This window comes from Flavobacterium sp. GW823-FHT04A11, from assembly GCF_058796535.1.
The window spans coordinates 1,038,085-1,960,830 of sequence record NZ_CM179503.1 but is presented as its reverse complement, the minus strand read 5'-3'; the positions used below and the strand labels follow the sequence as shown (position 1 = coordinate 1,960,830).

The following is a 922,746-nucleotide window of genomic DNA, read 5'->3' as shown; positions in this document are numbered from 1 at the left end:
TTCATCAATCATTCCGTATTCTTTTGCTTCGTCAGCTTTCATCCAGTAATCACGCTCACTGTCTTTGTGTACTCTTTCAAAACTTTGTCCTGAATGTTGTGAAATGATGTTGTATAATTCATCTTTCAATTTCAACATTTCACGTAAGTTGATTTCCATATCTGTTGCAACACCTTGTGCTCCTCCAGATGGCTGGTGAATCATTACTCTTGAATGTGGCAAAGCAGAACGTTTTCCGGCAGCTCCCGCACATAATAAAACGGCTCCCATTGAAGCTGCCATACCTGTACAAATTGTCGCTACGTCTGGTTTGATATATTGCATTGTGTCATAAATTCCTAATCCTGCGTAAACACTTCCTCCAGGAGAATTTAGATAAATTTGAATGTCTTTTGAGGCATCAGCACTTTCTAAAAATAATAATTGCGCCTGAACGATATTTGCGATTTGATCGTCGATACCAGTTCCTAAAAAGATGATTCTGTCCATCATTAATCTTGAAAATACATCTAGTTGAGAAACATTCAACTGACGTTCTTCGATAATATATGGAGTCATGTTTGTTGGGTTCATTGCTGCTACGATTTTATCGTAGTACATTGCGTTTACTCCCTGGTGCTTTGTAGCAAATTTTTTAAATTCTTTACCGTAGTTCATATTTTATGTGTCTAAGTTTTACTTAATTTTTGGTATTATATTTTTATTTCCCACAAAGGTCATACCCTTTTCTAAAGAATGTCAATATGTCTTAGTTTTTTGTTTCAAGTTTAATTTTGTTTCAAGTTTCAAGTTCTGGAACTTCAAAAACCTGAAACTTGAAACCTGAAACAAAAAAATAAGCGTCAAAAGAAATTTCTCCTGACGCTCAAATATACTTATTTTTTTAGAAATTATTCTCCGTATGAAGCAGCAATAAATTCTTCGTAAGTTACTTCTTTAGTTGTTGGATTTGCTTTTTCTTTAAACACTTCTAACAATTTTTCAGCTACAACTTGCTCAGAAAGTCTTTTCACTTCTTCCTGGTTAGATAAAACTCTGGCAACGATTCCCTGAACTTCTTCGTCAGTTGGGTTTGTTTGTCCAAATTGAGCCATTTGCTGTCTGATTGCTTTTGTTGTAAAAGTTTTCAAATCTTCAAATGTAATTTGGATATTGCTTTGAGCCATAGCTTTTCCTTCGATTAATTGAAAACGTAATCCTTTTTCAGATCTTGCATACTCAATTTCAGCTTCTTCTGCAGAAAGTTTTTTCTCTCCAACAGTTTGTAACCATTTTTTAAGGAATTCAGCCGGTAAATCAAATTTTGTATTTTCGATTAGGAAATCCTGAACGTCTAATAATAATTTTTGATCTGCTTGCTGCGCGAATTGAGCTTCAGCATCTTCTTTAATTTTAGATTTTAAATCTTCAAGAGAAGCTACTTTTCCTTCACCAAAAAGTTTATCAAACAATTCTTGGTTTAATTCTGCCAATTCAGCACCGTTGATCGCTTCGATAGTAAAGTTTACTTCGATATCTAAACCGTGAACATCATCATGAGATACTTTTAAGTAATCCATTAATTGGTGATCATCTTCAAATAAACCTTTTGTGTTTACAGTTACAACATCACCCACTTTTTTACCGATGAATTTATCAGCAGTAGCTTTGTTGAAAGTAGACAATGAAATTGTAGTTGTATTGTTGATTCCTTTTTCTTCGTTTGAAAAAATTCCTGTCAAATCAGAATCAGCATCTACTTTATCTTGTGGAATTGCTTTTCCAAATTGTTTTTGGATACGCTCTACTTGTCCGTCGATTAATTTATCATCAGCAGTAACGATATATTTTACGATATTGTTTTTTGCTTCTAAGTCAATTTCGAAGTTTGGCACTAAACCAATTTCGTATTCAAAAGTTAGTTCTTCAGCATCCCAATCAAAGTTTTCGTTTTCTTTAGCAAGAGGAGTTCCTAAAAGATTTAGTCTTTCAGATTGAATGAAACGCTCTAAAGCCAAATCAACAACTTTTTTAACTTCTTCTTGTTTGATTGCTTTTCCGTATTGTTTTTCAACAAGATCTTTAGGTACTTGTCCTTTTCTAAAACCTTTAACAGTAGCCAAAGGCATTTTTTCGTTTATTCTTTTTGCTACCTGACCTTTGTAATCCATGTGAACAACTGTCATTACAATTGTTTCATTCACAGCGTCTGTTGCTACTCTTTTAATATCCATCTTCTTCTTTAATTTACGTAATAAAATTGGGTTGCAAAATTATAAAATTTTTGCAACCCAGCCAAGTTTTTAATCTATTGTATTTGAAGACGTTTAAACGTCATTCGTATTTTGATCTATTTGTCGTCTCCCAAAATTTTGTAAGTAATAGACTGAAGGATCGATAATATAACGCTAAATATTAACGCCGTCCAAAAAGAATCTACTGCAAAACCTCCTACTATATTGGTACATAACAAAATAATGATTGCGTTTATAACCAGCAAAAATAATCCTAAAGTAACTACTGTTACCGGCAAAGTCAGAATAACTAATATTGGTTTGATAAAAAGATTAAGCAATCCTAAAACCACTGCAACAATTACAGCTGTACCAAAACTTGCTACATGAACGCCTGTTAAAAGATTTGCAAGTAATAAAACCAAGGCTGCAGTAACAAGAAGTCTAAGTAATAATTTCATATTTTTCTAAATTTAAATTTTAATAAAAGTAATAAAAATTTTATCAAAATGATTACTCTTTAAGAAACGCAGTTGTCAGTTCAAAAAACATTTTAGGATTTTCGGAATGAAGCCAATGTCCGGCATTTGGAATTGTTTCTACCTTTAAATCCGGAAAATGCGTGCGAATCTGATCGATATCAGCATCCTGAACATAACCTGAATTTCCTCCGCGAATAAACAAAGTTGGCTTTTCAAAAACCAAATCATCCGGCAAAGCTTTTCCTATGGCATCAAGATTATTATTAAAAACTTCAAGATTAAATCGAAAGGCTAATTGTCCCGGTTCTTTCCAATAAAGATTTTTTAATAAAAACTGACGCGTTCCAAAATCAGAAACATATTGCGATACAATTTCTTCAACATCGTTTCGACTTGGTTTAACCGAAAAATCAACCGCGTTTAAACCTGCCAAAATATCCTGATGATGCTGTTTGTAAAATTTCGGACCAATATCTGCCACGATCAATTTGTCTACAATTTCAGGATGTGTAGTTGCAAAAAGCATCGCTACTTTCCCGCCCATTGAGTGTCCTAAAATATCTATTTTGTTTAATTGATTGGCCTGACAATATTCAAATACATCCTGAACCATGGCTTCGTAACTCCATTCATCTGAATGAAAACTGCGTCCGTGGTTTCGTAAATCTAAAATATGTACCTGAAATCCTGCTTCTACATATTGTCCGGCAAGTGTTTTCCAGTTATCAGACATTCCAAGAAATCCGTGCATGATAATGAATGGTTTTCCTTCGCCTTCTATTTTTGAGTATAACATATTACAATTTTAAGTTTGAAGAATTACTTCAATTTATTTAAATACATATTCACAACATTATCCAAACCGAGATAAAGCGCTTCAGAAATCAAAGCATGTCCAATTGAAACTTCTAATAATCCCGGAATATTTTGTTTGAAGAACTGAATATTATCTAAACTTAAATCATGTCCGGCATTGATTCCCAAACCTAATTCGTTTGCCAATTCCGCAGCTTTAACATAAGGATCAATTCCGTTTTTATTTCCTAAACTATATTGGTGCGCAAATGCTTCTGTGTATAATTCGATTCTGTCAGTTCCTGTTTTTTTTGCTCCTTCGATCATTTCATTAATCGGATCCACAAAAATCGAAGTTCTGATTCCGTTACGTTGAAATTCCTGAATCACTTCTGTTAAATAATCTTGATTTTTTATTGTATCCCAGCCTGCCGAAGATGTTATGGCACCAATTGCATCCGGAACCAAAGTAACCTGAGTTGGTTTACATTCTAAAACCAAATCAATAAAATTATGCTGCGGATTTCCTTCAATATTATATTCTGTATAAACAATGGGTTTTAAATCCCGCGCATCCTGATAACGAATATGGCGCTCATCCGGACGTGGATGAATGGTAATTCCTTGTCCGCCAAAACGCTGAATATCGGCTGCGACTTTCAATAAATCAGGAACATTTCCGCCACGTGCATTACGTAAGGTTGCAATTTTATTGATATTTACACTTAACTTTGTCATATAAATAGATAATTAATTCTAGTAACACTATATTTGTTACGACAAAAATACAAAGTAAAACGTAGCGGTTTTTGCTATTTTTTGATTATTTTGCATCAAATATCCTCAACTGATTTATGACAGAAATTACAAACTATATCACAAACGATTTTCGAGCAATTGATAGCCAGGAGACGATAGCATCGGTTCAGGACTTTTTTGCTGATTTGAATTTTTCGCATTTTCCAATTTTGGAAAACGGTATTTTCATTGGAAGTATTGCTTCTGATGATGTCGAAACTTTTGACGCAGATAAAAAAGCAATTGATTACAAATATACTTTAGAACGTTTTTTTGCCAGAAAATCGATGATGTGGCTGGACGTTTTAGAAGTTTTTGCAAAAAATCATACCAATACAGTTCCTGTTATTGATGAAAACAACCTTTATATAGGTTATTATGAAATGGAAGATATCATGAAATTTTTTCAGGAAACTCCATTTTTAAAAGAACAAGGCGGCATTATCATTGTTCAAAAAGGTCTTTTGGATTATTCTATGGGACAAGTAACGCAGATTGTTGAAAGCAATAACGGGAAAATTTTAGGCTGTTTTGTTTCTGAAGCTGATTTGGAAAATGTTCAGATTACAGTAAAAATTGGCGTTGGGCCAATGAATGAAATCATTCAGACTTTTAGACGATACAATTACGAAATCATTTCAGAACATCAAGAAGATGCTTATATAAATAGTTTAAAAGAACGTTCTGATTATTTAGACAAGTACCTTAATATATAGTTTTGTTGTTGAATCGGTTAATTGTTTAATCGTTTTGACGGAAAAATTAACGATTAAACAATTAAACAAAAATCGATTAAACACCAGATGAAAGTAGCTATTTACGGACAGTATTACCAAAACAGTACGGAACCTATTATTAAGGACATATTTTTGTTTTTTAACACCAATGGTGTTGAAATGGTGATAGAAGAAAACTTCCTAAAAATGCTTCATGAAAAGGAACTTGTAAAAAAAGAATATAAAACTTTTTCATCAACAACTTCTTTAGACAATAGTTTTGAAATGCTAATCAGTATTGGCGGTGACGGAACTATTTTAAGAGCTGCTACTTTAGTTCGTAATTCTGGCGTGCCTATTTTAGGAATTAATGCCGGAAGACTTGGCTTTTTGGCTACGGTACAAAAAGAAAATATCGACAGTTTTTTGCAGTTTGTAATTGATAAAAACTACACTACTTCTGAAAGAACATTGTTAAGTTTAACCTGCGAGCCAAAAAATGATGCGATCGAAGACGACTTAAATTTTGCCATGAATGAGGTTACGGTAAGCAGAAAAGACACCACTTCGATGATTACGGTCGAAACTTACCTTAATAATGAATATTTAAATTCATATTGGGCAGACGGCCTGATTATTTCAACACCAACAGGTTCAACAGGATATTCATTAAGTTGTGGCGGCCCTTTACTAACGCCAGATGTTAAAAGTTTAGTAATTACTCCTATTGCACCACATAATTTAACAGCAAGACCACTTGTTATTCCAGATGATACTGAAATTAAGCTTCGTGTCTCCGGAAGAGAAGATCAGTATTTGGTTTCCTTAGATTCCAGAATCGCTTCTGTAAAAAATGAATCGGTTTTAACAATCAAAAAAACAGGCTTTAAAATAAAAATGGTAGAGATTCCTGGTGAAACTTTCCTGAAAACCTTAAGAAATAAGCTGCTTTGGGGAGAAGACAAAAGGAATTAAGTCTTTTTCTGACTCGCTACTATACGATAATACCACTTTTTCTCGTTCTGCATGTATCGAATCCTCATTAAATGTCTCAAAATCATATTGCAAATTGAAAAAAAAGCACATTTAATTAAACAGACGTTGATTCGTATCGATAATTATTATATTTGCACGCAATTCTGAATTAAATGAAGAAAATTTTTAATTTATTGTTATGTTTTTTTCCCTTTATCACACTAAATGCTCAGATCAATGAGATTGGTGTTTTTCTTGGTGGAAGCAACTTTGTAGGTGATGTTGGTAAAACAAATTATATTGCTCCTGAAAAGCTGGCTTTTGGCGTTTTGTATAAATGGAACAGAAGCCCGCGACATTCGTATCGCTTTTCGTATACACAATCTACCATTGCAGGAAATGATCTTGAATCAGAAGAAACAGGGCGAAGCAGCAGAGGCTATAAATTTGAAAACAATGTAAAAGAACTTTCTGCCGGTTTAGAATTTAATTTTTTCGATTTTAATCTTCATGATTATCATCCAAAAGTTACTCCTTATATATATTCAGGATTAAGTTACTTTATGTACGACGAATTATATATTTCGGGAGGACAAACCAGAAAAGAAAAAAATTCGAGCTCAATTGCTATTCCTATAACGTTAGGAATAAAATCGAATGTAGCGCCTAATTGGGTTTTAGGTGTTGAAGCCGGAGCCCGTTATACTTTTACGGACGATATAGACGGAAGTAATCCTAGCAATGATGCTTTATCATCTTTGCGATTTGGAAATTTAAATAATAATGATTGGTATGTCTTTACAGGTGTTACTTTAACGTATACCTTTGGACAAAAACCTTGCTATTGCGCAGAATAATAAAATGGACCTAATAGACTCTATAGACAAAACAAACTTACCTAAACATCTGGCCATTATAATGGACGGTAATGGACGCTGGGCAAAACAACAAGGGTTCTTAAGAGCTTTTGGTCATGAAAACGGCACAAAATCAGTAAAAAAAACAATTACAACCTGTGCAAAACTTGGTATTGAGTATTTAACTCTTTATGCTTTTTCTACTGAAAACTGGAATCGCCCTAAATTAGAGGTCGAAGCTTTAATGAAAATCTTAATCAATTCATTAAAAAAAGAGCTTGTTACCCTGCAAGAAAACAATATCAGATTAAATGCAATTGGTAATCTTGAAAAATTACCAAAAACTGCTCAAAAAGAGCTTTTGGATGTTATCGATAAAACCAAAAATAATACACGTCTCACTCTAACACTAGCTTTAAGTTACGGATCAAGAGAAGAATTGGTAAATGCCGTCAGAATCATCAGTGATAAAGTTAAAAATAATATAATTTCAATAGACACTATTGACGATTCAATTATAAATGAGCATCTTTACACGCAAAATTTACCTGACGTAGATTTATTAATACGAACAAGTGGAGAACATAGAATAAGTAATTTTTTGCTTTGGCAGATCGCCTATGCAGAACTATATTTTACTAATGTCTTGTGGCCAGACTTTAAAGATCAAGATTTATATGAGGCTATTATTAGTTATCAAAAAAGAGAACGTAGATTTGGAAAAACCAGTGAACAAATTAAATAATTTTTTAGTGTTACAAAAAAGAATACAAATAGTCCTTACCCTACTTCTTTTGGGTAGTTTTTCACAAATAAAAGCACAAGAAAGAGTTCCTTTTGATCAAGGAAAAAAATATATTCTTGCTAAAGTTTCTGTTGTTGGTAAAATAAGCTTCAATGAACAAACTGTTGTTACTTTCTCTGGTCTTCAAAAAGGTCAGGAAATCACTGTTCCAGGTGAAGAAATCAGTGGTGCAATTAAAAAATTAGGTAAACTTGGCCTTTTTGATGAAATTGCATTCTATGTAAATAAAGTTGAAAGTGACAGTATTTATCTTGACTTAAATATTGTTGAACTTCCTAAACTAAACGAGGTAAAATTTGTTGGTGTTAAGAAAAGTAAAGTCGAAGGATTAATCAAAGACAACAATTTAACCAAAAATAAAATTGTAAACGAAAACTTAATTACAACGACCAAAAATTATATTGAAAATAAATATAAAAAAGAAGGTTATTATAATACTAAAGTTACCATCACAAATACACCGGACAGTACCGCAGGAAATCAGGTAAATATGCTTGTCCGTGTAGATAAAGGCGATAAAGTAAAAATTAGCAAAATTGACTTCATAGGCAACGAAAAACTTACTGATAATCAGTTAAGAGCTGCCATGAAAGATACGAAACAAAAAAATATTCTTCATGTTCTGAAGAAATCGAAATTCATTCCTGAAAAATATAAAGCCGATTTAGAAAAAGTTATTGCTACTTATAAGGAAAAAGGATATCGTGACGCCCGTATTATATATGACTCTGTTACTTATAATAAGGAGAAGAATATGCTTGCCATTAAAATCAATTTAGAAGAAGGAAATAAATATTACTTCGGAAATATTAAGTTTATTGGAAACACAGTATATTCAGATCAACTTTTAAACCGTTATTTAGGAATCAAAAAAGGAGAAACTTATAATGGTGTTTTACTGGAAAAAAGAATTGCTGACAAAACAAAACCAGACGCAGAAGATATTACCAACTTATATCAAAACAATGGTTATTTGTTCTCTAATATCAATGCTGTAGAGGTAAAAACGGTTAATGATACTATTGATTTTGAGATTAGAGTTACCGAAGGTCCTATTGCTTATTTCAACAAAATATCGGTTGTAGGAAATGACAAAACAAATGATCATGTTATCTATCGTGAGTTAAGAACTAAACCGGGAGAAAAATACAGTAAAGAACAATTGGTTAGAACAATTCGTGAAATTGGGCAATTAGGATTTTTTGATCCTGAAGCTATCGATCCAAAATTCAAAAATGTTGATGCAGGAGCAGGAACCGTTGATATTGAATACCATGTAGTAGAAAAAGGATCCAGCCAGGTTGAACTTCAGGGAGGTTACGGCGGAGGTGGTTTCATTGGAACTTTAGGTCTTTCGTTTAATAACTTTTCGGCAAGAAATATATTTAAAAAAGAAGCTTACAAACCGTTGCCAATGGGAGATGGTCAAAAAGTATCACTTCGTTTACAAGGAAGTACTTATTTCCAGACCTATAGCTTATCGTTTTCTGAACCATGGTTTGGAGGAAAGAAGCCGGTACAATTTAGTTCATCTATCTCGTATAGTACGCAATTTCTTAATAATTATATTACTCGTGATGTTGATAAGAGCAAAAGTTTTAATATTTTTACTGTTCAGGTAGGACTTGCTAAAAGGTTAACGGTGCCGGATGATTATTTTGTTTTATCACAATCGATCAGTTACCAGCATTATGATTTAAATAATTATAACACAGGTTTATTTACCTTTGGTAACGGAGCGTCAAGAAACTTAGCTTATACAATCGGAATTTCAAGAAGTAATAAAGGGGTAAACCCGATATTCCCAACGTATGGTTCTGAATTTAGTATCTCTGCAAAAGTGACACCTCCATATTCATTATTTAATGGAATTGATTACGGAGATTTAAAAAATCAAAAAGAATATAAAGTACAATATACTGGAGAAAACACATACGGTGCTGATCAACAGCCATTAAACAAAGGTGATTATATGAAGTCTGCCGGTGTAAATTCATCAGGTCAAACTTTATATAACAGTGTTGGATCTGATTATGCAAGTGCTGATACAGACCAGGGTAAAGTTGACCAGAAAAGATACAACTGGTTAGAATATTATAAAGTTAAATTTAAAGCTGACTGGTATACTAAAGTATATGGTAAATTAGTTTTAAGAACATTAACAGAATTTGGTTTCTTAGGAGCTTATGATCAGTCAAGAGGTGTCGTACCTTTCGAGCGTTTTTATTTAGGAGGAGATGGAATGGCGAACTACTCAATGGATGGTAGAGAAACTATTCAGTTAAGAGGGTATCCAAATAACTCATTAACTCCGGTGAATTCAGCAGGAGAGCAAATTGGAGCAACTATTTACAATAAATTCTCGATGGAATTACGTTACCCAATTACATTAAAATCATCTGCCTCTATTTATGCTTTAACGTTTTTGGAAGCAGGATCATCATATCCAACGTTTAAGGATTACAATCCGTTTGATTTGAATCGTTCTGCGGGTGTTGGTTTACGTGTATTTATGCCTGCTTTTGGATTGTTAGGTATTGATTTTGGTTATGGATTTGATGCTTTACCAGGATCTGTTACTAATAAAGCTAATGGATGGGAAACACACTTTATTATTGGACAGCAATTTTAGTACAAATTTTAGTACATTTGGCTAAAAATTCGAAAATAAACTAATGTTATGAGAAAACAATTTTTATTTATATTTTTAGCCCTGATTGTAGCATCTGCAAGTCACGCGCAAACAAGGACAACCAGAATTGGCTACATAGATATGGAGTATATTTTAGAAAATGTTTCTGATTATAAGGAAGCAAAAGCCCAATTAGAGTTAAAAGCTCAAAAATGGAAACAAGAAATAGAGGCCAAAAAAATAGAAATCAATAATTTGAAAGAAAGTCTTAAAGCCGAAAAAGCTTTACTTACTAAAGAACTTATTGAGGAAAGAGAAACTGAAATTAAATTTCTGGAAACTGAAATGATGGACTATCAGCAAAAACAATTTGGTGCTGATGGAAATTTAATTCGACATAAAGCAGCTTTAGCAAAACCAATCCAGGATCAGGTTTTTACAGCTGTTCAGGATATAGCAGAAGCTAAAAATTATGATTTTGTTTTTGATAAATCTTCGGATTTGACAATGTTATTTAGTAATAAAAGATTTGACATTAGCGATCAGGTTTTACGTATTCTAAACAGAACTGAAAAACGAGAACAATTGACTAAAAAGCAATTGAAGGATCAGGAAGTTAAGGAAAACCGTGAGAATGAAATAGATGAAAATCCAGCAATGGCAGACAGACAAAAAGTTCTGGATGAAAGAAAAGCTGCCAGAGAAAAATTAATTGAAGACCGAAGACTGGAACAGGAAGCTAAGAAGAAAGAATACGACGACAGAAGAAAAGCAATTGCTGCAGAAAGAGAAGCCAAAAAAAATGGCACGGTTTCTGAACCAGCTAAAACACAAGAAACAAAAACTGACGCTACAGCAAAACCTTCTTCAGCTACTACGACAACAGAACCTGCAACAACTACTGCTACAGATGCAGCAGCTGCAAAAGCCGAAGAAAGACAAAAAATTTATGAACAGCGTAAAAAAGAGTTAGAAGAAAGAAAGAAGAAAATTTTAGAAGAACGAGAAGCGGCTAAAAAAGCGAAAGAGGCCGAAACACAAAAATCAAATACGACCAATAATTAATTAATATTTTTTAAAAATGATGAAACAAATCAAAACTTTACTAATTGCTGCGATACTAGTTTTAGGAGCAAGTAACACAATGAATGCACAAGCTAAGGTAGCTCATGTTGATGTTAGCGAGATTATGTCGAAAATGCCTGCAATGCTTGATGCTCAAAATCAACTACAAAAATTAAGTGGTACATACGATACTGAATACAAAAAAATGGTTGACGAATATCAAGTGAAAATCAAAAAGTATGAGGCTGAAGCTGCTACTGTAACAGAAGCTGTAAACGGTGAGCGTTCTAAAGAAGTTCAGGATATGCAAAAAAGAATTGTTGATTACAGAGACAATGCACAAAAAGAACTACAACAAAAAGAAACTGACATCGTAAAACCATTAATGGAAAAAGTTAGAGCTTCTATCCAAAAAGTTGGAAAAGCTAAAGGTTTCCAATATGTATTAGATGGTTCTACTCTTTTATTAGCTGATGGTCCAAACATTACTGCTGATGTTAAGAAAGACTTAGGATTCTAAGAAATAATCTTATTATAAAAAATGGCTCAAACTTAAAAATTTGAGCCATTTTTTTATTCGATACATTATACCTTTTTAAACTTTTTGAAAGAGAATGAAAAAGAATTAATTTGTTTAAATTCTATACTTATTTCTCATTGTTTAGATGTTATATTCATAGATAACCAAAACTTAGATATAGTATTTTTTTTACATTTTATTAACTCATTTATTTAAAATCCACATTGTAGAAAAACATAGAAATATGTAACTTTGTTTTATGACAAACAACAATCCTATAGGCGTTTTTGATTCCGGTATTGGAGGAACATCCATTTGGAACGCCATTCACGAGTTACTTCCTAACGAAAAAACCATCTATTTAGCAGACACTAAAAATGCTCCGTATGGTCAAAGATCCAAAGAAGAGATTGTTGCTTTAAGTAAAAAAAATGTAGATTTTCTGCTCGAAAATAATTGTAAACTAATTGTTGTTGCCTGCAATACCGCAACTACAAATGCTATCAGAGAACTTCGTGCTGATTATGATATCCCGTTTATTGGAATTGAACCGGCTATAAAACCGGCTGCCAATAATTCGAAAACACAAGTTATAGGTATTTTAGCTACGCAAGGAACACTAAACAGCGAGTTGTTTAATAAAACTGCTGAAATGTTTCAAAATACAACCATTATCGAACAAGTTGGACATGGATTGGTTCAGCTAATTGAGGATGGAAATCTGAATTCTCCGGAAATGACAAAATTGCTGGAATCTTATTTGCGACCAATGATCGATGCAAATATTGATTACCTGGTTCTAGGCTGCAGCCATTATCCTTACTTGATTCCTCAAATAAAAAAGATTCTTCCTGAACATATAAAAATTATTGATTCTGGAGAAGCTGTTGCAAGACAAACCCAAAATGTATTGCGCGAAAAAGTAGGCTTTTCGGATACAACCGAAAAAATTGAACCTGTGTTTTATTCTAATGCAAATCCTGCTGTTTTAAAATCAATTTTGGAAAATAAATATGAGGTAATACATAAGGACTTTTAATCGTTATTCTATTTTTCGCTTGACGAACCAAATTCCGTCTAAAGATAAATTAAGAGAGATTTTATGATAATTTTCTTTTATCAGATTGTCTGAAACCTTTCCTTTTTGTCCATATGAATACGAAATATTTAAAGCTGAATATGTGTTTTCTATAGGCAATGAAAGTCCAACAGAAATAGCTGCATTATTTACTCTTTTTCCATCAACTTCAAGATAACCGGTATCAAAGTTAGCTCCAACAGCATATTGAATACGATCCCAATATCTTCTTATGTTCTTTCGTGCACTATAAGTAAATCCGAGTGCGAATCGATCCTGATTAACAAAATTTCCATACAGTTCAGATTGATTAGTATTTTCCCAAAAACTTTTTTCATAATCTAAAGTCATATTTAGATTGTTCCTGAAACGCTTGCTCACACCTACTCCAATCTCTAAAGGCAAATAATAATCATCTGTATCTGAAGCCACATTGGATTCTACTGTAGTAACAACATCATTACTTAACGTTTCAACGCTTTGCACTTTTGACGCTTTCACTCTTGCTGGCAATTTAAATGTTGAAGCAATTGTAAGTGTCGAATCAATTTTATATTGAGCTCCTAAAGTTGCGCGTAAACCATTATAATGTGTGTTTTTACTAATGCTTGTTACAGTATTTGAAATCAGATAGCTTCTGTCATCTGTTGTATTACCAAATATTGCAGTAGCTGTGGCTCCTACAGATAATTTTTTACCCAATCGGTATCCATACGAAAAATCAAAATTATTTAATCCGCCAGAACCGGCAGCTGTCAGGTAATAATATTCCTGACTATCTGAAATAGGTAATTTTAAGTTTGATATTTTGAATGTTGCACTTGAATAAGGTCGTAAAGCAATACTAAATCCAGAGTTTTTTGTAACAGGAAATGCAAAAGCAAGATGAGAAAACTGAAAATTATTGCGTTTTTCAGACCTTGACCCGCTTTCATAAGTTGTTGCAATTGCTTTTCCACCAATATCGAGCATGAAATGATTCAAAGGCAAATAAGCTAATGAAGCCGGATTTAAATTATTGATAAAAACATTCGATGGCAATGCAATCCCGGATGAACCGATAGACGGAATCGAACCAAAATCTGAATCATACAAACTTCCTACACCATATAATGAATAAGGAGAACTTGAAATACTTTGCGAAAATGCTGTTAGCGACATTAGAATGGCGCCACTTAAAAAAACTATTTTATTTTTCATCTAATAGGAGATATAATAAACTTTCAATTGTATTTTATTGTTCGGATGTTTTTGATCTCCTAAAACAATTCTGTTTACCGATTTAGAAATTCCGGGCAACGTTAAAATAAGGGAGGATTTTGAATCACTTTGTTTCCACATTTCCCTTTGAAGAAAACTTCCTATAGAAATCGTATAAGCGATATTTTCATTAAACTCGTCGGTTTTTTTGTTTAATAAACCATAAACTGAATTTCCTGCAGAATTTGCTAAACCGGTACTAATTCTATTTAAATTATCGGCTATATATACCTGCAAAGAATCTTCAAGAGGATATTGTTCTGAATAAGAATTATTAATTGGCTTTAAAATTAATTGTGCGTCGACGATTGCACCTTTTTCTGAGATATACTTGAGCTGTTTTATATTAGGAAAATCAATTCTACAAGCCACTCCCGCGCCTGACTGAATAAATCCCTGCCTGTTTGTTAACGAACTGGATAATTTACTGCGTGAAGTTGGTAAGTTTTGAATTAAGGTTCCGGTTTTATCAGACGAAATTGAGTTGAATTGCTTTGAGATGTCTGCAATTGTAAAATCTAAGTGATAAGAATTCTCATCATCGCTTTGGTATTTTGAATAATACATCCTGACGATACTTTTTGCCGAACTAAAACCAATCACACTCGAAGAATTGGAAGTAGAAGGAACTAAAACAAGTCCTTTTAAGTACTCGGTTAAATTTGTTAAATCAGTAATTTCCCTTTTTTTAATCTTTTGAAAAAATTCTTCCCCAAATACCTTATCCATTTTTATATTGATAGAGTCCTTTTCAGTCGGTCTGGGTTTATAAGATATACTGCCAAGACTTTCATTACTATAACTTAAAACAGAATTATTATAAAAGCTGTCATCGTCTGTATTTGGTTTTATTTTTTGAGTGACTCTGTGAATATCAAATGTTTGTACTTTAGTGGTATCTCCGTAGTAATAATTATCATATTTTAAAATCATCGAAATAGAATCAAAAACATAATTTACAGATTCCGTATCCGAGCCTGTATTTGTCAGGTTATAAATACTTCCTGCTAATTCAAAATAACCATTTGATTTTACCTTCCCAAATATTGGATCATCATAATTTCCAACTAAAATTCGGCTTTGACTTGAGGTAACTAGCGAATCAAAATTTATGGTAGACATTTCGACAGTTACGGTATCAATTAAAATTACTTTGTTACTTACTGCCAAATAATCAGAACCAACAACAAACTCGCCGTTATCTGTATCTGTACCACAAGAAATTATAGTAAGTGCAAAAACCAACATCAATATATATTTATGCATAATCTTATTTTTTGAACAAATATAAAATGCACTCTTCTGCATTACACTATAACATATACAGTCGCGCCTTTTTAACCTATAAATAGCAAAATATCATCTACAATAGCTTTGGGCGAATAAATAATTGATTCAGCCATAAAAAGAGGTATTTAGTCTATCAAAAACAGCCATACATATATCTTCTTTTTTTTAAATCCATTAGCCACCTACTTTTGAGCCAATAATTAAGTAATGAAAATAAGGCTTTTAATAGGTTCTCTTTTTTTGATTTCGGTTTTGAATATGAAAGCTCAGGAAAAATTTTCGGCAAACGTGAATTTAAAAACAGAGCCTACAGATAAAATTGATTTTAACGAAACCAGTATTGGTTCATCATTTAATGTAGTTCTCAATTCGAAAAATAAAATAAAGAATACAACAGAATTTTCGAATTTGAAAGTGAATTATGATGTTGGAAATTTTGAAGCATTTGAAAACCTGGATCAATTTAATCAGTTGAAGAATAAATTTGAATTTACACATGAGATTTCAAAAACAAAATTGAATCTTGTTCTGACGCCAACAGCAAATTTTCAAAGAAACCTTGACATTTCAGATGTAACAGTTTTAGGAAGTTTTGAAATAAGTCAGCAAATGAATCCAAATATCAATGTAAATATTGGCGTTTCAAGAACAGCAATATTTGGATATCCTAGATTCCTGCCAACATTATCCTTGCAATATAAAGTAAATGAAAAAAGTGCATTACTGATTGGATTTCCGGACTCGAAGATTTCTTATTCTAACAATATTCGAAATGCATTTAGCTTAACCAATAGCTTTAATGGTAATTTTTACAATCTCGATCATGCGCTTATGAATGTTAATAATGGTACAAAGATGAGTACATCGCAAATGACATCTGCATTTGAATATGAAAGAAACGTTGATAAAAATTGGTTTTTAAATTTTAAAGCCGGTTACGATTTTAATAAAAAGTACACTATTCTCGACAACGACAATCATAAGGTTTATGATCTTAATACCGGAAACGGTTACATTTTAGGCATTGGCATCAAATACAAACAATAAATAAATTTAATACACTATGATGAATAATTTAAAAAATGGAATATTATTCGCGGCATTATTTTCGAGCCTTTTTTTTATAGGCTGCAGTAAAAGTGATGACGAAGATGATTTAATAGGAAACTGGGTTAAAAAATCAGCATTTGATGGACCAGCCAGATCTAGTGCCACTAGTTTTGTTATTGGTGATTATGCTTATATCGCGACCGGTTATACAGGAGATGAATATTTGAAAGATTTATGGGCTTACAATTCAACTGGTGATTATTGGGAACAAAAAGCTGATTTTATTGGCATAGGCAGAAGTTCTGCATCAAGTTTTACGCTGAATGATAAGGGCTATTTGGGAATTGGTTATGATGGAACTAATAAACTAAAAGATTTTTATCAATATGATCCTTCAAATAATACGTGGACTCAAAAAGCTGATTTTGCAGGAACAGCCCGTTATGCAGCCGTAGGCTTTCAGGCGGGAGGAAAAGCGTATATCGGAACGGGGTACGACGGAAATTATTTAAAAGATTTCTACCAATACGATGATCAGGCAAATACATGGACACTTGTAAATGGTTTTAGCGGAAACAAAAGACGTAACGCTACCGTTTTTGTAATTGATAACAAAGCTTATTTAGGAACCGGAATAAATAACGGAGTTTATCAGGAAGATTTTTGGCAATTCGATCCATCAACAGACGTCTGGACTCGTAAAAGAGATATCGATCAGGACGACGATGATGATGAGTCTTTCAACGATGATTATGCAATTGTGCGTTCTAATGCATCAAGCTTTTCAATGAACGGGTTAGGTTTTCTTATTGGTGGTGAAGGTGTAAAAACCGTTTGGGAATACAATCCTGTAACAGATCTTTGGGTAGAAAGAACTCCAATGGAAGGTGCTACAAGAACTGATGCTGTTGGTTTTGCCATCAACAACAGAGGTTTTTATATGTTGGGAAGAATCGGCACTACTTATTTTGATGATGCATGGGAATTTAAGCCTACCGAAGAACAAAATGACAATGATAATTAATAAAGAAAGACAATTTTTCCGGATTTTACTCCGGAAAAATTTATTGTTTCTTTTTCTTGTTTTACAAATTACAGCATGTACAAGAAATGAAACTCTTAAAATTGAATCTTTCAAAACAACTTCGGGTTGGGGATATTCAATTTCGCATAAAAACAAGCTTTTAATAAAACAATCTATTATTCCGGTAATAAACGATACAAAAAGCTTTTCAACAGAAGAAGATGCAATAAAAGTGGCAAATCTGGTAGCGGAAAAACTCAAAGAGAACAATTCGCCAACAGTAACGAAAAATGATTTAATTTTATTAAAAATAAAAATCTAAATGAACATAGGCAGCATCAAAGATACCAGCTCTAACAAAATTTTGTTCCATAGTATTATATGGACTTTCTTTATATTGACTTCGCTGATTCAATTTTATGAAAGTCCGTTTAGGATCAATAATGATTTTTATGTACAGTGGACAACAGGAATTATTTTGTTTTATCTCAATTATTTTTACTTGGTGCCTGCGCTTCTTTTAGAAAAAAAATACCTGCTTTATTTCGTCTTTGTTTTTGCGCTTATTCTTGTTTTTATGGTCATCAGGATCAATTATTTTATTCCTGAATTTGGTCATACAAGACCGTTAAACATGCCGCCGCCTCAAATAATGCGTGGCGAACAAATAGATTTTATCAAAGGAGAGAGACATGCGATAATGGCAAGAAGACAGCCTTTGTTTTTTAAAATTGGACCTTCTCTATTCTATATCCTGATTATTACAATTAGTGCTATTATTAAAACATTAACTGAATTTTATAACAACCAACAAAACAAATTAATCGCCGAAACACACAGAACAAATACCGAATTAATTTATTTGCGAAAACAAACCAATCCGCATTTTTTATTTAATTCCTTAAACAGTATTTATTCTCTGGCACACAAGAAATCTGATTTGGTCCCTGATGCCATCGTCACGTTATCAGAATTAATGCGCTATATGCTTTATGAAACTGATAACAAAACGGTGGCTTTAGAAAAAGAAATCAATTACATTCAAAATTATATCGAATTACAAAAACTAAGGCTTAACGATATTGAAGACATTTTTGTCAATGTTCACGGAAACACCAAAAACAAATTCATCGAACCTTTGCTTTTGATTTCGTTTGTAGAAAATGCCTTTAAATATGGAACCGATTATAAAGGAGCCGCTCATGTTAAAATTAAGATTTTCATATTAGATAATAACCTTGATTTCTGGATCGAAAATAGAATTGAAAACTATGTGAAAGATCCTGAAAACTCAGGAATTGGATTAGTAAACATTCAAAACAGGCTGGATTTACTTTATCCAAATGCCCACGAACTCAGCATTACACAAGACAATCAATATTATCGTGTGCATTTAAACCTGAAATTAGATAAGATTCAAACAGCGATCAATTAAAATAATGATTATGGATAGAAAAAAATTCATTCGAAATAGTATTTTAGGAATTGCTTCATTAGCTACAGCAACAAAAATATTAGAATCTTGTTCTAAAAGTGATAATGATGATAACAGTACAGATGCTTCTTCTGATGGAAGCTGCACGGTATCTCCTGCAGAAACAAAAGGTCCTTTTCCGATAAAAACACCAAGCCAACTGGCATTAGAAAATATAAAATCAGATAGAATTGGAGTTGCATTGCTTATCAATTTAACTATCGAAAATAAAAGCAACGATTGTTCTCCTTTAAAAGGAGTTTTAGTTGATGTCTGGCATTGCGATAAAGATGGAAATTATTCTGAATACGGAGGAACATCAATGCAACAGACCGATTATACTACTGTTCATTTTTTGCGAGGACGACAAACTTCAGATGCTAAAGGACAAGTTTCATTTCTCTCGATTTTTCCGGGTTGGTATCAAGGTCGGGCACCACATATTCACGTTGAAGTTTTAACTGCTTCGGGTTCATCGCTATTAGTAACACAAATTGCTTTTCCGGAAACAATCACAACTGAAGTATATTCGAGTACAAATTATGCTGCCCACGGTCAGGCCGACACTTCAAATACAAGAGACAATGTTTTTTCAGACAGCTTATCTAATGAATTAGCAACTTTAACAGGGAATTTGACAGATGGATATACATTAAGTAAAACGATCACTGTAAAAGCATAAATTTATCATAATAAACCAGTTTTTATGAAAATTTTAAAACTTAATTCACTGGTTTAAAATTACTTTTGACTGCCAAAACAAATTTTTAAATACTAATTCCGAACAAATGAAATGTGTAATTATAGACGATGAACCGTTAGCGGTTGAATTATTAGAAGATTTTGTTCGAAAAGTAGATTCGCTCGAATTAGTTAGTACTTTCAATAATGCAATTGATGCTGTTTCTTATATCAATCAAACCAATATTGATTTGATTTTTCTGGATATTCAGATGCCACATTTCTCCGGAATTGAATTTTTAAATACAATCGAAAAAAAACCTTTGATTATTTTTACAACAGCCTATTCAGACTACGCTGTTGAAGGATTTAATCTTGGTGCCGTAGATTATTTGGTAAAACCAATACCGTTTCACCGTTTTTTAAAATCAGTTGTTCGCGCACAGCAAATTTTTAATCCGACTGCGGCAGTTCAGGCGATTTCAGAAAACACTACAGCTCCGGAATTAGAACAGGATTTTATGTTCGTACGCGCTGAATATGAAAATGTTAAAATGAATTTTGCTGATATTTTATTTATCGAAGGACTAAAAGATTATGTAAAAATTTACACTACAGATAATAAATTTACCTTGACATTAATTAGCTTAATTAAATTAGAAAACCTGCTTTCGAGCAAAGGATTTTCAAGAATTCACAGATCTTATATTATCAATATAAAACATGTAAAGTCGATCCAGAAAAACAAGGTTTTGATAAGCGACAAACGAATTCCGATTAGTGAAAGTTATAAGAATGCTTTCTTCGAAAAAATCAATCTTTAAGTTAAATTCTAAAATAAAAATTCCAAATTCCAATAAGTCTTCAACAATTTTGGAATTTGGAATTTTCATTTTTTGGAATTTCTATTTAGAATTTATTCCTTAAACCAACCTGAATACATTACATAATTATTTGAAATACGTTCGATTTCGCCTGCAAAATCAGATTGATCGATATCTTTTACTTTTTTTGCCGGAACACCTGCCCAAATAGTTCCTGAAGTTACCACTGTGTTTTGCGTTAAAACTGCACCGGCTGCAACAATAGAATTACTTTCTATCACGCAATTGTCCATTACAATGGCTCCCATCCCTATTAAAACATTATCATGAACCGTACAGCCATGAACAATCGCATTGTGCCCAATGGAAACATTATTACCAATTATTGTCGGATGTTTTTGATATGTGCAATGAATAATAGCTCCATCCTGAATATTTACCTTATTACCTATTTTAATAAAGTGAACATCACCTCGAATTACAGCATTAAACCAAACGCTGCAAGAATCTCCAAATGTAACATCACCAACAATAGTAGCATTTTCGGCAACATAACAATCTTCTGGAATTACCGGAGATTTTCCGTTTACAGATTTAATCAGCATAATAAAAAAGTTTAATTAATTGCAGGACAATTACAATCGTAACGTTCCTTTGTACAAAACAAATTGATTCCTAAAGTAATCTGGTGATAACCGCCAGTATCAAATTTCACATCGCCGGTAACTTGCGAATAAGTGTAGGCAAACATGAAATTTTTATAATTCACCCCAATTATAGGGGTTATATATTGCAGTTTTTGAGACGATACGCCACTTCCTGAACTATATTGTGCGCCATCAAAACTTCTTCTATACGACAATGCTGCCCAAAGGCTTCCAAAGTCCATATTTTTGTATGCTTTTAAATTTACGTCAATAGATTTTTCTTTTGTCTGATCAAATAATTGGAATAAAACAGATGGTTCCCAGGTTATATTTTCGTGTTTACCAAAAACATATCCTACACTTAATAAATACTTTCTCAAGTTATCATTTTCATAATCGGTATAGATTTCCCGTCTGGTTTCCAACAATCCCTGAACCGTAGCATGCGCATAAAAATCCATAAAATTATAGGAAGCTCCAACATCAACATTAAAATAAGAATCTTTTTGAATCGAACCAAAAACGATTGGATCAAAAGTTGTCCCAAATTGCGTTTCATCAAGCTGACTCTGAATAACTCCACCGCTAATACCAAACGAAAGCTGATTTAAATCGACTTCATCTCTCGAAAACATAATATGATGTGCGTATGTGAGCTTTAATCCTTTTTGCGAATGGTACCCGTTTTTGTCATTAAAAACAATAATTCCGGCTCCGGATCTTTCTCCAATTCTTCCGTTAAAACTTAAGGTTTGAAGTGAAGGTGCGTCATCCTGACCAAACCATTGCTTTCTTGCAGTCAGTCTTATTTTGGCACAATTCGCCGCTCCCGCCATTGAAGGATGAATTAAATAATAGTTATCTGATAAATAATCTGAATACACAGGAATCCCTTCTTGTGAGTACGCATAGAAAGTAGTTATCAAAAAAACAAATAAAACCCTGATTTTAAATCCCATAAAGGCAATTAAGTTTAAATAATTTTCAGACTTCTGCATTTTAGTACGATTTATTTGTAAAGAGTCTTAATTATTTTATTAAAAAATCAAATATAGGTATTAGTAGAAAATAACTTTACTAAATTTGTAAAAAATTACAATCATGACAAAAATCACCATAAGAGAGACTCAAAATCCTACTATATTAAAGTTTGAATTTGAAGATTTCATTACCCAAAATCAAAATTTTGAGTTCAAAAATATTGATGAAGCAGAAGCATCACCATTAGCACAACAATTATTTTACCTTCCGTTTGTAAAAACAGTTTATATTTCAGGAAATTTTATTGCTATCGAAAGATATAGCATTGTAGATTGGGATGATGTTAAAGATGCTGTTGCAGAACAAATTGCAGCTTTTGTTGACAAAGGTGGTGTTATTATCAAAATCGATGAAAACAAAACTAAAAAACAACCTATTACGGTTTATGGAGAAACAACTCCAAATCCATCGGCATTAAAATTTGTAGTGAGCAGAATGCTAACGAAAAACCCGGTAGAATATAAAAATATCGATCAGACTGCTTCTTCTCCTTTAGCTAAAGAATTATTTAAATTCCCTTATGTTAAGGAAGTTTTTATTGACGAAAATTACATTTCTGTTACGAAATACGACATTAATGACTGGGACGAAATCACATTAGAAGTAAGAACATTTATCAAACAATTTATCGAAAACGGAGGAACTGTTCTTGATGAAAGTTTAATTGAAGTTGCTACAAAAAATGATGTTACTAAAGATGAAGCTTTTGATAAATTGGATGTAACTTCACAACAAATTATCAACATTTTAGAAGAATATGTAAAACCAGCTGTAGCTGCTGATGGTGGAAATATTGCTTTTGATTCTTATAATGAAAATGACAAAACAGTAAAAGTAATTTTGCAAGGAGCCTGCAGCGGATGTCCATCCTCTACTTTTACTTTAAAAAGCGGAATCGAAAATATGCTAAAAAGCATGCTAAACGATGAGGCTATTAAAGTAGAAGCTTTAAATGCATAAAAAATAGCATCAAAAAATAGTAAAAGCGTCTCAAATTGAGGCGCTTTTTTTTATATACATATATCTTCTTAATTTTCAATAAATTATTATATGTATTCGTTTTTTCTATCTCCTAAATAGTTATTATTGTATAAATTAACCAAAAACATAAACCATGGGATTATCTTCATTTTTTAAGAATTTATTTGGCTCGGCCAAAGAAACCAGCACCGATTTGGCAGATAAAGCCGAAACAGCTTTTGAACAGGCAAAGGAAGAAGTTGCTCCTTTATTAAATAAAGCAGAAACTTTTGCAGAAGAAACATTCGCAAAAGCGAAGGAAGCTTCAGAACCGATTTTGGAAAGTGCTGTAGAATATGCCAGTAAGGCAAAAGATATTGTGAGCGAATATGTTGAAAAAGCTTCGGATTCGATAAGTGAGGTGATCGATTCTGTGAAAGATAAGACTGAAGAAACGGCTGCCGAAACTAAACCAATTGTTTCTGAAACTGTTGTAGATGTAAGCGAAGCAGACAAAATCGAAACAGAGCAGATTATTGATAACGCTGGCGAAAAGGAATAAAAAATTACTTTTTTTATTATATTTGCAAACTAATACCGCCTTCTCCTATTGAGAAGGTTTTTTTATTTAAAAAATGGACATCAATTCAAACCAGCTTAGCAATTACGCCACCAGATTTATTGACGTATTACTTGATTATTCGCCAAAATTAATTTCAGCATTTCTTATCTTATTTGTTGGCTTATACGCCATAAGATTAATAAACAGAATCATTAGAAAAGTAATGATTAAAAGAAATCTGGATCCCACATTAACTAAATTTCTTGCCGATATATTACTTTGGGCGCTGCGCGTTTTATTGTTTATAACGTTTATTTCAAAACTCGGAATCGAAACTTCATCGTTTGTTGCTATTTTAGGAGCAATGGGTCTTGCGGTAGGTTTATCATTGCAGGGTTCGCTTTCTAATTTTGCAGGCGGAATGCTTATCATTCTTTTCAAACCTTTTAAAGTTGGCGATACCATTGAAGCGCAAGGCGTTATCGCGACAGTTCTTGAAATTCAGATTTTTGTAACAAAAATGCTAACCGGAAATAATCAAACGGTTTTTGTGCCAAATGGCGCTTTGTCTAATGGAACCATTATTAATTATTCGATGCAGGGAGAAAGAAGAGCTGATTTGACGTTTGCAGTTTCTTACGATTCTGATATTAAAAAAGCGAAGGATGTTTTGGTTCAGGTTTTAAACACAAATCCAAAAGTGCTGAAAAAGCCTGCGCCGGAGGTTTTTGTAAAAAATCTAACGCCAAGTTCGATTGAATTTGCAGTACGTCCGTGGGCGAAAAACGAAAATTACGGAGCTGTTTTTTCTGAGACTTTAGAGAACTGCAAAACAGCTTTGGATCAAGCAGGAATTGCAATTCAGCCGTTTACACTTCAAAAATAGAATTATTGTTTTTTTGATGGAGGTGCCATCATAAAATCTTTTAAATAATAAGGTTCAAAATAAGCGACATCTACAGTGTCGCTTTTTTGATATTTATCAAAACTGATTTTACTCATTGCTGATGCCGACGGATATTTAATTTCTTCTAAAAAAACAAAATTATCTTTTGTTAAAACCGGTTTGCACTTTTCTGCACAATCGCCAACAAAATAAACGGTTTCAGTAAAATCTTTAAACGAATTTTCGTCTATAACCTGAGCTTCAATTTTTCTTTCAATTTCTAAATTAGCATTAAAAACTTCGCTGTACACTTCCATCCTTCTGGCATCAAGCATCGGAATAATTTTTCCTTCAGAAACATTTGCCTGAGAAGCTAAAGTTTGTAAGGTATCAACCGCAATCAACGGAATATTCAAAGCAAAACAAAGTCCTTTTGCTGCCGAAACTCCAATTCGCAAACCTGTATAAGATCCCGGACCCTGACTCACTGCAATGGCAGCTAAATCCTGAACAGAAATTTTGGCCTCTGCAATTATTTCTTCAATAAAATCATGCAATTTTTCAGCGTGCGAATAACCTTCTTCAGCAATTTCTTTACAGAGAATAGTTTCTCCGTTTTTTGCAATTGAGACTGAACAATTTTTGGTTGCTGTTTCGATATTGAGAATGAAAGACAATGTGTATTATTTTAAAATTAATTATTTATCTCATGCTGATCGAAGTCTTTGAAAGTCTTTTCGACCCGATCAGCTGACAATATTTTAAAGATTTATTTCTTAGGCGCATCCGCTTTTTTTAGCTTCACTTTATCTCCTGAATTTAATTCTTTTGAAACCGTTGTATAAGGACCTGTAATTACAACATCTCCAGGATTTAAACCAGACATTACTTCGATGTTTGTATCATCCTGAATACCGGTTTTTATAATTTTGATTTTAGCTTTATCGCCTACTTTTACAAAAACACATTCGAATTTTTTGTCGCTTTTTGGAACCGCTTTTTTGTCTTCGTTTGGATCTTCAACTTTAAAATCTTTTACGGCGGTTGTATCAGATTTCACTACAACAGAACTAATTGGCACTGCTAAAACATTTGATTTTGTTTTGGTGATAATATCCACAGTTGCTGTCATTCCAGGTCTGAAAGGCGAATACGTTTTTGGCTGACCTTCTAGTAAATCCTGATATGATTCTTTCAGAATTCTAACTTTAACTTTAAAATTTGTAACCTGATCTGAAGTTAAAGTTGTACTTGCAGAGTTGGAAATACTGGTTACAACTCCTTTAAATTTCTTTTTTAAATAAGCATCAACTTCAACATTTGCTTCGTCTCCAATTTTGATTTTAACGATATCATTTTCGTTTACATCAACTTCAACTTCCATATTATTTAGGTTGGCCACTCTTAAAAGTTCTGTTCCGGCCATTTGCTGCGTTCCTAAAACACGCTCGCCTAATTCAACATTTAATACTGAAATTGTTCCATCTGCCGGAGCATAAATTGTAGTACGACCAAGATTATCCTTTGCCTCATTTACTGATGCCGCAGCACTTTGAACTGTATAATATGCATTTTGTTTCGTTGCTTTAGCGACTTCAAAAGAGGCTATGGCTTTGTCCCAGTCTGACTTTGAAATAACTCCTTTGTCATACAAGGTTTTATTTCGGTCGTAATTTGCTTTTGCTTCTTTATAAGATGCATCAGATTGTGTCAAACCTGCTTTTGTACCCGATAAGTTAGATACAGAACGATTGTAGCTGGAGGTATATAAATCAGGGTTTATTTTGACCAATAAATCGCCCTTTTTAACGACCTGACCTTCTTTTACATTTAATAAAATAATCTCACCCGAAACTTCCGGTGAGATTTTAACTTCGATTTCAGGTTGGATTTTTCCTGTTGCCGAAACTGTTTCGACAATAGTTGAGGCCACGACTTTTGTAATCTCTACTTCTTTTCCTTCATCCTTATTTCCTATTACTCCTGATTTTGAAAGACCTACTAAAATTGCAATGACAATTATTGCGCCCCCTAATAAGAAATAAACTGTTTTTTTTGACATAATAAACTATTTTGTGATAATTGGAACAATTGGAATTCCAAAGTAAAATTCAAGTATTTTTATTTTAAACATGTAATCATATTTTGTTCTGATAACATCTGACTGCGCATTTGTCAATAATGTTTGCGCTTGTGTAAAATCAAATGAATTCATCAAACCTACATCATACTTTTCTTTTGCATAATTGTACGCCTGCTGTCTTGCTTCTAAAGTTACTGTTGATGATTCATAGGCATTTAATGCCCCTTTAGCATCAGTAAAAGCGGTGTAAACGTTACGTTGCAAATCTAAACTTTTTTGCTCTAAATCTATTTTAGATTTCTCTAAACTTACTTTACTTCTTTCAACATTATTTCTAACCGAGAAGCCATTAAAAATTGGTACAGAAAGCTGAAGCCCGAAAGATTGTCCTTTATTATCATTAAACTGATCAAAAATAGGTGCCGGACCGCCTAAAACAGGAGAATAATTAGGCTCTAAAACGGCTTGATTTGTTCCTTCAACATATCCTATTTGTCTTGTTGGGTTGGCAGTATTCAAAGTAGAACCTGTAATAATATCGGAGTAACTTGCTCTTGTATTAAAGTTATAAAAAGCACTTAAAGTAGGCTGATAAGCTCCTTTTGCAATCGTAACGTTTTTCTCAGCGATTTCAAGATTTGTCTGCGCCAGTTTTAATTCTGTTCTTATTTCCCTGGCTTTAGTGTAAATTTCAACCGGAGTTTGTGCCAGTATATTTTTTTCATCCGCAACATTGGTATCGTCAACGACATCAAAATCTGCGAATTCTTTAAGCTGTAAAAGCTGAGCCAAACTCAATTTAGAAATTAACAAACTATTTTCGGCAACAATAATAGCCTGCTGATCTGTTGCAACTGTCGCTTTCAGGTCAAACAAATCACCACGCGGAATTGTTCCAGCATTTACCATTTCTTCAGAACGGGCAAAACGTTTTTGATCAATTGCTAATTGTTCTTTTTTTACTTTTAAATTTTCTTTATTGAAAAGGATTTCCAGAAATGCATTCGCAACGTTCAATGAAATATCTTCCTGCATTTTTGTCAATTGATATTGTGCAGAGATAATCGAAAGTTTAGCTCTTCGAAGTGTATTTTGGTTTTGTAAACCTCTATAGATATCCACACCAACAGATGCCCCAACAGAAGAGTATTGAGTGGTTGAATTTTGAAGTAAACCGGTTGTAATGTTTTGATTTAAACCAATATTCCACGAGTGTGATGCATTTGCATTAACAGTAGGAAGGAAACTTCCAAAAGCACTGTTTTTATCAATTACGGCATTTTTTACATCTAACTCCGTTAGTTTAATTGTGATATTATTATCCAATGCGTATCGAACACATTCTTCTAAAGTCCAAAGTTTTGGTTGTGTCTGAGCAGATAAGCCCAAGCCAAAGAACAAAGCAACAATAAGACTATTATATTTATTTATTTTCATATTTTTTAGATGAAAGCATAGCAAATACACTACGCAAATTTAACATTTTTTAAAACCAAAAAACCTTTATCCTTTCAGATTATTTTTTTTCTCCTTCACCTTCATTTAATAAGCCCTGATTCCAGATTTTAATTTTATCCGAAGCTTTGATTCCGCTTTTAATCTGAACATAAATTCCGTCACTAACTCCTAAAACCAAATCTTTTCTTTGAAATTTTTGAGGAGCAGTTTCCACTTCCACATAAGGTTTTTGTGTTTTTTTGTCAAATTGCACTAACGATTCTTTGATAGCCAAAACTTTATCTGCTTTTTCTAAGATAATAGAAGCATTTGCGCTTAAACCGGCTCTGATAAAAGTAGCGTCTCTATTTTCTAAAGAAGCTTTAATTTCAAACTGAATTGCGCCGTTTTCTGTAACCCCTTTTGGAGCGATATAAGTTAAAACGGCAATGAACTTTTTGTTTTCAATAGCTCCGACAGTAATCTCAATAGGCATTTTTTCTTTGATTTTCCCTACCTCAGACTCGTCAATTTTTCCAACAAAAATCATTCTTCCCACATCGGCAACACTTGCAATTGTAGTTCCTTCGTTAAAATTATTACTTTCAATAACCTGATTCCCCACTTTTACCGGAACGTCTAACACCATTCCGTTTACAGTAGAACGAATCAAAGTATTAGCATAACTTCCTAAAGATGATGTTGTACCCGTTTTTACAATATCAAGACTTTGCTTTGCTGCCTGATAGTTTTGTTTTGCCTGTGTATAAGCCAATTGTGCCGCATCAAAATCATTGGCAGAGATAACGTCTTTATCAAACAAAGTCTTTTGTCTTTTATAGATTTTTTCCTGGTTATCCAAAGCAATTTTAGCGGTCTGCACCTGATTTTGAGTATTGCTCACATTCGATACATTGGCCACAACTCTAATTTTTGCAATCATATCTCCAGCTTTGATTTTTTCTCCGGCTTTGATATAAACCTGCTCAATAATCCCTGAAATGTTCGGCTTGATTAGGACCTCTTCATCAGGCTGGATATTACCTGTGGCTATCGTGTTTTTTACAATCGTTTTAATTTCTGCCTTTTCCGTTTTAAATACAACCGGCGATTCCTGATTTTTCGCATATAAATAATATAGCGCGCCAAAGAAAACGATAGCAATAAAAATTAAAATGGTTACGGTTACTCCTTTTTTCATTTTGTTCCTGGTTTAATCGATTATTTTTTGATTGATAATTTATTTTATTCTGTTCGTAAAGCGTCTACAGGCTTTACATTAATTGCGGTCTGCGCCGGAATAAATCCTGCCAGCAAACCAGATCCCACTAATATTAATAAGGCAACAAATACAACTCCAAGATCAACACTTGGGTTGGCAAACATGGTATTACTTTCCGGCGGCATCGAATCTAAAACCATATTCAGAATTGCGATAATTCCCGTTGCGACTGCAATCCCAAACATTCCTGAGATAATAGTTAAAAATATAGATTCTGATAAAATTTGTCCCCGAATTGCTGCCGGCGTTGCGCCCAAAGCTCTCCGAATTCCAATTTCTTTCGTGCGTTCCTTCACCACAATAAGCATGATATTCGAAATACCAATTACTCCAGAAATCAGTACCAAAGTTCCTACAAAATAAGCAATGATTTTTAGAATACTGAATAAACTTTGCACTTTATTAAATTGTTCGTATAAATCAAAATTTCCAACAGCTCTGTCATCCGCAGGATTTACGGAATGAAGTGATTTAATTAGTTCTAAAATTTTTGGTTTTAAAGAAGTAATCGAGGTTTCATCTTTTGCCGTAAGTGCCATCCAGCCCACTTTATCTCCGTAATTAAAAGCTTGCTGAAAAGTAGTAAAGGGAATAAAAATATTTTTCTGTTCCTGTTCTGCGTTTCCTCCCTGCTGTTTTGATTTGTAAACACCAACGACCATAAAGTTGATTCCGTTGATTTTTACGTAAGTTCCAATGGCGTCTTCTGTTTTTTCATAAAGTTCGCTAATAACTCCCTTACCAATTACAGCAATTTTTCTTCTGTCCAGAATATCTTGTTGGTTTATAAAACGGCCTTTTATAATATCCATCGGTTGTTGTTTAATCAACTCCGGATAATCACCATAGATTGTAAAAGAAGAAGTTTTTGTGCCGCGAACCACATTATTGGTACCATTAAAATCTCCTAACTGATTACGAGGTGAAACATATAATAAATCCGGAAATGATTGTTTTAAAGCCGCTACATCACTATTTCTAAAATCATAACGACGTATTTTAGGCAATCCTTTATAGGCTTTTGATGTCGTCTGACTCCACATAAACATGGTGTTGGTGGCAATTCCGTCAAAACCTTTTTTAATTCCGTTTTCAAGACCATTTCCTGCCGCAAGTAATATCACCAGAATAAATATTCCCCAAAATACTCCAAAAGCAGTTAGAACCGTTCTGAAAACATTGGCCGTTAAAGCCTGTAAAATTTCGTCCCAATTATCTTTTTTAAACATAATTATTCGTCTCTAAGTGCTACAATAGGTTTTATTTTGGCTGCTCTGTAAGCGGGAAAAAATCCGGCAAGCGCTCCTGCAAATACAAGCAGAACAAGCGTTGTCAAAGCGACACTAAAATCAACTTCTGGATTTCTAAAATACTCACTCTGAACCATTGGTCCCACAAATTCCAGCAATAACAAACTTGCCAGTAAACCTGTAAAACCGGCAATTGTGGTAATAAAAATTGATTCATGAAGTATCATTGAAATAATAGAAAAAGGAGATGCTCCCAGTGCTTTTCTAATACCAATTTCTTTTGTTCGTTCTTTAACTATAATAAGCATAATATTGCTCACCCCCACAACACCGGCGATGATGGTACAAATACCTACCCACCAAAAAAACAATCTGATATATAAATTTAAATCATAAAACTGCTTTGCATCTTTAACCGAATTATAGGCATTTATTCCGCCGTCATCTTCGGGAGCCACCACATTTTTACTTTTGAGTAAGTTTTTTAAATCCTGAGTAAATTTTTCAGATTGCGCCAGAGCTTCATCATAATTATCTGTTTTTTTCAAGGTAAAAAACAAATTGCTGATTTTATCTCCGCCACCAAAAGTTCTCTGCACAGTTGTTTTAGGCAAATAAGCTCTTGCCTCTTCTCTTTCTCCTCCAGGATCTGTAAAAATTCCTATTACTTTAAAATTGATATTATTGATCAGGATTTCTTTCCCCATTGGGTCGCTGTCTTTAAACAAATCTGTTTTAATTTTCATACCAATAGTCGCCACTTTTTCATTATTGGCTAAATCTTTGGCATTTATAAATCTTCCTTTCACAATGGTTAGATTTTCTATTCCGCCATAATCAGGATCAACACCTCGGTATTGATAATTTCCTGATTCTTTTCCATAGGAAAACGGAGCTCCCCAAAAATTAAAAGTAGAAGCTCTTAAATCTAATTTATCCTCAAATTTCTGAACCGATTGTGAGTAATCGCTGTTTCGAAACTGAATTTGTCTTCCGGGATTCAATCCTTTGTACTCTTTGGTTGTTGTACCAGACCAAACCTCAATAATTCCAGCAGCGTCGCGTTCAAACTGTTTTTCAATTCCGTTTTGAAGTCCTTTACCGGCACCTAATAAAATCACTAAAATAAAAATCCCCGAAGCCACAGAAATTCCGGTAAGAAATGTTCTTAACCTGTTTTTTGAGATTGCTTCAAAAATTTCCTGCCAACGCTCAATATTAAACATAAGATGAAGCTCTAACTTGTTCTACCATTTTATCATCGATGATTAATCCATCTTTCAGGACAACATTTCTTTTGCACATTGCGGCAATATCAGGTTCGTGAGTAACGATTAAAATGGTTTTGCCTTCATCATTAATTCCCTGAATAAGTTCCATCACTTCATACGAAGTCTTCGTGTCCAAAGCCCCTGTTGGCTCATCGGCCAGTAAAACTTTTGGGTTTGAAGCCAAAGCTCTAGCAATGGCAACACGCTGTTTTTGACCTCCGGAAAGTTCGTTTGGCAAATGGTGTGAATGCGAACCCAAACCTACTTTCTCCAGATATTTCATGGCAATATCGTAACGCTCTTTTCTTTTTATTCCCTGATAATATAATGGCATTGCCACATTATCGAGAGCTGTTTTATAATTGATCAGATTAAAAGACTGAAAAACAAAACCTAAAAACTTATTTCTATATTTTGAAGCGATCGTTTCGTTCAGTTTTTTAATCGGAGTATTGTCTAAAATGTAACTACCAGAATCGGCTTCATCTAAAATTCCTAGAATGTTAAGAAGCGTTGATTTTCCAGAACCTGAAGATCCCATGATCGCAACCAATTCGCCTTCTTCAATATTAAAGTTGATTCCTTTTAACACATGCAACTGAGAATTTCCCATTTTATAGGACTTATGCAAATCTTTGATTTCGATCATGATATTGTTAAATTTTAAGACAATAATAATATTTTTATTAAGTTTTTTATGGTAAAAAAAAGTTAATAAATCTGACATACTATTTCAATAAGACTCCATTTATTATCAAATGTTACACTTTTTGACAATAATATAATTGTTTTGTTAATTTTGCTTCACTAAAAAATCTTAACGATGAAGTTTTTTTCAACTATTTCTTTATTTGCAGCAATTACATTATTAGTTAGTTGCTCCACATCTCAAAAATTAGAAACATTAAAACCAGAACCAGACGATGCAAGTCCGTTAGTTTACGATGCTAATCCTTCGTTTATCAATCTGCCAATTACAGTAAAACTTCATGATATCGAAAATCAGACAAATACGCTTTTAAACGGATTAATTTTTGAAGACAATAATATTGAAGATGACGATATCGAAATGAAAATATGGAAACAGGCGCCAATCAAAATCCTTAATGATCCTGCAAATCCGGATAAAAAGATCAAAACCATTTTACCTTTAAAAGCAACTATCAAATACCGCATTGGCACTAAAAAACTGGGTATTGAACTTTATGACACTCGTGAATTTAACCTAAACGGCGTTATTACCTTATCGAGCGAAGTTGCTTTAACAAACTGGAAATTAAACACCAAAACAGAATTCAAATCTCTTGACTGGAACGAAAGCCCAACAATGACTGTTTTTGGCAAAAACATGCCAATTACCTATTTGGTAAATCCGGCGATTTCTATTTTTAAATCGAAAATTGAAAAAAGCATAGACGACGCTATCGAAAAATCAATGGATTTTAAACCGAATGTTTTATCAGCTTTGGAAAAAATATGTACGCCGTTTAAAATGAACGACACGTATGAAACCTGGCTTAGAATTGTTCCCGTTGAAGTTTATTCTACCAATGCAAAACTTAAAAATGATTTGTTTTTATTGGATATGGGAATGAAATGCAATATGGAAACTATTGTAGGCAAACAACCTGAATCAAGATTCAACGCCAGTAAAATTGTTTTGAAACCTGTTGCTAAAATTCCGAATCAGATTTCTGCTAATATTGCCGCTATTTCCACTTACGCCGATGCATCAAAAATAATGACCAATAATTTTGCAGGTCAGGAATTTGGTTCCGGAAATAAAAAAGTCACCGTAAAAAATGTGGCAATCTGGCATAAAAATGATAAAATGATTATCGCTCTTGATGTTTTGGGATCTGTAAACGGAACAATATATGTAACTGGTTTTCCACAATATAATCCGCAAACCAAAGAAATTTATTTTGACAAATTAGATTATGTTTTAGATACCAAAAGCAAATTAATGAGAACTGCAAGCTGGCTCGCACAAGGTTATATCCTGAAAAAAATGGAAGAAAGCTGTCGTTATTCTATCCAGGCCAATTTAGAAGAGGGCAAAAAAAGTATGGCAGCTTATCTTAAAAACTATTCTCCTTTACCGGGTGTTTTTGTAAATGGAAAAATGGAAGATATTCAGTTTGACAAAATTCAATTAACAAATCAGGCGATTATCGCTTTTATAAAGATTAATGGAACTGTAAATGTTTCTGTTGATGGATTGAAATAAATTTGTCACAAACCTCCTGATTTGTATGAAATTAATATTTAAACTTTCGCTTGTATTTTTTATCAACTTTGCATTTAGTCAAGAATACAGAGAAGCTACAATCATTTTTATTGATAGTGCTTGTGTTAAAGGTTTTGGTGAAATTAAAAATAACACCATTTATTTTAAAGTTAAACAAGAAGACAAACCCAGCAAATGGAGTTATGATATCGCTAAAGGACTAGTATTTTCGGGTTATGGCTATTCTGAAAAATATGAATACGTTAAATTCGAAAAACATGTAGATCCAAAAATAATGGAAGTTATAGAAGAGGGAAAACTTATTTTGTACAAATATTCTAAATTGTTTTATACTAATGATGAAAGCATAAGCTTATCACAACCAGGAAAATTGCCTAAATATTATTCACCAGCTGAGCACTTCACCGAAACATTTTATATTAAGCGGAAAAATGAAGAACTTGCTCTTGACATAACTTTTAATTTTAAATCACGCGCAAGAATATATTTTTCAGATTGTGAAAAAATAATCGAAAAGATTAATAGTGAAAAATTTACCAAAAAAAATATACCTGAAATGATCTACTATTATAATGACTATTGTGATGAAAATGAAAATGAAAACTAAACTTTTTTCTTTTTAGACTGATACATTCTATAAATCAGAATACCTATAACTCCAACCAATAAATACGGAATCACCATCAAATAAACAATTCCATCATTTACGGCTTCTGCTTTTTTTACATTCGAATCTCCTGCAAGAGCAGCACGACACATCGCACACTGCGCATTTGCTCCAAGCGAAAAGAAAATAGAAAAAAGAATGTAGAAGCTTTTTGTTGAGAAAAAATTCACAATTCTACTTCTATCCGCCTTTCTATTTTCTTTAGTCTGTATTCTATTTTCTATTTTATACATAATAAGGAGAAATCATTAAGTAAACCACTACACCTGTTACAGCAACATAAAGCCAAAGTGGAAACGTTATTTTAGCTATTTTTCTGTGTCTGTCAAAACTTTCTGCAAGCGCTCTTACATACGTTATTAACACTAAAGGAATAATGGCAATAGATAGTAAAATATGCGTAATTAAAATAAAGAAATAAACATATCTGATAATTCCTTCGCCACCAAATTTAGTAGAGTCAGAAGTCATGTGATACGCCACATACATTACCAAAAAAGCAACTGATAATGAAATCGCAACCGTCATTAAACGTTCGTGAAGTTTACGTTTTCCGTTTTTAATAGCTATTACAGCCCAAACTAAAACTATTGCTGTAATACCATTTGTTGTAGCGTAGATTGGCGGCAAAAATGATAATGGCTCAACATTGTATCCAAAATCTTTTAATTTTACTCCAAATAAGATAGCGACAACTACCGGAATTATAATTGAAACAGCAATAATGAACTTGCTGAATTTTTTTTCTAATGAATGTTCTTCCATTTTTATTCTGCTAATAATATTTTAATATCTTCCTGAATATCTCTAACGCCTTTTTTATCTAAACCGTCGTAATACAAAATTGGATTTCCAAACTCATCTTTACGACAACGAATATTGCCGTCTTTATCAATTAAGGCAAATAAACCGGAATGTTCAAAACCTCCGTTTACTTTTGCATTTTCGCCGGCATATAAGTTGAATCCTTTGTTAGACAAATCCATAATAGTTGCTTTATCACCCGTCAGGAAATTCCAGTTTGATGATTTAACGCCTAACAATTTCGCATGTTCTTTTAAAACTTGTGGCGTATCGTGATTCGGATCTATTGTTATGGAAACAATTCCGAAATTAGGATTTCCGAAAAAAGTCTTTTCGATTTCCAACATACTTAAATTCATTTTTGGACAAATAGAAGGACATGTGGTGAAGAAAAACTCTAATACATATACTTTTCCCTTATACGTTTCATTTGAAATTTTAGCGTTGTCCTGATTTGTTAGTTCAAATTTTGGAGCCGGACCAATGGTTAATAGCTTCGCATCCGATTTGTCACTTTTCAAACCTACATTATCCAAACGGTTTCCTTTTACAACTTCTCCGTTTTTTATTCTGTCTACAATTTTAGGCACAGCATAAATTCCGAAAATTAAAATGATAAATGAAATTCCGATATAAGATTTATTTTTAAACATTATAATTGCTATTTAAAGTTGTTTAGTGGCGTTATGATTCTTTTTAAGAGCAGCGCGATATTCGTATAAAATGATTTTAAAATCATCCAGCATTTCGTTACTTAATTCCGATGGATGAAAAGTATCATAACCTTCTTTATACTCGTCCTTTTTATCTTTAGAAGCTCCTTTTCTTCCTCTTACGTTTCGCTCCTTATCTACGATATAAACATTTGAAGTTCCCAGATTATGATCCAGTTTTCCCTTTAAGTGCAATTGATTGTAAAATGTTTTAATTTCTTCCGGAGAAGCAAAAATAAAATTCCAACCTTTTACATCTGTAAATGGTTTTAATGCATCAACTACTTTTTGAGCTTGCTTTTCTGTTCCGATTGGGCAAAGTATTACAAACTGAAGATCTTCAAAACCATTATAACGCTTGTAAATTTTTTCATTTAAGTTGAAATAGTTTCCGCGGTTATTTAAAATTTCCAAACCTGAAAAACCCAGAACAGTTATCTTTTTATCAAGTGAAACTTTTTTTCCATCTAAAGATTTCCAATTACCAAAATCGGCAACCTTTGGGGTTATTACAGGAAGTTTAGTAAAACTATTAACACCCGAAGCAAAAAACAAATAGGCTACAATTGGCAGAACAAAAAGTACAAAAAGAACTATATTTTTTTTCATTGTATTAACGGAAGTTATTGAGGTACAAAAATAAAAAAATCCCGATGTTATCGGGACTCTTTTCGAATTAATATCATGTTAAAAATTCCATTTAATAGTAGAATCTTTAAAAACCCCATAAATATAATGTCCTTCTGTCAACAGAATAAACAATAAATATAATACCAGGAAAATAACTGGTGATACAACAGACCATCTAAGGCTGCTTTTTTCACCTTCCATGTGCATGAATGCCCATACAATATAATATGCTTTGAAAATTGTCAGGATGTAGAAAATCCAGTTCAACAAATTCAAACCTACAAAATGATTAAACTCTAAAACTCCAGGTTTCAAAATACCCAAAATAACTTCTACTGTAGTTACTAATGATAGTAATCCAAAAACAAACCAGATTCTTTTTGTATTTGATACGTGTTCGTGTGACATAATAATTAAAATCTAAAATTAAACTAAGTAGAAAACTGTAAATACAAATACCCAAACTAAATCGACAAAGTGCCAGTATAAACCAACTTTCTCTACCATTTCGTAGCTTCTTCTTTTCTCATAAGTTCCTAATAACACATTAAAGAAAATAATGATGTTAATGATTACTCCAGAAAATACGTGGAAACCGTGGAATCCTGTAATGAAGAAGAAGAAATCAGCAAATAATTTACTTCCGTATTCGTTTCTTGTTAAGTTAGCACCTTCTACTACGTATTTTCCAGTACTTAAACGAGCTTCAGAATCTGCTCTTGATAAAACTGTTTTTTTCTTCGCTGCAGTAAGAGTTTCTGTTCTGATCAATAAATCAGGATGTGCTTTAAATCCTGCCTGGATTTCAGCAACAGAATATGTTGGCTGCGTTTCAGCATCTTCCATAAACCATTTTTCTTTGCTTCTTGTCAAAGCTTCTCTTTGTTCAGGCAATTTTACAGCAAACTCTTCAAGAGCTACTCTTTTACCATCTTTATCAACGAACTGCAATAAACTTCCACCTGCAGTTTCAACTGCACCATATTCTCCTTTAATGAAGTTTTTCCATTCCCAGGCTTGAGAACCCACGAAAATTAAACCTCCAATAATAGTTAAGAACATATAAATGGCAACTTTTGTCTTTTTTAATTGGTGACCTGCATCAACAGCCAAAACCATTGTTACAGATGAAAAAATCAAGATAAAAGTCATTAAGGCTACATAATACATTGGAGCCGAAACTCCATGCATAAATGGGAAGTGAGTAAACACTTCATCAGCCAAAGGCCAGGTTTCGATAAATTTAAATCTAGAAAAACCATAAGCAGCAAGGAATCCAGAGAATGTCAAGGCATCTGATACGATAAAAAACCACATCATCATTTTACCATAACTTGCTCCTAATGGCTGGATATCACCGCCTCCCCAAGTTTTTTCGTCGTTGTTTGCAGTAGTAACTGTCGCTTCCATAAAAGATATTCGTTAAAAAGTTCCCAAATTTACGTTTTTTTCTTATTTAAAGAAATATAAAAATAAAAATAAATATACCCATAATAAATCCAAAAAGTGCCAATACATCGCACCTAGTTCTATACCAAGAGTTTGAGTCGAATTGTATTTTTGTTTAAAATGATTATAAATTATAATTAAAAGTGAAATTAATCCTCCAGCCAAGTGCAGCAAGTGTGTTACGGTTACTACATAAAGGAAAGTTGTAGTAATTGAGCTACCTTCTCCTGTAAAATAATATCCGCTTTCTACGATTTGCCCAAAACCTGCAAATTGTAAAACCACAAATAGAATTCCTAATGCTAATGTTCCTAAAAGAAAAGCTGTCGTTGCGCTTCTGTTATCTTTCTGAATTGCTTTTTTGGCTAAATAAAAAGTAACACTACAGCCTAAAATAACAGCTGTACTGTAATAAAATGCAGTTGGTAATTCGAAATTCTTCAACCAGTCTGCTCTTGATTTACTTACTACAAATGCACTTGTAAGTCCGGCAAACATCATGGTCATACTTACCATGGCGAATAACAAAATCAGTTTTGCCGATTTTGATTTTACTACCTTTTCTTCACTTGTTGTCATTGTCATTTCCATAATTATCTTAAAAATTTATCTACTATAAATACAATCTGCAGTAACGAAATATACGAAACGCTTACCAGCATTAATGTTCTGGCTGCTTTTGCCGTTCGTAACTGATACAATTTTATTGCATAAAACAACATCCACAATCCTAACAAAAACACTAAAACTGCAGCGATTGGCGATATAAACAATTGTCCTGTATATCCTAACATCGGTAATAACGACGCAATGATTAGCCAAATTGTATATAAAATAATTTGTAACGCTGTTCCTTTATCCTTTTTACCTGTTGGCAGCATAAAGATTTTTGCCTTTTCATAATCTTCATATAAAAACCAGCCAATGGCCCAGAAATGAGGGAATTGCCAAAAAAACTGAATCAAAAATAAAGTTCCGGCTTCTATACCAAACTCTCCTGTTGCTGCGACCCATCCTAACATAAACGGAATTGCACCCGGAAAAGCACCTACAAAAACCGATAACGAAGTTACTGTTTTTAATGGTGTATATATGCTTGTATATAAAAATATCGAGATTGCCGCAAACATTGCCGACTTTGCATTGATGGTATAAAGCAATGCAATACCTATAATAGTAAGCAAACTTGCTACAAACAAAGCCATTTTTGGAGACATACGTCCTGAAGGAACCGGACGGTTTTTTGTTCGATCCATCAAAGAATCGATGTCTTTTTCAATTACCTGATTAAAAGCATTTGACGCCCCAACCATGCAATATCCGCCAATAGATAAAACAACCAAAACACTCCATTGAAACGGGTGATCCTGGTTTACACCCAATAAATATCCTGCAATTGACGAAAACAAAACACTAATAGCCAAACCTGCTTTAGTGATCTCTTTGAAATCCAGAAATATTGATTTTAATGAAATTGTATTTTTTGTAGCGTTCAAACCTTGATTGTTTGTATATTTTTTTGAGTGGTGCAAATGTACAAATTAGATTGTAGAATTCTGAACTATAAAATTAGATTTTTTTTAATAAACCCTTTATAAAATAAGGACTTGCTTATTTTTAACACTATTATTTCGAAAAATCTTATTAAATACTAGTAATCAAAATACCAATTAAAGACATCAGAACGCAATCCAATGGTAAACCACGTTGTACTTTGTTTAAAAGTAGTTGCCGTTTCCTGCGTTGGATCAAAATTTCTATAGATAAAACTTCCAAATAACTTCAAATTAGTCATTGGATTTATTAAATATCCTCCCTGAATATCAGCAATAAAAATACTGGTTTTATTACCCTGCCCTACTTTTACACCTTTATCATACGGACGTTTTTCATCATAGCTTTTATAGATATTCCCGCCATAATTGTAGCTGTCTGTGGCTGTATCAAAATCTAAACCTCTTGTTCCCATTGTAAATTTTGCATCTCCATAAAGACGACCTTTGTGATAACGGCCAATTGCAACAAACTCTTCAAAATTTCCTCCCCACTGGTGTCCAATACTTTGATTATTATGCCCGTAATTGGTAATTACAGCGCTGTGCTCATATACATACGGACGTACGTGATTATATTCAAGCTGCAACAATAAATCTTTAACTTTAAAAGCATTGAAATATTTAGCACCTAATTGATATCCAAATTTATTTTTCCAGCTTTGTTCTCCCGCTGCCATATCTGAAACCGAGAATTCATCTAGTAAAAACTGCCCGTATAAATTCACATTGTTATTCCATTTATATTTAGCCGTCATTCCCAAAAGCGCATTTCCGCTTCGTGAAGAAGAAGCAAACTCAACAGAACGGTAAAATATAATCGGGTTTACAAAATTCACATCAAATCCTCTGTTATTGGTATCTGTCCAGACTACTGATTCAAAAAAACCAAAGTTTAGTTTATTCGAAACATTCCAGCTTAAATAGTGATTCGCCATAAATTTAGACGCATACGTTTTTTCAACCGTAACATCCGGACGTACATCTTTAAGCCACATATAAGTGTTGGTATATTTTATTTTCCAGAAAGTCGTATTGATTTTAAAATAAGGATATGGGCTCGCTCCATCGCTTTCAAGCAACGAACGGTATCCGTCACCAATAAAATTTCTTCCGTAACCTAACTGGAAATCAAAAATTTTACTTGGAGCAAAAGTGATATTAGCTTCTGCCAAAGGAAAATCGTAAGCATCTGTTTTAAATCTTTTTGCAATTCCCATTCCCGGAATAATAGCCGGATTTCCTCCAGATGGTTTCAATGTTTCGGCATAATCATTATAATAACCCGCAAAACGTCCCTGGCTTTCAAAAACAGTCGTTGTAAAGTTGATTTGTTTTCCTAAACCTCCTCTAAAATTTAGCGCACGTGTATTTACATAACTGTAAGAAGCATCAAGATCCGAAGCTTTACCCATTTGCAGATCCACGATTGGGTTTAATGCCAGCCAGTAATCTTCTCCCTGAATCTGAACCATATTTTCATTCCACCATTTTCTTCCCAACCAGGACGAAACATTCTTTTGAAGTGATTGATTTACGGCTTTTAAGTTATAATATTTTGAAACCTCAGCATACGTATATGGTTTTGAAGCTGTATGATTATTACTTCCCACCTGATTCATTGCGCTGTCAAATTGCGCATAATAACTATGAGAAAACGGAATATTTAAATGACTTTCAAATTCCGGATTATTGTATTTTTTATACACAATACTGTCCAATTCCGTCATTGGTTTTTCAAGTGGTTTTTCTATTTGGGCTGCAGCCAAAGCTTCTGCAGCAATCTGATCGGCACTTTTTAAAGGAATTGAAATTGAAATGGTATATTTAGAATAAGTTGGTTTTCCGCTGTAAGTTGAAGGTTTGATTTTTGGAAATTTACCAAAAACACGTTTCGCTTCTTCTGATAAAGCTTCATTTTCTGCCTCAACATAAATTACTTTAAATTCTCCGTTAACATCTACTTCAAAAAGTACCCTTACTTCACCTTTATAATTAACTTGTTTTAAATTTTCAGGAATTTCAAAATTATGATAAACAAAATCCTGAACTTCTTTATAAAAACAAGTTTCTAAGTTTTTTGACTGTAAATTTTCACAGTTTGGAAAAACAGGAAATTGCTCTGTTGCAAAACCAGCTTTAACCGAACTATTATTAGTTTCTTGTGAAAATGCGACTGATGAAGATAATATAAGAATAAAAAATAGGAAATTCTTAATGATGTAAAATTTGGTTTTCATTTAATATTGATTTGGGGTATTTCCTCCGTTTGCAATTACTTTTGCCGCCGAAGTTCCAATTCGCTTAACTCCTAAACGAATCATTTCTATTGCGTCATTATATGTTCGAACTCCTCCGGCCGCCTTTACAGGCAGTGGAGAAGCATTTTCTAACATCATAATTATAGTTGGAATAGTTGCTCCGTTTGGCAAATCATTTTCAGTTTTAAAAAAACCTGTTGATGATTTCACAAAAACCGAGGCATAATTTTCTTCTTTGAAATTTGATATCACAACGTTTTTTATCAAAGCCGAAAGCTGAATAATTTCTTTATCTGTGAGAGCTGCAACTTCAATAATCCATTTTACTGTTTTATTGTGCGCTAATCCAATTTGTGTTGCTATTAAAATTTCCTGTTTTACTAATGCAATATTTCCATCTTTAAAAGCTTCGTAATTGCACACAAAATCCAGATCATCTGCGCCATTTTCAATTGCTTGGTTTGCTTCTTTTATTTTGGTTTCAAGATCTGAGTTCCCTTCCGGAAAATCAATAACAGTTCCAACAAGCAAAGCTGAATTTGAGCTTACAATCATTTCTTTTGCCAAACTTACATATTCCGGCCGAATCATAATCAGCTTAAAATTTTCGGCGATGGCTTCAGAAATTGCATTTTTAACCACAAGAGTATTTTCCTCATCCGATAGTCCGGCCTGAGAAGCAGTTTTTAAGTAGGTAGAATCTAAATATTGCTTAATATTCATGATTTTTAGATACATGTGGAATTTCGACAAAAATACATTTAAAATTCAGAAAAAAAACCTCTTTTTGAATCTTCATTTTTTGGTAATAAAAAACCCACCGAAGTGGGTCTTTATTTTATATTCTATCGATTTGTTTTTTAAAAGCTATAGCCGTAAAAATACCAATTGTAGCTCCTATTGCATTTGCCAGAATATCTGTGACATCTGCAGATCTTGTCACTGTTAAGACACTTTGCAGGATTTCGATTGTAATTCCGAAAAAAACCGAAAATATAAACGAAATCAAATAGGCTTTATAATCATCAGGTGCTTTCCCTTTTAGTTCTTTTTTAAAAAATAAAATCCAGGAAATTGTAAATCCGAAATGAAAACAAAAATGTACAATTTTATCAACACTGGGAATGTTTACCGCAGGAATATTACTTGCATCTGTCAAACAAAAATAAGTGATAATTCCTGAACAGATAATCGCCCAGAGAAGCAATAGTTGTTTAGGCACCGATAAGTTGTTTATAAGCTTCGTCAGATAATAAAGTATCTATTTCTGATGCATCAGCAATTTTTATTTTGATCATCCATCCCGCTCCGTAAGGATCAGAATTTACTGTTTCAGGAGCGCTTTCAAGACTTTCATTAAAAGCAATAATTTCTCCGGTTAAAGGCAAAAATAAATCCGAAACTGTTTTTACAGCTTCAACTGTTCCAAAAACCTCATCTTTATCAAGTGTCTGATCTAAAGTTTCTACTTCAACATACACGATATCCCCTAACTCTTTTTGAGCAAAATGAGTAATTCCTACAGTTGCAACATCTCCTTCGATGCTAACCCATTCGTGATCTTTTGTGTACTTTAAATTTGCTGGTATACTCATAATAGTATGTTTGAAAATTGATAATTTAATAATTGAGTCACAAATGTAATAATCTTCTAATGAAATCCCATTTAGAAACTTAAAATTAATTTCCGAAATTATATCGAAGCGTAAAGCCCGATCTGATATTCGTTAACGGGAATGATGTCGATATTACAGCTTTCGAGAACGAGTGATCGTAATAGAATATTGCTGTCAGGTTTTTACTAAACGAGTAATCTGCCGTAACTTTAAGTGACCAAATATTTTGCCCTGCTGCCAATTGGTTATTATCGTAATCTAAATATCGCACTAATGTCTGGTTATTTCTCATTGAGAAATCAGCTTTTAGATTGATATCACTTTTAATAATTCCTGTCGGGTTATCTGCCAGTCTTGAAGAGAAAATCACATCTTTAAAACGATATCCTAATCCAAGTACGTATTCAATTCCTTTTACTTCTGTCAATAAATTATTGTCAAAACTCATCGATAAAGCCCTGTCTTTTTTGATCTCTGTAAGTAATCTTAAAGAACTTTTCAGCTCAAAATCTACGCGAATAAGCGGACTAAACTGCTCGACTAAATTCACGTTTGACATAATTGTTTTATTGTAAAAATTATAATTCACATCTTGATTTTCTGGAGTTCCCGCAAACTTATCATAATCAAAATTTGATCTGAACTGATTGATGGTATAGGAAGCCCTGTAATTATGCTGTAAAGAGAAACGTTTAAATTTATCTTTAAAGAATTTATAACGCATCAACCCATTGTATTTTATACTCCAGTTTGGAATAGGGAAACTCTTGAAAATCCCTGTCGAAACTCCGGAAGCATCTCCGCCTGAATAAGCCGCTAAAAAGGCCGGCAATAAAACTGCCTGATTACTTTTTCCATATCCAATAGGATATCCTGCGTTAGCCGTATAAATATCTCTTTTGGCTTTATCAGGATCGTTAGTTGGATCTGTAGGCGGTCCCGGAATTGGATTTGCAGCATCTCCGTATCTCGGAATTGCAGTTCCTGCTCCGTAATAATCTTCCGCCAAACGATTTGCTATAATTAAACGATTGTTTCTAAAATCATCAAAAGCAGCAGACTGAGTTTCATTACTGGTCGAAAAAGCCGTTTTGATTAAGACTGTCGAAATCGAGAACATTCCGTAAGTATAAGGAGATAAAGGCTTGTATAGATTATTATTATCTACATCAACAGTATATTGCTCAGATGAATTCTCAGAATACGAACGATCCATCGTTAAATCGATTTTTAAATCCGGCAGCAAGTCCACATTTGCAGTTACTTTTAATAACTTATTTGTTGTCTGTGTATAGTTTTGATTAAATTCCTGATAAGTAGTTAACCATCCGTTTTTAGCTGCTTCGTATCGAATATCATCCTGACTTCCAAAGACAAATCCTAACGATGGTTTTGAGGTTCCAAAGAAACCAACACCCGGAGTATATCCCGGTAAAACTGTACCGCTGTTTTTCGTATAATTAACCTGAATATTTTTTACACTCGTCAAAACTCCTATTAAACCATCATAAAAAGGATTGCTGTTTGTAACCGGTTTTGCCGTATTAACAATTTTTTCTCCCGGTTTTGGCGGTGCAGCAACCTTAGGTTTCGCAGTCGTTTTTGCCCCCGGAGTTAGTCCTAAATACTTATACAACATATTCATATTAAGAGTTGTTGTTAATGTATTTGAATTGGCATTCTGAATAGTATTTCCTAAATCATAAAAAGTTGATGTCCCATCTGTATTCACTTCTTCATATTGAGAAAATGCAGTTGAAGCACGCTGCCAGCTGTAATCTGCCTTATAAGAATAAGTTGCTTTAACAAAACTCAACAACGGAATTTTATTGATTGGAATATCATAATCCAGCACTAATTGCTGAATGTGCTGATTTGGTGTTCCAATGTCAAAATAATCATCCCAAATATTAAAGTCTTCTTTTGGAGAATTATCATCATTTAAGAAGTTCCTAACGATATTATTTGAAGCTGCAGTATAATTTAATTTTAATGATTTTGTCAGATTATAACCAAATCCATATTGATAATTAAAAGCAAAATTTCTTCTGTAAAGCGGATCAATCTGAATTCCTTCAACCTGAACATCTCTATATTGCTGACGATTACTTTGTCTTATAACATTTGTATTAAAAGTAATATTAGAAGGCAGATAATTAAAATTAAAGTCACTTAACAATTTCCAATAATCACTTTTCTTCATGAATTTGGTTTGTTTGAATGGCACTACTTCTTTTGGCTGAAAAGTATAAGCATAATTTACCGCTGTATTAGACTGTTCATCCTCATACGACTCTACTTCATAATCATGGCGTTCTACCTGATTATATGACTGTGAAAATGTTAAGTTCTCTACATCATAAACATGCTGTTTCTGTTCTGGTGCCCTGTCTTTTCTTACGCCAATAAAATTGATACTTTTTCGCTTTGTATAATCTATTGCACGAGTTCTGATATTGTCCTTCTCATCTTGATTTGTAGTTTCTCTCAACAGCTGATCTAATTTAATATCCTGATTAAAAGGATCGTATTCCGGAGTAATTACCTCTTCTCCAATAGCATAATTAAATGGCAGATTGATTCCCCATTTAGGTGGAAGAAGTTTTCCTAAATTTAAATTAGTTACAATGTTATATTGCTGAATGTCTTCACGATCTCTTTCGTTAGCGCCTTGTTCTAAAGATCCAAAACCTATCGTACTTTTTTTACCTGTAGCCGATATAGTAGCAAAATCGGCCATGTTTGTATCGACATTTAAGATCGCAGCCATACCGCCTTTGTTGTCCATATCAGACATACGAAGTTCGTTAAACCACACCTCTCCTTTTATATCCGTACGGTCAGTTCTGTTTTTTACACCGATCATTAAATTCCTTACCATGCCAAAATTAGGATTTCCTTTTATTCCTAATCTTAATTTGCTATTACCATCACCTCCTTCTACGTCGGGGTCATCATCTGGATAATAAATACCATTAATATCTCTTTTAGGAGAATTAATATCTATTGACATGGCTTTGATTTTCATTTTTGTTAATAAATCAAGTGCCAAATCAATATCATTTTCCTCTTTCCAAACCTGCTCAGGGCTTACTGCAGGAGATCCTCCCGGTACTGTGACTTTCAAAGGAATTTCGACCTGATAAAAGTTTTGGGTAAAGTCATTACCAAAACGGATAAATCCTCCCATTTCATCATCTCCTAATGCAGCTTGTTGTGGTAATGATTCAGCATGCAAAAACATTTTAAGTTTTTTATACTGACGCATATCAACACTTACATTTTTGAATACAGCTCGTGAATCATTTATCTGTAATCCTCCTCCGGAAACTCTTAACGCTAATGATTGCTCATTTTGATTGATAATAGTGTTATTATTATACAATTGCTCACGTTGAACTCCTGGCGGAATCACATAATTTACAGGTTCTTTTGTACCATTCTCCTGAACGTTAACTGCTAAAACATCAAAGTCAGTACCATCATCATCCGGATTTGTATCAGTTGCATCAAGACTGCTTGTGTATCTTCTCCATTCTCCTCTTACTAAATCAAGAGCTCCAAAACGAACTGTCATCTGATCATTAAAACCAGTCATAAACATACGCATGAAACGAATAGATCTAAAATCGGTAATATTTCCAATTGTATTTTGTGGCTGCGCTACAGGAATTTTAAACTGAATCCATCTTGCATTTGTTGTACTTCCATTTGGCAGCTCAACGTTACTTACATCACGAATATCAGTAATATAATTTTGTCCAACCTGCATTCCGGGTCTCAGATCAATACTATATTCATAATAGGCATTAATCGTGTTCATTGTATTATCACGATTAATATCCTCAACATCTGGCAATGTTGTAGAACCGCGATTTGGATCGTCAATACTTACAGGCGAGTTTCCTTCCATTCCGTTATATTTTTTATAACGGTCTAAAACTCCTCCTTCGGCATTTAAATAATACGTATAATCATCTGCAGCGGGATCCGCTTCTCCTGCATAACTGCTATAAACTGATCCTTCTCTTGAATTTGGCAAACCATCTAAACCTACGTCTTGATTTTTACGATTATCCGCATTTGTATCAAACGCATAAATTAAGGATTGTGATGCCGGAACATCTCCCCAAATTGGCTGAGGATTTACCATAACCTGATCCGGACCTAATCCATTTTCATATTGTTTTCTTGAGTCTTTTAATACGTCTTCAGAAATTTCACCTAAGTTAAAATAGATTTTACCGACATTATTAGTTTGCGCTTCTCCATTTCCTACATAAGGATCAAGTACCCAAAACTGTATGTATTCCACATTTCCCTGCTCGAAATTGGTTGAATTTAAAGCACGCATAATTCCACCAAAATTTGATGATGCAGGATCTGTATTAAAAGTCGGGTTATTGTTATAAGGCCCTCTTTCTGATGGATAATAACTTAAATCCAGCGTGTTTATAACCTGTATCTGACCTTGCGCAATATCTGTATTTGGATATAACTCTTTGCTATAAATTCTTCTGGTGGTATTTAATGACAAATCATCATTTGAAATACCTGATGGTTTTGCAGAATAAAAAACAGGATCAATAGTATACCATGATAATTTTGCTCTTTTGTAACCATATTTTAAATCTTCAAAATTACCATTAAAAGTAGGATCTCCTGCTGTGGTAATAAATGGCGTCGAAGCTAAACTCCAGGCGTATGCAGAACGCATATCAATGGTAGATTGTGATCCTTCAAAATCATCAATATAGATGGTAGCTTCGCCTTCAAAATCACTTGCTTTTGGAGCATCGGGTTTTAAAAATGCAACTTCTCCACGAATAGAAAGATTAGAAGGAACATCTGTATCAATATTTGGTAACTTATTTACTAATCTCGTAAAGAATGGAACTTCGGTTGAATAATTTCCGTTAAAACCAAAAATTGTATTATTTACTGATTCTTGTCCATAACTTGATTTTTGAGTAAATGGCTTTTCAGTCATTTTTAAATACGTTCCGCCAATAACAAAATTTTCTGAAATTTTATGTTCAATATTGAACCCCATGAACCTTCGGGTTTGTTGTCCAAAAATTGAATTATTTTCTAAGGAAACTTCAATTGGCGTATTTGATGCCTGAAGCGAAGGATCCAGAATTTGTACTCTTCCTAATTGATAATCTACACTATAGTCAATCCCTTCTACCAAAACTCTTCCTGCTGCTGTAACTACAACAGACCCCTGAGGAACATTAAACGCCCCAATAGGAATACCGTTACTTCCGGTAGATTTATATTTTCCGCGTAATAAGAATTTATTTTTATCACTGTCCTGCAAAGCTCCGGATTGCGTATTTCTATACATGTTTCTAAACACGTATTTTCGCTGGTTGTCATTATAGGTAGTTGGATTGTCGTAATCTTCTCCGGCTGAATTTTGCAGTTTGCTAAATAAAAGTTCCCCAAAAGGTTCTTTCGTTGTAAAAATAATTCGACCGTTTTGAGCGTCTACGGTTATGCCGGGAATGTAATCGAAAAAGCCATCGCCTCCCGTTTGAGGATCATTATTATAATTTAATCGGTCTAAGTTGAAAACATTTAATAATGGTGTGTCTTTTACAGCCATATCAGCCGGTGGGTTATCAGGGAATGTAGTTCCTAAAACCGGTGTAATATAATTTATTGGAGACGGATCTGTATAAAGAATGTTTAATCTGAAATCGTCTTGTTTTATCTGATATGCCTGTGGAATTTGATACACGTTTTTCATCATCAAATTCCAAACCGGATTATTAACGTTTGTTAAACTGCTTTTAAGCATTTTCAAAATCAAACTTTGTGTAATAATGGCCTGATTAGCTGTCTGATTTCCTGTAACAACAGTGGCGTCAACACCATCACTTCCAAATTCACCAACCTGATAAACCTGATCTCCTACAGTATATTCAAAAGCTACTGCAAGAATTTCGTCATTTGCCAAACGCTGTTGCAATGAAATATATCCTAATTGCGAATTAAAAGTATATTCGTTTGTTGTTAATTTTCGGGCGTTTTCTAAAACTGAGTAATCCGTTCCTTCACTCACATTTGGAACATCTGCAAGATTAAAACCAGCCTTTGCAGTTACAATCTCTCTAATATTTGAATTTAAATAAGATCCGCCCTGACCAATTGCAGCGGGATTATATTTATTGTTTTTATTGTCTGTTGGAGTACCTATTGCAGTATTAAAAAATCCTGCCGAAGGATTTATAACAACCACTTCATTATCAGTCATACCTGGTATTTGGGCTTCCCCTAAATCCTGAAGTGCAATAACGTTACGTAAGTTATTGTTTGTTGTACTTACCCTGTTTTGTTTGTTTGTTACCCAAACCTCTAATCGCGTAATTTGAACACGGCTTTTGATTAAAGGATATCCTTTTAACGAAGCATCATATTTATCTCTAAAATATTGAGAAAGGAAGAAATGTCGGTCATTATCATAGTCTAGTGCGTAAAGATCAAAATTTTGAACTGTTCCGCCACCTTCTGCAACTATACTCTTGGTTTGTGATTTCTGTTCTGAAAAAACTCCGGTAACAGTTGTTTTACCAAATTGCAATTGTGCCTTTACACCAAATAAACTCTGCGCACCACGAATTAGCGAACTGTTTAATGGCATACTAACATTACCTACTTCTACTTTTTGAACTATATCATCTTCAGAAGGAGTGTAAGCTAGTTTAAATAAATTTTGAAAAGCAAATGTAGATTGTGTATCATAATTAGCATTTACTTCTAATCTGGTACCTACTTTACCCATTAAACTCATACTGATTCGCTGATCAAAATCAAAAGTAAGACTTGATCTGTTTCTTGGAGAAAATGCCGGGTTATCTTGTTTGGTATATCGAACACCTAAGTCCATTTCTACTGATCCTGTAGGCTTTACGTCGATAGTATTACTACCAAAGATACTTTCAAAAAGACTTGAATTAATATAATATCTTGGCAATAAATCTTTTTTAGCAGCTTCACTGCCAGATTTTTTGCCATCAATTGCATCTGATTTTTTTCTGAAATAATCCCGCCTGGATTCTTTCAAAACTAAATCTTCGTATTCTTTTGGTGTTAAGATTATAGGATAATTTATAGAAAAACCATCTACTGAATTTGTGTAAACATAACGATCTGTAATGGGATCATATTTATAAGCCGAAAGGATACTTGGAGGATCTTCGATTTCAACTTTACCTGTAGAGAATTGAGTTTTAGTTGTATCTTGAACTGTTTGATTTACTTGCGCACGCAAAACATTCCCGCAAAACAAAACAAGTAAAAAAATACAAATTTTACGCATAGAATTAGTTTAACTTAATGAGTTTATAAGCTTTTTAACGCCTTTTTGATGATCGTTTCTACGGTTGCTTCCGGATCTTCTTTAATGATCTTTTCAACCACTTTTTCTGAAGTTTTTCGAACAAAACCTAAAACTTCCAAAGCAGATAACGCTTCATCTCGATTTGTATTGTTTTGAACTACCGAAACTTCATCTAAATCGTACAACTTTAACACTTTTTCTTTTAGATCCAGTATAACTCTTTGCGCTGTTTTGTTTCCAATTCCTTTGATAGACTGGATTACACCAACATCTCCAGAGGCAATGGCATTGATAATTTGTCTTGGTTCTATGGATGATAACATTGTTCTGGCAATATTGGCACCAATTCCAGAAACGGATAATAACATCCTGAATATTTCACGTTCAGATTTTTCTACAAATCCAAATAAAGTATGCGCATCTTCTTTGATTTGAAGATGCGTATACAATTTTATAAAATCAGCATTGGGAAGTAATGAGAAGGTATGTAAAGATATATTTACATGGTATCCTACACCGCCACAATCAATTACAACTTCAGTAGGATTTTTTTCTACCAATTTTCCTTGCAAATGTGCTATCATAATTTAATTTAAGACTTCAAATATATAACAATATTGCAATAAAAATACGACAAAATTATTATTAACTTAAAATATACTTACTCTTTAGCAAGTTTGTTTTTTTTATTTTCTTTTTCCTGAGCATCAATTACTGCAATAGCTGCCATATTAACCATCTCTTCTACGCTGGCACCTAATTGAAAAATGTGAACCGGTTTACCCATACCCATCATAATTGGACCGATAGAATTTACTTTGTATAATTCTTTAAGCAATTTATAAGTAATGTTTGCTGATTCTAAGTTAGGGAAAATTAACGTATTAACTTTTTTACCTGCTAATTTAGAGAAAGGGAATTTTTCCTGAAGCATTTCCGGATTCAAAGCAAAATCTGCCTGAATTTCTCCGTCAACAATTAAGTCAGGATGATTTTTATGCAAATATGCTACAGCGTCTCTTACTTTTGCCGCTCCCGGACTTGTTGAAGACCCAAAGTTTGAGAATGAAACCATTGCAATAACTGGTTCAACACCAAACATTTTAGCAGTTTTAGCAGTCATAGTGGCAATATTTACCAAATCTTCAGAAGTTGGATTTATATTGATAGCAGTGTCAGACAAAAACATTGGCCCGCGAGATGTCAACATCATATTTGCAGTCGCTACAAGTGATGCTCCGTGTGCCTTATCAATTAATTGTAACATTGGTTTTACAACGCTTGGATAACTTCTGGTATGACCTGTAACCAATGCATCTGCTTCGCCTGTGTTTACCATCATGGCAGCAAAATAGTTTCTTTCGCGCATGAATTTTTGTGAATCAAGCAACGAAACTCCTCTTCTTTCTCTTGTTTCCCAATATGTGGTTGCAAATTTATTTCGTCTTGCTTCTTCTTCGCTGGTTTTAGGATCGATGATTTCAATTTCAGCATCAAAACCTAATTCTTTTTTAAGCCCTAAGATTATTTCTTTATCACCTAATAAAATTGGAAAACCAATTCCGTCTTCATAAACAATCTGAGCTGCTTTTAGTACATTTAACTGATCTGCCTCTGCAAAAACAATTCGTTTAGGGTCCATTTTTGCACGGTTCGTCATTAAACGCACCATTTTATTATCGTTCCCCATACGTTCGCGAAGCACATCTTCATACGCTGCCCAGTCTGTAATAGGACTTTTTGCAACTCCTGATTCCATAGCTGCTTTTGCAACTGCAGGCGCTACAATCGTAATTAAACGAGGATCAAACGGTTTTGGAATAATATATTCCTGACCGAAACCTAATTTTGTTGCACCATACGCTACGTTAACCTGCTCCGGAACTGGCTCTTTTGCCAAAATAGCCAATGCTTTTACAGCAGCCATTTTCATTGCTTCGTTAATTTTTGTAGCTCTTACATCAAGTGCACCTCTAAAAATATAAGGAAAACCAAGAACGTTATTTACCTGATTAGGAAAGTCAGAACGTCCTGTAGCCATAATAACATCTTTTCGAGTTTCTACAGCTAAATTATAATCGATTTCAGGATTTGGATTCGCCATTGCAAAAACAATTGGACTTTCTTTCATTGTCAACAGCATTTCTGGCGACAAGATATCTCCCGAAGATAATCCGATGAAAACGTCAGCGCCATTTACAGCTTCTGCCAATTCAATTTTTGGACCATCAACAGCATATTTTAATTGTAATTCTGATAATGCAGGATTGTCTTTTGTTAAAAGTCCTTTACTGTTAAACATTAAAATGTTTTCGACTTTTACACCTAATAAAACATATAAATCAGTACAAGCGATTGCAGCCGAACCTGCTCCCGAAACTACTACTTTTACATCTTCTGCTTTTTTTCCTGCTAATTCTAATGCGTTAATTAAAGCTGCCGAAGAAATAATTGCCGTTCCGTGCTGATCATCGTGCATTACCGGAATATCCAATTCTTCAACCAGTCTTCTTTCGATTTCAAAAGATTCCGGTGCTTTAATATCTTCCAGATTTATACCACCAAAAGTTGGTGCAATATTTTTTACCGTCTGGATAAATTCTTCAATATCTTTTGTTCCGATTTCGATATCAAAAACATCAATATCAGAAAATATTTTAAACAATAAACCTTTTCCTTCCATTACTGGTTTAGAAGCCTCAGGACCAATGTCTCCAAGACCTAAAACAGCAGTACCGTTTGAGATAACGGCAACTAAATTTCCTTTTGCTGTATATTTATAAACGTCTTCAACGTTTGCTGCAATTTCTAAACATGGCTCAGCAACACCTGGCGAATAAGCCAAAGATAAGTCTCTTTGGGTTGCGTATTTTTTTGTTGGAACTACCTGAATTTTTCCTGGAGTTGGTTCTGAATGGTACAGTAACGCCTCTCTTCTTTTACTCTCTTTGTTCATTGTTTTTTTGCTTTTATTCTAGCTTACAAAGATATAAGTCTTCACTTAAAATGGCGTATTTTTATAGCTTTCTTTTGTTAAAAAGAAAATTCAGGCAATAAAAAAATAGTCCAAATTTTGTTGGACTATCTGATAAGCGACTATTTTTTTGATTTTTTTACTGTGAAATATAAGAATTCAAATGATTAATTGTGTCTTTTTGAATTTCTATTATTGCTTTTACAACATCACTTATAGAAATTATTCCAACCACAATTCCGTTTTCTAAAACAGGCAAATGTCTGATTCTTTTTGTACTCATAAGTTCCATACAATCTTCAATGTTGTTTGAAAGATTGACAGAAAAAACAGTACTTTCCATGATTTCATGTACAAAAGTTTCTTTGGATGATTTGTCTTTTAAAACAATTTTTCGGGCATAATCTCTTTCAGACAAAATACCTTTTAAATCAGACCCGTCTATTACAAGAATTGCTCCGATATTTTTGTCGCCCATTACTTTCAATGCTTCATAAACAGTTGTTGTTGAACGTACTGAATAAACATTTCTCCCTTTTGCATTTAATATTTGTTCTACAGTCATATCTGAAAAATTTTAGTTCTATAAAGTTAGAAAAAAATAAATATTAACGACAACGAAATCGATTTTTTAAAACCTAATTAATTCATTTTAAACATAATAGCTTCTTTTTCATGTTTTAGAAATTTTACGCTAACAAAATGAATGAATTTTAAGACTTTTTTGCGAAAAATGCAGGGTTTTTGACATTATGGATTTGTGAATGAATAAATTATGAAGAATGGGATTTGAAAAACAGTAAACCCGACAGGTTTTTAAAACCTGTCGGGTTTAACGCAATCTAAGTCACTGCGAGGAACGAAGCAACCACATTACGGATTCACGTTGCATGTTCTCTGGATGTGATTTCTCCTCCGTCGAAATGACAAGATTGCGGTATTATAGATTGAATAATGGATTGCGAATGATGGATTGCGAATGATGGATTAAAATCCATCCCGACAATATGTTTGTTCCTACGGAACGCAAAGAAAATCAACTTCAATTGTCATTTCGGTTATGATTGTGAAAAAAAAATAATTAACATATTATAGTATGTCGGAAATTATAAATGAAAACCACACCTTTGTTAAAGTTAAATAAAGTAAGTAAGTTCCGATGAATTCCTGCAATTACTTATTCAAGAAATTATAATATTCTATTGTTTTAATACCACGATTATCATAAAATACTGAATGCGACATATATGTCGACTTATTATTTCTTATGGTTCAATAGATTTGATTTTGAAAAAATAGACATCAAAAATGTGCAAAAAATATAACTAAAAATATACTCCTATGAAATCAAATGAAACCGAAAAAATGGAAAATCTTAGAAGATTAACTTCTTCTTATTTCAACACCTTAAAACCAACTGGTGATAAAAAAGGAGGTTATGCAGCTCAACTTAAGCTGGCAAATTATTCTGAACTTGGTTGCGTTATTACCGAAATCATAAAATTATGCATTGTAGCTCTTGATCAGCAAGCAAATCAAATTTCTGGTACTATTAAAAATTCACCTATTAATGTATCGCTCATTTTAGAAATGGTATTAGACATATTTCCTTCGGATGAATTTGAAGTATTAGATGATATTAATAAAATGTTTCTTGCCACGGAGATTTCTCCTCCGACAAACTAGATGGATTAAACAAGTAAGATTGCTTCGTTCCTCGCAAAGACATGATTGCGATTATAATTATAAATAAAAAAATCCCTTTTCTAAAATTAAAAAAGGGATTTCATTAAGTAAAAATGCATTTATAAGTAGGTAATTATAAATTCGCTTCGTCTATTTTGCTGATGTTGCTGTTCAGTACATTTTACGCCATCGGCACATTTATTTACTAATTGGGTTTCTCCAAATCCTTTTGCATTTAGTCGATTGCCATCAATTCCTTTTTGTACTAACCAATTTTTGGTCGATTGTGCTCTTTTTTCTGAAAGTATCATATTACTTGCATCTGATTGTCTGCTGTCTGTATGCGAACGAATATCTAATTTCAAGGTTGGATATTGGTTTAAAATATCTACAATTTTCATCAAATCAGGTTCTGAGCTTTTTTTGATTGTGGCTTTCCCCAAGTCAAAAAAGTTCATCGGAATATGCAGTAATTTTGCCAAATCGGTTCCCACTTTAATCGACTTGATTATAACAGGATTTACTTTTGTCGCTTTAACCGTTATTTGTTTTGCTACCAAAGGCGTAAATTTCTTTTGAATCGCAATTGGTAAAGTCGTTTTTCCGTTTAATCGTTTTAATGTTATCGGAGTTTCTTTGATTTCATAATCTGTTTTTGATGTTTTTATGAAATATTTTTTACCGCATTTTACATTTGGAAAAATATAATTTCCATTTTGATCCGAAACAGCTTCTGCAACAAATTGATACGCTTCATTAAACAATGATAAAGTTGCATTTGAAAGCGGTAAGTTGCTTTCGACATCTGTAACAGTTCCCATTAAATCCTGCTCGCAAAGTAGTTTTCGAATTTCGGTAAAACGATAAACATCGTCAAGTCCGTGGCCATTTTCTCTGTTTGAAGAGAAAAAACCGTTTCTGTTTTTACTATTAATTATAAAAGCAAAATCGTCTTGTTTACTGTTTATTGGTTCACCAAGATTTTGCACTTCATCATAAGAACCGTCGTTGTTTATTTTTGAAACAAAAACATCAAGTCCGCCTAAACCCGGACGTCCGTCAGTTGCAAAATAAAGTTCGTTATCATTTGATAAAAACGGAAATGTTTCTCTGCCTTCTGTATTGATTTCTGCACCTAAATTTTCAGGTTTTCCGTACGTTCCATCGGCATTTATACTTACTTTAAACAAATCAGATTGTCCTAAAGTTCCCGGCATATCAGACGCAAAATATAATGTTTTTTCATCTGGACTTAAAGCCGGATGCGCCACACTATATTGGTCACTATTAAAAGGCAATTCCTGTATACTTCCCCATTCTTCATTAATGAAAATTGCTTTATAAAGTTTTAAAAGTGTAATCTTATTTTCGTTCTGACCTCTTTTACCATTTATAGAATTATTTTTGGTAAAATACATTGTTTTTCCATCTTTTGTAAAAACAGGTGTTGCTTCATTAAATTTGGTTTTTAAATCTTTTTTATGAAAAAATACCGGAGTTCCAATGCTTCCGTCTGGCATTAAATCAACAACATATAATGCTGAAATCGCTTTATTTGTCCATTTAAAATTCTTCTTTACAATACTTCCTGTATCTCTGGCAGAGGTAAAGATTAATTTATCTTCTAAAAGCGTACTTCCATAATCAGAATCTTTAGAGTTAATTCCGGCATCGGCAATTTCATATCGTCCTGAATTTGTTTTAATATCTTCTAAATAACTTCTGTTTTTCTTAAATATAATTCCTCTTTTGTCTAAAGGTGCTTTTTCACTAAAAAGATCCAGAATTTCATCAGATTTTGTATAATTTCCTGATGCTTTTAAACATTGTGAATATCGGTATAAATACTCTGCTTCCTGATTTGGATTAATCGCAAACAGTTCTTCATAGCTTTTTAATGCCTGCGTAAGATCTCCCGTAAAATAATACGAGTTTCCAAGTTTTTGAAGTATGTTTTCGTCTCTATAGCCTTTTTTTATAGCGCTTTCGTATAGTTTTATCGCATCTGCATACGCATAACTATCATACTTTTTATCTGCATTTTTTGCATTAGATTCCTGAGCAATTGCATTGATAAAAAAGCAAAAAAACAAAAAGCCGTAAGCTAAATTTTTAATCATCATATTTAAATTAATTAAAAGAATCGTGGAGATGTCATTTTATTATAATTATTAAAAAAGTCGAAACGCAAAAATATTTCGTGTGATCCTGAATTGTATTTTCTCAAATTAGTGGTTTCGTGATCGTAACCATATCCAATATACAAACCATTTGTAATTTGAAAACCTGCCATAGCACTTACAGAAGCGCTCCAACGGTAAGCCAAACCAACAACAAATTTATCATTGAACATAAAATTTCCTGAAACGTCAACCTGTAGCGGAGCTCCTTCGACCATTTTGGTTAATAGTGCCGGTTTGAATTTTATATATTCCAATTTATCTAAATTAAATACATAACCAGCCATAAAATAATAGTTGATTTTTTCCTTATAAATCGCAACATCATCATCACTATAACGATTTGTCTGAATGAAATTAGGAACTGATAATCCTAAATAAGCTTTATCTGAATGCCAGTAAACTCCGGCTCCAACATTTGGTGTGAATTTATTTTGTAAATCCTGAAATTGCGGATCATTCTGATCTTCATAAGTCAATTTGTTTACATCAAGATTAAAAAGATTCGCCGTTCCTTTTATTCCGAAAGAAAGCTTATATGATGAAGAAGTCTGAATGCTGTAAGACAAATCAGCCGACAATGTATTTTCATTCGTTGGTCCGATTTTATCATTCACCAAAGAAACTCCCAATCCTAAATTGCTGTTATTTAAAGGTGTATTTACAGAAAAAGTACTTGTTTCAGGCGCGCCATCAAGTCCAACCCATTGCGTACGATATAACCCAAAAACACTTAAAACACCACGAGAACCTGCATAAGCCGGATTAATTTCGATAGTATTATACATGTATTGCGTAAATTGAGCATCCTGTTGTGCGGAACACACAACCGAAAAAAACATAAAAACTAAAATTAATTTTTTCATTTAATAAGTTTTAAAAGCGGCTTAGCAAGAACTAAACCGCATTCTTTTTTTATTTATTGATATATAAATACCCTGATTTTTCATGCTGATTTGATTCACTATCTCTATATTTTAGAATATAGAAATAAGTTCCAACCGGCAATCCTTCAGATTGTTTAATCGTTGTGCGTCCTGCTGAGAATCCAACAAAAGCTCTGTCTTCATTGTTATAGTGATCAATATCAAATACTAAAACTCCCCAACGATTGTATATTTCAACTGTATTATCAGGATAACATTCTAATCCTCTGATGTAGAATCTCTCATTTTTCTGATCTCCATTTGGAGAGAAAGCATTAAGAACTTCAATCTGACATCCGTTTAGAGGTAAAACTGTTGGTTTGTTTTCTGCATTATTGGTATCGTCAGACTTATCTTCTACGATAACTCCTCTCGCACTTTTTCCTTGTACCGTTGCCTGATTGGTTACGCTTCCGTTATTAATATCGGTTTGCGTAATTTTATAAACAGCGCTAAAACTATTTTCATCAGATTCGTTTACCTCTAAATCAATTGCATCTCCGGAAAGTATAATTCCAGGCAATAAATCTGTAACCATGATTTTTACTAAAGGAACATTACCTGTATTTGTTATTTTGAATTTGTAGGTAATCGTTTCACCAGCATTTGCAAATCCATTTTTGTTTTCATCATTGAAATTTGCCGTTTTAATGATTGCAATTGCCGGAACTTCAACAAAAACAGTTAAAGTTGCCGTTGTACAATTTGATGCGTTTGCTTTTTCACAAATCTGATACGTTAATGTATAACTTCCTCCAGGTGTATTTGGTAATACATTTACTGTTCCATCTGAATTAAATTCAAAATGAGGATTTGGTGTATTTGAAAGTATTACATCTGAAGCATTTACCGGTAAACCACCTAATAAATCATTGTCTAAAACATTGATGAATTCTAATTGTCCGTTGATTCCGTCTACTGCAATTTCTCCATCATTATTCGCAACAATTGGTTTTGTTGGAGTAACTCCTATAACTGAATTCACTTTAATACGCACAATCGCCTGACTGCAATTTGTTGCATTTAGTTTCTCACAGATTTGGTACGTAAGTTCGTAAGTTCCCGCAGGTGCATTTGCTCCTAATCTCACGGTTCCGTCAGGATTTAATGTTAAGAAACCTGTTGGGTCCGGTGTCACAATTGTAAGGTTAAGTTCACTTGGCACAACTGCGATTCCATTGTTAGTATCATTATCAAAAACACTCACAAAAACTTGTGGCTGTTTTGATTCAAGTACTGAAGGAATTACATCAGGATTTGCGTGAAGATCTCCGTTTGTAACCACAATTATAGAAATGGCACTATCACAATTTGTTGGATTAGTGATCTCACAAATTTGATATTCTACATTATAGTTTCCTGCCGGAGTATTTGCCGGAACGGTCACTGTTCCGTCTGCATTTAATACAAATCCTGTTGGAAGCGTCACCGGTGAAAGTTTTACATCTCCGGGATTTGTTCCAATAACAACCGGTAATCCGTTTAAGGTATCGTTGGCAACTAATGTTTCTGTTGTTCCGCCCACAACTCCATTAATTAAAGTTGTAGTTGTTTCTGTTGCTGCATTAATTGTTCCTGCCTTCACTTCTACTTTTATTGAAGCCGAACTACAATTTGTTGGGTTCAGTTTTTCACAAATTTGGTAAACAATTTCATAGTTTCCTGCCGGTGCATTTGCTCCTAATGTTACTGTTCCGTCAGGGTTTAATGTTAAAATTCCTTTTGGATCTGCAGTTACAATTGTAAGATTCAAATCATTTGGCACAACCGCTACACCGTTGTTCGTATCATTATCAAAAACATTTACAACTTTTTGTGGTTGATTTGCTGCAATTACTGAAGAAATCACATCCGGATTTGCCTGAAGTCCATCGCCTGTAACCACAATTATTGAAGTAGCATTATCACAATTTGTTGGATTACTAATCTCACAAATTTTATATTCTACATTATAGTTTCCTATCGGAGTATTAGCTGGTACGGTTACTGTTCCATCAGCATTTAATACAAATCCTGCTGGAAGTGCTACTGGTGAAAGTTTTACTTGTCCAGGATTTGTTCCGATGACAACTGGATTTCCGTTTAAAGTATCATTAGCAACTAATGATTCTGTTGTTCCGCCAACGACTCCATTAATTATAGTTGTTGTAGTTTCTTCAATTGCATTAATAACCGATGTACCTACTGTTACCTTTATACTTGCCGAACTACAGTTTGTCGGGTTCAGTTTTTCACAGATTTGATAAACCAATTCGTAAGTTCCTCCAGGCGCATTTGCTCCTAAAGTTGCTGTTCCATCAGGGTTTAGTGTTAAATATCCTGTTGGATCTGCCGTTATCACTGAAAGGTTCATATCGTTTGCCACAACTGGTAATCCGTTGTTGGTATCGTTATCAAAAACATTGATCAAAGTTACTGGCTGGTTTGTTCCGATAACCGATGCAACCACATCCGGATTTGCTACTAAAACTCCACCTGTAACCACAATTATTGATGTTGTGGTATCGCAATTTGTCGGGTTTGTGATTTCACAGATGCTGTATTCTACATTATAATTTCCTGCTGCGGTGTTGGCCGCAACGCTTACCGTTCCGTCTGCATTTAATGTTAATCCTGTTGGAACCGTGATGCCTGTTAGTTTTACCTGCCCAGGATTTGTTCCGATAACTGCAGGGTTTCCGTTTAAGGTATCATTTGTAATTAATGAAGCTGTAGTTCCGCCAGTATTTCCGTTGATTGATGGTGTAGTTTCTGTAACCGCATCAATACCTGGTGCGGTTACCGTTACTTTAATTGTAGCCGAACTACAGTTTGTTGGGTTTAATTTTTCACATATTTGGTATGTAAGTTCATAAGTTCCCGCAGGCGCGTTCGCTCCAAGTGTAACTGTTCCATCAGGGTTTAGTGTTAAAACTCCTTTTGGATCTGCCGTTACCACTGAAAGGTTCATATCGTTTGCCACAACCGGTAAACCATTATTGGTATCGTTGTCAAAAACATTTACCAAAGTTGCTGGTTGATTTGTTCCGATAACCGATGCAACCACATCCGGATTTGCTATTAAAACTCCGACTGTAACCACAATTGTTGAAGTTGTGGTGTCGCAGTTTGTCGGGTTTGTGATTTCGCAGATGCTGTATTCAACATTATAATTTCCAGCTGCAGTGTTAGCTGCAACGCTTACTGTCCCGTCTGCATTTAATGTTAATCCTGATGGAACTGCGATGCCTGTTAGTTTTACATTTCCTGGGTTTGTTCCGATAACTGCCGGGTTTCCGTTTAAGGTGTCGTTTGTAATTAATGAAGCTGTGGTTCCGCCAATGTTTCCGTTGATTGATGTTGTAGTTTCTGTCACCGCATCAATACCTGGCGCGTTTACCGTAACTTTAATTGTAGCTGAACTACAGTTTGTCGGATTCAGTTTCTCGCATATTTGGTAGGTAAGCTCGTAAGTTCCTGCAGGCGCGTTTGCTCCTAAAGTCGCTGTTCCGTCAGGGTTTAGTGTCAAAACTCCTTTTGGATCTGCCGTTACCACTGAAAGGTTGATGTCGTTTGCCACAACCGGTAATCCGTTATTGGTATCGTTATCAAAAACATTTACCAAAGTTGTTGGCTGATTGCCCGCAACTATTGATGCAACCACATCTGGATTTGCTACTAAAACTCCGCCTGTAACCACAATTGTTGATGTTGTGGTATCGCAATTTGTCGGGTTGGTGATTTCACAAATGCTGTATTCGACATTATAATTTCCCGCTGCAGTATTTGCTGCAACACTTACTGTTCCGTCTGCATTTAATGTTAATCCTGTTGGAACTGTAATTCCCGTTAGTTTTACCTGTCCAGGATTTGTTCCGATAACTGCAGGGTTTCCGTTTAAGGTATCGTTTGTAATTAATGAAGCTGTTGTTCCACCAGTAGTTCCGTTGATTGATGCTGTGGTTTCTGTTACGGCATCAATACCAGGAGCGTTTACTGTTACTTTAATTGTAGCCGAACTACAATTTGTCGGGTTCAATTTTTCGCATATTTGGTAGGTAAGCTCGTAAGTTCCTGCAGGCGCGTTTGCTCCTAAAGTCGCTGTTCCGTCAGGGTTTAGTGTCAAAACTCCTTTTGGATCTGCCGTTACCACTGAAAGGTTCATGTCGTTTGCCACAACCGGTAATCCGTTATTGGTATCGTTATCAAAAACATTTACCAAAGTTGTTGGCTGATTGCCCACAACTATTGATGCAACTACATCTGGATTTGCTACTAAAACTCCGCCTGTAACCACAATTGTCGAGGTTGTGGTGTCACAGTTTGTCGGGTTGGTGATTTCACAGATGCTGTATTCTACGTTATAATTTCCTGCCGGTGTATTGGCCGAAACTGTTACTGTTCCGTCAGCATTTAATGTTAATCCTGTTGGAACCGTAATACCTGTTAGTTTTACCTGCCCCGGATTTGTTCCGATAACTGCAGGATTTCCGTTTAAGGTGTCGTTATTTATTAATGAAGCTGTTGTTCCGCCAGTAATTCCGTTGATTGATGCTGTGGTTTCTGCAACCGCATCAATTGTTGGCGCATTTACCGTCACTTTAATTGTAGCCGAACTACAGTTTGTCGGGTTTAATTTTTCGCATATTTGGTAGGTAAGCTCGTAAGTTCCCACAGGTGCATTTGCTCCTAAAGTCGCTGTTCCGTCAGGGTTTAATGTTAAATATCCTGTTGGATCTGCCGTTACCACTGAAAGGTTCATGTCATTTGCTACAACCGGTAATCCGTTATTGGTATCGTTATCAAAAACATTTACCAAAGTTGTTGGTTGGTTTGTTGCGATTACAGACGCAACCACATCCGGATTTGCTATTAAAACTCCGCCTGTAACCACAATTGTTGATGTTGCGGTGTCACAGTTTGTCGGGTTGGTGATTTCACAGATGCTATATTCTACGTTATAGTTTCCTGCCGGAGTATTTGCTGGAACACTTACCGTTCCGTCTGCATTTAATGTTAATCCTGTTGGAACCGTAATGCCTGTTAGTTTTACATTTCCGAGATTTGTTCCGATAACTGCCGGGTTTCCGTTTAAGGTATCATTTGTGATTAATGAAGCTGTGGTTCCACCGATATTTCCGTTGATTGATGCTGTGGTTTCTGTAACTGCGTCGATTGTTGGTTTTCCAACTACAATTACCGAGATTGCTGTATCACAGTTTGTCGGGTTTGTGATTTCGCAGATGCTGTATTCAACATTATAATTTCCAGCTGCAGTGTTAGCTGCAACGCTTACCGTTCCGTCTGTATTTAATGTTAATCCTGTTGGAACCGTAATTCCAGTTAGTTTTACCTGCCCAGGATTTGTTCCGATAACTGCCGGATTTCCGTTTAGGGTATCGTTATTTACTAATGAAGCTGTTGTTCCGCCAATATTTCCGTTGATTGATGCTGTGGTTTCCGTCACTGCATCAATTCCTGGCGCATTTACCGTTACTTTAATTGTAGCTGAACTACAGTTTGTCGGGTTCAGTTTCTCGCATATTTGGTAGGTAAGTTCATAATTTCCTGCGGGTGCATTTGCTCCTAAAGTTGCTGTTCCGTCAGGGTTTAATGTTAAATATCCTGTTGGATCTGCCGTTACAACTGAAAGGTTCATGTCATTTGGTACAACAGCTACACCGTTATTGGTATCGTTATCAAAAACATTTACCAGAGCTGTTGGTTGGTTTGTTGCGATTACAGACGCAACCACATCAGGATTTGCTATTAAAACTCCGCCTGTAACCACAATTGTTGATGTTGTGGTGTCACAATTTGTCGGGTTGGTAATTTCACAGATGCTGTATTCTACATTATAATTTCCTGCTGGAGTGTTCGCTGCAACGCTTACTGTTCCGTCTGCATTTAATGTCAATCCTGTCGGAACCGTAATTCCAGTTAGTTTTACCTGCCCAGGATTTGTTCCAATAACTGCTGGGTTTCCGTTTAAGGTATCATTTGTGATTAATGAAGCTGTGGTTCCACCGATATTTCCGTTGATTGATGCTGTGGTTTCTGTAACTGCGTCGATTGTTGGTTTTCCAACTACAATTACCGAAATTGCTGTATCACAGTTTGTCGGGTTGGTGATTTCGCAGATGCTGTATTCAACATTATAATTTCCTGCCGGAGTATTTGCTGCAACACTTACTGTCCCATCTGCATTTAATGTTAATCCTGTTGGAACCGTAATTCCAGTTAGTTTTACCTGCCCAGGATTTGTTCCGATAACTGCCGGATTTCCGTTTAGAGTATCGTTATTTACTAATGAAGCTGTTGTTCCGCCAATATTTCCGTTGATTGATGCTGTGGTTTCCGTTACGGCATCGATTGCTGGTTTTCCAACTACCACTACCGAGATTACTGTATCACAGTTTGTCGGGTTGGTGATTTCGCAGATGCTGTATTCTACATTATAATTTCCTGCTGCAGTATTTGCTGCAACACTTACTGTTCCGTCTGCATTTAATGTCAATCCTGTTGGAACCGTGATTCCAGTTAGTTTTACCTGCCCAGGATTTGTTCCGATAACTGCCGGGTTCCCGTTTAAGGTATCGTTTGTAATTAATGAAGCTGTTGTTCCACCAGTATTTCCGTTAATTGATGTTGTGGTTTCCGTTACGGCATCGATTGTTGGTTTTCCAACCACAATTACCGAGATTGCTGTATCACAATTTGTTGGATTGGTGATTTCGCAGATGCTGTATTCAACATTATAATTTCCAGCTGCAGTGTTAGCTGCAACGCTTACTGTCCCGTCTGCATTTAATGTTAATCCTGATGGAACTGCGATGCCTGTTAGTTTTACCTGTCCTGGATTTGTTCCGATAACTGCCGGGTTTCCGTTTAAAGTATCATTTGTAATTAATGAAGCCGTGATTCCACCAGTATTTCCGTTGATTGATGCTGTGGTTTCCGTTACTGCATCGATTGCTGGTTTTCCCACTACCACTACCGAAATTGCTGTATCACAGTTTGTCGGGTTTGTGATTTCACAGATGCTGTATTCTACGCTATAGTTTCCTGCTGGAGTGTTAGCTGCAACGCTTACTGTTCCGTCAGCATTTAATGTCAATCCTGTTGGAACCGTAATTCCCGTTAGTTTTACCTGTCCAGGATTTGTTCCGATAACTGCCGGATTTCCGTTTAAGGTATCATTTGTGATTAATGAAGCTGTTGTTCCACCGATATTTCCGTTGATTGATGTTGTGGTTTCGGTAACTGCGTCAATTGTTGGTGCAACAACCGTTATTTTTACCGAAGCTGTACTACAATTAGTACTATTTATTTTTTCACAAATAGTATAATCAAATGAGTAAATACCTGCAGGAGTTTGCGCATTAACTGTTACTGATCCAGTTGTAGTATTGAAATTTAAAACTGACGGTAAAGTACTTGCCAGAGTAAGATTTACATCATTTGCAATTACATTACTACAATTTAAAAGATCATTACTTAATACGTTTGAAACAGCAATTCCTCCAACATATCCATTAAATGAAGATACAATATCATCATTCGCTTTAATAGGGCCAACTACTTTAACTGTCTGTGTACAAGTCTGTGTGTTTCCCGCAACATCTTTAGCTGTCCAGATTACAGTTGTAACTCCGATTGGAAAACTTGATGGTGCATTATTGGTAACGGTGATTGTGCCTGTACAATTGTCCGCTGTTGTTGGCGTTCCCAAAACAATTCCTGTAGCAACGCATGAGTTTGCATCGGCAACAGCCGTAACATTTGCAGAACAAGTAATTGTTGGTTTTTGGCTATCGTTTACTGTTACGGTTTGCGTACAAGTCTGTGTATTTCCCGCAGCATCTTTAGCTGTCCAGGTTACGGTTGTAACTCCGATTGGAAAACTTGTTGGTGCATTATTAGTTACTGTGATTGTTCCTGTACAATTGTCCGTTGTTGTCGGTGTACCCAAAGCAACTCCTGTAGCAACGCATGAATTAACATCGGTTACAGCCGTAACATTTGCAGGGCAAGTGATTGTTGGTTTTTGGCTATCGTTTACTGTTACGGTTTGCGTACAAGTCTGTGTGTTGCCCGCAACATCTTTAGCTGTCCAGGTTACGGTTGTAACTCCGATTGGAAAACTTGTTGGTGCATTATTAGTTACTGTGATTGTGCCTGTACAATTGTCCGCTGTTGTTGGCGTTCCCAAAACAATTCCTGTAGCAACGCATGAATTGTCATCGGCTACAGCCGTAACATTTGCAGGACAAGTGATTGTTGGTTTTTGAGTATCGTTTACTGTTACGGTTTGTGTACAAGTCTGTGTGTTGCCCGCAACATCTTTAGCTGTCCAGGTTACGGTTGTTACGCCAATTGGAAAACTTGTTGGTGCATTATTAGTAACGGTGATTGTTCCTGTGCAATTGTCCGTTGTTGTTGGTGTTCCCAAAACAATTCCTGTGGCAACGCATGAATTGGCATCGGCTAAAGCCGTAACATTTGCAGGACAAGTGATTGTTGGTTTCTGTGTATCGTTTACTGTTACGGTTTGTGTACAAGTCTGTGTATTTCCCGCAACATCTTTAGCTGTCCAGGTTACGGTTGTAACTCCGATTGGGAAACTTGTTGGTGCATTATTAGTAACGGTGATTGTTCCTGTGCAATTGTCCGTTGTTGTTGGTGTTCCCAAAACAATTCCTGTGGCAACACATGAATTGGCATCGGCTACAGCCGTAACATTTGCAGGACAAGTGATTGTTGGTTTCTGGGTATCGCTAACTGTTACGGTTTGTGTACAGGTTTCTGTATTTCCTGCAACATCTTTAGCTGTCCAGGTTACGGTTGTAACTCCGATTGGGAAGCTTGTTGGTGCATTATTAGTAACGGTGATTGTTCCTGTGCAATTGTCCGTTGTTGTTGGTGTTCCCAAAACAATTCCTGTGGCAACACATGAATTGGCATCGGCTACAGCCGTAACATTTGCAGGACAAGTGATTGTTGGTTTCTGGGTATCGCTAACTGTTACGGTTTGTGTACAGGTTTCTGTATTTCCTGATATATCTTTAGCTGTCCAGATTACGGTTGTAACTCCAATTGGAAAACTTGATGGTGCATTATTAGTTACTGTAATTGTTCCTGTACAATTGTCCGTTGTTGTCGGTGTACCCAAAGCAACTCCTGTCGCAGTGCATGAATTTGCATCGGTTACAGCCGTAACATTTGCAGGACAAGTGATTGTTGGTTTTTGGGTATCGCTTACTTTAACTGTTGAATCAGCCGAAGTATTTTCACAAGTTGTGGCAGTATTCGTAACTTTAACTTTGTAGTTTCCATCAGCTGTTACAACCAATGTGGATGCTGTTTGCCCGGAAATAATTACATTATCCTTATACCAAACATAAGCTGGAGAAGCTGCATTAGTAACTGCTGTTAAAGTTGTGGTATAACATGCTGTTAAAGATCCGGTTATTGAAGCCGTTGGAGTTGGATTTACGGTTACTGTTCTTGTCGAAATTGCATCAGCACAACCTCCGGTTCCGGTCACTTTATAACTGATTGTTGCAGTTCCCGGAGCAATTCCTGCAACCAATCCGTTTGATGAATTTACAGTCGCAATAGCAGTATCACTACTTGTCCATGTTCCGCCTGAGTTTCCATTTGATGTAAAAGTAGTTGTTCCGGAAATACAAATATTTTGTGTTCCTGATAGTGTACCTGCGTTTGGTGCAGTTGCCGTAGTAACTACAACTGGCTTAATATCAGAACATCCGGCAGCTGTGGTTCCTTTTATATAATATGTTCCTGCTGTAGCAGCGGTTGGTGTAGTATAAGCTGTTGTAGCAGCAGCATTTGTCCAGTATGAAAACGTTAAATTTGCCGTACTGCCGGCTGTGATTGCAGCAGCAGTAATATCAACTTTTGAAGGAGCACATACCGAAGCTGGATTGGTTACGACAACTGTTGGTAAAGGATTTGGTGTCGTTGAAACACTGGCTGAATTATTTGCTGAATTCGTATCCGGAACAGATGACGGAATTGTCGCAGTATTTGTGTAAACGCCACTAGCATTTACTTTTGCAACAATTTTTAATGTCTCTGCAACGCCTCCATTTACAGCACCAATACTCCAAACTCCGGTTCCGGAATTATAACTTCCTACTGATGGGGTTGCACTTACGAAAGCATAACCCGTTGGAAGTAAATCATTAACAGAAACTCCTGAAGCATTGTTTACTCCTAAATTTGATAATTTCACAGTAAATTCAACGTTTGATCCTACGCATGGAGTTGCATTATCAACTGTTTTTGTAATACCTAAATCGGTACATAAGGTAACGGTTACTGGTTTTGATTGTGTCTGAGCACCACAAGTTAAAGTCGATGCTACAGAGTATGAACCTGTTTTTGTTGCTGTGTATGTGTTTGAAGTAGCACCAGAAATAGCCGTACCATTTAGATACCATTGATATGGTGAAAATCCTGCAGGAGTTGTTAGCATTGCTGTGCTATTTGTACAGCCTCCTCCGGAAATATATGCCAAAGTTGGGTCTTCAGGCTGAACTGCAAAATTGGAGAAAAATCCCGCCATCGAGAATCCTCCTCCTTGTTGTACAATCGAAACTGTTAATTTGGCATCACTTGATATTGATAAAATATCCGGACTTCCTATCTGAGTATCTTCAAAATTAATTAAATACCAACCTGTGGTTCCTAATTGATGACGTGCCGAAACTCCTGATTTTGTTTCAATATCAACACCATTTACATATACTTTTGATACTGCATCTTTCAATAGAACATATCCAAAGTAAGGCAATGAACCTGTGCCATAATTTCTAAATTTTGCTGTTTCGATAAATTTAGATCCTCCACATTCTGAAACCGGAGCAATCGTTGAAATATCTACTTCACAAGATTGAGCTGTTCCTGAATAAACGACAACATTGTTATCGGCAAAAACTCTGGAAGCTGAAAAATTTGTGTTTGAAACTCCGTTTAAAAAAGTAAAAAAACTTCCAGCCGTAGCTAATGTTGTTGTTTTTGTTGATACTAATGCTCCGGTAACCGAATAAGTATCTACAACAACTTTTGTATTTGGTTTTGTTGCAATTACAGTAGTCTGCTCTGCAGTGTCATTTCCTTTTCCTCTTTCAATAAAATATTCTGAACCCAAAACTGCTTCTGGCGGAATCTGATTAAAAGCTCCGTCTCCACAACCACTTGGCATATCGATTGCGGCCGAAGTATTCATAACACTAGGGTTTGAAGTTTCAACCAAAGTACCAATAGCGGCTTTAAACAAATAACTTTGTCCTGCATTTAAAGTTGCAGTTACGACACCTCCAATGGTTACTGTTGTTCCATTTGTAATTGCCATTACACTGTAAATCGGACGCTGATCTCCGTAACTATTGAAATTTCCTAATGAACCATCTCTATAATATCCAACTCTAAATCTTATACCAATTCCGGCATCTCCAAAACTTGTCAATGCGGCATTTCCCTTAATGTCCTGATCTGTTCCGTCAGTTCCCAAAGCATCAGAAGCCACATTTCGTAAATTGATAGATATTGGCTCGCTTCCGGTAACAATTAAACCGGCTGCATTCAAAACTGTATTAAATGCAAAGGCAGGTGCAGCACTTGGTTTACCCAAAAATCTATATATTGCAGGTGAGCCTTTTGTAGCTGTAAGAGTGGTTACCGTTGTTCCGTCACTTTTTGCAACAGTAATATTTACTGTTGAAGTTGAATTAGTTGCAATAACAATTTCATTTGCTTTACTAAAGTATTGCCAAGGCGCAGGAGCAATATAGTGTTTCGTATAAAACTGCGCAGAAGCATTATAACTAATTAATAAAAGTAAAATAAAGAAGATTAGTTTAAATGAATTAAACTTTCTAAAAGTAAAGTTACACATAGAGAACTATTGTTTGAAAAATAGAGATATTAGAAGTTGAAAAAACTATAGTGTTTTTCAACATATAAGACAGATACGATAAAAGAAAGGAAATGGATTTTGAAAATCTCATAAAAGATTTTTCAATATCATTATAGCAAAGAAGTAGTGTTCGGACCATAAAAATATAAGGTTCAAGACTTACAATGTCTTTCAGTTAAATTAGTAGATTGGTGCCGCGAAAATATACCAAATAGCTCTATACTAGATAGTTTAGTCGATAAACTACTTGGAAAAACGTTAAACGACACATTTCGTCGACGAAATTTAACCTAAGTATGCAGGAAACTTAACTTATTATCAATAAAACAACAGAAAATTCTTAATTTTTTATTGATTTGGTAATGTTTTATAAATATACTGACAAAACCATAAAAAAATCTTACAAATATGAGATTTAAAAAATAGATAAATACCTGAAAAACAATAATTTATATTGCTTTTTAAAATTTAAGTAACTTATAAAAATAAGCAGTCAATATTTATTTGAGCAAGCTAAATTAGAAGTAGAAAAAAATTACTTTTTTGAAGGAGATTTAGAAAAAAGTATTGACAAAAACAGAAGTAATTTCCTAAAAAATATTACTGAAAATGTATTATAAAATTATTCAAGGAATTTTATATTGCGTTTTAGGCCATCAAACTTTGTTCTTTTTATAGGTGAATTCTTAAAAACAGTTCGAAAAGTTTCTTCTGTAATTTCAAGCCAGTCCTTTTTAGTAAAAGAAAGTAAATCAGGATTTGGATTGAATAATGGTTCTGAATGAGATTTTGAGAATCGATTCCAGGGACAAACATCCTGACAAGTATCACAACCAAACATCCATTCATCAAACTTTCCTTTCATATCATTAGGAATATTCTCTTTGAGTTCAATTGTGTAATAGGAGATGCATTTGCTGCCATCTACCACATGAGGTGCAACTATCGCTTGTGTAGGACAAGCATCGATACAAGCAGTACAAGAACCGCAATGATCTGTTGTTGCATAATCATAATCAAGGTCTAAATCTAAAATAAGCTCTGCAATAAAATAAAAAGAACCCACTTTTTGCGTGATCAAATTACTATTTTTCCCAATCCAGCCTAAACCGCTTTTTGCTGCCCATGCTTTATCCAAAACAGGTGCAGAATCGACAAATGCACGACCCGAAACATCACCAATATTTTCCTGAATAGAGTAAAGTAATTCTTTTAATTTCTCTTTGATAACAAAATGATAATCCTGGCCGTATGCATACTTAGAAATTTTAAAGCTTTCCTGAGTTTGAGATTCTGCAGGATAATAGTTCAATAAAAGTGACACCACGCTTTTAGCATCATCAACCAATAAAGTCGGATCTAATCTTTTGTCAAAATGGTTTTCCATATAGGACATTTGACCATGACTGTTGTTCTTTAGCCAATTTTCAAGTCGAGGCGCTTCTTGTTCCAAAAATCCAGCTTTGGATATACCACAAGAAAGAAAACCGAGCCTTTTAGCTTCAGCCTTTATAAATTTCGAATATGTTTCTTTTGCATTAATGCTCATCTTTTAGAAAATGAAACTTCTACTCCAACCGGTTTTAATGTAATCAAAGGATTAAACGCAACAGTATCACTATTGGATGTAATTATATATTTTTTTACAATTTGAGAGATGGTTAAACACATTTCATAAACAGCAAATCCCGATCCGATACACATTCTGGGACCTGCACCAAACGGATAAAAGTATTGCATGGATTGTTTTTTCTGCTCTCCAAGAAATCGTTCCGGATTAAATTCTTCCGGATTTTCCCAATACCTAGGATTTCGATGCAATTCATAAAAAGAAACGCCAATCAAAGTGTCTTTTTTAATATGATAACCAGCAAGTGTATCATCGGTAACATTTTGTCTGTCTGTAATCCACGCTGGTGGATACAAACGCATTGATTCGTTTAAAACTGCATTTGTATAGGGCATTTTCTGGAGCTGTTCGACAATATCGTTTGTTTGAGAATGAATTTCGATAATCTCATCAAAAATCTTTTGCTGTAACTCAGGATGTTTCCCTAAAAGATAAAGTGTAAAAGTTAAAGCGTTTGCCGTGGTTTCATGCCCCGCTATAAACAAAACTTTAATTTCATCTACTAATTGGTTGACCGACATTCCATCACCTGTATCTTCATATCGGGTTTCTAAAAGCATATTGAGCAGGTCATTAATTTCTTCTTTCGAAGTCATTCTTTCCTCAATAATTTCCCTAATGATTTGATTATTTTCTTCTGCCAGTTCAAGATGTCTTTTTACTTGTCCGCTTAATGAAAACCACCATGCTTTATGTGGAAGTCTGATTTCTTTGATTAAAAAATTCTGAACTTCTTCAATAATAAATTTTATTCTATTTAATTTTTCGTCTGAAATGGAGAGCTGAAATAAAGATTTTGCGACTACATTAAAGGCCAATTGACTCATTACAGGAAAAAGATCAATTGGTTTTTCTTCAACCAAATCTTTTAATTCTGAAGCAATAGTTTCATTCATGTTTTCCACCAGCTGATTCATCTTTTGTTTATGAAACGCAGGTTGGATAAGCCTTCTTTGTTTTAACCAAAAATCTCCATCCACCGTCAAAAGTCCTTTTCCTAAATACTTGGAAAGATAGACAGATTGAAATTTAGACTTATGATAATTCTTTTGATTCTTCTGCAAAATATACTGAGCAATTTCATTATCTCTAGATAGAATGATATATTTTGAAACACCAATCTTAAGGGAAAACGAATCTCCAAATTCAGTGAAATATCTTTTATGATACGGAATCGGATTTCTGCGTACTCCTTCAGCATCCAAAAAGAATCTCAATATTGAAAGCCTCTTAGGGTAATTATATTTTCTATTTTCAGACATTTTGAATAGAATTAAAACAATCCACCCTGAATGTTGATGTTTATTTTTCCTAAATGTTTATAAGCTTTATCAGTTACTTCACGCCCGCGCGGTGTACGCATGATAAAACCTTCCTGAATCAGGAATGGCTCATAAACTTCTTCAATAGTTTCACTACTTTCAGAAACAGCAGTTGCCAAAGTTGAAAGTCCCACAGGCCCACCTTTGAATTTATTAATAATGGTTAATAAAATCTTATTATCCATTTCATCTAATCCATGTGCATCAACATTAAGCGCTTTAAGAGCATAACGGGCAATCTCAAGGTCAATAGTTCCATTTCCTTTTATTTGGGCAAAGTCACGAACTCTTCGCAATAATGCATTTGCAATACGAGGTGTACCACGACTTCTGCCTGCGATCTCGATAGCGGCATCCAATGAAATTGGCATTTTAAGTATAGAAGAGCTTCTTTCAACGATAGTGGTCAAAAGTTCTGTAGTATAATATTGTAATCGGGATGAAATTCCGAAACGTGCACGCATTGGTGCAGTCAATAATCCCGAACGCGTTGTGGCGCCAATTAGGGTAAAAGGATTTAAATTGATTTGCACAGTTCTTGCATTTGGCCCGGATTCAATCATAATATCAATCTTGAAATCTTCCATTGCCGAGTATAAGTACTCTTCCACAATAGGGCTCAAACGGTGAATCTCGTCAATAAACAAAACGTCTCTTTCATCCAAGTTCGTTAACAAACCAGCCAAATCGCCAGGCTTATCCAAAACAGGTCCAGAAGTAATTTTTATTCCTACCTCTAATTCATTTGCTAAAATATTAGCCAAAGTAGTTTTTCCTAATCCCGGAGGTCCGTGAAAAAGAGTATGATCGAGAGCTTCACCACGCTGATTAGCTGCGGCAACAAAAACTTTTAAATTCTCTAAAACTTGATCTTGTCCGGCAAAATCATCAAATGACAGCGGACGTAATCTTTTTTCAAGATCTAATTCTTCTGGGTTGTACCCATTTGTGGTGGGATCTAGGTTCTCATTCATTTTACAAAGATAGACAAAGTAATCAGTTTGTAAAACAGATAAATTTCAAATAAAATAATCGAAATTCCAATCCCAAAAGCCTTGGTATAAATTCCAAATTCCAATTTGCCGGCGAACATTTTATTTAATTAGGAACGCAACCTTCAACTTCATTCAATTGAAATTCCAAATCCAATGCGATGTATTGAACATGTTCAATTTAGAATTTAAAATCTTGGAACTTATATTAATAAAAAAAGACCGTCAGTTAAGACGGTCTTTTAAAATATTTTAGTGGTGTAAAACTTCTTCACCTTCTTTCATTGGTACATTTTGAGGAACAAAATCTACATCGTGATTTGGGTTACTGTAGTCATACGGCCAACGGTATACATGAGGAATTTCACCTGGCCAGTTACCGTGGATATGTTCTACCGGAGTTGTCCACTCTAATGTTGTTGATTTCCATGGATTCTGTACTGCTTTCTTACCGTAGAAAATACTACTAAAGAAGTTGTACAAGAATACTAATTGGAACGCACCTCCTACAAGAGCAAATGTTGTAATTAAAACATTCACATTTTGTAAATCATCAAATAATGGGAAGTTTGTGTTTGTATAATAACGTCTTGGTAAACCAGCTAATCCAATAAAGTGCATTGGGAAAAATACTCCATAAGCACAAACTGCTGTTACCCAAAAGTGAATATAACCTAAGTTTTTATTTAACATTCTTCCGTACATTTTAGGGAACCAGTGGTAAATACCAGCAAACATTCCGTAAAGTGCAGAGATACCCATTACTAAGTGAAAGTGAGCAATAACGAAGTAAGTATCGTGAACGTTAATATCTAAAGTACTATCTCCTAAAATAATTCCAGTTAAACCTCCAGTGATGAAAGTAGAAACCATTCCGATAGAGAATAACATTGCAGGGTTGAATTGTAAGTTACCTTTCCATAAAGTTGTAATCCAGTTAAAAGCTTTTACAGCAGATGGAATTGCAATCAATAGGGTGGTGAAAGTAAATACAGATCCTAAGAAAGGATTCATACCTGAAATAAACATATGGTGCCCCCAAACAATAGTTGATAAGAATGCAATTGCAAGAATTGACATAATCATCGCTCTGTATCCGAAAATTGGTTTACGAGAGTTCGTTGCCATAATTTCAGAAACAAGTCCCATTGCTGGCAAGATTACGATGTAAACCTCAGGGTGTCCTAAGAACCAGAATAAGTGTTCGAATAATACCGGAGAACCCCCTTGGTAGTGTAAAACCTCTCCTGCGATATAAATATCAGATAAGAAGAATGAAGTACCAAAACTTCTGTCAAAGATCAATAACAATGCAGCTGATAACAATACCGGGAAAGAAATAACACCAATAATAGCTGTTACGAAAAATGTCCAGATTGTAAGTGGAAGTCTAGTCATAGACATTCCTTTAGTTCTTAAGTTGATTACAGTTACGATGTAATTTAAAGATCCCATTAAAGAAGATGCAATAAAGATAGCCATAGAAACTAACCATAAAGTCATACCCGTTCCAGAACCTGGAATTGCTTGTGGTAAAGCACTTAATGGTGGATAAATTGTCCAACCTGCAGAAGCTGGACCAGCTTCAACAAATAATGAACTTAACATGATTACAGCTGATAAGAAAAACAACCAGTATGAAATCATATTCATGAATCCAGAGGCCATATCTCTAGCTCCAATCTGAAGCGGAATAAGTAAGTTACTAAAAGTACCACTCAAACCGGCCGTCAGTACAAAGAATACCATGATGGTACCGTGAATTGTAACTAAAGCCAAATAAATATCATTTGCCATTACACCATCAGGTGCAAATTTATCTCCTAATAAAACATTAAATATCTTGAAAGACTCTTCCGGCCATGCTAATTGCATTCTGAAAAGCAAGGACATTGCAATACCAATAATACCCATGATAATACCGGTAATCAAGTATTGCTTAGCAATCATTTTATGATCAATACTAAAGATATATTTAGTAATGAACGTGTCTTTATGATGATGTTCGTGCTCGTGATGATCGTGTCCGTGATCGTGATCGTGCGCTTCTGCTGACATATATGTGTACTTTAAATTTTCTTAATAATATTATTTCATAGCAACTTTAGCTACAGCTGCCTTAACAGTATCGATAACTGCTTTTACAGTATCTTTTACTTTAGCAGTACTATCAGTTGTAGTAGCTTCAACTCCTTCAGCTGGTTTTTGAGCAGCAGCTGCCGCTTTAATATCCTGAGCTAATGTTGTTTTTTCGCTTAACCATTTTTTATAATCTTGCGGAGTATCAACAACAACTTTCATTTGCATGTTGTAGTGAGAAGCTCCACAGATTTTATTACATAATAATAAGTAGTCAAATGTATAAGGATCTAAAGCTGTTCCTCCTTTAGCAACTAAATCAACACTTTTTTCTGCTCTAAGTTTATTGATGTGTGCTACTTTTTCAATCATAAAAGGCAACTCTCTGTATTCAGCAGTTGTGTAAGTCGGAATAAAAGCAAATTCAGTAACCATTCCAGGAACACAGTTCATTTGCGCTCTAAAGTGAGGCATGTAAGCTGAGTGTAATACGTCTTGAGAACGCATTTTGAAATGTATCTTTTTACCTTTAGGAATATGTAATTCAGAAACTACAATATCATCCTGAGCATTAGGATCTGACATATCAACTCCTAAAGTGTTTACACCTTCGATTAAACGTACGTTAGCTTTTCCTAAAACATTATCCTGACCTGCATATCTTGCAGTCCATTTAAATTGTTGAGCATATAATTCGATTTCAATTACATCTTCGTCTTTATCAACAAACATAATGTTGTTCCATGCATATAATCCGTAAAGAATTAAACAAGCTAAAACTACAGATGGAATTATACTCCAAATTGCTTCTAATTTATTACTATCAGCAAAAAATAATGCTTTTTTATCTTTATTACCTCTGTTTTTAAAAGAAAACCAGTATAATAAACCTTGTGTAATAACCTGCACTGTGAAGATTAGAACCCAAGTAATATTCATTAGGCTATCTACTAAAATCCCATGCTCTGAAGCAGGAGTATGAAGTGCTAAATTACCCCATTTTAGTAAACCGTAAATTGTAAATATATAAATGAAAGCTAAAAAGCCAAACATAATATATCCCTGAACATTATTATCATTATCTGATGCAACCTGAGAATCGTCCGAAGAAGATCCAACCTGAGTAAGATCAAATATCTTGGTCAATTGCCATAATGCAACTGCTAATAAAACTAAAACTATAATTACCAACAAACTTGTCATCTGTTTATTTCTTTAAATATTAATAATGAAAATGTTTACTTTCTTCTATGAAAGGATTTCTTTTTGCTAACAGAGGAGCTTTTGTCAATGCAGTAAAGACTACAAAAATAAACAATCCTAAGAAGAAAAGAATAGATGCAATTTCAGGAACTCCAATAAACCATTTATCTCCAACTGTACCAGGCATAATCATATTAAAGAAATCAACATAATGACCTAATAAAATAACAACACCAGCCATTACAATAACCCAGCTCAAACGTTTAAAGTCTGTATTGATCAATATTAATAATGGGAAAACAAAGTTCATAACTACAGCACCAAAGAATGGCAAGTTATATAATTGAATTCTTGTTACGAAATAAGTCACCTCTTCAGGAATATTAGCATACCAGATCAACATGAACTGAGAAAACCATAAATAAGTCCAGAAAACACTAATACCAAACATAAATTTAGCTAAGTCGTGAATGTGGCTTGTATTTACATATTCTAAATATCCTTTAGATTTTAAATATACTGTTACTAATGCGATTGTTGTAATACCACTTACGAAGAAAGAAGCAAATACATACCATCCAAACAAAGTACTGAACCAGTGTGGATCAATTGACATAATCCAGTCCCAAGACATAATAGACTCAGATACAATAAAGAATACTAAGAATCCTGCAGATAACTTAAAGTTCTTTTTGTAGTATAGATCATCATTAGCTTCATCCTGAGCCAAACAATTTTTTCTTGATTGGTAACGGTATAAATTCCATCCAATTAAAAAGATAGCAGCTCTAACGATCCAGAAACCAAAATTTAAGTAACCTGATTTACCAGCAATGATTTCATCATAGTTTGCACTATTGCGATCAGTAACTCCTTCACCAAGCCAAACAAAAACATGGTTAAAATGTAATCCGCAAAGGATCAAAATAATAAAGAAAATTACAGAAGCTACAGGTAAATAAGCAGTAATTCCCTGCATTACTCTAAATAAAACCGGAGACCAGCCTGCCTGAGCTACTTGTTGAATAGCATAAAATGCTAAAACTCCCATTGAAAGCAGTAAGAAGAAAATACAAGCCACATACAAAGCAGACCATGGTTTGTTTTGTAATTGGTGTAATACATGCGTTAAATGTTCTTTGTGCTCATCGGCAGCACCGACTTTTGCATGTTCTCCTTCTTTATGTGATTCATGTGAAGCCTCAGCAGCTTCATGATGTCCTGCTTCTTTATGAGAAGCTTCAGCAGCCTCTTCATGTGCAGCACCATGAGAACCATGAGCATCTGCAGCAAGAATTTTTTCAACTTCTTGAATATCTTTAGGAGCAGTTAAAAAACCATATCCAATTCCTAATATACCAACGGCCATTAAGATGATAGAAAAAGTTTTTAATTTACTTGAAAATGTATACATATCTATTACGATCAGTTTGTTCAACAATTATAATTGGCTTTTTAGTTTTAGAACATAGTCAGCAACTAACCAACGTTCGTGGGCACTTAATTGATTTGCATGTGAACCCATTGCATTTAAACCATAAGTTTCAACGTGAAAGATACTTCCTTCAGTGATATCTCTGTCTTTATAGCTAGGTACTCCAAGAAATTTTTCTCTTTCAACCAATTTACCTTTACCGTTTCCAGCTGCACCATGACAACTAATACAGTAAATTTCGAAAAGCTCTTTTCCTTTTCCGGAATTTCTTTCGATAGAATCCAAAGGAGATTTTAAATTAGCTTTAGCCAATTCATAACCTGCTGTTGAATTTTCATACTCATAAGGCTCAAAACCTCTATTAATAGTTCCTGCAACAGGAAGTTGTCCTTCTTTTCCTCCTTTAAATATTTTTGCTTCTGAATAAGTTTCATAACCTACAGACTCATACATATTTGGAAAATACTGATAGTTTGGTGCCGAATTATTGTGGCAAGATGAAACTAAAATAGTTATACCAACTAAAAGTGTTATTTTATATATCCTTTTCATAGCTACAATTAATTCTTTTCAATTACTTTAACTTCAACAGCTCCTGTACCTTCGAAAAAAGAAACTAGTTCTGCTTCGTTATCATTTACAGCAACTTCCATTAAAAAATGGTCATCTGTTGTTCTTACATCAGGATTTTCAGCTTGTTTAAATGGCCATAATCTACTTCTCATATAAAAAGTAATAACCATTAAGTGAGCAGCAAAAAATACTGTCATTTCAAACATAATCGGCACAAAAGATGGCATATTCTGAATGAAACTGAAACTTGGCTTACCACCAATATCTTGTGGCCAGTCATGAATCATGATATAACTCATCATGGTTGTTGCAACAGAAATACCAACACATCCATATAAAAATGCACAAATTGCTAATCTTGTTGGTGCTAAACCCATAGCTTTATCCAATCCGTGAACTGGGAATGGAGTAAAAACCTCTTCAATATGATGATGAGCAGCTCTGGTTTTCTTTACTGCATCCATCAAAATATCATCGTCATTATAAATGGCGTATATTACTTTATTACTCATGATGTGAATCTTTATTTGCTCTTTCTCTTATGTAATTATCTCCTGTTCCTTTCAAAATTGTTTTAACCTCTGCCTGAGCAATTACAGGGAATGTTCTAGAGTATAATAAAAACAATACAAAGAAGAAACCAATTGTTCCGATGAAAATTCCAATATCAACAAATGTTGGTGAAAACATTGTCCAAGAAGATGGAAGGTAATCTCTATGTAAAGAAGTAACAATAATTACGAATCTTTCAAACCACATTCCGATGTTTACCACAATCGAAATAATAAATGAGAACATGATACTTGTTCTTAGTTTTTTGAACCACATAAATTGTGGAGAGAAAACATTACAAGTCATCATCGACCAATATGCCCACCAGTAAGGTCCGGTAGCTCTGTTTAAGAAAGCATATTGTTCATATTCTACTCCTGAATACCAAGCTACGAATAACTCAGTGATATAAGCTACACCAACAATAGAACCAGTGATCATGATAATAATGTTCATTAATTCGATATGTTGTAATGTAATGTATGCTTCAAGATTAGAAACTTTTCTCATAACGATCAACAAGGTATTTACCATTGCAAATCCAGAGAAAACCGCTCCCGCAACGAAGTACGGAGGGAAAATTGTTGTATGCCATCCAGGAATTACAGAAGTAGCAAAGTCCATCGATACAATCGTGTGTACAGAAAGTACAAGAGGTGTAGCCAAACCAGCCAATACCAAAGATACTTCTTCAAAACGCTGCCAATCTTTAGCTCTTCCGCTCCATCCGAAACTTAGGATAGAATAAACTCTTTTTGTAAAAGGTGTTACCGCTCTATCACGTAGCATTGCAAAGTCAGGCAATAAACCAGTCCACCAGAAAACTAATGACACTGAAAGATATGTTGAAATTGCGAACACGTCCCAAAGCAATGGTGAGTTAAAGTTTACCCATAAAGATCCAAATTGATTTGGAATAGGTAAAACCCAGTATGCTAACCATGGACGTCCCATGTGAATAATTGGAAATAAACCTGCCTGAACTACTGAGAAGATAGTCATAGCTTCTGCAGAACGGTTAATAGCCATTCTCCAACGTTGACGGAAAAGTAATAATACCGCAGAAATTAATGTTCCAGCGTGACCAATACCAACCCACCAAACGAAGTTCGTGATATCCCAAGCCCAACCAACTGTTTTATTTAATCCCCATGTTCCAATACCGGTAGATACGGTGTAAATTATACAACCTAACCCCCAAAGGAAGGCTATTAATGCGATTGAAAATACAATCCACCAATGTTTGTTTGCAGGACCTTCAACAGGTGCAGCTACATCTACAGTTACATCGTGATAAGATTTATCACCTATAACTAAAGGTTTTCTAATGGGTGCTTCGTAGTGAGACGACATAATCCTTTATATGTTTCTTAATTAATAATTTATTCTAAGTATTTCTAACTTTAACATGGTAAACCACATTAGGTTTTGTTCCTACATGCTCTAATAAGTGATATGATCTTTCATCAGCCGCTAATTTAGCAACTTTGCTTTCTTTATCATTAACATCACCAAATATCATTGCTCCAGAAGAACAAGCGTTAGAACAAGCTGTTTGGAATTCGCCATCAGCAACTGGGCGTCCTTCGTTTTTAGCTTTTAATTTAGTAGCTTGTGTCATTTGAATACACATTGAACATTTTTCCATAACACCACGAGAACGAACGTTTACGTCTGGATTTAATACCATACGACCTAAATCATCATTCATGTGATAATCGAATTCACTGTTTTTGTTATACAAGAACCAGTTAAAACGACGTACTTTATATGGACAGTTGTTAGCACAATAACGAGTACCAACACATCTGTTGTATGCCATGTGGTTTTGACCTTCACGACCGTGAGATGTTGCAGCAACAGGACAAACTGTCTCACATGGTGCGTGATTACAGTGCTGACACATAACTGGCTGGAATGAAACTTGTGGATTATCTCCTGCTTTTTCCATTTCATTAAATGTAGATAATGAACTAGATAAACCAGCAATATTCTCTTTTCTTTCGTTATCACCTTCAAAAGTACTTTCAGAAGAATAATATCTGTCAATACGCAACCAGTGCATATCGCGGCTTCTTCTTACCTCCGCTTTTCCAACAACAGGAACGTTGTTTTCAGCATGACAAGCAATAACACATGCTCCACATCCTGTACAAGCGTTTAAGTCAATTGAAAGATTAAAGTGATGCCCTGCTGTACGATCAAATGATTCCCATAAATCTACAGTTGTAGCCTCAACTTCCTGGTGATCTAAAGATACCATTGGTTTTTCATTCCAATGTTCAGCATCTTTAGTATTAAAGATTTCAAGGGTAGTTTCTTTAATAATATCTCCTCTACCCATTAATGTTTTCTGTCCCTGAACACAAGCAAACTCATGTACTCCATTTGCTTTCGCAATAGAAACAGACTGAACACTATTGAAATTTTTATATAATGTGTAAGCATTTAAACCTACAACCATTTCTTCTTTTAAAGCCGCTTTACGACCATAACCTACTGCTAAACCAATTGTTCCAACAGCTTGTCCTGGTTGAACAATAACTGGTACATTCTCTAATTTTGAACCATCAGCTGTAGTAATTGTAGCATAACTTCCGTTTAAACCTCCGTTAGCAACAATTTCATTTGTTAGTCCAAGTTTTTTTGCATCGGCATTAGAAACTGTAACATAGTTATCCCAAGAAACTCTTGTGATTGGATCCGGAAACTCCTGCAACCAAGGATTGTTTGCTTGTTGTCCGTCTCCCATACCTGTTTTAGTATACAATACTAATTCAAAGTCTCCGGCAGCTTTTGATTTTGAAACTGCATTTGCAGCAGAAGCATAGTCAAAAGAACCTGCACTTAAAGCAGTAGAACCAATTACAAAAACACCATCATGTAAAACTTTATTCCAAGAAGAACCTGCAATAATCCCTGCTGAATTAGCCTTAAGATAATCGTAGAAAGTTCCTGAAATACCGTTTAATGATAATAAAACGTCTTGAAATTGTTTTGTATTGAATATAGGACGAATAGTTGGTTGAGTTAAACTATAAGTTCCTTTTGTAATCTCAACATCACCCCAAGATTCTAAGTAGTGAGGAGCCGGAGCAGCAATTGTAGTAACTGATGCAGTTTCATCTTCTTTTAAAGAAAAAGCAACTGAAGTTTTTACTTTTTTCAATCCAGACACAAAAGAAGCTGAATCAGCCAATGTGTAAACCGGATTAATGCCACTCATAATTAAAGTATGAACACTACCAGCATTCATATCTTTTATTAATTGAGATACAATCGCATTAGAACCTTTTCTAATTTGTCTTGTACCAGCTGTATTAAAAGCTTCACTTGCCAATACCTGATTGATAGCCAAAACTAATAATTGAGCATTTTTATCTTCAATTCCAGATACTAAAACTCCTTTAGAACCAGCAGCTTTTAACTGCTGAGCAGCTTTAACAACTTCTGTTTTAAACTTAGCTTCCAAAGAAACCGGAACAGAAGCACCTGCAACGATATTATATATTTGAACTAAAGCTTGTTTTTGATCAGCCGGGGTCATAGGCACACGCTTATCAGCAGCAGCGCCAGACAATGTCATGTTTGATTCGAACTGAAAATGACGAGACATTTTTCCATTTTGAGGAATACGTCCCTGAGCATATCCTGCATCGTATCCGCCACCTTGCCAATCTCCTAAGAAATCAGCACCAACAGAAACAATTAAAGAAGCTTTTGAAAAATCATAATCAACAAGAGCTCTTTCTCCGTATACTGTTTCAAATGCGTCTAATGCGTCAGATGAAGATACTGCATCATAAACAACATGTTTTGCATTTGGGTTTTTAGCGATAAAATCCCCTATCAATTTTTCAGTAGACGGGCTCGCTAAAGTATTAGTCAGCAATACTACTTGTCCACCTTTTGCTTTTGCATCAGCAAGACTTGATTTAATTTTCAAATCAACCGCAGACCAGCTACTATTTTTTCCGTCCAATTTAGGTTCTTTCAAACGCATACTATCATATAAAGACAGAATAGATGCGTGAATTCTAGCATTGGCTGAAAACTTAGCTCCAGAAATAGTATTGTTATCAATTTTAATTGGACGACCCTCACGAGTTTTCACTAATAAGTTAGCAAAATCAAAACCATCAAAAACAGTAGTTGCATAATAATCAGCAACACCAGGAATGATTTGTTCTGGTTGTAACACATAAGGGATAGACTTGTGAACAGGACCTTCGCAAGCAGCAAGTGTAACAGCTGCAGTACTAAACCCTACGTACTTTAAAAAGTCACGACGTGAAGTTCCAGATGAAGCTAAAGCATCTACATTCCCTAAGAATTCTTCTGTAGGAATCTCTTCAACGAATTCGTTATTTCTAAGCGCCTCAACAATAGAACTATTTTCTAGTTCTTCAACACTTTTCCAGTATTTTTTGTTTGATGACATTGTATATAAATATTAAAATCTTAATAATTCGATTAATAGTGGCATTTACCGCATTCTAAACCTCCCATTTGCGCTGCAGTCAATTTTTCTACACCGTATTTTTTAGAAAGTTCAGCATGAATTTTATCATAATATGCATTTCCTTCCATCTTAACATCAGTTTTTCTATGGCAATCAACACACCATCCCATTGTTAATTTAGAGTATTGCTTCATGATCTCAAATTCCTGCACTGGACCGTGACAAGTTTGACATTCAACTCCTGCAACATTAACGTGTTGAGAGTGGTTGAAGTAAACAAAATCAGGCAGATTATGAATACGAACCCATTTTACAGGCTGTGTTTTTCCGGTATAAACTTGTTTAGTTTTATCCCAACCAACAGCATCATATAATTTTTGAATTTGAGCATCGTAAAATGCTTTGCTGTACTCAGGAGTAGCAGTAGTTTCAGCAACCTCAGAAATATTTTTATGACAGTTCATACAAACATTCAAAGAAGGAATACCAGCATTTTTACTCACACGAGCAGCAGAGTGACAATATTTACAATTGATCTCGTTATCTCCTGCGTGAATTTTATGAGAATAATGAATTGGCTGAATTGGTTCATAATTTTGATCAACACCAACTTGCATTAAGTAAGCATATACAAAATAACCACTGGCCAAAAGCAAGAATATAGACGTAACTAATACCAGAAATTGATTTTTAGCAAAAGCTTTCCAGATTGGAGTTCTAGCTTCTCTTGGAGCAACTACAATACCATTATTACTTGCTACTTTAGTTAATACCTTGTTCACCATGAACAACATAACAACTAATATAGCCATTACAAGAGCAAGAGCTCCTAAAATAATGTTATTAGAAATTCCGCCACCTTCAACGTTAGTTCCCGGAGGCGCAGCAGAACCAGGAGCACCAGCTGCAGGCTCAGCTTTTACTTCAGAAGTATAAGCGATAATATTATCAATATCACCTGTAGATAGTTGAGGAAAAGCAGTCATTACAGACTTATTGTTTTCTTCAAAAAGTTTTACAGCAACAGGATCACCTGATTTAATTACTTCAGAGCTGTTGTGAACCCACTTGTAGATCCAAGCCATTTCATGCTTTGCAGCAACTCCTCTTAAAGCAGGACCTGTTGATTTAGCATCTAATTTGTGACATGCAGCGCAATTTGCATTAAAAAGTTCCTTCCCTTTTACCGGATCACCACCTGTTGTTGCAGCCGGAGCAGCAGCTTCAGGCGCCGCCGGAGCAGCCGCATCTTGAGCAAATGAAGTTAGGGAGAAAATAAGCGTTAGCGATAAGCTAAGCAGCAATTTTCTTGAGATCGAATTATGGTTACCCACCTTTTTCATATAGTATAATAATTATCTACTAATTTTTGGTATGATTTTTTCTGTATTAAATCAGTAAAAACCGAATACCCTCTTTTAAAACTTGCACAAAAATACGACTTATGAACTATTCTCAAAACCTTAAAATACTCTTAAATATCAATTTATATCAATTCTAAATAATATCAAAATTTTAAATACAAACTTTAAATACTATTTTTGCATAAAAACCATCACATTATGAGAATTTTAGCCATTTCAAAAAACGTTTTCTTAACATCAATAATGTTTACTTTAGCATATAATATTCATGCTCAAGACCAAAATTTAACACTAAATCAAGATCCTAAATTTGAGCAATTACTAAATGACAAACGTAAAATTAACACGTCATTAAGCACAAATGAAAATTATAAAATTCAAATATTCAGCGGGAAAAGCGAGGAGGCAAAAAAGACTTTAACCGATTTCAAAAGAGAATATAGCGATATAGATGGAACCATAATTTTTAACACTCCTAATTATAAAGTTTTGGTTGGGAATTTCAAAACAAGAATTGAAGCCGAACGAAATCTGGCTGAAATTAAGAAAAAATACAAAAGTGTTTTTTTAATAAAACCGACTAAATAATTATCAAAAAGCAACTTAATTAAGTTGCTTTTTTTATGTCCAAATTGCAAATAAAATATAGTCGTTAACTTTTATAGAAAAGATTAAAAACTTCTAAAATTCATTAAAGCAAAATACATTTTAAAAATTCAGAACCGATTTTGACTCCTAACTTAAATCAGATTAATTAATTCCATCCTCCTGATTTTGCTCTATAATTCCTAATATTTCTTCTTTAACCGCATCTAAGTCGGTCTGAAAAGACTGATTAACCCGAAGTCGCTCTACCGTTGCTTCTCCCATAATTCTACCCATTTCTACATCACTATACCAATGGGCATTGCAGATTACACGGCTTTCTCCAAATTCGTATCCACGTTTTGCAATTAGTTCACCTTTATTAGGGAAGATTTCACTAAAAACTAACATCCAAGCCCAGCCAACAGCTGCGTGACCAGATGGAAAAGAACCAACTTTACGCAACACATCTTCTTGCTCCGGAGTACAAGTTTTTGAATTATTAACAACGAAGGGCCGCTCGCGATTGTAATGGTTTTTAGCTGCGTAAGTAGATAGGCCGGCATCTGTCATCACTCGACGCATAAGTAAATAAAGTTTGGGTGTTTTTATTTCACTAATTTCAATACCTAAAGTTGATTCAAAAGATTTAACTGCAGCTGGAAAAGATAAATTTGCATCATTCGTAGCCTGCATAAACCGAATTGTATCTTTAGATTCTATTGCTTTTTTTGCATGTTCTAAATCAAGTATAAAAGCTTTAGAATTGATTGCCGGTGGCGGCGACAATAATATTAAACTGTTTGGTATTTCATCTTCCGACAAATATCCATGAAGTAAATCAGGCATTATTTCCCTCAGCTGCTCAACATTTGTATACGCACGCAAAGCCCTGTTAGATTTAAAACCTTTACTTATGAACGAATTTATTATTTGAATTATTCTAATTTTCATTGAGGCCTTTATTTATAGAACTAAATACCTAAATCAAAAAAGTTCTATCTACAAAGAAATCAATAATTACGTGTAAAAACATACGTAATATCTTATATTTTGTTTCATGTTATAAATTGAAACATATAATTAAACTAATTATAAATTTAAATCTGTATCAGACTTATAATTTTAAAAATAGCAATCACCGAAATTTATTTTATGTAAGATTGAAAAAGTAAAAAACAAAAAAAAACCCGATTACTCGGGATTTTATATTTGAAAATATTAATTCTATTTCAATTTTTTCTTAATTGCAACTTCGTGGTAAGCTTCAATAACATCTCTTTCTTCAATGTCATTGTATCCTTTAATCTGGATACCACAATCGTAACCTTTAGAAACTTCTTTAACGTCATCTTTGAAACGTTTTAAGGCTACAAGTTCACCTGTATGCACTACTACTCCATCTCTGATAACTCTAATTTTAGAAGTTCTCATAATTTTACCATCCATCACCATACAACCTGCAATTGAACCAACTTTAGAAATTTTGAAAATCTCACGAATTTCAGCAGTTCCTAAAATTTCTTCTTTCATTTCAGGAGCTAACATTCCTTCCATTGCATCTTTCAAGTCATCGATAGCAGCGTAGATAATAGAATAGTAACGGATATCGATTTCTTCTTTATCTGCAAGCTGTCTAGCATTTCCGGCAGGACGAACATTAAATCCAATAATAATCGCATCAGAAGCAGAAGCCAACATAACGTCAGTTTCAGTAATTGCTCCAACACCTTTATGAATGATATTAATTTGAATTTCTTCTGTAGATAGTTTAGAGAACGAATCTGATAATGCTTCAACAGATCCATCAACGTCTCCTTTAAGGATTACGTTCAATTCTTTAAACTGTCCAAGAGCTATACGACGACCAATTTCATCAAGTGTAATGTGTCTTTGTGTACGTACAGATTGTTCACGCATTAATTGAGAACGCTTAGATGCAATTTGTTTTGCTTCTTTTTCATCTTCAAAAACATTGAATTTATCACCTGCAGTTGCAGCACCATCAAGACCTAAAACTGATACCGGAGTCGAAGGACCAGCTTCTAAAACAATATGTCCTCTTTCATCATGCATCGCTTTCACTTTTCCATGATGTTTACCAGCCAGCATATAATCTCCAACTTTCAAAGTTCCGTGTTGAACTAAAATAGTAGAAACATATCCTTTTCCTTTATCTAAGAAAGCTTCTACAACTGTTCCCTGAGCAGCTTTATTTGGATTAGATTTTAAATCTAAAATTTCAGCTTCCAGTAAAACTTTTTCCAATAATTCTTTCACACCTGTTCCTACTTTTGCAGAAATATCATGTGATTGAATTTTTCCACCCCAATCTTCAACAAGTAAATTCATACCAGCCAAACGCTCTTTGATTTTTTCAACATTAGCATTTGGTTTATCAATTTTATTGATTGCAAATATAATTGGCACTCCTGCAGCCTGAGCGTGAGAAATAGCCTCTTTTGTTTGTGGCATGATATCATCATCCGCAGCTACTACAATGATAGCAATATCGGTAACCTGCGCTCCACGTGCACGCATTGCGGTAAACGCCTCGTGACCCGGAGTATCTAAAAATGCAATTTTCTGACCGTTATCTAAAGTAACCCCATATGCTCCAATATGCTGTGTAATGCCTCCAGACTCACCAGCGATAACATTTTCTTTACGGATATAATCCAGTAAAGATGTTTTACCGTGATCGACGTGACCCATTACAGTAACGATTGGCGCTCTTGTTACTAAATCTTCTTCTCTATCTTCAACTACTTCAATAGCTTCTTCGATATCTACAGTAATAAACTCAACTTCGTAACCAAATTCATCTGCTACGATTGTTAATGTTTCTGCATCTAAACGCTGGTTCATGGTTACCATGATACCAAGGGACATACAAGTTCCAATTACTTTAGTAATCGGCACATCCATCATGATTGCAATTTCACCTACAGTAACGAATTCTGTAACTTTAATCGTTTTACTTCCTTCGTCAAGCGCTCTTTGCTCCTCATCAGATTTCTGACGGTGCGTATCTCTTTTATCTCTTCTGTATTTAGCAGCTTTTGATTTCCCTCCTTTACCCTGAAGTTTTTCAAGAGTTTCTCTAATTTGGTTTTTTACTTCCTCTTCAGTTGGCTCAACTTTAGCAACAATAGCCGGACGGTTTCCTTTTACGAAACCTGGTCGTGCACTTCTGTTTGCATTAAATCCTCCACCACCAGTATTTGGTGTAATTTTATTTGGGTTTGGTGTTCCCGGAGCATTACCTGTAGCAGGTTTTGGCGCTCCCGGAGTTCCCGGTTTAGGAGCAATTCTTTTACGCTTGTTTTTATTAGCGTTATTTCCTGCTCCCGGAGCTCCTGGTTTATTAGGAGTAATTTTTGGATCTTCTTTCTTTTTCTTCGGTTTATTAAATTGAGATAAATCAATTGTTTGTCCGGTAAGAGTAGTTCCTGATAATTTTTGATATTGAGTAGTGATAGTCTCCTCAGCAGTTGAAGGGTCTGTTGAAACAACAGGCTCTTGCGCTACTTTACGATTCTCAGCTTTTACTTCTTTTTTCTCTGTAATAATAGGTTTTTCTTCCTTTTTCTCTTCAGAAACTACAGGAGCAACAACTGGCTCAGGCTGTACAATTTCTTTTTGAACAGGTTTTTCTGGTTGAGTTGGAGTAACAACTGCTTTTGGCTCTTCGACTTTAGCCGGTTCCTCAGCAGGAGGTGAAACAGTTGCAGGTTTCTTTGGGTTAAGATCGATTTTACCCACCTGAACAGGTCCGGTTACAACGGCTCTCGCTTTTATAATCTCCTGTTGTTTTTGGCGCTCTTCGTCTTGTCTGCGTTTGTCTTCAATTTCTTTCTCACGTTCAACACGTAATGCCTCTTTTTCTTTTCTTTTTTCTTCTCCTACTTCTTTAGAAGCTTCCTTATTCCCCTTATCGCCCGCAAATTGGCTTTGTAGGATATTAAATTCGCTATCAGAAATTTTCGCATTTGGATTTGCATCAATAGCAATTCCCTTATCTTTTAGATAATCAACAGCTCTTTCTAACGAAATATTTAATTCCCTTAAAACCTTGTTTATTCTTATTACTCTCTCTTCAGACATATAACCTTTTTATTATTACCTTTTTCGTTGTGTTGTTAGAGCAGATAACTAGCTATCAAACTCTTCTTTTAGTATTTTCATAACGTCAAGAATAGTTTCCTCTTCTAAGTCCGTTCTTCTTACTAAATCTTCTACTTCTTGTTTTAAGATACTTCTAGCTGTATCTAAACCAATTTTTGCAAATTCTTCAATAACCCAGTCTTCGATTTCATCTGAAAACTCAGTTAATTCTACGTCATCATCTTCGCCACTTGCAACATCTCCTTCTCTGATAACATCAAGCTCATAACCTGTTAATTGACCAGCCAATTTAATATTGTGACCTCCTCTACCAATTGCTTTAGAAACTTCTTCTAATTTCAAGAAAACTTCAGCTCTTTTATTTTCTTCATCAATTTTGATTGAAGAAACTTTTGCAGGGCTTAATGCTCTTGTAATAAACAATTGAATATTGTTTGTGTAGTTGATTACGTCGATATTTTCGTTTCCTAATTCACGAACGATTCCGTGAATACGAGATCCTTTCATACCTACGCAAGCACCAACAGGATCAATTCTGTCATCATACGAATCTACGGCTACTTTTGCTTTTTCACCAGGAATACGTACTACATTTTTAACAGTAATCAAACCGTCGAAAACTTCAGGAATTTCTTGTTCAAATAATTTCTCCAAAAACTTCTCAGAAGTTCTTGACATAATGATTTGAGGTTTATTTCCTTTTAATTCAACGCTTTCAATGATTCCGCGAACATTATCTCCTTTACGGAAAAAGTCAGACGGAATTTGTTTTTCTTTTGGAAGTACAATTTCATTCCCTTCATCATCCACTAAGATAACAACTCTGGGACGTACGTGGTGTACTTCGGCAGTATAAATATCACCGATAATATCTTTAAATTGCTTGTAAAGATTTGTATTATCGTGTTCGTGAATTTTAGATATTAAGTTTTGACGTAAAGCCAAAATAGCTCTTCTTCCTAAATCGATCAATTTAACTTCTTCAGAAACTTCTTCACCAATTTCAAAATCCGCTTCGATCATTCTTGCTTCAGTCAAGGTAATTTCTTCGTTCTCAAAATCAAGATCCTCATCAGCAACGATTACTCTTCTTCTCCAGATCTCCATATCTCCTTTATCAGGATTTATGATAATGTCGAAGTTATCATCAGAACCGTATTTTTTCTTCAATGCATTTCTAAACACGTCCTCTAAAATTGCCATAAGCGTTACACGATCAATAAGTTTATTATCTTTAAACTCTGAGAATGAATCGATTAATGCTAAATTTTCCATGCGAATTCTTTAATTAAAATGTTACTGTAACAATTGCCTCTTTAATTTCTGTATAAGGTATTTGTTGCTCTTTTTGAACTGTTTCTTTTCCTTTTCCTACTTTTTTAGGTTCTCTTGCTTTCCAAGACAAAATTATAAAAACATCGTTAGCTTCTACTAATTCTGCTTCAATTTTTTCAGTTTTTGTAGTAACAATCAATGTTCTACCTATATTTTTCTTGTATTGTCTTGTTAATTTCAAAGGTGACCCTACTCCAACCGATGCTACTTCAAGCGAAAAATCCTGCTCTTCACGATCCAGATTATTCTCGATTGCACGACTAATATCGATACAATCCTGCAGCGCCACTCCATTATCACCGTCTAAACCCACACTAATTTTAAAAGAATCCGAAATAGCTAAATCAATCAAAAAGATTGACGGCTTTTCCAGAAGAGCCTCAGTGATTAGTCCGTTTACTTTTTCTTTAAATGTCATAATTTTATAAAAAGAGGGGACACTTAGTCCCCTCATTATTTAGATTTTAATAAATAACGGTGCAAATATAGTGTTTTTTTTATAAATCAAAATAAATAGATTGCTCTAAAAATATTTCTTATCTTTATAGTAGTAATAAAACATCAGAATTTTAACTTATTTAATCCTAAAGTTATGAAACGAATTCTAGTACCTACTGACTTTTCAGAACACGCAGAAGACGCCTTAAAAGTTGCAGCGCAAATAGCAAAAAAGAATGATGCGGAAATCATCGTTTTACATATGCTTGAGTTACCTCACGAAATGAGCGATGCAATAACAGGCGGAGCAAGTATTCCTGAAACCATGCTCTTTGTAAAAAAAGCAAATGAAATGCTTGATGAAATCTCATCAAGGCCTTATCTGGACGGAATTCCTGTTACTGAAATTGTCAAAATGGACAAACCAATTCACGGAATTACTCAAATAAGTAAAGATTACAATGTTGATTTAATTATCATGGGATCGCACGGTTCTTCAGGTATTGAAGAATTACTAATTGGTTCTAATACTGAAAAAGTAGTTCGTAATTCTGATATTCCGGTTTTAGTTATCAAAAAAGACATCACCAATTTCAACGCTTCAAATATTGTTTTTGCTTCTGATTTTACAGAAGAAACGAGAAAGCCATTTGAAAAACTATTGTCTTTTACAAAATTTTTCGATTCAAAAATTCATCTGGTAACTATCTGTACTCCAAATAGTTTTAAACCAACACATGTTGTCGAAAAAGCCATGAAGGAATTTATTTCAGAGTTTGATCTTACCAATTATTCAACTCATATTTACAACGATACCAATATAGAAAAAGGAATTATCAATTTTTCTAACAGTATAAATGCTGATGTTATTGGAATGTGTACGCACGGAAGAACCGGTTTTGCTCACTTTTTTAACGGAAGTATCAGCGAAGGCTTAGTAAATCACGCCGTAAGACCTGTTATCACTTTTAAAGTTTAAAACTAATTATATGTCAAAATAAATACTTTTAATAGTTTACCAAAACTTAAAAACCTTTCGATCGAAAGGTTTTTTTTTGTACTCTTTAATGAAATAAATGAGCTTTTCAACAAAGTGTATTTGAGCTTTTCAACAAAGTTAACAGCGTCATTAATCCGGATCTTTGTCAAATAAAATTCATAAAAAATATATCATGAAAACAATAGACAAGATTTACATTAATGGAGAATTTACAACTCCGCAAGGAACAGAATATTTTGATTTAATAAGCCCCACAACAAATGAAAAGTTAGGAAAAGCGCTTTTAGGAAATCAAAAAGACACACAAAATGCTATTGCCGCAGCAAAAGAAGCTTTTAAAAGTTTTTCTAAAACCACAACAACAGAAAGAATTCAATATCTGCAAAACATAAAAAGTGCTATCGAAAAAAGAAAAGACAATTTTATCAATGTAATGATTGAAGAATACGGAGGAACCAGAAAATTTGCCTCAGTAAGTTACGAGTACATGCTAAAAAGTTTTGATTCGGCGATTCAGTTACTAAACACCTATAATTTCACAAAAATCATGGGAGAATCTGAAGTTCAGATGACACCAATAGGCGTAGTTGGAATTATTATTCCGTGGAATTCAAGCAATGGTTTTATCTGCGGCAAACTTTCAACCGCAATAGCTGCGGGATGTACAGCAGTAATAAAACCAAGCGAAATGAGTGCTCAGCAAACACAGTTAATTACAGAATGTTTACACGAAGCCGGTTTACCAAAAGGCGTTTTTAATATCGTTAATGGTTTGGGCGAAATTGTTGGAGCCGAGATAAGCCGCAATCCGGATATTGCAAAAATTTCATTTACAGGTTCAACAATTGTCGGAAAAATTATTGCGCAGGAAGCCGTAAACACTATGAAACGCGTAACCTTAGAACTTGGAGGAAAATCACCAAACATTATTCTTGATGATGCTGATTTCTCAACAGCAATTCCGCTTGCAATGGCCGCCGCATACATGAATAGTGGACAAGCGTGCATTGCCGGAACCAGATTATTAGTTCCCGAAAATAAATTGGAAGACGTCAAAACTTTAATTAAAAAAGCAGCTTCAGATATTATTGTTGCCGATCCTCAAAACGAAACTACTTCAGTTGGTCCAATGGTGAGTAAAAAACAATACGAACGAGTTCAAAATTACATTAAAACAGGAATTGATGAAGGTGCAGAAATTTTGATTGGCGGCTTAGGAAAACCGGAAGGATTAGAAAACGGTAACTTTGTAAAACCAACTGTTTTTGTCAATGTAAAAAACAATATGCGAATTGCGCAGGAAGAAATATTTGGCCCGGTTTTATCTGTTATCACTTATACAACCGAAGAAGAAGCTATTGAAATTGCCAATGACACAACATATGGATTGCAGGCCTATGTAAGTTCTTCAAACGAAGAAAGAGCACATAAAGTCGCTTCGCAAATTAACGCAGGACGTGTACAGATAAACGGAATCAAACATGATCCGATGGCTCCTTTTGGCGGATTTAAACAATCAGGAATAGGGAGAGAATTTGGAACAATTGGCCTTGAAGCTTATTTAGAACCAAAAGCTTTAATTAGATAAATCTCTAAATACAAATCCGGAAATCTATACACAAAAGATTTCCGGATCTTTTAGTAACTTTACATTATGACAGCAGATACAAAACCCAAAATATTATATTCCTGTTATTTTGCACGCAGCCGCGAAGGCGAGCATTTTATACCTGAACATGTTTTTAGTTATCAGATTTCAGGGGAACTTATTTCTTCTGACAGCAAAAACACGTATCATTCAAAACCTGGGGATTTTCGCCTTAGCAAAAGAAATCATTTGGCTAAATTTACCAAAATACCGCCCGAAGGAGGCGAATTCAAATCAGTCTCGCTTTTTCTGGATCAGGAAATCCTACGCGAAATAAGCAGTGAATACGACATTACAGCGCACAAAAAACCAGATTCTACAGCTATGATTCCGTTAGCTGCTGATCCACTTTACAAATCTTTCATAGAATCTTTAATTTCTTATCTCGAAGTAGAACAGGAAAACAACGAGGCTTTATTTAAATTAAAAATAAAAGAAGCCGTTCATCTTTTGATAAAAGTAAATCCGGAATTAAAAAACATCTTATTTGATTTTACCGAACCGGGAAAGATTGATCTCGAAGCTTTTATGAATAAAAACTTTCATTTTAATGTACACTTAAATCGCTTTGCCTACTTAACAGGAAGAAGCCTTGCCACTTTTAAAAGAGATTTTGAAAAAGTATTTCAGCAGACACCAGGTAAATGGCTATTAAACAAAAGACTACAAGAAGCCTATTATTTAATCAATCAGGGAAAATCTCCATCAGAAGTTTATATTGGAGTTGGTTTTGAAGATTTATCACATTTTTCATTTTCATTTAAAAAGAAATTTGGCGTAGTTCCTTCCTCTTTGCTTTCTAAATAAGACTGAAAATCTTCAATCTTCAATTTTATGATTGGAATTTTAAAAAGTTTATTCCATAAAAAAAGCCTCTCAATTGAGAGGCTTTTATGTTGGTCTACTAGGACTCGAACCTAGAAAGACTGCACCAAAAACAGTTGTGTTACCATTACACCATAGACCAGCAGTGCTGTTAAGCGAGTGCAAATTTAAAGCTTTTTTTAGTTTGCGCAAATTTTTTTATAGCTGTTCATACAACAAAACCTTTTTATAAAAAAATTCAAATCAAAGAAAAATGAAGCAAAAAGAAAGATCATTTTGATTTTGCGAAGATTCTTAAATTCAGGGCATAAAAAAAGCCTCTCGATTGAGAGGCTTTTATGTTGGTCTACAAGGACTCGAACCTTGAAAGACTGCACCAAAAACAGTTGTGTTACCATTACACCATAGACCAGCAATGCTGTTAAGCGAGTGCAAATTTAAAGCTTTTTTTAGTTTGCGCAAACTTTTTGATGAAAAAAATTGATTTTTTTTCATTTTTTCCACTTCAAAAAAGCCATTATTACCACAAGTTACTAATAAACAATATCTTAGTTTACGCAAATAGTTTTGTAGAATTTTTTGTTAATGCTCGTTTCTTTACACAAAAAAACATTTTCTTTGTAGGATAGAAAACATACAAAATTATAACACCTAAATATGGCACAATTCAATTTCAATAAATGGAATACAATTATTGGTTGGTTTGCATTTGCAATCGCTTTAATTACTTATACACTAACTGTTGAACCTACCATGAGCTTCTGGGATTGTGGCGAATATATTGCCACAGCTGCCAAACTAGAAGTTGGTCACCCGCCGGGAGCACCTTTATTCCAGATGATGGGTGCCTTTTTTGCCATGTTTGCTATAGATAAAGAACATGTAGCGGTGATGGTAAATATGATGTCTGTATTTTCTAGCGCATTTACAATTTTGTTTATGTTTTGGTCTTCGTCAATGATTTTGAAAAAAATCGTAGCGCGTTTTGCCGAAATTGACAAAAATAATTCAGTTGTTATTTTAGGAAGTTCTTTTGTTGGAGCTCTTGCTTACACATTTTCTGATAGTTTTTGGTTTAACGCTGTTGAAGCCGAGGTTTATGCGATGGCCTCTTTACTAATTGCATTACTTTTCTGGCTTGGTTTACGTTGGGAACAAGATATGGATGAACTAAAAGGAAATAAATGGTTGTTAATCATTTCTCTTGTTATCGGGCTTTCGTTTGGAGTTCACTTTATGGCATTATTAACCATTCCGGCAATTGGTTTTCTTTACTACTTTAAGCACTACGAAAAAGTTACTATAAAAAATTTCATTATTGCCAATGCCGTTGTAATCGCAATTTTGTTGTTTATCTTTAAATTGCTTCTTCCTTTAACCATGGCTTTTTTCGGTAAGACCGAAATATTCATGGTAAACAGTATGGGATTACCTTTTAACTCAGGAACTATTTTTGTTGCCCTGGTTTTTATCGCATTCTTTTATTTTGGATTAAAATTCACCAAACAAAAAGGTCTTGTTTTCTATAATACTATTATTCTTTGTATTCTTTTTATCCTAATTGGTTTTTCTACCTGGATGATGTTACCTGTTCGTGCAAACGCCAATACGGTAATCAACGAAAACAAACCATCAGATGCTACCGAAGTTTTAGCATACTATAATCGTGAGCAATATGGTGTAAATCCTTTGTTTTACGGGCCACAATACACAGAAGTTTTCGCTGGTTTAGATGCAAAAACTCCGTATTTGGATAAAAAACCGAACTACGAAAGAGATTATAAGACAGGTAAATACATCATTACCAATAATTATAAAAACGCAGATCAAAATACGGATGACAATCAAAAAACGATTCTGCCAAGAATGTGGAGTACTGAAACGGGACACATTCAGAACTATATCAATTTTACACATCCTCCTCAATTTAAAATAAACCCTAATTATCCTTATGAAGATGATTTAGGCAAATACGGAATCGATGCCAGCCAGTTAAGCGAAGAAGAATACAATAAAGCAACTGCTCAATTACGTAATGAAGTGGAGAAAACAGTTTCTGAATTCAGAAGAGCTTATGCCCAAAAACAAATTGACAACGAAGGTTACGTTAAATTCTTAAAAAGCTACGGTGACTATTTAATTATCGAAAAACCAACTACTGTTGATAATTTCAGTTTTATGTTCGAATTTCAATTTGGATATATGTACTGGAGATATTTAATGTGGAATTTTGTTGGACGCCAAAGTGATGTTCAGGGAAAATACGACAATCTTGATGGTAACTGGATTAGCGGAATCAAACCGCTTGATTCTTTACATTTAGGATCACAAGATAATTTACCTTCAGATGTTTTAAACAATAAAGGAAGAAATGTTTACTTCTTCTTACCTTTTATTTTGGGACTTATTGGTGTAATGTATCACGCAAATAAAGACCTTAAAAGTTTTTATGTGCTTTTAGCATTATTCTTATTTACCGGAATTGCCTTAAAAATATACTTAAACGAAAGACCTTTTGAACCTCGTGAAAGAGATTATGCACTTGTAGGATCTTTTTATGTCTTTGCGATCTGGATCGGTTTCGGAGTATATTCATTATATGAAAGCATTCAGAAATACATTGCCCCAAGAATTGCCGGACCAATTATTATTGCCGGAAGTTTATTGGCAGCTCCAATTTTAATGGCGTCTCAAAACTGGGATGATCACGACAGATCTAACAAACGTACAGCTGTTGCAATGGCAAAAGCTTACTTAGATTCCTGCGATAAAAATGCTATTTTATTTACGATTGGAGATAATGATACTTTTCCATTATGGTACGCGCAGGAAATTGAGCATTTTAGAACCGATGTAAAAATCGTAAATACGAGTTTGTTTATGACTGATTGGTACATCGACCAGATGAAAGCCAAATCATACGAATCTGAGCCATTGCCTATTTCATTTAAACATGAAGAATATGTGGGTGATAAACTGGATTATGTAGCTCATATTCCTAAAATAGAAACACGTTGGAATATTAATGACTTTATCAGTTTTATTAAAAATCCAAAATCGACTGTTGGTTTACAAAACGGACAAACAATTCATTTTTATCCAACAAACAAAATCAGGGTAAATGTTGACAAGGCTTTAATTATTAGAAACAAAGTTGTCGACGCAAAATACAATGATTCTATCGTTCCTTACATGGATATTGATATCAAAGGAAGTGCGATTTACAAAAATCGTTTGATGATGTTGGATATTTTGGCTAATAATAACTGGAAACGCCCTATTTACTTTAGTGGTGGCGCTTTTGATGATGAAGATTATTTATGGTTAAAAGATTATTTACAGTTAGACGGAATGGTATACAAATTAGTTCCTGTTAAAAATGTTCCATCAAAAGATGGCGGACCAATGGACATGGGACAAATTGATGCCGATAAAATGTACGATATTGTAATGAAATGGGATTGGGGAAATAGTGACAGCGATAAAATTTATCACGATCCTGAAACAAGAAGAAACAGCATTACATACCGTACAAACTTGTCTCGTTTAATGTATCAGCTTATTGAAGAAGGAAAAATTGACAAAGCTAAAAACGTTATAAATTTAGCGATGACAAAAATGCCTTTAGATAAATTTGGGTATTACTCTTTAGTAGAGCCTTTTACAGGAGGATATTATCAAGTTGGAGAAAAAGCAAAAGCACAAGATTTGCTCAATAAACTAGTTCAGAAATACAGAGAGAACTTAGATTATTACAAAACTTTAACTCCAGGCGATCAAACTGATTTAGCAATGGATATTATTACAGATATCGAGCGTTACAGAAGTTTATTGCAGGTTATGAAAGAAAATAAAGATGTAGCTTTCTATGAAAAACACAAAGCGACTTTTAATACGTATGTAAATATTTTCGAACGCTTTGGCAGAGAAAAAGAATAATAAGATACGAAAAACATATTAATTAAAAAAATGTAGCATTATTGAAAAATAGCGCTACATTTTTTATTTTTACATTATATCTAAAATCATTTCAAAATGAGCTTTTATTGGGTAAAAACTAATTCATTTATAAAAAGGGTGTTTTCTAAATATTGTTGGGATATTCCAAACAATGAAAAGAAAATTTACCTGACTTTTGATGATGGTCCCACTCCTGAAGTTACAGATTGGGTTTTATCTGAATTGAAAAAATTTGATGCAAAAGCTACCTTTTTCTGTATTGGAAAAAATATAAAAGCGAATTTATCCTTATTCGAAAAACTAATTACTGAAGGACATTCCATAGGAAACCACACGATGAATCATGTTAATGGATGGAAAAGCCATACGAATGATTATATCGAAAACGTAAAAAATTGTGCTGCTGTATTAGAAGAAGAAAAGAAAACAGAAACGCTATTGTTTCGTCCTCCTTACGGGAAAATCAAAAAGGAACAATCTAAGATTTTGCGAAATCTAGGCTACAAAATAGTCATGTGGGATGTTCTTAGCGCCGATTTCGACCAAAGTATTACTCCTGAAAAATGTCTTGAAAACGTGACTAAAAATGTAAAGTCAGGAAGTGTAATTGTTTTTCATGATAGTATAAAAGCTTCGCAAAATTTAAAATTTGCGTTACCTAAAACACTTCATTTTTTAAAAGAAAATGGATTTGCTTTTGATATTATTCACTAATATCTTTTAAAGAAATAGTTTATACACTAAACTGTTCCTGCACAATTCCTATAATAGTATTCGCATCAAGTTCTCCGGATTGTCTCCAGATCATTTGTCCTTCTTTATAAATCATTAAAGTAGGAAGCCCTTTAATACGCAATGCTTCAGCCAGTTCCTGATTCTTATCTACATCAATTTTAATCACTTTGGCTTTATCGCCAAGTGCAGCCGCAACATCCTTAATCACAGGATGCATAGATACAGATGATTCGTTCCAATCCGTGTAAAAATCAATTAACACCGGAACTTGAGCATTTATAAGTTCTCCAAATTTTGACATAAAACCAAAAATTTAATTCTTTTAATCTTTTAAAAAGAGATAATTAATACAAATGTAGCATTTTTAACGAATTAAGCCACATTGTTGCCTTTTTTTAGTTCAATCACCGTTATTTCCGGCATGATTCCAACGCGTCCCGGATAGGCATGAAATCCAAAACCGCGGTTTACATAAACGTATCTTCCTACATTTTCATAAAGTCCGGCCCATTGTTTATAAATGTATTGCGCCAGACTCCATTTAAAATAACCCGGAATTTCAATTCCAAATTGCATACCATGTGTATGTCCTGATAACGTCAGGTGAAAGTTTTTAGGATGTTCCTTAATTTCCGCATCCCAATGACTCGGATCGTGACTCATTAAAATCTTAAAATCGTCCTGATGAACGTTTTGTGAAGCTTTATTTAAGTCTCCTGCTTTTTTAAAGTTTACACCCCAGTTTTCTACACCAATTAAAGCAATTTTATTTTCCCCTTTTTGAATATAAGTATGTTCGTTTAATAAAAGCTTAAACCCTATCTGACCGTAAAGATTTTTAATTGCCTGAAAGTTTTCATCTTTTTGCTTTTCAGAAGGCCAGGTTACATATTCACCGTAATCATGATTTCCTAAAACAGAAAATTTACCGTATTTATATTCTTTTATTCGATTGAAAGTCTTCAGCCAAGGATTCATTTCTACAGCATGTGTATTTACAATATCTCCGGTAAACAAAATCATATCAGCTTCCTGCTCATTAATCAGATCGATCGCATAATTTATTTTTTCGGGATTATCAAAACTTCCGCTGTGAACGTCTGAAATCTGAGTGATTTTAAATCCATCAAAAGCATCCGGCAAATCCGGAAAAAAGATCGTTTGTTTGAATACCTTAAAATTATATTTTCCTTCAAAAATTCCGTAAATCAAAGATAAAAACGGTACCGCTGCTAATCCTAAAGCGATTTGACTGATAAACTTTCGTCTATCCGGCATCATCTCTTTTCTTGGAGCATTATACATGAAATAATTTAAAAGACTTGCGCCAATTCTAAAAATATCTTCTCCAAACATCACAAGCGTCAGTACAATTTTAGGCACATAAACCAGCAGCATTAAACCCATGGTAAACATGGTTTGCTTGGTTTGCCCAACTGAACGGTCAAATTGTGTAAATGAATATATGATAAAAAGCAAAAGCAGTAAGCTTATAACCTGATAACTTACCAAAACCCATCTTAATTTAACTAAGGTACGAAATGCCTGGTAAGAATAAAACTCAATAAATAAAAAAAGAGCACAAAGAATTATAAAACGAATTATCATGTAGGTGTAGTTTTAAGCAAAGTAACAAAGAATGAAAATTTTATTGCTTTTTATTATCAAAAATTTAACTCAAAAAGCAAAACAAAAAGCTGATAGATTTCTCTACCAGCTTTTCTCTGACTAAAAATTATCATTGTAAACTATTGTCATAAACCAAACCAACAATTTATGAACCAAAAAATGAAAAAATTAACCGTTATTTTTTAGCTTTTGGAGTTTCTGCTTTAGCTGCTTCTGTTTTTGCAGCTTCTGCTTTTTTATCTGCTTTTTCAGCTTTCTTTTTCGCGTGTTTAGAAGCTTTAACTTCTTTTGCAGGAGTTGTCTGAGCTGGAGTTGTTTGAGCGTTTACCATTGCTGTAGTTCCAAGAACTGCGATTGCAAGCATTAATACTTTTTTCATGATTTTAAGTTTTATGATTATTATTGTTTCATTATTTATAAGCCAAAGATATAATCCCTAAATGAAGACAAAATGAAGAAATTATCCTGTTAAACGAATTAACAATTAATTAGCTTTTATAAGGTTTGAAATAATAACATAAATGTTGTTCCGGCATTTAAAGTCGAAGTAACTTTAATTTCGATATGATGAAAAGCAGCAATACTTTCTGCAATAGCAAGACCTAACCCCTGCCCGTCCTGATCAGAACTGATTCTGGTAAAACGATTGAAGATTTTTTCTATTTGAGTTTCATCCATTCCAATTCCGGAATCTGAAATGGAGATGAAGTAATTTTGATTTATAAATCCATCGCTGACCTTTACGCTTCCGTTTTCACGATTGTATTTTATGGCATTGGTTACCAAATTATAGAGTAAAATATGAATGAGTGTTTTGTTTCCTGTAAAATGAAAATTATGCTGTATTGTGTTTTCAAATGTTAGTACTTTATCTTCTATTCTGTCTTGCAAATCTTCATATAAACTATTTACGATTTCATTAAAATCAACATTTTCATTGGCTTCATATTGATTGTTTTCTATTCTGGAAATCAACAATAAGTTATTGATAATTTTTTTAAGCATGTCCAGAGTTTTAAGCGAACTGGCAATTTTATCAATCGCATTATCATCTAAAGAATCATTTTGAAGCAGATTCTCCAGTTTGTTTTTCAACAAAGCAATTGGTGTTAAAAGTTCATGAGAAACATTGGATATAAATTGTTTTTCTTTTTTGAAAACCGTTCCGATACGATCCATCATTTGATTTAAAACCAAATCTAATTCCCTAAAATCCCTAGATTTTGCCTTTATCGGAGTGTAATCAAAAACTTCAGGTTCGTTTACACGCCTAATTTTAGTATCAATAATTTTATAGAAAGGTTTAAGCAAATATTCGATATAAACCGTATCTGCCAGAAAAGTAGCCAGCAGAATAATGACCAAAACAATAATAATAAACAACCTGATAATAAAAGTTAGATCTTTTACCTCACTGAGACTGCTGCCAATTTCGAGTTGATAATCTTCCTTTTCATAAGTAAAATGATGCTGTAGAATTCTGTATTCATTTTCTTCCCCTTCAATAATGCGATATTCATTACCAAAAGTGGTTTTCTTTTCATGCGGTTTAATGGCCATTCTTGACAAAACCAAAAATTCACTGTGTAAAGTCGAAAACTGAGAATAGGTTTCCGTCGAATCATCAGCGTTTTCGATAAAATCATTTATTTCTTTTTGATTTAAATGATCGATGAATTTCTTCTTTTTTTCGAGCAATCCATTATTAATATGTTTATAAACCACGCTTTGTACCAAAATGGGCAGCATTAACCACAAAACCAAAATCACCAACAAACGTGTTAGTGCATTAAAAATAGCCAATTGGTGTTTTATTTTCACAGTCCGGTTTGTTTATTCATTTATGCGATAACCCACATTTCTTACGGTCTCGAACCAGTCAATAGCCGTATGTTTATCGAGTTTTTTGCGGAGATTTCGAACATGGACATCAATAAAATTAGAGTCTGAATTAACTTCCAGAATATCGCCCCAAATATGTTCTGTAAGCTGTAATCTTGTAATTACCCGATTTTTATTCAAAACCAAATATTGAAAAATATCAAATTCTTTTTTGGTGAGGTTAATGGGAATTTCGTTGTAGCTTACTTTATAATCCTGTAATTGCAATGAAAATCCGTGTATCAGCAAATCATTCAAAGTAAAACCATGCATTCTGCGAATTACGGCAAATAATCTTGCGCTCAATTCTGTTAAGGCAAAAGGTTTCGTCAAATAATCATCAGCGCCAAGATGCAAACCGTTTATTCTGTCGTCGAGTTCGCCACGAGCGGTAATCACAATTACAGCCATTTTTGATTTGGTTTTTCGAACCGTTTTCAAAACCTCAAAACCATCTCCGTCAGGCAAACCAAGATCGAGCAGCATCGCATCATAATCGTTGCTGTTTATTTCTTCTAATGCATCGGCACAAGTATTAGCAATTTTGCATACATAACCTGCATTGCACAAAAAGTCGTAAACTTCGACAGCAAGTTCTTTATTATCTTCAACAATTAAAATATTCATAAATAGAAGTTCTAAGCGCAACTAAAATTAAGCAATTATAAAAAGTCCGGTTGCTCATTATTAAAAAATTAACGAATCAAAAAAAGCTGATAAATTTCTCTATCAGCTTCTTCCATAATTATCCTTTCTGTTTTGCTGCCTTACAATTTTTCGATAGCAAAACAAAAACAATATTATTTGCCTGCTTTTGCAGCTTCTGGTTTTGCAGTTTCAGATTTTGTGGCTGCTTTTTTATCAGATTTTGTTTTTTTGTCTGCTTTGTTTTTTGGGTGTTTTGTTGCTTTAACTTCTTTCGCAGGAGTTGCTTTTACTTCTTTTGCAGGAAATGCATTTACCATAACACTTGTTCCTAAAACTGCTACTAATAACATCAATAAATTTCTCATGATTTCTACTATTTAAAAATTATTACTTTTTATTTTACAGATCAAATTTACCCTCATAAAATGAAGACAAAATGAAGAAACCATCAAACAAGATTATTTTAACTTGACATTAACTATTGGACTTTTCTACCATATAGATGATATAAGTTCATTTAATTATATCGGTAAAAAATAGCTGCGCTGCTACTTTCATGAACTTATTTCACTTATATGGTTCAAAACAAATTAATTTTTCAAACCGAATCATTTTTAAAACCCAATTGATTATTTTTACAGACTAAATTTTTTTTTATGTCAACTCAAAAACGTCTTTTTCTTCTGGATGCTTATGCATTAATTTTTCGTGGTTATTATGCCTTTATAAAAAATCCGCGAATTAATTCTAAAGGAATGGATACATCAGCGATCATGGGTTTTATGAATTCGCTTTTGGATGTTATAAAACGTGAAAAACCGGATCATTTAGCTGTTGCTTTTGATAAAGAAGGAAGCCAGGTAAGAACTGAAATGTATTCTGATTATAAAGCCAATCGTGATGCAACGCCAGAGGCGATAAAAATTGCGATTCCGTATATTCAGGATTTATTACGAGCCATGCATATTCCGATTATTGAAATGGCAGGATGTGAAGCCGATGATTTAATTGGAACTATTGCTAAACAAGCTGAAAAAGAAAATTACAAAGTTTTTATGGTTACTCCAGATAAGGATTTTGCCCAGTTAGTTTCTGAAAATATATTCATGTATAAACCAGCCCGAATGGGAAATGGTATCGAAATTTGGGGTGTTCCTGAAGTTTTGGCAAAATTTGAAATCGAAAGACCGGATCAGGTAATTGATTTTCTTGGAATGATGGGTGATGCTGTCGATAATATTCCGGGATTGCCGGGTGTTGGTGAAGTGACTGCCAAAAAGTTCCTGAAAGAATTTGGCACAATGGAAAATCTTTTAGAAAATACGCATTTACTAAAAGGCAAAATGAAAGAGAATATTGAAGCCAATAAAGAAAAAGGAATCTTATCAAAAAAACTGGCTACTATTATATGTGATTGTGATGTTGTTTTTAATGAAAATGACTATGAACTTTCGCGTCCGGATATTGAAAAAACCGATGCTATTTTTCAGGAATTGGAATTTAGAAGAATGGCAGAACAATTTGATAATTTATTTAAAGTTGGCGGTGGAAATGAATTAGCAAATAAAGGTGATGAAGCCAAATTGTACAAAAAACCACAGCCTAAAAACGAAGATCAGTTTGATCTTTTTGGCGGAGGGGCAACTCTGGATGAAAATTCAGAAGAAAGAACTTCATTTTACAACACTTTAGAAAATACGACTCATTCTTATCAGGCTGTTGAAGGTGATTTAGGAATAAAATTGCTTTTACAAAATCTGCAAAAACAAACTTCTGTATGTTTTGATACTGAAACAACCGGTTTAGATGCTTTAAATGCAGAATTGGTTGGAATGTCTTTTTCTTATGAAAAAGGAAAAGCTTTTTATGTTCCGTTTCCGGAAAGCCAGGCAGAAGCACAGATTTTAATTGATAAATTTAAGCCCTTTTTTGAGAATGAAAACATCGAAAAAATTGGTCAGAATTTAAAATATGATTTAAAAATCCTTTCTAATTATGGCGTTACCGTAAAAGGAAAACTTTTTGATACCATGATTGCGCATTATTTGATTAATCCGGATATGCGTCATAATATGGATATTTTAGCAGAAACGTATTTGAAATATTCTCCAAAATCAATTGAAACATTAATTGGAAAGAAAGGGAAAAACCAAATTTCGATGCGCGACGTTCCTCTTGAAGATATCAAAGAATACGCTGCAGAAGATGCGGATATAACACTCCAATTAAAAGAAGTTTTTACTGCAGAACTGGATAAAACAGAAACTAAAAAGTTATTTGATGAAATCGAAATTCCGTTAGTGAGCGTTTTAGCCGATATGGAAACCGAAGGAATTCGTTTGGATGTGGAGTTCTTAAGTGCCATGTCTAAAGAAATGGAGGTTGAGATTAAAACTTTGGAACAAAAAATATACGAAACCGCAGGCGAGAAATTCAATTTGGCTTCGCCGAAACAATTGGGTGATATTTTATTCGACAAACTAAAAATTGGCGGTGCAAAACAAAAGAAAACCAAAACCGGGCAATATGCAACGGGAGAGGAAGTTTTGACTTATTTAGCCAATGATAATCCAATTGTAAAAGAAATTCTGGATTGGCGCCAAATGGTGAAATTACAAAGTACTTATATTTTGGCTTTGCCGGAACAAGTTGACAAGAAAACATTGCGTGTTCATACCGATTATATGCAGACTGTTGCGGCAACGGGACGTTTGAGTTCTAATAATCCGAACTTACAAAACATTCCGATTCGTACTGAAAGAGGTCGTCAGATTCGTAAAGCATTTGTAGCGCGCGATGAAAACCACACTTTAATCTCTGCCGATTACTCGCAAATAGAATTAAGAATTATTGCTGCTTTAAGCGGAGAAGAAAATATGATTGCCGCTTTTCAAAACGGAGAAGATATTCACAGAGCAACGGCTTCAAAAGTTTTTGATGTTCCATTGGAAGAAGTTTCACGCGAGCAAAGAAGCAACGCTAAAACAGTAAACTTCGGAATTATATACGGTGTTTCCGCTTTCGGATTAAGTAATCAGACTTCATTATCCCGTGGCGAAAGTGCTGCTTTGATCGAGGCATATTATAAAACATATCCAAGATTAAGATCTTATATTAATGAACAAATAGAGTTTGCGCGCGAAAAAGGTTATGTACAAACTATTTTAGGCCGTCGCCGATATTTAAAAGACATTAACTCAGCCAATGCCGTTGTGAGAAGTGCTGCTGAACGAAATGCTGTAAATGCACCAATTCAGGGAAGTGCTGCCGATGTGATTAAAATCGCGATGATCAACATTCATAAAAAATTAAAAGAAGAAAACTGGAAATCAAGAATGCTGCTTCAGGTTCATGATGAGCTTGTGTTCGATGTTCACAACGATGAGCTCGAAAAAATTCAGCCGATGATCAAACATGAAATGGAAAATGCATTTATGATGAGTGTTCCTTTAGATGTAGAAATTGGTTTGGGTACAGATTGGCTGGCAGCGCATTAATAAAATAGCTAAATGTTTTATGGTCAAGATTAAATTGATTTTAATTTTCTCTTTTTTAATTTCTTCACCTGTTCTTTATAGTCAGAATCGACTTAAGGTAGATAAAGATTACAGGATAAAGAAATACCAGAAGGAAATGATTCAATTTTTAATTGATCACAATCAATTTGGAGTAAAAAACGAAAAGGAAAACTCATTGATTAAACAATATTCAAATGCAGTAGGAATAACTAAATGCATAGAAGTTTTTCAAACTGAATCAAACAAAAATATATTATTAGTTAGATTTTATTCATTTGGATCTGGTGCAGATAATTTTTGGGGAATTCTTGAAAACGACAATAGATATCTTTTTTATTACAATGAGAAGGTTATCTCGGAAACATCAGATTATTTAAAAAAGTATGATGTAAAAACGCAAAAAACGCTTTTAGACTATTTAAAAATATACACGGATTGGAATGGTCCAAATTTTCATAGTCCACAAATTATCGAAGAAGGTTCAACAAACTAATACAAAAAAACCATCAGCGAAAACTGATGGTTTTTTATTTATCCTAAACTTTTCTAGTCGACTCTCTTTCTTTCAACTTTGTTTTAATAACGATAGTTTCGTAATCCGAAGTTTCATCTTCTTTCTCTTCTAAACGTTTGATTAATTGTTTTGCGGCAACTTCTCCAATTTCAATTCCGTGTTGACTTATTGTTGTCAAACTTGGCGACAAACGTCTTGATGCTAAAATACCATCGGCAAATCCTATTATCGAAATATCTTCAGGAACTCTGAAACCTTTTTTCAAACTTACTCTCAAAGCGGCAACTGAATCATTTTCATCCAAAGCAAAAATAGCATCAATTTTATTGTCAAAAATGGCATCAATTTTAGCTTTCATGTCATCTTCAGAATCGGTACGAAGAATAATTTTTTCGTTTACCGGAATATTATTGTCTTTTAAAGCTTTCAAATATCCATCGGCTCTTAGTTTTCCAACGCTTAAATTATCAACAGAAGAAATTAGGGCAATATTTTTACATCCTAAATTAATTAAATGCTGCGTTGAGTTTAATGCCGAATCAAAATCGTCTACTACAACTTTATCACATTCTACTTCATCTGCAATTCGGTCAAACATTACAATTGGCGTTCCGTCATTAATAATAGCAGAAAAGTGACTGTAATCTTGTAATTTCTGAGCTTCTTCAGAAACGGAAAGGATAAATCCGTCGATAGTTCCGTTGCTCAGCATTTCAAGTGTATGAATTTCTTTCTCCAGAGATTCGTTCGAAATACAGGTAATTACATTATATCCTTTTTTATCGGCTACTTTTTCTATACCACTAAAAACCTTTGCAAAAAAGGAGTTTAATATATTAGGTATAATTACACCAATTGTTTTGGTTTTACGATTTTTTAAATTCAGACCAATAACATTCGGCTTGTAATTTTTGAGTTTGGCATACTCCTTAATCTTCACCTTTGTTTGCTCACTAATCTCCGGACTGTCGTTTAACGCCTTAGAAACCGTCGATACAGAAACATTTAGTTCTTTCGCAATTTGTTTTAGAGTTGCTTTAGCTTTCATTTAAAATTATTTTATGTAATTAATACAAATATAGTAGAATTACCGAAAATAAAACAAAAAACACACATTGCTATTTAAAATTATACGGGCTTTTTTAAAATAAAATAAAAAAACATCCCTTTTTGAAAACCGCCCCTCTTAAAATTTCGTTAATACCTTAATACATGTTATTAACCTTATTAAAAAAACCTTTAATTATGAAAAACGAAGTTAAAATTCATGAAGTAGATCCTTCATTGAATAACAGAAGAAGCTTTCTTAAGCTCAGTGGCTTAACATTAGTTGGCGCAGGTTTGGTTTTAGCTGGTTGCAGCGATAATGATAACGATGAAGAAATGGATGATACTTCATTGCCGGGAATCAGAAATGGTGTTTTCGATTTAGGATCGGGAGATTTTGGCGTACTAACTTATGCTTATGCGCTGGAACAACTTGAAGCAGATTTTTATACCAAGGTGGTAAATGCCACTGGCTTCAATGCTACTTTTAACGATACAGAACGTCAGGTTCTTACTGATTTGTACCATCACGAAGTAATTCACAGAGATTTTTTTAAAGCAGCTTTGAGCGGAGCACTTCCTGATCCGAGTTCTCAACTGCTTCCGTCTTTGGCTTTTAATTATGGCTCTTTAAATTTCAACAGCCGTACAGAAGTTCTTGCTACTGCAAAAGCATTAGAAGATACCGGAGTTGCTGCTTATAATGGAGCAGGAAAATTAATTAAAAGTCCTGATTATTTAGTCTTAGCAGGAAAAATTGTTTCTGTTGAAGCAAGACATGCTTCGGCTATCAGAAGTTTGATAAATCCAAATTCTAAGGATTTTGCCGGTGATGATATTATTAGCACATCAACAGGTTTAGATGTTGCTAAGGATCCTTCAAAAATTTTACCTATTGCAGGAGGATTTATTACGACAAAATTTACTGCCAAATATTTACCTTAATCTTAACTAGCTAAAACTTAGAAATTATGAATATTTTAAAATTTATAGAAACATTTACTGATGATAGCTTAATGAGAAGCACCAGCTCTCGAAGAGACAGTTTTAATCAGTTTGGAAACATAGGAAAAACATTGGCATATGCCTCAATACCATTCGGATTATCTGCAATGGCAAATAAAGCATTAGCAAAAGACATTACTGCAACACCTGCAACGCCAATTGGAGCTTTGCAATTTGCATTGACTTTAGAATATCTTGAAAACGAATTTTATGCCATGGCTTTAGATTCAGGCGTAATTCCGGCATCAGAAAATGGCGGGCGTGATTTAAAAGTTTTCCAACAAATAGCAGCACACGAAGCAGACCACGTTTCTTTTTTAATTGCAGGACTGGGTGGAACAGCAAGTGCTAATTTTGTTCCGAAACCTACTTTTGACTTTACTGTTGGCGGAGCATTTGATCCCTTTGGAGATTATCCAACCTTTTTAGCTTTGGCACAAGCCTTTGAAGACACAGGAGTAAGAGCTTATAAAGGTCAGGCCGGAAATTTAATAACTACTCCGGATTTATTAACGGCTGCATTGCAAATACATTCTGTAGAAGCGAGACACGCATCAGAAGTGCGACGCTTACGCGGATTAAAAGGATGGATTTCTAATGCCGAAAGAGGTGCCGGAATGCCCGAAGCTACCCAAGCAGTTTATGCCGGCGAAGGAGTTACAATGCAGGCAGGTTATAATACGGCGACTTTATTTGGAGCTGCCGCAGGATCAGAAGCTTATGATGAACCACTTGGAACACAACAAGTAGTAGATATTGCCAATTTATTTATTGTTTAATAAAAACAAATCTAAATATTGAAACCACCTTCGCGTTATTGTGAAGGTGTTTTTTTTTTATTGTTTTAAATAAAAAACTGATGTCCTGATTTTCAGCATATAAAATAATCTTTTCAGGTATTTGGTTTTAAAATAATTAATTGTACTTTTGCATCCCCTTTATTGGGGATGGAATGTTTAATTAAAATAATATTATGGACGCATTAAGCTACAAGACAATTTCAGCTAGCAAAGCCACTGTAACAAAAGAGTGGATTGTTGTAGACGCTGAAGGTCATAACTTAGGTCGTCTTGCTTCAAAGGTTGCGATGATCTTAAGAGGTAAGTACAAACCAAGTTACACACCACACGTTGACTGTGGAGATAACGTAATTGTTATCAACTCAGAAAAAATTAACCTTACAGGTACAAAAATGAATGACAAAATTTACATGCGTCATACAGGTTACCCAGGAGGACAAAGAACTTTAACTGCTAAAGTATTGCAATCTAAAAACCCTGCATTATTAGTAGAGAAAGCTGTAAAAGGAATGTTACCTAAAAATAAATTAGGAGCTGAACTTTTTAGAAATCTAAATGTTGTTGTAGGATCTGAGCACAAACAAGGAGCTCAAAAACCTAGAACTGTTAACCTAAACGATCTTAAGTAATGGGAGTTATTCACAAAATCGGTAGAAGAAAAACCGCTGTTGCACGTGTATATGTTTCTGAAGGAACAGGAAAAATCACTGTAAACAAAAAAGAATTCGCAACTTACTTTCCAACTGCAACTTTACAATACAAAGTTTTACAACCAATGTCTATGACAGAAAATGTAAACAACTTTGATGTAAAAGTAAACGTTTACGGAGGTGGTTCAACTGGTCAGGCAGAAGCTGTAAGAATGGCATTAGCACGCGTTATGTGTGAAGTAAATGCTGAAAACAGAGCTATCCTTAAACCAGAAGGTTTATTAACAAGAGATCCAAGAATGGTTGAACGTAAGAAATTCGGTCAGAAGAAAGCTCGTAAGAGATTCCAATTCTCTAAACGTTAATATTACCTGTCTTGTACATTTGGTACAGGACATCATCAATTATTTATTGAAATTAAAAAACACAGTTGTTGTTGCTCTCCTATCGAGGTAGGAAATAGTTTAGCATCTAAATGTATAAAGCCTGGGAAACCGCCATTTATACATTGCTAATCAACAGAACGTAAACTAGTACAAAAATGGCAAACAAAATAGAAGTAAAAGACTTACTAGAAGCAGGTGTTCACTTCGGACACATGACTAGAAAATGGGATCCAAATATGGCCCCTTACATTTATATGGAGCGTAATGGTATTCACATTATCAATCTATATAAAACTGCAGCAAAAATCGAAGAGGCTAATGAAGCTTTGAAAAAAATCGCTGCATCAGGTAGAAAAATCTTATTCGTAGCTACCAAAAAACAAGCAAAAGACATCGTTGCTGATAAAGCAAAAGCTGCAAACATGCCTTACATCACTGAAAGATGGCCTGGTGGAATGCTAACTAACTTTGTAACTATCAGAAAGGCAGTTAAAAAAATGTCTTCTATTGATAAAATGAAGAAAGATGGTACTTTCATGACGTTATCTAAAAAAGAGCGTTTGCAAGTTGATCGTCTACGTGCTAAATTAGAGAAAAACTTAGGTTCAATTGCTGATATGTCTAGACTACCTGCAGCATTGTTCGTAGTAGATATCAAAGCTGAACACATCGCAATAAAAGAAGCACAAAAATTAAACATTCCAGTTTTCGCAATGGTTGATACGAATTCTGACCCAAGAGAGGTTGATTACGTTATTCCTGCAAATGATGATGCTTCTAAATCAATTGACAAAATTTTGTCTTTAGTTACTGCTGCTGTAATCGAAGGTCTTTCTGACAGAGGTTCTGACAAAGAAACTGAAGTATTTACAGAAGAAGCTGCTGACGCTGCTCCTGCTGCAGAGGCTGCACCAGCTGTTGAAGCTGCTGCTCCTGCAACTGAAGAATAAATCAAATTTTAAATTCCAAATTTTAAATTCCAAATTCCAAACACAAAATTAAAAACGTTATGTTGATAATTTAATAAAATTGGAGTTTGGGATTTAAAAGATGGAATTTTTACTTTTAACATTAAAATTCAAAATATTATGGCAACAATTACTGCTGCAGACGTAAATAAATTAAGACAAACTACAGGTGCCGGAATGATGGACTGTAAAAAAGCTTTAGTTGAAGCTGACGGAGATTTCGATAAAGCGATACAAAACCTTAGAGAAAAAGGACAAAAAGTTGCTGCTAACCGTTCTGACCGTGAGTCTTCTGAAGGAGCTGCTGTTTCTTTTGTTAATGCTGAGAAAACTAAAGGAGCTATCATTACTTTAAACTGCGAAACAGATTTCGTAGGTAAAAATGAAGCTTTCGTAACTTTAGCTAAAGATTTAGTAGAAAGAGCTATTAACTTCTCTTCTAAAGAAGAATTTTTAGCGTCAGATTTCAACGGAATTACTGTTGCTGAAAAATTAATTGAGCAAACTGGTGTTATCGGTGAAAAAATCGAAATCGGTGGTTTTGAAATTTTAGAAGGTGCTTTTGTTGGATCTTATGTTCACGTTAACAAAATTGCTGCATTAACTGCAATTTCTGCTGCAATTCCTAACGCTGACGTTTTAACTAAAGATGTTTCTATGCAAGTTGCTTCTATGGGAGCTGATACATTATCTTACAAAGATTTTGATCCTGCTTTCGTTGAATCTGAACTTGCTGCTCGTATTGCTGTAATCGAAAAAGATAATGAAGAAGCAAAACGTTTAGGAAAAACTTTAAAAAATGTTCCTAAATATATTTCTTACTCTCAATTAACTGAAGAAGTTTTAAAACAAGCTGAAGAAGATGCAAAAGCTGAATTGAAAGCTGAAGGTAAACCAGAACAAATTTGGGATAAAATTATTCCAGGAAAAGTGCAACGTTTCATCTCTGACAACACAACTTTAGATCAGGAAAAAGCATTACTAGACCAAAACTTCATCAAAGATGACAGTAAAAAAGTTGGTGATTATGTTAAAGGATTCAATGTTGAAATTACAGGTTTCAAAAGAGTTACTTTAGGTTAATATATTATTATTTCAATATAAAAGAGCCCGAATATTAATTTATTCGGGCTCTTTTTTTATTTAATTGTATTCTTCTTTTTTATTTTTTCTTCTCTATAATTGGAAAATTTCTGGCGCGCATTAAGGCATCCGATTTAGGAGCTCTTCCTCTGAAATTCTCATAGGCCTGCTCCTGATCAATCGTATTTCCGACACTAAAAACAGTCTCATTCAAACGTTTCGCCACTTCTTTATCATACGGGCCTTTTCCTTCTAAAAAAGCTTCATAAGCATCTGCATTTATAACATCTGCCCATAAATAACTGTAATATCCGGCAGCATACCCATCTCCAGAAAAAATATGCCCAAATTGAGGTATCCTATGACGCATTACAATTTCTGATGGCATATGAAGTGCATCCAAAGTTTCTTTTTCAAATTTATGAGGATCAATTGTTGTAGTAGTCAAATGAAGTTTCATATCAATTAGAGAGCTGGAAATAGTTTCTACAGTAGCAAATCCTTCATTAAAATTAGCTGCCTTTTCTATTCTGTCTACTAAAGATTGTGGCAAGGGCTGATTTGTTTTATAATGCAAAGCAAACTTATTCAGAACTTCCGGAGTCGCTAACCAATGTTCTAATAATTGAGATGGAAATTCTACATAATCTCTCGCAACCGATGTTCCTGCTAAACTTGGATACGTAACATTCGAACATAATCCATGAAGTGCATGTCCAAACTCATGAAATAAAGTTGACGCATCTTCCCATGAAATCAAAATCGGTTCGTTTGCATTTCCTTTAATAAAGTTACAATTATTAGACACAATTGTAAGCATTTCACCGTCCATTTTTTGCTGATCACGATAAGAATTCATCCACGCACCAGAACGTTTTCCTGCACGCGCATAGGGATCAAAATACCACAATCCAACCGCTTTGCCGGTTATCTTATTACTTACTTCCCAAACACGAACATCAGGATGATAAACCGGAACATTTGTAATTTGCTTAAAGTTTAAATTAAACAACTCTCCTGCAACCCAAAACATACCTTCACGTAAATTTTCTAATTGCAAATAAGGTTTAACTTCATTTTGATCCAAATCATATTTTGCTTTTCTAACTTTTTCTGCATAATAACGATAATCCCATGGCTGAATCTTAAAATTCCCGCCTTCAGCATCTACGATTTTTTGCATTTCGGCAACATCCTGATGTACTTTTTCAACAGCCGGTTCCCAAACTGATTCCATTAAGGCTAATGTTTTCTGAGGATCTTTTGCCATTTTATTAGACAAACTCCAATCTGCAAAAGTAGCAAACCCTAATAATTTTGCTTTTTCAGTACGTAATTGCAAAATAGAAACAAGGGTGGCATTATTGTCATTTGCATTGCCATTGTCACCGCGTTTTACAAAAATATCAAATGCTTTTTCTCTCAAATCCCTGCGTGTTGAGAAAGTTAAAAACGGCTCAATTGATGAACGTGTATTAGCAATACAACCCATTACATCTAATTTTCTGGTTTTAGCTTCAGCAATTGCAGCATTCTTCACCTCTATTGGCAAACCATCAAAATCACTTTCTGTTTTTAATGGCACGTATTGATTGTGTTCTTCCGCTAATAAATTCTGACTGAATTTTGTAAAAAGACTAGCTAATTCCTGATTAATCTTAGCTACTTTTTCTTTGTCTTTTTCATTCAATTTAGCACCTTCACGAACAAAATCAGTATAATACAACCAGATTAATCGTTGTTGTTCACTAGTTAGTTTTTTGCTTTCTTTAGAATTGTATAAACTCTCTATCCTTGCAAATAATTTTTTATTCTGAAAAATTTTATCATTGAATTCAGATAATTTTGGCGACATTTCTGTCTCAACAGCATTAAATTCCGGTGTACTTAAATTTGAACTATAGATACTATAAACGGTATAAATGCGTGCAATTGTTTTTCCTGAACGCTCTAAAGCGGCAATCGTATTATCAAAAGTTGGCTCTTTTGTGTTGTTGGCAATAGCATCTATTTCACTAAGTTTTTCCTGAATTGCAAATTGAATTGCCGGTTTAAAATCTGAAACTTTATACTCATTAAAAGCAGGAACCCCTCCATAAGGTCCTGTCCATTTTTTAAGCAATGCATTCTCTGAAGTGGTTTGTGCGCTGGCGGCGAATAAAGATGATCCCATAAGAAAAATTGTCATTAATTTTTTCATTATCATTAATTTGATTTGATGTAAAGTAAAACATGTATCTAATTCAAATGTAACTAAAAATCAGCGTTACAAAGAGAATTTTAACTTTCACTACCTCTCAAAAACTTACTTTTATTTAAAATTATCCATTCAAAATTATTGAGAATACCTTAAATTTGAATTATCATTTACCAAATACCTATATGTTTAAAACAAAAAAAGAAATTGTTTTTGTAATTCTGGCTGGAATTTTCATAACAAATGCCGTTGTCGCAGAACTAATTGGCGGAAAATTAATTCAAATTGGACCATTTGTAATGAGTATTGGAATTCTACCCTGGCCAATTGTTTTTCTGACTACAGATTTAATCAATGAGTATTTTGGAGAAAAAGGAGTTAAAAAGCTTTCCTTTATAACCGCCTGTCTAATTGCTTATGCCTTTTTAATATTATTTATGGCAATTGTAATTCCTGCAGCAAAAGGAATAAGCCCCGTAAATGATGAACAATTTCAGGCTGTTTTTGGACAAAGTATGTGGATAATTATTGGTAGTTTAATAGCCTTTATGGCATCTCAGGTAATTGATGTGTGGATATTTTGGTTTTTTAAAAGAAGAACCGGCGAAAGAAAAATATGGCTTAGAACAACGGGATCAACAGTGATTTCACAATTATTTGATTCGTTTATTGTACTTGGAATTGCCTTTTGGCTTCCGGGAAAAATTGATTTTAAAACCTATATTACATCAGGATTAACGGGTTATTTGTTTAAACTTTCAGTTGCAATAGTATTGACTCCATTGATTTATTTAGGACATCATCTCATCAAAAAATATTTAGCAGAAGACGAGGAAAATCATCCTCAAAAACCATAAGATGAATTACCACAATGAAAAAAAATACTATCATTATACTTTTTTATGTAGCATATTGCTTTTTTAGCTGTGGTAACGATGAAAAGAAACAGCCTAAAAAAAAGCTACATCCTGTTAACACTTTAAAACCCGTATCTGAAACAGTTCTTTCTGATGCAGGCACCATTACAACATCAGTTAAAAATAAAAGTACTATTACAAATACTAAAAAAGTATTGCTTCCTGTCCATTTAACGGATAGCTCGCAAACTGAAAAAGAAAATAATACAACTCCGCCGATAGAAAACGAATTAAGTAACCAACTAATAAGTTTTATCAATATTCGTAAGATTCTTTCAGGCGCTGAAATCGGAGAAACCATAACGCAGAAAGAATTAATTGACAACTTTGAAATTCCCAAAGATGCCGTCAAACTTGTAAAAAGTGTTACAAAAACTGCCGAAGATGAAATTGCACTAAAATGGCATTCGACTTGGTTTTTAGAAAAAATATCAGATGCTAAACTACGTGATGGCCGAATGAAAATTAAATTTGTTGCCAATAAAATGTACACTTCCGGCAAGGCAATTGGTATAAAATACAATAAAAAAATTTATAATGATTTAGTAATTATTGGTCGGTCTGCTTACATCCCAAATGTAAAAGGTTATCATTGGCAAATAGGAAAATAAAATTATTCTTCAATTAATTTATCCTTAGAAAAATTTAACAAGTTCATTTTTACAACAAAAAAAAGGCTTTTTTAACAAGAAATCTGGCTATCAATACGTTGCACAGAAATGTAAAATAAACACGAAAAAACCTGTTATATTTTGTTAATTTTTCAAAAAAGATTCTATTTTTGCCAAAAAATTAACAATTAAAAACCCCCCAAAATGAAAAAATTAAGCATTTTATTTGTGTCTCTATTGACATTAGGATTAGCAGTAACATCATGTAGTAGTGACGATGATGATAATGGAACTATCGAAGGAAAATGGGAACTTACTGATGTAGGTGTGGCTGCAAATGGACAAGAATTATTGCAACCAGCTACTAATGAAGGATGTTCTAATGATATCGTAGAATTTAAAGCAGACGGTAAATTCATCGATAGTTATTCTGAATTCACTGATAATAAATGTAACGCTTATACTCAAGAAGGAACATGGACTAAAGATGGCAGCACATTGACTAAAAAATATGCTAGCGACGATGAGGAAAAATTTGAAGTTACTGAATTAACAGGAAGCAAATTAAAAATTAAATTCACTTATTCTGAAGGAGGAATTTCAGTGTCAGCTGTACAAGTTTACAAAAAAATCTAGTCATATCGACATATAAATTTTGAAGCCTCAAGCTATTAAGTTTGAGGCTTTTTTTTATGGTTTAAATTTCTAATTCATCAAATAAACTTATTTTAAAATTAGCAAAAAAATAGGCTGTAAGTATTTTACTTTTAAAAATGAAAAATATTGAATTATAATCATACTTTATCAGAAAAAAGTTTCAATAATTAATGTAATTTATATTTTTTAACAAATTCACTTAAAAAAACGTATAAATACCTGTTCACATATTAAAAATTGTCCTTAGTTTTGTTAACTAAATTTTAACAAACAAAAACGACCCCAAATGAAAAAATTAAGTGTTTTATTTTTATCAGTATTAGCCTTAGGATTAAGTACTACATCTTGTAACAGCGATGATGATAACCTTTCAATTGAAGGAAAATGGGAACTTTCCCAAATAGGCGGAGGAACCGTTGGCGGAGAAGAGCAAGTAATTGATTACCCAACCGAAAACTCATGTGCTAAACCAATTATTGAATTCCTTAAGGATGGTGCATTAATCACTACGTACAGCCAGCCTAATGAAGGGAAATGCGAATCTTTTAGTCAAAATGGAGCCTGGAGCCAGGACGGAAACAACTTGATGATTAAAGAATCAATAGAAGAGGATGATAGCGACTATGAGCAGAAATATGAAATTAGAGACCAGACAAAAGATAAATTTAAATTATATCTGAGTGTGACGTCAGAAGGTGTTACAAATTATCAATTTATTATTTTTGTTCGCAAATAAGAATATTTAATTAAAATAATTTAAACCTCAAATCCAGCCGATTTGAGGTTTTTTTATACATTTGAAATAAAAAATGGAACCTATAAGATGCAGCTGGTGCACTTCAAGCGATTTATATAAAAAATATCATGATGAAGAATGGGGCGTTCCTGTTTATGATGATCCTACTCTGTTTGAATTTTTAACTTTGGAAACCTTCCAGGCCGGTTTGAGCTGGATAACAATTTTAAACAAAAGAGAAAATTTCAGAAATGCATTTGATCATTTTGATTATAAAAAAATAGCCAATTACTCTGAAGATAAAATCGAAGATTTATTGCAAAACACAGGAATTATTCGAAATAAACTAAAAATAAAAGCAGCCGTTTCAAACGCTCAGGCTTTTATGAAAGTACAAGACGAATTTGGAAGTTTCTCTAATTATATTTGGAAATTTACTAATGGAAAGCCCATTATAAATAATCCAAAAACCTCAAAAGATGTCCCTGCTACTACTCCACTTTCAGATGAAATCAGCAAAGATTTAAAAAAAAGAGGCTTTAAATTTGTTGGCTCAACTGTTGTTTACGCACACATGCAAGCCACCGGAATGGTCAATGATCACGCTGAAAATTGCTTTACCCGAAAGGGAAAGTAGTCGCAGTTTTTAGTCTCAGTTTTCAGTTTTTTAGATCTTAATTTTTTAAGTTACAGACTGAAAACTGAAAACTGAGACTGAAAACTTTAAAAAAAACATTATATTTGCTTCACACTTTAGGGGTGTCTACAAACTTGTAGGCTGAGATTTTACCCTCTGAACCTGATCTAGTTCATACTAGCGTAGGGAAAAGTAAGATGACTTCTCGCGCATTTTTATGCGTAATTGTAGCCATTCCTAAAGTATAACTATACTAATTCAAAAAGGAATGGAACTAAAAATCAACCAACAAATCAAAAAATTCAATGCTGAATCGCTAAGCGTTCAATCATTGCTCGATCTCGAAATTCCAAACAAACAAAACGGAATCGCCGTTGCCATTAACAACACTGTTGTTCCAAAAATCAAATGGAACGAATTCCTTGTACAAGAAACTGACGAAATTCTAATTATTTCTGCTACACAAGGAGGCTAGGTTTTTAAAATTCCTAATTAATCCCGAGGCTTCGGGACCAAATCCATGTCGTGTAGATCAAAGACGCACTGCAGTGCGCCTCTACAATAACTCTTAACTTATAACTCATAACTTCTTTCCTATGACTAACGAAGAACAAATTTCCAGAACCCCTTTTCCAAATTCCAAAAAAGTATATGTAAGTGGTGAAATTCATCCTATAAAAGTGGCGATGCGCGAAGTAATTTTAAGCGATACCAAACTTTCAAATGGCGGAATAGAGAAAAATCCACCTGTAACCGTTTATGATACTTCCGGAGCTTATACAGATCCAAATATTGAAATCGACATTAGAAAAGGATTACCTCGCTTACGCGAAAATTGGATTCTTGAACGAAATGATGTGGAAATCTTAAACGAAATAACTTCTGATTACGGGCAAAGCAGATTGAAAGATGAGAGTTTAAATCATCTTCGTTTTGAATATCTGCATCAGCCAAAACGAGCCAAAAAAGGTGCCAACGTAACACAATTATATTATGCCAAACAAGGAATTATCACTCCTGAAATGGAATATATTGCAATTCGCGAAAACCAAAGAATTGAACTTTTAAACGAGCAGACCCAAGCCATGAAATGTCAGCACAGTGGACATAGTTTTGGAGCCAATACACCAAAAAGTAAAATTACTCCAGAATTTGTTCGCTCTGAAGTAGCTTGTGGAAGAGCTATAATTCCGAATAATATTAATCATCCGGAAAGCGAACCGATGATTGTTGGCCGTAATTTTTTGGTAAAAATAAACGCCAATATTGGAAATAGTGCCGTGACTTCGAGCATCGAAGAAGAAGTAGAAAAAGCAGTTTGGGCTTGTCGTTGGGGCGCTGATACGATTATGGATCTATCGACAGGAAAAAACATTCATGAAACAAGAGAATGGATTATTCGTAATTCGCCTGTGCCTATCGGAACCGTTCCTATTTATCAGGCTTTGGAAAAAGTAAAAGGAATTGCTGAAGATTTAACCTGGGAAGTTTTTCGTGATACTTTAATCGAACAGGCAGAACAAGGTGTTTCGTATTTCACGATTCACGCCGGAGTTTTATTGCGCTACATCCATTTAACCGCAAATCGTGTTACGGGAATTGTTTCGCGTGGTGGATCAATCATGGCAAAATGGTGTTTATTTCATCATAATGAAAACTTTTTATACACCCACTTTGAAGAAATCTGCGAAATCATGAAACAATACGATGTCGCCTTTTCTCTTGGAGACGGTTTACGTCCGGGTTCTATTGCTGATGCCAATGATGCAGCACAATTTGCCGAATTAGAAACATTGGGCGAACTGACAAAAATTGCATGGAAACATGATGTTCAGGTGTTTATTGAAGGTCCCGGTCACGTGCCAATGCACATGATCAAAGAAAATATGGACAAACAATTAGAACATTGCCATGAAGCTCCGTTCTATACTTTAGGCCCTTTAACAACTGATATTGCACCGGGTTATGACCATATTACATCTGCAATTGGAGCAGCGATGATTGGCTGGTACGGCTGTGCAATGTTGTGTTATGTAACTCCAAAAGAACATCTTGGTTTGCCAAACAAAAAAGATGTTAAAGACGGTGTGATTACCTATAAAATTTCTGCCCATGCTGCTGATTTGGCAAAAGGACATCCGGGAGCACAATATCGTGACAATGCTTTAAGCAAAGCCCGTTTCGAATTCCGTTGGGAAGATCAGTTTAATTTGGCATTAGATCCGGATACTGCGAGAGAATTTCATGATGAAACACTTCCTGCCGATGGAGCAAAAGTGGCTCATTTTTGTTCTATGTGCGGACCAAAATTCTGCTCAATGAAAATATCTCAGGAAATTAGAGATGTGGCTGCCGCCGAAAAAGGCATGCAGGAAAAATCAGAAGAATTTATTGAGCAGGGGAAAGAGATTTATATTTAAGAGTATAGAAAATAGAAGAAAGAGAATAGAGAAAAGAATAAAGAGGGAAGATATGATTGTGATAACAAATCCTGTTTTTGTTGAAGATGAAATTAAGACCATTCATGCTTTACTTGCAGAGGGATTGCCTTTGCTTCATATTCGCAAACCTGATTTTTCTGAGATGGAAATGGCGCAGTTTATTCATCAGATAAAACTCGAATTCAGATGTAATTTGGTTTTGCACAATCATCATCAATTGGCGGAAGATTTTGGAATTAATCGTGTGCATTTTTCTGAAAAAGAAAGAAAACAAAACATTGATTTTCCTGCAAGGTTTCTAAAATCTTGTCGATATAACTCAACATCAACACATTCAATTGATGATTTTAATGAGCTTGATCATTTTGATTATGCTTTTTTAAGTCCTGTTTTTAAAAGTATTTCTAAAGAAAATTATTCTCCGGAAACCAACCTTTTTGAAGCGCTAAAATCAAGAACAAATATTCATACAAAAGTTATCGCTTTAGGCGGAATTGATTCGGCAAACATTCAAAAAACACTTGAAAATGGTTTTGATGATGTGGCGCTTTTAGGAACTATCTGGAAAAATGAAAATCCGTTAAAACAATTTAAATTATGTCAGAAAATCGTCCAATTGCACTTAGTATAGCTGGTTTTGATCCTTCCGGAGGCGCAGGAGTTTTGGCAGATATCAAAACATTCGAACAGCATCAGATCACAGGATTTGCTATTATAACGGCAAATACAATTCAAACTGAAAACGAGTTTTTTGATATTCAATGGATAAATGTAAGCTATGTGATTCGATCGATAGAAACCTTATTTGAAAGATATAAAATTGATGCGGTAAAAATTGGAATTATCCCGAATCTGCATTATTTAAATCGAATTCTTTGCACGATTAAATTGTTATCTCCGTCTACTAAAATTGTTTGGGATCCGGTTTTAAAATCGAGTACAAAATTTGAGTTTATGAGTATTGAAAATCGGTTGGATTTAAATAAAATCTTATCAAAAATTGATTTGATTACGCCAAATTATAACGAAATTGAAATTTTATTTCCGGGTTTTATTCAGCATCAGCTTCGAATGCAGAACGAAATTTCAACGGCTGTTTTATTAAAAGGCGGACATAATCCTTCAGAAATTGGAACGGATCGTTTGTTTTTAAAAAATGAAATCATTGACTTATTGCCTTCAGAAAAAAAATGCTTTGAAAAACACGGTTCGGGCTGTGTTTTATCAGCTGCAATCGCCTCAAATTTTGCATTAAATCAAACTCCGAAAGAAGCTTGTAAAAATGCAAAAACTTACATAGAAAAATACCTGAGTTCAACATCAACTTTAATTGGATATCATTATGTACAATAAACTGCAATACATTTCACAAGGAAAAACGATCGAAGAACAATTGTATAATATTCATCAGGCCTTAGATGCCGGCTGCGATTGGATACAAATGCGTTTTAAAGACCAGACTGCCAAAGATACTTTTGCTTTAGCGGAAGCGGTAAAATTTTTATGCGAAGAATACCTCGCCAATTTTATTGTGAATGATAATCTTTATCTCGCCCAACAAATTGCTGCAGATGGCGTGCACTTAGGTTTAACCGATATGAATATAGCCGAAGCCAGAGCTATTTTGGGAACCACAAAAATTATTGGGGGAACGGCAAACACTTTTGAAGATATTGAGAATCATGTAAAAAACGGTTGTGACTACATTGGTTTAGGTCCTTTTCGATTTACTCCAACCAAAGAAAAACTAAGTCCGATTTTAGGTTTATCAGGCTATTTTGAGATTCTTAAAAAACTCAAAAACGACAATATTAAGATTCCGGTGTATGCTATTGGTGGAATCACTTCACAAGATATTAGTCCATTAATGGAAACCGGAATTCACGGAATTGCCGTTTCCGGAATAATCACAAAAAGTGATGAAAAGAAAAAATTGATTCAACAACTAAACGAAAAATTATATGCAAACGTCATTGTTTAACATTGGTGATAAAACATTCCAATCGCGTTTGTTTTTAGGAACAGGAAAATTTGGTTCGAATCTGGAAATGGAAGAAGCTATTTTAGCATCAGAAAGCGAATTGGTAACTGTTGCTTTAAAACGCATTGATCTGGAAACGGAAACAGATGCAATTTTATCGCATTTAAAACATCCCAATATTCATTTATTACCCAATACTTCCGGCGCAAGAAATGCAAAAGAAGCTGTTTTTGCAGCTCAATTGGCTCGAGAAGCATTAGAAACAAATTGGGTAAAACTGGAAATTCATCCCGATCCCAAATATTTAATGCCGGATCCTATTGAATCATTAAAAGCAACGGAAGAATTGGCTAAACTCGGTTTTTTTGTTTTGCCTTATATACATGCCGATCCTGTTTTGTGCAAACATTTAGAAAATGCAGGAACAACGGCTGTAATGCCTTTAGGATCTCCAATTGGCAGCAATAAAGGTTTAAAAACCATTGATTTTTTAGAAATCATCATAGAACAAAGCAACGTTCCTGTAATTGTAGATGCGGGAATTGGTGCTCCGTCAGATGCCGCAAAAGCAATGGAAATTGGCGCTGATGCTGTTTTAGTTAATACTGCAATTGCTGTTGCTGGAAATCCCAGATTAATGGCAGAAGCTTTTAAAGAAGCGGTTATTGCCGGCAGAAAAGCTTTTGAGGCTAAAATTGCCAATCAATATAATCATGCTGTTGCTTCTAGTCCTTTGACTTCTTTTTTATATGACTAGGTTTTTTAACCGCAAAGTTCGCCAGGTTTTTACGCAAAGTTCGCAAAGCTTAGCGCACTTTTTAGTCAAACAAAAAAAAGACACAACTTAGCGAACTTTGCGTAATTCTTAGCGCTCTTTGCGGTAAAAAACAAACTATGAAAACATTTAAATCGGTTTTTGAACAATACGACTGGGATTCCATTCAATCTAAAATATACAAAACAACTTCTCTAGACGTAGAACGCTCTTTGGCAAAAACCAAAAGAAACTTAGACGACTTCTTAGTTCTAATTTCTCCTGCAGCTCAAAATTATTTAGAGCAAATGGCTCAGGAATGCCATGAAATCACCAAAAAACGTTTCGGGAAAACCATTCAAATGTATGCGCCGCTTTATTTAAGTAATGAATGCCAAAACATTTGTACGTATTGTGGTTTTAGTTTAGATAATAAAATCAAACGTAAAACACTTTCTGATGCTGAGATTAAAACAGAAGTTGAAGCTTTGAAAAACCTTGGTTTTGACCACGTTTTATTGGTTACTGGAGAAGCAAATTATAGTGTAAATATTAATTATTTTCTGAATGCAATTTCCTTAATCCGGAAAGATTTCTCGATTATTTCTGTTGAAGTTCAGCCACTTTCTACAGAAGAATACGAACGTTTGCATGAAGCCGGAGTTTATTCGGTTTTGGTATATCAGGAAACATATCATCAGGAAGTTTACAAAAAATATCATACGAAAGGAAAGAAATCCAATTTCGATTTTCGTCTTGAAACACCTGACCGAATTGGAATTGCCGGAATTCATAAAATTGGTTTGGGCGTTTTATTAGGTTTGGAAGATTGGCGAACCGATAGTTTTTTTAATGCTTTACATCTGGATTATCTTCAAAAGAAATACTGGCAAACTAAATATTCGGTTTCTTTTCCCAGATTGCGTCCTGCGGAAGGAATTATCGAACCTAATTTTATTATGGATGACAAAGATTTAACGCAGCTTATTTGTGCCTATCGATTGTGGAATGAAGATTTGGAAATCTCGATTTCGACCCGTGAAAATGAAAAATTCCGAAACAATATTATTCCAATTGGCGTAACAAGTATGAGCGCTGGTTCTAAAACAAATCCGGGTGGCTATGTTGTTGATCCACAGTCTTTGGAACAGTTTGAAATCAGTGATGATCGTTCAGTTGAAGAAATCGCTAAAATAATAACTAATTCCGGCTACGAACCCGTTTGGAAAGACTGGGATAAAAGCTTTTGTTAGAAAAATTCCAAATTCCAAATTCCAAATTCCAAATTCCAAATTCCAAATTCCAATAATTTAAAATCATCAATCTAAAATCATCAATCTAAAATCTAAAATCCCCAAATGAGCATTATACAAGATTTTTTACGCTACAACAGACAAACTATTTTACCCGAAATTGGAGATGAGGGTCAGGAAAAACTCAAAAAAGCACGTGTTTTAGTAATTGGTGCCGGAGGTTTAGGTTGTCCGATTTTACAATATATTGCTACAGCCGGAGTTGGATTTATTGGAATAATGGATTTTGACACTATTGAAATTCACAATTTACACAGACAGATTTTATATACCGAAAATGAAATTGGACAGGAGAAATCTCTTGTTGCCAAAGAAGTTGTTTCAAAATTAAATCCGTTGATTGCAGTTATAGCAATTCCGGAAAAATTGACTTCAGAAAATGCTTCAAAAATCATTCAGCAATATGATATTGTAGTTGATGGTTCTGATAATTTTGCAACGCGTTATTTGGTAAACGATACTTGTGTTCAATTTCAGAAACCCTTAGTTTACGGAAGCATTTTAAAATTTGAAGGACAAATTGCGGTTTTTAATCATAATGGAAGTAAAAATTTACGTGATTTATTTCCTGAAATGCCAGATCCAAAGGATGTTCCAAACTGTAATTTGAATGGCGTTTTAGGAACTTTACCAGGAATTATTGGTACCATGATGGCGCACGAAACACTTAAATTAATTTTGGAATTACCTTCTTTAAAAAACGAATTGGTGATTTTTAATACGCTAAACTGGAGTTTTACAAAACTGAATTTTTAAAAAGAAATTTCATCTCCCACTTTAATCAATCCGCTATTTAAGCTCACAATATTGGTTCCGAAGAAAACTAAATTATCTTTTTTTCGATATTTGCTTAAGGTTTTTAAAGGTTCTTTTTTTACAATACCTTTTTGCGGATCATTATTTACCATGATACATCTTCCGCAAGGTTTGATATTTTTAAACTGAACTTCTCCAATCTTAAAAGTACCTAAATCATCTTCTTCATGCGCAATTTGACTGCTGATGACAATATTGGGGCGAAATCTTAAAACAGTGATTTTATGTTCTAATTTTTCATTCAAAAAATCAAGGCTTTCTGTTCCAACTAATAAATAAGGATATCCATCGGCAAGACTTACATTGAATGTTTCTTTGAGTGTTGAACTTTCATGTTTTCGATCTCCGCTTTTGATAATTTTAACGAGTTTACATTGAAATCCTAAACGTTCACTAAACCAGTTCGACGTTACTTTGCTTACTTCAACAACGTCACTTTTATCGTCCCAGACCTTTGAATCTATTAGCTCATCTAAATGTTCATTAACTGAAAATTCATGTTTATAATCTTCAAAATTTATAATGATTTTTCCATCTGAAATTTGAGGGTAAAACTGACTCAAAATAGGATATTCTCTTTGCGTTATATGTATGTTTTCATCATTAATCAACATCCATCGACGGTCGTTTTCAAAACCCATTTCTTCTGCAAAAGCTTCCTGGCAACTGATTCCCGCAAGACTTTTTATCGGATAAATATAAATTTCCTTTACAATATGTATTGCACTCATTATTTTTTGTTTTCTAAAATAAACATAAATTCTTCACGATCAATTTCGCGACAGCCTAAACTTTCTAAATGTGAATTATAAACCTGACAATCCAAAAGTTTATAATTTCCTTCTTTTAAATAATTGACCAAAGCGATAAAAGCCACTTTTGAAGCATTTGACACCTTCGAAAACATACTTTCACCACAAAAAACATCACCTAAATCTATTCCGTATAAGCCACCAACCAAAATCTCATCCTGCCAAACCTCAACAGATTTTGCGATTCCCTGGGCATGTAATTCACAATAAGCATTGATCATTTCGTTAGAAATCCAGGTTCCGTTTTGACCTTCGCGTTTGATATTCTGGCAATTCGAAATAACGTCTGCAAAATTTTGGTTGAAAGTTACTTTAAACTGCTTTCTATTCAAAACATTACGCATACTTTTTGACACAATCAATTCATCGGGAAACAAAACCATTCTAGGATCTGGCGACCACCACAAGATAGGTTCTCCTTCATTAAACCAAGGAAAAATACCGCTTTTGTACGCCAATTTTAATCGCTCCGGATTTAAGTCGCCGCCAATTGCCAGAATTCCTTCTTCATCAGCTTCTGAAACGGGAGGAAAAAATAAATCTTTTAATACGTAATACATCTTTTAAATAAAATTCCAATTTTTTAATCCCGAAGCCTCGGGACCAAATTCCAAATTATAGAAATCTTTGACAAAGTTTAAAACTTTGGCAAAGATTTATAAGATACAAAAAATTCCAAACTCCAATTACAAAATAAATGTATTGGAATTTGGAATTTAAACTTTAAAGATTTAACCCTTTTTTAGAAAGGTAAATCGTCTGGTTCGTCTTCGTTTAAATTTGTTGCCGGAGCAAAAGCTTCTGCAGCAGGCATTGGTGGAGTTTGTGCCGCTCCTTCCGGTGCTACTCTTTCGATTCTCCAACCTTGAATACTATTGAAATATCTGGTTTCTCCTTGTGGATTAACCCATTCTCTTCCTCTTAAATTGATAGAAACTTTTACTGCCTCTCCTTGCTTATAGCTACTCAATAAATCGCATTTATCTTGTGTAAATTCGATTAAAATATGTTGTGGATATTGCTCATCTGTAGTAACAACCAGTTCTCTTTTTTTGAATGAGGCACTAACTTGTTGCTCCGGGTTTACCACTTTTACTTTTCCTATAACTTCCATCTTCGTCTATATTAATTATTGTTTCTTTTCTTATTTTTTTGCTAAAAGTACTTTCCAAGCCGACACAACATCCTCTTTGTCAAGGTATTTCTTAGCTTCTAAATGTATTTTCTCCTGATCATCGGAACTTAAAACTCCTTTCACAGAAAAATTTTCTTTCACAAATATACTAACTTCTTCCGTTGTAGGCAAGGCTTCTATATTTCCTAATTTTCCTAAATCATTTCCATCAAATACAGGGCTTTCCTTTATATAATTCGGAATAACATCTACTCCAACTCCCAAAGTTGTCAGTGGTTTTTGCACTTCAAAAAGTCCTTGGTTAGATCTTGAATACCAATTATTTCCCAATCTCGAAACCAGGTCAATTTTATGCTGATCAATTGCTCCGTTTTCATCTAAAACCGATTCGTGAATGTGCATTTTTACTACTTCACAAAGTACCAGATTCCCTGCTCCGCCTTCTGTTCCTAACGGAATAATCTGTGTGACTTTGCACTCAAACTGCACCGGAGATTCTTTTACACGATATGGTTTTACCAAATCTGATGGAATTTGTGTTAATCCGGCTTTTATAAATTCGTTTATACCTTCTGCATATTCTGTGCTTGCTAACGAAGTTTGCTGTACCATATCATAATTTATAACATTTATAACAACTTCACGTGTTGCTTCAACATTAATTAAAGTATGTTTTACCGTATTGTCACGAACACGTCGGGCTGGTGAAAAAACCAAAATTGGCGGATTGGCACTAAACACATTAAAGAAACTAAAAGGCGATAAATTGGGAATTCCTTTTTCGCTGATGGTACTGGCAAAAGCAATAGGCCTCGGCCCAACGGCACTTTGCAGATAACCATGTAATTTTGCTATTGGTATTTCTTTTGGATTAATGCTAATCATAATTTTTACTTTTAAACCAAAGCTCTTTTTGGTTACTGCAAAAGTATAGAAATGGTTTAAGCCAAAGAAATAGTTTTGGCTTTAAAAACGAAAATCTTTAAACGTTTACAAAATATTAAATGTGTATATTTCGTTATATTTATACCTCAAAAATTAATTTATGTCTTTTTCTGAAAGAAGAAATACAACCCGCTGGATTATCATTTTCATTTCATTCACAATTATTTCCCTGATTCTTTGGAACACTTATACTTTTTTCCAAATTTTCAAAAATGAAGAACGAATCAAAATGAAACTTTTGGCAAATGCACAAATCGCATTGATTAATGCTGATGAAAATACCGATCTTGAGCTTCCGCTTCAAATTTCGAGCAATAATACTTCGATTCCGGTTATATTAACAATGTATGACAAGATTCTTACCACCAGAAATGTTCCCGACGAAGTATTAAACGATGAAAAAAAATCAATGCAGTTTTTAAGGAATCTGAAAAGTGAAAATGAACCTATTGTTTTTGAATATTCTCCCGGAAAATACCAAAAATTATATTACGGAAATTCGGCTTTACTGAACAAACTTAAATATTATCCAATTGCTTTATTGTTAATTATCTTTTTGTTTGGTGCTTTGATTTACAATTTTTACAAAAGCACCAAAATGGCAACCCAAAACAAACTTTGGGCGGGAATGGCAAAGGAAACTGCACATCAGATTGGTACGCCTTTATCATCATTAATTGGCTGGGTTGAGATTTTAAAAACCGAGGAAATCGATCAATCCATAACTTTTGAAATTCAAAAAGATATTGAACGTTTGCAAACCATTACCGATCGTTTTTCTAAAATTGGTTCTGTTCCTGTTTTAGAAGAACATGATATTGTTGAAGAAACTTTAAATTCATACGAATATCTGCAATCTCGTTTTTCAAAACAAGTTGCATTCTCTTATCATGCGCCTGACGAGCCAATTTTAGCCATGATAAATCCAACATTACATAGCTGGACAATTGAGAATTTGGTAAAAAATGCAATTGATGCCATGAAAGGAAAAGGTACTCTGGAATTTAATATCGAACAGGATGCTCATCATGTCAAAATAACCGTGAAAGATTCAGGAAGCGGAATTCCGAAAAAGCAATTCAAAACCATATTTGAACCTGGTTTCACGACCAAAAAACGCGGTTGGGGATTGGGACTTTCTTTAACCAAAAGAATCGTTGAGGAATACCACAGCGGTAAAATTAAAGTCTTACATTCTGAAATAGGAAAAGGAACTACTTTTCAGATTCAGTTAAATAAAAAAGTGTAGCAAAATTTACTTTACTACACTTTTAATTTTTTTATTTCTGAGCGATTTTTTTGTCAGGCTGAGCGGAGTCGAAGCCCCTTTATGTCCAATTAGAACCTGGCTTCGACTACGCTCAGCCTGACATATGTAACAAAACGTTAAATAATATTACAAATTCGCCTGAATACTTTTGGCTAATGCCTCAAATTCTTCTTTAGAAAGTTTTACTTTATTGTGAAAACGCATTTCATCCATTTCATTCAAAGGAATCAAATGAACGTGTGCGTGAGGAACTTCTAAACCTACAACTGCCATTCCGACTCTTTTGCACGGAACCGTTTTTTCTAAGGCAATTGCAATTTTCTTAGAAAACTTCATTAATCCCAAATACAACTCATCTTCCATGTCAAAAATCTTGTTGATTTCTTGTTTTGGAATACAAAGCGTGTGTCCTTTTGCATTTGGATTTACATCTAAAAAAGCCAGATAATTTTCGTCTTCGGCAATTTTATAAGCTGGAATTTCTCCGTTTACTATTTTGGTAAATATGCTCATTGTGTAATCGTTAATTTGGTAAATTGTTTAACCGATTAAACAAATAACCGATTAACCAATTAAACATTATAATTTAGTCTCTTGAAATTTCAAGAATTTCGAATTTCAAAACTCCGTTTGGTACTGTAATTTCAGCTACTTCACCAACAGATTTTCCAAGTAAGCCTTTTCCAATAGGAGACGTTACCGAAATTTTTCCGGTTTTAAGGTCTGCTTCACTTTCAGCAACAAGTGTATATTTCATTTCCATTCCGTTGCTTTGGTTTTTAATTTTTACGTTAGAAAGTACCAGCGCTTTCGAAACATCAAGTTGTGATTCGTCTATTAATCTTGCGTTAGAATATACTTCTTCTAATTTAGCAATTCTCATTTCTAATAAGCCTTGCGCTTCTTTAGCGGCATCATATTCTGCATTTTCAGATAAATCTCCTTTGTCTCTTGCCTCTGCTATATCTTGAGATGCCTTTGGACGCATTACACTTTTTAAGTGCTCCAACTCATCTTTTAATTTTTTTAATCCTTCTGCTGTATAATAAGATACTTTACTCATAACTTCATCGTTTATATAAATACAAAAAATCCCATCGGGACGGGATTTTGTATTACAAATATACTATTATTTTTAATAGTACATAATTATATGTTAATCATATAGAATTCAAATCGAAATAATTTAATTTTGTTTTACTAATACATTTAAAATAATGAAAAAAATCTGGCTCTTTATCGTATTAACGGGTGTGCTTTTATCTTGTAGCGACAATAATAAAACGAATAACAATCCTAACATTCCTAATTATTCGGTTAATGCTTATCTTAATACAAGTTTGCCAACCTACAATAATCTTCTATATGTCAGCAGCCCTGTATATGTTGCCAATTATGGCGCAAAAGGTATCATTGTAATGAAAACCGGCGAGGGAACTTATAACGCTTTTGATGCTGCATGTCCAAATCAGCCTTTGACATCTTGTACTGCTATGACAATTGATGGTATCTATGCCGTTTGCTCGTGCGATAAAACTTCTTACAATTTATTTACAGGACTTGGAGGCCAGGAATATCCAATGAAACAATATCGCGTTGAATTAGCCGGAACATCCGTTCACGTTTATAACTAAATAAAAAAGCCTGAAAGTTTAAATTTTCAGGCTTTTTTATTGCTGTTCTTTTTAGAATTTTAATGTTAATCCGGCTAAGAAATTAATTCCCGCCTGAGGATAATAGTAAGGATAAATATCATACATGTATCCGTTTGAAACATATTGTTTATCCAGAATATTGTTTACCAAACCAGTAATCATTATTGATTTGAAAATTGAATTTGGTTTAATTTCAAATGATACATTCAAATCGTTTACAAAATAATCTGCCAGTTTAGCATCTGGTAATTCTATATTATTCATGTATTGTTCACCAACATATTTTTGCAATAACGAAAGATGTAAATTCTTAATTGGGCTATAAACAATAATATTTCCGGCAATTACTTCTGGTGAATAAGCAATAGATGTTGTTCCGTAATTTTGTCCTTCAACATCCAGATCAACATTCTTATTACTGCTCAAAGTGAAGTTTGGACGCAGCATAAATTTTTCTGAAAGCTTAATTGTTGCATCAACTTCAAAACCCAAACGATAACTTTTTTCGCTGTTTGAACGAATTGGAGATCCAACGTCGTCTAAAGTTCCTGTCAGGATCAATTGATCTTTGTACGCCATATAATAAAAGTTTGAATTCAGTTGAAATTTCTCTGAATTGAATCTCCAGCCTAATTCAAAATCATTTAATTTTTCCGGTTTTACATTTCCACCTTCATAATCCGTTCTGTTTGGCTCACGATTGGCTCTTGCATAAGAGAAATAAAGTGTGCTTTTTTGATCGATTTCAAAGTTTAAACCTGCTTTTGGATTAAAGAAATTGAAATTATCATCGACCAAGCCAGTTTCATAACTATTTGCTTTATATGTTACATTTCGGTATTGCAAATCGCCGTAAAAACTTAATCTTTCTGTTAATTGATAATTGGCTTTCGCGAAAATATTTCCGTCTGTTTTTGTCGAAAAATCATCATAATAATGATCTCCCAATTCTGATTGAGACGCATATCTAGCCCAGATTACTTTTCCGTAATGATCGCCTTCATATTTATTCCAGCCTCCGCCTAAGATTACATCAAACTTTTCATCTTTGTATTTTAGAGAAAAAGTTGTTCCGTAAAAATCATTATCCAACCATTTTTGACGTACTAAATCAGTTGTCGCTATTGCATCAACAGGCAATAAACCATACTCAGCCATATCGGCATCTTCCTTATAATTTTCGTAGTAACCTTTTCCTTTGGTATAATGAACAGCTAAGTTACTGCTCCATTTATCAGACCATGATTCGCTCCAGTGCAATTGATAATGATCTTGCTGATAATTATCCGTTTCATTGTCATAATAACGCGTATTTCCGGCTTCGTCTGTATATGCTCCTGCGGAGTTATACCTGCGGTTTGAGTTTAAAGTTTCAGCATCGATTCCGTTCCAGGATTGGTATGTTTTTTCAGTTCCTCCAAAAACCAAAGCTTTAATCAATGTTGTTTTACCAACGTAACTTCCCTGTAAAAAATAAGATTTCAAATCAGAACTTGCGCGATCTATGTAACCATCAGACTTAAGCGTAGACAAACGTCCGGCCAATTCAAAATGATCGTTTAATAAACCGGTACTAAATTTTACAGTATTTTTATTTGAATTGAAACTTCCGTAAGAACTTGAAATCTCGCCGTTTGCTTTAGAGGCATAATTATCTGTCAGCATATTTAAACTCGCTCCAAAAGCAGAAGATCCATTTGTTGAAGTACCAACGCCGCGCTGCAATTGTAAACTTTCTACAGAAGAAGCAAAATCCGGCATGTTTACCCAAAACGTTCCCTGACTTTCAGCGTCATTATACGGAATTCCGTTTATGGTCACATTTACTCTCGTCGCATCGCTTCCGCGGACTCTGATTCCGGTATAACCAAAACCATTTCCTGCATCAGAAGTCGTCACAACAGAAGGCAAATAATTCATCAAAATTGGAATATCCTGACCCAGATTCCGATATTTAATATCTTTTTTATCCAGATTACTAAATGAAACCGGCGTTTTTGTAGTAACACGAACTGCAGAAACCAAAACATTATCAAGCTGATTGACCTGAGTTGAATCTTGTTCTTGTGAGAAAGAGTAAAGAGAATAGAATAAAGAGAATAGAGTAAATAAAATAGATTTAGTCCCGGCTAGATTTCGAACCTTTGAACCTTTGAACCTTTGTACCTTTGTACCTATAAAAGTACCTTTAATAATAGTTTTCATCCGTAAAAAAATTACGAATAAAAGGGGGAATTATTCTTTTTGTTAAATTAATAAATGTGTTTCTTACGACAAAATATAGTGTGCACGCTAACAATTGTCGTTTTTTCCCTTAGCAACATTACTCGCTCAGGTTCTTTGGGTATGATCTCAGCTCGTTTTTTAGAGCACCCCTTTGAGACAGTGCAAATGTAAACTTTAAAAATCAAATTCCAAAAATTGAAATTCCAAATTCCAAAAACAATTAGTTCACAAAAACAAAATTCTAAATTCCAATTTAACTCTGTAAGTGAGTTTTGGAATTTGGCACTTATAATTTGGAATTTTACTCCAAGTTAGGTTTTCTTCGAGATTGTTTTATTTCAGAAATATTCTTTTTGTCTTTGATTCGTTTTTTAATTACCGATTTTGGAATCTTAGTTGCTTTTCGAACTTTCGGAACAAATAAACCTTTTTTGATGATTTCCAGAAAACGTTTAATCACGATATCTTTATTCTTAAGCTGGCTTCTGTCTTCGTCGCAATTTAAAATCAGGATATTTTCTGTGGTTAATCGCGGTGCAATATTGGTAAGTAAAAGTGCTTTCTCTTCTTCAGATAAAGCCTGAGAAGCATTCAAATCAAAAGTCAGCACTACTTTCGAAGAAACTTTATTTACGTTTTGACCGCCCGCGCCGCTGCTTCGAACCGCTTTAAAACTTAACTCTGATATTATTTTATCCGTATCCATTATTGTGGCTGATGTGCTGGTTTTAGTAAATCATTTACTGTTTTTACCGGATTAAAGGTGATTAACGGAACTGCAACAAAAATAGTCAGCCAATTGGCCATTGCACCATTCCATAAACCAGGTAATTCGTAACTTTTAACTGTTTTTCCTTCAACACTTTTTTCTACGATAAATCCTGTTTTATGATCTACAAATTTAGTCAGGTCAAACTTTTCGTTCTTATAACTTTTTATTCCGCAAACCAAATCAACCGGATTAAAATGAGTTGCTTCGCCTAAAATTTGAAGTTGTTTTTTATTGCTTAAATCTACCTGAGAAGTTTCTACAATCTGAAGGGAAGCTATTCCTTTTTCATTCATAACCCAAAAAGGTCCGCCTCCTGGTTCTCCTTCATTTCTAACCATTCCGCAAACACGTATTGGCCTGTCTAACAATTCCTTAATTTTAATAATTTTATTTTCAAATGTAAATTTATTAAAATCATTCGTGAGTTCTATATTTAGGTTTTGTTTTAAAAAGTGAACAATTTCAGATAAATCATTTTCTGCTATTTCCTGTTTTTCGATAGCTTTTAAATACCTGAAAATTTTCTGCTGAATCTCGATTAAAATTCCTGCCAGAGATTTTTTGTATAAAGTAATCTGATCAATATGATTTTGAATTACATTGTCAATATTCTTTATAAAAATAATATCCGAATCAAGATCGTTGAGGTTTTCTATCAACGCACCGTGTCCGCCTGGTCTAAAAACCAATTCGCCATTTTTGTTGCGAACCATTTTATTATGAGCGTCAACAGTTATAGAATCGGTGCTTTTATTTTGATAAGAATACCCAATATTAATTTTTGTTACAGATTCTTGTTCTATTTTGTTTCGAACCAAATCAACCGCTTTTTCAAATTGAGACTGATGAATTTCTGAAACCGTAAAGTGCAAATTTGAAATTTGATTTGCCGTTGCATAATGAACGCACTCATTCAAATGTTCTTCTATAGGATTTGCAATATGCGTTGGATATAAATGAAATGGCAAAACGGCTTTTGGCTTGTTTGCAAAATCAAAATAATCTGGCGATAATAGTAGTTTTATAAAATAATAGTTTTTGTCGTCTCTCTCTAAAGTTTCAAAATCAGGATAAACTTCTCTGAGCTTTTTATCTATAGCCTCAAAAAACGGAAACTTATCCATAGCCACAATAAAAATAGACAAATCGCTGTCTTTCTTTCTATTAATGTAAGCGTTTATGGTTTCTTTTTGAAAATTAAAATCATTCAAAAACGTACTCAAAAACTTAAACATTCGGCTTGCAGCGCCAGAAGCTGGAACAAATTTCTTTAATTTAAGTTTTGTTTTTTGTTCGTCAAAAAAATTGGCTTTGACCTGAAAGTCTTCTTCTGTTAAACTTAAGATTCCGTTATTGATTGTTGCCGGACTTATTAAATTACTTTTAGAAATTCCGTTTTTGAAAATTTCCAATTGATTTAAAACATTTTCAACAGAGATTCCGTGATTGTAAATCTCCACAAAATCTGAAGATGAAAAACCACGTTCTTTGGCTATTGCCAAATCATTAATAATGGAAGTCGCTTTTGCAAGACGGCTTTCTTTATCTCCCGAAAGGGTTATAAACGGCTTTTTATGATCTATTAAAGTCTGTTTAAAGACAGAGAAAACGGTTTCTCTTCCTTCCGCTTTATCTCTAATATCGTCTTTCTCCCATGGAACATCAATATCCGTCAGGAAAAATAAGTCGTATTCATGTTCCAGAGCAGCTTCATTTAAAAGCGGATCACAAAAACCATAATATACCTCAGAAAAAACTTTAGTAACCATTAAATTGGTATCACAAAACAAGTATTTTTTAGCCGAAGAAAGTTTTTCATTTTCCAATTTAACTTGTCCGTAAGCAATAGGAAGCATATCATCTGCAATGCAAATATGCTTGTTTTCTTCCCATTTTTTTTGCAGATAATCACGTGCAAACTCAGGAACCCATTCGGTTTCGTAATAGGAAGCAAGTTGTTTTGCCAAAGTTGTTTTTCCTGTACTTTCAGGACCAAACAAAGCAATTTTTATTATAGCTGTTTTTTGCTGTTTAAGATTTTTCTCCATTCTAAATAAGCTGAAATAGCTAAAATTGTAAAAATTAAATATTGAAGTGACAACATCCCTAAGCCGCGATAAGCATAAAGAGGCACAACAATAATATCACCAATAATCCAAAGAGTCCAGTTTTCGATTTTTTTTCTGGCCATGTACCACATTCCTGCAAAAAATATCCCGGACGAAATCATATCGACATAATTGTCCTTTTTAATTTCGTAATCGAAATATTTATAAATCCCGAAAACTACAAAAACGGTTACAAAAAACAATAGTATGCCAATTATTTTTTCATTAAGATTAGTTCTTGTAATGGGCAAATTATCTTCAACGGTTCCGCCTTTTGCCCAAACATACCAGCCATAAATACTCATTATAGAAAAATAACCATTGATAATCATATCGCCAATATAACCTGCAACGTATAAAAGATACACCGAAATTACCGTGGCAATTAATCCGGTTGGATATACCCAGATATTTTCTTTTTTTGCAAACCAAACGCTTAAAATTCCAAATACAAAAACCAGAAACTCTAAGGCAATATGCCATAAAGGGGCATTTTTATAACTTTCCAGAAAAAAATCAATCATTTGGGGTTGTGGTTTTGGCTGTTATTTTACTATTTAATGAATCAAAAAAATGACTGTTATTTTCAAAAGCCGTTCCTATTACTACTAAATCGGCACCGGCGTTGTAGGCTTTTTGAATTCCGTGCAAATCTACAATTCCTCCTCCAACAATTACAGGAATTTTAATATTTTGAGAAATTAACTCAATCATTTCCAGCGGAACGGCTTGTTTAGCACCACTTCCCGCTTCGAGATAAATTAATTTGTTTCCCAGCATTTCTCCAGCTTGTGCAGTTGCTAAAACCAGATCGAGATTATCACGATTTAACGGCTGTGTTTTACTCACTCTGGCAACTGCTGTTTCATTCCCACTTTCTATCAAAATATATCCTGTAGAAATTACTTCAAGATTCATTTTTTTTAGAATTGGCGCTGCCTGAACCTGATATTCTATTAAATAATCCGGATTTCTTCCTGATAATAAGGCCAAAAACAAAATAGCATCTGCCTGAGGTGAAATTTGCGACGGATCTCCCGGAAATATTACAACGGGCAAATTTGTTTTTTGTTTTAACTGCGCAATTAGTTCTTCTAAAATCGTTGCTTTTACAATACTTCCTCCAACAAAAATATGTGTTGCCGGCGATTGATTTATCTTTAGCAATAAGTTTTCTATATTTTCTAAAACAATCTTATCCGGATCTAAAAGAATGGCAAGTAACTTTTGTCCATTTTTTTTGGCCTCAATAATTTGCTGGTAAATGTTGGGTACTTTTCGTTGCATAATCGCCGTAAAAGTAAAAGTTTTTTAATGTAGAAGAACAATTTTGAATGAATTATATTTGCGTGAAGGCTTTCTCAATCAAAAAAACAAAAGTATGATTGCAACTGAATTATTAGAAAAATACGGCGCGTTGAAGAAATCCTTTGACAAAACAGCTATTATTTTTGAAGAAGGAAATTTACCAGCGCATTACTACCAAATCGTTTCCGGAGAAGTAAAAATGAGCAATTATAACGATGACGGAAGAGAATTTATTCAGGGAATATTCTACAAAAGCCAGTCTTTTGGTGAACCGCCTTTATTTTTAAATCAAAATTATCCGGCAAATGCAATTGCTGTTGAAGATTCTGAAATTCTTCTTCTCTCAAAAAATAATTTTATGAAATTGCTGGAAGAAAACCCAACTGTCAGCATCAAAATAATCGAAAACTTAGCGCAGCGTTTGTATTATAAGTCGGTTATGGCGGCAGAAATGTCTACGCAGGAACCGGAGCATCGGGTTTTAAAATTAATGGATCACGGAATTGCTTATTTCAATTTTAAAAAAGACGAAAACGGCTACCTCATCAATTTTACCCGACAGCAAATTGGCGACTTAACGGGTTTGCGTGTTGAAACTGTGATTAGAACCATTAAAGCATTGGAAAAGAAAGGTGTTTTGAAGATTATAAACAGAAAAGTATACAGATAAAAAAGTTCTCGTTATATGATTTTAATCATAAAATAGAGGCGGAAAGTGCATGTACCTTTGTTAATATAAAAACGAAATACCATGACACTTTATCAAACAACATTCGAAAATTTCAACAATAATTACATGGGTTCTGCAGCAATGGCTGTAATTGGTCAAAGCTGTTTAGGAGGCGCTGCTGCAATGTACGTACTGGCTAACGGAACCTCAATTCCTCAAATGATACAATTGGCAATCGTTGTATTGGCTTGTATCTTTGTAAACACTTCTATTTTAGCACAAATGAAACATAAAGTAGTTTTTAATCTTTTAATTCTAAGTGCATTTTTAAGTGTATCTCTAATTCTTTTAAATACTTTTATTCTGTGAAAAAACAAATAGAAAACAGAGCTGACGTAGAATTTTTGGTACATCAGTTCTATGCTAAAATAAGAGCCGATGAAGAAATCGGCTTTTATTTTAATACGATGATAAAAGACTGGGAAAAACATCTGGAAAAGCTGACTGATTTTTGGGAGACCAATTTGTTTGCCGTTAAAAAATACAAAGGAAATCCGCATGCAGTTCACAATGAAGTTGATGCCCGTTTTGAAAGTAATATTACAGCAGACGTATTTGGAATATGGTTAAATCACTGGTTTCAAACAATCGATGAATACTTTGAAGGCGAAAATGCAGATACTCTTAAAAGACGCGCCAGAAAAATGAGCACTTTTTTGTATATGAGTATGTTTGAGCATCGCAAGAAAATGGCTGAAATAGCAGCACAATCTTGATTCTTTTAATCGCATAAAACTTTATTTCTCAAAAGCATACACCAAGGTGAAATTTTCATCAAAATTATCTGATTTGATTTCCCTGTAATGAACATCAAAATCTTTTACGAGATTATCAAAATGGAGACTGGCGTCGGTTTTATCTTCATTTAATGAAAAATCTCCCACTCTAATATGATCTTTAAAACTGATTCCTTTTTCGTTTCTGATTTTGAAAATTGCCTCTTTTGCTCCCCAGATAACAGTAAGTTTTTTTACATATTCTTGTAAAACATTCGAATTTAGATATTCAAATTCCGTATCGACAAATTTATCGGCGATACGCAGGATTTTCTCACGTTGCAATTCCATGTCGATTCCCACGGTTTCGTGACTAATTATAATTGCTGCAAAATGATATGAATGTGTTATCGAAATATAATTATGACAATCAAAATAAGGTTTTCCAAATTCGTCATAATGCAAATCGTGATCTGTAAAACCCATTTCCTGAATCAACATGCGAACACTCAAAAAAGCGCGTTGGTGCATTTGGGATTTCATTCCGCTTAACCTGCGTTGCGTTTTTTCTTTTAAAACAACTTTACTCATTAACTCTTCAAAAGATTCTGTGATCTCCCAAATTAAAAGTTTGGTCGTTTCGTTGCATTGTATGGTTTGAAATAAAGGCATTCTTTTTTAATTATGAATTATGGGTTATTTTTTAACCATATAAAGTGATATAAATAAATATAATATGGTCGTATTTAAAATTGGTATTATAAATTTAAGCAATTAAGTCTATCCAAATAAGTAATTTAAAATATTCAGAATCTTTTTTAAATGAACTTATATCACTTATATGGTTAAAAAGATTTCGCAAACTAAACTTCTAAAGATTAAGAAATTAAACATTTCACAAATCTTACAGAAAGTAGTCAAAATTAAAAAGCTATTCCGTAAATTTGCAAAAATTTTACAATATACAAATATACACTATAAATGAGTACTACAACTACGCCTTATGTGGCTTTCAAAGTAAAAGACATTTCTCTAGCGGCTTGGGGAAGAAAAGAAATTGAACTGGCTGAAGCTGAAATGCCAGGTTTAATGGCGCTTCGTGCTGAATATAAAGACGAACAACCGCTAAAAGGTGCTCGTATTGCTGGATGTTTGCACATGACGATTCAAACTGCTGTTTTAATCGAAACTTTAATTGCTCTTGGTGCTGAGGTTACCTGGTCTTCTTGTAACATTTTCTCTACTCAGGATCAGGCTGCTGCTGCTATTGCTGCTGCCGGAATTCAGGTTTACGCTTGGAAAGGTCTTGATGAGCAATCATTTGACTGGTGTATTGAGCAAACTTTATTCTTTGGTGAAGACAGAAAACCATTGAACATGATCTTAGATGATGGTGGAGATTTAACTAACATGGTTATTGACCGTTTCCCTGAATTGGTTCCTGGAATTAAAGGATTATCTGAAGAAACTACAACTGGTGTTCACAGACTTTACGAAAGAGTAAAAGCCGGAACTTTACCAATGCCTGCAATCAACATTAACGACTCTGTTACTAAATCTAAATTTGATAACAAATACGGTTGTAAAGAATCTGCTGTAGATGCTGTACGTCGTGCAACTGACTTAATGTTAGCTGGAAAAAGAGTTATCGTTTGCGGATACGGTGATGTTGGAAAAGGAACTGCTGCTTCTTTCAGAGGTGCAGGATCTATTGTAACTGTTACTGAAATTGACCCAATTTGTGCTTTACAAGCTGCAATGGACGGTTATGAAGTTAAAAAATTAAACACTGTAATTGCGAATGCTGATATCATCATTACAACTACAGGAAATAAAGATATCGTTCTTGGAGAGCACTTCGAGCAAATGAAAGACAAAACTGTTGTTTGTAACATCGGTCACTTTGATAACGAAATTGATATGGCTTGGTTGAACAAAAACCACGGTGCATCTAAAATCGAAATCAAACCACAGGTTGACAAATATACCATCAACGGAAAAGATATCATTATTCTTGCTGAAGGTCGTTTGGTAAACCTTGGTTGTGCTACAGGTCACCCAAGTTTTGTAATGAGTAACTCATTTACAAACCAGACTTTGGCTCAAATTGAATTATGGAAAAACAGTGCTGCTTACAACAATGACGTTTACATGTTACCAAAACATTTAGATGAAAAAGTTGCTGCTTTGCACTTAGCTAAATTAGGAGTTGAATTGGAAACTTTACGTGACGATCAGGCTGCTTATATTGGTGTTCCGGTTGAAGGTCCATTCAAACCAGAATACTACAGATATTAATAATTTTAGATTTCTGAGTTTAGATTTTAGATTCTAAAACTGAATTTCTTTAATACATATTCAAGCCCGACAAGTTTTTAAAACTTGTCGGGTTTTGTTTTTTAATATAAAATCAGAAATCTACAATCTAAAATAATTAGGGCGTGCCACAATTTAAAAAAAGGCCTTAATCAACTTTGAGCTCATTGGCCTTTTCTTAAATTCTGTCGGGCTATCCGCGCTACTTCGGTAGCTTGCTCCTATCCCTCACGCAAAGGGCTATCAGGAACCTTAAAATTAATGAGATATTTTAGCCTTTTTTAAAATATAAACATATTTTTGGCACGCAAAACCAAATCTAAATCCAAAATATGAGAATATTCCTCATTACAATTATAACCCTAACATTACCGCTTTTTGTAAAGGCACAAAACTATAATTTGCCAGGTCCACAGTTTGATCAAACCCCAGTATTTATGCGTGGAAACGATAAACCTCCACAGTTGGTGCAGCTGCCAACCATGAAATCAATTTCTCGGAATCACATAGAGAGTGCACAAGCCAAACTAGTTATAAAAGAGCAAAAACTAATAAAAATGGCACGAAAAACATGGGACAAAGAAGCTGACTTAAAAGCAAAACAAGAAGAATTAAAAAGTCTTGAAAATGCAACAGAAAATAGTAATAATCCAGAGCATCAAAAAAACATTGAAAAATGTAAAAAGCAAATAACTAAATCTCAGGAAGAAGTTGATAAAGCAAAAATGGAACTCGAATTAGAATCAAAAAAAGTAGAAGCGTTTGAAAAAGCCATAGAAGAAGCTAAATATACCAGACAAGGATCATAAAATCATACTTTAAGCCCTCATAAAATGTGAGGGCTTTTCTTTTGTATTCAGGAACCAATTGCAGATTATATTTATATATTAGCTATATAAACAAATTGTACATCTCATAGCATCCACAACTATAAAAATATGATTGAAAAAGTTTTATGTGAACAGCATGGTTCAAAAGAAATGTCTTTTACATGTATTCATATTGCGATGGCCATAGACAAAAAAGAAAAAGTTGGATTTTTCTATTCAGAGGCAGAAGAAGATCTTCCGCAAATTGCGTGGTGCGGAACTTGCGAACAATGGTTATTAGATAACGGCGAAGAATGGACCGACACTTTTGAAACCTTAGCCGATTTTAAAACATTATGTTCTGATTGTTTTGAAGAAGCAAAAAACAATGAATTAGAAATTCATATCCGATAAATAAATCTCATGAAAAAGATTATCATTCTTTCCATATTCCTTTGCTTCAATTTTACTTTATCAGCCCAAAATAATGATACCTGGATTTCATTTTGGGATAAAGACACAACTCATGTCGGTTTTAAAGATAAAAATGGCAACATCAAAATAACTCCCAAATTTATGGGGCTTACTTCTGCCAATAAGTTTGATGATATCATTGCAGTTTCAGAAGAAGTAAATGAAACCTGGAAAAGCTATTATTTAACCAAAACCGGAAAAATAGTAGGTCGCGACAGTTTATATATTTTTGACAATGGTGCTGATTGTGAAAATGAGGGTTTTATTCGTTTTAAGGATTACAAAACGGATAAAATGGGTGTATTTAATGGCGATGGAAAAATCGTAATTCCAGCAGAATACAGTGATTTAACAAGAGTTAGAAACGGAATGATTATAGTTTTAAAAGATGCTGCCAAACAGCAAGATGGCGAACATTTTTTTTGGAGTGGAGGAAAAGAATTTTTAATAGATATCAATAACAGGATTCTAATAGAAAATTTCGGTTATAATGATGAACTGAATTTTTATTCTTTACAAAAATCAAAAGAAAAAAATCAAGATCCCATACGGGATAATTTTCTTGGTGTTGACGGTCAATATTACTCGTTCATCAATTATGATAAAGAGTTTAAGTTCTGGCTAAAAAACATTTTACTTACTGATTTATCAAAAGAGAATCTATTAAAACATTCTTACGATACAATTACGTATTGGAAAAAAAGAGATGATGACGGCTGGATTAGTAAACCTAACAACGAATTTATAAAACTGAATTACAAATTCATAAAAGCTAAATTATTAGAACTAAAACTACCTGATTGCAGTTATGATATTGCTTCTCAAAGCTTAAATAAATTCATTTACGAAGCCAATGAATATGATCAATATTTTGACAATTGCCATCAACCAAAAGACTGGATTAGTCCCGTAAAAAACATCGTGATTTCTCCTAAAAACAAAACAGATGAAGGACAAGACCATATTGAATTTCTAAGAACTCAAAATGGGTATAAGCTAATTAGTGTTTCGTCAAGGAAAGAAGAATTAAAATAAAATTCAAAATAGAAAAAAAATGGCAGCAGGCGGACCAGGTGATCATCCTTTAAAAGACATTCTTTATTTTGACATGAATGTTTATGATGATGAATGCGACAATATCATTAAAGAACTTTCTAAATATATTTCTGAAGATGAATTATATGAAAGTATCGATTGGTTTAGTACTTTTAGTATGAACAAATCTCAATTATTGGATTTTAAATTTATGCTTTCTGAAAAACTGATGGTTTTAAAAAATCAGTCTTCAAAATAAAGAAACTTCCGCAAGTTTCGGATTTTATACCCGCAAATCACGGTCGATATTTGCATTATAAAATTGAACGAAAATGAACACACAGGAAAACATCAATTATAATAGAATTGCAGATGCGATTGATTATATCAAAGTCAACTTTAAAGAACAACCTAATTTAGATGAGGTTGCCGAAAAAGTGCATTTAAGTCCGTTTCACTTTCAGCGGTTGTTTACGGAATGGGCAGGAACAAGTCCGAAGAAATTCCTGCAATATATCAGCGTCGAACATGCCAAAAAAATTCTCAAAGAAAATGATCACGCAACTTTGTTTGATGCTGCTTTTGATACCGGATTATCAGGAACCAGCCGTTTGCACGATTTGTTTGTAAACATTGAAGGAATGACACCTGCCGAATATAAAAACGGAGGCAAAAATTTAGAAATTAATTTCAGTTTTGCCGAAAGTCCGTTTGGGAATATTATTGTTGCATCGACCCAAAAAGGGATTTGTTTCATGGCTTTCGCCGAAGATGAAGAAAACGGATTTCAGGATTTGAAAAACAAATTTCCAAATGCATCATTTTCCAGAAAACTAGATCTCGTACAGCAAAATGCTTTATTTATTTTCCAGAATGACTGGAGTAAATTATCTGAAATCAAACTGCATTTAAAAGGAACGGATTTTCAGTTGAAAGTCTGGGAAACGCTGCTCAAGATTCCAATGGGACAATTGTCTACATATGGTTCGATTGCACAAAAAATCGAAAAACCAAATGCGTCAAGAGCTGTCGGAACTGCAATTGGAAGTAATCCTGTAGCATTTTTAATTCCGTGTCATCGCGTTATACAATCATCAGGAACTTTTGGTGGTTATATGTGGGGAAAGACAAGAAAAACAGCCATTATTGGTTGGGAAGGTGCGCAGATTAATTCAGACATTTAAAAATTCACAACGTATATCCGTAGAGACGCAATCATTGCGTCTAAACATTCCGTATTTCCAAAGAGAATTCGTTAAGATGTTAAAAATCGTTGTCGACAATCTTTGCGGAGACGCGCTGTAGCGGCGTCTCTACAATTAATTTACCGCTAAAAATTATCTATGCAAAACATACAATCAAAAATTGCTTCTCAAAACTGGGAAAGCATCACCGAATCAATGCACGAAAATGGGTTTGTAATTATTCCCAATATACTCAATAACGAACAATGCGAGGATTTAAAATTCGATTATGACAATCCAAATTTGTACAGAAAAACAGTGGTAATGGAACGTTACCGTTTTGGTTTAGGCGAATACAAGTATTTCAATTATCCTTTGCCTGATTTGATTCAGACAATCAGAACTTCTATCTATCCTAAGCTGGCGCCCATTGCAAATGCCTGGATGAAAGCGTTAAACATCAACACTATTTTTCCTGAAACACATGAAAAACTAATTGAGCAATGTCATGCCAATAATCAATTTAAAGCAACAGTTCTAATTTTAAAATATGGCAAAAGCGGTTTTAACACTTTGCATCAGGATTTATACGGAGATGTTTATTTTCCTATTCAAATAGTGCTTTTTCTCAATGAACCTGATGAAGATTTTACGGGCGGCGAATTTGTATTAACGCAACAAACGCCAAGAGCACAATCTAAAGCGATTGTTCTGAAACCTAAAAAGGGAGATGTTTTGGTTTTTACGACCAATTTCAGACCTGTAAAAGGAACAAAAGGATATTATCGTGTAAATATTAAACATGGCGTGAGCGAAATTCATTCTGGTGAAAGACATACGTTGGGGATTATTTTTCATGATGCGTTGTCGTAATTTTGAGGTGCAAAGGTTCAGAGGTACAGAGTTGCAAAGATTTACAACTTATACAGAAACCTCTGAACCTTTGCAACTATGTAACTTTGCAACTTAAAACAAATGATTCAACACAATAAAATTTCAGATTCAGATCTAAGAATTAAAATTAAAAATGCGGAAATTTGCTTTGGTGGAAACCAAAAACTGAAAATCTACGGCACTTTAAAATGTTCGTCGGGAAAAAGAATGAAAAGAGAAAATCGCGTTTTCTTTTTATCTGAAAATGAAGCTAAAAAAAACGGTTTCAGACCTTGCGGACATTGTATGAAAACCGAATATCAAAACTGGAAAAATGGACTTATTTAATCCCGAAACAGACGAAACAACAAACTTACTTCCAAAAGATGGAACCGTAAATTATTACGGAAAACTATTTCCCAGAGAAGACTCCAATCGTTATCTGGAGGTACTTTTGAATACTATTGAATGGAAAAATGACGAAGCGATTATATTCGGAAAATTAATTCTTACCAAACGAAAAGTAGCGTGGTACGGCGATCAGGAATTTGAATATACGTATTCGAATACTACAAAAAAAGCGCTTCCGTGGACGAAGGAATTACTGGAACTAAAAACTGTTATTGAACAGGAAACCGGAGAAACATTCAATTCTTGTTTGCTTAATTTATATCATTCCGGCGATGAAGGAATGGCTTGGCACAGCGATGCCGAAAAAGATTTAAAGAAAAATGGCGCTATTGGTTCGGTAAGTTTTGGCGCAGAACGTAAGTTTGCTTTCAAACATAAAGAGACGAAGGAAACTGTTTCTTTAATTTTAGAACATGGTAGTTTATTAGTGATGAAAGACACTACACAAACCCATTGGCTGCATCGTTTACCGCCAACAAAAACGACTTCAAAACCCCGGGTAAATTTGACTTTTAGAACAATAGTTCCACAATAAAAGATTTAACCATTAAAAAAACTGGTTTTTTATTATTGTCTTACCATCCTTGATTTAAACCGTTTTTAAGGACTTCTTCGTATTTATCTTTGTCAAAAGTATATAAGTTTGGTGCTTTATGAGCGACGTTGCTTTTCTTTTCGTCGAGTTTTTTAAGAATTCCAATATTGGTTATTTTTCTAAGGAAGTTTCTTCGGTCGAGTTGTTTGTCCAAAATAGTTTCATATAACTTTTGAAGTTCCGGAATAGTAAATTTTTCGGGCAATAAATTATATCCAATTGGCATGAGGTTTAATTCTGTTCTCAATGTATCTAATGCTTTATTTAAAATTTCTTCGTGATCTAAAATAAGTTCCGGCACTTCTTTATGATCAATCCATTCTATGGCTTCCTGACTATTATCTTTCTGTGGTATAGCTTTTAAGAAATCAACCAAGGCATAATATCCTATTGTCACAAAACGCTGCCTGAACCATTTTCCTTCTTCTTTGGGAATTTTATAATATTCTAAAACCGCATTATCAAAATGTTTGTCATTGCGTTTTACTTTCCCAAAAGTGGCAAATTGTCTTAAAAAAATACCTTCGATTCCGGTACGTCCGTTTAAAACTGTAATCGCCGCAGTATCAATATCCTGATCAATAGGAACAAACCCGCCGGGTAAAGACCATTTCTCTTCATAAGGAGTTTTTATAAGCAAAACTTTAAGCTGATTGTCATGAAATCCGAAAATAACACAATCAATCGAAAGTCCGGGCTGATAATTTTCGTTGTTTTCCAGAATTCCTTTAGCCATGGTTTTTATTAAGATTTAGTTTGCAATACACCTGCAATTTAAGTGATTTTTATAAATTGAATCGTATTTTTTTAATGAACTATAATTTCGCACAAAAATAGAAAGTGTGCAAGTCACAATTTTTACTTAAAATCAAAAAACGAATTAAAAAAATAAGTACATTGCGTCATAATAACACATTATGAAATTGATTTGTTATTTTTTCAAAAAAAAGTGATTCAAAATGAATAATCTATTTATTTACAGTTTTTAATATCGCTCTTTTTTGTAACAAAAACTAAAAATAAAAGTCTGTTTAAGTATAGAAAAATAGTAATGATTTAAATATGAGCATTCCAAATCTAACAAAACTGAATCAGAAGCTTATTAGAAAAATATATTCTTCTTTTGGAGTAGTTTCAAAAAATGATCTTCTCGAAGCTTCTATAAAATATAGTGAAGAACAGGAAAGGATTTTCAATCAAATGATGGTTGAAACAGAAGCGAAGAATAAAAAAGCAAAACGCGAAGCTTTTGATAAAGCGCTATATGCATCTTATAAAGGAATTGGCGCTATGGATTTTATAAATACTGTCTTGAAATAATTCAAAAGGTATTATAAAATCCATAACGCCAATCTTAATTGACTTCTATTTATTGTACTAATTCAAAGTCAGATCTTAATTTAATATCTGCAGACGAAGCTCCAATCATAACTTCGAAATCTCCCGGTTCTGCATTCCATTCTAATTTATCATTATAAAAAGAAAGTTTTTCTTTGTCAATTGTAAATTCAATTGTTTTAGATTCTCCTGCATTCAATTTTATTTTTTGGAAATCTTTCAGTTCTAAAACCGGTCTTACAACAGATCCAAATTTATCTTTCAAATACAATTGTACAACTTCTTCTCCGGCCACTTTTCCAACATTTGATAATTGAAAAGAAACTTTAATCGTTTCGTTGCTTTTTATTTTAGTCGAAGATAATTTCAAACCTGAATAATTGAATTTTGTATAACTCAAACCATATCCAAAAGGAAATTTAGGAGAGTTTTTCAAATCGATATACGCCGAAACATAATTGTTTTCCGTTTCATTTTTTGCCGGTCTTCCGGTACTAAAATGATTGTAGTAAATTGGCACTTGCCCAACTTCTCTCGGAAAAGTCATTGGCAATTTTCCTGACGGATTATAATCTCCAAATAAAACATTTGCAATCGCATTTCCGGCTTCTGTTCCTAACCACCACGTGTACACAATTGCCGGCACATTATCTGCAGTCCAGTTAAAAACCAAAGGACGTCCCGCATTTATTAAAACCACAACCGGTTTTCCAGTCGCCTGAATTGCTTTTACCAAATCTTCCTGAACGCCCGGCAAACCAAGATTGCTGCGGCTTTTTGCTTCACCGCTCATGTCGCGTCTTTCACCAATACTTAAAATAACAACATCTGCTTGTTTGGCTGTTGCAACGGCTTCTGCAAATCCTTCCTTATTATCGCCATCAACTTCACAGCCTTTTGCATAAAGCAATTTAGTGTTTTTGCCCACTTTATTTTGTAAACCATCCCACTGAGAAACTACCCATTTATCATAATTAACATCCGGCAATTCTACAGACCAAAATCCCATATTGGCTTTGTATTCTTTTACCATTGGCCCAATGAATGCAATTGTTTTTACACTTTTAGAAATTGGTAAAGTCTGATTTTCATTTTTTAATAAAACAATACTTTTTTCGGCAACTTCAAGAGCCGCTTTTCTGTTTTCAGGATTACTCAAGGCTTTTTCAGCTCTTTTTTCATCTGAGTATCGGTACGGATCATCAAATAATCCTAATTCATATTTTTTGCGAAGAATACGTTTTACGGCATCGTCAATTAAATCAACAGAAACTTTTCCTTCTTTAACCAATTCAGCTAAATTATATCGGTACGCATTACTTTCCATATCCATATCACTTCCGGCTGTAATGGCAGAAAGTGCCGCCGCTTTTAGATCTTTAGAATATCCATGTGCTACCATTTCACCAATAGAACCCCAATCTGAAACTACAAATCCTTGGAAGTTCCATTTTCCTTTTAGGATATCTCTTTGCAAATGTGCATTTCCCGTTGCCGGAATTCCATTTATATCATTGAATGAATTCATAAAAGTCGCCGCTCCTGCATCAAGAGCTGCTTTAAATGGAGGCAAATATGTTTCCCACAACATTCTTTCGCTCATGTCAACCGAGTTATAATCTCGTCCTCCCACTCCGGCGCCATAAGCTGCAAAGTGTTTTACGCAAGCCATAACGGAGTTTAAATCGCCTAGTTTATTTCCCTGAAATCCTTTTACTCTGGCATACGCAATCTTAGAGCCCAAATAAGTATCTTCTCCGGCTCCTTCCATTACTCTTCCCCAGCGCGGGTCACGGCTAATGTCAACCATGGGAGCAAATGTCCAGTGAATTCCGCTTGCTGCAGCTTCTGTTGCTGCAACTCTTGCTGCTAATTCAATTGCTTGTAAATCCCAGCTTGCTGCTTCTGCCAACGGAAGTGGAAATGTTGTTTTGTATCCGTGAATAACATCCTGACCAAATAACAACGGAATTTTTAAACGGGATTGCATCGCTAATTCCTGATATTGTCTGGTGTATTTTGTTCCGATGATATTCAACATCGAGCCTACTAAACCTGCTTTTATCTCGGCTTGTTTGTTTGGATTAATGGTTATAGGACCCGTTGCAGAATTATCGCCTGTATATTGATTAAGCTGACCAATTTTTTCTTCAATGGTCATTTTTTTCAATAACGCATTTACTTTTTGATCAATTGTTTCTTGTTGTGCGGCCGCTAAAAACGACACCATCAACAAGGCAAATGTGGTTAATTTTTTCATTTTAATTTAATTAATTTCGATATAAACCGGAAGGTGATCTGACGGATATTTTAAATCTTTTGAATCACTTAAAACGGCATGTTTTTGAACTTTTAATCCACTATTTTTAGAGATGAAAATATAATCTAAAAGCAATGTTACAGGCTCATTATGCTTAAAATCATTAAAAGTTCCTGATGGCCCGAAAGGCTTTTCTACAGAAACATCTTTTGTATCATCCATTACTTTTTTTATCTCGGCAATTTGCGGCGTATCCGGCTCAGAATTAAAATCTCCCATCAGGAAAACCGGATAATTCTTAGTATTAAATTCTTTTATTTTAGAAAGAACTAATTGTACTCCTTTTATTCTCGCTTCGTTTCCAACATGGTCGAGATGCAGGTTAAAAACCCAAAAAAACTTTTTTGTTTTCAAATCTTTAAAAAGAGCCGACGTACAGACTCTGTTACAAGCAGCATCCCAACCTCTGGAAACTACATTAGGGTTTTCCGACAACCAAAATGTATTTATTTTATCTACCTGAAAACGATCTTTTTTATAATATATCGTACAAGCTTCGCCTTCGCCTTTTTCTTCTCGCCCAATTCCAAATCTGTTATACTCAGGCAAAGCCGAAGCTAAATCTGTAACCTGATTTGGTGTCGCTTCCTGAACGCCCAAAATATCAGGGCTGTAAAATTGTATTTGCGACGCAAAATAGTCCTTCCGATTTGGCCAAGCATTTTCTCCGTCAGAAGCAACATCTAAACGAATATTGTAGGTCATCATTTTTAAATTCTGACCATAAAATGAGCTCTTCACAAAAAGTAGGATTACTACTAAATAAAAGACATTTCTTTTTTTCATTTTAAAATTTTTTAATTCCGTAAAGCTACCATTTCATTAGCCTTAAAGAAAAAAATTAACTCCAAAAATAATGTTAATTATAAATTCGACTATTGTCAATATTAAATATATCACGCTTATTGTTTAAAGATTTTTCTTTCAAAAAAAATCTACTTTATTCATCTATTTTTTAGCTTCTAAAAATTCTAAATAATTCAAATTAAAACCTCCTTTTTCAAAAACGACTTTAATTTTGTTGTTTCCTTTTTGCAATTCAATTCCAGATAAAACAACTGTTTTCCATTTATCATTTCCTCCGGTTGGCGGAAGTGAAATGGTTTCTGATTTTTTACCATTTTCAATTTCTAAATGAAGTTTACCTTCTAAATTTTCACTTGAATAACGAATTGCTGCTTTATAATTATTTTGTTTTGAAACTTCGACTGTGTATTGCAGCCATTCTCCATCTTCAATAAAAGAAACCTGATAACCGTTTGAACCGTAATCTTTACAAGGAAGAATATCGACACCGTCATTTCGCATCGAATTTCCTTTGTTCCATTGATCAAAATTTCCGGTTTCGACTCTGTAATTTATAAAGTCTTTATCAAAGTATGCTTTTTCATTTGTTCCTAAATCATATTGCGTTGCAGCAATTTTACCCGGAATAATATGCTTTTTATACGGCTTTGTATCATTGGTTTGAACTTGTCTGAACATGGCATCGATTACATCCGGTTTTACGGTTACGTTTTCCATTTTGTAATTATCGGCCATTTTCAGCAATGCTTTTTTTGCAAAATCGACACTTGGCTTTTCTCCGCCGTCTTTCCAGTATTTTAATAAAACATCATATTCCGGTATTTTGGTTACCGAAGTTACGCCTGCAATATTTTCGATTTTTTTCATTGGCCAGAAAGCCCATCCAATATTATTCGTTTCTACCAATGTCAAGGCATCTTTAAACCAAACATTTGAGTTTTCTCCGCTTTCGCCAAGCCAAATCGGAACGTTGTATTGTTTTCTGTAATCCAGCATTTTTTGGATAGAAGCCGTTGTGTTATAATTCCAATATTTATGGAAACTCAACGCCATGTTTTCATCCCATAAAGGAAAAATGCCGTTATAATTATTTCCCCAGCAATTTCCTTCTATAAAAATTAAATGGTTGGTATCGACTTCGCGAATGGCTTTTGTTACCTGAACCATTAAATCTCTCAAAGGTCCGTTTGAGTTTTCGTCACAGCCATTTTTATTATTTCCGGTAAAATTCCAGTTGGGTTCATTGATAATGTCATAAGCGCCAATCCACGGATTATCTCGGTAACGTGAAGCCAGGTTTTTCCATAAAGCAATCATTTTTTTCTGATTGGCTTCGCTTTGCCATAAAGATGGTTTTGTAGTGTCGTAATCTGATATTGCAGCATCATTTCCTTGTCCGCCCGGCGCAGCGTGCAAGTCAAGAATCAAATACATTTTGTTCCCGGCACACCATTTTACCAAATTATCTGTCATGGTAAAACCTTCTTCAATCCAGGTTATTTCGCCATTTTTTTCCTGCTCAATTGGCGGTGTATATAAGTTATAATGCATGGGCAAACGAATGGAGTTGAATCCCCATTTTGCCAGCGAATCAACATCTCTTTTAGTAATTCCGTTTGCTTTGTAGGCTGCGTAAAATTCCTTCGTTCCTTCGCCAACTACATCCTGAATTTTTTGCTTAATCATATATTGAGGACTTGCAAATGGCTGTGTCTGCAGCATATAACCTTCCTGAACCATCCAGCCGCCAACGCCCAGTCCTCTTAACAGTACATTTTTTCCGTTGCCGTCAACAATATTCTGTCCGTCTCTGTGCAGAAATCCTTGTGCAGAAACGGCAATTGAAAACAGTAATTGAAATGTTATAATTAACTTTTTCATCCTTTATTTAATATCCTTTGTGTGTATTATTTTAACACATAGAAACATAGCTTAGTTTGCGTTCAAAAGGCATTTCACTTGCATTAATACACATAACTATGTGTGAAAAACCAGTTTCTTTTTATTCTCTTTTTATTGATTTCTCAATATAAAATCTATGTTTCTATGTGTTTATTTTAAACTTAATACCTGCAAGGTTTTGAAAACCCTGCAGGAATGAATGTGAGATTATTTTAATAGAAAATCCTTCTTTTGATTGGCAATCTGAATGGTGAATGTTCCTTTTTCAGAAATCCATTTTAGATCTTCATTTACAAATTGTAAATCTTTTTGGTTTAAAGTGAATTTTACTGTTTTGGTTTCATTTGGTTCTAAACTGATTTTTTCGAATCTTTTCAGGGATTTGAATTCAGGTGTAATCGAAGCAAAATTGTCTGACAAATACAATAAAACGGATTCCTTTCCGGCTCTTTTTCCAGAATTGGTAACATCAACAGAAACATTTATTTCATCTGTATTGCTGATTTCACTTTTGTCAATTTTTAAATTTGAATAAGAAAAAGTGGTATACGACAATCCTGTTCCGAATTCGAATTGAGGCAAATAACTTTTCTCATAAGTTGCATCGTTATTTTGTTCTCCTTCAGAAATACTTTCGGTGTATTTTCTATTGTATTTTTCTAATGAATTTGGATATCTTGGGTAATTATAAGGCAATCTTCCGCTTGGGTTTATGTCTCCGTAAAGAATATCTACCAATGCTCTTCCGCCTTCATTTCCGGGTAAATAACATTGAACAACGGCGCTCATTTTATCCTCAAAATCACTAATTAATCTTGGTCTTCCTTCGTTTAAAACTAAAATAATGGGCTTGTTTAATTTTGATAAAGCAAGTGCTAATTTTACTTGTGAAGGGCTTATGTAAAGATTACTAATATCGCCTGGAGTTTCTGTGTAATTTTTTTCTCCTAAACACAAAACAATTTTAGTGGCTGTTTTGGCTAAATCAACTGCTTTTTGAATTTCAGCATCATCTTCTTTTTCAAGATCAGCACCTGCAGTATATAATACATTTTCTTTACCTAATTTATTTTGAAAAGCTTCTAAAATGGTTGATTTATCAGCGGCATATGTATCTGAATTTTCACCTTGCCAATTGTATGACCAACCGCCGTTTAGGTATTTCATACTGTTTGCCGTTGCGCCTGTTACCAGAATTTTTTCGCTTTTGTTTAATGGTAAAACCGAAGCATTATTTTTCAATAAAGTAATAGATTCCGCAGCAGTATTATATGCTTCCTGAATATGTTCTGCTGAACCAAATTTTGGATAATCTTTTAAATCAGCAACTGTATTTTGAAATAAATTCAGTTCGAATTTCATTCTTAAAATTCGGGTTACGGCATCGTCAATTCTTGACATTGGAACTTCTCCTTTTTTTACCAAATCAACTAAATCGGTATAAAAAGAAAATTCTTCGGGAACCATACTCATATCGATTCCGGCCATCACCGCAATACGCACGGCATCTCTTTTTGTTTCTGCAACTTTGTGTCTGGTATTTAAGTAAATAATATCTTTCCAGTCCGTTACAACAACTCCTTGAAAACCTAATTCATTTTTAAGAATATCTGTAATTAAATGTTTGCTGGAGTGAACGGGAGTTCCGTTTATTTCTCCTGAACTTACCATTACACTTTTTGCTCCAGCTTTTATTGCAGCCTGATAAATCGTTAAATCGTATTGTCTTAAAATACGTTCCGGAATAATACTTGGCGTTCTGTCTTTTCCTGTTGTTGTGCTTCCGTAACCAATATAATGTTTCATACACGAAGCAACGCTGTATTTTGAACCTACATTGTTATTTCCTTCAAAACCATCGACTAAAGCAACGGCCATTTTTGAAGATAAATAAGCATCTTCTCCAAAAGATTCCCACATTCTTGACCAGGCAGGATTTCTTGGGAAATCTAAATCCGGTGAAAAAACCCATGGAATTGAGGATGCTCTGGTTTCGTAAGCTGAAATTTCGGCACCGCGTTTTACTAAAGCGGTATTAAAAGTGGCTGCCAAACCTATTTGCTGTGGAAATAATGTTGCGCCGGCTGTATAACTGGCACCGTGAATAGCGTCAATTCCGTATAAAACAGGAATTTTCAATCTTGTTTTATTGGCTTCATTTGTAATTGCCGTCATTGTTTCCTGCCATCTTTTTAAAGTTGGCGCACCCGGATTTGGAACATTTAAAATAGAACCAATATGATAATCCTGAATTCCTTTCTTTAATTTTTCAGCATCAAAATAACCTGGCTTTTTGGTGTCTTCAAAAATGGTAACGGTGATTTGAGTCATTTGTCCCACTTTTTCTTCCAGTGTCATTTTTGATAATAACTCTGAGACTTTAGCGTCAATATCACTTTTTTTATTTTGACTCCATGCTGCTCCACAAATCAGGAAAGCCAGCATTAGCAATTTGGTCTTTTTCATTTTTAATTTAAAATTTAAAATTTCATAATTCAAACTCTAGTATTGCAGAGTCTGCATGGCATGTGCCGGTATTTTTATGGTTGTTTTTTGGCTATTATTTGTGATGCTGTAAATCACTTCTTTATCAGATGAATTCATGATAATGGTTGCAATTTTTCCATCAGTATTTTTAAATGAAGTACTAAGCAATATTTTATCGCTTACGGTTTCGTTTATTCTTTTTGCATCAGGACGAATAAATTTTGAAAAATGTCCGATATAATAATACATCGGCGTATAGATTAATTGTCCTGTATTTATATCGGCATGAATTGGTGCAAAACAAAAATTACCCACATGGTTTGGGCCTCCGTTTTGGTCTAAGAGAATGTTCCAGTCTGTCCAGCCAACGGTTCCGTTATTAAAATCGTTGATCATATTGAGTCCGTAACGTTCTGCATTTCCCCAAAACTGATATTTATTGGCGTCGAATTTCTCGATACAACCTTCTGTAAATAATAAGTTTTTATTTGGAAAAGCTTTGTGGACATTGCCTACAGATTCGAATTTTGGTGTTCCGCCATTCCAGGTTTCATACCAGTGAAATCCAATTCCCCATGCATATTTTGATGCTTCAGGATCTGAAAAAACAAGCTGTGCTCTTTTCTCTAACATGTCTCCGCGGTTGTGATCCCAGATAATTATTTTTTTATTTCCCAAACCGTCTTTTTCTAAAGTTGGTCCGAGGAAATTTTTCAGGAAATCTCTTTCTGCTTCGGGAGTATAAATACAAGATTCCCAACGCTGACTTGCCATTGGCTCATTCTGAATGGTTAATCCCCAAATTGGAATTCCTTCTTTTTGATATTCTTTTATAAATCTGGCGTAATAATTTGCCCATGATTGTGCAAACTCAGGCAATAAAACGCCGCCGTGCAAAATATCATTATTGTCTTTCATGAAAGCTGGGGGACTCCATGGACTAACAAATAAAGTTAATTTCCCGCCGGCAGTTTCAATTGCTTTTTTGAGTAATGGTATTCTAAATTTTCGATCGTGGTCGATGTTGAAGGTTTTCAAATCCTTGTCACCTTCCTTAATATAAGTGTAACTTTCGCTGCTAAAATCACAGCTGTGAATGTTTGTTCTGGCTAATGAATATCCAATTCCTTTATTTTTATCGTAATAAGCTGTTAGAAATTCCTGTTGTTTTGATGGAGATAATTTGGCAAAAACTTCTGCACTTGCATCAGTTATGGCACCTCCAATTCCAAGGAAAGTCTGAAATGTTTTAGCTGCATCAACTTCAATAAAAACAGTTGCTTTTTCATTCGAAATAAAATCATTCGACAACGACAACTTTAAATCTGAATTTTCGGCTGTTGTGTATATCTGGATTTTTTCATTTTTCTTAGAAGAAGAAACTTTAGAAGATCCTGCATTTTGTGATGAAGAATAATTGGCCTGCAGAATTAGTATTGATGTGATTAATATGCTGCTTATTGATTTCATGTGTTTTCTAAAACTTATTACTTGATGATATTCTTAACTATATTATCAAAATTAATATACCAGCGTTTGTATAGCGTGCGCCGGAATTTTAACTATTGATTTTTCATTTGCAATAATAAAATTGTACGTAATCTCATTATCCGTATGGTTCATCACAATGGTTGCCATTTTTCCATCAGTATTTAAAAATGAAGTGCTTAACAAATAACTTCTGCTTACTGAAGTAGCCACACGTTGTGCATTTGGACGAATGAATTTTGAAAAATGTCCGATGTAATAATAAGACGGCGTGTAAATTAACTGACCTGTGTTTGTGTCCGCATGAATTGGCGCAAAACAAAAATTGCCCACGTGATTTGGTCCTCCGCGTTCGTCCAGAAGAATATTCCAGTCTGTCCAGGCAACGGTTCCGTTATTAAAATCATTAATCATTGAGGTTCCATATCTTTCGGCATTTGGCCAAAACTGATATTTTGTGTCATCAAATCTTTCTACGCAGCCTTCGGTAAACATTAATTTTTTATCCGGATATGCTTCGTTTACTCTTGCTACGTTTTCAAACATTGGCTGAGCTCCGGTCCAGGTTTCGTACCAGTGAAAACCCATTCCCCAAACATATTTTGAAGCTTCGGGATCTGAGTAGATCACGTTTGCTCTTTGTACCATTAAATCACGATTATGGTCCCAGGCGATAATTTTTACATCTCCTAAACCTTCTTTTTTTAGTGTTGGTCCAAGATAATTTTTAAGAAAATCTCTTTCTTCATCTGCCGTATACAAACAAGATTCCCAGGTTTGTGTTGCCATTGGTTCATTTTGTACCGATGTTCCCCAAATTGGAATTCCCTCTTTATTATACGCTTTAATGAATTTGGCATAAAAATTTGCCCAAGGCTGAAAATATTCAGGTAATAATTTCCCACCTTTTAGTACGTCTTTATTACTTTTCATAAAAGCATTTGGAGACCATGGCGTTGCGTAAGTCACTAATTTTCCGCCTGCTGTTTTAATCGCCTCTTTGATTAACGGAATGCGGTATTTTCGGTCATGATCTATTGAAAAAGTCTTTAAATCTTTGTCGCCTTCTTCGATGTAAGAATAGCTTCCACTGCTAAAATCAGAACTTTGAATAGTTGTTCTTAGCAATGAATATCCAATTCCTTTTTGAGCATCGTAATAGGCATTTAAAAATTCTGTTTGTTTTTCTTTGGATAATTTGGCAAAAATTTCGGCACTTGCATCTGTAATAGCACCGCCAATTCCCATAAAGGTTTGAAACTTTTTTGATGGTTCAACAAAAACAGATATTTCTGTTTCAATTGGCTGTTTGGATGGTGTAAAACTTAAATTATCAGTTGCAGTTAATTTTAATTTTGTGTTTTCAGCTGTTGTATAAACTGTAATTTTTTTGTTGGTTGTTGTAAATTTCTGTACCGGTTTTTGGCTTTTTTGAGAAAAAACAGATAAAGAAAAACATAAACAAGTAGTAATAATGAATGTAATTTTTTTCATTGTATATGTTTTAAGTAGTAAGACTTTTGTACAAACCTCTTTTTGAACTTAGTCAACTTGATTTAAAAAATAGCCCATAATCAATGAAGAATATGGGCTATTCTGACAACCAAACTTAAACTTAACTCAAACTAACATCATATGTAGTCATTAACTCTTTATGAATGTTATTTATATTTTAAAATGATTTTTTAGTAAAGATCGTTTTGAACCATTTTAGTGTTGTTGAATTCACTGTAAGGAATTGGGAAAGCTTCATTTTTTCCAGCTGTAAATCCTTTGAAAGCCAATTTCGAAGCAGCCTGACCTGTTCTTACTAAATCAAACCAGCGGTGTCCTTCTCCGGCAAGTTCTAATCTTCTTTCTGCATAAATTGCATCTAAAGAAACTGGTACCGGTGCTACTCCTGCTCTTAATCTAACTGCATCTAAAAGTGCCTGAGCTCTTGCTCCTGTTCCTCCTAAAGCTTCAGCTTCTAATAAATAAGTATCAGCTAAACGAATAACATAAGTATTGATACCAAAGTTTAAGAAAGGATTCGATGCTTTAATATCAGCATTCACAGCTGCATATTTAATAAAGTGGTATCCTGTCTCGTTGTAACTGTCAGTATACGTTATAAGCCTTGTTGGATCAGGTTGGTCAAGTGGAATACTAGTATTACCTCTTAAAACACCTGTATTAATTATAGTAGAAGCGAAACGAGGATCACCTTGCATTGCAGCAACCAATTGTGTACTAACAACACAAAAGCCCCATCCGTTAATATAATCTGGTAACAGTGCTGCAATTCCAGCATCTGTTCTATGATAATCTCTAATACCCATTAACTGAGCAGCAACGTTTCCTTCATCATCACCTCTTTCAAAATTACCCCAATCAGCATTTGATTTATCTGAATAGGCAATTTCAAAAATAGATTCTGTATTAAATTTGTTGGCATGATTCCACAAATCTGAAAATTTAGGCATCAAATTATAACCGTAACTACTTGGCTGACCCGGAGTAGCTCCATTTACTTTTGCTAATTCAACAGCAGCTTCTGCCTTTTTATTGTCGTATAAATATACTTTCCCTAAAAGTGCAGTTGCAGCTCCTTTGCTAAATCTTCCTAATTCAGTCGTTGGCATTGTCATTGGCAAATCAGGAATAGCCTCGTTTAAATCTTTTTCGATTTGAACATATACATCTTGTGGTTTAGCCTGCATTACTAATGGAATCTCATCCTTAGTTAATGGAGTTAAGATTAAAGGAATGTTTTTAAACATTCTAACAAGATCAAAATAGTAGTAAGCACGTAAAGCTTTTACTTCGGCAGTAAATCTTGCTTTTTTTCCAGCATCCATTGGGATACCCGGAAGTTTTACTAACATGATATTACATCTTGCAACACCTTTATAGTAATCTGCCCAAATATTTGGCGGAATATTTGCGGGACTTACAGAATAGTTTGATGCTACCTGAAGTCCTGGCTGATCATCCGGACCACCACCTCCTGCATAGAAATCATCTGACGCAGAATTTAAGAATAATAATGGCGCATTTTCCATTGCTCCTGCAAACTTTCCTAATTTATCGTAAGCTGCAACAAGGCCTGAGTATGCTTCTGTTTCGTTTCTGTAAAAATTTTCTTCAAGTACTACTCCATCACCTTTCACTTCCAATTTTTCATCGGTATCGCACGATCCAAGTGCTAGCAACACTCCAAAGGCAATAAATGACTGTTTAAAACTTATAAGTTTCATAATATTTTATTTTTTTAATTAAAATTGCAAATTAACTCCTAACATGTACGATTTTGCCTGAGGATAATAACCTCTATCAACACCTTGTACGTTGTTCATCCCTGCTGTAGTAGGACCTCCAATTTCAGGATCATAACCAGTATACTTTGTTATTGTCCATAAATTTTCTCCTGTTACATACAATCTTACTTTTTGCAATGAAATGCTTTCTATCCATTCTTTTGGAAATGAATATCCAAGTTGAACTGTTTTAAATCTAAAGAAATCTCCTTTTTCTAAATTAAAATCAGATGGATTGGTAAAGTTTTTATTCGTGTCATTTGTAGTAACTCTAGGATAACTGTTTGTTGATCCTGGTCCTGTCCAACGACCTAAAACTTCTGTTTGATAGTTTGCGTTTGTAATATCAAGTCTTCTTAAACCTTGGTAAATCATGTTTCCACCAGCTCCTTGTCCAAAAACTAATAAATCAAATCCTTTGTAGTCTAAGTTTAAAGTAAAACCATAAGTGAATTTAGGTAATGAAGTTCCTAAGAAAGTTCTGTCGTTAGCTCCAATTACACCGTCTCCATCCAAATCCTGCCAACGGAAATCTCCCGGTTTTGCATTTGGCTGAATAACTTTTCCAGAAGCATTTTTATAATTATCAACATCTGCCTGAGTCTGGAAAATACCATTTGTTTTAAATCCGTAGAATGAATTATATGCTTGTCCTACTTGTGTTCTGTTGATTTCATAAGCACTAGACTGAACTGTTTCATCACCCACTAAAAAGCTAACCCCTTTATCAAGATAAGTGATTTCATTTTTGATGTAAGAGAAGTTACCATTCAATGAAAGGTTTAAATCTCCAATTTTTTTACGGTATCCTAATTCAATATCGATACCTTTATTTTGCATATCAGCTAAGTTAGCATATGTTTTTCCTGTTGCTCCAACATATCCCGGAATCGGCACAGGCATTAAGATACCTTCTGTTTTTTTGTTGAAAAGATCTACACTTAAATTGAAATCATGGAATAACATTGTTTCAAAACCAATGTTGGCTTGTTTTGTTTCTTCCCATTTCAAATCAGGGTTTGGAATTGCATTTGGACTTTGTCCGTTAGCGATGTTTCCTCCAATAGTGTAATTTCTTTGAATTCCAACAGTTGAAACATATAAGAAATCCGGAGAAGAGTCATTACCAGTTACACCGTAACCTCCTCTAATTTTTAAATTGTTTACTACATCATTTTCTTTCCAGAAACCTTCTTTAGAAGGAACCCAACCTAAAGATACTGAAGGGAAAGTTCCGTATTTATGATTTGGTCCAAAACGAGTAGAACCATCACGACGAAGAATACCTGTAAAAATATATTTTTCTTTGTAATCGTAGTTTAATCTTCCAAACAATGACTCCACTCTGTGCTCTAAAGCCTGTGCATTATAAGCATTTGCAATTTTATCAGCAATTGGAATATCAACGTTAAATGAAGCTTCGTCATGTGTTGTTGCAGGAACGCCTCTGTAAGTGATATCATTACCAGATGTAATATTATCTACATAAGTTCCTTTTCCTATTAAAACACTAAAGTTATGATCTCCTAATTTTTTAGCATAATTTAAAGTATTCTCCCAATTCCAGCTATAAGATTTTTTGTAAGATCTGAACAATTCATTTACATCTTTCTTTGTAGCTCCATTTAAGTAATAAACCGGAGTAAAGTTATCTGAACCGTAGTAAGCTAATTTTGCACCTGCAGTAGATTTAAATTTTAATCCAGGTAAAAGTTCTGCTTCAATAAAAATATTTCCAACAAAATTATCAGCAAAATCATTATTTCCTAATCTCGTTTGCGTATAAGCTAATGGGTTTGAAGTTTCCTGAGTTACGTTAGTAGAAATACCGTAATAATTTCCGTTTGCGTCTCTAAGAGCATTTTTATTGATATACGGGCTACCAGCTACTGCTGCTTCCGGACCTACAAGAACCGGTGTTAAAGGATCTAAATTGATTGCAGATGATAATGGACCACCAAACTCATCGTTTGTATTACCAATACCAATTGTTTTTTCATTAGAATATCCTAAAGTTTCACCAAGTTTAATATACTTACCAATTTTATGATTAGAGTTTAAACGGATATTTTTTCTGTTATAGTTTGAAATATCGGTTGTAACAATACCTTCCTGATCTGTTAAACCAAAAGATAAGTAAAAAGTCGATGTATCATTACCACCACTAAAGCTTAATTCGTGAGAATAACGCTGAGCATGATCGTTAAAAATTACATCCTGCCAGTTAGTTCCTTTAGATGTTGTTGGCGTGAACGGTGCAGCTTTTCCTCCGTTAACATATGCTTCATTTAAAATAGTTGTATATTGAGAAGCATCTAACAAATCGATTTTTTTTGCCGCCTGAGATGTTCCTGCATAACCAGTATAATTTACAGAAATTTTACCCGCTTTACCTTTTTTGGTAGTTACAAGGATAACCCCTGCAGCAGCACGAGAACCGTAAATTGCACCAGAAGCACCATCTTTAAGCACCTCGATTGATTCAATATCAGATTGGTTTAAATAACCAATACCGCCATTATCAACGATTACACCATCAACTACCCAAAGAGGATCGTTATTGTTTAAGGTAGTAAAACCACGGATGCGTATTGTAGACGCTGATCCTGGCTGACCTGCATTTGCAGCAATAGAAACTCCCGAAACTCTACCTTGTAAAGCTTGCTCTACTCTTGTTATTGGTAAATTTTCTAAATCTTTTGCCTTAACACTAGAAATTGATCCTGTAACTACGCTTTTCTTTTGTGTACCGTATCCTACAACTACAACTTCATTTAAGTTTTGAGATTCCGGCCTTAATTTAATATCAAGCTTAGTTCTCCCATTTACTGCTTCCTGTACAGTAACATATCCCACAAAAGTAACAGTTAAAGTTCCATTAGAAGGAGCGCTAATCTGGAATTTACCATCAAAGTCAGAAGCTGTAGCTTTATTTGTTCCTTTAACTAAGATAGTTGCCCCTGGGACGGGTAATCCACTTTCATCATTAATAGTTCCATTTACCGTAACATCCTGTGCCATTGCGATAACTGAAAACAATAGAGATGAAATACAAAACATAAGTAATTTTGTTAATTTCATTTTTCTAAAAATTTTGGTTAATTAATTAGTAATTTGATGCAATAATAAAGTTAAATTTTTACTATTTACAATTAAAATTCATTACAAAAACACATCAAACTAAAAAATAATACATTACAAAAACACATCATTTTTTTTATAATATTTTGATTCACAATTATTTAACCTTAAATTATTAGATGTTATTAAAATGTTAATTATAAAAATAAACACTACATTTATGAAAAAACAATTATTTTCGCTTTTATTGAAAATAATTAAGTAAAAGTGCAGAATCATAACTGCGATATTCGATTTTAAATCAAAATATAAAACATTACTCATAAAAATAGATATTAAAAATTATGAAATTCATAAAATCACTTTTAACATTATTTGTAATTTTTATCTTACCATTTTCCTTTTTTGGCCAAGTAAAAAACATAGGTTTACCACAGGTTAAGAACTATAAAAGGACAGAATATAAAGGAGGAACTCAAAACTGGAATATAGATCAGGATAAAAACGGAAATATGTACTTCGCAAACAATAGCGGATTAATTCAGTTTGACGGATCTACATGGCATAAATATTCCTTACCAAACGGAACAGCAATCAGAAGTTTAAAAATTGATTCAAACGGAAGAATATTCGTTGGAGGAAATGATGAATTTGGTTATTTTAAAAGCGATGAAAAAGGAGTTTTAAAATACTTTTCACTTTCTAAACTAATCGATAAAAAAGCAAATAAAAACATTAATCTTATTTGGAGAATACATATATATAAAGGAGAGATTATTTTTCAGTCTTTCACAAAAGTATTTTTCTATAAAAATGATAAACTAAGATTTATTGATGCGCCTAATAAATTTCAGTTTTCGTTTTTGGTCAACAAGAAACTATATTTTCAGGATAAAGTTTTAGGAATTTTAGAATATAAAAACGGAAAGCTAATTCCGCTAAAAGGTTCAACGGTTTTTAATGACAAGGAAATCTGGTCCGTTTTTCCTTTGCCAAATAACAGACTGCTTCTGGCAACTCTTGAAAAAGGACTTTTTGTTACCGACGGAACTTCGGTTCAACCATGGAATACTGAAGCTAATGAATTTATCAAAAAAAACACATCATTAGGAGGCAGCATAATAAAAAACAAATTTATTGTTCTAAACTCTGTATTAAATGGGTTCATTGTCTGCGATTTGAACGGAAAAATAATTCAACATCTTAATCGCCAAAAGGGATTACAAAACAACACTATCCTAACTTCATTTATAGATAATAAAAACAATCTTTGGTTAGGACTGGATAATGGAATTACATTTATAAATGAGAATTCGCCTTTTACTTTTTTTGACTACAGCTATAACATCGGAACTGTCTATTCTTCTATTGTTTTTAACGGTTATCTGTATGTCGCTACCAATCAGGGGCTATTTTATCATCCATGGAATAAATCATTTAAAGATGAACCTTTTACAAGAGTTGAAGGTACTATTGCGCAAGCGTGGAATGTTCAGGTAATAAACAATACACTATTATGTGCCAGCAACAGCGGAGCTTTGGTAATTAATCAAAATAAGGTTGCAAAAGTATTAGACACAAAAGGTTACTTCGGATTTAAAGCAATTCCAAATCATGAAAATTATATAATTGGGGAAAGTTATAATGGTTTTTCGATTTTTAAGAAAACCGCAAGCGGTATTGAATATATAAATCAGGTGGAAGGATTTGACGAAACAACAAATACATTTGAAATTGCTTTGGATGAAAATTATTTATGGCTAAAAAAAGATCCTTATTTATATCAAATGGTCCTTTCTGATGACTTAAAGAGATTTGATTATATAAAAAAGCACACTCAAATTTCGGCTGAATATAAAGGAATAGGAAGTTTGCAAGTGGTTAATAAGAAGATTTATTTTCAAACTAAAAATCATTTTTACAGATTTTCAAAAGAGCAGGAAGCTTTTTTTGAAGATAAAAAAATCTCTCAGCTATTTACCGGAATACCTCCAATAAATACTTTAATAGAAGATTCGTACGGAAATCTGTGGTATTCTTATAATGAATCATTAGGTGTTTTAACACGAAATAAAAATGGTGGATTTATAAAAAAGCAAGCTCCATTTTCGAATCTTAGCGGTAATTTGGTAAACAACTACATTTCGATTAATATGATCGATCCAGGAAATGTTTTTATAGGCTTGACAGATGGTTTAACACATTATGACTCCAATATATCGAATGCCTTTATAACGAAACCAAAAGTATTCATTGAAAGTTTTTCGTCTCCGGAAGACACCATTCTTATTGGAAATCTTGATATCACAGAAAAAGAATTTAATCTGCCTTATAGCTCAAATCACGTCAAATTTACATTCTCGTCTCCTACTTATGAAAATCAGGAAAATCTGCTGTATTCTTATAAGTTAGAACCTTTTGATGATAATTGGCGAAATTGGTCTACAGTAGCAATTAAAGAATACACCAACTTGAGAGAAGGCAATTATAAAATGAAAATTAGAGCCAAAAACAGTTATGGTGTTATATCTGATATTAGCGAAGTAAATTTCACAATATCGCCGCCGTGGTATAGACATTTCCTTGCCTATTTAATTTATTTTATGTTTGTTCTCGCCGGGATTTATATTATTTCGAATAGAATTCAATCGAAAATTAGAAAAAATAAATATTATGAAACTATCGAACAACGAAGACTTTATCTTGAAAAAGAATCCCGAATAAGACATGAACAACATGAACTTGAAAAAGAAATAGAGAAGCTTAAAAATGATAAACTTCAGATTAAAATATTAGCCAAAGACAAAGAATTGGTGAATAATTCCTTGCAGGTTGTAAAGAAAAATAAAATCTTAAATGGAATAATTCACAAACTCAAAGATATTGACACCAATATTCTGGACGATTCGACCAAATTTGAGTTTAATAAATTGCATAAAAGCATCGTAAAAGAAGTTAATACAGATAAAAGCTGGAAAGATTTAGAAAAGCATATCAAGAATGTCCATTTTGAATTTTTAAAAAGATTAAAGGAAAAATACCCAACCATTTCTCCACGAGAACTTGACTTGTCAACGTATTTATTAATGAATATGTCTACAAAAGAAATCGCCGAAATCATGAATATTTCAAGTGGAGGAGTTGAACTTGCCAGATACAGATTAAGAAAAAAACTTGGCTTAAATAAGAAAGAAAATCTAATCGGTTTTTTAATGAGTATTTAACCAAAGAAAAATGCCACTCTTTAAGAATGGCATTTTTTTATTTTCTCAAATTAAATATATTCTAAAGTTCGCTCTAACGCCATTCCTCTAGAACCTTTAATTAAAATTGTATTTTCACTAAAAGCTGTTGTTTTAAGATATTCTGCGAAAGCATCAAAAGTTTCAAAAAAATAAATATTTTCCTTTGAAATTCTATTTTCGTAAAATTCTTTTCCAATCAAATAACAAGCAGATTGATTTTGATTTGCAACAGAATCCACAATTATTTTATGCTCTTGCTGGCTTTCATCTCCCAATTCAAACATATCGCCCAAAATCATTATTTTATTTGGATTGTGTAATTGTATAAAATTTGCAATCGCCACCGCCATACTACTCGGATTTGCGTTGTAAGCATCCAGAATAATCTGGTTTGTCCCTTTTTTTAATAATTGAGATCTGTTATTGTCCGGAACATAACTTTCAATTGCTGTTTTTATGTCTTTATTATCAACTTTAAAATAATTTCCTATTGCAACTGCAGCATTTATATTATTTGCGTTGTAGAGACCAATTAAATTAGATTTAACATCAAATCCGTCATAATTAATACAAACAAAAGGATTTGCTTCAATGGAACCAATTTTTACATTTGCCTCATGTTTATTTATACCAAAAGTAAAAGCGTTAATTGATTGTGACTTCTCTATCTGAATAGGATCTTCAAGATTTACAAAGGCAGTTTTATTATTTTTAGCAAGGTATTGATACATTTCGCTTTTTCCTTCAATCACACCTTCAACACCACCAAAACCTTCTAAATGTGCTTTACCAAAATTGGTTATATAGCCATAATCAGGTTGTGCAATTTCACATAAAAATTCAATTTCTTTTTTATGATTTGCCCCCATTTCCACAATACCAATCTCAGTTTCTTTCGTAAAAGACAATAAGGTTAACGGAACACCAATATGATTATTTAAATTTCCAATAGTCGCTTTGGTTTTGAATTTTTTAGCTAAAACAACATTAATTAATTCTTTTGTTGTTGTTTTACCATTACTTCCTGTTAAAGCGATAATAGGCAATTTTAAATAAGTCCTATGGGACTTTGCCAGCTCCTGCAACGTCTCTAAACTGTTTTGAACCAAAATAGTTCTATCGTCTATTAAATAGGATTCGTTGTCAATAATAACATACAAAGCACCTAAATCAAGTGCTTGCTGAGCAAAAGTATTGGCATCAAAATTTTCTCCTTTAATAGCAAAAAACATAGAACCTTTTTCAATTTTTCGTGTATCAATTGAAACTGATTTGCATTGCAAAAACAAATTATGAATTTCCTGAATATTCATTTATAAAACATTTTTTTTATGAAGTGTAAAAATAGAAAAGTTCTAATAAAAAAATTCCAAATTCCAAACTGAAATCAGCACTTGGAATTTGGAATTTTTTATATTGAAATTTCTAAAACTTAGTTTCTAGGCGATTTTCTTCTTTCAGCTTTAGAACCAACTCTAGACATTGCACATCTGAAACCAATGTAATCAGTTGCCATATCCTGAGGGAAATATCTTCTTTGAGCAGGATCTAACCAGTAAGCTCTGTCTCTCCAAGAACCTCCTTTATAAACTCTTACTTTATCATCGATTAAAGTAGTACGCTTACTAGAATTATCATATTTTCTTAACATTTTACCTAAACTATCAGTTGTGATATTGTGTTTAGGAGAATTGTACATATTCTGATCTGCTTTTGTTCCAGATTCTGAATCTCCAAAGTCGAAATATTTAGATGATTGTTTGTCACCATCTCTATAATTGATATTGTCGCTTGTACTGAAATTTGTTCTCAAATAAGTTTCGTTTTCGTCAACTGGTACCTGAGCAATTTCTCCCGGAAGGTTTCTTGCCACAACTTTACCGTTACTTAAAGTATCATATTTGATATTATCTTTAGTGATAATTTCAAGTTTACCGTCTTTACCAATTTTGTTTTTAGCATATTGATTTCCTCTGTAGTAGTTAAAATCATTTGCTTCATTATCAATAATAGGTCTGTAAACGTCAGCAACCCATTCTGCAACGTTACCTGCCATATCGTATAATCCGAAATCGTTTGGCGCGTAACTTTTTACAGAGTTTGTAATATCTGCTCCATCATCTGACCAACCTGCAATTCCACCGTAATCACCGTTTCCTTGTTTAAAGTTAGCCAATTGATCTCCTTTGTTTTTACGTTTTGCCGAACGTGTATAATCTCCGGACCAAGGATATTTCTTTTGTCCTTTATATATATTGTATTCTCTTTGTCCAACATCAGCAGCTGCAGCATATTCCCACTCTGCCTCTGTAGGAAGTCTGTATTCTGGTAAGATAACTCCTGAAGAACGTTGTGCGTAAACATTTTTCTCTTCAACTACACCATCTTTATTAGCTTTTGGTCTTCTTCCGTTTGGATTTTTCTTTAATACAAGTTCTTCATTACCACCATAAGTAGTAGATGGAGAAGCTAAGTAAGCTTCTGTATTAAATAAACTTTCAGCACTAACATCTGTAGTTTTAGCACCTTTTTTAAGATATCCGTCTTTTTCTAAAACAGCTTCGTTTACACGGTCTGTTCTCCATTTACTAAATTCAACTGCCTGAATCCAGTTAACACCAACTACAGGGTAATTAGCATAAGAAGGGTGTCTTAAATAATTATTAGTCATCGTTTCGTTATATCCTAAACGATTTCTCCATACCAAAGTATCAGGAGATGCTCCTTCATAAATATTCTTGTAATTTTCTTCTGTTGGAGGGAAAACTTTTTTAAGCCATTCCAGGTACTCTAAGTACATACCATTCGTAACTTCAGTTTCATCCATGTAGAATGATTGAACGTGTTGTTGAGTTGGCGTGTTATTCCAATCGTGCATAACATCATCCTGTACTTTACCCATAGTAAATGTACCTCCTTCAACAAAAACTAAACCAGGACCAGCCTGTTGTTTTTTCCCTGCATTTCTAGCAGCAGTTCCATTCTGACTATCTACATCCCAACCTGTTGCTCTAGAAGCGTGGCTTGAACTCGATTTTTTGCTACAACTAGCCGTGCCCAACATCAATACCATTGACATCATTAATTGCAAGACTACAATTTTGTTTACTTTCATACTCATTCTTAGGTGATAAATTTAGGTGCTGCAATATAATAATTAACATTTAATTAGCAACATCTGTTCTAATAATTTTATTTAGCTGTTTTTTTACCAGAAAATAACCTATAGTTACGAACGCAAAAATATACTTTTTATTATTTACTATAACATGAAATACTATATTTTTACTTACTAAAATATTTTAATTTTAAATATGCCTTTTAACCCTATGAAACAAGCCTTAATCCTATATCTTTTTTTGATTCCGTTTGTCTCATTTTCCCAGATAAATGGTAGCTTCGCACTAGATTGGCAAAACAAAAAAGAGATGAGTTTTGGCGAATATAAAATTATCATTCCCTACTTCACAGGAAGCAGTTTTAGGTTCGATACTACTAAAAAAATCATAACATTACAGCTTAAACTTGCTGAATCCGGTTCTTCAAACGGCAATTCCGTTGTGCTAACTAATGTCATATACGAAACAATTTCAATTACAGATTTAGGAGATTTATCACTCGAAAATATTCCGAACCAACCAAATGAATCGCTAAAAAACGTCTCCTCAAGGGATATAAGACAAACTTTTCTATCTCTTTTTCCAATTATTAAGGATGGAAATAGTTATAAAAGGATCAAATCATTTTCGTATTCTACAAATAGCAGCACAGCAAAAAGCAGCAGTTCATCTTCTTATCAAAAATCAGCTTTCGTTTCTAATTCTGTTTTAGCTTCCGGAGACTGGTATCGATTTTATGTTGAAAAATCCGGCATTTATAAAATTTCAAAATCTTTTTTACAAAGTTTAGGATTTGATGCCGGCAAAGTTGATCCCAGACGAATTAAAATATATGGAAATGGCGGAAGAATGCTTCCATTAGCAAACAATGTTTATTATCCCATTGATTTAACCGAAAATACTATTCAGGTTATAGGAGAAACCGATGGCACTTTTAATAATGAAGATTATATTCTGTTTTATGCAGAAGGTCCTAATAACTGGAACACTGAAAGCCAAACGAATATAAACGTATATGATACAAAATCATACTATTATATTACAACAAATGGAGGAGACGGAAAAAGAATTCCTGTCTTAAATCAACCTGCCGGCAACAGCACATTGGAGCTAAACACGTTTGATGACTATCAATTTCATGAAACCGACCTCACGAATGTTGCTCATTTAGGCCGTCAATGGCTTGGTGAAGCATTTGATATTAATCAGGAACAGGAGTTTGAATTCAATTTTCCTAATCTTGAAACTTCAGTTCCGGTAAAAATTGAAGTTACAGCCGCTGGTGCCGCCTACACTCCTACTTCTTTTGCCGTTTCTGCCAATGCGCAAAATATTGGCACCATTTCATTTAATGCACTATCGCCAAGTTCTGATGTTAAATATTTTCCCGGAAAACTTCCTTCAAACAGCACTTTTACAGGTTCAGACAATATTAAAATAAAACTTACCTATAATAACAATGGTGTGCCCGGCTCAAAAGGATATCTGGATTACATTAATATAACTGCCAAAAGAAAATTACTCGGAACCGGAAAACAATTTCAATTTCAATATGATTTAGCCGGTTCAGCCACCGGAATAGTAAATTACACTATTGGAAATGCCTCCGGAATTAGTCAAATTTGGGATATTACAGACCTATATAATGTATCAAAAATAGAAAATCCCAATCTAAACACTTTTAGCTTCAAGGCTACTTTAGGAGAAATTAGAAAATATATCGCAGTTGATGCTTCAGATTTTTATACTCCTTTAAAAGACAATCAGCCAAAAATTGCCAATCAGGATTTAAAAGGCACTTTGTTTAGAAATGCTCAAAATGCTTTTCAGGATATTGATTATGTCATTATCACTCCAAAAAGTTTAGCTTCTCAGGCTGAAAAATTGGCGAATTTTCATCGCACAAATTCTAATTTAAATGTAAAAGTAATTGCTTTAGAAAATATCTATCAGGAATTCTCTTCGGGAAAACAGGATATTTCGGCAATTAGAAACTGCATTCGATATATTTATGAAAATGCTTCTTCTGCCGAAAAAAGAATTAAATATGTGAATTTGTTTGGAGATGCGTCATTCGATTATAAAAACCGAATTTCCAACAATACAAATGTTGTACCTATATATAATTCTTTAAACAGTAATACAACCGGCGAATCTTCCTTTGCGTCAGATGATTTTTATGCACTGATGGATGCTGACGAAGGAAATGTGATTTCTTTTTTTGGAGGAATTGATATTGCAGTTGGAAGAATGCTGATTTCAGACAATGCGCAGGCGGAAGAAATGGTGAATAAGGTTTTGGAATATCACGATACAAAATCCTATGGAAACTGGAGAAATAATGTTGTTTTACTGAGCGATGATTCAGATCAAAGTTCAGATACTTCTTTACAATCACGCCAAAATGCATTGGCCGATGTTATTGCCACAGAAAAGCCTTTTTTTAATGTCGAAAAAATCATTTTAGATTCTTATACACAAGAAGCATCTGCGGGAGGATCAAGATATCCAAAAGCAAGAACCGATTTTTTTGATGCTTTTGAAAAAGGAGCTTTGATTTTTAATTATTTAGGACACGGAGGCGAAGATGGTTTAGCGAGTGAAAGAATCTGGGAAAAATCAGATGGGCAAAATTTAAACAATCAATATAAGTATCCTTTATTTATTACGATTACCTGCGAGTTTTCAAGATTTGACGACCCGACAAGACCAACGGCGGGAGAATATACATTTTGGAACCCAAAAGGCGGTGCAATTGCAATGCTTACCACAATTCGTTCTATAGGTCAGTATAATGCCGAAAACTTTAATGACAACCTGACTAAAAATCTGCTTTCATACAATTCTAATCAGTACACGACTATTTCTGAAGCACTTCGAATTTCTAAAAACGAAAATCCAAGTTCTTCCAGTAATGTTATTTTTTATATTGGAGATCCGGCCTTAATGCTTGCGATTCCAAAACCTAAAATTAATTTAACAAAAGTAAATGATGTTGTTATTTCGCAACCTGTTGATGATTTCAAATCTTTAGCTAAAATTAAAATTACCGGAGAAATTACAGATGAAAACAATAATATTTTAAGCAATTATAATGGCGAATTAGCCACTTCTATTTTTGACAAATCAATTACGAGTTCCACCTTAAATAATGATGGTTATAGCCCTGCAATGTCATTTAAAACTCTTGGAGAAACTATATTCAGAGGAAATGCTTCTGTAACTAACGGTCAGTTTGAATTTAGTTTTGTAGTACCCAGAGACATCAGAATTCCTGTTGATAATGGCCGAATTAGTTTTTATTCGAAAAAAACCGGAGCTCTGGAGAATCAATCCGGCTTTAATACCACTATTAAAATAGGCGGTATAAATGAAAATGCACCTGTGGACAATATAAATCCAAAAGTGAAGTTATATATGAACGATGAAACTTTTGTTTCTGGCGGAATAACAAATAGTTCTCCATTTTTATTGGCTTTTTTAGAAGATGAAAACGGGATAAATACCGCTAGCGGAATTGGTCATGATATTATAGCAATTTTAGATGGAGATGTTAGTAATCCGTACATTTTGAACGATTACTATCAAACCAAATTAGACGATTATACAAATGGAAATGTACGTTTTCCATTAAGAAATCTAGAAGCAGGATTGCACACTATAAGTTTTACAGCATGGGATGTCTACAATAATCCCGTAACAAGCGAAATACAATTTATAGTGGTTGGAGATGAATCATTAACTCTAACACACGTTCTTAATTATCCAAATCCTTTTTCGACCTATACTCAATTTTGGTTTTCACACAACAGACCATATGAACCTTTAGATGTACAAGTGCAGGTAATGACTATTACCGGAAAAGTAGTATGGACAAAAAATCAGGTAATTACTACGGAAGGTTTTTTATCAAGAGAGATAACCTGGGATGGAAAAGATGATTTTGGAGATCGAATAGGAAAAGGCGTATACATCTACAAACTCACGGTTAAGTCGAATTTAACAAATAAAAAAGCAGAAAAGTACGAAAAACTTGTCATATTATAATTATATATATATTTTTACCATAAAAAACCTTAAATCTATAAATGAAAAAAATAGCACTACTATTAACCTGTTTATTAATTATTTCGTACGCAAAAGCCCAGGATATTGAACGTCCCGTTACCACCGGAGTACCATTTTTATTAGTCGCAGCTGATGCCAGAGCAGCCGGTATGGCAGATCAGGGTGTAGCAACAGCGACAGATGCATTTTCTCAACAATGGAATCCTGCCAAATATGCTTTTGCAACAGATGCTCAGGGAATTTCTATTAGTTACACTCCTTATTTAACAGATTTAGCTAACGACATTTCTTTAGGACAACTTACTTATTATAACAAAATCAATGACCGAAGTGCTTTTGCAGCAAGTTTACGTTATTTTGGTTTTGGAGGAATTGAATTAAGAGAAACCGGAGACCCTAACGAACCAACCAGAGAAGTAAATCCAAATGAATTAGCCATAGACGGATCTTATTCATTGAAATTAAGCGAAACATTCTCAATGGCTGTAGGAGCAAGATTCATAAGTTCAAATTTAAAAATACCTTCAAGTGATATTGATGCATCGGCAGCAAAATCATTTGCAGTAGATATCGCTGGTTTTTATCAATCTGAAGAAATTGCTTATGCTGATTTTAACGGAAGATGGAGAGCCGGTTTCAACATGCAGAATTTAGGTCCGAAAATTAGCTACGACAATGATGATCTGAGCGCTAACTTCTTGCCTGCAAACCTAAGATTAGGAGGAGGTTTTGATTTTATTTTAGATGATTATAACAAAGTTGGAGTTAGTGTAGAATTTAGTAAGCTTTTAGTACCAACGCCTCCGGGACCTGGAACTCCCGTAGATCTTAACGGAGATGGTGATTATACAGATGCAGGCGAAACTACACAGGCAGCTGCTGATGCTGAAAACTATAAAGCCTATAATGATATTGGATGGGTTTCGGGAATCTTTAAATCTTTTGGAGATGCTCCGGGTGGATTTAGTGAAGAATTAAAAGAAATCACCTATAGTGTAGGCGGAGAATATATGTATCAGGATTCATTTGCCGTTAGAGCCGGATATTTCCATGAAAGTCCAATGAAAGGAGCAAGACAATTCTTCTCTTTAGGAGCCGGATTCAAATACAGTGCAGTAACAGTTGACGTTTCTTACTTATTTTCGTCATCAAAAGTTAAAAATCCGTTAGAAAATACACTTCGTTTTTCTTTAACGTTTAACTTTGGCGACAAATACGAAACATACTAAACAAAAAAATAAACAATAATAACAATCCAAATTTCTGATTTTTAGAAATTTGGATTTTTTTTCCCTTAAAAAGAATGAAAGAAATAAGCGTTACATCATCATTTTTGGTTTATAATTCAATAGAAGAAACACCAAATGACGTTCAGGACTTAATGAATCAGGCAATTGAAATTCGTAAAAAAGCATATGCTCCCTATTCGCAATTTAGAGTTGGTGCTGCCTTACTTTTAGATAATGGAAAAATAATTTTGGGATCAAATCAGGAAAACGCCGCTTATCCATCAGGATTATGCGCAGAACGCGTAGCAATTTTTCACGCCGGAAGTGTTTATCCGGAAGCAAAAATTATCAAAATGGCCATTACGGCAGCTTCAGACAACAATCAGACCAAAGCACCAATTCCTCCATGCGGTTCATGCCGACAATCAATTGCAGAATATGAAATCAAACAGGAAACCCCTATTGAAATCTATTTTATGGGCGAAATAGGCGAAGTTTATAAATCATCATCCCTTAAAAATTTACTCCCTTTTATGTTTGATAAAAAGTTCTTGTAAAAAAAAGCCAAAAAGTATCGTTTAAATTTTAGTTCTTAAATGTAATGTCTTATTTTTGCATCCCGACCTTTCGGGCGCAAATTTGTGGGAGGAAACTATTTTGCGTTATAGGCAACAATTGATAACACAAACAAACTTTAGCAAAAGAAAGAATTCAGATGAAAGAAGTTACAAAAGAAGTATATTTAAAGTGGTACGAAGACATGCTGCTTTGGAGAAAGTTTGAAGACAAACTTGCAGCATTATACATTCAACAAAAAGTTAGAGGTTTTCTACACTTATATAATGGACAGGAAGCTGTGTTAGCGGGCGCTTTGCACGCTATGGACCTGACTAAAGATAAAATGATTACTGCTTACAGAAACCACGTGCAGCCAATTGGTATGGGAGTTGATCCCAGAAACGTAATGGCTGAACTTTTAGGAAAAGTAACAGGAACTTCTAAAGGTATGGGAGGTTCTATGCACATTTTCTCTAAAGAACACCGTTTTTACGGAGGTCACGGAATCGTAGGTGGACAAATCCCTGTAGGAGCTGGTTTAGCTTTTGCTGATAAATATTTCAATACCGGCGGCGTTACTATGACTTACTTTGGTGACGGAGCTGCAAGACAAGGTTCATTACACGAAGCTTTTAACATGGCTATGTTATGGAAATTACCAGTTGTATTTATCGTTGAAAACAACGGATATGCAATGGGAACTTCTGTAGAAAGAACTGCAAACCACACTGACATCTGGAAACTTGGTTTAGGATATGAAATGCCTTGCGGACCTGTTGACGGAATGAATCCTGTAAAAGTTGCCGAAGCAATGCACGAAGCTATCGAAAGAGCACGTCGCGGAGACGGACCAACTTTCCTTGAAATGAAAACGTACCGTTACAGAGGACACTCAATGTCTGATGCACAATTATACCGTTCTAAAGAAGAGGTAGAAGAGTACAAAAAAATTGACCCTATTACTCAGGTTTTAGATGTAATTATGGATCAAAAATATGCTACAGAAGAAGAAATCGAAGCAATTGACCAAAGAGTAAAAGACTTAGTGGAAGAATGCCAAAAATTTGCTGAAGAATCTCCATATCCGGAATTGCAACAATTATACGATGTAGTATACGCACAAGAAGACTATCCATTTACACCTCATAAACTATAAAATATTATGGCGATAAAAGTAACAATGCCTCGTTTGAGCGATACTATGACGGAAGGAACGGTAGCGACTTGGCTTAAAAAAGTAGGCGACAAAATTAGCGAAGGAGATATCCTTGCTGAAATTGAAACAGATAAAGCAACAATGGAGTTCGAATCTTTTAACGAAGGAACTCTTTTACATATTGGAATTCAGGCTGGAGAAACTGCTCCGGTTGATTCCTTATTAGCCATCATTGGTAACGAAGGAGAAGATATTTCTGCTCTTTTAGCTGGTGGTGATGCTCCTGCTGCTGAAGCGCCAAAAGCAGAAGCTAAAGCTGATGCTCCTGCTGCAGAAGCAAAAACAGAAACTGCTGCTCCTGCAAAAGCTGCAACTGAATTACCAAAAGGGGTTGTAGTTGTAACTATGCCACGTTTGAGTGATACAATGACAGAAGGAACAGTTGCAACCTGGTTGAAAAAAGTAGGTGATACTGTTGCTGAAGGAGATATTTTGGCAGAAATTGAAACAGACAAAGCTACAATGGAGTTTGAGTCTTTCAATGCCGGAACATTATTATACATCGGAATTCAGGAAGGAAATACTGCACCTGTTGACAGCTTATTAGCAATCATTGGACCTGCAGGAACTGACATTTCAGGAATTGCTGAAAATTATACTGCCGGAGGCGCTGCGCCTGCAAGTGCTCCTGCTGAAGAAACAAAAGATGCTCCTTCTACTGAAAAAGCAACTGAAGCAACTGCTGATACTTCATCAAATGGAGGAAGAATTTTAGCTTCACCATTGGCTAAAAAAATCGCTTCTGATAAAGGAATTCAATTAAATCAGGTAAAAGGTTCAGGAGAAAACGGACGTATCGTAAAAAGCGATATAGAAAACTTTACTCCATCTGCACAGGCACAACCTGCAAAAGCTGCTGATGCTAAACAAGAAGCCTCTGCTCCTGCTGCGCCAAAAGTATTTGTTCCTGCCGGAGAAGTTTACACAGAAGAGATTAAAAATTCTCAAATGCGTAAAATTATCGCGAAACGTCTTGCAGAATCTTTATTTACAGCTCCTCACTACAACTTAGTGATCGAAGTAAGCATGGACGAAGCAATGGGCGCAAGAGCGACAATTAATACTGTTCCTGATACAAAAGTATCTTTCAACGATATGGTAATTAAAGCTTGTGCTTTAGCCTTGAAAAAACATCCAAAAATTAACTCTCAGTGGAAAGAAGATGCTATCATCATCAACCACCACGTAAATATTGGTGTTGCTGTAGCTGTTGAAGACGGATTAGTAGTTCCTGTATTGAAATTTACAGATGCTATGAGTTTATCTCAAATTGGTGCTTCTGTAAGAGATCTTGCAGGAAGAGCTAAAAACAAAAAATTAGGACCACAAGAAATGGAAGGAAGTACTTTTACAGTATCTAACCTTGGAATGTTTGGTATTACTGAATTCAATTCAATTATCAACCAGCCAAACTCTGCTATCCTTTCTGTAGGTGCAATTGTTGAGAAACCAGTAGTTAAAAACGGTCAGATTGTAGTAGGAAACACCATGATGTTATCATTAGCGTGTGACCACAGAACAATTGACGGCGCAACCGGAGCTCAATTTTTACAAACATTAAAACAATACATCGAAAGCCCGGTTACAATGCTGGCATAATCGATTGTTTTACATATTTAAATCCCGTTTTGAGTAATCAGAACGGGATTTTTTATTTAATTTAGATTCTCAATTTCAATACCTCATAAATATGAAAAAAATATTCTTAGTAACTTTATTTTTAGCAGCTTTTGCCTGTCAGAAAAAAGATCAGGCAGAAAAAACAACCGCTGCCAATGCTGCTATTAAAGATGAACATACGTTTTCTAAAGCAGATCTTGCTGTAGTAAAACATTTAGATCTTGATATCAAAGTCGATTTTGACACACAAACTATTTCAGGAAAAGCCTCTTGGCAAATTGACAATATCAGCAAAGGAAACGAAATTATCTTTGACGAAAACACGTTAAACATTACCAAAGTAACTATAGGCGATGACGAAAAAGAAACAAAATTTGAACTGGGAAAAGAAGTTGAATTCCACGGAAAACCACTTCACATTACAATCGAACCAAACACTACAAAAGTTAACATTTATTATAGTACTACCAAAGATGCTGTTGCGTTACAATGGCTAAACCCACAACAAACAGCAGATAAAAAGAAACCGTTTCTCTTTTCTCAGGGCGAAAGCATCTGGTCCCGTACCTGGATTCCTTGTCAGGATTCTCCGGGAATTCGTTTTACTTATAATGCAAAAGTTACCGTTCCTAAAGATTTATTAGCCGTAATGAGCGCTTCGGTAAATCCACAGCAAAAGAATGATACCGGAGTTTATACTTTCAAACAAGATAAAGCAATTCCGTCTTATTTAATGGCAATTGCTGTTGGTGATATTGCTTTTCAGTCTATAAACAACAGAACAGGAGTTTATGCAGAACCATCTTTACTAAAAAAAGCGGCCTGGGAGTTTGCTGAATTAGGAAAAATGGTAGGTGCTGCCGAAAAACTTTACGGACCTTACCGTTGGGGACGTTATGATGTACTGGTTTTACCTCCAAGTTTCCCTTATGGCGGAATGGAAAATCCAAACCTGACCTTTTTAACTCCGGGCGTTATTGCGGGAGATCGTTCTTTAACGAGTTTGTTGGCACATGAATTAGGCCATAGCTGGAGCGGAAATTTAGTTACCAATGCAACCTGGGATGATATTTGGTTAAATGAAGGATTTACCACTTATGTAGAACACAGAATTGGAGAAGAAATTTTCGGTAAAAAAGAAGCAGAAATGCAGGATGTTTTAACCCGTAAAGATTTAGACGATAATGTAGCCGAATATGGCACTACAAATCCGGATACAAGATTAAAAGTAAGCCTTACAAACAGAAATCCTGATGATGGAATCAGTCAAATTCCTTACGTAAAAGGATACAACTTCTTAAAAGTAATTGAAGCTGCTGTTGGACGTGAAAAATTTGATCCGTTTATTAAAAATTATTTTGACGCGCACGCTTTTCAATCTATCACGACAGAAGATTTTGTAAAATATTTAAACGATAATCTGATTAAAGGAGACAAAGCACTTGCCGATAAAATAAAACTGGACGACTGGATTTACAAACCGGGAATTCCTTCAAATATCACTGCTGTTTCATCTGAAGATTTTACTGCAATAGACAATATTCAGAAAAATTGGAGAACTACAGGCGTAAAAGGATTAAGTGAAAAAATAAAATCAACTACTGAAAAACAACATTTTATTGATTATTTACCGGCTGACATAACTTCTGAAGAAATGGCCGCTATTGATAATGAATTCAATTTTACTAAAAATGGAAACTTCGTTATCAAGCGTCAATGGTTTGCACAGGCGATACGTCATCAATACAAACCTGCTTATCCGGCGATTGAGCAATTCATAATTGCAACCAGCAGAACCGGATCTTTAATGACTCTTTATAAAGAATTGGTAAAAACTCCGGAAGGAAAAACCTGGGCTAAACAAATTTTTGATAAAGCAAAGTCAGGTTATCATGCCACAACTGTTCAGGCTGTTGAAGGTTTATTGAAATAGTTTTCAGTTTACAGTTTACAGTCGCAGTCTCAGTTTTCAGTTTACATCTAACTCTTTACTGACACTGTAAACTGGGACTGTAAACTGAGACTGAAAAATAAAAAATCCCGATTGCAAATGTAATCGGGATTTTTTTTAATTTTTATTTTTAGCTTCAATCCATTTTGCCATGTATTTGGTACTTTTTAAAGTATGATGCTGCAACAGGCTCCCCATAAAATTATGAATGCGATGACTTTCAGAATCATTCAACAATGAATTGACAACATTAATTAATGTTGCTGAATGTTTATCTTTTTGGTAACATGCATTTACAATGGCAATTCCATTTTTTTGGGCTTGTTGCCACAGATTTTCATCGTGATATAATGCAACGGCTTGTTTTGCAAATTCGTCAATATTATCAGCAATAAAACCATTCCATGGCAAATTATCATACATCGCTTCAGATCCAATTGTCGTCGTTATACTTGGTGTTCCGCATTGCATGGCTTCCAGTAATTTTCCTTTTAATCCAGCTCCAAAACGAATTGGCGCCAAAACAATTCTGGCGTTTTTTACCACTTCATTAGCGTCTTCTGCCCTTCCCATAATAAAAAAACCATTTTTTGGCTGATGCAATTGCAACACTTTTTGTGAAGGATATGCACCATAAACTTCTAAAACAGCCTCTGGAAATTGTTTTTTAACCAAAGGCCAAATTGTTTCTTTTAAATATTGAACGGTGTTCCAATTGGGTTCATGAAGAAAATTTCCGATGAAAACAAAATTCTTGCGTTCTTCAAAAGAAGGTAATTCCTGAAGCTTTTTCTCAGACATTTCCTCAACTAAAAAAGGCAAATAATGAAGCAGACTTGCATCGATTTTGAAAATATCTTCTAAAATTTTCATTTCAAATTCAGAAATAATAAATGACAAATCGCATCTTAAAATACTGGCGATTTCACGTTTAGCCACTTCTTCTGATAACAAATCATGAAGTTCAAAATTCCGGTTTTCTTTAAAAGCTTTTTGTCTTGCCGTTCGCAAACAATGCAAATCTTCTGTATCCAGTAAACGAATTGCTTTTGGACAATTTTCTGAAACGCGCCAGCCAAATTGCTCCTCGATCATAAAACGATCAAATAAAACAACATCAGGATTTAGCTCGGTTATAAACGCATCAAAACTAGAATTGTTCAATTCAATTGATTTTTTCTCTACTCCAAATTCAGCTAAATCAACCATATAATCACTGTCTAAAGCCGGGCTTGCAAATGTGATTTCAAATCCATTTGCCGCAAAAATAGAAATCAGCTGCATCATTCTTCCTCCCGCCGCAGACGAATTAGGTTCGGGCCAGACAAAACCAATTATTAAAAGTTTTTTTGTTTGATTCATTTGATTTGTTTCAAGTTACAAAATAATACTATTTTCCGCGGATTTGCACCATATTTCCTGACTTTCGGTGATAAAAAAGACTAATTTTGCAGTTAACTTTTTTCTATAAAATTATGTTAGGATTAAAATTAGCTACAGACCCTCGTTGGGTAAATATAGTCGAATCAAATATCGAGGAAATTTTAACGGATCATGCGTGGTGCGAACAAAAAGCAGCTTCAAACGCCATTAGCTTAGTTACTTACAATTCTGAATTAGAAGAACTGGTAACAGAAATGCTTGTGATTGCCAGAGAAGAACTGGAACATTTGCAAATGGTTCATGATATTATCAAGAAAAGAGGTTTAACGCTCGGCCGCGAAAGAAAAGATCATTACGTAAACGAGCTTTTTAAATTCATGAAGAAAGACGGAAGCCGTAAAGATGCCCTTTGCGATCGCTTATTGTTTTCGGCTATGATCGAAGCCAGAAGCTGTGAACGTTTTAAAGTACTTTCTGAAAATATAAAAGACGAAGAATTAGCAAAATTTTATCGTGATCTGATGATTTCTGAGGCCGGACATTATACTACTTTTTTAGGCTTTGCCAGAAAATATACAGATAATATTGATATTGACAAACGCTGGAAAGAATGGATTGACTATGAAGCTTCGATCATTACAAATTACGGTAAAAGCGAAACTGTTCACGGATAGAAATCTTCTAATCAACTCTAATTCAAAATACACATAATACCATAATTTTAAATGTCAACTAATAAATTTAAATCGGCCCTATTAAAAACAGGAAAATACCTGGCAATAACTTTTGCTGTTATTCTGGGATTATTGTTTTTAACGCCGATTATTTTTGAAGATCAGATTAAAGATCAAATCAAAAAAACAGCGAATGAAAGACTAAGCGCCGAATTGAATTATTCTGATGTTTCTGTATCTTTTTTTCGTCATTTTCCTTCTTTGACATTAACTTTAAATGATTTACGCCTTAACGGTTCTGCTCCATACAAAGAAGAAAAATTTATTACCGCAAAGGAAGTTTCTTTTGGAATAAACGTTGCCAGTCTTGTTTTTGGACGATCGGTAAAGATTGATCAGATCTATTTATCTGATTCCTTTATCAATGTAAAAGTCAATAAAAACGGAGAAGCCAATTATAACATTTACAAATCTTCGGCGCAAGCCACAAAACCAAAAGACAGCTCAGATACTGCTTTAAAACTGGAGAGAATTGAAATCATCAACAGCAAAATAATTTATGACGATCAGTCTACAAAAGTTCATTTTGACGCATTTGGATTTAATTATTTAGGAAAAGGCGATTTAAACAAGTCTGTCTTTGATTTGTATTCCAAAGCAAAAGTTGAGAAACTAAATATTGTTTATGAAGATGAACCTTATTTAATGAATAAAAAAATTGATGCTGATTTGATTACAAAAGTAAACATCAACTCTTTATCTTTCTTTTTCCAGCAAAACAACTTAAAAATAAACCAGCTTGTAGTTGATTTCAAGGGAAATTTTAACTTCCTGAAAGATGGTTACAATATGGATTTAGCCGTAAAATCAGAAAACAGCGATTTGTATGATGTTTTCACGGCTTTTCCTCCAAAATACATTACCTGGCTTTCTAAAACAGAATTGAAAGGAAATACCAATTTACTTTTAACTGTAAAAGGAGATTATATTGCTTCTCAAAAAATTGCTCCGGATCTTAATCTGGATGTAAAAGTTGATAACGGTTCTGTAAATTACAACAAAAGTGCATTCCCGGTTTCGAATTTGAATGTAGAAGTAAAAACAAAAGTTCCGTCTTTAAATCCGGAACTTCTAATTATCGATGCCAAAAACTTATCCTTGAATATTGATAAGGATTATTTAAAATCCAAATTTTACATGGAAGGCTTAACTACGCCTACTATTAATGCGGATTTTAAAGCTAAAATAAATCTTCAAAAATTAAATAAGGCGTTAGGAATTCCGAATTTAGAATTGAAAGGAATGTTGATCGGAGATGTAACAGCAAACGGAAAATTTGATCAGAAAAAGAAACTTTTCCCGGTTACAAAAGGAAATATTGATCTGGAAAACGGATATATCAAAACACAATATTACCCAAATGCTATTACGAATATCGTTGTAAAATCTAAAATCGAGAATCAAAAAGGAACTTTTCAGGATTTAAAAGTAAACCTAAAACCTGCCCAGTTTACCTTTGAAGGAAAACCTGTTTTTGTATCTGCAGATCTGAGCAATTTTGATGATTTAAATTATGATGTTAAAGCAAAAGGAGAATTGGACGTTAATAAAATCTACAAAGTCTTCTCTCAAAAAGGACTTGATTTAGATGGTTTTATAAAAGCTGATTTGGTTTTGAAAGGAAAACAGAGCGATGCCGAAAAAGGAAATTACAACAAACTTCACAATAAAGGAACGCTGGAACTTAGAAATATTGGAGTTGCATCAGAATATCTGCCTAAAAAGTTCATTATTAAAGAAGGTATTTTCAAAATCAATCAGGATAAAATGTCTTTTAATAACTTTTTGGCAGCTTACGGAGAATCAGATTTTAAGATGAACGGTTATTTGCAAAACGTTTTTAATTACGTAACCACAAAAACGGGCGTTTTAAAAGGTTCTTTTACAGTTTCGGCTCGCTATATTAATGTTGATGAATTCATGTCGAATACAAATGCAAATGCATCTGTAACAGAAACTAAAACCGAAACTACGACTCCAAAAAACGAAGCAAAACAAACGGGAGTTATTATAATTCCGGCCAATTTGAATTTACAGTTGATAGCAAATGCTCAAAAAGTATATTTTGATAAATTGATATTGCAAAATGCAACCGGAAATTTAAAAATGAATAAAGGTAAATTGAGCATGCAGAATACAGGTTTTAACCTAATTGGCTGTAATGTTGCCATGAATGGAAATTATCAGGCTGTAACGCCACAAAAAGCAAATTTTGACTATAGTATAAAAGCTTCTGATTTTGACATTAAAAGAGCTTATAACGAAGTGGAAGTGTTTAGAAAAATGGCCAGTGCTGCCGAAAAAGCACAAGGAATTGTATCGCTTGATTACCAGCTAAAAGGAAGATTAAACGGAAATATGGAACCCGTTTATCCATCACTTGTTGGCGGCGGAACCCTTGCGGTAAAAGACGTAAAAGTACGAGGATTGAAAATGTTCAATGCCGTAAGTAAACAAACAAGTTCTGAGGCAATGAAAAATCCTGATCTATCCAAAGTTGAAATAAAAACTACAATCAAAAATAATATTATGACTGTAGAACGTTTTAAATTTAAATTTGCAGGCTTTAGACCAAGAATTGAAGGAACTACCACCTTAGACGGAAAACTGAATTTAAAAATGCGCTTAGGATTACCTCCATTAGGTATTTTTGGAATTCCATTTACCGTTACTGGAACACAGAATAGTCCTAAAGTAAAAGTGGGCAGAAAAACTGAGGATTTGGAAGAAACTAAGGATACGGAATAGGTAAATTCCAAATTTTAAATTCCAAATTCAAAAAGACGCTTTATGTGTCATTTCGACGGAGGAGAAATCGCATCAGGAGAGCGACGTACTCTGTGTCTTCACTTTATGTGATTTCTCCTCCGTCGAAATGACAAAACAGGCAAAAAAAATTATAACTTAAACTGCATACAACATCCCTGTAACATACAAAATTCCTTTTGCCAATAACCACAACAGAACTGCCATTCCTAAAAATCCCCAAGCAGAAACTCTGTTCCTTTTCCAGCTAATAAAAAATGTTGGAATTTCCCAGTATTTTATAATGATATAAATACTGGTTCCTATTAGCGATGCCCAAATCATTTCTCCGGAGTGCATATAAAAACTATAAAACAGCGTCGAAGTGAGAAAAAGAACTGTAAATAATTGTAGATAATAGTAATTTTTATAATTGTACTTAAAGTTATCTTTAATTGACAATATCAAAAACGAGACAATTAGCAAACTTGTCAGGGCAGTTATTACATAAGAAAACAGCGTATTATGTTGAACTATCAGGAAAACATCAATTATTAAAGCTACAATGACACAAGTAGCAAGAGAATCAATACTTCTTTCCATACTATCATCTTTAAAAGGAATCAGAATTGGAGAAATATATCTTTCTAAGATACGCCAAAAAGGCAAAGCACAAATAGCAGCCATACCAGATACAACAATCTCATAATTGTACAATGTGTCTCCGGGAACTTTATATAATACATATAAAAGCGCTACTGTAACAATAACAGCAGGAAGACAAATTGTTTTTACGGTTTGCCATTGATTCCTTCCCCAGAAATCATCCCTTATTTGAAAAATATACTTTTCAACTAAATATTTCTGAGTAATAATAGCTGTTGACTGACTCCACAACAAAAACAATCCGAGGTGAATTACGACCGTACGCAGCGTCATTTCTTCTATAAGACATCCCCAAACAACACACACAATACCTATTAATAATAATTCGTAGGTTAATAAAATTGCCGAAAATAAAAGCCTGAATAACGGTGCAAACTGTTTGATAAGAATACCTATTAGTAGATTCCAGTAATTGCGTAATAAACCAATTAGGGCGCAAATTGCAATAAAGGCTGCCAGATATAACATCCAATTGGTAAGCGATTGCGTCTGCATCCAAATTTGAACTGCAGAATCTTTTACAGGAGTATAAACGACATGAGAGTTATTGTAAATTTCATTTGCCAGTTGATTTCTTACAGTCTCACTGATTGCAGGAAATTTATTTTTATGATGCTGCCAATAGGTGTTTGCATCAGAACTGCTTTTTTGCAGAACAGCAAATTCATATAAAATCTTTTTTTGAGAATCATTTAAAGACACGATTTGTTCAGTAGGATGAACTTCTTTTGCGAACAGGCTTGTACAGAAAAGAAATAAAAGAAAAACTATTTTTTTCAAAATTTGGTGGTTTAGTCCAGCCAAAAATACAAATAATACAATGGAAAAATTTAAAAATTAAAATTCCAAATTCCAATATAAAAAGATCTTCTGTGGATTGATCCAAAACCTGTTTCTGTGTTAATTTTCACTAAGGAAAACCACATCACGCTGATTATATGTCACTTTTTATAATAAAACGACAAAATTTACCGTTTTATATAATTATATATACGCCGATAGTCAATTTCAATTTACACGAAACAAAAAACCCGCTCTTTTCAGAACGGGTTTTTTAAATAAGTTAATCTTTATGATTATGCTTCGAATGGAAGGATAGATACATAAGATTTGTTATCTTTTTTCTTTTGGAACTTAACAACTCCAGCTACTCTTGCGTGTAGTGTGTGATCTTTACTGATGTAAACGTTTTCACCTGGATTATGTTTTGAACCTCTTTGTCTAACGATGATGTTCCCAGCAATAGCAGCTTGACCACCAAAAATCTTAACGCCTAAACGTTTTGATTCTGATTCTCTACCATTCTTCGAACTACCGACACCTTTCTTGTGAGCCATGACGTATGAGTTTAAATATTGTTATTATTCTTTAGTAGCTTCTTTTTTTGCTTTTGGAGCTGCTGCTTTTTTTGCTTTTGGAGCTGCTTCAACTTCAGTAGCCGGAGCATCTTCTGCTACAACTGCTTTTTTAGCTGCTGCTTTTTTAGTTCCACCTGCTGCAGTAATACCTTCAATTACAATTTGAGTAAGATATTGTCTGTGACCATTTCTCTTTTTGTATCCTTTTCTTCTTTTCTTTTTGAAAACGATAACTTTATCTCCTTTTAAGTGTTGTAACACTTTAGCTTCTACTGAAGCACCTTCTATAGCTGGGGCGCCTAAAGTGATGCTACCATTGTCGTCTAATAAAAGAACTTTGTCAAAAGAAATTTTTGAACCTTCTTCGTTAGCTAAACGGTGAACATAAACCTTTAAGTCTTTGCTTACTTTAAATTGTTGCCCTGCTATCTCTACGATTGCATACATACCAAATTGATTTATTGATTTTTAAGGTTGCAAATATACAATTAATAATTTACTGTGCAATTTCTTATTTCAAAAATATTTATTTGTGTTTAAAGTCTGTTTTTCAGGGCGTTTTACAGCTTTTAAAAACGTATCTTGCTGTATAATACTGTTAAAGTACCATCAAAATTATAGCTAATATTCAAATCATCACTAAAAAAACTTATTTTTGATGTAACTATAATTACCCCTTGACTACCTACTATAATATTTAGGTATTAAAATTATTAATCTTTATGAAAAATTCGATAATGATGTTAAGTGCTGCATTAATGCTTGGCGGAGTAGCTCATGCTCAAAAAGTAGCTTTTGAAGAATACAATTTAGACAACGGAATGCATGTTATTCTGCACAACGACCCTTCGGCACCAGTTGTCGTAACCTCTGTTATGTATCACGTAGGGTCAAAAGACGAACGCCCGGATCGTACAGGTTTTGCACATTTCTTTGAGCATTTATTATTTGAAGGAACTCAAAATATTAAACGTGGCGAATGGATGAAAATCGTTACCGCAAATGGTGGTGTAAACAACGCCAATACTTCTGACGACAGAACTTATTATTATGAAGTTTTTCCATCAAATAGTTTAGAATTGGGTTTATGGATGGAATCTGAAAGACTGATGCATCCCATTATCAATAAAATTGGGGTTGATACTCAAAATGAAGTCGTAAAAGAAGAAAAGAGAATGCGTTACGACAATCAGCCTTACGGAAATATTTTGCCTGAGGTTAAAAAGAATATGTTCAAAAATCATCCTTATCGCTGGACAACTATCGGCTCAATGAAAGATCTTGATGCTGCCACTCTGGAAGAATTTCAGGCTTTTAATAAAAAATTCTATACTCCAAACAATGCGGTTTTAGTTGTTGCCGGTGACTTTGATAAAACAAAAACAAAAGAATGGATCCAGAAATATTTTGCTCCAATTCCGAGAGGCGAAGAGGTTAAAAAACAAACTTTTACCGAAGAACCAATTAATCAAACGATAAAAGCAACTTACGAAGATCCGAATATTCAGATTCCGATGATTGTTGCTTCGTACAGAACGCCATCTATGAAAACCAGAGATGCCAGAGTTTTAGACTTAATCTCTTCTTATTTAAGTGACGGAAAAAGTTCAAAACTTTACAAGAAAATAGTCGATGATAAAAAAATGGCGCTTCAAATTGGTGCTGTTGGTTTTAGCCAGGAAGATTACGGAATGTACATTTTATACGGATTACCAATGCAGCCTTATACAACCGCAGATATTTTGAAAGAAATGGACGAAGAGATTGTAAAAATTCAAACCGATTTGATTTCTGAGAAAGACTATCAAAAACTACAAAACAAATTCGACAACAATTTTGTAAACGCAAATGCAAGTGTTGAAGGAATTGCAGAGAATTTAGCTTCTTATTATTTACTTTATGGAGATGTAAATCTTATCAATACCGAAATCGACCTCTACCATTCTATCACAAGAGAAGAAATAAGAGACGTTGCTAAAAAGTATTTAAACCCTAATCAGCGTTTAATTTTAGATTATGTTCCTTCAAAAAAAGTTGAAAATTAAGAGTCTCGAATCATGAAAAAAATACATACAATTTTAATCCTTTTATTCCTAACAGGAATTATGCAAGCACAAGATCGTCCACAACCAAAACCAGGCAATTCGCCAGTAGTCAACATCAAAAAACCACAAACTTTTGTTTTGGCAAACGGCATGAAAGTTTTGGTAGTTGAAAATCATAAATTACCAAGAGTGAGTTTTAATCTTACGCTTGACAACGCTCCTTTTACAGAAGGAAATAAAAAAGGCGTTGACGAATTGACCAGCAGTTTAATTGGAAACGGAACCAAAAAAACAACGAAAGAAGCTTTTAATGAAGAAATCGACTTTTACGGAGCAAGCATCAATTTTACATCATCAGGTGCTTATGCCAGTTCACTTTCTAAATATTCAGGCCGTGTTTTAGAACTTTTGGCCGAAGGTGCTTTACAGCCAAATTTTACTCAGGAAGAATTTGATAAAGAAAAAGCAAAATTATTAGAAGGGCTTAAAGCCGATGAAAAAAGCGTTCCAGCAATTGCAAATCGTGTTGTAGATGTTTTGGCTTTTGGGAAAAACCATCCAGCGGGAGAATTTATATCTGAAGAAACTTTAAAAAATGTTACTCTTGCAGATGTTCAGGCCAATTATGCTACTTATTTTGTACCTGAAAATGCTTATTTGGTCGTAATTGGAGATATTAAATTCAAAGAAACAAAAGCAGCGGTAGAAAAACTTTTTGGCGGATGGAAAAAACAAAACGCTCCAAAAAATGCGTATGCTGATCCGCAAAATGTATCAAAACTTCAAATTGATTTTGTTGATGTTCCAAACGCAGTTCAGTCTGAAATTTCATTGGTAAATACGGTGAATTTAAAAATGAACGATCCTGATTTTTTCCCTGCAGTAATTGCAAATCAAATTCTTGGAGGCGATTTCAACAGTTATCTGAATATGAATCTGCGTGAACAACACGCGTGGACATACGGTGCAAACTCCAACATTGGAAGCGGAAAATATGTAACAAAATTCAAAGCCACATCGGCAGTAAGAAATGCTGTTACAGATAGCGCTGTAGTAGAATTTGTAAAAGAAATTAAAAAAATCAGAACTGAAAAAGTTTCTGATGATGTGTTGAAAAATGTAAAAGCAGGCTATATCGGAAGATTTGTAATGCAGGTTGAAAAACCGCAGGCTGTTGCGCGATATGCTTTAAACATTGAAACAGAAAAACTTCCGGCAGATTTCTACGAAAAATACATTCAGACTATTAATAATGTTACTCCGGATGATATTTATCGTGTTGCCAATAAATATTTCCCAATTGATAACATGCGAATTGTTATTGTTGGAAAAGGCTCTGAAGTACTTGGCGGTTTAGAAAAACTTCAGATTCCGATTTACTATTTTGACAAATACGGAAATCCTGTTGAAAAACCGGTTACTAAAAAAGAAGCTCCAGCTGGAATTACAGCCAAAACAGTTTTTGACAACTATATTAAAGCAATTGGTGGTGAAAAAGCAGTTTCTGCAGCAAAAACCCTTGCTATGAAAGGCTCTACAACCATTCCGCAAGCACCGACTCCTTTGACTTTTGTATCAAAATTAGATTCAAAAGGAAAAATGATGGTGTCGCTTTCTATGGGAACTATGGCTTTGATGAAACAAGTTGTAAACGACAAAGGCGCATATGTTGAGCAACAAGGACAACGTAAAAACCTTGAAGGCGCTGATTTAGCCGAAATGAAAGCAAACGCAGCTCCTTTTGAAGAATTACAATTAAGTAAAAGAACTGATTTGACCGTAAGCGGAATTGAGCAAATAAACGGCAATGATGCTTATTCTATAAAAGATGGGAAAACAATTTATTTCTACGATGTAAAATCAGGATTAAAAGTTGCCGAAACCAAAATAAAAGAACAAAGCGGACAATCGACTACTCAAACAACTTATTTTAACGATTATAAAGAGGTGAAAGGCGTAAAAGTTCCTTTTAACCTGATACAAAATGCAGGTTTTGAATTAGATATTAAAATGTCTGAAATCAAGATAAATGAAGGCGTTTCTGAAGCAGATTTTTTGTAAGAAGGTTCAAAGGTACAGAGGTTCAGAGGAACAAAGGTTTTGAGTTACTAAGGTTTTGAGTTACTAAGGTTCTGAGTTGCTGAGATTCTAAGATTTTTACAAGCTTTGTCAAAGTTTTAAACTTTGACAAAGCTTTTTTTTTATCTACACTATTTCCGCTCATATTTGTCAGGCTGAGCGAAGTCGAAGCCCGTTCCAATTGTCGCGCCCTTCTCCCGAAACCTCGGGACGTTCAGGATGACATGCGCAAAAACAAAAAAGGCTGCCAATTACGACAGCCTTTCTTGTTTAATCATTCACATCTAAATAAGGATTTAGGATTTCAGCTAATTCATTCAACCAAAAAAAACCGTTTTCAAGATTTTTTTTATCAATTTCCAGAACTTCACATTCTCGCATTAAGCTTAACGAAAGCATGTAATTAACTTGCCGAATTGTTTTTGCCATGTTTTTTGGATCGACAGATTTGTTGAAAAAATCAAGTAATCTTGTTTCTTCTTCTTTTGATAAGGTGTTTGTATTCATAATTTGACGGTTAGAATAAAACCCGCATAGCTAAGATGTCCTACGCCGTCAAAGCGTTGCGGTTGTTTCCATTACCGCCACCATACTACACGGGCATTTTTTTTGATTTCCTATTATTGACGTTTAGGACTTCAAATATACTAAAAAAAGAACGAAAATAACTACAAAATATATTATCCCATTTAGATAAAGAAATATACAAATCTACCTACTCTAAAAGCTATTACAATGCTTGTTTATTGAATCATAGGAAGTTTGTCAGGCTCAGCGAATCTTTTTGTCAGGCTGAGCGGAGTCGAAGCCTCGTTCCAATTGGCGCGCCCTTCGACTCCGCTCAGGGTGACATGCGCTTAACTTCAATGAATAACAAACTACATCGAAAAACTTTGCAATCTTTACTTCTTAGCCGATAAATAAACTCCAATCAAAATAATAAAAGCACCAAAAAACTGAATTGGCGTTAGCATTTCATTATCTAATAATCCCCAGAAAAAAGCCACTATCGGAATTAAATATGTTACCGATGTTGCAAAAACAGGAGAAGACATTTGAATTAATTTAAAAAACAAAACATTCGCAATTCCGGTTCCTAAAACGCCCAAAATCATGACGAATAAAACAGAATGCTGTGTTGCTTCAAGATTTATTCTTTGCGTAAAATCGGTTGTGCTTAAAATAATTAAAGCAGGAATAAGAAGAACCGTAAAATTTCCGGTTGTAATGCTTAACGAATTTAAATCCGGCAAATATTTCTTGATTAGATTGACATTTATGGCGTAACAAATAGTTGCAATTACTACTAAAAGAACAAAGTAATAATTTTGTCCCGGATGTGCAGATGCGCCGCTTAAAACCAACAACAAACAGCCAACCAAACCAACAAAAACTCCTAAAACCTGACGTTTTTGAAATTGGATTCCAAAAGCAATAATCCCTAAAACTAATGTATTTAAAGGTGTAAGCGAATTTAAAATGGCTACGATGGAACTATCAACCTGAGTTTCGGCAATGGCAAAAAAGAAAGCCGGAATAAATGTCCCAAAAACTGATGTTAAAGCCACAAATTTCCATTGTCGACGGGAAATTTTCTTTAGACTTGAAAAACCTACGATAAGCAAAAATAAAGCAGCAAAAATAATTCGGAGTGAACCAACCTGAATTGCAGTTAAACCAACTAATCCTCTTTTAATTAGAATAAAAGAACTTCCCCATATTAGCGAAAGCAAGAATAAATAAAACCACTTTAATTGTTTTGCATCCATAAATAGTATTTTACTACAAATTTGTAATTATTTTATGAACTGACCTTCTGTTTTTTATTAATTTTGTAAACATCATTTAGCTAATTTAAAACATCGATATAATGAAATTCACAAAAATCATAACGGCATTAGCAATTTCAGGTTTAGTACTTGTAAGCTGTAAAAAAGAAGAAGATAAAAGTTTAGCCGTAATAAATGCTGAAAAAACAACGCCAAAAGAGCACAAAGCAATTGCTGCTGAAAATGTGCAAACAGCAAGTTTTAACATCGAAGGAATGACTTGTGCGGTTGGATGTGCAAAAACTATCGAACAGAAATTAACTGATCTGGATGGAGTTGAAAAAGCTACGGTTGATTTTGATAAAAAATTAGCAACGGTTACTTTCGACAAAACAGTTCAGACTCCGGAAACTTTAACGAAAGTTGTTCAGGAAACCGGAGACGGGAAAACATACAAGGTTTCGAATATTAAATCTTAAAAAATAAATTCCAATATTTTTTACATTCAAATTCCAACAATAATAGGGATTTAAGATTAAGATCAAAAAAAAATGAATCCAAATTGGATTCATTTTTTTTATTTCCATTTTAAGGTTTCCATCAACTGTCGCATATCATTTTTGATATAACTGGCTGCGGGCATAATAGAATCAAAATTGGGTTTAGCATAAAAATAAACCGATCCTGTTATAAAATGTTTTGTGCTGTCTGTTACGTAAAATTGCGAGTTTGTAGCAGCATTTCCGTCAACCTGGTAAAACATTCCGTAAACTTTTTTTTCAGGGTTTAAATACGGCTGTTCTAAAATATCATCGGCTTTTATTACATGCTCATAAGTTAATTTTTGAGCATCTTTAAGCAGTTTTTCAATATCACCATGTACCGGTTTGTAAGTTAAATAAATTGTGGCTTTCATTTTTGGATACGTAATCGCAAAACCACAGTCTTTTTCTCCTTTGATAATTGCAGCATCATTCATTTCAAATGTAAACGGACAATTGCCTTCAAAATTAGCATATTTGGCTTCCGGATAATCTAAACGTAAAAAACTTGCCGGTTTTGGCATTACATCATCTTTACAGCTTACCACCGTTAATGTTAGTAAAATTGTCGCTACCGAAATTATTCTTTTAAGCATTTTATTCTATTGTTACTTTTATTTGTTTTACGCGTTTTTTATCGACTGCTTCTATGGTAAAAACACAGTTTTCAAACGCTATTTTCTGATCTTTTTTAGGGAAATTACCCAGAATTTCAAGAATAAAACCAGCCAGTGTTTCGGCTTCGCCTTTGTGAGATTCAAAAATATCTTCGTTTACATCTACAATTCTGTAGAAATCTTTCATATTTATTTTCCCTTCAAAGAGGAAGTTTTTTTCATCTATTTGAGAATAATTCAAATTCTCATCATCAAATTCATCACTGATATCGCCTACGATTTCTTCAATAACATCTTCTAAAGAAACCAAACCTGATGTTCCGCCATATTCATCTACCACAATGGCCAAATGACTTTTAAGGCTTTGAAAATCCTTTAATAAATTGTCCAGTTTTTTATTCTCAGGAACAAAAAAAGGTTCTCTTAATAAAGAAGTCCAGTCAAACTCTTTTTTATCAATATGAGGCAATAAATCCTTAACGAACAAAACGCCTTCTATTTGGTCGATATTGTCTCTGTAAACCGGAATTCTTGAAAATCCCTTTTCGATTATTTTAGGATAAATTGCTGCAAATGTTTCTGAAATTTCCAATGCAAAAATATCAATCCTCGGACTCATAACTTGTTTTGTATCCGTATTTCCAAAAGAAACAATTCCTTCAAGAATTTTTTGTTCCTCGCTTGATGTTCCTTCAGAATCTGTAAGCTCTAAAGCCTGCGAAAGCTGATTTATCGAAAAATTATTCTTCTGTTTCCCTAATTTATTCTGCAAATATAAGGTAACGCTGCGCATAGGCAAGCTTATTGGCGATAGTAATTTATCTAAAAAAGAGATTGGATATGCTGCCCATTTTGCAAATTTTATATTGTTTCGACTGGCATACACTTTTGGTAAAACTTCTCCAAACAATAAAATCAAAGCGGTTACGAGAACAACTTCTAAAATAAATTTAAAAGCCGGCGAAACTACGCCTGAAAAAATATTTTGCCCGATAAAAGAAAACAAGATAACAACGCCGATATTAAAAAAATTATTGGCTACGAGTAATGTTGCTAAGAGTTTTTTGGGTTTGTCTAAAAGAGTAGAAATGATTTTTCCCTTTGAAGTATCTTCTTGTAAAGTGTCGTCGATGTCTTTTTGGGATAAAGAAAAAAGTGCTACTTCGGCACCTGAAACAATTGCCGATAAGAACAGCAAAATAAATATTCCGACAAAACCAATAATTAAATTGATGTCTAAATTAGCAAGAAAAAATAAACTGGGCTCCGGGTCCAAATTAAAAAAGATTAGTTAAACAATCAAAAAGGCAAATCATTTATGGGCAAGTCTTCGTTAGCCGCCTCAAAGTTAGTGTTTTTTGGGGATTCTGACTCGTGATTTTGTTTGTGATTTGCTACTTCTTTTTTAGTAGTCAGGAAAGTAAATTCTGTTACCTGAATTTCTGTTGTGTATTTAGTAGTTCCGTCTTCAGATTGCCATTGGCGTGATTTGATACGTCCCTCTATATAAATTTTATCTCCTTTTGAGAGATACTTTTCACAAATTTCCGCAGCTTTATTGCGTACAACTAGATTATGCCACTCTGTCGAAGTTATCTTTTCACTGGTCGTTTTATTAATATAAACTTCGTTTGTTGCCAACTGAAAACGTCCAATGCAGTTCCCTCCATCAAAATAATGCATCTTTACATCATCGCCTAAATGGCCAATGAGCATCACTTTATTTAATGTTCCGTTCATGGTTTTTTTGTGGTATTTATCCCAAAGATACATTTTTTTAGCAATTTATTTCCTGCTTTTCAATAAAATTATAAATCACAATCGGAAAAGGAAATGTTTTTAAACGAACTGCATCTAATCCATTTTCGATTATATCATTAATTTTAATTTTCCAGAACTGAATATGCAAATGCTGATGTGATAACTTATGAATAACAGTCGCGTGACTGCAGTCTTCTATTCCTAATATAGTATAGTTTGAAAACAAATCGTTTTGAACTGCTTTTGAAACAAAATCAAAGTCTGCAATTTCAGTTGTTTCCAGAAGCGGAAACTCATATAAATTATACCAGATTCCTTTTGCGGTTCTTTTCTGAATTAAAGTATTTCCCAAAACATCTTCTAAAATCAAATAATTAAAAAAGCGATTGGTTACTTTTAGCTTTTTAGATTTTACAGGCAAAACATCCACTTTCTTTTTTTGCAATGCCAGGCAACTATCCGCAAAAACACAAACACCACAATCAGGACTTTTAGGTACGCATTGCAAAGCACCAAACTCCATTATGGCCTGATTAAAAATGGCGGGATTGTCTTTTGGCATTAATTCGTATGCCAATGCTGTAAATTCTTTTTTGGTTGCCGGTAATGTAATATCTGATTCGATATCAAAATAGCGCGACAAAACCCTAAATACATTTCCGTCTACAACGGGAACGGGTTCATTATAAGAAAAAGAAGCAATTGCGGCGGCGGTATATTCACCAACACCTTTCAGTTTTAATAACTCTATATAAGAAGGAGGGAAAACGCCATTGAGTTCATTTGCTACATATTGAGCGGTTTTATGCAAATTTCGGGCACGAGAATAATAACCCAAACCCTGCCAAAGTTTCAAAACTTTCTCTTCATCGGCATTTGCGAGATCAAAGACCGTAGGAAATTCCTCTGAAAAAGAAAAAAAATAAGGAGTTCCCTGCGCAACTCTAGTCTGTTGCAACATTATTTCTGATAGCCAAATAAGGTACGGATTGGTCGTTTTTCGCCAAGGCAAATCACGCTTGTTTTGTAAATACCATTTTATCAATATGTTAGAAAAATTCATCGTAAAATACTTAGAATACAAAAGTAAATGTTTATGTAATTAAAATTTAACGAATTAGCTTGATTAATTATTTTTTTAATTCCTATATTTGCAAACTCAAAAAAATAGTACATCATTTATAAATAAAATAGGAAAGAAAATGACGAAAGCAGATATCGTAGCGAAAATTTCAGAGAAACTAGGTCTTGAAAAAGGAGATGTTCAAGCAACAGTAGAAACTTTTATGGAAGAAGTTAAAATTTCATTAGAAACTGGTGACAATGTTTACCTAAGAGGTTTCGGAAGTTTTATCGTAAAAACCAGAGCTGAAAAAACAGGAAGAAACATCTCTAAAAACACCACTATCAAAATTCCTGCGCACAACATTCCTGCGTTCAAACCTGCAAAAGTATTTGTAGAGGGAGTAAAAACGAACAACGAAGCAAAATAATACTATTAATTAATTATAAAATCGACACGATATGCCAAGTGGTAAAAAAAGAAAGAGACATAAGGTAGCTACTCACAAAAGAAAGAAAAGAGCGAGAGCTAACCGTCACAAAAAGAAAAAGTAGTTTTAAACTACTTTTTTCTTTTTAAAAGTTCATTGAAATTGGAATTTAGTCTCAGTAACAAGTCACAGTCTGCAGCTTAAAACTGCTAACCGCAAACTGAAAACTGCTAACTAAAATTCCCCCGGGTTCAATACCTGTTAAAAATATTGTTTAATCCATCTGTAGATAAGATTTTAGATTTTGGATTTTAGATTTTAGATTTTTATAATCTATGTTCTTTTCTCTATAATTCTATTTTCTGAAAAAACAGATAAAAATTTACAGTGTGAATAAAGAATTAATCATTAGATCTAGTTCTGAAGCCGTAGATTTTGCCTTATTAAAAGATGGAAAACTAATTGAATTACATAAAGAAGAAGAGAAAAGCAATTTTCAGGTTGGCGATATTTTTATTGCCAAAATAAGAAAACCAGTTGCCGGACTTAATGCTGCTTTTGTAAATGTAGGCTTCGAAAAAGATGCCTTTTTACATTATCATGATTTAGGACCTAACTTAGCTTCTCAATTGAAATTCATAAAACTTGTAAGCGCAGGTAAATTAAAAGATTTCTCCCTAAAAACCTTTCAGTTTGAAAAAGAGATTGACAAAGATGGCATCATTACTGATATTTTAAGTGCCAATCAATCTGTTTTAGTTCAAGTTGTTAAAGAACCTATATCTACCAAAGGTCCAAGAATAAGCGCTGAGCTTTCATTGGCAGGAAGATTTATTGTTCTCGTTCCGTTTTCTGACCGCGTTTCTATTTCTCAAAAAATAGAAGACAAAAAGGAAAAGGATCGTCTAAAAAAACTTGTTCTATCTATCAAACCAAAAGGATTTGGTGTTATTGTTCGTACAGTAGCCGAAGGCAAAAACGTAGCCGAATTAGAAAAAGATTTGCAGAACCTGCTTGCCAGATGGACTGCAATGTGTAAAAAATTACCAACTGCTCATCATCCATCAAAAGTATTAGGAGAACTTAACAGAGCTTCTTCGATATTAAGAGATGTTTTCAACGATACCTTTAGCGGTATCCAAATAGATGATGAAGAGTTGTACCATCAAACGAAGGAATATCTGCAAGAGATTGCACCTTCAAAACAATCGATTGTTAAGTTTTATCAATCAAATGACACTCCGATTTTTGAGAAATACAATATAGAGAGACAAATCAAAACTTCATTTGGAAGAACGGTTTCGATGAGCAAAGGCGCTTATCTTATTATCGAACATACTGAAGCTCTTCACGTTATAGACGTAAATAGCGGAAACCGTTCGAATAAGGCGACTAATCAGGAAGATACTGCCATGGAAGTAAATATGATTGCAGCCGCTGAAATTGCCAGACAACTTCGTTTGCGTGATATGGGCGGAATAATCGTAGTAGATTTTATCGATATGTCTAATCCTGAAAACAGGAAAGTCTTGTTCGACTTCTTGCGAGAAGAAATGAGCGACGATAAAGCAAAACATAAAATCTTACCGCCGAGTAAATTTGGCTTAGTTCAAATTACAAGACAACGTGTAAGACCAGAAGTTAATATTAAAACTAGAGAAGAAGATCCAAACAATGAACATGGCGAAATTGAAGCGCCAATTTTAATCATTGATAAAATCGCATCTGATTTAGACAGAATTTTAAAAATCCACAATAAAGTAGTACTTAATGTACATCCGTTTGTGGCTGCATACCTCAGTAAAGGTTTTCCATCATTACGTTCAAAATGGTTTTTTGAACATAAAAAATGGGTGAAAATCATACCTCGTGACGCTTACACGTACTTAGAATATCATTTCTACGACAAAAAAGGAAATGTTATCAAAGAATAAAACAAGAAACCGCCTCTCGAAAGACTGGCGGTTTTTTTGTGACTTTTTTTTATTTTTTTTAGCCACGAATTCACGAATGATAATGAATTTAATTCGTGAATTAGTGGCATTTTTTAGGAGCAATTTCCAGCTATCCGTTTCAATCTTTTATTTTTTAAAGAAAAAAACAAAAGGATTTCCACTTCTATCTGGGCTAGGCACTTGTTTTCAAAACAAATTTCATCGTGATCGCAGTCAAAGGCTTTTAAGTACAAAAGGGCTTCGACTCCGCTCAGCCTGACAAATATTATCATTCTTCGAATTTCTGTTTTCTTCAAAAATTTAAAACATTCAAAGAATATAAAACGGTTTCAAATTTGGAATTTGGTCCGAGACTTCGGGATTAAAAAATTGGAATTTCTTTTTTAAATTTATTCCCTTATAATTTCTACTTTTCTTCTAATCTCATTTCCAAACTCATCAACAACGGTAATATAATGAAAACCCGCAGTCATTAAAATTGGTTTTTCGTGAAAAACTTTTGTTTCGCCTTTGTAAACATTGTCTACGTACCAAAACAGTTTATTTTCTCTTTGCGAATACGCGACTTTAAAAATAACCGGCTGTATTTCACTATTAAAATCCTTTGTGAGATAGATTTTACTGTTTGCTTTTGGATAAATAAAATCCATTGAAGCCGTTTGTGCTCCAATACAATTTTCCCGAAAAGGCGGCAATGGCAAATATTCAATATGTTTTCCTTTGTAATACCACGCCATAACCGGAGGCAAAACAAACCAATCTTTTACCACTATATTTTCGACGTTTTCGCAACTGCTGTTGACCTGAAATTGTTCACTTTTATCTAAATGAACCGTTTTATGATACGGACAAATAGCTGTTGTTTTTCCCTTTTTGGTTACCCATTGTTTCAACTTGGGGCAGCCTTCTTTTGCCAGATAACCGCTTAATTTGCAAACTTCTACCTCATCTAAATCAGCATACGGAGTTTCGAACCATCTTTGTCTTGGCAATAAATTAAAAACGTCAAACAAAATTGGAGCGGCACTTGTCACACCTGTTAATGTTGGTCTTCCCTCGCCTGTTGCATTTCCTACCCAAACTCCAACAACATATCTTGAATTTGTTCCGATGGCCCAGGCATCTCTGTTTCCAAAGCTGGTTCCGGTTTTCCACGCAATTTTTAACGAGCTGTCATAAAATTTCCAGGCTTCATCACCTTCCGGCCTGTTTACTTCTTCCATTGCGTTATACGTAAGCCAAATGGAACCGGCACCTAAAATATTCTTTTGATTACTTTCTTCACCAAAATCAGCCTGAAAATCATTCTCATAATTTAGCTCTGAAAATTCTTCAGTTCTGTATTTTCCGTGGCTTTTATTAAAATAATTGACGGTCGAAGATAAGTTTGCGTACGAACGGCATAAATCCCATAAATTACTTTCGGCACCGCCAAGAATAAGCGATAATCCGTAATGATCCGGTGTTTTATTGATATCTCTTAATTTAAACTTTTGCAATTCTTCATAAAATTTATTTACACCAAATTCCTGCAGCATTAAAACTGCCGGAATATTTAACGAACGCGACAAAGCTCTATGTGCCGGCACAGCGCCATCAAATGTCAGGTTAAAATTCTCAGGTGTATATCCCGCAATTTGAGTGGGAACATCTGCTACCAAAGTATTAGGCAAAAGTTCGCCATCATCAAGCATTGCAGCGTACAATAAAGGTTTTAAAATACTTCCGGTACTTCTTGGCGCATCAATAATATCAACATCTTTTTGATGGTCTTTATCTGTTGGAGAATTGCCAACATAACTTATTACATTTCTGTTTTTGACATCAATAACCAAAATCGCCAGATTATTGACTTCGTTTTGTTTGTATTGATTGTAATAATATTTCGCAATTTGATTAACCCTGTTTTGTAAAGCAAAATCAACAGTTGTTTTTACTTTTGTTCCTTCCTGATTTTTGGCTACACGCTGTAATAAATGAGGTGCAATTTGAGGCAAATCATACGGTTTTCCGGGCAAAGGTTCGTCAAGAGATAATTCATAGGTTTGTTTGTCAATTATACCTTCCTGATTTAATTTTAAAAGAAGTCTGTTTCTTTTTTCTAATAATTTGATCTGATTTTTTCCCGGATAAATTAAACTTGGTGCATTTGGCAAAACGGCAAGAGTCGCACTTTCTGCCCAGGACAATTGAGTTGATCTTAACCCGAAATAACGCCAGGAAGCCATTTCTAGTCCAACTACATTTCCGCCAAATGGCGCGTGAGCTGCATATAAGTCTAAAATTTCATCTTTAGAATAACCCAGTTCCAATCGTGTTGCGAGAATAAGTTCAATAATTTTTTCAAAATAAGTTCTTCCTTTTCCTTTTCTGGATAATCGAATTACTTGCTGTGTCAGCGTACTTCCACCGCGAACTACTTTTCCGGCTTTTCGGTTTTGTTTGATGGCATTGACCATTGCAACAGGATTAAAACCCGGATGTTTGTAGAAATATTCATCTTCAAAATAAACGATGCATTTTTTAAATTTATCCGGAACGCTGTCTTCTTCCGGAAATCTCCATTGTCCGTCGCGAGCGATTTTTGCGCCTAATAATTCACCTTCTTTACTTTCGATCACAGTAGAATAAGGTTCCTGAAATAACGTTCGTGGCAACGAGAAATAATAAATCAGCAAGAGTAAAAACACAATTGCTGATTTTATTTTATTCCTTTTTATCCAATTTGTAATGCGTTGTAGAAACGCTATTAATTTCTTTTTCAAAGCTTTTAATTTTAGCCCACGGTTTTTACGGATTAAACGGATTTTCGCAGATTATTTTTTAACTCAAATCTAAAAAAAACTATAAACCAGTGTAAACCGTAAAACCCGTGGGCTATTTTTTACTTCACAACCTCAACCCAAAATCCTTTTGTTCTTGCTAAGAATGTATTATCGTACATCGCTTCACATTGCAATCCCGGTAAGTAGTAATTTCCTAAATAGGAAGCATTTAGCAGAATTCTAAACACTTTTGTTTCTCCGGATTTCATTCCAAAATAGAAATTTGTTCTGTCATCGCGAATATCAATATAATCTGCAACATTATTGGTTGCGTCACCATAATCTGTAAAACGGGTATTTACGATTTCGAATCCGGAAGGAAGGATTTGTGACAACGCCACATTTTCTACATGTTCATTTCTCTGATTTCTAACCGTAACCTCAGCAATAAATTCTGTTCCCTGAGTGATTCTCGAGACATCGATTGTTCCACCTTTTCTGTTTTTGAAAACTATGGCAGCCGAAACATCGTTTTGAACTACATTTTCCTGTCCAATTGGCAAAATTCCGGTATTTAGAACGCGAACATAAATGGTGTTCTTTTTATTATTTTTTAAAGTAATACTATTGGAGCCCGTTTTAACGACCAAACTTCTGTCTGCAACTGTTTTGGATGTTTTTACAATTTGAGATTTTCCGTCTTTACTAAACTGAATATCAATTCCTTTAGGACCGTTATTTGCTGCAAATTTAGACATCGCATACAAACAATAAGCAGTAGTTTGCGTGCTCATCCATTGGTCGCTTGCCATATTTTTAGCCAGTTTTACAGCCATTGCAAAAGCTTTTTCTTTTTGACCTAACAACAACATCGTTTCCAAAGCCATCGCTCTGTTTCTTGAGCTGGAACCATAATAGTAGTAATTATAATCATTGGTTTCATCTTCAATTTTACTTTGCAAAAATAAATTCTGGCTTGCTGATTTTTGTCCAGCCAAAACATAAGACGCTGCCAATCGCAATTTACTTTCGTTAGAAATTCCTTTTGTTTCGCGCAGTCTGTTCATCGAAGACAAATCTGCAGAACCTGCCAAAGCCAATGTGTATAAACGATAAGCCTGCGTCAAATCATTTCCGTAACGAGGTTCAAATCGCCATTGTTTGGCTTCTTTTTGTTGGTATGAAAGCCATTTTGATTTGAAATTAATTGGCAAAACATACCCTTTTTTCTCTGCTTCAATCATAAAATGTCCGGCGTATGAAGTTCCCCAATCGTCTGCAAGTGTGTTTCCCTGCCAATAAGAAAGTCCGCCATTTGGCAATTGAAAACCCCCTAATCGATTTATTCCCGCGGTAACATTTTTCTGAATTAACTGCTGACGCGTTGCATCAATATCAGCAACTTCATTTAAGAATAACTGCGGAAATACTGATGAAGTCGTCTGCTCAACACAACCGTGCGGATATTGAATAAGAAACTGTAATCTTCCGTTTAAATTGATGGTTGGCATTGATGAAACTTCCAGTTTTGCTTTATTGCTTCCGGAAACCCCAAATGTTTTCCAGTTAATCGTGGCAGAAATATTCGGTTTCAAAACCACATCTGTAAAAGTATTCGTTACCGGATTTGGATTCGTCATATCAATCTCAACATCATAAACCGATTTTTCACTTCCGGAAGTGGCTATAATTTGCACTTTTGCAATTCCGGTTAAACTACCAACGGCAAGATTAAAATAGGCCATTTTTTCGTCAGGTTGAGCAAATGTCAATCTTTGTGCAGTGCTGCCAATCACTTTCAATCCATTGCTGGTTTTTATCTGAACGTTTACATTTTTAATATTTTTTTCCATTGCAAAAACCGTAACCGGAATCGTTACTTTTTCTGATGGAGAAATTTTTCTTGGCAATGAAGCCAAAACCATCAACGGACTGCGAACAGGAGTTGCTTTCTCAACACTTCCGTAAGCGCTTGTATTGGCATCTGCCGCCACAACCATTGTTCGCACTGATCCAATATATTTTGGCAATTTTATCTGATGCGTTTTTGTTTGTCCTTTTTCTAATTTAAAAGGTCCCAGATAAACCACAATAGGTTTAAAACGATTGGCTTTTTTAGCTTTTCCGCCGCCTAAATCCTGATCTCCACCAATACTGAAAATCTGATTTACTTTTCCGCCATAAGCGCCAATAACATCATTGTAAACATCCCAGGTTTTTACGCCTAATGCTTCTCTTACATAAAAACTATCCCATGCATTTGGTGTTTTAAAACGGGTTAAATCCAGTAAACCTTCATCAACAATTGCAATTGTATAGGTCATTTCTTTTCCGGTTTGCTCGCTGACTTTTAGCGCATATGTCTGCTCTGGTTTTAGTACATCCGGCATTTCAATTTTTGGAGCAAGAATGGTGTTTTTGTCTACAACTTCAATCGGAACGATTCCGTACATTCTTATCGGAGAATCATTTTTGGTCGTAGCATGTGGCTGCAGTAGTGTTATATTAAAATAAACATTCGGAGCCATTTCTGCCGTTACCGGAACCTCAACTTTTGTTTCTCCTTTTTGAGTTTTTACCCAAAGTGTTTGCACCACTTTTGATCCGTTTTCGATAGAAACCAAAGCACGTCCACCTTCACTTGAAGGGAAAGAAATCTGTGCTTTTTCGCCTACGGCATATTTCTTTTTATCTGTAGAAAAAACAAGCATATTGGCTGTAGAAGCATCTGTATTTCTTGTTTTTCCGGACCAGATTGGCCAGTCGATATTTACGGTTAAAGCCGCTGCATGTCCGTCAACTTCATCAGAAACACGAATTAAATAACGTCCCCATTCTTCATCTGTTAATGCAAACTGAAAACTTCCTTTTCCGTTTGAATCTGTATTTACTTTAAAGGTTTTATAAGAAGTTGTTGCTTCTGATGAATTATAATTGGATAAATTATCACTCGATGCATCCCACCACCAGCGCCATTCTACTTTATAGACTTTTACTTCAAGATTTTTAACCGCTTTTGGCCTTCCGTTTTCATCAACAGTAACAACATCAAATCGGTTTGCTGTTCTTGTCTCAAGCATTCCGTATTTGTTTGGTTCCGGCGATTTTACTCCAACATAGGTTTTATATGGCGAATAAGTTGTCGAAATAACATCTGTACTAAAATCTCCGCCTTCTTCATACACTTTTGTAACGAATGCCGCTTTTAACATTCCCGGCGCCTGACCTTGTAATTTTGGATCTATATTTACAGATGCATGTCCGTTTGCATCTAATTTTCCGGAGAATACATTAATTTCTTCGGTACTAAACTGACGTACTAAATCATCAAAAACATACTTATCATAATTTTTGAAAGTAGTGCTTTGCTGCGAAAATTTAGCCTGCATTTCTACATTTAGATTCTTCGCAATTGCACCATGAAGCCATGTTACTTCGAGATTACTTGTATTAGAATGCGAAGAAGATAATATAGGACTTTTGAAACTATTCTTGATTTTTAAACGATTGGGTTTAATCGTTTCTATTTTGATGCTCTTATAATATTTTGCTCCACCCACGCTTACCATTGCTTCCCAATTTCCGGTTGGTGCATCAGGATCTGTAGGAACCGTAAAAGCGTAATGATTTAACTCGTTCGTTTTTTGAACGGTTTGATACGTCACTTTTCCGTTTGGATCTGTTAATCTGAATTTTATAGGATGTGCATTTGGAAGTTTATTTGCCACATCATTCAAAATAAAAGACAAATACAAATTATCCCCGGGACGCCAAACGCCACGTTCTCCATAAATATATCCTTTCAGTCCTTTTTGCAGAGTTTCGCCTGAAACATCAAAATTACTTACAGAAAGTGAATTACCATCATCAAGTTTTACATAAGTCGATTGATTTCCTAAAGTTACAATAGCAAAATAAGCAAATTTGTCTAATTTGAAAGAAGCAATTCCTTCGCTGCTTGTTGCTTCTGTCGCCAGTTTTTGCTGCTGAAAACTATACAAATCAACTCTTGCATTCGAAACCGGTTCTGTTGTAAGGATATTATTTACGGCAAAGAAATACGATTTGTTTTCGCCTCTTTTGGCAATTACACCCAAATCTGATGCTAAAATATTGGTTCCTATTTTTGCATTGTAATAATACGAACCTGTACACGGATCCTGGCTTTCTCTCCAGTCATAATCATCGTAGTAATAATCATCGTAAGAGTTTCCGCTATAGTTCACATCATTTTCATCGACTTCTTCTTCCTCTTCAGCCTGATTGTCATCACTTTCAGAAGTTTCGCATTTGTATAAAGAATACGCTTTTTTATACGAGAACTCAACTCTGTAAATTGCTCCGGGTTCCGGACTTATAATTTTGGATAAATCCAATGCAAAAGTGTTCCATTTACTTGGGTTTATTAAGCTGTTTTCTTTAAGATTAAGCGTGGTTTTTGCGACTGGCTGCGAAACTCTTTTGAGGTTTTGCGTTCCGTTTAATTCATTATTCTGAAGAAACTGCAGAATGTTGTTTTTATAAATTTTATAGACTTTTACATCAACAGAACTTAGATTTACTGCTTCAAAATTCAGTTTTAAATTGCTTGAACTTGGTAGAATTGTTCCGTTTTTGATGAAGCGAACATTTGGTTTTATCTGATCAAAAGATATTTTTTCAGAATAATTGCTTTTCATTTTCTGCCCATACTGGCTTTCTATTCCCTGGAAAACTTCCAATAATAATTCACCCGAAACTGCTGCTGCTTCCGGTTCTGATTCTTCTACAGCGTCTTCCTCTGCAACAACCGGTTCGGCAACTGCTGCGGTATCTACTGCAACGCTTGCAGAATCAATTACTGTAGTTGTAGAATCTACAGCCACAGCTTCTACTTCAACTTCATGCACAACTTCTTTAACAGGTTTTTGATTGCTGAAATACACTTTTAGAATATTTCCCTGAGTCGAAAATTTAAGATTACTGGTGTTTTGTATTGCAACTAAGCCTGCAAAATCCTGACCTTTTTCCAGAGGTTCAGAAAAATTGATTAAAACCTGCTGATTGTTTTCATCCGGAATATCAACTTTTACGATTTTGAAATCATTAATCGAAGTAATTGGAAAATCCATTTTTCCTTTCTGGTCAATGTCGAAATCATTTCCGTCGTAAGCAATTTCAAGATTACTTTCTGCATCAAAACGCTGAATATTATCAATTATAAATTTAAATTCTTTACCTGAAGCTGGTGATTCATTAAATTTGATGCTGACTTTATTTCCATTTTGAGATGCGGTAACCAGTTGCTTAGCGGTTTCTAAATCAATATCATCTGCTGTTTTCAGCACGCAATTCAGGTATTGAATCTCTTTACTTCGCGATTGAATGTCCAGTGTATTTACCGTAAAATCCTGTTTGATGGTTTTAACGGTAAAATTAAATTCAGACAGATCTTCTTTATCGTCTTCTGTCTTTTTAGGAAGTGTAATTAGTTTGTCTAAATGCAGCGTAACCTGATATTCAGTTCCTGCTTTCAGCTTTTTTTCCGGAATAAATGCGATTGTGTTACCTGAAAGTGCAACCACTTTTCCATCGACACTTGGGGAAATATCAAACAAATCGTTATCCAGAACTTCATTAACTTTCCATTCTTTTTTATCGAAAGCTAAAACGACGCGAATGTCCGACTGCGCTGAGACAATTCCGCCCGTAAAACTAGTTATATACTCTTTGAATAATGAAAAATCTGAATTGAAATCTGATTTTCTGCCGCAGGCCTGAAAAATAAAAAACACAAAAAATACGTACACTAATCCTCTTACTTTCACTTTGATATGGATTTAATTGTTACAAATACGAAATATAAATAAAGAACTTCACATTTCACGGTCTAAAACCATAACCTGTGAAATGTTAATTATAGTGTAGTAAATGTATATTATTTTTTGAAATGTTTTGGCAGGAAAAATCAGTTGTCTCAATTATTTTTTGAGAGTAAAAAACAACTGTTTATTTACGTCTCTCCACAAAAAAACGCTTCATTAAATCAGTCGCTTCATTGGCCATAATTCCGGAAACTACGGTTGTTTTAGGATGCAGTTTTGTTCCCATAACCATAAAACCGCGTTGCTCGTCACGGGCGCCAAAAACGATTTTAGAAATCTGACTCCAATACAAAGCGCCGGCACACATTTGACAAGGTTCAAGTGTAACATATAAGGTGCAATCTTTAAGATATTTTCCGCCCAGAAAGTTTGCGGCTGCCGTTATAGATTGCATTTCGGCATGCGCTGTAACATCATTTAGTAACTCGGTGAGGTTATGACTTCTGGCAATTACTTTATCAGCGACAACAATGATGGCGCCAACAGGAATTTCACCTTTTTCAAAGGCCATTTCAGCTTCCTGCAAAGCTTTTTTCATGAAGTATTCGTCGGTGAAAGGATTTATCATAATTGCAAAAGTACGTTTTTGGAATAATTTTGCCTTAATTAAAATTGAGAAAACTTCAATAAGATCTTAATTGTATTTATAGTTCAGAGTCATTAAATAAAATTAATCGCCTCAAATAAGTCGATTTTTTGAGGCGATTAATATAAATAATTGCCTCATCCTTTATAAAATTATTTTGTTGAAGATTTTCGTATGGTTTTTTTATTACATTTAAATCCTGATATTCAAAAATGGAAAGAAAACACAAAATAACGATTCCTGAACCTTGCCACGAAAACTGGAACAAAATGACTCCGAAAGACAATTGAAGATTTTGTTTGAGCTGTTCTAAAACCGTTATTGATTTTACTTCAATGTTACCCGAAGAAGTGCAACATTTTTTTATTCAAAATCAGAACAAAAATATTTGCGGCAGGTTTAAGAAATCTCAATTAGATACAATAACGATTCAAATTCCGAGTCATATTTTATACACTCAAACGCATTATCACAAAATGTTTTTACTGGCATTATTTGTTGCAATGGGAACAACATTATTTAGTTGTCAGGATAAAAATGGGAATAAACAAAAAATAGATAAAGTAGAAGTTGTTGAAAATCCTTCCACAGCAACACCAATCGTTAAAGATAAAATTTCAAAAAAGAATCTAGAGCCTGACGATTCTCTGAAAAAAACTAATCTTGTCAAATTTCAAAAACAAGTAAAAGATAAATTTAAAATAATAAGTTGTGAATCTAAACCTTCCATTCTATGTGCTTTACCTACCGTATCTTATCCTGAATCGATAATTAATGAGAATAAAAATTCGACTCAAGAAATTACAGAAGACGACACTATTTATATGGGTGCAGCTATTGAAACATCACCAAATTATCCTGGCGGAATTAATAATTTTTATCAATTTTTTATAAAGGAATTTAAAGCACCTGAAGAAGTTGAAAATTTTAAAACGCCAATTATAGTTTCATTCGTTATAGATAAAGACGGTTCACTATCATCATTTGATATTCCAAAAAATGCAAATCCACAAATAGGTGCAGAAATAATTCGTGTTTTAAAACTATCCCCAAAATGGATTCCAAGTGAACAAAACGGTAAAAAAACCAGAACGAAATATAGTTTACCAATATCATTTGAATAGAGACATTCTTTAGATTATCTCTACAACAGAATTAAATTTAAAACCGTAAATTTGCTTTTTACCTTACAATGAAAAGCAATTTACTTTCAAACATAAAAAATCCCGCCGATTTACGCTCACTTTCTGAAGCGCAATTACCTCAAATTGCACAGGAATTACGTCAGTTTATTATTGATGTTGTTTCTGTAAAAGAAGGACATTTGGGCGCGAGTTTAGGTGTTATTGAATTGACAATTGCTTTGCATTATGTTTTTAATACACCGGATGATTTATTGGTTTGGGATGTTGGACATCAGGCTTACGGACATAAAATCCTGACGGAAAGAAGAGAAATTTTCCATACCAACAGACAAATTGGAGGAATTTCAGGTTTCCCAAAAAGAAGCGAAAGTATTTATGATACTTTTGGCGTTGGGCATTCTTCTACTTCTATTTCTGCAGCGCTCGGAATGGCGATTGCTTCTAAACTAAAAGGTGATTTCGACAAACAACATATTGCAGTTATTGGTGATGCTTCGATTGCTTCGGGAATGGCTTTTGAAGGTTTGAATCATGCCGGAGTTACCGATGCTAATATTCTGGTGATCTTAAATGACAATGCTATCGGAATTGATCCGAGTGTTGGTGCTTTAAAAAAATATCTGACAGCGGTTAAAAACGGAAAAAATCCAAAGCAAAATAATATTATAAAATCGTTGAATTTTGATTATTCGGGTCCAATTGACGGTCACGATCTTCCAACATTAATCAAAGAATTAAACCGATTAAAAAAGATAAAAGGTCCAAAATTTCTACATATTGTAACTACAAAAGGCAAAGGTTTACAACAGGCAGAAGAAAACCAGGTTAAATATCATGCACCGGGAAAATTTGACGCTTCAACCGGAGAAATCCATTTAAAATCTGAAGAAAACCTTCCGCCAAAATTTCAGGATGTTTTTGGTTTAACCCTTTTGGATTTGGCCAAAAAGAACGATAAGATTATCGGAATCACGCCGGCAATGCCATCAGGAAGTTCCCTGAAGTTTATGATGGATGAAATTCCGGAACGTGCTTTTGATGTTGGAATTGCAGAACAACATGCCGTAACACTTGCTGCTGGAATGGCAACACAAGGTATGATTGTATATTGCAATATTTATTCGACTTTTTTGCAACGCGCTTACGATCAGGTTATTCATGATGTCGCTTTACAGGATTTACCGGTTATTTTTTGCTTAGACAGAGCTGGTTTGGTTGGTGAAGACGGCGCAACACATCACGGTGTTTTTGATATTGCGTATTTAAGATCAATCCCAAATATGATTATTTACGCGCCAATTAATGAAATTGCATTGCAAAACATTTTATATTCAGTTCAATTTGGGTTAAAACATCCTATCGCGATTCGATATCCGCGAGGCCGAGGCGTTATTTCGAATTGGGAAGTAGAAAATTTCGGACAATACGAAAATATTGAAATTGGCGAGGGAAACTGTTTAAAAAGCGGTACTCATACGGCTGTTTTATCAACAGGAACAATTGGTAATAATGTGATTAATGCGTTGAATGAATGCGGGAATCCAAAAACTATTGCGCATTACGACTTTCCATTCATTAAACCTCTAGACGACAATTTATTACACTATATTTTTAAGAATTTCAAAACCGTTATTACCATCGAAGACGGCGTAATAAACGGAGGTTTTGGAAGCGCAATTCTCGAATTTGGATCAGCAAATAATTACACTAATAAAATACAAATCCTTGGCGTTCCTGACGTCTTTATTGAGCATGGAACTGTCTTACAATTACAACAATTGTGTAAAATTGACGTTAAAAGTTTAGCAAATCTTTTTTCTAACCGTTCAAAATAATTATTTTGCACAACCAAAAAAAAAATCAAAAGTTAACCTAATGAAATTATTTCGATTCATCATCTTATTTTTCCTTTTTAGTTTTTCAATTACGACATCTGCTCAAATTATTCGAACAACTTTAGATCCTGCTCAATTACCTAAAATTCCGTCTAACTGGACAAAGAAAAACCAACTGGGTTTTGATATTTCAGAAATTGCCTTTGTAAACTGGAGCGCGGGGGGAACAAGTTCTATTTCGGGTTTGTTTAAAGGTGAATTTGGAAGAACTTATGTAAAAGGAAATCATAAATGGTTTAACGAACTTATTGTAAAATATGGTTTGAATAAACAGGACGGAACTGAATTGAGAAAAACCGACGACGCTATTCAGCTGAACTCCACTTACGGTTTTAGAAAAGACACGTTATCAAACTGGTATTATTCTGCTAAGTTTAACTTCAATACACAATTTACAAACGGGTATAATTACCCAAACAAAGATATTGCAATTTCGAAACCATTTGCGCCTGCCTATATCTTTCTTGGAGCCGGAGCAGAGAATTCAAACAAGGAAAAAAACAGAACTTTTTACTTCTCTCCAATCACATTGAAAACTACTTTGGTATTAGATCAATATTTAGCAAATCAGGGTTCTTTTGGTGTGAAAAAAGCGGTTTATATGGCTGATCCTAATGATCCTACAACTCAGATTTTAGTTGAAGAAGGACAAAAAGTAAAAGCTGAATTTGGTATTTTGTTTACCGGATATATGAAAAGCGAAATCTATAAAAACATATTCTACGAGAACAGATTGAGTTTATATACCGACTATTTAAACCGATTTGGAAATGTCGATGTCGATTATGACACACGTTTAGATCTTGTGGTAAATGCTTATGTAAAAGCGAATATTGGTATCCATTTAGTTTATGACGACGATATTAAAACTAAAAAAGATGTTGTAGACCCGGTAACAGGAACAACATCTCAGGTTAATGACGGTCCAAGAGCCCAATTAAGACAAGTTTTGGGAGTTGGCCTTGTATATGCTTTTCAATAATCTAATTACTTTTTCGGCCGTTAATCGTTTCAAATAATTCTAACGCATTTCCGTCCGTTAAAAGAGAAACAAAATGACAAATATGAAGCAAACGCTCATATAAATTAGTTTTGTCTAAGTGATGTTTTTCAGGCAGCATTTTCAAAATTAAATGATCATAATTGGATGCTTTTCCTTCATATTTGTTATTAAAAGCGGTTATAAATTTATCCAGCAAAGTTTGGATAATCTGATATCCCACGATTTCTTTCTCGATTACTTCGCGGCTCTGATAAATTTTTTCAACACTTAATTGAATAATATCATTCATTTGGGCTTTGTATTTGCTTTTATCAGTTAAAGCAAAAGGAAATTTTCCTGCCAGAATTGCTTCTTCATTTTCGATAAAAACATCTACTGCATCACTTATTAAAGATCCAATTGCCAAAGCTCGTAAATAACTAATTCGGTCTTCTTTGGTTTCTAATAATTTATATTTAGAAACTCCAATATTATCTTTTACAAGTTTAATTAGATATTCTAAAGCATAATCTTCAGAGACTAAACCTAAGTTTATTCCGTCTTCAAAATCGATAATCGTGTAGCAAATATCATCTGCAGCTTCAACTAAATACGCCAGAGGATGTCTTTCAAAACCAATATCTTCTCCTTCTTTATTGGCAATCATTCCCATATCCTGGGCAACTTCTTCAAAAAATGTTTTATCAGTCTGGAAAAAACCATATTTTTTATCGGCAATATTTGAAGTTGGTTTTTTAGGCAAACTTTCTTTTGGATATTTCATAAAAGCTCCCAAAGTTGCATACGAAATTCTTAGTCCGCCTTCAATTCCCGGGCGACTTGCCGTTAATACCGAAAATCCATTGGCATTTCCTTCAAAGTCAATTAAATCCTGCCATTGTTTTGCGGTTAATTTATCCTTGTATTTTAATCCGTTTCCTATCGAAAAATATTCTCCAATTGCTTTTTCACCAGAATGTCCAAAAGGTGGATTCCCAATATCATGTGCCAAAGATGCTGCGGCTACAATAGCCCCAAAATCATTCATATGATACCCATGAACTTCTTTAAGATCAGGATATTTTTCAATGATTTTTTTTCCAACCAAACGTCCTAAAGATCTTCCCACAACCGAAACTTCCAAACTATGTGTCAATCTCGTATGAACGAAATCTGTTTTTGAAAGCGGAATAACCTGTGTTTTATCCTGCAAAGACCGAAACGCCGCCGAAAAGATAATTCGGTCATAATCAACCTCAAAACCCAAGCGGGTATCATCTTGTTCTGCACGTAATCTTTTGCTTGTATCGCCTTGGCGTTTGAGTGATAAAAGTTGTTCCCAGTTCATTTTTCTATTTTAGATTGTAGATTATTGATTTAGATTGAGGATCTAAACATCAAAAATACATTTTATTTTAGGATAATATTGAATAAAAATATGCCACAGATTAATTTGATTTAAAAGATTAAATCTTTTGTGCGCCACTAATTTCGCAAATTTTCACGAATTAATTTAAGCACAATGATTTGTGTTAATTGTTGAAATTTGTGGCAAAATATTAGCTACTACATTAAAACTCCAAAGCTGTGCTGTGTTTAATTTCTCCCATTACGAAAATGCTGTTTGTGTTTCCTATATTTTCAATTGTAGATAATTTGTTCATGACAAAATCCTGATAACTAGCCATATCCTGAACCAGGATTTTCAGCATAAAATCGTAATCACCCGCAATATTATAGCATTCTATAATTTCCGGAAGCGCCACGATATCTTTCACAAAATTGCTTCCCACGTTTTTAGCATGTTCTTTTAGGCGAACATTACAAAAAACCGTCATGCCTCGATTCATTTTTTTCTTATCTAATAAGGCCACATATTTGGTAATATATCCGTCGCGTTCCAGTCTTTTTATTCGCTCGTAAACTGGTGTAACCGTCAGAAATAATTTACTGGCAAGGTCTTTTGTGTTAATATTTGAGTTTTCCTGAAGGTGTTTCAGGATCAATAAATCAGTTTTATCTAAGTTTTCCATAGTAATTTTTACGGCTAAAGTTCTTTTAAAGAGATTTCATCAGTAATATAATCTTCAAAAAATACATTTTAAAAGAGTATTTACTTAAATAATAACCAAATATAAGTTATAAAATCTAATACAATAAATTTGTTCAGTAAAAAATACTGAAACAAAAATGAAAACAAATAATTTAGGTTACCCACGAATCGGCAGCAATCGGGAATTAAAAAAAGCGAGTGAATTATACTGGGCTGGCAAAATTTCGGCTGAAGAACTTCTTGATGCCGGAAAAGAAATTCGCCTTCATAACTGGAAATTGCAAGCTGAGGCTGGCGTAGATTTAATTCCGTCAAATGATTTTTCCTTTTATGATCAGGTTCTTGATTTAACTTTGACTTTGGGCGCAATTCCGGAGCGTTATCACGAATTTGCAAAAACCAATTCGTCTCTCGACTTGTATTTTGCAATGGCAAGAGGCGCGCAAAAAAACGGGCAGGATGTTGTGGCAATGGAAATGACAAAATGGTTCGACACTAACTACCATTACATTGTTCCTGAATTCACAAAAAACCAAAAATTTGAATTGTTTTCAGAAAAAATAATCAATGAATTTAAAGAAGCTAAAGATTCAGGAATCGCTACAAAACCGGTTTTAATTGGACCAATCTCCTATTTATTATTGGGAAAAGAAAAAGAAGAAGGTTTTCACCGAATTGATCTTATTGATAAATTGCTTCCGGTTTACTTTGAAATTTTCGAAAAATTACAAGCAGAAAATGTTGAATATATTCAGCTTGATGAACCTTTTTTAGCTTTAAATTTAACTGATAAAGAGCGTAATACTTTCACGGAAGTGTACAATGAAATCAATATTCGTTTCCCAAAAATTAAAATTATTTTAGCGAATTATTTTGATTGTTTCGGAGAAAATTTAGCTACAGCATTGGCTTTGCCGGTTGATACTTTCCATTTAGATTTAGTACGCTGCCCATTGCAACTGGATGATATTTTAGAATCAGGAAAATTAAACGCTACCGTAAATCTTTCTTTGGGAGTTGTCGACGGAAGAAATATCTGGAAAAACGATTTCAAAAAATCTTTAGAATTAATTAAAAAAGCAACTGATGCTTTGGGAGAAAACAGAATTCTGGTGGCACCTTCGTGTTCGTTAATTCACAGTCCGTGCGATCTCGATTTAGAAACGAATGATGAAACGCTTACGCCTGAAATTAAACAATGGCTGGCTTTTGCAAAACAAAAAATCAATGAAATTGTCGTATTGAAAAAATTTGCTTCAAATGAAGTTAATATTGAAAATTCAGAAGATTTCAAACAAAATGTTATTGCAAATGAAAACCGTAAAACTTCAAAATTAATTCATAACAACGAAGTTAAAGCGCGCGTTAACGGAATCACTCCAGCTGATGACAAACGTAAAAGCACTTTTGCAACCAGAAGAAAAAGCCAGATTGAAGCTTTAAATCTTCCTTTATTTCCAACAACCACAATTGGATCTTTCCCTCAAACAGCCGAAGTGAGAAGCTGGAGAGCAAAATTCAAAAAAGGAGAATTAACCACTGAACAATACAATGATTTAATCGAAAAAGAAACCGAAGCGACAATTCGTTTTCAGGAAGAAACCGGAATTGATGTTTTGGTTCACGGAGAATTCGAGCGTAACGATATGGTGGAATATTTTGGCGAACAATTGTCCGGATTTACGTTTACCAAAAATGGCTGGGTTCAGAGTTACGGAAGCCGCTGCGTGAAACCGCCGGTTATTTATGGTGACGTTTCAAGACCAAACCCAATGACGGTAAAATGGTCGAAATATGCACAATCTTTGACTCCAAAATGGGTAAAAGGAATGTTGACCGGACCTGTAACTATTCTGCAATGGTCGTTTGTTCGTAACGATCAGCCGCGTTCTGAAACTTGTATACAAATCGCTTTGGCCATTCGTGACGAAGTTGTCGATTTAGAAAAAGCCGGAATCAAAATCATTCAAATTGATGAACCTGCGATTCGCGAAGGATTGCCATTGCGAAAAGAAGAATGGGCAAACTATTTAGACTGGGCTGTAAAAGCGTTTCGAATTTCGGCAAGCGGTGTAAACGACGACACGCAAATTCATACTCACATGTGTTACAGCGAGTTCAACGACATCATTCAGAATATTGCTGATATGGATGCTGACGTTATTACAATCGAATGTTCGCGTTCGCAAATGGAACTCTTAGATGCTTTTGCCAACTTTAAATATCCAAACGAAATTGGGCCTGGAGTTTATGACATTCACTCGCCACGCGTTCCTTCAAGTACCGAAATGGTTCGTTTGTTAGAAAAAGCTTCGGCTGTAATTCCGACAGATCAATTATGGGTAAATCCAGATTGCGGTTTAAAAACCCGTCATTGGGATGAAACCAAAAAAGCTTTAATCGAGATGGTTGCAGCTGCTCAGGAAATGAGAGCTGCTGTTGAAAATCCTGTCACTTAGGAATTTTAATTAATATATTTTTGTTTTTTAGTGCCAGCAGGCGGAGTCGGAAATTAGTTATGATTTAGTTTCGACTTCGTTTTTGCTGGTATTTTTGTGTTTAAAGTTTTTTGAAGCAGAAATTAAGGTTTCAAAACACCTTTAGTCCCGCTATCCGCTATATCTTTTTCTGGCTAAAAAGCCAAAAAAAGGATACGGCTTCTATCGGGGCTAGGCGAGAACTTTTTGTTTTCAAAACACTTCTAAACTAAGAGCAAAAAAAAGCATCCGCCGCGGCGAATGCTTTTCTGAAATTGAATATAATTTAAGATTAGAAGTTTTTAGAAACTCCAATGTTAAATGTTTTACCAAAATTAAAATCGAAGTTTTTGTATTCTGGTCCGTTGTTATCGTAGTTGATTGTTCCGTAGTTTAAACCACCAATATTAAAGTTTAAACCAAAACCTTTTTTCATATCGATAAAAAGAGCTGGCGTAATACCAACATACATCCCGTCACCTTTAGCAGTTGTAGTAAGCGGTCCTGTGTACGTTTTATCTTTTTCACTTTGGTACCCTAATCCTAATTCTGCAAAGAATGCAAAAGTTGGATTCAATGGCATTGTGTAACGTAAAAATGCACCTAATTTAGTTGTATTAAATCTATCTTCGTTTGCTCCTTGTTTTGTTTTAGAAGAACCAAAAGAAGCCTCACCTCCTACAGTCCAATTATCATGAAATTGGTAACCTACTTTTGGAGAAAAATCAAATTCATTGTTTTTTACTTCATTATTTCCAAGAGTTCTCGTTTCAGAAGAATAACCAATACTTCCACCAACCAAGATTGTTCCTTTTTGTGCATTTGCAAGGCTCACAACTGCAAATGCAACCATAACTAACATTTTTTTCATTTTGTTTTTGTTTTAAAAAATTTAATATCCCTTTAACAATAACGGTGCCGCGCAAAATAAACATTAAGATTTTTTTGTGATTCCTTAAAAAGACAAAAATTTAGTAAACGAGCGTATTTCTGTTTACTTTTGTAGCAAATAAATACTCATGTCGATAGAAGTAAACAACATATCAAAAAGTTACGGAACGCAAAAAGCGCTTAATGAAATTTCTTTTAAAATTGAGAAAGGAGAAATCGTAGGATTCTTAGGACCAAACGGCGCCGGAAAATCTACCTTGATGAAAATCCTGACCACTTATTTATTGGCCGATAATGGCTCAGCCCTTGTAAATGGTCACGATGTCATGACAAACACAAAGGCAGTTCAGCTTTCTATTGGGTATTTACCAGAGCATAATCCGTTGTATCTGGATTTGTATGTTCGTGAGTATTTGGCTTTTAATGCCGATGTGTATCATGTTGACAAATCAAGAATTGAAGAGGTAATTCAACTGACAGGACTGACACCGGAAAGCCATAAAAAAATCAGTCAGTTGTCAAAAGGATACCGCCAGCGTGTGGGACTTGCGAATGCTTTATTGCACAATCCTGATGTATTAATTCTGGACGAACCAACTACAGGCCTGGATCCGAATCAGTTAATGGAAATTCGAAATGTGATTAAAAATGTTGGGAAAGATAAAACTGTTTTTCTGTCAACACACATTATGCAGGAAGTCGAAGCTATTTGTGATCGTGTCATTATTATTGACAAAGGACAAATTGTAGCGGATAAAAAATTAGATCATTTAATTTCTGAAGATAAGGAACAAGTTATCGAAGTTGAATTTGATTATCAGATTCAGGAACAGCTTTTGGCAAAATTGGAAAACATTACTTCTTATAGAAATATCCACGACATGACGTGGGAATTAACTTTTGTTGCCGAAAAAGATATGCGTCCCGCTATTTTCGATTTTGCTAACGAAAACGGATTGAAAACATTACAATTAAATCAGAAAAATAAAAATCTGGAAGCTGTATTTAGAGAAATTACAAAGTAGTTTTCAGTTTACATTTTCAGTTTACAGATTAAAAGCCCGTTTAGTTTTAAACGGGCTTTTTTGTTTCTAACAATTCTAATATTTATTTTCTTACTTCTTACAGTAATTTAAAATTTATTAATTATAAAAATCACTCATAAACAGATCTTTATAAATCTCTATGCAAATTTGTGTTTATTTTTATTTAGACTTAGTATAAATAGTATTATATTTGAAAACGAAATCCTAAATAATTATATGACTTAATATCATTCACTCTTTGTTTTTTTGTTTTTTTTTGTGTTAGTAAAGAGCCTGTTATTTTCGAGCAGGCTTTTTTTATTAAACTTCCAGATTCAGAAAAACAGCTTTTATTTCATCAATAACTATTTTAATATCTTCTTCTGTTGTCCTCCAATTCACAAACGAAGCTCTTATTCCTTTTTGATTTCTATAAATAGTTGGCGTCATAAATACTTTACCACGATCATTAAGTTCGGTTAAAAATTGAGATACTTTTTCCTGATTGTGATCTCCTTTTAAAGTAAAACAAACATTATTAAGCCGAATTGGTGCCATTAATTCAAAATTTCCATCTTCAATAAGTTCGTTTCCAAAATGCTGCGCCATCAAGACACTATTTTCTACAATATCCTGAAATCCCTCTTTTCCGTAAGCCAGCAAAGAAAACCAAACCGGCAAGGCTCTTAAACGTCTTGAGTTCTCGGGCAATACATTTAGGTAATTAAAATTCTCTAACGGACTTCCTAAATAAGGCGCATTCGAATTTTGAAATGTTTCTATTTGTAGACTGGTATGTTCTTTTTTAATTAAATAAAAAGCGCTTTCGTAAGGCACATTCAGCCATTTATGACAATCAATTGTAATACTGTCTGCGCCTTCCCAACCTTTTACAAAATGTTTATATTTATCAGAAACAGCGGCAAATCCACCAAAAGCTGCATCAATATGCCACCAGAAACTGTATTTTTCTTTTAATTTTGAAATCGCTTCAAAATCATCAAAATCTGCTGTATTCACAGTTCCGGCACTCGAAATTAAGATAAAAGGTTTTCCGTTTAAGCTTTCAATATTATTTTCTAAATCAACAATATCAATTGCTTCGCGGTTGCCTTCAATTGTTTTTATTGTGGTGAAATTATTACTTCCAATTCCTAACATCGCCAATGATTTTATTGACGAAGAATGTGGCGTTGCAGTCAGGATATTTATAGTTTCAGAAATTCCATTTTTCGCAAAATCTTTCCCAGACTGTTTTCCAAACCATTGCCTGGCAACTCCTAAACAGGTAAAATTTGACATTGTAGCGCCGGTTACAAATCCGCCCAGAAAAGAGTTTGGTAAACCAAATAACTGTAATAATAAATTGATTGTTTCAAATTCAATTAATGCCGAAGCGCCGCCCTGCCCTTTTATTGCCTGCGTATTTTGATCGTAAACTGAAGCCAGCCAATCGCCTACAATAGCAGCCGGAGTAGATCCTCCGGTTACAAATCCCCAATATCGTGGTCCCGAAGATGCGACCATTAAAGGTGCTAATCGTTCATTAAATTCTTCTAACGCTGCAACGGAACCTAAACCTAATTCGTTTAATTCACGTGTTACATCAATTGAATTTTTATTTGAAGTGAGAACATTTTTGATATTATTCAGGAAATCAATTCCTTGCTGTTTTGCTGTATCAAGTATATTTTCAAGATCATTTAAATCCTGCTGCAAAAATGTGTTCATAGTATTTATTTAGAAATATTGGTAATGGAATCTTACCATTTTGTTTTTTCAGAAAATCGGGAAATCAACATCGAACAAATAACATCGCCGTTGGCATTTAATAAAGTGGCGACCGGGTCAACAAGCGTTCCTAAGATCATGGCTACGGGCAAAGCTTGTTCCATCGGTAAACCGTAAACGGTAATGGCTAAAATTTCGCCAATGTAACCACCATTTGGGATTCCGCCTTCTACAATCGAAACGATTACGGTAATTCCTAATGCTATCAAAATGGTCATTGGATCTGTAAAATCTTTTCCAAACATGGCAAAAAGAACTGTTATTTTTAAAATCGATGACATACTGGAACCATCTTTATGCAAAGGTCCGCCGAGTGGAATAACCAAATTCCTGACATGTTTAGGAATGCCCATTTTTTCGGCAGCATCCAGATTTGCGGGAATGGTTGCAATACTGCTGCATGTTCCTACGGCGGTTAAGGAAGGCGTAATATTGTTTTTCCAAAAGACCATAAAAGCTCTTTTTCCTCCGGCTATAAAAGCATAAATACTAAAAAACACGAAGAAGTAAAAGATACAAGCGGCGTAATAAACGCCCAAAGGTTTGGCGTAAGCACCAAATAATTGCGGACCAAAAACACCAACCTGATACGCAAAATAAGCTCCTAAACCAATTGGCGCTAATTTCATAATCATCATTAGCAATTGCTTCATGACTTCGTTTCCGGAATCAAGAAAACTTCTGAAAGAGCTTCCTTTTTCTCCTGATTGCAAACTGGCAAAACCAACTAAGAAAGAGAATATAATAAGTGCCAGCATGCTTTTTCTCGACAATAGCTGATAGAAATCATTTACGGTAAGCAATTGTGCGATTTGGTCGCCAATACTTCCGGATTCAATATTTTCTATTGGAATTTTTGAAACAATAATACTTTGATGAATCGGAACAATATAAACCGCCAGAATCATGACAATAGCCGAAATTAGTATAGTTCCTAAAAAAACGGCCAGCATGATCATAAAAAGTTTTCCCAGTTTTTCGGTTTGCTCTAAATTGGCAACAGAAGAAGCAATGGTGAAGAAAATCAACGGAATAATGGCCGTGAAAAGTAAATTAAGAAAGATGTCTCCAAGCGGTTTTATAACCAAAACATCTTTTCCGAAAAATAATCCGAGAATACTTCCCAGTATTATTCCTCCAAGTAGTAAAAGAATGCTGCTGTAACTTTTGAGAAAATTGATTTTTTTAACCTCCATAATTTTAAAAAGTATTAGAATTCAGAATAGAAAACCCGAAATAAAAATCAATTAAAGTACTCAAAAAAAGAGTTCAAAAATTATTATTGTAACTTTTTGTTATTTTTCCAAAACCAAAGTCGTAAAAGCTCTGTCAACCAATTCTCCTGTTTTGCTTTTTACTTTTTCGGTTAAAGTTTCTTTATTTATGATTTTGAAAGAAGTTTTCTCAATTAGTTTCTCCACTTTTTCGGTACTGTAAAGTTCAAACTCATATTGTGTAAAAGGAAGCTGTTTCATGAAACTTTCTTCGGCAAAGGTCAAGGAGAAAATACCTTTTTCTTTTAAAACCCTGTAAATTTCCGAAAGCAATTTTTCAGGTTCCTGCCAGAAATAAATCGTATTTACAGTAAATATTTTATGAAAGAAAGCATCTTCAAATGGAATTATATTTCCGTCATAAATCGAAAAAAAGGCCTGTTTTTGCGATACAAAATTTCTGTTGATCCGGCGTGCTTCCTGAAACATTAATTCAGACATTTCAAGTCCGTAATATTTAATATTTTGAGCTTCTTCAAATATAAATGCTACATGTCCTGCGTTTCCGTGACCTAATTCCAGAATATTATCTCCTGATTCTATATGTAGATTTTGAAAAGAATGGCGCGTCATGTTGATGTTGGTTTCATGCATCATATTCGCCATTTCGATTCCTTTTTCTCCCGTTGGATGTTTGAGCTGAGATGCGATTGCTTGTAATTCTTCTTGTTTCATAATGGTGTTATTAAATTCCAAATTAAAAAAAATCCAAATTGCAACTACCGATATCTTTGTCAAAGTTTAAAACTTTGACAAAGATTACAGCATGTGTTTTTAAAAAATACGACTCGCGATCTGACGAATATTCTCCGATTTCCCCATTGAATAATAATGCAAAACAGGAACTCCGGCAGCTTTTAATTCTAATGATTGCTGAATTGCCCATTCGATACCCACCTGTTTGATCTCTGCATTATTTTTACATTTATCAACTGCATCGATTAAATCTTCAGGCAAATCAATTCTGAAAATTTGTGGTAAAATCTGTAAATGTCTTTGAACTGCAATGGGTTTAATTCCGGGAATAATCGGAATTGTGATTCCAATTTCTCTGGCTTTTTCTACAAAAGCAAAGTATTTAGCATTGTCAAAAAACATTTGTGTTACGACATAATCAGCTCCCGCATCTACTTTTTCTTTCAGTCTTTTCAAGTCTGATTGTAACGAAGGAGATTCTAAATGTTTCTCCGGATAACCGGCAACACCAATACAAAAATCGGCTTTGTTATCGACATCCATAACTTCATGCAGGTATTTTCCACAATTTAAATCATTGATTTGACGAACCAAATCGATGGCAAAACTGTTACCGCCCACTTTAGGCACAAAAGATTGTTCATCTTTCATGGCATCTCCACGAAGTGCCATTACATTGGTGATTCCCAGATACTGACAATCAACCAGCATGTATTCTGTTTCTTCCTGCGTAAATCCGCCGCAAAGCAAATGCGGCACAGTATCAACATTATATTTATGTTTTATAGAAGCGCAAATTCCAAGCGTTCCCGGACGCATACGAGTTAATTTTTTATCCAAAAGTCCGTTGCCTTTGTCAATATAAATATATTCTTCGCGAGAAGTCGTTACATCAATAAACGGCGGTTTAAACTCCATTAACGGATCAATATTATCGTATAATTCCTGAATGCTTTTTCCTTTTTGAGGCGGAATAAGTTCAAATGAGAATAATGTATTTCCTTTGGCGTTTTCTATATGTTCTGTTACTTTCATTATTAGAGTTATGAATTATGACTTATGAGTTTTGAGTTTTAGTTCGTGTAAAAAATCTGAAATCAAAAAACGTAATCAAATATCTTTTTTTGTTTCAGGTTTCAAGTTGTTAGCGTACCTGAAACATGAAACATGAAACTTTTTTCTAGTCTGCTATATTAGGGTTTAACCATTTCATTGCGTAATCTGTTGGTACATTGCGTCGTTTGGCGTAATCTACCACCTGATCTTCTTTTATTTTTCCAAGTCCGAAATATTTACTTTTCGGATTCCCGAAATAATATCCAGAAACAGATGAAGCCGGCCACATCGCCATACTTTCTGTCAGTGTAACTCCAATTTCTTCGGCTACATTTAGGAGTTTCCAGATTGTTGGTTTCTCCAAGTGATCCGGACAAGCCGGATATCCTGGCGCAGGACGAATTCCTTTATAATTTTCTTCGATCAAATCTTCTGTCGAAAGTGATTCTTGAGGATCATAACCCCAGAAATCCTGACGTACTTTTTCGTGCAGGTATTCGGCGAAAGCCTCAGCAAAACGATCCGCTAATGCTTTTACCATTATCGAATTATAATCGTCCAGATCTTTTTCAAATTCAACTGCCCATTCGTCAACACCAAAACCTGTTGTGACACAAAAAGCGCCCATATAATCTGTAATTCCTGAGTCTTTTGGCAAGATAAAATCAGACAAAGCGATGTTTGGTGCTCCTTTTGTTTTTTGTGATTGCTGACGAAGCGTTAAGAATTTCTCCAATACTTTTCCGTTTTCATCACGCAATTCGATATCGTCATCGTCAACTTGGTTCGCAGGGAAGATTCCGTAGATTCCTTTTGCCGTTAGTTTTTTCTCTGCCAAAATCACTTTCAACATTTCCTGAGCATCCGCAAAAACCGAAGTTGCCTGTTCTCCCACAACCTCATCGGTCAAAATTGCAGGATATTTTCCGAACAATTCCCACGTTCTAAAAAATGGTGTCCAGTCGATATACGGAACCAAAACATCCAATTCTACTTCGATAATTTGTTTTCCAATTACTTTTGGTTTAGTCGGAGTATATTCAGCCCAATCCAATTGTAATTTGTTTTTACGCGCTTGCTCGATCGTCAGGAAGTTTTTGTCTCTCGAACGATTCAAAAACGTTTCTCTGAATGCATCATATTCAGCACGAATATCGCTTGCATATATTTTTCGGTTATGATCTAACAGGTTTCCTGCAACGGTAACGGCGCGCGAAGCATCATTTACGTGAATTACAGTTTCTCTATATTGCGGAGCGATTTTCACGGCAGTATGTGCGCGCGAAGTCGTTGCACCACCAATCATAATTGGAATTTTAATTCCTTGTTTGTCTAATTCTTTTGCCAGATAAACCATTTCGTCAAGCGATGGCGTGATCAATCCGCTTAAACCAATAATATCTACATTATGTTCTATCGCCGCGGCAATAATTTTTTCCGGAGGCACCATAACGCCAAGATCTACAATCTCGTAGTTGTTACACGCCAAAACCACCGAAACAATATTTTTACCAATATCATGAACGTCACCTTTTACGGTTGCCATCAATATTTTTCCGTTTCCTTGTTTGTCTCCGGCTTGTTTACTGGCTTCAATAAATGGCAATAAATACGCCACGGCTTTTTTCATCACACGTGCCGATTTCACAACCTGAGGCAAAAACATTTTTCCACTTCCGAATAAATCGCCAACCACATTCATTCCCGTCATCAAATTGATTTCGATCACTTCAATAGGTTTTGTTGCGGCTAAACGTGCTTCTTCAACATCTTCTTCAATAAAAGCATCAACTCCTTTTACTAATGAATGCGTAATACGTTCCTGAACTGTTCCTAAACGCCATTCCTGAATCGCTTTTTCATCACTTTTTACTTCGCCTTTTACGTTCTCAGCAAAATCTAAAAGTCGTTCTGTCGCGTCGTCGCGTCGGTCCAGAATTACGTCTTCAACGTGTTCTAATAAATCTTTTGGGATATCATCATAAATCGAAAGCATCTCCGGATTTACGATTCCCATTGTCATTCCGTTTTTGATAGCGTGGTATAAAAACACCGAGTGCATCGCTTCACGAACGGTATCATTTCCTCTAAAAGAAAACGAAACGTTACTTACCCCACCACTAATATGGGCATGTGGCAAGTTCTCACGAACCCATTTTGTACCTCTGAAAAAGTCCAAAGCATTCAGGCGATGTTCTTCCATTCCCGTTGCAACGGGAAAAATATTCAAATCGAAAATAATATCCTGTGGTGGAAAGCCAACTTTATTAACCAAAATATCATACGAACGCTGACAGATTTCGACTCTTCGGTCATAATTATCCGCCTGACCTACTTCGTCAAAAGCCATGATAATAGCCGCAGCTCCGTATCGTTTGATTAATTTGGCGTGATGAATAAAAGCTTCTTCACCTTCTTTCAAAGAGATTGAGTTTACAACACTTTTTCCTTGTACTACTTTTAGACCTGCTTCGATGATTTCCCATTTCGAACTGTCGATCATAATCGGCACTCTCGAAATATCCGGTTCTGATGCAATTAAATTCAGGAATTTAGTCATTGCCTGAACACCATCAAGCATTCCCTCATCCATATTAATATCGATGATCTGTGCTCCACCTTCTACTTGTTGTCTTGCAATATCAAGCGCCTCGTCATATTTCTCTTCCTTGATTAAGCGAAGGAATTTTCGCGAACCGGTTACATTTGTACGCTCTCCAATGTTTACAAAAACACTTTCCGGCGTAATAATCAACGGTTCTAATCCTGCTAATACAAGGTCTCTTCTTTTTTCTGTCATTTGTTTTAAAGTTACTAAGATCCTGAGATACTAAGGTTCTAAGTTTTTTATTCTATATTTTTTTAGGCGTTTAAACCTTTAATCTTTTATATTAATGGGCGTGTCCCTCCGGGTCGGGCTATCCACTTCTATCCCTCACGCAAATCTCGGTTTCAATAGACAACTTATGTTTTCGATATCATTTCCATTTTGAATTCTCTATGTATTTACAAGTTACGCCTGCGTCATATATGTAATATTTTGTTTTGGTAAACCCTGCTTTAACTAATGAGATTGAATCTGGTTCTAATTCTTCTTCTAAAACAATATAGTTGTCTTCCGGGTTATTCAAATCATATTTCACTTTATAAAACTTATCCACAAGTTCGTAATCTCTACTAGAAACCTCTGATAAAATTTTTTTACCTGAATAGAAATAATATTTCAAATAATCTCTTTTTCCTTCGCGTACAATTCTAGTTACAAACCCAATAGTTTCGCCTTTGAATGTTTTCTTATGTTCATTATATTTCTTGGCATCTTTACTTGAAAGAAATATCCACAAAAATATTATGGCAATAAGAAGAATTGGAGCTATCAAATTTGTATTAATGTTCGTTTCTTTCATTTTTTACACAAATACCGGCGCCACTCTCGGCTTATAATCCTTCGCAACCTCAGCAATTAATCTGATGTGATCCGGAGTTGTTCCGCAACAACCACCGATGATGTTGATTAAATTATCGTCTAAATATTCTTTTATGAAAGCCTGAGTTTGTTCCGGAGTTTCATCGTATTGCCCGAATGCATTTGGCAATCCCGCATTTGGATGAGCCGACACATTAAAACTCGTGTGTTGTGCTAATGTTTTTAAGTATGGTTTCAACAAATCGGCTCCAAGAGCACAATTAAATCCTACGCTTAATAACGGAATATGTGATACTGAAATCAAAAACGCCTCAACCGTTTGCCCTGAAAGTGTTCTTCCTGAAGCATCGGTAATGGTTCCCGAAACCATGATTGGAATATCAAGATTACGTTCGTCTTTTACTTCTTCGATTGCGAAAAGTGCTGCTTTTGCATTTAAAGTATCAAAGATGGTTTCTACCAAAAGTAAATCGCAACCGCCATCCATTAGAGCTTCTACTTGTTGTTTGTAGGCGATACGCAAATCATCAAATGTTACGGCTCTGTAACCCGGATCGTTTACATCTGGCGACATACTTGCGGTTCTGTTTGTTGGTCCAATTGAACCGGCAACAAAACGAGGTTTGTCCGGATTTTTGGCTGTAAATTCATCAGCTACTTCTCTTGCCAACTTAGCCGATTCGTAGTTTAATTCATAAACCAAATCTTCCAGGAAATAATCGGCCATACCGATTGTCGTTCCTGAAAAAGTATTGGTTTCTACGATGTCTGCGCCGGCTTCAAAATAAGCGGCGTGGACATCGCGAATGGCTTGTGGTTGTGTTATGGATAGTAAATCGTTGTTTCCTTTTAACGGGTGCGGGAAATCTTTAAAACGCTCTCCTCTAAAATCTTCTTCGGAGAAATTATAGCGCTGCAGCATTGTTCCCATTGCTCCGTCAAGGATTAGGATATTTTTTTTTATTGCTTCCTGAATTGTTATTGCCATGTTTTTTATCTTTTAGCTGCTAAGTTCCTAAGGCGCTAAGATGCTAAGTTTTTTATTTATTATAATTCCGGTTTCAAACCCGACAGATTTTAAAAACCTGTCGGGTTTAGCGCGGTATTGATTCACTTTAATTCCAAGAATTCACTATGATGGCTCATTAGCCCCGATTACTTCACTTAATTTCTATTTTCATAGGAGTTCAGTGAACTTCGTTTGAGCCGGTATCCTCGTAGTGCAACGGAGAGATAAAGGCGAAAGCGGGAACGATGTTAGCAAAAATGCGCCAATGATTCGCTCATGATACCGAAGTGAATTCAGTAAAATAATATTGTATGGTTGTCAGGAAGAGTTTTGAGAAATACTTTTATGTATTTGTGTTATCTATCTTTGATACTAAGAATAGTATAAAGTAGAATGTAGCACCTTCTTTATGATAAAGGGTTGCTAAGGTTTCATTGGGTCTTTCCCTCCGCCTTTCGTGATAACTTTCAATAATTTTAAGAACAGTGCAAAGTAAAGACATAAGCTGAACAATTGCAAGTTTTTTTTAAGTTTCTAAGAGACTAAGGTTCTGAGGTTCTAAGTTTAGAAATTGACTTTAATATTTAGGCTTTTGTTTTGTTCCTATAAAATTGATAATCTCAATAATATTTGATTTCTTATTTATTCTGTAAACCAAATAATTGTTTTTATCTACAATTGCTTTATACAAAGATTCGCTTTTAATTGATTTTGGAAATTGTTCTGGATTAAGACTAATTTGATTAATAACCTGTTGAATTTTATTCTCTAAGTTTAAAATTTCCTTTTTCGTCCATTTTACTTCCAAATAATCGACAACTTTATCAAAACCTTTAACAGCTTGCGCTGTCCATATAAATTTTAGTGCCATTTCGAAAATCTTTTCATAACATCTTCGTGGCTTATAAATTCACCTTTTTCAGCCTGATCTAGTCCGATTTGAATTTCAGCTTTCTCTGATTCCGATAACTCATCAAACCAATCGCTTTGATTTGCTTTTAGAATCAATTCTAATTTTTCTAAAACGCGTTCATCTTCTACCTTGAACAATTGTTGAATAAATTGATATTTTCTAGCTTCTAAATTCATGATACTCAAAATTTATATATTACAAAGATACAAATAAAAAAAGCTCAAACTGTATTACAAGTTTGAGCTTTATATCTAAAAAAACCTTAGCGTCTTAGTCCCTTAGAACCTCAGCGCCTTCGATTAAACAATTGCCTTAACAACCGCTTTTGGAGCTTCTTTACGGGTTCCGTCGAAACCGTCTACACCAGAAACTGTCGTATATTTCAATACATATTTTTTACCCGGATTGATGATGGCGTATGCTGCCTGACACATTAAAGTTGCTTCGTGGAAACCACAAAGAATCAGTTTTAATTTTCCTGGGTAAGTATTAACGTCTCCAATAGCGAAGATTCCCGGAATATTTGTCTGGTAATCTAATGCGTTGTTTACTTTAATGGCATTTTTTTCGATTTCTAGTCCCCAGTCCGCAATTGGACCTAATTTTGGTGTTAATCCGAAAAGTGGAATAAAATAATCTGTTTCGATTTTACGGTGTGCTCCGTTTTCTTCGATATCTAACGATTCAACGTGCTCAGCACCATTGATTCCGATTACTTCTGCAGGCGTAATTAATTTAATTTTTCCAGCTGTTTTTAATTCCTGTACTTTTTCAACTGAATCAAGAGCTCCTCTAAATTCATTTCTACGGTGAATTAAAGTGACTTCTGAAGCTACATTTGCCAAAAAGATACTCCAGTCTAATGCTGAATCTCCTCCTCCGGCAATTACAACTCTTTTATCTCTGAATTTCTCCGGGTTTTTGATGAAGTATTTTACTCCTTTATCTTCATAAAACTCGATATCTTCTATAAGTGGCTTGCGTGGCTCAAAACTTCCCAAACCTCCTGCAATAGCAATAACCGGTGCGTGAAATTTAGTCCCTTTATTTGATGTTACAATGAAACTTCCGTCTTCTTGTTTTTCGATTGTTTCAGCGCGTTCTCCTAATGTATAACCTGGTTCAAATTGTTTAATTTGTTCTTGTAAGTTATCAATTAAATCTCCTGCTAAAACTTCAGGGAAACCAGGAATATCATAAATAGGTTTTTTTGGATACAACTCTGAAAGTTGTCCTCCTGCTTGTGGTAAAGCATCTAATATATGACATTTTAATTTTAATAATCCTGCCTCGAAAACGGCAAATAAACCTGTTGGTCCTGCTCCAATTATAAGTATATCTGTTTTAATCATTATGGTTGTTGTTTATAATCATTCTTAATAATACAAAGAAACAAATAATATATGCCATTATCAAATGATTTTTATCATTGATTCCTTGTGTAATTTTTCATCGGGTTAATCCCCAAGCTTCGGGACGACGCTACAAAATTTGTCTTTCCTTCGAAACTTTTTTGCTATTCTTTATTTTTTAATGAAGCCGTTATTTCGTTCATTTTTTTGACCTTGTCTTCAAAATTGCCTTTCAGTGTTTTTCGATATTCATTGAGGTTTTCTACCATTTGATTAATATCTTCCGGAATGACTTCTTCAAAAAATTCCCGCAGCCTTTTAGCAGTTGTTGGTGATTTTCCGTTGGTCGAAATAGCAATTTTTACGTTTCCTTTTGTTACGATTCCGCCCAAATAATAATCACACAAATCGGGTGTATCGGCAATATTGCAAATTAAATAACGCTTTCGGGATAAATCATATACCTTTTTATTGACTTTTAAATCATCGGTACAAGCGATTACCATGTGGCGCTTTTTGAGCATTTTCTTTTTAAACTTCGATTGTGTTAATGTAATCGAAGGATGATTTTCGGCCAAAATCTTAATTTCAAGATGAAAATCTTTTGCTACAACTTCAACATTTGCATTTGGACTCGACTTTAGCAAAAAAGAAAGTTTCTCTAAACCCACATTTCCACCACCCACAATCAATACATTAAGATTGTGAAGCTTTAAGAATATTGGATATAATTCATTCTGTTCCATTTTATTTTATTTTCATCCAATCAAAATTAGATGATTTATTCTTAAAAACATCGTGATTTAAAATCCAATGTTTACTTTGGCTACATCAGGTTGAAACCTGAAGCTATGTTATTCCTTTTGAATTTATCGGACGATTTCTTTTGACAGAAATTCTTCGTAAAAACCTTTTAATTTGTTGCTTTCGCGGACAACATTTCCGAGAACAATAATCGCCGGTGAACTTAATTTTTGTTGTTCTACTACTTCTAAAATAGAATCTACTATTCCAACGCCCACTTTTTCTTCAGAAGTTGTTCCATTTTGAATAATCGCTACAGGTAAATCTCCTTTGCCTTCTTTTTGAAACAAATCGATAATTTGAGGCAATTTGTGCATTCCCATCAAAATAACTACTGTTGCAGATGATTGCGCTGCCAAAGCTACATCTGAAGATAATTTTCTATCGGAAGTTGTTCCTGTAATCGCCCAAAAACTTTCTGAAACACCTCTTTTTGTAATTGATATTCCCAGACTTGCCGGAACTGCCACTACCGAAGATATTCCTGGAACAACAATTGTCGGGATTCCGAAACTTTCAATAAATTCTATTTCTTCGCTTCCGCGCCCGAAGATAAACGGATCTCCGCCTTTTAAACGCACTACATTTCCGTACGTCAACGCATTATCAACAATCAACTGATTGATTTGATCTTGCGTATAAGCGTGATTTCCTATTTTTTTTCCAACAAAAATTTTGATGGCATTTTTTGGTGCGTGTGCTAATATTTCGTCATTGGCCAATGCATCGTACAAAACCACATTCGCTTCAGCTAGTGCTTTTACGGCTTTGAGCGTAAGCAAATCCGGATCGCCGGGACCTGCGCCAACTAAAGTTACTTTGGGTTTTACTGTATTATGCATTTGCTAATTCTTGAGCTCTGTATTTTTCTATTGTGTCAAAAAATGAAATTCCTTGTTGAATGTATGCTTTTGCAAATGCTTCTGAAGGCTCATTTTGATTGATTTGATATACCAATTCTTTGAATGTTGTTGGCAATTCAATTTTACCTGTTACGATGAAAACGTTGTCAAATAAATCAACAATTCCTGCGTGATTATTTGTTTTCTCGTTTTCTGCAAGCAACAATGCTTTTGCACCGTTTACAAATCCGGCGTAAGCGTGGTAAATAGCGTCTGACCATTTATTTTCGTCGAATGATTCCTGAGCAAACGTCAATTTATCTTTGGCTTCTAATAATAAAGTCGCTACTAAATCGATCACAACTCCGGCACATTCTCCAACTCCAACGGCTTTTACATAATTGTCTGCATTACCCCAATCCACAAAATCAGCTTCGGTTAAATTGGTTACGTCTGCGAAAGGTTTTAATATCTCATAGAAATATTTCTCTCCTTTTTGATCGTAATAATTCAGGAATTTTTCTCCGTTTGCATTGGCATCAAAATCATTTAAAATCGTACGCAAAGCATCTGGTCCTCTACGGCTTGGAATTTTAATTACTTTATCTGCAAAACGTCCTGCTCCATTTCCTAATCTTCCTCCACCTAATAAAACCTGTAAAGCCGGAGCTACTAATTTTCCTGAATTGATTGACATTCCCTGAAAACCAATTGCCGACATATTATGTTGCCCACAGGCATTCATACAACCCGAAATTTTGATTTCGATTTCGTGGTTATTTAAGTACTGAGGATATTCTGCATTTAAAACTTTCTCCAGTTCTTCTGCAATTCCGGTACTGCTTGCAATCCCCAAATTGCAAGTGTCAGTACCAGGACATGCTGTAATGTCAGCAGTCGAATTATATCCTAAATGAACAAAATTCAATTTGGCTAATTCCTGATAAAAGAAAGGCAAATTTGCTTCTTTTACGTGACGTATTACAATATTTTGGCGCAATGAAAAACGTAATTCATTTGCTGCATAATTCTTAATTAAATCGGCTAATAATCTGGCTTTATCGGTATAAAAATCTCCCAATAAAACTTTGATTCCAATTGCGTAATAACCTTCTTGTTTCTGAGCAATTACATTCGATTTTTTCCACGCTTCATAAGCTGCAGTATCTTCAATTGTAACTTGCGGTGCTTCTAATAATGGTTCCGGAATTGGTCCGTCAAAAGCGGTTGTGTCAATTTCGTAAGTTTCGAAAGCGATTGCTTTTTTCTCTTTTTCAACCAAATCAAGGAAAACATCTCTTCCCATTTCTTTGATTAAGAATTTCATACGCGCTTTCATTCTTTTGGCACGTTCACCGTATCGGTCAAAAATACGGATGATTCCTTCTGCTGTTGGAATAATCTGATTCGCCGGTACAAATTCTGATAGTAATTCAGCATGCGCCGGTTGAGATCCTAAACCTCCTCCAAACATGATTTTGAAACCGCGAACACCATCAACAATTTTTGGAATAAATCCTAAATCGTGCAAATAGCTCAAAGCGGTATCTTCATCAGATGATGAGAACGAAATTTTGAATTTACGTCCCATTTCCTGACAAATCGGATTTCTTAATAAGTATTGAAATAAAGCATGTGCGTAAGGCGAAACATCAAATGGTTCGTTTACATCTACACCGGCCAATTCGCTTCCTGTAATATTACGAACAGTGTTTCCACACGCTTCACGCAAGGTAACATCATCTTTGGCCAAATTTGCCCAAAGTTCCGGAGTTCTGTCCAGACTTACATAGTGAATCTGGATATCCTGACGTGTTGTAATGTGCAGACGTCCTGTAGAATATTCATCAGAAACTTTAGTAATTCGTACCAATTGTTCGCTGGTCACTTTACCGTAAGGCAATTTAATACGAATCATTTGAACGCCTTCCTGACGTTGTCCGTAAATTCCACGCGCTAAACGAAGACTACGAAAACGCTCATCATCAATTTTTCCTCCACGGAATAAATGAATCTTTTTTTCTAAATCGATAATCTCTTTCTGAACTATCGGATTTTCTATTTCTGTTCTAAAACTTTCCATTTTTTCTTTCGCTTTAGGCTTTTTTTATTCGCTTTAAGCTTTAGGCTATATGCCATAAGCTTTTAAAATATCTCGTTATGCATTTTCGCTTAAAGCTTAGAGCCTAAAGCTTATAGCAAGTTTACCTAATGAATCCTACTCCTGCTGTTGTGTTTGTCGCAGTATCAATTAAGATAAAAGCTCCGTTTGATTTATTTTCGTTGTAAGCATCAAAATACAATGGTTTGCTCAATTTGATGTTAACTTCTCCAATTTCGTTGATCGCCAATTGCGACGCTTCTTTTGTTCCTGAATAATCTGTAGAGATGGTATTTTTGATACTTTCTACTTTTGCTAAAACCGAGTTTGTGTTGTGCTGTACAATATATTTTGTACCCGGAACCAGTTTTTTACTATCCATCCAACAGACAGTTGTGTTTATTTCTTTTTCAATTTTTGGAAGCTCTGATGATTTTACAATCATATCGCCTCTTGTTACATTGATGTCGTTTTCTAATTCGATTGTAATGGAAGAACCTGCAACGGCTTCATCAAATGTTTTATCGAAAAAGTGAATTTTAGAAACTTTTGATTCTGTTAAAGAAGGAAGAACCGTTACAGCATCTCCAACCTTAATTGAGTTTCCGTATAATTTTCCTGCGTAACCTCTAAAATCGTGATATTCTTCTGTTTTTGGACGAATAACCGTCTGAACCGGGAAACGTGCTTTTCCTGCTTCAAAAACATCATGAGAATGTAATCCTTCTAAATGTTCCAGAACGGTTTGACCATCGTACCATTTCATATTCTCCGATTTATCCACTACGTTTCCGCCATTGATTGCACTTAACGGAATGTAACTTACGTTTTGTTCCTTGAAAGTACTTTTTGCATTTAATGCCTGAAAATCGGCTTTGATTTTATTGAAAACTTCTTCTGAATAATCAACTAAATCCATTTTATTGATTGCCACAATTACCTCTTTTACTCTCAATAAATTATTGATAAAAAAGTGACGATACGTTTGCTCAATTACCCCTTTTCTGGCATCAATTAAAATAATAGAAACCTGAGAAGTTGAAGCTCCTGTAACCATGTTTCTTGTATATTCTACGTGGCCCGGAGTATCGGCAATAATGTAACTTTTCTTTGCAGTCGAAAAATAAATATGTGCCACATCAATAGTAATTCCTTGTTCTCTTTCGGCTACTAAACCATCTGTTGCCAATGAAAAATCAAGATAATCATATCCTTTTTGTCTGCTGCTTTTTTCGATTGCTTCTATTTTGTCAGTCGTCAATGATTTTGTATCGTACAATAATCTTCCGATCAAAGTACTTTTTCCGTCATCTACACTTCCTGCTGTTGCTATTTTTAAAACTTCCATTCTTAATATATTGTTTCAGGTTTAAAGTTTCCGGTTTTCATGTTCTCTCGAAACTTAAATCTGTATGTTTTTGTTTTTTTGATTCTAACTTTTAATTTTTAATTCTAAATTTTTAATTGAATTAAAAGTACCCTTGTTGTTTTCTCTTTTCCATTGCGGCTTCAGAACGTTTGTCGTCGATTCTGGCTCCTCTTTCAGAAATTGTTGATTCTCTGATTTCTCCCACAACTTCCTGAATTGTTGCTGCGTAAGATTCAACTGCGGCTGTACAACTCATATCTCCAACGGTTCTGAAACGAACAATTCTTTCTTCGATTTGTTCGTCTTCTTCCTGATACACATAAGGAGAATGTGACCAGATTAAACCGTCTCTCAAAAAAACTTTTCTTTTATGTGAAAAATAGATTGACGGAATTTCGATGTGTTCTTTTTCGATATAACTCCAAACATCTAATTCTGTCCAGTTTGAAATTGGGAAAACACGAACGTTTTGACCATTTTCTATTTTTCCGTTCAAAATATCAAATAACTCCGGACGTTGATTTTTTTCATCCCATTGACCGAAATCATCACGAACTGAAAAAATACGTTCCTTAGCTCTTGCTTTTTCTTCATCACGACGCGCGCCGCCAATACAAGCATCAAACTTAAATTCTTCAATTGCATCTAAAAGCGTAATTGTCTGTAAGCTGTTTCTACTAGAATATTTTCCGGTTTCTTCCACCACTTTTCCTTCATCAATAGCATCCTGAACATTACGAACAATCAATTCTAATCCTAATTCTTCAACCAATTTATCTCTGAAAGCAATTGTTTCAGGAAAATTATGTCCTGTATCAACGTGCAAAAGAGGAAACGGAATTTTTGCAGGGAAAAACGCTTTCTGTGCCAAACGCACCAATGTTATAGAATCTTTTCCTCCAGAAAAAAGTAAAACCGGTTTGTCAAACTGTGAAATTACTTCTCTGAAAATGTATATTGCTTCACTCTCTAAAGCGTTTGTTTTTAATACTGAACTCATTTTTGTTTTTTGTTTGATATTTTTTAGTTTCAAGTTTTAGGTTTTAAGTTTGTGAGTTACTCTAAAACTTTCCACTATTTATTCTGTTCTCTTGTTCTTTTTCATTGGGTAAAACCCCACGCTACAATATAAATTTGTTCTTTCTGCTCCATCGGGTTAAAACCCGACGCTACAATATAAATCGTTCCTCCGGAACTTAAATCCATATTCTATTCTCTCTACTCTTTATTCTATTTTCTTGCCTCTTTATTCTTTCTTAGCGCTGTGCAAACCACACTCTTTATGGCTTGATTCCCACCACCATCTTCCGGCTCTAATATCTTCTCCGGGGAAAATTGCACGTGTACATGGCGCACATCCTATACTTACGAAACCTTGTTTGTGCAAAGCATTTTGAGGAACATTGTTTTCTGATAAATAGGCTTCAACTTCTTCTAAAGACCATTTTAATAACGGATTGAATTTGATGATTTCGAAACCTCCATCGTATTCAAACAAATTCAAATCTTGTCTGTTTTCAGATTGTTCTGCTCTTAAACCTGTAATCCAAACTGAATTTCCTGCCAAAGCTTTTCGTAACGGAACCACTTTTCGAATAAAACAGCACTCTTTTCTATTTTCAACCGAATCATAAAAGCTGTTTGGTCCTTTTTGCTGCAGTAAACTTTCTACAGCTGTTGCTTCCGGAAAATAAACCTCAATTGGTTTCTTGTATTTTTTTAATGTCTTATGAAAAACATCGTAAGTTTCCTGAAATAATCTTCCGGTATCTAAGGTAAAAATGGTAATGTTCTGATTACTTTTTGCAATAAAATCTGTAATTACCTGATCTTCCTGACCAAAAGATGTGGAAAAAATTACTTTTCCCGGAAACTCATTTGCTAAAAAAGCTAATGTTTCGTCAAGCGAAAAATCCTTTGTTTTATCTAATAATGATTGTATAATTGTCGCACTCATATTCTCTTTCCTTCCTAAAAAATCGATTACAATAATTTAGATAATGTTTTTAAACTCAATAATATAATTAAAATTCCAACCGCAATCATCATTGGTTTTCTCTTGATTTTATTTACCAGAAAAGCTCCAAGAGGCGCTGCAATTACTCCTCCTAAAATCAAACCTATAATAACCTGCCAACCATGAATTCCTCCAAAAAGCATGAAAGTAATTCCGCTTGCAAATGAAATCGCAAACTCTGCAGCGTTTACAGAACCAATAGTATAACGTGGATTTCTTCCTCTTCCTAACAATGTAGATGTTACGATTGGTCCCCAGCCACCGCCGCCAACTGAATCCATAAAACCTCCAAAGACTGCCAAAACACTTAATTTTTTTGTTTTCTTCTTTATAATTGTTTTTTTCAGTGCTTTTTTGATAATAATAACCGCCAAAATAATCATGTAAACTGCAATAAATGGCTTGATAACTTCTCCATTAATCACATCTGATAATAAATAAGCCCCTGTAATCGAACCTAAAACACCTGGAATCAACAAATGTTTTACCAGCTTTTTATTGATATTCCCAAAACGATGATGAGATAATGCCGATGCTCCTGTTGTAAACATTTCAGAGACGTGAACCGCAGTACTACTCACAACCGGCGGAACTCCGTAAGCCAATAAGAAAGAAGTTGAAGTTGCTCCGTAACCCATTCCTAATGTACCATCTACTAATTGAGCAAAAATACCGATAAGGAAAAAAATTAAAAACTCCTGATTAAATCCTGAAACAAAACCGTTCCATGAAAATTCAGCATAATGATTGTATATCAAAGTACTTAACAACCCAACAAGTAAAAGAACCGGTATTATAACCCATAACTTTTCTTTTATCGAAGTTTCAGACTTTATATCAACACTATTTATTTTCAGCTCTTTTTCCATATTTCTATGTCTTTTTTTATTTAAAACCTATTACCCTATCGGCTTAGTAGATTACATTGCAAAAATACTACTTATTTCTAAATATCAAAACAATATTTTTATTTTTTTAAGCCCCTAACAGTCCATTAATTACACTATAACGAAATATTTAAAGCGTCAACAAATTAATTTAACAAATAAAGGGATATTGCAATGTATTTCAACAATAAACCAAGTATAAATATTTGGTTCTTAAAATAGATTTTAAAGTCTACCATTTCCATAGGATAATTATAAAATTGTTTTTATTTTTACGCCAAATTTTTATTATGGATTTTCAGATAGGTCTTGTAGTTGCAGGTTTGCTCGTTGGTTTTGTGGTTGGTTTAACCGGTGTTGGAGGCGGTTCGTTAATGACTCCAATTTTATTGTGGTTTGGTATTCCACCGACAACTGCAGTTGGTACTGACTTGCTTTATGCATCTTTTACTAAAATGGGAGGCGTATTTGTGCATCATAAAAAAGGCAATATCAATTGGCCTATTACAGGGTGGCTTACTTTAGGAAGCGTTCCTGCTGCACTATTGACTTTATGGATATTAAACAGCATAAAAACAGATATCTCGACCATAAATGCTGTAATAAAATACAGTTTGGGCTGGGCATTGCTTTTTACATCAGTTGCGATTTTGTTTAAAAAGAGATTATTGGTTTTTTCGCAAAAACATGCCGGAGACAAATTTCATAGCGAAAGCCATACGCAAAACATGCTCACAATTGGAATTGGCGTTTTATTGGGCGCAACTGTAACCCTAACTTCTATCGGTGCCGGAGCTTTAGGAACGGTTACTTTATTTTTTCTTTATCCGCTTTTACCAACGCCGCGTTTGGTTGGAACTGAAATTGCTCACGCTGTTCCGTTAACGCTTGTCGCCGGAATTGGACATGCTTCAATGGGGAATTTAGATTTGGTTCTATTAGGTCAATTGTTATTGGGATCTATTCCCGGGATTTTTATAGGAAGTATGTTAAGCGGAAAAGTGCCTGATTTATTTCTTAGAAATGCAATTGCAATAATGCTTTTTATAGCCGGATATAAATTGATTTTTTAAACTAAAAATTTCAATTATTCTATAAATAAAAAGGCCTTTTCAGTTACGAAAAGGCTTTTTATTATTTTAGAACAGAATTGATTAAAATGCAATATCTGCTAATGAATTACTTTCAAGAATTTTAAGTGTGTTATCACGAACTTCTGTCATTAAGCGTCTTGCAGCACAGGTTGATTCATCATCGCAATCGTCACATCTTTCGTAGAAATTATGACTTGCGCAAGGAAGCAATGCAATCGGACCTTCAAGAATGCGATACACTTTGGCCATGCTAATATCTTTCGGATCTTTTATGAGATAATAACCTCCGCCTTTTCCTTTTTTTGCTCCCAGAAATCCTGAGTTTCGCAGCAATAATAAAATACTTTCGAGAAATTTAATCGAAATATGTTCGCTTTTCGCTATTTCGGCAATTTGTACAGGTTCATTATTTTCTCGCCTGGCTAAATATGTTAACGCTTTAATTCCGTATTTTGTTTTCTTTGAAAGCACTTATATAATTTTAGATTTAAGAACGCAGCTTTTAGATTTTTATCTAAAATTAACCGACTGCCTATTTTTCTGCAACAAAAATAAGCTTTTTAAACGAGAAAAATAACACATTCAATTTAAATTCTACCAAATTAGTATAGTTTAACTAATTTGCATCATTTACTCCAATTAAATTGAATTCATGAAAAGTTTTCACATTTTCTGCTAAATCTTTTTTATTAACTACATAGGTATCCGATATTGTGTCATGCCAGCCTCTTCCTGAGCTTCCTAAAAAAGAAAAAGCTTCAAATGGAATTAAACGACATAAACTTCTTTTCAAAATAGTTCCAAAATCTGGTTTTTCGCCATTTTCATCTACTACGATTGTGCCTGTAATAAGTTTTCCTAATGATCTTCCTAAAAATCCTTCTGTAATTGTATAGTAAAAAATTGTAACACCAATAAAAACTACTTGTCCGCTAAGGTCACTCATGTCACTTAACCAAAGTAATATTCCGTTCCATTGCAAAAGATTTGCTAAAATGGCCAATACGAAAGCTAAAGCAAATATTAAGACCATGATAAAAATAATATCTAAAATATAATTTAGAATACGGCTTCCCTTAGAAGCTAATAATGATTCATCAAGAATGTAAGTAGAGTTACTCATGTTTGGTTGGTTTTAGTTTATGATTATTAATAAGATTTAAATTTTAATCCAAACAAAAATATACTTTTTACCCAAACAATTATAAAATAGAATAACGATTTTTAACAGTAATAGAATTACAGTCAAAAAATCGTTATTTATATAGTGAATTATCGATTTCTAATAATCTAAAATCAGAAATCTAAACTCTAAAATTATTTAAGAAAGCGCCTGATCTAAATCAGCAATTATATCTTTAACAGTTTCTAAACCTACAGAAACACGCACTAAACCTTCTGTAATTCCAACTGCAAGTTTTTCTTCAACAGATAATTTGCTGTGTGTTGTTGATGCAGGATGGGTCACAATTGTTTTTACGTCTCCAATATTTGCCGAAAGTGAGCATAATTTAATTTTATCTAAAAATTTTCTTCCTGCTTCGATACCGCCTTTAATTTCAATTGCAATAATATTTCCGCCCAAAAGCATTTGCTTTTTAGCAACTTCGTATTTTGGATGCGATTTTAAAAACGGATATTTCACGCTCTCTACATTTGGGTGACTTTCTAAAAACTCAGCTACTTTTAAAGCGTTTTCACAATGTTTATCAACACGAACAGCCAGAGTTTCTAAACTTTTTGACAATACCCAAGCATTAAATGGTGACATTGCCGGTCCTGTGTTTCTTGAAAATAAATATATTTTACGAATTAATTCAGCCTCTCCAACTGCAACTCCACCCAAAACACGACCCTGGCCGTCAATTAATTTTGTTGCCGAATGAATTACGATATGCGCACCGTATTTAATAGGCTGCTGAATGTATGGCGTAGCAAAACAGTTGTCAATTATTAAAATCAGATTGTGTTTTTTTGCAATTTGGCCCAACAATTCCAAATCAACTACATCTACACCAGGATTTGTTGGTGTTTCAGCATATAAAATTTTTGTGTTTGGCTTAATAAAACTTTCTATTGTTTCCGGTTTATTAATATCAAAATAGGTTGTTTCAATATTCCATTTTGGAAAATACGTCATAAACAATGCGTGAGTAGATCCAAAAACACTTCCGGCAGACACAATATGATCGCCTGAATCCAGCAATGCGGCAAAAGTAGAATATATAGCAGCCATTCCTGTTGCAAAAGCATAGCCTGCTTCGGCACCTTCCATGGCGCAAACCTTATCTACAAACTCTGTTGTATTTGGATTGCTAAAACGGGAATAAATATTGCGGACTTTTTCTTCTGTGAAAGACGCTCTCATATCCTCTGCATCTTCAAATACAAAACTTGATGATAAATACAAAGGAGTTGAATGTTCCTGAAATTGTGTTTTTTCTAAATGTGTGCGTATGGCTTGTGTTTCAAAACCAAATTCTTCTTTATTCATTGTGTTGTTTGTTTAAAAGAGTTGTTTCGCAGAGTTCACGAAATAACCTTTCATTAATTTAAGAGCAATAAAGAATTATCTAATTCTCCAATTGACTAATTTTCTAATTCTACAATTGTTCGTTGTTTAGTACAACTTTATATTTGATGGTTGCTGTTGGTTCAACTGTTTTGGCAACTGAGCAATATTTCTCAAAAGAAAGCTGTGCTGCACGCTGTGCTTTTTCAGGAATAATATCGCCTTCTAAATAAAAAACTACATTGATTTCCTTAAAAGGTTTTGCTTCATCAACCTGAACACGCTCGCCTTCAACCTCAGCATTAAAAGATGTTATTTCCTGACGCTGTTTCTTCAAAATTGAAATCATATCAATGGCGCTGCATCCGGCAACACCCATTAAAACTAATTCCATCGGACTTGCACCTAAATCGCTTCCGCCAAATTCTGCGCGGCTATCGACGTCGACTACATGACCGCGTTCATTTTTGAGTTTAAAATGAAACGCATCGTTTACTCTGTTTAGGGTTACTTTCATTGTGTTGTTATTTTTTTGTTTTTTGTTTGAATTCAGAAATCTAAAATCTATTAGCCTTTATCCGATAATCTCAAAATATCACCAAAAACTCCTCTCGCTGTTACCGCAGAACCTGCACCGGCTCCCTGAATTACGATTGGACGATCGCCATAAGATTCTGTATAAATTTCGAAGAAAGAATCAGATCCTTTTAATCCGCCCAAAGCGGTGTCTGAAGGAACAGAAACTAATTTTACTTCCAGATTTCCTTTGTCATTTTGCAAATCTCCAGACAATTCACCAATGTATCTTAATACGTGATTTGGTTTTTGATCGGCTTTTATTTTCTCGTAAATTGGGTCGAATTCTTTTAGTTTCGTTAAGAAATCAGATACGTTTCCTTCACGCAAATGTTCTGGAATTAAATTTTGAATTGAGATTTCTTCAAACTCATTCTGCAAATCCAATTCTCTCGCTAAAATCAATAATTTTCTTCCCACATCATTTCCGCATAAATCCTCACGTGGATCCGGTTCTGTGTATCCGTTATCGATTGCTTCTTTCAAAATTTCGCTAAACGGAACATCTTTTGCTGAAAAATTATTGAATAAATAACTCAATGTTCCGGAGAAAACGCCTTTTATTTTCGTGATATTTTCACCAGAAAGGTGTAATAATTTTATGGTATCAATTAATGGCAAACCTGCGCCAACATTGGTTTCGTATAAATAATTCTTTTGATTTTCTGCTAAAGCTTTTCTTAGTTCTTTATAGAAACCATAACTTAATGTATTGGCTACTTTGTTAGAAGAAATCAAATCGAAACTGCTTTCTACAAACGGAATATAATTTTCTACGAATGAAGCACTTGCCGTATTATCGATCGCAATTAAGTTTTCTAAATGATGTTGGTTTGCATAAAGGATAATGTCCTGAATTGTATACGCAAGACCTTCTTTTTCAATATCTGTTTTCCAGTTTGAAGTTACGCCATTTTTATTTAAAAGTAATTTTTTAGAATTGGCGATAGCAAAAACATTCAGCTTAACGTCTTTTCTTTTTTCGATGGCTGCAGCCGATTCTAAAATCTGGTTGATTAACGTTCCACCCACTAAACCGTGACCAATAATAGCAATGTTGATTTTTTTAGAAACTCCGAAAATCTCTCCGTGAATTACGTTTAAGGCTTTATTCAGTTCTGATTTCTTAACAACCAAACTCACGTTTTTACCCGTAACGGTGTTGTTAAACAGTATCGGAACAATTTTATTTTTAATTAATGCTGTATAAGGTTTATGGAAAGTGCTCAAATCCTGACCAATAATTGAAATTACCGACACATTATCTGTTACTGTAATCTGGTTTACATCTTTAGAATAAAAGTCGTTTTCGAACTCTTTTTCTAATTCAACCATTGCCAATGTCGCTTTATCAGTCGCTACAACAAGTCCAATTCCTCTTTCTGAAGAACCTTGCGAAATAATGCTTACGCTGATATTATGATCGCCCATTACTTTAAAAATACGGGCATCAACACCGGCTTTTCCAAGTAATCCACGACCTTCAAGATTTACAAGAGAAACATTTTCTAAAACAGAAAGTGTTTTGATTCCTTCTTTTGTAGAATCTGAAGTAATTAAAGTTCCGCGATTTTCATGATTGAATGTATTTAAAATACGAAGCGGAATATTTTTTTCCAACAAAGGAATAATCGTTTTTGCATGCAGAATTGTCGCACCGAAATTTGCTAATTCGTTGGCTTCATTAAACGAAAGAAATTCGATTTTTTTAGCATCGGCAACCAAATCAGGATTTGCAGTGTAAATTCCGTCAACGTGGGTGAAGTTTTGTAATTCTTCGGCATTCAAATAATTAGCAATTAACGAAGCGGTGTAATTACTTCCATTTCTTCCTAAAGTTGTGGTGTCGTTATTGTTGTTTGAACCAATAAAACCCGTTACAATATTTACTGTAGAACCGTTATGTTCTTTAAAATAATTAACTACATTTTTCTTCGAAAGCTGTTCCAATGGCTGTGCATCACCAAATTTAGAATCCGTTTTTAGCAATTCTCTTGCATCAACAAAGTTGGCCGGAATTCCTTTTTCTTTCAAAATAGAAGTCAGTAATTTAGCCGAAAGCAATTCGCCTTTAGACAAAATCTGATCTTTGATTTTATTACTGTAATCGCCAATTAAGCTTACACCTTCAAAAAGTTTTTCTAAAATTGTAAATTCTTCAGATAAATCAACTTGTGGATAATCTGAAATCTGATAGATTTTAAAATTTTCGAATAAGGGTTTATAATTTCCGTTTTTGGCGGCAATTTTTAAAATATAATCCAATTCATCTGTAGCGTCTCCACGGGCAGAAACTACAACGGCAATTTGCTCACCCTGATTTACTTTATCTGAAATAATTGAGACAACTTTGTTAAGTCCTTCCCCGTTTGATAATGATTTACCTCCAAATTTTAATACTTTCATTTTATTTTGCTATTGTTTCTGCCTTAAAAATATCGGCAAGTAAATGATCTAATTGTTTGTACTCGATTAAAAAAGCGTCATGTCCGTGAACTGAATCTATTTCGTTATAAAAAACATTGTCTTTGAACTTTTTTAAATCCTGATAAGTTTCTCTATTTTCTTTTGCCGTAAAAAATAAATCAGAATTGATTCCGATAATATGAATTGTGGCGTTTGTTTTTGATATTAAAGCTTCGAAACTCTCACTGTTTCTGGTAATATCTATGGTTTTAAGCAATTGGTTCATTAATTTATATGAAGCCAACTGATATCTTTTCTGCAATTTATCTCCGTGATGTGCCAACCAGCTTTCTATGTTAAAAACAGAAAGATTTTCATTGACAGTACGTTGAAATTTTTCTTTGAATGATTCCGGAGATCTGTAACACAACATGGCGTGAATTCTGGCGTCTTCGATTGGTCTTGATGAATTGTTCAGAATTTGTTCTTGTAAAAAACAATTGGCAATCATCCAGTCTGTCGATTTCCAGTCGGCTGCAATTGGTATTAAGTTTTGAGTGATGTCTGGTTTTAGAGCCAGCATTTCCCAGGCAATTCCACCACCAACAGAACCGCCAATAATACTATGAACCTGCTCTATATTTAAAGCATCAAGTCCTTCGATAAAAATTCTGGCAATATCTCTGGTTGTAAAATCCTGGTAGTTTTCTATAATAAAAGAATCTGTCCCGTTGCCCGGAACATTGAATGCAAGAACGGTATATTTATCGGTATCAATTGTTTTTCCTTCGCCAATTAAATCGCTCCACCAGCCGTTTTCGCCGGTAACCTGAGCATTTCCTGTCAAGGCGTGATTTACCAAAACAATAGGAGCGCTATGCAATGGCAAACCAGAAACGGTAAAGCTTAAAGGTAACGAACGGTAAAGTGCACCATTTTCGGTGGTGAAATTTTGTATGGTAAAAGGGTTTGGTATATTTTCCAATTTCAAATCTGTTGTATTATTGATTTGTATCTGGAAATATTAGAAAGAAAAAACTAGTATGAAACTAGAAAAATTCTTGTTGTTATCTTTCCACGTTTGGGCGTGGTAGAATGCAGCACCTTCTTCGCTTTACCGAAGGGTTGCTAAGGATTCATCGGGTCTAATCCCTCGTCCTTTCTTTATAACATTTCAATACGTTTTTGAACTTAAAGGTGCAAATTAACTACTAATTTCTTAAACAAACAAATTTTATCGAAACTGATTGCTCAATTTCTTAAAGATAATTCAAACTAAAACTGTTGTACGCAAAAAATTACCGAACGATTTGCCCAGTAAAATTAAGCAGGTTATCCCCTATTTTATGATGCTTTTCGATTTAAATAAAAAGCGTTTCATTTTCTTTTGAGTACATCAAAAACAATAAAGAATTTGGTTCTTTTTTCTCTTCTTTTATATCCGTTTCATTTATTCCAAATCTTGGATGAATCAATTCGTTTTTCGGCGGCGGCGGATTGTTTCTTTTAGTTCTGTTTTTCAATGTTGAAATTGTTTTGCTGATGTAGTTTAATGTGCTCATGATATTAAGTTTTAGTTTGTGTTGTGTATTTATCTTTATTATTCGTTTATTCTTTTGTTAAGCCTACAGAATGAAATAAAAAAACCCTTCTGGAACGGAATACCAAAAGGGTTTAAGTTTTTCAAACTCATATACTTTTAGTATCAACAGACGCGCACGCAAATAGATGCGACAGAGAACATCTTGTTCATCTGTAGGGATTTATTCATCTGTGATTTATTTATTATTTTAAATTCTTGCATTTTCTTATAAAATTAAAAAGCCTCCAAAAATTATTGAGAGGCTTTTGCATATATTTTTATTGTATTCTTACAATTTAAGCAAAAGTCTTCCCAACGGTTTTATCCGAAACGGCGCAAAACATTTTATAGATATTTAAGTGCATTGATTCAGTAGCTTTTGGGTTTAACAAATATGGGAATATTATTTTAATTACGCAAATAAAAAACAATAAATTAATACGAAAATCCGACAAAAAATTACTTTTTCGCGATATAAAACATCTTACAAATTTTTTGTTACACAAAAACAAGGTAAAAACTTACAAATAGTTGCTATACATCTTATTATTTCCACAAATCAGTTTATCAAAGAACATTTTAAAGTTTTTTTTCAATTCGGCATTAAAGCCAGACTGCTTCTTTATTTTTAATTTTTTCAGCCACTTTCAAAATGTCAGTTATAATTCCCCTTGAAATTGCCTGTTTACAAGCCGAAGCACTTTGAATTACGATAGGAACATCTGCATAAGATTGTGTATAAATTTCGAAAATCGTATCCGAACCTTTTAATTGTCCGATGGCAGTTGTTGCCGGTTCTGAAATTAATTTTACCTCTAAGGTGTTTTTTACAACATCAAATTCACCTACATACCTCAAAACGTGATTATCGGCCTGGGTGATTTTTGCAATTTTAAACGATTTATCAATGGCATCTTTATTAAGGATTCCGTTTTTCTCTAAATGTTCTTGTGTAATAAGAGGATTGATTTTAATATCCGAAAGTTCAAAATCTTTCCCAATTTCTCTGGTAAGAATCAGTAGTTTTTTGGCTGTATCATTTCCGGATAAATCTTCTTTAAAGGTAGAACGCATCAATCCTAATAAACTGGCATCTTTTAAAACAGATGAAAAAGTAGCCTCTTCATTCGAAAACCGATTAAAAACATAACTCAGATTATCAGAGAAAACACCTCGTATCTTGGTTATCTTTTCTCCGGAATAATATAAATCTCTCAATGTTTGCAAAACAGGAAATCCGGTATCGACTGAAGTTTCATAAAGAAACTCTTTGTCATACTTTTTAAGATTTTCTCTTATTTCTTTATAAAGGTCAAGCGGAAGCGTATTCGCTTTTTTATTGACAGCCACAATATTGAATCCGTTTTGAATCAACGTATTATAATGACTTATTAATTCGTCGCTCGCTGTAGCATCAACTGCGATTAGATTTTCGAATTCATTTTCTTTCGCAAATTCTATAATATCTTCTACTTTAAAAGGAACAGCCAATTGCACAAAATTGGTTTCCCAGGCATACCCAACGCCTTCTTTCTCGAAAAAAGCAACGGTAGAATTGGTGATAATCGGAAAATGAAAATCGATGTTTTTACTTTGCAGAAAAAAATCCTGACTTTCAATAATCTGATTAATCAAAGTGCTTCCGATATTTCCAATTCCAAAAAGGATAATATTTATTTTAAGCTTTGACATAATTTTTAATTTATTGGGGGTTGATTAAACCATATAAGTGATATAAGTTCCTTTAAATAGTATCAAATATTCATAATTTAGACGCAATGCTGTGCGTCTCTACTTATATGGTAAAAAAATATATGTTGCGTTTTTTCATAAAAAATCACCTCTAGCAAAACTCACTTGCTAAAGGCAATTTTTCAAACAAAAAACAAAAAAACCTAATTCTTATTAATGCTATATTGTGATTGTGTCACATTTGCAAAAACTGTTTTTAAATCGGCGATTAAATCTTCGATATCTTCAATTCCAACAGAAAGTCGGATTAAATCTTTTGAAACTCCGGTTTCCAATTGTTCCGAATCTGTCAATTGCTGATGCGTCGTACTTGCCGGGTGAATAATTAATGATTTTGTGTCGCCAATATTTGCCAATAAGGAGAATAGTTTGGTCTGGTCTACTACTTTTTTAGCTGCATCAAAACCGCCTTTTAATCCAAAAGTGATAATGCCGCTTTGTCCTTCCGGAAGATATTGTTTGGCTAAATCATAATATTTATTGGTTTTTAAACCCGGATAATTTACCCAAACCACCTCATCTTGTTTCTCCAACCATTCGGCTAAAGCCAAAGCATTTTCGCTGTGTTTTTTAATTCGGATTGGCAATGTTTCCAATCCCTGAATAATTTGAAAAGCATTAAACGGACTCAAAGCTGAACCAAAATCACGCAATCCTTCAATTCTTGCTTTTGCAATAAAAGCAGCATTTCCTAAAGCTTCGTGATATACTAATCCGTGATATCCTGCAGAAGGTTCTGTAAATTCAGGGAATTTTCCGTTAGACCAGTCAAAAGTTCCGGCATCGATAATGGCGCCTCCTAATGAAGTTCCGTTTCCGGCGATATATTTAGTTAAGGAATGAATAACAATATTCGCTCCGTGTTCAATTGGTTTTAATAAATACGAAGTCGCCACTGTATTATCTACAATAAAAGGCACTTTGAAGTTTTTGGCTTCCGCCGAAATTGCTTTCAAATCCAAAACATCTAATTTTGGATTCCCCAAAGATTCTACAAAGAAAGCTCTTGTGTTTTCTTTGGCTGCTTTGGTGAAATTTTCTGCTCTTGCCGGATCAACAAATGTTGTCGTAATTCCTAAACGAGGTAAAGTCACTTTTAATAAGTTATAAGTTCCGCCGTATAAACTATTTGATGCCACAATGTGATCTCCCGCTTTTAGCAAAGTCAGGAAAGTTGTTGCAATTGCCGATGCTCCGGAAGCTGTAACAACCGCTGCGATTCCGCCTTCAAGCGCTGCAAGCCGTTGCTCCAAAACATCATTTGTTGGGTTATTTAATCTCGTGTAAATAAATCCTGCTTCGGCCAAACCAAATAAATTAGCGGCATGATCAGCATTATTAAAAACATACGATGATGTCTGATAAATTGGCACTGCTCTTGTGCTTCCGTTTTTAGTTACGTCGTGTCCTGCGTGTAATGCGTTTGTTGCGAATTTTTGTGTGCTCATGATTTCTTAGTTTTTTAAATATTGTTAATAGTATATATTGTGGTTGATATTGATTCTTAATATTGAATTGGTTAAACAAAAAATTCTTCTTCTTCAAGCTCATACATTTGAAACAGTAATGATTTTTGACTTGTCATATAGTGTTCCGGATTATAATGTGAAGCTCCGTTGGTTGATTCTTCAGCATTATTACTTTTTTGAGAATCTGTTCTTAATAAATATTGAAATGCGATTGTATTTATATCTAGTGTGTTCATGATTTTTAATTTTAATTGTTGGAAATAAAAAAGCCCTTTCGGATGGCTTACCAAAAGGGCTTATAGTTTTAACTATAACAAAGATTTTATCTTTCACTTTCGGCAATAGCAAGTCTGGATGCACATACACATCTTACAACACATCATCATTTTATTTACTATTGAATTCATTTTATTTTTTGTTTCACCATATAAGTGATATAAGTTCATTTTAGTTTTTAGTATTCTTAAGCAAAACTTATATTTTCTTATATCACTTATATGTTTAATTTTTTTTATACTTTCAATTTAGATCAAAAAAAAACCTCCGCGATTGCAGAGGTCTTATTGTTATTTTTAGATTTAGATACTAAACAATAGTGCACTCTGCGGAAGTTTCCGGCATCATGCAACACATATTTTTAATTACTAAATTCATTTTTCCTATTTGTTTTGTTTGGCAAATGTGGGAACTTTTTTTCAAACCACCAAACAAAAATTGATTTATTTTCCATTACCCTATCAAATTAGTATATTATGTTAAATTTCTGCTTAGAAAAATAAAAAATGTTCAACTTTAATTTGCAAATCAAAATGGTTTTGTACTTTTGCACGCGAATACAGAGGAAAAATTTGAACTGATTGCAACCTCTTCATAATGAAATGGTTCGTTATGAATACTGAAAGATTGATTTCGGTAGTAAAAAATGCTAAAGCAGGAAATCTCCTTTAGCCTTTTTCAGCAATTATTTTCCTCGCTTAATTTTAATTTAATAATTATTATGGCTTATTTATTTACGTCAGAATCTGTTAGTGAAGGGCATCCAGACAAAGTTGCAGATCAAATTTCGGATGCATTAATTGATAACTTCTTAGCATTTGATGCTGACTCAAAAGTAGCATGTGAAACTTTAGTTACAACTGGTCAGGTAATTTTGGCCGGAGAAGTAAAATCGAATACCTATCTTGATGTGCAGCAAATCGCTCGTGAAGTAATCCGTAAAATTGGATATACAAAAAGCGAATACATGTTTGAGGCAAATTCTTGTGGAATTTTATCAGCAATTCACGAACAATCTGCAGATATTAATCAAGGTGTAGACAGAGCTAAGCCAGAAGAACAAGGTGCAGGAGATCAGGGAATGATGTTTGGTTACGCAACTAACGAAACTGAAAACTACATGCCATTGGCTCTTGATTTATCTCATAAATTATTACAGGAGTTAGCTATTTTAAGACGTGAAAACAAAGAAATCACTTATTTACGTCCGGATGCTAAATCTCAGGTAACTTTAGAATATAGCGACGATAACAAACCAACCCGTATTGATGCGATTGTAATCTCGACTCAACACGATGATTTTGATGAAGAAGCTACAATGTTGGCTAAAATCAAAAAAGATGTTATCGAAATTTTGATTCCAAGAATCATTGCTAAAAACCCAACGCACGCACATTTATTCAACGATAAAATCAACTATCATATTAACCCAACAGGAAAATTCGTAATTGGAGGACCTCACGGAGATACAGGTTTAACAGGAAGAAAAATCATTGTTGATACTTACGGTGGAAAAGGAGCTCACGGTGGTGGTGCTTTCTCTGGGAAAGATCCAAGTAAAGTAGACAGAAGTGCGGCTTATGCTACACGTCATATCGCTAAAAACTTAGTGGCTGCAGGTGTTGCTGACGAGATTTTAGTACAGGTTTCTTACGCTATCGGAGTGGCTCAGCCAATGGGTATTTTCATTGAAACTTACGGAACTTCTAAAGTAAATTTAACCAACGGTGAAATTGCTAAAAAAGTAGAAGAGTTATTTGATATGCGTCCTTACTTTATTGAACAACGTTTAAAATTAAGAAACCCTATTTATAGCGAAACTGCTGCTTACGGACACATGGGACGTAAACCAGAAGTTGTAACGAAAACTTTTGCTGCTCCGGGAGGACATTCAAAAACAGTTACTGTAGAGTTGTTTACCTGGGAAAAACTTGATTTTGTTGACAAAGTAAAAGCTGCATTCGGACTTTAATTTTTAATTCAAACGATTATTAATTCTTAGGCTTCACGGTCAATTTCTTTTTAATCTTACTTATATTACCCCGATTTCTATGCTATAGACTTCGGGGTTTTTATTTGGTTATTAGATCGCATTTGCTTTTCTTTAATGCTAAATTAACCAAACCAAAAATGAGTAAACTTCCTTCGTTACAAAATGTATTGAATGCGATACAAAAAACAGTTTTCAGATTTACTTTAGAAGTTTTAACTGCCGTTATCGGAACTGTTTTTGCGATTATTCTCAATGAAATAAAGTACAATAATCCCAACAGAGCGTTTTATGAAAAAGCCTTGATGAGTTCTTCGCTTTGCCTTGTTCTTTTTCTTTCTGTTAGTTTATTTTTTCTTAGTTCAGACAAAAAGAAAATCTTAAGGTTTGCTGCCAGTTTATTACTTGGATCTTTAGTTGTTGCTTTTGTATTTAGCTTTAGCGAAAAAATAACACAAACAGAATTTCAGCAGTTTTTTGTTCTCAATATCGCCTTACATCTATTGGTTTCGTTTGCCGGATTCTTACCAAAAAAATACAATCAGGAAGAATTTTGGGAATTCAACAAACAGCTTTTCCTCAGAATCCTAACCTCTGGTCTGTATAGCGTTGTGCTGTATGGCGGTTTGGCTTTGGCCATTTTAGCGATCGAAAAACTATTCAAATTTGATTTTTACGACAATATTTACCTTTATATCTTTTTCACCATTTTCGGGATTTTCAATACGATCTTCTTTTTAAATGGAGTTCCGGAAATTGATAAGGAAGAAATTGCTCTTGAATTAAATTACCCAAAAGGACTTAAAAACTTTACACAATACGTTTTATTGCCTCTAATAAGTCTTTATCTGGTGATTTTAATCTGTTACGAAGCTAAAATCCTCGTGACACTTTCATTGCCTGTCGGATGGGTTTCTTACCTTGTATTAGCTTTTGCCATCACAGGAATTCTTTCGTTTTTATTGGTTCATCCTATTGCAAATGAAAACGGAAATCTCTGGATGCGAACGTTCAATCGTTGGTTTTACTTTTTATTAATTCCGTTATTGCTATTGTTATTCTGGGCCATTTTGTACCGAATTAATCTTTACGGATTTACACACGAACGTTATTACGTTTTATTGTTATCGATTTGGCTTGCAATTGTTGTGGCGTATTTTTTAATCAACAAACATCCAAAAATAAAATTCATTCCTATCAGTATGTGTCTTGCCGGATTGTTTTCGATTGTTGGTCCTCAAAGCGCAGATTCTGTTTCAAAATACAGTCAGTTATCTCGTTTTGAAAGTTATCTTCAAAAATCCGAAGGTAAAAAACTAACATTTGAACAAGAGCAGGAATTAAGCAGTATTGTTTATTTTTTAGAAAGAAATTATGGATTTGAAGTTCTGCTTCCGCATGCTAATAAAAAATTGGATGCACTTTATAAAAAAGACAAAGATCCGGGAATAAATCAAATTATGAAAAGCTTAGGTTATGAATATCAATCTGAATATGCCCGAATAAATGACGCAAATGATTCTTTTAGTTATTATTATTATTATTACGAAAACAATCAGAATAGTGTAGAAAACATTCATGGATATGATTTCATTTTTACCTTATTTAAAAACAATGCTTTTGAATGCAATAATTGTATCACTATAGATAATTTATCCTATTCCATAAAATCAATAGAAAAAGATTACGGGCAGGATTTACAAATTAATCAGGATATAATTCCTCTTAAAATAAATGATTTTGTAAACTCAAATTCAAAATTTAAAATTGGAAACGACTATTCTGATTCACCTGAAAAAATTGAACAAAAAATAGAGAATTCAAAATATACGATTTTACTACATTATTTTCTTGCGAATGGTAAGATTGAAAACAACAAAAAAATCTTAGAAAACTACCAGATAAAAATAATGGTTGGCATTAAGAAATAAAAAAAGAACCCGACAAGATTTTACTTTTGTCGGGTTCTTTTTTAGATATATTTTAAACTTAATAAGTTCCGTTTTGCATTTTAGTTAATGTTTCACGAATTTCCATTGCAGTTTGTTCTTCAACTTCAGGAGTTAAATATTTAACCGCTAAAGTTTGTGTTGCAATTGCTTTTTCTTTTTGTCCGTCTTTATAATACAACTGCCCCAAAGTATCTAAATAATAAGGATTGTTTTTAGTGATAATCAAACTGTATTCAGACCAATTGATAGCTGCTTTAATATAACTGGCATTTTCCGGTTTTAATGTTACCTGCCATGCAACAGTATTGGCGAGGTTAGAATTATAATCTTTAAATGCATTCCAGCCTCCGTAATTGTACTCAAATTCAGGGTTAATTGTTCCATACAATTCGTCTAATCGCTGAATTGCATTTCCTTTATCCGTAGACAAATACTTTTCAAAATAAGTATCAAATTCTTTTATAAGAGTTGCGTCATTATTGCTGTTTTCAACATCTGTAGTTAAAAAAGTAAAATAGTTTTTATAAGAATCGTAATCCCCTTTTCCGGAAGAAATCAGTTTTTTATAAACGCTGTTTATTTTATTTTGATTGGCAGTTCCTTCAACACCTTCTTGTGAAATATAAGTATTCTGCTGCAATGAAGATGAAATTTCAGCACTTAAACTTCCGGTATACAATGCAATAGCTTCGCCTTGTTCATTTGCTGTATTCATTTGCTGTATCGCATCATAATGTTTGATCAAATAATCAATTGCAAGGAAATCGGTATCATTTAATACTCTGTCTTCATTGAAGAAATGTTTGTAAAAACCCTGATTTTTGATTTCATTCAAAATAGTCTGAACTAAATATCTGTTTGGTTTTGTGTCTTTTTGATGCGCCTCAATTAATTTTTTCCAGATTTGAGAAATCTCTTTTTTATCTAAACCAATCTTGGTATATTTAAAATACGTTACGTCTGCGGTATAAGTTGAATCTCCTTCGTAGTGATAATCATAGGGCAATTCTGTGATAGCCGCTTTATAAAAAGCTGCAACTAAATCAGCATCTGTAACCTTTTTATTTTTCTGTACTTTCTTAAAAGCATAGAAAGCATCTGTTATTTGCAAACTTTTATAAAGACCGTCGTAATAATTAAACTCTGATTTTTTATCTAATAGACTAGATTTTGCTGTTGCTAAAATATCGCCGTCACCATTTAAAACAACAACGCTTGGATCATCTGAAACTTTATTTGCCTTCAACCACTTTTTATCATCGGCTGTAGCCAAATAATAATTAAAAACATCATATTGAGCATCATAACCGTTATACATACTGTAACCAACCTGCGTTTCCATATCTTTCAAAAATGCAGCAAAATCGGCTTTAGCATTGGCATTTTTATTGTCTACACTAATCACTAAAAATTTGTTTTTAGCTGTTTTTGTTGATGTAAGTGCGCTTTTTAGATTTTTTTCAGTTTTAAATTTAAAATCAAATGTAGGCGCAGGATAAGCAGTCGCGGCTGTATCTGTCTCAACAACAGTTGTTCCAAAATCATCCTTTATTAAAGCTTCTTTTCCAGGATACGTCCAGTTTGAGATTTTTTGATTTTCAAGAGGCGTAACTTTTGAAGGATTATTTTCAGACTTAGCCTCTTTTTCGTTTACAAAAACTAAAGGATTTTTACCTTTCTGTTCAGAAATCTTAAGTTCGTTTGTTTTCTTATCCAGAAATCCCGAGATATTCAAATCTCCCAAAACATCCAGTTCGTACTTTACAGTAACCTCTGAAACATCTTTTGGCAAAGCAAATTTCGAAAGCTGACTTTCTGTTTCATATCCTTCATATACAAAATATAAAAAATCGGTTCGCTCGATTTCAAACTCAAGATCTATTTCTTTCCATTCCGGATCAACTTTAGTTTTGATATCTGTTATTTTTTGATATTCAACCGGTCCGGAACCTTTTTGTGTACCAATGTAAAAGGAATAATAAGAAGGATCAATAAACTTAATTTTGACTTTGTCTGACTTTTTGCCTTTATTAAAAACAACATTAAAGGCACTTTCAGCTTTTTCTTTCTGGAAAAATAATAGCGAATCTCCTTTGATTTTGTATTCGCCAGTATAAAAAACTAACTCGTATTTATTATCTTCTAATAGATTTAATTTGATTTTCTGACCTTTATTTGTCGAAATATAAGTTCCCTTTTCGATTGTTTTTGTTTGAGAAAAAGAAGTGGATATTAAACAAAAGAACGCTAAGGAACTCCATATAAAATTGCGCATAATATAAAATTTGGCTGTTAATATTACACGTAAAGATATTCGATTATTATTGAAATCAAATAACTTAAATCTAAATTAATACTTCGAATACTATAAATTATATTTCATCGAAAAGATAATGTAACGAGGCTGAACGGTATATTGCGAAACTCGTGTAGAAAACTGCGAGAAGCTGTCATCATTAAGATACCTAGTGTTTAACAAGTTTGTTGCCGCAATTTTATACTCCCATTTACTATCCTTTTTTTGATAAATTAAACTGGCGCTCAAAAAATCATATTCGTTATCGACTGATTTATTGCCGTTATAATAATGGTAAAACTCATATTCTGAAACAAAAGAAAAACTATTTAGAAAGTAATAATCTAATCTCACAAAAGGTTTGTCTGTGTAATAAGTCGACCCGCTGTATTTGTTGATCAAAGCATTGTAACCTAATTCAATATTAGGCAGGTTTTTATAGTTTGTTGAAGCTTTTATAGTGTAACTCTGCACAAAACTTTCTGTTGTTCTTGCTTCTTCATTTTGAATATTATTGAATTTTGACCAGTTGAAACTTGCGTTTACCGAAGCTTTATAGTTCTTTAAAAACGATCTTCCGTAATTTCCAATTCCAACAAAAGTTTCATCGGCTAAATTTGAATTGTACGGCACTGATTCCTGATTAATTCCGGTAAATTGAGCTTCGGTTTTAATGGCATCTACTTTTCTGGTATAAGTTGCGTTTGCAAAAATATTTTCAAAATTGAACATATTATATTTGAAATATCGAAGCGTATGCACCTGAGAAGTCGCATTTTCTAAGATCCTGTTTCCTCTAAACAAACTGCTGTAATCTGACAAAACATAACCCGCCGCAAGCTGATTAATATCTGTAAAATCATTTGTTAGTGAAAAATTATATGTCAGCGTTTCTGCTTTTTTAATTTGGTATAAAGCAAAAAAGTCCGGCAGAATTTTAGTGAAATTCTGAGAATAATCTGTTCCTAATTGTGTGTTTTTCATCGAATAAGAATGCACACTAAAACCAGGTGTTAATGTAAATTTTCCTGTCAATATTTTATAATGAAAACCCACAAAAACGTCATCAAAATTATAATTAACATCATTATTATTTTGGGAATCATTCAGATCATTTCTGTCTCCGTTATCCAAAATCTGAAAAATATGGGAATCAAAATTTTGGTGTGAATACGTATTTCCTAAAGTAATGTTGATATTGCTTTTTGGCGTTACCATATAATAGTAATCCAGTTTTGCATCGATTTTATTGGTTTTCACAAAACGATTCTGATTCAAATCATTTCTACTCTGATCCGGCGTATAACCAGACAAAACAAAAGGCTGCGTTCTTAAATTAGCATTATAAAACGGATTTTCATCCTGATATAAATGCTGCATTTCAAAAGCAAAAATATTTTTAGTGCTTTGTGTGTAATACAAACTCAAATTTTGATTTACAGATGTCGGATCTTGTTTTTTATTCGTTAAAATAGTTTCTGTATCCGAAATATTCTGAACAACCGATTCACGAAGCAAATCAGTATCTTCCTCTTGTTTGGATAATTTGGTTAAGATGTCGTAATCAAACTGAAATTTATCGTTTGGCTTATACGTAGAACTCAGTTTAAAAAGTCCCAAATTGTTTTTTTGATGTGTTTCTTCATCTCTTTTTTGCTGATCGCCGGAATCTAAAATTGTGGTTTGCGATTTCGTTTCCAAATCTGTTTTTGAAGTCGAAAGAATTCCAAAACCACTAATATTCCACGCTTTTGTAACCGAATAAGCAAAGTTTGTTGCTCCAAATTTCGTTTCAATTTCCTTGGCACGATTGTTTCTTAAAAGCGAAATCCCAATATCATTCGATGAAATATTAAAATTGCTTCCGCCTTTTTTCATCATATTTTTAAATCCGCCCGTAAACTTAAAATAATCTTGTGCGGTTAACGGAAGTTCTCCGATATTATTAAAATTGGTAATTAAATTAATACTGTATTTGGGACTGTAATAAAACAATTTTGGGTTGATAATATAGCGGCTGTCGAGTTCGCCAACTCCGGTTCCGGCAGTGACATCGCCAAACCAAAAGTTCTTTTTACCTTCCTTCAGTTTAATATTCATAGCCACATTATCCTGATCGTTTTCTAAGCCTTTTAAAGCGCTGACTTCATTGTAATTTCGTAAAACCTGAATTTTATCAATCGCATCAGCCGGAATATTTTTAACGCCAAGTTTGGTGTCTCCGTCAAAAAAATCTTTGCCTTCGACCATTAATTTGCTTACTTTTTTTCCTTCAACTTCAATTTCTCCATCGGCATTTACCTCAACTCCGGGAAGTTTTTTCAGGACATCTTCGAGTTTTTTTTCTGTTCCTGATTTAAAAGAATCAGCATTGTAAACAATAGTATCGCCACTTATCGAAACAGGCATTTCGCGCACGATCTCTACTCCTTCCAGTTCAATTCCGGCATCATCCAAAACGATATTTTGTACTATATTCTCCGTTTTTGTCGAAACATTGATTTCTTTGGATTTCATTCCCAGATAACTGATTTTTACGACGTAAGAAGTGTTGGGTTTCAACGTAAGCTGAAATCTTCCTTTATCATTTGTAATTCCGTAGGAATCCATTGCTTTTGTAGCGGAATTTACAGCCATAATATTGGCCATTTCCAATGGATTTTTTTCTCCGTCCTGAATGAAACCATCAAAACGAACGCTTTGAGAAAAGGAAACAGAAGTCAATAAAAAGGCTACGAAACAAAGAATTTTGTTCATTATGAGAATTTTAGAATAAATAAATTTAGAGGCTTGAAGTTTATCTTCCCATCATTGGAGGCGGACCACCGGCACGTCCACGATTCATTTCTCTAAATTCTTCCATCTTTTTGATCACGGTTTCATCATATTCTTTCTGCGAAACTACTTTGCCTTTTTTAGACGGTTTTATTTCTGCTTTTTCTTTGGCATTCAAAACAATTTTCGAACATAAAATCGTTGTTCGTCCATCATTGATTTCTAAAATCAAGCCCGGCAATCCCCAATAATTTTCAGGTCCCTGATTTACCGGAATTTCCGGCGTATACCAGGCCGTTACGATAATTTCTTTTGGCATTTCGAAGTTGTCTTCAAAATTTGTTTTTGTTTCACCTGAAGTTTTTTTGGCTTCATCTTTTTTATCTTCCGGTTTTTTGTCGTCGTTATTTTTAGGTCTGAAATTTCTAAAATCTGTTTTGCTGGCTTCTTTTACTGCCGTTGCTTTATAACAGTTGTAACCGCCAATTTGTTTGGTTTCCTGTTCTAATTTCCAATTTAATTTTGGTAAAGAATCTACAACCAGAAATTCTTTTCCCATAAATTCTTTGTCAACTGTATACGATTTCGTTTTTACATCTTTGTAAAAAGTTCCGCCGCCGCCCATAAAAGAGTTCATCATCACTCGCATTCCGCCGCCTTGTTGTCCCGGAGCGTCAAGTTTTTCTTCTTCTTTATAAATAGAAGCCGATTTGTCAAAATTCAGAATGAATGTTTTTTCCAGCATTTTTTTCATTCGCTCCTCGATATTCTTTTGCATTTCCGGCGTAATATCCCGATTTCCGCCTCGCATACCTTCAAGTTTTGGTGCTTGCGTTTTTGACTCATAAACAGCCATTCCCTGAAAATCTTTTTGAGCCTGCATTTGAGTGAATACAAGGATTAAAGACATATATAAAATTAGTTTTTTCATTTCGTTTTGTTTAAAATTGAGTAAATCCGATAAAACTTACACTCAAATGTATTATTAATTTTAAAATCCTGAAAGTTAAATATATCAATTACTGTAAGGTATAGATAAAATTGCCTATTATTTAGACTATTACGTTTTAGAATGGTTTAAAATACAAATTCACGTAAATATGTCTTATTGGGGCAATTCATAGACTAGTTTTTTGTAATTTGGCTCATCTGAAATTTTTTACCTTATGAGCAAAACAGTGCGCATTTTATTTTTATTCCTTATCGCCTGCTCTTTCTCTGTTTTTGCACAAAATCAAAAGCTTAGTGTTTCATCAATTTCACATTTTAAAATGGACGTTGATGAATTTTTAGGTTATGATTCTTTTGGATATTCTTATCAAATAAAAAATAATGTATTTAGTAAAACCAAAGGAACTGAAGTTTTTGAATATAAAAACGTCTCTTTAGGAAACATTACCAAAGTCGATCTTCAAAACCCGCTTAAATTGCTCTTATATTATGACGATTTTAATACCGTTTTGTTACTTGACAATCAATTAAATAAAATCACTGAAATCAATTTTTCCCAAAACGCCATTCCAATTGTTGCAGACGCGATTGGTATGTCAACTCAAAATCAACTATGGATTTACAATGCTTTAAACCAGCAAATTAGTCTTTTTGATTATTTAAAAAATGAATATAAAACGGTTTCCACTCCATTAACAGAACCCATAAAATATTATCAAACTGATTTTAATACTTTCTATTGGATTGATAAAAAAAACAATTGGTTTTCCTGCGATATTTTTGGAAAAACAACTGCGTTGGGAAAAGTGCCTGATTTTGATAAAATCGAACTTTTAAACAATCATCAATACATTTTCAGCAAAGCTAATTTGCTGTATTTTAAAGACATTTCTGATACAAATTCAAATACTATTTCTGAAATCGAAGTTTTAGAAAAAACCTTTGATAAATTCTGCTACAAAGACCAAATTTTATCTATTTTTACAGCTAAAGAAATCACCAATTATAAAATCGTAACACCGTAATGCACATAGCAATAGCAGGAAACATAGGCGCTGGAAAAACTACTTTGACTAAATTATTAGCCAAACATTTTAAATGGGAACCACATTACGAAGATGTTGTCGATAATCCGTATTTAGATGATTTTTACCACCAAATGGAACGTTGGTCGTTTAATTTGCAGATTTATTTCTTAAACAGCAGATTCCGTCAGGTGCAGCAAATTCGCGAAAGCGGAAAGAAAATCATTCAGGACAGAACCATTTATGAAGATGCTTATATTTTTGCTCCCAATTTATATTCAATGGGATTGATGACAAGCCGTGATTTCGAAAATTATACTTCTCTTTTTGAATTAATGGAATCATTGGTAAAAGCGCCGGATTTATTGATTTATTTAAGAAGCTCTATTCCGAATTTGGTGGGACAGATTCACAAACGCGGACGTGAATACGAAAACTCAATTTCTATCGATTACTTAAGCCGTTTGAACGAACGATACGAAGCCTGGGTTCAGACTTATACAAAAGGAAAATTACTAATTATTGATGTTGATAATATTAACTTCGTTGATAATCCGGAAGATTTAGGAAACATCATTAATAGAATTGATGCTGAATTGAATGGGTTGTTTTAAAACACGGATTTCACGAATTACACGAATAAATAAAATGCCTCTAAAAATTTTAGAGGCATTTTTTTATGATTTGGAAATCCATATTGTAATTAATTTCCTATTTTTACAAGAATTAATAAATTTAAAAAATGCAAATAAAATTAATTGAAACAGAGCAAGATTATGATCTAGCTTTAAAAAGAGTAAACGATATTTTTTATGCGAATCCAAATACCAATGAATGTGTCGAACTAAAAAAGTTAGTTGCTCTAATAGAAAACTATGAGAAAATCAATTATCCAATTCCTACACCAGATAAATTGTAATAAAAAAATGCCTCTAAAAATTTTAGAGGCATTTTTATTTTATAAATATAATCGCAATCTTGTCATCCCGAGGAACGAGGGATCTCCACTAGAAACTCCACATTCAAAATCGCCAATCTTTATCGAGCTGCTTGTGGAGATCCCTCGTTCCTCGGGATGACAAAAAGACGAATAAATATTGTGTAAGCTTTGTCAAAGTTTTAAACTTTGACAAGGCTATCAAGTAATATTACTTTGCAGCTTCGATTTTTGCTTTTACTTCTGCTTCCGTTCCTTCATAAACTTCAGTTGTTGTTTTACCATCTTCAGTTTTGGTTACGGTTCCTGTTGTAACTCCGTTAATGGTAGACAAATTAACCTCAACTCTGTTTTTACTGTATTTGGTTGTATCAAAACAATCTGTTTTTTGGTGTGCATATTTTCCGTTTGCATCGTAATGCGCTAAACATTTTGCAGTTTCTTCTGCTGTACATCCTTTTTCTTTGCACATTTTAATGCATTCTTCTTTGGTCATCATTGCCAGATTTCCGCATTTAGAAACTCCTCCGGCATGCATTTCCGTTTTACAGCAAGATTTTTCAGCCAAACCTGAAGCAGAATGTCCTTCACCTAAAATTGGTGCAATTACCAATCCTATTAAACAAGTTAATTTAATTAAAATGTTCATTGAAGGTCCAGAAGTATCTTTAAACGGATCTCCAACAGTATCACCGGTTACTGCTGCTTTGTGTGCGTCAGAACCTTTATAAGTCATTTCGCCATTGATTAAAACTCCGGCTTCAAAAGATTTTTTAGCATTGTCCCAGGCACCTCCGGCATTGTTTTGAAAAACTGCCCAAAGTACACCCGAAACGGTAACTCCTGCCATATATCCGCCTAACATTTCGGCAATCAACTGATTGTTATCAGAATAAACTAATTTTCCTAAAAGTACAATTGCAATTGGAAAACCTATTGTTAAAATCCCCGGCAGCATCATTTCGCGTAAAGCGGCTTTTGTCGAAATCTCCACACATTTTCCGTATTCGGGTTTTCCGGTTCCTTCCATAATTCCTGGAATTTCCTTGAATTGACGGCGAACTTCGTAAACCATATCCATCGCTGCTTTTCCAACAGAATTCATTGCTAATGCTGAGAAAACTACCGGAATCATTCCACCTACAAATAACATGGCCAAAACTGGTGCTTTAAAGATATTAATTCCGTCGATTCCTGTAAAAGTTACATACGCTGCAAATAATGCTAATGAAGTTAAAGCTGCAGAAGCAATTGCAAAACCTTTTCCGGTTGCTGCAGTTGTGTTTCCAACAGAATCTAAAATATCAGTTCTTGTACGAACTTCTTTTGGTAATTCGCTCATTTCAGCAATTCCTCCGGCGTTGTCTGATATTGGCCCGAAAGCATCAATTGCTAATTGCATCGCCGTTGTTGCCATCATTGCAGAAGCCGCCAAAGCAACTCCGTAAAATCCTGCTAAAGCATACGAAATCCAGATTGCTGCAGCGAATAATAATACTGTTGGAAAAGTAGAAATCATTCCTGTTGCCAAACCTGCAATTACGTTTGTTCCTGCTCCGGTTGAAGATTTTTGCACAATAGCCATAACCGGTTTTGTACCTAATCCTGTATAATATTCTGTTACTGATGAAATTGCTCCACCAACAACTAGCCCAACTAAGGTTGCGTAGAAAACGCGCATTGAGGAAATATCTTTAGATCCTTCTCCAAAAAAGCTCATTTGCATGGTTTCAGGCAACATATATTTTACTAAAAAGAAACAGGCAATTGCTGTTAAAACAATCGAAACCCAGTTTCCTATATTTAATGCTTTTTGTACTTGCGCTTCTTTTGCATTGTCATCAGAAATTTTTACTAATGTAGTTCCAACAATAGAAAATAAAATTCCGAAACCGGCAATTGCCATTGGAAGTAAAATTGGTCCAATTCCACCGAAAATATCCTGAATATTTCCGCCCATATCTTTGATGACATAATTTCCTAAAACCATTGCGGCTAAAACCGTTGCAACATAGGAACCGAATAAATCAGCGCCCATTCCGGCAACGTCACCAACGTTATCCCCTACGTTATCTGCAATTGTAGCAGGATTACGCGGATCATCTTCCGGAATTCCGGCTTCGACTTTACCTACTAAATCTGCACCAACATCGGCTGCTTTTGTATAAATTCCACCTCCAACTCTGGCAAACAAAGCGATCGATTCTGCACCAAGCGAAAATCCTGCTAAAGTTTCCAGCACTTTCGTCATGTCTTCAGAAGAAGTCCAGACTCCGTGCATAAATATTTGGAAGAAAATAATAAAGAATCCTGTTAAACCTAAAACTGCCAAACCTGCAACGCCTAATCCCATTACGGTTCCGCCTCCAAAAGAAACTTTTAAAGCCTGCGGCAAACTCGTACGAGCGGCCTGAGTTGTTCTGACATTCGTTTTAGTGGCTATTTTCATTCCCATATTTCCTGCTAAAGCCGAAAAGAATGCGCCAAAAATAAACGCTACTACTATTAATATATGTGTGGTTGGAACGATAAAAGAAATTCCGGCTAAAACTAAACTCGCAGCAATTACAAAAAAGGTCAGTAATCGGTATTCTGCTTTTAAAAATGCAAGTGCGCCTTCGTAGATGTGATCTGAAATCTCTTTCATCTTGCCGTCGCCCGCATCTTGTTTTAAAACCCAAGTCCTTTTTATTCCCATGAAAAGTAATCCTAAAATTGCCATAACAATAGGCAAGTAAATCATAAATGCATTCATAATTAGTAATGGTTTTGGTTAATAGTCAATAAACTAACTGAACGAATTTAAACAAAAAAGCAATACTCCTGACGGTAGTATTGCTTTTTTTATAATAGAATAGGGTAAAAATTATTTAATACTAAATAATCCCTCTGGTTTGTTTTCAATATCGTTAAAACGTTTTGTACATTCTGCAATAATTGCAAAAGCTTCTTTTACGTCTCCCCAACCTTCTACATCTACTTTTTTGTTTTCAAGATCTTTATAAACCTGAAAGAAATGCTCGATTTCTTTTAATAAGTGTCCATTGATATCTGAAAGGTCATTTAATGAATTCCAGATTGGATCTGAAACTGGTACACAAATGATTTTTTCGTCTGGTCCTTTATCGTCAGCCATGTGAAAAACACCAATTGGTTTTACTTCTATAACACATCCTGGAAAAGTTGGTTCATTAATCAAAACCAATACATCAAGAGGATCTCCGTCAAGTGCTAAAGTTTCAGGGATAAATCCGTAATCTGCCGGGTACATCATTGAAGAGAATAACATTCTGTCGAAACGCATTCTTTTAATTTCAAAATCGTACTCGTATTTATTTCTACTTCCTCGTGGTATTTCGATTAATACATCGAAAGTTGTTAGTTTGTCTGCGGTCATTTTCGTTTTTTATTATTTCTATAATTGCGATTGCAAAAGTAACTAAACAATCCTTTTTTACAATAAAAAACTACATTAATCTACATACTTTTCTTTTAAATAACAGACAGTTAATATGTAATTTTCCTGTTTCGCTTATTTAAGTAATAATGCCAAAGCAAATATGTTGCATAAGATCGATACGGACTCCATTGTTCGGCATGAATTTCCATTTCCTGTTTGTCGTGAATATCAAGTAATTCTTTGATGGTATTGATAACTGCAATATCTCCCAGTGGAATCAAATCCGGCTCTTGCAGACAGAACATTAGGTAAATATCAATGGTCCAGTTTCCTATTCCTTTCAATTTAATAAGTTCTTCCCGAACCTGCTTTGCCGATTTTGTCGCTAAACTTTCAATATCAAGTTCTTTGTTTAAAACTGCATTAGCTAAGATTTTAATATATTTTGTTTTCTGGCGGCTCACACCTAGACTTCTAAATTCTTCATCTGATAAAACGGACATCGTTTCAGGATTACAAGTGGCGTACGCTTTTATTTTTAAGAATGTGGCTTTCGCCGAATCTATAGAAACCTGCTGTTCGAGAATTAATAAAACTAAAGTTTCGAAACCTTGTGGACGTTTCGGGATTTGCGGTAATCCATATTTCTCGATTATTTCCTGAAAAATTGGATTTTTGGCTGATAGAAAATCGATTGCTTCCTGCATGACGCGTTTTTTATCTTTTACGAAACAACTAATGTTATTTATGTTATCCGGAAATATATTTACCCAAAGGTAATTTATTGACAATATATATGATAGCGAGAGAAATTAGCAGACAAATTATGGTGGCTAAAGGAATCGCAAATATTGGATTTATAAAATTATAATTTATTTTCATTGCATCCATGAATCGTAAAACCAAAACATGAACAAGATAAACTCCATAACTATATTGGCTGATAAAGTCGCAAATTCGTGCAAATAAAAGATTAGAGATTTCTAAATTCTTAAAAAATAAAAAAACTCCAACAGAAGCTATCAAAACATTGAGAGTGGTATAATTATAAAAATATTCCTGAAAACTATTATTTTGAAGAGATAAAAAATAGGTGCCGAATATCGTAATAACAACTCCTACAAGTATTAAAAAAAGAGCAATTATCTTCATTACTCCCTTACTAAGTGCAAACGGCTTGATGGATAAATAATATCCTAAAACGACATATCCTATAAATCCTGAAAAGTAAGTCAAATTTATATTAACCCTAAATTTGGACAAAATAGGCTGGTTAATAATAAGAGTAAATATCCAGATAAATATAAAATACAAGATTTCTTTTTCAGTGGCATTTTGAACCCACTTACTAAGTATCGGAATAAAAAGATATATGCCAATAATCATATAAATATACCAAAGATGCAATGAACTGCCATTTTTTAATTGATTGATTAACCATTTAACAATTTCAAAAAAAGACATTTCATGATTACCTCCGGAAATCTTATCATGTAATGAAACCAGCGCATAAATCAAACTCCAAAATAAAAAGGGCAATACTATTCTTAGAAATCTTTTTTTAAGAAAATCATTTAATTCATATTTTTTGCCTAACAATAATACACCGGTTAGCATGACAAAAACCGGCACACAAAAGCGTACTAAACTATCATAAATATTTCCGGTCCACCAAATGAAATCAGAAATGCTACCGTATTGATACAGAATTCCTGACGTAACATGCAAAAAAATTACACTAATTGTTGCAACAACTCTTAAGTTAGTTGTCCAGGACAAATTATTAGCATTCAGATTTTCACTCATAAATATTGTTATTAATAGTAATGAAAACTAAGAACCTAAATGATCACTAGAAATAAAATCCGAACGATCCTTTTACAGCAAATTTATTAGCATCGGGAGCGTTTAAATAACTTCCTCTCCAGGAGAAATCGATTCTGAAAACCTTAAAAATATTTCCAATTCCGGCGTTGTATTCCCAATACACATTTTCTGGTGCATTGTATGGCTGATCTGAAGCATTGATCGCTCTGTTTGCATCAGAAATAGTTCCGTGAACTGCTTTTATACCAATAAATTCTCTCCAATTCAGTTTTCTCATAAAAGGAACTCTGGCGAATAATCTTCCTCCAAAATCATGATTCCATTGTAAAGTAGTATACTGATCTGTTATGAATTCGTAGAAATTTAAGTTACTAAAAGTATTTTCAATGGTAAAATAAGTCTGGTTTCCTGGAATTACACTCATCAATCCTAACGGAATTGTTCCGAATGTTTTTCCGGTTTCCAAAATAATATTGGATCTTCCTAAAGGTCCTATAATAATAGGCTGTTTATAGAATACCTGTATTTTCTCGTACGCAAAATCACTATTAAAAACTCCTTTTAAACCATAACTAAAGTTTACAAAGAAATGACTGAAAGGACTATCAACCAAATCACGTTCAACCCCAAAACCAATTGTTTTACGGTTTGGCATAAACTCAAACTGAATATTAGCTTCTGATTGTGTCACGGCACTTTGAATAACGCCAGCAGGATTTGCAGCCGTTGGTAAAGTACTGTAATAATCTAAACTAAAGGTTTTTGAAGCTGATTCTAACGTTCGGTAGGAAAGTCCGGCCTGAACAACAAAATTTTTCATCGGCTCCATTTCAACCGAAATATTACTCAGGTTAATGTTGGTCAATTTTCCATTGCTTCCTGTTGTAAATAAGGCCGAAGAAGCAAAACTTCGTCCTAAAATATCATTTGTAGTGGTTAAACTGGCTCCAATTTGTTCAATATCACGCCTGTTCCCTCCGGAAATAATGACTCTTTTTTTCTTGTCCACCATCCATTTTCCTGAAACGCCGTATTTGAATTTATTATCATCAAATCCGTATGCCGTGTATGCTTGTACGCGCCATGGATCATTTGGTCCAAAATAGGTTCTTCCTCCTACTCTTAACCTTAATCCTTCGACTTCATTATACCCGAAAGTAGAGAAAATAGGTCCGTAATCGAAGTTTTTAAATTCGACATAACCACTTCCTAAAATAGAGACCAGATTGTATAATTGCTTGAATCGCTTGACGGTTTGCAAGGTATCCAGCATTTTATAAATACCTTCTTCGTCTTTATTTAATTTTTCAAAACGATTTTCTTCCCAAAATTCTTCCGGCCGTTCATAAACAGCGTTGTCTATAAAATTGACTTCTTCTTTATAAAACTTCTCCGGTTTTTGAAGGTTGAATTTATGATTTCTATATAAAGTAGTTCGTTTTCCATAAACTCCTTTTGATTTTTCTTTTTTATTTAAAGCAAAATCAGACATCATATAATCACGTGTCAATAGAAAAACCGAATCGTTTTCTACTTCAAATTCCTGCTCGATATAAATATCTTTTACCCAGTTAATATTGGCACTTTTGGTAACACCCATATTAATTTTCTTGATGGCAAAAGTGGTATCGTTTACCCAAAAATCTCCTTTAAAAGTCAATTCGTTTTTACGTCTTGGATAAAAAACAATATTATAACACCATTTTTTGTCGATGTAAGCACTGTCTTTCAGAACATAATTGTAAACATCAATTCCGGTTCTTGAAAGCGGACTTGTAAAGCTTTTATCAAAAAAGGTAAGGTGATTATCGTAAATATTATAATCTGAATAAAGGTCTTTTACGAATGACAAAATCTGCTGATTTCCGTTGAAACCGGATGTTTTGCTTCCGTTAAGATTCTCTTTTACTTTCTTTAATTTATTATCGCCGTAAACATCATAAACAGATTCATTGATAAAAATGGGCAGATACGTTTTTCCGGTAACATCTGATGTATCAACGTGATCAAATACAAACTCCATTCCTTTGAAAAGTTTGTTTTTCATAAATGCACTGTCAATCGTGTTCATATCAAACTCGACTTTCTCGTACTTTTGCATTTGATATTGGTTGAATTGATAAAGACCGTTTTTACGTTTTCTTTCCCAGATTTTCCTCAATATATCCAGTGCCGGATTATTTTTTTTGGAAGTTTTCCCGGTAAAAATAACCACCTCGTTTAATGCTTCGGCTTCGCCTAAGACAATTTTAAAATCATAATTTACCGCCTTTTCCAACGGAACTTCCTTGTCTGAAAATCCTGCAGATGTTACTAATAAAGCGGTATAAGTATTGGGTGATTCCAGATAAAAACGTCCGTCTTCATTAGAAACTATCCCTGTATTTGAGCCTTTAAAAACAACATTTGCGAAAGGTATTGGCTGATTAGATTTATCCAAAACAATTCCACTCACTTTTGTTTGTGCAGTACCAATATTCGCAAATGCGAATACAAAAAGCAGGCTGAATAAAATTATTCTTTTCATCGTCTGGCAAAAAAAAACTTCATCAATAAATATGACTGATGAAGTTTTGTGAGTATTTTATATTTGTATTATTTGTACAATACTTTCTTCACAGCTTTCACTACATCTGCTGCGTTTGGCAACCAGTCTTTTAGTAAAACAGGAGAGTAAGGTGCAGGTGTATCTGCAGTTGTAATACGCTGAATTGGCGCATCAAGAAAATCAAAAGCTTGTTCCTGAACGATATACGTGATTTCAGATGAAATACTAGCAAATGGCCAAGCTTCTTCTAAAATTACTAAACGGTTTGTTTTTTTAACAGATTTAAGAATAGCATCTTTATCCATAGGACGAACTGTTCTTAAGTCGATAATTTCGCAAGAAATTCCTTCTTTAGCTAATTCATCAGCAGCGATAAAAGCTTCTTTGATGATTTTCCCGAAAGAAACAATAGTAACATCTTTTCCTTCACGTTTAACATCAGCAACTCCTAATGGAATTGTGTATTCTCCGTCCGGCACTTCTCCTTTGTCTCCATACATTTGCTCAGATTCCATGAAAATTACAGGATCATTATCGCGAATTGCAGATTTCAAAAGTCCTTTTGCATCATAAGGAGTTGAAGGTACAACTACTTTAAGACCCGGAGTATTTGCAAACCAGTTTTCTAAAGCCTGAGAGTGAGTTGCTCCTAATTGACCTGCAGAAGCAGTTGGTCCACGAAAAACGATTGGCACATTAAATTGTCCACCAGTCATTTGACGCATTTTAGCAGCATTATTTATAATTTGATCAATACCTACTAAACAGAAGTTGAATGTCATATACTCTACAATAGGACGACAACCGTTCATAGCTGATCCTACTGCAATTCCTGTAAAACCAAGCTCAGCAATTGGAGTATCGATTACTCTTTTTTCGCCAAACTCAGCAAGCATTCCTTTTGAAGCTTTGTATGCTCCGTTATATTCTGCAACTTCTTCGCCCATTAAATATATGGATTCATCGTGACGCATTTCTTCGCTCATCGCTTCACAAATGGCCTCTCTAAATTGTATTGTTCTCATATTTATATTGTATGTTGAATTTTCTGAAGAGCAAAAATAAATATTTTAAATAACTTAAAAGCATAAATTGAATTTAAAATCACACGAACTTCTTTCTTCAATCTGGTTTTAACTTTTTAAAGTTTATTGTGATATTTACGAAATCGATGTAAAAGACATTCCAGCCTGTAAAATAGATTTTTAAAACGATCTTTACCTTATTTGTTAATTCTGAAAATTAGATCAGATTCTTCTTCTAAACTTCTTTATTAAAAAAACAGCAGAAATTGACTCCGTTTTAGTCCCTCATTATGTATATACAAATTGCAAAATCGCTAAGAATCAATTGAAATGATTCCGTTTTTGTTTTTGTTTACCGATGAATAGCACCTGAAAATCAACAATCTTCGAAAACGTAATAGTTTTCAAAAAATATTATGCATGCATAGTATATTATTCCGATTTTAATTTCTAAATTTGTAAAAGAATATTATAAATATAAAATATATACTTATGAAAATATTAGTTTGCATCAGCCATGTGCCTGATACTACTTCAAAAATTAACTTCTCCAATGGTGATTCAGAATTTGATACCAACGGTGTACAATATGTAATTAATCCTAATGACGAGTTTGGTTTAACACGTGCAATTTGGTTTCAGGAACAACAAGGCGCTAATGTAACTGTAGTAAATGTAGGAGGCCCTGATACGGAGCCAACTTTACGTAAAGCTTTGGCAATTGGTGCAAATGAGGCAATTCGAGTAAATGCAAACCCAACTGATGGTTTTTTTGTTGCAAAACAATTGGCCGAAGTAATTAAAAATGGTGGTTACGATTTAGTAATTGCAGGAAAAGAATCTTTAGATTATAATGGTGGAATGGTTCCCGGAATGATTGCAGGAATTTTAGGTTCTAACTTTTTAAACTCTTGTACTTCTCTAACTATTGACGGAAATAATGTAAAAGCTGTTCGTGAAATTGATGGTGGAAAAGAAACGGTAAGTACTACTTTACCTTTAATCATTGGAGGTCAAAAAGGTCTTGTTGAAGAAAAAGATCTACGTATCCCAAACATGAGAGGAATTATGACTGCAAGAACAAAAGTACTTACTATTCTTGAGCCAATTGACGCTCCTGTAAATACAAAAGCAGTGAAGTTTGAAAAACCAGCTCCTAAATCAGCAGTGAAATTAATTTCTGCAGATAATTTAGACGAGTTAGTTAATTTATTACACAACGAAGCAAAAGTAATCTAGTAAACAGTTTTCAGTCGCAGTTTTCAGTTTTCGAACTTGAAACTTTAAACCTGAAACTTTAAACTTCTAAACAAAAAATTATGTCAATATTAATATATGCAGAATCTGCAGAAGGAAAATTTAAAAAAGTTGCTTTTGAATTAGCTTCTTACGCTAAAAAAGTAGCAGAATCTTTAGGAACTACCGTAACCGCTTTAACTATAAACGCTGGTGATGTAAGCGAATTATCAAAATACGGAGTTGATAAAGTATTAAAAGTAAACAACGATAAATTAGCAGGTTTTACAGCAAAGGCTTACGCCGATGTGATCAAACAGGCTGCTGAAAAAGAAGGAACAAAAGTAGTTTTACTTTCTTCGACTACAGACAGTATATATCTTTCATCATTAGTTGCAGTATCATTAAATGCTGGTTTTGCATCGAATGTTGTGGGATTACCTATTAGCACTTCGCCTTTTCAGGTAAAAAGAAATGCTTTCTCAAATAAAGCTTTCAACATTACTGAAATTTCTACAGATGTAAAAGTTCTTGGTTTGGCTAAAAACTCTTACGGAATTTTTGAAAGTGCAGGATCTGCAACTGAAGAAGATTTTAACCCTTCAATTGGAGACAATGACTTTGGCGTAAAAGTAGAATCTGTAGAAAAAGTAAGCGGAAAAGTTTCTATCGCTGATGCTGATATCGTGGTTTCTGGCGGACGCGGATTGAAAGGTCCTGAAAACTGGGGATTAGTTGAAGATTTAGCGGCTGTTTTAGGCGCTGCAACTGCATGTTCTAAACCAGTTTCAGATTTAGGATGGAGACCTCACAGCGAGCACGTTGGACAAACAGGAAAACCAGTTGCTACTAATTTATATATTGCAATCGGAATTTCAGGAGCGATTCAGCATATTGCAGGTATCAACTCTTCAAAAGTAAAAGTTGTCATCAATAGCGATCCTGAAGCGCCTTTCTTTAAAGTAGCCGATTATGGAATTGTTGGAGATGCTTTTGAAATTGTTCCTAAATTAACAGAGAAATTAAAAGCTTTTAAAGCGCAACATTCTTAGTGTAAAAATCTCTATAAAATATAGCTGCCTAAAAATAAGATAATCGTATCTTTGTTTTAGGTGGCTTTTTTGTTCCATATTTTTTGATTAAAATTGCACCTTTATTTTCCAATCAAAAAAAGTACTAAAATGTGGCATTAATTGCCCTTTTTTACCCATATATATGAGTCTAGTAAAATTATCCATAAAAGGAATATCATACAGCCAAACTCAAAATGGCGCTTATGCCTTAATTTTGAATGAAGTCGATGGCGAAAGAAAATTACCCATTGTTATTGGCGCTTTTGAAGCCCAGTCGATTGCTATTGCCTTAGAAAAAGAAATCAAACCTCCTCGCCCGTTAACACACGATTTGTTTAAAAACTTTGCAGAAAGATTTGACATTGTCGTAAAACAAGTGATTATTCACAAACTTGTTGATGGCGTTTTTTATTCCAGTTTAATCTGCGAAAGAGACAAAATCGAAGAAATTATCGACGCCAGAACTTCTGATGCGATTGCTTTGGCATTACGTTTCAACGCTCCGATTTTTACTTATAAAAACATTCTGGATAAAGCCGGTATTTATTTAAAATCAAATACTGCAGAAACAGATCAGGGTTCTCAGGAAATAGACGATGTACTTTCTAATCCCGAAACTTTTGGTCATGAGGAAGAAACAAATCAATCCGGAGATGTTTATGCCAAACATAGCCTTCAGGAATTAAATGATCTTTTAGATCAGGCGGTTTCTCAGGAAGATTATGAAAAAGCAGCCAAAATTAGAGACGAAATCTCAAAAAGATAAAATTATTGTTTAATCGTTGATTTGTTAGTCGTTAAATCAATTAAACAAATCAACGAATAACCGAATAAACCAAATATGAAACAATACTTAGATTTAGTAAAACATGTTTTAGAAAATGGTAACCAAAAAGGAGACCGAACCGGAACCGGAACAAAAAGTGTTTTTGGTTACCAAATGCGTTTTGATTTAAGTGAAGGTTTTCCAATGGTTACTACCAAAAAATTACACTTAAAATCGATCATTTACGAACTGCTTTGGTTTTTAAAAGGCGATACTAATATCAAATACCTTCAGGAAAACGGAGTAAAAATCTGGGATGCCTGGGCAGATTCTAATGGTGATTTAGGTCCTGTTTACGGACATCAGTGGCGTAACTGGAACAGCGAAGAAATTGATCAGATTTCTGAATTGATTACCGAATTAAAAACAAACCCAAATAGCCGAAGAATGCTAATCTCGGCGTGGAATCCATCGGTTTTACCGGATACAAAAAAATCATTTGAAGAAAACGTTGCCAATAATAAGGCGGCTTTGCCTCCTTGTCATGCATTTTTTCAATTTTATGTTACAAGTCCGGATCCTGAAAAAGGAGAAACAAAAGGAAAACTTTCTTGTCAATTGTACCAGCGAAGTGCTGATATCTTTTTAGGAGTTCCGTTTAATATTGCTTCTTATGCACTGTTAACGATGATGATTGCACAAGTTTGCGATCTTGAAGCGGGTGAATTTATTCATACTTTTGGAGATGCACATATTTACAACAATCATTTTGAACAATTAGAATTGCAGTTAACACGCGAACCAAAACCATTGCCAAAAATGATTTTGAATCCTACAATCAAAAATATTTTTGATTTTGATTATGACGATTTTACACTTGTAGATTATGAACCGCATGCGGGCATAAAAGGAAGTGTTGCCGTATAAATAATTACAAAAAACAAACACGAATTTCACAAATTTGCACCAATTTAATGGTTTGCTTAGTTTGTGAAATTCGTGTTTAAATTATACTACTAAAACACTATTTTCACTTCCGGCATAGTCATTCCATTTGTATGAATCTGCCTCAGGATCATTCACATACATTCCGTCAATTACATACTTAAACTCGTAAATAGCATCTTTTACTAAGTCATAAGTAGCCTTAAAAGTTCCGTTTTTTAACTTACTTAAAGTTCCTTCTTCGACATTCCAATTATTAAAATCCCCAACTACAGCAGCCGAACTTGCGTCTTTAGCTTCTACAGAAAATGTAACTTTACAAACTGGCTTCGTTTTGATAAATTGCTTTTTTAAAGACATAACTATTTAATTTTTAGATTGATACGTCTAAATTACATAAATTCATTCATACCCGCTATAGTCACTGAAGTGATTTATGACAATAGCAAAAAACGCATATTTTTTTCATCATATCGATAATTTTAACACTACTTTTTTTAACATTTAGAATTTAAAACTGTTTTTAAATGAAATATTCCAGCAATCAACTGGCTGAATTTCAAAATAAATTCTAACTTTATGACCTCATTTTATACGTTATGGAAAAAGAAGTTCACGAGCAATATGAATATGCCAGAAGAAGATTAAGACAAAAGAAAGTACTTTATTTTCACTTCGTACTTTTCTTAATAGGAAGCTTATTTTTGTTTGTAGCGAATAGATTTTTTGGTTTAGGGGCTAATACTGAACAAAATTGGTGTATTTGGGCCATCACAATATGGCTTTTCATTTTTATTCTCCATTTTATAAAAGTCTACATTACAGACAGATTCATGAATAAGAAATGGGAAAGAGAACAAATTGACAGACTTGTTGCTTTGCAGCAAAAAAGAATTAGTCAGTTAGAATCAAAAATAAACGAGGATACAGATAACAAAATTTAGTTCATCATACCATGATTATAATGATAGCGGCTGTTGCCGAAAATAATGCGCTTGGAAAAAACAATGAATTAGTTTGGCATTTGCCGAATGATTTTAAGAGATTCAAAGAACTTACTACCAACCATCATATTATTATGGGAAGAAAAACTTTTGAAAGTTTCCCAAAACCATTACCAAACAGAACTCATATTGTGATAACGCGTCAGGAAAATTACAAGCCTGAAGGTTGTATTGTTGTAAACAGTATCGAAAAAGCAATTGAATTATGTCCTGAAAATGAAGATTCATACATTATTGGCGGGGGAGAAATCTACAACCTGGGTTTACCTTTAGCGGATATTATAGAAATTACCAAAGTTCATCACACTTTTGAAGCCGATGCGTTTTTTCCTAAAATTGATGAGAATGAATGGTTATTGGTAGAATCTGAAGAAAATTTTAAAGATGAAAAACATCTTTATGATTATACTTATGAAACTTACATAAGAAAATAAAATTAGCAGCTCATTTTCTTTAGCCTAATTTATTTCACCTCATTTTTAATTATTCTATCTTTTTTATTTTTTTATATATTGGTTACTATGCCGAATTATTTAATTTAGCCTCCAATTATAAACTAAAAATAATATAATGAAGAAATTACTTTACTTATTAACTGCAATTACAACAATATTAACATCTTGTTCCAGCGAAAATGATAATGATTCACCTAATCAAGAAGATCTACATTTATTAAAAAAATTTGTTATCACTAAAGATGGCAAGACAACTTATACAGGTGAAAACATTTACAATGAAAATAGAATCGTAAGCTTTAGCGATTCAAATGGAAACAAATCAAATTACATATATACTGGAGATTTAATTACAAAAATAGAAGACATTAACTCTAAAGGAATAATTATTACAACTAGACGATATAGTTACTCTAATAATAAACTTGAATCTATAATATATGAAGATACAGGGAGCACTATTAATCTAAAAATTAAGTTTACTTATAATATAGACGGAACAATTTCTTATAAAAAAACTTTTGTAACAGTGGCTAGTGGTGCCGAAAAAGATGAAGGTAGTACAGGGAAATATACTTTTAAAGATGGTAATTTGATAAAAAGTGAAAGCTTCTATTATGATAGCCCTGAAAGCTTAACAATAAGCGAGTATGATTCGAAAAATTCTAGTAATAAAAATGTTATAGGAGTTAAACTATTATTAGATCACGGTTCCGCTTCTACTAATAATTTAGTTAAACAAACTATTACAACATATTCAGGTAGCAATTCAACATCTACCATATCAACTTACACACATACATACGACGCAAAAGGTTACCCAACAGAAATGACTCACTCAAAGAATGACGGAACCTCTACTACTATCGAAACAATTAAATATTTCTATTAACTAAAGATCAATTAAAATTTCATATAAATTTGTCTCATTGGGAAAAGCACCAATTAGAAGTTTCATGTTAGAAAATAAAAAACATCCTCATAAAAATGAGGATGTCTTTAATAAAAAATGATTTCCAGCTTAGGACTTATTCAAGAAATAGTATTTGGATAACATGACGTAAATTACAATTGTTAAACAACTGAAACTATTGTTAAATGATTTGATTTTTGAGAATAAATCTCAAAAAAAGAGTCCTTAATACCAAATACCACGAAGGTATTAAAGACAGAAAATTAAAATTTCCAAAAACAAATTTAATCCTAAGAACGTATTTTGCGCTTTAAAAAAATAGTATTACCATTAAAAAATAATACTTTCAAAACTACTTACAAGAACAAATGAATTACCAGCACAAAAAAAGTATTCATTTGATTTGAGTCACTAACTAACTATCAATCATTAAAAATTCTAATATTTTTATAAGACAAATGTGACAATATTATCTTGTTGCCACAATACCCACTTTCCGTGATTTTTTCAAAATACCCACTTTCCGTGATAACCAAAAGGCAATCCTTTATCTTGAGAATATTTTTCTAAAACATTTGATTTACAATTTAAAAAACCCAATAACAGTTAAGTCAGATTGTATTATATTTGCGTAAATAAAAAATAATGACTGAAAAAGTAACCCCATATAAAGACTCTACATTAGGCAAAAAAGAGCAAGTTGCACAAATGTTTGACACTATCTCTGGAAACTATGATAATTTAAACCGCGTAATTTCATTTGGAATTGATATTAAGTGGAGAAAAAAAGTACTAAAAATAGTTTCTGACAAAAAACCTAAAATCATTCTTGACATCGCGACAGGAACAGGCGATCTTGCTATTTTGATGGCACAAACGAATGCTGAAAAAATTATAGGTCTGGATATTTCTGCGGGAATGCTTGAAGTTGGAAAAAAGAAAGTTGAAGAAAAAAAACTGTCAAACACTATTGATTTAGTTTTAGGGGATTCTGAAAGCATACCTTTTGAAGATAATTATTTTGATGCGATTACAGTAGGCTTTGGAGTTCGAAACTTTGAAAACTTAGAAAAAGGCTTTGCAGAAATTTTAAGAGTATTGAAACCAAACGGTGTTTTTGTAATTTTAGAAACTTCGGTACCGGATAAAACTCCTTATAAGCAAGGTTATAAATTTTACACTAAAAATATACTTCCACTTATAGGAAAACTATTCTCTAAAGACAATTCGGCTTATGGATATTTGTCTGAATCTGCCGCTGTTTTTCCTTATGGAGAAGCTTTAAACAATATTTTGAGAAAAATTGGGTTTATAGATGTTGTGGCGATGCCTCAAACGTTTGGAGTTGCAACCATTTATTCTGCTTCTAAAAAATAGTATGAAAAAAACAGTAATCTTACTTTTATTAGTCTTATCGACAAAAGGATATTCTCAATTTGCTAAAAACATGTTTAGCAAAGATCCTATTATTAACCTTGAAAACTGGCAAAAACAGCGTTTGTATTTTGGTTACTTTTTAGGTTTTAATAGTTTCGACTTTAAATTTGATTACAAAAGTCCAGGTCCAGACATTCAGGTAAAAAAAACAACTGGTTTTAATGTTGGTGTTGTTGCCGATTTAAGACTGCAGGAATATATTAACCTGCGTTTTGAGCCAGGATTATATTATACAAAAAGAGATTTGTATTACCCTGAAATGCCTTTAGAAAAAGATTATTTAAGAGAGGTAAACAGTACTTATATTCATTTTCCTTTATTACTGAAATTTTCATCGTTGCGTACCGGAAATATTCGTCCGTATTTGGTTGGAGGAATGTCGACTACGTTAAATTTATCCAGCAATTCAAAATCGCAGGACGATAATCACGAAGGAAAATTCAGGGTTAAACCCTGGACTGCCGCTTATGAACTTGGTTTTGGAATAGATATTTTCTCTGAATATTTTATTTTCTCTCCTTCTATTAGAGGAATGTTTGGAATTACGGATGAATTGATTCGCGATAATCCTGCAAATGGGCCTAGTCCGTGGACGGATAATATTGATTCTATGAAATCAAGAGCGATTTTAATAAATTTCACTTTTCATTAAAACAATTTCTCAACTATTTCGTTTAAATTCACTTAGAATAATTGCTGTTGCAGTAGCTACGTTTAAACTTTCGGTTTTTTGTAGCTCTCCAAATCTTGGAATTGTGAGTCGGCTGGTAACTGTTTTTTCAATCTCTGCCGAAATACCATTGGCTTCATTACCCATAATAATGATTCCATTTTGAGGTAAATTTGATTGATAAATGTTTTCTCCGTTCATAAAAGTTCCAAAAACAGGTAATTTTGTTTGCGAAATAAAAGTTTTCAAATCGACATAATTTACATTTACTCTGGTAATAGAACCCATTGTAGCCTGAACTACTTTTGGATTGTAGATATCAACGGTTTCTTTTGAACAGATAATTTGTTTGATGCCAAACCAATCGCAAAGACGCAAAATGGTTCCTAAATTTCCGGGATCACGAATGTCGTCTAGCGCTACGATTAAACCAGAATCGATTATTTTATTTTCGACAGGAATTTTAAAAACCGCCAAACATGAATTTGGAGTTGACAAAGCACTTATTTTTTTCAGTTCCTGCTCATTAATAAGCGTGCGTTTTGAAGACGAAACTGTTTCAAAATCATTTTGTGTGGTGTATAAATGTTCTAATTCAAAATTGGATTGCAACAATTCCTGAATTACTTTTACTCCTTCGGCAAAAAATAATTGATTTGCAAAACGTTGCTTTTTTTGATGTAAACCTGTTATAAGCTTTATTTGGTTTTTACTAACCATAAAATAATGTACTTTTGAATTAAATATTAAAAAACACTTGAAAAAGAATTCCACAAAAATAGTAGCATTTATTCTAATAGCAATATTTATTTCTGCTTGTAATGCCGTAAAAAGAGTTCCGGATGGAAAAAACCTTCTTGTAAAAAATAATATTCTCGTTAACGGAAAGTCTACAAATGACGAAACCGCAACAAATCAAATGTATCAAAAACCAAATGGTACTTTATTAGGTTACAAATTGCGTTTGAATATGTACAATTTGGCCAATTTAAATCCTGATTCTACTTATCAGGCAAAATTTAAAAACAATCCGGGTCTTTATGAACGTCAGGCAAAAATATTATCTGCAAAACAAGTAGATCGTCTTGGCCAGTCTTTTTTATATAAAGGAATTCACGAATTTTTAAAAAATACCGGAGAACCACCCGTAATTATTGATACTGCAAAAACAAAAAAATCGTTGCTTCGTTTAAAATTCTATTATTTCAACAACGGTTATTTTAATGTAAAAACAGATTATGATATTGATAGCGTAGGCAGAAAAAAAGCTCAGGTAAATTACAATATTACAACCGGACCGGGTTATATGTTAGATTCAATTAAAACCAATATTCTTACGCCTGCTTTAGATTCATTATACAAAACAAACAATGAACCTTCTCTTTTAAAATCCGGAAATCAGTTTAAAACTTCAGATTTTGAAGAAGAAAAAAGCCGCATTACCACTTATTTCAGAAATCATGGTGCTTACTTTTTTCAGCCAACTTACATTAATTATAATATTGATACGATTGGAAAACAAAACAAGGCCGATGTCACTTTAATTATAAAAAATAATAACATTCAGGAAAGAGATTCAAGCCGTACAGAACCTTTTAAATTATACAAAATTAGCGATGTAAACATTTATACTGATTATTCGCCTACGAATGCAAAAGCAAAAGTTAACGACAGTACGACTTACAATAATTTTAATTTGTACAGCTACAAAACTTTAAAATACAAACCGCGCGCGATAACCGACGCTATCTTTATTACAAAGGGAAGTACTTTTTCTGATACTCGTACCACGCTTTCATCCCGATATTTAAATAATTTAAAGATCTTTAATTATCCTTCGATACAATATGAAGTCGATAAACGAGATCCGGAAGGAGAATCTTTGATCGCGAATGTTTATTTGACACCAAGAAAAAAATATAGTTTCGGAGCTACTTTAGACCTTACACACTCTAATATTCAGGATTTCGGAATTGGAGCGAGTGTTTCTGAAACGATTCGAAATGTATTTAACAGAGCTGAAACCCTGGAAATTTCGGCACGTTTAAATATTGGTTCATCAAAAGATATGGCGAACCCGAATGATAATTTCTTTAATGTATCAGAATACGGAATTGACATGAAACTTAATTTCCCAAGAATTTTGATGCCTTTTGGAACTGAAAAAATTATTCCGAAAAGAATGATTCCTTCTACAAGTATTGCTGCGGGTTTTTCGAAACAAACAAATATTGGTCTTGACAAGGAAAATTTTACAGGAGGATTATCTTACAACTGGTCTCCTAAACGCCGTAATACTGTAAAACTTGATTTATTGAATGCGCAGTTTGTACGTAATTTAAATCCGGGCAATTATTACAGAGTTTATACTTCATCATATAAGGAGTTAAACGGAATTGCGAATCAATATAATACTGATCCTTCAAACCTTGATGATAACGGAAACTTAATTATCAGTCAGGGAACGACAAATTTTACAAATGAAGTTTTAAACGGACAAACATCATTAACTCCGACAGATCCTCAATATAAAGATGTGGAAAGTATTGAAGAAAGAAGAGTTCGATTGACAGAAAATGATTTTATTCTTGCCACAAGTTATACTTTTACAACCACTACGAAAAAAGACCTTGCTGACAATACTTTTTATCAGTTCAAGACAAAAATAGAATCTGCAGGAACTTTATTAACTGCTATTTCAAATATTGCCAGTTTGCCTAAAAATACAAATGGCAACTATGACATTTTCAATTTAGAATATTCAGAATATATCAAAACAGAATTAGATTACATCAAACACTGGGATTTTGGTAAAGAAAAAGTTTTGGCGGTAAGAAGCTTTTTTGGAATCGCAATTCCGTTTGGGAATTCAGATTATATTCCTTTCTCCCGAAGTTATTATTCCGGAGGTTCAAATGATAATCGTGCCTGGCAGCCTTATTCATTAGGTCCGGGAAGTACCGATGCAATGAACGATTTTAATGAGGCCAATATGAAGATTGCAATGAGTGCCGAATTTAGATTTAAAATCTTTGGCGATGTTAAAGGAGCTATCTTTGCAGACGCCGGAAACATCTGGAATGTGCTCGATAATGTGACTGACGACAAGGCAAGATTCAACAACTTAAACGATTTAGCTGAAATTGCTGTGGGTTCCGGATTTGGTTTACGTTACGATTTAAGCTTTTTTGTTATTCGTTTAGATTTGGGCTTCAAGACCTATAATCCGGCGCATCCGGCGGGTGATCGTTGGTTTAAAGAATACAATTTTGGGCACTCGGTTTTAAATTTTGGAATAAATTATCCATTCTAATGCTAATTAATTCTTATTTTTGCAACCTAAAAACTAAAAACAACTATAAAAAAAATTACAATGGCACACAACATTAAACCGGGAGTAGCTACAGGAGATCAGGTTCAGGAGATTTTTAATTATGCGAAAGAAAAAGGATTTGCTTTACCAGCAGTAAACGTTACTGGTTCAAGCACAATCAATGGAGTTCTTGAAACTGCAGCAAAACTAAACGCGCCAGTTATTATTCAATTTTCAAACGGAGGAGCACAATTTAACGCTGGAAAAGGATTATCTAATGCAGGCGAAAAATCAGCAATCGCTGGTGGTATCGCAGGAGCAAAACATATTCACACTTTAGCAGAAGCTTATGGTGCAACTGTAATTTTACATACTGACCACTGTGCAAAAAAATTATTGCCTTGGATCGATGGTTTGTTAGATGCATCTGAAAAACATTTTGCAGAAACAGGAAAACCATTATTCAGTTCACATATGATCGATTTGTCTGAGGAGCCAATCGAAGAAAATATTGAGATCTGTAAAGAGTATTTAGCGAGAATGAGTAAAATGGGTATGACATTAGAAATCGAGCTGGGTATTACAGGTGGTGAAGAAGATGGTGTTGACAACTCTGATGTTGACAGTTCAAAATTATACACGCAGCCAGAAGAAGTAGCTTATGCTTATGAAGAATTATCTAAAGTAAGCCCTAAATTTACTATCGCTGCAGCTTTTGGAAACGTTCACGGTGTTTACAAACCAGGAAACGTAAAATTAACTCCAAAAATCTTAAAAAATTCTCAGGATTTCGTTCAAAACAAATTCAATACCGGAGCTAATCCTGTAGATTTCGTTTTCCACGGAGGTTCAGGTTCTACACTTGAAGAAATCAGAGAAGCGATTGGATACGGAGTTATCAAAATGAACATTGATACAGATTTACAATTTGCATACACAGAAGGAATTCGTGATTATATGGTTAAAAACATTGACTATTTAAAAACACAAATTGGTAACCCTGAAGGTGCTGATGTTCCTAACAAAAAATATTATGACCCAAGAAAATGGGTACGTGAAAGCGAAGTGACATTCAACACAAGATTGGAGCAGGCTTTTGCAGACTTGAATAACGTAAATACTTTATAAGAGTATTCAGTCTCAGTTTTAAGTATTCAGTTAAAAAACGAACTGAATACTTAAAACTAAATAAAAAACTGATTACTGAAATTGATTACTGAACACTGAATACTTAGAGAAATGGCTTGGTTTAAAAGACAGGAAAAAGGGATTACGACCGCTACAGAAGATAAGATGGACGTTCCGAAAGGATTGTGGTACAAATCTCCTACTGGAAAAATTATTGACGCTGACGAATTAGCCCGAAACTTATTTGTTAGTCCGGAAGATGATTTTCACGTTAGAATTGGAAGCGCAACCTATTTTGAAATTTTATTCGACAACAACGAATTTGTTGAGTTAGATAAAAACATGACATCAAAAGATCCTTTGCATTTTGTGGATACAAAAAAATATGCAGAGCGATTGAAAGATGTAATGGAAAAAACTCATCTTAAAGACGCTGTGCGTACCGGAGTAGGAAAATCTAAAGGAAAAGAACTTGTAATTTGCTGTATGGATTTTGCCTTTATTGGTGGATCTATGGGAGCTGTTGTAGGTGAAAAAATCGCAAGAGGTATTGATCACGCGATCAAAAACAAAATGCCATTTGTAATGATTTCTAAATCTGGTGGAGCCCGTATGATGGAAGCAGCTTATTCGTTAATGCAATTGGCGAAAACATCTGTAAAATTAGCGCAGCTTGCCGAAGCTGGTTTACCTTATATTTCTCTTTGTACAGATCCAACTACCGGAGGAACAACTGCATCTTATGCCATGTTAGGAGATATTAACATCTCTGAGCCAGGTGCTTTGATTGGTTTTGCTGGTCCGCGTGTGGTTCGTGATACTACAGGAAAAGATTTACCGGAAGGTTTTCAAACCGCTGAATTCCTTTTAGAACACGGTTTCCTTGATTTTATTACGGCCAGAAAAGATTTGAAAAACAAGATCAACTTATATATTGATTTGATTCAGAATAACAATATTAGATAGTTTTTAAACTTCTAAAAACATAAAATCCCATTCGCTTTTGCAAATGGGATTTTTTTATATCTTTAATTCAAATCTTAATTATGAACAAAATTTTTATTGGTTTGATGGTTTGTTTTCTTCTTTTGAATTGTAGTAAAAAAGACGAGAAGCTCAGGATTAAAAATAAGCCCTATATTATTTCATATGAAGATGACAAACTAAAAAAATATGTAGATTCATCGAATAAAACAGGTAAGAAAATAGTTTTACCTTTTAAAATTTTTTACGGAGAAAACCATCTTCTTATTGATAAAAAAGGTGGTTTATATTACTATCAACAAAAGTACACAGGAATTGACTGTGGAACAGGTAGAGAAAACGACACCCTTCCTCATTTCCTTAATTTACAGCCTAAAGACCTTCTGAAAATCCCAGAAACTAGCTTAATAGATTTTTTATCTGAAAACATTTTGAGTAAAGAAGAAAACAGAAAAATTTTAATTGTTGCATCCCAAAATGACACAATAAAAAACACTTCTTTTTTCGATTTTATAAACAAAAACAAATTACGAGCCTACTTAATAAGAAGAACCACTCAAGAAGAAGATACTGTTCTAAAATATAAGAAAACCAATCAGTCTTATTATTCAGATGAAATTAAATGGGATAAAACTAAAATTAAAATTCCAAGTTTGAAGTAGAAATAAATGAGAAAATTGTTTTCGATATTATTTTAAATTTAAAACATTCCTTTATCAATTACTTCTTGTCTGAAAAATTGTACTTTTGCTTTATACAGTAAATAGTAGTTTTATAAAAAGTAAATATCAAAAAATGTATCAAACATAAATTGACCTGTTTTTTACCAAAACCGATTTTTTTTTAAAACATTATAAATATCTTTGAAACATGAGCACAGCAATAAAACCAAATCATATAGGGCGAAAAATTAGCCGTATTCGTGAACTGAAAGACATGAAGCAAGAAGCATTAGCACAAGCTTTAGGAACAAACCAACAAGCTATATCTGCTATGGAAAATAGTGAAACTATAGACGACGCAAAACTTGCAGAAGTTGCAAAAGCACTTGGTGTTAGTGTTGAAGCAATAAAAAACTTTACCGAAGAAAATATGATAAATTATTTTAATACTTTTTATGACAATAGTTTTGCACATGGAACAATGAGTCCATATTATTGCACATTCAATCCAATAGATAAAGTAGTAGAACTTTTAGAGCGTATGCTTCAGGCAGAAAAGGAAAAAAATGAATATTTAGAAAAATTACTAAAAGAAAAATAAGATTTACAAACATATAGATTTCGATCCTCAATCCTGAGAAATATTTCTTAGGATTTTTTTATATCTTTAATTCAAATCTTAATTATGAACAGAATTTTTATTGGTTTGATGGTTTGTTTTGTTCTTTTGAATTGTAGTAAAAAAAACGAGAAGCTCGGGATTAAAAATAACCCCTATATTATTTCATATGAAGATGACAAACTAAAAAAATATGTAGATTCATCGAATAAAACAGGTAAGAAAATAGTTTTACCTTTTAAAAGTTTTTACGGAGAAAACCATCTTCTTATTGATAAAAAAGGTGGCTTATATTACTATCAACAAAAGTACACAGAAATTGACTGTGGAACAGGTAGAGAAAACGACACCCTTCCTCATTTCCTTAATTTACAGCCTAAAGATATTCTAAAAATCCCTGAAAGTAGCTTAATAGATTTTTTATCCGAAAACATCTTGAATAAAGAAGAAAATAGAAAAATTTTAATTGTTGCATCCCAAAATGACACAATAAAAAACATTTCTTTTTTCGATTTTATAAACAAAAACAAATTACGAGCTTACTTGATAAGAAGAACCACTCAAGAAGAAGATACTGTTCTAAAATATAAGAAAACCAATGAGCCTTATTATTCAGATGAAATTAAATGGGATAAAACTAAAATTAAAATTCCAAGTTTGAAGTAGAAATAAAATGAGAAAATTGTTTTCGAGATTATTTTAAATTTAAAACATTCCTTCACCAATTACTTCTTGTCCAAAAAATTGTACTTTTGCTTTATACAATAGTAAATAGTAGTTTTTATAAAAAGTAAATATCAAAAAATGTATCGAACATAAATTGATCTGTTTTTTACCAAAACTAATTTTTATTAAAGCATTATAAATATCTTTGAAACATGAGCACAGCAATAAAACCAAATCATATAGGGCGAAAAATTAGCCGTATTCGTGAACTGAAAGATATGAAGCAAGAAGCATTAGCACAAGCTTTAGGAACAAACCAACAAGCTATATCTGCTATGGAAAATAGTGAAACCATAGACGACACAAAACTTGCACAAGTTGCAAAAGCCCTTGGCGTAAGTGCGGAAGCTCTAAAGAATTTTACTGAAGAAAATACGATTAATTATTTCAATAATTTTTATGACAACAGCACCAGCACTGGAATAAATGGAATGTTCAACCCAAGTCATTGTACATTCAATCCATTAGATAAAGTGGTTGAACTTTTTGAGCGTTTGGTTCAGGCAGAAAAAGAAAAAGTCGAGTATTTAGAAAAATTATTAAAGGATAAATAAGATTTCAACATAGAGTTTCAATAACAAAATCCTGAGAAATATTTCTTGGGATTTTTTATATAATAGATTTTCCTGTAAAGTTTTTTGAAGATGTAAAATAGGAATTAAAATTATTTTGCTAAAGCCTTTTTCATGATTCTTATTAATCTCCAGCTAAAGCTAGAGGCTATTCAAATTCACTGACCTCAAAAAACTCAGCACCTTAGCAACTCAGCATCTCAGAACCTTCAAAAAAAACCTTTGTCCCTTTGCAACTCTGAACCTTTGAGCCTTCAAAACCTACATTCCTGTACGGATTGCCTCAACCGGATCCAGATTTGCTGCTGAAATTGCGGGTAAAATTCCTGAAATTAATCCGATAAGAGCGGCTAAAGTTGTTCCTAAAATGACGTTTCCAAAACTTAAAACAAATTCAAAGTCAAGTGCTTTTGTCAGGATAAGTGCAATTCCCCAAACCATTAATAAACCAATTATTCCGCCAATTACAGAAAGAATGATGGCTTCGAATAAAAACTGAAATAAGATGAATCTGTTTTTAGCGCCAAGCGATTTCTGAATTCCGATTAAATTGGTTCTTTCTTTTACGGAAACGAACATAATATTCGCGATTCCGAAACCTCCAACCAAAAGAGAAAATCCGCTGATAATCCATCCTACAACATTCATCTGACCTAAAATTCCATCGATAAAATCGGTAAAACCAGAAAGTACGTTGATGAAAAAATTATCCATCTCCCCTGCTTTCATTCCACGAATGGCTCTTAGTTTTTGTGCAACTTCGGCTTTATAAGCGTCCATATCGATGCCTTTTACAGGTTTTAAAACAATTACGGGTGTCATTGCATCGCTGTCGCCGTACATTCTGCGAAGGAAATTTGCCGGAAAATAAACCGAAGTATCATTACTGTCACCAAAAAATCCTGCGCCTTGTTTTGTCATAACGCCAATAACGGTAAAACGCTGTCCGTACAAACGAATACTTTTTCCGATAGGATCGCTATCTCCAAAAAGTCCGTTGGCAATATCATATCCTAAAACGATTACCGGAGTTCCTGAATTTGATTCTGATTCATTGTAAAATCTTCCTTTATCAAAACTTAATCCATCAATATCAACCATTTCAAATGAGGAAGGAACCATATTTACATCGGCAACGGTTTTTGAATCGTATTTTAAACTTTCATGATTTACGAATAACTGATACCCAACCTGATCTGTATTATTTAGGGAATTTTTTAAACTGATGTATTCGTCATATTTTACATTTGGAAATTGTTCTCTTTTCCATTGTGGAATTTCTGAAGGTCCAAAACAATATTTCATTAAATAAATCGTATTTTTATCTAAACTGCTCAAATCTTTAGAAATTTTTCGGTCTAAAGAATCAACTGCAGCAAGAACGGCAATAATTGAAAATATACCAATTGTAACACCTAACAAGGATAATAAAGTTCGCAATTTATTATTTCGTAAAGCATTAATGGCAAAGCTCAGACTTTCTTTTAATAACCTAAGATAAAGTAGCATAAATTCGTATTTTTCAATAAAGTAAAATTCAATAAATTAAAATCAAAAACCTAATAAAAGTTAACTTACTCATCAGTAGAATTTTTTACCATAATGTTACATTAAATCCTTTAAAATAATATTTAAAAAAACTACTTTTGCAGTCTGAAAATCATAACTACACAATGAGCACAACTAAAACAATACAATCGGCATTAATATCTGTTTTTTCGAAAGATGGATTAGAGCCAATCGTTAGAAAATTACACGAACAAAATGTAACACTTTACTCGACTGGAGGAACAGAAGATTTTATTAAAAACCTTGGAATTCCGGTAGTTCCTGTTGAAGATATTACTTCTTTTCCTGAAATTCTTGGCGGAAGAGTAAAAACATTACACCCGAAAATTTTTGGCGGAATCTTAAACCGTCAGGATAATGAAAGTGATGTTCAGCAAATGAAAGAATTTGATATTCCTCAGATTGATCTTGTAATTGTTGATTTGTATCCGTTTGAAAAAACTGTTGCTTCTGGTGCAAGCGAACAGGATATTATTGAAAAAATTGATATTGGCGGAATTTCATTGATTCGTGCCGGTGCAAAAAACTTTAAAGACACCGTAATTGTGGCTTCGGTAAATGAATACAGTTTGCTTCTTGATTTGATTACAGAGCAAAACGGAGCAACAACTCTTGAAAACAGAAGATTGTTTGCTACAAAAGCATTCCACGTTTCATCTCATTATGATGGTGCGATTTTTAATTATTTTAATACTGACGAAACAATCTACAAAGAAAGTATTGAAGGTGGTCAGGTTTTGAGATATGGTGAAAATCCACATCAAAAAGGTTTCTTTTTTGGAGATTTTGATGCAATGTTTAAAAAAGTTCACGGAAAAGAGTTATCTTACAATAATTTATTAGACGTTGATGCGGCTGTAAACTTAATAAATGAGTTTAAAAATGACGGACCAACGTTTGCTATTTTAAAACATAATAATGCTTGCGGTTTAGCGTCAAGAAAAACAATTAGCGAAGCTTATCTAGCAGCTTTGGCTTGCGATCCAACATCTGCTTTTGGCGGAGTTTTGATTGCAAATACTAAAATTGATTTAGCTACTGCGCAGGAAATCAACAAATTATTCTGTGAAGTTGTAATTGCTCCAAGTTATGATGATGAAGCTATTACAGTTTTGCAGGAAAAGAAAAATAGAATTATATTAGTTCAAAATGAAGTGGAATTACCTTCAAGACAAGTACGAACTTGTCTTAATGGTTTGTTAATTCAGGACAGAAATAATATTACAGATACTAAAGAGCATTTAAAAACCGTTACTATTACAGAGCCTACTGCTCAGGAAATAGAAGATTTGATATTTGCTTCAAAAATTTGTAAAAACACAAAGTCAAATACGATTGTTTTTGCAAAAAACGGAACATTAATTTCGTCAGGTACAGGTCAGACCTCAAGAGTTGATGCATTAATGCAGGCTGTTGATAAAGCGAAAGCTTTTGGATTTGATTTAACCGGCGCTTCTATGGCAAGTGATGCATTTTTTCCGTTTCCGGATTGTGTAGAATTAGCCAAAAAAGCAGGAATAACGGCAGTAATTCAGCCGGGAGGATCTATTAAAGACGAATTAAGTATAAATTATTGCAACGAAAATAATCTTGCAATGGTATTTACAGGAACACGTCATTTTAAACATTAATTTGTTTAACTTTGTTCGATAAATTATTTATAACATTTTAAACCCCTAAAAAACTTATGGGATTTTTTGATTTCATGACCGAGGATATTGCGATAGACCTTGGTACCGCAAACACTTTAATCATTCACAATGATAAAGTTGTTATTGATAGTCCATCAATCGTTGCACGTGATCGAATATCAGGCAAAATCATTGCTGTTGGTAAAGAAGCTAACATGATGCAAGGTAAAACGCATGAAAACATCAAGACCATAAGGCCTTTGAAGGATGGTGTAATTGCCGATTTTGATGCTTCTGAAAAAATGATCAATATGTTCATTAAAAGCATACCAGCATTAAAGAAAAGAATGTTTACACCAGCTTTAAGAATGGTTGTATGTATTCCTTCTGGTATTACTGAAGTGGAGATGCGTGCTGTAAAAGAATCTTGTGAAAGAGTAAACGGAAAAGAAGTTTACTTAATTCATGAGCCAATGGCAGCAGCAATTGGTATTGGTATCGATATCATGCAGCCAAAAGGAAACATGATTGTTGATATTGGAGGTGGTACTACAGAAATCGCTGTTATCGCTTTAGGTGGAATTGTATGTGACAAATCTGTAAAAATTGCAGGTGACGTTTTTACAAATGATATCGTTTATTACATGCGTACACAACATAATCTTTTTGTGGGAGAAAGTACTGCAGAGAAAATAAAAATTCAAATTGGGGCTGCTATCGAAGATTTAGATGGCCCGCCGGAAGATATGTCAGTTCAGGGTAGAGATTTACTTACGGGTAAACCAAAACAAGTTGACGTTTCTTACCGTGAAATTGCAAAAGCATTAGACAAATCTATTCAACGTATCGAAGATGCTGTAATGGAAACATTATCTCAAACTCCTCCTGAATTAGCTGCTGATATCTACAATACAGGTATTTATCTTGCTGGTGGTGGATCGATGTTAAGAGGTCTTGACAAACGTATTTCGCAAAAAACAGATTTACCTGTTTACATTGCTGAAGATCCGTTAAGAGCTGTTGTTCGCGGAACCGGAATGGCACTTAAAAACATTGCAAAATTCAAAAGCATCTTAATAAAATAAGATTCAAAATAACAAATCAAAATATTTTTATAAGAGTCGAATTGAATCATTCGGCTCTTGTAAAATTTGAAACCCAAAAGCATATCCTGAAACAAAATAACCGAACAAGAAATGCAGCAAATTTTTAATTTCATTATAAGAAACAGTAATCGATTGCTGTTTTTGCTGCTTTTAGGTATTTCGTTGGCTCTCACAATTCAATCCCATTCTTACCACAAAAGCAGAGTAATCAGTTCGGCTAATTTTTTAAGCGGAGGTGTTTATGAAAAAATCAATCATGTAAATGAATATTTGAATTTAAGAACCGAAAATGACGAACTGGTACTTGAAAACGCAAGATTAAAAAGTCTTTTATTTAATAAAAAAGACACCACAAAAATACCTTTGGCCGATAGTATAAAAGGAGTAAAACCTGCTGACATCATTGTTTCAAAAGTAATTCACAATTCATACAGTACACACGAAAACTATATTACTTTAAATTCCGGAGCAAATAGCGGAATTAAACAGGATATGGGAGTAATCAACAGTTTAGGAATTGTTGGAATCATAGACAATACTTCTCCAAGATATTCAACTGTGATAAGTATTTTGAATATGAAATCACATATCAATGCTAAAATTAAAAAATCAAATCATTTTGGTACTTTAACATGGGATGGTAAAAGTACGGGATTTGTTCAGCTGGAAGATGTGCCAAGATTAGCTTCAATCAAAAAAGGTGACACTATTGTTACCGGAGGTCAATCAGAAATTTTTCCAGAAGGAATTAACGTTGGTACTGTAGACAAAATATACATCAAAGATAAAACAAGTTTTTATGTCATTAATGTTAAACTATTTAACGACATGACTAATCTTGGACATGTTTATATCATTAAAAGTAAAGACCGCGAAGAACTTATTAATTTAGAAAAAAAGGAGAAAGATGAATAGCGCATTGTTAGTCAATATTTTTCGATTTATTATGTTGCTGGCAATTCAGGTTGTTATTTTTAATAATATGAATTTCCTGGGATACATAAGTCCTTTTCCGTATATTTTATATATCATTCTTTATCCGGTAAACAGTAATAAATCAGGCTTAATCATCTCTAGTTTTTTACTAGGACTAATGATGGACACGTTCTGTAATTCTGGCGGAATTCATGCAACAGCGTGTTTAATTCTCGCTTATTACAGGCCTTATATTTTTAAGTTTTCATTTGGTTTAAGTTATGAATATCAAACTATAAAACTAAATGAATCCTTAACACCAGAACGTTTTTCATTTATTTTAGTCTCTGTTTTATTACATCACATTGTACTGTTTGTACTTGAAGCTTTCCAGTTTAAATTTATTTGGGATATTTTACTAAGAACTTTATTCAGTTCAATATTTACCATAATTATTTCGATCATAATAATATATCTTATTAAGCCTAATAGACGATGAGAAAAGTTCTGCTGCCCTCTTTAATTATTATTGCAGCATCTTTGCTAGTGATCAGGATATTTTACTTGCAAATTATTGATGATTCATTCAAATTAAAATCAGAAAATAATGCAATTAAGAAAGTCTATGATTATCCGGAAAGAGGATATATCTACGACAGAAACGGAAAATTATTAGTAGCCAATCAGGCTTCTTATGATATTATGGTTATTCCTCGAGAAATCAAAAAAGACCTTAATGTTACCGAATTCTGTAATTTATTAAGCATCACAACTGACGAATACTATAAAAGAATTGCAAAAGCAAAAGTTTATAGTCCGAGATTGCCATCTGTGTTTTTAGCTCAATTAAACAAATCCGAATTTGCCGCTTTTCAGGAAAAGATCAGAAAATACGAAGGTTTCTATTTCCAAAAAAGATCGCTGCGTGATTACGAGGTAGATTACGGAGCAAATATCTTTGGTTTTATCACACAGGTAACTGAAAATTTAATTGCTAAAAATCCGTATTACAATAGTGGTGATTTAATTGGAAAACAAGGTGTTGAGGAAAGCTACGAAGAAATTTTACGCGGAATAAAAGGGGTAAAATATATTCAGAAAGATAAATACAACCGAGAAATTGGTTCTTATAAAGAAGGAAAATACGATACGATTGCCGTTGCCGGAGAAGACATCAACTTAACAATTGATGCTGAACTTCAAAAATATGGCGAAGAATTAATGATCAATAAAAGAGGTGGAATTGTGGCAATTGAACCAAAATCCGGAGAAATTCTGGCATTGGTAACCGCTCCATCTTATGATCCGGGAATTTTAGTGGGAAGACAAAGATCTAAAAACTATACACTTTTATATCATGATTCGATCGCAAAACCTTTATACGACAGAGGACTTCTAGCAGAATATCCTCCAGGATCTCCATTTAAAATCTTAACTGGTTTAGTCGCATTGCAAGAAGGTGTTATCAACGAGCAAACGACTTTTATGTGCCATCACGGATTTAGTTACGGTAGAGGTCGTTTTATGAAGTGCCACGGTTTTGGCCCGCATCAATTGCATAACGGAATTTATAATTCCTGTAATACGTATTTTGCAAATGCCTATATGCTAACGATTAATAAATTTTCTAATCCGGGACAAGCGGTGGATGTTTGGAGCAATCACGTTAAAAGTTTTGGTTTAGGACAATTTATGGGATATGATTTGCCTACGGGTAAAAAAGGAAATATTCCAACTTCTAAAACCTATAAAAAAATATATCCAAACGGTGGCTGGAGAAGCACCACTATTGTGTCTAACGCTATTGGTCAGGGAGAGGTTTTAATGACGCCGATTCAGCTGGCAAATATGATGGCAACAGTTGCTAATCAGGGTTATTATTATACGCCTCATATCATCAAGAAAATTGAAGGCAAAAAAATAGACGCTAAGTTTACAACGAAACACGAAACTACAATTGACAAACAATATTTTCCACCTGTAATCAGTGGTTTGTTTGATGTTTACAACAAAGGAACAGCTTATGCCCTAAGAGTTGAAGGCATTGATATTTGTGGAAAAACGGGAACTGCAGAAAACTATGCTAAGATTAATGGTGTGAGAACAAAATTAAAAGATCACTCTATTTTCGTTGCCTTTGCTCCAAAAGACAATCCAAAAATTGCAATTGCGATTATGATCGAAAATGGAGGTTTTGGTGCGACAGTTGCAGGGCCAATTGCCAGTTTGATGATAGAAAAATATCTTAGAAAGAAAATTACAAGAAACGATTTAGAAGTTCATGTATTAAATAAAAGTTTAGCAAGTGAATATGCTAAATTAGGAGGAATGACCGAAGCAAGCGCTATCGAATCTACTCCAAAAGATTCTGTTTTGAAAGCTAAAATTGTTGTACCAAAAACGCCAACAAAAACAGAAATTAAAAAAATGGCCGTAGACACTACTAAAGAGAACTAATAAGGATTATTTCAAATGAGAAATCAAAGTGTAAAAAATAATATTGACTGGATAAGTGTCTTTATCTACATGGCCTTAGTAACTCTGGGTTGGCTGAATATATATTCCTCTTCCCTATTGTCTACAGACGGTACTTATGAAAAGCAGTTAATATTTATTGCCTGTACAATTCCGCTAATATTTGTTGTTCTTTTTGTAGATGGTAAATTCTATGAAAAATACGCCAGTATTATATTTGGAGTTTCTTTATTGTCATTGGCAGGTTTATTTCTTTTTGGAAAAACAATTGCCGGACAAAGATGCTGGTATGCTATTGGAAGTTTTACAATACAGCCCTCTGAGTTTGCAAAGGCCGCTACATCATTGGCACTAGCCAAATACCTGAGCGACAGCCAAATCAATTTAAAGGAAACAAACAGACAAATTCAGGCATTGGCTATTGTATTTTTACCTGTTCTTTTAATTTTACCTCAACCCGATCCTGGAAGTGCTTTAATTTACAGTATTTTCATCATTGTTTTGTTTAGAGAAGGATTACCATCATGGTATGTATGGACGGGTTTTATAACAATACTACTTTTTGTATTAACACTGGTTTTAGAGCCTTATGTTGTAATATTAATTGCTTTTGGCGTATTAACAATTATACATTTTAAAGGTCGCGTTGTAGATCGAAATTTACTTTTAAGCGGTATTCTCCTGGTTTTGATTTCGGGCTTTGTATTTTCTGTTGACTACGTTTTTGATAACGTTTTTAAACAGCACCACAGAGACCGTTTTAATATTTTACTGGGAAAAACAGTGGATATGAAAGGTATTGGATATAACACCAACCAATCTGAAATCGCTATTGGATCTGGTGGCTGGATAGGAAAAGGCTTTTTAGAGGGAACTCAGACTAAAGGTGGTTTTGTACCAGAACAGCATACCGATTATATTTTTACAACGGTTGGAGAAGAATGGGGTTTTACAGGTTCATTAGTAGTAATCGCGCTATTCGTTGGTTTACTTTTAAGAGTCATTTATTTAGCCGAAAGGCAAAAGACAAAATTTAGCCGCGTTTATGGTTATTGCGTTGCCGGAATTTTGTTCATTCACTTTTTTGTAAATATCGCGATGGTTGTTGGTATTTTCCCTACTATCGGGGTTCCGTTGCCTTTCTTTTCATATGGAGGTTCCGGACTTTGGGGATTCACTATTTTATTGTTTATCTTCTTAAAAATGGATGCCAATAAAGTAAATGAATGGTAATTTCTCTTCAATAATTAATCTTTAAATTACAAATTACAACTATATAAAAAAATCCAAGCCTGTTGCTTGGATTTTTTTATGCTTAAAACTTTATTCATTTTAAATTTGAAACCTATTACCTCATAATCTATTATATAAAAAAAGTCCGAAGCATGAAACTTCGGACTTTCTTGTATTTTTGAATACTACATTTATATTTTCTCTATTGGTCTTTTCTTTAGTAATTTAAGAAGAACCGGGAACGTAGAGATAATTACTATAATAATGATAATATATTCGATATGCTCTTTTAAATCTATTCCTTGTTCTAAGAACACTCCGTATAAATAATGTCCGGAGAAAATCAGGATAAAAGACCACAAAAATGAACTTAGAATATTATAGTACATAAATTTCTTTTTATCCATAGAAACTATTCCGGCAATAATAGGAGCAAATGTTCTAAAAATAGGCAGGAAACGGGCGTAAATAATAGCTTTTCCACCATACTTTTCAAAGAAATCTTTTGATTGCAACAAGTATTTCTTTTTAAACCAGAAAGTATCTTCTTTTTTAAACAAATAATATCCACTTTTTGCACCAAACCAATAACCGGTCATATTTCCGAAAACTCCCATAGTGGCTACCAAAAGTGAAAGTATAAAAACATTTAGAAAATCACCCGGAATATAAACCACATTTTGAATTAGATCACGACTGTAAATACCCGCCAGAAAAAGCAAACTATCCCCAGGAAGAAAAAAACCTGCAAAAAGTCCTGTTTCAGCAAAGACTATAAACAAAACAATATACAAACCAATTTGAAAACCTCCGATACTTAAAGTAATATAAAATTCAGGATTAATTAATTGGGTCCAATCAAAATTATTCATAAAATGGTTTGGTTACATTTATAGTTGGTGAAAGTAACAATAATTTACTTTAACCACAATAAAATACGGTATTTTAAAGATAAATTAACTATTAAAAAAAAGCCCGGGAACAAACCCGGGCTTCACTAATTATTGTCGTTCATACTTGCAACAAGTGTGTAAATTATCGTAATCTGCCTGAGCTGCTTTTACTTCTTTTGTATCATGGCCAACTTTGGCAATCGCTTTATTTAAATCCTCCGGAGACGATTTCTCTTCGTTTAATATCACTGTTAATTGGTGTGAAGTAATATCCCAATTTGCAGTTTTTACTCCGGGAACACTAAAAGCTGCTTTTTCAATTCGTTTTTTACATTGCTCACAATTTCCGTTTACTTCTGTCGTGTATTTAAAGTTCTTATTTTTTTTAGTTTGGGCCTGAGCCGAAAATCCTAAAAAAGTGATCAGTGCAATTAAGATTAAATGTTTCATTTTATTATTTATTAAGTATCAAATTTATTATTTTATTTTAAATCGTAATCCTGCATAATACATCTGCCCATAAATTGGCGCATATGCTATAGAAGCATCAAAATTTGGTCCAAATGGATCGTCGGCGCCTAAAATTGCTTTTTCCTGTTTGTAATTTCCAATGTTTTCTCCACCAATATACATTTCAAAAACCGGTGAAAAAACCCTTGTTACCTGAACATTCATCACAGCGTATGAAGGAGAAAAATCAGGAAATTGATCTGCAGACGGATTTGTCGCCGTATAAAGCAATTGTTGCTTTCCTGACCAGTTAAATGTGTAATCAAATTTCCATTGTTTATCATCATTCAGGTTTGTTTCGTATTCAAGATTTCCTAAAAAACGATGCTTTGCCTGCAATGGACGCTGAAAAGTTCCTCGTAAATAATCGGTTTGAATGTCATAATACTTGTAAGCTGTTCGCAAATTCAAATTATGCGCCAATTCATAATTAAACTCAACCTGCAAACTGTTGGCAAATGAATTTCCTTTTAAATTATAAAACAAAACTTGCTGCGGACTTTGCATCAAATCGACAACGGCCTGATTTTGAAAATCGGTTCTGTAAAAGTCGAAACCGGCATCGGCATTTTTATTAAAAAGTTTAAATTTCTGAGAGAAGCTAATTCCGTAATTCCATGCAATTTCAGGATTTAAGCCATACACTTTTCCATCATTATCCAAAATAGAAAACGTTCTTGAACTTGCGAAAAGCTGTTGATTCTCGGCAAAAATATTAGCAGAACGTTTTCCTCTTCCTGCAGAAAAACGAATAACTGCATCTTTCCACGGATTGTAACGCATGTGCAAACGTGGCGTTACAAAAAAACCAAGTCTATTATGATTGTCCACTCTTCCGCCTAAAATCAAACTGAAATTATCGGTATTGTCATATGTATATTCAAAAAATGCTCCAACGGAATTATCAATTCTGCTATAATCATTTACATTCACAAATTCCTGATATTGGTCGTAAGTAAAGTTTAAACCCGTTGTGAATTTGTGTTTTGTATTATTTATAATCGAATTAAAAATTAAATTTGAATAATAGCTATTTTGCTTTATATCGTAAAGATTCAAACCAAAATAAGAGTTTTGATTATGGCTGTTAAAAGCATTTTGAAAACCAATACTCTGATAAGGCATATCCGGAAAAACGTAACCAATTTTGGTAGAAACATCAAAACGTTCTGTGTTGATTTCTGAACCCCAATAATTTGTTGTTCCGCGATCTATGTCTTTATCAAAATTAACTTCACCGGTTTGTTTTTTATCATTCATATATCTAAAATTGATAAAACTTACCAAACCGCTTTCCGGATCATAATATTGATATCGGTTTAAAACATTGATTTGTTTTCCTAGCGGATTATCCAAAAATCCGTCATCATTCATATCGTTTTTTGCTACTCGGGTATTTCCGTGTACAAACAAACTTGTCGCCCATTTATCAGATAATTTTTTATTGAAATGAGTGTTTAATTCAAAACGCGAATCAGTCGAACCATAAGCGTTTAGAAAAAACGGAATATCGCTTAACGGTTTTAAAAGTTCTGTATTTATTTGTCCCGAAATACTTTCGTACCCGTTGATCACACTTCCGGCTCCTTTTGTAATCTGAACACTTTCTATCCAGGTTCCGGGCGTAAATGATAATCCATAAGCCTGAGAAGCGCCACGAACCGAAGGGATATTTTCTTCGGTAATCATTAAATACGGACTTGTTAAGCCCAACATTTTTATCTGTTTGGTTCCGGTTAAAGCATCCGAAAAATTGACGTCTATTGATGGATTTGTTTCGAAACTTTCAGCCAGATTACAACACGCTGCTTTCAGCAATTCTTTACTGGTTATCGTTGTTGTATTTGCGGTAAGTGTAAATGATTTTTTTATTCCTTTTTGCTTTTTTGTAATTTTTACTTCTTGTAAATCTTCTTGCGAAAACACAGATACAGAAAGCAAAACCATCACAAAAAGCATGATATTTTTTTGCATAAAAAATGATTTTAATTATTTAGAAATTCTGCTTTTAAGTTTCTGAATAAATCAGAAAACAAAACAGCACATCACAAACCACAATAAAAATGGTTTGATTCTAAAAATTAAAATCAGGCGTAAAAGATATATTGTCTATATAATTTATATAAAGGGGGTGCATTCGCATCAGAATAATACGAAATGATTTGACTGCTTTTGAAATTTGGAACGGATAAAAAAGCAATTGGCTTAAATTCCTGGATTACTGCAGGGAAAGCAAATTGAAAAAAGAAAAACTTAATAGTCGCATTATCAGATTTTTTCTCAAAATGAACGACTTTGTCTTTGCAGCAAGAAGATTTTTTTTCAGATGCACCACAACATTTTTTTTCAGGAGAGGCAGAAACTGAAGTATTTAATGAAACAGAAGCAATTTTACCTCCGCAATAATGCACATCAAAAGCAAATCCAATGTTGGAAACCAACAGTAGAAAAGCTAAAAATAAACCGGTGCACTTTTTTAAATTCATACTGCAAAACTATTTAAAAATCTTTGAAAACGAACCAAGAAAATGTTATTTTTTGAGATTTTGCTGTTGGTAATAAAAGGCCGGAATGAATAATAGTACAAAAATTGGCTGAATAATAAATCGTCTTACATAAAAGAGAATCCAGTTTCCTTCAGGATAAAATTTCAGAATTATAAAAAACATCCCAAAAAGCAAGAGTAAAAAAAATACATATAAAATTGTATTGAATTTAATTATCTCTATATCTTCAAATAAAGAATAAATTAACACTAAAGACAGGATTGTATTTAGAAAATACCGGAATAAAAGTCCTTCAAAAAGTCGAAGATGATCTACTTCCGGAAAAGGTAAATTTTTAAAATCTGAATCAAAATAAACTAAAAAAGGATCGTAAAAGAATTGATTTTCGAAAGCTCTGATGATTCCGAAACATATTACAACTAAAATTGTAATCAGAATTTTGAATTTATGTTCGAATATTTTATTTAGCATATTTTGAATATTTATTTACCCAAATAATCCATAAAATAAAAACCAGTCCGTAAATAATTAACGGAAATAGAACGCCGTGTAAAATATGCTCTTTTTCAGGAAAATGAAATAATAGAATAGTCAATAACGCAATTCGAATTACATTCATGATATATATAGTAAGAACTCCGAATAAAACGAAAAGTAAAGTTGTTTTAAATTTACCCGAAAAGGCAATTACAAAAGAAACGAATAATATAAGTACACTTACGGCATTACACCCTTCTATAATTCGAAGCGTGTACTTTTGATTGTACCAAACTTCTAAATAAGGATTTGCTATACTTTTAAAAATTTTAATATCACAATTAAACAAATTCATTAGCTGATCGACGTTATTGCCTACAATATTTGTTATTCCGTCAATGTCATTTGTTTCAAAACTATTCAAGTAAAATTTATAAAGCACTGTGAGCAAGATATAAGTAGCAAAAAAAGTGCTGATAAAAATTAGAAACGGCTTGAATTGTACTAAATATTTTCTCAAAGGATTTTTTTTTCAAATTTATGTATTTTTTGAGTTTAGCTTTAAATACTTTTGTATAAAATTTTTATATCATGACATTTCAGGAATTACAACCAAAAATAAGCGCTATTGTAGCTGACACAAATACTGTTAGAGACGAAAAACTTTTGGCAATCTGCCAATTATTAAACGCTAATGTAGAATATTATAACTGGGTAGGTTTTTATTTTGCCAATCACGAAAACAAAACATTACATTTAGGCCCATACGTAGGTGCCGAAACAGATCATACTGTGATTCCGTTTGGAAAAGGAATTTGCGGACAGGTAGCTGAAAGCAATGCTAATTTTGTAGTGCCGGATGTTGCTGCACAAGATAATTATATTGCGTGCAGTTTTACTGTTAAGTCAGAAATCGTTGTTCCTTTATTTGTTGATGGCGTAAACATCGGGCAAATTGATATTGACAGCCACGTTATAGATCCCTTCACAGAAGCTGACGAAAGATTTTTAGAATTTGTAAATCAAGAGGTTGCAAAATTGTTCTAGAAAGGCTATCTTAACTATCAAAAGATAGAATGAAAAAAATCGTATTCATCTTATTACATTTTATCGTTTCTGGTGGTTTATATGCGCAAATTAATATGGTCTCGAAGAAAATTTTTCTTGACTCGTTAAATCGTGAAACAACTCCGGACAAATATGTCTATACAAGAGTAATTACCAATTATTCTCAAAAAAGTGTTCGTTATGTTGTAACTGATTTTTACAAAAACGGAAGAAAGAGAATGACAGGAGCGACTTTGGACAGAGATATTTTAAAAAAAGATGGCGAATTTGTTTATTATTACAATAACGGATCTAAAGAATGGGTCATAAATTATTCTGACGATCATAAGGTTGGAAAAGAATTCAACTGGTACGATAACAAAAATATAAAATCAGAAAAAGAGAACTTTTGGAATTCAAAAACTAAAACATCTCAAACACTGATTCTTAATTTTTGGAATAAAGACAAAGAACAAACCGTAAGCAACGGCGAGGGAGAATATGAAGACACGAATGAATTTATTACTGAAAAAGGAGCTGTAAAAAACGGCCTGAGAGAAGGAGTTTGGAAAGGAACTGATTTACTGCGTAAAATTTCGTTTGTAGAAAATTATGAAAAAGGCGTTTTGATATCCGGAACAAGTACGGATGAAGATAATGCTAAGCATTCTTATTCGTCTTTAAATCAAAAATATAATTCAAAAAATATTAAAAAATAAAAAATTTCTAATAATACACTTCAATGAAAAAAAACCTTTATTTTCTTTTCATATTACTTCCAATATGGCTTTTTTCACAAAGTTCAACAGATAAAATTGTTTATTTTGATTCTATTTGGAAAGAAACCACAAAAGAGAATCACAAGTTCTATCGAATCATAAAAGATTATTATAGTAATAAAGATTCTTATAAAATATCTGATTATTATAAATCAGGTGTTTTACAAATGGAAGGAATATCGAAAACAAATGATGGTAATAGTAAAGAAGGAGAATTTATTTTTTATTACGAAAATGGAAATAAAAAAAATATAGAAAACTATTACAAATCAAGACCAAAAGGAAAATCCCTTGAATGGTATGAAAATGGAAATCCAAAATTAGTGGGCGAATACATACAGTCTGAAAAGACTTTTAATTCGAATTTTAAAATGTATCAGTTTTGGAATCCTAAAAATGAACATTTAGTAATTGATGGCAATGGTGATTACGAAGAAAATGGTGAGAACAATTTTACAGTAAAAGGAAAAGTAAAAAATGGATTTAAAGACGGTATTTGGACCGGAATTAACAATAAATCAAAATATAAATATACCGATATATATAAAAATGGCGAATTTATTTCTGGTAAAAGCACAGATTCTACCGGAATAGAACATAGTTATAAAGACTTAGAAATAAGACCATTGCCTAAAAAAGGGATTCAGGATTTTTATAGATATATTGGCAAAAATTTTACTAAAACGCAAGAGGCTATCCAGAATAAAATAAGTGGAAGGTTAATTGTATCTTTCATTATTGATAAAGATGGTAAAATTGTTGAACCAAAAATTCTTAAGCCTCTCGGTTTCGGTCTTGAAGAAGAAGCTATAAGAGTAATTACAAGCTATGAAAATTGGATTCCCGGAGAGCAAAGAGGAGAGAATGTTCGTGTGCTTTATTCTATTCCTATCACAGTTTCTTTATAAAATTCATGTTGTGATTAAAGTGTTAAAAAGCAGAAATCGCAGTTTTAGCCTCTTTTTTTTAGATTCTTTTATTTTTGTTTGATTCTTTTGTTTTTTTAACCTAATTTTGCACCCGTCTTACAAAAGTTGTCTGACATACATAAAAATCATTAAATAATATTGGAATGTATTTAACTAAAGAAAAGAAAGAAGAGATTTTCGCACAACACGGTGGTGCAACAAACACTGGAAGCGCAGAAGGTCAGATTGCATTGTTCACTTATAGAATTTCACACTTAACTGAGCACTTGAAAAAAAATCGTCACGATTACAACACAGAGCGTTCACTTGTACTATTAGTAGGTAAAAGAAGAGCTTTGTTGGATTACTTGAAAAAGAAAGAGATCAACAGATATCGTGAGATTATCAAAGTATTGAATATCAGAAAATAATCAATATAGAAAAGAGGTGCGAAAGTGCCTCTTTTTGTTTTTACGGATTGTATTTAATTACAAGCATTTTATAAGAAAAAAAGTTTGGTTTTTCATTGGGTTTTAGATTAACAACAACTACACACAACAACTACAACACAACTAAAACCCATTGTATAACCAATAAGGAAATTTTATGATTCCACAATTATTTGTAGAAAAAATCGATTTAGGTGATGGCAGAAGCATCACAATCGAGACAGGACGTTTAGCTAAACAAGCTGATGGTTCTGTAGTAGTAAGAATGGGCGACACGATGATACTTGCAACAGCAGTATCTGCACGTAGCGCTAACCCAGCGGTAGACTTTTTACCATTAACGGTAGATTACCGCGAGAAATTTGCAGCAGCTGGTCGTTTTCCTGGAGGTTTCTTTAAAAGAGAAGCTCGTCCAAGCGATAGTGAAGTATTAACAATGAGATTAGTTGACCGTGTTTTACGTCCGCTTTTCCCAGACGATTACCATGCTGAAACACAAGTTATGATTCAATTAATGTCTCATGATGAAGAAGTTATGCCTGATGCTTTAGCTGGTTTAGCTGCATCTGCTGCATTAGCTGTTTCAGATATCCCTTTTTACAACTTAATTTCCGAAGTACGTGTTGCACGTATCGACGGAAAATTTGTAATCAACCCAAGTAGAGAAGACTTAGCAAAATCTGACATCGATATGATGATTGGAGCTTCTATGGATTCTGTTGCTATGGTTGAAGGTGAGATGAAAGAAATCTCAGAAGCTGAAATGGTTGAAGCAATTAAATTTGCTCACGAAGCTATTAAAGTTCAAATTCAGGCACAATTACGCTTGCAGGCTGCTTTTGGTAAAAAAGAAATTCGTACTTACGAAGGTGAGAAAGAAAACGAAGAAATTTACAAAAAAGTAAAAGCTGCAGCTTACGATAAAATTTACGCTATTGCAAAAGTTGGTTCGGCTAAGCACGAAAGATCTGCTGCATTTGCTGAAGTAAAAGAAGAAGTAAAAGCTTTATTTACTGAAGAAGAATTAGCTGCTGACGGAGATTTAGTTTCTAAATATTTCTACAAAACAAACAAAGAAGCTGTTCGTAATGTGGTATTAGAATTAGGTGTTCGTTTAGATGGTAGAAAAACTACAGACATCAGACCAATCTGGTGTGAAATTGATTACTTACCAAGAGTTCACGGTTCTTCATTGTTTACACGTGGAGAAACTCAGGCTTTGGCAACTGTAACTTTAGGAACATCAAGAGAAGCAAACCAAATTGATTCTCCATCTGAACAAGGTGAAGAGAAATTCTACTTGCACTATAACTTCCCTCCTTTCTCTACTGGTGAAGCAAAACCTCTACGAGGAACTTCAAGAAGAGAAGTTGGTCACGGTAACTTAGCTCAACGAGCTTTGAAAAACATGATTCCTGCTGATTGTCCTTATACAATTCGTATTGTTTCTGAAGTTTTAGAATCTAACGGTTCTTCTTCTATGGCAACAGTTTGTGCCGGAACAATGGCATTGATGGATGCAGGAGTTCAAATGGTAAAACCAGTTTCTGGTATTGCTATGGGATTAATTACTGATGGTGAGAAATTTGCCGTATTGTCTGATATTTTAGGTGATGAAGATCACTTAGGAGATATGGACTTTAAAGTAACCGGAACTGCTGATGGAATTACTGCTTGTCAAATGGATATCAAAATCGACGGTTTACGTTATGATATTATGGAGCAGGCTTTAGGACAAGCACGTGAAGGACGTTTACACATTTTAGGTAAATTAACTGAAACTATTGCTGCACCAAGAGCTGACGTAAAAGCACATGCACCAAAAATCATTACCAGAACTATTCCTGGAAACTTTATTGGAGCATTAATTGGACCTGGTGGAAAAGTAATTCAGGAATTACAAAAAGCTACAGGAACAACTATTGTGATCAACGAAGTTGATGAGCAAGGTGTTATCGAAATCTTAGGTACAGATCCTGCCGGAATTGAAGCAGTATTGGCTAAAATTAAGTCAATCACTTTCAAACCACAAATGGGAGAAGCTTATGAGGTAAAAGTAATTAAAATGTTAGATTTTGGAGCCGTAGTAGAATATACATCTGCACCAGGAAACGAAGTTTTATTACACGTTTCTGAATTAGCTTGGGAACGCACTGAAAATGTTACCGATGTTGTAAACATGGGCGATGTATTTGAAGTGAAATACTTAGGTGTTGATCCTAAAACCAAAAAAGAAAAAGTGTCAAGAAAAGCGCTTTTACAAAGACCTCCGCGTGAGGACAAAAAAGAGTAATCAGATCTTAGTTTACTAAAGGTTTATTCATAGAAAACCCCAATTCATTTATTTGACTTGGGGTTTTTCGTTTAAAAAAATAGATAATATATTACAATTTAACACTTATAGTTAAAAATTATAGCATTTTTTTGATACTTTTGAAATTTCCAAAGCAAATCATTAAAACCATACAATCCTTTGAAAAATTATCAAAAAAAATCTGCATTTCTTATTTTATTTGGATTATTCTTAAACATCTTTATTATTCACAGCCAAACAATTAATACTTCATCTCTATATAATTGGTTTGATAAAACTATTGGAAAGGAAAATCTTGAACTTTATAATGGTCCACGTCATATAAACTTTTACAGAACATTTGATAAGAGCCATAGTTATTATATTACAGATGACTATAGCAATGGCAACGTTAACTATCAAGGCCAAAATTATTACAACCTGAATCTCAAATATGACGTGAACCATGATGATTTAGTTTTGAAATCTGTTGGTGAATATGATTATTTGGGCATTAATCTAATTAAAGAACAAACAGCTTTTTTTACACTTCATAACAAAAAATTCATTAATATAGAACTCGATAACCCCCAACATCCTATTTATATGAATGGCTATTATGAAGAAATCATTTTATCAAAAAACAATACACTTTACATAAAGCATCATAAAAGAAAAGAAAAAGTTATTGGTGCACAAATAATATCCGATGGAGATAATCAAAATTCATCTGATGAATTTAAGGAAAAAAATGAATTTATTCTGAAGTACAAAAATGAGTACTACGAAATAAGTTCAAAAAGCGATATAATAAAAATTTTTCCAATGTATAAAAGTCAAATAAAAAAATATTATAACTCCAATGCTCAACTAGAAGAATCAAATAAGAATTTTTTTATTGAAAACTTAGTAAAAGAAATCAATAATCTTATCCCTAATGAATTCAATTAAAAAATGAGAAAAATTATATCCGTACTAATTTTATTAGCCTTTCACACATTATCATTCGGTCAGGAAAAAAGAAATAACATCTCAATTGAATTTAAAAATGCTGACTTAAAATCAGCGATAGAAAGTCTTGAAAAAACAACAGACTATAAGTTTTATTTTGATCAAAACTGGTTAGTATCTGAAACTGATTTAATAAACAAAAATTACAACAATAGCTCTGTCGAAGAAATACTTGATGGTTTATTTGAAAAGACAAAACTTAATTATTTCATTAAAGATAAAAAAATAATCCTAACCAAAAATAGCATTATTCATAGCACATTACCCGATAATTATTTTGAATCGACAATTGCTTCCCAAAGTAGTTCAGAAAATAAGAATATAACTAAACCGCTTTTTCATCAACAAGTGGAAGTACCGAAACAAAGCAACACAATTAATAATGGGATCACCTACATTGGTAAAGAGAAAAAAGGAGAAGAATCAAAAACATATGTTCTTTCTGGTATTATAAGAAATGAGAAAACCAAAAAACCCCTTTCTAATGCAATAATTAGTGTTCGTGGTAAAAACATCAGTACTACAACCAACAATGAAGGCTATTACAAAATAGAAGTGCCTTTTGGCCTAAATTATATCGAAATAGAATCGTTTAACCACAGAACTGATATACAGCCGGTCATGGTTTACGATAGTGGAACACTAGATAGAACTCTTTATGAAAACATAAATGAACTGGATGAAGTAGTCATAAACAAGAATGCAAATAAAAATGTAAAAAACGCCATTGCAGGTGTTTCAAGTATTGATGTAGAGGGAATTAAAAATATTCCTTTAGTTTTGGGGGAAAGAGATATTTTTAGAGTTGCAACCACTTTGCCAGGAATTAAAACTACAGGAGAAGGTTCTGCGGGATTTAATGTAAGAGGAGGAAAAGACGATCAAAATTTAATACTTTTAGATAATGCTGTCCTTTACAATACATCCCATTTTCTTGGGTTTTTCTCTGCTGTTAATCCATACACTACAAGCAAAGTAGATATTTATAAAGGTAGTATACCCTCAAGATTTGGCGGTAGATTATCATCTGTTTTTGACATTACAACAAAAAATGGCAATCCTGAAAAATTTTCAGGTGAAGGAGGAATTGGATCTGTAACAAGCAATCTGTCAATAAGTACTCCTATTATAAAAGATAAAGCCAGTTTATTGGTTGGGATAAGAGGTACTTATTCAGAATGGATTTTAAAAACTTTAAAAGACGAATCATTAAAAAACAGTGAAGCTTCTTTTTTCGATGGAATTATAAAGTACAATCACAAAATAACCGCTAATAACAATATAGAATCAACATTTTATTATAGTAAGGATCGTTTCAGTATTTCTTCAGATTCGATTTATAAATATAGTAATGCATTAATTTCATTAAAATGGAATCACTCATTTAATAGCAAAAGCAAAGCTGATTTAATATTTACTAATAGCGAATATAAATTCAACATTGATTATGACAACGGAGGAATAAATTCGTTTGATTATGGATATAAACTAAATGAAACACAGGTTATTTTAAACGGAAATTATTTGTTTAGCAAAAAACATGCTTTTAATTATGGGATATCAAGTAAGCTCTACAATGTTGACCCTGGCTATCTGCAGCCTAAAAAACCTGAAGCGACATTAGTTCCGGTAAACATAGAAGATGAAAAAGCCCTGGAATCTGCTGTTTACTTTTCAGACAATTACAATATAACTGAAAAATTCTTAATTACTTTGGGTTTACGATATTCAAGCTATTCAGCATTAGGTGAATCAAATCAAAGAATTTATCAGGATAATGCTCCAGTTAATGATAATACTGTCATAGGTTCAAAATATTACAAAAAAAATGAAATTATTAAAACCTACGGCGGATTTGAACCCAGAATTGCAGCACGATATTTAATAACTGATGATTTCTCTGTTAAAGCAAGTTATGATAAAACTTATCAATATATACATTTATTGACTAGTAATACCACACAATCACCAACAGATGCGTGGAAGCTTTCTGATTCAAATATTGCACCTCAGGAAGCACAACAATATTCATTAGGTTTTTATAAAAACTTTGATGATGACAATTTAGAACTTAGTTTAGAGGGATATTACAAAAAATCTGAAAATCTATTAGATTATAAAGTAGGCGCAGAACTTTTATTAAATAAAAACACTGAAACACAATTATTACAAGGAGAGGGAAAAGCTTATGGCGTTGAACTACTACTTAAAAAAAATACAGGAAAACTTAATGGCTGGCTAGGCTATACTTATGCACGTACATTTATTAAATCAGATAGTCAGTTTATAGATGAAAAAGTAAACAATGGTAATTATTTTCCAACAAATTTTGACAAACCTCATGAAGTGAGTGCCGTATTAAATTACAAATTCACAAAAAGATACAGCTTGTCAAGCAATTTTGTTTATCAATCCGGGAGACCAATCACCTATCCTATCGGAAGATATGTATATAACGGCCTAGAATATACCTTATACAGTGACAGAAACAAATTTAGAATACCAGATTACTATCGTTTGGATATTGGTTTTAATATCGAAGGAAATCACAAAATTAAAAAGTTATCACATAGTTTTTGGAATATATCAATCTATAATTTATTGGGAAGAAACAACCCCTATTCTATCTTTTTTGTGACAACAAATGGAGAGATAAAAGCATACAAAACCTCTATATTTTCGGTACCTATTCCAACCATAACTTATAATGTTAAATTTTAATAATAAAATAAATGGAGATCATAATCCGACTTACGAGACTTTTATATAAAACAGCCTTCCTAATGCTTTTTTGTGCTTCTATAGTAGGTTGTACAGAGCAATATGTTTTTCAAACAAATTCTACATTTGAAAGCATTCTTGTCGTACAGGCAAATATTACAAATGAATTAAAAAAACAGGAAATAAAAATTACCAGATCATATCGCCTTGAAGAAAACGGACCTGCGTTTGAAAAAGGAGCAATTGTTTATTTAACTGATAGCGATAACAACAACTTTGAGTTTGAATTTGAAGAATTTTCGGGTCTTTATGTCTCAAAAGATGATTTTCAGGCTATTCCGGGAAAATCGTATCAATTAAACATTACCACAAAAGATGGTAAATCATATGTGTCTGAGAAACAAGTCCTGACGACTGTTAATGAAATTCAGGTTGAAGCAAAAGCTGAGACTGTCGATGGTAATAAAGGAGTGCAAATAATGGTGAGCAGCTATGATCCAAATGCAAAATCACAATTCTACAGATATGAATATGAAGAAACTTATAAAGTGATATCTCCTTATTGGTCTCCAAATAAACTTATTGTAGATCCTAATGATCTCAGTCAAACACCAAATTATTTAAGAGTTCCTAGAGATAGGGAAACAAGAATTTGCTATGGCACAAAAAAATCAGACGATATAATTTTATTAAACACAGTAGGTCTAAACGAAGACCGTATTAATTTACCAATACGTTTTATAGATATTAAAGATCCTATTATTGGTGAGCGATATAGTATTTTAGTCCGTCAATATGTTCAAAATTTAGAATCATATACTTTTTACAAAACATTAAAATCTCTTTCTACATCTACAAGTCTCTTCTCACAAGTTCAACCAGGATTTAATTATGGAAATCTAAAGTCAACTGACGATCCCAATGAGAAAATAGTTGGCTATTTCGAGGTTTCTTCTGTTTCATCGAAAAGAATTTTCTTTAATTTTAGAGATATATTTACTACTGAATTCTTCCCTCCATTTTTTGTGAATTGCCAACCAATAGAACTAAGAAATTGCTGGACCCAAGGCTGTGCAGGATATACAATTCTTGCCTTAGTACAATCAAAAGCACCTGAATTAGTATATTATTCAGATATGGATAATTTGTCAACAATTATATTTGTTCAACCAGCTTGTGGTGATTGTACTTCAATTTCATCTAATATTAAACCTTTATTTTGGATAGATTAAAAAAAACAACCGGTATAATAATGCTATTAGCTATGAATACATTAGCTATAGCACAAAATAGTTTATCAAACAAAAATGAAACCATAAGTAAATCTACTAATGAAAGTATTTTTGTACATTTAAGCAATACATCATTAATTGTTGGCGAAACAATACACTATAAACTATATAGCTTAAACCCTGCTAACAATACTTCCAGTAAAATAAGTAAAATTGCATATGTAGATCTTGTTAGTAATGATAATCAGATTATTTTCACCAATAAAATTTATCTGGAAAAGGGAATAGGTCAGGGCGATTTTTTTATTCCGACAACAATTGAAACAGGCAATTACAAACTTATAGCTTATACAAATTGGATGTTAAACAAAATCGACAACAAAATCAATGCAACTGATCTTTTACTAATTAATCCATACATAATTAATAAAAAACCAATCTCTAAAGATTTACACTTACAAACGAATCAAGTAAGAATTTTAGAAAATGAATTAGTTGCTGAAAATTTAGCTAAACAAAAAAGTTTTACATTAGAAATTAATAAAGGTAACTTTCAGAAAAGAGAGCAGGTTTTTTTAAAAATAAAATCAATACTTATTGATAATATTGCAGGAAGCTATTCTCTCTCCGTGAAAAAAATTAATGATTTACCATTGATACAGCAAATGAGCGCTACTGAATTTGCAAAATTAAACCTGAATAAAGAGCAAATAAATGCGATTAAAGATTCTATTCAATTTCTTCCAGAGCTTAGGGGTGAAATATTATCAGGTAAAATTACAAACAATAAAGATCCAAAAAACATAAATGGTAAGAGCATCGCATTGTCAATGCCTGGTAAAGATTTTGCATTTAAAATAGTCAAAACAAATCAATTCGGAAGATTTAATTTTATTCTTGATAAAAATCCAAACTCTACAAACGTCATTATTCAGGTGCTGGAAAATGATAAAAATGGTTATAAAGTAGAGATTGACAAAAATAAAGGTTATAATAATTTATCAGAATTAAAAATTAATGATGAAATTAGTCTAACTGCTGATCTTAAAAATAATATAGAACAAAGGTCAATTGCAAATCAAATAGAAAATGCTTATTATTCAATAAAAAAAGACAGTACTATAATTAATTCAAAAACAAGTTCATTTTATCATCCTTTAGAAAAAGAATACATTCTTAGTGATTACACAAAGTTTCCTAGCCTGAAAGAAACAATTACAGAAGTTATAAAAGAAGTCTACTATCGTGAAAAAGACAATAATTACACATTAGGGGTTAGAGATATAAATTATGATATGAATTATTTCTCTGAACCAGCACTAGTGTTAGTTGATGGATTATTAATTCAAAATACCAATGAATTAATTGACTATAAAACTGATAATATATACAAAGTTAGTATTGTACCTGGAATATATTTTTATGGCCCAAAAGCATTTAATGGAATAATTAGTTTTACTACAAAAAACAATGATTACACAACAAAAGAGACCGGTACTTATATTTTAAAGACAGAAATTCAAAGACCTTTAAATAAAACTGTATATTTCAAACAAGACTATACCGACAGCACTAAATACGACAGAATTCCGGATTACAGATACCAATTACTTTGGCAGCCCGAATTAAATCTGGATAAAAAAGAAAACATAATTTCTTTCTTTACTTCTGATGTTTCAGGAACATTTGAAGTAAGTATAGAAGGATTTACAAATGAAGGAATTCCAGTTTCATTAAAAGAAACTTTCGAAGTAAAAGATTCAGTTTCAAACTAAAACTAAAATTATTTAAATAAAAAATCCCGTTTCAATAGCTTAGAAACGGGATTTTTATTTTTTTTTCAAAATAGTTGTAACTTTTTCGTAACTTATTACGTATAACTAATTGTACACTTTAAAAATAAGGAGACAATACAATGAGACAACTTAAAATCACCAAGCAGGTAACCAATCGTGAAACTGCATCGTTAGATAAATATCTACAAGAAATCGGAAAAGTTGACCTAATTACCGCTGATGAAGAGGTAGAATTGGCACAAAGAATAAAGGCTGGTGATCAAAGAGCTTTAGAAAAACTTACAAAAGCCAACCTACGCTTCGTAGTATCGGTTGCTAAACAATACCAAAATCAAGGATTAACACTTCCTGATTTAATTAACGAAGGAAACTTAGGTTTAATCAAAGCAGCTCAGCGTTTTGATGAAACTCGTGGTTTCAAATTTATCTCTTATGCAGTTTGGTGGATTCGTCAATCGATCCTTCAGGCTTTGGCAGAACAATCACGTATCGTTCGTTTACCATTAAACAAAATTGGTTCTATCAATAAAATCAACAAAATGTATGCGTTACTAGAGCAATCTAACGAGCGTCCGCCTTCTGCTGAAGAAATTGCAAAAGAACTTGACATGACGGTAAATGATGTAAAAGAGTCTATGAAAAACTCTGGTCGTCACTTATCAATGGATGCGCCTCTTGTTGAAGGTGAAGATTCTAACCTTTATGACGTTTTACGTTCTGGAGAATCTCCAAACCCGGACAGAGAGTTAATTCACGAATCATTGCGTACTGAAATTGAGCGTTCATTAGAAACATTAACTCCTAGAGAGGCAGATGTTGTTCGTTTATATTTCGGTCTTGGAGACCAACACCCAATGACTTTAGAAGAAATTGGAGAAACTTTCGACTTAACTCGTGAGCGTGTTCGTCAGATTAAAGAAAAAGCAATCCGCAGATTAAAACACACTTCAAGAAGTAAAATCCTTAAAACTTATTTAGGATAATAAACAATATAAATTTCAATATTTAAATTCCAAATTCCAATTCTATGTTGGAATTTGGGTTTTTCAACTTGGAATTTTAAGATAAACAACAGTTTGATTGACTGTTCGTTTTTTGATTGATGATTGAAACTCCGGCTGATTACCGGAGTTTTTTATTTTTTATTGGAACGTTTTTTTAACCACAAAGTTCACAAAGGTTTTTCTTTTTAAATCTTGTAAAATACAAAGTTCGCAAAGCTTTGTGAACTTATAAACTCATCAAATCAAAATAAAACATTGCCAACTTTGCGTAAAACCTTTGCGGACTTTGCGGTAAAATGCAACACAAAATAACTTTACCTAAATCCTTGTAAATTTTGCGTTTAAAAAATTTATCTTTGCAAAAAAATAACACACACAACTACACACAATGAAGAATACACTTATTGCTCCTTCTGTTCTTGCAGCTGATTTTGCTAATTTACAACGTGATATCGAAATGATTAACAATAGCGAGGCTGATTGGTTTCATATTGATATTATGGATGGAGTTTTTGTTCCGAATATTTCTTTTGGAATGCCAGTTTTGGAAGCAATTTCAAAACATGCAAAAAAAACAATCGATGTTCATTTAATGATTATTGATCCGGACAGATACATCAAAACTTTTGCTGATTTGGGAGCAAATATTTTAAGTGTTCATTACGAAGCTTGTACTCATCTTCACAGAACATTACAGGCCATCAAAGCGGAAGGAATGAAAGCTGGAGTTGCCATTAATCCACACACTAATATCGATCTTTTAGAAGACGTTATTAACGATATTGACTTAGTTTGTATTATGAGTGTGAATCCTGGTTTTGGCGGACAATCGTTTATCGAAAACACGTATGCTAAGGTTAAAAAACTAAAAGATTTAATTACAAGAAAAGGTGCATCAACTATTATTGAAATTGACGGCGGTGTAACCAACAAAAATGCAAAACAATTAGTAGAAGCCGGAGCAGATGTTTTAGTTGCCGGAAGCTTTGTTTTTAAAGCTGAAAACCCAACTCAAACTATTGCTGATTTAAAAGTCCTTACTGCTTTTTAAGTTTTTTAAATTTGGAAAGAAATCAATTCCGGTCATTTTTTCAAGAGTTTCAATAGGAACTACAAAATCATAAAGTGACTTATCGCTATCTTCATTAGGAACTAAGAAAGCAATTGCTTTATGCACGTTTCCGGATTTAGCTAAAACAATTTTATAAAAATATTTAGGAACAGATACTTTTTCTGTTCCTATTTTTTTATCTGAATCTTTCAAAATTCCTCCCGTAACCACATAAACATCATTATATTTACCAGCCCAATAACGCGTTTTCTGTTCGATTCGATTCCAAATTCCGCTATTAAAATCATGCTTTTGAGGCGAAATATTCGAGGTATAAAAAGTATCATTGTAAGCGTCCTTATTAAACTCCATATCTCCAGCCGGACAAAGATGGCCTTTGTCATATCCTGAATTTTTATAATTTCTCCAATCTGCAGAACCTGTAGTTACTTTTGGATCTTCAATAAAATAAGGCCTTTTAAAATCATTGTTTTTTAAATATTCTTTTTTCAATTCATAGGCAACCCATTCGGCCTGTTCAAATTTTTCATTGTATGATAATGTATAATACTTATGTTTTACAATTTGATTTGTTGTTGATGTTGGCAAATAAGTAACATTATATCCCGAATCAGTACTATTTTGCCCTGAAACAAAAGATGAAGTATCTTTTTCAGATTCCTCTTTTACAATCTCATCTTTCTCTTTAATATCATTTTTACAAGAAAATAACGCCAAACCAATCAAACTAAACACAAGACTTTTTGTCATATTATTTTAATTAAAATTCATAAAAAAACGCTCCGTAGATATAAACTTTCGGAGCGTTTTTATAATAAATTAATTCTCTAAGAAATTAAGATTTTACCAATTTATCTTTTTTGATTTTACCTGAAGTACCACCTTTAGCAACTCCGCTTTTGGTTTGTAAATCATCTAAAACATTTAATGCTTCTTCTACATAAACATCTTTTGATAATGCCTGGTGCCAAGCTTCTCTTTTTTCTTTTAAAGTGGCATCATTTTTAATTTCAAGCTCTTCATATGGTAAAGATTTAAAAACCAAGTTGTTTTTGTATTCTGAAATTGGTTTGTATTTTTTACCCTCATTTTCCACTTGTTCCTGAGTTGCTTTAAAACTATTGATATTTAAGCTATAAGTGTTCTCTTTGTTTTTAATATCAATCCATTTTGCATTATCTTCAATTAATTTAAATTGAGGATTTTGAGCAATTCTGCTGGTACTATTCGCAATCGCCTGATTAAATTTTTGATTTCCTGTCCAGGTATTATAATCTGCCTGATCAATTTTATCCCATGGCATTGCATTATCAATATCGCGTTCTCCCATTTTTAAGTAAGCATAACGATCCGGCATAACAACATCACTATGAACACCTTCTAACTGAGTTGAACCTCCGTTGATTCTGTAGAATTTTTGTCCTGTAATTTTTAAAGCTCCTAAATCGCCATAACTTGCATTACGAACAAACTGGTTCAGATCAAGAACATTTTGCACAGTACCTTTACCGTAAGTTTGTTTACTTCCAATGATGATACCACGCTTATAATCCTGAATTGCAGCTGCTAAAATTTCTGAAGCCGAAGCAGAGAAACTGTTAACCATAATTACTAAAGGTCCATCCCATTCGATTTTTTTATCTTTATCGTATAAAACTTCTTTCTTTTTTCCGGCAGATTTTACCTGAACAATTGGTCCTTCTTCAATAAATAAACCTGCGATATCAACCACTGTCGATAAAGATCCACCACCATCATCACGAACATCAAGCACAATTCCGTTGATATCTTCTTTTTTCAGCCTTTCTACTTCCAGAGCAATATCTTTTCCGGCATCACGGCCATCTTTATTTTCAAAATCGATATAAAATTTAGGTAAATAAATTACCCCATATTTCAATCCGTTTTTCTCTACGATACTTGATTTTGCATATGTTTCTTCAATTTCAACAACATCTCTTATAATAGAAATAACCTTGATACTTCCGTCTACTTTTTTAACAGTAAGTTTTACTTCAGTTCCTTTATGACCTTTAATTTTTTTCACAACATCATCCAAACGCATCCCTACAACATCTACAGGCTCTTCGTTTCCTTGTGCTACTTTCAAAATTAAATCTCCGGCTTCAAGCTGTTTTCCTTTCCATGCCGGGCCACCAGAAATCAACTCATCAATTTGAGTAAAATCATTTTTCTTAGTCAATCTTGCTCCAATTCCTTCTAATTTTCCACTAATATTTACATCAAAACGATCTTTTTCTTCCGGTGCAAAATAACTTGTATGTGGATCAAAACGTGTCATAATAGAGTTCACGTAAACAGAAAACCAATCTTCTTTATTTAAATCTTTAATAAGACTAAAATTATCATCTAAAGATTTTAACGAACTTTCGCGCGTTTCTTTTTCTAAAGCTTCAAAAGATTTTACTTTATAAGCAGGATCTGCTTTTTTCTTATCTTCTTCTAATTTTTGTTTTGTAACAAGCGACGAAAGTGTAGATAATTTAATCTGTTTTCTCCATCTTTCATTAATTTCCGTTAAGCTTTTAGCATAAGGCAATGTCTCATAATCTGCATTAAAAGTCTCATCAACATTGTAATTGAAAGGCTGAGCTAAAATAGTTTTATAGCGTTTTTTGCTTTCTTCCATACGCTTCATTAATCTTGTATAAGTAAGATTAAAAAACGTAAGATCCTTATTTAAAAATTGATCATCGAGCTGTAATTCATATTGCTTGAACTCATCAATATCAGATTGCAAAAAGAATCTTTTTGAAGGGTCAAGAGCATCGATATAATCCTTAAAAATTCCTTTAGAAAAGTCGTCGTTTATTTCTGCCGGACTATAGTGTCCTTTTTCAATAACGAAAGCAAGTAATTCTAAAAGCGTTTTATCTCTATTCGGATCCGGATCATCTTGTTTATCTGCATTAATTTTAAAAGCAAATAATGTCAAAGACAAGCATAATACGGCTATAAGTATTTTATAATTTCTTTTCATAAACTTAATAATAGCATTCATCAAATTTTTTAATCTAAGTTACGGTAAAAACTGTGCCAACAAAGCCAAGCTCACTATAATTTTTTGTTAAAGATATAAAAATGTTTGAACTACCAAAGCCATCTTAAATTTAGTTGACAAAATTTATTTTATTTGTTACTATTCTACCAAAATCTGTCACTACATTTGCCTTATATAGTGCCTTAACAGCGTATATGCATATTTATGGAAAAAGAAAAACCTTTAATATTAGTTACCAACGATGATGGTATTTTGGCACCCGGAATAAGGGCTTTGATCAGTGTTATGGAAACCATTGGAGAAGTATTAGTTGTCGCTCCGGATAAACCTCAAAGTGCGATGGGACACGCGATAACAATCAACAATACCTTGTTTCTGGACAAAATATCCAAAGAAGAAGATCTTATTGCAGAATATAGCTGCTCCGGAACGCCGGTTGACTGCGTTAAACTGGCCGTAAATGAAATCTTAAAAAGAAAACCAGACCTTTGTGTTTCAGGAGTTAATCACGGATCAAATTCTTCTATAAACGTCATTTATTCCGGAACCATGAGCGCGGCCGTTGAAGCTGGAATTGAAGGAATTCCTGCAATTGGTTTTTCATTATTAGATTTTAACTGGAATGCCGATTTTGAACCCATAAAATCTTTTATCAGAAGAATTACGCTCGAAACACTTGAAAATGGATTACCAAAAGGCGTAGTTCTAAATGTTAATTTTCCGAAATTAAAGGAAGATGAAATTAAGGGAATAAAAATTTGTCGTCAGGCGAAAGCGTATTATGCGCAGAAATTTGATAAACGACAAACTCCTTTCGGTAAAGATTATTACTGGCTTACCGGCGTATTTACAAACGAAGACAAAGGTGAAGATACTGATGAATGGGCATTAGAAAATGGCTATATTTCTGTCGTTCCCGTACAATTTGATTTAACAGCGCATCACACTATGCAACAACTTAATACTTGGAAATTAAATGAATAAAAAAGATATTTTAATTGGTTTTATAACCGGAATTATTATTGCTTTACTGGGAAGTTATTTGTTTATAAAACTCTTTACCGATTTTGATATTTCATCTGGAATTAAAATCATAAAACAATATGGTTATTTAGGAAAAGTAATTGCTTTGGGCACCACTTTAGACTTAATCGTTTTTACAATTTTTCTAAAAATAAACAAAGAATTCATGGCGCGGGGAGTCATTTTTGCGGTAATTATTTTAGCCATTTCTACTTTGTTTATTTAAATTCTATCTTTGCATAGCAAAATTTTGTTTGTGTTTGAAGTGAAAACGCAATCTCAAAAATACTTTTATGAAATACTATATAATAGCTGGCGAAGCTTCTGGAGATTTACACGGTTCAAATTTAATGAAAGCTTTATATGAGGAAGATCCTCAGGCTGAAATTAGATTTTGGGGCGGTGATTTAATGCAAAAAGCCGGAGGAACTCTGGTAAAACATTATCGTGAACTGGCATTTATGGGTTTTGTTGAAGTGATTTTCAACCTGAAAACCATTTTGAGCAATATTACTTTTTGCAAAAAAGACATTACTTATTTCCAGCCTGATGTTATTATATTTATCGATTATCCGGGCTTTAATATGCGCATTGCAAAATGGGCAAAAGAGTTAAATTACAAAACGCATTACTATATTTCTCCTCAAATTTGGGCTTGGAAAGAGAACAGAATCAAAGCCATAAAACAAGATGTCGATAAGATGTTTGTGATTTTGCCTTTTGAAAAAAGTTTTTATGAAGACAAACATCACTTTCCGGTAGATTTTGTTGGCCATCCTTTAATAGATGCCATCCAGAATCAGCCTGCTTTTGATGAAGCCATTTTTCGAAAAGAAAACCAATTAAGCGAAAAACCAATTATCGCTGTTTTACCGGGAAGCCGCAAGCAGGAAATCACCAAAATGCTAAGTTTAATGCTAAGTGTTGTTGATGATTTTCAGGATTATCAATTTGTAATTGCCGGAGCTCCAAGTCAGGATTATGAATTTTACAAGCAATTTATTACCAATAAAAACATCAAATTTATCTCGAATAAAACGTATGATTTGTTACGTTCTTCAACAGCCGCACTTGTTACATCCGGAACTGCTACTTTAGAAACTGCACTATTTAAAGTTCCAGAAGTTGTTTGCTATAAAGGAAGCTGGGCTTCGTACCAAATTGCAAAACGTATTATTACTTTAAAATACATTTCGCTTGTCAATTTAATTATGGATCAGGAAGTTGTAACCGAATTAATTCAAAATGAGTGTAACCCAAAACGCATCAAAGAAGAGTTACAAAAATTACTGGACCCAAATTACCGTGAAAATCTCCTAAAAAATTATGATATTTTAGAACAGAAACTAGGCGGAGTTGGAGCCAGTAAAAAAACAGCAAAACTTATTGTTGCCGATTTAAAATCTTAATCTTTTTATTTTGAAAAAAACACTCGTTTTATTATTTCTGTCTCTGTTGGTTGTTTCGTGCAAATCGACTTCAACTACAGTAAGCAAAACCGAATCCAAACGAGAAAACAAATATATCGTAAACAATTTGGTTGACACTGCCACAGAAAATCTTGGCGTACGCTACAAAGCAGGTGGAACAACCAAAAATGGTTTCGACTGTTCTGGTTTAGTTTTTACCACTTTTGAATCTCAAAATATAAAATTGCCCAGAAGTTCTTATGAGCAAGCTAAAATTGGAAAAATAATTAAATTGAATGATGCTAAAAAAGGAGATTTAATCTTCTTTAAAACCAATAAAAGTAATCAAATCAATCACGTAGGCTTAATTACTCAGGTTACTTCTGATGAAGTAAAATTCATTCATTCTTCCACTTCTAAAGGCGTTATAATTTCGTCAACCAAAGAAGTTTATTACAAAGACTCTTTTGAACAGGTCAATAGAATAGTCGATTAATATTATTCGGCAAAATATTATTTTTCTTACAAAATTTTCAATACTTTTAAATCATGAAAGTATTCGATTTCCCTTTGGTTAAAATTACCATTTGTTTCATGTTAGGTATTTTGATCTGCCATTTTTTTCGGCCATCAATTTTGATAACTATAATCAGTTTTATTGTTGGTGCATTTTCAATTTCAATTCTATATTTTTTTTCACATAAAAGCAAAAAAATCAATACACTTTTTGGAGTTGGCGTTTGTTATCTTTCGTTTTGTATTGGTATTACAACTTTGTTAATCAACACAGATTCTCTTCAAAAAGGCAACTATATACATTGCAAAAAAGCTTTTGTTACACCGCAGTATATTACTTTAACGCTGCGCGAAAAAATAAAAAGCAATAGTTATAACGATCGATATATAGCCCTTATAAACACGATTAACGAAAAAGTTTATTCTGGCAGAATTATCATAAACGTGCAAAAAGACAGTTTACCAAATTTTGTCATTATGGGAAATAAAATCAAGGTAAAAACAATTCTTCAAGAGAATAGTTCGTCTAAAAATCCCAATCAGTTTGATTACAGTAAATATTTAGAGAACAAACAAATTTATGCTCAAATTTATACGTCAAAAACAGAGATTGTTATCAACAGAAAAATCACTAAAGACATTTGGTTTTATGCTTCTCGCTTAAATACCAGAATAGTTGATAATCTTCAAAAAGCAAATTTTAATAAAGACGAAATGAATGTTGCAATGGCTTTAATATTGGGACAGCAACAGGAGATTTCTGCAGATATTATTCAGGATTATCAAAATTCGGGCGCAACACATGTTTTATCGGTTTCAGGATTGCATGTGGGTTATATAATGTTATTTATTCTTTTTATTTTAAAACCAATTCCAAACACAAAAAAAGGCTCTTTTATAAAACTAATTGCAATAATAATTTCGTTAGCGCTTTTTGCTGTTGTTTCCGGACTTTCACCACCGGTTTTACGTTCAGTTGTTATGTTTTCTTTTATTGCAATTGGAAATCATTTACACAGAAATACAAATACTTACCATACTCTCTTGGTTTCCATTTTATTAATTTTACTTTTTGAACCTTATTTTTTATTCGATGTTGGATTTCAATTAAGTTATATTGCATTATTTTCTATTGTTTGGCTTCAGCCTTTATTGAAAAATATCTGTTCTCCAAAAAATAAAATTCTCAAATATCTGTGGGAAGGATTAACTGTTTCATTTGCCGCTCAAATAGGAACATTTCCTATTTGTTTGTATTATTTTCACCAGTTTCCGGGTTTGTTTTTTGTGACTAACATCCTTATTTTGCCTGTTTTATCCTTTATAATGATAGCCGGAATTATTGTTATGGTGATTTCTATTTTTCAGAGCTGTCCGTTATTCATTGTTCAAATTTTCGAAAAAAGTATTTTTATATTAAATCTAATTATTCACTATGTTGCTTCTTTTGATTCTTTTGTAATTCGAAATATCAGTTTCAATTCCTATTATTTGCTCACATTTTATTTAGCCACTATAAGCGCTATTATATGGTTTAAAAAACCGGATTTCGGTAAATTTTGCATATTTCTTATCACTGTAATTTTATTGCAAACATCCTTTCTTTACACCAAAAAAGAAACGGAAAGCCAACATGAACTTATTGTTTTTAATACATCCAAAAAAACAATTATTACAAAAAGAACCGGGAAGGAGGTTATGCTTTTTACAAATGATAGTCTTTTAAAAAAAGGAACAAAAAATAGTGTTACAGATGCATATCTGGTTGGAAATTTCGCCAGTTTGAAAAATATTGAACCCATTAAAAACACTTTATTTTTTAACGACAACAAAATTCTTTTGATAGATAGTACAGGTGTTTATGAAAATAGAGTTCAGCCGGACATTATTATTCTGACTCAATCTCCAAAAATAAATTTAGATCGAATGCTGCAAGAACTCAAACCAAAGGCAATAATTGCAGATGCAACAAATTCAAATGCTATTCAGAAAAAATGGAAAGCCAGTTGTATAATAAAAAATATCCCTTTTCACTCAACTCGCGAAAAAGGATATTACAAATTAAATTAAAATAGCAATTATTCTTCCGGATTCAAAATCAGGTTTGATTCTGATATCCAAGCCTTGACACCTCCGGCTTTATAGCCTATTTTGCCTAAAGAATTAAAGTTAGTTTTTCCTTTTCTGATAGTTGCTGTGGCAAAACATGCCTGAGGCAATTCATCTATACCAAAGGCATTTTTTAAAGAAAGATTTTGTTCCCTTACACTCTGAGATGCTGATGAATCTGATAAATCAAGTTTTACTAGAATAACATTTTTATTTGACCAATTTAGAAAATCAGGTGTATTAAAAATTTCAGTCTGAATTTTTTCCTGCGTACTTGTAGCTGTAAAAAAAATCAGTAATGGTTTTCTCTCTTCATTACTTACTGCAATGGCGTTTGTAAGGTCTGTATTCCAGACAAGTCCTTGCGATTGCACTAAAAATGAACCTAAAAAGAACAGTAGGATAAGTAGTTTTTGGGTCATAAAAATTAAGGTTTGGTTATAATAATTGAACCAATTTAACATAAATACATTAAAAAACAACTCCTAAACAGTTAAAAAATTAAGGAAATTTTAAGAAAAAAGAAATCAATAATAAATCGATTAAAAAATATCAAATTGAAAAAAAAACGCATCCGAAAATAACAAAAGTCCTGATAATGAATGATAAGATAATTTTAAAAAAATATCCCTTTTCATTATGACATGAAAAGGGATCTCTACAAATTAAACTAAGAAAACTTAATTTAAATTTATTTTATTCACTTTCTACCGGATGAAGAATCGCATTAGACTCATTAATCCAGGATTTTGCTCCGCCTGGTTTATACGCAAGTTTTCCTAATGCACTAAAAGTGGTTTTATTTTTTCTAACAGAAGCACTTGCAAAGCAAACTTCCGGTAATTCTACAACACCAAAAGCATCTTTTAGCCTAACATTTTGTTCTTTATCGCCGTCAGAGGCATTAACATCAGATAAATCCAACTTAACAAGTATGACATTATCACGAGACCAAACAGCAAAATCGGGTGTTTTAAAAATTTCATTTTGAAGATTTTCCGGTGCACCTGCACCAGTAAATAAAATCAACATTGGTTTTTTTTGTTCATTACTTATAGCAATTGCATCAGTCATATTAGTTCTCCACACTAAATTTTGAGAATGTAACATAAATGAACCAAAAAAAACGAGTAGGATAAGTAGTTTTTTATTCATATTAATAGGTTTGGTTAGATTAGCATGACGAAATTAACATAATATTTTAATTTTCCAAGTTTTATTAATATAAAAAATACACTATATGTTTTTTTAAGACTAATAAAATATCAAAATAATAATTTACAAAAATGCAATTAAAAACTTTTCCTACTAAACAAAAAAAACTCCCTATATTGCTATAGGGAGTTTCTTAAATATTTTAAACTAAACTTTTTACGATTTTTTCGGATGTACAATTCCTTCAGCAACTGCTAACCAGGCAGATGGGCCTCCGGCAACATATCCTGTCTGACCAAGTCCTTTAAAATTCACTTTACCATCTTTGGATTCTGCGCTGGTAAAATAAATTGTTGGGAATCCCTGAATTCCGAAAGCCTGTTGCAATTCGTTATTCTGATTTTTTATTTCAGGAGTCTGAGGCGTTCTTCTTGGATAATCCAACTCAACCAAAATAACATTGTCACTTGCCCACTTTGTAAACTCTGCAGTTTTCAAAACTTCATTCTGCAAACGAATACACCATCCACACCAATCGCTTCCTGTAAAGAACATCAGCATTGGCTTATTTTCTTTATTACTTACAGTAATTGCTTCTCTAACATCAGTGTACCATTTTAATTCTTGTGCTTGCGAGGTAAATGCGCCCAATACAAACAAGGCAACTAAAAATATTTTTTTCATGGTTGTTTTATTTTTTGACAAATTTAAACAAAAAAAGAATCCGTAAATGTCGACTATTTAACTTCTTGCATTAATTTTTTTATCAAAGGCGTTGTTACTATCAAAACAATACCGGCAACTAGTGCATAAATCGCCAATTGGTAATATCCGTCTGTATACGCAATAAGCTTAGACATTAAGGTAGTTCCTGTATTAGCATTGGACATTTCTGACCCTAATTTTCCTGCTGCAAATTGCCCGAATGCGCTAGATAAAAACCATAATCCCATCATCATACCAAACAATCTTTTTGGTGATAATTTAGTAATTACAGACATTCCGATTGGCCCAATACAAAGTTCTCCAAGTGTATAAACCAAATATCCAAGTGCAAATAAATCCAATGAACTTAAACCATTTGCATCAACAAAAAATCTGGCACTATAAAATATAAAGAAACCTACAGCCAATAATATAAACGAAAGTCCGAATTTAATGACGGTGTTTGGCTCAATTTTTCTTTTGTACAAAAAGATCCATAACATCCCAACCAACGGGCTAAAAACAATAACATACAATGAATTTATACTGTTATTAACTACGTTCGGATCTATGCTAAACCATAACAATTTATTAGTTAAATTATCTTTTGCGAATAGTGATAATGAACCTCCTGATTGCTCAGAAATAGCCATAAACATAAAATATCCGAAGATAAAAATGAAAGCTGCTAATAATTTATATTGCTGTTTTCTCTCTTTTATCTGAAACAATTCATATAAAAAGTATAATAATGCCGCTACCCCAATGGTATACATAAAATACTCTGTAAAATCAGAATTGATTACCATTATATAAACCAATGGTATTACAATAATAGAACCGGCATAAACTGCTATTTCGTAAAGATTACGTTTTTTTGGTGTATGGTTTTCAAGAGGCGAATTTCCAATTGGTGCTAAGTGTTTCTTCGTTAAAAGAAAAGTAATAACCCCAATAATCATCACAATTGCCGCAGAAAGGAAACACAAACTCCAGGAATAGTTTTTTCCTAAATAAATAGGAATAGCACCACCCAACATTCCACCGATATTAATACCGGCATAAAACATTCCGTAACCGGCATCTCTGCGTCCGTCATTTTCATGATATAATTCACCAACCATTGACGATACATTTGGTTTAAAGAAACCAGTACCAATAATAGATAACGTAATTCCGTAGTAAAAGAAATCATGTGGAGAAGCTGCAATAAGCAAATTCCCCAAAATCATTACGATTCCTCCAAAAAGCAACGACTTTTTAAAACCTAAAATTTTATCGGCAAAAATTCCTCCAATAAAAGTAAAAGCATAAACAAAAGCCTGAATTGCTCCGTATTGAAGATTTGCTTTTCCTTCCAATAAACCTAATTGGTCTACCATAAAAAAGGCTAAAACTCCTCTCATTCCGTAGAAGCAGAAACGCTCCCACATTTCAACTAAAAACAAATACCACAACTGTTTTGGGTATTTGCCTTTAAAATCTTGTATTTGTTCTAATGTAATTGTACTGTTTTCCATTTTATCTAACTCCATGCATCATTTTTTTCAAGAAAGGAGTCAAAGCAAACAGCAATAAAGCTGCAAGTCCGGTAAGGACAACAAATACCATGAAAAACTCGTATAAATTATGAATTTCGAATCCAACAAAAAAGTGATTGTGAGCACTAATCTGATGTTTCTCCAAAAGAGCCAATTGCTCAGCTGTCGGTGTTATTTTATTATCTAAAACTGACTGAAGATCAATTCCTAATTCTTTTGCTTTTACGAATTTATCTCCGGTTGCAGGCAGGATTGAACCTAAAGTTCCTCCTAAAGCATAACCAGACGCATTCGATAAGAAAAACACTCCGTATAATAAAGAGGCAAAACGTTTTGGAGATAATTTACCTACCAATGACAAACCAATTGGCGATAAACATAACTCTGCACATGTATTTAAGAAATATAATAAGATAAGCCATTTTACTAATAACAATCCAGAAGTTCCAATGTAGGAAACCTGAGTAGCGATCATAAAGAAACTAATACAAATGATCACCAATCCTGCAGCCAGTTTTACAGGAGAAATTGGTTCTTTGTCTTTTGCTCTTAAATAATCCCAAAGAATACTAAAAGGAACGGCCATTACAACCACAAAAAGTCCGTTGAAAATTTGTACCATTGAAGGCGGCATTTGCCAGCCAAAGAAATGTCTGTCTGTTTGGTTGTCAGCAATAAAAGTAAGCGAAGAACCTGCCTGCTCAAATGCTGCCCAGAAAAAAATAATAAAGAACGAAACGATATAAATTACAATAATTCTGTCTCTTTCAATTTTAGTCAAAGAAGTATCAGAAATAATTAATCCGGCTAATGCCAAACCGCTCGAATAAATCAAAGTATAAATTAAATTTTGACCTACGGCATAATGAAAAAAGAAACCTAAACCAACAAATGCAACTCCTGCAATAATAAGTGCTTTTGCAGAAAAATTTGCTTTTTGCGATTCTCCTTCTTCAAAATCTTCTGCAACATTTTTAGACGGCAAACCTCCTAATGGTCTTCCTTCCGGAGAAACCACATATTTATTTTTCAAAAAGTAAAAAAGAACAGTTCCAACAAGCATTGCGCCAGAAGCCGCCATGAAACCCCATCTAAAAGCATGAATATCTCTAATTCCACCGGTATCTTTAACATCACCTAATAAAGGACAAATAGACTGCCCTAAGAAAGCACCGATATTAATTCCCATATAGAAAATAGTAAAGGCAGTATCCAGCTTTGTTTTTTCCTGTTTTGGATACAAACTTCCCACCATACTTGAGATATTTGGCTTGAAGAATCCGTTACCAAAAACAATAACTCCTAATCCGCAGTACATAATAGCTTTCGCTAAAGACAGATTAGATTCAAAAATACTTCCACTGGTAAATAATAACATTTGCCCGATGGCCATTAATAATCCGCCCAGTAAAATACAATTTCTATTACCTAAAAAGCGATCGGCAATAAATCCTCCCAACATTGGAGTCAGATAACAAAGTCCCAGAAAACCTCCGTAAATCAGCGAGGCTTCTTCTTCTTTCATCAATAATGAGTTTACAAGAAATAAAGTCAATAAAGCCCGCATTCCATAAAAATTGAACCGCTCCCACATCTCCGTCCCGAACAAAACCCACAGTCCCTTTGGATGCGCCGTTTTCACTTGAGTTCCTTCCATATTATTCACTATTTATTTAAGGTTGATAAAAGTTATACTATAAATTCTCTTTGATAAAATTAGTCATTTTGTTATAAAGCTGAATTCTCGTTTTACCTCCGTAAATACCGTGGTTTTTATCTGGATATATCTGAGAATCAAATTGTTTATTAGCCTGAATTAACGCTTCCATCATTTGCATAGAATTCTGCACATGTACGTTATCATCACCAGAACCGTGAATCAATAAAAATTTACCTTTTAATTTATCTACGTGATTTATTGGAGAGTTTTGGTCGTAACCGCTTGCATTTTCCTGTGGAGTCTGCATGTATCTCTCTGTATAAACACTGTCATAAAATCTCCAGTTTGTTACCGGAGCAACAGCGATTGCCATTTTAAACACATCGTTTCCTTGAAAAATACAGTTTGAAGCCATAAAACCACCATAACTCCAACCGAAGATTCCAATTCTTGAAGCGTCAACGTATGGATAAGCTCCAATTACTTTTGCAGCATCAATTTGATCTTCTACTTCGTATTTTCCTAATTCTTTTTGCGTTACTTTTTTGAAATCAGCACCTTTATAGCCAGTTCCTCTACCATCTACACAAGCTACAATATAACCTTGTTGCGTAAGTGAAAGAAACCAATAATCATCTGTATTATTCCAGTCGTTGTTTACTTGTTGAGATCCCGGACCAGAATATTGGTACATGAAAACAGGATATTTTTTTGAGGGATCAAAATCTTTTGGCTTTAAAATCCATGCGTTCAATTCGTTTCCTTTAGCCGTTTTTAAAACAAAAAATTCTTTTGCAGGAAGGTTATAGGCTTTCAATTTATCAGCAAGTGCCTGATTGTTTTCGATAACCTGAATTTCTTTTCCTGTTTTAGCCTCGTTTAAAGTATAAGTCGTAGGCACTAAATTACTAGAAAAAGTAGTAATGAAATATTGGAAGTTTGGACTAAAAGTCGCAGCACTTGTTCCAACTTTTGACGTTAAACGTACTTTGTTTTTTCCGTCTAAACCAATTCTGTAAATATCTCTGTTGATTGAACCATTTTCTGTAGACTGATAGAAAATCGTTTTGTTTTTTTCGTCGAAACCATAGTAAGATACTACCTCCCAGTTTCCTTTTGTAACCTGATTTTTAAGTTTTCCTGTTTTATCATATACATAAATATGATTAAAACCGTCTTTTTCGCTTGTCCAGATAAAACTATTGTCTTTTAAGAAAGTTAAGTTATCTGTAACATCAACATAAGCTTTGTCTTTTTCGTTTAAAACCACTTTTGCAGCAGCAGTAGTTCCGTCTACAAAAAGTAAATCAAGATTATCCTGGTGGCGGTTTAAAACCTGAGCTGATAATGTGTTATTATCGTTTGTCCATTGCATTCTTGCAATATAAAAATCATTATAATTTCCAAAATCAACTTTTTTAGTTGCATTTGCAGCCGCATCATATATATGTAATGAAACTACTGAATTTTTTTCTCCCGCTTTTGGATATTTAAAGGTTTCAATTGTTGGATACAAGTCTTTTTTGAAGATTGACATCGAAAATTCAGGAACTGCACTTTCGTCAAAACGAATATAAGCTAGTTTTTTACTGTCTTTGCTCCAGTCAAAAGCACGAACAAAAGCAAATTCTTCTTCATAAACCCAATCCGTAATACCGTTAATAACAGCATTTTTCTTTCCATCGGTAGTAACTGCTATAGATTTTTTTGAAGCTACGTCATAAACATAAAGATTGTTTTCTTTAGCATAAGCGATTTTTGTTCCATCAGGAGAAAAAGTCGGTTCCTGAATCTGAAAATCAAAAAGCTTCGTTAATGACTTAGAAGCAATATCATATAAAAAATAATCTGCTGTAAACGAGTGACGGAAAATTTGATTTGAATTACAAGCAATTAAAATCTTTTTCTCTGAAGCATCAAAAGTATAGCTGTCAATTCCGTCTGCTAATGCTGCATGATTTTTTGTATCAATTAAATTAGATACTTTTTTTAGCGTTGCAAAATCGTATAAATCAATTTGCATACTTCTGCTGGCATTATCCACATTCAACACAGTATATTGGTCTGTATTTTTCAACGATTGCAATTCATCCATTCCTTTGGCACGAAAAGCTCCACCATAAATATTCTCAACAGTAATTTTTTGTTGCCCAAAAACGGTCGCAACTAAAAACAAAAGTATAACAGTAATTTTACTTGTATTCATTTGAATTAATTTAAATATAAAAAAGAGCCCAATTTTAGTGAAAAAAATAAACATAATACACATTTTAAGTGTTAAATGTTAAAAAAAATAACGATTGCGTATTTTTCAATTTTAAATAGATTATAAACAAATCTCTTAAATTGGTATCTTTGTTGCAACATTATTATTTAAAATACTGAAAATGAACAATGCTGTTGCTGGATTTTCGAAATTATCCAAAAAAGAAAAAATAAACTGGATCGCCAATGAATATTTTTCAACCCCTGAAGAAGCACTTAATATAATAAGAAATTACTGGAATTCAGACGAAAAGCTCCAACAACTGCATGATGAATTCATAGAAAACACCATTACAAACTTTTATATTCCACTTGGAGTTGCTCCAAATTTTTTAATCAACGGAAAATACAAGACCATTCCAATGGCAATTGAGGAAAGTTCTGTTGTTGCTGCAGCTTCAAAATCAGCCAAATATTGGTCAACCCGAGGCGGTTTTAAAGCAACCGTTATCAATACCGAAAAGATCGGTCAGGTTCATTTTACATTCAATGGAGATGCAGAGAAACTACAATCTTTCTTTGACCAGATAAAACCTAAATTTTTTGAAGACACGCAAAGTATCACCAAAAACATGCAGCAGCGTGGCGGTGGAATTTTAGATATTAAATTAAAAGACAAAAGAAGTTTACTCGAAAATTACTATCAGCTTCATGCGACCTTTGAAACCAAAGACAGCATGGGCGCTAATTTCATCAACTCCTGTTTAGAGCAATTTGCCACGACTTTAAAAGAAGAATTTCAAAATGCTGATCTATTTTCTAAAGAGGAAGAAATCAAGGTAATTATGAGCATTTTATCTAATTATGTTCCCAATTGTCTGGTTCGTGCCGAGGTTTCCTGTCCTATTGAAGATTTAGCCGAAAAACATATTACAAATCCACAGGATTTTGCAGAGCGTTTTGTTCAGGCAGTTCAAATTGCCGAAGTAGAACCTTTTAGAGCCGTAACACACAACAAAGGCATCATGAATGGTGTCGATGCTGTAATTTTGGCAACAGGAAACGATTTTAGGGCTGTAGAAGCCGGAGTGCATGCTTACGCGTCACGCAATGGTCAATATGCAAGTTTATCACACGCTAAAATCGAAAACGGAATCTTTACTTTCTGGCTTGAAATTCCGCTTGCTTTAGGAACCGTTGGCGGATTAACATCTTTGCACCCATTGGTAAAATTGTGTTTTGATATACTCGAAAAACCTTCAGCCGAAGAATTAATGCAAATTGTTGCCGTAGCTGGTTTGGCACAAAATTTTGCTGCTTTGCGTTCGCTTACTACAACCGGAATTCAGGAAGGGCACATGAAAATGCATTTAAACAATATCATCAACCAGTTTGAAGCTAATGAAGAAGAACGTCGCCTGATTAAAGCTCATTTCAAAAAGAACACCGTTTCACATAGTGCCGTTGTTGAGTTTATTGAAAACCTAAGAAAACAAAGTAAATAAAAATTCCAAATAGTATAGTTCCGAATAAAATTCCAACAACAAAATGCCAATAATATTGGAATTTGGAATTTAAAAAATATTGGAATTTAAGTTAATACAGAATGAAAAAGACCTTTTACAGTAACGGAAAACTTTTAATTTCCGGAGAATATCTTGTTTTAGACGGCGCCAATGCTTTTGCTTTGCCAACAAAATTCGGGCAGGATTTAGTGGTTGAAGAAGGATCAGATCAAACAATAGAATGGAAAAGTTATGATTATGACAATCATCTTTGGTTTGAAGATGTTATTTTGTTTTCTGAAATTATAAACAAAACAAATCCCGAATCAGAAACTGTCAAAACGACTTTAATCAATATTTTACACGAAGCTTATTTATTAAATTCTGACTTTATAAACCTGGCGCAAGGATATAAAATAAGCACACATCTTACGTTTCCAAGAAAATGGGGATTGGGAACATCTTCTACCCTAATCAATAATATTGCGCAGTGGGCAAAAATAAATGCTTTTACCTTACTCAATAATAGTTTTGGCGGAAGCGGTTATGATATTGCCTGCGCCCAAAATAATACTCCTATTATATATCAAATCGAAAACAACATTGTAGAACCGGTTATTTTTAATCCGGATTTTAAAGAAAACATCTATTTTGTGTATTTGAATAGAAAGCAAAATAGCAAAGCTGCAATAAATGCATACTACAACAACAGAAACGAACATTTAGCAGAAAACATTACAAAAAACAATAAACTTACTGAAGCTATCATAAATGCAAAAACGGTATCCGATTTTGTGAGAGCTTTAGAAAAACATGAAATTCATTTAAGTAATATTCTTGAAACAAGAACAATCAAAGAAATTGCTTTTCCTGATTTTAATGGTGTAATAAAAAGTCTCGGAGCCTGGGGCGGCGATTTTGTAATGGTAGTTTGTAAAGAAAGTCCAAAAGATTATTTTGTTTCAAAAGGATATGAAACTATTTTGACTTATAACGAAATGATTTTACAAGTATAAATCTCGCTTACAATCATTTTAAGACAAAACTTAATTAGCCTTTTTATTATTATTCTTAAGCTGTTTGCTGGTTTCAAGTCTGCGAACCTTTTGTGTTTCCTGCTCATTTGATTCAATAAGAGTATTGTGCAAACGCTCAGCCATTTTTTCTATACTATTTGTAATAGAATCGTATACAAGTTCCATTCTGCGGTGCTTTTCTTCCTTTACGGCTTTTAAAACATCTTCCACAAAAAATTTATCGTATTTTTCAGCAACAGAATCTCTGGTATTAGTAAGTCTGATAACATAATCGTTACTTAAAATAGTAACCTTGAAATGTTGTTCTTCATTACTTAAATAATATTTGCCTCCCAATTCATCAACGTTGATGTCAGTACTGCTTACTTTTAAAAGTTCTGTAATTATTCCAAAAATGTGATTTTCAATTTTGGTATATACTTTCGCTTTTCTTCTAAACAAAAACTTAAACATAAAAAATATTAAATGCCTGATTATTAAAGTTCTCGATCATTGTTCTGTTGCAATATTGATTAAATTTGTTTTCAAAAAACTCAACAAATAAACTGTAATAATTTGAATATCCCAAATATTTTAGATTATATTTCTATTATTCCTATATAACTTAAGAAAAATAGAAAGATTTTTATTACGAAACTATTTTAAGTTGGTTTAAATAAAGAAAAATATAACGTTCTATTTCTACTTAAAGAAAATTTGGCACACAGTTCTGTTCAGACTCATATACGAGCAATTCTTCATTATAGTTTTAAACTTTAATAAAAAAAAATTACTCATTTCAATTCATAAAAAAAATCCGAAACATTCAAATGAACGTTTCGGATTTTTATATTATGTATTACTAAAAACTAGTAATTAAATTGTAATCTGTTATCTTCAATTTTAGCATTGTTTTTCAACGCTGGTAAAATTCTGCTTGCATCAGATGCACTTTGAGATTTTATTTTTGCAACATATTCTGCATGATTAGCAATTGCCGGAGCTTTTACTGTGCTGATGTTTTTTACAACATAAACTCCAGTATTTCCTTCAATTGGAGCAGAAATTTTATTTGCTGCTAATGCAAATGCATTTCCAACAACTTTAGGCTCTTGCCCAACTCCACCAGGTAAAACAGTATTATCCAAAGTTACATTAGTAGCTTGTTGAACTGCAACACCTGCACTTTTAGCAATAGCTTCAAGGCTTGAACCAGTCATTTTAGCTTTTAGTAATTCGGCTTTTTTCTTGTTTTTCAAAATTGGCTCAACATAAGGTCTTGCAACAGTAACTGAAACTAAACCAGATTTGTTTTCGCTTTTGTATTGTGCAATTACGTGACCAACATTTGCGATTTCAAAACGTTTTACATCGCCTTTGCTTGTTTCTTTGTCATATGCCCATCTGATGATGTTACGTTGGTTTCCTAATGGACCAAATTGCTCATCCATAGCTTTTGCAGTTACCGGAGCAGCTACTTTTAAACCTAAAGCTTTTGCAGTTGCATTGAAATCTTTATCAGCAGCATCCATTTCGAATTTAGTTGCCAATGTAAATACTTTATCAGAAGTAGCTTCAGAAGGCTCAATTTTTTGAGCGATTGTCGCTAAACGAATTCCGTCTTGTTTATCTGTAATTTTGATAATGTGAAATCCAAATTGAGTTTCAACTAAACCAACTTTTCCAATTCCATTGCTGAATACAAAATCATTAAATGGTTTTACCATTTGGTTTGGACCAAAATATCCTAAATCACCACCTTGTTGTGCAGATGAATCATCAGAACTTGTAAAAGCCAACATCATGAAGCTATCAGGATTTGCTTGAACCTGAGCTAAAATTTCTTCAGCTTTTGCTTTTGCTTCTTCTTTAGTTCTTTTTTCTTTTGGATTAGGAGTTTGAGATCCTTCATATCCAATTAAAATATGACTTGCTTTTGCATTAACTCCTGATTTAAATCCTAAAGATTTAGAGATCGCATAATATCTTCCATAAACATAAGGACCATAAATTGCACCTGCTGGTAAGCTAAATAATTTATCAGCATCAACAGCCGGCAAAGCATTTTTAGCCACGTAAGTAGAATCGTAAGGAACATCAGAATTTGCATTTACAAATTCAGCAATGTTTGTAGCGTTTCTAAAACCTGGCAAAGTATCGTTTTTACCTGTTTTTGCATTATACTCTACTCTTCCGTTTAATAGAGCAGTGATTTTTGCTTTAATCTCAGCCTCATCTTCTTTAGAAGCTTTGTCTTCAACTAAAACATATTGAATTTCACGAGTTTCATCCGCTTTGAATTTTTTCTCGTTTTTCTTCATATAATCAACAATATCAGAATCAGAAATTTTTACATCACTATCTTTAATAGAAGAATATAATGCAGCAGCATAAGCAAAGTTTACTTTGTTAGCTTCCATTTCATATTTCAATTTTCCTTCACTAGCAGTTGTGTAAAGACCTGATTTTACTAATGTATTGTAGATTTGAAATTTTGCGTTTAATTCAGCATCTTTTTCTTTTGCTGAAATATATTGTGCTGCTTCAGGATTTGTTTTGAAGTACTCTTTAAATTTAGCAACATCAAAAGCGCCTGCAGCATTTAAAAACATTGGATTTTTACCAATATTAGGATCTGTTTTTAAAACTTCCAAAAGGTGTTTTTCACCAACTCTCAATCCTAATTTGTCAAACTGAGATGACAATAAAGCGATTGAAACCTCTTGATCCCAAACTCTGTTTGCAGCTTCAGTGGAAGTAATTCCTTGCCCACTTTTTTCAACATTACTAACTTTAACTCTAAAGTCTTCAAATGAAATATCTTTTCCATCGATGCTTCCTACATCTTTTGAACTCTGACCGAAGCTTCCTCTTGTGAAAAGATCTTGTATTATAAATGCAAATAATGCAAGTGCAATAACTCCTATCAATAAAGCGGAACGCTGTCTAATTTTTGCTAAAACTGCCATTTTTATTATCGTTAATTTTATATTCAGTTTGCGAAAATACAATTATCTAGTTAATAACAATACAACTAGTGTTTTATTTTCGACATTTTTTTTTAATTTAAGAAAAAATCACTCTTTTATGGTCATTTTTACTAATTCAATTTTCTTGTTTGAAGCTTCTTCTATCACAAAATGAAAGCTGTCTATGACTATTTTTTCTCCTTTTTGAGGAATTTCTTTGGTTGAATTTACAATAAAACCACCCAAAGTTCCGTAAGAATCCTCCTCAGGAATATTCAATTTATAGGTTTCATTTAAATATTCAACATCCAAACGTGCCGAGAATAAATATTTACCTTCTTCCAGCTCCTGCTCTATTAATTCTTCGTCAAGATCGTGTTCATCTTCAATTTCACCAAAAAGCTCTTCTACAATATCTTCTATCGTTATAATTCCCGAAGTCCCTCCGTGTTCATCCAGAACAACAGCGACATTTTTTCGTTTCTTAATGAGCAAATTTAAAGCGTCTTTTATCGAAATTGTTTCCGGTACAAACTCAACAGTCATTAGAACTGATTTAATTGTTTTCGGCTTTTTAAACAAATCAAAAGAATGCACGTAACCCACAATGTCATCAAGTGAATTCTGGCTTACTACAATTTTAGAATAGCCAGTTTCTATAAATAATTCTTTTAGCTCTGAAACGGTTGCAAACAAATCAATATCAACAATTTCTGTGCGCGGCGTCATAATATCACGCGCTTTTACGCCTGAAAATTCCAAGGCATTTTGAAAGATCTGAATCTCAGAATCGACTTCTTCATTATCTTCTACAGAACTCATTTGCTCTGTTATATAATTCCCCAACTCTATTTTACTAAAATACAACTGAACCTGATCTCCTTCTGTTTTAAAAAACTTTCTTAAAATAAAATCAGAAATCCAGATAAAAAAGGTCGAAATATAGTAGAACAGCCTGTAAAACAAATAGGCCGGAATTGCAAAAATCTTAATTAAGGAATTAGCGTAAATCTGAAAAAAGACTTTCGGAAAAAATTCAGCGGTTATTAAAACCACAAAAGTAGAAATTAAGGTCTGAACCAATAAACTGGTCATATCCGAAAAGTGAAAACCTAAACCGGTGACACATTGCAGGACTACATCACCCATAAAAAATCCATAAATTACCAAAGCAACGTTATTGCCAATAAGCATTGCCGCGATAAATTTTGAAGGATTCTGAGTAAGTTTTGTGAGGATTTGAGAAATAAAGTTATCCTGTTTTTTTTCTATTTCAAGATAAATTTTATTGGAAGAAATAAACGCTATTTCCATTCCTGAAAAAAAGGCTGATAGTATTAAACATAGTATTATAATACTAATTTCCATTTTTTATTGTTTTTTGTTACGATCGTCAAATTTCCTTGCAAACTTTCTTCTGAAGAAAAACATGAAAATGGCCAATCCTGCAATTATAAAACTTAAAGTAGAATTGTCATTTCCTTCATTTAATTTCGTGATTCCGTCGTAAATAAAAAAAACGGCGAATAAAATGTAAACGTATTGTGTGTATTTTAAATAATTCATGATGGTGTTTTTATTCTTCGGCTTCCAGTTCGCCGGTTATTCTTTGTGAATTTATCACTTTAAAATCTTTACTAAAGTCAATACCTTGTCCGTGCGAAACACCTTTTGCATCTGTTAGTTTGAATTTTCTTTCGGTATAAAACCATTCGTTTTTCTGATCAAAATACAATTGCTCCGTTTCCAGCATCTGACCGGTTTCTGATGTAATTTTTACTTTTCCCTGCAAATCGATAATTCCGGTTTGTTTATAGGAAACAGCATAATTTGATCTTATAAAAGTACGCTTTTGCTTTTTATCATACAAAGTAACGTCAATTCCCAGAGGAAATTCTGTAAATGGAAAATCAAGATTAGAATAATCCAGCATTTTTCTGCTTTTGAGAACTCCGGTAATGCGTCCTGAATCTGTATATTTTATATCAACAGTATCAGCATCACTTCCGGGAACGAATTCTGAAAAGTTAATTTTCTGAACTTCTTTAAAATTACTTTCGCATCCAAAAAACAGTGTCACAGCAAAAACTGTGACAGCGTTTATTATATATCTCTTTGGTAAATTCATTTGCCAAATGTAGTAAATTGTAATGAGGTTAAAAAAACATAAAATTATGCTTAATTGAATTTACTTTTCACGAACCATTTATCGTTGAAAGAGAAACTTAAACTAAAGTTTACATAATTTTCCTGAACTAAACCTGCTGTTTTTGTTCCTTTTTTACCAACTTCAATTCCAAAGTTTACGTTTGAAAATGTTCCTGTAATAGGAAAACCGGCACCTAAAGTCATTCCAACATCATTGATAGACTGATCATTTACAATTAGTCCTGATTTTTCAAATTTAAGACCTGCTCTGTACGTGATTCTGCTAAAATAGCTTGAGAAAGAAGTATAATTAGGAACGTAATATCCTCCAATAGCATATTTAGAATACTTTTCATAACGAACATTATCTGTTGTATTATAGTAGTTATTCAGTTTTCCATCGCCCTGAAAAGCAATAGTTGTACCTACTAACCATTTTCTGGCTTCTCCAATACCGGCACCAAAAGTTATTTTATTTGGTAATTTTAAAGTAGTTTCAACAGGATCGTCCGTAATATCATCAGGATCTCCATCAACTTCAATAACTCTTGTGCTGTTTGATCTTAATGTACTTGCAAAGGTGTAGTTTAAACTTGTATATAAGTTTAGCTTTTTGTCAATTTTAGTCTGATACATGGTACCAATATTAAAATTCACACCTGATAATTCAGAAGCATTTGTTTCTCTTGTTGCACTTTGAACGCCTGTAACGGCTTCGATAGTGGTTGTTGAGATTTTACCGAAGTTATATTGTACATCAGCTCCAATATTCCATTTTGGTGTAATTTTATACCCTAAACCAAAGAATACTTTGTTTACTCCGCCTTTTCCTTCAAGCTGACTGTTTATTCCTCCCTGAGCTGGATTTAGATCTGAAATTTTATATCCTACAGAAGATAATGGCACTAAACCAAAACCTGCTCCAAATTTTCCCATCGGAATTCCTAATGCTAAATAGTCAAAAGTTGATCTTTGTGCTTTTGAAGATTCGGTATCGCTTTTTATAACATTAGTTCCAAAAGTTCCTCCAACTGTAAAAGTCGTTTGTCCAAGACTGGCATAACTTGCCGGATTTTCAATATTCAAGTGAATACTATCCTGCTCTACTGAAACTCCACCCATAGATCTGTTTTCAAGAGTTCCTTTAAATCTTGATTCCCCAATTCCGTAAAAAGAATATGGTGAAGATGTACCTTGCTGAGCAAATGAAACGAACGAGATAAGTAAACAAGCACTTATTATAATTTTTTTAATCATTGTCGATTTTATATTGAAATGTTTGGTTCAAACTTTCCAGAAGGAAATTTGAATTGGCAAATATGGTATTTTTTAATCGTTTAGCCAAAAAATCTGCATCACCACCCGTTAAAATTATTATAAAATTTGAAAAGTTTCCCCGATATTCATCGATAAAACCATCAATTTCATAGACGAACCCATTGACAATCCCTGAATGAATCGCCTGTTTGGTAGAGTTTCCTATATAAGAATCCGGAGATTCTAAAGTTAATAACGGCAGTCTGGCCGTGTAATTGTGCAAAGCTTCATATCGCAATCTCAAACCCGGCGAAATGGCTCCGCCTAAATAATTGTCATTTTCGTCGATAAAATCGTAGGTAATACAAGTTCCGGCATCAATAACTAATCTGTTTTGTTTGGGAAATTGCAAAGTTGCCCCGGAAGCCAAAACCATTCTGTCGATGCCTAATGTTTTTGGCGTAGCATATTTATTTATGAAAGGAAAAACATCTTCGTGTGTCAAAAAATGAATATTGATTTGTTTTTCGAAAGCCAGAAAAGATTGTTTTTCGACATTTCCGACTGATGCCACGACCAAATCAGAACAATTTGGAAACTTTTTTAAAATTTTTTCAATTTTTTTTTCCAGTTCATTTTTCTCAAAAACAAAATTTTCGAGAACTTTACTTTCCTCAAAGACAGCTGCTTTAATTCGGGTATTCCCAACATCTACTGTTAAAACCATATTTTTTTATTTACCAATGCGAAGGTACGAATTGATTTTTTTAAAAAAATGTTTTGGATAAACGAAAAATGATTCTATCTTTGCACCCGCATTAACCGCACAACGGTACCTTAGCTCAGATGGTAGAGCAATGGACTGAAAATCCATGTGTCCCTGGTTCGATCCCTGGAGGTACCACGAAACCCACTCAACTGAGTGGGTTTTTTGTTTTTAATGCTTTCCTGAAATTTATCGCACAAAAATTTAACCGCAAAGAGCGCTAAGATTTACGCAAAGTTCGCAAAGTTTTTTTTAAACTTTGCGAACTCTGTGCTTTTTGCTTTGTGATCTTTGCGGTTAAATGATTCTAATATTCAAGTTTTGTAAACTTTTAATTACCAAAAAAACCAAAGTTAATAATTATATAGTTTTTGTTAAAAAAGTATCAACTAAATAAAAAAATATCTCATATATTCGTAAAATCATACATTAAGTTTTTATTTATTATTAAAAACACATAGCATTTTATGAGTAAAACTTCTACAAAAGGCATTTGGAAAGTAATTTCGGCCTCATCGATGGGCACCATGATTGAATGGTATGATTTCTATATTTTTGGAAGTTTAGCCGTGGTAATTTCAACAAAATTCTTTCCGAGTGATAATCCAACTGCGGCTTTTTTATCGACTTTGGCCACTTTTGCGGCAGGATTTGTAGTTCGTCCGTTTGGTGCTTTATTTTTTGGAAGACTTGGCGATATCATTGGACGAAAATATACTTTTATGGCTACCTTATTATTAATGGGTGGCTCTACTTTTCTAATAGGCTGTATTCCCAGTTATGAAACTATCGGTTTTTTCGCTCCTTTATTGGTTTTAATTCTGCGTTTATTACAAGGTCTCGCTCTTGGCGGAGAATATGGAGGAGCGGCGACTTATGTGGCAGAACATGCTCCAGTAGGACAAAAAGGATATTGGACTTCGTGGATTCAAACCACGGCAACTGTTGGTTTATTTATTTCTTTAATGGTAATTCTGGCCACTAAAAATGTCCTTTCGGCCGAAGATTTTGATTCGTGGGGATGGCGTGTTCCGTTTTGGGTTTCGATTGTTATGGTTGGCGTTTCCTATTTAATTCGTAAAAATATGGATGAATCGCCTGTATTTGCAAAAGCAAAAAAGGAAGGAACAACGAGCACAAATCCATTAAAAGAAAGCTTTGGAAACCGTTATAATTTAAAGTTTGTTTTACTGGCTTTATTTGGCGCTACAATGGGACAAGGAGTTGTTTGGTATACCGGACAGTTTTATGCGATGAGTTTTATGAAAACGGTAATGAATGTCGATTCCTCTCAAGTAGATCAATTACTTGGAATTGCCTTATTATTAGGAACACCGTTTTTTATTGTTTTCGGATGGCTTAGCGATAAAGTAGGACGAAAATATATCATGATGACAGGAATGCTGCTTGCTATTTTATTCTACAGACCCATTTATAAAATGATGTATGAAACTACTGATGTTAAGTACAAAACTGAAATTATTGAAGACCGAAAACAAGCCATTGATACCAGTAAAAACAAGCATTCGATTGTAACTACTGAAAAAAAATACACAGACGGAACAACCTTATTAGAAAAAAGAACGTACGTAGTAAATAAGAAAGAAGCTTTGGTAACTACTTCAATTAGTATCAATTCAAATGACGAATGGACTGTGGTCTTTTTGGTTTTCATTCAGGTTTTATTTGTTACAATGGTGTATGGTCCAATTGCTGCTTTTTTAGTCGAAATGTTTCCAACAAAAATAAGATACACTTCAATGTCACTGCCTTATCATGTGGGAAATGGAATTTTTGGAGGTTTGCTTCCGGCAATTTCGACCTATTTTGTAACGCATGCAAAAACGAGTGGAAAAGCTGATTTTTATCTTGAAGGACTTTGGTATCCTATCATTATAGCTTCAATATGCTTTGTAATCGGAATGATCTATATTGATAATAAAAACAAAACGAATCACCTTTAATAATAATGAATATGAATGCAATTAAACAGATTTTAGGTGTTTTATGGGTTATTTTAGCTGTGGCTGCGGCTTATTTTTGTGTTTTTGAATTTGGTTTGCCCAAACTGCTTTCAGATCAGCAAGACGATTTAGTATTTGGTATTATCATTCTTTTTATTCTTACCCCGCTTATTGTTTTAGGCTTGGGGACTTTTGGGTATTTTGCCGTAATTGGAGAATACAACGATAAAAAAAAATAAATAAAAATAATAAACAACTAAACCAGAAAAGGGCTGTCTATTTTCCAATAGAACAGCCCTTTCACATTACTAACATAACCAAATTTTAATCTGTCAGATATATTTTCAATGTTTATTTTTTAATGAACTTCATTACCTCGATTTTATCATTCTGATCAAACGCTTTTACTACATAAAGTCCTGGTTTTAATTCGCCGACACCAAATTGAAAGTCGGTATTTCCATTAGAAATAAAACTCTTTACCAATTGACCTGAGATTGCATAAACCTGAACTTTTGCTGCGGCAATATTTAAGGTAAAATAGTGAGAAACCGGATTTGGATATAAACTAACCGTATTCCCTTTTTCGAAATCTTTTATAGCTAAATTTGCCTGTTTGTTACCATAAATTCTATATTCTCCGGCTGGTAAATTTATTGCTGCATTTACATCCGTAACATTTATAGTTGTATTATCCATCAAATTATACCAGGTTCCTGTATATGGAAAACCTGTTGCAGCGTTTTGAGCCGTAACATCAAAATTGGCTATGATTAAAACGTCTTTCAATTGTGTGGAAGATAAATTGCTATTTGTGATTTTTATATTTACTGCCAATGAATTAACGCTTGCCATTACAGGAGTTCCCAAAAATACCGGTTCTGTGGTTTTAAGCGTAATCATTTTTGCCCAATCGTTGTAAATTTTATTTCTGTTCGAATTCCCTAACCAGTTATTTACCCATTGAGGCTGTGGTTTTTTATCTAATTTACAATCTCCGGAAATTGCATCAAAATCTGAATTTACAGAATTATCATTGCAGGTAAATATTGAATTTTCCCATCCTAATTCTCCAAAATGCCAAATCATTTTTGGTCCCGGAATCAATAATGAAACTGCTCCAATTGCAGACATCCTTGATAAAGCTGTATTTAAATCTTTTACATTATATGCACCACTCGAATTTCCGTATTGTATATTTTTAAACATCAAACGTTCTTCATCATGACTTTCTGCATAACCCATTAATCGGTTTACTTTAAAACCATGATTAGCACTTATCATTCTTGAAATATCACTTTCTGATGCGTATCCCATAGACAATTGATTGTAAGGTCCTGTCATTTTTCCCCACATCATAACTCCTTTGCTTGGCGTTTCGGCAATTTTATAATTTGCCCATTCTTTCTCTTCTAAATCACTTCCTAAATGTTCAAAAATCGTATAATGTGTAGGATCAAGACTCCAGGAATAATCGGCATATTTTTTCAAAACATCCACTCTGTCTTGTTGATAAAGGTTTGTACAGGATTCATCTGCAGCCGTACAATTTTGCGTAAATCCTTTGGTTAAATCCCAACGGAAACCATCAATTTTATATTCTTCGATCCACTGTTTCACTACGCGGTTTACATAATACTGTGTTTTAAGCGATTGATGATTAAAATCTTCGCCAACACTATAACTGTGTTTTGCTACGGTATTAAAATAAGGATTTTCAGCTGTTGGCGAACCAAAACCATCTCCATCAGGATCGTTCATCCACATTCTAACCATTGGATTTCTTCCGAAAGCGTGATTTAAAGCAACGTCAAGAATAACCGCAATTCCGTTTTGATGACATAAATCGATAAGTTCTTTTAGTTTATCCGAAGTTCCGTAAAACTTATCCAGCGCCATATGAAATGACGTATTGTAGCCCCAGCTTTCATTGCCTTCAAATTCCATTACCGGCATTAATTCGATTGCATTTATTTTAAGATTTTTAAAATAATCGATTCTGTCAATTATACTTTGATAATTTCTGGCGGCATCAAAATCGCGAACCAAAACTTCATACACTACCAGTTTTTCTTTTTCAGGTTTTACGAAATTGGTTACTTGCCAATTATACGGTGTTTGTCCAGTTTTTAAAACGGTTACCTCAAAATTTTGTCCTGTCGGATAAACGGGCATATTTGGATAAGAAGCCGAAGGAATCGTTGGATCATCATAAGGTGATAAAACCAAAGTTGAATAAGGATCTGCGGTTTTTACCAATGCAGGAGAATTGGCAAGCGGCGTAGCATCAACCACCCAATATTGATAGGTATTATTTACTCCGGAAACTAATCCTGTAATTTCTAACCAAAATTTGCCTGAAGCAGGATCTTTTTTCATGGCATACGCCGAAGTCGGATTCCAGTTGTTAAAACTTCCGGCAACGTAAACAAAATCTTTTAAAGGTGCATCCAGAACCAATGTTGCTTTTGTCGCATCTGCCGAATTATAATTAATTCCGTCCACCAAACCTGCCGGCATTGCTACTGAAGTTGTATTAGGATTTACAATTACAGAAAACTTTTTTACAATGGTTGTTACTCCCTGAACTATACTCAATTCATAGCTTTGATTGGTTGTAATATTAAGATGGGAATAAGAATAACTTGATGTACTTGCATTACTATTGATTGTCGTTCCGTTTGCTTTTAAGGTATAACTTGCTGCACCATTTGTGTTTGTTGCCGAAATAGTAAAGTTTGAACCTGAAGCAATAATGCTCGCACTATTTTCTGCCGGAGCAGTTAAAGTTGCCTGAAAAGAACCTACTTCAACCAAAATATCTTGTGATTTTTTATCGCCGTTTCCATTTTTTGCTTTAACTAAAAATCCTATTTTTCCAATTCCTGTCGTATTATAATACGTTGTCGGGGTAATAGTTTTTGTATAAGTATCGGAAACTGCATTGTAAGTAAATTTACTGGCTTCACTTGAGGCGTCCCAGGATCCGTTGTCCGGAGTTCCTTTTTGTGTGGTATCATTTAAATCAAAGGCCCAGGCCCATAAGTAAAGGGAATGATCTGTTATTCCCCAGGTTGTTTCGTTAATACTGCTTCCGTTAATTGTAATGGTAATAGAAGTAGTTTCTTCAAAAGTTGAAGGACTTACAGAATAACTCGCTGTTTGCTGTTGTGCAAATGTAATTGCGGTCAATAAAAGAAATATTGATAGTATAGTTTTTTTCATAATGTGGTTTGGTTTAGTTAGTAAGATCAAAAAAGGGCTACCTTATAGATAGCCCTTTTCAATATGTCCATTAAAAATTAATCTAATGTTATAGTTTTTGCAACGTTGTCAATTTTCAAAACTCTTGATCCTGTTGGTCCGGTATATTTAAAATTGTTATCACTATCACCTGAATTTACTAATTCAGAATCAATAGCATAACCCATACCAGAATAGTAAGTGTAGTTATGACTTGAACCCCAGTTATCATTACTTGTAAAATTGTTTCCTAAAAACTCCCTAAAAGATTCTCCACTTTTAAGAACAATAGTTACCTGATAGATATTGGTTTGACCTATAACTAAAGGAAATTCTGTTTCAGCATCACCATCCCAAGTCCATCCGCCTGGAGTAGCAGCACCTACTAACCAATGAGAACTAGCCAACGGAATATGATAAGGAGTTGCTTTTATTGTAAAGACATTAGAATATTGAGGAAGCCCGCTAGCGCCTACAACAGACTTAATACGAATATCCACATCGTTTACCTCTTTTTCAACAAAACCACCATTAACTAATGCAGAATTTAATTCTTGCTGAGTCAATTCTTTTGAAGTTGCCGTAGTATTAGTTACGGTTATTGGATTGGCAAAATTAGTTCCGCCTTTTGCAACCTGAATAGTATAATTAACTATAGTCGGGTCTCCTGTATATGTTGCCTTATTCCAAGTTACAGTAGTAGCAATTTCTTTCTCTGTTTCTTTTGTAAGTACAATACTAAAGCCAGTTTGTGGTGTTAATAATACAGGAGCTGTTCCTGCATCAATAACGGGTCTATTGTCTACATCATCAGCATTACATGAAACAGCCAATACCCCAATAAATGCGATTAAAATTTTATATATATTTTTCATTTTAATGTTTATAAGATGTTAGTATCCTGGATTTTGCTTTAATGTTGGATTTGCCTGAATGTTTCTTGCAGGAATTGGCATTAAATCTCTGTCAGTGTCTGTAGAATTACCATTTATAGAACCGCCTTTCCATTGCCAGATTTTAGATCCACCAGTAAATTTTCCAAAACGAATTAAATCCGTTCTTCTGTGACATTCCCAGAATAACTCTCTTCCTCTTTCATCTAAAATAAAATCAAGTGTTAATTCAGGAAGCGTAATTGTTGCTGCATTTGCTCTGGCTCTAATTTGGTTGATATAACCTAAAGCTGTATTAATATTTCCTGTAGTAGCACCTCTTAGAGTTGCCTCAGCATACATTAAATAAGCATCTGTTAATCTAAACATTGGGAAATCGATATCCGGGATATCATTTCTTTGTGCTGCAGAACCATCTGCATTTTTATTGATGTATTTTGTTACAGCATAACCATCAGTAAAAGTTGAAACATTAGTGATGTCTTTTGCTTGACCGGCTGTATAAAATGTTCCTCTTTTATCTGCAGTTGCAGTTTCGTCCGGAAAAAGATTTACAAACTCTCTACGAGTTCTGATTCCTTGCCATCCACCGTCCATTCCTCTAGACGCAGCATCCATGCTACCTCCAATAGAAGCGTGCATAATAAAACTCATTCCTCCACCTGTAGCTCTAATCGCGTTACCGTCTCCAATAATTGGGAAAATAACTTCAGACTGAGCACCGTTTCTATCATTATCTGCAGAAAACAAATAACGGTAAGGAACGTTTGCAAAAGTATATCCTGAACTAGTAATAATTTCATTACATAATGTAGCAGCTTCATTATTTCTGTCAACTCCTGTATATACTTTAGAGTTTAAATAAATTTGTGCCAATAAAAATTTAGCCGCAGTTTTATCAACTCTTCCATATTCATTTGCTTTTGAAGCCACTAAACTATTGTCTAAGTCTTTCAATTCAGATTCAACAAAAGCAAAAACTTCTGCTCTTGATTTTTGTACCGGGTAAAAGAATCCAACAGGATCATTTTCTGTTGTAATTGGTACATTTCCGAACAAATCCATTAAGTTATAATATGAGAAAGCTCTTAAGAAACGAGCCTCAGCTCTGAACTCAGCAATATCTGATTTCAAATTAGCGTCTACACCTCTTGCAGTTAATTTCTCATCCGTAGTTTGTCTTAAAAATTCATTTGCAACACTAATGTGATAGAATGCTCTAGAGAATGTTCCGGCTAAAAATTCATTATCCGGAGACCAAGTTTGAGAATTCAAAGTTGGCAAAGTACCATCAGCCCAAGCAATAATAGCTTCATCTGTAGTAAATTCCTGTGTTACAAAAAGCAATCTTAAGTAACTGCTGAAGTCACCACCAAGTCCTGCAATATCAGGGTTTTGTCCAGGTTTTGTAGCATCTCCGTCACCATCATTTCCTCCAACATATAAACCTGCGTATAATTTGGCCAATACTTCCTTATACGATGCAGGATCTTTAAAAAAGGCTTCTGATAAAAACTCATCATCATCCTTTGGAGTCACGTTTAAATCGTCCGTACACGAAGTAAGCGTCATACTTAATCCTAAAACGAATAGGAAAAAATAAGATATATATTTAAATGATATTTTCATTTTGTTTGTTTTTAAATTTTTGATTTTCATTCTACTATTAGAAATTCGCATTCACTCCAAACAAGAATGTTCTTGCTCTTGGATACACATTATTGTCAATTCCGTTGAATTTCTCCGGGTCTAAACCATTGTATTTTGTAAGAACAAATACATTCTGAACTCCAGCTGTAAATCTTAAAGAAGCAGCTTTAATTATAGATTTATCAAAAGTATATCCAAGTGTAACGTTATCTAACTTAATGAAAGACGCATCTTTTATAAAGTAATCAGATAAGTAACGTTGTGTTCCGTTATCTTCAAAAGTAAAACCTGTATTGTAATAATCTGAACTTACATTAGATAAATCTGTCTGTCTTCTTAATCCGGCATCAGAATATCCTAAATTAGAACTTACGTTATCAAAAATATGATTTCCAACACTAGCTCTCCAGTTCATTGTAAAATCAAACTTTTTGTAGTTTAATGTAGAAAACAAACCAAAAGTATAATCCGGAGCCGCTTTTGCTGCTCTGTATCGGTCACCTGTATCAATTTTTCCATCTCCATTTCTATCTACATAAGCTCCCGCGATTGGTCTTTTGTTTGAATCATATAACTGCTCGTATACAAAAAATGAATTTGGCGCATAACCTACTGAGTTAATCAGGATTTTATTTCCACTTCCACCAGCGATATTATCTCCGGCTAAATAACCTTGGAAACCTGGAACCGTGATTCCTAATTCAGAAATATTTTGATCGATGTAAGTGGTATTAAAAGCAACGTTCCAAGTTAAATTATCATTTTTAACAATGTCAGAAGCAATACTAAACTCAACCCCTTTTGTTCTTACACTACCAATATTAAAGAAACCTTGGTTTCTAAGATTTGCTCCGTCAGGAACTGCAATATCAGCTAATAAATCTGTCGATTTTTTATCAAAATAGTTAATAGTTCCGGTAATTCTATCGTTGAAGAATCCGTAATCGATACCAACGTTCGTTTCAGCCAATTCTTCCCATTTGATATTTTCGTTATATCCTTCTGGTCTTGCCGTAGAATAAATTGTATTACCAAAAATATATTGCGAATTAATTGTTCCTAATGTTACTCTTTGTAAATAATCATACTGAGCCGAGATATCCTGTTGACCAGTAGTACCGTAACCAACTCTTAATTTTAAAGTTGAAAAAGTTGCATTATCTTTTAAGAAAGCTTCTTCAGATAAATTCCATGCAAAAGCAGCTCCTCCAAAATTACCCCATCTGTTATCTTCAGAAAAACGGGAAGTTCCGTCTCTTCTGTAGTTTAAAGTCAATAAATATCTGCTGTCAAAACCTAAATTCAAACGTCCGAAGAAAGATTGTAAGTTAACATCCGGATCTGTAGCAACATCTTCATTAGGATTTGGCTGTCTAACCTCACCAGATGAATATTTTTCTTTTTGAAACAATTGGTAGTTATAACCAGCAGTTGCATCAATTTTAAGTTTTCCTAAATCTTTAGTATAATTAAAATAAGCATTTAAGTTTTTATTTTGAAGTGCATCAGTATAACTGTTATAGTTACCTAAATTCACATAACCTGGATCAGAAAAAGGTTTTGGCTGATATCCTAAAGCACTTTGAGTACTTACTTCTGTAAATCCACTGCTGTCAAATCTGTCAATACCTGCTTCTACAACAGCTCTTAAATCTTCAAAGAAATGAAGTTTATAATCTAATCTAACATTACCCCATTTTCTTGTAGAAGTTGCTCTTCTGTTATCTTGGTTTAATCTCGCAACAGGATTTCTTGCCGGCAATAATGGTAAGTTTCCAGTTGGCTCTAACCATTCAAAATATCCTCCGTAACGAGAACCTGCCTCATAAACTGGTTGTGTAGGATCAAATCCGATAGCACTTCCAATTACTGCACCTTCATCCTGAAATTGGTTTTTACCGAAAGATAAATTTCCGCTAATATCAATTTTTAAGTGATTATCAAATAAAACCGGATTTAACGATAACGATGTCGTAGTTCTTTCAAAAGAAGTGTTTCTTAGGATTCCAGGATTATCAACATTTCCTACAGATAATCTCACAGGAAGTTTTTTAAATAAAGAACCACTTACAGAGATATTATTGTTTGTTGTCAAAGCAGTATGAAAAATTTCATCTTGCCAGTTTGTATTGGCATTTCCTAATAAAGCCTGTTGAGCCGGAGTACCTTTTGTGTTTACCAATTCACGGAATTGATCTGCACTCATTACATCAACTGTATTAGCGACAGTATTAATACCAACCTGAGAACTGAAGTTTACTTTTACTCCGCCATTACTTCCTTTTTTAGTTGTAATAACAATTACACCATTTGCAGCTCTTGATCCGTAGATTGCAGCAGCAGAAGCATCTTTAAGAACCGTAAAAGACTCAATATCATTAGGATCAATTGTAGATAAAATACTTGTAGCACCACTTGGAACTGCATTACTTAAAGGAAGTCCGTCTAATACAATTAATGGCTCGTTTGAAGCATTTAAAGAAGATCCTCCACGAATTCTGATATCAGCTTTTGCTCCCGGAGCTCCGCCACCAGTTACATTAACACCCGAAATACGACCGCTAATTAAAGATTCAGGAGTTACGTTAATACCTTTATTAAATTCTTTTGAAGAGATTTGAGAAACAGATCCCGTAGCATCTTTTTTCTTAACAGTACCGTAACCTACTTGTACTACAACTTCCTTAAGTTGATTTGTATCTTCTTCTAACGAAACGTTTAGTGTTTTTTGTCCGGTAAAATCAATCGTTTGCGTTTTGTATCCAATAAAAGATACCACAATTTTGTTACCATTTTTAACATTTGAAAGCTGGTAATTACCGTCAAATCCTGTTGATGCACCACTTGGAACACCTTGTACATTTACGTTTACTCCCGGTATTGGCTGTCCAGTTGCCTTATCAACAACAGTTCCGGTTAATGTACTTTGAGCTAGTACAGTAAACGGCAACAACAGGAATAAAAATAACAACTTTTTGTAAATTGTTTTCATACTTTTTGTTTAAATTAGTTTGAGTTTGTGATTGTTAGTTAAGTTTTTAATTTTACTTCGAATTTCAAAATTAGGAATTTATTAACATGAACAACCAGAACCAATTTTTATTGAGTTACGAAAACGTGGTAGTGTTGAAAACTTTCTATATTTTGTAATCTTTTCAGTCAAAAAATATCAAATCGGAAAATAAAAGATACCTTTATTAATAATTAGATTTTTTTCAATAATTAACATGAAACGAAAAATAACCTTAAAACAGATTGCAAAAGAACTTGATGTCTCTATCTCAACTGTCTCAAAATCACTCAGAAACAGTCTTGAAATAGGAGAAGAAACACGCTTAAAAGTGCAGGCTTTTGCAAAGTTTTATAACTATAAACCCAACAATATTGCCCTTAGTTTAAAAAACCGAAAAACCAAAAGTATTGGTATTATCATTCCGGAAATTGTACATTATTTTTTCTCAACGGTAATCAACGGAATTGAGCAGGTTGCAAACGAAAATGGGTATAGTGTTGTCATTTGTTTATCTGATGATTCTTTTGACAAAGAAGTACTGAATATGGAAATGTTAGCAAACGGAAGTATCGATGGTTTTATCATGTCATTATCCAAAGAAACACAATACAAAGGTGATTTTCACCACATCACAGAAGTTATCAATCAGGGAATGCCGGTAGTTATGTTTGATCGCGTTACCAATGATATCCTTTGCGATAAGGTAATTATTGATGATAAAGCTGCCGCTTATGAAGCTGTTCAGAGTTTGATTGATAATGGCCGAAAAAAGATTGCACTTGTAACAACAGTTGATTATGTAAGTGTTGGAAAACTGCGAACAGATGGTTACGAAAAAGCACTATTAGACAACGGATTGCCATTTAACGAAGATTTAATCATAAAAATTGAAGACGTAGATACGTGCGAAATCACGATTAGCCAGCTTTTACATGACAGGGCATTTGATGCTGTTTTTGCCGTAAATGAGCTTTTTGCCGTAACCATTATCAAAACAGCCAGCAAAATGGGACTTAAAGTTCCGGAAGATCTTGCTGTAATCGCTTTTACCGACGGAATCATCTCAAAATATTCAACCCCAAGTATTACAACAGTAAGTCAAAGCGGTGAAAAAATGGGAAATAAAGCGGCTAAAATGCTGATCGAAAGATTAGAAGCAGAACACGATGACGACGAAGAAGAAAATGAAAACTATACCACAGAAGTTATAGAAACACATCTTATAAAAAGAGAATCTACTGACTAATTTTCTTAAAATCAACACATTCTAAAGCCATAATTAATATTTATGGCTTTTTTGTTAGCATATATCTAAAAATAATTAATACTTTTACGCCCGTCAAGGCTTTTACTTTTACTTCGAAAAAAACAGTAAGTTTTGATAAGCAAAGCGCTTATCGTATAATTTTTTCAAATTACGATAATGGAAAAGCGTAAATTAAGTTTCTGGGAAATTTGGAACATGAGTTTCGGTTTCTTGGGAATACAGTTTGGTTTTGCACTGCAAAACGCAAATACTTCAAGAATTTTTGAAACATTAGGCGCTCAAATAGATAAAATTCCGATTTTATGGATTGCAGCTCCCGTTTCAGGATTAATAATCCAACCCGTAATTGGCTATTTTAGTGATAGAACCTGGACTCGTTTAGGCAGACGCCGCCCCTATTTTTTAATTGGAGCCATTTTGTCATCAATCGCTTTATTCATCATGCCCAACTCTCCAACTTTATGGATTGCTGCCGGAACTTTATGGATAATGGATGCTTCAATAAACGTTTCAATGGAACCTTTTCGCGCGTTTGTTGGTGATAATTTACCCGAAAAACAACGCACTTTAGGTTTTGCGATGCAAAGTTTTTTCATCGGAACAGGTGCTGTTGTAGGTTCAATTTTGCCTTATCTTTTTACAAATGTATTTGGCGTAAGCAATACTGCACCAGAAGGAATTATTCCTGATTCTGTAAAATGGTCTTTTTATATTGGTGGAATCGTTTTTCTGCTTTCTGTTTTATGGACTGTTTTTAAAACAACAGAATATACACCGGAAGAATTACACGCTTTTGAAGCACAAAGCAAAAAAGACAAAGAAGATCTTATCCTAAATCCGGAAACAGAATCGAAAAGCAACATTAAAAGACAATTGTCTATAGGTATAGTATTGACCGTAATTGGCGCATTAGTTTCTTTTTTAATTTTCGAAAATAGTCTTGCCAAAGAACTTTACATTCTATTCGTTGGTTTAGTTTTTATGGGCGTTTTATTTATGATCGCTTCACAATTAAGAAGTTCCAAAGTTCATAATGGTTTTACCATCATTATGACAGATCTATTGAATATGCCAACCACAATGAAAAAACTAGCCTGGGTTCAGTTTTTCTCCTGGTTTGCGCTTTTCTCCATGTGGATTTATACGACACAAGCTGTTACACAACACATTTTTGGCACAACAGACACGACATCAAAAGTTTACAATGATGCCGCCGACTGGGTTTCGGTTTTGTTTACGGTTTATAACGGAATTGCCGCTGCCGTAGCTTTCTTATTACCAATTATTGCAAAAAAAGTAGGCGTTAGAGCAACACACTTATTAGCCCTATGTGCTGGTGGTGTTGGTTTAATTTCAATTTATTTTATTGGTGATAAACAAATGCTGATTCTTCCCATGTTGGGAGTTGGTATCGCTTGGGCAAGTATTTTATCAATGCCTTATGCCATGTTATCCGGTGCTTTACCGGCGGCAAAAATGGGATATTATATGGGCGTTTTTAACTTTTTTGTAGTAATACCACAAATCGTTGCAGCCACAATCTTAGGATTTGTAATCAAACAATTCTTTCATAATGAACCTATTTACGCTTTAATTATCGGAGGTGTATCTATGATATTCGCTGGATTACTGACACTTAGAGTAAATAGCAGAACTAAAATTGAAATTCATGAATAATAAAAAAGCATTCATCTTCGATCTTGACGGAGTAATCGTTGATACCGCTAAATACCACTTTTTGGCCTGGCAGAAAATTGCCCAATCATTAAACATAAATTTTACATACGAAAATAACGAATTACTTAAAGGTGTAAGTCGTGTACGTTCGTTAGATATAATTCTTGAATTAGGAAATGTTCAGGCTTCGCAGGAAGACAAAGACAAATGGCTGATTCAAAAAAATGAAGATTACTTATCTTATTTAGTTGACATGGACGAAAGCGAGATTCTTCCGGGAGTTTTTAAAATTCTACAGCTATTAAAAGAAAAAAATCAGGGAATTGCGTTGGGATCTGCGAGTAAAAATGCCCGACCAATCCTTGAAAAAACCGGAATTCTTTCGTATTTCGATGTTATTGTTGACGGAAACGACGTTACCAATGCCAAACCGGATCCGGAAGTTTTCTTAAAAGCGGCTCAATTATTAAATATTGATCCAAAAGATTCAATCGTATTTGAAGATTCTGTTGCCGGAATTCAGGCAGCAAACATAGGAGAAATGGTAAGTGTGGGAATTGGTGAGGAAACAATTTTACATGAAGCTGATTATATTTTTAAAGATTTCACAGAAATAAACACCGCGTTTATTGAGAAACTTATCAATTAGAGAATGTACCAAGTTGATAATTAGATAATTCGCATAAACCTGAATTATTTAATTATCAAATAGAAAACATCAACTATACTTTAAAAATAGAAATCATCTAAACTAAACAGTAAAATAGTAAAACAACGAGCAATTAAAGAATAAACTAAAATTAGAAATAACCCAAACAATAATTATCTAATTATCAAATTGGCACATTTATCTAATTATCAGAATTGCCCAATTATCTAATTAAAGAAAATGAATCAAGATTATATAAAACCAGACAACTGGTCGATCATAGAAGAAGGATTTGATGTAGAAAGAGTAAAATCGTCTGAAAGTCTTTTTAGTATCGGAAACGGTGCAATGGGACAAAGAGCCAATTTTGAAGAAACCTATTCAGGCGAAACTTTTCAGGGAAGTTATATTGCCGGAATTTATTATCCGGATAAAACAAAAGTGGGCTGGTGGAAAAACGGTTATCCTAAATATTTTGCTAAAGTATTAAACGCACCAAACTGGATTGGAATTGACGTTGAAATCAACGAAGAAAATCTGGATTTAAACACGTGTACAGAGGTTAGAAATTTCCGCAGAGAATTAAATATGAAAGAAGGATGGTACAATCGTTCTTTTGAAGCAACTTTGAAAAACGGAACTGAAATTTCCGTAAACGTGCGCCGTTTTCTTTCTCTTGATTTGGATGAAGTGGGAATCATCAAATATGAAATTACGCCTTTAAACAAAGATGCAAAAATTGTTTACAAACCTTACATCGACGCTGGTGTAACCAATGAAGATGCCAACTGGGAAGAAAAATTCTGGGAACCTCTTGAAGTAAAAAAATCAAATAGTGATGCTTTTGTAACTGCGCAAACCTTTAAAACGCATTTTAAAGTTACGACTTTCATGCACAATACGATTTTTGCAAATGGAGAAAACGTGAATATTTCACCGTCAACAATAGATTCAACAACAGATAAAGTTCAGTTTACGTACGGAACTATTATTGCAAAAGGACAAACCTCATCCATTCAGAAAATTGGTGGATATACGGTTTCCCTAAACCACGAAAATACTTTGGCTGCAGCCGAAAAATGTATAAAATCTGCCTCAAATTTAGGATATGACGCTTTACTTGAAAATCAAATTGAAGCGTGGAGTAAAATCTGGGAAATGTCAGATATTACCATTGAAGGCGATGTAAAAGCACAACAAGGAATTCGTTTCAACATCTTTCAATTAAATCAAACGTATTTAGGAAAAGATTCTCGTTTAAACATCGGACCAAAAGGTTTTACCGGAGAAAAATACGGTGGATCTACTTATTGGGATACGGAAGCTTATTGTATTCCATTTTACATGGCAACTAAAGATCAACAAGTTGCAAGAAATTTATTGACGTATCGTTTCAATCAATTAGATAAAGCGATTGAAAATGCAAAAGATAATTTAGGTTTCAAAAATGGCGCTGCATTGTACCCAATGGTAACCATGAATGGTGAAGAATGCCATAACGAATGGGAAATAACGCACGAAGAAATCCACAGAAATGGTGCGATTGCTTTTGCGATTTACAATTATCACCGTTTTACGGGAGATTACTCTTATATTCCTGAAAAAGGTTTAGAAGTTTTAATCGGAATTGCGCGTTTCTGGCACCAAAGAGCTTCTTTTTCTAAAGAGAAAAATCAATATGTGATTTTGGGCGTTACAGGTCCAAACGAATACGAGAATAACATCAACAATAATTTCTATACCAATTATATAGCAAAATGGTGTATCGATTATGCATCAGAACAAATTAAAAAAGTGGCTGTAGAATATCCTGCAGATCACAAACGAATTCTTGAAAAAGTAAGCCTTTCGGCGAATGAAATTCAGGAATGGAAAAAAGTGGCTGATGATATGTATTTTCCAACTTCAGAAGAGTTAGGAATCTATTTGCAACAAGACGGTTTCTTAGACAAAGATTTAGTTCCTGTAAAAGATTTAGATAAATCACAACGTCCAATCAACCAAAAATGGTCTTGGGATCGCGTTTTACGTTCGCCTTACATCAAACAAGCCGACGTTTTACAGTGTTTTTATTTCTTCGAAGATCATTTTTCTAAAGAAGAATTAAAACGCAATTTTGAATTTTATGAGTCATTTACGGTTCACGAAAGTTCGCTTTCGCCTTGTGTACACTCGATTCAGGCTGCTGTTTTAGACAAAATGGATATGGCGTATACTTTCTATTTGAGAACTTCTCGTCTGGATTTGGATGATTATAATAAAGAAGTAGAAGAAGGCTGTCACATCACCTCAATGGCCGGAACATGGATGAGTATTGTAGAAGGTTTTGGCGGAATGAGAGTTAAAAATGATCAATTGCATTTTTCTCCAAAAATTCCAAAAGAATGGAAAGGGTACTCTTTTAAAATTAATTTCAGAAATCAGATTTTGAAAGTAGCTGTAAATCATAACGAAACAACATTTACTGTAGATGGCAATCAAGATTTAACAATTGTAGTTAACGGAAATCCTATAATTGCAAGTAAATTTGTACAAATTAATTAATACAATAAACCATTAGGTATAATTGAAAAAAAATATTAAACACATAGAAACATAGATTTAGAGTACTCAAATAGGCGTTTCACTTATTTAAAATAAACATAGTTGGCTATGTGAAAGAAACAGGTTTCTCTTTATTCTCTCTTTTTTTACAAATAAAATCTATGTTTCTATGTGTTAAAAACAATTATACCCACCAAAACGTTACTATAAATTTAAAATCTAAAAAAACATGAAAAACTTATTTTTCGCAAGTTTAATTTTGTTTGCGTTTAGCACAGTTGCAAAAGCGCAGCAATTAAAATCACCCGAAGGAAAGTTCGTAATGGAATTTTCTCTTCAAAACGACGGAACTCCAACTTACAATTTAAAATATAAAAATAAAGAAGTTGTAAAAACCAGTAAATTAGGTCTTGAACTTAAAGATGATAAAAAATCGTTGTTGAATGATTTTACGGTTGTTGATACAAAAACTTCGACTTTTGATCAAACCTGGAAACCGGTTTGGGGAGAAGTAGACAATATCAGAAATCATTATAATGAACTGGCTGTTACTTTAAATCAAAAAGGAACTGACAGACAAATCGTAATTCGTTTCCGTTTGTTTGATGACGGACTTGGATTTAGATATGAATTTCCGGCACAAAAAAATCTTACTTATTTCGTAATCAAAGAAGAAAGATCTCAGTTTGCCATGACTGGAAATCATACTGCTTTCTGGATTCCGGGAGATTACGACACTCAGGAATATGATTATACAAAATCAAAATTATCTGAAATCCGTGGATTATCAGAAAAAGCATATACAGCAAACGTTTCGCAAAAAAACTTTTCACCAACAGGAGTTCAGACTTCTTTGATGTTAAAAACAAATGATGGCTTATACATCAATTTACACGAAGCAGCTTTGATCAACTATTCTTGCATGCACTTGAATCTTGATGATAAAAACATGACTTTTACCTCTTGGTTAACGCCGGATGCAAAAGGTGATAAAGGTTATATTCAAGCGCCAAGTCATTCGCCGTGGAGAACGATTATGGTAAGCGACGACGCAAGAGAAATCTTAGCTTCAAAAATGACATTAAACCTAAACGATCCATCAAAAATTGATGATACATCGTGGATTAAACCCGTAAAATACATTGGTGTTTGGTGGGAAATGATTACAGGAAAAAGTTCCTGGTCATACACAAACGATTTTCCAACAGTACAATTGGGTGTTTCTGATTTCTCAAAAGCAAAACCAAGCGGAACTCACGGAGCAAACAATGCAAACGTAAAAAAATACATTGATTTTGCTGCTGCAAATGGTTTTGACGCTGTTTTAGTTGAAGGCTGGAACGAAGGTTGGGAAGACTGGTTTGGACATTCAAAAGATTATGTTTTTGATTTCGTAACGCCTTATCCTGATTTTGATGTAAAAGGTTTGCACGCTTACGCAAAATCTAAAGGTGTCAAAATCATCATGCACCATGAAACTTCTGGTTCTGTTCGTAACTACGAGCGCCATATTGATAAAGCATACCAATTCATGAAAGACAATGGATATGATGCTGTAAAAAGCGGATATGTTGGGGATATTTTGCCTCGCGGTGAAAACCATTACGATCAATGGATTGTAAACCACTATCAATATGCGATTGAAAAAGCAGCTGAATACAAAATTATGGTGAACGCTCACGAAGCAGTTCGCCCAACCGGAATTGCAAGAACGTATCCGAACTTAATTGGAAACGAGGCGGCAAGAGGAACAGAATATCAGGCTTTTGGAGGTTCTAAACCAAATCACGTTACGGTTTTACCATTTACACGTTTAATTGGCGGACCAATGGATTATACGCCCGGAATCTTCGAAATGGATATCAGCAAAATGAATCCGGAAAATACTTCGCATGTAAATAGTACAATCTGTAATCAATTGGCTTTATATGTAACAATGTACAGTCCGTTGCAAATGGCGGCAGATACTCCGGAGAACTACAACCGTTTCCCGGATGCATTCCAGTTCATCAAAGATGTAGCTGTAGACTGGTCAGAAAGTAAATATATCGAGGCTGAACCTGGAGATTTTATCACAGTTGCACGTAAAGCAAAAGGAACAAATAATTGGTTTGTTGGAAACGTAAACGGAGAAACTCCACGTACATCAAATATCGATTTCAGTTTCCTTGAAAAAGGAAAAAAATACACAGCAACAATTTATGCTGATGCAAAAGATGCGCATTACAAAACAAATCCGCAAGCTTACACCATCAAGAAAATTGCTGTAACAAACAAGTCAAAATTATCGCAACTTTCTGCTCCGGGCGGAGGATATGCAATAAGTGTTATTGAAACCAAATAATTTTTAATTAACCATATAAGAAATGTAAGTCCATTTAAATAGAAATCTCCCCAGTTTTTGTCTGAAATGTTCTTACATTTCTTATATAGTTTAAATTCTATTTTGCTTTTAATGAATCAGTATAAATGCATTTCAGTTAAAACAATTTTAATGATTTAAGGAAGAAAGAAAAAACCTGGCTAATTGTCTTTTTAATTAAATTTGTTAAAATTTCGACTACCGAAATTCTATTATAAAACAGATTAAAAAAATGAGAAATATTGCAGTTATTCTTTTCACAATTTTACTGATTTCATGTCATAAGCGAAACGAGCAGGTTACTAAAACAAATAGTACAAATACAAAAACAGATTCTTTAGAAAATCGTGATATAGATATAAAATTGTTTTCTGTTTACAATTTATCAAAAGCTACGACAGCAATTGTTGTGAATCTAGATGACTCAAATTCCAATAATGGTAATAGCTTTGATAAAACATTCAATCAGATAAATGCAAATGATTCCTTATATAATGTTTTTGAAACAGACACAACAAAAGTTAGAAATTTTGAATATTACGACACTTTAGGAAGTTACAAACTCATAAAAAACAAAGCATTAGAAATTGAGATTAAAAAAATAATCGATGACAGCTATTATGTTTATGGCACGAAAGGATTTTCGAAAATAAATATAAATAATGTAGTTTGTGGACTAGATGAATGTCGCACAAATATTATTGCTTTTCCAATTCAGAATTTTGATATAACTAAAAATGGCAATCCGATTTTTTGTTCAAAACAATTGCTTAAAATAACCTATCAGAAAAACTATTCTGATATTGAGAGAAAAATACAGGAATACAATGAAAAGGAAAGCAAAAATTATGATTATAAAGACGAAATAAAAACCACAGTATTTGCAAATCTTGGAGATTATTATTTTACATACAATGATGATTTTCTATGGGGAAAATTTCCTGAAAAAACAAAATGTGATTTCCCTGGAAGAGCAATATATATTGTAAAAAAAGATAAACCTATAAAAGTTTACTGGGGAGATGGCTTAGATTTATTTGGAATTCCATGTGACTAAAAGATTATTTTTCACAAGAAGGTTTTTCAAAAAATAGTCATTTCTCTGGAATTAAATAAAAAAAAACAAACTATGAAAAACCTTAAAACGAATTTCTTAAACCATTCTTTTTATAAACAAATCTTACTGGTATTGTTATTTTCCGCTTCCGCGAAAGCGCAAATCCAGAAAGTAGAACCGCCATTTTGGTACGCAGGAATGAAAAATCCGGAGCTGCAGATTATGTTCTACGGAAAAAATATTGCACAATATGAAGCTTCGGTTTCTAACAATGTGGTGATTAAAAATGTAGAAAAAACAGAGAACCCGAATTACCTTTTCGTAACCATTGATACACAGAACTTAAAAGCTTCTGAATTGGTTTTCTCCTTCAAAAACAAAAACAAAGTCGCTTTTACGCAGAAATATTCGCTTAAAGAAAGAAGGGCAAATTCGGCAGACAGAAAAAGTTATGACGCATCAGACATGATTTATTTAATCATGCCGGATCGTTTTGCTAACGGAAATCCTAAAAACGATAGCGATCCTGTTTTAACAGAAAAAGGAAACCGCCAAGATCCAAGCGGACGTCACGGCGGAGATATCGAAGGAATTATCAAAAACTTAGATTACATTTCGTCTCTTGGCGCAACAACAATTTGGAGCACGCCTTTATGCGAAGACAACGATACAAAACATTCGTATCATACTTACGGACAATCTGATGTTTACAAAATCGATCCGCGTTATGGAACAAATGATGATTACGCTCGTTTATCTGCAGAAATGCACAAAAAGAACATGAAACTGGTGATGGATTATATTACAAATCACTGGGGAATTACGCACTGGATGATGAAAGATATTCCAACTAAAACATGGTTCAATCAATTCGAGACTTTCACACAAACGCACCACAGACGCGAAGTTATTACAGATATTCATGCTTCAAAATTAGATCAGGAAGTTTGTGTTGACGGCTGGTTTGTACCTTCTATGCCGGATTTAAATTTAAGAAATCCTTTAGTAACAAAATACTTAACTCAAAATGCCATCTGGTGGATCGAATTTGCTAATCTTGACGGATTTAGAGTGGATACTTACAACTATTCTGATGCTGCTGCAATGTCAAATTGGGCAAAATCGATTACAAATGAATACCCAAACTTTAATATCGTTGGAGAAATCTGGATGCACAATCAGGCGAACTTAGCGTATTGGCAAAAAGACAGTAAAATTGGAGCTATTGAAAACTACAATTCAAATTTGCCAAGTGTAATGGACTTTACTTTGCAAGATCAGATTAGTTCTGCTTTTAACGACGATAATGCAACCTGGGACAACGGAATGATTAAATTCTACAACAATTTTGCAATGGATTTTTTATATCCAAATCCAAACAGCATTTTGGTTTTTGCTGAAAATCACGATACCGATCGCATCAACGATAAGTACAAATATGATTTTACGAAATACAAAATGGTTATGACTTTAATCGCAACCGTTCGCGGAATTCCGCAATTGTATTACGGTTCAGAAATTGGAATGGGTGGTGACAAAGGAAAAGGTGGAGACGCAGACATTCGTCAGGATTTTCCAGGCGGATGGGCAGGAGATAAAAACAATGCTTTGACTGCAGCAGGAAGAACAGCTGAACAGGCAAAATTCTTCGATTTTACATCAAAATTATTCAACTGGAGAAAATCGAACGAAGCGGTTCATTTCGGAAAAATGACACATTATATTCCGGAAAACAATATCTATGTTTATTTCAGATATACTGATTCAAAAACGGTAATGGTCGTTTTTAACAACAATGCTACAGCGCAAACTGTTAAGACAAATCGCTTTAAAGAAAACATCAAAAACTTTAAATCAGGAAAAGATATCCTTACCGGAAAAACATTTGATTTAGCAGCTGAAATTTCTTTAGAACCTAAATCGGCAGTTGTTTTAGAATTGGAATAAATTTTTAAACACAAGATTTTCCGCCACGAATTCACGAATTATTGTTTTATAAAATTCGTGAATTCGTGGCGGATTTTTTTATAATACGCTTTTCTTTCCTTATCTTTAAGATTCATAATAATTTAAATGAATAACGACAATACTTCGAAAACACCTTTCGTCTGGGAAGGAGCAAATATTTATTTTTTACTTACCGATCGTTTTTATAATGGAAATCCTTCTAATGATTTAAACTTCAACCGAACCAAAACTCCGGGCAAACTTCGTGGTTTTGAAGGCGGAGATATTATCGGAATCATTAAAAAAATGGATGAAGGATATTTTGAGCAATTAGGAATAAATGCCATTTGGCTTACGCCGATTGTAGAACAAATTCACGACGGCGTTGATGAAGGAACCGGACTCAGTTATGGATTTCACGGCTATTGGGCAAAAGACTGGACGGCTTTAGATCCAAATTTTGGAACTAAAGAAGATTTAGCTAATCTGGTCAAAAAAGCCCACGAAAAAGGCATCCGAATTCTACTTGACGGCGTTATCAATCATACCGGTCCCGTAACTCCTGAAGATCCAATGTGGCCAGAAGATTGGGTAAGAACCGGAATCGTCTGCGATTACAAATCATTCGAAAATACAACAATGTGCACTTTGGTAGATAATCTTCCGGACGTTAGAACCGAAAGCAATCAGGAAGTTGAATTGCCTTCTTTTTTAATCGAAAAATGGAAAAACGAAGGACGTTATGACAAAGAAATTAATTCCTTGGATGAATTTTTCAAAAGAACAAATTACCCAAGAACACCAAAATATTACATCATAAAATGGTTAACCGATTATATTCTCGAATTCGGAATTGACGGTTACAGAGCTGATACCGTAAAACATACAGAAGAAATTGTTTGGCTAGATTTTAAAAAAGAATGTGAATATGCTTTTGAAACCTGGAAAAAACATCATCCGCTGCAAGTTCTCGATCAAAATCCGTTTTACACGATTGCTGAAGTTTATGGTTACGAAATAAATGGCGGATTAGAGTATGACTTTGGAGACCGAAAAGTAAATTATTTCCAGCACGGTTTTAATTCCATGATTAATTTTGAGTTTAAACTCGATGCCCAAAATGATTATGAATTTATATTTTCGAAATATTCGGAAAAACTTCAAAATGAATTAAAAGGGTTCAGCGTTCTTAACTATGTCTCCTCCCACGACGATCCTGATCCTTTTGATGCCAATCGAAACAGAACTTACGAATCTGGAACAAAATTATTGCTTTCTCCCGGAATGTCTCAGGTTTATTATGGTGACGAATCTGGTCGATCTTTAGTAATTGAAGGTACTGAAGGCGATGCTACTTTGCGATCTTTCATGAATTGGGATGATATCGAAAACAATCCCGAAACACAACGTATACTCTGGCATTGGCAAAAGTTGGGGCAATTTCGAAAAAATCATCCGGCAATTGGGGCAGGAATTCACAAACTGATTTCGGCAGAACCTTATATTTTCTCCAGAAGTTATACCAATGGAATTTATAAAGATGAAGTAGTCATTGGCTTAGATTTAGGTATTGGAATAAAAGAACTTCCGGTCGATTCTATTTTTACAGATGGAACAAAGCTAAAAGACGCTTTTTCAGGAAAAGAAACAGAAGTTCAAAACGGAAAAGCAATCATCGATTCTGAATTTGGACTTGTTCTATTGGAACGAATTTAAGCATAAGTTTTTGCCACGAATTTCACAAATTGTCACGAATTTGATTAGTGCAAATTCGTGAAATTCGTGGCAACTTTTTCATAAATCCTTGTGGCGTTGCGTAAAACTTTGCGACCTTTGCGATTAAACTCTCAAGACATGCTAAAAATAGCGCATCGCGGTGCAAAAGGATACGAACCTGAGAATACGCTGAAGTCTTTCCAAAAAGCATTAGACTTAAATGCTGACGGAATAGAACTTGATGTACACCTTAGTTCTGACGGGCATATTATAGTAATTCACGACGAAACTATCGACAGGACAACAAATAGAAAAGGTTTTGTAAATGATTTTTCTTTATCAGAATTAAAGTCATTTTTTATTGACGGTCAATATGAAATTCCAACTTTAAAAGAGGTTTTTGATTTGGTAGATAAAAAATGCCTGATCAATATTGAACTAAAAGGTTTAGGAACTGCGAGTAAGGTTGTTGACTTAATTGAAGAATATATTGCTGAGAAAAACTGGAATTACGAAGATTTTATCGTTTCAAGTTTTGATTGGAATCTACTACAGGAAACATCAAATCTAAATTCAAATATTCCAATTGGAGTTTTAACAGAAGAAGATCTGGACAAAACTTTGGCTTTCGCCGAATTGATAAAAGCACACGCTATTCATCCTGATTATCAGTTATTGAATGCTGAAAACGTAAAACAGATACAGGAAAAAGGTTTTCTAGTTTTGCCTTGGACAGTAGACGAAGAAGAGGACATTAAAAAAATAAAAAGCTATAACGTTAACGGAATTATTTCTGATTTTCCAGACAAAATATAAAGTTTAATAGCCACGAATTCACGAATTTTTATTCTCAAAGATTGTCAAAAAATAATTCGTGAATTCGTGGCTAAAACTCTTGTGACAAACAAAAAAATATGATTAAAAATTTCGATATAATTATTGTTGGCGGAGGCGCTGCCGGTTTTTTTACAGCGATTAATATTGCAGAGAAAAATCCGAAACTAAAAATTGCCATTTTAGAAAGAGGAAAAGAAGTACTTTCTAAAGTCCGAGTTTCCGGTGGCGGTAGATGCAACGTAACACATGCTTGCTTTGAACCAAATGAACTGGTTAAATTTTATCCCCGTGGCGAGAAAGAACTTCGCGGACCTTTTCATCAGTTTTGTTCCGGCGACACTATTGAATGGTTCGAAAAACATGGTGTCGAACTGAAAATTGAAGACGATGGAAGAATGTTTCCCGTTTCGAATTCGTCTCAAACCATTATTGATTGTTTTTTAGAATCAACCGGAAAATTGGGAATAAAAGTTCTAACCGGTCAAAGTGTTCAATCGATTTTCAAAGCTGAAAATTATTGGAAAATTGATACCCAAGATGAAAATTACGCTACCGAAAAATTAGTCTTGGCTACAGGAAGTAATCCTAAAATCTGGGAAATGCTGCAAACGCAAGGACATGCCATTGTGAGCCCTGTTCCTTCCCTTTTTACTTTCAATATAAAAGATTCCCGTATCAAAGAATTGCCCGGCGTTGCGGCACAAGTTACTGTAAACGTAAAAGATACGAAACTCGAATCGACCGGACCTTTATTGATCACACATTGGGGAATGAGTGGTCCAGCAATTTTGAAACTTTCGGCTTGGGGCGCACGAATTTTATTCGATAAAAATTATCAGTTTACTATTTTCGTCAATTGGCTTAATGATGTTGATACCGAAGATGCCGAGAAAATCTTAAAAGACTTAAAACAAGAACACGCTAAAAAAGCGGTTTCTAAAAAATCTCCTTTTGATTTCCCGAATCGTTTATGGGAAAGTTTGGTTTTAGCTTCAGGAATTGAAACTGAAACTAAATGGGCAGATTTATCTAAAATTCAATTGCAAAACTTAGTTTCTCAACTCACAAAAGCAGAATTTAAAGTCAACGGAAAAAGTACTTTTAAAGAAGAATTTGTAACTGCCGGTGGAATTGATTTAAAAGAAATCAACTTTAAAACTATGGAAAGCAAACTGCATCAAAATCTTTATTTTGCTGGAGAAATCGTGAATATTGACGCGATTACAGGAGGTTTCAACTTTCAGAATGCCTGGACAAGTGGGTTTATTTTGGCTAATAATATTTAATAGAATGAAATTTAAAGGAATTATTTTTGATTTAGACGGAACATTAGTAAACTCATTAGAAGATATTTCAGATGCCATGAACATCGTTCTTACAGGTTTAGATTACCCAACTCACACTTACGATACTTATCAATACTTTATTGGAAGCGGTTTGCGAAATTTGGTCAGCAAAGCGTTGCCGGCATCCAACAATACCGAAGAACAAATTGAAACGTGTTTTGAATGCATGGTTAATGAATATCGAGAAATTTGCACATTCAAAACGAAACCTTACGAAGGAATTATCGAATTGCTAGAGAATTTGTCTTCAAAAAACATCAAACTAGCTGTTTTCTCTAATAAAGCTGATGAACTTACAAAAAAAATAACAACAGAAATATTTCCCGATTATTTTGATTCGGCCGTTGGTCTAAGTTCCGAAGACCTTAAAAAACCAAATCCGTTTGAAGCAATTGAAATAAGCAAAAACTGGAATTTTAAACCGGAAGAAATTCTTTTCGTAGGAGATTCAGATATTGATATGCAAACTGCCATTAACGCTAATATGTTTCCGGTTGGAGTTTCCTGGGGTTATCGAACTGAAGAGGAATTGAAAGCTAGTGGAGCGAAATTGGTAATAAATAATCCTTTTGAATTACTGGAGATATTGTAAAAAGTATACAGTCACAGTTTTCAGTCAATAAATAAAGGTAAGTATTGATTAAACTTGAAACCTGAAACAAATTTTACCTGAAACAAATTTTACCTGTTCAGCCACCAAATACTGGCATTCAAAATCCCTGCAAAAGCAACCCAAGCCATATATGGAATCAGTAAATAACCGGCAATTTTATTGATTTTGATGAACTTTAGATACGTTTCGTAAATCATCAGCAATAAAAGTGCAATTTCAATTAAAGCTAGCATCGGGTTTTTTAATCCAAAAAATAAATAAGACCAAATTGCGTTCAAAGTCAACTGAATCAAAAAGAAACCCAACGCCTTTTTTACTTCTTCATTTTGTTCTTTTATTTTATCCCAAACTAATCCTGCGGCAACTGCCATCAAAATATATAAGAATGTCCACATTGGCATAAATATCCAATTGGGCGGGTTAAAACTTGGTTTTATAATAGTTGGATACCACGTTTCTACACTTGGTCTTGTCACGACACTTGCAGAATATCCTACCATTAAACAAATTATTAAGGCTATTACGATTTTAACTGTCTTATTCATTCTATTTAATTTTTATCCAAAAATAGTTAAAAAGAAAGGTTTAATCATATAAGTGAGATAAGTTCATTTAGTTAAAGTCAAACTTATAATTTCTTATATAACTTATATGGTGAAAAAAATCTAGAAGGGATAAAAAAATATCTATTATGGATAAAAAACTATCTTTGCCAAAATTTTATAATTCATGTTTACAGCAACTGATTTTATTCCTAAAAAATACACTTCGATCATTGAAGACGGAAATTTTGAATGGAGCGCTCCCAGCAATATTGCATTAGTGAAATATTGGGGGAAAAAAGACAATCAAATTCCGGCAAATCCATCAGTAAGTTTTACTTTGAATAATTGCAAAACGATTACCAAATTGGGTTTTTCAAAGCGATATACTGCGGCTCCGTTTAGTGAGACAAATGATAGTTTTTCTTTTGATTTACTTTTTGAAGGAAAACCAAAAGAAGATTTCAAACCAAAAATTCAGAAGTTTTTAGAAAGAATTGAAGTTTATTTGCCTTTTTTGAAGGATTACCACTTTACGATTGACACACAAAATACTTTTCCGCATAGTTCAGGAATCGCATCTTCGGCTTCAGGAATGGCTGCTTTGGCAATGAATTTTATGAGTTTAGAAAAAGCGCTGAATCCAGAAATGACGGATGATTATTTTTATCAAAAAGCATCTTTTTTAGCCCGATTAGGTTCGGGAAGTGCTTGTCGAAGCGTAAAAGGAAATGTTGTAGTTTGGGGAAATCAGGCAAACATTGAAGGAAGCTCAGATTTATTTGGAGTTGAATTTCCGTACGCCATTCATAAAAATTTCAAGAATTATCAGGATACAATTTTGTTGGTTGATAAAGGAGAAAAACAGGTTTCGAGTACAGTTGGACATGATTTAATGCACAATCATCCTTACGCCGAAAGACGTTTTGCTCAGGCGCATGAAAATCTGGATCAGTTAATTGCCATTTTTGAAAGTGGAAATATAGATGAATTTATCAAAGTTGTAGAAAGTGAAGCCTTGACTTTACACGCCATGATGATGACGTCGATGCCATATTTTATTTTGATGAAACCAAACACATTACAGATCATAAATGCGATTTGGAAATTCAGGAATGAAACTCAGATTCCAGTGTGCTTTACGCTGGATGCAGGGGCAAATGTTCACGTTTTATATCCCGAAAACTTTAGCGATAAAGTACTTCAATTTATTAAGGACGAATTAGTTGTATTTTGTCAGAATGGTCAGTACATTTGTGATCAAATTGGAGACGGTGCAATTGCATTATAATTTTACGTATCTTTAATTAAAATTTTGATTATGGACATTCAATTAGAAAAACGTGAAGTGATAGATATTCTGGAAGGTACAGATGACCTTTCAATCATTTTGGCAGTCAAAAAATTGTTAACCAAAAAGAAAAAAGATTGGTGGGATGATTTAACTGAGGCGCAGAAAGAGGAAATTAAAGAAGGGGAAAGACAAATTGAAAGAGGTGAATTTGTTTTGTATGAAGATATGATGAAAAAGCATCGTTAATGAAAAGAACGATAATCTTTTCAAAAAATGCAGAAAAAAGTTTATTTGAATTATTTGAGTACTTAGAAATTAAATGGTCAAAAAAAGTAAAAGATAAATTTATATCTAATCTCGACAAAGTGATTTATCTAATACAAATAGAACCTCAAATTTTTCCTAAATCGGAATTAAATAAAAACTATCGCAAATGTGTCTTGTCAAAACAAACAACAATATACTATAAATTCGACACAAAAGAGTAGAAATAATTACATTTTTCGACACACGACAAGACCCAAATAAAATTAAGAAAGACATAAAACAAACATGAAAGGACCATTATTTTACTCAAAAATATTACTCTTTGGAGAATACGGAATCATCCGCGACTCTAAAGGACTTTCTATTCCTTACAATTTTTATAATGGTGCATTGAAGAAATCCGAAGAACCTTCGGCGGAAGCAATCGCATCAAATGCAAGTTTAAGACGTTACAGTACATATCTTGAAGCTTTACAAAATGAGCAGCCTGAACTGGTTAATTTTGATTTGCTAACTCTAAAAAATGATGTCGAAACCGGAATGTATTTCGATTCAAGTATTCCGCAAGGATACGGAGTTGGCAGCAGCGGTGCTCTTGTAGCTGCTATTTACGACAAATATGCTACACATAAAATAACGGTTTTAGAGAATTTAACTCGCGAGAAACTGTTACAGCTAAAAAATATTTTTTCTCAAATGGAGAGTTTTTTCCACGGAAAAAGTTCTGGTTTAGATCCTTTAAACAGTTATTTGAGTATTCCGATTTTAATTAATTCTAAAGATAATATTGAAGCAACCGGAATTCCGACTCAAAGTTTTGACGGAAAAGGCGCGGTGTTTTTATTAGATTCCGGAATTGTAGGCGAAACGGCTCCAATGGTGAATATATTTATGGAAAACTTAAAAGACAAAGGTTTCCGTACGATGCTGAAAAACCAATTCGTAAAATACACGGATGCTTGTGTAGAAAACTTTCTACATGGCGACATGAAATCATTGTTTACCAATACTAAAAAACTTTCTAAAGTCGTTTTAAATAATTTCAAACCAATGATTCCGGAGCAATTTCACGGAATCTGGCAAAACGGAATTGACACAAACGATTATTATTTAAAACTTTGTGGTTCTGGCGGTGGCGGTTATATTCTAGGTTTTACCGAAGATTTAGAACGTGCTAAAGCCTCTTTAAAAGATTACAAATTAGAAGTTGTTTATCAATTCTAAAGCATAGAACACTTTAAAATCATGCTTATCTGAATATCCTTTTCTAATTTATCTCTCTAAAAGTTATTTAATATGAAAAGTATTTTGAAAATTATTAAAGCAACTTTTTTAGGAGGAATTCTATTTTTAGCACCATTGATTTTATTGCTGGTTCTTTTAGAAAAAGGATTTGGCATTATTCAAAAAATTACAAATCCAATTGTACATCATTTCCCGAAAGTAAAAGTCTTAGGACTTGCAATAGAGGAAATAGTAGCGATATTAATCATCGTAATTATTTGTTTTGCCGCAGGTTTAATTGCTAAAACTTCGTATGCGCAAAGATTAATTCAAAGATTAGAAGACGGTATATTAAGCTTTGTTCCCGGTTATTCGTTCATGAAAAAAATGAATGAAAACATAATGGGATTTGAATCTAATGAAGACTTAAAAGTTATTCTTGTTCCTACTGACGCTGGCTGGCAATTTGCATTTTTGATTGAGCAGATAGACGAAAACAATTTTAGCGTTTTTATTCCCGATGCTCCAAATCCGTGGAGCGGTTCAGTTGTTTTTGTAGATAAAAAAGACATCAAAGAAGTTAATATTACTCAAAAAGAAGCCTTGGCCTGCATCCGAAAATTAGGCTTTGGTGCAAAAGAATTATTAAAAAATAAACTTTGATCATTCTGTTTCCTTCGGTAAAAAATCTTAAATTAGACCAAAATTCAAAAACTTAAAACAAAAAATGTTAAGCAGACAGCACAAACTTTTAGTCATGAAAATTGTCAGTCTGTTCTCTGTGGTAAGAGGTTACAACATTCCGATTATTGTTTTAGCGCAATATCTTTCTGCTATTTTCATATTGGCTCCGGAAAAAAGAGCTCTTGATATTTTACTTGATTTTAATTTATTTCTAATTGTTTTTGCTTCGGCAGTTACGATTGCTTCAGGATATATTATCAATAATTTTTACGATAGCCAGAAAGATTTAATCAACAGACCTAACAAATCAATGCTGGACAGATTGGTAAGTCAGAAAACAAAATTGTCCGTTTATTTTAGTTTAAATTTCCTGGCTGTTTTAATGGCGCTTATTGTTTCCTGGCGTGCGTTTTTATTCTTTTCGGTTTATATTTTCCTTATTTGGTTTTATTCTCATAAAATAAAAAAGTACGCTATTATCGGAAATCTAACATCAGCATTATTAGCCGTTGTTCCATTTTTTGCGATTTTATTGTATTTCTACAACAAGATTTTATTTGAAGAAATAGAAAATCATATGAGTCATTTTGCGGTCATTTCGGCTCATGCGATGTTTTTGTTTTTGTTATTGCTGATTCGGGAAATGATCAAAGATCTTGAGAATTTGAAAGGTGATTTGGCAAACGATTATCAAACGATTCCGATATTATATAGTGAAACGGTTTCGAAACAAATTATTACTGTTTTGACTTTTATGACTGTAATTCCTGTATATGTTTTGATCAATATTTATGATGTGGGTTATATGGACATTTACTTTTATATCTGTTTTGTTGCCTTGTTGTTTTTTCTGCTTTATTTATGGAAATCGAATTCTAAGGAACAATATTTACTGCTTCACAATGTTTTGAAATTTTTGATTGTTTCCGGTGTTTTTTGCATTGTACTGATTAATCCGAGTGTTTTGTGGCATGGGAAGAATTTGATTTCGCGTTTTTAAAGTTTTATACCACAGAGATACACGAAGGTTTTACACAGAGATTCACTGAGTTTTATTTAAGCTTTGTGTAACTCAGCGGTAACTTTGCGAATCTCTGTGGCATAAAACTTCTAAATATTTAAAAGAAGCCAATTGTTTGAAACTAGCCCCGATTGCAGTGGAAATCCTTTTATTTTTTTCCTTTAAAAAAATAAAAGATTGTAACGAAAAGCGGGAAACCATGCCTGAAAAAAGCCAATTGTGATGCTCCTGAAACTTCAAAAAACAATAGCTATTAATCTAAGAACAATGAACTTAGGATTATTTAGCAAGAATAAACTATCTTTGCACAAATTACAGAATTTATGAACAAAAAGGAAGGCAATAATAAAGGGGGCGGATCAAGACCAAATAGTTCAAGATCAAACTCTAGCAAGCCAAAACCTCCTATGGCGAAGCGCGCGCAAGGGCCAAAAAAAGTGAAACCTGCTGTTAAGGCTGCAGAAGAAGAAAAGGCAGAAAAAATTAAAAAACAGAATCAGGCTCCGAAAAGACAAAAAGCTGCAGACGAGATTCGTTTGAACAAATACATCTCTAATTCAGGTGTTTGTTCGCGTCGTGATGCCGATATATACATTCAGTCTGGAAACGTTAAAGTAAATGGCGTTCCGGTTACTGAAATGGGTTATTTAGTAAAATTAAACGATGTTGTTAATTTTGATGGCGTTACTTTGACTCCTGAAAAGAAAGAATATATTTTATTGAATAAACCTAAAAACTTTACAACTGCCCTTGATGAAGGCCAAGAATATCGTAACGTTCTGGAACTTGTACGTGGTTCTACGACAGCAAAAATTGCTCCGATTGGAAGAATGGACAAGAATACAACTGGTTTATTATTGTTTACGAATGATACGGATATGATTCGTAAATTTACTTTACCGAGTCAGAAATCATCTAAAATTTATCAGGTTTCGTTAGATAAAAACTTAAAATTTGAAGATTTAGAAAAAATCAGCAAAGGTTTAGTTCTTGACGGTCACCGTGTGTTTGTTGAAGAGGTTAGTTATATTGATAATGAACCTAAAAGCGAAATTGGTTTAAAACTTCGTTCATCAAATGTAAAAGTGGTTCGTGCTATTTTTGAACACTTTAGTTATGATGTTTTACGTATCGATCGTGTATCTTTTGCCGGTTTAACCAAAAAGAATTTACCAAGAGGTAACTGGCGTTTTTTAACCGAACAAGAAATTATCAATTTGAAGAATGTTTAAGAAACACTTCAAATTAGGCAATATAAATCCTGTTTTACATTTGTAAAATGGGATTTTTTATTTAAGTGCAATTTGAGATTCTAGAAAAAATTGTGTCCAAAAAGTGTAAAAACAGATCTTCCCATGGCTTGGTTTTTTTCTTCAACCGTTTCGTGACAAGAGAATCCAAGTATGATTTTTATTCCAGGCTGAATGCTGTTTAAAATATCACGCTTTTGATCTTCCAATAACATCTTTAAGCTTTTTAGTAATTGTGTATTATTTTTAAGATAAGAAACAACCAGAAGAGCTGAGAAATTTAGAATTTCGCGTGCTGTTTCGCTTTTAATACCAACTTCGTTTGAGATCATTTCAGAAATTCTTCCTTTTTTATTGCTAAAAATTTCTTTCAATAATTCGTTTCCTTCAATTCTGTAACAATCATCTACTGATAAAATTCTTCCGGAAGTAAAATCAACTTCTCCGTAAAAAGTAGAATCATCGCCGATCAGGGAAACAACATTTTTGTAAAACCCTGACTCCTCGGCTTTATTATACAATCCCATAAGAACGGTTCCAATAGAAACATCAATTCCCTTTATTAAGAGTGCATCATTTTCGAAATAAAACTTATTTAATTTAGAAACAACATTAGAAGAAATAAAACGTCTAAGTTCAATTTGTAGGTTAGGAGTCATATGTTTAGTTTTAAAATTATTTAAATCCATTCAAAATAATCGACTAAGTGGGGCTTTTTGTCGTTTATCGAGATAAAAATATAAAATATTTTAACATTTCCAAAAATTAAGTTAAAAACTTAAAGTGAAATTTTTATGCTATTTTAAGTCAAAATCTAAAAGTCTCAATGAACATAACCCTTTCGTTATCAAAAAGAAATAAAAAAATTAATTTAGAAATATGTTATTTTTTCAAAAAAATAAAAAATATAAGAAAAATATTAACCTAAATCTTACGATTAAAACAATAAAGATCTATTTTGCCAAACTATATTTAAAAAAACTCCAAGAAAAATAACACAAAAAAGGAAATTAATGAAGCTGGAAGCCAAAAAACCCAGTAACGAACCAGTTGCCGCTTTTATTGCACGTGTATGATTTTTAGAATCATAAATCATTTCTCCTATAAAAGCGCCTACGAATGGACCAATTATAACTCCAAAAGGTATTGGAGCAATAATTCCAACAATTAAACCAATGTTAGTTCCCCAAACTCCGTACGAACTTCCGCCAAACTTTTTAGTGCCCTTTGCTGGAATAACATAATCTAAAACTGTAATTATTATGGTAATGAAGAGCGTGATTCCCAAAACCCAATAATTATTTTCAACCACTTTTGTGAGGTACAATAACAACAAACCAACCCAACAACTTGTTAAGCCTGGTAAAAAAGGCAGAAAACTTCCGAAAACCCCAACAATCATGCATATAAAACCAAGTACCAACAATAGTGAATCCATATATTTTTTTGTAAATTTGCTTGTTAAACCGTCAGAAAAATTAGACAATGTACAGCGTTTTTAAATTATTTTTTATTTGTTCAGCGATCTTTATGATCGATGGCAACGCTTATGCTCAAAATAAAAAACTGTCTTTTGACGACCAATTACTTCAGGACAGTATCTATAAAAGTAATAAGAAAAAAGTTCTAAACTTCTCGATGAAAGAATTTGATACGCTTTTTTTTGAATATTTCTCGCGTAAAAATAATCCTGATACTATTTTAAGCAAAACCGAGTTCTATAACTATACGGTTCAAATCGCTACTTTTTCTGACCGACTGGCCAAACTCTATCCTGATCAAAAAGAAGTTGCCGAACAAAACAAGGAAAAATGGCTATCTGAAAGCTATGAAGAATATCTAAATTATAAAGCAAGCCAAAAAAAATAATCGTATTTTTATACCATACAATATCATCCAATACAATATCACAGTCTTGAAGCAGTTATCCCTTTTCTTAGTTTTACTTTTTATCAGTTCTTGTCAATATTTTGAGAAGCAGATTCCGTCTGAAAAAGAATTACTTCAAAAAGAACTAAAAGCTATTAACTGGAAAGAAGTGGATGAGTTTCCATCTGTGGTTGATTGCGAAAAAGTGAGTGATAAAAAACAGCGTCAGCAATGTTTTTTTGAAGTAATGGCGCAGCTAATTCAGGAAAAATTAGACATCGATACGCTTTCAATTTTATATCCTGAACTGGATACTATTGAGGTAAAAGTCACTATTTTCCCGAATGCAACCATGAAATTTGAACCACAATTCCCAAAAGATACTGTGGCTTATGACACCATTAAAATTGACAGTATTTTGCATGCTCGCCTGGTTGATTTCCCAAAAGTCAATCCGGCTATAAAACGCGGAGTTCCGGTAAAAACACAATTTATTTTGCCTGTAATTATCAAAACCAAGGAAGAAAAGAAATAATCTTTTTCACCATTTAAGTGATATAATTTCATTTAGTTTTAGTGATTAACTTTAGAATTTTCAGGAGCTATTTCCTGCTATCCGCTTGTATCTTTTCCTTGCTAAAGAAGCAAGAAAAAGGATACCGCTTCTATCAGGGCTAGGGCTCTCGTTTTCATAAGCCATTGTTTAAAATTACCCCAGAAAATCTATTTTCCAAACTTCCTTCCCTTCCATTCATAAGAACCAAACAGACTATAGAAAGCTACTGTTGTACTAAAGAAAGGGTAAAACAAGCTACTTAAAACCACGTAACGCAATGTTGTTTTTGTCAAAAATTGATTTGTTTTATAAAGTAAAACAAAGTCGATAAAAAATTTGGAAACAACATACAATACTAAAAAATACCAATCCCAAATTCTAAAAATACAAAGCACAAATCCCATTACAAAACTCAGGTTTCCGAGGAAAACAATTATTCCTAAACTTTTCCCGAAATTACTTTGATACGAGCTTGTTTTTGCTGCCCAACGCACTCTTTGATGAAATAAGGATTTCCAACTTTCGGTGGGTTTTGTAATTACAATTGCATCTTTGGCTTTTAAATAATGAACTTCATCCGGAAATAAACTAGCTGCTTTTTGAAGTAAAAAAACATCATCGCCACTGGCAATCTTATTGTTGCCATCAAATCCGTTTAGTTTTTCGAACAATGATTTTGTGTAGGCGAAATTAGCCCCATTGCACATAAAGGCTTTTTTAATGCCAAAACTTCCAATTGTGGCGCCTTGCAAACTCGTTAAATCTAATTGTTGAAAATGATCTAAAAAAGAATTTTCACATTTATACGAAACTGCTCCGGCCAACATTGAGACATTATTTTCCTGAATGTAATTATCAAACGTTAAAAGCCAATTTTCCAGCACCATACAATCTGCATCAGTTGTAATCACCCAATTGGTTTTTACATGTTTCATCGCTGTTGAAATCGCATCCTTTTTGGGTGAATTTGAAACCCGAATATTTTCAATTATAGAAACTTGGAATTTGTACCCGAGCCTAAGCGAACTGGCGAAGCAATTTAAAATTTGGAATTTTTCAGAAGAATTATCATCCACCAAAATCACTTCAAACAAATCTCTCGGATAATTAAGTTTAGAAAAACTTACCAAAAGATTCGGCAGATTTTCTTCTTCATTCCGAAAAGGAACTATTACTGTAAAACTGGTTTGAGGTTTAAGATTTGTATTTTGGTACTTTTTTATTTTGGTAAAACCATAAATAAGTAAGCCAATGCTAGATAAGTAAGTAACTAAAATTACATTAAGAATAATCACAATCATAGCTTTGATTTAAAATTTATTGTTGTTCATAGGAATTTAAAATCTTCTTGTCTTAAAATTTTATCTGTGTAGTCCCTACGGTACATTTTATCGATATCTCTTCATTTTGTTCTACGAAGATCTAACTCCTAACGGAGTACCTTCTCGTAAAGATTATAGATTATATATTAAAAATATTTTCTACAACATTTAACTCTTAACGGGGTATATCTCGTAGAGATTACATATTGGTAACAAAATTGCTTCTCCCAGAATATTTGTCCCGTAGGGACTATACAATCTTACTTAATCATTTAGAATCGATACTTATACCTTAGGAGAACTTTTAAAATTCAACACAAAATAACTGCCTATAATCACAGGTAAAACCACATTTAGAAACCACATAAGCGTACTTATAAAAACGACAATCCATTCGTTTACGCCCAGAATTCCGAAGAAATAAATAGCGACACTTCCTTTTACGGCAAAGTCTAAAAACTGAAATGTAGGCAATGAAGAAGCCAAAAAATACACTACGGAAATTGTCGCAATCAGCGTAAAATAAGGCAAATCAACATCAAAAGCCAGAAACAAAAAATAATATTGATGCGAAAAAACAATATAACGCAATGTTCCCAAAAAGATATTTCGCTGATGAACTTGTTTTGGGATTTCATTAATTTTATGAATCAATTTTTCAATGGAATATCCTTTGATTTTGATTTTTTTCAGTGAAAACAAAACAATAAAAAGCAATATAAATCCACCAAATAAAATTGTAACCGTTTTAGTTGTAATGATATTGAATTTAACATTAAAATATAACAAACCGAAAATACCAAAAACAACCGTTAATATCATTTGAATTCCGTTGCAGATTAAGTTCAGGAAAACTACTTTTTTAGCTTCAGATTTTGGATAATACAATGCTTTTCCGGCGTACTCTCCTACTCCGTTTGGAGTAAAAATTCCCGCTGTTAATGCTGCCAGAACTTGTTTGGTTGCTTCGCCCAAAGAAATTTCGTGAATAACTTTGGCCAGATTCTGCCATTTTAAAATCTCAAAATATCGATTTAAAACACTCAAGAGCAGAATAAATCCAATTCCTAAAACCGACTGATTTTTACGAAACAGTGTGATGAATTTTTGCCAATCGAGTTTGTCATTATTCGCCAACTGATTATAAATAAAGTAAAATGCACCACCTACAATCAAAAGTTTGACTAGAAGAACAAGGAATTGCTTAGCTTTGTGAGGAATTGGAATCATGCCGCAAAAGTAATCAATTTGAAAATGTGGCAATGAAAATGTGACAATTAGAAAATTAGAAAATGAGTCAATTTTCTAAACCTGAAACATCAAACTTGAAACAAAAAACTTGACAAAAGAACGCATCATATTAGGTATTGACCCCGGAACAACCATTATGGGTTTTGGATTAATTAAGGTCATCAATAAAAAAATGGAATTTTTGCAGCTTAATGAGTTGCAATTGTCCAAATACGATAATCATTATCAAAAACTAAAAATCATTTTTGAGCGAACGATTGAGTTAATCGAAACGCATCATCCTGACGAAATTGCGATTGAAGCTCCTTTCTTTGGTAAAAACGTACAATCAATGTTAAAATTAGGTCGTGCACAAGGTGTTGCAATGGCGGCGGGACTTTCGAGAGATATTCCGATTACAGAATACGAACCAAAAAAGATAAAAATGGCCATTACCGGAAACGGAAATGCAAGTAAAGAACAGGTCGCTAAAATGTTGCAACAACTTTTAGGATTGAAAGAATTACCAAAAAATCTGGATTCAACAGATGGTTTGGCGGCTGCCGTTTGTCACTTTTTTAATTCAGGGAAAATTGTTGCCGGAAAAAGTTATTCGGGTTGGGATTCTTTTGTAAAACAAAACGAAGATAAAGTTAGAAAATAGTTTTAAGTCGCAGTGGCAGTTTACAGTTATACTGAAACTGAAAACTGAGACTGAAAACTGAGACTGAAAACTAAAAAATGAGCGGTATCTACATTCATATTCCTTTTTGCAAACAGGCTTGCCACTATTGCGACTTTCATTTTTCAACTTCGATGAAAAAGAAAGACGATATGGTTTTGGCATTAGCTAAAGAAATAAACATGCGCAAAAATGAGGCTAAAGCTGAAGTTATAGAAACCATATATTTTGGCGGGGGAACGCCTTCTGTTTTGAGTAATGACGAGATAAACTTTTTAATTGCAGAAGTTTATAAAAATTATAAAGTTGTAGAAAATCCTGAAATTACGCTCGAAGCAAATCCGGATGATTTATCTACAGAACGAATTTTAGAATTAGCCAAAAGTCCAATAAACCGTTTGAGCATTGGAATTCAGTCTTTTTATGAAGAAGATTTAAAGATGATGAATCGCGCTCACAATTCGGCGGAAGCCATAAAATGTTTACAGGAAGCGACAAAATATTTTGACAATATTTCGCTCGATTTAATTTACGGAATTCCGGGATTGACTGACGAAATGTGGAAACAAAATATCGAAACAGCTTTGAGTTTTGGAATTCCGCACATTTCGAGTTACGCTTTGACAGTTGAACCGAAAACGGCACTAAGCAAATTAATTCAAACCGGAAAAATTGCTGAACCGCAAGACGAAGTGGCTTCAAATCATTTTATGATCTTAGTTGAAACACTTCAAAAAAATGGTTTTATTCATTACGAATTATCCAATTTCGGGAAAGAAAATTATTTCTCTAAAAACAATTCAGCTTATTGGTTAGGAAAAAAATATATTGGAATTGGTCCTTCGGCTCATAGTTATGATGGCGAAAAAAGAGGCTGGAATATTGCTAATAATTCGCTTTATTTAAAGTCAATTCAGGAAAATATTTTACCCATTGAATCTGAAATCCTGACAATATCTGATCGTTATAATGAATATATTATGACTGGATTGCGAACAATTTGGGGCGTTTCTTTAGAACGGATTGAAAAAGAATTTGGTTTGGATTATTTGGATTATTTACAAAAACAATCTCAGAAATTCCTGAACGATGATTTGCTTTCAATTGAAAACAACATCCTAAAACCAACCGCAAAAGGAAAATTTTTAACAGATGGAATTGCTTCAGATTTATTTTATTTAAATTTGAAATAAAGGTTTAACCGCGAAGTTCGCAAAGATTTACGCAAGGTTCGCTAAGTAAATTAAATAAGAATATTCTTATTTTTTTTGAATTTAATTGTATTTTTACAGATATTAAAATACATTTAAATTTACTTATGTCGGAGAATGAATTATCAAAAATTGTTTTTGATTGTGCTTTAAAAGTCATCAAACTTTAGGTCCGGGTCTTTTAGAAAGTGCTTACGAGGAATGCCTTTTTTTTGAATTAAAAAGATTGGGTTTAAATATTGAAAAACAAAATCTCTACCATTAATTTATGAACAAATAAAATTAGAAATTGGTTATAGATTGGATATTATAGTTGAAAATAAATTAATTTTGGAGATAAAATCAGTTGATGCTTTAAATGAAATTCATTTTGCACAACTATTAACTTATTTAAAATTAACAAATTGCAAATTAGGTTTGCTCATAAATTTTAATGTTGTCTTAATAAAAAATGGAATTAGAAGAGTAGTTAATAATCTATAATATAAAACTTAGCGTACTTTGCGTAAACCTTAGCGAACCTTGCGGTTAAATAATATGTTAGCAACAATCAACAACTTCGAAATCGACTTATCAAAACCCATTGATATTTCTATTCCATTAACAAATACAGACGAAAATCCCATTGCGTGGTATATCGAAAAACCAGTTATTGAACCAGTAGTTTTTGGTGATTGGATCGGGAAAGTTTCTGAGGGAAAATCATCTACCAATTTCAATAATATTTTCTTTAATCCGCACGGACATGGCACGCATACAGAATGTTTAGGGCATATTACGAATGATTTTTACAGCATCAACCAATCTTTGAAGCAGTTTTTCTTTTTTGCAAAACTGATCACGGTTGAGCCTGATCAAATTGGAGATGATTTTGTGATTACGAAAGAGCACATTTCGACTTCGCTCAATGGCACAAAACCGGAAGCAATTATTATTCGAACGCTTCCAAATGAAAAAACTAAAAAGTCCAGAAAATACTCGAATACAAATCCGCCTTATTTGTCTGAAGAGGCAGCGATTTTCATCCGCGAAAGCGAAATTCAGCATTTATTAATTGATCTTCCGAGTATTGACAAAGAACATGACGAAGGAAAGTTATTGGCACACAAAGCTTTCTGGAACGTAAAAGACACGCATAACCTGAATAGCGATGCCCGTTTTGAAGCCACAATTACAGAAATGATTTTTGTGCCCGATGAAGTTCAAGATGGAGATTATCTCCTGAATTTACAAATTGCTTCTTTTGAAAACGACGCAAGTCCGAGCAAACCTGTTTTATACGCTATCTCAAAACTTTCGTAATTAATTTATCAATTTTAATTTGTAGTTTTATAATTACTAATGCGTAATTATTTTGCATTGAAAACAGCCGCCACGAAACAAAACTTAAACCAAATGAATCATAATGCAGTTTTTGCATTTGTATTTGTGCTTTTTACTTTGAGTTTCACAAAATTAGTCGGCCAGAATAAATCAGAAAAAGATACCATAAATTTTATTTATTATCCGGATAAAATCATGATTCGGGCAAACGTAAGCACACAAACCGATGCTTATTTGTTAACGAATAAAAATGGTCCAAACCTGGATCTGGAAACCAATAACAGCTACAAACTTTTTTTAAGTATAGATTATAAATTTATCGGTTTTAGCTATGGTTTTTATCCCAAGTTTTTTGGAGGAAATAAAGATGAAGAATTAAAAGGAAAGTCCTCTTTCTCCGATTATAATTTCCGTTTCTTTTTAGGAAGATGGCTTCAAACAGCTCAATTCAGCAAAACGCGAGGGTATTATGTGGCGAATATGTCTGAATTTAATCCGAATTGGGTTGAAGGAAGAGATCCGTATCTGCAGTTTCCGTATTTTAAAACGGTACAATACGGAATGTCGACTTCGTATCTTTTTAATCCAAAATTCTCTCTTAAAAGCATTACCTCTTTTACAGAATGGCAAAAAAAGAGTGCCGGAAGTTTTATTCCGTCGTTGATTTATAGCTACAACAGAATTATTTCAAAAATTGACGATCTCAACGGAAAGCAAAAAGAATATGATATTCGACTAGCAGCAGGGTATCATTATAATTTTATTATTCATAAAAACTTTTATATTGCACCACATTTATCGCCTTCAATCGGAGTCAAATTTTTAGATGATAAAAGTATTGACGCAGGAGTTGAAACTGTAGAGAAGAAAACATATTTTACCAGAAACATTGAAGGCGGAATAAAAATAGGTTATAACAGCGACAGGATACTTTGCGGAGCAAGTATAAACTTCGACGACAGTTCGTATAATCAGGATAAAACTACGGTAATTACAAATGGTAAAGTGTTTGGATTATTGTATTTTGGCTACCGTTTTGATGCGCCGGAATTTGTTAGTAAACCGATAGAAAAAATCGACGAAAAAATAAAAATGTAGCCTACATAATTATAAAAAAAACATGAATCAGATTACCGTTTCGACCGATAAAACAAAACTCAATGTTCCGTTTATCCAAAACTTTTTAAAAGATATTTACTGGGCTGCCGGCAGAACAATCGAAGAAGTACAGACTACAATTGATGCTTCAGTTTGTTTTGGAATTTATTTGGATGAAAATCAAATTGGCTTTGCGCGCGTGATAACAGATTATGTCGTTTTTGGTTATGTGATGGATGTTTTTATTACCGAAGAACATCGTGGAAAAGGATATTCGTCAATTTTAATTGAAAATATGATGAATGAACCGCTTTTAAAAGAGATTAAAATCTGGCGTTTGGCCACGACTGATGCGCATTTTTTATATGAAAAATTTGGTTTTAAACCCTTAGAACATCCCGAAAAAATGATGGAAAAGAAAATATGAAAACAGTTATTAAATTAGAAGAAGTAGGTTTATTTATTCTGGGAATCTATTTGTTTAGTCTCCTGAATTATCAATGGTGGTGGTTTTTGGTTTTAATTTTAGCTCCGGATTTTTCGATGCTGGGTTATGCTGTCAATAATAAAATCGGCGCTTTATCGTACAATCTTTTTCATCATAAAGGAATTGCGATTTTGCTTTATTTAATCGGCTGTTATTTGCAGATTGAAGTAATGCAGCTTATTGGAATTATCTTATTTTCGCATTCTGCCATGGATCGAATTTTTGGTTATGGACTGAAATATGAAAAGGGTTTTAAATACACTCATTTAGGTGAAATTGGTAAATAAAAAATGATATGAATTTAGAAACATTTTACGAATATTGCCTTTCTAAAAAGGGCGTAACAGAACATTTCCCTTTTGATGAAGACACATTGGTGTTTAAAGTAGGCGGAAAAATGTTTGCTTTATCTTCCTTATCACAATGGGAAAATAACGAGCAATCTGTCAATTTAAAATGTGATCCGGATCGTGCTGAGGAATTACGAGCCGAATATGACGAGATAAAACCTGGCTTTCATATGAGCAAAGTGCATTGGAATACGGTGGCTTTGAACGGAAGTTTATCGACTGCTTTTGTAAAAGAACTTATCGATCATTCGTATCAATTGGTTTTCAAAAGTTTGACAAAGAAAATTCAGAATGAAATTATTGAATTAGAAAATTAGGCATTACATTTGCATCATTACGACAACAAAACTTAGCAATTTATCACCCATGAAAGAACAATTTAAAAAATTTCTAAACGAAGAACAAGATCCAAAAGCGATTGAAAAAATCACTTCAAAACTCAATGATTTATTGATGAAAGGTGAAGAAGTTGGATATATTGCCGTTCAAAAAAAGCCGGCGATTACTGTTTTTCCTGATAGTATTGTATTAACAAACAAACGAATTATTATTTGTAAACCTAAAAACTTAGGTCTTTCGATGGATTTTACAGATTATACCTGGGATGATATTGCGGGTGCTTTTGTAAAAGAAAACATTTTAGGTTCTGAATTCTCTTTTAACACCAATACTGATTTATCAATTTCGATTGATTATATCCCAAAAATTCAGGCTAGAAAAATATATACTTACGCAAAAGAACAATTGGATTTACTTAAAAATCCTATTGTTATTTCTGCTCCAACTATAGAAACTGCTACACCTGCAGAACCGGAAATTGAAGATGCAATTGAAGAAGTAGAAACAGAAGAAGTAACCAATTATGCCGAAATTATGCCGGCTACAACTCCATCATACACGGAGACTTTTGAACCAATTCAGCCTCAAACTCCAGCTGGAGATCGTAAATTGAGTGAATTATCTAAAGAAGAACTTTTTGATAAATTACAGAATTACAAAAAACTATTGGACAACGGATTAATCATGCAAGGTGAATATGACGCGTTCAAAAAAGAAATATTGAGTTATATGTAGGTTTTTTTAACTGCAAAGAGCGCAAGAAAATCATAAAAAAAACCATCAGTTTCATAGCTGATGGTTTTTTATTTTATAAAACTTTGCGAACATTGCGTAAAATCCTTGCGCGCATTGCGGTTAAATTTTCTCTACAAAGTCGCTTTCTGTTTTTCTACAAATTTATGCGATTGTAATTCGAGTAATTCGGTTGCATTTTTGCGTTGAAGATCATATAGGCTTTTATCTTCGGCAATATCTGCATAAACTTTGTCGTGCATTTCGGCACTGGTTTTTACTAATAAATCGCGTTGGTATTTATTTTGTGCTAAAGTCGCTTTCATCGCGGTTTCGGCTTCTTCCTGTTTAAAATCAAATTCGCCTTTTGGTGCTAATAATTTTGCAATAATAGGGGAAGTTTCAATCGCCAGAAATAACAACATTATAAAGAAAGATGGAAGCCATGGCAATTTATTCAAAGCGTTAATTCTCGCCATCAAACCATCAAAACCTTCGATAATGGGTTGTGTTTGCGATACTTTTTTATCTAAATCAGCTTGCAGTTGTTTGCCTGCTTTTTCTTTCTCGGCAATTTTAGCTTCGTTAGCTGCTTTTAAAGTTTCGAATTCTTTTAAAGACGCGTCGTGTTTTTCTCTTTTCTCTTTATAAACAGGACCTTTACCGAGTTTTTTAGTTCCCGCAGTTCCTTCTGCTTCTGTAATATAAGTCGAATATAAAGCATTTACTTCTTTTTCTTTCGTGAGAATATCCGCTTTTAAAGCCGCAATCTCCGCTTTATTTTTATCTAAATCTGATTTGAAATAATTGCCAACTTGTTTTTTATTGGCCAATTCCATTTCATTTTTTTCTTTTAATAAAACAGTATTGATTTCTTTTTCGAAAATTTTAATCTCCAAAGGTTTAGAAATTACGATTGCAATAATAATGGCCAGCATAATTCTGGGAGTCGCCTGCAGGAATTCATCCATAAAACGATCTCTTTTTTTAATTGTAGAAACAATAAATCGGTCTAAATTGAAGATTAGTAAACTCCACACAAATCCAAAAATTAAAGCCGGATAAATGGAATCAAAAACAGTAAAAAGCGCGTAAGCACTGGCAAGAAAAGCCATAACTGCAGTAAAAAAAACGGTAGCGCCAATACCAACATATTTGGTTTGTTCGCCTTCTGAACAGCCTTCAAGAACATCTCTGTCGGCGCCGGAACAAAGGATAAAAAATTGTTTTAACATGATTGATGATTTTTGATTGTGATTGATATGGCAAATTTAGCGCCAAAAATTTAATTCTGATGTAAATACTTGATTTGTTTTTAGTTGTGAATCAATTATTTGCTGCTTAAATGTTATTTAAATATTAATAAGATTTGAATTTACAACGTCAATCATAACGGTATATTAATTTTTTACAATGGTTTTAATAATACTAAGGTTCTAGTTTCGCAGTCAAAACAAACCAAACACAATGAAAAAAATGTATTTATTAGTCGCTTTTATGCTTTTGGCCTTTTCAGGTTATGCGCAAAAAGCTATTATTTCAGGAAAAGTATTAGACATTGACGACAAATTACCGTTACCGGGAGCGATGATTCAAATTGTTGGCGATAACAAATACACCGTTTCAGATTATAACGGTCGATTTGAATTACTTAACATAAACGCTGGAACTTATAAGGTTACCGTAAAATATATTGGATATACAGCAATAACACATGAAATTACAGTTGAAGAAGGCAAAAATAATGTACTTGATTTTGCCCTTAAAACTTCTGGAACTGAGTTGAATGAAGTTGTAGTGGGAGACATTTTAAAAGGTCAGGCCAAAGCTTTAAATCAACAAAAAAATAATAAAAATATCGGAAACGTAATTTCATCTGATCAAGTGGGGCGTTTTCCGGATGCCAATGTTGGAGACGCTTTAAAACGTGTTCCGGGTATTACAATGCAAAACGATCAGGGTGAAGCGCGTAATATTATCATCAGAGGTTTGGCTCCGTCTTTGAACTCTGTGACTTTAAATGGCGACCGAATTCCATCTGCAGAAGGAGACAACAGAAACGTGCAAATGGACTTGATTCCGTCTGATATGATTTCGACTATCGAAGTAAATAAAACGTTGACTTCAGATATGGATGCGGACGCCATTGGAGGTTCTGTAAATTTAGTAACAAGAGCAACTCCAAACGGTGAAAGAATTTCGGCAACAATGGCCGGAGGTTTTATGCCAATTCGCGAACACGCAACTTATACCGCAGGTTTAGTGTATGGAAATCGCTTTTTTGACAATAAGTTAGGCGCCGTTTTTAGCGGATCTTATAATAATGTAGATTATGGTTCTGATGATGTTGAAAACGAATGGGTAAAAGATGATTTTGGAAATGAATTTGTTCAGGCTTCTGAAGTTAGAAAATATGATGTACAGCGTATTCGTCGCAGCGGATCTGTCGCTTTAGATTATAAATTTGACGAAAACAATACCATTTTTGCCAATGCCATTTACAATTGGAGAGATGACAGAGAAAACCGTTTCAGAACCACTTATGATGATATTGAAGCCATTTATGATGGTGAAACTATCACAGGTTTTGAAGGTCGTATAAAACGCCAGACAAAAGGCGGAGTTGACAATAGCAGAAACAAAAACAGACGATTAGAAGATCAAAGAGTTCAGAATTATGCTGTTCGCGGAGAGCATTTAATCAACTCAAAATTAGATTTGGACTGGTCGGCAAATTATGCAAAAGCCAGGGAATACCGTCCGGGAGAACGTTATATCGAATACCGTCAGACTGGTCTGGAAATGTTTCAGGATTTATCTGATTTAAGATTTCCTTTGGTTACAACAACCGGAGAAGCAGTAGATCAATTTGAATTTGATTCGGTTACAGAAAACACAGATGAAACCAGCGAAAGTGAATTTGGTGCTAAAATAAACATCCGTTTTCCTTTCTCCATTATCGCTGGAGAAAAAGGAAGAATCAGAACTGGACTTCGTTTGAGAATGAAAGAAAAAGAGAGAAACAACAATTTCTTTTCTTATGAACCTGTTAATGGTGGAATGGATTTATTATCTGATGTTTCAACCAGTTATTATGATGGGAAAAACTTTAATCCGGGAAGTAAATATGTGCCGGGAACTTTTGCTTCAGCTAGTTTTTTAGGAAGTCTTGATTTAAATAATTCAGCTTTATTTGATAAAGAAGCAGATCCTGCAGAATTTTTAGCGGTAAACTACAACGCAAAAGAAAATATTTATGCGGCGTATGTAAGATGGGATCAGGATTTTAATGATAAACTTTCTATGGTTTTAGGTTTCAGAGTTGAGAATACGCATATCGATTATACCGGAAACCGCGTTCTTGACGAAGAAGAATTAGAAAGCAAAATCAATACTACAAATGCTTACACGAATGTTTTGCCAAGTATTTCATTTCAATATAATGCTACAAAAGATTTAGTTTTACGAGCGGCTGCCACTACAGCTTTGGCAAGACCAAACTATTATGCGCTTGCGCCTTATGTAAACAATATTGCTGCAGATAAAGAAATTACAGCCGGAAATCCGGATCTTGATGTAACGTATTCATACAATTATGATTTCATGGCCGAGAATTATTTCAAATCAGTTGGATTAATTTCAGGAGGTGTTTTCTACAAAAGATTAAATGATTTCATTTACAATTATAGCGATAATCAATATACAGATGCCAAATTTGCTGCTGATTTCCCAAATCAGGCAAACCCGATTCCGGCCGGCGAAAACTGGTCATTTGTTCAGTCAAGAAACGGAGATACTGTTGATGTTTACGGTTTTGAAGTTGCTTTTCAGCGTCAGTTAGATTTCCTTCCGGGGAAATTCTTAAAAGGTTTTGGCATTTATCTGAACTATACTTACACAAAATCTAAAGCAAAAGGAATTGCTGATGAAGACGGAAACCAAAGAAACGACATCAGTCTTCCGGGTACAACGCCACATATGTTTAACGGATCATTATCTTGGGAAAACAAACGTTTTTCTGCCAGAATTTCAACCAATTTCACTTCAGATTATTTAGATGAATTAGGTTCAGAATCGTACAAAGACAGCTATTATGACAAACAATTTTTCTTAGATGCAAATGCTTCTTATAAAATTACGTCTCATCTGCGCATCTTTGCCGAAGCCAACAATTTAACCAACCAACCATTGCGCTATTATCAAGGAATTGAGGCGCATACCAAGCAAGCAGAATTCTATCAGGCGAGATATAATTTCGGTTTGAAGTTTGACTTGTAATAATCAATTTATAAAATTCCTAAATTAGACAGCACTTAACGGTTCTGTCTAATTTTATTAAATGAAAATCATAATGAAATATACATCGATACTTGTTTTTTTACTTTTAAGCACTTTATTAATAGCCTGTAAAGACGATAAATTAGCTCCCGTTGCCGCAGATGCACTTAAACCAACAACTGTAACTCAGGCTTTGCCCCACGATACAGATGATCCTTCGATCTGGATTCACCCAACCGATGCTTCAAAAAGTATTATTGTGGGTACAGATAAAGATACCGACGGCGGTTTGTATGCTTTTGATTTGAATGGAAAAATCCTTAAAAAATCGATCACTTTAAAACGACCAAACAATGTTGATATCGCTTACGGTTTAATAATCAACGGAAAGAAAGTAGATATTGCCGTAACGACAGAACGTGAATCAAACAAAATAAGAATCTTTAGTTTGCCTGATTTAAACCCAATTGATAATGGCGGAATTCCTGTTTTTGAAGGCGAAGAATTAAGAGATCCAATGGGAATTGCCTTGTACACGCGCCCAGCCGATAAAAAGATTTTTGCCGTTGTAGGAAGAAAATCCGGACCTTCCGGAAGTTATTTATGGCAATATGAACTTTCCGGAAACGGAAAATTTGCTGCTGCAAAAGTGGTTAGAAAATTTGGCGCATACAGCGGAAAAAAAGAAATCGAAGCGATTGCAGTTGATAATGAATTGGGTACTATTTTATATTGCGACGAACAATTCGGAATCAGGAAATACAAAGCTGATTCTGCTTTAAACGATAATAAAGAAGTTGCCCTTTTTGGAAAAACAGGTTTTAAAGGTGATAATGAAGGAATTGCAATCTACAAAAAAACAGATTCGACAGGATATATTTTAGTCTCCAATCAGCAAGCCAATACTTTTATGGTTTATCCGAGAGAAGGCGCAAAAGGAAATCCGAACGAATATCCTTTATTAGCAGAAATTCCAACCTCGACAATCGAATGTGACGGTGCCGATGTAACCAGTATAAATTTAGGAGGAAAATTTAAAAACGGACTTTTTGTAGCCATGAGCAACGGAATGACGTTTCATTATTATTCCTGGGATTTGATGCAGAAACGTATCGACGAATCTAAAAAATAGTTTACAGTCGCAGTCGCAGTTTTCAGTTTCTTAACTGTGACTGAAAACTGAGACTGAGACTGAACTGAGACATAACAAAAAAGCTGTTCAGTTATTGAACAGCTTTTTTAATTTTGAATTAGTAATCTTCCTTATTCTGTTTTAGGTGCGCCGGCTAAAATTTCAGCGTTGGCAAACTCTTCAAATTTGGCAAAATTCGCTTTGAATTTTTGCGCCAGTTCGATTGCTTTTTTATCGTATAACTCAGGATCTTCCCAAGTATTTCTAGGATTTAAAATTTCACTTGGAACATTCGGGCAAGATTGTGGTTTTGCAATTCCAAATACGGCATGATTTTTAAATTCTACATTATCCAGTTCTCCTTTTAATGCAGCAGTAATCATGGCACGGGTATATTTTAGTTTCATACGGCTTCCTGTTCCGTATGCACCACCTGTCCAACCAGTATTGATCAACCACACTTTTACGTCTGCTTCTTTCATTTTTTTAGTTAACATTTCTGCATAACGTGTTGGATGCAAAGGCATAAATGGCGCTCCAAAACAAGCCGAAAAGTTAGGCTGTGGTTCTGTAACTCCCGCTTCTGTTCCGGCAACTTTAGCCGTATATCCGGAGATAAAATGGTAAGCAGCCTGACCAGGAGTAAGTTTAGAGATTGGAGGCAAAATTCCGAAAGAATCTGCCGTTAAGAAAAATATATTTTTAGGATTATGTCCAATAGATCCCGGCTGAATATTGTCGATATGTGTTATTGGGTAACTTACACGTGTATTTTGAGTGATTGAAACATCATCAAAATCCACTTCGTTTGTTCCTTCTTTAAAAACAATATTTTCTAATAAAGCTCCTTTTTTGATTGCTCTGAAAATGTCCGGTTCATTTTCCTCTGTTAAGTTGATCACTTTCGCATAACAACCTCCTTCAAAGTTAAAAACAGTATTTTCAGCAGTCCAACCGTGTTCGTCATCACCAATTAATTTACGATCCGGATCTGCAGATAAAGTAGTTTTTCCAGTTCCTGATAAACCAAAGAAAATCGCAGTATCTCCCGCTTCACCCACATTGGCGCTGCAGTGCATTGGTAAAGTATTTTCGAAAACTGGTAAAATGAAATTTAATGCAGAGAAAATTCCCTTTTTCATTTCTCCCGTATATCCTGTTCCGCCAATAAGTGCTACTTTTTTAGTAAAATCTAAAATCGCAAAATTAGACTGGCGTGTTCCGTCTACAGCAGGATCTGCCATAAAACTTGGCGCACAAATTACGGTCCATTCTGGTGTAAAGTTGGCTAATTCATTTTCCTCCGGTCTTAAAAACATATTGTAACAAAACAAATTAGACCAGGCAGTTTCTGTTACAACGCGAACATTCAGTCTGTAATTTGCATCAGCACAAACGTATGCATCACGTACAAAAACTTCTTTATTCGATAAAAACTGTGTTACTTTATTATATAATTTTTCAAAAGCTTCTGATGAAAACGGAATGTTTACATTTCCCCACCAAACTTTATCTTCTGTTATACTATCTTTTACGATAAAACGATCCTGAGGAGAACGCCCTGTAAATTCACCTGTATTAATTGCCAGCGCTCCTGTAGAGTTCTCAACACCTTGTCCTGATTGCACTGTAATTGCATGCAATTCGTCTGCAGATAATTGATAGTGAACCTTGGCATTTTCAATTCCTAATCCTGAAAGCGAAATCGATTGCGTGAAAAGTGTGTTAGTGTCCATAAATTTGTAGTTGTGTATATTATTTTTTTTAGTGCACAAACATATTTTACTTTGAGCTTTAAGTACTTACCTTAAAGTTAGAATTGTTATATTTTTTATCAATTCAGATAAAAACATATAAAAATTCACATAAGTAATGTTTTATGTTATTTATGAGACAAAATTAAAGATTAATTTTTAGATAGAATTTTTTATTCTGTATTTTATGATTTTTGCTTCAAAATACTAATAAATAATCCCAACCAAGCAAGAATTAATAAGAATCCGCCCAAAGGTGTTGCGAATACGATAATTTTTGAGTCAAAAACCGTAAGATTCTTTGTAGCTAATAAATAGATAGATCCACTGAATAAAATAACACCCGCAACCGCCAAATTATAGATGGTTTTTAAGGCTTTTGGAGAAAGTTCTTTTCTGGTTGAAAGAAAAAACAAAAAGAAAGCATGATACATTTGATAACGAACTCCGGTTTCAAAAGTCACCAATTGTTCTACAGATAAATATTTTTTTAGCAAATGGGCTCCAAAAGCTCCTAAAATAATAGCTAACATTCCTATAAAAGCACCGGTAAGGATAATTTTTCTTTTCATATTTTCTATACTTCAATTTGAACACAAAAATACTTCAAACTATCCGAAAAAGCATTTCCCTTTTTAAAAATCTTTTACGAAAAGAAAATCTTTAATATTTTATCTGAAATAAAAAAGATTTCATTTTTTTAAATCAATACAACTGTTATATTTGTAACAATTTAATATATTTGTGTTATAAATATAAAATATGAGAAGCATTTTAATTTTCGGAGCCGGAAGGTCAGCCTCTTCATTAATTCGGTATTTGTTGTCAAAATCAGAAAGCGAAAATCTACATCTGATCGTGGCTGATTTGTCTTTGGCTTTAGCCGAAAAAAAGACACAAAATCATCCAAATGCTACTCCGATTGCTTTAAATATTTTTGAAACCGAAGAAAGAAAAGCGGCCATAGAAAAAGCGTCTATCGTAATTTCGATGCTGCCGGCCCATTTACATATTGAAATTGCAAAAGATTGTTTAGAATTCAAAAAACATCTTGTCACCGCTTCTTATATAAGTGATGCGATGCAGGAATTGGACGAAGAAGCCAGAAAAAACAATTTGATTTTCATGAACGAAATTGGTCTTGATCCGGGAATCGATCACATGAGTGCCATGAAAGTTATTGACGAAATTAGATCAAAAGGCGGTAAAATGCTTCTGTTTGAGTCGTTTTGCGGCGGACTTGTGGCTCCTGAATGTGACAACAACTTATGGAATTATAAATTTACCTGGGCGCCAAGAAATGTTGTTCTGGCTGGACAAGGCGGCGCTGCCAAATTTGTTCAGGAAGGCACTTATAAATATATCCCGTACGGAACTGTTTTCCGCAGAACCGAATTTCTGGAAGTTGAAGGTTACGGAAAATTTGAAGCCTATTCCAATCGCGATTCTCTAAAATACAGATCTATTTATGGTTTAGATGATATTCTGACTTTGTACAGAGGAACGATTCGAAGAGTGGGTTTTTCTAAAGCCTGGAATATGTTTGTGCAATTGGGCATGACAGATGACAGCTATATCATGGAAGATTCTGAAAACATGAGTTACCGTCAGTTTACAAATTCTTTTTTGCCGTATCATCCAACAGATTCTGTTGAGATAAAAACACGACTTATTTTAAAAATTGATCAGGATGATATTATGTGGGATAAACTTCTGGAATTGGATTTATTTAATCCCGACAAAAAAGTAAATCTTCCAAACGCAACTCCTGCACAGATATTAGAAAAAATACTTTCAGACAGCTGGACGCTTGAACCAGATGATAAAGATATGATTGTGATGTACCATAAATTCGGATATGAATTGGATGGTGAGAAAAAACAAATAGATTCAAAAATGGTTTGCATTGGCGACGATCAGACTTATACCGCAATGGCAAAAACGGTTGGATTGCCGGTTGCGATGGCAACTTTATTGATTTTGAATAGAAAAATCACAACTCCGGGCGTACAGCTTCCTATAAATAAAGAAGTGTATTTGCCTATTTTAAAAGAATTAGAAGAGTATGGCGTAATTTTTAACGAACAAACCATGCCTTATTTTGGCTATAATCCTGATCTATTTTAGTGATGGCTTAGTTTTTTTTTGAGAATTTTTTTTAGTTTTTAATTGGTCCGCTTCTAAAATTTAGAAGCGGATTTTTATTATGAATCAGGAAAAAATTTAACCGCAAAGTTCGCAAAGCTTTGTATAGATGAAGCTTTGCCAACTTTGCGGTTAAAAAACAATTATTCCGCAGATTGAATAGACATAGGCAAATGATATTGAGCCGCTACTTCTTTGCCGTCTAATTTTCCGGGAATCCAGTTTTGAGATAATTTCAGGACCCTTAAAGCTTCTTCACCCGTGCTGAAACCAAGGTCTTTATCTACTTTAAAATCAGATAATGATCCGTCTTTTTGGACAATAAAACTAATATAGATTTTTCCTTTCAAGAGTACATCTTTAGGCGTTTTTGGTACTTTAAAGTTTCTTCCAACAAATTTATAAAACTCCTGCATTCCGCCTGGATAGGTAGGCTTGGTAGTCAGATCTGATGTTTTGTATACTCCGTTTTCTGCTTTTATTTCTTTGTATTTTTCAGCAGAGAGATTAATTTCTACCACATCTGGACCTCCTTTTTGAAGTTTGTCGATAATTTCTTCTTTCGACAATAATCTTCTGCCATCAAAGAAAATGTTTGGAAGCGCTTTTTTCTCTGCCAGACTAAGATCATCAAATTTTTTTTCGGCCGAAATAGTGCCTTTTTCATCTTTAATTTTAAAGATCGTGTTTTCAAAATACGATTCAAGAACATTTTTTCTTTTCGTCGTCTCTGGTATTGTTGCTGTTGTTGAAGACTGAGCAAAACCTGTTGCACCACAAACAAACATTATAACAACAAACATGAATATCCTAATGGTAAAATCTAAACCTCTTCTTTTTATCATAAATTTTAGTTTTTTTCTGATAAAAATAATAAAATTTCAATCATGTCTTTAAATAGTGCTGCATTTATAACATTATGGATAAAAAAAATTCGGCTAAAGCCAATTCTTTTCTGAAACAAAAACTCCAGCTAAAGCTGGAGCCTATTCAATTCTGATGCACAACCTTTGCCCCTTTGAACCTTTGAGCCTCTGAACCTTATCAAAAAAAATTAATCTGCCTGGATTTTTATTGGCATTGTATACTTGACACGAGCCGGCTCTCCATCTATAGATCCGGGAATCCATTTAGGAGAAAGTTTCATGACACGAATTGCCTCATCTCCTAGTGCATAATCTAAATCTTTTACGATTTTAAACTCAGATAAAGTCCCGTCTCTTTCAACCATAAATTCAATAACCATTTTTCCTTGCAGCTTGTTTTTTGCAACATCTTTCGGTATTTTAAAATTCATTCCTACAAGTTTATAAAATTCCCCAATCCCTCCGGGAAACTCAGGCTGTTTTTCAATTGAATCTTTGATTCCCTTAACGATGGCCTTTTCATAATTTGACTTATCTCTTCCTTTTTGAGCAATAGTTTCTGTACTAAAAACAAATAACAACAAAACGCAAACAATACTTACGACCAGCACTTTAAACATCATTTTTAATCGGGATTCTTTTTTAGTCATCATAATAAAACGTTTTTTGGTTATTAGATAATTCATATTACTGGCCAATGCTATGGTGCTTTTATCAGAACCAAAATTCAACAATAACTTTTGATATGCTGTAACCGACTCAAATTGGGCATTAACAGCTTCGTCAGCTAAAAATTCATGGTTTAATTTTATGGCTTTTTTGAACAAAACAATAAGCGGATTAAACCAAAAAACAATTTGCAGAACTTCTATAAAAAGAATATCCAGAGTATGTTTTTGCTGCAAATGCGCTTTTTCGTGCGCTAACAATTCTACTGGAATTTTGCCTTCTTCGAATTCATTTTTATTGATAAAAACAGATTTCCAAAATGAATGCGGTAAAACAGGTTCTTCCATTAAAACTACTTTTACATCATTTACCAGTTGGCTGTCATTCCTTTTGGTTTTCTTATAAAACGAATACAAATTCAGAATAAAACGAACCAAAAAAAGTAATGCAACAGCAACATAAATTATGCTTAAAACAAAGGTTATAATTTGATCCCAATTGTCTTTGCTTAAAATAACATTGCTGGTTCTAATCACAATTCCGTCTAATTGAATTACACTTAAAGAATTCCCTAATAATGGTTTAACAGAAATTAATTGCAATGGAAGCACGAAACTGAGAACCAAACTCAAAAGCAAATACGCTCTGTTAAAACGAAACATTTTTTCGTTTTCCAACCATAATTTATAAACTGCATAAAAAACGAAAAGCAGTATTCCGGATTTTAAAAGATAGTTTATCATTTTTTCTTTTTTTGAATTTCTGAATCGATTATTTTTTTGAGTTCTTCCAGTTCCGAAGTTGATAAATTCGTTTCTGTAGTGAAAAAGGAAGCAAATTGTGACGCCGAATTATTAAAGAAATTACTAATTAATCCGTTTACATGTTTCGAAAAATATACTGTTTTTTTGACCAGCGGATAGTATTCCCTTGAATTCCCAAATTCATTGTACGCAACAAATTTTTTATCTATCATTCGTTTCAAAAGCGTTGCAACGGTTGTAGTTGCAGGCTTTGGTTCCGGATATGCTTCGAGCAAATCTTTCATGAAGGCTTTTTCAAGCTTCCAAAGATGCTCCATTAATTGTTCTTCTGAGTTGGATAATTGCATTTTTTTTAGGTTCTAAGTGGCTAAGATTCTGAGTTGCTGAGTTTTTTTTGCCACAAGTTAAAATGATTTTAAAGTTTTTTTATCATTAAAATAAATTCTTTATTCTTTATTCTTTATTCTTTATTCTTTATTCTTTATTCTTTACTATTATTTTATTTTTTTTGCTGATCAATTTTTTCTAGTTCCGGAAGCTCTTTTTTATAGGCTTCGACGTCCCAGATTATATTCCATTTTTTTACATAATCGACCAATGGTTCAAGGCCAACTTCTGCACGTCTTTTGTCTACTTTGTCAGGATCTTCAAGCGGGGAAATAAACTGTTTTTTCGTTGCTGGATTAGTTGCAATCTGGCTTCCATAAATTTGTTTGCGTCCTTCTCTTAAAGCGACTCTGTCTTCAAGTAAAGCTAACGAACTTGCTTTTGCATCACCTTTTTTTACCGCTTCTCTCATCATAGGCAAGTACTTTTGCTGGTATTTTAAGTCTGAATGTTGTATGACCAAGAATAAAGTTTGATTGGCTTGCGCTCCAATAACGTCTTTTCCTACCCAGCCTTTTTCATCTAGTATTTTAGTGACTTTAATGAGATTTATACTGTCTTTATAAATCATGATTTTTCCAATGCTGTCAACTTGTTTGTTTCCTGAACCTTTCTCTTTATAAATTTTCATGAAATCTCTACGAATATCCTGATCGTCTGCATAAATTTCCAAAAGTTCTTTTTGCAATGGTTTATCATAATTAGCTTCTATCACATCTAGTTTTTTCTGAAGTTTGTTTATTGTCTTATCCCAGTCTTTTTTAGCATGCAAAACTTCAAGATCATTGTCTTTTTTAAGATGAGTAATATTTTCATATCCATTATCAATTGCCAAATTCAGCCAGTTAAATGCCTTTTTATCATCCTTAAACAATGCCGCGGCGCATGCTCCGTTGTATAAATGAGACGAATTTGTATGCTGTATTTTAAATGCTTTTTCAAAATAAGCAACAGATAATTTATACTCTTTTGCATTATAACACGAATCTCCTTTTTGAATAAAATCTTTATACGTTTGAGATTCCATAGAAAAGCAATTCACTAAAATAAAAAAGAAAGCAATTAGTTTTTTCATAAGGTCAGGATTAAGATTATTTTATTTTTTGTTCCGATATCAATTCACCATTATTGTATTTTTTGATTTCGTTTAATTTTCCTTTATCAGAGTAGAATTTCCAATCTCCAAAATAAAACCAGTGTGTTTCTACTGAATTGGTTTCTAATTTTGTTTTTCCTTTTGATTGTACTTTTCCGTTTTCATAATAATATTTTACGGTGCAAATTCCGTTTTTGTATTTCTCGGTTTTATAGATTTTTCCGTTGATGTACGATTTCCACTTTTTTACAGGCTGATCGTGTTTGTAATATTCAAATGATTTGTATCTGACACTATCTTGCTCGTAATTATCAATCCAGACGCCTTCTTTTTTCTTGTCGATTTTCTGATTGATGGGTTTGCTTTTACATCCCAAAAGCATCAGTCCGAAAAATAAGATTATGAAAAGTTGACGCATTTGTTTGTTTTTACTCTACACTTATAGATTTTGTTCTACAAATGTAGAGATTAATTTTTAATATGCAAGAAAAAAGTTTCAAAATTACAAAGGGTCAGCGTTTTTTTTGTTTCATGTTTCATGTTTGCTTCGCCAGTTCGGCTTTCAGCCTCGGCAAGTTTAGACGCACTGCTGTGCGTCTCTACGGAAAACCTTTGTTCCTTTGAACCTCTGAAACTCTGTACCTTTTCTAAGCGTTAGGGATAGAGGCGGTATCCTTTTATGGAATGAAATGGAATAAAAGATATAGCCGAAAGCCCGTCCTCCGCGGCGGAGAACGCCCATAAAAAAATCCGCTCACTTCTGAACGGATTTTATATAATTTGAGATTCATCTTTGTCAAAGTTTTAAACTTTGACAAAGATCTAAATCTTAAAAAACTTTGTGTCTTAGCGCCTTCGTGGCAAAACCATTACTTTGAAAGCTCTACAAAATACTTGTAAAACAACGGAATAGTTTCGATTCCTTTTAAGTAATTGAAGATTCCGAAATGCTCGTTTGGTGAGTGAATCGCATCAGAATCTAAACCAAAGCCCATTAAAATCGTTTTGCTTTTTAGTTCTTTTTCGAACAATGCCACAATCGGGATACTTCCTCCTGAACGAACCGGAATTGCCGGAACTCCAAACGTTTCTGTATACGCTTTGTTTGCTGCCTGATATCCAATGCTGTCAATTGGCGTCACGTAACCTTGTCCACCGTGGTGCGGCGTTACTTTTACGGTAACTCCGGCCGGAGCAATGCTGGTGAAATGTTTTGTAAAAAGATCTGTGATTTCATGCCAATCCTGATTTGGAACCAAACGCATCGAGATTTTAGCAAAAGCTTTGCTGGCAATAACCGTTTTTGCGCCCTCGCCTTGGTATCCGCCCCAGATTCCATTTACGTCTAATGTTGGACGAATCGAGTTGCGTTCGTTGGTTACATATCCTTTTTCGCCGTAAACATCGTTTAAGTCTAAGGCTTTTTTATATTTTTCTAAACTGAAAGGCGCTTTTGCCATTTCGGCTCTTTCTTCAGCAGATAATTCCTGAACTTTATCATAGAAACCTGGAATGGTAATATGATTGTCTTCGTCGTGCAAAGAAGCGATCATTTTTGCCAGAACATTAATTGGGTTCGCCACTGCTCCACCGTATAGTCCTGAATGCAAATCACGATTTGGACCTGTAACTTCAACCTCAACATAACTCAAACCGCGCAATCCGGTCGTAATCGACGGTTGTTGGTTTGAAATCATTCCGGTATCTGAAATAAGAATTACGTCGTTTTTCAGTTTTTCCTGATTGCGTTCTACAAACCAGCTTAAACTTTTCGAACCTACTTCTTCTTCGCCTTCGATCATGAATTTTACGTTACAAGGCAATGTATTGGTTTGAACCATAAGTTCTAACGCTTTTACGTGCATGTACATTTGGCCTTTATCGTCACAAGCTCCACGGGCGAAAATTGCGCCTTCAGGGTGAATTTCTGTGTTTTTGATAACCGGTTCAAAAGGTGGCGATGTCCATAATTCCATTGGATCTGGCGGTTGAACATCGTAATGTCCGTAAACTAAAACGGTAGGTAAATTTGGATCGATTATTTTCTCTCCATAAATAATTGGATAACCCGGAGTATCGCAAACTTCGACTAAATCGCAGCCTGCTTTTGACAAACTTTCTTTAACAGCTTCGGCAGTATCGATAACATCTTGCGAATAGGCAGTGTCTGCACTTACGGACGGAATTTTTAATAATTCGATCAATTCGTTGATAAACCGATCTTTATGTTGTTGAACGTATGACTTTATATTTTCCATTTAAATGATTTTTATAGAATTTCAAAAATACAAAAAATAGAATTAATATTTTTTTTCAAAATTGCTTTGAAAATTCGAACTTATGCTTATCTTTGCACCCACAATTGAGCGGATATGGTGAAATTGGTAGACATGCCAGACTTAGGATCTGGTGCCGCAAGGCGTGTAGGTTCGAGTCCTATTATCCGCACTGAAAAAAAGCTTCTGAGAAATCAGAAGCTTTTTTGTTTTTAGAATGTTTATTTTCTGAGGAACAAAATCTCAACTTTTCTTATATTCAAAATAAGGATTTACAATTTCTGCTAATTCATTCAACCAATTAAAACCTCGCTCTAAATTTTCTTTTTGAGAATTTCTGTTTTCATTTACTTTGCTTAAAGCAATTATATAATTTAATTGTCGAATTGCTTTTGAAAAATTTTCCGGATCTATGGTGTTGTTAAAAAAATCCATTAGTTTCTTTTCTGTTTCTTCTGAAAGATTGTTTTTGCTCATAATTTAAAGTATAAAAATTATTATTTATTATCGGGCTTTCGCCGAAATGATACAGTAATCGCAATATTTGTCATTTCGATCGAAGGGAGAAATCACACTAGATGAAAACCTCATTTCAATCAACATCCAAATAAGGATCTAAAACTTCTGCAAATTTGTTGAGCCAATAAAAATTATCTTCGATGTCTTTTATTTCACATTCGATCGTTTCGCATTCTCTCATTACGGCTAAAGTGAGGACATAATTTACTTTTCGTATTGCCTTAGCCAGATCTTTCGGATCCATAACATCAATCATAAAATCTTTTATTCTGATTTCAACCTCTTTAGGAAAACTTTCTGTAGCCATTGTCTTATTTTTTAGATGCATCAAATATAATACATTTGTACGCATATATGCCTCCTTGTAAAAAATAAATCTTATGACTTTTGAAATATGGATATTTCAGAAGAAACCTTTATTGCCAGTCTTGGAATTCACATTCGACAATTACGTGAAAAGAAAAACTTATCTCAACAAGATTTAGCTGATGACTGCGGTATTCCTAAATCTCAAATAGCAAGAATAGAAAGAGCAAAAATAAACACTACAGTAAAAACGCTTGTGAAAATTGCAAATGCTTTAGATATCGAACCAAAAGAATTATTTGATTTCCCTTTAAAATAAAAACCTTAAATTCAATTTCCACTAACCTGCAATGATTAAAACCAAAAAATTTCAACTCACAAAAAAAGAATATTTCTCATTCCTTCTTAGAATTTTATTAAAAAAGCGATGGTGGCTATTTGCATTTATTTTTTTAATTTCTACTACAATTCTTTTTACTGATAATAAAGATTCGTCTGATAATTTCATAATCATCTTTGGTTTTGCATATCCATTAGTTATAGTATTTCAATTTTGGAGATTTACAAACTCAAAGGAAAACAAAATCATTTTTAACGAAAGACAACATGAAATTTTCTCAGATAGAATCATTTCCCAAATGGGAGAAATATCTGAGAGTACAATTGATGTGAAAAATTTTATAAAAGTTTTAGAATTAAAAGATCTTTACATTTTATATATTTCAAAAGGTCAAACTTTTTTCCTTCCAAAACGAGTTTTTGAAACTCCAGAAGATGAAAATTGGTTTAGAAACGAAGTTTTTTTGAAGATCAAGAATAGGTAATTTCTCCATAAAATAAAAACCTTCCAACACTAAATTGAAAAAATACAGCAGCCTTCATCTAATACAAAAATTTGCAATTGCAATTCCTGTTTTGTCTATTTTAAGCTACCTAACAAAACGTTATGTTGAGAGATTTAGATTTTCTGATGAATTTCGATGGATATATGAATATGGCAGTTTTGGCAGTTTAATGTTAACTTTATTATTTATCGTTCTATCTTTCGCTAATTCTATTTCAATTATATGGGTTTTAAAAATAAAGCTTCTTCCAAAAATTCTATGGTTTCTGTTAAGCTTATCTGTTTGTCTATATTTTAGCTTAGCAATTATATTTCCTATTCTAAGATATTCTTTGTAGACTGAACATCAATTATTTAAAAATTTACTTACTACAAATCTTTATAAAAGTGATTCAATTATCAAAACAAAGAAAAACAGAAATCTTGATCTTCATTATTTTGATAATATTTGGTTCAATCTTTTATCTAAATTATAAAAATCTTCATGTAAAGTTTTACAATAAAACTGGAGAAAATCTTGATTCTTTAGTAATTGCAGGAACTTTTATTGGCGATTTAAAAAATGGAAGTTCAACAGAATATATAAATTACAAGGAATTTCTTTTTGATAGCGGAATCCCATACGAACAAATTAGCGGATTTATAAATGACAAAAAAATATACAAACTCAATTGGAGCGACTGTGGCACAGAGAGAAACAAAGAATCTAAAGGATCCTATATTTTTGACATCAAAAAAGCACAAGACTTAAAGGGAAAACCTTGCCTATATCTCGTTGATCATAATAAAAAAATATTCTGGGAAGATTTTTAATTTTGCTTCGAAAACATAAAAAAACCTCCAGTCAAAACTGAAGGTTATTCAAATTATGCTCATTTTATTTAAATGAACTTATATCTCTTATATGGTTCAAAAATTTTACCCATTTAATATTTCCAAAATCTTATTCACATTGATTTCACTATAATCATTGATATAAAAACTACATGGCGGCAATTGTTTTTTTGTATGCGTGCTCAAAACGCCAACGACTTTCATTCCGGCATTTAATCCCGCTGTAACGCCCGAAAAAGAATCTTCGAAAACAATACAATCAGATGGAGAAACCCCCAAACGTTCTGCAGATTTTAAATAAACTTCGGGATTTGGTTTGTGAAATTTCACGTCTTCGCTAGACATAACCGATTCCATTTTGCCTCCAAATTTCAATGCATTTAAAATAAGATCGAGATTGGCACGCGGAGCCGATGTTGCAACAGCAGTTTTAAAACCACGAGATTTCAGTTCGCTTAAAAATTCCAAATAATGCGGAATCGTTTCGACTTTGTCTTTATAAATATCACGAAACATTCCTTCTTTTTCGTCTTCGAGTTTTATAAGTTCTTCTCCCGCAATTGGGCGCTTGAAAAAATGCGACATAATATATCCATTATGTTTTCCGTACATATGTTCTTCAAACTCTTGTTCTGAGTGTGGAATTTCATATTTATCAAAAAATGCCTCAAAAGCCTTTGCATGATGTGGATTGGTGTGACAAATCACGCCATCCATATCAAAAATAACACATTGCTGCTTCATTATAAATTTTGTTTTAACGGTTGCAAGATAAGGTAATAAAGCGTTATTTCACAGAGATTCACGAAGGTTTCTCGCAAAGATTCGCTGAGTTTTTTTAATCGTGCAGAGTCGCAAAGTTTGTTCTTTCACGCAGATTTAAAAAGATTTAAGCAGATATGCGCAGATAATTATTATAATTCATCAAAAAATAAATCTGCTTAAATCTGCAGAATCTGCGTGAAAAAATCCTTTTAATCTTTCTAATCTGTGGCTATAAATAAAACTTTGCGCCTCTGCTACCGATAGCTATCGGGATTGCGCGATTAAATCAGCCAATCCAAATCTTACTCTTAACCAAAGTAATAGTCTGTCTTAAATGCTGATTACAAGCAATAAGAATAATCAAAATCACCAAACCATATCCTACAATGGTATAAATTTCCATATCGGCCAATAAAGTCGATTGTTTGGTAATGGTTCCGAATAGTTTTTTTAAAGCAAGTGCATTTGACTCGTCAAGCGAATATCCTTTTGCGGCGAAACTCTGTGCTGTTTTAGAGATTGTTTCCTGAGCTTGCGGATTATCGCCTGTGACGAATTGGCTGAGTTTGAGAAAGTGTTTTTTATTTAAAAATGCCATTGCGTTCTGCATCACACAAAACCCAATTGTGCTTCCCCAAAAACGTCCGGAAACCCCAACAATCCCCGAAGAAACCGCCATTTTTGCCGGAACAGAAGATGTGGTAAATAATATCAAGGGCACAAATAAAAACCCAACCCCAATTCCTTGTAAGACATACGGAATGATAATATCTGACAACGCCACATCCGGCACAAAAAGAAACGTAAACCAAAAGTGAAACAGCGCAATAAGCGAAAAACCAATGATAAAAATGATTTTGGTCGAAACAGATTTCATCAGGAAATAAGCAGCTAAAATAAGTCCAATTACGTTTCCTAATCCGTTTATATACTGTACGCCCGCAACTCGGGATGGATCCCAATTCCAAATCGAAAACATCGCCGAATGACACAGACTTAGCGTTGCTCTGCTTATGTAAAAAAGGAAAAACAACAAAAACCCTATGCGAAGATTGGCATATTTAAAAACTTCAAAGTTAAAAGTGGGTCTTTTTACCAAACGTTCTTTAACGATGAATAAACCTCCTGTTATCAAGGAAATTATTAACATTAAAACCATTTGAGAAGAGTCGAACCAGTATTTTTTTTCGGCGTAAACAAAAAAGTAAGCGCCGCAAAGAATCGCCGTTAAAACCAGAATATAACTGATCCAGTCAATTTGATACAACGGAATTTTCTTTGTGATTCGGTGTCCGCGAAAAGTGACTAAGATCAAAAATACATTCAAAACCTGAAGTCCGCCCGAAACATACAACATGTATTTCCAATCGTAATGATCCAGAAACCAAACGGCAATATTCATAATAAAAGGCGTTGACAATAATAGCGAACCGTAATAAAAGGAAAACCCAATTATAATGGCATTTTTAGAATGAAATTGCTCGATCAATAATTGTCTGATCGTGATTACCGGAAGCGCCATTAAGATTCCTTCTGCAATTCTTAGCAATAAAAAAAGATAAAAATTGGTAATATATGCCGATGAAATAATCGTAATTCCGATTAGGGAATAAACCGCCATCAGATAATTTTTTGCCGGGAAAAAACTCGAAAATCTACTTTCGATCAAAATCGTAGCCAGCAAAGTTCCGTACGTAACGCACATCGCAAACTGCAAATCTTCGGGCTCGATGTCCAGAAAACTTGCCGCGTACGTTACGTTTGAGGTATAAACTCCCAATAAAATCATGGAATGCAGCAAACAGACAAACAAAATAGTAATGATTGCCCATTTAGGAACCCAGGATTTAAAAATACTTTTATCTTCCATTTTAGTTGTGTTCCGCAATAACAGTGATATTCATTCCGGCTCTTAAAAAATCAGCTTGTTTATCGGTATCTTTCAATTGAATACGAACCGGAATTCTTTGTTCAATTTTCACGAAGTTTCCTGTTGCATTATCCGGAGGCAATAACGAAAATCTTGCACCGCTCGCAGGCGATAATGAAGTGATTATTCCTTTAAATTCTTTGTTACTTACCGCATCAGCCTGAATTCTCACTTCCTGACCAACGATTAAATATTGCAATTGTGTTTCTTTAAAATTGGCCGTAATCCATTTTTCTTTACTTACGATAGAAAGCAGCGACTGTCCTTCTTTAACCAATTGTCCCGGCTGCAGAATTCTTTTTCCAACCCACCCATCATAAGGTGCGGTAATTATAGTGTACGAAAGAAACAACGCTGCATTATCTGCCAAGGCTTGTTTCGATTCTATAACCGTTTGCATCGTAGGGACATTTGCCTGCGCTTGCGAAGTGCTTAAATTTGAAGACTGAATTCTATCACGCATTTCCTGAAAATGCGCTTGCGCCGATTCGTAATCTGCCTTCACTTTTTCTAATTGTTGTGATGTTGCCGCTTCGTCTTTTACTAAAGCCTGATATCTTTCGTATTCTAATTTTGTTTTCCAAAGATTGGTTTTGGCTGCAGCCAGTTGCGATTCGCCAATTGCAGTAGAACTTGCTGTTGTTGCCACATTTTTCTCAGCCACAACACTGCTTTGTTTCGCGCTTTGAACATCGGCCAGCGCCACATTCAATTTTGATTTGTATTCGCGATTATCAATTACAACCAAAGTATCACCTTTATGCACAAACTGATTTTCTTCAAAACGAACTTCCTGCACATAACCCGTAATTCGTGACATAATTGGCGTTACATATTGTTCCACCTGAGCGTCATTGGTTTCTTCGTGGTTTCTGTTGAATACATAAAACCAAATCCCTAAAATGATTCCGCTTGCCACCAATACGCAGGCAATAATTGTTATTAATACATGAAACGTTCTGTTTCTCTTAGTTTCATTTTTTATCTTAACCATAAACTCTATATCTATTTATTAGTTCTATTCTCTTTACTCTATTCTCTTTACTCTTTACTCTTTCTTCTAACTTCTTGCCTCTATGCTCTTTCTAAATCTCATCTGGCATTATTCCGGCCGTATGAAGCAATTCGTAATGTTTTAAAACGGCGTCTAATCGAGTTGAAATTTTGTTGTACTTTGCCTGAAGTAAAGCATTATCCGCATCGACTATTTCGGTAATTAAAACCAGTTGGTTTAAGTATTTCAACTTTACGATTCGGTAATTTTCATTGGCCAAATCCAAAGCCTTATCAACCACCACAAATTTTTCAAGGATTTCCTGATATTGTGTATGCTCTTTAAAAAGTTGATCCTGAATTTCATCTTTTGTGATTTCAGACTGCATTTTCTGCCATTCAATTTCCGTCGTTGCCTGCTGCACTTTGGTTTTGTTTTTATATAAAGCCGAAATATCAAAATGCGCTTCAATACCAACTTGTCCTAAAGTGTACAAATACGGATTTGGCGGAAAAAATTTATAGTTTGGATAATAAAAACCATAATTCCCGAAGAAATTTACCGTTGGCAGATAATTCCCTTTAACCAATTGCAGTTCGGTTTTTTTAATGTTTAATTCCTGGCTGGCGATTCGCATTTCTTCGTTCTGAAAAGCTTTTTCCAAATAAAAATCATACGGATCCAGGCCATTCATTTTATCAATATTCGATGTTGTATCAATCACAATTTCTTCGTTTTCAGGAAGCTGAATCAAAGTCTTTAAGTCATGCAGTGCAATCTTTATATTTTTAGAATTTGTAAGCGAATTTAATTCACGGTCCGAAAGCTGTAATTCGGCTCTTATAACTTCGTTTTTGGTTACCGTTCCATGTTTTTGAAGTGACTGTACTTCTTTTAATCGGCTTTTTTCTTCTTTAATATTTTCTTCAAAAATCTTCTGAAGTTCCATCATTTTATAAATCGCCAGATAATTGGCCACAACTTCAAGCTCAATATCATTTTCGGTTTTTTCGGTTTTTATTTTCGCAATTTCACTTTCCTGATTCGCAATTTTGATCGCATTATTGATCTTATTCCCCGCGTAAATTGGCATTTTAAAAGTGGAATTCACCTGATAAATTTCAGGAATTGCCTTTGTGACTTCTTTACCATTCAGGAAACCATTTCCTTTAAATTCCGTGATATTGGTAATTCTGGAATACTCGCCGTTTAATTCGATATCCGGCAAGCGGAGTTCTTTTCTTTCTTTGATGTTTTGCTCAGAAAGCGTCGTCTCTAATTGAGATCTAAGGATTTTTTTATTGTTTTCTTTCGCCAGTTTCAGCGCTTCATTCAAAGAAACCGAATGAATTTCCTGAGCCTGTAAACCATTAAATGTCAATATAATTAGAAATATCAACACGATTTTGAGAAAACTATTTTCTGTAGAATTTGTTGTTTTAAGGAACATGAATATATAAATATTTTTAAAGTGCAAAGTTCCTGCATTTTTTCCATGACTGATAATTCTAAAAAGTCAATAACATATTCATATCGGACAAATGTTAAAATTCTAATTTTCGAAAACGTTATATAAAAAATACTGAATAATAGCGCATTAAAAATAGATTTGGTTCTAAGATTTTAAAAGGATTTAAGCAGAGGTGCGCAGATTATTATTTTTTTTATGAAGTAAACTTCTCGCATATTTGGAGATTAAGCCGATTTATTTCTATTGGTTATCTGCAGAATCTGCATTAATTCTAAAGAATCTGCGTGAAATACTTTTTTTCTCTCGCAGATTTAGCAGATTCGGCAGATTTTTTATTTAAATATAATTTCTGCTTGATCTGCTAAATCTGCGAGAGAATAATTTCATCTGCTTTTCAAAATATTCTCCCCGTTTAAATAATCTGAAGGTCTTTGCCCCAGGAATTTAAAGAAAGTATTGCTAAATGTCGGCACGCTGCTGTAACCAACTTCCTGAGCAATTTCTTTGACCGAAAGTTTTCTGTCAAGCAGAAGTTCAATCGCTTTTAGAATTCTTCGAATAGTATAATATTGAATGAAAGACATTTTGAGATCTTTTTGAAACAAGCGATATAAAGATCTTTCGCTAAAACCAAATTCATGCGCCACATCAGCAAACAGAATCGTTTCTCCCAGATTATTTTCGATATAACGCAGGATTTTGCTAAGTCTTTTGTCTTTTGGCTGTGGCAATTCTAAAGGCAAATTTATAGTGCAAATTTGAGGCAGAATTGCTTTGATTGCTTTTGCAATGGTAAAATTGGGAGTTCCTTTTTTAAGATCACCATTCCATCTATTTGTAAAAAGCATCATTTGCAACAGTAAATTATTGACCGGATAAATGCCTTCGATTTGATAAAAAACATCTTCATCTTTTTCAACCGGAAAATACAAATTTCGCATCGTCACACTTTCAGATTTCGGTTCAATACTATGCGCCACCCCACTCGGAATCCAGATAAAATGCCTTGCCGGTAAAAAATAGGATTTGGTTTCGGTTGTGACAAAAACTACATCGCCTTCGGCATACAACATTTGTCCTTTTTCGTGTTTATGCGTCGGCACAAACAATTCTCCCATCAAATCGTGGTGGCAGTAAATGCTTTTTTTATCAGCATCTACTTTTTTGATATAGTATTTATCTAGTTTCTGACCGGAATGTTCCATTGAAGTAATTGAATCTCTTTCGATATATAAATGTAGGGAAATTAAAAAAACTAAATCTCAATATTTTGAAATTCCAAATTCCAAAGCTGGATTGTGTAGATTTAACCGCAAAGTTCTTAAAGCTTATCAAAACCATAGCCAATGGTTTCAACCATTGGAGCGCATACATTGTCTCAATACAAATCATCTCAATGCGTTTCCCAAGGTTGAAACCTCGGGCTGTGTTTTAAATATAACGAAACATAATCCCCAAACCTCATCAAAACCATAGCCAATGGTTTCAAGCATTGGAACACCATACATTGCATAAACAAATCATCACAATACGTTTCCCAAGGTTGAAACCTCGGGCTATGTTTTAAATACAATGAGTGCAAAAACAAAAATTTGAAAGCTTAAAAATTGGAATTTGGAATTTTAAAGAATTTTAATTTGCCGAAAGGCTATAAAACAAAAAAGCCTTTCCGTTAAGAAAGGCTTCTTCCAATATTGCGGTCTGGACGGGACTCGAACCCGCGACCCCATGCGTGACAGGCATGTATTCTAACCAACTGAACTACCAAACCAACTGCGTTATTGTGACTGCAAAAATACAATAGAACTTGGATTCTGCAAGGGTTTTTAGGAATTAAAATTGAGAAATTTTTAATCTACTGATTTTAAATAAATTCCAATCCTCCAAATTCTAAATTCCAATTAAAAACACGGAACTTTCTTCTTTTTAACTGAAAATTACACCCGATTAAAAACAAAAAATCCGCAAAGCTTAAAAAACTTTGCGGACTTTGCGTAAATCTTAACGTCTTTGCGGTTAAAGACAAAAATCAAAAGTGCCTTAAATCAAAAAAGCCATCCACAAAAGTGGAAAGCTTTTCATTGGTCTAACTACTAAACCAGCTACGAGTTACAAATTCGTAGCAAACAACACAACTAATCTTAGATACCGTTTTTGGGCAAAAAAGCCTTTCTTAACAGAAAGGCTTTTCCCAATATTGCGGTCTGGACGGGACTCGAACCCGCGACCCCATGCGTGACAGGCATGTATTCTAACCAACTGAACTACCAAACCTCTGCGTTATTGCGGTTGCAAAGATAGTACAGAATTTCATTTCTGCAAGTGTTTTTATAAAAAAAATTAAATATATTTTTAAATCCTTACCCAAAGTTTTGTTTTTCAACTAAATATGTAGTCAGAATTTTTTCAAAATTGTCACCTACATTCACCGGAACGTACTTGATTTGGTTCTTTGCGCAGGTTAAAGCCAGTTTCTTAAAGTAGTCTTCTGTCCTTTTTTCATATTCTGCTTTTACATTATCGGCAAAAATAGATACTTCTTCGCCAGATTCTAAGTCGATAAACTTTCTTGGGGTATTATCAAAGTCAAATTTAAGCTCTGTTTCGTTATCCACAACATGAAATAAAACCACTTTATGCTTGTTGTGTTTTAAATGTTGTAAAGCGTTAAATAACTTCTCATCATCTTCAGACTGAAACATATCCGTAAACAAAATAATCATCGAACGGCGATGCATTTTCTCTGCAATTTGATGCAAATAGGTAATTGTATCAGTACTTTTTTTAACTTTTGGCTGTTCTAACAACTGCTCTAACTTATTAAGGAGCATTCTGTGATGGCGATCACTTCCTTTTTCGGGAGCGTAATATTCGTAACTGTCTGAGAAAACGCTTAAACCAACTGCATCACGCTGTTTCTTTAAAATATTCATTAAAACTGCCGATGCCAAAACCGCAAAACCAATCTTCTTTTCATAAAAAGGCTGACCAGATTTTAGTTCCGGATAATGCATTGACGACGAATTGTCGACAATAAGATGACAGCGCAAATTGGTTTCTTCCTCAAAACGTTTGGTGTACAAACGATCTGTTTTGGCAAACAATTTCCAGTCAATATGTTTCGTGCTTTCTCCGGCGTTATATACTTTATGTTCAGCAAATTCTGCAGAAAATCCATGAAACGGACTTTTGTGCATTCCGGATATAAAACCTTCTACAACCTGATTTGCCAGCATTTCAAGATGCTGAAAACTCGAGACTTTCTCTATTTCCGTTTCAATTTTCATTCGGTTTCTTTTTTAATATTTTGTGCGCGATACAAAGCGTCTGTCGCCTGAAATAATTTTCGTTTTAATATCGGACTAAAATTAGGGTTTTCTTTTAAGAATCGCTGTACTTCATCAAAAGCATATTTCGAACTATAACGGCCAATTGTTCCGCTTAGCCAGTCTTTTGGGAAAAATATATCGCCGGTTCGCTGAATTTCATCTGTCAAATCCAAACAAAATCTCAAATGTTTCTGAGCACTTTCCTGACGCAACGGATGATGAATATTACCTAAAGCCGACAAAACCCACGATTCTTTTTCTCTGTTTTTCTCTTCTTTTAAAGATTCCATAAAAGCGTCGCGAACCGATTCTTCTTTTGATAATGAAGGCAATAAAAACTCAAATCGCTTTTGTCTGTCCGGATTTGTGATCGCTTTTTGTGCTTTCGTTAAAATTTCATCTGCTTTTTCATGCTTAAAGATAGCCAAATTCATCGCTATATTGGTGTAATCATCTTCGTTAAATTTCAGGTTTTGAATCACAATTTCTTTGTTCCAGATTTGATATAACTTGGCTTTCGCCGAATACGAATACGCAATTGAGCTGAATAAATTAAATAATGTCTTTTTAATATTTCCTGGCAAATTGGTTTGCAGGCGATTATAAACTATATCTTCAAATTGTTTCTGAGTTGCATTTTGCTGCTTTTCGGTTAGAAATCTCCAAAAAACAGCACTCGCATTATTTGTCAGTATTTTTAAAACCAATTCATTTTCTTCGTGTTGAATTCCGTTTAAAAAACAATCAAAAGCTTTATTCGGCGCAACATTTCCCGTTAAGGTATTTTCATAAACATTACTATATGTAGAAGCTCTTGCAACCTCATCTTTCAAATTTGCAATGTATTTTAAATTATCCCCGTCAAGCGGAAAAACGCCGTATCCAAAACCATTATAATTATAAATGATATTCAACGGTTTTTCAAGCCCGATTACTTCTTTTAAAACGGTCTTTTTATCGTTTACAGCAACATCAATTACTTTGACAGTATCTTTATAAACCAAACCAATCTGAAAAACCTGAAGCCAGATATTCTTTGATTTGTCTTCTGCTTGCTGCAAAATTTCAAACTTCTTGATTCGGTTTTTTGAATCGTATTCTATTTTGTCTGTAAAAATGGCTCTTCCGGATTTGTTGACCCAGACTTCGCTCCATTTTTTCATGTCGAGCGGCGTTTCTGCGTCCAGAATTTCTACGAGATTATTCCAGTCGGCATTGTCGTTGGCGTATTTTTTAATGTATTTTTCAATTCCTTTTTGAAAGGGTTCTTTTCCCATTGTGGCTTCCAATTGACGCATCATAATAGGCGCTTTATTGTAAATAATACTTCCATAAAGGGAACCGGCATCTTTCAAATTGGCTAAATGCTGTTTTATCGGGTGTGTGCCCAAAGACCGATCTTCGGCGAAAGCCCCGGAATAATGCGTTGTAAAAAACTGCAGATTATGATTGATCTTCGGAAAAATTGGATTCATGATTTTGTCTGCCATAAAATTGGCAAACACTTCTTTCATCCAGACGTCGTCAAACCATTTCATCGTCACCAAATCGCCAAACCACATGTGCGAAGTTTCGTGAGCAATTAATTTGGCGCGGCTTAATTTTAATTCATCAGTTGCTGTATTATCCAGAAACAAAGCCGATTCTCTGTACTGAATGGCGCCAACATGCTCCATTCCGCCATATTGAAATTCAGGAATCGAAGCAAAATCCAGTTTCCGAAACGGGAATTTATAATTGGTATATTTTTCTAAAAATTCTAAAGATTCCTGATGTAAATTAAAAATCGTATCCGTGCTTATTCGGAGTTTTTCGGCATTGTTTTCACGATACAACATGGTCATTTCGCGATTTCCCGGTTTTTGAGTTACGGTTTTAAATTCTCCGGCAACAAACGAAAACAAATAGGTACTAATTTTGTCTGATTCGGCAAATGTGTAATTTATAAATTCGCCTTTTTCAATTTTATCTTTTACTTCGGCTCCAGCCAAAACAGACCAGTCTTTCGGAACCGTCAAACTTAATTGATAAGTGGCTTTTATATCCGGCTGATCAAAACACGGAAACAACGTACTCGCACGATCGGGAACCAATAAAGTGTATAAATAATCATCGTTTCGGTTTAAGGATAAATTGCCGGCGATAAACGAAATTGTCACTTTGTTTTTGCCTAAAATCAAGCTTTCAGCAGGAATAATAATGTGCCCTTTTTCATGTACAATGGCAATATTTTTTCCGTTGGCTTCAATAGATTTTATGTTTTGGGTATTCTCTTTAAAATCTAAATACAAAGGCTCGCTTAAATCAGACAACGTAAAATCAACAGTTAAATTGGAGTTGATTTCATCATTTTTCTTCTCTGGAATTTCAAACAAAAGCTCGTAATTTACACTCGAGATTTGCTGCTTCCGAAAAATAGCCAATTCTTCTGAAACGCCATTTTCTAAAAGAACGCTTTCTTTTTGCTTTTGAGAAAAACCAATTGTTACGATCGTAAAAAGGCAAAGAAAGCTGTAGAAGATTTTCATTTTTAGAGAATATAAGATTCGTAAAAATAAAAAAAGTTTGCCACGAATTTCACGAATTTTCGCGAATATTTATTTGGATAGTTGCTAAATTTTCACGCAGATTGTAAAAGATTTAAGCAGATTTGCACAGATTTTTATTTATAAGTCATATCAAAAATCCGCTTTAATCTGCCAAATCTGCGTGAAAAAAAATCCTTTTTAATCTGTGGCAAAAACAAAAAAAGGCCTGACTTGCGTCAAACCTTTTTTCAAACGTACTAAATCAAATTATCAAAAATTATTCGGTTTGTTGAAATTTAAAAGTCATATCTCCTGCGTAATAAGTATTGCGGGCATTTGTAGGGAAAAGAGTTTCTGCCGCTGTACTTGAAATATATGCATAACCTGTAATAGTAATATTTCCGGCTACGATAGGATATGTCGCCGCAGATCCGTCAGTTTTTGTTCTGTTAATCCAGTCATCGCTGTTTACTGTAAAAAAGTATTCTTTGTCTTTTGTTAAAGCAATTGGCGTGATGGCTTTTTCTATACTAACATTTGCTGTAGTTACATTTATAGTTTCAGATTTAATTACTGTTTTTGTTGCAGCATCCCATAAGGTAATTCTCAAAGTTGGGTTTGTATCCGGAATTTTCACAATCAAAGAGTTAATTTTTCCGGTTACAGTTGGTTTAAAGCTAAAACCGTACTCATAAATTCCTGAGTTTTTTACATCTACCGCTTTTTGGCTAAATCCTGAACCTGCCATATACGCGTCAAGAGGATTTTCTTCGTTATATTTTACCGAATCCGATTTGTCGTTATCACTGCTGCATGAAACTGCAAAAATGGAGATCGTAAAAAGAGTTAAAATGGTTTTTAAAGTCTTCATAATAATATTATTTACCTGGTTCTTATTTGGTTTTTATTGCTATTTTTATTTATTGCTGAATGTTAAAATGTGCACAAACTTCTTCGTAGCTCATTTTAGAATAATCTGTTTTTACAGCTTTTGATGTCGCAGCGGCAACTCCACCCGGAATCAAAATATAACGCCAGCTAAGCGTTGTTGGAAGATTTACAGTTCCTCCGGCGTCATGTCTAAATCTGAATAATTTGATTTTCTTTAAAGTAGAAATAGCTGTAATTGTATTAGCAAATCCACCTGCAGTTGATGTGTAAGGCAAAGTATAAGTTCCTGATCCAAAAGAAACATAAACCAATACGGTTCCTTTTGAAAGAATATCTTCTGATAATTCAGGGGCATTAATCGTAGTAGACATTCCCGAAGTTCCATCTACGGTTTCTGCAACAGCCGTTGGAGCTGTTAACCATGCGCTGTAAATTACGTTTGCCGTTCCCGGTTTCCCATCCACTCCGTTAGTTCCGTCAGCGCCGTCATCACTGCTGCATGAAATGGCAAAAATTGCGATAGAAAAAAGAGTTAGAATGGTTTTTAAATTTTTCATAATAATTGAGTTTAAAATTTTATTAATTGGTTCTTATTTAGTTCAATAACATTATTTTTGTAATAGCCATCCAAGTAAAAATTTTGTTTATTTTTGGCTGATGAATTAATTACAGGACAAATTTGCGTGATTAAAACAGGCCTGAAAACAGCTAATAGACAGACGACATTTTAAATAGACAGACGACGTAAAATCAACTTATAATGACTAACAAATACTCTTGTATTATTATTGATGATGATGAAATAGACAGGTTAACGGTGGTTTCGTTTGCCAAAAAATTTCCTGTTCTCGACATTGTAGGTGTTTTTGAATCGGCAGAAGATGCGCTTCCGTTTATCGAAAAAGAAAAAATAGATATCTTGTTTCTGGATATTGATATGCCGGGTTTAAGCGGAATCGAGTTTAGAAAAAAAGCACTTGAAATTCCGGTTTGTATTTTTATAACCGCACATCCTGAACATGCCGTTGAAAGTTTTCAGATAGAAACCCTCGACTTTATCGTAAAACCTTTAAAACTCGATCGTTTTACACAAACGGTAAGTCGCATTGAGGAGTTTATGGAAATTAAACTCAAAGCATTGCTTTTTGAAGCCAGCATTGGCGGCGATACTATTTATATTAAGGAAGGACACGAACAGACGAAAGTCAAATTGCATGAAATTTTATATCTCGAAGCTTTAAAAGATTATACCTTAATTATAACAGATAAAAAAAGGCATTGCGTTTTATCGAGCATCGGCAATCTTTTGAAGGAAAATCATTTTCAGTCTTTTATTAGAATTCATCGAAGTTTTGCGGTGCAGAAACAGTTTATCCAAAAGATAAATTCTTCTGAAATTCTGCTCAATAATAATATTTCGATTCCCGTTGGCAGAAGTTATAAGGAAAACCTAAACCTTCTGGCATGAAACAAATCTGGATTTTGTTTTTGTATTGCTTTCCAATTCTGGTTTTTGCACAACAAGAACCTAATTTAGCACGCTATCAAAGTCCGGATGAAAAAGTCAAAATATGGCTAAAATATACTAATGACCTTTTAGACGCTGAAGATTATCCCAGACTTATAATTGCTACGCAAAAAGGAATTGAAGTGGCTAAAAATCATCCGGCCTATTTAAGCCGGTTTTATCTTTATCAGGGAGTTGCCTATGAATTTAGCAACAATCAATATCAAAAAGCATTAGAGAATTATGAACTTTCCTGGAAATATGCCAAAAGTTCTAAACATCTTAAAAATGAAACTACTGCCTTAATGCGGCTCAATTATATTTACTATTCCCTTAACGCTACATCAAAAAGAGAAAAGTTAATAGGCTACATCAAAAAAGTACTGGACACCACAAAAAGCACTTACACTCAGGCTGTTCTTAACGGAAGCCTTGGAGAATATTATCTTGACAAATCAGAATATGAAACGTTTATTGGTTATCAGTTAAAAGCGATAACGTATAAAAAACTGATTCCGAAAGATGATGTAAATGATGAAAATATCGGGGTTTCGTATAGCCAGATTGCAAGCGCTTACATCAAAATGAAGCAATATAACAAAGCAATCGAATACTTAAACGAGGCAAAACAGTATGTAAAAAACTCCCCGTATGTTAGTGCTTTTTTATGCGATTATTATATGCAGTGTTTTGTAAATCAGAAAAAACTTGACAGCATTCAAAAGTATTATCGCTTAATTTATACCTATCCAACCTCAAAAGATTCCTTGTTTCTTAATTTGAGTTTTGCCAATAGAAATGTAGCAGAATATTATGCGAATCAAAGCCAATTGAACAGCGCTTATAAATATGCTAAAAAAGCCGTTTTACTGGGAGAAAAATCGAATGATGAAGAAATTCTAATGGAAGCCAACACCATAATGGGAAGGGTTTTGTATGAGAAAAAAGACTATAAAAAAGCCATTGAAACCCTGAAACTGGCCTCAAAAAACGCTTTAACTTATGATAAAGAATCCTATGTAATTATCAATAAAAAATTAGCACAAAGTTATGCCGCTTTGGGACTTTGGCAGGAAGCGTTTCATTATAACGAAATATACAGTAAATATAATGATGAAATAATGCAGGAATCGGCGAAACAAAATATTGCCAATGCCGAAGCGCGTTATCAAAACAAAACCAAAGGACAGGAAATAAAAAACCTTTCGGCTCAAAATACCATTAAAAACATTCAGATTGCCGATGCCAAAAAGCAGCGTTTCTATTTAATTTCGGGAATTATTCTCGTTGGAATTATTGGATTATTACTTTTCAGGCAGAATCAAAACAGAAAAAAAACCAATCAGAAATTACAGCTTTTAAATCAGGAATTGGACGAAGCCAATAAAATCAAGGCACGCTTTTTTGGAATTTTAAATCATGATTTACGAAGTCCGGTTTCGAATTTAATTCACTTTCTGCATCTTCAAAAAGAAAATCCTGAATTGATTGATGAAGCCACCGCTTTAAGAATGCAGACAAAAGTAATTTCAGGAGCCGAAAATCTATTATCGTCGATGGAAGATATTTTATTGTGGAGCAAAGGCCAAATGGAAAACTTTAAACCGCATTCTCAAAAAATAGCGATTGCGGATTTGTTTGATGAAACGCAAAAACATTTCTCAAGTGTAGAAAACATAGCACTTTCATTTGAAAATCCTCAGAATGTTATTTTAGAAACAGACGAAAATTACCTGAAAACCATCATTAGAAACTTAACCGGAAATGCCATAAAAGCATTGGATAAAACCTCAAACGGAAAAATAATCTGGAAAGCCTGGCAGGAAAATAACCAAACTTATCTGTCGATTACAGACAACGGCTCGGGCGGAACTCAGGAACAATTCAAAGCCCTTTACGACGACTCACAAGTTATCGGAATCAAATCTGGCTTGGGATTGCATTTGATTCGGGATTTGGCAACGGCTATAAATTGCAAAATCGAAGTAAAATCTCAGCAAGATTCAGGAACTACTTTTATTTTAAAGTTTGCCGGAAATTAAAAAAGTTCGCCACGACCCGAGCAATAGCGAATAGGCGAAGCAATTCACGAATTATTATTCTGAAACCGCTCAAAAATTTAGCCACAGATTAAATGATTCTCACAGATTAAAAAAATCATTTTAATCCTTTAATCTGTGGCAAAAAATAACTTCATGAAAATTAGTGCAATTCGTGGCAAAAAAATCTTTTTAATCTATATAATCTGTGGCAAACAAAACTTTACCCCAATAAAAAAGGCCTGACTTTCGTCAAACCTTTTTTATATAAATCATAATCTTACGATTACAACAAAGCGTCTAAGCTATCAGCGTAAGTTTGTTTCGGAGCAACTCCTACTTGTTTACCTACTACTTCACCGTTATGAAAAACCAAAACGGTAGGTATGTTACGCACACCATATTTTGCAGCAAATTCCTGGTTAGCATCTACATCTACTTTACCAACCACAACTTTACCTGCATATTCTTCGCTGATTTGGTCAATGATTGGACCAACCATTCTACAAGGACCGCACCATGCTGCCCAAAAGTCAACCATTACTGGTTTATCTGATTTTAAAACTACTTCGTCAAAAGTAGCATCTGTTATTGCTAATGCCATAATTTCCTTATTTTAAATTTATCGTTTGAACTAAATCTCAAACTACAGTACAAATTTAAAAATTAAAAACCATTCAAACACCATTCACAAATTAGTTTTCATTATAAATGCATTGTCATTTATTATATTAATCCCATGTTTTTAAATTGTAATCTTAAACTTATATAATATTAAGCGTTATAATTTTAAAAATAACGTCATTTTTTTACCTTACCTTTAATATTCCAGAAACGGCATTCATGAAAGCACTTTTACACCACATAAAAAGCTTTTTGCAATCCTCTCATTTTAAAATATATGCCAAACGATTTGGCTTTTTTATTTTGGGATGCATTGCGTTTGTGCTTATTGCTTCCGGCGCATTATCGCTTTATTTTAATCAGAATAAAACCGAAATCATTGCCAAAATCAACACCAAGATTAATGAAAACATCAACGGAAAATTTCATGTTGGCGATTTTCAATATAAGTTTCTAACCGGTTTTCCCAACTTTACTTTAGCTTTAAAAGATGTCGAAATCAAAGACAATCAGTGGAATATTCACAAACATACTTTACTGAAAGCCAATGAAATAGAAGTGCGTTTAAATGTTTGGAGTTTAATTCAAAACGAAATCAACATTCACAAAATGCTCATAAACGAAGCCGATGTGTATGTTTATAAAGCCGAAAATGGCTATTCGAACGCTAATATTTTTAAACCAAAGAAGAAAAAATCGCCCGAAGATAAATCTCAAACCGAAACTTCCATAGATCAGGTTGATCTCAACAACGTTCATTTTACTTTAGACAATCACGTTGGACACAAATTATTTGATTTTGATATCGAAAGTTTAAAATCGAAAGTCGATTTTCATGGAGATGACTGGCACACCGATGTTTTCCTGAAAACCAATATCAAAAGTCTGGCTTTTAATACCGTGCACGGAAGTTTTGCGAAACAAAAAATACTCGAAGGCAGTTTTGCCGTTTCTTATTCTGATGAAAAAGAAAGAATTGATGTTGCTACAAAAAACCTCAAAATAGGAACAGATTCTTTTGACATTCTTGCTTTTTTTAACCTCGCCAAAGGCAACGCACTTTTCGGAATCAATATTACAACGACCATTTTATGGCAAAATGCTTCCAATTTATTATCTGCAAACATTAGTTCTAAGCTTAACCGATTTGATTTAAAAAAAGAAATCGACGTGAATTGCGACATAAAAGGTGATTTTAATGCCGAAGGAGATCCGAAAATTGTCGTTCAGGCAGAAATTAGAAACAACGAAGTCAGCATTCCAGACGGATTAATTACCGATTGTAGTTTTAAAGGCATTTTTACCAATAATTTTAAACCAAAAGACGGTTTTAACGACGCAAATTCGGCTGTGATTTTAACCCGCTTTTTGGGTAAATACAAAAATATTCCCCTTACAATTCCGCAAGCTGTTATTAATAATTTAGAAAAACCATTGGCAACCGGAATCGTAAATTCTGATTTTGATATTGACAACCTCAACGAAGAAAACACCGAAAAATGGATTCATTTTACTGAAGGTCACGCTGCTGCCAACTTAAAATTTCAGTTTGATATTGTCGATTTGTACATTACAAAACCACGTTTTATAGGCGATGTAAATATCAAGGATGCCTCTTTTCATTTTATTCCGAAGAATCTTCATGCCGAAAAAATCAACGTTCAGCTCGACTTTACAGAGAAAGCTTTATTGATTAAAAAAATTGCCTATAAACACAACAAAAACATTTTTTATCTGGAAGGCAAAATCGACAATTTTCTGAATTTGTATTATGACGCGCCAGAAAAAATGGTCGTAAATTGGGACATTTATTGCCCAAATATCGATTTGAAACAGTTTTTGGGTGTTTTAACCAATACGCAAAAAAAGAAGGTAACGGCAAAAAAAGCCTCAATGTCTGACCAATTGCGCAACGCCATCGAAAAATGCATTGTAGACATCAACATCAAAGCCGACAAAATAAACTACAATAAACTAACGGCAACCAACACAAAAGCAACGATACAAATGATTGATTCAAGGCTTGTGATTAAAAACGGTTCGCTGCAAACTTCCGGCGGAACCATTACTTTTAATACCACCGTTTCGCCAAATGGCAAGAACTATAATTTTGTCTCAAACGCGCAGGTAAATAGTGTTGATATTGCGAGTTTTTTAGCTTCGTTCAACAATTTCGGAATCACTTCTTTTAGTCCCAAAAACATAAAAGGCAGGTTGAGTAGTCACGCCAATGTGAGCGGTTTTATCAACGGCCGTGGTGAATTACTGACCAATTCTATGCACGGAAAACTCGATTTTAAAGTCACTCAGGGCGCTTTACTCAATTTTGAACCTATTGTAAAAGTGGGCAAATTTGCCTTTCCTTTTCGCGATGTCCAGAATATAACCTTCAGCGATCTGTCTGGAAACCTCAACATGCGCGGCGAGCAAATCGATGTTAACAACCTCATTATCAGTTCGAGTGTGCTCAACTTAGACATTAACGGAATTTATTCTTTTGGCCGAGGCACCAATCTCGCCCTCACCGTCCCGCTCCGAAACTCTAAAAACGACGCCAAACTCGCCAGCCAAGCCGAACGCGACGCCGTTCGCGACCGCGGAATTGTCCTGCATTTAATCGCGCTGGATGATGAAGGTAAAATGAAAATTAAGTGGGGAAAGAAGGATAAGGAGAAATAATAACAAACTATTTCACACCATATTGTAATTGCGAGGAACGAAGCAATCTCACTTGCAAAATCGTCAAAGATTATAAAACGCTGATCAGAAATGATTGGCGTTTTTTATGAATAAATAATCAGTTAATATCCCGTTGAAAACTAAAATTTAATGAGGCCAATTGTACGCGGGTCAATTGTACGCACGAAACTACTTTTATAAATTATGAATATCAAAGAAAAATTCGGATTCAAAGTCAAAGAACTTCGAGAAAAAAAAGGATACTCAATCGAGTATTTAGCTAATATTTCCAACGTTGACAGGAACTACATTTCTGATATAGAAAAAGGTCAACGAAATGTTTCAATAGAAATCATAGAAAAAATAATAACAGCTCTTGACACTGATTTTGGAGCTTTTTTTAACGATAACAATTTTAAGAAATGAAAATGAAAGAGCAAATATCAATCGAAGAATTCGATGGGAAAAAATTTAAAATTCGAACCGTAGAAGAAGACGATAATAAAAAAGCTGTTGTAACTCATTATCTACATAATTTACGTAATGGAGTTAAAAAACATTACGAAGAAGAAGCAATAAAATACGTAAATGAAATTGTTGAATACAAAAATGAAGAAGAAAAATTAAATCTGGTTTCTGATTCTGCTATACAACAATTATTATATGAAGTTGAAAATGTTCCATATCCAACTCCCCAAGATTACAAATTCAAATTTATTGATTTATTTGCGGGAGTTGGCGGTTTTAGAATTGCATTACAAAATGTAGATGGAAAATGTGTGTATACAAGTGAATGGAATATCGATTCACAAAAAACATATCGTGCTAATTTTGGTGAATTCCCATTCGGTGATATAACCAAAAAAAGTACTAAGAATTATATTCCTGATGATTTTCAAGTACTATGTGCAGGTTTTCCTTGTCAGGCATTTTCAATTGCCGGAAATAGAAAAGGTTTCCAAGATACTAGAGGAACATTATTTTTTGATTTAGAAAAAATAATTGAAACAAAAAGACCTAAAGTTGTTTTTCTTGAAAATGTAAAAAACTTAGTTTCTCATGATAAAGGAAAAACCTTTAAAGTAATTCTAGAAATATTAGAAGAAAAACTTGGATATAAAGCTTATACCAAAATATTAAATTCTTCAACTCATGCAAATGTTCCGCAAAATAGAGAAAGGATTTTTATTGTTGCTTTTGATAGGGAACAAGTTCCAAATCATGGAGATTTTAAATTCCCAGAACCAATACCTTTAACTAAAACTATTCACGATATTTTAGAAAAAGGAAAACAAGCTGATAATTTATATTATAAAAAAGATCATCAATATTATCCAGAATTAGAAAAAACAATGACTTCAAAAGATACCATATATCAATGGAGACGAGTTTATGTTAGAGAAAATAAAAGTCAAGTTTGCCCAACCTTAACTGCCAATATGGGTACTGGCGGACACAACGTACCTTTAATTTTAGACGATTACGGTATTAGAAAATTAACTCCTAAAGAATGCTTTGCATTTCAAGGTTATCCAATTGATAAATTTATTTTACCAAATATTGCTAATAGCAAATTGTACATGCAGGCAGGGAATTCAGTAACAACACCATTGATTGAAAGAATAGCACAAAACATTATAGACATCATTATCCAATAACTATGTTTTTAAACAATCAACCTAAAGAGAATATAAAGGAATATTACAATTTGTTGAAAATTGTTGGAGGCTTATCAAATCTTTTTTCCGACAGTAATACTCCATATTTATATTATAGAGCTGCGGAAAATATTTTTTGCAAAGCTTTTGAGGCTGATAATTTATCTAGAGGAGATAGCTCCGCCGATGCTTCAAAAAACTCAATGGGAATTGGATTAAAAACATTTTTAAATAACAATGGCAGTACATACCAGAAGATTGCAGAGTTCAACAAAGATCGAAGTGATTACCATGATTTGATAAAAGATCCTGTAGAGTTCATACGCTATATTTCATCTTTAAGAAATAAAAGACTTGATTCAACAAAGGTAATTCACTCTATAGATAGACTAGCATATCATTGCGTCGCAAGAGAAGCTGAAAGATTTTTAATTTTTGAAGAAGAAATGAATTTTATAAATCTTGATCAAATTACTAAAATAAAACCTAAACCAAACTCAATTTCCTTCTGTGACAATATTCATGAATATAATTTCAATATTAGTAAAAGTACTTTATTCAAAAGATTTCATACACATAATATTGTTGAATTAAAAGTTGACATTTTAAATGATCCATATGAAGTTTTGCGAAAGATTTTTGAAGAGACAAATTTAGATTTTATTAAAGATCGTAAACCTGAGTATGAATGCGTAATACTTCCATTGTTTTCAACTAGATTCGATGATGTCGCTGAGGGCAGCGGTTTGAATCAGTGGAATGCTAAGGGAAGAAAAAGAGACATAAATGAGGTTTACATACCTGTTCCAGCACCAATACATAGAAAATTTCCAAATTTTTTCCCTCCAAATGAGCCAGGAATTTCATTTAATTTACACTTACCGAATGGAAAGACATTAGTTTCTAGTATGTGTCAAGATTCATTTATACCAATAAATGGCGAAATCATAAATAAAGGTAAAGGATTAATGAGTAATCCTAATAAAGAATTAGGAGAATGGATACTTAGAGATATATTAAAAATCCCAGAGGGCATAATGGTAACTTATAATATGCTAGTAGAAGCTGGAATTGATTCTGTTGAAGTTAGAAAAATTGACATTGAAAATTATGAAATTGATTTCAAAAAAGTAAATTCATATTATGATTTCATTGATTCATTAAATCTATAGCTAAAATTCTATCGGTTCATAAGATTTCCAATGAAAATAATAAAAGTTTATCTAAACAATCTATAAATACTGAAAGCAAATTAATTATTAAATTTAAACTTTAATAATTAATCAAATGGACTGCTTCACGCCAGAACAACGCTCCAAAAATATGCGTGCCATAAAAAGCACTGCAACAAAAGCTGAACTAACTTTAGCTAAGGCATTATGGGATTTAGGTTATCGATATCGAAAAAATAATAAAACAGTTTTTGGCAAACCAGATCTTACTTTCAAACAACTTAAAATTGCAATTTTTGTAGATTCAGAATTCTTTCACGGCAAAGATTGGGAAACCAGAAAAAAGCCTGAAACAAATCCTGAATATTGGATCAAAAAAATCGAACGAAATATGCAACGAGATATAGAGGTCAATGCATATCTAGAATCTCACAATTGGAAAATCCTTCGTTTCTGGTCTAAAGAGATACAGAAAAATTTAGATTTCTGTATTGTTGAAATTGAAAACGCAATAAACGAACGACAAGAGAAAAAACAAAAAATCATTTTAGAATAAACCCGTACAGCTAAGGTGTCCTACGCGTGTAAAAAGCGTTACAGTTGTTTCCAATACCGTCACCATACCACACGGGGATTTTTTTTTGGGATTGCGAAGATATTAAAAAATTAATTTAACAATACTTGCGGAGTTATTTTACGGAGATTTTTTTTATCGAATTATAATCACATATTATTATTTATATTTACTGAAAACAAATTATAAATAATGCCACAAACCGATCGTAGATTTTGGACACGGGATGAATTCATCGTTGCGTTCAATTTATATCTTACAATTGAATATAAAAAAATTAGTGATCAAAATCCAGAGGTAATTAAATTAGCAAATCTCATCAACAGGACTCCTGGTTCAATATCAATAAGATTAGCCAATTTTGCTAGTGTAGATCCATATCATCAAGAAAGAGGAGCTGGAGGTTTAAAAAATGGAGGAAAAGAAATTCAATCTATTTGGAATGAATTCTACAACAATCGAGATGAACTATTATTTCAAAGTGAAGAAATTCTTGCGCAAAAAGAAAGTACATCGATTGAAAATAAATATGCAGAAATTCTTTTTGATCTAAAAGATTTAAAAGGAGAAACGGTTATTCGTGAAATAAAAGCTCGAGTAAATCAATGTGTTTTCAGAAAAATGGTTTTAAGAAACTATTCAACAAAATGTGCAATAACAGGAATTGACATTCCCGAATTACTATTAGCAAGTCATATAGTTCCATGGTCAAAAGACGAAAATGAAAGATTAAATATAGAAAATGGAATTTGTTTCTCTGCGCTTTATGACAAAGCATTTGACAAAGGTTTGATTGGAATAAACACAAATCATGAAATAATATTTTCTGATACACTTAAAAAGAAAAAAGGAACAGAATTCTTCAACAGATATTTTAGTTCAATTGAAAATCAAAAAATAGTTTCAGCTCAAATAGTTCCACGAAAAGATTTTTTACAATATCATTTAGATACAATTTTCAACAAACAAATAATCTTATAAATAAAAAAAGCCACTTCTTACAGTGGCTTTTAATTTATTCAACATCAAAATAAGGATTTAAAATTTCGGCTAATTCGTTCAGCCAATAAAAACCGTCTTCAACTGATTTTGTGTCGATTTGAAGGGTTTCGCATTCTCGCATTAGAGAAATGGCAAGAAGATAATTTACTCTTCGAATTGCTTTTGCGAAACTTTTAGGATCGATTGCCTGGTTGAAAAATTCATTTAACCGCAATTCTGTTTCTTTTGAAAGGCTGTTTGCACTCATAATCTTAACTTTTAGGAAATATAAAACCCGTGTAGCTAAGGTGTCCTACGCTGTTAAGAGAGCGTTGCGGTTGTTTCCAATACCGCCACCATACCACACGGGCAAGAAATTTTTCTGAGTTCATAATCTTAACTTTTAGGACTGCGAAGATACCAAATAAACCCTTTGTTTAGTAGGATTTATTCATCAATCTAAAAGATCATAATTTTGTGAATTGCTTATTGTTGAAGTGCCGAAGCTTCGGGATTGACTTCGCTCAGCCTGAAAATATTGTGGAGATTACTTCTGTACGAAATGATATAAGGGACGGAGTTTCTAGTGTGATTTCTCTCCCGAAGCCTCGGGATCGAAATGACAAAACTATACGGAAATATTGTTATGGAAATGATTGCCCTAGCCCCGATAGAAGTGGAAATCCTTTTGTGTCCGCCACTGCGGACACAAAAGATTGAAACGGATAGCGGGATTAGCTCCTGAAAAAAATATAGGATTTTATCATAGAATTGAAATGACATACAATACTCAAAAAACGTCAATTATTTTCATAATGTTTTACTAACTCACTTGGCTTTTCATCTTAAATAAAATAGCTTTGAGAATAATCATTAAATATAAACCAATATGAAAATTCAAATCAATACAGACAAAAACATAGAAGGACACGAAAGATTAGCAGCCTATTTTTCTGAAGAATTAGAAAAAGGCCTGACTCGTTTTGAAGAAAAAATAACCCGCGTTGAAGTGCATTTTGGAGATGAAAACGGAGAGAAATTCAGCTTAAACGATAAAAAATGCGTAATCGAAGTTCGTACTGCAAAACTACAACCCCTAACAGTTACAGAACACGCTGATACAATCGAAAAAGCTTTTAGCGGCGCTTTGGCAAAAGCAAAAAAATCATTGACTACTACTTTCGAGAAAATGAAAGAGCATTAAAAATAGGGACAAAGGTTCAAAGGGACAAAGGTGCTAAGTTTTCTATGCACCTTTGTCCCTTTGTCATTCTATACCTTTGTACCTTTGCTGCTCTGTATCTTTGTACCTTCCTATTAAGACTTCGGTAGAGGAGCTCCCACAGCGATATCGCAACGGTGTCCGGGTTGTCCGTGAGCGGGATTCATTCCCTCGGCAACTGTTGGTGTTTCGGTGCTTAATAAAGCGGGAACATTGTTATTTGCCGGTGGCGTAACGGTAAAGGTTTGCGAAGTGCTTCCGCTTTGTGCTGTATTTGTGGTTGTTTGTTTTGCTGCAACAGGAGAATTTAAAGGCGCTCCAACCGGAATATCACATCTGTGTCCGGGTTGTCCGTGCGACGGATTCATTCCCTTTCCTACTTTTACCGGCGCGGCAGTTGTCGTAGTTGTCGTAACCACATTTTGCTGCGTTGGATTTACCTGAACGGTTTGCGTTGGCTGTGCAGTGGCCGTTTGTCCTTGCGTTGGAGCCGAATTCAAAGGCGCGCCAACGGCAATATCGCATCTGTGTCCCGGTTGTCCGTGTGCTGGATTTAGCCCGGCGTTAGAACTCAAAACTGTATTTGAATTTGTCTGAACCGGGTTTTGAACCACTGAATTTACTTTTGTAGTGTCTTTCATCAATCCCAATTTTACCAATTCTGATGTTGGTGTATTTTCCTGAGGTTCTAAGTCTTTTTTACAAGAAATAAAAAGTAATGAAGAAAGAACTAACGAACTGATAAGTATTTTTGAATTCATGATTGTAGATTTTAAAAGCTCTCAAATATAGTAATTAAACCATATAAGTTAGGTAAGGGAATTTAAGATTTAACATGTGGTTGTTTTTATTATTCTCGCGCAATCCCACGAAGATGCAAGGTCTAATTTTAAAATAATTATACCGTCTTGTTTGTCATTTCGAGGAACGAGAAATCGCATAAGGTGAAGACATAAAGCTCGTTGCTCTCTGGATGTGATTTCTCGTTCCTCGAAATGACAAAAATGAGAATAAATCATCTGCATATATCTGCCAAAATCTTTTTAAAATCTGCGTGAAATAATTTGCAGCAAAAAACTTTGCACCTTTGAACCTCTGCATCTTTGAACCTTTGATAAAATATTTACTAACTTTAAACCAAAACAAACTTCATATGAAAAAATCAATCCTACTACTTTTATTCGTTGCAACATTCGCAAACGCACAAAACACCGAAAAAGACAAAATCAATCAAACACTAGACACGTGGCACAAAGATGCTGCCGATGTAAAATTCGACGCCTATTTTTCGGCATTAAGCGACGATGCAATTTATATTGGAACCGATGCTACAGAAAACTGGACCAAAAAAGAATTTTCAGTTTGGGCTAAACCTTTTTTCGACAAAGGAACAACTTGGAATTTTACCGCTCTCGAACGTCATATCTTTTTTGATAAATCCGGAAAAATTGCCTGGTTTGATGAATTGCTGAATACGCAAATGAAAATCTGCCGCGGATCCGGAGTTTTGGTAAAAGTGGGCAAAGAATGGAAAATTCAGCATTATGTTTTATCGATGACAATTCCGAATGACGAAGTTGATAGCGTAACAAAATTAAAATCTCCGGTTGAAGACGTTTTAATTGACAAGCTTAAGAAAAAATAAACATTTTCACGGTTTGTTATTATAATCCTAACTTTTCTAGCGTTTTACGAAACCCGATATCAAATTAATTATAATACAATTGACAATATTAGCGGTAAATTAGAAGTTCAAAATAAGATTGTCTCAAAAAAACAGATCGAATTTTACAAAATCGACTAAAATAAAAGCCAAGCCTCTATTTTTTAAGCCCTGAAAATCTAAATATTGATTTTTTTTTAACTTTGACCCCAAAAAAAATAGGGTTCAATAAAGTATTTGAAAAATGAAAATAGAAAAACGCTGGGTCATCTCCTTTATTATTATAAGTATTGTTTGTATTACCGGTGCATTTTGGCCAACGGTTACCGAAAATAATTACGTTCTATCAGAATTTGGCACCACAGATCATATTGTTCCTGCTGATGTCGCCTGGATGTTAACTTCCTGCTGTCTGGTTTTGATCATGACGCCTGGATTGTCTTTTTTTTATGGCGGAATGGTAGGCCGAAAAAATGTGATTTCGACCATGTTGCAAAGTTTCATATGTTTGGGCGTTGTAACACTTTTATGGGTTGTCGTGGCTTTTAGTCTGGCTTTTGGAGATCCTGTGGGTTTTGGTTCCGGAGATCATTTTTATAGTTTCTTTGGTAATCCTACTACTTTTGCTTTTATGGATTATGTGGGCGTTTTGCCTCATAAACAATTGGCAAGTACGATTCCGTTTATGCTGTTTGCTTTGTTCCAAATGAAATTTGCGATTATTGCGCCGGCTATTATCACGGGTTCGTTTGCAGAGCGCGTTCGTTTTATCTCGTATTTACTTTTCATCAGTTTATTTACGATTTTCATTTACGCTCCTTTGTGTCATTCTGTTTGGTATCCAACAGGCGTTTTAGGAAGTTATTTTGGTGTAAAAGATTTCGCCGGAGGAACCGTTGTACACATGAGTTCCGGATTTGCCGCTTTGGCCGGAGTTCTGGTTTTAGGAAAAAGAAAAAACAGTCAGCATATACCAACCAATATTCCGTTTGTATTATTAGGAACCGGAATGTTATGGTTTGGATGGTTTGGTTTCAACGCCGGTTCTGCGCTTGCCGCAAACGGAACAGCCGCAATGGCATTTGCCACAACCACAACTTCATCGGCTGCAGCCATGTTAACCTGGGTTTTCTTTGATCGAATGAACGGCAGAAAAGTTTCGGCTCTTGGCGCTTGTATTGGTGCTGTTGTTGGCTTAGTTGCCATAACGCCGGCTGCAGGTTATGTTTCAGTTCCGGAAAGTATGTTTTTTGGATTTATCACAGCTTTGGTTTCAAACACAGTCGTAAATTGCCGTTTATCAAAAAGATTCGATGATACGCTTGACGTTTTTGCCTGTCACGGTGTTGGCGGAATCATGGGAATGATCTTAACTGCGATTTTTGCTCACGGCGAAAAGGCAAGTTTGCTTCACGGAGGCTGGAACGTATTTGCACATCACATGATGGCGTTGGTTCTGGTTTCAATATTCACTTTCTTCGGTGCTTATTTCTTATTTAAAGTAACTAACTTTATAATTCCGCTTCGTGTTTCTGAAGAAAACGAACACATCGGATTGGATTTATCGCAACACGACGAAACCCTTGATCCTTTAAAACCAATAACCGAACCGCATTACGGGTAATAAAATATTTGCAACATTAAAATTAGCCACAAATTCACGAATTTTTAATACTCTATTGTAGAAATAAAATTCGTGAATTCGTGGCTAAAAATTTTTAAACCCAATTCAGCTATTTTCATTCGTTTATATTCCTTAATTTTGCGGAAAATTTTTGTACAAGTGGGAAGTAAAAATAAACTAAAAAGATTCAGAGAAAACGAAACATTTCAAAACGTTTTTCAACCAACAAGAGAAGAAGTTGTAGGCGATTTAATGCCTTTAAAAGGAAAATGGAATTCTGATTTCTTTAAAAACGATAATCCTTTAGTTTTAGAATTAGGATGTGGAAAAGGAGAATATTCTGTGGGATTGGCAGAAAGATATCCAGACAAAAATTTTATCGGAATTGACATTAAAGGCGCACGTTTCTGGAGAGGCGCAAAAACGGCCGTTGAAAACGGATTGCATAATGTTGCTTTTGTTCGAACTCAAATCGAATTAATCAATCATATTTTTGCTGATCATGAAGTGGATGAAATCTGGATTACTTTTCCGGATCCGCAAATTAAATACAAGAGAACAAAACACAGAATGACGAATTCTGAATTTTTGAAATTGTATAAAAAAATCCTTAAAAAAGACGGTGTCGTAAACCTAAAAACCGACAGCGAATTTATGCACGGCTACACTCTTGGATTGCTTCACGGTGAAGGACATGAGGTTTTATATGCCAATCACAATGTGTATAAAAACGAAGGAAGTCCGGAAGAAGTTACTGCTTTTCAAACCTTTTATGAGAAACAATATTTAGAAATTAATAAGGCAATTACGTATATTCGCTTCAAAATTAAAGATTAATTTAGTTTTGAAAAATGAATTTACGAACCCATAAATAACTGAATGGCCTTACTTACTCCATTACTTTCAGGTTTTATTGCTGCTTTCATTGGAATTATTCCACCTGGATTACTAAACATGACGGCTGCTAAAATAAATCTGAAAGAAGGAAAAAAGAATGCTTTATGGTTTGTAGTTGGTGCGGTTGTCGTTATCTTTTTTCAGGTGTATCTGGCGGTTTTATTTGCTCACGTAATTGACAATCGCCCGGATGTTGTGACTTTATTGCGAGAAGTAGGTTTTGTTATTTTTTCAATTTTAACGATCTACTTTTTATTTATAGCCAAACCAAAAGCCAAAAAATCGAAGATTAAAAAGAGCAGTAAAAAAAGCCGTTTCTTTTTAGGAATGTTACTTTCGGGTCTGAACTTTTTCCCAATTCCGTATTACGTTGTGGTGAGTGTTACTTTGGCGTCTTACCACCTTTTTGTATTTGAAACCAATATCATTTTTACTTTTGTAATGGGCTCTGTTGTCGGTTCTTTTGCAGCGCTTTACAGCTATGTTGCCTTCTTTGGCAGAATCGAAAAGAAAACCGATTATCTGATGCGTAACATGAATACTATTATTGGAAGCATTACGGGTTTGGTGGCGATAGTGACACTTTTTAATATTCTGAATTACTATTTCGGGTAGAAATATAGACCACAGATTACAGGATTAAAAAGATTTTTCTTTAAATTGAACCATTAAGAGATTAAGAAAAATTAAGTTTTACTTTATGAAAACTTTTATCACACCAAATTGAGAAATATTAAGCTTTGTCTTAATGAAACTTAATATCTTAATGGTAACAAAATTCTAAAAAATGGCTGAAGATAATTTTTTCGAAAAAGTATATGCAATCGCCAGACAAATTCCATACGGGAAAGTAACTTCTTATGGCGCAATTGCAAAAGCATTAGGCACAGCACGTTCTGCCCGAATGGTGGGCTGGGCAATGAATGCGTGCCATAATATGGATGATGTTCCCGCACATCGCGTCGTAAACCGAAAAGGACTTCTAACAGGAAAACACCATTTTGAAGGAACGAATTTAATGCAGCAGCTTCTGGAAAACGAAGGAATCAAAGTTGTCAATCATCAAATTGTAGATCTTGAAAAACACTTTTGGCAGCCTAAGGTTGAACTTTAATTTTTCACCAAATAAGTGATGTAAGTTCATTTTAAACCGTTGCGTATAAAATTTCACGCAAAGTCGCAGAGTCGCAAAGTATTTTTAAGTTTTGCTTTGCGACTCTGCGACTTTGCGCGATTTAATGACAAAGTAAACTAAAACTTAATATGAACTTACATCACTTATATGGTGGAAAAAAACCTAAATCAAACAAATCACAAAACTGGTTTTCTCCTCATCTGTTTGGTAACTTAGATAACCGCCGTGCGCTTCGATGATATTTTTAGAAAGCGTTAAACCAATTCCGGCGCCGTCTTTTCTGGTGGTGAAAAACGGCAGAAATACTTTGTCCCGAATCTCAGAATCGATTCCTTTTCCGTTGTCTGAAATCGTGATAAAAAAGCGGTTATTTTCTGTGTAGCTTGACAGAAACATTTTCTTTTCTTCTTTCTCTTTTAAAGCATAAATACTATTGGTAATCAAATTGATAATAACCTGTTCCATCTGACTTTTATCAATTAAAATCGAACGCGAACTGTTGATTTCATTTATCAATTCGATGTTTTCTGCTTTTAGAATTGGATTCATAATGCGCAGGCAATCCTCAAAAAGAATGTTTATTGGTGTCATTACTTTTGTTGGCGTTGGCAGCATGGCGAGTTTTCGGTAGTTTTCGACAAAAACCTGCAAGTGATCGCTTCGGTTTATGATGGTTGAAATACTGCTTTTAATGTCGTCAAAATCATCTTCTTCGAGTTTTTCCTGATCTACAATTTGAAGTAAATTCTGCGATAGCGCACGTATTGGCGTTAAGGAATTCATTAATTCGTGCGAGATAATCTTCATCAGATTTATCCACGCTTCTTTCTCCTTTTTCTCAATTACACGCTGAATACTATCTAATAAAATAATATAATATTCTTTGTTATAGGTTTTTGTAAGTGACGTTTGCAAAATAAAAGTCTGTAAATCCTGTTCTTCAATTTTAATCGAAATTGCCGATTTTAATTCGGAAAAATCTGTTTTCTCAATTTCATTGCAAAGTGACGGCAGATAATTTTTAAGGTATTTCCAATGGCTGACTTTTGGAACATTAAACAAGCTGGAAAAACAATCGTTCATCAAAAAAATATTCCATTCTTCGCTGTCTTTTTCTAAGATTAAAACGCCGGTTTCAATATTATTCAAAATAGACTGATACACAATTTCTTTTGAGGTTTGTTCCTGCTGCTGCGTTTTTAAACTTTCATATAGAAGATATAAATTTTTAAAACTATCCTTTTTATTCTCTTCGGGGAAATTGGTTGAAAAGTCATTTTGAAGCATGGAAAGTAAGGTTCTGTCATAAAACAGCACTCTATTTTTGATGTAAAAATAGATTTCAAACAACATGACAACACCAAAAAATCCAACCAAAAGCGCGTTATAATAAAACATTTTATAGATTAGAAAAACACAAACAAAAAAGAGTGTCATAACAAATAAGACTCTTACAAATAAGGCGTTATAGAACTTCCAATTCTTCATTGTTTTATTTTTTTTCTTTATAATGCTGATGAAAATTTAACCGCGAAGTTCGCAAAGTATTTACGCAAAGTTCGCTACAATCAGCTTTGCGAACTTAATAAACACAATTGTAAACACAACTAAAAATACCTTGCGTGCTTTGCGGTAAAATCAATCTAGGCTTAAATATTTTTTAAATCGTATTTTTCAATTCTTCGATACAAAGCAGCTCTTGACAAACCCAATTCCTCGGCGGTTTTGCTTATATTTCCATGGTGTTTGAATAATGCTTTTTCGATGGCATTTTTCTCCATTTCAGACAAGGGATTATCGTCGTTTTCCTGAACATCTTCAAAATCGAGAATGTCTAAATCCTGCACAGAAATGGTGTTATTTTCGGCCAAAATCAAAGCACGTTCGATCTTATTTTCCATTTCGCGGATATTTCCTTTCCACGGATATTTCTCTAAATACGGCGCAACATTGTCTTCAAAACGCCATTCCGAAGCTTCGGGATCATGATTGTATTTTTCTGCAATTTGTTCTAAAATAAAATGCGCCATCGGGACAATATCATCTTTTCTTTCCCGCAATGACGGCAAATGAATTTCCATCGTATTAATGCGATAAAGCAAATCTTCACGGAAGTTTTTGTTTTTTACCTCAGCTTTAATATCACTATTTGTTGCGGCAATAATTCGAACGTTTAAAGGTCTGGCTTTACTTTCTCCCAAACGGGTTACGGTTTTGGTTTGCAAAACATGTAATAACTTTGACTGCAAATGCAACGGAATATTACCAATTTCATCGAGAAAAATAGTTCCGTTTTGTGCTGTTTCAAATCTTCCGGCTGTATCGGTTTTTGCATCGGTAAAAGCGCCTTTGGCATAACCAAAAAGTTCGCTTTCGAATAAATTATCGCTCAAAGATCCTAAATCAACATGCACAAAAGGCTGGTTTTTTCGTTCTGAATGCTGGTGAATAAATTCGGCAAAAACATATTTCCCGGTTCCGTTTTCTCCTAAAATCAAAACATTGGCATCTGTTCTGGCTACCTTTTCAGCAATGGAATAGGCTTGTTTTATTTTGGCAGAAGTTCCGGTAAAATATCTTTTTTCTGTTTTTTCAACAACCGTTTTTTTAGTATTCTTTCGGCTTTCGGCCACAGCCTTATCAATGGTTTCAAGCAGTTTTTCGTTGTGCCAGGGTTTTAAAACATAATCAAAAGCACCCATTTTTATGCCTTCAACGGCTGTATCTATTTTACCAAAAGCAGTCATTAAAATCACAACGGTTTGTGGCGAAAGTACTTTTATTTCTTTCAGCCAATGAATTCCTTCGCGCCCGTCTTCAAACCCAATTCGGTAATTCATGTCTAATAAAACCACATTTATTTCATTTTCACTTAAAATAGAAATGATTTTTTTGGGACTATTTGTTGTAAAAATGTTTTCAAAATGCTTTTTGAGAATCATTTTTGCCGAAAAAAGAATTTCTTCCTGATCGTCAACGATTAATATTTGGGCTTGTTTTTTTCGCATGTTGTCTTTTTTTGTCCGATTTTGAACGGTCAACTGTTCATTATCGAACACTACTTTTTTTGATGTTTTTTAAAGCTTCTTTAAAATCAATACTTTACAGATAATACTTTTTATGGCACAGTATTTACCTATTGATTATCAGTAAATTATTTAAAAAAATGGACAAGGTAATTCCTCGTAAAAATAGAAAATTTAGATATCTGACAATAGCAATTGCTGTTTTTTTAGTTTTGGTTGTGATCGTTGTTTTTTCTTTTAACTCAAAAAGAAGTTTAAATGTAAAAGCAGAAGAACTTACAGTGCAAAAAGTTGAAAAAGCTTTTTTTGAAGATTTTGTAGTTTTTCAGGCAAAAGTTGAACCGCTAAATGTCATGCTTGTCAATGTTACAGAAGGCGGATCTGTAAAAGAGATTTTTGTCGAAAATGGTGCAATGGTTACAAAAGGACAATCACTTGCTCGTTTATACAACCCAAATACAGAATTGAATTATCTGACTCAGGAAACGGCTATTATCGAGCAAATCAACAATTTGAACACGGGAAAACTGAATATTAGAAATCAGGAACTGAACTTAACAAAGGATTGGGTTTTAATAGAACACGATTATAATGATGCCAAAAGATTGTATGATATGAACTCGAAATTGTATGCGAAAGATGTGATTTCGAAAAATGACTGGAATACGTTTAAGGAAAGTCTGCGTTTTCAGGAAGAGCGTAAAAAAACGATTCAGCAAAGCATTCAAAAGGAAAAACAAAGTAATCAGGTTCAGATTTCGCAAATCAACCGTTCGATTCAGACCATGGAAATGAGTTTGGATATTTTGAGAAACAACAAAAAGAATTTCCTGATTACAGCTCCGGAATCCGGTCGATTGACTTCTTTTGAACCTGTTTTGGGAAAAACATTTCAGGCTGGCGAAAGCATCGGAAAAATAGACTCTAAACAAGGTTATAAATTAATCGCGGAAGTAGATGAATTTTATCTGGAAAAATTACGCGAAGGCTTAAAAGGACAGGTGGAATTTAAAGGAAAAACACTCGAAGTATTGGTTACTAAAGTGATTCCGGAAGTGAAAGGCGGACATTTTACAGTTGAATTGGCTTTTACTTCTAAAGAAAATATTACGCTGCAGGACGGACTTAGTTTTGGTGTCAAACTAATTTTATCAGAGAAAAACAAAACGCTGGTTGTTTCAAAAGGAAGTTTTAATCAGGAAACTGCCGGCAAATGGATTTTTGTTGTAAAAGGAAATAAGGCAGAAAGAAGAAATATAAAATTAGGCAGAGAAAATCCTTCGTATTATGAAGTCCTGGAAGGATTAAAAGAAGGCGAATCTGTGATTACCTCATCGTATTCTGATTATAAAGATATTGAGGAATTGTCGATTCAGGCGGAGTAGTTAGTTTTTAGTCGCAGTTTTCAGTCGCAGTCACAGTTTACAATTCATAATTTATAATTACCAACGTTTCAATCATCAATCAAAAAACAATAACATTAAAAACCTTAAAGAATATGATAACCATTCAAAATTTAACCAAAGTTTTTAGAACCGAAGAAGTAGAAACAGCTGCTTTGAGCGGGATTTCTTTAGAGATTAAAAAAGGAGATTTTTTAACGATTATGGGGCCTTCAGGCTGTGGAAAATCGACTTTACTGAATATTATAGGGCTTTTAGACAGCGCAACTGACGGGAGTTATAAATTATTAGATCAGGAAATGATTGGTTTAAAGGAAAAAGGAAGAGCTAATGTTCGTAAAGAAAACATCGGATTTATTTTTCAGAATTTTAATCTGATCGATGAGCTTTCGGTTTATGATAATATCGAATTGCCGTTGCTTTATAATAATGTAAAAGCATCGGACAGAAAACAAAAAATTGAAGCTATTGCAGAAAAATTAAATATTTCACACAGATTAAAACATTTTCCGCAACAGCTTTCCGGTGGTCAGCAGCAAAGGGTTGCAGTTGCAAGAGCTTTGGTAAATGATCCGAAAATTATTCTTGCCGATGAACCAACAGGAAATCTGGACAGTAAAAACGGTAATGAAGTAATGGAACTTTTGACAGATTTGCACGCTAAAGGTGCGACAATTTTGATGGTAACACACTCTGATTATGATGCTTCGTTTTCGCAAAAAACAATTCACATGAAAGACGGTGTAATATTTTCTGAAAAAATAAATCAGAGAAATGTAGATGTTTTTATTGACGCTAAATAAATATAAAATGATTCAATTTATTGTTACTGCAATTACAATCCTGGTGGGATTTGTTTGCAAAATACTAGCTATTATTTAACTAACCGTTTTAAAAGAGACAAACTATGATTTTTAACTGGTTTAAAATATTTATTTATCATTTAAAGCAAAACAAACTGTTTTCGTTTTTAAATGTTATGGGATTAAGCATTGGAATTGCCGGAGTAATTTTTGCCATTTTATATTGGAATAATGAAAATGCATACGACCAATGGAATCCTGAAAAAGAAAATACGTATCAGGTTTTGAACAAAATTGGCGGTACCGGGAATACATGGGCATCAAATTCAATACCTTTTGGAGAAACCTGCAAAGCAACAATTCCTGAAATTGAATCTGTTTGCTTTTTTAACAACACCTGGTACGACAACGCTCCGATAAAATACGGAAGTAAAAAAATAATGGGCGAAAAAATCTCAGTTTCTGATAATGGTTTTTTTGATGTTTTCCCATTTCCGATTGTAAAAGGAGCCAAAACTAATATACTGAAAGAAGACAGTAGTGTCGCCATTTCTGAAGAAACTGCCAAATTACTTTTTAATGATGCAGACCCAATTGGTAAGTCCGTTACTTATAATAATAAGGTTTATACTGTAAAATCGGTTTATCATTTGATTAGACCATCTTCTATAGAACCAAATTACGTTTTTGGCGGTGTTAAGCGTGAAGATGATAAAACGAGCTGGGGAAATTTTAATTATGGCCTGATGATCAAAACCAAAAAAGGTACTGATCCGGTGGCACTTTTAAAGAAAATGCAAAACGTGAATTTTGTCAACAGAACCTTAAAAGACGCAAAAGAAAGCGGTAAAACTGTAGCCCAATTTGTTAAGGAAAATGGAGAAACAACGGTAATAATAGATCAGTTAAAGACCGCTCGCCTGCATGGTACAAAATCTTCTCAGGGAATTAATTTTCCTGAAGGAAAAGGCAATCTGCAATTGCTTTATATCATGGTTGGTCTGTCTATTTTGATTTTAGTTTTATCATTGGTAAATTATATTAACCTGGCGACAGCTTCTGCAATAAAACGTGCTAAAGAAGTTGGAGTGCGCAAAATTGTAGGGGCTACTAAAAGCCAGATTGTTACCCAGTTTATTTTTGAAACTGCTATAATTGTTATTTTGTCCATACTATTTGCATTGGCAATTGTGGAGCTTTCTTTACCTTATTATAACACATTTTTGAAGAAAACTTTGACTATGAATGGCGGTGAATTTTACCTGCAGCTTATTTTCATTTTTGGATTAGTAATTATTCTTGCGGGTATTTTTCCAGCTATTTACATCTCAAACTTTGAGACTTTAAAAGTTTTAAAGGGTAATTTTTCAAGAAGTAAAAGCGGAATTTGGATTCGAAATTCGATGTTGATTTTTCAATTCGGAATTGCAGCCTTCTTTATCATTGGTGCGTTGATTGTAAATTCGCAGGTAGGTTATATGATGAATAAAGATCTAGGTTTTAATGGTGATCAGGTAATTAGAATTCCGTTTAATTATCCGGAACGCAAACAAAGAACTGATAAATACATTGCTATGAAGCAGGAAATTCTTAAGATATCCGGCGTTCAAAACATATCTACTTTTGCAGGAACTTTTGGAAATAGTACCAATTCGAGTTCAGGGTTTACGCATAATGGAATTCATGTGCAGCCACGAAATGTTGAAATGGATTTTGGTTTTCTTGAAATGATGAAGATAAAAATTGTTCAGGGACGCGATTTGTTGCCACAGTTTGCATCAGATACTGTTACTAATATGCTGATGAATGAAACTCTGGTAAAAACTTTAAATCTTAAAAACCCAATAAATACAATTATAACCTCTGGTTGGGGAGACGAAAATGAGGAAAACAGGAAATTTAAAATTGTTGGGGTTGTAAAAGATTTTCATATTACAGGACTTCAGGATAAAGTTCCGCCTATGGTTTTTATCAATCTTAAAACTTTAAAATGGAATAACTTTAATAATGTTTATTTAAAAGTTTCTCCAAATAATTTAACCGAAACATTGGCTAAACTAAAAGCATATTGGGAGAAAAATGTAAATCCTGATTATCCTTTTGATTATGAATTTGTCAATAAAGGATTTGCAAAAACATACCAGGAACAGGTTAAACAGAAGGATTTGTTTTTCATTCTGAATCTTGTTGTAATCATTATCGCCATTTTTGGATTATTTGCTTTGGCTTCTTTTTCTATGGAAAGACGATTGAAAGAAATTGCCATCAGAAAAACGCTTGGCGCAGAAACCGATGTTTTATTAAAAGAATTATCAAAACAATATATTGTTTTCTGTCTGGTTGGTTTTGCAATTGGCGTAGTACCGGCTTATATTTTATTACAGAAATGGCTGGAGAATTTCGCTTTCAGAATCGGAGTTTCGGTTGTTCCGTTTACTATTGCGCTTATTTCTTTATTGATCCTGACGTTACTGATTGTTTCGGCAAAAGCCTATCAGGTAACTAAAATAGATATTTTAAAATATTTAAAATACGAATAAGAACTTGTAGACCATTTTTTTAAATACCCGTTAGATTTATAAAATCTAACGGGTATTTTTTATTATTTTTAGAGCTTAATTCTTTGTTTAATTCATCACTATTTCATCAGAATAAAGCAGTTTATCCAAACGTTTGTCTCTGTCATATACATCTGCAAAAAAACTAATTTCGCCGGTTTCATCGTTTACCCAAGCGGTAAAATAACAGATGTAAATTGGAATTTTATTCTTGAGCATACAGGTTGTTTCTTTTTCACCGCTCATTGCGTTTTCTATTTTTTCGACAGGCCAGTCCGGATTGTCTTTTAGAATGGACAATGCCAGTTGTTTTGCTTCCTTTACATTAATGCAGCCGTGGCTAAAAGTTCTTTTTTCAAATTCAAACAAACTTTTGGCCGGTGTATCATGCAAATAAATATCGTTAGGATTTGGAAACATGAATTTAACGAGACCCAACGAGTTTTTAGGACCCGGTTTTTGTCTGACACGGCCTCCATTCCACTCCATATTATTTTCGGCGAGGTAATTTTTATCGGCGGCAATTTTGAGTTTTAATTCATTATCAATTATACTTTGCGGAACATTCCAATACGGACTAAAAACGATTCTGTCTATCATTCCGCTAAAAATTACGGTTTCGGTCATTCTTGTTCCCACAAAAACATCAGATACCAGTTCGTATTTCCCATTTTTAACATAAAATAATCTATACGAAGGAATATTGACCATGACCAATTCGTCTGCATTGGCCAATTTTGCCGGTATCCATCTGCATCGCTCCATATTAATCATGATCGTTTTGATTCTGTTTGCAATAGGTTCGTTCATTTGATTGATGTGTTCCCTGGTCAGCGCATAGTTCAATTTGAGTCCATATCTTTTTTTATAATTTAATACGCCGGCCATCATTTCTTCATCATAAACATTTCTTTTAGAATCCTGTTTCAAATCTCCCACAACAAACAAACGTTCTCTAATTTGACCCACTATTGCTGAACTATCCATTGGTTTTAATTCCTGATACGTGGCGCTGTCAATAACAATTTTTTTCCATAAATTATTTTTCTCGATCGCTCTGTATTTTTTTAAAACATCCTGAAGTTTATAGTATTGACTAAACAAAAGATGTTCATCTTTAGTGAGTCGGTTTGGATCTACAATAAGTGAATCTAATAACCTTGAATACGAAATGCTTTTTGTTGGCAGGTACCAGCCGATTTTTTTTAAAGTTTCTGCATCTTCGCCAGAATAAACATTACTGGCATAAAAAACATACATACTAGACAGTAATAATTCGGTATTTATTTGAGAGGGCTTTTCAGTTACGCTTTCATTAAAAATCTGGTCGATCACATCTTTATAAGGCATTTTTTTATCGATGCCCTGCTCTTTCATCACATTAACTTTTTGGTACAGCAAATGCCCAAATTCACTGATATTTTTATCATCATACCAAATTGCATTATACTGACGCTTTCTATAAAGATCAAAAACATCTTTCTCGTATTTTTTTAATTTAGAATAGGTTTTAAAAAAATTATTAAGAGACGCGCTATCAACAGAAAATCCTGAAATTGATTTGACCGGAAGAAAAATGTTTTCCCTTAAAGCTAATTTATTGTCAATTACCACTTTATTATTTTTGGAAAAACCGAAAGATGACAAGGAAAAACTGATGGCAATAAGTAAAACTAAAAAGCTGGAGTTTCGCATAATTTTATCTTTTAAATTTAGAATACATCTTTATTTGAAAAATAGCGAAAACTGTATGGAATACCCTAAAATAAGCCTTCGTCTATTTTTTTAAAGTAGGAGAAATCAAAAATTCAGGGTACTCAAAGGTACAAAATTATACTCAAAACAATTTTATGGAGCATAATAAATTATACGAAAATTCATATTTTTTAACAATAACAATGCATTATAAATTAAATGAAGTTTTGCTGTACTTTTTTTTATAAATAAAAATGTAAAAATAAAAATGGAGTTGTATTAGTTTGAATAATCTCAATATCAACAAATCCAATACAAAAAAGCCAAAATCCGAACATAATCATTTATCTTTGCAGTCTGAAATCGGTTTAAATAAAAAGAATTTTTAGATTAATTTCAATCCATACAAACACGACAATAAAATGAAATTAGACAGAAAAGAAATTCTTAAAGCTCTGGAAACAATTACAGTAGCTGGAGAAGGAAAAAATATGGTTGAAAGTGGAGCTGTTGCCAATGTATTGACTTTTGGTGATGAAGTTGTGGTAGATTTAGTACTGCATACTCCTGCAATGCACATTAAGAAAAGAGCGGAAGACGATATCAAAAAAACAATTCACGAATTGGTATCTGCAGATGCAAAAATTAAAGTAAATATTAAAGTTGAAACTCCGGAAAAAAACGAAATTAAAGGTCGTGCAATTCCTGGAATTAAAAATATTATTGCCGTTGCTTCCGGTAAAGGCGGAGTTGGAAAATCTACTGTTACAGCAAATTTAGCCGTAACATTAGCCAAAATGGGATTTGCAGTTGGTGTTCTTGATGCGGATATTTACGGGCCTTCGATGCCAATTATGTTTGATGTTGAGAACGAAAAACCGGTTTCGATTACTGTTGATGGAAAATCAAAAATGAAACCTATTGAAAGTTATGAGATTAAAATACTTTCTATCGGATTTTTTACAGCGCCAAGCCAAGCCGTAATCTGGAGAGGTCCAATGGCAGCAAAAGCATTAAACCAAATGATTTTTGATGCAGATTGGGGAGAATTAGATTTTATGTTAATCGATTTGCCTCCCGGAACTGGTGATATTCACCTTTCTATCATGCAATCATTGCCAATTACCGGTGCCGTTGTAGTAAGTACACCTCAGGCTGTGGCTCTTGCCGATGCTAAAAAAGGAGTTGCAATGTTTATGCAGGACAATATTAATGTTCCTGTTTTGGGAATCATAGAAAATATGGCTTACTTTACACCGGAAGAATTACCTGACAATAAATATTATATTTTTGGTCAGGAAGGAGCTAAAAATCTTGCAGAAGATTTAAATGTTCCGTTTCTGGGAGAAGTGCCAATTGTACAATCTATTCGTGAAGCCGGAGATTATGGACGTCCGGCAGCTTTGCAGACAGCATCACCAATTGAAACTGTTTTTGAAGAAATCACAAGAAACGTTGTACAGGAAACCGTAAACAGAAATGAAAGTTTACCTGCTACCGAAGCTATTAAAATTACAACAATGGCAGGTTGTTCAGCAGTAAAAAAATAATTAGATAATTTAGATCATGAGATAATTAGATAATGAATATTGGGGAATTAAAATTTTCTAATTATCTCATTTTCTAATTGGCACATTCTAATTGACAAATAAATATTATGACAACAGAAGAATTAACAAGCAACGTATTATTGGCTCTTGATGAAATCAGACCTTTTTTAAATTCTGATGGAGGAGACATTACACTAATTTCCATAGACGATGACAAACATGTTAAAGTTCGTCTTGAGGGAGCGTGTATTAGCTGTAGCGTAAATCAAATGACACTTAAAGCAGGTGTTGAAACCACTATAAAAAAATATGCTCCACAGATAGAAACTGTGGTAAATATTATGTAACAATTGTAATTTTTAAAGGATTAAGAAAATTCTCATTTTAACAAGAATAATTGACCTTTAATCGTTTTGGTTTCGAAAAACACAAAAAACATTCAAAATAAAGCGACTTTTTGCGGTTTTATCAAAAAATTATATAAAGATTTAAGAGATTCCTACAGAGGATTGTTACATTTTTAACTTAAATTTGTAGAGTAACCCCTTAAACGAAATTTATGAAGAATTTTTACGCTCTTATTTTATTAATGTTTTTTGTTTCAGCAAGTTATGCGCAACAAAACACAACAACAACACTTATCGTTGACAAAGCTTATTTGAATGAATCAGAAGAATGGACTGATTTTACCTATTCGGGAAAAATTATATTCTCAACCAATTCAAATGATGAAGAAGGAACTTTAAGAATTGGCAATTACGATTTTTTATATGATTTCTGCGATGGAAAAGCTAAATTTGCCAACAAAGCAACTTATAGTTCAGCACAATTTTCACATCCAAGAAAAGTTTCTGTTTCTACAGACAAGCAAGGAGTTGTAAACTCCACTTATGAAGGAACTCTGGTTTTTCAGGCTGATAGAGATTATTACTCCGTTATTGCTATTGTTACTATATTAGAAAAAAACGGTTATATTCTGGGTGTAAAAATGCGCCAAAAAGAAGGTAACAAAAAAGAGTACGCTTTTAGCACAAAACCAACTAGTTAAAACAACAAAGGATTTTTTCACGTTATAAAATCCTAAATCAGAAAATTCCAACATTAAAAATGGATGTATTAATTAAGATTAAAGATCGAGAAGGAGTTATACACGAGTTACAGGCTCCAACTGATATGGCAATGAATATAATGGAGTTATGCAAGGCATACGAACTTCCTGTTGAAGGAACCTGCGGAGGAATGGCCATGTGTGCTTCTTGCCAGTGTTACGTTCTAAATGATGTTGCATTACCTGAAATGGGAGATGAAGAAGAAGCCATGCTTTCGGAAGCGTTTTATGTTAAATCTAATAGCCGTTTAGGTTGTCAGATCCCAATTACTGAAGAATTAGAAGGACTGGAATTAGAACTGGCTCCTGAATATTAAAAATAAAATTCCAATATATTAAAAATTCCAAATTCCAAAAACGTCAGTCGTTCTATGGAATTTGGAATTTTTTATTTGGAATTGATATTACTCGTATTTGTTAATTAAATCTTCCAGCAGAAATTCTTTTAGCAGTTTATCCAGGTATTTACCTCTGCTGCTTAATTCTCGCTGATAAGGCGCAAAATCACTTGTATAATCATTAAATACATTATTCAGATCTTTCAACTGATTTATTTGTTCGGCAGTTATTGCTGAACCTTTCTTTTCAATAAAATCTAAAATTCTTTTTATTGCAATTTCTTTCTCAATAATCGCTTCTTCAGTATTTTCTAAAGTACAAATACCATAAATTCCTTTGCAAAAATAGTCCCATTCTTCTTCTAAAGCTATATTTGCTTTTACCAGATCGATTTGTCCGTTTTCGTCAAAAGTATTTCCGTAAGCGAATGTTTTGTATTTGTGATTTTTTAAATTAGATAGAAGATTTTCTCTAAAATCCTTTTTAAATTTTTCCGGATTATGATGCAGCGTATTATCTGCAATAAGCTGCAAAATGCTTTTTGGAAAATATTTTTTAGAAGAAACAACCTTGTAACTATCGCCTAAAGAAGAACTAATTGTTATTTCTGAATCAATACTATATGATGGCTGCGGAATAAGTTTTGCCTCAATAAGATGATTAAATTTATCCGGAGTAATATTCATTAAACTGATAACTTCTTCAGCTTCCAGATAATTTTCTTCGATGTATTTTAGGTTGATATCTTTCATGATTCGTGCGATACTATTTTTAGATTTAAGGAATAATTCACGAAATAAATGTACCAAAAATAACATACAAAAAAACCGTAATTACAAAATGTAATTACGGTTTTTTCTTTATAACAATTTTCTTTAATCTCTGGCTTATACCAAACCTGCCTGAATTAAATATTCAGCGATTTGAATTGTGTTTGTTGCAGCTCCTTTTCTTAAGTTATCAGCAACAATCCACATATTTAATGTATTTTCCTGGCTTTCGTCACGACGAATTCTACCCACAAAAACATCATTTTTACCTTCTGCATACAATGGCATTGGGTATGTAAAAGTGTCTAAATTATCCTGCACCACCACCCCATCAGTATTATGCAAAATTTCACGTACTTCGTTTACATCAAAATCATTTGTAAACTCAACATTTACAGCTTCGCTATGGCCGCCTACAACTGGCACACGAACAGCAGTTGCTGTAACACGGATCGTATTATCACCAAGAATTTTTTGAGTTTCGCGAACTAATTTCATTTCTTCTTTAGTGTATCCGTTGTCTTCAAAACTATCGCAATGTGGAATCGCATTTCTGTGAATTGGATATTTATATGCCATTTCTCCCTGAATTCCGGCGTATTCATTTTCTAATTGTCTAACCGCTTTTACACCAGTTCCGGTGATCGATTGGTAAGTAGAAACAATAATTCTTTTGATGTTGTATTTTTTATGCAAAGGAGCTAAAGCCAAAACCATTTGAATAGTAGAACAGTTTGGGTTTGCAATAATTTTATCTTCTTTTGTTAAGGTCGAAGCGTTGATTTCAGGAACTACTAATTTTTTAGTCGGGTCCATTCTCCAAGCCGATGAGTTATCAATAACGGTAGTTCCGGCTGCAGCAAATTTTGGCGCCCATTCTAATGAAGTATCTCCTCCGGCAGAAAAAACGGCAATATCAGCTTTCATATCAACAGCCGTTTGCAATCCTACAACTTTATATTTTTGACCTTTATATTCAATTTCTTTTCCAATTGATTTTTCAGATGCAACAGGAATTAATTCTGTTACAGGGAAATTTCTTTCCGCTAAAACTTTAAGCATTACCTCGCCAACCATACCAGTGGCACCTACAACCGCTATTCTCATTTTTATATTTTTAGTATGAATTAATCTAAATTACTCTGCAAAAGTATACATAATAAAAATCAAAACAAGGCGATTCACAAAAAATAACAAAATGTTACAAAACAAACAAAAGCAAAAAAACCGTCCCAATTAAGGAACGGTTAAGTTAGACTTAGTGTAGCGGTATATATATTATTGTTTATTTTTTAATAAATCTCTAATTTGAATAAGAAGCTCTTCTTGTGTTGGTCCAGCTGGTGCTGCTGGCGGCGGAACATCTTTCTTTTTTAAGTTGTTGATTCCTTTTATAATTAAAAATAAAACAAAAGCCACAATTATAAAGTTAATTACTGCCGAAAGAAACAAACCATATTTTACACCTCCAAAAGCGGTAAGCTCTTCGATAGTAGATAAATGTGCCGCATCCAAAGCCGGTTTCAATATTAAAGGCGTGATTACATTTTCAATTAACGAGCTTACAATTTTGCCAAAAGCAGCTCCAATAATAACACCGACAGCCAAATCGACTACGTTGCCTTTCATTGCAAATTCCTTAAATTCAGAAAGCATTCCCATAATTGTTCGTTTTAATTTATATTTATTTAACCCCGAAAATACGGAATTTTCCTGAAAATCCCTCAAATCTATCTGAAAAATACCCTTTTTACACGTTGCGAAATACTCGTTAAAATTTCATACGGAATAGTTTTCAATGCATTAGCAATTTCAGTAACGGTTGGGCTTTCGCCGAAAATAATTACCGAATCACCTTCTTTGCAATCAATTTCACTTACATTTACCATCAGCATATCCATGCAAATACTGCCTACAATGGGTGCTTTTCTGTTTTTAATCATCACATATCCCACTTCATTTCCCCATAATCTCGAAATTCCATCGGCGTAACCAATTGGGATTGTCGCTATTTTAGTTTCTTTTTGCGCCATAAATCTTCGGCCGTAACCTACGCTGTCTCCGGCAGGAATAGTACGGACCTGAGAAATAATAGATTTTAAAGTGCCAACATTTTCTAAATATTTTTGTTCTAACGGATCATTAGAAACTCCATATAAACCAATTCCCAAACGTACCATATTATATTGTGCCGCAGGAAAATTACTGATTCCGGAAGTATTCAAAATATGACGAATTGGATCAATATTTAATTCTGAAATTAATTTGGATGATAATTTTTCGAATAAATTAATTTGAGACATCACAAAATCATAATGATTCATATCGTCGCTTGTTGCCAAATGCGATAAAACACTTTGCACTTTTACGGTAGAATTTCCTTTTAAAGTCTGAATCAATTCGTCAATTGTATTTTCTTCAAAACCCAAACGATGCATTCCTGTGTCGAGTTTTATATGAATGGGGAAATCTTTTAAATTTTTCTCGCGGGCTATTTTCAAAAAGGCATTCAGTCCTTTTATACTATAAATTTCAGGTTGTAATTGGTATTGAATAATCGATGGAAAACTTGTCGATTCCGGATTCAAAACCATAATTGGCAATTTGATTCCGCCATTTTTAAGTGAGATTCCTTCATCGGCGAAAGCCACACCTAAATAATCAACATTATGATGTTCTAATAATTTGGCAATTTCCAAACCGCCGTTTCCATAACCAAAAGCCTTTACCATCACCATGATTTTGACATCGCTGGCTAGTTTTGATTTAAAGAAATTCAGGTTGTGACTAATAGAATCCAGATTGATTTCCAGAATCGTTTCGTGCGTTTTCTCTTCTAATAAAGTCACGATTTCTTCAAACTGAAATGTTCTTGCTCCTTTTATCAAAATCGTTTCATTGGCAAAATTCAGGCTTTCAAAATGAGCGATAAATTCTGCTGTATTTTGAAAAGTTATACAGTTCGAAAATTTATCTGCAAAAGAGGAAATTGTTGTTCCAATGCCAATTACACGATTTATTTTATTGTCTGAAATAAGCAGGGCAACTTTCGAATATAATTCTTCATTTGAAAATCCGCTTTGAAAAATATCAGATAAAATAACCGTTTTCGAAGGATTCTTTTTTTGGCTTTCCAGAAAATCCAACGCAATTTTAAGCGATTGAAAATCGGAACTGTAACTATCATCAATAATACTGCAATTGTTGATTCCGTTTTTAACTTCCAAACGCATTTCTACCGGATACAGCATTTGCATGCGGTTTTGAATCGTATTGGAATCATATTTAAAATACAACAAAACCAACAAACACGAAATGGCATTTTCTATCGATGCAGAATCCTGAAACGGAATTTCTAAATCAAAAATTTCATTATTATATTGGTATTGAATGTGTGTTTTATCCCCTTTATTTTCTTTATTCAGAATAAAAACATCTGCCGATTTATCTCTGAAACTCCATGAAAAAAGTTTTCGCGGATGCATCATATATTCTGCCGCAAATTGGGATAAACAGGAATCTACCGTTTCATTTTTTTGATAAATAATAACGGGACAATCTTTAAACAAAAGCAGTTTTTCATCAATCTTTTGTACCAAATTCAAAAATCCTTCATCGTGAGCGGTTCCTATATTCGTAAGGACGCCAATTGTAGGTTTAATGATTTTTTCGAGTTTGTCCATTTCGTTAACCGTAGAAATTCCGGCTTCGAAAATGCCCAGATTGTGTTTCTCATTAATGGCAATCACAGAAAGCGGCACACCAACTTGTGAGTTATAACTTTTAGGACTTCTGATAATATTATAATCCGGACTTAATAAAAAATTAAGCCATTCTTTTACGATCGTTTTTCCGTTGCTCCCGGTCAGGCCGATAACAGGAAAATCAAAAATATTTCTGTAATAAGCTGCAAAATTCTGTAAAGCGTGTAACGTATTTTGAACAATCAGAAAGTTCGCTTTTCCCTCGCAGTTTTCAGGAATATATTGCACGACAAAATTCTGAACTCCTTTTTCAATCAATTCTGAAATGTATAAATGAGCATCATTATTGACGCCGATTAAAGCGAAAAATAAAGTTTGAGATCCGTTTTGCAGTGAACGGCTGTCGATCGAAATATGATCAATAAAAATATCAGTTTCAGCACCAGTCCATTTGGCTTCAAGAACGGATACAAGGTTTTTTATATTTATGCTCATTTGGGAAATTTCTTTTGTCAAATTTAAAAAAAGGTTTGCCACGAAATTCACAAATTTTCACTAATTCTTAAGGGTGAAAAAAATCTGCCACAGATTCGGGGATTAAGATGATTTTTCTATTCTGTGTTTTTTTGCCACTAATTGCACAAATTTTCGCTAATTATTTTTCACACAGATTTAAAAAAGATTTTAGCAGATGCCACAGATTTTTATTTATTAAATCTGCCAAAATCTGTAGAAACTGCGTGAAATAAATATTACGCATACTTTAAAAATAAAAATTCGTGCTAATTCGTGAAATTCGTGGCAAAAAAAATTATTTCCTTATATTTGTGAAGACCTCAAATTAAAGATTTTGAAAAAAATACTCCCGATATTCTCCTATATATTGCATCCGATTTTTATATCGATGTATGCTACTTTGTTCTATTTGTTTTGTAAAGGCGATATTTTTACAAATCAGGAGAAATATTATGTTTTGTTTCAAATTCTCATTATTACGATTCTTGTTCCTATATTATTTTTTATGCTTTTAAAATCAACGGGGCATGTAAAATCGGTCATGATTCATGAAACAGCTCAGCGAAAAATTCCGCTTATTCTGCAATGTTTTCTGTATATTTTATTGGTAAAAAGAAGCATTGTTATTGCAAGATATCCGGAACTTCATTTCTTTTTTCTGGGCGCGTTATTCAGTACAATTCTGGCTTTGGTTGCCGCACTTTTCAAAATAAAGGCAAGCTTGCACATGATGGCCATCAGCGGATTTACAATTTTTGTAATTGGGATGAATATTCATCTACAAATGCAAAATCCTTATTGGACTGCTTTCATGGTTTTGCTTACGGGAATTGTAGCTTCGTCACGCCTTGCTATGGAAGCTCATACGAATAAAGAACTTCTTCTTGGTTTGGCACTTGGCGTATTTCCGCAATTATTGTTCTTGTATTTGTGGTTATAAATTTGACAAATGAAAAGCTTTATGTTTGCGGTTAAAAAATTACAAAATGTAAAATATCAATCCCGCATTCAGCGTTCTCACATCAATATTTTGCCCTGAAGTAGTTTGTACATTTTTAAACAAAGGATTTAAACCATAATTAAGGTAAACATTCCAGGTATTATAACCCACAGCAAGATAAACGCCGTATTGTATTTTATTAATATCGCGATTATTGTTAACGGTATATTTCTCTTCTCCCGTATCTACAACCGATTTATTAGAGAAAACATAACTTACTTTAAATCCACCGTAAATTCTCCAAAACCTGTAGCTTTCGTAAGTCGAATTTCTCCAGCGAAATTCTATCGGAAGATCGACTAAATATTGCCTGTATCGATTTGATTTAATATCATTATAATCGCTCACTTCATAAGCCAAAGCTCCGTCTGGCAGTTGAGAAATAGTCAGGTTTTGGAAATAATTCTGATAACTCAATCCCAAACCTGTGGCAATAGCAACAGTTCTCTTTTTATTAATGGGCATATCGCGCAAAAATCCGGCAGAAAGTCCGGCAGAAAATTTATTTTGCTTAAGATCTTTCGGAATCTGTGTTAACAAATTATAGGTAATCGAAAAGTAAAACTGATCTTCACGATACAGCGAATCGATTTTTACAATGGGTTCTAATTTAGGTTTTGTTTCTTCTTGCGAAAAAACATTAAAAAACGACATTAAAAATAAACAACTAAAAAGGAATCGCATATCGTATTTTGGTTTTAAGTAGGTTTTCAAGTAAACGTTTTTTAGAGTTGATTTATTTCACTTACAAATATAATATAATGCCAGTTCAGGAAATAAAAAGAACGTGATTATTCTATTTTTCACGGCGAATATTTTCTTTTACTGCACTATTTTCAATAAAAATGGAATAGAATCAAAAAAACAAACTGATTTTTCAATGCTCTTTTATACCTTTGTCCTGCATGAAAAAAAGACAGCTCATATTAAGTGTCTCCCTGGCGCTGACAGTATTGTTCTCAATATTGTTTCAGTCCATACACAGTTATGAGCATATTGTAAAACAGCTTTCAGAAAAACAATGTCATCACGATTATAGTGATCCAAGCGGCGAAATAACGCACCAGCATCATAATTATGATTTGTGTTATGTTTGTCATTTTGCTTTTGGAAGTTATATTGTTCCTGAAGAATTCTCAGTTCAGTTTGGTACTTTTCACAAAGAAATTCCTTATTTCTTTGCCTTTTCAGAAAATATTTTTTCGTTTTCAGGAAGTGCTTATTTATTGCGCGGACCCCCACAAACTATAGTTGCTTAAATTTCGAACACTCGAAATAAAACCTAAATCTTTTAATCAATTCAAAAAACCTTGAGTTTCCCAATCTTGACATGATCAGGATCGGAAAGCTTTACTGTTATTCTTGTTTTTGTTTTTAAAAGAAAAAATCAAATTAACTATAGCATCATTTTCAAATGAAAAAAATAATATTAGCCCTTATTTTAGGGTTTTCGAGCCTGCTTTCGGCTCAAAATTCTGTTTCAGGAACGGTAACAAATCTTGAAAACCAACCTTTAGCAAACGTTTCTGTTTACGCACCTGAATTGCACAAAGGCACAACAACGGATGAAAACGGAAAATATGAATTCAAAAATCTTCCAAACGGAAGTTTTAGACTTGCTTTTACGCTTGTTGGATATACAACTCAAAATAAAACCATTGCTAAAATATTAAAAGAAAATACTTTAGATGTAATTCTGACTGAATCTGTTTTTGAAATGGATGAAGTTGTGGTTTCAACTCCTTTCAACAAATTGCAATCGCAAAATGTGATGAAAGTAGAACACGAAAGCATTAAAACATTACAGCAAAAAGGAACTTCGACTTTGATTGAAGGCTTGGCAACGATTCCTGGAGTTTCTCAAATTTCAACCGGAACTTCTATTGGAAAACCTGTTATTCGCGGACTTAGTGGAAATCGTGTTTTGGTTTATTCTCAAGGTGTTCGTATCGAAAACCAACAGTTTGGAGACGAACATGGTTTAGGTTTAAACGATGCCGGAATCGAAAGTGTTGAAGTTATAAAAGGCCCGGCATCTTTGTTATATGGTTCTGATGCGCTTGGCGGTGTTTTATATTTTAATCCCGAAAAATTTGCAGATGCGAATACATTCAAGGCTAATTTCAGTCAAAAATATTTTACGAATACACAAGGAAGTAATTCATCAATTGGATTAAAAACTTCAACTGATAACTGGAAATTTCTGGCTCGCGGAAGTTTCAACACACACTCAGATTATAAAATTGCCGATGGTGATCGCGTAACGAATTCACGTTATAACGAAACTGATTTTAAAACCGGAATTGGCTACAGCAACTCTAGTTTTTCGAGTGTTTTGAGATACAATTACAATAAACTGGATATTGGTATTCCTGAAGATGGAATTGCAGAACAGTCTTCTAGCAAAGACACACAATTTCCGAGACAGGGAATTTTCAATCATTTATTGAGTTTAAACAATGTGATCTTTTTCGAAAATTCAAAACTGGATGTTGATTTAGGCTATATTGCCAATGACCGAAGCGAGTTTGAAGACAGCAACGATGCTTCTTTAAGAATGAAACTGAATACTTTTAATTACAATGCAAAGTATCATTTTCCGAAATTGGGTAAAATTGAAACTATTTTGGGTGTTCAGGGAATGCATCAAACGAACAAAAATTCTGGTGAAGAATATTTGATTCCAGATGCAACAACGAATGATTTTGGAGTTTTTGGAACTGCAAATTACGAATGGAATAACAGCGTTTTACAAGCCGGTTTGCGTTTTGACAACAGAAATATTACTTCTGAAGCACACGGAACGGAAGGCGAAGAAGGTTATTTTGAAGCCCTTGATAAATCTTTTGACAGCTTTAATGCTTCTTTAGGATATAAAACAAAACTGGCTGAACCTTTGACGCTTCGACTGAATATTGCAACAGGATTTAGAGCGCCAAATCTGGCTGAGTTAACTTCAAATGGTGTTCACGAAGGAACAAACCGTTACGAAATTGGAAATAGCGATTTGAAAACAGAACAAAACGTTCAGACTGATTTAAATTTAGAATATAAAAACACGCATTTTGAGTTTTTCATCAACGGATTTTACAATCATGTAAACAATTATATTTATACTTCGCCAACAGGAGAAACGCTGGATGATAATGATGTTTTTGCTTACGTTCAGGATAATGCAAAATTATATGGAGGTGAAGTTGGTCTGCATTTTCATCCGCATCCTCTTGATTGGCTGCATTTTGAAACGAGTTTTGAAACTGTAACAGGTAAAAAAGACAACAATGATTATTTACCTTTAATTCCGGCAAACAATTGGAACAACACGCTTAGAACTGAATTTAAAATCAAAAACTGGTTCGAAGAAGGATATGCTTCTTTAAACGTTTCTTCGACTTTTGACCAGAAAAATGTGAGTGGTTTTGAAACCGCTTCAAACGGATATACTTTGGTCAATTTAGGTTTTGGAGGAACGGTAAAACTTGGAAAAACTGCTTTTGACGTAAACCTGAACGGAAACAATTTATTCGATAAAAAATATATTGCACACCTTTCAAGATTAAAAACAGACGGTATTCCAAATATTGGAAGAAACATTGTTTTAGGTGTGAATTTCAACTTGTAAAAATTTAACCGCAAAGTGCACTAAGATTTACGCAAGGTTCGCAAAGTTATTTGAAACGGCTTTGCGAACTTTGTGTTTTTATAAAGGCTGGTTAATTAAAAAACTTTGTGTGCTTTGCGGTAAATTTATATTCAACAAAAAGTCCTATTTTTGTTATAACTGACAAACCAAAAACTATGAAAAAAACAATTCTTATAATGGCTATAACTACTGCAGGAATTTCATTTGGACAAAACACGATAAAATATCCAGAAACTAAAAAAGGAGAAACTGTTGATGTTTATTTTGACACAAAAGTAAGCGATCCTTATCGTTGGCTTGAAGACGATAAATCGGCAGAAACCGGTGCTTGGGTAAAAGCAGAAAATGAAGTTACTTATGCGTATTTAGATAAAATTCCGTTTTGTGAAGAACTAAAAAAACGAATGGAGAAACTGTGGAATTATGAAAAAATAGGTGCTCCGTCTATCGAAGGAAAGTTTACTTATTATTCTAAAAACAACGGACTTCAAAATCAATCGGTTATTTACAGAAAAGATGAAAAGGGTAAAGAAGAAGTTTTTCTGGATCCTAATACTTTCTCTAAAGACGGAACGACTTCGCTTGGAAGTTTAGATTTTTCTGAAGATGGAAATAAAGCTGCATATTCTATTTCTGAAGGCGGAAGCGACTGGAGAAAAGTGATTATTATTGATGCTTTGTCTAAAAAAGTTGTAGAAGATACTTTAGTAGATATCAAATTTAGCGGTATTTCATGGTTAGGAAATGAAGGTTTTTATTATTCAAGTTATGACAAACCGAAAGGAAGTGAATTATCTGCTAAAACAGATCAGCATAAATTATATTTCCACAAACTTGGAACTTCTCAAAAAGATGACAAAGTTATTTATGGAGCAGATCAAAAACGCAGATATGTTGGCGGTTACGTTACAGAAGACAATCATTATCTGGTAATTACTGCTGCAAATTCTACTTATGGAAATGAATTGTACATCAAAGATTTAACCGTTGCAAATAGTCCGATTGTAACTATTGTGGACAATTTTAATGGTTCTCACACTGTAATTAACAATGAAGGAACCAAGTTGTTTATAGAAACCGATTTGAATGCGCCAAACGGTCGCGTGGTTGCGGTTGATTTTAGCAATCCGAAACCGGAAAACTGGAAAGATTTTATTCCGGAAGCCAAAGATATTCTATCACCTTCAACTGGTGGCGGATACTTTTTTGCCAATTATATTAAAGATGCGGTTTCGTTTGTAAAACAATACGATTACAACGGAAAACTGGTTCGTGAAATCAAACTGCCTGCCGTAGGAACTGCCAGTGGTTTTGGTGGAAAAAAGAATGACAAAGTATTGTATTATAGTTTTGCAAATTATACAACTCCGGGATCGATTTTTTCTCTTGAGCCAAAATCAGGTAAATCTGAAGTCTATGAAAAACCGAAAGTAGATTTTAAAAGTGAAGATTATGAGTCAAAACAAGTTTTCTACACTTCAAAAGACGGAACAAAAATCCCGATGATTATCACCTATAAAAAAGGAACAAAACTGAACGGCAAAAACCCGACTATTCTTTACGGTTATGGTGGATTCAATATTAGTTTAACTCCTGCTTTTAGTATTTCGAACGCCGTTTGGATGGAAAATGGCGGAATTTATGCGGTAGCCAATTTAAGAGGCGGCGGTGAATACGGAAAAAAATGGCACGACGCCGGAACGAAATTGCAAAAACAAAATGTATTTGATGATTTTATCGCTGCTGCGGAATATCTAATTGCGCAAAAATATACTTCATCTGATTTCTTAGCGATTCGCGGAGGTTCTAACGGAGGTTTATTAGTGGGCGCCACAATGACACAACGTCCTGATTTAATGAAAGTGGCTTTACCGGCCGTTGGTGTTATGGATATGTTGCGTTACCATACTTTTACAGCCGGTGCAGGTTGGGCTTATGATTACGGAACTGCCCAGGATAATAAAGAAATGTTTGAATATTTAAAAGGTTATTCTCCGGTTCAGAATGTAAAAAGCGGTGTTCAATATCCTGCAACTATGGTTACAACGGGAGATCATGACGATCGTGTGGTTCCTGCTCACAGTTTTAAATTTGCTGCTGAATTACAGGAAAAACAAACAGGTCCTAATCCGGTTTTGATTCGTATTGATGTAAAAGCCGGTCACGGTGCAGGGAAATCTGTTGCTGCTTCTATTCAGGAAAATGTAGATATTCAGGCGTTCACGCTTTACAATATGGGATTTAAGGCTTTACCGAAAAAGTAAAACTTTAGTCTAAAATTTTTAGCCACGAATTCACGAATTTTTTTGTGAGTTCGTGGTTTTCTTTTTGCTATGAATTTCACGAATTTTTTATTTTAAATCTGCGTGAAAAAATAATTCGTGAATTCGTGGCTAACTTTTTTTCTCTTAAATTTGAAATAACTAAAATACCAAAAAATGAAAATTGTAAAATGGGGAATTATAGGCTGCGGAAATGTAACTGAAGTTAAAAGCGGACCAGGATTTCAAAAAGCACCAAACTCAGCATTAGTGGCTGTTATGCGCAGAGATGCGGCTCTTGCCGAAGATTATGCAAAACGCCATAATGTGCCAAAATGGTATTCGAATGCGATTGATTTAATCAACGATCCTGAAGTTGATGCGGTTTATATTGCTACGCCTCCGTCCTCTCATAAAGAATATACTATTTTATGCGCCAAGGCCGGAAAACCGGTTTATGTCGAAAAACCAATGGCTTTGACTTTTGAAGAGTGCAACGAAATGATCAGCGCTTGCAAAGAACATAATGTTCCGCTATTTGTGGCGTATTACAGAAGAAGTTTACCAAGATTTTTAAAAATAAAAGAAATAATAGATCAGAATAAATTAGGCAAAATAAGACATGTAAATTGTGTTTTATACCATCCTTTTGAAGCGCGTTATGATGATGATATCAATTTACCATGGACAGTTTTACCGCATATTTCAGGCGGTGGAATTTTTGTTGATTTGGCTTGCCATACATTAGATTTTCTGGATTTTGTTTTAGGTCCGATTAAATCGGTTCGCGGACATGCAACTTCACAGCTTCTTGCCTATCCTGCCGAAGATTCTGTTTCGATGTCATTTTTATTCGAAAACGGAATTCACGGAACCGGTTTGTGGAATTTTGCCAGTTTTGAACGTTATGATAATACCGAAATTGTAGGTGATAAAGGAAAAATTTCTTTTTCAACTTTTGGAAATGATCCAATTCATATTCAATATGCAAATGGCGAAAAGGAAAGTATTACGATTGAAAATCCGCTTCATATTCAACAGCCTTTTATAGAAACTGTTGTTGCTGAAATTTTAGGGAATGAAGGTGTTTCTCCATCAAAAGGGACTTCTGCCGCGAGAACAAGCTGGGTTATTGATGAAGTTTTGAAGGAGTTTAGGAATTCGAAATAAACCTTACATTTTTTGAATTGCCTCCAGCTTTAGCTGGAGATATAAATTTGCAAAAGAAAAAGGCTTTAGCCAAACACGCACATTATGGCTAAAGCTTTTTAATATTGATTCTTCAACCTCCAGCTAAAGCTGGAGGCAATTCAAATTCTTGTCTAAAATAAATATTCAAAATTATTATTGCAATTGACGGATTATCATACAATCTTGTCATTCCGAGGAACGAGGAATCTCCGTAAGAAACTCTGCAAGGAAATTCGCCAATCTTTGTCGAATTACTAGTGTGATTTCTCCCTTCGGTCGAAATGACAAACTAAACGAAAGCATCCTTATTAAAATGAATTCCCTAGCCCCGATAGAAGTGAAAATCCTTTTGTACCGGGGTTCGGCACAAAAGATTGCAGCGTATAGCGGGATTAGCTCCTGAAAAAAATTGGGTTTATTAGAAACCGAAATGACATAAAACCACAAAAAAAGAGGATATTCAAAATGAATATCCTCTTTTTTATAAGTATAAAATTTCTTTAGAAATTATAGGCTGTATTTAAGACCTACCGTTAATCCTAAACCAGAAATTCCAACATAAGAACTTAATTCATCCATTGCATCATTTGGACGAGTAGTATCTTTTGTATCTGTTGTTGCTGTATTTGGATTAAACAAAGGATTGTTAGAATTAACATCTAATCTATCTCTGTAATTTGTATGAATTTGAGAAGTTGTTCTGGTTGCTAGAGCATCTTGTCCGTTTACTGTAAAATCAGTTGTTTCTTTAGTTTTTCCGTGTACTGTAAAGTTACGGTATTCTAATTCTGCAAAAGCAGAAATATGTTTTCCTAATTTATAAGAAGTCCCTACTGCAGCAGAGAATCCTAATGTTGGATTTGGTTTTACTTTATCAACACTGTGAACATTTCCAAAAACAGGCGCACCAGTATTTGGATTAACTCCAACTGGAGCATATGCATCAGAAGTAATTTCTAAATCTCCATGAATAGGAACTAAAACTCCAACTTTTGTATATGGCTCAAAACCATGAGATTCTCCTAAAAACATAACAAGTGCAGGAGCAATATCAAATGCAGTAATTTCACCTACTGATTTAAAATTATATGTACCAGTTGCAGGAATATAAGGTACATCAGTTGTAGTTTGTGCCATTGTTTTAGAATTACTTGAATAGTAATTTGCTCCTAACTCAACTCCTAAACGAGTAGAGAAACGGTAACCAGCAGTAATTCCAGTTCTAAATCCTTGTCCAAAAGAACCTGTAATACTTCTTTCAGAAACTAATTTTCCTCCTACGTAATTTCTATCTAATGCTGCATTTCCACCAACTGTTGGAAATTCAGTAGAAGCTGTTTGATTAAAATATGATCCTCCTAATTTAAAATACCAGCTTTCTGGTTTATCTGCTTTTTCTGTTTGCGCCATTGTGGCCATAGAGCAAACTAATAATCCTAATAAAAATAGGTTCTTTTTCATAATTCTGATTTAATTAATTTATACAAATTTAGAATTTTTTAACACGTTCTATATATCTGCATTGTTAGACTTAGTACGAAAACGTTGTAATTTTGGGCAATATTACTAAAAAAGTATTATGCATGCATATTTTTAACTTAAAAAAAATATATTCTTCTAAATTTTAACTGTTAAAATTTAGTTCAGCTTAAAATTTACCTGCATTTTTTCCAATTCCTGTAATAACTCTGCTGAAATTTTGACTTTTAATCTTCGGCTTGGCATCGTTAATTTGGTTACAACCTTTATTTCTTCTACTTCTTTAACTTCCTGCATTTTAGTTTCACTTAGAGCCACATCGTTATCGTCATTTTCATTTTCGTCAACAAAAACAGCATCTTCTGTTTCTTCAAACTCATTGGTGGTTTCTACCTCGACCAAACGTTTTATTTTTTCTAATTCCATGATTTCAAATGTCACAGAATTATCTCCTTTATTATCATTAAATAAATGACTTAATTTATGGATAAACTCGGTTTGTAAATCTTTTATATTTAGTAAAACAATTAGTTTTTTGGCAAAGGTTTCTAAAACATCCTGCAATTGTTTTACCTCAACAAATTGCATTCTTGGATCTGATTTTTTACCTGTATCATGATTTACCCAACCATCTTTTATCAGGATTTTAAGGTACGCAAAATTATTCTGAATCAGGAAATGACGGAACTTTAAATATTCTTCTCCGAAAATTTTAAACTCAAAACTTTCATCATAACCTTCTAAATTAAATACCGCCCAGCCTTTTCCATTTTTGGCCACACGATGCTGAACGTTATAAATGATTCCGGCAAAAGTTAGATTTTTTCCGACATATTCATTCATACTTTTAAGCGCTTCCAATCGGGCGTTGCAGAAGTATTTCATTTCAAATCTAAAATCATCAAGCGGATGTCCGGAAAGGTAAATTCCAACAACTTCTTTTTCTTTCGCCAGTTTTTCCATCGTACTCCAGTCTTCGCACGGAGGCACAACCGGCTCGGCAATTTGTACTTCACTGGCTTCTCCAAACAAACTTACCTGCGATGAATTTTCATTTTCCTGAAACTTCGATCCGTAACGCATTGCTTTTTCGTAAAAGGTAATTCCGTCGCCATCATCGTGAAAATATTGTGCTCTTGTCGTTCCTTCAAACGAATCAAAACCTCCGGCAAGTGCCAGATTTTCAATTGCTTTTTTATTGGCAGCACGCAAATCTATACGTTTCGCTAAGTCAAAAATCGATTTATATCTTCCGTCTTTTCTGTTTTCTACAATAGTGGCTACAGCTCCTGAACCAACACCTTTAATGGCGCCCATTCCAAAACGAACGGCATAATTATCATTTACCGTAAATTTATAGTACGACTCATTTACATCCGGACCTAAAACTTCTAATCCCATACGTTTACATTCTTCCATAAAAAATGATACCTGTTTAATATCATTCATATTATTCGAAAGAACTGCCGCCATATATTCTGCAGGATAATGTGCTTTTAAATACGCTGTTTGGTAGGCAATCCAGGCATAACAAGTCGAGTGCGATTTGTTGAAGGCGTAACTCGCAAATGCTTCCCAGTCTTTCCAGATTTTCTCCAGAATTTTGGCATCATGGCCTTTTTTTGCGGCTTGTTCCACAAATTTAGGCTTCATTTTATCCAGAACGTCTTTTTGTTTTTTACCCATCGCTTTACGCAAAACGTCGGCTTCACCTTTTGTAAAGTCTGCCAGCGATTGCGACAAAAGCATTACCTGCTCCTGATAAACCGTAATTCCGTAAGTCTCTCCTAAATATTCCTCACAGGCATCTAAATCGTATTTGATTTCTTCTTCACCGTTTTTTCTTCTTACGAAAGATGGAATATACTCCAAAGGTCCCGGGCGATATAAAGCATTCATGGCAATTAAATCTCCAAAAACTGTTGGTTTCAGATCTTTCATGTATTTCTGCATTCCGGGTGACTCGTATTGGAAGATCCCAACCGTTTCTCCTCTCTGGAAAAGCGCATACGTTTCTACATCATCAATCGGAAAAGTATCGGGATCCAGATCAATTCCGGTTCTGTATTTTACCAGTTTAACGGTATCTTTTATCAGCGTTAGGGTCTTCAGACCCAGGAAGTCCATTTTCAGCAATCCTGCACTTTCTGCAACCGAGTTATCAAACTGCGTTACATATAAATCAGAATCTTTTGCGGTGGTTACAGGAACGAAATTCGTAATATCCGATGGCGTAATAATAACTCCACAGGCGTGAATTCCGGTGTTTCGCATAGAACCTTCCAAGATTTTTGCCTGCTGAATTGTTTCTCCTGCCAAATCATCTTCATTGGCAATGGCGATTAATTCTTTTACATTATCAAATTCATCAGAACGAAGGGCTTTTTTAACATCCTCTTCATTTTCAGAAATAAAACGCGCCAGATTCCATTTTGAAGGCATCATGGCCGGAATCAATTTTGCAATTCTGTCGGCTTCAAATAAAGGTAAATCCAACACACGCGCCGTATCACGAATTGCTGATTTGGTTGCCATTTTACCATAAGTGATAATTTGCGCAACCTGATTTTTTCCGTATTTGTTGATTACGTAATCCATAACACGACCACGACCCTCGTCATCAAAATCAATATCAATATCGGGCATGGATACACGATCAGGATTCAGGAAACGCTCAAAAAGCAAATCGTACTTAATGGGGTCAATATTGGTAATTCCCAAACAATAAGCAACGGCAGATCCCGCTGCAGATCCACGTCCCGGCCCTACCGAAACGTCCATATTTCTGGCCTCGGCGATGAAATCCTGAACGATCAAAAAGTAACCCGGATATCCTGAATTCGAAATGGTTAATAACTCAAAATCCAGACGTTCCTGAATCGATTCTGTAATTTCACCATATCTTTTTGCTGCACCCACCATTGTAAGGTGACGCAGGTATTTATTTTCTCCACGAACTCCGCCATCGGCTTCATCTTCAGGAACTATAAATTCTTCCGGAATATCAAATTTAGGAAGCAATACATCACGATAAAGCGAATAGGTTTCGACTTTATCTACAATTTCCTGAATGTTAATAATCGCATCCGGCAAATCAGCAAAGAGTTTTTTCATCTCTTCTGATGACTTATAATAGTATTCCTGATTCGGTAATCCGTAACGATATCCACGGCCACGGCCAATTGGCGTCGCTTGTTTTTCACCATCTTTTACACACAATAAAATATCGTGGGCATTGGCATCTTCTTTATTTAAATAATACGTATTATTGGTTGCAATTAATTTTACATTGTGTTTTTGAGAGAATTCAATCAGGGTTTTGTTTACACGATTTTCATCTTCCTGATTGTGGCGCATTACTTCCAGATAAAAGTCATCGCCAAATTGTTCTTTCCACCAAATCAAAGCTTCTTCGGCTTGGTTTTCACCGATGTTCAGAATTTTACTCGGAATTTCTCCGTATAAATTTCCGGACAAAACCATGATATCTTCCTTGTATTTTTCAATGATTGCACGGTCAATTCTCGGCACATAATAAAATCCATCAGTAAAAGCTATTGACGACATTTTTGCCAGATTGTGATACCCGTTTTTGTTTTTGGCCAATAACACAACCTGATTTCCGTTGTCTTTTTTACTTTTATCTAAATGGTTATCGCAAACATTAAATTCACAGCCAACGATGGGTTTTATTTCGGTTTCTGTTGGTTCTTCACCAGCTTCAACCAAGGCTTTATTTTTTCCCGATGCTGCTTTATTGTGATTCATAACCGCGCTCACAAAATGGAAAGCTCCCATCATGTTTCCGGTATCTGTCATGGCAACTGCCGGCATTCCGTTTTTGGCTGTAGCCGCAACAATATTCCCAATTCCTATTGTAGATTGAAGAACCGAAAACTGTGTGTGATTGTGTAAATGCGCATATTTTGCGGCTTTAAAATCTGCTCTGTCAGAATCAGAAACCGTAGTTTGTCTTTCTTCAGATTGTAAAGCTTTAATTTGCTCTCTGATCTTATCAGAAGCCGCTTTTAAATTGATGTGTTTTAATCCAATTAATGGGAATTCCTGCGGATTTCTCTCTTGAAATTCCTTAAAATATTCTTTCGGAACATCCAGTTCTTCCTTGGTAAAAACTTCTCTTCTTACTAATTCAAGAAAACAACGCGTAGTTGCCTCAACGTCGGCAGTCGCGTTGTGCGCTTCTGCAAAAGGTTTATTAAAAAGATATTCGTGTAATTCTGTTAGAGTTGGCAGTTTATATCGCCCTCCACGACCTCCAGGAAGCTGTAATAATGAAGCCGTAACTTCGGTACAAGTATCTAAAACCGGCATTGAAGCCATTTGAGAATCAACGCCCATTCTATGAAATTCGGCTCCCATAATATTAACGTCGAAACCTAAATTTTGTCCAACGATAAATTTGGTTTTGCTTAAAGCGATATTAAATTTCTCCAAAACTTCCGCCAATGTGATTCCATCGGCTTCCGCCAATTCAGTCGAAATTCCGTGAATACGCTCAGCATCATAGGGAATATTAAATCCGTCAGGTTTAACCAAATAATCCTGGTGCTCGATCAATTGTCCCATTTCATCGTGAAGCTGCCACGCGATCTGAATACAGCGAGGCCAGTTATCAGAATCGGTAATTGGCGCATCCCAGCGTTTTGGTAATCCGGTTGTTTCGGTATCGAATATTAAATACATAGAATTAAATAGCAAAAATTAAGTTCCAAATTCCAAAACTTTTTCCAATATAAATTACTGATTATATGGATTATAAAAATTTGCTTTATGAAAAATGGAGGAAGTTCAAATTTACGCTTTTTTTAGAGAAATAACGAAGCGAAAGTTGTTAACAAAAGCATTAATTAAAACCCATCGCATGCAATTCATAAGAGTTCAATTAAACACATAGAAACATAGATTTCATAGATATAAAAAAGCATAAATAAAGAAACATATTTCTTTCTCATAGTCCCGAAGCCTCGGGATGTATTTTAAAAAAGCGAAATGCCTTATTATATCTATGAAATCTATACTTCTATGTGTTAAAAAAAATTAGGCTAAACGAATTTTGACAGCAAAACTTCGATTATTCATTTTGGATACTCATTGCACCAAAATGAACACTTTTAAACTGCACTGTATCCTGAACTTTGCCTTATCAATTTAAAACAAATTATTATGAAAACTATTTTTATTACAGGCGCTTCTTCAGGATTAGGAAAAGCTACAGCAAAATTATTTCAACAAAAAGGATGGAATGTAATCGCAACCATGAGAAATCCTGAAAAAGAAACAGAACTTTCTAACTTAAACAATGTAACGCTTTTACCGTTGGACGTTACTAATTATGAGCAAATACAAAGCACGGTTCAAAAAGCTATAGAATTAGGTGAAATTGATGTCGTTTTTAACAATGCCGGCTATGGTTTGATTGGTCCTTTGGAAAGTCTATCTGACGATCAGATTACAAAACAGCTTAATACTAATTTATTAGGCGTAATTCGTGTTACGAATGCTTTTATTCCCTATTTCAGAGAAAGAAAAAGCGGATTATTTATCTCAACAACTTCTATCGGCGGATTGATTTCTTTCCCGTTAGGATCTGTATATCACGCCACAAAATGGGGATTAGAAGGCTGGAGCGAAAGTATGGCGTATGAATTAAATCCGTTTGGAATAAATATTAAAACGGTTTCTCCGGGTGGTATTAAAACAGAATTTCTTCACGGATCACTTGATACCGGAGTGAAACCTGAATATGAAGCAATGGCAAATAAAATGTTTGAAAATGTAGATGTAATGTTCGAAATGGCATCAACTGCAGAACAAATTGCCGATGTAGTTTACGAAGCTGCTACAGACGGAAAAACCCAACTAAGATATGTAGCCGGAGAAGATGCAAAAGCACTTTACAAACAAAGACTGGAACAAGGTGACGAGGTCTTTCGTGCTGCATTCGGAAAACAATTTTTGGGAGCATAATTTATTACACTGATACCGTTCAGGTTTTGATAATCTGTGCGGTATTAGTTTTGAAATTTTTATACTTTTATATTATGGAAAAGAAAAACAACAATCCTGCAAAAATTTCCTCGATATCACAATTTCATAGTTTATTGAAGTTGCCAAAGCCTCTTCACCCTATGATAAGTTTGGTTGATAACAGGCAGCTTGTCATAAATGCCGATTTAACAAACACTTCTTTTTTGCTCGATTTCTATAAGATATCCTATAAGTTTTCTACCAATGGAAAAATGGGTTACGGTCAGGGTTATTATGATTTTAACGAAGGCGGATTAATGTTTGCTTCTCCCAATCAATTGATTTTTACAGATAATCACGAAGGTGTTGAATATTTTGGTTACACACTTCTTTTTCATCCTGATTTTATTAGAAATTATCCTTTGGGGAAAAACATTAAAAAATACGGTTTCTTCTCCTACGATACCAACGAAGCGCTTCATCTTTCTGATAGCGAAAAAACAATTATTACTGGATTATTGACAAGTATTGATAATGAACTTCACACCGCAATAGACGAGATGAGCCAGGATGTAATTGTTTCTTATATTGACGTTTTGCTCAATTACAGCAATCGTTTTTACAAACGTCAATTCATTACCCGAAAAACAATCAGCCACGATCTGTTACTTAAAGTAGAAGAAACTCTTGATAATTATCTGAATAATGCTGAAACCTTAAAAAGAGGATTGCCTACGGTAGATTTTCTGGCTTCAAAAATTAATGTTTCTACTCATTATTTGAGCGACATGCTTCGAAATTTAACCGGACAAAATGCGCAACAGCATATTCATTCAAAACTAATCGAAAAATCAAAGGATTTCCTGATGACGACCAATCTTTCGGTAGCAGAAATAGCCTATCAATTGGGTTTTGAATATCCGCAGTCTTTTAGCAAACTCTTCAAAAAGAAAACAAGTCTTACTCCGCTAGAGTTTAAAAATTCCCTGAATTAGTCTTCCAAATTATATGTGATTTTTCTTTGCCAACAAATCCTTTTTCTTCTTAAAATACATAAAATTTCATAAAAAAACACCACTTGGATGTCGTAGTATTGAGGCTGTTTATTGAATCTAAATAACACTCAAAAAACTACTTTAAAAGCGTTCAAAATCTACAAAAGCATCACTTTCACAAAGAAACCAAACTGACAATTATTACTATTTTTATTCATTTTGTTACATTTTTTCGAATTAATTCTTATATTTTATACTGATTTTAAGATAAATTTGCAAACTATTAAAACAAAACACAATTAGGCAAAATTACAGCTGAAAAAGAAAAAGAAAATCAATTTCTAAATCATTTTTCTGTCAAATCTGAAGTATCAAATACCGATTCTCAATTTGTATTTTAGTTTGGGTATCGTATATAATGAAATATTGAAATTGACCACTTTGTATCTTTTTTTACTTTTGTTTTGCTATTATCAGGAATTGCTGTGATTATAGAAATTACAATTAAAAAAAATAAAAAATGAGTAAGACATTATTTGACAAAGTATGGGATTCACATGTAGTGCGTAAAATTGAAGATGGACCAGATGTGTTTTTTATTGACCGCCATTTCATTCACGAAGTTACGAGTCCTGTTGCTTTTTTAGGATTAAAAGAAAGAGGCGTTAAGGTTTTATATCCTGAGCGTACTTTTGCAACTGCAGATCACAATACACCAACCATAAACCAACATTTACCAGTTCAGGATGCTTTATCAGCCAACCAGCTTAAAGCACTTGAAGATAATGCCAACGAATACGGAATTTCGCACTGGGGATTAGGTCACATTAAAAATGGAATTGTACACGTAGTTGGTCCTGAAAACGGAATTACTTTGCCGGGTGCTACTATTGTTTGTGGTGATTCTCACACGTCTACTCACGGTGCTTTTGGAGCGATTGCTTTTGGTATCGGAACTTCTGAGGTTGAAATGGTGCTTTCTACGCAATGTATTATGCAGCCTAAACCAAAGAAAATGCGTATCAACGTAAACGGTCAGTTAAGTAAAGGTGTTGGCCCTAAAGACGTTGCTCTTTATATTATTGCTCAGTTAACTACTTCCGGAGGAACAGGTTATTTTGTTGAATACGCCGGAGATGTTTTTGAAAACATGACTATGGAAGGTCGTATGACCGTTTGTAATTTAAGTATCGAAATGGGTGCGCGTGGTGGAATGATCGCGCCTGACCAAACTACTTTTGATTTCCTTGAAGGAAGATTATACGCTCCAAAAGGCGAAGCTTGGGATAAAGCGGTTGCGTATTGGAAAACTCTAAAAACGGATGCTGATGCTGTTTTTGATGCTGAATTAAACATCAACGCTTCAGATATTGAACCAATGATTACTTATGGTACTAACCCAGGAATGGGAATTGGTATCTCAAAACATATTCCGAACGCCAATCAGGTTGAAGGCGGTGAGGAAACTTATAAAAAATCGCTTGCTTACATGGGCTTCCACGAAGATGATGTGATGATTGGAAAACCAATTGATTATGTTTTCTTAGGAAGCTGTACAAACGGACGTATTGAGGATTTCAGGGCTTTCGCCGAAATTGTAAAAGGAAGAAAAAAAGCAGATAATGTTACCGCTTGGTTAGTTCCGGGTTCCCACGTTGTTGAAGCTCAGATTAAGGAAGAAGGTATTTTAGATATTTTGACAGAAGCTGGTTTTGTATTACGTCAGCCGGGTTGTTCTGCTTGTTTAGCAATGAACGACGATAAAGTTCCTGCAGGAAAATATGCTGTAAGCACTTCAAACAGAAACTTTGAAGGTCGTCAGGGTCCTGGTTCAAGAACATTATTAGCGAGTCCAATTATGGCTGCCGCTGCCGCTGTTACAGGAAAACTAACAGATCCTAGAGAGCTATTTTAGATTGGAGAGTTTAGATTTTAGATTTTCACTTTGTGTAAAACTCTTATCTAAACAACTTCATATAAAATTCATTTACATTACTAATACAAAAAATTTTAGCATTTAGAAATTCACCCCAGTGAGAAAATCTAAATCTAAAATCCAAAAATCTAAAATTAAAATGGCATACGATAAATTTAATATACTTACCAGCAGTGCAGTGCCGCTGCCAATTGAGAACGTAGATACAGATCAAATTATTCCGGCTCGTTTCCTGAAAGCTACAAAGCGTGAAGGTTTTGGAGACAATCTTTTCAGAGACTGGAGATATAACGGAGATGATACTCCAAAAGCTGATTTCGTTTTAAACGATTCAACTTATAGCGGGAAAATCCTTGTTGGAGGAAAAAACTTTGGTTCAGGATCTTCAAGAGAGCATGCTGCATGGGCAGTTTACGATTACGGCTTTAGAGCTGTAGTTTCAAGTTTCTTTGCCGATATCTTTAAAGGAAACTGTTTAAATATTGGTGTTTTGCCAGTTCAGGTTAGCCCGGAATTTGCTGATACTATTTTCAAAGCAATCGAAGCTGATCCTAACACTCAATTAGAAATCAACTTGCCAAACCAAACCATTACTTTATTGGCAACTGGTCAGCAAGAATCTTTTGCAATCAACGGATACAAAAAGAACAATATGATTAATGGCTTTGATGACATTGATTATTTGCAAAATATTAAAGAAGATATTGTGGCTTTCGCCGATAAACTTCCTTACTAATAGAAATAGTATTCAGTCTATTAGACCCGACAGGCTTCAAAACCTATCGGGTCTTTCTAAATTAAATTAGAAAACACAGAACGCGGATAAAACAGATTTACTATCGCAAAAACGCGGATAAAAACTGATTTTATTTTAACTAAAGTAAAAATCCGTCATAATCAGCGTCTTCGCAAAGCGAATCCGTAAAATCAGCGTTAAAATCAAAGTATGGATATTACTTTATCCAGCGCATTAGAAATTAGAATATCAATATGGAAAAAAGAAAAATTGAAATAATGGATACGACGCTTCGTGATGGTGAACAAACCTCCGGAGTATCATTTTCTGCTGCAGAAAAACTAACCATTGCACAATTATTGTTGGAGGAATTAAATATTGATAGAATCGAAATTGCCTCTGCCCGTGTGAGCGAAGGAGAATTTCAAGCCGTAAAAGGCATTACAACCTGGGCAACCGAAAGAGGATATATTGATCGTATTGAAGTGCTTTCGTTTGTTGACGGCGGAGTTTCCATAGAATGGATGAAACAAGCCGGCGCCAAAGTGCAGAATTTGTTGACAAAAGGATCAATGAATCACTTAACGCATCAATTAAAAAAAACTCCGGAACAACACTTTTCTGAAATTGCTCAAATCATCTCTTTAGCAAAAGAAAACAATATTGAAACCAATGTATATCTGGAAGACTGGAGCAATGGAATGAGAAATTCTCCTGATTATGTTTTTCAATTTTTGGATTTTTTATCCACTCAACCTGTTAAAAGAATTTTATTACCTGATACTTTAGGTGTTTTAATTCCATCATTGACTTTTGAATTTCTATCAAAAATCAGAGCTAAATATCCACAGATTCATTTTGATTTTCATGCTCATAATGATTACGATTTAAGTATTGCCAATGTTATGGAAGCTGTAAAAGCAGGCATAAACGGACTTCACGTTACAGTAAACGGAATGGGCGAACGCGCCGGAAATGCACCGCTGGAAAGCACGGTTGCCGTTATAAACGATTACCTGCCGGAAGTTAGCATCAACATAAAAGAAACTTCTCTTTATACAGTCAGCAAATTGGTAGAAACTTTTACCGGTTACAGAATTCCTGCCAACAAACCAATTGTTGGTGATAATGTTTTTACACAAACGGCTGGAATCCACGCTGACGGAGATAATAAAAACAATTTATATTTTAATGATTTGCTTCCGGAACGTTTCGGAAGAAAACGAAAATACGCTTTAGGAAAAACTTCGGGAAAAGCCAATATCGAAAAAAATCTTCAGGAATTGGGTTTAAAATTAAATCAGGAAGATTTGAAATTGGTTACTCAAAGAATTATCGAATTAGGCGATAAAAAAGAAACTGTTACTAAGGAAGATCTTCCCTATATTATTTCTGATGTTTTGGACAGTCATACTTACGAAGAGAAAATAAAAATTGAGTCCTATATATTAGTACACTCAAAAGGAATGCGTCCGTCGACTACCTTATGCCTGAAATTTGGAAATGAAATCATTGAAGAAAATGCGCAGGGCGACGGTCAGTTTGATGCTTTTATGAATGCATTGACGAAGATTTATAAAAGCAAAAAATTAACGCTTCCAAAATTGATTGATTACGCAGTGAGAATTCCACCTGGAAGTAGTTCTGACGCCTTATGCGAAACGATTATCACCTGGGTAAACAACGGAAAAGAATTTAAAACCCGCGGATTAGATTCAGATCAAACGGTTGCAGCAATTATTGCAACTCAAAAAATGTTGAATGTGATAGCCTAAGATGCTAAGTTGCTAAGGGACTAAGATTCTGAGATTAAAAAACTTTGAATCTTCGAAACTCAAAAACTTTGAAAAAATAATAACCTAAAAATAATTATAAATTAAAATTCTGACTTACTAAGAAAAAACTTAGAACCTTAGAAACTCAGAATCTTAGAATCTTTAAAAAAATGAAATTTAACATAGCCCTTTTAGCAGGAGACGGAATTGGTCCTGAGGTAATTAATGAAGCTGTAAAAGTATCTGATGCTATTGCAAAAAAGTTTAATCACGAAATAACATGGACGCCGGCTTTAACCGGAGCTTGTGCAATTGATGCCGTTGGAGTTCCTTATCCTGATGAAACGCATGAAGTTTGTATGAAAGCGGATGCAGTTTTATTTGGAGCAATTGGTCACCCGAAATATGATAACGATCCAAGTGCACCAGTTCGTCCGGAACAAGGATTATTATTAATGCGTAAAAAATTAGGGTTATTTGCAAACGTGCGTCCAACTTTTACTTTTCCATCTTTGATTGATAATTCTCCGTTAAAAAGAGAAAGAATCGAAGGAACGGATCTAGTTTTCTTAAGAGAACTAACAGGCGGAATTTATTTTGGAGAAAAAGGAAGAAAAGACGGCGGCGAAACTGCTTTTGACAATTGTGTTTACACAAGAGCCGAAGTTCAGCGTTTAGCTAAAAAAGGTTTTGAATTAGCGATGACACGTAGCAAAAAATTATGCTGCGTTGATAAAGCAAACGTTTTGGAAACTTCACGTTTATGGAGAGAAACAGTTCAGGCAATGGAAAAAGATTATCCTGAAGTTACGGTTTCTTACGAATTTGTTGATGCTGTTGCCATGCGTTTGGTTCAATGGCCAAACTCTTATGACGTATTAATTACAGAAAATTTATTCGGAGATATTTTAACAGATGAAGCTTCTGTAATTTCAGGTTCTATGGGATTAATGCCTTCTGCTTCTGTTGGAGAACATACTTCATTATACGAACCAATTCACGGATCTTATCCTCAAGCTACAGGATTAAATATTGCTAATCCGCTGGCGACTATTTTATCTGCTGCCATGATGTTCGAAGATGCTTTTGGACTTAAAGAAGAATCCGAAGCGATCAGAGCAGTTGTAAACAAATCATTAGAGCAAGGAGTTGTTACAGAAGATCTGGCTGCAAAAGGATCTAAAGCTTACAAAACAAGTGAGGTTGGAGATTGGCTTGTAGCTAATTTGTAGTTTATTTTGTTTCAGGTTTTCGAACTTGAAACTTGAAACAAAAAAATTACCCATAAAAAAAGGGATCAACTTTCGTTGATCCCTTTTATATATTTAGAAAAAAATATTAATATCCTCCTCTGTTACCACCACGGTCATTTCCACCACGGCTGTTTCCTCCACCATAACCTCCACCACGGCTGTTATTATTGAAGCTTCTTCTTTCACCTTCAGGTTTAGGTTCAGATTTATTAACCACAATTGCACGACCTTGAACAGTAGCTCCGTTCAATTCATCAATTGCTTTTTGAGCTTCCGCATCGTTTGGCATCTCAACGAAACCAAAACCTTTGCTTCTTCCAGTAAATTTATCAGTAATGATCTTAACTGAATCTACTGCTCCGTAAGCCTCGAAAGACTCTCTTAAATCTGCTTCCTCAATACTGAATGGAAGGCTTCCAACAAAAATGTTCATATGTACTTATTTATAATAATGTAGCAAATGTAGTCTTATTTTTCTCTAATCTACTATATATTAGTTTATTTATGTTTTTATTTAGATTTAAAAACACCGTTTTCAAAAAATAAATTGATTTATTTCTGAATTAATTTTCAAAAACAGTCGATAGCGTAACGGGAACTTTGTAAAAAACACCCTCTGTAAAGCTTATATTGGTCTTTTCTGTATCATTTTCTGCTGTTTTTACCGCATTAAACTTAAATGTTCCCGAAATGGTTTTGTTTTCAGTATCGTATTCTGTAATTGTTATTTGTCCATTTCCCATATCGGTTCCCGCGCTATACACATAAGATGTTGTACCAAGTTCATTATAAAAGAATGCTCTTGTGTTATTGTCACTGCCAATTGTATATGTCGTAGCTTCTGTAGAAGGCAGCTGAAGTCCAATCTTTTCGTATCCTAAAAATCCGGAAATGGCTACTCTGCCATCTTGAGAGATTTGAGCTTCATAACTTTGAGCTCTCCAAAAAACATTATCCTTTAAGGTTTGAAATGCCGGATTGTTAAATTTTACATCTTCGGTACAAGATGAAATTATAAGAAGTAATGAAAATAAAAAAAAGTACTTTTTCATGCAGATGAATTTTATAGCAAAAGTATCATATTCAATATAAATATTTAAAAACACTTTTCAAAAAACAACAAAAAATTAGGAAAAATTTAGTTCAGATATTTTTAATAAACTTTCGAACGCACAATTCAGAAAAAAATTATATCTTTGCGCCCTTAATTAACAGAGGTCGAGTACCTCAAAATTTAATCATACGATTATGTCAGTAAAAATTAGATTACAAAGACACGGTAAAAAAGGAAAACCTTTTTACTGGGTTGTAGCTGCAGATGCACGCTCAAAAAGAGATGGTAAATACTTAGAGAAAATCGGTACTTACAATCCAAACACTAACCCTGCAACTATCGACTTAAACCTTGATAGCGCTGTAAAATGGTTACACAATGGTGCACAACCAACTGATACTGCAAGAGCAATCCTTTCATACAAAGGAGCTTTATTGAAACACCACCTTGATGGAGGTATTCGTAAAGGAGCTTTAACTCAAGAACAAGCAGATGCAAAATTAGCTGCCTGGTTAGAAGCTAAAGCTGGAAAAGTTGATGCTAAAAAAGACGGTTTAACAAAAGCGCAAGCTGATGCTAAAGCTAAAGCTTTTAAAGCAGAGCAAGAAGTTAATGCTAAACGTTTAGCTGCTGCAGCTCAGGCTGAAGCTGATGCTATCGCTGCTGCAACTCCTGCTGCAGAAGAAGAAGTTGCTGAAGTTGAAGCGGAAGCTGCTACTGAAGAAGCTCCTGCTGCTGAAGAAAATAACGAAACAACTGAAGCATAATTTTAGTTAGCGATAATGCGTAAAGAAGAATGTTTTTATTTAGGTAAAATCGCTAAAAAATTTAGTTTCAAAGGTGAAGTCCTGGCCTATTTAGACACGGATGAACCTGAGTTATACGAAAATCTGGAATCAGTGTTTGTTGAATGCAACAAACACTTGGTTCCTTTTTTTATTGAAACAAGTTCTTTACATAAAAACGATTTTCTCAGAATTCGTTTTGAAGATGTAAATAGCGAAGAAGAAGCAGACGCCTTACTTGGCAATGCTATTTATCTTCCATTAAGCATGTTACCAAAACTTTCCGGTAACAAATTTTATTTTCACGAAGTAATTGGTTTTGAAATCGAAGATCAGCGTTTAGGTGTTTTCGGAAAAATTGTTGCTGTTAACGATACAACAGCTCAACCTCTTTTTGAAGTATTAAATGGAGAAGTCGAAATACTAATTCCGATGATCGACCATTTCTTAGTAAAAATTGACCGCGAGAATAAAAAAGTGATTATGAACTTGCCAGAAGGGCTTGTTGAAATGTACCTTTAAAAAAGTTAATTTGTTAAATCGGTTAATTGTTAAATCGAAAAAACAACTGCTTCCTTTTTTCTATTAAAAATTTTCATTTATAAATATAAATCAAAATGTTTCAGTTTAAACAATTTTCGGTTTTACAAGATCGTTGCGCTATGAAAGTTGGAACAGACGGTGTTCTATTAGGCTCTTGGGCTCCAACAAATCACAATCCATTTAGTGTATTGGATATTGGCGCAGGAACCGGGATTATTGCTTTGATGCTGGCTCAGCGAACACATGCTGAACAAATTGATGCTCTTGAAATTGATGAAGAAGCTTATGAACAAGCAGTTGAAAATTTTGAAAATTCTCCCTGGAGTGATCGTTTATTTTGCTTTCATGCCGGTTTAGATGAATTTATTGAAGAACCGGAAGACGAATATGATTTGATTGTTTCGAATCCGCCTTTTTATGCAAAAGATTATAAAACTGAAAATGAACAACGCGACTTAGCTCGTTTTCAAGACGCAATGCCTTTTGATGAATTAGTTGAAGCAGCTGACTTATTACTTTCAGAAAACGGCATTTTTGCTATTATTCTTCCTTATAAAGAAGAACAAAAATTTATTGCTTTAGCGAAAGAATCTGAATTATATCCAATTAAAATTACACGCGTAAAAGGAACTCCAACATCAGAAATCAAACGCAGTTTATTGGCTTTTAGCCGAAATGAAAATTCTGAAATTGAAATTGATGAATTAATTATCGAAATTGACAGACACGTTTATACTCCTGAATATATTGAACTTACTAAGGAATTTTATTTGAAATTTTAAACCTGTTCAAAAATACTCTTGAACTGATACAAAATTCTTTCCAGCAAGCGTAAATCTTCGGTTACGATTTCTGCACTTCCTTTCATTTCCTGCTGAAACAAAATTTGTTTTTTATAAGAAGTTTTCAATCCGTTTGGAAGAGCAACATCTAATAATAAATTTCCGTCTTTATCCGGAACCAAAGAGATATTCTGAATTTTACCATATAAAACTCCAAATTCCCTATCCGGAAAATTCGCCAGTCGAATATTTACTTTTTGTCCCACTTTTATTTTTCCTGAATTTAATGCGGGAGCTTTTACTTTTCCAATAAAACCATTTTTTGTGTCGGGAATTATCGAAAAAACATTATCTCCGGCATTGATAGTTTGATTTTCTGTCCAAACCTGCAAAAAAGTTACAACGCCACTAACAGACGATTTCAATGTGTAATTAAGTTCCCAGTCTTTTATTACTTTTTTAAGCTGATAAAAAGACTGTGCCATGCCGCGTTCCAGATTCACTTCTTCTTTAGTGCTGTTTATATGCGAACTCTGGCTTGATTTTGTATTATCAATCAAAGAAGATCTTAATTGAGAAATAGACGTTAAAAGACTTTTATAATTCTTTTGAGCCTGAAGATATCCTAATTTCTTGGCTTCCATTTCCTGAGCGGAAATGATTCCTTTATTGAATAAGGTTTCAAAACGGGCAATTTCATTTTTTTGCAATTGCAGCTCGCTTTCATTTAGTAATTTTTGTTCCTGCAGAATATCCAGTCTTTCCTTCAACTGAATTTTTTCTGAAATCTGAGCCCTGCTTTCGACTTCATACGGATGCAAATTTTCATTTAATTCCTGTGCCTGATAATCTTTTTGAAAAACAGCATATGCGCTTTCTATTTCTCCCAGCTGCGTATTTTTAAGCGACGCAAATGGAAAATCTTTCTTGGAATCGTTAATGTTATAGCTGTCGACTATTTTTTTTAATGCAAAAACATCTTTATAATTAGCTGTATTTTCAATAATCGCAAGCGTTGCATTCTTTTGTACTATCGACTTATCCTTAACCAGAATAGCTTCAATACGTCCCGATGTTTTAGAAACAATTTTTTCCGGCGGAATATTAGTCGTTATCACAATTTCAGTATTTACAACATCCGGATATTTAATAAACCAGGATACAAAAAAGAGCATGAAAAGTATCACGAATATCAAAACCGTTCCCCAACGTATCATCCAATGTGGTACTTTGGTGAGAATGTCCTGAACTTCTTCACTTCTTAATTCGAATGTATCTTCTGCCATGATTAATTTCCTAATTGTAATTGATTTCGAACTAACTCAAAATAATTTCCTTTTTGTTCTACCAACGCTGAATGTGAGCCAATTTCTATGATTTTTCCTTTATCCAAAACCACAATCTGGTCAGCATTCATTACTGTGCTCAGACGATGCGCAATAACTACTACCGTTTTATCCTTAAAGAAAATATCCAGTTTTCTCATAATTTCCCTTTCATTATTAGCATCCAAAGCTGAAGTGGCTTCATCAAAAAACAATATTTCGGGGTTTTTATAAACGGCTCTGGCAATCAGTAATCGTTGTTTTTGACCTGTGCTCATTCCCAATCCTTCCGAACCAATTTTTGTGTTGTATCCAAGCGGTAAACCACTTACATATTCTTTTATATTGGCAACGTCAGCCGCATAAATTAATCGCTCCTTATCGACTTTATCAACTCCAATCGCAATATTATTGGCAATTGTATCACTAAAAATAAATCCTTCCTGCATAACGGCTCCAATGTTTGATCGCCATGCTTTTTGGGAAATGTTTTTTAATTGTGTATTTCCAATATTGATTTCACCGGCATTTGGTTCATAAAATTTGAGTAATAATTTCATTAACGTTGTTTTTCCGCTTCCGCTAACGCCAACTATTGCGGTCACTTTATTGGCCGGAATAACTAAACTCAAATTTTCCAGCACCGGAATATCTGATCCTAAATACCGATAGGTAATATTTTTTATATCAATTTCAGCATCATAAGGAACATCGTTTGTTTGATGTTCTTCTTGTTGGGTTTCATCTTCTTTTTCGTGAATTTCAGACAATCTTGCCAAAGATATTTTAGCGTCCTGAAGCTCTCTCACAAACTCAATAAGCTGTGTAATTGGTCCGTTTAAACTTCCCACAATAGAGCTTATCGCAAGCATCATCCCAAGGGTAATGGAGCCATCGATAACTAATTTGGCCGAAAGGAAAATGATGAAAATATTTTTTAACTCATTAATTACAGATGATCCAATAGTTTGGGTTTGCTCTAAAACCAATCCTTTTATCGAAACCCTGAAAAGTCTTGCCTGCACATATTCCCAACCCCAGCGTTTTTGTTTTTCTGCATTGTGGAGTTTGATTTCCTGCATTCCGTTTATAAGTTCCATTACTTTGCTTTGTTCCTGGGAAACCTCAGCAAAACGTTTGTAATCCAGAACTTCCCTTCTTTTTAAAAACAAGGTTATCCAGCCAAAATAAAGAATGCTTCCGGCAAAGAAAACAAAGAAAATCTGAAGATTGAAGTAAGCCAAAACACCTCCCATAACAAACATATTAATTACAGAAAATAATACGTTTAAGGATGAAGTCGTCAGAATCCTTTCAATTCTTCGATGGTCATTAATACGCTGCATAATATCACCCGTCATGCGGACATCAAAAAATGAGATAGGCAGATTCATTAGCTTAATAAAGAAATCCGAAATTAGTGAGATGTTTATTCGGGTTGAAAGATGCAGTAAAATCCAGCTTCTGATGAGTTCTAAACCCGTTCTTCCGGCAAAAAGAAATAATTGCGCAAAAAGAATCAGATATATAAAATGAATATTTTGGTTTTGTATCCCAATATCAACAATACTTTGGGTTAAAAACGGAAAAATTAGCTGTAATAAACTGCTCGCCAGCAAACCTATACTTAATTGTACTAAGAATGATTTGTAGCGCAAAACATATTGTGCCAATAAGCCAAATCCCAAACCTTTATTTTCTTCTTTGTCAAATTCTGACTGGAAAAATTTTGGCGTTGCTTCCACCAGTAATGCGATTCCTTCCTGAGTCGATTCGTCGGCATTGTTTCCTATCCAGAATTTAAGAAAATCTTCTTCATTATATTCGATCAAACCAAAACCGGGATCAGAGATATAATATTTTCCCTTTTTAATTTTATAAAGAACGACATAATGATTTTTATTCCAATGCAGAACACAAGGCAATGGGGCTTCTTCAAGCCTTTTTACGTTTAGTTTGACGCCTAACGTTCTAAAACCGATTTTCTCTGCTGCATCGCTCAAAAAAAGCAAATTACTTCCTTCACGAGTTGTTTCGCTGCTATCGCGTAACTCCTGAATATGGATTGTTTTGCCATAATGTTTAGCAATAATTTTTAAACATGTAGGGCCACAATCTTTATAATCGGCCTGTTTGTAATGGGTGAATTTTTTCAATTCTAAATTTGGGTTTATTTAACAGCAATATTATACAAAAATTCTTAAAAAAAGAAAATTCCTTATCTAAATATCTTAAAAGTAGTTTTCATTTTAAATCAAATTTACCACTTTAATCAATTAAGATAAACAATTAAATACCAGAACTTTATATCTTTTTTAAAACAGAAAAGCTTTGCTAATTAATAACAAAGCTTTCTTTATTGTTTTTTATAAGTTTAAAACGCTTATAAATTTTTATTCAAAGTACTTTTATGAATCTAATGGGCAATTATGATCAATAATACCTCCACATCCTTCACCAGATGTATCAATACCGGCAAAAGTGCCATCAGGGCAATAGCAGGCAATGGGTCCGCCTTTTCCGATTAAGCTTTTTTGCTCATTTTTACTTAAAACCTCAATTCCTTTTAAATCTTTTAGTTTTTTCATAATTAGTTTTTTTGATTTGTTAGTACTTCAATCATTTTAAGACATTTGAAGCATCTGTCTTTTTTTATACTAAAATTCACACAATATTATTTTTTTGCTTAAAAAAAGAGAGAAATGTATATTTCTCTCTTCTCTATCTAAAAAAGTGTAAATTTAGTAATACAAACTTTCTCTAGGATATGGCACTGGTTAGCCCTAACCAATTAAAACCAACTCAGTGACCACCTTTCCTGAGAATCCCGACACCAATCATCAATGTGGGGATATTTGCTCAATGTTCCACGATCGAGCGCCTACAAATTAAAAAAAACATGACTAAATTCTAATAAGGCTGTATTTTTGTATTATTATTTATTTTTAAGTTTAAGAAAATTAACAGCAAAGTCGGTTTGAATCACAAGCTCCTGACTTTGTATCAAAAGGACACGTTTCGCTAATTGAGACTAACACACATCCTGCTTGGATTGCATAAACCCAACATTCAGGGATTCCTCCTGTCATTGTTTTTTGCTCTATTTTTGTTATTTTTTGAGCGCTATCGAGGTTTAAAATTTTCTTTAACATTGATTTTCTATTTTAAAATTATTCTATTCCAGGAGGAAGAGGAAAAGGATAACCGCAATCTCCCGTGCTACCTTCTGATATTCCAGGAATTGATCCGCCTGGACATAATGCATAACAATATGCATTTACTTTCTTTGTTCCGTTCATGCAAAAACATGAACAATTAGCTGGCTGAACAGGTAAACCTCCAAAAATGTTTTTTTGTTCATTTGTACTTAGCCTTTGGGCTCCTTCCAAGTTTAAAATGTTCTTTAGCATAATTTCCTTATATATATTTTTAAACAATAACTAACTATTCATTTTTTCAATTAACAGAGAAAACTAATTTTCTCTGTTAATTCAGTACTATTAATTTAGACTCTTATGCAACGCCATGAATCATATTCGCAAATAGATCCTGCCGGACATGTTCCGTCTTCATAACATGCTAATCCGCCTTTGATTACTTTTTTTTCTTCTTTGGTAAGCTCTTTTGCTCCTTCCAGGTTTAAAATGTTTTTTAACATAACAATAGTTTTTTGTTTGGGTTAATACCTTCAATCCCTTTTAAGACATTTGAAGTGCTGTCTATCCATGCGCAAGAATACTATTAGTGCTAAGCTATTTTTTCAAGTTCTTCAACAATTTCTACCTCTTCTGCAAAATCGTTTAGAAAATATTTCAGTTCATGTAATTCATATTCATTTGGAAATAATTTATCATTTACAATTTTTACTGGTGTATAATTAAAATTATTTCTAGAGCACCAGTCGTATTGCTTTTGTATTTCCTGACTAATCATCATACTAACCGGCTCGGTATTCCATTTTTTCAACCACTTTTTAAGACCCATTTTTTTAATGTGCCAATCAGAAATTGCTTCTACAATTTTTCCCGGTGTTGCTCTGTTTATTGTTAAAAGTCTTTCGACAACAATTTTATAAGGATTCTCAACATTTTCCGGATTAACATTAAATAATATGTTCAGAAAAATTTTATCAGGATATCTCAACACCAGATCAAATGCCTCCTGAAATGTTTTATGACAATGTCCGCAACTCGGGCTTAAAATGATCGAAAGTTTAATTGCAGCATTTCTGTTTCCAAAATGCAAACCTCTCAAGTCTTCTAATCCATTTGGATTAGGTATTTTTTTGGATAAGAAATTCAGTAAAGAATAATTTCTTTTAAATTTCTTAAGCTCTTTTACATTATTATCGCTGTTCAATATGTTTTTTACGACTGGTTTTACTACTAACCAAACCGATGTTAGAAGAACCAATGAAAATACAAAAGGCAATATATTCGTCAAACTAAAACTCAATGTGAACAAATCTGAAGCAAACCAAACAATACTTTGTGAAAAGATCAGAAATGAAACTGCCAGACACATTACACACCATTTTTGAATTTCAAATTTTTGTATCCAAATTGAGGTTACAATAATTGGAATAGCCAATAAACTTAAAAAGCCTACAAAAATTGCCGAATCTGAAGGTCTTAACAAAATAGCAAGGAACGATGAACCAAAGAAAACAAGCGGTAAATCTGAAAAATTAACCCATTTGTTAGAATTACTATCAAAATTAATAACCGAACTACAAGAAGTATTTGAGGTTAAATTGCAAAACTTTGAAATAATATTGGTTTTAAAGCCTAATTTTTCCTGAACAATAAAAACACTAACAATCAATCCTAAAATTGATGTAATCAAGAACGTAAAACTAAATGCATTATATGTATTGTAGAAAATTGAAAATCCAGCTAAAATCAATAAAGGCAAATAATACTTTACATCTTTATATTCATTTTTAAAATTTTCTCCTGCAACTACATTATTAGGTTCAATTGCGACGATTACCCCATTCCAGTCTAAAAGAAAGTTATCGTATGATATTTTTTGAATTCCTTTTTTGATTGTATCTATTCGAACAAAATCTTTTGCTCTTTCTACCAAAGTCAATTCTTCTTTAAAATAAGCAAGGAAATTAGATGGTAAATTTTCGATTTGTTCTTTCGAAACTCTTACAGCTGCATTCTCCACAGATAACAAATCTAACGAGTCTGTTATTGCAAATAAGCTTGGATAGTTAGGATGAGAAAGAAACAAATCTTTGAACTCATTTTTCACCTCCGAGTACTTATTTATTTGAAGAAATTTCTGTACTAATTTTAACATCTTTTTTCGCCTTTTAAATCGTAATGACATTGCAAAGATTGTTGTTTTTATTGGAAAAAAATGCCCAAAGGCACACATTTTATTAATTATACTACATACAATTTATAAATTATATCAGTCTGAATTAATCATACAATGCATTGTATATCAAATAATTATATTAAATTTATCTTTGCAAAATATCGCAAAAGCCCATTTTCGATTAAGCGTTTTGCTTTTTGTCTAGTTTTGAAATATCAATAACCATAACACGTAAAAACATGACACGTACGACATTAAAACTAGAGGATTTTGCAGTAGAAAAATTGACAAAAAAACAACAAAAAACAGTTCGAGGAGGAGATGAACCAGAGGAAATTATCGACCCAATTAAAGGCGGTACAGGGTCTGGTAATTTATAAAATGATAGCTTAATGTATAACAAAAAGAAATACAACTATGACAAGTAAAAAATTAAAATTCGAGAATTTTAAGGTAGAAAAACTATCTGACAGTCAACAAAAAGCGATTAAAGGCGGTGACGGAGAAACGGGACCAATAGATCCAAATCAATTAAAAGGTACCGGAACACCTTAAATAAATATAGAAAATTAAATATTATTCGCAAACTGGGCTGGAGATACTCCAGTCCTTTTGCGAAATGATTTTGCAAAAGATACCGCATTTTTAAATCCTACACTTTCTGCAATTGCCTGAGTAGAATATTTACGATACATATGATTGGTAATCATTTCGTTAATAACATAATTGATTTTAAGTTCATTAGAATATTCACCAAATGATTTCCCAAATCGTTTATTAACTACATAAGATAAATAAGTGGTGTTGGTTTTTATTTTTTTAGCAACGTAAGACAAAGTAAAATCGGCATTTAAATACTCCAATTTATTTTCGAGAGCCAATAATTTTTCGACTATTTTATTCTCTTTGGCTTCATCAATACTCAAATTGACATTTTCCTTTTTAAGAAGAATATCCTCTAATTCCGGCTCTTCTTCAATTTCTACAACTACTGGATTCTCTTTTTTCTCTAAATTAGCTTTAAATTCTTCAATTAAAGCATTCATTTTTTTATGCGCCTTATTTTTATCTCTTATGTTTTTTACCAATAAAAAGACAATTCCTACTACAAGTAAAACATAAAACACTTTTAATGCTTTATTTAGCAATACTTCGTTTTCAAATTTTTTCTGAATAGTAACCATTTCATCACTGAGATCTCCAGTTCCGAGTTTGTAGTTAACTTCTAAAGCTTCATTATTTAATTTTGCTTCTGATTTTTCATAGTTATCTAAATAAATTTTAGAATGTTTATATGCTAATTCTGGCTCTTTCTTTATATTATAAATTTTAGCCAAATAATAATTTGATTTTAAAAAACTCTCATCTTTAGAATTATTGGCTCGGGAAATAGAATCTACTTTTTTCAAAAACACAAGTGCTTTGTCGTATTTTTTTATTTCATAATACAAATTACCAAGGTTATAATTGGCAATCATTATTCCTCTTTGAATATTGTTTTGTTTAGCAATAAATATAATGTCGTAATAGGTTTTTTCCGCATTTTTGAAATCCTTTTTAAAGGAATAAATGTTACCCAAACTTGTTTTAGCAGCTATTTTATTAAATGGAATATTCTGTGAGTATGAAATCGTTTTTCTATAAAAATATTCAGCAGAGTCTAACAAATACTTTTTATTTTGATTTTTCATATAACTACTTTCATATGAACCCCCTAAAGTAATATTATTGTTACTCTTTATCGTATTATATTGTTCTTTGGTATACAGATTTTCGTTTTGATCTACTACAATATCAAGTTGTCGCAAATTTTTAATTGCCAATTGATAATTACCAACTGCTTCATTCACGAAAGCAATATTTCCTTTAAATTTTACAATTTGAATAATATCTTCTAGCTGTATAGAAAGCTTCATTCCCTGCTGATAATTTTCAAGTGCTTCGCTATAATTACCCCTTTTAAATTCTATTAACCCTCCATAATTGTATAAATACGATTTAAGGCGTATTTTATCTCTGGATTCGGGCATTTTATCCAAATATTTAAAGGCCAAAAGATATTTTTCTTTGGATTTTGTAGTGTTATCTTTTAATTGTAGTAAATATGACAATGATGCATTTGCAAAAGCTAAATGCTTATTATTACTGGATTGAGCCATTTTATTGGCATATACGAAGGCGCTATCAATATTTATATTCGCATTTAGCCGAATTTTATCCTGCAAGTGTAAATATTCCTGTTCTGTTAATTCTTTCTTCTGCTGCGCAAAAGAAGCATTTAGAACAAGAAAAAGCAAAAAAGAGATGATCAGCCTCATTTATTATGTTTTTGGAATTCAAAAATAGCGCATAAATTTTCAATAAGCTACATTTAATTTGCCAATTTCCTATTAATTTTGTTTAGGGCATAGAAAAATATCACAAAACAAATCCATTTTGTTATATTTTTATTGCGTAAATTTGTTTTATAAATTACTAACAAATGAAACCAGACTTATTTCAAGCTCCAGATTACTACAACCTTGACGATTTATTGACAGAGGAACATAAATTAGTTCGCGAATCTGCCCGAGCGTGGGTTAAACGAGAAGTTTCTCCTATTATTGAAGAATACGCTCAAAAAGCAGAATTTCCAAAACAAATCATTAAAGGGCTTGGCGAAATAGGTGGCTTTGGACCTTATATTCCGGTAGAATATGGCGGTGCAGGTTTAGACCAAATTTCTTATGGTTTGATTATGCAGGAAATCGAGCGTGGCGATTCTGGTGTAAGATCTACTTCATCCGTACAATCTTCTTTAGTAATGTACCCAATTTGGAAATACGGAAATGAAGAACAGCGAATGAAGTACCTTCCAAAACTAGCAACTGGAGAATTTATGGGCTGTTTTGGTTTAACAGAACCAGATCACGGTTCAGATCCGGGAAGCATGATCACCAATTTTAAAGATATGGGAGATCATTATCTTTTAAATGGTGCCAAAATGTGGATTTCAAATGCACCTTTTGCTGATATTGCTGTGGTTTGGGCAAAAAATGAAGAAGGAAGAATTCACGGTTTAATTGTAGAACGCGGTATGGAAGGTTTTACAACTCCGGAAACTCATAATAAATGGTCACTTCGTGCCTCATCAACCGGCGAATTGATTTTTGATAATGTAAAAGTCCCTAAAGAAAACTTATTACCAAACAAATCAGGATTAGGAGCGCCGCTTGGCTGTTTAGATTCTGCTAGATACGGAATTGCCTGGGGAGCAATTGGTGCCGCTATGGATTGTTACGATACCGCTTTGCGTTATGCAAAAGAAAGAATTCAGTTTGGAAAACCAATTGGAGGAACCCAGTTACAGCAGAAAAAACTGGCAGAAATGATTACCGAAATCACAAAAGCGCAATTATTAACCTGGCGCTTAGGTGTTTTAAGAAACGAAGGCAAAGCAACAACATCTCAAATATCAATGGCCAAACGTAATAATGTCGACATGGCGATTCACATTGCCCGCGAAGCCAGACAAATGCTCGGCGGAATGGGAATTACAGGCGAATATTCGATCATGCGCCACATGATGAACCTCGAAAGTGTGATTACTTATGAAGGAACTCACGACATACATTTATTGATAACCGGAATGGATGTAACTGGAATTCCAGCATTTAAATAGTATATAATTATTAAAATATATACAAAAACAATATAAAAAGCTTCTTCTAACCGGGAAGCTTTTTATATTTGCAAAAAATTCCACAAATGAATATTGAAACTATAAACAATAGCATTCAACCACAAAAAGATCAATTATTAAAACATTCTCTTTACAATAAAATCCAAAGTATTGATGATTTACATAGTTTCTTAGAAAATCATGTCTTCGCCGTTTGGGATTTTATGTCGTTATTGAAAGCTTTGCAAGCCAAACTTACCTGCACAACTACACCTTGGTTTGCAACAAAAAATCCTGAAACAAGATATTTAATTAACGAAATTGTTCTTGCCGAAGAAACTGATCTAACAATCGACGGAAGAAGACAAAGTCATTATGAAATGTATCTTGAAGCCATGGAAGATTGCGGTGCTGACACAAGTGGAATAAACAATTTTTTATCTCAGGTACATTCCCTGCACAATATTTTTGTAGCCATAAAACAAAGTTCACTACATCCTGATGTAAAAGCTTTTCTGGATTTTACTTTTAGAGTGATCGAACAAGGAAAACCACACGAAATCGCGGCTGCTTTTACCTTTGGAAGAGAAGATTTGATTCCGAGTATGTTTACAGAAATCCTGAAAAACTTTCAAAAAAACCTTCCTGATACTGATTTAAGCAAATTGCTTTATTATTTTGAAAGACATATTGAACTTGATGCCGATGAACACGGACCAATGGCAATGCAAATGATTTCGGAATTATGCGAAGATGATGCACAAAAATGGAAAGATGTTGAAGAAGTTTCAATCCTGGCACTTGAAAAACGTATCGGACTTTGGAATGCCATTGAAGAACAAATTCTGCTAAAAACAGAAATGGCATAAAACCAAAACAATATATTTAACGTAACTATTTGTTTAGAATGAACACTCTAATTTATCCAAATTATGAAACCACAATTCAAGCAAATAGTTACTGTTATACTTTCTATCTTCCTTTTAAGCTGTAGCGCTGACGAAACAACCTCCGACAATCCTGCGCCGGCAAACCCGCCAACATCAATCACTATTGCAAGTAAAATCAAATATTTAGCATTAGGCGATAGCTATACAATAGGTCAAAGTGTTTGCGAAACCTGTCGTTATCCCGAACAGCTCAACGCAAGTTTGCAGTCCATTTATCCCCAAACAAACTTTTTATTAAAGATAATTGCCAAAACAGGCTGGACAACTACCAATCTGATGTCGGCAATAAATACAGAAAATCCCAGTTCAGATTATGATTTGGTAACTTTATTAATTGGTGTAAACAATCAATATCAGGGAATCAATTTTTCTGTTTATGAAAAAGAATTTCCCGAGTTACTTTCAAAGGCAATTGCTTTAGCCAAAGGCGATAAAAAAAATGTAATTGTACTTTCAATTCCTGATTATGCCTACACACCTTTTGGAACCATGTTTGGAGGAACAACAAAAATTTCGACCGAAATTGCACAATATAATACGTTTGCCGAAAATTATTGCAAAACAAATGGCGTAGTTTTTATCTCGATAACTGACATTACCAAAAAAGGAATTGAAGTTCCCTCCTTAGTTGCAGGCGATGGTTTACATCCCTCAAAAGAAGCTTATACCCTATTTGTCGAACGCATTTTGCCCCACGTAAAAGTGACGCTGCAGGATTAGAAATTGCTTATTAGAAGCAGAAAAATTATTTTCAAAAGACCATTTGTCCCGCTATTCACTATATCTTTTATGGCTTAACCATCATTGCGGGTAAAGCCATAAAAGGATGCCGTTTCTATCGGGGCTACAATAGGATTTTTCGTTTTTTCAAGAATTTAGGAATTTAAAAATTTACCTTTACAAGTTCACTAATCTTTAGAATTTCTTTTAAAATGCAATTTTTAAAAACTACAAATAATGATATCGATGCTGTTTTCGATATTTATAACCAAGCAACATCGTACCAGAAAACAGTCAACAACAAAAGCTGGAAAGGTTTTGAAAGAGCACTTATAGAAACCGAAATTGCCGAAAACCGTCATTTTATAATCAAAGAAGAAGATGAAATCGCCTGCACATTTGTACTTACATTTGACGATTTAATAATTTGGAAAGAAGCCAGTCAGGATCCGGCTATTTATTTGCATCGCATTGCGACAAATCCAAAATTTAGAGGACAATCTTATGTCAAAAAAATTGTAGAATGGGCAAAAGCATATGCCAAAGAAAACAACAAATCATATATAAGACTCGACACACACAGCGGAAACGACAGAATAAACAAATATTACACAAGTTGTGGTTTTACCTATAAAGGAATAAGTACTATTGAATGGACAAACGAATTGCCCGAACATTATAAAGAAGGTTCTTTTAGTTTATTCGAAATTAAATTGTAATTCTAATAGCTAAAAAACGAAACCCTCGTAAATTTATAAGAGTTTTGTTTTTTTTAATATAAGAAAAATACTATAATAAAAATTATCGTACTTCGAGTGCTTTCGCCATTTCTCAATTATAATTATACTTATTACACGTAAAAACGAAGCGGTTATATCTGGTTAGATTACATTTGGATAAATGCATGAAAAAACATGAGTAAAAAAAAGATTATTCTGCCCGAAACTGCTTCTCTTTCAGATCGAAATAAAGCAAATCGTAATGATGAATTGCTGCTGGTTAACAAAAGACTGGCGCAACAAATTGAAGAACGAAAAAAACGTTCTGCAGAACTAATCATTGCCAATGCTGAGCTTGCTTTTCAAAACGAAGAAAAAGAAAAACGTGCTGCAGAACTTAGCATTGCCAATACGGAACTGGCTTATCAAAACCAGGAAAAAGAAAAACGTGCTGCCGAATTGGTAATCGCAAATACAGAACTGGCGTATCAAAACAAAGAAAAAGAAAAACGTGCTGCCGAATTAGTAATTGCAAATACAGAATTGGCGTATCAAAATAAAGAAAAGGAAAAACGCGCCGCAGAACTGGTAATCGCCAATAAAGAACTTACTTTTCAAAATCAGGAAAAAGAAAAACGAGCCGCCGAACTTTTAATTGCAAATGCTGAACTTGCCTATCAAAATCAGGAAAAAGAAAAACTTGCCGCTGAACTTGTAATTGCTAATAAAGAGCTTACTTTTCAAAATCAGGAAAAAGAAAAACGGGCAACAGAATTAATTCTGGCCAATAACGAACTCGAAGCTTTTACTTATATCTCAAGTCATCATCTTCAGGAACCTTTAAGGAAAATTCAGGTTTTTTCTGATAGAATTTCAACAGATGAACACAATAATCTAACCGAAAAAGGAAAATATTATTTTGATCGCATAGAAGTTTCTGCTTCTCATATGCAAACACTTATCAATAATTTATTGACGTATTCCCGTACCAATGTAACAGAAAAGAAATTTGAAAACATCAATCTTAATTACATTATAAATAAAGTACTTGAAAATTTAAAAGAAGAAATAATAGCAAAAGAAGCCTTTATAGAAATATCCGGAGATTGTGAGGCTTATATAATTGCGTTTCAGTTTGAGCAGCTTATAAGTAGCTTAATTAACAATTCTCTTAAATTTTCGAAAGCCGGAATAAAACCGCATATTACAATCGAAAGCCAATATACCAAATCAAATTCTAAAGACCGTCCTTTGCCAAATGACTATTGTCACATCACAATTACCGATAATGGTATTGGCTTTGATCCTGTATTTGAAGACCGTATCTTCGAAATGTTTCAACAGCTTCACAGTAAAATGGAATATAAAGGAACCGGAATTGGTTTAACGATTGTAAAAAAAATTGTAGAAAACCACAAAGGATTTATTACTGCAACCGGCAAATCCGGCGAAGGTGCAAAATTTGATATTTATATTCCTGTAGTAATATAATGAAAACCGTATCTTACAAAAACAAGGCTGTTTTTTACTAAAATCTATTTTTCTCTAAAAATTTTAAATACCTTTGATGTATGAGCGCAACAACTAAACCATATCATATAGGGCGAAAAATAAGCCGTATTCGTGAACTTAAAGACATGAAACAAGAAGCACTTGCACAAGCTTTGGGAACAAACCAGCAAGCAATTTCGGCAATGGAAAACAGCGAAAACATAGAGGAAGAAAAACTGAAAGAAGTGGCGAAAGCACTTGGAGTTTCTGTTGAAGCCATTAAAAACTTTTCAGAAGAAAATGTGATAAATTGTTTTAATAATATTTACGATCAAGGTGTTTTTAATACAGGTAATTATTGCACTTTTAATCCCTTAGATAAAGTTGTTGAACTTTACGAACGTTTAGTTCAGGCTGAAAAAGATAAAAATGAATATTTGGAGAAATTATTAAAAGGGAAGTAAACTTTTTATAAGACATAAGTTTATACAAAAAGAGATCTCAAATTTGGGATTTCTTTTTGTGACGAAAAGCCTGCAATTTCAAAAAATGAAATTGTGGGTCTTTATTTTACAGTCATTATTTAAGCTTGTTAAGGTTTAAATTGCCTAATAATGATGATTAATTACAGTTTAAAATTAATTATGAGTATTATAAAATCTTAATAAACTACTAATTGGCATAAATATTGTAAATGAATATATATCATATTCATTTATAATAAAACTAGTTAGATGTTCATAAAGTTGACTAAAAACTTGCAAAACAAGGTGCACTTATATATCTTTGCAGAAGAATTAGTATAATTACTAATTCGATATAAAATATAAGCTCATTAACCATGTGTTAAAGGAGTGCTGAGGCTACCGATTAATTTCGTGTAGCCTCTACTGTTTTAAGGAGGTGTTACATTAAATTTACCATTCACTTTAATGTATTCATCATAAAGGTCTTGATGTTTCTGTATTTTTTTGGTACCATTAATCAGATAGAAAGTAGTAATAACATAATACTCACTTTGTTTTCCTTTATTTTTTGTTAAAACTATTTTAGAATTAGCCTGTTCACACCATAGAACTACTGAGTGTATAGGTTTTCCATTCTTGTCATGACGTAAATCCTCCCAAATTTTGACACAATTTAAATGACTATTTTCTATAATTGGCTTAACCCAACCAATTCTTTTACATCTACTTAAATCTAAATCGCGATCATCTTCAACTGGTCCTTTTGATGTGAAATGTGCAAATGTCCAATCTAAAGTTTTGTCTTTTAATTGGAATCTTTTATGAACTCTAGGTACAACATTTAAGCCGTTAAAAGTAAGTCCGCTATTCCATAAATCATTTTCGTATACTTCCAAAAGAGCTTGCTCATACTTATCATAATTACCATAATCATTAAATTCTATAAAGTCCGGTAAGGTTATAACGTGCTCATTCATTGTTATCAGTTTCATTTTTTCTAACACCTGTCCAGATAAAAGTATTCATTTTATGCTCTGAAGGAAAAGTATTTTTACTTAGAGAATAGCCAGATCTTTTTTGAATTCTTTTAACAATTTCTACTTTCCCACTATTTGTTGTTAGTCCTCTATTTACATAGCAAACTGCTCCTAGTAATAAATCGCAAAGTTGAATGAGTTCAATTTGGTCTGAAACGACTTCTTGTACACTGTTTACAATATCCTTTTTATAATCATAATTTTTATTACATAAGTACGTATGAAGTTTTGCAATTTTTTTTCGACCATTCGTGTCTTTTTTATCTAAATAAATTTTATACTTTTTACTTGGATGAAGAAGTTCACGTATTAATAAAAAATTCATCTTATAATAAAATTCATCATGATTGCTTTCATTCTTTTTATGATCGAGTGTTTCTTTGTCAATAATCACAGATCTAAATCCCAAATAATCTACATCGAAAAAATAGTTTACCAAATCCATGTAGAAGTCAATTTTAGAGTTAGAAACTTTTGTCCATTTAATTTCAAAGTTTTTTGGTAATCCATGTTTTGTTTTGTATTCCCTAATTCTTTGAAAAACCTCATCTTTTTTATCCGTCGCGCAAGACAATGCCCCTAAACCCATATATCTGCACTTGTCATTTTCTAGATGTGAACTTTCATCACAATATATACTTATACCATTACTCATAATTAAATTATACTTTTATACAACAAAAATAGTTAATTAATGTATGCTGAATGAATTATAATTAGTGAATAATTTCTTCACTTTAATCATTTTCCAACTATAGATACTAAGTATAAAATCTTGAATAAGGTAATAAATAAGAGAGTAAAGATTTCTAAAAAAGAACTACAACTTTGGATACTTCCATTACACTAAATACAATGATAAAATTCACCGTAATATCTTTAATTTTAACAGCTATTAAGAGATTCTAAAAAGCAAAACCCTCCAAACTTCTTTTTTCTACCAATGTTATCCTAAGAAGAAGTTATAGGGCTTGTTAAAATTTGAAAAAGAATCCTGTAACTTTGAATACTATTTAATTTCAATAAAAACCTAATCCTTCGTTTACAATTAAAGTTTCATTACTCTAAAATTTATTTGTCCCCTCCATTGTCCCCTAAACATAAAAAAGCCTTGCAAATTAGTAATTTGCAAGGCTTTTAATCATTGAACAGCAGAGAGGAAGGGATTCGAACCCTCGATACAGTTACCCATATACTAGCTTTCCAGGCTAGCTCCTTAAACCACTCGGACACCTCTCTATTTTGGTTTGCAAAGAACACAAAAAAAACTGAGTTACAAAAACAAAATCACAGATTACTTACATACTTTTTCTAAATTCTTCCATAAAGAGTTTTACAGCCTTTTTTTGATACGCACCTTCAATCGTTAACATAAACGAATCTCTTTGTGTAGCAACGCCTGTAATATTGATTGATTTGATATTGTTCCAGCCTTGTAAAGCCTTCTCTGTTACAATAGTAGCCCAATAATCACTGTCGCCAACCAATCGCAATAAAGCATGAACGGCGTTTAATTCTATAGAAACTTTGGGTTTCATATTGTTTTTTAAAAACAATTCATCTAGAAACTCTCGCGAATTAAATCCTTTTACAGGCAAAATAAGCGGAAGATCTTCTATTTTTTTAAACGCAATTTTATCTAAAACTGCCAAAGGATGCTCTTTTGAAACCGCCAAAACCAATTTAGAAGTAAACAATGGCTCTTTTTGAAAAGGAAGTTCAATTTCATTGGAAGAAATCACCAAAACCAAATCCAATTCGTTATTTAAAAGTTTTTGTTCCAAAGGCTCCGTAGTTCCATATTCGACCACAATTTTTAAATGCGGATAGGTTTTGGCAAACAAATTTACAACCGGCAAAACCAAAAGTCCGAAAATATAAGTTACCCCAATTCGCAATTCGCCGCCAATCATTTGGTTTAAATCGTCGATCGCCTGTTTACCGCTTTGAACATTTTCTATAATTTGTTTCGCATGAATCAGGAAAACAGAACCTGCTTCGGTAAGTTGCACTTTTTTGCCAATCCTAACAAACAAAGGCATTCCCAGTTCTTCTTCCAGTTTTTTTATTTGTTGTGAAAGTCCGGACTGCGTTACGAAACACAATTCTGCAGCTTTTGTAAAATGAAGAACTTCAGCTGTTTTAATAAAATATTCTAATTGGTAAATCTCCATATTGATAAGTTTAAATACTTATAATCAGTAAAATTATTAATTTTTCTAATGAAAACATAATCCCGAACTTTGTATAAAATATTTAAGATCATGTTTAAAGCGCTAAAATCAAAAAATTTCAAGTTATTCTTTTACGGTCAATCTGTTTCTGTAATTGGAACATGGCTTCAAAAAACGGCGGTAAGCTGGATGGTTTACAGCGTTACAGGGTCTGTTTTTTTATTGGGATTGGCGACTTTTTTAAGTATGATTCCGTCCTTGTTTCTCGCGCCTTTGGCCGGAAGTATTATTGGGCGTTATGACAGACACAAAGCTATGATTTTATTGCAGTCTCTCGCCATGCTTCAGGCCGGAGCTTTGGCTTTGCTGATTTATTTAAAAATTTACAACATCAATTTTATTCTGGCTTTAAGTCTTTTTCAGGGAATTATAAACTCTTTTGATATGACGTGCCGACAAACGATGATGATTGATATTGTCGACAACAAAGAAGATTTATCAAATGCAGTTGCCTTAAACTCCACCTTAAATAATTTTGCCCGAATCGCGGGTCCTGCCCTGGCCGGAATTATTTTGCACCAATATGGTGAAGACATTTGTTTTATTGGAAACTTCCTAAGTTATATTCCGGTTTTAATTTCATTATTAATGATGAAAATTACACCACATATTAAAGCAACCGACAAATTTAAAATACTGGAAGATTTTATGGAAGGCTGGGATTATGTTAAAAAAGAAGCCGAAATGGCGAAAATGCTTTTGATGTTAATGTGCAGCAGTTTATTCGTGATTTCTTTTAATACTTTAATGCCTGTTTTTGCGAAAGATATTTTTAGCGGAAACGCCCAAACTTTCAGCTGGTTTGAAAGTGCGGCGGGAATTGGTTCTATTTTATCCGCTATTTATCTGGCAAATCTTAAAAGATCAGACAACATGAACAAGATAATGATCGCTGCGAGCTTATTATTAGGTTTTAGCATCATTATACTTGCGTACTCAAATAGTTTAACAGTCGCGCTTATTTGTATGGCTTTGAGCGGCGTGGGAATGATGGCACAAACCTCATCTATAAACATTTACATTCAAACACAAAGTGCTGTAAATATGCGATCAAGAAGTATTAGTTATTATTTAATGGCGTATCAGGGAATGATTCCTGTCGGAAGTTTGATAATTGGCTACGTATCACATATTATCGGAACAAGAAATACGGTTGCTATTCAGGGAATTATCTGTATTATCTCTGTAATTGTGTATGTTTATTATAAAAATCGTAGTTCTGAAGAAGAATTGGGAACTGTTCCGGTTCGTTATAAAGAGTAAAGGAAATTAAATTCCAAATTTTTAAATTCCAAATTCCAAAGTAAAAGCGCAGTTGAACCATATAAGTTATATAAGAAATTATAAGTCTGGCTCAAATTCCAATTATTGGTAACTCGCATTGCTGAATCCGTACAGTTCGTTGCTCTCTGGATGTGATTTCTCGTTCCTCGAAATGACAAAACTATACAAACCGCTTCATTAAATGAACTTATATCACTTATATGGTGAAAAAAAATTAAAGCGAAATTTCTCCTCGCAATGCCGTTTCGAAGATCGTTTTAAACTCAGCTTGTGGAATATTATGTCCTAATAAATACATTAATTTTGTAATCGCAGCTTCTGTTGTAATATCTTTTCCTGAAATAACGCCGAGAGATTTTAGTTTTGTGCTGGTTTCATATTGTCCCATATTGACGCTTCCGCCGGAACATTGTGTTACGTTTACAATTTGAAGTCCTGATTGAATGGCTTTTTCAATTAAATTTAAAAACCAATCTTCCGTAGGTGCGTTTCCGGATCCGTAGGTTTCGAGAACAATTCCTTTTAAATCTTTAATGGCCAGAATCGAAGACAAAACTACTTCGCTCATTCCGGGAAACATTTTTATGATGGCAACGTGATTGTCTAATTTTTTATGGACAATAAGTTTTGCATCTTTCTTTACAGGAAGAAATAAATGTGTGTTTAGTTTAAGATGCACTCCGGATTCTACCAATTCAGGATAATTAGGCGCCGTAAAAGCTTTAAAATGTTCTGCATTTACCTTTGAACTTCGGTTACCGCGGTACAATTTATATTCAAAATACAAGCAAACTTCATTGATAACCGGCTTTCCATTTTCCTGTAATGAAGCAATTTGAACTGCCGTAATCAGGTTTTCTTTTGCATCGGTACGCAAATCACCAATTGGCAATTGAGAACCTGTAAACACAACCGGTTTTGCCAAATTCTCCAGCATAAAACTCAATGCCGATGCCGAATATGACATCGTATCTGAGCCGTGAAGCACTACGAAACCATCGTAAGTATTATAGTTTTCTTCGATAATGGTGGCGATTTTTGTCCACATTTCAGGATTCATGTTCGATGAATCTATCGGATTTTCGAAAGAAACGGTTTCAATCTCGCAATCTAATTGTTTGATTTCAGGAATGTTTTGCAATAATTTGCCAAAGTTGAAAGCTTTGAGTGCGCCGGTTGCAAAATCTTTGCTCATACCGATTGTTCCTCCGGTATAAATTAAAAGTATTTTAGCTTTAGATGACATCCTGATATTTCAATTTATTGACAACCGGATTGGCATACATGGATAAAAATCCTTGTCTGGTAACGGGATTATCGCTTCCGATACGCATTTCTAAACGACGTTCAAAAAGTGACTTTTCGCTCTCTTTATATAGATGAGAAAATTTATCGGTTTCGTTTAAAATATCGTAGGCAATAAAATTAGTTGGCCACAATTGGTAATTCTTCAAAATAGAATCATCAATTACCTGTGCCAGAGCCTGAATTTGTTTGTTTGAGTTGTCATTTTCAGCCACAATCTGATCGATTTCAGTATCCAGAACATCGCCAACAGAAATGTGTATTCGTTTTTTAGTTCCCATAATACCACTTAAAATGGTCATGAAATCTTCGTTTTTATCTTTAACGTAAACCTCGTTGTTTGCTTCTGCCATTAACTGCGGCATTTTTAAAACATCTGTAGGATCATATTCATAAGAAATAGAAACGGGAACGATTCTTAATTTTTTAAAATAATCCATTAAGTTGGCTTCGTCAGAACCCATTCCAATCATTTTTAAAACGCCTGGATTGGTTTCATCATTTCCGTCTTTGGTACGTCCTTCTCTTTGTGCAATCCAAACCGAACGATTTTCGCGAAGCAATAACTGTCCCATATATTCGGCCAGTAATTTAGAACTTTGCAGCATTTCACGAGGCGTTAAACCTCTTAGAACCAAAAAGTTTCTGTTTAATTTTGCCAAAGTGCTTAAAAAAGCTTTTTTAACCAGATTATCTCCAATTGCCGATGCCGTCATGACTAAACCATGCTCAAAAAGGCAAACATTTAATAAGGTTGTATCTAAAAGAATATCTCTGTGATTGGAGATAAATAAGTAAGAAGTGTTTTTTTCGAGTTTCTCAAATCCTGAAGTGGTAAGTCCTTCAGAGCTTTTCTCCAAAACCTTTTGAATTGTATTATAAATAAAGTTGCACTGAAAATCACGAATAGAATGTGTTTTTCTAAGTTGTTCCTTCCAAACTTCATCTTCTACTTCCGGAAAAGTAAAGTTCATCATGGTTTTCATCATCGGATGATTGACAACATCATGAAGTGCTTCATTTATTTCAGAATCATAAAACGGTCGAATGGCATCAAATTTCTGCATTAATCTCTATTTTTAGTGGGCAAAAGAACAAAAAAAAAACTAAAGTTAAGTAACTATACGGTTAAATACCAAAAACATCTTTTGAGTTTTGGGTTGTAATTACTGCAATTTCTTCTTCAGAAATACCATAAATATAAGATAATTTTGTCAAAACATTTACTAAATAACTGCTTTCGTTTCGTTTTCCACGATATGGAATTGGTGCTAAATAAGGCGAATCGGTTTCAAGAACGATTTGGTTTAAATCGATTTGGTTTAAAAACTGATCGATTTTTCCGTTTTTAAAAGTGACAACGCCGCCAATTCCCAATTTCATATTATAGGATATTGCCTGTAAAGCTTGTTCGTAAGTTCCGCTGAAACAATGGAAAATTCCAAACAAATCAGCTGATTTTTCTTCTTCCAGAATTTCAAAAATCTCATCAAAAGCTTCACGACAATGAATTACGATGGGTAATTTGTATTGTTTTGCTAATTGAATTTGCCTTTTAAAAGCAATTTGTTGTTCTTTTAAATGCGTTTTATCCCAATACAAATCAATTCCGATTTCTCCAACGGCGTAGAATTTTCTTTTTGCCAATTCTGTTTCAATATGCTTCAACTCGTCTTCGTAATTATCTTTCACGTAAGTGGGATGCAAACCCATCATCAGGAAAATATTGTCAGGATAATTTTGCTCTAAATCGTACATTGATTGCGTTGCCGCCGCGTCGATTGCCGGAATAAAAAAACGGGTTACTCCCGCATTTATGGCTCTTTGAATCATCTCGTCACGATCCTGATCAAATTCTTCAGAATATAAATGAGTATGTGTATCGGTAATTATGGGTGTCGAATTCAATTGTCTAAATTTTTAAAGGCTCAAAATTACGACAATATTAAAAACTTTCCAATTTGGAGGGAATGGCGGTAAATGGTACGCGGATGACACGGATTCACTTTGTGAAAACGCGGATTTGAACGGATTTTTTTTCTTGTTTTTACTTAATAAGAAACCTGTATTTTTTGTCAGACTGAGCGGAGTCGAAGTTCCGTAAGTAGCTCCATTTTGAGCATCGTCAATCTTTGTCGACCTTCTTTGCGGGACTTCGACTTCGCTCAGTCTGACATTGCAGGAGAAAAATCAGTACTAAAAATTATTTTCCGGTTTCTATAAAAAGCAATGCTCTGTCCAAAACCTCGTCTTTTCCTTCCTGAATTCCTTTTATAGTTTGTTTTACTTCGATATCAGGAACAATTCCAATTCTTTGAGTTTCTCGTCTGTCAGGATAATAGACGCCAATTCCAGAATATCTGGTGTGAAATCCTTTAAAATCAAGTTCAAATACATTTCCGTCCGCTCCTGCAGTTTGGCTTCCGATAATTGTAGTATTTCCAGCCGTTTGAAAACACATCGCTGTCCATTCTGACTGACTTATAGAATCTTCGTTAAGCAGTACAATTACTTTTCCTTTATAATTATCTTTATTTTCATATCCGCATTTTCTTCCTTCAGTCCATACATATCTTCCTGGATAATTTAAATAAGGCATCGTGTAAACACAAAAAGTTTTTTCCTGTGGATTTAAAAAATTCGAAATTTCTTTCCATGTTTGATTTGGATAATTTCTCATATCAAAAACAATTGCTTTTGTAGCTTTTAAGGTTTCGATCATATCCGGAATATTTCTTTCTTTAATTATTCCCATGTCCACATAACCAACATTATTATCCAGAAGTTTAAATTTTTCTTTCTTTTTTATAGCTCCTTTTTTAAATTCATTTCTGTGAGAATCATGATAATTATGCCAGATCATTGATTTTGTTTCGTATTGTCCATCTTTTAGAAACTCAACTTTAACATTTTCAAAATTGCTGGTCAAAACTCGTTTGACAAGTTTATCTAAATATGCCGCTTCGTTAGAGGCACAGATTAAATCTCTGTTTTCTGAAATAATTTCTTTGATGGTTTTATCGTTTATTTTAGTGATTACACTTCCAATTTTAATGTCATCAGCTTCTGCCAGACTATCACCTAAAATTTCAGTAACAATCAATTTTTCGTCAATAATTTTTCCTGTCGCCGGAAAATAGTTGTATCTGTTTGTTCCCAATTCAAAAGAACTATATATTATAAATTCAACGTGACTGTCACTTAGTTTTGATGACAATTTTTTCATTGCTTTATAAAAATCGCTTTCATTTTTAGCTTCAAGAATGAGAGGCAATATTTGCATTAAACTCAAATCCCATTTTTGATCCATTACATATTTATACGGAAAATAATATTCTATTAAATTCCAATAAGCAAAAAGCATCAATATTCTTGATTCTGCTTTATTATAATCAAGATCAAAGTAGTTTTTGATATTTTTAAAACCGTCGAAATCAGGCCCTAATTCTATATCACTTTGAAATCTATTATCTTCAATATATTTTAATTTCTGCGAAAGTTTTTTAGAAAACAACTTATTATTGAACCAGCTTAAATCAAAGTTTTTATCAAAAAATTCCACCTCTTTTGGAATTATAATTGGCGAAATTTGTTTTGTTTCGCCTAAATCATCTATCCAGTTTTCGAGAATTAAAGAGAACTCTTCTTTGGTTTGTGCACTTTCTATTTTTGGTAATTTTTCTAAAAGCTGATTGTCCCAATTCACTTCTCCACCGGCAACTTTTGGATGATAATATTTCAGGAATCCCCAAACTTTGCAGGTTGCAGCAAGTTTTTCGGTTTCGGTAATTTTGGCAAAGCCAAAGATCGTTTGAGAAAGAACTAAGAGAAAAAAGAATAGCGTTTTTTTCATTCAATAAAGATAAATCGGTAATGGTTTTTGGCTGTTTTGTAAAATTAAAATCGAATTTAGAATTAAAAATCCAAATCTGATTACGGGTTTACGTAAAAGCTATTCCTGTATTTTAATAAACCCCGCATTTTTTGGTATCTTCGCAGTCCTAAACACAAAGAATTATGACATCGAAAAAACTTTTGCCCGTGTGGTATGGTGGCGGTATTGGAAACAACTGCAACGCTCTTTGTGGCGTAGGACACCTTAGCTGCGCGGGTTTTATATTCCCTAAACACAAAGATTATGAGTACAAACACCCTTTCAAAAGAAGCCGAAACGAGGTTACTTGATTTTTTCAACAAATCGGTCGATCCTCAAAGTATGGCAAAAACAATTCGCAAAGTAAATTATCTTCTTGCGTTAAGTTTAATGCGGGATTGCGAAACCCTTCAACTCGAAAAAACAAGCATCGAAGAAAGTTTTTATTGGATGAATGAATTAGCAGAAATTTTAAATCCTTATCTGGATATTGAATAAAATGAAAAAGCGACTTTTAAAAAGTCGCTTTTTTTATGATTGTTTCGTTCTATTATTCTCTATTCCAGATCTTTTAACAAACTCTCAACCTCAACATAATCCTCGTAATCTTCAGAGATTGTGAGTAAAATTGCTTTACAGGCGTCGTATTTTTTTTGTTTTAATTTGATGAGCGCCAAATTCCAAAGTGCTTTATCCTTATATGCCGAAGTTCCTAATTTTAAATCATTAAAAACTGTTTCGGCTTGTTTAAGCTGACGGGATTGTAACAATGAAACTCCATAAAAATATTGAATTTCAGGCGTATTCTTTTGCTTTAAAATGGATTCAAAAAGCGGAACTGCCTTTTTATATTCTTTCGCATTAAAAGCAGTTTCTGCTTGTTTTAAAGTTGCATTTTCATCGCTTCTTTCTGTAAAATAAGCCGTTTCCGGATGGTTATAATCGTCAAAAGAAGGACGCTGATTGTAGTTGTAAAAAAACAATCCAACTAAAATCATTATTGACGCTGCAATGCTGTAATGCCAAGGTTTTAGCGCGATTACTTTTGGTTTGTTGAAATGTATATCTGAAACTTTTACTAGATTTTCCTTGAAAGCTTCTCTTTCTTTTTCATGTCCAAATTTAGTTTCCAGATGAAGGTTTACGGCTTTAAAAGTCTGAAATTCCGAAGCAAACTCTGGGTCTTTTGCCAATTGACTTTCAAAACTATTTTTTTCCTCAACAGTCATTTCATCCTGAAGATATTGGTCGAATGCTATGTAACGTTCTTCGTTCATGACTAATTATTTTTTAGCGATTTAAAGTGGTTGTTTTCCTGAATCCATTGTGTTAACTGGCCAATGCATAACGATTTTTTCTTGCGAACATAAGCGTATGTTACATTGAGTTTTTCAGCGACTTCTTCCATCGATTTAATGGTAAAACTCAGCTTTAATAATTCCTGACATTTGTCTCCCAATTTGAAAAACATGGCGTCAAAAAGCTTTTGTTTTTCATTAAACTGTTCGGTTTGCTCTGCCAATTCCAGTCCGGCTTCATTTATAGATCCCACATCTTCGTGAATTGTTACCCCTTTATTTGATATTTTTTTCAATTCGTTGAGCCATTTTCTTTTGCACAACAAGAAAAAGTAGGCATCAAACGGACAAGTTAATTGAAGCGTTTTGGCTTTTGCCTGATTAAAAAGCAAAATCATGATTTCCTGAACCACATCTTGTGCCTGATCCTGATCGCCGGAGTTGTTCTTTATATAAAAGACAACCTTAGGAACAAATTTTTTATAAATCTCCTTGATGATTGCCGAATTATTGGCCGCAAGTCCTTCAATATATTTTTGATCCGAATGAATTTTGATTTTGCCCATAAAACAACTTTTAAATAGCTAATGTAAATATAATCTTAAAATAAATTTTAACGATTGGGGTAACAATTATAAAATCAAGTTGATATAAAGTTAACAACAATCTTTTAAAACAATTAAAAAATTAAGAGAAATGGAAAGTTACCAATTTATAGAACACAAAAACCTGGATCAGTTTCATAGAAAACTTTCTGCCAAAATCAGAAACGGATTTGTGATAATTGAGCATAACGAGAAATTGCCTTATGCTGTTTTATCCAAAGAAAAAAAAGAAATCAATCATTCGCTGCATCTTTTTTTAACGATCCTAACACTGGGATTTTGGTCCGTAATCTGGATCTGTTTAATAATGACGCTTTCGCGAAAAAAAGACATTCTGGTCGCACTTGACGAAGACGGAAATTTATTCGAAGAAAAATGCTTTTCAAAATAAATTAAAAAAAAATGAAAAACAGGGGTAACAAAATTTCAACCCCGAACATCTATAACTATAATTAACTATTTAAAACTAGAAATCATGAACACAAATTTTAAAAAATTCGGACTTTTATTACTAGCTATATTTTCATTAGCAAGCTGCGACAACAACAACGACGGAGATGATAACATTGTTCTTCCGCCAACTTCTGGAGCATTTAAAAGCATTAGCGAAAAAGGGGTATCAAGCACAAAACAAAGATTTACCATCACGGCCGGAGATGGAGTTAAAACCATAACATCTGCAAAAGGAGTAAAATTGAGTATTAACGGAGATTGTTTAACTAAAAACGGAACTCCTGTAACCGGAGCCGTAGAGATTGAATACATCGAACTTTTTGACAAAGGAACGATGCTGGTAACCAACAAACCAACAATGGGAATTACAGCTGACGGAAAGAAAAACCTATTGATTTCCGGAGGAGAATTCTTTATTAAAGCAACACAAGGCGGAGTTGAACTTCAAACTTCTTGTACCATGAATTTAATTGTTCCAACTGCTTTGACTGACGGTCTTGATAATGCAATGACATTATGGAATGGTGTAATTGATGACAAAGGAGAATTGGCCTGGAAAGATGCAAGACCAAATGCTGACGGAACTGGAGGTGGCGGAAAAGGCGGCGTACAAGGCGAAGGAGCGAATTATTATGTAACATTCGGTAATTTTGGATGGACAAATGTGGACCGTTTTTACAGCGATCCAAGACCAAAAACAACACTTCTTGTAGATGTTCCTGATGGATATACAAACGAAAACAGCGCTGTTTACCTTTCTTATGATGGCGAAGGAACAAATGCACTTGCAAAATTGGATACTTATACTGCACAAGGATTATTTAGCGAGCACTACGGACAAATTCCAATTGGTTTAGCTTGTCACGTGATTTTTGTAACTGAAGATAATGGTCAATGGCGTTATGCAATTAAAGCGGTAACCGTTGCGGCAAACGACATTTATACCTTTACAATTGCCGAAACAACAGTGGGCACAGAAGCGCAACTGGTAGCCGCAATCAATGCTATTCAGTAACTTACAAAATTCTTTTTAAGAAAAAGTGGTGATTTGCTCATCACTTTTTTTTACATTTAATCCTGTTTTAAAATTAATTCTGATCATTTTCAGAAGCTAATCCTGCTATTCGTTGCAATCTTTTGTTCCGCTAAAGAAGCGGCACAAAAGGATTTCCACTGCTATCAGGGCTAAAAAACCTCTAGTTATGAAACCACAACTGTCTCTTTTCTTTATTCTCTTTTCTATTTTCTCAATAGGACAAACCAAAGTAAAAGACACCATAACCCGAAGAGCCAATATTGGTTTTATCCAAAACGGAAACGTTGTTACTTATAAACCTGAAACGCCACCTTTAATTCCGATTGCGGGTGCGCCAAAACCCAGTTATTCGTATTTATGGGAACTCGGCGACGGCCATTACAGCAAAGAAGCCGAACCTAAACATGTTTATAAAAACAAAGGAACTTATACCACAAGACTTGCCGTAACCAACAACTACGACAATGGAAAACCACCGGCAACGCGACCTAAAAAAGTGGCTGTAAACGATATTACAGATACCAATTATAAAGACATTGCCTCGATCGCAGACCAAAACGGATTTGCAATAATTAAAAACTGTGATCCTATTCCGGAACAGGAAATGGTAGTCGTAGTAGGTTATCAAAATCTGGAGAATTATGTGTCGAGCGGAAAACTGTATTTGTTCTATAATGAGAAACAATTTAAAAGCAATAATTTCGAATTGGTTGATTTCAGGACTTATGCAAACGAACGCGATGTAAAAGAAATTGCTGTTGCTTCTGCAGATGATCTTGACGACACAAAATCGTATCTGGCCTCTTCCGAAAATACAGTCAAACTTAAAAAATATCGAAATACAATTACCGAAGAAGATCTTGATGCGTCATTATTAGATGCCAATAAAACCTATCATAATGTTTCGGTTTTAGAATTTGATGATGCAAATCCCGGAGAAACTCGCAATGTTTTTTATACTTTTAAAACGACACCGGAAATGATCAAAGATACAAGCGCAACAGTTACCATGCGCGGGATTTTTGTTCCGAACCGAAGTTATAAAAACCATAAAATAAAAAATCTGGAAATGGAAATTGTCACTTCTCACGATCCAAATAAAATGGGTTCTAACGGAAGTTTTATGAATTACAGATTGGTACGTTTTAAAAGAGTGAATTTTAAAACCCGTTTTCAAAACAACGGCGAAGGTCCGGCGAGAATGATTCGGTTAGAAACAGATATTCCGGATATGTTTGACAAAAAAACATTCCAGATTGAAGACATGTATCCCAAATGTCCGATTTGTCCAAAAGGCGAAGAACCTACTGTAAGTTGTCTGGATACGATTATCAAGCAAAAACAGATTTTCTTTACTTTCAAAAACATTTATCTGCCCGGAAGCGAGCAAAAAAATGTTCACGAAAAAGATTCTACAAAAGGTTTTGTAAAATATTCCATGAAGTTTGCCGAAGATTTTCATAAAGTAAAAACCCGAAGCAGAACAGCTATTATTTTCGACAAAAATGAACCTATTATTACCAACTACGCCACGACAAGATTCTTACCCGGAATTTCGATTGGTGTAAAAGCCGGTTATAATTTGTATCCTGATTTAGACAAATCGACGAGTTATTTTGTGGGCGCAACGATTTCGCCTTTTAAATCTTATCGGTTTTATTGGCAGGCAGAATGGACGAATGCTTTAAATAAATACGATAGCAAAATGACTATTTCAGATGTCACCAATACAAATGCAAACGGCGTAAGGCAATTGGTACGCACAACCACAACGGCTGAAAACAAGAATGTCAATTGGGAAGTTCCGGTTTTGATTCGGTATAACATTAATAATTACATCGGAGTTGGCGCTGGAATTCAGGCGAATATTAATGTCTCTGAAGAACAAAATCAAAACATACAAATCGATACGTATGAAGGTGATAAAGGCAATTTTTTAATCAGTTCGACGACAACATCTAATACGGTAAAAAACTCTTTTGCTGATTTTAAAACAGGACTTTTGTTTGATTTTACTGCTGGTTTTGCGAGAATTGGTCCAAGTTTAGGAGCGCGATATGTGATTAATTTTGAACAGGGTTTTAACTATTTTCAGTTTTATGGGATATGGAAATTTTAAGAAGTTTTACCACAGAGATGCGCGAAGGTTTTGCACAGAGATACGCTAAGTTTATTAAAAAAGGTTGCCACGAATTACACTAATTTACACTAATTTTTTACAATCTGTTTTTAAGCTTTGATTTGCGAAAATTCGTGTAATTCGTGGCAAAAAAACTTTGTGATTCTTTGTGGATTCTTTGTGTGTCTCCGTGAAATAACTATTATGACAAAATTATATTGCTATATTTTCTTCTTCTTAACTCTGATTTTATTCGGGCAGAAACCACTTACTCCTGAAGATAAAATATATAATGCAATTGATGTTTTTGTGGCGAATCCTTCGGCGAAAGCCATAGAAAATTTAAATCATACAGAAGCTGAATTTTGGAGGAATCCAAAACCAAAAACCAAAGATGAATTTCTGGCAATTGTGGTTTTAAACTGCAATAAAGCGTATTATGAAAACCAATTTGGGCAAACTCAAAAGGCGATTTTGAGTTACGAAAAAGCCTGGCAGATTTACCAGAAACAAAAACTTTCAAATTACGATATAATAGAATTCTGCCTAAAACCTTTAGGGAATTTATACACTGTTTTGGGCGATTACGACAGTGCGGAAAACACAATAAAACAATATTTTTTTATTGTAAATACTTCTAAAGAATATCCTGACGCGCAAAAACAAAAATTTGCTGCGATTCTGAATTTATCGAATGTTTATCAGAGTTCGGGAAAAATTTCTCTGGCAATTGAATTGTTAGAAAGTGCCTTGAAAACAGAGACTTTATCGAATGTTCAAAAAGGGATTTTATTGAATAATTTGGGAAACAGTTATATGCTGAATTCAAACAAGTTTTTACCAACTTTTGGTTCAACTGATAATTCTGAGAAATCATTTAAGAATGCTATTAAGCTTTTGGAAAAGGAAAAAAACCAATCAGAAACTTTGTCAAATTGTTACAGAAATCTGGCTTCATTAAATATAAGATGGCAAAACTTTGATGTTGCAAATACTTATTTGAAAAAAGCCGAAAGTTTATTTTTTGAAACTCCTAAGAGACAGCCAAGGCAAATCGCAAAATTATATTATGAAAAAGCTCTGTTACTTTTTGAACAACGAAAATATGCTGAAAGCTCGAAAGAAATTAAAGAAGTTTTTAAAGTTCTGATTCCAAATTATAACTCTAAAAACATATCTCCAAATCAAAACAAATTGTATGCAGAAACTGTTTTATTGGATGCTCTTGATTTGCAGGCTGAAATTTTAAAAATTAACCAGCCAAAAGGAGCTTTAAAAGCTTTTGAACTTTCTTTTTATATAGAAGATTTATTGATGAATTCCCTGGTTTATGAAAATTCAAAAATTATATCGCAATTACGTTCCAGAAATCGAACTGAAAAATGCCTGACGATTTACAGCGATTTATATCAAAAAAAAAATAAAATTGAATATTTGGAAAAAGCTTTTCAATTAGCCGAAAAAACAAAATCGGGAATTTTAAAAGGTTATCGTTCGAATATTAAAAATGCTTCCGCAGAAGAAAAACAGCTTTTGCAGGAACTTCAAAATTTAAATAATGCTATTTTAAAAGAACAGCAAAAAGGAGATGCTGCGAATATTTCAGAAATAAACCGACTTATCAAAAAGCAAAATGAAGGAATGCTTTCGCTGAAAAAAGTTCAATCTAAAAATCCAGATTATATTCCTGAAAATTGTGATGTGAAATCGCTGTTTTCAAAATTAGAGAATGATAAAGCAATGATGGTTTATTATTTTATGGGTTCTGAAAGATTGTATTTTTTCACATTACAAAATAGTCGAATTGCTTTAAGTCATATCAATATTGGTCATCTTGGTATTCCCAGAATTGCCCAGTTTATTGATTATTTTAATAGTGCTGATGCTATTACAAATGATATTTCAGGCTATAACCACTATGGAAAAGATGTTTATGATTTACTAAAATTGCCTAATAATTCTGTTTACAAAAACCTCATTATTGTTCCCGATGGAATCTTGAATTTTCTTCCTTTTGAAGCATTAATTACACAAGAATCAAAAACTACGAATTTTGCCAAAATGCATTATTTACTGAATGATTTTAAGATTTCGTATAATACTTCGGCAAATATTTATTTGAATTCGAAAGCTGTTTCAAAATCGTATAAAACGGTTTTGGGTGTTTTTCCCGTTTTCGAAAAAACAGCTTTTGAGTTGAGTTATTCTAAAAAGGAATTAGAATCGATTCGAAGCAATTTTAAAGGAAAATATTTAAAAAATGCTGAAGCTTCATTTTCCAATTTTAAAAATAATGCCAATCAATATTCTATTTTACATTTAAGTACACATGCTTCTTCGGGAGATATTGAAACTCCGGCTAGCATTAAATTTTATGATCAGGAAGTTTTGTATTCCGAATTATATAATCTGAATATAAATCCGGATTTAGTGGTTTTAAGTGCCTGCGAAACCGGAATTGGAAAATTATTTAAAGCCGAAGGCGCAATGAGTGTCGCAAGAGGTTTTCAGTTTGCGGGCGCTCAGAATTTATTGTTTTCATTATGGAAAGTAAACGATTATACAACATCTGTTTTTATGGCTGATTTCTATAAAAACATCAAAAATGACGTTCCTTATTTTGAAGCAAATGCAAATGCAAAATTTATTTTTCTGAACGACAAATCAATTCCGAATGCGAAGAAATCGCCTTATTATTGGAGTTCGTTTGTTTATTACGGATCTATTTCTGCAGAAGAAAAATCGACCAATTATATCTTTTACATCATTAGTTTATTGATTGTAATTGGCTTAATTTTGGTTTTCAATCATTACCAAAAATGGAAAATCTTCACGAGGTTCTCAAAAAAGAGAACTATAAAAAAATAAAATTTAAAGTTATCAAGACACAGCATCTTTTAATAAAAGCCAAAATAAATGGTGTTTCGGGAAATTTTATTTTAGATACCGGAGCGTCTAATACCTGCATTGGTTTTGAAAGTATGGAACGTTTCGAAATTTCATCAAAAAAATCAAAAACAAAAGCTTCAGGAGCCGGCGGAACCGGAATGAAAACAGAAGTTTCTGCCCATAACATTTTGCAAATCGGAAGTTGGAAAAACACAGATTTTGGCTTGGTTATTTTCGATCTTTCGCATGTAAACGAAGCGTTAGAAGCTTATAAAGCAAAAGCCGTGCACGGAATTATTGGTGCTGATGTTTTGCTGGAAGGGAAAGCGATTATTGATTATTATAATCATTACTTGTACCTTAAAAAGTAAATTCAAAATTCTAAACTTCAGATTATATCAATAAAAAAATCCCAAATTCCAATTAAGGAGTTTGGGATTTTTCATTCTAAAATTAAATCAATTAATGGGTATGTTTAGGATTAAAACCGTCTTCGCTTAATTCGGTGTGCTCATAATCTGCAACCATTTCAGCTTCGTAATCGATTTTTTCTCCTTTAGAGAATTTATGAATAATTTTCTCCATGATATTATAAATTACCGGAACTACAATCAAGGTTAAGAATAAAGAAGAAATTAATCCTCCGATAATTACCCAAGCCAATCCGTTTTTCCACTCAGCTCCTGCTCCAGATGCTAATGCAATTGGGAACATACCAAATACCATCGCAATTGTAGTCATCAAAATCGGACGTAAACGAGCATGATTCGCCTGAATTAACGCTGTTCTGATTGATTCTCCTGCTGCTCTTCTTTGGTTCGTATAATCGACAAGCATGATCGCATTCTTACACACCAGACCAATCAACATAATGATACCCAAAATGGTAAAGATGTTTAATGAATTGTTTGTTAAAGCCAATGCTAACATCGCACCAATAAACGAAAGCGGAATTGCAAACAATACTACAAACGGGTGAACGAAACTGTCATAAAGTCCAACCATTACAAGGTAAACCAAGATAATAGCAGCCAATAAAGCGATTCCTAAAGTACCAAAACCTTCACTTTGATTTTCCTGATCACCACCCCAAATATAGTTTACACCAGCCGGTTTTTGAAGTTTGTCCAACTTCGCCTGCCATTGTGTTACAATTGTTCCAGAAGGAACCCCAACGTTTTGTCCTTTTACCGTTACAGAAGCAGATTTGTCTCTACGCTCTAACTGGCTAGGTCCTGCACCTTCTGTAATATCAGCAAACTGAGACAATTTAATTTGTTGTCCTGATGCATTAATGAAAATTAAATTACTAACATCTGTAATACTTTTTCTGTCGAAAGCATTGTATCTAATGTTAATGTCGTATTCGTATTCACCGGCTCTGTATTTACCGTCAGTGTTTCCACTAAAAGCAGTTTGCATCGTTAAACCAACTGTTTGAAGTGTCAATCCTAAAGCAGCCATTTTATCACGGTCTACTTTAACGTTAATTTCAGGATTTCCGTCTTCAACCGTTAATTTAATCTCTGTTGTTCCTGGAATGGTACGTAATTCAGCTTCCGCTAATTTTGCAAATTTCATTGCGGCTTCAGTAGAAGGACCTGTTACAATTAATCCTAAAGTTGCATCTTCGGCAGTTCCTAAGATACCAACCGGAACAGTTTTTACTTTTGCCCCAACCAATACTTTTTCCAGTTTACGTTTGATTTTTGCAGCGTAAACATTTGCATCGTCTGTACGATCTTTTTGTTCGATCATTTTTACGTCAATCTCTGCTTTATAAGCTGTAGCTTGCGATGCTCCAAAACCTTCACTGGTTTGTCCTACCGTTGTAATTTGACTGTGAACATATTCCTGAGCTTTCAAATAAGCTTCTGCTTTTTGAGTCATGAAGTTCGTTTGTTCTAACGAAGCATCTTTTGGCATTTCGATTTGAACTAAAAATTCCCCACTATCAGAAGATGCAAAGAACTCTCCACCAATGAAACCTCCACCCATTAATCCAATTGTTGACGCAAAAAACAATACAACAACAACGATAATAGTTTTAATATAATGATCTAAACACCAAGTCAATAATTCAGAAACCCAGTTTGTAAAACGAGTTAAATAGCTTTCGAAACCAAGAATTACTCTTCCAAAGAAATTTTTTCCTTCAATATGCTCTAATTTACCATAACGAGATGATAACCAAGGAATAATTGTAAATGAAGCTAAAAGAGAAAGCATCGTTGAAATAATTACCGTAACACAAAACTGTGTGATGATATTTGATACTAATCCTGAACTCATCGCGATTGGCAAGAATACCACCACAATTACCAAGGTAATCGAAGTTACAGTTCCACCAATTTCTGCAGTTCCGTCATAAGAAGCACGAATACGGCTTTTACCCATTTCCATGTGTCGATAAATATTCTCGAGGACCACAATCGCGTCATCGACCAGAATACCTACAACAAGAGATAATCCTAATAAACTCATTAAGTTTAATGTATATCCCATCAAATAAATACCAATAAATGTTGCAATCAAAGATGCCGGAATAGACACCATTACAATCAATGAGTTTCTAATACTATGTAAGAAGAACAACATTACAAATGCCACCAGAACTACTGCAATCAATAAATCGTGAACTACAGAATCTGCTGCTTCAAGAGTAAAGATTGTACTGTCTTTTGCTACTTCCAGTTTTAACTGATTTGATTTATAATCTTTTTCAAGAGTAGCAATTGTTTTCAATAACTGCTCACTTACTGCTACCGCATTTGCATCAGATTGTTTTACAATTTGTAAAACAATAGCACTTTTTTGATCTACACGTGATATTTTTTCAGCAATTTTTTGTGTATCCTGAACATCGGCAATTTCACCTAAACGAATCTGAATTCCGTTTTGAGAAGAAACTACCAGATTTCTTAATTCTTCAACACTTTTATATTTACCCGCTAAACGAATTAATATTTTTTGATTACGAGTCTGAATGTTTCCTGTTGGGAAATCCAGGTTCGAAGTCAAAATATTTTGTTGTACCTGCGGAACAGACAATCCGTAACCCTGCATTTTTACAGCGTCAAGATTTACCTGAATTTCACGTTCAGAACCACCAATGATATTTACCTGAGCAACACCTTGTACACGAGATAAAATAGGAGCAATTTTTTTGTCAATTAAGTCATAAAATTCTGCTTCGTCCATTTTTCCGTTGGCACCAAGCGTCATAATTGGTAAATCACTCAGCGAGAATTTAGTCAATGCCGGTGTTTTAACATCATCTGGCAAATCACTAATTATCGCGTTTATTTTACGCTGTGCATCATTTAGAGAGAAATCGACTTTTGCGTTTGATGTCAGAGTAATCGAAACAATTGACAAACTTTCGTACGATTTTGAGTCAATTTTCTTGACATTTTCTAAGGATGCAATCGCATCTTCAATTTTCTTGGTCACTGTATTTTCTACCTCACTTGGAGAAGCTCCAGGATAAATAGTAGAAATTGTAATAACGTTTTGTTCAAATTTTGGGATCAGCTCATAGCCTAATTGGCTGTAACTGAACAATCCACCAAGTGTTAGAATTGTAAACAATACAATTACTAACGACGGACGTTTTATGGATATTTCGGCTAATTTCATATTTTTTGCTTTAGGCTGTAGGCTTTAGGCAATAAGCTTAATGCTTATGGCGTATAGCTTAATGCTTTAAATTATTTAATAATTTCTACAGTATTACCGTCTTGTAAGTTAATTTGACCTGTAATAATTACAGTTTCACCGTCAGATAATCCATTGATAATTTCTACTTTATCTCCTAAAATTCGTCCAGCCGTAACTTTTCTTAATTTAGCAATACCTTTTTCAACTACAAAAATCTCGTTGCTGCTCACACTTCCTACGAATGCATTTCTAGGTACAACCATCAGGTTTTGTTTCTGTTGGTTTGATGCAAAATTTGCAGTTCCGTACATACCTGCTTTCAGGTCATTGTTTACGTTATTTGTGATTTCGATTTCAACAGGAAAGTTCAAAGACTCATCTGCTTTTGAAGCGATAAAAGTAATTTTTCCAGAGAAATTTTTATCAGGATAAACACTCGCTGTTACATTAATGTGGTTGCCAACTTTTAAGCTTGCAACCTGAGTTTCGTTTACAGTAACTACTAATTTTAATTTAGAAACGTTTACGATATCAAACAAGGCCGTTGCTGGCATTCCTGCTAAAATAGATCCCGGCTCAATATATTTTTTATTGATAAATCCGCTTATTGGCGCTTTTACTTTTGTATCTCCAACATTAATGTTTGCCTGAGTTAAGCTAGATTGTGCATTTGTTAAAGCAAGTTTTGCCTGATCTAATTGTTGCTTTGTAACACCTCCTGTTTTAAAAGCATTTTCATATCTCTCATAATCAGATTTTGCATTTTGATAAACAGCTTTTGCTTGTTGTGCACTTACATTGATTACATCACCTCTTACTGTCAATAAAGTCTGACCTACTCTTACGTAGTCTCCTTCTTTAGCTAAAACGCTGATTACTTTTCCTGATTTTTCAGCAGAGAAAGTTAATTCCTGAATTGGCTGAAAGTTTCCGTTTGCCACAAAGTCCAAAGAAATTTCTTCTGTTTTTACCGGAGTTACTTTTACAGAAACTGCAGCATTTTTCTCCGCTACGATATCTGTTTTTGCCTTATTCTCTTTCTTATTATTATTTAAGATATATCCAATCACACCCAGTGCCGCGATTATGATTACGATTGTTATAATAGTTTTCTTCATTGTAATTAGTTATTTAATAAGAGTTTTTAGTTCGCCTTTTGATTTGATTAGTGATACTTCGGCAATTTTATAATTTAAAACTGCTCTGGTATAATTATTTTGAGCTTCAAGTGATGCATTTTCAGCATCCAGTAAATCTGTTAAAGATGCTAATCCCTGAAGGTAATTGTTTTTTGTATCGCTTAAGATTTCAGTTGCCAAGCGCATATTTTCTTTTTGATTTTGAATTGTTACAAGATTATTCTCAATGTCAGCCATTGCATTTCTGTAATCTAAATCAAGAGAAAGTTTAGTGTCTTTAATATCTTCCTGAAGCGATCTGATTTGCACATCTGCCTGTCTTACTTTAGCGCGAGTACCAAAACCTGTAAAAATTGGCACATGTAAATTCAATCCAATTGCAGAGAAATCTGACCAGTAAACGCCATCTTTTGGTTTTGCAAACCAAGGCATATCCGGACCCTGACCAATATAATTGTAACCTGCTGTTAACGAAAGTGTAGGATAATATCCGGCTTCTACAGCTTTCTTATTGTACACTAAAAGCTCTTCTTGTTTTTTCAAAAGCAAATATTCTGTTCTGTTTTCCACATTTGGAACTTCTGTTAAAGCAGCCGGTATAACTTCAAATTCTTCTTTTGGCATATCAATTTGAGTTTCAATAGGCATTCCCATATAAAACTTCAAAGCATTTTCCTGTAAAGTAATTTGATTTTTAATCTGTTGACGTTCTGTATCAATATTTGACATTTTTACCACGATACGATCTAAATCAATTTTTTTAGCTAAACCGTTATCAAATTGTCCTTTTACGATATCACGAACTTTTGTTGTGTTTACGTAATTGCTGTCTAAAAGAATTAATCTTTCTTTTTGAACATAAACTGAATAGTAGTTATTTGCCACTCTTTCAATAACCTGCTCTTCTGTCAACTGATCATTTATTAGATAAAACTCACGAGTTGATTTCGCCGCTTTTAATCCTGTAAAAACAGATTGATCAAAGATTGCCTGAGTCAAAGAAACTCCAGCAGTTGAAGTCCATTTTTGACCAAATGCTGCCTGAATTGTAGTTCCCGGTGCATTAAATGATGCTCCGTCAATAACTGTTGTCTGAATTACCGGGTTGTACGTTAAATTTCCGTTTGCAGAAATTTGAGGTAATGCTCTTGAACGCACTTCCTGAATTTGATACTCACTGTTTTCAACCTGTAGTTTAGATTTTTTAGCATCCGACTTGTTTTGAAGCGCATACGTAAGAGCATCTCTTAAGGTTAAAGTTTGGACTTGTGCGTTGGCAGTCAAGCCAATTGTACACAAAAATATAAGAATTATTCGTTTCATAGATTGATGATTAAGTAATAATTTTTTTAAGTTGTTTTTCTAATTCTAGTATTCCATCTGGTGTTGCCATTGCTCTGGTATGATATTCCAAAGCTTCTAATTCTACTTCCTGAGCCTCTCTCTCAGAAATTGTATTTTCATTAATGTGAAAAATTAATATGTAATAAAATTTCACGTAGATCTCTACATTTAAATCCGGACGATACAATTTCTCCCGAATTCCTTTTTGTATGTTTTCTGTAAAATACTGCGTGCACTGATCGATTTCATGAGACAACACATTTTGATATATTTCAGGATAATGTTTCTTTAACTGATATATCGGAGAACTATCCATATTGTTTTTGAACATGTCTCTGAACATTTCTCTAATCTCAAAATTTTCCTGAATCGCATTGTAATTTTTAGCCACAATAGAGTCGATAATTTCATGTACTTGTCTGTGAACCATCGAAGTACTTTCTTCAATTAAAACCTCTTTGTTACAAAAATATTTGTAAATCGTTTTTTTTGAAATACACATTTCACCCGCAATATCATCCATCGTAACACTTTTAAAGCCTAACTTTAAAAATAAATCGCTTGCTTTTGCTATGATTTTTTCTTTCATTTTAATTTTCCAATTGCTCTACAAATATAATTCGGAAACTTTTTTAAAAAAAATAGTTTCCGATATTTTGTAATAATTTTACACTAATTTATTCAATCGATAAGAATTATATGCTAAATTCCAGATTTGCGATCAGCTTAATATCTTTTCCAAGCGCCAATCCACCGTTATGATTATATGAATTGTAATCTAAACCAAAATCCTGACGTTTGATGTCGCCTTTAATTTCAAAAGCTACTTTTTTCTCTCCGTTATAAGAATTGATTCCGATAAATTCAGCATCAAGTTCTACCACTTTGGTTACATCTTTTATCGTCAAATCTCCTTTGAAGAAATTGATATTATTGTTTACTTTTTGAAAAGAAGTCGATTTAAAACTAATAATCGGATGTTCGTTTACATTAAACAAATCATTCAATTGCAAGTGAGTATCAATTTGTTGAAAACTGTCGGCTTTATTATTTATGTCTAATGAAAACTCCACCGAAGCATCTTCAATTTCATTGTCTTCAATATTGACATAGCCATCAAATTTGTTTGTCGTTCCTCCCAAATAAGCGATTATCGAATGTCTCATTTTAATTAAAACATCTGACTGGCTAGAATTTATGTTCCATCTTGTCTTCATAAGTATCTGATTTATGAGTTATAAATTACTCAAACTCTCCATGGAAACTTTTTAAGTGTTACAAGTTTCCATTTTGAAAGTGCAAATATAAGCAGGAAACTCTAAACACCAAGAAAGTTTCCAAGTTTTTTCAAAAATAAGTTCAACCTCTTAAAAATCAAGGACTTTAATCCGATTTTTATGGAAACTCGATTCCTTTTAACTTTCGAAACCATAATTAACATTTGAGTTGTATCTTTGAGGCTCGTTAATCAGAATTTCACTTTATGCACGATATTAGTCAGTACCAGGATTTTTTTATTACCTATTTAGAAAACCAAAGCATTACCAAAGAACCTAAAAACCTTTATGAACCAATTGAATATATTTTAGGCCTTGGCGGAAAACGAATGCGTCCCGTATTAACTTTAATGGCGGCAGAAGTTTTTGATACTGATTATAAAGTGGCACTTCCGGCAGCGATGGCGGTTGAAGTTTTTCATAATTTTTCGCTTGTTCATGATGATATTATGGATGATGCGCCTTTGCGAAGAGGAAAAGTAACTGTGCACGAAAAATGGAACATCAATACCGGAATTTTATCCGGAGATGCGATGCTTATTCTTGCGTATCAATATTTTGAACAATACGAACCAACCATTTTCAGGGATTTGGCAAAGTTGTTTAGCAAAACCGCACTTGAAGTTTGCGAAGGACAACAATGGGATGTTGATTTTGAAGAAAGAAACAACGTAACTATTCCCGAATATCTGAAAATGATTGAATATAAAACGGCCGTTTTAGTCGCTGCAGCCATGAAAATGGGTGCGATTGTAGCCAAAACTTCTGAAAAAGAAGCCGATTTAATCTACGATTTCGGATTGAATTTAGGATTGGCTTTTCAATTACAAGACGATTATCTTGATGCTTTTGGAGATCCTGCAACCTTTGGAAAACAAGTTGGCGGAGATATTATCGAGAACAAAAAAACTTATTTATATATAAAAGCTTTAGAATTTTCATCTGAAGAAAAAGCATCAGAATTACAACAATTATTCAGTTTACAACTTGAAGATAATTTAGAAAAGATAGAAACCGCAAAAACTATTTTTAATGAATCAGGCGCTTCAAAAGCAACTCAGGAAGCGATAGAAATGTACACTTTTAAAGCTTTTGAGACTTTAGAAAAAATGGACATTAACGCTGAAAAGAAAAATATCCTGAGAACTTTTGGGGAGAATTTAATGGGAAGAAAAGTTTAGTTTTTTTCCAGGTTTTTACGCATAGTAAACCCGACAGGTTTTAAAAACCTGTCGGGTTTGTCATTTCAAGCACTAAAGGGGCTTCGACTCCGCTCAGCCTGACATCACGAGTGTCATCCTGAGCGGAGTCGAAGGCTTGTTTAACTAAAAAGCTCATCAGGATCAACTAAATCTGATAATTTTTGTTTTAAATCTTCTTTTAAAATTGTCAATCCGTATTGGTAAGAAGCATTCATCCAGCCAAAACCTTCTTCTGTTATGTAATCAAATTCGGTTCCTACGTTTCCATATTCTGCGAAAATTTTATGTGAACTTATCGATAAATCAAACTTCTCCGGAATGGTTCCGTTATGATCAACGGCGTTTCTGGTGATCAGCCAAAGCCAGCGGTATACCATTTCCTGTGCTTCTTCGTTAAAATTATAATTCAGCAAACCTTCCCACAAAAGCATTTGATGCGGTGCCCAGCCAAACGGATAATCCCATTGGCGTATTGGAGCATTTTCGTCTACACCGGCAATTGATTCTTTTGTACTGCCGGCAATTCCACCTTTCATTTTAAATCTTGGAAGTGTCTTTTTTACTAAAATTTCTGCCTGTTCCGGCGTACTTATTTTCGCCCAAAGCGGATAAAATGTTGGTGCAGCTTCAAAGAAATGCTGTTTTTCGTTTACAAAATCGTAGTCAAAATAAATTCCGTTTTCCTGATTCCAGCATAACTCGTTGATTTTTTCTTTTCTCGAAACAGCTTTAGCCATCCAATATTCGCCTGAATACGATTTATCTTCAAAATATTGAAATTCATTTTTAAAATATTTCTCAATTAAAAAAGCAATATCAGTTTCATATTTATACAATAAACTATTGATTGCGACTGTGTTTAAATTGGCACAAACTCCAACTAATCTATTGGTTGTATCATGCCCGCTTTCGCGCATACTGCGATCGTGAATAAAATATTTATCCAGTTCAGGATCAACAACTTCTCTTTCCAGATATTTCTTTTCGAATTCCCGCGTTGACAAATTATATTTTGGCGCATATTGCTCCAGAATATCATCAAAATGTCCTTCTTCCACCTCAAAAGGCAATCCAATTCCTTCTGCTTTATAGCGATTTAATCCGTTTGCTGTAAGTCGTTTTCCTTCTTCCATCCAAACGGTTTTGTATTCCTTTATGACGGTTTTTAAATGCCTTTCAATCCAGAAAATATCCGGATTCGACTTTTCTAAAACATCTCTAATCAAAGATGTATAAAGCGGTGGCTGCGTTCGGGTTAAATAATAGCTTCGGTTGGCATTTAGAATTTTTCCGTAATGATCAATTTGATATTTAAAATTCTCGGCAATGCCCAAAGCAAGGTCAATTTTATCATCTATCAAAAGTCCTTTGGCAATAAAATAACTGTCCCAACCGTACATTTCATTAAATCTTCCGCCAGGAACGACAAACGGAACTCCTGAAATTTCATTGTTTTTTATTTGAAGTGCCAAAGCCAGAATTCCCGGTTTTTTATTCAATGATAAAACATATTCAGGCGAAATGTTTTTAGGCATTTGAACCACTTTTAATTTTGGGATTGTAATTTCTAATTTCTTGAAATAATCAAAAACTATTTCGTCACCAAATGGCACGTACAAATAAGCAAATTCATTTTCGATTTTATCGTCTTCCAGAATTTTCTTTACGCCAATGGCATCAATAGTTCTGGTGAGACCATTCCAATAAAGATCTTTAATTTTTCTTGAAATTCTCTTTACAGGATCTTCGGTGATTTCATTCAGATCTATTTCGGCAAATTCAGTATCGTTTTTTTTCGCCAAAGCCAGTTCCTGCAATAAATTAGAAAGCTGATAAGTTCCTTCAATTGCTACTGAATTTCCGTTTTCATTTTCCAATAAAAAACTTTTTGGACCGTTGTCATCAATCGTAATTTTTTTATCGCCATCAGTATCTTCCTGAGCCAATAATTTCTCGATCGTTTGGGTTATATGTAATTTAAATTTCATCTTTTGCAGTTATTTTTTTAAGAATAAAAAATGATATCAACAACAAGGTCATTGGAATTAAAGTAAAATAAAAAGCTTTTTCCGGTCCCTCATTTTTAAAGAGCCAGCCTGTTATTCTGGAACCTAAAGTGCCGCCAAGAGCAGAAAAAATGACAATTAATCCGGTCATGGAACTTTGCAGATTTTTAGGCAATGCGCTCAATACAATCGAATTTAATAGCGGATAAATAGGCGCAATAAACAAGCCGATTAGCGGAAATGCAAAACCAATTAACGGAATATCTGAAAGCGTATCGATGTTTTTGACTTCTAATCCAACCGTTTTGGGAAGTACAAAAATTACCAACAACATCGCGGATATAATGCAGAAACTCAATACCCAGATCCAATTTACTTTTTTGGTTACGATGCCCGCAATTAATCTCCCGATAGCTAATGAAATCGCCAAAATACTCGCCATCATAATACTGATATTCTCCGGTAAATGAAGCACTTTTGTATTGAATGTGGGCAGCCACGAAAGAATTCCCTGCTCGATCATGACAAATAAAAAGACGCTGATAACGAAAATAACGGTTAGCAATTTGGCCATTAATTTGAACATTTGAAGGAAATCATCTTTAAGATTTACTCCTGCAGAAACTTCAGCTTCTTCGAATTTTACAAAGAATAAAAACAGGAATGACAGCAATGATAATCCTGCTAAAAACCAATACACATTAAGCCATGAATTAGGATCGTTTTCGTTATTGAATGCCGGGAATAAGAAATAAGCCAACGCAATTCCAACCATAAAAAAACCTTCAATACTACTCATTAAAGCGTTGTGTTCTTTTTTGGTTTCTGTTACGGTTCCAATCAGTGAATAAACGGAAACTTTGATTAGGGCAAATGAAACTCCAACGGTTGCAAAAAGGATTTTAGCATTGTCGAAAGAATTTCCAAAATACATCGAAATACAAGCCAGAGTAACCAAAGCCAATCCTGTCAACATAGCTTTTCTATAGCCTATTCTTGGTAAAAAAGAAGCTATAAAAAAGGATACAATGGCAATTGGCATGTCTTTAAAAGCTTCCAGAATACTGGCCTGAACTTCATCGACTCCGTAATTTCTTTGCGATTTTAAAATCACAATCCCTACGCTGTTTAATAAAATAGCAAAGACAAAATAATTAAGATAAAGTGAGATTTTAATTCCGATGTTTTTCATGTTTTTTTATTTTGTCTATGCTGTTGGTTGTATTTTTAACACATAGAAACATAGCTTAGTTTGCGTTCAAAAGGCGTTTCACTTATTTAAATTCACATAGCTAATGTGTGGAAACTAGTTTCTTTTTTTTCCCTTTTTTAATGATAAAATCTATGTTTCTATGTGTTTAATATTTTTTGCGGTTTAAATAAATTTAAAAATTAACCGCTACAGAAAATCTAAAGGCGCGTCCTAAAATTGGTCTTGCCATAAACACATCGCTTGCCGCAGATGTTGTTTGTCTCGGATCTCCTTCTGTTAAACCAATTTCGTTAAATAAATTTGAAGCATCAACAGCAAAACGAAGATTGTTGTACGTATAATTTAAACCTGCTCCCACTTCTTTATAAGCTGGTAAAACTTGTCTGTTATCCTGATTTGTGAATTTTTTATCGTAATAAGAAAACTGAACATATGCTGTAAAATCTTTTGTAATATCTACTTCAGGTCTTAGGTTACAGAAAAATTTAGGGATTCTTCGGGCTGTATTTCCGTTGAAATCAAAAGTAGAACCGTCAGCATTTGTTCCTGTAAAATTATCATATTCCGGTTTTTGAACGGTAAACGTAAAATTCAGTTTTACCATTTCGTATCTTGCATTGGTTTCTACTTCAAGACCAATATTGTTTACGTCAGCAAATTTATTTTCTGAAGATCCGTCAGATAAAATATCCGTGAAAGCCACATTTTTCAGGTTCATGTGAAACAAATTCGCATTTATATTAAAGAATGAATTTGAATATTTGTAACCCAATTCAAACTGGTTTACTTCGGTATTTTCTAATTTGCTTAAATCGGCTGCATTATCATAAAATGATTCTTCAATTGGCGATCTAAAACCATGGCTGTAACGCACATACGAAGCCATATTGTCGTTAAATTTATAATTTCCTGCCACTGTATACGACCATTCACTCACGTCATATCTCCAATATGTGTAGGGATTTCCTTTTACTGTTGTAACCGCGTCATCAGCTGTATTGTTGTCTAAAATTCCTAAATCTTCAGCAAAAAAACGAGCATTATCTCGGTAACCTGAATATTTGTCTTTGTTGTATCTTAAACCTGCATTGAAAGTCAAATTATCTGTTGCTTTAATTTCGGCATCAGCATAAATATCGTTCAAAAGTCCTTTGGTTTGAGCATCTCTTTCCAGCCATGTAATTCTTTCTACACCATTAAAAGTATGTTCAACACCGGTTGTGTTATCGGTAACATTTAACAATCTCGGATTGTCTGAAACGCTTACTAAATAAGAATTCCAGTTCCAGTATTGATTTGATTTCCAGTTAGAATAATAATATCCAGCAGTTAATTTTACAGGATCTAAATCGAAAGCAAAAGAGAAATTATTAGCAAAATTGTTCATCTTTTTCTCGATGTGCCAAAGATCAGCTCTCATAATTAAAGCATTTGGATCTAAAGCCGCACCATTATCTACATAAGAATAAGCAAGATTTCCGGCAGTTGTATTTTGAATATCTGTTGCATAAGCATCTTGTGTCCAAGGTCCTCCATTTGGGAAAATAGCATTGTAATTCAGGTCGATTGAAGTTTGTTTGAAGGCGTTTTTGAAAGTCACTTTTTCAGATATTTTCTTTTTAAATTCGGCTCCAATAGAGTTAATTACTGGATGTGAACCATCTTCTAAATCGGCACTAAAAGTTCCGCCTCCATATTGAGGCACATTTAAATGACTGAAATTTACTGAAGTCAGCGTTCCGTAATTTGGATTAAAACCGTCGATACCTTCAATTTTTCCGTTATTGCTTTTTAAAGGAATTGGAAGATAAAAAGTATTTCTGTCATCAAGATGTTTGAAATTTACTCTCAAATAATCGCTTTCATCAAATTTATACGTCAGGTTTCCTTTTATTTGTCCGCCTTTATTGGCTGTAAAACCGGTATTTCTTACTCCATTATCGGCTCTGTAAAATCCTCCAACATTAAAAAATAATTTATCCTGAATTAAAGCGCCTGATAAGTTAAGATCTGTTCTGAACATTCCGTAATCTGAAGTCGTGAATTTTGCTCTTCCCATAAATTCATTCTGACCTGTTTTCGAAATAAAATTAATGATTCCACCCGGAGCATTGTTAGCAAATATTGAGGCAGAACCTCCACGAACGGCTTCCATCTTGCTAACCGTTTCATCTAATCTGTAAAAAGTATCGGCGTTGGCAAATTGCAAAGCTCCATCTTCAAAAACAGGTAATCCATCTTCCTGAATCTGTACATATTCATAAGCTCCTGCAGACGGAATTCCTCTTGCAAAAAGGTTGTTTCCAATTTCTCCTCCGGAAGCTTCTACCACAAATCCGGGAATCGTTTGCAATAAAGCTGCTGTACTTGACGGCGCTCTGTCTTCGATTGCTTTTGCGCCCATTGTAGTAATCGCAACGCTGGATTCAAGTTTTGATCTTGGAGTTGACGAACCCGTAACCACAACCTCTTTTAAGTTTTGTGATTCTCCTTCCAGCAATAAATTCACTTGTACCGACTCGCCTTCTTTAACTGTAATTTCTTTTGTATAGGTTTTGTAACCCACATTTGTGGCTTCTACAATATAACTTCCAGCGATTACATCTGAGAAAATAAAAGCTCCGTTTTCATCTGTTACGACACTTTTTCCGGTGTCTTTCAAAGATACATTTGCGCCTGGAACTGTTTGTCCGGTTTCGTCTAATACTTTTCCGGAAACAGTATTTTTTCCTTGGGCAAAAAGGTTATTTGGAGCAAAAATCAGGCATAATAATAAAATTAATATACCGAAATAAGAATGTTGCTGTTTCATGATTTTTTGGTTTGGTTAGTAAAGTTTTTATTTGTGATTGTAAACTTAATTACTATTTAACTTCCATTTAAGAATTCAGAATCGAAAACGTTTTCGAAATCACCTAAAACGTTTTCGGAAGTTAATATTTTAGCAATACATTTTATTTTTAGTACATTTATTTCATGAATGATACAAAACTAATAGATATAGCTTCGGCCTTAGGAATTTCAGTCACAACGGTTTCAAAAGCACTTAAAGGATATACGGATATTAGTAAATCTACGCGTGCAAAAGTTCTCGAAATGGCTGAGGCAATGAATTATATTCCTAATTCTGTGGCTGTAAATCTTAGAACCAATGAAACTAAAACCATTGGTGTGATCATTCCGGCAACCGTGCATCACTTTTTTTCGAGTGTTTTAAATGGTATTTTAGAAGAAGCCGAAAAAAGAGGTTATCTCGTTATTATTCTGCAATCAAACGAAAAATACGAACTGGAGAAAAAACAGCTTGCCTTATTAATTCAGAAAAGAGTTGATGGCGTTTTGATGTCTCTTTCTAACGAAACGGATGATTTCTCTCATATTAATGAAGCGATTCGGAAAAATACGCCAGTTGTTTTATTTGATAAAATTGCCAAAAGAGTCGATTGTTCTAAAGTTATTATTAATGATGCAAAAGCGGCTTTTGATGCGGTTTCGTATCTTATTAATAAAGGATATAAAAAAATTGCGCATTTTCGAGGTTCTTACGTTCCTCAAAATTCTATTGATCGCTTTTTGGGTTATAAAAGAGCACTTGAAGCGCACGGAATTGAGTATGATTCGAAGTTAGTGTACGTTTGCGACAACAATACTGATTTTGAAGATGGCTATGAAAATGCTCAAAAAATAATGACTGAAAATCCGGATATCGACGCCATTTTTGCCATTACGGATTTAGTTGCTATTGGAATTATAAAATATTTTAATGAAGCGGGAATCAAAACACCGGAACAAGTTGCCGTTTTCGGGTTTAGCAATTGGTTTATGAGTACCGTTATTTCACCTAAATTAACAACAATCGATCAGCCAGGATTTGAAATGGGACATGCAGCGGTTTCAATTTTAATTGATGAAATTGCAGACATTAAAGAACATCGACCGGTGACGCATCAAATTATAGAACTTCCAACAAGAATCATTGAAAGAGAATCAACAGTTAAATGATTTTTTAGTTTTAACTTTGCCTCAATCTTTAAAAAGCATCAATGTTTCCAATTCCCGAAAATACCGATATTTTATTGGCTGATGCCGAAACTGAAAATTTATATCTAAGTCTGATTGAACAAATTAATAAGGATTTTAATTTGGCGAATGAAGGAATTGATTTTCCGTTAAGTATTTCCCCTCAAGAATTAAAAATTCAGCTTCACGAAAAAATCTACAGAATGATTCAGTACAAATTTGCTGAATATCTGAATCTGCTTTATATCATTGATGTTTCTGAAATCGAAATCAAAAAACTCGACGGTTCTGATTTAGTGATTTTGGCTGAACGGGTTTCGTTTTTAATTTTAAAAAGAGAATGGCAGAAGGTGTGGTTTAGAAATCATTACAAGTAAAGGTGCTGAGGTTCTGAGATGCTAAGATTTTTTGCCTGATTTTATAATACTTTGCAATTTATCTAATTCAGACCACAATCCAAATCCACTAGTATCTAATTTACTACCAATAATCTGGAAACGACCACATTTAAAGCAAATCTTTGCGATGCCTATTGTTTTTTCTTTCTTTTTAAAAATGAAAACATCACGATATTCAGGAACACAAGCATATCCGTCCATTTGTAAAGAATCTTTTTCACTAAATATATTTTCAATCTCTTTTTCCTGTTTAACAGATAAGTTTGATTTTTTGTAATTATGACTTAGTAAAGTTTCTTCAAAATCTTTTTTAGGAATACTATCTGGAAAATATCCCATAAATAAATCTGAAAACTCCTTATTCTTTTTTGATTTTAAATTATTAAGTTCAAAATCAATCATCTTCTCAAGAGTATAATCTACGTGATAATGATCAATTTTATCCGAATCAAAAAATGGTCTCAGTTCTTTTTTTACGACTTTTTTGTCTGCAACTTCTACTTTATTAGAATTGTTACAACCCGAAATTATGACAACAAGAAAAATAAAAATGTATTTTTTCACTTTGAGGATTTTAAATCTTAGAACCTTAGCAACTTAGAGTCTCAGCATCTCAGAAATAAACTCTCACAAAAGGCATAAATGCTGATCCGTACAAACTTTTTTCATCATTAAATAAAACGTCGTAACGGGCACCAATTGTAACACTTCCTGTTCTGTAACCGGCACCGAGATATAAGGCGGTATTCCAGAAATTATCAGAATAAGATGGTCTGTAAGAAGTTGCGTCATAATCTGTGTTGACTCTCACTTGTTCTAATTCTGCAGATAGTTGAAGTTCGGGAATTGGGTTTACGAGTGTGATTAAACTTCCCCCGTAAACAAAAGAGTCATAATAATTTTTTGAAGCCAGGTAACCAAATTGCAATCCAACTCCTACGGCAACAATTTCGTTAATATTGTAAATTGCGCTTGGCATCACTGAGATATCTGTGTAACCAGAACCAATTCCAAGTCCCAGACCGCCTCCAAACTGTACCTTATCCCAAAAATGATTACTGTTGTCAATAACATATTTTTGTGCTTCTTGTGCAAAACTCAGTTTTGAAAACAGCAGTAACAAAATCATAAATAATGATTTGAAAACGATTGAAATTTGATTTTTTTTCATGGGTTAACACTATTTTTAACAAATTTTTACGTAAAAGTAAGCAAAAAAAAGATTTAAATAAATGCGATTGTTGTACTTTTGCCATTCTATTTAACAAAAAGTATATTCACTCATATTATGGATAGGTTTTCATTTTTAAATGCAGCGCATACAGAGTTTTTCGCACAATTATACGATCAATATTTAGTAAACCCAGATAGCGTTGAGCCAAGCTGGAGAAGCTTTTTTCAAGGTTTCGACTTTGGACAAACGACTTATAATGACGAAAATCCGGTTCAGCAAATTGTTGAATATGTGACTAGCGACAACACAGATTACAGTAAGGTTTCGGAAAAACTGCAAAAAGAATTTAATGTACTAAAATTAATCGATGGTTACCGTACGCGCGGGCATTTGTTCACAAAAACAAATCCTGTTCGTGACCGCAGAACATCATCTCCAACTTTAGATATTGAAAATTTTGGATTAACATCTGCTGATCTTTCAACGGTTTTTGATGCTGCGCAAACTATCGGAATACCGCCTTCTTCTTTAGAAGCTATTGTAAACCGTCTTAAAGCTATTTACTGCCAACACATTGGTATTGAATATATGTACATCAGAAATCCTGGCGTTGTAAAATGGATTCAGGAAAAACTAGCGGTGAATGTTAATCAGCCTAATTTCTCTTCTGAAGAAAAGAAAACTATCTTAAACAAATTAAATCAAGCTGTTTCTTTCGAGAACTTCTTACATACTAAATATGTTGGTCAAAAACGTTTTTCACTTGAAGGTGGAGAATCTATCATCCCTGCTTTGGATGCTTTGATCGAACAAGCTGCTGAAAAAGGTGTTGAACAATTCGTAATGGGAATGGCTCACCGTGGCCGTTTGAACGTTTTGGCAAACATCTTCGGAAAATCTACTCAGGATATTTTTGGTGAGTTTGACGGTAAAGATTACGATCAGGAATATTTTGATGGTGATGTAAAATACCACTTAGGTCTTACAGCTGACAAAAAAACAAGATCAGGAAAAAGCATCAATATCAATTTGGCACCAAACCCTTCTCACTTAGAAACGGTTGGAGCTGTAATTGAAGGAATTACAAGAGCTAAACAAGATAAATATTATGCTGATGATTTCTCTAAAGTATTACCTATCGCCGTTCACGGAGATGCTGCAATCGCAGGTCAGGGTATCTTATATGAAATCATTCAGATGGCGCAGCTTGACGGTTACAAAACGGGAGGAACAATCCATATTGTAATCAACAACCAGGTTGGTTTTACAACTAACTATTTAGATGCGCGTTCTTCTACTTATTGTACAGATGTTGCCAAAGTAACGCTTTCACCGGTATTACACGTAAATGCTGATGATGCTGAAGCTGTTGTACACGCAGTATCTTTTGCTTTAGATTACAGAATGCAATTTGGTCGTGACGTATTTATCGATTTGTTAGGATACAGAAAATATGGTCATAACGAAGGTGACGAACCTCGTTTTACGCAGCCTGTTTTATATAAAATCATCGCAAAACATAAAAATCCAAGAGATATTTATGCTGAAAAATTATTGTCTGACGGCGTAATCGATGCATCTTATGTAAATGCTTTAGAAACAGAATACAAATCTGATCTGGAACAGAATTTAGAAGCTTCCCGTAAAAAAGATTTGACAATTATAACGCCATTCATGAAAAACGAATGGGACGGATTTGTTCAGGTTACCGATACTCAAATGCTTCAAAAAGTAGACACTACTTTTGATAAAAAAGGATTGGATTCTATCATCAACACAATCTCAACATTACCAGCTGACAAAAAGTTTATCAATAAAATAACTAAAATTGTTACTGACAGAAAAACAGGATACGATAATAATACGATCGACTGGGGAACTGCAGAAGCTTTAGCTTACGGTTCACTTTTGACAGAAGGATTTGATGTTCGTATTTCAGGTCAGGACGTTGAGCGTGGTACATTCTCTCACCGTCACGCAGTTGTTAAAGTAGAAGATTCTGAAGAAGAAGTAGTGCTTTTAGATGCTATCGAAAACAAAAAAGGAAAATTCGGCGTATTCAATTCTCTTTTATCTGAATACGGAGTTCTTGGTTTTGATTACGGATATGCATTAGCAAATCCAAAAGCATTAACAATTTGGGAAGCACAATTTGGAGATTTCTCTAACGGAGCTCAAATTATGATTGACCAATATATTTCATGTGGAGAAGATAAATGGAACAACCAAAATGGTATTGTTTTATTATTGCCTCACGGATATGAAGGACAAGGTGCAGAACACTCTTCTGCAAGAATGGAGCGTTACTTACAACTTTGCGCAAGACAAAATATGTACGTTGCAGATTGTACAACGCCAGCCAACTTCTTTCACTTGTTGAGAAGACAAATGAAAACGAATTTCCGTAAACCTTTGGTAGTTTTCTCTCCAAAAAGTTTATTGCGTGATCCAAGATGTGTTTCTACAGTTGAGGAATTAGCAACAGGAAGTTTCCAGGAAACAATTGACGATAATACAGTAGATAAAAAAGCGGTAAAAACTTTGGTTTTTGTTACCGGTAAATTCTACTATGATATTGTTGCTGAAAGAGAAAACAACGGAAGAAATGACGTTGCAGTTGTTCGTATCGAGCAATTATTCCCTTTACCGGTTGAGCAATTAAAAGCAATTATCGCACAATATCCAAATGCTGATGATTATGTTTGGGCTCAGGAAGAACCTAAAAACATGGGAGCTTACAGCTTTATGCTGATGAATTTTGATCTTGTAAAATGGAGATTAGCTTCATTAAAAGCTTACGCTGCTCCGGCATCAGGAAGTTATACAAGAGCAAAACGTCGTCATGCAGATGCGATTAGAATGGTATTCGATAAAGATTTATTCAGATAAAAAATTAGTTTAAACGTTTAATTTTTAAAGTCTACCAAACACTTTAATCCTTAAACAATACAAACCTTAAACAAAAACAAAGATGATTTTAGAAATGAAAGTCCCATCACCAGGGGAATCAATAAAAGAAGTTGAAATTGCAACTTGGTTAGTAAAAGACGGAGATTATGTAGAAAAAGATCAAGCTATTGCTGAAGTTGATTCAGATAAAGCTACTCTTGAATTGCCTGCTGAAATGAGCGGAATTATTACGCTAAAAGCTGAAGAAGGTGATACAGTAGCAGTAGGAGCTGTAGTTTGTTTAATTGATACCGATGCAGCAAAACCTGCAGGTGACGCTCCGGCAGCACCAGCGGCTGAAGCTCCAAAAGCTGAGGCACCGAAAGCAGAAGCTCCAAAGGCAGAAGCACCAAAAGCGGAGGCTCCAAAAACAGCTCCGGCAGCAACAAGTTATGCAGCTGGAACTCCATCTCCTGCAGCAAGAAAAATATTAGACGAAAAAAATATAGCACCAGCAACAGTTTCAGGAACTGGTAAAGGTGGAAGAATTACTAAAGATGATGCTGTAAATGCAGTACCTTCTATGGGAACTCCAACTGGTGGAAGCCGTGGAACTGAACGTACAAAATTATCAATGTTACGTCGTAAAGTAGCAGAAAGATTAGTTTCGGCTAAAAACGAAACGGCTATGCTTACTACTTTCAACGAAGTAAACATGACGCCAATCAACCAGATTCGTAATGAATACAAAGATGCATTCAAAGCAAAACATGGTGGTTTAGGTTTAGGTTTTATGTCATTCTTTACAAAAGCAGTTACAAGAGCGTTACAATTATATCCAGATGTGAACTCAATGATGGATGGTGATTATAAAATCGCTTACGATTTTGCTGATATCTCAATCGCAGTTTCAGGACCAAAAGGTTTAATGGTTCCTGTTGTTCGTAATGCTGAACTTCTAACTTTCCGCGGAATCGAAGCTGAAATCAAAAGATTAGCTTTAAGAGCTCGTGATGGTCAAATTACTGTTGATGATATGACAGGTGGAACTTTCACAATTACAAATGGTGGTGTTTTTGGAAGTATGTTGAGTACTCCAATTATTAACCCTCCTCAATCAGGAATTTTAGGTATGCACAATATTATTGAGCGTCCAATTGCTGTAAACGGTAAAGTTGAAATTCACCCAATGATGTACGTGGCTCTTTCTTATGACCACAGAATTATCGACGGACGTGAGTCAGTTGGTTTCTTGGTTGCTGTAAAAGAAGCTTTAGAAAATCCGTTAGAATTATTGATGAATGGCGATGCTAAACGTGCTTTAGAATTGTAATTTAGATAATTTTCCAATAATAAATAAAAGCCTGTTCAATCATTGAGCAGGCTTTTTTAGTATATAATAAAATAAAAACCATAATAAAATGTTAATCTTTTAAAGAAACTGACATTTTACCTTTTAATAAATATTATTTAGAATAAATAAGAATAGTCTTGTTTTGTTTGTTTTCAACAACTAAATTTGCGCTATTAAAATCAATTCTAAATAAAACAAAATGAAATATAGATTTACAATTTCTTTTTTGAGTTTTTGTTTTTTTCTACTGGCAAGTACCACAATTTCGGCTCAGGAGAAAGCAACGATCAAAGGTCAGATTACTATAAACAATAACGAATCTCCAGAGGGTATTTCTGTTGTTTTGAAAGGCACAAAATCAGGAACAACCACAGATGAAAATGGTAATTATACCTTAAAAAACATCAAACCTGGAAATTATACTTTAAAAGTTTCTTCACTAGGATACATTACACAAGAAAAAGCAATTGTAATTAAAGAAGGTGATAACTTAACTCAAAATTTTACTGTTACTACAAATTCAGAAGATTTATCAGAAGTAGTTGTAAACGGTGGTAAAACCAATCATTTTGCGCGTAAGGAAACTAAACAGGTTTCAAGATTACCTTTAAAAAACTTAGAAAATCCACAATCTTATACTACTATTACCGGAGAGTTATTAAAAGAACAAGTAGTTACAAATTTTGATGATGCTTTGAAAAATGCATCTGGTATTACTCCACTTTGGGCTGCAACAGGACGTGCCGGAGACGGAGCTGCTTATTATTCTTTAAGAGGATTTCCGGTTCAGCCAACAATGGTTAATGGTTTACCGGGTTTAACAAACGGAAGTTTAGATCCTGCCAATATTGACAGAATTGAAATTATCAGAGGTCCTTCAGGAACTTTATTTGGCAGCAGTTTAATCTCTTATGGTGGTTTAATCAATACCACTACAAAAAGGCCTTACAAAACATTTGGAGGAGAAGTAAGTTATACGGCGGGAAGCTTTGGTTTAAATCGTGCAACTGTAGATTTAAACACGCCTCTTAATGACAAGAAAACTTTAAATTTCAGAATAAACTCAGCTTACTACAAACAAAATAGTTTTCAGGATGCCGGTTTTAGAGAATCGTATTTTGTAGCGCCTTCATTATCTTATGAAGTAAACGACAGACTATCATTTTTAGTGAATACTGAGTTTATGAGCAACGAATCTACAAATCCAACTATGTTGTTTTTAGACAGAGGTGCACCGTTAAGAGTTCACAATATCAATGAATTAAAATACGACAATAACCGTTCTTACACCAGTAATGAACTTACGATGAAAACGCCTTCTTATAATATCCAGGCTCAGATGAATTATAAATTTTCTGATCAATGGAGTTCTCAAACAGTTTTCTCTACCAGTTCTGCAAAATCAGTAGGAAACTATTCTTATTTGTATGAAGCAACACAATCTACACCAATTCAGAATGGAATTGTATTAGCACGTTATTTTACCGATCAGGACAATCAAAATATAACAACTGATATTCAACAAAATTTTAATGGTGATTTTAAAATTGGAAGCATAAGAAACAGAATTGTTGTAGGTTTCGATTATTTCAAAAGAACTGCTACTGATCATAGTACTGAATATTTTGGAAACGGCTATGTGTATATTGGAGATGATTTAGCCTCTTTCAACGCTATGCTCGCTATGCTTGGTATGCAGCCTACTACTAACGGAGACACCGGAGATTTGACAAAAGCCGGAGCTGATGCTATTATTGGAAATAATCCAAGAAGCAACAATAGTACAAAACAGGAAACTTATAGTGCTTACGTTTCTGATGTAATCAACTTTACTCCGGGATTATCTGCAATGTTGAGTTTGCGTGCTGACCGTTTTATGAATGCCAAAAACGACGGATACAATCAAACTGCTTTTTCTCCAAAATTTGGATTAGTATACCAGCCAATTATTGATAAAGTTTCGATTTTTGCAAATTACATGAATGGATTCGTAAATATTGCACCGGGACAAAATCGTTCAGCTGCTGTTTCAACACCAGTAATACTTAATCCTGAACATGCAGATCAGTTTGAAGTTGGAACAAAACTGAATCTTTTTAAAGATAAACTTTACGCTACTTTTAGCTATTATCACATTAAAGTGGTTGATCAGACTTATGTAATAGAAACTCCGTATGTAGATCCTGCAGATCCAACAACTCCACAACCAAACAATCAGACTACATATCAGGATGGAGCACAGCAAAACAAAGGTTTTGAAGCAGAATTTGTTGCTAATCCAATTACAGGTTTAAACATAGTTTTGGGATATAGTTATAACGATGCCGTTTTAACAAAAGGAGATGTAGAATTTGTAGACCGCAGATCTGAAAATGCAGGACCTAGAAATCTGGCAAACCTTTGGGCTAGTTACAAATTTACAAATGGTTTATTAAGAGGTTTTGGTTTAGGTTTTGGAGGAAATTATGTTGGAGACAACATGATCATGAACAGAAAAACTACCGGAACATTTACAATTCCTGAATACACAGTTCTAAACTCCTCTTTATTTTACAGTGCAGAAAAATTTACTGTTACAGTTAAATTAAACAACATTGCAAACAAAGAAATTTATGATGGCTGGTCAACAGTTCACCCTAAAGAACCAAGAGCAGTAGCAGCAAGTTTCTCGTATAGATTCTAATAAAAAACAAACAAAAACACCTTTCCTTAAAGAGAAAGGTGTTTTTTAAATTTTTAAAATTATGATAACAATAGCAAGCCTTATCGTTTTTTTAGCTTTTTACACTTTGTATTATACATCAAAAAGAGCCGTTTTATCGTATGATTTAGGTTTTGAAAAATGGATGAAAAACAATCCAAAGCAAACCAAAATTACAGGTGTAAGTTTACTTTTATTAGCCTATGCTTTTTGGCTGTTTACACAATCTTTAGGTTGTGGAACATTAATGTTTTTTATTCAGTTAATGGCCATCGGAAGTTTAATCATCATCTTGGCTCCTTTGAAAAAAGTAAGCTCAAAAGCACTTTTAGCTTTATTTATAATCGTTGCTTTAGTAGAATTCTATTACAACTAAATATTCCTGACTTTTTATGCCGGCTAATCCTAAATATTTAACCCAATCCAAATGGCAACGATTTGCCAAAATTACAGCTGCTATTTTAGGTGGCTATTTTGTTTCTGTAACCTTTCATTTAGCATTAGCTTCATGGCTTAATCGTGCAAATGTTTTGATGACAATGGCATTTAGTGGTTTTATTCTTTGGGTCGCGCTTATGGTTGTTGCCTTCCTAGTCAAAAGCGGATGGAAAATCTGGGGTATTTATATTCTTCTTACATTGGCTTTTTCTCTTTTAATTTATTTAGGTCAAACCTATAATCCAACGGCACAATAATATGAGCAACCGTAATTATAATATATATTTTCATACGCATACTGTTAGCGGAATTGTAATAAGCGTAGTTCTTTTTGTAATTTTCTTTGCTGGGTCTTTTTCTTTTTTTAGAGATGAAATCATCAATTGGGAAAGAAGTGAATCTACTGCAATAACCAACGAAATTCAGCTAAATTATACTACCGCATTAGATACGCTTGACAAAAAATATATTTTACACGGCAGAGACATTACCATTTCTAAACCGAGTGTAGAAAGAAGAGTTGCCATTTATTTGGAAGGAACCAAAGACACAACAGCTCCGGCGAAACAAAAAGAAGGATCATTTTTTTACCTTGACAATAAAAGTTTTAAAACCTTCACTTATGAAGAATCCTATTCATTGGGTGAATTTTTATATCGCTTACATTTCTTAGCCCAGATACCATATCCGGTTGGTTATTATCTTTCAGGGTTTATTGCCTTGTTCTTTTTATTTGCCATTGTAACCGGTGTTTTATTACATTGGAAAAAAATCGTTTCAAACTTCTATGTTTTCCGTCCAAAAGAAAAATTAAAAACATTGTGGACCGATGCGCACACGTCATTAGGAATGATTGGTTTGCCGTTTCAGTTTGTGTATGCGGTAACAGGAGCATTTTTTATGATTAAACTTTTAATTGTTGCTCCCGCTGTAATGGCTTTGTATAAGGGTGATCAGGACAAATTATATAAGGAATTAGAATATACCGATCCGGATTATAAATTCGAAAATAAAAAATTGGCGAATCCTTTTAATATCGATCAGTTGGTTGCAAAAGCAAAAAGCAATTGGTCAGATTTTGAAGTTACACGTGTTTTTATTCAGAATTACGGTGATGCAAACATGCACGTTTTAGTGGAAGGCGAAATGCCGCATCATAAAAAATTTACCGGAATTGGAAAAGTCGTATATCGTATTTCTGACGGAAAAGAAATCGCGAGAAAAAATCCGGTGACGCAAACAAATTATTTAGATGTTGTGAAAAATGTATTATACCGCATTCACTATGGCGATTACGGCGGTTATGTCTTAAAAATAGTCAGCTTTATTTTAGGAATTATTACTTGTTTTGTGATTATTTCCGGAGTTATGATTTGGCTTGTTGCTAGACAAAAAAACAATATGCCGGAAAAGAAACGACGTTTTAATGCAGCAGTTGTCCGCATTTATTTTGCTATTTGCTTAAGCATGTATCCAATAACCGCGCTTGCTTTTATTGCAACAAAAGTTTTTTATCCGTTAAGTCAGTCTAATTTATTTACGCTTTATTTTGGCGGATGGCTTTTGCTTTCGATCTTTTTTATCATTAAAAAGAATGATAGTTTTACGAATAAATTCTGTTTGATTTCAGGAAGTATTTTAGGATTTTTAATTCCAATTGCAAATGGGATAATTTCCGGACATTGGTTTTGGAATTCTTTTATCGAAAATCACATTCAGGTTTTCTTTATTGATGTTTTCTGGATTGTTCTGGCTTCAATATCACTTTATGTTGCTTATCATTTAAAGCCAAAAGTGACCGACAAAAACTAAAAACACTACAAATTATTTGCCCGTTATTGATTAACCGTATACATTTACGCTTTTATTCAAAATGGGATTCAAAACGAAAATACGTTTTCTACATAAATGGCTCGGATTAATTTCCGGGCTTATTGTTTTTATCGTCAGTATTACGGGCTGTATCTTTTGTTTTCATGACGAAATAAAAGACATTACACGAAAAGAATGGCGATTTGTTGAACCACATAATCAACCCTTTTTAATGCCTTCTGTTTTACAGCAAAAAGCAAAAGAGATTCTTCCAAAGAATAAATCAAGCATGGTTTCGTATTATGGAAAAAACAGATCGGCAATTGTTTACACTTATTCTGATACCGAAAATTTATATCTCTACTTCAATCCTTACACAGGCAAATATTTAAAAACAGAAAATCCAAAAACGGACTTTTTTATTATCGTCGAATACATTCATTTGTATTTACTTCTGCCGGATTATATCGGAAAACACATTGTGGGAGGCGCAACCATTATCTTTATTTTATTGCTCATCACCGGAATTATTCAATGGTGGCCAAAACGCAAAAGTGATATCAAAAGAAGTTTTTCGGTAAAATGGTCTGCAAAATGGCGTCGTGTAAACTATGATTTACACAATACATCCGGATTTTATATTTCAGTAATTGCTGTAATTATTGCCATAACCGGTTTAACCTTTACGTATGAATGGGTTGGAGATGGAATTTATAAAACTTTTAATTTTGGTGGAGACAAAACTTTAGAAACAAAAGCTCCAATAATCGATACGACAAAATTCAAAGTAAATAAAATGATTGCCATTGATCGTGCTTTTATACAAACTATGAAATTGCAGCCAAAAGCCGAAATGTATTATATCACAACTCCACAACAAAAAGGAGACATTATAAATACAGGCGCATATCCGCATACTTTGCGATACGATCATCAAAGCAATTATAATTTTCATCCGGAAGATGGAAAATTAATTCAAAGTCAGCCTTTCGATAAAAAAAGTTTAGGATTACAGGTTGTCGAAATGAATTACGGAATTCATACAGGACAAATTTTAAATTTGCCAGGAAAAATTATTGCTTTTATTGTGAGTTTAATTGCAGCCGCTTTGCCGGTAACCGGATTTATAATTTGGTACGGAAGAAGAAAAAAGAGCTGTAAAAAAATAAAGCATAAAAAAACCGCTTAATAAGCGGTTTCGTATTCTATTTTTGAGATACTTTAGTTTCTGTTTGCTAAAGCATTCTTTTGTAAATTTTTAACTGATGCTATTTGGCTATTTTCAAAAGCAACTTCAGAAAGGTTATTTTCATTAAAGAAAATCCATTTTCCAGTTTTCACTCCGTCTGTGTACTCTCCTACTGCAAGTTTATTTCCTTTTTGATCATAAGATACCCAAACACCATCTAATTTACCATCCTTATAAAAGCCTTGTTGTTGTACTTTACCATTTTCATAGTAATAAGTAGCTTTTACTTTATTTCCAACAGCTTCTAATTCCGGCTGTACCTCTTGTGCAACTAAAATTCCAGAGAACATCATTGCAACTAAAATCACACATTTTTTCATATCTTTAGGTATTAATGTTATCAAATCGTTATCAAATATAATTAAATGTTTACATTAAACAAACTTTTACTTAACAATTTGGTAACATTGAATAAAAACTTAACATTGGAAATTCACTAAAAATAAAAAAACCAAAGCTTAAGCCTTGGTTTTAGTGGATTTTTATAAAAATTTTAATGTTACGAAATCGTTATCAATTTAATAAAGAAATTAATTCAATAATGAATCTAACTGCGTCTGAAGCTCTGGAGAAGAAGGTCTCTCTGCATCAGAACTCACAATATTACCTTTTGGATCAATAAGAATAAATCTCGGAATTCCGGTTACTCCATAACTTGTTACAAACTCAGATTCCCAATCTTTATCGGCAAACAATTGAGTTCCGCCTAAATTTTTATCTGCAACAAATTTTTTCCATTTTTCGTTGTCTTTCAATTTATCTATTGAAATACTCACGAATTCAATGTTTTTTCCGTGATACTTCTCTTCTATTTTTTGCAAATACGGAATTTCTGCTCTGCATGGAGCGCACCACGTTGCCCAAAGATCAATGTAAACATATTTTCCTTTTAAGTCAGAAAGTTTTGTTTTTCCTCCTTTATAATTATCGTAATCAAAATTTGGCGACGGTTTTCCAACTAATTTATTTGCTTTTGATACTCTTTCATATTCCTGCGACGCATATTGATTAAAACTTTCAAAGCTATTTTTCAGCGCCATTTTAAATTCAGAATCAAGATTTCCTTTTTCTAAATTCTCAAGATCTGTTTTCTTTTTTGTTTCTAATAATGTAGCAAATTCAGCAGGTTCTTTTTTAAAAGCTTCATTTTGAAATTTCTCATCTTTTAAAGCTTGCTGTGCCAAAAAATTACTTTCCTCTACACCTTTACCTTTATATACAATCTTTTCATCAAATTCTTTTGCATCCATCGTCAAATTGATTTCCGAATCTGGTTTTAAATATAGGTTAGAAGATTCTCTTCCGTCAGAAAAAATATAAAATCCTTTTGGAGCAGTGAAAGAAGCTGTAAAAAGTTCTTTTTTATCAATCGGAATTACTTGTTTAAAATTATTTCTTCCTTTAATGACTAAAGTATCACTATTTCTATTGGCAATTTTAGCAGTAAATTTAATTTGATCTTTGGTCTGACCGATAACATTCAAAGCGCTAAAAATCAAAAGACCAGTAACAAAAAAATTCTTCATATATATTAAAGTTTGTTTTTAGTGATTCAAATCTAAAGAAATTACAGTGGCTAAATTTAAGAATTAACAAAATATTTCAAATTATTGAGCATCTAGTGATCACTTTACTACATTAATTTGAATTTTGTGTTTACTTTTGCAGTCTAAAATTTTGATCATGTATAGAAGTCATAATTGTGGCGAATTAAACGCCTCAAACATTAATACCGAAGTTACTCTTGCTGGTTGGGTTCAGAAATCACGCGATAAAGGATTTATGAATTGGGTTGATTTACGCGACCGTTACGGAATTACACAACTTATTTTCGACGAAAGCCGTACAGATAAAACGGTTTTTGAATTAGCCAAAACTCTTGGTAGAGAATTTGTAATTCAGGTAAAAGGAACTGTTATTGAGCGTGAAGCAAAAAATAAAAATATCCCGACTGGTGAAATCGAAATTTTAGTTTCTGAATTGACAATCTTAAATGCAGCATTAACACCTCCGTTTACTATTGAAGACGAAACTGATGGTGGAGAAGATATTAGAATGAAATATCGTTATTTGGATATTCGTAGAAATCCGGTAAAAAACAGTTTGTTATTCCGTCATAAAGTAGCGATGGAAGTTCGTAAATATTTATCTGATTTAGATTTTTGCGAAGTAGAAACACCTTACTTAATTAAATCTACTCCGGAAGGAGCCAGAGATTTCGTTGTTCCAAGCAGAATGAACGAAGGACAATTTTATGCATTGCCACAATCTCCACAAACTTTCAAACAATTATTGATGGTGGGCGGAATGGATAAATATTTCCAGATTGTAAAATGTTTCCGTGACGAGGATTTACGTGCAGACCGTCAGCCTGAGTTTACACAAATCGATTGCGAAATGGCTTTTGTGGAACAAGAAGACATTCTGAATGTTTTTGAAGGATTGACAAGACATTTATTAAAAGAAATTAAAGGTATTGAAGTAGATAAATTCCCAAGAATTACCTACGAATATGCGATGAAAACATACGGAAATGACAAACCGGACATTCGTTTCGGAATGGAATTTGGAGAATTAAACGAATTTGCGAAACACAAAGATTTCCCGGTATTCAATGCTGCGGAATTAGTCGTTGGAATTGCAGTTCCGGGAGCAGGAAATTATACCCGTAAAGAAATTGACGGATTAATTGACTGGGTAAAACGTCCCCAGGTTGGTGCATCAGGAATGGTGTATTCAAAATGCAATGACGACGGAACTTTTAAATCATCTGTAGATAAATTTTACGATCAGGATGATTTAGCACAATGGGCAAAAATTACAGGAGCAAAACCTGGCGATATGATTTTTGTACTTTCAGGCCCGGCTGATAAAACACGTGGACAGCTTTCTGCACTTCGTATGGAATTGGCAACTCGCTTAGGATTGCGTAAACCGGAAGAATTTGCTCCGTTATGGGTTGTAGATTTCCCTTTATTGGAATTAGACGAAGAAAGCGGACGCTATCATGCAATGCACCACCCGTTTACATCTCCAAAACCGGAAGACATGCATTTATTAGAAACTGAACCTGGAAAAGTTCGTGCTAATGCGTATGATATGGTTTTAAATGGAAATGAAATTGGCGGAGGATCGATTCGTATTCACGATAAAGCAACGCAGCAATTAATGTTTAAATATTTAGGTTTTACCGAAGAAGAAGCAAAAGCACAATTTGGTTTCTTAATGGATGCTTTTCAGTTTGGAGCACCGCCACACGGAGGTTTAGCTTTTGGTTTAGACCGATTAGTTGCGATTTTAGGTGGTCAGGAAACTATTAGAGATTTTATTGCGTTTCCAAAAAACAATTCAGGACGTGACGTAATGATCGATGCACCGGCTAAAATTGATGATTCTCAATTAAAAGAATTACATATTAAAGTTGATTTGGTATAAAACTGCATCTTTTTTAAAAATAGAAAACAGCAACTGAATTTGTTGCTGTTTTTTTTTGTATAAATACCAAAAAATATAGCTTTTGTACCTTACTATTAAAGAATAATAAAATAAAGAGGAGATAAAAAAATATTCATTGAGAATAATGTAAAAATTTCCTACTTTATATTCCTACAATAAATGATTCTTAAATAATGCACATTCATATCAAAATTGATGCAATATAAATAGCGAAAACACTGTGAATCAATAATTTTTACAAAAAATTAACACCTTATTGTCTTTTGTATGAATTTATATGTTACATTTGCTACATTATAAATTATTATTACAATTACAATGCGTACAGGTACAGTAAAATTTTTCAATGAATCTAAAGGTTATGGATTCATTACAGACGAAGAAACAGGAAAAGATATCTTCGTTCACGCTTCAGGAATTAACGCGGAAGAATTACGCGAAGGTGACCGTGTAAGCTATGAAGAAGAAGAAGGAAGAAAAGGGAAAGTTGCTGCTAAAGTAGCAGTAATCTAAGAAAAATATAGCAATTTATTTTTTTTGCCTCTGAATGGTTTTAAAACGTTTCGATTTATTTCGAAACGTTTTTTTTTGGCCAAATCTTAAAAAAAACTTAAAATGTATGGTTGTTATTTATAATCAATAAAAATTACAATTATTCACCCTTTTGCTACACACTTAAATCCTTTTTTAGCTTGTGATTTACAGAGTTGAGACCTATCTTTGTGGCTCATTTTTTAAGTAAAAACCCTAAGTTTATGCAATCTGATCAATACAGCTATCTTCCTATTTTAATGCAGCTTATTCTGGCTGTGGGTTTTGTGGTAGGAACTATCATCATTTCCGGAAAATTAGGACCAAAAAGAACTTCTGAAACTAAAGATAAAAATTTCGAATGCGGAATTGAATCTGTTGGTAATGCCCGTATTCCGTTTTCAGTAAAATACTTCTTAGTTGCTATTTTGTTTGTTTTGTTTGACGTAGAGGTAATTTTCCTTTATCCTTGGGCAGTAAACTTTAAAGAACTTGGAATTGAAGGAATGCTAAAAATGATTGTTTTCATGGCGCTGCTTTTAGTTGGTTTTTTCTATATCATCAAAAAGAAAGCATTAGACTGGGAATAACAATTATGATTTGAGATTTCAGATTTTAGATTTCTCAGATAAAAAGATTTAATGATACTAATTGATTTTTCCTTTTACGATTTACCCAAATCTAAAATCAGAAATCTAAAATCTAAATAAAATGAGCGATTCAAATGTAAATATGGTTGCGCCGCCGGAAGGAGTTGTAGGAGAAGGTTTCTTCGCTACAAAACTAAATGATGTTGTAGGTTTAGCAAGAGCAAACTCATTATGGCCATTGCCTTTCGCAACTTCATGTTGCGGTATCGAATTCATGGCAACAATGGCCTCTCATTACGATTTGGCAAGATTTGGTTCAGAGCGTGTGAGCTTCTCTCCTCGTCAGGCAGATATGTTATTGGTAATGGGAACTATTTCTAAAAAAATGGCGCCTATTTTAAGACAGGTTTACGAACAAATGTCAGAACCTCGCTGGGTAATTGCTGTTGGAGCCTGTGCATCGTCAGGAGGAGTATTTGATACTTATTCTGTTTTACAAGGAATTGACAAAGTAATTCCGGTTGACGTTTACGTTCCGGGATGTCCGCCAAGACCAGAACAAATTGTTGATGGTGTAATGAAACTTCAGGAATTGGTAAAAAGCGAATCTGTGAGACGCAGAAGCTCTCCGGAATATCAAGAATTATTAGCTTCTTATAACATTTCATAAAATGGCTTTAGAAAATACCCTGATTCAGGATAAACTTACAGAAACATTTGACGCAAGTGTTTTTAACTTTCAAGAAGAAAGAGATATTTTTTCACTGGAAACTACCGCTGATAAAATCACAGCTTTAATTCTTTTTTTGAAAAACGACTCTGATCTTCGTTTTCACTTCTTAACAGATTTATGCGGTATTCATTACCCGGACAACGAAACAGATCGTCAATTTGCCATAGTATATCACTTACACAACTGGTACGAAAACAAACGTATCAAAATTAAAGTATACCTAAATGGTGAAAAACCAGAAATAAAAACCATTTCAAATATTTTCTTAAGTTCAAATTGGATGGAAAGAGAAACGTACGATTTCTACGGAGTTAATTTTATTGGACACCCGCAATTGAAACGTATTTTGAATATGGATGAAATGGTATCGTTCCCAATGCGAAAACAATTCCCAATGGAAGATAGCGGAAGAACGGATAAGGACGACAGATTCTTTGGAAGAACAACAACAAATTGCTAAAAAATAAATAATTCAACATTATAAAATGTCAGAACTATTATTACCACCAGAGCATCGATATGCTAAAATAGTTAAGGAGAAACTAAACGAAGACGGAAGCGAGCTTTCAGTGCTGAATTTAGGTCCTACACACCCGGCAACTCACGGTATTTTTCAAAATATCCTGTTGATGGATGGAGAAAGAATTCTTGAGGCTGAACCTACAATTGGTTACATCCACAGAGCTTTCGAAAAAATTGCCGAAAATCGTCCTTTTTATCAAATTACACCTCTTACTGACCGTATGAACTATTGCTCCTCTCCTATCAATAATATGGGATGGTGGATGACTATAGAAAAACTATTAGGAATTGAAGTTCCTAAAAGAGCGCAGTATTTAAGAGTTATCGTAATGGAATTGGCGCGTATTACAGATCACTTGATTTGTAACTCGATTCTAGGTGTAGATACTGGTGCTTATACTGGTTTCTTGTACGTTTTTCAATTTAGAGAGAAAGTTTACGAGATTTACGAAGAAATTTGTGGTGCTCGTTTAACAACAAATATGGGAAGAATTGGTGGTTTCGAAAGAGACTGGTCACCAGAAGCTTTCCGCAAACTTGATGTCTTTTTAAAAGATTTTCCTGTTGCATGGCAAGAATTTGTGAATCTATTCGAAAGAAACAGAATCTTCCTTGACAGAACTGTAAACGTAGGAGCAATTACTGCAGAGCAGGCAATGGCTTACGGATTTACAGGTCCAAACTTACGTGCTGCCGGAGTTGACTATGACGTTCGTGTTGCACAACCTTACTCTTCTTACGAAGATTTCGATTTTGTAGTTCCTGTTGGAAAATCAGGTGATACTTATGATCGTTTCTGTGTTCGTAACGCTGAAGTTTGGGAAAGTTTAAGCATTATTCGTCAGGCTTTGGATAAAATGCCGGCTGGAAATGAATATCATGCAGAAGTTCCTGATTATTATCTTCCTCCAAAAGAAGATGTTTACAATTCGATGGAATCTTTAATTTACCACTTTAAGATTGTAATGGGAGAAGTTCCTGTACCAGTTGCAGAAATTTATCACCCTGTTGAAGGAGGAAATGGAGAACTAGGATTTTATTTAGTTACAGACGGAAGCAGAACTCCATATAGATTACATTTCAGAAGACCTTGTTTTATTTATTACCAGGCATATCCTGAAATGATCAAAGGCGCTTTATTATCTGATGCAATTGTGATTTTATCAAGTTTAAATGTTATTGCAGGAGAATTAGACGCATAAAAAAATTGTAGAGTTTAGATTTATTGATTGCAGATTGAAAAATCTAAAATCTGAAGTCTAAAATCTAAATTAAAAAAGATTGCAGAATACGGATTACGGACAAAGATTGAAAAATCTAAAATCAGAAATCTAAAATCTAAAATTAAGAATGGAAAGAAAACATTACAAACAAGAAATAAACATAACTGAAGCATTGATGTCCCGCATCAATGAATTAATCAGTCATTATCCTGAAGACAAAAGAAAATCAGCTTTATTGCCTGTTTTGCACGAAGTGCAGGATGCACACGATAACTGGTTAAGCATTGAATTGCAGGATAAAGTTGCCGAAATTTTGCACATCAAACCAATTGAGGTTTACGAAGTGGTTACTTTTTATACCATGTACAACCAAAAACCAATTGGAAAATACATGTTCGAATTTTGCCAGACCTCTTGTTGTTGTTTAAATGGTGCCGAAAACTTAATGGATTATACTTCTGAAAAATTAGGCATTAAAATGGGAGAAACAACTCCGGACGGAATGTTTACCATTGCCGGTGTAGAATGTTTAGGCGCCTGCGGATACGCTCCGATGATGCAATTAGGTGATTTTTACAAAGAAAAATTGACAGAAGAAAAAATCGATCAGTTAATCGCTGACTGCAGAGATAATAAAATAATATTACACGATAAATAATATGTCACAAAAAATATTATTAGATAAAATCAACATTCCCGGAATCAAAACCTACGAAGTATATCGTCAAAATGGTGGTTACGCTTCAGTAGAAAAAGCTTTAAAAACACTTACTCCGGATGAAGTTGTTGAAGAAGTAAAAAAATCAGGTCTTCGTGGTCGTGGTGGTGCGGGTTTCCCTGCCGGAATGAAATGGAGTTTTATTGATAAAAAATCAGGAAAACCAAGACATTTAGTTTGCAACGCCGACGAATCTGAACCAGGAACTTTTAAAGATCGTTATTTGATGGAATTTATTCCTCACTTACTGATCGAAGGAATGATTACTTCAAGTTTTGCCTTAGGCGCTAACTTATCATATATCTACATTCGTGGAGAATATATGTGGGTTTTCAAAATTTTAGAAAGAGCAATCAACGAGGCAAGAGCTGCGGGTTGGTTAGGAAAAAATATATTAGGAACAGGTTACGATTTAGAATTACACGTTCACTGTGGAGCCGGAGCTTATATTTGTGGAGAAGAAACTGCACTTATAGAATCACTAGAAGGTAAAAGAGGAAATCCTCGTATTAAACCACCATTTCCTGCGGTTTCAGGACTTTGGGCTAATCCAACGGTAGTAAATAACGTAGAAACTATCGCAACTGTGCCTTGGATTATCAACAATTCTGGTGATGATTACGCTAAAATTGGAATTGGCCGTTCAACAGGAACTAAATTAATTTCTGCTTCAGGACACATTAAAAATCCTGGTGTTTACGAAATTGAATTAGGACTAAGTGTTGACGAATTCATGAATTCTGATGAATATTTAGGAGGAATGTCTTCAAGCAGACCTTTGAAAGCTTTTGTACCCGGAGGATCTTCGGTGCCAATTTTACCGGCTGAATTAATTTTCAAAACAGCAAACGGCGAAGATCGTTTAATGACTTACGAATCTTTAAGTGATGGTGGTTTTGCTACCGGATCGATGCTAGGTTCCGGAGGATTTATCGTTTACAATGACACTGCATGTGTGGTAAGAAACACCTGGAACTTTGCTCGTTTTTACCACCACGAATCTTGCGGACAATGTACTCCTTGTCGTGAAGGAACTGGGTGGTTAGAAAAAATCTTATGGAGAATTGAAAACGGTCAGGGACGTGAAGAAGATATCGAATTGTTGTGGAGTATTCAAAGTAAAATTGAAGGAAACACGATTTGTCCACTTGGTGATGCAGCATCGTGGCCGGTAGCAGCAGCGATTCGTCACTTTAGAGATGAATTTGAATACCATGTTCGTTTTCCTGAAAAAATAAAACACAGAGATCATTTTGTTGCTGAACCTTTCTCGCAAGTGAAACATTTAGTAGGTGGTAAAGTAATCATATAAAATATGAAAAGAATTTTTACATTTTTATTTGTCTTTTTAAGTGTAGTTACTAATGCTCAAAGATTCAATGGGTATGTCGTAACAAATGCTAATGATACTATAAAATGCAAATTTTCATTAGATATGAATATCTTCGATAATACCTTATTCTATGATGCAGGAATTAGTAAGAGAGCAAAAATCTACAAAGAAAACGGAGAAAAGGTAAAATATATGCCTTCAGAATTAAAAACTGTTTTTATTACTGGTCCGAAACAAGGAGATTATAAATTTGTGAGTTTAGCCGAAGATAAAGATCATTTTTTTCATGAAAAAATTAAAGGAAAAATATCTTATTATATTTTATACAAGGGAAACCTTCAAGGAGGATTTCCATTACAAGAACCTTACGTTTTAAAAGATGGAAAACTTGTAGAAATGACAGGGTTTAGTACCCGAAAAAAGTTTGCAGCATTTATAATTGATTATCCTGAATTATATGAAAAATGGATAGATTCAAATAATAATTATAAATTGGGTCAAATGGAAGAAGTAATAATATTATATAATGAGCATTTCAAATAGTTAAAAATATAAGCAGAAAGTTATAAAGTTAATGATATCAAAAAGGACAGCAATTCTTTTGAATATTCCGACTTTCAACATTCAAATCAATAAGAGATGAAAGTAACCATAGACGGTCAAAGTATAGACGTAGAGCCAGGAACAACGATCCTGCAGGCTGCACGTATGATTGGTGGAGATTTAGTACCGCCAGCCATGTGCTATTACTCAAAATTAAAAGGGAGCGGCGGTAAATGTCGTTGTTGTTTAGTTGAAGTTTCTAAAGGAAGTGAAGCTGACCCAAGACCAATGCCAAAATTGATGGCATCTTGCGTAACAGGATGTATGGACGGAATGGAAGTAAACAGTAAATCTTCTGACAGAGTAAACGAAGCCCGCAAATCTGTTACTGAATTTTTATTAATCAATCACCCACTTGATTGTCCAATTTGTGATCAGGCCGGTGAGTGTGATTTACAAAACTTAAGTTTCGAACACGGAAATCCGAAATCACGTTTTATTGAAGAAAAAAGAACATTTGAACCGGAAGATATCGGTCCAAATATTCAACTGCATATGAACCGTTGTATTTTATGCCAAAGATGTGTACAAGTTGCAGATCAATTGACAGACAACAGAGTTCACGGAGTATTAGATCGTGGTGATCACGCTAATATTTCAACCGGAATCTCAAAAGCTATTGACAATGAATTCTCAGGAAACATGATTGATGTTTGTCCTGTTGGAGCATTGACAGATAAAACTTTCCGTTTTAAATCAAGAGTTTGGTTTAACAAACCTTATAACGCACACAGAGAATGTACAACTCCGGGATGTTGTGGAAAAACAACAGTTTGGATGTTTGGTGGAGAAATTCAACGTGTTACCGGTCGTAAAGACGAATATCATGAAGTGGAAGAATTCATCTGCAACTCTTGCCGTTTTGACCACAAAAATGTAAATGACTGGGTTATTGAAGGACCAAGAGAATTTGAAAAAGATTCTGTTATCAATCAAAATAACTACACTCAAAAATTAGAGAAAGTAGAAATCGATACAGAAAAAAATATCCTTTTAGGAAGAGATATCGACCGTAAAAAAATTAGTATGGCTGAAATTCCATTAAACACTAACAACAAAAATTCTTAACGATGGTCGATGGTGCATTTATTATAGAAAAAAGTGTTGTAATTGTTGTGGTTTTTGCCGTGACAATGATTATGGCCATGTATTCTACCTGGGCTGAGCGTAAAGTTGCAGCATTTTTACAAGACCGTGTAGGACCAAACCGTGCCGGATGGGGAGGATTATTACAACCTCTTGCTGATGGTATGAAATTATTCTCAAAAGAAGAATTTTTCCCAAATACTCCTAACCGATTTTTATTTATTGTGGGTCCTGCAATTGCAATGAGTACTGCTTTAATGACAAGTGCTGTAATTCCGTGGGGAGACAGATTACATGTTTTTGGAAGAGATGTTCTTTTACAGGCTACAGATATCAATATTGGATTACTATACTTTTTTGGCGTTGTTTCAGTTGGAGTTTACGGAATCATGATTGGTGGATGGGCATCTAACAATAAATTTTCATTGATGGGAGCTGTTCGTGCGGCTTCGCAAATGGTTTCTTATGAAGTTGCTATGGGATTATCAATGATTGCCTTATTGATGATGACAGGAACTTTAAGCTTAAAAGAAATTTCAATGCAACAAGCAGGAATGAATTGGAATGTTTTTTACCAGCCATTATCTTTCCTGATCTTCCTAATTTGTGCTTTTGCAGAAACAAACAGAACTCCTTTTGACTTGGCAGAATGTGAATCTGAGTTGATTGGTGGTTACCATACAGAATATTCATCTATGAAAATGGGATTCTACTTATTTGCTGAATATGCAAATATGTTTATCTCTGCTACTATTATTTCCGTATTGTTTTTTGGAGGTTATAATTATCCCGGAATGCAATGGATGGTTGAAAATGTAGGTGTAAATACGGCTAACATTTTAGGAATTGGAGTATTATTTGTAAAAATATGTTTCTTCATATTCTTCTATATGTGGGTGCGTTGGACAATTCCAAGATTTAGATATGACCAATTGATGAATTTGGGATGGAGAATTTTAATTCCGCTTTCCATTATCAATATCATGATTACAGGTGCTGTTATTTTAAGACATGATATTGCTGCCTTTTTAGGATTTTAGAACCTTAGTGCCCTAGCCCTGATAGAAGCGGCATCCTTTTATTCCGCCGCGGCGGATAAAAGATATAGCGGATAGCAGGATTAGCTTCAAATAAAAAATAAAATAAATTTAGATTTGATTTTACCGTCAAATTATAAATTGTAAATCATACATTAAAAATGTCGATAGAAACTATATCATTATCGGGTAGAAAAAAGATGGTCTCAAATAAAGAGATGACCTTTTTAGAGCGATTGTATCTTGTGGCGATTGTGAAAGGATTGATTATCACGGTCAAGCACTTATTCAGAAAAAAAGTGACGATTCACTATCCTGAACAAGTACGTGAAATGAGTCCTGTTTATCGTGGTCAACATCAGTTGAAACGTGATGAACAAGGTCGTGAAAACTGTACAGCTTGTGGATTATGTGCTTTGTCATGTCCTGCAGAAGCTATCACGATGAAAGCTGCTGAGCGTAAAGCTGACGAAAAACATTTGTACAGAGAAGAGAAATATGCTTCTATTTATGAAATTAATATGTTGCGTTGTATTTTTTGTGGTTTATGCGAAGAAGCTTGCCCGAAAGATGCCATTTATTTGACTACTTCAAAAGTATTAGTACCTGCCAGCTACGAAAGAGAAGATTTCATTTTTGGAAAAGACAGATTAGTAATGCCTCTTGATGTGGCAATCAAAAATGCTCAACTTAATAATGCGAACTAAATGATACATATTCCTGATTTTGCACACGCAACAACTGTACAAATTATATTTTGTTTCTTAGCGTTTATTACGGTGATTACCGCATTTTTGACCATTTTTAGCAGAAACCCAATTCATAGTGCTATTTATTTAGTGATTTGTTTTTTCTCGATTGCTGGTCACTATTTACTTTTAAACTCTCAATTTTTAGCTATAGTACATCTTATAGTTTATTCCGGAGCAATTATGATTTTGTTCCTGTTTACGATTATGTTGATGAATCTTAACGAACGCCATCAGGTACACAGACCCAGAATTACGCGTTTGGGTGCGATTGTTTCTTTCTGTTTGATTTGCATTGTATTGATTGCCATCTTTATTAATTCAAAACCAATTGTTGGAGCTTACGATTCAACAGGTGAAGATTTTCAATCTATAAAAGTATTAGGTAAAATATTATTGAACGAATATATGGTTCCTTTTGAATTTGCATCAATCTTGCTTTTGGTTGCGATGATTGGAACGGTACTATTGTCTAAAAAAGAAAAATTAAATAAATAATGGGTAATATATTAAATCAAATAGGTATTGAAAACTACATCTTTTTAAGTGTTGTACTTTTCTGTATTGGTATTTTTGGTGTATTGTACAGACGAAATGCTATTATCGTTTTCATGTCTATCGAAATCATGTTAAATGCTGTTAACCTTTTATTTGTTGCTTTTTCAACTTATCATCAAGATGCACAAGGACAAGTTTTTGTGTTCTTCTCGATGGCAGTTGCTGCAGCAGAAGTTGCAGTTGGATTGGCTATTTTAGTTTCGATCTTTAGAAATTTAGGTTCGATTAGTATCGATAATTTAAAAAATTTAAAAGGATAAATGGAAATGGATACCAATTTAGCTTTAGTTTTAGTATTAGCTCCTTTTTTAGGATTTTTAATAAATGTTTTCTTTGGAAAAAGTTTAGGAAAAACAGTTTCGGGAATTATTGGCACTGTAGCAGTGGCGGTTTCATTTGCTGTGACATTATTCTTTTTCAACCAAATTACTCAAACTGAAAAAGCCATTCAAATCACTTTATTTGACTGGATTCAGATTAGTAATCTTCACATCAATCTTGGATTCTTATTAGATCAGTTATCATTGCTTTGGTTGCTTTTTGTAACCGGTATTGGTTCTTTGATCCACTTATATTCTATTAGTTACATGCACGATGATGAGAATATCCACAAATTCTTTTCTTATTTGAATTTGTTTGTGTTTTTCATGATTACGCTTGTAATTGGAAGTAATTTATTAGTATTATTTATTGGCTGGGAAGGTGTTGGACTTTGTTCGTATTTATTAATTGGATTTTGGTATAAAAACCAGGATTACAACGACGCTGCGAAAAAAGCTTTCATCATGAACAGAATTGGAGATTTAGGTTTATTAATCGGAATGTTCATTATTGGTTCAATGTTCTCGACTTTAGATTATGCAACTTTAAAAACTGCAATTGCCGGAGCAACAAATCTTAATTTACCATTACTTTCATTAGCTGCTTTATGCTTATTTATTGGAGCTTGTGGTAAATCTGCTCAAATTCCGTTATACACGTGGTTACCAGATGCGATGGCTGGACCAACACCGGTTTCTGCATTGATTCACGCTGCAACGATGGTTACTGCTGGTATTTTTATGGTAACAAGATTAAACTTTGTATTTGATTTAGCACCGGATGTTCAAACTGTTATTGCTGTTATTGGAGCTATCACTTCATTAGTTGCGGCAACAATTGGTTTAGTTCAGACAGATATTAAAAAGGTTTTAGCCTACTCTACAGTTTCTCAATTAGGATTAATGTTTTTAGCGTTAGGATTTGGTGCTTATGAAGTTGCCGTTTTCCACGTTATCACACACGCTTTCTTTAAAGCTTGTTTATTCTTAGGATCAGGATCTGTTATTCACGGATTGCACGGAGAACAGGATATGCGTAAAATGGGTGGTTTGCGTAAAGCAATGCCAATCACTTTCTGGACAATGTTAGTATCATCATTAGCAATTTCAGGTGTACCGTTTTTCTCTGGTTTTTTCTCTAAGGATGAAATTTTATTAACAGCTTTCCACCATAGCATTCCACTTTATGTAGTTGGATCTATTGCTTCTATAATGACGGCTTTTTACATGTTCAGATTGATGTTCCTTACTTTCTTCAAAGATTTTAGAGGAACTGAAGAACAAAAACATCATTTACATGAAAGTGACGGATTGATTACTTTCCCTTTAATGATCTTAGCTGTTCTGGCTACTTTTGGCGGGGTAATTAGTTTACCTGGAAACAGTTGGTTAAATGAGTATCTAGCTCCGCTTTTCACGAAAGTGGCAGGAGAAGAACATCATTTAGGGACAACAGAATATACTCTTATGGGAGTTGCAGTTTTAGGTGGTTTATTAGGTATTTTAATTGCTTACATCAAATACTTCAAACAAGATAATGTTCCGGAATCTGATGAAAACATTACGGGTCTGACTAAGGTACTTTACAACAAATATTATGTTGATGAAGCTTATGATGCACTTTTTGTTCGTTCAATAAATGCATTATCAAGATTCTTTAGAGACAGTATTGAAACAGGTTTATCAGCACTTGTTTTCGGATTAGGAAAAGTAACCAATGAAATAGGTTTTCAAGGTAAAAAATTACAAAACGGAAGTATCGGATTATATCTTTTTGCCTTTGTTTTGGGTCTTTGCGCCATTGTTTCCTATATATTTTTAGCTAAATAATTTTACAACTATGAACGTTTCTCTTATATTAATTATTCTTTTAATTGGTGCATTTGCCACTTATTTTGTTGGTGACAAACTAGCATCTAAAGTAGCTTTGTTCTTTAGCTTAGCGGCTTTAGGTTGTTCGGTTGTATTATTAAATCATTTCTGTGCAGGCGAAAATATTAGCGTAATAAATGCCTGGATTACGCAGCCAAAAATTTCATTTGTTTTAAATGCTGATGGATTAGCAATGGCAATGCTATTATTAACCGTTGCCTTAACGCCAATTATTATATTTTCCTCTTTTGGTAACGAATATAAAAATGCCAAAGGATTTTATGCTTTAATTTTATTTATGGCCTTTGCTATGACAGGAACTTTCCTTGCCGGCGATGGTTTATTATATTATATTTTTTGGGAATTATCTCTTATTCCTATTTACTTTATTGCTCTTATTTGGGGTAATGGCGATGCAGAAGAACGCAGAAAAGCAGTAGTTAAATTCTTTATCTACACGCTTGCAGGATCTTTATTTATGCTTGTTGCCTTTATCTATTTATATACAAAAGCAAAAAGTTTCCTTATTGACGATTTATATAACCTGAATTTATCTGCTTGTGAGCAATTCTGGATTTTTCTTGCTTTCTTTTTTGCTTATGCAATTAAAATTCCAATTATTCCTTTCCACACCTGGCAGGCAAGTGTATACCAAAAAGCACCAACTGTTGGAACAATGCTTTTATCCGGTATCATGTTAAAAATGGGATTATATAGTGTTATTCGCTGGCAATTGCCAATTGCGCCTCTTGCTGCAAAAGAATACATGAATATTTTTATTGCGTTAGGAATTGCCGGAGTTATCTACGGATCTATTGTTGCTTTAAGACAAAAAGATTTAAAGAAATTATTAGCTTATTCTTCTCTTGCGCACGTTGGATTAATCGCTGCAGGAAGTTATACATTAACAATTGATGGTTTACGTGGAGCTGTTTTACAAATGATTGCTCACGGTTTTGTTGTAGTTGGATTATTCTTTGCTGCTGAAATTATCTTCAGAAGATTTGAAACGAGAGAAATTAGCGAGATGGGCGGAATTCGTATTCAGTCTCCAAAATTTACTTCTATGTTTTTAATTTTGGTATTGGCTTCAGTTGCTTTACCAAGTACTTTTAACTTTGTTGGAGAGTTTACCGTTTTATACAGCCTTTCTCAAATTAATGTCTGGTTTGCTGTTTTAGGCGGAACTACAATTATTTTAGGAGCTTACTATATGCTTAAAATGTTTCAAAATGTAATGTTGGGAGAAACAAATTCAAAAACTTTTGCAGATGTTTCTGTTAATGAAGGTATTTCATTGGTCGTGATTATTGCGGTTTTAATCTTCTTCGGATTTTATCCAAAACCAATTACAGATTTGATTACACCAAGTTTAGAAACAATTCTAAACGTTATCAATAAAAATTAATATTTTAAATAAAATAAATTAGGGCGTCATTAATTGTCGGTTACCTAAATCAAACAAACAAAAATGAATACATTAATAGCTATAACAGGATTGGGTATTTTCTGCCTATTGTTTGAAATTCTTAATTTAAGAAAGGCCATCGTACCAATTACCATTATTGGTTTATTGGGTGTTTTGGCACTTAATTATTATGAATTTGGATCAACAGCAAGTTACTATAACAATATGATTACAGTGAGTAAATTCTCAACTGCTTTTTCATCATTGTTTATTGTTTTAACCATATTTCTGGTAGCCTTAAGTCATAATTTTTACGAAAATCATCAAACTAAAATCTCAGATTTTATTGCAATAAAAATCTTTTTATTAGCCGGAGGAGTTGCGATGGTTTCTTTTGGAAACTTAGCTATGTTTTTCTTAGGAATCGAAATTTTATCTATTTCATTGTATGTTTTAGCAGCAAGTGACCGTTTAAATTTAAAAAGTAACGAAGCAGGTATGAAATATTTCCTGATGGGATCTTTTGCTTCCGGTATTATTTTATTCGGAATTTGTTTGATATACGGAGCAATGGGAACTTTTGATATAGCTGAAATTCATGAAAGTTCTTTATCTGCAGAGTTGCCAATCTGGTTTCCTATTGGAATGATCTTAATGATAATCGGAATGTTATTTAAAGTAGCAGCAGTTCCGTTTCACTTTTGGGCTCCAGATGTTTACGAAGGATCTCCAGCATTAACTACTGCCTTAATGAGTACTTTAGCTAAAGTAGTAGCCATCGCTACATTATATAAATTAGTTTCAGCATTAAATTTTGTTCCGTCTCTGGATAATCAGGATCTTTTGGGAACTTTTGAAACTATTGTCGTTATTATTTCGATCGCTTCGATGACCGTTGGAAATATCATGGCATTACGTCAGGTAAATGTAAAACGTATGTTAGCCTTTTCAGGAATTTCACATGCAGGTTTTATGTTAATGACATTATTAACTGTAGCAACTTCTGCAGGTGTATTATTATATTATACAGCGGCTTATTCATTAGCCGGAATTGCAGCTTTTAGCGTTGTTTTATATGTGTGCAAAAATCAGGAAAATGAAGACATTACGAATTTTCATGGTTTAGGAAAAACAAACCCGTTGTTAGCAGCAATTCTTACAGGGTCATTACTGTCAATGGCCGGTATTCCAATTTTCTCCGGATTCTTTGCTAAATTATTCTTGTTTGATCAAACTATTCAGGCCGGATATATTGCTTTAGTAATTGTTGCGGTAATCAACTCGATTATTAGTGTTGGATATTATTTCAAATTAATTTTGGCAATGTATTCTAAAGAACCTAATGAAGAGCGTACCGGAAAACCTTTTCTTATTTACGCAGTTGCTATAATTTCAATTGTTTTAAATATTGCTTTAGGTTTATTTCCATCATTGGTTTTAGATTTATTAAATTAAAAAAAATCAACTCAAAATACAGATAAATCCATCCGTCACAAGCGGGTGGATTTTTTATTTAAGGCTGCTTTATTTCAGAAGAAAAAATCATGTTAAAAAAAATACAGAAGTAATTGCACCTCAAAAAAACTCCATATATTTGGATACAATTAAATGTTTTAAACTATGAACTTCAATTCAAAAAATCCATTTTTAAGCAACAAGCGTTTTTCATCAAATGCTGTGTCAAAAGCTCAGGAAGTACACGAAGCACAAATTATTGATTACAATCAGGAAATGAGTATTTCGGGTACAATCAACAAAACGGCTATTTTATTCCTAATATTATGTGGAGCTGCTATGGTGACATGGTGGATGGCATTTAACGGAATGAATGCAATGCTTCCAACAATTGGAGGTGCGATTGTAGGCCTTATTTTAGTTATCATTTCGGCATTCAAACCACAATACTCTCCTTATTTAGCTCCGGGTTATGCCTTGTTTGAAGGATTATTTATTGGTGGAATCTCTGCAATTTTCGAAGCCATGTATCCGGGAATTGTAATTAACGCTATTGGAGCGACTTTAGTTACTTTCTTAGTTTGTCTTGGCCTTTATAAATTTAAAATCGTAAAAGTTACAGAGCAATTTAAATCAGTAGTTATTGCAGCTACTTTAGCCATTGCAACTTATTATTTAATTTCATGGCTGGCTTCATTGATTTTTAACTTCACTCCTGTTCATTATGGAAATGGGATGATGAGTATTGGAATTAGTGTTTTTGTAATTATCATCGCTGCCCTGAACTTATTCTTAGATTTTGATCAAATCGAAAAAGGAGTACAACAAAGAATGCCAAAATTTATGGAATGGTACGGTGCAATGGGATTAATGATAACTTTAGTTTGGTTATACATCGAATTCATAAGACTTTTATCAAAACTTTCAAGTAAAAATTAATTCTTTCGACATATAAAAACAGAAGCCTTTTTGAAATTCAAAAAGGCTTTTTTATTGCAAAAACTTCACGTAAAATCAAATAAAAGTATTCTGCAAAAGGTTCAAATTCTCTTTTAAAATATCTCTAGGAAGGTTCTTTAGCATATTTTTTAAATGGTTTATTCAATAACAAATATTGCTTATATTCTTTTGAAGCACAAAAATATATAAAATTAACAGTATTTTTCTTTTATTTTAATTAAGCTTCCGTTTATTCCTAAAACATTCCAAATCATACTTCCCAAGTTCGAAATTGAAAAATTTAAAAACTCGAAACTGTAGTAAAAATAATACTTCCCAAAGTTTTACTTAAATATGTAATAAATTACATTTAATGCAATTTATTACAAAATAACTAAATTAACTATTGTTTTTTTATTATATATGTTTTTTTATTGTAAAATAATTTTGAATATCGAAATTTTATTTATTTTTGTGTAATCGATTACAATAAAACCACTTTTTGTAATAGTTAAATAACCACAAAATTTATTTTACTAACTTAAATCAAACATTATGAAAAAAAACTTACTATTTTTAGTTTTTCTGTTAATTTGTGTCCAAACTTGGGCACAGTCAATTACCGAAGCCACGGGCTGGCTTGAATCGGTTTTTGTAACATGGCAGCCTGTAAGCAATGCACAAACTTACAATGTGTATTATACAGGAAACGGTGTTACTGACAAAAAAATTGACGATCAGCTTATTCGCAGTTATGGGAGCTATTTTCGTGCCGACATTCCTGGACTAAAAGCCGGTACTTACACTGTTAAAATAAAACCTGTAATTTCAGGCGTTGAAGGAACCGGAACAACAACTGGCACTCTGACTGCAGTTGCACAAGACCGTAACGGTTTTGCATTTGAAAGCGGACGTGTTCCAGGAGGTTACAAAGCTGATGGAACTCCAAAAGACAATGCCGTAATCGTTTACATTACACAAAACACCAAAAATACTGTATCTATGAATATTACAGGGGCGAGCGCAAATCCTTGTGTTGGCTTACAAAATATTCTGTACGCCATTAAAAAAGGAAAAGATACACGTCCGTTTATTTTTCGTTTAATCGGAAATATCACTGATATGACCGTAATGGAAGGCGGAGACGTTGTTATTGAAAATGCTAATAATGCAGCAAGCTACGTAACTATTGAAGGCGTTGGAACAGATGCTGTTGCTAATGGATGGGGAGTTCGCCTTAAATCGGCATCAAATATCGAAGTTAGCAATCTTGGTTTTATGAATTGCAACAGTACGGCCGGTGATAATGTTGGAATGCAGCAGGATAATGACCACGTTTGGGTTCACAACTGTGATTTATTCTATGGAAATGCCGGAAGTGATGCGGACCAGATTAAAGGTGATGGAGCATTGGATAATAAATCATCAACTTATATTACGTTGTCATACAATCACTTTTGGGACAACGGAAAAGCCAGTCTTTTAGGATTAAGTGAAGGAACTACAACTGGTTTATACATTACTTACCATCACAACTGGTTTGACCATTCTGATTCACGTCATCCGCGTGTTCGCTATTATACAACACACGTTTACAACAATTATTTTGACGGAGTTTCAAAATATGGTGCAGGTTCAACTTTGGGATCATCGCTTTTCGTAGAAGGGAATTATTTCCGTAACAGTAAACATCCAATGATGACTTCTTTACAAGGAACTGACATTTGGGATGAAGCAAATCAGGTAAACAACGCCGGAACAATGGGAACATTTTCCGGAGAAGCGGGAGGTTCAATTAAAGCATTCAACAATACTTTTGATGCTTCAAACGGAACAAATAATATGCGTTTTGTGGCTTACAATGATCCGAATCCATTATATAACATTGCAGGAAAAATTAATTCAACAACAGATTTTGATGCTTATGTAGCCACAACAAGAGGAGAAACTGTAAGTAGTGCCGTTAAATCAAAATCTGGTGCAAACACTTATAATAATTTCGACACTGATGCTTCTTTATATGTTAAAAATTTAGTCGTAGATCAGCCCGCTGCCGCGAAAACTAAAACAACACAATATGCAGGACGTGTTTCCGGAGGTGATTTAAAATGGACATTTAACAATGCCACAGATGATACTTCTTCACTTGTCATTACAGCTTTAAAATCTGCACTTACCAATTATACAGGAACATTAGTTGCAGTGCAAGGCGAAGGAAATCCTCCAACAAGCAACCAAACGTTAACATCAACAGCAAACAACAGCCAAACCGTTACGAGCGGAACTGCTATTGCTTCTATTGTTTTCACTTGGGGTGGAGATGCAACCGATGCCACTGTTACGGGATTACCTGCATCAGGAATTAGCTTTGTAAAAAACACAACCGCTAAAACGATCACAATTACAGGAACTCCAACAGCAACGGTTTCTTATTCTGTTGCTACAACAGGAACTGCAGGAACGCCTGCAACAGGATCAGGAACGATAACTGTTACAGCAGCGGGATCGCAAACATTAACGTCTCCTACAAACAACAATCAAACTGTTGCAAACGGAACAGCTATAGCTTCAATTGTATATACTTGGGGAGGAACTGCAACTGATGCAACTGTAACAGGATTGCCGGCTTCAGGAATTAGTTTTGTGAAAAATACAACCGCAAAAACAATTACAATTAGCGGAACACCAACAGCTACAGTATCTTATTCTATTGCTACAACAGGAACATCAGGTTCTCCTGCAACAGGATCAGGAACTATAACTGTAACAACGGGAACACCAGCAGGAAATGAAATCCATAATTTTACAACTTCAGGAAAAACGAGTTCTTTTTATACCATAACAGGAAATCTTTCTACATCAAAAGGAACGGTAACTTACAATGGTTTAACATTAACACAATGTCTTAAAATTGAATCTGCTACAAGCATTACTTTTACAACAACTCAGCCAAGTACGCTTACTTTGGTTTTTGTTGAATCAGCAGGAACCATTAAAGTTGATAATGTAGATAAAACTGCTTCTGGAGGAATCATAACCGTTTCACTTGCCGCTGGAAGTCATACAATAACCAAAAAAGATACCGCTAATTTATTTTATATGAGTACTGTTTATAATTCGGGTACGCTTCGTGTGGCCAAAACAGAAATCATAGACGAAACTGAAGCAAAAGCATTTTTATATCCAAATCCGGCATCAGGTACTTTATATTTATCTGATTCAAATCAGAAAGTAGAAAAAGTTTTGATTTATAACATTTTCGGATCCCTTGTAAAAACGATTCAGAAAGGAAGTGAAAGTACAGATATTAGTCAATTAAACTCTGGAACTTATTTAGCAAAAGTCTTCACAGCTGATGGCTCTTTCAATCAAACAATTATTAAAAAATAATAAGAATCTAATTCTAAAAAGTAAAGGCTTCCAAATATGGAAGCCTTTTTTATTTATATAAACATTAGTTACAAATCAAATTTGATTCCTTGTGCCAATGGCAAACTCGTTGTATAATTGATTGTATTGGTTTGACGACGCATGTAAATTTTCCAAGCATCAGAACCAGATTCGCGACCGCCTCCGGTTTCTTTTTCGCCACCAAAAGCACCACCAATTTCTGCTCCGGAAGTTCCGATATTTACGTTTGCAATTCCGCAGTCAGAACCAACAACAGATAAAAATCTTTCGGCTTCACGAAGATTATTTGTCATAATTGCCGATGATAATCCCTGTCCTACTCCATTTTGAATTTCGATTGCATTGTCAACATCTCCCGAATATTTAATCAGATATAAAACCGGCGCAAATGTTTCATGCTGTACGATTGCAAATGAATTTTGAGCTTCGGCAATTGCTGGTTTTACATAACAGCCGCTTTCGTAACCTTCTCCAGAAAGCACACCGCCTTCAACCAGAATTTTTCCGCCTTCGGCAACAACTTTATTTAGGGCAATTGCATACATTTCAACGGCATGCGTATCGATTAATGGTCCAACGTGATTGTTTTCGTCAAGCGGATTTCCTATTCGTAATTGTTTATAAGCTGCCACTAATGCATCTTTTACTTTATCATAAATACTTTCGTGAATAATCAATCGGCGTGTAGATGTACAACGCTGTCCGGCAGTTCCAACAGCTCCAAAAACAGCTCCGATAACCGTCATTTTTATATCAGCATCCGGAGTAACAATTATGGCGTTGTTTCCGCCTAATTCTAAAAGTGATTTTCCTAAACGTGCTGCCACTTTTTGCGCTACGATTTTCCCCATTCGGGTTGAACCAGTTGCAGAGATTAACGGAATTCTGACATCAGCAGTCATCAATTCTCCTATTTGATAATCGCCATTAATCAAACATGAAATACCTTCCGGTAAATTATTTTCTTTAATAACCTGAGCAATTATATTTTGACAAGCGATTCCGCATAATGGCGTTTTTTCAGAAGGTTTCCAAACGCAAACATCTCCTGAAATCCATGCCAAAGCAGTGTTCCAAGACCAAACTGCAACAGGAAAATTAAATGCCGAAATAATTCCAACAACTCCTAATGAATGATATTGCTCATACATACGGTGTCCGGGACGTTCAGAATGCATCGTTAATCCGTGTAATTGTCTGGATAAACCAACAGCAAAATCGCAGATATCGATCATTTCCTGAACTTCTCCGTAACCTTCCTGCAATGATTTTCCCATTTCATAAGAAACCAATTTACCAAGCGCTTCTTTATTCTGACGTAATTTTTCTCCAAACTGTCGTACAATTTCTCCACGTTGCGGAGCAGGAATTAAACGAAAAGTCTTGAAAGCTTCTGTTGCAGCCTGCATTACTTTTTTATAATCTTCCTGTGTTGACATTTTTACCGAAGCAATCAATTTTCCGTCAACCGGTGAAAAACTATCTAAAATTTCTCCGGAAGAAAAATTATTTATACCAGTTGATGTTCCTTCATTTATCAATTTGATGCCCAATTTATCCAGAGCCTCATTCATTCCAAATTGCGATGCTATTGTTGTCATTGTAACTTTTTTAGTTAAAATTGTTATATTTTTATGTAAAGATATTGTTTCGGGCGGAATTTCGATTCAAATAAACAAGAAATTGTAATAATGCCTCTTATCAATTTATGCGTTTTCTTCTTTTTATTAATAAAATCAAAATGATGATTAAAAGAAAAATGGTAATTCCAGATAAAACATAAATTATCAAATTCTTTCTCTTCAAGCTTTCTTCAAAAGAATTTTTAATTAAATCCATTTGATATTCGATGTTATTTTGAAGAGTAATAACTCTTATCTTCTTTGTGTCTTTACCATCCTCTTTTTGTATATTATCTAAAGTAGTTAATTCTTCTTTTGCAACATTTGCTAATAAATCTGTTCTTGAACAAATAGAACAATTAAGCACTGTATCTTGTCCATTAGCAAAAATTAAATATTCGTAACCTACACCAAAAGGAAAATCGCAAGCTGCATAATCTACATATAATATTGTTCTGTAATTTCTATTTGGATAAATTTCACTTTTAAATGACTTAATAATTTTAACCGTAAATGAATAAACTTTTTCACCAGATCTACCATAAAGTAAATTATCGACTTTAATTACTTTCCCAATAAAAACCTGATCTGCAACTTCCCAGTTTTTTCTAATTGAAGGTTTTTCATCACAGTCACAGCTATAAGCTTCAGTACTAATTATTAGTAGCATTAATAAAATGAATAATTTTTTCATTGACTGTTAAGATTTAAAATCAAAGTAAATTTAGAGTTATTTCATATCAATTTCAGGAATAAGCCTCAATTTATTCACTTTAATTAATGAAATTTGCAGCAACAAAATTTATTAATATGTCTGTTTTCAATCGCCTTCTGATTTGTTTCTTTTTAATATCATTTAATGCATTTTCACAAAAAGAACAAAAAGCTGCCTTTCAAATTATTCCTTTAGGCGTAAAAGGCGGAATTGATGAAAAAAATCTATCGGCTTATTTAATCGCACCAACTGACACAAAAGATTATATCTGTCTTGATGCCGGAACATTAAATGCCGGAATTGAAAAAGCAATTGAAAAGAAAACTTTCAAAGTTTCAACGAGCGAAGTTTTACGAAAATACATTAAAGGTTATTTGATTTCGCATGCACATTTAGATCATGTTTCGGGATTGATTATAAATTCACCTGCCGATTCTTCCAAAACGGTTTATGCCACAAATAAATGTATGGAAATGATGGAAAACCATTATTTCAACGATCAAACCTGGGCTAATTTTGGCGATACGGGAGTTGGTTTTCCTTTGAAAAAATACCATTTCCAGACTTTAAATATTGGAGAAGAAACACCGCTGACAAATACAACAATGACAGTAAAAGCGTTTCCGTTAAGTCATGTGAATCCTTTTGAGAGCACCGCTTTTTTAATTAAAAATGGAGAAGATTATGCTTTATATCTTGGCGATACCGGACCAGATTCTGTAGAAAAAAGTACTGATTTACAAGATTTATGGACGGCAATTGCGCCGCTCATTAAAGCAAAACAATTAAAAGGAATTCTAATTGAAGTTTCTTTTCCAAATGAGCAGCCTGATCAATTTTTGTTTGGTCACTTAACTCCAAATCATTTAATGAAAGAACTTCATCATTTAGAAGAATTAGCAGGAAAAGAATCTTTGAAAGGTTTTAAAATTATTATAACGCATTTAAAACCACCAACTAAAAACATTACCAAAATTAAAGAGCAATTAAAAACTCAAAACGATTTAGAATTGAAGATTATCTATCCTGAACAAGGGAAAAGAATTGAGTTGTAAAGAATCAAATTTAACTAATTCAACCTTTTACGATATGTAGAGCCAAACCCGACAGGTTTTTAAAACCTGTCGGGTTTACTAATCGTATCTAAGATCAAAAAACTATTTCTTAACTGTAAATCTAGGATCCGTTTCCATAACAGTTCCACAATTATCGCAGGTTCTTAATTCTTCGGAATTATAAAAATGTTCGAAATGCGGCAGGAAATCTTTCTCGATATTATGCAATTCAAAAAACACTTCGTAGAGTTTATGATTGCAATTGTCGCAATGCCAAAGCAAACCGTCTGTATATCCTTTTCCGGCGCGTTTACGCTCAATTACCAAACCTATAGAACCTTCGGAACGAACGGGTGAATGTGGGATTTTTGCAGGATGAAGGTACATATCGCCGGCATTTAATTCCATTTCTTTACGTTCTCCATCTTCCTGAATCACGACTTTTATACTTCCCTCAAGTTGGTAAAAAAGCTCTTCGGTTTCATTATAATGATAATCTTTTCGGGCATTTGGTCCCGCAACAATCATTACAATATAATCGCCCGAATCTACATACAGATTTTTGTTTCCAACAGGCGGTTTAAGTAAGTGACGGTTTTCGTCGATCCATTTTGTAAGGTTGAAGGGTTTTGCTATTGCCATTTTCTTTGAGGTAAATTTTATAAGTAGCTAAGTTAATGAAAAGTTTTTAGTTGCAGTTATCAGTCTCAGTATTCAGTCGCAGTAATCAGTCGCAGTTATCAGTTACAGTTTGCAATAAGTTACGACTGTAAACTGTGACTGTGACTGTAAACCTATTTCATCTCTTTTATCAAATAAATATAAACCGGAAAATGATCACTAAAACCAATTTCGGTTAAAGTATGTCGTAGCGGATATCCTATATATTTACCCGAAGTCTGAATAAGATAAGATCTGTTGAAAATTCCTGCTTTCCAGAATTTAAATGATTCAAAATCCGGTTTTATTAAAGATTCTGTTATGATAATCTGGTCAAAAATATCCCAGGAATCCCGAAATGCCAAAGTTCCCATTCCTTTATAAAACATTTCTTCAAACGGATTGAAAACGCCAAACTCCGGAACTTCGGATTTCTTTGCTTTTGCGCCCAAAGCTTCTTTTACACTTTTATTGTAGGGACCGTCATTTAAATCTCCAAGCGTAATCACTTTTGCATTGGGATTTATGCGCTGTAGCGAATCGATAATTCTGCGATTTAATTTACCTGCTTCTTCGCGAAATTTACTCGACGCTTTTTCTCCGCCCGAGCGTGATGGCCAGTGATTGACAATTATACTGATTTCTTCACCTTCTAAATAACCCGTAACCAAAAGCTGATCCCGGGTAAAAACCCTGTTCTTTTGCGATGGTATTTTTACTTCTTCATTTTCTGTTTCTTCTTTATCTTCTTCCTTTATTGCTTCTTTATTTTTGAAAATATATAAAGGGATATTCGAATAGGATGTTGGTTTGAAATATTTCTTTTGATACAAAAGCGCCACATCGATTCCGCGCTTATCCGGAGAATCAAAATGAATAATTCCGTAATCGAAGTTTGCTATTTTAGGCTCTTTGATTAAATCTTCTACAACGCCGCGGTTTTCAATTTCTGATGCGCCAATTAATCTGGGAGCATTTGAATTTTCAGGCGTACCAATATCTGATAAAACTTTAGACAGATTCTTTAATTTTTGACGGTATTTTTCTCCTGTCCAATTCTGTGCACCGTTTGGCGTCCATTCATCATCATGTGTTTCAGGATTATTTATAGTATCAAAAAGATTTTCGAAATTATAAAAAGCCACAGTATGAATCGTGTATTTTTTTGATTGAGCTTGTGCAATCAAAACTGAAAAAAGAAATAAAAAAAACTTTAGTTTAGGCGAATATATCATTATGATGGAATAAAAGTCCAAAGTAAACAATTAATTTATTTGTAAGAAATTTATATTGTTTTTATTTTGATTTAATCTTTTATTATTTAAAATTGTCTTGTAACTTGCTGACTTAATTCCTTTATTTCAAAATGAAAAAAAATCTTTTTGCGGCTATTTTATTTATCCTTTTCAACATTTCATATAGTCAGCAAAATAGTTCATTTGCAGACAGCATCAGAATAAATTATCACATTCCGGAACTGGCTTACGCAGTTGTTTCTTCTGATTCAATATTAGAAATTCAGGCTTTGGGATATCAAAGAATTAATACCAATTTTAAAGCAAAAATTGAAGATCGGTTTCGTTTAGGATCCATTACAAAAACAGTTACAAGTTATCTGGCAACTGTGTTTGTTAAAGAAGGAAAAATCAAATGGGATACTAAATTCTTCGATTTATATCCGGAACTAAAAGCAAAAAGCAATCCTGAAACGTACAATTTTACCTTACAGGATTTTATAACTTTTAGAGCCAAACTTAGCATTTGGTCATATGGAAATGAAACGCCAGCGCAAGATCAAATTAAAGGAAATAATCAGCAACAGCGTTATGAATTTATCGCCTGGTTTTTGCAGCAGGATCAGCATTTAAAAAAACAAGATGTTTACTGGTCAAATCCAAGTTATGTTGCCGCCGGACTTATGCTCGAAAAAGCAACCGGAAAAAGCTATGAAACTTTGGTACAGGAATTAGGTAAAACTTTAAACATCGATTTTGATTTTGGTCAGCCCAATTTAAAAGATATAAACCAGCCGTGGGGACATAATGAAAATCTGGAACCAGAAAAACCTGCATTGAATTATAAGCTCAACTGGCTTTCTTCGGCAGGAAATATAAATGTGAGTTTGCCAGATTATTGTAAATTTACACAAATGCAATTGCAGGGTTTATTGGGAAAATCAAAAATTTTAAGTGCAGATGATTTTAATAAAATGCATTATAGTTTACCTGAATTCTCTTTTGGATGGGAATCTGAAATTACAGAAAAAAATAAGTTACGATATTCATTTCACAACGGAAGTCCGGGGACTTTTTTAACCAAAGTGTATATTTGTCCTGCAATAAACAAAGCTTTTATGTTGTTTGCCAATGTACAATCTGAAGAAGCAGATAAAGGATTAATGCTTCTTTTAGAAAAATTGCAAAACAAATACGGCGGTTAATCAGTTAACCGAAAGCAGATTTAAAAAATAATTTATAATTTTAAGCAAAAGAAAAAATATGAAAACGATTAATTTCCGTCACATCAAGAAACACTTTGCTTCCTTTCAATTCGTATTCCTTATTTTTGCTTTCCAATCATTCACCTGTCAATCTCAACAAAACATGATAACACCACCTTATTTACAAAAAGGAGATACTGTAGCCATTTTAGCAACTGCGAGAAAAAATATCGATGATAATTTAAAACCTACCATAGATTTATTGCACAGCTGGGGTTTAGAAGCCGTTGTAGGAACTACAATTGGACTTGATTTTAATCAATTGGCAGGAACAGACGAACAGCGTGCTGCCGATTTCCAGAAACAATTGGATAATCCAAACATTAAGGCAATTTGGTGTGTTCGTGGCGGATACGGAACTGTACGAATGATTGATTTACTTGATTTTACTAAATTTAAACAGCACCCAAAATGGATTATTGGTTTTAGCGACGTTACTGTTTTGCACAATCATTTAAACACAATGGGTTATAAATCAATTCACGGTGTTATGCCGGTAACGATTCCGCGCGCAACTCCGGCCGCGATTAGCTCTATGAAATCTAGTTTGTTTGGCGAGCCTCTTTCCTATGCTGTTGGACCGGATAAAATGAACCGTTTTGGAACTGCAACCGGCGAATTAGTTGGTGGAAATCTGTCTATTTTATACAGTTTATTAGGATCGCAATCGGCAATAGACTGCAAGGATAAAATTTTATTTATCGAAGATTTAGATGAATATCTATACCACATCGATCGTATGATGATGAATTTACGTCGCAATGGATGCATCGAAAACCTAAAAGGAATTGTAGTTGGCGCCATGACCAAAATGAAAGACAACGAAGTGCCATGGGGAAAAAATGCACTAGAAATTGTTGACGATGTAACTAAAAAATACAATATTCCTGTGATTTTTAATTTCCCTGCCGGACATATTCAGGACAACAGAGCTTTGATTATGGGAAGCACGGTGACAATTGATGTAAATGCCTCCGGAAGTACACTTACTTTTAAAAAATAATAGTATTTCCACATTCCTTAATACAAGGATTTAAAATACCACATAAAAAATATTTCACGCAAAGACGCAAAGTCGCAAAGTTTTAATTACTTGTGACCTTGCGTCTTTGTTTGCGTATTGTTTTCACAAAGAAATATTGCTTCACACTGAAAACTGAGACTGAAAACTGAGACTGCGACTGAAAACTGAAAAAAATGGCTGAACACAACGAACTCGGAAAAAAAGGAGAAGAACTTGCTGTAGAATATCTTCGCGAAAATGGATATGAAATTCTGGATCGAAACTGGACGTATCAAAAAGCTGAAATAGACATTATTGCGCAAAAAGAAAATATTTTGGCCGTTATAGAAGTGAAGACAAGATCGTCTCTTGATTTTGGTTCGCCGCAGGATTTTGTGAAGTCAAAAAAAATTCAGCTTTTGATAAAAGCAGTAAATGCCTACATAAACTATAGGGAAAAAGATTTTAATGATGATTTAAATATTCGATTAGACATTATTGCGATCCATAAAAGTGGCGAAACATTTGCAATTGAACATCTTACTGACGCTTTTTATCATTTTTAACACATTTTTTTATTGTTATATTTGTAACAAATTGTTTTTTTATTTATATTTGCAAAGTTTTATAACAACTATTAAACTAAACCAACCCAATTAAGTTACAAAAAAAAAAAAAAAGATTATGAAAACCGTTTCTTCAATTGTAGAGAATTACATCAAGACAAAACCCTTTTTATTAAACGCGTTATCGCTCGGAATTATCAACTTAACTTCTTTGTCCCGGAACATTATGACCGAACTGGAAAGTGAGTTTGGTAAAGAAGTAAAACAAGGCGCTGTTGTAATGTCACTAAAACGGCTCACAGAAGAATTAGATTTTAAATTGAACCATAAAATTAATAAGGTAATTAAAAATATTGGTGAGATTACAGTACGTTCTGAGCTAACAGATTACACATTTGCAGCTTCAGAAACTGTATTGAACAAACAGGCAGATTTAATTTCAGACATTAATGTTTTATCTGATATCTTTTATACTTCATCTCGTGGTGTAAATGAAACTAACATCGTGGTTAGCAGCAGTGTAAATCATTTGGTTGAAAAACATTTCATGCGCGAAAAACTAATTCAGAAATTAGATAATCTGGCTTCTATAACTGTAAAATTACCAAAAGAAAACATCGTAGTTCCCGGTATTTACTATTTCATTTTCCAGCGTTTAGCTTGGGAAGGAATCATTATCAACGAGGTAATTTCGACTTCAAATGAATTTACTATTTTAGTGGGAGAAGATCAGGTTGATGTCGCTTTTAAAGTGATCAAAGACCTGAAAAACTAATCAGAAATTTGATTTAAAGAGAATTTCAGGATTCTACACCATGATAACTATCCTTTTATCTTTTTAAACGAAAGATAGAAGGATTTTTTCATTATAAAAATAGTTGATATTAGAACCAAATAAGAATATTCGCAATAAATCTATTTCATAATAATTAATTAATCAAATAAAGGTTAAAATCTTATTGACTTGATAAAAAGCCCTTTACCACTGGTTTTACCGCATGTTTGCATAAAAATTATTAAAAAAAACAGAATTAAGTTTTTTTAGATAACATTTGTTGCGAATAATATTTTTATATATTTGCTAATCAGTCAGCATCTTAGACCCCTCATTTTGATAGTATCATAATATAATTAGAATTAATTAAAGACTAATTAAATTAATGTTAGAAGCAAGCAACAGTAGCGAAAAATTATTGGTCAGTGAACTCAAAAGTGGCAACGAAAAAGCATTTCGTACACTTTTTGATTTATACTACCAGGATATCTATGGTTACAGCATCAGCATTTTAAAATCAAAAGAAGCAGCGGAAGAAAATGTTCAGGATGTTTTTATGAAAGTCTGGCAAAATCGGGAAAACCTAAATACCGATCAATCTTTTAAAGCCTATATTTTTACCATTGCACGAAATCAGGCTTTTAATTTCCTGAATAAAGCAGCAAACGAAATACTTCTTAAAGAAGAAATTTTTTATGAAAGCCAGAAATCTCATGAATATGGAGATTACTCGATTCGCGAAGCCGATTGCAAAAAACTTCGGAAAGAAGCCATGAAGCAATTACCTCCCAAACGAAAACAAATTTTTAAAATGTCACGAAAGAAAGGCATGAGTTACGAAGAAATAAGTCAGGAACTCGGCATCTCTATAAATACTGTCAAGAATCAAATGAGCAAAGCATTAGAATCGATGCGAGTCTTTTTTCAGGTTCATGATGAAATTATCTAAACCAAAGAATACCTCAACCAATTAAATCACTCTTTTTGAGTGATTTTTTTTTTTTTATAGCAACGTTTGTCATTGCGAGGAATGAAGCAATCTCACTTGCTGCATTCTCAGCAGTGCGTTGCTCTCGGGATGTGATTTCTCCTCCGTCGAAATGACAGAAGCTGCTAATTCTTCAAAAATCAAACAATTTTAAAAAAAATATTTTTTATCTAAAGCCTCAATAAAATCAACACTTCACAAGATTTACTTCATCTCTAAAATGTTAAAATTTAAAAATTTACAACGTTTGAGTAGTAGTCAACATCCTTTCAACTGTATTATATAAAACCCAGACATAAAATCATTCGTAATGAATTCAAATTCTGAAATAAAAAACCTATTACAAAAGTTTGTTTTAAACCAATGTACACCCGAAGAAACAAACGAGGTAATTGCCTATTACAAAAAAAATAAACTTACCGATGATTTTCCTTCTGTAGAAGATATTCAAAATCTTTTGGGCGAAATGCCAAAAATGAGTCAGCAAATGGCAGATGATATTTTCATGAATATTTTATCGGCTTCAAAAGAAACAGAAACTGTTATTGAACTTCCGGCAGGAAAATCAAATTTCAGAAAATATATTGCGATCGCGGCTTCGGTTGTTGTTTTATTGGGAATTGGATTTTTCTACAAACAAAATATTTCCACTACAACACCTCAGCCAAAATTCGATTTTAAAAGTACCGATATTGTTTTGCAATTAGAAGATGGAAAAGTGCAGATCATTCATGAAGACAATTCCGTTCAGGTTTTAGATTCTAAAGGAAATGTGGTTGGAAATCAGGCCGGAAACAAATTGGTTTATGAAAACAATTCAGATTTAGAAAAAGTATCTTATAACACGATTAAAATTCCGTACGGTAAAAAATTCCAATTGCAATTGTCTGACGGAACTCTTGTTCACTTGAATTCAGGAACTACTTTAAAATATCCCGTAAAATTTATTGCCGGCGAAAACAGACAGGTTTTTCTTGATGGTGAAGCATTTTTTGATGTGGCCAAAGATAAAAAGCATCCTTTTATCGTAAACGCAGACAATTTGAATGTTCGTGTTTTAGGAACTCATTTTAATGTTTCGAATTATCCGGAAGACGTTTCTACCGATGTTGTTTTGGTCGAAGGTTCTGTTGGAATGTATCATTCTGACGAAGAATTCAATGCTGCTAAAAACACAATTTTAAAACCGGGTTACAAAGGAAGTTTCAATAAAGAAAATGCCACAATTAGGACCAAACCGGTTATTACGGATATTTATACTTCATGGATAAATGGCGGTCTGACTTTTAGAAATATGACTTTCAAAAACATTATTACAAAACTCGAAAGACGCTATAATGTTACAATCATCAATAAAAATGAAAAACTGGCTAACGAAAAATTCAATGCAAGTTTTAAAGAAGAATCTATAGAAAATGTGATGAGTTATTTTAACGACATTCATGGCATTAATTACACGATAAAAAACAATCAGATACTAATTAAATAACCACTAAAAACATGACAATTTATGAAGGAATAAAATTTCAGGAATAAAAAAATCGGAAAGAGCTGCGAACAATTTCCGATTTACTAAGTGATTGAATATAACGAATTAACTACAATCAATTAACAAAATTATGAAAAAAAAATCAAAGGACACTGGGTTTTTATACCGAGTGTTCCAAAATGACCTAAAATTGAAACTAACAACATTACTTATTTTGGTCGCCATGTTTAATATCAGAGGGAATACTTATGCCCAAAAAACAAAAGTTACTCTTGAACTAAACAATTCAACAATCGAAAAGGTTATTGAGACCATTGAACAAAAAACAGATTTCAGGTTTATTTACAAACTGAATGATATCGATCTTGACCGCGTAATTTCTATTTCTGTAAAAGATCAGCCGATTAATATTGTTTTAGACAAACTTTTTAGAGGAACTCCAACAGAATTTAAAGTTCGTGACACACAAATTATACTGAAAAAACCGGAATTAAAAACTGAAAATATTCAATATGAAAAAGTAACTATTTCGGGAATTATTACTGATGAAAATGGCTTGCCTTTGCCCGGAGCTTCTGTTATTGAGGAAGGCACAAAAAACGGAATGGTAACTGATTTTGACGGAAAATACAAACTTACCGTTGAAAGTTCTGCCTCCGTAATTGTGGTGTCTTTTATAGGATATAAAGAGAAAAAAGTAACCGCTAATCAAAACATTATCAACATTCAATTACTTCCTGACGCTACAAATCTTCAGGAAATTGTTGTAGTTGGTTATGGAACTACAGCCAGAAAAGATGTTACGGGCGCAGTTTCTTCAATAGCGGCAAAAGACATGAACCAGGGTGCCATTGTAAACCCGTTATCGCTGATTTCAGGAAAAGCTGCCGGTGTTAATATTACTCAAATTGGTAATGAGCCAGGTTCGGGACCGAGTGTTCGTATTCGTGGTATTTCATCTTTAATTGGAGGAAATGATCCGCTTGTAGTTGTTGATGGAATTCAGGGAAATATGGATTTATTAAACCAGGTTCCGCCAAGTGAAATTGAAAGTATTGATGTTTTAAAAGATGCGTCTGCAACTGCTGTTTACGGTTCAAGAGGAGCGCCCGGAGTTATCATCGTAACAACGAAAAAAAATAAAGCAGGAAAAACGACTATGGAATATATTGGATATACTTCTATAGATTTTATTCCGAAAAAACTAGATATGCTAAGCGCTGATCAATGGTGGACAACTGCGCAAAGTGTGGGTGTTCCGGCCTCTTCAAATCACGGTTCAGATACTGACTGGTATGGTCTTTTGACGCAAACGGGACTTACACAAACCCATACATTATCGTTTGGCGGAGGAACTGATAAATTTAGTTACAGAGCTTCTATAACTGCTATTTTGCAAGATGGCGTGGTTATTAATTCAAGTAATCAAAAATATATTGGTCGCGTTCAGGCAACACAATTGGCTCTTAATGATAAATTAAAACTGACTTTTAATTTAAATACCGGAGTAAATAATGTAACGGGAAGTATTGCTAAAATTGGTGCTGTTTCTTATCAGTCCAACTTAATTACAAACTCATTATTGGCCAGACCAACAGATCCGGTTTTTGATACTGAAGGAAATTATTTTACTGATTCAACTGTATTTCAATATTTAAATCCTTATGCAGCAGCTCAATCGGTAGTAAATGAAAGACAGGAAGATAATTTATTTGGAAGTTTAAAAGCAGATTTAGACTTAGGGAAAGGTTTCTCTGCGAACTGGTTTGGAAGCTGGAGAAAAACAAATTCAACTCAGGGATATTTCCTTCCGCTAAAATCAACAGAAGCTTTTGCGGTTGAACAAAAAGGTTATGCCAATATTGATAATAAGAGACAAAACGAAAAATTAACCAATATTAGCCTTACGTATAAAAAAACTTTCGGAGTTCATAGCTTTAATGCACTGGCTTTATACGAATGGCAAAGCCAGACGTATCAGGGTAATTTTGCTCAGGCAAGAGGTTTTATAAGTGATGAAGCGACTTACAATGCGCTTCAGTTTGGTGATTTGTCTAAAGTAAGACCGGGCGATTTAAGATCGTATAAAAATGACCGATCTTTAGTTTCTTATTTAGGAAGATTAAACTACTCTTTATTAGACCGTTATTTACTTACAGCAAGTATCAGACGAGATGGTTCATCTGTATTTGGTACCAACAACAAATGGGGAAGTTTCCCTTCGGCATCTGTGGCGTGGCAAATCAACAAAGAATCGTTTATGACGAATACTCCATTTAACGAACTTAAATTACGTGTTGGTTATGGTGAAACGGGTAATCAGCAAGGTCTTTATCCTCAAACTTCATTACCATTAGTGGATAGTTCAGGAAATACTTATTTTGGAGGATCTGTTATTACCAACTTTGGAATTTCTCAAAATGCAAACGCTGATTTAAAATGGGAAACCAAAAAACAAACCAACATTGGTCTTGACTTTTCTCTTTTAGACAGCAGATTACGAGGTAGCGTAGATGTTTACGATTCTAAAACAGATAATTTATTATTCAATTATACTGTACCTCAGCCACCTTATCCATACAAAGAAATCAAAGCCAATGTGGGAAGTATTTCAAACAAAGGTTTGGAAATTGCCCTTGGATACGATGTTATCAGAACCGAAAACAGCACGCTGACATTAGCAGGAAATGTATCCTTCATGAAAAATGAAGTCCTTAATTTAAGCGGAAGCATTAACGGAATTCCTTTAAATACTGATTATGTGGGCTGGGGAGCTGCAAACTCTTATTTGGTACAAGGAAAATCTGTTGGTGCATTTTATATTTTACAACATACCGGCGTAAACGGAAATGGTGTTGAAACAGTAGCAGATCGTGACGGAAACGGCATAATTGATCAGGGTGTAAAAAGTCCGGATCGTTATTATGCAGGTTCAGCATTGCCTACTTACACTTTTGCATTCAACCCTTCATACCGTTACAAAAACTTCGATGCTTCGATGTTGGTAAGAGGTTCAGGCGGAAATAAAATTTACAACGCATTGAATCAAAATTTAAGTATGCTGGAAAATACCGGTAAATCAAACATTTTAGAAAGTGCCGTTGATAAAGGAATTCATTCTTCTCCATACGGATCTGATTTATGGTTGGAAGACGGTTCATTTGTGCGTTTAGAAAATCTTACAGCAGGATATACTTTCCGCTTTACTGATAAATACATAGACAATATTCGACTTTCTCTTACAGGAAACAATTTACTGCTGATTACAGATTATACAGGCGTTGATCCTGAATTGAACATCAGCGGAAGTGGTGATCCTAATGATAATTTTGGTGGAGACAGAGGAATTTACCCGCGTACCAGAAGTGTTGCATTTGGTTTGACTGTAAAATTTAAATAGTAAAAGAAATGAAAATTAAAAATATACTACTAGCAGGAAGCGCATGTTTCCTAACCCTTTTCAGCTGTACAGATATCAACGAAAACATATACGATAAATATCAGCCGGACAGCTTCTATGGCACTCCGGAAGGGGCAGATATTGCCCTTGCCAGTGTTTATGCAGAAATTCCCGGAGACTTTGTGCGCAATAATGTTCCGGGAGTTGGTTACGCCGGAGCAGATAACGGCTGGTATGACATGAATTGCATGTCATCAGATGAGCAGGTAATTCCACATAGAAATACAGGAGACTGGCAACAGGATTTTGCCCGTTTGCACAAACATGAATGGCTGCCAACAGATTTCATTATTAACAATACCTGGAACTGGCTCTACAAATCTATTTTCAACGCCAATCTAGCCATTCAATTATTAGAAAAATCAAATGCCGAAGCTTCAAAAATAGCCGAAGCAAAAGTGTTGCGTGCTTTCTTTTATTATTTATTAATTGATGATTTTGGTAATGTTCCCTTCTTTACAGATAATAATATTACAGTTGATAAAATTCCGCAATCCAGCCGTAAAGACGTTTATACTTTTATTGTAAAAGAAATCACTGAAAACGTAGACTTGCTTTCTACCACAAAAGGAGGAAATTACTATGGAAGATTCAACAAATGGGCCGGTTATACCTTACTGGCAAAAGTATATCTGAATGCCGAAGTATATACCGGAGAATCAAAATGGAATGAATGTTTAGCCGCTTGTAATAAAGTGAGCGAAGGTGGTTTTAGTCTTCATTCAGGAGAAAAAAATGACGCAAGCCCGTTAGGATATAAATATTATGAATTGTTTGGAGACGTACTTCCGGATGATGAAACTATTTTGCCTATTTATGCCACTCTTGATGTCGTTTCCCGAAATATTTATGCCACTCGTAGTTTATACGGTCCGCATGGTAAAAATTTATTTGGATATGATGGCTGGAACGGAACTATTGTTCCTAAAGATTTCTTCCTGAAATATGATGCAAATGACATTCGAATCAAACAATTTTTAGTAGGCGAACAAGCTGGTGGATTTAATTACACTCTCGATGTCGCTTCTTTAGACAATCCCGGAGCTGCGCCTCAGGCTGGTGTTCGTAATGTGAAATTTTATCCGGCAACGCCAAGATCAGGCGGAGGAGCTTCAAATGACTTTCCAATTTTCAGATACGCTGATGTACTTTTAATGAAAGCAGAATGTTATGTTCGTTTAGGAAATGCTGCCACAGCAAAACCTTTTATAGACCAAATCAGAGTACGTGCAGGATTAACAGGATTAGCTGCAAACCCAACTTTGGACGATGTGTACAACGAAAGAGGATTTGAACTAAACTGGGAAGGCCACAGAAGACAAGACATGATTCGTTTTGATAAATTTTTATTGGCAAACGAGTTCAGACCAGAATCTCCTGCTTATAGAAAATTGTTCCCAATTCCAACATCTGCATTAGATGCCAACAGAGGATTAAAACAAAACGAGGGTTATTACTAAAAACAAAACAATCATGAAAAAATATATAAACAAATTACTCTTGTTAGGCGGCTTGCTTTTTTTAGGTACATCCTGCGAAACCGACGGCCAATTAACGACTTTAAAAACAGTAAGTTTTCCGGCAGAAATTGTCGCTTCATCAAGCACAATTATTCTTTCAGAAGATACTGCAGATCAACAGGCTTTACTTATTTCGTGGCCAGCTGTTACATATCCAATTGCTGCACCGGTTACGTATGCCCTTCAATTTGATTTAGTTGCCGATATCAGCGGAACCGAAGCCTGGCAAAAAGCCAAACGAGTTGAAGTTGGCGCTGACGTTTTAAGCAAAGCATTTACAGATCAGGAATTAAACAAAATAGCAACAGATTTAGGTCTTCCTATTGATGTTGCCGGAAAAATGGTAGTTCGCGTAGAAGCTACCATGGATCGCAGAGTATATTCAAACACGATTACACTAACCGTGACTCCTTATGAAAGAAGTGTTGCTTTTGGCGAAATTTATATGCCGGGCGCGTATCAGGGAGAATGGAATGTAGACACGGCTTTAGCATTAACCGCTATTTCAAAAGGTGTTTATCAGGGTTATGTAACCGTACTTCCGGGTTATGGTCCTGTATTTAAATTGAATACAGGCAGAAACTGGGAGCAATTTTACGGCGCAGGAGCTACAAACAATGATTTAAAAAACATGAGCACTACTGATTTTGCCCTTCCGGGAGAAGGATCGTATCAGGTCAAAGTAAATTTAAATACTTTAAAATGGAGTGCTGTTGCTTATTCATGGGGAATTGTTGGTGATGCAACTGCAGGAAGCTGGAACACCAGCACACCAATGAACTACGATTATCAATCAAAAACCTGGAAAATAACGGTAGATTTAGTACCCGGAAATGTAAAATTCAGGCTAAATAATGAATGGACAATCAATTATGGTCCTAAAAATACAACAGACGGAATTGTATATCTTGATGATCAGGGATCGCATTATGTAGGTGAAGCGGGTACTTATGAAATCACTTTCAACATAAACGACGTTGATCCTGTTGGTGCCGGATATCCTCCAACTGCAAATTATACTATTGTTAAAAAGTAGTAAACGCAATAAACTTCAAAAATTAGTTTGGTTTGAGTAACGCCTGTCTTTCATTTCATACGTGAAAGGCAGGTTTATTCTAACAGTTGAACTTGATTTATTAAAAAACTAAAATTCAGAAAATATGAAATTTAAAATAAATATCGTCTCTGCACTACTGCTTGCACTGGCGTTTGTTTCCTGTAGTTCATCAGATGATGCTGCCAATACAAACCCTGCATATCCGCAATATGGTGCTTCTTTTGATAAAATGCCAAAAAAGGAAGATGCCATCATTTATCAGGTTAACATTCGTGCTTTTAGCGATGCCGGAACTTTAAAAGGCGTTCAGGACAGATTAACGCAAATTCAGGAATTGGGCGTAAATGTTCTTTATTTAATGCCGGTTTATCCTGTTGGAAAAGTAAAAGCTTCGGGAGAATTAGGTTCGCCTTATGCGGTGCAGGATTACAAAGCCGTAAATCCTGATTTTGGAACTTTAAAAGATCTTCAGACTTTAGTGGAAGAAGCGCACAAAAAAAATATGGCTGTAATTCTGGACTGGGTTGCCAATCATACTGCATGGGATAATGCGTGGATTACACAACATCCTAATTGGTATTTAAAAAATGAAAAAGGAGAAATTATTATTCCGCCGGGAACCAATTATACAGATGTTGCGCAGTTAGATTTCAACAATACCGAAATGAAAGACGCCATGATAGATGCCATGTCTTACTGGGTTTACAATGCAAATATTGATGGTTTCAGATGTGATTATGCCGATTTAGTGCCTCAGAATTTCTGGTCAGATGCTATTACGAAATTAAGAACTATCAAAAAAAACCAAACCATTTTAATGCTGGCCGAAGGTTCTAAAGCAAGCCATTTTGATGCTGGTTTTGATTATACTTTTGGTTTTAATTTCTTCAGCACTTTAGAAAAAGTTTTTAAAGAAAGTAAACCTGCAACAACAATTCAGGATTCGAACACTACAGAATATGCAAACAATTATAATCCTGATAACAGAATCGTAAGATACACGAGCAATCACGATGTTAATTTTGCAGAAGGAACGCCATTGGAACTTTTTGGAGGTAAAAAGGGATCTTTGGCAACGTTTGTTGTAGCGGCTTATTTAAAATCTGTTCCGATGATTTATAACGGTCAGGAAATTGGATATGCAAAAAGACTGAATTATTTCGCCCGCACTCCTATTGACTGGTCAAATGCAGATGCAGAAATGCTGGCCGAATACAAAAAAATTATTGCTTTTAGAAATACCAGCAATGCCATTAAAAAAGGAACTTTTACAGGATATAGCAGCAATATTGTAAGTGCTTTTACAATGGTAAAAGATGCTGAAAAAGTTTTAGTTCTTTCAAACTTAACTAATTCAACAGCAAAATATTTGGTTGCGCCTGCCTTAAAAGGAACATGGAAAGATGCTTTTACAGGAGCAGCCGTAACCGTTGGTGCCGAAATAACACTAGAACCTTTTCAATATTTAGTATTGAAAAACTAATACAAAAGCAAGTTTAATAAATTAGATTTGCAAAAAACTAAATAAACATGAATTTTCAATCCCACAAATCATTGCTTCAAATTCGTTTAGGCAAAAAAATCGCGTTGTGTCTTATTGTATGTGCCAATTCTTTATGGATTCAGGCCCAGGAAATCACTTCGCCAAACAAAAATCTTTCTTTAAAATTTGAATTGAAAGAAGGCGGAGTTCCATCTTACCAATTATCATATAAACAAAAAGCAGTTATAAAACCAAGTTCTTTGGGTTTAGAACTTCAAAATATGCCTTCGTTTTTGGATGGTTTTACCGTTACAAATACAGCACAATCTTCTGTTGATGAAAATTGGAATCCTGTTTTAGGCGAAGAAAAAACAATTAGAAATAACTACAACGAATTGGTTGTGACTTTGGCTCAGGCTAAAAACAGCAACAGATATATTAGAATTCGTTTCCGTTTATTCAACGATGGTTTAGGTTTTAGATATGAATTTCCGAAGCAAAATGATTTGAGTTATTTTGTAATCAAAGAAGAACGTTCTGAGTTTAATCTGGCTGGAAATCACAAAATTTTCTGGATTCCGGGAGATTATGATACCAATGAATATGCGTATACGACTTCTAAAATTTCTGAAATTCCTTCGCTGATGAAAAAAGCAACGATCGAAATCAATGCACAATGGCCAATCAAAGAATTATCTGTGCAAACGCCATCAATGATGAAATCTGATGATGGTTTGTACATCAATATTCATGAAGCGGGATTAATTAATTATCCGGCCATGTATCTTGAAGTTGATGCTGCAAACAACAAAATGATCAGTCATTTAGCGCCAGATGCTGTTGGTGCAAAAGGATACATGCAAACAGATGCACAATCGCCGTGGAGAACTATTGTGGTAAGTGATAAAGCAACAGATATTCTGGCTTCAAAATTAATTCTGAACCTTAACGAACCAACAAGTTATAAAGATGTTTCGTGGATAAAACCGGTAAAATATATCGGAATTTGGTGGGAATATTTCGTTGCCGGAAAAAGTACATGGGCTTTTGGAAAAGAAAACAATGTAAAATTGACAGATGATTTTACCAAACTTACGCCAAACGGAAAACACGGAGCCACAACTGAAAGAGCCAAAGAATATATTGATTTTGCTTCTAAAAACGGTTTCGATGCAATTCTTATCGAAGGTTGGAACATTGGTTGGGAAGACTGGATTGGCAACTGGAAAGAAGAAGTTTTTGATTACGTAACCGCTTATCCGGATTTTGATGTAAAAGCAGTTCATGAATATGCCGCTTCAAAAGGCGTAAAAATTATCATGCACCACGAAACTTCAGGATCTGCAACCAATTATGAGCGTCGTTTAGACCGTGCTTTTCAATTTATGAATGACAACGGTTATGACGCCGTAAAAACAGGTTATGTGGGTAAAATTATTCCGCGTGGCGAACACCATGACGGACAGTGGATGGTCAATCATTACATCAACGTAGCCAAACGTGCTGCCGATTATAAAATCATGATTGACAGTCACGAAGCCGTTCGACCAACAGGTTTAAACAGAACTTTTCCAAACTGGATTGCACAGGAATCTGCCCGTGGAACTGAGTTTGAATCTATGGGAGGTTTAGCGCCTGATCATACCACGATTTTGCCGTTTACCCGTTTAATGGGCGGACCAATGGATTACACTCCGGGAATTTTTCAAACCGATCTTTCGTATTACGGAACCGGAAGTTCTCAACGTGTCAATACGACTTTGGTAAAACAATTGGCTTATTACGTTACAATGTACAGTCCGTTGCAAATGGCGGCAGATATTCCGGGGAATTACGAGCGTTTTCCAGATGCTTTTCAGTTCATCAAAGATGTTGCTGTAGATTGGGATAATAGTTATATCCTGGAAGCTGAACCGGGAGATTACATCACAATTGCACGTAAAGCCAAAGGAAAAGACGCCTGGTTTGTTGGTGGAATTACGGATGAAAATGCCAGAACTGCCAATATTACTTTTGATTATTTACCTGCCGGAAAAAACTTCATCGCCACTATTTATGCTGATGCAAAAGAAGCCAACTGGAATAAAAATCCACAAAAATATACGGTGACTAAAGTTGTTGTAACCTCAAAAACAATTTTAAAACAGTATTTAGCTCCGGGCGGAGGTGTTGCCATCAGCATCAAAGAAGGAAATGCTTCAGAATTAAAGGGATTGAAAAAGTTATAGAACGTTACATAATCTTATGTAACACATTTTTCCGCCACGAATTCACGAATTATTAATCTATTAAGATTTAAAAAAAATAATTCGTGAATTCGTGGCGAAAAAAACTACTGTCCAAATCTTGGGCAAAAATTAAAATTTTACTACTTGAAAACTATTAACCACAAAATGTTTGTCGAATTTAAAAACAATGCGAGTGAGAATGAATTTTAGTTAGAGATGCTGACAAGCATACAAAAAACAAAAATTATGAAAATCAAAATTACCACCGGATTATTTCATTTTACGAAAGCAGTAGTCTGTTTTCTATTATTATTTGCAAGTTCAGTTTATGCGCAGGATCCCGCTCAGTACGGAACGCCATACACAGGAGTTCCGGACCCGAGAGATGCCAATATTTATCAGGTTCACATTCGTCCGCACAGTGCTTCGGGAACTTTAGCCGCAGTTACATCTGATCTGGACCGAATCAAATCACTTGGTATTAATGTGCTTTATTTAATGCCAATTTATCCTTATGGAACCGATTCAAGAAGTTCAAACTCTCCTTATTGTATCAAAGATTACAAATCAGTAGGTTCTGAATACGGAACACTTACCGATATGCGTAATCTGGTCGCTGCAGCCCACTCCAAAGGTATGGCAGTAATGCTGGACATTGCCGTAAACGGAACTTCATGGGATCATCCGTGGACCATATCGCATCCGGAATATTACCAAAGAACCGGAACCACAATCAATCAGTTAGCCAATTTCTCTGATATTGCCGCACTGGATCTTAACAATACGGCACTTCGTGCCGCAATGAAAGACGCGATGCGTTATTGGATTTTTGCCGCAAATATCGACGGATATCGTTGTGATTTTGCTAATAATCCTCCTCTTGATTTCTGGACAGAAATTATCAGCAATTTAAGAGGAATCACATCTCATAACTTATTAATGCTTGCCGAGGGGGATCGTCTACAAAATTTTCAAGCCGGATTTGATATGAATTTTGGTGACAAATGGTTTTATGATGCCTTAAAAAATGTGGCGGGCGGAGGTCCGGTTTCTACAAGATTCCAAACCACAAACGACATGGAATATACGTATGCAACCGGAAGTCAGCAAGAAGTAAGATGGACTGCCAATCATGACTCAGAAAACAACAGCGATACTGCTCCTTTTACAGTATTTAAAAGTAATGCCGGAGTCGTTGCCAATTTCTTAGTTTCGGGATATATGAAAGGAGTTCCTTTTTTAACCAGCGGACAAGAGGTAGCTTTCAATCAGGTAATTCCATGGCCTTACACGAGTGTAAAAATTAACTGGAGCAATACCGCTGCTACACCTGAATTTGCTAAAATACTTAACTTTAGAAATAGCAGTGCCGCCATCAGACGTGGTACTATGACTCCTTATGCAAGTGATGATATCTGCGCCTTTACAAAAACATTAGGAACAGAGAAAGTTATTGTCATGACCAATCTTAGAAATGCCAGCAAAACATTTGTGATTCCGGCAGCATTGGCAGGAACTTATAAAGACGCTTATACGGGTGCTAACGTAACATTGGTTTCGGGAGCTACGCAATCTTTTAATGCTTTTCAGTATATCGTTTTAACCAATACAAATGTGGCGACTGTAGCCGTTACAGGAGTTTCGGTTAGTCCAGCGACGGCAACAGTTGGTTTAGGATCTACGCAACAATTAAATGCCACTTTAGCCCCTGCAAATGCTACAAACCAAAACGTAACCTGGACATCAAGCAATACAGCGGTTGCCACAGTAAACGCTTCTGGATTAGTTTCAGCGGTTTCAGCAGGAACAACAACGATTACCGTGAAAACAGTTGACGGAAATAAAACAGCGACTTCGGCTATAACGGTTGCGGCAATTCCGGTTGCTTCAGTAAGTGTTTCGCCGACAACGGCAAGTTTATATGCAGGAAATACACAACAACTTTCAGCAACAATTGCTCCGGCAAATGCTACAAACAAAACAGTAACGTGGAGTTCTAGCAATACAGCGGTAGCCACTGTAAATTCATCAGGATTAGTTACAGCAGTTTCGGCAGGAACAGCTAATATTACCGTAACAACACAAGACGGAAGTAAAACCGCAATTGCAGCAATTACTGTAAACCCAAATACGAATTTTACGGTTTATTTCTATAAACCATCAAATTGGGGAACTGGAATTAAAATCTATTATTGGAGCGCTTTGCCAACAGGAATTTTGGCTGATGCATCATGGCCGGGCGTAAACATGACCAATGCAGGAAATGGCTGGTATAGTTATACGTTTACCAATGTAACTTCGACTAATTTAATTTTTAATGACGGAACAAGCCAATCTGCTGATTTAAGCAGGAACAAAACGGGTTGGTACATGAACGCAATCTGGTACGATTCTAACCCTGGAACCGGTGTGGCCGTTACCAGCGTAAGTTTGAGTCCGGCTACAGCTTCATTATCCGTTGGTGCAACGCAACAATTAACTCCAACTGTTTTGCCTTCAAATGCAACAAATAAAGCCGTAACTTATAGTTCAAACAACACCGCTGTAGCAACTGTAAACAGTTCTGGTTTAATTACCGCTGTAGCGAATGGAAATGCGACAATTACAGTTGCAACAGTTGACGGAAATAAAACAAGTACTTGTGCCGTAACTGTTTCGACAACTTCTACCGGAGGAACTTATTATACCATCAAAAACAGATGGACAGGAGCTTATTTATCTGATGCCGGCGCAAATGTGGGTTACGGAACAACAATTTCAGGCAACAATTATAAATGGCAGAAAATTGCTATCGACGCCACTTATTTTGTACTTAAAAATGTAGCAACCGGTGAACTGATGAATATAGAAAGTCAAACCGGAAGTGTTCAGGCTAATATAACCGATACCACTTTCTGGAGTGCACAATGGTCAAGCGATTATATTGATGGAACGTGGACAAGATTAAGAAACAGATGGCAATCAGGAAACATTATTCATGTTGAAAATCAAACGGGATCTGCACAATACGGAAATTCGCAAGATGGCTGGTACAGTGCACAATGGCAATTGGAACCTACAACGGTTGGAACTGGTAAATCTATTAAAACAGAAGAAATTTTATCTTCTGAAAAAGCAATCGGCATTTATCCAAATCCATCGACAGACAATCAATTTCATGTTTTATTACCTGAATTAGAATCTGGAGATGTGGCTTCAATTACAGTTTTTGATATTAATGGAAGAACTGTTTTAACAGAAAAACTTTCAACTTCTGGACAAATTAATCATCATTTAGCTTCTGGTGTTTATATTGTAAATATTAACTCTGCAGCTTTTAATGTTACTAAAAAACTGATTGTTAAATAATATATTATGTTTAAAAAATTAAAGGCGCATGAGGTTTTCATGCGCCTTTTTTGTTTTGTTATCGTGGAGTCTTACAGATATAAAACGTCAATTATCAAATAAATAATAATAAGTATTTACAAATTAATCCATAAATAGATTGTTTATTTTCAAACATATCATTTACGCTAAAACATTTTACGTTTTCTGTCTTTTGCAGGTTCCATACCAAGAGAACCAGCATCAGCTGACCAATGTAAATATTCATTACGCAGTTTTCGCAAATCTTTTTGTTCTTGTAATTCTTGTAAATATGTATTGTAATTTATATGCCCTTCTGTTACACCATTATATTTTTTATGAATATCTCCAAACCATTTAAAAGTATAAGGTATACCATTACCTAAAATATATTCCCGCAAACGCTTTTTTACACGCAGAAGCAACGGATCGTTTGAAATACTATATTTTTTATTTTCTATTTTTTCTATTTTAAAAGGTACTTTTTGTGCTATTGCTGACTCAGTCATAAAATGTAATGGAATATAACTGTATGTATTTTTTAATTTTCGTGTTCCTTTTAGTTCATGTTTTGGCCCCATAAAAGAAATATTTAGTTGATCTTCTAAATACCAATATTGGTCTATTAATATCTCTGAAAGTTTTTTTAAATTTTCTTTGAAATTTTTATCTATTGCTTTCACAACTTCAACACCATCATTATAACTTCCTCCAACATCTGAATGTGCTCCTGGCAATTCTTTTTCTTTCCCCACATTGGTTTTAGTCAGCGAAAAATTGGCCCGGTGCTCATCTGCGGCTGTAAAATGCAGTACAGTTTTTGCCTTAGACAAATTGTTTAACTCTATTTCGGTAGTATCATTATCAAAATTTGGGTTAACACTTATTCCTGCAGAATAAGAAGATACAGTGTCAAAAAGGCCTAAAAACCGTACTTTTATCAAATCTACCTTAATATTATTTTGGGCTAAATAATACCCTAAACAACCTCCTTTATTTTTTAGATTAACAGATGAAGGATAGCCTTTTTTACTAATCTCATTTAAAAAAACCCGTGCTGCTGCCGCTCCTCGGCTAAAACCAAAAACATCAAGATAAAGTATTGGAATAACCTTGTCTTTTATACCTGCATTAGCTATCGCCACGGCTAATTTTTTACATCCTTCTTCTACTTTACCTAAAATTCCAGTACCTTTAAAGATAAATCCAGTACCTAAACCCGCACCTAATATTGAATCTTTTTTTTCAGTCTCAGTACCAATACCATCAACATATACAGCCAATTTATCAGGATAAGCATCATGAAGTCTTGCTACGTTAGACCATGCATTATAATAACTACTGCTTTGGTCATGTTTACCATTTTTACGATAGGCTTCTGCTGAAATGGTTTCTTTGGGTGTTAGTTTTTCGCCTCTCGCCTTTTTATCGTAGTATTCTTTTGCATTTGTATTGTTTTTATTATTATTAGTGCCATCAAAAAAAATACCGATAGTTAAATCTGTAGTTTCCTCTTGTTTTTCTAGTGGTGTATAATCTCCAAATACTATACTCATCTTAATTATATTTACCGGTTCGCGTTACTTTTTCTTGTATAGGATATTGTTTTCCTGATTGTTCTATATACAACTCAGTAACCCTTTCAGATTTTAGCTCAATATTAGGGTTGATTTTTATAACTATTTCAGCTGGTTTATTTTTATCAATGTATTCTTTGAACAATTTTCTAATTTCATTTTTATCAAAATCTACTGGAATTTCATTCTCTCCTCCACCATCCTGAAGATATTTTTTCCAATGTTCTTTATCATCTGTAAAAGATATTCTAGACACAAATCGTTGCTCTTTTTTACCAATGCTAACGGTCCAGAAAATTTCAAAACAAAAAGGGATTGCTCTATATTCCTGTTCAATTGCTCTGTCGCAAGGATTTTCATTTTCTCCATTAGACATTCTAATATACAATGATGTAATTTTACATCCCTCTGGTAAAATTACCTTAGGTTTCCAAAGATATTTTTCTCGATAGTTTTCATAAACTTCTGGTGCAGGATAACCATATTTAATAATCTGTTCTCTAATGTCTTTAGAGATTGTGCCTTCGTAAGTTAACATGTCCTTGGTATAATCTTTCTCAAACATGTACTTTTCATTTTCAGTTATAAGTTTAGGATCAATCGTGGTTTCTTGAGCCTGAAATCTGGCAACTTCAACTTGTTTTCCAATTCCATTAACCCACACCACAACCATGCCTTTTGGGGCAAGACCAATGTTTATAGATTTATAGGGTTCTACTACAGCTTTCCCTGCTGTTGTAGAATAAAACCCCTCATCAAAAAGCTGTTGCATTTTTTCTGTCGGGAGTTTCCAGTCACCGGTATAAAATTTATTATCAACATAAGACAGCCATGTCAAATCAAGTCTGTCGGGCAGTGGTGCTTTTATATAATCCACATTAATGCCACTACCCCAGCCAGAGTTGCTAAAGCCACCCATCTGGCTAAAAAAATAACCTCCGGCTGCTCCGGTATAAACTTCTACAGGATATTCCCTTGGTGCAGAAATATCCGCTGACCATTCATATTGTTTTTCCATACATGAACTTATTGTTATTGCTAAAAGCAATAAAATGATTTGTTTTTTGATCATTATTTTTCTTTTCTGTGAAGTATAATTTTTCTGCCACCTATTAATTCTAAATTACCTTTAGTAGCTTCATAATTCAATTTATTGGTACTTTTTTCAAGTTTGCCGCCAACATTTAAATGATAAGCATCTGTGACCTTTATTTGGATATTTTTAGCTTGTTTTATAATTGCCATAACTTTGAGTTAAAAAAGATTTGATTTTTCTGCACTATTAATAAGAATTTGTTTTCCACTCTGAATTTTCATATCTTCCTGATGGCTGTAGAGACTCGCTTCTGCAGCAATTTCATTAGAAACATCAGCAGTTCTGCTGAAATCTTTTTCAACCATTTCAGTTCTATTATCCGACTGTTCCATAATATTGCCATTTGCGCCTATATAAACATCATGTTGTGCTTTCTGAAAAATATCATTTCCGGCATCAATCTCAATATCTTGTTTTGCATCTATTTTTATATCTTTTCCTGCTTTCAAAACAATATTGTCACCAGCCTCAATCTCTATGTTTTTCGGAGCCAGAAGTTTTATATTCCCTTTTCCATCCATGAAATATTTATTCCCGCTTGGGTCTTCAATCAAAATACTGCCGTCAGCATCGTTATAAACTATCATGATGCCAGAGCGGGTGCGAAAAACTTTCAAATCATTATTGGGTGTGCTATAGCCGCTTTTTTCTTTTTTACTGGTCAGTGTTCCCGTTACAATGGGCATTTCGGCATTGCCTCCCTGAAATTCCACATAAACGGTATCGCCAACTTCGGGGATAATATGAGATCCTCTTGCCTCACCGCCATACTTTTGCAAAAGCGGGATATAAGGTGTTGTCTCGCCTTTAATTTCCTGCCACGGCATTTGTACCTTAACACCGCTTAGTCCGTCAGGGTCATCATTTGCCATAACTATCGCAGACTGGCTTTGGCAATGCGGTATTAAATCGGGATTGGTCTTGGGTGAAAATACAGAACCGCTGAAGTTTACCGCCGTAAATTGGTTTACATAATCTCCGCCATCATCGCAGTTATGGGTAATTTGGGTTACCTTGTAAGTGCTGTCAAGCTGCACATCAACACCGGTAATCCTTACATTATTGCCTAAAGTAATACCGGGAACTTCGCTCGTGCCTTTGATCTGCATAAGTCCGCCCATTACGGCTCGCATTTTATTTTTGGTGTATTGCTGCGCTGTATTTCTCCCTGATGCTCCAGCCGAATTCTGATTGAGCTGGATAACGGTTTCCTTGCTAAAAACCTGATTGGATTTGTTGATGAAATTTTGGTGGAACCCATCAATTTCTTTTCGGTAATTTAAGGTATTGTCTGAAACAGGAGTTCCGCTTCGGTTATCATTTTCTATTATTTTAAAAAGAGCAGGCTTTACTTTTAGGTCATAGGTAAAATCATGCATATTAATACCATAGGTCAAACTAACTTCCGGACCATGACCGCCTGCATCGCCAAAAATAATGGTACGGCCGGTATAATAAAACCATTGCCCGTAACGCTTTGCAAGACGGTTCAGGAAATTAAAATCGCTTTGGTTGTATTGTACCGTATAGGCCAGGATATCTTTGTAAAAAGGCAAAATCTCCATATCCAGCTCATAACCCGATTTAACTCTGCTGACAATATCCGCCAAAGGCATTTGGGTAAAAGAGTTGGTTTCAGGACCATTTTCCAGCATAATCGAAGAACTGTATCCGCTTATAACCATCGTTTCTTCACTATCGAGTATGCGGGATTTTCGAATTCTTACTTTGGTTACAATACCGTAAAACTGCATGATATAATCTTTCGGATTTGTAATAATCATCAGGTCATCAAGATCCGGAATTGGTTTTATTTCAATGCTAATTTTCTCGCCTTCCAGTTTTTGGGTAACTGGCATAACACTTTTAAATTCCTCTACCAGTATATCTGTTCGTATTTCAAATGAAAAAGTATGATGATCATGTATTTTCTGGTTGACTTTTAGCCTTGTGAAATTTCTAATTATTGTTTCGCCAATTTTTATCGTTGTATCGGTTTGTAATGCCATTTTTAATGATTTTGGTTCTGATAGTTTGTGATTATTTTTTACGAGTTTTTCCAATTACTCTCAAATACGGTATTCCCAATTTTTATTTCATTGGACGAAATCAGGATTTCCGTGGTCATTGGGTTTACGCCTTCACTGCGGAAGTTTTTATGAAAAGAAATGCAGTATGCTTTTTTAAAAGCCACGTTTTTCATGGTACTCATGGCATCCCTGCGGTAAAAAACAACCTTGCCGTCCTTGGTACTGGTTTGCGAAACCATCCAGTCTGAAAACAGATCGGTTTGGGTACTTTCCACAATCATTCTAATTTGTCCGCCTTTGGTTTTATTGGCTGGTTTTCCGTTGTTGTCTACATTTTGCGTGAAGGTCACATCAAATTCTAAAACATTAAAGATTTCATTGTCCAATTCTAATTTTGCTAAAAAACTCATAGGTAATTTTTTTAATTATTTCGGTAATCACTTTTTAATGACCCCTGATAAGGTTTATTGGTTTCTTTTTAACGAATTGATTCGATCTCGTTTAAAAAGCAATTTTGACTGAGATTTCAGTAAATTTAGAGGTGAAGCCAGCAAATAAGCACCCTGAATAAGTTTAAAAAATGACAGAATAAGACATTTAATGTTTCGGTGTAAACACAAAAAAAGGCGTATGAAAATTTCATACGCCTTTTTTTGTGTTTGAGTAATTATTTAAAATGTATAGTTGATAGCAAACCCAAAATTTGATTTTAAATTTTCGTTGCTGAAATTTGTTGCCGGCTTAAAAGCCAATTTTTCACTCACGTTAAATTGAGATAAAGCGGCATCAATATTAGCATCAATTATATTCAAAACATAAAAACCAACAATGAATAATGCTGATAAATCTCTGTTTCTTTGAAATCCTTTTTGAGCAGCAATTAATCTGCTTTCATCAAATCTGGCTAAACTTGCAGAGGAACTTGGATTTCCCGCAAGTCGGTTTTTATATTCGTCTCTGTAAAGATTATAGCTTTTTTGATTGTCTATATAAAGATAAACACTCGTGCCAATTGCGCCATAAACCAAAGGAAGTTTCCAATATTTTTTATTGTAAATCTGGCCTAATCCCGGAAAAATAGCCGAATAAAAAGCTGCTTTGGCAGGCCGTAAAGGATCTATCGTTTCTGATTTTAAAGAATCTGTCGCTATAATTTGCGGTGTTTTCTGAGCGAAAATTGAAGTTAATCCAAAAAATAAAAATAAAACAATGTAGTGATTTTGCATATAAGTTGGTTTGGAAATTTGATCCAAAGAAACCTTTTTACTTCTAAGTTTTTTCTTAAGTAAAAGATAAATAAAACTTAATGTTTTTTGTTTTACTCCTCAAACAACTCCATCAATTCCAACGCTCGTTTTATTGATTTTACATTTTCGAAAGTCAATAACAAACGTAATCCGTTTACAGTTTGTTTTTCTTTCATTTTACAGAGATTGCTGTGCTTCTGAACAAAATTTAAAATATTTCTAAACTTCACAAACTGGTAATAATCGGATTCTTAGTCTAAAACCAAATAACCAAATCATTTTGCCTTGCTTCAAACTAATTTCTCGATTCCAAGACGGATTGATCCATTTTATGCGAATGCTGTTTAACAGTGCCGTCGCTTTTTGGCAAAGGTCCAAAATCATGGATCAGTTTTCTATAGTACGCCGATAAAATATTTTTTAATAATAATCAAAAACTATTTCACTTTCTGAGCTAAGATTTACTCCATTCTCATAAATATAACGGTTCTTTTTTACGGGAAAATTTTCTGTATTATAAAGCATTTTATCTTTTACATATGTTTTGCCATAATATTTTACTGCTGTTTTATTATTTGGAGAATAATAATTTTCATATGTACTAAAGCTGTCATAAATTGAATAATACAAACTTTGATTTAATTTCTTATAGCTGTGGTAATATGGATTATTTTTATCATCATATTCCGTTTCCACTATATCAACATAATTTGTTATATCGCTTGATATTGTCTTTATTATATTCCCTTTTGCATCATAGACATATTCAGTAGTAGGATAAAATTCTTTGCCGTCTCCGTCTGTAAACCCTTTCTTGCCCAATCTTTTCAAAATTTTTCCTGAAGCATCTGTGCTAAGTTCAATAATAGAAATGTATGGCGTATCAAGATACATTGCATTATAAGATGTAATTATAACCTTATTTGGGGCATATTCAAATACTTTAAAATCATCCGCTCCATCAACAGTACTCTTAATAAGACGTTTTTGGTTATCATATTCATAAGAATACGATTGAGAATGCGCTGCCGATTGGAATTTGTGTTTTATCACTTTTCCTTCTGCATCATACTCATACTTATAAATCTGAATTTCACCATCTGACCAACGATTTGTTATTTCTACTAAAAATCCATTTTCGTATTTATAAAGCTCTTCATAACCTTCTTTTTCCATTGTAGCAGACTTTAATAAAACTTTATTAAAATCCTGACCATCAGAATCATTAGAATCATTAGAATTATCAGAACTACAGCCCAAAACTGTACTGATTATTAGTATATAAATTAATGTAATCTTTCCTTTCATTTAAATAATTTAAAAAATTTTACTCCTCAAACAACTCCATTAACTCCAAAGCACGTTTTATCGACTTCACATTTTCGAAAGTCAACAACAAACGTAATCCGTTTACGGTTTGTTTTTCTTTCATTTTGCAAAGATTACTATGTTTTTGCACAAAATTTAAAACATTCCTAAACTTAGATGATTGGTAATAATCCGATTGTTGGTCTGATACGAAATAACCAATCATTTTACCTTGTTTTAAAACCAATTTTTCGATTCCAACATTCGTCGCAATCCATTTAATTCGGATACTATTCAATAATGAAATTGCTTGTTTTGGTAAAGGTCCGAAACGGTCAATTAACTTTCTTTCGAATTCCTGCAAACCGGCCTCGTCTTTTATCGCGCCCAATTCATTATATAAAACCAAACGTTCAGAAACGTTATTGATATATTCATCCGGGAATAAAAGTTCAAAATCAGCATCAATCTGAATGTCTTTTACGTATTCTTTGGTATCGATATTATTTTCTTCCGGATATAAATCTTTGAATTCGTTTTCTTTCAATTCTTCGATGGCTTCGTTCATGATTTTTTGGTACGTATCAAAACCAATTTCGTTGATGAAACCGCTTTGTTCGCCGCCTAATAAATCTCCTGCTCCACGAATTTCAAGATCTTTCATCGCAATGTTAAAACCGCTTCCAAGTTCGCTGAATTGTTCCAAAGCCTGAATACGTTTTCTGGCATCTTCGGTCATAGAAGAATATGGTGGACAGATAAAATAACAGAATGCTTTTTTATTACTACGACCAACGCGTCCACGCATTTGGTGCAAATCTGATAATCCGAAATTATTGGCATTATTGATGAAAATCGTGTTCGCATTTGGTACATCCAAACCACTTTCGATAATTGTGGTTGCCACCAAAACATCAAAATCTCCGTTCATGAACCCTAACATCAATTCCTCCAATTTTGCGCCTTCCATTTGTCCGTGACCAATTCCAACTCTGGCATTTGGCACCAAACGCTGAATCATTCCGGCCACTTCTTTTATGTTTTCAATTCTATTATTGATGAAGAAAACTTGTCCGTTTCGCTGAATTTCATACGAAATAGCATCACGAATTACCTCTTCATTAAATCCAACAACGTTTGTTTCTATAGGATAACGATTTGGCGGAGGCGTTGTAATTACCGATAAATCGCGCGCTGCCATTAACGAAAACTGAAGCGTTCTCGGAATTGGCGTTGCCGTTAATGTCAGCGTATCAACATTTGCCGCAATGGTTTTTAGTTTATCTTTTACGTTAACTCCAAACTTTTGTTCTTCATCGACAATCAATAAACCAAGGTCTTTAAAAACGACATTTTTGTTAACTAATTGATGTGTTCCAATTACGATATCGAGTTTTCCTTCGGCTAAATCTTTTAAGGTTTGTGCTTTTTGTTTGGCAGTTCTAAATCGGTTTAAATAACCTACAGAAACCGGCATATCTTTTAATCGTTCCGAAAAAGTTCTGTAATGCTGGTACGCCAAAATAGTCGTCGGAACCAAAACAGCAACTTGTTTACTATTGTCAACGGCTTTAAATGCGGCACGAATCGCGACTTCCGTTTTTCCGAAACCAACGTCACCACAAACCAAACGATCCATTGGGCGATCGCTTTCCATGTCGGCTTTTACTTCTGAGGTCGATTTGGTTTGATCCGGCGTATCTTCATAGATGAACGAACTTTCTAATTCGTTTTGCAAATAACTGTCCGGTGCAAACTGAAAACCTTTTTCCAATCGGCGTTTTGCATACAACTGAATAAGGTTGAACGCAATATGTTTGACGCGCGCTTTGGTTTTTTGTTTTAAAAGTTTCCAGGCGTTCGATCCTAACTTATAAATTTTCGGCGGTGTTCCGTCTTTTCCGTTGTATTTCGAAATTTTATGAAGCGAGTGAATGCTTACATACACGATATCATTATCGGCATAAACCAGTTTTATGGCTTCCTGCGTTTTGCCTTCCACCTGAATTTTTTGCAAGCCACCAAACTTCCCAATTCCGTGATCGATGTGCGTGACATAATCACCAACAGAAAGTGCTGTTAATTCCTTTAGCGTGATATTCTGTTTCTTAGAATACCCGTTTTTAATATTGAATTTATGATAACGCTCAAAAATCTGGTGATCGGTATATGCTGTAATCTGATTTTCTTCGTCAATAAATCCTTGATACAAAGGCAATACAATAGTATGATATTGTTTGCGGATGTTCTCTGAATTGGCTTCGTCTAACGATTCAAAAATATCGTGAAAACGTTTTGCCTGTGTTTCATTAGAACAGAACAAATAATTTTTATATCCGTTAAAATGATTTTCGCTCAGATTATTCAGCAATAAATCAAATTGTTTATTGAAAGAGGGCTGAGGATTAATATGAAAATCGAATGTTTTAGTGGTTTTGAAAATTGGTTTTGAAGCCAATTCTACAATAGAAAAATCTAAGGCTCGCTTAATAAAAGAGCTTTGATTTAAGAATAATTGTTCCGGAGCAGCGTGTTTTATTTCGCCCGAAAGTTTCCCAAAAGCTTCTTCTGCCCTTGAGAATTGTTTGTCTAACTGACTAAAAAGTCCGTCGGTATTTTGAATAAAAATAACGGTTTTCTCTGCAATATAATCTAAGAAACTTTCGCGGTTTTCCTGAAATATCTTGTTTTCGACATTCGGAATAATCGTGATTTTTTTATGGGTTTCGACAGACAATTGGGTTTCGACATCAAAACTTCTGATGCTGTCTACTTCATTTCCGAAGAATTCAATTCTGTACGGATGATCGTTTGAAAAGGAGAATACATCGACAATTCCTCCACGAACCGAAAATTCGCCCGGCTCTGTAATAAAATCGACTCTTTTAAACTCATATTCAAATAAAACTTCGTTGATAAAATCAATCGAAATTTTATCATTCAAAGCCACTTTCAAAGTGTTTTTATCCAATTGTTGGCGCGTCACCACTTTCTCAAAAAGTGCTTCAGGATACGTAACAATTATAGCTGGTTTTTTACGGGAATTAATTCGGTTTAAAACCTCAGCGCGAAGCAAAACATTGGCATTATCTGTTTCATCAACCTGATACGGACGTCGAAATGACGCAGGATAAAACAATACATCCTGTTCGCCGATCATTTGTTCGAGATCATTCAGGTAATATGCCGCTTCTTCCTTATTGTCGAGAACAATCAGAAAAGGCAGTTCTGTTTTTTTGAAAAGAGCGCGAATTACAAATGAAACTGCAGATCCTAACAAGCCGTTAAGATGCATTTTAATTTGATTTTGTTCTAGTAATTGTGTGGCAATCTGCAGATTTTTTGGCAGATTATCATACATGGTATATAAGGCGTTTTTACTCAACTTTTGGTGAATTTTGATCTATATTTTTTGGCGGCATTGGAGCCACCGCTGTATTTGGAATCGCACGTGTTGTATCTAACATTCTCAGAAAATCTTCTTCTCCCTGCTCTTTTGGAATTTTACTTTTTACAACAAGGTTATCCATTTGTCTTTCTAAAGAGACTAATTCTTTGTTGATGTCTCCTATTAAAAAAGTAACTTTTTCATCCGGAATTTGGTTTAAATGAATAAATAAATCCATCATTTTGACTTTGGTAATCAAAATTGAAATTCGGCTTTTTATTTGAGGCTGATTAAATTGCGTTGGAATATTATTGTTTAATGCCAGTGCTTTTTTCGAAATTGCGGTTGACTTTTTTTGAAACGCACCAATCGTTTTTCTTGGTTTTTCTCCAATTTCTTTCAGGAAATCGCGCCACTCCGGCCAGTTTCTTTCATTTTGTTCTGAAACTTCATTGATGGGTTCATCAATAAAAATCCAGGCTTTATTGATGTTATTAAATATTTTTTCGTTCTTTTTTGCTTCTTTTTCATTCGCCGCACGTCGTTTTTCGTCATCATCCTGACATGAATTCAGTACAAAAATCAAAAGTAAAAAAAGAGATATTTTATATTTCATTTGGTAAAACATTAAGCTACAAAGTTACAAAGTAAATTTACAATTATGAATGCTGTTTTTTGCTAAAGATTCTATAAATCATGGATGTTTTTTTTGCCACGAATTGCTCGAATTATCCCGAATTTAATTGTGTGAAAAAAATTTAACCACAAAGTACGCTAAGATTTAATTTTGTATTACGCATAAAAACACAAAGTTCACAAAGCTGTTTCAACACAAAGCTTTGCGAACTTTGCGTTTTTACTAAACCCGGTATATTAAAAAAACTTTGCGTGCATTGCGGTAAAACAACAAAAAGTTGAACGGAGAATAATCCAAAAAAGCATCTTAATTGTTGTTAAATTTATAATTTGTTATTCTGAAAAGTAAAATTATTTGCGAAAACGTTATATTTGTGCATCTAAAAAACAACACAAATGAATCCAAAAATATTAATCATTGGGGCTTGCGGTCAGATTGGGACAGAACTCACCCAAAAATTGCGCAAAATTTACGGAACAGAAAATGTAATTGCTTCTGATATTCGAAAACTAAATACTGATGTTGTTAATTCAGGCCCTTTTGAAGTGGTTAATGCTTTAGATTTTAATCAAATTGAGCATCTTGTTGAAGTACATCAAATTACGGATATTTATTTGATGGCGGCACTTTTATCAGCTACAGCCGAAAAAAATCCTGCTTTTGCCTGGGATTTAAATATGAATTCCCTTTTTCATGTTTTAAATCTGGCTAAAGCCAAAAAAATAAAAAAGATTTTCTGGCCATCAAGTATTGCTGTTTTTGGACCTACAACTCCTAAAGAAAATACGTCGCAATATACTGTTATGGAACCTTCTACAGTTTACGGAATTAGTAAACAAGCCGGTGAAAGATGGTGCGAATATTATCATAATATTTATGGTGTTGATGTTCGAAGCATCCGTTATCCGGGCTTAATAAGCTGGTCTACACCTCCGGGCGGCGGAACTACAGATTATGCTGTTGATATTTTCTATAAGGCTATTGCCGATAAAAAATACGAGTGCTTTTTATCATCTGAAACAAAAATGCCAATGATGTATATGGATGATGCGATTAATGCAACTATCTCTATTATGCAGGCGCCTGAGGAAAAAATCAAAATACATTCTTCATACAATTTAGCAGCTATGAGTTTTACTCCAACAGAAATTGCTGCTGAAATTAAAAAACATATTCCTGAATTTACAATTACTTACGAACCTGATTTCCGTCAGAAAATTGCGGATAGCTGGCCGGCAAGTATTGATGATGCCGAAGCAAGAAAAGACTGGAACTGGCAACATACTTTTGATCTGGAATCAATGACAAAAGATATGCTAGAACATTTGGGATAATCTAAAATCTCCGATTAATTTAAAGCGTGTTATTCTAAAATATTTTTAGAATAACACGCCTTTTTTATGAAATATGTTTGACAATAAACGGCTCAATACATAATTTGATTAAATTTGGTTCTGTTAGAATAATTTCAAATTTATCTAAAATCATCAATCAAATCACAACAAAAAAGTTAATCAAATGACAAATTCTTATCATCCTGTCGAACAAGGCAAAAGAAATGCTATTGTCGACATTCTCCGTGGCTGGGCCATATTAGGGGTTGTAATTGGAAATTATTCCGGTCTTCCGCACCTCGCTGTGCCAAATGAAACTACTAGTTTTTTAACTGAAATACTATCTACTTTTGATCGGTATTTTTTCTCGGGAAAATCCTGGACTTTACTGACCATCTTATTTGGTTATGGTTTTGCCATTTTAATTAATAATGTTGCAGCAAAAGGCAAAAACCCTATTACTTTTTTTAGCTGGCGAATGCTATTACTTTTTGTTCTGGCTTTTATTCATTCTGCTTTTTGGTTTGGGGACATTTTAAAAGATTATGCTTTTTTAGGACTTGTATTATTGCTTTTTTATAAAAGTTCTCCAAAAACATTAGCCATTATTTCCGCTGTTCTTATTCTGAGTATTCCTTTTGTTATGGCTTTCATTAAGAGCTTTAATTTTGAAAGAATAGACATTATCTCAAATCCTGAATATTTAAAATTATATTATTCAGGAAACTGGCTGGACTTTTTTAAATTTAATTTATTGGCTTCTTTTTACCAACAAATTATTTCTCCGGGTTATGCCATTACGGCTCATCTTGTAATGCTGGCTTGTATGCTTTTTGGCGTTTTCCTTCAAAAAATAGATTTTTTTAATCGTTTAAACGAAATGAAAAAACTTTTAAAATATGTACTTATAATTAGCCTGGTTATTGCAGTTATAATCGGTGTTGGTTTTTATTTTGCTATTGAATACAAAGCTGGATTTCTTAAATTCTTCCATCCGTATTTCTGGCTTATTATAAGCTCAATGACTTTTATCGCAACCGGAATTATTTTATTGTACACTAACGGAAAACTCAAAACGATTTTCGAATATTTTAGTTACGGCGGTAAAATGACTTTGACCAATTATATCAGCCAAAGCCTTTTAGTTGCTTTTATTTTCTCCGGCATTGGTTTGGGAATATCCGATCCGATGCCTTATTGGTTTTACTTTTCACTGGCAGTTTTTGTTTTTATTATTCAATTGTTTATAAGCAAATGGTGGTTGTCAAAATACAATTACGGCCCTATTGAATATCTTTGGAGATGTGCCTCTTACAGGCAATGGTTTCCTTTTAAGAAAACGCATTCCGACATTCTAACAGAAATAAAAACAGTCTAAATATTTTAGATAAATTTGAAAAAGAAAAAGCCCTTAAAATAATTTTAAGGGCTTTTTTACTGAAGTTTATTTTTTTTTATTTCACTTCATAAACATTATTTGCAGCTTTCACATCAGCCATTAATCCGCTTGGATCGATAGTGATTTTTTTGATTGCTGTTTTGCTTTTATCAATTGTAAAACTGTAGTTTGACATTGCCCAGGCCCAGTCTTCCAAAACGGTTCTTTTTACATTCGGGTTTGGATTTGGCTTGATAAAATTCATCATTCTTAACGGAATGTAGAAACTTTCAGAAGTTCCGTCTGTATATTCAACAGTTAAATCAATTGGCATTGGCATTCTTCCGATTCTTTCTAAAGTAACGGTTGTTTTTCCTGCATTATCAGCTACATCCTTAATTCCGTAATCAATTGTGTTTGCAGTTTCTGCCCAATCAATTAAATACCAGTCCAATTCAGCTCCTGAAACTCTTTCTGCAGATCTTTTAATATCGTTTGGAGTTGGATGTTTGAATTTAAAATCGTTGAAATATCTTTTTAAAGTTGCATCTAAATTTTCTTGTCCGATAACGTAAACTAATTGAGACAAAAAGATACTTCCTTTTACATAAGATGAAATACTGTAAGGTCTGTTTTCGTCGTAACGATCTCCGTGTGTAGTTTGTGGCTGCTCTTTTCCGGAATTTACCAAACTATAATAAGCATTGTAATTTCCTTTAAACGGATTTGCTTCTTTTTTATCTCCTTTTAATTCATTCAAAGCACTGTCTTCGATGTAAGTTGTAAAACCTTCATCCATCCAGGGATGTTTTGATTCGTTTGAAGCCAAAATATGCTGAAACCATGAATGTCCTAATTCGTGTGTTGCAGTTCCCAGAATTCCTTCCAGAGTTCCGTTTCCTAACATTAAAGTACACATTGCGTACTCCATTCCACCATCTCCACCCTGAATAAAAGAGTATTGTTTATATGGATAAGCACCAACTTTATGATTGTAATAATCCATTACTTTCACCATTAAAGGTTCTAACTGTTTCCAGTTTGCAGTAGTTTTTGGATTGTTTTTGTAGAAGAAATGCAAATCAACATCGTTTGGTCCTTTTACAATATCATGTGTATATTCCTTGTCTGCAGCCCAGGTAAAATCATGAACATTTGGCGCGATAAAATGCCATGTTAATGTTTTTGCTTTTTTAGGATAAGTAACTGTTACACCACCATCTTCGTAACCGTGACCAATTTCATTTTTATCCTGTAAATATCCTGAACCTCCAATTGTGTATTCTTTGTCTATTGTAATTTTTACATCAAAATTTCCCCAAACACCATGAAATTCTCTGGCGATGTAAGGATCTGCGTGCCACCCTTCAAAATCAAATTCTGCCAATTTAGGATACCATTGTGACATTGATAATTCGACACCTTCGCTATTATTACGTCCTGAACGACGAACTTGAACCGGAACCTGTCCGTCAAAATCTAAGGTGAAAGTTGTTTTAGAATTTGGTAAAATTGGTTTTGCTAAAGTTACTTCTAATATAGTTCCTGAGGTTCTTGTTTGGGCTGTTACACCATCTTGTTTGAAATTTGTGATTTTTAAAAATCCAATCTCGTTTGGTTTTAACGTTTCAATTCGGCTTTGCTTAATATCCTTTCCATCGGCACCTTTTGTTTTGTTGACCATTCTTCCGTCAGGATCTTTGATCGAATGCAGACGCGCATCCATTTCGCTGCCTGGCTGAAATGCATTTGGAAACAAATGATAAAAAACTTTCTTTAAGGTATCTGATGAATTATTGGTATAAACCAATTCTTGTTTTCCTTTGTATTGATAGTTTTTTACATCCATAGAAACCTCCATTTTATAATCGGCGTGTTGTTGCCAATATGGAGCGTTTTGGGCAAAAGCTGAGTTTAAACCAAAACTCAAAAAAGAAAGTAGAATAATTTTGTGCATAATATTTATAATAAAAAATGGAAGAGTTTACACTCTTCCATTGGATTAGTATTGTATATTTTTTATTTTTTTGACATTTTTTCAGCCATCAATAAGGCATTATAAGCGTTTACCATTTTCGCTGTTTTTGATGATTCAGCTGAAGAAACTGCTACAGGTTCTTTATCTCTATCCGGATTTTCGCCCAAAACTACCTTTGCAGGAAGTGCTACTCCTGAATCCATTAAAATATGTTTTACCTGAGATGCTGTTAATTTTGGATAATAAGAACGGATTAGAGCGGCAACTCCGGCTGCGTTTGGCGACGCCATTGAAGTTCCCTGCAAAAATTTGTATTTATTATTTGGAACTGTTGCATAGATTTCTTCTCCCGGAGCAAAAACGTCCACGTTTATTTTTCCGAAATTTGAAAATCCTGCTACTACATTTGGTCCGTATGATTTGTTAATTGCTCCAATTGTAATGACGTTATCCGCAAATTCTTTGATGTTATCTGCAGCATCATTTGGATAATTGATGTTTTTTGTTTCATCGATATTATAACCGTCATTTCCTGCTGCATGAACAATTAAAACATCTTTTTTAGCAGCATATTTTATGGCATCATAAACCCATTCTTTATGTGGAGAAAAACTTTTTCCGAAACTTCCGTTGATTACTTTTGCTCCGTTATCAACTGCATAACGGATTGCCAAAGCGATATCTTTATCATATTCATCTCCATCCGGAACTGCTCTTACTGTTAAAATTTCAACATTACTGGCAACTCCGTCTCCGCCTAAATTATTACCGCGAACCTGCGCAATAATTCCGGCAACGTGAGTTCCGTGAAGTGCTTTTTCTTTATCCGGACCAAAAACAATATTATTACCATAATGATTGTTTTTAATGTCTTCAGGATTATCTCCTACGACTTTTCTTCCGTCAAATTCTTTGTTTAAGTTATAACTTAACTGATCGTAAACTTGCTCTTTATACTCTTCAAAATCAGCTTCAGGATCAAATGTTGGCCCGGCATTTGTAAAAATCTGAGTCATAATCATTTTACTTCTAGATACTTTTGGATCTGTAGAAGTAATGGCTGCTAAATCTTCAACTTTGTAAGTCGTTTTATTTAATTCTTTTTTAATCGTATTATGAACGTCTAATAAAAAATCAACTTGTTCCTTGTCTTTTAATGCTTTTTCATATTTCTCTGTATACTGAGCTAATGCATTTTTATATTCTGCAGAACCGTCGTCTTTCTTTTTAACGATACGGGTCATTTCAAGGTTTTCTGCTACAGCATTCCCAAGAAAATTCCATCCGTGAACATCATCAATAAAACCGTTTTTATCATCATCGATTCCGTTACCTGCAATTTCTTTAGGATTTGTCCAGATCATTCCTTTCAAATCTTCATGCTCAATATCTACACCAGAATCAACAATACCTACTATTACTTTTTTACCTGTTTTTCCCTGAAGTAATTCGGCGTAAGCCTTATCAACACTCATTCCCGGAATAGAATCTTTGATTAAATCAAGGTGACTCCATCTTTTTAATTCATTTTCGGTTACGGGTGCTTTTTTAACAACAGCTAATGGTGCAACAATGGCTTGTTTAGGAATTGAAGTTTGCGCTTGTAAGGTAGCGCTGCAACCTGCTAAAACAAGTAATGCAAAAGCAGATAAATTAAGAGGTTTTATATGACTCATGTATCTATTTTATAATAAAAGTTAAAATAAGCGCCTAAATTATGATTTTTTGTTACATAAAACTAACGATTAACACTGTGTTATGATTTAAATACGATAATTTAAGCTGTTTTTAGATTTAAAAGAAAGCTTTTTTTTACAAATATGAATTGAATTTTCTAATAATACCTCCAAAACAATTTTACGTGTAATTAAATATTTTAATACGCATTTCCGTAATAAAACATCATTTCAAATTTGTATACTTGCAATTGTTAAATCTAAATTTTATCTATGAAAACAAAACTACTTTTATTGCTATTGTTAGCAAATTTTTCTTTTTATGCACAAACTAATTTAGTCCCAAATGGAGGATTTGAAAACTGGACTGGCAATACATTGCAAAATTGGACAGTTTCGAATTCTGTTACTCAAAGTACTGATTTTGCTGAAGGGCAATTTAGCGCGAAATTAACAAATACGGGCTTAGCACCTAAAATTATAGCCTTGGTTCCCTTAAAAGCAGGCGTAACTTATACCATAAAATATAAGTATAAATATCTTAGTAATAATTACGGTGGTGATCATCCTATTTCATTAAAAATATCACAAAATGGAAGTTCTGCCAGCATCTCAAGCAGTGCATTTGCATCAAACAATAATTGGACTCAAAAAGAAACAACTTTTACACCTGATTCAGATCTTTCGTATGAGTTGTCAATTTCTACTTTTAACTTTGACAGTGCTACTTTTGAGGTTTTAATTGATGATGTTTTTGTTGTTGATCCTAATGAAAGTACAGCGCAATATACATTGATTCCAGATGTAAATTTTGAGAATAAATTAATTTCCCTTGGGCTTGATTCCGGCATTCCGGATGGAAAAGTGCTGACTTCAGACATTTCTTCTGAAACAGATTTGTCAGTTAGAAATAGTTCAATTACTAATTTAACAGGAATTGAAGCATTTACAGAATTAAATTCTTTAGATATTGCTAAAAATCAAATTGTAAATTTAGATCTTTCTCAAAATACAAAATTAGTTAGTTTATATGCCAGTGAAAACAAATTAACCAGTTTAGATATAACATCAAATACAGAACTGGAATCACTGGACTGTCAGAAAAATCAATTAACCAGTCTAAATGTTTCAAATAACACAAAACTGACTAGTTTAAATTTGGCAACTAATCAGATAACAGCTTTAGATGTTTCTCATAATACTGTTTTAAAAAGTTTAATTTGTGGTTCTAATAAGTTAACTAACTTAAATATTGATAAAAACATAACATTAGTTGACTTAAGATGTGGAAATAATTTATTGACCAGCTTAAATGTATCCAAAAATCCGCTTTTAGTTTATTTAATATGTCAAAGTAATCAAATTACTAGTCTAGACGTTTCTAATAATTTGGTAATTAGTCAATTGATGTTTCATTACAACAAAGTAAAAACCATAGACATTTCAAACAATCCTGAATTAACTTATTTTGATTGTTTATTTAATGAACTTACAAGTATTGATATATCGAAAAATCCAAAAATATTTGAGGTTGCATGTCAAAATAATCAATTAACTTATTTAAATTTAAAAAATGGCAATAATGCAAAATTTGATCTTTTATATTCTGACTTCAGAAATAACCCAAATTTAACTTGTATTATTGTTGATGACGTTGCCAATTCTAACACGAATTGGTCAAATCTAAAAGATGCCTCAGCTTCTTATGCTGCAAATTGTAATTTAGGTCTTGATGATGCTGTTTTTGCAAAAGCTACGATTTATCCAAATCCAACGAATGGAGAAGTAAACATTGACAATATCATTTTAGAAAAAGCTAATGTTTATAATGAATTAGGGCAATTGGTAAAAACGTTTTCTTTAGATTCAAATAATACCAATAATACAATCAATTTATCCGGATTACCAAAAGGTGTTTATTACATTTATTTGATCAATCAGGATGCGGCTTCGGCTAAAAAAGTTATTGTGAAATAACAACTAATTGCTTTGACTAAAAAATCCCATTCGCTGCGGCGAATGGGATTTTTTTATGTTTTAAAATTCTCTACAAAATATCTTCACAAGTAAATACTTCTTTCAATCGAACACCTTTTTCAGTATGTTCAACCGTTATAATCTGATTATGTGCATCATGTTCCAGAAACAAATAATGGTTATGATCTGCCGCTGCATTTAAAAATTTTGCTTTTTCAGGCATTGTCAATAAAGGTCTTGTATCGTAACCCATTACATAAGGAAGCGGAATATGACCGGCTGTAGCCAATAAATCGGCACAAAAAATGATTATTTTATCATTATATTGAATATGCGGAATCATCTGTTTTTCGGTATGACCATCAACATAATAAATTCCAAAATTCAATTCAGCAGAAAAGCCAAAATCACTTTCAGGACGTTTTATAAAGTTCAGTTGTCCGCTTTCCTGCATGGGTAAAATATTCTCGGATAGGAAAGAAGCTTTTTCACGCGGATTTGGTTTTGTTGCCCATTCCCAATGATTTTCGTTGGTCCAGTATTTAGCATTTTTAAACGCCGGTTCATATCCGGTTTTATCTGCATTCCACTGAACACTTCCTCCGCAATGATCAAAATGAAGATGCGTCATAAAAACATCCGTAATATCATCTCGGTGAAAACCATATTTCGCCAAAGAGGTATCTATAGAATGTGATCCCCAAAGCGAGTAATATCCAAAAAACTTTTCTGATTGTTTATTTCCCATTCCGGTGTCGATCAAAATCAATCGGTTTCCATCTTCTATAAGCAAACAGCGCGCTGCAATATCAATCAAATTATTGTTATCTGCCGGATTGGTTTTATTCCAGATTGTTTTAGGAACAACACCAAACATGGCGCCTCCGTCTAATTTAAAATTTCCGGATTCTATAGGATAAAGTTTCATGAGTATAAATTTCGAATAAGTAAACAAAGCTAGGAAATCAAATTTCCCTACACTAAAAATTTTCATTTAAAAAAGTGAAGCTTTGCTATTTCATCATAAAAACAGACCTTATTTACATATAATTATTAGTATATCTTCCAGTTTTTTAGATTTAAAAGCGGATCAGAGGCAACTTTGATTTATAAAAATAACTATTATCTATTTTAACATTTGTTATAATAATGTGAAGCGTTATGGAAAAAGGTTTTTAAGTCGTATCTTTGCAGATAATTTCATTTCAACATTGACATACAGCACTTTAATTGTAATAAATTCATTACTGTTTAGCTGTACATTAAAATGAAGAAAAACAAATACCATAAAAATGATAAAAGTTTCTGATACAGCCAAAAAGAAAATCATCGACTTAATGAATGATGATGGTTTTGATGCCGCTCATGACTACGTACGTGTAGGTGTGAAAAGCGGTGGATGCTCTGGTTTGTCATATGATTTAAAATTTGACAAAACCAAAGGCGACGACGATAAAATATTTGTAGACAACGACATAACAATTGCAGTTGAAAAAAAATCATTCCTGTATTTAGCCGGAACAATTCTGGAATTCTCTGGCGGATTAAATGGAAAAGGTTTTGTATTCAATAATCCAAATGCAAGCAGAACTTGTGGTTGTGGTGAATCTTTTTCACTATAAATTAAAAGCAAAATTTAAACGCTTTAGAAATAATTTTAAATCGTTTTAAAAAACTAAAAAATGTCAAAATATACTGAAGACGATTTAAAAATCGAACTCGAAACCAAAGAATACGAATACGGATTTTATACCAATATTGAGTCCGAGACTTTCCCTATTGGTTTAAATGAAGATATTGTAAGAGCAATTTCTCTTAAAAAAGAAGAACCTCAATGGATGACCGACTGGCGCATCGAGGCTTTTCGTGCATGGAAAGAAATGATCGAACCGGAATGGGCAAATGTTCATTACGAAAAACCGGATTTCCAGGCAATCTCTTATTACTCAGCTCCAAAACAAGTCGATCCAAGTAAAACTCTGGACGATGTAGATCCGGAACTTTTAGAGATGTACAAAAAGTTAGGAATCTCTGTCGACGAACAAAAAATGATGAACAATGTCGCGATGGATATTGTTGTCGATTCTGTTTCTGTAGCTACTACTTTCAAAAAAACATTAGGAGAAAAAGGAATTATTTTCTGTCCAATTTCAGAAGCTATAAAAGAACATCCAGAATTAGTTCGTAAATATTTAGGAACAGTTGTACCTCAAAAAGACAACTTCTATGCAGCATTAAACTCAGCGGTTTTCTCTGACGGAAGTTTCTGTTATATTCCAAAAGGTGTTCGCTGTCCAATGGAACTTTCAACTTATTTCAGAATCAATCAGGCAGGAACCGGACAATTCGAAAGAACTTTGGTAATTGCTGACGAAGGAAGTTATGTTTCATACCTTGAAGGTTGTACGGCTCCAAGTCGTGACGAAAATCAATTGCACGCTGCTGTAGTGGAACTAATTGCTTTGGATGATGCTGAAATTAAATATTCTACTGTTCAAAACTGGTTCCCTGGAAACAAAGAAGGAAAAGGTGGAGTTTACAACTTCGTAACTAAAAGAGGTTTATGCGAAACAAACGCTAAAATTTCTTGGACACAAGTTGAAACTGGTTCTGCTGTAACCTGGAAATATCCTTCTTGTGTACTTAAAGGAGATAATTCGGTAGGAGAATTTTATTCAATTGCCGTTACCAATAATCACCAGCAAGCTGACACTGGAACTAAAATGATCCATTTAGGTAAAAACACTAAATCGACTATTATTTCTAAAGGTATTTCGGCTGGTAAATCACAAAATAGTTACCGTGGATTAGTGCAAATTAGCCCAAGAGCTGAGAATGCAAGAAACTTTTCGCAATGTGATTCTCTTTTAATGGGAAACAATTGCGGAGCGCATACTTTCCCTTATATCGAAAGTAAAAATCCATCGGCAAAAATAGAACACGAAGCAACTACAAGTAAAATTGGAGAAGATCAGGTTTTTTATTGCAACCAAAGAGGTATCCCAACTGAAAAAGCAATTGCCTTAATTGTAAACGGTTTCAGTAAAGATGTTTTGAACAAATTGCCAATGGAATTTGCTGTTGAAGCTCAAAAATTATTAGAGATTTCTTTAGAAGGATCTGTAGGTTAATTACAAATGGAAGGTAAGAAAGTAATCATTTTAGGTTCAGCCAGAAAAAACGGAAATACAACCCGAATTGTGGATGAAATTTCTAAAGAATCCGGAATAGATGTAATTGATTTAAGTGATTATAATATTTCTCATTATGATTACGAAAGCAAAAATATAGAAGACGATTTTTTGCCTTTAATAAGAAGAATACTTGAAGAGTACGATACTTTAATTTTTGCAACGCCAGTATATTGGTATAACATGAGTGGAATAATGAAGGTTTTCTTTGATCGTTTTTCGGATTTAATCCGAATTGAAAAAGAAACCGGACGAAAACTCAGAGGAAAGAAAATTGGCGTGATATCAAATTCACACGATAATGAAATTGAAGAAAGTTTTTACATTCCGTTCAAAAAAACTGCCGATTATTTAGGCATGGAATATTTAGGACACGCGCATTTTAATGCCAACATCCTAAACCAAACAACAAAAATAGAATTGACATTTATATAAAATAAAAAAAACAATGTTATCAATAAAAAACCTTCACGCCTCAATTGGTGATAAAGAAATCCTAAAAGGAATTAATATAGAAGTTAAAGCTGGCGAAGTACACGCTATCATGGGACCAAACGGTTCTGGAAAAAGTACACTTTCGGCTGTAATTGCCGGAAACGAAAACTATGAAGTTACTGACGGAGAAGTTTTCCTAGACGGAGAAGATCTTGCTGATTTAGCCCCAGAAGAAAGAGCACACAAAGGAGTTTTCCTTTCTTTTCAATATCCTGTAGAAATTCCTGGAGTAAGTGTTACAAATTTCATGAAAACTGCAATTAATGAAACTCGTAAAGCAAACGGTCAGGAAGAAATGCCGGCTAACGAAATGCTAAAAGTAATTCGTGAGAAATCTGAATTATTAGAAATCGATCGTAAATTTTTATCCCGTTCTTTAAACGAAGGTTTTTCGGGAGGAGAGAAAAAAAGAAACGAAATCTTTCAAATGGCCATGTTAGAACCAAAATTAGCCATCCTTGACGAAACCGATTCTGGTCTTGACATCGATGCTTTAAGAATTGTTGCTAACGGAGTTAACAAATTAAAAAGCGAGAAAAACGCTATTATCGTTATCACGCACTACCAACGTTTGTTAGATTATATCGTTCCTGATTTCGTTCACGTACTTTACAACGGAAAAATCGTAAAATCAGGCGGAAAAGAATTGGCTTACGAATTAGAAGAAAAAGGATACGACTGGATTAAAGCAGAAAACTAGTTTACAGTTACAGTTTACAGTTTGCAAAAACTCATAACTTATAACTCATAACTTATAACTACGAAAATGGATTTAAAAGAAAAATTAGTATCGTCTTTTATGGCTTTTGAAGAGCGTGTCGATGTACATTCAGATCTACATAACATTCGCACAAATGCCTTAAAAAACTTCGAAAATAAAGGTTTCCCAACCAAAAAAGAAGAAGCTTGGAAATATACATCGCTAAACGCCATCTTAAAAAATGACTTTACGGTTTTTCCTAAGCAGGAAAATGCAATCGAATTTAATCATGTAAAAAAATACTTTTTACACGAAATCGACACTTATAAATTAGTGTTTATTGATGGTGTTTTTAGTTCGCATTTATCTTCTACTACGCACGACGGAATCGACGTTTGCTTGATGTCTTCGGCATTGACCAAACCAAAATATAAAATGGTTATTGATACCTACTTCAATCAAATTGCAAGCAAAGACGAAAGTTTAACTTCGTTGAATACTGCTTTTGCAAGTGAAGGCGCTTTTATCAATATTCCGAAAAAGAAAGTAGCTGATAAACCTATTGAAATCATGTATTTCTCAACAGGAAACGAAGCTGCATTAATGGTTCAGCCGAGAAATTTGGTTATTGTGGGTGAAAATTCACATGTTCAGATCATTGAGCGTCACCAAAGTTTGAATGAAAATCCGGTTTTAACCAATTCGGTTACAGAGATTTTTGCTCAAAAACGTGCGATTGTTGATTATTACAAAATTCAAAATGACAACAGCGAAGCGAACTTAGTTGATAATACTTATGTTTCTCAACAACAGGAAAGTCACGCTGCAGTTCATACGTTTTCATTTGGAGGAAACCTTACACGTAACAACTTAAACTTTTATCACTTTGGTGAAAGATTGACAAGTACGCTTAACGGAATTTCGATCTTAAACGACAAACAACACGTTGACCATTATACTTTGGTAAACCACGCAACGCCAAATTGCGAAAGTTTCCAGGATTATAAAGGAATTTTCTCTGATCGTTCGACAGGGGTTTTCAACGGAAAAGTTTTGGTAGAAAAAGAAGCTCAAAAAACAAACGCTTTCCAAAAAAGCAATAACATTTTATTGAGTGATAAAGCGACTATCAACGCAAAACCACAATTAGAAATTTTTGCTGATGACGTAAAATGCTCTCACGGTTGCACGGTTGGACAGCTTGATGAAACAGCAATGTTCTACATGCAATCTCGTGGTATTCCTAAAAAAGAAGCCAAAGCTTTATTGATGTACGCATTCTCAAATGCCGTAATTGAAAGCATCAAAATACCGGAATTAAAACAAAGAATTACCAAAATCATTGCCATGAAATTAGGCGTGAATTTAGGATTTGATTTGTAGTTTTAGTTTTACCGCAAAGACGCAAAGGTTTCGCAAAGTTCGCAAAGGTTATTATAAGCTTTGCGAACTTTGCGCTTTTTACTTGGCGCCTTTGCGGTAAAATTTTATTTTTTTATTGAAGAAATAACCTCTTTCAAAAACCCATTAAAGTCAAAACTTTTATCACCTTCTCTCACTCCCATTCTCAAAATTACCATATCCAAAGACGGAATAATCGCTACCATTTGCCCTTGATATCCGCTGCAATAAAACATATCACGAGGAACATCAGGAAATTTTCCTCCGGCATTTAGCCAAAATTGGGCTCCGTATTTCCCTTCCGAAGTATTTGTTGGAGTTGCTGTATATTTTACCCAGCTTTCGTCCAGAATTTGTTCGCCGTTCCAGTTCCCTTTTCTTAGATATAATAATCCAAATTTTGACCAGTCACGCGGTGTTGCCCAGCCGTATGAAGAACCCACAAAAGTTCCCGACATATCCTGTTCGACAATCATAGAATTCATTCCAATTTTGTCGATTACGGCGCTGTACCAAAAATCAAGATATTCTTGTTGTGTTTTAAACTGACTTCTTAAAATTCGGGATAATAAATTGCTTGTTCCAGATGAATAATTCCAATGCGTGTTTGGTTTAAACTGAGCCGGTTTATCCATTTGTACTTTTCCCATGTCTTCGGCCTGAAAAAGCATTTTTGTAGCATCACAAATTGTACTGTAATTCTCTTCCCATTCTAAACCAGAATTCATGTGCAGCAAATCGTTTATGGTAATGTTTTTACGTTCATCCTTTTGCCATTCTGCAATTGGTGCCGGTTTATAAATATCAATTTTTCCTTGTTTGGCTAAAACTCCAAAAGCCGAACTTGTGATACTTTTTGTCATTGACCAGCCTAAAATTTTACTGTCTTTATTGAATCCTGTATCGTATTTTTCGGCAATTAATTTGTCTTTATACAAAACGACAACAGCTCGTGTTCTTTTTGATTTTGCATCTGTTTTGTCGAAAGCATTATCAACAGCTTTCTTCAATTTTGAATAATCAACATTTGCAAAAAGGGTATCTTTTGGCTCATTATTCCCGTAGGGGAAAGGAAGATTATTTGCTAATTTGGTTCTCTTCGGAAGCAGGTATGGCTTTGAAATATCAAAATCATCATTAATTAAAATAGCTCCCAAACCTTCTCTATAAATTGCTTTTCTTTCTTTTAAACCATATACTGCAGAAGTGGCAAATTTTCCCGCATCATTAATTGAATTTGTCGCCAAATCAATCATCTTAATATCATTGTCGGTTTTTTCAATTAACTCTTTCGAACGATGATCAATAAAATGTCCCGAAGCAATGCTTTTGGCTGAAAAGCCGGATATTAAATCCAGTTTCGGATAAGTTGTAAATCCGAAATACAGAAATGCAAGAACTAAAACAAATAGAAGAAGTTTGAGGAATTTTTTCATAATACAGTTAGATGTTTTTATTGCAATATAATTAATTTATGTTCACGATTTTACGACTCAATTTAGAATTAAGATTCATAAAATTCACAAAACGGAATTAAACTTTAAAGAATCACTATTAAAGCCCTTCATTGATCGTATCATAAAAGGAAATTATAGTTTTCATGGATAAACCAATTTTGTTTTAGTACTTTTGTAAATAGATTTTTTCTAAATAAGACATGCTAGATATTCAAAAAATAAGAGCTGATTTTCCAATTCTTACTCAAAAAGTAAACGGAAAACCATTAGTATATTTCGACAACGGAGCAACTTCGCAAAAACCACAAATTGTGATTGATGCCGAAGTCAAATATTATCAGGAAATAAATGCTAATATTCACCGTGGCGTTCACACATTAAGTCAATTAGCTACTGATGCTTACGAGGTTTCTCGTGGTAAAGTACAACAACATATTAATGCTAAATTTGCTCACGAAGTACTTTTTACATCGGGTACAACATTCGGAATCAATTTAGTAGCAAACGGTTTTGCCTCTATTTTAAAACCGGGCGACGAAGTTATCGTTTCGTCTTTAGAGCATCATAGTAATATTGTGCCGTGGCAAATGTTATGCGAAAAGACGGGTGCTGTTTTAAAAGTTATTCCAATTGACGAAAATGGCAATCTGATTTTAGAAGCTTTTGATGCTTTGCTTTCAGAAAAAACTAAAATCGTTACTGTAAATCATATTTCAAACGCATTGGGAATCATTAATCCTATCAAATATATCATTGACAAAGCGCACGCTGTTGGTGCTGCTGTTTTAATTGATGGTGCACAGGCAGTTCCGCATTTAAAACCAAATGTTCAGGAATTAGATTGCGATTTTTATGCTTTTTCAGGACATAAAATGTGCGGTCCAACCGGAAGCGGAATTTTATACGGAAAAGAGGAATGGCTAAATAAACTTCCTCCTTATCAAGGTGGCGGTGAAATGATCAAAGAAGTTACTTTCGAAAAAACAACTTACGCCGATCTGCCTCATAAATTTGAAGCAGGAACTCCAAATATCGCAGGTGGAATTGTTCTTGGAACCGCTGTTGATTACCTAAACAATATTGGTTTTGAAAATATTCAGCAGTATGAAAACGAACTTTTAGACTACGCTACAAAACAATTATTAGAAATTGAAGGTTTAAAAATTTACGGAACCGGAAAAAATAAGGCTTCGGTAGTTTCGTTTAATATTGACGGAATTCATCCTTACGATATTGGTTCAATTATTGATAAATTAGGAATCGCCGTGAGAACCGGTCATCATTGCGCACAACCCATTATGAACTTCTTTTGCATTCCCGGAACCATTCGTGCTTCGTTTTCTTTCTATAACACAAAAGAAGAAATTGATTCGATGGTAGAAGCGGTTAAGAAAGCAAAAACAATGCTAAGCTAAAACAAATTTTATGAGACTATTATCTTTATTGCTGTTAACGATTTTTATTGCAACTGGCTGTTCAAGTCAAAAGAAAACAGATATGACAACAACCGAAATCGAATATTCAGCTGTATCACGAGGGCTATATAAAACGATAGTAGTTAAAAATCAAACTGTTTCAATTATAAATACAAGAGGCGGTGAAGCTGTAGAAAGCAAAATAGATACCGCAAAATGGAACAAAATTGTATCTGAATTTGAAAAAGTAAATTTAGATAGTATTCCAAATTTAAAAGCACCAACAGAAAAACGTTTTTATGACGGTGCCGCAATTGGAAATTTAAAAATAACTCAAAATCAGAAAACATACGAAACGAAAGGTTTTGACAACGGTTTTCCTCCAAAGGAAATTGAAAAATTGGTAAATTTACTGACTGATTTTACGAAAGAATAATTATGACAATAAAAGAAATTCAAAACGAAATAATAGACGAATTTTCAATGTTTGATGATTGGATGCAACGTTATGAGTACATCATCGAATTAGGAAAAACGCTTCCGTTAATCGAAGAAAAATATAAAACAGACGAGAATTTAATCAAAGGCTGTCAATCGAAAGTTTGGCTGCAAGGAGAACAAAAAGACGATAAAATTGTTTTTACTGCAGACAGCGATGCGATTTTAACCAAAGGAATTATCGCGATTTTAATTCGTGCATTTTCTAATCAAAAAGCATCAGACATCATCAATGCAGATACTGATTTTATAGACGAAATTGGTTTAAAAGAGCATTTATCAGCAACTCGTGCAAACGGTTTGGTTTCGATGATTAAAAATATCAAAATGTACGCTTTGGCTTTTGATTCAAAAAACAAAAATTAAATTTCTTCTGCCACGAATTTCACGAATTAGCACGAATTTTATAGGCAAACTGCTTAATTCGGGAAATTTGTGAAATTCGTGGCGAAAAAAATAAAAAACAAAAAAATGGAACAAGAAATAGACACAAACGAATTAGGAGAATCAATTGTAAAAGTTTTAAAAGGCATTTACGATCCGGAGATTCCTGTAGATATTTATGAATTAGGATTAATTTATGACGTAATGGTAAACACTGATTACGAAGTAAAAATTTTAATGACATTAACATCTCCAAACTGTCCGGTGGCGGAAAGTTTGCCAAGAGAAGTCGAAGAAAAAGTAAAAACAATTGAACATATAAAAGATGTTGATGTTGAAATTACTTTCGACCCGCCGTGGAGCAAAGATTTAATGAGCGAAGAAGCAAAATTAGAATTAGGAATGCTTTAAAAAAGTATACAGTTTGCAGTCTCAGTTTTTCAGTTCTTTACTGAGACTGAAAAACCGCGACTGAGACTAAAAAAGAATTAGGAATGCTTAAAAAAGTATACAGTTTTCAGTCTCAGTTTTCAGTTTTTTTACTATGACTGAGACTGAGACTGAAAACTAATAAAAATGGAAGAAATTATCAATAAAGTTGCCAATAGTGTTTTAGAAGTATTTGATCTTGAGGATTATTATCCAAAAGGAATGCGAACGCAAATTGACATTTCGCAATGGCTTTTGGAAGGATTTTTATTGAAAGAAAAAGACTTTAGAGAACATCTTAAAAATCATGATTGGTCGCAATATCAAGATCAGTATGTGGCTATACATTGCAGTACAGATGCTATAATTCCGGCTTGGGCATTAATTTTAGTTGCTGTTCAATTGGCTCCTTATGCCAAAAAAGTAATTAACGGAACAATAGAAGATCTGGACGGAAGTCTTTATGAAGAAATTTTGCCAACAATTGATTATTCAGCATACAAGAATAAACCTGTAATTGTAAAAGGCTGTTCGCGAAAACCAGTTCCTATGCGAGCGTATATTTTAGCAACAACCTATTTACAGCCATTCGCAAGAAGCATTATGTATGGCGAAGCATGTTCTGCTGTACCGTTATACAAAGAAACGAAGAAATAACTTTCAATTCTCGTCCATAATCCCTAACCTTTTCATCGTTTTTAGTTATATTTGTTAGTCATCTTAAACTAAACAACTATGAGAAAGATAACGTTATTATTATTCATTTTAGCGAACTTTACTTTTGTACAAGCCCAAAATTCAGAAAAAGAACTTATTCAGAATACTGAAAAAGCGGTAAAGAAAATCAATGACACAATCGAAGGCGAAGGCTGGAAAGCAAAAGGAACGGTTTCTCTTTTATTAAACCAATCGAGCTTTAATAACTGGATTGCCGGAGGTGAAGATAGTTTCTCGGGAACTTTGGGAATCAACTACGATTTCAATTACAAAAAAGATGATATTACCTGGGATAATAAGGTTTTAGCTTATTACGGACTTCTACAAACTAAAAATGCCGATTTCGAAAAGAAAACAGACGACCGTTTGGAATTCAATTCTATTCTTGGAAAAAAAGCTTTTGGCGAATGGTATTATTCTTATTTCCTGAACTTTAGAACACAATTCACAACAGGATACGTTTACGGGCAGGATGAAAACGGTAAGGAAATCAGAACGGAAAGAACTAAATTTATGTCTCCAGGTTATCTTACAACAGGTCCAGGTATTTATTGGACAAAAGATGATAATCTAAAAATAAACTTTGCACCTCTAACTTCAAAATTCACTTTTGTAGATGGCGCTTACACCGCAGGAATCGATCCCGCAAATGGTTTGCCATACGTTGACGGAGATTATTTTGGCGTTGATGCCAATAAAACAATGCGTTACGAATTAGGATTTTATGCTTCTGTATATTACAAATTGGCAATTATGACTAACGTAACTGCAGAAAATACTTTAAACCTCTATTCTAATTATTTAGAAGATCCACAAAACGTAGATATCAATTACTCTCTGAATATCGTTATGAAGGTAAATAAATTTTTATCTGCCAATTTAGCCTTTCAGGCTATTTATGATGACAATGCTTTTCGTGGTCTTCAAACCAGAGAAGTATTTGGTTTAGGAGTTAATTTCGGATTCTAATTTGAAACTGGAAAATATTATATTTAACCGCAAAGTTCGCTAAGATTTGATAAGTCTGGTTTTATAAAAATACAAAGTCCGCAAAGCTATATAGATTTAGCTTTGCGGACTTTGTGTTTGTGAAAGATCTTTATATAATCTCGCGCTGTTTGCGGTAAAAAAGGTTTTGTCTATTCTTGATCTTCCTGATCTTCTTCTTTTTCGATTGCGTCTTTATAATCCGGATACAAAAATTTGTTATAAGGAAATCTCGTAATATGAATTTGACGAACTGCTTCATAAACACGTTCTCTAAATTCTTCAAAATTTTCTTTATTCGTAGCCGAAATAAACAATGCATTATCTTCTCCTAAACGATGCATCCAGGTTGTTTTCCATTCATCAAGTGTGTAATGTCTCGGCGTTTTTTCCGTCATTAAATCATCTTCATCAATAGTCAAATGTTTATAAGCATCGATTTTATTGAAAACCATTATAACAGGTTTTTCATGTGCTTTTATATCCTGCAAAGTCTGATTTACAGATTCAATATGATCTTCAAAATCAGGATGCGAAATATCTACAATATGCAGCAATAAATCTGCTTCGCGAACCTCATCAAGTGTACTTTTAAAAGAATCTACCAATTGTGTTGGCAATTTTCTAATAAAACCTACAGTATCAGAAAGTAAAAATGGCAGGTTTTTAATCACCACTTTTCGAACTGTTGTATCGAGAGTTGCAAATAATTTATTTTCGACAAAAACATCACTTTTACCAATGGCATTCATCAAAGTCGATTTTCCAACATTGGTATAACCAACTAAAGCAACACGTACCATAGCACCGCGATTACTGCGCTGAACGCCCATTTGTTTGTCGATCGTTTTGATTTTATCTTTTAATAATGAGATTCGGTCACGCACAATACGTCTATCTGTTTCAATCTCCGTTTCACCGGGACCACGCATACCAATACCACCTTTTTGGCGTTCAAGGTGTGTCCATAAACCCGAAAGTCTTGGCAATAAATAGATGCATTGCGCTAATTCGACCTGAGTTCTGGCGTATGAAGTTTCAGCTCTTTGTGCAAAAATATCCAGAATCAAATTCGTTCTGTCTAAGATTTTACAATCAATAATTCTCGAAATATTTTTTTGTTGAGATGGTGATAATTCATCATCAAAAATTAAAGTCGATATGTCGTTTTCTTTTACAAAAAGATTGATTTCATCTATTTTTCCCGTACCCACAAAAGTCTTCGGATTCGGGCGTTCCATTTTTTGCGAAAAACGCTTAATCACTTCACCACCAGCGGTAAAAGTCAAAAACTCTAATTCGTCAAGATATTCGTGTAGTTTTTCTTCACTTTGATTTTGAGTCACAATTCCAACAATTGCTGTTCTCTCAAAATTTATAACTTCTTTTTCTAACATAGCTTTGAATAAGGTGCAAATTTAATGATTTGTAAGCTACTAACGCTTATAGAATTTGGTTTTTAAGTTCTATTTAAGAATTTTCGCCTTGCGTTCAAAAATAAAAACCATTTAGAAATTAAGATCATAAAGAGTTTTATTCTAAATGAAACTTAACTTTTAAATGGTTTAAAAGTATTTTAAAACTGGATTTACTCGTAAATAAAAGTCTTTTCAGTTTTTACAATTCCGTTTTCTTCAAGCTGTGAACAAGAGATTGGGAAATTTAATTTATTGTATTTGTATTTTTTACTTACGCCAACCAAAACAGTCGAAGAAGGACTAAAATTGGTTTCATTATTGTATGAAATGGATTCAAAAGCAAATTCTTCTTCATGGTAAGAAATCATTGGTACAATAATTTTATAATTATCGCCAAATAAGTTTTGAACAATCAATGCATCAACTGATTTTTTATCGTCAAATGTAAAGGTTTTAGATATTTTATCACCAACCAAACCTCTGTGTCTTACAACATTATCATTGGTATAAGAATATTCGATTTTACCAATAATAGCTTTATTTCTATCGCGCGATGTACGTCTTACAATAATGCCGTTTTCAACAATATATTCGATATCATCAACCACATTCTGGTGATTGGTGCTCTTTTTGGTAATTACTTTTATCCTTGCACCTTCATAAGTAAACGTGACCGTTTTAGTAATATAGTCATTACCTTCCTGGTATTTTTTTACTAATTTGGTAATGTTGTCATCTGCATTATAAGTGTAATTCACAACTTCTTTCCAGTCGCTTCCTACTTTGTCCTTCACAGTCATATCTAATAATCCTTTCGGGTTATAAAAGAAGTGCTGCACAACATCTGAAGTCGTAATAGTTTGAATTTTACCATCTTTAAAAACAACCGTTTTGTTTACAATCTCACCATCTTTAAAATTCTGGTAATTTGTTTTTACAATGTTAATCTGTTTTAATCGTACTGGTGCCTGATCCTGGCTGTGCACTAAGCAAGGTAAGACCATCATCATGATGGCAATAAAATAGGTTTTCATAGTTTTGTATCAATTTGGGATGACCAAAATACAAAATTCTATCAAATTTTAACAAATTGTAGTTTAAAAACTATAAATTTTTACCAAATCACTTATAAATCAATACATTAATTTTACTTGTAAAAAATTTAACCTTATTTTTCGCCAAATAATTTAACATCATCCACCATAAAAGCGCCATTTAATGTCTTGTCTTTACCTGATCCAATGTACTTAAAAGCAATATGAATATTTCCTGAATATGCTGATAAATCGATTCCGCCGGAACTTATAAACTGACGCGTTGGAGTTGACAACGAAGGAAATATTGCCGATAATTTTGTCCATTTAGCTTTCGTTACGCTCGCTCCGTCAAAATTGGTTGAGATATAAACTTCCAGAGAATTTAAAGGCGAATCCACTTTAAGATCATGCTGTGCACTTCTAAAAGACAAAACTGCATTTTTATATCCCGTCATATTGATTTTAGGAGAAACTAACCATGCGACATTTTCGGCTGCGGTTGTACTTGTTGTATTAAATTCGGCATAACCATTTCCAGCATAAAGCATGCTTTTCCACAACTTTGATGCTTTTTCAACAATATTACTCCAACCCGGAAGTGTAAAATTGACATTGTTTTTAACCGTTTGAAAATCTTCTGAAAAGAATGGAACACTTCTCTTTCCGGACATTACAACATCACTTTCATTTCTAATCATTAATTGATAATCTGTTCCAAATTTTGTCAGGATTCCGCGAACTTTTCCGCTTCCTTCCGGAACGGAACCGCTTGCAAAACTGGCATAACTACTGGTTCTGAAAATAATCTGATTTCCCGTTTTATCACTTAAATTCCAATTTGTCGCACCACCTACATTATTAGATTCCTCAAAATAATGTCGGCCAATTGCCGCTTCTGTAAACTGAACATCTTTTAATTCTATTAGCGTATTTAATTTGCTTTCATGTAATGCTTCTTCTATTGAAATTTGTTCGACTAATTGCTCTTCATCAATAACAGCACAGGAAGCATTTAATACATTTTTATAATCGTTTTGCGAAATCCTGCCTATAGTTGGATCGCCCGCATTACTTACGTACAAACTTCCAACACGCAAAGCGCCATAATAGACATCCGTAAATTGATTTTTAAGTTTTATGCACACTTTATTTCCAACACGAAAATCAATATAAGTGTTTGTGACATCAACAGCTGCACTAAATCCTGTTGCAGGTAATTGATCTGTTTTTAAAGTTTGAAAAGAAATCGTCTTAAAAAAATTACCACCTTCGTCAGTTGAAACTACATACGCTTCAATCACGTCATCAAAACTGTACAACTTCGGGGTTAAACCTGAAATATTTTTAACTTTTTCGACCGTTTGATTTACCGTTAAATCAGTTTGTGTGCATCCTAATTTAGGAATTTCTACTTCTGCACTGCAAGAATATAAAAGGAGTATTAAGAATGTAAAAAATGAAATTTGAAATCTATTTTTCATGAAGAGTCGGTTTTAAATTTTATAAATTGATGGCAAGATTAATAAAATAAGTTCGTCCGTATCCGTAATAATATTTGGGTCCAAACGATGGATTTCCGCTTGAAACATCCTGATTAAGCGCTCTGAAATTAGCATTTCTCGCTTGCTCAAAACCTCCCGTTTTATAAGTACAGTCGAGAACATTATTTACGCTGGCAAAAAGTCCAATATTTTTACCATAAAGACGCCATGATTTTCCTCCGGTAATATTAAGCAGTGAGATAGGATCAAATTTTTCTTGTTTTAATAATTTTGACGCTCGTTCTTCTGTGGCTTCAGGAAAAACAAGTCCGCTTATCGGGTTTTTATAAAATCTGGCAGTTCTGGCAATAGGCGAAACATCTATATAGCTTTCTCTCATATAATTAATATTCGCAGCCAGCCACCAAAATTTTGGATCACGATACTCTAATCCTACTGAATATGCCTGCTGTGGCATTCCGGACTGTTTGTAATCTTTTAGATATGACTTCCCAAAATCAAATATTTGTGCTTCTCCTTTTGCAGCATTTGCATCATTTGTTATCGAAACATTTGGATTGCTGGAATAGGTATAATCGCCATAAGCAGCAGATAAAGTCGTTTTTATTGTTGTCGAAATCTGAAATTCAAAACTCAATTCGAGTCCAATGTTTTTCTTGTCTAAACCAGTTAGTGTCTGGCTCACAAAAGCATCTGTATTATTATAACTTGCACCTCTGTCAAAAATTCCTTCGGCATAAAAAAAGGAAGTTTTTGTCGTGTTTTGTATTGAAGTATAATATGCCGTAATTCTTGTTTTGAGTTTTGGTGAACGAAAAACATAATTTATTTCGGCACTACTGATGTTTTCACTTTCAAGTCCGTCTACAACTGAATTATTTAAACGTGAATTCGAAAAAGTATTTCGAATTGAAGGCGCTCTGCTGAGATGCATTCCGTTTAAAAATAACCATTGCTTCCCTGAAATTTTATAAGTGAATCCTCCTTTAAAACCAAAGTTTTCGAAATTCATTTTTTGGCTTTTGCCGAGTGAAGTTGTCGGATAAATTCCGTTTTGGTATAATCCTCCACGTTGGTAATTGGAAACGGAATACGATTGAGCCAGATAAAAATCAACTTTTTTATAATTGAATTTAAACTGTGTAAAAGCTTCAATTGTATTGGCTAGAAAATTATAATTGTATCCGTAAATATCTCCTTCTTTAACCTGACGATTTGGATTTTGTAAATCTGATTGTGCTTCGTTTCCGGTATAAAAAGCGTCAATATCTTCAAAATATTTGCCTCCTAATAAATCCAAAAGATATTGAAACTGATGTGATTTTAAATTCCGAAATGTAATGCCGCCATCAAACGCGCTATTTTCTGTAAGCTGAATATTTAAGTTCGTATTCGCCGAAATTGTTTTATCATCATTTCGGTCTTCATATAAAACATAATGGCTTTGACCAGATTCATAACCTGTAATTTCACCTTGAGAGTTTGTTACTGGTTTTTGATTGGCGCGATACATGTCATCCCAATTTATTTGAGAATTCTGGAGAAAAGCCACTTTACTTCTTTCTCCACTTTCATAATCCGGAGTAAAATCTCCGGAAAATTCTCCTTTGTCTTTTCCATATAATGATGTAAAATAACTGGGTAACTTTCGGTAATAAACAGGATCAGGACTGTTGGCATTTTGATAATCAATCGTGCTGTTTCCGACTTTCCCAAACTGATATAGTATGCCAGAATTCAAGTTTGCTTTTTCATTTATTTTATAATAATGATTCAGCATTAAAACAGGTTCTTCGACATTTTTTACTCTTGCATTCCGTTTTTCGCCGTCCTGAAAACCCCAATACGAATTGTATTTCTCGTTTGTCAATTGCGTAACTTCATCTGTGTTTGCTGAGTTTTTTCCGCGTGAACTTGGCGTATAAAATCCCGTGAAATTCAACGAATGTTTCTGGCTTAACTTTTTTTCAACACTTATAAAAAACGATTCTGCATCAAAACTCGTTCCTTCAAAATAACCTTCATTTCCTATTCTTTTTCCCGCCGATATAGCAAAAGCCCAACCTTTAGAATTCATTCCGGAAGCATAAGTTCCGATAGCACGCCAATTGTAAGTCGTATTGCTTCCGGAAAACGAAAGTCGGCCACCTTTTCTGTATAATGAAGCCCGGGTAGAAATTTGCTGTGTGCCTAAAATTCCGCCAAAAGTATAATCAGAAGCCGCAGCACCAATTGAGAATTCCTGATTTCGAAGTACATCATTCAAACCTCCCCAATTACTCCATTGTGGTCTTCCGTCATACAATTTATTCATTGTCATTCCGTTAAGCATCATGGTTCCGTTTTCACTATCGAGACCACGAACCCTAAATCGGGCCTGACCCCAATTAAAAGCCGAAGCCTGCATAAAAGCATCTTTTGAGGATTGCAAAAGTCCCGAAGTCATTTCTGAGGAACTATTATCATCTGATAAATCACTTTCTAATAAGGTAATTAAAGTTCCCGGAATTTCATCGGAAAAACTTTCTTCCATTTGTAATGTTCCAAGACTGACGATGCCAAGATTTGAACTTATTTTTAAAAGTAAATCTTTATAACCCTGACTGCGCAATAACAACAATTGTTGTCCCTGAAGCGCGACATGTAATTCGAATTGTCCGTTTGGTTTTGTTAGTTCTGTAATCGAAGAGTTTTGAATACTTACCACAACATTCGATAAAGGATTTTGTGTTTTTGCATCAATCACAGTTCCGGAAATAACCGTGTCCTGTTGGGCAAAAACAAAAGTGAAAGGCAATAAAATAAAAAAGAGCAGGTAGTTTTTTAGCATGTAAAACCAATTTATTTTGAATAATACTTTTTGAATGAAAATGAATTTGGTGAAAATGCATTTTCGATTCTTATTCAAAGATTAAATTGGTCTCTGGAAAAGAGAGTCTGAAAATTCAAATATAAAACAAAAATATATTAAATAAGTTATTTCTTACTTATTATATTTTTATAATAAATTTTAAAGATGATTATTTAGCTAAAAGCTAATGAATTAGTGCTGAAAAAAAAATTTGGTTTCACGCAGATTTACACAGATTTCAGCAGATTTTTTATAATCTTTTTAATCATTTAATCTGTGGCTATAAAAACTTTGAGGTTTTTCGACTTTGCCAGACTATCTTTAACTACAAGTTTAGGTTTCATAAGCCTTCGACTTCGCTCAGGATGACAATCGGGTAAACCACAAAAACAAAACTTAAATTTTCTTCTATAACTTATATGGTGAAAAAGCTTTGAGGCTTTACGAGATCATCTTTAACTTCACGTGTAGGTTTCATAAGCCTTCGACTTCGCTCAGGATGACAATCGGGTAAACCATCAAAAAACTAAACTTAAATTTTCTTATTTACTTATATGGTGGAAAAACTTCGCGACTTTGCCAGACTCTCTTTAACTACAAGTTTAGGTTTTATAAGCCTTCGACTTAGCTCAGGATGACAATCGGGTAAACCATCAAAAAACTAAACTTAAATTTTCTTATTTTACTTATATGGTGGAAAAAAAACTTCGCGGCTTTGCGACTTTGCGCGATTAAAAAATTAAACAGTAGTTCTAATTTTAGAAACCATAAAGGCAATTAAAACACCAAAAATTCCGATAAAAGCAAAAGAAAACTGAAGTCCGAAATTTTGAGCGACGTGACCAATAACCGGCGGTCCCATTAAAAAGCCAAGAAAACTTACACTCGAAACAATCGTTAAAGCTTCTCCAGGCGGAACCGTAGGATTTTTTCCAGCGATACTATAAACGGTAGGTACAATCGTTGCAACTCCCAAACCAACCGCCATAAAAGCGATGGTACACGGAATAATATAAGGAAGAAAAACGGCCGTAAAAAGTCCGGCAGAAATCATGACACCGCTAATTTGCATCACGCGTTCGCGGCCAAATTTATTGATTAATCCGTCGCCTAAAAATCTTCCGCCGGCCATCATGATCATAAATGAAGTGTAGCCTAAAACGACCAAAGGTCCCGGTGCTTTTACAATATCTTTAAAATAAACACCGCTCCAGTCAAACATGACACCTTCGCTTGCCATGCTGCAAAAACCAATTACACCCAGCCAAAGCAAAGCGCTGTCCGGTTTTGTAAATATTTTTTTTCCTTCTGGTTTTGGTTTGACTTTTTTCTCTTTGGCTTTGACCAAAAAATTAAAATTAAACGCCACCATAAGTAATACGATAGCGCCAACAATCATAAAATGATGTAAAGGTGTAAGATTCAAAGCTAACATTCCTAAACCAACCAAAGCTCCGGTGAATCCGGCAAAACTCCACATGCCGTGAAATGCCGACATTATGGTTTTCTTGAAAAGAACTTCGGTATAAACGCCTTGCGTGTTTACTGCGATGTTGGCGAGATTTCCGAAGATTCCAAACAGAAATAAACCTAATGATAATTGCAAAGCCGTTGTTGCCAATCCTAAGTTAACCAGACATAAAACGTACATGATTAAGGAGAAAATCAAAATGTGGTGACTTCCAAATTTAGTTACCATTTTTCCTGAAAAAGGCATAATAATCAATTGCCCCACCGGAAGTGCAAAAAGTATTGAACCCAAGTCGCCTTCGGTTAAATTTAAAGCTGTTTTGATATCCGGAATTCGGCTTGCCCAGGTTGCAAAACTCAATCCCATACCAAAATAAAACATCCCGACCGCAAATCGGATTCGGTTTAAATAAGAGGCTTTTGCTTCTCTGTATACTTTCTTGATTTTTCCTTTGGTCTGGAAAAGTGATAACGGATTAAAATCTATCAAAGCTTATCGTTTTTTGCGTTTGTACTATAAAAATACTAAAAACCTTTTTTATAGACTATTTATTCCAGAAGTTCGTTAATTTATAACGTTATTGTTTATAAATTGAAGTTTTATCATGCGCGAAAAGACGCACTGCTATTTTTTTGCCACAGATTTTCAGATTAAATAGATTTCTTAAAAGTTTGCCACGAATTTCACTAATTTCCGCTAATTTTTTAATCAGTTTGGACTCAATTTAATTCGTGAAAATTCGTGAAATTAGTGGCAAAAAAACTTTTTAATCTGTGACAAAAAACTACAAATCAATTACTTTTTTCTGTGTATTACTTGCAATTGCAGCTTCGATGATCTGCATTACTTTTACGCCGTCTTGTGCGGTAACAGGTTCGGTTTTATTGTTTGCAATTGATTCGTAAACGCCATCAAAAAACGAAAAATAATTCCCCTGAAGTGTTGGTACTTTTTCGCGAATAACTTTTCCGTCAACTTCTGTGTGCAAAAGTCCTTGCAAGCTTTCTGATTCGGTTCCCCATGATTCTAAGTTTGGTTTTTTACCGAGTTTTAATTCGTCTTCCTGAACATCGCCGCGGGGTTTTAAGAACGAACCTTTTTTTCCGTGAATCGTGTACGCAGGGTTTGCTTCCCTCACAAAAAAACTGGCTTTTAATCGCACTCTGAAATCTTCATAAATCAACAATAAATCGATCCAGTCATCAACCAGTGAATCTTCTCTGGTGTATCGAATATCTCCAAAAACTGACTTTGGTGAACCAAATAAACAAACCGCCTGATCGATTAAATGCGGACCTAAATCTTTTAGGATTCCTGCGCCATCATTTACGGTTTCTTTGTGTGCTTTTGGACTTAATAACGGGTTGTATCTGTCAAAATGGAATTCGGCTTCGACCAAATCTCCCAAAGTTCCTTCTTTAATTATTTTTTGAATGGTTTTAAAATCACTATCCCATCTTCTGTTTTGAAAAACGGCTAATTTTAATCCTTTTTCTAGGGCAATTTGAGCTAGTTCTTCGGCTTCTGCTACAGTCGTTGTAAAAGCTTTTTCTACAACGGCATGTTTTCCTGCCAAAAGCACTTTTTTAGCATATTCATAATGCGTTCCAACAGGCGTATTTACGATTACCAAATCAACATCGTCTGCTAATAAATCATCGATTGTGGGATAACTTTTTACAGCCGGATAATCTTCCTGAATAAGTTTTTTGCTTCTTTCCCAAGATCCTAAAAGTTCAAATCCTTCATGAATATCCAGAAACGGAGCGTGAAAAACTTTCCCCGACATTCCGTATGATAATAGTGCTGTTTTTATTTTTTGCATTTTGTAATTTTATTAAAAATAAGTTTTAATTTTTTCTACCATTAAGAGATTAAGTTTCATTAAGCTTTGAACTTAATTTTTCTTAATCTCTTAATGGTTCAAATTAAAAAACATTATGTTTTGTGTTATTAAACTTTAGCGCGTGCGTATTGCTTTGGCCAAAGAATATCTTCGTTTAGATCTTTGGCGAAATCTAAAGGCAAATTCGGATTTCTCAACGATTCTCTGGCAAATAAAACCAAATCAGCCTGACTGTTTTGTAAAATTTCTTCGGCTTGAGCAGCTTCGGTAATTAAACCAACGGCTCCGGTTAAAATATGGGCTTCTTTTTTGATTTTTTCTGCAAACGGAACCTGATAATTTGGATGCAATGGAATTTGCTGATGCGAAACCAATCCGCCTGATGAAACATCAATTAAATCAACTCCTTTTTCTTTTAAAATTGCCGAAAGCCTTACCGATTCTTCAGGACTCCATCCGCCTTCTGCCCAGTCTGTTGCCGAAATTCGAACAAATAATGGCAAATCTGAAGGCCATTCTGATTGTACCGCTTCCAAAATTTCTAAGGTAAAACGGATTCTGTTTTCAAAAATTCCGCCATATTCATCCGTTCTAGTGTTGGTTAAAGGCGACAAAAACTGGTGCAGTAAATAACCGTGCGCACCGTGAATTTCCAAAACCTGATATCCGGCTTCGACCGCTCTTTTTGTCGCTGCTTTAAAATCGGCAACCACTTTTTGAATTCCGTTTTTGTCTAAAGCTTCAGGAAGAAATGGTTCGTCTTCATGATATGCGATCGCACTTGGCGCAACAGTCTGCCATCCGCCGTGAGCGAAATCTAACTTTTTATTTCCAAGCCACGGCGCCGAAACACTGGCTTTTCGTCCGGCATGTGCCAACTGAATTCCGGGAATTGCATTTTGCGAAACGATAAATTCGTTGATTGTTTTTAGTTTCTGAATGTGTTCGTCTTTCCATATTCCTAAATCTGAAGGAGAAATTCGGGCCTCAGGAGAAACCGCTGTGGCTTCCTGAATGATTAAAGCGACTCCGCCGACAGCACGGCTTCCTAAGTGAACCAAATGCCAATCGTTTGCAAATCCGTCAATTGCAGAATACTGACACATGGGCGAAATAACGATTCTATTTTTTAAGTTTATTTTTTTTATCGAAAGAGGAGAAAACAATAATGCAGCCATATTTGTAACTTTTAATGATTTTGTGCTACCAATGTTAGGATAGCGTATAAAAAAGTAAAGTTAAAGCTTCTTTAGAAAAGTAGAAATCTAAATGTTTATTAATTAACAAACATTTAAAACCTTATGTATTATCTTGCACTATCAAATTAAAATAGAAACGTTACTTTTGTGCGTTAAATTACGAACTAAAAATACAAAATGGATATAGTTATCAAACTCTCTCAATTTCTATTGAGTTTATCTTTACTTATTATTCTTCACGAATTAGGACATTTTATTCCTGCAAAATTATTTAAAACAAGGGTTGAAAAATTTTACTTATTTTTTGATGTTAAATATTCGCTTCTAAAAAAGAAAATTGGCGAAACAGAATACGGAATTGGATGGCTGCCGCTTGGAGGCTATGTAAAAATTTCCGGAATGATCGACGAGAGTATGGACAAGGAACAAATGGCTTTGCCACCTCAACCTTGGGAATTTCGTTCTAAACCGGCATGGCAGCGTTTAATTATTATGCTGGGTGGTGTTACGGTAAACTTTATCCTGGCTTTTATTATCTATATCGGAATGGCGTTTGCTTATGGCGATACTTACATTGCAAATTCTGACATGAAAGATGGTATTTGGGTTGAAAACCCTGTTATGATTAAAGCAGGATTTAGAACAGGAGATAAAATAATTTCAATCGATAGTAAGAAAATTGAAAATTTTGATAATGATATACCAACGGATATTATCATGTCAAAACAAATTTTGATTGAAAGAAACGGAAAACAATTTTATATTAAAATCCCTACTGATGTTGTTGATCAATTATCAAAACATGAAAAAGGGTCGCTTATTCATGCCAGAGTACCTTTTGTAGTTGCAGCAATTGCAGAAGAATCTCCTAATAAGAATTTAAAAGCAAAAGATTTATTTATTTCTCTTAATGGAGAAAAAGTAAAGTATTTTGATCAGGCAAGAACTATTTTAGAGAAAAATAAAAATAAAACGATCAATGCTGTTGTTTTACGTGATTTAAAAGAAACTCCAATAACGGTTAAAGTTTCAGCAGAAGGGAAATTAGGTGTACAACCAGGAGATTTAGATTTAAAAACAATGGAGAAATTAGGATACTATAAAATTAGTACTAAAGAATATAGTTTTGTAGAATCTATTCCAGTTGGGCTTGAAAAAGGTAAAGACAAATTAGTGAATTACGGTAAACAGCTGAAAATGATCTTTAATCCTGAAACAAAAGCATACAAACAAGTAGGTGGTTTTGCAGCTATTTACAATGTTTTCCCTCCAACATGGAGCTGGGAAACGTTCTGGTCAATCACGGCTTTATTGTCAATTATGCTTGGAGTTATGAATTTATTGCCAATTCCGGCACTTGATGGCGGACATGTGATGTTTTTATTATACGAAATAATTAGTGGCCGTAAACCAAGCGATAAATTCCTTGAAAACGCCCAAATGGTTGGTTTCGTATTACTTATCACACTGCTTTTGTTTGCTAACGGAAACGATATTTACAAGGCAATTGTAGGCAAGTAAAAAAAATTGATAAAAAGAGTTAAAATATTTTTGGAGAATTAAAAATTCGACTATATTTGCACTCGCTAAAAAGAGCAACAACTTCCTCCTTAGCTCAGTTGGTTAGAGCATCTGACTGTTAATCAGAGGGTCCTTGGTTCGAGCCCAAGAGGGGGAGCAACTTTTTTTAGCAAACATATTTACCTTTAAGGTGATTCCTCCTTAGCTCAGTTGGTTAGAGCATCTGACTGTTAATCAGAGGGTCCTTGGTTCGAGCCCAAGAGGGGGAGCTTATTAAATACCACTTACAAATTGTAAGTGGTATTTTTTTTTGCCTAATCCTGATCTATATTCCTAAGTTCCCATGGTTGAAACCACGGGCTATAATTGGAATTTAGAATTTAAAAAACATATACGTTCTTTATAATCTTATCTTACATTGTTTCGCCAGCTTTGTCATTCTGAAGAACGAGGATACGAGCGATAGCGAATTGGCAAAGCAATCCCTGCAAGAAACTCGACAAAGATTGCAAGTTTCAAATACAACAGAAAGTATAAAGTTTATCTTAAAACAAATGGAAATATGATTCCATTGTTTTTTAATTATTACTTGTACTAAAAATTGTATTTTTGATTGGCATTTTTATACTTAATAATGTATAGTCCCATACGGGACAAAAAATGACTTGAATAAATTGATTTCTACCAATATGTAATCTCTCCCAGATATTTTTTATTACTCCGTTAGGAGTTAAATATCGGTAGTATTAATAACCGACACACATTAGAATATCCCGTAGGGATTATACTTTTTTGGGTCGCCTTTATTTATTGAATCTTTAAAAGCAACTTGAATGAATCAATAACAGAAACACAACAAATAATGTATCGTACAAAGCCAAACCTGTATTGTACTACAAACATAATATCTCAAGAATTTTAAATATCTTTGAACTATGAGCACACTAACAAAACCAAATCATATAGGGCGAAAAATTAGCCGTATTCGTGAACTTCGAGATATGAAGCAGGAAGCTTTAGCGCAGGCTTTGGGAACCAACCAACAAGCTATTTCGGCTATTGAAAACAGTGAAACTATAGATGAAGAAAAACTTAAAGCAATTGCTGAAGTTTTAGGTGTTTCTGTTGAAGGAATTAAGAATTTCTCTGAAGAAGCGGTTTTAAACAACATTCAAAATAACTATGAAGGATCTGTTATAAATTCCGGACCTGTAGTAAATCATAATTGCTCATTTAATCCTCTTGATAAAGTTGTGGAACTTTATGAGCGTTTGGTGCAGGTTGAAAAAGAGAAAAATGAATATTTGGAAAGGTTGTTGAAAGGAAAGTAGAATTGGTTTTTAAAAAAAAACAATTAAATAAATACTAAAAACATTAAAAAAGACTATCAGAAATGATGGTCTTTTTTTTGTTTAATACTCTTTAGAAAGACCTTTTTCTTTTAAATTGATTCGTTCTCTTTTTATTTAGCTGTTTATGGAAAACCGTAAAATGGTTAATTAATAGCATTTTATCTTTAACCTGATTTAAACAGGTATTTATACTTGCAATATAAATTATATAAAATCTTTTATTTACACATGATTTCGTAAACAGATTAAAATCTAAATAATAATTTGAAAGTATAACTCATATGATATTAATTCTTACAGAAAAAAATGATGCTCATGCAAATTTATTAATTGATAAATTGAAAGACAGTCAAACACCTTTTTTTAGATTAGATCTAGACACTAAATCTTTAGAGAAAACATCTATTACTTTCAAGAACAAAATTTGGTCAATTAAAACTCACAACGGAAGCATAACTCTTGATCAAATCAAATGCGTATGGAACAGACGAACATTTGTTCAACTTATGCTTGATGAACAAGACAAAGATTATGAATTTAATATTTGGAAAAACGAATGGAATAAAACATTACTTGGAGTTTATTACTGTTTGAAAGATGTTAAATGGTTAAATTACTATAGAAAAAACCATAAAGCTGAAAATAAATACTATCAACTGAGTGTTGCAGAGGAACTAGGATTTGAAATTCCCGACTATTTATTATCAAATGATAAAAATGAAGTTTTAGAATTTGGGAAAAAACACGAAAAAATAGTATTAAAACTTTTAAATCAAGATTTTTATAAAATTGCAGATAAAAAGTATGTTGGATTTTATGTAAATATTATTCCGTATGATAAACTTAAGGAATTTTCAAAAACAGAAGAGAATCCAATTTTTTTACAAAAATATATTGAAAAAGATTTTGAAGTAAGATATACAATTGTAGGTGACGAACACTTCGTTTGTAAAATTGATTCGCAAAAATCAGAAATCGCAAAAACTGATTGGCGAAGGTATGATTTAGCAAATACACCACACTATATTTTAATACCTCCAAATAGTATTAAGAAAAAAGTAAAACTTTTAATGGAAAAACTTGAATTAACATATGGAGCTTTAGATTTCATTGTGTCAAAAGACGGTACATGGTATTTTTTAGAAATAAATCCAAGTGGACAATACCTTTGGATTGAAGACTTGACTGGTTTAAAAATTACAGACGCTATTAAAAACGAATTAATTAACATTAATCATTAAATAAATTTTTTATGAAAGTATTTGCAACAAATTTTTTAGAAAAACCACAGTCCGAAATTGTTAAAAGCCCAAAAAAATGGAATTGGGAACCATTTAATAAGGATATAAAAACTATTTATGCAAGTGGTTCAAAAACAGCTACACGCCAATCAACGTATGCATCAGAAAAAGATAATGAGTCTGACACAGATAGACCAAATGAAGGTGCTTAATAATTAATATTATAAAAGACTATTTAAAAAAATAGTCTTTTATAATAATTTTTGATTTTACTTATAAAATATGGCAATGCAAAATATATACAAAAGAGTTCTTGAAATTGGATCTGAATGTTTAGAATGTGGCATTTCTTTCAATGATCTAAAAGAAAGATTAAAAAATGAAGGATTTGATGTTGATAATGAATGTTTAAATAGGTGCTTAAGAGAATGGTTCTTTAATTCTTTTTTTCATGAAGAAGCTTGCCAACACGGCGTATCTTCAATCAAACAATTGGATAATCACTTAAATTGCAATTTTATTTTAAAAGCTGAAACCTGCCTAAGAATCTTAAGTTACGAAGAAGCTGAAAAATCAAATGAACTTGTTTCCCAACTTACTCAACAAACTAATCTTTATCAATCGCAAGTTGAATTATTACAATCTCAACTATCTTTGGCTCAATCTTCAATTATAGAATCAAAGGAAGAATCAAGATCGGCAAGAAATTTTGCTATTTGGGCCTTAATAGTTTCTGCGCTTTTTGGATTACCTGATGTATTAACTTATTTCAATATAAAACCATCTGAACAACCCTCACAAATACAAATACTACAAGAGAAACAATTAACTAACATAATAGAACACCAAAAAACAACACAAGATTCTTTAGAATCATTAAAAAATAAAACATACGAAAATATTTCACTTCATCACGCACACAAAAAACAAGAAATTTCTAATAAGGTTGTGAAAAAAAAGCCTTAATAATTGTTTAGAAAACAAAAAAAGCGCCGCAATCCAAAAATTGCAGCGCTTTTTCAATATTATAAAATCTTAAGATAATTAAACCCCTAACTTCTTAGCAATCTCAGTAGGAATTCCACCTTTATTTACCATTAAAGCAGTAGTTTTATATTTCACGAAATTTTTGGTTACAAACAAGAAACCTTTGTAGTCGTTTGTTTCTCCCCATGAATTTTTTACGATGTAATATTCTCTTCCGGTTTGATCTTTTGCAAGACCAATAATGTGCATTCCGTGATCGTCTGTTGTTGTGTAGTTATCAAACGCAGCCTGACGCATTTCAGGAGTAATTTCCGGTTCTGGTTTTGGTCCGTTAAACATGTCTGCTTTTTCTTCAGCCGTCATGTCGTCGAATTTTTTTGTTGGTACATAAGCCACACCATTTTTCCAGCTAAAGCTTTTCTCACTTACGTCAGTTGCCCAGGCTACGGTGTATCCTTTTTTCAACGCATTGTCGATAACATCTGTCATGTCGTTTACTTTTACGTTGTAAACCTGATCAAATGACCAGTTGTCCGGCACCATCATCGTCGTTTTTTGGTAATATGGAGACGTTGTAAAAGAGGATATCTCTACATATTCGTCAGGATTGATTCCAACCACTTCTTTTGCAAAAGTTTGCGGCGTATAGTTTTTTCCTTTGTAAGTAAAGTTATCCGGCACTTTTCCTAAATAAGAATCGATAACGGCAGCGTATGCTTTTTGCCAGTTTGGCGTTAATTCACCATTTGGGTTTTTTACCACAGCAGCCAAAACACCTTCGATAAGTGCGGCCATTTCGCCAAATTTATTTTTATCAGTTCCGTAGTTCAAACCTGTGTAAACTTCTCTTGGTACGGTTCCGTATTTTTTGTACATATTAATTACGTCATGCAAAGCACCACCGTCACCCAAAGTAACCGCGCCGTGCATACGCACATAATTAATTCCTTTTTCAACATAAACATTTCTTGCAGAGTAAATCTGAGATAATTCTACCGGCTGTTTTCCCAAACGAATCATTTCTGACTCTAAAAATGAGTTTGTAGAATAACTCCAGCAAGTTCCAGATGAACCTTGCGTTTTTACCGAAGTTGTTCCCAAATTAATTTGTTCTGTGAATTTAAAGTTCTCTTTACTTTTATCACTTGCGTTTAGTTTTAGTGAGTTAACCAAAACGTCCTGCGCAAAAGAGCTGCTCACGCCAACTAAAAAAGCGGATGCAACGAAAACTGATTTCAACGTAATTTTATACATAATCAATGATTTAAATAGTTGACTAATTAGTAGCCTGTATTTGATATTTGTTACAAATCAATTAAATATTACATAATTTGTGCGATGTATAACCGTTAATTTTTTCATAATGTTTTTGTTACGATATATTAACTTACAAAATTCACAAAAGTATTATGTGCTTTAAAATCAATAGATAAACTTATTATTGTTTGAAAAATAAATCTTAATTTGCCTCCTGAAACAGCGCCATATCACCAAAAATGTACGAACTTCAAAAAGAAAATTATTTAGGCAATACCAAAAAAATATTCAACAACGCTCAGGGAATTGCGGTGGTTGAAACGGAGTACCAAAATAAGGTTTATGAAGGCTGGCATTCACATAATAACGCACACATTACACTTTTCTTAAAAGGCGGAACTTCAGAAAAAAGAAAAAACTTTAGCGAAACCGTTGGTCCCGGTTCTTTGTTGTTTTACCACAGCGATGAATTGCACTTAAATCAGGATACGCTTTTTCCGTCTAAAAACATCAATATCGAAATTGAGGATAATCTATTGAAAGAACTTCAAATCTCTGAAAGCATAATCGAAAAATCGGTTCAGAATGCTGCACTTACCAAATTTTTGATTCTGAAAATCTTTAAGGAATCTCTGGTTGCCGATGCTTTTTCGGGCGATACGATTACGATGCTTTTTTCGCAATTAACGAATTCCAGTTCGCATTTGGAACGCTTTGAAAAAAGTCCGTTTTGGGTCAAAAGTTTAAACGAATTACTGAACGATTGCTGGAACGAGAATCCAAACTTACACGATCTGGCACAGGTTTTAAACTTAAATCCGATTACCATTTCAAAACATTTCCCGAAATATTTTGGCTGTACTTTGGGCGAATACATGCGAAGAATCAAAATCAACCGTTCGCTTTCGCTGATAGAATCCAATAAAACGAATTTGACGGAAATTGGTTTTCAATGTGGTTTTGCGGATCAAAGCCATTTTATCAGAACGTTTAAAAACCAGACGGGATTTTTGCCTAAACAATTTCAAAAATTATAAAGAGGCAAATTTCATTCTATTTTTTGGTTTTGCCGCGATCTACATTTGCTTCAAATTAAAACCAAATCAAAATTAAAATGGAAGCTCAAGCTCTGACCACAAAACAAAAAATATTTAATTTTCCGTTAACCAAAATCCTTCTTGCCCTAATTGTCACGATGGCTTTTGTTATTATCGGACAACAAGTTATAGGCAAATTATTAGGATTAACCGCTCTGGATCGCAATTACAGAAACCTTATTAAAGGAACTTTTGTCTCCATTTTGGCGATTACCGGATATATTCTTTTCTTTAAATATTACGAAAAAAGAAAGGTTACGGAATTATCCGCAGACAATCTGGCAAAAAATTTAGGTATCGGAATTTTGATTGGCGTTGTTTTGCAATCGCTAACGGTTTTGATTATTTATTTAACTGGTGGTTTTAATGTAGTTTCCGTAAATCCTGTTTCGTTTATTATTATTCCGCTTACGGTTGCTTTTACGGCTGCCATTCTCGAAGAAATCCTTATTCGCGGTATTTTGTTCAGAGTTCTGGAAGAAAAACTGGGAAGTTATATTGCTTTATTTATTTCGGCTATAATTTTTGGAGCGCTGCATTTAACAAATCCTGGTGCGACATTAATTTCTGCGTTGTGTGTTGCAATTGAAGCCGGAATATTATTGGGCGCTGCTTTTATATACAGTAGAAATTTATGGTTTCCGATAGCGATTCATTTTGCATGGAATTTTATGCAATCGGGTATTTTTGGCGCCATAACATCCGGAAACGAAAAATCTGAAAGTTTATTGGTTACCAAAATCGAAGGTTCGGCGTGGATTACAGGAGGAGAATTTGGTCCCGAAGGAAGTTTTCAGGCGATTGTATTTTGCTCAATTGCCTCTGTGATATTACTTTATTTATGTCATAAAGAGAACAAAATCATATTGCCTTATTGGAAGACTAATTAAAGAAAAGTTTGCCACGAATTTTCGCAAATTCAATTCGTGTAAATTCGTGAAATTTGTGGCAACTATTAACCTGCCAAATCTGCGTGAAAAAAATAAAACTCATCGCAGCCAGTTGCTTCCAAAAACAATATAATATGCCCAGTCTTCAGGGCCTTTTGCAACATCGACGCCCATTCTTAATTTGAATTTTCGCGCCAGCAAATACCTGAAACCGGTTCCGTAACTGTAAACAACGGGTTTTGCAAAGGCTTTGTCCCAGTCGTCAAAAGCACTCGCCAGACCGCCATAACCCATTAAACTCCATCTTCGGTACAAATCCCATCTAAATTCGGCTTCGGTTACAATACTGGCTTTTCCCTGATATCGGGCAGCTGGAATTCCTCTTAAATTAATTCCCGGACGCAGATAAAAAGGCGCGCTTCCTAACGCTTGTTCTCCTTCGATTCTCAATCCTCCAATTAATTTTTTAGCTATTGGATAATAGCCTATTGCCGATAAATTTAAACGCCACGCATCATAATCGCTCCCAATTGAATTATCAGACCAGAAAAAATCTGACTGGAGCCGGATTCCTTTATCCGGAGTAAAAATATTATCGCGTCCGTCAAACTGGATTGCAGCTCCTAATTGACTTACGGTACTATTAATATCTTTTAGTTTTGCAAACGCCGGAAGATCATTTACATTCGGAAAATTAATTTTAGAATCTAACAAAAAATATTGCGGACCCGCACTCCATTTTCCATTTCGAAACTGTTTCATAACGCGCGTGTAAAACACAAATGATTTAAAATTAAGGTCGATTTCCCGATCATTTCCGTTGGGTAAATTTTCATAAAAAGACATGTTTACATCTCCGTAACCAGCTCCCACACGATACATTATTCTTGATTTGATAAAACTTCCTGCTCTAAACGCACCAGCAACCCAGCTTTTATTTCCTGTGTACATTCCCATCGCTCCCGTAATATCAGGATCTACAAATCTTTTCTTTCCGTTTGCATCCATCACCGGATCGTGTTTTTTTAGAAAAATGGGAACAATTGCACCTCCAATTCCGCCCAAAGCAGGCTCTGTAATTATGGTGGGAACAACAATAAATCCATGTGCATAAATAATATAATCGCTTAAATCGAATGCGCCGTCAAGAGAATCTTTTACGCTAATATGAGGTTTTTGTCCCAACATTGCCTGAAAGGACAAAATAAAAAGGACATTTATAAGAATGTTTTTCAAAGAAAGTTTTGTGTTTTTCATATTAATGTCTGATTTCTTTAAAACCTATTTTCAAAACTTAAAAACATATTGCTATTTTGGTGTTTCTTTTTTCAGGCTAAAAACATGTGCCAGCGTTACAAAAAAAGTATTTCCCTGAAATCTGTTTACGGCATCAATTTCTCCCAGCCATCGAAGACCAACAGAAGTCATACATCCTAAATGCAGATAATTTACCTCAGCACCAAGACCGGCAACGCTATCTTTATCACCTTCAACAATTCCGATGATAGGAACCGGTATTTTATCATTTGTAACTTTATATTGCATGTAATAAATTAATCCGGCATTCAGGATTGATTTTGGCGCTGTTTTTTCGGCATTCATCATATAAAATGTTTTGCCCAAACCGCCTTCAATACTTAAAATATCTCCGGTTTTAATATCTGTATCTTTCTTTTTTCCGTTGATTTCATAAGATGCCAAAGTAGAAAAGTGAAATGTTTTTTTATCATTGAAAAATAATGTTGTTCCGGCAGAAAACTCATTCATGAACATTCCCAATCCGGCATTATCAGAAGCGCCGGCGGTATATTTACCCGTTGGCAGATACATTTGATAACTAAAAACAAAATCGGCTCTTTTAGTGTGCCAGCCCAATTGCAGCGGCTGAACATACATATCAGTAAAAGCCAAAGAATTATTGACATTTACATTATTTCCCTGTATGGTATTTGCGGCAAAAGCAACCAAAATTGCGGCTCCGTAATTGGCTCCTAAAATTTTAAAATCACTTACATATGCTGCTCCTGCGCCCGTAATCGTCATATTTAAATCCGGATTTGCAATTGCTTCATCGCCATCGGCATTTTTTAAAGAAGATGCGGCATAAAAATAGCCCGGTACATAAACGCTTAATGTGTTTTCAGGAGTTTGGGTTCCGGATTGTAATCCCATGGCACCCAGAATATGTCCGCCTTTAAGTTGCGCGTTTCCGGTAAAATAAATGATTAAAAGGAATAATGTTAAGATTGATTTTACTGCCTGATTATTTGTGCTAAATTTAGTTTTCATGGCGTATGTTTTAAAAATTAATGAATCCGGCAATGTTTAGTATTCTAAATGTTTCAGATAACGTTTAGTACGCATTTGCCTTTTCAGAATTAATTCTAAGTACTTTAAAATATTCAGAAGGAGATTTGCCCGTGTGTTTTATAAAGGCTCTAAAACAAGTGGTTCTGGATTTAAATCCGGATCCCCAGGCCATTCCTTCGAGTGATAAATCTTTCCATTCCGGATCGTTTATTTTATCTTTAAAATATTCGATTCTTTTTAAATTGACATAATCCTGAAAGTGAAGATTAAATTCTGAATTGATTAAATTAGAAAGATGATGCACTGATATTCCGGTTTCATCAGACAAATCGCGAATCACAAAATCTTTCTTTAAAAAAAGCTTTTTAGCAGAAAAAATATAATCCAGTTTTTCCAGATATTCCTGTTTTTTATCTACGGTCAATTCTTTTACTATGGGCAAATTATTTTTAATTTCTTTTGTTTTTATTTCTAATGAATCATAAACCTCAATATCAAAATCGAGTTTGGGTTCATTATTTATATCATAAAAAACCTGAGGCTTGAAATAAAGCCAGCCAACTGTAAAAACAAGTACTGAAGATATCAGAATATAACAGGAGAAATCAAGATTGTCTACCTGATTCACCAAAAAATAATGTACAAAAAGTGTCGAAAACAGAAACAGAATCATCAAATTATAAACCCTGATCCAGCTTAATAATTTTACTCTGTTAAAATGATTTTCCTTAAATTTTTTCAAATCATAATTTAAAAGCATCATCGTTTGGCAAAAAGCATACAACAGCCAAATCGTAAGGCTTAACATCGAAAATGGATTTTGAACTTTTTCAGAAATATAATCTATGAGATGAAAGTCGGCAAAATTACCAATCCAGATAAAAATGGTTAAACCAAAATAAAGCATGAAAGGTAAAAAATGAAGCCAATCGTATTTTTTGAATATTTTTTTATTGGAGAATAAAATGCTTCTGACGTATAAAAATGCCGAAGGCGCTACCAAAAAAATAAACGATTTTGTGATCATAAAAAGATCCGGAAAATGCTTAAACAGATTGGCCGACAAATAAAAATTATAAATGCTAACCACAGCCAGGCTGAATAAAAACAGACCCAGAAAAAAACTTTTGGAGTAATTTTTTCGCGAAAAAAGAACCATAAAAGAAGTAGCAAAACCAACTAAGGTTGCTATAAAAAAGAAAAGTGAGAGTACTATATCAATCATAACATTAAAATTTCAGTTACTACTATTTCTTTCGATGTGGAACTATCTGCTTTTTGAAAAATTATACCTGCCCTGAAAAGCAGGTATAATTTTATAATAACTTACCAGCTTATTTTTTGGCTAAACCGGGAGGGAAACCTGCCAATATTTTTTTGATTGAACTGGCAACAAATTCTTCAGGATTGTCTGGTTTGCTGTCGATTTGTGCATTTCCGATTCCCTGCCAGACTAATTTTTGTGATTTTGTAGAAACGATATCAATTATCAAAGAACCATCTACATAATCATAAGTATTGAATGTTGTGGTTCCGCCGCCCATCATGGCACCGCCGCCCCAATATCCGTATGGACGATACATACCGCCATAACCATAGAAATCAGAGTTTGCCGTAACTGATTGTTTGTTTTTCAATATCGAAACTGCATTTACTTTTAAATCCGGATTGGTGTTGTTTTCTGTAAAACCTTTCGCAATCATTTCAGAACGAATTGCATTCGTAACGCGATCTACATTTAATTGGTTTACCTGACCTTCCTGTGCTTTTAAATCATAAACTGCAAAGGTTTTGTATTCGCTAAAATTAGCCGCGTGGTCATAATCTGATGTAACATTTACGGTTGGTGAACAACTGTAAATTAAACCCAAAAATAACATTGGGATTAGTCGAAGAGTGATTTTCTTGTTCATTTTGTGGTATTTAAATTAATGAATTAATTAAGTCTAACTTCTAATTATTAAATAAAAAATGCTTCAAAGTGTAATGAACTGAGGAAAATGGCTTATAATATCTAAATTAGACGCTAAACATCTATTAAACAATTAATTGCATTTTATCAAAGATAAATCTTATTTCTCTGGGTAATTTAGCAACCAATAATTAAGTAAGAATTTCTAAGTATAAACTTAGAAAAAAATATTCAATTTGTAATAAAAATATTTCTTTTTTTATTGCCTTATTTTTTCCTTGTTCTTTACATATTTACTAGTATTAAAAATTTATATTTCTGTTGCAATTGGCAATCTTCCTTCCTTTATTGCTTCTAACATTTTGTTATAATCTATTTCATTTTGATCGGCATATAAAATTGAAAATTTCGAAATTGCATCGGCAAATTCATCACTATTTCCCAGATAACCGGATAATAAAGACGGATCTCCCGTTCGGGCATGTGCTCTTGCCAGCGCCCATCCGCAGGCTTTTGCATAATCTGCCATGTTTCTGGCTTTCATAATTTCGATAACCGGTTTTACTTTGGCATCCCGAAGCTGACGGATGTAAAAAAACTTATTCTGGTCATCATGTGTCCATCCTAAAAACATATCCGATGCCGATTGCATTAACTTTTGTCCCATCACAATGCGTTCGCCCTGATGATCGTATTTACTTTTAATCTTCAGATTGGGTTCTAATACACTTTGTCTTGCTTCTTTAAACTGCAAAAAAATAGGTTCTCCCGTCGCAGACATTAACAAACTAATACCGCAAATTGTGCCAACACTTCCTACACCTACCACTTTCATTGCCAGATCATGCAGTTTGTATCTGCTTAACAAAACTTTTTTGTCATCCGGCAATGATTCGATATAGCGATTGTGTGCCGTTTCTGCCTCCCGTATGATCCGTTTTCCTTCTTCTCCCTCAGGATGAAAAATCAATGGCGGATCATCTTTTATTCTGGCGCGTGAACCATCCTGATACGTCATTTTTGCAAACTCTTTTTCATGAGCCGTATATTCCGAAGCTTTTTTTATTCGCTTATGCTGAAATTCTTTTAGCTCTTCATCTTCTCCTCTTTCGATAAGTTTTGCCAGATCAATATCTGCATACCAAATTTGAAGTGCCGATAATTTGCTGTATTCGAGCATGTGTCTTTTGTAACTATCGGCTACATTCCAGGCAAACTCTTTGCAGTTTTTCTCCGAAAATTTTCTCCATCTTCCGGCAATGGCAAAACTGGCGGCGAGTCTTTTCAAATCCCATTCCCACGGACCTGGAAATGTTTCGTCAAAATCATTAATATCAAAGACCAGTTTTCGTTCCGGAGTGGCAAATCCGCCAAAATTCATTAGATGACAATCACCGCAAAGCTGCAAATGAATTCCTGTGTTGGGCGTTTGTGCCAAATCTGCCGCCATAATTGCTGCCGCTCCCCTAAAAAAAGCAAATGGCGATTCCATCATTCGGCTGTATCTTATGGGCAATAAACTTTCGACTCTTCCAATACTTGTTTTAATCAAAATTTCGATTGGATCTTCTCTTTTTTCTGATGGATTCCATTCCTGATGAACCGAACGGGGCGTAACTTTTCTGATCGCAGCGCCATTTTCAAAACGTGTTGCTTTTGATGCTTCCGGATCAAATAAATTAGTGCTTTTATGTTCGATTTTTGTCATCATAAAAATTATTTATTTCACTTCTTTAATATCATCCATTTTCCAGCTTTTATCAAAATAAGCAGCAGTTGGTCCGTAAAAACGCATGTAAGTAAACCAATGTTTGCCCGGTAAAGTCTGTACCCAGTTTTTCTCTTTTCCAGCCGGAGCTTTTGGTCCAAAATACAAGTCGACAGATCCGTCAGCATTTTTTATTAAATCCTTACGGGAAGATAAATCGGCATTTTTCTGCGGATTATCGATCAGACAACGCGTTGCGGTATCGTAAATCGTAATCGACCAGAAGTTTACTGCCGGAGGATTTGCCGGAACTTTCAGTGTATAATTTTTACCTCCGTCCAGCCAGTTTCCTTCGCTGTCGTAATAAGAACCTAAATACGCCTGACCTATGTTTGGTATTTTGGTAATCATGGCTTTTGAGTACGTCACAGCTTCATAGAAATAAGAACTTCTCTCAAAAAATTCATCGTAATTATCTGCATGCTGCGACGGATCTTTGATGATCATGACATAATCCCATTTTTTATCCGGCCAGTGTTTTACGTCTGCAAAACGTTTGTTGAATGAATTTGCCATGGCCATTTGTTGACCTTTCGCAGCAGCGGCAATTAAAATTTTCTTCTGACGTTCGTCCGGTGTAAAAGGTTTGCCTTTTTCGATTCCGAGATTTCTAAGCCATGCCATAAAAAAACGATCACGTTCTTCTACAGGTTCGTTTTGCAAAATGGCATGAAGACGTTCCCAATACGCAATTCCTGTTGGCTGAATTCCGTACCATTTTTTTCCTGCCGGCGGACTCACCACTTTTGTAGGCGTAGGATTTGCCCGTTTATCATACGGATAAATCTTAACTTGTTTCACCAGTGTTTCCGTTGTTTTTGGATCAGGATCCAATGCCCGGAATCCAAAAAACATATTTACGGTTGTACACGGAACTATAAAATATCCTGCTGGTTTAAAATCTTTCATTGTTGGCGGAACCAAAATATATTTTCCGCCTTTTCCTTTATCCGGTCCCATTTCGCCAATAGTTGCCTGCTCACGCTGCCAGAAATCTCCAAGCCCGCCGGCAGTATGTCCCGGAGGCATTTCGATTACTGTTGGACCATTTGCGGCAAGGTCTATAAATGACATGATATAAGGCGTCGTAGCGTTTCCGGTCAAAATTCCCAAACGATCATTATAGGTATTATAAAAAACAAGATCATTACTGCTTGCATTAAATGTTTTGTAATGAATTTGTTGCCATTCGGCGAAAGCCACAATCGGCAATCCCCACAAATAACATTGGGTTGCCTGTTGAAAATCCATTTCATCAAACAAAACCGGAATCGATTCTTTTGAAGGCAATTCACCATCCATTTTTATTTGCGTTCCAAACTCAGAAACTACAACCGATGTAGAATCTATTGATGGTGGTTCATTTATAACGTTCTTTTTTTCGCATCCAACAGTTAAAATCAGCAAAGCAACTGCAAGAACAACAAGGCTTTTATTTTTCATGTTATTGATTTTGATAGTTAGGCTGTATTATTTTTTTTTTTCAATTGGAGCCGGAAACCATTTGCCGTCCTGCACTTCTTTTTTAGGAACATAAGTTCTAAAGTTGATCGAAAAATGTTTCCCCGCCGGTGTAGGAAGCCAGTTGCTTTCGATAGCACCTTTTGGCAATGAAGAAGCTAACCAGATGCTCAATGAACCATCAGGATTTTTCTTTAAACCGGAAACATTATTGAGATTATAGCGTTTTAATTTGTTTGGTACTACGCGATAATCCGGCACGCTGTAAATTGTTGTCGACCAAAACGCATTTACGGCGGTGTCTGGCAGACCATCTTTTGGAAATCTGATTTCATACACTTTATCACCGCTCAAAGGCTGTTTGTTACTGTCGATCAATCCAATAAAATAAATAGCTTCATCGATTGTATTTGCCCATAATCCTCCGTAATTAATAATATCACGGGCAACAATGTCATCACCAAATTTGCCTGTCGCGTAGGTTACAGACCAGCCGTCTTTTTGAGTTCCAAAACCTTTTTTGGAATACCCTAAAAATTCAGGAATTGCTTTTGTTTGAATTACTTCATCGATACGTGCTTTTGCTTTGTCATCTTTTTTAAGATATTCTCCAACTGCAATTGCTTTTTCCTGATATTCTTTTCCTTTTGGCATTACATCCGGATAAGAATTAAGGACTTCTTCGACTTTGTCAAATATTTCGCCGCCAATTGGTTTTTTCGGAGTAAAATCCGGAATAGCAACCGGAGGCGCTATTTTAATTCCCTCAGGAACTGTCAGCGTAAATTGTTTCTGTAATTTTTGTGCGATATCCGGAGTTCCTTTTAACTCAACACGTGCCAATATTTTTGCTTTTTCTGCCGGCAATTCTATTTTTACTGCATCGGCAGGAATTGTTGGGTTTGATCCTTTTAAAACCAAAGCAAATTTTCCGTACGGTGTTTTAGGAAAATTACGATTGTTGATGTTCACAATTACATCAGCCCAGCCGTCTAATAATTGTGCGGTATAATAACGTCCTTCAATTTTTGGAACATTCAAAATAACGGCATGATCTTTATCAACAGCAATCCAGGCTTCGAGATAAGCGACATCTAAATTTGGGTTTACAAATTGCGCTGAACCAAGGGGATTGTATTTGATTTTATTGTACCCTATTTTCTCTACATTGATATCATAATTTTCTTGTTGAAGTACCAGATATCTTGCATATAAATACATGTAAGCGTCTACGATATCCTTATCTGAAGGAACTGCATTTGTATCTGTAGTTGTTTTTGTTGTTGTATCTGAAGTCGATACTTCTTTTTTACAGCTAATAAATAGTAATGCTGTCATTAAAATAAGAAGTGCTTTTTTCATATCAATAAATTTTAAAAGAAAAAATGATTTTTTACTACCCCGGAAATACAAAAGCAATTACGGCTCTTAATCCCCAGTCAGGTTTAATTTCGTGAGGTCCAACAATTGGAATTAAGGGCATAACGGCAAACTGAACTACCTGATCTCCCAATTTTGTAACGGCTCCAATGGATGGATTTAAGGAAATCAACGTTGTATTGGCTTCCCAGTTTTGAGTAATTTCAGCATTTACACCTAAACTTGCCCCGCTTTTGTAACTGTGCGACATAAATATTTGTGTATAAAAACTATTGAAATCCGCACGATCTTCATTTCCGGCAACTGACCAGATTTGATTGGCTATAAAACCTACTGAAAGTCCTTTGCCCTGATGCATTACCAATGCACTTGGCCCAACTCCGAATTTTTCTGTTCCAAGGAATTTTTCTGTCGCGGTGGGTACTAAAAATGCAGGTCCAAATCCTAAAATAAGTCCTTTTGTTTTAGGGGCAAAAAAAGCGGTTACCGTGGCGTCACTTAATCCAAATTGATGTGTGTTTTCGCCGGTAATATCCCGTTGATCTACAACCGGAAGAATATAACGCGTAATTAAATTGAGATTCTCACTTAATTTAAACGGAATTACAGGCTGAATGTTTATCGTATATTTTGATCCGTTGAAAGGCCCAATACCATAACTAAGATTGTTTTGTAATGGAACACTAATTAAACTAGCCACCGGATTCGCCAATTTATCTGCCAATTCCTGCGCACTTGAGCCCGCTTTTGCCGGTTCTTCCTGTGCAAAAAGGGTGAAATTCAGAAGAAAAAAAGCGGTACTCATGAATAGTTTAATGCTAATATGTGGTATTGTAGATTTCATAATCGTATACTTTAAGATTTCGTAATCATTATTAAAAAATCAAAAATGAGACAAATTCCAACCTGTAAAAATTGTTTCATCTTTGATTTAATAAATTAAATTCAGTCATTTATCATCCACCACTACTTCTTTTAGCTGTTGATAAGGATTTTAATTTCTCTTGTGCCTCTCTAAGTTTCAAATAATTATCAATAGTAATTGGACCAGGATACAGGTTACTTTGTACAACGTGAGGTGGATATTTTTCATAGGTTTTAGCAAATTCTCCAATAATGTTCTGAACAGTTGGCAGGAACCAGGTTTTCTCTGTAAAGTTATTCATGAATAAATCGTAGCGCTCCTGCGGATCTGCCCATAAATCAAATATTTGTGGTACAGTTGCTACATAACTCGCCGCGCCTTTCCAGCCTAAATTAGAATCTACCGCTAAACCTCCTGTTGCTTGTCCGTTATCTCCACGTAAGTTAAAGACCGCTTTGAATTTTCCAATTCGTATTGCTCCCGGCAACAATTCATCTTCAGTAAAATAAAACCACATGTTTCTTTTTGATTTTCCTGTGCCAAATAAAACCGGCGACATATCATAACTGTCAAAAATGGTTGGTTTTCCGTCTCTGTCTACAGTTGGTAATTCTTGTCCGGATAACGCAGCAAAAGTTGCCATAAAATCAAGCGTTCCTAAAATGTCGTGGTTTTGAGTTCCCGGTTTAATTTTTCCCGGCCACCATGCCAGTGTTGGAATACGGCTTCCTCCTTCACGGTCTGTTCCTTTTGTTCCTCTAAATGGAGTATAACCACAATCCGGATAAACATCCTGCCATGTTCCATTGTCAACAGTATAGATAATTAAGGTATTGTCTGCAATGCCAAGATTTCGAACCTCATCCATAATATGGCCAATTCTGGCATCTAATTCTACAATACAATCAGCATATTTGTTTTTACCGGCAGATTTTCCTGCATAATCAGGATGCGGCAAATTTGGCTGATGGTTTTTTGCAAAAGAGATTTCCATAAAAAATGGTTTATCTTTTTTCGCATTTTCTTTAAGCCATTTTATAGATTCTTCTTCTGTATATTGATCCAGAAACGGAATTACTTTTCCATCAATTTTTCTGACTTCACTGTATGGTTTTCCCGCTTCGCCTTCTAAAGCACCTTTAGTTCCTTTTGCCCATTGCGCTCTGATATCGTCAGGCATATCTGCATTCCATTCAGGATCTGTATATGTGTAAGCATTTAAGTGATACAAGGTTACATTTTTCATAACATCAAAACCTTGTGCAATTGGCATTGAATAATCCTCTTCTCCTAAGTGCCATTTTCCGGCAAAAAAGGTATTGTAGTTTTTACGTTTTAGCAAAGATGCCAATGTCCATTCTGCTTTTGGCAAACCTCCTCCGTCACCCGGAAAAGCAACAGTGGTCATACCGCTGCGGTTAGGAATTCTTCCTGTTATTAAAGCCGCTCTTCCAGGAGTACAGCTTGGCTGCCCGTAGAAAGACCAAAATTGCATTCCTTCTTTTGCCATTTTATCAACATTTGGAGTTGCTGCTCCACGGCCTTCACCACCGCCATAAGGGCCTAAATCTCCCCATCCGGTATCATCCGATAATAAAATAATAATATTTGGGCTTTTTTGTGAATAACCGATGTGGGTCATCAAAAAGCAGAACAATACGGCGAAGATCTTTGTAAGATTGACTTTGCCTGAAAAAAATTTAAAATCTGTTTTCATGTGTACTCTGGATAATGTTATTATTCAAATTATCTGTCTGGAAATATCTTTTTCCAATCGTCTTTCATACTGATTACATGATACTTATATTTAGCAGCAGTATTCAATGATAAATTATCTTTTTCCTGATAACTGTATTCTCTGGCAGCATCATTATGGTTTACAATCATTTGAAATGAAGGATATTTGCTTCCCTGAGAATATCGTAACATTGCAAGATCTCCCGCACCGCCTTCGTTTCCGCAGGCAAAAACCGGTCTTTGTCCAATGTGCAATTGTATGCCAACAGGTTTGCCAACTTTATCATCTAAAAGATCTAGAGCAGGTTCCCTGTTTATCGCATTTTTAGTATCGTCAAATTTATATTTGAAAGAAGTTCCTACCACCTGATCTTTTGGAATGCCATAAAAATCAGCCGATATAGCGCGAACCAATTCAACTGTTCCGCCTGTTACAATGAAAGTTTTGAATCCGTTTGCACGTAAATAATCCAATAATTCTAATTGTGGCTGGTACCTGATTTGTTTTAGAGGGACATTTTTTCCGGGATATTTCGCGCCGGCAAAAAATTCTTTAGCACCGGCTTCAAACTCATCTTCACTCATACCGGTGTGAGTTGCCGCTACCAATTCGATTAATGCTTTTTCACCTCCTTTTTCAAAAAACGTTTTGTCTTTTTCGACTACAGCTTTAAAAGGTTGTTTTTGAGCCAATGCAGGATTTGCCTCTACCATTTTTTTTACTCTGTAAAAAGCAAATAATTCCTGAACATAAGGTTTTTCAGCCCAAAGTGTTCCGTCATTATCAAAAGTGGCAATTCTGTTTTCAACCGGAATAAAATCAGGACTTCCTTCTTTCGTTACTTTGGTCACATAATCGGTTATTGCTTTCTTTACAGCTCCGTCATTCCAGCTTGGTAAAGGGTCGCCGCTAGTTGCAACTGTTGAAGTACTGTCTTTGGGATTAGCTGTAGTGACAGTTTCAGACTTTTTACAAGAAACTAATAATAACAAAAAGAAGGGCAATATGTATATTTTTTTATACATGATATGATTTTTAAATTATTGAAAAGCTTGAGTTATGGGTAAACTCAAGCTTTTTATTCTACATTCTAATGATCTTTTTTACTTTTTATTACTTGATTTCGCTTCACCTTGCATCGCTTTTTTCATTTTAATTTCACCTAGAACTTCATCCATAATAGTATACGGAGAGAAACTTGGCGGAATTGAACGAGGAGGATACTGTTTAAAAGTTTCGGCAAATGTTACCACTTCTGCTATATTTCCATATGCTAACTGAACATGATTTAAAATCCAGTCCCAATACGTATTAGAGGTGATATCTGCTCGTTCAAAAGGATCCTGATATAAATTGAATATTTTTTGCAAACGAAGTTTAGTAAACGGTTCTGCCCAAACTCCTAATGTTCCTTGCAAGCGTTGTTCTGCATAAACAAACTTATAATCTCCTTGTCGCATTCCTACAAGCAATCCGTCATCATCAGAATAAAAGAATTTATCTCTGGCGCTTTTAGCTGTTCCCCGAAGCATGGCAGACTGATCAAATCCATCAAGATGTACTTTATAGCTTTTACCGTTTGCATTATATCCTGTTAACAATTTTTTTGACAAGTCGGGTTCTCCTGCAATTGACGCCAAAGTTGGCATCCAGTCATTATGTGACATCAATTCATTGCTAATTTGCCCTGGCTTGATAACACCCGGCCAACGTATCATACAAGGTACACGAAACGCTCCTTCCCAGTTTGTATTTTTTTCTGAACGGAAAGGTGTCATTGCTCCATCTGGCCAGCTGTTCATATGAGGGCCATTATCTGTAGAATATACCACTATTGTATTATCTGCAATTCCTAAATCGTCTAAAGCTTTCAATAATTCACCAACAGTAATATCGTGCTCAATCATACCATCTATATATTCACTGTCGCCATGAGTATATTTACCACGATGTTCAGGTCTTACGTGTGTACGCAAATGCATACGTGTCCCATTCCACCATACAAAAAATGGTTTTCCGGCTGCATTTTGTCTTTTGATAAAATCAATGGCTGCAGCTGAAGTTTCGTCATCTATAGTTTCCATTCTTTTTTTGGTAAGAGGTCCTGTATCTTCGATTCTTTGTTTTCCTACTTTTCCAAAACGAGGATCAACAGTTCCATCATCTGCGCTGACTGCAGTGCATTTTAGTACTCCTCTAGGACCAAATTTTGCTAAATAAGCCGGATCTTTAGGATAATCTGGCAATTCCGGTTCTTCCTCTGCATTTAAGTGATAGAGATTTCCAAAAAATTCATCAAATCCATTTACTGTTGGCAGATTTTCATTTCGGTCACCCACGTGATTTTTTCCAAATTGTCCGGTTGCATAGCCCAGATTTTTCATCACGCCTCCAATAGAAGGGTCCAATTGGCTCATTCCCATTGGTGCACCAGGATATCCTACCTTAGTTAAACCGGTACGAATACCGTGCTGTCCTGTCAGGAAAGCTGCTCTACCGGCGGTACAGCTTTGTTCTCCATAATATTGTAAAAATCGGGTTCCCTCATTTGCTATACGGTCAATATTGGGAGTTTGATATCCCATTAACCCATTACTATAAGCACTTATATTGCTTATCCCAATATCATCTCCCCAAATAATTAAAACATTTGGCTTTTTTGTATTTTGAGCTTTCACCTGAACTGTTAGGCACAAAATTGCAAACAGCAAAATTGTATTTCTAAATTCACTTTTAAGTTTACTTCGTTTCATGGTAATAAAATTTGTTAATAATTCATTCTTTAAATTGGTTTTATAAGTCCAAACAAATCCTCTGTCAAAAAAATGGAGGTAAAATTTATTTTAATTTTATTATATGCTTAATTATTTCAACGGGAAATTTGAAACCAGAATTTTCTTAACTTTTCCTTAAGTATCTCAAAATTAGCTAATAAATAACCAGAGAAGTGCATGAAACAACCGTCACATTGTTTCATTTTATAAAATGAAACGTCAAAAACACTTTTTTTACAATACAGGCTTTTAATTTTTAAAAAGAAATTATAAAAAACCCGTGTAATTAAAATTTGGAGTAGGAGAAGTAATGGAAACAGTTAAAATAAGGAGAGCTTATTTTTATCTTTAGAAACTAAACTTTGCGAAGAAGATTCAAAAAAAAGCACAAAAAAAAGCCATCAAAATTTGATGGCTTTTTAATATTACAATTTTTTCTTAAACGAAAACTATTCTATTTCAGAAACTCTCATGGTGTTAACCATTCCTTTATCTTTAATTGGCATTGCTGCAAGGTTGATTAAATAATCTCCTTTTGCAACATATCCTTTTTGTTTTGCAATTTCGTTTACATCAGTTACAGTATCATCTGTACTTTCGTCTTTATCGTAGAAGTATGATTTTACTCCCCATAATAAATTCAATTGTGTTAAGATTCTTTTGTTTGAAGTAAACACTAAAATATGTGAAGATGGTCTCCAGGCAGAAATTTGGAAAGCAGTATAACCACTGTTTGTTAAAGTACAAATTGCTTTTGCTTTGATTTCGTTAGCCAATAAAGCCGCCTGATGACAAACGGTTTTTGTTACAAAACGTTTAGTTTTAATTTGTGGTGTGTTTTGTGGAACCTGAATAAGCGGTGAATCTTCAACAGCCTCACAAATTTGAGTCATTTTTTGGATTACTTGTACCGGATAATTTCCTGTAGCAGTTTCTCCAGATAACATTACAGCATCAGCACCATCCATTACAGAGTTGGCAACGTCATTTACTTCTGCTCTTGTTGGCGTTAAACTTGTAATCATTGTCTCCATCATTTGTGTAGCAACGATAACAGGAATTCTAGCCGTTTTTGCTCTGCGAATCAAATCTTTTTGTACCAATGGTACTTCGTGTGCAGGAAGTTCAACTCCTAAATCTCCACGCGCCACCATAAGACCATCGCAATAAGCAATAATTTTATCTATATTTTCTAAAGCTTCCGGCATTTCAATTTTTGCAACAATCGGAATTTTGTATTCAGAATGCTTAGCAATTAATTCTTGTAAGTCTTGTAAATCGCGAGGTGTTTTCACGAATGAAAGTGCGATCCAGTCTACTTTTTGCTCGATAGCAAAAATAGCATCTGCAATATCTTTTTCAGTTAAAGCCGGTAAAGAAATTTTAGTGTTTGGTAAATTAACTCCTTTTTTAGATTTTAATTCTCCACCCTGAACTACTTTAGCAACAACTTCTGTTTTTTTATCTGTAGAAATAATTTCAAAAATAAGTTTTCCGTCATCAAGCAAAATACGCTCTCCAGGATTAACATCATTTGGAAAGTTTTGATATTTCATGAACACTTTTTGAGCAGTTCCCAAAATATCTTCGGCAGTTGTAAAAGTAATTAAATCACCATCGTGTACAACAGTTCCTTCTTCCATTACACCAACTCTAAGTTTTGGTCCCTGCAAATCTCCAAGGATTGCAGTTGTGTAACCAAACTCTTCGTTAAGACCTCTAATGATATTAATCTTGTCTTTTACACCTTCGTAATCTGCATGCGAAAAATTGATTCTAAACACGTTAACTCCTGCATCGATCATATCCTTGATAATCTCTCTCGTACTACATGCAGGTCCAAGTGTAGCTACAATTTTAGTTTTTTTGTTTGTTAGCATTTTTTTTAAAAAATTAAATTGTTTTTTGATTTTATTTTATTGGTATCAACGACATAAATAGCAGCGATGCTCTCGATGGTATTTAATTGTTGTTGAATTTCTGAAAAATCAATAGCCTCTTCACTATTCTCTATTTTCAGGAAAAAATCTACCTTTTTAAATTCAGGAAGTAAATGAATTGTTGTTGAAACCTCACTTGTTTCATTGGAAAACAAATTCTGGAAATCATTTGTACTCACTGAAATGATTTCATTTTTATTCTGAATCAGATTCCATGCAACGGCTTTCTCAGAATCATAATAATAAAACCTAGAAAAATTTGCCTGTCCCTCCTTAGTCTGAGCATGGATCTCGTTTTTGCTCTTACTTAAGTTGATCGGAAGTTTTTTATTGATAAAATAGGCTAATCTATAATCTTCTAATGAAGTATGAATTGCCATTAAATAATAATCAATTTCGTCAAATTCGTCTAAATCCAATCTATGAATTGCCATATCATGAAAAATCTAGGTGTAAATATACTATTTCTATTGGAGCATCAATAGTTAAGATGTGGTTGTTTTTGTTAATTTATAAACGAAAACGTTATAGCTTTGAGAAAGTTACGGCAATTCTGTCGTTATTTCTTATCTATTTTTTCCTGAAAAGCAAAATACGCACGTTGCGATGCTTTTTCTTCTGCCTTCTTTTTTGAAGTTGCTCTTGCTCTTGCAATTACTTTGTCGTCTATGCTCAATTTTACGCCAAACAAGCGTTGACCGTCAATTCCGTTATCTTCAAAAATATCATAATGAAAGATTCTCTTTTCTTTCTGACACCATTCGATAACCAGACTTTTATAACTAATTACTTTTCCTTCAAGTCGTGCGATGTCTACATAAGGAGTAATAACTCTTTTTTGAATAAACTTTTCGCAAAACGAATAGCCTCTATCCAAATAAATAGCACCAACAAGTGATTCAAAAATATTACCATGAATGTTCTCTCCAAAATGCTGCACCGGTACTTTACTTTCGACAAAACGAACCAGATTTAAATCTTTTCCCAGTTCATTTAAATGCTCGCGACTTACAATTTTAGAACGCATTTTGGTTAAATAGCCTTCGTCGCCGTTTGGAGCTTTGTTAAACAAATGCGCAGCAATTACGGCACTTAACATGGCATCACCCAAAAATTCTAACCTTTCATAATTAATTGGGTGTCCGTTTTCATCTAATTTATTTGATGATCGATGCGTAAATGCTTTCTTATAAAACTCTATCGAAACAGGCTGAAAACCAAGTATTTTCTGAATAGTGTCAAAAAAAATCCCGTCTTCTTGAGAACGGGATTTTGAAAATATTTTTTTGATAATATTCATAGACAAAACTAGTCAACTAATTTTTTAAACAATACACAAGCATTGTGTCCACCAAAGCCAAAAGTATTACTCATTGCAACATTTACCTCTCTTTTTTGAGGTTTGTTCAAAGTAAGGTTTAATGACGGATCAATGTTTTCGTCAACAACTGTATGATTAATCGTTGGAGGAACAAGGCTGTGTTGCATTGCCAGGATAGAAGCAATTGCTTCAATAGCTCCGGCAGCACCAAGTAAATGTCCTGTCATTGATTTTGTTGAGTTGATATTGATGTTTTTTGCATGATCACCAAAAACAGCGCTGATTGCTTTTAATTCTGCAACATCTCCTAATGGAGTAGAAGTTCCGTGAGTATTGATATGATCAACATCTTCAGGGTTCATTCCGGCGTCTCTTAATGTATTTTTCATTACAGCAATAACTCCAATTCCTTCCGGATGTGGTGCCGTTAAATGGTAAGCATCAGATGACATTCCGCCTCCGCCAATTTCGCAATAAATTTTTGCGCCTCTGGCTTTAGCATGTTCGTATTCTTCAAGAACCAAAGCTCCTGCTCCTTCTCCTAAAACGAAACCATCTCTGGTTGCATCAAAAGGTCTTGAAGCCGTTTCCGGACTTTCGTTTCTTGTTGATAATGCATGCATAGAGTTAAAACCTCCCATACCCGCAATTGTGATAGCAGCTTCTGAACCACCAGATACAATTACATCACACATTCCTAAACGAATGTAGTTGAAAGCATCAATTAATGCATTTGCAGAAGATGCGCATGCAGAAACAGTAGTATAATTTGGACCCATATAGCCATTACGCATCGAAATGTGCGCAGGAGCAATATCGGCAATCATTTTAGGGATAAAAAACGGATTGAATTTAGGAGTTCCGTCTCCTTTAGCGTAATAAATTACCTCTTCCTGAAAAGTTTCTAAACCTCCAATTCCGGCTCCCCAGATAACACCTACTCTTGTTTTGTCGATATTATCATCAGTAAGTCCGGCATCTTTAATAGCTTCATCACTTGCAGCAACAGCGTATTGAGCGAATTTATCTAATCTTCGAGATTCCTTGCGGTCCATGTAATCTTCAATGTTGAAGTTTTTTACTTCGCAGGCAAACTTCGTCTTATGCTTCTCTGTATCATAATATGTGATAGGAGCGGCTCCGCTAACTCCATTCACAAGTGCATCCCAATATTCCTGGATATTATTCCCGATAGGAGTAAGAGCACCTAATCCTGTTACAACAACTCGCTTTAACGCCATAAATATGTATTTTGTACTTTAAACAAATAAAACCCACGCTTTCTTAATTGTATTGTTACTTAAGAGCTATGGGCATTACAATATAAATATATCTTTTTGATTGAAAACCAATCGAATTTTAAAATTTAAAAAAATAATAACACCCGAGTTTTAACAAATTTCAAGTTTCAAAAAACAAATTCCAAAATTGGAATTTGGAATTTCAAAAATTGGTGTTTTTTAGAATTCGGGTGTGATATTATTATTTTTTAGCTTCCTCGATATAAGAAATAGCTTGACCAACAGTAGCAATGTTTTCTGCTTGATCGTCTGGAATTTGAATATCAAATTCTTTCTCGAATTCCATAATAAGCTCAACAGTGTCTAATGAGTCAGCTCCTAAATCATTAGTGAAGCTTGCTTCTGTTACAACTTCGTTTTCGTCAACACCTAATTTGTCTACGATAATCGCTTTTACTCTTGATGCAATGTCTGACATAATCTTTAATTTTAGAATTTAATTTGTTGGCAAAAATAAAAAACTTTATTTTAAAACAACTATTTAGTTTATAAATGTGATACTAATTTATAAAATTAATTTCAAGAAAGCCCTTTTAATACTATTTATTTTCGATTTTTATTCCGTTTTTTGCATTCTCAAAATTAACTAGATTATGAAAAAAATTGTTGTTTTTGCCTCAGGTTCAGGAACTAATGCAGAAAACATTATCAAATATTTTAAGCAAACTGAAATTGCAAAAGTCGTTTCGGTGTTTACAAATAATGCCGAAGCAAAAGTGATCGAAAGAGCAAAAAATCATCAAATTCCGGTCGAAATCTTCTCAAAAAACGAACTTTTAGAACGAAACGTATTACAAAAAATAGAAAAAATCGACCCGGATCTCATAATTCTCGCTGGTTTTTTACTGAAATTCCCCGAAAACATAATCGAGAAATATCCTAATAAAATAATCAACATTCATCCGGCACTTTTACCTAATTATGGAGGCAAAGGAATGTACGGAATGCACATACACCGTGCTATAATCAATAATAAGGAAAAAGAAACCGGAATCTCTATTCATTATGTAAATGAAAATTATGATGAAGGCGGCATTATCTTTCAGCAAAATATCGCTGTAACAGACGAAGATACTCCGGAAACCGTTGCAGAAAAGATTCATGAATTAGAACAAAAGCACTTTCCTGAAATTATTCATAAAATATTAGAAGAAAACTCTAAAATCTAAATTCCACAATCAAAATTCTAAATTCCAATTTTAGATCAATTACTAAAAAATCTAAAATCTGAATTCTACAATCTAAAATAAATGAATCACGAAGTACATATATATACAGATGGCGCCGCAAAAGGAAATCCGGGAAATGGCGGTTATGGCGTGGTTATGGAATTGGTGGGAACACCGCATAAAAAAGAATTTTACGAAGGTTTTCGCCTGACGACAAATAACCGAATGGAACTTTTGGCGGTAATTGTGGGTTTAGAGAAATTGAAAAACCCAAATATGAAGGTTTTGGTTATTTCAGATTCTAAATATGTTGTGGATTCTGTTGAGAAAAAATGGGTTTTGGGCTGGGAGAAAAAAGGTTTTGCCGGAAGAAAAAATGCCGATTTATGGAAACGTTTCTTAATTGTATACCGAAAACACCAAGTGGATTTTAAGTGGATAAAAGGCCACAACAATCATCCGCAAAACGAACGCTGCGATCAATTGGCCGTTATGGCATCAATGCAGCCAAAACTTTCTATTGATTCTTTTTACGAAAAAACAGATTCTAAACTGCTATAAAAACAAACGTATCTGAAAACAAATTCAGATACGTTATTCAAACTACTAACTTAAAAAAATCTTATTCTTCTTTATCTAAATCTTTGGCAGTTTTAAACCCGGTCAACAAACCAACTCCGGCCATGATAAAAATAATCGACGGATAAACCGCATCGTCTTCTAAAGAAGTGTACGTTGTAATTAATAAGGCAAGAAAAATTCCAACTCCTGTTCCTATTAATAAGAAAGCAAAATTTACAACAAATATTTTCCACGCCGGAACGCCTTTTCCGCTTCCTTTTAAAAAGATACTGGCATCAACACCTTTTTCGATAAGTGCTAAACGTTCTCTGTTTCTTGTTGAAAAAATAAGATAAACGATTCCGAAGATCATTAGGAAAAGACTAATTGGTATTAAAATTTGTGGTCCCATAATTTTTATGTTTTTATAATTGATTGATACCCATATGACGATATGTTTTGAAATGAGGTTACATCTTTATTGAAATAAATTTTAATTTTTAATTTGCGAATTCAAAAACTTACTTAATATCAGTTAATTTTGAGTTTAAAATTTCTTTTTAATGAAACTCAACAACTTTGACAAAAACTCCTGTTTAAAGTTTATTTGCATATTTTTTGTCATCTCGACAAAGGAGAGATCACAATATGAAAGCTGAAATTTGTCAAAGTTTTAAACTTTGACAAAGATTTCTACTTATTACATAAATTGAAATTTGGAATTTTCTAAGTTTTGGAATTTATTTTCAAATTCCTGTAACCTAAACACAAAACGTGTCGTCCTATATAATATGAGTACTTTAAATGATCAATATTATATCGATAAAGTAATGCATGGCGAAACAAATGCTTTTGCCGTGTTAGTCGATCGTTATAAGGATATGATTTTTACTCTTGCCTTGAAAATGGTTAAAAACCGGGAAGAAGCAGAAGAAGTTGCTCAGGATACTTTTATTAAAATTTATAATTCTTTAAGCAAGTTTAAAGGCGATTCTAAATTTTCGACCTGGATATATAAGATCGCTTACAACACATGTTTAGATCGTTTGAAGAAAAATAAAAAAGAAGAAAACAATATTTCGATAGATGAATTTTCGGCACATTTAATCAAGACAATGGATAATGCTTTAAGTGCTTTAGAACATAACGAACGAAAGCAGACCATTCAGCATTGTTTGAATTTATTGCCCAGAGAAGAGAATTTCTTAGTAACTTTATTTTATTTTGAAGATCAGAGTTTAGAAGAAATAGGGAAAATCATGAGTATTAATGCTAATAATGTTAAGGTGAAATTATTTAGAAGCCGACAAAAATTAGCCGTAATTTTGAAAAAGAAATTAGAACCTGAAATAGTAGATTATTATGAAAGAGAGCGATAAAAACATAGAAAATCTTATTGATAAAATGATGGCTGAAAACACATTGGAATCGCCATCCATTGACTTTACTTCAAAAATAATGGCTCAGGTTTTAGTGGCAGAAAAAAGTAAAATTAAAGTTTATAAACCTCTGATCTCTAAACCAACGTGGTTTATTATTGGCTTGAGTTTAATTGCTTTGATTTATGCATCACTTTCTTCAGCAACCCAATATAATCTGGTAATTGATAAGACATATACAGAAAAAATCACTACGCTGTTTTCAGGAATTCATTTGTCTAAAAATGTTTTGTATGCTCTTTTAATAGTTCCGTTTATGATTCTTGTTCAGATAGGATTATTAAAGAATTATTTTGATAAGAAGTATGAGTTGTAGATTATTATTTGAAAGAATCTTCTCTTTTAATTATACAATATCTTCCACGAAGATCATCTAAACGAAGATCATATCTATTTAAATATAAAATATATGATATTGTAAAAAATTCATCAGGTTTTATAATTATGTTATTAAGTTCATCTTCGTTTTCGTTGAATGAGGGTTTTGAGTATTTTTTCAAAAATTCATCAAATCCTAAGCTATCATATTCTTTTTCTATTTTTGGATTCAATTTAAAATTTTGCAGAAGTATTATTTTTTGATTCGACACATCAAAAACATAATCTTCACTCAAAACTGTTTCTAAAAATTCTTTAAATGTTTTATATTTCTTTTGATAGTACAGTTTGTAGGACTGATATAAAAACTCGCCATTTGTAACAAAAATTTCATTTTCGTTTGTTCGAATGTATAAGTCTATAAATAAATATCTATTCGTAACTTTATTGAAAGCCAACTTCTCAATCATTTCTTCAGAAAAATTCTGCTCCTTTCTTTCACAGGAAATTAAAAAACAAAGTAACAATAATAAGGTTAGAATTTTCTTCATAAACGAAATTTGATATTTAAACAAATCTAGCTAAAATCTTCAATGATTTTTACAAAATAATCCTTGCAATTTAAATCCGAAAAACATATTTTAAGCACTCGAAACAATCGAATTTAATTCCTTCATTTACAATAGTTTTAGCCCCGCAAACGATATTGTTTTTTTATGAAAATTTTGAGAACCTAAACCGTTGCAATATTGTAACTTATGAAGTATCTTTGCACCCTAATTCGAAATTCATAAAATGAATAAATTATTGATTGTTGGAACGGTTGCTTTCGACGCGATTGAAACTCCTTTCGGAAAAACAGATAAAATATTAGGTGGTGCGGCAACGTATATTGGTTTATCAGCATCATTTTTTAACTTACAATCGGCCATTGTTTCTGTAGTTGGCGACGATTTTCCACAAGAACATTTAGATCTTTTAACTTCAAGAAATATTGATATCTCCGGTATCGAAATTGTAAAAGGCGGAAAAACTTTTTTCTGGAGCGGTTTATACCACAACGATTTAAATTCAAGAGACACTCTTGTAACTGAATTAAACGTTTTGGCTGATTTTCAACCAAAAGTTCCTCAAAATTACAAAGATGCTGATGTCGTGATGTTAGGAAACTTGCATCCGTTAGTACAAAGCAGTGTTTTAGATCAAATGGAGAAAAAACCAAAATTAGTTGTTTTAGACACAATGAACTTTTGGATGGACTGCGCTCTTCCGGAATTATTAGACGTTATTAAACGTGTAGACGTTATTACAATTAATGATGAAGAAGCAAGACAACTTTCAGGAGAATATTCATTAGTAAAAGCTGCTGCTAAAATCCAGGAATTGGGACCAAAATATGTGGTGATCAAAAAAGGAGAACACGGCGCACTTTTATTCCACAATAGAGAAGTATTCTTTGCACCGGCATTACCACTCGAAGATGTTTTTGATCCAACAGGAGCAGGAGACACTTTTGCTGGTGGTTTTTCAGGATTTATTGCGCAAAGCGAAAACATCTCATTCGGAAACATGAAAAATGCAATAATTTACGGTTCTAATTTAGCTTCGTTCTGCGTAGAGAAATTTGGAACAGAAAGGATGAAAACATTAAGTAAAGCTGAAGTAGCGATTCGATTACAACAATTTAAATCGTTAACGCAGTTTGACATAGAAATATAATGCCCGAAAGCCTCGATAACACGGGGCTTTTTTATTACGTTAATACACACAACTTACAACAACACAAAATACAAAACACAATGAGCGACGCGTTAAAACACGAATGTGGTATAGCCTTAGTTAGACTTCTGAAACCGCTTGAATATTACAAAGAAAAATACGGAACTGCTTTTTACGGAATACAAAAAATGTATCTGATGATGGAAAAGCAGCACAACCGTGGTCAGGATGGTGCCGGTTTTGCAAGCATCAAACTAGATGTTGATCCCGGACAGCGCTACATAAGCAGAGTTCGTTCGAATCATGCACAGCCAATACAAGATGTTTTTGCCCAAATTAATGATCGCATTAATGAAGAGTTAGGAGCTCATCCGGAATATGCAGATGATGTTGCTGCTCAAAAAGCAAACATACCTTATATAGGAGAATTATTTTTAGGTCACGTTCGTTACGGAACTTTCGGAAAAAACAGCATCGAAAGTGTTCACCCGTTTTTACGTCAAAGTAACTGGATGCACCGTAATTTGATTTTGGCAGGTAATTTTAATATGACGAATGTTAAAGAACTTTTCGAAAACTTAGTGGAGCTTGGACAACATCCAAAAGAAATGGCCGATACTGTTACCGTAATGGAAAAGATTGGACATTTCCTTGACAAGGAAGTAATGCAGCTTTATCAGGATTGCAAACTCGAAGGTTATTCTAAAAGAGAAGCTTCTCCGGTAATCGCAGACCGATTGGATATCGCAAAAATATTAGCCCGTTCTGCAAAAAATTTAGACGGAGGTTACGCAATGGCCGGATTATTAGGTCACGGTGATGCTTTTGTTTTTAGAGATCCAGCCGGAATTCGCCCTGCTTATTTCTATCAGGATGATGAAGTGGTAGTCGTAGCTTCTGAGCGCCCGGTTATTCAAACTGTATTTAATGTTCCTTTTGAAAAAGTACAGGAAATTGAACCTGGAAACGCTTTGATCATCAAAAAAAGCGGAAAAGTTTCTATGGAGCAAATTCTGGAACCTACTGTTAAAAAAGCATGTTCTTTTGAAAGAATTTATTTTTCAAGAGGAAGTGATGCTGAAATTTATCAGGAACGTAAAAATTTAGGAAAATTAATTTTACCAGCGGTTCTTAAGTCAATAGACAGCGATACAGACAATACTGTTTTCTCTTATATCCCGAATACAGCCGAAACTTCATTTTATGGTCTGGTAGAAGCGGCTCAGGATTTCTTAAATCAGAGAAAAAACAATTATATTCTGGAAAACAGAAACACATTAACTGCCGAAACTTTACAGGAATTATTAGCTGTAAAAATCCGTACAGAGAAAGTTGCTATTAAAGACGCTAAACTACGAACTTTTATTACAGAAGACAGCAGTCGTGACGATTTAGTGGCTCACGTTTATGATGTAACTTATGGTGTAATTAAACCAACCGATAATTTGGTTATTATTGACGATAGTATTGTTCGTGGTACAACATTAAAAATGAGTATCATCAAAATGATGGATCGTTTAAAACCAAAACGTATTGTCATTGTTTCTTCTGCACCACAAATTCGTTACCCTGATTGTTACGGAATTGATATGGCAAAACTCGAAGGTCTTGTTGCTTTTAGAGCAGCACTTGCTTTATTGAAAGAGAGAAACCTATATCATATAGTAGATGAAGTTTATGCTAAATGTAAAGCACAGGAAAATTATGTTGATACAGATGTTGTAAATTATGTTACAGCTATTTACGATCAATTTACTCCTGAAGAAATTTCGGATAAAATTGCAGAAATGTTAAGTTCTCCGGAAATTAATGCCGAAGTAAAAATCATTTTCCAAAAAGTAGAAGATTTGCATATTGCATGTCCAAAAAATCTTGGTGACTGGTACTTTACTGGGGATTATCCTACACCGGGAGGAAATCGTGTTGTAAACAGAGCTTTCATGAATTTCTACGAAGGAAAAGATGCAAGAGCATATTAAAAAAATACTAACAAAAGGTTAAATTGTGCAGTTAATCGGTTTTTTTTGCCGTTCGTCCTATATGTTTGGCAAAATCGCACATGTACAATACTTTTGGGAAACCATAACATTAGTAGGTTAAGTTTATGGTAGATTTGGGGCAAAAAGGGTGGAAGCAATTCCACCTTTTTTATTGGAATAAACTCAAATATATCCTTCAAAGTAAGAAATTACGTATTTCATCGAGTTTATTTGCACTTCGTCTAAAATATTTGGGAAAACGATATCACTAATATACATTTACAATACCATAACATTAGTAGGTTAAGTATATGGTAGATTTGGGGCAAAAAGGGTGAAAGAAATTTCACCTTTTTTATTGGAATAAACTCAAGGATAGTTCAAAGTAAGAAATTACGCATTTCATCGATTATTATTGCATTTCATCTAAAATATTTGGAAAAACAGAATTGCTGTCATAAATTTATTACACCATAACATTAGTAGGTTAAGTATATGGTAGATTTGGGGCAAAAAGGGTGAAAGAAATTTCACCTTTTTTATTGGAATAAACTCTGCTACAAAAAATATTAAGAAATTATAAAAGGCTAAAGTATAAAACAAAAAAAATAGACGAATAACCATTTGGCCATCCGTCTATTCATCTATTTTCTTTATTCTATTATCTTATTTGTCTAAAGCATATCTTCTTGCAACTTCTGTCCAGTTAATTACATTGAAAAAAGCTTCGATATAATCTGGTCTTCTGTTTTGATAGTTTAAATAGTAAGCGTGTTCCCAAACGTCCATTCCTAAGATTGGAGTTCCACCGTTACCAGCAACTTCCGGCATTAATGGATTATCCTGATTTGGAGTACCTACAACTTCTAGTTTACCGCCTTTTTGTACTGTTAACCAAGCCCATCCTGAACCAAATTGCGTTGCACCGGCTTTAGCAAATTTTGCTTTAAACTCTTCAAATGTTCCAAAAGAAGATTCAATAGCTGCTAATAAATCACCTGTTGGTAATCCTCCTCCATCTGGGCTCATTACAGTCCAGAATAAATTGTGGTTGTAAAAACCTCCACCATTGTTACGAACTGCAGCGTTTGATTTATCTAAGTTAATTAAGATGTTTTCGATTGTTTTTCCTTCCAAATCTGTACCTGCAATAGCAGCGTTTAAATTTGTAGTGTATGCATTATGATGTTTTGAATGGTGAATTTCCATTGTACGTGCATCAATATGTGGTTCTAATGCATCATATGCATAAGGTAATTGTGGTAATTCAAAAGCCATGATATTATGATTTTATGGTTTATAATAATTTATTCCAAATTTAAACATTTAACTTTGGAATAGAAAATACTATTTCGTTATAATTCAATTTAATTAATTGATGACTTGATTATTTAACACGTAAATAATTGGAAATCTTTATTTTCCATTAAAAGTTGTCATTGTATTTTCTAATCCTGCTGTTCCAAAAGATTTAATAATTTCAGAAGCAACTTCTAATCTTTCCGGTAATTTTGCCTTTTCTTCTTCATCCCAATCCCCTAAAACGTAATCAATTTGCTGTCCTTTTTTAAACTGATCACTTATACCAAATCTAAAACGAGTGTAGTTTTGAGTATTTAATATTAAATTGATATTTTTTAATCCGTTATGACCGCCGTCACTGCCTTTTGGTTTGATTCTGATGGTTCCGAAAGATAGATTTAAATCGTCTGTAATCACCAGAATGTTTTCTAATGGAATGTTTTCTTTGTCCATCCAGTATTTAACGGCTTTACCGCTTAAATTCATATACGTGTTTGGCTTAAGCAGAAAGAAGGTTCTTCCTTTAAATTTATATTCGGCCAAAGCACCCAGTTTTGCAGTTTCAAATGAAAGGCTTTCTTTTTTAGCCAAAAAATCCAGGACTTTAAATCCTATATTATGTCGTGTATTTACGTATTCGGCACCAATATTACCAAGTCCTATAATTAAATATTTTTTCATATTGTCTGTGTTCTCTTCTTTCTGTGTTGATGAAAACAGTTTTGTTATCCATTTTATCATGCTTGCAAAAGTAAGATTAATTAGAGAATGTGGCAATTTGATAATTAGATAATTTGTTTTTAACCGCAAGTGCGAAGGATTTACGTCATTAGAATGGCTCGCGGATGACGCAGGTTTAAACGGATTTATGCCGATTCTTTTTGTCAGACTGAGCGAAGTCGAAGTCCCGCAAAGTATTTCACTTCAGATTGTCGAGTTTCTTGCGAGGACTTCGACTTCGCTCAGTCTGACACCCTTTTGACTTTCTTTGTTCCTTTGAACCTTTGAACCTTTGAACCTTTGTTCCTATGAACCTTTTAAACAAAAAAAGCACCAATCTTTCGATTGATGCTTTTGTATTGAAATTTGAAAAAAAATTATTTTTTCTTTCCTTTTGCAGGAGCTTTTGCAGCTTTTGCAGCTTCTTGAGCAGCTTTCATAGCAGCACGAGAAATTCTTACCTGAGCTACAACTGTATTATCAGGGTGCATTACTTTGTATTCTGGTTTACCAACTTTAGTAACATATAATTTGTTACCCATTTCAAGTGGAGTAATGTCAGCTTCAACAAAATCAGGAAGATCTTTAGGTAAAGCTTTTACTTTTAATTTACGAGTATTCAAACGTAAAACACCACCTGCAAGAACACCTTTTGATGTACCAACAACTTTTACAGGAACCTCCATAGTGATTTCTTTATCATCAAATAATTGAAAGAAGTCAATGTGTAAGATTTTGTCAGATACAGGGTGAACCTGAATATCTTGTAAAATTGCATTGAATGATTTTCCTTTTCCAAGCTCAATCACAACTGTGTGTGCGTTTGGAGTGTAAACCAAGTTTTTGAACGCTGCAGCGTCTGCTGAGAAGTGTACTGCTTGATTTCCTCCGTATAACACGCAAGGAACCGCTCCAGCATTACGTAAGGCTTTAGTTGACACTTTGCCCACGCTTTCTCTTTCTGATCCTTTAATTGTAATCGATTTCATTGTAAAAAAATATAGTTATTAATAAATATTCTAATCCTTATTGTAGTAAGATTGCTTTATTGCAATGACTACATTATAAATTTTCCACTAATGGAATTGTTGTGGTGCACCATGTGCATAACTTCAGCAAAAAGAGGTGCACAACTCACTACTCTGATTTTCTTTGATTCTTTCTTTAATGGGATTGAATCGGTAACTATTAACTCGCTTAATTTCGAATTTTCAATTTTTTCGTAAGCTCCGCCTGATAAAATAGCGTGGGTACAAATTGCTCTAACGCTTAATGCTCCTTTTTCGATCATTAAATCTGCTGCTTTCGCTAATGTACCACCAGTATCGATCATGTCGTCTACTAATATTACGTTACGGCCTTTTACTTCACCAATCAACTCCATAGTGTCGATAACGTTGGCTGCTTTTCTTTGTTTGTAACAGATTACTACATCTGATTCTAAAAACTTAGAGTAAGCATATGCTCTTTTTGAACCTCCCATGTCTGGAGATGCAATAGTCAAATTTTCTAAATTTAAACTCTGCACGTAAGGCAAAAAGATGGTTGATGCAAATAAATGATCTACCGGTTTTTCAAAGAATCCCTGAATTTGATCTGCATGCAAATCCATTGTCATGATTCTTGTTGCTCCTGCAGCAGTTAATAGATTTGCTACTAACTTTGCTCCAATCGGAACTCTTGGTTTGTCTTTTCTATCCTGTCTTGCCCAACCAAAATAAGGCATAACAGCTGTAATATGTCTTGCAGATGCACGTTTTGCTGCATCAATCATTAGTAACAATTCCATCAAATTATCTGCCGATGGGAAAGTTGAACATACGATAAAAACACGTAATCCTCTGATTGACTCTTCGTAAGATGGCTGAAATTCTCCATCGCTATACGTTGACATCGTTACTTTTCCTAACGGAATTCCGTATTGTTCTGCAATTTTTTCTGCAAGATAAACACTTTTTGAACACGCAAAAATTTTAGCTTCTGGTTCTAGGTGCGACATTATAATTTGTTGTTTTGTAGTTAGTTGTGTGTGCGTCGTTTTAACGAGGTGCAAATTTAGAAAATTTATTGGACACTGAAAGGAAATATTTAAGTATTTTTAGTAGAACATTTAATTTTATTTTTTACATTTGCACCGTGTTAAAGGAATAAGCACAGTTATGGCAACATAATTACTTATTCTATTGCGTTAGAATAATTGATTTATTAATTGTTTTTTCGTCTGCTAAGCCCGGATGGCGGAATTGGTAGACGCGCTGGTCTCAAACACCTGTGGGAAACCGTGCCGGTTCGACTCCGGCTCCGGGTACAAAAACCTCTTCATAACTGAAGAGGTTTTTTTGGTTTTATACTATTCCGCTATAGCCTAAGGTTTCAACCTTGGGATTTAGATTGTGCAAATTTGAAATGTTATTCCCGGCATTGCGCTCCAACGATTGAAACCGTTGGCTAAGTTTATAAACCCCGTTTTTTAGCAAAAAATGTTTCAAACCTCACAACTCGCCTCATGCAAAACAGGAAAATTGCACGAATTAGAAATAAAACACAATTGATTTGCTTTTTGATGTAAATCTAAAGCTAACTCGATTTTATCCGAATTTGAAATTTTTACTTTAGGTTTTAATATTACTTCAACAAAACGTCCACTTCCATCGGAAGAAACTTCTAATGTGGCTTCTGCATTATCTGAATATTCCAAAACTTCAATTCCGTTTTGAGAACATACATATAAGTAGGACATCATATGGCACGAAATCAAACTACTTAACAACAAATCTTCGGGATTGTATAATTGTGGATCGCCTTTGAAAGCTTTTGCAGCCGAAATATTTAAATCTGGTTTTCCTTCTATACTAATCTTATGACTTTTATTGTAAAATCGCTTTGTTGAATCTTCTTGATTTTGATCGGAAGTCCATTTTGCTTCAGCTTTGAATAGATGTCTCATTGAATATTTAGTTTTACTATTGCTAAATTAAGATTTTTATAATCTGCAAATGAATTAATCGCGCAAAGTCGCAGAGTCGCAAAGTTTTTCTGCCACGAATTTCACAAATTTTCACTAATTAAATTGAGCAGAGTTTACTAAAACAATTCGCGCTAATTCGTGAAATTCGTGGCGAAAAATTTCCATAAAAAACCTCGTAAGCATACACTCACGAGGTTTCTTAGAGAATTACTAACTAATTAATATAATTCCAAAACTATTTTTTTACAGAAAATTTAAAAGTAGTTTTAGTTTTATAATTTTCTCCCGGGTTTAGAACCGTTGTTGGGAAGTTTTTCTGGTTTGGAGAATCCGGATAATGTTCTGTTTCCAGACATAAACCAGTTCTGTGAGCATATGTTTTTCCGTCGCGTGTTGGTAAAGTTCCGTCAAGGAAATTTCCGGAGTAAAACTGAATTCCAGGTTCATCCGTTGTCATTTCAAGAATTCTTCCGCTTGCAGCGTGGTATACTTTTGCAATAATTGTTTTTCCTTTTTCAGGATTGTTCAAAACCCAGCAATGATCGTAACCTTTTCCTCTTTCTAATTGTTCATTTTTCACTTCGATATCTTTTCCAATTAATTTTGGTTTTCTAAAATCGAAAGGCGTATTCGCAACATCTTCTAGTTTTCCTGTTGGAATAAGAGTCGCATCAACCGGAACAATTTTATCAGCGTTTAAAGTCAATTCGTGATCTAAGATTGTTTTAGAAAAATCTCCTGATAAATTGAAATAAGAATGCTGTGTTAAATTCACAACTGTTTTCTTATCTGTTTTTGCTTCATAAAGCACTTCTAACTGATTATCATTTGTCAAAGTATAAGTCACAAAAACCTGTAAATTTCCCGGATAACCTTCTTCCGTATCTTTACTTAAATAAGATAATTTTAAAGAAGCTGTATCTCCAGATTTTACCTCATCAGCTTTCCAAACAACGTTGAAATATCCTTGCGGACCGCCGTGCAAAGCATTTGGAGCGTTATTTATCGCTAACGTATATTCTTTTTCGTCTAAAGTAAATTTCCCTTTAGCAATTCGGTTTCCGTATCTTCCGATCAAAGCGCCAAAGAATGGATTTTCTTTTTCATATTGTGCCAAAGAATTAAATCCGATCACAACATTTTCAGAAACACCCTCTTTATTTGGTACTTTCAAATCTGTAATTCTGCCGCCAAAAGTGATGATATCAACTTCCATCCCATTTTGGTTTTTCAGTTTATAACTGTCGACTTTTTCTCCTTTTGCAGTTGTTCCGTAAGAAGATTTTTCAATCGTAACAGCCCCCTTTTCATCCGAAGAAACTTTTTCAGTATCTGTCTTTTTATCGCTTTTGCATTGAACTGAAACTGCAGTCAAACTCAAAATACTGATTCCAAAAAGACAACGTTTTAATACATTCATAAATGATATTTTTTAATTATTGTAAAAGTGAAATGTAAGATATGAAAAAATTAAAAGCGACAAAATTTTAAAACCGCTGAACCTTTGCCTCTTTGAACCTTTGTCCTTTAATTACAATCCATGTTGAAACAAATGATAATATGCTTCATTTGCATTGATCTTATCTTTAAAGTCTCTCACAGTCGTTTTTTCATCAATAACCAATAATTCGATTCCGGCAATATCAGCAAAATCTTCCATATATTCTGTTGTGATAGACTGGCTGTAAACCGTGTGATGCGCCCCGCCAGCTAGAATCCATGCTGTTGCAGCGATATCAAGGTTTGGTTTACAATCCCATAAAACTCTGGCAACCGGTAATTTTGGTAATTCTGCCATTGGTTTTATCGCTTCAACTTCGTTTACAATCAAACGGAAACGAGTTCCCATATCAACCAACGAAACATTTATTGCATCTCCCGCAGGTGAATTAAATACTAAACGTGCCGGATCTTCTTTTCCGCCAATTCCTAACGGATGAACCTCGCAAGAAGGTTTTCCATCTGCAATTGAAGGGCAAATTTCTAACATGTGAGATCCTAAAACATATGATTTTTGAGGTGTAAAGTGATACGTATAATCTTCCATGAAAGATGTTCCTCCTTCAAGACCCACATTCATTACTTTTAAGGCACGAACCATTGCAGCGGTTTTCCAGTCACCTTCTCCACCAAAACCATAACCGTCGGCCATTAATCTTTGTGTTGCAATTCCTGGAAGTTGTTTCCAAACTCCAAGATTTTCAAATGTATCTGTAAAAGCGCCAAAACCTCCTTCTTCAAGAAAAGCTCTTAAACCTAATTCAATTTTTGCCGCTTCCGCTAAAGAACTTCTTTGCGCTCCGCCTTCTTTTAAAGAATCAGTTAAAGTGTATGATTGTTCGTAAACGGCTAATAAATCGTTTAATTCTTTATCCGTAACTTTCTCGATATATTTCGTAATATCTGAAGAATCAAAACCATTAACTGACATTCCGAAACGAATTTGAGCCTCTACTTTATCACCTTCCGTAACGGCAACTTCACGCATATTGTCTCCAATACGGGCTACTTTTAAGTTTTGAAGTTCGTCCCAGCCAAGAGCTACTCTTGTCCAAATACCTAATTTTTTCTGAACTCTTTCATCTTCCCAATGTCCTACAACCACTTTACGTTTTTTACGCATTCTGGACATAATAAAACCAAACTCACGATCTCCGTGTGCGGATTGGTTTAAGTTCATGAAATCCATATCGATAGTTCCCCACGGAATTTCAGCATTATATTGTGTATGTAAATGGCACAAAGGTTTTTTCAAAATACTCAAACCGCCAATCCACATTTTTGCTGGTGAAAATGTATGCATCCACGCAATAATTCCGATACAGTTTTTTTCTGAATTCGCAGCCAAACAAACATCTAAAATTTGTGCAGGAGATTTTACCACATCTTTATAAACCACTTTTACAGGAATTTGAGACGAAGCCCCTAATCCTTTTGCAATAATCTGCGAATGCTCTGCTACTTTTCTTAATGTTTCTTCACCGTATAATTCCTGGCTTCCTACTACAAACCATACTTCTTTTTGAGAAATGTCAATCATGTCTTTATTTTTGTTTCAAGTTTTCTTTGTTTCAAGTTTCAAGTTCTTAAAATGCCGAAAATCTTATTGTTATTTTATTATTTTGTTTTGTTCGTTCATGTTTCACGTTCTAAGTTTCACGTTCCAAAAACCTGAAACAAAAAACCTGAAACCTGAAACAAAATTTTTACTGTCCGTAATACGAATCTTTTCCGTGTTTGCGGTTGTAATGTTTTTTTATTAATGAATCTTTTAATCTTGGCGCATTTGGGTTTATTTGTAAAGTCAGATATGCCATTTCGGCTACAACTTCAAGAACTTTACTGTTGTAAACCGCTTTTGCAGCATTTTTTCCCCAGGCAAACGGACCGTGATTTCCAATCAAAACCATTTCTACTTCTTCGTAGGAAAGATTTTTTTCTTTGAAACAATCCAAAATCTGAATTCCGGTATTGTGTTCGTAATTTCCTTCGATAAGCGAATCTGCCATTGGCGGAGCACACGGAATATCGGCCGTTAAATGGTCGGCATGCGTAGTTCCAAAAATTGGAATATCTTGCTGCGATTGCGCCCATGCAACCGAATAAGTTGCGTGTGTATGTGCAACGCCGCCAATATTTGGCCAGTTTTTATATAAGTAAGCATGCGTTTTTGTGTCTGATGACGGACGCATAGAACCTTCAATTATGTTGTTGTCAAAATCTACAATTACAATATCTTCCGGTTTTAAATCTTCGTAAGGAACGCCGCTTGGTTTTATGGCAAAAACACCATTTTTTCTGTCAACTGCGCTTACATTCCCAAAAGTATATACGACCAAATTCAATGCATTTAACTGCATATTGGCTTCGTAACATTCCTGTTTTAAATCTTTATAAAGAGAATTCATGCTGAGAAATTTTAATAGTTGGATCTTCGTAAGCACTTAATTGATCATAAGCAATCAGCAATTTATTGTATGCTGCTACTTTATCTAATTGAGGGAAATATTCACCGTCAAAATCGCTTCCTATTTTTTGACTTGCTTCAATTACATTTGGATAAATTCCGGCTGCAACGGCTGCATAAATAGCTGCTCCCAAAGCTGGAGTTTGGTCTGAAGCTGCAATTTTAATTGGCTTGTTTAAAACATTTGCCAAAGTCTGCATGATAAAAGGAGATTTACGGGCAACGCCGCCAATTCCGATTACGCTGTCAATTTTTACACCTTCTTCTTCAAAACGATCGACGATTTTTTTCGCTCCAAAACAGATTGCGTTTACTAAAGCTTTAAAAATATGTGGTGCTTTTGTTCCTAATGATAAATTAGAAATAGCGCTTTTTAATTCCTGATTGGCATCTGGAGTTCTTCTTCCGTTAATCCAGTCTAAAGCGATTGGAAGAGTTTCTGAAACCGGAATTTTCTCTGCTTCTTTTGTTAATTCTACAATTAATTTATCGCTGAATTCTTCTCTTAATTGTTCTTTTTGAGCCTCTGTTAAAACAGAAGATGAAGTCAATAAATGATGTGTTGGCCAAAGCAATAATTCTTTGTACCAAGCCAATAAATCGCCAAAAGCAGATTGTCCGGCTTCTAAGCCAATAAATCCAGGAATTACAGATCCGTCAACTTGTCCACAGATTCCGCGAACAGTTTTTGTTCCCACTTCATCATAAGAACCAACCAAAATATCGCAGGTTGAAGTTCCCATAACGCGAACTAAAGTGTTTTCTCCAATTTTAGCTCCAACGGCTCCGGAGTGTGCGTCGAAAGTTCCAACAGCCACAATTGTTTCTGTAGAAAGTCCCAAACGATCTGCCCATTCTTTGCTTAATTTTCCCGCAACTAAATCAGATGTATAGGTCTCATCATATAAATTACCGCGAAGTTGTGCTAAATAAGGATGTAGTTTTTCTAAAAATTCAACCGGGGGAAGTCCATTCCAGTCTTCGTGCCACATCGCTTTGTGACCGGCGGCGCAACGGCTTCTTTTGAAAGTTTTTAAATCTTTATCTTCAATTAGTAGATACGTCATTAAATCGCAATGTTCCATCCAGGTGTGCGCTGCATTTCGAACGGCTTCATCTTCTCTGGCAATGTGCAGGATTTTTGCCCAAAACCATTCTGATGAATAAATTCCGCCCACATATTTGGTTACATTTTCTCCGCCCCAGCTTACCGCGAGTTCGTTGATTTCGTTAGCTTCATTTATCGCTGTATGATCTTTCCACAAAACCATCATCGCATTTGGATTTTCCTCAAAACCTTTGGTTAAGGCTAACGGAATTCCGTCTTTCGTAACCGGAACAGGAGAAGATCCCGTCGTATCAATACAAATTCCGCGTACTTGCGAAGGATCAACTTTACTTTCTTTTATAACCGTTTGAATGGTAATTTCTAAACCTTCAATATGATCTAATGGATGCTGGCGAAACTGATTGATGGAGGCGTCACAATATTGCTTGTTTTTCCATCTTTTATAATTAGAAACATTTGATGCCAACTCCTGTCCATTTTCAGTATCTATTAGCATCGCCCGAACAGAATCTGTTCCGTAGTCTAATCCTATAACGTAATTTTTCATTCGAAATTTATTTTTAATGGTGACAAATATACTTATAAATATTTATAAGTGTACAAAAAACACTTAATAAAAAAGCTATGATAATTTTTTGCAGATATTGCACTAAAACAGCATTTTAAGGTTAAAAGAAAAAATAAACGTAACAATAACATTTATTCTGTTGCGATTATTTCATATTACCATTAAAAACTGTAGAACACAAACTGCTTTTTTACCTTTATTTTATCTGAATTTTTCTTCTTTAAACTACTTTCCTTCCAAAACCAAAACTGAAAAAGGAGGCATATTTATTTCTAATTTCCCTTTTTTATTTTCAAAATCTTTAAAAATTACAGGACTAATTTTATTTGGATTTTCAAAAGAATTATAGTCTTGTAATTTTGATGAAGTGATGATATTTGCAGTAAAATTTTTAACGCCTAAATCTTTTGTATCAATCTCTATTTTATGTTTGCTTTTTGCGTCGATATTTACAAGCGAAATATGAATCGCTCCGTTTTGATCTTTTGATGCCGAAGCAGAAACTGCCGGAATCGTTTGATCTTTAAATGTATATAATGGTGAAGTAAAACTCACAGGTAATAATTTTGCATCCTGATGCACATTGTACATTTGCATGACATAATACGTAGGCGTTAAAATCATTTTTGTTTTATCTGTAAGAATCACAGCCTGAAGTACATTTACACATTGTGCTAAATTGGCCATTCGAACACGATCTGCGTGGTTATTGAAAATGTTAAGCGTTGCTCCGGCTAAAACCGCATCTCGTATGGTATTTTGCTGATATAAAAATCCCGGATTTGTTCCTTTTTCTACATCATACCAGCCGCCCCATTCGTCTACAACCATCGCCACTTTTTTTTCAGGATCATATTTATCCATTACAGCAGCGTGTTTTGTGACCAATTCTTCCATTTTTAAAGCCTGATTCATCGTCAGAAAATATTCTTCTTCAGAAAAATTCACTGCATCGCCTTTTTTATTCCAGTTGATAACAGAATAATGGTGTACTCCAACGCCGCCAAGCATATTTAACGGAATATTTTTCATTAAAACTTCGGTCCAGTTATAATTGCTGCTATTCGCTCCTGATGCAATTCGATTTATGCCTCCCGTATTATTCCAGTCTGCCATAAATGTGGCAAACTTGCGATATTCATTGGCATAATATTCCGGTGTCATATTTCCTCCGCAACCCCAGGCTTCATTTCCAATTCCCCAATATTTAACTTTCCATGGTTCTGTCCTTCCGTTCTTTTTACGCAAATCGCTCATCGGACTTTTACCTGCAAAATTTGCATACTGAATCCAATCAGCAAATTCCTGAACGGTTCCGCTTCCCACATTTCCCGATAAATAAGGTTCTGCACCAAGAACTTCGCAAAGATTTAAAAAGTCGTGCGTACCAAAACTGTTATCTTCTGTAACGCCTCCCCACCATTGGTTTACAATTGTTGGTCGTTGTTCCTTTGGTCCAATGCCGTCTTTCCAATGATACGTATCGGCAAAACAACCGCCCGGCCATCTTAAATTTGGAATTTTCAAATCTTTTAAAGCCTTTATAACATCGTTCCTGACTCCGTTTGTGTTTGGAATTTTGGATGTATCGCCAACAAAAAATCCACCATAAATACATCGTCCTAAATGTTCTGCAAAATGTCCGTAAATATTCTTATTGATAATAGGTGACGAAGCTTCATTTTTTATTGTTATAACTGTGGGATCTTTTTGTGCAATAATTGTTTGAATACAAAGTATAGCAAACAAAATAAAAAGTAGTTTTTTCATTTGGTTTGTGGTTTTTAGAAAGTAATGTTGGTTAGACGGCTTCTTAGTTAGTATTTGCTTCTGAAACACAATAAGTGTTTCTTTGACATTTGTAAAATAATTAAAAAAAAGTCTTAAAAACAAATTAATTTCTTAAAAACAACTGGTTGCAAAAAACATATTCCTAAAGGTTATTTTAAAATAGACTAGTAATTCACATCTTTTGGGATTTATCCATTTTTTTTAATAAAGGTATTTCTTTGTATAATTCTTAAATAAAAAATAATAATCTTCTTACGAATTTTCTTTTGAAAATGTTTTTACCTTTGACCCTAATTTAAATAATAAACAGAATAAATCATTTTAGTTCGTGGTTTTATTCAATTGTTAAGATTTTGATTTATCATTATAAGTGTAAATACTACATTAATAAATTATGAAACAACTTAATAAGTTTATATATTTACCAATAAATTATTAAATATGCTAAACAGTTATAGCTCTGCCGATAAAGTTTTATTAGCAGTAGATTGTATCATTTTTGGATTCGACCACGAGGGGTTGAAGATTCTTCTCATTCAAAGGGACTTTGAACCTGAAAAGGGAAAATGGTCTTTAATTGGTGGGTTTTTAAAACGCGATGAAGTATTGGATGATGCTGCCATCAGAATTTTGAATACTTACACCGGTTTGAATGATATATATATGGAGCAGCTCTATGCTTATAGCGAAATTGATCGTGACCCGGTCGAAAGAACAATTTCTGTTTCCTATTTTGCCTTGATTAATATTGAAAATCACAATGCTGAATTGATCAAAAATTATCACGCAGAATGGTTCCCAATTAATGATTCTCCAAACTTAATTTTTGACCACAACGAAATGGTTCAAAATGCCATTAAGAGACTTCGATACAAAACGTCAGTAAAACCAATTGGTTTTGAATTGTTGCCGGAAAAATTCACAATGCGCCAGCTTTTAGAATTATATGAAGCTATTTTGAGCAAAGAATTAGATAAAAGAAATTTTATCAGCAAGATTAATTCTCTCGAAATTCTGAATAAACTGGACGAAAAAGACATGCAGTCTTCCCGAAAAGGATCTTATTTATATACTTTCAACAAAGAAAAATACGAAGAAAAATTATTGAACGATTTTGTTCTGAACCTGTAAAATAAGTTGCCACAGATTAAAAAGATTTACACAGATTTTAAATCATTTTAATCTTTTAATCTGTGGCTTTTTCTAAAAAAACAAACCCCAAAAGCTACAATCTTTCGGGGTTTTTTTTCTTCAATAAAACTACTAATTAAAAAACTAAACAAATTATTTTCTTTTTAATCCACATTAACAAAAAATAAGTGTAGAATTTACATTTACAAATGTATGTAAAATAATTCTATTAAAACAAAAAATAAAAAGCTTAAAAAAATTATTAAACAAAACTTATTTGTACTGTGATAAAACACTGATTTCATGAATTGTCACGAATCAATTCATGGCGCAAAAATTATTTCACTTTTTAAATTTGTGCAAATTCGTGAAATTCGTGTTTATAAAGAGTTACGAATTATCAAGGAAGATTTATTTTCGATTTGCTCTTTCATTCCTTTTAAAACCATTTCTGCCAAAATTTTTCCCATCGCTTCAAAATGAGTGGAGATTGTAGTAATTCCATTTGCAACAATTTTCTTCAATGGAGTTTCATTATACGAAATAATTCCAAAATCAATTCCCAGTTTTAAGTTTTGCTTTCTGGCATTTTCGATTACGCGAACTAAATCACGATCATTCGGAATGATAAAAAGATCTCCAACCGTAATTTCTCTGTTGGTAAATTCGGTTATAATTTCAGATTCAAAATGATATTCGGTACAAAAATTTTCAAAACCAATTTTCATTCCAAGCGGTTCCCGGAATCCAGGAAAAATCAAAATTATCTTTTTGTATTTATTCAGTTTTGACTTTCCTTTCTGCAATCCTTCAAAAATATCTTTCTGGTGATTTTGATAAATAGCGGGATATATTTTTAAATCAGGATTGGTCTGATCGAGTATAATTACGTCACCTACTGGTAGGGTTTTTACAGAATGAACTATATCGTTTAAGTTCGTGGGCATAATAATGTATTTGGTATAATTTCCGTTGCTGTCGTTGATCAGCTTTTGAAAAACGGGAACATTAAAATGATGGAAGAAAATATCAACCTGAACATTTTTTCCAATGTTTTTTAAAAACGAATTATAAATATCTTCCTTGAAAATATTCAATTCATCAAAAAGCAAAAAAATCTTTTGTTTTATAGTGGTTTCAACGCTTTTAACGTAATATCCTTTTCCCGGAATGGCATAAATAATACCTCTTTTTTTGAGTTCATCATAACCCTGCAAAACCGTATCGCGCGACAAATTAAACGCCAGACAAACTTTATTGACAGACGGAAGCCGATCTCCTTTTAGCAATTGTTCGTCTTCAATCGCTTTTTCAATTGAAAGAATAATCTGCTTATATTTTGGCAGTCCAAGATTGTTTTGAATGGAAATGATATTCATAAAAACAGCTTTTTTTGGCAATATACAAAAAACTGGTAGGTACTGGTATGCAAAATTTTAAAATGTTTCTATTTTTGGATTTCATTTTTAGTAATTTTTTTATGGAATTAAAACACATATCGCATTTAATAGATATATCTTATTCGAAATTGTTTGGTTTAATGCCTGATGGAGAGAAGATTTATTCTTTTGAATTGTCTAACAAAAATGGAATGAAAGTACAAATCATCAATTACGGTGCGACTGTTACTTCATTACAAATTCCTGTTGAAAATGAAAAAACGGTTGATGTAGTTTTAGGTTTCGATAATTTAGAAGCTTATCTGCAATCTTACAATTTACCAAGCGCACCTTATTTTGGAACTACAATTGGGCGTTATGCCGGAAGAATCAATAAAGGAAGTTTTACTTTAAATGATAAAACATTTCAATTGGCCGGTAATAATAATGGTAATACGCTGCACGGCGGAAATGATGGTTTTGGCAAAAAAGTATGGTTTGTTACTGCTTTAACCGAAGGTGAAAATCCATCGATAACATTTAGTCTGTTAAGTGAAGATTTAGACGAAAATTTCCCCGGAGAATTACGCATTGATTTAACGTATACTTTAACCAAAGAAAACGAATTACAATTAGAATATAAAGCGACAACAACGGAAGATACTGTTATAAACCTGACGCATCATAGTTATTTTAACCTCAACGGTCATTATTCTAGTGTTTTAGATCAGGAAATGTTTGTCAATTCTGATAAGATTTTAGAAACAAACGACGATAATATTCCATCAGGGAATTTCACAACTCTTTCTCATCACGATTTTGATTTCAGATCGCCAAAAAATTGTCCTGCTGTTATTGATAATTCATTTGTGTTGGATTCTAACAATGCCATCGCAGCGACTTTATTCAGTACAAAAAACAATTTAAAAATGAACGTTTACACAGATCAGCCAAGTGTGCACGTGTATGTAGGCGGAAATTGTTTTGATACTTTAAAAGGAAAAGAAAATGTTGATTATCATCGCTCAAGCGGAATTTGTTTTGAAACGCAAAATTTTCCGGATGCACCAAATCATGCTAATTTTCCAAATTCTATTTTGAAAAAAGGAGACGAATATCATCAAAAAACAGTGTATCAGTTTCAAAAAATAAACTAAAAAATATAAAAACCCACATCTATATTATTACCCAATGAATGACATTTTAATACAAAACACAACCGCATTTTTTGAGAAATCTTTTGGATCTGCTCCTCAAAAAGTAGTGCTTTCTCCAGGCCGAATTAATATTATTGGAGAACACATAGATTATAACGACGGTTATGTTTTGCCTGCTGCGATTGACAAAATAATTTGTTTTGCTTTCGAAAAAAGTAATTCTTCGACATCAAAAATAATTGCTATTGATTTAAATGAAGATTTCGAAATTGATTTAACGCAGGAAGTGCAATTAAGCGATGTTGTCTGGACAAATTATATTCGCGGTGTTATCAAACAATTGCAGGATAATGGTTTTTCATTTGAAGGTTTTAATTGTGTTTTTAGCAGTAATATTCCGGTTGGTTCCGGATTATCGTCTTCTGCGGCTTTAGAATGCGGGATGCTTTTTGGAATTGCAGCACTTTTCAATCTTACTATTAAAAAGGTTGATATTGCTTTGATGGGACAAAAAGCAGAACATTGGGTTGGTATTAACTGCGGCATTATGGATCAGTTTTCAAGCGTACACGGACTTGAAAATAAGGTTATAAAATTAGATTGCAATACATTGGAATTTGAATATCACGATGCCAATTTCAAAGATTATTCGTTGGTTTTATTTGACAGTAATGTAAAACATTCTCTTTTTACATCTGAATATAATACCAGAAGAATGGAGTGTGAAGAAGGTCTATCGATTATAAAAAGTCATTTTCCGGAAGTAAAAAGTTTCAGGGATTGTACGGAAGAACAAGTTTTGAGCATTCGTGACAAAATGAACGAAACAGTTTTTAAAAGAGTACATTTTGTAGTTAAAGAAATAAATCGCGTTACTGAAGCGTGTAAAGCTTTGGATAACGGAAACATAGAACTTTTAGGACAATTACTTTTTGAGACACATTATGGTTTATCGCAAGAGTATGAAGTGAGTTGTGAAGAGCTGGATATGCTTGTAGATACTGCAAAATCTGATGATAATGTAATTGGTTCGAGAGTAATGGGAGGTGGTTTTGGAGGCTGTACCATAAATTTAATTAAAAAAGGTCATGAAAATGAAGTGAAAAATAAGTTTGCAAATCTTTATTTAAATATATTTGGTATCGAACTAAAATTTTATGATGTAAAAATCGCAAACGGAACAACACTACTTTAATACCACAACAATGAAAAATTTTGACATTAACGAAGACCCGCACAGGCGCTATAATCCATTAATTAATGAATGGGTTTTAGTTTCACCTCATCGCTCAAAACGTCCCTGGCAAGGACAAAATGAAGTTGTTATAACGGAAGAATTGCCAAAACACGATTCAACTTGTTACTTATGTCCGGGAAATGTTCGGGCAAACGGAGCAAACAATCCTGACTACAAAGACAGTTTTGTGTTTGAAAACGATTTTGCGGCCATGAAACAGGATGAGATTATTTTTGAAGAAGATATTAAACATACCTTTTTTAAAGCACAGCCTGAGCGCGGAATTTCGAGAGTGGTTTGTTTTTCGCCAAGACACGATCTTACTTTGCCCGAAATGACAATTGGTGAAATCGAAACGATCATCAAAACATGGCAAAATGAATATACCGATTTAGGAAATATTAAATACATTAATTACGTTCAGATTTTTGAGAATAAAGGAAGTGTTATGGGTTGCAGCAATCCGCATCCGCATGGACAAATCTGGGCACAATCCTCTTTGCCGACTCAGGTTGAAAAAACACAAAAATGCTTAAAAGCCTACTACGATAAAAACAACAAAACATTATTGGCAGATTATCTTCAGGCCGAATTAAGATCCGGAGAACGCATTGTAATCGAAAATGAACATTTTGTAGCTTTGGTTCCGTTTTGGGCAATCTGGCCTTACGAAACAATGATTATCAGCAAAAGATCTTTTGGAAAAATTACTGATTTTACCCCGGAAGAAACGCTTGCTTATGCCACAATATTAAAAGAATTAACGACAAAATACGATAATTTATTCAACACTTCTTTTCCGTATTCATCAGGAATTCATCAGGCGCCAACAGATGGTTTTGAACATCCGGAATGGCATTTTCACATGCATTTTTATCCACCATTATTAAGATCTGCAACTGTAAAAAAATTCATGGTAGGTTACGAAATGCTTGGCGAATCGCAACGGGATATTACACCTGAAAAAAGTGCAGAAGTTTTAAGGGAATTATCAACTGTGCATTATAAAAGCAAAGAAAAAAACCGGGTAGCACAATCATAATACAAACCAGTTTTAGAAATTAATCCATTTTAAAACTTAAAAATAAACAAACAATCACCCTTTACTAATTTTTTAAAATACTAACAATGAACCAGAACCTTGCCTTCGCAGATTATGCGGTTTTTATTATTTATTTCATCGTAGTTTCGGTCTACGGTTATACTGTTTATCGCAAACGTAAACAAGATGAACAAGATGCTAAAGCCTACTTTTTGGCCGAAGGAAACTTAACATGGTGGGCTATTGGAGCATCTTTAATCGCCTCAAATATTTCAGCAGAACAATTCATCGGAATGAGCGGTGAAGGTTTCTTCTTAGGAATCGCCGTTGCAGCTTACGAATGGCTTGCTGCTGTTGCCTTGATTATTGTGGCCGTTTGGTTTATTCCTGTTTATCTTAAAAACAAAATTTACACAATGCCTCAATTCTTAAAAACACGTTATAACGAATCGACTGCCCTTATTATGGCTGTGTTCTGGTTGTTTTTGTATGTATTTGTAAATTTAACTTCTATCCTTTATTTAGGAGCTGTTGCCATTAACGGTCTTGCCGGAGGAGAATATCTTCACGTGATTATGGTGGGATTAGCCATATTTGCTTTGTTTATTTCTTTGGGAGGAATGAAAGTTGTGGCTTATACTGATGTTATTCAGGTTGCTGTTTTAATTATTGGAGGACTTGTAACTTCTTATATCGCATTAACAACTGTTGGACAATATTTTGGCGTAGGCGAAAATGCTATTGCCGGTTTTAAAGTTTTAATGAGAGAAGCTCCGGAGCATTTCAAAATGATTATTCCAAAACCTACTGCAACATCTTCTCAGCTTGATATTGATAAGTACTTAACATTCCCTGGTTTGATGTCGTATCTTGCCGGTATCTGGATCATCAACTTAAACTATTGGGGTTGTAACCAATACATTACACAAAGAGCACTTGGTGCTGATTTACAAACGGCTCGTACCGGTATTTTGTTTGCGGGTATGCTAAAATTATTAATGCCATTAATCGTAATGTTACCAGGTATTGCTGCTTTTGTTTTATACCAAAACGGACATTTACCACAATTGGTTGGAGGAAAAGACGGTGCTTATTCTGCTGTATTAACGTTCTTGCCAACAGGTTTAAAAGGACTTTCTGTAGCGGCGTTAACGGCTGCAATTGTAGCTTCTTTGGCAGGAAAAGTAAACAGTATTTCGACAATTTATACGTTAGATATTCATAAAAAATACATCCAGAAAGAAGCCGGAGAAAAACAACAGGTAAACATTGGTAGAATTGCCGTTTTTGCTGCGATGCTTTTAGCGGTTTTATTTACATGGAATGATATCCTGGGAATTGGCGGTGTTGGTGGATTTACTTATATCCAAAAATACACCGGATTCATTAGCCCTGGAGTTTTCGCCATGTTCTTCCTTGGTATGTTCTGGAAAAGAACAACCGGAACTGCAGCGATTGTGGGTGTAATTCTTGGATTTGTATTGTCTGTATTGTTCAACGAATATGCTCCAATGTTATTCGGAAACGAAACATTATTATACACAGCGTATCCTAATGGAAAAGGCGCATTCGAAATTCCATTCCACATTTGTATGGGATTATCGTTCTTCTTTACGATGTTAGCGATGATTGGAATCAGTTTTGCCGGACCAAAAGTAAATCCAAAAGCGTTTGAAATAGACTCTGAAATGTTTAAAGTAAAACCACAAACTACAGTTTTAATCGTAATTACATTATTGATTATTGTAGCATTATATGTAAAATTCTGGTAGTATAATTTTTACTATATTATTTTTTGAAGAATAAAAGACTGTCTGTAAACGACAGTCTTTTTTTTGTAAATTACTTTTTTAAAACCTAACTCTTCTTACCAATGACCACACAAAAATTTTGTTTAGCCTTAGATTTAAAAGACGATTCCAATTTAATTGAAGAATATAAAAAGCTCCATCAAAATATTTGGCCCGAAATTACAGAAAGCATAAAAAACTCCGGAATTTCTATTCTCGATATTTATTGTACCGGAAACAGATTATTTATGATTATTGAAGCCAACGCCGATTTTACTTTCGAAAAAAAATCAAAAGCAGACGCTCAAAACCCAAAAGTTCAGGAATGGGAAACGTTAATGTGGAAATTTCAACAAGCTTTACCGTGGGCAAAACCCGGAGAAAAATGGGTTTTGATGGAGAAAATATTTGAATTGAAATAACCCTTACTTTGCTCATAAATAATTTTATATAAAATAGTTTTTAATAAAAAAACATTTAAATTTGAAACTTAACTTTTAACCAATTTTATGAAAAAACTAGTAATTGCATTGTTGTTTATTTCGGGTGCAGCATTTGCACAGGACATGAATGTCGTAAAAGGAGATTTCAATTTTTTGAAAGATCAAAAAGAGATTAATGTTGAGTTTGATTATAGTAATTTTACTATGATGAAAGAAAAAAAATCTGAAGCTCAATATGTCGAAGAAAGAACGGCAGATTTAAATACCAAAACAAAAGGAAACGGAGACGCCTGGAAAAAAAGATGGAAATCTTCTCCGGAATTAATCTGGAGTCCAAAATTTTTAGAACTAGCCAATGTGGTTTTAGCTAAAAAGAAAAAAGATGTAAATTTTCAGGAAGGTTTGACAAATGCACCTTATACTTTAATTGTGCAGACAGTATGGCTTTATCCGGGTTGGGATGCAGGAATAATGAAACAAGAAGCAAAAGTGAGTACAAACTTAAAGTTTGTTGAAACGGCTAATAAATCAAATGTTTTGCTGGAAATCACAAGCGAAGAAGCTCCCGGAGATCAATGGGGAAACAATTACAGCAACGAATCAAGAATTGGAGAAGGATATGCTAAAACGGCAAAATCACTTTCGCAAATGATTCTGAAAAAAGCTTATAAATAATATAAAAAAAGAGACTTTAAAAGTCTCTTTTTTGTTTTTATGAATGTCTTAATTTATTATTTTGATATTTGTGTTATTAAATAATAGCAGCTTCGTCAGAGAAATTTTTAAGGGCTTCTGCTCCTTTTTTTATCATCATTATTTGGAGACGCGATGAATCGCGTCTGTACCGTTATGGATAATATTCCATGTAATCTCCAGCATAGTATAGACGCGATTCATCGCGTCTCAACGCAATCTAAATCCATCTCTTCTTGATTATTCTTTAATATTTTCTTTTTCTTCTTTTTGCATATTTAATAAATACGCCATATTCTTGATCACATGATCGTGTTTCTTCACAAACGGATTTTCTTCGTTCCAGACATAACCTGCCAAAACAGAACAGATTTTCTCTTTTACTTCCGGGTTTTCAGGTTGGTGGAAGAATAAAGTCTGCAGGTTTCCGGTGTACCATTCTTTCACGTAAGTGGTAAAAACAGCAATTCCGCGTTTCATGTATTCTGTAAATTCAGTTTCCCAATCAACAGCAATTCCCTGCGATTCCTTAATATATAATTTTGCTGCCAGCATTCCGGATTCTGTTGCAAAAGCAACTCCGGAAGAAAAAACAGGATCTAAAAATTCAGAACTGTTTCCGGTTAAAGCAAAACCGTCACCATACATTCTTTTTACGGCTCTTGAATAATTCTCCAGTTTTACCGGTTCAAACAAAAACTCCGTTCCTTTGAATCTTTTAATATAATAATCCGATTTCTGAATAGCGTTTCGCAAAGCTTCAGCATTGTCTTTGTTTTCGGAAAGTGAGTTAATGAAATCTGTTGGCCCCACTACTCCCAAACTTGTATTTCCGTTAGAAAAAGGAATTACCCATAACCAGACTTCGGTTTCCAGAATATCAAAAGAAATTTGAGTTCCTTCTTCACCTTCTGGTCTGTTAATATCTTTTACATGTGTAAATATCGAAGAGTGCGGATCTAGTTTTGATGGCGTATCAAGATCTAAAAGTCTTGGCAAAACGCGTCCGTATCCGCTGGAATCGATGATGAACTTCGCGTGAATTTCTTTTAGATTTCCGTCTTTGTCTTTTACGATTGTTTTAGAATTTTTTCCTTCGAAGGAAACTTCCAGAACTTCTGTTTCAAATTCTAAATCGATTCCTTTTCGAATAACTTCCTGAGCCATTGTGTTATCAAAATCTGCTCTTGGCACCTGCCAAGTCCAATCCCAGCCTTCTCCAAATTTCTGGCTGAAATCAAAAACACAAATTTCTTCTCCTCTGATAAAACGTGCTCCGAGTTTTTTCTCAAAATTCATCGCATCAAGACATTCAAAAAGTTCCGCTTCTGCAAAGTGATCCATTACCCTTGGAATAAGACTTTCTCCAACAACAAGTCTCGGAAACTTTGTTTTTTCGACCACTTTTATCTTAATATTGTTTTTATGAAGATAAGATGCCGAAACACATCCAGAAGGTCCTGCGCCTATTACTAAAACATCTACAAACTCCTTTATCATATTAAAAATGTTATCAATTATTAAACTACATTTGCCATCATCAAAATAACTACAATTATTTTGATAAATAAAATTAAATTAGCACAACCAAAAACAATTTAATGAATACAATTAATGAATATTTAAGTTTAGCAGAATTCGAATCCATTATATTTGGAAATAACAAAGTTGTTGTGAGCGACCTTGTATTAAATCGAGTAAATGAAAGCTTCAATTTCCTAAAAGAATTTTCAGGAAATAAAGTGATTTACGGTGTAAATACAGGTTTTGGGCCAATGGCGCAATATCGAATTAAAGAATCAGATCAGATTCAATTACAATACAATTTAATCAGAAGCCACTCTTCAGGAACTGGAAAACCTTTAAGCCCGGTTTGTGCAAAAGCAGCAATTTTGGCGCGATTAAATACTTTATCATTAGGTAATTCAGGAGTTCATCCTTCTGTAATTCATTTAATGGCTGAATTAATTAACAGAGATATCACTCCGTTAATTTTTGAACACGGCGGCGTTGGTGCCAGCGGTGACTTGGTACAATTATCACATTTAGCTTTGGTTTTAATTGGAGAAGGCGAAGTTTTTTATAAAGGAGACAGAAGACCAACTCCGGAAGTTTTTGAAATTGAAGGTTTAAAACCAATTCAGGTAGAAATCAGAGAAGGTCTGGCTTTAATAAACGGAACTTCTGTAATGACCGGAATTGGAGTTGTAAATGTTCATTATGCTAATAAATTATTAGACTGGTCATTAAAAGCTTCTTGTGCCATAAACGAATTGGTTCAGGCTTATGATGATCACTTTTCTGAAGAATTAAACCAAACCAAACGTCATAAAGGACAACAGGATGTGGCTGCAAAAATGAGAGCCAATCTTTCAGACAGTACTTTAATCCGTAAAAGAGAAGACCACTTATATTCTGGAGAAAATACCGAAGAAATCTTCAAAGAAAAAGTACAGGAATATTATTCATTGCGTTGTGTGCCTCAAATTTTAGGCCCGGTTCTTGAAACAATCAATAATGTTGCTTCTATTTTGGAAGACGAATTTAACTCGGCAAATGACAACCCAATTATCGACGTAAAAAACAAACACGTTTATCACGGAGGTAATTTCCATGGCGATTATATTTCGCTTGAAATGGATAAATTGAAAATTGTGATTACCAAGTTAACCATGTTGGCAGAACGTCAGTTGAATTATTTACTGAATTCAAAAATCAATGAAATTCTTCCTCCGTTTGTGAATTTAGGAACATTAGGATTTAATTTCGGAATGCAGGGAGTTCAGTTCGTTGCAACCTCAACAACTGCCGAAAGCCAGATGTTATCCAACCCAATGTACGTTCATAGTATTCCAAACAACAATGACAATCAGGATATTGTAAGTATGGGAACCAACTCGGCCGTAATTACATCAAAAGTAATCGAAAATTCTTTTGAAGTTTTGGCTATCGAATTGATTACAATTGTTCAGGCGATTGATTATTTAGAACAAAAAGGTAAAATTTCATCTGTTACCAAAAAATGGTATGACGATGTTAGAAATATAATTCCGGTATTCAAGCAAGATCAGGTTATGTATCCTTTTGTTCAGCAAGTAAAAGATTATCTGATCAACAGTTAATATTTTTGTTTTTACATTATTAATATTGAACCTTAAAATCATGAAAAAACTATCTATTTTTTTATTAGTATGCTGCATTCAATTTGTTAATTGCCAGGAATTGGCATTAGTTAAAAAAAATTCTAAAATTGGATATATTTCCAAAGACGGAAACTTTAAAATTGAACCACAATACAAGTCGGCAAAAAGCTTCTCTGAAGGTTTGGCGGCTGCAGAAAATAACGGAAAATGGGGATTTATTGATTCAAAAGGAACTTGGGTAATTCCAGCCGATTATAAGGACGTTAAAGATTTTAACAGCGGAATTGCCATTGTACAAAAAGAGAAAGACTGGCTTTATATCAATACAAAAGGTGAAATTCAAAAAGCGCCTCCAACAGAAAAATTATTTGATTTTAATAACGGCGTTGCTTTTATCAGACAAGGAAACAAAGTTGGGCTGATCAATTCAAAAATGACTGTTGTTTTAGAGCCAAAATACGATCAGATAAAGCCTTTTGAAAATGGTTTTGCAAGAGTTGAAAGTAATAAAAAATGGGGAATCATTAATACCGCAGGAAAGGAAATTATAGAACCTTCGTATGATGAAATAGGTAATTATTTTAAAAATACAACCTGGGCAAGAAAAGATAAAACGTTTGGAATTGTGAGTGCCGGGAATTTTATTGCCGTAGATGGTGCAGAAAAAATCTGGGATTTTGAAACTCAGGATTTGACTTACGCCAAAAAGAACGGAAAAATAGGATTTATTGATTTAAAAGGAAACTGGATAATTACTCCTATATATGATAAAGCAAAAGCGTTTTCTAAAAATTTAGCGCCGGTTTGCGTGGGATCTAAATGGGGATATATTAATCCGAAAGCAGAATTTGTTATTACGCCAACTTATAGTGATGCAGAAGTTTTTAGCCCAAACGGACTGGCTCCGGTAAAAGAAAAAAACTGGGGATTTATCAATGAAACAGGAAAACTGGTCATTCCGACCCAATATGGTATTACTTCAAACGGTTTTGTGATTTCTTTATTTGTACAACAAGACAAAGGATTTATTGATGGTGTTGCAAGAGTAAAAAACGAAGGAAAATGGGGATTTCTTAAACCAGACGGAACCGTTTTAGGAAACCAATGGTTTGAGAACGCTGAACTGTTTTCGAATACTAAAGAAAAAAATAACACAACTGAAGCAGTTACAGAAAAAGCAAAACCGGAAACAAAACCGGCAGCTGCAAAATCTGTAACTAAAAAGAAAAAATAACAGTTGTGTTCTAAAAAATAATTTTACATACAATGAAATTGCACCTAAAAATGACAATATCATTTATGACTAAAAATAAATTCTACATATGAAATGTGTATTAGTAACGGGTGGTTCAAGAGGAATTGGAAGTGCTATTTGCAAAAAATTAGCGGTTGAATCCAGCTATCATATTCTGATCAATTATCACTTAAACAAAATGGCTGCAGAAGAAACTTTGCAGGAAATTCAAAAATTGGGCGCAACCGGAGAAATCTTAGGTTTTGATGTTTCTAATTTTGAACAGGTACAACAAACTTTAACACAATGGCAGGAAGCAAATCCTGAAGCGATCGTTGAAGCAATTGTAAACAATGCCGGAATTACAAAAGACGGTCTTTTTATGTGGATGACTCCCGAAGACTGGAACGGCGTTTTAAATACTAGTGTTAATGGCTTTTTTAATGTTACGCAATTTTTTATTCAAAAAATGTTACGCAATAAATATGGCCGAATTGTAAATATGGTTTCTGTTTCGGGAGTAAAAGGAACTGCCGGACAAACCAATTATTCAGCAGCAAAAGGTGCTATTGTTGCAGCTACAAAAGCACTTGCTCAGGAAGTTGCAAAACGCAATATTACCGTTAATGCAGTTGCTCCGGGTTTTATCAGAACTGATATGACAAGCCAGCTAGACGAAAAAGAATTACTAAAACTAATTCCCGTGAATCGTTTTGGCGAAGCCGAAGAAGTAGCCGATTTAGTAAGTTTTTTGATTTCAAAAAAATCTAGCTACATTACAGGAGAAATTATCAATATAAACGGAGGAATATATTCTTAAAAAATTACTTATAAAAAGACCATGAATAAGAGAGTTGTAATTACCGGAATGGGAATTTATTCCTGTATAGGAACTTCTTTAGATGAAGTAAAGGAGTCTTTGTACAACGGAAAATCTGGTATTCAGTTTGATCCTGAGAGAAAAGAATTTGGTTTTCAGTCAGCCTTAACGGGTATGGTTCCAAAAACTGATTTAAAATCTTTATTAACCAGAAGACAACGTATGAGTATTGGTGAAGAAACCGAATATGCTTATATGGCAACCATTGAAGCGCTAAAAAATGCCAACATTGATGATGCTTTTTTTGACGACCGCGAAGTGGGTATTATGTATGGAAATGATAGTGTCTCAAAAGCCATTATTGATGCTACAGATATTGTTCGTGAGAAAAAAGATACAGCCTTAATTGGCTCGGGTGCAATTTTTAAATCGATGAATTCTACGGTTACCATGAATTTGTCCACGATTTTTAAACTTCGAGGTATCAATCTTACCATCAGTGCCGCTTGTGCAAGTGGTTCGCATTCTATTGGACTGGCTTATTTTTTAATAAAAAGCGGTTTTCAGGACATTATTATTTGCGGAGGTGCACAGGAAATCAACAAATATGCCATGTGCAGTTTTGATGGTTTAGGCGTTTTTTCATCAAGAGAAGGCGAGCCTCAAAAAGCATCAAGGCCTTTTGATGCTGACCGCGACGGATTAATTCCGAGTGGCGGCGGTGCTACTTTAATATTAGAAAGTTACGAATCTGCTATTGCGCGCGGTGCCAATATTATTGCCGAAGTTGCGGGTTACGGATTCTCTTCAAACGGGGGTCATATTTCGACGCCAAATGTTGAAGGCCCTGCAACAGCCATGCAAAGAGCACTTGATGACGCACAATTAAAAGCCAGCGATGTCGATTATATCAATGCTCACGCGACTTCAACGCCTGTTGGAGATAGCAATGAGGCAAAAGCTATCTTTGAAATTTTTGGCGAAAGCAATCCTTACGTAAGTTCAACAAAATCAATGACTGGCCACGAATGCTGGATGGCCGGAGCAAGCGAAATTATTTATTCGACCCTGATGATGCAGCATGATTTTATAGCTCCCAATATCAATTTGGAAAATACAGACGAAGACTCTGCTAAATTAAATTTAGTTAAAACTACGTTAAATAGAAAAATTGATATATTTTTGTCGAATTCCTTCGGATTTGGAGGAACCAATTCTGCACTGGTAGTTAAAAAGTTTAAATGAAGCGATGAATAAAGAAGAAATAATAAAAAAAATTAATGGTTTTTTGGTTGATGAATTTGAAGTAGATAATGACGACATTGAACCAGACGCAAATTTAAAAGATACACTAGGGCTTGATAGTTTAGACTATGTTGATTTAGTAGTTTCTATTGAAGCAACCTTTGGTGTGAAATTAGTTGAAGCTGATTTTGTTGGAATTTCCTCTTTTCAAACTTTCTACGACCTGATCGAAAACAAACTAAAAGCAAAAACTGCTTAATGAGTCAATGGGATGGCAAATCAAAAGGAACAGTTTTAGGCTATAAAATATTCGTTTTTTTAATACAGAAAGCGGGTGTTAAATCCGCTTATGTTTTACTTTATTTTGTGGCTTCTTATTATTTCTTGTTTCTAAAAAAGAGCAACAAAGCGATTTCCTACTATTTTAAAGAAAGACTAAAATATTCCGGGTTCAAATCTAAAAAAATGGTTTTCAAAAGTTATTATACTTTTGGACAAACCATTATTGACAAAATTTCTATTTCGGCAGGAATGCGAAATAAATTCACTTACGAATTTGACGGAATTGATATTCTAAAAAATCTTTTGGCTGAGAAAAAAGGCGGTGTTTTAATTAGCGCCCACATTGGAAATTTTGAAATCGCCGAACATTTTTTTGGCGAAATCGATCTTGATTTCCAAATCAATCTCGTTACTACAGATTTAGAACATTCCGCTATCAAACAATATCTGGAAAGCGTTACCCAAAAACCAACCGTAAAATTTATTATTATCAGAGAAGATTTATCTCATATTTTTGAGATAAATGCGGCTTTGGCCAATAATGAATTGATTTGTTTCACCGGCGATCGTTATTTTGAAGGCACAAAATCACTTTCAGAAAAAATATTAGGTGCAGAAGCTAATTTTCCCGCAGGTCCGTTTTTAATCGCATCGCGCTTAAAAGTTCCGGTGGTTTTTGTTTATGTAATGAAAGAAGCAAACCTGCATTATCATTTATACGCTCGCGAAGCTGTTGTAAAACACCGCGATGAAAAAGCACTTTTAAAATCATATGTAGAAAGTGTAGAATCTATGCTTCAAAAATATCCGTTGCAATGGTTCAATTATTTTGATTTCTGGAATCAGTTAAAATCGAAATAAAAAATACAACGCATATGTTAATTTTAACACGTAGAAACATAGCTTATGACATTTAAAAAAGGCATTTGACTAAAAATAGATCGGATAGTTATGTGAAAAAATCTAAATTTTCTGAAACAACTTTGAATTAGATTTTTAATTTTTAATTCTCAAATTTTAATTTTAAAGTCATTCTTTCATACTTAAACGCTTAAAACAGAATATGCAGGAATTTGACACAATTATCATAGGTTCAGGAGTTGGAGGTTTATCAACTGCAATATGTCTGGCAAGAGCAGGACAAAAAGTTTTAGTATTAGAGCAGCATTATGTTCCGGGCGGCTGGAGTCACAGTTTTACCTTAAAAGGCCAGCGTTTTAGTCCCGGAGTTCACTATGTTGGACTTATGGAAGAAGGTCAGTCTACCAACGAATTATACCGCGGTTTGGGAATTGCCAATGATTTGGTTTTTTTTCGAATGAACAAAAATGCCTACGAACATTGTTTAATCGGAGATGAAATTTTTGACTTACCTGCCGGACTTGACAATCTTAAAAAAACACTTTCTTCTCATTTTCCACACGAAGAAAAAAACATACACGAATATCTTTCCTTAGTCGAAAAAGTAAGCGTTGAACTGCAATTGATTCCAAAACTAAAAGGTTTCTGGCAAAATATTACGGTTCCTTTTCGTACCAAACATTTTGGAAAATTTGCTTTATTTCCGTTAAAAAAAGTAATTGGCTGGCATGTTAAGGATTCAAAGTTAAAATCGGTTTTGAACATTCAATGCGGCGATCACGGACTTCCGCCAAACAGAGCATGTTTTCCTGTACATTGTTCGGTTATGAATCATTATTTTGACGGCGGTTTTTATCCGATGGGCGGCGGCGGCGGAATTGTAAAAGCCATGACAAACGGTATAAAAAGACATAACGGAGAAGTCAGGGTAAAACAAAATGTCAATAAAATTGTAATCGAAAATAAAAAAGCAATTGGAGTTGAACTTGAAAACGGCGAAAGAATTTTAGCCAAAAATATTGTTTCAAATGCGGATCCTTCCATCACTTATTTAAATTTAATTGATAAAGAACATTTGAGTAAATCACTTCTCAAAAAACTGGAGAAAACAAAATATTCTGTTACTTCATTAATTTTATTTTTAACATTAGATCTCGATGTGACACAATTTCAAATAGATTCAGGCAATATCTGGATGATGAAAGATGAACATGATGACGACAATTTTGAAAACTTAATGAGTAATAATATTGATGAGGGAGATTCATTCCCTGCCGTTTTTATAAGTTGTACAACGCTTAAAGATCCGGCGAGTTTTAATGGAAGGTATCATAATTTTGAAATTGTTACGTATGTCAATTACGATCATTTAAAAGATTATAACGGCTTAGAAGATTATCATAACGAAGAATATAAAATCTTTAAGGAAAAAATCACCAACAAACTGATGAATAATGTCGAGAAGATCATTCCGAACGCGAAACAGCATATTATTCAGGCAGAATTAGGAACTCCAAAAACAAACGAATTTTATATCAACTCGACCAAAGGAAATGTTTACGGAACCGAGAAAACCTTAAATCAGGTTGGTCCTTTTGCTTATAAAAACAAAACCGAAATTGAAAATTTATTTCTCTGCGGATCTTGTACTTTATCTCATGGCGTTGCAGGAGCTTCTTATTCTGGTGTTGCAGCCGCTGCAGCAATTTTAGGATGCACTTCAGACGATTTATTAATTGAAGATGAAAACCAAAAAGTCAGAATTTATGATGCCGAAGATGCTGCTTCATGGCCAGATTGGGTACATACAAAACGTACCGATAAAATCAGGAAATTCGTCTCATAAAATTAATTACTTTTGCAAACAAACCAAAAAGCCACCAATCCAAAATGAAAAATATTCTTGTTGTTTATTACTCCCAATCCGGACAATTGGAAGAAATTGCACGAAACATTGCAAAGCCTTTCTTAAATGCTGAAGATATAAAAGTAACGTTTCACGAAATTCAACTAGAAAAACCTTTCCCTTTTCCCTGGGATAAAAATTCTTTTTTTGATGCTTTTCCGGAATCTTTTCTGCAAATTCCAAGAGAATTAAAACCCGTTTCAGAAGAAATTTTAAACACAAAATTTGATTTGGTTCTTTTCCATTATCAGGTTTGGTATTTGTCGCCGTCAATTCCGATTAACTCATTCTTAAAAAGTGCCGACGGTAAAAAATTATTAAATAATACTCCTGTTATTACCATTAGCGGTTCTCGCAATATGTGGATTATGGCGCAGGAAAAAATTAAAGTTTTACTAAAAGAAGCCAATGCACAATTGGTAGGAAATGTAGCTTTGGTAGACAGAGTTGGAAATTTAATTAGTGTGATTACTATTGTAGAATGGATGTTCTCGGGAGTAAAGAAAAAGTATCTGGGTATTTTTCCGTTGCCGGGAGTTTCTGAAAAAGACATTCAGGAATCAGAAAAATTTGGAAAAGTGATGCTTTCTGAGTTTCAGCAGAACAACTTAAGCAATTTGCAGCCAAAATTAACAGGAATTGGTGCGGTAAAAATTAGCTCGTATCTTGTTACTGTTGACAAAACGGCGAATAAAATTTTCAATAAATGGTCAAATCTGATCTATAAAAATAAAAATAACAGAAAACTGCTTCTTAAAGTATTTAATGTTTATTTATTCCTCGCGATATGGTTAATCTCACCAATAGTGTATATATTGCACCTTATTACATACCCCATCAAGTTAAAAACCATAAAAAAAGAAACTCAATATTATCAAGGAGTTTAGAATAGGAAAGTAGATTATGTTTGAAGTATATATTACCAGAGCCGCAAAATTTTTGCCAAACGAAGCTGTTTCAAATGATGAAATGGAAAGTTATTTAGGTCTTATTAATGATACCGCTTCTAAAGCAAGACGTATTATCTTACGCAATAACAAAATTTTAAGCCGCTATTACGCAGTAGACAAAACAGGAAAAAGCACGCACAGCAATGCTGAGCTGACTTATAATGCAATAGAACAATTGTTTGATGAGAATTTTACAGCACAGGATTTAGAAGTCCTTTCTTGTGGAACCTCAACACCTGATATTTTCCTGCCTTCGCATGCTGCAATGGTTCATGGTTTACTTAAAAATAAATCGGTAGAATTAAACTCTTCAACAGGAGTTTGCTGTGCCGGAATGAATTCATTAAAATTTGGTTTCCTTTCTATACGATCAGGAAACTCCAAAAATGCTGTTTGCACGGGATCAGAAAAAGTTTCGACCTGGCTTATTGCTCAAAAATACAATCAGGAAGTAAACAATTTAAAAAATCTGGAAGAACAGCCGATTATTGCTTTCAAAAAAGATTTTTTACGCTGGATGTTATCTGATGGCGCAGGAGCTTTTTTATTGGAAAATAAACCAAGCGGAGACCTTTCTCTAAAAATCGAATGGATGGAAGCTTTTTCATACGCCTTTGAATTAGAGACTTGTATGTATGCCGGTGGTGATAAATTAGAAAACGGCGAAATTAAATCATGGAGTGATTATGAGCCGGAACAATTACTAAACGAATCTGTTTTTGCCATTAAACAAGACGTAAAATTACTGGACGAATTTATACTTTCTAAAGGAGCTGAAAGTATGCACGATGCCATGGTTAAAAATAATATTACATCAGATCAGGTTGATTATTTTATTCCACACGTTTCTTCTAACTTTTTTGTCGAAGGATTAAAAAAAGGACTGAGCGAAAAAGGAATTGGAATGAACGACGAGAAATGGTTTATGAATCTTTCAAGCGTGGGTAATGTAGGTTCTGCCTCAATTTATTTAGCTGTGGAAGAATTGATGAATTCAGGTAAATTAAAAAAAGGAGATCGCATTCTGTTATCAGTTCCTGAAAGTGGAAGATTTTCTTTTGCATACGCTTACTTAACTGTTTGTTAATGGAAAGAACTTTACCTTTAGAAAAAAATGCTGTTGAGGATTTACTGCCGCAAAAGTTTCCTTTTGTAATGGTAGATAAAATGTATTCTTTTACCGAAACTTCATTGGTTTCTGGTTTAAAGATTCAGAACGACAATATTTTTTTTGATAATAATGTTTTTTTAGAAGCCGGATTAATCGAACACATGGCACAATCTGTTGCTTTGCATACAGGTTACGGTTTTTTTTTAAGAAATGAAATTGCCCCAACAGGTTATATTGGTTCTATAAAAGAAATTGAAATAAAAAAATTACCTGAAATTAATGATACGATTGAATCAACCGTAACTATTTTGCAGGAATTTGCGGGAATAACTTTGGTTGATATCGTAACAACTTTAAACAATGAAGAAATTGCTAAAGGGCAAATGAAAACCGTTTTAGCCAAATAATATAAATATGAATATTGCTGCTGTCGACATTCAGAATTATTTACCACACCGGGCACCGTTGCTTATGGTGGATTTAATTTTAGATATTGAATCAGACTTTGTAGAAACTATATTTTTGATAAAAGAAGACAATATTTTTGTTGATAAAGGTACTTTTATCGAAGCCGGTTTAATCGAAAATACAGCACAAACCTGTTCGTCAATTGTAGGTAAAAAATATTTTTTTGAAGATGACGGAACCGAAAATGAAAATGTAAATGTTCTTGGTTTTATCAGTGCAATCAAAAATCTCAAAATACACGAATTACCAAAAGTGGGAGATACCATTATAACTAAAGCAAATCTGGTTTCGAAATTTTCAGGCGATGATTATACTTTATGCACGATGAGCTGCGAAAGTTTAGTCGGCAAAAAAAAGCTTTTAGAATGCGAAATAAATTTGTTCATTCAAAAAACCATTTCGCCTATTTGATAATTTCTATCGAAAATAAAAAATGTCATGGAAAAAGAAAAAGTACCACAAGACAAAGGCAATCTGACCAAAAATAACCTGAAAGAATTGCTTTATGCAACCGATGAAAACGGTGATTATACTACAACTTTAAGCTCTGGCTGGGAACCCAAAACAATAGCATTATCTAATTCTATTGACGAAATAAACGAACGAATTGCCGAAGCAAAAATGCAGGTAGAAACCGGCAAAGCAAGTCCGATTTGTTATTATATGGAAGTCAATAAAATGGATTTGACTATCTTAGCAAGTTACGTTGGACTTTGGAAATGGCGTGTAAAGAGACATTTTAAACCTGAAGTTTTTGCCAAATTAAACGATAAAATTTTACAAAAATATGCCGATGCTTTTGATATTTCGGTAGATGAATTAAAAAACAGTAAACAGACTAATGCAAATTAATTTCATACACCATCAATCTGCTCACTGCGAAAACGGAGTAGCTTCGAATTTATTAAAAAACAATGGGCTTAACATTAGTGAGCCGATGGTTTTTGGTATTGGTTCCGGACTTTTTTTCGTGTATTTGCCTTTTATAAAAGTAAATCATGCGCCAGCCATTAGTTACAGAACTTTGCCGGGACAAATTTTTAATAAACTGGCAAGTCGTTTAAATTTAAAAATAAAAAGACAAAAATTTTCTTCGACAACAAATGCCAATAAAGCGCTGGACGAAAATTTAAAAAACAATATTCCAACCGGATTACAAGTTGGCGTGTATCATTTAAGTTATTTTCCTGATGAATACCGCTTTCACTTTAACGCGCACAATTTAGTCGTTTACGGAAAAACCGAAACTGATTATTTAGTGAGCGATCCTGTTATGGAAACCGTGACCACACTTACGCACGATGAACTGGACAAAGTACGTTTTGCCAAAGGCGCCTTTGCTCCACGAGGACAAATGTATTATCCAATTCAGATTCCAAAAGAAGTTGATTTGAAAAGTGCGATCATAAAAGGAATCAAAAATACATGCCGCGATATGCTGGCGCCAATGCCAATTGTTGGGGTACGCGGAATTAAATTTGTATCCAGACAAATTAGAAAATGGCCTGTAAAACACGGTACTAAAAAAGCCAATCATTATCTGGCGCAAATGGTTCGTATGCAGGAAGAAATAGGAACCGGAGGCGGAGGTTTCCGTTTTATATATGCGGCTTTTTTACAGGAAGCTTCGGTTATACTAAATAATGAAGAATTGAAAGCATTATCGAAAGAAATGACACAAATTGGTGATTCATGGCGTGATTTTGCTGTTGAAGCTTCTCGTATTTACAAAAACCGAAGCGCAAAAGAAGATGCTTACAATGCCATTGCAGATGAACTTTTGGACATCGCTAACAGAGAAGAAGTCTTTTTCAAAAAACTAAAAAAAGCCATTAGCTAACTATATTTTGCAGCCAATAATTAAAATAGAATCTCTTTCGAAAAAATACAAAAATGCAGAAATGTATTCTTTGAATGACTTTTCGCTGAATATAAACGAAGGTGAAATTTTTGGTTTATTAGGGCCAAACGGTGCCGGAAAAACAACCTTGATTTCCATGCTTTGCGGATTGGTAAAACCAACTTCAGGACATTTCACCATTAATGATTTGAACTACGCAAATCATTCTAAAAAAATCAAAAAAATTATTGGCGTTGTTCCTCAGGAATATGCTTTATATCCTACACTTACGGCGCGCGAAAACCTGCTTTATTTTGGAAGCATGTACGGATTAAAAGGCGCGTACTTAAAAGATAAAGTAATTGAAACTTTAGATCTTTTGGGATTATTAAAATTCGCAGACAAACGCATTGAAACTTTTTCGGGCGGAATGAAACGAAGAATTAACCTGATCGCAGGAATTCTGCACAACCCAAAAGTTTTGTTTTTGGACGAACCAACCGTTGGGGTTGATGTTCAGTCAAAAAATGCCATTATAGATTACTTAAAATTTTTAAACAAAAACGGAACAACGATTATATACACCTCGCATCATTTGGCTGAAGCCGAAGATTTTTGCACCAATATCGCCATTTTAGACCGAGGCAGAATTTTTGCCCAGGGCACACCATCAAGTTTAATTGCCTCTACTAATGAAGCCAGAAATCTTGAAGACGTTTTTATTTCATTAACCGGTAAAGAATTTAGAGATGGTGAATAAAATTTGGATGTCGGTTGTAAAAGAATTTTTACTGCTTAAACGAGATTTAGGTGGTTTAATCATTTTGTTTATCATGCCTTTGGTACTTGTTATCACGGTTACCTTAATACAAGACAGTACTTTTAAAACGATCAGCGATAATAAAATTCAAATTTTATTGGTTGATAAAGACAAAGGTTCGGTTTCTAAAACCGTTTTTGATAACTTAGAAAAAAGTCAGCTATTTAGTGTTGTCACTCAAATCGATAATAAAACCATTACAGAAGATATTGCCAGAGAAGCCGTTTATAAAGGTAAATTTCAATTAGCGATCGTAATTCCGGCACATCTAAGTACTGATTTACAGGCAAAAATTGATCAAAACGTAGAAAACATTGTGAGTAGTATTGGTTTAACCACCAGTGATGCTCCGTTAACTGTGCCTAAAGAAATCAAGCAAAAAGAGGTAAAACTTTATTTTGATCCGGCGGTTCAATTGAGTTTTAAAAATGCAGTTATGAATTCGATTGATAAAATGATTTCTCAAATCGAAACAAAATCAATTTACACCACTTTTCAAAATCAATTGGGAGAAGGAAATGCCAAATTCGAACAAAAGAGTTTCATTACTTTCAAAGAAATAATTCCAAAAATAAATAACAAAGAAGTACTTCCAAATTCGGTACAGCATAACGTTCCGGCGTGGACACTTTTTGCAATATTTTTTATTGTAATTCCGTTGTCTATAAATATTGTAAAAGAAAAAACACAGGGAACTTTTGTTCGGTTAAGAACCAATCCGGTTTCAAACCTGGTTGTCTTTATTGGAAAAACCATTACGTATTCCATCATTTGTATGGTTCAGTTTTATATGATGGTTGCTGTTGCCGTATTTTTATTTCCGCATATTGGCTTGCCTTCTTTAAACATCGAAGGACATTTATTTTTAATGAGTATCGTTGCTTTATTCTCGGGATTTGCGGCCATTGGTTTCGGAATTTTATTGGGAACTGTTGCCAGTACACAAGAACAATCTGCTCCCTTTGGCGCGACAAGTGTTATTATTTTGGCCGCTATTGGCGGTGTTTGGGTTCCTGTTTTTGCGATGCCAAAAATCATGCAGATTATTGCCAAATCATCACCAATGAACTGGGCATTAGAAGGTTTTTATGATGTTTTATTGCGCAATACTTCTTTCTTAGAAATCATACCAAAAATAAGTTTATTGTTTTTGTTTTTCATTATCACAACATCCATCGCATTATTTTATGACAAAAAGAAAAGAACAGTATAACGAAGCCACTTCCCTAACCGTTTCCCACGAAATCAGAATTCGTTTTAACGAAACTGATCCGCTTGGAATCGTTTGGCATGGCAATTATATTACCTATTTTGAAGATGGACGAGAAGCGTTTGGACGTCAACACGGACTTACGTATCTTGATATTGCAAATACCGGCTACACAACTCCCATTGTAAAATCAAAATGCGAACATAAATTATCGTTGCGTTACGGCGATGTAGTGACAATCGAAACAACGGTTGTTGACACACCGGCTGCCAAAATGATTTATCGTTTTAAAATAATCGATGCAAAAGGAGAAGTTGCCTGCACCGGAGAAACCGTTCAGGTATTTTTAGACGGCGACGGAAATTTAATGTTGACGAATCCACCTTTTTATGAGGAATGGAAACGAAAAGTGGGATTATTAAAATAAAAGACAAACACGAATTTGACCAATTTTCACGAATTAAAATTTAAAAAAATCCGTGCAAATCGGTTTCATCCGTAAAATCTGTGGGCCATTTCCGGCTTGAAAAAAAGATAAAATGATAAGAGAAATATATATCACCGAAACCAATTGTATCACACCTTTAGGATTTGATGTTCAATCGAATGTCGAGGCTATTATTCGTGGCGATTCAGGTATTCAATTGCATAACGATATTTCTTTGATGCCAAATTCATTTTATGCTGCCATTATTTCTACTGAAAAAATAAACAGCGCTTTTGAAAAAATTAGCGCTGAAACAAAATACTCCCGTTTAGAGAAAATGATGATTTTGGCTTTAGAGCCGATTATCAAAAACTCGGGAGTTGAATTAAATTCAAAAACGGCTTTTATACTTTCAACTACAAAAGGAAATGTTACCGCATTAAAAGAAGATTCTGAAGAAAGTTTTAACAACGCACATCTAGATGTTCTGGCAAAAAATGTTGCTGATTTCTTTCAATTCAAAACACAGCCAATTGTCGTTTCAAATGCTTGTGTTTCGGGAATTTTGGCAGTTTCAATTGCTAAAAGAATGATTCAGTCTGAGTTATATGACAACATTTTTATCATAGCCGGCGACGAAGTTTCAGAATTTGTTTTGTCCGGATTTAATTCTTTTCAGGCGATGAGCGAATTGCCTTGTAAACCGTATTCTAAAAACAGAACCGGTGTAAGTTTAGGCGAAGCAACGGCTGCAGTTTTAGTTTCGGCGGAAGCCAAAAAAGCAAAAATAAAAGTGATTGGAGACAGTTCGATAAATGACGCCAATCATATTTCGGGTCCGTCAAGAACAGGCGAAGGTTTGTTTAGAAGTATTCAGAATGCTTTGCAAGAAGCTCAAATTGATACCGATAAATTAGATTATATTTCAGCACACGGAACCGCAACTCCGTTTAACGATGAAATGGAAGCGATTGCATTAAGTCGTTTGGATTTGCAAAACACTCCAATAAATAGTTTGAAAGGATTTTACGGTCATACATTAGGCGCTTCGGGATTGTTGGAAACGGTAATTGCGATAGAATCTGCCAATAAAAATATGCTTTTTGAATCAAAAGGTTTTGATGAAATCGGCGTAAGCGAAACGATAAATGTTATTGAGAAAAACGAAGAAAGAAATATTGATTATTTTTTGAAAACAGCTTCCGGGTTTGGAGGTTGTAATACGGCTGTGATTTTTGAAAAAGTGAAATGAAATGGAAGATAACAAAACTAAATTTCTTATTTATGACAATCCAAATGGAGAAGTCAGAGTTGATGTTTTTGTGCAAGATGAAACAGTTTGGCTTACACAAAAGGCCATGAGCGAATTATTTGGCACAACTCCGCAGAATATCACTTTACATTTGAAGAATATTTTTGAATCAGGAGAATTGCAAGAAAATTCAACTTGTAAGGAAATCTTACAAGTTCAATCTGAAGGTAATCGTCAAGTTTCCAGAAACCAAAAATTTTATAATCTTGATGCTATTATTTCTGTTGGATATCGAGTAAATTCAACTAAAGCAACTCAATTTAGAATATGGGCAACTCAAACTTTAAAAGAATACATAATCAAAGGTTTTGTTTTAGATGATGAACGTCTAAAACAAGGAAAAACGGTTTTTGGTAAAGATTACTTTAAAGAATTATTACGCAGAGTACGTTCTATCCGTGCAAGCGAACGTAGAATCTACCAACAAGTAAGTGATATTTTCGCAGAATGCAGTATCGATTATGATAAAAATTCAGAGGTAACAAAGAATTTCTATGCTATGATTCAAAACAAATTCCATTTTGCTATAACTGGAAATACTGCTGCCGAAATTATTCATAAAAATGCAGATAAAGAGAAAGACAATATGGGACTTAGCAGTTGGAAAAATGCTCCTGACGGAAGAATATTAAAATCCGATGTAATTGTCGCTAAAAATTATTTACAGGAAAGAGAAATAACTCAATTAGAAAGAACTGTTACAGGTTACTTTGATTATATAGAAGGTTTAATCGAGAGAGAAAATACATTTACTATGGAACAATTAGCTACAAGTGTAAATAAGTTTCTTTCCTTCAACGAGTACAAAATTTTAGGAGGAAAAGGTAAAATATCAAAAATTCAAGCAGATAAAAAAGCCATAAAAGAATATGATGAGTTTAATAAAACTCAAAAAATCATTTCAGATTTTGACAAAGAAATCAAACAAATCGGGAAGAAAAAATAATGCTGATAATTTTGATTATATCTCAACAATGACTCAAAACAAAACCTACATACAATCCTACATCACAATCCAAAACAACGAAATTGTTTTGAACGGAACTTCTGTATTCAAAATAGAACCAACAGATTTTGCTGATTTCTCGAAACAGGCTTATCGTAATTTTGAAATACAATATCCAAAGTTCTTCAAAATGGATGCTTTGAGCAAACTGGCTTTTTTAGGATCTGAATTGCTTTTGAGTCCGATAACGTCACAAGAAAAAGAAGAGAATATAGAAAATAATATTGCCTTGGTTTTAGCCAATAAATCGTCAAGTTTAGATACAGATGTTAAGTATCAGGAATCTATTTCTGACAAAGAAAACTATTTTCCGAGTCCAGCGGTTTTTGTTTATACGCTGCCAAATATTTGTCTGGGCGAAATAAGTATTCGTCATCAGCTGAAAAGTGAAAATTCTTTCTTTATATTTGATGCTTTCAATTCAGAATTTCTGTGGAACTATTCAGAGATTTTGTTAAACACTAACAAAGCAGATGTGGTACTTTGTGGCTGGGTTGAATTTTTTAATGACAATTATAAAGCATTTCTTTGTACAATTAGCAAAGAAGAAAACGAAAAATATAAAAACGAAACTATCAATACATTATATAATAAATAATCATGGAAGCATTAAAAGAAGAATTAAAAAACAAAATCATTACTACTTTGAACCTTGAAGATATCGCAATCGAAGATATTGCAGATAATGATCCTTTGTTTGGAGATGGTTTAGGTTTAGACTCGATTGATGCATTAGAATTGATCGTGATTTTAGATAAAGATTATGGTATTAAATTGGTTGATCCAAAAGAAGGAAAAACTATCTTTCAATCAATCGAAAGTATGGCCGCTTACATTAGCGCCAATAGAACAAAATAGATTGCAGATTTTAGACTTTAGATTTTAGATTTCTTAAACAGAAATATTTAAAATCTAATTGAAATAGCTTTCAAAATTTTTAAAGCCTAAACAATAGTCCAAATCTAAAATTTCAGGAATCTTTGTCAAAGTTTGAAACTTTGACAAAGATTGAATAATCTAAAATCAGAAATCTAAATTCTAAAATGGTAAAAGGTGTTGCTATAACGGGAATGGGAATTATCTCTTCGATTGGAAATTCAGTCGAGGAAAACTATGTTTCGTTGATTGAAAATAAAATCGGCGTTACTCGTATCGAAAATATTTCGACCGTTCATGCCGATATTATTAAAGTAGGTGAAATTAAAAAAACCAATGATGAATTGGTGAAAGAATTGAATCTTACAGAAGATAATAATTTTTCGAGAACCGCTATGATTGGTACTTTGGCAGCAAAACAAGCTGTTGAAAATGCCGGAATTTCAGCTATAAACGAATTCAGAACCGGACTTATTTCGGCTACAAGTGTAGGCGGAATGGATATGACCGAAAAACATTATTATGATTATTTCAAACATCCTGAACTTGTCAAATATATTGCTTGTCATGATGGCGGCGATGTAGCCGAAAAAATTGCCGAAGAGTTAGGTTTAAAAGGATTGGTTACTACAATTAGTACCGCATGTTCCTCTGCGGCAAATGCAATTATGCTGGGCGCGCGTTTGATAAAAACCGGAAAACTGGATCGCGTTATCGTGGGCGGAACTGATGGTTTGGCAAAATTCACCATCAACGGATTTAAAACCTTAATGATTTTGTCTGACGATTACAACAAACCTTTTGACAATAACCGTAAAGGATTAAACTTGGGTGAAGCAGCAGCTTATTTGGTTTTAGAATCAGATGAAATTGTTGAAAAACAAAATAAAAAAGTTCTCGCGCGTGTTTCTGGTTACGGAAATGCAAATGATGCTTTTCACCAGACTGCTTCTTCAGAAAATGGTGATGGCGCTTACCTGGCTATGAAAAAAGCCTTTGAAGTTTCGGGCTTAAAACCTTCTGAAATTGACTATATCAACGTTCACGGAACCGCAACTCCCAACAATGATTTATCTGAAGGAAGAGCGATAAAGAGAATTTATCAGGATGAAAAAGTTCCGGATTTTAGTTCTACAAAACCTTTTACCGGACATACCTTGGCAGCAGCAGCAGCGATTGAAGCTGTTTACAGTGTTTTGGCAATCCAGAATAGTGTGGTTTACCCAAATTTGAATTTCGAAACGCAAATGGAAGAATTTGATTTGAAGCCACAAACATCTTTAAAAAATAAAAATATCGAACACGTTTTATCCAACTCTTTTGGGTTTGGAGGAAATTGTTCTACTCTTATATTTTCAAAATGCAATTAAAAAAAACATATATAAATGGAATAGGTTGTATTTCGACTCAAAAAACATTTGATACTGTTTTTTTAGAAGAAGCTGTACACAATCATGACGAGAACGTGCTGAAAATAGTGGCTCCGGTTTACAAAGATTTTATTTCACCAGCTGCTGCCAGAAGAATGGCAAAAGGGGTGAAAAACGGAATTGTAGCTTCGGCAATCGCCATGAAAGATGCGAATGTTGAAAATGTAGACGCCATTATTACCGGAACAGGATTAGGTTGTATCGAAGATTCTGAAAAATTCCTGAAAAATATTCTGGATAATAACGAAGAATTTTTAACGCCTACATCGTTTATTCAATCAACTCACAATACTGTTGGTGCGCAAATTGCACTTTTACAGCAATGTAAAGGGTATAATTTTACTTATGTAAACGGCGCTGTTTCTTTTGAGTCTGCTCTTTTAGACGCAAAAATGCAAATTGAAGAAGACGAAGCGCAATCACTTTTGGTTGGCGGAGTCGATGAAAATGGAGATTATACAACGGCACTTTTTAAATTGTCCGGACGTATAAAACCAGACAATCAGCAGCCTTATAATCTTTTGGATTCTGATACAAGCGGTGCCGTTTATGGAGAAGGTGCCAGTTTTTTTGTTTTAGAAAATGAAAGAAAAGAAACAACTTACGCCGAAATTCTGGATGTTGCGATTATTAATACTTTGGAAGCAAATGAAATCGAAGCTGAAACCAAATCTTTTTTAAAAGCAAATAATCTTGAAATTTCAGATATTGATGCCCTGGTTTTAGGATTTGACGGCAATATTGATTTTGAGGTTTATTATAGAAATCTTGGCGAAAATGCTTTTGCAAATACACCTCAATTGTATTACAAACATTTAAGCGGAGAATATGATACGGCGTCGGCATTTGCTTTATGGATGGCGGTCAAAGTATTGAAAACACAAACAATTCCTAAAATTATAAAAGTAAATGCGGTTGAAAAATCAACATACAAAACCATTTTATTATACAATCAGTTAAACGGAAAAAATCATAGTTTTACGTTAATCTCAAAATGATAACGCACAAAAACATATCACTCTTTTTTGTTTTTTTATTGCTTTTATTATTTCTCCTGAATTTTTATACAGCAATTAATTTTTGGTGGTTTGTAGGCATTATTTTGATTTGGCTGGCAATAAATGCTGTAGGTTCTGCCCGAATATCTTCAAATTATCACGTAAAAGCATATTGCAGTAATTCACCTGAAAAAGAGAAAAAAATCGCCATTACTTTTGATGACGGACCAAGTATTTTTACTTTGGAAATTTTAGAACTTCTAAAAAAATACGATTTCAAAGCGACATTTTTCTGCATTGGAAAAAATATCGAAGCACATCCCGAAATTCTAAAACAAGTCATTGCCGAAGGACATTTGGTTGGAAATCATTCATACAATCATTCTCCCTTTTTTGATTTTTATAATGCTAAACAAATCAGAGCCGAAATTGAAAAAACAGATTCTCTTTTAGAAAAATTCACTTCTAAAAAAATAAATTTCTTTCGTCCGCCTTACGGAGTTACAACACCTTCGATTCGAAGAGCTTTGAAACTAACCGGTCATAAAGTGATTGGCTGGAATATTCGTTCTTTTGACGGAGGAACAAAAAATCAAAATTTAATTTTCAATCGCATAATAAAACGCATTTCTCCCGGCGGAATCGTACTTTTGCATGATACGGCGTCTCACTCTGTTTTGGTATTGGAACAGTTTTTGCAATTTTTACAGCAAAACAATTATAAAGTGATTTCGACTGAGGAACTTTTGAATCTTAAAGCTTATGAAATTGAACGCTGATGACGCAGATTCGCTAAAGCGAAGACGCGGATAAACGGATTTTATAGCACAATCTTTAACAAATATGAAAACTAAAATAGCACTATTAATTCTATTTATTTCCGGCAGCTTATTTGCGCAGGAGCAAAAAATGACGGCTGCAGAAATTGCCTCGTTTAAGGAAGAAGTAAATGTAGTTTCTAAAAAAATTAAGACTTTAAGTACTGATTTTGTTCAGTACAAACACATGGATTTTTTATCGAAAGACATTGAAACTTCGGGAAAAATGATTTTTAAAGAACCGAATTTACTACAATGGCAATATAAAAAACCATACAATTATAGTATCGTTTTTAAAAACGGAAAAATCCTGATTAATGACGAAGGCAAAAAAAGTGCGGTTGATATTGGCAACAGCAAAATTTTTAGCCGTATCAATAAATTAATTATTGGAAGCGTAAGCGGGAATATGTTTGACGATAAAGAATTTACAATTTCTTATTTTAAAGCGAAAGGACAAAATATTGCGAAGTTTATTCCGAAAGATGCGACTTTAAAAAAATACATCAAACAAATCGAACTGACTTTTGATAAAGAAGAAGCTACAGTTGAACAAGTAAAATTGTTGGAATCATCTGAAGATTATACCAGAATTGTACTTAAAAATAAAGTGATCAATGCAAAAATCGACGATTCAGTTTTTACTAATTAATTGCTTTCTGGCAATTATTCTGGTTTCTTGTGGCTCAGTCACAAAAAATTATACTCCCAAAAAATTAGATAAAACATCTTACGAAGTTCCGTATTTCAAGGATTCAAAAACCGATTATGTTTACAAAACAAATATTTCGGTTTATGGTCACGACCTTACGGGAATTTTTATTGCCAAAAAAATAAATGATACGACACATCGCGTTGTATTTACAACAGAGTTTGGCAACAAATTGCTTGATTTTGAAATTTCAGAAAAGAATTTTAAAGTCAATTCTATTGTATCTGAATTAGACCGAAAAATTTTGGTGAATACTTTAAAAGAAGATTTTCGTTTGCTTTTAAAGAAAGAGTACCAAATTCAGGAGCAATTTGAAAATGAATCAAACAATATTTACAAATCTGCAGATGGAAAACGGGATAATTATTTATTTATATCAAAAAAAGATCGTAAATTAGAGAAAGTCATTAATTCGTCGAAAACAAAAGAAAAGATAACGTTTCTTTTTAGTTCGAAAAACGATATTTTTGCCGAGAAAATTGAGATTATCCATCAGAATATTAAACTGAAAATTGAATTGAATTATTTTAAATCAGAGTAGAAATTTAAAACAGAATCAAAATGAGAAAAATAACTACAATCGCTTTAATTTTATTTATCGGAATTCTGACATCTCAGGCTCAGGTAACAGTTAGCCCGGGTTTGCGTGGAGGTTTAAATCTTTCAAAATTAAGCAATATTGATGATAACGGTTTAAAATCCGGATTTTACGCTGGGGGATTTGTCGCTATAAAATTCAATAAATATTTTATGCTTCAACCTGAAATAACTTATTCGCAACAAGGGTCTGAAGGTCGATATTACACCGATCAAAACCCTGATTTTGGTACTCCTGCAACATATGAATTAAACTATCTTTCGGTAGATGCTGTGGCCAAATTTCATTTTGGCGGACAAGGTTTTCATATTTTAGCCGGCCCTTCTGCAGATTTTAAAACAAGCGATAATTTTGGCCGATATAATTTTAATCCAATAGATTTTGATTTTTCTGTCATTGCCGGCGTTGGCTATTCTTTACCAAATGGCTTAACGTTTGAAGCAAGATTTAAACAGGGATTGATTGATATTTATGGTTATGACGGTCTTGAATATGATGATAATGACAATTATTATTACGAAGATTTAATCTTGAATCAGGTTTTCCAGATTGGTATTAGTTACACATTTAAAGTAAAGTAAAATATGGTTTTAAAAGACTTTTATAAAGTTCTTTCAGAAGAAAATACAAGTGATTCTAAATATACAATAACGATTTTGGTCAATGAAAAACATGAAGTTTTCAAAGGTCATTTTCCTGGAAATCCTATCATGCCCGGCGTTTGCATGATTCAGATTATCAAAGAACTAACAGAGAAAATTACTCAAAGTACTTTGATGATTCAAACGCTATCGAATGTTAAATTCATGGCGCTTATAAATCCTGAGGCAACTCCGGAATTGCGCTTAGAACTTGACATTGTTACAACCGAAGATGATTTGGTTAAAGTGAAAAACACGACTTATTTTAACGAGACTGTTGCTTTGAAATTAAGCAATGTCTATAAAAAATTATAATTATGAAATTATTATTGACACTATTATTGGTGATAAATTTTGCCGTAAACCCGGATTTGGCAGCTATTCGAAAAATGTATCCTGATGTTGCTAAATCAGAAGCTAATGCTAAAGAATTTACAGATAAACTTGCCGGAATTTCAAACAGCGATGATAAAATTTTAGTGGCTTACAAAGCTGCTTCAATTTTGGTAGATTCTAAGTTTGAAAATTTAATAGGAAGCAAAATTTCCCGTTTTAAAGAAGGTGCAAAACTTCTTGAAGCAACTTTAAAAAGCGATCCTAACAATATCGAAATCAGAATGATCCGATTGAGTATTCAGGAAGATGTGCCCGGAATTACCGGATACAAAAAGAATATCAAAGAAGACAAAAAGTTTATTACAACGCATTATGCAGAACAAAGCGGTGCCTTGAAAGAATACCTAAAAGACTTTGTTTTACAATCGAAAAGTTTCTCTGAAAAAGAAAAGCAATTCGTCAAGTAGATAAAGAAAAAAAAACCAATGCAACCAATTTTATCTCAGGAGGAATTACTTAATTCAACTCATTTTTGTGTTATTGTGCCCACGTACAATAATGAAAAAACATTGAAAAGAGTGTTGGATTCTATTTTAGATTTCACTCAAAATATCATTATCGTCAATGACGGATCGACTGATGGAACAAGTGAGATTTTAAAACAATACTCGCAATTCACCATAATTCATCATCCAAAAAATATTGGTAAAGGAAGAGCGTTGCGAAATGGTTTTAGAAAAGCAATCGAAATGAATTTCGAATATGCGATCACAATCGATTCTGACGGTCAGCATTTTGCTGCTGATATTCCTAATTTTATTGCTGAAATTCAAAAAGAACCCAATTCTTTATTGATTGGAAGCCGCAATATGACACAGGAAAATGTGCCAAAGAAAAGCAGTTTTGGAAACAAATTTTCTAATTTTTGGTTTCAATTCGAAACCGGAATTAAACTCGAAGACACGCAATCCGGTTTTAGATTATATCCTTTGCGATTACTTCCGAAGCAATTTTATACCAATAAATTTGAATTCGAAATTGAAGTAATTGTTCGGTCTGCCTGGAAAGGAATTGTGGTAAAAAATATTCCTATCCAAATTTTATACGATCCTGCAGAACGCGTTTCGCATTTTCGTCCGTTTAAGGATTTTACCCGAATCAGTATTTTAAATACCGTTTTGGTTTTAAATGCTTTGCTGTACATCAAACCCAGAGACTTTTTTCGGAAAGCAAAAAAAAAAGGCTTTAAAAAATTCTTTCTCGAAGATATTTTAGAAAGCGGCGATTCTAATTTTAAAAAATCTGCCGCAATTGCACTCGGTGTTTTTATAGGAATTTCCCCATTTTGGGGGTTTCAGACTGTTTTGCTATTATTTTTTGCAACCATTTTTAAGCTCAATAAAGTGATTGCTTATATGGCATCAAATGTGAGTTTTCCGCCTTTTATCCCTTTTGTTATCTACGGTTCACTAAAAATGGGAAGCTATTTTGTTTCTACAGATGCCCCATTAATTTTAGATAGTTCCCTTACGCTTGACGATATTCAAAAAAATGCTACACAATATATCGTCGGAAGTCTTACTTTAGCATCCGTTTTAGCACTAACATCCGGACTTTTAAGTTATTTGCTTTTAACCGCTTTTAGTTCTAAAAACAAACAGAATATTAAGTAAAATTTGCAACAGATTAAACAGATTTACGGTGATTTTTTTTCGCCACAAATTTCACAAATTAGCACAAATTAATTCGTGAAAATTCGTGAAATTCGTGGCAGAATTAACACAGAATTTAAAATCAATTTAATTCTTTATCCCGATAGTTATCGGGAGTGGCAAAAAAACTAATAAATAACCATGCATCACTATTTCTACGCCATTCATTTATTTGTAAACCGAAGAAAATCCTTGTCGGTTTTTCTGGCTGTTCTGATGCTTTTTGCATTTGGTTTTTTTGCTTCTCAAATTAAATTTGAAGAAGATATTACCAAACTTATCCCCACAAACGACAAATCTGACGTTACGGCAAAAGTGCTGAAACAACTTAACTTTGCTGATAAAATCACTGTTATTTTCAAACTTGAAAAAAACGGAACTGACGAAGATTTAAAAGAAATGGCAACTGCATTTTCAGACAGCGTTGCCAAATCCTGCAAACCTTACGTAACCGGAATTCAGGGAAAAGTGGATGAAGAAAACATTCAGGAAACTATCGATTTTGTTTACCATAATTTGCCGCTTTTTTTAGAAGATCAGGATTATGCTGCTATTGAGAATAAATTACAAAAAGATAGTATTGCGGCGACGGTTCAGGGAAATTACAAATCGATTATTTCGCCATCCGGATTTATAACCAAAGATTTTATTCTGCAGGATCCGCTTGGGATTTCTTTTATTGCGCTAAAAAAATTACAGCAATTAAATATTGGCGACGATTTTACGCTCGACAATGGTTTTGTAATGACCAAAGACAAAAAGAAATTATTGCTTTTTATTACCTCAAATCTTCCATCTAGCGAAACAGAAAAAAACAGCTTATTTGCTGCTAAACTAAAATCGATTCAGGACAATCTAAATCAAAAATATAAAACCAAAACTTCGATTAGTTATTTTGGTTCTGCTTTGATTGCCGTTGCAAATGCCAATCAAATTAAAAGCGATATTATATTAACAACGTCAATTGCAATGTTTACATTAATGTTGATTCTGATTTTATTTTATCGAAAGATTTTCATTCCGCTTATTATTTTTCTTCCAACGGTTTTTGGCGCATTGTTTGCCGTGGCATTTTTATATTTTGTAAAAGAAACCATTTCAGCCATTTCACTCGGAATTGGTTCTATTTTGTTAGGAATTACGATCGATTATTCGATTCATATTCTTACGCATTACAAACATAACAGCGATGTAAAAACACTATACAAAGACATTACGATGCCGGTTATTATGAGCAGTTCTACAACGGCCGTTGCATTTTTATGTCTGCTTTTTGTAAAATCTGATGCGTTGAACGATTTGGGAATTTTTGCCGCCGTGATTGTGATGGCTTCAGCATTTTTCTCTCTTTTGATCGTTCCGCATTTATATAAACCAAAAGAAAACAACTTTGATCACAAAAAAAATGTGATCGATAAACTGGCTCATTTCTCCTTTCACAACAATAAATTCTTAATTGGTTTCTGTGTTCTAATTACTATTATTTGCTTTTTTACGTATAATAATGTTGGTTTCAATAACGATTTGTCGCAATTAAATTTTGTTCCGAAAGAAATTAAAGCGGCAGAAAAAGATCTTGAAGAAAGCACGAGTTTAACTTCAAAAACCATTTATGTTGCGGCATACGGAAACAGTATGGAAGAAGTTTTGCAAACCAACTCGCAGCTTTTTGCTAATTTATCCAAAGAAAAACAAACGGACAAGATATTAAATTTCAGTTCTGTTGGCGGCATTATGCTTTCGCAGAAGGAACAACAGCAAAAAATTAATCAATGGAATTCATTTTGGAACGACAATAAAAAACAAATTTTAAAATCAGAATTAATTGCCGAAGGTTCAAAATTAGGATTCAAACCTACCACTTACAGTGCCTTTTTTGATCATTTAAATTTTGATTTCAAACCAGTTTCAGCACAGGATTATTTAAAAATTCAGGCGTTGCAACTGAAAGAATTTGTGACTGAAAAAAATGGTTTTTATACGATTTCGACTTTAGTAAAAGTTACACCGCAACAGCGTGATGCTTTTGTAAAATCGGCTGCAGCCAAAAATAATATTATTGCAATTGACCGCCAGCAAATGAATGAAACGTTTTTCAGCACATTGAAAACTGATTTTAATTCATTGGTAAATTATTCGTTTATTGCCGTAATTCTGATTTTGTTTTTCTTTTTCCGCAGAATCGAATTGGTTATTGTAAGCTGTATTCCAATTGCCTTAACGGGAATTGTTACGGCAGGGATTATGGGCATTTTTGGCATTCAGATGAATATTTTCAGTATGATTGTCTGTACTTTGATTTTTGGTCACGGAGTCGATTTTAGTATTTTCATGACAAGCGCACTTCAAAAAGAATATACCAACGGAAAGAATGAAATTGCGATTTACAGAACTTCGATTATTCTGGCCGTTATCACGACAATTTTAGGAATTGGCGCGATGATTTTTGCACAACATCCGGCGCTTAGATCTATTTCATCTGTTTCTTTAATCGGGGTTTTTGCAGCGTTGATTATTACCTTCATCTTCTACCCGATTCTCTTTAAATTATTTATATCAAACCGATCAAAAAAAGGAAATCCTCCTTTTGTTCTTCGACCTTTTATTCACGGTGTAATATCATTTTTTTATTACGGAATGGGCGGAATTTTAATGTCGCTTTTCAGCATTACAATCATGCCGATTATTCCAATAAATGAAAAAACAAAAATGAAAGGATTTCGATATGCGATTTCAAAATTCATGAATTCGGTATTGTATTCAAATCCGTTTCTTCATAAAAAAGTCATTAATAAATACAACGAAACTTTTGAAAAATCAGCGATAATTATTGCCAATCATTCTTCGTTCATCGATATTTTGGCAATGGGAATGCTGAGTCCGAAAATTATTTTTTTAGTAAGCGACTGGGTTTACAACTCTCCTATTTTTGGCGGAACGGTTAGAAAAGCAGGATTCTATCCGGTTTCTGAAGGAATTGAAGGCGGGGTTGAACATTTGCGCGAAAAGGTAAAGGAAGGTTATTCATTAATGGTTTTTCCGGAAGGAACACGTTCTGAAAGCAATCAGATTAAGCGTTTTCATAAAGGTGCTTTTTATCTTGCCGAAGAATTTAATCTGGATATTATTCCGGTCATTATTCACGGTGCTTCAGAAGCAATTCCGAAAGGCGATTTTGTTATTCACCACAGTTTTGTTACCGTTTCTATTTTAGAAAGAATTACACCTGATAATCTTTCTTTTGGAAAAAATTATGCTGAAAGAACGAAACAATTAAGTTCGTTTTTTAAAGATGAATATCACAAGATTCGTCAGGAACTTGAAGGTCCGGCGTATTTCAAAAAAATGCTGCTGCACAGTTATGATTACAAAGAAATTGAAGTTATAAAAAGCGTCAAAAGCAATTTAGAAACTCATTTAGAAATATACCATCGCCTTAATAAACATCTTTCGGCGAAAGCCAAAATATTACATTTAGCAAACGATTACGGGCAATTAGATGTTTTACTGACGTTGCAGGAACCACAGCGAAAAGTCTATTCTTTTATTGCTGATGAAGAAAAATTATTAGTTGCGAAAACGAACTATTTTTTAAAGAAAAGAAAAATAATTTATCAGGATCAGTTAGAATGTGTAACTGAAAACCAATACGATGTTCTTTTGATTTCTGATGAAAGTTATAATGACAGCCCTGAAAAAATAGTTTTACAATTTTCTTCAGTAATTTTGATATATTGCCTGCCTTATAAAGAAAAATTAATTGCTTCGGGCTTTGAAATTGTTTCAGAAGAAAAAGGCATAACGGTACTAAAGAAAAATTAGCATGAAGGAGCAATATGATGTGGTAATTGTAGGCAGCGGTTTAGGCGGATTAGTCTCGGCAATTATTCTTGCTAAAGAAGGCTATAGCGTTTGTGTGCTCGAAAAAAATAATCAATACGGAGGAAATTTGCAGACTTTTGTGCGCGATAAAACTATTTTTGATACTGGAATTCATTATATCGGAGGTTTAAGCGAGGGACAAAATCTGTATAAATATTTTAAATATTTGGGCATTATCGATCATTTGAATTTAAAAAAAATGGACGATAATGGGTTTGATATTATCTCTTTTGAAGATGATGAAACCGAATATCCACATGCACAGGGTTATGATAATTTTGTCGATCAGTTAGGCACTTTTTTTCCGGATGAAAAAGAAAATATCGAACGTTATTGTGATAAAATAAAAGTGATTTGCGATTCTTTTCCGCTTTATAATTTACAATGGGAAGGAAAATATGATAATGAAATCCTGGCTTTAAATGCCAAGGAAACCATTGATGCATTTACCGAAAATGAGAAACTAAAAGCTGTTTTGGCAGGTTCTAATTTTCTATATGCCGGTATTCCGGATAAATCGCCTTTTTACGTTCATGCCCTTTCTGTCAACTCTTACATTCAAAGTTCATGGCGTTGTATCAATGGCGGAAGTCAGATTACAAAACAGCTTTTAAAACAGCTTAAAAAATACGGCGGAGAGTTTTATAAATATAAAGAAGTTACCAAATTTAATGTTGAAGACAACAAAGTAACTTCTGTAGAAATGAAAGATAAATCCAAAGTTTCGGGTTCTTATTTCATTTCGAATATTGAACCAAAAACGACGCTGAAAATGGCAGGCGAAGAACATTTTAGAAAATCTTTTTTTAGCCGTGTTCAAAGTCTTGAAGGTGTAATTTCGGCTTTTAGTCTGTATATTGTTTTTAAACCGGAAACCTTTAAATATATCAATCACAATCATTATCATTTTAAGAAAAGCAGCGATGTCTGGAATTGTCATGAATATGATGAAGAATCGTGGCCAAAGGCTTTTATGGCGTCTATGAATGCTTCGAAAAAACAGGAAGAATGGGCTGAGGGAATGACTTTTATAACTTACATGAAATATGACGATGTTGCGCCTTGGGTAGACACTTTTAATACAACTGCCGAAGAAAGCGATCGTGGAGAAAGTTATGAAGAATTTAAAGCCAGAAAAGTAGAGAAATTTTTAAAAGAAATTGAGATAAAATTTCCGGGAATTATAGATTGTATCCGATCAATTCATACTTCTACACCACTCTCTTATCGCGATTATATTGGCGGCACCAATGGCAATATGTACGGTTATGTAAAAGATGCCAGCAACCCGATGAAAACATTGATTCCGTCAAAAACCAAGTTAGACAATCTCTATCTTACCGGACAAAGTATTAATATGCATGGTGTTTTGGGTGTAACAATTGGCGCGGTTGTAACTTGTTCTGAAATTGTTGGGAAGGAATATTTAGTAACTAAAATAAATAAAGCATCTGAATAAAAAGTGTTATGAAAAACCATTGCTTACATCTATCCTTTATAATTTTTATATCGATATTTGTTTCTTGTGGTACCTCAAAATCAATGCACCATTTACCGGAAATTGCACACTATAATGCTGTAAAACCAGTTGTAACAAAACATTCGAATGAACTTTTTACTTCCGGAAAAAACTCGTTATTAAAAAACAAGCAAGGTCTTTGGGAATTGTATGTAGAAGGTGATCCGCTTGAAATTGGACTCACAGCCGGCGCATTATCCGATTCTCTTTTAAAAAAACAAGAGGAAATATTTTTCTCAAAAGTGGAAGATATTGTTCCTTCAAAATTGCAGCAAAATCTGCTTCGGAATTTTCTAAAGTGGTACAATCGAAAATTATATCTGAATGTTCCGAATGAATATCAAACGGAGATTTATGGCGTTTCGCAATACACTTCTCAGGATTTTAATAATATAGCACCACAATATCAGCGCAGTTTATATTTGCACGGTGCGCACGATATTGGTCACGCTTTGCAGGATCTGGCTTTAGTTGGCTGTTCTTCTTTTGCGGCTTGGGGAGAAAAATCTGAAGATGGAAATTTGATTTTGGGCAGAAATTTTGATTTTTATGTCAGTGATGCTTTCGCAGAAAATAAAATAGTTGCGTTTATAAATCCGAAAGAGGGTTATCCGTTTATGATGGTGACCTGGGCCGGAATGATTGGTACGGTTTCGGGAATGAATAAGGAAGGTTTGACGGTGACGATAAATGCCGGGAAATCTAAAATTCCGATAATTGCAAAAACACCAATTTCGATATTAACCCGCGAGATTTTGCAGCACGCTAAAAATATTGATGAAGCAATTGCCATCGCAAAAAAACGACAATTGTTTGTTTCAGAATCTATTATGGTTGGAAGTGCGTATGATAATAAAGCCATTTTAATTGAGGTTTCTCCAGAAAAAATGGATGTTTTTGATGTTCCAAATACGAATCAATTAATTTGTTCGAATCATTTTCAAAGTGATGCTTTTAAAAATGATGAACGAAATCAATCGCAAATTGCCAATAGTCATTCGCAATATCGTTATGACAGAATGCAGGAACTTTTAAGTGAAAACCCGAAAATCAATCCGAAAATCGCATCTGAAATTCTACGAAATAAAGAAGGTTTACATGATATCGCTTTAGGTTATGGAAACGAAAAAGCACTGAATCAATTAATGGCGCATCACGGAATTATTTTTAAACCGAAAGAAAAATTAGTCTGGGTTTCTGCAAATCCGTATCAATTGGGGGAATTTGTCTGTTATAATTTAGATTCCATTTTTAAAGATAAAAAAGCAGATTTTACTATTTCAATGGAAGAAGAAAATCTGAATATTGCCAAAGATCCTTTTATAGAAAGTACCGCTTTTTTAAACTATCAGAAGTTTAGGACTGAAGATCACAAAATGGATTTATATTTGAAAAATAAAACGAAAATTCCTTTTGATTTTATCCAGAATTACCAATCTTTAAACCCTGATTATTGGGTTGTGTATTATAAAGCGGGATTGTACTTTTACGAACAGAAGTATTTTCAATTTGCGCAAAACAATTTTGAAAAAGCATTAACCAAAGAAATTACAACTGTTCCTGATAAAGAAGCAATTGAAAAATATTTAAAAAAACTCAAAAGAAAATGAATACGATTCCACCAATAGAGCAGGATTCTTTAGAACAAATTAAAAATTTTCAAGAGCAGAAATTAGCAGAACTTTTAACTTATATCAGTCAGAATTCTCCTTTTTACAAACGTCTTTTTGCCGGACAAAATATTGATATTTCAAAAGTTAAAACACTCGAAGATTTACAGCATTTACCGGTAACTACAAAAGAAGATTTACAACAATACAATGATGATTTTGTTTGTGTTCCGCAACATAAAATTATCGATTATGCCTCGACTTCGGGAACTTTGGGAGATCCGGTAACTTTTGGTTTAACCGATTCTGATCTGGATCGACTGGCTTATAACGAAGCCATTTCTTTTGCCTGCGCCGGAATTGCCGAAGGTGATGTCGTGCAATTAATGACGACTATTGACCGAAAATTTATGGCCGGTTTGGCTTATTTTCTTGGTTTGCGAAAACTGCAGGTTGGCGTTATTCGTGTTGGTGCCGGAATCCCGGAATTGCAATGGGATTCAATTTTAAAATACAAACCTTCTTATTTAATTACGGTTCCTTCTTTTTTATTAAAATTGGTTGAATATGCCGAAATTCACGGAATCGATTATAACAATTCGAGCATAAAAGGTGCCATTTGCATTGGAGAATCTCTGAGAAATCAGGATTTTTCGATGAATACTTTATCGAAAAAAATCACTGAAAAATGGAATATTCAGTTGTTTTCGACTTATGCTTCGACAGAAATGAGCACCGCTTTTACAGAATGTGAACACGGTCTTGGAGGTCATCACCATCCGGAATTGATTATTATTGAAGTTTTGGACGAAGAAAATAATCCGGTAAAAAATGGTGAAATTGGCGAATTAACTTTTACTACTTTAGGTATTGAAGCAATGCCTTTATTACGTTTTAAAACGGGCGATATTGTGCAGCTGCATAATGAACCTTGTGCCTGCGGAAGAAATACGGTACGTGTTGGTCCGGTTGTGGGGCGTAAAAAACAAATGATTAAATATAAAGGCACAACACTTTATCCGCCAGCGATGAACGATGTTCTGAGCGACTTCGACAATATTGAAAATCATATTATTGAGATTTCTACCAATGATTTAGGAACGGATGAAATCCTGATAAAAATCGCCTGTAAAAATCAGACTCCGGAATTTTTACAGGAAATAAAAGATCATTTCAGAGCAAAATTAAGAGTAACTCCAAAAATAGAATTTGCTCCAAAAGAAATACTAAATCCCTTAGTTTTTAATCCGATGAGCAGAAAACCAATTCGCTTTTTTGATTATAGAGTTCAATAAAAGGGACAAAGTTGCAAAGGTTCAGAGGGACAAAGGTTCTTAACAGTCTGATAAAAAAACCTTTGAACCTTTGTTACTCTGAACCTTTGAGCCTCATATCACGTAAATTCGAGGAAATGTTGTAATTTTGCACAAAATATTGAAGATGGTCAAGATTGGCAACATAGAATTACCCGAATTTCCTTTATTACTCGCACCGATGGAAGATGTGAGTGATCCGCCGTTTCGCAGATTATGCAAAACGCATGGCGCTGACATGATGTATTCTGAATTTATTTCGTCGGAAGGATTAATTCGTGATGCGATCAAAAGCAGAATGAAGCTGGATATTTTTGATTACGAACGTCCGGTTGGAATTCAGATTTTTGGTGGTGACGAAGAAGCAATGGCGCTTTCGTCTAAAATTGTTTCTACGGTAAAACCCGATTTGGTTGATATTAATTTTGGATGTCCGGTAAAAAAGGTAGTTTGTAAAGGTGCCGGAGCGGGAGTTTTGAAAGATGTAGATTTGATGGTGCGTTTGACAAAAGCGGTTATCAGAAGTACTGATTTGCCTGTAACGGTAAAAACGCGTTTAGGCTGGGATGATAACTCGATCAACATTGATGAAGTAGCCGAAAGACTTCAGGATATTGGTGTTAAGGCTTTGACAATTCACGCCAGAACCCGTGCGCAAATGTATAAGGGTCACGCCGATTGGTCGCATATTGCACGTGTAAAAAACAACCCTAGAATTACAATGCCTATTTTTGGAAATGGCGATATCGACAGTCCAGAAAAAGCATTAAAATATAAAAATGAATACGGTATTGACGGAATCATGATTGGTCGTGCTGCCATTGGTTATCCGTGGATTTTTAACGAAATCAAGCATTTCTTTAAAACCGGAGAACATTTGCCTGCGCCAACAGTTGCTGATCGCGTAGAAGCCGCCAGAAATCATTTAATGTGGTCAATGGAATGGAAAGGTGAACGATTGGGAATTGTTGAAATGCGTCGTCATTATACTAATTATTTCAAAGGAATTCATTCGTTTAAAGAATACAAACAAAAATTGGTTACCACTGATGAACCTGAAAATCTTTTCGCAATTATGAAAGAAATTGAACAGGTTTATGCCGGATATGAATTTGTTTAAAAACTACATAATTTTTGTCAAGTTTAAAACTTTGACAAAGATGTAAATGCAAAAAAAAGACCTTCAAATTGAAGGTCTATTTTATTTAAATATATAAAGCATCATATTTATTCTAATACATTCTTTATTGAATTTCTTTTAGCAAGATCAATTGCTGACTTTAACTCAGAAAAGAATAATTCAGCTTCCTTAACATTTCTAATAGATTTAGATAAATTATCACCATTATTTAATTCTACAACATTACAATTTGTAATGCTTTTGTTCGCACGAGAAGCTAGCGCAGTTTCTTGAATTTTATTAATCTTATTTTGGATCGAATCTTCCATAAAACAAATTTAGTGTAAATTTCCTACATAAAAAAAGACCTTCAAAATTGAAGGTCTTTTTTTATTTATAGATTATACTTGAATACGTTTCCATTTTCCTCGTTTATAAAAGAAAATCCCTGCCAACGTTATAGCGGTTTCTGCAACCGGAATGGCGATAAAAACTCCTGTTGGTCCCATATTAAAATGTTTTGCTAAAATATAAGCTAATGGAATTTGAAACAGCCAGAATCCAAAGAAATTAATTCCGGTTGGTGTCCAGGTATCGCCTGCTCCGTTGAAAGTATTTATTAAAACCATTCCAATTCCGTAGAAAATAAATCCTACGCTCATAATTTGTAATGCTTCAACAGCTACAACTTTTACCATTTCGTCATTGGTGAAAAACGAGATAATATATTTTCCAAAACAAAGGGTAATAATCATAATACTTGCCATGAAAATGACATTGTATTTTGCTGTAGTTAAAACAGATTTTTCGGCACGGTCAATTTGTTTGGCGCCTAAATTTTGCCCAACCAAAGTTGCAGCCGCATTACTTAATCCCCAAGCCGGAAGAATGAAAAACATCATAATTCTTAACGCTGTCTGATATCCCGCAGAACCGTGATCACCTCCGGTTGTTGCTACCAATTGTGCCAGGAAAATCCAGCTGCAGGATGCGATTACAAATTGCAAAATTCCCGGAGCTGCAATTTTTACTAATGCTTTTATTTGTTTAAAGTCCGGAGCAAAATAAGCTATTTTAATTTTTAGAATTCCGTTTCCTGAAAATAAATGATACACCTGATATAATACTCCAATGCTTCTGCCTAAAGTAGTTGCTAATGCAGCACCAACTAATCCGAAAGCCGGAATTGGTCCTAAACCATTAATTAATATCGGACATAAAATAATGTTACAAATATTAGCTAACCACAAACTTTTCATGGCAATGGCTGCATTTCCTGCTCCACGAAATATTCCGTTAATCAAAAATAAAAGCATAATGCATAAACTTGAACCAATCATGATTTGGGTAAAATGATAACCATGTTCAGCTGCATCAATAGATGCGCCCATAAGCAAAAGAATGTCTTTGGCATAAATAACTCCCAAAATACTCATAACACTATTTACTGCAAATGCTATAATTATAGCCTGCATTCCTGCTTTTGCTGCAGCGACCGGATCTTTTTCTCCGATACGTCTCGCTACAACCGCCGTTGCCGCCATACTCATTCCTATTGCCAGGGAATATATAATAGTAAGAACAGATTCTGTTAAGCCAACAGTTTGAATCGCAAAACTGCTGTGTTCTAAATGTCCAACGAAATATAAATCGACTAAAGCAAAAACCGATTCCATCATCATTTCCAAAACCATTGGAATGGCTAATAAAATGACTGCTTTCTTGATGTTTCCAGCGGTATAATCAAAAGATTCATCGCCTTTGATTGCTTGTGTTAATGTGGTAAAAATTTTAGAAAATAAGCTTTTCTTTATTGTAGTTTCTGTCATGATTTGTTAGAATAAATGATAAGATTAGCTCAGATATTATAATTCTGAACTCAAGAGAAATAAACGTAAGTATCCTAATTATTCTAAAAATAAAATAGGATTAGGCAGAAACAATCATATGCTTGTAGTTTTTGAGACGATAAATATAAGTAATATTTTTTAGGAAGAAATATTAATCTAATAAGTTTTTGCTTACGCGGCTGCTGGCGATTAAAGAGGCCACAAAACCAAGTGAAACTATTGTCGTTAAAACAATTAATACATTTTCAAGATTAAAAACAACGGGATATGCTAATGTTGGCGTAATCATAATGAGTTCATATCGCTGTTGTAACAATACTAAAATAATACCCAGAATGAGACCAATTATTCCTCCAAAAACACTTAATAAAGTTCCTTGCAGTAAAAATATTTTTCGGATGCTGTTTATTTCTGTTCCAAGATTGAAGAGGGTTTTCAGATTTCCTTTTTTCTCTAAGATCATCATAATCAAGGCTCCGACCAAATTAAAAAGCGCTACAATAATTACCAGAGTAAAAATTAGATATACGACAATGTTTTCGGTATTGAGCATTTTATACAAAGACTCATTTAATTGTGCCCGATTTTTTAAAGTGATTTTGTTTTTGAAAATGTTTTGGAGCTGCGTTTTGATTGTGTTTTCATTTGCATTTTCCTTTAAATGAAATTCAATTCCTGAAATTTGATTGGGTTTGTACATCAGTAATTCCTGTGCTAAACTCAAATCAGCAAATACATATTTTGAATCTAAATCTTCGCTTATAGAATAAATTCCAACAGGCAAAACATCAGTTTTATTAAATGCTTCTTCGGGATTTTCAAAAGCTCCTTTTCCGGGTTTTGGCGCAAATATCTGCAACGGGGTTTCGAAATCTAATATTCCCATTGAAAAATCTCTGGCGATTCCATAACCTACTACAACCTGATACGTATCTGGTTTAATCCATTGTCCGTTAAAAAGCTTTTTATTAATGTCGTTTACTACAGGGTAAAGACTGTCAACTCCTTTTAAATATGTAACCTGCTGTTTGTCTTTAAACAAAAACAAAACCCGTTCTTCTATAATTTTAGTATACGAAGCAACGCCGTCAATTTTTTTAAGCTGTTTGTCCTGATCCGGTGTTATTAAAAATGACTTTCCAAGAGTACTTGTCATTTTTAAGTCAGGATCTATTTCGTTTGTAAACGAAAGGCTGAATACTTTTAATCCGCTAAAAACAGATAAAACTACAAACAAAGCCATCGTACCAACTATGATTCCCAAGCTGGCAATGCGGTTGATAATATTTATAGCATTGTTTTTACTTTTGCTAAAAATGTAACGTTTGGCTATGTAAAGGGGGAAATTCAATTTATGATTTTCTTCTTTTTTCTAAAAGATCACGGTTCTCAATTGGGTTTTCTCTGTTTGATAAAGCATTGTCAATTTTTTCGATATAATCTAATGAGTCATCGATAAAGAATACAAGATTTGGTACACGACGCAATTGCAAACGTACACGTTGTGATAAATCATGTTTGATTAATGTAGTATTTGATTTTATTCCGTCTAAAGTTTCCTGCGCCTTATCCTGAGGAAAAATGCTTAAATAAACCGTTGCCACAGATAAATCTGAAGTAACACTAACTTTGGATACCGAAATTACCAAATTACTAATTCCGTTTTTTCTCACTTCACCTTGCAAAATATCAACCAAATCTTTTTGAATGACACCGCCTATTTTTTTCTGTCTATTTGTTTCCATAGTGCAAAAATACTATTTTTAAATTTCATCGATGCAATTTCAAATAAAAAAGGGAGCAATTAGCTCCCTTTCTTTATCTGTTTTGTAACCATCCTTCCGGATTATTATTTGATGTATTCTGAAGAATCAAAAACTTGATAATTGTTTTCCCCGTGTCTCCACTGGTTCTTACTTTTCCAATAACCTGTTTCACTTTTACTTTGTCACCTTGCTCAACAGATACCGAACTTAGGTTTTGATATACTGTAAAATAATCTCCATGCTGAATAAAAACAGCTCTGTTTACAGGAGACAATGCTATCACTTTTGATACTACTCCTTCAAATACAGCGCGGGCATTTGCTCCTTGTTCTGTAGTAATCTCTACTCCGGAATTATGAACGGTTAGTGTTGGATAAAGCGGATGCGGCTGATCTCCGTAACCAAGAGATATAAATCCTTTCTCTACCGGCCAAGGCAGTTTTCCTCTATTTGCTTTAAAATCGGCAGCTAAAATTTTACCTTCCGGGGTTAATGTAATTCTGTCTGATGAATAACTTTTAGGTGCTGACGCTTCTGCCTTATCTGCTTCGCTGGCTTTACCTTCTGCTATTCTTTTACGTCTTTCTTCTTCTGCTCTTTGATTGGCTAATCTAATTTGTTCACGGATAAGATCCTTAATTTTAGCGTCGATTCTTCTCGATTCCTGTTGTTTAGATCTTGTATCTGCAATAATTTTATTCTTATCTCTTTTTATTTCGTTAACCAGTTTTTGCTGTTCTTTCTTTTCAATTTCTAAGCTTTGCTTTTCTTTTTGATTTTCAGCAATAATTTTTTTCTTGATTTGTCTTTGTCCGTCCAGTTTTGCATTATAATCAACTAATTCAGCTGTTTTTGACTGGATTTCTAAACCTTGATTTTTTCTGAAATTGGTATATTGTTTTAAATATTGTGCTCTTTTGTAAGCCTGTAGAAAACTTTCTGAAGATAAAATAAACATCGCTCTGCTTTGTTCAGAACGGCTTTTGTACGACTTCAAAATCATTTTAGCATAATCTTCTTTTAAAACAGCCAATTCCCTATTTAGTTTATTAACCTTAAGCTGGTTAATATACATATCGTTATTTAAAATCTTTTCCTGTTTTGCTGTTGTATTAATAAGTTTTTCTTTCAGCTTAATTTTATTTGCCTGAATTAAAAACACATTTACCGCTGATTTTTCTTTTTTCTTTACAGATTGCAACATTTTTTCGTTGTCTCTAATTTCCTGCTGAATCTGAGCTTTTCGCTGTTCAAGTTTTTCTTGCTGCGAATCTTGTGCCCAGACAAAAGTTGTGGCACATATAAAAATTAGGCTGAGGAGAAATTTCGGCATGTTTCTGTTTTCTTTTTGCAAATTTACTTAATTAAAACTTTCTTATAACCACTTGGTACGCTATAAGGAAAAGAAAGTTCTTCATTAAACGAAATGTTATTGTAATTTAAATTGATATCTGTTTTTCCTTTTGGCTGAATTGCATTGATTTCGATACTTGTTGGAATATTTCCCTGATCAAAAACTTTGTTGTCAGAGTATTTAATTTCTAACATGATATTTTCTGTCGCTTGCGAAATCTGTTCTTTTTGCAGCAAATATTTTTCAGGTTCCAAAAAGAAAGCTTTTTTCAATTTAGTCTCTTTTTCATCTTCTAAACGAATCAGGTTTTCTACAATTGTTTGTGTGTATTTCCCTTTTTTAAGATCGTCTAAAGCTTCTCCAACTAATAAATTTTGCACTTTACTATAATCAAGTTCGGTTCCCAACCATTTGCTTAAACTGGTAAAATCTCCTTCATAATAAGTACTGTTTATTTTTTCGTAATAACTTACTGCTGTTGGCGTAATTAATGCTTTTGCCATTGTGATTCCAAGAAAACGAACACTGATTAAAATCTGTTTGTCTTTTTCAATTCTAATTTCGGCGGTTACATTCTGACTTTGTTTTTCATCAACATATTTGGCACTTGCTTTTATGTATAATGTTTTAAAATCTAATTTATTGTCATAATGTTTTTCTATAACATTGTTGTCTTTTTTTACAACAACTTCTTTATTATCAGTACTTTGCACTGCTACTGCTTTTGATTTACAGGAAATCATAAAAACAGATACCAATACAATTGCTATATATTTTTTCATCTTGAATTTTCTTTTTACTTCTTTTTCTTTAATAATTCATTTGCCTTCAAAAAGTATTCCTCTTTTTTTCTGGCGTCTCCCAATCCATTATAAGCTTCTCCGAGCTGAATATTAAAATTTGCTTCCAATTTAACATCGTCAACTACATAATCTAATCCCATTTCTAAGACGGTTTTTGCATTTTTAAATTGCTGCAGCTGATTGCTTCCTAATCCGGCATAATAATAAAATTGCGGCTGACTTGGATAAACTTCAATCATAGTCATTGCTCTTTTTGTCATAGCATCAAATTGTTTTGCCTGCGCATAAGCATCCAGCAAAAGCAAATTAGTTTCGCGATCTGTATCTGAATTGGCGCTTAAATCTTTTTCATAATATTTAATTGCATTTTCAAATTGGTTTTTGCTGTGATAAAATTTTCCAATTTCTTTCGCCACATCAACATTTGGATCATTATCAAAATAACCTATCGCTTTTTCTAAATCCGGTGCATATTGCGGATTTTTATTTACATAAATCAAAAACTCATTTAAGGTACGATGTTTTATTTTTGAATCAATTTTTGAACTTGCCAAAATTATATTCATCGACTTAATCGCTTTATCTGCCTGATTTGCATCTAAATATCCCTTAAACAAACTTACCTGCGCCCACTCTGAATTTGGAATTTCTTTTGCCAGCTGTTTCGCAACATCCAAAGCTTTATCTGTTTCTTCAGATTTTGAATACAGGAAAATCAGATCTACATAATTTGATTCTTCTTTTGGATTCTTTTTAATCTGTTCAATTAAATTTGAAGCCTCGGCATTTTGATATTTTCCCTGTGATAAAATCTGCATTTTATAACGATCACGATCTTCCGATTTTCCAAACTTATCGTTCATTTCATTAATCGTCGCAAGTGCTTTATCATATTGATTTGAAATCATATACAACGAAATCAAATCATCTTTGTATTCTTCGTCAAACGGAATAATTTTTTGAATTGTTTCGATTGCCAAAGGATAGTTTTTGGTTTCATAACTTACGTCATAAATTCCAAGCCAGTACCATTTATTTTTAGGATCTAATTGAGTCGCTTTTTCAAAAGAACTCTGGGCATTGTTGTAATCTTTTAATGCCAGGTAATTTTTTCCTAATTCAAAATAAGCTACTGCGTCATTCGGTTTTAGCTTCACGCATTTTTCTAATGATGCAATTGCTTTATCGTAATTCTCGATTCCTTTTTGCTTCAATGATTCATAAAAAGAGTCCTGATATTCATCTGTTGCCATAGCAATATCTTCCGGATTGGTTTGTGCCATAACCGAAAATGCATTGCTGAACAAAGCGAATATTAAAATTACTAAAACTCTTTTCTTTATCATTTACACAATTTCTTTTTAAATTTTTATTCTAAAACAGAATAATCACCAATGCTAATGCTTGTAAACTTACCATCATAACTAACGTGGTTTCCAATCATTGCATTGTCCAGATTAGCATTTTTTATTTGTGAAAACGTTTGTACTAAACTGTTTTTTATTGTACTGTCGATAACATGACATCCTTTTCCTAAAGATACATTTGGACCTACAGTTGCATTTTTCAACACTACATTTTCACCAATAAAACATGGCGGAATAATGGTTGAGTTATCTAAAGTTACGTCATAATCTACTAAATGTTCACCATCATTGTGTAAAAATCCTAACATTCTTGTATTGGTTTCAACCGTTACATCTTTATTTCCGCAATCCATCCATTCGTCAACGCTTCCGGTTTTAAAAACTTTTCCGTTCGCCATCATTGCTTTGATTCCGTCATTGATCTGATATTCACCACCATTCTGAATATTATTATCCAGAACACCCTGAAGTTCTTTTTTCAAATCTCCAACTTCCTTAAAATAATAGATTCCGATAACGGCAAGATCGCTTACAAATTCTTTTGGTTTTTCGACCAATTCTATAATTTCGTTATTGTTATTTAATTTCACAACACCAAATGCTTCCGGCTGTTCGACTTGTTTTACCCAAATCACAGCATCTGCAGAAGGATCTAATTCAAAATCTGCTCGTATTAAAGTATCTGCATACGCAATTACGGCCGGACCAGATAAAGATTCTTTGGCACACATAATAGCATGACCAGTTCCTAAAGGTAAATCCTGACGATAAATTGAAGCTTTTGCTCCTAAACTTCCTGCCAATTCTTCTAAACTTTCTACAAGATCATCTCCAAAAAAAGCAGGATCTCCTAATATAAAAGCCACTTCTTCGATTGGTTCTTTTAATATTTTGGCAATATCTTCAACTAAACGATGTACTATAGATTTTCCCGCAACCGGAATTAATGGTTTTGGAACTGTTAATGTATGTGGCCTAAGTCTTGATCCTCGACCCGCCATTGGAACGATTATTTTCATTTTGAAATTATTTTATATGGGAAGATTTAAAATCTTCAGTTTGGTTAGTTCAAATTATGTTACGGTAAAAGACATTTTGTCCTAAAATTTACCGCAAAGTTCGCAAAGGTTCTTTCGCGAAGATTAATAAGTTTTATTCATTTTAAGATCGCAAAGTTTACAGACCGACAGTTGAAACTGCGACTGAAAACTGCGACTCAAAACTGATTACTGAAAACTACTTCACGCCAGTGCTTCCAAAGCCGCCTTCGCCTCTTGAAGTTTCAGAAAGTTCTCCAACTTCAATCCACTCAGCTCTTTCATGTTTGGCAATAATCAATTGGGCAATTCTTTCTCCGTTTTCGATTACAAATTCCTCGTTTGATAAATTTACTAAAATTACGCCTATTTCTCCTCTATAATCAGCATCAACAGTTCCAGGAGAGTTTAAAACCGTCACTCCTTTTTTTGCAGCCAAACCACTTCTTGGTCTTACCTGCGCTTCAAAACCAATTGGTAATTCAATAAAAAGTCCTGTTTTTACAATCGTTCTTTCTAATGGTTTTAATGTTATTGATTCGCTTAAATTGGCACGTAAATCCATTCCTGCCGAAGCAATTGTTTCGTAATTTGGTAATGCGTGTTGTGACTTGTTGATTATTTGTATTTTCATTTTTTTATTTAAAAGATTAAAAAGCAAGACTACTTTCTATTCATAATTCCTTTGATGGTGTCTTTTTCGTTGTGATAAACAAAATATATAAAAGCTAATAATAACGGAATTCCAACGAAATAATTTTCTCTAAATCCGTAAAAAGAAATAGCCGAAAACAGAATTGAAATTCCTAAATAAGCTCCAATTTTATTCATATCATAAGGAATTGGATAATATTTGTTTCCTAAAATATAGGAAATTAACATCATACTTCCGTAAGCTGAAATTGTAGCAATTGCCGATCCATAATAACTGTATTTCGGGATTAGCATATAATTTAAAACCAATGTTACAATGGCACCAACTATAGAAATGTAAGCGCCAATTTTTGTCTGATCTGTCAATTTATACCAAACGGATAAGTTGTTGTAGATTCCTAAAAAGAAATTCGCCAAAATAATTAACGGAACTACTTTCATAGCTTCCCAATACGATTTATTGTCCAGCAGAAGATATTTTAAAACATCTGCAAAAACGATTACTCCCAATAAAATTAAGGATCCGAAAATCACAAAGTATTTTGTAATTACAGCATAAGTTTGAGGCGCATTTTCGTTTTTTGCGTGGCTAAAAAAGAAAGGTTCGATTCCTAATCTGAAAGCAGTTGCAAATAAAACCATAAACAAACCTAATTTATAACAGGCTGAATACGCTCCAACTTCTGACTTGGCTAAATTTTCAGGTAATAAATATCCAAGTAAGATTTTATCGAAATGTTCGTTAACGGCAAATGCAAGTCCGGCAACCAGAATTGGCAAACCGTATTTCATCATTTTTTTCCAAAGTACAGGATCAAATTTTCTGCCAAGCGAAAGGTAATTTGGCGAAAGCACCACAAAAGTGGCTAAACTTGCCAGTAAATTTGCAATGAAAATATAAGCGATCTGGAAATTTTCTACATATAAATTATCCCAAACAGAATTAGGATTTGCTGCTGCAAGTTTTGGCAGATATATTAAAAAGAAGAAATTCAGTAACATATTAATTATTACGTTTCCAATTTTAATAGCCGCATAAACCATTGGTCTCTGGTTCGCACGAAGTTTAGAAAAAGGTACTAAAACCAAAGCATCGAGAACTAATATCCAGACAGAATAAGTGATGTATTGCGCATCAACTTCGGCCCAGTTTGCTAATGTATTTCTAAAAATTAAAGCTGCAAAAAGAAACCCAATCGACGACCAAAATATTGATATTGTTGATGTTGCAATGACATTTTTCTTGTCTTCTTCGGCGCTGTAAAATCTAAAAAAAGCGGTTTCCATTCCGTACGAAAGTACCACGTTAAAGAAAACCATCCAGGATAAAACAATCGAAACTTCTCCGTATTCTGCTGTTGGTAAAATCCCGGTATACAGTCGTACTAATAAAAAACTTAGCATTCGGGGTAATACTGTTGCTAATCCGTAAATAGCAGTTTGTTTGAATAGACTTTTATATAATCCCAAAATATGTGTGTAATAAAGTTTGTAAGACAAAAATAACCAATTCTTTCGTTTATTATCGATTTTGTTGATTCAATAAAAAACTTCTGGATGATTTTACTGTGTTATTTTCTTTTCGTCTAAAATTTTAACAAAGTGAAATCCCTTTGGACCGTAACCCTGATTGTAGTAAAAGCGGTGTGCAGCAAAATTTCCTGTAAAAGCATCCAAAACAATACTGCTGCAATCCAGCTCTATAGCTTTTTGCTCGATATAATCTGTTAGTAATTTTCCAATTCCTTTTGAACGAAATTCCGGATTTACCACAAAATTATCTATTTCGAGATATTTACCTGTCCATAATTTAGTGGCAGACCAACAACCTGTAATTCCCAAACAAATTCCATCCTCAAAAACTCCAATCTGAATATAATTATGCGGCACCATTTGAGAAAGATATGCTTCATATTTCTCAACAGAAAGATTTGGATAAAGAAACCGAATTGTTTCAATATTATCCAGCATTTCCTTAATAGTTGTAAGTTCTTGTATTTTCAGTTTCATGATTTTTTAAAGATAGTTTTCAAAATTAATCAAAAAAAATAAATTGTTAAGATTTGAAATCTTAAAGTAATCTTACATTCTTAATAATCCCTTTTAATATAATACGCTTTTAAAGTTTATAAAAGAAGAAAATTATCCGTTTTTAATTATCTATAACCATTTGATTTTAAGATAGTTTACACTTTAAATCTTAAAAAAAAATTAAAACATGTGAAATATATAAATTCTTGCCAAAAATTATGTAACATTTTTTTAACAGTCTCTTCTTAAATTTGCTTCACAGGGATTGAGAAAGCTAAATACAACCCGTATAAAAAAGGAAGCACTGGGACTGATAAAGCTTGTTTGTTCCCATAAAAGACAAAGCACAAGGGATTAATTCTGCTGAAATGTAACCCTAAAAAAACAGAGCATTGGGACTAATAAAGCTAGTTTGTTCCCACGAAAGACAAAGCACAAGGGATTGATTCTGCTGAAATGTAACCCTCAAAAAAACAGAGCATTGGGACTGATAAAGCTAGTTTGTTCCCACGAAAGACAAAGCACCGCAGAGACATACATCTGCCTTTTGATTTATAAAATGGAACTGATTCTCGGTTTATGATCAAATTGGGAATCACCATTTTATAATCCATTTTAAAATAAAACTAAAAATACAATTATACAAAAAGAGCCAGCAATTATATTGTTGGCTCTTTTTTATGCTTAGATCTGAAAAATTTAGTCTGAAAAACAACAAATGAAAAATGTATAAGAATATTTAAAAATCATATAATATTTTCAAGCCATTGCCATAGTAAATTTGCTTTGTAGGGATTTGATAACAGCTGATTTGTAACCCTTAAAAAAACAGAGCCCTGGGACTAATAAAGCTAGTTTGTTCCCAAAAAAGACAAAGCAAATAGGGATTGATTCTGCTGTATTGTAACCCTTAAAAAAACAGAGCCCTGGGACTAATAAAGCTAGTTTGTTCCCAAAAAAGACAAAGCAAATAGGGATTGATTCTGCTGTATTGTAACCCTTAAAAAAACAGAGCCCTGGGACTAATAAAGCTAGTTTGTTCCCATAAAAGACAAAGCAAATAGGGATTGATTCTGCTGTATTGTAACCCTCAAAAAAACAGAGCATTGGGACTAATAAAGCTAGTTTGTTCCCATAAAAGACAAAGCATTCGGAGACGTAAATCTGCCTTAAAATTTTATAAAATGGTATTGATTCTCATTTTTGATTAATTTGAGAATCACCATTTTATAAGTTAAAATTCGAAAATAACTAAACTACTATATATAAAAAGAGCCGACAATTATTTGTCGGCTCTTTTGCTTTATAACCTGAGAAATATTTTAAAACTATTCAGACTCTTTAGCTGTCATATTTAAATTAATACTTTTCTCTGTTTCTTTTGGTTCCGGAATATCTTCTTCGGTAAGTGTTTTTAAAGATTTATTAGATATCTTTTTTAATTTGACAATTCTGTTTGCCTGATTCTGAACACACTTTTCAAATAAATTTCTAACGACTCTCGCATTTCCAAAACTTTCATTTTTACTTTCATAAAGCAATTCAAAAGTATCTGTTAGTTTTTCTTTCGCATCTTTTGAAACAATAAAATCAGACTTGGTGCAAAACGATTCAAAAATTTGAAATAATTCTGCGGGAGTAAAATGCTCGAAATGGAAATATCTATTGAAACGGGAACGCAATCCCGGATTTGATTCTATAAAAATCTTCATAGGTTCTGTATAGCCCGCGACCACAACGGCTATATCTTCACGATGATCTTCCATTCTTTTTAATAATGTATTTACAGCTTCGTTTCCGTAGTCATTACCAAATGGGTTTTGGGTTAAGGCATAAGCTTCATCAACAAATAAAACACCGCCAAGACTTGCTTGTACGGCTGCGTCAACTTTTGTCGCTGTTTGTCCTACATATCCTGCGACTAAACCTTCTCTATCTGTTTCATACATTTGACCTTTAGACAAAAAGCCCAAATGTTTAAAAATTCTGCTTAAAAGTCTTGCTACAGATGTTTTTCCGGTTCCCGGAGGGCCAAGAAAAACGGTGTGCAATGTTATTTCAACATTTTTTAATCCTTGTTGAGAACGTTTTTTTTGTATTTCAAGTAAATTGATAAGTTCTGAAACGTCTTTTTTTACTTCGGCTAAACCAACTAATTCATTTAATTCCTTCATCACTTTTTCAAGTGTATCTTCTTCCGGAAGTTCTGTTTCTTTTTTATCATTTTTCGGCTTATTTAAGTTTAAGCCTAAATAATCACGGAAAGCTGCATTGTTTTCAATTTTTTTGTCAAATGCAAAATGAATGAAATTTTGGTATTCTACTAAAACTTCATCAAGTTTGTTATGGTTTTTATCTAACAAAAATTGTGGCAGCAAATATTGATTTTGTTCTGCATTTGCTGCTATTATTTTATTTTCTTTTTTAATTCTTAAAAAAAGATTTTTAAAATCCTGGGTAAAAACCAACTGATTTAATTCACTTGCAGAATTTTCATCAGCAAAATGTTTGTTGCGCAAAGCATCGTAATAATAAGCCAAAACAAATTGTTGTTTTTCATTTTTCGTCTCAGGTTCTCTTTCATAAATTGTAATAATATCCGAAAGGAAAAAATGCTCTGCTTTAAATAATAATCCTTTTGAAAAAACAGGATTTACTGTTTCATTTAATTTCTGAATAAAATCTATATCCTGATTTAACGCATTACAAATTTCAAGAATATTTCTTGTTTCTTTTTGCAGTTCCATAATAAATGAAGCCGTAAAAACGGCTTCATTACTAGATACGTTTGTTTCTAAATATTTTTTTAGAGACAAAAATGATTCTTCAATAATCGATATTGGATTGTTCTTCTTTGACATATTTTGATTTAAGAAATCATCATTTGATGAATAATTTCTTTTGATAATTTTGAATGATCTTCACAATAATCTTTCCACGAAAGTCCCATGTCTCTTAAATCATATTTTGCGACAATGGTTCCGTAATTTTCTTTTTTTCCATTAATGGTTGGATGCCCGATAACATAAATGATCTGTGCTAACTCAATCGCCAGTTCAATATCATGAGTTGAAAAAATTACGGTATTAAACTCCGATGCTTTTCCTAATAACTCAAATGATTTTTTTACTTCTTGAATATTTCCAACATCTAATCCTGAAAAAGGTTCATCTAAAACAATAAACTGGTCTGATGAAAACAATTGTTCGATAATAGCAGTTCTTTGTCTTTGTCCTCCGGAAAGTTCATTAGGATATTTGTCTTTACAAATTTCTAACCCCCATTCTTTTAGATAGTGCTTTATTTTTTCCTCTTTTTCAGTATTCGAAAGTTTTGTTTTTCTTAAAGAAAATTTCAAAGCCTCATTAACTGTTTTATGTCTGAACAAAGTATATTTTTGATCTACAAAACCAATGTCGCCTTCACATACAGCCTTAGCCGTATCAGGTTCTTTGTTTTCAAAATCTCTAATTAATATTTTTCCGGAATTCGTTGGAATTAGTCCGGTTAATGCTTTAAAGAAAGTTGATTTTCCGCGACCTGATCTTCCAACAAAAGCTATAACTTGTCCTGTACAATCAACCCCTTCTCTAATTACGTCTTTTTCTACAAGATTTATATCTTTTATAATAATGGTATCATCGTAACCAACGCTAAGATTTTCTACATATAAAAGCGTCTCTTTATATTCGTGTGTCATGATTATATTTTTGAATATCTAAATAGTGCTTTTCTTAAATAATTTATTCCTGCATCTAAACCAAGACCTATTAATAAAATGATGATTTGAAGTGCAATAATTCGACCTGTATTCATGAACTTATCAGAGTTTTTTATTAAAAATCCTAATCCACCAGAAGCTACCACAATAGATTCTACTGTTACAAGCATCATCCATGTAATGGCAAGATTTTGTCTGATTACATCAATTACATAATCTATTCTTCCTAAAATAATAACCTGTACGAGAACTTCCCAACGGTTACATTTTAACATTTTTGCGTGATCAAATTCTTCTTGCGGAATATCTTTGATAACTGCAATTAAGGATGTAGTTAAAAAAGTAGTCAGGAAAATTACCAAAATCCAAACCTGCATTGTTCTGGCTTCATGAATTACCATTGTTATATAAAATGAAAGTCCGGTAAAAGGTAAGAATCTAAATTTGGTAACAAATTCAGAAACTGATTTTAATAACGGAATTGGCCATGCATAAGCAAATAGCAAGGAAATAATTGTGGCTAGAAAAATCGAGATAAAACACAATTTAAGCGAATTCAAAATGTGTACCACCAAACCTTCTCTATACAAATCTGAAAAACCAGTCAGAACCTGAGACGGAGATGGAAAAAGATGTTTTTCACCAGCGGTTGCTGCAAACCAAATAATAATCAAAAGAACTAACCAACCTAGTAAAATAAAGGTCTTATTCGTTTTTGATATTTTTTCAAAGGGAGTTAAAATTTTTATCATGCTGATTGTAAAAAAGGCTATCCCGTAAGATAGCCTAATTATTATTATTTTAATAAAGTAATAACCACACGTCTGTTTAGCGCTTTTCCTGAAACAGAATTATTATCTGCAATTGGATCACTTTGACCTTTTCCGTCAACTAATTGGAAACGATTTGCAGGAATACCTTTTTGTTTTAGGTAATCTACAACTGCTTGTGCTCTGCTTTTTGATAAAGCTAAATTAGAATCAGCATTTCCAACATTGTCAGTGTGACCAACAACAGTTAATTTTGTGTTTTCAGCTTGTACTAAAAGATTGTAAATTTTCTCTACTTCTTTACTAGAAGAGTTTGAGATATCAGCACTTCCTGTATTAAAATTAATTTTCCATTCTCCAGAAGCTACAACTTCTTTTGCTTCGCTGCTATAATCTGCTTTATCTGCAGAAGTAGATTCGATGTCGTTAATATTTTTCAGGAAGAATAAGTTTACTGCTTGGTCATAAGGCACAACAGCTCCTACGTTTTCATTAAATCCAAACGGATTCAATTCTGTCAAATATCCTGCAACCTGATTATAAACTGATTTGTATCTGTTCACACCATCAGACAAACCATAATATTGCATTGCATCAGCATAGTTAAATACTTTTGAACCACCCATGTTATAAGTCAAACCACCTTTTGTTCCTTGTTGTCCTTTGAACATTTTATACCAATATTCCGGAGTTTCAAGTTTATAAGTTGCAGCAACTGCTTCTGAAGCTCTTACTTTCCAGTCTTCGTAGTTTTTCATTTGGTTTGACGCCGTCAATGCCGATTTCAAAATATTAGAAACAATATCCGGATTTTTTACTGCCCATTCTTTTACACCAATAATAGTAGTTGGCATTTGATTATTGAATTCTTTTGTAGAAACAATATCAACAAAACCAGTCAATTTATCAAAAACTGTTTTATCTCCAGGCGTCCAGGTTGCACAACCATCGATTTTTCTGTTAACTGATTTTCCGGTTAATTTTCCGTTTACTACTTCTTTCAAAGTAACAGTCCATCCTGTAGTTTGAGATTTAATCAATTCCTCTGCCGATTTGATATAATCATCATTTTCTGATGGATAAATATTTACTGCATCTGCATCATAAGTTGTAGGATCAGGGTTTACTTTTAGCCCGTTTGCAAAACAATAGTTTACAGTAGTAACCCAGTCACCATCTCCAAGAACGGCAGAGATAACAGCACCTTTCATAGATTTTGGATCTGATTTCCAGCTTGGTGGTCCAATTAATTTATCTTCACCATAACTCATACCTACAGCTCCCATTACCTGCACGTGGTATTTATCTTTTCCGTATTTTTCGTCAAGTGATTTCTGAACAGAACTAATGTAAAATGGCGCACCGTCACCCATAATAATAACAGCAAAAACACTTTTTTCTGAAGATGGAAAAGCTTCTCCTTTATCAAATTCTTCGATAAATTTCATTTGCATATTACGCAATTCTGAAAGCCAGTCCTGACGGATAATTTCAAGATTAACTCCATTTTTTTCCATCAATGATCCTTTTGTTGTTTTTGGACCACCATTAGAAACAATAATTCCAGACTGAGCGTTCCATGCATAAGCACCAATTCTTACTAAAGGTTTATCTGCAACTTCTGAAGATAGTTCAGTTGATGGAAGTGGAATTTTTGCGGCATTGGTAACATTATTAACATCCGTTTGGTTCAGCTCTATTCCGTTTAATTGTTTTGAAACAGCCGTTTTAATTCCCGGAGACAAGTAATAAACTCCTCCTAAAATTACAGCAATACCAGCAATAACGATTAATAATTCAGAAAACGTAGTTAACTTTTCTGTTCTTAAAATTTTTCCCATTTTTATTTAAAAATTAAATTTATTGTTTTAAAAAATATCTCCAAATCCACCACCAGATAATTTATCTTCTTTGGTCATTTTATAATTTGGACTTGTATATTTTGTTGAATCCGGAATTGTATTGTCTCCTGTTTTTATTTCATCTGCTAATGAATCTAATCTTGAATAAAGCTCATCATTATCTACAGAATATTTAGATGTTAAAGCATCAATGTCAATTAAGTTTTCTGAAGTTCTTGCGATATCCTGAGCAATAGTAGAGGTTACTACTTCTAAAGCATATTCTAATTCCCAGTCTTTTGTAAAGAGCATTGCACTTTTGGCACTTTCTGTTGCTTCTTTAGCATTTTTGGCAAATTCATATTCTTTTTGAAGCATCTTAACCGTAACATCAAAATCAGCAATTTTAATATCAATAGCTGTTCCTGCCAAAGTAAGTTTACGATCCATTTTTCCTAAAACATTGGCACGAACACCATATTTTTGAATGAAGCTTTTACTTTGTTCATATTGTGTAGAAACTCTTTGAGAGTCACTTAATTTTCTTGCCAATTCACTTTGCAGCGCTACATACTCATCTGTATCTTTTGCTGCAACTCCGTTTTGTTTTACCATTTCGTCCATAGCCGATTTTAATTTTTCGGATTGGCGCTGTAAACTCAAAACATCTTCCTGAAAGGCTTTTGCTTCTTTTTCAGATTTATTGGCTTCAATTTCCATTTCATTTTTAAGACCTTTCAGCTTTGCTTTAGTATTCTTAAAAACTTCACGGTTTTTGATCATTTTTTGTTTTTGCTCTTCTAATTCATTAAAAGGATTGCTTTGAATCAATGCTTTATGAATGTTTTTTGTTGCAAAACGAAGCGCCTTCATTATAACCGGAGCCATCATTACTAAAAAAACCAAAAATACTCCCGTAGCAGAAAGTGCTATTGCCTGACCCAGCATTGTAAATAATGGCGGGATAATGTAAGTCCAGATTAAATAACCTCCAACTCCCAGTAAACCTAATGCCAAAGCCAAAAATAATGACTTTTCTCCTTTTTTAAGCGCACCCGACTTTAAAGCAATTTCTCCTTTAGACTCGTCAAAATGTTTTAAAATTGGCAGTGTTAAAAGAGTGCTTCTTTCTTGTTCAAATTTATCCATTATTACAAATATTGATTGATTCCTGTTATTACAGTATTGATTGATGTTAAGATTTTTTGTTTTGCTAAATTGTTAGCATCCATTTTTAATTGAATTTCTGAAAGCTGTTCCATATTAACCGGATCAATTTTCTGAAGATCAATTTTTTTAGATTCCAGTTCTTTTTGAAGTTCAATAATTTTCGCTTCCAGATCAGAAATGCTTTTAGATAAATTGTATTTTTCTTTTGTTATAGTATTGTCGAGATCAGCTTTTTTAGTCTTACCAATTGTATCATATTTCGTATACACTTTTTCAATTTCTGCAATATAAAAACTGCCTTTTTGTAAAAGAAACTCTTTTGTTAAATCAGATTTTATTGATTTACCCATTGTAAAAGCCATCTGATAACTTTGCGGATTTGTTGGCCCAACTGCTACAACTGACTTATAAAGTTCAAAAAAATCAAAACCATCCTCGTTCAATGACTCAAACCCCTTGTTGTAAACCTCAAATATTTCGTTTAAAAAAGGATTTGTCAGCGAATTTGCCGGAAACGATTCTGTAGCTTGATTCGGAAATTTAGTGTCATGGGTTGGTAAAACCGGTGCCGGTGGTTGATTTTTAATTTCGGCCTCTGAATTATTAGCCTCCTCATTAATGAAAAGACTCTTCCAATTAAAACTTTCTTTTGCCATTGTTTTTAGTTGATCTGTTTTTAATAACTTTTTGGTTGTTAAATGTTATACGCAGAAAGTGTTAAAAAGTTACGAACTTTCAAAGTATAAATATATACTTTTTTACAATTGAATAGATAACCATTTTAATATCAGGTAATTTATTCAAATTTAAATTTTAAAAAAATGACTTTATTTTTTTATCCTAATTTTAAAAAATGAAAATCAAAAGTACTTAATAAAAACCTGACTTTACTATAATCCGTCTTTATTATAAGTTTTTTCTTTCTTAGATTTTAGGTGAACATCATTGATAATTTCTACTCAGACAATTAAGAGCAAAAAAAAGAGCCGACAATTACTTGTCGGCTCTTTTTTTATATTCTTAAATAAATTATCCGTTCAATGCTTCTGCACCACCAACGATCTCAAGGATTTCATTAGTAATAGCTGCCTGACGTGCTTTATTATAAGTTAATTTCAATTGGTTTCTCAATTCAGTTGCGTTGTCAGTTGCTTTGTGCATTGCTGTCATACGCGCTCCGTGCTCTGAAGCGAATGAATCACGAATACCTTTGTATAATTGAGTTTTCAATGATTTTGGAATCAAAGTCAAAACAATTTCTTCTTTTGAAGGTTCAAAAATATAATCTCCAGTTGTAACTGGTACATCAGATTTAATTGGAGCTAAAGGCAAAAACTGTTCAGTCTGAACAATTTGTGTCGCAGCATTTTTAAACTGATTGTAGATTAATTCAATTCTGTCGTATTCTCCTGATAAGAATTTTTCAGTAAGATTATCAGCAATTCCGGCAACATTTTCAAAAGTTAAATGATCGAAAATTGCATTATGATGACCGTGAACTTTATGAGTTTTACTTAAAACGTCATTTCCTTTTTTACCAATAGCAAAAACGTCAACTTGTTTACCTGCGTAAAATTCAGTACGGTTTTTAATCTCTTTAATTACGTTTGAATTAAATGCTCCACATAAACCTCTGTTTGAAGTTATCGCGACAAGCAATACTTTTTTTACCTCACGTTGAGTTGTATAATCTCCTCCAACTTCACCATCAAGTGTAGCAGAAAGGTTTTGCAACAACTCCGTTAATTTCTCGGCATAAGGGCGCATTGCAGTGATTGCATCTTGTGCTTTCTTAAGCTTTGCAGCAGAAACCATTTTCATTGCCGATGTAATTTGCATCGTCGATGAAACGGAAGTAATTCTATTACGGATTTCCTTTAAATTTGCCATTTGCGAATTAGAAAATGTGACAATTTGAAAATTAGATAATTAGAAAACCTGAGGAATTCTAATTATCTAATTGACTAATTATCTAATTAGTTATATTTTGCTGAAATTTCTTTTGCTGCTTTTTCGATAACATCAGTAATGTTGTCATCTAATTTTCCAGCTTTCAAAGCGTTAAGCGTATCTTTATGTTTGCTGTTTAAGTAAGCAATAAAATCAGCTTCAAATTCTTTTACTTTATTTACAGGAACGTTTCTTAATAAGTTTTTAGAACCAGCGTAAATAATTGCAACTTGATTTTCAACAGGATAAGGATCATTCAAACCTTGTTTCAAGATCTCAACGTTTCTTTTTCCTTTTTCAATTACGTTTAATGTAACAGAATCCAAGTCAGAACCAAATTTAGCGAAAGCTTCTAATTCACGGAATTGAGCCTGATCTAATTTTAAAGTTCCTGAAACTTTTTTCATTGATTTAATCTGAGCATTACCTCCAACACGAGATACAGAGATACCTACGTTGATTGCAGGACGAACTCCAGAGTTAAACAAATCTCCATCAAGGAAAATCTGACCATCTGTAATCGAAATTACGTTTGTTGGGATATATGCAGAAACGTCACCAGCCTGAGTTTCGATAATTGGCAATGCAGTTAAAGAACCACCACCTTTTACGATAGACTTGATAGAATCTGGTAAATCGTTCATGTTTTTAGCAATTCCGTCATCAGCAATTACTTTACAAGCACGCTCTAATAAACGAGAGTGTAAGTAGAAAACGTCTCCAGGATATGCCTCACGTCCCGGTGGTCTTCTTAATAAAAGAGAAACCTCACGGTAAGCAACAGCTTGTTTAGATAAATCATCATACACAATAAGTGCAGGACGACCTGAATCTCTAAAGTATTCTCCAATTGCAGCACCTGCGAAAGGAGCATAAACTTGCATTGGAGCCGGATCAGAAGCATTAGCTGCAACAATAACTGTATAAGCCATTGCACCTTTTTCTTCTAACATTTTAGCGATTCCTGCTACAGTTGAAGCTTTTTGCCCAATTGCAACATATATACAGAATACAGGTTTTCCTGCATCGTAAAATTCTTTTTGATTTAAGATTGTATCGATACAAACAGTTGATTTACCTGTTTGACGGTCACCAATAACAAGCTCACGTTGTCCACGACCAACCGGGATCATAGCATCTACTGCTTTTACTCCTGTTTGTAATGGCTCAGTTACTGGCTGACGGAAGATAACTCCAGGTGCTTTTCTTTCTAAAGGCATTTCGTATAAGTCTCCTCCAATTGGTCCTTTTCCATCAATTGGAAAACCAAGAGTGTTCACTACACGTCCTACCATTTGCTCACCTACTTTAAGAGATGCAATACGCTGTGTTCTTTTTGCTGTTGAACCTTCTTTGATTCCTGTTGATGGTCCTAAAAGTACCACACCAACATTGTCTTCTTCAAGGTTCAATACAATAGCTTCAAGTCCGTTATCAAATTCAACTAACTCACCATATTGTACATTAGATAACCCGTAAATACGAGCAATACCATCTCCAACTTGAAGTACTGTTCCTACTTCTTCTAGCGTAGCACCAGATTCAAAACCTTCTACTTGCTTTCTTAATATTGCTGAAATTTCAGCAGGTTTGATTTCCGCCATCTTAATTTATAATTTAGACACTTTTATGTGTAATAAAACTAATTACTTAACTCTCTTTTTAATACCTGCAGTCTGTTTGCAACAGAAGCATTGTATTGATTATCACCTATTCTTAAAATAAATCCTCCAATAATTGATGGATCTACGATATTTTCAATTGTTATTTTTTTATCTGATAATGTTGCAACTTTAGCTAAAACTTTAGCCTCTAATGCTTCATCCATTGGAATTGCTGTTGTAACTGTTGCTACTTCAACTCCATTATTTACATCAAATAATTTTTTATATTCTAAAGCAATTGCTTCTAAAATTTCGAATCTTTTGTTTTCAAATAATAAATGAAACAAACCTTTAGTTACTCCATTTACATCTGCAAAAACTTCTAAAAGAGCACTTTGTTTCACTTCAACTTTTGTAGTTGGGTTTTGAATAAAGGTACTCAATTCTTCATTTGATTCAATTGCATCTGCAATTGATTTCATGTCGTTATTGACAGCTTCGGCAACACCTTTAGAGTTTGCTAAGTCTAGAATTGCTTTTGCATAACGAATTGCTGCTCTTGTACTTGCCATAATCTTAGTTTAACTTTACGTCACCTAACATTTTCTCTACTAATTTAGTTTGAGATTCTTTGTTAGATAATTCATCTTTCAACAATTTTTCAGCGATGCTTAATGATAAAGTTGAAACTTGTAATTTCAATTCTGCCATAGCAGCATTTTTTTCATTTTCGATAGCAGCTTTTGCCTGCTCGATCATTTTTTGACCAGCTTCTTGTGCTTCGTTTTTAGAATCAGCTATCATTTTCTCTTTCATCTCACGAGCTTCTTTTAGCATCGCGTCACGTTCAGCACGAGCTTCATTCAAAATTCTTTGATTATCAGCTTGCAAGTTTTCCATTTCTCTCTTTGCATTTTCTGCAGAAAGTAATGCATCTTTAATTCCTTCTTCTCTATCTGTGATAGATTGCATGATAGGTTTCCAGGCAAATTTTACTAAAAGCAAAATTAAAACCAACAAGATTAAAGCTTGCCAAAAGAATAAACCGAATGAAAAATCGTTAATTAACTTATCCATTTTATAACTATATTAAATATTTAATTTCTTTTTTAAAGGTAACAACACCTTTAACCAACCGTTAAAGATGTTGTTATTTTCTTCTTTATTATTTTCCTAAGATTAAAGCAGCAAATGCTAAACCTTCTAATAAAGCCGCGATAATAATCATCGCAGTTTGAATTTTACCAGCAGCTTCTGGCTGACGAGCAATCGCGTCCATAGCAGATCCACCGATTTTACCTAAACCTAAACCTGCACCGATTACTACTAAACCTGCACCTACTAAAGTTGGAATTGTTCCCATAAGTATTTATATATATAAAATTAAACTTCTAAAAAATTAAATGATTGCTGTTTCATCTTCGTGTGGGTGAGCGTGATTATGATCATGATCCTGAACAGCCATACCAATAAATAAAGATGATAACATTGTGAAAATGAATGCCTGTAAAAATGCAACTAAAACTTCGATAACAGAAATAAATAATGTTAATCCTAAAGAGATTGGCAAATCTGCAGCTAAATTTTTTCCAACAAAAATCATGGCAATTAAACTCATAATTACTACGTGACCTGCAGTAATGTTTGCATACAAACGAATTAATAATGCAAATGGTTTTGTTAGTGTTCCTAACACCTCGATTGGTGCAAGGATAATTTTCATTGGTACAGGAACTCCCGGCATCCAGAAGATGTGTCCCCAATAATCTTTGTTTGCACTAAATTGTGTAATGATGAAAGTAAACATTGCCAAACAAACTGTGATTGCAATATTTCCTGTAACGTTAATTCCTAGTGGAGTCATACCTAATAAGTTTAACACCCACACAAAGAAAAATACGGTTAATAAGTAACCCATGTATTTTCTGTATTTTTTCTCACCAATATTTGGAACAGCGATTTCATCTCTGATAAAAATAATTAGTGGTTCTAAAACTCTTCCAAATCCTGTTGGGATTGGTCCTTTTTTATATGATTTTGCTAAACCGGTAAACATGAAGAATAATAATACCGCAACGAAAAGCATCGATACAACATTTTTTGTAATTGAAAAATCTAATGGTTTTTCATTTTCTGGATGTCCGTGTTCGTTAAAAGTAATTGTTCCGGCAGCATCTGTTTTGTATATTTTACCGTGAACTAATTTGTAGAAGTTTCCATCAACTTCTGCAACTTCTTCACCATGGTGTAATTTTGAAGACGAGAAGATTTTCAAACCTCCGTCAATAAGAATAACAGGTAATGGAAAACCATAATGTTTGTTTTCCTTTTCATCTGAAAAGAAAACAAAATCGTGAGAATCTTGTAAGTGGTGATCAATAAATGCATCCACTTTTGCTTTTGGATCCTGTGCTGCATGTTCTGCTTCTGCATGATTTTCATGCGAAACTACTTTCTCTTCATGAGCTACCTCAGTTTGTACATGCGTTGAGTCATTCTCTGAGTTTGCAAAACCCAATGTTGGAAGACCAGCTACTAAAGCTGCAAGAATAAATTTAAGAGGTCTGTTTGAAATCACCATATCTGTTAAAAATCTTATTTTTACGTTTCTGAAATTTGGTGCAAAGGTACATTTTTTATTAATATTCAAAAGGATATGAAAAATTATTTTTAAACCTTGTTTTACAGAATCGTTATTTTAACGCTTTTCATTTAATAATCGGACAGTTAAAAGCGTCTCAAATAACAAAAATAAAATAAATGTTATAAAAAAATTGATTTTTTCGATCATGACCTCTTCCGGCTTACCTTCCAAAATTGGTCTCAAAATTAAATATCCTAGTAACATTTGTGTAAAGGTCCCGAATAGGAAAACCATTCCAACAATTTCAAAATTCTTCTTTTTTACTACTAATAATATAAGGTATAACGATGCGGAAATTCCGAAAAAAATTAAATACAAAAATTCAATACTATAATAAAAGTTTTTGGGGTTAACTTTTAAAAGTAAAAAAGCTGCTTTATGCAAAATGTAGGCTGCCAAAGCTAAAAAGAATAATTGTAAAATCGGTTTATAAATTTTTAAAAACATGTTAAATAAATTTCATGCAAAGATGCACATTTATTTTAAAGCTGTTTTTAAAGATAATTACTTTGTTTTGTTAATGTCGTTTACTTGCCGAATAACATTATATAAGGCAAGTCCAACGCCAAGCATAACAAAAATAGTATTATAATAAACTTTTGGGCTTGGATGATTTTCATCTAACCAAGTCCCAAAATAGGAAAACAAAAAAATAATAATTCCCATTTGAACAGGAATATTTATAAGTGGCAACCATTTATTCCGCCTGTTTTTTTTCGGCTCCTTTTCCATCTTTAGTTGTTACTTCATTATTGTTTTTTAACATCGTACAAGTAGCTGCAAATTCGGCTCCTGGCTCAATTGACAATTTTCCAACTGCTACTTCTCCATAAATATGTGCTGATGCTTTTATATTAAGGATTTCCAAAACTTTTATTTTACCATGAAATTCTCCTTCAATATCAGCATGGTTACAAATGATTTCTCCTTTGATAACTCCGCTGGCTCCAATTACTAATTTTCCCTGTGATGTAAAGTTTCCTATTAACTCTCCATCTAATCGAAAATCAGCTTTCGAAACAATATCTCCTATTATAGAAGTTCCTTCAACAATTCTATTGGTTTTACCTAATTGCTCAGTTCCGTTTTTTTTTACTTTGTCAAACATTTTATTATGGATTTTTGGGGGCTAAATACGCTTCAATGTTTTTCTTGATCTGAATCACTTTATAATTATCACTAGAGATAATAATTGCCTGATGTGCAATTTTATATTTCTTATCATCTCTTAAAATACCAACAACATCATTTGCATAAGCTTCTGATTTTATTCCATGAATAACTACAAAATTGTAGGTTTTATTGTATTTATCCACAGAAGTTGTCAATCTTTCATAATTTTCAACCAATAAAAAGACTCTAATTGCTTCTTCAATTTTTTTACGTGTTTGAGAATCGTCAACAGGCACTAAATATAAAATTTTCCAGTTTTTACTGTCAACTGCTGTAAAATCAAGCTTTTCTAGACTCGGAATTTGTTTCTCGAGAATTTCACGCGCGTTTTTACCTTCTTCAGTATTTGGATAATTATCTGCAACTGCTTCAAGACCCTTTTTATATGCTGCTAAACCATTTGTTTTTCCTAAAGTATTAGCTTTCAGCAATTCATATTTAGAAACAATTTCATCTCCAGAATATTGATTTATTAAATTATCAATATTGTCTAAAACGACATAGTATTGTTCTTCTTCAAATAATTTATACCATTTATTATATTCTTTTTCCGGGGTTATTAAATCCTCTTCGCTCGTTTTATTTAAAATTTGAGCATATCTCGAATTCGGATAAGTTCCTGTAATTTTTGCTTTTATCGCTTCGGCCTTTGCAGGATTTGTAATTTGGTATATTTTATACAAATTATACATAGAAGGCAAAACCAGTTTTTCTTCCGGATTATTTTTTAATAATTGCTCCAGTTTATCACTCGCTAAAGTATATTCTTTAAACTTTTCTTTATAAATAAGTCCTAATTGGTAATAAGCAAAATTGCGTTCTTTGCCAATACTGTCCATTACAATTGGAGATGTCGGAAGCTGCTTTTCATAAAATTCTGTTGTATATTTTTCAATAACAACAACAGTATCTTTTAATGCAGTCGCCGCATCCGGATCATTATTTATAGTGTCGTTTAAGGCTGCATTATTTGCGGCTTTTATTGTTGCAAGTCTCCAATTGGTTCCCAGAGTTCTGTTACCCCACATTTTTTTAAACTGCAATTTTCCGTAAGCAACCGTTGTTGGATTATAAAAGTAAAAAGTACTCGCAACAGAATTTCCATCTGGCGGAATAATCGCTCCAACATTCGGATCAGATGGTTTTCCTAAAGAAGCCGGATTTACTGCTGCAGATACATTATCAGAATTTGAATTACGCTCTATATTTGCCAGTCTTTCTTTTTCTTTTTCTTCTAAAATACGTTTGGCCTCATCTTTCTTTTTCAGCTCAGCAATATAATTTTCAAAATAAATTTTTCGATCAGGTGCCGGCAAATCATGTACTTTTATGATACTGTCGTTGCGTTTGGCAATGGCTTCATATTTAATTACATCGTCCAGATTTTTTCGGTTTTTTTGAATAAAAGCATATTCTCTGGTTTTTGGATCTAATTTTACCAATGTACTGTCATAATATTTTGCAGCCATTGTATAGTCTGTATCTTTAAAATACATATCTCCAATATTTCTATAAGTCGAAGCTATTAAATACTGATCTTTAGATTTTCTTGCCAATGATTTATTATAAAATTCCAAGGCACTTTTTTGCTCTTTTCTTTTATCATAAAAAACACCCATTTCATAAAAAAGAACATCATAATAAGGTCTGTTTTCACGATCTTTAACAAGCTTGTTGTAGGTTTCAATAAATATTGTATCGTTGCCATTTTGATAATCATACATCTGTGCTTTTTTGGCATACGCATGCATCATATATTTTCTGTCGGCCTTACGGTTCATGTCTATCACACCGTCGTAAAAATAAGCGGCACTGTCTTTTTGTCCCACTTCCTGATACATCTGTCCCAGAATAAAACGGTATCGGGCTTTGTCTTCATTTACTCTCGAAAATTCCTCAGCAATTCTAAGTCTCGCAACGGCACTATCTCTTTCTTCTAAATTTAAAAAAGCTTCCGCCAATAAGGCATTAGCATCTGAAAATGTTTGTTTATTTAAATCTGTATTTTTTAATAAAAGCTTAATATTTTTTACTACAATAGCATCATTTCCTAAACGCATATTGGTTTTTTCGCGCCAGATTTTTGCTGTATAAATATTGCTGCTGTTCGGGTATTTGTATAAAATATAATTGAATGCTTCAAGCGCCGGAATAAAGCGCTGATCATAATATCTGGCCTTTCCTAACATTAAATAAGCTTCATCAATTTGGGAGTTTTTTTCTCTTCCTCCAATGTTCATTGAGTGCTTTTGAATGGCTTTTGTCGCCTTAGTTTCTGCCTTTTCGAAATCAGGATTTTTTGCTTTTTCTTCTTCAGAAAAACCTTCATCGACCTGCATTTTTTCAATAGGAAGCAGCTTCCAAAAATTATCCTGATTATCTGCCTGAATTGACTTTAAACCTTTGTCTAAACCAATGCCGCCGTTGTACAAAATATTATATTTTGTACTTAAAGCGTGCGAATTTCGAGACAAAAAAGTGTTGTTTTTGGTAGAGCAAGCTATCAAAACAAACAGAAATGCCAAAGCAAAACTATATTTAAGAGTATTCTTTTTCAATAGAAAAGATTTTAAATCAATTAACTTCTAAAAAGGATTTTTAGTATAAAGCCTTGTAAAATTACGCTTCTTTTTGACATATCGATACTTAAACAGCAAAAAACGACTCAAGTTCTTGTAAGGTTTCTTCAGATGTTTGAATATCTTTTACAATTTCACCTTTATTTAAGGCAACAATACGATCACAAACTTCGACTGTATGCTGCAAATCATGACTGGAAACCAGAACTGTAACATTTGGATTCTGCGCTAATTCTTTTATAATTTTTTTTAATCGGCTTACTGTTGTTGGATCTAAATTTGCAAAAGGCTCATCTAAAATAACAACTTCCGGATTACCGATAAGTGTGGCAATTATCCCCACCTTCTTCTGATTTCCCTTAGATAAATCGCGTAAATATTTTTTATTGTTCAGAATTTCTCCATTAAAAAACTCCTCATATTTTGCTAATAAAGCATCAATATCTGCTTTATTCTGATGACGTAAATCTCCAATAAAATAAAAATATTCTTCGGGAGTTAAATAACCAATCAGGAAACTTTCATCCAAAAAAGAACCCGTAAAAGATTTCCAGTTTTCATTTTCATTTACCTGAATAGTATTGCTTTTAATATTTCCCGTTGATGGCTGAATCAAATCTAAAAGCAAACTAAAAAAAGTTGTTTTTCCGGCTCCGTTATTTCCCACTAATCCAAAACTTTGACCCTTTGGGATTTCAAGATGATTAATGTTTAAAACTGTAGTTCCGTTATATATTTTTGAAAGTTGACTTACTTGTATCATTGTAATTTTAGATTTTAGATTGTTGATTTTAGATTAAAGAATGATAAAATTATCTTATTATCAAATTGGCACATTCTCTAATTTAACTCTTTTGTTTATAAGCACTTATTGTACTGTATTTCTCGATTTTATATCTTTTTTCGATTAAGGAAAAAACACTGTTTCTTAAAACAAAACCCAGAATTCCTGCTCCTGCGACTAAAGCCAATCCGAGATTTTTATTTCCCAAATAAAGTCCGATGCCATATAAACCTAAAGGCAATAATAATTTTGGCAAAGTCAATAACATCGCGTTTACATTAAATGCTTTTTTATCTCCAAACGCGCCACTGGCGTTGCTTAAATCAATGGGCGTTTTTGTAAAGGCTCCGCCAAGAAGAACCAAATGAGAATTTACTCCTATATTATAAATCGCACCAACAACAATTGTGAGATAAATTTCCCATCCGTAAAAAAGATAAAATGATGCTAAAATCGTCGAGATAAAAGTAGCAATTACAACCAGCCACCATTTTGAAGTAATATATCCGCGATACGGAATATTTTGTGTCATCATCAATTGATAATACGAACTGTCCCAACTCGGTACAAATTGCCCGAAGACAAATAAAAATCCACCCGAAACAAATATTCCGGCAAAAATATGCATGATTGCAGGCTGATGAGAATTTCCAAAAAAGATCAATCCGTAAAACAAAAAGAAAAAGCTCATTATAAGCGTCGTTTTTGATCTTTTATTTCTTCGGATTAATTTAATGTCATTTTTAAGAAACGTTCCTAAAGTTCCAAATTGATTCAGCCAAACTAAATTTTCAGTTGTTGCAATGTCTTCTTTTTTAGAAAGTCCGGCATCTAAGAATAAGTTGTTTTTAAAATACTTAAATGTAAATTGATACAACGCAATTAAAATCAAAACAGGAATTAAAAACATACCTTTTTGCGCATAAAGTCCCTGAAAAAAAGGTGTCGAAAAAGCGGTAATGTCGAATAATTGATAATACTGCGCCGCGCCTAATACTAAAGCAATAGCAATAAAAACAATAAACAATTTGTCGATATTGCTCAAAATAATATTTAGAAAATTGTTGATATAAACCAATGAGAAAATCGCCAGAAGCCAAAATAAAATTCCAACAACATCATAACCTTCTAAAATTAAAACAATTGCAAAAGGAATGAAGAAAAGAGCATGAACCCAATTGAAAAATGACAATGCCGTTTTGCCCAATGAAAAATGAACGATTGTTGGTTTCTTAAAAGGTAAAACCAATAACGGTTTTATATTAAGAACCGGAATTGCCTGCATTAATAAACGAATCACTAAATCGAATAAAAAATAATAAATCAAAAATTTATTAACGGTTATTAAGGGTTCCAGATTCATTTCTTTAAGAAGATAAAATGTCCCGACGCCCATTGCAATAAAGAGGACTGAAAAATAGATCATTAAAAAACCGATCAAGATTTTCATGGCCAGATTTGCGCCAAAAGATGCCGATCTGGTAAAGGCTTTCCATTCGAGATAAATAAACTTTCTAATCATGGTTTTGGTTTTGAGTTTATAAGTGAGATACCAAATGTAAGAAAACGTTACAAAAAAAGTTAAAAATAATAATTTAGTGTCTGTCAATTAATCGCCGTTTGCTACTTTTGCATAAAATATTAAATCATGCCTTCATTTTTAAAACTTATAATTAAAGAGGTTAAACGTGAAACTGCCGATGCGGTTTCTGTGCTTTTTAATGTTCCTGAAGAACTAAAACCAGATTATAAATTTATTGCCGGACAATATATAAACTTAAAGTTAACTCTTGATAATCAAGAACTTCGTCGTGCATATTCTATTTGCTCTGCTCCGGAAAGCGGCGAATTAAGAATTGCCGTAAAAGCGGTAAAAAACGGGTTGTTTTCGCAATTTGCCAATACCAAACTTAAAGCCGGAGATGTTCTTGAAGTCGGTCAGCCGGAAGGAAAATTTACTTTTGAACCAGATGCCGAAAGACAAAAAAATTACGCAGCTTTTGTTGCCGGAAGCGGAATTACGCCTGTACTTTCTATTATAAAATCGATCTTAAAAAGTGAGCCAAAAAGCTCATTTGTATTAGTTTACGGAAACAGAACTCCAGAAGACACAATCTTTTACCAGGAATTACACGACTTGCAATTGCAATATGTAGGACGACTTTTTGTGCATTATGTTTTTAGTCAGGCTAAAGCCGAAAATGCATTGTTTGGCAGAATCGAAAAATCATCTGTAAATTTTGTATTAAACAATAAACACAAAGAATTGGAATTTGATAAATTCTATTTGTGTGGTCCTGAAGAAATGATCAATACCGTTTCTGCAGTTTTGAAAGAGAAAAATGTAAAAGATTCAGCTATTAAATTTGAACTTTTTACATCTTCATCTCAAGAACACGAAATAAAAGCTTCGTTAGAAGGACACACAAAAATCACGGTTTTAGTTGATGATGATGAAGTTACATTCGAAATGTCTCAAAAACAAACCATTCTTGATGCCGCTTTAAAACAAGGAATCGACGCTCCGTATTCTTGTCAGGGCGGAATTTGCAGCAGCTGTTTAGCACGTATTACAAGTGGCTCTGCAGAAATGACAAAAAATTCCATTTTAACAGATAGGGAAATTGCTTCAGGATTAGTTTTAACTTGTCAGGCGCATCCAACTTCAGAAACTATTTATGTAGATTTTGATGATGTTTAGTCTTTAAAATTCTAAAATAAACAAAATCCAAATTCCAATTTATACCGGAATTTGGATTTTTTTTTGTTTAATTACGTTATTCTAATCTTTGTCAAAGTTTAAAACTTTGACAAAAATAACTCCCGTTTACAGCGATAAAAATTTGAGAAGGACTTTAATTTAAAAAACACTCTGAATAATACATAAAAAAGCCTTCGGTTTTTTAAAGATTATTTAAAAACAATGCTTTAATTTTATTATATTAGTACTTTAAATTAAGCTTATTCACTCTTCTTTTTTTCTAAAAACAAGTTTTATAAAGCTATCTATAATTGTCAAACCGTTTTTAAACACTTAATATTATGGCAATGCATCATTATCTCCGTCTCACTTTTATACTGCTTTTTGTAGTAACTTCTTGTGTTTGCATTTACTTCATCATTAAAAAAAGAAGAAACAAAAAAGCCCCTAAACTAATTTCAGAAGAAAAGTATAGTGCTTCAAAAATTGGTGGAATGAAAGAAATATCAATCTCTAATGACAGTTTTTTTAATATTTGGCCGTATGTAAGTAAACTAAAAGCCGCCAAAATTTTATCAAAAAAAATTAAAGAATCTGAATTGGTCCATAAAGTTTACAGAAATTCAACTGAAGATTTTGAACACATTTTACTTTCTACTGAAAAAGAAAATCATTTTGTTAAGATCGTAGTGGATAGAAATAAAAAGAAAGCAATGGGATATCTTATTCTTGATTTATGATTTGTAAAAAAAATTCCAATTTGACAATTGGAATTTTTTTATTGGAGTTTTTTATTTCGAACCAGAAATGACAAAATAATGGAATAGTCCGAAATTATTTATTGATTAGTTTTTCAAGCCTTGCCATCATTTCATCTTTCTCCTTCAACATCCTTTCATACAAGGCAATCTTTTCTTCATGAAGTTTTTTTAATTCGTCCAATGGATTGATGTTGAATACAGGCTTAGCGTTCCCTATATAAGCATCTTTTTCAATATTAAACGTATTAGATATGATATTTACCGCTTGTTCCTCATCAAAATTCTGAAAAGCTTCTACAGGAATTTTTAATGCATGTGAGATTTGATCAAGTATATCATCGTCAATTACATCTTTTTGTTCCAGCATAGAAATTTTCTTCTGATTCCAGTCATTTCCCAAATCAAAAGCCAATGCTTCTTGTTTAATACCAAGCATTTCTCTGAAGCGTTTTACGTTTCTTCCTTGATGTATTTTCTGTTCCATAACGAATATCAATTTTCTAAAAACTCAAAGATAAAGCCATTTGAATTAAAAAGTCTGAAAAATTCAATAAAAGCTATAATTTACAAAGACATTTGGATCTTCTTTACAATTTCCTCTGGGGAAATACTTCTCATTGCATCTTCATAACCTTCCACAATTTTATTTCCGTAAACCGATGTTGGCAGTTTTGGATATTGATTTCGATTTGAAGTTAAAGCATTTTCTAAACTTTGGTTGAATGGCAAAAATCCTGCATAAGGATGTGTTGCGCCCCAAAGTGTAATGACTTTTACTCCTAACATGGCAGCAATATGAGCATTTCCGGAATCCATAGAAAGCATGACGTCAAGATTGCTTATTAATTGTAATTCCTGCTGAAACTTAATTTTTCCAGCCATATTGATTACATTTTCAAATGGTTTTGAAAGTGAATCCAGGATTTCGCTTTCTTTTTTTCCTCCACCAAAAAGCAAAATTTTATACGTTGAATTTTGTGCCAAAAGTGCGATAACTTCCGTCATTAAATCTATTGGATAAACTTTAGAATCATATTGTGCAAAAGGTGCAATACCAATTAATTTTTGATTTTGATCACCAATAATTTCTAAAATATCCGGGCTCAAATTTGCCTTTTCAGGAAATTCAGGATGAGATAAATCTACTGGAAAACCAATTTCTTCAAATACCTTTACATGCCTTTCGAACATCGTTGGCAATTGCTTAAAAATCTTGTTTTCTGATCTTGTTAATTCTTTTTTTCCTTCTCTTCCTTTATCAACTGTAGTTCTTTTTTTTCCGCTTAAAGCGAAAAGCAAACTCACAATTTTAGATCTTAAAACATTATGAAGATCTGCAAAAGCGTCAATTTTTAGTTTTTTGACATCCTGAAATAATCGTAAAAGTCCTGAAAAACCTTTGTGACGTTCTTTTTCATCAAAAGCAAAAAAATCAAGATTCGGAATTCCGTCAAAAAATGGTTTAAAAAACGGACGCGAAATTACAGTCAGTTTCACCTCCGGGTACTGTTTTACAAAAGCGCGTAAAACAGGAACCGTCATGGCGACATCTCCCATTGCGGAAAGTCTCATGACGGCTATATGCTTAATTTTATTGGACAATTCTGCCAATTATTTTTTATTTTGGTATAAAACCGGATTCAATTCATCGTCGTTGTACATTTTCATTTGTTTGTACACTTTCATGAATTTTTCTCCACTTTCGATATCTGCCAGCAAATCGTCAATCGCTGTTGACAAGTCAGTTCTTTGCTCCAAAAGGATATTTAATTTTTCCTGACATTTATCTCTGTGTTCCTGAGAAGCTTCTGCACGAGTTGCTTCTTCCTGCATGTGATAAATTTTTAAAGCCAAAATAGACAATCTGTCAAAAGCCCAGGCCGGACTTTCAGAATTGATTTTTGCGCCATCTTTTGCTTTTACATCGCTGTATTTCTGTAAAAAATAACTATCGATATATTCCACCATATCAGTACGTTCCTGGTTTGAAGCATCAATTCTTCTTTTTAAAGTTAATGCAGCAACCGGATCAATTTGCGGATCACGAATAATATCTTCAAAATGCCATTGAACAGTATCAATCCAGTTTTTTAAATATAATAAATGTTCGAATTTATCTTTTGGATATGGATTGTTTATCGGTTGATCAACGTTATCAAACTGGTGATAATCTTTAATGCTTTGTTCGAAAACAGAATATGCTAATTTTGAAAACATGTCTTTATTTTTTAGAGTAACAAAGATACTTTTTATACTTTTATAGTCCGAAAAAAAGTAGAAATTTTTCGTTTTTGTTAGGATTGTAATTATAATTTTAAATATTCATCATGAAAATTCATTATATCTCTGAAAATAATAGCGTGCTAAATCATTTTTTAGGTCAAATCAGAAACACAAATGTTCAGAACGACAGTATGCGTTTTCGAAGAAATATTGAAAGAATTGGCGAAATTATGGCTTATGAATTAAGCAAGGATTTGTCGTATAAAAATGTAGAAATTCAAACGCCGCTTGGCATTAAAAAAACGACTCAAATAAGTGACGATTTGGTTTTATGTTCGATCTTAAGAGCCGGATTACCGCTTCATAACGGCTTTTTGAATTATTTTGATCATGCTGAAAACAGCTTTGTTTCGGCTTGCAGATACCATCCAAATAATGATCATGAATTTGAAATTCGGGTTGAATATCAAGCCGTTTCAGATATTAATAACAAAACCGTTTTACTTCTGGATCCAATGTTGGCAACCGGACAATCTATAGTTGCCGTTCATGAAAAACTGGTTCAGAATGCTACTCCAAACGAAATTCATATCGTCGTAGTTATTGCAGCTCCGGAAGGAGTGGCTTATCTGGAGAAAAACCTGCCTGAAAATTGTCATTTATGGATTGCTTCTCTGGATGAAAAACTAAATGATAAAAATTACATTGTTCCCGGACTTGGTGATGCCGGTGATCTTGCGTACGGAAGTAAACTATAATTGTGTAAAAAAAGTAAATAAACTACACGCAATCAAAGTATAAAATACCACTTCGCTGTTTAATTTTTGCTGTACATATTCTACATAACTTGCTGCCATCATGGTTAAAGGTGCGATGCTAAACAGCAATAAATCGTTGCTTTTATCTGGCGAAATAATGTAAACAAAAGCCGCTATAAAAAAGCACGCTATAATTTTTTTGTATGACGAATGAACAATTTGAGGCCTGTTTGAAAAAGTCATTAACATCGAAACCACAAAAAATAAAGCGACAGCAACATATATTGAAAGAGCTCCGTTTTCGTAATTATTTTTAAAATAATCAATGTTGAAATTGACAACAGCGCGTTTTTCAAAAAAGCCAATAGCATCAATATGGAAGATTAAAGAGATCAATAAAAAAATTACAGCAACCGCCATAAGTGCTATAAATGGCAAAACCCAGTTTCTATAATCGCGTGAAACGTGGAAAATAATCGAGATAAAAACCAATATCAGGAAAAGAATACACCAAAATTGAAATAAAGAAGCTATTAAAATCCAAAAAGAAGCATCAAATATTTTCTCTTTTGAAGCTTTTAATGACTGCAAAGAAATCAGCCTTCGAAGCGCCAGCAAAATAAAAAAATTGGCATATATTACATTTGCATTATTGAATATTGTGGGGAAAAACAGCAGAAACAATAAGTAAAAAAATATCGCGTAACCATTGTCTTTACTGAGTCCGTTCTTTTTTACGATGAAATTTATCAGAAAAAAAGACGCAAATAAAAAGCATAATAAGCTCATCTTTTGAAACGCCAAAAATGAAGAACTCATCCATGAAGGTTCCTGAAATTCAAACAGAAAAAAGAAAACCAGTATTAAAATTACGACCAATGAATAATTTAATGGCGTAGATTTTCTAAAAACACTTGTTATCATAAGGATATTTTATACTTTTGTGATTGTAAATATAATACTTGTTTAAAAAGGAAAACCAACAAGTTGAAAAAAGATTCTATAATCTGAATTTGTTTTCAATGCGTTACACAACAATAAATAACATATAATTTTATAAATTATGACAGCTTTTTTTGAAGGAATACAATACTTATTCGTTAACATTTTATTTGCTCCACTTGACTTTTTACGTCACTTAGAACTTATTACATGGTTTGGTGCAAATACAATTAACTGGATTTTTATGATCATCTGCGCATGCGCAATCGTTTATTGGATTAAACAATTACGCATTTTTGATGACGCCGGAACAGAAAATCAAGATACTACTGCTCACTCTTTTTTAAAGTAAGTCGAAGCCAATATCTTTTCTAAAATACATCTTATCAAAATTTAGTTTATCTATATTTTGGTAAGATTTTTTTATGGCCTGTTGAAAATCGTCCCCATAAGAGGTAATTGTTAATACACGTCCTCCATTACTAACGACATTTTCGCCATCTAATTTTGTTCCCGCGTGAAAAACTATAGAATCTGTAATATTTTCTAATCCGGTAATCACTTTTCCTTTTTCAAAATCCTCAGGATATCCGCCGGAAACTACCATAATTGTAGTCGCGCTTCTTGGATCAACTTTTAATTCGAAAGTATCTAATTCCTGATTTGCAACTGATAAGAATAATTCAACCAAATCAGATTCTAATCTTGGCACTACAACTTCAGTTTCGGGATCACCCATTCTTACATTGTATTCAATAACTATTGGTTCATTTTTTACATTGATTAAACCAATAAATACAAAACCTTTATATTCGATTCCGTCTTTCTGGAAACCTTCGATTGTTGGTTTTACGATACGTGTTTCAATTTTTTCCATCAAAACAGCATCTACGTAAGGAACTGGAGAAACTGCTCCCATTCCGCCTGTGTTTAATCCTGTATCGCCTTCGCCAATTCTTTTGTAATCTTTTGCTGTTGGAAGAATTTTATAACTTTTTCCATCCGTTAAAACGAAACAGCTCAATTCTATTCCGTCCAAAAATTCTTCGATCACTACTTTTGAACTCGCAGCTCCAAATTTTTCATGAACCAACATGTTTCTCAATTCTGTTTTTGCTTCTTCCAGATCCTGAATAATCAAAACTCCTTTTCCGGCAGCTAAACCGTCTGCTTTTAAAACGTATGGAGCTTGTAATGTTTCTAAGAAATCACATCCTTTTTCTACAGTTTCGGCAGTAAAACTGTCGTAAGCAGCAGTTGGAATGTTGTGTTTCATCAGGAATTCTTTAGCAAACTCTTTACTTCCTTCAAGTTGAGCGCCTAATTTTGATGGTCCGATAACCGGAATATGCTGTAAACTTTCGTCATTTTTAAAATAATCGTAAATCCCTTTTACCAAAGGATCTTCTGGTCCAACAACCACCATTTTTACATTTTCCTGCAATACAAATGTTTTAATTGCATCAAAATCGGTTGGAGACATTGCAACGTTTGTAGCAATTGCAGCCGTTCCCGCATTTCCTGGTGCAACAAAAAGTTTTTCGCAAAGCGGACTCTGAATCATTTTCCACGCAAAAGCATGTTCTCTTCCGCCTGATCCCAATAGTAAAATTGTCATGTTATAGTTGTATTTAGTTGTGGTGCAAAAATAATTGCTTTTGTACGTAAAAAATAATTAAATCTTAAAAAGTTCGTGATTCTTCTCTGTTACTAACGGGATAATATTATTTTTGGTGAAAATTTAGTCTCAAATGATTTCACTTTTTGATCTTTCCTTAAAATTAAATGGCTTTCCAATAAAGGAAGCGAAAACTGAATTGAGTAAAATCGTGAATTTATCTGAAGAAGAATACTCCGTTTTCCTTAAAACTAAAAAAAAAGAAATTGTTGATTTTCATTTAAAGAATAATTCATTTTATCAGGAATTAGTCGGAAATAAAACAGATGTGAAATGGGAAGATTTGCCAATTCTAAATAAACAAAATCTTCAAAAACCTTTAGAACAAAGACTCTCGAAAGGCTATACTTTAAAAAATATTTACCTCAACAAAACATCCGGATCAAGCGGAACTCCTTTTGTTTTTGCGAAAGATAAATATTCCCATGCTTTAACCTGGGCATCGAATATTATGCGTTTTGGCTGGTTTGGGATTGATTTTAATCATTCATATCAGGCACGTTTTTATGGTATTCCGATGGATTTTATTGGATATCAAAAAGAACGTTTTAAGGATTTTTTGAGCGGACGTTTTCGTTTTCCGGTTTTTGATTTATCTGATGAAATTCTGGAAAAATTCCTCAAGAAATTTAAAACGAAAAAATTCGATTATATCAATGGATATACGAGTTCGATTGTTTTATTTGCCAAATATTTAGAAAAGAAAAATATCATATTAAAAGAAGTTTGCCCAAACTTCAAAGCCTGTTTTGTTACTTCAGAAATGCTTTTCGAATCGGATAAAAAGCTTTTGGAAAAACAATTCGCAATTCCGATTATCAACGAATATGGCGCATCAGAACTTGATTTGATTGCTTTTGAAAATCCAAATGGAGAATGGCAGGTTAACGCTGAAACCCTTTTTGTTGAAATTTTAGACGAAAATAATAACGTTCTCCCTTACGGAGAAGAAGGCCGAATCGTGATTACTTCTTTATTTAATAAAGCAAATCCTTTTATAAGATATGAAATTGGCGATATTGGAATTTTAGACGAAAAAAGTACGCCTCAAAAGCCAATTCTCAAAAAACTAATTGGCAGAACTAATGATGTTGCCATTTTACCAAGCGGAAAAAAATCACCTGGATTGACCTTTTATTATGTTACCAAAAGCATAATTGAAGATGACGGAAATGTCAAAGAATTTATCATCAAACAAACGCAATTAGACACTTTTGAAATCGAATATGTTTCTGAAAAAGAATTAGTTTCAGATCAAATTCAGAAAATAGAAGCCGCAATTGCATTGTATCTTGAACCCAATTTAAATTTCAGCTTTACTCGAAAAACAGTCTTAGAAAGAACCAATCGCGGGAAATTAAAACAGTTTAAATCGTATTTGTAAATATAAATAAAATCTTACATTTGTTTTTTATTTAAAAACTCATGGACGATCAATCTTTACTTTCTGAAGAAACAATTTCAAACAAAATATATTTTATCCGCGGTCAAAAAGTGATGCTTGATAGCGATTTAGCTTTGCTTTATGGAATAGAAACGAAAGTATTAAAACAAGCCGTTAAAAGAAATTTATCCCGATTTCCGGAAGATTTCATGTTTGAACTTACTAAACTAGAGCATAATTCTTCAAGGTCACAAATTGTGACCTTGAAGAATGGTAGAGGATCGAACTTAAAATATCTGCCTTTCGCTTTCACAGAACATGGAGTTCTTATGTTATCAAGCGTTCTGAAAAGCGATAAAGCAATTCAAACCAATATTCAAATCATGCGTATTTTCACGAAAGTGAGACAAATGCTTTTGGATACAACAGAAATTAAAGTTGATATTCTGCAGATTCAGAAGAAGTTAGAAAATCATGATAAAAATATTGAATTGGTTTTTTCTTATTTAGATGAATTGACAGAGAAAAAGGAAGATGAAAGCGAAAGAGTTAAAATTGGATATAAAAAATAATAATCGTTTAAGGTCACAAATTGTGACCTTAGAAACTTGAGGTCACAATTTGTGACTTCAAGTTTTAAGAAGATATTGTGTTTGACTGAATAATCAGATTTTGAAAATTGGAGGTCACAAATTGTGACCTCCAATTTTGAACGAGATTCTTTAAGGTCGCAAATTGCGACCTTAAAGATTGAGAATTATTTGTTCTTTATATATTTTGGTTTTATAATCAACTGAGTATATAAAAATCGGATCATTAAGAAAACAGAACTCACGAAATTAAAACCGTGAAAATCTCTATAAACGCCAAAATTGTGTTTGATCAATTTGAATTTTGAGGACGAAATAGAATCTTTTCTTATTCTGTAAAAAGCTAAAGGTTCAGGAACTGGTTTTGTTTTTTTGATTTTTTTTAAGATTGTAAGCCACAATCGCCAGTCTTGTCTTTTTTGTGTGGCTTCTAAAGTAATTTTTCCAAAAAAATCTGCATCGTAAATGGCGGTTAAATTGCCAACATAATTGCAGAAAAATAATTGATTATAAGTTAAGTTAACTGGTGCTTCTACTCGCCTGTTTAAATTATTTCCTTCTTCATCAATACAATCATAAAAGCTGAATGTGAATGGTAAATTGTTTGTTTTTAAAAACGTAATCTGCTTTTCTAATTTCATCGGAAACCATAAATCATCGGCATCTAAATACGCAATATATTTTCCAGTGGCTTTTTCTAAAGCTACATTTCTTGCAAAACCATTTCCGGAATTTTTAGATAATTCGGTTAATTTTATGCGATTATCATTCTCTGCAAATTCCTTAATAATGAAAAGTGTTTGATCCGTTGACGCATCATCAACCAAAATCATTTCCCAATTTTGATAACTTTGATTTTGTACAGATTCTATTGTTGCACGAATGTATTTTTCGGCATTAAAAGTTGGCGTTATAATCGAAACTAATTCATTCATTAATATGCTTTTTTATCGCCTTTAAAAATATTGATTACTGTTTGAAAAATTATTTTCAAATCTAAAATAAGAGACCAGTTTTCGATATAAAAAACATCAAATTTTATTCGGTTTATCATGTCTCTTTCCGCTGTGATTTCGCCTCTAAAACCGCTTACCTGGGCTAAACCTGTGATTCCTGGTTTAACACAGTGACGAATCATGTATTTTTTTACCTTGTTTCCGTATTCTTTGTTTTGTGACCAAAGATGCGGCCTTGGGCCAACAACTGACATCTCTCCCATCAAAACATTGATAAACTGTGGGAGTTCGTCAATACTCGTTTTTCGCATAAACCTGCCTATGGATGTAACACGCGGATCGTTTTTTGATGCTTCCTGTTCTGTGGTGGTATTAATTCGCATAGAGCGAAATTTATAGCACATAAATTCATTTTCACCAAATCCCGGTCTTCCCTGCGTAAAAAAAACAGGCCCTTTAGATTCTAATTTTATCAAAACAGCCAACAATGGAACTAGCCACGATAATACAAAAACTATTATTAAAATGGAGAAAACTATATCAAAAGAGCGTTTCAATATTTGTATTGCCGGTTCATTAAGCATGGTTTGCTTTAATGAAAGTACCGGAAAAAAATCGTAATAATCTATTTTTAAATTCTTCGAAAAAATCTCTTTTGTGTCTGGAATAAATTTTATAGTTTTTTTATTCTCGTCAGCAAACTCAATCAAATCTTTTAAGTAACTATTTGAAACTTCGTTCAGGGAACAATAAATTTCATCTACGGCATTTTCAATTACAAAAGGTTTAAGGTCTGATAATTTTCCTGTAATACCTTCACTTGTTCGTTTGTCTGAAAAATATCCGAGAAAACGATATCCGTAATCTTTTCTGTTTTCAAAAAGATTTTTTAAACGAATTGCTTCCGGAGTAAATCCAATGATAACAGCATTTCTATAGTTGCTGCCTGTTGTTATTCTATATTTTTTTAAATAAAAAAACAAAGAGAATTTAAAAATAGCTACAAATATAATTACAAGCGAAATAAATTGTATAATTGATGATTCCCGAAAAACTGTCATTCTCGAAAAAGGGAAAAAAGCTATCACAACCAGAAGAAACAAAATTCCTTGTCTAAGTATTTTTGACGCAATTTCTATTGGAGTCGTAAAACGATAAACATCATAAAACTGAATTGAAAAAGCTAATAAACCCCAACCAATATATTGGTACAAAATAAAAAACAGGATTTTTGCAACAAGTCCTTTAAACACAAAAAAGCTCACTGCAGTAATTACTGTAAGGTCGATTAATATACTAATTGGCCTGATATATTTTGAGTATCTTCCTGTTTGAATTACTGTCATTTTAGTTGCTGTAAAAAATCATTTTACTATCCTGATTTAAAATAGCTTTATGAATTACTTTTTCCTATGGTATTTTATTTTATGTAACTCGAAAAATCTTTATGCTCTTCTTTTGAAAGTTCTTCTTTTGAAAGTGATCTAAAATAATCGTATGTAATTTTCATTCCTTCAGAACGACTCACTTTTGCTTCCCAACCCAATAATTCCTTTGCTTTGGTTGTATCCGGCTGACGTTGCAACGGATCGTTTATTGGCAAAGGATGATACACCACTTTCTGATTTGTCCCTGTAAGTTTTATGATTTCTTCGGCAAAATCCTTAATTGTGATTTCATCCGGATTTCCAATATTTACAGGATACACATAATTAGAATGTAATAACCTGAAAATACCTTCAACCTGATCATCAACGTAACAGAAAGAACGGGTTTGCATTCCGTCTCCAAAAATAGTTAAATCTTCACCACGAAGTGCCTGACCAATAAATGCAGGAATTACACGTCCGTCGTTTAGTCGCATTCTTGGACCGTAGGTATTAAAAATACGCACGATTCTGGTTTCTACACCATGAAAAGTATGATATGCCATTGTTATGGATTCCTGAAAACGTTTTGCTTCGTCATAAACGCCACGCGGACCTATTGTATTTACGTTTCCGTAGTATTCTTCTGTTTGTGGGTGAACTAATGGATCTCCGTAAACTTCAGAAGTTGAAGCGATCAAAATTCTTGCTTTTTTAACTCGGGCTAAACCCAACAAATTATGTGTCCCTAAAGATCCCACTTTTAAAGTCTGAATAGGAATTTTTAAATAATCAATTGGACTTGCCGGCGAAGCAAAATGTAATATATAGTCTAAATCACCCGGAACATGAACAAATTTAGTGATGTCATGATGGTAAAATTCAAAGTGTTCTAACTTGAATAAATGCTCAATGTTTTTTAGATCGCCGGTTATCAAATTATCCATACCAATAACATAATAACCTTCTTTGATAAATCGATCGCATAAGTGTGATCCTAAAAAACCCGCTGCTCCGGTAATAAGTATTCTTTTCATAATGGTTATTTATACATCGCAAATGTAACTGATTTGAAAATTATAAAAACAATTCTAAAAAAAAACTGTCTAAAATTAATTAGACAGTTTTATAACACTTTAAAAACAAATTATTGTCCTTTTGTTAACATTATTGTTTTGTTAGAATTACTTTTTACTCTTAATTTTTGCTTCTAAAGCTTCAATCTTTTTGTTTTGTTCAATCAAATAAAGTGTAAGCTCCTCGATTTTTTCTTGCTGAATTCTAATCATATCTGCTACATTAATTCCGTCTTCCTGTACTTGTTTCGCAGAAGGAACGTTTGGTAAATGTTTATTGTTAAATATGAAAGTTTCTACTTCAGATAAAGGCATTAATTTATAATTATCCAAGAATACATAATCTGCCCAAGTGCCATTTGCACTTAAACTAACACGCACCTCATCTGTTAAAATACCTCCTCTTACAAAAAGTTTATAGTTTTGGTATAGAGAATTTGTTGGAAATGTTGCTACATCAATTCCTACTTTTCCAGCACCACTAATCTTCATCCTTTCTGTACTATTAGTATAAAAATTAACTCCATTCCAACCAGATAATGAAATTGTTGGTGATGAACTAGTATTATCAAATCTACCGAAAGTCATCCCATACGTAGCAATTGACATATTATTTGTTTGTGAATTTGAAAAACTATCAGATGTTGTAAATCCAATTTTACGAGTCACATTTGGCGGGTTTATCAGGTTTATATTTCCATCAATTGTTAATTTTTCGTTTGGGTCAGTAACAGCAATTCCAATGTTGCTTGTTGTACTGGAATTTGTTGTAGCGTATGTTATACCATAAGGTGTATAAATTTGGGAAAAACTTATTGCTGAAATTGAAAGTGTTAACAATAAAAATATTTTTTTCATGCTGAAAGGTTATAAGGTTAATCTTGTAAAAATATATTTTTTTTTCTTCTAATAGATTTATTTAATAAAAACATTTAACCTAAAATTTAACAATATTTTAAAATGTTGCCTAAAACTCCTGTTTAGTAAATTGTGCATCTTTTTGAAGAATTCGAAGGAAGTATTTATATGGTTTTTTAAAATTTATCTTTATCAAAAAGAGCTATATGTTCCTTAAATTTATTTTCAACAAAAGTTTTAATTTCAATTTCAAATCGTTGCTTCGAAAATTTAGTCGCATGTTCTCGTATTTTTTTTGGATCAAATTCTAATTTTTCAAAAGCACTTATAGCTTCTTTTAATTTTTGAATCGATTGTTCTTCAAAAAAAACACCTGTCTGATTTTCAAGAACAGTTTCTAAAGCTCCGCCTTTTCCAAAAGCAATAACAGGAGTTCCACAAGCTTGTGCTTCAACGGGAATTATTCCGAAATCTTCTTCGGCTGCAAAAACAAATGCTTTTGCTTTTTGTAATAAATTTTTAAGCTTTTCATAATTAACAAAACCAACAAATTCAATATTACTATTTGCTGTTTTTTTTAATTTTTGAAATTCTGGTCCATCGCCTCCAACAATTAGTTTTAAATGAGGTAGTTCATTAAATGTTTCTACAATTAACTGAACTTTTTTATAGGAAACTAAACGTGAGGATGTAAAATAATAATCCTCTTTTTGTTCTTCTAACTGAAAAAAATCAACATCAACCGGAGGATAAATTAGAGTTGATTCTCTATTATAAATTCGCTTTATTCTTTGGGCGACATAATTAGAATTGGCAATAAAAAAATCAACATTTTCAGAGTTTTCAATATCCCATTTTTTAATTTTGTTTAAAACATATTTAGCGTACAAGCCTTTTAAACCTTTATTTAATCCTGCATCCTGTAAATATTGTTCTTGCAAATCCCACACATAACGCATAGGCGAATGACAATAGCAAATATGTAATTGTTTTTTGTTTCTTCGAATTCCTTTTGCTACAGAAGATGAGGAACTGATTATTAAATCATATCTACTTAAATCAAACTGTTCAATCGCTAATGGAAATAATTGCAAAAATTTACGATGGTTTTGCTTTGCTGTAGGCAATTTTTGAATGAAACTTGTTTGTGCTTTTTTTCCATTAAGTATAAAATTTCGATCATCATCATTTAAAAAATCAATCAATGCAAAATGATCAAAATCATCCCAAATGGAGTTAAGAGAATGAATTACCTTTTCGGCACCTCCATTTACATAATACCAATCGTTAATTAGTGCTTTTTTCATTTAAATTGTTGTATTGAAAAAAAAGTAAGGAATTAAAAAAACTAAAAAAAATAACACCATCGTGCCTGCTTAAAATATTTTCAAAACAAAAATTTAGAAAAATAAAAGAAATAAATGAGATATAAATACCTGATTTTTTGTTAACCGCTTTTCTTATAAAATAAAAATTAGAGAGCAAAAACAAAATAAGTCCAATAATTCCTGCTGACAAAATTATGTTTAAATACTCATTGTGCGAATTATAGTTGGTTACCTTATATGTATCAGTATTAGTAAAAGTATTATCATAACAAGATTGCAATTCGGCATCTACATCGCCAACACCATAACCAAAAAAAGGCTCTTGTTTTAGGGTTTCATAGCTGCAAAAATAAATTCCGTTCCTAATTTGCTCGTTACTTATATTGGGATAATTATCTTCGTATTTCCCTTCAGGAAAAGAGAAGTCATAATTTTTTAATTTACCAAATCTTTCGCCAATTCGATCCAACTTTAAAACTAAAACTGCACTTAAAACAACTAATAAAATGGCAGCGAAAACCATTTGTTTTATATTTTTAAAAAGGCAAAAAAAGCAAACTATTATAGTTGCCAAAAAAGGCATTCTGGAACCAATAACATATTGCCAATAAAAAAAATAACCAATAATAATCAACATCAGAAAAATTGTAAAATACTTTTTTTCTGACCAAATTTCATTTTTAATTTTATATATAAGAAGTACAATTGCAAAACCTACCCACATTGCCAAATAAGTTCCATGTACTTTTGTTTTTATTTCAATAAGCTGTCTAAAATCCCAAAATTTAACGCTGGAAACATATAATTCCTGAAACAAAACAATATTCAAGTAGATAAGTGCGAGCAATATTGCGCCACAATAAACACTGGTTATTTTATTGAAACGATCAATATTTATAATTTTTTTTTCATTGAATAAAAAAATAGCCGGAAATAAAATAGTGGGTAAAAGCCTTATTATAAATTTAATTCCCCTCTGAATATCTTTTGTATAAAGTAAAGAAAAAATGAAAATTAAAAATAATGATGAAAATAAAACCAATTGAATTGTTTTTTCTTTTGTCCAGAAATTTTTACCCTCAACAATAAAATAAAGAAGTGAAAATAGAAATCCGCTAAACATTAAAACACTTTCTACTCCCATTGGTAAAACAGGAAAAAGTGCTATTGCTAATAGAAAAAAGTATAAAACGGAAGAATTATATTTTAAAATAAATTGTTTCATTTTAATTCTTTTAATGCTTTTAAATGTTCTTCTACTGATTCTTCCCAGGTAAATTTTTCTAACTGTTTTTCGCCTTGGGTCAATAAAAATTCATCCCTCGGCGAATCTTCAATATTATTTTTGATTATTTCTGCAAGTTCTAAATAATTATTTGGATCAAAATAAAGAACTGCTTCACCACCTACTTCGGGTAAACTTGCTGCATTTGAACTTATTACTTTTGTTTGAGAAGCAAGTGCTTCTAAAATTGGTAATCCAAAACCTTCATACAAAGACGGAAAAACAAATAATCTTGCTTCGTGATAGATTTTTGGAATTTCAGAATCTTCAATATAACCTGTAAATGTAATATGTTTCTGCAAATTATTACTGATTATAAAATTTTGGATTTGGTTATCTTCTGTTAGAAAACCATCTTTTTTTCCAACAAGAGCCAATGGATATTTTAGTCTAAATTCTTCAGAAAAACTTGCATATGCTTTTAATAAAACAATCAGATTTTTATGTGGTTTTATATTTCCAACATACAAAATGTAATTTTCAGGCAGTTTTAAATTGCTTTGTTTTTTCGAATTCCTGAATAGCAATTTATTTACTCCACAATAAACCACTTTTAATTTTTCAGATTTTACAGCAGTATATTTTAAAATTTCAGATTTTGAAAATTCTGAAACTGTAAATATCATTTTGGATTTTCTGACTGCATTTTGAAATAAAATTTTAGCGTAATTTTTCTTTAGATAAGAAATTGAAGCATTATTACTCAAATGATAAACGTCATGAATTGTTGTTACAATTTTATTTGCTTTGACAGAAAAGATTGGTGCGTTAAAATGTGGACACCACAATATATCACATTTTGGAACTACAAACGGATATTGAATTTGTTCCTTTATGGAATAAATATCCGCATTAAATTCTATTATTTCAACGTTTTTACTCCAATCAAAAAGTTGAATTTCTGCAGTATTTCCTAGAACAGAAACCTCATCAAATGCATTCAAAATTCCCGGAATTATATTTTTTAAATATGTCCCAATTCCAGACGAATTTATCAACCGAATATCAATTACTAATTTCATCTATATAATTATTTCTGTAGGCCAAGATAATAGCCAATAATACCCATGGATATAAAAAGTAAATTTGTACTCCAAAACAGTAAATCAATAAAAAACCCAAAACCAAAACTATTCCTTTATTAAATGTTTTTATTTCCTGACATAAACCGTAAATAATAAACATAAAAAAGAAAAAACCAACAAATCCCATTTCTACAATAATATCTATAATTCCACCAAAACCATGTGCGTCAATGTCAATGGATTCTTTTGGCGGTTTTGGGAAAATAGATCTGTATTCTGCATTATTTCTTAATAAGGGATAATTTCCCATTCCTATTCCTAAAAACGGATGATCTTCGACCATTTTAGGCACAATATAAACTCCTGAAACTCTTCCTAAAATTAAATTAATATCTGTTGGGCGTTCCTTAATAGATAGTTTTATTCTGTTAAACTCATTAAAATACATATAACTAACGTTAATGAAGAGAAAATAAAATCCAATTGAGAAAACAAGGATTAAAGGAATTACAAATGCCCGTAATTTGTTTTTTAAAATTTCGAAATTATATAATGCAATCCAAACCACAACAAATAAAATTCCGGCTTTAGATCTGGCACAAAAAGCAATGATTATAAATAAAAATATTTGTTTAAAAAGCCTTTGACGTGTGTTTTCCTGAAAAAAGGTAAGTATAAAAATAAAAGACAACATTAACCCAAAAGGCCCTCCTTCATTATAAAGTCCGCGTAATCTATTTGTGTCGTAAATAATAATACTTTGCTGTGCAGGCAATAAGCCAAATTTAACGATTAAAAAAATCAAAAAGAAAAAAGCCGTAATAGCAACATTCCAATTCACTAAATAGTCAAGGATTTTTTTTGATTCCTGGGGATTTTTTTTGAATAATCGAAAGCTTAAAACGCATAAACTTATGCAGGCAATTAACTCAAAATATCGACCAACAGTTATAATATATGGCGCTTTAAATTTTGATGGTCCGAGAATTTCAAAATGGTGTGTTGATGTAATCAAAAGACCCAAAATGGCTTCAATGGTAAAAAAAATAAGAAAATAGAATATAAATTTATTGATCGGTTTTATAAAAAGAAAAGGTGCAATAGCTAATAATAAAATCTCTGAAATTTTTACAAATCCTAACTTGACATCAGGCGTTTGAATACAAAATGTAATCAAACAGACTGTCAAAATCAATTTAAGATTATTGGTATTTATTTTCACTTTTACTAAAATCGATTTATAAATAAAGTCTTTTATTTTTTTAACTGAACCTCAACATTAAATGCCGGAGCGATACTACGAAAGAACGTTTCTTCGTAAATTTTTCTGGTGGTACTGTTGATATTTACCCAAATCATAAAAGGCCAGTTGATTGGGTTTTTACTAATAAAGGTAATCTTAGAATAGACAACCTCACTAAACTGAAAGTCAAAATAATAATTTCGATTGTATTTGATGTTATTTGCAAAAAAACTAAAAGTTCGAAACGAAAACATTTTTTTATGTGTAGGATCAATAAAATTATTGCTCGATGTAAAATGAGGAACTCTAATTTCTACAATTCCACCGGGTTTTAAAACTCGGTAAATCTCCTTTAAAACCTTAATATATTCAACGTGTTCTAAAACATCTGTACATAAAATATATTCAAAAAAATTATCATCAAATGGCAATGGATTATTTTCAATATCGCAAACAACATCAACACCAGGTAATTGTGTAATATCTAAATTTACAAACCCTTCCTTAATATCATTACCGCAACCAATATTAAGCTTATTTGTCATTATTCATAAAATTAAGATTTGGGAATTTAAGTATTAAAATTGCCCATAAAGATATTGAAATAAAAATTTCTGTTATGTAAATTCCTGTGGCCATACCATAGATTCCATAATATTTTGACAGAATTGCATTTATAACAACATTCAATATCACAGAAAATATCATAATTGAAGTAATGTTTTTTTGTTTTCCAAAAACCATAAATGTCATATACGGAACCATATTTAAAGCTACTACAAAAGGAATCCACGCATTATAAATTAAAAATTCACTACAAACTAATCGATTCGTTTTTAAAAAATAAGAAACTACCAAATCTGAAAAAGCAGTTAAAAATATGCCCGCTAAAATCATTGAAACCAATAAAAAAAGAAATATTTTTCGAGAAAAAATCTTATAGCTAAAAATACTTTTTGCTGCTACTTCGCAAGCTTTTGGAAAAATACTCTGAATTACAAACGAGCCACAAAACTTCACAACCAAAATGATTTTTTCGACCACGCAATAAATTCCCAAAGCATATTCATTTACAAATAAACCCAAAATCACCGGATTAAGATATGCGTTTGCATTAATTGAAATGACCTGAATAAAAATGCTAAAACCGGTTATAATTTCGTTTTTTATAGCCGTGATATCTGGTTTGTAAAAATGCCATTTCATGTTAAAAAACAAAACGACGATTGATAATAAACACGTGAAAAAATCAGATAATCCAATCGTTAAATTCACCAGATACAAGTTACTTTCATCATCTAAAAAAAAACAGATTATTACAAAACTTACTATTTTGAAAAGAATAAAAAAGTAAAAAAAATACTTGATTTTATGTATTGATCTTAAAATCCATAAAGGATTAAAAGCTCTTCCTATTAAAATAACCAGAGATAAAAAATATAGTGTTGAATATTCATTTGCCTTTGGTAAAATACTGTAAATCAATATCGAAAGTAAAAGAGCTAAAACCAACAAAACGCCTTTTGTATAACCAATAACAAAAAAATGACGGTTTACAAATTCATTTTTATTTTGATTTAATGTTATTTCTCTTGTGCCATTAATATTAAATCCATAATCTGTTATTGAGGCTATAAAAATGAAAATTGACTGAAAGAGAATCACTAAACCAAAACCTTCAAGCCCACATTTTTTTATAATTACAGGCGAAATCAAAAGCGGATAAACAAAGTTGATGAAATTGATCAAAAACAAAAAAAAGGAAGAATTAATATGCCTTTTATTTGCAACAATAGTTTCAGCAAATTTATTTTTAAACATTTTTTTAGCTTTAATTCTAAAGGTTTCTTTGAGATTGTTTTCTGTAAAAACCTTTAAAAAGATAAATAAAAGCAAACATCATGATAAACAAAACAGGCAAAATGAATTTTAATTTTCCACTTAGAGATTGTGTGTTTTTTATATTTAGTGTGGAACTTATTTCTTTAATTGTACGGTCAAAACCAACTAGTTTTAATCTGTTCTTTCCTTGTTCTGTAACTAAATACTGTTTTGTTTTTATAATGTCATTTAATTGCGTGTTTTCATTATAATAAACGAGTTTGTCATTTTTAGGTGTATTTTTTACAGTATTTGTAAAACCATCTAATACATGATCTATTTGGGCAATAATGGTGTCATTTTGAGCAATTAACTGTTCAAGATTTTTAAAACCAATTTTTTGAACAGCATTATAGTATTCAGAACTATTTAGATATTTTAATAATGGCTTAATAAATTTGTTTTCATCAGTAAGTTCATTTGAAACAATAGAAATGGTATGAAACGTATAGTTTTTACTCGTAACATTATCGACTAAAACTTTATTTATATCGCCGTCATCAGCCATTAGTTTAAGAAGCTCAAAATTTTGTTCTTTATCTTCTACAAATTTAAAAGCATCTGAAATTGGTTTAATTTCTATTTTTTTGATTGCTTTTGGATGTGAAAAACCAACAACATTTTTCAAAAAAACAGTGTCGCCTGCTAAAATTTTTGCTTCAATTAAATCAATTTTTGAGTACAAATAATCAACACTTCCAAAATTAGGAGTTACAATAATTTGATTTTTATATGATTTTTTACTAGTATCTAAATATAAACCAAGACCAAAACCAAGACCAGCCAAAATCAAAACTAAAATCCAGTTGCGAACAAAAAAATGGATAATGCGAAAAATAAAAACATTTGTTCTTTCTATAAAACTGCTTATACTTTTCGAAATATCAAAAATATCAATTTCCTGATCTGTGGTATTTTGGGGTACTTTTGTACTCATTTATGCTTTTATTTTACGTTGAAAATCTGTTCCAAAATTTTAATGGTAATCAAATACGTTGGTTTTACACCAGTCGTTCCTAAACCGCCAGAAGCCAATGTGCTTCCGGTTTCTAATGGATTATCTGAAGCATAATAAGCATAACGAACCTTAACATCGTGCGGCACGCTTTTTCTAATTTTTGATGCCGATTGTATTGCTTTTTGATAATAAGATCCTTCCATTTCAAGACCAATTACTCCCCAGGTCGACTCGTGAAAGAATTTTAGTAAATCTCTGTTTTGCAATGATGTTCCTAAAACGGTTACCATTGCACCTTCAAAGACTGCAATATCATTTCCTTCAAACATGTCGCCTTTCAATTCATTTTCGAAGAAATAATTATCTGCGGTTCCTTCATTTATATGTGCAGTCGGAATCATGATATCTCCTTTTCCACCTTCCAGAATTCCGGCTTTTCCCATTATCGAAACTGATTTTACATTTAGTAAAGTATCTTTTTTATACGGTTTCAAAAGTTCATCGATGGTTTCGTAAGCCTGTTCGCCAAAAGCATAATCCATTACAACAATTACAGGTTTTTCTTCATCAATATTCGCGTATGAAAATGATGTTTTTGACCAGTCAATTTTAGCCGTATCAAAAATCTGAACATCGATATTTGTTCCTGAACTATCCGGTAACGAAATCATTCCGTTTTTCAGGGCAAGTTCTTCAACCTGAGCTCTAATTTCCTTCGCGCCGGATTTGCTTAATTCTTCATAAATAAAGAAATCAGATTTATCCTTGAACTTATTGTTTAGTAACGGCGTTGCAAAAATCGAGTTCATCACACTGTGCATATTCGCACTTATCACATGAATTGGACGTTTTAAAAGATCATTTGCTTTTAAAACTTCTTTGATATTTGTTGCCCAAATTTCACCGTGAATGTGGTGTCCAAGACGTTCTCTTAAAACCGGACTAAAAGTGATTGTTCGTTTATTATTGTCGATCATTTCTTCGATCGCTAACTTTCCTAACCAATAAATAACGTGTAAAAAACGATCCGGAGCATTTTCAGATCCGAAAGCGTCATAAATATCTAAAACTTCTTCAAATGTTCTTCCTAAAATATTGGCGACATGCGAAATAGCTTTTTCTTTTTCTATTTGAGAAAGCTTTTTAGTCTGCAATACAGCTTGTTCTAATTTCATCCAATCACGCGAAACTTCGCCGCCATCGTCTAGTAAAACCCTGCTTTTTATTTTATGCGATTCGATAAAAATAAAAGTCAAATGCGTCAAAATATCATAAATATCAGATCGCCCGCGAGTGATTTCAACATTCATTTGTTCCTCATCAATTCGGTAACAATTTCTTCTTCTTTTTGGAGGAACAATTGCCTGAAAATGTGATTTAGAATATCCTTCATCCGAAGTTAAATTAATAAAACGACATTGTTCAATTCCTATCGGAAGACGTTCTATTACATACAAAAGTCCGTTAAGTTCTACTTTTTCTTCACCTATATTTCCGTAAATTTCAGGACGCAAAGCCAGTAATGATTCGCGTAAACCATCACCCGAAACTCCCATTGGCTTATAAAAACCACGGTTGAATAAGTGACGCATTGTAATGTACATTCTTTCTATCGCTGCAGATGATTCCTGCGCTCTTGATCTTGATATATGTTTGGTTTCTTTCATGCTTATATTTTAAAAATCTTCGGTTTTAGAAGATTAATCTGAGTATTATTAATTTTAGCGAAAATAGGAATTTAAACTGTTAACTCCGCAAAACATCGTTATTACTAAAGTGTTATTAGAATATAATTTTATTGTAAGTGATTTATTTTCTGCAATTTAAAACTTAAGAAGAAAAATTTATATTAGTTTTTTTTACTTAAAATAATCTGCAACAGATATAGTATTGCTATTTATAATTTTCAAAATCGACTTCTATTTTTTGAAAATTTTTGTTTTCTGATAATAGAAAATTTATTTGTTGAATACATTCCTGATTATGGTCTGACATGATAAAAGCAAAATCCCAAATGTCTTTTGAAATCAAAAATGATCCAAGATCTGAATTGACATCCATCAAAATTTCATCGTTCATCCAAAGATCATCAACCTTATTCACTTTTGGATTTATGGCTGCAATTGAATCTAATAAATCTGTTAGAAAATATTCATCTTCAACTCCCGTGAATATCTCAATTAGCAGATTTTGAGATTTATAACCTGGTCTTAAATGATATTTATATTTCATCAATTACTATTCTCTATTTCAAATTATCGGCAATTTTTCTGTCATTCGATAATCTTGGAATTTTATTTTGTCCGCCTAATTTTCCCTGTGATTTCATGTAATCCTGAAATCCGTTTTTAGAAACTTTGGTTACAATCACTTTTCTTAAAACATTTCCGGTGATTAAATCATCGTAATAAATGTTTTGTTTTCGCATCGAATCATCAATTGCTTCTGCGAATGTTTCCATGTTTTCAGGTTCGCTTTCAAATTCTACAAACCATTCATGATAAGGCAATCCGCTTGACGGATTAATTTGTGGCGCTACTGTAAATTCGTTTATAATCGTTTGAGTTCCTTCCGTTGCTTCTTTAATCGCCTTTTCGACTTCATTAGCAATAACATGTTCTCCAAAAGCAGAAATAAAATGTTTAATTCGGCCCGAAACAATGACACGATGCGGTAACAACGATGTAAACTGAACGGTATCACCAATATTATAACCCCAAAGTCCGGCGTTTGTCGAAATAATCAAAGCATAATTAACGCCCATTTCTACTTCTCCAATGGTATATCTTTTTGGATTTTCGGTAAAAAATTCATCCGATTTAATGAATTCGTAGAAAATTCCAGAATTCAAAAGCAACAACATTCCCTTTTCTTTTTGAGAATCCTGATAGGCAAAAAATCCTTCTGAGGCAGGAAATAATTCAATACTGTCGACTTTTTTACCAATCATTTGTTCAAATTTGGCGCGATACGGTTCATAATTAACACCGCCATAAATAAACAAATTAAAGTTTTTAAAAATCTCGCTTATCTTTTTTCCTCCGCTTTTTTCCTGTAAACGCTCAAAATACATTTGAACCCAGGACGGAATTCCGGAAATGACAGACATATCTTCTTTAATCGTTTCGTCTACAATTGCATTTACTTTTGTATCCCAATCTTCAATACAATTCGTTTCCCACGAAGGCATTCGGTTTTTCTGCAAATATTTAGGAACAAAATGGGCTACAATTCCCGAAAGTCTTCCAAATTTAATTCCGTATTTTTCAGTTAAAATAGGACTTCCCTGCAAAAAAATCATTTTTCCATCCACAAAATCCGCATTTCCGGTTTCATTAATATAATGCAGAATAGCATTTCGCGCTGCATTTACGTGCGTTGGCATTGATTCTTTCGTTAGCGGAATATATTTTGCTCCTGATGTTGTTCCTGATGTTTTGGCAAAATAAAGTGGCTTTCCTTTCCAGAGAATATCCTTGTCACCGGTTCTAACTTTGTCTATGTAGGTTTTTAAATCTTCGTAATCACGAACAGGGACATTTTTTCTAAAATCTTCGTATGTTTTTATTTTGTCAAAATGATGATCAACACCAAACTCTGTATCTTTTGCAGTTTTAATTAAACTCTTAAATACTGCCAATTGAGTTTCAACAGGTTTATTCGCCCAGGATTTAGTTTGATGGTATATTTTGCCGGCAAATAATTTTGCTGCTACTGATTTGATTGACATTTTATGTGGCTTATTTTTTGTCTTTTTTATTTTTATTTCCCGTTTTCTTAATTGACTGTTCTATAGTATCTACTTCTTCTCTCAATTTAATTTCTTCTTCAGAAGCTTTCATGTTAAGATGCGGCGTTTCTTCTGTTTCAGATAAAATAGAATCTTTATTGAATTTTGCATATTCTAATTCACCTCTCAGTACTTTTTGAATTCCGTTTATATAAGCTTCATTTTTTCTTAAAGCGACAGTCAGAGAATCAGATTTTATGGCTAATTGTGTCGCATTCTTTTTTAACTGGGTAGAAGAATATCCCGGAATAAATTCTCGTAATGGCGTAAAAGCAATAATAAAAGTAGTAACCAATATTAAGAATATTCCACCTAAAGAAAAAACTACAAACACATTCATTAAGGTTAATTTAAATGAAAAAATCTCTTCAAAGGTATCTTCGTTCAAAATTACCAATCTGTTTTTGGTATATAACTTTTTCCTTAAATTACGTTTTTTCGTAGCCATTTGTTGTAAGATATACTCGCAAATATAATAATTAATCGTCTTGATAATATCAGACAAAAATGGACTGGCGCATTAATTTAATCATTTTATAAAATATTTAACGCTCTAAAAAATAAATTTTTAATCCAAAACCTCTTGTTGTTCGTATATTCTATATAACTTTGCGTCAAAATTAAGAATTAATTTGCTTCGGCATTAAATATACAACCATGGGAAGATTAGGTCTTACAGAAATCCTTGTTATAGTAGGTATTGTGATATTACTTTTTGGAGGTAAAAAAATTCCAGAATTAATGAAAGGTTTAGGAAGCGGAATCAAGGAATTCAAAAACGCTGCTAAAGACGATCAACCTGCTCCTGCTGTAAAAAAAGAAGAGGAAGAAATTAAATAGTAACCTTCAACTTATTGAAAATCCCAAACAACAATTGTAAGATTGTTGTTTGGGATTTTTTTTATATCTAAAAATTCTTACTTTTAGAGTCCCTAAATCAAATAAATAATAATATGAAAAACCTACTTTTAGTAAGTATTGCATTTTTGTGTCTCAAAAGTTATTCACAAAATCCTGCCCAGCCTTTTCCTGCCAACAAAGTTTATGGAAGTGGTCTTATGGCAGCCAACAGAAACAGCCAGGATGCCCAAACCAATTATGACACCTGGAAAGCAAATTTTGTTGCTGATTGTTCAAATGGTCGAAAAAGAATAAAATTTGATGACCCTTCTCAAACTGTTTCTGAGGGAATTGGTTATGGAATGCTTCTTTCTGTATATATGGCTGATAAAACCCTTTTTGACGGTCTTTGGCTGTATTATAAAGACAATGTCAATGCAAACGGTGTGATGAACTGGAAAATCAGCGGCTGTTCCGGAATTAATGGCGCAAATGGCGCAACCGATGCTGAACTTGATGCTGCTTTTGCCTTAATTGTGGCTGATTTTCAATGGGCAAGCACCGGAACAATTAATTATAAAAATGATGCTAAAACGTTAATTGCCGCTGTAAAAGCTCATGAAGTTGAAGCCAATACTTTTGTATTAAAACCCGGAGACCAATTCGGCGGAAGCCAAATTACAAACCCTTCTTATTTTTCGCCGGCATATTACAGAGCTTTCGGAGCTTTTACAAACGATGCCGCTTTTTGGAATTCGGTTGCGGCAAAATCGTATACTATTATCAACAACAATTTAACGGTTAATAATGCTGCTGGCGGATTAGTTTCTGACTGGTGCACGGAATCCGGGGCTTATTCTTCTCAAGCCGGAGGATATAATAACGGCGGAAAAACCTATACTTATGATGCGGCCAGAACGCCATGGAGAATCGCCGTTGACTATTTATGGTATGGTACTGCTGATGCTAAAACCTATTCTAAAAAATCATCAGACTTTGTTCGCGTAACTCTTGGCGGATCTGCAAATATCAAGGATGGTTACAATCAAAATGGCTCTGTAATAGGACAATGGCACAACGCTACTTTTGTTGGAGCCTTTGCCTGCGCTGCGATGGGCGGAGAAAATCAGGCACATTTAAACGCTTCTTATACCGATTTAAACAATTTGAATGAGCCTAACAGTTATTTTAATCACACTTTAAAAACATTGTATTCATTTTTATTAACAGGAAATTTTTATTTGCCTTTAAATGCAACCTTATCTAATGATGAGTTTGATATTGAGAAATCTACGGTTACTCTTTTCCCAAATCCGAGTAAAGATCGATTTACGGTTCACGCACCTCAGCAATCAACCATTTCTGTAATTTCTCCTTCGGGAAGTATAATTCACCAACAGAAAACAACTTCTGAAACCACGGAAATTAACTTAGCCAATCAAGCTTCCGGAATTTATTTTATAAAGATATCTAATGATGATTTTAAAAGTGTCACCAAAAAAGTAATTTTGAAGTAATCATAGAAACAGAAAATCCCAAACTACAATTTGTAATTTGGGATTTTTTTATTTCTCGTTTCCGATTTTTGAATTTGGAATTTATTTTTTGGAATTTTCTAAAGTACCATCGTCAACTGAATTCTCTTTCTGTCTTCATCAACTTCTGTAACCTTAACATCAACATGTTGGTGTAATTTTACCACTTCATTTACATCGCTTACAAATCCGGCTTTCAATTGTGAAATGTGAACCAATCCGCTTTCTTTGATTCCGATGTCAACAAAACAACCGAAGTTGGTAATGTTGTTCACAATTCCCGGTAAGATCATTCCGGTTTTTAAATCTTTGATTGATTTTACATTCGCATCAAATTCAAAAACCTTAGCCGATTTTCTTGGATCTAATCCAGGCTTTTCAAGCTCTTTAATGATATCTTTTAGCGTAAGCAAACCAATTTCAGGTGTAATATATTTTTCGGCTTTAATAAGCGCTGTTTTCTCTTTATTGGCAATTAAGTCATTTACGGAAAGATTTAAATCTTTCGCCATTTTCTCCACAACAGGATAAGCTTCAGGATGTACTGCCGAATTATCCAGCGGATTTTTCGCATTCGAAATTCGAATAAAAGCCGCGCCTTGCTGATAGGCTTTGTCGCCCAATCGAGGCACTTTTTTCAACTGCTTTCTATCTTCAAACGGACCATTTTCTGAACGGTACTGAACGATGTTTTCGGCCAGCTTCTCACCTATTCCACTCACATAACTTAGTAAATGTTTACTCGCCGTGTTAATATTAATTCCAACCGAGTTCACGCAGCGAATTACCGTATTATCTAATTCTTCTTTTAGTTTTGTTTGATCAACGTCATGTTGGTATTGGCCTACGCCAATGGCTTTTGGATCAATTTTTACCAATTCGGCCAAAGGATCTGAAAGTCGTCTTCCAATAGAAACCGAACCACGAACCGTTACATCATAATTTGGAAATTCTTCTCGCGCAATTTTTGATGCCGAATATACCGAAGCTCCCGCCTCAGAAACTATAAAAACCTGTACCGGTTTATCAAACGCTATTTTTTTTATGAAAAATTCGGTTTCTCTCGATGCCGTTCCGTTTCCTATAGAAATCGCATCAATTTGGTATGCGTTTACCATCGAACGGATTTTCTTAATCGCCATCGCTTCCTCGTTTTGTGGCGCATGCGGGTAAATAGTTTCATTGTATAATAAATCTCCTTTTTCGTCCAGGCAAACTACTTTACAACCACTTCTAAATCCCGGATCGATTGCCAGAATACGTTTTTCGCCCAAAGGCGGAGCCAATAATAACTGACCTAAATTATTTGCAAAAACCTGAATCGAGTTCGCATCTGCTTTTGCTTTTGCTTCCTGCAATGTTTCGTTTCCAATCGCCGGATTCAATAATCGTTTGTAACTATCTTCAATCGCTAATTGCAAATGTGCCGTGGTACTATTTTGTTTTTTGATGATTATTTCATCAATAATATCATACGCTTCGTCAATATCAACATCGATTTTCATTTTTACAAAACCTTCATTTTCTGCACGAAGCATCGCTAATAATCGGTGCGAAGGCGCTTTTGTCAAAGGTTCTTCCCAATCAAAATACTGACTGAATTTTTGAGCTCCTTCTTCTTCGCTTTTCTTTTTTACAACTTTAGTTCCTATTGTCGCTTTTCTATTAAATAATCGTCGCAATTGCTTACGAACATAAATATTCTCATTAATCCATTCGGCGATGATATCACGCGCGCCCTGAATTGCAGCTTCTTCGTTAATAACATTTTCATTCAAGTATTGCGTCGAAATAAAATCGACATCAACGTCATTTTCAGACATGATGATTTTTGCCAATGGTTCTAAACCAAATTCTCGGGCAACGTCGGCTTTTGTTTTTTTCTTCTTTTTGTACGGAAGGTAAAAATCTTCAATTTCTTGTAAGTCAAAACTTTGTTCGATTTTTTGTTTCAATTCCGGCGTAAGTGCTTTTTGTTCTTCGATCGATTTTAAAACAGCTTCTTTACGTTTTACAATTGTATCATATTCTTTCTGCAGCTTTGCAATTTGCTCAATAACAACTTCATCCAGATTTCCGGTTGTATCTTTTCGGTAACGCGAGATAAACGGAATCGTACAATCTTCCTCTAATAATTTTACCGTGTTTTGAATGTTAATCGCTGCTGTTTGAACAGTTTTGGCAATGAATTGAATATTAGTCATTCTTATTTTATTTGAATAGCAAAGATGCAAAAGTGCTTTACAATTTTTGCAATGTTTTTATATTTATATTGTTTAAGACGGGTTAAAATTAAATTAAATCTTTATAATATTTGAATTCAATTTACTCCAATTTTTTTTCACCCGGAGGCAGAAAATTTTCTCCTGTTACTACACTTTTTCCTGTTTTGTCTTCTAACGCGATTCTGGCGTTTTTTGCAATAGCTCCGCCTTTTTTACTTGCCTTTGCATTTTCTACAAGTCCTTTTGCTTCATCGCTTTCGGCAATTTGTCTTGTTGAAAGTTCTGCTAAAGCGGTAAAAATTAATTCAGCTTCAGACATATGATCTCTCAGGTTTTGAGATTTTAATCCTTTTACTTCTTTATGTTTTTTTACAGATAATCCCGTCCATTCCTGATGAATAATATTTGTTAGCATTGCAAACTCATCCTTTTTTTCTACACCAGATTCTTTCCAGTAGTCAGTCAATTTATTACGAGTCTCCTGCCCTGTCATTCTTTGCTGAATCCATTTTTCACTGCGTCCCAAATTTTTCCAATTATCACGAGCACGATCCAAACTTTGAGCCGGATCTGCTAATTCCTGGATTCTTTCATAACCAACTTTTGCCAGCCATTGCTTAAAAGGTTCTGCTTTAGGAGAAGGAATAGATTGAATTAAACGCAAAAGTTGTTCCGTATCAGCCACATCTGTTATTCGCTGTTTTCCATCTGCTGCTTCCATTTTGAACTGTCCGATTTTATCGGACAGTTCACTTCCTTCTTTTAAAAGTTTATTTTTTAAATCTCCCCAATATTTTCTAGGTCGATCTGTTCCCGTTAAAATCTCAATCACATCAATTACCGAGAAATACCAAATTTCCTTTTCAGAATCGTAATGGCTTCTTACTTTTTTTTGTTCAAACAATTGTACTGGACTCATTGATTATGAATTACATTATTATATTCCCACTAAATTTTTGACAACTAAAATAATATCTTTGTTTTTAATTATTAGCCAATGGAAGTTTTATTAGTGTTGTTTTTTGTTATAAATGGTGTCGCATTTATTTTAGCCGGTTACGATAAATATTTAGCCATTAAAAATAAACGCAGAATTCCGGAAAATACATTATTTTTCTTTGAAGCAATTGGAGGTACTATCGGATTATTATTAGCGATGTTACTTTTCAGACATAAAACGAGTAAATCTTCTTTTATTATAAAATTTACAATCATCTTGATAATTCAGATTGGCGCAATTTATCTAATATCAACTCATAAAATCTAGATATTAACAATGTTAATAACCTTGTAATTAGCTGAATCTAATATATTTAAACAAAAAAACCGGATGAATTTAAAATTCGCCCGGTGTGTTATATTATATTGGTGCGAAGCACCGCGATTTTTTTTGACTTTTTAAGAACAAGCTATTTTATTCACTCTGTTTTGGTGTCTTCCGCCTTCAAATGCAGTCGCTAAGAAAGTTTCAACAATTTCAACAGCTTGTGGAATAGAAGTAAAGCGTGCCGGAATACTCACAATATTGGCGTCATTGTGTAAACGCGTTAAATAAGCAATTTCTTTAGTCCAGCATAAACCAGCTCTCACTTTTGGGTGTTTGTTAACCGTCATGGCAATTCCGTTTCCGCTTCCACAGATTACGATTCCAAAATCAGCTTTTCCTTCAGATACATCATTTGCAACTGGATGTCCAAAATCAGGATAATCAACAGAATCTTCAGAATCAGTTCCATAATTTGTTACTTCATATCCTTTTGCTTTCAGCATTGCAACAATTGCTTTTTTATATTCTGGTCCGGCGTGGTCGTTTCCTATCGAAATTTTCATTTTAAATACTATTAAGTTGTGTTGTGCAAATTTAACCAAAGAAATTCGTAGCAACACATTAATTATAAAAAAGTTCGCCGAGAATTTCACGAATGTGCACTAATTCTTTTCTTTGTAAACAATTAAGAACGCATTTAGAATTAGAGTAGATTCGTGAATTCCCAGCAAAAAAATCACATCCTACAATAGTCTTACTATCAAAACTTTAACACTTATTAACAATATTGATAACGCTATAAGTATCTCATAATCAATAAATAATAAACACAGATTTTGTTAAAATTTTAGAATGTTAATACCAAAACGTAATTCGTTGATATTCAATTAACTTTAAGTTAACATTATTTGTTCATAAGTTGAGATAGAAAATTAGAAGTTTTTTTTGGTTGTGTCGAAAAAAAAACTAATCCAAAACCGGAATCAAAAATCCTAATAAAGTTTGATGAATTTTTAGAAAAGTTATCAATATCAAAAATGCCATTTTCAACAAATATCAACATATGAACTTATCTACAAAATGAATCCATTTTTGGTTGTCAACCGTTGTTAATTAAAATACAAAAAGTCTTATAAATTAATCATTTAGCAAAATATAAGTATGTTGATAACTCCCAATAACTAAAGAAAACTTCATTTCAATACTTTTAAAAATAAATTTATTCGACATATTAACACACTATAATAACCATCAAAAATTAATTAAATTTAAAATTTCTTTTTTGTTGTATTTAATATATGTTGACAACTTTAAAATTTGAAAAAAGAAAAAAATTTTTTTAGAATGAAAAAGAAAACTGTTTAAACGATTTGAAGTGGATTATTGAGATCGTCAAGAATTTGCTGAACTCTTTCGAAATCGTTTGGGTGAATTCTAAGTTTGATTCCACCGAGTGCCGTTGTGTAAAATGGAACGACAGAAAGCGTCATTTCGTTTTCAAAATAATATGGAATCTCTTCTTGCTCTAACAAGTGCTTCAGAATGACTGTTTCGTGCTGATAATTGAATATAGCGATAGTTTTAAAGCTTTCCATGAAAGTGTCTTTTTATAAAGATACGAATTACAAATAACCTTTTAAATTCAATAAAAATCTATTTTAGAACGTTATATTTTTAATAATTTATTTGTTAAAATCTATAATCTGATATCTTATTTGTAATTTTAACTTTTTAAGAAAAGATTATATGAGTAAGAAAATTAGAAAGCCGATAAAAAACGAGAAGGATTTCTCAAGCAAAATAATAAAAATTTTATCGCAAAGCCCAAATAAAGCATTCAATTACAAACAAATAGGAGCAAAGTTAGAACTTGACGATACAAAGAGCAGAAATCAGATTATAAAAGATTTAAAAATTCTGGCTGCTTCAAAGAAAATTATAGAAACAGAACCAGGTAAATATTTAGTAAAAGCTGAAAGTCAGGATTATTACGAAGGAACAATTGATATGACGAGCAGAAAAACGGCATATTTTATTTGTCCTGATTTTACTGAAGATGTTTTTATTCCGACCAATAATTTGAATCGTGCACTGGATAAAGACAAAGTAAAAGTTTACGTTTATAACAGAAGAAAAGGCAAAAGACCTGAAGGTGAAGTTATTGAAGTTATCGAAAGAAATAAAACAGAGTTTGTTGGAGTAATCGATATTCAGCCCAATTTTGCTTTTGTTTCTACTGCAAATCCTAAAATGTACACGGATATTTTTATTCCAAAAGATAAGTTTGGAGAAGCAGAAAACGGTGATGTTGTTTTGGTTACGATTGAAGACTGGCCAAAAAGAGCGGATAGTCCGTTTGGATCTGTGATTAAAGTTTTAGGAAAACCGGGAGAACATAATACTGAGATTCATGCGATTTTAGCAGAATATGGTTTGCCATCAGATTTTCCGGTAGAAGTAGAGGTTTTTGCACAAAAAATAGATACTTCGATTCAGGAATCTGAGATTGCAAAACGTCGTGATATGCGTGATACACTTACGTTTACGATAGATCCAAAAGATGCAAAAGATTTTGATGATGCCTTGTCTTTCAAAAAGTTAGAAAACGGAAATTACGAAATTGGAATTCATATTGCCGATGTTTCCTATTATCTTGAAGAAGGAACAATTCTGGATGATGAAGCCTATCAAAGAGCAACTTCGGTTTATTTAGTAGATAGAGTAGTGCCAATGCTTCCTGAAGTTTTATCAAATTTTGCGTGTTCGTTACGTCCAAATGAGGAGAAATATACCTTCTCTGCCATATTTGAAGTTTCAGAAAATGCACAGGTTATCAACCAATGGTTTGGAAGAACTGTGATTTATTCAGATCAGCGTTTTGCTTATGAAGAAGCACAGTATATCATTGAAACAAAAGACAGTACAATTCCGGTTGATGTTTCAATTACAGGAGAATCTTATACAGTTTCTGATGAAATTACTGAAGCAACTTTAAAGTTAGATGAATTAGCTAAGATTTTGAGAAAGAAAAGAATGGCAAATGGTGCTATTTCTTTTGATAAAGTAGAAGTAAAATTCAATCTTGATGCTGAAGGAGAACCGGAAGGAGTTTACTTTAAAGTATCTAAAGATGCCAATCATTTGATTGAAGAATTCATGCTTTTAGCCAATAGAAAAGTGGCTGAATACATTGGAAAACAAAAGAAAACATTTGTTTACAGAATTCACGATGAACCAAATGAAGACAAATTAATTGCGATGCAAACCGTAATTGCAAAATTTGGTTATAAAATTGATTTCCGTAACAAAGGCGATATTTCCAAGTCTTTGAATGCATTGATGGAAGAAGTAAATGGTAAAAAAGAGCAAAACTTAATTGATACTCTTGCCATTAGAAGTATGAGTAAAGCCAAATATTCGACAGAAAACATTGGTCATTACGGATTGGCATTTGATTATTACAGCCATTTTACATCACCAATTCGTCGTTATCCGGACGTTATGGTACACAGATTGCTGCAATATTATTTAGATAATGGCGCTTCTGTAGACGAAGAAGTGTATGAAACAAAATGTCTGCATTGTTCTAATATGGAAAGTTTAGCAACTAATGCTGAACGTGATAGTATTAAATACATGCAGGTTAAATACATGCAGGATCACCAGGACGAAGAATTTTTGGGAGTTATTTCAGGAGTTACAGAATGGGGAATTTATGTTGAAATTGTGTCTAACAAATGCGAAGGAATGGTAAGAATCAGAGAAATAAAAGATGATTATTATACTTTCGATGAAAAACAATATGCCTTAGTTGGAGCGACTTCAAACAGTATATTGCAATTAGGAGATGAAATTTACGTTAAGGTAAAAAATGCGGATTTAGTTAAAAAACAACTGGATTTTCATTTTTTAAGAAGAGCAGAATAGTATTAAATTTAAAATTAGAAAGATGAAAAAGTTATTAATAGGAGCTGCAATTTTAGTTGCACAAATGTCTTTTGCACAAGTTACAAAAGAGTTAGGAGATTTTGATTCAGTAAAAGTTTTCGATAAATTAAGTGTAAAATTAGTTCAGTCTTCAGAAAATAAGATTGTTATAAAAGGAGCAAGAGAAGCGGAAGTTGAAGTTGTAAACAAGAAAGGTTTATTGAAATTAAGAATGCCTTTTCCTAAATTGTTATCCGGAGATGATCTGGATATTACAGTTTACTACAAACGTATTGAACTAATTGACGTAAACGAAGGCGCTTATGTTTCAAGCAAAGATGCTATAAAAGCAACAGTTTTTAAAGTAAGTGCTCAGGAAGGCGGAAAAATTAATGTAGATTTGGATGTTGATAAGTTAAATGTAAGTTCAGTTTCAGGCGGAGAAATCACTTTGACAGGTAAAGCTTCAAATCAGGATGCAAGTCTTGGAGCAGGAGGTTATTTATTAGCAAGTAAATTAAGTACGTCTCAGACTAAAGTAAGCGTTTCTGCGGGAGGAAAAGCAGATGTGAATGCTTCTACACTTGTTGATGCAAAAGTAAGCGCAGGAGGCTCTATTTACATTTACGGAAAACCAAAACAAATCAATCAGAAAACTGTTCTTGGAGGAAAAATTGAGGAGGTTAAGTAACAAATTGTATTTGAATGATAAATGATATTTTAGCTGGACTACCATGGGGACTTTTCTTAAGTTTAATGGTAGGTCCGGTATTTTTTATACTACTTGAAACCAGTATTACAAAAGGATTCAGAGCTGCAATAGTTTTTGATTTTGGTGTAGTATTTGGTGATATTTTTTTTATAGCAATCGCTTATTTAGGAAGTTACAGATTAATTCAGAGTTTAAAAGATAAACCTGCACTTTTTATTTTCGGCGGTATCATTATGCTTGCGTATGGCATTATTTCTTTCGTAAGATTAAAAAACGAAGAAAATATCGATGACGAAGAAATCGATCGCGATATTATAAAAAGAAATTACGGCAGTTTGTTTATAAAAGGCTTTTTATTGAACGTTATTAACATTGGTGTTCTGGGTTTTTGGTTAGCGGTAATTATTTCTGTAGGGCCAAAATTAGAAATGCAAAACTCAAGAATGATTACTTTTTTTACATCTGTAATTATTACTTATTTGTTAGTTGATTGTATTAAAATACTATTAGCCAAACAATTAAAAACTAAAATGACACCAAGAAATATTGTAAAAATCAAAAAAGTAATTAGTATTGTTTTAATGATTTTTGGATTGGTTTTAATAACTCAGGGTTGGTTTCCAGGTGAAAAAGAAATGGTTAAAAATGCTTTTGAGAAGATAGAAAAGTAGAACAATTATTATGGTTAGAAAACTACTTTTGTTTCTCTTTTTTTCTTTTTCTCTAAATGTTGTAGCACAAAAACATTCTTTAGTTGTTGATAAATCTAATATATCTGTAGTTTCTGCTGATAAATTAAATGTTGTTTACAGAGGAGTTCTAAATCCAATTTTTATTTCAGTTCCAAATTGTAAATCATTCATTGCTAGTGGTATTGGATTAAATAAAATAGTAGAAGGAAAATATTCATTAAGTCCTGGTCCAGGTTTGTTTTCAATAATTAAACTTGATATCGAATTGAATAGTGGGTCTAAAATTACAGAAGAACATAAATTCAGAATTAGAGGAATTAAATATATTTTCGCAAAAATAAATGATAGAGATAATTGTGAAAAATGTATTTTAGAAATGACTAAAGAAGAACTTTATAACTCTATTATTCAATACAGTACACCTGATAATTTTCTTTTTGATGTGAATCTTTCTCAATATAAAATAAATAGTTTTATTATAAAATTATCTAACAATAGAAAGATTTTAGTTACTGGAAATAGCTTTAATAGTGATGTTAACAATACAATTAAAAAGTTAAAAAAAGGTTCTATTTTAGTAATTGATGATATTGGGTATTCTTTCCCTGGTTCTGAAAATTATCTTTTACCAAGACTTCTTCCAATTAAAATTATGATTGTAGAAAAAGAAGCAAAGGAAAACTATTATGAAAGTAAAGAGTTTATTAGAGATAGTATTCGAAAGATAAAAAGTGAAAAAACTTTTAAAAGATAAATTAAGACCTCTGAATTTCAGAGGTTTTTTTGTGTTTACAGTTGCAGTCTTTGCGAGGAACGAAGCAATATCACGCAGTTTGTCATTTTGAGAAACAAAGAATCTTTTCGACAGTTGTGTATAAATTAGTATATAAATCTTTGTAGAAGTTGATAGTGATATTGCTTCGTTCCTCGGAAAGAGAAAGACGGATAAAAAAAACCTTCAAGTTTCCTTGAAGGTTTTAGAGGAATCGTACGGATTCGAACGTAAATTTTTATCTAATTTTTTCTAAAAATTAAACACAAAAAAACCTCCAAGTTTCCTTGAAGGTTTTAGAGGCATCGTCCGGATTCGAACCGGAGTAGGAGCTTTTGCAGAGCCCAGCCTAGCCGCTCGGCCACGACGCCGTAGTTGAACGGATGGCAAAAGTAACTAAAATCTTTAAAATTCAAAACTTTAAAAGTAACTATTTTAAAAAATTAGTTTTTTAACTGAAAGAATTACTTTCTATTTTCCGTCATTTTTATAGTAACTGATTCAACATCACCACCAATAGGAGGATTTATTTTAGAAACCCAAACTGTTGTTTTTTCTATGGTTTCAATTTCAGCAAGTACACGAATATTGATTCTTTTGGCTACATGTTCTAATAAATGCGAACGAATTGCCATTTCTTCAGTAACAATTTTGTTTAAATGTACATAATCTACTGTGTCAGCAAGATGATCTGTTTGTGCTGATTTCTGTAAATTTGTTTTAATCTTTAGATCAACAGTATAGTCAGATCCTATTTTTCCTTCTTCAATTAAACATCCGTGGTAGGAGAAAGTGCGGATATTTTGTAGTTTAATAACTCCCATTTTTATAATTTTATTCTTGTAGTGTTTGGATCTTGGTAATTTGATGTTACAGCTAGTAGAGTAACTATTTTTTCGTTTTGATCAACTGTAAAATGAATTTTATAGGGAAATTTCTTTAAAGGTAGGATGCGAACAATATTGTATTTTTCTTCAAAAAAAGGAAATGTCTTCAAAGTTTCTACATAATCCTGATATTCATTGAAAAATTTTGTTCCCAAGCCACTGCATAAAGATTCATAATATTCAGCAATTTCATCTACTTCTACATCAGCTCTTAAGAGAATAATTATTTCAAACATTTATTTATTCCATTTAGCGTTTAGCTTTTTCTTTGATTCCTCCCAGCTGATAAAATCTTCTGGTTTGGCGTTTTTCATACGTTCTAAAACCATTTCTTGTTGCCATAACGGGACTTCATTCTCAGTGTTTTCATTAATGGAAACATCAGGAACATGTTTAAAAAAACTAACAAAAGTTTCGTAAAAATCGTCTGGAATTGTAACAGTTAATTGTCTCATAACTTTAATATTTATGCAAAAATACTAATAAATTTAGTTTCAGATTTAAAGTTTCAGGTTTAACGCCAGTTAAGTAACTTTAAACCTGAAACCTGAAACCTTTTTTTTATCTTTGCTAAAATTACTATAAAATAATGGCATCAGAAGAGAAATCACTCAATTTTATTGAACAAATCATAGAGGAAGATCTAAAATCGGGTCTTTCACAAAATAAACTTCATTTTCGTTTTCCACCAGAACCAAACGGTTATTTACACATTGGACATGCAAGTTCTATTGCGTTAAACTTTGGTTTAGGAATTGATTATCAATCTCCTGTGAATTTACGTTTTGATGATACAAACCCTGAAAAAGAAGAGCAGGAGTTTGTTGACGCCATTAAAAAAGACGTGGAATGGCTGGGTTATACCTGGGCAGAAGAACGTTATGCATCTGATTATTTTCAACAATTATACGATTGGGCGGTTTTATTAATTAAAAAAGATAAAGCCTATGTTGACAGCCAATCTTCTGAAGATATGGCGATTCAAAAAGGAACTCCATCAACTGTAGGAACTGATAGTCCATACAGAAATCGTTCTGTTGAAGAAAATTTAGATTTATTCGAAAGAATGAAAAACGGTGAATTTGAGGCTGGTACACATATTCTTCGTGCAAAAATTGACATGAAATCGACCAATATGCTGATGCGTGATCCTATCATGTACAGGATTTTGCACAAACACCATCATAGAACGGGAGATAGCTGGAAAATTTATCCAATGTACGATTGGGCACACGGACAAAGTGATTATCTTGAAGAAATCTCACACTCATTTTGTACACTTGAATTCTTGCCTCACCGTGAATTATACGATTGGTTTTTAGATCAGATTATTGATGAAAATCAGATTCGTCCAAAGCAAAGAGAATTTGCAAGACGTAACTTATCACATACCGTTGTTAGTAAAAGAAAATTACAACAATTAGTTAAAGAACAACATGTTAACGGTTGGGATGATCCTAGAATGTCTACTATTTCAGGGTTAAGAAGACGCGGTTATACAGCTGCTTCTTTGCGTAATTTTGCTAATACAATTGGTATTGCAAAACGTGATAATTTAATTAATGTATCAGTTTTAGAATTTTGTATTCGTGAAGATTTGAACAAAATTGCACCTCGTGTAATGGCTGTTTTAGATCCTGTAAAACTGGTTATTACCAATTATCCGGAAGGAAAAGAAGAGTGGCTGGAAGCCGAAAATAACCAGGAAGATGAAAATGCCGGCTTTAGAAAAGTTCCTTTTTCTCGTGAATTATACATCGAAAGAGAAGACTTTTTAGAAGAAGCTCCGGCTAAATTTTTCCGTTTGACTTTAGGAAAAGAAGTGCGTCTTAAAAATGCGTATATCATTAAAGGAGAAAGCGTTATAAAAGATGCTGAAGGAAATATTACAGAAATTCATGTAACGTATGATACAGATTCTTTAAGCGGAAGCGGAACAGAAGCAAGCCAGAGAAAAGTTTCCGGAACCTTACATTGGGTTTCTATCACACATGCAGTTGAAGCAGAAGTTCGTCTGTATGATCGTTTGTTTACAGATGAGGCACCAGACAGTTATAAAGACAAAAATTTCTTAGATTTTGTAAATCCAAATTCATTAGAAATTGTGAAAGGATTCGTTGAACCGAGTTTGGCAACAGCTCAAAATGAAGATAAATTTCAGTTTCAACGTTTAGGTTATTTTACTGTTGATAAAGACTCAACTACTTCAAAATTAGTCTTTAACAAAACTGTTGGACTAAAAGATGCCTGGGAAGAAAAAGGTAAAAAAGAAGAAAACAGCATTAATAATTCTTTAAAGGATATCAACAAATATTTTAAAGTTGAAAGTAAACCGGAACGTATTGCAATTGAAAGTGCGATAGGGGAGAGCATCAAAAATGTTTCTAGTTTTTCTTTGTTACAAAATTCATTAAAGAAGAATATCAACAATAACAAAGGTTCATTGTTGTTTGCTCAGTTTATTTTGAAATATTCTAACTGGAAATCTACAGATTTTGAAGAAGAAGATATTAAAAAATTATATACGATGTCTCTTAGAAGTGAATCAACTTATGTTCGATCAAAAGCACTTTTAAATTTAAGAGATATTGAAGCTGCAAGTTTCAAAAATCAGTTTGATGATGAAATTTTGAAATTATATTCAAATCCTCCGAAAAGTGCTTCGGAAAGAGAAATAGAAATTCTTACCGAGATGGTAAAGAAGTAATATCACTATAATCTATTGAAAAGCGCTTTTTATAAGCGCTTTTTTTATTATTTACTTTTTCTATTATAAATACAAAATTTATAAATATTTTAGATTAAAAGTAGCATTCATAAATTGATTTTAAAGCGATTTTTTAATTCTTTGAAGTCATTAATCATCTTTTTTGAAATGATTAATTAAAACGCTTTATTTTAGTTTTAGACTTCAATTTCACCAGGTTTTCCGCTTATTAACAACGAATTGTTTATAACTCAAATCCATAATAATTTAATGGAATTCAATTCAATTTTTACTCAGATTTAAAATTTTCTTAAAGATTAAAATTTTTAACGTATAATATTAATTGATCATTATTAAGTTTATTAAAGTTTTTTATTATTATATATAAAATCTATTTTAAATTTAAATTTAATAATTAATTTAGATTGAAATTGACTTCCATAAATCAATTTTAAGGCTTTTTTTCATGACTTCCATCTCTTAACTCATCTTTTGAATAATAGTTGATTTTTAAGCTTTATTTTAGATTTGGCTATCATTTTTCGCAGTTTAACGGGTTATTAACATACAATTGTTTATAAAGTTGCTATTTTTAGCCAAAGGTCAAATCTGAAATTTTATAATTTTAAAAATGACACTTTAAGAATCGAAGCTGAGTATTCTGAAATTCAAAAATGTAATTTTTGTTTTTAGAATTTATTCTAAGTCTGAATTCTGAAAATTGGTTTTATGGTCAATTCGTAATTGTAATTGTGTTTAGATAATACTTCTCTGTAAAAGTATTTTTTCATTTGCATTTTATAATTTTAAAGTTTCATGAAATTGATTTTGTGGTTTATTTAAATTTTGATTTTCATTTTGAACTAAGAAATTTTTTAATCCTTAAATTTAATTATCATGAAAAATTTATTTTTTACACTAGCTATTTTGTTTGCTAACATTGCAATTTCTCAAACCCATCAAATTACAAAACACAACGGAGAAGAATTAGATGTCAATTTTATTAAAAATGAAAATGGTTTAATTTACTATGCGGTAAACGGAAGTGCCGAAGAACATAAAATTAGCAAGTATGCTGTTTCAAAAATTACGAACAAGCAAACCAATCAGACTCAGAAAATATCTGATAAAGTTATAATAGATTCAAAATCTGATTATTCAATGGTAACTGTTTTACCTCGGGAAAAGACAATAGGTTTAAAACAGGCGGCAAATTTTACAGGAGTCTCGACAAAGACAAAAGGAGAACCGCCAATGGCTAACAAAAATCAAACAGCTTTGAGAATCAAAACTAAGTCTGCTTCAAACGGTTATCCTTTTGTTAGCATAATCGAAAAAGATGGTAAATACGAAGCCATTGCTTATATGTATTAATTTTATTGTTAATTATTAAGCAAATAAATTTTAATCAATTATTTATATTTTAAAAAACTGTATCTTTAGTATTCATTTAAATTTTAATATTATGTCTAATAATTCAAATACACTTGCGGCTATTTTAGCTGGTGCTGCGGTAGGAGCAGCAATAGGAATTTTATTGGCTCCGGATAAAGGTTCAAAAACGAGATCAAAAATTAAAGAAGGTTATGATGATGCAAAGCACAATTTAAAAGATTCATTGGGAGCTACTTCTGATGTTCTTCGTGAAAAATTTGCCGGAGCTACACAAAACCTTGACGGAACTTTAGATGAGTTACTTTCAAACGTAAGCCACAAAACAGAAGAAGTTATTACTTTTTTAGAATCAAAATTGGCAGATTTGAAGTCTCAGAACGCTAAATTTCAAAAATAATAATGTGTAAAAGCACAAAACTTACTTCTTTTTTAAGTCGGTTTTGTGCTTTTTTTTAACCTAAAACCTAATTATGGCTTTTGAAGAATTAAAAGAAAATACCGAAAACATTCAGGATCAGGCAAAAGTTTATCTCGAAAGTCATTTAGCATATTACAAACTTTGGGGTTTTAAAGTTGCGATGAAATCAACAACTTTAATCTTTAAGTTTACTTTGATTTTATTGTGTTTTAGTATGGTTCTAATTTTTGGATCGTTTGCTGCAGCATATGCTTTTGGATCTTTGTTTGAAAGTAATGCACTTGGATTTTTGGCAGTAGGAGGGATCTATTTTATTTTTACAATTTTACTTTTCTTGATAAAAGACAAGTTTGTTGAAGGTCCTATATTAGAAAAATTTTCAGAAATCTTTTTTAATGATTAATTTATGGAGGCAAAAAAATACTCATCATACGCAGAAGTCGAAAAAGATTTAGAAATTCTGAAATTACAAAAGGATATCAATTATCAAAAATTAGTGCTAAGTTTTCAAAAAACTAAAGAAAGTATAACGCCTCAAAATATTGTTGGTGGCGTATTTTCTTCATTCAAAGAGTACGTTTCAACATCTTATCCAAAAATTTTACAGTCCATTTTACCATTTGCAATCAACTGGTTTATTAATAAAAAAAGAGGCCATTAAGCCTCTTTTCTTTTTTTGTTCTCTATTTTTTATTCTTTTATTTCCGGTTGAATGTCATCTTCATATCCAGATTGTGGCTGAATAGGTTTTGGTTTTTCTACTTTTTTATTGTTCTTTTTCATCATTTCACCAACCTGGTTTGAAGCTGTAAATGAAGCAACCATATTGTTTAGCATATCACTTCCGGCTTGTGGAGAATTTGGTAACAATATTAAATTAGAATTTGCATCTGCGCCAATAGCTTGTAATGTATCATAATGTTGCGTAACAACAATCAGGGCAGAAGCTTCTTGAGAATTAATACCAACATTGTTCAAAACTTCAACACTTTCTACTAAACCCCTGGCAATCTCACGACGCTGATCTGCAATACCTTGACCTTGTAAACGTTTACTTTCTGCTTCGGCTTTTGCTTTTGCAACAATTCTAATTCTTGAACTTTCGGCTTCAAATTCGGCAGCTGTTTTTTCTCTGTCGGCAGCGTTGATTCTGTTCATGGCATTTTTTACCTGAATGTCCGGATCGATATCAGTAACCAAAGTATTGATAATATCATATCCGTAAGTTGTCATAGCTTCATTCAATTCTCTTTTTACTGCAATGGCAATATCGTCTTTTCTTTCAAAAACGTCATCCAATTTTAGTTTAGGAACTTCGGCACGAACGACATCAAAAACATAAGCGGTAATCTGATCGTGAGGATATTCTAATTTATAAAAAGCATCGTATACTTTTTCCTGTATAACTTTAAACTGAACCGAAACTTTCATTTTGATAAAAACGTTGTCTTTGGTTTTGGTTTCGATGATAACATCTAACTGTTGAATTTTCAAATTTACACGTCCTGCAATTCTGTCGACGATAGGAATTTTAAGTTGTAAACCCGAATTTCTTACGCTTAAAAATTTACCAAATCTTTCGATTACAACTGAAGATTGTTGTTTTACAGTAAAAAATGAAGACATAAAAATGAAAAATCCGAAGACTAAAAGGATAATTAATGCTGTACTCATGGTGATATTAATTTAGATTTTATGATCCGGTAAATTACGAATATTCTGCCATATCCAATTTTTTAAACATAAAAAAAACGCTAAGAACATATTATGAATGTTTCTTAGCGTTAGGATTTTTTTATATTCTAAAAACTATAAAGTTGCGATTGCTTTCTGAATTCTGGAAATCGTTTCTTCTTTTCCGATGATTTCAACAATGTCAAATAGGTGAGGACCTTTAAGAGCTCCAACCAAACTCAAACGGAAAGGCTGCATTACTTTACCCATTCCAATTTCATTTTTCGTTAGCCAGTCTTTTACGATTGCTTCAATATTTGCCGAATCAAAACCATCAATATATTCTAGAGTCGAAATCAATTCTTGCATTAAAGCCGGTGTTTCTTCCTTCCAGTTTTTGCTTGCTTTTTCATCATAAGATGTTGGAGCCTGAAAAAAGAAATCAGTCAAATCCCAAAATTCAGAAACAAAATGTGCTCTTTCTTTAACCAATGAAACGATTTTTGTTGTCACTTCAAGCGGAATCGAGAAGCCTTTTTCAACTAAAATAGGAGTAAAGCTCTTCGCTAAATCTTCATTATTTTGTTTGATAAGGTATTGGTGATTGAACCATTTGTTTTTCTCAGGATCAAATTTTGCTCCAGATTTATGGACTCTGTTTAAATCAAAAGCTTCAACTAATTCTTCTAATGAAAATAATTCTTTATCCGTTCCATCATTCCAACCCAACAAAGCAAGGAAGTTTACAACTGCTTCCGGGAAAAATCCTTTCTCTCTGTAACCAGATGAAATCCCTTCTTCAGTTTTCCATTCTAATGGAAACACAGGAAATCCTAATTTATCACCATCTCTTTTTGATAATTTTCCGTTTCCAATTGGTTTTAAAATCAAAGGTAAATGTGCAAATTCCGGAGCATCCCAACCAAAAGCTCTGTATAATAAAACGTGAAGCGGCATCGATGGCAACCATTCTTCACCACGAATTACATGTGAAGTTTCCATCAAATGATCATCCACAATATTAGCTAAATGATAGGTTGGCATTCCGTCACTTTTAAATAAAACTTTGTCGTCAAGTAAACTGGTTTCAAATTTTACATCACCACGAATGATATCTTTTAAGTGTAAAGTTTCATTAACCGGAGTTTTAAAACGGATTACATAATGTTCTCCATTTGCAATTCTTTTAGCCACTTCTTCAGATGAAATTACAAGAGAAGTATCTAATTTTTCACGATTTGTATGATTGTAAATAAATGTTTTTCCTTCCGCTTCTTGTTCTTTTCTCAAAGTATCTAAAGCTTCCGGAGTATCAAAAGCATAATATGCCCAACCGGAATTGATCAATTGGTCAGCATAAGTTTGGTATAATTCTTTACGATCACTTTGTCTGTACGGACCAAATTTTTCATTTTTCCCAACAGTTTCTTCAGGAGCAATTCCCAACCATTCTAAAGCTTCCATAATATAAGCTTCGGCACCAGGAACAAAACGAGTCTGATCTGTATCCTCAATTCTTAGATAGAAAACACCATTATTTTTTTTGGCAAATAAATAATTAAATAGGGCAGTACGAACGCCGCCAATATGTAAAGGTCCTGTTGGACTTGGTGCAAAACGCACACGAACTTGCTTTGACATTTGTTTAAATTTTGTTGCAAAGATACAATTCTAATTAGAGAATTAGAAAATGAGTTTCAATTAGATAATGGCTTGCTTGTAGCTCAATTGACTAATTTTCTCATTGATAATTATCTAATTAAAATTACTACTTTTATAGGTTATAATTAAAAGAGATTTTATTTTGAAAACAACATCTGCTATATATCAAAAATTAGAAGCGTTTATTAAAAAATATTACACGAACGAATTGATAAAAGGAGGACTTCTTTTTATTGGTTTTGGATTATTGTACTTTTTATTTACGCTTTTTATAGAGTATTTTCTTTGGTTGAAACCCATGGGAAGAACCCTTTTGTTTTGGTTATTTATAGCAGTAGAAGTTTTCCTTTTGTTTAGATTTATTTTATTCCCAATTTTTAAGTTGTTCAAGCTTCAAAAAGGAATTGATTATAATCAGGCTTCAGCCATTATTGGAAACCATTTTACAGAAGTGAGTGATAAACTAACGAACTTTCTACAGCTTTCGGCTTCTGAGAATTCAGCAGAAAGTTCTGAATTGATGTTGGCTTCGATAGAGCAAAAAGCAAATTCATTACAGCCAATTCCATTTGGAAATGCGATCAATTTTAAATCAAATAAGAAATATTTACCATTGGCAATTATTCCAATTTTGCTTTTTGTTGTGTTTTATATTTCAGGAAATAGCAATATAATTTCTCAAAGTTTAAATAGAGTAGTACATTTTAATGCTACTTTTTTACCTCCGGCTCCGTTTAAGTTTGTAGTGCTGAATCAAAATTTACAGACAGAACAAAACAAAGATTTCGTTATCAAAATGGAATCAATTGGGAATGTCGTTCCGGAGAATGTGATGATTCATGTTGGAGATGAAAGTTATTTTATGGAATCATCTCAAACGGGAAAGTTTGAATTCAAGATTGAAAAGCCAGTATCTAATGTTGCTTTTTATTTTGAAGGAAATTCAGTTTCATCAGAAGAATATGAATTGAAAGTCATCACAGTTCCTTCAATTGCGAACTTCGAAATGGTGTTGAATTTTCCATCTTATCTAAAAAAGAAATCAGAAACTATTCAGGGAACCGGAAACGCAATCTTGCCGGAAGGAACTTTGGTAACCTGGAAAATGAATACGCAGTCGACTCAGGAAATTGTTTGGAAGGATGAAAACGCAACTTTTAAGTTCAAGAAGGCCGAAAATGAGTTTAAATTGGCTAAAAATATAAGTCAAAATACAGAATATCAAATTCTTACTTCTAATAATAAAGTCAAAAACTACGAAAAATTAGATTATCAGCTTTCTGTTATCAAAGATCAGCACCCAACAATCACAGTTTCGCCTGCGCCGGATAGTTTAAAGTTGGATAAAAATTATGTGTTAGGAAGATTGGGTGATGACTACGGATTATCAAAATTGCAGATTGTTTATTACGAACGCAACAAACCAAACACAGCCAAGCGTGGAACTATTCCGGTAAAGCAAACCGTTTTTGATCAGTTCGTTTTTAACTTTCCAAGTAATCTTGCCGTTGAAGAAGGAGTATCTTATGAATACTATTTTGAGGTTTTTGATAACGACGCACCTCATGGTTTTAAGAGCACAAAGTCTTCTGTTTTTTCTGATCGTGTTTCTACTACAGATGAAGTTCGCGATATGGAACTGCAACAGCAAAATGACAATATTAATAGTTTAGAAAAATCATTAAAGAATCAAACCAAACAGTTTTCTGAAATGGATAAGCTTCAGAAAAGTGGAAAAGAAAAAGATAATTTAGAATTTAAAGATCAGCAAAAAGTAAGCGATTTTATCAAACGTCAAAAACAACAAGACGAAATGATGAAGCAATTTGCTGAGAAAATGAATAAGAATTTAGACAAGTTTCAATCTGAAAAGAAAGATAAAACTGCTGATGATTTACAAAAGCGTTTGGACAATGCCGAGAAAGATTTAGAAAAAAATCAGAAGTTGATGGACGAGCTGAAGAACTTAAATGATAAATTACAAAGCGAAGAGTTGTTTGATAAGATGGAAAAATTCAAACAAATCAGCAAAAACCAATCTCGTAATTTAGAACAATTAGTTGAATTAACGAAGCGTTTTTATGTAGAAAAGAAAGCAGAACAGGTTGCTGATAAATTAAGTAAACTGGCTGAACAACAAGAAAAGCTTTCTAATAAAGATGGAGAAAACACTAAAGAAAAGCAAGACGATATTAATAAAGCGTTTGATAAAATCAAAGAAGATCTAAAGGATTTAAAACAAGAAAACAAATCTTTAAAATCTCCAATCGATATTCCTTCGGATGCTTCAAAAGAAAAAGATGTAGATTCTGATTTACAAAAAGCTTCTGAGGAGTTGAGTAAAAAGAATACTTCTTCGGCTAAGCCAAAACAAAAAAGTGCTGCGAAGAAAATGAAAAGCATGTCTCAGGAAATGCAGTCAAGTATGGAAGGCGGCGATCAGGAACAATTGGAAGAAGATGTTGCCATGCTTCGTCAGATTCTGGATAATCTTTTAGCGTATTCTTTATCTCAGGAAGATGTGATGAAACAATTTAAATCTATGAAATTGGGTTCATCAGCTTACACGAAGAACATCAAAATTCAGCAAAATTTAAAACAACAATTCAAACATGTTGATGATAGTTTGTTTGCATTGTCATTACGTAATCCAAAAGTTGCTGAAGATGTAACGAAAGAAATTGGAAATGTTCAATACAATATTGATAAAGCAATTGAAACTTTGACAGATGTTCAGGTTCCAAAAGGAGTTTCACATCAGCAATATGCAACTTCATCTGCAAATAAGTTAGCGGACTTTTTAAGTGATCTTTTAAATAATATGCAGATGTCGATGTCTAAACCGGGAGCGGGAAAACCAAAACCGGGTGATGGACAAGGAATGCAATTACCGGATATTATTCAAAAGCAAAAAGGTTTGGGTGATAAAATGAAAGAGGGAATGCAACAAGGACAAAAACCTGGTGAGGGAAAACAAGGTCAAAGTGGAGAAGGAAAACAAGGACAGGGAAAAGAAGGAGGTAAAGATCCAAATGGAAAAGACGGAAAAGGAAATCAAGGAAAGAATGGGGAAGGTAAAAATGGACAAGGAAGTAAGAATGGAGGTGAAGGGAAAGATGGTGAGAATGGAAATGATGGAGAAGGAGATGCAGAAGCAATCATGGAAATTTATAAAGAACAGGTAAAACTTCGTGAAGCGTTGCAAAAGGAATTAGCAAAACAAGGATTAGATTCTCAGGGTAAATCTGTAATTGATCAAATGAAAGCTTCAGAAAAACAAATTTTAAACAAAGGTTTTAAGAATGAAAACCTGCAACGTATATTAAATATTCAACAAGAATTATTAAAATTAAACAATGCGGTTCAGCAACAAGGTCAGGATACGAAGCGCCAATCTGAAACAAATAAAGCTGAATTTACAAATAGAACGAATGCTTTGCCAAGTTCACTTTTGGAATATTTAAACAGTGTGGAGATTTTAAATAGACAATCACTACCTTTGCGCTCGAATTTTAATCAAAAGGTTCAAGAATATTTTAATACAAAATGATCAATTTTAATTACGAAACCGAATTTACTTTAGATAACGAACAAGCTTTTTCTGATTGGTTGAGCGCTGTAATTGTATCTGAAAATAAAAACGAAGGAGAGATAAATTATATCTTCTGTGATGATGAATATCTTCATAAGATAAATGTAGAATACTTAAATCATGACACACTTACTGATATTATCAGTTTTGATTACACAGTTGGAAATGAATTAAACGGAGATATATTTGTTTCTGTTGAAAGAGTAGAAGACAATGCAAAGGATTTTAATGTTTCTTTTAAAGAGGAATTAAAACGTGTTCTTGCTCACGGTATATTACATTATTGTGGATATAAAGACAAGAGTGATAAAGACGCAGAAATCATGCGTTCTAAAGAAGATGAAAAGATTACCATGTTTCACGTGGAACAATAGTTTAAATTTTAAATTTTAAATATCGATTTCCATTGTTCCACGTGAAACGTTTAATTGAAACTCTAATAACAATGTTTCACGTGGAACATGAATAAATTGAAGTTAGAAATATTTTTTAAGCTGTTCCACGTGGAACAGCTTAAATGTAAAGTTTAAAGCTTGATGTATTTTTTGTTCCACGTGGAACAAAAAATATATTGAAGTTGAAGTTTGTTTTCAAGATTGGAATTTGGAATTTCAGAAGATTTAAATGCGCGTTAGCGCTGTTCCACGTGGAACAAAAAGAAGTATAAAGTTAATTCTGAGAATCGCCTTAAACGGTTTCCAGAGAATAATAAAACAAAATGTTTTTAGAAGAATACGATGTTATAGTTGTTGGTGCAGGTCATGCCGGATCTGAAGCCGCGGCAGCGGCTGCAAATTTGGGATCAAAAACTTTATTGGTTACAATGAGCCTGCAGAACATTGCACAAATGTCTTGCAACCCAGCGATGGGTGGAATTGCAAAAGGACAAATCGTGCGTGAAATTGATGCGCTTGGAGGATACTCAGGAATTGTTTCTGACCGAACTGCAATTCAATTTAAGATGTTGAACAAATCAAAAGGACCTGCAATGTGGTCGCCAAGAGTTCAAAGTGATCGAATGCGTTTTGCTGAAGAATGGAGAATGATGTTGGAGGGAACTCCAAATTTGGATTTCTACCAGGAGATGGTAAAAGGTTTGATTATCGAGGATGGAAAGATAAAAGGAATCAGGACTTCGTTAGGAGTAGAGATTCGATCTAAATCTGTTGTTCTGACAAACGGAACTTTTTTGAATGGTTTGATTCATATTGGAGAAAAACAATTTGGAGGAGGAAGAGCAGGCGAAAGTGCTGCAACAGGAATTACCGAAGATTTAGTGAAAGCAGGATTTGAGGCTGGAAGAATGAAGACAGGAACGCCGCCACGAGTTGATGGACGTTCTTTGGATTATTCTAAGATGAACGAAGAAAAAGGAGATGCAAAACCGGACAAGTTTTCTTATTCGGATTTAACCGTTCCGTTGACGCATCAAAGATCTTGTCACATGACATACACTTCGCTGGATGTTCATGATATTTTAAGAGAAGGTTTTGATCGTTCGCCAATGTTCAACGGAAGAATCAAAAGTCTTGGACCAAGATATTGTCCTTCGATAGAAGATAAAATAAATCGTTTTGCAGATAAAGAGCGTCACCAATTATTTGTTGAACCGGAAGGTTGGAATACTTGTGAAGTTTATGTAAACGGATTTTCAACTTCGCTTCCGGAGGATATTCAATTTAAAGCTTTGAGTTCTGTTGCCGGATTTGAGAAAGTGAAATTCTTTCGTCCGGGTTACGCGATCGAATATGATTATTTCCCGCCAACACAATTGAAACATACTTTGGAAACAAAGCTTGTTGAAGGTTTGTATTTTGCCGGACAAATAAATGGAACGACAGGATATGAAGAGGCAGCTTCGCAAGGTTTAATGGCTGGAATAAATGCGCATTTAAAAGTACATGAAAAAGCACCATTAATTTTAAAACGTGATGAAGCTTATATCGGAGTTTTGATTGACGACTTAATTACGAAAGGAACAGAAGAACCTTATCGTATGTTTACATCAAGAGCGGAGTATAGAACTTTGTTGCGACAAGATAATGCCGATTTTAGATTGACACCAATGTCTCATGAAATTGGTTTGGCATCTGAAGCTCGTTTACGCCGAATGGAAAAGAAATTAAACGAGTCTGAAAAGATGGTTGCTTTCTTTAAAGAAACGAGTGTTTCGGTTGCAGAAACAAATCCAATTTTAGAAGCGAAAGAAACAGCTCCGATTACACAGGGAGATAAAATGTTTAAAGTTTTTTCTCGTCCGCAGATTGATTTGGAGGATATGATGAAATTTGAAAAAGTAAAAGAATATATAGAAGCTAATGATGTTGATCAGGAAATTTTGGAACAAGCCGAAATCCAGGTGAAATATTCCGGTTATATCGAAAAGGAAAGAAACAATGCTGATAAACTAACTCGTTTAGAAGAAGTGAAAATTCCGGAGAATTTCGATTACAATAAAATCAAATCAATGTCGATTGAAGCGAAACAAAAATTGAGCAAGATTCGTCCTGTAACAATTTCGCAAGCTTCAAGAATAAGCGGAGTGTCACCAAGTGATATTTCGGTGTTGTTGATTTATATGGGAAGATAGGGGAGTTTTTAGTCTCGGTTTTCAGTTTTCAGTTTGGCAACTGAAAAATGTGACTGAAACTTGTTCCACGTGAAACAAATTAGAATTTTTGAAATAGTTTGTTATTTGGAGGAACGAGGAATCTCCGTTGCAAGATCGAGAAAGATTGGTTCTTTTTGATTGTAGAGTTGCTCGCGAAGATTCCTCGTTCCTCGGAATGACAAAACTGCGAAAAACTAAAAAAGGGTTGAAAGTTCAGATACCTGATTATTTCAATAATTTAAAAACTAAAATTTCTTAAACATGAAAATCATTCAAAAAGAGATTTTATCAATAGAAGAAAAAGAAGCTTTGCGTGAGATTTGGAACAATGAATATCCGGCAAGATTGCATTTAAAAACTATGGAAGATTTTGATGCATATTTAAACGGACTTTCAAATACCAAACATTATTTGCTGTTTGATGATTCGGATAAAATCATTGGATGGACATTTACTTTTTTAAGAGAAGGGGAAGATTGGTTTGCTATAATTTTGAATAGTAAAATTCAGGGAAAAGGAAATGGTTCTCTTTTGATCAATGAAATTAAAAAGAAAAATAAAAGTTTGAATGGTTGGGTAATTGATCAGGAAAACGAATTAAAACAAAACAACGAATTTTACAAATCACCAATGCCATTTTATATTAAAAACGGATTTACAATTTTGACAGAAACAAGAATTGAAAATGAAAAAATGTCGGCTGTAAAAATAAATTGGAGAAGCTAAAAAGAAAATATAAAGATTGAAAAACTAAACCCAAAAACTGAATTTTCAGTTTTTGGGTTTGCTGTAACATTAAACCAAAAATACCTATAATTAAAAAATGGACGTTTTAAATAAAAAACATTTTCTTACTGTAAAAGACCATTCTGTTTCTAAAGAAATTTTCGAATTGTATCATGACGAAATTTTGGATATGCTGATTACATCTCCGCAGCCGAATTTAGAAAATCTGGGAAAATATTACGAAAGCGAAGATTATATTTCGCACACAGACAACAAACGTTCCTTATTTGAAAAAGCATATCACTTTGTGAAAAATATTGCTTTAAAAAATAAACTCAATTTAATAAATGCCGAACAATATCAAAAAGGTAAAATTTTAGACATTGGAGCTGGAACCGGAGATTTTCTTTTAACGGCAAAAAATGACGGTTGGGAAACTGTTGGAGTAGAACCAAGCGAAAGAGCAAAAAATATTGCAATACAAAAAGGAATTTCTTTTGTGGATGAAATTAGCGTTCTCGAAAATAATTCTTTTGACGTAATTACAATGTGGCACGTTTTGGAACACGTTCCAAATTTAGAACTTCAAATTCAGGAATTGAAGCGTTTATTAAAACCAACTGGAACATTAATTGTTGCGGTTCCAAATTTTAAATCTTACGACGCAAAATATTATAAAGAATTTTGGGCAGCTTTTGATGTGCCGATTCACTTTTGGCATTTTTCAAAAAAAGCCATTCAGTCGCTTTTTGAAAAAGTAGATATAAAACTGGTAAAAGTGCTTCCGATGAAATTTGATTCTTTTTATGTGAGCTTATTATCAGAAAAATATAAAACCGGAAAAATGAATTATATCAACGCGTTTTTTGTCGGTTTACGATCAAATTTAAAAGCAGGCCGTACAAAAGAGTATTCATCTCACATTTATGTCTTAAAAAACAGCTAAAACGCAAAATAAGCGCATTTACGGCGCTTTTTCTCGTTTAGTGAGGAGAAATATCCTCTTTTTTGAGAAATGCGCTCTAATAAAAGCTATAAAAGCCACTTTTAATAGTGATATTTTATAGTAAAATCGGGAGTTATAAAGAAAACTAATATCATAAAATTCGAGCATTTTTTAAACTTTATGTTGATGCTGTTTATTTTTTTATATTTTTGTCTTCAATACATTAAAAAAATTAGAAATTTAGAAAATGAAAAAAGCATTAGTAATTATCGCACTTTCAATTTTGGTTGTTTCGTGTAATAAAACAGCAGAGGTTAAGGAAGTAAAAACAGCTTACGTTGATACTTCAGTTTTAATGAAAGAGTACACTGAAGCAAAAGATCTTGAAGCAAAATACAAAGCTCAAGCAGAAGAAAAAGGAAGACAGCTACAAGCAGAAATTACTCGTTTTAAACAAGACGCTGCTAATTTTCAAAGTCAGGCACAAGCAAACGGACAAGCTTGGGCGCAACAAAGAGGTGCTGAGCTACAAAAAAGAGAGCAACAATTGGGTTATGCTCAACAAGCATTATCTCAACAATTGCAACAAGAAAGCGGTGTTGAAATGGATTCTCTTGTAAGTGGAGTTAAAAAATTCATTAAAGAATACGGTAAGAAAAACGGTTACTCTTATATCTACGGTACTGGTGATGCTGCAACAGTATTATACGCTGAGGATAAATATGATATCACAAAAGATATTATTAAAGCTTTGAATGACAAATACAAAGATGCTCCAAAAGCAGATGCTAAACCTGCTGCTAAAGAAGGCGAAGAAGCTAAAAAATAATACCAAACTAACTACATTATTAAAAAACCTAAATCTACGGATTTAGGTTTTTTCTTTTATAAAAATAAGATACTTTAGTTCTTTAATAATTGCCCAATGCAAAACGTTTCAGAAGCTGCTGCTTACACCTTACAATTCATCAATCAAACGCAAAAATCTATATTTCTGACCGGTAAAGCCGGTACAGGAAAAACAACGCTTTTGCGCGAAATTATCGCGACAACACACAAAAACACTGTTGTGGTGGCGCCTACGGGAATTGCGGCTTTAAATGCGGGCGGAGTTACGATTCATTCGATGTTTCAATTACCCTTTTCGGCATTTATTCCGTCTTATGATGAAGCTTCTCAGTTTACTGAAACCGTGAAGTTTGAGAATAAGGAAACCTTGCGCCGACATTTCAAAATGAATAATGTTAAGCGTAATGTAATCAGAAACATGGAACTTTTGATTATTGATGAAGTAAGTATGTTACGTGCTGATTTACTGGATGCTATCGATTTTATGATGCAGACTGTTCGAAGAAATTCTCGTACTTTTGGCGGTGTTCAGGTGCTTTTTATTGGCGATTTACTGCAATTGCCGCCGGTAATTCGGGATGAAGAATGGCGAACTTTGCGCAATTATTACAAAGGAAAATTCTTTTTTCATTCGCACGCGATTCAGCAAAATCCGCCGCTTTATATCGAATTATCCAAGATTTATCGTCAGACAGATGATACTTTTATTTCTGTTTTAAACAATCTTCGAAATAATCAGATTACGCCTCAGGATATTCAGGTTTTAAACGAATATGTTAAACCCGATTTTGATTTAAAAAATAATCCGGGTTATATCACGCTTACAACGCATAATGCAAAAGCAGATTCCATTAACGAACAGGCAATTAATGATTTAGCCGGAAATGAATTTGCTTTTCAGCCATTTGTTGTTGGAGATTTTCCCGAAAAAATATTTCCGGTAGAAGAAAACCTGAAGCTGAAAGTAGGAGCACAGGTTATGTTTGTTAAGAATGATGTTTCTTTTGAAAAACGCTATTTCAATGGAAAAATGGGTATTGTTAAGTCACTTTCGCCGGCAGAAATCTTTGTTCATTTTCCGGAAGAAAACAAAACAATTGAAGTCGAGAAATACGAATGGAAAAACATTCGATACAAAGTAAATGAACTAACAAAAGAGATAGAAGAGGAGGTTTTAGGCACTTTTGCACATTATCCGCTTAAATTAGCGTGGGCAATTACAGTGCATAAAAGTCAGGGATTAACTTTTGAGAAAGCTGCGCTCGATGTATCGCAAGTTTTTTTACCTGGACAAGCATACGTAGCATTATCGCGTTTAACTTCCTTAAACGGGCTTATTTTACTTTCTCCGATACAAATGAATGGTATTTCGAACGATCAGGATGTAATGGACTATGCTTTGAACAAAGCAACTGAAGAAGTTTTAAAGAATTCTCTGCATTTCGAAACGAAAAATTTTATTCATAACTATTTGATAAACAGTTTCAATTGGACAGATTTAGCGCAGGAATGGCGCAATCATCGTTTTAGTTATAACGAAAATGCCGTAAATTCAGAAAAAGCAAAACATTCGGTTTGGGCAGCAAAACGTTTAGAAACAATTGAATTATTGCTTGATCCATCTCAAAAATTCGTGCATCAGCTCAATAAAATTTTCAATAAGGAAACCGTTGATTTGTTTTTTGTGCAGGAAAGGGTAGTGGCCGCTTATGATTATTTCTTCAAACCAATGGACAAATTGGTGACGGATCTTTTACAGAAAATGGCTGAAATTCAGAAATTTAAAAAAGTAAAAGAGTTTTATGAAGAACTGGCTTTTCTGGATGATTTGCAGACAAAGGCGGTTTTACGTTTGATGAAAGCCAAATTGCTGATCGAGATTGTGGTTGCCGGAGAAGCTATTTCCAAGGAAAAATTAACGTCCTCTGCAATTAAAAATTATAAAACCGATAAGATTTCGAAAATCCGTGAGGAGTTTAATATGTCGAATACGGATATTTTTAAACTTAATGAACCTATGGTACGTTATACAGCCAAAAAACTCGAGAAAAATGAACCAAAAGCAGCTAAGAAAACTACTGTAGAAGAAACGCACGATTTGTGGCTCGAAAAAAATTCAATCGAAGATATTGCACGTATTCGTAAGTTAAATGTGCAAACTATTGAATCGCACTTTGTGAAACTGATTCAGGCGAAAAAAGTCGATATTTCTGATATTCTGCCTTATGATAAAATCCTAGCACTTCGTGAAGCTTTTCAGTTTTATCAGGAAGAATCTTTGAGTCCATTAAAGGAAAAATACGGCGACGAATTTACATGGGATGAACTTAAAATGTTTAAAGCCAGTATAAATTGATTTAGATTTTAGATTTTAGATTTTAGATTTTAGATTTTAGATTTTAGATTTTAGATTTTAGATTTTAGATTTTAGATTTTAGATTTTGTTTTCAAACATTATGTAAAATAAGATTTGAAAATGATTCTTTCTTATGGGTTGTAATTGTTCCACGTTAAACATCTAATCCTGATTTAATTTATTAACTTTATAATTATCAGATTAATAATTAAAAGATTTAGATATGAAAAATGGAATGATATATTTTGCTATTTTGATTTTTTGTAGTCAGTTGACTTTTAGTCAGGATTTAAAACCTGAATATCAAAAATTCATTAAAAGCTTTATTGCCAATGTAAAAAGTAATAACAAAGATGGAGTTGCTGCTTTTATTTCTTTCCCATTGAAAAGAGAAACGCCAATTCCTGCAGTTAAAAACAAAGCCGATTTTATAAAAAAATACGACCAGATTTTTGACGCTACACTTAAAAAAAAGATTATAAAATCTAATCCGGCCAAAGACTGGTCAGAAATGGGATGGCGTGGAATTATGCTTGCTCAGGGCGATATCTGGATGGATACTGATGGAAAAGTGATAACAATAAATTATCAATCTCAGGCGGAGAAAGATCTTAAAAACAAACTCATTGCCGGGGAAAAAGGAAAATTGCATCCGTCAATTGCGAAATTCAAAGCGTCGAAATATGTGTTGGAAACATCAAAATTCAGAATAAGAATTGATGATTTAGGAAATGACAATTACAGATATGCTTCGTGGTCTGTTAAAAAATCAATGAGTGAAAAACCTGATTTAATTATAACTAACGGAAAATGGATTTCTGATGGAAGTGGCGGAAACAGCCATTTCGATTTCAAAAAAGGTGATTTTTTATATCAATGTTCTATCATCGTTTTAGGCACTTCAGATTCGCCGCCGGCGAGTTTAACCATTTCACAAAACGGAAAGGAAATACTTTCGCAGAATGCAAAAATAGTAGACAAATAAAAAAAATCCTGTTCCACATGAACAGGATTTTTTTAGTTTTATATTTCTGCTTTTACTTTATCTAAAGCCTTTTGCTGTTCAATTTGTTTTAGTTTGATTTTTTGAATTTCAACTTCGTTTTTTTTGACTTTCAGTTGTTGTTTCTGAGATTCTTCATCTGAAAGTGAACCTAATTTTGAATTCATCTTTTGATTATCAGCTTCAAGCTTTGAAATTTTCTTCTTGCTGTTTTCTATGTCTTTTTCAGAATTTTTAAGGTCTTTTTGATGTCTCTCTACTCGCTTTTGTTCCTTTTTTAATTTCGCTTGTTCGTCGTTAAGTTTCGCATGATATTCATCAGATGATTTTTTAGCCTCTTTTTCGGCTCTCTGATTGATGATTTGCTGTTCTTTGTCACTAGTCGCTATTTTCTGTGCAAAAAAGGCCTGAGAAGTCAGCATTAGCATTATTGCAATTGCAAATTTAATTGTACTGTTCATTTCGTTTATTTTTAATGTTGAAACAAAAATAAACGCTGCACTATTTAGCTAAAGGTTGCAAAAGGTTTTTAAAAGACAGAATAAGGCATAAAAAAATCCAATTCTGCTGAACTGGATTTTTTAATTTTATAAAGATTCGACTAAAATCCAGGCTTGTGGATTTTCGCCTTTCTGAATTTCTTTTTGAGCTTTTTCGGCTTCGGCCATGGTAGCATAACTTCCGTATAAAACCGGGAATAAACCGTGTTTGTTTTCGCCAAGCATTCTGGCATTATAACCATCTTTTATTAATTGATCATATGCTTTTTTGGCATTTTGTTCACTTCTAAAAGCACCGGCCATAATGTGGTACGGCATTTTTGTTTCAACAGTTTCAGTTTTAGAAGAATCTACAGAAAGTGTTACAGCAGGCAGCGGATTCTGGATAAAAAATGTTGCTTCCTGTATTTTGTTTTCTACTTTTTTCTGAACAGCACTTTCAACGATAAGTGTTTGTGTAGCAATTTGGTTTTGGTACAAAGGATAACCGATACTTCCGGTAATTCCAAGACCTAAAACAAAGATTGCGGCATATCTTAAATACGATTTAGAAGATTTTACTTCCTCTTCATTTTCGTGTAATTTTATAACTTCTCTTTCTTCAAGTTCAGCCACTTTTTTCTCGAAAATTTCTCTTTTTACAACCGGAGAAACAAACGGACTTAAACCGAAAGATGTTGTTAAATAATTATGCTGATCGTTTGGTGTAAATACCATATTCTGATCGGCATTTAAACGAATGTCACCGATATTTTTTAACTGTAAAGAACCATATTCTTCCAATACTTTTTTCCAGTTCAGTACCTCATGAGCGATGGCACTAACCGCAAAACCGTAAGATGTATTTTCTGCCTGAGCAATATGATTTGCCAATAATCCGTCGTTGTTTTTTAACAGACTATTGAATGAGATCGTTTTTTTTGGTGGAAAAAACGAATTTGTACTCTCATTAACCTGAGCAGGGTGAATTTCTGTTAGAAATGCTCCAAATCCAGGAACCGTTACACACTGATAACGATACAATAATTGCGCGATGTAAGTTTCGATTTTCATAGTAACAAAGTTATGCATCCAATATAGTTATCAAAATTTTATTCACAATTTTTATTAACAATTCACATAGTTTTATAGACAACTCAATTTCAAATAGTTAAATATAAATCGTTTTTTTGAAATAATCGCAGTTTTAAACTGTTTATTTTTGAAAGAAATTACTTCAATTTTATATCTTTGTCATTCTTAAAAGTAGTCAGGTAATTGTTGTTTTTAAGATTTTTTCTTCTTCTTAAAAACGAATTATTACGATGTCAGAACAGGATTTATTTTATTTATTAGCCTTATTAAAAGTGGAAGGTGTTGGTGATATTATGGCCAAAAAATTTCTGACCCATTTTGGAAGTGCCAATGCTGTTTTAACTGCGAAAGCTGTTCAAATCGCTGGTATTGACGGAGTAGGATCGGTTTTATTGAAAAATTTAAAAGATAAATCTATTTTTGAAAAAGCCGGCAAAGAGCTTGAATTTATTAAGGCAAATGAAATAAAAGTTTCTTTTTTTCAGGATGAAGATTATCCCGAACGCCTTAAACATTGTATTGATTCGCCCGTTCTGATTTTTTCTGCGGGAAATATTAATCTGAAAAATAAAAGGATTATCAGCATTGTTGGAACCCGTCAAATTACTTCATACGGAATGGAGTTCTGCAAAAAACTTATAGAAGATCTGGCTCCGCTTGACCCTGTTATTGTGAGTGGTTTTGCGTATGGTGTTGATATTGTGGCGCATCAGCTGGCGATGGAAAATAACCTGCAGACGATTGGAGTTTTGGCGCACGGTTTAAATCAGATTTATCCCAAAACACATAAAAAATATGTTGCCAAAATGGAAGAAAATGGTGGATTTATCACAGAATTTTGGAGTTCGGCAAATCCTGACAAAGAAAATTTTGTGCGCAGAAACCGCATTGTTGCCGGGATGACCGAAGCTACAATTGTCATTGAATCTGCCGATAAAGGCGGATCATTAATTACAGCAAATCTGGCTAACGATTATAACCGCGATGTTTTTGCCGTTCCCGGAAGAGTAACCGACAAATACAGCCAAGGTTGTAATAATTTAATTAAAACTCAGAAGGCGAATGTTTTATCCAGCGCTGCAGATTTGGTTTATATGCTCAATTGGGATATTGAAAAAAAAGTAAAACCAATTCAAAAATCGTTGTTTATAGATCTCGATCAGGATGAACAAAAAGTCTATGATTTTCTTTTAAAAAATGGAAAAGAATTGCTGGATATCATTGCGTTGCAATGTGATTTCCCAATTTATAAAATATCAGGAGTTCTTTTAAATATGGAACTTAAAGGCGTAATTCGTCCTTTGCCCGGAAAACTCTTCGAAGCAATTTAACGAGTAATTTCTTTTTTATTTTACTTTTTGCCCTTGAAATGTTTGTACAGTTGATACAAAACTATAATAATTACAATGGCGAAAATAACATTCAATGCCTGAAACAGATAGGGTGGAACGTCATAATCTTCTACAAATTTATTCATCTTTTATTTGGTTTGATTAGTGTAAGGGAATACTATTTTTATGCAATTTATTGATTATGATGAAATTACAAATTATTTATTGATTTCCTAAAATTCCATAAAATAAAAAACCCTCTTGTTACGCAAGAGGGTTTTCATTTATTTTAATATGAATTTATTTTTCAAATCCAAGAACTTCTCTAACTTTTGCCAAAACACCATCAGCAACGACGGAAGCTTTTGAAGCACCTTTTTTTAGTAAAGCATCAACTTCTTCCAGGTTGTTAATGTAGTAATTGTATTTCTCTCTTTCAGTTTTAAATTTTTCTGTAATCAATTCAAACAAAGCTTGTTTGGCGTGGCCGTAACCATAATTTCCACCTAAATAATTAGCTCTCATTTCTGCAATCTGAGCTTCATTAGCCATTAAGGTATAAATTGCAAAAGCGTTGCAGGTATCCGGATTTTTTGGTTCTTCAAGCGGAGTACTATCGGTTTCAATACTCATAACCTGTTTGCGAAGCGTTTTATCGTCAAGAAAAATATTGATAATATTATTAGCAGATTTACTCATCTTTCCACCGTTTGTTCCGGGAATCAACTTACCGTCTTCCTGAATTTTAGCTTCCGGAATTACAAAAGTTTCTCCCATTTGGTGATTAAAACGAGACGCTACATCGCGCGTGATTTCTAAATGCTGCAACTGGTCTTTTCCAACTGGAACAAATTCAGCATCATATAATAAAATATCTGCCGCCATTAACATCGGATATGTAAAAAGCCCAGCATTTACATCGTCCAAACGATCTGATTTATCTTTGAAAGAATGCGCTAACGTTAAGCGCTGAAACGGAAAAAAACAGCTTAAATACCAAGTCAGTTCAGCAGTTTGAGTCACATCAGATTGTCTGTAAAATGTAACTTTATCAGGATTTAGTCCGCAGGCAAGCCAAGCCGCTGCAGTGCTATAAGTGTTTTCTCTTAATGTTTTTCCATCTTTTATTTGTGTAATCGAATGTAAATCAGCGATAAACAAATATGATTCATTTGCCGGATTGTTTGATAATTCTATTGCAGGAATAATTGCTCCCAATAAATTGCCTAAGTGTGGCGTTCCAGTACTCTGAACACCAGTAAGTATTTTTGCCATTCTCGTTTTTTTCTTTTTCTAACCGCAAAGATTGCAAAGTTTTTTTTAACCGCAAAGGTCGCAAAGTTTTTCGCAAAGTCCGCAAAGTTTTTTAAAGAGTATACTTTTCGTACAAACATTGCGGTTATAGATTAAAAATAGTAACCACAGATTACATTGATTGCTATAGATTTTTAAAATCTGTTTAATCTTTTTAATCTGTGGCTAAAACTTTGCGGACTTTGCGGAAACTTTGCGCTCTTTGCGTTTAATTTTTTACAAGTAAATTCTTTTGTAAAATTCACGTCTGATTTCTTACATTTGAAACCATGAAAGGAATTAAAATTGTTTTTTGGATTTTATGGCGCATTTGGTTTTATATTTTAATGGCCATTCCGATATTGATTATGCTGCCGTTTTTGCTGGTTTCTATTATAACCGAAAGCGGATATCCCTATTTTTTTAAAATGGCCCGCATTTGGGCTAAATTCATCCTTTTTGGCATGGGTTTTTATTATAAAATCGAACGCCTTCAAAAGCTGGAGAAAGGGAAGAGCTACATGATCGTTGCCAATCATACCTCGATGACAGATATTATGCTGATGCTGGCGATTGTTCGAAATCCATTTGTTTTTGTTGGAAAAAAAGAACTTTCGAAGATTCCGTTATTTGGATTTTTCTATAAAAGAACCTGTATTTTGGTGGACAGAAATTCTTCAAAAAGTAAAAATGAAGTTTTTAAAAGAGCACAAGACAGACTTAGTCAGGGACTTAGTATTTGTATTTTTCCTGAAGGCGGAGTTCCGGACGATGAAACTATTTTGCTGGATGAATTTAAAGACGGGGCTTTCAGACTTGCAATAGATCATCAAATTCCGATTGTTCCAATTGTTTTTGCCGATAATAAAGAGCGATTCTCGTATACATTTTTGAGTGGAAGTCCCGGCAAAATGAGAATAAAAGTATTGCCTTTTGTAGAAACCAAAGGCTTGACAAGTGAAAACAGAAAAGATCTTAGAGATCAGATAAGACAGTTAATTTATAAAGGTTTACTTGAATTTCAAAAAGAAAAATTAAAGGAATAACTTTAAATAATAAACCCGGCAGACTTTAAAAGTTTACCGGGTTTTATTTTGAATTAAAACCCCTTTTATATTCAAAATTTATCGATGTATTATTTTCTCAGAAATGAAACGTAATACTTTTTTAATTTTCAGTTTGGTTTTCTTGCGGTTTTTATTCAACAACACTTCTAGTTTCTCTTTCATGGTTACAGTTCTTTAAAGGTTGATAATAAAGAGTTTGGCTAAAACTCAGTCAACGTCACAATTATTAGATTGCAAAGAGTAAAAAAGGTTGCGCAGAAAAGTAAAATATTTCTTAAAAAAGAATAAAAACCCGTTAGCACCAAAAAACTAACGGATCTTTATAAACAATAAACAACCAAATTTATTCTAAAAATAAACTCTCGAACAAGTATTTATGGCAGTAAATACCAGGTAAAATCGTAAGTCTTCTTATAAGAGATGATTGTTGTGAAAGGGTTGCGTGTAATTTTGATTTTTTTTCAATAAAAAAACCCGACAAGTTTTTAAAACTGTCGGGTTTGAGAATAAAACCAATAAATTATTGATTTTTATATGTTTAAGCGTTTGCTAATTCTTTGATATGAGCTTTAATTTTTAACTCTAATTCATCCGCTAATTCAGGATTATCTTTAATTAAAGCTTTAACAGCATCACGTCCTTGACCTAATTTTGTATCTCCGTAGCTAAACCATGATCCTGCTTTTTTAACGATATCAAATTCAACTGCTAAGTCAAGAATTTCTCCTGTTTTAGAAACTCCTTCTCCGTACATAATGTCGAATTCGGCAGTTTTAAAAGGCGGAGCCACTTTATTTTTAACCACTTTTACTTTGGTTCTGTTTCCGATAACATTTTCTCCGTCTTTAATTTGAGAAGAACGGCGAATATCCAAACGTACTGAAGCATAGAATTTTAAGGCGTTACCACCCGTTGTAGTTTCAGGATTTCCAAACATTACACCAATTTTCTCTCTCAACTGGTTGATGAAGAAAACGGTACAATTTGTTTTGCTGATAGTTCCTGTCAGTTTTCTCAAAGCCTGAGACATCAAACGTGCGTGAAGACCCATTTTAGAATCTCCCATTTCGCCTTCGATCTCGCTTTTTGGAGTCAACGCAGCAACCGAGTCAATTACAACAATATCGATTGCTCCTGAACGAATTAAGTTTTCAGCAATTTCTAAAGCTTGTTCCCCATTGTCTGGTTGTGAGATGATTAAGTTTTCGATATCTACGCCTAATTTTTCAGCATAATTTCTATCAAAAGCGTGTTCTGCATCTATAAATGCTGCAATTCCGCCTGCTTTTTGAGCTTCTGCAATTGCGTGTAATGTCAATGTTGTTTTACCAGAAGATTCCGGTCCGTAGATTTCGATAATTCTTCCTTTTGGATAACCGTTTACTCCAAGTGCTAAATCTACACCAAGAGAACCAGAAGAAATAGTTTCAACTTCTACGATGGCTTTGTCGCCCATTTTCATTACGGTTCCTTTTCCGTACGTTTTATCTAGTTTGTCAAGCGTTAGTTGTAACGCTTTTAATTTGGCATCTTTCTCTGAACTCATCTCTTTTTTTTCTTTTTCTTTCATCTAAGTTTTTATGTTTTTCTCCTTCAATAAATCAGAAAATGAAATAACTTCCTGATTTAGATTTTCATGGGCATGTAATTTTGTAAAATTACTTCTTTTTTTTGAAGTAACAGTATCGCAAATTGTTCCAAATTGTCACAACTTTTACTATAAAAACAAAGCCTTTAATTCTGTGGCATCAGAGGGTGTTATTTTACCGGCCAATAGTAAACTCAATTGTTTACGTCGTAAAGCGGCATCAAAACGCTGTATTTCAAGTTGAGTTTCAGGCAAAATTGGCGGAACTTCAACTGGTCTTCCGCTATCGTCCACGGCAACAAAAGTATAAATGGCTTCGTTGGCTTTGGTTCTGCTTCCGGATTCACGGTCTTCTACCCAAACATCAATAAAAACTTCCATAGAGCTTTTAAAAGACCTTGAAACTTTTGCTTCTATTGTTACTACGGCTCCAAGGGGAATGGCTCTGTTAAAAGCAACGTGATTTACAGAAGCTGTCACTACAATTCGGCGAGAATGTCTTCTTGCGGCAATACTTGCTGCGCGGTCCATTCTGGCTAAAAGTTCGCCACCAAAAAGGTTATTTAAAGGATTTGTTTCACTTGGTAAAACTAAATCAGTTAAAATAGTTAGAGATTCTGAAGGGTGTTTTGGATTCATTTTTTTTAATAATAAAAATTTATTTGATGTCTGCTAAGCAGACGGTTTTTTTGCCACAGATTTCACAGATTAAAATGATTAAAAATCTGTGTGAATCTGTGAAATCTGTGGCATATTTTTTTAATTCAACCAATAAACAGCCATTACAGCCGGAATAAAATAAATAACAATGGTTCTTGCTCCGTCGTAATCTTTGGCTAATCGTTGTCCGAAAAGCATCATTAACAATGATATACAGGAGAATATAGCTCCGTAAAAACCAAATTCACGACCACTGTTGGTAAGTAATTGTATAATACCAACAACACATAAAATTCCTGAAATTAATTCCAGAATTAACAGATGAAGAAGGGCAAGCGGTACTTGATTTTTTAATGGTGTTTTTGCAAAATGTCCTTTAAGCCACTCAACATTATCTTTCCAGTAAAAAATCTTTTCGTAACCTGATTGTAAAAACGTTAAGGCTAAAAAAGCCAATATTAAAATTGAGGCAACATTATTCATTTTGAAAACTATTTTTTATGAATTAAACGAGTCAGTTTTATAGATAAATCGGTAAGGATTATTTTTGCATTTCCGTTTCTTTCAATATGATACATCGCATCTGAAAGTTCTTTGAAAATATCATGAATGTTGTTTCCGTTTACAAATGGTGCAAAATTTTCCAATTTAAATTTGTCGACTTTTGGTTCGATATATACCAAACCCGGTGCTTCGTAACTAAGCAAAAGTGCCTGACGGAACATTTCGATACAAAACTGAATGAATTTTTTCTGGCTTTCGCGGCCTAAACCGGCAATTTCTTCGCTCCAGGAAATCAAATCCTGAATTGCCGCTGCATTTCCTTTTGCTCTAAAAGCGGCACGAACCCAATTGACAAACCATTGTTCAAAAGGATATTCAGAATCATCTTCTTTTAACAAAGAAATGGCTTTGTTGAAATTTCCCTGAGCCTGATGCGCAATTTTTTTGGCAAGATTTGAATCTATATTTTCCTGAGAAACCAATGCTTCTGCAATTACTTTTTCGGGTAAACCGTTAAAGTGAATTACCTGACAACGAGATCTTATGGTTTGTATAATGTCTTCTTCATTTTCAGAAATCAAAATAAAAATGGTTTTATCCGATGGTTCTTCGAGAAGTTTTAAAAGTTTGTTGGATGCGGCGATATTCATTTTATCGGCCATCCAGATAATCATGATTTTATAACCGCCTTCGTATGATTTTAACGCAAGTGATTTTAAAACTTCCTGTGCATCTTCGACACGGATTTCTCCTTGCTTGTTTTGAACACCGAGAATTTTATACCAATCGAATAATCCACCGTAAGGCATTTCCTGAATAAAAGTTCTCCAGTCCTGAATGAAATCTAAACTCTTTGGTTTTGTTTTAACATCTTCGGTTGTTACGGTTGGATAAATAAAATGCAAATCGGGATGTGAAATGTTTTCGAACTTCAGATTGCAGGAATCATTTCCGTTTGAATTTTCGTCTCCGGTATTACTGCATAAAATATATTGCGCGTAAGCAATAGCGGTGGATAAGGTGCCGCTTCCTTCAGGCCCAATAAACAATTGTGCATGCGGAATTCGTCCCGAAGCTGCACTTTTTATCAAGTGACTTTTGATGTAATCCTGACCTAAAATTTGTGAAAATTGCATGAAGCAAAGATAGAAGAAAATGATGTAGGCAAAAATTTTCAGTAAAAAGTTTAATTGTGTGCGTTCATTTTTGTATTTATGAAAAGTTTTTTAACTGAATTGTTGATTTATTTCTTCTTAAGTTTTATCAATACTGAGATGATTTGAATAGATATTAAGATTTTTTTGTTAATAGTTTTTGCAAAAATGTTTAAAAGCAATGTTTTTTTTGAGTACAATAATGCGTAAAGCGACTCTATATTTAATACATTTCTTACAGGAAAAAATTTTAACAAAATTAACAAAATCTTCGGCAAAACGCATATTTTCTCGACCTACGACCATTTTTTAAGGTAATTTTAAGCAGAATTTTTCAAAAAAAAAAACATTAAAGTTGCGATTTAACATAATTTATATATTTTTGTTTTCATCAACAACCAATTTTTAATAAGAATTTATGAAAGGGAAAATTATTTTTTTTAGTTTATTTTTTATTTTGACAACTGCGGCAGCATCAGCTCAGGCAAAGAATGCTCCCAGAAGTATTATTAGTACAACAGCTCTTATTCGTAAATATCACGATCAAAAAGAATTGAGTGGTATGCAAAAAGGAGAACTTTTAGAGTTGTACATTGAACGAATTAAAGTACTAGTTAAGACACTCCCTTACATTGCATTGGTTACAAAACCTGGTGTGACGATGGCAGACTTAGGTATTCCGGACGATTCTGAACACAAAAAAGTTTTAGACAATCAGGCGGTAGGTACATCAGCATTTTTGGATGTGACTGTAGAGTTTCAAAGAAAAATGATGCCTTACTCTGATAAAGGAAACTTGATTGCAGCTATTTTATTTTACGAAAGCACATTAAAATCTTTACATGAGTTCAACGAATTGAACGAAATGTAATTAAAATAAATTTTTTAAAACCTTTTTTAAACTGTTTACGTAAATGAACGGGAACATTTAAAAGAAGTTTAAAAATATTAACTCGTTCTCGATGTGTTCTGATACTTTCAGGAAAATCGAGATGAGTTTTTATCATATTACGCATACCCAAATTTATTATTAACCTAATACCCTTTTATCATGAAAAAAATTACTCAAATTATCTGCGTTCTTTTGACAGTTACGAGTATGAGTGCTCAACAAGAGAAAGGAATTATGGGCTACAACAACTGGTTGAACAACTGGACAGAATTTAAGCCTAACAAAGTTGACTATGGAGAAGCAAACCAAATTTTAGCAGGAAACATTTCTGTTAATACTAAATTGCTAAAAAGAAACATTTATGTTTTGCAAGGAAACGTTTATGTTACTAACAATGCCGTTTTAACAATTGAACCGGGAACTTTAATTATTGGTGATTTCGAAACAAAGGGAACATTGGTAGTTACAAAAGGTGCGCAACTTGTTGCAGATGGTTTAGAAACTGATCCAATCGTTTTTACATCAAACCGCAGCCAGAAAAAAGCTGGTGACTGGGGTGGAATTGTAATGCTTGGTGATGCACCAATTAATAAATTTGGAAACGTTGGTTCTTATAACTTAGATCTTGATCCTACACTTACTACTTACGGTGGTGATAATGTAGCGAGTAATTCAGGAATCTTAAGATTTGTGAGAATCGAGTTTGCAGGTAAAAAAGTTAAAGGTGCTGACACTTTCAACGGATTAACAATTGCTGGTGTTGGAAACAAAACTATTCTTGAAAACGTAATGGTAAGCTACTCTGGTGGTGACTCATTCGCTTTCTACGGTGGTGATTTGAATGCTACAAAATTAGTATCTTACAAATCAATCAACGACGATTATAAATTTACTCAAGGTGTTCAATGTCGTTTATACAATTCATTAGCCGTAAGATCTTCTTATTTATCAAGTAATAAAGACGGATCTCGTTGCATGGAAGTAAAATCATACGAAAAGAAAAGCGAAACTGATTTTACTAAAAAACAAACTTTAGTTGCTGCAACAAACATTACAATGCTTAATGATAGTGAAAACATCAATGCTGACATTCAATCAGGTTTAGTAAAAGAAGCGATCTACATTGCTGAAAATGCTTCTCTTGAAATGAAAAGAAGTGTAATCTCTGGATTTAATCCTGCTGTTTTATTAGACAGTAAAACTGAGATTAACGATGCCAACCTTAAAAAAATCAAATTTGAAGAAATGTATTTCAACTTATGTAAAGGAAATATCTTTACAGAATACAATTCTAACAACGAAGATTTAGAGAGCTGGTATGGTAATAGTGTTTTCTTTAATGTTTACTCTCAAAGCGACAACAAAGAGACATTCATTGATATCTTTAACCCTAAGAAACCAGATTTCAGACTACAATTAGGAAAAATTACAGCATCTAGCGGAAACAGATAGATACATTTAGATTTTTATTTCAGAGCGTAAATTTTATTAATAAAGTCCCCAGACACAATTTATGTATTCGTCTACAACGGACCCAAATAAAGATCAAAATATAATGGCCCCGATAAAAAGATATTTTACTTGTATAATATTTTTGATTTCGCCTGTAACGTTAAGTTTGTATGCACAGAGTAAAGTAGAAGAACCTACATTTTCTATTAATTCTGATTGCGGAATGACTTCGCGTACTCTTAATCAAAAGAATGATATAGCTGATAAACGTATCAGCAAATTAGATAATTCTAATCAGTTTATAGCTGGGCTGTCTATCCCCAAAGACAGCCTTGCTATGGCCACTGATGAGAATAATCTATCAACTTCAGAATGTAACGAAAATTCAGTAATAGCTGGTTCTTACTCGGTTCTTGCAAAAGATATCATTGAGAATTACAAATATGATTTTTCTGAAACATTCATTGATATTTTGTTTTATGAAGATATAGATTTAGCAAGAACACGCACTATATGATTCAAAAAACTACTTTTTTAGTTTACCGTTTTATTCTCTTTTTTAGTATTTTATTTTTTACTAAAACAAGTTTATATGCGCAACCTCCAACAATAGTTCCGCAAACACTTTCTTATCCAAGAATTTGTGCGGGACTTATTGTTAGTGGAGCGCCTTTTAATGAATATAATGCAACTTTTAGTTATGTAAATTTTCCGGCTGGTACCGAGTTCGTAGTAGAACTTTCAGACGAGTTAGGAAGTTTTACAACTCCTGTTGCCACTACCAAAATTTCTTTTGTTGATAATCCTGCTTCTCAGCAGCAAACCATAAAATTTGCTGTTCCAACAGATTTAAAAGGATCAGATACACATAGCATTCGTATAAAGAGTGTTACAGCAACTCCGGTTACAAGTATAAAGTTTAGAAACTCTCAAAATGTAACTGAATTTCCTATTTACTACAGAACCTACGTTGAGTCATTTACTATTAATGATAAAAGCGGATCTGCAATGATATGCTCTGGAGGAAGTTTAAGCCTTTCTGTGGATAAATCAACCCCAACAGCACCATCTCCTGCAGATTTTCCAAATTTAAAATATAAATGGTTTAAAGACGATGTTGTAATTGCAGGACAAAGCGGTACAACGTTAATCGTAAACACTCCTGGTGTTTATTATGCACAAGTAGATTATGGTGGATGTCTTGATGAGAACTTTAGTTCGAATCGTGTTACAGTGACCAGCTCCAGCTCAGGTGGAGGAGTAACAATTAACTCAAGTTTAGGAAATCCATTTTGTTCTAACGGAACAGGAACTGTATTAACTGCAACATCTGGAAACAGTTATGTTTGGAAAAAAGACGGAGTAGTTATTACAGGAGTTACAACACGAAGCTACACCACAAATGAGTCAGGAGTTTATACAGTTGATGTTGATTTTGGCGGTTGTAAAGCTACAGGAAGTATCAATTTGAGCAGTAATGGTTTTACTGCAAGTATAGATGTAGCCGAAACTACTACTATTGAAGAAGGTGAAACATTAAGCGCTAGCGTTACAACAGATGCAACAAGTCCAACTTTTGAATGGTATTTAAACGGAAACATTATTAATGGCGCAACAACAGCAAACTACGTGGTAGCCGTAAGAGGTAATTACAAAGTTGTAATTTCTCAGGCGTCTGGATGTATTGCTACAAAAGAATTTAATTTTAGAGTTACAGGTCCATCAGGACCAGCAACGGTTATTCCAAACATTATTAAGTTAAGTGGTTTAAATCCATATTGGAATATCCCAAGTGAATATAAAAATGCAAACACCAAAGTAATGATTATAAGTTCGAATGGTGATATGGTTCTGGATGTCGTAGATTATCAAGGCGATTGGCCCCAGACCTCAATTGATTTTAAGAATGTAAATCCAGTTTATTACTATGTCATTAAAGGCGACGCAGGTGAGAAAAAAGGATCAATAACTGTGATTAAATAATATGAAGAAAATTTTACTATTCATAACTTTATTTTACGGTTTTTCAAATTTACTCTATTCCCAGGATACTGCTGAGAATGGAGTTGTTTCGTTTTCATTACCTATCAGAAATTCTTTAAAGTTTAATAGATATTTAATTAACCCGGCATTTAGTTTCGTTCGCGAATCAAATGCTTATTTGAGTTTTTATAATAAAAGACAATGGGTGCAATTTGAAGACGCCCCAAACACCTATTTATTTGGCTATTCAGGTCGTTTTAGAGAAAATGAAGCGTTTGCTTTTGGCTTATTTCAACAAAATTATGGTTTAATGACCGTTTTTGGAGGAGTAGGTAACTTTGCGCATAACATCGTTTTAGATCAGGATAGTAATTTAACTTTTGGTTTAAACGTAGGTGCCTATCAAAGCAGTTTAAATAAAGGAAAAATAATTTCTGACGATCCGGATTTATTAGTTGGTGATTATCCATCAAATACAATGCTTACCGTAAATCCTGGTATCAACTACGGAACAGCATTTCTTGATTTTGGTGTATCTGTAAACAATTTAATCCTGTACAATTTTGGTTCTGGAGTTATAAAAGACGATCCGGAAAGAGCGATTGAATTACACGCAATGTATACAGGATACATTGATAGTTATGGTTTTTTTGAACAAAGTAAATTTTCTGCCATATTAAAAACAGAAGTTAAATCAGAAAAAACAGTTATTTCAGGTCTTGCCATGATCGCTATTCCAAAGGGAGTTTGGGCGCAGGCAGGATACAATACTTTATACGGAGCTTCAGCAGGACTTGGTTTTAATATTACGCCAAGTATTGCTATAGAATATAATTATGAAAGAGGAATGGGGAATTTCACCAATTTAGGTGGTTCTCATGAATTTGCTATTGCATACAAATTCAAAAACAGAAATTACTATTACGGAGATGATGAAGAAGGTTCTCTTATAGATCCGGCCAAAGCAAAACCGGTAATGGCCAAGAAAACAACATCTACCGAAACGAACAGAGTTAGCGGAGCTGAAAAAGCAAAACTGGCAGCAGAAGCGAAGGCTCAAGCCGATGCCGAAGCACAAAAAGTAAGACTTGCAGCTGCAGAAAAAGCTAAGGCTGATGCCGAAGCCGCTGCGAAAGCAAGATTAGAAGCGAACAATAAAGCTAAAGCAGATGCCGAAGCATTAAAGATAAAATTAGCCGCAGATGCTAAAGCTAAAGTTGATGCACAGGCAGCAGAAAAAGCAAGACTTGCAGCAGACAATAAAGCGAAAGCAGATGCGCAAGCCGCAGAAAGAGCAAGATTAGCTGCCGATGCTAAAGCAAAAGCCGATGCACAGGCCGCTGCTAAAAAAGCACAAATTGCCACTGCAAATAAACCAGCAACAACCACAACGACAGCTGCTACACAAAAAACAGCTGCACAATTGGCTGCTGACAAGTCAAAAGCAGATGCTCAGGCAGCAGAGAGAGCAAGATTGGCAGCAGGAAACAAAACAGTTGCTGACGCGCAGGCAGTAGAAAGAGCAAGATTAGCCGCAGACAATAAAACTAAAGCTGATGCACAAGCACAAGAAAGAGCAAGATTAGCTGCTGACAACAAAACTAAAGCCGATGCACAAGCAGAGCAAAGAGCAAAATTGCTGGCAGATAACAAAGCAAAAGCAGATGCACAAGCTGCAGAAAGAGCAAGAATTGCTGCAGACAATAAAGCTAAAGCAGATGCACAAGATGCAGAAAGAGCAAAATTAGCAGCAGAAAATAAAGCCAGAGTAGATGCTCAGATTGCAGAAAGAGCAAGATTGGCTGCTGCAAAAGGAAAAGTGGATGCAGAAGGTGTTGCTAAAAAACCAGCAGTTACAGAAACAACAGCTGAACCACAAAAAACACCAGCAGAATTGGCTGCTGCAAAAGCCAAAGCAGACGCTGAAGCTGCTGCAAAAGCAAAATTAGATGCAGATAATAAAGCTAAGGCAGATGCTGAAGCATTAAAAATTAAGCTGGCTGCAGATGCTCAGGCAAAAGCTGATGCTGCAGAAGCAAAACGTAAAGCAGATGCTAAAGCAAAAGCTGAAGCGGCAGATTTACAATCTATACTTGCTGCAGATGCAAAAGCAAAAGCAGATTCAGATGCGCTTCAGGCGAGATTAGCTGCAGAAGCTAAAGCTAAAGCTGCAGCTGAAGTAAAAACAAAAGCAAGCATTGATGCAGCAAACAGAGCAAAATTAGCTGCTGATGCTAAAGAAAAAGCAGCTCAGGAAGCGGCATTAAAAGAAAAAGCAGCAACAGAAGCGAAAGCAAAAGCTGATGAAGAAGCAAGACAAGCAAGACTGGCTTCTGAAGCAAAAGCAAAAGCAGACGCTGAAGCATTGAAAATAAAATTAGCTGCTGATGCAAAAGCGAAAGCTGATGCAGAAGCACAAGCAAAAATAGCTGCAGAAGCAAAAGCTAAAGCAGACGCTGAAGCACTTCAGGCAAAATTAGCTGCAGACGCAAAAGCGAAAGCTGATGCAGAAGCGCAACAAGCTAAACTAGCTGCCGATGCAAAAGCGAAAGCCGATGCAGAAGCAGAACAAAAAAGATTAGCTGCTGAGGCTAAGACTAAAGCAGACGCTGAAGCACAACAAGCTAAACTAGCTGCCGATGCAAAAGCAAAAGCTGATGCAGAAGCAGAACAAAAAAGATTAGCTGCTGAGGCTAAAACTAAAGCAGACGCTGAAGCACTTCAGGCAAAATTAGCTGCAGACGCAAAAGCTAAAGCGGATGCAGAAGCTCAACAAGCTAAATTGGCTGCCGATGCAAAAGCGAAAGCCGATATGGAAGCTTTACAAGCAAAATTATTAGCTGATGCTAAAGTAAAAGCTGATGCAGAAGCTACTGAAAGATTAAAAGCGGAGCAAGAAGCTAAAAAGTTACAAGCAGCCGAAGAAGAACGCCAAGCGAAATTAGCTGCTGATAAAGCTAAAGCCGATGCAGAAGCATTAAAAGTAAAACAAGCTGCTGAAGCAAAAGCAAAAGCTGATGCAGAAACTCAAGCAAAATTAGCTGCTGAAAAAGCGAAAGCTGATGCAGAAGCTCTTAAAGCAAAACAAGCAGCGGAAGCAAAATTAGCTGCTGACGCTAAAGCGAAAGCAGATGCAGAAGCATTACAAGCGAAACTAGCTGCTGACGCAAAAGCAAAAGCTGATGCAGAAGCATTACAAGCGAAACTTGCTGCCGATGCAAAAGCAAAAGCAGATGCAGAAGCATTACAAGCGAAACTAGCTGCTGACGCAAAAGCCAAAGCAGATGCAGAAGCATTACAAGCAAAACTGGCTGCTGATGCAAAAGCAAAAGCAGATGCAGAAGCACTTCAGGCAAAACTAGCTGCAGATGCTAAAGCTAAAGCGGATGCAGAAGCATTACAAGCGAAACTAGCTGCTGACGCAAAAGCAAAAGCAGATGCTGAAGCATTACAAGCGAAACTTGCGGCTGATGCTAAAGCGAAAGCAGATGCAGAAGCATTACAAGCGAAATTAGCTGCTGATGCTAAAGCCAAAGCGGATGCAGAAGCATTACAAGCGAAACTTGCGGCAGATGCAAAAGCCAAAGCTGATGCAGAAGCATTACAAGCGAAACTTGCGGCAGATGCTAAAGCGAAAGCAGATGCTGAAGCATTACAAGCGAAACTTGCTGCTGACGCAAAAGCAAAAGCGGATGCTGAAGCACTTAAAGCGAAACTTGCGGCTGACGCAAAAGCAAAAGCTGATGCTGAAGCATTACAAGCAAAACTAGCTGCCGATGCAAAAGCCAAAGCTGATGCAGAAGCATTACAAGCAAAATTAGCTGCTGACGCAAAAGCCAAAGCGGACGCTGAAGCATTACAAGCAAAATTAGCTGCTGACGCAAAAGCAAAAGCTGATGCGGAAGCTCAACAAGCTAAATTGGCTGCTGACGCAAAAGCCAAAGCGGATGCAGAAGCATTACAAGCAAAATTAGCTGCTGACGCAAAAGCCAAAGCGGATGCAGATGCAAAAGCAAAAGCAGATATGGCGGCTGAACAAGCAAGATTATTAGCAGAGCAAAAAGCAAAAGCAGATGCAGAAGCTAACGAGAAATTAAGAGCTGAAGAAGAAACAAGACAATTGAGATTGGCTGAAGAGGCACAACAAGCGAAGTTACTTGCAGACGCAAAAGCGAAAGCGGATGCAGATGCACTTGCAAGAGCTGCTGCTACAGATGAAGCAGGAAAAGCAATTGATAATTTAGCGTTGTCATTAGATGCATCTGCTAAAACTCAAAGTGATTTATTGACGCAGTTTAATGCTACTGTAGCAAACAAACAAAAAGATCTTGATGACTTAAAAGAAGAAAATGATTTAAGTGATAAAGGAATTTACAAAGAGCCAAAACCATTTAAAAGTGTAGCGGCTGAAAATAGTCAGATTGAAGCTTTAAAATTACAAATAGCAGAAGCCAACAGAATTCAGAAAGATGAAATTGCAAGGCTGACTAATTTATATAACGAAAGACTTAAAAAATTCCCGAATAAAAATGATGCTACGAACAGGGCTTATTTAGAAAAAATAAACCAATTGAAAGCAGCACAATTAAAAATGGAAGCAGATAGTGCAGCATTACTTGCGAATTTAGAGCGTATTAAAGCTGAAACTGAAATTGAAAAAAGACGTAGAATTAAACAGGCTGCGTACGAGAATGATCAGGGAAGATATGCACAGGACGTAGCGGCTCTTAAACGTATTAAGGAAACTACTAAACCAAGCAGTACGCCATTAACTGCAAGTGATTTTGATTTTGGTGAAGACCAGTCAAACATGCAGATTATCAAAAATATTAAAAATGCTGACAGTGGTTTCTATTTAATTATTGCCGTTCACAGCAGTGTTGAAAAAAGAGATGAATTCTTAACTAAAGCGGTTGCCGCAGGACGTACAGATGTGAATTTCTTCTACAACGTAACAACAAGTAAGTATTACATCTATTACGAAAAAGTCGAAGGATTGCAAGAAGCTCAAAAAGCGATGGAATCTAAAGGTAAAGAGCCATATAACGGGAAAATGGCTATCGTAAAAGTGGAGAATTAATATATAAAGAATCAAAATTCTTAATTTTTAAGGATATAAAATAAACGTTTTAAAGTGCTGAAATTTTGTACTCTAATAGCCCCTTAGAGAATAGAACAAAGCTTAATAAAGTCAAGACTATGAAAAAACCTACTATTTTAAAAATTGCATTATTACTGCTTTTATTTTTACAAGCTGATATAATGTCCTCTCAAAATTTAAAGCCTTTTGTCAGACAGTTTGATAAACAGCTGAAAGGAGATATTCTAGTTATTGGAAACAATATTCTTAACAGACGTGAAACCAGAAGTAATGGTACAGTTCTTACGAGTCCAAATACTGCGTATAACGGAACTGGTTTTAACGGTGATTTTGATATGCGCTATATCAATATTGATAATGGTGCCACTCCTGGTATTTTTAGCTCCAGTAGTGCAAATCTGACTGTACCTAATAATCTTGCACCTGCAGACCCATGTTACAGGGTTGCTTATGCTGCTTTATATTGGTCTGCAACTTTAAAAGGTACAAATAGGGCTAACATTGAAAAGGTAAAAATTAAAGTTCCTAATACGGCTAATAATAATTATCAGGATATAACCGGAACGGTTATACATGATATTACTACTTCTGCTGCGGGTATTAATCCTGACAATACTCAAGCTTATGCTTGTTTTGCTGATATTACAAGTTTGTTAAGTCCAACAAATCCTAACGGAACTTATACGGTTGCGAATGTAACTTCAAGTGAAGGATCTAACGGAGGAACTGGTTTGTCTGCCGGATGGTCACTTTTTATTGTATACGAAGATTCAAGTTTACCTTCAAAAGCAATTTCATCATTTAATGGTTTTACTGCCAGAGCACAAGGAGGAGGACCTAATAATACGGTTATTAATGGTTTTACAACTATTCCTACCGGTCCTGTTCAGGCGAGATTTGCTTTTGCTGCTCTTGAAGGGGATTACGGTTACAGAGGAGATTATCTTCAAATAAACGGTACAACTATTACACCGCCAACAAGACCAAGACAAAGTAATACGGATAACTTTTTTAATAGTTCGATCAACAGCTTAGGAACATCTTTTACAGACAGGGTTCCTAACAGTACAAATACATTAGGTTTTGATACCGGGGTTATTGATATTGACCCTTCGGCAAAAATTATTAAAAATAATGATACATCGGCTACCATAACTTTAGGTACAAACAGTGATATCTTTATTTATTATTTTACGGCATTTTCAGTTGATATTATCGCGCCAAAAGTTGTCCTGAAAAAAGCGGTAAAGGATATTAATAATAATGATGCCAGTAATAAGAACGTTACATTAGGTGAAGAATTAAGATACGAACTAAGTTTTAAAAATGAAGGAAATGATAATGCTACTTCATTTACGATAGTCGATCAATTACCGGTAAATACTACTTTTAATTTCCCAAGTGATATTATTTCGCTGCCAACAGGAATGACAATTCCAACAACTGCGGCAGGAAATCAATACGTAACTTATAATGCTACAACAAGAACAATAACATTTACAATTCCTAATTCGTATGTTTCTGTAATACCTACAAAAACACCTGAATCAACAATAAAATTCAGAGTTAAGGTAGTAGATGATTGTTCTAAACTGACAGACGCATGTTCTAATATTATTAGAAATAGTGCAGAGTCACATTATTTTGGGCAATTAGGAAGTACGACTACTGATTTTGGAGATAAAAGTTATTCTACAGTTGCGGGATGTAATCTTATTCCACAATCAACCAATTTCTTAGTAGGACTAGATGCCTGTAAAAACAGAAGACAGGAAATTTGTACTTCTAGTATGACTATTTCGGCTTCTGGAGGATATAAATCTTATTCTTGGTCCACAAATGCTTCAGGAACTCCGGTAATTGGAACAAACCAAACACTTTCAATAACACAACCGGGAACGTATTATGTTTATAATACAGCAAATCCTCCTTGTGTTGACTTACAAGAAACTATTACTGTAGTTGATGCTGGAGGTGTAAGAACAAATCCGGTAATTCCATATGCAGATAATAAAGAAGCTGATGGTACTATTATTGGTTGTGAAATTGATGGTAAACCATTACCTAAAATTTATTTGTGTGGAACAAATGATTCCAGACTGATCAATACCAATATCTCAGGAGCAACTATCGTTTGGGAGAAAACAACATGTGTTCGACCAACAGATTTATCTGAACGTTGTGCTGATGAAAGAACTTCATGTGCCTGGGTATCTGCAGGAGCAAACGGACCAACTTTTAATGCAAATGCTGCAGGATATTATAGAGTAACAATTAATTCAGGAGGCTGTATTAATACGTACTATTTTAATGTTTACAAAAGTGACGTTTCTGCTACAATATCTAAAAAAGATAAGTTGTGTTATAAAGCCGGTAATATTACGGTTCAGCAACTTACCGGATATGAGTACAGTTTAACAAATGTATCTGCTAATACTACCGGAGGATGGCAGGATAGTAATTCATTTGATATCTGGAACGCAGGTACTTATTATGTTAATTACAGACTTAAAAATGTAGCTTCTACATGTGTGTACAAAACACAACAAGTTATAATTAGCGATTTAAATATTAATGCTAAAGTTGAAAATCCGGATGAGCAACCTCTTTGTTTTGGATCTAGCGGAAGTATTACAGTAAGTGCTTCAGCAGGATTTTCTGCTTACTACTTCGTACTTTATGATGGAGCTACAATACTTAATCAGGTAGGACCATTAACAGACAGAGTTTACACTTTTTCTGCTGCTCCTGGAAAATACTATGAAGTTGAAGTTTACAGTGTAGACGCGGATGGTAAAAAAGACTGTACTGCGCGTGCAGGTAAATACATCAATAATCCTTCATCAGAGATTAAACCTGTTGCTACTACAATTACTCCTTTAACAGCATGTGGTGACGGAAAATATAGAATTAGCGCAACTGGTGGTACTGGTCCATACTCTTATTTTGTAGATGGGTCAACAACTGCTCAGGCTTATTCTGAAAATGATAATACAGAACAAAATAATATTATCATCGTTGCACCGGCAGCAAAAACATATACAATACGTGTTGTAGATTCAAAATTATGTGAAAGCACAATCACGTTTACAGTTCCTAGCCTTCCAAAACCAACTTATACAGTTTCTCACACTGATAGTGCTTGTTATAACAGTGGTGCTCAGATAACAGTTACTCTTGGTGCTGGCGGAGCAAACGGTTATACTATGGGTTATAGTATAAATGATGGAGGTACTTATCAGGCTAGTCCAATTTTCTCTAATTTACAACCAGGTACTTATAAGGTTAGAGTAAAATACAGCATTACTTATCCAGTACCTTATTGGCCAAATACAGAAACAAAAGAATGTATTGATCCTTCACAAACTGTAATTATTAGCGGACCAACTGCTGCATTAGTTGCATCTGGTGGTGTTGCTGAACTTGCTGGTTGTACACTTTCTCAACAAGGAGGTAAATTAAGAATTAATAATGCTCAGGGAGGAACTGCACCTTATCAATATAGTTTTGATGGTGGAGCTACATGGCAGGCATCTAATGAAAAAGATGTATTGCCAGGTCAGTATATTTTAAAAATTAAAGATTCAAAAGGTTGTGAATACACAATTCCTTATAATATTGTTCTGGATCCAAAACCGGCAGAACCAACTATTACAGTTGAAGATCCGGTATTTAATTGTAACGGAACGGCAACTAGTAAAGTAACGGTTTCAAATGGTACATCTGCCAATTATACTTATGAATATTATTTAGACGGTGTTGCTAACTCACCAGTTACTAATAACGTATTTTTAAATGTTCCATCAGGATCTCATACTGTTTCTGTTAAATATAATGTAAGCTCAGTTACAACTTATAGTAACTTATTACAAGAAGATTTTGGTAAAGGAGGTTATACAACAACTCCTGGAATTAGCCCGGTTTATTGTTTCGAGGATGAATCAACGCCTCACCCTGCAAGTTGGTCAACACTATGTGGAAGCATTGGTGACTACCAAATTAATGATGGTAAATATGCAGTAGCAAGTTCTATTAAAACTAATTTCGGGAATACCTGGATAGTTGCTAAAGATCATACTACGCCTGCTGACCCATTAGGAAGATTTTTATGTGTTAACATTGGAAGTTCAGCGGGAGTTGGGGGTATTATCTACAGTAAACCAATTAAAGATGTTATTGTAAATCAACCTGTAATTATTTCTTTATGGGCAGAAAATTTAATGAGAAGTACTACTGGCTCAAATTATTCTGACCCACAATTAACTATTCAATTAGTTAATAACTTAAACGGAGTAGGCGGAACAGAAACTATTGTTGCAACAACTGATACTGCAAATCCTTGGATTGTTCCAAGAAATGAAAAATGGGAATATAAAGAATTGTCTTTAAACCCTGGAGCTTATAATAATCTTAGTTTTGTTATTCGTTCTTATAACACTAATTTTAGCGGAAACGATTTACTTGTAGATGATATCTGGGTTCGTCAGATTCCAAAATCATGTATTGCTACAAAAGATTTCCCTATAGTTATTGATAGCAATAAGGCGTTCACAGCTTCAGTTACAGGGGTTAAAGACGTTACTTGTAACGGCGGAAACAATGGTGAAATCACTATTGCCGCTCAAAATTTTAAACTTCCTTACGGATTTGATTACTCATTAGACAATGGCGCTACGTGGATAAACTCTAAAGTTTCTCCTGTAACAGCTACTGGATTAACTAGTAAAACTTATAATATTCAGGTACGTTATGATGCTTCTGCTACAAGTTGTGTTGTACCATTAACACAAATAGTAAAAGCACCAACAGCGGTAACAATTACTGCTACAGTTACTAAACAGCCTACTTGTACTACCGGCGCAACGATAACAGCTGTTGCAGCAGGAGGAACACCGGCATACCAATATGAATTAAGACAATCAAATGGTACTACTGTAGTAACTGCTTTCCAAAGTTCAGGTGTTTTCACAAATGTTCCTGCGGGTACTTACACGGTAGTAACGCGTGATGCAAACTCTTGTTCTTCTCCGGCTTCGACTGTCGTTACGGTAACATCATCAGTTCCACCAACGGCAACATTGGCGGCAAGCTCAGATTTATGTTATGATACGGTTAATCAATCTACGCTTGTTGTTTCAGTAACTGGCGGAACAGGTGCTTTAACATATAGTTTAGATGGTCAGCCAGCTCAAACTTCGAATACATTTACAAATGTTGGACCTGGTACTCACAATATTGTGGTAACAGACAGCAACAGTTGTACTTCTTTAATCAATAATATCGTAATTGCACCTCAATTATTAGGGAATGCAACCATCTCAAAAACATTAGATTGTACAAGTGCATCACCAGATGCTACTATTACGGTAAATATTACTGGCGGAAACAGTGCATTTACTTATAAAGTGAAAAAAGGTGCCGGTGCATACGGATCAAGTAATCCTGTAACAGGAACTTCATTTATTTATTCAGCAAGCACTGCCGACACTTATACTTTTGAAATTACAGATTCTAAAGGTTGCGTTACCACTGTAACCGCAATTGTAAACCCAATCGTAAACCCAACGGTTACTGCAACAAAAGTTGATGCTACTTGTAATGGTGCTTCTACTGGATCAGTACAATTAGTTGGTGCGGGAGGATCAGGAGGATATACTTATTTATTCTATAATAGTACAGTTACACCAGCTCCTACAGCATTTATTGCTCAATCTAATTATACAGGATTGGCTGCCGGAACTTACTCTTATCAGGTAATGGATAGCAAAGGCTGTAAATCTGCAGTTGGAACTGTAACAATTAGCCAGCCAACGACTTTAACAGCTACAGCTACTGCAACTACATTTACATGTAACACATCAAATGTAAAACAAGCAGCTGTTGTTACAATTGCAGTTCCAACAACTGGAACAGCTCCTTATCAATATAGTTTTGACGGAGGAACAACTTTTACAAGTACTCGTACTTTATCTGTAACAGATAATGGTACTAATCAAACGATCTCTTATGTTGTTAAAGATGCTCTGGGTTGTACAACTCCGGTTCAAACAATTACAATTAACAGATTAAATCCTCCAACAAACATTACATTTAGCTCAGCTGCAGTTACTTGTACAGCAACTACAACTACTGTGACAGCAGTAGCTACAAACGGAGTTGCTCCAGTTACTTATTCTATTACATCTCCTACTGCTTCTGTTGCATCAAATACAACAGGTATCTTTACAGGATTAGCTTCTGGTACTTATAATTTTAGAGCTACAGACGCTAACGGATGTTATTTTGATAAACCATATACTATTAATGCAGTTACACCAATTGCAATTGTAGGTAATAAAACAAATGATGCTTTCTGTAAAGGAGCTGCAACAGGAGCTGGAACTTATACAGTTTCTGGTACTGCTACTGTAGGTGGATATACCTTTACATTAACTGCAGGAACTTTAGGTTCAGGAACATTAACAAAATCAGGAAATACATTAACATTATCAAATGTTGCAGCCGGAACATATACTGTTCAGGTAACAGATAGTGCGACTGGTTGTTCTAATACAGCAAGTATTGTTATTGCTGAGCCTGCAAATGGATTAACATTTACTGCAACAGCAACAAACGTAAATTGTAATAATGATAATTCACAAATTACAGTTACTGCTACAGGTGGTACACCTAATTATACATATGCTGCTGTAAAATCCGGAGCTGCCGCTCCTACAGTATTTGCAGCAAGTAATGTAATTACAGTTGATACAAATTCAGCTGCAGATTTAGTTTGGGATGTTTATGTAAAAGATGTTAATAGCTGTATTACAAAAAATCCAATTACTATTGTTAATGATAATTTACCAAGCGTAACAGCTAGTACTAATAATCAATGTACAGGTTCAGGAAATGCATTTACTATAACTGCTGTTGGAACAGGATTGGCTCCATTAACTTATAGTATTGACGGAACAGCTTTCCAAACTTCAAATACATTTAATGTACCTGCTGGTACTTACACAGTTACTGTAAAAGATAAAAATGGATGTACAGCTACTGCTACACCATTAATTATTTATCCACAATTAACAGGTGTAGGTGCAGTTACAAAAGAATTAGATTGTACTCTTACTCCAAATGCAACTATTACAGTTACAATTAGCGGAGGAAAAGGACCATATACTTATACTTCTCAAAAAGGTGCCGGAGCAACAAGTGCTCCAAGTGCTTCTATTGCAGGGCCAACATTTACTTTCCCTGTAACTCCAACAAATGCTGATACTTATACATTTGTAATTACAGATGCTAATGGTTGTCAGGCAACTGCAGTAACTAAGGTAGATCCTATTTCTAACCCAACCGTTACGGCTACTCAAACAAATGCGAGCTGTAATGGAGCTGCAGATGGTTCAGTTACTTTAACAGGTGCTGGAGGATCAGGCGGGTTTACTTATAGCAACAATGCTACAACAGGATTTACTGTTAATCCGGTATTTACAGGATTGGCATCAGGTACTTATACTTTCTATGTAAAAGACAGTAAAGGATGTTCAGGATCTGTGGCTGTGACTATTACTCAGCCAACTACTTTAGCAGCAACAGTTGCTACAGTTCCATTTTCATGTAATACTGCTAATGGTAAAGTAGCCGGAACAGTTACAATTAATGTTACTGCAGGAACAGGTACTGCTCCATATCAATATAGTTTTAACGGAAGCGGATTCAGCTCAAATAATGTATTAACATTAAATGATAACGGAGCTGACCAAGCTTATACATACTCAGTTAGAGATGCAAAAGGCTGTCCGGTTACAGGTTCAGGAACTTTATTGAAACTAAACCCTCCGACAGACTTAACTTTTACTGCTCCGGCAGTTACTTGTACAGCGACAACAACTACAGTTGCATTAACAGCAACAAATGGTGTTGGAACTTTACAATACGAAACAATTGCTCCATCAGCAGTTATTATTGCTAAACAAACATCAAATACTTTTGCAAATCTTGCTCCGGGTTCTTATACTTTCAGGGTTACAGATGCAAATGGATGTTATTATACAGAACCATATATTGTAAGTCCGGTTACGCCAATTACAGTTGTTGGTAATAAAACAAATGATGCTCTTTGTAGAGGAGGTTCTACAGGTGCCGGTACTTATACAGTTTCAGGTAATGCTGTAGTAGGTGCTTACACCTTTACATTAACTGCAGGAACTTTAGGAACAGGAACTTTAACTAAATCTGGAAATACATTAACATTATCAAATGTTGCAGCCGGAACATATACTGTTCAGGTTACAGATACAGCAACAGGTTGTACTAATACAGCAAGTATCGTTATTGGTCAGCCAGCAGCTGATTTAGCAATTGGTACAGCTGTAGCTACTAATGTAAATTGTAATAACGATAATTCGCAAATTACGATTACTGCAACAGGAGGAACTCCAAACTATACTTACGCTTTCGCGAAAAGCCCATCAACAGTTCCAACATCAGCTTATGGAAGCAGTGCTATTGTAACAGTAGACACTAATTCAGGAGCAGATTTAGTTTGGGATGTTTATGTTAAAGACGCAAATGGCTGTACAACTAAATCGACAGTTACTGTTATTTTAGATGCAATGCCAGCTATTACGAATGTAACGGTTAACAATCAATGTACAGCTTCAGGAAGTACATTCACTATTACTGCAACTGCAACAGGATTAGCTCCGTTAACATATAGTATTGATGGAACATCTTTCCAGACAAGTAACACATTTACAGTTGCTGCAGGAACTTATACTGTTTCTGTTAAAGATAAAAACGGTTGTATTGCTTCGGCTCCAGCCGGAACAGTGGTTTATCCTCAATTAACAGCATTGGGTTCAGTTACAAAAGAATTAGATTGTACTGCGACTCCAGATGCAACAATTACTGTTACAATTGGCGGAGGAAAAGGACCATTTACTTATACAGTTCAAAAAGGTGCAGGTACACCAAGTGCTCCAAGCGCTTCTATAGCCGGACCTACATTTACATATCCGGTGACACCTGCAAACGCAGATACTTATACATTTGTAATTACAGATGCTAATGGCTGTACAAAATCTACAGCAGTAGTTGTTTCTCCAATTGCGAACCCAACAGTTACGGCTGTTCAAACAAATGCAAGCTGTAATGGAGCTGCAGATGGTTCAGTTACTTTAACAGGTGCTGGCGGATCTGGCGGATTTACTTATAGCAACAATGCAACAGCAGGATTTACAGTTAACCCTATCTTTACAGGATTAGCGGCAGGTTCTTATACTTTCTATGTAAAAGACAGTAAAAATTGTACAGGATCTGTGGCTGTAACAATTACACAGCCAGCTACTTTAGTAGCTACAGTTGCTACAGTTCCATTTTCATGTAATACTTCTAACGGTAAAGTTGCCGGAACAGTAACTATTAATGTTACTACAGGAACAGGTACTGCGCCTTACCAATATAGTTTTAACGGAAGCGGATTCAGTTCAAATAATGTATTAACATTAAATGATAATGGAGCTGATCAGCCATATACATACTCAGTTAGAGATGCAAAAGGCTGTCCGGTAACTGGTTCAGGAACTTTATTGAGACTAAACTCTCCAACAGACTTAACTTTTGCTGCTCCGGCAGTTACTTGTACAGCTACAACAACTACTGTAACATTAACAGCTACAAATGGTGTTGGAACTTTACAATACGAAACAATAGCGCCGTCTCCGGTAATTATTGCGAAACAAACATCTAATACTTTTGCAAATCTTGCACCGGGTACTTATATGTTTAAAGTTACAGATGCAAACGGATGTTACTATACAGAAGCATTTGTAGTTAATCCGGTTACACCAATTACTGTTTTGGCTAATAAATTAAGTGATGTATTATGTAACGGAGGTAACACAGGATCTATCAGATTAAATGTTGGTGGTTATGCTGGTACATACTCTTATACTGTTAATGGTGGAACTGCCGTAACAGGAGTTAGCACTGCAACTGTTACATTATCAAATTTAGTTGTAGGAAACTATGCAATTGTTGTTACTGACGAAGCAACAGGTTGTACAGCTCCTGTTTCAATTACAATTAATCAACCGGCAGCGCCTTTATCTGCAACATATGCAGCAGTAAATGGGAACTGTTCTGTTAGTACCTCGGCAGTGACTGTTACAGCAACTGGCGGAACACCATTATACAGATATTCATTTGTTCAGGATGGTGCTGCGGTAGGAACATATACGAATAGCAATAAAGCTAATCTTGATCCTGCGGTTAATTTAAACTGGGATGTTTATGTAATTGATGCTAATAATTGTACGTTTAAATTAGATATTACAATTTCTAAAGATCCGGTTCCAACTGTTACAGCTTCTGCGACAGGTCAATGTTTTGGAGTAGGAACTTATACTATTACTGCAACTCCGGGAGCAGGTTTAGTAGCACCTTTAACTTATAGTATTGATAATGGCGCTTCATATCAGGCGGGTAATACATTTGTAATTACTACACCTGGAAGTTATACTGTTAGAATTAAAGACGGTAACGGATGTACAGCAAACAGTAATGTTGTTATAGTTGATAATGCATTAACATTAAATGCTGTATTAGACAAAAACATTACATGTTCAGCTCCGGCAGCGGCTCAAATTACTTTGACTGCTAACGGTGGAAGTACGCCTTATACATACGAATATAAAGAAGCGGCGGGAGCATACACTGCTATGGCTTCTAATGTTTTCAATACATTAGCTCCTGGAAGTTATACTTTCAGAGTTACTGATGCTAACGGATGTAGTAATGTAACTACAACTCCAATTATTATAACTGCACCAGTTAACCCTGATATTACCTTAGTTACGCAAACAGCACTTATTTCTTGTAATGGAGATAGTACAGCTGCAATTGCAATAACTCTTGACAACACAAAAGGACTTGCACCATTTGTTTACACTGTTTTAAATACTACTACAGGAACAAATTACGGCACACAAACATCTGGTTTGGCAGCAGGTAACTATACAATTACAGTTACTGACGCAAAAGGATGTACAGATACATTCCCTATTGTAATTGCGCAACCAACTCCTATTGTTGTTAGTCGTACAGTTACTCCGATTACTTGTACCACAGGAGGAGTTTCTTTAGGATCAATCACAATTAATTCTGTAAGCGGTGGAACTCCAAATTATATCTACCATGTAACAGGAGTTAACGGTTATAACAAACAAATTTCAAATCAAACAGGAGCTACCGCTGTGTTTGAAGTAGTTGATTTTGGTTTATACCAAATCATTGTTACTGATGCAAATGGTTGTACTAATATTGAGCAAAATGTATTAGTTGCTTCTCCACCGGATGATTTAGATATAAATGTGGTTTCACCACCGGCAGACTGTTCTACTGGAGGATCTGCTGTTGTATCTATTGGAACTTCTACATCAATTATTGGTAACGGACCATTCTATTTCGGTATTTATACCGGAGTTATTCCTGCATATCCTGCTGGAATCTGGTTACCAGAAGATGGTTTCCAAAGTAAGAAAACAACATTTACTAACTTATTACCAGGTGTAACTTATACTTTCGTTGTATACGATAGTGATGTAGCACATGGCGGAACAGGAACAGGATGTTATTACTATGAAACAGCAACAACACCTATTCCAACAAATTCAACTTTAACAACTAATGCGCTGATAGCGAATAATATTACTTGTAAAGGAAGTGCTAATGGTAATGTAACTTTTACAATTGCAAGTACTTATCCAGCTGCAACGCCTATTAGTTATGAGATATTTAATTCACAGTCATTAGTAACAACTGGAATTACAGGTACTGGTACAGTTCCTGCAAACGGAATACTTACTCTTTCTAATATCGGACCATTACCATTTGGTAATTACTTCGTTCTGGTAAAAGAAACAGCAGGTGCTACAAATGCTGGATGTAGTGTTGCAACCGTACCATTTAATATTACTGAATCAGCAATTGATTTATCAATTACAGCTTCAGTTTCTAAAAATGCAAATTGTAACCCTAACTCAGGAGTTATTACTGCAATTGGTAAAGACGGTACAGCTCCTTACACATATCAATTATTATTGGCTACAGATCCGGCTCCAACAGCAGCAACTGCTGGCTGGGCAAGTACAAATACATTTAACAGAGATGCAGGAAGCTATATCGCTTATGTAAAAGATGCTTATGGTTGTATTAAACCAGCTTCTGTAATATTAAATAAAGATGCTGACCCAACAATTACAGCACCTGCAGCAATTTGTTATGCTGGTACTTCTTTCACAATTGCAATTTCAGGAACTGTTGATCCTGCAATTGTAGGTGACGCTACTTATAGCGTTAACGGAAGCACTTTCCAAACAAGTCCTAACTTTACATTTAATGCTCCTGGTGTTTATACTTTAGTAATTAAAGATGGTAATGGTTGTACAGCAACTACTACTTATGAAGTTAAGCCACAATTATTCTTAACTGCAGCATTAACAAAAGAGTTAGATTGTACAGCTACGCCAAATGCAACAATTACATTGACTGCTACGGGTGGATATAACACAACTTACACTTATGAATATTCTGTAAATGGTGGTGGTTATACAACAATGCCTTCTAATGTTCTTTCAACTAGTGTTTTAGGAAATTATACTTTCAGAGTAAATGATGCTAAATTGCCAACAGCATGTCAGGCAACAGCAACGCTTACTTTAGATCCAATACCGGCTACTGTTTTCACAACAGCACAAACAAATGTTAGCTGTTTTGGCGGTACAGACGGAACTATTACTGTAAATGTTACTTCAGGAGTTGGTCCTTACGAATATCAATTAGGTGCCGGAGCTTTCCAAACATCTAATGTGTTTACAGGATTAGCTGCAGGAAATTCATATATCATTACAGTTAGAGATGCTAAATCTTGTGTTTATCCAAGTACGGCAATAACTATTACACAGCCAGCGGCCTTAACAGCAACTTCAGTAATAACAGCTCCTTTAGTTTGTACTACAGGAAATGCTCCAACAAAAGCAATTGTTACTGTAACAGCTACTGATGGTACGGCTCCATATTTATACAGTTTTGATAACGGAGTGACTTACACTTCTACAAATACTTATGAAGTTTTTGCAGGTACAACTTTTGATGTTTTAGTTAAAGATGCTAAAGGATGTACGTTTACATTAACAAACGGAGTTAACATTCCAGCCTTGAATCCACCGACAAATATGGATATCACAGGAACGCCAATCTGGTGTGCACCTGCTGCGAACACGACAAGTACCGTTACAATCAGTAATGTAATAAACGGAGTAGGTACACTTCAATATGAGATTCTTTCTCCAATTGTAGTTGCTAAACAAACAACTGCAACATTTGCAGGATTAACACCGGATACTTATTTGTTCCAGGTTACAGATGCAAATGGCTGTACTTATCAGGAATCATATACAATAAGCCCGGTAACCAACATTACTGTTTCAGGTGCATTGGTAAGTAATGTAGTTTGTAACGGAGAAGCAAACGGTGCTGTGAAATTTACAGTTGCCAATTATGCGGGAGGTTATACAGCTGCATTAACAGCAGGAACAGGTACTTTGGCCCAAACAGGAAACACGGTAAATGTTACAGGATTAGTTCCTGGAACATACACGGTTCTTGTAACAGATGCTATAACAGGATGTACAGCAACAGCTTCGGTAGTTGTTACACAGCCTACAGTATTAAACCTTGCTTTGGTAAGCAATGTAAATGCAAATTGTAATTTTGGAGCTAAAGTTAGCGTATTGGCCAGCGGAGGAACACCAACATATAAATATCAATTTGTTGAGGATGGAGTTGCTCCAAATCCTTTAGATTATGACACAGTTGACAATGCTGTTTTAAATCCACTTACAAATACCCAATGGGATGTGTATGCAATAGATGCTAACGGATGTACTGCTAAATACGATCTTACAATTGCTACAGATTTACCACCGACAATTAATTCATCAGCTGGATTGTATTGTTATACAGGAGGTCCGGTTCCAATTACGATAACAGGAACTTATGTTGGTACCCCAACATACAGTATTGGTAACGGATACCAATCTAGCCCTAACTTTGTATTGAATGCGCCAGGAAACTACACATTCTCTATTAAAGATGGTAATGGTTGTGTGGTATCAAGTCCATATACTTTAAATCAGGAATTATTATTACAAGCTAGTTTAACACAAGACTTGACTTGTGCAGGATCAGCTACGATCACATTATTGGCAACACAAGGAACGAAAACTTATGCAGGATTCGAAGTTGACTTTAATGGAGGCGGATATGTTGCTGCAACATCACCTTACACAGCTACTGCTGCTGGAACTTATACATTCAAAGTAACAGACAGCCAAGGATGTCAGGCAGTTTCTATTCCGGTAATAGTAACCCCAACAACAACTCCAACAGCAACATTTACTCAAACAAACGTAAGCTGTATAGGAGGAAATGACGGAAGTATCATTGTTACTGCAGCAGATGGAATTTTACCATACCAATACAGTATCAACGGAGGAACTCCACAAAGTTCAAATATCTTTACAGGCTTAACAGCGGGAACGTATAACATTGTAGTACAGGATGCTAAACAATGTTCTTCAGTAACTGTAACCGCTACTATTACTGAGCCATTAGCTCTTGCAGCTACAGGTACGTTAACACAAAGCTTAACTTGTGGTACAGGAAATGCTACCCAGCCTGCTATTGTTACTATTACGGTAGATTCAACGACAGGTACATCTCCATATCAATATAGTTTCAATGGAGGAACCAATTACAGTTCAACCAATACGTTTACCACGTATAGTGCAGGAACAGTAACGGCGTATGTAAAAGATGCTAACAACTGTATCATTGCAGTACCGGTTGATGTTATTATTCCAGCCTTGAATCCACCGACAAATATGGATATCACAGGAACGCCAATCTGGTGTGCACCTGCTGCGAACACGACAAGTACCGTTACAATCAGTAATGTAATTAACGGAGTAGGTACACTTCAATATGAGATTCTTTCTCCTATTGTAGTTGCTAAACAAACAACTGCAACATTTGCAGGATTAACACCGGATACTTATTTGTTCCAGGTTACAGATGCAAATGGCTGTACTTATCAGGAATCATATACAATAAGCCCGGTAACCAACATTACTGTTTCAGGTGCATTGGTAAGTAATGTAGTTTGTAACGGAGAAGCTAACGGTGCTGTGAAATTTACAGTTGCCAATTATGCGGGAGGTTACACGGCTACCTTAACAGCAGGAACAGGTACTTTGGCCCAAGCAGGAAACACGGTAAATGTTACGGGATTAGTTCCTGGAACATACACGGTTCTTGTAACAGATGCTATAACAGGATGTACAGCAACAGCTTCGGTAGTTGTTACACAGCCAACAGTATTAAACCTTGCTTTGGTAAGCAATGTAAATGCAAATTGTAATTTTGGTGCAAAAGTTAGCGTATTGGCTAACGGAGGAACACCAACATATAAATACCAATTTGTTCAGGATGGAGTAACACCAAACGTATTGGATTACGATACGGTTGACAACGCTGTTTTAGATCCAACAGTAAATACTCAATGGGATGTTTATGCAATAGATGCTAACGGTTGTACAGTTAAATACGACCTTACAATTGGTACGGATGCCTTACCAACAATTAATTCATCAGCTGGATTGTATTGTTATACAGGAGGTCCGGTTCCAATTACGATAACAGGAACTTATGTTGGTACCCCAACATACAGTATTGGTAACGGATACCAATCTAGCCCTAACTTTGTATTGAATGCGCCAGGAAACTACACATTCTCTATTAAAGATGGTAATGGTTGTGTGGTATCAAGTCCATATACTTTAAATCAGGAATTATTATTACAAGCTAGTTTAACACAAGACTTGACTTGTGCAGGATCAGCTACGATCACATTATTGGCAACACAAGGAACGAAAACTTATGCAGGATTCGAAGTTGACTTTAATGGAGGCGGATATGTTGCTGCAACATCACCTTACACAGCTACTGCTGCTGGAACTTATACATTCAAAGTAACAGACAGCCAAGGATGTCAGGCAGTTTCTATTCCGGTAATAGTAACCCCAACAACAACTCCAACAGCAACATTTACTCAAACAAACGTAAGCTGTATAGGAGGAAATGACGGAAGTATCATTGTTACTGCAGCAGATGGAATTTTACCATACCAATACAGTATCAACGGAGGAACTCCACAAAGTTCAAATATCTTTACAGGCTTAACAGCGGGAACGTATAACATTGTAGTACAGGATGCTAAACAATGTTCTTCAGTAACTGTAACCGCTACTATTACTGAGCCATTAGCTCTTGCAGCTACAGGTACGTTAACACAAAGCTTAACTTGTGGTACAGGAAATGCTACCCAGCCTGCTATTGTTACTATTACGGTAGATTCAACAACAGGTACATCTCCATACCAATATAGTTTCAATGGAGGAACAAATTACAGTTCAACCAATACGTTTACCACGTATAGTGCAGGAACAGTAACGGCGTATGTAAAAGATGCTAACAACTGTATCATTGCAGTACCGGTTGATGTTATTATTCCAGCCTTGAACCCACCAACAATTAACACCGTGACAGGAACGCCAATCTGGTGTGCACCTGCTGCAAATACTACTAGTACTGTTACTGTAAATGTTTCAAACGGTGTTGGTACATTACATTATGAAATTCTTTCTCCTGCAAGCGCAGTTACAAATGTTTCAGGAGCAACCAGCGGTATATTCACCGGATTAAATGCAGGTACTTACTTATTCCAGGTAACTGATGCAAATGGTTGTAAAGATGATGCTTCTTATACTGTTGATCCATTAGTAAATATTACTATCGCTGGTCAGTTACTAAATGATGTAAGCTGTAATGGTGGTGCAAATGGTTCTGTGAAATTTGATGTAGATAATTTTGGAACAAGTTACACAGCTACTTTAATAGGTGGTCCAACAACTGGAACACTAACTCAAGTTGGAAAAGTGGTAACTTTAACAAACTTACCAATAGGTAATTATACAGTTGAAGTAGTAGATAATATTACAGGTTGTAGAGCTAGTGCTTCGGTTCAGGTTATTCAGCCAACTGTTTTAACATTGACTCAAACTAAAAATGTTAATGCAAATTGTAATTCAGGAGCTCAGGTAACTGTAACAGCTTCAGGAGGTACTCCGGATTATAAATATGCATTTGTTTTAGGAACTGGTACACCAACAGCAACAGATTATACAAATAGCAATAGTGCTGTTTTAGATCCTGTACTTGGATTAAACTGGAGAGCTTATGTAATCGATTCTAAAAATTGTGAAACATTTATTCCAATTACGATTGCATTAGATCCATTGCCAACTGGTGTAACGGCAAACGTTGCAAGTCAGTGTCCATCAGCTACAGGTGAGTATACATTCACAGTTAATGTTACTTCTGGTGTTGCGCCTTACGAATACAGTATTGGAAACGGCTTCCAGGCAAGTCCAACATTTACTGTAAATGCCGCAGGTACTTATGATGTAACGGTTAGAGATGCTAATGCTTGTACAACAACTGTAACTGCTGCGGTAACTATTTCTCCGGCTTTACAACTTGATGCTACAATTACAGCATTGCCAGGATGTGTTGTTACTAATAATGGTATTATCACAGCAACTGCAACAGGAGGTTCAGCAACTGCAAATTACAGATATACACTAGATGGCGGAGTTATTGTTACAACTACTCCTGCAGTATTCAATAATGTTACTCCGGGTACACACGTAGTTAGAGTGAGAGACGTTGTTACAGGTTGTGCTGTTGTAGTTAATGTTGTTGTAGCACCTGCTACAGATATTACAGGACTTGCATTAACGCCGGTACATGTAACTTGTAGAGGTGGAAACAATGGTTCAATCACAGCAAGTTTAGCCCCAAGTTCACCAGGTGTTAATGATAACCCAGTTTATGTTTATAGATTAACAGGAACTAATGCTCTTGGAGCTGCAATTAGCAGACCAAACCAACCGAGCCCTGTTTTTGAAAACCTTGAAGCTGGAGATTATACTGTAACGGTAACTTCAGGAAGAGGATGTGAAGATTCTGAAGATGTTAGAATCAATCAATTTAATTTAATAGCAGTAGGTGCTCCGGTACTTGTACAATATGGTTGTGCAACAGGAACAAATACTTCTAAATATGCTACTGTAACAGTTGGTACTGTGACAGGTGGATCTGGAACTTACAACAACTATGAATTCTTCAGAGATGGAGTTTCAGTTCAAAATGGTCCTCAAACTGTATATACAGAAACAGATTACTTAGGAGGAAACTACTCTGTAATAGTTCGCGATGATGCAGGATGTTCAGGTGCAAGCGTAGGAACAGTGAGAGTTAATCCATTTATCAGTTTAGATGAAATAAACGTTTCAAAAGTTGCTATTACTTGTATTTCAAGTGAAGAAATCACAGTTTCTGTTACAAGCACAGGAGGAACACCGGCATTATTAAATTATACTGTTGCTGGTACTGATAATGTTTATAATCAAACGAAAACGAATGGTAACTTCACAGGTTTAGGAATAGGAAGTTATATCATCACGGTTACAAATCCTGCAACAGGATGTAGCATACAAAAAGCACACTATGTGGCAGACCCTAATACATTCGAGATTAAAGCTAATCCAATTGTACAAGAAGTTTGTTTTGGTGATAATAATGGAAGTGTTGAATTAACTTTCGTTGATAATCAACTTAATCCAACCGATGAAGCAGGACCATTCACATATACAATTACTGGTCCGGTTCCAAGTAATGGAACTACGACTACGGCAGGTCCGATTACAATTTCGAACCTTATAGCAGGAGAATATACTGTAGTAGCCAAATTGGTAAATAGTCCAGAATGTACTGTTTCGACAGTATTCACAATTAGTCAGCCTGCTGCTAAATTAGAAGTAACAACAACAAAATCTAACATTACTTGTGTAACGGGTAATAATGATGGAGTTATTTATGCTTCTGCAAAAGGTGGATGGGATGAAGATTACCAATACCAATTGGTATTAAACGGAACTGTTTTAGTAGATTATTCTGCTCAATTCGAATTCCCTAATTTATCAGCTGGTACTTATACAGTTAATGTTAAAGATGGAAAAGGATGTCCGGCTTCTGCACAGGAAATACTGGTTGTTCCGGCTCCAATAACATTTACCGCAACAGCAGATGCAAACGTATTGTCTTGTTATGGTGATAAAAATGGTGTAATTAGAGTTTCTCCTCCAACAGGTGGCGAAGGAAGTAATTACCTATATACTTTAACAGTAGTTTCAAACAATCCTGTTACAACTGTTGGACCACAAATTGATCCTGTTTTTGACGGATTAGGAGCAGGAAGATATACAGTAACTGTAACTGATGGATTTAGCTGTACGGCTACTTCATCTGCAGAAATTGTAATTACTGAACCAACGTTAATTAAACCGGTATTAGTTAAGTCAAGAAATCAAACTTGTCTGACACAAACAGAGCTTACATTGAGCGCAACTGGAGGAACAGGTACTTATCAATATAGTGCAACAGAAGATTTTGCAACGGTATTAGGAACATTCACAACATCAATTTCATTCGATGTTCCTGTAGGTACTTATAGCTATTTCGTAAGAGATGCTAACGGATGTAAATCTTTTGTAACTGCACCGGTTGAAATTCAGCCTCTTGAACCTTTAACAATTACAGTAGATGTTTCTGCCGCAGTAGTTAAATGTCAAGGAGATGCATCAGCAACAATATTTGCTGAAGCGACAGGTGGTTTAGGTGATTATGTTTATACATTGCTTAATGCAGCAAATAATAGTGTAGTTCGTCCAGCTCAGTCAAACGGAACATTTGCAAACTTGCCAATAGGTAACTATATAGTTTCTGTTGTTAGTCATGATTGTTCTAATGCAAGCCCGGCAATTTCAATTACTGAACCGCCAGCTCCTTTAGCAGCAACGCCAACCAAAACAGACGTTACTTGTTTCGGAGCCAACAATGGTAAAATTGAGATTAACGCTACAGGTGGTACTGGAACTATTCAATATGCAATTTCACCAGATTTAGATAAATTCGATTCTAAATTTATATTTGAGAATTTAGCTCCTGGTGATTACAGAATCGTTGTAAAAGATGATAATGGATGTAGCGAAATAATTGATGTAACAATTGAAAACGGTAACTTACTATATGCGACTTTAGATGCAACATCTATTCAGCCAGAATTATGCGCAGGTGAACTTAACGCTTCATTCAGAGTAGATATATTTGGTGGTAAAGCTCCTTATTTTGTACGTATCGATAATGAAACTGCTTTTGTTCCGGCAAACGGCCCAGGTGGTGCACATCATATCTTTAGCGGATTAAAAGGCGGTGATCATACAGTTTATGTTACAGATAGTTATGGTTGTGGACCAATGGAACTTCCGGTTTCAACTCCTAAACCAGTTACAATTAATCCTGTTGCTGCTGAAACAATATATGGTTGTGAAACAAATACAACAACAGTTGAGTTTGATAACAGCAATAACATTGCAGATCTGGATTTCTCTCTTGATAATACAGGAGTAATTAATCCTGATGGTCCAATCTTTAAAGATTTAACGCCTGGTCCTCACAGTATTTTAGTGAGACATACAAATGGATGTGAACAAAGAACAGACGTTTTCGTAATCGAAGGATTTGACAAACTAACCCTTGCAGATATTACTGTAAGCAGTAAAGCAGATGTTAATATAATCAGAGTACAAGCTGCGGGAGGTAAAAAAGACTATGTTTACAGTTTTAATAAAATGCCATTTGATGAAGCTAATAAAGCACCATTTACATCATCTAATGAATTCAGAATTTACGAAACAGCTATTTACAGAGTATTTGTTAGAGATGAAAACGGTTGTGAGGAATATATAGATATAGAAGGTAAATTCATCGATTTCTGTATGCCAAATTACTTTACACCAAACGGTGACGGCAGATACGACGAAATTGGACCAGATTGTGGTGCATTAGCTTACAAAGATTTAACATTCGATATCTTTGACAGATACGGTAGAGTAGTAGCGAAATACAAAGTAGGTCAAAAATGGGATGGTAAATACAACGGAGCAGAATTGCCAACAGGAGATTACTGGTATGTTCTTAAACTAAATGACGAGAAAGATGATAGAGAGTTTGTTGGACATTTCACATTATACAGATAACAAAATTATAGCCCCGATGATGTTATCTAAAAAAATTATTACAATGAAAAAATTTATTTTATCCTTAGTACTCATGGCTGTAACAACAAGTTACAGCCAAGAGTTAAACCTACCGGTGTTTACGCAGTATTTAGCTGATAATCCATTTGTAATTTCACCCGCTTTTGCTGGTATTGGCGATAATCTTAGGATTCGTGCCAATGGCCTTACGCAATGGGTTGGAATCAAAGATGCACCAGATAACCAATCATTGTATGCTGATTTCCGTATATTAGACCGTTCCGGAGTTGGTTTGTCGTTATATAATGACAGTAATGGTAATACAAGACAAACAGGAGCCAAAGTATCGTTTGCACATCACCTTATATTAGATTATTATTCAAAACAATATCTATCATTTGGTATTTCGTATAACTATAACAACTTCCGTATCGAAACTGGTAATTTCACCGGCGACGTTAATGGAGGACCTGTACAAGATCCGGGAAGACCAACCGATAACAGATATACACAAAACAACAACTTTGATATTAGTGCTTTATACCGTAATAAAAACTTTTACATAAGTTTTAATGCAAACAACGTTTTAAAGAAAAACACTGAGAAGTATTTTGTTGATGAACCAGAATTACTTTCCAACTATCAGGTATATACCGGTATGGTTTTTAAAGACGGTGAAAATAGCCGTATCGAATACGAACCATCTGTTTACTATCAGTTTTTTGCAAGTGACCAACGTTCAACAACCGATTTAAACTTCAAGTACAGACGATTCAATCGTTACGAAGATTACTATTGGATAGGAGTTTCTTACCGTATGTTAAACGACCAGTTCCCAAAACCATTATCAGTTGGGCCAATGGTAGGATTCATGAAATCTAAATTTTACTTCGGTTATTCTTATCAGGTAATGTTCAATGATCTTGGCAATTATAATACAGGAACTCACTCGATCACAATTGGATTCGATTTCTTCGGATCAATCAGTAACTGTCCTTGTACCCAAAGTCCGGTACACGACTAATAAAATTTACAAGTAAAAATTACTGTAGACTAAATACTATTTTTTTTCGTTTTTTATTAAATGAAGAGCCAATATTTGGTTTGCAGTAACTTTTAACTGTTAAATATTCTACGGCACAATTTTATTTTTTTTGAAATAAATTGGTTTGTTTTCTTAATTTACAACGTTTTCGTTGTTATAGATAGGTTATTTTTAGATATTTCGAATTTAATACTACATTAAAAGTTCTATATTTGTTATTCTTTCAAAAATTAAAAAATTATCAAATGAAAACTTTAAACGATTTCGACTTTAAAAATAAAAAAGCAATTATCCGTGTTGACTTCAACGTGCCTTTGGATGAAAACTTTAATGTAACAGATGCTACACGTATAGAAGCTGCAAAACCAACCATTGATGCAATTTTAAAGCAGGGTGGAAGTGTAATTTTAATGTCGCATTTAGGAAGACCAAAAGGAGCCGAAGAAAAATACTCATTAAAACATATTTTAAAAACTGCTTCAGATATTTTAGGAGTTCCGGTTCAGTTTGCTGAAAACTGCGTTGGAGAAGTAGCACAAACTGCTGCTAAAAACCTAAAACCAGGAGAAGTTTTATTACTTGAAAATTTACGTTTTCATGCAGAAGAAGAAGCTGGAGATGTTGCTTTTGCAAAAGAATTAGCTTCACTTGGAGACATCTACGTAAACGATGCCTTTGGAACTGCCCACAGAGCACACGCATCAACAACTATTATTGCACAATTTTTTCCAACAGAAAAATGCTTTGGAACATTATTGGCAAAAGAAATTGAAAGCTTAAACAAAGTACTTAACAATAGCGAAAAACCAGTAACAGCTGTTCTTGGCGGATCTAAAGTTTCATCTAAAATTACTGTAATCGAAAATATCTTAGATAAAGTAGATCACATGATTATTGGAGGTGGAATGACTTTTACATTCATCAAAGCACAAGGCGGAAAAATTGGTGAATCTATTTGTGAAGACGACAAACAAGAATTAGCACTTGAAATTTTAAGATTAGCTAAAGAAAAAGGAGTTCAGGTTCATATTCCGGTTGATGTTATTGCTGCAGATGATTTCTCAAACACAGCAAATACACAAGTAGTAGATGTAACAGCAATTCCTGACGGATGGCAAGGTCTTGACGCAGGTCCTAAATCATTAGAAAACTTCAAAAAAGTAATTTTAGAGTCAAAAACTATTTTATGGAATGGTCCATTAGGTGTTTTTGAGATGGAATCTTTTGCTAAAGGAACTATTGCTTTAGGAGATTATATCGCAGAAGCTACAGAAAAAGGTGCTTTCTCACTAGTTGGAGGAGGAGATTCTGTTGCAGCTGTAAAACAGTTTGGTTTTGAAGATAAAATGAGCTACGTTTCCACTGGTGGCGGTGCAATGCTTGAAATGTTAGAAGGAAAAGTTTTGCCTGGAATCGCAGCGATTTTAGACTAAAATATCACAATTAACATTTTTTTGCATATTTTTCTTCTATAAACTATTTAGTTTTGCAAAGTTAACTCTTCTGTAATTTATTGAATTATAGAATTTTAAATAAAAGTTATATGATTATAAGGAAAATTTCATTAGCGGTTTCTGTTTTATTCTCCATTGCCTCCTTTGCACAAGATATTGTAAAAGCAGATTTGCAGATTAAACCAGATGTTAAAATCTCGTACTTAGATTCGGTTAAAAATACTTTCAAAAAAGATCAGATGTGCACTCGCGTAGACAGTCTTTGGATGAATGAATTAGTAAGTTTAGATATCTACGATGATTTAACAAAAGACATTCAGACAATCAATACAGACATAAGTGTTGATCAGGAACTACCAACTGAGTTGCTTAAACAGCGACTTCAGGTTATGAATGAGAAATCGCCTTTTGAAATAGAATATAATCAGGGATTAGAAAACATCATAAAGTCGTTTCTTAAAAATCGTAAAAAATCATTTTCACGATTAATGGCTTTATCAGAATATTATTTCCCAATTTTTGAAGACGCTTTTGCCAAACAAAACGTGCCTTTGGAAATTAAATATTTAGCCGTTGTAGAATCTGCTTTAAACCCTAAAGCAGTTTCTAAAATGGGCGCCACGGGTCTTTGGCAATTCATGTACGGAACCGGAAAACAATACGATCTTAAAATTGATTCTTATATAGACGAACGAAGCGATCCTTTGAAAGCGACAGCAGCATGTTCAGAATATATGACCAAAATGTTCAAAATTTTTGGTGATTGGGAATTAGTTCTAGCATCGTATAATTCAGGACCGGGAAATGTTACAAAAGCGATTCGTCGTTCTGGCGGAAAAACAAAATACTGGGATATTCGTAACCACCTTCCAAAAGAAACGCAAGGTTATGTTCCTGCCTTTTTGGCTACAATGTATCTTTTTGAATTTCACAAAGAACACGGAATCAATCCTGAAAGAGCTGTTGTTAAAAACTTCGAAACAGATACAGTTCAAATCAAAAATCAAATGTCATTCAAGCAAATTGCTGATTTGTTAGACATGCCACAATCACAAATACAACTTTTAAATCCTTCTTATAAACTTGGTGTAGTGCCGTTTTACCAAAACGAACCGCATTATTTACGTTTGCCAAAAGATAAAATTTCAACTTTTGTTTCAAACGAAGATAAAATTTATGCTTACGTAAGTTATCAATCTCAGCACAAAGGATTGCCAAAACAATTGGCATTAAAAGTTACACCTAAAGGAAAAGCTAAACTTGATACTGCAGTTGCTGTAGCAGAAACGCAATATTATAAAGTAAGAAAAGGCGACAACCTTGGCACAATTGCAGACAAATATGATGTTTCAATTTTAGATTTAAAAAAATGGAACAACCTTAAAGGAAATGCAATAGCTCTTGGCAAAACTTTAAAAATTAAATCAAGTAACGATTCAATTGTAAAAGCACCAAAAGAATTAAAAGCGCCTGAAATTGATAAAAAACAAGTTGAAGAAGCAATCGCATCTAACAATGATGTGAAAGAAAAAACAAACACTGTTAATCAGGAATATGTTGTTGCTGCCGGTGATAATTTAGGAAGCATTGCTAAAAAATTCGGTACAACAATTGCTGACTTAAAAGACCTGAACAACTTAACATCAAACAATATTGGTTTAGGAAAAACATTAATTATTTCTAAACTTGTTACAACAGTTGATGATAATAATGTTGCTACAACTTCAATAGCGGTAAGCTCTGTTGAATCATTCAAGAAAAAAACAGCCTCTGCAAAAAATATAGGTGAAGATTATTACGTTAAAAAAGGAGATTCTTTATATAGTATTTCAAAAAAATATCCAGGAGTAACTATTTCAGATATTAAAAAATGGAATAATATTCAGGATGGTGATATTAAACCCGGAATGAAACTTAAAATAAACGGATAATAAAAAAAATCTTAACTAAATTTGGGTTTTATTTCATTAAACTAAGAAAATGAATAAAACCCATTTTTTATGCCTTTTACTTTCGTGTTTGTTTGTTTCGTGTGTTAAAAACGAGAAGCAGCCTCAGCCGGTTTCTGGTAAAACAAACACCATTTCTATTATCATCGACGATCAGTTATGGTATGGAGAAGTGGGTGATACCATTCGAAATAAATTTGCATCTCCCGTTTTGGGTCTTACACAAGAAGAACCTCTATTTACGATCAATCAATATCCCGCAAAATTACTTGAAGGTTTTGTGACCGATAGCCGAAGCATTATTGTGGTTAAAAAAGCTGCAACTGATAAGTTCGAAATCAAACACAGCCAAACATTACCGCACAACACCTTTCGCATTTACGGAAAATCTGTAGATGATATTATTTGCAGTATAGAATTGAATTCAGCACAAATTATAAAGATGATTCGCGATGCTGAAATTCAAAAAATTCAGCAGGACAATAGTAAATCATTGTTGAATCCTACTGTAATAAAAAACAAGTTTCATATCAATCTGCAAATTCCTTCTGGTTACGAATATATGCTTCATAAAAAGAATTTTATGTGGCTGAAAAAAGATATTATCAGCGGCAATACAAGTTTACTTATCTATCAAATTCCAATTCGCAGACTCACCAAAGGATCTGATGTTGTAGGCAATATTGTTCGAATGAGAGATTCAATCGGTAAATACATCAAAGGCCGTGAACCGGATACACCTATGATTACGGGAGAAGCATATGCGCCCTATTTTTCAAATACAGAATTAGATGGAAAGAAAACATTTGAAACCAAAGGAACCTGGGAATTAAAAAATGACTTCATGACCGGACCTTTTATCAACTACGCTATTATAGACGAAAAGTACAGCAGAATTTTAGTTATTGAAGGATTTTGCTATTCGCCTTCAAATCAGGAAAGAGACTTAATGCTTGAACTTGAGGCAATTATAAAATCAGTTAAAGTGGATAAAAGGTAATTTGTTTTATTTTTCGTACATTTGATTTAATAACCAATAAATCAATTAATTATGAAAAAGATCTATCTATTATTGTCAATTTTGACATTGTGTTTTGTGTCTTGTAAAAAAGAAGTCAAAGCTGAAAATGAAGAGGTAAAAGTTACAGATACGATTAAAACGAAAGATACAGTTTCAGAACCAGCTTTAGATTCTGCAGCACAAATGAAAGCATGGGCAGATTATGCCACGCCCGGAACGGAGCATAAAATGATGGCCGACGAAACCGGTACCTGGAATTGTGATATGACTTTTTGGATGGAACCAAATGGAAAACCTGAAAAAGCAAGTTCAGTTGCGCATATAAAAATGGTGCTTGGAGGACGTTATCAGGAAACCAATTACAGTGGTACCATGATGGGACAACCATTTGAAGGAAAAAGCACCGTAGCCTACAACAATGCAAGCAAAGAATTTACAACGACTTTTATCGATAATATGGGAACAGGCATGATGGTGGCAATTGGTAAATATGACGAAAGTAAAAAAAGTATAGAATACAAAGGCGACATGGTAAATCCTGTAAATGGTAAAAAAACACCTTATCGTGAAATTTATACTATTGTTGATGCAACAACACGTAAAATGGAAATGTTTGATGTAAAAAATGGGGAAGAATATAAAAGCATGGAAATTATAATGAAGAAGAAATAAGATTCATTCGAAGCGCTTGACATAAAAGAAATCCCGATTGCAGTTTGTAATTGGGATTTGTCTTTTGAAATAATAGTAATTTCAAATTTTCAATTAATTTAGCCCTTTCTAAAAAAGAAGATTGAAATGGAATTAAAATGGAAAATAAAGCCTTTTGAGGCATTAACTGTTAACGAGTTGTATGATTTGCTTAAAGTGCGAAGTGAGATCTTTGTAGTAGAGCAAAATTGTGTTTATTTAGACATTGATGGCAAAGACAAGAAAGGTTTACACTTAATTGGTGAATACGATAATAAAATCGTCGCTTATGCACGTTTATTCGATGCCGGAATTAGTTTTGATAATGCATCAATTGGAAGGGTAGTTGTTGATGCCAATTACAGAGATAAAAAATGGGGACACGATTTAATGCGTGAAGCGATTGCCGGAATCAAATCAAATTTTGGTAAAGAAAAAATCACAATTGGAGCACAATTATATTTAAAGAAATTTTACGAAAGCCATGGTTTTGTACAAACCAGCGAAATGTATCTGGAAGATGATATTCCTCATATTGAAATGATTCGGGAATAATAAAGTTAAATGCTAATTTTAAATTAATGCAATTTTGTTTCAATAATATTTTTCTTCTGTTTTTATTTTATAAGCATCTTATAGATAAAGGATTAGTAACTTAGTTTAAAGAATAACTTTAAGCCGTATTGTAGCTTTTTGGGTTTTTTAATTCCGGAATAAACTATATTTTTGTAATGCAAAACTCGACGCGACGATCTAATTTATCACCTCGTCCTAATGGATATTTGTTGCCGCAACCTTGAAAAGTCATTCGACCGGAAGATACTTTTTTAGAAATTAAATATTTGAAAACTGTCTTTGCACGATTCCAGGAAAGTCTTCTTTCTTTGGTGTCTTTGTCAATTGCATCACTGTAAATTTCGGGAGTGCAGCAAACATGACCCTTAATCTCAAATTCAATATTTTTCTTCTGCTGTAAAATAGAGGCTATTTTGTCTAATTCCTTTTTCGAATTATGAGTAAGTTTAGAGCTTCCGAGATCAAATAAGATATTGTCGAGGTAGATTTTGTCTCCAACTTTTAAACTGTTTTTAAACGAATTGTAAACGCCTTTTCCAAAACTGTTTTTATTAACGAGTATTAAATCAACCCGCCGATTTCTGGAACGCGTTTCGTGTAAATCTTCAACAGTGTCCGGCTTGACAACGATACGTCCTTTACCTTCAAGAATTATTATTTTGCTTTGGTTAAAACCGTTAGAAACCAATAACTGCTGAATCGTATTTACCCGATTATTAGATAATCGGAAGTTATATTCATCAGTGCCGCGATCATCACAATAGCCATAGATTTGAATAGATTCTATTTTTGAAGTATCTATTTTTTTTATAAAATTAGAAACAACGCCTGTTTGCTGTTCCGTAAGATCAAATTTATCGAAATCAAAAAAGACTGTTTCGATAGGTTTTTGCTGTGCCGATAAATGGAAAGTAAAGAATAGAAATAAGACTTTACAAAGTTTCATTTTTTTTACATTTTTAAAATGGTTTTATACTCAGTTTGATTATTCAAAACGCTCACCGCTTTCTTAATTTCTGAATTGTTTTTAATGTAAAATTGATACAAACCTTCCTGATATTGGTATCTCTTAATTAGTTCCTCCTGGATCAGGCCTTTAATTTCTTTTTGGTTTTTGTCTAATAAAGTAGTTTCACTTTTTTCTAAGGCATTTAATAACTGCTGATATTCCGGTGCGATCGTTTCGTCTATTTTTTCATTTTTGGCTGCAGCCAAAGTATTTTTCAAAGCTACTTCCGTTTCAGTATCAAAAGTAATTTTGTTTGTTTTTAAATATTGTTTGAAGCTGGCATAATCCGCATCTGTTATAACGGGGATTTTATCGCCCAAATTTGGATTTTTATAATAATAGCTTGTTGCGTAATCAAAGATTCCGTCATTTTTTAAAAGAGCCGTTGTAATAGGGCTTGTTTTTGCTTCATCGAGTTCAATATCCGGCAAAACGCCTCCGCCGTCATAAACAGTTCTTCCTTTTCTGGTTTTAAAAGCATTGAAGTTTTTGGCATCGGTTTTTAAAGCAACGCCATTTTTGTCTTTGTGCGCATAATCCAAAGCCTGAATACATCTTCCCGAAGGCGTGTAATAACGGGAAATGGTAACTTTAAGCTGAGTTCCGTAAGTTAAATCTACAGAACGCTGTACCAAACCTTTACCAAAACTACGGCTTCCCAAAATTACTGCGCGGTCTAAATCCTGCAAAGCTCCGGAAACAATTTCTGATGCAGATGCACTTCTTCCGTTTACTAAAATAGCCAACGGAATTTCAGTATCTATTGGCTGATTCTGAGTTTTATATGTATTATTATGTTTCTCAATTCTTGATTTTGTTGTTACAATCACTTCATTCTTCGGAACAAATAAATTGCAGATATCAATTGCTTCGTTTAATAAACCGCCCGGATTTCCTCTTAAATCCAATACAATTTGTTTTGCGCCATCTGCTTTTAGTTTTTCAAGTGCCTCTTTTACTTCAGCGGCAGCTTTTCTGCTAAAATGTGCCAAAACAATATAACCTGTTTTATCATCGATTTTTCCATAAAAAGGAACCGATTTAATATCGACTTCATCCAAAACCAATTCGGTTGTATAAGTTTTGCCCTGACGCAGGTATTTGATTGTAATCTTGGTGTTTTTTGTTCCTTTCAATAATTGCGAAGCATCATCTTTAAAATCGGCAATTAAAACATCACCAATCTGAATAATTTCGTCACCTGCTTTTAATCCCGCTTTATCTGCCGGATAATTTTTATAAGGTTCACGAACAATCAAGCGGTCTTTTTTGCGCGCAATCATAGCACCAATTCCGGTATATTCTCCCGTATTGTTGATTTTAAAGTTTACGACATCCTGCTCGTTAAAGTAAACCGTGTACGGATCTAAACTTCCCAACATGCTTTTAATGGCTTTGTCCATCAAATCACCCGGATTTGTTTCGTCTACATAATTGGTGTTTACTGCTTTAAATAAAGTCGTGAAGATTTCTATTTGCTTGGCAATCTCAAAAAAATCGTCTTTGAAACTGGTTCCAATAAATAAAAATCCTGCCGCAACAGTTGGTATAATGAACTTCTTTTTGAAATAAGGATACATGTTATGTTTTTTTTCTTTTAAATCGTTTTCTAATTAAATAGGCAATTAGAACGAATAGGATAATAAATGGCCAAATGCTAATAATAGAAATCAGGAAACTTGATAAACCAAAAAATCCTGACTTAACTGCAGTCCATATTTTTGATCCGTACGAAGTTTTGACCGCTTCTTTTTCAGCAATGGTTTTGTAAAATTCAATAGTAATGGTGCTTTCAGAAACGCGGCTTTCTAAGTATTTCAGCTGCCCTTCTTTGGCTTCAATCTCTTCTCTGATAATCGAAATTTGTTTCTCAATTTCTAATATCTCACTTATTTTCGTGGCTTTTTGCAGAATTTGAAGGTAACGTTCTTCAAGTTTCTTTTTGGTTTTTAATCTGGAATTAAGATCAATATATTGTTCGGTAACATCTTCAGCAGAAATTTCTTTTCTTTCAAAATAAGAAACACCTTTCGATACAGACTTTATAAACGCATCAAAATTCTGACTAGGAATTCTAACGGTAAGATTTCTATAAATATTGTCGTAATCTTTTCCTTCAGTATCATTTTGAATAGTTCCTTTATTTGCTGTAATTGCTTTTTGAATTTGGGCGAAAGTTTCATCTAAATCATCAGTTTCAAATCGAAGTGATGCCTGTTTGATAATCTTCTGAGGAATTGCTTGTACAGACGCAGCCTGGTTTCTTTCATAGTTCTCTTCACTTTTAGCCGGAAGTTTTACGGCACTAATTGACATTGCTTGATCTGAGGACTCATTTTTACTGCAACTTCCTAAACTCAAAATCAAAAATGATAAAAAGAAAATATATCTCATAAAGCTCCAATTTAGAGCTAAAACTACAATTTTTTTATAATTTTTTGTCTAATTTGATAAAAAAATTGTATTTTAAAGACTACAATTCTGTTTTGTTTTCAGAATCGGGAGTTTTGTTTACTTGTTGCAGAAATTTCTCAAACAACTGGATTGTTTTAGTATTGATTTCTTGATAAGATAAACGATCTTTTGTCTGATAAAAAAACATGAATGAATAAGGCTGTTCAACATTATCCCAAAGTAAATGTTTGTTCAGTCGGTATGTTTCTCTAAGAACGCGCTTGAAGTAATTGCGGTCGACAGCTTTTTTGAAATATTTCTTAGAAACTGAAACCCCAATTTTAATTTTTTGTTCTGAATTTTCTTCCGCTTGACGGTAAACCAAACGCAACGGATATTTAGAAACAGATTTGCCTTCAGAAAAAAGTAAGCCAATCGTGGTTTTGCTTTTTAAACGTTCGTTTTTTGAGTAAGTAAAGTTCATTTTAATTCAGAAAAAAAGTGCAATTTTTAGCGCAAAGGTACAATTAAACGAGAAAAACGGTTATTGTTTTCAATTTTAATACCGCTAAAAATTTATTTATTACTTTTGGACATTAATTTTAAAAGCATGCAAAAAATAATTTCGTATCCCATATCCGTAATTTACTATTTGTTCTTTAGTTCTGTTTTATTGGTTTTTCACCCAATACAATGGTTTTGTTTTAATGTTTTTGGTTATCAGGCACACAAAAAGAGTGTCGATTATTTAAATTTCTGTCTTTTAAGATGTACAAATCTTGTTGGAACAACGTATAAAATTGAAAACAGAGAGACAATCCCTACAGGTGTTCCTTTGATTTTTGTTTCAAATCATCAAAGTATGTATGATATTATCACAATGATTTGGTATTTTAGACGATTTCATTGTAAATTTGTAAGTAAGAAAGAGTTAGGTAAAGGAATTCCGAGTGTATCCTACAATTTGCGCCACGGAGGATCTGTACTAATTGACCGTAAAGACCCGAAACAAGCGATTCCTGTAATCAAAGGCTTGTCTGAATATATTGAAAAACATAATAGATCTGCAGTAATATTTCCCGAAGGCACCCGAAGTAAAACCGGAAAGCCAAAAGAATTTGCCCAAAACGGTTTAAAAATCTTATGTAAATACGCCCCGTCAGCATATGTTGTTCCGGTGAGTATTAACAATTCATGGAAAATGGTAAGATATGGTCTTTTCCCGGTAGGTTTAGGAAATCACCTTACCTTTACCGTTCATAAAGCTTTGGCAGTAAAAGATTATGATTTTGCCGAGTTAATGGCCTTGACAGAAAAGGCAGTTGTAGAAGGAGTAAATGAGTATAAATAGATTTGAGCTCAAATAAAAAGCTTAAGTCCCAATCTTAAATTAGTAATGTCTATAAAAAACATTAGATTAGAAGTAATGCAGTTTTTGGAAAAAAACGTGGATAGCTTCGTTGAACAGTATTTAATTCCAGTAGAAAAAATTTGGCAGCCGTCAGATTTTCTGCCTAATTCTGAAGGAGATAATTTCTTTGAGGAGGTTAGAGAACTACGTGAAATTGCCAAAGAATTACCATACGATTTCTGGGTAACGCTTGTGGGTGATACAATTACAGAAGAGGCTTTGCCTACATACGAATCCTGGTTAATGGATGTAGAGGGAGTAAATCAGATTGAAAATGGCGGAAACGGCTGGTCTAAATGGATTAGACAATGGACCGGCGAAGAAAACCGTCACGGAGATTTACTGAATAAATACTTGTACTTGTCAGGTCGTGTAAACATGCGTGAAATCGAAATGACAACACAGCATTTAATCAACGACGGTTTTGATATTGGAACTGGTTCTGATCCTTATAAAAACTTTGTATACACCAGTTTTCAGGAATTAGCAACTTATGTATCACACAACAGAGTAGCGCAAATGGCTAAGAAATTTGGTGATAACAAGTTGTCTAAAATGTGTAAAATGATTGCGGGTGACGAAATGCGTCATCATCATGCGTATAGTGAATTTGTTACACGTATTTTTGCAGTAGATCCTAGCGAAATGATGTTAGCGTTTCAATACATGATGAAACAAAAAATCGTGATGCCGGCACATTTCTTAAGAGAGTCAGGTCAAAAGATCAGTTCTGCATTTGAACAATTTTCAGATTCTGCACAGCGTATTGGTGTTTATACCGCAAACGATTATGTAGATATCATGCAGAAATTAATCGACAAATGGGAAATTGACAAGATTTCTAATTTGACAGATGAAGCTGAAAAAGCACGTGATTACTTAATGAAATTACCAGCTCGTATGGCTAGAATCTCAGAAAGATTAGTAATTCCGCAGGAATCTCATATTTTTAAATGGGTTGAACCTGCGAGACTTTAAATTTAGATTTTAGATTATTCTAAAGCAGTTTGAAAGTAAATATATTTGTTGATTGTTAGAGTTTCAAACTTTAACAATCAACATTTTTTATTAAAGAGAATTAAATTATCCGCCAAAATCCACTTAATCCACGTCCCAAAACACAATAAAAAGCAACTATGAATAATACCGACCTTATCACTAAAACAATTGCATTCGTAAAAGAAAAACTAAATGATGCAGAAGGCGGACACGATTGGTTTCATATTGAACGTGTCTATAAAAACGCACTTTTAATTGCAAAAGACACTGATTGTGATTTAGTTGTAGTTCAATTAGGAGCCTTACTTCATGATATTGCCGACAGTAAATTTCATAACGGAGATGAAACCATCGGACCTAAAACCGCACGTTTGTTTTTAGAATCTGAAAAAGTTTCGGAAGAAGTTATTCAGCATGTCGTGAATATCATTGAAAACATCTCGTATAAAGGTGGAAATTTCGAAAAGAAATTCTCGTCTATAGAATTAGATATTGTTCAGGATGCCGATCGTTTAGATGCAATTGGAGCAATTGGCGTAGCAAGAGCCTTCAATTATGGAGGATTTAAGAACAGGGCTTTATACAATCCTGAAATTGCTCCGGTTACTAATATGAGCAAGGAAGAATATAAAAAGAATAATGCGCCAACGATAAATCATTTTTACGAAAAGCTGTTACTCTTAAAAGACAAAATGAACACGGAAACCGGAAAGCAAATTGCAGCCGAAAGACATCGTTTTATGGAATCTTTTCTGGCGCAGTTTTATGCAGAATGGGAAGGAGTAAAATAAGTTTCAGTTTCAGTTTTCAATAATAAAAAACGGCTTCAGATTATGAAGCCGTTTTTTATTATGTGTTCTTGATTTTTAATTCTGTTTATCAATGATGTTTCATAAAAAAATAAGAAACAGCGAAGGCACATAAAAAACCAAGCGTAAACCACAATAATCTTGAAACTTTGTTGTCTCTGATAATCTCTGTTCTATCAAAATCTGTCATTTCTTTAAAATTTGAATTAAGTATTCAAAATTAAAAGTTATCTAGTTGATAAAAGGAACGTTAAAGGTTTATTTGTATTAAAAAAAGACAAGTTTCACGATGGTCATACAATCAAAGGAAACTTAGAAACTTAGCGTCTAAGTAACTCAGAACCTTTTTTCTAAGAACAGCCGCAATTCCCGTCACCGCAGTCTTTTTTCTTTTTAGATTTCCAAAAGAACTTTTTGATTAAAAAGCCAACGGCGATAAACAATATTACGAAAGCGATAATTTCTTGTATCATGGCTGTTTATTTTAAAAGTTGATAGGCTATAAGTGCCACAAAATAAGCCAGTCCACTCATTAAAACCAGCTGCATTGCCGGCCATTTCCATGAATTGGTTTCTTTTTTTGTAACGGCCAGAGTACTGGCGCATTGCATGGCAAAAGCATAAAAAAGCAATAATGAAATTCCGGAGGCAAAATTGAAAATCTTTTTCCCGGTTTCAGGATTTATTTCTTCCTGCATTTTACTTTTTATAGTTGTTTCGTTATCACTGTTTCCAACGCTGTAAATTGTGGCAAGTGTTCCCACAAATACTTCACGCGCTGCAAATGAACTGATAATGGCAATTCCAATTTTCCAATCGTAACCCAAAGGCGCAATAGCAGGTTCGATGGCTTTACCCATAATTCCAATATAGGAATTTTCCAGTTTTTGAGAAGCAACTTCATTTTCGAAGGTAACTTCGTCTATGGGTTTATTTACAAATCTTTCTTTTACGATGGTTTCAGCTTCGTTAAAATCTTTTCCTGGTCCGTATGAAGCCAAAAACCATAAAATAACAGATATTGCCAGAATGATTTTACCCGCACCAACAATAAAAGCTTTCGTTTTCTCTACCACATTAATTCCAACGTTTTTGAAAAGCGGCATTTTATAACTTGGCATTTCAACTACGAAATAAGTTTTATTGTCCTGTTTCAAAATCTTATTCAGGATATAAGCAGATAAAATGGCTGTTCCAAAACCTAATAAATACAATAACATCAATGACAATCCCTGCATGTTCAGGATTCCAAAAACACGTTCATTCGGGATAACCAAAGAAATAATAATAGCATAAACAGGTAATCTTGCAGAACAAGTTGTGAATGGCGTTACTAAGATCGTAATAAGGCGTTCTTTCCAGTTTTCGATATTTCGGGTTGCCATAATTGCCGGAATCGCACACGCAGTTCCTGAAATTAAAGGCACAACACTTTTTCCCGAAAGCCCAAACTTTCGCATGATTTTATCCATAAGGAAAACCACACGGCTCATATATCCACTTTCTTCCAAAATGGAAATAAACAAAAACAGGAAAGCAATTTGCGGAATAAATATAATAACACCGCCAATTCCCGGAATAATTCCTTGCGAAAGTAAGTCGGTTAAAATACCGCTTGGTAATTCTGCCGCAACCCAACTGCTTAAAGAAGCAAAAGTGCTGTCAATAAAATCCATAGGAATGGTTGACCAGCTAAAAATAGATTGGAAAATGATAAAAAGAATAGCAAGGAAAATAAAATAACCCCAAAATTTATGGGTTAAAACACGATCCAGTTTTGCCCTGAAATCTTTCGCCATCGAAGCATCAACTTTTAGACCTTCTTTTAAAACATCATTTATAAACTGATATCTTTTGATGGTTTCTTTTTGCTGTAAGCGCTTTAATTCTGAATTTGTTTTCGTAAAAGTACTTCGGATTTCATTTCGGTCTAAATGAGAAAAATTGACATCCTGTGTAATAACCAGCCATAATTTGTAAATAAGCTGATTTGGAAAAGCATGTTTTAGATTTTCAAAATACTCAGGATCAATAACCGATGCATTTAAACAAGCTTCGTGCGGAATGGTTTTATAAGAAACAATTAATTCTTTTAAGTTGTCAATTCCCAAACCTTTGCGGGAACTTACCAAAGCAATTTTAGTTTTTAGCTTTTCTTCCAGATACGGAATATCTAATGTAATTCCCTTTCTTTCCATACGATCAGACATATTAATGACTAAAATCGTCGGAATCTCAAGATCTTTTATTTGGGTGTAAATAAGTAAATTTCGTTTCAGATTTTCAACATCTGTCACAACAACCGCTACATCCGGATATAATTTATCATTTTTATTTAAGAGCAATTCAATTACAACACTTTCATCCATCGAACTGGCATTCAAACTATATGTTCCGGGTAAATCCAGAATATTAGCTTTTATGTTGTTTGGTAATTTACAGAAACCAATTTTTTTCTCAACCGTAATCCCCGGATAATTCCCAACTTGTTGATTTAAACCTGTAAGCTGATTAAAAACAGAAGTTTTTCCGGTATTAGGATTTCCAATAAGGGCAACGTTGATATTTTGAACGCTCATTATAAATTGGTTTTGATAAGTTCAACTTCAATTTCGCGAGCAGTTTCAATACGAATGGCGACATGCGAGCCATTAATGTCAAGATATAAAGGATCTCCAAAAGGAGCAATTTGAAGTAATTCGACTAAGTTGCCCGGCAAACAACCCATTTCTAATAATTTTAGAGGAATAAGATCGATGTCAAAATCTTTGATAATGGCTTTTTCGCCTTTTTTCAGAGTGTGAATTGTATTTTGCAAGCTTATTTAGATTGAATTTAGATTACAAAAGTAGGCAATTATTCTTTATTCAAAGGCATTTAACACTTTTGAATATGCTAAATCTTTCTAAAAATAAGGCTTTACTCCTGACACAAGAAATCAATGTCTTCTAAAAGACGTTTCATATCTTCTTTGTTCGTTCCGTCATAAAATCCGCGAACGCGACGCTTTTGATCAACCAGAACAAAATTCTCTGTATGAACCATATCATAAAGCTGATCTGGTCTTCCAAGTTTAACTGCCAGATATGATTTTCTGGCCATGGTGTAAATCTCTTTTTTATCACCCGTAACCAAATTCCATTTGCTGTCAACAACGCCATGTTTTATAGCATATTCTTTTAAAACCGGAATACTGTCAACTTCCGGAAAAACCGTATGCGAAAGCAACATTACCTTCGGATTATTCAAAACTGCTTTTTGAACCTCAGCAAGATTGGTTGTCATTTTTGGGCAAATTGATCCGCACGTTGTAAAGAAGAAATCAGCAACATAAATTTTGCCTTCGTAATTTTTCTGGGTAATTGTATCGCCATTTTGGTTGACGAACTTAAAATCAGCAATTGTGTGGTATTTGCTTTTATATTGAATTGTACTATCTACCAATTCAGGATTTACATCGGCAGGATTATAAATTGGCAAAGTCTTTTGTGGCTTTAAAGCCGAATAAAATAAAGATATCGTGACAACCGAAAACACAATTAAAACAATGAAGAATTTACGGTATTTGTAAAGAAGCGATTTCATAAAAATAATTTGCCGCAAAAATACAAAAACCACTTTTTAAAAGCTGTAAGTATAATGATTTTTAACAAGCTTGTAAATACCCACGAATTCACGAATTTTTTATTTTAGCATTGAATTTAATTCGTGAATTCGTGGCGGTCTATTTTAATCTGGTTTTCCTGATAGATTTATTAACGAGGTATAATCCAATTAAAGTTACAACAGCACCAACAACAATTGCCTGAGTAAGGCTTTCGCCGAAAATAAAAGCTCCTAAAACCATCGCCACAATTGGATTAATGTAAACATAAATACTGCTAATTTCTGTGGGAAGATGCTGCAGCGAATAAATGAAGGCAATAAATGTTAAAACAGAACCAATAACAACCAGATAACCAATTGCCCACCAGGATTGTGCGGGAATTTCGCTTAACGGAATATTGGCTCCCGAAGTTTCAGTAATAACAAAAAGAATGACACTCGAAATCAGCATTTGAAGTCCCAAACTAAAATACGGATTAAAACTTGCCGCTTTTTTCTTAGTATGCAAAATCCCGAAAGCCCAGGTTATAGTGGAAACAACGGTAAGGAAAATTCCGAATTGAAAATCAGGTTTAAAGAAATCACCTAAATAATCTATAAAGATGATACAGATTCCTCCGAAACAAATTAGAATTCCGGCAACAGCCAATTTTGCAACACGTTCTCCGTAAAAGAAATTAATTATGATAATCCAGATTGGAAAAATGGCGCTGATAATCGCACCCAAACCGCTGCTGATGTATTTGACACCCCAAGTACTTAGGCCATTGCTCAGAGAAAAATTTAAAATAGCCAAAATCAGGATGGTGCGCCATTGTTTGCCTTTTGGCCACGGTTCTTTCTTTATGAGAAAAAAAATAACGTATAAAATCCCGCCCAGAAACTGTCTGATATTTGCCACCTGTAAACCCGGCATGTGTTTTACGCCTTCTTTTGATGCCAGCCATGTTGTTCCCCAAAAGAAACTTACCCAGCATAACGCTAAGACCGGCAATCCGATAGCTTCAATTTTTCCTGAAAATGCATTCTGAATTTTTGCTCTCACTTTGATTTATTTCTTTTGTCAAATATTCCAAAAACAATTTCAATTTATCCCAAATACAAGAACATTTATTCATGAAAGTTTTTGTTTAAACGGATGAAATATTTGCATTAAAAAACTTACGCCTGAATATTGTATAATTTTAACATAAATTTTAAAATAATAACAATATGTTTGCAGATACACTAAAAACATACACAAAAAATGAATAAGAAGCTTAGTAAACCTTTGTTTTGTGTTTTTTCGGCAATGTTTTCAATAACAGCAGTTAAAGCTCAAAATGCAGCCACCAAAGAACCCGGCATTAATGTATCTTACATGAATACCACAATTAGCCCGGGCGAAGACTTTTTTCGTTACGTAAACGGAATTTGGTTAGATAAAACAGAAATTCCAAGTGATCGAACTTCTTGGGGAAGTTTTAATGAATTGCGTCAGCGAACAGATGATAACTCACTGGCTATTTTAAAAGAAGCATCCAAAAATCCTAAATACAAATCAAACACAGATCAGGGAAAAGCGGTAGCATTATACAATACTATTCTTGATACTGTTGGAAGAAATAAGAGAGGAATAACACCGCTTCAGCCTTATTTAAAGAAAATTGATGCCATTAAAGACGTTGCCGACCTGCAAAATTTCTTAATAGAAATGGAGCCTCAGGGCGGTATTGGCTTTTTTAGTATTTATATTGGAGCAAGTGCAAAAAACAGTAATGTATATGCTGTAAACATTAGTCCGGGACGTTTAGGATTATCAGACAAAGATTATTACAACTCTGATGATAAGGATTCTAAAGAAAAACGTGAAAAATACGAACTTCATGTTGCCCGAATGATGCAGTTTATTGGAGAATCTCCTGCAAAGGCAAAAGAAAGTGCCAAACAAATCCTGGCTCTTGAAACAGAAATGTCTGCTCCAAGGCTGGATCGTGTTGAACGCAGAGATCGCAGAAAACAATACAATCCAACTGCTATTGCAGATTTAAAGAAAACAACACCGTCAATTCAATGGGATAAATATTTTGCCGGAATTGGTATGGCAAAACTGGATACGGTAAACGTGCAGCAGCCTCGTTATATGGCAGCTTTAGAAAAAACGTTTACAGAAAAAAAAGTAGCCGACTGGAAAGAATATCTAAAATGGTGTGCTTTAAATAAATCAACCTCAACTTTAACAACAGACATTGAAAATGCCAATTTTGATTTCTACGGAAAAACATTAACGGGTGCTTTAAAACAACGTCCGAGAGAAGAATTAGCACTTCAGGTAATCAATCAGACTACCGGAGAAGCTTTAGGAAAATTATATGTGGAGAAATTATTTCCTGCCGAGGCAAAAGAGAAAGCACAGAAAATGATTCAAAACGTGATATTGGCGTATCAGAATCGTATCAATGCTTTACCTTGGATGTCGAAAGAAACCAAATTAAAAGCCATTGAGAAGTTAAACAAAATAACAATCAAAATTGGTTATCCTGACAAATGGAAAGATTATTCAGCGTTAGCGATAAAAAATGTAAATGAAGGCGGAACTTTTTTTGATAACATGAAAAATGTATCAAAATGGAATTATCAGGACAATCTCGATAAATTAGGAAAACCGGTTGATAAAACAGAGTGGGGCATGTCTCCGCAAACTGTAAACGCTTATTATAATCCATCTTACAACGAAATTGTTTTTCCAGCGGCAATCTTACAACCGCCATTCTACAATTACCAAGCCGATGAAGCTGTAAATTATGGCGGAATTGGAGCAGTAATCGGACACGAAATTTCTCATGGTTTTGATGATTCAGGAGCAAGATACAATGCTGATGGAAATCTTGTTGACTGGTGGACTGCTGATGACTTAAAACAATTTACAGAATTAGGAACGGCACTTGCGAATCAATATAGTGCTTTAGAACCTTTACCGGGAATTCACGTTGACGGTAAATTTACTTTAGGGGAAAACATTGGAGATTTAGGAGGGGTTAACGCAGCTTATGATGGTTTGCAATTGTATCTGAAAGCAAATGGAAATCCTGGTTTAATTGATGGTTTTACTCCGGAGCAGAGATTTTTCATTTCCTGGGCAACCGTTTGGAGAACAAAATCAAGAGACGAAGCAATTAAAAATCAGGTAAAAACAGATCCACATTCGCCTGGAATGTACAGAGCAGTTGTTCCAATTCAGAATGTTGATGCTTTTTATGACGCATTCGGAATCAAAAAAGGAGATAAAATGTACGTTGAACCAGAGAAAAGAGTTAAAATCTGGTAAGATAATATCATGAAAAACGACGCTGATTTAGCGCCGTTTTTTTTTTATCAATAATTTTACTTATTTCAGATTACTGTAAATATAGCTTTCAATTGCTTTTAATTCTTCATCAGACATTGCCTTAGTAACCGGAAAATTGGTTTTCATTACATCAAACTGACTTGGATCAACGATTGGTTCTGCGTTTCCTTTCAAAAAAGTAATAATATCACCTTTTTTGTCTTTGTAGGTTTTGGCAATTTCCTGAATGCTTGGCCCAATTACTTTTTGATCAACCTGATGACAAGCGGTACAATTTCCTTTTCCCTCAAAAATTTGTTTTCCTAAAGCTTCCGGTGTTTTGGCTTCCGCCGAATTTCCTTCTGAATAATTCTCTGTTGGATTCTGAACAGTAGTTTCAGTAGTTTCTTTTTTGCAAGATGCTAATGCTAATACGGCAGATAAGAATAATAGTTTTTTCATTATAATAGTGAGTTAATATACTTTCATTGCATCAAATTTGTAACCATTAAAAAGAAGCTTTGCTACAATTTGTTTCGAAAGAAAATCTTTGTCTTCTCCATAGAAAGAAAGATTAATTTTTTCAGTATCAGTAAGAGTTCCTCTTAAATTATAGTATTTATTATCTGATGTGATGATTTCATCTTTGATGTTTTTATTGGTATTAGGATTTGTGTAACCAGTTTTTGTAGCATACCAGGCGCCCAAAGTTCTGACTCTGTTTTGAATTCTGCTATTGTTGTCTTTTTCTGAATATAAAGAGTTTACAGTATATACCAGACTCGGAGGAAAATTAGGCATAAATGTTACGTTGCTTTTTGTAACTTCTCCAATTACAACATAATCCATAACAGGCTGACCATCTTTATAAACTTCTTGTTTTTGAAGTATATGTCCATTTTCAACTGTTATTTTTAAAGCAGTCATGGCGTCATATTCCGCTTTTAATTGATCTGATGTTTTTTGATTCGCATCATCAAAAACTTTTGTGATATTAGTTGGTGTTCCATTAATAAATTCCAAAACACCTTTTTCGTCTAATCCTGCTGCACTGATAAATTTGTATTTCTCATTACAAACACTCGCAACAATAGCTTTTTGAAAACTTAAACCCTGATCTTTTCCATAATCAATAACTTCATTTGTTTTATTATTGCTTAAATCAGTAAGAAGTGACCAATAAACCAAAGAACCATCAAGTAGAGGAGTAGCCTTTCTTTCAATGGAAAAAACTGGCTTATTGTCTAAAGTAAGGATGTTATAAACTAATTTTTGTTTGTCTAAAATAGCAACTTCAGTTCCGTCAATACTGATTTTATCTTTTTTAATTTTAATATCCTGACCAATAGCTGTTGCAGATACAATCATGGCTAAGCCAAGTAATACATTTTTCATAGTTATTTTTTGTGCTAAAGTAGACTTTTTAAAACGCTTACTTGTTTAATATTACTGCAGCTTCTTTAGCAAAATAAGTAGAGATGATACTAGCTCCTGCACGCTTAATGCAATAAAGTTGCTCTATCATAATTTTGTCATGATCAAGCCATCCTCTTTCGGCTGCGGCCTTTACCATAGCGTACTCGCCAGATACTTGATAAACAGCAACAGGAACATGAACCGCATTTTTTACCTCACGAACAATGTCTAAATAGGCCATTCCCGGTTTTACCATTACAATATCTGCACCTTCTTCAACATCTAATAATGCTTCACGAATTCCTTCAATTCGGTTGGCGTAATCCATTTGATAGGTCTTTTTATCTTTCGGAATATTTTGAGAATCCACCGGAGCAGAATCTAATGCATCACGAAAAGGTCCGTAAAATGCCGACGCATATTTGGCACTATAACTCATGATTCCCACATTGTGATGTCCGTTTTCTTCTAATGCTTTTCTAATCGCCAAAACACGTCCGTCCATCATATCACTTGGTGCTACAAAATCAGCTCCGGCATAAGCGTGACTTAAACTCATTCGGGTTAAAGCATCAACTGTAGCATCGTTTACCAATTGACCATTTTCTATAATTCCGTCATGTCCGTAAATAGAATACGGATCTAATGCCACATCCGGCATTACAATCATTTCCGGAACAGCATCTTTTATGGCACGAATCGTTTGCTGCATTAAACCATCTTTGTTCCACGCTTCAACACCTTTATTGTCTTTTAGTTTGTCGCTTACTTTTACGTAAATATTAACCGCTTTAATTCCTAAATCCCAGGCTTCTTTTACTTCCTTAATCGTATTATCCAATGAATGACGGTAAATTCCCGGCATTGACGGAATAGCAACTTTTACATCTTTTCCTTCTGCAACAAACATCGGAAGCATAAAATCTTGTGGACTTAAACTTGTTTCGCGAACTAAGGAACGAATTGATTCATTGGTTCTTAAACGGCGGTTTCTTTGTAATGGGAACATTTTTTTAAATTTTAGATTTTTGAGTGTAGATTTTTGATCTTATCTCCAATTTATTTTTTGAATATTTGGGACATCTTATGTAATAGAAGCTGCATAGATCTCTTTAATCGTCTGGCCTATTTTAGCGTCAAACTCCTCTTCTGACTGACCGGCGGAAAGTCCTTCAGATAATGCTCGTGAGAAACTGGCAATTAATCCGTGGTTTTGTGAAAGTTTATAGTTGGCTTCATCTTGCCCGTATCCGCCTGATAATGCTACAACACGCACCACATGTGGATCAGACATTAATTCGCTGTAAAAATTAGTCACAGTTGGAATAGAAAGTTTTAGCATCACTTTCACGTCTTTATCCAGTAAGCTAAGTTGTTTCTTGATTTCTTCTTTCAGAATTTCTTCTGATTTTTCCTTATCGGAACTATAGATATCGACTTCCGGTTCAATGATTGGCACCAATCCTTTTTTGAAGATTTGTAAGCCTACAGCAAATTGTTGTTCTACTACTTCTCGAATTCCTTCAGCATTTGCTTCCTTAATAACAGAACGCATTTTAGTTCCGAAAATATTTCGTTCTACAGCTCGTGTTAGTAATTCATCTAAATTAGAAATAGGCTTCATTATTTGAACGCCATTTGCAAGATCAGCAAGTCCTTTGTCAACTTTTAAAAACGGAACTATATTTTTTTTCTCCCACAAATAATCGGCAGTCCATTGTCCGTCAATTTTACGGTCCATTGTGTTTTCAAACAAAATAGCGCCCAGAATATATTGGCTGTCAAATGCAGGACTTTTGATAATTCGGGTTCTCATTTCGTGTACAAGTGTGTACATTTCTTCATCATTCGAGAAGCTGCTTTCTTCAACGCCATATTGCGATAACGCCTTTGGTGTACTTCCGCCACTTTGATCTAATGCAGCGATAAATCCTTTACCGGAATGCATGCGGTCTAATTGTAAATCTCTCTTTTCCATAATAACGAAATTTTAGTTTACTATAATTACCTTTTGATTAGCTTAAATCCATTCACGTGGATTTTCTAATACATTTATTAATTTTTCTTCTTCACTTCCGGCTTCTGCATGATGATCGTAAACCCATTGCACATGCGGAGGCAAACTCATTAAAATGCTCTCAATTCTTCCGTTGGTTTTTAAACCAAATAATGTGCCTTTGTCGTGAACCAGATTGAATTCAACATAACGGCCACGGCGAATTTCCTGCCAGTTTCTGTTTTCAGGCGTATATTCCAGATTCTTTCTGCGTTCTACAATTGGAACATAAGCTTCTAAGAAACTGTTTCCAACTTCACTAACGAAATTATACCAGTCTTCCATAGACATTTGCTCATTTGCTTTGCAATAATCAAAGAATAAACCGCCAATTCCGCGGGCTTCGTTTCTGTGAGCATTCCAGAAATAAGAATCACATTGTTTTTTATATTTCGGATAAAACTCCGGATTATGTTTGTCACAAGCTGTTTTACACGTTTGATGAAAGTGAGTTGCATCTTCTTTAAACAAATAATAAGGCGTTAAATCTTGTCCACCGCCAAACCATTGTTCGATTATTTTTGGAGAACCTGTACTGAGCGAAGTCGAAGTATCATACATTTCAAAATATCGCCAATTGGCGTGCACGGTAGGAACCATGGGATTTTTAGGGTGCAATACCAAACTTAATCCGCAGGCAAAAAAATCTGCTTCGCCAACACCAAACATTTTCTGCATCGCTTCAGGCAATTTTCCATGAACAGCTGAAATGTTTACACCGCCTTTTTCAAAAACTTCTCCATTTTCGATAACACGTGTTCTTCCACCGCCGCCTTCCGGACGTTTCCAAAGATCTTCACGGAATTTTGCCGTTCCGTCAACAGCTTCTAATCCAGAACAGATTTGGTCTTGTAATTGTTGTATGTAGGCGTAAAATTTATCTTTCATTATTCCAATTCTTTTCTGTTTTCCAAATAATCAATAGCATTTAATTTATTGACCACTTTTTTACCCGTTTTTTCTTCAATTTCTTTACGTGTGTTACCGGCAATAGTACCGCCTTGATTGGCAATTATTTTGTTTTCTGCAAAATTTTCAGGTTTCTTTTCTTTACTAATTTCTGTTGTGGTAGCTTCGGCTAACATGTTGAGAACTAATTCCAGATTACTCATGTTATCACGTAAATTCTCTTTTTTTAAACTTTTATGATTTTTATATTCTTTGACCGATAAACCACTCCAAGCCTTGGTTATTTCATCAGTAAGAATGGCATATTCTTGACCTTTTTTCACACCTCGTTTATCCCATTCGTCCGTAAGATCTTTTCTTACTTCAATACATTTTAAACGTTGATTTACCCATTCTTTAGAATAGCCTTTTTTAAGATAGGTTTCCATAAGTCTGTCAAAACCAAGTTCAGGGTCTTCAATTTCGTCAATTCTTTCTCGACCAATTTGAGCTAGCCATAATTTAAAAGGTTCTGCTTTTTTTGAGGGAATTGATTGTATTAATCGGAATATTTGTTCTGTGTCAGCAACATCAGTTAACCTCAATTTGCCATCAGCTGCTTCCATTTTCAAACCGTTACAATTTGTAACGGTTTGGTTTCCTTCTGCGAGTAGTCTTTTCTTTAAAACCCTCCAATAAACTTGCGGATTTTGACTATCAGTCAAAACTCCAACAACATCTACAACAGAAAAGAACCATTTTTCTTCCTCATCACTCCAAATTGAACGTATTTGCTTTTGTTCAAATAATTTTATGGCAGTTTCTTTAGTCATTGCTTTAGTTTGTAGGTAATCTTAAATAAAGTCAATTTATCTTTCATAGGTATTATATTCTGATTTAAGCAATCCAAAATAAACGATATCTTCTAATGTTCCATCGCTGCTTTTGAATTCCTCACGTAAAATTCCTTCTTGTTTAAAATGATGTTTCAACGCAATTTGCTGACTTGCTTTGTTGATTTTTGAAGTACAAATGAATACTTTATTCATGTTTAAAGTATTAAAGCAAAAATCTAATGTTTCTGAAACGACTTTTGAAGTAATTCCTTTTCCTTGAAAATCTTCATCTATAAAATAACCCAACTCACATTTTGAAATTCGGTTATCGATGCTTTTCACACACAAATAACCAATTAAAGCGTTGGTTTTTATATTTCTCGGATAGAAAAAGTATCCTTCTTTATGATTTTCCTTATCTTGATTTAAAGCAATAAACTTTTTTGTTTTTTCTAAGTCAGTACAATTTGATAAAGTAAGAGGAAAAGTTTTTTCAATATGATTTTTATTCTTTTCGATGAGGTTGTAAAACTCTTCCGGAAGAATATGGTCAATTGTTTCTATTTTCCAATCAGTAAAACTCATCTTATTTGTTTTTGAGGGAAGCGATTTTAGCATTTATTCCAAAAGAGAAAACGTTGCTTTCCTGCTGAATATATTGGTAAATGGCTAAAGCTTTATTTTCAAAACTATAGTTTTCGACTTTTGAAAACTCCATCAAAAAATCTGCAAATTGCTCTAATTGATTAAAGTCTAAATGGCAGCGATTTAATAAAGTTATCAATTCTTCATTTTGATAAGCAACTAAAGTTTCAATATTTAAAGCAAATTCTTTAAGCTGATTTTCAATATTGAATTTGTCATCATCCGTCAATGGCTGAGGTAGAAAGTCAAGAGCACGCAATGTTTTCAGGACATTGTCGATTCTGATCGCTTCTTCGTCTCTTAGGCCTTTGTTTAACATGGTTTTCCGTTTTCAGTCTCGGTCGCAGTTTTCAGTTTTAAAGTGGAAACTGAAAACTGCGACTGAATACTAATATACTATTGCCCGTATTCTTTCACCGCGTCAATAAACGCTTTAGCGTGATCTACAGGGATATTTGGTAAAATTCCGTGACCTAAATTTACAACATATTTATCTTTTCCGAACTCGTTGATCATTTCGTGAACCATTTTTTTGATAGTTGGAATTGGCGAAAGCAATCTTGACGGATCAAAATTTCCCTGCAAAGTAATGTTTCCACCAGACAAATAACGCGCATTTCTAGCTGAACATGTCCAGTCTACACCAAGTGCCGAAGCCCTGCTTTTACCCATTTCGCCAAGAGCAAACCAACAACCTTTTCCGAAAACAATAACCGGAGCGTGATCAGCCAAAGCTTCAACGATTTGGTTGATGTATTTCCATGAAAATTCCTGATAATCAACCGGAGAAAGCATTCCTCCCCAGGAATCAAAAATCTGAACGGCATCAACTCCTGCTTTTACTTTTTCTTTTAAGTATAAAATAGTGGTATCGGTAATTTTTTGTAATAAAGTATGTGCTGCAGCCGGGTTTGAAAAAGCGAAACCTTTTGCAGTATCAAAACTCTTAGAACCTTTTCCTTCAACAGCATAACAGAAAATTGTCCAAGGCGAACCGGCGAAACCAATTAAAGGTACTTCGTCGTTAAGCATTTCTTTAGTCAATTTAATAGCATCCATTACATATCCTAAACTTTCCTGAATGTCCGGAACATAAACACGGTGCACATCAGCCATTGAACGAATTGGATTTGGAATAAACGGACCAAAATTCTCTTTCATTAAAACTTCGATTCCCATTGCTTGCGGAACAACCAAAATATCTGAGAATAAAATCGCTGCATCCGGAGCAATTCTGCGAATAGGCTGAACGGTGATTTCGGCAGCCAATTCAGGAGTTTGGCAACGGGTGAAGAAATCATATTTATCACGCAAAGCGATGAATTCCGGTAAATATCTTCCGGCTTGACGCATCATCCATACTGGCGGGCGTTGAACAGTTTCTCCTTTTAATGCTTTTAAAAATAGGTCGTTTTTTAACATTGTTTTTTATTTTAGGTGCAAAGCCACAAAGGGACAAAGTCACAAAGGTTTTTATTTATATTCTTCTATGACATCCTCAATGACATCCTCAACCGTTGGCTGAGCTGCAATGATGATGTTTTTTGTTATTTTATGTAAAGCTTCAGCAGTGGTTTCTCCAATGCAAAAGCAGGTTTCTTTCTTAATGTTATTCTCTTTCAAATAACTTTCAACACCGGAAGGACTAAAAAATAGAATTCCGTCAACTGCCGTTTTTATTTTCTGAGGCGTTAATGACGTCTCATAAACCTGAATTTCATTGAATTTCACGTCAGCATCTTTTAACGCTTTTGGTAAGGTTTCCCGACGAAGATTTCCGCTAAAGAAAGTATAGCTTTCACTGCGATAAATTAAAGTGATGATTTCTGCTAAATCAGATGCATATCCGGTATAAGCCACGACATTAAATCCGTTTTCAGATAAAAGAATTTTGGTTTTTAAACCCACACAAAAAACATTTTTGCGTTTCAGTTCTTCTGATTTTGGATCTGATAAAATGCTGTGAACCGCATTCTGACTCGTGAAAATCAAGTTCTCGTTGAGGTCTTTTAATTCGAAAGGTTTGTTTTGAGTTTGAATAAAATCAGATTCGATCACTTCAATATTGGCTTTTACCAATGCCTGTTTATGTTCGCCCGATAGCTTTTTCGTAGATAATATCTGAATTGATTTTGCCATTATTTTTTTAGAGATTCTTTAATAGATGCCATCAATTCTGCTCCGCCATTGTTCAAAATTTCCTGAGCAGCGAAGAATCCCAGTTTTTTCCATTCTGCAATGTCAACCGTTTTGTCGATTTCAAGTTTTTGTTTTCCGTCAAGCGAAAGTAAAACACCTTGAAAATGTAAAGTATCTTCATCTTCGTTATAATTAACTAGAGCCCCTATTGGCGCTGTACAACCGCCTTCCAGCGTTCTTAAAAACTGGCGTTCGATATAAGTACAGATTTCAGTTTCGATATGGTTTAATTGCGAAAGCGCATCAAGCGTATAATTGTCATTTTCCATTGCCACAACCAGCATTGCTCCTTGTGCCGGTGCCGGAATCATCCAATCTAAATCTATATAATTTCCTGGTTTCAGGTTAATGCGCTCCAAACCTGCAGCAGCAAAAACAGCTCCGTCCCAGTTATTGTCTTGTAGTTTTTGCATACGTGTGTTTACGTTTCCGCGTAAATCAACCACTGTATGATTTGGGTATTTATTAAACCATTGCGCCTGACGTCTTAAACTTCCGGTTGCAATCGTACTTGGATTTGAAAAATCAGGATTTCCTTTATGAACTAAAATGTCTAAAACATTGGCTCTTTCTAAAACTGCCGCCTGAACAATACCTTTTGGCAAAGCCGTTGGTACATCTTTCATGGAATGAACTGCAATATCAATATCACCATTGATCATAGCAATGTCCAGCGTTTTAGTAAAGATTCCGGTGATTCCGAGTTCGTACAGTGGTTTGTCAAGAATTATGTCACCTGTAGATTTTACCGCAACAATCGTAGTTTTATAACCTAAATCGTTTAGTTTTTTTTCGACAGTATGTGCTTGCCAAAGTGCCAGTTCGCTATCGCGAGTTCCAATTCTGATTGTTTTTTCAGCCATGTTTTACTGTTTTTCCACCATATAAGTTATATAAGTAATTAAGCGTTGCGGCCAGGAATTTTAAATGAACTTATATAACTTATATGGTGAAAAGAGTTTATGTTTTTAAGATGCTTTTATTTTGAAGACTTTTTCGATCCATTCGATGCTTTCATCGACCATCGTGTCGTCGTCTTTTAAGTGGTTTGCAAAATGGGTAGTGATTTTTTGAATGATTCTGTTGCTGATGATTTCAGCTTGAGCCTCATTAAAGTCAGCAATTTTTCTGCTTTGAAAATCCAATTCTGAAACTTTAATCTGATTCAGTTTTTCTTTTAAAGCATTTATGGTTGGCGCAAATTTTCGTCCTTTTGTCCACGTAACAAATTCTTCCTTGATTTCTTCGATAATAGCTTCAGCAGCGGGAATGTGTAATTTTCTGTTTTCAAGAGTTTCATCTGTCAATTGAGACAAATAATCCATGTGAATCAAGGTTACGCCTTCTATTTCCTCTACATTTTCATTAACGTTTTTCGGAATCGATAAATCTAAAATCAACAAAGGTTTTTTAAGATTCAAAATCGCTTTGTCAACCGTTGGGTTTTGCGCGCCTGTAGCCACAACAACAACATCTGCTTTTTGAAGTTCTAAGTGTAATTCTGAATAATCTTTAACAATCAAATTTAGTTTTCCGGCCAATTTCTCAGCTTTGTCTTTCGTTCTGTTGATTAAAGTGATATGTTCGTTTTTGGTATGTTTTACAAGATTTTCGCAGGTATTTCTTCCGATTTTGCCTGTTCCGAAAAGTAAAATGTTTTTATTACCAATATCTTCAACATTCTTAATAATATATTGTACCGATGCAAAAGACACCGAAGTAGCACCTGAACTGATCTCAGTTTCGTTTTTAATTTTTTTGCTCGCCTGAATTACAGCATTTACCAATCTTTCCATAAAAGTATTGGTCAAACCAAGAGATTTTGAATGTGTAAAACTGGTTTTAATTTGAGATATAATTTCAAAATCGCCCAGAATCTGACTGTCTAAGCCAGTTCCTACGCGAAACATATGATTAATCGCTTCCTGATTTTTATAAACGAATCCCACTTTCTGAAAAGCATCTACAGATCCGTTACTATTATCGCAAATTAATTTTATTAATTGAAAAGGGTGTTCTGCAAAACCATAGATCTCGGTTCTGTTGCATGTCGAAGTGACAAGTAAACTTTCTATTCCTTCTGTTTTAGCCTGTTCCAGCAATCGCGTTTTCGCAACGGCATCCAAACTAAATTGACCTCTAACCTCAGCATCAGCTTTTTTATAACTCAGACCAACTGCGTAAAAATATAGGTGTTTCGGTACGTTATTGTTTTCCATAAATTCACTTTCATAAAAGTGCAACAAAATTATCATTATAGTGTTTACAAAAGTAACGCTCAAAGTACTATTTGTGTCGCTACATGTTTTTTTGTTTCTAAAGAGCTGTTTTTATGCAAAAAGAAGTATTTTTGTAGCAAAATCAACTTGTTAGAATTGATTTGTTTAGAGTGATTCTAAATAACATTTTCCTCTTGCTTTGATTTTTATCTAAAAAAAATATCGCTATGAGTTCTCAGGAAATTATAAAAATTGAAGATGACTTTACGCTAATCCGTTTTCAAAACGATAGTTCAGAACCATTTTTTGGACAGCATGAAGTTGGTAGTGGCTTGATACAGTTTCATTTCGGAATAAAAGGGAATGCCAAATTTTTGTTTAATCAGGGTACGTATGCCTTAGATTTGAAAGAAGAAAAATCATTGCTTTTGTACAATCCACAGAAAGAATTGCCATTGAATTTAGAGTTGGCTCCAAATTCCTGGGTGATTTCAGTTATTGTATCGATTAAAAAATTTCACGCGTTGTTTTCTGCAGAAGCAGATTATATTACTTTTTTAAGTCCTGATAATAAGGACAAAAAGTATTATAACGAGGGAAATATCAGTCCTTCTATGGCTATTGTGTTAAGTCAATTGTTTCATTACAACCTTCATCCATCCATAAAAAACCTTTACTATAAAGGAAAAGGATACGAATTACTGAGCTTGTATTTTAACAGAACCGAAGATCCAAATGCAGAACAATGTCCGTTTTTGATTGATGAAGATAACGTTTTGAAGATTCGAAAAGCCAAAGAAATCATCATCGCCAATATGGCTGAACCGCCCGGATTACAAGAGCTGGCAGATGAAATTGGTTTGAATTTGAAAAAACTGAAAATGGGTTTCAAACAAATCTACGGCGATACGGTTTATGGTTTTCTATTCGATTACAAAATGGATTTCGCCCGAAAACTATTGGATAGCGGATCTTATAATGTTAACGAAGTTGGATTGAAAATTGGCTACAGCACCGGAAGTCACTTTATAGCGGCATTCAAAAAGAAATTTGCTACAACTCCGAAGAAGTATTTGATGTCAATTAATACGAATGTTTAATGATTAGAAGATATTCAATAGCTTTATTGTTTTTCATAATATTGTCTTGTAAATCAAAAGAAGAAAAAATGTTTTTTGATTTTGATCGCGTTGAATATTATTCATTAAATAAAAATAAAGAAGTAGAAATAGTCGGGAATAATAGGAAAGGTGTTAAAGATTCTATTCTAAACAATATTCTTTATTCTGAATTTCCAGATAAATTAGATAATAATGTTTTTTTTAAAACAATTAATTCTACGGGATTTTCAAAGTTTAAATTATCCCAAAAAGACGTTGAGTATTTAAGAAATGATGTTTTTGTCGAGAAATTTTCTTTAAAGATGTTTGAATTAAATAAAGCCTGCGCACCGGAGTATAGGGATATTTTGGTTTTTAGAAAAAATAACGAAATTTCAGGTATTGCTAAAATTTGTCTTTCGTGTGGGCAATTTTATTTTATTGGTTATAAAAAAGGAATCGAGACAGAAAACTTCGGAACAGAAGAAGAGTACAAATCTTTAGAAGAACTATTTAAAAAATATAAATATTAAAGATGTTTTAAAGCATCAATTTTATAAATAATAACATCAATAAAAAGTAATATTTATCATATTTCTAAAAAGTAACATACAATACTTTTGACGAAAATTAAAAAAACAACGCTTAAAGCCTAAAGCTTAAAGCCTAAAGCAAAAAAAACAATAATGAAAGGCGTATTATTAGTAAACTTAGGATCTCCGGAAAGTCCAACTACAAAAGATGTAAAACCATATTTAGACGAATTTTTAATGGATAAATACGTGATCGATGTTCCGTATTTATTAAGAGCGTTGTTGGTTCGTGGGATTATTTTAAGAAAAAGACCGGAAGAATCAGCGCATGCTTACGCAAAAATTTGGTGGGATGAAGGTTCTCCTTTAGTTGTTCTTTCAGAAAGAATGCAGAAAAAAGTACAGCCATTGGTAAATGTTCCGGTTGCTTTGGCAATGCGTTACGGATCAATGACAATAGAAAAAGGACTTCAGGAATTGCACGATAAAGGAGTGACAGAAGTAATGCTTTTTCCGTTATATCCGCAATATGCTATGGCTTCAACTTTAACTATTTTGGTTAAAGCGGAAGAAATTCGTAAAAAGAAATTTCCACAAATGACTTTTACAGATGTTCCTGCTTTTTACAATAAACCGGATTATATCAAAAACTTAGCAGATTCAATTCAGAAACATTTAGTAGGTTTTGAGTATGATCATTTGCTGTTCTCTTATCACGGAATCCCGGAGCGTCACATTCGCAAAACAGATGTAACGAAATCACATTGTAAAATTGATGGTTCTTGTTGTAACACGCCTTCAGCAGCACACGATTTTTGCTACCGTCACCAATGTTATGAAACTACAAAACAAGTAGTAAAATTATTAGGAATTCCGGAAAACAAATACAGTCTGACTTTTCAATCGCGTTTGGCGGGTGATAAATGGTTAGAACCTTATACTGACGTAGAAATTGATAACATGCCGGCAAAAGGAATCAAGAAATTAGCGGTTGTGACACCGGCTTTTGTTTCGGATTGTTTAGAAACTTTGGAGGAAATCGCGATGCGCGCCAAAGAAGATTTTGAAGCAAAAGGAGGAGAAGAGTTTTTAGCAATTCCGTGTTTGAATGATGATGATGAATGGTGTCAAACCGTGAGTAACTGGATTAACGATTGGGCTAAATAGTAGAAAATAGAGTAAAGAGTAAAGAACAAAGATTGTTGCGTGAAAATCAACTTTAAAAAAAACCTGAAACTTCAAACTTGAAACAAAAAGCATGGAATATTATAACTATTTAAAATCATTGCATCTTATTTTTGTAATTACCTGGTTTGCGGGATTGTTTTATATTGTGCGTTTGTTTGTGTATCAAATAGAAGCCAATGAAAAACCATCTCCCGAAAAGGAAATTTTGCAGGCACAATACAAAATAATGACGTACCGTTTGTGGTATATTATTACTTGGCCTTCAGCAGTTTTAGCGAGTATTTTTGCTTTTTGGATGTTGTTTTTTACTGATTTAGGAAACGCCTGGCTGAAAATGCCGTGGATGCACGTAAAGTTGTGTTTCGTTTTCCTTTTATATTTATATCATGCAAAATGCCATCAAATATTCAAACAATTGCAAAATGATGAGGTGAAATATTCCAACAACTTCATGCGTTTATGGAATGAAGGCGCCACTATAATATTGTTTGCAGTTGTATTTTTAGTCGTTTTAAAAAGCGCCATCAACTGGATTTTCGGCGTTATCGGAATCTTTTTATTTTCTATTATTATTATGTTGGGATTTAGGTTTTATAAGAGAATACGCGAAAAGAAATAGTTTTCAGTCTCAGTCCCAGTTTTCAGTTTATGCTGAGACTGCGACTGGGACTGAGACCGAATACTAAAATTTATGCTAAATAACTTCAAAATGTCGATGCTTTCACTGCGCGTTAGGATTTTCCTGTCGATGATTGTATTGATTGTTGTGGCATCATTTTTATTGGCTTCCATTTCGATTATTCAGTTTAAAACAGAAGCTAAAGAATACCATCAGGAACGTTTAGAACGAAAAGAAAATGCCGTAAAAGAACACATCAATTATGTTTTAAATACGACAACTTATCCTTTAAAAACTGGAAATCTGGATTTGATTTTTAAAGATAAAATTCACGAGTTAGCTCAGATTCATAAAATAGAAATCAATATTTACAGCCTTGACGGGAAATTACTGAAATCCTCCAAAGAATCTTTTGCAGTTGACAAAGTAGCGCCGCCCATTCCGGAATATATTCTGAAATTAGTGCGTTCTTCTATCGAAAAGCGTTTTGTAGATATTAAAACCATCGACGGAGTCAAAAACAGATCCTCTTACAGTTTAATTAAAGATGAAAAATTCAAACCATTAGGAATTTTAAATCTCCCATATTTAGAAGACGACGGTTATTATGACAATGAATTAAATACGTTCTTAATTCGTTTAAGTCAGGTTTATTCTTTTATGCTTATTGTAGCTTTTGCATTGGCGTATTTTCTTTCCACTTATATAACAAAATCACTAAAAACCATTTCAGACAGATTAGAAGAGACGAATTTGGATCAGAAAAACGAGAAAATTGTTTTGGAAGCCAATAGCAAAGAAGTCAATTTCCTAATCAAAGCGTACAACGGAATGGTGGATAAACTAGAAACCAGTGCCATAAAATTGGCGCAAAGCGAGCGTGAAGAAGCCTGGCGTGAAATGGCAAAACAAGTAGCACACGAAATTAAAAATCCGCTTACACCGATGCGATTAACGGTTCAGAGTTTCCAAAGAAAATTTGATCCGAATGATCCTGACGTCAAGCAGAAGATGAACGATTACTCCGAAACTTTGATTCAGCAAATTGATACGATGACTGCTGTAGCTTCTGCATTTTCAAATTTTGCTTCGATGCCGGCACAACAAAACGAAACTCTAAATGTAGTTGAGGTTGTCGAATTGGCTTTGGATATTTTCAACGAAGATTATATTGTTTTTGAAAGTGAAGAACAGGAAATTATTTCTAAAATGGATCGTACGCAATTGATTCGTGTGATTACCAATTTAGTGAAAAACGCAACTCAGGCAATTCCGGAAAGTCAATTTCAAAAATCGATTCTGGTTACTGTAAAAAGAAGAAATAATAATGTTGAAATTGCGGTAAAAGACAACGGAATCGGAATTCAGAAACAAGATACCGGTAGAATTTTCGAACCAAAATTCACTACTAAAACCAGCGGAATGGGTCTTGGTCTCGGAATTATTAAAAACATTATCGAAAATTACAAAGGAACAATTACCTTTGAATCAACTTACGGAAAAGGAACCACATTTATAGTTTCCTTGCCTATCACAAACTCATAAAACCACTGTCATGAACTACGAAAATCTTTTAATTTCTATCGAAGAAAAAGTTGCAACCGTAACTATAAACCGACCTACAAAACTGAATGCTTTAAACAAAGCAACTATTAGTGATTTGAGCAAAGCGGTAAAATTATTGGGTAAAAATGATGATGTTCGTGTGATTATCATTACAGGAAGTGGAGAAAAAGCATTTGTGGCCGGAGCCGATATTTCAGAATTTGCCAATTATACTGTTGTTGAAGGCGCTCAATTGGCTGCCGAAGGACAAGAAACTTTATTCGATTATATTCAGGATTTAAAGAAACCCGTAATTGCTGCCGTTAATGGTTTTGCGCTTGGCGGTGGATTAGAACTGGCAATGGCGTGTCATTTCAGAGTAGCTTCAGACAATGCAAAAATGGGATTGCCGGAAGTAACTTTAGGATTGATTCCGGGTTACGGAGGAACACAGCGTTTGCCACAATTAGTGGGTAAAGGACGCGCGATGGAAATGATTATGACCGCAGCCATGATTTCTGCTGAAGAAGCAAAAGAATATGGTTTAGTAAACCACGTTGTTTCACAAGCTGAACTTTTGTCTTTTACAAATGTAATTGCTCAAAAAATCATTAAAAACGCACCATTTGCGATCAGTAAAGCAATAAAAGCAATCAACGCCAATTATACAGACGGCAAAAATGGTTTTGATACTGAAATAAAATCATTCGGAAAATGTTTCGGAACCCAGGATTTTAAAGAAGGAACCACAGCATTTTTAGAGAAAAGAAAAGCTGAATTTACAGGGAAATAATTTGTTGTACCACAGAGCAACACAAAGATTCGCAAAGAAAATTTATACAATTCTTTGCGAACCTTGCGTAAATCTTAGCGAACTTTGCGGTAAAAAAAAACTTAGCAACTTAAAAAAATGTACGAACCAATATTCGCTCTTTTTTGCGAACGCGTCAAAGAAAGCATTCAGGCCGGCACTTTTGCCAAATTAACTTTAGCAAAAACCATTGGTGATACCGAGATTAAGAATATTTATTTTCGTTTGGTTTTAAACGAAGACAATACTTATTCCATTTCATTGACTTCCCGTTACAAAACAGAAGAAACAGAAAGCATTCATTCTTTAGACGAAGCTTTATTAGTATTAGGATCTTATATCAAAAATCCATTTTTGACAGCGCTTTTGTTCACCACAGATAATGATGTGACTTTTAAAGTAAACAAGAAAAATGCAGGAAGTATCATCGAACAAGAACCAACATTTAAAAATGCATCTCCGGTTATGCTAGAAATGATCGAGAAGGGGATTGTTTAGGTTTTAGATATAAATTTTTGAACAAGAAAAGTATCGATTATAAAAGGTAATGTAATTGTTCCTGTAAAAATAATCAGTGTTGGAAATATGTCAATTTTGTATTTTGGCGCTTTTGAAAATTCGGGTTCTCTTAAGAAAATGGGATAATAAATATCCCGGATAATTTTATAAAGAAATAAAAAGATTAAGGATGTTTGCGAGCCAAAATAACTTAGTTTTTGTGAAGAAAAATCTTTGTCATAAAAGAAATACGCTCCTGCTATACATAATATTAATGCAAAAGCGAAGAACTTTAGTAAAACACCAGGCTTGTGTAGTTGATCTTGTTTGAAGATAATATAAGCTAGTGGAATCTGGAAAATTATATAAAAAAGTAAATCAAAATTCATAATCAGATTTATTATAAGCTTTACAAAAGAAATAAAATCTTAGTGAAGCTTTGTGAAACACCCCCTAAACCAGCTTCACAAATAAATTAGAAGCAATTTTATTGGAAATAGATAATTCTCTACTATTAATTTTAATTTTTACCGACAAATCGAAGGATTCTCGTGAAAGGAATTCAATCTTAGAACCCAATGCAATTTCTTGTTTATCGAGATATTTCAGGAATTCAGAAGAAGTATCTTTTACACCAACACAAATTCCAATTTGATTTTCTGTTAATTCAGAAAGCAATTGTTTTTCAATCTTGATAATTCGGCCATTCGCATCCGGAATCGGGTCTCCATGTGGATCTTCCGTTGGATTTCCAAGAAAATCATCCAGACGGTTAATCAATTGTTCCGATTTGATGTGCTCCAGCTGTTCTGCAATATCATGAACCTCATCCCAGGTAAAATTCAGTTTTTCGACCAAAAACACTTCCCATAAACGGTGTTTTCTAACAATCATTTTTGCGGCCAGTTTTCCGTTTTCGGTTAAAGAAACTCCCTGATACTTTTTGTAATTTACCAAATCTTTGTCAGAAAGCTTCTTAAGCATATCCGTAACCGATGAAGCTTTTGTCTCCATCATTTCAGCAATAGCATTGGTGCTTACTTCAGCATCGTTTGAAGCCGTAAGATGATATATCGATTTAAGATAGTTTTCTTCTGAAAAAGTCATTTTTTTATTTTTTGAGGTTCAAAGCTACAAAGGCACAAAGGTTCAAAGTTTTTAAACCTTTGTGCCTTTGCAACTCTGATACTTTGAACCTATTTTTTAACAATCAACAAAGGTATTGAAATTTTATGTCTCAATTTGTCTACGGTTGTACCAAATAAAATATCTTTTAAGCCAGTGTGGCCGTGGGTTCCCATTACTAAAATATCAAAATTTCCCTCGTTGATAATCTTCGGAATCACGGTGTTAGGTTTTCCGAAACCAAGTTCTGTTTTGATGTTAAATCCTTTTTGCGAAAGCATATGCTGATATTCTAACAATAATTTTTCGTCAACTGTTGTTTCGTGATCGTCAACATGACCGCCGTACATTAATGCTCCAACGGTTTCTACAATGTGAATTAAGGTGTATTTTGCGTCAATTCCGCCCAGTTCGAAGGCATTGTTTAAAGCAGCTTCATCCGCTTTAGAAAAATCGACAGAAATGGCGATGTTTTTCTTGCTGTAAAGTTGTTTTGGCGTGTATTCTAATTTTAAATGATGAGGTGAATGATTTTCGATATTCGATTTTATTCTGGCAATAAAAGGTTTGAATACGATATAAAGCAGCAAACCAAGAAAGCCAAATGCAAGCGGAACAACAGTTATCCACAGTAATACCGGATGATTGGAACTTTCAAGCCAGGAAGAGATTTCATCATAAACCAATTTTGCATTCAGTGAAACAATAATCGTAGCAATGATCCACGCAGCGATTTGGGTAATTCTTGAGATATGAAAACCTTTCATTTTTGTTTTATCGCTAACAAAGTGAATCAGCGGAATAATGGCAAAACCCAATTGTAAACTCAAGATCACCTGACTTAGGATTAAAAGTTTTCCAGTTACGCCTTCTCCATAAATCAGAATTACAACAACGGCTGGAACAATGGCGATTAAACGGGTTATTATTCGGCGAACCCAAGGCTGAATTCTTAAATTCAAATAACCTTCCATTACGATTTGTCCGGCTAAAGTTCCTGTTACAGTCGAGCTTTGTCCGGCAGCAATTAAGGCAACGGCAAATAATATTGGCGCCCATTTTGTTCCTAAAAGTGGTTCCAAAAATTCGTGCGCATCCTGAATTTCGGCAACCTGAAACATTCCGTTTTTGTAAAATGTCGCTGCGGCCAAAATTAAAATGGCAGCATTTACAAAGAATGCCAAGTTTAGCGCAATCGTAGAATCGATGAAATTATATTTCAATGCTTGTTTGATTCCGGCGGGAGTTCTGTCAAATTTTCTGGTTTGCACCAAAGAAGAATGTAAGTAGAGGTTGTGTGGCATTACCGTTGCACCAATAATACCGATGGCAATATATAGAGCGGCAGAACTTGGAATCGACGGAATTAATCCATAAATCACTTTATCGAGTTCAGGTTCAGCAAAAATCATTTCGAAAATAAATGAAAATCCAATAATGGCAACTAAAGCGATAATAAACGCTTCCATTTTTCGGATTCCTTTGTTGATCAGGAATAATAAAATGAAAGTATCCAGAACGGTAATTAAAACACCTTCGATAAGCGGAATTCCAAATAATAAATTAATTCCGATTGCCATTCCCAAAACTTCGGCAAGATCGCAGGCCGCAATGGCAATTTCTGCAAGGAAGTATAAAATGTAATTGATAAACTTCGAATAGGTTTCTCTCGAAGCCTGTGCCAAATCACGTTGTGTCACGATTCCGAGTCGTGCACTTAAACTCTGCAATAGCAAAGCCATTAAGTTACTCATCAGCAAAACCCAAAGTAAAGAATACCCAAACTGACTACCGCCAGCAATGTCTGTTGCCCAGTTTCCGGGATCCATATATCCAACGCTTACTAAATAGGCGGGACCTAAAAAGGCTAATATTTTTCTGAATCCTGTTTTTTTATGCTCTGTTGCAACCGATTGGTGAACTTCTTCTAAAGATTTGGTCATTGTGAAAATGTTGTTTTAACAAATATAGAGAAAAATTATATTCGCACAACAATATTTTTAGGCTAGTCTAAATCTTAAATGTTAGAATTTAAACAATTTGGGCACAATCCTGATAAGGTGAAATTTATCTCTTTCACTTTATAATTATGCGGCATAATATAACTTGGTTTTACATTCTCAAGACAAGTAATTTCATGACAATTTTCACAGCTAAAATGAGCATGATTATGTATGTGTACACGCTGATGCGAATGATTGCATTTTGCATATTTTACTGTTCCATCAAGATTAGAAATCTTATGAATAATATCGTCATTTACCAATCGATCGAGAATTCTATACGTGGTAACACGATCACAAACGTCGTTTAATTTTTTTTGAATTTCGGTATGAGAGAGCGCTGTTTTAGATTTCTCAAAAACCTCTAAAACGGCTGTCTTTGCTGTAGTGTTACGTGTTGTTTTCATTTGATATGAATAAATAATATTTAACGCAACTATGTTGCGTTTGATTTAAATGTGTATATTTGCAACATGATTGCATTAAGCAAATGTACAAGAAATGAAGAAAACAACAACATCCTTTTACGATATTTTAGGAATTTCAAGCGCAACAATTTGCCTCGTTCATTGTTTGATTTTTCCACTTTTAACAATCCTTCCATTAGGTGTAATTCACAACCCAATAATCGATTTAGTATTTGCTTCGATAGGCTTATTTGCAATCCTCAAAATTACGAAAAAATCAAGTCTTTTGGTTTCTTCTATTTTGATTGTTTCAATGAGCTTAATTTGGATGAGCATTTTGAGTGAAATTTTTTTAGAGATCCATCTTGATCTCATTTATTTTGGAGGAGCAGGAATGATTATCGGGCATTTGATTAATTATAAATTACACAAAAAATTAAATCATTAAAATTATGGAACAGAAGAATTTTGAAGTGATTATCATCGGCGGAAGCTACAGCGGATTATCTGCCGCCATGAGTTTGGGAAGATCTCTGCGTCAAGTTTTGATTATAGACAGCGGCTTGCCTTGCAACAGGCAAACGCCGCATTCTCATAATTTCCTGACACAAGACGGAGAGAAGCCTGCTATTATTTCGGCGAAAGCCAAATTACAAGTAGATCTTTATAAAACAGTTCATTTTTATAACGGACTTGCTACAAAAGCGATAAAAACTAAAAGCGGATTTGAAATAACCACAGCGTCCGGAGAAGTTTTCACTTCGCGAAAAATTCTCTTTGCAACGGGAGTTAAAGATTTACTTCCAGAGATCAACGGTTTTGCAGATTGTTGGGGAATTTCGATTTTACATTGTCCGTATTGTCATGGTTATGAAGTAAAGAATGAAAAAACAGCGATCATTACGAATGGCGAAATGGGTTTTGAATACGCAAAACTGATTTCCAACTGGACAAAAGATTTGAGATTGTGTACCAATGGAAAATCGACTTTGACATTAGAACAAACCGAAATCCTGAAGAAACATAATATTCAGATTTTCGAAGAAGAAATAGATTCCTTTGAACATACAAACGGATATGTAGAGAAAATCATTTTCAAAAACCAGGAAGAAGTTGCCGTTAAAGCCATATATGCAAGACCGCCTTTTGAGCAGCATTGTTCTTTGCCAAACGATTTGGGTTGTGAGATAAACGAACAAGGACTTCTAAAAGTTGATATGATGCAAAAAACGAATGTCGCAGGTGTTTATGCCAGCGGAGATTGTACCACGCAAATGCGATCTGTTGCAATTGCGGTTTCTACGGGATCTTTTGCAGGAGCCATAATTAATAAAGAACTTATTGATGAGGATTTTAGATAAATTTTTGCTGCTTATTTTTAAACACATAGAAACATAGCTTTTGAAGCTGTTGGAATGGTGTTTCACTTTGCTGTAACTAAACATAAACTATGTGTGATAGCTTGCTTTTTTTATATTCTTAAATATAGCAACTAGAAAATCTATGTTTCTATGTGTTTAAAAAGAAAATATAACATATTGAATTAAATCGAATTAAAAAATATAATTACGGAATCATTATTTGTCAAATTTAATTTTTAGATTTGTCTAAATATAATTTTACCACGATGAAAAATTCAATTTGGATATTGATATTATTTAATTTACACTTTTCTTTTGCCCAGGAAACTATCAAAATTTCTGGTTTTATTTCTGGAAATGGAAGAAAGATACAAGCCGCAAACGTTCATTTATTAGGTACAGACCAAAAAACAGTTTCAGATAGTTTAGGATATTATGCTTTTGAAAATGTAGCAATTGGAGATGGGAAAATTCAGGTGACCTCGACTGGATTTAAACCATTAACCCAAAGATTTTCAAATGTAAGCGGACAAAATATTACGCTTGATTTTGATTTAGAAGACAACGATAACCAGCTTAACGAAGTTGTAGTTTCCGGAACTTTAAAGGCAGTCAAAAGATTAGAAAGTGCTGTTCCGGTTGAGGTTTATTCAACGGTTTTCTTCAAGAAGAATCCAACTGCAAGTATTTACGAAGCGCTTCAAAATATCAACGGAGTTCGGCCGCAGTTGAATTGTGGTGTTTGTAATACGGGAGATATTCATATTAATGGATTGGAAGGTCCGTATACTTTGATTTTAATTGATGGAATGCCAATTGTAAGCAGTCTTTCGACCGTTTACGGTTTATCCGGAATTCCGAATTCATTGGTCGAACGAATCGAAATCGTAAAAGGACCTGCTTCGTCTCTTTACGGAAGTGAAGCTGTTGGCGGTTTAATCAACATTATCACTAAAAACCCAACAAATGCCCCGGTTTTTTCTGCCGATTATTTTACAACTTCTTATTTTGAAAGCAATCTGGATTTGGGAACAAAATTTAATGTCGGGAAAAAAGCAACAGCACTTTTGGGAGTCAACTACTTCAATTACGATCAGGTTATCGATAGAGACAAAGACAATTTTACCGATGTAACGCTTTCTGAAAGAATTTCGGTTTTTAATAAATGGAGTTTTCAGCGAAATAATAATCGCCTTTTTACGATCGCAGCCCGTGGAATGTATGAGGATCGCTGGGGCGGAGATGTTCGTTGGGAGAAAAAATACCGTGGCGGAGATGAGATTTACGGAGAAAGTATTTATACCAAAAGAGGCGAATTAATTGGAAGTTACCAACTGCCTTTTGAAGAAAAACTGATGCTTTCGTTCTCCGGAAACGTTCATTATCAGGACAGCCGTTACGGCACAACATCATTTATCGCCAATCAGAAAATTGGTTTCTTGCAATTAACATGGGATAAAAAAATTGGTCGAAATGATTTTCTTGCCGGAATCGCCAATCGCTATTCGTATTATGACGATAATACCACGGCAACAAAGGAAGCAGAAAGTACTTGGTTACCGGGAATTTTTGTTCAGGATGAAATTACGCTTTCGCCGAAAAGTCAGGTTTTGTTGGGAATGCGTTACGACTACAATTCGATTCATGGTTCTATTTTTACCCCAAGATTTGCTTACAGATGGAAGAAAAATGAAAACACAATTTTTAGATTCAACGCCGGAACCGGATTTAGAGTTGTCAACCTATTTACCGAAGATCACGCGGCGCTTACGGGTTCAAGAGATGTTGTGATCGCAAATGATCTGAAACCGGAACAATCCGTCAATGCCAATCTGAATTATATTCAAAAAATTAACTTTACGAACGGCACTTTTATCGGAATTGAAACTACGGCTTTTTATACCCGTTTCAGTAATAAGATTATATCTGATTATGAAACCGACCCGAATAAAATCATTTATGATAATATCGATGGATACGCCATCAGTCAGGGAATGAGTACGAATGTTGATTTGAATTTCACAAACGGATTAAAGTTTATTCTTGGCGCTACAATTTTAGACAATAAAAATGTTCAGAATGGAATTTCAGAAAGACCTTTTCTAACCGAGAAATTTACCGGAACCTGGAGTATTTCGTATAAAATAGAATCGCTAAATTTATTGTTAGATTATACCGGAAATGTTTACAGTCCGATGAAATTGCCTTTATTGAGCGAATACGATCCTAGAGATCCAAATTCGCCTTGGTACAGCATTCAGAATATTCAATTCACATACACAGGCTGGAAAAACTTTGAAGTGTACGGCGGAATCAAAAATTTGCTGAACTTTACTCCAAAGCAGCATAACCCGTTTTTGATTTCGAGAAGCAATGACCCTTTTGATAAAAATGTACAATACGATTCGTCGGGAAAAGTATTGGTTACGCCCGATAATCCGTATGGTTTGACTTTTGACACCACATACGTTTACGGACAAAACCAAACGATTCGCGGTTTTTTTGGGTTGCGATATACTTTGAGATAAAATGATTTTATGGCACACAGATTAGGCTGATTAAACGGGTTGTCGCGGACATAGTAATCGATGAACATTTGTCAGGCTGAGCGGAGTCGAAGCCCGTTCCAACATTCAAGCCTTCGACTCCGCTCAGGGTGACAATCGGGATAAAAGATAAACAAAATGAAAAAGCTAATACTTCTTATAATCTTCTTCGGAATAACTTCAACAGGATTTTGTCAGCTTCAAAGCAAATCTTTTGAGGAAGTGGATAGCTTACAGCAAATTCAAAAACGAAAAATCATTGTTTTTATTCATACTGATTGGTGTCAGTATTGCAAAAGAATGAAAACTACAACTTTCAAAAACAAAGAAATTATAGAAAAGCTAAACTCAGATTTCTATTTTATTGATTTTAACGCTGAGGATAAACGGAATATTTCATTTAATAATCAAACATTTAAATATCAGCCAACCGGAAATAATGTTGGAGTTCATGAATTGGCTTTGCAACTCGGAAAAATCAATAAGCAAATTGTTTATCCCGTTTTGTGTGTTTTGAATGAGAAAAACGAAATTATTCTGCAGTATAACAACTATCTGAATCCAAAAGATTTTAAAATCATTTTAGAAAAACTAAAAGAATAAAATTCCTTATTTTTGAAAATGAATTCTTCAGAAATAAAACACTTCAACTACATTTTTACAGGAACGGGTTTAGCTTCTTTAATGACCGTTTATAAAATGGTTTTGTCTGGAAATTTTACAGATAAGTCGATTTTGCTTTTAGATGAAAATCAAAAGAAAACCAATGACAGAACCTGGTGTTTTTGGGCAAAAGAAGAAACAATCTGGAACTCTATTATCTTCAAAAAATGGAATTCGGCTTTATTTGCCAATGAAAATTTTAAACGCGATTTGGCGTTGAAGCCTTATCAATACAATCAAATTAGAGGAATTGATTTTTATAATTTTGTATTTGATGAACTTTCTAAGCATTCAAACATTGTTTTTGTAAATGAAAAAGTAACGGATATCAATGAACTTGAAACACACGTTTTTGTTGGGACAGAACAAAACAGATATACTTGCGATTATTTATTCAACAGCATTTATACCAAAGCTTTAGCTTTAAATCAGAAAAAATATCCAGTTTTACAGCAGCATTTTGTGGGTTGGTTTGTGAAAACCGAAACCGAAATCTTCAATCCGGAAGAAGCAACTTTTATGGATTTTTCGGTAGAACAAAAAGGCAATACGCGTTTTATGTATGTTTTACCGACTTCTAAAAACGAAGCTTTGGTTGAATATACTTTGTTTTCTGAAAACCTTCTTCCTAAAGAAGAATACGAAAATGAGATTGGGATTTATTTAGAACAACTCGGAATACGAAACTTTGAAATTCAGGAAAAAGAGCAGGGAAGTATCCCGATGACTTGTTATCCTTTTTGGGAGAAAAACACAAAAAAGGTTTTAAATATTGGAACTGCCGGCGGCTGGACAAAAGCGAGTACGGGTTACACTTTTAGAAATTCGGATAAAAAATCAAGTGAATTAGTGGATTTTCTTCAAGGTAAAAGCGCTTCGACTCCGCTCAGCATGACGACGTTTTACAAGAAAAACAGATTTTGGTTTTATGACTTACTGCTTTTGGATATTCTGCATCGTAATAATGAACTGGGAAGTGTTATTTTTTCGTCCTTATTCAAAAAAGGAAATCCGACTTTGATTTTTAAATTTCTGGATGAAGAAACTACTCTAATAGAGGATTTTAAAGTGATTTCAAAATGTCCAAAATTGCCTTTTATTAAAGCATTATTTCGGGTTATTTTTAAATAAATGTTTTACGCAGAATTTTCGATTTTAATATTACTTCAAATAAATATCAAAAAATCTGCTCGATCTGCCAAATCTGCGAGCCTTAAATTCCATATCGTAAAAAACAGTTGATACGCTTAAACACAGATTTGACTGGTATAAAAAATTGTCTTATTCTTTTGTTTTAAGAACTTTTTCAGGTGATTAAAAATTCCTTTAACATCTAGTTTTGCCAATTCAAAAATAATGTGTGATTACTGTAATCGCACATTTACGATAATAATTAATGGGCAAATTATGGGAATTACCAAACATTTAAATTTTGATCTCGAGACAAAGGCCATAGGGAAAATCTGCAAAGCACTCGGACATCCGACAAGAATTGAGATTATGACGCTATTATGGAAAAGAAATAACAGAACTTGTGGTGAAATAGTTGAATTAATTCCATTAGCACAATCGACAATATCGAAACATTTATTAGAATTGAAAAAAGCAAATCTGGTCAATATCAAAAACGAAGGCAAAAAGATTATTTATTCTATTGACATTGAGAACATTGAAATACTCAAAAAATATTTGACGAGTTATCTTTCTACCATTGAAATTCCGGAACAAAATAAATCGACTGTTTTTGCGACGAGACATAAAATAAGAGGCCGAAATAGTTACTTGAAACAACACAATTATCAGTTTCCGGATAAGAAAATAAAAACAGAAAGTTTAGCTATTTAGCAATCAAACCATTAAGTATTTTTATCACTGTAAAACTTAACAATCGAACTATAACAAAACTTTATACTTCAGATTAACGAGTTGCGAGTAAACTTTGTAACTTTGCAGTTCAAAAGTAAAATTTAAAAGATAAAAATATGTATCCAGAAGAAATGGTAAAACCAATGCAAGCTGAATTAACAGCTGCAGGTTTTCAAGATTTACATAGTGCTGACGCTGTAGATAATGCTATCAAAGCTGAAGGTACCACTTTAGTTGTTGTAAACTCTGTTTGCGGTTGTGCTGCAAGAAATGCACGTCCGGGAGCAAAAATGAGTTTAGAAGGAGCTAAAAAACCAGATCACTTAATTACTGTTTTTGCTGGTGTTGACAAAGAAGCTGTTGATGCTGCAAGACAACATATGTTTCCTTTTCCTCCATCATCGCCTTCTATGGCTTTGTTCAAAAACGGAGAATTGGTTCACATGTTAGAGCGTCACCACATCGAAGGTCGTCCAGCTGAATTAATCGCTGAGAATCTTCAAGATGCTTTTAATGAGTATTGCTAGTTAGAGGTTCAAAGTAGCAAAGGTACAGAGGTACAAAGATTTTAAAAAAGCATCAGCTGTAGCTGATGCTTTTTTGTTTTATAAAATCAGTTTTAAACTTAGAACCTTAGCAACTCAGAACCTTAGAATCTTTTCTTTGAACCTTTGCACCTTTGCACCTTTGTACCTCAAAAAAAAACTAATTCCACCCTCCGCCGAGTGCTTTATACAATTGAACCATCGAACTTAGTTGTTTTTGGGTTAATTGCGAGAGGCTTAATTGTGCTTCAAATAGAGATCTTTGTGCGTCCAGAACTTCTAAATAGGAAACATAACCATTGTAATATCTGGCATTTGATAAATCGTAATTTTTTTGGGCAGCAATAACTTGTCGGTTTCTGGCAGCCCATTCTTCTTTGTAGGTTGCTACGTTTTGTAGTGAATTTTCAACTTCAGAAATCGCTATTAAATACGTTTTCTGGAAATCGAATTTTCGTTCTTCGGCAATTTGACGGTTTACATCAACGCGGCGTTTGTTTTTTCCGAAATTAAAAATCGGACCTGCAATTCCGGCGCCAACATTTTGAGTATACGAACCATCATTAAATAAATCTCCCACCATAACACTTGTAAAACCCGCAATCGCTCCAATATTAAAAGAAGGATATCGCATGGCTTGTGAAACTCCAATTCTCTCAAAAGAAGCACGGTATAAAAGTTCGGTTTGTTTTACATCGGGTCTGTTTTCTAATAATGCCGAAGGAACCGAGGTTGGAAAATTAGTTAGAATCAGTAATTCGCTATTGGTTTTTCCTCTTTCAATAGGTTGCGGAACCTGGCCAACTAAAATCGAAATGGAATTTTCAAGCGCTGTAATTTGTCTTTTGATCGCCGGAATATTAGCTTCGGCAATCGCTACTTGCTGCTCAATTTGCACTTTATCCAATTCGGCTACGTAACCGCTTAAAAAACGTTCGTTAATAATGTCGTACGCTTTTTGTCTGGTTTCTAAAGTGTTAATCGTAATTTCTAACTGATTGTCGAAGTCACGCATTTCAAAATACGAAATCGCAATATTGCTTACAATATCAGAAAGAACGACTTTTCGGGCTTCATCAGTAGCCAGAAGATCATTTTGAAATGCTTTTGTCTGATGGCGGTATTTTCCCCAAAAGTCCAATTCCCAAGACATATTGGCCAATAAAGAAGTTGGCTGAATCATAGTTTGGGCACTATTTACTTGCCCTGAGTATTGAAAAGCAGGAAATAGATCAGCTTTCGCAATTCCTAAATTGGCTTTTGCCTGTTCTAAACGCGCGATGGCTATTTTTAAATCTAAATTGTTTTGAATTCCTTTTTCAATCAAACCAATTAAAACGGGATCATTAAATATCGTTGACCATTTTATGGTTGTTACCGAATTTGTCGAGTCGGTACTGTGTTCTCCATGCAAAAAAGAATCTGCTTTTGGTTTTTCGGGCTTGGCATATTTTGGTCCAACCATACATGCGTAAGGAAAAATTGCCATCAAAAGTAATGCTGTTACTAATTTTAGATTTTTCATCATTCCTGTTTTTTAGTTTCATCAGTTTCTTTTGAATGTTTTTTACCAAAACTTTCAATAAATACAAAGAGTACAGGAATTAAACAAACTCCTAAAACAGTGGCGACAAGCATTCCGCTAAAAACCGTCATTCCCATTACTTTTCTGGCTTGTGCTCCGGCTCCGGTAGCCGTTAATAAAGGAACAACTCCCAGAATAAAAGCAAAGGCCGTCATTAAGATAGGGCGGAAGCGAAGTTTTGCGGCATAAAGTGCGGCATCAACAACGGGCATTCCTTTTTCATATTCTTCCTTGGCGAATTCTACAATCAAAATAGCATTTTTGGCCGCTAAACCAATTAACATTACGAGACCAATTTGCGCAAAAACATTATTGACATAATCGGGACTAAATAATCGGCAGAGATATAATCCTAAAAAAGCACCAAAAACAGCAAAAGGAGTTCCGAGAAGTACACTAAAGGGCAGTTTCCAGCTTTCGTATTGCGCGGCGAGAATTAGAAATACAAAAACCAATGCCATAATAAAAACGGTATTTCCTTTTCCTTCGGCTTGTTTTTCCTGAAAACTCATATTCGCCCATTCATAATCCATGGCTGCGGGCAATACTTTTGCTGCTGTTTCCTGCAAAGCGTTCATGGCATCGGCGGAAGTAAATCCCGGTGCCGGTGTTCCACCAATTTCTGCAGCACGATATAGATTGAATCGGGTTGTGAATTCTGGTCCGCTTTCTTTTTTGATTGTGGCAATACTCGAAATTGGAATCATTTTGTTGTCCCGACTTCGAACAAATATTTTGTTGATGTCTTCCGGATTTACCGTAAAACTTGGATCTGCCTGAAGCAGTACAATATACTGTCTTCCAAATTTATTGAATTCATTAATATATTGACCTCCCAAACTGGCGCCAATTGCGAGATTTACATCGGATAATGAAAGACCGAGTTCCGTGACTTTTTCACGATCAATATCAAGACTGATCTGGGGAACATTCGGATTAAAAGTGGTTCTTATAGTTCCAATTTCTGGTCTTTTCCTGGCTTCGGCCATAAATCGCTGTGCGTTTTCAAAAAGATATTGGGGTGTATTTCCTTCTTTGTCCTGAAGCATCATGGAAAATCCGGCCGCATTTCCAATTCCGGTAATGGGCGGCGGTCCAAAAGCAAAAACTGTGGCTTCGGGAATTCCGAAAACTACTTTTCCGTTTACTTCTTTCAGAATTTGAAAAACATCCTGTTCGCGTTCTTTCCATTCTTTTAATGCTACAAAGAAAAAACCATTATTGGTTGCAACAGAGTTTTTGATTAAACTGAATCCGGCAACCGAGGTGTAATATTCAACACCTTTATTTTTAGATAATATATGTTCGATTTTCTCAATTACTTTTCCGGTTCTTTCCAGAGAAGAAGCACCGGGCAATTCAATATTCACAAACATATATCCCTGATCTTCTTCGGGGACAAATCCTCCCGGAATTTTTCCTCCCAAAAGAATAATGGCTCCAACGAGAATTCCGATGAAAATAAAACTCCGTGCTGTTTTCCTGATTAAATATCCTGAAAAACCAGTGTACTTGTCTGTAAAAGCTCCAAATTTTCTGTTGAAAGCAGCAAAGAATTTTCCGAGCCAGCCTTTTGCTTCCTGATTTGGTTTTAGTAATAACGAACATAAAGCCGGACTTAAAGTTAAAGCGCTTAAAGCAGAGAAAATCACAGATATAGCAATTGTAATGGCAAATTGCTGATACAATCTTCCTGTAATTCCCGGCGTTAATGCAACAGGAATAAATACTGCTGTTAAAACAATGGCAATGGCAATTACCGGTCCTGAAACTTCTTTCATCGCCTGATTGGTGGCTTCTTTTGCAGACATTCCGTGTTCGATATGATGCATAACGGCCTCGACGACAACTATGGCATCATCAACTACAATTCCGATAGCGAGAACCAATCCCAAAAGGGAAAGTACGTTTATTGAAAATTCTAAAAGCGGAAAAAGCATGAAAACACCAATGAGAGAAACAGGAACGGTTAATAACGGAATTAAAGTGGCGCGCCAGTTTTGCAAAAAGATAAATACTACAATGATTACCAGAATAATAGCTTCTATCAAAGTATGCATAATTTCGTTTATTCCTTCAGAAATGGCTAAAGTAGTGTCTAATGAAACACGGTATTTTAAATCCTGTGGGAAACGTTTACTTAATTGTTCAATGGTTTTTTTGACATTTTCGGCAACTTCCAAAGCATTGGAACCCGGCATTTGCTTAATTCCTATAGTTCCGGCGGGACTTCCGTTTAGTTTTGCGACAGAGGCGTAACTTTCGGTTCCTAATGTGACAGTTCCAATATCTTTAAGCCGAACTTGTTGATTGCTGATGTTGGATTTGAGGATAATATTTTCAAAATCTTCCGGATTGACCAAACGATCTTTCAGTGTTACGTTATAGGTAAATTCATTGTTGTCTTTTGCAGGCGGAGCGCCAAATTTTCCTCCGGGCGAAATGGCATTTTGCTCTTTAATAGACTGAATAATATCAGGAACAGTCAGGTTGTACTTGGCCATGATATCGGGCTTGACCCAAATTCGCATCGCATAATTACTTCCTCCGTAAAGCGTAACTTCTCCAACCCCTTTGATACGTGCCAATGCATCGACCAAATTTATGCTGGCATAATTGGTCAGAAAATTATTGTCGAATGTTTTGTTGGGTGAGTAGAGGGATAAAATTAACATAGGCATCGAAAGTGACTTTTTGGTTGTAACTCCCGTTGTCTTTACATCGTTTGGTAATTTGTTTGTGGCTTCGTTTACTCTGTTTTGGGTAAGCATGGTGGCGATGTCCAAATCTGTTCCCATGTCGAATGTTATGTTTAACGTCATACTCCCATCACCTGTATTAGTCGATTGCATGTAGAGCATGTTTTCAACTCCGTTTACTTTTTGTTCGATTGGCGTTGCAACGGCTTGTTCAACATTTAGGGCATTGGCACCGCGATAGCTTGTTGAAACTTGTACCAAAGGCGGTGCAATTTCAGGATATTGTGCAATGGGAGTTCCAAGAATAGAAAGTCCTCCAACAATAACGATAAATATGGATAGTACAATGGCGACTATCGGTCTTCTGACAAAAAAATTATCCATAATTTAGTCGTTTAGTGATGATGCAATCTGTTTCTTGTCTTTTTCGGCTACGTAAGGAATCGGAACGACCTGTGATCCTGGCTGAATAAATTGATTACCAATAATGGCGACTTTTTCATTGGCTTTTAAACCTTTAGTAATAATCCAGTCAACGCCTATTTTCTGACCCACTTCTACCATTCGGGATTGAATGGTATTTTTCTCATCAATTATAGAAACAGAAAAAAGTCCCTGAATTTCGGTTACGGCTTTTTGAGGAACAACAATGGCGTCTTTTTGAGTTCTAAGTAAAACGCGAACTTTAGCAAATTGCCCAGATCGTAAAGTGCCGTCCGGATTTGGAAATTGTGCTTCAATAGTGACTGTTCCTGTAGTGGGATCTATTTTTGTGTCTGAAAAATTTAAACTTCCTTTTTCAGGGTGAATGCTTCCATCAGATAATATTAATTGAAGATCTGTGATTTTTTCTCCGGCTTTGGTTTGTTTCTGATATTTGAGATAATCAGATTCGCTGACGGTAAACTGAACTCTGACTTTTTCTAGTTTTGAAACGGTATTTAATTTTGAAGAGTTTCCCGCTTTGGTAATATAATCGCCTAATCTCGCATTCGAAAGTCCGATTACGCCATCAATTGGAGACTTTATATTGGCATAACCCCGTTCTATTTGTTGGTTTTTTAAACTTGCCACAACACTGGCGTAGTTTGATTTTGCTGCTTTTTCTTTGGCTACAGCCGCATCCAATTCTCTTTTACTGACGGCATTCATATCTGCAAGAGGCCGAATTCGTTTTAATTCTTCTTCGGCATTTACCAAACCACTCTGGGCAACAGCCACTTGTCCGCGGGCTTGTTCCACTTTAGTTTCATATTCCAAAGGATCAATGGTATAAAGCAGTTGTCCTTTTTTGACTTTTTGTCCTTCTTTGAAATACATTCCGGTTAGAATTCCGTCAACCCTTGCAATTAGTTCAATGTCTAAATCTCCAAAAGTTTGTCCTGCAAAGTCTTTGTATATGGGAACATCTTCACTCTTGACGGTTACAAAAGGTGCCTGCATGGGAGGCGGGGCTTTCTTTTCTTCTTTTTTACAAGAGATGAAAATTGTTAAAAATAAAAGAATGGGGAAGAGTGGTTTGGGTAGTTTTAAAGCATTCATAATCACAAATGTTAAAATTGTACCATATAAATGTAATGAAATAATTGTAACTTACTGATATACAGTTGCTGTTTTTTATTACCGTATGATTTTTCTTAATGAAAAAGGACTTTGCTTAATTTCATTAAATGCTTTAAATCTAACATTTGACTTATAAGATTACATTTTTGGCTTTTTGTATATTTTGAAATTGCGAAGAATAGACTACCTTTGCGCCCGAATTCACTATGAATGCTGAATTCAATACATACTTATTTCTCAACTTAAAAAGTTTATAGCATGCAACTGTACAACACTTTAAGCGCAGAAGAAAGAGCCATCATGATCGATGATGCCGGTAAACAACGACTAACGTTGTCTTTCTATGCGTATGCCAAAATTCAAGATCCCAAAAAATTTCGCGACGATTTATTTATAGCCTGGAATAAGCTTGATGCTTTAGGCCGAATTTATGTTGCCACCGAAGGATTAAATGCTCAAATGAGTATTCCAGAAGAAAATTTGGAGGCTTTTAGAGCTACTCTTGAAGTTTATGATTTCATGAAAGGCATACGATTGAATGAAGCGGTTGAACATGATGATCATTCATTTTTAAAATTGACCATTAAAGTTCGTGACAAGATCGTTGCCGACGGTTTGAATGACGCGACTTTTGATGTAACTAATATAGGCGTTCACCTGAAAGCCAAAGAATTCAACGAAATTTTAGAGGATCCAAATACGATTGTAGTTGATTTTAGAAATCATTACGAAAGTGAGGTAGGACATTTTAAAAATGCAATTACTCCTGATGTCGAAACTTTTAGAGAAAGTTTACCGATAATCAACGAACAGCTTCAAAATCATAAGGAAGATAAAAACCTCGTAATGTACTGCACTGGCGGAATTCGCTGCGAAAAAGCAAGTGCGTATTTTAAACATCAGGGTTTTAAAAATGTATTTCAATTAGAAGGCGGAATTATTAATTATGCCAAACAAATTGAAGCCGAAGGTTTAGAAAGCAAATTCATCGGGAAAAATTTCGTGTTTGATAATCGTCTTGGCGAAAGAATTACGGATGATATTATTTCGCAATGTCACCAATGCGGAAAACCTTGCGACAATCATACCAACTGCGAAAATGATGGATGTCATTTATTATTTATTCAATGTGATGAATGTAAAGCTGCAATGGAAAATTGCTGTTCTACGGAATGTCTTGACATTATCCATATGCCTTTGGTTGATCAGGTAAGATTAAGAACCGGAAAACAAGTTGGAAATAAAGTCTTCAGAAAAGGAAAATCGGAGAATTTGAAATTCAAACATTCAGGAGATTTAGCTGACACCCCTTTGGCTGCAGCCGAAAAACCAGTTGATATTCGTCAGAAAATAAAAGTCAAAAAAGTACTTATTGGTAAAGCAGAACATTATTATGTAAAAGCTCAGGTTGGACAATTTACTATTGAAAACCAAGAACTTAATATTGGGGATAAAATTATAATTTCAGGACCAACTACAGGTAATCAGGAATTAGTTTTAGATAAAATGGTTGTTGACGGGGCAGAAACTCAAACTGCTAAAATTGGTGATAAGGTTACTTTTGAAGTTCCTTTCAGAATTAGATTGTCAGATAAATTGTACAAAATAATTTAAAGTTGTAAATTAGCAGAATTAAGCTAATTTATATGTCACGCTCGTTTACTAAATTATGGATTCATGCAATTTGGGCGACCAAAAACCGTCAGGAATTAATTGATTATTCAATTGAGGAAAACGTATATGATTATATTCGGGATGAACTAATTGAACAGGGATGTTCCGTTAGAATTATCAACGGAATGGCTGATCATGTGCATGTTTTATTTTTACAAAATCCACAAAAAACTATCTCAGACCTTTTAAAGCAAATTAAAGGGAGTTCCTCGCATTTTATAAATAGCGGAGATTTATCCTTGAAAAATTTGCCTGGCAAACTGGTTTTGCTGCTTATTCAGTCAGCGAGTCCCAGTTGGATCTTGTACATAATTACATAAAAAATCAAAAGAAACATCATCTTACCAAAAACGGACAAGATGAATTTGATGAATTTGTAAAATTACATGGGCTGGGGACTGATATAAAATGATCTACTTTACGTCCCCAAGGTTGAAACCTCGGGCTAATGTTTAAAACTTTAGAAATGTATTTTGGAAAGCAGCGAACGGTTTCAACCCTCTGGATGGATATGAGATGTTCTACTTGCGTCCCCAAGGTTGAAACCTCGGGCTAAATTCTAAATGTCTAGACATGTATTTTTGGAAAGTAGCGAACGGTTTCAACCGTTTGGATGGATACGAGATGCTTTACTTTACGTCCCCAAGGTTGAAGCCTTGGGCTAATGTTTAAAACGTTTAGAATGTATTTTTGGAAAGTAGCGAACGGTTTCAACCGTTTGGATGGATACGAGATGATCTATTTGCGTCCCCAAGGTTAAAAACCTCGGGCGAATGTTTAAAACGTTTAGAATGTATTTTTGGAAAGTAGCGAACGGTTTCAACCGTTTGGATGGATATAAGATGCTTTACTTTACATCCCCAAGGTTGAAACCTCGGGCTAAATGTCTAAATGTTTAGACTTGTATTTTTGGGAAGTAGCGAACGGTTTCAACCGTTTGGACGGATATGAGATCCTCTACTTTGCGTTCCCAAGGTTGAAACCTCAGGCTATGTCTAAAACATTTAGAGATAGATGTACCAAAAAAACAAATCGATTTCAACAGATTGCGGATAATATAAGATGGTCGATCATAATTGAAAAACAAAATAACCAACAGTTCTAAACTTTGGGAACAAAATCAATAAAAATGACAACAAATAATAAAATTGAACTTATGGCTCCTGCCGGGAGTTTTGAGTCGCTTCAGGCTGCGCTGGATAATGGTGCAGATTCTATTTATTTTGGTGTAGACCAACTCAACATGCGTGCGCGTTCAACGGTAAATTTTACTGTTGATGATTTAAAAGAAATTGCAAGTCGTTGTGAGGCTAAAAAAGCACGAAGTTATTTGACTTTGAACACGATTATTTACGATCACGATTTATCTGTTGTAAAAACACTTTTGAACAAAGCCAAAGAAGCTAATATTACTGCCGTTATCGCATCTGACCAAGCTGTAATTGCGATGGCAAGAACAATTGGAATGGAAGTTCATATTTCGACTCAATTGAATGTAACGAATATAGAAACCATAAAATTCTACAGCCTGTTTGCTGATACAATGGTTTTAAGCCGTGAATTGAGTTTGCGTCAGGTAAAAAATATCACCGCTCAAATTGAAAAAGAACAAATAAAAGGGCCAAATGGAAATTTAGTAGAAATTGAAATTTTCGGTCATGGAGCTTTGTGTATGGCGGTTTCGGGTAAATGTTATTTAAGCCTGCATTCACACAATTCATCTGCAAATCGTGGAGCTTGTAAACAAAATTGCCGTAAAAAATATACCGTTATTGATCAGGAAAGTGGTTTTGAAATCGAATTGGATAACGAGTATATGATGTCACCGAAAGATCTATGTACAATTGATTTTCTGGATCAGGTTATAGATTCGGGAATTCAGGTGCTTAAAATCGAAGGTCGCGGTCGTGCTCCGGAATATGTGGCTACGGTTATTAAAACCTATCGTGAAGCCATTGATGCGTATTATGAGGGTACTTTCTCAAAAGACAAAACGACAATCTGGATGGAAACTTTAAACACGGTTTATAATCGCGGTTTCTGGTCAGGTTATTATCTAGGACAAGAATTAGGAGAATGGAGTGATATCCCGGGATCTGCAGCGACACAAAAGAAAGTATATGTTGGTAAGGGAACACATTATTTCCCGAAAGCAAATGTTGGACAATTTAAAATTGAAGCTTACGATATTAAAATTGGAGATAAAATCCTTGTCACCGGTCCAAGCACAGGTGCACAGGAAATGATTATTGACGAAATGTTTGTAAATGATTTGGCTTCTGAAAAAGCAACAAAAGGCGACGATTGTACTTTTAAGTTACCTTTCAGAATCAGAATGTCTGACAAATTATACAAAATAGTTGAAGCATAATGGTTATTGTTACTTTACAAAGAGATAAATGCATCGGCTGTAACTATTGCGTCGAAATGGATCCGATGAATTTTCAAATGTCAAAAAAAGACGGAAAATCAGTTTTGCTTCATTCCCAAAATGCAAAAGGTTTTTTTACTTTGAAATCACCTAATCATGCGATTGTTGAAAGTTGTGAATTGGCTGCGAAAGCTTGTCCGGTAAAGATTATAACCATCAAGGAAACGTAATCGTATAAAAAAACCGTATTACATAATGGTGTAATACGGTTTTTATTTTTAATCTTTTTTATATAAGTTTTACTTTTAATGAACAGGACTTTGAGTACACGAACAATTACTTATTCCTCTAAAGAAATCAAGTCCTATAGTTACAACATGAGTTCCTGAGTTATAAGCTCCAATTTGGTTTAAAGATGCCTGGTACGAATAACCAAAGTAGAAACTATTCTTTTTAAATCCTGCCATTGGCCCAGCCATTAAAGGTTCCAAAGGCTGATCATTTAAGAAACGATAAGAAATCCCAATCCAAAAATAGTCCTCATACTTATTGTACTGTCTGTATTTAAAATTGAAATCAGTACTGGAGCGTTTATCGCTCGCAAACATTTGATAGTAGACAGAGGGTTCAAACTCGACTCTATCGGTTGCACCTTTAAAAGTATATCCGGTATATATTTGATAATTACGAAGCAAATTTGGCTCTATTCCTGTAAATTGATCTATTTTTTTATCGAGAATATTGCTAATATTCAGACTCAAATAAAAACCTCTGTTTCTATACAAGGCTCCTATATCAAAATTGGCATTAGACATATAGCGATTATTTGTAATGCCGGGATCGACAACCGGATTGTCGTAAGTTGGTTTAAATTTATCGACGTCAATTTTGAAGTTATTAAAGTTAAACGAAATTCCTAAAGACAAATATTGCTTGGAATAATAATCCAGGATTAAATGATGAGCAAATGATATTTTGGCTCCCATTTGTTCAGTATATCCGTTACTATCATTATAAAGAGAGACTCCAACTCCTGAGCGGTCTAAAACCCTAAAATCGGCATATAGCGATTGGTTATCAGGGGCGTCTTTAATGCCAACCCATTGTGTTAATCCATTAGCACGTATTCTTAAATTGTCACCAATACCGGCATAGGTAGGAGAGATAACAAATGAATTATCAGCTAAATATTGCGTGAAAACGGGCAGGTTTAATTCCTGGCTGTAACCTGAAGTTACAGCCATAAGTAGAATTGATATGATAATTTTTTTCATGGTATTATAAGTTTTAGATAACATAATATTTGTTTTTTAGTTACCTGTAAAGGGTGAAGTGTCCAACAAATTCTCTGTTGTCCTTATTGTCGTTTAGTTTAAATACATACCAGTAATCACCTGATGTTAATTCTGTGCCGTTGTATTTTCCATCCCATTTTTGACCGTACTTAAAGTTTCCTATTATGCGGCCATATCTGTCAAAAATTGTGAAGGTTAAATGTTTGTAGTTTACGCTACATCCAGGTCCCCATTCATCGTTAATACCATCGCCATTTGGAGTAAAGTTATTAGGAATGCAAACATCTATATATTCAAAATACCTTGATGCGGTAGCGGTACAGCCGTTTTGATCTGTGACTGTGACCTTATAAATTCCAGATTTGTATATAATGAATTTGTTATTGGTATTATGAGATTCTGCTTCAAAAGAATATCTGTATTGACCTTCGCCTCCTGTGGCAGTTGCAACGATTTCATTTAACTCTCCATCGGCAAGTGTTAGTTTTAACGGTTCAATGTAATTAATCGTAAATTCTTTTGTAGGCTGGATACAACCATTTGTATGTCTTGAATATATGATATGATTACCTGAAGCTACATTTTTAAATATGTTGCTTGATTGATAAACCCCATCTTCTCTGTCAAGGGCATAATCTACGTCATCAGGATTTGTAATACTTTTATCAACTGTTACAGTTACAGAATTTGCGGATGCATTGTTTTCGCAACTAGTATCAATATGTGCAACAGGGTTAATTAAAATTGCGTTTGGCATCTTAACTTTAACTTGTGTAGTACATCCTTTCGAGTCTTTTATATAAACAACATGATTACCGCCTGAAAGATTATCAAATAAAAACTCTGTTTGATTTGAAGAACCTTGATAAAATGTTCCATTTTGCTCATCTAAGCTATATAGATAAGGTTTATTTCCTCCTAAAACTTCAATTGTAAAGAATCCATCTTTATTTCCAAAACACAATTCTGGAGAAACAGATCCAAGAACTTTGGCTTCAAGAGCATTGGGTTCTTTAATTATTACATTAATCTCAACTCTACATGTATTACTATCTATTACTGTAAACGTATGAGGACCTGCTGCCAGATTTGTTTGTGCCGGAGTAATGGTATATGGGGCTCTTCCTCCATTTGGAGTAATTTCTACCGATCCATTTGCTTCACCTTTACATGTTACATCTACTACTTTTAAAGCTGTAGCAGTAAGGACTTCAGGTTCAGTAATTGTAACGTAAGTTATTGTTGTACAATTATTACTGTCAGTTATGGTGAAAGTATGTTTTCCTGCTGTAAGACCTATTTGTGCTGGTGTGATGTTATATGGAGCTGTTCCTCCGTTTGGAGTAATTACAACAGAACCATTTGCTTGACCATTACACATTACATTTACCACATTTGATGCTGTTGCAGTAAGTTTTTCTGGTTCGCTAATATTAATAGCAATTGTTGTTGTACAATCATTACTATCAGTTATGGTGAAAGTATGTTTCCCTGCCGTCAAGCCTGTCTGTGACGGAATTATGGTGTATGGAGTTGTTCCTCCGTTTGGAGTAATTACCACAGATCCATTTGCTTCTCCTTTACATTTTACATTAATCTGATTTGAAGCTAAAGCGGTTAATTGTGCCGGTTCCAAAATCGTAACATCTAAAGAAGCTGTACAGCTATTATTATCAGTCACGGTAAAAGTGTGAAGACCTGCCGTCAGGCCTGTCTGAGCCGGAGTTATGGTATATGGAGCTGTTCCTCCGTTTGGAGTAATAACCACAGATCCATTTGCTTCTCCTTTACATTTTACATTTATCACATTTGATGATGTTGCAGTAAGGATTTCAGGTTCGCTAATAGTAACGTCGGTTGTTATTGTACAATTATTATTATCAGTTACGGTAAAAGTGTGAAGACCTGCCGTCAGGCCTGTCTGAGCCGGAGTGATGGTATACGGAGCTGTTCCTCCGTTTGGAGTAATTGTTACCGATCCATTTGCGTCTCCTTTACATTTTACATTTACCACATTTGATGATGTTGCAGTAAGTTTTTCCGGTTCGCTAATAGTAACGTCGGTTGTTATTGTACAATTATTATTATCAGTTACGGTAAAAGTGTGAAGACCTGCCGTCAGGCCTGTCTGAGCCGGAGTGATGGTATACGGAGCTGTTCCTCCGCTTGGAGTAATTGTTACCGATCCATTTGCTTCTCCTTTACATTTTACATCAATTTGATTTGAAGCTAAAGCTGTTAATTGAGCCGGTTCCAAAATCGTCACATCCAAAGAAGTTGTACAATTATTATTATCAGTCACGGTAAAAGTGTGAAGACCTGCCGTCAGGCCTGTCTGAGCCGGAGTAATGGTATATGGAGCTGTTCCTCCGTTTAGAGTAATAACCACAGATCCATTTGCTTCTCCTTTACATTTTACATTTACCACATTTGATGATGTTGCAGTAAGTTTTTCCGGTTCGCTAATAGTAACGTCAGTTGTTATTGTACAATTATTATTATCAGTCACGGTAAAAGTGTGAAGACCTGCCGCCAAACCTATCTGAGCCGGTGTAATGGTATATGGCGCTGTTCCTCCGTTTGGAGTAATTGTTACCGATCCATTTGCTTCTCCTTTACATTTTACATCAATCTGATTTGAAGCTAAAGCGGTTAATTGTGCAGGTTCCAAAATCGTAACGTCCAAGGAAGTTGTACAATTATTATTATCAGTCACGGTGAAAGTGTGAAGACCTGCCGTTAGGCCTGTCTGAGCCGGAGTAATGGTATAGGGCGCTGTTCCTCCGTTTGGAGTAATTGTTACCGATCCACTGGCATCACCCTTGCATTTTACATCGATCTGATTTGAAGCTAAAGCGGTTAATTGTGCCGGCTCCAAAATCGTCACATCCAAAGAAGCTGTACAATTATTATTATCAGTCACAGTGAAAGTGTGAAGCCCTGCTGTCAGGCCTGTCTGACCCGGAGTAATGGTATACGGTGCTGTTCCTCCGTTTGGAGTAACTGTTACCGATCCATTGGCTTCCCCTTTACATTTTACATTTACAACATTTGATGATGTTGCAGTAAGTTTTTCAGGTTCGCTAATAGTAACCTCAGTTGTTATTGTACAATTATTACTGTCAATCACAGTAAAAGTGTGAATTCCTGCTGTAAGACCTGTTTGTGCCGGAGTAATGTTATATGGCGCTGTTCCTCCATTTGGAGTAATAACCACAGATCCATTTGCTTCTCCTTTACATTTTACATTTACCACATTTGATGATGTTGCAGTAAGTTTTTCCGGTTCGCTAATAGTAACGTCCAAAGAAGCTGTACAATTATTGGTATCGGTCACTGTAAAAGTATGAAGCCCTGCCGTCAGGACTGTCTGTGCTGGAGTTATTGTATATGGCGCTGTTCCTCCGCTCGGAGTAATTGTTACTGATCCATTTGCTTCTCCTTTACATTTTACATTAATCTGATTTGAAGCTATAGCGGTTAATTGTGCCGGTTCCAAAATCGTCACATCCAAAGAAGCTGTACAATTATTAGCATCAGTTACTGTAAAAGTATAAAGTCCTGCCGTCAAGCCTGTTTGCGCTGGAGTTATGGTATACGGCGCTGTTCCTCCGTTTGGAGTAATTGTTACCGATGCATTTGCTTCACCTTTGCATGTTACATTTACTACATTTGATGCTGTTGTATTAAGGACTTCAGGTTCGCTAATAGTAACTTCAGTTGTTGTTGTACAATTATTACTGTCAGTTATGGTGAAAGTATGTTTTCCTGCCGTCAAGCCTGTCTGTGCCGGAGTTATGTTATACGGCGCTGTTCCTCCGCTAGGTGTAATTAGTACAGATCCATTTGCTTCTCCTTTACATGTTACATTTACCACATTTGATGTTATTGCAGTAAGGACTTCAGGTTCGTTAATAATAACGTCAGTTGTTATTGTACAATTATTAATATCAGTCACGGTAAAAGTTTGAAGACCTGCCGTCAGGCCTGTCTGAACTGGAGTAATGTTATATGGTGCTGTTCCTCCTGTTGGAGTAATTGTTACCGATCCATTTGCTTCTCCTTTACATTTTACATTTACCACATTTGATGATGCTGCAGTAAGTTTTTCCGGTTCGCTAATAGTAACGTCAGTTGTTATTGTACAATTATTAATATCAGTCACGGTAAAAGTGTTAAGACCTGCCGTCAGGCCTGTCTGAGCCGGAGTAATGGTATACGGCGCTGTTCCTCCGTTTGGAGTAATTGTTACTGATCCATTTGCTTCTCCTTTGCATTTTACATCAATCTGATTTGAGGCTAAAGCTGTTAATTGAGCGGGTTCCAAAATCGTTACATCCAAAGAAGTTGTACAATTATTATTATCAGTCACAGTGAAAGTGTGAAGACCTGCCGTCAGGCCTGTCTGAGCCGGAGTTATGGTATATGGCGCTGTTCCTCCGCTCGGAGTAATTGTTACAGATCCATTGGCATCGCCTTTACATTTTACATCAATCTGATTTGAAGATAAAGCTGTCAATTGAGCGGGTTCAAGAATGGTAACAGGAATTGTAACACTAATGTTATTGTTGTCAGTTATTGTGAAAATATGATTTCCTGCAACTAATCCAGCCTGAGCAGGTGTTATGGTATATGGTGCGGTTCCCCCATTTGGAGTTATAACCACAGACCCATTAGTGTCCCCTTTACATTTTAAGTTTACCTGACTTTCAATAACGGCACTCAATTGCATATCTGGTTCTGAAATAGTTACCTCTACAGTTATCTCACAATTATTACTGTCTTTTACAGTGAATGTATGAATCCCTGCTGTCAAGCCTGTCTGTGCCGGAGTTATTTTATACGGTGCTGTTCCTCCACTTGGAGTGATTGTCACCGAGCCCGTATCATCTCCTTTTCGCAATATATTTATCTGGTTAGAAGCCGTTGCAGTCAATTGCTCTGGCTCTGAAATCGTCACATCCAAAGAAGTTGTACAATTATTATTATCAGTCACGGTAAAAGTATGAATCCCTGCTGTCAATCCTGTCTGAGCCGGAGTTATGGTATACGGCCCTGTTCCTCCGTTTGGAGTAATTGTTACCGATCCATTAGCATCGCCTTTACATTTTACATCAATCTGATTTGAAGCTATAGCTGTCAATTGAGCGGGTTCAAGAATGGTAACAGGAATTCTAATACTAATGTTATTATTATCAGTTATTGTGAAAATATGATTTCCTGCAACTAATCCAGTCTGAGCAGGTGTTATGGTATATGGTGCGGTTCCTCCATTTGGAGTTATAACCACAGACCCATTAGTGTCCCCTTTACATTTTAAGTTTACCTGACTTTCAATAACGGCACTCAATTGCATATCTGGTTCTGAAATAGTTACCTCTACAGTTATCTCACAATTATTACTGTCTTTTACAGTGAACGTGTGAAGTCCTGCAGTCAAGTCTGTCTGTGCAGGAGTAATGGTATACGGTGCTGTTCCTCCACTTGGAGTAATCGTCACCGAGCCTGTAGCATCTCCTTTTCGCAATATGTTTATCTGGTTAGAAGCCGTTGCAGTCAATTGCTCTGGCTGTGAAATAGTTACCTCTACAGTACTCTCACAACTATTACTGTCTTTTACGGTAAAAGTGTGAAGACCTGCCGTCAAGCCTGTCTGTGCCGGAGTTATGGTATACGGCGCTGTTCCTCCACTTGGAGTAATTGTTACTGATCCATTAGCATCGCCTTTACATTTTACATCAATCTGATTTGAAGCTAAAGCTGTCAATTTAGCCGGTTCCAAAATCGTCACATCTACAGTTGTCTCACAATTATTACTGTCTTTTACGGTAAAAGTATGAAGCCCTGCTGTCAAGCCTGTCTGTGCCGGAGTTATCGTATATGGCGCTGTTCCTCCGCTTGGGGTAATTGTTACCGATCCATTGGCATTGCCCTTACATTTTACATTAATTTGATTTGAAGCTAAAGCTGTTAATTGAGTGGGTTCTAAAATCGTAACATCTACAGTAGTCTCACAATTATTGCTGTCTTTTACGGTGAACTTGTGAAGCCCTGCCATCAGGCCTGTCTGTGCCGGAGTTATAGTGTACGGCGCTGTTCCTCCGCTTGGTGTAATTGTTACAGATCCATTTGAATCGCCCTTACATTTTAAATTAATTTGATTTGAAGCTAAAGCTGTTAATTGAGCGGGTTCCAAAATCGTAACATCTAAAGTAGTCTCACAATTATTACTGTCTTTTACGGTGAATGTATGGAGCCCTGCCGTCAGACTTGTTTGGGCTGGAGTTATAGTATACGGCGCTGTTCCTCCGTTTGGAGTAATTGTAACCGATCCAGTGGCATCACCTTTGCATTTTACATCAATCTGGTTTGATGCGATAGCTGTTATTTTGTTTACTGTAATCGTTCCCGTAGCAGAAACATTACCACAAGCGCCTATTAATGGAATACTATAGTTAAAAATTCCTGACTCAGTAGGAGTACCGCTGATCGTAATCTTATTAGATTCCCAATTTGCAGTTACTCCCGAAGGTAAACCTATTGGTTGTCTAATCCCTGTTGCCAAAGTAGTCGTATGTGTGATATTTGTTAACTCACTATTTATGCATGATATTGGTGTAAAAGAAGCTACACTAACAGTTGGATTATTTGTTACAGAAACCGTTATTTCTTTATCACCCGAGCATTTTAAATTGTTATTATTTGTAATATCAATACCTATTTCTGCATAACGTATTCTATACTTTGTTGAAATATTAAGTGCAGGTGTCACATATTCCGGTGAAATAGCGCCGGGAACATCTTCCCATAAAGTTCCGTTAAATTTTTGCCATTGATAAGAGTATTGTCCTGAACTAATTAATGAGACTTTTAAAGAAGTAGATTCACCTTCACAAATTTTTAAATCAGAAGTATTATCAACTTTTATTATTGGTACACAGGCACTAAATGTAATATCATCAATCGCAAGATCATTTCCACAACTTTCCGGACTTGAATTAAAGTTTTTTATCTTTAAAATAACAGCTGTTTGATTAGAATTTGTTTTAAAAACCATATTTACTAATTGCCATTTCATTCCAACACTTTGAGAAGTTGGAGTTATGCTCCCTGAAATAACTTGTTGCTGTATAGTTGAAGGTGCTGCTGAGTCGTAAACCTCAAAGATTAAATTAGGTTCCTGCCTGTTTGCACAATTATAGCTGTCTGTCGGAAATATATTAGCAACATATGCTTGAAATACATATTTTGTATTAGGACACAATCCTGTAATTTCACGTTTAAAAAACTCATCAGGTTTGCTATTTGCATCAACAACCATCATATAACCAAAGGGATTGCCAGTATGATCGGTTGCATTATGCCAAACAGTATTTGCAGATTTTGGATTCTGTCTTATACCATAATTTCCAATACCAAAAACCCCACTTGGCGAATAGGTATAAGTAGTTTCTCCAGTAGGCAATGATGGTCCGTTGGAGTTTAAGTTCGTTCCTTGTCCAAAATCGATATTTACTATTGGTGTAGCAAGTTCTCCATCACAAGCAAGAGTTTTTACTTTTACAATAAAATCTAGCGTACTACTTTCACAATTAGAAAGATTTTTCTGCTTAACCTTGTAATTTGTGTCTTGATATAAAATAGGAGTTATAAATTCTGGACCCTCGTGAAGTAAAGTTTTGCCTGTGGCATCATACCAATAAAAAACAGACCCCGTATATCCTGAAACTAAAAGCGTTGTAGACTCACCAGAGTAAATTGTTTTTTCGTTACCACCAGTTATTACTGGAGGATCTATAGTAGCAGTAAAGTTTATGGCATCTAAAAAGTTGCCTGATCCTAAATCACCTGATGAAGTAGAAACGGCAGCAAAAATAAATCTTGTTTTATTCTGACCTGCGGGAACGTTGTAAGTTCCTGTGTATAATTTCCAGGCTGTATTATCTGTATCAGCAGTTGTAACAGTAGTATAAGGTCCGCCTGGAGGACCTGCCTTTAATACCATTGAGTCAACACCGGATCTCCCGCTATGAGCAAAGGAGTAATTAAAGTAAGTTGCTATAGATGTGTCATAATCCTGGTATAATCCTGAAGCCTGAGTCGCGTTAAGCTCAACAAACTGATTTCCTGAATAAGCATTACGATTGTAAAAATTGCCGTTATGCCAAAATTCTAAAAGACCGTCAGAAGCAGTTGTTCTCCAGCCAAGTAAAGGGTAATCATTTTGATTTATATAATTTCCAGCGCCAGCTACGACTGGAAATTCAAAATCTGCATTTATGGTGTTAACAACACATTGACTATTTACTGAAGAAGATGAAAGAAAAATAATAATTATAATTAATTTCATAAAATCAATTATAAATGACTTTACAATTTTGGAGGGTTTTACAAATGGCATATTATAAGTGAATTAGAAAATTAAAAAACTGCTTATCTATTAGTTGTTGAAATATTTTACTTATTGAATTCAATGGGCATTCATTATTTGAAATGATTTTATTGTCCACAGATTTTTTGTAAAAAATTGATGTGCAAAATTCCTTTATTAACCCCGAAATGATTAATAGTAAAAGCCAAAAGAGTAATAGATTAAGACAAATTAAAATTGCTTTATGTTTAGTAATGAGTGTTTTAGCTATTTAACAGTCCTTTAGAGTAATCGATAAAAAGCAAACTAAAAAAAATACTATCTTTACCGATCGAACGTTTATGAACTTAAGTTGCTCTTTTGCAACACTACATATATAATTATGGCATGTACAAGTTGTTCAACCTCAGATGGTGGTGCACCAAAAGGTTGTAAAAATAATGGGACTTGCGGCACCGATAGCTGCAATAAATTGACGGTTTTTGACTGGCTCGCTAACATGAGTCCGTCTAATGGAGAGGCGATTTTTGATTGTGTTGAGGTTCGTTTTAAAAACGGACGTAAAGAATTCTTTAGAAATTCAGAAAAATTAACGTTAAGTATTGGTGATATTGTAGCAACTGTTGCATCACCGGGACATGATATTGGGATTGTAACTTTGACAGGCGAATTGGTAAAAATTCAAATGAAGAAAAAAGGAGTCAATCACGAAAGCAATGAAGTACCTAAAATTTACCGAAAAGCATCTCAAAAAGATATCGATATCTGGTCTGTAGCGCGTGATCGTGAAGAACCAATGAAAGTTCGTGCGCGTGAATTAGCGATTCAGCATAAACTGGAAATGAAAATTTCTGATATTGAATTCCAGGGAGACGGATCAAAAGCTACTTTCTATTACACCGCAAACGACAGAGTCGATTTTAGACTTTTGATTAAAGATTTTGCTAAAGAATTCAGCACAAGAGTTGAGATGAAACAAGTTGGTTTCCGTCAGGAAGCGGCGCGTTTGGGCGGAATTGGTTCTTGCGGTAGAGAACTTTGCTGTTCGACCTGGCTTACAGATTTTAGAAGTGTCAATACTTCAGCGGCACGTTATCAGCAGCTTTCGCTAAATCCTCAAAAATTAGCGGGACAATGCGGAAAATTAAAATGTTGTCTGAATTATGAGTTAGATACTTATATGGATGCGTTAAAAGATTTTCCGGATTACGATACGAAATTGGTAACCGAAAAAGGAGATGCGATCTGTCAGAAACAAGATATTTTTAAAGGATTGATGTGGTTTGCTTACACGAATAATTTCGCAAACTGGCATGTTTTGAAAATTGATCAGGTTAAAGAAATTATTGCCGAAAACAAACAGAAAAACAAAGTTTCTTCTTTAGAAGATTTTGCTATTGAAGTAGTTTCAGAGCCTGAAAAAGACTTTAATAATGCAATGGGCCAGGAAAGTTTGACTCGTTTTGATCAGCCGAAAAGAAAGAAAAAACCAAATCGCAAACGCAAACCAAATGCGGAAAATGCGATTGTGGCAACTCCGGCGAAACCTCAGCAGGCAAACAATAACAATAATAAGCCGGCAGGAGGAAATCCGAACAAACAAAACAAACAGAATAACAACAATAAGCCAAATCATTCGAATAAGCCAAAATCGAACGATACTAAACCAGCTGAACCAAGAAAACCTATAATTATTACTAAAAATGAGAATAAAAAATAGCGGAATTCTTCTTTTGGCAGCAATACTTCTTTTTTCGTGTGATAAAAAAAGAGTATTCGATGAGTACAAATCTGTTGGAAGTGCCTGGCACAAAGACAGCATTGTAACCTTTGATCTGCCGGTTTTAGATTCTACCAAAAAATACAATTTATTTGTAAATTTGAGAGATAACAACAATTATCCCTTTAAAAATTTGTTTTTAATTGTTGCTATTGAAATGCCAAATGGCTTTACCAAAGTCGACACTTTAGAGTACGAAATGGCAAAACCTGACGGAACATTATTAGGAAACGGCTTTACAGACATTAAAGAAAGTAAACTGTTTTATAAAGAAGATGTAAAGTTTAGAGGAAAATATCAGGTACACATTAAACAAGCTGTTCGTGAATCAGGTAAAATTCCCGGTGTTGAAGCTTTAGAAGGTATTACAGACGTAGGTTTTAGAATAGAACAAAAAGATTAGATAAATAGTTATGGCCACCAAAAAAAACAATCAACCTAATAGTACTAAAGATATTAACTACTATAAAAAGAAATTCTGGAGAATTTTTGCCTATTCTTTACTCGGTGTTTTAGCATTCTTCCTATTTGCATCGTGGGGATTTTTCGGCTCAATGCCTTCTTTTGAAGATTTAGAAAATCCGGATTCAAATTTAGCAACAGAGATTATTTCATCTGATGGAGTTGTAATTGGTAAATATTTCAAAACCAATAGATCACAGCTTAAATATTCAGATTTGCCAAAAAGTTTAGTCGAAGCTTTGGTTGCCACCGAAGATGCCCGTTTTTACGAACATTCAGGAATCGACGGACGCGGAACTCTAAGAGCTGTTTTTTCTTTAGGAACAAATGGTGGAGCGAGTACGTTAACGCAGCAATTAGCGAAACAATTATTTCATGGTGAAGGATCTAAGTTTCTTCCTTTCAGGATTGTACAAAAAATAAAAGAATGGATCATCGCCATTCGTCTGGAAAGACAATATACTAAAAATGAGATTTTGGCCATGTATTGCAACGTTTATGACTTCGGAAATTATTCTGTTGGAGTAAGCTCTGCGGCGCAAACTTATTTTTCGAAAGATCCAAAAGACCTGACCATGGACGAATCGGCTATTTTAGTTGGAATGTTCAAGAATTCAGGATTATACAATCCGGTTCGTAATCCGGAAGGTGTAAAAAACCGTCGTAATGTAGTCCTTGGGCAAATGGAAAAAGCGAAGATGATTTCTACCGCTGAAAAAGAAAGATTACAAGCGTTGCCAATTGCATTAAAATTCAAACTGGAAAGTCACCGTGAAGGTACGGCAACATATTTCAGAGAATATCTTCGTGATTATATGAAGAAATGGATGGCTGAAAACAAAAAACCAGACGGTTCTGATTATGATATCTACAAAGATGGTTTGAAAATCTATACAACAATCGATTCAAGAATGCAGCAATATGCTGAAGAAGCTGTTTCTGCACACATGAAAAACTTACAGCAGCAATTTTTCATCGAGCAAAAAAACAATAAAAATGCACCTTTCGTAAATATCACTCAGGCAGAAACGGAGAAACTTATGATGCAGGCCATGAAAAACTCAACACGTTGGGCGATCATGAAAGAAATGGATAAAAGCGAAGATGATATCATTGCGTCATTCAAAGTAAAAACGCAAATGCGCATCTTTACCTGGAAAGGAGAGCGTGATACGATTATGACGCCAATGGATTCTATTCGTTATTACAAACACTTTTTACAGTCTGGTTTAATGGCAATGGAGCCTCAAACCGGAAACATCAAAGCTTGGGTTGGAGGAATCAACTATAAATATTTTCAATACGATCACGTAGGGCAGGGAGCAAGACAAGTAGGGTCTACTTTTAAACCTTTCGTTTATGCAACTGCTATTGAACAATTAAACATGTCTCCTTGTGATTCTATTTTAGATGGACCTTTCATGATTCACAAAGGACGTCACCACGTAACGGAAGACTGGGAGCCAAGAAACTCTGACAACAGATACCGCGGAATGGTGACTTTAAAGCAAGGTTTGGCAAATTCGATCAATACCGTTTCGGCAAAATTAATTGACAGAACGGGTCCGGAAGCCGTTGTAGAATTGACGCATAAATTAGGAGTTAAAACTGAAATTCCGGTACAGCCATCAATTGCATTGGGAGCTGTGGATATTACGGTTGAAGATATGGTTGCGGCTTACAGTACATTTGCCAATCAGGGAGTGTATGTAAAACCACAATTTTTAAGCCGTATCGAAAATAAAAGCGGAGAGGTTATTTACGAACCAATTCCGGAATCTCACGATGTTTTAAATAAAGATATTGCTTTTGCCGTAATCAAATTATTGCAGGGAGTTACAGAAACCGGTTCCGGAGCACGTTTACGTACTCAGGGCGGTGGAAGTGGAGATAACCGCTGGACAGGATATCCATATATGTTCAAAAACCCAATTGCAGGTAAAACAGGAACAACGCAAAATCAATCTGATGGTTGGTTTATGGGAATGGTTCCAAACTTAGTGACCGGTGTTTGGGTAGGTTGTGAAGACCGTTCTGCACGTTTTAAAAGTTTAACCTACGGACAAGGAGCAACAGCGGCATTGCCGGTTTGGGCTTATTTCATGAAACTTTGTTATGCTGATCCAAATCTTCAGGTTTCTAAAGCAGAATTTGAGCGTCCGGCAAATCTTTCTATCAAGGTAGATTGTTACACCAGACCTGCAGTAGTAAAAGATACAACAGCAACAGATCAAAATACAGACGAATTCGAATTGTAATTTAGTCGCAGTTTACAGTCACAGTTTCCTGTAAGATTTCTAAAAATTTGCAGGATTTAAAAATATCCTTTTGCAGTCTTCTGAAATTTAGAAGTTTGCAGAAGGATTTTTTATTGGAGAAGATATAGCCCAAGGTTTCAACCTTGGGGACAGAATTTAGAAGTTGCAGAAGTATTTTTTGAGGATAAGATTGCATAGCCCAAGGTTCAACCGTGGGGGACAAACAGAAATTGATTACGCAATGTATCCTAAAGGTTGAAAGCTCTAGAAATGTTATAATAAGACGTTTTGTTGCCTCAAAGCTTTTGCGGTTATCCTAAATTATCATTGGATTTATTTTTTACGAAATCGTTATAATTTAATCTAAAAATGGTATTTTTATCAAAATTATATAGTTATAAAGTCAGTTTGTTATGATAACAAAAAAAGTAGATAGCGTTCAGGATGCTATAAAAGGAATAGAAAGTGGAATGACCATTATGTTTGGTGGTTTCGGTTTATGCGGAATTCCTGAAAATACTATTGCAGCATTGGTTAATACCCCAATTTCTGAATTAACTTGTATTTCAAACAATGCGGGAGTTGATGATTTTGGTTTGGGATTGCTTTTGCAGAAAAAACAAGTTAAGAAGATGATCTCCTCTTATGTGGGCGAAAATGCTGAATTTGAACGTCAGATGCTTTCAGGAGAATTGGAAGTTGACTTGACACCACAAGGAACTTTAGCCGAACGTTGTCGTGCAGCTCAGGCGGGAATTCCAGCTTTCTTTACACCGGCTGGTTACGGAACAGAAGTGGCGGAGGGAAAAGAAGTTCGTGAATTCAACGGAAAAATGCATATTATGGAAGAAGCTTTTAAAGCTGATTTTTCTATTGTAAAAGCGTGGAAAGGCGACGAAGCCGGAAATCTAATCTTTAAAGGAACAGCCAGGAATTTTAATGCCTGTATGGCCGGCGCCGGAAAAATCACCATTGCCGAAGTGGAAGAATTAGTTCCGGTTGGAACTTTAGATCCAAATCAAATACATATTCCCGGAATTATGGTACAGCGAATCTTTCAGGGAGAGAAGTTTGAGAAAAGAATTGAGCAGCGTACTGTGAGACAAAGGGATTAGAGAATTAGATAATTGAGATAATTTGTCAATTAGTAATTAAAAAAATAACGCAAATATATTGCTTTTGTAAATAATTACATTCTTAATAAATTGATAGTAAATAAATTATATTTCATTATATAAAGTAAATAATTAAGCAACTTCAAACAATTATCTAATTATCAAATCTACTAATTGCCACATTAAATATTAGCACATTAAACTATGTTAACAAAAGAAGATATAGCAAAACGAATTGCAAAAGAAGTAAAAGACAGATATTTTGTCAATCTTGGAATCGGGATTCCGACCTTGGTGGCGAATTATGTGAGGGAAGATATTGCAGTTGAATTTCAAAGTGAAAACGGAGTTTTGGGTATGGGTCCATTTCCTTTTGCAGGAGAAGAAGACGCGGATATTATCAACGCAGGAAAACAAACCATTACAACATTACCCGGAGCGAGTTTCTTCGATTCAGCTTTTAGTTTTGGAATGATCCGCAGCCAAAAAGTGGACTTAACGATTCTTGGCGCAATGGAAGTTTCTGAAAATGGTGATATTGCCAATTGGAAGATTCCGGGCAAAATGGTGAAAGGAATGGGAGGCGCAATGGATTTAGTGGCTTCCGCCGAAAATATCATTGTCGCCATGATGCACGTTAATAAAGCAGGCGAATCAAAAATTCTAAAAAAATGTACTTTGCCATTGACCGGCGTTGGCTGCGTCAAAAAGGTTGTAACTGAGCTTGCAGTTCTCGAAGTAACTAAAAATGGTTTTAAGCTCTTAGAACGAGCGCCAGGTGTTTCTGTTGAGCACATTATTGCTTCAACAGAAGCAGAACTTATTATTGAAGGAGAAATTCCGGAAATGAACATCTGATAAAAACTTTTTTAGAATATAAAAAATTCTTGCAGGCCAGCTTTTTTAAGCTGGCTTTTTTTTGTAAGATAAACTGAAGAATATGTCAGGTTTTATTTCTTACAACATTGATTATCTGTACTATTTTTTTTATATATGAGTTTTTAAGATCATTAAATTATTAATTTTAGGGCTTTCTAGTTGAGAAATTCTTACAGTTTGTTAAATAAAAGTGAATTTAAAGTAAAAAGTGTTGCATTTTATCGATTAACGGCAAATTTCATCGATTATCTAACAAAATTAAAATACTTTTAACACAAATTAAAGTATTTACTTACGTTAAATATTTTATTTGTAATCATTTGACCAAACTTTAAAAACCCCTTAGATTATGAAAAAAAAATTACCTGGAATTATGGCGACCGCCGCAATTTTTACTTTCAGTTTTACTTCATTTGCGCAAACAGATAAGCAAGTGAGCCAGAAAAATGTTTCGGAAAATGGCCAACCGAGTTTAATTACCTTCAATGAAAAATCTACCTACAAAGGTTCAGATGCACAAAAAGTCTTTAAGGAACAACTTGGCTTAAAAGACTCTCAGACTTTTGCAAAAATTAAAACCCAATCAGACAAACAAGGTTATACACATGAAAAATTTCAATTG

The 922,746-nt window shown here is 33.9% G+C and carries 770 protein-coding genes, 11 tRNA genes, 3 pseudogenes and 3 riboswitches (2 of these 787 cut by a window edge); of the genes and pseudogenes, 398 read left to right on the top strand and 386 right to left on the bottom strand.

The window, feature by feature from the left end; translation table 11 throughout:
* From clpP to AC3QL1_RS08500, 5 genes are all read right to left on the bottom strand, one after another.
* Positions 1-657, bottom strand: the 5' portion of a protein-coding gene (gene clpP / locus AC3QL1_RS08520; protein WP_492496765.1) for an ATP-dependent Clp endopeptidase proteolytic subunit ClpP. 18 nt of this gene lie to the left of the window's left edge; 657 of the gene's 675 nt are visible here — the first part of the coding sequence; it begins with the start codon at positions 655-657; its stop codon lies beyond the left edge, outside the window.
* Positions 658-890: 233 nt separating this feature from the next.
* Entirely contained in the window at positions 891-2,213 is a 1,323-nt protein-coding gene (locus AC3QL1_RS08515; protein ID WP_492496764.1) for a trigger factor, read from the bottom strand.
* Between the two features lie 116 nt (positions 2,214-2,329).
* The gene (locus tag AC3QL1_RS08510; RefSeq protein ID WP_264536282.1) at positions 2,330-2,674 is read right to left on the bottom strand and encodes a phage holin family protein; all 345 of its coding nucleotides are present in this window, start codon (positions 2,672-2,674) and stop codon (positions 2,330-2,332) included.
* Positions 2,675-2,726: 52 nt separating this feature from the next.
* Positions 2,727-3,491 carry an alpha/beta fold hydrolase gene (locus tag AC3QL1_RS08505; RefSeq protein WP_492496762.1) on the bottom strand — a complete coding sequence of 255 codons (765 nt, stop codon included), beginning with the start codon at positions 3,489-3,491 and terminating at the stop codon, positions 2,727-2,729.
* Positions 3,492-3,514: 23 nt separating this feature from the next.
* Positions 3,515-4,228, bottom strand: coding sequence for a pyridoxine 5'-phosphate synthase (locus AC3QL1_RS08500; RefSeq protein WP_492496761.1), 714 nt, complete (start codon positions 4,226-4,228; stop codon positions 3,515-3,517).
* Between the two features lie 116 nt (positions 4,229-4,344).
* Here AC3QL1_RS08500 and AC3QL1_RS08495 point away from each other — a divergent pair, with 116 nt between their 5' ends.
* From AC3QL1_RS08495 to murI, 8 genes are all read left to right on the top strand, one after another.
* Positions 4,345-5,004, top strand: coding sequence for a CBS domain-containing protein (locus AC3QL1_RS08495; protein ID WP_492496759.1), 660 nt, complete (start codon positions 4,345-4,347; stop codon positions 5,002-5,004).
* Positions 5,005-5,091: 87 nt separating this feature from the next.
* Complete coding sequence (locus AC3QL1_RS08490) at positions 5,092-5,979, top strand: NAD kinase (RefSeq protein WP_492496757.1); 888 nt, start codon at positions 5,092-5,094, stop codon at positions 5,977-5,979.
* Positions 5,980-6,152: 173 nt separating this feature from the next.
* On the top strand, positions 6,153-6,836 hold the full coding sequence (gene porG, locus AC3QL1_RS08485) for a type IX secretion system protein PorG (RefSeq protein ID WP_492496756.1): 684 nt from the start codon (positions 6,153-6,155) through the stop codon (positions 6,834-6,836).
* Between the two features lie 4 nt (positions 6,837-6,840).
* Positions 6,841-7,581 carry an undecaprenyl pyrophosphate synthase gene (gene uppS, locus AC3QL1_RS08480; RefSeq protein ID WP_492497550.1) on the top strand — a complete coding sequence of 247 codons (741 nt, stop codon included), beginning with the start codon at positions 6,841-6,843 and terminating at the stop codon, positions 7,579-7,581.
* Entirely contained in the window at positions 7,514-10,273 is a 2,760-nt protein-coding gene (gene bamA, locus AC3QL1_RS08475) for an outer membrane protein assembly factor BamA (RefSeq protein ID WP_492496754.1), read from the top strand. Before uppS ends, bamA begins: the two co-directional genes overlap by 68 nt.
* A gap of 48 nt (positions 10,274-10,321) precedes the next feature.
* Complete coding sequence (locus tag AC3QL1_RS08470; RefSeq protein WP_492496752.1) at positions 10,322-11,338, top strand: OmpH/Skp family outer membrane protein; 1,017 nt, start codon at positions 10,322-10,324, stop codon at positions 11,336-11,338.
* Between the two features lie 16 nt (positions 11,339-11,354).
* Positions 11,355-11,858, top strand: a complete 504-nt coding sequence (locus AC3QL1_RS08465) for an OmpH/Skp family outer membrane protein (protein ID WP_207384896.1) — start codon at positions 11,355-11,357, stop codon at positions 11,856-11,858.
* Positions 11,859-12,117: 259 nt separating this feature from the next.
* Positions 12,118-12,897 carry a glutamate racemase gene (murI, locus tag AC3QL1_RS08460; protein WP_492496749.1) on the top strand — a complete coding sequence of 260 codons (780 nt, stop codon included), beginning with the start codon at positions 12,118-12,120 and terminating at the stop codon, positions 12,895-12,897.
* 3 nt (positions 12,898-12,900) lie between these two features.
* Here the strand turns inward: murI and bamG (AC3QL1_RS08455) are convergent, their stop codons facing one another.
* Positions 12,901-14,136 (bottom strand): BamG family beta-barrel-assembly machinery protein, encoded by a 1,236-nt coding sequence (gene bamG / locus AC3QL1_RS08455; RefSeq protein ID WP_492496747.1) that lies wholly within the window; start codon positions 14,134-14,136, stop codon positions 12,901-12,903.
* Positions 14,137-15,462 carry a DUF4270 family protein gene (locus tag AC3QL1_RS08450; protein ID WP_492496746.1) on the bottom strand — a complete coding sequence of 442 codons (1,326 nt, stop codon included), beginning with the start codon at positions 15,460-15,462 and terminating at the stop codon, positions 14,137-14,139.
* Positions 15,463-15,693: 231 nt separating this feature from the next.
* Here AC3QL1_RS08450 and AC3QL1_RS08445 point away from each other — a divergent pair, with 231 nt between their 5' ends.
* The 6 genes from AC3QL1_RS08445 (at position 15,694) to AC3QL1_RS08420 (ending at position 20,539) form a co-directional block, all read left to right on the top strand.
* The gene (locus AC3QL1_RS08445; protein WP_492496744.1) at positions 15,694-16,533 is read left to right on the top strand and encodes a DUF6268 family outer membrane beta-barrel protein; all 840 of its coding nucleotides are present in this window, start codon (positions 15,694-15,696) and stop codon (positions 16,531-16,533) included.
* Positions 16,534-16,552: 19 nt separating this feature from the next.
* Positions 16,553-17,560: a Kelch repeat-containing protein gene (locus AC3QL1_RS08440; RefSeq protein ID WP_492497548.1), complete on the top strand. Its 1,008-nt coding sequence runs from the start codon at positions 16,553-16,555 to the stop codon at positions 17,558-17,560.
* The gene (locus tag AC3QL1_RS08435) at positions 17,550-17,882 is read left to right on the top strand and encodes a DUF4907 domain-containing protein (protein ID WP_492496743.1); all 333 of its coding nucleotides are present in this window, start codon (positions 17,550-17,552) and stop codon (positions 17,880-17,882) included. The genes AC3QL1_RS08440 and AC3QL1_RS08435 overlap by 11 nt, the downstream gene beginning before the upstream one ends.
* Positions 17,883-18,995, top strand: coding sequence for a sensor histidine kinase (locus tag AC3QL1_RS08430; protein WP_492496741.1), 1,113 nt, complete (start codon positions 17,883-17,885; stop codon positions 18,993-18,995).
* Positions 18,996-19,005: 10 nt separating this feature from the next.
* Positions 19,006-19,716: a dioxygenase family protein gene (locus AC3QL1_RS08425; protein WP_492496740.1), complete on the top strand. Its 711-nt coding sequence runs from the start codon at positions 19,006-19,008 to the stop codon at positions 19,714-19,716.
* 106 nt (positions 19,717-19,822) lie between these two features.
* Positions 19,823-20,539 carry a LytR/AlgR family response regulator transcription factor gene (locus tag AC3QL1_RS08420; RefSeq protein ID WP_492496738.1) on the top strand — a complete coding sequence of 239 codons (717 nt, stop codon included), beginning with the start codon at positions 19,823-19,825 and terminating at the stop codon, positions 20,537-20,539.
* Between the two features lie 92 nt (positions 20,540-20,631).
* Here AC3QL1_RS08420 and AC3QL1_RS08415 read toward each other — a convergent pair whose 3' ends face one another.
* Both AC3QL1_RS08415 and AC3QL1_RS08410 read right to left on the bottom strand, forming a co-directional pair.
* Positions 20,632-21,144, bottom strand: coding sequence for a gamma carbonic anhydrase family protein (locus AC3QL1_RS08415; RefSeq protein ID WP_492496737.1), 513 nt, complete (start codon positions 21,142-21,144; stop codon positions 20,632-20,634).
* An 11-nt stretch (positions 21,145-21,155) separates the two neighbouring features.
* Positions 21,156-22,145 carry a PorP/SprF family type IX secretion system membrane protein gene (locus AC3QL1_RS08410; protein ID WP_492497546.1) on the bottom strand — a complete coding sequence of 330 codons (990 nt, stop codon included), beginning with the start codon at positions 22,143-22,145 and terminating at the stop codon, positions 21,156-21,158.
* Between the two features lie 142 nt (positions 22,146-22,287).
* Between AC3QL1_RS08410 and AC3QL1_RS08405 the strand changes: the two genes are divergently transcribed.
* The 3 genes from AC3QL1_RS08405 to AC3QL1_RS08395 all read left to right on the top strand — a co-directional run bounded on the left by AC3QL1_RS08405 (position 22,288) and on the right by AC3QL1_RS08395 (position 24,635).
* A complete protein-coding gene (locus AC3QL1_RS08405) occupies positions 22,288-23,187 on the top strand; it encodes a NifU family protein (RefSeq protein WP_492496736.1) in 900 nt (299 codons plus the stop codon).
* Between the two features lie 154 nt (positions 23,188-23,341).
* Positions 23,342-23,749, top strand: coding sequence for a YtxH domain-containing protein (locus AC3QL1_RS08400; protein WP_492496734.1), 408 nt, complete (start codon positions 23,342-23,344; stop codon positions 23,747-23,749).
* A 73-nt stretch (positions 23,750-23,822) separates the two neighbouring features.
* Complete coding sequence (locus AC3QL1_RS08395) at positions 23,823-24,635, top strand: mechanosensitive ion channel family protein (protein ID WP_492496733.1); 813 nt, start codon at positions 23,823-23,825, stop codon at positions 24,633-24,635.
* A 2-nt stretch (positions 24,636-24,637) separates the two neighbouring features.
* Here the strand turns inward: AC3QL1_RS08395 and tsaB are convergent, their stop codons facing one another.
* The 7 genes from tsaB to AC3QL1_RS08360 all read right to left on the bottom strand — a co-directional run bounded on the left by tsaB (position 24,638) and on the right by AC3QL1_RS08360 (position 32,607).
* Positions 24,638-25,312: a tRNA (adenosine(37)-N6)-threonylcarbamoyltransferase complex dimerization subunit type 1 TsaB gene (gene tsaB, locus AC3QL1_RS08390; RefSeq protein WP_492496731.1), complete on the bottom strand. Its 675-nt coding sequence runs from the start codon at positions 25,310-25,312 to the stop codon at positions 24,638-24,640.
* Between the two features lie 92 nt (positions 25,313-25,404).
* The gene (locus AC3QL1_RS08385) at positions 25,405-26,697 is read right to left on the bottom strand and encodes an efflux RND transporter periplasmic adaptor subunit (protein ID WP_492496730.1); all 1,293 of its coding nucleotides are present in this window, start codon (positions 26,695-26,697) and stop codon (positions 25,405-25,407) included.
* Between the two features lie 6 nt (positions 26,698-26,703).
* The gene (locus AC3QL1_RS08380) at positions 26,704-28,155 is read right to left on the bottom strand and encodes a TolC family protein (protein ID WP_492496728.1); all 1,452 of its coding nucleotides are present in this window, start codon (positions 28,153-28,155) and stop codon (positions 26,704-26,706) included.
* Positions 28,156-28,234: 79 nt separating this feature from the next.
* Positions 28,235-29,356, bottom strand: a complete 1,122-nt coding sequence (locus AC3QL1_RS08375; protein ID WP_492496726.1) for an efflux RND transporter periplasmic adaptor subunit — start codon at positions 29,354-29,356, stop codon at positions 28,235-28,237.
* Positions 29,357-29,400: 44 nt separating this feature from the next.
* Positions 29,401-30,666, bottom strand: coding sequence for an ABC transporter permease (locus AC3QL1_RS08370; protein ID WP_492496724.1), 1,266 nt, complete (start codon positions 30,664-30,666; stop codon positions 29,401-29,403).
* 2 nt (positions 30,667-30,668) lie between these two features.
* Positions 30,669-31,913, bottom strand: a complete 1,245-nt coding sequence (locus tag AC3QL1_RS08365; RefSeq protein ID WP_492496722.1) for an ABC transporter permease — start codon at positions 31,911-31,913, stop codon at positions 30,669-30,671.
* Positions 31,906-32,607 carry an ABC transporter ATP-binding protein gene (locus AC3QL1_RS08360; protein WP_492496721.1) on the bottom strand — a complete coding sequence of 234 codons (702 nt, stop codon included), beginning with the start codon at positions 32,605-32,607 and terminating at the stop codon, positions 31,906-31,908. The genes AC3QL1_RS08365 and AC3QL1_RS08360 overlap by 8 nt, the downstream gene beginning before the upstream one ends.
* Positions 32,608-32,781: 174 nt before the next feature.
* Here AC3QL1_RS08360 and AC3QL1_RS08355 point away from each other — a divergent pair, with 174 nt between their 5' ends.
* Entirely contained in the window at positions 32,782-34,188 is a 1,407-nt protein-coding gene (locus tag AC3QL1_RS08355; protein ID WP_492496719.1) for a DUF4403 family protein, read from the top strand.
* Between the two features lie 25 nt (positions 34,189-34,213).
* The gene (locus AC3QL1_RS08350) at positions 34,214-34,816 is read left to right on the top strand and encodes a hypothetical protein (RefSeq protein WP_492496717.1); all 603 of its coding nucleotides are present in this window, start codon (positions 34,214-34,216) and stop codon (positions 34,814-34,816) included.
* Here the strand turns inward: AC3QL1_RS08350 and AC3QL1_RS08345 are convergent.
* The 16 genes from AC3QL1_RS08345 to AC3QL1_RS08270 form a co-directional block, all read right to left on the bottom strand.
* Entirely contained in the window at positions 34,813-35,109 is a 297-nt protein-coding gene (locus AC3QL1_RS08345) for a hypothetical protein (protein ID WP_492496715.1), read from the bottom strand. The two genes, AC3QL1_RS08350 and AC3QL1_RS08345, sit on opposite strands and share 4 nt — an antisense overlap.
* Entirely contained in the window at positions 35,102-35,641 is a 540-nt protein-coding gene (locus AC3QL1_RS08340; RefSeq protein WP_492496714.1) for a DUF420 domain-containing protein, read from the bottom strand. Before AC3QL1_RS08340 ends, AC3QL1_RS08345 begins: the two co-directional genes overlap by 8 nt.
* Before the next feature lie 2 nt (positions 35,642-35,643).
* Positions 35,644-36,333: an SCO family protein gene (locus tag AC3QL1_RS08335; protein WP_492496713.1), complete on the bottom strand. Its 690-nt coding sequence runs from the start codon at positions 36,331-36,333 to the stop codon at positions 35,644-35,646.
* Between the two features lie 12 nt (positions 36,334-36,345).
* A complete protein-coding gene (locus AC3QL1_RS08330; protein WP_492496711.1) occupies positions 36,346-37,002 on the bottom strand; it encodes a hypothetical protein in 657 nt (218 codons plus the stop codon).
* Between the two features lie 78 nt (positions 37,003-37,080).
* Positions 37,081-37,431, bottom strand: coding sequence for a cytochrome C oxidase subunit IV family protein (locus AC3QL1_RS08325; protein ID WP_492496709.1), 351 nt, complete (start codon positions 37,429-37,431; stop codon positions 37,081-37,083).
* Positions 37,432-37,449: 18 nt separating this feature from the next.
* On the bottom strand, positions 37,450-38,433 hold the full coding sequence (locus tag AC3QL1_RS08320; protein ID WP_492496707.1) for a cytochrome c oxidase subunit 3: 984 nt from the start codon (positions 38,431-38,433) through the stop codon (positions 37,450-37,452).
* Between the two features lie 42 nt (positions 38,434-38,475).
* Positions 38,476-39,063 carry a cytochrome c oxidase subunit 3 gene (locus tag AC3QL1_RS08315; RefSeq protein ID WP_492496705.1) on the bottom strand — a complete coding sequence of 196 codons (588 nt, stop codon included), beginning with the start codon at positions 39,061-39,063 and terminating at the stop codon, positions 38,476-38,478.
* A 2-nt stretch (positions 39,064-39,065) separates the two neighbouring features.
* Positions 39,066-39,968, bottom strand: coding sequence for a heme o synthase (gene cyoE / locus AC3QL1_RS08310; protein ID WP_492496703.1), 903 nt, complete (start codon positions 39,966-39,968; stop codon positions 39,066-39,068).
* Between the two features lie 155 nt (positions 39,969-40,123).
* On the bottom strand, positions 40,124-42,265 hold the full coding sequence (locus tag AC3QL1_RS08305) for a capsule assembly Wzi family protein (RefSeq protein WP_492496701.1): 2,142 nt from the start codon (positions 42,263-42,265) through the stop codon (positions 40,124-40,126).
* Positions 42,266-43,009 (bottom strand): deoxyribose-phosphate aldolase, encoded by a 744-nt coding sequence (gene deoC, locus AC3QL1_RS08300; RefSeq protein WP_492496700.1) that lies wholly within the window; start codon positions 43,007-43,009, stop codon positions 42,266-42,268.
* Positions 43,010-43,124: 115 nt separating this feature from the next.
* The gene (locus AC3QL1_RS08295) at positions 43,125-43,508 is read right to left on the bottom strand and encodes a VanZ family protein (RefSeq protein ID WP_492496699.1); all 384 of its coding nucleotides are present in this window, start codon (positions 43,506-43,508) and stop codon (positions 43,125-43,127) included.
* Complete coding sequence (gene gcvH / locus AC3QL1_RS08290) at positions 43,501-43,881, bottom strand: glycine cleavage system protein GcvH (protein WP_492496698.1); 381 nt, start codon at positions 43,879-43,881, stop codon at positions 43,501-43,503. The genes AC3QL1_RS08295 and gcvH overlap by 8 nt, the downstream gene beginning before the upstream one ends.
* A gap of 85 nt (positions 43,882-43,966) precedes the next feature.
* A complete protein-coding gene (gene sov / locus AC3QL1_RS08285; protein ID WP_492496697.1) occupies positions 43,967-51,229 on the bottom strand; it encodes a T9SS outer membrane translocon Sov/SprA in 7,263 nt (2,420 codons plus the stop codon).
* Between the two features lie 23 nt (positions 51,230-51,252).
* The gene (ruvA, locus tag AC3QL1_RS08280) at positions 51,253-51,834 is read right to left on the bottom strand and encodes a Holliday junction branch migration protein RuvA (protein WP_492496695.1); all 582 of its coding nucleotides are present in this window, start codon (positions 51,832-51,834) and stop codon (positions 51,253-51,255) included.
* Between the two features lie 77 nt (positions 51,835-51,911).
* Positions 51,912-54,206, bottom strand: coding sequence for an NADP-dependent malic enzyme (locus AC3QL1_RS08275; protein WP_492496694.1), 2,295 nt, complete (start codon positions 54,204-54,206; stop codon positions 51,912-51,914).
* 157 nt (positions 54,207-54,363) lie between these two features.
* Positions 54,364-54,789 carry a CBS domain-containing protein gene (locus tag AC3QL1_RS08270; protein ID WP_492496692.1) on the bottom strand — a complete coding sequence of 142 codons (426 nt, stop codon included), beginning with the start codon at positions 54,787-54,789 and terminating at the stop codon, positions 54,364-54,366.
* Positions 54,790-55,565: 776 nt separating this feature from the next.
* On the opposite strand from AC3QL1_RS08270, the gene AC3QL1_RS08265 reads away from it, so the two are divergent.
* Positions 55,566-55,910 (top strand): hypothetical protein, encoded by a 345-nt coding sequence (locus tag AC3QL1_RS08265; protein ID WP_492496691.1) that lies wholly within the window; start codon positions 55,566-55,568, stop codon positions 55,908-55,910.
* Positions 55,911-56,029: 119 nt separating this feature from the next.
* Here the strand turns inward: AC3QL1_RS08265 and AC3QL1_RS08260 are convergent, their stop codons facing one another.
* The 14 genes from AC3QL1_RS08260 to AC3QL1_RS08195 form a co-directional block, all read right to left on the bottom strand.
* Entirely contained in the window at positions 56,030-58,033 is a 2,004-nt protein-coding gene (locus tag AC3QL1_RS08260; protein WP_492496689.1) for an OmpA family protein, read from the bottom strand.
* 11 nt (positions 58,034-58,044) lie between these two features.
* Entirely contained in the window at positions 58,045-58,956 is a 912-nt protein-coding gene (locus AC3QL1_RS08255) for a PorP/SprF family type IX secretion system membrane protein (protein WP_492496688.1), read from the bottom strand.
* A 49-nt stretch (positions 58,957-59,005) separates the two neighbouring features.
* Entirely contained in the window at positions 59,006-70,918 is an 11,913-nt protein-coding gene (locus tag AC3QL1_RS08250) for an HYR domain-containing protein (RefSeq protein WP_492496686.1), read from the bottom strand.
* Between the two features lie 643 nt (positions 70,919-71,561).
* Positions 71,562-72,488, bottom strand: a complete 927-nt coding sequence (queG, locus tag AC3QL1_RS08245; RefSeq protein ID WP_492496684.1) for a tRNA epoxyqueuosine(34) reductase QueG — start codon at positions 72,486-72,488, stop codon at positions 71,562-71,564.
* Positions 72,485-73,831: a cytochrome P450 gene (locus AC3QL1_RS08240; protein WP_492496682.1), complete on the bottom strand. Its 1,347-nt coding sequence runs from the start codon at positions 73,829-73,831 to the stop codon at positions 72,485-72,487. The genes queG and AC3QL1_RS08240 overlap by 4 nt, the downstream gene beginning before the upstream one ends.
* A gap of 11 nt (positions 73,832-73,842) precedes the next feature.
* Entirely contained in the window at positions 73,843-74,865 is a 1,023-nt protein-coding gene (gene ruvB / locus AC3QL1_RS08235; RefSeq protein ID WP_083693477.1) for a Holliday junction branch migration DNA helicase RuvB, read from the bottom strand.
* Between the two features lie 270 nt (positions 74,866-75,135).
* Positions 75,136-76,941 (bottom strand): cytochrome c oxidase subunit I, encoded by a 1,806-nt coding sequence (locus AC3QL1_RS08230; RefSeq protein WP_492496681.1) that lies wholly within the window; start codon positions 76,939-76,941, stop codon positions 75,136-75,138.
* A 30-nt stretch (positions 76,942-76,971) separates the two neighbouring features.
* Positions 76,972-78,165, bottom strand: a complete 1,194-nt coding sequence (locus tag AC3QL1_RS08225; RefSeq protein ID WP_492496679.1) for a cytochrome c oxidase subunit II — start codon at positions 78,163-78,165, stop codon at positions 76,972-76,974.
* Between the two features lie 19 nt (positions 78,166-78,184).
* Positions 78,185-79,579, bottom strand: coding sequence for a quinol:cytochrome C oxidoreductase (locus AC3QL1_RS08220; RefSeq protein ID WP_492496677.1), 1,395 nt, complete (start codon positions 79,577-79,579; stop codon positions 78,185-78,187).
* Between the two features lie 27 nt (positions 79,580-79,606).
* A complete protein-coding gene (locus tag AC3QL1_RS08215) occupies positions 79,607-80,152 on the bottom strand; it encodes a c-type cytochrome (protein WP_492496675.1) in 546 nt (181 codons plus the stop codon).
* Between the two features lie 8 nt (positions 80,153-80,160).
* Positions 80,161-80,685 carry a DUF3341 domain-containing protein gene (locus AC3QL1_RS08210; RefSeq protein WP_025572651.1) on the bottom strand — a complete coding sequence of 175 codons (525 nt, stop codon included), beginning with the start codon at positions 80,683-80,685 and terminating at the stop codon, positions 80,161-80,163.
* Positions 80,678-82,078 carry an NrfD/PsrC family molybdoenzyme membrane anchor subunit gene (nrfD, locus tag AC3QL1_RS08205; protein ID WP_264536217.1) on the bottom strand — a complete coding sequence of 467 codons (1,401 nt, stop codon included), beginning with the start codon at positions 82,076-82,078 and terminating at the stop codon, positions 80,678-80,680. Before nrfD ends, AC3QL1_RS08210 begins: the two co-directional genes overlap by 8 nt.
* A 34-nt stretch (positions 82,079-82,112) precedes the next feature.
* Entirely contained in the window at positions 82,113-85,166 is a 3,054-nt protein-coding gene (locus tag AC3QL1_RS08200) for a TAT-variant-translocated molybdopterin oxidoreductase (RefSeq protein ID WP_492496672.1), read from the bottom strand.
* Positions 85,167-85,198: 32 nt separating this feature from the next.
* Complete coding sequence (locus AC3QL1_RS08195) at positions 85,199-86,530, bottom strand: cytochrome c3 family protein (RefSeq protein WP_492496670.1); 1,332 nt, start codon at positions 86,528-86,530, stop codon at positions 85,199-85,201.
* 219 nt (positions 86,531-86,749) lie between these two features.
* Here AC3QL1_RS08195 and AC3QL1_RS08190 point away from each other — a divergent pair, with 219 nt between their 5' ends.
* Positions 86,750-87,139: an SPOR domain-containing protein gene (locus tag AC3QL1_RS08190; RefSeq protein WP_492496668.1), complete on the top strand. Its 390-nt coding sequence runs from the start codon at positions 86,750-86,752 to the stop codon at positions 87,137-87,139.
* Between the two features lie 162 nt (positions 87,140-87,301).
* On the opposite strand, the gene AC3QL1_RS08185 is transcribed toward AC3QL1_RS08190, so the two are convergent.
* From AC3QL1_RS08185 to rimP, 4 genes are all read right to left on the bottom strand, one after another.
* On the bottom strand, positions 87,302-88,090 hold the full coding sequence (locus tag AC3QL1_RS08185; protein ID WP_492496666.1) for an acid phosphatase: 789 nt from the start codon (positions 88,088-88,090) through the stop codon (positions 87,302-87,304).
* A gap of 273 nt (positions 88,091-88,363) precedes the next feature.
* Positions 88,364-91,243: a translation initiation factor IF-2 gene (gene infB, locus AC3QL1_RS08180; RefSeq protein ID WP_492496664.1), complete on the bottom strand. Its 2,880-nt coding sequence runs from the start codon at positions 91,241-91,243 to the stop codon at positions 88,364-88,366.
* Positions 91,244-91,291: 48 nt separating this feature from the next.
* Positions 91,292-92,539 (bottom strand): transcription termination factor NusA, encoded by a 1,248-nt coding sequence (gene nusA, locus AC3QL1_RS08175; protein WP_492496662.1) that lies wholly within the window; start codon positions 92,537-92,539, stop codon positions 91,292-91,294.
* 13 nt (positions 92,540-92,552) lie between these two features.
* Positions 92,553-93,017 (bottom strand): ribosome assembly cofactor RimP, encoded by a 465-nt coding sequence (gene rimP / locus AC3QL1_RS08170; protein WP_492496660.1) that lies wholly within the window; start codon positions 93,015-93,017, stop codon positions 92,553-92,555.
* Positions 93,018-93,191: 174 nt separating this feature from the next.
* Between rimP and AC3QL1_RS08165 the strand changes: the two genes are divergently transcribed.
* From AC3QL1_RS08165 to AC3QL1_RS08155, 3 genes are all read left to right on the top strand, one after another.
* Positions 93,192-94,016 carry a universal stress protein gene (locus AC3QL1_RS08165; protein ID WP_492496658.1) on the top strand — a complete coding sequence of 275 codons (825 nt, stop codon included), beginning with the start codon at positions 93,192-93,194 and terminating at the stop codon, positions 94,014-94,016.
* 193 nt (positions 94,017-94,209) lie between these two features.
* On the top strand, positions 94,210-95,625 hold the full coding sequence (locus tag AC3QL1_RS08160) for an aldehyde dehydrogenase family protein (protein WP_492496656.1): 1,416 nt from the start codon (positions 94,210-94,212) through the stop codon (positions 95,623-95,625).
* Between the two features lie 66 nt (positions 95,626-95,691).
* Positions 95,692-96,492, top strand: coding sequence for a helix-turn-helix domain-containing protein (locus tag AC3QL1_RS08155; RefSeq protein WP_492496654.1), 801 nt, complete (start codon positions 95,692-95,694; stop codon positions 96,490-96,492).
* 89 nt (positions 96,493-96,581) lie between these two features.
* Here AC3QL1_RS08155 and AC3QL1_RS08150 read toward each other — a convergent pair.
* Both AC3QL1_RS08150 and AC3QL1_RS08145 read right to left on the bottom strand, forming a co-directional pair.
* Positions 96,582-96,652: transfer RNA gene (locus AC3QL1_RS08150), tRNA-Gln, on the bottom strand.
* A 199-nt stretch (positions 96,653-96,851) separates the two neighbouring features.
* Positions 96,852-96,922: transfer RNA gene (locus AC3QL1_RS08145), tRNA-Gln, on the bottom strand.
* Positions 96,923-97,167: 245 nt separating this feature from the next.
* Between AC3QL1_RS08145 and AC3QL1_RS08140 the strand changes: the two genes are divergently transcribed.
* Both AC3QL1_RS08140 and AC3QL1_RS08135 read left to right on the top strand, forming a co-directional pair.
* Entirely contained in the window at positions 97,168-100,449 is a 3,282-nt protein-coding gene (locus AC3QL1_RS08140) for a glycosyltransferase family 117 protein (protein ID WP_492496653.1), read from the top strand.
* A 96-nt stretch (positions 100,450-100,545) separates the two neighbouring features.
* The gene (locus AC3QL1_RS08135; RefSeq protein ID WP_492496651.1) at positions 100,546-101,184 is read left to right on the top strand and encodes a polysaccharide deacetylase family protein; all 639 of its coding nucleotides are present in this window, start codon (positions 100,546-100,548) and stop codon (positions 101,182-101,184) included.
* A gap of 19 nt (positions 101,185-101,203) precedes the next feature.
* Here the strand turns inward: AC3QL1_RS08135 and AC3QL1_RS08130 are convergent, their stop codons facing one another.
* The 6 genes from AC3QL1_RS08130 to AC3QL1_RS08105 all read right to left on the bottom strand — a co-directional run bounded on the left by AC3QL1_RS08130 (position 101,204) and on the right by AC3QL1_RS08105 (position 105,728).
* Positions 101,204-101,506: a thioredoxin family protein gene (locus tag AC3QL1_RS08130; protein WP_059117840.1), complete on the bottom strand. Its 303-nt coding sequence runs from the start codon at positions 101,504-101,506 to the stop codon at positions 101,204-101,206.
* A 71-nt stretch (positions 101,507-101,577) separates the two neighbouring features.
* A complete protein-coding gene (locus AC3QL1_RS08125) occupies positions 101,578-102,813 on the bottom strand; it encodes a metallophosphoesterase (protein ID WP_492496649.1) in 1,236 nt (411 codons plus the stop codon).
* Between the two features lie 196 nt (positions 102,814-103,009).
* Positions 103,010-103,213 (bottom strand): hypothetical protein, encoded by a 204-nt coding sequence (locus tag AC3QL1_RS08120; protein WP_492496647.1) that lies wholly within the window; start codon positions 103,211-103,213, stop codon positions 103,010-103,012.
* Positions 103,214-103,329: 116 nt separating this feature from the next.
* Positions 103,330-104,655, bottom strand: a complete 1,326-nt coding sequence (locus tag AC3QL1_RS08115) for a sensor histidine kinase (protein WP_492496645.1) — start codon at positions 104,653-104,655, stop codon at positions 103,330-103,332.
* Positions 104,656-104,667: 12 nt separating this feature from the next.
* The gene (locus AC3QL1_RS08110; RefSeq protein ID WP_492496643.1) at positions 104,668-105,342 is read right to left on the bottom strand and encodes a response regulator transcription factor; all 675 of its coding nucleotides are present in this window, start codon (positions 105,340-105,342) and stop codon (positions 104,668-104,670) included.
* 173 nt (positions 105,343-105,515) lie between these two features.
* Entirely contained in the window at positions 105,516-105,728 is a 213-nt protein-coding gene (locus tag AC3QL1_RS08105; RefSeq protein WP_492496641.1) for a hypothetical protein, read from the bottom strand.
* Between the two features lie 291 nt (positions 105,729-106,019).
* Here AC3QL1_RS08105 and polA point away from each other — a divergent pair, with 291 nt between their 5' ends.
* Both polA and AC3QL1_RS08095 read left to right on the top strand, forming a co-directional pair.
* Positions 106,020-108,860 (top strand): DNA polymerase I, encoded by a 2,841-nt coding sequence (gene polA, locus AC3QL1_RS08100; RefSeq protein ID WP_492496639.1) that lies wholly within the window; start codon positions 106,020-106,022, stop codon positions 108,858-108,860.
* 19 nt (positions 108,861-108,879) lie between these two features.
* Positions 108,880-109,374 carry a hypothetical protein gene (locus tag AC3QL1_RS08095; RefSeq protein WP_492496637.1) on the top strand — a complete coding sequence of 165 codons (495 nt, stop codon included), beginning with the start codon at positions 108,880-108,882 and terminating at the stop codon, positions 109,372-109,374.
* A 43-nt stretch (positions 109,375-109,417) separates the two neighbouring features.
* On the opposite strand, the gene AC3QL1_RS08090 is transcribed toward AC3QL1_RS08095, so the two are convergent.
* Positions 109,418-110,443, bottom strand: coding sequence for a LacI family DNA-binding transcriptional regulator (locus AC3QL1_RS08090; RefSeq protein WP_492496635.1), 1,026 nt, complete (start codon positions 110,441-110,443; stop codon positions 109,418-109,420).
* Positions 110,444-110,640: 197 nt separating this feature from the next.
* Between AC3QL1_RS08090 and AC3QL1_RS08085 the strand changes: the two genes are divergently transcribed.
* From AC3QL1_RS08085 to tsf, 6 genes are all read left to right on the top strand, one after another.
* Complete coding sequence (locus AC3QL1_RS08085; RefSeq protein WP_492496633.1) at positions 110,641-111,387, top strand: ferritin-like domain-containing protein; 747 nt, start codon at positions 110,641-110,643, stop codon at positions 111,385-111,387.
* Between the two features lie 26 nt (positions 111,388-111,413).
* Positions 111,414-112,226, top strand: a complete 813-nt coding sequence (locus AC3QL1_RS08080; protein WP_492496631.1) for a ferritin-like domain-containing protein — start codon at positions 111,414-111,416, stop codon at positions 112,224-112,226.
* A 194-nt stretch (positions 112,227-112,420) separates the two neighbouring features.
* Positions 112,421-112,876, top strand: a complete 456-nt coding sequence (rplM, locus tag AC3QL1_RS08075; protein ID WP_007808911.1) for a 50S ribosomal protein L13 — start codon at positions 112,421-112,423, stop codon at positions 112,874-112,876.
* A complete protein-coding gene (gene rpsI / locus AC3QL1_RS08070) occupies positions 112,876-113,262 on the top strand; it encodes a 30S ribosomal protein S9 (protein WP_007808909.1) in 387 nt (128 codons plus the stop codon). Before rplM ends, rpsI begins: the two co-directional genes overlap by 1 nt.
* A gap of 176 nt (positions 113,263-113,438) precedes the next feature.
* Positions 113,439-114,233 (top strand): 30S ribosomal protein S2, encoded by a 795-nt coding sequence (rpsB, locus tag AC3QL1_RS08065; RefSeq protein ID WP_492496628.1) that lies wholly within the window; start codon positions 113,439-113,441, stop codon positions 114,231-114,233.
* Between the two features lie 138 nt (positions 114,234-114,371).
* Positions 114,372-115,334, top strand: coding sequence for a translation elongation factor Ts (tsf, locus tag AC3QL1_RS08060; protein ID WP_492496626.1), 963 nt, complete (start codon positions 114,372-114,374; stop codon positions 115,332-115,334).
* A 79-nt stretch (positions 115,335-115,413) separates the two neighbouring features.
* Here the strand turns inward: tsf and AC3QL1_RS08055 are convergent, their stop codons facing one another.
* Positions 115,414-117,534 carry a M3 family metallopeptidase gene (locus tag AC3QL1_RS08055; RefSeq protein ID WP_492496625.1) on the bottom strand — a complete coding sequence of 707 codons (2,121 nt, stop codon included), beginning with the start codon at positions 117,532-117,534 and terminating at the stop codon, positions 115,414-115,416.
* 182 nt (positions 117,535-117,716) lie between these two features.
* Here AC3QL1_RS08055 and AC3QL1_RS08050 point away from each other — a divergent pair, with 182 nt between their 5' ends.
* The 13 genes from AC3QL1_RS08050 to AC3QL1_RS07990 all read left to right on the top strand — a co-directional run bounded on the left by AC3QL1_RS08050 (position 117,717) and on the right by AC3QL1_RS07990 (position 128,334).
* Positions 117,717-118,388, top strand: a complete 672-nt coding sequence (locus tag AC3QL1_RS08050; protein ID WP_492496623.1) for a queuosine precursor transporter — start codon at positions 117,717-117,719, stop codon at positions 118,386-118,388.
* A 14-nt stretch (positions 118,389-118,402) separates the two neighbouring features.
* A complete protein-coding gene (locus AC3QL1_RS08045; RefSeq protein WP_492496622.1) occupies positions 118,403-119,059 on the top strand; it encodes a hypothetical protein in 657 nt (218 codons plus the stop codon).
* A gap of 204 nt (positions 119,060-119,263) precedes the next feature.
* Positions 119,264-119,695 (top strand): lipocalin-like domain-containing protein, encoded by a 432-nt coding sequence (locus AC3QL1_RS08040; protein ID WP_492496620.1) that lies wholly within the window; start codon positions 119,264-119,266, stop codon positions 119,693-119,695.
* Between the two features lie 307 nt (positions 119,696-120,002).
* Entirely contained in the window at positions 120,003-120,452 is a 450-nt protein-coding gene (locus tag AC3QL1_RS08035; protein WP_492496618.1) for a lipocalin family protein, read from the top strand.
* Positions 120,453-120,525: 73 nt separating this feature from the next.
* Positions 120,526-121,089, top strand: a complete 564-nt coding sequence (locus AC3QL1_RS08030; protein WP_492496617.1) for a DNA-3-methyladenine glycosylase I — start codon at positions 120,526-120,528, stop codon at positions 121,087-121,089.
* Positions 121,090-121,197: 108 nt separating this feature from the next.
* A riboswitch (TPP riboswitch) is annotated at positions 121,198-121,295 on the top strand.
* 62 nt (positions 121,296-121,357) lie between these two features.
* Positions 121,358-121,564 (top strand): sulfur carrier protein ThiS, encoded by a 207-nt coding sequence (thiS, locus tag AC3QL1_RS08025; RefSeq protein ID WP_035685836.1) that lies wholly within the window; start codon positions 121,358-121,360, stop codon positions 121,562-121,564.
* Between the two features lie 121 nt (positions 121,565-121,685).
* Positions 121,686-123,509, top strand: coding sequence for a phosphomethylpyrimidine synthase ThiC (gene thiC / locus AC3QL1_RS08020; RefSeq protein ID WP_492496615.1), 1,824 nt, complete (start codon positions 121,686-121,688; stop codon positions 123,507-123,509).
* 52 nt (positions 123,510-123,561) lie between these two features.
* Positions 123,562-124,161, top strand: a complete 600-nt coding sequence (locus AC3QL1_RS08015; protein WP_492496613.1) for a thiamine phosphate synthase — start codon at positions 123,562-123,564, stop codon at positions 124,159-124,161.
* Entirely contained in the window at positions 124,128-124,883 is a 756-nt protein-coding gene (locus tag AC3QL1_RS08010; RefSeq protein ID WP_492496612.1) for a hydroxymethylpyrimidine/phosphomethylpyrimidine kinase, read from the top strand. The genes AC3QL1_RS08015 and AC3QL1_RS08010 overlap by 34 nt, the downstream gene beginning before the upstream one ends.
* Complete coding sequence (locus tag AC3QL1_RS08005; protein ID WP_492496610.1) at positions 124,873-125,511, top strand: thiamine phosphate synthase; 639 nt, start codon at positions 124,873-124,875, stop codon at positions 125,509-125,511. The genes AC3QL1_RS08010 and AC3QL1_RS08005 overlap by 11 nt, the downstream gene beginning before the upstream one ends.
* Positions 125,492-126,268 (top strand): thiazole synthase, encoded by a 777-nt coding sequence (locus AC3QL1_RS08000; protein WP_492496609.1) that lies wholly within the window; start codon positions 125,492-125,494, stop codon positions 126,266-126,268. The genes AC3QL1_RS08005 and AC3QL1_RS08000 overlap by 20 nt, the downstream gene beginning before the upstream one ends.
* A 137-nt stretch (positions 126,269-126,405) precedes the next feature.
* A complete protein-coding gene (gene thiH / locus AC3QL1_RS07995; protein WP_492496608.1) occupies positions 126,406-127,518 on the top strand; it encodes a 2-iminoacetate synthase ThiH in 1,113 nt (370 codons plus the stop codon).
* A gap of 105 nt (positions 127,519-127,623) precedes the next feature.
* Positions 127,624-128,334 (top strand): HesA/MoeB/ThiF family protein, encoded by a 711-nt coding sequence (locus AC3QL1_RS07990; RefSeq protein WP_492496607.1) that lies wholly within the window; start codon positions 127,624-127,626, stop codon positions 128,332-128,334.
* Here the strand turns inward: AC3QL1_RS07990 and AC3QL1_RS07985 are convergent.
* From AC3QL1_RS07985 to AC3QL1_RS07970, 4 genes are all read right to left on the bottom strand, one after another.
* Positions 128,331-129,125, bottom strand: coding sequence for an MOSC domain-containing protein (locus AC3QL1_RS07985; protein ID WP_492496606.1), 795 nt, complete (start codon positions 129,123-129,125; stop codon positions 128,331-128,333). The two genes, AC3QL1_RS07990 and AC3QL1_RS07985, sit on opposite strands and share 4 nt — an antisense overlap.
* A complete protein-coding gene (gene aat, locus AC3QL1_RS07980; RefSeq protein WP_492496605.1) occupies positions 129,125-129,766 on the bottom strand; it encodes a leucyl/phenylalanyl-tRNA--protein transferase in 642 nt (213 codons plus the stop codon). The genes AC3QL1_RS07985 and aat overlap by 1 nt, the downstream gene beginning before the upstream one ends.
* 182 nt (positions 129,767-129,948) lie before the next feature.
* Complete coding sequence (locus tag AC3QL1_RS07975) at positions 129,949-130,320, bottom strand: DUF3127 domain-containing protein (RefSeq protein ID WP_492496603.1); 372 nt, start codon at positions 130,318-130,320, stop codon at positions 129,949-129,951.
* A gap of 30 nt (positions 130,321-130,350) precedes the next feature.
* Entirely contained in the window at positions 130,351-131,226 is an 876-nt protein-coding gene (locus AC3QL1_RS07970) for a flavin reductase family protein (RefSeq protein WP_492496602.1), read from the bottom strand.
* Between the two features lie 160 nt (positions 131,227-131,386).
* Between AC3QL1_RS07970 and AC3QL1_RS07965 the strand changes: the two genes are divergently transcribed.
* The gene (locus AC3QL1_RS07965; protein ID WP_492496601.1) at positions 131,387-132,535 is read left to right on the top strand and encodes a sensor histidine kinase; all 1,149 of its coding nucleotides are present in this window, start codon (positions 131,387-131,389) and stop codon (positions 132,533-132,535) included.
* A gap of 147 nt (positions 132,536-132,682) precedes the next feature.
* On the opposite strand, the gene AC3QL1_RS07960 is transcribed toward AC3QL1_RS07965, so the two are convergent.
* Positions 132,683-133,069 carry an HIT family protein gene (locus AC3QL1_RS07960; RefSeq protein WP_492496600.1) on the bottom strand — a complete coding sequence of 129 codons (387 nt, stop codon included), beginning with the start codon at positions 133,067-133,069 and terminating at the stop codon, positions 132,683-132,685.
* 73 nt (positions 133,070-133,142) lie between these two features.
* A complete protein-coding gene (greA, locus tag AC3QL1_RS07955) occupies positions 133,143-133,619 on the bottom strand; it encodes a transcription elongation factor GreA (RefSeq protein ID WP_029271926.1) in 477 nt (158 codons plus the stop codon).
* A 154-nt stretch (positions 133,620-133,773) separates the two neighbouring features.
* On the opposite strand from greA, the gene AC3QL1_RS07950 reads away from it, so the two are divergent.
* Positions 133,774-134,190: a Rieske (2Fe-2S) protein gene (locus AC3QL1_RS07950; RefSeq protein WP_492496599.1), complete on the top strand. Its 417-nt coding sequence runs from the start codon at positions 133,774-133,776 to the stop codon at positions 134,188-134,190.
* Positions 134,191-134,241: 51 nt separating this feature from the next.
* Here the strand turns inward: AC3QL1_RS07950 and AC3QL1_RS07945 are convergent, their stop codons facing one another.
* The 5 genes from AC3QL1_RS07945 to AC3QL1_RS07925 all read right to left on the bottom strand — a co-directional run bounded on the left by AC3QL1_RS07945 (position 134,242) and on the right by AC3QL1_RS07925 (position 140,604).
* The gene (locus AC3QL1_RS07945) at positions 134,242-136,416 is read right to left on the bottom strand and encodes a TonB-dependent receptor (RefSeq protein ID WP_492496597.1); all 2,175 of its coding nucleotides are present in this window, start codon (positions 136,414-136,416) and stop codon (positions 134,242-134,244) included.
* Between the two features lie 322 nt (positions 136,417-136,738).
* The gene (arfB, locus tag AC3QL1_RS07940) at positions 136,739-137,143 is read right to left on the bottom strand and encodes an alternative ribosome rescue aminoacyl-tRNA hydrolase ArfB (RefSeq protein ID WP_492496596.1); all 405 of its coding nucleotides are present in this window, start codon (positions 137,141-137,143) and stop codon (positions 136,739-136,741) included.
* On the bottom strand, positions 137,143-139,257 hold the full coding sequence (locus tag AC3QL1_RS07935) for a DUF4301 family protein (RefSeq protein ID WP_492496594.1): 2,115 nt from the start codon (positions 139,255-139,257) through the stop codon (positions 137,143-137,145). Before AC3QL1_RS07935 ends, arfB begins: the two co-directional genes overlap by 1 nt.
* Positions 139,221-139,841 carry a nicotinamide riboside transporter PnuC gene (gene pnuC / locus AC3QL1_RS07930; RefSeq protein ID WP_492496593.1) on the bottom strand — a complete coding sequence of 207 codons (621 nt, stop codon included), beginning with the start codon at positions 139,839-139,841 and terminating at the stop codon, positions 139,221-139,223. The genes AC3QL1_RS07935 and pnuC overlap by 37 nt, the downstream gene beginning before the upstream one ends.
* Positions 139,834-140,604, bottom strand: a complete 771-nt coding sequence (locus AC3QL1_RS07925; RefSeq protein WP_492496591.1) for a phosphoglycerol geranylgeranyltransferase — start codon at positions 140,602-140,604, stop codon at positions 139,834-139,836. Before AC3QL1_RS07925 ends, pnuC begins: the two co-directional genes overlap by 8 nt.
* A 94-nt stretch (positions 140,605-140,698) precedes the next feature.
* Here AC3QL1_RS07925 and AC3QL1_RS07920 point away from each other — a divergent pair, with 94 nt between their 5' ends.
* From AC3QL1_RS07920 to AC3QL1_RS07910, 3 genes are all read left to right on the top strand, one after another.
* On the top strand, positions 140,699-141,295 hold the full coding sequence (locus tag AC3QL1_RS07920; protein ID WP_492496590.1) for a Crp/Fnr family transcriptional regulator: 597 nt from the start codon (positions 140,699-140,701) through the stop codon (positions 141,293-141,295).
* 81 nt (positions 141,296-141,376) lie between these two features.
* On the top strand, positions 141,377-141,664 hold the full coding sequence (locus tag AC3QL1_RS07915; protein ID WP_492496589.1) for a hypothetical protein: 288 nt from the start codon (positions 141,377-141,379) through the stop codon (positions 141,662-141,664).
* Positions 141,661-142,071, top strand: coding sequence for a group III truncated hemoglobin (locus AC3QL1_RS07910; RefSeq protein WP_492496587.1), 411 nt, complete (start codon positions 141,661-141,663; stop codon positions 142,069-142,071). Before AC3QL1_RS07915 ends, AC3QL1_RS07910 begins: the two co-directional genes overlap by 4 nt.
* Positions 142,072-142,092: 21 nt before the next feature.
* On the opposite strand, the gene AC3QL1_RS07905 is transcribed toward AC3QL1_RS07910, so the two are convergent.
* On the bottom strand, positions 142,093-142,743 hold the full coding sequence (locus AC3QL1_RS07905) for a 4'-phosphopantetheinyl transferase family protein (protein ID WP_492496585.1): 651 nt from the start codon (positions 142,741-142,743) through the stop codon (positions 142,093-142,095).
* A gap of 309 nt (positions 142,744-143,052) precedes the next feature.
* On the opposite strand from AC3QL1_RS07905, the gene ahcY reads away from it, so the two are divergent.
* The 9 genes from ahcY to AC3QL1_RS07860 all read left to right on the top strand — a co-directional run bounded on the left by ahcY (position 143,053) and on the right by AC3QL1_RS07860 (position 149,708).
* Positions 143,053-144,369, top strand: coding sequence for an adenosylhomocysteinase (gene ahcY / locus AC3QL1_RS07900; protein WP_492496583.1), 1,317 nt, complete (start codon positions 143,053-143,055; stop codon positions 144,367-144,369).
* Positions 144,370-144,719: 350 nt separating this feature from the next.
* Positions 144,720-145,196, top strand: coding sequence for a hypothetical protein (locus AC3QL1_RS07895; RefSeq protein WP_492496581.1), 477 nt, complete (start codon positions 144,720-144,722; stop codon positions 145,194-145,196).
* Positions 145,197-145,325: 129 nt separating this feature from the next.
* Positions 145,326-145,610, top strand: coding sequence for a hypothetical protein (locus AC3QL1_RS07890; protein WP_492496580.1), 285 nt, complete (start codon positions 145,326-145,328; stop codon positions 145,608-145,610).
* Between the two features lie 9 nt (positions 145,611-145,619).
* Complete coding sequence (locus tag AC3QL1_RS07885; protein ID WP_492496578.1) at positions 145,620-146,705, top strand: WG repeat-containing protein; 1,086 nt, start codon at positions 145,620-145,622, stop codon at positions 146,703-146,705.
* A gap of 19 nt (positions 146,706-146,724) precedes the next feature.
* Positions 146,725-146,964: a hypothetical protein gene (locus tag AC3QL1_RS07880; RefSeq protein WP_492496577.1), complete on the top strand. Its 240-nt coding sequence runs from the start codon at positions 146,725-146,727 to the stop codon at positions 146,962-146,964.
* 73 nt (positions 146,965-147,037) lie between these two features.
* Positions 147,038-147,889, top strand: coding sequence for a methylated-DNA--[protein]-cysteine S-methyltransferase (locus AC3QL1_RS07875; RefSeq protein ID WP_492496575.1), 852 nt, complete (start codon positions 147,038-147,040; stop codon positions 147,887-147,889).
* 159 nt (positions 147,890-148,048) lie between these two features.
* Positions 148,049-148,762 (top strand): 2OG-Fe(II) oxygenase, encoded by a 714-nt coding sequence (locus AC3QL1_RS07870; RefSeq protein WP_492496574.1) that lies wholly within the window; start codon positions 148,049-148,051, stop codon positions 148,760-148,762.
* A gap of 102 nt (positions 148,763-148,864) precedes the next feature.
* The gene (locus AC3QL1_RS07865) at positions 148,865-149,110 is read left to right on the top strand and encodes an Ada metal-binding domain-containing protein (RefSeq protein WP_492496572.1); all 246 of its coding nucleotides are present in this window, start codon (positions 148,865-148,867) and stop codon (positions 149,108-149,110) included.
* On the top strand, positions 149,097-149,708 hold the full coding sequence (locus tag AC3QL1_RS07860; RefSeq protein ID WP_492496570.1) for an alpha-ketoglutarate-dependent dioxygenase AlkB family protein: 612 nt from the start codon (positions 149,097-149,099) through the stop codon (positions 149,706-149,708). The genes AC3QL1_RS07865 and AC3QL1_RS07860 overlap by 14 nt, the downstream gene beginning before the upstream one ends.
* Positions 149,709-149,748: 40 nt before the next feature.
* Here the strand turns inward: AC3QL1_RS07860 and AC3QL1_RS07855 are convergent, their stop codons facing one another.
* On the bottom strand, positions 149,749-150,504 hold the full coding sequence (locus AC3QL1_RS07855; protein ID WP_492496568.1) for an NUDIX hydrolase: 756 nt from the start codon (positions 150,502-150,504) through the stop codon (positions 149,749-149,751).
* A gap of 326 nt (positions 150,505-150,830) precedes the next feature.
* Between AC3QL1_RS07855 and AC3QL1_RS07850 the strand changes: the two genes are divergently transcribed.
* Positions 150,831-151,088, top strand: coding sequence for a hypothetical protein (locus AC3QL1_RS07850; protein WP_492496566.1), 258 nt, complete (start codon positions 150,831-150,833; stop codon positions 151,086-151,088).
* 49 nt (positions 151,089-151,137) lie between these two features.
* On the opposite strand, the gene AC3QL1_RS07845 is transcribed toward AC3QL1_RS07850, so the two are convergent.
* The 8 genes from AC3QL1_RS07845 to AC3QL1_RS07810 form a co-directional block, all read right to left on the bottom strand.
* A complete protein-coding gene (locus tag AC3QL1_RS07845) occupies positions 151,138-153,366 on the bottom strand; it encodes a glycoside hydrolase family 3 N-terminal domain-containing protein (RefSeq protein ID WP_492496565.1) in 2,229 nt (742 codons plus the stop codon).
* Between the two features lie 6 nt (positions 153,367-153,372).
* Positions 153,373-154,212, bottom strand: coding sequence for an endonuclease/exonuclease/phosphatase family protein (locus tag AC3QL1_RS07840; RefSeq protein WP_492496563.1), 840 nt, complete (start codon positions 154,210-154,212; stop codon positions 153,373-153,375).
* Between the two features lie 162 nt (positions 154,213-154,374).
* Entirely contained in the window at positions 154,375-156,114 is a 1,740-nt protein-coding gene (locus tag AC3QL1_RS07835) for a cellulase family glycosylhydrolase (RefSeq protein WP_492496561.1), read from the bottom strand.
* 228 nt (positions 156,115-156,342) lie between these two features.
* Entirely contained in the window at positions 156,343-158,601 is a 2,259-nt protein-coding gene (locus AC3QL1_RS07830) for a glycoside hydrolase family 3 N-terminal domain-containing protein (RefSeq protein ID WP_492496559.1), read from the bottom strand.
* Between the two features lie 36 nt (positions 158,602-158,637).
* Positions 158,638-160,092 carry a glycoside hydrolase family 30 protein gene (locus tag AC3QL1_RS07825; RefSeq protein ID WP_492496557.1) on the bottom strand — a complete coding sequence of 485 codons (1,455 nt, stop codon included), beginning with the start codon at positions 160,090-160,092 and terminating at the stop codon, positions 158,638-158,640.
* Between the two features lie 51 nt (positions 160,093-160,143).
* On the bottom strand, positions 160,144-161,604 hold the full coding sequence (locus tag AC3QL1_RS07820; RefSeq protein ID WP_492496556.1) for a glycoside hydrolase family 30 protein: 1,461 nt from the start codon (positions 161,602-161,604) through the stop codon (positions 160,144-160,146).
* 191 nt (positions 161,605-161,795) lie between these two features.
* Positions 161,796-163,349 (bottom strand): RagB/SusD family nutrient uptake outer membrane protein, encoded by a 1,554-nt coding sequence (locus AC3QL1_RS07815; RefSeq protein ID WP_492496554.1) that lies wholly within the window; start codon positions 163,347-163,349, stop codon positions 161,796-161,798.
* Between the two features lie 18 nt (positions 163,350-163,367).
* Entirely contained in the window at positions 163,368-166,490 is a 3,123-nt protein-coding gene (locus AC3QL1_RS07810; protein ID WP_492496552.1) for a SusC/RagA family TonB-linked outer membrane protein, read from the bottom strand.
* 344 nt (positions 166,491-166,834) lie between these two features.
* On the opposite strand from AC3QL1_RS07810, the gene AC3QL1_RS07805 reads away from it, so the two are divergent.
* Positions 166,835-169,714, top strand: a complete 2,880-nt coding sequence (locus AC3QL1_RS07805) for a triple tyrosine motif-containing protein (protein WP_492496550.1) — start codon at positions 166,835-166,837, stop codon at positions 169,712-169,714.
* A 50-nt stretch (positions 169,715-169,764) separates the two neighbouring features.
* Here the strand turns inward: AC3QL1_RS07805 and AC3QL1_RS07800 are convergent, their stop codons facing one another.
* Both AC3QL1_RS07800 and gldJ read right to left on the bottom strand, forming a co-directional pair.
* Positions 169,765-171,048, bottom strand: a complete 1,284-nt coding sequence (locus AC3QL1_RS07800) for a UDP-N-acetylmuramoyl-tripeptide--D-alanyl-D-alanine ligase (protein ID WP_492496549.1) — start codon at positions 171,046-171,048, stop codon at positions 169,765-169,767.
* Positions 171,049-171,167: 119 nt separating this feature from the next.
* Positions 171,168-172,850, bottom strand: coding sequence for a gliding motility lipoprotein GldJ (gene gldJ, locus AC3QL1_RS07795; protein ID WP_492497545.1), 1,683 nt, complete (start codon positions 172,848-172,850; stop codon positions 171,168-171,170).
* A 214-nt stretch (positions 172,851-173,064) separates the two neighbouring features.
* On the opposite strand from gldJ, the gene porU reads away from it, so the two are divergent.
* From porU to AC3QL1_RS07765, 6 genes are all read left to right on the top strand, one after another.
* Entirely contained in the window at positions 173,065-176,901 is a 3,837-nt protein-coding gene (gene porU / locus AC3QL1_RS07790) for a type IX secretion system sortase PorU (protein WP_492496548.1), read from the top strand.
* A 41-nt stretch (positions 176,902-176,942) separates the two neighbouring features.
* Positions 176,943-178,151, top strand: coding sequence for a type IX secretion system outer membrane channel protein PorV (gene porV, locus AC3QL1_RS07785; protein ID WP_492496547.1), 1,209 nt, complete (start codon positions 176,943-176,945; stop codon positions 178,149-178,151).
* A 74-nt stretch (positions 178,152-178,225) separates the two neighbouring features.
* Positions 178,226-178,708: a cytidine deaminase gene (cdd, locus tag AC3QL1_RS07780; protein WP_492496546.1), complete on the top strand. Its 483-nt coding sequence runs from the start codon at positions 178,226-178,228 to the stop codon at positions 178,706-178,708.
* Positions 178,709-178,866: 158 nt separating this feature from the next.
* A complete protein-coding gene (gene pdhA, locus AC3QL1_RS07775; protein ID WP_115843738.1) occupies positions 178,867-179,865 on the top strand; it encodes a pyruvate dehydrogenase (acetyl-transferring) E1 component subunit alpha in 999 nt (332 codons plus the stop codon).
* A 6-nt stretch (positions 179,866-179,871) separates the two neighbouring features.
* Positions 179,872-181,524 (top strand): dihydrolipoyl dehydrogenase family protein, encoded by a 1,653-nt coding sequence (locus AC3QL1_RS07770; protein ID WP_492496545.1) that lies wholly within the window; start codon positions 179,872-179,874, stop codon positions 181,522-181,524.
* A 91-nt stretch (positions 181,525-181,615) separates the two neighbouring features.
* Entirely contained in the window at positions 181,616-183,478 is a 1,863-nt protein-coding gene (locus tag AC3QL1_RS07765) for a M1 family aminopeptidase/hydrolase (RefSeq protein WP_492496543.1), read from the top strand.
* Positions 183,479-183,613: 135 nt separating this feature from the next.
* Here AC3QL1_RS07765 and AC3QL1_RS07760 read toward each other — a convergent pair whose 3' ends face one another.
* The gene (locus tag AC3QL1_RS07760; RefSeq protein ID WP_492496541.1) at positions 183,614-184,858 is read right to left on the bottom strand and encodes a glycosyltransferase family 4 protein; all 1,245 of its coding nucleotides are present in this window, start codon (positions 184,856-184,858) and stop codon (positions 183,614-183,616) included.
* A gap of 113 nt (positions 184,859-184,971) precedes the next feature.
* Between AC3QL1_RS07760 and AC3QL1_RS07755 the strand changes: the two genes are divergently transcribed.
* Together AC3QL1_RS07755 and AC3QL1_RS07750 are read left to right on the top strand one after the other, a co-directional pair.
* Positions 184,972-185,553 carry a MiaE family protein gene (locus AC3QL1_RS07755; RefSeq protein WP_492496539.1) on the top strand — a complete coding sequence of 194 codons (582 nt, stop codon included), beginning with the start codon at positions 184,972-184,974 and terminating at the stop codon, positions 185,551-185,553.
* 51 nt (positions 185,554-185,604) lie between these two features.
* Positions 185,605-188,361: a hypothetical protein gene (locus tag AC3QL1_RS07750; protein ID WP_492496537.1), complete on the top strand. Its 2,757-nt coding sequence runs from the start codon at positions 185,605-185,607 to the stop codon at positions 188,359-188,361.
* A gap of 156 nt (positions 188,362-188,517) precedes the next feature.
* Here AC3QL1_RS07750 and AC3QL1_RS07745 read toward each other — a convergent pair whose 3' ends face one another.
* From AC3QL1_RS07745 to rplU, 3 genes are all read right to left on the bottom strand, one after another.
* Positions 188,518-189,804 carry a hypothetical protein gene (locus AC3QL1_RS07745; protein WP_492496535.1) on the bottom strand — a complete coding sequence of 429 codons (1,287 nt, stop codon included), beginning with the start codon at positions 189,802-189,804 and terminating at the stop codon, positions 188,518-188,520.
* A 296-nt stretch (positions 189,805-190,100) separates the two neighbouring features.
* Complete coding sequence (gene rpmA, locus AC3QL1_RS07740) at positions 190,101-190,361, bottom strand: 50S ribosomal protein L27 (protein ID WP_017497241.1); 261 nt, start codon at positions 190,359-190,361, stop codon at positions 190,101-190,103.
* Positions 190,362-190,385: 24 nt separating this feature from the next.
* On the bottom strand, positions 190,386-190,829 hold the full coding sequence (gene rplU / locus AC3QL1_RS07735; protein ID WP_492496532.1) for a 50S ribosomal protein L21: 444 nt from the start codon (positions 190,827-190,829) through the stop codon (positions 190,386-190,388).
* Positions 190,830-191,104: 275 nt separating this feature from the next.
* On the opposite strand from rplU, the gene AC3QL1_RS07730 reads away from it, so the two are divergent.
* Both AC3QL1_RS07730 and AC3QL1_RS07725 read left to right on the top strand, forming a co-directional pair.
* Positions 191,105-192,427, top strand: coding sequence for a M16 family metallopeptidase (locus tag AC3QL1_RS07730; protein ID WP_492496531.1), 1,323 nt, complete (start codon positions 191,105-191,107; stop codon positions 192,425-192,427).
* A gap of 12 nt (positions 192,428-192,439) precedes the next feature.
* On the top strand, positions 192,440-194,488 hold the full coding sequence (locus AC3QL1_RS07725) for an insulinase family protein (RefSeq protein ID WP_492496529.1): 2,049 nt from the start codon (positions 192,440-192,442) through the stop codon (positions 194,486-194,488).
* Positions 194,489-194,776: 288 nt separating this feature from the next.
* Here AC3QL1_RS07725 and AC3QL1_RS07720 read toward each other — a convergent pair whose 3' ends face one another.
* Entirely contained in the window at positions 194,777-195,013 is a 237-nt protein-coding gene (locus AC3QL1_RS07720) for a hypothetical protein (RefSeq protein ID WP_492496528.1), read from the bottom strand.
* Positions 195,014-195,408: 395 nt separating this feature from the next.
* Positions 195,409-196,275, bottom strand: a complete 867-nt coding sequence (locus AC3QL1_RS07715; protein ID WP_492496526.1) for a DMT family transporter — start codon at positions 196,273-196,275, stop codon at positions 195,409-195,411.
* Positions 196,276-196,376: 101 nt separating this feature from the next.
* Between AC3QL1_RS07715 and AC3QL1_RS07710 the strand changes: the two genes are divergently transcribed.
* Positions 196,377-196,754 carry a heavy-metal-associated domain-containing protein gene (locus AC3QL1_RS07710; RefSeq protein ID WP_492496524.1) on the top strand — a complete coding sequence of 126 codons (378 nt, stop codon included), beginning with the start codon at positions 196,377-196,379 and terminating at the stop codon, positions 196,752-196,754.
* 98 nt (positions 196,755-196,852) lie between these two features.
* On the opposite strand, the gene gldD is transcribed toward AC3QL1_RS07710, so the two are convergent.
* The 4 genes from gldD to mutY are packed head-to-tail and all read right to left on the bottom strand — an operon-like array spanning position 196,853 to position 200,258.
* The gene (gene gldD, locus AC3QL1_RS07705; RefSeq protein WP_492496522.1) at positions 196,853-197,413 is read right to left on the bottom strand and encodes a gliding motility lipoprotein GldD; all 561 of its coding nucleotides are present in this window, start codon (positions 197,411-197,413) and stop codon (positions 196,853-196,855) included.
* Between the two features lies 1 nt (position 197,414).
* Entirely contained in the window at positions 197,415-198,710 is a 1,296-nt protein-coding gene (locus AC3QL1_RS07700) for a gliding motility-associated protein GldE (protein WP_492496520.1), read from the bottom strand.
* Positions 198,711-198,733: 23 nt separating this feature from the next.
* Positions 198,734-199,174, bottom strand: coding sequence for a single-stranded DNA-binding protein (locus AC3QL1_RS07695; RefSeq protein ID WP_492497543.1), 441 nt, complete (start codon positions 199,172-199,174; stop codon positions 198,734-198,736).
* A gap of 37 nt (positions 199,175-199,211) precedes the next feature.
* The gene (gene mutY, locus AC3QL1_RS07690) at positions 199,212-200,258 is read right to left on the bottom strand and encodes an A/G-specific adenine glycosylase (RefSeq protein WP_492496519.1); all 1,047 of its coding nucleotides are present in this window, start codon (positions 200,256-200,258) and stop codon (positions 199,212-199,214) included.
* A 139-nt stretch (positions 200,259-200,397) separates the two neighbouring features.
* Here mutY and AC3QL1_RS07685 point away from each other — a divergent pair, with 139 nt between their 5' ends.
* Entirely contained in the window at positions 200,398-200,688 is a 291-nt protein-coding gene (locus AC3QL1_RS07685; protein ID WP_042566188.1) for an HU family DNA-binding protein, read from the top strand.
* A gap of 389 nt (positions 200,689-201,077) precedes the next feature.
* A complete protein-coding gene (locus AC3QL1_RS07680) occupies positions 201,078-202,622 on the top strand; it encodes an Rne/Rng family ribonuclease (RefSeq protein ID WP_492496517.1) in 1,545 nt (514 codons plus the stop codon).
* A gap of 410 nt (positions 202,623-203,032) precedes the next feature.
* Here the strand turns inward: AC3QL1_RS07680 and pbpC are convergent, their stop codons facing one another.
* The 3 genes from pbpC to AC3QL1_RS07665 all read right to left on the bottom strand — a co-directional run bounded on the left by pbpC (position 203,033) and on the right by AC3QL1_RS07665 (position 211,840).
* Positions 203,033-205,408, bottom strand: a complete 2,376-nt coding sequence (gene pbpC, locus AC3QL1_RS07675; RefSeq protein WP_492496515.1) for a penicillin-binding protein 1C — start codon at positions 205,406-205,408, stop codon at positions 203,033-203,035.
* Positions 205,409-205,527: 119 nt separating this feature from the next.
* Entirely contained in the window at positions 205,528-211,215 is a 5,688-nt protein-coding gene (locus AC3QL1_RS07670; protein WP_492496514.1) for an alpha-2-macroglobulin family protein, read from the bottom strand.
* A 181-nt stretch (positions 211,216-211,396) separates the two neighbouring features.
* Positions 211,397-211,840: a nucleoside deaminase gene (locus AC3QL1_RS07665; protein ID WP_492496512.1), complete on the bottom strand. Its 444-nt coding sequence runs from the start codon at positions 211,838-211,840 to the stop codon at positions 211,397-211,399.
* A 353-nt stretch (positions 211,841-212,193) separates the two neighbouring features.
* Here AC3QL1_RS07665 and AC3QL1_RS07660 point away from each other — a divergent pair, with 353 nt between their 5' ends.
* The 3 genes from AC3QL1_RS07660 (at position 212,194) to AC3QL1_RS07650 (ending at position 215,880) form a co-directional block, all read left to right on the top strand.
* Positions 212,194-212,982 (top strand): energy transducer TonB, encoded by a 789-nt coding sequence (locus AC3QL1_RS07660; protein ID WP_492496511.1) that lies wholly within the window; start codon positions 212,194-212,196, stop codon positions 212,980-212,982.
* 68 nt (positions 212,983-213,050) lie between these two features.
* The gene (locus AC3QL1_RS07655) at positions 213,051-214,838 is read left to right on the top strand and encodes a 1-deoxy-D-xylulose-5-phosphate synthase (protein ID WP_492496509.1); all 1,788 of its coding nucleotides are present in this window, start codon (positions 213,051-213,053) and stop codon (positions 214,836-214,838) included.
* 40 nt (positions 214,839-214,878) lie between these two features.
* On the top strand, positions 214,879-215,880 hold the full coding sequence (locus tag AC3QL1_RS07650) for a DUF3078 domain-containing protein (RefSeq protein WP_492496508.1): 1,002 nt from the start codon (positions 214,879-214,881) through the stop codon (positions 215,878-215,880).
* A 1-nt stretch (position 215,881) separates the two neighbouring features.
* On the opposite strand, the gene AC3QL1_RS07645 is transcribed toward AC3QL1_RS07650, so the two are convergent.
* Both AC3QL1_RS07645 and AC3QL1_RS07640 read right to left on the bottom strand, forming a co-directional pair.
* The gene (locus tag AC3QL1_RS07645; RefSeq protein ID WP_492496506.1) at positions 215,882-217,228 is read right to left on the bottom strand and encodes a deoxyguanosinetriphosphate triphosphohydrolase; all 1,347 of its coding nucleotides are present in this window, start codon (positions 217,226-217,228) and stop codon (positions 215,882-215,884) included.
* Between the two features lie 223 nt (positions 217,229-217,451).
* A complete protein-coding gene (locus tag AC3QL1_RS07640) occupies positions 217,452-217,913 on the bottom strand; it encodes an Lrp/AsnC family transcriptional regulator (RefSeq protein WP_042566180.1) in 462 nt (153 codons plus the stop codon).
* A gap of 157 nt (positions 217,914-218,070) precedes the next feature.
* On the opposite strand from AC3QL1_RS07640, the gene metE reads away from it, so the two are divergent.
* Positions 218,071-220,392 carry a 5-methyltetrahydropteroyltriglutamate--homocysteine S-methyltransferase gene (gene metE / locus AC3QL1_RS07635; RefSeq protein WP_492496505.1) on the top strand — a complete coding sequence of 774 codons (2,322 nt, stop codon included), beginning with the start codon at positions 218,071-218,073 and terminating at the stop codon, positions 220,390-220,392.
* Positions 220,393-220,702: 310 nt separating this feature from the next.
* On the opposite strand, the gene AC3QL1_RS07630 is transcribed toward metE, so the two are convergent.
* On the bottom strand, positions 220,703-221,281 hold the full coding sequence (locus AC3QL1_RS07630; protein ID WP_492496503.1) for an outer membrane beta-barrel protein: 579 nt from the start codon (positions 221,279-221,281) through the stop codon (positions 220,703-220,705).
* Positions 221,282-221,429: 148 nt separating this feature from the next.
* Here AC3QL1_RS07630 and gldA point away from each other — a divergent pair, with 148 nt between their 5' ends.
* Complete coding sequence (gene gldA / locus AC3QL1_RS07625) at positions 221,430-222,326, top strand: gliding motility-associated ABC transporter ATP-binding subunit GldA (protein ID WP_492496502.1); 897 nt, start codon at positions 221,430-221,432, stop codon at positions 222,324-222,326.
* A gap of 321 nt (positions 222,327-222,647) precedes the next feature.
* Here the strand turns inward: gldA and AC3QL1_RS07620 are convergent, their stop codons facing one another.
* The 17 genes from AC3QL1_RS07620 to AC3QL1_RS07540 form a co-directional block, all read right to left on the bottom strand.
* Positions 222,648-224,057: a pyridoxal phosphate-dependent decarboxylase family protein gene (locus AC3QL1_RS07620; RefSeq protein ID WP_492496500.1), complete on the bottom strand. Its 1,410-nt coding sequence runs from the start codon at positions 224,055-224,057 to the stop codon at positions 222,648-222,650.
* A 32-nt stretch (positions 224,058-224,089) separates the two neighbouring features.
* The gene (locus AC3QL1_RS07615) at positions 224,090-225,313 is read right to left on the bottom strand and encodes a dicarboxylate/amino acid:cation symporter (RefSeq protein WP_492496498.1); all 1,224 of its coding nucleotides are present in this window, start codon (positions 225,311-225,313) and stop codon (positions 224,090-224,092) included.
* Between the two features lie 99 nt (positions 225,314-225,412).
* Positions 225,413-226,066, bottom strand: coding sequence for a class I SAM-dependent methyltransferase (locus AC3QL1_RS07610; protein WP_492496496.1), 654 nt, complete (start codon positions 226,064-226,066; stop codon positions 225,413-225,415).
* A gap of 99 nt (positions 226,067-226,165) precedes the next feature.
* Entirely contained in the window at positions 226,166-227,122 is a 957-nt protein-coding gene (metF, locus tag AC3QL1_RS07605; RefSeq protein WP_492496494.1) for a methylenetetrahydrofolate reductase [NAD(P)H], read from the bottom strand.
* Between the two features lie 145 nt (positions 227,123-227,267).
* Entirely contained in the window at positions 227,268-229,943 is a 2,676-nt protein-coding gene (metH, locus tag AC3QL1_RS07600; RefSeq protein WP_492496492.1) for a methionine synthase, read from the bottom strand.
* A 178-nt stretch (positions 229,944-230,121) separates the two neighbouring features.
* Positions 230,122-230,550 carry a hypothetical protein gene (locus AC3QL1_RS07595; RefSeq protein ID WP_492496490.1) on the bottom strand — a complete coding sequence of 143 codons (429 nt, stop codon included), beginning with the start codon at positions 230,548-230,550 and terminating at the stop codon, positions 230,122-230,124.
* 3 nt (positions 230,551-230,553) lie between these two features.
* Positions 230,554-231,558: a homocysteine S-methyltransferase family protein gene (locus AC3QL1_RS07590; RefSeq protein WP_492496488.1), complete on the bottom strand. Its 1,005-nt coding sequence runs from the start codon at positions 231,556-231,558 to the stop codon at positions 230,554-230,556.
* 374 nt (positions 231,559-231,932) lie between these two features.
* Positions 231,933-232,046, bottom strand: a riboswitch (SAM riboswitch).
* Between the two features lie 110 nt (positions 232,047-232,156).
* A complete protein-coding gene (locus tag AC3QL1_RS07585; protein ID WP_492496486.1) occupies positions 232,157-232,450 on the bottom strand; it encodes a type II toxin-antitoxin system RelE/ParE family toxin in 294 nt (97 codons plus the stop codon).
* Positions 232,441-232,668, bottom strand: coding sequence for a hypothetical protein (locus AC3QL1_RS07580; protein WP_492496484.1), 228 nt, complete (start codon positions 232,666-232,668; stop codon positions 232,441-232,443). The genes AC3QL1_RS07585 and AC3QL1_RS07580 overlap by 10 nt, the downstream gene beginning before the upstream one ends.
* Positions 232,669-232,791: 123 nt before the next feature.
* Positions 232,792-233,844: an NAD(P)/FAD-dependent oxidoreductase gene (locus AC3QL1_RS07575; protein ID WP_115843828.1), complete on the bottom strand. Its 1,053-nt coding sequence runs from the start codon at positions 233,842-233,844 to the stop codon at positions 232,792-232,794.
* A 164-nt stretch (positions 233,845-234,008) separates the two neighbouring features.
* A complete protein-coding gene (locus AC3QL1_RS07570; RefSeq protein ID WP_492496482.1) occupies positions 234,009-234,590 on the bottom strand; it encodes a precorrin-2 dehydrogenase/sirohydrochlorin ferrochelatase family protein in 582 nt (193 codons plus the stop codon).
* Between the two features lie 123 nt (positions 234,591-234,713).
* Complete coding sequence (gene cobA / locus AC3QL1_RS07565; RefSeq protein ID WP_492496480.1) at positions 234,714-235,490, bottom strand: uroporphyrinogen-III C-methyltransferase; 777 nt, start codon at positions 235,488-235,490, stop codon at positions 234,714-234,716.
* The gene (locus AC3QL1_RS07560; protein ID WP_492496478.1) at positions 235,483-237,573 is read right to left on the bottom strand and encodes a ferredoxin-like domain-containing protein; all 2,091 of its coding nucleotides are present in this window, start codon (positions 237,571-237,573) and stop codon (positions 235,483-235,485) included. Before AC3QL1_RS07560 ends, cobA begins: the two co-directional genes overlap by 8 nt.
* A gap of 121 nt (positions 237,574-237,694) precedes the next feature.
* Positions 237,695-238,939, bottom strand: coding sequence for a sulfate adenylyltransferase subunit 1 (locus tag AC3QL1_RS07555; protein ID WP_492496476.1), 1,245 nt, complete (start codon positions 238,937-238,939; stop codon positions 237,695-237,697).
* A gap of 121 nt (positions 238,940-239,060) precedes the next feature.
* On the bottom strand, positions 239,061-239,960 hold the full coding sequence (gene cysD, locus AC3QL1_RS07550) for a sulfate adenylyltransferase subunit CysD (protein ID WP_318802390.1): 900 nt from the start codon (positions 239,958-239,960) through the stop codon (positions 239,061-239,063).
* 246 nt (positions 239,961-240,206) lie between these two features.
* Positions 240,207-240,917, bottom strand: coding sequence for a phosphoadenylyl-sulfate reductase (locus AC3QL1_RS07545; protein WP_492496474.1), 711 nt, complete (start codon positions 240,915-240,917; stop codon positions 240,207-240,209).
* Between the two features lie 26 nt (positions 240,918-240,943).
* Positions 240,944-241,846, bottom strand: a complete 903-nt coding sequence (locus AC3QL1_RS07540) for a sulfite exporter TauE/SafE family protein (RefSeq protein ID WP_492496472.1) — start codon at positions 241,844-241,846, stop codon at positions 240,944-240,946.
* Positions 241,847-242,154: 308 nt separating this feature from the next.
* On the opposite strand from AC3QL1_RS07540, the gene AC3QL1_RS07535 reads away from it, so the two are divergent.
* Positions 242,155-242,937: a sulfite exporter TauE/SafE family protein gene (locus AC3QL1_RS07535; protein WP_492496470.1), complete on the top strand. Its 783-nt coding sequence runs from the start codon at positions 242,155-242,157 to the stop codon at positions 242,935-242,937.
* Positions 242,938-243,018: 81 nt separating this feature from the next.
* Here the strand turns inward: AC3QL1_RS07535 and AC3QL1_RS07530 are convergent, their stop codons facing one another.
* The 10 genes from AC3QL1_RS07530 to AC3QL1_RS07485 all read right to left on the bottom strand — a co-directional run bounded on the left by AC3QL1_RS07530 (position 243,019) and on the right by AC3QL1_RS07485 (position 253,491).
* Positions 243,019-243,429 (bottom strand): RrF2 family transcriptional regulator, encoded by a 411-nt coding sequence (locus tag AC3QL1_RS07530; protein WP_008466594.1) that lies wholly within the window; start codon positions 243,427-243,429, stop codon positions 243,019-243,021.
* Positions 243,430-243,574: 145 nt separating this feature from the next.
* Positions 243,575-244,081 (bottom strand): RDD family protein, encoded by a 507-nt coding sequence (locus tag AC3QL1_RS07525; protein WP_492496467.1) that lies wholly within the window; start codon positions 244,079-244,081, stop codon positions 243,575-243,577.
* A gap of 198 nt (positions 244,082-244,279) precedes the next feature.
* Positions 244,280-245,452 (bottom strand): trans-sulfuration enzyme family protein, encoded by a 1,173-nt coding sequence (locus AC3QL1_RS07520; protein WP_492496465.1) that lies wholly within the window; start codon positions 245,450-245,452, stop codon positions 244,280-244,282.
* Between the two features lie 109 nt (positions 245,453-245,561).
* The gene (locus tag AC3QL1_RS07515) at positions 245,562-245,987 is read right to left on the bottom strand and encodes an OsmC family protein (RefSeq protein ID WP_492496463.1); all 426 of its coding nucleotides are present in this window, start codon (positions 245,985-245,987) and stop codon (positions 245,562-245,564) included.
* 50 nt (positions 245,988-246,037) lie between these two features.
* Positions 246,038-248,452, bottom strand: a complete 2,415-nt coding sequence (gene thrA, locus AC3QL1_RS07510; RefSeq protein ID WP_492496461.1) for a bifunctional aspartate kinase/homoserine dehydrogenase I — start codon at positions 248,450-248,452, stop codon at positions 246,038-246,040.
* Position 248,453: 1 nt separating this feature from the next.
* Positions 248,454-249,437, bottom strand: coding sequence for an alpha/beta fold hydrolase (locus AC3QL1_RS07505; protein WP_492496459.1), 984 nt, complete (start codon positions 249,435-249,437; stop codon positions 248,454-248,456).
* A 79-nt stretch (positions 249,438-249,516) separates the two neighbouring features.
* A riboswitch (SAM riboswitch) is annotated at positions 249,517-249,625 on the bottom strand.
* A gap of 188 nt (positions 249,626-249,813) precedes the next feature.
* Positions 249,814-250,014 carry a hypothetical protein gene (locus AC3QL1_RS07500; protein WP_492496457.1) on the bottom strand — a complete coding sequence of 67 codons (201 nt, stop codon included), beginning with the start codon at positions 250,012-250,014 and terminating at the stop codon, positions 249,814-249,816.
* Between the two features lie 623 nt (positions 250,015-250,637).
* A complete protein-coding gene (locus AC3QL1_RS07495; RefSeq protein ID WP_492496455.1) occupies positions 250,638-251,726 on the bottom strand; it encodes a homoserine dehydrogenase family protein in 1,089 nt (362 codons plus the stop codon).
* Positions 251,727-251,929: 203 nt separating this feature from the next.
* Positions 251,930-253,234, bottom strand: coding sequence for an O-acetylhomoserine aminocarboxypropyltransferase/cysteine synthase family protein (locus AC3QL1_RS07490; protein ID WP_492496454.1), 1,305 nt, complete (start codon positions 253,232-253,234; stop codon positions 251,930-251,932).
* A 71-nt stretch (positions 253,235-253,305) separates the two neighbouring features.
* Positions 253,306-253,491, bottom strand: a complete 186-nt coding sequence (locus AC3QL1_RS07485; RefSeq protein ID WP_492496452.1) for a hypothetical protein — start codon at positions 253,489-253,491, stop codon at positions 253,306-253,308.
* A 761-nt stretch (positions 253,492-254,252) separates the two neighbouring features.
* On the opposite strand from AC3QL1_RS07485, the gene metK reads away from it, so the two are divergent.
* Together metK and AC3QL1_RS07475 are read left to right on the top strand one after the other, a co-directional pair.
* On the top strand, positions 254,253-255,503 hold the full coding sequence (gene metK / locus AC3QL1_RS07480) for a methionine adenosyltransferase (protein WP_492496450.1): 1,251 nt from the start codon (positions 254,253-254,255) through the stop codon (positions 255,501-255,503).
* Positions 255,504-255,661: 158 nt separating this feature from the next.
* Positions 255,662-257,452, top strand: a complete 1,791-nt coding sequence (locus tag AC3QL1_RS07475; RefSeq protein ID WP_492496449.1) for a DUF4153 domain-containing protein — start codon at positions 255,662-255,664, stop codon at positions 257,450-257,452.
* 58 nt (positions 257,453-257,510) lie between these two features.
* Here AC3QL1_RS07475 and AC3QL1_RS07470 read toward each other — a convergent pair whose 3' ends face one another.
* From AC3QL1_RS07470 to AC3QL1_RS07460, 3 genes are all read right to left on the bottom strand, one after another.
* On the bottom strand, positions 257,511-259,748 hold the full coding sequence (locus AC3QL1_RS07470) for a hypothetical protein (protein WP_492496447.1): 2,238 nt from the start codon (positions 259,746-259,748) through the stop codon (positions 257,511-257,513).
* Between the two features lie 90 nt (positions 259,749-259,838).
* Entirely contained in the window at positions 259,839-262,526 is a 2,688-nt protein-coding gene (locus tag AC3QL1_RS07465; RefSeq protein WP_492496445.1) for a carboxypeptidase-like regulatory domain-containing protein, read from the bottom strand.
* A 40-nt stretch (positions 262,527-262,566) separates the two neighbouring features.
* The gene (locus AC3QL1_RS07460; protein WP_492496443.1) at positions 262,567-263,475 is read right to left on the bottom strand and encodes a GLPGLI family protein; all 909 of its coding nucleotides are present in this window, start codon (positions 263,473-263,475) and stop codon (positions 262,567-262,569) included.
* A gap of 235 nt (positions 263,476-263,710) precedes the next feature.
* Between AC3QL1_RS07460 and AC3QL1_RS07455 the strand changes: the two genes are divergently transcribed.
* From AC3QL1_RS07455 to AC3QL1_RS07445, 3 genes are all read left to right on the top strand, one after another.
* Positions 263,711-264,520: a hypothetical protein gene (locus AC3QL1_RS07455; RefSeq protein WP_492496441.1), complete on the top strand. Its 810-nt coding sequence runs from the start codon at positions 263,711-263,713 to the stop codon at positions 264,518-264,520.
* Positions 264,520-265,134 carry a deoxynucleoside kinase gene (locus AC3QL1_RS07450; RefSeq protein WP_026983862.1) on the top strand — a complete coding sequence of 205 codons (615 nt, stop codon included), beginning with the start codon at positions 264,520-264,522 and terminating at the stop codon, positions 265,132-265,134. Before AC3QL1_RS07455 ends, AC3QL1_RS07450 begins: the two co-directional genes overlap by 1 nt.
* Positions 265,135-265,262: 128 nt before the next feature.
* Positions 265,263-265,439 (top strand): hypothetical protein, encoded by a 177-nt coding sequence (locus AC3QL1_RS07445; RefSeq protein WP_492496439.1) that lies wholly within the window; start codon positions 265,263-265,265, stop codon positions 265,437-265,439.
* Positions 265,440-265,668: 229 nt separating this feature from the next.
* Here the strand turns inward: AC3QL1_RS07445 and AC3QL1_RS07440 are convergent, their stop codons facing one another.
* The 6 genes from AC3QL1_RS07440 to AC3QL1_RS07415 form a co-directional block, all read right to left on the bottom strand.
* Entirely contained in the window at positions 265,669-268,212 is a 2,544-nt protein-coding gene (locus tag AC3QL1_RS07440; RefSeq protein WP_492496437.1) for a sodium-translocating pyrophosphatase, read from the bottom strand.
* 111 nt (positions 268,213-268,323) lie between these two features.
* Positions 268,324-268,854 carry an inorganic diphosphatase gene (locus AC3QL1_RS07435; protein ID WP_264536080.1) on the bottom strand — a complete coding sequence of 177 codons (531 nt, stop codon included), beginning with the start codon at positions 268,852-268,854 and terminating at the stop codon, positions 268,324-268,326.
* Between the two features lie 110 nt (positions 268,855-268,964).
* On the bottom strand, positions 268,965-269,564 hold the full coding sequence (locus tag AC3QL1_RS07430; RefSeq protein WP_492496435.1) for a DNA-3-methyladenine glycosylase family protein: 600 nt from the start codon (positions 269,562-269,564) through the stop codon (positions 268,965-268,967).
* Positions 269,565-269,607: 43 nt separating this feature from the next.
* On the bottom strand, positions 269,608-270,663 hold the full coding sequence (locus AC3QL1_RS07425; protein ID WP_492496434.1) for an acyltransferase: 1,056 nt from the start codon (positions 270,661-270,663) through the stop codon (positions 269,608-269,610).
* A gap of 46 nt (positions 270,664-270,709) precedes the next feature.
* A complete protein-coding gene (locus tag AC3QL1_RS07420; protein ID WP_492496432.1) occupies positions 270,710-273,211 on the bottom strand; it encodes a DUF5686 and carboxypeptidase-like regulatory domain-containing protein in 2,502 nt (833 codons plus the stop codon).
* 68 nt (positions 273,212-273,279) lie between these two features.
* Positions 273,280-274,257 carry a pyruvate dehydrogenase complex E1 component subunit beta gene (locus AC3QL1_RS07415; RefSeq protein ID WP_056244882.1) on the bottom strand — a complete coding sequence of 326 codons (978 nt, stop codon included), beginning with the start codon at positions 274,255-274,257 and terminating at the stop codon, positions 273,280-273,282.
* 492 nt (positions 274,258-274,749) lie between these two features.
* On the opposite strand from AC3QL1_RS07415, the gene AC3QL1_RS07410 reads away from it, so the two are divergent.
* The 4 genes from AC3QL1_RS07410 to AC3QL1_RS07395 all read left to right on the top strand — a co-directional run bounded on the left by AC3QL1_RS07410 (position 274,750) and on the right by AC3QL1_RS07395 (position 278,259).
* Positions 274,750-275,496 carry an electron transfer flavoprotein subunit beta/FixA family protein gene (locus AC3QL1_RS07410; RefSeq protein WP_492496429.1) on the top strand — a complete coding sequence of 249 codons (747 nt, stop codon included), beginning with the start codon at positions 274,750-274,752 and terminating at the stop codon, positions 275,494-275,496.
* An 80-nt stretch (positions 275,497-275,576) separates the two neighbouring features.
* Positions 275,577-276,545, top strand: coding sequence for an electron transfer flavoprotein subunit alpha/FixB family protein (locus AC3QL1_RS07405; RefSeq protein WP_492496427.1), 969 nt, complete (start codon positions 275,577-275,579; stop codon positions 276,543-276,545).
* Positions 276,546-276,708: 163 nt separating this feature from the next.
* Positions 276,709-277,332, top strand: a complete 624-nt coding sequence (locus tag AC3QL1_RS07400) for a bifunctional nuclease family protein (RefSeq protein WP_492496425.1) — start codon at positions 276,709-276,711, stop codon at positions 277,330-277,332.
* 75 nt (positions 277,333-277,407) lie between these two features.
* Entirely contained in the window at positions 277,408-278,259 is an 852-nt protein-coding gene (locus tag AC3QL1_RS07395) for a thymidylate synthase (RefSeq protein ID WP_492496424.1), read from the top strand.
* Between the two features lie 81 nt (positions 278,260-278,340).
* Here the strand turns inward: AC3QL1_RS07395 and AC3QL1_RS07390 are convergent, their stop codons facing one another.
* The gene (locus tag AC3QL1_RS07390; RefSeq protein ID WP_492496422.1) at positions 278,341-278,637 is read right to left on the bottom strand and encodes an isoamylase early set domain-containing protein; all 297 of its coding nucleotides are present in this window, start codon (positions 278,635-278,637) and stop codon (positions 278,341-278,343) included.
* 239 nt (positions 278,638-278,876) lie between these two features.
* Between AC3QL1_RS07390 and AC3QL1_RS07385 the strand changes: the two genes are divergently transcribed.
* The 5 genes from AC3QL1_RS07385 (at position 278,877) to porT (ending at position 282,738) form a co-directional block, all read left to right on the top strand.
* Positions 278,877-279,221, top strand: a complete 345-nt coding sequence (locus AC3QL1_RS07385; RefSeq protein WP_492496421.1) for a 2TM domain-containing protein — start codon at positions 278,877-278,879, stop codon at positions 279,219-279,221.
* An 11-nt stretch (positions 279,222-279,232) separates the two neighbouring features.
* Complete coding sequence (locus tag AC3QL1_RS07380; RefSeq protein ID WP_492496420.1) at positions 279,233-279,715, top strand: dihydrofolate reductase; 483 nt, start codon at positions 279,233-279,235, stop codon at positions 279,713-279,715.
* 136 nt (positions 279,716-279,851) lie between these two features.
* Positions 279,852-280,628 carry a hypothetical protein gene (locus AC3QL1_RS07375; protein WP_492496418.1) on the top strand — a complete coding sequence of 259 codons (777 nt, stop codon included), beginning with the start codon at positions 279,852-279,854 and terminating at the stop codon, positions 280,626-280,628.
* Positions 280,629-281,294: 666 nt separating this feature from the next.
* Entirely contained in the window at positions 281,295-282,026 is a 732-nt protein-coding gene (gene ubiE / locus AC3QL1_RS07370; RefSeq protein ID WP_492496417.1) for a bifunctional demethylmenaquinone methyltransferase/2-methoxy-6-polyprenyl-1,4-benzoquinol methylase UbiE, read from the top strand.
* Position 282,027: 1 nt separating this feature from the next.
* Positions 282,028-282,738 (top strand): type IX secretion/gliding motility protein PorT/SprT, encoded by a 711-nt coding sequence (porT, locus tag AC3QL1_RS07365; protein WP_492496415.1) that lies wholly within the window; start codon positions 282,028-282,030, stop codon positions 282,736-282,738.
* 9 nt (positions 282,739-282,747) lie between these two features.
* Here porT and AC3QL1_RS07360 read toward each other — a convergent pair whose 3' ends face one another.
* Positions 282,748-283,476, bottom strand: coding sequence for a TrmH family RNA methyltransferase (locus tag AC3QL1_RS07360; RefSeq protein ID WP_492496413.1), 729 nt, complete (start codon positions 283,474-283,476; stop codon positions 282,748-282,750).
* Between the two features lie 37 nt (positions 283,477-283,513).
* On the opposite strand from AC3QL1_RS07360, the gene tamL reads away from it, so the two are divergent.
* From tamL to AC3QL1_RS07325, 7 genes are all read left to right on the top strand, one after another.
* A complete protein-coding gene (gene tamL, locus AC3QL1_RS07355; protein ID WP_492496412.1) occupies positions 283,514-286,069 on the top strand; it encodes a translocation and assembly module lipoprotein TamL in 2,556 nt (851 codons plus the stop codon).
* A gap of 60 nt (positions 286,070-286,129) precedes the next feature.
* Complete coding sequence (gene fbaA, locus AC3QL1_RS07350; RefSeq protein WP_492496410.1) at positions 286,130-287,197, top strand: class II fructose-bisphosphate aldolase; 1,068 nt, start codon at positions 286,130-286,132, stop codon at positions 287,195-287,197.
* Between the two features lie 111 nt (positions 287,198-287,308).
* Entirely contained in the window at positions 287,309-288,163 is an 855-nt protein-coding gene (gene accD, locus AC3QL1_RS07345; RefSeq protein WP_492496408.1) for an acetyl-CoA carboxylase, carboxyltransferase subunit beta, read from the top strand.
* An 80-nt stretch (positions 288,164-288,243) separates the two neighbouring features.
* Positions 288,244-288,843, top strand: coding sequence for a hypothetical protein (locus tag AC3QL1_RS07340; protein WP_492496406.1), 600 nt, complete (start codon positions 288,244-288,246; stop codon positions 288,841-288,843).
* A gap of 208 nt (positions 288,844-289,051) precedes the next feature.
* Positions 289,052-289,444 carry a helix-turn-helix domain-containing protein gene (locus tag AC3QL1_RS07335; protein ID WP_492496404.1) on the top strand — a complete coding sequence of 131 codons (393 nt, stop codon included), beginning with the start codon at positions 289,052-289,054 and terminating at the stop codon, positions 289,442-289,444.
* An 84-nt stretch (positions 289,445-289,528) separates the two neighbouring features.
* Entirely contained in the window at positions 289,529-290,128 is a 600-nt protein-coding gene (locus AC3QL1_RS07330) for a hypothetical protein (protein WP_492496403.1), read from the top strand.
* A gap of 212 nt (positions 290,129-290,340) precedes the next feature.
* Positions 290,341-290,742, top strand: a complete 402-nt coding sequence (locus AC3QL1_RS07325; protein ID WP_492496401.1) for a helix-turn-helix domain-containing protein — start codon at positions 290,341-290,343, stop codon at positions 290,740-290,742.
* A gap of 279 nt (positions 290,743-291,021) precedes the next feature.
* Here the strand turns inward: AC3QL1_RS07325 and AC3QL1_RS07320 are convergent, their stop codons facing one another.
* Positions 291,022-292,269 (bottom strand): ABC transporter permease, encoded by a 1,248-nt coding sequence (locus AC3QL1_RS07320; RefSeq protein ID WP_492496399.1) that lies wholly within the window; start codon positions 292,267-292,269, stop codon positions 291,022-291,024.
* Between the two features lie 164 nt (positions 292,270-292,433).
* Here AC3QL1_RS07320 and purH point away from each other — a divergent pair, with 164 nt between their 5' ends.
* The 6 genes from purH (at position 292,434) to rodA (ending at position 299,689) form a co-directional block, all read left to right on the top strand.
* Positions 292,434-293,960: a bifunctional phosphoribosylaminoimidazolecarboxamide formyltransferase/IMP cyclohydrolase gene (gene purH / locus AC3QL1_RS07315; protein ID WP_492496397.1), complete on the top strand. Its 1,527-nt coding sequence runs from the start codon at positions 292,434-292,436 to the stop codon at positions 293,958-293,960.
* 56 nt (positions 293,961-294,016) lie between these two features.
* The gene (locus AC3QL1_RS07310) at positions 294,017-295,045 is read left to right on the top strand and encodes a rod shape-determining protein (RefSeq protein WP_007804822.1); all 1,029 of its coding nucleotides are present in this window, start codon (positions 294,017-294,019) and stop codon (positions 295,043-295,045) included.
* Positions 295,046-295,156: 111 nt separating this feature from the next.
* Positions 295,157-295,981 carry a rod shape-determining protein MreC gene (gene mreC, locus AC3QL1_RS07305; RefSeq protein WP_492496396.1) on the top strand — a complete coding sequence of 275 codons (825 nt, stop codon included), beginning with the start codon at positions 295,157-295,159 and terminating at the stop codon, positions 295,979-295,981.
* Entirely contained in the window at positions 295,974-296,480 is a 507-nt protein-coding gene (locus tag AC3QL1_RS07300) for a rod shape-determining protein MreD (RefSeq protein ID WP_492496394.1), read from the top strand. Before mreC ends, AC3QL1_RS07300 begins: the two co-directional genes overlap by 8 nt.
* Positions 296,477-298,438 carry a penicillin-binding protein 2 gene (gene mrdA / locus AC3QL1_RS07295; RefSeq protein WP_492496392.1) on the top strand — a complete coding sequence of 654 codons (1,962 nt, stop codon included), beginning with the start codon at positions 296,477-296,479 and terminating at the stop codon, positions 298,436-298,438. Before AC3QL1_RS07300 ends, mrdA begins: the two co-directional genes overlap by 4 nt.
* Before the next feature lie 15 nt (positions 298,439-298,453).
* On the top strand, positions 298,454-299,689 hold the full coding sequence (gene rodA, locus AC3QL1_RS07290; RefSeq protein WP_492496390.1) for a rod shape-determining protein RodA: 1,236 nt from the start codon (positions 298,454-298,456) through the stop codon (positions 299,687-299,689).
* Between the two features lie 191 nt (positions 299,690-299,880).
* Here the strand turns inward: rodA and AC3QL1_RS07285 are convergent, their stop codons facing one another.
* From AC3QL1_RS07285 to xrtF, 6 genes are all read right to left on the bottom strand, one after another.
* Positions 299,881-300,561 carry a DedA family protein gene (locus tag AC3QL1_RS07285; protein ID WP_492496388.1) on the bottom strand — a complete coding sequence of 227 codons (681 nt, stop codon included), beginning with the start codon at positions 300,559-300,561 and terminating at the stop codon, positions 299,881-299,883.
* Between the two features lie 129 nt (positions 300,562-300,690).
* The gene (locus AC3QL1_RS07280; RefSeq protein WP_492496386.1) at positions 300,691-301,032 is read right to left on the bottom strand and encodes a heavy-metal-associated domain-containing protein; all 342 of its coding nucleotides are present in this window, start codon (positions 301,030-301,032) and stop codon (positions 300,691-300,693) included.
* Between the two features lie 27 nt (positions 301,033-301,059).
* Positions 301,060-303,066: a TonB-dependent receptor plug domain-containing protein gene (locus AC3QL1_RS07275; protein ID WP_492496384.1), complete on the bottom strand. Its 2,007-nt coding sequence runs from the start codon at positions 303,064-303,066 to the stop codon at positions 301,060-301,062.
* Positions 303,067-303,179: 113 nt separating this feature from the next.
* Positions 303,180-303,578 (bottom strand): HYC_CC_PP family protein, encoded by a 399-nt coding sequence (locus AC3QL1_RS07270; protein WP_492496383.1) that lies wholly within the window; start codon positions 303,576-303,578, stop codon positions 303,180-303,182.
* A 45-nt stretch (positions 303,579-303,623) separates the two neighbouring features.
* A complete protein-coding gene (locus AC3QL1_RS07265) occupies positions 303,624-304,070 on the bottom strand; it encodes an exosortase F system-associated membrane protein (protein WP_492496381.1) in 447 nt (148 codons plus the stop codon).
* On the bottom strand, positions 304,060-304,596 hold the full coding sequence (xrtF, locus tag AC3QL1_RS07260; RefSeq protein WP_492496379.1) for an exosortase family protein XrtF: 537 nt from the start codon (positions 304,594-304,596) through the stop codon (positions 304,060-304,062). Before xrtF ends, AC3QL1_RS07265 begins: the two co-directional genes overlap by 11 nt.
* A gap of 71 nt (positions 304,597-304,667) precedes the next feature.
* On the opposite strand from xrtF, the gene AC3QL1_RS07255 reads away from it, so the two are divergent.
* From AC3QL1_RS07255 to rpe, 11 genes are all read left to right on the top strand, one after another.
* Complete coding sequence (locus tag AC3QL1_RS07255; protein ID WP_492496377.1) at positions 304,668-305,123, top strand: GAF domain-containing protein; 456 nt, start codon at positions 304,668-304,670, stop codon at positions 305,121-305,123.
* A gap of 29 nt (positions 305,124-305,152) precedes the next feature.
* A complete protein-coding gene (locus AC3QL1_RS07250; RefSeq protein ID WP_492496376.1) occupies positions 305,153-305,842 on the top strand; it encodes a toxin-antitoxin system YwqK family antitoxin in 690 nt (229 codons plus the stop codon).
* A gap of 23 nt (positions 305,843-305,865) precedes the next feature.
* Complete coding sequence (locus AC3QL1_RS07245; protein WP_492496374.1) at positions 305,866-306,810, top strand: energy transducer TonB; 945 nt, start codon at positions 305,866-305,868, stop codon at positions 306,808-306,810.
* A 164-nt stretch (positions 306,811-306,974) separates the two neighbouring features.
* On the top strand, positions 306,975-307,241 hold the full coding sequence (rpsO, locus tag AC3QL1_RS07240) for a 30S ribosomal protein S15 (protein WP_007804772.1): 267 nt from the start codon (positions 306,975-306,977) through the stop codon (positions 307,239-307,241).
* Positions 307,242-307,416: 175 nt separating this feature from the next.
* Positions 307,417-309,552 carry a polyribonucleotide nucleotidyltransferase gene (locus AC3QL1_RS07235; RefSeq protein ID WP_492496373.1) on the top strand — a complete coding sequence of 712 codons (2,136 nt, stop codon included), beginning with the start codon at positions 307,417-307,419 and terminating at the stop codon, positions 309,550-309,552.
* A gap of 180 nt (positions 309,553-309,732) precedes the next feature.
* Complete coding sequence (locus AC3QL1_RS07230; RefSeq protein WP_492496371.1) at positions 309,733-310,503, top strand: hypothetical protein; 771 nt, start codon at positions 309,733-309,735, stop codon at positions 310,501-310,503.
* A 3-nt stretch (positions 310,504-310,506) separates the two neighbouring features.
* Positions 310,507-313,284, top strand: a complete 2,778-nt coding sequence (locus tag AC3QL1_RS07225; RefSeq protein WP_492496369.1) for a TonB-dependent receptor — start codon at positions 310,507-310,509, stop codon at positions 313,282-313,284.
* Positions 313,285-313,295: 11 nt separating this feature from the next.
* Positions 313,296-314,516, top strand: a complete 1,221-nt coding sequence (locus AC3QL1_RS07220; protein ID WP_492496368.1) for a DUF4249 domain-containing protein — start codon at positions 313,296-313,298, stop codon at positions 314,514-314,516.
* Entirely contained in the window at positions 314,504-316,291 is a 1,788-nt protein-coding gene (locus tag AC3QL1_RS07215) for a hypothetical protein (RefSeq protein WP_492496366.1), read from the top strand. The genes AC3QL1_RS07220 and AC3QL1_RS07215 overlap by 13 nt, the downstream gene beginning before the upstream one ends.
* A gap of 140 nt (positions 316,292-316,431) precedes the next feature.
* Positions 316,432-317,295, top strand: a complete 864-nt coding sequence (locus AC3QL1_RS07210; RefSeq protein ID WP_007804760.1) for a sigma-70 family RNA polymerase sigma factor — start codon at positions 316,432-316,434, stop codon at positions 317,293-317,295.
* A gap of 409 nt (positions 317,296-317,704) precedes the next feature.
* Positions 317,705-318,367, top strand: a complete 663-nt coding sequence (rpe, locus tag AC3QL1_RS07205) for a ribulose-phosphate 3-epimerase (RefSeq protein WP_264536041.1) — start codon at positions 317,705-317,707, stop codon at positions 318,365-318,367.
* Here rpe and AC3QL1_RS07200 read toward each other — a convergent pair.
* Entirely contained in the window at positions 318,344-319,138 is a 795-nt protein-coding gene (locus AC3QL1_RS07200) for a DNA/RNA non-specific endonuclease (protein ID WP_492496363.1), read from the bottom strand. The two genes, rpe and AC3QL1_RS07200, sit on opposite strands and share 24 nt — an antisense overlap.
* An 85-nt stretch (positions 319,139-319,223) precedes the next feature.
* On the bottom strand, positions 319,224-321,410 hold the full coding sequence (locus AC3QL1_RS07195; protein ID WP_492496361.1) for a carboxy terminal-processing peptidase: 2,187 nt from the start codon (positions 321,408-321,410) through the stop codon (positions 319,224-319,226).
* A 204-nt stretch (positions 321,411-321,614) separates the two neighbouring features.
* On the opposite strand from AC3QL1_RS07195, the gene surE reads away from it, so the two are divergent.
* From surE to AC3QL1_RS07170, 5 genes are all read left to right on the top strand, one after another.
* The gene (gene surE, locus AC3QL1_RS07190) at positions 321,615-322,394 is read left to right on the top strand and encodes a 5'/3'-nucleotidase SurE (RefSeq protein ID WP_492496360.1); all 780 of its coding nucleotides are present in this window, start codon (positions 321,615-321,617) and stop codon (positions 322,392-322,394) included.
* Entirely contained in the window at positions 322,387-322,659 is a 273-nt protein-coding gene (locus AC3QL1_RS07185) for a hypothetical protein (protein WP_492496358.1), read from the top strand. The genes surE and AC3QL1_RS07185 overlap by 8 nt, the downstream gene beginning before the upstream one ends.
* A gap of 67 nt (positions 322,660-322,726) precedes the next feature.
* Entirely contained in the window at positions 322,727-323,842 is a 1,116-nt protein-coding gene (gene lpxB, locus AC3QL1_RS07180) for a lipid-A-disaccharide synthase (RefSeq protein ID WP_492496356.1), read from the top strand.
* A 10-nt stretch (positions 323,843-323,852) separates the two neighbouring features.
* Positions 323,853-324,338, top strand: a complete 486-nt coding sequence (locus tag AC3QL1_RS07175) for a C40 family peptidase (RefSeq protein WP_492496354.1) — start codon at positions 323,853-323,855, stop codon at positions 324,336-324,338.
* 53 nt (positions 324,339-324,391) lie between these two features.
* Positions 324,392-326,428: a ComEC/Rec2 family competence protein gene (locus tag AC3QL1_RS07170; protein WP_492496353.1), complete on the top strand. Its 2,037-nt coding sequence runs from the start codon at positions 324,392-324,394 to the stop codon at positions 326,426-326,428.
* An 8-nt stretch (positions 326,429-326,436) separates the two neighbouring features.
* Here the strand turns inward: AC3QL1_RS07170 and AC3QL1_RS07165 are convergent, their stop codons facing one another.
* The 6 genes from AC3QL1_RS07165 to AC3QL1_RS07140 all read right to left on the bottom strand — a co-directional run bounded on the left by AC3QL1_RS07165 (position 326,437) and on the right by AC3QL1_RS07140 (position 333,734).
* Positions 326,437-326,889, bottom strand: coding sequence for a thioredoxin family protein (locus tag AC3QL1_RS07165; protein WP_492496351.1), 453 nt, complete (start codon positions 326,887-326,889; stop codon positions 326,437-326,439).
* 274 nt (positions 326,890-327,163) lie between these two features.
* Positions 327,164-327,622 (bottom strand): thioredoxin family protein, encoded by a 459-nt coding sequence (locus AC3QL1_RS07160; protein ID WP_492496350.1) that lies wholly within the window; start codon positions 327,620-327,622, stop codon positions 327,164-327,166.
* Between the two features lie 216 nt (positions 327,623-327,838).
* Positions 327,839-328,306 carry a thioredoxin family protein gene (locus AC3QL1_RS07155; protein WP_492496349.1) on the bottom strand — a complete coding sequence of 156 codons (468 nt, stop codon included), beginning with the start codon at positions 328,304-328,306 and terminating at the stop codon, positions 327,839-327,841.
* 53 nt (positions 328,307-328,359) lie between these two features.
* On the bottom strand, positions 328,360-329,847 hold the full coding sequence (locus AC3QL1_RS07150) for a peptide MFS transporter (protein ID WP_492497541.1): 1,488 nt from the start codon (positions 329,845-329,847) through the stop codon (positions 328,360-328,362).
* A 1-nt stretch (position 329,848) separates the two neighbouring features.
* A complete protein-coding gene (locus AC3QL1_RS07145) occupies positions 329,849-331,525 on the bottom strand; it encodes a peptide MFS transporter (protein ID WP_492496347.1) in 1,677 nt (558 codons plus the stop codon).
* A 37-nt stretch (positions 331,526-331,562) separates the two neighbouring features.
* Positions 331,563-333,734 (bottom strand): S9 family peptidase, encoded by a 2,172-nt coding sequence (locus AC3QL1_RS07140; RefSeq protein ID WP_492496345.1) that lies wholly within the window; start codon positions 333,732-333,734, stop codon positions 331,563-331,565.
* Positions 333,735-333,915: 181 nt separating this feature from the next.
* Here AC3QL1_RS07140 and AC3QL1_RS07135 point away from each other — a divergent pair, with 181 nt between their 5' ends.
* Complete coding sequence (locus AC3QL1_RS07135; RefSeq protein ID WP_492496344.1) at positions 333,916-335,238, top strand: hydroxymethylglutaryl-CoA reductase, degradative; 1,323 nt, start codon at positions 333,916-333,918, stop codon at positions 335,236-335,238.
* A 101-nt stretch (positions 335,239-335,339) separates the two neighbouring features.
* Complete coding sequence (locus tag AC3QL1_RS07130; RefSeq protein ID WP_492496342.1) at positions 335,340-336,254, top strand: GYDIA family GHMP kinase; 915 nt, start codon at positions 335,340-335,342, stop codon at positions 336,252-336,254.
* Between the two features lie 30 nt (positions 336,255-336,284).
* Here AC3QL1_RS07130 and AC3QL1_RS07125 read toward each other — a convergent pair whose 3' ends face one another.
* The 7 genes from AC3QL1_RS07125 to AC3QL1_RS07095 all read right to left on the bottom strand — a co-directional run bounded on the left by AC3QL1_RS07125 (position 336,285) and on the right by AC3QL1_RS07095 (position 343,355).
* Positions 336,285-336,728 (bottom strand): hypothetical protein, encoded by a 444-nt coding sequence (locus tag AC3QL1_RS07125; RefSeq protein WP_492496341.1) that lies wholly within the window; start codon positions 336,726-336,728, stop codon positions 336,285-336,287.
* Positions 336,729-337,123: 395 nt separating this feature from the next.
* Positions 337,124-339,223 carry a peptidylprolyl isomerase gene (locus AC3QL1_RS07120; RefSeq protein ID WP_492496339.1) on the bottom strand — a complete coding sequence of 700 codons (2,100 nt, stop codon included), beginning with the start codon at positions 339,221-339,223 and terminating at the stop codon, positions 337,124-337,126.
* 108 nt (positions 339,224-339,331) lie between these two features.
* Positions 339,332-340,591, bottom strand: a complete 1,260-nt coding sequence (locus AC3QL1_RS07115; protein ID WP_492496337.1) for a hemolysin family protein — start codon at positions 340,589-340,591, stop codon at positions 339,332-339,334.
* A gap of 3 nt (positions 340,592-340,594) precedes the next feature.
* The gene (locus tag AC3QL1_RS07110; protein WP_264536023.1) at positions 340,595-340,789 is read right to left on the bottom strand and encodes a hypothetical protein; all 195 of its coding nucleotides are present in this window, start codon (positions 340,787-340,789) and stop codon (positions 340,595-340,597) included.
* 10 nt (positions 340,790-340,799) lie between these two features.
* The gene (gene lptC, locus AC3QL1_RS07105) at positions 340,800-341,351 is read right to left on the bottom strand and encodes an LPS export ABC transporter periplasmic protein LptC (protein WP_492496335.1); all 552 of its coding nucleotides are present in this window, start codon (positions 341,349-341,351) and stop codon (positions 340,800-340,802) included.
* A 50-nt stretch (positions 341,352-341,401) separates the two neighbouring features.
* Positions 341,402-342,628 (bottom strand): BamG family beta-barrel-assembly machinery protein, encoded by a 1,227-nt coding sequence (gene bamG, locus AC3QL1_RS07100; protein ID WP_492496333.1) that lies wholly within the window; start codon positions 342,626-342,628, stop codon positions 341,402-341,404.
* On the bottom strand, positions 342,621-343,355 hold the full coding sequence (locus AC3QL1_RS07095) for a type III pantothenate kinase (protein ID WP_492496331.1): 735 nt from the start codon (positions 343,353-343,355) through the stop codon (positions 342,621-342,623). The genes bamG (AC3QL1_RS07100) and AC3QL1_RS07095 overlap by 8 nt, the downstream gene beginning before the upstream one ends.
* Positions 343,356-343,459: 104 nt before the next feature.
* Here AC3QL1_RS07095 and AC3QL1_RS07090 point away from each other — a divergent pair.
* The 3 genes from AC3QL1_RS07090 (at position 343,460) to AC3QL1_RS07080 (ending at position 345,597) form a co-directional block, all read left to right on the top strand.
* Positions 343,460-343,532: transfer RNA gene (locus tag AC3QL1_RS07090), tRNA-Phe, on the top strand.
* A 329-nt stretch (positions 343,533-343,861) separates the two neighbouring features.
* The gene (locus tag AC3QL1_RS07085) at positions 343,862-345,358 is read left to right on the top strand and encodes an MFS transporter (RefSeq protein WP_492496329.1); all 1,497 of its coding nucleotides are present in this window, start codon (positions 343,862-343,864) and stop codon (positions 345,356-345,358) included.
* Between the two features lie 11 nt (positions 345,359-345,369).
* Positions 345,370-345,597: a DUF6814 family protein gene (locus AC3QL1_RS07080; RefSeq protein ID WP_492496328.1), complete on the top strand. Its 228-nt coding sequence runs from the start codon at positions 345,370-345,372 to the stop codon at positions 345,595-345,597.
* A gap of 112 nt (positions 345,598-345,709) precedes the next feature.
* Here the strand turns inward: AC3QL1_RS07080 and AC3QL1_RS07075 are convergent, their stop codons facing one another.
* The 4 genes from AC3QL1_RS07075 to AC3QL1_RS07060 form a co-directional block, all read right to left on the bottom strand.
* Complete coding sequence (locus AC3QL1_RS07075) at positions 345,710-348,583, bottom strand: alpha-amylase family glycosyl hydrolase (RefSeq protein WP_492496326.1); 2,874 nt, start codon at positions 348,581-348,583, stop codon at positions 345,710-345,712.
* A 77-nt stretch (positions 348,584-348,660) separates the two neighbouring features.
* Entirely contained in the window at positions 348,661-349,476 is an 816-nt protein-coding gene (locus AC3QL1_RS07070) for a SusE domain-containing protein (protein WP_492496324.1), read from the bottom strand.
* Between the two features lie 18 nt (positions 349,477-349,494).
* Entirely contained in the window at positions 349,495-351,123 is a 1,629-nt protein-coding gene (locus tag AC3QL1_RS07065) for a RagB/SusD family nutrient uptake outer membrane protein (protein ID WP_492496323.1), read from the bottom strand.
* A gap of 37 nt (positions 351,124-351,160) precedes the next feature.
* The gene (locus AC3QL1_RS07060) at positions 351,161-354,136 is read right to left on the bottom strand and encodes a SusC/RagA family TonB-linked outer membrane protein (protein WP_492496322.1); all 2,976 of its coding nucleotides are present in this window, start codon (positions 354,134-354,136) and stop codon (positions 351,161-351,163) included.
* 235 nt (positions 354,137-354,371) lie between these two features.
* On the opposite strand from AC3QL1_RS07060, the gene AC3QL1_RS07055 reads away from it, so the two are divergent.
* The 11 genes from AC3QL1_RS07055 to AC3QL1_RS07005 all read left to right on the top strand — a co-directional run bounded on the left by AC3QL1_RS07055 (position 354,372) and on the right by AC3QL1_RS07005 (position 370,151).
* Positions 354,372-355,403 (top strand): LacI family DNA-binding transcriptional regulator, encoded by a 1,032-nt coding sequence (locus AC3QL1_RS07055; protein WP_026982748.1) that lies wholly within the window; start codon positions 354,372-354,374, stop codon positions 355,401-355,403.
* A 177-nt stretch (positions 355,404-355,580) separates the two neighbouring features.
* Positions 355,581-357,101 carry an MFS transporter gene (locus AC3QL1_RS07050; protein ID WP_492496320.1) on the top strand — a complete coding sequence of 507 codons (1,521 nt, stop codon included), beginning with the start codon at positions 355,581-355,583 and terminating at the stop codon, positions 357,099-357,101.
* On the top strand, positions 357,094-357,750 hold the full coding sequence (gene pgmB, locus AC3QL1_RS07045; RefSeq protein WP_492496319.1) for a beta-phosphoglucomutase: 657 nt from the start codon (positions 357,094-357,096) through the stop codon (positions 357,748-357,750). Before AC3QL1_RS07050 ends, pgmB begins: the two co-directional genes overlap by 8 nt.
* A 240-nt stretch (positions 357,751-357,990) precedes the next feature.
* Entirely contained in the window at positions 357,991-360,294 is a 2,304-nt protein-coding gene (locus tag AC3QL1_RS07040) for a glycoside hydrolase family 65 protein (RefSeq protein ID WP_492496318.1), read from the top strand.
* Positions 360,295-360,523: 229 nt separating this feature from the next.
* The gene (locus tag AC3QL1_RS07035) at positions 360,524-362,638 is read left to right on the top strand and encodes a glycoside hydrolase family 97 protein (protein WP_492496317.1); all 2,115 of its coding nucleotides are present in this window, start codon (positions 360,524-360,526) and stop codon (positions 362,636-362,638) included.
* Positions 362,639-362,888: 250 nt separating this feature from the next.
* Positions 362,889-363,713 carry a hypothetical protein gene (locus tag AC3QL1_RS07030; RefSeq protein WP_492496315.1) on the top strand — a complete coding sequence of 275 codons (825 nt, stop codon included), beginning with the start codon at positions 362,889-362,891 and terminating at the stop codon, positions 363,711-363,713.
* A 72-nt stretch (positions 363,714-363,785) separates the two neighbouring features.
* The gene (locus tag AC3QL1_RS07025; RefSeq protein WP_492496313.1) at positions 363,786-365,660 is read left to right on the top strand and encodes a glycoside hydrolase family 13 protein; all 1,875 of its coding nucleotides are present in this window, start codon (positions 363,786-363,788) and stop codon (positions 365,658-365,660) included.
* Positions 365,661-365,786: 126 nt separating this feature from the next.
* Positions 365,787-367,376 (top strand): alpha-amylase family glycosyl hydrolase, encoded by a 1,590-nt coding sequence (locus tag AC3QL1_RS07020; protein WP_492496311.1) that lies wholly within the window; start codon positions 365,787-365,789, stop codon positions 367,374-367,376.
* A gap of 138 nt (positions 367,377-367,514) precedes the next feature.
* Positions 367,515-368,192: a glycerophosphodiester phosphodiesterase gene (locus AC3QL1_RS07015; protein ID WP_492496309.1), complete on the top strand. Its 678-nt coding sequence runs from the start codon at positions 367,515-367,517 to the stop codon at positions 368,190-368,192.
* A gap of 98 nt (positions 368,193-368,290) precedes the next feature.
* Positions 368,291-369,499, top strand: a complete 1,209-nt coding sequence (locus AC3QL1_RS07010) for a BaiN/RdsA family NAD(P)/FAD-dependent oxidoreductase (RefSeq protein WP_492496307.1) — start codon at positions 368,291-368,293, stop codon at positions 369,497-369,499.
* Between the two features lie 4 nt (positions 369,500-369,503).
* A complete protein-coding gene (locus tag AC3QL1_RS07005; RefSeq protein ID WP_492496305.1) occupies positions 369,504-370,151 on the top strand; it encodes an HAD family hydrolase in 648 nt (215 codons plus the stop codon).
* Positions 370,152-370,240: 89 nt separating this feature from the next.
* Here the strand turns inward: AC3QL1_RS07005 and AC3QL1_RS07000 are convergent, their stop codons facing one another.
* Complete coding sequence (locus AC3QL1_RS07000; protein WP_492496303.1) at positions 370,241-370,717, bottom strand: TspO/MBR family protein; 477 nt, start codon at positions 370,715-370,717, stop codon at positions 370,241-370,243.
* A gap of 184 nt (positions 370,718-370,901) precedes the next feature.
* On the opposite strand from AC3QL1_RS07000, the gene AC3QL1_RS06995 reads away from it, so the two are divergent.
* The 7 genes from AC3QL1_RS06995 to AC3QL1_RS06965 all read left to right on the top strand — a co-directional run bounded on the left by AC3QL1_RS06995 (position 370,902) and on the right by AC3QL1_RS06965 (position 376,436).
* Positions 370,902-372,005 carry a diphosphomevalonate decarboxylase gene (locus tag AC3QL1_RS06995; protein WP_492496301.1) on the top strand — a complete coding sequence of 368 codons (1,104 nt, stop codon included), beginning with the start codon at positions 370,902-370,904 and terminating at the stop codon, positions 372,003-372,005.
* 30 nt (positions 372,006-372,035) lie between these two features.
* The gene (locus AC3QL1_RS06990) at positions 372,036-372,254 is read left to right on the top strand and encodes a hypothetical protein (RefSeq protein ID WP_394776370.1); all 219 of its coding nucleotides are present in this window, start codon (positions 372,036-372,038) and stop codon (positions 372,252-372,254) included.
* Positions 372,254-372,496 carry a type II toxin-antitoxin system RelE/ParE family toxin gene (locus AC3QL1_RS06985; RefSeq protein ID WP_492496298.1) on the top strand — a complete coding sequence of 81 codons (243 nt, stop codon included), beginning with the start codon at positions 372,254-372,256 and terminating at the stop codon, positions 372,494-372,496. The genes AC3QL1_RS06990 and AC3QL1_RS06985 overlap by 1 nt, the downstream gene beginning before the upstream one ends.
* Before the next feature lie 64 nt (positions 372,497-372,560).
* Positions 372,561-373,499, top strand: a complete 939-nt coding sequence (locus AC3QL1_RS06980) for a mevalonate kinase family protein (protein WP_492496296.1) — start codon at positions 372,561-372,563, stop codon at positions 373,497-373,499.
* 72 nt (positions 373,500-373,571) lie between these two features.
* Complete coding sequence (locus tag AC3QL1_RS06975) at positions 373,572-374,162, top strand: DUF502 domain-containing protein (RefSeq protein ID WP_492496294.1); 591 nt, start codon at positions 373,572-373,574, stop codon at positions 374,160-374,162.
* A gap of 64 nt (positions 374,163-374,226) precedes the next feature.
* Positions 374,227-375,183, top strand: a complete 957-nt coding sequence (locus tag AC3QL1_RS06970) for a geranylgeranylglycerol-phosphate geranylgeranyltransferase (protein WP_492496293.1) — start codon at positions 374,227-374,229, stop codon at positions 375,181-375,183.
* Positions 375,184-375,527: 344 nt separating this feature from the next.
* Positions 375,528-376,436, top strand: a complete 909-nt coding sequence (locus tag AC3QL1_RS06965; protein ID WP_492496291.1) for a pseudouridine synthase — start codon at positions 375,528-375,530, stop codon at positions 376,434-376,436.
* An 80-nt stretch (positions 376,437-376,516) separates the two neighbouring features.
* Here the strand turns inward: AC3QL1_RS06965 and AC3QL1_RS06960 are convergent, their stop codons facing one another.
* Both AC3QL1_RS06960 and AC3QL1_RS06955 read right to left on the bottom strand, forming a co-directional pair.
* The gene (locus AC3QL1_RS06960) at positions 376,517-377,113 is read right to left on the bottom strand and encodes a DUF937 domain-containing protein (RefSeq protein WP_492496289.1); all 597 of its coding nucleotides are present in this window, start codon (positions 377,111-377,113) and stop codon (positions 376,517-376,519) included.
* Between the two features lie 278 nt (positions 377,114-377,391).
* A complete protein-coding gene (locus tag AC3QL1_RS06955) occupies positions 377,392-377,892 on the bottom strand; it encodes a DUF456 domain-containing protein (protein ID WP_492496288.1) in 501 nt (166 codons plus the stop codon).
* A gap of 200 nt (positions 377,893-378,092) precedes the next feature.
* Between AC3QL1_RS06955 and AC3QL1_RS06950 the strand changes: the two genes are divergently transcribed.
* Complete coding sequence (locus AC3QL1_RS06950) at positions 378,093-378,323, top strand: hypothetical protein (RefSeq protein WP_492496286.1); 231 nt, start codon at positions 378,093-378,095, stop codon at positions 378,321-378,323.
* 46 nt (positions 378,324-378,369) lie between these two features.
* Positions 378,370-378,858: a hypothetical protein gene (locus AC3QL1_RS06945; RefSeq protein WP_492496284.1), complete on the top strand. Its 489-nt coding sequence runs from the start codon at positions 378,370-378,372 to the stop codon at positions 378,856-378,858.
* A 188-nt stretch (positions 378,859-379,046) separates the two neighbouring features.
* On the opposite strand, the gene AC3QL1_RS06940 is transcribed toward AC3QL1_RS06945, so the two are convergent.
* Together AC3QL1_RS06940 and AC3QL1_RS06935 are read right to left on the bottom strand one after the other, a co-directional pair.
* Positions 379,047-380,180 carry a glycosyltransferase family 2 protein gene (locus AC3QL1_RS06940; protein WP_492496283.1) on the bottom strand — a complete coding sequence of 378 codons (1,134 nt, stop codon included), beginning with the start codon at positions 380,178-380,180 and terminating at the stop codon, positions 379,047-379,049.
* 306 nt (positions 380,181-380,486) lie between these two features.
* Complete coding sequence (locus AC3QL1_RS06935) at positions 380,487-381,431, bottom strand: hypothetical protein (RefSeq protein ID WP_492496281.1); 945 nt, start codon at positions 381,429-381,431, stop codon at positions 380,487-380,489.
* A 109-nt stretch (positions 381,432-381,540) separates the two neighbouring features.
* Here AC3QL1_RS06935 and ruvC point away from each other — a divergent pair, with 109 nt between their 5' ends.
* From ruvC to AC3QL1_RS06890, 9 genes and pseudogenes are all read left to right on the top strand, one after another.
* A complete protein-coding gene (ruvC, locus tag AC3QL1_RS06930) occupies positions 381,541-382,095 on the top strand; it encodes a crossover junction endodeoxyribonuclease RuvC (RefSeq protein WP_492496279.1) in 555 nt (184 codons plus the stop codon).
* Between the two features lie 77 nt (positions 382,096-382,172).
* The gene (hemW, locus tag AC3QL1_RS06925; protein WP_492496277.1) at positions 382,173-383,306 is read left to right on the top strand and encodes a radical SAM family heme chaperone HemW; all 1,134 of its coding nucleotides are present in this window, start codon (positions 382,173-382,175) and stop codon (positions 383,304-383,306) included.
* Positions 383,307-383,466: 160 nt separating this feature from the next.
* Positions 383,467-383,807: pseudogene (locus AC3QL1_RS06920) on the top strand (GxxExxY protein).
* A gap of 54 nt (positions 383,808-383,861) precedes the next feature.
* Positions 383,862-384,626, top strand: coding sequence for a cyclase family protein (locus AC3QL1_RS06915; protein ID WP_492496276.1), 765 nt, complete (start codon positions 383,862-383,864; stop codon positions 384,624-384,626).
* 93 nt (positions 384,627-384,719) lie between these two features.
* On the top strand, positions 384,720-385,745 hold the full coding sequence (locus AC3QL1_RS06910) for a DUF4421 family protein (protein ID WP_492496274.1): 1,026 nt from the start codon (positions 384,720-384,722) through the stop codon (positions 385,743-385,745).
* Between the two features lie 22 nt (positions 385,746-385,767).
* On the top strand, positions 385,768-386,172 hold the full coding sequence (locus AC3QL1_RS06905; protein WP_492496272.1) for a GNAT family N-acetyltransferase: 405 nt from the start codon (positions 385,768-385,770) through the stop codon (positions 386,170-386,172).
* A complete protein-coding gene (locus tag AC3QL1_RS06900) occupies positions 386,169-386,519 on the top strand; it encodes a DUF4260 domain-containing protein (protein WP_492496271.1) in 351 nt (116 codons plus the stop codon). Before AC3QL1_RS06905 ends, AC3QL1_RS06900 begins: the two co-directional genes overlap by 4 nt.
* Before the next feature lie 8 nt (positions 386,520-386,527).
* Positions 386,528-386,899 (top strand): MmcQ/YjbR family DNA-binding protein, encoded by a 372-nt coding sequence (locus AC3QL1_RS06895; RefSeq protein ID WP_492496269.1) that lies wholly within the window; start codon positions 386,528-386,530, stop codon positions 386,897-386,899.
* A gap of 49 nt (positions 386,900-386,948) precedes the next feature.
* On the top strand, positions 386,949-387,656 hold the full coding sequence (locus AC3QL1_RS06890; RefSeq protein ID WP_492496267.1) for a PH domain-containing protein: 708 nt from the start codon (positions 386,949-386,951) through the stop codon (positions 387,654-387,656).
* Positions 387,657-387,787: 131 nt separating this feature from the next.
* Here AC3QL1_RS06890 and AC3QL1_RS06885 read toward each other — a convergent pair whose 3' ends face one another.
* Positions 387,788-388,888: a DUF4407 domain-containing protein gene (locus AC3QL1_RS06885; protein WP_492496265.1), complete on the bottom strand. Its 1,101-nt coding sequence runs from the start codon at positions 388,886-388,888 to the stop codon at positions 387,788-387,790.
* 232 nt (positions 388,889-389,120) lie between these two features.
* On the opposite strand from AC3QL1_RS06885, the gene AC3QL1_RS06880 reads away from it, so the two are divergent.
* On the top strand, positions 389,121-391,931 hold the full coding sequence (locus tag AC3QL1_RS06880) for a TonB-dependent receptor (RefSeq protein ID WP_492496263.1): 2,811 nt from the start codon (positions 389,121-389,123) through the stop codon (positions 391,929-391,931).
* Between the two features lie 73 nt (positions 391,932-392,004).
* The gene (locus AC3QL1_RS06875) at positions 392,005-393,063 is read left to right on the top strand and encodes a phytase (RefSeq protein ID WP_492497540.1); all 1,059 of its coding nucleotides are present in this window, start codon (positions 392,005-392,007) and stop codon (positions 393,061-393,063) included.
* Positions 393,064-393,194: 131 nt separating this feature from the next.
* On the opposite strand, the gene pckA is transcribed toward AC3QL1_RS06875, so the two are convergent.
* Positions 393,195-394,799 (bottom strand): phosphoenolpyruvate carboxykinase (ATP), encoded by a 1,605-nt coding sequence (pckA, locus tag AC3QL1_RS06870; protein ID WP_492496261.1) that lies wholly within the window; start codon positions 394,797-394,799, stop codon positions 393,195-393,197.
* A 203-nt stretch (positions 394,800-395,002) separates the two neighbouring features.
* Entirely contained in the window at positions 395,003-395,389 is a 387-nt protein-coding gene (locus tag AC3QL1_RS06865) for a DUF423 domain-containing protein (protein ID WP_492496259.1), read from the bottom strand.
* Between the two features lie 190 nt (positions 395,390-395,579).
* Here AC3QL1_RS06865 and AC3QL1_RS06860 point away from each other — a divergent pair, with 190 nt between their 5' ends.
* Positions 395,580-396,944 carry a saccharopine dehydrogenase family protein gene (locus tag AC3QL1_RS06860; RefSeq protein WP_492496258.1) on the top strand — a complete coding sequence of 455 codons (1,365 nt, stop codon included), beginning with the start codon at positions 395,580-395,582 and terminating at the stop codon, positions 396,942-396,944.
* A 161-nt stretch (positions 396,945-397,105) separates the two neighbouring features.
* Here AC3QL1_RS06860 and AC3QL1_RS06855 read toward each other — a convergent pair whose 3' ends face one another.
* The 6 genes from AC3QL1_RS06855 to AC3QL1_RS06830 form a co-directional block, all read right to left on the bottom strand.
* On the bottom strand, positions 397,106-397,807 hold the full coding sequence (locus tag AC3QL1_RS06855; RefSeq protein WP_492496256.1) for an energy transducer TonB: 702 nt from the start codon (positions 397,805-397,807) through the stop codon (positions 397,106-397,108).
* Between the two features lie 209 nt (positions 397,808-398,016).
* Positions 398,017-399,240: a M56 family metallopeptidase gene (locus AC3QL1_RS06850; protein ID WP_492496254.1), complete on the bottom strand. Its 1,224-nt coding sequence runs from the start codon at positions 399,238-399,240 to the stop codon at positions 398,017-398,019.
* Positions 399,237-399,608 (bottom strand): BlaI/MecI/CopY family transcriptional regulator, encoded by a 372-nt coding sequence (locus AC3QL1_RS06845; RefSeq protein WP_492496252.1) that lies wholly within the window; start codon positions 399,606-399,608, stop codon positions 399,237-399,239. The genes AC3QL1_RS06850 and AC3QL1_RS06845 overlap by 4 nt, the downstream gene beginning before the upstream one ends.
* A gap of 152 nt (positions 399,609-399,760) precedes the next feature.
* The gene (locus AC3QL1_RS06840; protein ID WP_492496250.1) at positions 399,761-400,723 is read right to left on the bottom strand and encodes a DUF6624 domain-containing protein; all 963 of its coding nucleotides are present in this window, start codon (positions 400,721-400,723) and stop codon (positions 399,761-399,763) included.
* 16 nt (positions 400,724-400,739) lie between these two features.
* On the bottom strand, positions 400,740-401,162 hold the full coding sequence (locus AC3QL1_RS06835; protein ID WP_492496248.1) for a toxin-antitoxin system YwqK family antitoxin: 423 nt from the start codon (positions 401,160-401,162) through the stop codon (positions 400,740-400,742).
* A gap of 451 nt (positions 401,163-401,613) precedes the next feature.
* Entirely contained in the window at positions 401,614-403,002 is a 1,389-nt protein-coding gene (locus AC3QL1_RS06830) for a dipeptidase (RefSeq protein ID WP_492496247.1), read from the bottom strand.
* A gap of 108 nt (positions 403,003-403,110) precedes the next feature.
* Here AC3QL1_RS06830 and AC3QL1_RS06825 point away from each other — a divergent pair.
* Positions 403,111-403,192 (top strand) — tRNA-Leu (locus tag AC3QL1_RS06825).
* Between the two features lie 71 nt (positions 403,193-403,263).
* On the opposite strand, the gene AC3QL1_RS06820 is transcribed toward AC3QL1_RS06825, so the two are convergent.
* Together AC3QL1_RS06820 and AC3QL1_RS06815 are read right to left on the bottom strand one after the other, a co-directional pair.
* Positions 403,264-403,497 (bottom strand): hypothetical protein, encoded by a 234-nt coding sequence (locus tag AC3QL1_RS06820; protein ID WP_492496245.1) that lies wholly within the window; start codon positions 403,495-403,497, stop codon positions 403,264-403,266.
* Positions 403,498-403,612: 115 nt separating this feature from the next.
* Positions 403,613-403,846 (bottom strand): hypothetical protein, encoded by a 234-nt coding sequence (locus AC3QL1_RS06815; RefSeq protein WP_492496243.1) that lies wholly within the window; start codon positions 403,844-403,846, stop codon positions 403,613-403,615.
* Positions 403,847-403,933: 87 nt separating this feature from the next.
* Between AC3QL1_RS06815 and AC3QL1_RS06810 the strand changes: the two genes are divergently transcribed.
* From AC3QL1_RS06810 to AC3QL1_RS06800, 3 genes are all read left to right on the top strand, one after another.
* Entirely contained in the window at positions 403,934-404,164 is a 231-nt protein-coding gene (locus AC3QL1_RS06810) for a helix-turn-helix domain-containing protein (protein ID WP_492496241.1), read from the top strand.
* 31 nt (positions 404,165-404,195) lie between these two features.
* A complete protein-coding gene (locus AC3QL1_RS06805; protein ID WP_492496240.1) occupies positions 404,196-404,669 on the top strand; it encodes a YcxB family protein in 474 nt (157 codons plus the stop codon).
* Positions 404,670-405,076: 407 nt separating this feature from the next.
* A complete protein-coding gene (locus AC3QL1_RS06800; protein ID WP_492496238.1) occupies positions 405,077-405,502 on the top strand; it encodes a hypothetical protein in 426 nt (141 codons plus the stop codon).
* A gap of 105 nt (positions 405,503-405,607) precedes the next feature.
* Here AC3QL1_RS06800 and AC3QL1_RS06795 read toward each other — a convergent pair whose 3' ends face one another.
* From AC3QL1_RS06795 to AC3QL1_RS06745, 11 genes are all read right to left on the bottom strand, one after another.
* Positions 405,608-406,267, bottom strand: a complete 660-nt coding sequence (locus AC3QL1_RS06795) for an HAD family hydrolase (protein WP_492496236.1) — start codon at positions 406,265-406,267, stop codon at positions 405,608-405,610.
* Between the two features lie 307 nt (positions 406,268-406,574).
* Complete coding sequence (locus tag AC3QL1_RS06790) at positions 406,575-408,158, bottom strand: MFS transporter (protein WP_492496234.1); 1,584 nt, start codon at positions 408,156-408,158, stop codon at positions 406,575-406,577.
* A gap of 1 nt (position 408,159) precedes the next feature.
* A complete protein-coding gene (locus tag AC3QL1_RS06785) occupies positions 408,160-409,212 on the bottom strand; it encodes an HlyD family secretion protein (RefSeq protein WP_492496233.1) in 1,053 nt (350 codons plus the stop codon).
* A 91-nt stretch (positions 409,213-409,303) separates the two neighbouring features.
* Positions 409,304-410,614, bottom strand: a complete 1,311-nt coding sequence (locus AC3QL1_RS06780; RefSeq protein ID WP_492496231.1) for a TolC family protein — start codon at positions 410,612-410,614, stop codon at positions 409,304-409,306.
* Between the two features lie 452 nt (positions 410,615-411,066).
* A complete protein-coding gene (locus AC3QL1_RS06775; protein WP_492496229.1) occupies positions 411,067-411,888 on the bottom strand; it encodes a helix-turn-helix domain-containing protein in 822 nt (273 codons plus the stop codon).
* 492 nt (positions 411,889-412,380) lie between these two features.
* Positions 412,381-412,454, bottom strand: a tRNA-Asp gene (locus AC3QL1_RS06770).
* A 429-nt stretch (positions 412,455-412,883) separates the two neighbouring features.
* Positions 412,884-412,957: transfer RNA gene (locus AC3QL1_RS06765), tRNA-Asp, on the bottom strand.
* Between the two features lie 86 nt (positions 412,958-413,043).
* The gene (locus AC3QL1_RS06760) at positions 413,044-413,970 is read right to left on the bottom strand and encodes a DUF58 domain-containing protein (RefSeq protein WP_492496227.1); all 927 of its coding nucleotides are present in this window, start codon (positions 413,968-413,970) and stop codon (positions 413,044-413,046) included.
* A complete protein-coding gene (locus AC3QL1_RS06755) occupies positions 413,967-416,540 on the bottom strand; it encodes a M1 family metallopeptidase (RefSeq protein ID WP_492496225.1) in 2,574 nt (857 codons plus the stop codon). Before AC3QL1_RS06755 ends, AC3QL1_RS06760 begins: the two co-directional genes overlap by 4 nt.
* A gap of 277 nt (positions 416,541-416,817) precedes the next feature.
* On the bottom strand, positions 416,818-417,411 hold the full coding sequence (locus AC3QL1_RS06750) for a hypothetical protein (protein ID WP_492496223.1): 594 nt from the start codon (positions 417,409-417,411) through the stop codon (positions 416,818-416,820).
* Positions 417,412-417,460: 49 nt separating this feature from the next.
* On the bottom strand, positions 417,461-417,988 hold the full coding sequence (locus AC3QL1_RS06745) for a hypothetical protein (RefSeq protein WP_492496222.1): 528 nt from the start codon (positions 417,986-417,988) through the stop codon (positions 417,461-417,463).
* Positions 417,989-418,191: 203 nt separating this feature from the next.
* Here AC3QL1_RS06745 and AC3QL1_RS06740 point away from each other — a divergent pair, with 203 nt between their 5' ends.
* On the top strand, positions 418,192-418,899 hold the full coding sequence (locus tag AC3QL1_RS06740; RefSeq protein ID WP_492496220.1) for a LytR/AlgR family response regulator transcription factor: 708 nt from the start codon (positions 418,192-418,194) through the stop codon (positions 418,897-418,899).
* Positions 418,896-420,980 (top strand): tetratricopeptide repeat-containing sensor histidine kinase, encoded by a 2,085-nt coding sequence (locus AC3QL1_RS06735; RefSeq protein WP_492496218.1) that lies wholly within the window; start codon positions 418,896-418,898, stop codon positions 420,978-420,980. The genes AC3QL1_RS06740 and AC3QL1_RS06735 overlap by 4 nt, the downstream gene beginning before the upstream one ends.
* 283 nt (positions 420,981-421,263) lie before the next feature.
* On the opposite strand, the gene trxA is transcribed toward AC3QL1_RS06735, so the two are convergent.
* On the bottom strand, positions 421,264-421,581 hold the full coding sequence (trxA, locus tag AC3QL1_RS06730; RefSeq protein ID WP_041516662.1) for a thioredoxin: 318 nt from the start codon (positions 421,579-421,581) through the stop codon (positions 421,264-421,266).
* Positions 421,582-421,820: 239 nt separating this feature from the next.
* Between trxA and AC3QL1_RS06725 the strand changes: the two genes are divergently transcribed.
* The 6 genes from AC3QL1_RS06725 (at position 421,821) to AC3QL1_RS06700 (ending at position 428,665) form a co-directional block, all read left to right on the top strand.
* A complete protein-coding gene (locus tag AC3QL1_RS06725; protein WP_492496216.1) occupies positions 421,821-424,280 on the top strand; it encodes an AsmA family protein in 2,460 nt (819 codons plus the stop codon).
* Between the two features lie 204 nt (positions 424,281-424,484).
* Positions 424,485-424,706, top strand: a complete 222-nt coding sequence (locus AC3QL1_RS06720) for a helix-turn-helix domain-containing protein (protein WP_492496214.1) — start codon at positions 424,485-424,487, stop codon at positions 424,704-424,706.
* Between the two features lie 2 nt (positions 424,707-424,708).
* Positions 424,709-425,938: a DNA cytosine methyltransferase gene (locus tag AC3QL1_RS06715; RefSeq protein WP_492496212.1), complete on the top strand. Its 1,230-nt coding sequence runs from the start codon at positions 424,709-424,711 to the stop codon at positions 425,936-425,938.
* 2 nt (positions 425,939-425,940) lie between these two features.
* Entirely contained in the window at positions 425,941-427,110 is a 1,170-nt protein-coding gene (locus tag AC3QL1_RS06710; protein ID WP_492496210.1) for a restriction endonuclease, read from the top strand.
* A gap of 115 nt (positions 427,111-427,225) precedes the next feature.
* Complete coding sequence (locus AC3QL1_RS06705) at positions 427,226-427,666, top strand: very short patch repair endonuclease (RefSeq protein ID WP_492496208.1); 441 nt, start codon at positions 427,226-427,228, stop codon at positions 427,664-427,666.
* Between the two features lie 210 nt (positions 427,667-427,876).
* Positions 427,877-428,665: an HNH endonuclease gene (locus AC3QL1_RS06700; protein WP_492496206.1), complete on the top strand. Its 789-nt coding sequence runs from the start codon at positions 427,877-427,879 to the stop codon at positions 428,663-428,665.
* 34 nt (positions 428,666-428,699) lie between these two features.
* On the opposite strand, the gene AC3QL1_RS06695 is transcribed toward AC3QL1_RS06700, so the two are convergent.
* Positions 428,700-428,933 carry a hypothetical protein gene (locus AC3QL1_RS06695; RefSeq protein ID WP_492496205.1) on the bottom strand — a complete coding sequence of 78 codons (234 nt, stop codon included), beginning with the start codon at positions 428,931-428,933 and terminating at the stop codon, positions 428,700-428,702.
* A 621-nt stretch (positions 428,934-429,554) separates the two neighbouring features.
* Between AC3QL1_RS06695 and AC3QL1_RS06690 the strand changes: the two genes are divergently transcribed.
* On the top strand, positions 429,555-429,869 hold the full coding sequence (locus AC3QL1_RS06690) for an HPF/RaiA family ribosome-associated protein (RefSeq protein WP_042563342.1): 315 nt from the start codon (positions 429,555-429,557) through the stop codon (positions 429,867-429,869).
* A 113-nt stretch (positions 429,870-429,982) separates the two neighbouring features.
* Here AC3QL1_RS06690 and AC3QL1_RS06685 read toward each other — a convergent pair whose 3' ends face one another.
* On the bottom strand, positions 429,983-430,648 hold the full coding sequence (locus AC3QL1_RS06685; protein WP_492496202.1) for a hypothetical protein: 666 nt from the start codon (positions 430,646-430,648) through the stop codon (positions 429,983-429,985).
* A 392-nt stretch (positions 430,649-431,040) separates the two neighbouring features.
* Between AC3QL1_RS06685 and AC3QL1_RS06680 the strand changes: the two genes are divergently transcribed.
* From AC3QL1_RS06680 to AC3QL1_RS06660, 5 genes are all read left to right on the top strand, one after another.
* Positions 431,041-431,532 (top strand): nuclear transport factor 2 family protein, encoded by a 492-nt coding sequence (locus tag AC3QL1_RS06680; RefSeq protein WP_492496200.1) that lies wholly within the window; start codon positions 431,041-431,043, stop codon positions 431,530-431,532.
* Positions 431,533-431,794: 262 nt separating this feature from the next.
* The gene (locus AC3QL1_RS06675) at positions 431,795-433,174 is read left to right on the top strand and encodes an ammonium transporter (RefSeq protein WP_492496198.1); all 1,380 of its coding nucleotides are present in this window, start codon (positions 431,795-431,797) and stop codon (positions 433,172-433,174) included.
* Positions 433,175-433,333: 159 nt separating this feature from the next.
* Complete coding sequence (trmB, locus tag AC3QL1_RS06670) at positions 433,334-434,011, top strand: tRNA (guanosine(46)-N7)-methyltransferase TrmB (protein ID WP_492496196.1); 678 nt, start codon at positions 433,334-433,336, stop codon at positions 434,009-434,011.
* Positions 434,012-434,053: 42 nt separating this feature from the next.
* On the top strand, positions 434,054-434,686 hold the full coding sequence (locus tag AC3QL1_RS06665) for a LysE family transporter (protein WP_492496194.1): 633 nt from the start codon (positions 434,054-434,056) through the stop codon (positions 434,684-434,686).
* Positions 434,687-434,858: 172 nt separating this feature from the next.
* The gene (locus AC3QL1_RS06660) at positions 434,859-435,185 is read left to right on the top strand and encodes an MGMT family protein (RefSeq protein ID WP_492496192.1); all 327 of its coding nucleotides are present in this window, start codon (positions 434,859-434,861) and stop codon (positions 435,183-435,185) included.
* A gap of 183 nt (positions 435,186-435,368) precedes the next feature.
* On the opposite strand, the gene AC3QL1_RS06655 is transcribed toward AC3QL1_RS06660, so the two are convergent.
* The gene (locus AC3QL1_RS06655) at positions 435,369-436,694 is read right to left on the bottom strand and encodes a sensor histidine kinase (protein WP_492496190.1); all 1,326 of its coding nucleotides are present in this window, start codon (positions 436,692-436,694) and stop codon (positions 435,369-435,371) included.
* 161 nt (positions 436,695-436,855) lie between these two features.
* Positions 436,856-438,214, bottom strand: coding sequence for a sigma-54-dependent transcriptional regulator (locus AC3QL1_RS06650; protein WP_492496188.1), 1,359 nt, complete (start codon positions 438,212-438,214; stop codon positions 436,856-436,858).
* Between the two features lie 158 nt (positions 438,215-438,372).
* Here AC3QL1_RS06650 and AC3QL1_RS06645 point away from each other — a divergent pair, with 158 nt between their 5' ends.
* From AC3QL1_RS06645 to AC3QL1_RS06635, 3 genes are all read left to right on the top strand, one after another.
* The gene (locus AC3QL1_RS06645; RefSeq protein ID WP_492496186.1) at positions 438,373-439,617 is read left to right on the top strand and encodes an efflux RND transporter periplasmic adaptor subunit; all 1,245 of its coding nucleotides are present in this window, start codon (positions 438,373-438,375) and stop codon (positions 439,615-439,617) included.
* A gap of 113 nt (positions 439,618-439,730) precedes the next feature.
* Positions 439,731-440,438, top strand: coding sequence for an ABC transporter ATP-binding protein (locus AC3QL1_RS06640; protein WP_492496184.1), 708 nt, complete (start codon positions 439,731-439,733; stop codon positions 440,436-440,438).
* 104 nt (positions 440,439-440,542) lie between these two features.
* On the top strand, positions 440,543-442,978 hold the full coding sequence (locus AC3QL1_RS06635; protein ID WP_492496182.1) for an ABC transporter permease: 2,436 nt from the start codon (positions 440,543-440,545) through the stop codon (positions 442,976-442,978).
* 87 nt (positions 442,979-443,065) lie between these two features.
* Here AC3QL1_RS06635 and AC3QL1_RS06630 read toward each other — a convergent pair whose 3' ends face one another.
* On the bottom strand, positions 443,066-444,691 hold the full coding sequence (locus AC3QL1_RS06630; RefSeq protein WP_492496180.1) for a L,D-transpeptidase family protein: 1,626 nt from the start codon (positions 444,689-444,691) through the stop codon (positions 443,066-443,068).
* 422 nt (positions 444,692-445,113) lie between these two features.
* On the opposite strand from AC3QL1_RS06630, the gene AC3QL1_RS06625 reads away from it, so the two are divergent.
* From AC3QL1_RS06625 to AC3QL1_RS06610, 4 genes are all read left to right on the top strand, one after another.
* The gene (locus AC3QL1_RS06625) at positions 445,114-446,241 is read left to right on the top strand and encodes an Mrp/NBP35 family ATP-binding protein (protein ID WP_492496178.1); all 1,128 of its coding nucleotides are present in this window, start codon (positions 445,114-445,116) and stop codon (positions 446,239-446,241) included.
* Positions 446,242-446,348: 107 nt separating this feature from the next.
* On the top strand, positions 446,349-446,588 hold the full coding sequence (locus tag AC3QL1_RS06620; RefSeq protein ID WP_026982674.1) for a NifU family protein: 240 nt from the start codon (positions 446,349-446,351) through the stop codon (positions 446,586-446,588).
* A gap of 212 nt (positions 446,589-446,800) precedes the next feature.
* The gene (locus AC3QL1_RS06615) at positions 446,801-447,289 is read left to right on the top strand and encodes a hypothetical protein (protein ID WP_492496176.1); all 489 of its coding nucleotides are present in this window, start codon (positions 446,801-446,803) and stop codon (positions 447,287-447,289) included.
* A 59-nt stretch (positions 447,290-447,348) separates the two neighbouring features.
* Positions 447,349-447,666, top strand: coding sequence for a 2Fe-2S iron-sulfur cluster-binding family protein (locus tag AC3QL1_RS06610; RefSeq protein ID WP_012023404.1), 318 nt, complete (start codon positions 447,349-447,351; stop codon positions 447,664-447,666).
* Between the two features lie 87 nt (positions 447,667-447,753).
* Here the strand turns inward: AC3QL1_RS06610 and AC3QL1_RS06605 are convergent, their stop codons facing one another.
* From AC3QL1_RS06605 to AC3QL1_RS06590, 4 genes are all read right to left on the bottom strand, one after another.
* Positions 447,754-448,440: a DUF6058 family natural product biosynthesis protein gene (locus tag AC3QL1_RS06605; RefSeq protein ID WP_492496174.1), complete on the bottom strand. Its 687-nt coding sequence runs from the start codon at positions 448,438-448,440 to the stop codon at positions 447,754-447,756.
* 135 nt (positions 448,441-448,575) lie between these two features.
* Positions 448,576-449,565, bottom strand: coding sequence for an aspartate-semialdehyde dehydrogenase (locus AC3QL1_RS06600; protein ID WP_492496172.1), 990 nt, complete (start codon positions 449,563-449,565; stop codon positions 448,576-448,578).
* Between the two features lie 171 nt (positions 449,566-449,736).
* On the bottom strand, positions 449,737-450,120 hold the full coding sequence (gene mscL / locus AC3QL1_RS06595) for a large conductance mechanosensitive channel protein MscL (RefSeq protein ID WP_492496170.1): 384 nt from the start codon (positions 450,118-450,120) through the stop codon (positions 449,737-449,739).
* Positions 450,121-450,188: 68 nt separating this feature from the next.
* Entirely contained in the window at positions 450,189-452,657 is a 2,469-nt protein-coding gene (locus AC3QL1_RS06590; RefSeq protein WP_492496168.1) for a bifunctional UDP-N-acetylmuramoyl-tripeptide:D-alanyl-D-alanine ligase/alanine racemase, read from the bottom strand.
* A 355-nt stretch (positions 452,658-453,012) separates the two neighbouring features.
* On the opposite strand from AC3QL1_RS06590, the gene AC3QL1_RS06585 reads away from it, so the two are divergent.
* Positions 453,013-453,618 carry a hypothetical protein gene (locus AC3QL1_RS06585; protein WP_492496166.1) on the top strand — a complete coding sequence of 202 codons (606 nt, stop codon included), beginning with the start codon at positions 453,013-453,015 and terminating at the stop codon, positions 453,616-453,618.
* Positions 453,619-453,657: 39 nt separating this feature from the next.
* Here AC3QL1_RS06585 and AC3QL1_RS06580 read toward each other — a convergent pair whose 3' ends face one another.
* Positions 453,658-454,392 (bottom strand): porin family protein, encoded by a 735-nt coding sequence (locus AC3QL1_RS06580; RefSeq protein ID WP_492496164.1) that lies wholly within the window; start codon positions 454,390-454,392, stop codon positions 453,658-453,660.
* 191 nt (positions 454,393-454,583) lie between these two features.
* Between AC3QL1_RS06580 and AC3QL1_RS06575 the strand changes: the two genes are divergently transcribed.
* The 4 genes from AC3QL1_RS06575 to AC3QL1_RS06560 all read left to right on the top strand — a co-directional run bounded on the left by AC3QL1_RS06575 (position 454,584) and on the right by AC3QL1_RS06560 (position 460,752).
* Entirely contained in the window at positions 454,584-454,937 is a 354-nt protein-coding gene (locus tag AC3QL1_RS06575) for a hypothetical protein (RefSeq protein ID WP_492496162.1), read from the top strand.
* A 155-nt stretch (positions 454,938-455,092) separates the two neighbouring features.
* A complete protein-coding gene (locus tag AC3QL1_RS06570) occupies positions 455,093-457,300 on the top strand; it encodes a TonB-dependent receptor (RefSeq protein ID WP_492496160.1) in 2,208 nt (735 codons plus the stop codon).
* Positions 457,301-457,476: 176 nt separating this feature from the next.
* On the top strand, positions 457,477-459,585 hold the full coding sequence (locus AC3QL1_RS06565) for a prolyl oligopeptidase family serine peptidase (RefSeq protein WP_492496158.1): 2,109 nt from the start codon (positions 457,477-457,479) through the stop codon (positions 459,583-459,585).
* Between the two features lie 174 nt (positions 459,586-459,759).
* Positions 459,760-460,752 (top strand): Gfo/Idh/MocA family protein, encoded by a 993-nt coding sequence (locus AC3QL1_RS06560; protein ID WP_492496156.1) that lies wholly within the window; start codon positions 459,760-459,762, stop codon positions 460,750-460,752.
* Positions 460,753-461,280: 528 nt separating this feature from the next.
* Here the strand turns inward: AC3QL1_RS06560 and AC3QL1_RS06555 are convergent.
* Both AC3QL1_RS06555 and dnaE read right to left on the bottom strand, forming a co-directional pair.
* Entirely contained in the window at positions 461,281-462,234 is a 954-nt protein-coding gene (locus tag AC3QL1_RS06555; protein WP_492496155.1) for an outer membrane beta-barrel protein, read from the bottom strand.
* Positions 462,235-462,411: 177 nt separating this feature from the next.
* Positions 462,412-466,956, bottom strand: a complete 4,545-nt coding sequence (dnaE, locus tag AC3QL1_RS06550; protein ID WP_492496154.1) for a DNA polymerase III subunit alpha — start codon at positions 466,954-466,956, stop codon at positions 462,412-462,414.
* A 480-nt stretch (positions 466,957-467,436) separates the two neighbouring features.
* Here dnaE and AC3QL1_RS06545 point away from each other — a divergent pair, with 480 nt between their 5' ends.
* From AC3QL1_RS06545 to leuB, 6 genes are all read left to right on the top strand, one after another.
* Positions 467,437-468,240 (top strand): SDR family oxidoreductase, encoded by an 804-nt coding sequence (locus AC3QL1_RS06545; RefSeq protein ID WP_492496153.1) that lies wholly within the window; start codon positions 467,437-467,439, stop codon positions 468,238-468,240.
* Positions 468,241-468,314: 74 nt separating this feature from the next.
* Entirely contained in the window at positions 468,315-469,235 is a 921-nt protein-coding gene (locus tag AC3QL1_RS06540) for a helix-turn-helix domain-containing protein (RefSeq protein ID WP_492496151.1), read from the top strand.
* 520 nt (positions 469,236-469,755) lie between these two features.
* Positions 469,756-471,150 carry a 3-isopropylmalate dehydratase large subunit gene (gene leuC, locus AC3QL1_RS06535; RefSeq protein ID WP_492496149.1) on the top strand — a complete coding sequence of 465 codons (1,395 nt, stop codon included), beginning with the start codon at positions 469,756-469,758 and terminating at the stop codon, positions 471,148-471,150.
* A gap of 160 nt (positions 471,151-471,310) precedes the next feature.
* On the top strand, positions 471,311-471,907 hold the full coding sequence (leuD, locus tag AC3QL1_RS06530) for a 3-isopropylmalate dehydratase small subunit (protein WP_029271626.1): 597 nt from the start codon (positions 471,311-471,313) through the stop codon (positions 471,905-471,907).
* 254 nt (positions 471,908-472,161) lie between these two features.
* Entirely contained in the window at positions 472,162-473,682 is a 1,521-nt protein-coding gene (locus AC3QL1_RS06525) for a hydroxymethylglutaryl-CoA lyase-like TIM-barrel protein (protein WP_492496147.1), read from the top strand.
* A 170-nt stretch (positions 473,683-473,852) separates the two neighbouring features.
* Complete coding sequence (gene leuB, locus AC3QL1_RS06520) at positions 473,853-474,914, top strand: 3-isopropylmalate dehydrogenase (protein WP_492496145.1); 1,062 nt, start codon at positions 473,853-473,855, stop codon at positions 474,912-474,914.
* A gap of 106 nt (positions 474,915-475,020) precedes the next feature.
* Here leuB and rbp read toward each other — a convergent pair whose 3' ends face one another.
* On the bottom strand, positions 475,021-475,368 hold the full coding sequence (gene rbp, locus AC3QL1_RS06515; RefSeq protein ID WP_492496144.1) for an RNA-binding regulator: 348 nt from the start codon (positions 475,366-475,368) through the stop codon (positions 475,021-475,023).
* A 130-nt stretch (positions 475,369-475,498) separates the two neighbouring features.
* Positions 475,499-475,987 carry a DUF6252 domain-containing protein gene (locus AC3QL1_RS06510; protein ID WP_492496142.1) on the bottom strand — a complete coding sequence of 163 codons (489 nt, stop codon included), beginning with the start codon at positions 475,985-475,987 and terminating at the stop codon, positions 475,499-475,501.
* 196 nt (positions 475,988-476,183) lie between these two features.
* On the opposite strand from AC3QL1_RS06510, the gene AC3QL1_RS06505 reads away from it, so the two are divergent.
* From AC3QL1_RS06505 to AC3QL1_RS06495, 3 genes are all read left to right on the top strand, one after another.
* Positions 476,184-476,756, top strand: a complete 573-nt coding sequence (locus AC3QL1_RS06505; RefSeq protein ID WP_492496141.1) for a 30S ribosomal protein S16 — start codon at positions 476,184-476,186, stop codon at positions 476,754-476,756.
* A 15-nt stretch (positions 476,757-476,771) separates the two neighbouring features.
* Complete coding sequence (gene rimM, locus AC3QL1_RS06500) at positions 476,772-477,296, top strand: ribosome maturation factor RimM (RefSeq protein ID WP_492496139.1); 525 nt, start codon at positions 476,772-476,774, stop codon at positions 477,294-477,296.
* A gap of 95 nt (positions 477,297-477,391) precedes the next feature.
* Positions 477,392-478,099 carry a tRNA1(Val) (adenine(37)-N6)-methyltransferase gene (locus tag AC3QL1_RS06495; RefSeq protein WP_492496137.1) on the top strand — a complete coding sequence of 236 codons (708 nt, stop codon included), beginning with the start codon at positions 477,392-477,394 and terminating at the stop codon, positions 478,097-478,099.
* Here AC3QL1_RS06495 and AC3QL1_RS06490 read toward each other — a convergent pair.
* The 7 genes from AC3QL1_RS06490 to AC3QL1_RS06460 form a co-directional block, all read right to left on the bottom strand.
* Positions 478,096-479,385 carry an HlyD family secretion protein gene (locus tag AC3QL1_RS06490; protein ID WP_492496135.1) on the bottom strand — a complete coding sequence of 430 codons (1,290 nt, stop codon included), beginning with the start codon at positions 479,383-479,385 and terminating at the stop codon, positions 478,096-478,098. The two genes, AC3QL1_RS06495 and AC3QL1_RS06490, sit on opposite strands and share 4 nt — an antisense overlap.
* A 2-nt stretch (positions 479,386-479,387) precedes the next feature.
* Positions 479,388-481,580: a peptidase domain-containing ABC transporter gene (locus AC3QL1_RS06485; RefSeq protein WP_492496133.1), complete on the bottom strand. Its 2,193-nt coding sequence runs from the start codon at positions 481,578-481,580 to the stop codon at positions 479,388-479,390.
* Between the two features lie 252 nt (positions 481,581-481,832).
* Positions 481,833-482,012 (bottom strand): hypothetical protein, encoded by a 180-nt coding sequence (locus AC3QL1_RS06480; protein ID WP_492496131.1) that lies wholly within the window; start codon positions 482,010-482,012, stop codon positions 481,833-481,835.
* Positions 482,013-482,384: 372 nt separating this feature from the next.
* Complete coding sequence (locus tag AC3QL1_RS06475) at positions 482,385-482,576, bottom strand: hypothetical protein (RefSeq protein ID WP_492496130.1); 192 nt, start codon at positions 482,574-482,576, stop codon at positions 482,385-482,387.
* A gap of 18 nt (positions 482,577-482,594) precedes the next feature.
* Complete coding sequence (locus AC3QL1_RS06470; protein ID WP_492496128.1) at positions 482,595-482,834, bottom strand: hypothetical protein; 240 nt, start codon at positions 482,832-482,834, stop codon at positions 482,595-482,597.
* Between the two features lie 95 nt (positions 482,835-482,929).
* Positions 482,930-483,082: a hypothetical protein gene (locus AC3QL1_RS06465; RefSeq protein WP_492496126.1), complete on the bottom strand. Its 153-nt coding sequence runs from the start codon at positions 483,080-483,082 to the stop codon at positions 482,930-482,932.
* Positions 483,083-483,171: 89 nt separating this feature from the next.
* Entirely contained in the window at positions 483,172-484,734 is a 1,563-nt protein-coding gene (locus tag AC3QL1_RS06460) for a vitamin K epoxide reductase family protein (protein WP_492496124.1), read from the bottom strand.
* A gap of 260 nt (positions 484,735-484,994) precedes the next feature.
* Here AC3QL1_RS06460 and AC3QL1_RS06455 point away from each other — a divergent pair, with 260 nt between their 5' ends.
* Both AC3QL1_RS06455 and AC3QL1_RS06450 read left to right on the top strand, forming a co-directional pair.
* Entirely contained in the window at positions 484,995-485,135 is a 141-nt protein-coding gene (locus AC3QL1_RS06455) for an rSAM-modified peptide (protein WP_492496122.1), read from the top strand.
* 37 nt (positions 485,136-485,172) lie between these two features.
* Complete coding sequence (locus AC3QL1_RS06450) at positions 485,173-485,310, top strand: rSAM-modified peptide (RefSeq protein ID WP_492496120.1); 138 nt, start codon at positions 485,173-485,175, stop codon at positions 485,308-485,310.
* Positions 485,311-485,324: 14 nt separating this feature from the next.
* Here AC3QL1_RS06450 and AC3QL1_RS06445 read toward each other — a convergent pair whose 3' ends face one another.
* On the bottom strand, positions 485,325-485,591 hold the full coding sequence (locus AC3QL1_RS06445) for a helix-turn-helix domain-containing protein (protein ID WP_492497538.1): 267 nt from the start codon (positions 485,589-485,591) through the stop codon (positions 485,325-485,327).
* Between the two features lie 142 nt (positions 485,592-485,733).
* Here AC3QL1_RS06445 and AC3QL1_RS06440 point away from each other — a divergent pair.
* The 7 genes and pseudogenes from AC3QL1_RS06440 to AC3QL1_RS06410 all read left to right on the top strand — a co-directional run.
* Positions 485,734-485,796: pseudogene (locus AC3QL1_RS06440) on the top strand (hypothetical protein); the annotation flags it as partial.
* Between the two features lie 1,441 nt (positions 485,797-487,237).
* On the top strand, positions 487,238-488,416 hold the full coding sequence (locus tag AC3QL1_RS06435) for an acyl-CoA dehydrogenase family protein (protein ID WP_492496118.1): 1,179 nt from the start codon (positions 487,238-487,240) through the stop codon (positions 488,414-488,416).
* An 86-nt stretch (positions 488,417-488,502) separates the two neighbouring features.
* Positions 488,503-489,285 carry a DUF3050 domain-containing protein gene (locus AC3QL1_RS06430; RefSeq protein ID WP_492496116.1) on the top strand — a complete coding sequence of 261 codons (783 nt, stop codon included), beginning with the start codon at positions 488,503-488,505 and terminating at the stop codon, positions 489,283-489,285.
* Positions 489,286-489,348: 63 nt separating this feature from the next.
* Positions 489,349-490,086, top strand: coding sequence for an SGNH/GDSL hydrolase family protein (locus AC3QL1_RS06425; protein ID WP_492496114.1), 738 nt, complete (start codon positions 489,349-489,351; stop codon positions 490,084-490,086).
* 212 nt (positions 490,087-490,298) lie between these two features.
* Positions 490,299-490,805: a GNAT family N-acetyltransferase gene (locus AC3QL1_RS06420; protein WP_492496113.1), complete on the top strand. Its 507-nt coding sequence runs from the start codon at positions 490,299-490,301 to the stop codon at positions 490,803-490,805.
* Positions 490,806-491,000: 195 nt separating this feature from the next.
* Complete coding sequence (locus tag AC3QL1_RS06415; RefSeq protein WP_492496111.1) at positions 491,001-492,296, top strand: sensor histidine kinase; 1,296 nt, start codon at positions 491,001-491,003, stop codon at positions 492,294-492,296.
* 80 nt (positions 492,297-492,376) lie between these two features.
* The gene (locus AC3QL1_RS06410) at positions 492,377-492,760 is read left to right on the top strand and encodes a helix-turn-helix domain-containing protein (RefSeq protein ID WP_492496109.1); all 384 of its coding nucleotides are present in this window, start codon (positions 492,377-492,379) and stop codon (positions 492,758-492,760) included.
* 431 nt (positions 492,761-493,191) lie between these two features.
* On the opposite strand, the gene AC3QL1_RS06405 is transcribed toward AC3QL1_RS06410, so the two are convergent.
* The 4 genes from AC3QL1_RS06405 to AC3QL1_RS06390 form a co-directional block, all read right to left on the bottom strand.
* Positions 493,192-493,740 carry a hypothetical protein gene (locus AC3QL1_RS06405; protein WP_492496107.1) on the bottom strand — a complete coding sequence of 183 codons (549 nt, stop codon included), beginning with the start codon at positions 493,738-493,740 and terminating at the stop codon, positions 493,192-493,194.
* A complete protein-coding gene (locus AC3QL1_RS06400) occupies positions 493,733-494,455 on the bottom strand; it encodes a DUF3800 domain-containing protein (protein ID WP_492496105.1) in 723 nt (240 codons plus the stop codon). Before AC3QL1_RS06400 ends, AC3QL1_RS06405 begins: the two co-directional genes overlap by 8 nt.
* Before the next feature lie 497 nt (positions 494,456-494,952).
* Positions 494,953-495,039, bottom strand: a tRNA-Ser gene (locus tag AC3QL1_RS06395).
* A gap of 59 nt (positions 495,040-495,098) precedes the next feature.
* On the bottom strand, positions 495,099-495,974 hold the full coding sequence (locus tag AC3QL1_RS06390) for a LysR substrate-binding domain-containing protein (RefSeq protein WP_492496103.1): 876 nt from the start codon (positions 495,972-495,974) through the stop codon (positions 495,099-495,101).
* A 90-nt stretch (positions 495,975-496,064) separates the two neighbouring features.
* Here AC3QL1_RS06390 and AC3QL1_RS06385 point away from each other — a divergent pair, with 90 nt between their 5' ends.
* The gene (locus AC3QL1_RS06385) at positions 496,065-497,297 is read left to right on the top strand and encodes an MFS transporter (RefSeq protein WP_492496102.1); all 1,233 of its coding nucleotides are present in this window, start codon (positions 496,065-496,067) and stop codon (positions 497,295-497,297) included.
* A gap of 235 nt (positions 497,298-497,532) precedes the next feature.
* On the opposite strand, the gene AC3QL1_RS06380 is transcribed toward AC3QL1_RS06385, so the two are convergent.
* From AC3QL1_RS06380 to AC3QL1_RS06365, 4 genes are all read right to left on the bottom strand, one after another.
* The gene (locus AC3QL1_RS06380; RefSeq protein WP_492496100.1) at positions 497,533-498,564 is read right to left on the bottom strand and encodes an asparaginase; all 1,032 of its coding nucleotides are present in this window, start codon (positions 498,562-498,564) and stop codon (positions 497,533-497,535) included.
* Positions 498,554-499,690 (bottom strand): 1-acyl-sn-glycerol-3-phosphate acyltransferase, encoded by a 1,137-nt coding sequence (locus tag AC3QL1_RS06375; RefSeq protein WP_492496099.1) that lies wholly within the window; start codon positions 499,688-499,690, stop codon positions 498,554-498,556. Before AC3QL1_RS06375 ends, AC3QL1_RS06380 begins: the two co-directional genes overlap by 11 nt.
* 61 nt (positions 499,691-499,751) lie before the next feature.
* A complete protein-coding gene (locus AC3QL1_RS06370; protein WP_492496098.1) occupies positions 499,752-500,531 on the bottom strand; it encodes a TatD family hydrolase in 780 nt (259 codons plus the stop codon).
* A gap of 295 nt (positions 500,532-500,826) precedes the next feature.
* Positions 500,827-502,476 carry a S41 family peptidase gene (locus tag AC3QL1_RS06365; protein ID WP_492496096.1) on the bottom strand — a complete coding sequence of 550 codons (1,650 nt, stop codon included), beginning with the start codon at positions 502,474-502,476 and terminating at the stop codon, positions 500,827-500,829.
* Between the two features lie 285 nt (positions 502,477-502,761).
* Here AC3QL1_RS06365 and AC3QL1_RS06360 point away from each other — a divergent pair, with 285 nt between their 5' ends.
* A complete protein-coding gene (locus AC3QL1_RS06360; protein WP_492496094.1) occupies positions 502,762-502,995 on the top strand; it encodes a hypothetical protein in 234 nt (77 codons plus the stop codon).
* 59 nt (positions 502,996-503,054) lie between these two features.
* Here the strand turns inward: AC3QL1_RS06360 and AC3QL1_RS06355 are convergent, their stop codons facing one another.
* Positions 503,055-503,774 carry a tetratricopeptide repeat protein gene (locus AC3QL1_RS06355; RefSeq protein ID WP_492496092.1) on the bottom strand — a complete coding sequence of 240 codons (720 nt, stop codon included), beginning with the start codon at positions 503,772-503,774 and terminating at the stop codon, positions 503,055-503,057.
* Between the two features lie 2 nt (positions 503,775-503,776).
* Entirely contained in the window at positions 503,777-504,361 is a 585-nt protein-coding gene (locus tag AC3QL1_RS06350) for an RNA polymerase sigma factor (protein WP_492496090.1), read from the bottom strand.
* Between the two features lie 130 nt (positions 504,362-504,491).
* Here AC3QL1_RS06350 and AC3QL1_RS06345 point away from each other — a divergent pair, with 130 nt between their 5' ends.
* The 5 genes from AC3QL1_RS06345 (at position 504,492) to AC3QL1_RS06325 (ending at position 511,268) form a co-directional block, all read left to right on the top strand.
* Positions 504,492-504,791 carry a hypothetical protein gene (locus AC3QL1_RS06345; RefSeq protein WP_492496089.1) on the top strand — a complete coding sequence of 100 codons (300 nt, stop codon included), beginning with the start codon at positions 504,492-504,494 and terminating at the stop codon, positions 504,789-504,791.
* Between the two features lie 84 nt (positions 504,792-504,875).
* Complete coding sequence (locus AC3QL1_RS06340) at positions 504,876-505,868, top strand: hypothetical protein (RefSeq protein ID WP_492496087.1); 993 nt, start codon at positions 504,876-504,878, stop codon at positions 505,866-505,868.
* Between the two features lie 187 nt (positions 505,869-506,055).
* Positions 506,056-508,008, top strand: a complete 1,953-nt coding sequence (locus AC3QL1_RS06335; RefSeq protein ID WP_492496086.1) for a PKD domain-containing protein — start codon at positions 506,056-506,058, stop codon at positions 508,006-508,008.
* 204 nt (positions 508,009-508,212) lie between these two features.
* Positions 508,213-510,876: a CHAT domain-containing protein gene (locus AC3QL1_RS06330; RefSeq protein WP_492496084.1), complete on the top strand. Its 2,664-nt coding sequence runs from the start codon at positions 508,213-508,215 to the stop codon at positions 510,874-510,876.
* Positions 510,828-511,268, top strand: coding sequence for a retropepsin-like aspartic protease (locus tag AC3QL1_RS06325; protein ID WP_492496082.1), 441 nt, complete (start codon positions 510,828-510,830; stop codon positions 511,266-511,268). Before AC3QL1_RS06330 ends, AC3QL1_RS06325 begins: the two co-directional genes overlap by 49 nt.
* A 91-nt stretch (positions 511,269-511,359) precedes the next feature.
* Here the strand turns inward: AC3QL1_RS06325 and AC3QL1_RS06320 are convergent, their stop codons facing one another.
* From AC3QL1_RS06320 to AC3QL1_RS06300, 5 genes are all read right to left on the bottom strand, one after another.
* Positions 511,360-514,536 carry an efflux RND transporter permease subunit gene (locus AC3QL1_RS06320; RefSeq protein WP_492496081.1) on the bottom strand — a complete coding sequence of 1,059 codons (3,177 nt, stop codon included), beginning with the start codon at positions 514,534-514,536 and terminating at the stop codon, positions 511,360-511,362.
* 71 nt (positions 514,537-514,607) lie between these two features.
* Positions 514,608-515,675, bottom strand: coding sequence for an efflux RND transporter periplasmic adaptor subunit (locus AC3QL1_RS06315; protein WP_492496079.1), 1,068 nt, complete (start codon positions 515,673-515,675; stop codon positions 514,608-514,610).
* 9 nt (positions 515,676-515,684) lie between these two features.
* Positions 515,685-517,019 carry a TolC family protein gene (locus AC3QL1_RS06310; protein WP_492496077.1) on the bottom strand — a complete coding sequence of 445 codons (1,335 nt, stop codon included), beginning with the start codon at positions 517,017-517,019 and terminating at the stop codon, positions 515,685-515,687.
* A 10-nt stretch (positions 517,020-517,029) separates the two neighbouring features.
* On the bottom strand, positions 517,030-517,629 hold the full coding sequence (locus AC3QL1_RS06305) for a TetR/AcrR family transcriptional regulator (RefSeq protein WP_492496076.1): 600 nt from the start codon (positions 517,627-517,629) through the stop codon (positions 517,030-517,032).
* Between the two features lie 106 nt (positions 517,630-517,735).
* Positions 517,736-518,257, bottom strand: coding sequence for a YceI family protein (locus AC3QL1_RS06300; protein WP_492496074.1), 522 nt, complete (start codon positions 518,255-518,257; stop codon positions 517,736-517,738).
* Between the two features lie 266 nt (positions 518,258-518,523).
* Here AC3QL1_RS06300 and AC3QL1_RS06295 point away from each other — a divergent pair, with 266 nt between their 5' ends.
* The gene (locus AC3QL1_RS06295; RefSeq protein WP_492496072.1) at positions 518,524-519,498 is read left to right on the top strand and encodes a polyprenyl synthetase family protein; all 975 of its coding nucleotides are present in this window, start codon (positions 518,524-518,526) and stop codon (positions 519,496-519,498) included.
* Between the two features lie 140 nt (positions 519,499-519,638).
* On the opposite strand, the gene AC3QL1_RS06290 is transcribed toward AC3QL1_RS06295, so the two are convergent.
* The 3 genes from AC3QL1_RS06290 to AC3QL1_RS06280 form a co-directional block, all read right to left on the bottom strand.
* Entirely contained in the window at positions 519,639-521,507 is a 1,869-nt protein-coding gene (locus AC3QL1_RS06290; protein WP_492496071.1) for a trehalase family glycosidase, read from the bottom strand.
* The gene (locus tag AC3QL1_RS06285; protein ID WP_492496070.1) at positions 521,497-522,717 is read right to left on the bottom strand and encodes an MFS transporter; all 1,221 of its coding nucleotides are present in this window, start codon (positions 522,715-522,717) and stop codon (positions 521,497-521,499) included. Before AC3QL1_RS06285 ends, AC3QL1_RS06290 begins: the two co-directional genes overlap by 11 nt.
* Positions 522,718-522,910: 193 nt before the next feature.
* Positions 522,911-525,550 carry a TonB-dependent receptor gene (locus AC3QL1_RS06280; RefSeq protein WP_492496069.1) on the bottom strand — a complete coding sequence of 880 codons (2,640 nt, stop codon included), beginning with the start codon at positions 525,548-525,550 and terminating at the stop codon, positions 522,911-522,913.
* Positions 525,551-525,714: 164 nt separating this feature from the next.
* Between AC3QL1_RS06280 and AC3QL1_RS06275 the strand changes: the two genes are divergently transcribed.
* Together AC3QL1_RS06275 and AC3QL1_RS06270 are read left to right on the top strand one after the other, a co-directional pair.
* Positions 525,715-526,740, top strand: coding sequence for a LacI family DNA-binding transcriptional regulator (locus tag AC3QL1_RS06275; RefSeq protein ID WP_492496068.1), 1,026 nt, complete (start codon positions 525,715-525,717; stop codon positions 526,738-526,740).
* A gap of 41 nt (positions 526,741-526,781) precedes the next feature.
* Positions 526,782-527,135, top strand: a complete 354-nt coding sequence (locus AC3QL1_RS06270) for a hypothetical protein (protein WP_492496066.1) — start codon at positions 526,782-526,784, stop codon at positions 527,133-527,135.
* Positions 527,136-527,156: 21 nt separating this feature from the next.
* On the opposite strand, the gene AC3QL1_RS06265 is transcribed toward AC3QL1_RS06270, so the two are convergent.
* Both AC3QL1_RS06265 and AC3QL1_RS06260 read right to left on the bottom strand, forming a co-directional pair.
* The gene (locus AC3QL1_RS06265; RefSeq protein WP_492496064.1) at positions 527,157-527,720 is read right to left on the bottom strand and encodes a hypothetical protein; all 564 of its coding nucleotides are present in this window, start codon (positions 527,718-527,720) and stop codon (positions 527,157-527,159) included.
* Positions 527,721-527,769: 49 nt separating this feature from the next.
* Positions 527,770-528,327 (bottom strand): hypothetical protein, encoded by a 558-nt coding sequence (locus AC3QL1_RS06260; protein WP_492496062.1) that lies wholly within the window; start codon positions 528,325-528,327, stop codon positions 527,770-527,772.
* A gap of 117 nt (positions 528,328-528,444) precedes the next feature.
* Between AC3QL1_RS06260 and AC3QL1_RS06255 the strand changes: the two genes are divergently transcribed.
* From AC3QL1_RS06255 to AC3QL1_RS06225, 7 genes are all read left to right on the top strand, one after another.
* The gene (locus tag AC3QL1_RS06255) at positions 528,445-531,219 is read left to right on the top strand and encodes a 2-oxoglutarate dehydrogenase E1 component (protein ID WP_492496060.1); all 2,775 of its coding nucleotides are present in this window, start codon (positions 528,445-528,447) and stop codon (positions 531,217-531,219) included.
* An 82-nt stretch (positions 531,220-531,301) separates the two neighbouring features.
* Positions 531,302-532,552, top strand: a complete 1,251-nt coding sequence (gene odhB / locus AC3QL1_RS06250) for a 2-oxoglutarate dehydrogenase complex dihydrolipoyllysine-residue succinyltransferase (RefSeq protein ID WP_492496059.1) — start codon at positions 531,302-531,304, stop codon at positions 532,550-532,552.
* A 220-nt stretch (positions 532,553-532,772) separates the two neighbouring features.
* Positions 532,773-535,256 carry a TonB-dependent siderophore receptor gene (locus AC3QL1_RS06245; RefSeq protein WP_492496057.1) on the top strand — a complete coding sequence of 828 codons (2,484 nt, stop codon included), beginning with the start codon at positions 532,773-532,775 and terminating at the stop codon, positions 535,254-535,256.
* A 61-nt stretch (positions 535,257-535,317) separates the two neighbouring features.
* On the top strand, positions 535,318-535,650 hold the full coding sequence (locus AC3QL1_RS06240; protein WP_492496055.1) for a hypothetical protein: 333 nt from the start codon (positions 535,318-535,320) through the stop codon (positions 535,648-535,650).
* Between the two features lie 16 nt (positions 535,651-535,666).
* Complete coding sequence (locus tag AC3QL1_RS06235) at positions 535,667-535,969, top strand: hypothetical protein (RefSeq protein ID WP_492496053.1); 303 nt, start codon at positions 535,667-535,669, stop codon at positions 535,967-535,969.
* 1 nt (position 535,970) lies between these two features.
* Positions 535,971-537,524, top strand: coding sequence for a PepSY-associated TM helix domain-containing protein (locus AC3QL1_RS06230; protein ID WP_492496051.1), 1,554 nt, complete (start codon positions 535,971-535,973; stop codon positions 537,522-537,524).
* Positions 537,525-537,585: 61 nt separating this feature from the next.
* Positions 537,586-538,713, top strand: coding sequence for a PepSY-associated TM helix domain-containing protein (locus tag AC3QL1_RS06225; protein ID WP_492496050.1), 1,128 nt, complete (start codon positions 537,586-537,588; stop codon positions 538,711-538,713).
* A gap of 32 nt (positions 538,714-538,745) precedes the next feature.
* Here the strand turns inward: AC3QL1_RS06225 and AC3QL1_RS06220 are convergent, their stop codons facing one another.
* Entirely contained in the window at positions 538,746-539,093 is a 348-nt protein-coding gene (locus tag AC3QL1_RS06220) for a toxin-antitoxin system YwqK family antitoxin (RefSeq protein WP_492496048.1), read from the bottom strand.
* Between the two features lie 210 nt (positions 539,094-539,303).
* Positions 539,304-540,299, bottom strand: a complete 996-nt coding sequence (locus AC3QL1_RS06215) for a TlpA family protein disulfide reductase (protein WP_492496046.1) — start codon at positions 540,297-540,299, stop codon at positions 539,304-539,306.
* A gap of 157 nt (positions 540,300-540,456) precedes the next feature.
* Here AC3QL1_RS06215 and aspS point away from each other — a divergent pair, with 157 nt between their 5' ends.
* The 19 genes from aspS (at position 540,457) to AC3QL1_RS06120 (ending at position 561,296) form a co-directional block, all read left to right on the top strand.
* Positions 540,457-542,208, top strand: coding sequence for an aspartate--tRNA ligase (gene aspS, locus AC3QL1_RS06210; protein WP_492496044.1), 1,752 nt, complete (start codon positions 540,457-540,459; stop codon positions 542,206-542,208).
* Positions 542,209-542,547: 339 nt separating this feature from the next.
* On the top strand, positions 542,548-542,742 hold the full coding sequence (locus AC3QL1_RS06205; RefSeq protein WP_007137066.1) for a cold-shock protein: 195 nt from the start codon (positions 542,548-542,550) through the stop codon (positions 542,740-542,742).
* A gap of 242 nt (positions 542,743-542,984) precedes the next feature.
* Positions 542,985-543,350, top strand: a complete 366-nt coding sequence (locus tag AC3QL1_RS06200) for an NADH-quinone oxidoreductase subunit A (protein ID WP_110346638.1) — start codon at positions 542,985-542,987, stop codon at positions 543,348-543,350.
* A 121-nt stretch (positions 543,351-543,471) separates the two neighbouring features.
* Positions 543,472-544,020 (top strand): NADH-quinone oxidoreductase subunit B, encoded by a 549-nt coding sequence (locus AC3QL1_RS06195; protein WP_115844259.1) that lies wholly within the window; start codon positions 543,472-543,474, stop codon positions 544,018-544,020.
* A 1-nt stretch (position 544,021) separates the two neighbouring features.
* Entirely contained in the window at positions 544,022-544,543 is a 522-nt protein-coding gene (locus AC3QL1_RS06190) for an NADH-quinone oxidoreductase subunit C (protein WP_492496041.1), read from the top strand.
* 25 nt (positions 544,544-544,568) lie between these two features.
* Positions 544,569-545,807 (top strand): NADH-quinone oxidoreductase subunit D, encoded by a 1,239-nt coding sequence (locus AC3QL1_RS06185; protein ID WP_492496039.1) that lies wholly within the window; start codon positions 544,569-544,571, stop codon positions 545,805-545,807.
* Between the two features lie 148 nt (positions 545,808-545,955).
* Complete coding sequence (locus AC3QL1_RS06180) at positions 545,956-546,486, top strand: complex I 24 kDa subunit family protein (protein ID WP_492496037.1); 531 nt, start codon at positions 545,956-545,958, stop codon at positions 546,484-546,486.
* Between the two features lies 1 nt (position 546,487).
* On the top strand, positions 546,488-547,858 hold the full coding sequence (nuoF, locus tag AC3QL1_RS06175) for an NADH-quinone oxidoreductase subunit NuoF (protein WP_492496035.1): 1,371 nt from the start codon (positions 546,488-546,490) through the stop codon (positions 547,856-547,858).
* Positions 547,859-547,861: 3 nt separating this feature from the next.
* On the top strand, positions 547,862-548,422 hold the full coding sequence (locus tag AC3QL1_RS06170) for a hypothetical protein (protein ID WP_492496033.1): 561 nt from the start codon (positions 547,862-547,864) through the stop codon (positions 548,420-548,422).
* A 96-nt stretch (positions 548,423-548,518) separates the two neighbouring features.
* Positions 548,519-549,550, top strand: a complete 1,032-nt coding sequence (locus AC3QL1_RS06165; RefSeq protein WP_492496032.1) for an NADH-quinone oxidoreductase subunit G — start codon at positions 548,519-548,521, stop codon at positions 549,548-549,550.
* 2 nt (positions 549,551-549,552) lie between these two features.
* Positions 549,553-550,608 carry an NADH-quinone oxidoreductase subunit NuoH gene (gene nuoH, locus AC3QL1_RS06160; RefSeq protein WP_492496030.1) on the top strand — a complete coding sequence of 352 codons (1,056 nt, stop codon included), beginning with the start codon at positions 549,553-549,555 and terminating at the stop codon, positions 550,606-550,608.
* Positions 550,609-550,766: 158 nt separating this feature from the next.
* Positions 550,767-551,312 (top strand): NuoI/complex I 23 kDa subunit family protein, encoded by a 546-nt coding sequence (locus AC3QL1_RS06155; RefSeq protein ID WP_492496028.1) that lies wholly within the window; start codon positions 550,767-550,769, stop codon positions 551,310-551,312.
* Entirely contained in the window at positions 551,313-551,852 is a 540-nt protein-coding gene (locus tag AC3QL1_RS06150) for an NADH-quinone oxidoreductase subunit J family protein (RefSeq protein ID WP_127338241.1), read from the top strand.
* Positions 551,852-552,172, top strand: a complete 321-nt coding sequence (nuoK, locus tag AC3QL1_RS06145) for an NADH-quinone oxidoreductase subunit NuoK (RefSeq protein WP_017494599.1) — start codon at positions 551,852-551,854, stop codon at positions 552,170-552,172. The genes AC3QL1_RS06150 and nuoK overlap by 1 nt, the downstream gene beginning before the upstream one ends.
* Positions 552,173-552,178: 6 nt before the next feature.
* Positions 552,179-554,062 (top strand): NADH-quinone oxidoreductase subunit L, encoded by a 1,884-nt coding sequence (gene nuoL / locus AC3QL1_RS06140; RefSeq protein ID WP_492496025.1) that lies wholly within the window; start codon positions 552,179-552,181, stop codon positions 554,060-554,062.
* A 10-nt stretch (positions 554,063-554,072) separates the two neighbouring features.
* Positions 554,073-555,512: a complex I subunit 4 family protein gene (locus AC3QL1_RS06135; protein ID WP_492496023.1), complete on the top strand. Its 1,440-nt coding sequence runs from the start codon at positions 554,073-554,075 to the stop codon at positions 555,510-555,512.
* Positions 555,513-555,575: 63 nt separating this feature from the next.
* Positions 555,576-556,967 (top strand): NADH-quinone oxidoreductase subunit N, encoded by a 1,392-nt coding sequence (locus AC3QL1_RS06130; RefSeq protein ID WP_492496021.1) that lies wholly within the window; start codon positions 555,576-555,578, stop codon positions 556,965-556,967.
* A 165-nt stretch (positions 556,968-557,132) separates the two neighbouring features.
* Positions 557,133-557,906: a Bax inhibitor-1/YccA family protein gene (locus tag AC3QL1_RS06125; RefSeq protein ID WP_492496019.1), complete on the top strand. Its 774-nt coding sequence runs from the start codon at positions 557,133-557,135 to the stop codon at positions 557,904-557,906.
* A 555-nt stretch (positions 557,907-558,461) separates the two neighbouring features.
* Complete coding sequence (locus AC3QL1_RS06120; protein ID WP_492496017.1) at positions 558,462-561,296, top strand: pectate lyase family protein; 2,835 nt, start codon at positions 558,462-558,464, stop codon at positions 561,294-561,296.
* Between the two features lie 68 nt (positions 561,297-561,364).
* On the opposite strand, the gene amaB is transcribed toward AC3QL1_RS06120, so the two are convergent.
* Both amaB and AC3QL1_RS06110 read right to left on the bottom strand, forming a co-directional pair.
* On the bottom strand, positions 561,365-562,918 hold the full coding sequence (gene amaB, locus AC3QL1_RS06115; RefSeq protein ID WP_492496015.1) for an L-piperidine-6-carboxylate dehydrogenase: 1,554 nt from the start codon (positions 562,916-562,918) through the stop codon (positions 561,365-561,367).
* Between the two features lie 100 nt (positions 562,919-563,018).
* Positions 563,019-563,633 (bottom strand): hypothetical protein, encoded by a 615-nt coding sequence (locus AC3QL1_RS06110; protein ID WP_492496013.1) that lies wholly within the window; start codon positions 563,631-563,633, stop codon positions 563,019-563,021.
* 116 nt (positions 563,634-563,749) lie between these two features.
* Here AC3QL1_RS06110 and AC3QL1_RS06105 point away from each other — a divergent pair, with 116 nt between their 5' ends.
* Positions 563,750-564,709, top strand: coding sequence for an MBL fold metallo-hydrolase (locus tag AC3QL1_RS06105; protein WP_492497537.1), 960 nt, complete (start codon positions 563,750-563,752; stop codon positions 564,707-564,709).
* A 102-nt stretch (positions 564,710-564,811) separates the two neighbouring features.
* Here AC3QL1_RS06105 and AC3QL1_RS06100 read toward each other — a convergent pair whose 3' ends face one another.
* Both AC3QL1_RS06100 and AC3QL1_RS06095 read right to left on the bottom strand, forming a co-directional pair.
* Positions 564,812-565,351, bottom strand: coding sequence for a 3-hydroxyanthranilate 3,4-dioxygenase (locus tag AC3QL1_RS06100; protein WP_492496011.1), 540 nt, complete (start codon positions 565,349-565,351; stop codon positions 564,812-564,814).
* A gap of 152 nt (positions 565,352-565,503) precedes the next feature.
* The gene (locus AC3QL1_RS06095) at positions 565,504-566,604 is read right to left on the bottom strand and encodes an endonuclease/exonuclease/phosphatase family protein (protein ID WP_492496009.1); all 1,101 of its coding nucleotides are present in this window, start codon (positions 566,602-566,604) and stop codon (positions 565,504-565,506) included.
* 131 nt (positions 566,605-566,735) lie between these two features.
* On the opposite strand from AC3QL1_RS06095, the gene AC3QL1_RS06090 reads away from it, so the two are divergent.
* From AC3QL1_RS06090 to AC3QL1_RS06035, 12 genes are all read left to right on the top strand, one after another.
* Complete coding sequence (locus AC3QL1_RS06090; RefSeq protein WP_492496007.1) at positions 566,736-567,809, top strand: serine hydrolase domain-containing protein; 1,074 nt, start codon at positions 566,736-566,738, stop codon at positions 567,807-567,809.
* Positions 567,810-567,972: 163 nt separating this feature from the next.
* Complete coding sequence (locus AC3QL1_RS06085) at positions 567,973-568,872, top strand: S66 peptidase family protein (protein ID WP_492496006.1); 900 nt, start codon at positions 567,973-567,975, stop codon at positions 568,870-568,872.
* A gap of 194 nt (positions 568,873-569,066) precedes the next feature.
* Positions 569,067-569,438 (top strand): YraN family protein, encoded by a 372-nt coding sequence (locus tag AC3QL1_RS06080; RefSeq protein ID WP_492496004.1) that lies wholly within the window; start codon positions 569,067-569,069, stop codon positions 569,436-569,438.
* Positions 569,439-569,556: 118 nt separating this feature from the next.
* Positions 569,557-570,213: an aspartate kinase gene (locus tag AC3QL1_RS06075; protein WP_042564741.1), complete on the top strand. Its 657-nt coding sequence runs from the start codon at positions 569,557-569,559 to the stop codon at positions 570,211-570,213.
* A 385-nt stretch (positions 570,214-570,598) separates the two neighbouring features.
* Entirely contained in the window at positions 570,599-571,162 is a 564-nt protein-coding gene (locus tag AC3QL1_RS06070) for an RNA polymerase sigma factor (RefSeq protein ID WP_492496001.1), read from the top strand.
* Positions 571,163-571,511: 349 nt separating this feature from the next.
* Positions 571,512-572,690: a FecR family protein gene (locus AC3QL1_RS06065; protein WP_492496000.1), complete on the top strand. Its 1,179-nt coding sequence runs from the start codon at positions 571,512-571,514 to the stop codon at positions 572,688-572,690.
* 190 nt (positions 572,691-572,880) lie between these two features.
* A complete protein-coding gene (locus AC3QL1_RS06060) occupies positions 572,881-576,090 on the top strand; it encodes a TonB-dependent receptor (protein WP_492495998.1) in 3,210 nt (1,069 codons plus the stop codon).
* An 8-nt stretch (positions 576,091-576,098) separates the two neighbouring features.
* Positions 576,099-577,610 carry a RagB/SusD family nutrient uptake outer membrane protein gene (locus tag AC3QL1_RS06055; protein ID WP_492495996.1) on the top strand — a complete coding sequence of 504 codons (1,512 nt, stop codon included), beginning with the start codon at positions 576,099-576,101 and terminating at the stop codon, positions 577,608-577,610.
* A 13-nt stretch (positions 577,611-577,623) separates the two neighbouring features.
* Complete coding sequence (locus AC3QL1_RS06050; protein WP_492495994.1) at positions 577,624-578,706, top strand: SusE domain-containing protein; 1,083 nt, start codon at positions 577,624-577,626, stop codon at positions 578,704-578,706.
* 124 nt (positions 578,707-578,830) lie between these two features.
* On the top strand, positions 578,831-580,210 hold the full coding sequence (locus AC3QL1_RS06045; RefSeq protein ID WP_492495992.1) for an alpha-amylase family glycosyl hydrolase: 1,380 nt from the start codon (positions 578,831-578,833) through the stop codon (positions 580,208-580,210).
* A gap of 47 nt (positions 580,211-580,257) precedes the next feature.
* Complete coding sequence (locus AC3QL1_RS06040; protein WP_492495990.1) at positions 580,258-582,438, top strand: glycoside hydrolase family 97 protein; 2,181 nt, start codon at positions 580,258-580,260, stop codon at positions 582,436-582,438.
* Between the two features lie 246 nt (positions 582,439-582,684).
* The gene (locus AC3QL1_RS06035; RefSeq protein ID WP_492495988.1) at positions 582,685-585,786 is read left to right on the top strand and encodes an Ig-like domain-containing protein; all 3,102 of its coding nucleotides are present in this window, start codon (positions 582,685-582,687) and stop codon (positions 585,784-585,786) included.
* A gap of 167 nt (positions 585,787-585,953) precedes the next feature.
* Here AC3QL1_RS06035 and AC3QL1_RS06030 read toward each other — a convergent pair whose 3' ends face one another.
* From AC3QL1_RS06030 to AC3QL1_RS05990, 9 genes are all read right to left on the bottom strand, one after another.
* Positions 585,954-587,342 (bottom strand): T6SS phospholipase effector Tle1-like catalytic domain-containing protein, encoded by a 1,389-nt coding sequence (locus AC3QL1_RS06030; protein ID WP_492495986.1) that lies wholly within the window; start codon positions 587,340-587,342, stop codon positions 585,954-585,956.
* 1 nt (position 587,343) lies between these two features.
* Entirely contained in the window at positions 587,344-588,435 is a 1,092-nt protein-coding gene (locus AC3QL1_RS06025; RefSeq protein WP_492495984.1) for a DUF2931 family protein, read from the bottom strand.
* On the bottom strand, positions 588,435-588,608 hold the full coding sequence (locus AC3QL1_RS06020) for a hypothetical protein (RefSeq protein WP_492495982.1): 174 nt from the start codon (positions 588,606-588,608) through the stop codon (positions 588,435-588,437). The genes AC3QL1_RS06025 and AC3QL1_RS06020 overlap by 1 nt, the downstream gene beginning before the upstream one ends.
* Positions 588,609-588,617: 9 nt before the next feature.
* Complete coding sequence (locus tag AC3QL1_RS06015; protein ID WP_492495980.1) at positions 588,618-590,468, bottom strand: phage baseplate assembly protein V; 1,851 nt, start codon at positions 590,466-590,468, stop codon at positions 588,618-588,620.
* Between the two features lie 38 nt (positions 590,469-590,506).
* On the bottom strand, positions 590,507-590,899 hold the full coding sequence (gene tssD / locus AC3QL1_RS06010; RefSeq protein WP_492495978.1) for a type VI secretion system tube protein TssD: 393 nt from the start codon (positions 590,897-590,899) through the stop codon (positions 590,507-590,509).
* A gap of 261 nt (positions 590,900-591,160) precedes the next feature.
* Positions 591,161-591,715 carry a DUF5683 domain-containing protein gene (locus AC3QL1_RS06005; RefSeq protein WP_492495977.1) on the bottom strand — a complete coding sequence of 185 codons (555 nt, stop codon included), beginning with the start codon at positions 591,713-591,715 and terminating at the stop codon, positions 591,161-591,163.
* Between the two features lie 441 nt (positions 591,716-592,156).
* Complete coding sequence (locus AC3QL1_RS06000) at positions 592,157-593,044, bottom strand: hypothetical protein (protein WP_492495975.1); 888 nt, start codon at positions 593,042-593,044, stop codon at positions 592,157-592,159.
* A gap of 19 nt (positions 593,045-593,063) precedes the next feature.
* Positions 593,064-596,429 (bottom strand): transcription-repair coupling factor, encoded by a 3,366-nt coding sequence (gene mfd / locus AC3QL1_RS05995; protein WP_492495973.1) that lies wholly within the window; start codon positions 596,427-596,429, stop codon positions 593,064-593,066.
* Complete coding sequence (locus AC3QL1_RS05990; protein ID WP_492495971.1) at positions 596,422-597,048, bottom strand: hypothetical protein; 627 nt, start codon at positions 597,046-597,048, stop codon at positions 596,422-596,424. The genes mfd and AC3QL1_RS05990 overlap by 8 nt, the downstream gene beginning before the upstream one ends.
* Positions 597,049-597,464: 416 nt before the next feature.
* On the opposite strand from AC3QL1_RS05990, the gene AC3QL1_RS05985 reads away from it, so the two are divergent.
* Together AC3QL1_RS05985 and AC3QL1_RS05980 are read left to right on the top strand one after the other, a co-directional pair.
* A complete protein-coding gene (locus tag AC3QL1_RS05985; protein WP_492495969.1) occupies positions 597,465-598,403 on the top strand; it encodes an L-threonine 3-dehydrogenase in 939 nt (312 codons plus the stop codon).
* A gap of 184 nt (positions 598,404-598,587) precedes the next feature.
* Complete coding sequence (locus AC3QL1_RS05980; protein WP_492495967.1) at positions 598,588-599,781, top strand: DUF418 domain-containing protein; 1,194 nt, start codon at positions 598,588-598,590, stop codon at positions 599,779-599,781.
* A gap of 76 nt (positions 599,782-599,857) precedes the next feature.
* Here the strand turns inward: AC3QL1_RS05980 and AC3QL1_RS05975 are convergent, their stop codons facing one another.
* Both AC3QL1_RS05975 and AC3QL1_RS05970 read right to left on the bottom strand, forming a co-directional pair.
* Positions 599,858-601,738 (bottom strand): M1 family metallopeptidase, encoded by a 1,881-nt coding sequence (locus tag AC3QL1_RS05975; protein ID WP_492495965.1) that lies wholly within the window; start codon positions 601,736-601,738, stop codon positions 599,858-599,860.
* A 62-nt stretch (positions 601,739-601,800) separates the two neighbouring features.
* A complete protein-coding gene (locus AC3QL1_RS05970) occupies positions 601,801-603,435 on the bottom strand; it encodes a S8 family peptidase (protein WP_492495963.1) in 1,635 nt (544 codons plus the stop codon).
* 273 nt (positions 603,436-603,708) lie between these two features.
* On the opposite strand from AC3QL1_RS05970, the gene AC3QL1_RS05965 reads away from it, so the two are divergent.
* Positions 603,709-605,412: a T9SS type A sorting domain-containing protein gene (locus AC3QL1_RS05965; RefSeq protein ID WP_492495961.1), complete on the top strand. Its 1,704-nt coding sequence runs from the start codon at positions 603,709-603,711 to the stop codon at positions 605,410-605,412.
* 70 nt (positions 605,413-605,482) lie between these two features.
* Here AC3QL1_RS05965 and AC3QL1_RS05960 read toward each other — a convergent pair whose 3' ends face one another.
* Complete coding sequence (locus tag AC3QL1_RS05960; RefSeq protein WP_492495959.1) at positions 605,483-606,340, bottom strand: MBL fold metallo-hydrolase; 858 nt, start codon at positions 606,338-606,340, stop codon at positions 605,483-605,485.
* Positions 606,341-606,704: 364 nt separating this feature from the next.
* Here AC3QL1_RS05960 and AC3QL1_RS05955 point away from each other — a divergent pair, with 364 nt between their 5' ends.
* From AC3QL1_RS05955 to sufD, 5 genes are all read left to right on the top strand, one after another.
* Positions 606,705-607,034 (top strand): HesB/IscA family protein, encoded by a 330-nt coding sequence (locus tag AC3QL1_RS05955; protein ID WP_264535833.1) that lies wholly within the window; start codon positions 606,705-606,707, stop codon positions 607,032-607,034.
* A gap of 60 nt (positions 607,035-607,094) precedes the next feature.
* The gene (sufB, locus tag AC3QL1_RS05950; protein WP_492495957.1) at positions 607,095-608,543 is read left to right on the top strand and encodes a Fe-S cluster assembly protein SufB; all 1,449 of its coding nucleotides are present in this window, start codon (positions 607,095-607,097) and stop codon (positions 608,541-608,543) included.
* Positions 608,544-608,549: 6 nt separating this feature from the next.
* Complete coding sequence (locus tag AC3QL1_RS05945; protein WP_492495955.1) at positions 608,550-609,038, top strand: flavodoxin family protein; 489 nt, start codon at positions 608,550-608,552, stop codon at positions 609,036-609,038.
* Between the two features lie 13 nt (positions 609,039-609,051).
* Positions 609,052-609,798 (top strand): Fe-S cluster assembly ATPase SufC, encoded by a 747-nt coding sequence (gene sufC, locus AC3QL1_RS05940; protein ID WP_166921563.1) that lies wholly within the window; start codon positions 609,052-609,054, stop codon positions 609,796-609,798.
* 66 nt (positions 609,799-609,864) lie between these two features.
* Positions 609,865-611,181 carry a Fe-S cluster assembly protein SufD gene (gene sufD, locus AC3QL1_RS05935; RefSeq protein ID WP_492495952.1) on the top strand — a complete coding sequence of 439 codons (1,317 nt, stop codon included), beginning with the start codon at positions 609,865-609,867 and terminating at the stop codon, positions 611,179-611,181.
* 104 nt (positions 611,182-611,285) lie between these two features.
* Here the strand turns inward: sufD and AC3QL1_RS05930 are convergent, their stop codons facing one another.
* Entirely contained in the window at positions 611,286-612,635 is a 1,350-nt protein-coding gene (locus AC3QL1_RS05930) for a serine hydrolase domain-containing protein (protein ID WP_492495950.1), read from the bottom strand.
* A gap of 221 nt (positions 612,636-612,856) precedes the next feature.
* Here AC3QL1_RS05930 and AC3QL1_RS05925 point away from each other — a divergent pair, with 221 nt between their 5' ends.
* The 6 genes from AC3QL1_RS05925 to AC3QL1_RS05900 all read left to right on the top strand — a co-directional run bounded on the left by AC3QL1_RS05925 (position 612,857) and on the right by AC3QL1_RS05900 (position 617,068).
* A complete protein-coding gene (locus tag AC3QL1_RS05925) occupies positions 612,857-614,071 on the top strand; it encodes an aminotransferase class V-fold PLP-dependent enzyme (protein ID WP_492495949.1) in 1,215 nt (404 codons plus the stop codon).
* 10 nt (positions 614,072-614,081) lie between these two features.
* Positions 614,082-614,507 carry a hypothetical protein gene (locus AC3QL1_RS05920; RefSeq protein WP_492495947.1) on the top strand — a complete coding sequence of 142 codons (426 nt, stop codon included), beginning with the start codon at positions 614,082-614,084 and terminating at the stop codon, positions 614,505-614,507.
* A 2-nt stretch (positions 614,508-614,509) separates the two neighbouring features.
* Positions 614,510-614,935 carry a SufE family protein gene (locus tag AC3QL1_RS05915; protein WP_492495946.1) on the top strand — a complete coding sequence of 142 codons (426 nt, stop codon included), beginning with the start codon at positions 614,510-614,512 and terminating at the stop codon, positions 614,933-614,935.
* Between the two features lie 105 nt (positions 614,936-615,040).
* The gene (locus AC3QL1_RS05910) at positions 615,041-615,364 is read left to right on the top strand and encodes an SUF system Fe-S cluster assembly protein (RefSeq protein ID WP_053472865.1); all 324 of its coding nucleotides are present in this window, start codon (positions 615,041-615,043) and stop codon (positions 615,362-615,364) included.
* Between the two features lie 165 nt (positions 615,365-615,529).
* A complete protein-coding gene (locus AC3QL1_RS05905) occupies positions 615,530-616,039 on the top strand; it encodes a DUF2480 family protein (protein WP_492495944.1) in 510 nt (169 codons plus the stop codon).
* A gap of 78 nt (positions 616,040-616,117) precedes the next feature.
* Positions 616,118-617,068, top strand: coding sequence for a DUF3078 domain-containing protein (locus AC3QL1_RS05900; RefSeq protein ID WP_492495942.1), 951 nt, complete (start codon positions 616,118-616,120; stop codon positions 617,066-617,068).
* Positions 617,069-617,238: 170 nt separating this feature from the next.
* Here AC3QL1_RS05900 and hflX read toward each other — a convergent pair whose 3' ends face one another.
* The 7 genes from hflX to AC3QL1_RS05865 form a co-directional block, all read right to left on the bottom strand.
* The gene (hflX, locus tag AC3QL1_RS05895; RefSeq protein WP_492495940.1) at positions 617,239-618,483 is read right to left on the bottom strand and encodes a GTPase HflX; all 1,245 of its coding nucleotides are present in this window, start codon (positions 618,481-618,483) and stop codon (positions 617,239-617,241) included.
* Positions 618,484-618,674: 191 nt separating this feature from the next.
* The gene (locus AC3QL1_RS05890) at positions 618,675-619,538 is read right to left on the bottom strand and encodes a hypothetical protein (RefSeq protein WP_492495938.1); all 864 of its coding nucleotides are present in this window, start codon (positions 619,536-619,538) and stop codon (positions 618,675-618,677) included.
* Positions 619,539-619,672: 134 nt separating this feature from the next.
* Positions 619,673-621,022 carry a DUF5689 domain-containing protein gene (locus tag AC3QL1_RS05885; RefSeq protein ID WP_492495936.1) on the bottom strand — a complete coding sequence of 450 codons (1,350 nt, stop codon included), beginning with the start codon at positions 621,020-621,022 and terminating at the stop codon, positions 619,673-619,675.
* A gap of 19 nt (positions 621,023-621,041) precedes the next feature.
* Positions 621,042-623,873, bottom strand: a complete 2,832-nt coding sequence (locus AC3QL1_RS05880; protein ID WP_492495934.1) for a carboxypeptidase-like regulatory domain-containing protein — start codon at positions 623,871-623,873, stop codon at positions 621,042-621,044.
* 760 nt (positions 623,874-624,633) lie between these two features.
* Positions 624,634-625,854 carry an MFS transporter gene (locus tag AC3QL1_RS05875; protein ID WP_492495932.1) on the bottom strand — a complete coding sequence of 407 codons (1,221 nt, stop codon included), beginning with the start codon at positions 625,852-625,854 and terminating at the stop codon, positions 624,634-624,636.
* A gap of 295 nt (positions 625,855-626,149) precedes the next feature.
* Positions 626,150-627,190: a Gfo/Idh/MocA family protein gene (locus tag AC3QL1_RS05870; RefSeq protein ID WP_492495930.1), complete on the bottom strand. Its 1,041-nt coding sequence runs from the start codon at positions 627,188-627,190 to the stop codon at positions 626,150-626,152.
* Between the two features lie 128 nt (positions 627,191-627,318).
* On the bottom strand, positions 627,319-628,389 hold the full coding sequence (locus tag AC3QL1_RS05865) for an NADH:flavin oxidoreductase/NADH oxidase (RefSeq protein WP_492495928.1): 1,071 nt from the start codon (positions 628,387-628,389) through the stop codon (positions 627,319-627,321).
* A 198-nt stretch (positions 628,390-628,587) separates the two neighbouring features.
* On the opposite strand from AC3QL1_RS05865, the gene rseP reads away from it, so the two are divergent.
* The 7 genes from rseP to AC3QL1_RS05830 all read left to right on the top strand — a co-directional run bounded on the left by rseP (position 628,588) and on the right by AC3QL1_RS05830 (position 633,490).
* Complete coding sequence (gene rseP, locus AC3QL1_RS05860) at positions 628,588-629,931, top strand: RIP metalloprotease RseP (RefSeq protein ID WP_492495926.1); 1,344 nt, start codon at positions 628,588-628,590, stop codon at positions 629,929-629,931.
* Between the two features lie 83 nt (positions 629,932-630,014).
* Positions 630,015-630,088, top strand: a tRNA-Asn gene (locus AC3QL1_RS05855).
* Positions 630,089-630,126: 38 nt separating this feature from the next.
* Positions 630,127-630,200 (top strand) — tRNA-Asn (locus AC3QL1_RS05850).
* Between the two features lie 666 nt (positions 630,201-630,866).
* The gene (locus AC3QL1_RS05845) at positions 630,867-631,262 is read left to right on the top strand and encodes a helix-turn-helix domain-containing protein (protein WP_492495924.1); all 396 of its coding nucleotides are present in this window, start codon (positions 630,867-630,869) and stop codon (positions 631,260-631,262) included.
* 302 nt (positions 631,263-631,564) lie between these two features.
* Positions 631,565-632,524 (top strand): MvdC/MvdD family ATP grasp protein, encoded by a 960-nt coding sequence (locus tag AC3QL1_RS05840; protein ID WP_492495922.1) that lies wholly within the window; start codon positions 631,565-631,567, stop codon positions 632,522-632,524.
* A gap of 11 nt (positions 632,525-632,535) precedes the next feature.
* A complete protein-coding gene (locus tag AC3QL1_RS05835; protein ID WP_492495920.1) occupies positions 632,536-632,736 on the top strand; it encodes a hypothetical protein in 201 nt (66 codons plus the stop codon).
* Between the two features lie 76 nt (positions 632,737-632,812).
* Positions 632,813-633,490, top strand: a complete 678-nt coding sequence (locus AC3QL1_RS05830; RefSeq protein ID WP_492495918.1) for a hypothetical protein — start codon at positions 632,813-632,815, stop codon at positions 633,488-633,490.
* Positions 633,491-633,568: 78 nt separating this feature from the next.
* Here the strand turns inward: AC3QL1_RS05830 and AC3QL1_RS05825 are convergent, their stop codons facing one another.
* Positions 633,569-634,765, bottom strand: coding sequence for a C1 family peptidase (locus tag AC3QL1_RS05825; RefSeq protein ID WP_492495916.1), 1,197 nt, complete (start codon positions 634,763-634,765; stop codon positions 633,569-633,571).
* Between the two features lie 242 nt (positions 634,766-635,007).
* Between AC3QL1_RS05825 and AC3QL1_RS05820 the strand changes: the two genes are divergently transcribed.
* Positions 635,008-635,805 (top strand): helix-turn-helix transcriptional regulator, encoded by a 798-nt coding sequence (locus tag AC3QL1_RS05820; RefSeq protein WP_492495914.1) that lies wholly within the window; start codon positions 635,008-635,010, stop codon positions 635,803-635,805.
* A gap of 77 nt (positions 635,806-635,882) precedes the next feature.
* Positions 635,883-636,755, top strand: coding sequence for a CPBP family intramembrane glutamic endopeptidase (locus tag AC3QL1_RS05815; protein WP_492495912.1), 873 nt, complete (start codon positions 635,883-635,885; stop codon positions 636,753-636,755).
* 99 nt (positions 636,756-636,854) lie between these two features.
* Here the strand turns inward: AC3QL1_RS05815 and AC3QL1_RS05810 are convergent, their stop codons facing one another.
* The 16 genes from AC3QL1_RS05810 to AC3QL1_RS05735 form a co-directional block, all read right to left on the bottom strand.
* On the bottom strand, positions 636,855-638,012 hold the full coding sequence (locus tag AC3QL1_RS05810; RefSeq protein ID WP_492495910.1) for a BamA/TamA family outer membrane protein: 1,158 nt from the start codon (positions 638,010-638,012) through the stop codon (positions 636,855-636,857).
* 51 nt (positions 638,013-638,063) lie between these two features.
* Positions 638,064-639,044, bottom strand: coding sequence for a SphA family protein (locus AC3QL1_RS05805; protein ID WP_492495908.1), 981 nt, complete (start codon positions 639,042-639,044; stop codon positions 638,064-638,066).
* A 64-nt stretch (positions 639,045-639,108) separates the two neighbouring features.
* Positions 639,109-640,290, bottom strand: coding sequence for a helix-turn-helix domain-containing protein (locus AC3QL1_RS05800; protein ID WP_492495906.1), 1,182 nt, complete (start codon positions 640,288-640,290; stop codon positions 639,109-639,111).
* Positions 640,291-640,399: 109 nt separating this feature from the next.
* Positions 640,400-640,978, bottom strand: coding sequence for a DUF4136 domain-containing protein (locus tag AC3QL1_RS05795; protein ID WP_492495904.1), 579 nt, complete (start codon positions 640,976-640,978; stop codon positions 640,400-640,402).
* 309 nt (positions 640,979-641,287) lie between these two features.
* A complete protein-coding gene (locus AC3QL1_RS05790; RefSeq protein WP_492495902.1) occupies positions 641,288-642,688 on the bottom strand; it encodes a DUF2252 domain-containing protein in 1,401 nt (466 codons plus the stop codon).
* Between the two features lie 9 nt (positions 642,689-642,697).
* Positions 642,698-644,188 carry a DUF1254 domain-containing protein gene (locus tag AC3QL1_RS05785; protein WP_492495900.1) on the bottom strand — a complete coding sequence of 497 codons (1,491 nt, stop codon included), beginning with the start codon at positions 644,186-644,188 and terminating at the stop codon, positions 642,698-642,700.
* A gap of 27 nt (positions 644,189-644,215) precedes the next feature.
* Complete coding sequence (locus tag AC3QL1_RS05780) at positions 644,216-645,568, bottom strand: DUF1214 domain-containing protein (protein WP_492495898.1); 1,353 nt, start codon at positions 645,566-645,568, stop codon at positions 644,216-644,218.
* Between the two features lie 34 nt (positions 645,569-645,602).
* The gene (locus AC3QL1_RS05775) at positions 645,603-646,430 is read right to left on the bottom strand and encodes a hypothetical protein (RefSeq protein WP_492495896.1); all 828 of its coding nucleotides are present in this window, start codon (positions 646,428-646,430) and stop codon (positions 645,603-645,605) included.
* A 112-nt stretch (positions 646,431-646,542) separates the two neighbouring features.
* On the bottom strand, positions 646,543-648,168 hold the full coding sequence (locus tag AC3QL1_RS05770) for an arylsulfatase (protein WP_492495894.1): 1,626 nt from the start codon (positions 648,166-648,168) through the stop codon (positions 646,543-646,545).
* A 29-nt stretch (positions 648,169-648,197) separates the two neighbouring features.
* Complete coding sequence (locus tag AC3QL1_RS05765) at positions 648,198-649,214, bottom strand: HAD family hydrolase (protein WP_492495892.1); 1,017 nt, start codon at positions 649,212-649,214, stop codon at positions 648,198-648,200.
* A 78-nt stretch (positions 649,215-649,292) separates the two neighbouring features.
* Positions 649,293-650,942, bottom strand: a complete 1,650-nt coding sequence (locus AC3QL1_RS05760) for an arylsulfatase (protein ID WP_492495890.1) — start codon at positions 650,940-650,942, stop codon at positions 649,293-649,295.
* Positions 650,943-651,412: 470 nt separating this feature from the next.
* The gene (gene pyk, locus AC3QL1_RS05755; RefSeq protein ID WP_492495889.1) at positions 651,413-652,843 is read right to left on the bottom strand and encodes a pyruvate kinase; all 1,431 of its coding nucleotides are present in this window, start codon (positions 652,841-652,843) and stop codon (positions 651,413-651,415) included.
* Between the two features lie 5 nt (positions 652,844-652,848).
* Positions 652,849-653,337 carry an IPExxxVDY family protein gene (locus AC3QL1_RS05750; RefSeq protein WP_492495887.1) on the bottom strand — a complete coding sequence of 163 codons (489 nt, stop codon included), beginning with the start codon at positions 653,335-653,337 and terminating at the stop codon, positions 652,849-652,851.
* Between the two features lie 125 nt (positions 653,338-653,462).
* The gene (rnc, locus tag AC3QL1_RS05745) at positions 653,463-654,203 is read right to left on the bottom strand and encodes a ribonuclease III (protein WP_492495885.1); all 741 of its coding nucleotides are present in this window, start codon (positions 654,201-654,203) and stop codon (positions 653,463-653,465) included.
* Positions 654,204-654,211: 8 nt separating this feature from the next.
* Positions 654,212-655,465, bottom strand: coding sequence for a beta-ketoacyl-ACP synthase II (fabF, locus tag AC3QL1_RS05740; protein WP_492495883.1), 1,254 nt, complete (start codon positions 655,463-655,465; stop codon positions 654,212-654,214).
* 241 nt (positions 655,466-655,706) lie between these two features.
* Positions 655,707-655,943, bottom strand: coding sequence for an acyl carrier protein (locus AC3QL1_RS05735; RefSeq protein WP_007137004.1), 237 nt, complete (start codon positions 655,941-655,943; stop codon positions 655,707-655,709).
* 175 nt (positions 655,944-656,118) lie between these two features.
* Here AC3QL1_RS05735 and purN point away from each other — a divergent pair, with 175 nt between their 5' ends.
* On the top strand, positions 656,119-656,694 hold the full coding sequence (gene purN, locus AC3QL1_RS05730) for a phosphoribosylglycinamide formyltransferase (protein ID WP_492495882.1): 576 nt from the start codon (positions 656,119-656,121) through the stop codon (positions 656,692-656,694).
* Between the two features lie 81 nt (positions 656,695-656,775).
* Positions 656,776-657,255, top strand: a complete 480-nt coding sequence (gene rnhA, locus AC3QL1_RS05725) for a ribonuclease HI (RefSeq protein WP_492495880.1) — start codon at positions 656,776-656,778, stop codon at positions 657,253-657,255.
* A gap of 61 nt (positions 657,256-657,316) precedes the next feature.
* Here rnhA and AC3QL1_RS05720 read toward each other — a convergent pair whose 3' ends face one another.
* Positions 657,317-657,667: a DUF6249 domain-containing protein gene (locus tag AC3QL1_RS05720; RefSeq protein ID WP_492495878.1), complete on the bottom strand. Its 351-nt coding sequence runs from the start codon at positions 657,665-657,667 to the stop codon at positions 657,317-657,319.
* 379 nt (positions 657,668-658,046) lie between these two features.
* Here AC3QL1_RS05720 and AC3QL1_RS05715 point away from each other — a divergent pair, with 379 nt between their 5' ends.
* Complete coding sequence (locus AC3QL1_RS05715; RefSeq protein WP_492495876.1) at positions 658,047-658,634, top strand: RNA polymerase sigma factor; 588 nt, start codon at positions 658,047-658,049, stop codon at positions 658,632-658,634.
* Positions 658,618-659,010 (top strand): hypothetical protein, encoded by a 393-nt coding sequence (locus tag AC3QL1_RS05710; protein ID WP_492495874.1) that lies wholly within the window; start codon positions 658,618-658,620, stop codon positions 659,008-659,010. Before AC3QL1_RS05715 ends, AC3QL1_RS05710 begins: the two co-directional genes overlap by 17 nt.
* A gap of 4 nt (positions 659,011-659,014) precedes the next feature.
* On the opposite strand, the gene AC3QL1_RS05705 is transcribed toward AC3QL1_RS05710, so the two are convergent.
* The gene (locus AC3QL1_RS05705; protein WP_492495872.1) at positions 659,015-659,563 is read right to left on the bottom strand and encodes a hypothetical protein; all 549 of its coding nucleotides are present in this window, start codon (positions 659,561-659,563) and stop codon (positions 659,015-659,017) included.
* Between the two features lie 244 nt (positions 659,564-659,807).
* Here AC3QL1_RS05705 and AC3QL1_RS05700 point away from each other — a divergent pair, with 244 nt between their 5' ends.
* Positions 659,808-660,731, top strand: a complete 924-nt coding sequence (locus AC3QL1_RS05700) for a PfkB family carbohydrate kinase (protein WP_492495870.1) — start codon at positions 659,808-659,810, stop codon at positions 660,729-660,731.
* A gap of 80 nt (positions 660,732-660,811) precedes the next feature.
* A complete protein-coding gene (locus AC3QL1_RS05695; RefSeq protein ID WP_492495867.1) occupies positions 660,812-662,710 on the top strand; it encodes an amidophosphoribosyltransferase in 1,899 nt (632 codons plus the stop codon).
* 666 nt (positions 662,711-663,376) lie between these two features.
* On the opposite strand, the gene AC3QL1_RS05690 is transcribed toward AC3QL1_RS05695, so the two are convergent.
* The 4 genes from AC3QL1_RS05690 to AC3QL1_RS05675 all read right to left on the bottom strand — a co-directional run bounded on the left by AC3QL1_RS05690 (position 663,377) and on the right by AC3QL1_RS05675 (position 666,731).
* Entirely contained in the window at positions 663,377-663,988 is a 612-nt protein-coding gene (locus tag AC3QL1_RS05690) for a superoxide dismutase (RefSeq protein ID WP_115844428.1), read from the bottom strand.
* A 138-nt stretch (positions 663,989-664,126) separates the two neighbouring features.
* A complete protein-coding gene (gene pth, locus AC3QL1_RS05685; protein WP_492495865.1) occupies positions 664,127-664,753 on the bottom strand; it encodes an aminoacyl-tRNA hydrolase in 627 nt (208 codons plus the stop codon).
* A gap of 356 nt (positions 664,754-665,109) precedes the next feature.
* Complete coding sequence (locus AC3QL1_RS05680) at positions 665,110-665,721, bottom strand: 50S ribosomal protein L25/general stress protein Ctc (RefSeq protein ID WP_492495863.1); 612 nt, start codon at positions 665,719-665,721, stop codon at positions 665,110-665,112.
* A gap of 68 nt (positions 665,722-665,789) precedes the next feature.
* Positions 665,790-666,731 (bottom strand): ribose-phosphate pyrophosphokinase, encoded by a 942-nt coding sequence (locus AC3QL1_RS05675; RefSeq protein WP_264535778.1) that lies wholly within the window; start codon positions 666,729-666,731, stop codon positions 665,790-665,792.
* 229 nt (positions 666,732-666,960) lie between these two features.
* Between AC3QL1_RS05675 and AC3QL1_RS05670 the strand changes: the two genes are divergently transcribed.
* Positions 666,961-667,040: transfer RNA gene (locus AC3QL1_RS05670), tRNA-Leu, on the top strand.
* 177 nt (positions 667,041-667,217) lie between these two features.
* Here the strand turns inward: AC3QL1_RS05670 and AC3QL1_RS05665 are convergent.
* The 6 genes from AC3QL1_RS05665 to AC3QL1_RS05640 all read right to left on the bottom strand — a co-directional run bounded on the left by AC3QL1_RS05665 (position 667,218) and on the right by AC3QL1_RS05640 (position 675,074).
* Positions 667,218-667,679: an OsmC family protein gene (locus AC3QL1_RS05665; protein WP_492495861.1), complete on the bottom strand. Its 462-nt coding sequence runs from the start codon at positions 667,677-667,679 to the stop codon at positions 667,218-667,220.
* A gap of 256 nt (positions 667,680-667,935) precedes the next feature.
* A complete protein-coding gene (locus AC3QL1_RS05660) occupies positions 667,936-669,120 on the bottom strand; it encodes an aldose epimerase family protein (protein WP_492495859.1) in 1,185 nt (394 codons plus the stop codon).
* Between the two features lie 111 nt (positions 669,121-669,231).
* Positions 669,232-670,740: an L-arabinose isomerase gene (gene araA / locus AC3QL1_RS05655; RefSeq protein ID WP_492495857.1), complete on the bottom strand. Its 1,509-nt coding sequence runs from the start codon at positions 670,738-670,740 to the stop codon at positions 669,232-669,234.
* A gap of 166 nt (positions 670,741-670,906) precedes the next feature.
* Complete coding sequence (locus AC3QL1_RS05650; protein WP_492495855.1) at positions 670,907-671,608, bottom strand: L-ribulose-5-phosphate 4-epimerase; 702 nt, start codon at positions 671,606-671,608, stop codon at positions 670,907-670,909.
* The gene (locus AC3QL1_RS05645; protein WP_492495853.1) at positions 671,592-673,283 is read right to left on the bottom strand and encodes a ribulokinase; all 1,692 of its coding nucleotides are present in this window, start codon (positions 673,281-673,283) and stop codon (positions 671,592-671,594) included. Before AC3QL1_RS05645 ends, AC3QL1_RS05650 begins: the two co-directional genes overlap by 17 nt.
* Positions 673,284-673,529: 246 nt before the next feature.
* The gene (locus tag AC3QL1_RS05640; protein ID WP_492495851.1) at positions 673,530-675,074 is read right to left on the bottom strand and encodes an alpha-N-arabinofuranosidase; all 1,545 of its coding nucleotides are present in this window, start codon (positions 675,072-675,074) and stop codon (positions 673,530-673,532) included.
* Positions 675,075-675,536: 462 nt separating this feature from the next.
* Here AC3QL1_RS05640 and AC3QL1_RS05635 point away from each other — a divergent pair, with 462 nt between their 5' ends.
* Complete coding sequence (locus AC3QL1_RS05635; RefSeq protein WP_492495849.1) at positions 675,537-676,226, top strand: NUDIX hydrolase; 690 nt, start codon at positions 675,537-675,539, stop codon at positions 676,224-676,226.
* A 380-nt stretch (positions 676,227-676,606) separates the two neighbouring features.
* On the opposite strand, the gene AC3QL1_RS05630 is transcribed toward AC3QL1_RS05635, so the two are convergent.
* Positions 676,607-677,605: a GntR family transcriptional regulator gene (locus AC3QL1_RS05630; RefSeq protein ID WP_492495847.1), complete on the bottom strand. Its 999-nt coding sequence runs from the start codon at positions 677,603-677,605 to the stop codon at positions 676,607-676,609.
* 101 nt (positions 677,606-677,706) lie between these two features.
* On the opposite strand from AC3QL1_RS05630, the gene AC3QL1_RS05625 reads away from it, so the two are divergent.
* From AC3QL1_RS05625 to AC3QL1_RS05600, 6 genes are all read left to right on the top strand, one after another.
* Positions 677,707-678,762 (top strand): aldose epimerase family protein, encoded by a 1,056-nt coding sequence (locus AC3QL1_RS05625; protein ID WP_492495845.1) that lies wholly within the window; start codon positions 677,707-677,709, stop codon positions 678,760-678,762.
* A 34-nt stretch (positions 678,763-678,796) separates the two neighbouring features.
* Complete coding sequence (gene galK / locus AC3QL1_RS05620) at positions 678,797-679,957, top strand: galactokinase (RefSeq protein WP_492495843.1); 1,161 nt, start codon at positions 678,797-678,799, stop codon at positions 679,955-679,957.
* A 10-nt stretch (positions 679,958-679,967) separates the two neighbouring features.
* Entirely contained in the window at positions 679,968-681,041 is a 1,074-nt protein-coding gene (locus tag AC3QL1_RS05615; protein WP_492495841.1) for a UDP-glucose--hexose-1-phosphate uridylyltransferase, read from the top strand.
* An 86-nt stretch (positions 681,042-681,127) separates the two neighbouring features.
* The gene (locus AC3QL1_RS05610; RefSeq protein WP_492495839.1) at positions 681,128-682,813 is read left to right on the top strand and encodes a sodium/sugar symporter; all 1,686 of its coding nucleotides are present in this window, start codon (positions 681,128-681,130) and stop codon (positions 682,811-682,813) included.
* 101 nt (positions 682,814-682,914) lie between these two features.
* The gene (locus AC3QL1_RS05605; protein ID WP_492495837.1) at positions 682,915-683,253 is read left to right on the top strand and encodes an L-rhamnose mutarotase; all 339 of its coding nucleotides are present in this window, start codon (positions 682,915-682,917) and stop codon (positions 683,251-683,253) included.
* A gap of 87 nt (positions 683,254-683,340) precedes the next feature.
* Positions 683,341-683,949 carry a hypothetical protein gene (locus AC3QL1_RS05600; protein ID WP_492495835.1) on the top strand — a complete coding sequence of 203 codons (609 nt, stop codon included), beginning with the start codon at positions 683,341-683,343 and terminating at the stop codon, positions 683,947-683,949.
* 258 nt (positions 683,950-684,207) lie between these two features.
* Here the strand turns inward: AC3QL1_RS05600 and AC3QL1_RS05595 are convergent, their stop codons facing one another.
* On the bottom strand, positions 684,208-685,467 hold the full coding sequence (locus AC3QL1_RS05595; protein ID WP_492495833.1) for an NAD(P)/FAD-dependent oxidoreductase: 1,260 nt from the start codon (positions 685,465-685,467) through the stop codon (positions 684,208-684,210).
* 101 nt (positions 685,468-685,568) lie between these two features.
* On the opposite strand from AC3QL1_RS05595, the gene flxA reads away from it, so the two are divergent.
* From flxA to dusB, 34 genes are all read left to right on the top strand, one after another.
* Entirely contained in the window at positions 685,569-687,089 is a 1,521-nt protein-coding gene (flxA, locus tag AC3QL1_RS05590) for a flexirubin biosynthesis tyrosine ammonia-lyase FlxA (protein ID WP_492495831.1), read from the top strand.
* Between the two features lie 40 nt (positions 687,090-687,129).
* Positions 687,130-688,344, top strand: coding sequence for a WG repeat-containing protein (locus AC3QL1_RS05585; protein WP_492495829.1), 1,215 nt, complete (start codon positions 687,130-687,132; stop codon positions 688,342-688,344).
* Between the two features lie 88 nt (positions 688,345-688,432).
* Positions 688,433-689,164 (top strand): flexirubin biosynthesis SDR family reductase FlxB, encoded by a 732-nt coding sequence (gene flxB, locus AC3QL1_RS05580; RefSeq protein WP_492495827.1) that lies wholly within the window; start codon positions 688,433-688,435, stop codon positions 689,162-689,164.
* A gap of 21 nt (positions 689,165-689,185) precedes the next feature.
* On the top strand, positions 689,186-690,409 hold the full coding sequence (locus AC3QL1_RS05575; RefSeq protein WP_492495825.1) for a beta-ketoacyl-[acyl-carrier-protein] synthase family protein: 1,224 nt from the start codon (positions 689,186-689,188) through the stop codon (positions 690,407-690,409).
* A gap of 4 nt (positions 690,410-690,413) precedes the next feature.
* Entirely contained in the window at positions 690,414-690,668 is a 255-nt protein-coding gene (locus AC3QL1_RS05570) for an acyl carrier protein (protein ID WP_318801405.1), read from the top strand.
* Positions 690,668-691,552: a lysophospholipid acyltransferase family protein gene (locus tag AC3QL1_RS05565; protein ID WP_492495823.1), complete on the top strand. Its 885-nt coding sequence runs from the start codon at positions 690,668-690,670 to the stop codon at positions 691,550-691,552. Before AC3QL1_RS05570 ends, AC3QL1_RS05565 begins: the two co-directional genes overlap by 1 nt.
* A gap of 202 nt (positions 691,553-691,754) precedes the next feature.
* Positions 691,755-693,398, top strand: coding sequence for a phytoene desaturase family protein (locus tag AC3QL1_RS05560; RefSeq protein WP_492495821.1), 1,644 nt, complete (start codon positions 691,755-691,757; stop codon positions 693,396-693,398).
* A gap of 44 nt (positions 693,399-693,442) precedes the next feature.
* On the top strand, positions 693,443-694,345 hold the full coding sequence (locus tag AC3QL1_RS05555) for an NADPH-dependent FMN reductase family protein (protein ID WP_492495819.1): 903 nt from the start codon (positions 693,443-693,445) through the stop codon (positions 694,343-694,345).
* A gap of 16 nt (positions 694,346-694,361) precedes the next feature.
* Positions 694,362-695,495, top strand: a complete 1,134-nt coding sequence (gene darB, locus AC3QL1_RS05550) for a dialkylresorcinol biosynthesis protein DarB (protein ID WP_492495817.1) — start codon at positions 694,362-694,364, stop codon at positions 695,493-695,495.
* A complete protein-coding gene (locus tag AC3QL1_RS05545; RefSeq protein WP_492495814.1) occupies positions 695,495-695,926 on the top strand; it encodes a hotdog family protein in 432 nt (143 codons plus the stop codon). Before darB ends, AC3QL1_RS05545 begins: the two co-directional genes overlap by 1 nt.
* A 7-nt stretch (positions 695,927-695,933) precedes the next feature.
* Positions 695,934-696,398, top strand: a complete 465-nt coding sequence (locus tag AC3QL1_RS05540; RefSeq protein WP_492495812.1) for a hotdog family protein — start codon at positions 695,934-695,936, stop codon at positions 696,396-696,398.
* Positions 696,399-696,425: 27 nt separating this feature from the next.
* The gene (gene DarG, locus AC3QL1_RS05535; RefSeq protein WP_492495810.1) at positions 696,426-696,839 is read left to right on the top strand and encodes a flexirubin biosynthesis protein DarG; all 414 of its coding nucleotides are present in this window, start codon (positions 696,426-696,428) and stop codon (positions 696,837-696,839) included.
* Entirely contained in the window at positions 696,829-697,827 is a 999-nt protein-coding gene (gene darH / locus AC3QL1_RS05530; protein ID WP_492495808.1) for a BtrH-related acyltransferase DarH, read from the top strand. Before DarG ends, darH begins: the two co-directional genes overlap by 11 nt.
* Positions 697,828-697,888: 61 nt before the next feature.
* Positions 697,889-698,587 (top strand): ABC transporter ATP-binding protein, encoded by a 699-nt coding sequence (locus AC3QL1_RS05525; protein ID WP_492495806.1) that lies wholly within the window; start codon positions 697,889-697,891, stop codon positions 698,585-698,587.
* Positions 698,577-699,860 (top strand): ABC transporter permease, encoded by a 1,284-nt coding sequence (locus AC3QL1_RS05520; protein ID WP_492495804.1) that lies wholly within the window; start codon positions 698,577-698,579, stop codon positions 699,858-699,860. Before AC3QL1_RS05525 ends, AC3QL1_RS05520 begins: the two co-directional genes overlap by 11 nt.
* A complete protein-coding gene (locus tag AC3QL1_RS05515) occupies positions 699,835-700,284 on the top strand; it encodes an acyl-CoA thioesterase (protein ID WP_492495802.1) in 450 nt (149 codons plus the stop codon). Before AC3QL1_RS05520 ends, AC3QL1_RS05515 begins: the two co-directional genes overlap by 26 nt.
* A 112-nt stretch (positions 700,285-700,396) precedes the next feature.
* Complete coding sequence (locus AC3QL1_RS05510; protein WP_492495800.1) at positions 700,397-701,536, top strand: beta-ketoacyl synthase N-terminal-like domain-containing protein; 1,140 nt, start codon at positions 700,397-700,399, stop codon at positions 701,534-701,536.
* A gap of 1 nt (position 701,537) precedes the next feature.
* A complete protein-coding gene (locus tag AC3QL1_RS05505) occupies positions 701,538-702,542 on the top strand; it encodes a virulence RhuM family protein (protein ID WP_492495798.1) in 1,005 nt (334 codons plus the stop codon).
* 28 nt (positions 702,543-702,570) lie between these two features.
* A complete protein-coding gene (locus AC3QL1_RS05500) occupies positions 702,571-703,200 on the top strand; it encodes a 3-oxoacyl-ACP synthase (RefSeq protein ID WP_492497535.1) in 630 nt (209 codons plus the stop codon).
* 2 nt (positions 703,201-703,202) lie between these two features.
* Positions 703,203-703,460 (top strand): phosphopantetheine-binding protein, encoded by a 258-nt coding sequence (locus AC3QL1_RS05495; RefSeq protein WP_042564839.1) that lies wholly within the window; start codon positions 703,203-703,205, stop codon positions 703,458-703,460.
* Positions 703,461-703,645: 185 nt separating this feature from the next.
* Positions 703,646-704,848: a beta-ketoacyl-[acyl-carrier-protein] synthase family protein gene (locus AC3QL1_RS05490; protein ID WP_492495795.1), complete on the top strand. Its 1,203-nt coding sequence runs from the start codon at positions 703,646-703,648 to the stop codon at positions 704,846-704,848.
* Positions 704,839-705,906: a beta-ketoacyl synthase N-terminal-like domain-containing protein gene (locus tag AC3QL1_RS05485; protein WP_492495794.1), complete on the top strand. Its 1,068-nt coding sequence runs from the start codon at positions 704,839-704,841 to the stop codon at positions 705,904-705,906. The genes AC3QL1_RS05490 and AC3QL1_RS05485 overlap by 10 nt, the downstream gene beginning before the upstream one ends.
* The gene (locus AC3QL1_RS05480) at positions 705,903-706,685 is read left to right on the top strand and encodes a polysaccharide deacetylase family protein (RefSeq protein WP_492495792.1); all 783 of its coding nucleotides are present in this window, start codon (positions 705,903-705,905) and stop codon (positions 706,683-706,685) included. The genes AC3QL1_RS05485 and AC3QL1_RS05480 overlap by 4 nt, the downstream gene beginning before the upstream one ends.
* Before the next feature lie 64 nt (positions 706,686-706,749).
* Complete coding sequence (gene lolA2 / locus AC3QL1_RS05475) at positions 706,750-707,376, top strand: flexirubin biosynthesis/transport protein LolA2 (protein WP_492495790.1); 627 nt, start codon at positions 706,750-706,752, stop codon at positions 707,374-707,376.
* Entirely contained in the window at positions 707,342-707,977 is a 636-nt protein-coding gene (lolB2, locus tag AC3QL1_RS05470) for a flexirubin biosynthesis protein LolB2 (protein WP_492495788.1), read from the top strand. Before lolA2 ends, lolB2 begins: the two co-directional genes overlap by 35 nt.
* 20 nt (positions 707,978-707,997) lie before the next feature.
* The gene (locus AC3QL1_RS05465; RefSeq protein ID WP_492495786.1) at positions 707,998-708,615 is read left to right on the top strand and encodes a porin family protein; all 618 of its coding nucleotides are present in this window, start codon (positions 707,998-708,000) and stop codon (positions 708,613-708,615) included.
* A 3-nt stretch (positions 708,616-708,618) separates the two neighbouring features.
* Positions 708,619-708,990 (top strand): ApeI family dehydratase, encoded by a 372-nt coding sequence (locus AC3QL1_RS05460; protein ID WP_492495784.1) that lies wholly within the window; start codon positions 708,619-708,621, stop codon positions 708,988-708,990.
* A 2-nt stretch (positions 708,991-708,992) separates the two neighbouring features.
* The gene (locus tag AC3QL1_RS05455; RefSeq protein ID WP_492495782.1) at positions 708,993-709,478 is read left to right on the top strand and encodes a hypothetical protein; all 486 of its coding nucleotides are present in this window, start codon (positions 708,993-708,995) and stop codon (positions 709,476-709,478) included.
* 18 nt (positions 709,479-709,496) lie between these two features.
* Positions 709,497-710,684, top strand: a complete 1,188-nt coding sequence (locus tag AC3QL1_RS05450) for a DUF2062 domain-containing protein (protein WP_492495780.1) — start codon at positions 709,497-709,499, stop codon at positions 710,682-710,684.
* Positions 710,685-710,864: 180 nt separating this feature from the next.
* Positions 710,865-714,545: an MMPL family transporter gene (locus AC3QL1_RS05445; protein WP_492495778.1), complete on the top strand. Its 3,681-nt coding sequence runs from the start codon at positions 710,865-710,867 to the stop codon at positions 714,543-714,545.
* 1 nt (position 714,546) lies between these two features.
* Positions 714,547-716,064 carry a phytoene desaturase family protein gene (locus tag AC3QL1_RS05440; RefSeq protein ID WP_492495776.1) on the top strand — a complete coding sequence of 506 codons (1,518 nt, stop codon included), beginning with the start codon at positions 714,547-714,549 and terminating at the stop codon, positions 716,062-716,064.
* A gap of 8 nt (positions 716,065-716,072) precedes the next feature.
* On the top strand, positions 716,073-717,734 hold the full coding sequence (locus AC3QL1_RS05435) for a C45 family autoproteolytic acyltransferase/hydrolase (RefSeq protein ID WP_492495774.1): 1,662 nt from the start codon (positions 716,073-716,075) through the stop codon (positions 717,732-717,734).
* Positions 717,731-719,029 (top strand): flexirubin biosynthesis putative acyl-CoA ligase FlxY, encoded by a 1,299-nt coding sequence (flxY, locus tag AC3QL1_RS05430; RefSeq protein ID WP_492495772.1) that lies wholly within the window; start codon positions 717,731-717,733, stop codon positions 719,027-719,029. Before AC3QL1_RS05435 ends, flxY begins: the two co-directional genes overlap by 4 nt.
* Before the next feature lie 145 nt (positions 719,030-719,174).
* A complete protein-coding gene (dusB, locus tag AC3QL1_RS05425) occupies positions 719,175-720,167 on the top strand; it encodes a tRNA dihydrouridine synthase DusB (RefSeq protein WP_492495770.1) in 993 nt (330 codons plus the stop codon).
* 107 nt (positions 720,168-720,274) lie between these two features.
* On the opposite strand, the gene AC3QL1_RS05420 is transcribed toward dusB, so the two are convergent.
* From AC3QL1_RS05420 to AC3QL1_RS05280, 29 genes are all read right to left on the bottom strand, one after another.
* Positions 720,275-720,496 (bottom strand): hypothetical protein, encoded by a 222-nt coding sequence (locus tag AC3QL1_RS05420; RefSeq protein ID WP_492495768.1) that lies wholly within the window; start codon positions 720,494-720,496, stop codon positions 720,275-720,277.
* A 72-nt stretch (positions 720,497-720,568) separates the two neighbouring features.
* Complete coding sequence (locus AC3QL1_RS05415) at positions 720,569-721,996, bottom strand: MATE family efflux transporter (RefSeq protein ID WP_492495766.1); 1,428 nt, start codon at positions 721,994-721,996, stop codon at positions 720,569-720,571.
* Between the two features lie 172 nt (positions 721,997-722,168).
* A complete protein-coding gene (locus AC3QL1_RS05410; RefSeq protein WP_492495764.1) occupies positions 722,169-723,368 on the bottom strand; it encodes an ABC transporter permease in 1,200 nt (399 codons plus the stop codon).
* A 1-nt stretch (position 723,369) separates the two neighbouring features.
* On the bottom strand, positions 723,370-723,762 hold the full coding sequence (gene rbfA, locus AC3QL1_RS05405; RefSeq protein ID WP_115844573.1) for a 30S ribosome-binding factor RbfA: 393 nt from the start codon (positions 723,760-723,762) through the stop codon (positions 723,370-723,372).
* 73 nt (positions 723,763-723,835) lie between these two features.
* On the bottom strand, positions 723,836-725,116 hold the full coding sequence (locus AC3QL1_RS05400) for a murein hydrolase activator EnvC family protein (RefSeq protein ID WP_492495762.1): 1,281 nt from the start codon (positions 725,114-725,116) through the stop codon (positions 723,836-723,838).
* A 23-nt stretch (positions 725,117-725,139) separates the two neighbouring features.
* A complete protein-coding gene (lolB1, locus tag AC3QL1_RS05395; protein ID WP_492495760.1) occupies positions 725,140-725,919 on the bottom strand; it encodes a lipoprotein insertase outer membrane protein LolB1 in 780 nt (259 codons plus the stop codon).
* Positions 725,920-725,933: 14 nt separating this feature from the next.
* Positions 725,934-727,286, bottom strand: a complete 1,353-nt coding sequence (locus AC3QL1_RS05390) for a tetratricopeptide repeat protein (RefSeq protein WP_492495758.1) — start codon at positions 727,284-727,286, stop codon at positions 725,934-725,936.
* 23 nt (positions 727,287-727,309) lie between these two features.
* Positions 727,310-728,326 carry a sugar phosphate nucleotidyltransferase gene (locus AC3QL1_RS05385; protein ID WP_492495756.1) on the bottom strand — a complete coding sequence of 339 codons (1,017 nt, stop codon included), beginning with the start codon at positions 728,324-728,326 and terminating at the stop codon, positions 727,310-727,312.
* A gap of 217 nt (positions 728,327-728,543) precedes the next feature.
* A complete protein-coding gene (dut, locus tag AC3QL1_RS05380; RefSeq protein WP_492495754.1) occupies positions 728,544-728,978 on the bottom strand; it encodes a dUTP diphosphatase in 435 nt (144 codons plus the stop codon).
* A gap of 29 nt (positions 728,979-729,007) precedes the next feature.
* On the bottom strand, positions 729,008-730,468 hold the full coding sequence (locus tag AC3QL1_RS05375) for a lipopolysaccharide biosynthesis protein (RefSeq protein WP_492497533.1): 1,461 nt from the start codon (positions 730,466-730,468) through the stop codon (positions 729,008-729,010).
* Between the two features lie 93 nt (positions 730,469-730,561).
* Entirely contained in the window at positions 730,562-731,008 is a 447-nt protein-coding gene (locus AC3QL1_RS05370; RefSeq protein WP_492495753.1) for a GNAT family N-acetyltransferase, read from the bottom strand.
* Between the two features lie 1,349 nt (positions 731,009-732,357).
* Positions 732,358-733,890 (bottom strand): AAA family ATPase, encoded by a 1,533-nt coding sequence (locus AC3QL1_RS05365; protein WP_492495751.1) that lies wholly within the window; start codon positions 733,888-733,890, stop codon positions 732,358-732,360.
* A gap of 8 nt (positions 733,891-733,898) precedes the next feature.
* Positions 733,899-734,729: an ATP-binding cassette domain-containing protein gene (locus AC3QL1_RS05360; RefSeq protein ID WP_492495749.1), complete on the bottom strand. Its 831-nt coding sequence runs from the start codon at positions 734,727-734,729 to the stop codon at positions 733,899-733,901.
* 2 nt (positions 734,730-734,731) lie between these two features.
* Entirely contained in the window at positions 734,732-735,502 is a 771-nt protein-coding gene (locus AC3QL1_RS05355; protein ID WP_492495747.1) for an ABC transporter permease, read from the bottom strand.
* 44 nt (positions 735,503-735,546) lie between these two features.
* Positions 735,547-737,361 (bottom strand): OmpA family protein, encoded by a 1,815-nt coding sequence (locus AC3QL1_RS05350; protein ID WP_492495745.1) that lies wholly within the window; start codon positions 737,359-737,361, stop codon positions 735,547-735,549.
* A gap of 27 nt (positions 737,362-737,388) precedes the next feature.
* On the bottom strand, positions 737,389-738,510 hold the full coding sequence (locus AC3QL1_RS05345) for a hypothetical protein (protein WP_492495743.1): 1,122 nt from the start codon (positions 738,508-738,510) through the stop codon (positions 737,389-737,391).
* A gap of 2 nt (positions 738,511-738,512) precedes the next feature.
* Positions 738,513-739,187 carry a hypothetical protein gene (locus AC3QL1_RS05340; RefSeq protein WP_492495741.1) on the bottom strand — a complete coding sequence of 225 codons (675 nt, stop codon included), beginning with the start codon at positions 739,185-739,187 and terminating at the stop codon, positions 738,513-738,515.
* Between the two features lie 373 nt (positions 739,188-739,560).
* On the bottom strand, positions 739,561-740,421 hold the full coding sequence (atpG, locus tag AC3QL1_RS05335; protein WP_492495740.1) for an ATP synthase F1 subunit gamma: 861 nt from the start codon (positions 740,419-740,421) through the stop codon (positions 739,561-739,563).
* An 86-nt stretch (positions 740,422-740,507) separates the two neighbouring features.
* Positions 740,508-742,085: a F0F1 ATP synthase subunit alpha gene (atpA, locus tag AC3QL1_RS05330; RefSeq protein ID WP_042564870.1), complete on the bottom strand. Its 1,578-nt coding sequence runs from the start codon at positions 742,083-742,085 to the stop codon at positions 740,508-740,510.
* A gap of 38 nt (positions 742,086-742,123) precedes the next feature.
* Complete coding sequence (gene atpH / locus AC3QL1_RS05325; RefSeq protein WP_492495738.1) at positions 742,124-742,657, bottom strand: ATP synthase F1 subunit delta; 534 nt, start codon at positions 742,655-742,657, stop codon at positions 742,124-742,126.
* 4 nt (positions 742,658-742,661) lie between these two features.
* Entirely contained in the window at positions 742,662-743,162 is a 501-nt protein-coding gene (locus AC3QL1_RS05320; protein ID WP_492495737.1) for a F0F1 ATP synthase subunit B, read from the bottom strand.
* Positions 743,163-743,250: 88 nt separating this feature from the next.
* On the bottom strand, positions 743,251-743,448 hold the full coding sequence (gene atpE / locus AC3QL1_RS05315; protein WP_008465835.1) for an ATP synthase F0 subunit C: 198 nt from the start codon (positions 743,446-743,448) through the stop codon (positions 743,251-743,253).
* Between the two features lie 36 nt (positions 743,449-743,484).
* On the bottom strand, positions 743,485-744,666 hold the full coding sequence (gene atpB / locus AC3QL1_RS05310) for a F0F1 ATP synthase subunit A (protein WP_492495735.1): 1,182 nt from the start codon (positions 744,664-744,666) through the stop codon (positions 743,485-743,487).
* A 117-nt stretch (positions 744,667-744,783) separates the two neighbouring features.
* The gene (locus AC3QL1_RS05305; RefSeq protein WP_492495733.1) at positions 744,784-745,176 is read right to left on the bottom strand and encodes a hypothetical protein; all 393 of its coding nucleotides are present in this window, start codon (positions 745,174-745,176) and stop codon (positions 744,784-744,786) included.
* 57 nt (positions 745,177-745,233) lie between these two features.
* Positions 745,234-745,461 carry an AtpZ/AtpI family protein gene (locus AC3QL1_RS05300; RefSeq protein ID WP_492495731.1) on the bottom strand — a complete coding sequence of 76 codons (228 nt, stop codon included), beginning with the start codon at positions 745,459-745,461 and terminating at the stop codon, positions 745,234-745,236.
* Positions 745,427-745,837: a bactofilin family protein gene (locus AC3QL1_RS05295; RefSeq protein ID WP_492495729.1), complete on the bottom strand. Its 411-nt coding sequence runs from the start codon at positions 745,835-745,837 to the stop codon at positions 745,427-745,429. Before AC3QL1_RS05295 ends, AC3QL1_RS05300 begins: the two co-directional genes overlap by 35 nt.
* Positions 745,838-745,841: 4 nt before the next feature.
* A complete protein-coding gene (gene porW, locus AC3QL1_RS05290) occupies positions 745,842-748,460 on the bottom strand; it encodes a type IX secretion system periplasmic lipoprotein PorW/SprE (protein WP_492495728.1) in 2,619 nt (872 codons plus the stop codon).
* An 88-nt stretch (positions 748,461-748,548) separates the two neighbouring features.
* Positions 748,549-749,244 (bottom strand): ABC transporter ATP-binding protein, encoded by a 696-nt coding sequence (locus AC3QL1_RS05285; RefSeq protein WP_492495726.1) that lies wholly within the window; start codon positions 749,242-749,244, stop codon positions 748,549-748,551.
* 82 nt (positions 749,245-749,326) lie between these two features.
* Entirely contained in the window at positions 749,327-750,787 is a 1,461-nt protein-coding gene (locus AC3QL1_RS05280; protein WP_492495724.1) for a DUF5687 family protein, read from the bottom strand.
* Between the two features lie 126 nt (positions 750,788-750,913).
* Between AC3QL1_RS05280 and AC3QL1_RS05275 the strand changes: the two genes are divergently transcribed.
* Both AC3QL1_RS05275 and AC3QL1_RS05270 read left to right on the top strand, forming a co-directional pair.
* Positions 750,914-751,966 (top strand): 2Fe-2S iron-sulfur cluster-binding protein, encoded by a 1,053-nt coding sequence (locus AC3QL1_RS05275; protein ID WP_492495722.1) that lies wholly within the window; start codon positions 750,914-750,916, stop codon positions 751,964-751,966.
* Positions 751,967-752,460: 494 nt separating this feature from the next.
* Entirely contained in the window at positions 752,461-752,706 is a 246-nt protein-coding gene (locus AC3QL1_RS05270) for a hypothetical protein (RefSeq protein WP_492495720.1), read from the top strand.
* 94 nt (positions 752,707-752,800) lie between these two features.
* Here the strand turns inward: AC3QL1_RS05270 and AC3QL1_RS05265 are convergent, their stop codons facing one another.
* From AC3QL1_RS05265 to AC3QL1_RS05255, 3 genes are all read right to left on the bottom strand, one after another.
* Positions 752,801-753,211 carry a helix-turn-helix domain-containing protein gene (locus AC3QL1_RS05265; protein WP_492495719.1) on the bottom strand — a complete coding sequence of 137 codons (411 nt, stop codon included), beginning with the start codon at positions 753,209-753,211 and terminating at the stop codon, positions 752,801-752,803.
* 80 nt (positions 753,212-753,291) lie between these two features.
* Positions 753,292-754,299, bottom strand: coding sequence for a glycosyltransferase family 9 protein (locus AC3QL1_RS05260; protein ID WP_492495717.1), 1,008 nt, complete (start codon positions 754,297-754,299; stop codon positions 753,292-753,294).
* A 39-nt stretch (positions 754,300-754,338) separates the two neighbouring features.
* On the bottom strand, positions 754,339-754,944 hold the full coding sequence (locus AC3QL1_RS05255; protein WP_492495716.1) for a DUF4254 domain-containing protein: 606 nt from the start codon (positions 754,942-754,944) through the stop codon (positions 754,339-754,341).
* Between the two features lie 110 nt (positions 754,945-755,054).
* Between AC3QL1_RS05255 and upp the strand changes: the two genes are divergently transcribed.
* Positions 755,055-755,708, top strand: a complete 654-nt coding sequence (gene upp, locus AC3QL1_RS05250) for a uracil phosphoribosyltransferase (RefSeq protein ID WP_492495714.1) — start codon at positions 755,055-755,057, stop codon at positions 755,706-755,708.
* Here upp and AC3QL1_RS05245 read toward each other — a convergent pair.
* A complete protein-coding gene (locus AC3QL1_RS05245) occupies positions 755,703-756,632 on the bottom strand; it encodes a DUF6427 family protein (protein WP_492495712.1) in 930 nt (309 codons plus the stop codon). The two genes, upp and AC3QL1_RS05245, sit on opposite strands and share 6 nt — an antisense overlap.
* 139 nt (positions 756,633-756,771) lie before the next feature.
* On the opposite strand from AC3QL1_RS05245, the gene AC3QL1_RS05240 reads away from it, so the two are divergent.
* The gene (locus tag AC3QL1_RS05240) at positions 756,772-757,002 is read left to right on the top strand and encodes a DUF6341 family protein (RefSeq protein WP_041519835.1); all 231 of its coding nucleotides are present in this window, start codon (positions 756,772-756,774) and stop codon (positions 757,000-757,002) included.
* On the opposite strand, the gene purD is transcribed toward AC3QL1_RS05240, so the two are convergent.
* The gene (purD, locus tag AC3QL1_RS05235) at positions 756,994-758,268 is read right to left on the bottom strand and encodes a phosphoribosylamine--glycine ligase (protein WP_492495710.1); all 1,275 of its coding nucleotides are present in this window, start codon (positions 758,266-758,268) and stop codon (positions 756,994-756,996) included. The genes AC3QL1_RS05240 and purD overlap by 9 nt on opposite strands.
* A gap of 133 nt (positions 758,269-758,401) precedes the next feature.
* On the opposite strand from purD, the gene AC3QL1_RS05230 reads away from it, so the two are divergent.
* Together AC3QL1_RS05230 and AC3QL1_RS05225 are read left to right on the top strand one after the other, a co-directional pair.
* Positions 758,402-759,712, top strand: a complete 1,311-nt coding sequence (locus AC3QL1_RS05230) for a phenylacetate--CoA ligase family protein (protein ID WP_492495708.1) — start codon at positions 758,402-758,404, stop codon at positions 759,710-759,712.
* 41 nt (positions 759,713-759,753) lie between these two features.
* Positions 759,754-760,284 (top strand): ORF6N domain-containing protein, encoded by a 531-nt coding sequence (locus tag AC3QL1_RS05225; protein WP_492495706.1) that lies wholly within the window; start codon positions 759,754-759,756, stop codon positions 760,282-760,284.
* Between the two features lie 185 nt (positions 760,285-760,469).
* Here AC3QL1_RS05225 and AC3QL1_RS05220 read toward each other — a convergent pair whose 3' ends face one another.
* From AC3QL1_RS05220 to AC3QL1_RS05150, 15 genes are all read right to left on the bottom strand, one after another.
* Positions 760,470-761,237 (bottom strand): glycosyltransferase family 2 protein, encoded by a 768-nt coding sequence (locus AC3QL1_RS05220; protein WP_492495704.1) that lies wholly within the window; start codon positions 761,235-761,237, stop codon positions 760,470-760,472.
* Entirely contained in the window at positions 761,237-762,604 is a 1,368-nt protein-coding gene (locus AC3QL1_RS05215; protein ID WP_492495702.1) for an undecaprenyl-phosphate glucose phosphotransferase, read from the bottom strand. Before AC3QL1_RS05215 ends, AC3QL1_RS05220 begins: the two co-directional genes overlap by 1 nt.
* Before the next feature lie 74 nt (positions 762,605-762,678).
* A complete protein-coding gene (locus tag AC3QL1_RS05210; RefSeq protein WP_492495701.1) occupies positions 762,679-763,662 on the bottom strand; it encodes a UDP-glucuronic acid decarboxylase family protein in 984 nt (327 codons plus the stop codon).
* 147 nt (positions 763,663-763,809) lie between these two features.
* Positions 763,810-764,559 (bottom strand): hypothetical protein, encoded by a 750-nt coding sequence (locus tag AC3QL1_RS05205; protein WP_492495700.1) that lies wholly within the window; start codon positions 764,557-764,559, stop codon positions 763,810-763,812.
* A gap of 176 nt (positions 764,560-764,735) precedes the next feature.
* Positions 764,736-765,866: a glycosyltransferase gene (locus AC3QL1_RS05200; protein ID WP_492495698.1), complete on the bottom strand. Its 1,131-nt coding sequence runs from the start codon at positions 765,864-765,866 to the stop codon at positions 764,736-764,738.
* Positions 765,847-767,112: an O-antigen ligase family protein gene (locus tag AC3QL1_RS05195; protein ID WP_492495696.1), complete on the bottom strand. Its 1,266-nt coding sequence runs from the start codon at positions 767,110-767,112 to the stop codon at positions 765,847-765,849. The genes AC3QL1_RS05200 and AC3QL1_RS05195 overlap by 20 nt, the downstream gene beginning before the upstream one ends.
* Positions 767,109-768,194, bottom strand: a complete 1,086-nt coding sequence (locus AC3QL1_RS05190) for a glycosyltransferase family 4 protein (RefSeq protein WP_492495694.1) — start codon at positions 768,192-768,194, stop codon at positions 767,109-767,111. The genes AC3QL1_RS05195 and AC3QL1_RS05190 overlap by 4 nt, the downstream gene beginning before the upstream one ends.
* The gene (locus AC3QL1_RS05185) at positions 768,178-769,419 is read right to left on the bottom strand and encodes an O-antigen ligase family protein (protein ID WP_492495693.1); all 1,242 of its coding nucleotides are present in this window, start codon (positions 769,417-769,419) and stop codon (positions 768,178-768,180) included. Before AC3QL1_RS05185 ends, AC3QL1_RS05190 begins: the two co-directional genes overlap by 17 nt.
* A gap of 32 nt (positions 769,420-769,451) precedes the next feature.
* Positions 769,452-769,985, bottom strand: coding sequence for a class I SAM-dependent methyltransferase (locus tag AC3QL1_RS05180; protein ID WP_492495691.1), 534 nt, complete (start codon positions 769,983-769,985; stop codon positions 769,452-769,454).
* Positions 769,975-771,261, bottom strand: a complete 1,287-nt coding sequence (locus tag AC3QL1_RS05175) for an oligosaccharide flippase family protein (RefSeq protein WP_492495689.1) — start codon at positions 771,259-771,261, stop codon at positions 769,975-769,977. The genes AC3QL1_RS05180 and AC3QL1_RS05175 overlap by 11 nt, the downstream gene beginning before the upstream one ends.
* A gap of 16 nt (positions 771,262-771,277) precedes the next feature.
* On the bottom strand, positions 771,278-772,258 hold the full coding sequence (locus tag AC3QL1_RS05170; RefSeq protein WP_492495687.1) for a hypothetical protein: 981 nt from the start codon (positions 772,256-772,258) through the stop codon (positions 771,278-771,280).
* A gap of 8 nt (positions 772,259-772,266) precedes the next feature.
* Positions 772,267-773,946, bottom strand: a complete 1,680-nt coding sequence (locus AC3QL1_RS05165) for a DUF6909 family protein (protein WP_492495686.1) — start codon at positions 773,944-773,946, stop codon at positions 772,267-772,269.
* A gap of 226 nt (positions 773,947-774,172) precedes the next feature.
* Positions 774,173-774,511, bottom strand: coding sequence for a hypothetical protein (locus AC3QL1_RS05160; protein WP_492495684.1), 339 nt, complete (start codon positions 774,509-774,511; stop codon positions 774,173-774,175).
* 13 nt (positions 774,512-774,524) lie between these two features.
* Positions 774,525-776,009 (bottom strand): GH3 auxin-responsive promoter family protein, encoded by a 1,485-nt coding sequence (locus tag AC3QL1_RS05155; RefSeq protein ID WP_492495683.1) that lies wholly within the window; start codon positions 776,007-776,009, stop codon positions 774,525-774,527.
* A 10-nt stretch (positions 776,010-776,019) separates the two neighbouring features.
* On the bottom strand, positions 776,020-776,517 hold the full coding sequence (locus AC3QL1_RS05150) for a peptidase (RefSeq protein WP_492495681.1): 498 nt from the start codon (positions 776,515-776,517) through the stop codon (positions 776,020-776,022).
* A 209-nt stretch (positions 776,518-776,726) separates the two neighbouring features.
* On the opposite strand from AC3QL1_RS05150, the gene AC3QL1_RS05145 reads away from it, so the two are divergent.
* The gene (locus AC3QL1_RS05145; RefSeq protein ID WP_115844692.1) at positions 776,727-776,909 is read left to right on the top strand and encodes a Sec-independent protein translocase subunit TatA/TatB; all 183 of its coding nucleotides are present in this window, start codon (positions 776,727-776,729) and stop codon (positions 776,907-776,909) included.
* A gap of 113 nt (positions 776,910-777,022) precedes the next feature.
* Positions 777,023-778,426 (top strand): glycosyl hydrolase family 8, encoded by a 1,404-nt coding sequence (locus AC3QL1_RS05140; RefSeq protein WP_492495679.1) that lies wholly within the window; start codon positions 777,023-777,025, stop codon positions 778,424-778,426.
* 98 nt (positions 778,427-778,524) lie between these two features.
* Here the strand turns inward: AC3QL1_RS05140 and AC3QL1_RS05135 are convergent, their stop codons facing one another.
* Both AC3QL1_RS05135 and AC3QL1_RS05130 read right to left on the bottom strand, forming a co-directional pair.
* Complete coding sequence (locus AC3QL1_RS05135; RefSeq protein ID WP_492495677.1) at positions 778,525-780,648, bottom strand: Tex family protein; 2,124 nt, start codon at positions 780,646-780,648, stop codon at positions 778,525-778,527.
* 121 nt (positions 780,649-780,769) lie between these two features.
* Positions 780,770-781,588 (bottom strand): BRO family protein, encoded by an 819-nt coding sequence (locus tag AC3QL1_RS05130; RefSeq protein ID WP_492495675.1) that lies wholly within the window; start codon positions 781,586-781,588, stop codon positions 780,770-780,772.
* A gap of 78 nt (positions 781,589-781,666) precedes the next feature.
* Between AC3QL1_RS05130 and AC3QL1_RS05125 the strand changes: the two genes are divergently transcribed.
* Complete coding sequence (locus tag AC3QL1_RS05125) at positions 781,667-781,936, top strand: DUF1294 domain-containing protein (protein WP_492495673.1); 270 nt, start codon at positions 781,667-781,669, stop codon at positions 781,934-781,936.
* A 131-nt stretch (positions 781,937-782,067) separates the two neighbouring features.
* On the opposite strand, the gene rpiB is transcribed toward AC3QL1_RS05125, so the two are convergent.
* Both rpiB and AC3QL1_RS05115 read right to left on the bottom strand, forming a co-directional pair.
* Positions 782,068-782,499, bottom strand: a complete 432-nt coding sequence (rpiB, locus tag AC3QL1_RS05120; RefSeq protein ID WP_492495671.1) for a ribose 5-phosphate isomerase B — start codon at positions 782,497-782,499, stop codon at positions 782,068-782,070.
* 798 nt (positions 782,500-783,297) lie between these two features.
* On the bottom strand, positions 783,298-783,531 hold the full coding sequence (locus AC3QL1_RS05115; RefSeq protein ID WP_492495669.1) for a DUF2007 domain-containing protein: 234 nt from the start codon (positions 783,529-783,531) through the stop codon (positions 783,298-783,300).
* Positions 783,532-783,682: 151 nt separating this feature from the next.
* Between AC3QL1_RS05115 and rnr the strand changes: the two genes are divergently transcribed.
* From rnr to AC3QL1_RS05095, 4 genes are read left to right on the top strand one after another with little or no spacing between them, the layout of a single operon-like run.
* The gene (gene rnr / locus AC3QL1_RS05110) at positions 783,683-785,863 is read left to right on the top strand and encodes a ribonuclease R (protein ID WP_492495667.1); all 2,181 of its coding nucleotides are present in this window, start codon (positions 783,683-783,685) and stop codon (positions 785,861-785,863) included.
* 22 nt (positions 785,864-785,885) lie between these two features.
* Positions 785,886-786,554, top strand: a complete 669-nt coding sequence (locus tag AC3QL1_RS05105; RefSeq protein WP_492495666.1) for a head GIN domain-containing protein — start codon at positions 785,886-785,888, stop codon at positions 786,552-786,554.
* A gap of 14 nt (positions 786,555-786,568) precedes the next feature.
* Entirely contained in the window at positions 786,569-787,246 is a 678-nt protein-coding gene (locus tag AC3QL1_RS05100) for a LysE family translocator (RefSeq protein WP_492495664.1), read from the top strand.
* A 10-nt stretch (positions 787,247-787,256) separates the two neighbouring features.
* Complete coding sequence (locus AC3QL1_RS05095) at positions 787,257-788,021, top strand: GldM family protein (protein ID WP_492495662.1); 765 nt, start codon at positions 787,257-787,259, stop codon at positions 788,019-788,021.
* Positions 788,022-788,339: 318 nt separating this feature from the next.
* On the opposite strand, the gene AC3QL1_RS05090 is transcribed toward AC3QL1_RS05095, so the two are convergent.
* The 4 genes from AC3QL1_RS05090 to AC3QL1_RS05075 all read right to left on the bottom strand — a co-directional run bounded on the left by AC3QL1_RS05090 (position 788,340) and on the right by AC3QL1_RS05075 (position 789,381).
* A tRNA-Cys gene (locus AC3QL1_RS05090) sits at positions 788,340-788,410 on the bottom strand.
* Positions 788,411-788,503: 93 nt separating this feature from the next.
* The gene (gene folB, locus AC3QL1_RS05085; RefSeq protein ID WP_492495660.1) at positions 788,504-788,863 is read right to left on the bottom strand and encodes a dihydroneopterin aldolase; all 360 of its coding nucleotides are present in this window, start codon (positions 788,861-788,863) and stop codon (positions 788,504-788,506) included.
* Positions 788,864-788,865: 2 nt separating this feature from the next.
* Positions 788,866-789,162 (bottom strand): hypothetical protein, encoded by a 297-nt coding sequence (locus AC3QL1_RS05080; protein ID WP_492495658.1) that lies wholly within the window; start codon positions 789,160-789,162, stop codon positions 788,866-788,868.
* Positions 789,163-789,381 carry a hypothetical protein gene (locus tag AC3QL1_RS05075; RefSeq protein ID WP_492495657.1) on the bottom strand — a complete coding sequence of 73 codons (219 nt, stop codon included), beginning with the start codon at positions 789,379-789,381 and terminating at the stop codon, positions 789,163-789,165.
* A gap of 134 nt (positions 789,382-789,515) precedes the next feature.
* Between AC3QL1_RS05075 and AC3QL1_RS05070 the strand changes: the two genes are divergently transcribed.
* From AC3QL1_RS05070 to AC3QL1_RS05050, 5 genes are all read left to right on the top strand, one after another.
* Positions 789,516-791,633, top strand: coding sequence for a glutamine--tRNA ligase/YqeY domain fusion protein (locus AC3QL1_RS05070; protein ID WP_492495655.1), 2,118 nt, complete (start codon positions 789,516-789,518; stop codon positions 791,631-791,633).
* A gap of 897 nt (positions 791,634-792,530) precedes the next feature.
* Complete coding sequence (locus AC3QL1_RS05065) at positions 792,531-793,007, top strand: hypothetical protein (RefSeq protein ID WP_492495653.1); 477 nt, start codon at positions 792,531-792,533, stop codon at positions 793,005-793,007.
* 91 nt (positions 793,008-793,098) lie between these two features.
* Positions 793,099-793,425 (top strand): YtxH domain-containing protein, encoded by a 327-nt coding sequence (locus AC3QL1_RS05060; protein ID WP_492495651.1) that lies wholly within the window; start codon positions 793,099-793,101, stop codon positions 793,423-793,425.
* Between the two features lie 73 nt (positions 793,426-793,498).
* Positions 793,499-793,849, top strand: coding sequence for a competence protein (locus AC3QL1_RS05055; RefSeq protein WP_492495649.1), 351 nt, complete (start codon positions 793,499-793,501; stop codon positions 793,847-793,849).
* A gap of 3 nt (positions 793,850-793,852) precedes the next feature.
* Complete coding sequence (locus AC3QL1_RS05050) at positions 793,853-794,107, top strand: DUF6327 family protein (RefSeq protein WP_492495647.1); 255 nt, start codon at positions 793,853-793,855, stop codon at positions 794,105-794,107.
* A gap of 29 nt (positions 794,108-794,136) precedes the next feature.
* Here AC3QL1_RS05050 and AC3QL1_RS05045 read toward each other — a convergent pair whose 3' ends face one another.
* Complete coding sequence (locus AC3QL1_RS05045) at positions 794,137-795,120, bottom strand: SPFH domain-containing protein (protein WP_492495645.1); 984 nt, start codon at positions 795,118-795,120, stop codon at positions 794,137-794,139.
* A 135-nt stretch (positions 795,121-795,255) separates the two neighbouring features.
* On the bottom strand, positions 795,256-796,761 hold the full coding sequence (gltX, locus tag AC3QL1_RS05040) for a glutamate--tRNA ligase (RefSeq protein WP_492495644.1): 1,506 nt from the start codon (positions 796,759-796,761) through the stop codon (positions 795,256-795,258).
* 163 nt (positions 796,762-796,924) lie between these two features.
* On the opposite strand from gltX, the gene AC3QL1_RS05035 reads away from it, so the two are divergent.
* The 8 genes from AC3QL1_RS05035 (at position 796,925) to AC3QL1_RS05000 (ending at position 808,847) form a co-directional block, all read left to right on the top strand.
* Positions 796,925-800,332 carry a hypothetical protein gene (locus AC3QL1_RS05035; protein WP_492495642.1) on the top strand — a complete coding sequence of 1,136 codons (3,408 nt, stop codon included), beginning with the start codon at positions 796,925-796,927 and terminating at the stop codon, positions 800,330-800,332.
* Complete coding sequence (ybeY, locus tag AC3QL1_RS05030) at positions 800,329-800,748, top strand: rRNA maturation RNase YbeY (RefSeq protein ID WP_492495641.1); 420 nt, start codon at positions 800,329-800,331, stop codon at positions 800,746-800,748. Before AC3QL1_RS05035 ends, ybeY begins: the two co-directional genes overlap by 4 nt.
* Before the next feature lie 344 nt (positions 800,749-801,092).
* Positions 801,093-802,964: a tRNA uridine-5-carboxymethylaminomethyl(34) synthesis enzyme MnmG gene (mnmG, locus tag AC3QL1_RS05025; protein WP_492495639.1), complete on the top strand. Its 1,872-nt coding sequence runs from the start codon at positions 801,093-801,095 to the stop codon at positions 802,962-802,964.
* A 282-nt stretch (positions 802,965-803,246) separates the two neighbouring features.
* Positions 803,247-803,711: a GNAT family N-acetyltransferase gene (locus tag AC3QL1_RS05020; protein WP_492495637.1), complete on the top strand. Its 465-nt coding sequence runs from the start codon at positions 803,247-803,249 to the stop codon at positions 803,709-803,711.
* Between the two features lie 97 nt (positions 803,712-803,808).
* A complete protein-coding gene (locus tag AC3QL1_RS05015) occupies positions 803,809-804,657 on the top strand; it encodes a class I SAM-dependent methyltransferase (protein ID WP_492495635.1) in 849 nt (282 codons plus the stop codon).
* 247 nt (positions 804,658-804,904) lie between these two features.
* Positions 804,905-805,486: an OmpH/Skp family outer membrane protein gene (locus AC3QL1_RS05010; RefSeq protein WP_492495633.1), complete on the top strand. Its 582-nt coding sequence runs from the start codon at positions 804,905-804,907 to the stop codon at positions 805,484-805,486.
* 96 nt (positions 805,487-805,582) lie between these two features.
* Positions 805,583-807,862 (top strand): helix-turn-helix domain-containing protein, encoded by a 2,280-nt coding sequence (locus tag AC3QL1_RS05005; protein ID WP_492495631.1) that lies wholly within the window; start codon positions 805,583-805,585, stop codon positions 807,860-807,862.
* A gap of 223 nt (positions 807,863-808,085) precedes the next feature.
* Positions 808,086-808,847, top strand: coding sequence for a hypothetical protein (locus tag AC3QL1_RS05000; protein ID WP_492495629.1), 762 nt, complete (start codon positions 808,086-808,088; stop codon positions 808,845-808,847).
* A gap of 38 nt (positions 808,848-808,885) precedes the next feature.
* On the opposite strand, the gene AC3QL1_RS04995 is transcribed toward AC3QL1_RS05000, so the two are convergent.
* The gene (locus AC3QL1_RS04995) at positions 808,886-809,326 is read right to left on the bottom strand and encodes a hypothetical protein (protein ID WP_492495628.1); all 441 of its coding nucleotides are present in this window, start codon (positions 809,324-809,326) and stop codon (positions 808,886-808,888) included.
* 126 nt (positions 809,327-809,452) lie between these two features.
* Entirely contained in the window at positions 809,453-810,418 is a 966-nt protein-coding gene (locus tag AC3QL1_RS04990; RefSeq protein ID WP_492495626.1) for an HU domain-containing protein, read from the bottom strand.
* 251 nt (positions 810,419-810,669) lie between these two features.
* On the opposite strand from AC3QL1_RS04990, the gene dprA reads away from it, so the two are divergent.
* On the top strand, positions 810,670-811,770 hold the full coding sequence (dprA, locus tag AC3QL1_RS04985; RefSeq protein ID WP_492495624.1) for a DNA-processing protein DprA: 1,101 nt from the start codon (positions 810,670-810,672) through the stop codon (positions 811,768-811,770).
* A 300-nt stretch (positions 811,771-812,070) separates the two neighbouring features.
* Here the strand turns inward: dprA and trpS are convergent, their stop codons facing one another.
* Positions 812,071-813,045 carry a tryptophan--tRNA ligase gene (trpS, locus tag AC3QL1_RS04980; protein ID WP_492495623.1) on the bottom strand — a complete coding sequence of 325 codons (975 nt, stop codon included), beginning with the start codon at positions 813,043-813,045 and terminating at the stop codon, positions 812,071-812,073.
* 308 nt (positions 813,046-813,353) lie between these two features.
* Between trpS and AC3QL1_RS04975 the strand changes: the two genes are divergently transcribed.
* Complete coding sequence (locus AC3QL1_RS04975) at positions 813,354-814,109, top strand: lysophospholipid acyltransferase family protein (RefSeq protein WP_492495621.1); 756 nt, start codon at positions 813,354-813,356, stop codon at positions 814,107-814,109.
* Positions 814,110-814,668: 559 nt separating this feature from the next.
* Here the strand turns inward: AC3QL1_RS04975 and recA are convergent.
* The 4 genes from recA to AC3QL1_RS04955 form a co-directional block, all read right to left on the bottom strand.
* The gene (recA, locus tag AC3QL1_RS04970; RefSeq protein WP_318801851.1) at positions 814,669-815,676 is read right to left on the bottom strand and encodes a recombinase RecA; all 1,008 of its coding nucleotides are present in this window, start codon (positions 815,674-815,676) and stop codon (positions 814,669-814,671) included.
* 171 nt (positions 815,677-815,847) lie between these two features.
* Entirely contained in the window at positions 815,848-816,357 is a 510-nt protein-coding gene (locus tag AC3QL1_RS04965; protein WP_492495620.1) for an acyl-CoA thioesterase, read from the bottom strand.
* A gap of 120 nt (positions 816,358-816,477) precedes the next feature.
* Positions 816,478-816,861, bottom strand: a complete 384-nt coding sequence (locus tag AC3QL1_RS04960; protein WP_492495618.1) for a DoxX family protein — start codon at positions 816,859-816,861, stop codon at positions 816,478-816,480.
* An 8-nt stretch (positions 816,862-816,869) separates the two neighbouring features.
* A complete protein-coding gene (locus AC3QL1_RS04955; protein ID WP_492495616.1) occupies positions 816,870-818,018 on the bottom strand; it encodes a DNA polymerase III subunit in 1,149 nt (382 codons plus the stop codon).
* Between the two features lie 436 nt (positions 818,019-818,454).
* Between AC3QL1_RS04955 and AC3QL1_RS04950 the strand changes: the two genes are divergently transcribed.
* From AC3QL1_RS04950 to AC3QL1_RS04895, 12 genes are all read left to right on the top strand, one after another.
* Positions 818,455-818,907: a hypothetical protein gene (locus AC3QL1_RS04950; RefSeq protein ID WP_115844776.1), complete on the top strand. Its 453-nt coding sequence runs from the start codon at positions 818,455-818,457 to the stop codon at positions 818,905-818,907.
* A gap of 180 nt (positions 818,908-819,087) precedes the next feature.
* On the top strand, positions 819,088-820,380 hold the full coding sequence (locus tag AC3QL1_RS04945) for a beta-helix domain-containing protein (protein WP_492495614.1): 1,293 nt from the start codon (positions 819,088-819,090) through the stop codon (positions 820,378-820,380).
* Between the two features lie 103 nt (positions 820,381-820,483).
* Complete coding sequence (locus AC3QL1_RS04940) at positions 820,484-820,897, top strand: hypothetical protein (protein WP_492495612.1); 414 nt, start codon at positions 820,484-820,486, stop codon at positions 820,895-820,897.
* A complete protein-coding gene (gene sprC, locus AC3QL1_RS04935; RefSeq protein WP_492495610.1) occupies positions 820,894-822,363 on the top strand; it encodes a gliding motility protein SprC in 1,470 nt (489 codons plus the stop codon). Before AC3QL1_RS04940 ends, sprC begins: the two co-directional genes overlap by 4 nt.
* A gap of 1 nt (position 822,364) precedes the next feature.
* Positions 822,365-827,443 carry a PorP/SprF family type IX secretion system membrane protein gene (locus AC3QL1_RS04930; protein ID WP_492495608.1) on the top strand — a complete coding sequence of 1,693 codons (5,079 nt, stop codon included), beginning with the start codon at positions 822,365-822,367 and terminating at the stop codon, positions 827,441-827,443.
* Positions 827,444-827,562: 119 nt separating this feature from the next.
* Positions 827,563-848,733 carry a T9SS type B sorting domain-containing protein gene (locus AC3QL1_RS04925; protein ID WP_492495606.1) on the top strand — a complete coding sequence of 7,057 codons (21,171 nt, stop codon included), beginning with the start codon at positions 827,563-827,565 and terminating at the stop codon, positions 848,731-848,733.
* Between the two features lie 43 nt (positions 848,734-848,776).
* Positions 848,777-849,757 (top strand): PorP/SprF family type IX secretion system membrane protein, encoded by a 981-nt coding sequence (locus AC3QL1_RS04920; RefSeq protein ID WP_492495604.1) that lies wholly within the window; start codon positions 848,777-848,779, stop codon positions 849,755-849,757.
* 266 nt (positions 849,758-850,023) lie between these two features.
* The gene (locus tag AC3QL1_RS04915; protein ID WP_492495603.1) at positions 850,024-851,211 is read left to right on the top strand and encodes a phosphoglycerate kinase; all 1,188 of its coding nucleotides are present in this window, start codon (positions 850,024-850,026) and stop codon (positions 851,209-851,211) included.
* Between the two features lie 110 nt (positions 851,212-851,321).
* Positions 851,322-853,163: a LysM peptidoglycan-binding domain-containing protein gene (locus tag AC3QL1_RS04910; protein ID WP_492495601.1), complete on the top strand. Its 1,842-nt coding sequence runs from the start codon at positions 851,322-851,324 to the stop codon at positions 853,161-853,163.
* A 49-nt stretch (positions 853,164-853,212) separates the two neighbouring features.
* Entirely contained in the window at positions 853,213-854,181 is a 969-nt protein-coding gene (locus AC3QL1_RS04905) for a DUF4837 family protein (protein ID WP_492495599.1), read from the top strand.
* A 51-nt stretch (positions 854,182-854,232) separates the two neighbouring features.
* The gene (locus AC3QL1_RS04900) at positions 854,233-854,874 is read left to right on the top strand and encodes a DUF1579 domain-containing protein (RefSeq protein ID WP_492495597.1); all 642 of its coding nucleotides are present in this window, start codon (positions 854,233-854,235) and stop codon (positions 854,872-854,874) included.
* A gap of 126 nt (positions 854,875-855,000) precedes the next feature.
* On the top strand, positions 855,001-855,447 hold the full coding sequence (locus AC3QL1_RS04895; RefSeq protein ID WP_492495596.1) for a GNAT family N-acetyltransferase: 447 nt from the start codon (positions 855,001-855,003) through the stop codon (positions 855,445-855,447).
* Between the two features lie 163 nt (positions 855,448-855,610).
* On the opposite strand, the gene AC3QL1_RS04890 is transcribed toward AC3QL1_RS04895, so the two are convergent.
* From AC3QL1_RS04890 to rnpA, 4 genes are all read right to left on the bottom strand, one after another.
* Entirely contained in the window at positions 855,611-856,414 is an 804-nt protein-coding gene (locus AC3QL1_RS04890) for an OmpA family protein (RefSeq protein ID WP_492495594.1), read from the bottom strand.
* 5 nt (positions 856,415-856,419) lie between these two features.
* Complete coding sequence (locus AC3QL1_RS04885) at positions 856,420-858,057, bottom strand: S41 family peptidase (protein WP_492495592.1); 1,638 nt, start codon at positions 858,055-858,057, stop codon at positions 856,420-856,422.
* A gap of 1 nt (position 858,058) precedes the next feature.
* Positions 858,059-858,871: a DUF4349 domain-containing protein gene (locus AC3QL1_RS04880; protein WP_492495590.1), complete on the bottom strand. Its 813-nt coding sequence runs from the start codon at positions 858,869-858,871 to the stop codon at positions 858,059-858,061.
* Between the two features lie 79 nt (positions 858,872-858,950).
* Positions 858,951-859,355, bottom strand: coding sequence for a ribonuclease P protein component (rnpA, locus tag AC3QL1_RS04875; RefSeq protein WP_492495588.1), 405 nt, complete (start codon positions 859,353-859,355; stop codon positions 858,951-858,953).
* Between the two features lie 126 nt (positions 859,356-859,481).
* Between rnpA and AC3QL1_RS04870 the strand changes: the two genes are divergently transcribed.
* The 3 genes from AC3QL1_RS04870 to AC3QL1_RS04860 all read left to right on the top strand — a co-directional run bounded on the left by AC3QL1_RS04870 (position 859,482) and on the right by AC3QL1_RS04860 (position 862,072).
* A complete protein-coding gene (locus tag AC3QL1_RS04870) occupies positions 859,482-860,222 on the top strand; it encodes a lysophospholipid acyltransferase family protein (RefSeq protein ID WP_492495586.1) in 741 nt (246 codons plus the stop codon).
* A 45-nt stretch (positions 860,223-860,267) separates the two neighbouring features.
* On the top strand, positions 860,268-861,260 hold the full coding sequence (locus AC3QL1_RS04865; protein WP_492495584.1) for an acyl-ACP desaturase: 993 nt from the start codon (positions 860,268-860,270) through the stop codon (positions 861,258-861,260).
* A 158-nt stretch (positions 861,261-861,418) separates the two neighbouring features.
* Positions 861,419-862,072, top strand: coding sequence for an HD domain-containing protein (locus AC3QL1_RS04860; RefSeq protein WP_492495582.1), 654 nt, complete (start codon positions 861,419-861,421; stop codon positions 862,070-862,072).
* A gap of 368 nt (positions 862,073-862,440) precedes the next feature.
* On the opposite strand, the gene AC3QL1_RS04855 is transcribed toward AC3QL1_RS04860, so the two are convergent.
* From AC3QL1_RS04855 to AC3QL1_RS04835, 5 genes are all read right to left on the bottom strand, one after another.
* On the bottom strand, positions 862,441-862,563 hold the full coding sequence (locus tag AC3QL1_RS04855) for a FeoB-associated Cys-rich membrane protein (protein WP_492495580.1): 123 nt from the start codon (positions 862,561-862,563) through the stop codon (positions 862,441-862,443).
* 6 nt (positions 862,564-862,569) lie between these two features.
* Positions 862,570-864,669: a ferrous iron transport protein B gene (feoB, locus tag AC3QL1_RS04850; RefSeq protein WP_492495578.1), complete on the bottom strand. Its 2,100-nt coding sequence runs from the start codon at positions 864,667-864,669 to the stop codon at positions 862,570-862,572.
* The gene (locus AC3QL1_RS04845) at positions 864,669-864,908 is read right to left on the bottom strand and encodes a FeoA family protein (RefSeq protein WP_056196581.1); all 240 of its coding nucleotides are present in this window, start codon (positions 864,906-864,908) and stop codon (positions 864,669-864,671) included. Before AC3QL1_RS04845 ends, feoB begins: the two co-directional genes overlap by 1 nt.
* Positions 864,909-865,009: 101 nt before the next feature.
* Entirely contained in the window at positions 865,010-865,675 is a 666-nt protein-coding gene (locus AC3QL1_RS04840; protein ID WP_492495576.1) for an SCO family protein, read from the bottom strand.
* A gap of 139 nt (positions 865,676-865,814) precedes the next feature.
* Positions 865,815-866,741, bottom strand: a complete 927-nt coding sequence (locus AC3QL1_RS04835; protein ID WP_492495574.1) for a DMT family transporter — start codon at positions 866,739-866,741, stop codon at positions 865,815-865,817.
* Positions 866,742-866,942: 201 nt separating this feature from the next.
* Here AC3QL1_RS04835 and AC3QL1_RS04830 point away from each other — a divergent pair, with 201 nt between their 5' ends.
* Positions 866,943-869,003, top strand: coding sequence for a M13 family metallopeptidase (locus tag AC3QL1_RS04830; protein ID WP_492495572.1), 2,061 nt, complete (start codon positions 866,943-866,945; stop codon positions 869,001-869,003).
* Between the two features lie 60 nt (positions 869,004-869,063).
* Here AC3QL1_RS04830 and AC3QL1_RS04825 read toward each other — a convergent pair whose 3' ends face one another.
* From AC3QL1_RS04825 to hemA, 12 genes are all read right to left on the bottom strand, one after another.
* The gene (locus tag AC3QL1_RS04825) at positions 869,064-869,465 is read right to left on the bottom strand and encodes a c-type cytochrome (RefSeq protein WP_492495570.1); all 402 of its coding nucleotides are present in this window, start codon (positions 869,463-869,465) and stop codon (positions 869,064-869,066) included.
* Between the two features lie 12 nt (positions 869,466-869,477).
* Positions 869,478-870,398, bottom strand: a complete 921-nt coding sequence (locus tag AC3QL1_RS04820; RefSeq protein ID WP_492495568.1) for a hypothetical protein — start codon at positions 870,396-870,398, stop codon at positions 869,478-869,480.
* Between the two features lie 37 nt (positions 870,399-870,435).
* Positions 870,436-871,428 carry a porphobilinogen synthase gene (gene hemB, locus AC3QL1_RS04815; protein ID WP_492495566.1) on the bottom strand — a complete coding sequence of 331 codons (993 nt, stop codon included), beginning with the start codon at positions 871,426-871,428 and terminating at the stop codon, positions 870,436-870,438.
* 75 nt (positions 871,429-871,503) lie between these two features.
* Complete coding sequence (locus AC3QL1_RS04810; RefSeq protein ID WP_492495564.1) at positions 871,504-872,397, bottom strand: fructose bisphosphate aldolase; 894 nt, start codon at positions 872,395-872,397, stop codon at positions 871,504-871,506.
* Positions 872,398-872,439: 42 nt separating this feature from the next.
* Positions 872,440-873,363, bottom strand: a complete 924-nt coding sequence (hemF, locus tag AC3QL1_RS04805; protein WP_492495562.1) for an oxygen-dependent coproporphyrinogen oxidase — start codon at positions 873,361-873,363, stop codon at positions 872,440-872,442.
* The gene (locus AC3QL1_RS04800) at positions 873,363-874,196 is read right to left on the bottom strand and encodes a BRO-N domain-containing protein (RefSeq protein WP_492495560.1); all 834 of its coding nucleotides are present in this window, start codon (positions 874,194-874,196) and stop codon (positions 873,363-873,365) included. The genes hemF and AC3QL1_RS04800 overlap by 1 nt, the downstream gene beginning before the upstream one ends.
* Positions 874,197-874,232: 36 nt before the next feature.
* Positions 874,233-874,784, bottom strand: a complete 552-nt coding sequence (locus AC3QL1_RS04795) for a GNAT family N-acetyltransferase (RefSeq protein ID WP_492495558.1) — start codon at positions 874,782-874,784, stop codon at positions 874,233-874,235.
* Between the two features lies 1 nt (position 874,785).
* Positions 874,786-875,163, bottom strand: coding sequence for a hypothetical protein (locus tag AC3QL1_RS04790; protein WP_492495556.1), 378 nt, complete (start codon positions 875,161-875,163; stop codon positions 874,786-874,788).
* A 77-nt stretch (positions 875,164-875,240) separates the two neighbouring features.
* The gene (hemE, locus tag AC3QL1_RS04785; RefSeq protein WP_492495554.1) at positions 875,241-876,266 is read right to left on the bottom strand and encodes a uroporphyrinogen decarboxylase; all 1,026 of its coding nucleotides are present in this window, start codon (positions 876,264-876,266) and stop codon (positions 875,241-875,243) included.
* 51 nt (positions 876,267-876,317) lie between these two features.
* A complete protein-coding gene (locus tag AC3QL1_RS04780) occupies positions 876,318-876,983 on the bottom strand; it encodes a uroporphyrinogen-III synthase (RefSeq protein WP_492495552.1) in 666 nt (221 codons plus the stop codon).
* Positions 876,983-877,906 (bottom strand): hydroxymethylbilane synthase, encoded by a 924-nt coding sequence (hemC, locus tag AC3QL1_RS04775; protein WP_492495551.1) that lies wholly within the window; start codon positions 877,904-877,906, stop codon positions 876,983-876,985. Before hemC ends, AC3QL1_RS04780 begins: the two co-directional genes overlap by 1 nt.
* A gap of 105 nt (positions 877,907-878,011) precedes the next feature.
* Entirely contained in the window at positions 878,012-879,262 is a 1,251-nt protein-coding gene (hemA, locus tag AC3QL1_RS04770; RefSeq protein ID WP_492495549.1) for a glutamyl-tRNA reductase, read from the bottom strand.
* A 227-nt stretch (positions 879,263-879,489) separates the two neighbouring features.
* Here hemA and AC3QL1_RS04765 point away from each other — a divergent pair, with 227 nt between their 5' ends.
* The 7 genes from AC3QL1_RS04765 to AC3QL1_RS04735 all read left to right on the top strand — a co-directional run bounded on the left by AC3QL1_RS04765 (position 879,490) and on the right by AC3QL1_RS04735 (position 885,556).
* Positions 879,490-880,362, top strand: a complete 873-nt coding sequence (locus AC3QL1_RS04765; RefSeq protein ID WP_042563598.1) for a helix-turn-helix domain-containing protein — start codon at positions 879,490-879,492, stop codon at positions 880,360-880,362.
* Positions 880,362-880,895 (top strand): hypothetical protein, encoded by a 534-nt coding sequence (locus tag AC3QL1_RS04760; protein WP_492495547.1) that lies wholly within the window; start codon positions 880,362-880,364, stop codon positions 880,893-880,895. The genes AC3QL1_RS04765 and AC3QL1_RS04760 overlap by 1 nt, the downstream gene beginning before the upstream one ends.
* A gap of 153 nt (positions 880,896-881,048) precedes the next feature.
* Positions 881,049-882,062: a ferrochelatase gene (gene hemH / locus AC3QL1_RS04755; RefSeq protein WP_492495545.1), complete on the top strand. Its 1,014-nt coding sequence runs from the start codon at positions 881,049-881,051 to the stop codon at positions 882,060-882,062.
* A 91-nt stretch (positions 882,063-882,153) separates the two neighbouring features.
* On the top strand, positions 882,154-882,702 hold the full coding sequence (locus AC3QL1_RS04750) for a CopD family protein (RefSeq protein ID WP_492495543.1): 549 nt from the start codon (positions 882,154-882,156) through the stop codon (positions 882,700-882,702).
* A gap of 129 nt (positions 882,703-882,831) precedes the next feature.
* On the top strand, positions 882,832-884,247 hold the full coding sequence (locus AC3QL1_RS04745; RefSeq protein WP_492497530.1) for an ATP-binding protein: 1,416 nt from the start codon (positions 882,832-882,834) through the stop codon (positions 884,245-884,247).
* Between the two features lie 10 nt (positions 884,248-884,257).
* On the top strand, positions 884,258-885,040 hold the full coding sequence (locus AC3QL1_RS04740) for an enoyl-CoA hydratase/isomerase family protein (RefSeq protein WP_492495542.1): 783 nt from the start codon (positions 884,258-884,260) through the stop codon (positions 885,038-885,040).
* 117 nt (positions 885,041-885,157) lie between these two features.
* Positions 885,158-885,556: a hypothetical protein gene (locus tag AC3QL1_RS04735; RefSeq protein WP_492495540.1), complete on the top strand. Its 399-nt coding sequence runs from the start codon at positions 885,158-885,160 to the stop codon at positions 885,554-885,556.
* Here the strand turns inward: AC3QL1_RS04735 and AC3QL1_RS04730 are convergent.
* From AC3QL1_RS04730 to AC3QL1_RS04715, 4 genes are all read right to left on the bottom strand, one after another.
* Complete coding sequence (locus tag AC3QL1_RS04730; RefSeq protein WP_492495538.1) at positions 885,553-885,945, bottom strand: hypothetical protein; 393 nt, start codon at positions 885,943-885,945, stop codon at positions 885,553-885,555. The two genes, AC3QL1_RS04735 and AC3QL1_RS04730, sit on opposite strands and share 4 nt — an antisense overlap.
* A gap of 64 nt (positions 885,946-886,009) precedes the next feature.
* A complete protein-coding gene (locus AC3QL1_RS04725) occupies positions 886,010-886,663 on the bottom strand; it encodes a metal-dependent transcriptional regulator (protein ID WP_492495536.1) in 654 nt (217 codons plus the stop codon).
* Positions 886,664-886,752: 89 nt separating this feature from the next.
* A complete protein-coding gene (locus AC3QL1_RS04720; protein WP_492495534.1) occupies positions 886,753-888,624 on the bottom strand; it encodes an Nramp family divalent metal transporter in 1,872 nt (623 codons plus the stop codon).
* A 74-nt stretch (positions 888,625-888,698) separates the two neighbouring features.
* Positions 888,699-889,091, bottom strand: coding sequence for a Fur family transcriptional regulator (locus tag AC3QL1_RS04715; RefSeq protein ID WP_492495532.1), 393 nt, complete (start codon positions 889,089-889,091; stop codon positions 888,699-888,701).
* Between the two features lie 94 nt (positions 889,092-889,185).
* Between AC3QL1_RS04715 and AC3QL1_RS04710 the strand changes: the two genes are divergently transcribed.
* The 7 genes from AC3QL1_RS04710 to AC3QL1_RS04680 all read left to right on the top strand — a co-directional run bounded on the left by AC3QL1_RS04710 (position 889,186) and on the right by AC3QL1_RS04680 (position 896,054).
* Positions 889,186-889,539, top strand: a complete 354-nt coding sequence (locus AC3QL1_RS04710; RefSeq protein ID WP_492495530.1) for a MerC domain-containing protein — start codon at positions 889,186-889,188, stop codon at positions 889,537-889,539.
* Positions 889,540-889,543: 4 nt separating this feature from the next.
* On the top strand, positions 889,544-890,452 hold the full coding sequence (locus AC3QL1_RS04705) for an NAD(P)/FAD-dependent oxidoreductase (RefSeq protein ID WP_492495528.1): 909 nt from the start codon (positions 889,544-889,546) through the stop codon (positions 890,450-890,452).
* 266 nt (positions 890,453-890,718) lie between these two features.
* Positions 890,719-892,980, top strand: a complete 2,262-nt coding sequence (locus AC3QL1_RS04700; protein ID WP_492495526.1) for a TonB-dependent receptor — start codon at positions 890,719-890,721, stop codon at positions 892,978-892,980.
* Positions 892,981-893,136: 156 nt separating this feature from the next.
* Positions 893,137-893,601, top strand: coding sequence for a thioredoxin family protein (locus AC3QL1_RS04695; RefSeq protein ID WP_492495524.1), 465 nt, complete (start codon positions 893,137-893,139; stop codon positions 893,599-893,601).
* 18 nt (positions 893,602-893,619) lie between these two features.
* The gene (locus AC3QL1_RS04690) at positions 893,620-894,792 is read left to right on the top strand and encodes a lycopene cyclase family protein (RefSeq protein ID WP_492495523.1); all 1,173 of its coding nucleotides are present in this window, start codon (positions 893,620-893,622) and stop codon (positions 894,790-894,792) included.
* Between the two features lie 276 nt (positions 894,793-895,068).
* Positions 895,069-895,506: an ArsR/SmtB family transcription factor gene (locus AC3QL1_RS04685; RefSeq protein WP_492495521.1), complete on the top strand. Its 438-nt coding sequence runs from the start codon at positions 895,069-895,071 to the stop codon at positions 895,504-895,506.
* A gap of 137 nt (positions 895,507-895,643) precedes the next feature.
* Positions 895,644-896,054, top strand: coding sequence for a BrxA/BrxB family bacilliredoxin (locus tag AC3QL1_RS04680; protein ID WP_029271207.1), 411 nt, complete (start codon positions 895,644-895,646; stop codon positions 896,052-896,054).
* Positions 896,055-896,232: 178 nt separating this feature from the next.
* Here the strand turns inward: AC3QL1_RS04680 and AC3QL1_RS04675 are convergent, their stop codons facing one another.
* From AC3QL1_RS04675 to AC3QL1_RS04665, 3 genes are read right to left on the bottom strand one after another with little or no spacing between them, the layout of a single operon-like run.
* Positions 896,233-897,600 carry an efflux transporter outer membrane subunit gene (locus tag AC3QL1_RS04675; RefSeq protein WP_492495519.1) on the bottom strand — a complete coding sequence of 456 codons (1,368 nt, stop codon included), beginning with the start codon at positions 897,598-897,600 and terminating at the stop codon, positions 896,233-896,235.
* Positions 897,597-900,740, bottom strand: a complete 3,144-nt coding sequence (locus tag AC3QL1_RS04670; RefSeq protein WP_492495517.1) for an efflux RND transporter permease subunit — start codon at positions 900,738-900,740, stop codon at positions 897,597-897,599. The genes AC3QL1_RS04675 and AC3QL1_RS04670 overlap by 4 nt, the downstream gene beginning before the upstream one ends.
* A gap of 3 nt (positions 900,741-900,743) precedes the next feature.
* The gene (locus tag AC3QL1_RS04665) at positions 900,744-901,799 is read right to left on the bottom strand and encodes an efflux RND transporter periplasmic adaptor subunit (protein WP_492495515.1); all 1,056 of its coding nucleotides are present in this window, start codon (positions 901,797-901,799) and stop codon (positions 900,744-900,746) included.
* A 378-nt stretch (positions 901,800-902,177) separates the two neighbouring features.
* On the opposite strand from AC3QL1_RS04665, the gene trhO reads away from it, so the two are divergent.
* The 4 genes and pseudogenes from trhO to AC3QL1_RS04645 all read left to right on the top strand — a co-directional run bounded on the left by trhO (position 902,178) and on the right by AC3QL1_RS04645 (position 906,194).
* Positions 902,178-903,533: an oxygen-dependent tRNA uridine(34) hydroxylase TrhO gene (trhO, locus tag AC3QL1_RS04660; RefSeq protein WP_492495514.1), complete on the top strand. Its 1,356-nt coding sequence runs from the start codon at positions 902,178-902,180 to the stop codon at positions 903,531-903,533.
* Positions 903,534-903,565: 32 nt separating this feature from the next.
* A pseudogene (gene tnpA / locus AC3QL1_RS04655) lies at positions 903,566-904,005 on the top strand (IS200/IS605 family transposase).
* Positions 904,006-904,722: 717 nt separating this feature from the next.
* The gene (locus AC3QL1_RS04650) at positions 904,723-905,964 is read left to right on the top strand and encodes a peptidase U32 family protein (RefSeq protein WP_492495513.1); all 1,242 of its coding nucleotides are present in this window, start codon (positions 904,723-904,725) and stop codon (positions 905,962-905,964) included.
* On the top strand, positions 905,964-906,194 hold the full coding sequence (locus AC3QL1_RS04645; protein WP_492495511.1) for a ferredoxin: 231 nt from the start codon (positions 905,964-905,966) through the stop codon (positions 906,192-906,194). Before AC3QL1_RS04650 ends, AC3QL1_RS04645 begins: the two co-directional genes overlap by 1 nt.
* A 75-nt stretch (positions 906,195-906,269) precedes the next feature.
* Here the strand turns inward: AC3QL1_RS04645 and AC3QL1_RS04640 are convergent, their stop codons facing one another.
* Entirely contained in the window at positions 906,270-907,238 is a 969-nt protein-coding gene (locus AC3QL1_RS04640) for a PorP/SprF family type IX secretion system membrane protein (RefSeq protein ID WP_492495509.1), read from the bottom strand.
* A 40-nt stretch (positions 907,239-907,278) separates the two neighbouring features.
* Positions 907,279-915,609 (bottom strand): T9SS type B sorting domain-containing protein, encoded by an 8,331-nt coding sequence (locus AC3QL1_RS04635; RefSeq protein WP_492495508.1) that lies wholly within the window; start codon positions 915,607-915,609, stop codon positions 907,279-907,281.
* Between the two features lie 403 nt (positions 915,610-916,012).
* Here AC3QL1_RS04635 and AC3QL1_RS04630 point away from each other — a divergent pair, with 403 nt between their 5' ends.
* The 6 genes from AC3QL1_RS04630 to AC3QL1_RS04605 all read left to right on the top strand — a co-directional run.
* Positions 916,013-917,350: a PSP1 domain-containing protein gene (locus AC3QL1_RS04630; protein ID WP_492495507.1), complete on the top strand. Its 1,338-nt coding sequence runs from the start codon at positions 916,013-916,015 to the stop codon at positions 917,348-917,350.
* Complete coding sequence (locus AC3QL1_RS04625; RefSeq protein WP_492495505.1) at positions 917,334-917,813, top strand: gliding motility lipoprotein GldH; 480 nt, start codon at positions 917,334-917,336, stop codon at positions 917,811-917,813. The genes AC3QL1_RS04630 and AC3QL1_RS04625 overlap by 17 nt, the downstream gene beginning before the upstream one ends.
* 10 nt (positions 917,814-917,823) lie before the next feature.
* Entirely contained in the window at positions 917,824-920,130 is a 2,307-nt protein-coding gene (locus tag AC3QL1_RS04620; RefSeq protein ID WP_492495503.1) for a penicillin-binding protein 1A, read from the top strand.
* 413 nt (positions 920,131-920,543) lie between these two features.
* Complete coding sequence (locus AC3QL1_RS04615; RefSeq protein WP_492495501.1) at positions 920,544-921,245, top strand: CoA transferase subunit A; 702 nt, start codon at positions 920,544-920,546, stop codon at positions 921,243-921,245.
* A gap of 204 nt (positions 921,246-921,449) precedes the next feature.
* Complete coding sequence (locus tag AC3QL1_RS04610; RefSeq protein WP_492495499.1) at positions 921,450-922,103, top strand: 3-oxoacid CoA-transferase subunit B; 654 nt, start codon at positions 921,450-921,452, stop codon at positions 922,101-922,103.
* A 370-nt stretch (positions 922,104-922,473) separates the two neighbouring features.
* Positions 922,474-922,746, top strand: partial view of a M4 family metallopeptidase gene (locus AC3QL1_RS04605; protein WP_492495497.1) — the beginning only. It continues 2,505 nt past the right edge of the window; 273 of the gene's 2,778 nt are visible here — the first part of the coding sequence; it begins with the start codon at positions 922,474-922,476; its stop codon lies off the right edge, out of view.

Excerpts from the sequence above, each read along its gene's own strand:
- AC3QL1_RS08515 (WP_492496764.1), bottom strand. The coding sequence starts at position 2,213 with ATGGATATTAAAAGAGTAGCAACAGACGCTGTGAATGAAACAATTGTA.
- AC3QL1_RS08510 (WP_264536282.1), bottom strand. The coding sequence starts at position 2,674 with ATGAAATTATTACTTAGACTTCTTGTTACTGCAGCCTTGGTTTTATTA.
- AC3QL1_RS08505 (WP_492496762.1), bottom strand. The coding sequence starts at position 3,491 with ATGTTATACTCAAAAATAGAAGGCGAAGGAAAACCATTCATTATCATG.
- AC3QL1_RS08500 (WP_492496761.1), bottom strand. The coding sequence starts at position 4,228 with ATGACAAAGTTAAGTGTAAATATCAATAAAATTGCAACCTTACGTAAT.
- AC3QL1_RS08495 (WP_492496759.1), top strand. The coding sequence starts at position 4,345 with ATGACAGAAATTACAAACTATATCACAAACGATTTTCGAGCAATTGAT.
- AC3QL1_RS08490 (WP_492496757.1), top strand. The coding sequence starts at position 5,092 with ATGAAAGTAGCTATTTACGGACAGTATTACCAAAACAGTACGGAACCT.
- porG (WP_492496756.1), top strand. The coding sequence starts at position 6,153 with ATGAAGAAAATTTTTAATTTATTGTTATGTTTTTTTCCCTTTATCACA.
- uppS (WP_492497550.1), top strand. The coding sequence starts at position 6,841 with ATGGACCTAATAGACTCTATAGACAAAACAAACTTACCTAAACATCTG.
- bamA (WP_492496754.1), top strand. The coding sequence starts at position 7,514 with ATGAGGCTATTATTAGTTATCAAAAAAGAGAACGTAGATTTGGAAAAA.
- AC3QL1_RS08470 (WP_492496752.1), top strand. The coding sequence starts at position 10,322 with ATGAGAAAACAATTTTTATTTATATTTTTAGCCCTGATTGTAGCATCT.
- AC3QL1_RS08465 (WP_207384896.1), top strand. The coding sequence starts at position 11,355 with ATGATGAAACAAATCAAAACTTTACTAATTGCTGCGATACTAGTTTTA.
- murI (WP_492496749.1), top strand. The coding sequence starts at position 12,118 with ATGACAAACAACAATCCTATAGGCGTTTTTGATTCCGGTATTGGAGGA.
- bamG (WP_492496747.1), bottom strand. The coding sequence starts at position 14,136 with ATGAAAAATAAAATAGTTTTTTTAAGTGGCGCCATTCTAATGTCGCTA.
- AC3QL1_RS08450 (WP_492496746.1), bottom strand. The coding sequence starts at position 15,462 with ATGCATAAATATATATTGATGTTGGTTTTTGCACTTACTATAATTTCT.
- AC3QL1_RS08445 (WP_492496744.1), top strand. The coding sequence starts at position 15,694 with ATGAAAATAAGGCTTTTAATAGGTTCTCTTTTTTTGATTTCGGTTTTG.
- AC3QL1_RS08440 (WP_492497548.1), top strand. The coding sequence starts at position 16,553 with ATGAATAATTTAAAAAATGGAATATTATTCGCGGCATTATTTTCGAGC.
- AC3QL1_RS08435 (WP_492496743.1), top strand. The coding sequence starts at position 17,550 with ATGATAATTAATAAAGAAAGACAATTTTTCCGGATTTTACTCCGGAAA.
- AC3QL1_RS08430 (WP_492496741.1), top strand. The coding sequence starts at position 17,883 with ATGAACATAGGCAGCATCAAAGATACCAGCTCTAACAAAATTTTGTTC.
- AC3QL1_RS08425 (WP_492496740.1), top strand. The coding sequence starts at position 19,006 with ATGGATAGAAAAAAATTCATTCGAAATAGTATTTTAGGAATTGCTTCA.
- AC3QL1_RS08420 (WP_492496738.1), top strand. The coding sequence starts at position 19,823 with ATGAAATGTGTAATTATAGACGATGAACCGTTAGCGGTTGAATTATTA.
- AC3QL1_RS08415 (WP_492496737.1), bottom strand. The coding sequence starts at position 21,144 with ATGCTGATTAAATCTGTAAACGGAAAATCTCCGGTAATTCCAGAAGAT.
- AC3QL1_RS08410 (WP_492497546.1), bottom strand. The coding sequence starts at position 22,145 with ATGGGATTTAAAATCAGGGTTTTATTTGTTTTTTTGATAACTACTTTC.
- AC3QL1_RS08405 (WP_492496736.1), top strand. The coding sequence starts at position 22,288 with ATGACAAAAATCACCATAAGAGAGACTCAAAATCCTACTATATTAAAG.
- AC3QL1_RS08400 (WP_492496734.1), top strand. The coding sequence starts at position 23,342 with ATGGGATTATCTTCATTTTTTAAGAATTTATTTGGCTCGGCCAAAGAA.
- AC3QL1_RS08395 (WP_492496733.1), top strand. The coding sequence starts at position 23,823 with ATGGACATCAATTCAAACCAGCTTAGCAATTACGCCACCAGATTTATT.
- AC3QL1_RS08385 (WP_492496730.1), bottom strand. The coding sequence starts at position 26,697 with ATGTCAAAAAAAACAGTTTATTTCTTATTAGGGGGCGCAATAATTGTC.
- AC3QL1_RS08380 (WP_492496728.1), bottom strand. The coding sequence starts at position 28,155 with ATGAAAATAAATAAATATAATAGTCTTATTGTTGCTTTGTTCTTTGGC.
- AC3QL1_RS08375 (WP_492496726.1), bottom strand. The coding sequence starts at position 29,356 with ATGAAAAAAGGAGTAACCGTAACCATTTTAATTTTTATTGCTATCGTT.
- AC3QL1_RS08370 (WP_492496724.1), bottom strand. The coding sequence starts at position 30,666 with ATGTTTAAAAAAGATAATTGGGACGAAATTTTACAGGCTTTAACGGCC.
- AC3QL1_RS08365 (WP_492496722.1), bottom strand. The coding sequence starts at position 31,913 with ATGTTTAATATTGAGCGTTGGCAGGAAATTTTTGAAGCAATCTCAAAA.
- AC3QL1_RS08360 (WP_492496721.1), bottom strand. The coding sequence starts at position 32,607 with ATGATCGAAATCAAAGATTTGCATAAGTCCTATAAAATGGGAAATTCT.
- AC3QL1_RS08355 (WP_492496719.1), top strand. The coding sequence starts at position 32,782 with ATGAAGTTTTTTTCAACTATTTCTTTATTTGCAGCAATTACATTATTA.
- AC3QL1_RS08350 (WP_492496717.1), top strand. The coding sequence starts at position 34,214 with ATGAAATTAATATTTAAACTTTCGCTTGTATTTTTTATCAACTTTGCA.
- AC3QL1_RS08345 (WP_492496715.1), bottom strand. The coding sequence starts at position 35,109 with ATGTATAAAATAGAAAATAGAATACAGACTAAAGAAAATAGAAAGGCG.
- AC3QL1_RS08340 (WP_492496714.1), bottom strand. The coding sequence starts at position 35,641 with ATGGAAGAACATTCATTAGAAAAAAAATTCAGCAAGTTCATTATTGCT.
- AC3QL1_RS08335 (WP_492496713.1), bottom strand. The coding sequence starts at position 36,333 with ATGTTTAAAAATAAATCTTATATCGGAATTTCATTTATCATTTTAATT.
- AC3QL1_RS08330 (WP_492496711.1), bottom strand. The coding sequence starts at position 37,002 with ATGAAAAAAAATATAGTTCTTTTTGTACTTTTTGTTCTGCCAATTGTA.
- AC3QL1_RS08325 (WP_492496709.1), bottom strand. The coding sequence starts at position 37,431 with ATGTCACACGAACACGTATCAAATACAAAAAGAATCTGGTTTGTTTTT.
- AC3QL1_RS08320 (WP_492496707.1), bottom strand. The coding sequence starts at position 38,433 with ATGGAAGCGACAGTTACTACTGCAAACAACGACGAAAAAACTTGGGGA.
- AC3QL1_RS08315 (WP_492496705.1), bottom strand. The coding sequence starts at position 39,063 with ATGGAAATGACAATGACAACAAGTGAAGAAAAGGTAGTAAAATCAAAA.
- AC3QL1_RS08305 (WP_492496701.1), bottom strand. The coding sequence starts at position 42,265 with ATGAAAACCAAATTTTACATCATTAAGAATTTCCTATTTTTTATTCTT.
- deoC (WP_492496700.1), bottom strand. The coding sequence starts at position 43,009 with ATGAATATTAAGCAATATTTAGATTCTACCTACTTAAAAACTGCTTCT.
- gcvH (WP_492496698.1), bottom strand. The coding sequence starts at position 43,881 with ATGAGTATACCAGCAAATTTAAAGTACACAAAAGATCACGAATGGGTT.
- sov (WP_492496697.1), bottom strand. The coding sequence starts at position 51,229 with ATGCGTAAAATTTGTATTTTTTTACTTGTTTTGTTTTGCGGGAATGTT.
- ruvA (WP_492496695.1), bottom strand. The coding sequence starts at position 51,834 with ATGATAGCACATTTGCAAGGAAAATTGGTAGAAAAAAATCCTACTGAA.
- AC3QL1_RS08275 (WP_492496694.1), bottom strand. The coding sequence starts at position 54,206 with ATGAACAAAGAGAGTAAAAGAAGAGAGGCGTTACTGTACCATTCAGAA.
- AC3QL1_RS08270 (WP_492496692.1), bottom strand. The coding sequence starts at position 54,789 with ATGACTGTAGAACAAATATTAAATGCAAAAGGGAGAAATGTTTATTCA.
- AC3QL1_RS08265 (WP_492496691.1), top strand. The coding sequence starts at position 55,566 with ATGAAATCAAATGAAACCGAAAAAATGGAAAATCTTAGAAGATTAACT.
- AC3QL1_RS08260 (WP_492496689.1), bottom strand. The coding sequence starts at position 58,033 with ATGATGATTAAAAATTTAGCTTACGGCTTTTTGTTTTTTTGCTTTTTT.
- AC3QL1_RS08255 (WP_492496688.1), bottom strand. The coding sequence starts at position 58,956 with ATGAAAAAATTAATTTTAGTTTTTATGTTTTTTTCGGTTGTGTGTTCC.
- AC3QL1_RS08250 (WP_492496686.1), bottom strand. The coding sequence starts at position 70,918 with ATGTGTAACTTTACTTTTAGAAAGTTTAATTCATTTAAACTAATCTTC.
- queG (WP_492496684.1), bottom strand. The coding sequence starts at position 72,488 with ATGAGCATTAATGCAAAAGAAACATATTCGAAATTTATAAAGGCTGAA.
- AC3QL1_RS08240 (WP_492496682.1), bottom strand. The coding sequence starts at position 73,831 with ATGTCTGAAAATAGAAAATATAATTACCCTAAGAGGCTTTCAATATTG.
- ruvB (WP_083693477.1), bottom strand. The coding sequence starts at position 74,865 with ATGAATGAGAACCTAGATCCCACCACAAATGGGTACAACCCAGAAGAA.
- AC3QL1_RS08230 (WP_492496681.1), bottom strand. The coding sequence starts at position 76,941 with ATGTCAGCAGAAGCGCACGATCACGATCACGGACACGATCATCACGAG.
- AC3QL1_RS08225 (WP_492496679.1), bottom strand. The coding sequence starts at position 78,165 with ATGACAAGTTTGTTGGTAATTATAGTTTTAGTTTTATTAGCAGTTGCA.
- AC3QL1_RS08220 (WP_492496677.1), bottom strand. The coding sequence starts at position 79,579 with ATGTATACATTTTCAAGTAAATTAAAAACTTTTTCTATCATCTTAATG.
- AC3QL1_RS08215 (WP_492496675.1), bottom strand. The coding sequence starts at position 80,152 with ATGAAAAGGATATATAAAATAACACTTTTAGTTGGTATAACTATTTTA.
- AC3QL1_RS08210 (WP_025572651.1), bottom strand. The coding sequence starts at position 80,685 with ATGAGTAATAAAGTAATATACGCCATTTATAATGACGATGATATTTTG.
- nrfD (WP_264536217.1), bottom strand. The coding sequence starts at position 82,078 with ATGTCGTCTCACTACGAAGCACCCATTAGAAAACCTTTAGTTATAGGT.
- AC3QL1_RS08200 (WP_492496672.1), bottom strand. The coding sequence starts at position 85,166 with ATGTCATCAAACAAAAAATACTGGAAAAGTGTTGAAGAACTAGAAAAT.
- AC3QL1_RS08195 (WP_492496670.1), bottom strand. The coding sequence starts at position 86,530 with ATGAAAAAGGTGGGTAACCATAATTCGATCTCAAGAAAATTGCTGCTT.
- AC3QL1_RS08190 (WP_492496668.1), top strand. The coding sequence starts at position 86,750 with ATGAGAATTTTAGCCATTTCAAAAAACGTTTTCTTAACATCAATAATG.
- AC3QL1_RS08185 (WP_492496666.1), bottom strand. The coding sequence starts at position 88,090 with ATGAAAATTAGAATAATTCAAATAATAAATTCGTTCATAAGTAAAGGT.
- infB (WP_492496664.1), bottom strand. The coding sequence starts at position 91,243 with ATGTCTGAAGAGAGAGTAATAAGAATAAACAAGGTTTTAAGGGAATTA.
- nusA (WP_492496662.1), bottom strand. The coding sequence starts at position 92,539 with ATGGAAAATTTAGCATTAATCGATTCATTCTCAGAGTTTAAAGATAAT.
- rimP (WP_492496660.1), bottom strand. The coding sequence starts at position 93,017 with ATGACATTTAAAGAAAAAGTAAACGGACTAATCACTGAGGCTCTTCTG.
- AC3QL1_RS08165 (WP_492496658.1), top strand. The coding sequence starts at position 93,192 with ATGAAACGAATTCTAGTACCTACTGACTTTTCAGAACACGCAGAAGAC.
- AC3QL1_RS08160 (WP_492496656.1), top strand. The coding sequence starts at position 94,210 with ATGAAAACAATAGACAAGATTTACATTAATGGAGAATTTACAACTCCG.
- AC3QL1_RS08155 (WP_492496654.1), top strand. The coding sequence starts at position 95,692 with ATGACAGCAGATACAAAACCCAAAATATTATATTCCTGTTATTTTGCA.
- AC3QL1_RS08140 (WP_492496653.1), top strand. The coding sequence starts at position 97,168 with ATGGCACAATTCAATTTCAATAAATGGAATACAATTATTGGTTGGTTT.
- AC3QL1_RS08135 (WP_492496651.1), top strand. The coding sequence starts at position 100,546 with ATGAGCTTTTATTGGGTAAAAACTAATTCATTTATAAAAAGGGTGTTT.
- AC3QL1_RS08130 (WP_059117840.1), bottom strand. The coding sequence starts at position 101,506 with ATGTCAAAATTTGGAGAACTTATAAATGCTCAAGTTCCGGTGTTAATT.
- AC3QL1_RS08125 (WP_492496649.1), bottom strand. The coding sequence starts at position 102,813 with ATGATAATTCGTTTTATAATTCTTTGTGCTCTTTTTTTATTTATTGAG.
- AC3QL1_RS08120 (WP_492496647.1), bottom strand. The coding sequence starts at position 103,213 with ATGAAAAAAGTATTAATGCTTGCAATCGCAGTTCTTGGAACTACAGCA.
- AC3QL1_RS08110 (WP_492496643.1), bottom strand. The coding sequence starts at position 105,342 with ATGAATATTTTAATTGTTGAAGATAATAAAGAACTTGCTGTCGAAGTT.
- AC3QL1_RS08105 (WP_492496641.1), bottom strand. The coding sequence starts at position 105,728 with ATGAGAAATTTATTGATGTTATTAGTAGCAGTTTTAGGAACAAGTGTT.
- polA (WP_492496639.1), top strand. The coding sequence starts at position 106,020 with ATGTCAACTCAAAAACGTCTTTTTCTTCTGGATGCTTATGCATTAATT.
- AC3QL1_RS08095 (WP_492496637.1), top strand. The coding sequence starts at position 108,880 with ATGGTCAAGATTAAATTGATTTTAATTTTCTCTTTTTTAATTTCTTCA.
- AC3QL1_RS08090 (WP_492496635.1), bottom strand. The coding sequence starts at position 110,443 with ATGAAAGCTAAAGCAACTCTAAAACAAATTGCGAAAGAACTAAATGTT.
- AC3QL1_RS08085 (WP_492496633.1), top strand. The coding sequence starts at position 110,641 with ATGAAAAACGAAGTTAAAATTCATGAAGTAGATCCTTCATTGAATAAC.
- AC3QL1_RS08080 (WP_492496631.1), top strand. The coding sequence starts at position 111,414 with ATGAATATTTTAAAATTTATAGAAACATTTACTGATGATAGCTTAATG.
- rplM (WP_007808911.1), top strand. The coding sequence starts at position 112,421 with ATGGACGCATTAAGCTACAAGACAATTTCAGCTAGCAAAGCCACTGTA.
- rpsI (WP_007808909.1), top strand. The coding sequence starts at position 112,876 with ATGGGAGTTATTCACAAAATCGGTAGAAGAAAAACCGCTGTTGCACGT.
- rpsB (WP_492496628.1), top strand. The coding sequence starts at position 113,439 with ATGGCAAACAAAATAGAAGTAAAAGACTTACTAGAAGCAGGTGTTCAC.
- tsf (WP_492496626.1), top strand. The coding sequence starts at position 114,372 with ATGGCAACAATTACTGCTGCAGACGTAAATAAATTAAGACAAACTACA.
- AC3QL1_RS08055 (WP_492496625.1), bottom strand. The coding sequence starts at position 117,534 with ATGAAAAAATTAATGACAATTTTTCTTATGGGATCATCTTTATTCGCC.
- AC3QL1_RS08050 (WP_492496623.1), top strand. The coding sequence starts at position 117,717 with ATGTTTAAAACAAAAAAAGAAATTGTTTTTGTAATTCTGGCTGGAATT.
- AC3QL1_RS08045 (WP_492496622.1), top strand. The coding sequence starts at position 118,403 with ATGAAAAAAAATACTATCATTATACTTTTTTATGTAGCATATTGCTTT.
- AC3QL1_RS08040 (WP_492496620.1), top strand. The coding sequence starts at position 119,264 with ATGAAAAAATTAAGCATTTTATTTGTGTCTCTATTGACATTAGGATTA.
- AC3QL1_RS08035 (WP_492496618.1), top strand. The coding sequence starts at position 120,003 with ATGAAAAAATTAAGTGTTTTATTTTTATCAGTATTAGCCTTAGGATTA.
- AC3QL1_RS08030 (WP_492496617.1), top strand. The coding sequence starts at position 120,526 with ATGGAACCTATAAGATGCAGCTGGTGCACTTCAAGCGATTTATATAAA.
- thiS (WP_035685836.1), top strand. The coding sequence starts at position 121,358 with ATGGAACTAAAAATCAACCAACAAATCAAAAAATTCAATGCTGAATCG.
- thiC (WP_492496615.1), top strand. The coding sequence starts at position 121,686 with ATGACTAACGAAGAACAAATTTCCAGAACCCCTTTTCCAAATTCCAAA.
- AC3QL1_RS08015 (WP_492496613.1), top strand. The coding sequence starts at position 123,562 with ATGATTGTGATAACAAATCCTGTTTTTGTTGAAGATGAAATTAAGACC.
- AC3QL1_RS08010 (WP_492496612.1), top strand. The coding sequence starts at position 124,128 with ATGTCAGAAAATCGTCCAATTGCACTTAGTATAGCTGGTTTTGATCCT.
- AC3QL1_RS08005 (WP_492496610.1), top strand. The coding sequence starts at position 124,873 with ATGTACAATAAACTGCAATACATTTCACAAGGAAAAACGATCGAAGAA.
- AC3QL1_RS08000 (WP_492496609.1), top strand. The coding sequence starts at position 125,492 with ATGCAAACGTCATTGTTTAACATTGGTGATAAAACATTCCAATCGCGT.
- thiH (WP_492496608.1), top strand. The coding sequence starts at position 126,406 with ATGAAAACATTTAAATCGGTTTTTGAACAATACGACTGGGATTCCATT.
- AC3QL1_RS07990 (WP_492496607.1), top strand. The coding sequence starts at position 127,624 with ATGAGCATTATACAAGATTTTTTACGCTACAACAGACAAACTATTTTA.
- AC3QL1_RS07985 (WP_492496606.1), bottom strand. The coding sequence starts at position 129,125 with ATGAGTGCAATACATATTGTAAAGGAAATTTATATTTATCCGATAAAA.
- aat (WP_492496605.1), bottom strand. The coding sequence starts at position 129,766 with ATGTATTACGTATTAAAAGATTTATTTTTTCCTCCCGTTTCAGAAGCT.
- AC3QL1_RS07975 (WP_492496603.1), bottom strand. The coding sequence starts at position 130,320 with ATGGAAGTTATAGGAAAAGTAAAAGTGGTAAACCCGGAGCAACAAGTT.
- AC3QL1_RS07970 (WP_492496602.1), bottom strand. The coding sequence starts at position 131,226 with ATGATTAGCATTAATCCAAAAGAAATACCAATAGCAAAATTACATGGT.
- AC3QL1_RS07965 (WP_492496601.1), top strand. The coding sequence starts at position 131,387 with ATGTCTTTTTCTGAAAGAAGAAATACAACCCGCTGGATTATCATTTTC.
- AC3QL1_RS07960 (WP_492496600.1), bottom strand. The coding sequence starts at position 133,069 with ATGAGCATATTTACCAAAATAGTAAACGGAGAAATTCCAGCTTATAAA.
- greA (WP_029271926.1), bottom strand. The coding sequence starts at position 133,619 with ATGAGTAAAGTATCTTATTATACAGCAGAAGGATTAAAAAAATTAAAA.
- AC3QL1_RS07950 (WP_492496599.1), top strand. The coding sequence starts at position 133,774 with ATGAAAAAAATCTGGCTCTTTATCGTATTAACGGGTGTGCTTTTATCT.
- AC3QL1_RS07945 (WP_492496597.1), bottom strand. The coding sequence starts at position 136,416 with ATGAAAACTATTATTAAAGGTACTTTTATAGGTACAAAGGTACAAAGG.
- arfB (WP_492496596.1), bottom strand. The coding sequence starts at position 137,143 with ATGGATACGGATAAAATAATATCAGAGTTAAGTTTTAAAGCGGTTCGA.
- AC3QL1_RS07935 (WP_492496594.1), bottom strand. The coding sequence starts at position 139,257 with ATGGAGAAAAATCTTAAACAGCAAAAAACAGCTATAATAAAAATTGCT.
- pnuC (WP_492496593.1), bottom strand. The coding sequence starts at position 139,841 with ATGATTGATTTTTTTCTGGAAAGTTATAAAAATGCCCCTTTATGGCAT.
- AC3QL1_RS07925 (WP_492496591.1), bottom strand. The coding sequence starts at position 140,604 with ATGCAACGAAAAGTACCCAACATTTACCAGCAAATTATTGAGGCCAAA.
- AC3QL1_RS07920 (WP_492496590.1), top strand. The coding sequence starts at position 140,699 with ATGATTGCAACTGAATTATTAGAAAAATACGGCGCGTTGAAGAAATCC.
- AC3QL1_RS07915 (WP_492496589.1), top strand. The coding sequence starts at position 141,377 with ATGACACTTTATCAAACAACATTCGAAAATTTCAACAATAATTACATG.
- AC3QL1_RS07905 (WP_492496585.1), bottom strand. The coding sequence starts at position 142,743 with ATGCCTTTATTTCAAACCATACAATGCAACGAAACGACCAAACTTTTA.
- ahcY (WP_492496583.1), top strand. The coding sequence starts at position 143,053 with ATGAGTACTACAACTACGCCTTATGTGGCTTTCAAAGTAAAAGACATT.
- AC3QL1_RS07895 (WP_492496581.1), top strand. The coding sequence starts at position 144,720 with ATGAGAATATTCCTCATTACAATTATAACCCTAACATTACCGCTTTTT.
- AC3QL1_RS07890 (WP_492496580.1), top strand. The coding sequence starts at position 145,326 with ATGATTGAAAAAGTTTTATGTGAACAGCATGGTTCAAAAGAAATGTCT.
- AC3QL1_RS07885 (WP_492496578.1), top strand. The coding sequence starts at position 145,620 with ATGAAAAAGATTATCATTCTTTCCATATTCCTTTGCTTCAATTTTACT.
- AC3QL1_RS07880 (WP_492496577.1), top strand. The coding sequence starts at position 146,725 with ATGGCAGCAGGCGGACCAGGTGATCATCCTTTAAAAGACATTCTTTAT.
- AC3QL1_RS07875 (WP_492496575.1), top strand. The coding sequence starts at position 147,038 with ATGAACACACAGGAAAACATCAATTATAATAGAATTGCAGATGCGATT.
- AC3QL1_RS07870 (WP_492496574.1), top strand. The coding sequence starts at position 148,049 with ATGCAAAACATACAATCAAAAATTGCTTCTCAAAACTGGGAAAGCATC.
- AC3QL1_RS07865 (WP_492496572.1), top strand. The coding sequence starts at position 148,865 with ATGATTCAACACAATAAAATTTCAGATTCAGATCTAAGAATTAAAATT.
- AC3QL1_RS07860 (WP_492496570.1), top strand. The coding sequence starts at position 149,097 with ATGGACTTATTTAATCCCGAAACAGACGAAACAACAAACTTACTTCCA.
- AC3QL1_RS07855 (WP_492496568.1), bottom strand. The coding sequence starts at position 150,504 with ATGGCTAAAGGAATTCTGGAAAACAACGAAAATTATCAGCCCGGACTT.
- AC3QL1_RS07850 (WP_492496566.1), top strand. The coding sequence starts at position 150,831 with ATGAGCATTCCAAATCTAACAAAACTGAATCAGAAGCTTATTAGAAAA.
- AC3QL1_RS07845 (WP_492496565.1), bottom strand. The coding sequence starts at position 153,366 with ATGAAAAAATTAACCACATTTGCCTTGTTGATGGTGTCGTTTTTAGCG.
- AC3QL1_RS07840 (WP_492496563.1), bottom strand. The coding sequence starts at position 154,212 with ATGAAAAAAAGAAATGTCTTTTATTTAGTAGTAATCCTACTTTTTGTG.
- AC3QL1_RS07835 (WP_492496561.1), bottom strand. The coding sequence starts at position 156,114 with ATGAAAAAGTTAATTATAACATTTCAATTACTGTTTTCAATTGCCGTT.
- AC3QL1_RS07830 (WP_492496559.1), bottom strand. The coding sequence starts at position 158,601 with ATGAAAAAGACCAAATTGCTAATGCTGGCTTTCCTGATTTGTGGAGCA.
- AC3QL1_RS07825 (WP_492496557.1), bottom strand. The coding sequence starts at position 160,092 with ATGAAATCAATAAGCAGCATATTAATCACATCAATACTAATTCTGCAG.
- AC3QL1_RS07820 (WP_492496556.1), bottom strand. The coding sequence starts at position 161,604 with ATGAAAAAAATTACATTCATTATTACTACTTGTTTATGTTTTTCTTTA.
- AC3QL1_RS07815 (WP_492496554.1), bottom strand. The coding sequence starts at position 163,349 with ATGAAACTTATAAGTTTTAAACAGTCATTTATTGCCTTTGGAGTGTTG.
- AC3QL1_RS07810 (WP_492496552.1), bottom strand. The coding sequence starts at position 166,490 with ATGAAATTAACAAAATTACTTATGTTTTGTATTTCATCTCTATTGTTT.
- AC3QL1_RS07805 (WP_492496550.1), top strand. The coding sequence starts at position 166,835 with ATGAAATTCATAAAATCACTTTTAACATTATTTGTAATTTTTATCTTA.
- AC3QL1_RS07800 (WP_492496549.1), bottom strand. The coding sequence starts at position 171,048 with ATGAATATTCAGGAAATTCATAATTTGTTTTTGCAATGCAAATCAGTT.
- gldJ (WP_492497545.1), bottom strand. The coding sequence starts at position 172,850 with ATGAAAGTAAACAAAATTGTAGTCTTGCAATTAATGATGTCAATGGTA.
- porU (WP_492496548.1), top strand. The coding sequence starts at position 173,065 with ATGAAACAAGCCTTAATCCTATATCTTTTTTTGATTCCGTTTGTCTCA.
- porV (WP_492496547.1), top strand. The coding sequence starts at position 176,943 with ATGAAAAAAATAGCACTACTATTAACCTGTTTATTAATTATTTCGTAC.
- cdd (WP_492496546.1), top strand. The coding sequence starts at position 178,226 with ATGAAAGAAATAAGCGTTACATCATCATTTTTGGTTTATAATTCAATA.
- pdhA (WP_115843738.1), top strand. The coding sequence starts at position 178,867 with ATGAAAGAAGTTACAAAAGAAGTATATTTAAAGTGGTACGAAGACATG.
- AC3QL1_RS07770 (WP_492496545.1), top strand. The coding sequence starts at position 179,872 with ATGGCGATAAAAGTAACAATGCCTCGTTTGAGCGATACTATGACGGAA.
- AC3QL1_RS07765 (WP_492496543.1), top strand. The coding sequence starts at position 181,616 with ATGAAAAAAATATTCTTAGTAACTTTATTTTTAGCAGCTTTTGCCTGT.
- AC3QL1_RS07760 (WP_492496541.1), bottom strand. The coding sequence starts at position 184,858 with ATGAATCAAACAAAAAAACTTTTAATAATTGGTTTTGTCTGGCCCGAA.
- AC3QL1_RS07755 (WP_492496539.1), top strand. The coding sequence starts at position 184,972 with ATGTTAGGATTAAAATTAGCTACAGACCCTCGTTGGGTAAATATAGTC.
- AC3QL1_RS07750 (WP_492496537.1), top strand. The coding sequence starts at position 185,605 with ATGTCAACTAATAAATTTAAATCGGCCCTATTAAAAACAGGAAAATAC.
- rpmA (WP_017497241.1), bottom strand. The coding sequence starts at position 190,361 with ATGGCTCACAAGAAAGGTGTCGGTAGTTCGAAGAATGGTAGAGAATCA.
- rplU (WP_492496532.1), bottom strand. The coding sequence starts at position 190,829 with ATGTATGCAATCGTAGAGATAGCAGGGCAACAATTTAAAGTAAGCAAA.
- AC3QL1_RS07730 (WP_492496531.1), top strand. The coding sequence starts at position 191,105 with ATGAAAAATTCGATAATGATGTTAAGTGCTGCATTAATGCTTGGCGGA.
- AC3QL1_RS07725 (WP_492496529.1), top strand. The coding sequence starts at position 192,440 with ATGAAAAAAATACATACAATTTTAATCCTTTTATTCCTAACAGGAATT.
- AC3QL1_RS07720 (WP_492496528.1), bottom strand. The coding sequence starts at position 195,013 with ATGAATACAAACACCTTATCAAAAGAAGAAGAAACAAGATTACTTGAT.
- AC3QL1_RS07715 (WP_492496526.1), bottom strand. The coding sequence starts at position 196,275 with ATGGATGCAAAACAATTAAAGTGGTTTTATTTATTCTTGCTTTCGCTA.
- AC3QL1_RS07710 (WP_492496524.1), top strand. The coding sequence starts at position 196,377 with ATGAAATTCACAAAAATCATAACGGCATTAGCAATTTCAGGTTTAGTA.
- gldD (WP_492496522.1), bottom strand. The coding sequence starts at position 197,413 with ATGCTTAAAAGAATAATTTCGGTAGCGACAATTTTACTAACATTAACG.
- AC3QL1_RS07695 (WP_492497543.1), bottom strand. The coding sequence starts at position 199,174 with ATGAACGGAACATTAAATAAAGTGATGCTCATTGGCCATTTAGGCGAT.
- mutY (WP_492496519.1), bottom strand. The coding sequence starts at position 200,258 with ATGAATTTTTCTAACATATTGATAAAATGGTATTTACAAAACAAGCGT.
- AC3QL1_RS07685 (WP_042566188.1), top strand. The coding sequence starts at position 200,398 with ATGACGAAAGCAGATATCGTAGCGAAAATTTCAGAGAAACTAGGTCTT.
- AC3QL1_RS07665 (WP_492496512.1), bottom strand. The coding sequence starts at position 211,840 with ATGATAAATCCTTTCACCGACGAATACTTCATGAAAAAAGCTTTGCAG.
- AC3QL1_RS07660 (WP_492496511.1), top strand. The coding sequence starts at position 212,194 with ATGTTACCCGAAGAAGTGCAACATTTTTTTATTCAAAATCAGAACAAA.
- AC3QL1_RS07655 (WP_492496509.1), top strand. The coding sequence starts at position 213,051 with ATGAAAAGCAATTTACTTTCAAACATAAAAAATCCCGCCGATTTACGC.
- AC3QL1_RS07650 (WP_492496508.1), top strand. The coding sequence starts at position 214,879 with ATGAAATTATTTCGATTCATCATCTTATTTTTCCTTTTTAGTTTTTCA.
- AC3QL1_RS07645 (WP_492496506.1), bottom strand. The coding sequence starts at position 217,228 with ATGAACTGGGAACAACTTTTATCACTCAAACGCCAAGGCGATACAAGC.
- AC3QL1_RS07640 (WP_042566180.1), bottom strand. The coding sequence starts at position 217,913 with ATGGAAAACTTAGATAAAACTGATTTATTGATCCTGAAACACCTTCAG.
- metE (WP_492496505.1), top strand. The coding sequence starts at position 218,071 with ATGAAAACAAATAATTTAGGTTACCCACGAATCGGCAGCAATCGGGAA.
- AC3QL1_RS07630 (WP_492496503.1), bottom strand. The coding sequence starts at position 221,281 with ATGAAAAAAATGTTAGTTATGGTTGCATTTGCAGTTGTGAGCCTTGCA.
- gldA (WP_492496502.1), top strand. The coding sequence starts at position 221,430 with ATGTCGATAGAAGTAAACAACATATCAAAAAGTTACGGAACGCAAAAA.
- AC3QL1_RS07620 (WP_492496500.1), bottom strand. The coding sequence starts at position 224,057 with ATGAACACATTTTTGCAGCAGGATTTAAATGATCTTGAAAATATACTT.
- AC3QL1_RS07615 (WP_492496498.1), bottom strand. The coding sequence starts at position 225,313 with ATGGAGGTTAAAAAAATCAATTTTCTCAAAAGTTACAGCAGCATTCTT.
- AC3QL1_RS07610 (WP_492496496.1), bottom strand. The coding sequence starts at position 226,066 with ATGAAACAAGAAGAATTACAAGCAATCGCATCTCAGCTCAAACATCCA.
- metF (WP_492496494.1), bottom strand. The coding sequence starts at position 227,122 with ATGAAAGTAACAGAACATATAGAAAACGCCAAAGGAAATACATTATTC.
- metH (WP_492496492.1), bottom strand. The coding sequence starts at position 229,943 with ATGACAGAAAAAAGAAGAGACCTTGTATTAGCAGGATTAGAACCGTTG.
- AC3QL1_RS07595 (WP_492496490.1), bottom strand. The coding sequence starts at position 230,550 with ATGAAAGAAACGAACATTAATACAAATTTGATAGCTCCAATTCTTCTT.
- AC3QL1_RS07590 (WP_492496488.1), bottom strand. The coding sequence starts at position 231,558 with ATGGCAATAACAATTCAGGAAGCAATAAAAAAAAATATCCTAATCCTT.
- AC3QL1_RS07585 (WP_492496486.1), bottom strand. The coding sequence starts at position 232,450 with ATGGCACTAAAATTTATATGGACAGCGCAAGCTGTTAAAGGTTTTGAT.
- AC3QL1_RS07580 (WP_492496484.1), bottom strand. The coding sequence starts at position 232,668 with ATGAATTTAGAAGCTAGAAAATATCAATTTATTCAACAATTGTTCAAG.
- AC3QL1_RS07575 (WP_115843828.1), bottom strand. The coding sequence starts at position 233,844 with ATGATTAAAACAGATATACTTATAATTGGAGCAGGACCAACAGGTTTA.
- AC3QL1_RS07570 (WP_492496482.1), bottom strand. The coding sequence starts at position 234,590 with ATGGAACAGAATGAATTATATCCAATATTCTTAAAGCTTCACAATCTT.
- cobA (WP_492496480.1), bottom strand. The coding sequence starts at position 235,490 with ATGCATAATACAGTAAAACCCAAAGTAACTTTAGTTGGCGCAGGTCCC.
- AC3QL1_RS07560 (WP_492496478.1), bottom strand. The coding sequence starts at position 237,573 with ATGGAAAGTTTTAGAACAGAAATAGAAAATCCGATAGTTCAGAAAGAG.
- AC3QL1_RS07555 (WP_492496476.1), bottom strand. The coding sequence starts at position 238,939 with ATGGAAGTTTTAAAAATAGCAACAGCAGGAAGTGTAGATGACGGAAAA.
- cysD (WP_318802390.1), bottom strand. The coding sequence starts at position 239,960 with ATGAGTTCAGTATTAAAAACAAACGCTTTAGAGAGTGAAGCAATATAC.
- AC3QL1_RS07545 (WP_492496474.1), bottom strand. The coding sequence starts at position 240,917 with ATGAGTGCGACAATTATACAATCATTATTAGATAAAACAAAGGATTTT.
- AC3QL1_RS07540 (WP_492496472.1), bottom strand. The coding sequence starts at position 241,846 with ATGGAAAAAGAGCTGAAAATAAATAGTGTTGATATAAAGTCTGAAACT.
- AC3QL1_RS07535 (WP_492496470.1), top strand. The coding sequence starts at position 242,155 with ATGGATTTTCAGATAGGTCTTGTAGTTGCAGGTTTGCTCGTTGGTTTT.
- AC3QL1_RS07525 (WP_492496467.1), bottom strand. The coding sequence starts at position 244,081 with ATGAGTAACTCTACTTACATTCTTGATGAATCATTATTAGCTTCTAAG.
- AC3QL1_RS07520 (WP_492496465.1), bottom strand. The coding sequence starts at position 245,452 with ATGAATAAAGAAGAATTTGGTTTTGAAACACAAGCCATACGCACACAT.
- AC3QL1_RS07515 (WP_492496463.1), bottom strand. The coding sequence starts at position 245,987 with ATGAAAGTAACCCTAAACAGAGTAAACGATGCGTTTCATTTTAAACTC.
- thrA (WP_492496461.1), bottom strand. The coding sequence starts at position 248,452 with ATGAAAGTATTAAAATTTGGAGGTAAATCATTATCAAACGGGGAAGGA.
- AC3QL1_RS07500 (WP_492496457.1), bottom strand. The coding sequence starts at position 250,014 with ATGAGCACATTAAACTACATCAGCAAAACAATTTCAACATTGAAAAAC.
- AC3QL1_RS07495 (WP_492496455.1), bottom strand. The coding sequence starts at position 251,726 with ATGTCAAAGCTTAAAATAAATATTATCCTTTTTGGAATTGGAAATATC.
- AC3QL1_RS07490 (WP_492496454.1), bottom strand. The coding sequence starts at position 253,234 with ATGAGCACACAAAAATTCGCAACAAACGCATTACACGCAGGACACGAC.
- AC3QL1_RS07485 (WP_492496452.1), bottom strand. The coding sequence starts at position 253,491 with ATGAACACACTAGATATAAATACAATCGCATTTCAATATTTATTAAGA.
- metK (WP_492496450.1), top strand. The coding sequence starts at position 254,253 with ATGGCTTATTTATTTACGTCAGAATCTGTTAGTGAAGGGCATCCAGAC.
- AC3QL1_RS07475 (WP_492496449.1), top strand. The coding sequence starts at position 255,662 with ATGAGTAAACTTCCTTCGTTACAAAATGTATTGAATGCGATACAAAAA.
- AC3QL1_RS07470 (WP_492496447.1), bottom strand. The coding sequence starts at position 259,748 with ATGCGCAATTTTATATGGAGTTCCTTAGCGTTCTTTTGTTTAATATCC.
- AC3QL1_RS07465 (WP_492496445.1), bottom strand. The coding sequence starts at position 262,526 with ATGAACAAAATTCTTTGTTTCGTAGCCTTTTTATTGACTTCTGTTTCC.
- AC3QL1_RS07460 (WP_492496443.1), bottom strand. The coding sequence starts at position 263,475 with ATGAAAAAACTAATTTTATATATGTCTTTAATCCTTGTATTCACTCAA.
- AC3QL1_RS07455 (WP_492496441.1), top strand. The coding sequence starts at position 263,711 with ATGAGCAAAACAGTGCGCATTTTATTTTTATTCCTTATCGCCTGCTCT.
- AC3QL1_RS07450 (WP_026983862.1), top strand. The coding sequence starts at position 264,520 with ATGCACATAGCAATAGCAGGAAACATAGGCGCTGGAAAAACTACTTTG.
- AC3QL1_RS07445 (WP_492496439.1), top strand. The coding sequence starts at position 265,263 with ATGCAAATAAAATTAATTGAAACAGAGCAAGATTATGATCTAGCTTTA.
- AC3QL1_RS07440 (WP_492496437.1), bottom strand. The coding sequence starts at position 268,212 with ATGAATGCATTTATGATTTACTTGCCTATTGTTATGGCAATTTTAGGA.
- AC3QL1_RS07435 (WP_264536080.1), bottom strand. The coding sequence starts at position 268,854 with ATGACCGCAGACAAACTAACAACTTTCGATGTATTAATCGAAATACCA.
- AC3QL1_RS07430 (WP_492496435.1), bottom strand. The coding sequence starts at position 269,564 with ATGCAGGAAGCAATCGATTTTCTATCAGCCAAAAATCCAATTTTTCAG.
- AC3QL1_RS07425 (WP_492496434.1), bottom strand. The coding sequence starts at position 270,663 with ATGAGTGAAAATCTGAATGCTAATAATTTGTCCTGGACAACTAACTTA.
- AC3QL1_RS07420 (WP_492496432.1), bottom strand. The coding sequence starts at position 273,211 with ATGAAAAGAATAATTTTATTCAGCCTGCTTTTTGTATTCGCATTTGCG.
- AC3QL1_RS07415 (WP_056244882.1), bottom strand. The coding sequence starts at position 274,257 with ATGAGAACAATACAATTTAGAGAGGCCATTTGTGAAGCGATGAGCGAA.
- AC3QL1_RS07410 (WP_492496429.1), top strand. The coding sequence starts at position 274,750 with ATGAAAATATTAGTTTGCATCAGCCATGTGCCTGATACTACTTCAAAA.
- AC3QL1_RS07405 (WP_492496427.1), top strand. The coding sequence starts at position 275,577 with ATGTCAATATTAATATATGCAGAATCTGCAGAAGGAAAATTTAAAAAA.
- AC3QL1_RS07400 (WP_492496425.1), top strand. The coding sequence starts at position 276,709 with ATGAGTCTAGTAAAATTATCCATAAAAGGAATATCATACAGCCAAACT.
- AC3QL1_RS07395 (WP_492496424.1), top strand. The coding sequence starts at position 277,408 with ATGAAACAATACTTAGATTTAGTAAAACATGTTTTAGAAAATGGTAAC.
- AC3QL1_RS07390 (WP_492496422.1), bottom strand. The coding sequence starts at position 278,637 with ATGTCTTTAAAAAAGCAATTTATCAAAACGAAGCCAGTTTGTAAAGTT.
- AC3QL1_RS07385 (WP_492496421.1), top strand. The coding sequence starts at position 278,877 with ATGGAAAAAGAAGTTCACGAGCAATATGAATATGCCAGAAGAAGATTA.
- AC3QL1_RS07380 (WP_492496420.1), top strand. The coding sequence starts at position 279,233 with ATGATTATAATGATAGCGGCTGTTGCCGAAAATAATGCGCTTGGAAAA.
- AC3QL1_RS07375 (WP_492496418.1), top strand. The coding sequence starts at position 279,852 with ATGAAGAAATTACTTTACTTATTAACTGCAATTACAACAATATTAACA.
- ubiE (WP_492496417.1), top strand. The coding sequence starts at position 281,295 with ATGACTGAAAAAGTAACCCCATATAAAGACTCTACATTAGGCAAAAAA.
- porT (WP_492496415.1), top strand. The coding sequence starts at position 282,028 with ATGAAAAAAACAGTAATCTTACTTTTATTAGTCTTATCGACAAAAGGA.
- AC3QL1_RS07360 (WP_492496413.1), bottom strand. The coding sequence starts at position 283,476 with ATGGTTAGTAAAAACCAAATAAAGCTTATAACAGGTTTACATCAAAAA.
- fbaA (WP_492496410.1), top strand. The coding sequence starts at position 286,130 with ATGGCACACAACATTAAACCGGGAGTAGCTACAGGAGATCAGGTTCAG.
- accD (WP_492496408.1), top strand. The coding sequence starts at position 287,309 with ATGGCTTGGTTTAAAAGACAGGAAAAAGGGATTACGACCGCTACAGAA.
- AC3QL1_RS07340 (WP_492496406.1), top strand. The coding sequence starts at position 288,244 with ATGAACAAAATTTTTATTGGTTTGATGGTTTGTTTTCTTCTTTTGAAT.
- AC3QL1_RS07335 (WP_492496404.1), top strand. The coding sequence starts at position 289,052 with ATGAGCACAGCAATAAAACCAAATCATATAGGGCGAAAAATTAGCCGT.
- AC3QL1_RS07330 (WP_492496403.1), top strand. The coding sequence starts at position 289,529 with ATGAACAGAATTTTTATTGGTTTGATGGTTTGTTTTGTTCTTTTGAAT.
- AC3QL1_RS07325 (WP_492496401.1), top strand. The coding sequence starts at position 290,341 with ATGAGCACAGCAATAAAACCAAATCATATAGGGCGAAAAATTAGCCGT.
- AC3QL1_RS07320 (WP_492496399.1), bottom strand. The coding sequence starts at position 292,269 with ATGCTACTTTATCTTAGGTTATTAAAAGAAAGTCTGAGCTTTGCCATT.
- purH (WP_492496397.1), top strand. The coding sequence starts at position 292,434 with ATGAGCACAACTAAAACAATACAATCGGCATTAATATCTGTTTTTTCG.
- AC3QL1_RS07310 (WP_007804822.1), top strand. The coding sequence starts at position 294,017 with ATGGGATTTTTTGATTTCATGACCGAGGATATTGCGATAGACCTTGGT.
- mreC (WP_492496396.1), top strand. The coding sequence starts at position 295,157 with ATGCAGCAAATTTTTAATTTCATTATAAGAAACAGTAATCGATTGCTG.
- AC3QL1_RS07300 (WP_492496394.1), top strand. The coding sequence starts at position 295,974 with ATGAATAGCGCATTGTTAGTCAATATTTTTCGATTTATTATGTTGCTG.
- mrdA (WP_492496392.1), top strand. The coding sequence starts at position 296,477 with ATGAGAAAAGTTCTGCTGCCCTCTTTAATTATTATTGCAGCATCTTTG.
- rodA (WP_492496390.1), top strand. The coding sequence starts at position 298,454 with ATGAGAAATCAAAGTGTAAAAAATAATATTGACTGGATAAGTGTCTTT.
- AC3QL1_RS07285 (WP_492496388.1), bottom strand. The coding sequence starts at position 300,561 with ATGAATAATTTTGATTGGACCCAATTAATTAATCCTGAATTTTATATT.
- AC3QL1_RS07280 (WP_492496386.1), bottom strand. The coding sequence starts at position 301,032 with ATGAAACATTTAATCTTAATTGCACTGATCACTTTTTTAGGATTTTCG.
- AC3QL1_RS07275 (WP_492496384.1), bottom strand. The coding sequence starts at position 303,066 with ATGCAAAAAAATATCATGCTTTTTGTGATGGTTTTGCTTTCTGTATCT.
- AC3QL1_RS07270 (WP_492496383.1), bottom strand. The coding sequence starts at position 303,578 with ATGAATTTAAAAAAGTGCACCGGTTTATTTTTAGCTTTTCTACTGTTG.
- AC3QL1_RS07265 (WP_492496381.1), bottom strand. The coding sequence starts at position 304,070 with ATGCTAAATAAAATATTCGAACATAAATTCAAAATTCTGATTACAATT.
- AC3QL1_RS07255 (WP_492496377.1), top strand. The coding sequence starts at position 304,668 with ATGACATTTCAGGAATTACAACCAAAAATAAGCGCTATTGTAGCTGAC.
- AC3QL1_RS07250 (WP_492496376.1), top strand. The coding sequence starts at position 305,153 with ATGAAAAAAATCGTATTCATCTTATTACATTTTATCGTTTCTGGTGGT.
- AC3QL1_RS07245 (WP_492496374.1), top strand. The coding sequence starts at position 305,866 with ATGAAAAAAAACCTTTATTTTCTTTTCATATTACTTCCAATATGGCTT.
- rpsO (WP_007804772.1), top strand. The coding sequence starts at position 306,975 with ATGTATTTAACTAAAGAAAAGAAAGAAGAGATTTTCGCACAACACGGT.
- AC3QL1_RS07235 (WP_492496373.1), top strand. The coding sequence starts at position 307,417 with ATGATTCCACAATTATTTGTAGAAAAAATCGATTTAGGTGATGGCAGA.
- AC3QL1_RS07225 (WP_492496369.1), top strand. The coding sequence starts at position 310,507 with ATGAGAAAAATTATATCCGTACTAATTTTATTAGCCTTTCACACATTA.
- AC3QL1_RS07220 (WP_492496368.1), top strand. The coding sequence starts at position 313,296 with ATGGAGATCATAATCCGACTTACGAGACTTTTATATAAAACAGCCTTC.
- AC3QL1_RS07210 (WP_007804760.1), top strand. The coding sequence starts at position 316,432 with ATGAGACAACTTAAAATCACCAAGCAGGTAACCAATCGTGAAACTGCA.
- rpe (WP_264536041.1), top strand. The coding sequence starts at position 317,705 with ATGAAGAATACACTTATTGCTCCTTCTGTTCTTGCAGCTGATTTTGCT.
- AC3QL1_RS07200 (WP_492496363.1), bottom strand. The coding sequence starts at position 319,138 with ATGACAAAAAGTCTTGTGTTTAGTTTGATTGGTTTGGCGTTATTTTCT.
- AC3QL1_RS07195 (WP_492496361.1), bottom strand. The coding sequence starts at position 321,410 with ATGAATGCTATTATTAAGTTTATGAAAAGAAATTATAAAATACTTATA.
- surE (WP_492496360.1), top strand. The coding sequence starts at position 321,615 with ATGGAAAAAGAAAAACCTTTAATATTAGTTACCAACGATGATGGTATT.
- AC3QL1_RS07185 (WP_492496358.1), top strand. The coding sequence starts at position 322,387 with ATGAATAAAAAAGATATTTTAATTGGTTTTATAACCGGAATTATTATT.
- lpxB (WP_492496356.1), top strand. The coding sequence starts at position 322,727 with ATGAAATACTATATAATAGCTGGCGAAGCTTCTGGAGATTTACACGGT.
- AC3QL1_RS07170 (WP_492496353.1), top strand. The coding sequence starts at position 324,392 with ATGAAAGTATTCGATTTCCCTTTGGTTAAAATTACCATTTGTTTCATG.
- AC3QL1_RS07165 (WP_492496351.1), bottom strand. The coding sequence starts at position 326,889 with ATGACCCAAAAACTACTTATCCTACTGTTCTTTTTAGGTTCATTTTTA.
- AC3QL1_RS07160 (WP_492496350.1), bottom strand. The coding sequence starts at position 327,622 with ATGAATAAAAAACTACTTATCCTACTCGTTTTTTTTGGTTCATTTATG.
- AC3QL1_RS07155 (WP_492496349.1), bottom strand. The coding sequence starts at position 328,306 with ATGAAAAAAATATTTTTAGTTGCCTTGTTTGTATTGGGCGCATTTACC.
- AC3QL1_RS07150 (WP_492497541.1), bottom strand. The coding sequence starts at position 329,847 with ATGGAAAACAGTACAATTACATTAGAACAAATACAAGATTTTAAAGGC.
- AC3QL1_RS07145 (WP_492496347.1), bottom strand. The coding sequence starts at position 331,525 with ATGGAAGGAACTCAAGTGAAAACGGCGCATCCAAAGGGACTGTGGGTT.
- AC3QL1_RS07140 (WP_492496345.1), bottom strand. The coding sequence starts at position 333,734 with ATGAATACAAGTAAAATTACTGTTATACTTTTGTTTTTAGTTGCGACC.
- AC3QL1_RS07135 (WP_492496344.1), top strand. The coding sequence starts at position 333,916 with ATGAACAATGCTGTTGCTGGATTTTCGAAATTATCCAAAAAAGAAAAA.
- AC3QL1_RS07130 (WP_492496342.1), top strand. The coding sequence starts at position 335,340 with ATGAAAAAGACCTTTTACAGTAACGGAAAACTTTTAATTTCCGGAGAA.
- AC3QL1_RS07125 (WP_492496341.1), bottom strand. The coding sequence starts at position 336,728 with ATGTTTAAGTTTTTGTTTAGAAGAAAAGCGAAAGTATATACCAAAATT.
- AC3QL1_RS07120 (WP_492496339.1), bottom strand. The coding sequence starts at position 339,223 with ATGGCAGTTTTAGCAAAAATTAGACAGCGTTCCGCTTTATTGATAGGA.
- AC3QL1_RS07115 (WP_492496337.1), bottom strand. The coding sequence starts at position 340,591 with ATGGAAATTAGTATTATAATACTATGTTTAATACTATCAGCCTTTTTT.
- AC3QL1_RS07110 (WP_264536023.1), bottom strand. The coding sequence starts at position 340,789 with ATGAATTATTTAAAATACACACAATACGTTTACATTTTATTCGCCGTT.
- lptC (WP_492496335.1), bottom strand. The coding sequence starts at position 341,351 with ATGAATTTACCAAAGAGATATATAATAAACGCTGTCACAGTTTTTGCT.
- bamG (WP_492496333.1), bottom strand. The coding sequence starts at position 342,628 with ATGATTAAAAAAATTATAATAAGTGCTTGTTTACTTATCTCGTTCGTT.
- AC3QL1_RS07095 (WP_492496331.1), bottom strand. The coding sequence starts at position 343,355 with ATGGTTTTAACAGTAGATGTTGGGAATACCCGAATTAAAGCAGCTGTC.
- AC3QL1_RS07085 (WP_492496329.1), top strand. The coding sequence starts at position 343,862 with ATGAGTAAAACTTCTACAAAAGGCATTTGGAAAGTAATTTCGGCCTCA.
- AC3QL1_RS07080 (WP_492496328.1), top strand. The coding sequence starts at position 345,370 with ATGAATGCAATTAAACAGATTTTAGGTGTTTTATGGGTTATTTTAGCT.
- AC3QL1_RS07075 (WP_492496326.1), bottom strand. The coding sequence starts at position 348,583 with ATGAAAAAAACTATACTATCAATATTTCTTTTATTGACCGCAATTACA.
- AC3QL1_RS07070 (WP_492496324.1), bottom strand. The coding sequence starts at position 349,476 with ATGAAAAATATATATAAAATTTTAATCGCATTTATTGGGGTATTGGCT.
- AC3QL1_RS07065 (WP_492496323.1), bottom strand. The coding sequence starts at position 351,123 with ATGAAAATATCATTTAAATATATATCTTATTTTTTCCTATTCGTTTTA.
- AC3QL1_RS07060 (WP_492496322.1), bottom strand. The coding sequence starts at position 354,136 with ATGAAAACAATTTACAAAAAGTTGTTATTTTTATTCCTGTTGTTGCCG.
- AC3QL1_RS07055 (WP_026982748.1), top strand. The coding sequence starts at position 354,372 with ATGAAACGAAAAATAACCTTAAAACAGATTGCAAAAGAACTTGATGTC.
- AC3QL1_RS07050 (WP_492496320.1), top strand. The coding sequence starts at position 355,581 with ATGGAAAAGCGTAAATTAAGTTTCTGGGAAATTTGGAACATGAGTTTC.
- pgmB (WP_492496319.1), top strand. The coding sequence starts at position 357,094 with ATGAATAATAAAAAAGCATTCATCTTCGATCTTGACGGAGTAATCGTT.
- AC3QL1_RS07040 (WP_492496318.1), top strand. The coding sequence starts at position 357,991 with ATGAATCAAGATTATATAAAACCAGACAACTGGTCGATCATAGAAGAA.
- AC3QL1_RS07035 (WP_492496317.1), top strand. The coding sequence starts at position 360,524 with ATGAAAAACTTATTTTTCGCAAGTTTAATTTTGTTTGCGTTTAGCACA.
- AC3QL1_RS07030 (WP_492496315.1), top strand. The coding sequence starts at position 362,889 with ATGAGAAATATTGCAGTTATTCTTTTCACAATTTTACTGATTTCATGT.
- AC3QL1_RS07025 (WP_492496313.1), top strand. The coding sequence starts at position 363,786 with ATGAAAAACCTTAAAACGAATTTCTTAAACCATTCTTTTTATAAACAA.
- AC3QL1_RS07020 (WP_492496311.1), top strand. The coding sequence starts at position 365,787 with ATGAATAACGACAATACTTCGAAAACACCTTTCGTCTGGGAAGGAGCA.
- AC3QL1_RS07015 (WP_492496309.1), top strand. The coding sequence starts at position 367,515 with ATGCTAAAAATAGCGCATCGCGGTGCAAAAGGATACGAACCTGAGAAT.
- AC3QL1_RS07010 (WP_492496307.1), top strand. The coding sequence starts at position 368,291 with ATGATTAAAAATTTCGATATAATTATTGTTGGCGGAGGCGCTGCCGGT.
- AC3QL1_RS07005 (WP_492496305.1), top strand. The coding sequence starts at position 369,504 with ATGAAATTTAAAGGAATTATTTTTGATTTAGACGGAACATTAGTAAAC.
- AC3QL1_RS07000 (WP_492496303.1), bottom strand. The coding sequence starts at position 370,717 with ATGAATAAGACAGTTAAAATCGTAATAGCCTTAATAATTTGTTTAATG.
- AC3QL1_RS06995 (WP_492496301.1), top strand. The coding sequence starts at position 370,902 with ATGTTTACAGCAACTGATTTTATTCCTAAAAAATACACTTCGATCATT.
- AC3QL1_RS06990 (WP_394776370.1), top strand. The coding sequence starts at position 372,036 with ATGGACATTCAATTAGAAAAACGTGAAGTGATAGATATTCTGGAAGGT.
- AC3QL1_RS06985 (WP_492496298.1), top strand. The coding sequence starts at position 372,254 with ATGAAAAGAACGATAATCTTTTCAAAAAATGCAGAAAAAAGTTTATTT.
- AC3QL1_RS06980 (WP_492496296.1), top strand. The coding sequence starts at position 372,561 with ATGAAAGGACCATTATTTTACTCAAAAATATTACTCTTTGGAGAATAC.
- AC3QL1_RS06975 (WP_492496294.1), top strand. The coding sequence starts at position 373,572 with ATGAAAAGTATTTTGAAAATTATTAAAGCAACTTTTTTAGGAGGAATT.
- AC3QL1_RS06970 (WP_492496293.1), top strand. The coding sequence starts at position 374,227 with ATGTTAAGCAGACAGCACAAACTTTTAGTCATGAAAATTGTCAGTCTG.
- AC3QL1_RS06965 (WP_492496291.1), top strand. The coding sequence starts at position 375,528 with ATGAACAAAAAGGAAGGCAATAATAAAGGGGGCGGATCAAGACCAAAT.
- AC3QL1_RS06960 (WP_492496289.1), bottom strand. The coding sequence starts at position 377,113 with ATGACTCCTAACCTACAAATTGAACTTAGACGTTTTATTTCTTCTAAT.
- AC3QL1_RS06955 (WP_492496288.1), bottom strand. The coding sequence starts at position 377,892 with ATGGATTCACTATTGTTGGTACTTGGTTTTATATGCATGATTGTTGGG.
- AC3QL1_RS06950 (WP_492496286.1), top strand. The coding sequence starts at position 378,093 with ATGAAAGAATTTGATACGCTTTTTTTTGAATATTTCTCGCGTAAAAAT.
- AC3QL1_RS06940 (WP_492496283.1), bottom strand. The coding sequence starts at position 380,180 with ATGATTGTGATTATTCTTAATGTAATTTTAGTTACTTACTTATCTAGC.
- AC3QL1_RS06935 (WP_492496281.1), bottom strand. The coding sequence starts at position 381,431 with ATGATTCCAATTCCTCACAAAGCTAAGCAATTCCTTGTTCTTCTAGTC.
- hemW (WP_492496277.1), top strand. The coding sequence starts at position 382,173 with ATGAGCGGTATCTACATTCATATTCCTTTTTGCAAACAGGCTTGCCAC.
- AC3QL1_RS06915 (WP_492496276.1), top strand. The coding sequence starts at position 383,862 with ATGTTAGCAACAATCAACAACTTCGAAATCGACTTATCAAAACCCATT.
- AC3QL1_RS06910 (WP_492496274.1), top strand. The coding sequence starts at position 384,720 with ATGAATCATAATGCAGTTTTTGCATTTGTATTTGTGCTTTTTACTTTG.
- AC3QL1_RS06905 (WP_492496272.1), top strand. The coding sequence starts at position 385,768 with ATGAATCAGATTACCGTTTCGACCGATAAAACAAAACTCAATGTTCCG.
- AC3QL1_RS06900 (WP_492496271.1), top strand. The coding sequence starts at position 386,169 with ATGAAAACAGTTATTAAATTAGAAGAAGTAGGTTTATTTATTCTGGGA.
- AC3QL1_RS06895 (WP_492496269.1), top strand. The coding sequence starts at position 386,528 with ATGAATTTAGAAACATTTTACGAATATTGCCTTTCTAAAAAGGGCGTA.
- AC3QL1_RS06890 (WP_492496267.1), top strand. The coding sequence starts at position 386,949 with ATGAAAGAACAATTTAAAAAATTTCTAAACGAAGAACAAGATCCAAAA.
- AC3QL1_RS06885 (WP_492496265.1), bottom strand. The coding sequence starts at position 388,888 with ATGTTAAAACAATTTTTTATCCTTTGTTCCGGCGCCGACAGAGATGTT.
- AC3QL1_RS06880 (WP_492496263.1), top strand. The coding sequence starts at position 389,121 with ATGAAAAAAATGTATTTATTAGTCGCTTTTATGCTTTTGGCCTTTTCA.
- AC3QL1_RS06875 (WP_492497540.1), top strand. The coding sequence starts at position 392,005 with ATGAAATATACATCGATACTTGTTTTTTTACTTTTAAGCACTTTATTA.
- pckA (WP_492496261.1), bottom strand. The coding sequence starts at position 394,799 with ATGGACACTAACACACTTTTCACGCAATCGATTTCGCTTTCAGGATTA.
- AC3QL1_RS06865 (WP_492496259.1), bottom strand. The coding sequence starts at position 395,389 with ATGAAAAGAAAAATTATCCTTACCGGTGCTTTTATAGGAATGTTAGCT.
- AC3QL1_RS06860 (WP_492496258.1), top strand. The coding sequence starts at position 395,580 with ATGAGAAGCATTTTAATTTTCGGAGCCGGAAGGTCAGCCTCTTCATTA.
- AC3QL1_RS06855 (WP_492496256.1), bottom strand. The coding sequence starts at position 397,807 with ATGATAAAAAGAAGAGGTTTAGATTTTACCATTAGGATATTCATGTTT.
- AC3QL1_RS06850 (WP_492496254.1), bottom strand. The coding sequence starts at position 399,240 with ATGATAAACTATCTTTTAAAATCCGGAATACTGCTTTTCGTTTTTTAT.
- AC3QL1_RS06845 (WP_492496252.1), bottom strand. The coding sequence starts at position 399,608 with ATGCAATTATCCAACTCAGAAGAACAATTAATGGAGCATCTTTGGAAG.
- AC3QL1_RS06840 (WP_492496250.1), bottom strand. The coding sequence starts at position 400,723 with ATGAAAAAACTAATTGCTTTCTTTTTTATTTTAGTGAATTGCTTTTCT.
- AC3QL1_RS06835 (WP_492496248.1), bottom strand. The coding sequence starts at position 401,162 with ATGCGTCAACTTTTCATAATCTTATTTTTCGGACTGATGCTTTTGGGA.
- AC3QL1_RS06830 (WP_492496247.1), bottom strand. The coding sequence starts at position 403,002 with ATGGAAAATATAAAGTCATACGTTCAACAACATAAAGATCGGTTTATC.
- AC3QL1_RS06820 (WP_492496245.1), bottom strand. The coding sequence starts at position 403,497 with ATGAGCAAAAACAATCTTTCAGAAGAAACAGAAAAGAAACTAATGGAT.
- AC3QL1_RS06815 (WP_492496243.1), bottom strand. The coding sequence starts at position 403,846 with ATGGCTACAGAAAGTTTTCCTAAAGAGGTTGAAATCAGAATAAAAGAT.
- AC3QL1_RS06810 (WP_492496241.1), top strand. The coding sequence starts at position 403,934 with ATGGATATTTCAGAAGAAACCTTTATTGCCAGTCTTGGAATTCACATT.
- AC3QL1_RS06805 (WP_492496240.1), top strand. The coding sequence starts at position 404,196 with ATGATTAAAACCAAAAAATTTCAACTCACAAAAAAAGAATATTTCTCA.
- AC3QL1_RS06795 (WP_492496236.1), bottom strand. The coding sequence starts at position 406,267 with ATGAAGCAGCAATGTGTTATTTTTGATATGGATGGCGTGATTTGTCAC.
- AC3QL1_RS06790 (WP_492496234.1), bottom strand. The coding sequence starts at position 408,158 with ATGGAAGATAAAAGTATTTTTAAATCCTGGGTTCCTAAATGGGCAATC.
- AC3QL1_RS06785 (WP_492496233.1), bottom strand. The coding sequence starts at position 409,212 with ATGGTTAAGATAAAAAATGAAACTAAGAGAAACAGAACGTTTCATGTA.
- AC3QL1_RS06775 (WP_492496229.1), bottom strand. The coding sequence starts at position 411,888 with ATGGAACATTCCGGTCAGAAACTAGATAAATACTATATCAAAAAAGTA.
- AC3QL1_RS06760 (WP_492496227.1), bottom strand. The coding sequence starts at position 413,970 with ATGAAAATTGAAACGGAAATAGAGAAAGTCTCGAGTTTTCAGCATCTT.
- AC3QL1_RS06755 (WP_492496225.1), bottom strand. The coding sequence starts at position 416,540 with ATGAAAATCTTCTACAGCTTTCTTTGCCTTTTTACGATCGTAACAATT.
- AC3QL1_RS06750 (WP_492496223.1), bottom strand. The coding sequence starts at position 417,411 with ATGAAGACTTTAAAAACCATTTTAACTCTTTTTACGATCTCCATTTTT.
- AC3QL1_RS06745 (WP_492496222.1), bottom strand. The coding sequence starts at position 417,988 with ATGAAAAATTTAAAAACCATTCTAACTCTTTTTTCTATCGCAATTTTT.
- AC3QL1_RS06740 (WP_492496220.1), top strand. The coding sequence starts at position 418,192 with ATGACTAACAAATACTCTTGTATTATTATTGATGATGATGAAATAGAC.
- AC3QL1_RS06735 (WP_492496218.1), top strand. The coding sequence starts at position 418,896 with ATGAAACAAATCTGGATTTTGTTTTTGTATTGCTTTCCAATTCTGGTT.
- trxA (WP_041516662.1), bottom strand. The coding sequence starts at position 421,581 with ATGGCATTAGCAATAACAGATGCTACTTTTGACGAAGTAGTTTTAAAA.
- AC3QL1_RS06725 (WP_492496216.1), top strand. The coding sequence starts at position 421,821 with ATGAAAGCACTTTTACACCACATAAAAAGCTTTTTGCAATCCTCTCAT.
- AC3QL1_RS06720 (WP_492496214.1), top strand. The coding sequence starts at position 424,485 with ATGAATATCAAAGAAAAATTCGGATTCAAAGTCAAAGAACTTCGAGAA.
- AC3QL1_RS06715 (WP_492496212.1), top strand. The coding sequence starts at position 424,709 with ATGAAAGAGCAAATATCAATCGAAGAATTCGATGGGAAAAAATTTAAA.
- AC3QL1_RS06710 (WP_492496210.1), top strand. The coding sequence starts at position 425,941 with ATGTTTTTAAACAATCAACCTAAAGAGAATATAAAGGAATATTACAAT.
- AC3QL1_RS06705 (WP_492496208.1), top strand. The coding sequence starts at position 427,226 with ATGGACTGCTTCACGCCAGAACAACGCTCCAAAAATATGCGTGCCATA.
- AC3QL1_RS06700 (WP_492496206.1), top strand. The coding sequence starts at position 427,877 with ATGCCACAAACCGATCGTAGATTTTGGACACGGGATGAATTCATCGTT.
- AC3QL1_RS06695 (WP_492496205.1), bottom strand. The coding sequence starts at position 428,933 with ATGAGTGCAAACAGCCTTTCAAAAGAAACAGAATTGCGGTTAAATGAA.
- AC3QL1_RS06690 (WP_042563342.1), top strand. The coding sequence starts at position 429,555 with ATGAAAATTCAAATCAATACAGACAAAAACATAGAAGGACACGAAAGA.
- AC3QL1_RS06685 (WP_492496202.1), bottom strand. The coding sequence starts at position 430,648 with ATGAATTCAAAAATACTTATCAGTTCGTTAGTTCTTTCTTCATTACTT.
- AC3QL1_RS06680 (WP_492496200.1), top strand. The coding sequence starts at position 431,041 with ATGAAAAAATCAATCCTACTACTTTTATTCGTTGCAACATTCGCAAAC.
- AC3QL1_RS06675 (WP_492496198.1), top strand. The coding sequence starts at position 431,795 with ATGAAAATAGAAAAACGCTGGGTCATCTCCTTTATTATTATAAGTATT.
- AC3QL1_RS06665 (WP_492496194.1), top strand. The coding sequence starts at position 434,054 with ATGGCCTTACTTACTCCATTACTTTCAGGTTTTATTGCTGCTTTCATT.
- AC3QL1_RS06660 (WP_492496192.1), top strand. The coding sequence starts at position 434,859 with ATGGCTGAAGATAATTTTTTCGAAAAAGTATATGCAATCGCCAGACAA.
- AC3QL1_RS06655 (WP_492496190.1), bottom strand. The coding sequence starts at position 436,694 with ATGAAGAATTGGAAGTTCTATAACGCCTTATTTGTAAGAGTCTTATTT.
- AC3QL1_RS06650 (WP_492496188.1), bottom strand. The coding sequence starts at position 438,214 with ATGCGAAAAAAACAAGCCCAAATATTAATCGTTGACGATCAGGAAGAA.
- AC3QL1_RS06645 (WP_492496186.1), top strand. The coding sequence starts at position 438,373 with ATGGACAAGGTAATTCCTCGTAAAAATAGAAAATTTAGATATCTGACA.
- AC3QL1_RS06640 (WP_492496184.1), top strand. The coding sequence starts at position 439,731 with ATGATAACCATTCAAAATTTAACCAAAGTTTTTAGAACCGAAGAAGTA.
- AC3QL1_RS06635 (WP_492496182.1), top strand. The coding sequence starts at position 440,543 with ATGATTTTTAACTGGTTTAAAATATTTATTTATCATTTAAAGCAAAAC.
- AC3QL1_RS06630 (WP_492496180.1), bottom strand. The coding sequence starts at position 444,691 with ATGCGAAACTCCAGCTTTTTAGTTTTACTTATTGCCATCAGTTTTTCC.
- AC3QL1_RS06625 (WP_492496178.1), top strand. The coding sequence starts at position 445,114 with ATGAAATTAGACAGAAAAGAAATTCTTAAAGCTCTGGAAACAATTACA.
- AC3QL1_RS06620 (WP_026982674.1), top strand. The coding sequence starts at position 446,349 with ATGACAACAGAAGAATTAACAAGCAACGTATTATTGGCTCTTGATGAA.
- AC3QL1_RS06615 (WP_492496176.1), top strand. The coding sequence starts at position 446,801 with ATGAAGAATTTTTACGCTCTTATTTTATTAATGTTTTTTGTTTCAGCA.
- AC3QL1_RS06610 (WP_012023404.1), top strand. The coding sequence starts at position 447,349 with ATGGATGTATTAATTAAGATTAAAGATCGAGAAGGAGTTATACACGAG.
- AC3QL1_RS06605 (WP_492496174.1), bottom strand. The coding sequence starts at position 448,440 with ATGAAAGATATCAACCTAAAATACATCGAAGAAAATTATCTGGAAGCT.
- AC3QL1_RS06600 (WP_492496172.1), bottom strand. The coding sequence starts at position 449,565 with ATGAGAATAGCGGTTGTAGGTGCCACTGGTATGGTTGGCGAGGTAATG.
- mscL (WP_492496170.1), bottom strand. The coding sequence starts at position 450,120 with ATGGGAATGCTTTCTGAATTTAAGGAATTTGCAATGAAAGGCAACGTA.
- AC3QL1_RS06590 (WP_492496168.1), bottom strand. The coding sequence starts at position 452,657 with ATGAGCATAAATATAAAAAACCTTGTATCCGTTCTTGAAGCCAAATGG.
- AC3QL1_RS06575 (WP_492496162.1), top strand. The coding sequence starts at position 454,584 with ATGAAAAAAAGACAGCTCATATTAAGTGTCTCCCTGGCGCTGACAGTA.
- AC3QL1_RS06570 (WP_492496160.1), top strand. The coding sequence starts at position 455,093 with ATGAAAAAAATAATATTAGCCCTTATTTTAGGGTTTTCGAGCCTGCTT.
- AC3QL1_RS06565 (WP_492496158.1), top strand. The coding sequence starts at position 457,477 with ATGAAAAAAACAATTCTTATAATGGCTATAACTACTGCAGGAATTTCA.
- AC3QL1_RS06560 (WP_492496156.1), top strand. The coding sequence starts at position 459,760 with ATGAAAATTGTAAAATGGGGAATTATAGGCTGCGGAAATGTAACTGAA.
- AC3QL1_RS06555 (WP_492496155.1), bottom strand. The coding sequence starts at position 462,234 with ATGAAAAAGAACCTATTTTTATTAGGATTATTAGTTTGCTCTATGGCC.
- dnaE (WP_492496154.1), bottom strand. The coding sequence starts at position 466,956 with ATGTATTTAATATTCGATACCGAAACAACCGGATTACCAAAACGCTGG.
- AC3QL1_RS06545 (WP_492496153.1), top strand. The coding sequence starts at position 467,437 with ATGAAAACTATTTTTATTACAGGCGCTTCTTCAGGATTAGGAAAAGCT.
- AC3QL1_RS06540 (WP_492496151.1), top strand. The coding sequence starts at position 468,315 with ATGGAAAAGAAAAACAACAATCCTGCAAAAATTTCCTCGATATCACAA.
- leuC (WP_492496149.1), top strand. The coding sequence starts at position 469,756 with ATGAGTAAGACATTATTTGACAAAGTATGGGATTCACATGTAGTGCGT.
- leuD (WP_029271626.1), top strand. The coding sequence starts at position 471,311 with ATGGCATACGATAAATTTAATATACTTACCAGCAGTGCAGTGCCGCTG.
- AC3QL1_RS06525 (WP_492496147.1), top strand. The coding sequence starts at position 472,162 with ATGGAAAAAAGAAAAATTGAAATAATGGATACGACGCTTCGTGATGGT.
- leuB (WP_492496145.1), top strand. The coding sequence starts at position 473,853 with ATGAAATTTAACATAGCCCTTTTAGCAGGAGACGGAATTGGTCCTGAG.
- rbp (WP_492496144.1), bottom strand. The coding sequence starts at position 475,368 with ATGAACATTTTTGTTGGAAGCCTTCCATTCAGTATTGAGGAAGCAGAT.
- AC3QL1_RS06510 (WP_492496142.1), bottom strand. The coding sequence starts at position 475,987 with ATGAAAAAGTACTTTTTTTTATTTTCATTACTTCTTATAATTTCATCT.
- AC3QL1_RS06505 (WP_492496141.1), top strand. The coding sequence starts at position 476,184 with ATGTCAGTAAAAATTAGATTACAAAGACACGGTAAAAAAGGAAAACCT.
- rimM (WP_492496139.1), top strand. The coding sequence starts at position 476,772 with ATGCGTAAAGAAGAATGTTTTTATTTAGGTAAAATCGCTAAAAAATTT.
- AC3QL1_RS06495 (WP_492496137.1), top strand. The coding sequence starts at position 477,392 with ATGTTTCAGTTTAAACAATTTTCGGTTTTACAAGATCGTTGCGCTATG.
- AC3QL1_RS06490 (WP_492496135.1), bottom strand. The coding sequence starts at position 479,385 with ATGGCAGAAGATACATTCGAATTAAGAAGTGAAGAAGTTCAGGACATT.
- AC3QL1_RS06480 (WP_492496131.1), bottom strand. The coding sequence starts at position 482,012 with ATGAAAAAACTAAAAGATTTAAAAGGAATTGAGGTTTTAAGTAAAAAT.
- AC3QL1_RS06475 (WP_492496130.1), bottom strand. The coding sequence starts at position 482,576 with ATGTTAAAGAAAATTTTAAACCTCGATAGCGCTCAAAAAATAACAAAA.
- AC3QL1_RS06470 (WP_492496128.1), bottom strand. The coding sequence starts at position 482,834 with ATGCTAAAGAACATTTTAAACTTGGAAGGAGCCCAAAGGCTAAGTACA.
- AC3QL1_RS06465 (WP_492496126.1), bottom strand. The coding sequence starts at position 483,082 with ATGTTAAAAAACATTTTAAACCTGGAAGGAGCAAAAGAGCTTACCAAA.
- AC3QL1_RS06460 (WP_492496124.1), bottom strand. The coding sequence starts at position 484,734 with ATGTTAAAATTAGTACAGAAATTTCTTCAAATAAATAAGTACTCGGAG.
- AC3QL1_RS06455 (WP_492496122.1), top strand. The coding sequence starts at position 484,995 with ATGACACGTACGACATTAAAACTAGAGGATTTTGCAGTAGAAAAATTG.
- AC3QL1_RS06450 (WP_492496120.1), top strand. The coding sequence starts at position 485,173 with ATGACAAGTAAAAAATTAAAATTCGAGAATTTTAAGGTAGAAAAACTA.
- AC3QL1_RS06435 (WP_492496118.1), top strand. The coding sequence starts at position 487,238 with ATGAAACCAGACTTATTTCAAGCTCCAGATTACTACAACCTTGACGAT.
- AC3QL1_RS06430 (WP_492496116.1), top strand. The coding sequence starts at position 488,503 with ATGAATATTGAAACTATAAACAATAGCATTCAACCACAAAAAGATCAA.
- AC3QL1_RS06425 (WP_492496114.1), top strand. The coding sequence starts at position 489,349 with ATGAAACCACAATTCAAGCAAATAGTTACTGTTATACTTTCTATCTTC.
- AC3QL1_RS06420 (WP_492496113.1), top strand. The coding sequence starts at position 490,299 with ATGCAATTTTTAAAAACTACAAATAATGATATCGATGCTGTTTTCGAT.
- AC3QL1_RS06415 (WP_492496111.1), top strand. The coding sequence starts at position 491,001 with ATGAGTAAAAAAAAGATTATTCTGCCCGAAACTGCTTCTCTTTCAGAT.
- AC3QL1_RS06410 (WP_492496109.1), top strand. The coding sequence starts at position 492,377 with ATGAGCGCAACAACTAAACCATATCATATAGGGCGAAAAATAAGCCGT.
- AC3QL1_RS06405 (WP_492496107.1), bottom strand. The coding sequence starts at position 493,740 with ATGAATGAGCACGTTATAACCTTACCGGACTTTATAGAATTTAATGAT.
- AC3QL1_RS06400 (WP_492496105.1), bottom strand. The coding sequence starts at position 494,455 with ATGAGTAATGGTATAAGTATATATTGTGATGAAAGTTCACATCTAGAA.
- AC3QL1_RS06390 (WP_492496103.1), bottom strand. The coding sequence starts at position 495,974 with ATGGAGATTTACCAATTAGAATATTTTATTAAAACAGCTGAAGTTCTT.
- AC3QL1_RS06385 (WP_492496102.1), top strand. The coding sequence starts at position 496,065 with ATGTTTAAAGCGCTAAAATCAAAAAATTTCAAGTTATTCTTTTACGGT.
- AC3QL1_RS06380 (WP_492496100.1), bottom strand. The coding sequence starts at position 498,564 with ATGTCATCTAAAGCTAAAATACTTTTAATTTATACCGGAGGAACAATC.
- AC3QL1_RS06375 (WP_492496099.1), bottom strand. The coding sequence starts at position 499,690 with ATGCAGAAATTTGATGCCATTCGACCGTTTTATGATTCTGAAATAAAT.
- AC3QL1_RS06365 (WP_492496096.1), bottom strand. The coding sequence starts at position 502,476 with ATGAAAAAAACGCTATTCTTTTTTCTCTTAGTTCTTTCTCAAACGATC.
- AC3QL1_RS06360 (WP_492496094.1), top strand. The coding sequence starts at position 502,762 with ATGAGTACAAACACCCTTTCAAAAGAAGCCGAAACGAGGTTACTTGAT.
- AC3QL1_RS06355 (WP_492496092.1), bottom strand. The coding sequence starts at position 503,774 with ATGAACGAAGAACGTTACATAGCATTCGACCAATATCTTCAGGATGAA.
- AC3QL1_RS06350 (WP_492496090.1), bottom strand. The coding sequence starts at position 504,361 with ATGGGCAAAATCAAAATTCATTCGGATCAAAAATATATTGAAGGACTT.
- AC3QL1_RS06345 (WP_492496089.1), top strand. The coding sequence starts at position 504,492 with ATGGAAAGTTACCAATTTATAGAACACAAAAACCTGGATCAGTTTCAT.
- AC3QL1_RS06340 (WP_492496087.1), top strand. The coding sequence starts at position 504,876 with ATGAACACAAATTTTAAAAAATTCGGACTTTTATTACTAGCTATATTT.
- AC3QL1_RS06335 (WP_492496086.1), top strand. The coding sequence starts at position 506,056 with ATGAAACCACAACTGTCTCTTTTCTTTATTCTCTTTTCTATTTTCTCA.
- AC3QL1_RS06330 (WP_492496084.1), top strand. The coding sequence starts at position 508,213 with ATGACAAAATTATATTGCTATATTTTCTTCTTCTTAACTCTGATTTTA.
- AC3QL1_RS06325 (WP_492496082.1), top strand. The coding sequence starts at position 510,828 with ATGGAAAATCTTCACGAGGTTCTCAAAAAAGAGAACTATAAAAAAATA.
- AC3QL1_RS06320 (WP_492496081.1), bottom strand. The coding sequence starts at position 514,536 with ATGAAATTAGCCGAAATATCCATAAAACGTCCGTCGTTAGTAATTGTA.
- AC3QL1_RS06315 (WP_492496079.1), bottom strand. The coding sequence starts at position 515,675 with ATGAAGAAAACTATTATAACAATCGTAATCATAATCGCGGCACTGGGT.
- AC3QL1_RS06310 (WP_492496077.1), bottom strand. The coding sequence starts at position 517,019 with ATGAAACGAATAATTCTTATATTTTTGTGTACAATTGGCTTGACTGCC.
- AC3QL1_RS06305 (WP_492496076.1), bottom strand. The coding sequence starts at position 517,629 with ATGAAAGAAAAAATCATAGCAAAAGCAAGCGATTTATTTTTAAAGTTA.
- AC3QL1_RS06300 (WP_492496074.1), bottom strand. The coding sequence starts at position 518,257 with ATGAAGACAAGATGGAACATAAATTCTAGCCAGTCAGATGTTTTAATT.
- AC3QL1_RS06295 (WP_492496072.1), top strand. The coding sequence starts at position 518,524 with ATGCACGATATTAGTCAGTACCAGGATTTTTTTATTACCTATTTAGAA.
- AC3QL1_RS06290 (WP_492496071.1), bottom strand. The coding sequence starts at position 521,507 with ATGAAATTTAAATTACATATAACCCAAACGATCGAGAAATTATTGGCT.
- AC3QL1_RS06285 (WP_492496070.1), bottom strand. The coding sequence starts at position 522,717 with ATGAAAAACATCGGAATTAAAATCTCACTTTATCTTAATTATTTTGTC.
- AC3QL1_RS06280 (WP_492496069.1), bottom strand. The coding sequence starts at position 525,550 with ATGAAACAGCAACATTCTTATTTCGGTATATTAATTTTATTATTATGC.
- AC3QL1_RS06275 (WP_492496068.1), top strand. The coding sequence starts at position 525,715 with ATGAATGATACAAAACTAATAGATATAGCTTCGGCCTTAGGAATTTCA.
- AC3QL1_RS06270 (WP_492496066.1), top strand. The coding sequence starts at position 526,782 with ATGTTTCCAATTCCCGAAAATACCGATATTTTATTGGCTGATGCCGAA.
- AC3QL1_RS06260 (WP_492496062.1), bottom strand. The coding sequence starts at position 528,327 with ATGAAAAAAAATCAAATTTCAATCGTTTTCAAATCATTATTTATGATT.
- AC3QL1_RS06255 (WP_492496060.1), top strand. The coding sequence starts at position 528,445 with ATGGATAGGTTTTCATTTTTAAATGCAGCGCATACAGAGTTTTTCGCA.
- odhB (WP_492496059.1), top strand. The coding sequence starts at position 531,302 with ATGATTTTAGAAATGAAAGTCCCATCACCAGGGGAATCAATAAAAGAA.
- AC3QL1_RS06245 (WP_492496057.1), top strand. The coding sequence starts at position 532,773 with ATGAAATATAGATTTACAATTTCTTTTTTGAGTTTTTGTTTTTTTCTA.
- AC3QL1_RS06240 (WP_492496055.1), top strand. The coding sequence starts at position 535,318 with ATGATAACAATAGCAAGCCTTATCGTTTTTTTAGCTTTTTACACTTTG.
- AC3QL1_RS06235 (WP_492496053.1), top strand. The coding sequence starts at position 535,667 with ATGCCGGCTAATCCTAAATATTTAACCCAATCCAAATGGCAACGATTT.
- AC3QL1_RS06230 (WP_492496051.1), top strand. The coding sequence starts at position 535,971 with ATGAGCAACCGTAATTATAATATATATTTTCATACGCATACTGTTAGC.
- AC3QL1_RS06225 (WP_492496050.1), top strand. The coding sequence starts at position 537,586 with ATGGGATTCAAAACGAAAATACGTTTTCTACATAAATGGCTCGGATTA.
- AC3QL1_RS06220 (WP_492496048.1), bottom strand. The coding sequence starts at position 539,093 with ATGAAAAAATGTGTGATTTTAGTTGCAATGATGTTCTCTGGAATTTTA.
- AC3QL1_RS06215 (WP_492496046.1), bottom strand. The coding sequence starts at position 540,299 with ATGAAGAATTTTTTTGTTACTGGTCTTTTGATTTTTAGCGCTTTGAAT.
- aspS (WP_492496044.1), top strand. The coding sequence starts at position 540,457 with ATGTATAGAAGTCATAATTGTGGCGAATTAAACGCCTCAAACATTAAT.
- AC3QL1_RS06205 (WP_007137066.1), top strand. The coding sequence starts at position 542,548 with ATGCGTACAGGTACAGTAAAATTTTTCAATGAATCTAAAGGTTATGGA.
- AC3QL1_RS06200 (WP_110346638.1), top strand. The coding sequence starts at position 542,985 with ATGCAATCTGATCAATACAGCTATCTTCCTATTTTAATGCAGCTTATT.
- AC3QL1_RS06195 (WP_115844259.1), top strand. The coding sequence starts at position 543,472 with ATGAGCGATTCAAATGTAAATATGGTTGCGCCGCCGGAAGGAGTTGTA.
- AC3QL1_RS06190 (WP_492496041.1), top strand. The coding sequence starts at position 544,022 with ATGGCTTTAGAAAATACCCTGATTCAGGATAAACTTACAGAAACATTT.
- AC3QL1_RS06185 (WP_492496039.1), top strand. The coding sequence starts at position 544,569 with ATGTCAGAACTATTATTACCACCAGAGCATCGATATGCTAAAATAGTT.
- AC3QL1_RS06180 (WP_492496037.1), top strand. The coding sequence starts at position 545,956 with ATGGAAAGAAAACATTACAAACAAGAAATAAACATAACTGAAGCATTG.
- nuoF (WP_492496035.1), top strand. The coding sequence starts at position 546,488 with ATGTCACAAAAAATATTATTAGATAAAATCAACATTCCCGGAATCAAA.
- AC3QL1_RS06170 (WP_492496033.1), top strand. The coding sequence starts at position 547,862 with ATGAAAAGAATTTTTACATTTTTATTTGTCTTTTTAAGTGTAGTTACT.
- AC3QL1_RS06165 (WP_492496032.1), top strand. The coding sequence starts at position 548,519 with ATGAAAGTAACCATAGACGGTCAAAGTATAGACGTAGAGCCAGGAACA.
- nuoH (WP_492496030.1), top strand. The coding sequence starts at position 549,553 with ATGGTCGATGGTGCATTTATTATAGAAAAAAGTGTTGTAATTGTTGTG.
- AC3QL1_RS06155 (WP_492496028.1), top strand. The coding sequence starts at position 550,767 with ATGTCGATAGAAACTATATCATTATCGGGTAGAAAAAAGATGGTCTCA.
- AC3QL1_RS06150 (WP_127338241.1), top strand. The coding sequence starts at position 551,313 with ATGATACATATTCCTGATTTTGCACACGCAACAACTGTACAAATTATA.
- nuoK (WP_017494599.1), top strand. The coding sequence starts at position 551,852 with ATGGGTAATATATTAAATCAAATAGGTATTGAAAACTACATCTTTTTA.
- nuoL (WP_492496025.1), top strand. The coding sequence starts at position 552,179 with ATGGATACCAATTTAGCTTTAGTTTTAGTATTAGCTCCTTTTTTAGGA.
- AC3QL1_RS06135 (WP_492496023.1), top strand. The coding sequence starts at position 554,073 with ATGAACGTTTCTCTTATATTAATTATTCTTTTAATTGGTGCATTTGCC.
- AC3QL1_RS06130 (WP_492496021.1), top strand. The coding sequence starts at position 555,576 with ATGAATACATTAATAGCTATAACAGGATTGGGTATTTTCTGCCTATTG.
- AC3QL1_RS06125 (WP_492496019.1), top strand. The coding sequence starts at position 557,133 with ATGAACTTCAATTCAAAAAATCCATTTTTAAGCAACAAGCGTTTTTCA.
- AC3QL1_RS06120 (WP_492496017.1), top strand. The coding sequence starts at position 558,462 with ATGAAAAAAAACTTACTATTTTTAGTTTTTCTGTTAATTTGTGTCCAA.
- amaB (WP_492496015.1), bottom strand. The coding sequence starts at position 562,918 with ATGACAACAATAGCATCGCAATTTGGAATGAATGAGGCTCTGGATAAA.
- AC3QL1_RS06110 (WP_492496013.1), bottom strand. The coding sequence starts at position 563,633 with ATGAAAAAATTATTCATTTTATTAATGCTACTAATAATTAGTACTGAA.
- AC3QL1_RS06105 (WP_492497537.1), top strand. The coding sequence starts at position 563,750 with ATGTCTGTTTTCAATCGCCTTCTGATTTGTTTCTTTTTAATATCATTT.
- AC3QL1_RS06100 (WP_492496011.1), bottom strand. The coding sequence starts at position 565,351 with ATGGCAATAGCAAAACCCTTCAACCTTACAAAATGGATCGACGAAAAC.
- AC3QL1_RS06095 (WP_492496009.1), bottom strand. The coding sequence starts at position 566,604 with ATGATATATTCGCCTAAACTAAAGTTTTTTTTATTTCTTTTTTCAGTT.
- AC3QL1_RS06090 (WP_492496007.1), top strand. The coding sequence starts at position 566,736 with ATGAAAAAAAATCTTTTTGCGGCTATTTTATTTATCCTTTTCAACATT.
- AC3QL1_RS06085 (WP_492496006.1), top strand. The coding sequence starts at position 567,973 with ATGATAACACCACCTTATTTACAAAAAGGAGATACTGTAGCCATTTTA.
- AC3QL1_RS06080 (WP_492496004.1), top strand. The coding sequence starts at position 569,067 with ATGGCTGAACACAACGAACTCGGAAAAAAAGGAGAAGAACTTGCTGTA.
- AC3QL1_RS06075 (WP_042564741.1), top strand. The coding sequence starts at position 569,557 with ATGAAAACCGTTTCTTCAATTGTAGAGAATTACATCAAGACAAAACCC.
- AC3QL1_RS06070 (WP_492496001.1), top strand. The coding sequence starts at position 570,599 with ATGTTAGAAGCAAGCAACAGTAGCGAAAAATTATTGGTCAGTGAACTC.
- AC3QL1_RS06065 (WP_492496000.1), top strand. The coding sequence starts at position 571,512 with ATGAATTCAAATTCTGAAATAAAAAACCTATTACAAAAGTTTGTTTTA.
- AC3QL1_RS06055 (WP_492495996.1), top strand. The coding sequence starts at position 576,099 with ATGAAAATTAAAAATATACTACTAGCAGGAAGCGCATGTTTCCTAACC.
- AC3QL1_RS06050 (WP_492495994.1), top strand. The coding sequence starts at position 577,624 with ATGAAAAAATATATAAACAAATTACTCTTGTTAGGCGGCTTGCTTTTT.
- AC3QL1_RS06045 (WP_492495992.1), top strand. The coding sequence starts at position 578,831 with ATGAAATTTAAAATAAATATCGTCTCTGCACTACTGCTTGCACTGGCG.
- AC3QL1_RS06040 (WP_492495990.1), top strand. The coding sequence starts at position 580,258 with ATGAATTTTCAATCCCACAAATCATTGCTTCAAATTCGTTTAGGCAAA.
- AC3QL1_RS06035 (WP_492495988.1), top strand. The coding sequence starts at position 582,685 with ATGAAAATCAAAATTACCACCGGATTATTTCATTTTACGAAAGCAGTA.
- AC3QL1_RS06030 (WP_492495986.1), bottom strand. The coding sequence starts at position 587,342 with ATGAGTATAGTATTTGGAGATTATACACCACTAGAAAAACAAGAGGAA.
- AC3QL1_RS06025 (WP_492495984.1), bottom strand. The coding sequence starts at position 588,435 with ATGATCAAAAAACAAATCATTTTATTGCTTTTAGCAATAACAATAAGT.
- AC3QL1_RS06020 (WP_492495982.1), bottom strand. The coding sequence starts at position 588,608 with ATGGCAATTATAAAACAAGCTAAAAATATCCAAATAAAGGTCACAGAT.
- AC3QL1_RS06015 (WP_492495980.1), bottom strand. The coding sequence starts at position 590,468 with ATGGCATTACAAACCGATACAACGATAAAAATTGGCGAAACAATAATT.
- tssD (WP_492495978.1), bottom strand. The coding sequence starts at position 590,899 with ATGAGTTTTTTAGCAAAATTAGAATTGGACAATGAAATCTTTAATGTT.
- AC3QL1_RS06005 (WP_492495977.1), bottom strand. The coding sequence starts at position 591,715 with ATGCAAAATCACTACATTGTTTTATTTTTATTTTTTGGATTAACTTCA.
- AC3QL1_RS06000 (WP_492495975.1), bottom strand. The coding sequence starts at position 593,044 with ATGAAAGGAAAGATTACATTAATTTATATACTAATAATCAGTACAGTT.
- AC3QL1_RS05990 (WP_492495971.1), bottom strand. The coding sequence starts at position 597,048 with ATGAAATATAAAATATCTCTTTTTTTACTTTTGATTTTTGTACTGAAT.
- AC3QL1_RS05985 (WP_492495969.1), top strand. The coding sequence starts at position 597,465 with ATGAATCCAAAAATATTAATCATTGGGGCTTGCGGTCAGATTGGGACA.
- AC3QL1_RS05980 (WP_492495967.1), top strand. The coding sequence starts at position 598,588 with ATGACAAATTCTTATCATCCTGTCGAACAAGGCAAAAGAAATGCTATT.
- AC3QL1_RS05975 (WP_492495965.1), bottom strand. The coding sequence starts at position 601,738 with ATGCACAAAATTATTCTACTTTCTTTTTTGAGTTTTGGTTTAAACTCA.
- AC3QL1_RS05970 (WP_492495963.1), bottom strand. The coding sequence starts at position 603,435 with ATGAGTCATATAAAACCTCTTAATTTATCTGCTTTTGCATTACTTGTT.
- AC3QL1_RS05965 (WP_492495961.1), top strand. The coding sequence starts at position 603,709 with ATGAAAACAAAACTACTTTTATTGCTATTGTTAGCAAATTTTTCTTTT.
- AC3QL1_RS05960 (WP_492495959.1), bottom strand. The coding sequence starts at position 606,340 with ATGAAACTTTATCCTATAGAATCCGGAAATTTTAAATTAGACGGAGGC.
- AC3QL1_RS05955 (WP_264535833.1), top strand. The coding sequence starts at position 606,705 with ATGATAAAAGTTTCTGATACAGCCAAAAAGAAAATCATCGACTTAATG.
- sufB (WP_492495957.1), top strand. The coding sequence starts at position 607,095 with ATGTCAAAATATACTGAAGACGATTTAAAAATCGAACTCGAAACCAAA.
- AC3QL1_RS05945 (WP_492495955.1), top strand. The coding sequence starts at position 608,550 with ATGGAAGGTAAGAAAGTAATCATTTTAGGTTCAGCCAGAAAAAACGGA.
- sufC (WP_166921563.1), top strand. The coding sequence starts at position 609,052 with ATGTTATCAATAAAAAACCTTCACGCCTCAATTGGTGATAAAGAAATC.
- sufD (WP_492495952.1), top strand. The coding sequence starts at position 609,865 with ATGGATTTAAAAGAAAAATTAGTATCGTCTTTTATGGCTTTTGAAGAG.
- AC3QL1_RS05930 (WP_492495950.1), bottom strand. The coding sequence starts at position 612,635 with ATGAAAAAATTCCTCAAACTTCTTCTATTTGTTTTAGTTCTTGCATTT.
- AC3QL1_RS05925 (WP_492495949.1), top strand. The coding sequence starts at position 612,857 with ATGCTAGATATTCAAAAAATAAGAGCTGATTTTCCAATTCTTACTCAA.
- AC3QL1_RS05920 (WP_492495947.1), top strand. The coding sequence starts at position 614,082 with ATGAGACTATTATCTTTATTGCTGTTAACGATTTTTATTGCAACTGGC.
- AC3QL1_RS05915 (WP_492495946.1), top strand. The coding sequence starts at position 614,510 with ATGACAATAAAAGAAATTCAAAACGAAATAATAGACGAATTTTCAATG.
- AC3QL1_RS05910 (WP_053472865.1), top strand. The coding sequence starts at position 615,041 with ATGGAACAAGAAATAGACACAAACGAATTAGGAGAATCAATTGTAAAA.
- AC3QL1_RS05905 (WP_492495944.1), top strand. The coding sequence starts at position 615,530 with ATGGAAGAAATTATCAATAAAGTTGCCAATAGTGTTTTAGAAGTATTT.
- AC3QL1_RS05900 (WP_492495942.1), top strand. The coding sequence starts at position 616,118 with ATGAGAAAGATAACGTTATTATTATTCATTTTAGCGAACTTTACTTTT.
- hflX (WP_492495940.1), bottom strand. The coding sequence starts at position 618,483 with ATGTTAGAAAAAGAAGTTATAAATTTTGAGAGAACAGCAATTGTTGGA.
- AC3QL1_RS05890 (WP_492495938.1), bottom strand. The coding sequence starts at position 619,538 with ATGAAAACCTATTTTATTGCCATCATGATGATGGTCTTACCTTGCTTA.
- AC3QL1_RS05885 (WP_492495936.1), bottom strand. The coding sequence starts at position 621,022 with ATGAAAAATAGATTTCAAATTTCATTTTTTACATTCTTAATACTCCTT.
- AC3QL1_RS05880 (WP_492495934.1), bottom strand. The coding sequence starts at position 623,873 with ATGCTAAAAAACTACCTGCTCTTTTTTATTTTATTGCCTTTCACTTTT.
- AC3QL1_RS05870 (WP_492495930.1), bottom strand. The coding sequence starts at position 627,190 with ATGCAAAAAATAAAAACAGCACTATTATCATACGGAATGTCGGGGAAA.
- AC3QL1_RS05865 (WP_492495928.1), bottom strand. The coding sequence starts at position 628,389 with ATGGCTGCATTATTGTTTTCTCCTCTTTCGATAAAAAAAATAAACTTA.
- rseP (WP_492495926.1), top strand. The coding sequence starts at position 628,588 with ATGGATATAGTTATCAAACTCTCTCAATTTCTATTGAGTTTATCTTTA.
- AC3QL1_RS05845 (WP_492495924.1), top strand. The coding sequence starts at position 630,867 with ATGAGCACACTAACAAAACCAAATCATATAGGGCGAAAAATTAGCCGT.
- AC3QL1_RS05840 (WP_492495922.1), top strand. The coding sequence starts at position 631,565 with ATGATATTAATTCTTACAGAAAAAAATGATGCTCATGCAAATTTATTA.
- AC3QL1_RS05835 (WP_492495920.1), top strand. The coding sequence starts at position 632,536 with ATGAAAGTATTTGCAACAAATTTTTTAGAAAAACCACAGTCCGAAATT.
- AC3QL1_RS05830 (WP_492495918.1), top strand. The coding sequence starts at position 632,813 with ATGCAAAATATATACAAAAGAGTTCTTGAAATTGGATCTGAATGTTTA.
- AC3QL1_RS05825 (WP_492495916.1), bottom strand. The coding sequence starts at position 634,765 with ATGTATAAAATTACGTTGAAATCAGTTTTCGTTGCATCCGCTTTTTTA.
- AC3QL1_RS05820 (WP_492495914.1), top strand. The coding sequence starts at position 635,008 with ATGTACGAACTTCAAAAAGAAAATTATTTAGGCAATACCAAAAAAATA.
- AC3QL1_RS05815 (WP_492495912.1), top strand. The coding sequence starts at position 635,883 with ATGGAAGCTCAAGCTCTGACCACAAAACAAAAAATATTTAATTTTCCG.
- AC3QL1_RS05810 (WP_492495910.1), bottom strand. The coding sequence starts at position 638,012 with ATGAAAAACACAAAACTTTCTTTGAAAAACATTCTTATAAATGTCCTT.
- AC3QL1_RS05805 (WP_492495908.1), bottom strand. The coding sequence starts at position 639,044 with ATGAAAACTAAATTTAGCACAAATAATCAGGCAGTAAAATCAATCTTA.
- AC3QL1_RS05800 (WP_492495906.1), bottom strand. The coding sequence starts at position 640,290 with ATGATTGATATAGTACTCTCACTTTTCTTTTTTATAGCAACCTTAGTT.
- AC3QL1_RS05795 (WP_492495904.1), bottom strand. The coding sequence starts at position 640,978 with ATGAACAAGAAAATCACTCTTCGACTAATCCCAATGTTATTTTTGGGT.
- AC3QL1_RS05790 (WP_492495902.1), bottom strand. The coding sequence starts at position 642,688 with ATGATGACAAAAATCGAACATAAAAGCACTAATTTATTTGATCCGGAA.
- AC3QL1_RS05785 (WP_492495900.1), bottom strand. The coding sequence starts at position 644,188 with ATGAAAAATAAAAGCCTTGTTGTTCTTGCAGTTGCTTTGCTGATTTTA.
- AC3QL1_RS05780 (WP_492495898.1), bottom strand. The coding sequence starts at position 645,568 with ATGAAAAAAGCACTTCTTATTTTAATGACAGCATTACTATTTATTAGC.
- AC3QL1_RS05775 (WP_492495896.1), bottom strand. The coding sequence starts at position 646,430 with ATGAAATCTACAATACCACATATTAGCATTAAACTATTCATGAGTACC.
- AC3QL1_RS05770 (WP_492495894.1), bottom strand. The coding sequence starts at position 648,168 with ATGAAAACAGATTTTAAATTTTTTTCAGGCAAAGTCAATCTTACAAAG.
- AC3QL1_RS05765 (WP_492495892.1), bottom strand. The coding sequence starts at position 649,214 with ATGTATAAAAAAATATACATATTGCCCTTCTTTTTGTTATTATTAGTT.
- AC3QL1_RS05760 (WP_492495890.1), bottom strand. The coding sequence starts at position 650,942 with ATGAAACGAAGTAAACTTAAAAGTGAATTTAGAAATACAATTTTGCTG.
- pyk (WP_492495889.1), bottom strand. The coding sequence starts at position 652,843 with ATGCTAACAAACAAAAAAACTAAAATTGTAGCTACACTTGGACCTGCA.
- AC3QL1_RS05750 (WP_492495887.1), bottom strand. The coding sequence starts at position 653,337 with ATGGCAATTCATAGATTGGATTTAGACGAATTTGACGAAATTGATTAT.
- rnc (WP_492495885.1), bottom strand. The coding sequence starts at position 654,203 with ATGAATATTATCAAAAAAATATTTTCAAAATCCCGTTCTCAAGAAGAC.
- fabF (WP_492495883.1), bottom strand. The coding sequence starts at position 655,465 with ATGGCGTTAAAGCGAGTTGTTGTAACAGGATTAGGTGCTCTTACTCCT.
- AC3QL1_RS05735 (WP_007137004.1), bottom strand. The coding sequence starts at position 655,943 with ATGTCAGACATTGCATCAAGAGTAAAAGCGATTATCGTAGACAAATTA.
- purN (WP_492495882.1), top strand. The coding sequence starts at position 656,119 with ATGAAAAAAATTGTTGTTTTTGCCTCAGGTTCAGGAACTAATGCAGAA.
- rnhA (WP_492495880.1), top strand. The coding sequence starts at position 656,776 with ATGAATCACGAAGTACATATATATACAGATGGCGCCGCAAAAGGAAAT.
- AC3QL1_RS05720 (WP_492495878.1), bottom strand. The coding sequence starts at position 657,667 with ATGGGACCACAAATTTTAATACCAATTAGTCTTTTCCTAATGATCTTC.
- AC3QL1_RS05715 (WP_492495876.1), top strand. The coding sequence starts at position 658,047 with ATGAGTACTTTAAATGATCAATATTATATCGATAAAGTAATGCATGGC.
- AC3QL1_RS05710 (WP_492495874.1), top strand. The coding sequence starts at position 658,618 with ATGAAAGAGAGCGATAAAAACATAGAAAATCTTATTGATAAAATGATG.
- AC3QL1_RS05705 (WP_492495872.1), bottom strand. The coding sequence starts at position 659,563 with ATGAAGAAAATTCTAACCTTATTATTGTTACTTTGTTTTTTAATTTCC.
- AC3QL1_RS05700 (WP_492495870.1), top strand. The coding sequence starts at position 659,808 with ATGAATAAATTATTGATTGTTGGAACGGTTGCTTTCGACGCGATTGAA.
- AC3QL1_RS05695 (WP_492495867.1), top strand. The coding sequence starts at position 660,812 with ATGAGCGACGCGTTAAAACACGAATGTGGTATAGCCTTAGTTAGACTT.
- AC3QL1_RS05690 (WP_115844428.1), bottom strand. The coding sequence starts at position 663,988 with ATGGCTTTTGAATTACCACAATTACCTTATGCATATGATGCATTAGAA.
- pth (WP_492495865.1), bottom strand. The coding sequence starts at position 664,753 with ATGATAAAATGGATAACAAAACTGTTTTCATCAACACAGAAAGAAGAG.
- AC3QL1_RS05680 (WP_492495863.1), bottom strand. The coding sequence starts at position 665,721 with ATGAAATCGATTACAATTAAAGGATCAGAAAGAGAAAGCGTGGGCAAA.
- AC3QL1_RS05675 (WP_264535778.1), bottom strand. The coding sequence starts at position 666,731 with ATGTCGCACCTAGAACCAGAAGCTAAAATTTTTGCGTGTTCAAAAAGT.
- AC3QL1_RS05665 (WP_492495861.1), bottom strand. The coding sequence starts at position 667,679 with ATGAGACATCTATTCAAAGCTGAAGCAAAATGGACTTCCGATCAAAAT.
- AC3QL1_RS05660 (WP_492495859.1), bottom strand. The coding sequence starts at position 669,120 with ATGAATGTATTAAAACGTTGTCTTTTTGGAATCAGTATTTTGAGTTTG.
- araA (WP_492495857.1), bottom strand. The coding sequence starts at position 670,740 with ATGATTGACATTTCTCAAAAAGAAGTATGGTTTGTAGTAGGAAGCCAG.
- AC3QL1_RS05650 (WP_492495855.1), bottom strand. The coding sequence starts at position 671,608 with ATGAATTCTCTTTATAAAGATTTAAAACAGGAATGTTACGAAGCCAAT.
- AC3QL1_RS05645 (WP_492495853.1), bottom strand. The coding sequence starts at position 673,283 with ATGAAAAATTACGTTATAGGATTAGACTACGGAACAGATTCTGTTCGG.
- AC3QL1_RS05640 (WP_492495851.1), bottom strand. The coding sequence starts at position 675,074 with ATGAAAAAACTACTTTTTATTTTGTTTGCTATACTTTGTATTCAAACA.
- AC3QL1_RS05635 (WP_492495849.1), top strand. The coding sequence starts at position 675,537 with ATGCTAAACAGTTATAGCTCTGCCGATAAAGTTTTATTAGCAGTAGAT.
- AC3QL1_RS05630 (WP_492495847.1), bottom strand. The coding sequence starts at position 677,605 with ATGAATATCATTTCCATTCAAAACAATCTTGGACTGCCAAAATATAAG.
- AC3QL1_RS05625 (WP_492495845.1), top strand. The coding sequence starts at position 677,707 with ATGGAATTAAAACACATATCGCATTTAATAGATATATCTTATTCGAAA.
- galK (WP_492495843.1), top strand. The coding sequence starts at position 678,797 with ATGAATGACATTTTAATACAAAACACAACCGCATTTTTTGAGAAATCT.
- AC3QL1_RS05615 (WP_492495841.1), top strand. The coding sequence starts at position 679,968 with ATGAAAAATTTTGACATTAACGAAGACCCGCACAGGCGCTATAATCCA.
- AC3QL1_RS05610 (WP_492495839.1), top strand. The coding sequence starts at position 681,128 with ATGAACCAGAACCTTGCCTTCGCAGATTATGCGGTTTTTATTATTTAT.
- AC3QL1_RS05605 (WP_492495837.1), top strand. The coding sequence starts at position 682,915 with ATGACCACACAAAAATTTTGTTTAGCCTTAGATTTAAAAGACGATTCC.
- AC3QL1_RS05600 (WP_492495835.1), top strand. The coding sequence starts at position 683,341 with ATGAAAAAACTAGTAATTGCATTGTTGTTTATTTCGGGTGCAGCATTT.
- AC3QL1_RS05595 (WP_492495833.1), bottom strand. The coding sequence starts at position 685,467 with ATGATAAAGGAGTTTGTAGATGTTTTAGTAATAGGCGCAGGACCTTCT.
- flxA (WP_492495831.1), top strand. The coding sequence starts at position 685,569 with ATGAATACAATTAATGAATATTTAAGTTTAGCAGAATTCGAATCCATT.
- AC3QL1_RS05585 (WP_492495829.1), top strand. The coding sequence starts at position 687,130 with ATGAAAAAACTATCTATTTTTTTATTAGTATGCTGCATTCAATTTGTT.
- flxB (WP_492495827.1), top strand. The coding sequence starts at position 688,433 with ATGAAATGTGTATTAGTAACGGGTGGTTCAAGAGGAATTGGAAGTGCT.
- AC3QL1_RS05575 (WP_492495825.1), top strand. The coding sequence starts at position 689,186 with ATGAATAAGAGAGTTGTAATTACCGGAATGGGAATTTATTCCTGTATA.
- AC3QL1_RS05570 (WP_318801405.1), top strand. The coding sequence starts at position 690,414 with ATGAATAAAGAAGAAATAATAAAAAAAATTAATGGTTTTTTGGTTGAT.
- AC3QL1_RS05565 (WP_492495823.1), top strand. The coding sequence starts at position 690,668 with ATGAGTCAATGGGATGGCAAATCAAAAGGAACAGTTTTAGGCTATAAA.
- AC3QL1_RS05560 (WP_492495821.1), top strand. The coding sequence starts at position 691,755 with ATGCAGGAATTTGACACAATTATCATAGGTTCAGGAGTTGGAGGTTTA.
- AC3QL1_RS05555 (WP_492495819.1), top strand. The coding sequence starts at position 693,443 with ATGAAAAATATTCTTGTTGTTTATTACTCCCAATCCGGACAATTGGAA.
- darB (WP_492495817.1), top strand. The coding sequence starts at position 694,362 with ATGTTTGAAGTATATATTACCAGAGCCGCAAAATTTTTGCCAAACGAA.
- AC3QL1_RS05545 (WP_492495814.1), top strand. The coding sequence starts at position 695,495 with ATGGAAAGAACTTTACCTTTAGAAAAAAATGCTGTTGAGGATTTACTG.
- AC3QL1_RS05540 (WP_492495812.1), top strand. The coding sequence starts at position 695,934 with ATGAATATTGCTGCTGTCGACATTCAGAATTATTTACCACACCGGGCA.
- DarG (WP_492495810.1), top strand. The coding sequence starts at position 696,426 with ATGGAAAAAGAAAAAGTACCACAAGACAAAGGCAATCTGACCAAAAAT.
- darH (WP_492495808.1), top strand. The coding sequence starts at position 696,829 with ATGCAAATTAATTTCATACACCATCAATCTGCTCACTGCGAAAACGGA.
- AC3QL1_RS05525 (WP_492495806.1), top strand. The coding sequence starts at position 697,889 with ATGTATTCTTTGAATGACTTTTCGCTGAATATAAACGAAGGTGAAATT.
- AC3QL1_RS05520 (WP_492495804.1), top strand. The coding sequence starts at position 698,577 with ATGGTGAATAAAATTTGGATGTCGGTTGTAAAAGAATTTTTACTGCTT.
- AC3QL1_RS05515 (WP_492495802.1), top strand. The coding sequence starts at position 699,835 with ATGACAAAAAGAAAAGAACAGTATAACGAAGCCACTTCCCTAACCGTT.
- AC3QL1_RS05510 (WP_492495800.1), top strand. The coding sequence starts at position 700,397 with ATGATAAGAGAAATATATATCACCGAAACCAATTGTATCACACCTTTA.
- AC3QL1_RS05505 (WP_492495798.1), top strand. The coding sequence starts at position 701,538 with ATGGAAGATAACAAAACTAAATTTCTTATTTATGACAATCCAAATGGA.
- AC3QL1_RS05500 (WP_492497535.1), top strand. The coding sequence starts at position 702,571 with ATGACTCAAAACAAAACCTACATACAATCCTACATCACAATCCAAAAC.
- AC3QL1_RS05495 (WP_042564839.1), top strand. The coding sequence starts at position 703,203 with ATGGAAGCATTAAAAGAAGAATTAAAAAACAAAATCATTACTACTTTG.
- AC3QL1_RS05490 (WP_492495795.1), top strand. The coding sequence starts at position 703,646 with ATGGTAAAAGGTGTTGCTATAACGGGAATGGGAATTATCTCTTCGATT.
- AC3QL1_RS05485 (WP_492495794.1), top strand. The coding sequence starts at position 704,839 with ATGCAATTAAAAAAAACATATATAAATGGAATAGGTTGTATTTCGACT.
- AC3QL1_RS05480 (WP_492495792.1), top strand. The coding sequence starts at position 705,903 with ATGATAACGCACAAAAACATATCACTCTTTTTTGTTTTTTTATTGCTT.
- lolA2 (WP_492495790.1), top strand. The coding sequence starts at position 706,750 with ATGAAAACTAAAATAGCACTATTAATTCTATTTATTTCCGGCAGCTTA.
- lolB2 (WP_492495788.1), top strand. The coding sequence starts at position 707,342 with ATGCAAAAATCGACGATTCAGTTTTTACTAATTAATTGCTTTCTGGCA.
- AC3QL1_RS05465 (WP_492495786.1), top strand. The coding sequence starts at position 707,998 with ATGAGAAAAATAACTACAATCGCTTTAATTTTATTTATCGGAATTCTG.
- AC3QL1_RS05460 (WP_492495784.1), top strand. The coding sequence starts at position 708,619 with ATGGTTTTAAAAGACTTTTATAAAGTTCTTTCAGAAGAAAATACAAGT.
- AC3QL1_RS05455 (WP_492495782.1), top strand. The coding sequence starts at position 708,993 with ATGAAATTATTATTGACACTATTATTGGTGATAAATTTTGCCGTAAAC.
- AC3QL1_RS05450 (WP_492495780.1), top strand. The coding sequence starts at position 709,497 with ATGCAACCAATTTTATCTCAGGAGGAATTACTTAATTCAACTCATTTT.
- AC3QL1_RS05445 (WP_492495778.1), top strand. The coding sequence starts at position 710,865 with ATGCATCACTATTTCTACGCCATTCATTTATTTGTAAACCGAAGAAAA.
- AC3QL1_RS05440 (WP_492495776.1), top strand. The coding sequence starts at position 714,547 with ATGAAGGAGCAATATGATGTGGTAATTGTAGGCAGCGGTTTAGGCGGA.
- AC3QL1_RS05435 (WP_492495774.1), top strand. The coding sequence starts at position 716,073 with ATGAAAAACCATTGCTTACATCTATCCTTTATAATTTTTATATCGATA.
- flxY (WP_492495772.1), top strand. The coding sequence starts at position 717,731 with ATGAATACGATTCCACCAATAGAGCAGGATTCTTTAGAACAAATTAAA.
- dusB (WP_492495770.1), top strand. The coding sequence starts at position 719,175 with ATGGTCAAGATTGGCAACATAGAATTACCCGAATTTCCTTTATTACTC.
- AC3QL1_RS05420 (WP_492495768.1), bottom strand. The coding sequence starts at position 720,496 with ATGGAAGATTCGATCCAAAATAAGATTAATAAAATTCAAGAAACTGCG.
- AC3QL1_RS05415 (WP_492495766.1), bottom strand. The coding sequence starts at position 721,996 with ATGACAGAAACTACAATAAAGAAAAGCTTATTTTCTAAAATTTTTACC.
- rbfA (WP_115844573.1), bottom strand. The coding sequence starts at position 723,762 with ATGGAAACAAATAGACAGAAAAAAATAGGCGGTGTCATTCAAAAAGAT.
- AC3QL1_RS05400 (WP_492495762.1), bottom strand. The coding sequence starts at position 725,116 with ATGCCGAAATTTCTCCTCAGCCTAATTTTTATATGTGCCACAACTTTT.
- lolB1 (WP_492495760.1), bottom strand. The coding sequence starts at position 725,919 with ATGAAAAAATATATAGCAATTGTATTGGTATCTGTTTTTATGATTTCC.
- AC3QL1_RS05390 (WP_492495758.1), bottom strand. The coding sequence starts at position 727,286 with ATGATAAAGAAAAGAGTTTTAGTAATTTTAATATTCGCTTTGTTCAGC.
- AC3QL1_RS05385 (WP_492495756.1), bottom strand. The coding sequence starts at position 728,326 with ATGAAAATAATCGTTCCAATGGCGGGTCGAGGATCAAGACTTAGGCCA.
- dut (WP_492495754.1), bottom strand. The coding sequence starts at position 728,978 with ATGAAAATACAAATAATCAACAAGTCACAACACGCATTACCAAATTAC.
- AC3QL1_RS05370 (WP_492495753.1), bottom strand. The coding sequence starts at position 731,008 with ATGAAACTGAAAATACAAGAACTTACAACTATTAAGGAAATGCTGGAT.
- AC3QL1_RS05365 (WP_492495751.1), bottom strand. The coding sequence starts at position 733,890 with ATGTCAAAGAAGAACAATCCAATATCGATTATTGAAGAATCATTTTTG.
- AC3QL1_RS05360 (WP_492495749.1), bottom strand. The coding sequence starts at position 734,729 with ATGACACACGAATATAAAGAGACGCTTTTATATGTAGAAAATCTTAGC.
- AC3QL1_RS05355 (WP_492495747.1), bottom strand. The coding sequence starts at position 735,502 with ATGATAAAAATTTTAACTCCCTTTGAAAAAATATCAAAAACGAATAAG.
- AC3QL1_RS05350 (WP_492495745.1), bottom strand. The coding sequence starts at position 737,361 with ATGGGAAAAATTTTAAGAACAGAAAAGTTAACTACGTTTTCTGAATTA.
- AC3QL1_RS05345 (WP_492495743.1), bottom strand. The coding sequence starts at position 738,510 with ATGGATAAATTTGAACAAGAAAGAAGCACTCTTTTAACACTGCCAATT.
- AC3QL1_RS05340 (WP_492495741.1), bottom strand. The coding sequence starts at position 739,187 with ATGGCAAAAGAAAGTTTTAATTGGAAGAGTCTTTTCATTAATGAGGAG.
- atpG (WP_492495740.1), bottom strand. The coding sequence starts at position 740,421 with ATGGCAAATTTAAAGGAAATCCGTAATAGAATTACTTCCGTTTCATCG.
- atpA (WP_042564870.1), bottom strand. The coding sequence starts at position 742,085 with ATGGCGGAAATCAAACCTGCTGAAATTTCAGCAATATTAAGAAAGCAA.
- atpH (WP_492495738.1), bottom strand. The coding sequence starts at position 742,657 with ATGGCAAGTACAAGAGCAGCAATTCGTTATGCAAAAGCAATTCTAGAC.
- AC3QL1_RS05320 (WP_492495737.1), bottom strand. The coding sequence starts at position 743,162 with ATGGATAAGTTAATTAACGATTTTTCATTCGGTTTATTCTTTTGGCAA.
- atpE (WP_008465835.1), bottom strand. The coding sequence starts at position 743,448 with ATGGGAACAATTCCAACTTTAGTAGGTGCAGGTTTAGTAGTAATCGGT.
- atpB (WP_492495735.1), bottom strand. The coding sequence starts at position 744,666 with ATGGTGATTTCAAACAGACCTCTTAAATTTATTCTTGCAGCTTTAGTA.
- AC3QL1_RS05305 (WP_492495733.1), bottom strand. The coding sequence starts at position 745,176 with ATGTTTTTAAAAATTTATAAACCGATTTTACAATTATTCTTTTTAGCT.
- AC3QL1_RS05300 (WP_492495731.1), bottom strand. The coding sequence starts at position 745,461 with ATGGAAAAGGAGCCGAAAAAAAACAGGCGGAATAAATGGTTGCCACTT.
- AC3QL1_RS05295 (WP_492495729.1), bottom strand. The coding sequence starts at position 745,837 with ATGTTTGACAAAGTAAAAAAAAACGGAACTGAGCAATTAGGTAAAACC.
- AC3QL1_RS05285 (WP_492495726.1), bottom strand. The coding sequence starts at position 749,244 with ATGATACAAGTAAGTCAACTTTCAAAAATATATAACGGAACTACAGTT.
- AC3QL1_RS05280 (WP_492495724.1), bottom strand. The coding sequence starts at position 750,787 with ATGATTAGAAAGTTTATTTATCTCGAATGGAAAGCCTTTACCAGATCG.
- AC3QL1_RS05275 (WP_492495722.1), top strand. The coding sequence starts at position 750,914 with ATGCCTTCATTTTTAAAACTTATAATTAAAGAGGTTAAACGTGAAACT.
- AC3QL1_RS05270 (WP_492495720.1), top strand. The coding sequence starts at position 752,461 with ATGAAAGAAATATCAATCTCTAATGACAGTTTTTTTAATATTTGGCCG.
- AC3QL1_RS05265 (WP_492495719.1), bottom strand. The coding sequence starts at position 753,211 with ATGGAACAGAAAATACATCAAGGAAGAAACGTAAAACGCTTCAGAGAA.
- AC3QL1_RS05260 (WP_492495717.1), bottom strand. The coding sequence starts at position 754,299 with ATGAGACTTTCCGCAATGGGAGATGTCGCCATGACGGTTCCTGTTTTA.
- AC3QL1_RS05255 (WP_492495716.1), bottom strand. The coding sequence starts at position 754,944 with ATGTTTTCAAAATTAGCATATTCTGTTTTCGAACAAAGCATTAAAGAT.
- upp (WP_492495714.1), top strand. The coding sequence starts at position 755,055 with ATGAAAATTCATTATATCTCTGAAAATAATAGCGTGCTAAATCATTTT.
- AC3QL1_RS05245 (WP_492495712.1), bottom strand. The coding sequence starts at position 756,632 with ATGATAACAAGTGTTTTTAGAAAATCTACGCCATTAAATTATTCATTG.
- AC3QL1_RS05240 (WP_041519835.1), top strand. The coding sequence starts at position 756,772 with ATGACAGCTTTTTTTGAAGGAATACAATACTTATTCGTTAACATTTTA.
- purD (WP_492495710.1), bottom strand. The coding sequence starts at position 758,268 with ATGACAATTTTACTATTGGGATCAGGCGGAAGAGAACATGCTTTTGCG.
- AC3QL1_RS05230 (WP_492495708.1), top strand. The coding sequence starts at position 758,402 with ATGATTTCACTTTTTGATCTTTCCTTAAAATTAAATGGCTTTCCAATA.
- AC3QL1_RS05225 (WP_492495706.1), top strand. The coding sequence starts at position 759,754 with ATGGACGATCAATCTTTACTTTCTGAAGAAACAATTTCAAACAAAATA.
- AC3QL1_RS05220 (WP_492495704.1), bottom strand. The coding sequence starts at position 761,237 with ATGAATGAATTAGTTTCGATTATAACGCCAACTTTTAATGCCGAAAAA.
- AC3QL1_RS05215 (WP_492495702.1), bottom strand. The coding sequence starts at position 762,604 with ATGACAGTAATTCAAACAGGAAGATACTCAAAATATATCAGGCCAATT.
- AC3QL1_RS05210 (WP_492495701.1), bottom strand. The coding sequence starts at position 763,662 with ATGAAAAGAATACTTATTACCGGAGCAGCGGGTTTTTTAGGATCACAC.
- AC3QL1_RS05205 (WP_492495700.1), bottom strand. The coding sequence starts at position 764,559 with ATGAAAAAAATATTTTTATTGTTAACACTTTCAATTTCAGCAATAAGT.
- AC3QL1_RS05200 (WP_492495698.1), bottom strand. The coding sequence starts at position 765,866 with ATGAAAAAAGCACTAATTAACGATTGGTATTATGTAAATGGAGGTGCC.
- AC3QL1_RS05195 (WP_492495696.1), bottom strand. The coding sequence starts at position 767,112 with ATGAAACAATTTATTTTAAAATATAATTCTTCCGTTTTATACTTTTTT.
- AC3QL1_RS05190 (WP_492495694.1), bottom strand. The coding sequence starts at position 768,194 with ATGAAATTAGTAATTGATATTCGGTTGATAAATTCGTCTGGAATTGGG.
- AC3QL1_RS05180 (WP_492495691.1), bottom strand. The coding sequence starts at position 769,985 with ATGACAAATAAGCTTAATATTGGTTGCGGTAATGATATTAAGGAAGGG.
- AC3QL1_RS05175 (WP_492495689.1), bottom strand. The coding sequence starts at position 771,261 with ATGTTTAAAAATAAATTTGCTGAAACTATTGTTGCAAATAAAAGGCAT.
- AC3QL1_RS05170 (WP_492495687.1), bottom strand. The coding sequence starts at position 772,258 with ATGAGTACAAAAGTACCCCAAAATACCACAGATCAGGAAATTGATATT.
- AC3QL1_RS05165 (WP_492495686.1), bottom strand. The coding sequence starts at position 773,946 with ATGAAAGAAACCAAACATATATCAAGATCAAGAGCGCAGGAATCATCT.
- AC3QL1_RS05160 (WP_492495684.1), bottom strand. The coding sequence starts at position 774,511 with ATGAAATATAAATATCATTTAAGACCAGGTTATAAATCTCAAAATCTG.
- AC3QL1_RS05155 (WP_492495683.1), bottom strand. The coding sequence starts at position 776,009 with ATGTCAATCAAATCAGTAGCAGCAAAATTATTTGCCGGCAAAATATAC.
- AC3QL1_RS05150 (WP_492495681.1), bottom strand. The coding sequence starts at position 776,517 with ATGGCTACGAAAAAACGTAATTTAAGGAAAAAGTTATATACCAAAAAC.
- AC3QL1_RS05145 (WP_115844692.1), top strand. The coding sequence starts at position 776,727 with ATGGGAAGATTAGGTCTTACAGAAATCCTTGTTATAGTAGGTATTGTG.
- AC3QL1_RS05140 (WP_492495679.1), top strand. The coding sequence starts at position 777,023 with ATGAAAAACCTACTTTTAGTAAGTATTGCATTTTTGTGTCTCAAAAGT.
- AC3QL1_RS05135 (WP_492495677.1), bottom strand. The coding sequence starts at position 780,648 with ATGACTAATATTCAATTCATTGCCAAAACTGTTCAAACAGCAGCGATT.
- AC3QL1_RS05130 (WP_492495675.1), bottom strand. The coding sequence starts at position 781,588 with ATGAGTCCAGTACAATTGTTTGAACAAAAAAAAGTAAGAAGCCATTAC.
- AC3QL1_RS05125 (WP_492495673.1), top strand. The coding sequence starts at position 781,667 with ATGGAAGTTTTATTAGTGTTGTTTTTTGTTATAAATGGTGTCGCATTT.
- rpiB (WP_492495671.1), bottom strand. The coding sequence starts at position 782,499 with ATGAAAATTTCGATAGGAAACGACCACGCCGGACCAGAATATAAAAAA.
- AC3QL1_RS05115 (WP_492495669.1), bottom strand. The coding sequence starts at position 783,531 with ATGGAAAGCTTTAAAACTATCGCTATATTCAATTATCAGCACGAAACA.
- rnr (WP_492495667.1), top strand. The coding sequence starts at position 783,683 with ATGAGTAAGAAAATTAGAAAGCCGATAAAAAACGAGAAGGATTTCTCA.
- AC3QL1_RS05105 (WP_492495666.1), top strand. The coding sequence starts at position 785,886 with ATGAAAAAGTTATTAATAGGAGCTGCAATTTTAGTTGCACAAATGTCT.
- AC3QL1_RS05100 (WP_492495664.1), top strand. The coding sequence starts at position 786,569 with ATGATAAATGATATTTTAGCTGGACTACCATGGGGACTTTTCTTAAGT.
- AC3QL1_RS05095 (WP_492495662.1), top strand. The coding sequence starts at position 787,257 with ATGGTTAGAAAACTACTTTTGTTTCTCTTTTTTTCTTTTTCTCTAAAT.
- folB (WP_492495660.1), bottom strand. The coding sequence starts at position 788,863 with ATGGGAGTTATTAAACTACAAAATATCCGCACTTTCTCCTACCACGGA.
- AC3QL1_RS05080 (WP_492495658.1), bottom strand. The coding sequence starts at position 789,162 with ATGTTTGAAATAATTATTCTCTTAAGAGCTGATGTAGAAGTAGATGAA.
- AC3QL1_RS05075 (WP_492495657.1), bottom strand. The coding sequence starts at position 789,381 with ATGAGACAATTAACTGTTACAATTCCAGACGATTTTTACGAAACTTTT.
- AC3QL1_RS05070 (WP_492495655.1), top strand. The coding sequence starts at position 789,516 with ATGGCATCAGAAGAGAAATCACTCAATTTTATTGAACAAATCATAGAG.
- AC3QL1_RS05065 (WP_492495653.1), top strand. The coding sequence starts at position 792,531 with ATGAAAAATTTATTTTTTACACTAGCTATTTTGTTTGCTAACATTGCA.
- AC3QL1_RS05060 (WP_492495651.1), top strand. The coding sequence starts at position 793,099 with ATGTCTAATAATTCAAATACACTTGCGGCTATTTTAGCTGGTGCTGCG.
- AC3QL1_RS05055 (WP_492495649.1), top strand. The coding sequence starts at position 793,499 with ATGGCTTTTGAAGAATTAAAAGAAAATACCGAAAACATTCAGGATCAG.
- AC3QL1_RS05050 (WP_492495647.1), top strand. The coding sequence starts at position 793,853 with ATGGAGGCAAAAAAATACTCATCATACGCAGAAGTCGAAAAAGATTTA.
- AC3QL1_RS05045 (WP_492495645.1), bottom strand. The coding sequence starts at position 795,120 with ATGAGTACAGCATTAATTATCCTTTTAGTCTTCGGATTTTTCATTTTT.
- gltX (WP_492495644.1), bottom strand. The coding sequence starts at position 796,761 with ATGTCAAAGCAAGTTCGTGTGCGTTTTGCACCAAGTCCAACAGGACCT.
- ybeY (WP_492495641.1), top strand. The coding sequence starts at position 800,329 with ATGATCAATTTTAATTACGAAACCGAATTTACTTTAGATAACGAACAA.
- mnmG (WP_492495639.1), top strand. The coding sequence starts at position 801,093 with ATGTTTTTAGAAGAATACGATGTTATAGTTGTTGGTGCAGGTCATGCC.
- AC3QL1_RS05020 (WP_492495637.1), top strand. The coding sequence starts at position 803,247 with ATGAAAATCATTCAAAAAGAGATTTTATCAATAGAAGAAAAAGAAGCT.
- AC3QL1_RS05015 (WP_492495635.1), top strand. The coding sequence starts at position 803,809 with ATGGACGTTTTAAATAAAAAACATTTTCTTACTGTAAAAGACCATTCT.
- AC3QL1_RS05010 (WP_492495633.1), top strand. The coding sequence starts at position 804,905 with ATGAAAAAAGCATTAGTAATTATCGCACTTTCAATTTTGGTTGTTTCG.
- AC3QL1_RS05005 (WP_492495631.1), top strand. The coding sequence starts at position 805,583 with ATGCAAAACGTTTCAGAAGCTGCTGCTTACACCTTACAATTCATCAAT.
- AC3QL1_RS05000 (WP_492495629.1), top strand. The coding sequence starts at position 808,086 with ATGAAAAATGGAATGATATATTTTGCTATTTTGATTTTTTGTAGTCAG.
- AC3QL1_RS04995 (WP_492495628.1), bottom strand. The coding sequence starts at position 809,326 with ATGAACAGTACAATTAAATTTGCAATTGCAATAATGCTAATGCTGACT.
- AC3QL1_RS04990 (WP_492495626.1), bottom strand. The coding sequence starts at position 810,418 with ATGAAAATCGAAACTTACATCGCGCAATTATTGTATCGTTATCAGTGT.
- dprA (WP_492495624.1), top strand. The coding sequence starts at position 810,670 with ATGTCAGAACAGGATTTATTTTATTTATTAGCCTTATTAAAAGTGGAA.
- trpS (WP_492495623.1), bottom strand. The coding sequence starts at position 813,045 with ATGGCAAAAATACTTACTGGTGTTCAGAGTACTGGAACGCCACACTTA.
- AC3QL1_RS04975 (WP_492495621.1), top strand. The coding sequence starts at position 813,354 with ATGAAAGGAATTAAAATTGTTTTTTGGATTTTATGGCGCATTTGGTTT.
- recA (WP_318801851.1), bottom strand. The coding sequence starts at position 815,676 with ATGAGTTCAGAGAAAGATGCCAAATTAAAAGCGTTACAACTAACGCTT.
- AC3QL1_RS04965 (WP_492495620.1), bottom strand. The coding sequence starts at position 816,357 with ATGAATCCAAAACACCCTTCAGAATCTCTAACTATTTTAACTGATTTA.
- AC3QL1_RS04960 (WP_492495618.1), bottom strand. The coding sequence starts at position 816,861 with ATGAATAATGTTGCCTCAATTTTAATATTGGCTTTTTTAGCCTTAACG.
- AC3QL1_RS04955 (WP_492495616.1), bottom strand. The coding sequence starts at position 818,018 with ATGCAATTTTCACAAATTTTAGGTCAGGATTACATCAAAAGTCACTTG.
- AC3QL1_RS04950 (WP_115844776.1), top strand. The coding sequence starts at position 818,455 with ATGAAAGGGAAAATTATTTTTTTTAGTTTATTTTTTATTTTGACAACT.
- AC3QL1_RS04945 (WP_492495614.1), top strand. The coding sequence starts at position 819,088 with ATGAAAAAAATTACTCAAATTATCTGCGTTCTTTTGACAGTTACGAGT.
- AC3QL1_RS04940 (WP_492495612.1), top strand. The coding sequence starts at position 820,484 with ATGGCCCCGATAAAAAGATATTTTACTTGTATAATATTTTTGATTTCG.
- sprC (WP_492495610.1), top strand. The coding sequence starts at position 820,894 with ATGATTCAAAAAACTACTTTTTTAGTTTACCGTTTTATTCTCTTTTTT.
- AC3QL1_RS04930 (WP_492495608.1), top strand. The coding sequence starts at position 822,365 with ATGAAGAAAATTTTACTATTCATAACTTTATTTTACGGTTTTTCAAAT.
- AC3QL1_RS04925 (WP_492495606.1), top strand. The coding sequence starts at position 827,563 with ATGAAAAAACCTACTATTTTAAAAATTGCATTATTACTGCTTTTATTT.
- AC3QL1_RS04920 (WP_492495604.1), top strand. The coding sequence starts at position 848,777 with ATGAAAAAATTTATTTTATCCTTAGTACTCATGGCTGTAACAACAAGT.
- AC3QL1_RS04915 (WP_492495603.1), top strand. The coding sequence starts at position 850,024 with ATGAAAACTTTAAACGATTTCGACTTTAAAAATAAAAAAGCAATTATC.
- AC3QL1_RS04910 (WP_492495601.1), top strand. The coding sequence starts at position 851,322 with ATGATTATAAGGAAAATTTCATTAGCGGTTTCTGTTTTATTCTCCATT.
- AC3QL1_RS04905 (WP_492495599.1), top strand. The coding sequence starts at position 853,213 with ATGAATAAAACCCATTTTTTATGCCTTTTACTTTCGTGTTTGTTTGTT.
- AC3QL1_RS04900 (WP_492495597.1), top strand. The coding sequence starts at position 854,233 with ATGAAAAAGATCTATCTATTATTGTCAATTTTGACATTGTGTTTTGTG.
- AC3QL1_RS04895 (WP_492495596.1), top strand. The coding sequence starts at position 855,001 with ATGGAATTAAAATGGAAAATAAAGCCTTTTGAGGCATTAACTGTTAAC.
- AC3QL1_RS04890 (WP_492495594.1), bottom strand. The coding sequence starts at position 856,414 with ATGAAACTTTGTAAAGTCTTATTTCTATTCTTTACTTTCCATTTATCG.
- AC3QL1_RS04885 (WP_492495592.1), bottom strand. The coding sequence starts at position 858,057 with ATGTATCCTTATTTCAAAAAGAAGTTCATTATACCAACTGTTGCGGCA.
- AC3QL1_RS04880 (WP_492495590.1), bottom strand. The coding sequence starts at position 858,871 with ATGAGATATATTTTCTTTTTATCATTTTTGATTTTGAGTTTAGGAAGT.
- rnpA (WP_492495588.1), bottom strand. The coding sequence starts at position 859,355 with ATGAACTTTACTTACTCAAAAAACGAACGTTTAAAAAGCAAAACCACG.
- AC3QL1_RS04870 (WP_492495586.1), top strand. The coding sequence starts at position 859,482 with ATGCAAAAAATAATTTCGTATCCCATATCCGTAATTTACTATTTGTTC.
- AC3QL1_RS04865 (WP_492495584.1), top strand. The coding sequence starts at position 860,268 with ATGTCTATAAAAAACATTAGATTAGAAGTAATGCAGTTTTTGGAAAAA.
- AC3QL1_RS04860 (WP_492495582.1), top strand. The coding sequence starts at position 861,419 with ATGAATAATACCGACCTTATCACTAAAACAATTGCATTCGTAAAAGAA.
- AC3QL1_RS04855 (WP_492495580.1), bottom strand. The coding sequence starts at position 862,563 with ATGATACAAGAAATTATCGCTTTCGTAATATTGTTTATCGCCGTTGGC.
- feoB (WP_492495578.1), bottom strand. The coding sequence starts at position 864,669 with ATGAGCGTTCAAAATATCAACGTTGCCCTTATTGGAAATCCTAATACC.
- AC3QL1_RS04840 (WP_492495576.1), bottom strand. The coding sequence starts at position 865,675 with ATGAAATCGCTTCTTTACAAATACCGTAAATTCTTCATTGTTTTAATT.
- AC3QL1_RS04830 (WP_492495572.1), top strand. The coding sequence starts at position 866,943 with ATGAATAAGAAGCTTAGTAAACCTTTGTTTTGTGTTTTTTCGGCAATG.
- AC3QL1_RS04825 (WP_492495570.1), bottom strand. The coding sequence starts at position 869,465 with ATGAAAAAACTATTATTCTTATCTGCCGTATTAGCATTAGCATCTTGC.
- AC3QL1_RS04820 (WP_492495568.1), bottom strand. The coding sequence starts at position 870,398 with ATGAAAAATGTATTACTTGGCTTAGCCATGATTGTATCTGCAACAGCT.
- hemB (WP_492495566.1), bottom strand. The coding sequence starts at position 871,428 with ATGTTCCCATTACAAAGAAACCGCCGTTTAAGAACCAATGAATCAATT.
- AC3QL1_RS04810 (WP_492495564.1), bottom strand. The coding sequence starts at position 872,397 with ATGGAAAAGAGAGATTTACAATTAGACCGCATGCATTCCGGTAAAGGA.
- hemF (WP_492495562.1), bottom strand. The coding sequence starts at position 873,363 with ATGAAAGATAAATTTTACGCCTACATACAACAATTACAAGACCAAATC.
- AC3QL1_RS04800 (WP_492495560.1), bottom strand. The coding sequence starts at position 874,196 with ATGACTAAAGAAACTGCCATAAAATTATTTGAACAAAAGCAAATACGT.
- AC3QL1_RS04795 (WP_492495558.1), bottom strand. The coding sequence starts at position 874,784 with ATGAGTTTTACTGATTGGAAAATAGAAACAATTGACCATATTCTTCCG.
- AC3QL1_RS04790 (WP_492495556.1), bottom strand. The coding sequence starts at position 875,163 with ATGTTAAACAAAGGCCTAAGAGACGAAGAAGCGATCAGAATCGACAAT.
- hemE (WP_492495554.1), bottom strand. The coding sequence starts at position 876,266 with ATGTTAAAAAACGACCTATTTTTAAAAGCATTAAAAGGAGAAACTGTT.
- AC3QL1_RS04780 (WP_492495552.1), bottom strand. The coding sequence starts at position 876,983 with ATGGCAAAATCAATTCAGATATTATCTACGAAAAAGCTATCGGGCGAA.
- hemC (WP_492495551.1), bottom strand. The coding sequence starts at position 877,906 with ATGGCTGAAAAAACAATCAGAATTGGAACTCGCGATAGCGAACTGGCA.
- hemA (WP_492495549.1), bottom strand. The coding sequence starts at position 879,262 with ATGGAAAACAATAACGTACCGAAACACCTATATTTTTACGCAGTTGGT.
- AC3QL1_RS04765 (WP_042563598.1), top strand. The coding sequence starts at position 879,490 with ATGAGTTCTCAGGAAATTATAAAAATTGAAGATGACTTTACGCTAATC.
- AC3QL1_RS04760 (WP_492495547.1), top strand. The coding sequence starts at position 880,362 with ATGATTAGAAGATATTCAATAGCTTTATTGTTTTTCATAATATTGTCT.
- hemH (WP_492495545.1), top strand. The coding sequence starts at position 881,049 with ATGAAAGGCGTATTATTAGTAAACTTAGGATCTCCGGAAAGTCCAACT.
- AC3QL1_RS04750 (WP_492495543.1), top strand. The coding sequence starts at position 882,154 with ATGGAATATTATAACTATTTAAAATCATTGCATCTTATTTTTGTAATT.
- AC3QL1_RS04745 (WP_492497530.1), top strand. The coding sequence starts at position 882,832 with ATGATTGTATTGATTGTTGTGGCATCATTTTTATTGGCTTCCATTTCG.
- AC3QL1_RS04740 (WP_492495542.1), top strand. The coding sequence starts at position 884,258 with ATGAACTACGAAAATCTTTTAATTTCTATCGAAGAAAAAGTTGCAACC.
- AC3QL1_RS04735 (WP_492495540.1), top strand. The coding sequence starts at position 885,158 with ATGTACGAACCAATATTCGCTCTTTTTTGCGAACGCGTCAAAGAAAGC.
- AC3QL1_RS04730 (WP_492495538.1), bottom strand. The coding sequence starts at position 885,945 with ATGAATTTTGATTTACTTTTTTATATAATTTTCCAGATTCCACTAGCT.
- AC3QL1_RS04725 (WP_492495536.1), bottom strand. The coding sequence starts at position 886,663 with ATGACTTTTTCAGAAGAAAACTATCTTAAATCGATATATCATCTTACG.
- AC3QL1_RS04720 (WP_492495534.1), bottom strand. The coding sequence starts at position 888,624 with ATGACCAAATCTTTAGAAGAAGTTCACCAATCGGTTGCAACAGAGCAT.
- AC3QL1_RS04715 (WP_492495532.1), bottom strand. The coding sequence starts at position 889,091 with ATGAAAACAACACGTAACACTACAGCAAAGACAGCCGTTTTAGAGGTT.
- AC3QL1_RS04710 (WP_492495530.1), top strand. The coding sequence starts at position 889,186 with ATGAAGAAAACAACAACATCCTTTTACGATATTTTAGGAATTTCAAGC.
- AC3QL1_RS04705 (WP_492495528.1), top strand. The coding sequence starts at position 889,544 with ATGGAACAGAAGAATTTTGAAGTGATTATCATCGGCGGAAGCTACAGC.
- AC3QL1_RS04700 (WP_492495526.1), top strand. The coding sequence starts at position 890,719 with ATGAAAAATTCAATTTGGATATTGATATTATTTAATTTACACTTTTCT.
- AC3QL1_RS04695 (WP_492495524.1), top strand. The coding sequence starts at position 893,137 with ATGAAAAAGCTAATACTTCTTATAATCTTCTTCGGAATAACTTCAACA.
- AC3QL1_RS04690 (WP_492495523.1), top strand. The coding sequence starts at position 893,620 with ATGAATTCTTCAGAAATAAAACACTTCAACTACATTTTTACAGGAACG.
- AC3QL1_RS04685 (WP_492495521.1), top strand. The coding sequence starts at position 895,069 with ATGGGAATTACCAAACATTTAAATTTTGATCTCGAGACAAAGGCCATA.
- AC3QL1_RS04680 (WP_029271207.1), top strand. The coding sequence starts at position 895,644 with ATGTATCCAGAAGAAATGGTAAAACCAATGCAAGCTGAATTAACAGCT.
- AC3QL1_RS04675 (WP_492495519.1), bottom strand. The coding sequence starts at position 897,600 with ATGATGAAAAATCTAAAATTAGTAACAGCATTACTTTTGATGGCAATT.
- AC3QL1_RS04670 (WP_492495517.1), bottom strand. The coding sequence starts at position 900,740 with ATGGATAATTTTTTTGTCAGAAGACCGATAGTCGCCATTGTACTATCC.
- AC3QL1_RS04665 (WP_492495515.1), bottom strand. The coding sequence starts at position 901,799 with ATGCAGGCACCTTTTGTAACCGTCAAGAGTGAAGATGTTCCCATATAC.
- trhO (WP_492495514.1), top strand. The coding sequence starts at position 902,178 with ATGCAACTGTACAACACTTTAAGCGCAGAAGAAAGAGCCATCATGATC.
- AC3QL1_RS04650 (WP_492495513.1), top strand. The coding sequence starts at position 904,723 with ATGACAACAAATAATAAAATTGAACTTATGGCTCCTGCCGGGAGTTTT.
- AC3QL1_RS04645 (WP_492495511.1), top strand. The coding sequence starts at position 905,964 with ATGGTTATTGTTACTTTACAAAGAGATAAATGCATCGGCTGTAACTAT.
- AC3QL1_RS04640 (WP_492495509.1), bottom strand. The coding sequence starts at position 907,238 with ATGAAAAAAATTATCATATCAATTCTACTTATGGCTGTAACTTCAGGT.
- AC3QL1_RS04635 (WP_492495508.1), bottom strand. The coding sequence starts at position 915,609 with ATGAAATTAATTATAATTATTATTTTTCTTTCATCTTCTTCAGTAAAT.
- AC3QL1_RS04630 (WP_492495507.1), top strand. The coding sequence starts at position 916,013 with ATGGCATGTACAAGTTGTTCAACCTCAGATGGTGGTGCACCAAAAGGT.
- AC3QL1_RS04625 (WP_492495505.1), top strand. The coding sequence starts at position 917,334 with ATGAGAATAAAAAATAGCGGAATTCTTCTTTTGGCAGCAATACTTCTT.
- AC3QL1_RS04620 (WP_492495503.1), top strand. The coding sequence starts at position 917,824 with ATGGCCACCAAAAAAAACAATCAACCTAATAGTACTAAAGATATTAAC.
- AC3QL1_RS04615 (WP_492495501.1), top strand. The coding sequence starts at position 920,544 with ATGATAACAAAAAAAGTAGATAGCGTTCAGGATGCTATAAAAGGAATA.
- AC3QL1_RS04610 (WP_492495499.1), top strand. The coding sequence starts at position 921,450 with ATGTTAACAAAAGAAGATATAGCAAAACGAATTGCAAAAGAAGTAAAA.